This is a genomic window from Pedobacter panaciterrae (assembly GCF_013204795.1).
Taxonomy (GTDB): domain Bacteria; phylum Bacteroidota; class Bacteroidia; order Sphingobacteriales; family Sphingobacteriaceae; genus Pedobacter; species Pedobacter panaciterrae.
In genome coordinates, this window is the sequence record NZ_JABMKW010000020.1 from 57,672 (window position 1) to 980,417 (window position 922,746).

General features: G+C 38.3%; 801 protein-coding genes, 5 tRNA genes and 1 other RNA gene (2 of these 807 running past the window's edge). 430 read left to right on the top strand and 377 right to left on the bottom strand.

From position 1 onward, the window contains the following. The 5 genes from HQN86_RS19025 to HQN86_RS19045 all read left to right on the top strand — a co-directional run. On the top strand, positions 1-81 hold the end of the coding sequence (locus HQN86_RS19025) for an FG-GAP-like repeat-containing protein (RefSeq protein WP_172662479.1). It extends 1,110 nt beyond the left edge of the window; 81 of the gene's 1,191 nt are visible here — the last part of the coding sequence; its start codon lies off the left edge, out of view; it ends in the stop codon at positions 79-81. Between the two features lie 38 nt (positions 82-119). Beyond that, positions 120-896 carry a hypothetical protein gene (locus HQN86_RS19030; protein ID WP_172662480.1) on the top strand — a complete coding sequence of 259 codons (777 nt, stop codon included), beginning with the start codon at positions 120-122 and terminating at the stop codon, positions 894-896. Positions 897-975: 79 nt separating this feature from the next. Next, positions 976-1,452, top strand: a complete 477-nt coding sequence (locus HQN86_RS19035) for an RNA polymerase sigma factor (RefSeq protein WP_172662481.1) — start codon at positions 976-978, stop codon at positions 1,450-1,452. A gap of 2 nt (positions 1,453-1,454) precedes the next feature. Next, positions 1,455-2,015, top strand: a complete 561-nt coding sequence (locus tag HQN86_RS19040) for a hypothetical protein (protein ID WP_172662482.1) — start codon at positions 1,455-1,457, stop codon at positions 2,013-2,015. Positions 2,016-2,045: 30 nt separating this feature from the next. Continuing rightward, positions 2,046-2,411, top strand: a complete 366-nt coding sequence (locus tag HQN86_RS19045; RefSeq protein WP_172662483.1) for a DUF2784 domain-containing protein — start codon at positions 2,046-2,048, stop codon at positions 2,409-2,411. 104 nt (positions 2,412-2,515) lie between these two features. Here HQN86_RS19045 and HQN86_RS19050 read toward each other — a convergent pair whose 3' ends face one another. Continuing rightward, a complete protein-coding gene (locus tag HQN86_RS19050) occupies positions 2,516-2,707 on the bottom strand; it encodes a cold-shock protein (RefSeq protein WP_012780707.1) in 192 nt (63 codons plus the stop codon). 104 nt (positions 2,708-2,811) lie between these two features. Next, a complete protein-coding gene (locus tag HQN86_RS19055) occupies positions 2,812-3,027 on the bottom strand; it encodes a hypothetical protein (protein ID WP_172662484.1) in 216 nt (71 codons plus the stop codon). Positions 3,028-3,103: 76 nt separating this feature from the next. Between HQN86_RS19055 and HQN86_RS19060 the strand changes: the two genes are divergently transcribed. After that, a complete protein-coding gene (locus tag HQN86_RS19060; RefSeq protein WP_172662485.1) occupies positions 3,104-3,817 on the top strand; it encodes a YqjF family protein in 714 nt (237 codons plus the stop codon). A gap of 10 nt (positions 3,818-3,827) precedes the next feature. On the opposite strand, the gene HQN86_RS19065 is transcribed toward HQN86_RS19060, so the two are convergent. Continuing rightward, a complete protein-coding gene (locus HQN86_RS19065) occupies positions 3,828-4,889 on the bottom strand; it encodes a carboxypeptidase-like regulatory domain-containing protein (protein ID WP_172662486.1) in 1,062 nt (353 codons plus the stop codon). 29 nt (positions 4,890-4,918) lie between these two features. After that, the gene (locus HQN86_RS19070; RefSeq protein WP_172662487.1) at positions 4,919-5,587 is read right to left on the bottom strand and encodes a class I SAM-dependent methyltransferase; all 669 of its coding nucleotides are present in this window, start codon (positions 5,585-5,587) and stop codon (positions 4,919-4,921) included. Positions 5,588-5,768: 181 nt separating this feature from the next. On the opposite strand from HQN86_RS19070, the gene HQN86_RS19075 reads away from it, so the two are divergent. The 3 genes from HQN86_RS19075 to HQN86_RS19085 are packed head-to-tail and all read left to right on the top strand — an operon-like array spanning position 5,769 to position 8,656. Beyond that, entirely contained in the window at positions 5,769-6,755 is a 987-nt protein-coding gene (locus tag HQN86_RS19075) for a 2-hydroxyacid dehydrogenase (RefSeq protein ID WP_216854455.1), read from the top strand. A 22-nt stretch (positions 6,756-6,777) separates the two neighbouring features. Next, the gene (locus HQN86_RS19080; RefSeq protein ID WP_172662488.1) at positions 6,778-7,245 is read left to right on the top strand and encodes a rhodanese-like domain-containing protein; all 468 of its coding nucleotides are present in this window, start codon (positions 6,778-6,780) and stop codon (positions 7,243-7,245) included. A gap of 43 nt (positions 7,246-7,288) precedes the next feature. Further along, a complete protein-coding gene (locus HQN86_RS19085) occupies positions 7,289-8,656 on the top strand; it encodes a PhoPQ-activated pathogenicity-related family protein (protein ID WP_172662489.1) in 1,368 nt (455 codons plus the stop codon). A 16-nt stretch (positions 8,657-8,672) separates the two neighbouring features. On the opposite strand, the gene HQN86_RS19090 is transcribed toward HQN86_RS19085, so the two are convergent. The 4 genes from HQN86_RS19090 to HQN86_RS19105 all read right to left on the bottom strand — a co-directional run bounded on the left by HQN86_RS19090 (position 8,673) and on the right by HQN86_RS19105 (position 13,059). Then, on the bottom strand, positions 8,673-8,912 hold the full coding sequence (locus HQN86_RS19090) for a hypothetical protein (protein WP_172662490.1): 240 nt from the start codon (positions 8,910-8,912) through the stop codon (positions 8,673-8,675). A gap of 25 nt (positions 8,913-8,937) precedes the next feature. Next, complete coding sequence (locus HQN86_RS19095; RefSeq protein WP_172662491.1) at positions 8,938-9,663, bottom strand: DUF92 domain-containing protein; 726 nt, start codon at positions 9,661-9,663, stop codon at positions 8,938-8,940. Between the two features lie 19 nt (positions 9,664-9,682). Then, positions 9,683-11,593, bottom strand: a complete 1,911-nt coding sequence (locus tag HQN86_RS19100) for an ATP-dependent DNA helicase (RefSeq protein ID WP_172662492.1) — start codon at positions 11,591-11,593, stop codon at positions 9,683-9,685. A gap of 62 nt (positions 11,594-11,655) precedes the next feature. Continuing rightward, a complete protein-coding gene (locus tag HQN86_RS19105; protein WP_172662493.1) occupies positions 11,656-13,059 on the bottom strand; it encodes a hypothetical protein in 1,404 nt (467 codons plus the stop codon). Here HQN86_RS19105 and HQN86_RS19110 point away from each other — a divergent pair. Then, positions 13,026-13,751: a tetratricopeptide repeat protein gene (locus HQN86_RS19110; protein ID WP_172662494.1), complete on the top strand. Its 726-nt coding sequence runs from the start codon at positions 13,026-13,028 to the stop codon at positions 13,749-13,751. The two genes, HQN86_RS19105 and HQN86_RS19110, sit on opposite strands and share 34 nt — an antisense overlap. Before the next feature lie 46 nt (positions 13,752-13,797). Then, positions 13,798-14,826, top strand: coding sequence for a glycoside hydrolase family 18 protein (locus HQN86_RS19115; protein ID WP_172662495.1), 1,029 nt, complete (start codon positions 13,798-13,800; stop codon positions 14,824-14,826). 18 nt (positions 14,827-14,844) lie between these two features. Here HQN86_RS19115 and HQN86_RS19120 read toward each other — a convergent pair whose 3' ends face one another. Further along, a complete protein-coding gene (locus tag HQN86_RS19120; RefSeq protein WP_216854456.1) occupies positions 14,845-15,606 on the bottom strand; it encodes an alpha/beta hydrolase in 762 nt (253 codons plus the stop codon). Positions 15,607-15,778: 172 nt separating this feature from the next. On the opposite strand from HQN86_RS19120, the gene HQN86_RS19125 reads away from it, so the two are divergent. The 3 genes from HQN86_RS19125 (at position 15,779) to HQN86_RS19135 (ending at position 20,202) form a co-directional block, all read left to right on the top strand. Further along, complete coding sequence (locus HQN86_RS19125) at positions 15,779-18,199, top strand: DUF5916 domain-containing protein (RefSeq protein WP_172662496.1); 2,421 nt, start codon at positions 15,779-15,781, stop codon at positions 18,197-18,199. 116 nt (positions 18,200-18,315) lie between these two features. Further along, positions 18,316-19,071 (top strand): hypothetical protein, encoded by a 756-nt coding sequence (locus tag HQN86_RS19130; protein ID WP_172662497.1) that lies wholly within the window; start codon positions 18,316-18,318, stop codon positions 19,069-19,071. A 69-nt stretch (positions 19,072-19,140) separates the two neighbouring features. Continuing rightward, the gene (locus HQN86_RS19135; protein ID WP_172662498.1) at positions 19,141-20,202 is read left to right on the top strand and encodes a glycoside hydrolase family 5 protein; all 1,062 of its coding nucleotides are present in this window, start codon (positions 19,141-19,143) and stop codon (positions 20,200-20,202) included. Between the two features lie 21 nt (positions 20,203-20,223). On the opposite strand, the gene HQN86_RS19140 is transcribed toward HQN86_RS19135, so the two are convergent. The 4 genes from HQN86_RS19140 to HQN86_RS27090 all read right to left on the bottom strand — a co-directional run bounded on the left by HQN86_RS19140 (position 20,224) and on the right by HQN86_RS27090 (position 23,164). Then, a complete protein-coding gene (locus HQN86_RS19140) occupies positions 20,224-21,201 on the bottom strand; it encodes a GlxA family transcriptional regulator (RefSeq protein ID WP_172662499.1) in 978 nt (325 codons plus the stop codon). An 84-nt stretch (positions 21,202-21,285) separates the two neighbouring features. Then, positions 21,286-21,771, bottom strand: coding sequence for a DUF6644 family protein (locus HQN86_RS19145; protein ID WP_216854457.1), 486 nt, complete (start codon positions 21,769-21,771; stop codon positions 21,286-21,288). 2 nt (positions 21,772-21,773) lie between these two features. Beyond that, entirely contained in the window at positions 21,774-22,127 is a 354-nt protein-coding gene (locus HQN86_RS19150; protein WP_172662500.1) for a DUF6152 family protein, read from the bottom strand. A gap of 59 nt (positions 22,128-22,186) precedes the next feature. Next, the gene (locus HQN86_RS27090; protein WP_172662501.1) at positions 22,187-23,164 is read right to left on the bottom strand and encodes a GntR family transcriptional regulator; all 978 of its coding nucleotides are present in this window, start codon (positions 23,162-23,164) and stop codon (positions 22,187-22,189) included. A gap of 126 nt (positions 23,165-23,290) precedes the next feature. On the opposite strand from HQN86_RS27090, the gene HQN86_RS19160 reads away from it, so the two are divergent. Then, positions 23,291-27,778: a beta-L-arabinofuranosidase domain-containing protein gene (locus HQN86_RS19160; protein WP_172662502.1), complete on the top strand. Its 4,488-nt coding sequence runs from the start codon at positions 23,291-23,293 to the stop codon at positions 27,776-27,778. 7 nt (positions 27,779-27,785) lie between these two features. On the opposite strand, the gene HQN86_RS19165 is transcribed toward HQN86_RS19160, so the two are convergent. Together HQN86_RS19165 and HQN86_RS19170 are read right to left on the bottom strand one after the other, a co-directional pair. Then, on the bottom strand, positions 27,786-28,496 hold the full coding sequence (locus HQN86_RS19165; protein WP_216854458.1) for a LytR/AlgR family response regulator transcription factor: 711 nt from the start codon (positions 28,494-28,496) through the stop codon (positions 27,786-27,788). Continuing rightward, positions 28,483-29,511, bottom strand: a complete 1,029-nt coding sequence (locus tag HQN86_RS19170; protein WP_172662503.1) for a sensor histidine kinase — start codon at positions 29,509-29,511, stop codon at positions 28,483-28,485. The genes HQN86_RS19165 and HQN86_RS19170 overlap by 14 nt, the downstream gene beginning before the upstream one ends. Positions 29,512-29,645: 134 nt before the next feature. Between HQN86_RS19170 and HQN86_RS19175 the strand changes: the two genes are divergently transcribed. Further along, positions 29,646-31,817 carry an outer membrane beta-barrel protein gene (locus tag HQN86_RS19175; protein ID WP_172662504.1) on the top strand — a complete coding sequence of 724 codons (2,172 nt, stop codon included), beginning with the start codon at positions 29,646-29,648 and terminating at the stop codon, positions 31,815-31,817. A 76-nt stretch (positions 31,818-31,893) separates the two neighbouring features. On the opposite strand, the gene HQN86_RS19180 is transcribed toward HQN86_RS19175, so the two are convergent. Beyond that, entirely contained in the window at positions 31,894-33,501 is a 1,608-nt protein-coding gene (locus tag HQN86_RS19180; RefSeq protein ID WP_172662505.1) for a discoidin domain-containing protein, read from the bottom strand. Between the two features lie 305 nt (positions 33,502-33,806). Between HQN86_RS19180 and HQN86_RS19185 the strand changes: the two genes are divergently transcribed. From HQN86_RS19185 to HQN86_RS19215, 7 genes are all read left to right on the top strand, one after another. Then, positions 33,807-34,349 (top strand): RNA polymerase sigma factor, encoded by a 543-nt coding sequence (locus tag HQN86_RS19185; protein WP_172662506.1) that lies wholly within the window; start codon positions 33,807-33,809, stop codon positions 34,347-34,349. 43 nt (positions 34,350-34,392) lie between these two features. Next, positions 34,393-35,517 carry a FecR family protein gene (locus HQN86_RS19190; protein ID WP_172662507.1) on the top strand — a complete coding sequence of 375 codons (1,125 nt, stop codon included), beginning with the start codon at positions 34,393-34,395 and terminating at the stop codon, positions 35,515-35,517. A 75-nt stretch (positions 35,518-35,592) separates the two neighbouring features. Beyond that, on the top strand, positions 35,593-38,940 hold the full coding sequence (locus HQN86_RS19195; protein ID WP_172662508.1) for a TonB-dependent receptor: 3,348 nt from the start codon (positions 35,593-35,595) through the stop codon (positions 38,938-38,940). 11 nt (positions 38,941-38,951) lie between these two features. After that, on the top strand, positions 38,952-40,634 hold the full coding sequence (locus tag HQN86_RS19200) for a RagB/SusD family nutrient uptake outer membrane protein (protein WP_172662509.1): 1,683 nt from the start codon (positions 38,952-38,954) through the stop codon (positions 40,632-40,634). A gap of 2 nt (positions 40,635-40,636) precedes the next feature. Continuing rightward, positions 40,637-42,640: an FAD-dependent oxidoreductase gene (locus HQN86_RS19205; RefSeq protein ID WP_172662510.1), complete on the top strand. Its 2,004-nt coding sequence runs from the start codon at positions 40,637-40,639 to the stop codon at positions 42,638-42,640. A 114-nt stretch (positions 42,641-42,754) separates the two neighbouring features. Continuing rightward, positions 42,755-46,054, top strand: coding sequence for a glycosyl hydrolase (locus tag HQN86_RS19210; RefSeq protein ID WP_172662511.1), 3,300 nt, complete (start codon positions 42,755-42,757; stop codon positions 46,052-46,054). 91 nt (positions 46,055-46,145) lie between these two features. Continuing rightward, on the top strand, positions 46,146-46,748 hold the full coding sequence (locus HQN86_RS19215) for a dihydrofolate reductase family protein (RefSeq protein WP_172662512.1): 603 nt from the start codon (positions 46,146-46,148) through the stop codon (positions 46,746-46,748). A gap of 17 nt (positions 46,749-46,765) precedes the next feature. Here HQN86_RS19215 and HQN86_RS19220 read toward each other — a convergent pair whose 3' ends face one another. From HQN86_RS19220 to HQN86_RS19230, 3 genes are all read right to left on the bottom strand, one after another. Then, a complete protein-coding gene (locus HQN86_RS19220) occupies positions 46,766-47,398 on the bottom strand; it encodes a hypothetical protein (protein WP_172662513.1) in 633 nt (210 codons plus the stop codon). Between the two features lie 85 nt (positions 47,399-47,483). Continuing rightward, on the bottom strand, positions 47,484-47,843 hold the full coding sequence (locus tag HQN86_RS19225; protein WP_172662514.1) for a hypothetical protein: 360 nt from the start codon (positions 47,841-47,843) through the stop codon (positions 47,484-47,486). Positions 47,844-47,959: 116 nt separating this feature from the next. Then, positions 47,960-49,987 (bottom strand): ATP-binding protein, encoded by a 2,028-nt coding sequence (locus HQN86_RS19230; protein WP_172662515.1) that lies wholly within the window; start codon positions 49,985-49,987, stop codon positions 47,960-47,962. Positions 49,988-50,453: 466 nt separating this feature from the next. Here HQN86_RS19230 and HQN86_RS19235 point away from each other — a divergent pair, with 466 nt between their 5' ends. From HQN86_RS19235 to HQN86_RS19250, 4 genes are read left to right on the top strand one after another with little or no spacing between them, the layout of a single operon-like run. Continuing rightward, positions 50,454-50,906 carry a hypothetical protein gene (locus tag HQN86_RS19235; RefSeq protein ID WP_172662516.1) on the top strand — a complete coding sequence of 151 codons (453 nt, stop codon included), beginning with the start codon at positions 50,454-50,456 and terminating at the stop codon, positions 50,904-50,906. Between the two features lie 7 nt (positions 50,907-50,913). Next, positions 50,914-51,567 (top strand): hypothetical protein, encoded by a 654-nt coding sequence (locus tag HQN86_RS19240; protein WP_172662517.1) that lies wholly within the window; start codon positions 50,914-50,916, stop codon positions 51,565-51,567. Beyond that, a complete protein-coding gene (locus tag HQN86_RS19245) occupies positions 51,555-52,331 on the top strand; it encodes a sensor histidine kinase (protein ID WP_172662518.1) in 777 nt (258 codons plus the stop codon). The genes HQN86_RS19240 and HQN86_RS19245 overlap by 13 nt, the downstream gene beginning before the upstream one ends. After that, a complete protein-coding gene (locus HQN86_RS19250; protein ID WP_172662519.1) occupies positions 52,324-52,941 on the top strand; it encodes a response regulator transcription factor in 618 nt (205 codons plus the stop codon). The genes HQN86_RS19245 and HQN86_RS19250 overlap by 8 nt, the downstream gene beginning before the upstream one ends. Here HQN86_RS19250 and HQN86_RS19255 read toward each other — a convergent pair. Both HQN86_RS19255 and HQN86_RS19260 read right to left on the bottom strand, forming a co-directional pair. Then, the gene (locus tag HQN86_RS19255; protein ID WP_172662520.1) at positions 52,938-53,432 is read right to left on the bottom strand and encodes a GNAT family N-acetyltransferase; all 495 of its coding nucleotides are present in this window, start codon (positions 53,430-53,432) and stop codon (positions 52,938-52,940) included. The genes HQN86_RS19250 and HQN86_RS19255 overlap by 4 nt on opposite strands. Before the next feature lie 3 nt (positions 53,433-53,435). After that, entirely contained in the window at positions 53,436-53,870 is a 435-nt protein-coding gene (locus HQN86_RS19260; protein WP_172662521.1) for a MarR family winged helix-turn-helix transcriptional regulator, read from the bottom strand. 228 nt (positions 53,871-54,098) lie between these two features. On the opposite strand from HQN86_RS19260, the gene HQN86_RS19265 reads away from it, so the two are divergent. The 8 genes from HQN86_RS19265 to HQN86_RS19300 all read left to right on the top strand — a co-directional run bounded on the left by HQN86_RS19265 (position 54,099) and on the right by HQN86_RS19300 (position 61,257). Continuing rightward, the gene (locus HQN86_RS19265) at positions 54,099-54,704 is read left to right on the top strand and encodes a helix-turn-helix domain-containing protein (RefSeq protein ID WP_172662522.1); all 606 of its coding nucleotides are present in this window, start codon (positions 54,099-54,101) and stop codon (positions 54,702-54,704) included. Positions 54,705-54,774: 70 nt separating this feature from the next. Further along, entirely contained in the window at positions 54,775-55,275 is a 501-nt protein-coding gene (locus HQN86_RS19270; RefSeq protein WP_172662523.1) for a hypothetical protein, read from the top strand. Between the two features lie 14 nt (positions 55,276-55,289). Further along, entirely contained in the window at positions 55,290-55,721 is a 432-nt protein-coding gene (locus HQN86_RS19275) for a hypothetical protein (protein ID WP_172662524.1), read from the top strand. A gap of 3 nt (positions 55,722-55,724) precedes the next feature. Beyond that, entirely contained in the window at positions 55,725-56,195 is a 471-nt protein-coding gene (locus HQN86_RS19280; RefSeq protein WP_172662525.1) for an SRPBCC family protein, read from the top strand. Between the two features lie 177 nt (positions 56,196-56,372). Beyond that, entirely contained in the window at positions 56,373-57,107 is a 735-nt protein-coding gene (locus HQN86_RS19285; RefSeq protein ID WP_172662526.1) for a hypothetical protein, read from the top strand. A gap of 82 nt (positions 57,108-57,189) precedes the next feature. Further along, positions 57,190-57,720, top strand: a complete 531-nt coding sequence (locus HQN86_RS19290; protein WP_172662527.1) for a hypothetical protein — start codon at positions 57,190-57,192, stop codon at positions 57,718-57,720. A gap of 25 nt (positions 57,721-57,745) precedes the next feature. Further along, entirely contained in the window at positions 57,746-60,454 is a 2,709-nt protein-coding gene (locus tag HQN86_RS19295; RefSeq protein WP_172662528.1) for a carboxypeptidase-like regulatory domain-containing protein, read from the top strand. Positions 60,455-60,462: 8 nt separating this feature from the next. Continuing rightward, positions 60,463-61,257 carry a hypothetical protein gene (locus HQN86_RS19300; RefSeq protein ID WP_216854459.1) on the top strand — a complete coding sequence of 265 codons (795 nt, stop codon included), beginning with the start codon at positions 60,463-60,465 and terminating at the stop codon, positions 61,255-61,257. 16 nt (positions 61,258-61,273) lie between these two features. Here the strand turns inward: HQN86_RS19300 and HQN86_RS19305 are convergent, their stop codons facing one another. Beyond that, entirely contained in the window at positions 61,274-61,777 is a 504-nt protein-coding gene (locus HQN86_RS19305; protein WP_172662530.1) for an RICIN domain-containing protein, read from the bottom strand. A 102-nt stretch (positions 61,778-61,879) separates the two neighbouring features. Between HQN86_RS19305 and HQN86_RS19310 the strand changes: the two genes are divergently transcribed. Genes HQN86_RS19310 through HQN86_RS19320 form a run of 3 tightly spaced genes read left to right on the top strand, consistent with a single transcriptional unit; the run spans position 61,880 to position 63,945 of the window. Then, positions 61,880-62,377, top strand: coding sequence for a hypothetical protein (locus HQN86_RS19310; protein ID WP_172662531.1), 498 nt, complete (start codon positions 61,880-61,882; stop codon positions 62,375-62,377). Between the two features lie 56 nt (positions 62,378-62,433). Continuing rightward, positions 62,434-63,186, top strand: coding sequence for a suppressor of fused domain protein (locus HQN86_RS19315; protein ID WP_172662532.1), 753 nt, complete (start codon positions 62,434-62,436; stop codon positions 63,184-63,186). A gap of 60 nt (positions 63,187-63,246) precedes the next feature. Further along, on the top strand, positions 63,247-63,945 hold the full coding sequence (locus HQN86_RS19320; protein ID WP_172662533.1) for a hypothetical protein: 699 nt from the start codon (positions 63,247-63,249) through the stop codon (positions 63,943-63,945). A 15-nt stretch (positions 63,946-63,960) separates the two neighbouring features. Here the strand turns inward: HQN86_RS19320 and HQN86_RS19325 are convergent, their stop codons facing one another. Together HQN86_RS19325 and HQN86_RS19330 are read right to left on the bottom strand one after the other, a co-directional pair. Then, complete coding sequence (locus HQN86_RS19325) at positions 63,961-66,333, bottom strand: ABC transporter permease (RefSeq protein WP_172662534.1); 2,373 nt, start codon at positions 66,331-66,333, stop codon at positions 63,961-63,963. Between the two features lie 165 nt (positions 66,334-66,498). After that, positions 66,499-67,212, bottom strand: a complete 714-nt coding sequence (locus tag HQN86_RS19330) for an SDR family oxidoreductase (RefSeq protein ID WP_172662535.1) — start codon at positions 67,210-67,212, stop codon at positions 66,499-66,501. 123 nt (positions 67,213-67,335) lie between these two features. Between HQN86_RS19330 and HQN86_RS19335 the strand changes: the two genes are divergently transcribed. Both HQN86_RS19335 and HQN86_RS19340 read left to right on the top strand, forming a co-directional pair. Beyond that, positions 67,336-67,905 (top strand): Crp/Fnr family transcriptional regulator, encoded by a 570-nt coding sequence (locus HQN86_RS19335; RefSeq protein WP_172662536.1) that lies wholly within the window; start codon positions 67,336-67,338, stop codon positions 67,903-67,905. A 219-nt stretch (positions 67,906-68,124) separates the two neighbouring features. Next, complete coding sequence (locus tag HQN86_RS19340) at positions 68,125-69,474, top strand: sensor histidine kinase (RefSeq protein ID WP_172662537.1); 1,350 nt, start codon at positions 68,125-68,127, stop codon at positions 69,472-69,474. Here the strand turns inward: HQN86_RS19340 and HQN86_RS19345 are convergent, their stop codons facing one another. After that, positions 69,475-70,638 (bottom strand): aminotransferase class V-fold PLP-dependent enzyme, encoded by a 1,164-nt coding sequence (locus tag HQN86_RS19345; RefSeq protein ID WP_172662538.1) that lies wholly within the window; start codon positions 70,636-70,638, stop codon positions 69,475-69,477. It abuts the gene before it with no gap. 28 nt (positions 70,639-70,666) lie between these two features. Next, complete coding sequence (locus HQN86_RS19350; protein ID WP_172662539.1) at positions 70,667-71,188, bottom strand: DUF3592 domain-containing protein; 522 nt, start codon at positions 71,186-71,188, stop codon at positions 70,667-70,669. Between the two features lie 102 nt (positions 71,189-71,290). Here HQN86_RS19350 and HQN86_RS19355 point away from each other — a divergent pair, with 102 nt between their 5' ends. After that, on the top strand, positions 71,291-71,884 hold the full coding sequence (locus tag HQN86_RS19355; RefSeq protein WP_172662540.1) for a hypothetical protein: 594 nt from the start codon (positions 71,291-71,293) through the stop codon (positions 71,882-71,884). Between the two features lie 117 nt (positions 71,885-72,001). Here the strand turns inward: HQN86_RS19355 and HQN86_RS19360 are convergent, their stop codons facing one another. Both HQN86_RS19360 and HQN86_RS19365 read right to left on the bottom strand, forming a co-directional pair. Beyond that, positions 72,002-72,739, bottom strand: a complete 738-nt coding sequence (locus HQN86_RS19360; RefSeq protein ID WP_172662541.1) for an SDR family NAD(P)-dependent oxidoreductase — start codon at positions 72,737-72,739, stop codon at positions 72,002-72,004. A gap of 120 nt (positions 72,740-72,859) precedes the next feature. Beyond that, complete coding sequence (locus HQN86_RS19365) at positions 72,860-73,438, bottom strand: Crp/Fnr family transcriptional regulator (protein WP_172662542.1); 579 nt, start codon at positions 73,436-73,438, stop codon at positions 72,860-72,862. Between the two features lie 109 nt (positions 73,439-73,547). On the opposite strand from HQN86_RS19365, the gene HQN86_RS19370 reads away from it, so the two are divergent. Together HQN86_RS19370 and HQN86_RS19375 are read left to right on the top strand one after the other, a co-directional pair. Next, positions 73,548-73,985: a DUF4369 domain-containing protein gene (locus HQN86_RS19370; protein WP_172662543.1), complete on the top strand. Its 438-nt coding sequence runs from the start codon at positions 73,548-73,550 to the stop codon at positions 73,983-73,985. 57 nt (positions 73,986-74,042) lie between these two features. Beyond that, the gene (locus HQN86_RS19375) at positions 74,043-74,618 is read left to right on the top strand and encodes a TlpA family protein disulfide reductase (protein ID WP_172662544.1); all 576 of its coding nucleotides are present in this window, start codon (positions 74,043-74,045) and stop codon (positions 74,616-74,618) included. 20 nt (positions 74,619-74,638) lie between these two features. On the opposite strand, the gene HQN86_RS19380 is transcribed toward HQN86_RS19375, so the two are convergent. Continuing rightward, the gene (locus tag HQN86_RS19380; protein ID WP_172662545.1) at positions 74,639-75,442 is read right to left on the bottom strand and encodes a DinB family protein; all 804 of its coding nucleotides are present in this window, start codon (positions 75,440-75,442) and stop codon (positions 74,639-74,641) included. Between the two features lie 1,152 nt (positions 75,443-76,594). On the opposite strand from HQN86_RS19380, the gene HQN86_RS19385 reads away from it, so the two are divergent. Next, positions 76,595-76,831 carry a helix-turn-helix transcriptional regulator gene (locus HQN86_RS19385; protein WP_172662546.1) on the top strand — a complete coding sequence of 79 codons (237 nt, stop codon included), beginning with the start codon at positions 76,595-76,597 and terminating at the stop codon, positions 76,829-76,831. A gap of 456 nt (positions 76,832-77,287) precedes the next feature. Here HQN86_RS19385 and HQN86_RS19390 read toward each other — a convergent pair whose 3' ends face one another. Next, entirely contained in the window at positions 77,288-77,809 is a 522-nt protein-coding gene (locus tag HQN86_RS19390; protein WP_172662547.1) for a hypothetical protein, read from the bottom strand. 159 nt (positions 77,810-77,968) lie between these two features. Here HQN86_RS19390 and HQN86_RS19395 point away from each other — a divergent pair, with 159 nt between their 5' ends. Continuing rightward, positions 77,969-78,376 (top strand): VOC family protein, encoded by a 408-nt coding sequence (locus HQN86_RS19395; RefSeq protein WP_172662548.1) that lies wholly within the window; start codon positions 77,969-77,971, stop codon positions 78,374-78,376. A gap of 41 nt (positions 78,377-78,417) precedes the next feature. On the opposite strand, the gene HQN86_RS19400 is transcribed toward HQN86_RS19395, so the two are convergent. Genes HQN86_RS19400 through HQN86_RS19410 form a run of 3 tightly spaced genes read right to left on the bottom strand, consistent with a single transcriptional unit; the run spans position 78,418 to position 85,369 of the window. After that, a complete protein-coding gene (locus tag HQN86_RS19400; RefSeq protein ID WP_172662549.1) occupies positions 78,418-78,879 on the bottom strand; it encodes a hypothetical protein in 462 nt (153 codons plus the stop codon). A 50-nt stretch (positions 78,880-78,929) separates the two neighbouring features. Next, a complete protein-coding gene (locus tag HQN86_RS19405) occupies positions 78,930-79,265 on the bottom strand; it encodes a TfoX/Sxy family protein (RefSeq protein ID WP_172662550.1) in 336 nt (111 codons plus the stop codon). 8 nt (positions 79,266-79,273) lie between these two features. Continuing rightward, positions 79,274-85,369 (bottom strand): alpha-2-macroglobulin family protein, encoded by a 6,096-nt coding sequence (locus tag HQN86_RS19410; RefSeq protein ID WP_172662551.1) that lies wholly within the window; start codon positions 85,367-85,369, stop codon positions 79,274-79,276. A gap of 147 nt (positions 85,370-85,516) precedes the next feature. Between HQN86_RS19410 and HQN86_RS19415 the strand changes: the two genes are divergently transcribed. Both HQN86_RS19415 and HQN86_RS19420 read left to right on the top strand, forming a co-directional pair. Next, positions 85,517-86,662, top strand: coding sequence for a hypothetical protein (locus tag HQN86_RS19415; protein WP_172662552.1), 1,146 nt, complete (start codon positions 85,517-85,519; stop codon positions 86,660-86,662). A 140-nt stretch (positions 86,663-86,802) separates the two neighbouring features. Then, on the top strand, positions 86,803-89,187 hold the full coding sequence (locus HQN86_RS19420) for an ABC transporter permease (RefSeq protein WP_172662553.1): 2,385 nt from the start codon (positions 86,803-86,805) through the stop codon (positions 89,185-89,187). Here HQN86_RS19420 and HQN86_RS19425 read toward each other — a convergent pair. After that, positions 89,179-89,685 carry a GNAT family N-acetyltransferase gene (locus HQN86_RS19425; RefSeq protein ID WP_172662554.1) on the bottom strand — a complete coding sequence of 169 codons (507 nt, stop codon included), beginning with the start codon at positions 89,683-89,685 and terminating at the stop codon, positions 89,179-89,181. The genes HQN86_RS19420 and HQN86_RS19425 overlap by 9 nt on opposite strands. A gap of 125 nt (positions 89,686-89,810) precedes the next feature. Between HQN86_RS19425 and HQN86_RS19430 the strand changes: the two genes are divergently transcribed. Beyond that, positions 89,811-91,067 carry a M20 metallopeptidase family protein gene (locus HQN86_RS19430; protein WP_172662555.1) on the top strand — a complete coding sequence of 419 codons (1,257 nt, stop codon included), beginning with the start codon at positions 89,811-89,813 and terminating at the stop codon, positions 91,065-91,067. 41 nt (positions 91,068-91,108) lie between these two features. After that, positions 91,109-92,794 carry a serine hydrolase domain-containing protein gene (locus tag HQN86_RS19435; RefSeq protein WP_172662556.1) on the top strand — a complete coding sequence of 562 codons (1,686 nt, stop codon included), beginning with the start codon at positions 91,109-91,111 and terminating at the stop codon, positions 92,792-92,794. Position 92,795: 1 nt separating this feature from the next. Here HQN86_RS19435 and HQN86_RS19440 read toward each other — a convergent pair whose 3' ends face one another. Together HQN86_RS19440 and HQN86_RS19445 are read right to left on the bottom strand one after the other, a co-directional pair. Further along, positions 92,796-93,989: a C40 family peptidase gene (locus HQN86_RS19440; protein WP_172662557.1), complete on the bottom strand. Its 1,194-nt coding sequence runs from the start codon at positions 93,987-93,989 to the stop codon at positions 92,796-92,798. 202 nt (positions 93,990-94,191) lie between these two features. Continuing rightward, positions 94,192-95,130, bottom strand: coding sequence for an alpha/beta fold hydrolase (locus tag HQN86_RS19445; RefSeq protein ID WP_172662558.1), 939 nt, complete (start codon positions 95,128-95,130; stop codon positions 94,192-94,194). A gap of 143 nt (positions 95,131-95,273) precedes the next feature. Between HQN86_RS19445 and HQN86_RS19450 the strand changes: the two genes are divergently transcribed. The 5 genes from HQN86_RS19450 to HQN86_RS19470 all read left to right on the top strand — a co-directional run bounded on the left by HQN86_RS19450 (position 95,274) and on the right by HQN86_RS19470 (position 102,770). Beyond that, positions 95,274-96,923: a M1 family metallopeptidase gene (locus HQN86_RS19450; RefSeq protein WP_172662559.1), complete on the top strand. Its 1,650-nt coding sequence runs from the start codon at positions 95,274-95,276 to the stop codon at positions 96,921-96,923. Positions 96,924-97,100: 177 nt separating this feature from the next. Further along, on the top strand, positions 97,101-97,478 hold the full coding sequence (locus tag HQN86_RS19455) for a DUF4488 domain-containing protein (protein WP_172662560.1): 378 nt from the start codon (positions 97,101-97,103) through the stop codon (positions 97,476-97,478). 206 nt (positions 97,479-97,684) lie between these two features. Continuing rightward, positions 97,685-98,311 carry a class I SAM-dependent methyltransferase gene (locus HQN86_RS19460; RefSeq protein WP_172662561.1) on the top strand — a complete coding sequence of 209 codons (627 nt, stop codon included), beginning with the start codon at positions 97,685-97,687 and terminating at the stop codon, positions 98,309-98,311. A 78-nt stretch (positions 98,312-98,389) separates the two neighbouring features. Further along, the gene (locus HQN86_RS19465) at positions 98,390-99,808 is read left to right on the top strand and encodes a TlpA family protein disulfide reductase (protein ID WP_172662562.1); all 1,419 of its coding nucleotides are present in this window, start codon (positions 98,390-98,392) and stop codon (positions 99,806-99,808) included. A gap of 112 nt (positions 99,809-99,920) precedes the next feature. Further along, positions 99,921-102,770: a hypothetical protein gene (locus HQN86_RS19470; RefSeq protein ID WP_172662563.1), complete on the top strand. Its 2,850-nt coding sequence runs from the start codon at positions 99,921-99,923 to the stop codon at positions 102,768-102,770. Here the strand turns inward: HQN86_RS19470 and HQN86_RS19475 are convergent. The 4 genes from HQN86_RS19475 to HQN86_RS19490 all read right to left on the bottom strand — a co-directional run bounded on the left by HQN86_RS19475 (position 102,767) and on the right by HQN86_RS19490 (position 105,745). After that, a complete protein-coding gene (locus HQN86_RS19475) occupies positions 102,767-103,177 on the bottom strand; it encodes a transcriptional regulator (protein ID WP_172662564.1) in 411 nt (136 codons plus the stop codon). The genes HQN86_RS19470 and HQN86_RS19475 overlap by 4 nt on opposite strands. A gap of 63 nt (positions 103,178-103,240) precedes the next feature. Further along, entirely contained in the window at positions 103,241-104,359 is a 1,119-nt protein-coding gene (locus HQN86_RS19480) for an outer membrane beta-barrel protein (protein WP_172662565.1), read from the bottom strand. Further along, positions 104,343-104,930, bottom strand: a complete 588-nt coding sequence (locus HQN86_RS19485) for an RNA polymerase sigma factor (protein WP_172662566.1) — start codon at positions 104,928-104,930, stop codon at positions 104,343-104,345. The genes HQN86_RS19480 and HQN86_RS19485 overlap by 17 nt, the downstream gene beginning before the upstream one ends. Before the next feature lie 101 nt (positions 104,931-105,031). After that, a complete protein-coding gene (locus HQN86_RS19490) occupies positions 105,032-105,745 on the bottom strand; it encodes a DUF4397 domain-containing protein (RefSeq protein WP_172662567.1) in 714 nt (237 codons plus the stop codon). Positions 105,746-105,894: 149 nt separating this feature from the next. On the opposite strand from HQN86_RS19490, the gene HQN86_RS19495 reads away from it, so the two are divergent. Together HQN86_RS19495 and HQN86_RS19500 are read left to right on the top strand one after the other, a co-directional pair. Next, on the top strand, positions 105,895-106,386 hold the full coding sequence (locus HQN86_RS19495) for a hypothetical protein (RefSeq protein ID WP_172662568.1): 492 nt from the start codon (positions 105,895-105,897) through the stop codon (positions 106,384-106,386). Between the two features lie 96 nt (positions 106,387-106,482). Further along, positions 106,483-107,382, top strand: coding sequence for a peptidoglycan-binding domain-containing protein (locus HQN86_RS19500; protein ID WP_172662569.1), 900 nt, complete (start codon positions 106,483-106,485; stop codon positions 107,380-107,382). 9 nt (positions 107,383-107,391) lie between these two features. Here the strand turns inward: HQN86_RS19500 and HQN86_RS19505 are convergent, their stop codons facing one another. Further along, positions 107,392-108,765 (bottom strand): MFS transporter, encoded by a 1,374-nt coding sequence (locus HQN86_RS19505; RefSeq protein ID WP_172662570.1) that lies wholly within the window; start codon positions 108,763-108,765, stop codon positions 107,392-107,394. A gap of 114 nt (positions 108,766-108,879) precedes the next feature. On the opposite strand from HQN86_RS19505, the gene HQN86_RS19510 reads away from it, so the two are divergent. After that, positions 108,880-109,512, top strand: coding sequence for a LysE family translocator (locus HQN86_RS19510; RefSeq protein WP_172662571.1), 633 nt, complete (start codon positions 108,880-108,882; stop codon positions 109,510-109,512). Positions 109,513-109,547: 35 nt separating this feature from the next. Here the strand turns inward: HQN86_RS19510 and HQN86_RS19515 are convergent, their stop codons facing one another. Together HQN86_RS19515 and HQN86_RS19520 are read right to left on the bottom strand one after the other, a co-directional pair. Then, entirely contained in the window at positions 109,548-111,947 is a 2,400-nt protein-coding gene (locus HQN86_RS19515; protein WP_172662572.1) for an outer membrane beta-barrel family protein, read from the bottom strand. Positions 111,948-112,055: 108 nt separating this feature from the next. Next, complete coding sequence (locus HQN86_RS19520) at positions 112,056-112,400, bottom strand: hypothetical protein (protein WP_172662573.1); 345 nt, start codon at positions 112,398-112,400, stop codon at positions 112,056-112,058. Positions 112,401-112,542: 142 nt separating this feature from the next. On the opposite strand from HQN86_RS19520, the gene HQN86_RS19525 reads away from it, so the two are divergent. Beyond that, on the top strand, positions 112,543-113,103 hold the full coding sequence (locus HQN86_RS19525; RefSeq protein ID WP_172662574.1) for an RNA polymerase sigma factor: 561 nt from the start codon (positions 112,543-112,545) through the stop codon (positions 113,101-113,103). A 1-nt stretch (position 113,104) separates the two neighbouring features. Beyond that, positions 113,105-113,464, top strand: coding sequence for a hypothetical protein (locus HQN86_RS19530; protein WP_172662575.1), 360 nt, complete (start codon positions 113,105-113,107; stop codon positions 113,462-113,464). An 11-nt stretch (positions 113,465-113,475) separates the two neighbouring features. On the opposite strand, the gene HQN86_RS19535 is transcribed toward HQN86_RS19530, so the two are convergent. The 4 genes from HQN86_RS19535 to HQN86_RS19550 form a co-directional block, all read right to left on the bottom strand. After that, entirely contained in the window at positions 113,476-113,994 is a 519-nt protein-coding gene (locus tag HQN86_RS19535; protein WP_172662576.1) for a hypothetical protein, read from the bottom strand. Positions 113,995-114,135: 141 nt separating this feature from the next. Continuing rightward, positions 114,136-114,342 carry a hypothetical protein gene (locus HQN86_RS19540; RefSeq protein ID WP_048905896.1) on the bottom strand — a complete coding sequence of 69 codons (207 nt, stop codon included), beginning with the start codon at positions 114,340-114,342 and terminating at the stop codon, positions 114,136-114,138. 146 nt (positions 114,343-114,488) lie between these two features. Next, positions 114,489-114,938, bottom strand: a complete 450-nt coding sequence (locus tag HQN86_RS19545; RefSeq protein ID WP_172662577.1) for a DUF1572 family protein — start codon at positions 114,936-114,938, stop codon at positions 114,489-114,491. A 7-nt stretch (positions 114,939-114,945) separates the two neighbouring features. Next, on the bottom strand, positions 114,946-115,602 hold the full coding sequence (locus tag HQN86_RS19550) for an alpha/beta hydrolase (protein ID WP_172662578.1): 657 nt from the start codon (positions 115,600-115,602) through the stop codon (positions 114,946-114,948). Positions 115,603-115,712: 110 nt separating this feature from the next. On the opposite strand from HQN86_RS19550, the gene HQN86_RS19555 reads away from it, so the two are divergent. Both HQN86_RS19555 and HQN86_RS19560 read left to right on the top strand, forming a co-directional pair. Continuing rightward, entirely contained in the window at positions 115,713-116,057 is a 345-nt protein-coding gene (locus HQN86_RS19555; protein ID WP_172662579.1) for a hypothetical protein, read from the top strand. Positions 116,058-116,295: 238 nt separating this feature from the next. Continuing rightward, positions 116,296-116,994, top strand: a complete 699-nt coding sequence (locus HQN86_RS19560; protein ID WP_172662580.1) for a DUF2461 domain-containing protein — start codon at positions 116,296-116,298, stop codon at positions 116,992-116,994. 9 nt (positions 116,995-117,003) lie between these two features. Here the strand turns inward: HQN86_RS19560 and HQN86_RS19565 are convergent, their stop codons facing one another. Then, on the bottom strand, positions 117,004-121,026 hold the full coding sequence (locus HQN86_RS19565; protein ID WP_172662581.1) for a hybrid sensor histidine kinase/response regulator transcription factor: 4,023 nt from the start codon (positions 121,024-121,026) through the stop codon (positions 117,004-117,006). 210 nt (positions 121,027-121,236) lie between these two features. Here HQN86_RS19565 and HQN86_RS19570 point away from each other — a divergent pair, with 210 nt between their 5' ends. Genes HQN86_RS19570 through HQN86_RS19585 form a run of 4 tightly spaced genes read left to right on the top strand, consistent with a single transcriptional unit; the run spans position 121,237 to position 129,024 of the window. Continuing rightward, positions 121,237-124,458 (top strand): SusC/RagA family TonB-linked outer membrane protein, encoded by a 3,222-nt coding sequence (locus HQN86_RS19570; RefSeq protein WP_172662582.1) that lies wholly within the window; start codon positions 121,237-121,239, stop codon positions 124,456-124,458. Positions 124,459-124,489: 31 nt separating this feature from the next. Beyond that, positions 124,490-126,274 carry a RagB/SusD family nutrient uptake outer membrane protein gene (locus HQN86_RS19575; protein ID WP_172662583.1) on the top strand — a complete coding sequence of 595 codons (1,785 nt, stop codon included), beginning with the start codon at positions 124,490-124,492 and terminating at the stop codon, positions 126,272-126,274. Between the two features lie 48 nt (positions 126,275-126,322). Beyond that, positions 126,323-127,771, top strand: a complete 1,449-nt coding sequence (locus HQN86_RS19580; RefSeq protein WP_172662584.1) for an alpha-L-fucosidase — start codon at positions 126,323-126,325, stop codon at positions 127,769-127,771. After that, on the top strand, positions 127,768-129,024 hold the full coding sequence (locus tag HQN86_RS19585; protein ID WP_172662585.1) for a DUF2264 domain-containing protein: 1,257 nt from the start codon (positions 127,768-127,770) through the stop codon (positions 129,022-129,024). The genes HQN86_RS19580 and HQN86_RS19585 overlap by 4 nt, the downstream gene beginning before the upstream one ends. Here HQN86_RS19585 and HQN86_RS19590 read toward each other — a convergent pair. Continuing rightward, entirely contained in the window at positions 129,018-129,869 is an 852-nt protein-coding gene (locus tag HQN86_RS19590) for a universal stress protein (protein WP_172662586.1), read from the bottom strand. The two genes, HQN86_RS19585 and HQN86_RS19590, sit on opposite strands and share 7 nt — an antisense overlap. A 311-nt stretch (positions 129,870-130,180) precedes the next feature. Here HQN86_RS19590 and HQN86_RS19595 point away from each other — a divergent pair, with 311 nt between their 5' ends. The 29 genes from HQN86_RS19595 (at position 130,181) to HQN86_RS19740 (ending at position 163,847) form a co-directional block, all read left to right on the top strand. Further along, positions 130,181-130,906: a polysaccharide biosynthesis/export family protein gene (locus HQN86_RS19595; protein ID WP_246269693.1), complete on the top strand. Its 726-nt coding sequence runs from the start codon at positions 130,181-130,183 to the stop codon at positions 130,904-130,906. Between the two features lie 29 nt (positions 130,907-130,935). After that, the gene (locus HQN86_RS19600; protein WP_172662588.1) at positions 130,936-133,230 is read left to right on the top strand and encodes a GumC family protein; all 2,295 of its coding nucleotides are present in this window, start codon (positions 130,936-130,938) and stop codon (positions 133,228-133,230) included. Between the two features lie 194 nt (positions 133,231-133,424). Continuing rightward, positions 133,425-133,952, top strand: coding sequence for a UpxY family transcription antiterminator (locus HQN86_RS19605; protein ID WP_172662589.1), 528 nt, complete (start codon positions 133,425-133,427; stop codon positions 133,950-133,952). A 16-nt stretch (positions 133,953-133,968) separates the two neighbouring features. Further along, positions 133,969-134,970, top strand: a complete 1,002-nt coding sequence (locus HQN86_RS19610) for an acyltransferase family protein (protein ID WP_172662590.1) — start codon at positions 133,969-133,971, stop codon at positions 134,968-134,970. A 10-nt stretch (positions 134,971-134,980) separates the two neighbouring features. Further along, entirely contained in the window at positions 134,981-136,423 is a 1,443-nt protein-coding gene (locus HQN86_RS19615) for a lipopolysaccharide biosynthesis protein (RefSeq protein ID WP_172662591.1), read from the top strand. Then, on the top strand, positions 136,420-137,589 hold the full coding sequence (locus HQN86_RS19620; RefSeq protein ID WP_172662592.1) for a DegT/DnrJ/EryC1/StrS family aminotransferase: 1,170 nt from the start codon (positions 136,420-136,422) through the stop codon (positions 137,587-137,589). The genes HQN86_RS19615 and HQN86_RS19620 overlap by 4 nt, the downstream gene beginning before the upstream one ends. Positions 137,590-137,615: 26 nt before the next feature. Then, entirely contained in the window at positions 137,616-138,473 is an 858-nt protein-coding gene (locus tag HQN86_RS19625) for a glycosyltransferase family 2 protein (protein ID WP_172662593.1), read from the top strand. Beyond that, entirely contained in the window at positions 138,467-139,573 is a 1,107-nt protein-coding gene (locus HQN86_RS19630) for a glycosyltransferase family 4 protein (RefSeq protein ID WP_172662594.1), read from the top strand. The genes HQN86_RS19625 and HQN86_RS19630 overlap by 7 nt, the downstream gene beginning before the upstream one ends. A gap of 59 nt (positions 139,574-139,632) precedes the next feature. Further along, positions 139,633-140,874: a DegT/DnrJ/EryC1/StrS family aminotransferase gene (locus HQN86_RS19635; protein ID WP_172662595.1), complete on the top strand. Its 1,242-nt coding sequence runs from the start codon at positions 139,633-139,635 to the stop codon at positions 140,872-140,874. 11 nt (positions 140,875-140,885) lie between these two features. After that, entirely contained in the window at positions 140,886-141,482 is a 597-nt protein-coding gene (locus tag HQN86_RS19640; RefSeq protein WP_172662596.1) for a sugar transferase, read from the top strand. Next, complete coding sequence (locus tag HQN86_RS19645) at positions 141,479-142,558, top strand: glycosyltransferase family 1 protein (protein WP_172662597.1); 1,080 nt, start codon at positions 141,479-141,481, stop codon at positions 142,556-142,558. Before HQN86_RS19640 ends, HQN86_RS19645 begins: the two co-directional genes overlap by 4 nt. A gap of 132 nt (positions 142,559-142,690) precedes the next feature. Next, on the top strand, positions 142,691-143,791 hold the full coding sequence (locus HQN86_RS19650) for an O-antigen ligase family protein (RefSeq protein ID WP_246269694.1): 1,101 nt from the start codon (positions 142,691-142,693) through the stop codon (positions 143,789-143,791). An 11-nt stretch (positions 143,792-143,802) separates the two neighbouring features. Further along, entirely contained in the window at positions 143,803-144,480 is a 678-nt protein-coding gene (locus HQN86_RS19655) for a class I SAM-dependent methyltransferase (protein WP_172662599.1), read from the top strand. 33 nt (positions 144,481-144,513) lie between these two features. Then, a complete protein-coding gene (locus tag HQN86_RS19660; protein ID WP_172662600.1) occupies positions 144,514-145,674 on the top strand; it encodes a glycosyltransferase in 1,161 nt (386 codons plus the stop codon). A gap of 11 nt (positions 145,675-145,685) precedes the next feature. Then, positions 145,686-146,891 (top strand): pyridoxal phosphate-dependent aminotransferase, encoded by a 1,206-nt coding sequence (locus tag HQN86_RS19665; RefSeq protein WP_172662601.1) that lies wholly within the window; start codon positions 145,686-145,688, stop codon positions 146,889-146,891. Continuing rightward, entirely contained in the window at positions 146,875-147,480 is a 606-nt protein-coding gene (locus tag HQN86_RS19670; RefSeq protein ID WP_172662602.1) for a hypothetical protein, read from the top strand. Before HQN86_RS19665 ends, HQN86_RS19670 begins: the two co-directional genes overlap by 17 nt. Further along, positions 147,416-148,474, top strand: coding sequence for an ATP-grasp domain-containing protein (locus HQN86_RS19675; protein WP_172662603.1), 1,059 nt, complete (start codon positions 147,416-147,418; stop codon positions 148,472-148,474). The genes HQN86_RS19670 and HQN86_RS19675 overlap by 65 nt, the downstream gene beginning before the upstream one ends. A gap of 36 nt (positions 148,475-148,510) precedes the next feature. Further along, the gene (locus HQN86_RS19680) at positions 148,511-149,584 is read left to right on the top strand and encodes a glycosyltransferase (protein WP_216854461.1); all 1,074 of its coding nucleotides are present in this window, start codon (positions 148,511-148,513) and stop codon (positions 149,582-149,584) included. 22 nt (positions 149,585-149,606) lie between these two features. Continuing rightward, positions 149,607-151,442, top strand: coding sequence for an asparagine synthase (glutamine-hydrolyzing) (gene asnB, locus HQN86_RS19685; RefSeq protein WP_172662604.1), 1,836 nt, complete (start codon positions 149,607-149,609; stop codon positions 151,440-151,442). Positions 151,443-151,479: 37 nt separating this feature from the next. Next, a complete protein-coding gene (locus tag HQN86_RS19690) occupies positions 151,480-152,574 on the top strand; it encodes an NAD-dependent epimerase (RefSeq protein ID WP_172662605.1) in 1,095 nt (364 codons plus the stop codon). A 480-nt stretch (positions 152,575-153,054) separates the two neighbouring features. Next, the gene (locus HQN86_RS19695) at positions 153,055-154,404 is read left to right on the top strand and encodes a pectate lyase family protein (RefSeq protein ID WP_172662606.1); all 1,350 of its coding nucleotides are present in this window, start codon (positions 153,055-153,057) and stop codon (positions 154,402-154,404) included. Positions 154,405-154,518: 114 nt separating this feature from the next. Further along, positions 154,519-155,667, top strand: a complete 1,149-nt coding sequence (locus HQN86_RS19700; protein WP_172662607.1) for a glycosyltransferase family 4 protein — start codon at positions 154,519-154,521, stop codon at positions 155,665-155,667. Positions 155,668-155,720: 53 nt separating this feature from the next. Then, the gene (locus HQN86_RS19705; RefSeq protein WP_172662608.1) at positions 155,721-156,755 is read left to right on the top strand and encodes a GNAT family N-acetyltransferase; all 1,035 of its coding nucleotides are present in this window, start codon (positions 155,721-155,723) and stop codon (positions 156,753-156,755) included. An 18-nt stretch (positions 156,756-156,773) separates the two neighbouring features. Continuing rightward, the gene (locus tag HQN86_RS19710; protein ID WP_172662609.1) at positions 156,774-157,577 is read left to right on the top strand and encodes a phytanoyl-CoA dioxygenase family protein; all 804 of its coding nucleotides are present in this window, start codon (positions 156,774-156,776) and stop codon (positions 157,575-157,577) included. 58 nt (positions 157,578-157,635) lie between these two features. Beyond that, positions 157,636-158,610, top strand: a complete 975-nt coding sequence (locus tag HQN86_RS19715) for a hypothetical protein (protein ID WP_172662610.1) — start codon at positions 157,636-157,638, stop codon at positions 158,608-158,610. Then, positions 158,607-160,154, top strand: a complete 1,548-nt coding sequence (locus HQN86_RS19725; protein WP_246269695.1) for a GNAT family N-acetyltransferase — start codon at positions 158,607-158,609, stop codon at positions 160,152-160,154. Before HQN86_RS19715 ends, HQN86_RS19725 begins: the two co-directional genes overlap by 4 nt. 30 nt (positions 160,155-160,184) lie before the next feature. Next, entirely contained in the window at positions 160,185-162,137 is a 1,953-nt protein-coding gene (locus tag HQN86_RS19730) for a polysaccharide biosynthesis protein (RefSeq protein ID WP_172662611.1), read from the top strand. A gap of 64 nt (positions 162,138-162,201) precedes the next feature. Beyond that, on the top strand, positions 162,202-163,299 hold the full coding sequence (locus HQN86_RS19735) for a helix-turn-helix domain-containing protein (RefSeq protein WP_172662612.1): 1,098 nt from the start codon (positions 162,202-162,204) through the stop codon (positions 163,297-163,299). Between the two features lie 200 nt (positions 163,300-163,499). Beyond that, on the top strand, positions 163,500-163,847 hold the full coding sequence (locus HQN86_RS19740; protein WP_172662613.1) for a hypothetical protein: 348 nt from the start codon (positions 163,500-163,502) through the stop codon (positions 163,845-163,847). A 19-nt stretch (positions 163,848-163,866) separates the two neighbouring features. Here HQN86_RS19740 and bla read toward each other — a convergent pair whose 3' ends face one another. Beyond that, a complete protein-coding gene (gene bla / locus HQN86_RS19745; RefSeq protein ID WP_172662614.1) occupies positions 163,867-164,589 on the bottom strand; it encodes a BlaB/IND/MUS family subclass B1 metallo-beta-lactamase in 723 nt (240 codons plus the stop codon). Between the two features lie 80 nt (positions 164,590-164,669). Here bla and HQN86_RS19750 point away from each other — a divergent pair, with 80 nt between their 5' ends. The 3 genes from HQN86_RS19750 (at position 164,670) to HQN86_RS19760 (ending at position 167,613) form a co-directional block, all read left to right on the top strand. After that, positions 164,670-165,104: a hypothetical protein gene (locus HQN86_RS19750; protein ID WP_172662615.1), complete on the top strand. Its 435-nt coding sequence runs from the start codon at positions 164,670-164,672 to the stop codon at positions 165,102-165,104. An 83-nt stretch (positions 165,105-165,187) separates the two neighbouring features. Next, the gene (locus HQN86_RS19755) at positions 165,188-167,176 is read left to right on the top strand and encodes a sensor histidine kinase (protein ID WP_172662616.1); all 1,989 of its coding nucleotides are present in this window, start codon (positions 165,188-165,190) and stop codon (positions 167,174-167,176) included. Between the two features lie 179 nt (positions 167,177-167,355). After that, positions 167,356-167,613 (top strand): helix-turn-helix domain-containing protein, encoded by a 258-nt coding sequence (locus HQN86_RS19760; protein WP_172662617.1) that lies wholly within the window; start codon positions 167,356-167,358, stop codon positions 167,611-167,613. A 13-nt stretch (positions 167,614-167,626) separates the two neighbouring features. Here HQN86_RS19760 and HQN86_RS19765 read toward each other — a convergent pair whose 3' ends face one another. Next, entirely contained in the window at positions 167,627-169,453 is a 1,827-nt protein-coding gene (locus tag HQN86_RS19765; RefSeq protein WP_172662618.1) for a hypothetical protein, read from the bottom strand. Positions 169,454-169,582: 129 nt separating this feature from the next. Between HQN86_RS19765 and HQN86_RS19770 the strand changes: the two genes are divergently transcribed. From HQN86_RS19770 to hemN, 4 genes are all read left to right on the top strand, one after another. Continuing rightward, on the top strand, positions 169,583-170,767 hold the full coding sequence (locus HQN86_RS19770) for a PAS domain-containing sensor histidine kinase (RefSeq protein WP_172662619.1): 1,185 nt from the start codon (positions 169,583-169,585) through the stop codon (positions 170,765-170,767). Between the two features lie 2 nt (positions 170,768-170,769). Beyond that, entirely contained in the window at positions 170,770-171,834 is a 1,065-nt protein-coding gene (locus HQN86_RS19775) for a response regulator (RefSeq protein WP_172662620.1), read from the top strand. An 81-nt stretch (positions 171,835-171,915) separates the two neighbouring features. Continuing rightward, positions 171,916-172,386 carry a Rossmann-fold NAD(P)-binding domain-containing protein gene (locus HQN86_RS19780; RefSeq protein WP_172662621.1) on the top strand — a complete coding sequence of 157 codons (471 nt, stop codon included), beginning with the start codon at positions 171,916-171,918 and terminating at the stop codon, positions 172,384-172,386. After that, positions 172,376-173,737: an oxygen-independent coproporphyrinogen III oxidase gene (gene hemN / locus HQN86_RS19785; protein ID WP_172662622.1), complete on the top strand. Its 1,362-nt coding sequence runs from the start codon at positions 172,376-172,378 to the stop codon at positions 173,735-173,737. Before HQN86_RS19780 ends, hemN begins: the two co-directional genes overlap by 11 nt. A 7-nt stretch (positions 173,738-173,744) precedes the next feature. Here hemN and HQN86_RS19790 read toward each other — a convergent pair whose 3' ends face one another. From HQN86_RS19790 to HQN86_RS19835, 10 genes are all read right to left on the bottom strand, one after another. Further along, the gene (locus tag HQN86_RS19790; RefSeq protein ID WP_172662623.1) at positions 173,745-174,431 is read right to left on the bottom strand and encodes a sulfite exporter TauE/SafE family protein; all 687 of its coding nucleotides are present in this window, start codon (positions 174,429-174,431) and stop codon (positions 173,745-173,747) included. Next, positions 174,428-174,856: a FixH family protein gene (locus HQN86_RS19795; RefSeq protein ID WP_172662624.1), complete on the bottom strand. Its 429-nt coding sequence runs from the start codon at positions 174,854-174,856 to the stop codon at positions 174,428-174,430. The genes HQN86_RS19790 and HQN86_RS19795 overlap by 4 nt, the downstream gene beginning before the upstream one ends. A gap of 4 nt (positions 174,857-174,860) precedes the next feature. After that, positions 174,861-176,258 (bottom strand): cytochrome c oxidase accessory protein CcoG, encoded by a 1,398-nt coding sequence (gene ccoG / locus HQN86_RS19800; RefSeq protein WP_172662625.1) that lies wholly within the window; start codon positions 176,256-176,258, stop codon positions 174,861-174,863. A 1-nt stretch (position 176,259) separates the two neighbouring features. Beyond that, positions 176,260-177,057, bottom strand: a complete 798-nt coding sequence (locus HQN86_RS19805) for a cbb3-type cytochrome c oxidase N-terminal domain-containing protein (RefSeq protein ID WP_172662626.1) — start codon at positions 177,055-177,057, stop codon at positions 176,260-176,262. Further along, on the bottom strand, positions 177,054-177,221 hold the full coding sequence (locus HQN86_RS19810) for a hypothetical protein (protein ID WP_172662627.1): 168 nt from the start codon (positions 177,219-177,221) through the stop codon (positions 177,054-177,056). The genes HQN86_RS19805 and HQN86_RS19810 overlap by 4 nt, the downstream gene beginning before the upstream one ends. Before the next feature lie 17 nt (positions 177,222-177,238). Next, the gene (gene ccoN, locus HQN86_RS19815; RefSeq protein WP_172662628.1) at positions 177,239-179,350 is read right to left on the bottom strand and encodes a cytochrome-c oxidase, cbb3-type subunit I; all 2,112 of its coding nucleotides are present in this window, start codon (positions 179,348-179,350) and stop codon (positions 177,239-177,241) included. A 69-nt stretch (positions 179,351-179,419) separates the two neighbouring features. Then, positions 179,420-179,602, bottom strand: coding sequence for a cbb3-type cytochrome oxidase assembly protein CcoS (gene ccoS, locus HQN86_RS19820; RefSeq protein ID WP_172662629.1), 183 nt, complete (start codon positions 179,600-179,602; stop codon positions 179,420-179,422). Further along, on the bottom strand, positions 179,599-181,995 hold the full coding sequence (locus HQN86_RS19825; RefSeq protein WP_172662630.1) for a heavy metal translocating P-type ATPase: 2,397 nt from the start codon (positions 181,993-181,995) through the stop codon (positions 179,599-179,601). Before HQN86_RS19825 ends, ccoS begins: the two co-directional genes overlap by 4 nt. Positions 181,996-182,161: 166 nt before the next feature. Beyond that, positions 182,162-182,548, bottom strand: coding sequence for a sigma factor-like helix-turn-helix DNA-binding protein (locus HQN86_RS19830; protein ID WP_172662631.1), 387 nt, complete (start codon positions 182,546-182,548; stop codon positions 182,162-182,164). Between the two features lie 327 nt (positions 182,549-182,875). Beyond that, positions 182,876-184,054, bottom strand: a complete 1,179-nt coding sequence (locus HQN86_RS19835) for a formylglycine-generating enzyme family protein (protein WP_172662632.1) — start codon at positions 184,052-184,054, stop codon at positions 182,876-182,878. A 383-nt stretch (positions 184,055-184,437) separates the two neighbouring features. Here HQN86_RS19835 and HQN86_RS19840 point away from each other — a divergent pair, with 383 nt between their 5' ends. Continuing rightward, a complete protein-coding gene (locus HQN86_RS19840) occupies positions 184,438-186,138 on the top strand; it encodes an arylsulfatase (protein WP_172662633.1) in 1,701 nt (566 codons plus the stop codon). A 2-nt stretch (positions 186,139-186,140) separates the two neighbouring features. Here HQN86_RS19840 and HQN86_RS19845 read toward each other — a convergent pair whose 3' ends face one another. The 3 genes from HQN86_RS19845 to HQN86_RS19855 all read right to left on the bottom strand — a co-directional run bounded on the left by HQN86_RS19845 (position 186,141) and on the right by HQN86_RS19855 (position 189,786). Next, a complete protein-coding gene (locus tag HQN86_RS19845) occupies positions 186,141-186,992 on the bottom strand; it encodes a sugar phosphate isomerase/epimerase family protein (RefSeq protein ID WP_172662634.1) in 852 nt (283 codons plus the stop codon). 101 nt (positions 186,993-187,093) lie between these two features. Continuing rightward, positions 187,094-187,969, bottom strand: a complete 876-nt coding sequence (locus HQN86_RS19850) for a LamG domain-containing protein (RefSeq protein ID WP_172662635.1) — start codon at positions 187,967-187,969, stop codon at positions 187,094-187,096. 1,184 nt (positions 187,970-189,153) lie between these two features. Further along, positions 189,154-189,786, bottom strand: coding sequence for an ABC transporter ATP-binding protein (locus tag HQN86_RS19855; RefSeq protein ID WP_172662636.1), 633 nt, complete (start codon positions 189,784-189,786; stop codon positions 189,154-189,156). Between the two features lie 203 nt (positions 189,787-189,989). On the opposite strand from HQN86_RS19855, the gene HQN86_RS19860 reads away from it, so the two are divergent. The 3 genes from HQN86_RS19860 to HQN86_RS19870 all read left to right on the top strand — a co-directional run bounded on the left by HQN86_RS19860 (position 189,990) and on the right by HQN86_RS19870 (position 194,027). Beyond that, entirely contained in the window at positions 189,990-190,358 is a 369-nt protein-coding gene (locus tag HQN86_RS19860; protein WP_172662637.1) for a hypothetical protein, read from the top strand. 70 nt (positions 190,359-190,428) lie between these two features. Then, entirely contained in the window at positions 190,429-192,735 is a 2,307-nt protein-coding gene (locus tag HQN86_RS19865) for a TonB-dependent receptor domain-containing protein (RefSeq protein WP_172662638.1), read from the top strand. Positions 192,736-192,746: 11 nt separating this feature from the next. Next, on the top strand, positions 192,747-194,027 hold the full coding sequence (locus tag HQN86_RS19870; protein ID WP_172662639.1) for a sialidase family protein: 1,281 nt from the start codon (positions 192,747-192,749) through the stop codon (positions 194,025-194,027). 4 nt (positions 194,028-194,031) lie between these two features. On the opposite strand, the gene HQN86_RS19875 is transcribed toward HQN86_RS19870, so the two are convergent. Together HQN86_RS19875 and HQN86_RS19880 are read right to left on the bottom strand one after the other, a co-directional pair. Continuing rightward, on the bottom strand, positions 194,032-194,361 hold the full coding sequence (locus HQN86_RS19875; protein ID WP_172662640.1) for a hypothetical protein: 330 nt from the start codon (positions 194,359-194,361) through the stop codon (positions 194,032-194,034). Between the two features lie 77 nt (positions 194,362-194,438). Continuing rightward, on the bottom strand, positions 194,439-194,657 hold the full coding sequence (locus HQN86_RS19880; protein ID WP_172662641.1) for a hypothetical protein: 219 nt from the start codon (positions 194,655-194,657) through the stop codon (positions 194,439-194,441). A 192-nt stretch (positions 194,658-194,849) separates the two neighbouring features. Here HQN86_RS19880 and HQN86_RS19885 point away from each other — a divergent pair, with 192 nt between their 5' ends. Beyond that, complete coding sequence (locus HQN86_RS19885; RefSeq protein WP_172662642.1) at positions 194,850-195,065, top strand: hypothetical protein; 216 nt, start codon at positions 194,850-194,852, stop codon at positions 195,063-195,065. A 174-nt stretch (positions 195,066-195,239) separates the two neighbouring features. After that, on the top strand, positions 195,240-197,375 hold the full coding sequence (locus HQN86_RS19890) for a hybrid sensor histidine kinase/response regulator (protein ID WP_172662643.1): 2,136 nt from the start codon (positions 195,240-195,242) through the stop codon (positions 197,373-197,375). A 51-nt stretch (positions 197,376-197,426) separates the two neighbouring features. On the opposite strand, the gene HQN86_RS19895 is transcribed toward HQN86_RS19890, so the two are convergent. After that, a complete protein-coding gene (locus HQN86_RS19895) occupies positions 197,427-197,936 on the bottom strand; it encodes a hypothetical protein (RefSeq protein ID WP_172662644.1) in 510 nt (169 codons plus the stop codon). A 172-nt stretch (positions 197,937-198,108) separates the two neighbouring features. On the opposite strand from HQN86_RS19895, the gene HQN86_RS19900 reads away from it, so the two are divergent. The 3 genes from HQN86_RS19900 to HQN86_RS19910 are packed head-to-tail and all read left to right on the top strand — an operon-like array spanning position 198,109 to position 199,828. Further along, the gene (locus tag HQN86_RS19900; protein WP_172662645.1) at positions 198,109-198,777 is read left to right on the top strand and encodes a peptidylprolyl isomerase; all 669 of its coding nucleotides are present in this window, start codon (positions 198,109-198,111) and stop codon (positions 198,775-198,777) included. Then, positions 198,774-199,409: a M23 family metallopeptidase gene (locus HQN86_RS19905; protein ID WP_172662646.1), complete on the top strand. Its 636-nt coding sequence runs from the start codon at positions 198,774-198,776 to the stop codon at positions 199,407-199,409. The genes HQN86_RS19900 and HQN86_RS19905 overlap by 4 nt, the downstream gene beginning before the upstream one ends. 44 nt (positions 199,410-199,453) lie before the next feature. Further along, positions 199,454-199,828 carry a hypothetical protein gene (locus tag HQN86_RS19910; RefSeq protein ID WP_172662647.1) on the top strand — a complete coding sequence of 125 codons (375 nt, stop codon included), beginning with the start codon at positions 199,454-199,456 and terminating at the stop codon, positions 199,826-199,828. Between the two features lie 22 nt (positions 199,829-199,850). Here the strand turns inward: HQN86_RS19910 and HQN86_RS19915 are convergent, their stop codons facing one another. From HQN86_RS19915 to HQN86_RS19930, 4 genes are all read right to left on the bottom strand, one after another. Beyond that, positions 199,851-200,309: a DUF1569 domain-containing protein gene (locus HQN86_RS19915; RefSeq protein WP_172662648.1), complete on the bottom strand. Its 459-nt coding sequence runs from the start codon at positions 200,307-200,309 to the stop codon at positions 199,851-199,853. Between the two features lie 60 nt (positions 200,310-200,369). Further along, positions 200,370-201,383 carry a DUF3500 domain-containing protein gene (locus HQN86_RS19920; protein ID WP_216854462.1) on the bottom strand — a complete coding sequence of 338 codons (1,014 nt, stop codon included), beginning with the start codon at positions 201,381-201,383 and terminating at the stop codon, positions 200,370-200,372. A gap of 72 nt (positions 201,384-201,455) precedes the next feature. Continuing rightward, the gene (locus tag HQN86_RS19925) at positions 201,456-201,707 is read right to left on the bottom strand and encodes a methyltransferase type 11 (protein ID WP_172662649.1); all 252 of its coding nucleotides are present in this window, start codon (positions 201,705-201,707) and stop codon (positions 201,456-201,458) included. 19 nt (positions 201,708-201,726) lie between these two features. After that, complete coding sequence (locus HQN86_RS19930) at positions 201,727-202,749, bottom strand: hypothetical protein (RefSeq protein ID WP_172662650.1); 1,023 nt, start codon at positions 202,747-202,749, stop codon at positions 201,727-201,729. Between the two features lie 228 nt (positions 202,750-202,977). Here HQN86_RS19930 and HQN86_RS19935 point away from each other — a divergent pair, with 228 nt between their 5' ends. From HQN86_RS19935 to HQN86_RS19960, 6 genes are all read left to right on the top strand, one after another. Beyond that, entirely contained in the window at positions 202,978-204,054 is a 1,077-nt protein-coding gene (locus HQN86_RS19935) for a sensor histidine kinase (protein WP_172662651.1), read from the top strand. After that, positions 204,051-204,776: a LytR/AlgR family response regulator transcription factor gene (locus tag HQN86_RS19940; protein ID WP_172662652.1), complete on the top strand. Its 726-nt coding sequence runs from the start codon at positions 204,051-204,053 to the stop codon at positions 204,774-204,776. The genes HQN86_RS19935 and HQN86_RS19940 overlap by 4 nt, the downstream gene beginning before the upstream one ends. A gap of 131 nt (positions 204,777-204,907) precedes the next feature. Further along, positions 204,908-205,276 carry a BlaI/MecI/CopY family transcriptional regulator gene (locus HQN86_RS19945; protein WP_172662653.1) on the top strand — a complete coding sequence of 123 codons (369 nt, stop codon included), beginning with the start codon at positions 204,908-204,910 and terminating at the stop codon, positions 205,274-205,276. Positions 205,277-205,278: 2 nt separating this feature from the next. Further along, a complete protein-coding gene (locus HQN86_RS19950; protein ID WP_172662654.1) occupies positions 205,279-206,379 on the top strand; it encodes a M56 family metallopeptidase in 1,101 nt (366 codons plus the stop codon). Between the two features lie 186 nt (positions 206,380-206,565). Beyond that, positions 206,566-208,881: an outer membrane beta-barrel family protein gene (locus tag HQN86_RS19955; protein WP_172662655.1), complete on the top strand. Its 2,316-nt coding sequence runs from the start codon at positions 206,566-206,568 to the stop codon at positions 208,879-208,881. Between the two features lie 57 nt (positions 208,882-208,938). Further along, complete coding sequence (locus HQN86_RS19960) at positions 208,939-209,784, top strand: hypothetical protein (RefSeq protein ID WP_172662656.1); 846 nt, start codon at positions 208,939-208,941, stop codon at positions 209,782-209,784. 43 nt (positions 209,785-209,827) lie between these two features. On the opposite strand, the gene HQN86_RS19965 is transcribed toward HQN86_RS19960, so the two are convergent. Next, a complete protein-coding gene (locus HQN86_RS19965) occupies positions 209,828-210,571 on the bottom strand; it encodes a LytR/AlgR family response regulator transcription factor (protein WP_172662657.1) in 744 nt (247 codons plus the stop codon). Beyond that, the gene (locus HQN86_RS19970) at positions 210,568-211,650 is read right to left on the bottom strand and encodes a sensor histidine kinase (RefSeq protein WP_172662658.1); all 1,083 of its coding nucleotides are present in this window, start codon (positions 211,648-211,650) and stop codon (positions 210,568-210,570) included. Before HQN86_RS19970 ends, HQN86_RS19965 begins: the two co-directional genes overlap by 4 nt. Positions 211,651-211,913: 263 nt before the next feature. Between HQN86_RS19970 and HQN86_RS19975 the strand changes: the two genes are divergently transcribed. Continuing rightward, positions 211,914-212,804 carry a VanZ family protein gene (locus tag HQN86_RS19975; RefSeq protein ID WP_172662659.1) on the top strand — a complete coding sequence of 297 codons (891 nt, stop codon included), beginning with the start codon at positions 211,914-211,916 and terminating at the stop codon, positions 212,802-212,804. Then, the gene (locus HQN86_RS19980) at positions 212,801-215,590 is read left to right on the top strand and encodes a TonB-dependent receptor (protein ID WP_172662660.1); all 2,790 of its coding nucleotides are present in this window, start codon (positions 212,801-212,803) and stop codon (positions 215,588-215,590) included. The genes HQN86_RS19975 and HQN86_RS19980 overlap by 4 nt, the downstream gene beginning before the upstream one ends. 22 nt (positions 215,591-215,612) lie before the next feature. Here HQN86_RS19980 and HQN86_RS19985 read toward each other — a convergent pair whose 3' ends face one another. The 3 genes from HQN86_RS19985 to HQN86_RS19995 all read right to left on the bottom strand — a co-directional run bounded on the left by HQN86_RS19985 (position 215,613) and on the right by HQN86_RS19995 (position 217,377). Further along, positions 215,613-216,293, bottom strand: coding sequence for a hypothetical protein (locus HQN86_RS19985; protein ID WP_172662661.1), 681 nt, complete (start codon positions 216,291-216,293; stop codon positions 215,613-215,615). A 12-nt stretch (positions 216,294-216,305) separates the two neighbouring features. Beyond that, positions 216,306-216,767 (bottom strand): hypothetical protein, encoded by a 462-nt coding sequence (locus tag HQN86_RS19990; RefSeq protein WP_172662662.1) that lies wholly within the window; start codon positions 216,765-216,767, stop codon positions 216,306-216,308. 259 nt (positions 216,768-217,026) lie between these two features. Then, a complete protein-coding gene (locus HQN86_RS19995; RefSeq protein ID WP_172662663.1) occupies positions 217,027-217,377 on the bottom strand; it encodes a VOC family protein in 351 nt (116 codons plus the stop codon). A gap of 128 nt (positions 217,378-217,505) precedes the next feature. Between HQN86_RS19995 and HQN86_RS20000 the strand changes: the two genes are divergently transcribed. The 3 genes from HQN86_RS20000 (at position 217,506) to HQN86_RS20010 (ending at position 220,103) form a co-directional block, all read left to right on the top strand. Beyond that, entirely contained in the window at positions 217,506-218,801 is a 1,296-nt protein-coding gene (locus HQN86_RS20000) for an ankyrin repeat domain-containing protein (protein WP_172662664.1), read from the top strand. Positions 218,802-218,848: 47 nt separating this feature from the next. Beyond that, positions 218,849-219,367, top strand: coding sequence for a GNAT family N-acetyltransferase (locus HQN86_RS20005; RefSeq protein ID WP_172662665.1), 519 nt, complete (start codon positions 218,849-218,851; stop codon positions 219,365-219,367). Between the two features lie 145 nt (positions 219,368-219,512). Beyond that, positions 219,513-220,103 (top strand): dihydrofolate reductase family protein, encoded by a 591-nt coding sequence (locus HQN86_RS20010; protein WP_172662666.1) that lies wholly within the window; start codon positions 219,513-219,515, stop codon positions 220,101-220,103. Positions 220,104-220,149: 46 nt separating this feature from the next. Here the strand turns inward: HQN86_RS20010 and HQN86_RS20015 are convergent, their stop codons facing one another. Beyond that, positions 220,150-220,785 (bottom strand): HEAT repeat domain-containing protein, encoded by a 636-nt coding sequence (locus HQN86_RS20015; RefSeq protein WP_172662667.1) that lies wholly within the window; start codon positions 220,783-220,785, stop codon positions 220,150-220,152. Between the two features lie 99 nt (positions 220,786-220,884). Beyond that, positions 220,885-221,310, bottom strand: a complete 426-nt coding sequence (locus HQN86_RS20020; RefSeq protein WP_216854463.1) for a DUF6194 family protein — start codon at positions 221,308-221,310, stop codon at positions 220,885-220,887. A 126-nt stretch (positions 221,311-221,436) separates the two neighbouring features. On the opposite strand from HQN86_RS20020, the gene HQN86_RS20025 reads away from it, so the two are divergent. From HQN86_RS20025 to HQN86_RS20040, 4 genes are all read left to right on the top strand, one after another. Continuing rightward, positions 221,437-221,760: a winged helix-turn-helix transcriptional regulator gene (locus HQN86_RS20025; RefSeq protein ID WP_172662669.1), complete on the top strand. Its 324-nt coding sequence runs from the start codon at positions 221,437-221,439 to the stop codon at positions 221,758-221,760. A 7-nt stretch (positions 221,761-221,767) separates the two neighbouring features. Then, positions 221,768-222,244 (top strand): GNAT family N-acetyltransferase, encoded by a 477-nt coding sequence (locus HQN86_RS20030; protein ID WP_172662670.1) that lies wholly within the window; start codon positions 221,768-221,770, stop codon positions 222,242-222,244. 131 nt (positions 222,245-222,375) lie between these two features. Continuing rightward, on the top strand, positions 222,376-223,491 hold the full coding sequence (locus HQN86_RS20035; protein WP_172662671.1) for an acyltransferase family protein: 1,116 nt from the start codon (positions 222,376-222,378) through the stop codon (positions 223,489-223,491). A gap of 103 nt (positions 223,492-223,594) precedes the next feature. Further along, positions 223,595-224,416, top strand: coding sequence for an alpha/beta hydrolase (locus tag HQN86_RS20040; RefSeq protein ID WP_172662672.1), 822 nt, complete (start codon positions 223,595-223,597; stop codon positions 224,414-224,416). Positions 224,417-224,453: 37 nt separating this feature from the next. Here the strand turns inward: HQN86_RS20040 and HQN86_RS20045 are convergent, their stop codons facing one another. The 3 genes from HQN86_RS20045 to HQN86_RS20055 all read right to left on the bottom strand — a co-directional run bounded on the left by HQN86_RS20045 (position 224,454) and on the right by HQN86_RS20055 (position 226,469). Further along, the gene (locus tag HQN86_RS20045) at positions 224,454-225,158 is read right to left on the bottom strand and encodes an ATP-binding protein (protein WP_172662673.1); all 705 of its coding nucleotides are present in this window, start codon (positions 225,156-225,158) and stop codon (positions 224,454-224,456) included. Between the two features lie 430 nt (positions 225,159-225,588). After that, the gene (locus HQN86_RS20050) at positions 225,589-226,041 is read right to left on the bottom strand and encodes a VOC family protein (protein WP_172662674.1); all 453 of its coding nucleotides are present in this window, start codon (positions 226,039-226,041) and stop codon (positions 225,589-225,591) included. Between the two features lie 20 nt (positions 226,042-226,061). Beyond that, positions 226,062-226,469, bottom strand: coding sequence for a VOC family protein (locus tag HQN86_RS20055; RefSeq protein WP_172662675.1), 408 nt, complete (start codon positions 226,467-226,469; stop codon positions 226,062-226,064). Positions 226,470-226,714: 245 nt separating this feature from the next. On the opposite strand from HQN86_RS20055, the gene HQN86_RS20060 reads away from it, so the two are divergent. Then, positions 226,715-227,905, top strand: a complete 1,191-nt coding sequence (locus HQN86_RS20060; protein ID WP_172662676.1) for a threonine aldolase family protein — start codon at positions 226,715-226,717, stop codon at positions 227,903-227,905. A gap of 30 nt (positions 227,906-227,935) precedes the next feature. Here HQN86_RS20060 and HQN86_RS20065 read toward each other — a convergent pair whose 3' ends face one another. After that, on the bottom strand, positions 227,936-228,901 hold the full coding sequence (locus HQN86_RS20065) for an acyltransferase family protein (protein ID WP_172663880.1): 966 nt from the start codon (positions 228,899-228,901) through the stop codon (positions 227,936-227,938). A 49-nt stretch (positions 228,902-228,950) separates the two neighbouring features. On the opposite strand from HQN86_RS20065, the gene HQN86_RS20070 reads away from it, so the two are divergent. Beyond that, entirely contained in the window at positions 228,951-229,238 is a 288-nt protein-coding gene (locus HQN86_RS20070) for a hypothetical protein (protein ID WP_172662677.1), read from the top strand. Positions 229,239-229,244: 6 nt separating this feature from the next. Here the strand turns inward: HQN86_RS20070 and HQN86_RS20075 are convergent, their stop codons facing one another. Continuing rightward, positions 229,245-229,763 (bottom strand): hypothetical protein, encoded by a 519-nt coding sequence (locus HQN86_RS20075; RefSeq protein ID WP_172662678.1) that lies wholly within the window; start codon positions 229,761-229,763, stop codon positions 229,245-229,247. A gap of 112 nt (positions 229,764-229,875) precedes the next feature. Between HQN86_RS20075 and HQN86_RS20080 the strand changes: the two genes are divergently transcribed. Continuing rightward, positions 229,876-230,262: a winged helix-turn-helix transcriptional regulator gene (locus HQN86_RS20080; RefSeq protein WP_172662679.1), complete on the top strand. Its 387-nt coding sequence runs from the start codon at positions 229,876-229,878 to the stop codon at positions 230,260-230,262. Between the two features lie 67 nt (positions 230,263-230,329). On the opposite strand, the gene HQN86_RS20085 is transcribed toward HQN86_RS20080, so the two are convergent. Continuing rightward, positions 230,330-230,770 (bottom strand): nuclear transport factor 2 family protein, encoded by a 441-nt coding sequence (locus tag HQN86_RS20085; RefSeq protein ID WP_172662680.1) that lies wholly within the window; start codon positions 230,768-230,770, stop codon positions 230,330-230,332. A gap of 67 nt (positions 230,771-230,837) precedes the next feature. Next, positions 230,838-231,329, bottom strand: coding sequence for a hypothetical protein (locus tag HQN86_RS20090; RefSeq protein WP_172662681.1), 492 nt, complete (start codon positions 231,327-231,329; stop codon positions 230,838-230,840). Positions 231,330-231,511: 182 nt separating this feature from the next. Here HQN86_RS20090 and HQN86_RS20095 point away from each other — a divergent pair, with 182 nt between their 5' ends. From HQN86_RS20095 to HQN86_RS20105, 3 genes are all read left to right on the top strand, one after another. Next, entirely contained in the window at positions 231,512-232,390 is an 879-nt protein-coding gene (locus HQN86_RS20095; RefSeq protein WP_172662682.1) for a helix-turn-helix domain-containing protein, read from the top strand. Positions 232,391-232,453: 63 nt separating this feature from the next. Continuing rightward, positions 232,454-233,035, top strand: coding sequence for a sugar O-acetyltransferase (locus HQN86_RS20100; RefSeq protein ID WP_172662683.1), 582 nt, complete (start codon positions 232,454-232,456; stop codon positions 233,033-233,035). 2 nt (positions 233,036-233,037) lie between these two features. Beyond that, positions 233,038-234,108, top strand: a complete 1,071-nt coding sequence (locus HQN86_RS20105) for an alpha/beta hydrolase (RefSeq protein ID WP_172662684.1) — start codon at positions 233,038-233,040, stop codon at positions 234,106-234,108. A gap of 1 nt (position 234,109) precedes the next feature. Here HQN86_RS20105 and HQN86_RS20110 read toward each other — a convergent pair whose 3' ends face one another. Next, entirely contained in the window at positions 234,110-235,006 is an 897-nt protein-coding gene (locus HQN86_RS20110) for a helix-turn-helix domain-containing protein (RefSeq protein ID WP_172662685.1), read from the bottom strand. Between the two features lie 138 nt (positions 235,007-235,144). On the opposite strand from HQN86_RS20110, the gene HQN86_RS20115 reads away from it, so the two are divergent. After that, positions 235,145-236,209, top strand: coding sequence for a carboxymuconolactone decarboxylase family protein (locus HQN86_RS20115; protein ID WP_216854464.1), 1,065 nt, complete (start codon positions 235,145-235,147; stop codon positions 236,207-236,209). Positions 236,210-236,221: 12 nt separating this feature from the next. Here the strand turns inward: HQN86_RS20115 and HQN86_RS20120 are convergent, their stop codons facing one another. After that, positions 236,222-238,585: an outer membrane beta-barrel family protein gene (locus HQN86_RS20120; protein WP_172662686.1), complete on the bottom strand. Its 2,364-nt coding sequence runs from the start codon at positions 238,583-238,585 to the stop codon at positions 236,222-236,224. Between the two features lie 205 nt (positions 238,586-238,790). Here HQN86_RS20120 and HQN86_RS20125 point away from each other — a divergent pair, with 205 nt between their 5' ends. Next, positions 238,791-240,401: a two-component regulator propeller domain-containing protein gene (locus HQN86_RS20125; protein ID WP_172662687.1), complete on the top strand. Its 1,611-nt coding sequence runs from the start codon at positions 238,791-238,793 to the stop codon at positions 240,399-240,401. A gap of 76 nt (positions 240,402-240,477) precedes the next feature. Continuing rightward, on the top strand, positions 240,478-240,843 hold the full coding sequence (locus tag HQN86_RS20130; RefSeq protein WP_172662688.1) for a glyoxalase superfamily protein: 366 nt from the start codon (positions 240,478-240,480) through the stop codon (positions 240,841-240,843). Positions 240,844-241,035: 192 nt separating this feature from the next. On the opposite strand, the gene HQN86_RS20135 is transcribed toward HQN86_RS20130, so the two are convergent. The 3 genes from HQN86_RS20135 to HQN86_RS20145 form a co-directional block, all read right to left on the bottom strand. After that, complete coding sequence (locus HQN86_RS20135; protein ID WP_172662689.1) at positions 241,036-241,506, bottom strand: hypothetical protein; 471 nt, start codon at positions 241,504-241,506, stop codon at positions 241,036-241,038. Positions 241,507-241,665: 159 nt separating this feature from the next. Next, positions 241,666-241,866, bottom strand: coding sequence for a helix-turn-helix transcriptional regulator (locus HQN86_RS20140; RefSeq protein WP_172662690.1), 201 nt, complete (start codon positions 241,864-241,866; stop codon positions 241,666-241,668). 6 nt (positions 241,867-241,872) lie between these two features. Then, on the bottom strand, positions 241,873-242,322 hold the full coding sequence (locus HQN86_RS20145; protein WP_172662691.1) for a hypothetical protein: 450 nt from the start codon (positions 242,320-242,322) through the stop codon (positions 241,873-241,875). Between the two features lie 129 nt (positions 242,323-242,451). Here HQN86_RS20145 and HQN86_RS20150 point away from each other — a divergent pair, with 129 nt between their 5' ends. Next, positions 242,452-242,928, top strand: a complete 477-nt coding sequence (locus HQN86_RS20150) for a hypothetical protein (RefSeq protein ID WP_172662692.1) — start codon at positions 242,452-242,454, stop codon at positions 242,926-242,928. Between the two features lie 262 nt (positions 242,929-243,190). Then, entirely contained in the window at positions 243,191-243,598 is a 408-nt protein-coding gene (locus tag HQN86_RS20155) for a DUF3997 domain-containing protein (protein WP_172662693.1), read from the top strand. A 141-nt stretch (positions 243,599-243,739) separates the two neighbouring features. Here the strand turns inward: HQN86_RS20155 and HQN86_RS20160 are convergent, their stop codons facing one another. The 4 genes from HQN86_RS20160 to HQN86_RS20175 form a co-directional block, all read right to left on the bottom strand. Continuing rightward, on the bottom strand, positions 243,740-244,021 hold the full coding sequence (locus tag HQN86_RS20160; RefSeq protein ID WP_172662694.1) for a hypothetical protein: 282 nt from the start codon (positions 244,019-244,021) through the stop codon (positions 243,740-243,742). Positions 244,022-244,203: 182 nt separating this feature from the next. Next, a complete protein-coding gene (locus HQN86_RS20165) occupies positions 244,204-244,428 on the bottom strand; it encodes a hypothetical protein (RefSeq protein ID WP_172662695.1) in 225 nt (74 codons plus the stop codon). 119 nt (positions 244,429-244,547) lie between these two features. Then, complete coding sequence (locus HQN86_RS20170; protein ID WP_172662696.1) at positions 244,548-245,978, bottom strand: serine hydrolase domain-containing protein; 1,431 nt, start codon at positions 245,976-245,978, stop codon at positions 244,548-244,550. 527 nt (positions 245,979-246,505) lie between these two features. After that, a complete protein-coding gene (locus tag HQN86_RS20175; protein WP_172662697.1) occupies positions 246,506-247,831 on the bottom strand; it encodes a hypothetical protein in 1,326 nt (441 codons plus the stop codon). A gap of 481 nt (positions 247,832-248,312) precedes the next feature. Here HQN86_RS20175 and HQN86_RS20180 point away from each other — a divergent pair, with 481 nt between their 5' ends. The 7 genes from HQN86_RS20180 (at position 248,313) to HQN86_RS20210 (ending at position 253,249) form a co-directional block, all read left to right on the top strand. Then, complete coding sequence (locus HQN86_RS20180; protein ID WP_172662698.1) at positions 248,313-249,359, top strand: hypothetical protein; 1,047 nt, start codon at positions 248,313-248,315, stop codon at positions 249,357-249,359. Positions 249,360-249,416: 57 nt separating this feature from the next. Then, positions 249,417-249,668 (top strand): hypothetical protein, encoded by a 252-nt coding sequence (locus HQN86_RS20185; protein WP_172662699.1) that lies wholly within the window; start codon positions 249,417-249,419, stop codon positions 249,666-249,668. Positions 249,669-249,764: 96 nt separating this feature from the next. Beyond that, positions 249,765-251,318 (top strand): TlpA family protein disulfide reductase, encoded by a 1,554-nt coding sequence (locus HQN86_RS20190; RefSeq protein WP_172662700.1) that lies wholly within the window; start codon positions 249,765-249,767, stop codon positions 251,316-251,318. Between the two features lie 413 nt (positions 251,319-251,731). After that, positions 251,732-252,103, top strand: coding sequence for a hypothetical protein (locus HQN86_RS20195; protein WP_172662701.1), 372 nt, complete (start codon positions 251,732-251,734; stop codon positions 252,101-252,103). A 31-nt stretch (positions 252,104-252,134) separates the two neighbouring features. Next, positions 252,135-252,551: a hypothetical protein gene (locus tag HQN86_RS20200; protein ID WP_172662702.1), complete on the top strand. Its 417-nt coding sequence runs from the start codon at positions 252,135-252,137 to the stop codon at positions 252,549-252,551. Between the two features lie 62 nt (positions 252,552-252,613). Continuing rightward, on the top strand, positions 252,614-252,925 hold the full coding sequence (locus tag HQN86_RS20205; RefSeq protein WP_172662703.1) for a nucleotidyltransferase family protein: 312 nt from the start codon (positions 252,614-252,616) through the stop codon (positions 252,923-252,925). A 72-nt stretch (positions 252,926-252,997) separates the two neighbouring features. Beyond that, entirely contained in the window at positions 252,998-253,249 is a 252-nt protein-coding gene (locus HQN86_RS20210; RefSeq protein WP_216854465.1) for a HepT-like ribonuclease domain-containing protein, read from the top strand. 352 nt (positions 253,250-253,601) lie between these two features. Here HQN86_RS20210 and HQN86_RS20215 read toward each other — a convergent pair whose 3' ends face one another. After that, on the bottom strand, positions 253,602-254,972 hold the full coding sequence (locus HQN86_RS20215) for an MFS transporter (protein WP_172662704.1): 1,371 nt from the start codon (positions 254,970-254,972) through the stop codon (positions 253,602-253,604). A gap of 128 nt (positions 254,973-255,100) precedes the next feature. Here HQN86_RS20215 and HQN86_RS20220 point away from each other — a divergent pair, with 128 nt between their 5' ends. Further along, on the top strand, positions 255,101-255,589 hold the full coding sequence (locus tag HQN86_RS20220; RefSeq protein ID WP_172662705.1) for an Lrp/AsnC family transcriptional regulator: 489 nt from the start codon (positions 255,101-255,103) through the stop codon (positions 255,587-255,589). An 18-nt stretch (positions 255,590-255,607) separates the two neighbouring features. On the opposite strand, the gene HQN86_RS20225 is transcribed toward HQN86_RS20220, so the two are convergent. After that, a complete protein-coding gene (locus tag HQN86_RS20225; protein WP_172662706.1) occupies positions 255,608-257,947 on the bottom strand; it encodes an ATP-binding protein in 2,340 nt (779 codons plus the stop codon). Between the two features lie 138 nt (positions 257,948-258,085). Here HQN86_RS20225 and HQN86_RS20230 point away from each other — a divergent pair, with 138 nt between their 5' ends. From HQN86_RS20230 to HQN86_RS20255, 6 genes are read left to right on the top strand one after another with little or no spacing between them, the layout of a single operon-like run. Then, a complete protein-coding gene (locus HQN86_RS20230) occupies positions 258,086-258,976 on the top strand; it encodes an SMP-30/gluconolactonase/LRE family protein (protein ID WP_172662707.1) in 891 nt (296 codons plus the stop codon). Positions 258,977-258,986: 10 nt separating this feature from the next. After that, complete coding sequence (locus HQN86_RS20235) at positions 258,987-260,699, top strand: IlvD/Edd family dehydratase (RefSeq protein ID WP_172662708.1); 1,713 nt, start codon at positions 258,987-258,989, stop codon at positions 260,697-260,699. A 24-nt stretch (positions 260,700-260,723) separates the two neighbouring features. Further along, on the top strand, positions 260,724-261,497 hold the full coding sequence (locus HQN86_RS20240) for an SDR family NAD(P)-dependent oxidoreductase (RefSeq protein WP_216854466.1): 774 nt from the start codon (positions 260,724-260,726) through the stop codon (positions 261,495-261,497). Further along, positions 261,490-262,554, top strand: coding sequence for a glycoside hydrolase family 99 protein (locus HQN86_RS20245; protein ID WP_172662709.1), 1,065 nt, complete (start codon positions 261,490-261,492; stop codon positions 262,552-262,554). Before HQN86_RS20240 ends, HQN86_RS20245 begins: the two co-directional genes overlap by 8 nt. A gap of 9 nt (positions 262,555-262,563) precedes the next feature. Next, positions 262,564-264,411 carry a glycoside hydrolase family 127 protein gene (locus tag HQN86_RS20250; RefSeq protein ID WP_172662710.1) on the top strand — a complete coding sequence of 616 codons (1,848 nt, stop codon included), beginning with the start codon at positions 262,564-262,566 and terminating at the stop codon, positions 264,409-264,411. Positions 264,412-264,426: 15 nt separating this feature from the next. Further along, a complete protein-coding gene (locus HQN86_RS20255; protein ID WP_172662711.1) occupies positions 264,427-266,079 on the top strand; it encodes an alpha-L-rhamnosidase-related protein in 1,653 nt (550 codons plus the stop codon). Between the two features lie 6 nt (positions 266,080-266,085). Here the strand turns inward: HQN86_RS20255 and HQN86_RS20260 are convergent, their stop codons facing one another. Further along, on the bottom strand, positions 266,086-268,524 hold the full coding sequence (locus HQN86_RS20260) for an outer membrane beta-barrel protein (protein WP_172662712.1): 2,439 nt from the start codon (positions 268,522-268,524) through the stop codon (positions 266,086-266,088). Between the two features lie 222 nt (positions 268,525-268,746). Between HQN86_RS20260 and HQN86_RS20265 the strand changes: the two genes are divergently transcribed. Together HQN86_RS20265 and HQN86_RS20270 are read left to right on the top strand one after the other, a co-directional pair. Beyond that, entirely contained in the window at positions 268,747-269,817 is a 1,071-nt protein-coding gene (locus tag HQN86_RS20265) for a sensor histidine kinase (RefSeq protein WP_172662713.1), read from the top strand. Beyond that, positions 269,817-270,533, top strand: a complete 717-nt coding sequence (locus tag HQN86_RS20270; RefSeq protein ID WP_172662714.1) for a LytR/AlgR family response regulator transcription factor — start codon at positions 269,817-269,819, stop codon at positions 270,531-270,533. Before HQN86_RS20265 ends, HQN86_RS20270 begins: the two co-directional genes overlap by 1 nt. 7 nt (positions 270,534-270,540) lie before the next feature. Here HQN86_RS20270 and HQN86_RS20275 read toward each other — a convergent pair whose 3' ends face one another. From HQN86_RS20275 to HQN86_RS20285, 3 genes are all read right to left on the bottom strand, one after another. Continuing rightward, positions 270,541-271,755: an MFS transporter gene (locus HQN86_RS20275; RefSeq protein ID WP_172662715.1), complete on the bottom strand. Its 1,215-nt coding sequence runs from the start codon at positions 271,753-271,755 to the stop codon at positions 270,541-270,543. Between the two features lie 103 nt (positions 271,756-271,858). Next, positions 271,859-273,112 carry a gliding motility protein GldB-related protein gene (locus HQN86_RS20280; RefSeq protein WP_172662716.1) on the bottom strand — a complete coding sequence of 418 codons (1,254 nt, stop codon included), beginning with the start codon at positions 273,110-273,112 and terminating at the stop codon, positions 271,859-271,861. Between the two features lie 21 nt (positions 273,113-273,133). Beyond that, positions 273,134-273,799 carry an HAD family hydrolase gene (locus tag HQN86_RS20285; RefSeq protein ID WP_172662717.1) on the bottom strand — a complete coding sequence of 222 codons (666 nt, stop codon included), beginning with the start codon at positions 273,797-273,799 and terminating at the stop codon, positions 273,134-273,136. A gap of 71 nt (positions 273,800-273,870) precedes the next feature. Here HQN86_RS20285 and HQN86_RS20290 point away from each other — a divergent pair, with 71 nt between their 5' ends. From HQN86_RS20290 to cysQ, 4 genes are read left to right on the top strand one after another with little or no spacing between them, the layout of a single operon-like run. Then, positions 273,871-275,076 carry an MFS transporter gene (locus HQN86_RS20290; protein ID WP_172662718.1) on the top strand — a complete coding sequence of 402 codons (1,206 nt, stop codon included), beginning with the start codon at positions 273,871-273,873 and terminating at the stop codon, positions 275,074-275,076. Between the two features lie 35 nt (positions 275,077-275,111). Continuing rightward, positions 275,112-276,323, top strand: coding sequence for a chromate efflux transporter (gene chrA, locus HQN86_RS20295; protein WP_172662719.1), 1,212 nt, complete (start codon positions 275,112-275,114; stop codon positions 276,321-276,323). Positions 276,324-276,350: 27 nt separating this feature from the next. Next, on the top strand, positions 276,351-277,367 hold the full coding sequence (locus tag HQN86_RS20300; RefSeq protein ID WP_172662720.1) for a sulfotransferase family protein: 1,017 nt from the start codon (positions 276,351-276,353) through the stop codon (positions 277,365-277,367). A 3-nt stretch (positions 277,368-277,370) separates the two neighbouring features. After that, positions 277,371-278,135, top strand: a complete 765-nt coding sequence (cysQ, locus tag HQN86_RS20305; protein WP_172662721.1) for a 3'(2'),5'-bisphosphate nucleotidase CysQ — start codon at positions 277,371-277,373, stop codon at positions 278,133-278,135. Here the strand turns inward: cysQ and cysC are convergent. Then, positions 278,132-278,677 (bottom strand): adenylyl-sulfate kinase, encoded by a 546-nt coding sequence (gene cysC / locus HQN86_RS20310; RefSeq protein WP_172662722.1) that lies wholly within the window; start codon positions 278,675-278,677, stop codon positions 278,132-278,134. The two genes, cysQ and cysC, sit on opposite strands and share 4 nt — an antisense overlap. A 44-nt stretch (positions 278,678-278,721) precedes the next feature. On the opposite strand from cysC, the gene HQN86_RS20315 reads away from it, so the two are divergent. Next, entirely contained in the window at positions 278,722-279,918 is a 1,197-nt protein-coding gene (locus HQN86_RS20315; RefSeq protein WP_172662723.1) for an MFS transporter, read from the top strand. Here the strand turns inward: HQN86_RS20315 and HQN86_RS20320 are convergent. Beyond that, a complete protein-coding gene (locus HQN86_RS20320; protein ID WP_172662724.1) occupies positions 279,892-280,827 on the bottom strand; it encodes a diacylglycerol/lipid kinase family protein in 936 nt (311 codons plus the stop codon). The genes HQN86_RS20315 and HQN86_RS20320 overlap by 27 nt on opposite strands. Positions 280,828-280,890: 63 nt before the next feature. Between HQN86_RS20320 and surE the strand changes: the two genes are divergently transcribed. The 3 genes from surE to HQN86_RS20335 are packed head-to-tail and all read left to right on the top strand — an operon-like array spanning position 280,891 to position 284,648. Next, a complete protein-coding gene (surE, locus tag HQN86_RS20325; protein ID WP_048905710.1) occupies positions 280,891-281,637 on the top strand; it encodes a 5'/3'-nucleotidase SurE in 747 nt (248 codons plus the stop codon). Between the two features lie 38 nt (positions 281,638-281,675). After that, complete coding sequence (locus HQN86_RS20330) at positions 281,676-284,168, top strand: YfhO family protein (protein WP_172662725.1); 2,493 nt, start codon at positions 281,676-281,678, stop codon at positions 284,166-284,168. Between the two features lie 18 nt (positions 284,169-284,186). After that, on the top strand, positions 284,187-284,648 hold the full coding sequence (locus HQN86_RS20335; RefSeq protein WP_172662726.1) for a DUF4268 domain-containing protein: 462 nt from the start codon (positions 284,187-284,189) through the stop codon (positions 284,646-284,648). 7 nt (positions 284,649-284,655) lie between these two features. On the opposite strand, the gene HQN86_RS20340 is transcribed toward HQN86_RS20335, so the two are convergent. Together HQN86_RS20340 and HQN86_RS20345 are read right to left on the bottom strand one after the other, a co-directional pair. Then, a complete protein-coding gene (locus HQN86_RS20340) occupies positions 284,656-285,027 on the bottom strand; it encodes a hypothetical protein (protein WP_172662727.1) in 372 nt (123 codons plus the stop codon). A gap of 140 nt (positions 285,028-285,167) precedes the next feature. After that, positions 285,168-285,962, bottom strand: a complete 795-nt coding sequence (locus HQN86_RS20345; RefSeq protein WP_172662728.1) for an AraC family transcriptional regulator — start codon at positions 285,960-285,962, stop codon at positions 285,168-285,170. A gap of 83 nt (positions 285,963-286,045) precedes the next feature. On the opposite strand from HQN86_RS20345, the gene HQN86_RS20350 reads away from it, so the two are divergent. The 3 genes from HQN86_RS20350 to HQN86_RS20360 are packed head-to-tail and all read left to right on the top strand — an operon-like array spanning position 286,046 to position 290,029. Then, on the top strand, positions 286,046-287,371 hold the full coding sequence (locus HQN86_RS20350) for a TolC family protein (RefSeq protein ID WP_172662729.1): 1,326 nt from the start codon (positions 286,046-286,048) through the stop codon (positions 287,369-287,371). 1 nt (position 287,372) lies between these two features. After that, positions 287,373-288,437 (top strand): HlyD family secretion protein, encoded by a 1,065-nt coding sequence (locus HQN86_RS20355; RefSeq protein ID WP_172662730.1) that lies wholly within the window; start codon positions 287,373-287,375, stop codon positions 288,435-288,437. Then, positions 288,434-290,029 carry an MFS transporter gene (locus tag HQN86_RS20360; protein ID WP_172662731.1) on the top strand — a complete coding sequence of 532 codons (1,596 nt, stop codon included), beginning with the start codon at positions 288,434-288,436 and terminating at the stop codon, positions 290,027-290,029. The genes HQN86_RS20355 and HQN86_RS20360 overlap by 4 nt, the downstream gene beginning before the upstream one ends. Positions 290,030-290,140: 111 nt before the next feature. On the opposite strand, the gene HQN86_RS20365 is transcribed toward HQN86_RS20360, so the two are convergent. From HQN86_RS20365 to HQN86_RS20380, 4 genes are all read right to left on the bottom strand, one after another. Continuing rightward, positions 290,141-291,037 carry a DUF3078 domain-containing protein gene (locus tag HQN86_RS20365; RefSeq protein ID WP_172662732.1) on the bottom strand — a complete coding sequence of 299 codons (897 nt, stop codon included), beginning with the start codon at positions 291,035-291,037 and terminating at the stop codon, positions 290,141-290,143. A 207-nt stretch (positions 291,038-291,244) separates the two neighbouring features. Further along, positions 291,245-291,667: a DUF4945 domain-containing protein gene (locus HQN86_RS20370; protein ID WP_172662733.1), complete on the bottom strand. Its 423-nt coding sequence runs from the start codon at positions 291,665-291,667 to the stop codon at positions 291,245-291,247. Between the two features lie 13 nt (positions 291,668-291,680). Continuing rightward, entirely contained in the window at positions 291,681-293,429 is a 1,749-nt protein-coding gene (locus HQN86_RS20375) for a RagB/SusD family nutrient uptake outer membrane protein (RefSeq protein ID WP_172662734.1), read from the bottom strand. A gap of 11 nt (positions 293,430-293,440) precedes the next feature. Continuing rightward, positions 293,441-296,608: a SusC/RagA family TonB-linked outer membrane protein gene (locus HQN86_RS20380; RefSeq protein WP_172662735.1), complete on the bottom strand. Its 3,168-nt coding sequence runs from the start codon at positions 296,606-296,608 to the stop codon at positions 293,441-293,443. 501 nt (positions 296,609-297,109) lie between these two features. On the opposite strand from HQN86_RS20380, the gene HQN86_RS20385 reads away from it, so the two are divergent. From HQN86_RS20385 to HQN86_RS20475, 19 genes are all read left to right on the top strand, one after another. Then, positions 297,110-298,144, top strand: a complete 1,035-nt coding sequence (locus tag HQN86_RS20385) for a substrate-binding domain-containing protein (protein WP_172662736.1) — start codon at positions 297,110-297,112, stop codon at positions 298,142-298,144. A gap of 263 nt (positions 298,145-298,407) precedes the next feature. Next, a complete protein-coding gene (locus tag HQN86_RS20390) occupies positions 298,408-299,574 on the top strand; it encodes a glycoside hydrolase family 172 protein (protein ID WP_172662737.1) in 1,167 nt (388 codons plus the stop codon). Positions 299,575-299,598: 24 nt separating this feature from the next. After that, positions 299,599-300,828 (top strand): DUF6786 family protein, encoded by a 1,230-nt coding sequence (locus tag HQN86_RS20395; protein WP_172662738.1) that lies wholly within the window; start codon positions 299,599-299,601, stop codon positions 300,826-300,828. A gap of 81 nt (positions 300,829-300,909) precedes the next feature. Further along, positions 300,910-302,673: an L-fucose isomerase gene (locus HQN86_RS20400; protein WP_172662739.1), complete on the top strand. Its 1,764-nt coding sequence runs from the start codon at positions 300,910-300,912 to the stop codon at positions 302,671-302,673. Between the two features lie 11 nt (positions 302,674-302,684). Continuing rightward, positions 302,685-304,016, top strand: coding sequence for an L-fucose:H+ symporter permease (gene fucP, locus HQN86_RS20405; protein ID WP_172662740.1), 1,332 nt, complete (start codon positions 302,685-302,687; stop codon positions 304,014-304,016). 10 nt (positions 304,017-304,026) lie between these two features. Further along, entirely contained in the window at positions 304,027-305,697 is a 1,671-nt protein-coding gene (locus tag HQN86_RS20410) for a ribulokinase (RefSeq protein ID WP_172662741.1), read from the top strand. Between the two features lie 27 nt (positions 305,698-305,724). Next, positions 305,725-308,364, top strand: a complete 2,640-nt coding sequence (locus HQN86_RS20415; protein ID WP_172662742.1) for a GH116 family glycosyl hydrolase — start codon at positions 305,725-305,727, stop codon at positions 308,362-308,364. 30 nt (positions 308,365-308,394) lie between these two features. Then, the gene (locus HQN86_RS20420) at positions 308,395-309,465 is read left to right on the top strand and encodes a GTP-binding protein (RefSeq protein ID WP_172662743.1); all 1,071 of its coding nucleotides are present in this window, start codon (positions 308,395-308,397) and stop codon (positions 309,463-309,465) included. 18 nt (positions 309,466-309,483) lie between these two features. Further along, entirely contained in the window at positions 309,484-310,197 is a 714-nt protein-coding gene (locus tag HQN86_RS20425) for an MIP/aquaporin family protein (protein WP_172662744.1), read from the top strand. A 31-nt stretch (positions 310,198-310,228) separates the two neighbouring features. After that, positions 310,229-310,522, top strand: a complete 294-nt coding sequence (locus HQN86_RS20430; RefSeq protein ID WP_172662745.1) for a peptidylprolyl isomerase — start codon at positions 310,229-310,231, stop codon at positions 310,520-310,522. 15 nt (positions 310,523-310,537) lie between these two features. Then, positions 310,538-312,217 (top strand): DUF4091 domain-containing protein, encoded by a 1,680-nt coding sequence (locus tag HQN86_RS20435; RefSeq protein ID WP_172662746.1) that lies wholly within the window; start codon positions 310,538-310,540, stop codon positions 312,215-312,217. Positions 312,218-312,228: 11 nt separating this feature from the next. Next, the gene (locus HQN86_RS20440; RefSeq protein ID WP_172662747.1) at positions 312,229-313,887 is read left to right on the top strand and encodes a UxaA family hydrolase; all 1,659 of its coding nucleotides are present in this window, start codon (positions 312,229-312,231) and stop codon (positions 313,885-313,887) included. Positions 313,888-313,922: 35 nt separating this feature from the next. Continuing rightward, positions 313,923-314,774: a fumarylacetoacetate hydrolase family protein gene (locus HQN86_RS20445; protein WP_172662748.1), complete on the top strand. Its 852-nt coding sequence runs from the start codon at positions 313,923-313,925 to the stop codon at positions 314,772-314,774. Positions 314,775-314,799: 25 nt separating this feature from the next. After that, positions 314,800-316,395, top strand: a complete 1,596-nt coding sequence (locus tag HQN86_RS20450; protein WP_172662749.1) for an aldehyde dehydrogenase (NADP(+)) — start codon at positions 314,800-314,802, stop codon at positions 316,393-316,395. A 21-nt stretch (positions 316,396-316,416) separates the two neighbouring features. Continuing rightward, positions 316,417-317,760: a deoxyguanosinetriphosphate triphosphohydrolase gene (locus tag HQN86_RS20455; protein ID WP_172662750.1), complete on the top strand. Its 1,344-nt coding sequence runs from the start codon at positions 316,417-316,419 to the stop codon at positions 317,758-317,760. 7 nt (positions 317,761-317,767) lie between these two features. Then, on the top strand, positions 317,768-318,733 hold the full coding sequence (locus HQN86_RS20460) for a YpdA family putative bacillithiol disulfide reductase (protein ID WP_172662751.1): 966 nt from the start codon (positions 317,768-317,770) through the stop codon (positions 318,731-318,733). Between the two features lie 55 nt (positions 318,734-318,788). Next, positions 318,789-319,181, top strand: a complete 393-nt coding sequence (locus HQN86_RS20465) for a BlaI/MecI/CopY family transcriptional regulator (protein WP_172662752.1) — start codon at positions 318,789-318,791, stop codon at positions 319,179-319,181. A 31-nt stretch (positions 319,182-319,212) separates the two neighbouring features. After that, on the top strand, positions 319,213-320,943 hold the full coding sequence (locus HQN86_RS20470; RefSeq protein WP_172662753.1) for a M56 family metallopeptidase: 1,731 nt from the start codon (positions 319,213-319,215) through the stop codon (positions 320,941-320,943). Between the two features lie 97 nt (positions 320,944-321,040). Further along, a complete protein-coding gene (locus HQN86_RS20475) occupies positions 321,041-323,497 on the top strand; it encodes an outer membrane beta-barrel protein (protein WP_172662754.1) in 2,457 nt (818 codons plus the stop codon). Between the two features lie 2 nt (positions 323,498-323,499). Here the strand turns inward: HQN86_RS20475 and HQN86_RS20480 are convergent, their stop codons facing one another. Further along, a complete protein-coding gene (locus tag HQN86_RS20480) occupies positions 323,500-324,387 on the bottom strand; it encodes an AraC family transcriptional regulator (RefSeq protein ID WP_172662755.1) in 888 nt (295 codons plus the stop codon). 168 nt (positions 324,388-324,555) lie between these two features. Here HQN86_RS20480 and HQN86_RS20485 point away from each other — a divergent pair, with 168 nt between their 5' ends. From HQN86_RS20485 to HQN86_RS20530, 10 genes are all read left to right on the top strand, one after another. Continuing rightward, the gene (locus HQN86_RS20485) at positions 324,556-327,609 is read left to right on the top strand and encodes a SusC/RagA family TonB-linked outer membrane protein (RefSeq protein ID WP_216854467.1); all 3,054 of its coding nucleotides are present in this window, start codon (positions 324,556-324,558) and stop codon (positions 327,607-327,609) included. Positions 327,610-327,619: 10 nt separating this feature from the next. Then, positions 327,620-329,170 carry a RagB/SusD family nutrient uptake outer membrane protein gene (locus HQN86_RS20490; RefSeq protein WP_172662756.1) on the top strand — a complete coding sequence of 517 codons (1,551 nt, stop codon included), beginning with the start codon at positions 327,620-327,622 and terminating at the stop codon, positions 329,168-329,170. 5 nt (positions 329,171-329,175) lie between these two features. Beyond that, the gene (locus tag HQN86_RS20495; RefSeq protein ID WP_172662757.1) at positions 329,176-330,159 is read left to right on the top strand and encodes an aldose epimerase family protein; all 984 of its coding nucleotides are present in this window, start codon (positions 329,176-329,178) and stop codon (positions 330,157-330,159) included. A gap of 48 nt (positions 330,160-330,207) precedes the next feature. Continuing rightward, entirely contained in the window at positions 330,208-332,109 is a 1,902-nt protein-coding gene (locus HQN86_RS20500) for a glycoside hydrolase family 97 protein (protein WP_172662758.1), read from the top strand. 60 nt (positions 332,110-332,169) lie between these two features. Continuing rightward, complete coding sequence (locus HQN86_RS20505) at positions 332,170-333,516, top strand: sugar porter family MFS transporter (RefSeq protein ID WP_172662759.1); 1,347 nt, start codon at positions 332,170-332,172, stop codon at positions 333,514-333,516. 60 nt (positions 333,517-333,576) lie between these two features. After that, positions 333,577-336,909: a DUF5107 domain-containing protein gene (locus tag HQN86_RS20510; protein ID WP_246269697.1), complete on the top strand. Its 3,333-nt coding sequence runs from the start codon at positions 333,577-333,579 to the stop codon at positions 336,907-336,909. A gap of 20 nt (positions 336,910-336,929) precedes the next feature. Continuing rightward, the gene (locus tag HQN86_RS20515; RefSeq protein ID WP_246269698.1) at positions 336,930-339,140 is read left to right on the top strand and encodes an alpha-galactosidase; all 2,211 of its coding nucleotides are present in this window, start codon (positions 336,930-336,932) and stop codon (positions 339,138-339,140) included. Between the two features lie 22 nt (positions 339,141-339,162). Further along, positions 339,163-340,221: a UDP-glucose--hexose-1-phosphate uridylyltransferase gene (locus HQN86_RS20520; protein ID WP_172662761.1), complete on the top strand. Its 1,059-nt coding sequence runs from the start codon at positions 339,163-339,165 to the stop codon at positions 340,219-340,221. A gap of 68 nt (positions 340,222-340,289) precedes the next feature. After that, positions 340,290-340,478: a hypothetical protein gene (locus HQN86_RS20525; protein ID WP_048905677.1), complete on the top strand. Its 189-nt coding sequence runs from the start codon at positions 340,290-340,292 to the stop codon at positions 340,476-340,478. Between the two features lie 127 nt (positions 340,479-340,605). After that, complete coding sequence (locus HQN86_RS20530; protein WP_172662762.1) at positions 340,606-341,130, top strand: RNA polymerase sigma factor; 525 nt, start codon at positions 340,606-340,608, stop codon at positions 341,128-341,130. Positions 341,131-341,135: 5 nt separating this feature from the next. On the opposite strand, the gene HQN86_RS20535 is transcribed toward HQN86_RS20530, so the two are convergent. The 3 genes from HQN86_RS20535 to HQN86_RS20545 form a co-directional block, all read right to left on the bottom strand. After that, positions 341,136-341,375, bottom strand: coding sequence for a hypothetical protein (locus tag HQN86_RS20535; RefSeq protein WP_152542262.1), 240 nt, complete (start codon positions 341,373-341,375; stop codon positions 341,136-341,138). Positions 341,376-341,388: 13 nt separating this feature from the next. After that, positions 341,389-342,024 (bottom strand): hypothetical protein, encoded by a 636-nt coding sequence (locus tag HQN86_RS20540; RefSeq protein WP_172662763.1) that lies wholly within the window; start codon positions 342,022-342,024, stop codon positions 341,389-341,391. Positions 342,025-342,176: 152 nt separating this feature from the next. Next, positions 342,177-342,704, bottom strand: a complete 528-nt coding sequence (locus tag HQN86_RS20545) for a superoxide dismutase family protein (RefSeq protein ID WP_172662764.1) — start codon at positions 342,702-342,704, stop codon at positions 342,177-342,179. Positions 342,705-342,887: 183 nt separating this feature from the next. On the opposite strand from HQN86_RS20545, the gene HQN86_RS20550 reads away from it, so the two are divergent. Then, positions 342,888-344,477: a M1 family metallopeptidase gene (locus HQN86_RS20550; RefSeq protein ID WP_172662765.1), complete on the top strand. Its 1,590-nt coding sequence runs from the start codon at positions 342,888-342,890 to the stop codon at positions 344,475-344,477. A 107-nt stretch (positions 344,478-344,584) separates the two neighbouring features. Further along, the gene (locus HQN86_RS20555; protein ID WP_172662766.1) at positions 344,585-344,941 is read left to right on the top strand and encodes a LiaF transmembrane domain-containing protein; all 357 of its coding nucleotides are present in this window, start codon (positions 344,585-344,587) and stop codon (positions 344,939-344,941) included. A 70-nt stretch (positions 344,942-345,011) separates the two neighbouring features. On the opposite strand, the gene HQN86_RS20560 is transcribed toward HQN86_RS20555, so the two are convergent. Beyond that, positions 345,012-348,152, bottom strand: a complete 3,141-nt coding sequence (locus tag HQN86_RS20560) for a glycoside hydrolase family 31 protein (RefSeq protein ID WP_216854468.1) — start codon at positions 348,150-348,152, stop codon at positions 345,012-345,014. A gap of 186 nt (positions 348,153-348,338) precedes the next feature. Here HQN86_RS20560 and lspA point away from each other — a divergent pair, with 186 nt between their 5' ends. Continuing rightward, on the top strand, positions 348,339-348,842 hold the full coding sequence (gene lspA, locus HQN86_RS20565; RefSeq protein ID WP_216854469.1) for a signal peptidase II: 504 nt from the start codon (positions 348,339-348,341) through the stop codon (positions 348,840-348,842). A gap of 3 nt (positions 348,843-348,845) precedes the next feature. Here the strand turns inward: lspA and HQN86_RS20570 are convergent, their stop codons facing one another. The 4 genes from HQN86_RS20570 to HQN86_RS20585 form a co-directional block, all read right to left on the bottom strand. Next, a complete protein-coding gene (locus tag HQN86_RS20570) occupies positions 348,846-349,328 on the bottom strand; it encodes a MarR family winged helix-turn-helix transcriptional regulator (protein WP_172662768.1) in 483 nt (160 codons plus the stop codon). A 31-nt stretch (positions 349,329-349,359) separates the two neighbouring features. Next, positions 349,360-349,857 carry a GNAT family N-acetyltransferase gene (locus tag HQN86_RS20575; protein WP_172662769.1) on the bottom strand — a complete coding sequence of 166 codons (498 nt, stop codon included), beginning with the start codon at positions 349,855-349,857 and terminating at the stop codon, positions 349,360-349,362. Between the two features lie 94 nt (positions 349,858-349,951). Next, positions 349,952-350,446: an SRPBCC family protein gene (locus HQN86_RS20580; protein ID WP_172662770.1), complete on the bottom strand. Its 495-nt coding sequence runs from the start codon at positions 350,444-350,446 to the stop codon at positions 349,952-349,954. 97 nt (positions 350,447-350,543) lie between these two features. Next, entirely contained in the window at positions 350,544-351,917 is a 1,374-nt protein-coding gene (locus tag HQN86_RS20585) for an NAD-dependent succinate-semialdehyde dehydrogenase (protein WP_172662771.1), read from the bottom strand. Positions 351,918-352,170: 253 nt separating this feature from the next. Here HQN86_RS20585 and HQN86_RS20590 point away from each other — a divergent pair, with 253 nt between their 5' ends. From HQN86_RS20590 to HQN86_RS20615, 6 genes are all read left to right on the top strand, one after another. Further along, positions 352,171-353,670 (top strand): malate:quinone oxidoreductase, encoded by a 1,500-nt coding sequence (locus HQN86_RS20590; protein WP_172662772.1) that lies wholly within the window; start codon positions 352,171-352,173, stop codon positions 353,668-353,670. Positions 353,671-353,977: 307 nt separating this feature from the next. Next, complete coding sequence (locus HQN86_RS20595) at positions 353,978-356,407, top strand: AsmA family protein (RefSeq protein WP_172663885.1); 2,430 nt, start codon at positions 353,978-353,980, stop codon at positions 356,405-356,407. A 33-nt stretch (positions 356,408-356,440) separates the two neighbouring features. Next, on the top strand, positions 356,441-356,851 hold the full coding sequence (locus HQN86_RS20600; RefSeq protein ID WP_172662773.1) for an OsmC family protein: 411 nt from the start codon (positions 356,441-356,443) through the stop codon (positions 356,849-356,851). A gap of 139 nt (positions 356,852-356,990) precedes the next feature. Beyond that, positions 356,991-358,025 carry a glutamate 5-kinase gene (proB, locus tag HQN86_RS20605; RefSeq protein WP_172662774.1) on the top strand — a complete coding sequence of 345 codons (1,035 nt, stop codon included), beginning with the start codon at positions 356,991-356,993 and terminating at the stop codon, positions 358,023-358,025. Positions 358,026-358,032: 7 nt separating this feature from the next. After that, on the top strand, positions 358,033-359,280 hold the full coding sequence (locus HQN86_RS20610) for a glutamate-5-semialdehyde dehydrogenase (RefSeq protein WP_172662775.1): 1,248 nt from the start codon (positions 358,033-358,035) through the stop codon (positions 359,278-359,280). Continuing rightward, complete coding sequence (locus HQN86_RS20615) at positions 359,277-360,293, top strand: LacI family DNA-binding transcriptional regulator (RefSeq protein WP_172662776.1); 1,017 nt, start codon at positions 359,277-359,279, stop codon at positions 360,291-360,293. The genes HQN86_RS20610 and HQN86_RS20615 overlap by 4 nt, the downstream gene beginning before the upstream one ends. 11 nt (positions 360,294-360,304) lie before the next feature. On the opposite strand, the gene HQN86_RS20620 is transcribed toward HQN86_RS20615, so the two are convergent. Then, a complete protein-coding gene (locus tag HQN86_RS20620; protein WP_172662777.1) occupies positions 360,305-362,038 on the bottom strand; it encodes a phospho-sugar mutase in 1,734 nt (577 codons plus the stop codon). Positions 362,039-362,307: 269 nt separating this feature from the next. Here HQN86_RS20620 and HQN86_RS20625 point away from each other — a divergent pair, with 269 nt between their 5' ends. Together HQN86_RS20625 and lysA are read left to right on the top strand one after the other, a co-directional pair. Next, positions 362,308-363,621, top strand: coding sequence for an aspartate kinase (locus tag HQN86_RS20625; RefSeq protein ID WP_172662778.1), 1,314 nt, complete (start codon positions 362,308-362,310; stop codon positions 363,619-363,621). 178 nt (positions 363,622-363,799) lie between these two features. Continuing rightward, a complete protein-coding gene (lysA, locus tag HQN86_RS20630) occupies positions 363,800-364,960 on the top strand; it encodes a diaminopimelate decarboxylase (protein WP_172662779.1) in 1,161 nt (386 codons plus the stop codon). A gap of 54 nt (positions 364,961-365,014) precedes the next feature. Here lysA and HQN86_RS20635 read toward each other — a convergent pair whose 3' ends face one another. Continuing rightward, positions 365,015-365,395: an SRPBCC domain-containing protein gene (locus tag HQN86_RS20635; protein WP_172662780.1), complete on the bottom strand. Its 381-nt coding sequence runs from the start codon at positions 365,393-365,395 to the stop codon at positions 365,015-365,017. A 31-nt stretch (positions 365,396-365,426) separates the two neighbouring features. Further along, positions 365,427-366,617, bottom strand: coding sequence for an acyl-CoA dehydrogenase family protein (locus tag HQN86_RS20640; RefSeq protein ID WP_172662781.1), 1,191 nt, complete (start codon positions 366,615-366,617; stop codon positions 365,427-365,429). A gap of 100 nt (positions 366,618-366,717) precedes the next feature. Here HQN86_RS20640 and HQN86_RS20645 point away from each other — a divergent pair, with 100 nt between their 5' ends. Both HQN86_RS20645 and HQN86_RS20650 read left to right on the top strand, forming a co-directional pair. After that, positions 366,718-367,098 carry a dihydroneopterin aldolase gene (locus HQN86_RS20645; protein WP_172662782.1) on the top strand — a complete coding sequence of 127 codons (381 nt, stop codon included), beginning with the start codon at positions 366,718-366,720 and terminating at the stop codon, positions 367,096-367,098. A 48-nt stretch (positions 367,099-367,146) separates the two neighbouring features. Next, on the top strand, positions 367,147-368,544 hold the full coding sequence (locus HQN86_RS20650) for an FAD-binding oxidoreductase (RefSeq protein ID WP_172662783.1): 1,398 nt from the start codon (positions 367,147-367,149) through the stop codon (positions 368,542-368,544). 17 nt (positions 368,545-368,561) lie between these two features. On the opposite strand, the gene HQN86_RS20655 is transcribed toward HQN86_RS20650, so the two are convergent. Continuing rightward, positions 368,562-369,053 (bottom strand): acyl-CoA thioesterase, encoded by a 492-nt coding sequence (locus HQN86_RS20655; protein ID WP_172662784.1) that lies wholly within the window; start codon positions 369,051-369,053, stop codon positions 368,562-368,564. A gap of 76 nt (positions 369,054-369,129) precedes the next feature. Here HQN86_RS20655 and HQN86_RS20660 point away from each other — a divergent pair, with 76 nt between their 5' ends. Next, positions 369,130-369,561, top strand: a complete 432-nt coding sequence (locus tag HQN86_RS20660) for an Hsp20/alpha crystallin family protein (RefSeq protein WP_172662785.1) — start codon at positions 369,130-369,132, stop codon at positions 369,559-369,561. A gap of 21 nt (positions 369,562-369,582) precedes the next feature. On the opposite strand, the gene HQN86_RS20665 is transcribed toward HQN86_RS20660, so the two are convergent. The 3 genes from HQN86_RS20665 to HQN86_RS20675 form a co-directional block, all read right to left on the bottom strand. Continuing rightward, complete coding sequence (locus HQN86_RS20665) at positions 369,583-370,704, bottom strand: acyltransferase family protein (protein ID WP_172662786.1); 1,122 nt, start codon at positions 370,702-370,704, stop codon at positions 369,583-369,585. A gap of 210 nt (positions 370,705-370,914) precedes the next feature. Further along, positions 370,915-371,649, bottom strand: coding sequence for a hypothetical protein (locus HQN86_RS20670; RefSeq protein ID WP_172662787.1), 735 nt, complete (start codon positions 371,647-371,649; stop codon positions 370,915-370,917). Positions 371,650-371,781: 132 nt separating this feature from the next. Next, positions 371,782-372,093 (bottom strand): hypothetical protein, encoded by a 312-nt coding sequence (locus HQN86_RS20675; RefSeq protein ID WP_172662788.1) that lies wholly within the window; start codon positions 372,091-372,093, stop codon positions 371,782-371,784. A gap of 191 nt (positions 372,094-372,284) precedes the next feature. Between HQN86_RS20675 and HQN86_RS20680 the strand changes: the two genes are divergently transcribed. Then, complete coding sequence (locus HQN86_RS20680) at positions 372,285-372,848, top strand: Crp/Fnr family transcriptional regulator (protein WP_317171725.1); 564 nt, start codon at positions 372,285-372,287, stop codon at positions 372,846-372,848. Between the two features lie 36 nt (positions 372,849-372,884). On the opposite strand, the gene HQN86_RS20685 is transcribed toward HQN86_RS20680, so the two are convergent. Next, entirely contained in the window at positions 372,885-373,313 is a 429-nt protein-coding gene (locus HQN86_RS20685) for a RidA family protein (RefSeq protein ID WP_216854470.1), read from the bottom strand. A gap of 170 nt (positions 373,314-373,483) precedes the next feature. On the opposite strand from HQN86_RS20685, the gene HQN86_RS20690 reads away from it, so the two are divergent. Next, positions 373,484-373,915: a hypothetical protein gene (locus HQN86_RS20690; RefSeq protein ID WP_172662790.1), complete on the top strand. Its 432-nt coding sequence runs from the start codon at positions 373,484-373,486 to the stop codon at positions 373,913-373,915. 13 nt (positions 373,916-373,928) lie between these two features. Here the strand turns inward: HQN86_RS20690 and HQN86_RS20695 are convergent, their stop codons facing one another. Further along, positions 373,929-374,930 carry a glycoside hydrolase family 5 protein gene (locus HQN86_RS20695; protein ID WP_246269699.1) on the bottom strand — a complete coding sequence of 334 codons (1,002 nt, stop codon included), beginning with the start codon at positions 374,928-374,930 and terminating at the stop codon, positions 373,929-373,931. 132 nt (positions 374,931-375,062) lie between these two features. On the opposite strand from HQN86_RS20695, the gene HQN86_RS20700 reads away from it, so the two are divergent. From HQN86_RS20700 to HQN86_RS20715, 4 genes are all read left to right on the top strand, one after another. Beyond that, positions 375,063-375,758: a DUF421 domain-containing protein gene (locus HQN86_RS20700; RefSeq protein WP_172662791.1), complete on the top strand. Its 696-nt coding sequence runs from the start codon at positions 375,063-375,065 to the stop codon at positions 375,756-375,758. 5 nt (positions 375,759-375,763) lie between these two features. Further along, positions 375,764-376,588, top strand: coding sequence for an ion transporter (locus HQN86_RS20705; protein ID WP_172662792.1), 825 nt, complete (start codon positions 375,764-375,766; stop codon positions 376,586-376,588). A 277-nt stretch (positions 376,589-376,865) separates the two neighbouring features. After that, positions 376,866-377,483: a 3-keto-disaccharide hydrolase gene (locus tag HQN86_RS20710; RefSeq protein WP_172662793.1), complete on the top strand. Its 618-nt coding sequence runs from the start codon at positions 376,866-376,868 to the stop codon at positions 377,481-377,483. 114 nt (positions 377,484-377,597) lie between these two features. Next, positions 377,598-378,164, top strand: a complete 567-nt coding sequence (locus HQN86_RS20715) for an alpha/beta hydrolase (RefSeq protein WP_172662794.1) — start codon at positions 377,598-377,600, stop codon at positions 378,162-378,164. 64 nt (positions 378,165-378,228) lie between these two features. On the opposite strand, the gene HQN86_RS20720 is transcribed toward HQN86_RS20715, so the two are convergent. Next, positions 378,229-379,620, bottom strand: coding sequence for an arginine decarboxylase (locus tag HQN86_RS20720; RefSeq protein WP_048905642.1), 1,392 nt, complete (start codon positions 379,618-379,620; stop codon positions 378,229-378,231). A 103-nt stretch (positions 379,621-379,723) separates the two neighbouring features. On the opposite strand from HQN86_RS20720, the gene rocF reads away from it, so the two are divergent. Continuing rightward, positions 379,724-380,674, top strand: a complete 951-nt coding sequence (gene rocF, locus HQN86_RS20725) for an arginase (protein WP_172662795.1) — start codon at positions 379,724-379,726, stop codon at positions 380,672-380,674. 25 nt (positions 380,675-380,699) lie between these two features. Next, positions 380,700-382,478, top strand: coding sequence for an arginine--tRNA ligase (gene argS, locus HQN86_RS20730; protein WP_172662796.1), 1,779 nt, complete (start codon positions 380,700-380,702; stop codon positions 382,476-382,478). Between the two features lie 54 nt (positions 382,479-382,532). Here argS and HQN86_RS20735 read toward each other — a convergent pair whose 3' ends face one another. Beyond that, positions 382,533-384,302 (bottom strand): CotH kinase family protein, encoded by a 1,770-nt coding sequence (locus tag HQN86_RS20735; RefSeq protein ID WP_172662797.1) that lies wholly within the window; start codon positions 384,300-384,302, stop codon positions 382,533-382,535. Positions 384,303-384,343: 41 nt separating this feature from the next. Beyond that, the gene (locus HQN86_RS20740; RefSeq protein ID WP_172662798.1) at positions 384,344-385,462 is read right to left on the bottom strand and encodes an AI-2E family transporter; all 1,119 of its coding nucleotides are present in this window, start codon (positions 385,460-385,462) and stop codon (positions 384,344-384,346) included. A gap of 88 nt (positions 385,463-385,550) precedes the next feature. On the opposite strand from HQN86_RS20740, the gene mnmE reads away from it, so the two are divergent. Next, positions 385,551-386,921: a tRNA uridine-5-carboxymethylaminomethyl(34) synthesis GTPase MnmE gene (mnmE, locus tag HQN86_RS20745; RefSeq protein ID WP_172662799.1), complete on the top strand. Its 1,371-nt coding sequence runs from the start codon at positions 385,551-385,553 to the stop codon at positions 386,919-386,921. A 236-nt stretch (positions 386,922-387,157) separates the two neighbouring features. Here mnmE and HQN86_RS20750 read toward each other — a convergent pair whose 3' ends face one another. The 6 genes from HQN86_RS20750 to HQN86_RS20775 all read right to left on the bottom strand — a co-directional run bounded on the left by HQN86_RS20750 (position 387,158) and on the right by HQN86_RS20775 (position 390,694). Further along, on the bottom strand, positions 387,158-387,862 hold the full coding sequence (locus HQN86_RS20750; RefSeq protein ID WP_172662800.1) for a sensor histidine kinase: 705 nt from the start codon (positions 387,860-387,862) through the stop codon (positions 387,158-387,160). Between the two features lie 65 nt (positions 387,863-387,927). Beyond that, positions 387,928-388,215: a hypothetical protein gene (locus HQN86_RS20755; RefSeq protein ID WP_172662801.1), complete on the bottom strand. Its 288-nt coding sequence runs from the start codon at positions 388,213-388,215 to the stop codon at positions 387,928-387,930. Between the two features lie 346 nt (positions 388,216-388,561). Continuing rightward, positions 388,562-388,855 (bottom strand): hypothetical protein, encoded by a 294-nt coding sequence (locus tag HQN86_RS20760; protein ID WP_172662802.1) that lies wholly within the window; start codon positions 388,853-388,855, stop codon positions 388,562-388,564. An 87-nt stretch (positions 388,856-388,942) separates the two neighbouring features. Further along, positions 388,943-389,617, bottom strand: coding sequence for a hypothetical protein (locus tag HQN86_RS20765; RefSeq protein ID WP_172662803.1), 675 nt, complete (start codon positions 389,615-389,617; stop codon positions 388,943-388,945). Between the two features lie 231 nt (positions 389,618-389,848). Beyond that, positions 389,849-390,139 (bottom strand): hypothetical protein, encoded by a 291-nt coding sequence (locus HQN86_RS20770; protein WP_172662804.1) that lies wholly within the window; start codon positions 390,137-390,139, stop codon positions 389,849-389,851. Between the two features lie 201 nt (positions 390,140-390,340). Further along, complete coding sequence (locus HQN86_RS20775; RefSeq protein ID WP_172662805.1) at positions 390,341-390,694, bottom strand: hypothetical protein; 354 nt, start codon at positions 390,692-390,694, stop codon at positions 390,341-390,343. 167 nt (positions 390,695-390,861) lie between these two features. On the opposite strand from HQN86_RS20775, the gene HQN86_RS20780 reads away from it, so the two are divergent. Continuing rightward, positions 390,862-391,326, top strand: coding sequence for a hypothetical protein (locus HQN86_RS20780; protein WP_172662806.1), 465 nt, complete (start codon positions 390,862-390,864; stop codon positions 391,324-391,326). 34 nt (positions 391,327-391,360) lie between these two features. Here HQN86_RS20780 and HQN86_RS20785 read toward each other — a convergent pair whose 3' ends face one another. After that, positions 391,361-392,809, bottom strand: a complete 1,449-nt coding sequence (locus HQN86_RS20785) for a rhomboid family intramembrane serine protease (protein ID WP_172662807.1) — start codon at positions 392,807-392,809, stop codon at positions 391,361-391,363. Positions 392,810-393,062: 253 nt separating this feature from the next. On the opposite strand from HQN86_RS20785, the gene HQN86_RS20790 reads away from it, so the two are divergent. From HQN86_RS20790 to HQN86_RS20800, 3 genes are all read left to right on the top strand, one after another. Continuing rightward, positions 393,063-393,581: a hypothetical protein gene (locus HQN86_RS20790; RefSeq protein WP_172662808.1), complete on the top strand. Its 519-nt coding sequence runs from the start codon at positions 393,063-393,065 to the stop codon at positions 393,579-393,581. A gap of 184 nt (positions 393,582-393,765) precedes the next feature. Beyond that, positions 393,766-394,107, top strand: coding sequence for an immunity protein YezG family protein (locus HQN86_RS20795; protein ID WP_172662809.1), 342 nt, complete (start codon positions 393,766-393,768; stop codon positions 394,105-394,107). Continuing rightward, positions 394,107-394,454, top strand: coding sequence for a hypothetical protein (locus tag HQN86_RS20800; protein ID WP_172662810.1), 348 nt, complete (start codon positions 394,107-394,109; stop codon positions 394,452-394,454). Before HQN86_RS20795 ends, HQN86_RS20800 begins: the two co-directional genes overlap by 1 nt. A gap of 46 nt (positions 394,455-394,500) precedes the next feature. On the opposite strand, the gene HQN86_RS20805 is transcribed toward HQN86_RS20800, so the two are convergent. The 4 genes from HQN86_RS20805 to HQN86_RS20820 form a co-directional block, all read right to left on the bottom strand. Beyond that, positions 394,501-394,653 (bottom strand): hypothetical protein, encoded by a 153-nt coding sequence (locus HQN86_RS20805; protein ID WP_216854471.1) that lies wholly within the window; start codon positions 394,651-394,653, stop codon positions 394,501-394,503. A gap of 275 nt (positions 394,654-394,928) precedes the next feature. After that, complete coding sequence (locus tag HQN86_RS20810; protein ID WP_172662812.1) at positions 394,929-395,324, bottom strand: hypothetical protein; 396 nt, start codon at positions 395,322-395,324, stop codon at positions 394,929-394,931. A gap of 35 nt (positions 395,325-395,359) precedes the next feature. Then, positions 395,360-395,896, bottom strand: coding sequence for an antibiotic biosynthesis monooxygenase (locus tag HQN86_RS20815; protein WP_172662813.1), 537 nt, complete (start codon positions 395,894-395,896; stop codon positions 395,360-395,362). Positions 395,897-396,024: 128 nt separating this feature from the next. After that, the gene (locus HQN86_RS20820) at positions 396,025-396,933 is read right to left on the bottom strand and encodes a hypothetical protein (protein ID WP_172662814.1); all 909 of its coding nucleotides are present in this window, start codon (positions 396,931-396,933) and stop codon (positions 396,025-396,027) included. 346 nt (positions 396,934-397,279) lie between these two features. On the opposite strand from HQN86_RS20820, the gene HQN86_RS20825 reads away from it, so the two are divergent. After that, positions 397,280-398,428, top strand: coding sequence for a hypothetical protein (locus HQN86_RS20825; protein WP_172662815.1), 1,149 nt, complete (start codon positions 397,280-397,282; stop codon positions 398,426-398,428). Positions 398,429-398,524: 96 nt separating this feature from the next. Here HQN86_RS20825 and HQN86_RS26760 read toward each other — a convergent pair whose 3' ends face one another. Further along, on the bottom strand, positions 398,525-398,977 hold the full coding sequence (locus HQN86_RS26760; protein WP_216854472.1) for a hypothetical protein: 453 nt from the start codon (positions 398,975-398,977) through the stop codon (positions 398,525-398,527). Beyond that, a complete protein-coding gene (locus HQN86_RS26765) occupies positions 398,974-399,879 on the bottom strand; it encodes an alpha-L-fucosidase (RefSeq protein ID WP_216854473.1) in 906 nt (301 codons plus the stop codon). The genes HQN86_RS26760 and HQN86_RS26765 overlap by 4 nt, the downstream gene beginning before the upstream one ends. 339 nt (positions 399,880-400,218) lie before the next feature. Between HQN86_RS26765 and HQN86_RS20835 the strand changes: the two genes are divergently transcribed. From HQN86_RS20835 to HQN86_RS20845, 3 genes are all read left to right on the top strand, one after another. Then, entirely contained in the window at positions 400,219-401,121 is a 903-nt protein-coding gene (locus tag HQN86_RS20835; protein WP_172662816.1) for a helix-turn-helix domain-containing protein, read from the top strand. Positions 401,122-401,202: 81 nt separating this feature from the next. Next, entirely contained in the window at positions 401,203-402,042 is an 840-nt protein-coding gene (locus tag HQN86_RS20840) for an SDR family NAD(P)-dependent oxidoreductase (protein WP_172662817.1), read from the top strand. Positions 402,043-402,511: 469 nt separating this feature from the next. After that, entirely contained in the window at positions 402,512-402,742 is a 231-nt protein-coding gene (locus HQN86_RS20845; protein ID WP_172662818.1) for a hypothetical protein, read from the top strand. An 18-nt stretch (positions 402,743-402,760) separates the two neighbouring features. On the opposite strand, the gene HQN86_RS20850 is transcribed toward HQN86_RS20845, so the two are convergent. Next, positions 402,761-403,138, bottom strand: a complete 378-nt coding sequence (locus HQN86_RS20850) for a hypothetical protein (protein ID WP_172662819.1) — start codon at positions 403,136-403,138, stop codon at positions 402,761-402,763. 235 nt (positions 403,139-403,373) lie between these two features. Here HQN86_RS20850 and HQN86_RS20855 point away from each other — a divergent pair, with 235 nt between their 5' ends. Further along, a complete protein-coding gene (locus HQN86_RS20855) occupies positions 403,374-403,742 on the top strand; it encodes a hypothetical protein (protein WP_172662820.1) in 369 nt (122 codons plus the stop codon). Between the two features lie 45 nt (positions 403,743-403,787). Here the strand turns inward: HQN86_RS20855 and HQN86_RS20860 are convergent, their stop codons facing one another. Then, complete coding sequence (locus HQN86_RS20860) at positions 403,788-404,690, bottom strand: DMT family transporter (protein WP_172662821.1); 903 nt, start codon at positions 404,688-404,690, stop codon at positions 403,788-403,790. A 349-nt stretch (positions 404,691-405,039) separates the two neighbouring features. On the opposite strand from HQN86_RS20860, the gene HQN86_RS20865 reads away from it, so the two are divergent. Continuing rightward, positions 405,040-406,056, top strand: coding sequence for an LLM class flavin-dependent oxidoreductase (locus HQN86_RS20865; RefSeq protein WP_172662822.1), 1,017 nt, complete (start codon positions 405,040-405,042; stop codon positions 406,054-406,056). A 15-nt stretch (positions 406,057-406,071) separates the two neighbouring features. On the opposite strand, the gene HQN86_RS20870 is transcribed toward HQN86_RS20865, so the two are convergent. Further along, the gene (locus HQN86_RS20870) at positions 406,072-406,404 is read right to left on the bottom strand and encodes a DUF4870 domain-containing protein (protein WP_172662823.1); all 333 of its coding nucleotides are present in this window, start codon (positions 406,402-406,404) and stop codon (positions 406,072-406,074) included. 212 nt (positions 406,405-406,616) lie between these two features. On the opposite strand from HQN86_RS20870, the gene HQN86_RS20875 reads away from it, so the two are divergent. From HQN86_RS20875 to HQN86_RS20885, 3 genes are all read left to right on the top strand, one after another. After that, positions 406,617-408,479, top strand: coding sequence for a LuxR C-terminal-related transcriptional regulator (locus tag HQN86_RS20875; RefSeq protein WP_172662824.1), 1,863 nt, complete (start codon positions 406,617-406,619; stop codon positions 408,477-408,479). A gap of 151 nt (positions 408,480-408,630) precedes the next feature. Beyond that, positions 408,631-409,110 carry a hypothetical protein gene (locus tag HQN86_RS20880; RefSeq protein WP_172662825.1) on the top strand — a complete coding sequence of 160 codons (480 nt, stop codon included), beginning with the start codon at positions 408,631-408,633 and terminating at the stop codon, positions 409,108-409,110. 556 nt (positions 409,111-409,666) lie between these two features. Then, on the top strand, positions 409,667-410,044 hold the full coding sequence (locus tag HQN86_RS20885; RefSeq protein ID WP_172662826.1) for a hypothetical protein: 378 nt from the start codon (positions 409,667-409,669) through the stop codon (positions 410,042-410,044). A gap of 96 nt (positions 410,045-410,140) precedes the next feature. On the opposite strand, the gene HQN86_RS20890 is transcribed toward HQN86_RS20885, so the two are convergent. From HQN86_RS20890 to HQN86_RS20900, 3 genes are all read right to left on the bottom strand, one after another. Further along, the gene (locus tag HQN86_RS20890) at positions 410,141-410,926 is read right to left on the bottom strand and encodes a hypothetical protein (RefSeq protein ID WP_172662827.1); all 786 of its coding nucleotides are present in this window, start codon (positions 410,924-410,926) and stop codon (positions 410,141-410,143) included. A gap of 127 nt (positions 410,927-411,053) precedes the next feature. Beyond that, positions 411,054-411,872 (bottom strand): helix-turn-helix domain-containing protein, encoded by an 819-nt coding sequence (locus HQN86_RS20895; RefSeq protein WP_172662828.1) that lies wholly within the window; start codon positions 411,870-411,872, stop codon positions 411,054-411,056. Positions 411,873-411,916: 44 nt separating this feature from the next. After that, positions 411,917-412,888 (bottom strand): aldo/keto reductase, encoded by a 972-nt coding sequence (locus HQN86_RS20900; protein ID WP_172662829.1) that lies wholly within the window; start codon positions 412,886-412,888, stop codon positions 411,917-411,919. 171 nt (positions 412,889-413,059) lie between these two features. Between HQN86_RS20900 and HQN86_RS20905 the strand changes: the two genes are divergently transcribed. Then, on the top strand, positions 413,060-413,518 hold the full coding sequence (locus HQN86_RS20905) for a DinB family protein (protein ID WP_172662830.1): 459 nt from the start codon (positions 413,060-413,062) through the stop codon (positions 413,516-413,518). A 28-nt stretch (positions 413,519-413,546) separates the two neighbouring features. Here the strand turns inward: HQN86_RS20905 and HQN86_RS20910 are convergent, their stop codons facing one another. Continuing rightward, positions 413,547-414,245 (bottom strand): LytR/AlgR family response regulator transcription factor, encoded by a 699-nt coding sequence (locus tag HQN86_RS20910; RefSeq protein WP_172662831.1) that lies wholly within the window; start codon positions 414,243-414,245, stop codon positions 413,547-413,549. Then, the gene (locus tag HQN86_RS20915; RefSeq protein ID WP_216854474.1) at positions 414,245-415,879 is read right to left on the bottom strand and encodes a histidine kinase; all 1,635 of its coding nucleotides are present in this window, start codon (positions 415,877-415,879) and stop codon (positions 414,245-414,247) included. The genes HQN86_RS20910 and HQN86_RS20915 overlap by 1 nt, the downstream gene beginning before the upstream one ends. A gap of 147 nt (positions 415,880-416,026) precedes the next feature. Here HQN86_RS20915 and HQN86_RS20920 point away from each other — a divergent pair, with 147 nt between their 5' ends. The 3 genes from HQN86_RS20920 to HQN86_RS20930 are packed head-to-tail and all read left to right on the top strand — an operon-like array spanning position 416,027 to position 420,793. Continuing rightward, positions 416,027-418,417, top strand: a complete 2,391-nt coding sequence (locus HQN86_RS20920) for an outer membrane beta-barrel family protein (RefSeq protein WP_172662832.1) — start codon at positions 416,027-416,029, stop codon at positions 418,415-418,417. Positions 418,418-418,470: 53 nt separating this feature from the next. After that, the gene (locus tag HQN86_RS20925; RefSeq protein ID WP_262889307.1) at positions 418,471-419,127 is read left to right on the top strand and encodes a carbonic anhydrase family protein; all 657 of its coding nucleotides are present in this window, start codon (positions 418,471-418,473) and stop codon (positions 419,125-419,127) included. Positions 419,128-419,167: 40 nt separating this feature from the next. After that, positions 419,168-420,793, top strand: a complete 1,626-nt coding sequence (locus HQN86_RS20930) for a glycoside hydrolase family 43 protein (protein WP_172662834.1) — start codon at positions 419,168-419,170, stop codon at positions 420,791-420,793. A gap of 13 nt (positions 420,794-420,806) precedes the next feature. Here the strand turns inward: HQN86_RS20930 and HQN86_RS20935 are convergent, their stop codons facing one another. The 5 genes from HQN86_RS20935 to HQN86_RS20955 form a co-directional block, all read right to left on the bottom strand. Beyond that, on the bottom strand, positions 420,807-422,684 hold the full coding sequence (locus tag HQN86_RS20935) for a heparinase II/III domain-containing protein (protein WP_172662835.1): 1,878 nt from the start codon (positions 422,682-422,684) through the stop codon (positions 420,807-420,809). 93 nt (positions 422,685-422,777) lie between these two features. Further along, complete coding sequence (locus tag HQN86_RS20940; protein WP_216854475.1) at positions 422,778-423,662, bottom strand: PhzF family phenazine biosynthesis protein; 885 nt, start codon at positions 423,660-423,662, stop codon at positions 422,778-422,780. Between the two features lie 154 nt (positions 423,663-423,816). Then, entirely contained in the window at positions 423,817-424,044 is a 228-nt protein-coding gene (locus HQN86_RS20945) for a hypothetical protein (protein ID WP_172662837.1), read from the bottom strand. 119 nt (positions 424,045-424,163) lie between these two features. Next, positions 424,164-424,343, bottom strand: a complete 180-nt coding sequence (locus HQN86_RS20950) for a hypothetical protein (RefSeq protein ID WP_172662838.1) — start codon at positions 424,341-424,343, stop codon at positions 424,164-424,166. Positions 424,344-424,420: 77 nt separating this feature from the next. Continuing rightward, positions 424,421-426,136: a tetratricopeptide repeat protein gene (locus HQN86_RS20955; protein WP_172662839.1), complete on the bottom strand. Its 1,716-nt coding sequence runs from the start codon at positions 426,134-426,136 to the stop codon at positions 424,421-424,423. 143 nt (positions 426,137-426,279) lie between these two features. On the opposite strand from HQN86_RS20955, the gene HQN86_RS20960 reads away from it, so the two are divergent. Then, the gene (locus HQN86_RS20960) at positions 426,280-426,909 is read left to right on the top strand and encodes a class I SAM-dependent methyltransferase (RefSeq protein ID WP_172662840.1); all 630 of its coding nucleotides are present in this window, start codon (positions 426,280-426,282) and stop codon (positions 426,907-426,909) included. 17 nt (positions 426,910-426,926) lie between these two features. On the opposite strand, the gene HQN86_RS20965 is transcribed toward HQN86_RS20960, so the two are convergent. From HQN86_RS20965 to HQN86_RS20975, 3 genes are all read right to left on the bottom strand, one after another. Next, on the bottom strand, positions 426,927-427,796 hold the full coding sequence (locus HQN86_RS20965) for a DUF808 domain-containing protein (protein ID WP_172662841.1): 870 nt from the start codon (positions 427,794-427,796) through the stop codon (positions 426,927-426,929). Between the two features lie 107 nt (positions 427,797-427,903). Continuing rightward, a complete protein-coding gene (locus HQN86_RS20970) occupies positions 427,904-428,668 on the bottom strand; it encodes a DNA alkylation repair protein (protein ID WP_172662842.1) in 765 nt (254 codons plus the stop codon). A gap of 89 nt (positions 428,669-428,757) precedes the next feature. Then, positions 428,758-429,258 (bottom strand): GNAT family N-acetyltransferase, encoded by a 501-nt coding sequence (locus HQN86_RS20975; RefSeq protein WP_172662843.1) that lies wholly within the window; start codon positions 429,256-429,258, stop codon positions 428,758-428,760. A gap of 265 nt (positions 429,259-429,523) precedes the next feature. Here HQN86_RS20975 and HQN86_RS20980 point away from each other — a divergent pair, with 265 nt between their 5' ends. After that, a complete protein-coding gene (locus tag HQN86_RS20980; protein ID WP_246269700.1) occupies positions 429,524-429,877 on the top strand; it encodes an META domain-containing protein in 354 nt (117 codons plus the stop codon). A gap of 15 nt (positions 429,878-429,892) precedes the next feature. Here HQN86_RS20980 and HQN86_RS20985 read toward each other — a convergent pair whose 3' ends face one another. The 4 genes from HQN86_RS20985 to HQN86_RS21000 are packed head-to-tail and all read right to left on the bottom strand — an operon-like array spanning position 429,893 to position 432,613. Continuing rightward, positions 429,893-430,633 (bottom strand): GNAT family N-acetyltransferase, encoded by a 741-nt coding sequence (locus HQN86_RS20985; protein ID WP_172662845.1) that lies wholly within the window; start codon positions 430,631-430,633, stop codon positions 429,893-429,895. A gap of 5 nt (positions 430,634-430,638) precedes the next feature. After that, positions 430,639-431,088, bottom strand: coding sequence for a DMT family transporter (locus tag HQN86_RS20990; protein ID WP_172662846.1), 450 nt, complete (start codon positions 431,086-431,088; stop codon positions 430,639-430,641). A 53-nt stretch (positions 431,089-431,141) separates the two neighbouring features. After that, on the bottom strand, positions 431,142-431,741 hold the full coding sequence (locus tag HQN86_RS20995) for a Crp/Fnr family transcriptional regulator (RefSeq protein ID WP_216854476.1): 600 nt from the start codon (positions 431,739-431,741) through the stop codon (positions 431,142-431,144). A gap of 32 nt (positions 431,742-431,773) precedes the next feature. Further along, positions 431,774-432,613, bottom strand: coding sequence for a 3-keto-disaccharide hydrolase (locus HQN86_RS21000; protein WP_172662847.1), 840 nt, complete (start codon positions 432,611-432,613; stop codon positions 431,774-431,776). Between the two features lie 119 nt (positions 432,614-432,732). On the opposite strand from HQN86_RS21000, the gene HQN86_RS21005 reads away from it, so the two are divergent. From HQN86_RS21005 to HQN86_RS21015, 3 genes are all read left to right on the top strand, one after another. Further along, the gene (locus tag HQN86_RS21005; RefSeq protein ID WP_172662848.1) at positions 432,733-433,473 is read left to right on the top strand and encodes a PRC-barrel domain-containing protein; all 741 of its coding nucleotides are present in this window, start codon (positions 432,733-432,735) and stop codon (positions 433,471-433,473) included. A 115-nt stretch (positions 433,474-433,588) separates the two neighbouring features. Next, positions 433,589-434,716 carry a TlpA disulfide reductase family protein gene (locus tag HQN86_RS21010; protein ID WP_172662849.1) on the top strand — a complete coding sequence of 376 codons (1,128 nt, stop codon included), beginning with the start codon at positions 433,589-433,591 and terminating at the stop codon, positions 434,714-434,716. After that, on the top strand, positions 434,713-434,886 hold the full coding sequence (locus tag HQN86_RS21015; RefSeq protein WP_172662850.1) for a hypothetical protein: 174 nt from the start codon (positions 434,713-434,715) through the stop codon (positions 434,884-434,886). Before HQN86_RS21010 ends, HQN86_RS21015 begins: the two co-directional genes overlap by 4 nt. A gap of 185 nt (positions 434,887-435,071) precedes the next feature. Here the strand turns inward: HQN86_RS21015 and HQN86_RS21020 are convergent, their stop codons facing one another. Continuing rightward, the gene (locus HQN86_RS21020) at positions 435,072-435,470 is read right to left on the bottom strand and encodes a VOC family protein (RefSeq protein ID WP_216854477.1); all 399 of its coding nucleotides are present in this window, start codon (positions 435,468-435,470) and stop codon (positions 435,072-435,074) included. A gap of 174 nt (positions 435,471-435,644) precedes the next feature. Here HQN86_RS21020 and HQN86_RS21025 point away from each other — a divergent pair, with 174 nt between their 5' ends. The 3 genes from HQN86_RS21025 (at position 435,645) to HQN86_RS21035 (ending at position 441,954) form a co-directional block, all read left to right on the top strand. Further along, positions 435,645-438,431: a glycosyl hydrolase gene (locus HQN86_RS21025; RefSeq protein WP_172662851.1), complete on the top strand. Its 2,787-nt coding sequence runs from the start codon at positions 435,645-435,647 to the stop codon at positions 438,429-438,431. Positions 438,432-438,507: 76 nt separating this feature from the next. Beyond that, entirely contained in the window at positions 438,508-441,141 is a 2,634-nt protein-coding gene (gene ligD, locus HQN86_RS21030; protein WP_172662852.1) for a DNA ligase D, read from the top strand. A gap of 138 nt (positions 441,142-441,279) precedes the next feature. Further along, positions 441,280-441,954 (top strand): competence protein CoiA family protein, encoded by a 675-nt coding sequence (locus HQN86_RS21035; RefSeq protein ID WP_172662853.1) that lies wholly within the window; start codon positions 441,280-441,282, stop codon positions 441,952-441,954. Positions 441,955-441,994: 40 nt separating this feature from the next. On the opposite strand, the gene HQN86_RS21040 is transcribed toward HQN86_RS21035, so the two are convergent. The 3 genes from HQN86_RS21040 to HQN86_RS21050 form a co-directional block, all read right to left on the bottom strand. Then, complete coding sequence (locus HQN86_RS21040; RefSeq protein WP_172662854.1) at positions 441,995-442,198, bottom strand: KTSC domain-containing protein; 204 nt, start codon at positions 442,196-442,198, stop codon at positions 441,995-441,997. Positions 442,199-442,224: 26 nt separating this feature from the next. Further along, entirely contained in the window at positions 442,225-442,896 is a 672-nt protein-coding gene (locus tag HQN86_RS21045; protein WP_172662855.1) for a DUF6766 family protein, read from the bottom strand. A 149-nt stretch (positions 442,897-443,045) separates the two neighbouring features. Next, positions 443,046-443,237 carry a cold-shock protein gene (locus tag HQN86_RS21050; protein WP_048905563.1) on the bottom strand — a complete coding sequence of 64 codons (192 nt, stop codon included), beginning with the start codon at positions 443,235-443,237 and terminating at the stop codon, positions 443,046-443,048. A gap of 314 nt (positions 443,238-443,551) precedes the next feature. Here HQN86_RS21050 and HQN86_RS21055 point away from each other — a divergent pair, with 314 nt between their 5' ends. After that, complete coding sequence (locus tag HQN86_RS21055) at positions 443,552-444,709, top strand: sensor histidine kinase (protein WP_172662856.1); 1,158 nt, start codon at positions 443,552-443,554, stop codon at positions 444,707-444,709. Between the two features lie 24 nt (positions 444,710-444,733). Here the strand turns inward: HQN86_RS21055 and HQN86_RS21060 are convergent, their stop codons facing one another. Then, entirely contained in the window at positions 444,734-445,252 is a 519-nt protein-coding gene (locus HQN86_RS21060) for a protease (RefSeq protein ID WP_172662857.1), read from the bottom strand. A 199-nt stretch (positions 445,253-445,451) separates the two neighbouring features. Between HQN86_RS21060 and HQN86_RS21065 the strand changes: the two genes are divergently transcribed. After that, complete coding sequence (locus HQN86_RS21065) at positions 445,452-445,802, top strand: YciI family protein (RefSeq protein ID WP_172662858.1); 351 nt, start codon at positions 445,452-445,454, stop codon at positions 445,800-445,802. A gap of 13 nt (positions 445,803-445,815) precedes the next feature. Continuing rightward, entirely contained in the window at positions 445,816-447,048 is a 1,233-nt protein-coding gene (locus HQN86_RS21070; RefSeq protein ID WP_172662859.1) for an RNA polymerase sigma factor, read from the top strand. Here the strand turns inward: HQN86_RS21070 and HQN86_RS21075 are convergent. Both HQN86_RS21075 and HQN86_RS21080 read right to left on the bottom strand, forming a co-directional pair. Beyond that, positions 447,045-447,494: a DoxX family protein gene (locus HQN86_RS21075; RefSeq protein WP_172662860.1), complete on the bottom strand. Its 450-nt coding sequence runs from the start codon at positions 447,492-447,494 to the stop codon at positions 447,045-447,047. The genes HQN86_RS21070 and HQN86_RS21075 overlap by 4 nt on opposite strands. A 191-nt stretch (positions 447,495-447,685) precedes the next feature. Further along, complete coding sequence (locus tag HQN86_RS21080) at positions 447,686-448,441, bottom strand: SDR family oxidoreductase (protein ID WP_172662861.1); 756 nt, start codon at positions 448,439-448,441, stop codon at positions 447,686-447,688. Positions 448,442-448,668: 227 nt separating this feature from the next. Here HQN86_RS21080 and HQN86_RS21085 point away from each other — a divergent pair, with 227 nt between their 5' ends. The 3 genes from HQN86_RS21085 (at position 448,669) to HQN86_RS21095 (ending at position 452,884) form a co-directional block, all read left to right on the top strand. Further along, a complete protein-coding gene (locus HQN86_RS21085; protein ID WP_172662862.1) occupies positions 448,669-450,021 on the top strand; it encodes an alpha-L-fucosidase in 1,353 nt (450 codons plus the stop codon). 126 nt (positions 450,022-450,147) lie between these two features. Continuing rightward, positions 450,148-450,855 (top strand): hypothetical protein, encoded by a 708-nt coding sequence (locus HQN86_RS21090; RefSeq protein ID WP_172662863.1) that lies wholly within the window; start codon positions 450,148-450,150, stop codon positions 450,853-450,855. 7 nt (positions 450,856-450,862) lie between these two features. Then, positions 450,863-452,884, top strand: a complete 2,022-nt coding sequence (locus HQN86_RS21095) for a plastocyanin/azurin family copper-binding protein (protein ID WP_172662864.1) — start codon at positions 450,863-450,865, stop codon at positions 452,882-452,884. Between the two features lie 9 nt (positions 452,885-452,893). On the opposite strand, the gene HQN86_RS21100 is transcribed toward HQN86_RS21095, so the two are convergent. Together HQN86_RS21100 and HQN86_RS21105 are read right to left on the bottom strand one after the other, a co-directional pair. Continuing rightward, entirely contained in the window at positions 452,894-453,415 is a 522-nt protein-coding gene (locus HQN86_RS21100) for a hypothetical protein (RefSeq protein ID WP_172662865.1), read from the bottom strand. Continuing rightward, a complete protein-coding gene (locus HQN86_RS21105; protein WP_172662866.1) occupies positions 453,412-453,660 on the bottom strand; it encodes a hypothetical protein in 249 nt (82 codons plus the stop codon). Before HQN86_RS21105 ends, HQN86_RS21100 begins: the two co-directional genes overlap by 4 nt. Before the next feature lie 250 nt (positions 453,661-453,910). Here HQN86_RS21105 and HQN86_RS21110 point away from each other — a divergent pair, with 250 nt between their 5' ends. From HQN86_RS21110 to HQN86_RS21130, 5 genes are all read left to right on the top strand, one after another. After that, positions 453,911-454,846 (top strand): dihydrodipicolinate synthase family protein, encoded by a 936-nt coding sequence (locus HQN86_RS21110; protein ID WP_172662867.1) that lies wholly within the window; start codon positions 453,911-453,913, stop codon positions 454,844-454,846. Beyond that, positions 454,843-456,414 (top strand): aldehyde dehydrogenase (NADP(+)), encoded by a 1,572-nt coding sequence (locus HQN86_RS21115; RefSeq protein WP_172662868.1) that lies wholly within the window; start codon positions 454,843-454,845, stop codon positions 456,412-456,414. The genes HQN86_RS21110 and HQN86_RS21115 overlap by 4 nt, the downstream gene beginning before the upstream one ends. Before the next feature lie 2 nt (positions 456,415-456,416). Next, positions 456,417-457,418, top strand: a complete 1,002-nt coding sequence (locus HQN86_RS21120) for a 4-hydroxyproline epimerase (RefSeq protein WP_172662869.1) — start codon at positions 456,417-456,419, stop codon at positions 457,416-457,418. A 14-nt stretch (positions 457,419-457,432) separates the two neighbouring features. Beyond that, positions 457,433-458,674: an NAD(P)/FAD-dependent oxidoreductase gene (locus tag HQN86_RS21125; protein WP_172662870.1), complete on the top strand. Its 1,242-nt coding sequence runs from the start codon at positions 457,433-457,435 to the stop codon at positions 458,672-458,674. 102 nt (positions 458,675-458,776) lie between these two features. Then, positions 458,777-459,667 (top strand): AraC family transcriptional regulator, encoded by an 891-nt coding sequence (locus HQN86_RS21130; RefSeq protein ID WP_172662871.1) that lies wholly within the window; start codon positions 458,777-458,779, stop codon positions 459,665-459,667. A gap of 200 nt (positions 459,668-459,867) precedes the next feature. Here the strand turns inward: HQN86_RS21130 and HQN86_RS21135 are convergent, their stop codons facing one another. Both HQN86_RS21135 and HQN86_RS21140 read right to left on the bottom strand, forming a co-directional pair. Continuing rightward, complete coding sequence (locus tag HQN86_RS21135) at positions 459,868-460,944, bottom strand: zinc-binding dehydrogenase (RefSeq protein WP_216854478.1); 1,077 nt, start codon at positions 460,942-460,944, stop codon at positions 459,868-459,870. A gap of 103 nt (positions 460,945-461,047) precedes the next feature. Then, the gene (locus HQN86_RS21140) at positions 461,048-463,198 is read right to left on the bottom strand and encodes an alpha-galactosidase (protein ID WP_246269701.1); all 2,151 of its coding nucleotides are present in this window, start codon (positions 463,196-463,198) and stop codon (positions 461,048-461,050) included. A 267-nt stretch (positions 463,199-463,465) separates the two neighbouring features. Here HQN86_RS21140 and HQN86_RS21145 point away from each other — a divergent pair, with 267 nt between their 5' ends. The 3 genes from HQN86_RS21145 (at position 463,466) to HQN86_RS21155 (ending at position 466,500) form a co-directional block, all read left to right on the top strand. Next, complete coding sequence (locus HQN86_RS21145; protein ID WP_172662873.1) at positions 463,466-464,761, top strand: hypothetical protein; 1,296 nt, start codon at positions 463,466-463,468, stop codon at positions 464,759-464,761. A 162-nt stretch (positions 464,762-464,923) separates the two neighbouring features. Next, complete coding sequence (locus HQN86_RS21150) at positions 464,924-465,826, top strand: alkaline phosphatase family protein (protein ID WP_172662874.1); 903 nt, start codon at positions 464,924-464,926, stop codon at positions 465,824-465,826. A 341-nt stretch (positions 465,827-466,167) separates the two neighbouring features. Beyond that, positions 466,168-466,500 carry a DUF6686 family protein gene (locus tag HQN86_RS21155; RefSeq protein WP_246269702.1) on the top strand — a complete coding sequence of 111 codons (333 nt, stop codon included), beginning with the start codon at positions 466,168-466,170 and terminating at the stop codon, positions 466,498-466,500. Positions 466,501-466,505: 5 nt separating this feature from the next. Here HQN86_RS21155 and HQN86_RS21160 read toward each other — a convergent pair whose 3' ends face one another. From HQN86_RS21160 to HQN86_RS21175, 4 genes are all read right to left on the bottom strand, one after another. Then, positions 466,506-467,309: a helix-turn-helix domain-containing protein gene (locus HQN86_RS21160; RefSeq protein WP_172662875.1), complete on the bottom strand. Its 804-nt coding sequence runs from the start codon at positions 467,307-467,309 to the stop codon at positions 466,506-466,508. Positions 467,310-467,330: 21 nt separating this feature from the next. Next, positions 467,331-468,461, bottom strand: a complete 1,131-nt coding sequence (locus tag HQN86_RS21165; RefSeq protein ID WP_246269703.1) for an MBL fold metallo-hydrolase — start codon at positions 468,459-468,461, stop codon at positions 467,331-467,333. 44 nt (positions 468,462-468,505) lie between these two features. Continuing rightward, positions 468,506-469,537, bottom strand: coding sequence for an SDR family oxidoreductase (locus tag HQN86_RS21170; protein WP_172662876.1), 1,032 nt, complete (start codon positions 469,535-469,537; stop codon positions 468,506-468,508). Between the two features lie 90 nt (positions 469,538-469,627). Continuing rightward, positions 469,628-471,121 (bottom strand): aminotransferase-like domain-containing protein, encoded by a 1,494-nt coding sequence (locus HQN86_RS21175; RefSeq protein ID WP_262889308.1) that lies wholly within the window; start codon positions 471,119-471,121, stop codon positions 469,628-469,630. Between the two features lie 80 nt (positions 471,122-471,201). On the opposite strand from HQN86_RS21175, the gene HQN86_RS21180 reads away from it, so the two are divergent. Both HQN86_RS21180 and HQN86_RS21185 read left to right on the top strand, forming a co-directional pair. Continuing rightward, positions 471,202-471,600 carry a GNAT family N-acetyltransferase gene (locus tag HQN86_RS21180; protein WP_172662878.1) on the top strand — a complete coding sequence of 133 codons (399 nt, stop codon included), beginning with the start codon at positions 471,202-471,204 and terminating at the stop codon, positions 471,598-471,600. Positions 471,601-471,615: 15 nt separating this feature from the next. Continuing rightward, entirely contained in the window at positions 471,616-472,239 is a 624-nt protein-coding gene (locus HQN86_RS21185) for a GNAT family N-acetyltransferase (protein WP_172662879.1), read from the top strand. Between the two features lie 106 nt (positions 472,240-472,345). Here HQN86_RS21185 and HQN86_RS21190 read toward each other — a convergent pair whose 3' ends face one another. Continuing rightward, positions 472,346-472,570: a hypothetical protein gene (locus HQN86_RS21190; RefSeq protein WP_172662880.1), complete on the bottom strand. Its 225-nt coding sequence runs from the start codon at positions 472,568-472,570 to the stop codon at positions 472,346-472,348. A 462-nt stretch (positions 472,571-473,032) separates the two neighbouring features. Here HQN86_RS21190 and HQN86_RS21195 point away from each other — a divergent pair, with 462 nt between their 5' ends. The 3 genes from HQN86_RS21195 to HQN86_RS21205 are packed head-to-tail and all read left to right on the top strand — an operon-like array spanning position 473,033 to position 478,881. After that, a complete protein-coding gene (locus HQN86_RS21195) occupies positions 473,033-476,305 on the top strand; it encodes a SusC/RagA family TonB-linked outer membrane protein (protein ID WP_172662881.1) in 3,273 nt (1,090 codons plus the stop codon). Positions 476,306-476,309: 4 nt separating this feature from the next. Continuing rightward, the gene (locus tag HQN86_RS21200; protein WP_172662882.1) at positions 476,310-478,190 is read left to right on the top strand and encodes a RagB/SusD family nutrient uptake outer membrane protein; all 1,881 of its coding nucleotides are present in this window, start codon (positions 476,310-476,312) and stop codon (positions 478,188-478,190) included. 13 nt (positions 478,191-478,203) lie between these two features. Continuing rightward, on the top strand, positions 478,204-478,881 hold the full coding sequence (locus HQN86_RS21205; RefSeq protein ID WP_216854479.1) for a DUF3823 domain-containing protein: 678 nt from the start codon (positions 478,204-478,206) through the stop codon (positions 478,879-478,881). Between the two features lie 58 nt (positions 478,882-478,939). Here the strand turns inward: HQN86_RS21205 and HQN86_RS21210 are convergent, their stop codons facing one another. After that, positions 478,940-479,290, bottom strand: a complete 351-nt coding sequence (locus tag HQN86_RS21210) for a helix-turn-helix transcriptional regulator (RefSeq protein ID WP_172662884.1) — start codon at positions 479,288-479,290, stop codon at positions 478,940-478,942. Positions 479,291-479,585: 295 nt separating this feature from the next. On the opposite strand from HQN86_RS21210, the gene ku reads away from it, so the two are divergent. From ku to HQN86_RS21225, 3 genes are all read left to right on the top strand, one after another. Then, on the top strand, positions 479,586-480,356 hold the full coding sequence (ku, locus tag HQN86_RS21215) for a non-homologous end joining protein Ku (protein WP_172662885.1): 771 nt from the start codon (positions 479,586-479,588) through the stop codon (positions 480,354-480,356). 13 nt (positions 480,357-480,369) lie between these two features. Next, a complete protein-coding gene (locus tag HQN86_RS21220) occupies positions 480,370-481,416 on the top strand; it encodes a DNA topoisomerase IB (RefSeq protein ID WP_172662886.1) in 1,047 nt (348 codons plus the stop codon). Positions 481,417-481,572: 156 nt separating this feature from the next. Continuing rightward, complete coding sequence (locus HQN86_RS21225; protein WP_172662887.1) at positions 481,573-482,115, top strand: CHRD domain-containing protein; 543 nt, start codon at positions 481,573-481,575, stop codon at positions 482,113-482,115. 129 nt (positions 482,116-482,244) lie between these two features. Here HQN86_RS21225 and HQN86_RS21230 read toward each other — a convergent pair whose 3' ends face one another. After that, entirely contained in the window at positions 482,245-482,604 is a 360-nt protein-coding gene (locus tag HQN86_RS21230; protein ID WP_172662888.1) for a hypothetical protein, read from the bottom strand. Positions 482,605-482,929: 325 nt separating this feature from the next. Here HQN86_RS21230 and HQN86_RS21235 point away from each other — a divergent pair, with 325 nt between their 5' ends. The 23 genes from HQN86_RS21235 to HQN86_RS21345 all read left to right on the top strand — a co-directional run bounded on the left by HQN86_RS21235 (position 482,930) and on the right by HQN86_RS21345 (position 515,170). Then, positions 482,930-483,448 carry a UpxY family transcription antiterminator gene (locus HQN86_RS21235; RefSeq protein ID WP_172662889.1) on the top strand — a complete coding sequence of 173 codons (519 nt, stop codon included), beginning with the start codon at positions 482,930-482,932 and terminating at the stop codon, positions 483,446-483,448. A gap of 153 nt (positions 483,449-483,601) precedes the next feature. Further along, a complete protein-coding gene (locus tag HQN86_RS21240; RefSeq protein ID WP_172662890.1) occupies positions 483,602-485,785 on the top strand; it encodes a glycosyltransferase in 2,184 nt (727 codons plus the stop codon). Between the two features lie 15 nt (positions 485,786-485,800). Continuing rightward, on the top strand, positions 485,801-486,550 hold the full coding sequence (locus HQN86_RS21245; RefSeq protein ID WP_172662891.1) for a capsular polysaccharide synthesis protein: 750 nt from the start codon (positions 485,801-485,803) through the stop codon (positions 486,548-486,550). Between the two features lie 7 nt (positions 486,551-486,557). Then, complete coding sequence (locus HQN86_RS21250; protein WP_172662892.1) at positions 486,558-487,208, top strand: FkbM family methyltransferase; 651 nt, start codon at positions 486,558-486,560, stop codon at positions 487,206-487,208. Between the two features lie 21 nt (positions 487,209-487,229). Continuing rightward, complete coding sequence (locus HQN86_RS21255) at positions 487,230-487,841, top strand: DUF4255 domain-containing protein (protein WP_172662893.1); 612 nt, start codon at positions 487,230-487,232, stop codon at positions 487,839-487,841. Between the two features lie 22 nt (positions 487,842-487,863). Beyond that, positions 487,864-488,904: a hypothetical protein gene (locus tag HQN86_RS21260; RefSeq protein ID WP_172662894.1), complete on the top strand. Its 1,041-nt coding sequence runs from the start codon at positions 487,864-487,866 to the stop codon at positions 488,902-488,904. A gap of 16 nt (positions 488,905-488,920) precedes the next feature. Further along, complete coding sequence (locus HQN86_RS21265; RefSeq protein WP_172662895.1) at positions 488,921-490,495, top strand: phage tail sheath family protein; 1,575 nt, start codon at positions 488,921-488,923, stop codon at positions 490,493-490,495. A 37-nt stretch (positions 490,496-490,532) separates the two neighbouring features. After that, positions 490,533-490,967 (top strand): phage tail protein, encoded by a 435-nt coding sequence (locus tag HQN86_RS21270; protein WP_048905512.1) that lies wholly within the window; start codon positions 490,533-490,535, stop codon positions 490,965-490,967. Between the two features lie 11 nt (positions 490,968-490,978). Next, positions 490,979-491,524 carry a phage tail protein gene (locus HQN86_RS21275; protein ID WP_172662896.1) on the top strand — a complete coding sequence of 182 codons (546 nt, stop codon included), beginning with the start codon at positions 490,979-490,981 and terminating at the stop codon, positions 491,522-491,524. Between the two features lie 3 nt (positions 491,525-491,527). Further along, the gene (locus tag HQN86_RS21280; protein ID WP_172662897.1) at positions 491,528-491,689 is read left to right on the top strand and encodes a DUF5908 family protein; all 162 of its coding nucleotides are present in this window, start codon (positions 491,528-491,530) and stop codon (positions 491,687-491,689) included. 2 nt (positions 491,690-491,691) lie between these two features. Further along, positions 491,692-492,411: a CIS tube protein gene (locus HQN86_RS21285; protein ID WP_172662898.1), complete on the top strand. Its 720-nt coding sequence runs from the start codon at positions 491,692-491,694 to the stop codon at positions 492,409-492,411. A 4-nt stretch (positions 492,412-492,415) separates the two neighbouring features. After that, positions 492,416-494,293 (top strand): type VI secretion system tip protein VgrG, encoded by a 1,878-nt coding sequence (vgrG, locus tag HQN86_RS21290; RefSeq protein WP_172662899.1) that lies wholly within the window; start codon positions 492,416-492,418, stop codon positions 494,291-494,293. A 2-nt stretch (positions 494,294-494,295) separates the two neighbouring features. After that, the gene (locus HQN86_RS21295; RefSeq protein WP_172662900.1) at positions 494,296-494,547 is read left to right on the top strand and encodes a hypothetical protein; all 252 of its coding nucleotides are present in this window, start codon (positions 494,296-494,298) and stop codon (positions 494,545-494,547) included. A gap of 38 nt (positions 494,548-494,585) precedes the next feature. Further along, the gene (locus HQN86_RS21300; RefSeq protein WP_172662901.1) at positions 494,586-495,017 is read left to right on the top strand and encodes a GPW/gp25 family protein; all 432 of its coding nucleotides are present in this window, start codon (positions 494,586-494,588) and stop codon (positions 495,015-495,017) included. Further along, positions 495,014-498,232, top strand: a complete 3,219-nt coding sequence (locus HQN86_RS21305) for a baseplate J/gp47 family protein (RefSeq protein ID WP_172662902.1) — start codon at positions 495,014-495,016, stop codon at positions 498,230-498,232. Before HQN86_RS21300 ends, HQN86_RS21305 begins: the two co-directional genes overlap by 4 nt. A 23-nt stretch (positions 498,233-498,255) precedes the next feature. After that, positions 498,256-500,886: a hypothetical protein gene (locus HQN86_RS21310; protein ID WP_172662903.1), complete on the top strand. Its 2,631-nt coding sequence runs from the start codon at positions 498,256-498,258 to the stop codon at positions 500,884-500,886. A gap of 6 nt (positions 500,887-500,892) precedes the next feature. Beyond that, positions 500,893-503,742 carry a hypothetical protein gene (locus HQN86_RS21315; protein ID WP_172662904.1) on the top strand — a complete coding sequence of 950 codons (2,850 nt, stop codon included), beginning with the start codon at positions 500,893-500,895 and terminating at the stop codon, positions 503,740-503,742. Positions 503,743-503,744: 2 nt separating this feature from the next. Beyond that, positions 503,745-505,226, top strand: coding sequence for a contractile injection system tape measure protein (locus HQN86_RS21320; protein WP_172662905.1), 1,482 nt, complete (start codon positions 503,745-503,747; stop codon positions 505,224-505,226). Beyond that, positions 505,220-506,593 (top strand): ATP-binding protein, encoded by a 1,374-nt coding sequence (locus tag HQN86_RS21325; RefSeq protein ID WP_172662906.1) that lies wholly within the window; start codon positions 505,220-505,222, stop codon positions 506,591-506,593. The genes HQN86_RS21320 and HQN86_RS21325 overlap by 7 nt, the downstream gene beginning before the upstream one ends. Before the next feature lie 23 nt (positions 506,594-506,616). Beyond that, entirely contained in the window at positions 506,617-507,858 is a 1,242-nt protein-coding gene (locus HQN86_RS21330; RefSeq protein ID WP_172662907.1) for an eCIS core domain-containing protein, read from the top strand. Positions 507,859-507,867: 9 nt separating this feature from the next. Further along, positions 507,868-509,376, top strand: coding sequence for an eCIS core domain-containing protein (locus tag HQN86_RS21335; protein ID WP_172662908.1), 1,509 nt, complete (start codon positions 507,868-507,870; stop codon positions 509,374-509,376). Between the two features lie 27 nt (positions 509,377-509,403). Continuing rightward, positions 509,404-514,338 carry an eCIS core domain-containing protein gene (locus HQN86_RS21340; protein ID WP_172662909.1) on the top strand — a complete coding sequence of 1,645 codons (4,935 nt, stop codon included), beginning with the start codon at positions 509,404-509,406 and terminating at the stop codon, positions 514,336-514,338. A 10-nt stretch (positions 514,339-514,348) separates the two neighbouring features. Further along, positions 514,349-515,170: an immunity 49 family protein gene (locus tag HQN86_RS21345; RefSeq protein WP_172662910.1), complete on the top strand. Its 822-nt coding sequence runs from the start codon at positions 514,349-514,351 to the stop codon at positions 515,168-515,170. Positions 515,171-515,183: 13 nt separating this feature from the next. Here the strand turns inward: HQN86_RS21345 and HQN86_RS26920 are convergent, their stop codons facing one another. After that, a complete protein-coding gene (locus tag HQN86_RS26920) occupies positions 515,184-515,969 on the bottom strand; it encodes a response regulator transcription factor (RefSeq protein WP_246269704.1) in 786 nt (261 codons plus the stop codon). A 413-nt stretch (positions 515,970-516,382) separates the two neighbouring features. After that, positions 516,383-516,943 carry an elongation factor P gene (gene efp, locus HQN86_RS21355; protein WP_048905497.1) on the bottom strand — a complete coding sequence of 187 codons (561 nt, stop codon included), beginning with the start codon at positions 516,941-516,943 and terminating at the stop codon, positions 516,383-516,385. Positions 516,944-517,123: 180 nt separating this feature from the next. On the opposite strand from efp, the gene HQN86_RS21360 reads away from it, so the two are divergent. Continuing rightward, complete coding sequence (locus tag HQN86_RS21360; RefSeq protein WP_172662912.1) at positions 517,124-517,810, top strand: FAD-binding oxidoreductase; 687 nt, start codon at positions 517,124-517,126, stop codon at positions 517,808-517,810. A 10-nt stretch (positions 517,811-517,820) separates the two neighbouring features. Here the strand turns inward: HQN86_RS21360 and HQN86_RS21365 are convergent, their stop codons facing one another. Beyond that, positions 517,821-519,425, bottom strand: a complete 1,605-nt coding sequence (locus HQN86_RS21365) for a Na+/H+ antiporter (RefSeq protein ID WP_172662913.1) — start codon at positions 519,423-519,425, stop codon at positions 517,821-517,823. Between the two features lie 122 nt (positions 519,426-519,547). Between HQN86_RS21365 and HQN86_RS21370 the strand changes: the two genes are divergently transcribed. After that, the gene (locus HQN86_RS21370; RefSeq protein ID WP_216854480.1) at positions 519,548-520,927 is read left to right on the top strand and encodes a Gfo/Idh/MocA family protein; all 1,380 of its coding nucleotides are present in this window, start codon (positions 519,548-519,550) and stop codon (positions 520,925-520,927) included. A gap of 122 nt (positions 520,928-521,049) precedes the next feature. Next, positions 521,050-521,916, top strand: coding sequence for a DUF6515 family protein (locus HQN86_RS21375; RefSeq protein ID WP_216854481.1), 867 nt, complete (start codon positions 521,050-521,052; stop codon positions 521,914-521,916). A gap of 77 nt (positions 521,917-521,993) precedes the next feature. Here the strand turns inward: HQN86_RS21375 and HQN86_RS21380 are convergent, their stop codons facing one another. Further along, positions 521,994-523,253 (bottom strand): glycoside hydrolase family 27 protein, encoded by a 1,260-nt coding sequence (locus HQN86_RS21380; RefSeq protein ID WP_216854482.1) that lies wholly within the window; start codon positions 523,251-523,253, stop codon positions 521,994-521,996. A 98-nt stretch (positions 523,254-523,351) separates the two neighbouring features. Between HQN86_RS21380 and HQN86_RS21385 the strand changes: the two genes are divergently transcribed. Continuing rightward, positions 523,352-523,906 carry a GNAT family N-acetyltransferase gene (locus HQN86_RS21385; RefSeq protein ID WP_172662914.1) on the top strand — a complete coding sequence of 185 codons (555 nt, stop codon included), beginning with the start codon at positions 523,352-523,354 and terminating at the stop codon, positions 523,904-523,906. 64 nt (positions 523,907-523,970) lie between these two features. Here the strand turns inward: HQN86_RS21385 and HQN86_RS21390 are convergent, their stop codons facing one another. After that, on the bottom strand, positions 523,971-524,522 hold the full coding sequence (locus tag HQN86_RS21390; protein ID WP_172662915.1) for a fasciclin domain-containing protein: 552 nt from the start codon (positions 524,520-524,522) through the stop codon (positions 523,971-523,973). A 100-nt stretch (positions 524,523-524,622) separates the two neighbouring features. On the opposite strand from HQN86_RS21390, the gene HQN86_RS21395 reads away from it, so the two are divergent. Together HQN86_RS21395 and HQN86_RS21400 are read left to right on the top strand one after the other, a co-directional pair. Continuing rightward, a complete protein-coding gene (locus HQN86_RS21395; protein WP_172662916.1) occupies positions 524,623-525,462 on the top strand; it encodes an isocitrate lyase/PEP mutase family protein in 840 nt (279 codons plus the stop codon). A gap of 18 nt (positions 525,463-525,480) precedes the next feature. Next, positions 525,481-526,032: a DUF1572 family protein gene (locus HQN86_RS21400; protein WP_172662917.1), complete on the top strand. Its 552-nt coding sequence runs from the start codon at positions 525,481-525,483 to the stop codon at positions 526,030-526,032. Between the two features lie 2 nt (positions 526,033-526,034). Here the strand turns inward: HQN86_RS21400 and HQN86_RS21405 are convergent, their stop codons facing one another. Both HQN86_RS21405 and HQN86_RS21410 read right to left on the bottom strand, forming a co-directional pair. Next, positions 526,035-526,619 carry an O-methyltransferase gene (locus HQN86_RS21405; protein ID WP_288879329.1) on the bottom strand — a complete coding sequence of 195 codons (585 nt, stop codon included), beginning with the start codon at positions 526,617-526,619 and terminating at the stop codon, positions 526,035-526,037. 72 nt (positions 526,620-526,691) lie between these two features. After that, on the bottom strand, positions 526,692-527,405 hold the full coding sequence (locus HQN86_RS21410) for a 2OG-Fe(II) oxygenase (RefSeq protein WP_172662919.1): 714 nt from the start codon (positions 527,403-527,405) through the stop codon (positions 526,692-526,694). 168 nt (positions 527,406-527,573) lie between these two features. Between HQN86_RS21410 and HQN86_RS21415 the strand changes: the two genes are divergently transcribed. Continuing rightward, entirely contained in the window at positions 527,574-528,548 is a 975-nt protein-coding gene (locus HQN86_RS21415; protein ID WP_172662920.1) for a 3-keto-disaccharide hydrolase, read from the top strand. A gap of 102 nt (positions 528,549-528,650) precedes the next feature. Here HQN86_RS21415 and HQN86_RS21420 read toward each other — a convergent pair whose 3' ends face one another. The 10 genes from HQN86_RS21420 to HQN86_RS21465 form a co-directional block, all read right to left on the bottom strand. Next, positions 528,651-529,895 (bottom strand): BamA/TamA family outer membrane protein, encoded by a 1,245-nt coding sequence (locus HQN86_RS21420; RefSeq protein WP_246269705.1) that lies wholly within the window; start codon positions 529,893-529,895, stop codon positions 528,651-528,653. Between the two features lie 107 nt (positions 529,896-530,002). Next, positions 530,003-530,776, bottom strand: a complete 774-nt coding sequence (locus HQN86_RS21425; RefSeq protein ID WP_172662921.1) for a pseudouridylate synthase — start codon at positions 530,774-530,776, stop codon at positions 530,003-530,005. A gap of 233 nt (positions 530,777-531,009) precedes the next feature. Next, on the bottom strand, positions 531,010-531,411 hold the full coding sequence (locus HQN86_RS21430) for a hypothetical protein (RefSeq protein ID WP_172662922.1): 402 nt from the start codon (positions 531,409-531,411) through the stop codon (positions 531,010-531,012). Positions 531,412-531,494: 83 nt separating this feature from the next. Continuing rightward, entirely contained in the window at positions 531,495-532,613 is a 1,119-nt protein-coding gene (locus HQN86_RS21435) for an ABC transporter permease (protein ID WP_172662923.1), read from the bottom strand. Beyond that, the gene (locus HQN86_RS21440; protein ID WP_172662924.1) at positions 532,610-533,716 is read right to left on the bottom strand and encodes an ABC transporter permease; all 1,107 of its coding nucleotides are present in this window, start codon (positions 533,714-533,716) and stop codon (positions 532,610-532,612) included. Before HQN86_RS21440 ends, HQN86_RS21435 begins: the two co-directional genes overlap by 4 nt. 12 nt (positions 533,717-533,728) lie before the next feature. Then, entirely contained in the window at positions 533,729-534,466 is a 738-nt protein-coding gene (locus HQN86_RS21445; protein WP_172662925.1) for an ABC transporter ATP-binding protein, read from the bottom strand. A 2-nt stretch (positions 534,467-534,468) separates the two neighbouring features. Beyond that, positions 534,469-535,389, bottom strand: a complete 921-nt coding sequence (locus tag HQN86_RS21450) for an ABC transporter ATP-binding protein (protein WP_172662926.1) — start codon at positions 535,387-535,389, stop codon at positions 534,469-534,471. Continuing rightward, on the bottom strand, positions 535,386-536,288 hold the full coding sequence (locus HQN86_RS21455) for an HlyD family secretion protein (protein WP_172662927.1): 903 nt from the start codon (positions 536,286-536,288) through the stop codon (positions 535,386-535,388). Before HQN86_RS21455 ends, HQN86_RS21450 begins: the two co-directional genes overlap by 4 nt. A gap of 18 nt (positions 536,289-536,306) precedes the next feature. After that, the gene (locus HQN86_RS21460) at positions 536,307-537,569 is read right to left on the bottom strand and encodes a TolC family protein (protein WP_172662928.1); all 1,263 of its coding nucleotides are present in this window, start codon (positions 537,567-537,569) and stop codon (positions 536,307-536,309) included. Positions 537,570-537,624: 55 nt separating this feature from the next. Beyond that, positions 537,625-538,242, bottom strand: a complete 618-nt coding sequence (locus HQN86_RS21465; protein WP_172662929.1) for a TetR/AcrR family transcriptional regulator — start codon at positions 538,240-538,242, stop codon at positions 537,625-537,627. 164 nt (positions 538,243-538,406) lie between these two features. Between HQN86_RS21465 and HQN86_RS21470 the strand changes: the two genes are divergently transcribed. From HQN86_RS21470 to HQN86_RS21495, 6 genes are read left to right on the top strand one after another with little or no spacing between them, the layout of a single operon-like run. Next, positions 538,407-539,915: a SulP family inorganic anion transporter gene (locus tag HQN86_RS21470; protein WP_172662930.1), complete on the top strand. Its 1,509-nt coding sequence runs from the start codon at positions 538,407-538,409 to the stop codon at positions 539,913-539,915. A gap of 34 nt (positions 539,916-539,949) precedes the next feature. Further along, on the top strand, positions 539,950-540,183 hold the full coding sequence (locus HQN86_RS21475; RefSeq protein WP_172662931.1) for a hypothetical protein: 234 nt from the start codon (positions 539,950-539,952) through the stop codon (positions 540,181-540,183). 55 nt (positions 540,184-540,238) lie between these two features. Then, positions 540,239-541,024, top strand: a complete 786-nt coding sequence (locus tag HQN86_RS21480; RefSeq protein ID WP_216854483.1) for a GDSL-type esterase/lipase family protein — start codon at positions 540,239-540,241, stop codon at positions 541,022-541,024. A gap of 60 nt (positions 541,025-541,084) precedes the next feature. Continuing rightward, a complete protein-coding gene (locus HQN86_RS21485; RefSeq protein ID WP_172662932.1) occupies positions 541,085-543,553 on the top strand; it encodes a mechanosensitive ion channel domain-containing protein in 2,469 nt (822 codons plus the stop codon). A gap of 14 nt (positions 543,554-543,567) precedes the next feature. Beyond that, positions 543,568-544,386, top strand: coding sequence for an AraC family transcriptional regulator (locus HQN86_RS21490; RefSeq protein ID WP_172662933.1), 819 nt, complete (start codon positions 543,568-543,570; stop codon positions 544,384-544,386). Positions 544,387-544,425: 39 nt separating this feature from the next. After that, positions 544,426-545,973, top strand: coding sequence for an FAD-dependent monooxygenase (locus HQN86_RS21495; RefSeq protein WP_172662934.1), 1,548 nt, complete (start codon positions 544,426-544,428; stop codon positions 545,971-545,973). Here HQN86_RS21495 and HQN86_RS21500 read toward each other — a convergent pair. The 5 genes from HQN86_RS21500 to HQN86_RS21520 all read right to left on the bottom strand — a co-directional run bounded on the left by HQN86_RS21500 (position 545,945) and on the right by HQN86_RS21520 (position 549,034). After that, complete coding sequence (locus HQN86_RS21500; protein WP_172662935.1) at positions 545,945-546,496, bottom strand: dihydrofolate reductase family protein; 552 nt, start codon at positions 546,494-546,496, stop codon at positions 545,945-545,947. The genes HQN86_RS21495 and HQN86_RS21500 overlap by 29 nt on opposite strands. Positions 546,497-546,562: 66 nt before the next feature. Continuing rightward, positions 546,563-547,345 carry an AraC family transcriptional regulator gene (locus HQN86_RS21505; protein ID WP_172662936.1) on the bottom strand — a complete coding sequence of 261 codons (783 nt, stop codon included), beginning with the start codon at positions 547,343-547,345 and terminating at the stop codon, positions 546,563-546,565. A 3-nt stretch (positions 547,346-547,348) separates the two neighbouring features. Further along, positions 547,349-547,885 carry a GNAT family N-acetyltransferase gene (locus tag HQN86_RS21510; RefSeq protein WP_172662937.1) on the bottom strand — a complete coding sequence of 179 codons (537 nt, stop codon included), beginning with the start codon at positions 547,883-547,885 and terminating at the stop codon, positions 547,349-547,351. Between the two features lie 38 nt (positions 547,886-547,923). Then, positions 547,924-548,169, bottom strand: coding sequence for a hypothetical protein (locus tag HQN86_RS21515; protein WP_172662938.1), 246 nt, complete (start codon positions 548,167-548,169; stop codon positions 547,924-547,926). A gap of 103 nt (positions 548,170-548,272) precedes the next feature. Further along, on the bottom strand, positions 548,273-549,034 hold the full coding sequence (locus HQN86_RS21520) for a response regulator transcription factor (RefSeq protein ID WP_172662939.1): 762 nt from the start codon (positions 549,032-549,034) through the stop codon (positions 548,273-548,275). Between the two features lie 161 nt (positions 549,035-549,195). Here HQN86_RS21520 and HQN86_RS21525 point away from each other — a divergent pair, with 161 nt between their 5' ends. Both HQN86_RS21525 and HQN86_RS21530 read left to right on the top strand, forming a co-directional pair. Beyond that, positions 549,196-549,915, top strand: a complete 720-nt coding sequence (locus HQN86_RS21525) for a DUF3667 domain-containing protein (protein WP_172662940.1) — start codon at positions 549,196-549,198, stop codon at positions 549,913-549,915. 5 nt (positions 549,916-549,920) lie between these two features. Continuing rightward, a complete protein-coding gene (locus tag HQN86_RS21530; protein ID WP_172662941.1) occupies positions 549,921-550,106 on the top strand; it encodes a hypothetical protein in 186 nt (61 codons plus the stop codon). A gap of 57 nt (positions 550,107-550,163) precedes the next feature. Here HQN86_RS21530 and HQN86_RS21535 read toward each other — a convergent pair whose 3' ends face one another. The 9 genes from HQN86_RS21535 to HQN86_RS21575 form a co-directional block, all read right to left on the bottom strand. Then, positions 550,164-550,454 carry a hypothetical protein gene (locus tag HQN86_RS21535; RefSeq protein ID WP_216854484.1) on the bottom strand — a complete coding sequence of 97 codons (291 nt, stop codon included), beginning with the start codon at positions 550,452-550,454 and terminating at the stop codon, positions 550,164-550,166. A 621-nt stretch (positions 550,455-551,075) separates the two neighbouring features. After that, positions 551,076-551,990 carry an NAD(P)/FAD-dependent oxidoreductase gene (locus HQN86_RS21540; RefSeq protein ID WP_172662943.1) on the bottom strand — a complete coding sequence of 305 codons (915 nt, stop codon included), beginning with the start codon at positions 551,988-551,990 and terminating at the stop codon, positions 551,076-551,078. Positions 551,991-552,154: 164 nt separating this feature from the next. Beyond that, positions 552,155-552,958 carry an SDR family oxidoreductase gene (locus tag HQN86_RS21545; RefSeq protein ID WP_172662944.1) on the bottom strand — a complete coding sequence of 268 codons (804 nt, stop codon included), beginning with the start codon at positions 552,956-552,958 and terminating at the stop codon, positions 552,155-552,157. Between the two features lie 18 nt (positions 552,959-552,976). Then, positions 552,977-556,027: an efflux RND transporter permease subunit gene (locus HQN86_RS21550; RefSeq protein ID WP_172662945.1), complete on the bottom strand. Its 3,051-nt coding sequence runs from the start codon at positions 556,025-556,027 to the stop codon at positions 552,977-552,979. Positions 556,028-556,038: 11 nt separating this feature from the next. Continuing rightward, complete coding sequence (locus HQN86_RS21555) at positions 556,039-557,088, bottom strand: efflux RND transporter periplasmic adaptor subunit (protein WP_172662946.1); 1,050 nt, start codon at positions 557,086-557,088, stop codon at positions 556,039-556,041. Positions 557,089-557,107: 19 nt separating this feature from the next. Continuing rightward, a complete protein-coding gene (locus HQN86_RS21560; RefSeq protein WP_172662947.1) occupies positions 557,108-558,445 on the bottom strand; it encodes a TolC family protein in 1,338 nt (445 codons plus the stop codon). A gap of 63 nt (positions 558,446-558,508) precedes the next feature. Continuing rightward, positions 558,509-559,126 (bottom strand): TetR/AcrR family transcriptional regulator, encoded by a 618-nt coding sequence (locus tag HQN86_RS21565; RefSeq protein ID WP_172662948.1) that lies wholly within the window; start codon positions 559,124-559,126, stop codon positions 558,509-558,511. Between the two features lie 503 nt (positions 559,127-559,629). Next, positions 559,630-559,702: transfer RNA gene (locus HQN86_RS21570), tRNA-Lys, on the bottom strand. 224 nt (positions 559,703-559,926) lie between these two features. After that, positions 559,927-560,754, bottom strand: a complete 828-nt coding sequence (locus HQN86_RS21575) for an alpha/beta fold hydrolase (protein ID WP_172662949.1) — start codon at positions 560,752-560,754, stop codon at positions 559,927-559,929. A gap of 162 nt (positions 560,755-560,916) precedes the next feature. Between HQN86_RS21575 and HQN86_RS21580 the strand changes: the two genes are divergently transcribed. After that, positions 560,917-561,459 (top strand): D-glycero-alpha-D-manno-heptose-1,7-bisphosphate 7-phosphatase, encoded by a 543-nt coding sequence (locus tag HQN86_RS21580; RefSeq protein ID WP_172662950.1) that lies wholly within the window; start codon positions 560,917-560,919, stop codon positions 561,457-561,459. Between the two features lie 98 nt (positions 561,460-561,557). On the opposite strand, the gene fsa is transcribed toward HQN86_RS21580, so the two are convergent. Continuing rightward, positions 561,558-562,220 carry a fructose-6-phosphate aldolase gene (fsa, locus tag HQN86_RS21585; protein WP_048905467.1) on the bottom strand — a complete coding sequence of 221 codons (663 nt, stop codon included), beginning with the start codon at positions 562,218-562,220 and terminating at the stop codon, positions 561,558-561,560. A 138-nt stretch (positions 562,221-562,358) separates the two neighbouring features. Further along, an RNA gene (gene ffs, locus HQN86_RS21590) (signal recognition particle sRNA small type) lies at positions 562,359-562,458 on the bottom strand. A gap of 454 nt (positions 562,459-562,912) precedes the next feature. Here ffs and gltB point away from each other — a divergent pair. Beyond that, complete coding sequence (gene gltB / locus HQN86_RS21595; protein ID WP_172662951.1) at positions 562,913-567,424, top strand: glutamate synthase large subunit; 4,512 nt, start codon at positions 562,913-562,915, stop codon at positions 567,422-567,424. A gap of 3 nt (positions 567,425-567,427) precedes the next feature. Then, on the top strand, positions 567,428-568,894 hold the full coding sequence (locus HQN86_RS21600; RefSeq protein WP_172662952.1) for a glutamate synthase subunit beta: 1,467 nt from the start codon (positions 567,428-567,430) through the stop codon (positions 568,892-568,894). Between the two features lie 80 nt (positions 568,895-568,974). Here HQN86_RS21600 and HQN86_RS21605 read toward each other — a convergent pair whose 3' ends face one another. The 5 genes from HQN86_RS21605 to HQN86_RS21625 are packed head-to-tail and all read right to left on the bottom strand — an operon-like array spanning position 568,975 to position 572,754. Next, positions 568,975-569,580, bottom strand: a complete 606-nt coding sequence (locus HQN86_RS21605; RefSeq protein WP_246269707.1) for a hypothetical protein — start codon at positions 569,578-569,580, stop codon at positions 568,975-568,977. Further along, complete coding sequence (locus tag HQN86_RS21610) at positions 569,561-570,355, bottom strand: metallophosphoesterase family protein (RefSeq protein ID WP_172662953.1); 795 nt, start codon at positions 570,353-570,355, stop codon at positions 569,561-569,563. The genes HQN86_RS21605 and HQN86_RS21610 overlap by 20 nt, the downstream gene beginning before the upstream one ends. 40 nt (positions 570,356-570,395) lie before the next feature. Continuing rightward, positions 570,396-571,052 carry a YdeI/OmpD-associated family protein gene (locus HQN86_RS21615; protein WP_172662954.1) on the bottom strand — a complete coding sequence of 219 codons (657 nt, stop codon included), beginning with the start codon at positions 571,050-571,052 and terminating at the stop codon, positions 570,396-570,398. Positions 571,053-571,072: 20 nt separating this feature from the next. Further along, positions 571,073-571,603, bottom strand: coding sequence for an RNA methyltransferase (locus HQN86_RS21620; RefSeq protein ID WP_172662955.1), 531 nt, complete (start codon positions 571,601-571,603; stop codon positions 571,073-571,075). Further along, a complete protein-coding gene (locus HQN86_RS21625) occupies positions 571,603-572,754 on the bottom strand; it encodes a galactokinase (RefSeq protein WP_172662956.1) in 1,152 nt (383 codons plus the stop codon). Before HQN86_RS21625 ends, HQN86_RS21620 begins: the two co-directional genes overlap by 1 nt. Before the next feature lie 154 nt (positions 572,755-572,908). On the opposite strand from HQN86_RS21625, the gene HQN86_RS21630 reads away from it, so the two are divergent. After that, complete coding sequence (locus HQN86_RS21630) at positions 572,909-573,946, top strand: aldose epimerase family protein (protein WP_172662957.1); 1,038 nt, start codon at positions 572,909-572,911, stop codon at positions 573,944-573,946. A 327-nt stretch (positions 573,947-574,273) separates the two neighbouring features. On the opposite strand, the gene HQN86_RS21635 is transcribed toward HQN86_RS21630, so the two are convergent. The 4 genes from HQN86_RS21635 to HQN86_RS21650 form a co-directional block, all read right to left on the bottom strand. Further along, positions 574,274-575,212, bottom strand: coding sequence for a sulfite exporter TauE/SafE family protein (locus HQN86_RS21635; protein ID WP_172662958.1), 939 nt, complete (start codon positions 575,210-575,212; stop codon positions 574,274-574,276). 84 nt (positions 575,213-575,296) lie between these two features. Continuing rightward, positions 575,297-576,664 carry an MATE family efflux transporter gene (locus HQN86_RS21640; RefSeq protein ID WP_172662959.1) on the bottom strand — a complete coding sequence of 456 codons (1,368 nt, stop codon included), beginning with the start codon at positions 576,662-576,664 and terminating at the stop codon, positions 575,297-575,299. A 51-nt stretch (positions 576,665-576,715) separates the two neighbouring features. Beyond that, positions 576,716-577,339 carry an AlbA family DNA-binding domain-containing protein gene (locus tag HQN86_RS21645; protein ID WP_172662960.1) on the bottom strand — a complete coding sequence of 208 codons (624 nt, stop codon included), beginning with the start codon at positions 577,337-577,339 and terminating at the stop codon, positions 576,716-576,718. Positions 577,340-577,367: 28 nt separating this feature from the next. Then, complete coding sequence (locus HQN86_RS21650) at positions 577,368-577,853, bottom strand: DUF4442 domain-containing protein (RefSeq protein WP_172662961.1); 486 nt, start codon at positions 577,851-577,853, stop codon at positions 577,368-577,370. A 79-nt stretch (positions 577,854-577,932) separates the two neighbouring features. Between HQN86_RS21650 and HQN86_RS21655 the strand changes: the two genes are divergently transcribed. From HQN86_RS21655 to HQN86_RS21700, 10 genes are all read left to right on the top strand, one after another. After that, on the top strand, positions 577,933-578,238 hold the full coding sequence (locus HQN86_RS21655) for a hypothetical protein (RefSeq protein ID WP_048905364.1): 306 nt from the start codon (positions 577,933-577,935) through the stop codon (positions 578,236-578,238). A 72-nt stretch (positions 578,239-578,310) separates the two neighbouring features. Then, a complete protein-coding gene (locus HQN86_RS21660) occupies positions 578,311-578,904 on the top strand; it encodes a fasciclin domain-containing protein (RefSeq protein ID WP_172662962.1) in 594 nt (197 codons plus the stop codon). A 140-nt stretch (positions 578,905-579,044) separates the two neighbouring features. Continuing rightward, the gene (locus HQN86_RS21665) at positions 579,045-579,239 is read left to right on the top strand and encodes a coproporphyrinogen III oxidase (RefSeq protein ID WP_172662963.1); all 195 of its coding nucleotides are present in this window, start codon (positions 579,045-579,047) and stop codon (positions 579,237-579,239) included. Between the two features lie 138 nt (positions 579,240-579,377). Next, positions 579,378-580,601 (top strand): MFS transporter, encoded by a 1,224-nt coding sequence (locus HQN86_RS21670; RefSeq protein WP_172662964.1) that lies wholly within the window; start codon positions 579,378-579,380, stop codon positions 580,599-580,601. A gap of 82 nt (positions 580,602-580,683) precedes the next feature. Next, complete coding sequence (gene hemF, locus HQN86_RS21675; RefSeq protein ID WP_172662965.1) at positions 580,684-581,580, top strand: oxygen-dependent coproporphyrinogen oxidase; 897 nt, start codon at positions 580,684-580,686, stop codon at positions 581,578-581,580. Between the two features lie 121 nt (positions 581,581-581,701). Beyond that, entirely contained in the window at positions 581,702-584,296 is a 2,595-nt protein-coding gene (gene gyrA / locus HQN86_RS21680) for a DNA gyrase subunit A (protein ID WP_172662966.1), read from the top strand. A gap of 31 nt (positions 584,297-584,327) precedes the next feature. Beyond that, positions 584,328-585,401: a tetratricopeptide repeat protein gene (locus HQN86_RS21685; RefSeq protein WP_172662967.1), complete on the top strand. Its 1,074-nt coding sequence runs from the start codon at positions 584,328-584,330 to the stop codon at positions 585,399-585,401. A gap of 68 nt (positions 585,402-585,469) precedes the next feature. Then, positions 585,470-586,618: a tetratricopeptide repeat protein gene (locus HQN86_RS21690; protein ID WP_172662968.1), complete on the top strand. Its 1,149-nt coding sequence runs from the start codon at positions 585,470-585,472 to the stop codon at positions 586,616-586,618. A gap of 192 nt (positions 586,619-586,810) precedes the next feature. Beyond that, entirely contained in the window at positions 586,811-588,970 is a 2,160-nt protein-coding gene (locus HQN86_RS21695; RefSeq protein ID WP_172662969.1) for an FUSC family protein, read from the top strand. A gap of 49 nt (positions 588,971-589,019) precedes the next feature. Next, positions 589,020-589,430 (top strand): organic hydroperoxide resistance protein, encoded by a 411-nt coding sequence (locus tag HQN86_RS21700; RefSeq protein ID WP_172662970.1) that lies wholly within the window; start codon positions 589,020-589,022, stop codon positions 589,428-589,430. 71 nt (positions 589,431-589,501) lie between these two features. On the opposite strand, the gene bioB is transcribed toward HQN86_RS21700, so the two are convergent. From bioB to HQN86_RS21720, 4 genes are read right to left on the bottom strand one after another with little or no spacing between them, the layout of a single operon-like run. Beyond that, positions 589,502-590,512, bottom strand: coding sequence for a biotin synthase BioB (gene bioB / locus HQN86_RS21705; RefSeq protein ID WP_172662971.1), 1,011 nt, complete (start codon positions 590,510-590,512; stop codon positions 589,502-589,504). A gap of 19 nt (positions 590,513-590,531) precedes the next feature. After that, positions 590,532-591,881 carry a magnesium transporter gene (mgtE, locus tag HQN86_RS21710; RefSeq protein ID WP_172662972.1) on the bottom strand — a complete coding sequence of 450 codons (1,350 nt, stop codon included), beginning with the start codon at positions 591,879-591,881 and terminating at the stop codon, positions 590,532-590,534. Positions 591,882-591,908: 27 nt separating this feature from the next. Continuing rightward, positions 591,909-593,030 (bottom strand): magnesium/cobalt transporter CorA, encoded by a 1,122-nt coding sequence (corA, locus tag HQN86_RS21715; RefSeq protein ID WP_172662973.1) that lies wholly within the window; start codon positions 593,028-593,030, stop codon positions 591,909-591,911. A 1-nt stretch (position 593,031) separates the two neighbouring features. Then, positions 593,032-593,646 (bottom strand): WbqC family protein, encoded by a 615-nt coding sequence (locus HQN86_RS21720; protein ID WP_172662974.1) that lies wholly within the window; start codon positions 593,644-593,646, stop codon positions 593,032-593,034. Between the two features lie 38 nt (positions 593,647-593,684). Here HQN86_RS21720 and HQN86_RS21725 point away from each other — a divergent pair, with 38 nt between their 5' ends. Both HQN86_RS21725 and HQN86_RS21730 read left to right on the top strand, forming a co-directional pair. Next, on the top strand, positions 593,685-594,569 hold the full coding sequence (locus tag HQN86_RS21725) for a lysophospholipid acyltransferase family protein (RefSeq protein WP_172662975.1): 885 nt from the start codon (positions 593,685-593,687) through the stop codon (positions 594,567-594,569). Beyond that, entirely contained in the window at positions 594,570-595,586 is a 1,017-nt protein-coding gene (locus tag HQN86_RS21730) for a glycosyltransferase family 2 protein (RefSeq protein ID WP_172662976.1), read from the top strand. A gap of 188 nt (positions 595,587-595,774) precedes the next feature. On the opposite strand, the gene HQN86_RS21735 is transcribed toward HQN86_RS21730, so the two are convergent. Together HQN86_RS21735 and aroQ are read right to left on the bottom strand one after the other, a co-directional pair. Continuing rightward, the gene (locus HQN86_RS21735) at positions 595,775-596,743 is read right to left on the bottom strand and encodes a M20/M25/M40 family metallo-hydrolase (protein ID WP_172662977.1); all 969 of its coding nucleotides are present in this window, start codon (positions 596,741-596,743) and stop codon (positions 595,775-595,777) included. A gap of 5 nt (positions 596,744-596,748) precedes the next feature. Continuing rightward, the gene (gene aroQ, locus HQN86_RS21740; protein ID WP_172662978.1) at positions 596,749-597,168 is read right to left on the bottom strand and encodes a type II 3-dehydroquinate dehydratase; all 420 of its coding nucleotides are present in this window, start codon (positions 597,166-597,168) and stop codon (positions 596,749-596,751) included. Positions 597,169-597,212: 44 nt separating this feature from the next. Here aroQ and xerD point away from each other — a divergent pair, with 44 nt between their 5' ends. Beyond that, a complete protein-coding gene (gene xerD, locus HQN86_RS21745) occupies positions 597,213-598,112 on the top strand; it encodes a site-specific tyrosine recombinase XerD (protein ID WP_172662979.1) in 900 nt (299 codons plus the stop codon). On the opposite strand, the gene prmC is transcribed toward xerD, so the two are convergent. After that, the gene (gene prmC / locus HQN86_RS21750) at positions 598,074-598,955 is read right to left on the bottom strand and encodes a peptide chain release factor N(5)-glutamine methyltransferase (RefSeq protein WP_172662980.1); all 882 of its coding nucleotides are present in this window, start codon (positions 598,953-598,955) and stop codon (positions 598,074-598,076) included. The two genes, xerD and prmC, sit on opposite strands and share 39 nt — an antisense overlap. Positions 598,956-599,003: 48 nt before the next feature. Here prmC and ribD point away from each other — a divergent pair, with 48 nt between their 5' ends. From ribD to HQN86_RS21775, 5 genes are all read left to right on the top strand, one after another. Further along, the gene (ribD, locus tag HQN86_RS21755; RefSeq protein ID WP_172662981.1) at positions 599,004-600,059 is read left to right on the top strand and encodes a bifunctional diaminohydroxyphosphoribosylaminopyrimidine deaminase/5-amino-6-(5-phosphoribosylamino)uracil reductase RibD; all 1,056 of its coding nucleotides are present in this window, start codon (positions 599,004-599,006) and stop codon (positions 600,057-600,059) included. Continuing rightward, a complete protein-coding gene (locus HQN86_RS21760; protein ID WP_172662982.1) occupies positions 600,056-600,922 on the top strand; it encodes an EamA family transporter in 867 nt (288 codons plus the stop codon). The genes ribD and HQN86_RS21760 overlap by 4 nt, the downstream gene beginning before the upstream one ends. After that, a complete protein-coding gene (locus HQN86_RS21765) occupies positions 600,912-601,529 on the top strand; it encodes an IMPACT family protein (protein ID WP_172662983.1) in 618 nt (205 codons plus the stop codon). Before HQN86_RS21760 ends, HQN86_RS21765 begins: the two co-directional genes overlap by 11 nt. After that, on the top strand, positions 601,499-602,377 hold the full coding sequence (locus HQN86_RS21770) for a nucleoside phosphorylase (RefSeq protein ID WP_172662984.1): 879 nt from the start codon (positions 601,499-601,501) through the stop codon (positions 602,375-602,377). The genes HQN86_RS21765 and HQN86_RS21770 overlap by 31 nt, the downstream gene beginning before the upstream one ends. 78 nt (positions 602,378-602,455) lie before the next feature. After that, positions 602,456-602,776, top strand: a complete 321-nt coding sequence (locus tag HQN86_RS21775; RefSeq protein ID WP_048905347.1) for a hypothetical protein — start codon at positions 602,456-602,458, stop codon at positions 602,774-602,776. A 74-nt stretch (positions 602,777-602,850) separates the two neighbouring features. Here HQN86_RS21775 and HQN86_RS21780 read toward each other — a convergent pair whose 3' ends face one another. Then, positions 602,851-605,136 (bottom strand): GH92 family glycosyl hydrolase, encoded by a 2,286-nt coding sequence (locus HQN86_RS21780; RefSeq protein ID WP_172662985.1) that lies wholly within the window; start codon positions 605,134-605,136, stop codon positions 602,851-602,853. A gap of 388 nt (positions 605,137-605,524) precedes the next feature. On the opposite strand from HQN86_RS21780, the gene mnmA reads away from it, so the two are divergent. Beyond that, on the top strand, positions 605,525-606,616 hold the full coding sequence (mnmA, locus tag HQN86_RS21785) for a tRNA 2-thiouridine(34) synthase MnmA (protein ID WP_172662986.1): 1,092 nt from the start codon (positions 605,525-605,527) through the stop codon (positions 606,614-606,616). Between the two features lie 132 nt (positions 606,617-606,748). On the opposite strand, the gene HQN86_RS21790 is transcribed toward mnmA, so the two are convergent. From HQN86_RS21790 to HQN86_RS21805, 4 genes are all read right to left on the bottom strand, one after another. Then, positions 606,749-607,771: an MAC/perforin domain-containing protein gene (locus HQN86_RS21790; protein ID WP_172662987.1), complete on the bottom strand. Its 1,023-nt coding sequence runs from the start codon at positions 607,769-607,771 to the stop codon at positions 606,749-606,751. A 166-nt stretch (positions 607,772-607,937) separates the two neighbouring features. Then, complete coding sequence (locus tag HQN86_RS21795; RefSeq protein WP_172662988.1) at positions 607,938-608,885, bottom strand: bifunctional metallophosphatase/5'-nucleotidase; 948 nt, start codon at positions 608,883-608,885, stop codon at positions 607,938-607,940. After that, positions 608,863-609,627, bottom strand: a complete 765-nt coding sequence (locus HQN86_RS21800) for a 5'-nucleotidase C-terminal domain-containing protein (RefSeq protein ID WP_172662989.1) — start codon at positions 609,625-609,627, stop codon at positions 608,863-608,865. The genes HQN86_RS21795 and HQN86_RS21800 overlap by 23 nt, the downstream gene beginning before the upstream one ends. A gap of 241 nt (positions 609,628-609,868) precedes the next feature. Continuing rightward, a complete protein-coding gene (locus HQN86_RS21805) occupies positions 609,869-610,381 on the bottom strand; it encodes a glutathione peroxidase (RefSeq protein ID WP_172662990.1) in 513 nt (170 codons plus the stop codon). 244 nt (positions 610,382-610,625) lie between these two features. Here HQN86_RS21805 and topA point away from each other — a divergent pair, with 244 nt between their 5' ends. From topA to pbpC, 4 genes are all read left to right on the top strand, one after another. Next, the gene (gene topA / locus HQN86_RS21810) at positions 610,626-613,217 is read left to right on the top strand and encodes a type I DNA topoisomerase (RefSeq protein WP_172662991.1); all 2,592 of its coding nucleotides are present in this window, start codon (positions 610,626-610,628) and stop codon (positions 613,215-613,217) included. A gap of 118 nt (positions 613,218-613,335) precedes the next feature. Next, positions 613,336-613,740, top strand: coding sequence for a hypothetical protein (locus HQN86_RS21815; protein ID WP_172662992.1), 405 nt, complete (start codon positions 613,336-613,338; stop codon positions 613,738-613,740). A gap of 109 nt (positions 613,741-613,849) precedes the next feature. Next, entirely contained in the window at positions 613,850-619,429 is a 5,580-nt protein-coding gene (locus HQN86_RS21820; protein WP_172662993.1) for an alpha-2-macroglobulin family protein, read from the top strand. A gap of 23 nt (positions 619,430-619,452) precedes the next feature. Beyond that, positions 619,453-621,927, top strand: coding sequence for a penicillin-binding protein 1C (gene pbpC / locus HQN86_RS21825; RefSeq protein WP_317171727.1), 2,475 nt, complete (start codon positions 619,453-619,455; stop codon positions 621,925-621,927). Here the strand turns inward: pbpC and HQN86_RS21830 are convergent. The 4 genes from HQN86_RS21830 to HQN86_RS21845 all read right to left on the bottom strand — a co-directional run bounded on the left by HQN86_RS21830 (position 621,924) and on the right by HQN86_RS21845 (position 625,274). Next, entirely contained in the window at positions 621,924-622,616 is a 693-nt protein-coding gene (locus HQN86_RS21830) for a lysoplasmalogenase (protein ID WP_099438337.1), read from the bottom strand. The genes pbpC and HQN86_RS21830 overlap by 4 nt on opposite strands. Beyond that, positions 622,591-623,817: a sterol desaturase family protein gene (locus HQN86_RS21835; protein ID WP_172662994.1), complete on the bottom strand. Its 1,227-nt coding sequence runs from the start codon at positions 623,815-623,817 to the stop codon at positions 622,591-622,593. Before HQN86_RS21835 ends, HQN86_RS21830 begins: the two co-directional genes overlap by 26 nt. A 128-nt stretch (positions 623,818-623,945) precedes the next feature. Continuing rightward, on the bottom strand, positions 623,946-624,248 hold the full coding sequence (locus HQN86_RS21840; protein ID WP_172662995.1) for an RNA recognition motif domain-containing protein: 303 nt from the start codon (positions 624,246-624,248) through the stop codon (positions 623,946-623,948). A gap of 174 nt (positions 624,249-624,422) precedes the next feature. Then, positions 624,423-625,274, bottom strand: a complete 852-nt coding sequence (locus HQN86_RS21845; protein ID WP_172662996.1) for a dienelactone hydrolase family protein — start codon at positions 625,272-625,274, stop codon at positions 624,423-624,425. A gap of 875 nt (positions 625,275-626,149) precedes the next feature. Between HQN86_RS21845 and spt the strand changes: the two genes are divergently transcribed. Genes spt through HQN86_RS21860 form a run of 3 tightly spaced genes read left to right on the top strand, consistent with a single transcriptional unit; the run spans position 626,150 to position 629,456 of the window. Beyond that, entirely contained in the window at positions 626,150-627,355 is a 1,206-nt protein-coding gene (gene spt, locus HQN86_RS21850) for a serine palmitoyltransferase (protein ID WP_048905335.1), read from the top strand. Further along, positions 627,352-628,470, top strand: coding sequence for a hypothetical protein (locus HQN86_RS21855; protein WP_172662997.1), 1,119 nt, complete (start codon positions 627,352-627,354; stop codon positions 628,468-628,470). Before spt ends, HQN86_RS21855 begins: the two co-directional genes overlap by 4 nt. Continuing rightward, a complete protein-coding gene (locus HQN86_RS21860; protein WP_172662998.1) occupies positions 628,467-629,456 on the top strand; it encodes an NAD-dependent epimerase/dehydratase family protein in 990 nt (329 codons plus the stop codon). Before HQN86_RS21855 ends, HQN86_RS21860 begins: the two co-directional genes overlap by 4 nt. A gap of 1 nt (position 629,457) precedes the next feature. Here the strand turns inward: HQN86_RS21860 and xseB are convergent, their stop codons facing one another. From xseB to HQN86_RS21875, 3 genes are read right to left on the bottom strand one after another with little or no spacing between them, the layout of a single operon-like run. Further along, positions 629,458-629,658, bottom strand: coding sequence for an exodeoxyribonuclease VII small subunit (gene xseB, locus HQN86_RS21865; RefSeq protein WP_068892851.1), 201 nt, complete (start codon positions 629,656-629,658; stop codon positions 629,458-629,460). Continuing rightward, on the bottom strand, positions 629,636-631,027 hold the full coding sequence (gene xseA / locus HQN86_RS21870; protein ID WP_172662999.1) for an exodeoxyribonuclease VII large subunit: 1,392 nt from the start codon (positions 631,025-631,027) through the stop codon (positions 629,636-629,638). Before xseA ends, xseB begins: the two co-directional genes overlap by 23 nt. Continuing rightward, a complete protein-coding gene (locus HQN86_RS21875) occupies positions 631,002-632,042 on the bottom strand; it encodes a S66 peptidase family protein (protein ID WP_172663000.1) in 1,041 nt (346 codons plus the stop codon). The genes xseA and HQN86_RS21875 overlap by 26 nt, the downstream gene beginning before the upstream one ends. 171 nt (positions 632,043-632,213) lie before the next feature. On the opposite strand from HQN86_RS21875, the gene HQN86_RS21880 reads away from it, so the two are divergent. The 3 genes from HQN86_RS21880 to HQN86_RS21890 are packed head-to-tail and all read left to right on the top strand — an operon-like array spanning position 632,214 to position 636,005. Then, complete coding sequence (locus tag HQN86_RS21880; RefSeq protein ID WP_172663001.1) at positions 632,214-633,239, top strand: DUF6807 domain-containing protein; 1,026 nt, start codon at positions 632,214-632,216, stop codon at positions 633,237-633,239. A gap of 36 nt (positions 633,240-633,275) precedes the next feature. Then, the gene (locus HQN86_RS21885) at positions 633,276-634,637 is read left to right on the top strand and encodes a 3-keto-disaccharide hydrolase (protein WP_172663002.1); all 1,362 of its coding nucleotides are present in this window, start codon (positions 633,276-633,278) and stop codon (positions 634,635-634,637) included. 9 nt (positions 634,638-634,646) lie between these two features. After that, positions 634,647-636,005, top strand: coding sequence for a Gfo/Idh/MocA family protein (locus tag HQN86_RS21890; RefSeq protein ID WP_172663003.1), 1,359 nt, complete (start codon positions 634,647-634,649; stop codon positions 636,003-636,005). A 127-nt stretch (positions 636,006-636,132) separates the two neighbouring features. Here HQN86_RS21890 and HQN86_RS21895 read toward each other — a convergent pair whose 3' ends face one another. The 3 genes from HQN86_RS21895 to HQN86_RS21905 form a co-directional block, all read right to left on the bottom strand. Next, positions 636,133-637,818, bottom strand: coding sequence for a sodium/sugar symporter (locus tag HQN86_RS21895; protein ID WP_172663004.1), 1,686 nt, complete (start codon positions 637,816-637,818; stop codon positions 636,133-636,135). Between the two features lie 114 nt (positions 637,819-637,932). Further along, positions 637,933-639,897, bottom strand: a complete 1,965-nt coding sequence (locus HQN86_RS21900) for a c-type cytochrome (RefSeq protein WP_172663005.1) — start codon at positions 639,895-639,897, stop codon at positions 637,933-637,935. A gap of 14 nt (positions 639,898-639,911) precedes the next feature. Next, a complete protein-coding gene (locus HQN86_RS21905) occupies positions 639,912-641,348 on the bottom strand; it encodes a 3-keto-disaccharide hydrolase (RefSeq protein WP_172663006.1) in 1,437 nt (478 codons plus the stop codon). A 473-nt stretch (positions 641,349-641,821) separates the two neighbouring features. On the opposite strand from HQN86_RS21905, the gene HQN86_RS21910 reads away from it, so the two are divergent. Both HQN86_RS21910 and HQN86_RS21915 read left to right on the top strand, forming a co-directional pair. Then, on the top strand, positions 641,822-644,545 hold the full coding sequence (locus HQN86_RS21910) for a PQQ-dependent sugar dehydrogenase (protein WP_172663007.1): 2,724 nt from the start codon (positions 641,822-641,824) through the stop codon (positions 644,543-644,545). A gap of 345 nt (positions 644,546-644,890) precedes the next feature. Continuing rightward, positions 644,891-647,986 (top strand): PVC-type heme-binding CxxCH protein, encoded by a 3,096-nt coding sequence (locus HQN86_RS21915; protein ID WP_172663008.1) that lies wholly within the window; start codon positions 644,891-644,893, stop codon positions 647,984-647,986. Here the strand turns inward: HQN86_RS21915 and HQN86_RS21920 are convergent, their stop codons facing one another. From HQN86_RS21920 to HQN86_RS21965, 10 genes are all read right to left on the bottom strand, one after another. After that, positions 647,987-648,643: a hypothetical protein gene (locus HQN86_RS21920; RefSeq protein ID WP_246269708.1), complete on the bottom strand. Its 657-nt coding sequence runs from the start codon at positions 648,641-648,643 to the stop codon at positions 647,987-647,989. Positions 648,644-648,779: 136 nt separating this feature from the next. Next, positions 648,780-650,750 (bottom strand): beta-N-acetylhexosaminidase, encoded by a 1,971-nt coding sequence (locus HQN86_RS21925; protein ID WP_172663010.1) that lies wholly within the window; start codon positions 650,748-650,750, stop codon positions 648,780-648,782. 6 nt (positions 650,751-650,756) lie between these two features. Then, a complete protein-coding gene (locus HQN86_RS21930) occupies positions 650,757-651,941 on the bottom strand; it encodes an AGE family epimerase/isomerase (protein ID WP_172663011.1) in 1,185 nt (394 codons plus the stop codon). An 11-nt stretch (positions 651,942-651,952) separates the two neighbouring features. After that, positions 651,953-654,007, bottom strand: a complete 2,055-nt coding sequence (locus tag HQN86_RS21935; RefSeq protein ID WP_246269709.1) for a GDSL-type esterase/lipase family protein — start codon at positions 654,005-654,007, stop codon at positions 651,953-651,955. Positions 654,008-654,027: 20 nt separating this feature from the next. After that, positions 654,028-655,599 (bottom strand): sialidase family protein, encoded by a 1,572-nt coding sequence (locus HQN86_RS21940; protein WP_216854485.1) that lies wholly within the window; start codon positions 655,597-655,599, stop codon positions 654,028-654,030. Positions 655,600-655,632: 33 nt separating this feature from the next. Next, complete coding sequence (locus HQN86_RS21945) at positions 655,633-656,880, bottom strand: MFS transporter (RefSeq protein WP_172663013.1); 1,248 nt, start codon at positions 656,878-656,880, stop codon at positions 655,633-655,635. Between the two features lies 1 nt (position 656,881). Then, complete coding sequence (locus tag HQN86_RS21950; protein ID WP_172663014.1) at positions 656,882-658,060, bottom strand: galactose oxidase; 1,179 nt, start codon at positions 658,058-658,060, stop codon at positions 656,882-656,884. A gap of 17 nt (positions 658,061-658,077) precedes the next feature. Continuing rightward, positions 658,078-659,007, bottom strand: coding sequence for a dihydrodipicolinate synthase family protein (locus HQN86_RS21955; protein ID WP_172663015.1), 930 nt, complete (start codon positions 659,005-659,007; stop codon positions 658,078-658,080). A gap of 70 nt (positions 659,008-659,077) precedes the next feature. Continuing rightward, the gene (gene nanU / locus HQN86_RS21960; RefSeq protein ID WP_172663016.1) at positions 659,078-660,622 is read right to left on the bottom strand and encodes a SusD family outer membrane lipoprotein NanU; all 1,545 of its coding nucleotides are present in this window, start codon (positions 660,620-660,622) and stop codon (positions 659,078-659,080) included. 18 nt (positions 660,623-660,640) lie between these two features. Continuing rightward, positions 660,641-663,937 carry a SusC/RagA family TonB-linked outer membrane protein gene (locus tag HQN86_RS21965; RefSeq protein ID WP_172663017.1) on the bottom strand — a complete coding sequence of 1,099 codons (3,297 nt, stop codon included), beginning with the start codon at positions 663,935-663,937 and terminating at the stop codon, positions 660,641-660,643. A 173-nt stretch (positions 663,938-664,110) separates the two neighbouring features. On the opposite strand from HQN86_RS21965, the gene HQN86_RS21970 reads away from it, so the two are divergent. Both HQN86_RS21970 and HQN86_RS21975 read left to right on the top strand, forming a co-directional pair. Beyond that, positions 664,111-664,815 (top strand): FadR/GntR family transcriptional regulator, encoded by a 705-nt coding sequence (locus HQN86_RS21970; RefSeq protein ID WP_172663018.1) that lies wholly within the window; start codon positions 664,111-664,113, stop codon positions 664,813-664,815. Between the two features lie 44 nt (positions 664,816-664,859). Beyond that, a complete protein-coding gene (locus HQN86_RS21975; protein ID WP_172663019.1) occupies positions 664,860-667,040 on the top strand; it encodes a bifunctional alpha,alpha-trehalose-phosphate synthase (UDP-forming)/trehalose-phosphatase in 2,181 nt (726 codons plus the stop codon). A 4-nt stretch (positions 667,041-667,044) separates the two neighbouring features. On the opposite strand, the gene HQN86_RS21980 is transcribed toward HQN86_RS21975, so the two are convergent. Beyond that, on the bottom strand, positions 667,045-668,829 hold the full coding sequence (locus HQN86_RS21980) for a glycoside hydrolase family 15 protein (RefSeq protein ID WP_172663020.1): 1,785 nt from the start codon (positions 668,827-668,829) through the stop codon (positions 667,045-667,047). Positions 668,830-668,998: 169 nt separating this feature from the next. Between HQN86_RS21980 and HQN86_RS21985 the strand changes: the two genes are divergently transcribed. The 8 genes from HQN86_RS21985 (at position 668,999) to HQN86_RS27010 (ending at position 680,362) form a co-directional block, all read left to right on the top strand. Next, on the top strand, positions 668,999-669,772 hold the full coding sequence (locus tag HQN86_RS21985) for an HAD-IIA family hydrolase (RefSeq protein WP_172663021.1): 774 nt from the start codon (positions 668,999-669,001) through the stop codon (positions 669,770-669,772). Positions 669,773-669,929: 157 nt separating this feature from the next. Next, a complete protein-coding gene (locus HQN86_RS21990) occupies positions 669,930-672,305 on the top strand; it encodes an ABC transporter permease (protein ID WP_172663022.1) in 2,376 nt (791 codons plus the stop codon). Between the two features lie 10 nt (positions 672,306-672,315). Then, positions 672,316-674,694, top strand: coding sequence for an ABC transporter permease (locus tag HQN86_RS21995; protein WP_172663023.1), 2,379 nt, complete (start codon positions 672,316-672,318; stop codon positions 674,692-674,694). Positions 674,695-674,877: 183 nt separating this feature from the next. Then, complete coding sequence (locus HQN86_RS22000) at positions 674,878-675,378, top strand: T9SS type A sorting domain-containing protein (RefSeq protein WP_172663024.1); 501 nt, start codon at positions 674,878-674,880, stop codon at positions 675,376-675,378. Between the two features lie 4 nt (positions 675,379-675,382). Then, on the top strand, positions 675,383-676,549 hold the full coding sequence (gene porV, locus HQN86_RS22005) for a type IX secretion system outer membrane channel protein PorV (protein WP_172663025.1): 1,167 nt from the start codon (positions 675,383-675,385) through the stop codon (positions 676,547-676,549). 69 nt (positions 676,550-676,618) lie between these two features. Continuing rightward, a complete protein-coding gene (locus HQN86_RS22010) occupies positions 676,619-679,681 on the top strand; it encodes a collagen-like domain-containing protein (RefSeq protein ID WP_216854486.1) in 3,063 nt (1,020 codons plus the stop codon). Between the two features lie 19 nt (positions 679,682-679,700). Next, positions 679,701-680,114, top strand: a complete 414-nt coding sequence (locus HQN86_RS22015; RefSeq protein WP_172663026.1) for a hypothetical protein — start codon at positions 679,701-679,703, stop codon at positions 680,112-680,114. Between the two features lie 116 nt (positions 680,115-680,230). Next, a complete protein-coding gene (locus tag HQN86_RS27010; RefSeq protein WP_262889309.1) occupies positions 680,231-680,362 on the top strand; it encodes a hypothetical protein in 132 nt (43 codons plus the stop codon). 40 nt (positions 680,363-680,402) lie between these two features. On the opposite strand, the gene HQN86_RS22020 is transcribed toward HQN86_RS27010, so the two are convergent. The 3 genes from HQN86_RS22020 to HQN86_RS22030 all read right to left on the bottom strand — a co-directional run bounded on the left by HQN86_RS22020 (position 680,403) and on the right by HQN86_RS22030 (position 682,594). Further along, positions 680,403-681,254 carry an HD domain-containing protein gene (locus HQN86_RS22020; protein WP_172663027.1) on the bottom strand — a complete coding sequence of 284 codons (852 nt, stop codon included), beginning with the start codon at positions 681,252-681,254 and terminating at the stop codon, positions 680,403-680,405. A 62-nt stretch (positions 681,255-681,316) separates the two neighbouring features. Then, positions 681,317-682,303: a Gfo/Idh/MocA family protein gene (locus HQN86_RS22025; RefSeq protein ID WP_172663028.1), complete on the bottom strand. Its 987-nt coding sequence runs from the start codon at positions 682,301-682,303 to the stop codon at positions 681,317-681,319. A 48-nt stretch (positions 682,304-682,351) separates the two neighbouring features. Then, positions 682,352-682,594, bottom strand: coding sequence for a hypothetical protein (locus HQN86_RS22030; protein ID WP_172663029.1), 243 nt, complete (start codon positions 682,592-682,594; stop codon positions 682,352-682,354). Positions 682,595-682,713: 119 nt separating this feature from the next. Here HQN86_RS22030 and dinB point away from each other — a divergent pair, with 119 nt between their 5' ends. The 4 genes from dinB (at position 682,714) to HQN86_RS22050 (ending at position 685,860) form a co-directional block, all read left to right on the top strand. Further along, positions 682,714-683,769, top strand: a complete 1,056-nt coding sequence (dinB, locus tag HQN86_RS22035) for a DNA polymerase IV (protein ID WP_216854532.1) — start codon at positions 682,714-682,716, stop codon at positions 683,767-683,769. A gap of 101 nt (positions 683,770-683,870) precedes the next feature. Further along, complete coding sequence (locus HQN86_RS22040; protein ID WP_172663030.1) at positions 683,871-684,449, top strand: hypothetical protein; 579 nt, start codon at positions 683,871-683,873, stop codon at positions 684,447-684,449. 684 nt (positions 684,450-685,133) lie between these two features. Continuing rightward, complete coding sequence (locus HQN86_RS22045; protein ID WP_048905294.1) at positions 685,134-685,445, top strand: hypothetical protein; 312 nt, start codon at positions 685,134-685,136, stop codon at positions 685,443-685,445. Between the two features lie 196 nt (positions 685,446-685,641). Then, positions 685,642-685,860, top strand: coding sequence for a hypothetical protein (locus HQN86_RS22050; RefSeq protein ID WP_172663031.1), 219 nt, complete (start codon positions 685,642-685,644; stop codon positions 685,858-685,860). 306 nt (positions 685,861-686,166) lie between these two features. Here the strand turns inward: HQN86_RS22050 and HQN86_RS22055 are convergent, their stop codons facing one another. The 5 genes from HQN86_RS22055 to HQN86_RS22075 form a co-directional block, all read right to left on the bottom strand. After that, positions 686,167-687,222, bottom strand: coding sequence for a patatin-like phospholipase family protein (locus HQN86_RS22055; RefSeq protein WP_172663032.1), 1,056 nt, complete (start codon positions 687,220-687,222; stop codon positions 686,167-686,169). Positions 687,223-687,510: 288 nt separating this feature from the next. Continuing rightward, complete coding sequence (locus tag HQN86_RS22060; RefSeq protein ID WP_172663033.1) at positions 687,511-688,314, bottom strand: helix-turn-helix domain-containing protein; 804 nt, start codon at positions 688,312-688,314, stop codon at positions 687,511-687,513. Further along, positions 688,301-688,723, bottom strand: coding sequence for a VOC family protein (locus tag HQN86_RS22065; RefSeq protein ID WP_172663034.1), 423 nt, complete (start codon positions 688,721-688,723; stop codon positions 688,301-688,303). Before HQN86_RS22065 ends, HQN86_RS22060 begins: the two co-directional genes overlap by 14 nt. Before the next feature lie 24 nt (positions 688,724-688,747). After that, on the bottom strand, positions 688,748-689,131 hold the full coding sequence (locus HQN86_RS22070; RefSeq protein ID WP_172663035.1) for a DoxX family membrane protein: 384 nt from the start codon (positions 689,129-689,131) through the stop codon (positions 688,748-688,750). A 66-nt stretch (positions 689,132-689,197) separates the two neighbouring features. Then, entirely contained in the window at positions 689,198-689,692 is a 495-nt protein-coding gene (locus HQN86_RS22075; RefSeq protein ID WP_172663036.1) for a DinB family protein, read from the bottom strand. 193 nt (positions 689,693-689,885) lie between these two features. On the opposite strand from HQN86_RS22075, the gene HQN86_RS22080 reads away from it, so the two are divergent. Then, entirely contained in the window at positions 689,886-690,509 is a 624-nt protein-coding gene (locus HQN86_RS22080) for a phosphatase PAP2-related protein (protein ID WP_172663037.1), read from the top strand. Here the strand turns inward: HQN86_RS22080 and HQN86_RS22085 are convergent. Beyond that, positions 690,503-691,786: a M16 family metallopeptidase gene (locus HQN86_RS22085; protein WP_172663038.1), complete on the bottom strand. Its 1,284-nt coding sequence runs from the start codon at positions 691,784-691,786 to the stop codon at positions 690,503-690,505. The two genes, HQN86_RS22080 and HQN86_RS22085, sit on opposite strands and share 7 nt — an antisense overlap. Positions 691,787-691,799: 13 nt before the next feature. Continuing rightward, positions 691,800-693,161: a M16 family metallopeptidase gene (locus tag HQN86_RS22090; RefSeq protein ID WP_172663039.1), complete on the bottom strand. Its 1,362-nt coding sequence runs from the start codon at positions 693,159-693,161 to the stop codon at positions 691,800-691,802. A gap of 138 nt (positions 693,162-693,299) precedes the next feature. Between HQN86_RS22090 and HQN86_RS22095 the strand changes: the two genes are divergently transcribed. Beyond that, positions 693,300-694,268 (top strand): phosphatidylinositol-specific phospholipase C, encoded by a 969-nt coding sequence (locus HQN86_RS22095; RefSeq protein WP_172663040.1) that lies wholly within the window; start codon positions 693,300-693,302, stop codon positions 694,266-694,268. A gap of 49 nt (positions 694,269-694,317) precedes the next feature. On the opposite strand, the gene HQN86_RS22100 is transcribed toward HQN86_RS22095, so the two are convergent. The 3 genes from HQN86_RS22100 to HQN86_RS22110 all read right to left on the bottom strand — a co-directional run bounded on the left by HQN86_RS22100 (position 694,318) and on the right by HQN86_RS22110 (position 695,903). Next, entirely contained in the window at positions 694,318-694,887 is a 570-nt protein-coding gene (locus HQN86_RS22100) for a porin family protein (RefSeq protein ID WP_172663041.1), read from the bottom strand. A gap of 93 nt (positions 694,888-694,980) precedes the next feature. After that, a complete protein-coding gene (locus HQN86_RS22105; protein ID WP_172663042.1) occupies positions 694,981-695,316 on the bottom strand; it encodes a cupin domain-containing protein in 336 nt (111 codons plus the stop codon). After that, positions 695,313-695,903: a GNAT family N-acetyltransferase gene (locus tag HQN86_RS22110; RefSeq protein ID WP_172663043.1), complete on the bottom strand. Its 591-nt coding sequence runs from the start codon at positions 695,901-695,903 to the stop codon at positions 695,313-695,315. The genes HQN86_RS22105 and HQN86_RS22110 overlap by 4 nt, the downstream gene beginning before the upstream one ends. 213 nt (positions 695,904-696,116) lie before the next feature. Here HQN86_RS22110 and HQN86_RS22115 point away from each other — a divergent pair, with 213 nt between their 5' ends. Further along, positions 696,117-696,917, top strand: coding sequence for a murein L,D-transpeptidase catalytic domain family protein (locus HQN86_RS22115; RefSeq protein ID WP_172663044.1), 801 nt, complete (start codon positions 696,117-696,119; stop codon positions 696,915-696,917). A 127-nt stretch (positions 696,918-697,044) separates the two neighbouring features. Here HQN86_RS22115 and HQN86_RS22120 read toward each other — a convergent pair whose 3' ends face one another. The 4 genes from HQN86_RS22120 to HQN86_RS22135 form a co-directional block, all read right to left on the bottom strand. Continuing rightward, positions 697,045-698,454: a TolC family protein gene (locus HQN86_RS22120; protein WP_172663045.1), complete on the bottom strand. Its 1,410-nt coding sequence runs from the start codon at positions 698,452-698,454 to the stop codon at positions 697,045-697,047. A 32-nt stretch (positions 698,455-698,486) separates the two neighbouring features. Next, the gene (locus HQN86_RS22125; RefSeq protein ID WP_172663046.1) at positions 698,487-701,684 is read right to left on the bottom strand and encodes an efflux RND transporter permease subunit; all 3,198 of its coding nucleotides are present in this window, start codon (positions 701,682-701,684) and stop codon (positions 698,487-698,489) included. A gap of 24 nt (positions 701,685-701,708) precedes the next feature. After that, positions 701,709-702,833 carry an efflux RND transporter periplasmic adaptor subunit gene (locus HQN86_RS22130; protein ID WP_172663047.1) on the bottom strand — a complete coding sequence of 375 codons (1,125 nt, stop codon included), beginning with the start codon at positions 702,831-702,833 and terminating at the stop codon, positions 701,709-701,711. 169 nt (positions 702,834-703,002) lie between these two features. Beyond that, positions 703,003-703,602 (bottom strand): TetR/AcrR family transcriptional regulator, encoded by a 600-nt coding sequence (locus HQN86_RS22135; RefSeq protein ID WP_172663048.1) that lies wholly within the window; start codon positions 703,600-703,602, stop codon positions 703,003-703,005. Positions 703,603-703,787: 185 nt separating this feature from the next. Between HQN86_RS22135 and HQN86_RS22140 the strand changes: the two genes are divergently transcribed. From HQN86_RS22140 to HQN86_RS22150, 3 genes are all read left to right on the top strand, one after another. Continuing rightward, positions 703,788-704,825: a LacI family DNA-binding transcriptional regulator gene (locus tag HQN86_RS22140; protein WP_172663049.1), complete on the top strand. Its 1,038-nt coding sequence runs from the start codon at positions 703,788-703,790 to the stop codon at positions 704,823-704,825. 92 nt (positions 704,826-704,917) lie between these two features. Next, positions 704,918-705,913, top strand: a complete 996-nt coding sequence (locus HQN86_RS22145) for a sugar kinase (protein WP_172663050.1) — start codon at positions 704,918-704,920, stop codon at positions 705,911-705,913. Positions 705,914-705,925: 12 nt separating this feature from the next. Next, positions 705,926-706,579 (top strand): beta/alpha barrel domain-containing protein, encoded by a 654-nt coding sequence (locus tag HQN86_RS22150; RefSeq protein ID WP_172663051.1) that lies wholly within the window; start codon positions 705,926-705,928, stop codon positions 706,577-706,579. A 41-nt stretch (positions 706,580-706,620) separates the two neighbouring features. On the opposite strand, the gene HQN86_RS22155 is transcribed toward HQN86_RS22150, so the two are convergent. The 3 genes from HQN86_RS22155 to HQN86_RS22165 all read right to left on the bottom strand — a co-directional run bounded on the left by HQN86_RS22155 (position 706,621) and on the right by HQN86_RS22165 (position 708,894). Then, the gene (locus HQN86_RS22155; RefSeq protein ID WP_172663052.1) at positions 706,621-706,950 is read right to left on the bottom strand and encodes a helix-turn-helix domain-containing protein; all 330 of its coding nucleotides are present in this window, start codon (positions 706,948-706,950) and stop codon (positions 706,621-706,623) included. Between the two features lie 250 nt (positions 706,951-707,200). Next, a complete protein-coding gene (locus HQN86_RS22160) occupies positions 707,201-707,410 on the bottom strand; it encodes a hypothetical protein (protein WP_172663053.1) in 210 nt (69 codons plus the stop codon). A gap of 131 nt (positions 707,411-707,541) precedes the next feature. Beyond that, a complete protein-coding gene (locus HQN86_RS22165; RefSeq protein ID WP_172663054.1) occupies positions 707,542-708,894 on the bottom strand; it encodes a Gfo/Idh/MocA family protein in 1,353 nt (450 codons plus the stop codon). 444 nt (positions 708,895-709,338) lie between these two features. Here HQN86_RS22165 and HQN86_RS22170 point away from each other — a divergent pair, with 444 nt between their 5' ends. Continuing rightward, positions 709,339-710,358 carry a LacI family DNA-binding transcriptional regulator gene (locus tag HQN86_RS22170; RefSeq protein ID WP_172663055.1) on the top strand — a complete coding sequence of 340 codons (1,020 nt, stop codon included), beginning with the start codon at positions 709,339-709,341 and terminating at the stop codon, positions 710,356-710,358. Positions 710,359-710,439: 81 nt separating this feature from the next. Beyond that, positions 710,440-711,468 (top strand): phosphotransferase enzyme family protein, encoded by a 1,029-nt coding sequence (locus HQN86_RS22175; RefSeq protein ID WP_172663056.1) that lies wholly within the window; start codon positions 710,440-710,442, stop codon positions 711,466-711,468. 13 nt (positions 711,469-711,481) lie between these two features. On the opposite strand, the gene HQN86_RS22180 is transcribed toward HQN86_RS22175, so the two are convergent. The 16 genes from HQN86_RS22180 to idi form a co-directional block, all read right to left on the bottom strand. After that, positions 711,482-714,127, bottom strand: coding sequence for an outer membrane beta-barrel protein (locus tag HQN86_RS22180; protein WP_172663057.1), 2,646 nt, complete (start codon positions 714,125-714,127; stop codon positions 711,482-711,484). A 58-nt stretch (positions 714,128-714,185) separates the two neighbouring features. Continuing rightward, positions 714,186-716,234 carry an alpha-amylase family protein gene (locus HQN86_RS22185; protein WP_172663058.1) on the bottom strand — a complete coding sequence of 683 codons (2,049 nt, stop codon included), beginning with the start codon at positions 716,232-716,234 and terminating at the stop codon, positions 714,186-714,188. Positions 716,235-716,245: 11 nt separating this feature from the next. Further along, positions 716,246-717,430, bottom strand: a complete 1,185-nt coding sequence (locus HQN86_RS22190; protein WP_172663059.1) for an SGNH/GDSL hydrolase family protein — start codon at positions 717,428-717,430, stop codon at positions 716,246-716,248. Between the two features lie 8 nt (positions 717,431-717,438). After that, a complete protein-coding gene (locus tag HQN86_RS22195) occupies positions 717,439-718,773 on the bottom strand; it encodes an alpha-L-fucosidase (protein WP_172663060.1) in 1,335 nt (444 codons plus the stop codon). A 206-nt stretch (positions 718,774-718,979) separates the two neighbouring features. Continuing rightward, complete coding sequence (locus HQN86_RS22200) at positions 718,980-720,605, bottom strand: NADP-dependent glyceraldehyde-3-phosphate dehydrogenase (protein WP_172663061.1); 1,626 nt, start codon at positions 720,603-720,605, stop codon at positions 718,980-718,982. A 34-nt stretch (positions 720,606-720,639) separates the two neighbouring features. Beyond that, positions 720,640-722,013 (bottom strand): MFS transporter, encoded by a 1,374-nt coding sequence (locus HQN86_RS22205; RefSeq protein WP_172663062.1) that lies wholly within the window; start codon positions 722,011-722,013, stop codon positions 720,640-720,642. Between the two features lie 34 nt (positions 722,014-722,047). Beyond that, entirely contained in the window at positions 722,048-723,544 is a 1,497-nt protein-coding gene (locus HQN86_RS22210; protein WP_172663063.1) for a tagaturonate reductase, read from the bottom strand. A gap of 122 nt (positions 723,545-723,666) precedes the next feature. Next, positions 723,667-724,539, bottom strand: coding sequence for a cysteine synthase CysM (gene cysM / locus HQN86_RS22215; protein ID WP_172663064.1), 873 nt, complete (start codon positions 724,537-724,539; stop codon positions 723,667-723,669). 50 nt (positions 724,540-724,589) lie between these two features. Beyond that, positions 724,590-725,399, bottom strand: a complete 810-nt coding sequence (epsC, locus tag HQN86_RS22220) for a serine O-acetyltransferase EpsC (RefSeq protein WP_172663065.1) — start codon at positions 725,397-725,399, stop codon at positions 724,590-724,592. A gap of 75 nt (positions 725,400-725,474) precedes the next feature. Beyond that, entirely contained in the window at positions 725,475-727,382 is a 1,908-nt protein-coding gene (locus HQN86_RS22225; RefSeq protein WP_172663066.1) for an AAA domain-containing protein, read from the bottom strand. Continuing rightward, positions 727,382-727,768, bottom strand: a complete 387-nt coding sequence (locus HQN86_RS22230) for a DUF3037 domain-containing protein (RefSeq protein ID WP_172663067.1) — start codon at positions 727,766-727,768, stop codon at positions 727,382-727,384. Before HQN86_RS22230 ends, HQN86_RS22225 begins: the two co-directional genes overlap by 1 nt. Beyond that, positions 727,746-728,543, bottom strand: coding sequence for a HipA family kinase (locus HQN86_RS22235; RefSeq protein ID WP_172663068.1), 798 nt, complete (start codon positions 728,541-728,543; stop codon positions 727,746-727,748). Before HQN86_RS22235 ends, HQN86_RS22230 begins: the two co-directional genes overlap by 23 nt. Positions 728,544-728,552: 9 nt before the next feature. Further along, positions 728,553-730,787 (bottom strand): beta-N-acetylhexosaminidase, encoded by a 2,235-nt coding sequence (locus tag HQN86_RS22240; RefSeq protein ID WP_172663069.1) that lies wholly within the window; start codon positions 730,785-730,787, stop codon positions 728,553-728,555. Between the two features lie 223 nt (positions 730,788-731,010). Further along, positions 731,011-731,481, bottom strand: a complete 471-nt coding sequence (locus HQN86_RS22245; protein WP_172663070.1) for a hypothetical protein — start codon at positions 731,479-731,481, stop codon at positions 731,011-731,013. 67 nt (positions 731,482-731,548) lie between these two features. Then, a complete protein-coding gene (gene fabV, locus HQN86_RS22250; protein WP_172663071.1) occupies positions 731,549-732,742 on the bottom strand; it encodes an enoyl-ACP reductase FabV in 1,194 nt (397 codons plus the stop codon). A 28-nt stretch (positions 732,743-732,770) separates the two neighbouring features. Further along, positions 732,771-733,325 (bottom strand): isopentenyl-diphosphate Delta-isomerase, encoded by a 555-nt coding sequence (gene idi / locus HQN86_RS22255; protein ID WP_246269710.1) that lies wholly within the window; start codon positions 733,323-733,325, stop codon positions 732,771-732,773. A gap of 76 nt (positions 733,326-733,401) precedes the next feature. Between idi and HQN86_RS22260 the strand changes: the two genes are divergently transcribed. Then, complete coding sequence (locus tag HQN86_RS22260) at positions 733,402-736,179, top strand: family 78 glycoside hydrolase catalytic domain (protein WP_172663072.1); 2,778 nt, start codon at positions 733,402-733,404, stop codon at positions 736,177-736,179. An 8-nt stretch (positions 736,180-736,187) separates the two neighbouring features. Here HQN86_RS22260 and HQN86_RS22265 read toward each other — a convergent pair whose 3' ends face one another. From HQN86_RS22265 to HQN86_RS22310, 10 genes are all read right to left on the bottom strand, one after another. Continuing rightward, a complete protein-coding gene (locus tag HQN86_RS22265) occupies positions 736,188-737,432 on the bottom strand; it encodes a DUF2264 domain-containing protein (RefSeq protein ID WP_172663073.1) in 1,245 nt (414 codons plus the stop codon). Positions 737,433-737,471: 39 nt separating this feature from the next. After that, complete coding sequence (locus tag HQN86_RS22270; protein ID WP_172663074.1) at positions 737,472-738,743, bottom strand: glycoside hydrolase family 71/99-like protein; 1,272 nt, start codon at positions 738,741-738,743, stop codon at positions 737,472-737,474. Positions 738,744-738,748: 5 nt separating this feature from the next. Then, on the bottom strand, positions 738,749-739,540 hold the full coding sequence (locus HQN86_RS22275; RefSeq protein WP_246269711.1) for an NIPSNAP family protein: 792 nt from the start codon (positions 739,538-739,540) through the stop codon (positions 738,749-738,751). 89 nt (positions 739,541-739,629) lie between these two features. After that, a complete protein-coding gene (gene pncB, locus HQN86_RS22280) occupies positions 739,630-740,826 on the bottom strand; it encodes a nicotinate phosphoribosyltransferase (protein ID WP_246269712.1) in 1,197 nt (398 codons plus the stop codon). Between the two features lie 52 nt (positions 740,827-740,878). Beyond that, positions 740,879-743,023: a glycoside hydrolase family 97 protein gene (locus HQN86_RS22285; RefSeq protein ID WP_172663075.1), complete on the bottom strand. Its 2,145-nt coding sequence runs from the start codon at positions 743,021-743,023 to the stop codon at positions 740,879-740,881. 61 nt (positions 743,024-743,084) lie between these two features. Next, a complete protein-coding gene (locus HQN86_RS22290) occupies positions 743,085-744,905 on the bottom strand; it encodes a RagB/SusD family nutrient uptake outer membrane protein (RefSeq protein WP_172663076.1) in 1,821 nt (606 codons plus the stop codon). A 19-nt stretch (positions 744,906-744,924) separates the two neighbouring features. Then, positions 744,925-748,071 (bottom strand): SusC/RagA family TonB-linked outer membrane protein, encoded by a 3,147-nt coding sequence (locus HQN86_RS22295; protein WP_246269713.1) that lies wholly within the window; start codon positions 748,069-748,071, stop codon positions 744,925-744,927. Between the two features lie 223 nt (positions 748,072-748,294). Next, the gene (locus HQN86_RS22300; protein ID WP_246269714.1) at positions 748,295-749,890 is read right to left on the bottom strand and encodes a DUF6377 domain-containing protein; all 1,596 of its coding nucleotides are present in this window, start codon (positions 749,888-749,890) and stop codon (positions 748,295-748,297) included. 6 nt (positions 749,891-749,896) lie between these two features. Continuing rightward, positions 749,897-750,946: an adenylate/guanylate cyclase domain-containing protein gene (locus HQN86_RS22305; RefSeq protein WP_172663077.1), complete on the bottom strand. Its 1,050-nt coding sequence runs from the start codon at positions 750,944-750,946 to the stop codon at positions 749,897-749,899. Positions 750,947-750,954: 8 nt separating this feature from the next. Further along, entirely contained in the window at positions 750,955-754,959 is a 4,005-nt protein-coding gene (locus HQN86_RS22310; protein WP_172663078.1) for a hybrid sensor histidine kinase/response regulator transcription factor, read from the bottom strand. A 196-nt stretch (positions 754,960-755,155) separates the two neighbouring features. On the opposite strand from HQN86_RS22310, the gene HQN86_RS22315 reads away from it, so the two are divergent. The 6 genes from HQN86_RS22315 (at position 755,156) to HQN86_RS22340 (ending at position 761,756) form a co-directional block, all read left to right on the top strand. Further along, positions 755,156-757,003 (top strand): glycoside hydrolase family 2 protein, encoded by a 1,848-nt coding sequence (locus tag HQN86_RS22315; RefSeq protein ID WP_172663079.1) that lies wholly within the window; start codon positions 755,156-755,158, stop codon positions 757,001-757,003. A gap of 132 nt (positions 757,004-757,135) precedes the next feature. Continuing rightward, positions 757,136-759,073 carry a KUP/HAK/KT family potassium transporter gene (locus HQN86_RS22320; protein WP_172663080.1) on the top strand — a complete coding sequence of 646 codons (1,938 nt, stop codon included), beginning with the start codon at positions 757,136-757,138 and terminating at the stop codon, positions 759,071-759,073. A 148-nt stretch (positions 759,074-759,221) separates the two neighbouring features. After that, positions 759,222-759,297: transfer RNA gene (locus HQN86_RS22325), tRNA-Lys, on the top strand. Positions 759,298-759,337: 40 nt separating this feature from the next. Further along, positions 759,338-759,413, top strand: a tRNA-Lys gene (locus HQN86_RS22330). A 178-nt stretch (positions 759,414-759,591) separates the two neighbouring features. Then, a complete protein-coding gene (locus HQN86_RS22335) occupies positions 759,592-760,500 on the top strand; it encodes a LytR/AlgR family response regulator transcription factor (RefSeq protein WP_172663081.1) in 909 nt (302 codons plus the stop codon). Positions 760,501-760,601: 101 nt separating this feature from the next. Next, on the top strand, positions 760,602-761,756 hold the full coding sequence (locus HQN86_RS22340; RefSeq protein ID WP_172663082.1) for an acyltransferase family protein: 1,155 nt from the start codon (positions 760,602-760,604) through the stop codon (positions 761,754-761,756). Here the strand turns inward: HQN86_RS22340 and HQN86_RS22345 are convergent. The 3 genes from HQN86_RS22345 to HQN86_RS22355 are packed head-to-tail and all read right to left on the bottom strand — an operon-like array spanning position 761,753 to position 763,013. Next, positions 761,753-762,115, bottom strand: coding sequence for a putative immunity protein (locus HQN86_RS22345; protein ID WP_172663083.1), 363 nt, complete (start codon positions 762,113-762,115; stop codon positions 761,753-761,755). The genes HQN86_RS22340 and HQN86_RS22345 overlap by 4 nt on opposite strands. A gap of 13 nt (positions 762,116-762,128) precedes the next feature. Further along, a complete protein-coding gene (locus HQN86_RS22350) occupies positions 762,129-762,521 on the bottom strand; it encodes an acyl-CoA thioesterase (protein WP_172663084.1) in 393 nt (130 codons plus the stop codon). Between the two features lie 12 nt (positions 762,522-762,533). Next, complete coding sequence (locus tag HQN86_RS22355; RefSeq protein WP_172663085.1) at positions 762,534-763,013, bottom strand: YdeI/OmpD-associated family protein; 480 nt, start codon at positions 763,011-763,013, stop codon at positions 762,534-762,536. Positions 763,014-763,101: 88 nt separating this feature from the next. Here HQN86_RS22355 and HQN86_RS22360 point away from each other — a divergent pair, with 88 nt between their 5' ends. Next, the gene (locus HQN86_RS22360) at positions 763,102-763,521 is read left to right on the top strand and encodes an SRPBCC family protein (protein ID WP_172663086.1); all 420 of its coding nucleotides are present in this window, start codon (positions 763,102-763,104) and stop codon (positions 763,519-763,521) included. On the opposite strand, the gene HQN86_RS22365 is transcribed toward HQN86_RS22360, so the two are convergent. Beyond that, entirely contained in the window at positions 763,507-766,191 is a 2,685-nt protein-coding gene (locus HQN86_RS22365; RefSeq protein ID WP_172663087.1) for a peptidase associated/transthyretin-like domain-containing protein, read from the bottom strand. The two genes, HQN86_RS22360 and HQN86_RS22365, sit on opposite strands and share 15 nt — an antisense overlap. Further along, positions 766,191-767,099 carry a GLPGLI family protein gene (locus HQN86_RS22370; RefSeq protein ID WP_172663088.1) on the bottom strand — a complete coding sequence of 303 codons (909 nt, stop codon included), beginning with the start codon at positions 767,097-767,099 and terminating at the stop codon, positions 766,191-766,193. Before HQN86_RS22370 ends, HQN86_RS22365 begins: the two co-directional genes overlap by 1 nt. 189 nt (positions 767,100-767,288) lie before the next feature. On the opposite strand from HQN86_RS22370, the gene HQN86_RS22375 reads away from it, so the two are divergent. Both HQN86_RS22375 and HQN86_RS22380 read left to right on the top strand, forming a co-directional pair. Then, positions 767,289-768,740: a sensor histidine kinase gene (locus HQN86_RS22375; protein ID WP_172663089.1), complete on the top strand. Its 1,452-nt coding sequence runs from the start codon at positions 767,289-767,291 to the stop codon at positions 768,738-768,740. A gap of 15 nt (positions 768,741-768,755) precedes the next feature. Next, positions 768,756-769,448, top strand: coding sequence for a response regulator transcription factor (locus HQN86_RS22380; RefSeq protein ID WP_172663090.1), 693 nt, complete (start codon positions 768,756-768,758; stop codon positions 769,446-769,448). Here the strand turns inward: HQN86_RS22380 and HQN86_RS22385 are convergent. Next, complete coding sequence (locus HQN86_RS22385) at positions 769,445-770,869, bottom strand: MFS transporter (RefSeq protein ID WP_172663091.1); 1,425 nt, start codon at positions 770,867-770,869, stop codon at positions 769,445-769,447. The two genes, HQN86_RS22380 and HQN86_RS22385, sit on opposite strands and share 4 nt — an antisense overlap. 74 nt (positions 770,870-770,943) lie before the next feature. Here HQN86_RS22385 and HQN86_RS22390 point away from each other — a divergent pair, with 74 nt between their 5' ends. Further along, positions 770,944-771,321, top strand: coding sequence for a winged helix-turn-helix transcriptional regulator (locus tag HQN86_RS22390; RefSeq protein WP_172663092.1), 378 nt, complete (start codon positions 770,944-770,946; stop codon positions 771,319-771,321). A gap of 47 nt (positions 771,322-771,368) precedes the next feature. Here the strand turns inward: HQN86_RS22390 and HQN86_RS22395 are convergent, their stop codons facing one another. From HQN86_RS22395 to HQN86_RS22405, 3 genes are all read right to left on the bottom strand, one after another. Next, positions 771,369-774,146, bottom strand: coding sequence for an outer membrane beta-barrel family protein (locus tag HQN86_RS22395; RefSeq protein WP_172663093.1), 2,778 nt, complete (start codon positions 774,144-774,146; stop codon positions 771,369-771,371). Between the two features lie 174 nt (positions 774,147-774,320). Further along, positions 774,321-775,307 (bottom strand): FecR family protein, encoded by a 987-nt coding sequence (locus HQN86_RS22400; protein ID WP_172663094.1) that lies wholly within the window; start codon positions 775,305-775,307, stop codon positions 774,321-774,323. Between the two features lie 87 nt (positions 775,308-775,394). After that, entirely contained in the window at positions 775,395-775,979 is a 585-nt protein-coding gene (locus HQN86_RS22405) for an RNA polymerase sigma factor (RefSeq protein ID WP_172663095.1), read from the bottom strand. Between the two features lie 216 nt (positions 775,980-776,195). Between HQN86_RS22405 and HQN86_RS22410 the strand changes: the two genes are divergently transcribed. Then, entirely contained in the window at positions 776,196-778,661 is a 2,466-nt protein-coding gene (locus tag HQN86_RS22410; protein ID WP_172663096.1) for a glutaminase family protein, read from the top strand. A gap of 54 nt (positions 778,662-778,715) precedes the next feature. Here HQN86_RS22410 and HQN86_RS22415 read toward each other — a convergent pair whose 3' ends face one another. Continuing rightward, complete coding sequence (locus HQN86_RS22415) at positions 778,716-779,645, bottom strand: SRPBCC family protein (RefSeq protein WP_172663097.1); 930 nt, start codon at positions 779,643-779,645, stop codon at positions 778,716-778,718. Between the two features lie 245 nt (positions 779,646-779,890). Between HQN86_RS22415 and HQN86_RS22420 the strand changes: the two genes are divergently transcribed. Beyond that, positions 779,891-780,595: a peptidase associated/transthyretin-like domain-containing protein gene (locus HQN86_RS22420; RefSeq protein ID WP_172663098.1), complete on the top strand. Its 705-nt coding sequence runs from the start codon at positions 779,891-779,893 to the stop codon at positions 780,593-780,595. Between the two features lie 143 nt (positions 780,596-780,738). Here HQN86_RS22420 and HQN86_RS22425 read toward each other — a convergent pair. The 3 genes from HQN86_RS22425 to katG form a co-directional block, all read right to left on the bottom strand. Next, positions 780,739-780,811 (bottom strand) — tRNA-Ile (locus tag HQN86_RS22425). 8 nt (positions 780,812-780,819) lie between these two features. Beyond that, a tRNA-Pro gene (locus HQN86_RS22430) sits at positions 780,820-780,893 on the bottom strand. Between the two features lie 443 nt (positions 780,894-781,336). Further along, positions 781,337-783,613: a catalase/peroxidase HPI gene (gene katG, locus HQN86_RS22435; RefSeq protein WP_172663099.1), complete on the bottom strand. Its 2,277-nt coding sequence runs from the start codon at positions 783,611-783,613 to the stop codon at positions 781,337-781,339. A gap of 258 nt (positions 783,614-783,871) precedes the next feature. Between katG and HQN86_RS22440 the strand changes: the two genes are divergently transcribed. The 4 genes from HQN86_RS22440 to HQN86_RS22455 all read left to right on the top strand — a co-directional run bounded on the left by HQN86_RS22440 (position 783,872) and on the right by HQN86_RS22455 (position 788,663). Further along, entirely contained in the window at positions 783,872-786,310 is a 2,439-nt protein-coding gene (locus tag HQN86_RS22440; protein WP_172663100.1) for a TonB-dependent receptor, read from the top strand. Then, complete coding sequence (locus tag HQN86_RS22445) at positions 786,310-787,650, top strand: PepSY-associated TM helix domain-containing protein (RefSeq protein WP_172663101.1); 1,341 nt, start codon at positions 786,310-786,312, stop codon at positions 787,648-787,650. The genes HQN86_RS22440 and HQN86_RS22445 overlap by 1 nt, the downstream gene beginning before the upstream one ends. Continuing rightward, on the top strand, positions 787,647-787,898 hold the full coding sequence (locus HQN86_RS22450; protein ID WP_172663102.1) for a hypothetical protein: 252 nt from the start codon (positions 787,647-787,649) through the stop codon (positions 787,896-787,898). The genes HQN86_RS22445 and HQN86_RS22450 overlap by 4 nt, the downstream gene beginning before the upstream one ends. Before the next feature lie 120 nt (positions 787,899-788,018). Beyond that, positions 788,019-788,663 (top strand): class I SAM-dependent methyltransferase, encoded by a 645-nt coding sequence (locus HQN86_RS22455; protein ID WP_172663103.1) that lies wholly within the window; start codon positions 788,019-788,021, stop codon positions 788,661-788,663. 15 nt (positions 788,664-788,678) lie between these two features. Here the strand turns inward: HQN86_RS22455 and HQN86_RS22460 are convergent, their stop codons facing one another. Both HQN86_RS22460 and HQN86_RS22465 read right to left on the bottom strand, forming a co-directional pair. Continuing rightward, entirely contained in the window at positions 788,679-789,518 is an 840-nt protein-coding gene (locus HQN86_RS22460) for a maleylpyruvate isomerase N-terminal domain-containing protein (protein ID WP_172663104.1), read from the bottom strand. Positions 789,519-789,601: 83 nt separating this feature from the next. Continuing rightward, positions 789,602-790,324 carry a class I SAM-dependent methyltransferase gene (locus HQN86_RS22465; RefSeq protein ID WP_172663105.1) on the bottom strand — a complete coding sequence of 241 codons (723 nt, stop codon included), beginning with the start codon at positions 790,322-790,324 and terminating at the stop codon, positions 789,602-789,604. A gap of 95 nt (positions 790,325-790,419) precedes the next feature. Between HQN86_RS22465 and HQN86_RS22470 the strand changes: the two genes are divergently transcribed. The 4 genes from HQN86_RS22470 (at position 790,420) to HQN86_RS22485 (ending at position 797,616) form a co-directional block, all read left to right on the top strand. Next, the gene (locus HQN86_RS22470) at positions 790,420-791,304 is read left to right on the top strand and encodes a LysR family transcriptional regulator (protein ID WP_172663106.1); all 885 of its coding nucleotides are present in this window, start codon (positions 790,420-790,422) and stop codon (positions 791,302-791,304) included. 256 nt (positions 791,305-791,560) lie between these two features. Beyond that, positions 791,561-792,793: a FecR family protein gene (locus HQN86_RS22475; RefSeq protein ID WP_172663107.1), complete on the top strand. Its 1,233-nt coding sequence runs from the start codon at positions 791,561-791,563 to the stop codon at positions 792,791-792,793. Next, the gene (locus HQN86_RS22480; protein WP_172663108.1) at positions 792,793-796,230 is read left to right on the top strand and encodes a SusC/RagA family TonB-linked outer membrane protein; all 3,438 of its coding nucleotides are present in this window, start codon (positions 792,793-792,795) and stop codon (positions 796,228-796,230) included. Before HQN86_RS22475 ends, HQN86_RS22480 begins: the two co-directional genes overlap by 1 nt. Positions 796,231-796,245: 15 nt before the next feature. Next, positions 796,246-797,616, top strand: coding sequence for a RagB/SusD family nutrient uptake outer membrane protein (locus HQN86_RS22485; RefSeq protein ID WP_172663109.1), 1,371 nt, complete (start codon positions 796,246-796,248; stop codon positions 797,614-797,616). 44 nt (positions 797,617-797,660) lie between these two features. Here the strand turns inward: HQN86_RS22485 and HQN86_RS22490 are convergent, their stop codons facing one another. The 7 genes from HQN86_RS22490 to HQN86_RS22520 form a co-directional block, all read right to left on the bottom strand. Continuing rightward, positions 797,661-797,969, bottom strand: a complete 309-nt coding sequence (locus HQN86_RS22490) for a hypothetical protein (protein WP_172663110.1) — start codon at positions 797,967-797,969, stop codon at positions 797,661-797,663. A gap of 78 nt (positions 797,970-798,047) precedes the next feature. Then, positions 798,048-798,497 (bottom strand): MauE/DoxX family redox-associated membrane protein, encoded by a 450-nt coding sequence (locus HQN86_RS22495; RefSeq protein WP_172663111.1) that lies wholly within the window; start codon positions 798,495-798,497, stop codon positions 798,048-798,050. 102 nt (positions 798,498-798,599) lie between these two features. Next, positions 798,600-799,523: a helix-turn-helix transcriptional regulator gene (locus HQN86_RS22500; protein ID WP_246269715.1), complete on the bottom strand. Its 924-nt coding sequence runs from the start codon at positions 799,521-799,523 to the stop codon at positions 798,600-798,602. 160 nt (positions 799,524-799,683) lie between these two features. Continuing rightward, positions 799,684-800,397, bottom strand: a complete 714-nt coding sequence (locus HQN86_RS22505; protein ID WP_172663112.1) for a DUF4198 domain-containing protein — start codon at positions 800,395-800,397, stop codon at positions 799,684-799,686. Between the two features lie 36 nt (positions 800,398-800,433). Next, a complete protein-coding gene (locus HQN86_RS22510) occupies positions 800,434-801,783 on the bottom strand; it encodes a PepSY-associated TM helix domain-containing protein (protein WP_172663113.1) in 1,350 nt (449 codons plus the stop codon). 54 nt (positions 801,784-801,837) lie between these two features. Next, positions 801,838-803,067, bottom strand: coding sequence for a DUF4374 domain-containing protein (locus HQN86_RS22515; protein WP_172663114.1), 1,230 nt, complete (start codon positions 803,065-803,067; stop codon positions 801,838-801,840). 22 nt (positions 803,068-803,089) lie between these two features. Next, positions 803,090-805,468: a TonB-dependent receptor gene (locus HQN86_RS22520; protein ID WP_172663115.1), complete on the bottom strand. Its 2,379-nt coding sequence runs from the start codon at positions 805,466-805,468 to the stop codon at positions 803,090-803,092. Between the two features lie 618 nt (positions 805,469-806,086). Between HQN86_RS22520 and HQN86_RS22525 the strand changes: the two genes are divergently transcribed. Genes HQN86_RS22525 through HQN86_RS22535 form a run of 3 tightly spaced genes read left to right on the top strand, consistent with a single transcriptional unit; the run spans position 806,087 to position 808,829 of the window. Continuing rightward, the gene (locus HQN86_RS22525; protein WP_172663116.1) at positions 806,087-806,614 is read left to right on the top strand and encodes a hypothetical protein; all 528 of its coding nucleotides are present in this window, start codon (positions 806,087-806,089) and stop codon (positions 806,612-806,614) included. Then, positions 806,615-807,451: a fimbrial biogenesis chaperone gene (locus HQN86_RS22530; protein ID WP_172663117.1), complete on the top strand. Its 837-nt coding sequence runs from the start codon at positions 806,615-806,617 to the stop codon at positions 807,449-807,451. It abuts the gene before it with no gap. Continuing rightward, complete coding sequence (locus HQN86_RS22535) at positions 807,426-808,829, top strand: hypothetical protein (RefSeq protein ID WP_172663118.1); 1,404 nt, start codon at positions 807,426-807,428, stop codon at positions 808,827-808,829. Before HQN86_RS22530 ends, HQN86_RS22535 begins: the two co-directional genes overlap by 26 nt. Here HQN86_RS22535 and HQN86_RS22540 read toward each other — a convergent pair. From HQN86_RS22540 to HQN86_RS22560, 5 genes are all read right to left on the bottom strand, one after another. Continuing rightward, entirely contained in the window at positions 808,826-811,597 is a 2,772-nt protein-coding gene (locus tag HQN86_RS22540; RefSeq protein ID WP_172663119.1) for an SdrD B-like domain-containing protein, read from the bottom strand. The two genes, HQN86_RS22535 and HQN86_RS22540, sit on opposite strands and share 4 nt — an antisense overlap. Positions 811,598-811,943: 346 nt before the next feature. Continuing rightward, positions 811,944-813,452: a RagB/SusD family nutrient uptake outer membrane protein gene (locus HQN86_RS22545; RefSeq protein ID WP_172663120.1), complete on the bottom strand. Its 1,509-nt coding sequence runs from the start codon at positions 813,450-813,452 to the stop codon at positions 811,944-811,946. A gap of 11 nt (positions 813,453-813,463) precedes the next feature. Then, positions 813,464-816,532: a SusC/RagA family TonB-linked outer membrane protein gene (locus HQN86_RS22550; RefSeq protein ID WP_172663121.1), complete on the bottom strand. Its 3,069-nt coding sequence runs from the start codon at positions 816,530-816,532 to the stop codon at positions 813,464-813,466. 411 nt (positions 816,533-816,943) lie between these two features. Continuing rightward, positions 816,944-817,669, bottom strand: coding sequence for a LytR/AlgR family response regulator transcription factor (locus tag HQN86_RS22555; RefSeq protein ID WP_216854487.1), 726 nt, complete (start codon positions 817,667-817,669; stop codon positions 816,944-816,946). Between the two features lie 9 nt (positions 817,670-817,678). Beyond that, positions 817,679-818,740: a sensor histidine kinase gene (locus HQN86_RS22560; protein WP_172663122.1), complete on the bottom strand. Its 1,062-nt coding sequence runs from the start codon at positions 818,738-818,740 to the stop codon at positions 817,679-817,681. 173 nt (positions 818,741-818,913) lie between these two features. Here HQN86_RS22560 and HQN86_RS22565 point away from each other — a divergent pair, with 173 nt between their 5' ends. Together HQN86_RS22565 and HQN86_RS22570 are read left to right on the top strand one after the other, a co-directional pair. Next, positions 818,914-819,372 carry a hypothetical protein gene (locus HQN86_RS22565; RefSeq protein ID WP_172663123.1) on the top strand — a complete coding sequence of 153 codons (459 nt, stop codon included), beginning with the start codon at positions 818,914-818,916 and terminating at the stop codon, positions 819,370-819,372. A gap of 148 nt (positions 819,373-819,520) precedes the next feature. After that, positions 819,521-819,958, top strand: a complete 438-nt coding sequence (locus HQN86_RS22570; protein ID WP_172663124.1) for an immunity 22 family protein — start codon at positions 819,521-819,523, stop codon at positions 819,956-819,958. A gap of 9 nt (positions 819,959-819,967) precedes the next feature. Here HQN86_RS22570 and HQN86_RS22575 read toward each other — a convergent pair whose 3' ends face one another. After that, the gene (locus HQN86_RS22575; RefSeq protein ID WP_172663125.1) at positions 819,968-820,426 is read right to left on the bottom strand and encodes an NUDIX domain-containing protein; all 459 of its coding nucleotides are present in this window, start codon (positions 820,424-820,426) and stop codon (positions 819,968-819,970) included. Between the two features lie 157 nt (positions 820,427-820,583). Here HQN86_RS22575 and HQN86_RS22580 point away from each other — a divergent pair, with 157 nt between their 5' ends. After that, positions 820,584-820,814 carry a DUF4287 domain-containing protein gene (locus HQN86_RS22580; protein WP_048905187.1) on the top strand — a complete coding sequence of 77 codons (231 nt, stop codon included), beginning with the start codon at positions 820,584-820,586 and terminating at the stop codon, positions 820,812-820,814. Continuing rightward, complete coding sequence (locus HQN86_RS22585) at positions 820,798-821,298, top strand: hypothetical protein (protein ID WP_172663126.1); 501 nt, start codon at positions 820,798-820,800, stop codon at positions 821,296-821,298. Before HQN86_RS22580 ends, HQN86_RS22585 begins: the two co-directional genes overlap by 17 nt. Here the strand turns inward: HQN86_RS22585 and HQN86_RS22590 are convergent. Both HQN86_RS22590 and HQN86_RS22595 read right to left on the bottom strand, forming a co-directional pair. Further along, positions 821,267-822,439, bottom strand: coding sequence for an FAD-dependent oxidoreductase (locus tag HQN86_RS22590; RefSeq protein WP_172663127.1), 1,173 nt, complete (start codon positions 822,437-822,439; stop codon positions 821,267-821,269). The genes HQN86_RS22585 and HQN86_RS22590 overlap by 32 nt on opposite strands. A gap of 30 nt (positions 822,440-822,469) precedes the next feature. Next, positions 822,470-823,219, bottom strand: coding sequence for a helix-turn-helix domain-containing protein (locus HQN86_RS22595; RefSeq protein WP_172663128.1), 750 nt, complete (start codon positions 823,217-823,219; stop codon positions 822,470-822,472). 158 nt (positions 823,220-823,377) lie between these two features. On the opposite strand from HQN86_RS22595, the gene HQN86_RS22600 reads away from it, so the two are divergent. Continuing rightward, the gene (locus HQN86_RS22600) at positions 823,378-824,091 is read left to right on the top strand and encodes a DNA alkylation repair protein (RefSeq protein ID WP_172663129.1); all 714 of its coding nucleotides are present in this window, start codon (positions 823,378-823,380) and stop codon (positions 824,089-824,091) included. A gap of 12 nt (positions 824,092-824,103) precedes the next feature. On the opposite strand, the gene HQN86_RS22605 is transcribed toward HQN86_RS22600, so the two are convergent. Both HQN86_RS22605 and HQN86_RS22610 read right to left on the bottom strand, forming a co-directional pair. Next, positions 824,104-826,410: an outer membrane beta-barrel family protein gene (locus tag HQN86_RS22605; protein WP_172663130.1), complete on the bottom strand. Its 2,307-nt coding sequence runs from the start codon at positions 826,408-826,410 to the stop codon at positions 824,104-824,106. Between the two features lie 179 nt (positions 826,411-826,589). Further along, positions 826,590-827,729 (bottom strand): helix-turn-helix domain-containing protein, encoded by a 1,140-nt coding sequence (locus tag HQN86_RS22610; RefSeq protein WP_216854488.1) that lies wholly within the window; start codon positions 827,727-827,729, stop codon positions 826,590-826,592. 54 nt (positions 827,730-827,783) lie between these two features. Between HQN86_RS22610 and HQN86_RS22615 the strand changes: the two genes are divergently transcribed. Continuing rightward, complete coding sequence (locus tag HQN86_RS22615; RefSeq protein ID WP_172663131.1) at positions 827,784-828,905, top strand: DEAD/DEAH box helicase; 1,122 nt, start codon at positions 827,784-827,786, stop codon at positions 828,903-828,905. Here HQN86_RS22615 and HQN86_RS22620 read toward each other — a convergent pair. Beyond that, positions 828,889-830,085 carry a PQQ-dependent sugar dehydrogenase gene (locus HQN86_RS22620; protein ID WP_172663132.1) on the bottom strand — a complete coding sequence of 399 codons (1,197 nt, stop codon included), beginning with the start codon at positions 830,083-830,085 and terminating at the stop codon, positions 828,889-828,891. The two genes, HQN86_RS22615 and HQN86_RS22620, sit on opposite strands and share 17 nt — an antisense overlap. 330 nt (positions 830,086-830,415) lie before the next feature. Here HQN86_RS22620 and HQN86_RS22625 point away from each other — a divergent pair, with 330 nt between their 5' ends. Continuing rightward, entirely contained in the window at positions 830,416-831,543 is a 1,128-nt protein-coding gene (locus tag HQN86_RS22625) for a S1/P1 nuclease (protein WP_172663133.1), read from the top strand. A 43-nt stretch (positions 831,544-831,586) separates the two neighbouring features. On the opposite strand, the gene HQN86_RS22630 is transcribed toward HQN86_RS22625, so the two are convergent. Further along, on the bottom strand, positions 831,587-831,901 hold the full coding sequence (locus tag HQN86_RS22630; RefSeq protein WP_172663134.1) for a hypothetical protein: 315 nt from the start codon (positions 831,899-831,901) through the stop codon (positions 831,587-831,589). A gap of 377 nt (positions 831,902-832,278) precedes the next feature. On the opposite strand from HQN86_RS22630, the gene chrA (HQN86_RS22635) reads away from it, so the two are divergent. Continuing rightward, entirely contained in the window at positions 832,279-833,619 is a 1,341-nt protein-coding gene (gene chrA / locus HQN86_RS22635) for a chromate efflux transporter (RefSeq protein WP_246269716.1), read from the top strand. Between the two features lie 32 nt (positions 833,620-833,651). Further along, a complete protein-coding gene (locus HQN86_RS22640; protein WP_172663135.1) occupies positions 833,652-834,140 on the top strand; it encodes a DinB family protein in 489 nt (162 codons plus the stop codon). On the opposite strand, the gene HQN86_RS22645 is transcribed toward HQN86_RS22640, so the two are convergent. Next, positions 834,137-834,787, bottom strand: coding sequence for a family 16 glycoside hydrolase (locus HQN86_RS22645; RefSeq protein ID WP_172663136.1), 651 nt, complete (start codon positions 834,785-834,787; stop codon positions 834,137-834,139). The two genes, HQN86_RS22640 and HQN86_RS22645, sit on opposite strands and share 4 nt — an antisense overlap. Positions 834,788-834,987: 200 nt before the next feature. Between HQN86_RS22645 and HQN86_RS22650 the strand changes: the two genes are divergently transcribed. From HQN86_RS22650 to HQN86_RS22660, 3 genes are all read left to right on the top strand, one after another. Further along, positions 834,988-835,602, top strand: coding sequence for a Crp/Fnr family transcriptional regulator (locus tag HQN86_RS22650; protein WP_172663137.1), 615 nt, complete (start codon positions 834,988-834,990; stop codon positions 835,600-835,602). Positions 835,603-835,692: 90 nt separating this feature from the next. After that, positions 835,693-836,628: an NAD-dependent epimerase/dehydratase family protein gene (locus HQN86_RS22655; protein WP_172663138.1), complete on the top strand. Its 936-nt coding sequence runs from the start codon at positions 835,693-835,695 to the stop codon at positions 836,626-836,628. Between the two features lie 120 nt (positions 836,629-836,748). Further along, positions 836,749-838,359 (top strand): coiled-coil domain-containing protein, encoded by a 1,611-nt coding sequence (locus HQN86_RS22660; protein ID WP_172663139.1) that lies wholly within the window; start codon positions 836,749-836,751, stop codon positions 838,357-838,359. A gap of 76 nt (positions 838,360-838,435) precedes the next feature. On the opposite strand, the gene HQN86_RS22665 is transcribed toward HQN86_RS22660, so the two are convergent. The 3 genes from HQN86_RS22665 to HQN86_RS26775 all read right to left on the bottom strand — a co-directional run bounded on the left by HQN86_RS22665 (position 838,436) and on the right by HQN86_RS26775 (position 840,303). Further along, entirely contained in the window at positions 838,436-839,278 is an 843-nt protein-coding gene (locus HQN86_RS22665) for a VOC family protein (protein ID WP_172663140.1), read from the bottom strand. A gap of 88 nt (positions 839,279-839,366) precedes the next feature. Continuing rightward, positions 839,367-839,855 carry an NAD(P)-dependent oxidoreductase gene (locus HQN86_RS26770; protein WP_317171749.1) on the bottom strand — a complete coding sequence of 163 codons (489 nt, stop codon included), beginning with the start codon at positions 839,853-839,855 and terminating at the stop codon, positions 839,367-839,369. Further along, positions 839,794-840,303, bottom strand: a complete 510-nt coding sequence (locus tag HQN86_RS26775) for a Rossmann-fold NAD(P)-binding domain-containing protein (protein WP_216854489.1) — start codon at positions 840,301-840,303, stop codon at positions 839,794-839,796. Before HQN86_RS26775 ends, HQN86_RS26770 begins: the two co-directional genes overlap by 62 nt. A 277-nt stretch (positions 840,304-840,580) precedes the next feature. Between HQN86_RS26775 and HQN86_RS22675 the strand changes: the two genes are divergently transcribed. Next, on the top strand, positions 840,581-843,754 hold the full coding sequence (locus tag HQN86_RS22675; RefSeq protein WP_172663141.1) for a PVC-type heme-binding CxxCH protein: 3,174 nt from the start codon (positions 840,581-840,583) through the stop codon (positions 843,752-843,754). 219 nt (positions 843,755-843,973) lie between these two features. On the opposite strand, the gene HQN86_RS22680 is transcribed toward HQN86_RS22675, so the two are convergent. From HQN86_RS22680 to folE, 10 genes are all read right to left on the bottom strand, one after another. Next, positions 843,974-844,966: a transposase gene (locus HQN86_RS22680; protein WP_172663142.1), complete on the bottom strand. Its 993-nt coding sequence runs from the start codon at positions 844,964-844,966 to the stop codon at positions 843,974-843,976. A 327-nt stretch (positions 844,967-845,293) separates the two neighbouring features. Then, the gene (locus HQN86_RS22685; RefSeq protein WP_172663143.1) at positions 845,294-846,253 is read right to left on the bottom strand and encodes a 2-hydroxyacid dehydrogenase; all 960 of its coding nucleotides are present in this window, start codon (positions 846,251-846,253) and stop codon (positions 845,294-845,296) included. Positions 846,254-846,256: 3 nt separating this feature from the next. After that, positions 846,257-846,742 carry a VOC family protein gene (locus HQN86_RS22690; RefSeq protein WP_048905166.1) on the bottom strand — a complete coding sequence of 162 codons (486 nt, stop codon included), beginning with the start codon at positions 846,740-846,742 and terminating at the stop codon, positions 846,257-846,259. A 35-nt stretch (positions 846,743-846,777) separates the two neighbouring features. Then, a complete protein-coding gene (locus HQN86_RS22695) occupies positions 846,778-847,944 on the bottom strand; it encodes a mandelate racemase/muconate lactonizing enzyme family protein (protein ID WP_172663144.1) in 1,167 nt (388 codons plus the stop codon). Between the two features lie 6 nt (positions 847,945-847,950). Then, on the bottom strand, positions 847,951-848,847 hold the full coding sequence (locus HQN86_RS22700; protein WP_172663145.1) for a sugar phosphate isomerase/epimerase family protein: 897 nt from the start codon (positions 848,845-848,847) through the stop codon (positions 847,951-847,953). Positions 848,848-848,899: 52 nt separating this feature from the next. Next, the gene (locus HQN86_RS22705; protein ID WP_172663146.1) at positions 848,900-849,769 is read right to left on the bottom strand and encodes a ThuA domain-containing protein; all 870 of its coding nucleotides are present in this window, start codon (positions 849,767-849,769) and stop codon (positions 848,900-848,902) included. A gap of 174 nt (positions 849,770-849,943) precedes the next feature. Further along, positions 849,944-850,330, bottom strand: coding sequence for a group III truncated hemoglobin (locus HQN86_RS22710; protein WP_172663147.1), 387 nt, complete (start codon positions 850,328-850,330; stop codon positions 849,944-849,946). A 60-nt stretch (positions 850,331-850,390) separates the two neighbouring features. Beyond that, entirely contained in the window at positions 850,391-851,602 is a 1,212-nt protein-coding gene (gene hmpA / locus HQN86_RS22715) for an NO-inducible flavohemoprotein (protein ID WP_172663148.1), read from the bottom strand. Positions 851,603-851,647: 45 nt separating this feature from the next. Continuing rightward, positions 851,648-852,085, bottom strand: a complete 438-nt coding sequence (locus HQN86_RS22720) for an RrF2 family transcriptional regulator (protein ID WP_172663149.1) — start codon at positions 852,083-852,085, stop codon at positions 851,648-851,650. A gap of 118 nt (positions 852,086-852,203) precedes the next feature. Then, on the bottom strand, positions 852,204-852,905 hold the full coding sequence (gene folE, locus HQN86_RS22725; protein ID WP_172663150.1) for a GTP cyclohydrolase I FolE: 702 nt from the start codon (positions 852,903-852,905) through the stop codon (positions 852,204-852,206). Between the two features lie 188 nt (positions 852,906-853,093). Here folE and HQN86_RS22730 point away from each other — a divergent pair, with 188 nt between their 5' ends. From HQN86_RS22730 to HQN86_RS22740, 3 genes are read left to right on the top strand one after another with little or no spacing between them, the layout of a single operon-like run. After that, positions 853,094-853,699: a GrpB family protein gene (locus tag HQN86_RS22730; RefSeq protein ID WP_172663151.1), complete on the top strand. Its 606-nt coding sequence runs from the start codon at positions 853,094-853,096 to the stop codon at positions 853,697-853,699. Next, complete coding sequence (locus HQN86_RS22735; protein ID WP_172663152.1) at positions 853,699-854,559, top strand: helix-turn-helix domain-containing protein; 861 nt, start codon at positions 853,699-853,701, stop codon at positions 854,557-854,559. Before HQN86_RS22730 ends, HQN86_RS22735 begins: the two co-directional genes overlap by 1 nt. 60 nt (positions 854,560-854,619) lie before the next feature. After that, a complete protein-coding gene (locus tag HQN86_RS22740) occupies positions 854,620-855,204 on the top strand; it encodes a DUF417 family protein (protein WP_172663153.1) in 585 nt (194 codons plus the stop codon). Here the strand turns inward: HQN86_RS22740 and HQN86_RS22745 are convergent. Together HQN86_RS22745 and HQN86_RS22750 are read right to left on the bottom strand one after the other, a co-directional pair. Next, complete coding sequence (locus HQN86_RS22745) at positions 855,188-855,742, bottom strand: phosphatase PAP2 family protein (protein ID WP_172663154.1); 555 nt, start codon at positions 855,740-855,742, stop codon at positions 855,188-855,190. The two genes, HQN86_RS22740 and HQN86_RS22745, sit on opposite strands and share 17 nt — an antisense overlap. A 154-nt stretch (positions 855,743-855,896) precedes the next feature. After that, positions 855,897-856,829, bottom strand: a complete 933-nt coding sequence (locus tag HQN86_RS22750; protein ID WP_172663155.1) for a LysR family transcriptional regulator — start codon at positions 856,827-856,829, stop codon at positions 855,897-855,899. Positions 856,830-856,940: 111 nt separating this feature from the next. Between HQN86_RS22750 and HQN86_RS22755 the strand changes: the two genes are divergently transcribed. From HQN86_RS22755 to HQN86_RS22765, 3 genes are read left to right on the top strand one after another with little or no spacing between them, the layout of a single operon-like run. Further along, on the top strand, positions 856,941-857,594 hold the full coding sequence (locus HQN86_RS22755; RefSeq protein ID WP_172663156.1) for an NAD(P)H-dependent oxidoreductase: 654 nt from the start codon (positions 856,941-856,943) through the stop codon (positions 857,592-857,594). Continuing rightward, the gene (locus tag HQN86_RS22760) at positions 857,545-857,835 is read left to right on the top strand and encodes a putative quinol monooxygenase (protein ID WP_172663157.1); all 291 of its coding nucleotides are present in this window, start codon (positions 857,545-857,547) and stop codon (positions 857,833-857,835) included. The genes HQN86_RS22755 and HQN86_RS22760 overlap by 50 nt, the downstream gene beginning before the upstream one ends. 44 nt (positions 857,836-857,879) lie before the next feature. Beyond that, positions 857,880-858,863, top strand: a complete 984-nt coding sequence (locus HQN86_RS22765) for an aldo/keto reductase (protein WP_172663158.1) — start codon at positions 857,880-857,882, stop codon at positions 858,861-858,863. Between the two features lie 39 nt (positions 858,864-858,902). On the opposite strand, the gene HQN86_RS22770 is transcribed toward HQN86_RS22765, so the two are convergent. After that, positions 858,903-859,358, bottom strand: coding sequence for a low affinity iron permease family protein (locus tag HQN86_RS22770; protein ID WP_172663159.1), 456 nt, complete (start codon positions 859,356-859,358; stop codon positions 858,903-858,905). A 181-nt stretch (positions 859,359-859,539) separates the two neighbouring features. Here HQN86_RS22770 and HQN86_RS22775 point away from each other — a divergent pair, with 181 nt between their 5' ends. Further along, on the top strand, positions 859,540-861,903 hold the full coding sequence (locus HQN86_RS22775) for a GAF domain-containing protein (RefSeq protein ID WP_172663160.1): 2,364 nt from the start codon (positions 859,540-859,542) through the stop codon (positions 861,901-861,903). A gap of 87 nt (positions 861,904-861,990) precedes the next feature. Then, complete coding sequence (locus HQN86_RS22780; protein ID WP_172663161.1) at positions 861,991-862,170, top strand: hypothetical protein; 180 nt, start codon at positions 861,991-861,993, stop codon at positions 862,168-862,170. A 14-nt stretch (positions 862,171-862,184) separates the two neighbouring features. Here HQN86_RS22780 and HQN86_RS22785 read toward each other — a convergent pair whose 3' ends face one another. The 3 genes from HQN86_RS22785 to HQN86_RS22795 form a co-directional block, all read right to left on the bottom strand. Beyond that, positions 862,185-862,838 carry a YceH family protein gene (locus HQN86_RS22785; RefSeq protein ID WP_172663162.1) on the bottom strand — a complete coding sequence of 218 codons (654 nt, stop codon included), beginning with the start codon at positions 862,836-862,838 and terminating at the stop codon, positions 862,185-862,187. Between the two features lie 6 nt (positions 862,839-862,844). Next, on the bottom strand, positions 862,845-863,840 hold the full coding sequence (gene mgrA / locus HQN86_RS22790) for an L-glyceraldehyde 3-phosphate reductase (protein ID WP_172663163.1): 996 nt from the start codon (positions 863,838-863,840) through the stop codon (positions 862,845-862,847). A 61-nt stretch (positions 863,841-863,901) separates the two neighbouring features. After that, positions 863,902-864,078, bottom strand: coding sequence for a hypothetical protein (locus tag HQN86_RS22795; protein WP_048905246.1), 177 nt, complete (start codon positions 864,076-864,078; stop codon positions 863,902-863,904). A gap of 161 nt (positions 864,079-864,239) precedes the next feature. Here HQN86_RS22795 and HQN86_RS22800 point away from each other — a divergent pair, with 161 nt between their 5' ends. The 4 genes from HQN86_RS22800 to HQN86_RS22815 all read left to right on the top strand — a co-directional run bounded on the left by HQN86_RS22800 (position 864,240) and on the right by HQN86_RS22815 (position 866,540). After that, positions 864,240-864,647 (top strand): response regulator transcription factor, encoded by a 408-nt coding sequence (locus tag HQN86_RS22800; RefSeq protein WP_172663164.1) that lies wholly within the window; start codon positions 864,240-864,242, stop codon positions 864,645-864,647. 42 nt (positions 864,648-864,689) lie between these two features. Continuing rightward, the gene (gene parS / locus HQN86_RS22805; protein ID WP_172663165.1) at positions 864,690-865,154 is read left to right on the top strand and encodes a type II RES/Xre toxin-antitoxin system antitoxin; all 465 of its coding nucleotides are present in this window, start codon (positions 864,690-864,692) and stop codon (positions 865,152-865,154) included. A 2-nt stretch (positions 865,155-865,156) separates the two neighbouring features. Next, the gene (locus tag HQN86_RS22810; RefSeq protein WP_172663166.1) at positions 865,157-865,606 is read left to right on the top strand and encodes an RES family NAD+ phosphorylase; all 450 of its coding nucleotides are present in this window, start codon (positions 865,157-865,159) and stop codon (positions 865,604-865,606) included. Between the two features lie 556 nt (positions 865,607-866,162). Next, on the top strand, positions 866,163-866,540 hold the full coding sequence (locus HQN86_RS22815; protein ID WP_172663167.1) for a GreA/GreB family elongation factor: 378 nt from the start codon (positions 866,163-866,165) through the stop codon (positions 866,538-866,540). A 5-nt stretch (positions 866,541-866,545) separates the two neighbouring features. Here HQN86_RS22815 and HQN86_RS22820 read toward each other — a convergent pair whose 3' ends face one another. Continuing rightward, the gene (locus HQN86_RS22820) at positions 866,546-867,316 is read right to left on the bottom strand and encodes a queuosine precursor transporter (RefSeq protein ID WP_172663168.1); all 771 of its coding nucleotides are present in this window, start codon (positions 867,314-867,316) and stop codon (positions 866,546-866,548) included. A 67-nt stretch (positions 867,317-867,383) separates the two neighbouring features. On the opposite strand from HQN86_RS22820, the gene HQN86_RS22825 reads away from it, so the two are divergent. The 6 genes from HQN86_RS22825 to HQN86_RS22850 all read left to right on the top strand — a co-directional run bounded on the left by HQN86_RS22825 (position 867,384) and on the right by HQN86_RS22850 (position 873,979). Beyond that, positions 867,384-868,529 carry a methionine aminotransferase gene (locus HQN86_RS22825; protein WP_172663169.1) on the top strand — a complete coding sequence of 382 codons (1,146 nt, stop codon included), beginning with the start codon at positions 867,384-867,386 and terminating at the stop codon, positions 868,527-868,529. A 24-nt stretch (positions 868,530-868,553) separates the two neighbouring features. After that, positions 868,554-869,357 (top strand): nitrilase family protein, encoded by an 804-nt coding sequence (locus HQN86_RS22830; protein ID WP_172663170.1) that lies wholly within the window; start codon positions 868,554-868,556, stop codon positions 869,355-869,357. Between the two features lie 16 nt (positions 869,358-869,373). Beyond that, positions 869,374-870,408, top strand: coding sequence for a N(4)-(beta-N-acetylglucosaminyl)-L-asparaginase (locus tag HQN86_RS22835; RefSeq protein WP_172663171.1), 1,035 nt, complete (start codon positions 869,374-869,376; stop codon positions 870,406-870,408). Positions 870,409-870,419: 11 nt separating this feature from the next. After that, positions 870,420-871,160 (top strand): copper homeostasis protein CutC, encoded by a 741-nt coding sequence (locus HQN86_RS22840; protein ID WP_172663172.1) that lies wholly within the window; start codon positions 870,420-870,422, stop codon positions 871,158-871,160. Between the two features lie 33 nt (positions 871,161-871,193). Beyond that, positions 871,194-872,981, top strand: coding sequence for a translation elongation factor 4 (gene lepA / locus HQN86_RS22845; RefSeq protein ID WP_048905142.1), 1,788 nt, complete (start codon positions 871,194-871,196; stop codon positions 872,979-872,981). 116 nt (positions 872,982-873,097) lie between these two features. Next, entirely contained in the window at positions 873,098-873,979 is an 882-nt protein-coding gene (locus HQN86_RS22850) for a bifunctional 5,10-methylenetetrahydrofolate dehydrogenase/5,10-methenyltetrahydrofolate cyclohydrolase (protein ID WP_172663173.1), read from the top strand. Between the two features lie 113 nt (positions 873,980-874,092). Here HQN86_RS22850 and HQN86_RS22855 read toward each other — a convergent pair whose 3' ends face one another. Then, positions 874,093-874,425, bottom strand: a complete 333-nt coding sequence (locus tag HQN86_RS22855) for a Rieske (2Fe-2S) protein (RefSeq protein WP_216854490.1) — start codon at positions 874,423-874,425, stop codon at positions 874,093-874,095. Positions 874,426-874,541: 116 nt separating this feature from the next. Between HQN86_RS22855 and HQN86_RS22860 the strand changes: the two genes are divergently transcribed. Beyond that, positions 874,542-875,165: a 7-carboxy-7-deazaguanine synthase QueE gene (locus HQN86_RS22860; RefSeq protein ID WP_172663174.1), complete on the top strand. Its 624-nt coding sequence runs from the start codon at positions 874,542-874,544 to the stop codon at positions 875,163-875,165. Positions 875,166-875,215: 50 nt separating this feature from the next. Beyond that, positions 875,216-877,114 (top strand): OmpA family protein, encoded by a 1,899-nt coding sequence (locus HQN86_RS22865; protein WP_172663175.1) that lies wholly within the window; start codon positions 875,216-875,218, stop codon positions 877,112-877,114. A gap of 13 nt (positions 877,115-877,127) precedes the next feature. Here HQN86_RS22865 and kdsA read toward each other — a convergent pair whose 3' ends face one another. Further along, the gene (gene kdsA, locus HQN86_RS22870; RefSeq protein ID WP_172663176.1) at positions 877,128-877,943 is read right to left on the bottom strand and encodes a 3-deoxy-8-phosphooctulonate synthase; all 816 of its coding nucleotides are present in this window, start codon (positions 877,941-877,943) and stop codon (positions 877,128-877,130) included. A 15-nt stretch (positions 877,944-877,958) separates the two neighbouring features. Continuing rightward, on the bottom strand, positions 877,959-880,148 hold the full coding sequence (recQ, locus tag HQN86_RS22875; protein WP_172663177.1) for a DNA helicase RecQ: 2,190 nt from the start codon (positions 880,146-880,148) through the stop codon (positions 877,959-877,961). An 89-nt stretch (positions 880,149-880,237) separates the two neighbouring features. Here recQ and HQN86_RS22880 point away from each other — a divergent pair, with 89 nt between their 5' ends. From HQN86_RS22880 to HQN86_RS22890, 3 genes are all read left to right on the top strand, one after another. Continuing rightward, on the top strand, positions 880,238-881,203 hold the full coding sequence (locus HQN86_RS22880) for a KpsF/GutQ family sugar-phosphate isomerase (RefSeq protein ID WP_172663178.1): 966 nt from the start codon (positions 880,238-880,240) through the stop codon (positions 881,201-881,203). A gap of 19 nt (positions 881,204-881,222) precedes the next feature. Continuing rightward, positions 881,223-882,314, top strand: a complete 1,092-nt coding sequence (locus tag HQN86_RS22885) for a mannose-1-phosphate guanylyltransferase (protein ID WP_172663179.1) — start codon at positions 881,223-881,225, stop codon at positions 882,312-882,314. A gap of 89 nt (positions 882,315-882,403) precedes the next feature. After that, the gene (locus HQN86_RS22890) at positions 882,404-883,672 is read left to right on the top strand and encodes an Hsp70 family protein (protein WP_172663180.1); all 1,269 of its coding nucleotides are present in this window, start codon (positions 882,404-882,406) and stop codon (positions 883,670-883,672) included. A gap of 25 nt (positions 883,673-883,697) precedes the next feature. Here the strand turns inward: HQN86_RS22890 and rlmB are convergent, their stop codons facing one another. After that, positions 883,698-884,462, bottom strand: coding sequence for a 23S rRNA (guanosine(2251)-2'-O)-methyltransferase RlmB (gene rlmB, locus HQN86_RS22895; protein WP_172663181.1), 765 nt, complete (start codon positions 884,460-884,462; stop codon positions 883,698-883,700). Between the two features lie 206 nt (positions 884,463-884,668). Between rlmB and dnaB the strand changes: the two genes are divergently transcribed. Continuing rightward, on the top strand, positions 884,669-886,243 hold the full coding sequence (gene dnaB / locus HQN86_RS22900; protein WP_172663182.1) for a replicative DNA helicase: 1,575 nt from the start codon (positions 884,669-884,671) through the stop codon (positions 886,241-886,243). Positions 886,244-886,256: 13 nt separating this feature from the next. Here dnaB and chrA (HQN86_RS22905) read toward each other — a convergent pair whose 3' ends face one another. Then, complete coding sequence (chrA, locus tag HQN86_RS22905; RefSeq protein ID WP_172663913.1) at positions 886,257-887,420, bottom strand: chromate efflux transporter; 1,164 nt, start codon at positions 887,418-887,420, stop codon at positions 886,257-886,259. Between the two features lie 50 nt (positions 887,421-887,470). Continuing rightward, a complete protein-coding gene (locus HQN86_RS22910; RefSeq protein ID WP_172663183.1) occupies positions 887,471-887,806 on the bottom strand; it encodes a tetratricopeptide repeat protein in 336 nt (111 codons plus the stop codon). An 86-nt stretch (positions 887,807-887,892) separates the two neighbouring features. Between HQN86_RS22910 and HQN86_RS22915 the strand changes: the two genes are divergently transcribed. From HQN86_RS22915 to HQN86_RS22935, 5 genes are read left to right on the top strand one after another with little or no spacing between them, the layout of a single operon-like run. After that, a complete protein-coding gene (locus tag HQN86_RS22915) occupies positions 887,893-888,630 on the top strand; it encodes an electron transfer flavoprotein subunit beta/FixA family protein (protein WP_172663184.1) in 738 nt (245 codons plus the stop codon). A 45-nt stretch (positions 888,631-888,675) separates the two neighbouring features. After that, a complete protein-coding gene (locus HQN86_RS22920; protein WP_172663185.1) occupies positions 888,676-889,647 on the top strand; it encodes an electron transfer flavoprotein subunit alpha/FixB family protein in 972 nt (323 codons plus the stop codon). 47 nt (positions 889,648-889,694) lie between these two features. Further along, positions 889,695-890,309: a bifunctional nuclease family protein gene (locus HQN86_RS22925; RefSeq protein WP_172663186.1), complete on the top strand. Its 615-nt coding sequence runs from the start codon at positions 889,695-889,697 to the stop codon at positions 890,307-890,309. 60 nt (positions 890,310-890,369) lie between these two features. Then, positions 890,370-891,635, top strand: coding sequence for a nucleoside permease (locus HQN86_RS22930; RefSeq protein WP_172663187.1), 1,266 nt, complete (start codon positions 890,370-890,372; stop codon positions 891,633-891,635). A gap of 44 nt (positions 891,636-891,679) precedes the next feature. Further along, on the top strand, positions 891,680-892,813 hold the full coding sequence (locus HQN86_RS22935; protein WP_172663188.1) for a DUF3667 domain-containing protein: 1,134 nt from the start codon (positions 891,680-891,682) through the stop codon (positions 892,811-892,813). 56 nt (positions 892,814-892,869) lie between these two features. Here HQN86_RS22935 and HQN86_RS22940 read toward each other — a convergent pair whose 3' ends face one another. From HQN86_RS22940 to HQN86_RS23000, 13 genes are all read right to left on the bottom strand, one after another. Further along, a complete protein-coding gene (locus HQN86_RS22940; RefSeq protein ID WP_172663189.1) occupies positions 892,870-894,159 on the bottom strand; it encodes a citrate synthase in 1,290 nt (429 codons plus the stop codon). Between the two features lie 122 nt (positions 894,160-894,281). Then, positions 894,282-894,818: a DUF3347 domain-containing protein gene (locus tag HQN86_RS22945; RefSeq protein WP_172663190.1), complete on the bottom strand. Its 537-nt coding sequence runs from the start codon at positions 894,816-894,818 to the stop codon at positions 894,282-894,284. Positions 894,819-895,003: 185 nt separating this feature from the next. Next, the gene (locus HQN86_RS22950; protein ID WP_172663191.1) at positions 895,004-895,507 is read right to left on the bottom strand and encodes a hypothetical protein; all 504 of its coding nucleotides are present in this window, start codon (positions 895,505-895,507) and stop codon (positions 895,004-895,006) included. Positions 895,508-895,648: 141 nt separating this feature from the next. Beyond that, positions 895,649-896,587, bottom strand: a complete 939-nt coding sequence (miaA, locus tag HQN86_RS22955) for a tRNA (adenosine(37)-N6)-dimethylallyltransferase MiaA (RefSeq protein ID WP_172663192.1) — start codon at positions 896,585-896,587, stop codon at positions 895,649-895,651. Then, a complete protein-coding gene (locus HQN86_RS22960) occupies positions 896,587-897,384 on the bottom strand; it encodes a hypothetical protein (protein WP_172663193.1) in 798 nt (265 codons plus the stop codon). Before HQN86_RS22960 ends, miaA begins: the two co-directional genes overlap by 1 nt. Beyond that, the gene (locus HQN86_RS22965) at positions 897,375-897,752 is read right to left on the bottom strand and encodes a DUF1801 domain-containing protein (RefSeq protein WP_172663194.1); all 378 of its coding nucleotides are present in this window, start codon (positions 897,750-897,752) and stop codon (positions 897,375-897,377) included. The genes HQN86_RS22960 and HQN86_RS22965 overlap by 10 nt, the downstream gene beginning before the upstream one ends. Positions 897,753-897,812: 60 nt before the next feature. After that, complete coding sequence (locus HQN86_RS22970) at positions 897,813-898,904, bottom strand: MBL fold metallo-hydrolase (RefSeq protein WP_172663195.1); 1,092 nt, start codon at positions 898,902-898,904, stop codon at positions 897,813-897,815. 57 nt (positions 898,905-898,961) lie between these two features. Beyond that, positions 898,962-900,821: a DNA topoisomerase III gene (gene topB / locus HQN86_RS22975; protein ID WP_172663196.1), complete on the bottom strand. Its 1,860-nt coding sequence runs from the start codon at positions 900,819-900,821 to the stop codon at positions 898,962-898,964. A 2-nt stretch (positions 900,822-900,823) separates the two neighbouring features. Then, positions 900,824-901,723: a histone deacetylase family protein gene (locus HQN86_RS22980; protein ID WP_172663197.1), complete on the bottom strand. Its 900-nt coding sequence runs from the start codon at positions 901,721-901,723 to the stop codon at positions 900,824-900,826. A 1-nt stretch (position 901,724) separates the two neighbouring features. Next, the gene (locus HQN86_RS22985; RefSeq protein ID WP_172663198.1) at positions 901,725-902,585 is read right to left on the bottom strand and encodes a bestrophin family protein; all 861 of its coding nucleotides are present in this window, start codon (positions 902,583-902,585) and stop codon (positions 901,725-901,727) included. A 20-nt stretch (positions 902,586-902,605) separates the two neighbouring features. Next, on the bottom strand, positions 902,606-903,892 hold the full coding sequence (kynU, locus tag HQN86_RS22990; RefSeq protein WP_172663199.1) for a kynureninase: 1,287 nt from the start codon (positions 903,890-903,892) through the stop codon (positions 902,606-902,608). Between the two features lie 92 nt (positions 903,893-903,984). Continuing rightward, positions 903,985-904,590 (bottom strand): DNA-3-methyladenine glycosylase, encoded by a 606-nt coding sequence (locus tag HQN86_RS22995; RefSeq protein ID WP_172663200.1) that lies wholly within the window; start codon positions 904,588-904,590, stop codon positions 903,985-903,987. Then, entirely contained in the window at positions 904,583-905,059 is a 477-nt protein-coding gene (locus tag HQN86_RS23000) for a GAF domain-containing protein (protein WP_172663201.1), read from the bottom strand. Before HQN86_RS23000 ends, HQN86_RS22995 begins: the two co-directional genes overlap by 8 nt. Before the next feature lie 121 nt (positions 905,060-905,180). On the opposite strand from HQN86_RS23000, the gene HQN86_RS23005 reads away from it, so the two are divergent. The 7 genes from HQN86_RS23005 to HQN86_RS23035 all read left to right on the top strand — a co-directional run bounded on the left by HQN86_RS23005 (position 905,181) and on the right by HQN86_RS23035 (position 920,753). Beyond that, positions 905,181-907,349: a S46 family peptidase gene (locus tag HQN86_RS23005; RefSeq protein ID WP_172663202.1), complete on the top strand. Its 2,169-nt coding sequence runs from the start codon at positions 905,181-905,183 to the stop codon at positions 907,347-907,349. 108 nt (positions 907,350-907,457) lie between these two features. Continuing rightward, a complete protein-coding gene (locus tag HQN86_RS23010; protein WP_172663203.1) occupies positions 907,458-907,709 on the top strand; it encodes a hypothetical protein in 252 nt (83 codons plus the stop codon). Between the two features lie 319 nt (positions 907,710-908,028). Continuing rightward, on the top strand, positions 908,029-908,592 hold the full coding sequence (locus HQN86_RS23015) for a hypothetical protein (protein WP_172663204.1): 564 nt from the start codon (positions 908,029-908,031) through the stop codon (positions 908,590-908,592). Between the two features lie 316 nt (positions 908,593-908,908). After that, entirely contained in the window at positions 908,909-909,070 is a 162-nt protein-coding gene (locus tag HQN86_RS23020) for a hypothetical protein (protein ID WP_232325457.1), read from the top strand. A 394-nt stretch (positions 909,071-909,464) separates the two neighbouring features. Next, on the top strand, positions 909,465-916,061 hold the full coding sequence (locus tag HQN86_RS23025) for a polyketide synthase (protein ID WP_172663205.1): 6,597 nt from the start codon (positions 909,465-909,467) through the stop codon (positions 916,059-916,061). Between the two features lie 11 nt (positions 916,062-916,072). Beyond that, positions 916,073-920,050: a non-ribosomal peptide synthetase gene (locus HQN86_RS23030; protein WP_172663206.1), complete on the top strand. Its 3,978-nt coding sequence runs from the start codon at positions 916,073-916,075 to the stop codon at positions 920,048-920,050. A gap of 4 nt (positions 920,051-920,054) precedes the next feature. Further along, entirely contained in the window at positions 920,055-920,753 is a 699-nt protein-coding gene (locus HQN86_RS23035; protein ID WP_172663207.1) for a 4'-phosphopantetheinyl transferase family protein, read from the top strand. Between the two features lie 8 nt (positions 920,754-920,761). On the opposite strand, the gene HQN86_RS23040 is transcribed toward HQN86_RS23035, so the two are convergent. Both HQN86_RS23040 and HQN86_RS23045 read right to left on the bottom strand, forming a co-directional pair. Beyond that, positions 920,762-921,928 carry a glycosyltransferase family 2 protein gene (locus HQN86_RS23040; RefSeq protein ID WP_172663208.1) on the bottom strand — a complete coding sequence of 389 codons (1,167 nt, stop codon included), beginning with the start codon at positions 921,926-921,928 and terminating at the stop codon, positions 920,762-920,764. A 5-nt stretch (positions 921,929-921,933) separates the two neighbouring features. Then, positions 921,934-922,746, bottom strand: partial view of a glycosyltransferase family 2 protein gene (locus HQN86_RS23045; protein ID WP_172663209.1) — the 3' portion only. Its footprint extends 99 nt past the window's final position; the window shows 813 of its 912 coding nt (coding positions 100-912); its start codon lies beyond the right edge, outside the window; it ends in the stop codon at positions 921,934-921,936.

Here is a 922,746-nt window from a genome sequence, read left to right on the forward strand (position 1 = left end):
GATATGAATAAGGATAAACTCATAGATATTGTTATTGGAAACAAAAAAGGAGTGTTCTATTTTGAACAATTGAAAAAGTAGCTTTTTTTGTATATTTATGATAACCAAATATTTAAATAATGAAAAAGCAATTGACGCTCCTAATTGTTGCTGTATCTTTATTGCTGGTAACATGTAAAAAAAAATCAGGATCTGATGAGCCTGAGCAAACTCCTGTTAAATTATTGTCCAGAATAATAGAGGTAAGTGGATTTCCAACACCAACCACAAAATTTACGATCTATACTTATGATGAGAAAAAGAGGATAAGTACAATTAGCTGGGCCGGAAAAGAATTTACGACATATACCTATCATGGTGATGAGCTATTTAGCATAGATACAAAGTTCGGTAATAAGAGAAATCTTTCGGAATTTTCGTATGCTGATGGAAAACCAAAACAAATAGTCAGGAAATTTTATACCGATGGGGAATTAAAAGGAGGGGTCACGCTCGGGAATATTTATACCGGAGATAAGATTACCGAAGTTCACGTAAATGAATCTGGCACTGTGGCACAAAAGCGATTTTATCGGTATGCTGGAGATAATATTGTCGGGTATGATAGTCAAACGGATGTATTTATCATAAAGGAATCTACTTTTGGAACTAAAAAAAGCATGTATTTTAATTCACGATTAAAATACATAAATGGAATAGAGACCTTTGACAGGTTTTCACCTAATGATTTGCTTGCTTCAGTTATAAAGTATCCAAACGGCGCGGAACTTCGGCAAAAAAATACATTCACTTACGATGATGATGACTTTCCTGTAACTTTGTTAACGGAGGCTACATTTGAATCTGGCGAAAGTGCAGGAACCTTTAGATATACTTTTGAGTATAAGATGTATTGATTCTACGGATAATGTAAGTTTTCTTCGGTTTCTGCAACCTATTGAGAAATTGAAGAAATATGTATTTAATTATTAATCTATGGATGAGCAGCCCTTTTTAGTACTGATTCAGGAACATCAGGGTATCATCCATAAGATTTGCAGATTATATCGTGATAGTAAGGAAGATCGGGAAGATCTTTTTCAGGAAATCACCTATCAACTATGGAAGTCCTTTCCTTCATTTAAAAGGGAAGCAAAGGTAAGTACATGGATGTACCGTATTGCGCTCAATACCGCAATTGCTTCGTTTCGGAAAAAAAGACTTGATGTTGAATATCATCAAGTGTTGCCGGATTTGCCTGATGACGAGGTAGATGAAGAATATGCCATTCGGCAAGAAAGCTTGTTTGCAACGTTAAAACAACTTAACGAAAGTGAAAGGGCTATTGTTGCCCTTTACCTTGACGACCTTAGTTATAGGCAAATTGCTGAAATAATTGGCATAAATGAAAACAACGTAGGGGTTAAGCTCAATCGAGTAAAACTCAAAATCCAAAAACTTTTAATCAGATAATTATGGAAACTGATCCACTTAAATTAGCATGGAATGCTGTACAAACGCCAGTTAAAACGAATAAAGAACTGAGCTCAATGCTTATCGAAAGCAAACACCCGGTGCTTAAGGGCATCAGAAAGCAATTTACAATAGAGATAATCGGATGGTCGGTATTTTTGCTTTGCTATTATACCATGTTTGACGGCGATCAAAAGCCCATTGCAATCAATATATTACTCGTTGTATCTATGATTTTTGCACTTATTCATAATGTTTTGGGCTACAATTTTTCAAAAAACCTTATTAATGGAGGCACAATCAAGTCATCATTAGAAAGATACCTGTCAAAAATTAAGGTTTATGCAACGGTATCAATCTCTTCCAGGGCTTTCCTAATCACAGGTTTTCTAGTCTTTTTTACTTATAATATAAACTTTACAACAGGCAAATACGTTTTGTTGGCTGGAGTTATTGCTGTATCCCTGGTGCAATTGCGCTGGTTATTCCTTTTATGGACAAAGCGACTCAAAGTGCTCAACAATACAATTATGGAATTTAGTGTGGAAAAAGAGACTCAGTAGGACACATTTGTTTAGACTTAAATATATCGTATGTACTTGTTTCTGGATTGGTTTTTTACAGCATTACACTTAATCATTATTGGATTTAACCTGGTAGGATGGATTTGGAGAAAGACAAGAGCACTTCATTTTGTTTTTGTACTATTAACAGCCGGCTCATGGCTGATATTAGGTATCTGGTTTGGACTCGGTTATTGCCCAATAACTGATTGGCAGTGGCAACTAAAGGAAAAGCTGGGCGAAACCAATTTGCCAAACTCTTTCATAAAGTATTTTGTCGATAAAGTGACCGGGGGGGATGTATCTTCCACATTTGTTGATATTGCCACAGCTTCATGCTTTATCGCAGCAGTATTATTATCCGTTTATTTAAATTTTATTAAAAAGAAACGATAAAGGCTTATTTGAACAGGTTCATTAATGACTCAGAACAAAATCATTGGAAACAAAAAAAGCATCCTTTTAAGGGATGCTTTTCTTTAATTTATAAAATGAGTTGATTAACTGATCTTAACATTAATTGCGTTTAAGCCTTTTTTACCTTGCTCAACGTCATAGCTTACTGAATCATTCTCACGAATGCTATCGATTAAGCCTGAAGAGTGTACAAAGATTTCGCTATCGCCATTAGCTGGCACGATAAATCCAAAACCTTTTGTCTCATTGAAAAACTTTACTGTTCCTTGTTGCATTATATTGTAATTTAATTATTTTCAAATGTACATTTAATTTATTGAAAAACAGCAATTTATTAAAAATATATTCATATATTCTTTAATTGATACTTCAAGCCAACCTATTTTGATCTTTTTGAGGTTAGTAAAATAACCACCCCTGCAATCAAAACTACACCACCGATGTATGGAGGCCAGTTTACACTTTTTTCCCTGTCTGCCGAAATCTGAATAGGGCCGGCATCAATCAACTTTTCTTTTTTGGTGTAGGTAAATCCTGTCCAAATCAGCATAACAACGCCAAGGATTATCATTACTAATGCTATTGTTTTGTTCATGGCTATCTCTTTAATTTATTTTATACAACAGCCTTGTATATTAAATGTTTGATTATAATATTTTGTATTTTGCATAATGAGTTTTTTAACCGCTGAGTGGCGAAAGCTAGCTATAGCTAATTATGCTATTGATAAGAATTTACTTATTCCCTATTTGCCGGCTGGCACAGAGCTGGATTTATGGAATGATACCTGTTATGTAAGCTTAATCGGCTTTCTGTTTAAAAACACAAAGCTGTTGGGGTTCAGTATTCCCTTTCATGCAAACTTTGAAGAGATAAACCTTCGGTTCTATGTCAGGTATAACGATAATGGAGTCGTAAAAAGGGGTGTGGTATTTATTAAGGAGATAGTGCCAAAATTTGCATTATCAATAGTAGCCAATGCTATTTATAACGAAAACTATGAGGCAATGCCAATGAGTCACTGTATAAAGGAAAATGAAGAAGATCGTTATGTAGAATATAAGTGGCGGTATAACAATCAATGGCAAAGTTTTAGTGTAACGGCAAACAAAGCCCTTTCAGAAATCCAGACGGGAAGCGAAACCGAATTTATTACAGGCCACTACTGGGGATATGCAAGATATAGCTCAGAAAAAACTAACGAATATGAGGTAAAACATCCTAAGTGGGCCCAATACAAAGTAAAAAGCTTTAATATCGCTGTTGATTTTGGATTGGTATATGGACAGAATTTTAGTTTTCTTACACAGCAGCAACCTGTATCGGTAATGCTCGCCGAGGGCTCTGATATTTCTGTTGAACGAAAGAATACGATTCGTATTTAAATACTTATTATTATTGCGTATCCGGATCATATTCCAGCGGAAGCTGATCTGCTATACGTTTACGACCCCAAAATCCCTGGATCAATAGGTTTTTGTATCCTGCATAGCTACCTCTAACATCAACCTGCGCATCCAGTTGTAAAACAGATCCGGTTTCGTCCATCTCTATGATTTCCCAGCTTCCTTTTGATGGGGCAAGGGATGCCACTTTTTTCTTATCATAAACGGTATAGAGTCGCTTTTTATATTTAAAGGTGATAAAATTGCTGTCTGCGCGTTCAATAAGCTGTTCTGTGTACACTGGAGTTGGATCTATCATTAATGGAAAATCAACGTTTTTTATAACATGCGTAAGGAAGCCTTCCTCCTGAGTTTTGTTTTTATAAAGCGCTCTTAAATAGTGCATGAGCGATCCTTCATATGCCATTTTTCTATTTGCTTTCCAGGTCTGCTGCTCTTCATTTGAGCCCTTAATATCTTCAAAAATAGATTCTCCATCATAGATCGTTGCATCAGCTGTTTTATTGTATTGAAATTTCCTCAGTAAGTATTTAATACGATATCCAAGTTTTCGGTTTTCTATGATCAGAAAATCACGCGAATTGGCTTTTAAAATAGCCTTTTCTGTAGAGAAATCAATGATATCTGTATTCAATATCTTGCATTCTTTTGCATTTTTAGATTCTCCCATGAAATATTTTGTGAATGTTTTTAGAAAATTCTTGCGCTGATTGTTATCGCCAATAATCACTTCGTCTAAAATGATTTGTTTTTCCTCTAATGTGAAATTGAGAACAACCGATTTTTCTAAAACAACTGCATTTTGTTTTATTGAGCCGTAACCCAACATATTAACCACAACCTGATAAGTACCAGGCACAATACCGGAAAATTTAAATTCGCCTTTAGTATTGGTTGTTGTTGATTTTTGAGATCCGTCAATAAATATTGTGGCGGCCTCAATTTGTTCAGCTTTGGCATTTGTTACTGTTCCAGATATGGTAAAAGTTTCCTGAGCATTTACACCAGTACAAAACAGGGTGAATAGTATAAAAATGATTGTTTGTTTCATTAGAGAGTAGTTAATCTTGTGTTTTTTATTTAAAGTTTTTTTGCTGTTATGATTATAATGTCTCGTTCTATAAAATCTCCAAGGCTACCTTTAATGTTCTCTTTCTCCTGAGTAATTTTAGCAATGGAAAAACCAGCTTTAATGAGTGTTTCTGAAACGGTTTCCTTGTCATATAGCCGAAACTTCCATTTTGTAAAAGGAAGTTTTTTCATGAAGTCTTTGTCGGCAAAGCCGATGCTGAAACTGCCGCCTGGTTTTAATACCCTGTAAATTTCCTTAGCGTAAACATCGGGGGTTTCCCAAAAATAAATGGTATTTACCGTAAATATTTTATCAAATGAACCGCTTTGGAAATCAATGTCATGGCCATTAGATAATTCAAACGAAACAACATTCTTATCAACAAACGCTCGATTTATTCTTGTTGCCTCCTCAATCATAGTTTCAGAGATGTCAATACCAAAATAATGAACTCCTGTTGATTTGGTGATGATGGAATTTACATGGCTTCCATTGCCCTGACCGATTTCTAAAACATGATCATTCGCTTTTATGTCCAGTTGCTGTATGGTCCTGGCAATCATATTTTCATTTGAAATAGCCATTCTTTCGCCGGTTTTTATTCCATTATCACCCTTTGGTGAGCTTAGTTGGCTAGCCATTTCTTTTAAATCCTCATCATTCCAGGTTGTGCTCATAGTGTATTGTATTGGCTTAAGTGTTGTGACTATTCAAATAAGATTATCTATTTCTAAAAGTAGAGATATAAGGTCAGCTTACCAAGCAAGTATTTTGTTATGGAACAAATAAATTAAAACTATTAATCGTTTGTTATATTGGAGCGTGTTTATAATTCCAGTTTAAATTTTTGCGAAATACATGATTAAAGTTTTAATAACAAGAAAAATACCTCAACGGGGAATTCAATTACTCGAAGAAGCAGGTTATAAACTGACTATTTATACGGAAAAAAGGTCCTTGCCACAGAAAGAGCTAATTGAGCTTTGCAAAAATAATGATGCTCTGCTAAGTGCAGGATCTAACAAATTAAATGCTCACTTTTTTGAGGAGTGCAGTCACCTGAAAGCTGTAGCATTGATGAGTGTTGGGTATGATAACGTAGATATTGAAGCAGCAACCTCTTATAAAATACCTGTTAGCAATACTCCTGATGTACTTAGTAATGCCACCTCAGATGTGGCCTTTCTCTTGATGCTCGCGGTATCCCGTAATGCTTTTCAGATGCATAAAAGAATTGAACGCGGTGGTTGGTCGTTTTTTGAGCCCACCACAAATTTAGGAATAGAATTAAAAGGCAAAACACTTGGTGTTTTTGGTTTGGGGAGGATCGGGGTAGAGCTTGCTAAAAAGGCTAAGGCAGCATACGAGATGAATGTCATTTATCACAATAGAAATCGCAATACTGAAGCAGAGGAAATATTGGACGCAAAATATGTTTCTTTTGATCAGCTATTAGCCGAAAGTGATGTATTGTCTGTTCATGCCAATCTTTCAAACGAAACCAAGAATTTATTCAATGGATCTGCGTTCGAGAAAATGAAGCGCAGTGCTTTGTTTATCAATACAGCAAGGGGAGGCTTACACAATGAAGCCGATCTGATTAACGCAATTCAAAATAAAACCATATGGGGAGCGGGTCTGGATGTTACCAATCCCGAACCTATGGATAAAGATAATCCCTTGCTTAATTTACCGAATGTTTGTGTGCTGCCACATATTGGTTCTGCAACTGAAGAAACCAGGGACAAGATGGCCGTTATGGCTGCAGATAACCTGATTGCCGCATTAAGTAACAAAGTAATGCCGCAGATCATTAATCGCGAAGTTTACAACAGTAATCATTAAATTGCCACATAATTCAAATTTCATGAAAAACTTACTTTTAAAAACGATAGCTGTTTTGTTAATCTTTGTTGCCAATTCAAATATTTCTAAAGCACAACAAATCCCGTCTGCTCAGTTACAGAACAATCCCTGGACTAAGAGTCAACTTATGGAGCCTTCTGTTCTGGCAAATATGATCGAAAAAGGGCAGAAAATCCGTATTTATAACATTGGTGTTGTTGAAGATATAAAAGGTGCTACACACCTTGGCGCTGCCAGTGAGAAACAAAATGTAGAAAAGCTAACTAAAGTAATAAAAGGACTTCCAAAAAATGAAATGATAGTAGTGTATTGCGGCTGCTGTCCAATGGATAAATGCCCTAACATCAGGCCTGCTTTTAAAGCGTTAAATGAGCAAAAGTTCACGAAAGCATATTTGTTAAATTTAACAGTTAATTTAAAAACTGAATGGATCAATAAAGGCTATCCGCTAGCCCAAACCGTTAAATAGAAACCCGTTAAATATTTGCTATATTAGTTCCTAAAAAAAGAAAATGTCTCGAAAATTAGGTACGGCTTCTACGCTCTTCTTGTGCTTGATAACTTTGCTTGTTCAAGCCCAAACAACAACATCACCAGTTGAAATCACTCCCGTTAACGCTTTATCACATTACCTGAATAATGGTGATAACACCTACAAATGGGAAGTAAAAGACTCTTATGATCTTGATGAAGTGAAAGTATACAGTATTCTGCTTACTTCGCAAAAGTGGAGAGAATACACCTGGACCCACCAACTTAGCATAATCGTTCCAAAAGAAAATAAGTACGACGGAGCTTTGTTGTTTATTACCGGTGGAAGTATAAATAAAGAAGGCATGCCAAATTGGAGTGATAAAGGCGATGGCCTGGTTAAAAGTTTTAGTGCAATAGCAAAAGAAAACAAAGCTGTGGTTGCCATACTCAAGCAGGCACCGAATCAACCTCTTTATAATAATTTAACTGAAGATGCTTTAATATCATACACACTTCATAATTACAAAAAAGATGGCGATTACAGCTGGCCATTGTTATTCCCAATGGTTAAATCTGCAAAAAGAGCGATGGATGCTGTTCAGGAATTTTCTAAACAAAAACTACATCATAGTATTAACCGTTTTGTTGTATCGGGGGCATCCAAACGTGGCTGGACAACCTGGCTTACCGGAGCTTCTGATAAACGGGTAACCGCAATTGCACCAATGGTGATCGATATGCTGAACATGCCGGTAAGTATGAACTATCAAATCAAGGTTTGGAAAGATTATAGCATCCAGATAGAGGATTACGTTAAACTAGGTCTTGTACAGGATCTGGGTACCGGGAGCAGCAATGACCTGGCTACCATGATTGATCCATATTCGTACCGTAAATCACTAACTATGCCTAAAATGATCGTAATGGGCACCAATGATGAATATTGGCCAATAGACAATATCAAGAATTATTACGACAGTATTCCTGGTCAAAACTTAATTCATTATGTGCCAAATGTGGGGCATGGGCTTGGTGACGGTAAAGAGGCCATGACTACCCTAAGCTCGTTCTTTGGACTCACCATGTCAAAATCGCCTTATCCGGTTTGCATATGGAAATCCTCTCAAAGTGATCAAGGAGTAAAGGTTAGCATTAAAACTACAGCAGATAAATTAATTGATGTTACCGTATGGCATGCTGATTCGCCGGATCTGGATTTTCGAAATGATAAATGGGAAGCCAGAAAGCTGGATGTTAAACCTAAATCAGAGATAAATACTTTAGAGCAGTATCCTGATTCAGGTTATAGAGCTTTTTATATTAATTTAAAGTACAAGGATTCTAAAGGTGGTGAGTATGTTGAAAGTACCAGAGTGTTTATGACGGACGATAAAAAGCTTTTATAGACCGTCATCTTTTCCATTAGTTGTTTTCAAGAAATGTAGTCAGTAAATTCTTTAAATAAAGTTCTGGCTTAGGCATTTTAACTACAGTGCCAGGTTCCTTATCTTGATTTTGTTTGATATAATTGGCTTTAATTTTACCCCAATCTTTAGAGTAGAGCTTAATAAACATATCTACAAAATCTTTGTCTGTGTAATCTTTTGGAAGTTTACTCAATACTGCTTCAATTTTCTCTTCTTTTCTATGTAATACTGCCATAACGATTTTAATTGTGGCCGCTAAGTTATGGAAAATTAAATATGTAATAGACCATTATCGCCAATAAGGATGCTACAAGCGTATTCAGAAAATTTACCACATCATTGCTCATGTAGTTTTTGCGTTCAAAGGTAGCTCCGAGTATCGAATCTGTCAGATTGCCAAGTATTCCTGCACCGATCACAATGAGGCTCATTTTATTAAAACCAGCGTAAATTAAGCCTATTATAGACGCACCGCATGTACCTATAAGGGTTCCTTCTAAACTTACAACTCCATCCAAACCATTAGCTTCTCTTTTAAAGGTCAGGATGTTATAAAATCTGCGCCCGTACACCATACCCAGTTCAGAAGATAGGGTATCGGCAAGGGCAGAGGCTAGACTGGCAGCTGCCATTAAAACATATAGGTCTGAATGATGATGGTCAACAATTGCCAAAATGCCTGTTAACCCCGCAACTCCTCCATTTGCAAATACTTGTCCGGCATTTCTCCCATTGTTATCCAGAATTTCCGGATGGTATTTTGCCTTCAGTTGTTTTTTGTGAGCCGTAGCCGATACGCCAAGAATAAAAAAGGTAACAAGCATTAGTATCCCGGTTTCTCCTATACCTGCAAATACAAAGAAACCAATTAAACCCGCGGTAAGCGCTGCAGGGAACGTTAGTTTTTTTGCCCAAACACATATCCCCATCATTGCAATCAGCAATATAACAGTAACCAATAAAACGGGGAGTGATGATGTAGACATATTTAGGTTAAACCGAAGTTTAAAATAGTTGTAATGTAACTGTAGGCTCTACCGAGGAAGAGCCTGGTTTAGTATTGGGCTTGGTCTTATGTTTATCAATCCAGGCAATATAATCTTCGGGTTTAACTGGCTCTTTTAATAATCCAGAACCGAATTGCATTTGCGAAACTCTTGCTTCAATTATTTGCCTGTACTTTTGGAGTAAGTGTTGTATTTGCTGTTGGATTTTGTTTTTCGGTTTAATCCTGATGTTTTTGTTTACAGGATTTAGGAGCTGAATAGTGATTTCCTTACTGAAATAGGCCAACGCAGATTCAATTCTATCCTGCAACACTTGTTGATCTTTAAAACCTGCTTGCTTATGTAACTGCTTCACCTGGGTCTGAAACTTTTCAGACAAGATCATAAGGTCTTTAACCGATTTATTCAATTGAGCAAGCAAAGATTTAAATTCTGGCAGGTGCGATTTAACGATCTCAGAGTTTGAACTGATTGTTTCCAATCCGCTAAGCACACGGTTTAGCGAAAAATGGTTTAATACTACCTGAAGAATGAATCTTTCCTGTTCAGTAATTAAAATGTGCTCTAAGTCATCTTCATTAGCGGGTTTCATGTAATTGATCACCTCCGTATTTGACCTTAAACTTTCAGTACTGATCTTTGATTTTAAAATAAGTCCGTTTAGTGTTCTAACACGACTCAAAGCAACATAAACCTGACCGGCAACAAATGATTTTCCGGCATCAATTATTGCATTGTCGAATGTTAATCCCTGACTTTTATGAATTGTAACGGCCCAGGCCAATTTAATCGGATATTGGGAAAATTCCCCAACTTGCTGTTGTACAATGGCCTGTTCAGGATCAGCTTTATATTCAAAAGATTGCCATGAAGATTTTTCCAATAACAAATCATCCTCCTGCGGAAAAGAGATATAGATCTCACCATCTTTAACAGACTTAACCTTTCCGATCTTTCCGTTATAGAATTTCCGATTATCACCTGTGTCGTTTTTTATGAACATGATCTGGGCACCTTCTTTAAGTTTTAAGGTCTGCTCTGCCTGCAAGCCCAGATCTCTAAACTCTCCGCTTACCTCTCCCTCAAAAGTATACTCTTCACCGGTTAACTCATCTAACTTTTCTTTGTTAATTGTATTAGCCTCAGCATTATGTGAGGTGATGATAATCGGATTTAAGTCATCAGTAGAGCTGAATTGAGGGTCGTATCTTTTGTTTAACAGATCCAAACTGCTTTCACTAATCTGATTGTTTCTGATATCATTCAGAATATTAATGAATTCAGGTTCAGTTTGTCGGAATACTGTGGTAAGCTCTATTTGTAAAAGTGGGTTTCTGCGGATTACAAGCGCATCAAAGAAATAAGGCGATGGGTATGCTCTACTTAGAAACGCCCAATCTTCTCTTTTAGTAACCGGTGGTAGTTGATATAAATCTCCAATTAGCAGGAGTTGAACCCCACCAAAAGGCATGGTATTTTTTCTAACCGATCTTAGTATTGCATCAATTACATCCAGCAAGTCGCAACGTACCATCGAAACCTCATCAATAACAAGTAGTTCCAGTTCATTAAATAGATTTATCTTATCTCTGGTATAGCTTAAATCAGAAACCATAGATTGAATAGAAAGTATTCCAGATTGCAGGTTCTCTAAACTAATATCACCCGGGAAAAAGGAGCCTGGAGGCAATTGAAAAAAGGAATTGATTGTGGTTCCCTTGGCATTCATTGCTGCAACCCCAGTAGGAGCAACCACGGCCATTTTTTTTGAGCTACTCGCCTTAATCCGCTTAAGCAGGGTTGTTTTTCCGGTTCCAGCCTTTCCTGTCAGAAAAATATTCTGATTGGTATAGTCAATAAAAGATAAAACCTTGTCGAAAATTGAATTAGAAGAACCGCCATTACTCATACAGCAAATTTAACTGAAATTTTCTCCGGTTCCGAGAATTGTTGAAATGTTCTAATGAATATTTATCTATTGTACGGATGTTCACTAATCCATCGAAATGGTCGTTCAGCAAGCTGATACTTCTTTCTCTTCAAAGTAATTGTAGCAGGCGTACCAAATAAATTGCCTTTAAGAATCAATTTATTGCTGTCTGGAAATTGGTAATTTAGCTTGTAGGTAACTTTTGGATTATCAGTAAATGATATGTCCAGAGTCTTTGATGTTTGAAGTACTTTATAAGTACACCATGCCGTTTCAGTTCCGTTATATTTGATAACTGCATAGTCATTTCTGTCAAATGCCACTAGTTCCAATTTTCGACTCAAAAAAGAGGTGTCGGGAAGCGGCTCGTTCTTTTCTGATTTTATCTCCTCTATATCATAAGCGCCATAAACTACGGGCTTGTTATTCGTCTTTTTGCTAATTAGGGCTATGTTTAACGCGGTAAATAACGGAATTGCTGCATAGAGTAACACTGCAGCATACTTCAGTACTATTTTAGAAATTCTGGCCCATTTTGCTTTAAAAACAGGAGCCTTTAATAGATTTAGTCTTACCAGTTCTCCCTTAAAAAAGAACTTAAACAAAATCCTAATATTAGGAGAAAGGATAATTAAGCACATCAAAACAAGAGCTGTACTCAGCAACTTTACCGGGACATCATAGAAGTAGTTAATGGCCATAATATTCGCTGAAGTCATCAGACATAAAAAAGCACCAATGGTTGCTGTTTTTCTGAAAAACAATAAGACACCCATCATTTCTGCTGTAAACATAAACCATTTGTAACCATCAGAAAAACCTAAAAATCTCCATGCCAAACCCATCGGAGAAGAATCTCCATAAGTTGTTGTAAGTTGGCTTAAGTATAATGATGGAAATTGTCCATCATTAAGTTTTGCAATTCCATAATGGACAAGCATAAAACCAACATAAAACCTACACACTACTATAATCCAGTAGAATAGCTGATCATGGCTTTTTCTATCTCTGTCTAAGGCCGACCATATAATTGTTCCAAAGAAAGAAACAAGGAAGACACAAAGAAGTAACACGTAGTCGTAAGTGGTATCTCCACTACCATTGGTGAAAGTGGTGATTTGGTAAGAAAGGCTCAAATATTTTTGAGCAAACCAGGGGATAAAAGACTGCAGCGCAGGTATACTGAACTTCTGGATATAATATAGGAATGGAAAAGCCCCGTTATTAAAGCATAAAACAAAAAGGATGCAAAATAAAAAAAGGAATCTGGTTAAAATGAGAGAGACGTATTTGGCCATATTGTATGTTCGGTTCTGATTGCTATAAGCAATTGTTAAAGTAAGAAAATAGTTCCTATCTTGTTCTATAAGAATAGTTTTTTTTAACAAATAGCAATTCAACGCATCTCTTAATGAAACAACTTCTAATAATAGCTCTAATTTCATTATCAATTACTTCATGTAATTACGCACAGCAGCCTGCAAATGCCAACTCAGAATTACCTGGTAAAGCAATCAGTTATGAGGATTGGAAAAAAGAAGCGCAAACTAATATCAGGTTAAATCCCAAGTTTGGAGATGCTGTTAAAACGGACTCTCAAAAAGAAGCAGATCAACAGCTTATAGACGATTATGTGAAGCAACAAGGTAACCACCATAAAGGTGCAGAGATACTTATAAAACTGGGTTTTGATCATCTTTATAAAGGTGATGTTAGAACAGCAATGTACAGGTTTAATCAGGCCTGGTTACTGGAACCTAAAAATGAAAATGTATTCTGGGGATTTTCTGCTGTTTATTTTACACTGGGAGATCATGAAAAAGCGATGGAACAATTGAATGAGGGACTGAGTTTGAATCCTAATAGCTCAAACTTACTTACTGATAAAGCAACAATCTATTACGCCAGATTTCCTAACAGCAACAATCCCAAGGATTTGTCTGCCGCTGTTGATTTATTAATCCAGTCGTATAAGATAGATCCTAAAAATCAAAATACTTTATTTAAGTTATCGGCAGTGTACTTTATGAAGCAGGATTGTAAAAATGCCCTGAAATATTATAATGAATGCAAGAAACTGGGAGGAAGGCCTATCACCAAAGAATTTACTGAAGCAATTCAAAAGCAATGCCCATAATATCTGATCATTTTTTCTAAATTTAGGCACCTAAACCAATTTAACCATGAAATTTATTTACTCCATTATGGGTATTTTGCTTACTGCTATGTTAAGTACAGCTCAGGCACAGCAAAAAGAAACTCCCAGTAAGCACGTCAAGAATAAGGTAATTGTAGCTTATGTTACGTCGTGGGGTAAGGTTTTACCCGATCCTAAACTGGTTACACACATCAATTATGCTTTTGGCCATGTAAATAAAACATTTGATGGCGTTACTATCGAGAATGAAGGCCGTTTGAAAGATATTGTTGAATTAAAATCTAAATATCCAAAGCTTAAAGTTTTGCTGTCTATTGGTGGGTGGAAAAGTGGAAGATTTAGTGAAATGGCTGCGTCTGTGGAAAACAGAAGCAAATTTGTAGACGATTGCCAAAGAGTAGTAAGTTCATTTAACTTAGATGGAATAGATATAGACTGGGAATATCCCACAAGTTCCGAAGCTGGAATATCTTCTTCCCCAGATGATACCAAAAACTATACTTTACTGATGTCTCAGATTAGAAATAAGATTGGTCATAAAAAATTACTGACATTGGCGTCTGTTTCAAATGCAAAGTATATCGATTTTAAGGCGATTACACCAATAGTGGATTTTGTGAATGTGATGACGTATGACATGGGGACCCCTCCAAATCATCATGCAGGCCTTTATCATTCAGAGTATACCAAAGACATCAGTGTGGATGAAGGAGTGACTGCACATTTAAATGCAGGTGTACCCGCCAACAAACTAGTTCTTGGGATTCCATTTTATGGGCATGGTAAAGGTGATATTGCCTGGTATATCGATTATAAAGACATCGTAAAACTAAACGGTTATACAAAAAAATGGGATGATGTGGCTAAAGCTCCTTATTTAGTGAATGATGCAGGAGAGTTTGTATTGACCTATGAAACGCCGCAGTCTATTGCTATAAAATGCACTTATTTGCTTGAAAAGGGAATGCTCGGTGCGATGTACTGGGACTATACCGCAGATACTGAAGACGGGGAGTTGCGAAAAGCAGTACACTCCGGTGTTTACAGCAGATAAAAGAGCAATCTAAAATCATTACTTCTCTTTTTCCAGAAAATCAGCAAGCTCTGCAGATTTGTTAAACTGTGGGTTGTGATCTGCTTTAAATATCAGGTATTTATAACCCCTTTCTTTGGCCCTCTCACCATATGCATAAAAGCTGTCTTTTTCAGGTTCTGTACCTTCTTGCACAGTTAATATGTATGTCGCAGGCAATTTTAAGGCCCTAGGGTTTTTTCTTGAAACAGGCTGAGTGAAGGTTTTGACAGACTGGGGTACATCTTTTGGAAGTGGCTGGTTTGGTTTAACCCATTGGGGAATCATAAAACCATTTGTTGATGCCATTCCAATATCATTAGTGCCAGTTTTTTTGGAAGTAGCTAAACTTTCTCCATCGTTAGGCAAAATTGCATCAAGAAAAACCAGCTTTTTAATTCGATCCGGAATACTATCGGCAACTCCGGTAATTACCATGCCTCCATAACTATGACCAACTAAAATAACATTGTGTATGTTTTCATAAAGAATCAGATTAACCACATCTTTGATGTGGGTATTCAGATCAATGTCAGGAGAACTCAAGTGGACACGTTCACCTTGACCGGTTAAACTTGGTCTGTAAACAATGTTGCCGTGGTTGGACATTATTTCATCAACATTTTTAAAAGCCCAGCTACCTCCCCATGCTCCGTGAACGATTACATATACAGGTTTTTCCTGAGCCAATGCATAATTGGCGACTAATAAACTTAAAATGCAAGTGACTATTCGTAGTGACTTTTTTGTGAATAAGACCATAATATGGGGATTGGGTTAGTGTTAAAATAATAGAACGCGCACCGTACACTGTATCGGTTTAAATATAGCAATACTTATTAGTAAGGATGGCAAGATTTTGTCTGAATATTAATGTAAGCAAGCATGCAACATTTACAATACGGTAGTGTCTTATAGGCATTAACCGCTTTAAATGAAACACTACATATTTCTGTTTTTCTTGCTTTCATATACACTGGTATGTCAGGCTCAGGATCCTTCAGTGCAAAAGAAATTGCAGGCGGTGAGAACTACCGAAAGCCCAAAAATAGATGGTATTCTCGATGATCACTGTTGGATAGATGTTCCTATCGCTACTGATTTTTTTGAAATCAGACCTGTACCAGGCAGGGTAGAAGGAAAGGAGAAGCGTACGGAGATGAAGGTGCTATATGACGATGCTGCAGTATATGTTTATGCGCGGATGTATGATCATCCTGATAGTGTTTCTCATGAATTGGTTTCGCGGGATAATATTGGCAATGCCGATTTTATCTCCATAGTTTTCGACCCTTTTTACGACAAGATGAATGGCAATGGTTTTTTTGTTACCGCTGCGGGAGTTCAGTTTGATGCCAAATACTCGCAAATTGGCGATGAAGATGAGAACTGGAATGCTGTTTGGGAAAGTGCAGTTAAGATCGATGATAAAGGCTGGACTGCTGAGATGAAAATTCCTTATTCTGCTTTGCGTTTTTCTGCCAAAGAGATTCAAAACTGGGGACTAAACTTCAGTCGCCGAATCCAGCGCACAAATGTTCAAACATTTTGGAATTTTGTTAATCCCAATGTAAATGGTTTTATTAATCAGGAGGGGCTTTGGATGGGCGTTAAGGACATAAAACCACCATTACGTTTATCATTTTCCCCTTATCTGTCTGCTTATGTAAACCATTATCCGGCCAATATTCCAGGTATAAAAAACACAACCGCGCGTTTCAATGGCGGTATGGATGTTAAGTATGGTATTAACAACAGCTTTACCTTAGATATGACCTTGGTGCCGGATTTTGGTCAGGTGCAGTCCGATAACCGAATTCTGAACCTAACACCCTTTGAAGTTAAGTTTAATGAAAACCGACAGTTTTTTACAGAAGGAACTGAACTGTTTAATAAGGGAGATTTGTTTTATTCAAAGCGCATTGGCTCTATTCCAAAATACTATAATCGTTCTGATATAAGCAGCACTGAAACCATCATTAAAGATCAAAGTGAAGCCAAAGTGCTAAATGCCACAAAGGTTTCCGGTAGAACCGCAAAAGGACTTGGCATAGGTATTTTTAACGCGATAACTAAAGCCATGCAAACCGAGGTTGAAGACCAGCAAGGGAGTATAAGAGAAACTGAAACTCAACCGCTAACCAATTACAACATTCTGGTATTCGATCAGTCTTTAAAAAACAACAGCTCTGCAACTTTTATCAATACCAATGTTTTAAGGCAGGGCTCTGCCTACGATGCTAACGTAAGCGCTTTATTGTTCAACCTTAATGACAAAAAGAATGTTTACTTTTTTAATGGGGCAGGTAAAATGAGCTATCTAAAAGGAGCCACCAGCAGAACAGGTTTTAATTATGAATTTAAAGGTGGTAAGCAGAGCGGAAATTTCAGATGGAGCTATAATCAGGTATATGCTGATGACAAGTTCGATAAATCTGACATGGGCTTTTTTACCAACAATAATTTTTTAGACCAGCTTGTTAGGTTTGGATATAATAATTACAAGCCAACCTCATGGTATAACCAACTAGAAAGCTGGTTAAATTTTGAATATTCCCGGCGTGTTAATCCCGGCGATTATCAGCGTTTTGGTGTCGTTACCGGTGCCTGGGTGCAATTTAAAAGTATTTGGTCGGTTGAAGTGGATTTAGACTACGGGCCAGAGGGAAACGATTTTTATGAAGCCCGAAACGGTCAATTGTACAGAACGCCTGCCCGGTTTGGGGCATCTGTTTATGTAAATCCAAATAATGCAAAGGCATATAACTTTGGAGGAAATGTAAAGTACTTCAAAAAGGAACTTTTCAATGGAAGGGAATATAATTTCTATTTTTTCCAGAACTTAAGATTAAATGACAGGATCGCTTTTGGTCTTGATTTGAATTTTAATCCAAGCTACGATTATGTCAGCTGGATAAAAGCGCAAGGTGATCAGGCAATTTTTTCCCGATATAACCGGAACACAGTAGAAAACTCATTTGATGCAAAATATTCATTCAGCAATAAGATGGGAGTATCTGTTGTATTGCGGCACTATTGGAGTGATAGGAGAAATAAAGAATTTTATCTGTTAACCAATCAGGGTACGCTTGCTGCTTATCAGGGTGCTCCACTTACTGCAATGGATAGGAATTACAATGTTTTTAATGTCGATTTAATCTATGTTTGGCAGTTTGCCCCCGGAAGTGAACTTACCTTGTCATATAAGCAAGCTGCCGAAACCAATGATGATTTTTATACTAAACGCTATAACAGAAATCTCGAGGATATCCTCTCTGCGCCTCAAAACAAAAGTCTGTCTGTAAAGGTCTTGTATTACATTGACTATTTAAATCTTCGCAAGAAAGGTAAATAAATTGCCATCCAAATCACGAATAGAATTGATCTGGCGATCAAATGTATTTTGTTGTTTACAAAGGAAGTTTTGGGCTATTATTTGTGTATTATTAGGTACACACAAATGTAACCACTATGAAAAAGCTTCTCATGGTTGTACTGGCTAGCTATGCCATCACAGCCCGTGCCCAGGTGCACGAATCCCAAAACTTTCTTTACCTTAATTCCGACTCCGTAATCTATGCTAAAAGGATCATTTTCCGGCCTGATTTTTCTGGATTTTGGCAGCTACGGGCCGATTCCCGAAGAATTTCGCCCGAAAAAGTAAAATTCTTTAGTAACGAAAATGGTTTCTTCGCCAATACCAGGAGAGTCACTTTCGGACGCACTGCCGAATTCGCCGAGCGTATTGCAGAGGGAAAAATTAATATTTTTCAGGAAATTCCTTATGATGAATTTCTGGACGATAGGGCATACAGATATGGAGGCAGGCCAGAGCCTGTTGTTAACCTTCGGATGTATTACAACAAAGGATTCGATAATTTGAAAAAAGTAAATTATCAAAACCTTAAAAACGACATGGCCGATAATCCGGAAAGCATGGATATGCTGGCTGGCTACAGAAGAAGTATGAATACCAGCAAAATATTATATGCTGCTGCCGGAGCATCATTTGTGGCTGGTATTGTTTCTTTTCTGGTAAAAGGTAACGATATGCAAAAACTATCGCATACTGGATTCGGTCAGAGCAGTATGAACACAAAAGGTCCAAATGTTACGGGTACTTTATTGTTCTGGGGACTTGCTGCGGGTCTTGGCGTAGGAGGGTTTGTTGTACATACATCTGGATCAAGGCATCTCGAAAGCGCTGTGGATGTTTATAACAGATAGTCTTCTACTTATCCATGAATGTTGGTATATTTAAGGAAATAAACCGAACCTCAACTATCTCAAAGCTAAATGGAAAGAAGAAAATTCCTTCAACTAGGGGTGGGTTTAACAGCTGCCAGCCTATTTACACCTGCATTTGTTAAATCCAACCCTTTAATTATACCAAACAAGTTACCGCTCTGGCGTGGCTTTAATCTGTTAGAGAAATTTAATGGAGACCATAACCAACCTTTTAAAAAAGAAGATTTTCAAATGATGGCCAAATGGGGTTTTAACTTTGCCCGTTTACCAATGTCATACCACTGCTGGTCAAAACCTGATAATTGGCTTCAAATGGACGAAAATGTGTTGAAAGAAATAGATCAGGCAATTGACTACGGAATTAAATACAAGATTCATGTTAACCTTAACCTCCATCGCGTCCCGGGTTATTGTGTTAATCCACCGGCAGAGCCACTTAATTTATGGAAAGATGAGAAGGCTTTAGAAGCTGCTGCCTTCCATTGGCAAACCCTGGCCAAACGATACAAGAGGATCAATAGTAAGAAATTGAGCTTCGATCTGATTAATGAGCCTTCAAATGTTGAGGAGCTAGATTACGTGCGGGTAGTTACACGGATTGTTAATGCCATCCGGCAAGAAGATCCTGATCGATTAATTGTTATTGATGGACTCCATTATGGAACTAAACCCGTATTTGGGGCATCCGACTTAAATGTTGGACAAAGTACCCGGGGATACGGACCTATGCAGGTAAGTCACTATAAAGCATCCTGGGTTAAAGCAGATTGGCCTGTTCCAACCTGGCCTTTAAATCCAGAAAGCAACGACAAGTGGGATAAAGATCGGTTAAAACTGGAAATATTTGATCCCTGGAAAAAGCTAATGGACCAGGGCGTAGGAGTACATGTTGGCGAATGGGGAGCATACCAGCATACTCCTCATGATGTATCGCTTGCATGGATGAAAGATAATCTGGAAATATGGAAGGAAAATGGCTGGGGCTGGTCGCTATGGAATTTGCGTGGTAGTTTTGGTATTCTTGACAGCGAGCGGCAAGATGTAGAATATGAAGATTACAATGGCCATAAGCTAGATCGTAAAATGCTGAAGCTGCTACAGCAATATTAAGATAAGTATTAAGATAGGTTGCTATACTAACACAGATTCCTTAAAATACCTGGCTTTATAATCCAATGGGGATAAGCCAGTTATTTTTTTGAAAACGCCTCTAAATGCTTTGTCATCTGAATAGCCAACTTCATTCATAACTTCATAAACGGTCTTATTTCCTTTTTCAAGTGTGCTTTTAGCAACTTCTACTTTTACTCTTTGCAAATATTCCACGGGAGTATTGCCAACTGCTTTAATGAATCGTCTGTCAAAATTTCTTCGGCTAATGGCAAGCTTTGATGCAAGTTCCTCAAAGGAAATTTTCTCGCTTAAATTTTCTTCTATATAACTTTGTGCCTTACTAATAAGTTCATCGCCGTGGTTTTTTTGTGTTCTGAAAATGTGAAAAGGCGACTGTGATGATCTTTCAATGTCAATTTGAAAAATCTTTGAGCAGATAATAGCTACCTCTCTGTTAAAATACTCTCCAACCAGAAAAAGTATCAGGTTCAAAAATGAATATCCACCCCCGTTGGTATATATTCCCCGTTCAGCGGTAATGAGCTTATCAATTTGAAGATTAATATTTGGAAACAACCGTCTAAAATCAGGCGCCAAATTCCAATGCGTGCAGCAACTCTTGCCATCCAGTAACCCTGTGGCTGCGAGCAAAAATGCCCCGGAACACATTGATGCAACTTCAGTACCACCCATATACTGTTCCTTTATCCATGCAATTAGAGAAGCATTGTTTTCCAGCAGATCAATGTCATAAGAAACAGAGGGGATGATCAGCAGATCAGTTTTTTCTATATCATTAATATTTATAGGTTTAATAGAAAAGAAACCGTCATCAACCTTTAACTCTGGCACAAATCCGGCTATCCTTACTTCCATCATGGGTTTGTTACCCATTTTTTGCCAAATGTCATTCGCGCGTGTTAGTATTTCAAATGAACCGGTTATGCTACTCAGGTTAATTTCCCCTTCAGGAACAACTATAGTCACTAGCTTCATGGTAAAAGTTTTTATTAAAGATACCAGATTCAGATCTTAATTTAAAACTCAGGTTCTCAATAGTATTGTGTTTCTCCAAAAAGGTTAATACGCCAGCAAACGACCGCAGGCAATAATTGCTACCCATACGGTGATCGAAACAAGGGCCGATATTTTTGTGGAAAACGGAAGTTCTTGATTTTGGGCGTCAGATTTAGGTTTGAATAAGAGTTTATGAAACACCAATACATTAAGGGCTGCAATTATCAGCAAAGCCATTTTTAGCCAGAATGTTGGGTCTATACCAAGGGTTTTTGAATTGGTCATGAATAATAACATTCCAGAGGGTATAACCAACAGCAATGCTTTTCTTGACCAGGGAAGCAAATGGCGGGATAAGCCGAATATGGAAAGGCTTTTTGAAAAACCCAGCAACCGCAGGTCGAACATAAATGCAGCGCCCACTAAAATTACAATTCCTGTGATGTGTACAATTTCCAAAGCCGGGTACAACCACAAGGATTGACGAATAGCAGCCGCCAAGGCTGTATTTTCTAACCAGCTGAGGAGATCAGATATAAACAAAGGCACAGCTATCGCAATTCGTATTTTACACTGTCTACAAATATCCTTTCTGCCCTCATTTCTGTTTTTTTAGTTTTATGAGGATAAGCAACCAACCTTACTTCTGTCCCTTTTTTAATCATATCAGCAGTTAGCCCACGATCTGTCATGCGGCTGGTAGGGGCTAAATAAACTGTCCATAATTGTTTTTTGTATTTTACTTTAGCCAAGGCATGCGGATTTTCATATACCGACTCTTCAATTGTGGTTTTAAAATCCAATACTTTTTTTTGATCATAATCAGCCCAACCATGGTGGAAAGCTGTGAAGGAAACGCAGAGCAAACAAAAGATTGCTAGCGAAATGCTTTTAAAATAATTCATAACCTGCAGATTTAATGATAGTTGAATATACCAAAAAAAATCCTTTGATCAAATAGCTTCTACAGGGAGCTTCGAACTTCCAGCTTCCATGGATTCTCAACTGTGTTAATCCCTTTTGTTTTGATCAGCTTTGCCATGGTCTTTCCCATCAGCTTAAAGTCGGTAGAAAGTGTCGTGATCCCGCCGGCAAGAAGCTCTTTAAGGGGGGTGTCATTGTAAGATATGATCCCAAAATCAGTGCCTGCGGTAAGCTGTTGAGCAGTAGCCTGCTTCAGCAGATCCACCAGGTCCCTGTCATTCACCACAATAAATAAATCACCTTTTTCTATTGTTCTTGTGGTAGTCACAGAAAGATAGTCGTGGCCAAACCCATACTTGCTGCAAAACACTTTAAGACCATCATAACGCTCCAAAGGCTCCTTTTCTTCCTTTTGGATCATATAAATGTGCCTGTATTTGCGAATCAATTCTATGGCTGATTCCAAAGCCTCATAGGTATCTGTTTCAAAATTCTGCGCCACCGATGAATATTTTCCTTTCAAATCTGCATGGAAATGGTCCAGCAAAAACACCCTGCCCGATAAGGATTCCAACAGCGGTTCAATTCCCTGAAACTTTCCCGACATGATGATGTAATCTGTATACTTGTTGTTGGCATCATTTACCAGCGTCTCAAAAACCTTTCTGTTGTAATTATGAAAATACAGATCAACTGTGGCGCTATTCCCGGCCGATTCCATAAAAGAGTTGAACAGGTCTTCTTTAAATTCATTGAATTCATTGAAGAGCAGGAATATATGATGTCCTGTCTGAATTTTGGTGCTCTTCACAAAATAACCAACCCCGTGGTTTGATGCAATAATGCCTTTTGACATCAGTTCGCGTAAGCCCGCAAACACTGTGTCGCGCGATAAACCGTACTCAGTTCTGAAATCATTGATAGAAGGTATCCTGTCTCCATTCTTGTATTCCTCTGTGCCTATTCGGTCAATTACATGGCTTACTACAAGTTTATATTTTGATTTATTTTCTTTCACGTTTGATGTATTGCCGGCAAATATAGTTACTCATCAGTCAAACATCGTAAATAAAAAATAAAAAATCGTACCAGTTCGTACCAGTTGTAAAATATTTATATATTTGGAGACCTAACCACACACACAATGAAATACCATTTCTTATTAAGCATCGGCATTACCACTGCTCTTTTTACCGATAGCATGGCACAAACCACTGGTGTTAACCAGAATGTCCAGCTAACCCAAAGCCTTAAAGCAAACATAAATGACGCTTTCTGGAGTCCTAAATTCGAGCTTTGGAGAACCACAACTGCCAACGATGTGCTGAATAAGTTTGAAGGACAACACCTGTCTGCAAAAGAACAGGAAAGTAATAATGTGTTTAACAATTTCGATAAGATTGCCCAGGGAAAAAAAGGAACAGGCAGTCATGCAGGTTTGCCCTGGTTTGACGGCTTGATCTATGAAAGCATTCGCGGAATAGGTGATCTCACCATTCAGCATCCCGATCCAATATTACAGGCACGACTTGATGGGTATATAGATCGTATCTATGCTGCTCAGAAGGCCGATCCCAACGGATATATCAATACCTATACCGATCTAATGGAACCAATCCATCACTGGGGAGATAACGGTGGGCTTTTACGTTTTCAGCACGATGTTTACAATGCAGGTATGCTCATAGAGGCAGGCGTTCACTATTATAATGCCACAGGTAAAACCAAACTGCTCGAAGTTGCTACCCGTTTTGCAAATTACATGAGCAACCTGATGGGGCCTATTCCTAAAAGAAACATTGTACCCGCTCACTCCGGGCCAGAGGAAGCCGTTATGAAATTGTACTGGCTATATAAAAATAACCCTGGTCTTAAAAAGAAAATGGATGTTCCGGTAGATGAAAAGGCTTATTATGATTTGGTAAGGTTCTGGATCGAAAATCGTGGTAACCACATCAACTACCCGCTTTGGCAAACCTGGGGCAACGACAAATCAGAACAGTGGATCAAGGATCAAAAATATAAAGAAGGAGCGGTAACCAATGCCACTCGCCCTACCTGGGGCGATTATGCACAAGATTCCATATCTGTTTTCAAACAGAAAACCATAGAAGGTCATGCTGTGCGTGCCACTTTACTAGCTACAGGTATTACAGCCGTTGCTTTGGAGAGTCATGATCCTCAGTATATACAAACTGCAGATCAGCTGTGGAACAATATGGTTGGCCGTCGGATGTTTGTAACTGGCGGTGTCGGTGCCATTGCGCACGACGAGAAATTCGGGCCAGATTATTACCTTCCAACTGATGCCTATCTCGAAACATGTGCAGCTGTAGGTGCAGGATTTTTCAGTCAGCGTATGAATGAACTAACCGGCGATGGAAAATATATGGATGAGTTTGAACGCGTGCTGTATAACAACGTACTTACTGGTGTCTCTCTTTCAGGTGATCAGTATACCTATCAAAATCCACTCAATGCACATGATCATTCAAGATGGGCATGGCATTCTTGCCCATGCTGTCCACCTATGTTCTTAAAAATGGTTTCTGAACTTCCAAACTACATCTACGCATCTTCGGGCGATCGTTTGTTTGTAAACATGTTTATCGGTAGTGATGCCAATATCCGCCTGCCTGGCAAAACCCTAATCGCCATTTCACAGAAAACCAATTACCCATGGGAAGGAAAGATTAGCCTAACTGTAAATCCTGAAAAGGAATCGGCCTTTAGTTTAAGCCTCCGCATTCCAGGATGGGCAAGGGGGAAAGAAAATCCTTACGATCTCTACCGCTCCGATCTGCCTTCATCATATACGCTGCTTGTAAACGGCAGCCCTGCCAAAGCCACAATGGAAAATGGTTATGCTGTAATCAGCCGCAAATGGAAAAAAGGCGACCAGGTGGAACTCCAGCTGCCTATGAAACCGCGTTTTGTTACTGCAAATAATCAAGTAAAAGACTTAAGAAACAGCGTAGCAATAGCGTCAGGACCTATCGTTTATAGCCTCGAGGCAGCAGATAACACTAATGTTGAACAGTTGCAGATCGATACTACTGCAGCATTGCAATCGCAATACAAAAACAACCTGCTAAAGGGGGTGAATGTGGTTACGGGCAAAACAGCTGACGGTAAAACTTTTACCGCTATCCCTTACTATGCTGTTGGAAACAGAGTCGCAAAAGGCTATAAAGTTTGGCTGCCGCTTCCTCAAACTGCACGAATTAAGGTAGATGTCGGTCAAATCCAAAATAAATTAAGCCCGCTGATCTACGGTTCAAATATTGAAGATGTGAACCACGAAATCTACGGGGGCTTTTACGACCAGCGCATATTCGGCGAGAGCTTTGAAGAACCTTCTACTGGTGTAAATCATAACCAATGGAAAAGGTTTACGGGCTATTGGACAGCAAAAGACGGTGCGGTTGCCATTATCCCTGGCAGAAACACCAATAGTGAAGTATTCATGACCAGTTCGCATCTGATAGGTGTGGAGCCAGATCACAGTGCGAAATTGATTTATGAACCAAAAGAACTAACTAACGGGACCGTTCAAGCCGAGATCAGGTTTACCGGAAAAGGAGAAAGTGGTGCCCTGCTGGTTCGGGTAGCTAATGCCGGTGTAGGTGATGATGCTTTTGATGGATATGAGATCAGCCTGAGCAGAGACGGTAAAAAGATAGCCCTTGGAAAGCACCTGCAAAACTTTGAATCACTCAAAGAAGCAGCTGCTAGTTTTGATCCTGAAACATGGAATAAAGTAAAGGTGGTACTAAAAGGATCCGAGATTGAAGTTTTCCTTAATGGACAACAGATGCTTTCCTTTAAGGATGAGCGTAACCCCTTGCTTAAAGGAAAGATAGGTTTGCGTACCTGGAGATCAGCAATGGAGTTCAGGAATATCTCCATACAAGAAAACGGAAAAACAGAACCACTCAGCCTTGTCAATGCCGCCAATGAGCAGGTGAGCTATAATTGGGATATCATCAGTTCAGGACAAGTAAAAGCCAATTTTGAGCTCGACAGCAATGTAGCCTATAATGGAAAAAAATCGCAGGTTATCACCTTTGCAACGGGTACCGGAAAAGTAGGAGTAGCCAACAGGAGTTTAAACCGTTGGGGTATTGCATTGCGTAAAGGGCAAACTTTTCAGGGAAGGGTATACCTAAAGGCAGAAAAACTAAGCGGCCCTGTAAGTATCGCGCTTGAAAGTGCTGATGGCAGCAAAACATATGCAATCAAAAAATTAAACGGTATAGGTGCCAACTGGAAGAAGTATGCATTTACATTGACCTCTGGCACCGCAGATAAAAATGCCAGATTGGCTATCTATATTTCTTCAAAGGGTAAACTTTGGATAGATCAGGCAGTACTTATGGGCACTGGTAAAGATCAGTTTAAAGGCTTGCCAATCCGGGCCGATATTGGCAATATGCTGGTGTCGCAAGGGCTAACCTTTTTGCGTTATGCCGGAACTATGGTGAATTCCCCGGAATACAGGTTCAAAAAAATGATTGGCGATCCCGACAAACGACCCCCATATCGAGGCCACTGGAATTGGTATACCACCAACGGTTTTGGGATAGAAGAGTTTCTTAAGTTTTGTGAAGCAACAGCCATAACACCTTGTTTTGCCATAAACATCTATGAAACACCGGAGGATGCGGCTGATATGGTAGAATACCTTAATGGAAATGTGAATACAGAATGGGGGGCAAAGCGTGCCAAAAACGGACATCCAAAACCTTATGGAGTAAAATATATAGAGATCGGGAATGAGGAGGTTATTTTTAATGGCGATAACAAAAAAGCATATGAGGAATATGTAGCACGCTTTAATCTCTTGTATGCAGCCATGAAAAAGAAAGATAGTTCTTTAAAATTCGTGCATGCAGCTTGGTGGCGCCCTGAATCGCCTAATATGGAGTACGTATTCAGGGAACTTAACGGCAAGGCCGATTATTGGGATCTCCATGTAGGTGGTGATGATCCAAAGGCAGGTCTGGATACGGATAAGCAACTTGCAGATATGCAACGTATGTTTAAGCAATGGGATCCGGCAACCCAAATGAAAGTTGCCGTTTTTGAAGAGAATGGCAGTAAACATGGTATTCAGCGCGCCTTGGGGCATGCTACTAATCTGAATGCAATCCGCAGACATAATGAATTTGTACTAACTTCAAGTCCCGCCAACGCACTGCAACCTTATCAGCAGAATGACAATGATTGGGATCAGGGTCAGATTTTCTTTACCGCGGGCAAGGCCTGGGGGATGCCCCCATTTTATGCACAGAAGATGCAGGCAGAGAATTATTTACCCTTACGTGTTTTAAGTAAAGTAGAAGGTGCTCTGGATGTAACAGCAGCGCGTAGCGAAGATGAAAAGACCTTGGCATTACACATTGTAAATATCAGTGCTGAGGCCATTACTACTGCAATTGAGCTTAACGGATTTGAAGGTAGAAATCCAGAGACCGAAGTTTATGTGTTGTCGGGTGAACTTACTTCAAAGAATACACCTTCCGAACCTGAACGGTATAAAACAGTAAGCTCAAAGGTAAATCTAAGTGGAGACGCACCTAAATATAGCTTCCCGGCACATTCTTACACCATTTTAAAATTTAAGAGATAAGCAGACTTTAACTTTTAAGCCCCAACTTCTTATTTACCACATCCTTATAGGTTTCGCCAATTGGCAGGTAGTTCTTATCGATCACAATCCTGCCTCGCTCTACAAAATCAATATGGCTGGTGTTAATGATATACGACTTGTGTATCCTTAAGAAAAGATGTTGGGGAAGGATCAATTCAATGTGTTTCATGCGCTCCAATGAAAGCACTCTGCCTCCAGAGGTATGAAAACTGATGTAATCGCCCAGGCCTTCAATGTAGTGGATTGATGAAAACAAGATTTTCTGCAGCCTGTGCTCAACCTTAATAAAAATATGGTCAGGTTCCATCGCCTCCGGAGCGTTTAAATTCATTCGTTTCTTAGCCTTGTTTACTGCAATCAAAAATCTTTCAAAAGTGATGGGCTTCATTAAGTAATCAATTGCATCGTATTCGAAGCCAGTTAAGGCATATTCCGGATAGGCTGTTGTGAGGATGACCTTTGTTTGTCTCTGACGAATGATATTCATTACCTCGATACCCGTAAGGTTGGGCATTTGAATGTCCAGGAAGATCAGGTCGACGTTGCCGTTATGAATGAGATCGACAGCTGCTGTCGGGTCTGTGGTTTTCAATATCAGTTCAAGGCCGTTTGTACGCATTACATAATCTGCCAGTAACTTAACGGCATGGATCTCATCATCGAGGACTATGCAGTGCAGGATGTTACCATTCTTCATTGTTCAGTTCAAGTTTAACTGTAAATTGATGTTCATTGTCTCTGATATCCAATTTGTAACGCCCTTTAAAAAGCAGTTCAAGTCTCTTCGTTACGTTGCCTATTCCAATCCCTCCGGTAAAATCCTTGTTTTTACTCGCTTTGGTATTGATACATGAAAATATCAGCTCAGCACCAGCCATATTGATGTCTATCCATAGCCATTCTTTACTTTCCGAGACATCTCCATGTTTAAAGGCATTTTCTATAAAGGGGATTAGCAATAAGGGCGGCACCTTCATTTCTTTTACATTACCAGTTACCTTCATATTAACGGCAACAGGGTTTTCAAAACGTAATTGCTGAAGGGAGATGTATTTCTCAATGTAACTGATCTCCTGCTCCAGTTCTATTTTTTCACTGCTGTCGTAGAGCATATACCTCAGCAATTCCGAAAGTCCTGCTATTGCCGGTAAGGCTTGCTCGGATTTGTGGTAAACAAGGGAATAAATTGTATTGAGGTTGTTGAATAGAAAATGCGGGTTGACCTGTGAGCGAAGGAATGAAAGCTCTGATGTGCGGTTCTGTAGTTCTAATTCTTTTTGCTCTAATTCCTTCTGCCGGGTGTACCTTATAAAATAGAATACCATTGCAAAAATGGTGTTTAACACATAAATGAGTATGTTATTTCTAAAAAAGAGGCTTAATCTTACAGGGTCAAGAGATAGTGCTATAGTTACTACATAGCTGATAAATAGACAAACCATAAAACAAACACTTATAATAAGCGCCATGGTAATCGTTAGATGCATATACTTCCGTGTAGGGTAGTACTTATACATTACCAGATAGGTCGACAACACGAACAGGAATGAGATACTCATATCTGTTACCATACTTAGCAATTGCACTGTTAAACTACGTTCATCTACCAGCGTCCACTTCCCATGGAGTAAGCCTGGTAGGTGCCCACTCACATGAACTAGCATGTAAAAAATAATAAAGGCACCCAACAGAAGCCATAGATTTTTCTTCATACTCAAAAATACACTATTTAGCTCATCAGAATATGCCCCTTTTTAAGCGTTTGTCGAGGACATCGCCTTGTTCACCGATTAGTCTTTTCCTGAAAGCCCTGCGGAGCTAATTTGGTTGAAACTTAATGCTAATTATGATGAAAATTTTTCTATTACTCTGTCTAATCGCAACTTCTTCCTTGGCTCAAACAACGGACCTTAAAGAAGTAAAAATTACCACCCGTAAAAAGGCTATAGAGCGTAAAATTGACCGCACTGTAGTAAATGTTGATGGCCTTATTAACGTTGCTGGCACCAATGCATTTGAGCTCTTAGGCAGGCTGCCTGGCCTAAGGGTTACCGAAGAAGGTACAATTAACCTGATGGGTAAGGGAGCTACGGTTTATATTGATGGCAAATTAACGTATTTGTCGGGCGCCGATCTGATGTCTTATTTAAAAACAATGGGAACAGATCAGCTGGATAAGGTCGAGCTGATACCCAATCCTCCAGCCAGGTACGATGCAGCGGGTAGTGGTGGCGTTATCAATATCTTAACAAAAAAAAGCAAACAGGAGGGGTTCAATACCGGTATAACTTTAAACGGCGGAAAGGGTATTTACAGAAAAGTAAATGGCTCCTTCAATTTTAACTATCGCATAAACAAACTAAACCTTTTCACAAATGTAGGGGCAGGTAACCCTAAAGATTTCCAGAATTCCTCGGCAACCCGAAGCTTTAAAAATGAGACAGGGAGCTTAACTTCAATACTGGAACAGCAAGGCGAAATACTTTACAACAGGCACAACAGTAATGTAAAAGTAGGAGTCGATTATTACCTGAACAAAAGAACCACCATTGGTTTTATTTTCAATGGGCTAAGGAATCGGGTTAACGAACATGGAGGGATTGAAAATTTAATGATGAATGGCAATCGTGAATTGGACTCTATGGTAAACTCCAGTCATAGCGTAAACAACCTGTTCAGGAACGGTACGATGAATTTAAATATGCTGCACCAGTTCGATAGTACAGGAACCGAGCTCAGTATGGATGTCGATTACACACACTACAATTCCACCAACAACCAGCTTTTTGGCAACAATAGTTACAATGCCTCTGGTCAGGCATTGGGCTTAGAGCGCATCAGGGGGGATCTTCCAAGAACAATAGATATCTTTTCGGCCCGGGCGGATTATTCATTCTCATTAAAAAATAATTACAAACTCAGTGCGGGTCTAAAATCAAGCTTTATAAAAACAGATAATCATGCCAACTACTTTTCTGGCGCTGCTGAACTGGAACAACCAGATTACAATAGAACAAACGCATTCTTATATCGCGAAAACATCAATGCCTTATATGTCGAGGGGTACCGTGAATTTGGTAAGCTTGGTGTTAAGGTGGGGCTTAGGACGGAACATACCAGTTCCAAAGGGGATCAGCTGGGGAACATACAAAAATCCGATTCATCCTTTGTAAGGAATTACTTCAATGCTTTTCCGTCATTCTTCCTTTCCTATAAGCCCGATTCTACAAACCAGAATCAGTTCTTTTTAAGCTATGGAAAACGCATCAACAGACCTGCTTATGATCAGCTGAATCCTTTTCTTATGGTCGTGCAAAAGTATAATCAGGAGTCTGGTAATCCATTTCTTAGTCCCGAGTTTACCAATAATATTCAGCTCACTCATGTATTTAAAGATAAACTGACCACCAACGTTTATTATTCATTTATGTCCAATACCAGCAGCCCTGTTATCAAAGCCATTAATGATGTATATATCAAGAGACCAGAAAACGTCGGATCTGTTATCATAACAGGATTAATGCTTTCGTATAATCAGGATATTTTCAAATGGTGGAATGCCGATTTTATGGTCAATCCTGAGCGGGTACATTTACAATCCGAGTTCAATGGGATTACTGTAGATACAGCTGTGGTTATGCAGTCGTTTAACTGGTATAACCGCTTTTCTTTAGGCAAAACCTGGAGTGCGGAACTTGCTTTTGACTGGGGAGGCCGAAATTATTCCAATCAGGTAACAACTTTTGGGATAGGAGGTATTAGAGCAGGAGTTAAAAAGCAACTGTTTTCAGGTAATGGTTCCATAGGGGTTAATGGTAGCGATTTATTCTATTCAGCCATACGCAAAGGCAGTATCCATAATGTAGTTGGTTCCAGTGCTACATTTAGAAACAGGCAGGATACCAGAACAGTTATACTTTCTTTCAGTTATAGGATCAGCAAAAATGCCAAGAACAACAAGCGCTTAAGAGACCGTAATGGCGCCTGGGATGAACAGAACAGGATTAAAGGGTTGTAAAGTCTGCGGTTTAAAATAACAAGGGGGTGTTCAAAAGTATGAACGCCCCCTGTTACTATTAACTAACCTTCCCTAATTAGTACAATCCCAACTCGGCTAAAGCTGCAAACTGTAATCCGTCATGCGCAGAATTGGCGATGACCTTTATGTATTTGAAAGTCTTTGCACTTCCAAAATCAAAGTATTGAGGTCCGTCTGCGTTTGCGGCAACATAGTTGTTTACCGAAGTAAAATTAATGCCATCAGTGCTGGTCAGTACCTCGAAATTCTTAACCGCACGGCTCAAACCACTACGTTGAGTTAAACTAAGGCCGCTTGCAGTTTTAGAAGATCCCAGGTTGATCACCACATTATGAGGGTAGGAGGTTGCTGAACTTGACCAGCGCGAATGCCAGTAAGTACTTCCACTTCCATCAATCAGTGTACTGGCCCTGCCATTTACGGCGCCCTCACCGCTTGTTTCCTCAGAACTGAATGAAGCAATGCTCCAGCCTGTTTTACTAAGCTCGTTTCTGGTACTGAAATTTAAAACAGGAATCCCACCTGCAAATGTATAGCTATAGATCTGTTGGGTAACAGTACCATTGTCGTGTACCAGTTTAACCTTTAATTCATATGGAATCCCGTCTGCCTTTTCTACCAGATCGGCAATAGGCATTACCACTCTAAAGCTGTCTGTACCTATTTTTTTCGATTCCCAGCCGATGGCGTTGTAATCGTGGTTTACGCCTGTGCCCTCATTGTTCACGTTAGGATCATTAAAATAAAGAATGCTCGTTACATTGCCGGTCGACGTAAATTTACCCGATACCACAATTGAAGATTGGGCGCTGGAATAGCTTGCATGTATTTTATTGATGCTCGATGTTACCGGACCATAGTATGTATTGCTATTGTTGTTAAATACCTGATTGGTATTTAACACTGCCGCATCAACAGCAGTTAAAAAAGTAGGGCTTTTACCTAGTGTACCGTTGCCTGCCCACATTAAAGCCATACCTAGCGTTGCATCTTCCGAAACCTTTTGCCTGTTATGTGGCAGGTTCAGTCCGTGGCCTAATTCATGAACCATACCACCAAACCATACGCTGAATCGATTGCCGACAGCGTCCGTTTTGCCAAGGTTCTGGATATCCATTTCTTCATAGTCCAATGCATAACACCACCTGCCGGTACCATAAAAAGGACCACCGCTAGGCGTGCCATTGGCACCAATGGAGTATCTTGGTATTATGATTAGCGTATGGTCGCTTGTATTGTCGGCCGGGTGAGCAGCAAAATAAGCATTCACTTCACTAGCTACCGCTCCCGAGCCACCTGAATATGGATAGCCGCTTTTAGGTAAGCTACCTCTTATCGTAATGATCTTTACGCCATCTGAACCGTCATTGGCAAGGCCGAAAGTTTTGTAGCCATAACCATTACGGTTCATTTCCTGTTTGTACCATTCCTGGGTCCATAACAGGAGGTCGCTCAATCTCTTTTGGTAACCGGCCAATGTATCCAGGTCGCTGGGTACAAAGTAAACGATGTTTACATTTCGGGTTTGGGTAATAATTTCAGCGGTGGAGTCATGAACCGACAAATCTTTTTCTTCTGATTGGATGTGTTCCGCCTTCTTACATGAAAATGTGAAGAGAATACTGCAAAAAACGCACGCTAATAAAAGATTACTTTTTTTCATAAAATTTGGTTAAGGATGAATTGATATGAAAAAGTAATAAAGTATCCAGCAATGTTGTAAGTCAAGGTGTTACAACTGCTGCGCAAGCGTTTGATAAAGGCTTTAAAGCCAGATGTCTCAACAGGATGTCCCTGATTTGGTTGAAATTAAGTCCGGGAATTTCCAAATAACATTTCCCTGTTTGAAATTTCTTTGCAAAGAATTAACAAAAAACGCTTCTGCATACCGAAAATTTATGCAAACGTTTGTGTGAAATTTTGATATTATTCATTTGAACTTATATCTTTAGTTTACCTGAGTTCATAATGGAAGATGAAGACCAAATATTACTGGAACAACTTAAAGGCGGAGATTACACCGCTTATGAGCTGATTTTTAAGAAATATTATAAGGTTCTTTCCACTAAAGCATATTTTATGCTGGAGGATGATATGGAGGCCGAGGACCTGGTTCAGAACCTTTTCATCGCTATCTGGCAGAAAAAGCTTTTCCTGTCCATCAATACCTCAATAAAGGCTTATTTGCTACGCTCAGTTCACAATCGTTGCTTAACAGTTCTCAGAGATAAGAAGGTATCTGAGCGTAAGCTTAACGCGTATACAGAAGAACAAATCTGGCAGGGAGAAGAGGATCAGGAAACAAATCAGGAAAACGATTACCAGGGAAAGTTTGATCTCATATTTGAACAATTACCAAGTCAGCGCCAAAAGGCATTTAAGCTGGTATATCTGGAAGATAAAAAATATAAGGAAGCAGCGGAGGAAATGGGCCTCTCTGTAAACTCCATAAAAACCCATTTGAAACTGGCTGTAAAGGCCTTGCAGAAAAAACTCATTAATTTTAAATGAAATATTCACCTGATAATCGCTTAATTGCGTCTAATGTGTAGTAATGGAGTATAACGAGGAATATATACAAGGTCTTTTATTTGAAAAGATAGCAGGAACGATCAGTGAACAGGATAACCTTGTTGCGGAGCATGCCATTGCAAGCCACGCCGAAGTGCGAAAGTTCTGGGAGGTATTGAAAGCTAAAATGGGAAGCCCCAAAGCAGCAGCATTCCTGTCCGGACTCAATCCTGATCAGGCCTGGGAAAAGACAAGCGAAAGCCTACACCAGCAACCTGGTTCATTTTTCAGCAGAAACAGATGGGCCTTAAGTGGTATTGCTGCAATGCTGGCCATTGCCCTTCCACTTGCATGGTATTTTAATTCCACCAATCAAACCCAAACATCACTTCAGAACCAGGCATTTAAAGAAGTATACCTTAAAACGGATCAGGGAAAAGCGGTCGATCTTTCCAACAATAAGCAGATTAAATTAGGCCAAACCCAAATCAATACCAAACAAAAGGAGCTAAGCTATAAGGCCGGTAATGCCGATAGCCAGGAATGGGCGACACTATTTGTTCCGGTTACTAAAGACTATAAAGTTAAACTGTCAGATGGTACCACAGTGTGGATGAACGCTGCATCCAGTCTGCGTTTCCCTTTTCAGTTCGGAAAACAAACAAGGGAGGTTTATTTAACCGGAGAGGCCTATTTTGAAGTAGCAAAGAACCCCCAGCAAGAATTTATTGTACATACTTCTTATGCTGATGTGCATGTGCATGGAACTTCTTTTAATGTAAATGCGTATACCGCTCAGAATTTCACTGCAGCGCTAGTAGAGGGATCTGTGTCTGCCAAGAAAGATAATCAGGTTATTAAATTAAAACCTGGAGAGGAAGCCGTAATCGGAAAAGAGCATCTGGAGGTCAAAACATTTGATGCGCAAGAAGTACTTTCCTGGCGAAACGGTACTTATTCCTTCCATAACCAACCACTATCCCAGATCTCGCAGGTCTTAAATCGCTGGTTTGATGTAAAAATTGCCTGGCAAACCCCAGCAGTTTCCCAGCAAACCTTTACTGGCGAAATTGATAAAAACCTGCCCCTGGATGTAGTAATCAGTAATTTGAAACTTACTTCAGGTATGCAAGCCGAGCTTAAAAATGGAATATTGACCTTCAGGTAATATTTTTTAAAACACCATTCACCCATTCGGGTAAAAGCTGCGTCTTAGAGCAAACCTTATATAAACTTTAAATGTATGCTTAAAAAACTAACCCGATTAGGCCGGCTAGCTTTGCCGGTTATTTTGATCTTGTTTATTTTATTGCCAGTTCGTGCAAACACGCAAGGCATCAGCAAGATCAGCCTCAAAGGCAAGAACATTACCATTGCCACATTATTTAAAACCATTAAAAAACAAACTGGTTTAACCGTATTCTACAGTAATAAACTGCTGGACGATACCGGAAAAATCACGGTCGACTTTAATCAGACCGAACTGGCAGAAGTATTAAACTCCACGCTTAAAAGCAAAGGGCTTAGCTGGGTGATTAAGGAAAAGTACATTGTACTGCAAAAAGCGGCTGCACCAGCTGTTCCTGTCGACAATAAAGCAGACCAGGGCGCAGTGAACAATGCACGTCAAAAAATCGGAGGAACGGTAACCGATGCATCGGGAATGGCGATGCCAGGAGTAGGCGTAAAAGTTAAAGAAACCAATGCCGGAACTGTTACTGATCAGAATGGGCGTTATTCAATTGAAGCCAATAGCGGAAACACCTTACTGTTTTCCTACGTTGGTTATACTTCACAGGAAATTCTTGTGGGTAATCAGACCAGTATCAATGTAAAACTGCAGACCGACGATACTGATTTGACAGAGGTTGTGGTGGTTGGTTACGGAACACAGAAAAAAGTGAACTTAACAGGCGCTGTATCTGTGGTTACGGGAAAAGATCTGGCTACACGGCCAATGGGGCAAACCTCAGCCGCTTTACAAGGTATGGCTCCTGGAGTTACCGTAAAACAAAACTCAGGCAGACCAGGTAGTGATGGGGCAACAATAAGGGTTCGTGGCGTAGGTACATTGAGCAGCGCTGATGCGACTTTGGGTGCCAATCCATTAGTGATGATAGATGGTATCGAAGGCTCTATGAATAATATAGATCCTAATTTAATAGAATCTATATCCATTCTTAAGGATGCGGCATCTTCTTCAATTTATGGTTCCAGAGCCGCAAATGGCGTAATTCTGATTACTACAAAAAGGGCAAATAATGACCAGGTCAGTATTTCTTATAACAACTATATTGGCTGGCAGGATCCAACTAATATGCCGAAACTGGTAGATGCGCTGGATTACATGTTGCTAATCAATGAAGCATACGCTAATACCGGCCGGACACCCCTCTATTCTGACGCGCTGATCCAAAAGTATAGAGAACAAAATGGTGTCAGTTCTGATCTATATCCGAATACCGACTGGCAAAAGGAAACCCTAACTGGTTCTGGATTACAACAAAGTCATTTTTTGACCATTCAGGGTGGAACACAAAAAGTAAAACTATTAGGGTCATTCGGGCTTTTCGATCAGAAAGGTATCATTGAAAATTCAGGTTTCAAGCGTTACACCATACGTAATAATGCCGATATTACTTTTTCTGAAAAACTTACGGCTAAGGTCGATCTCCAGTACGTAAATGCCATCTCTACTGAGCCTTCAGCTTCTCCAGACGCCAATATTGGTTCAGGTGAGATATTTCAGTGGATGAACGGAATTCCCGCGAATCAGATCGGTATCACTGAAAGCGGGCAATGGGGAGTGGGTTGGAATGGTACCAATCCAATCTCTGTAAGTAGAGACGGAGGCACCAACAGAGTAAGAGGTCCATTTGGAAGTATTAATGCCACTTTAAATTATAAGCCAGTAGAATGGCTGGAGGCAGAGGCAGCTTATTCTCCAAAATATGCATTGTCATCTAATAAAAGGTTCAAGAAGGCAATCCAGTCTTATTTGCCAGATGGGAGTCCGAGTTTTCTTACCCCTGCATTAACATCACTTACTCAAAACCAATCGCAGTCTTTTTTTAATAACATGCGCGCTACCCTTACAGCCAGCAAAACCTTTAATGACCATAGCCTTAAATTTCTTGTAGGAGGTTCCAGAGAAGATTTTTATTCAGAATGGATACAGGGGTATAGAGACACCTATATCCTGCCAGAATATCCAATACTAAATGGCGGCTCTGCGTTAAATCAAACTGCCACTGGAAGTGCAGAAGAATGGGCATTGCAATCCCTTTTCAGCAGATTAAATTATAGCTACAAGGGAAAATACCTATTGGAACTCAATGCACGGTATGATGGGTCCTCCCGCTTTGCAGAAGGAAATAAGTATGGGTTTTTCCCTTCAGCATCGGCAGGATGGAGGATCTCGGAAGAAGGTTTTTTTAGTGGATTAAAAAATACCATAAATGAAGCAAAATTGAGGCTTTCATGGGGTAGACTGGGGAACCAACTCATTGGTACCTATCCATCAATAACTGCACTGGTTTTTGAATCTACAGCCTTGGGTAAACAGATTGCCAACACAGCAACATTAAAAGCCATGGCCAATAAGAACATTTCCTGGGAAACTACTGAAGAAAAAAATATTGGTATTGATTTAACGCTTTTGAATAATCTAAGCATTACTGCCGATTATTACCAAAGGCGTACCAGAGATATACTTTTGCGGCTTGATATTCCATTAACCCTTGGTTTGGGCGCTCCATTTCAGAATGCAGGAACTGTTGATAACAAGGGCTGGGAGTTGGGCATAAACTACAAGGGAAATGTCAAAGATTTCAATTATAGCGTTGGTGTCAACCTGTCTGACGTTAAAAATACCATAATAGACATGAAAGGCATCAACCAGACTGCTAGCTTAATTGTAAATCGTGAAGGTTATGCTATCAATTCTCTTTTTGGTTACCAGGCACAAGGTTTTTTCGCATCCGACGAGGAAGCGGCTGCACATGCAAAACAGTTTGGTACGGTTAAAGCCGGTGATATTAAATATAAAGATCAAAATGGCGATGGCCTGATCAATGAAAGCGATAAAATCATAATGGGCAGTACCATTCCACGATTCACTTTCGCATCAAACATAGGGGCCTCATATAAAGGTTTCGACCTTTCAGTATTATTACAAGGCGTTGGTAAAGCCAATGGTTATGTAAATGGTCCAGGTGTTTTGCCATTCAATGTAGGCGGGGCACTTGGAGGGACGATTCGAGAGGAAAATAAAGATCGCTGGACTCCGGAAAACCCCAATGCCAAATATCCGAGACTGGCTTTTGGTGAGTCGAACAATGAGCAGGCATCTACCTTCTGGCTTAAAGACGCATCTTATTTACGTGTAAAAAATATTCAGATAGGTTATACGTTGCCAGCTAACATGATAAAGAAATTGAGCATTAGCCGACTTAGAGTTTTTGCAAATGGTTCTAACGTCGCTTCATTCGATCGTTTTCTTAACGGATATGATGTAGAAGCACCGGTAGGCGCGGGAAATATCTATCCCCAGGTTAAGTTATACACTTTTGGTTTAGATGTTACATTTTAAGAATAAAACAGATGAAAACAAATATATACCTAATTATGTTAGCTGTTGTTTTAGCAACAGTTGCACCATCATGCCAAAAAGGATACCTCGATAAGAGCCCTTTGTCAGGTCCCTCAGATGAAACTTTTTTCGCTAACCAGGATGAACTCCTTCTTGCCGTTAATGGCTTGTATAAATCTGCAGCTTATGCTCCACTTGATGGCATGCCGCTCAACCTTAGTATCGATGATGGAACAGATATTGGTTGGGACCGTAACAATAGTGCCTTACAAAGTATCGGAAAAGGTAATCAGGACAGTAACAATACTTATGCCTTAGAAATATGGAAACAAGCGTATACTGTGATTGCAAAATGTAATTTTATTCTGGATAATCTTGACAAAGTAAAAGACAAAACTACTCCGGCAATATTTAACCGTTCAAAAGCTGAAGCCCGTTTTATCCGTGCGTATACCTATCAGTATCTTATCGATTATTTTGGTGGAGTGCCATTGGTTACTAAAATGTTAAAGCTCGAAGAAGCTCAGATTCCAAAAACGCCTAAAGCTGAACTGGCCGATTTTATCATGAAAGAGCTAACCGAAGCAGCTCTTGATTTACCAAATAGCTATACCGGAGGTGATATTGGCAGGGCCACAAAAGGAGCAGCACTAGCTATTAAAGCCCGAACTGCATTAAACAATGGCAAATGGCAAGATGCCGTTGACGCAGCCAAAGCGGTAATGGACCTAAAAACATATGCCCTGCACAACGATTTTGGAGCTTTGTTTAGTTATGCCGGGCAAAATTCCAACGAGATCATCTGGGCATTTCAATACCTTCGTGCATCAAAAACCCAAACCCATGCTACTCCAACTGCACTTCTGTCCAGGAATGGACAAGGTTTCTCAAATAAAGTTCCGTCTCAATCTCTTGTGGATGCTTATCCATGTACCGATGGATTGAATATTGATGAATCACCACTCTTTGATCCTAAAGATCCGTATAAGAACCGTGATCCCAGACTTGGTTTTACCATTGCATTGCCCGGATCAATATATTTCAATTACCAGTTCGAAACGCATAGAGACAGTTTAAAATGCTGGAATTACGATACCACACCGGCAAAACGTGTCGATAATCAGGAAGCCATCAATGCCTTCGCAACCTTTACCGGCTATTGCTGGCGAAAATATGTAGACCTGGCTGATAAACCAGATCGTTCAAATTCAGAACTCAACGTAATCCAGATACGCTATGCCGAAATCCTGTTGATTTACGCCGAAGCTAAAAACGAGCTCAATCAGTTAGATCAATCTGCTTATGACGCCATTAATCTGGTAAGACAACGCCCTAGTGTAAACATGCCAGCCATTGCATCGGGTAAATCACAAACCGAGTTTCGCAGTCTGGTGCACAAAGAACGACTTTATGAGTTAGCAATGGAAGGTTTCAGACAAACTGACCTGCGCAGATGGAATATCGCTGAGAAAGCCATGACCGGAAACTTCTACGGAAGGGTGCAAAGAGGTCTGGTTGCAGCGGCGCCACAAATAGATGAGAATGGTTTAGCAGATTACACAAATGTACCTAACCGTGCCGATTTGAGGGTAATAGAAATACGCACCTTCAATAAAAATAGAGATTACCTATGGCCAATCCCTAATATAGAGGTGGTTACCAATCCTAAATTAATTCAAAACCCTAATTACTAGTTATGAAAAATCTTTTTCTTTACCTGCTGATACCCGTCCTGATCATCACCTCGCTGCAACCTGCACTAGCGCAGCAACCTGCAAAAACAGATTATGACATCTGTATCTATGGAGGAACGTCCTCTGGCGTAATTGCTGCTTATACAGCCGCAAAGCTTGGCAAAACGGTACTTTTAATAGAGCCTGGAAAACACCTTGGCGGGATGAGCTCCGGTGGCCTTGGCCTTACTGATATCGGTAATAAATATGCCATCAGCGGCTTAGCGCTCGATTTCTATAGGAGAATAGGGCAGCACTATGGTAAATTTGAACAATGGGTATTTGAACCTCATGTTGCCGAAAACCTGTTTCAAGATTATATTAAAAGAGCCAAAGTTGAGGTGCTATACCAAAATCGCCTGACAACGGTTGCCAAAACCGGAAACATCATCAGCGAAATCACGCTCGAGAGTTCAACCAAAACAGCGCCAGACAATAAGGTTAAAGCCAAAATGTTTATCGATTGTTCTTATGAAGGTGATTTGATGGCAAAGGCAGGTGTGTCCTATACGGTAGGGAGAGAAGCAAATGATTTGTACAAAGAAACCTTTAATGGCGTTCAGTTCATGAAAGGACATCAGATGCTGGATGGGATAGATCCCTACAAAACTCCGGGTGATGCTTCAAGCGGATTGGTTTGGGGAATTAATCCGGGTGTGCTTGAAAAAGATGGAACAGGAGATAAAAAAGTTCAGGCTTATAACTTTAGAATCTGCTTAACTAAAAATAAGGATAACCAGATTCCAATTACCAAACCGGAAAACTATCAGCCAGAGAAATACGAATTGCTGATCAGGCAAATGGAAAAACGACCATGGAAATCCCTGCAAGATGGCTTTATCTGGAGTGGCATGCCCAATGAAAAAACCGATATCAACAACAGAAATGGTTTCTCTACTGATATGATAGGTATGAACTGGGAATATCCAGATGCGGACTATCAGAAAAGGGCCGAAATATGGAAGGCGCATGTTGATTACACCAAAGGCCTGCTCTATTTTGTAGGTAATGATCCCCGTGTTCCTGAACACATCAGGACTGAGCTTAACCTATGGGGATATCCTAAAGATGAGTACACTGACATGGGAAACTGGTCGCACCAGCTTTACATCAGAGAAGCCAGAAGGATGGTTGGAGAATTGGTCATGACCCAGCACCATTGTCAGGGAAAGGAAATTGTTAAAGATGGGGTAGGAATGGCTGCTTATGGCATGGACTCTCACAATTGCGACAGACAGGTAGTCAACGGCATGGTGAAAAATGAGGGTAATGTAGAAGAGCACGGCTTTGGACCCTATCCAATTTCTTACCGTGCAATTATCCCTAAAGAAAGCGAAGTGGGCAACCTTCTGGTTCCGGTTTGCCTTTCTGCCAGTCATATTGCCTACGGTTCCATCCGCATGGAGCCTGTGTTTATGGTACTTGGACAATCTGCTGCGGTAGCTGCGGCCAAAGCTATAGACAATAAGCAGACCGTACAGAAAGTAGATGTTTCACAGATCCAGGCTAAGCTAAAAAGAAATCCACTGGAAGATGGCAGTGCACCTGAAATTCTGGTAGACAACAGTGACGCAAGCAAAGTCGTGAAAAAAGGAGACTGGACTGTTAATACGCACGGTGGTTATGGACCTGATTATTTTCTTGCAGACTCTACTTCTTCAAGTCCAAAATCAATCAGATACAAGCCAGAGATTTCTAAAAAAGGAAAGTACGAACTGTATACTTATTATCCGAAATTAAAAAATGCTGCTGCGGTTACTGTCATCAACGTTCATGATGGCACTAGCACCAAAGAGGTTTTGATAAAAGATGCAGAGGTTAAAGTAGTTGGCCAAACCTCAGGTGAATGGGTTAGTTTAGGTACATACTCCTTAAGTTCTGGTAATAAGGCCTATGTAGAGATCTCAGCAAAAGGATCAGAAGGCGCTGTAGTAGCAGATGCGTTGCTGCTTGTGCCTGTAAAGTAAAGTATAAAGCAGGGTGAAGCCTATTTTAGGCTACACCCTGCTTTATTACGCTTACCGACAGTGCATGATGGTTATCAGGCAAATGTTCCCTAACTTGGTTTTGATTTAAACCAAATGTATAACAGACCAATCCTGACCACACAAAACGTGAAATATATTCTAGGAATCCTTCTTTCCATTACCTATTCAATTTCTGCAACCGCTCAATTGGCAAAGGTGCCCTTCGTGCCTTCACAACAAGAGATCAACCGTCCCTTTGGCAAGCAAGATGAGGCCTCTTTTCTTAAGCCCTCAAAAGTTTACCATCCCGAAACCTGGTTCCACTACATTGGCGGTAACGTATCAAAAGAAGGAATCACCAGGGATCTGGAGGCAATCGCAAAGTCCGGTATTTCCGGGATCCAGTTATTTCACGGGCAGTTTGGTGGACCATGGCCGGGAGTCAGCCCACAAATTACCAGCCTTAGTGCCCATTGGGACGATGCAGTAAAGCATACCGCTCAGGAATGCCGCCGTTTGGGACTCAGGTTTTCTATGAACAACTGTCCGGGATGGGCCACTTCCGGAGGTCCATGGATTACACCTGCCAATGCAATGCGGAACCTGATCTGGAACCGAACTGATGTAGTTGGCGGCAAAACCATCAATCAGGTATTGCCAATACCAGAGCCAAGTACCGAGGAGTGGAGAGATTATAAAGACATTACCGTACTTGCTTTCCCAACACCTGTTGGAGATACCGGAAAGCCACTTATACCTCAATCTGTTAACAGCAATACCAGCTTTAAATGGGAACCCTATTTTGTGGGAGAAGCCAAAGATCCTATCCGCCTGGCACCGGCAGCACCTGCCAAACCTTATTGGGTAGAGGTCGAATTTCCAGATGCCACTACGCTTCGCAGTGTAGAATTTTCATGTGTTCAGGCCTTTAATCATGGTCAATCTTACGAGCCGGGGGTAGCAATAGCGATACAGGGAATTTTGGCCGACGGTAAAATAAAAGACATCCTGCGTGCAGAAATGCCACAGGCAAACTGGCAGGACGACCGCCCAATTACCTTCGCTTGCTCAGAGCTTGCCGGCGTAAAAAAATACCGCATTTCTATTTCCAATAAATATGACATGGCGCTTAGTTCCCTTCGCCTGTTTTCTGCCGCGCGCAAAAACAGTTGGGAATCGGAAGCTGCCTGGACATTAAGGAGCCTCGAACGTGCTGGTCAGAATCCTAAACAATCACCAGAAGCATTTGTTAAGCCCGATCAGATCCTTGATATTTCGGATAAGATGGCTGCCGACGGAAACTTAAACTGGCAGGCACCTAAAGGCAATTGGACAATCCTGCGCCTGGGTCATGTCAACTCCGGAAAGAGAAATGGACCAGCACCTGCCGAAGGAACCGGATGGGAAGCAAACAAGTTTTCCAAATCAGGCGCTGATGCACATTTTGCAGGTTACATAGGCCGACTTTCGAGTGCAAATGGACCACTCGCCGGAGGGCTGCTAAATGGTATGCTCATCGATAGCTGGGAATGTCATACTCAGAGCTGGACCCAGGATATGGAACCCGAATTTAAACGTGTTTCCAGTTATCAGCTTCGCAAATGGCTGCCTGCTTTATTTGGCTATGTGATCAAAGATCATGAAACCACTGCACGCTTTTTGACCGACTGGCGCAAAACCCTTAATGACCTGTTAACCAATAATTATTATGGTCGCATGTCCTCGTTGGCAAAAGAAAATGGATTATCCGTAACCTACGAAACCGGCCCCGGAGATGTAGTACCTGCCGATATCATGGAGTATTTCAAATTTGCAGATGTACCTATGTGCGAGTTCTGGCAACCCATGAGCGATGGATTTGTCGGCTCTATCAACTTCAAGCCAATCAAGCCAACGGCTTCTGCGGCAAGGATGTATGGGAAACCACGTGTAGCGGCAGAGTCGTTTACAAACATATCACTCAGCTGGGACGAACATCTGGATATGCTCAAAGAGGTCGCCAACATAAACAGTGTGCAAGGGGTTAGCCATTATGTATTTCATACTTACACACATAACCCACAAACTCCTTTTCTGGCTCCTGGCAGTTCATTTGGAGCAGGAATTGGTACGCCATTCTTAAGGGGACAAACCTGGTGGCAATATATGCCTGATTTCACAGATTACTTATCGAGGTGCACATATATGCTCGAAAGAGGCAAGCCAGTGTCTGATGTGCTGTGGTATCTTGGAGATGAAACCAATCATAAACCGGATCAGAATGCGGCTTTCCCGGAAGGATACAAATACGATTATTGTAACCCCGATGTGTTGTTGAACCGACTGAAAGTAGAAAATGGGATGGTAGTAACTCCGGAAGGCATTCGCTACCGGGTATTGTGGTTGCCGGATGCGCCACGTATGTTGCCTCAAACACTGGAAAAAATACAGTCGCTTGTACGTAATGGCGCAACCATTGTGGGTAATGCACCTGAAGGACTTGCTACACTAACCGGTGGGGATGCAGCAAAACAACGTTTTAATGCTGCGGTAAAGGATCTGTGGGGTGGAGCTGGCAAAGGTTTAAGAAAGGTAGGTAAGGGACATGTTATTTCAGGCATGTCGATCGATCATGCATTGGCCGCATTAAAAATCGCACCCGATGTAACCGGAGGAGATGCCTTATGGGCACACCGGAGTATCGAGGGGGCAGACTGGTATTTCGTGACTGCGCCAAAAGGCAAGGGATTTAGTGGTGAATTGAGTTTTCGGGCAAAAGGAGAGGTAGAACTGTGGGATCCGGTTACCGGCACTTCCAAACCTGCCGAAAGCCAGCCTAATGCTGATCGCACAACTGTTAAACTTAATCTGGCACAGGGAGGTTCATGCTTTGTGGTTTTCAGGAAAAAAGAAAGCACAGGAGTCGCAGTTAAATTTAAAGCAACCGAAGCAGTGGCTACCCTGCCGATCTCAGGATTATGGAAGCTCGCCTTCCCTACAGGATGGGGTGCTCCTGAAGCGCTTGAAATAACTGAACTAAAGCCTTGGAAGGACCTTGATATTTCAGCAGAAGGAAAAGCATTTTCGGGAACAGCAACCTATACAACCACATTCAATATAGATAAAACAGCACCTGACCTGGAGTATGTCCTTGATTTAGGGAAAGTTGATATGGCTGCGGTTGTAAGCTTAAACGGTAAAGAAGCGGGCAAATTATGGGCCGCACCGTATCGTATCAATTTAAAGGATTTCATTAAACAGGGACAAAATACGCTGAGCGTGCAGGTAACGAGCACCTGGTTCAATCGTCTGGCTTTTGATGCAGGGGAACCTGAAGACAAGCGTAAAACGTGGACTATAGCAGGACCAGGAAAAGGTTCGACTTTGCGTGTATCGGGTTTACTGGGGCCTGTAAAACTTGATGTTCAAAAGTAAATTGTCACAAACACCCCTGTATTTTGTCCTTATCGTCCCTTATTGGCAATGACTATTCGCGTTAACTTTGTTTTAATCAAATGTGGATACCATGAGGAAAATAATTGCTTGTCTGTTTTTAACAATGGACGGGGTGATCCAATCACCAGGAAGTAGGGATGAAGATCCTAAGAATAACTTTAAATGGGGAGGATGGTCATTCCCTCACTGGGATGATATTATGAACCAGTCAATGGCTAAAATCACCGCTGAGCCTTATGATTTGCTATTGGGAAGACGTACATATGAAATTTTTGCTGCATTTTGGCCACATCAACAAAATGATCCTACTTCTGAAATGTTTAACAAGGTTGAGAAATATGTAGTAGCTACCAGTAAAGTGGACACCTCCTGGGTAAACACTTCTCTTATTACAGGTAATGTAGTACAGGAACTGGAAAAACTCAAAGCATCAGATGGCCCTGATTTGCTGATTTATGGAAGTGCCGGCCTGTGTCAGACTTTATTTGAACACCATCTGATTGATGTGCTGCATACCTGGACATTTCCTGTTACCTTAGGTAGCGGTCAGCGGCTTTTTGAAGAGGGTACGCAGCCAGAGCAGTGGAAGCTTGCAGATGCTATTGTGTCTTCTACGGGCGTCATCATGGCAAACTATTCTCCTGATGGGGATGTAAAAACAGGTTCTATGTAGCAGGCCGCTTTCCGATTTTATTTATCACTTATTTTAATGGTAGGTACTTCACTGGAAATCATGTGATTTAAGTAGGTGCCTCGTTCTTTGCCGAGTGATTCTAAAAAGGTGCTTATTTCGTTGCCATATGCTCTTTTGGAATAAGAATAAACTACTATCGCTTTTTTAGTACCCTCGATATCTATTTGTTTGTAGCGATATACATTGAATTCTACGGTAGTCATTTTATTATCCTTAGTTTCGCTTACTAAAAAGTCTACGATAAATTCTTTTCCATCGGGGCTTTCATTTACCTCGTAGTGGCAAACTGAATCTGTTTTCTTTCTTTTGGTTAACTCGTTGATTTTTTGATCTACTGCATTTTTTACTTCAATATCTGATACAAATAGATTGATGGTTAACATCTGACTGAAACTATTCAGGCTTTCACCATCGGGTAAATATTCTTGAACAAAGTAAGTTTCTTTAGGTTTAGCCGCCCAGGATAGTTTAAAAGATGTATTGCCAAACGATAATGGCCCTTTTACATTGAGCCTATCCTTAGGATCCTCATTAATTGTTGTGAAGGAGATGAATAGTATCGAAGTAAGCAGTAATAGTATCTTTTGCGAGGCCGAGAATTTCATATCGAGCGTTAATTGATTTTTCACGAATATAAAAATAAGCGACTTATAAATGGAATATTATGCTTAAAATTCAATAAACCTTATCCATGTATTAATGAAGATTCAAATGCTACAGCATACTGCCATTAACCAACAACTTGTATTTTAAAGTGCCTTCGGCATACAGATAGTATCCATCTTTAGCACGTACTGTTTCAAATTCCCCAAAGGGTAATTTCAGATGCTTATTGTTAACAGAATAACCTCCAATATTAACATTAGCGATCCATTTCTCTGAATTCTTAAATCCATAGATTTCCACTTTATCTGTACTAAACTGGCAAACTGTTTCCCTGTACCCGATGTGGGGTAATGAGAGCTTAATCAAACGGAACTGTTTCCCTGCTAGAGAAACAGGGCTGGGGTTAATGCATCCCGCGAGAAACATAGTACAGAATGCAAAATAGAGGAGCGTTTTTCTAAATGACATGATACTAATATACCAAATTATTAGGAATAGTAAACATCTCCAAATTAATACGGGACCCTTTTTGGAATTATTCGCCGCATATTTGCGGTGAATAACTAAACTAATCGCCGCAAATCCTATGTTTCATTAATTGGTATTGTAAACCAAAACGTACTACCAATGCCAACCTCACTTTCAACACCAATATCACCACCATGTCTTTTAATTATTTCCGAACAGATGTATAGTCCAAGCCCCAGCCCGGTGTAATTTTCACTCTCGTAACTTACACGATAATACCGATCGAAAAGATTTGGTAGAATATGGCTTTCAATACCCGGACCTGTGTCCTTTACTGAAACCTTGACATAATTTCCTACTCTTTCAATATTGAGATAAATATCTTTCGAGTCCGGGGCATATTTAACAGCGTTGTTAATGAAATTAACTACAACCTGGTCTATACGGTTTTCATCAGCATAAATCTGTAAATCCTGATCCCCTTCAATAATTAGCTGATACTTATTTTCAAATCGTACATGGTTACAGCACAGTTTCAGCATATCTGCAACCGTAAATGTAGTTTTGATCAGTTTTAGCTGTCCTTCTGCCATCCGGTTCACGTTCAGCAGGTCATCTACCAAAACGCTCATCTTTTCCATACTTCTGTTAGCTTGCTCTATCAGTTTCACATGGATTGGCGAGGTCGGTTTTTCTTTAATCCTGTCCAGTAATTGCAAAGACGCTTTTAAGCTGGTTACCGGAGTCTTAAGTTCATGACTTGCAATGCTTAAAAAATCATCCTTGCGCTGTTCAAAGAGCTTACTTTCTGTAACATCGGCCGTCATCCCCACCATTCGGTTAACCTTTCCATGCTCATCATATCTGGGTCGACCGTGCGCACTAATCCAGTGAATAGATCCATCGCGCCATTTTACAGGATATTCTGCTTTATATATCGAGTCTTTTGCAATAGCCTCCTGCACCAATCCCTTTACCCGGTCCCGGTATTCAGGCAACATTGCATTAAACAGATCCGGATAATTGAAGGTTTCGTCTTTTCCATATCCGTAATTGGCCTTAAACTGAGCAGTACTTTGCATAATTCCGGTAGCCAGATCCACTTCTGTAGATCCAAGTTTACTTGCATCCAAGGCTATTTCCAAACGCTGGTTGATCTCCTCAACCGCTTTCCTCGCATTCACCTGTTCTGTAACCTCATTGGCTACAATCATCAGTTCTCTGGTTTCACCTGCAGCACCAATAGACTGGTAAGTAAAGTTCACATATATATCTTTTTTTTCTTCACCATGCAGCATCGTAAGCTTGGCCTCATTGCCATAAACTGGTTTGCCACTAATATATACGTCTTTAAGGAAATCCATAATCGGCTGACCCTGAAGTGTTGGAAGCACCATAGACAAAGGCTGTCCGATAACTGATTGGTCTTTTGCCCAAATCTTAAGGATGGCATCATTTGCATTATCTATAATCAGTTCAGGGCCTTTCAGTATTGCTATTGCCGTTGGCGATTCTTTAATCAGATTTCTAAATCTCAAACCACTTTCAAACAGGTGTTCATTAGAAGTTACCAATTCTTCCTTCTGTTCGCTGAGCAGCAAATTCGTCGATTGGTGATTTTCTATTTCCTCAAGTGCAGAGATGCGCAGTTCGATCTGATCCATTACAGATGTGGCCATACCCGCAAGAATCTCTTTTTCCAAGGCTGTAAATTCTCTGGGCTTCTGATCGATAATGCAAAGCGTACCAATCAGGAAACCGTCGTGAGTAATCAATGGAGCCCCCGCATAAAATCGCAATCCAAAATTTCCCACTACGTTGGGGTTGGCTATCAAACAGGGTTCCTTCAGCGCGTCTTCAAAAACTGTAATTTCAGGATTCAGCACCGCAAGGGCACAAAGACTTTTGCCGCGGTTCGCTTCTACAGCTTTTCCCATGCCAACATTAGCCTTAAAGAAAACCCGATCAGCATCCACCAGAGATACTAAAGAAATGGGTGTGTTAAATATTTTAGTGCAGAGTTTAGCAATGTTATCAAAAGACGCTTCCGATGGAGTATCCATAATCCTGTAGCGTTTTAGCACTATTAGCCTTTCGGAATCATTCTCGGGAATAATGTTCATTCCGAAGGTATTTTCAATCATAGGGAGGAAATAAGGTATTATGGGATAAAGGTACAAAAAGATGAAAGATTTCCCCTGAGAGTTAAACAAAAGTAATATTATAACGGCAAAAGCTTTCAATGATATAATGGTTCTGTTCAGTGTGGTTAGGCCTTTTTCTGGTATGTGGGTGGCGGATAATCCTCAGGCACCTTTCATAGAGATACAGACCTATGGGGCACCTATAATACAGCTATGTAACCGCTGTGTAACTCCTTCTATTATTTAACCTGGACCGAATCGTTTATAGGGGCAGGTACAGGGTAGAATTTAATACATAAGATAATGGTTTTATTTTTTTATTCCAAGTGCTGCCCGTGCCGGATGTAACAGTAAATGTTTTAAATTAGTGCATGTATTTATAATAATACCACCAGGGGGGTATTGTTACTGCGGATATCAAATATCAAATTTGACTATATCAATTAATAATTATTATCTAATTAACATGGAAACTCAAACCCACTCACCACAAGTAGCTGCAAACTTAGATGTTTGCGAAACCTATCCACAAGATTTGATCAACGCAGGGAACCCCATTTCCGAAGAAAGAGCAAGGGAAAGCATCGGCTATTATCTTGCTGCCACAACCGGACCGAATGATCCTGAACATATTTTTGGTTTTGAATATGGATTGAACACACTCCGTACCTTTATGGAACAGATTGATACCTATAATAAAACCGCAGGAGAGAAAATCGTTGCTGTGCGAATTTATCATGCCGTATCGATTCGTCCTAATGATACTTCCAAAACCCCTAAAAGAGATGAAATTTTAATACCGGTTCTTGAAAGTGGTAATGATTTGTATAAAGTGGCACCTATAGTTGGCCCCCCAATTATCGTTGGCGACACAAGACCATGCCCAAATCAATGTAAATTAACGCTCTTAACAGAATAAATCACTAATGCCGGATCTTAGAGACGCTATTTTTTTTATCTCATCGGTATCAGATGTCTCTGAGATCCTGCCTTTAACCGCATGGTTGTTTGTTGCTCAAAAAAAAATGCCTTACACGTTGCTGGGTATATTATTTCTTATCTCCTCGATATTAAAAATATACTCATTGATCACTGCAGAACTGCATATTAATAATATGCCGGCATTTCACCTGCTGGCTTTAGTAGAAATTGCGCTTGTTTATTGCTTTTACAACCAATTGATTTTTAGAAAAATTCATTGGCTGGCGTTAATCGCAATATCACTTGCAAACGTCTTAAATACACTTTTTTTACAGGATATCCATAGCTTCAATTCGCTTGCCTGGGCATTTAACATGATCTTGCTTATTGTGCTGGGACTAATGTACTTTTATAAGATCTATAATGACGACTATGACTATACACCCTTAAACGAAAGGCCAGCCTTTATCATTACCTCAGGTTGGTTAATTTATGCGTCTGGTGCACTTTTTACGTATTTGCTGGGCACAGAAATATTATCTGGCACACCTGATGGATTTTATAAGAATGCCTGGGTTTTTCAGTGCATTTCAAATATTCTTAAAAATGTTATCATAGGGTATGGTTTCTGGTTAATTGGAAAAAAATGTCTAACCTGATCTATCTTCTGCTGGGCACATCATCAATGGTACTCATGATGGTGGCGATTATCTGGTTTGTTTTCGCATTCCAGCGAAAACTTGCGGCCAAAGCAAAAGCCTATAAAGAAATTGAAGAATTGATGCAAAAGCAGGAACTTAAGTCGGCATATGTGCTTATAGAGGCGCAGGAGCAGGAACGAAAGCGGATAGCTGCAGAATTACATGATAATGTAGGTAGTTTACTTGCTACCTTAAAGATTTACAGCGATTTATCGGTTACTCATGCTGATCCGGATTACATCAAAGAATTGAACGGAAAAATGAATGTAATAGCAGAGGATCTGGGTCTGGAAATCAGGAAACTTTCGCATAAACTAGACCTTAGGGCCTTGTCGGGCTTCGGATTAAAAGCTGCACTGCTACAACTCGCCGAAGCTATAAATGAATCAGGCAAGCTAAAGGTGCTGGCAGTTATCGATATAGCAAGTCCACTGCCCGAAGAAATATCTTTGCAACTGTACAGGATCATCCAGGAGCTATTTACGAATACCTTAAAACATGCCATGGCAAGTGAGGCGAGAATTGAAATTACGGTAATAGATCGTGATGTTACCTTGATTTATGAGGATAATGGAAAAGGCTTTGATATCAACGATCAGGCATCAATCGGAATGGGAATAAGCAATATCAAATCAAGAGTGAGCCACATTAACGGAAAACTCACTTTCGACTCTTTGTCTAATGGAATTACTTACATTATAGAAATCACAAACTATGAATGAGCTATTGATTTACATTGCAGATGATCATGCTATTTTTGTGGAGGGGCTGAGTGAAATACTAAAAGCGCAGCCTCATCTTAAAATCATAGGAACGGCAACTGATGGCCAGGAACTGGTTGAGTTAATGTTGCAAAGAAAGGCCGATTTGGTAATTCTGGATATAAATATGCCAAAGCTTAATGGAATTCAGTGTACAGAATGGATCAAAAAAAATAGCCCTAAAACAAAGGTGGTTATATTAACCATGTTTCCTGAAAAGTCATATATAGACCAATTGATTAAGGCAGGGGCCGATGGTTGTCTCTTAAAAAGCCGGGGAAGCAAGGATCTGTTAGAGGCCATAGAGCGGGTAATCGACAGTAAATCTTATTTTGATAGCATTACTGATTTTATTAATCCAATTGAGCATTTACCTTATCACATAAGTGAAAGGGAAATTGAAATTATACGCCTGGTTGTAAATGGGCTTACAAGTGCCGAAATAGCAGGTAAACTGTTCATTTCAGAACATACAGTAAAAACTCATCGAAAAAACATTTTCAGAAAAATGGGCATAAATAGCACAGGTCAGCTGGCTACATTTGCTATCAATAACGGGCTGATTGCTTAAAAAGCCAGGTCGTAACGTTGTTCAACAAGCGATTTGCCAAAATCATTTGAAGGCTTTTCTTCTGTTAATCTAAACCCAAATTTTTTGTAAAGGTGATGAGCTGCCGGTAAATGATCAGTTGTCCACAAATAGGCATGTTTATATTTACGTTCTTTTGCAAAATCCATAAAAAGCCGCATCAGTGTGTTGCCCAGGCCCAATCCCCGACATTCAGACTCAAAATAGAAATAGCGCAACTGGGCGGTACTGTTTTCGCGGTGCATCAATAGCATAAAACCCACTATCTTAGGCCCCTGTTCGCATATCCATGCCCGATCGAGCTCGGGATCATAATTTTTATAAAATTCGTGCAACCCTGCACCAACGTAAGTTTCAAAGTTTACACCATAATTGTACTCTTCACCATATATCTTGCCATGCCTGTATATTACATATCCCAGATCACCTGGTCTTATTTCTGTGCGGATGGTAATGTCCTGTGTCTTTTCCATTTCTTATTTACTAATTTTTGAAAGAATATTTTGGATAGCTTGCATGTGCGAGATCAGTTTATTAACCTCTTGATCATTGAGATTTTCCATGATGTCTGCAATTTGATTGTCACTGGCCTTATTGAGTTTTTCATACTCCTTTGCACCTGTAGCCGACAATGCAATCAGTTGCACTCTGGCATCTACATGATCTGATGTTTTTGCTATCAGTCCTTTTTTCTCAAAACTTAGCAATACCCTGCTTAAATAGCTTTTGTCCATGTCTAGTAGCTCAGTGATTGTTTTGGCACTGATTTTTTTAGCGTGATAGATCTCATACATTACCCTTACTTCTGGTAGTGTAAATTTGCTGTCAAGTAGGAATTTGTCAAGCAAGCCAATCACTTTGGTATAAAACCTATTAAAAGCTCTGATTTTATCTACATCATGTTTATCCATAAACAAAAATAATAATTATGGTTGACAAAGTCAACTAATTTAAGGTCATTTTCTTTATGATTAGATTATGGGGTGAAACCACTGAAACATTTCCTTTATTTGTATATGCCGAGCTTTTAAATGTAAATAAAGGCTATTAGACATGTATGACGTAAATATGTCGTAAACAAGTCGCAAAACAATTTCGGCCTTAATAATACCTTTGTCATGTACATAAAACGTTCTAAAATGAAAAATATAGACTTAGCAAAAAAGATTAAAGAACTACGCAGTCGCAAAGGCATGAGCCAGGAAGAGCTAGCTGAAAAATCTCAACTTAGCCTAAGAACAATTCAACGAATTGAGGGAGGAGAGACTGAAGCAAGAGGGGATACCTTACAACGTTTGGCAAAGGCTTTAAATGTAACTCCTGATGAATTGACAGATTGGACAGAAAGTGAAGATAGAGGTTTTCTGGCTGTGCTAAATTTGTCCGCACTCAGTTTTATAGCTTTTCCAATACTGGGGATAGTAGTGCCGTTGGCACTGTGGATGCTCAAAAAGGATAAAATTAAATACATAAATGAGACCGGTAAAAGACTATTGAACTTTCAAATATCCTGGTGCATTTTAGTTATGTTCTTCTCTATTTTTCCCATGGTTATCCAAATCTTTCATATTGGCGGCTCAATATTTAGGGGATTTAGAATTTTTAATTTAGGAGCTATAGAGTCATTTATACTGATGGTGCCCATACTGTATGCTGTTAATCTTGTTTTCATCATTGTAAATACAATAAGAAGTTACAATACCAGAAAAGTATTCTATCAGCCGGCTATTCCTTTTTTAAGATAAAAGTTCATTATCTTCAAAACGAAATCAACCTCGCATGCATTTAACCTCTCAACTAAAAGCAGGTTTTATTATGACTTGCTTTTTCATAATCAATACAGCTATGGCTCAAAGCAAGCAAACGGATACTTTAAACAAATTTACTGGAACATGGAGCGGAGTAGCCACAAAACGCCTTAATGAAAATGAAATCTATAGGCCTTATTCCATAACCTGGAGAATTCATCACATAGACAACTCAAAAAATCAAATTGAGCTTACAGAAATAGGTCAAAGATTTGAGAGTTATGAAGAGATAAAAAAGCCAAAAAAAGCGACTTACAAAGGGCACATTGATAAGGATACGCTCTCTATAGAAATCAGCAATCCTAAAACAAAGAATAAGTACCTGGTTAAATTAAGCCTTAACAAGAATGAGGAACATTCTATGCTAATTGGTAAAGTTGAACCTATTGGAACTAACGATAGTTTGATGTTTTTGTTGACTAAAAATGGCGATGATACTTCCAAATACGTGAAACCAAAAGACGAGGTTGAGGTAGTAGTTCTGCCTCCGCCACCATCAAAACACTAGGAATGAAGTAATAGATGAAAACATTAATCCTATTTCTTGGTCTGTTTTTCTTACTAGGTTGTGCACGTCCTTATACTCTTGTAACCGAAAATAACTCTTGCGTAAAGCAATATAATTCCAAATTAAAAAGAAATATTTACAGTTATGTAGATGAATTTCCCGAATTTCCTGGGGGTATTGAGGCATTGATGAAGTATATCAGTAAAAACAGGACAATTGACGAGAATTATATTCAAGGCACACTTAAATTTGAGATTATCATTGATGTTGATGGTGCAATTATTGATGAGAAGATTCCAGGTAAAGAGCCTGATGCATATACCGTTTCGGATAAGGATCTACTCAAAATACTCCGAATGATGCCTAAATGGAAGCCAGGTAAATGCAAAAACAGGAAAGTTCCGTTTCGATACCCTTTCCTGATACACATTAACATAAGTTATTAAAGCATGCCAATTATCAGAATTGAAACTTTCATAAATGCTGATCGGGCAACGGTCTTTGATCTTGCCAGAAGCATCGATCTCCATCAAATCTCAACGGTACATACCAATGAAAGGGCCGTTGCAGGAAAGATGTCGGGGCTCATTGAAATAAATGAATCGGTGACATGGGAAGCCAGACATTTTGGGATTGTACAGAGATTAAGTTCTAAAATAACCGAAATGAAATCTCCAGAATATTTTGTTGATGAAATGGTTTTCGGAGCTTTTAAGTCATTTAGGCACGAGCATATTTTTGAAGCAAAGGAAACTGGAACACTGATGACAGATGTTTTTAATTACATTTCTCCGCTTGGAGTTCTGGGGAAACTGGCAAATGTGCTTTTTCTTAACCGATATGTAACAGATTTGCTGGTTCAAAGGAATAAAGTATTAAAGGAATATGGCGAAAGAAAACAGGGGCTGTTTGAAGTCTGAATCGCATTCATTATATTTATTTTATGGATCCTAACGAACTCAGAAAACTCGACAGAATACCCACAAGCGATAGACACTGGGTATTTCGTACACCCTTTTACGGGATTATTATGTTTATCATCGTGTTAGTTTTGATGTTTATTAAAAATTGGCTAACGGAGTAGCACACTTAACGCAATGAAAAAAATATCCCTCCTTTTTATTTTAGTCATGCTTTCAATCTCATTTGCTCAAGCTTTAGAGATTGGACCAAATCATTGGGTTGACTTTACTGGAAAGTTAGGGAACAGCGATGTCCAATTGTCTATATACAGGTTTAGTAATGGAACACTAAAAGGCAACTACTGCTACAAGAAATTTGAAAAGAAGATTCCTTTGACTGGTAAAATTAATGGGGATGTAATAGAATTAACCGAAATGGTCAATGGAAGAGCCAATGGGATATTTACGGGTAAAGTATTTACAGACGATAAAGATAGATTTGAAGGCGTATGGACAAATTCTGATAAAACCAAATCTTATGATCTCAAACTCACTCTCTGTTCAATTGTGTCCGGATCAGAAAACCATAGATACGGTTCTTTTGCTACAGATTCTGAGGTAGAGAATTTTATGAAAAAAGCAAAAGACGCCATTCTTGAAAATGATCGCCAGTGGTTAATAAGCCGTATAAAATACCCGATAAATGTGACTTTAAATCATAAGAGAATTGCAATTAAAAGCCAGAAGCAGATGTCTGTCAATTTTAGTCAGATCTTTCATGCCGAATTTAAGAGAAAGATCAAAGACGCATGTACGTGTAATATGTTTACCAATTATCGGGGTACAATGCTTGGTGCCGGGGAGATTTGGATAGAGGGTTTTAAAGTGAAATCTAAAGACCAACTATTGATTAAGGCGCTGAATAATTAGATAGATAGTTTAAGGATGAGTTATCCATAAATTGTTATTAGAAAATATCTACTTATCTTTAAGAAAACCAAATTGACCTCTTATGTATTTGACCTCTCATCTAAAAGCAGTTTTTATTATAGCTTGTTTTTTTATAATCAATACGTCTAAGGCTCAAAGCAAGCAAACTGATACTTTAAATAAATTTACTGGAACATGGGGTGGATCAAGCATAGATGTTTCTAAGCGGAAATATGAGCATGTCTCATATGTTACCTGGAGGATCCATGATATTGACAATGTCAAGAACCAGATAGTAGTTACAGAAATAAATCAAAAAGTTTATACTGGTAATAAAATAAAAGATCCGAAAAAAATGATTTACAAAGGTAAGGTAGATGGAGATTCTCTCTTGGTAGAAGTTCGTAATCCAGATACAAAAAAAAAGTATTTAGTTAAGCTAAAATTTGATGGTAGTGGTGAAGTTAATGTACTTAAAGGTAGTGTTGAATCAGAGGAAAATAAACATAATTTCGTTTTTTCCATGATTAAATCTAACGATGACACCTCAACCTATGTAAAACCCACAGGAGATTTTCAAATAATAGTTACCCCGCCACCACCAAAAAACTAGGTGCAAATTACTAGAGAAACCTAACATGATAATAAAAAACGCTCGTCTATTATCTCTGCTCATTACGGTTACACTTTTCACCTCCATTTTACATGGAACTGTAGCCCAGGTTCTTCAGCAGGAAAAGGTATACATTCATACTAACAAGCCTAATTACAATCTTGGAGATACACTTTGGTTTAAAGCATACGTAACACAGGGATCAAGAAATGTTTTATCAACATTAAGCGGTTCAGTATATGTTGATCTAATTAATGAAAAAGATTCGGTCTATAGATCGATCAGGCTCCCAGTTGCGGCAGGCACAGCCAGTGGAGATTTGGTCTTCGGCGATGATTGTCAGGCAGGAATCTATCGAATTAGAGCCTATACACATTGGATGAGAAATAAGGACCCTGATTATTTTTTTGATAATAGCTTTACCGTAAGCAATACTTATGTAAACGAAGCTAAGGCAGTTGCCTCTACCAGATATGAAAAAATCAATGGTAAAATGCATATCAACACCAAAATTAACTATGTAGATACCGAAGGTAAACCTATCTCGGGCAAAGTAGTTCGATACAAAGTGATTTCAGAGGATAACACGATAAAGAATAGCTCCATTAAAACGGATGAGGCAGGTAATGTAGAAATCCTGCTGGTAAACGATGAAAGAATCTTAGCTAAAACGGCATATCTTGAAAGCAATTTAAGGCTTAATGCAAATAACGAAATCACTAAGGTTGTGCCGTTAAATGTAACGCATGCAGACACAGACGTCCAGTTTTTTCCTGAAGGAGGGAACCTAGTTAGCGGCATTACTTCAAGAATTGGATTTAAAGCCATAGGTATCAATGGAATTGGAGTTAAAATAAATGGGAAAATAATAGATGATGAAGGGAAAGAGCTGATTGCTTTTTCAAGCACCTATGCAGGAATGGGTAGTTTTGAGTTAAAACCTCAATCAGGTAAAGTTTATAAAGCCCAGGTTGTATTTCCTGATCAATCCGAGCGAACAATCAATTTTCCTGTTGCAGTTAATGATGGCTTTGTGCTTTCTGTTTCCCAACCTGACGAGGATTTTGTCGCAATTACGGTAAAAAATCCCGCTGACCTTACTGTCTTGCCTCAAGGGTTAAATTTAATGGTTCAATCAGGAGGGGAGCAGATTTTCTCCTCAGCTGTAACGACAGATCAGTTAAATTCAGTGATAAAAATCAAAAAAAGTCTTTTTCCCGCAGGAATTGCCACAGCTACATTGTATAAAAAAACGGAGTCGCCACTCAGTGAAAGGGTATTCTTTATTAAAAAAGCAGATTCCGTAAAGCTCCAGGTTACCTCCGATAAGCCAACTTATAAGAAAAGATCTCTGGTTCAAATGCAGCTTGCCCCGGTAAGTATTGCCGGTAAATTGCTTAAAGGCAATTTCTCTGTCTCGGTAGTAAATGAAGCCTTTGTACCCGATAAAGGAGATAAAGAAAGCGCCATCCTGTCTAACCTGTTACTTTCCTCCGATCTAAAAGGATACATCGAAAATCCGAACTACTATTTTAACAGGAACGGAACTGAAATTGACAGGCAATTGGATAATTTAATGCTAACTCAGGGCTACAGGAAGTTTACTTTAAATGACTTCTACCATCCATTACCTCCAAAATATGTTGCGGAAGGGCTTGGTGTTAATGTTACAGGGATCGTAAAAACACTTGGGAACAAGCCAGTATCAGGTTCCAGGGTTACCCTAATTGCGTTAAATTCGGGAATTATGGAAGATGCCCGGACCGACCAGAATGGAAGGTTTAAGATTGAAGGGATGATGATCAACGATGGAGTTAGGTTCAATGTTCAGGCCAGAAACCCTAAAGGCGGCAACAGGGTAGAAGTTTCTGTTGATCAACCGGTTTTTCCCGAAATTAGTATCAATAAGAACGGACCCGACTTTAATGATCATCAAAATCAAATCGCCCGGATCCAAAGTGATCCTTTACCGTTTAAAGTAGATCGGTCTAAGCGCTTGAGGGAAATCATTATCCGTGCAAAAAGACTGGAGAGTATAAAATATACACCGCAGGGTCCCGTTCAGATTCCCGAGGGACACGCAGATCAGACTTTTGTATTAACTAATCCTGAAAGATGTGCCACACTCTGGCTTTGTTTACAAGCACAGATTCATGGAGTAGTATTTACGAGACTAGAAGATAAAAATGTTTTTAATTTTCCGCATACCAGACAGTTAGGCCTTGATACTAATAAGCAAATGTTATTACCAATGGATGTTTATGTTGACGGTCGTAAAATTGTAGATACTGTACAAATGGCCGACATTTTTGATGGAAACGATATTGATCCTTCAAATATTGGTAAGATTGAAGTGGTCAAGACAAACCTTGCGTTAATTAATAGCTTTACCAGAGATCCCAAAAAAGGAAGCAAGCCATCGTTACTAATTATAACCAAGCGACACGATAAAAGAGATCAGGCATACACTCCTAATATCGCTAAATTCATCCCACAGGGATTTAGCAAGTCTCGTGAGTTTTATTCACCTAAGTATGATGTGAAAACTAGTGAACGTAATTCTGATTTCAGGTCCGCCATATATTGGAACCCAACGCTCGTTGCTAATAAAGATGAGCCATTGAATTTCAATTTTTATACTTCAGATGTGAAAGGCAATTACCGCGTGACTGTGGAAGGTGTAGATGAAGAAGGAAATCTGGGACGACAAGTACTAAGGTTTAAAGTTGAATGATTCAATATATGAAAGTAGGATTTCTTTTAAGCATGTTATTCCTAGTTCCGTCTGTATCGTACGGTCAGTATCCTGTTTTTGGAGATGAAAGAAGGCCAAAGGGAAACATTAGTTCGTTTATGGAAAGTTGTTATGATACTTCTCAAGGAGAGAAGGTATTAGTAAGTAAGAATAAATTCAATTATGATCAAAAGGGAATATTAATAGAAAGGATTGTTTACGACACCATTGACAGCGCTAAGGTCAATCAGAAAGTGTCTTATATTTACGAGGATGGGGAGCTTTTTGAGGAAGTGGGACAAACCTACAGAATAAGATACGCTTATGACGAGAGGGGGAAGAAGCTTGCTGAAAAATATACTTCAGCTGATGTAAATTATCTTAAACGGTATGAATATAATATTCTGGGACAGGTTATTAAGTTAATTAATTATAGTTCCGAAGGCAGATTGCTATACTCTGAATCATTTAAATATGATGAACAGAAAGTATTGTTAAAATTTACCCATACTGTACCTGATTCAACTAATAAGAGCTATCAGGCTATTTATTCTTCAGATGTTAAAGGAAAGCGTTTGAGCGAGCGGGTATATGCACCCAATGGTTACATACTTTATACGAGTAAATTCGCATATGATTCTGAAAATCAGTTAATGGAGGAGGTGCGCTATAATTATAGCGGTGCTTTTGACTTTAAAAAGAGCTTCAAATATGTTTATGATAAAACAGGCAACTGGACTTCATTAATTAACAAGAATAAAACCAGCTCTTACGTTACTATTAGAGAAATTCAGTATAATTAACCCTCTGGTTATTGTTTTACATCGTTGGATTTTGCAGATAAATGCTCCATTGCTGTATTGGTGAATCCTTTTTCTTTGCTAATACAATGGCTGAGTTGGTGCCCCCTTCAGGATCGACAGGGGTAAGGTATAAATCGGTAGCTTTCAATCTGATCAGGTAGATGTCTTTTTTCACTTTAATAAACTCATATTGCTGATTCTTGGCATCTGCAACAAGAGGCTGTTCCTCCATAACCACAGCATCCTTTGCTTCGCCGAGTGGCTGAAAAGTCTTTTTGGTAAACAAATTTTTGAGCTGATAAGTATTTTCCCCGGTATTTTGAAAATCCCAGGTCATGCATTTCCAGTTTTGAGGATCATAGGCAACCAGGGGAGTTCCGTTTTTGCCACTGGCATCCTTAACGCGAAGCAACATTCCTGTTTTAACATTCTTGATGGCGTAAGTGCCTTTTATTTCCTGTGCGTACGATGCACAGGTAAATAGAAATATCAGATAAAAGATAGATGTGATAAGCTTCATATCAAGTTATTTACATTATAAATGTACTTATTATTTTACCTTTAACCAGTAGCGTTTTACACCTTGCCATCGTTTTAGTGTAAAAACCAAATTAACAGCTTTATGAAAAAATTTCTATTCGTTTGCGCGATACTATTTATCGCTAATCTAGGGTGCAAAAAAAATAATATTGGTGGGGGTGGGCTATGCGCCTGTTCACCTATAACCGAACCTGAATTAAAATTGGTTATAAAAAGCAGCACGGGTGCTGACCTGCTAAATGACAAAATCGCGGGGGCATACTCAAAAGATGAAATTAAAGTATTCCAAAAATCGACAGATGGAACCGAAACTCCCGTTAACTTTAGCATCAGACCTCCATTTTCTTATGGCGAAGAAAAGTTCAATTTCAGCTCGCTATTCGTAGGACTTAATTTTTTAAGAAACTCAAAAGACACCAAGATTCTTCTAAAGCTTGGTGATAGCAAACCCTATGAACTTAGTTTTGCATTAAATGAAGGTATGTATGATATCAATAAGCTATTGATTGATGACAAAGAGGCTGAAAGTGACAACGGAACTGTTAGCAAGTACCTTAGAATATTTTATTTAACGGAGTAGTTGTAGCACTTACTTTTATCGAAAAAAACAATAAATTGCATTAAACTTTTTCTTGTATGAGCGATGAAATTACTTCGGGTGGTAGCAATGTCCACAGATATGAGAATCATATTCCTAAAGGATTTGAGCCGGCAATCGGAGATGGAGATAACATTGATGCCATTTCAAGTCATATTGAAAAGCATGTAGGTAAGATCGAGTCCGTATTTCACGAAATTGTATCCGATAAAGTGCATATAGACGTTCACTGGGTTAAACCGACTGAACAGCGCCCGTATCATACATTGGTTACAAGTGGAATGAGTGATAAGCCTATGAATGTTCCCGAAGAAGCTGATAATTTGCAATACGCTGAACTTTGCGTATTACTACCTTCCAGTTGGAAAATTAATGCTGAATCTTACGCGCTTATGGAAGAAGTATTTAATGATGAGAACAATTATTGGCCAGTTAGGTGGTTGAAGAGTATTGCCCGATTTCCACATGAATATGACACATGGATAGGGCCATATCATACCATTCCAAATGGGGAAAAAGCCGAACCATTTTCAGGGAATACTAAACTGGGTTGTATGTTTGTTTTCCCATCAAATAACCTTCCTTCTGAGTTTACTCAGCTGGAAATTAGCGAGAATAAGGTGATAAACTTTTACTCGCTGTACCCAATTTACAAAGAAGAGATGAATTACAAACTTAATAAAGGATCTGACGCACTGTTAGATAAATTCCGAGAGTTTAGAGTTAGTACCGTTATTGATGTTAATCGAATAAATACGTGTGCAAGGAAGAAATTTCTTGGGCTTTGGTAATGTGTGCTCCCTTGTTATGCCGAATTTATTTAATTAGAATAGGTCTCATATTCCACTAATATGAACAAACACCCGGATACAAATTACAATAGATTTGAAGAGATTGACAGGGAAGATCTTGAGGATATATTGATGCAAATCGAACATTCATTTAAAATTAAGTTTGATCATGATGACTTTCTCAAAGTAACCACATATGGCGAAATGTGTGATGTGATTTTCTCTAAAGTTGAGTTAGCCAATAATAACGGATGTACACGCCAACAGGCATTTTATAAGCTGAGAATGGCAATAGCCGATACATTTTCCATTGATAGTGGAATTATAAAGTCAGATACCTTAATCGAAAACATTGTACCGAGAAAAAACAGGATTAGGATGATAAAGGAACTGAAGCGTAATCTGGGTATTAATCTCAAGATTTTATCTCCGCCTCTCTGGTTTATAATAGCCGACATCGTTTTATTTTTATTAGGATTATGCGCTTTCTTTTTCAGCTGGAAAATCGCTGTTGTTATTATTGTAATATCGGTGCTGGGATTTATAATAGGTGATGTATTTGGTAAAGAAATTGATTTTGAAACCGTTCGTGATCTTGTAAAGGAGATGATCCATAAACACTATTTAAAATCCCGAAGGGATAAACTCACAGTCAATAAGGAAGAAATGCAGCAGATTTTAGACGACATTTTAATTGAAACTTTCTATCTTGAAAGGTCATCTCTTGTAAGAGATGTAAAGTTTGGTTGGATTAAATAAATTAATGGAATGCCATCACTCATACTTAAGCGCCTCAACAGGGTTCGCCTTTGCAGCCCTGTAGGCCTGGAAACTAACCGTCAAAAATGCAATGATTGCTGTTCCTGCTATTGATATTAACACAATTGATAAAGATATGGTGGTTCTGAACTCAAAATTAGTGAGCCACTTGTTCATCAGGTAATAAGCCAAAGGCACACCAATACAAGCTGCAACAAATACCATTTTAAGGAAGGATAGCGAAAGAAGGCTCATGATGCTTCCAACAGAGGCACCCAAAACTCTACGTACGCCAAACTCTTTTGTCCGCTGTTCGGCGCTGTAAGCCACTAGTCCGTAAAGGCCCATGCACGAGATTAATATGGCAATGCCACCAAACAAGTTGGCCAGGATGCCCAGAATCTTTTCCGACTGCAGCTTTGCATTATACAGATCATTCACAAACTTAATTTCAACAGGGTAGCTCGGATTTATACTTTTGGCAACCGCGGAGATCAGCTCTACGTTTTTACTCAAACTATTGGCCGGATTTAACCGCATGTTAATGGTACCTCCCTGATTTTTGCTGAAATTGATAACCATTGGTCGTCCTGAGTGATAGGGCGAATCCCATAAAAAATCTTTGAACACGCCAATTACCTTTAGTTTGTTGTCAAAAAGCGTTACCATCTTGCCAATCGGATCTTTTAACTTCATCATTTTTACCGCGGTGCTGCTTAGCATAATAGCAGCAGAGTCAGATGCAAACTCCTTAGAGAAATCGCGTCCGGCTAGTATTTGCACACCGCTTGTTTTTACGAGGTCATATTGCGTTTCCAGGCGGTTAAATACAATTTCCTCACCCTGTTTCTCCATTCCAGGCCATTTAAATCCGTAAAACCAATTGCTTACATGGGTCATACTACGCGATGCCTGGTTTACCGCAGTAACCGCACCTGTCTTTAAAATCTGCTCTTTGAACAATTCAAATTTTCCATGCAATTCTCCATTTTGAGGCATCTCTGCCAGTAAATTGATGTTGTAACCTACGGGCCTGCTCTTTATAAACTGTATTTGCTTATAGATAACCAGTGTGGCAATGATCAGCATAATGGCAAAGCAAAACTGTGTTACCACAAGTACCTGCCTCAGGTTTATCGGAATGAGTCTTGCCCTTGCCGTCTTCTTTTTTAAAGTCTGAATAGGATTGAAGGAAGAAAGGAATACCGCAGGATAAATGCCTGCTAAAACACCTGTTAGCATTGCTACCGACAATATGCCCATCCAATAGCCTGCATTCGTGTATTCGATTATGATTTCCAGGCCAAGCAGGTTATTGAACATTGGTAGGGTAGCCTCAACAATAGCTACCGCAATAAGCACCGCAACAGCAGTAAGCACCATCGCTTCAGTAAGGAATTGTGTAACCAATGAACCTCTGGTTGCACCGATCGTTTTCTTAATGCCCACTTCTTTGGCCCTGCGCTCAGATTTAGCCGTGGCCATGTTCATGAAATTGATACAGGCGATCAGCAAAATGCCAAAGGCAAGTGCAATAAATAGATAAATGCGTTCAATGTCGCCACCTACATTCTTGCCGTTTAAAAATTCACCATGCAAATGTAAATCTGAAAAAGGGAATAGGAAGTTTTCATTTCTTTGGTCTGTATAGGTTTCATTGAATAGTTTTTTGACCTTGGAATTAATCAGATCAAGCTTAGCTCCGTTATTAACCTTTGCAATAGCAAGGAAACTGAAATTTCCCCAGCCTGGGTTTCGGGCCTCGCCATCTATATTTTCATAAAAAGACCATGGCATCAAATAATCAAACCTGAGCGAAGTGTTGGCTGGCTGATCCTTAATCACGCCCGTTACCCTCAGGTCAGTATTATTTGCATACTTTACCGTTTTGTCTAATACATCAGTAGTGCCAAATAACAACTTTGCAGTACTTTCACCTAGTATTACAGCATTTGGTGTATTTAGTGCAGTACTCGGATTGCCGGCTATAAATTCATAGTTAAATATTTTCAATATCTCAGGGTCAGCAAAGAGATCAACTTTTCTAAAACCGGTTTCCTTATTGGCAATTAGCGTTTCATTGCCACCAGCAATACGGGTAATGATATCTACTTCAGGAATTTTGTTTCTTATGGCCATTGCAATCCCGTTGCCAGGTGACGTTCCTGTACTTGTGATCTTACCGGATGCATCCTGGAAGTTAGTCATCACCTGATAGATTTTAGCTGCATCTTTAAATTGACGATCGAACTTCATTTCGTAATTCACGTATAGCAGTAACAGGAGGCAGGCCGATAAACCCACCGCAAGTCCGATGATGTTAATCACCGAAGAAGTCTTGTTTCTCCATAGGTTACGCAAAGCGATTTTTAAGTTGAGCTTGAACATAGCGATATTAATCTAGCAATTAAATATAATTGAACTGCAATTTACCAAGTTTGTGCCAAGAGTTGATATATGTTTCAATTTGCTGTAAAACAGTGTTTTAATTATAGTTTGATAATAAAACCGTTCATTATCGAACTACAGGTGTACAGTGTCGGACAGTTCATTTTAAACCAACACCGCTCCGCCATCAATGACCAGCGATTGCCCTGTAGCAAAAGATTGCTTCATCAGATACACAAAACCTCTGGCAATATCCTCAGCTTCACCAACCCGCTTTAGCAATAATGTACTCTCCAGATACTTGTAAAATCCATCACGGTCGGCGTCACTCAGGTTATTCCATAAATTGGTTTTGATTACACCAGCGGCAATATTGTTTACTCTTATTGGCGCCAGTTCAACTGCCATCGCGCGGGTAAAAGCATCCATGGCACCGCAAATAGTTGCACCAAGGCTATATCCTTTACTTGGCCGCTGGCCGAAATTGCCACTCATCAAAGTAATCGAGCCACCTTCATTAATATAATCTTTCCCGTATTTGATTGCTGCAAAGGCACCCCAAAAACGTATGGTGAAAAAATCCTTTCCTTGGTCAATATCGGTGTCATCCACCATACTCATTGTAATGTTCTCGCCTGCCGTATATACCAGGTGATCAAAGTTGCCCGTTTGCTTAAAGAAATCCTGAATGTTTTGCTCATTCGAAAGATCTAATGCATAACCCTCGCTTCCTTGTGGTAATTGCGTTAACGCCTGATCTATCCTTGTCTGGTTGCTCGATACAATAACCACATTTGCACCTTCAGCAGTTGCAGCTTTCGCAGTTGCTAATCCTAAACCCGAACTGCCACCTAAAATGATCACTTTTTTATTCTCCATGTTGTTGTTTTTATGGATACAAAGATCCACAACGCTTAAAATCCTGCACTTACCAAATGGTAAAAAGCACCGCACAGAAAACATTCTAAAGAAAACATTAATTTAGCAGATATTCCTTAACCCATGGAAACTCTCATTGCCCTCTTTCGCTCATTCAAAACCATTACAGATGATGAAGCTGCTATAATTTGCTCGCATTTTCAGGACAAAGATTTCAAAGAAGGGGAGTACCTTTTCAGCGAAGGCAAAGTATGTAAAACACTTTTCTTTATTGATACTGGCATTTTAAGGATAGTTACCACCAACCAAAAGGGTACCGATGTTACTTATTACTTTATTGATGACAAGCAATTCTGTACCATATTGCAAAGTTTTAACGAGGAAATAATTGCCAGCGAAGGCATCCAGGCATGCTGCGATACCCATGTTTTAGCTATTAGCAAAAAGAAATTGCTGGAACTATATCAAAAGCTGCCATTGATGGCTGATCTCATTAATGAGATTCATCAGCAGCGAATGCTGGAAAAAATCCGCCTCAAAAATGCTTATTCAGGACAAGATGCGGTTGAAAGGTATCAGGTGTTTTTGTCAGAACAACCTCAAATCGCATACCGCGTTCCACTGAATTACATAGCATCTTATTTGAATGTTACACCACAATCTTTGAGCAGAATCAGAAGAAAGCTGGCCTAATCCATTTACCTCACTCATACTTCAGCGCGTCAACAGGGTTTGTCTTTAGAGCCTGTAGGCTTGAAAACCGATCATGAGAAAAGCTATGATTGCTGTTTCTGTCATAGATGTCTTTTTTATGTTAAAAAAGAGATATGCTTTACTGTTTTTAGGTCCAATATTTTGATTATAGCCAAATATTAGAATCTTTGTAGAGATGAGAAAATATAAAGACACATAATGAGTATAGCAAGAAAAATAACACTCCTTTTCGCTATTTTATCCGCAATTATCATTTCTTTATTGAGTGGTTTTGTCTGGTATTTTGCTAACGATTTTGCTTTTGAAGATTTTTATAAAAGACTAGAAGCCAGAGTTAACATCGCTGCGGAAATTAGAGTTGCCGAAGATAAAAACGACAACATGTATGCAAAAGTCCGTAATCAATATTTAGAGCGTTTACCGGATGAAAAAGAATTTGTTATTGAGAAAGGTGACTTCAATAATGTAAAATTAGACGTCGAATTGCCATCGAGTTTTTACGATAAAATTAAGAAACTCAAAGTGGCCCGTTATCGTAAAGAAAATCATTTTTATGTTGGAAAATATTTTACTGGTAATCAACAAGATCGTATTATTATTGTTTCGGCCAATGATCCCTTTGGATTTAGAGAACTAAAGGATTTGCAGAAAACGCTAATCGCTGGTTTTTTTCTATCTATAATAATGTCCTTTATAGTTGGTTGGAAATTTTCCAACTACATGCTTAATCCCTTAAGAAAGATTATTAAAAGCGTAAAGAAAATAAAAGCAGAAAACCTACACTTAAGGCTTGATGTATACGGTACTGATGAAATGGCTCAACTCTCACAAACCTTTAATAATATGTTGAACAGGTTAGAGACAGCTTTCGAAACACAGAACAATTTTATCAGCAATGCTTCACACGAGTTAAGAACACCGCTAACTATTATTAGTGGCGAAGTTGAACTTGCAATGAAATCAGAGGCTGATGGTCAGGATCGCTATTTGGCTCTTGCCAAAATAAAAGACGAATCGGATCGACTGGAGCATATCCTTACAAGTTTGTTAGGGTTGGCTCAAACCGGCTTCAATGGTAAAAACCATCCTTGGGAACTGGTAAGAATTGATGAATTGCTTTGGGATATCAAACGCACAGTTAACCAGGTACATCCCGAAAGTAAAATTGAAATCGATTTTAGTAACCTGCCAGCCGAGGAAGACCAGATAACGATAAAAGCAAATATCAATTTACTTAAGCTAGCTATAGCAAACATTGTAAGCAATGCCTGCAAATATTCTAACAATAAACCCGTATTGGTAACATTAGAAAGTAAGGCAAACGTATTGTCAATTGCTGTAAAAGATCACGGAATTGGTATACCCGCCGGTGATGTACAACATATTTTTGAACCTTTTTATAGAGCTTCAAATACGTCGGAATTTAAGGGATATGGGATTGGCCTGCCACTATCCTTAAATATAATCCGCTTGCACCGCGGGAGTATCGCAATCAGCTCAATAGAAAATATTGCAACAGAAATTAAAGTCCTGCTTCCCGTTAATTAGCTAGAATTCACTTAATAGCTTTGTCAGCTTATTTCGGTCCTGCTTGCTCATGGCAGGGTAGGCAGGCAAATAAACAAGGTTATCTAGCATTAGGTCGTCAGCATTAGCAACTGTGGAAGGGGCGATGTACTTTACTAAGCTCGATGCTTTTTGCGAAGCATCAAAACCATTACTACGCAGGTAGGAGATAAGTCGTAACGGATCGTTTGACTCAACAGGCAGTACCCAATAAGTATGTTTTGTATTTAGTGTCCCGATTTTGTAATTGTTAGGGATGTGCGGTAAAATATCATTGGCCAACTGTATTCTTGTGGCAATATCATGCTGTTTAAAGTTGTTCAGCTTTTTTTGTAATAGTTTTATGTTTGGCAAGCACGGGCGATAACGAATTTGTTTAAAAATATCATCACCAGGGAATCCCTTGGTAAAGCCAGCCAATACCTCTTCAAAATCTTTTCCACTTGTCTTTGCTAGGCTATAAAATCCGGTGTAAATGGCTTTAGTAGTAAGGAGTTTTACCAGTGCGGCTTTAAATAGCTTTTTTAGAAAACTTGAAGTATCCTGTTTATCGTATTGCTCATTTCTAGTTGAAACATTGGTATGTAAAGCTGGATCTTTGATATTGATTATTGCACCACGGACAGCAGTATTTGTTTTAATGAGGCCAAAACTAAACATTACCACATCCGACTCGGGGTTACCTTCATATAAATTACCGGCGTAGGCCTGGGCACAGTCTTCAAATACAATCAGATTGTATTTCCTGGCAATGGCAATTAACTCATCAGTGTCCATAATTGCACCAAAAAGGTGCGTGATCAGTATGGCTTTTGTGTTTGGCGTTATTGCAGATTCCAGCTCTGCAGGCGATATATTTAATGTTTGCTTATTTACGGGCAAAGGAATAGCGGTTAGATTATGGCCAGCTATAATCTTAAACATGTCCGGAATGTTGATATCCGTTACTAAAATTTCAGAACCCGCCGGAAAATCTAATGCATTTAGAACCAGATCAAAACCGGTACGTACAGAAAGGCAGATCAACTTTTTATCGTTCTTTCCAGCGATCTCTGTTTTTTGAGGTCTAAAATAATCAGCAAAACAATAGTAGATGCCAGTGAATAGATCTTTATTGCTGATGTATAGTTTGCCTCGGGGTATCATGCCTGCAATATACTTATAGTTATTCCTACTATTGCAAAACCTGAAATATCCCCGGATGCTTAGTTGATATCCGAAGTTTTAGATTGTCTCCTTCATTGAACCTTTGGTTCTCGTCACCTATTTTTTGTACAAAGTTTTCATTATTTAAAGCATAACGAACTACCATATAGTGGTCGTAAAGCAAAGAGGACTTTGACGACCGCACCAATAATACTTTTCCATCTACTATTTTACCATGATTTTCCAATTGTTGCGCATAATAGAGTTTCTGTAACTGCAGAACTCCTAATGCACTAAATCTAACGGCTACAAGCAAAAGAAAACCAAAAAGAGTTCTAATTAGCAGGTTGCTTGTTTCAAGCCACATCATTTGTAAAATGATAAAACAATTTCCAACAAGTGCCAGCAACATAAAAGCTACAGACTCTTTGTTGTAATAATGCAATTGAAAAATACCAATATAAATGCAAAAAAGAATTACCGAGCTAAGTACTAAAGTCCAAATGACTTTACTTTTTGACCGGGCGTGTAGTCGTATATACTTGTTCATGTGAGTTTTGAGATTGCGTACTGAAATATAAATATTTATTTCGGAAATATGATAACCTCCATATATCTTTATAATCATAAAAAATTTAGCAGATATGGCAACATGAGCAGTGAGGAATTTTTAACCTATCAAAAGTATAGTGAAGAAGCGCAAATAACCGAAATAGCATCGTTGTTAGAAGAGTACGGTATAGAACACTTAATTGAAGACAATTCCGTTGTCTTTGATTTGACTTTTATTAACAGTCAATTAAATAAAGAATTCAGGTTAAAATTACGACAAAAAGATTTTGAAAGTGCAGATGCATTACTTTTAGATGCTGCGAAGACTCAAATTGAAAATGCTGATGAGAATTATTATCTTTTCGATTTCACTGACGAGGAATTAATTGAAGTTGTAACTAAAAGCGATGAATGGAGTAAATTTGATTTTCAGTTAGCACAGTCCATATTACAATCTAGAGGGCACAATCTGAAGCCTGAAGATATCAAAGCATTAAAAGATCAACGACTAGAAGAGCTAGCAAAACCTGAGAAATACAATAGGGGATGGATTTATGCAGGTTATGTGTTTGCTATTTTGGGTGGACTCTTTGGTGTTTTCATTGGTTGGCACCTGATGAATCACAAAAAAACATTACCTAATGGTGAAAGTGTTTATGGTTATACAGAACCAGATAGAAAACACGGACAATGAATATTTGTAATCGGCCTTGTCTTCTTCTTGTCGTGGACAATTTTTAAAATAGTAAATTCATTATAGAATTTTAAGATAGATTGTTACGCCACAAAACTGGCGTAACAATTCAATGCCTTAAATCTGTGCCGTACCACCATCAACGAACAACTCTATACCTGTTATATAGGTAGAATCGCTAGAAGCCAGGAATAGGGCAGTGCTGGCAATTTCCTCAGAAGTACCAAAACGGCCCATCGGAATCTTTTCTGTAAATGAATCCCTGATCTCCTGATGTACACCATCAAAGGTGGCAGTATCAATAGAACCCGGACTAAGTACATTTACACGGATTTTGCGGGCTTGCAGGTCAAGCGTCCAGGTGCGGGCAAGTGAGCGGATAGCAGCTTTGCTAGCACTGTATATACCCATTCCAGGGAAACCTTTCACACTGGCTATGGAACCTGTCATGATAATAGATGCACCTTCAGACAAAAGTGGTAGTGCTTTCTGTACAGTAAAAATGGTTCCTTTAACATTGATGTCGAATACACGGTCATATTCTTCGGGAGTAATGGCATCAATGCCAATGCCGAAATGCCCAACGCCAGAGCTCGCATACAATACATCTATATGGCCTTTTTCTTTTTTAACGATCTCGTATAAATGATCCAGATCATCCAGATTGCCTGAATCAGCGCGCACACCCGTTACATTTTTACCGATATGTTTTACCGCGGCATCCAATTGTTCCTGTCTGCGGCCAGTGATATATACATAGGCACCTTCTTCTACAAATAATTTGGCAGTAGCCAGAGCCATTCCGCTGGTTGCACCGGTTATTACGGCTACTTTGTTCTCTAATTTACGTGACATGATTTTGCTTATTTTTTGGTCAGTGGTTCACCCGGCTGACGAAGCAAAATTGGCGAATATGCTGTCCTCGAAACGATGAGGTTTGTTAAGAAAAAAATTGACAAATGTCAATCGAAAGGCCTACTTCTTAGGCTTGGGGTTGCGCAAACGGCTAAGTGTTTCGGGTGTTATTCCTAAATAAGAGGCAATCATGGCCTGCGGTACACGCAGTGCGAAATCAGGATAACGCTTTACAAAGTTCTGGTATTTCTCTTCTGCCGTGCTGCTAATTACTTCATGAATCCGGTTCTGGTTTATCACAAAGCTCTTGTTCAAAATATCGGTAACCAGCTGACCAAAAACAGGCACTGTTTCCATGGCCACCTTCATCTCATCCTTGTCGAACAGGATCAGTTCCGATTCTTCAATGGCATCAATGTTAAATTTAGAAGGTACACCAAAGAGCAGACTTTCGCGATCGCTGATCCACCAGTCTTTAGTAGCAAAGCGGATGATGTGCTCGTTGCCCTTACCATCAACCGAATAGGTACGCATTAGGCCACTAGCTATAAAACAATGGTAGCGACATACATCACCTTCCTGCAGCAGGTATTGTTTTTTGCGCAGTTTTTTGAACTTGGCGTGGCTTTCCAGTATGCCAAGCTCCTCGTCGCTAATAGTTGTTTGTCGGCGTACATATGCCTTAAAAACTTCGAACACTAGATGATATTTTTTTGTGCTAAGTTAAGAATCATCTTTTTGAAATGTTATAGTTTTCGAATCAATGAACAGAAGTTTACACTGAAAATAGTAAATTGAATAAAAAAGCATGTTAAAGAAAACGTATCTCGTAATTGTTGCTTTGTTGAGCTTACATCTCATAGTTCCGGCACAAACTGTTACCATACAAGGAAACCTAATTGGGTTAACTGAAAACCAACTCCAATTTGTTTACAATACTTCCGAAGGGTACAAGGTAGACACAATACATGTTACTGGTGGAAAGTTTACCTGGTCCAAGAAGTTATCGGGGCCACGTAAAGCGATGCTTTTCCTGCCAGAGAATTCTTTTCCCTTTTTTATTGAACCAGGAAACATTCGCATTGAGGGTAAGCCAGATAGCGTTGTTGTAATTGGTTCTAAAACATATGATGAATCGATAGCCTATAGTCGCTCATTCAAAGATTTACAGCAGCAAAGAGATTCGATCCGTAAAGCTATTTCGAATGCACCAGCCAATGAACAACCGGCACTCCGAGAAAAGTAGGTTCAGGTAACGAAGATGTGGACTGAAAGGGAGAATGCATATATCAAGTCACATCCCATGCATATAATAAGCTCAGATATCGCGGCACGACGGGCAAGTATGGGTGATTATGATGAAGCGCTTCTGGCCTTTAATCTTTTAGATAGAACTGTACAGGAATCCCCTGAAGGTAAAGAAATCGCCAGCGCGCTCGCAATTGGTAAAAGGAGCAGAATGGGGGCAAAGGTTCCGGATTTTATTCAAAACGATCCTGAAGGGCGGCCTGTGAATTTCGCGGGCTTTAGAGGTAAGTATGTTTTTATCGATTTTTGGTCAAGTTCGTGCGCACCATGCCGGGCAGAAAATCCAAATATATTGAAGGCTTATAATAAATATAAAGACAAGAATTTTACTGTATTGGGCGTTTCTCTCGACGATAATATTGAACTCTGGAAAAATGCCATTAAAGAAGATAAGATGCCATGGACAATGGTTTCTGACCTAAAGGGATTGAAAAATGAAGTTTCTTCATATTTTGGAATATTTGGTATACCCAGATCGCTTCTTATTGATACAGAGGTCAAAATTATAGCTAAAGACCTAAGGGGTGATGAGCTTAAGCAAAAGCTTGATGAACTTTTCTCGAGTAATTAATTGTGCCCCTGCAAGCAATTTTAACTTGTTGCAATTATCAATTGTTTAATCGCACCCAGATGATAGGCGGCATGCGGAATTAATGCCAGCGTGCCCTGTCTGAATTGCTGATTTGTCCAGTCTTTCCTTTCTGCAATTGCTGTTCTAAGATCCTCATAGGCGCTAAGCAGGTCTTGTTGCAGTTTTTGCCATTCCTGATCATTTACCTCACGGATTCTCCAACTTTCAGCCCAATCGGGCGAAGGCATTTTTCCGTCGAAGAATTCTAGCGCTACACGGATACTCCATCTTAAATGTTCAGTGTGCGCTGCGATGGTTGATCCACCTTCAACAGTAGGGGTTGAGGCCTGTTCGGCATCTATCTGTGCAATTGCTTTGGTAAAACCATGTCCCGGGTACCTATCTATCACCCAAGTGTAGTTGCTTGCCGGACCAACGTATAGTTCATCGGGATCCAATTCCTGTTCAGGATCATAGCCTGCCATGAATTCCTGGTAGTTTTCGATCTCATCAAGCCGGAGCATATTCCGCTGGAAATTGTGACTTGAAGTTCTGTAATAGGATTTGCAGGCTTCGATGGTGGTGTCACTCAAGAAGGTTTCAATGTGGTTGGGGTCTGTGATGCTGTTTCGAATTAGCCAGAGGCGTAGAAATGCCTCGCTTACGATGCTGGCCGCATTGGTGTCATCTTTAATGTACCGCCTTCTCTTATAGAATAAAGAAGGGTAGAGGCGGTTGTAGAAGTATTCAAGACCCTTTTCATCACCCTGACTGAATTTGGTGAAATAAAAGGTCTTCTCGTTGTAGATAGTTTCTGCTCTCATAAGCGAGTCCTTATATTGGGATTTGAATGAAAATTGAGATGAACGAGACCTGTCATTGTAAACAGGTTATAATAGTATATTTGATTAGTTGATTTTATGTTAATGCTATATAACTCTGTTTAATTCTTCCTATATTGCGTTATTTTCTTCCACAGGTTTCTGAATTGGTTCGTCCTCATTAGTTTAAATGTTCAGTTTGATCCAAGTTTACTTTTCTGTGCTCGCGATTTTTTTTGTGCCATCGTTAATTTCATCGCTCTGATGTATGTTGCAATACTTTTTATAGCTAGGCCAAAATCGTTTGCAGATTTGATAAAGAAGGGCTTTCGCAGGTACCATCTCAAGCGTACGAAAAAACTAGGAACATCACCTGCCTTTATGTTCGTATAATTACTCTGCTCATATATCGGATAATAAGGTGAACTAAAGTAAATAACGAAGGGGTGAAAAATACAAAGACCAGCGCTTAAGGCATTTAATTAATGCCTTAAGGATCCGTATTGATAATTATAAAAAAGATACCTACCTTGGTAATTGCGATAACCTAAGTACATGCATCTTTGCTTAATCGGCAATAAAGGGCTGGCCCAAGTTAAATCCACCCGCGGGGACTTTGTGTTTTATCAACACACTAGCCTCTGGTCCTTTGGGCTATATTTTTACTTGGAATTTCTAGCCCGCTTTACGATGGTGAACAAATTACGTTCTTTATTAAGAGTTTAAGGGAATACCCACGCAGTGCCTCCTGGAGGTACTTATAAATGGCGAAGCTTAGTCTTTTCGTTCTCATAAACGGTTGGTTTTATGTAAAACGATGTGTACTCAACAAAAGCTGTAAGAAAACCTTATTGGAAAAACCAATAGGGCGAACTTCACTGCTTTTGAAACTGGTACCGTCAAGAACCACTCAAGCGTTAGCTTGAGCCTCGCAAAAGGCTGACATGAAATTCGCCCTATTGAATAGTATATCAAAGATATAAATATCCAATAGAAATGGCGAACTCACGATCGGCTCATGCGAAGATTGACGGTTTCGTTTCATGAGGGACATCGTTAAAGCCAGGTTACCCTAACTCTATTTGTCGCTATAAATAACTAAAAACAAATATACAAAAGTTGATATTAAATGTCAACTAATATTTTAAAATATTTATGATCAACAGGATTGGGGAAGTTTTAAAAGAAAAAGGTGCGGGTAATAAGGACTTAGTTGACTTTCTTAAAATGGAAAAAGAAACGGTCTCCAGATGGGTAAATAACAAACATCAACCAACTGTAGCAACCTTAAATAAAATAGCTGAGTTTTTAAGAGTTGATATCAGGGAACTGCTTCATCCAAGTGATTGGAGGAATAGCAAGGTAGAAGAATTCAAACCTAAAAATAAATAAGTTCAAATTATAATAAGAAGAGAGCGGTGAAGTCATCGCTGAAATGTTGGCGGATATGGGAAGAGTTGTTAAGAAGTTCTTAGATTGGGTTACATTTTTAACATTGACCCGAACCTCATTCTCAATGTTATACAACCTGAGGTAGAAAAGCAAATAATCTCCAAGATCGAGTTTCAAAAAAATAGATATAAATCTTAAACAAAGGTTAAGCCTCTTTAAACTGGAGTTGCTTATCTGTGTATACAAGTTACATACCAGTGAGACACCAGTAATAAGCCTTTTAGACACCCGATATTGCTAAGCCTGGACAGAGAGAGTCCCAAGGTCTGATGCTAGTTTTTGTGGCAAAATGTTGTATAATTTACATTAATGCAATTAACAAGACTATCTGTTTTTTATACTCTCCTTAGTCGAGATGATAGCTTTAAGACGATTGCATTAAGACGACTCCTGGGATTAGTATTTCCAATTTAGCTGAACCACATGTCGCAGATTATGTTCGGTAATCAGTGTTCTGATTGTCTGAGCAAGTTCTGTTTCTGTTTTTGGAACAACAGTTACATCACTATTGTTAAACTTGATGAAAAAATGTGTAGCGATTTCGTTTATGGATTCAACAGCAGATAGGTTATAGTAAAATATTCCCCCCTGATCTTGAATAACAATTTTATTGTCAGCTACGCTAAAAGTATTAGGCGCATTAATTAGACCACTACAATCTGTAAGGATAACTTTTCTAAAAGTTTTTGTATATGCCCATTTCACATACTTTGCACCTAGTAGTGGGTATAGCAATCCAAAGAGAATAAAAATTCCTCCAATGATATAATTTGTAACATATATAAAAAGGACACCAAGCAATACAAAGTAAACAGATGCAACGATCCTGAGTTTCTGAAAAACATTTTTCTTTTTTATAGATAGATTGTATTGATTGTAAGTAACTACATCTTCTAAAGAGAGCGTATAAGTGTGCATTATATAAGAGTTTTAATATTGCCCAAGATAGTGTTTATATCTTTATTTAGGGGTATTGACACAATTTACCCGCTTATTTGTCATAGTTGCCCCTCATCTTTGAAGCTATATTTTATGATCTTAGTGTTAATGGAACTAATCCATTTTAAACTTAGAATCATGACAGTTAAAAATCCATTTGTCTGGACCGAAATCAGTGTAAACGATCTGGCCAGAGCTAAGAAATTCTATGAGGAGGTATTGCAGATTCAACTATCTGAAATGGCGCCTCCTGATAATATGAAAGTAGACAAAGACGATCCTTGTTACTTTGAAATGCTTGCATTCCCCGCAGATATGATGGGCCCTGGAAGCAGTGGCACATTGTGTAAATCTGAAATGGGAAAACCGGGAGTAGGAGGTACGATGGTGTATTTTTATGCCGATGACTGTGCAGTTGAGCTTTCAAGAGTGGCAGCAGCAGGAGGTAAGGTGATTGCTGAAAAAATGTCTCTTGGAGAATATGGTTTCTGCGGTGTCGCTGAAGATACTGAAGGCAACCAGATTGGTTTTCATTCGCTGAAATAGCGTTTAGGCGCTGCCCAATTGCGGGCAGCGCTTGAAATATATTATATCTGGTTTAATACCTTTACTGCTCTGGAAGCAGTTAGTCTGAGTTCGAATAGCGTTAGTGCAATGTAAATAACAATCAGGACGGGAAAGAGTATCAGCGATTCTATATTAGGTCTGCCTTTTATGACCCCAAGAATTCCAGTGAAGAGTCCAAAAAATAATAATCCGGCAACAACAATTGATAACGCCCCAGGTCTGATTTTGTAAAAATTGACAGAAGGATTTTTTGAAAGATTAATGATTAGTTTAGGCAGAAAGAACTCAAAGGATGTTTTGATTCTGGTAAATTTTAAGTCCTTTTTGTCTTCAAGTCCCCAAAATATCTTGTCGGTACCGATGTCGACACTCTTAAATTTAAAATCAAGAGACATGGTTTCTTTCATTGATGCCTTTCTTAGAACAGCTTCTACTTGAGTGTTATTTAGGTTTGATGGAAAATGAACGGTTTTAAAGTACATGGTAGAGCGCTATGATTTGATGATTGTAAAATAGCAATATTATCAATTACTTAGTTCTTTTTACTCCTGGACTTTTTAGGCTTAGGTTCTGGAAGTGCTGCCGCTGTAATCCTTACCAACTCACTAATCCATTCCCGGTCTTCAATTTGTTCTTCGATCAGAAAGCTAGGTTTTGCTCCAGGATACGGAGAAGCCTCTACTACGCTTCTTATAAACTGCTTTCCAGCTTCTGTGGGTTTAATAAACAGCTTGTTGTCACAAACCAAAGCAAAGATCTTTTGGCCTGCATAAAGGCCGTACTCTCCAAACATTTTCTTGCTGCTGATCGTTCCCGCTCCTTGTATTTGATCAACAATAAAATCAACAAATTTCTGATCTGATGCCATAGTGTGTATTAGGGTTTGGAAATAATTGTCATTGCATTACTGTAGGCCGTTACACCCGGATTATAAAGACATTGAAGCATAGCTGCTCCGTTTTTAAAAGTTCCTTCTTGCGTAACAGTTACTTCATAGTTAAATTCAGTTCTGCCTGAGGGCAGTAAATCTATAAAAAGCTGCTGACCAGCATCTCTTACAGACCTGTAATAATATGTACCGTCCTGGTATTGCTGACCACTACTGCCATCCAAAGGTTCGAATACACCTGCACGCTTATCTTCAAGTTGTACAAAACGTAAGCTTACTGCTGTTTCTACCGTTAACACAATTTTTATCTTTTCGCCTATTTTTAAAATAGGTTTATCCGAAAGTGGAACCCACGCATTCTTCTGCTGATCATAATTAAATAAAGTTTTCTTCAGCTTTACTTTATTATTAGCATCATCGGCCTGCGCTTCAGCGCTGAAGTAATGCCATGTAATGCCACCACTAACCGTATTGTTTGCTGAGACCGTTACCGGAGATACCTTGTTAAGACTGATGAATTGGTTGCGCTGCCCAGCCAAAAGACCATTTGAACTGTTCATCTGCTGATTACCAACCTGAGCAGAAACAGAATCTGGCACAAAACTGGTCTTTATTGTTGCCGACTCCTTAAGCATGTCGATAGCTGCAGCAGTACCCGTGGTTGTGCGCCAACTGTAATCTTGCTTGGCCGACAGCATCCATTTGCTTAACCCATCTGCAATCTTTGTATTTTGCCCGGCTTGTGTAAAGGCCTCATAAAGCATTGCAATGGTTTCTTCTTTTGAATGGCTCAAATCATCGCCATCTGAAATTTCTTTCCAGCGCATTCCATTTAGGTCGTCGTTTATTGCCCGTTGTTGTATGTTACTCAGTTGGGCAAGGGCCTTTTTATAAATTTGGTGATCTGGAGTTGTATATTTTAATGAAACAATGATCCATAAAGCCTGATCATATAAGCGCTTATTGTTGATGTCTTTTTCGGCAAGTTCAAGAGTGGTATTTATTTTTTTGATGACACCAGGATTAAGGGGATACTCGTTTTTCCAAAATGACCGGGAGTAGGCACCAAAAAGATTACCATCTGTACCGTTTGTAGCGTATAAAGAATCGGTATATGTAATTAACCTCTTGATGAAAATTGAATGCCTTTGATAGTCGTTCGCTTGCCATCCTTGCTGATTTAACTTTCCAAATCCTCTTAGTACATAATTAGATATCCAACTATTGCTTTTTCCACCCTCAAACCAGGGGAGCGCGCCGTAGAAATCTTGCATGGAATACAACTTATTTAAATGGTCGGAAATTATGGACCTGTTGCTTATGGTATCTAGAACCTGATACAATTGTTTTTGCTGCTTAGCAGTTTGGTTTGCCAGGTTTAACCAAGGCATGGCCGCTTCTGCAAGTTCATCCGGAAGTTTGCGTTCCGTAGTATCTGAAATGGCATCCGGCGAACGCATTTTAAATGATTTTGCAAGCTCAGGCTGATTACGCATCAGCTGATTTGCGGTTACTCTGGCATAGAGTTTATTAAATACCTGTTCAGAACAATTAAAGGAATAATTGGCTAAAAATGGTAATGAGTTGATTAAGGCTGCTTGTGGCTTAGCATCTGCATAGAGACTAAGGCCATACAAATCTGCGTCGTCTGGTAGCTTAGGAGCCTGTACCAAACTGTCTTTCTTTGAAAATACAAGGGGCACTTGCTTACGCATAAACACTTTTTTGGGTAGTATCGGCAACGTGTGCTCTTCAGCATCTGCCAGGGCGCCTCCATTTACAGTGGTTACAATTGTTAGTGGATTCAGCTGTCCTTCGGGCACTTTAAAAGCAAAACCTGCTGTTTCAGTTAACTTTCCGGCTACTTTAACTATTTTAAAGGCAGGTTCTTTCAGTACTTTTGCAGTCAGGTCTTCACCAGTAACGGCATCTTCTATCTTACAGCTAAGTTTTACGTCCATAGCTGCACTATCCAGATTGCTAATCCTGCTTTTCAATACAATTTCATCACCCTGATAGAGCAGGCGTGGCATGTTAGGCTGAACCATCAGGTCAAGGCGTGTATTTAGTTTTCGCTCTGCATATGCAAATAGACTGCTTTTTGTATGTGCCATTAACTTCCAGTTCCATGCGGTTGCTGTTTGGGGCATGGTAAAACTAAAGGTATATAGTCCGTTTTTATCGGCGTATAGTTTTGGATAAAAGAATGCTGTTTCGCTAAAATCTTTACGCACCATTGGCTGTGGTTCAGGAGTTCCCGGTAATATGATCTTTCCTTTGGTGCTAATTATCAGCACGCCATTTGCGGCTTTTGAGCCATAGATAGCAGTGGCATCGGCACCTTTTAATACCATAGCTTCGGTTATGGAAGCGGCATTAAAATCATTTAATGAGCCGGAAAATGGAACACCATCTACTATAATTAGAGGCTGCGCATTCTGAACAAGAGAATTTGTACCCCTTATGTAAATCGCGCTGCCCGTAGTGGCGTACCTCACTACGTCGGCTATGCTATGACCCTTTAATACTACCTCACTCAGCTGACCATCTTCTAAGCTTAGAAAGCTCGCCGAAGGTACTGCCAATCCAGCTACTCGGCCTCTTAGTTGCTGCAACATAACATCGCCTTCATATTCATTTATGAATTCGCTTTGATTATTGTATTCGTTATTACCGGGCCAATAGTGATAATAGGGCCTACTGTTATTAATTGTTTGACTCCAGCCCCCATACAGGTAACCACTGAAGTAAGGGTTGTTGGGGATGTTCCACTGGTGTGAAGCAAGTTTGTCTAATGCGGCATCGTACATTCCCGTCATCAGTTGCGCCGCGATATTTTCTTTTGCTGTTTTTACCGATACGGTAAAAGTTTCTTTTGTACCAGGAGCCAGAACCTTCCTGTATTTTTCTATGATAATTTCTGGTTTTGCCGAGGTAGGTGGGGCTAGATAAACGTTTTGGTCGTTTATATACAGTTTATTGTTTAGTACATAAGCTTTTGTGAGTACAAGCGATTCTAATGCATCTTTTGGTACCGTGAAAGTATACATCTGCATTCCCTTACCCTGGTATTGTGCGTGGTAGGTGGTTTTTACGGCAATGCTCTGCTTTTGGCGCACATAATAAGTTAACCCATACACCACATAGGCACTGTCTATGGTAGCAGTGTGATAATCTATTTTATCGCCGGGTTTGGCAGTATTGATGGACAGGTAGTTAAAGTCTTCTAAATTCCCCGGAGTGGCTCTTTGCTCGGTATCAAATACATCAAAACTGATGCTGGTATGGCCCGATGTTTTTTCCGATTGGGTTGTAGTTACTGCAAGTTCGTACTTGCCGGCTTGAAGTAATGTTTTGTCTAATTGAAACTGAACGGTACTATCTATTGGTATTGTTTTTTCAAAGATTGATTTCTTTTCGAGGCTTGTCCTGTTAAGGATTTCCTCGTTTGGAAACCATGCTTTTAATTGATCCTTAGTGTATTGCCATTCATCTACAATTTCACTGCGAGTGGTATCGGGCACTATAATATTCTGAAAAATGCTGATATGAATTTCCTTAGGTTTAAACTTGCTGTTTTCTGTTTTTGCAGTGATGTTTAGCTTTGGAAGTTCTTTTCTGTCGTACTGATCTACTGCCGGAATGTTGATCTTGACCGGCCATGAAGATACGCTGAATGTGTTATCCTGGCTGGTGGTTTCGCCAGTGGCTTCTGTGGCCGTGGCTGATAACCTGTAAGTGATAGCCCATTCCTTATCGGGATCAGGATTTTTTTTCGGCAGGTTTACATCATTTACTTTTATCACTAACAAGCCCTTATCATCGGTATAACCGAGCGTATCTGTTACTATGGGATTGATATATGGGGCATTTCCAAAATAGTTAGATTCTCTTATTATCTGGTAAGCAATTTTTACACGGTTAAGATCTGCACCGCTGAGCGACTTCACTTTAAGCTTTAGCTCAAAAGGTTCGCCGGGTAATGGCCCTTCGGCAGGTTTTTCCATAGTTATTTCCATTGTTGGCCGTTTGTATTCCTCGACCTTAAAATAACCATTATCGCCATCAATTAAATCGCCATCAATAGACCATTGCCCGGTCATTGCATTTTTTGGAATAACAAAAGAACCCGAAAAGCTTCCATAATCATCAGGAACAAGCTTTATGGAATCAACGGTTCTATAGTTAGGGTCTTTTAATTCCAATAGGGGTTCATTGTCTGCCATCCAGCTTTTAAAATACTTATTTGCTTTACTGAAGACGATGTTTTGACCTGTTGAAGGATCTCTGGTAAGCATAATAACTTTATATTGTACGCGCTGCCCCGGGCGGTAAATTCCTCTGTCGGTATAAATTTGCAATTTTGTCTGGGCGTCATAAAACTCTTCCAGGTCATCATAAGCCTCAGTATTGTATATCTCCCGTGGTAAGTTCCTCTTGGGCCTGTTAAAATCGTGCATTAGGGTATCTTTGCCAGAAACGAACATGAATTCTTTTGAGGTGTAGGTTTTTTTTATGGATGTAAAACCCTTTAAATTGGTGCTGACCTGTTCCGTTGCTATTACTTTTACGCCACTTATGGGGAAGCCCGTTTTTCTGTTCAACACTATAAAATGATCTCCGGTATTCACAACAGCCAGATCAGACACCTGAAAATGAATGTATTCCATGTGGCTAAGGTTGGCTGCAGTTTTAATCTCGGAAGGCGAGAAAATTACATTATAGGTGCCCACTGGCAAACTTTCGAGCTTTAGGTACAGTGCATGTTTGTCGAAATCATCCGTTCCGGCAGGTAAGAGGAAGCTGGAATCGCGGATAGCGGGGCGGTTGAGCAGTACTTCTATTCGTTCTGTTTTTAAGTTCGGAAATTTCTCTTTGATGCCAATTTTAACGATTCGGTAATAGATTTTTTGTATACCCCTATATCTTGCTGTAAGCATGATTGGCGTTTCCGTCATCTGGCGGTCTGTAACTTGAACATTGATCTCTTGATTTTTAATCTTTTTAAGCAAGGTTTCCAGTGTTTTTTTGTACGCTGAAAACTCATTTACAACGCTCTGGTGCTGCTCATACAATTGGACAGCTTGTTTAAGGTATCCTTTGTATTGAGCTTCAAACTTTTGTCCGTATTTGATTCCCTTGTAATATTGATACTGAAACAAATAGAAAGTAGCTGTGGCTTGAATGGTGTTTAATGGAGAGGAGAGGTTTTTTTGGAGGTAAGTAGTCCATGCGTTCGACAAGATATTGGGCATCCGGGAATAGAAATAATATTTGATAAGCATCTGAATGTATTGCAGTTCTTCAGGTTTCGAATTGTGTTTGCGCATCCATAATGTATAGGTGTCCATCAAATGTGAGTGGATTTTGGCGGTGTCTAATGACGATTGTAAGGCTTGCTGAAAGCCTTTGGGTTCAGATACTATAAGTGTCTGAATATCTTGATCGGACAGGTTTAGATCGGTGGTTTTTCCTGTTTCGAAGCCAATGCGCTCGGCAAGCGCTATGTCTGCAAGGTCGGCTTTAAACAATAATTTATCGGCATTGGATGAGAGCCACGAGATATCTATACTTTTACCTGGTATGGCCGAGCCACTGAGCCGTAATGCCTCTTTGAAATGAAACCTAACAATGCTGTCGCGCTGTAATAAATCCATGGCACCATAGTTAGGTTGGAGGTTCTTTGTTTCGTAGGTGCTGGGCCTAAACTTTAAGTACTTGTGCGCAAAGAAAAGTACTCTGCGCGCCTGCATCAGGTGCATTGCAGTTTTTAGTAAGGTTGATGATTTTTTGTTGATGAGCAAACTATCAATAAAAGCGCTGTTCCTGAAATATAAACTGTCCTCAGTTTTTAAGTCTTTTATTAGCATAGCGTAATACAAGCATCGCGCTAAAGCAATATCATTGTTGATTCTGATAGATTCCTCTTTTTTTGAGTTGACGGTTTTAAGCGTTTCTTCGAGTTGAGTTCTTGTTCTTATGGAATTTTCAATGTTCGTCCACTCATCATTAAGGTCGGTTTGGGCAAATGCTGTTGATGCATTAAAAAAGGCGAATAGTATGCAAGCTAGGATAAGACGCATGAGAGAAACATTAATTTTGTGTAATGCAATTTAGTGATTTGAAATTCACTTTTATAGTAGAAAAACTTCAATGCCGTCATCTCGACTTGAGGAGAGATCTCTTGAAGAGATTGGAAAATTATAAATTCTATAATATCTTCGGTTCAAATGAAAAAAATATTCCTGCTATCCATCTTTTTTATAATCCTGGCATTGAGCGCTCGATCTCAAAATGTAACAAGCTTACCAGATTCAATTTATTCAGGAGAACAGGGCAAGATGCATGTGCAAGGCGTTGCTGTAGATAAAGCCAATGGATATGTTTATTTTTCTTTTACAGATAGGCTCATTAAGATGGATCTTTCGGGCAAACTGATAGGCAGTGTAACCGGTTTTGTAGGGCACCTTGGCGATTTGGATTTTAATGCAGCCGACGGGAAGATATACGGTTCGCTGGAATATAAGAATGATGCTATTGGTAAGGGGATCAGGAAATCATTGGGTGTACAAAACAACATTGAAAACGGTTTCTATATCGCGATATTTGATGGTTCCCGCATTGTGCGCCCTGATATGAGTGCAGAGAAAGAAGATTTGCTACGCACTGTTTACATAAAGGAAGCGGTAAAAGATTACCAGGACAGCGTACAGACTGCCAATGGTAAAAAGCCACATAGGTTTGCCTGTTCTGGAATAGATGGTGTTGCTTTTGCCCCGGCAATAGGAAGTGCTGATACCAATAAAAAATACTTGTACGTTGCGTACGGTGTTTATGGTGATACCGACAGAGATGATAATGACCATCAGGTTTTATTAAAGTACGATATCGCCAACTGGGATAAATATGGGCAGCAGTTATCGCAGGATAAATTGCACCATTCGGGACCTGAAAAGCCTTTGGATAAATACTTTGTAAAAACTGGCAGCACCCGTTATGGCATACAAAATCTGGCTTATGATGCTTATACCGGGAACTTTTTTGCTGCAGTATATCGTGGCGCTAAAACGCAGTTTCCAAATTACGACTTCTTTGTAATTGATGCGCATCAAAAGCCTGTTAAAGGTCAAATATCATCGGGTAATGAAACGATAAAAGTTCAAACCCTTTCTTTGTTGCAGGCAGGGCCAAAAGATGCAAATACGGGTATAAGCGGTTGGCGCTTTGAATGGGGAGCCACTGGTTTATGTCCTTTAGGCGATGGGTTGTTTTATATTTCTCATAATAAGAAAAACAAAGACGGACAGGAACAGAGCACCATTTATAAATACAAATGGGTAGGAGATGCTCAGAATTCGTTTATTCTGGTGAAATAAATGGGTTCATAACCGCACAGTTGATGTCCGATAATGGACAAGAGAAAAGTACGTTTATTCACTGTTACCGGCGGAAGGCCCATATTTTATTAATGGCATAACTTTTCCTGTTAATCTTCAGAATCTTTACTCGTCTTTACATGCTTAGAAACTATCTGAAAGTTGCTTTCCGCCAATTACGTAAAAATAAGTTTTATGCATTAATCAATACGCTTGGTTTGGCAATAGGCTTGGCTAGTTGTATGCTGATCTATACTTACGTAAAGGATGAAATGAGCTACGATCAATTTCATGCAAAAAAAGATAGGATTTATCGCATTGCAGAGCGCTTTAAAACGGGTGAAGGAACAGTAACAACCGGACTTACATTTTCCAACTTAGCCGCAGACCTTAAAGATAAATTTCCAGAAATTGAACAGTTTATGCGTATCGATTATGATCTGGGAAACCACTTTGTTGAATACGGAAAAATGAAATTTCTGCAAAAAGGGGTAACTTCGGTGGACCCGGGTTTTTTTGATTTTTTCTCTTTTAAACTACTAAAGGGAGACCGTAAAACAGTTTTAACAAGACCCTATACCGTAGCGATTTCTAATGAACAAGAAGCCGTTTACTTCCCTAATGAAGATCCTATTGGCAAATCTTTAAAATTTGTTGATCCAAACAACGGCAAGAGCTACATGGTTACCGTAACCGGAGTGTTCGAAGCTATGCCTAAAGCCTCTCATTTTCATAAAGACTTTTTATTGTCTGCAACTACTGCAGACCGGCTATTTCCTGATCGGAAAGCTCAAATAGGATGGACTTCTCATTTTTCATATCTGCTGTTATCTCCCAATGCTGATCCTGTAAAGTTGGAAAAGGACATCAATAGCTACATTTTTAAGAATTATCCAAAAGCAGCTTTAGATTGGTGGACACACTTCCCTTTACAGTCTTTAAATGATATTCATCTAAAATCGAATCTCAAAGAGGAGCTTGAACCCAACGGAGACATTACTTATTTGTATATTTTCTCTGCCATAGCTATTATTATTCTCGTCTTAGCGTGTGTTAATTATACAAACCTTGCTACTGCTCAGGCTATAAAACGCGCAAAAGAAATCGGAATTCGTAAAGTAATTGGTGCCAGAAAGGGCCAGTTGATATTGCAAATCCTTGGTGAATCACTACTTATTTCATTCTTCTCATTTGTTGTAGGTGGTTTTCTGACTGAACTCTTTATGCCGTTGTTTAATTCCCTTTCGGGAAAGGAACTGACAATTGATTTTTTAAATCTGGAGCAGTCGCTTTGGTTTTTTGCTGTATCAATGCTTACTGGTACCTTTGCCGGCATCTATCCCGCGTTTGTACTTTCATCTTATCATCCGGTAAAAGTGTTGAAAGGTTCAGTATCAGGTGTTGGCAATGGTAATCTATTTTTTCGCAAAGGATTGGTTATATTCCAGTTTGCAATTTCTATTGTTCTTATCGTAGGAACCATCATTATCTATACGCAATGGGATTATTTAAGGAGCCAAAAACTGGGGATCAAATCCTCGCAAGTGGTATTGTTATCACTCAACACCAAAAAACAGCGTGACAATTACCAGCTGCTCAAAAAGGAACTGCTGAGGAACAGCGATATACAGAATGTGACTGGAAGTGATAAAGATTTTGCATACAGGTTCAGCAACTATTCTCCAATTATTGCTGCAGGAAAACAGGTCATTTTACCAAGAGCATTGGTTGATGCTGATTTCTTTAACACGTTTGGTATAAATGTTATGCAGGGTAGAGGTTTCAAAGCCGAGCCTAATGATGCGAAAGTTTGGGATGTGATCTTTAATGAATCGGCTGTAAAACTCTCGGGATTTAAAGATCCGATTGGTCAGATCGTGATGGAGGATGAGCAACAAATGCGCATAGTTGGAGTGGTTAAAGATTTCCATTTTGAATCACTGCATACAGAGATCAGTCCTGTTATGTTCCTACCCTGGTATACAGGATTTCAAAAAATGGCCATTAAGATTAGTCCTGAGCATATGGACAAATCACTAAAATACATCAGGGAACAGCTTTATAAAATAGATCAACAGGCGGAATTTGAATATTCTTTTCTTGATGATGAGATCGAAAACTTGTATGAGTCGGAGGCTAAGTTTTTTAAGGTATTCATTACTTTTTCGGTTCTTGCTATCTTTATTGCTTGTCTGGGCATCTTTGGACTGGCATCTTTTACCGCTGTTCAAAGAACCAAGGAGATAGGCATCAGAAAAGTATTGGGCGCTTCCGTTCAGGAGATTTCCAGTTTGCTGATCAGAGATTTTGTGAAACTGGTGTTGGTTGCTTTTGTCTTGGCAGTACCGTTGGCATGGTGGATTATGAAGACATGGCTGCAACACTTTGCTTACCAAACGGAAATTGAGCTGTGGATGTTTACGCTGGCTGGCGGTCTGGCAATCATGACAGCAATACTTGCTGTAGGATTTCAATCTGTGCAAGCAGCAATGGAAGATCCGGTAAAAAGTTTGAAATCAGAGTAGTGTTTTTTCGAAAGCCAATCTGGAGCTCCCTCTAAAAAATACTTCGCCACAGTAAATGTAGCCGGCCTTTTCAAAAACATGCTTCATGGCTCCGTTATCAAAGTTGGTATCGGCTTTAACGCTGTGTATGTTGTTTCTTTGCGCAAAATCTTCAATGAAGTTCAACATCTTTCCCGATAAGCCTTTGCCAAGATAGTCTTCGGAAATTGCGACTCTGTGAAAGACAACAAAATCACCATCCGTTAACCATTTTCCTTTTATTTCTGTATAGGCAGGTTCGTCGTTAATTAGAATTGCACAATAGCCAGTAATGGTATCTCCATCGGCCATTACAAAACCAGCTCCCTTAGCTATGTCATTTTCAATTACTGTAGGGTTTGGATAACCATCCTGCCATTGGTTACTGCCATCTTCTTTTCTGCGCAGGATTGCTTTTTGCAGAATCACCCATATTTGGGGCAAATCATTTAATGTTGCTTTTCTAAAAATGTATTCCATAGTAATGCAAAGTTTGTTAAAAATATGCGTCTATACAACTCACAATGAAGAGGGAAATAAACTATGATATATCGGTAACTAATAGATCAATATTATATCTAATTTGTAAAACCAAACATTTAAACATGAAAATACAGCTTCTGTTGTTCTTATTGTTAATAACCCTTAGCGGGTACCCACAAAACAAAAAAGAGGCTTTAACTCGTGAATTGGTTAGCGCTGAGACTGATAGGATTTATGATAAGCTGGTGAAAATCAGAAGAGATATTTATGCAAACCCTGAATTGGCAGGGAATGAAAAACGTACTCAGGAGATCATAAAGAAATATTTACTGGATTTAGGCATCGAAGTTAAAACAGATACTTACGGGCATAGCATTATAGGTATTTTAAACGGAGAAAAAAAAGGAAAGAAGATAGCATGGAGAGCTGAAATGGATGCTTTACCAAATGGGCAGCATGGTTGTGGCCATGATGTACATATGGCAATTGGATTAGGAATAGCAGAAATACTTGCAAAAAATAAAGAGTCAATAAATGGAACGGTATATTTTATATTTCAACCAGAAGAAGAAACATTTGTTGGCGCAAAAAAAATGATTGAACAAGGCTTGTTTTCGATAATCAACCCTGATGAAATTTATAGTTTACATGTAACAGCATTGCCTGTAGGGCAAATTATGGTTAAACCAAATGAAATGTTTGCCTACCAAAAACGAATAAGAATTAAACTAAAAAATGAGCTATCCAAAGAGGAAGTTAAAGGGCTTACCAGGAAAATGTACAGTTCATTATCTCGCTCACAACTTAACAGTAAGCCCTGGGAAATACAACATATGAGTGACCCTAAAATAGGATTGATGAATCCGAATACAATCTTTAAGGACTACATGATTGTGGATGATAAATTTAATATCTACTCAGAGAAAGACGAGCTTTTTTTAGAAACATATTTATACGAGACAAATCAATCGAACCTCCAAAAAATCATACCTAAAATTGAACAGTTAATTGGAAAAGAAAGATATAAAGATAAACTGCTTTCTGTTTCATTTATACAGGAAAATCCAACTGTAGTTAATGATGAGAAATTGACCAAAAGCGCAATAAAGACACTAAACGGAATCTATGGATCCAATTTAGTTGTGCCTGATTACGGACAAGCTCCTTATTTTAATGATGACTTTGCTTACTTTCAGCAAAAAGTACCAGGTGTTTATTTTTTCTTAGGTGGTTCTAATATTGAAAAAGGAATTGTAGCAATGAATCATACACCTAATTTTAATGTTGATGAAGAAAGTATAAAAATTGGTGTCAGAAGTTTTTCATCCTTAATTATGGAAAGACTAAACGATAAAAAATTATACCAAAAAGGAAAGTAGAATACAATCTGTATATTAGGAGTTACTAATCACACACGCTCATGCAAATCCACAAAAAGAGACTTTTCATCCTGCTTTTATGTGCTCTTATACCCGTAGTAAGGTTATGTGCACAAACGTTGCCAGACGCTATTACAAAAAAGATAGACGGTTTATTTACGAAATGGAATACGCCGAATACACCCGGCTGTGTGATTGGAATTGTACGCAATGATTCGTTGATTTATGCTAAAGGTTATGGCCTGGCCAATATGGAATATGGTGTGCCCAATACTCCAGAAACCATTTACCATATGGCATCTGTTTCTAAGCAGTTTACGGCTTATGCAATTGTTTTGCTTGCCCAACAGGGGAAACTTAAGCTAGATGACGACATTCATAAATATCTTCCCTGGTTCCCGGATCTGAAAGAAAAAATTACGATCCGGAACTTACTGAATCATACCAGTGGCATAAGAGATCAATGGCAATTGCTGGCCATATCGGGCACCAGACTCGATGATGTAATTACACAGGAGCACATTGTTAAAGTGCTGAGCAAGCAACAGGCACTGAATTTTAAACCGGGTGAAGAGTATAGTTACTCTAACAGTGGTTTTACCATGCTAGCTGAAATTGTAAAATCTGTTACAGGCAAAACGCTTAGACAGTTTACAGATTCTGTTATTTTCAAGCCTCTGGGAATGAACAGTACGCACTTTCATGATGATTATACGGAGGTGGTGAAGAACCGGTCTTACTCGTATTACCCGCGCGAAGGCGGTGGTTTTAACAATAGTATTTTATCGTACTCAAACGCAGGAGCAACCAGTCTGTTTACCAATGTCGACGATATGGCTAAATGGGTAATGAACTTTTACAAACCTACGGTGGGTACGGCAGAGGACATCAAATTGCTAACGCAAAAGGGGAAATTTAATAACGGCAAAGAATCTGACTATGCATTGGGAATTGTTAACAATACCTACAAAGGGTGGAGGCAGTATTCGCATAACGGCGCCGACGCTGGTTACAGGACATCGGTTGTTACTTTTCCTGATCTAAAAATGGGTTTTATTGTTTTTAGCAACGTTGGGGATTTTAATCCTGGTGGTAAGGGTTACGAAATAGCTGATCTTTTTATAAAAGATACCACTGCAAAAGCAACTAAGCCAGAGGCCAAACCAGTTGATACCAATAAAGCCGTTTTAAAAGATATTACAGCTGCTAAAAAATTCGAGGGTAATTATATTGCTGATGATGGGGCGCAGTTTGGTTTTAAATTAAAGAACCAAAAATTGTATTGGGACAGGTATGGCCGGTCTGACGTTTTATTAGAAGCCGAAAAGGGTACTTTTATGGTTGCTTCTTCACCTGATGTTAAATTTCAGTTCAGCACAGCAAAGGGAGATACCGTTGTTAAGCAATGGTGGCCTGATGGGAAACGTTCTTTGATTAAGTACGCAGTTAGCAATCAAACAGATAAGCAGTTGCAGGCATATGCGGGAACGTATTATTGTCCGGAACTGGACTGTAAATACGGCATTGTTTTAAAAGGGCATGATTTGATATTAACGAATAGCAAATACGAGGATAGTAAATTAAAGCTTATAGGAAAGAATCATGCTGGTACTGACTATTGGTGGATGGGTCATCTAAAAATGCTACGTGACAATAAAAACCAGATCATAGGTTTTGAAGTTAATGATGGCAGGATTATGCATTTGCGGTTCAATAAAATAGAGTAATTTATTTATACCAATAATGTTGGTCTATTCTGGTGATCTCGGGTTTGCCTATATCGGTTAATATTCTTCTTGCGCCGACAAGTGTAGCGCTTTGCCTGCCATCATAATTGTCGGCAGAGGGTACAAGACTGTTTATTCTGACCATTCCAGCCGCCTGGATAAACTCGCCCTTGCCCATATAAATGGCAGTGTGAGTTACCCTTCCATCATTGAATCCTCTGCGTTTGGCTGCCGAAAAGAACAACAGATCTCCGGGTTGCAGATTTCTTAAACACTTATCTACGCTAATGCTGTCGTTTTCTAGAACATCAACTGGCTGACCAATTAAGGCTTGTTGAGAGGCATCACGCGGAATAATCACGCCATTTAGAAAAAAGGACATTTTGGTGAAGCCACTGCAGTCGACACCCTTGCCGGACGTGCCGCCCCAGAGGTAAGGAACGCCCAACAGGCTTTGTGCTGTGGTTAAAATTTTTTCGGCATTTGGATCGGGTCTGGTAACCCAGGCTTGGTACAGGCTGGCTTGTCTTTTAGGTAAATATGCTGTTCTGCCGTCAGGATAGCCTACTTTGTAGAACTTTTTCTCTTCACCAAGTAACTGGAGGATATTGCCGCCGACCAGGTCAGATACTCGCTGTGCATTTTCATCGGGTGTGTTGAAGCTATGGCCATAGTCTGCAGTAAATACGACCTTTTTTGCCTGTTGCCAGGTTTCAAAACCTGATTTGGTCATGGGGGTTATGGCTCCAACATCTGTCCACGATATATAACCATCGGGAGTTTGTACTAAATAGAACCCTCCGTGTTTTTTAAATACTTTAATTGGTGTGCCCAGCAACATTTGCGTCATCATCTCTGCCGCATTTTTCGGGTAGGCTCTGTTGTTGCAAACCGAGAGATTGGCTACCCCGTATTCCATCCCGTGTAAGGAGGGCTCTGGCAGCAATACGCTGCTGAATTTAATTGAAGGTGTGTTTGGCTTTAGTTTATCAAATTCTTTCAGCGCTTCCTGAGAGGTGCTTTCCAATTTGGCCGAATCACCAATAAGCTCCAGGTTAAAATAAACTGAACGCTTATCTGGTGCATATTTTTTTTGAATGGTAGCCGCAACACTGCGAAAAACGGCAGTATCTGACTGTGCTTTAAGTTTAAAAATACTTAAAGAGAAAAGCAGACCCAAACAAAGACTTTTCATAGTTGTCAAATTAAATGATTTCGATAAGGAGAAACCTTTAACGAATATAGCTAAATGAAGGTTACAATGAAAAGAAAGGCGTTGTTGTGGCAGCTGCCGTTATTACAGTCGCCGTCTCGACGATAGGAGAGATCTCTTGTAGTAGCATAACCAAGAGATCCCTCAGTTCTTCGGAATGACGGCGGTGATCGAAATGTCCGCCTTAAAACGTAGGAGGCGTTGGTTTTAGATCAGAATCTAGAAAATCATTGACCATTGGAATTATCCAATCCATATGCTGCATCATACCAATATGCGTTGTGCCGGGAATTATAGCTAACCGGGATTTAGGCAGCCCATGTATATCGCCCATTTTGCCTCCGCCTTTAGCACGAAACAGCTCAAGCGCGTGCTCATATTGTACTCCGTCGGCATCACCTATGGCTATAAATACTGGAGCTTTTATATTTTTTACTTCCTTAGACCAGTCATAAGGCTTTACGTCTATACTAAGAACCTTTTTTACATACGCAGGGAAATTTTTAGGATCGTTTCCAAGACTGTCGTATTGTTTTTCGATAGGAGAGCCTTTGAACATGTCTGCATTCATTGTAGCAAAACTGGCCTCTACATCCGGCCACCACCCGTCGTGCTTATAGGTACCAGAGAGTATCACGAGTCTTCGTAACTGCTCAGGGTGGCGCACTGCAAACTGAAAAGCTACTCCGCCGCCCATACTATATCCTAAAATGTCTGCACTATCTATTTTGAGGTGCTTAAGCAAGCCAGACACATCGTCGGCCATATTTTCATAGCTAAATTCACGAGGGATATCCTTTGTGCGGCCATGGCCCTGCATCTCTGCAACAATTACTTTCCGGTTTTTGGCAAAAACAGGTATGATGTGCGACCAGTTTAAAGGTATATTCATAAAGGAACCATGTAGCAGTACAATGGGTTTACCTTCGCCATAAACTTCATAGTACATTTTTAGCCCGTTTACATCAGCATAGCCACTGTCGGCTGGCTGTATGGGTTGGTTGTTTGCCGTTTCTTTTTGTTCGGTTGAAACGGCTTGTGTATCCTTATTGCGCGGTTGGCAGGAAGCCATTACTGCTACAACAATAGCAATTGAGAGATTGATTATAATATGCTTTTTCATATTGTAAGGTTTTGTTACAATACAAATCTAGGGACCAAATGCTGTACCGTTGCTGTGAGTATGCGACAATATTAGGGGGAAAATACGACATACAGAATATGTTTCGATATCCATATATTGGTTGTTTATTGTAAGCTAACTATATGCCTTTAAGATTTCTTTTGTTTCTGCTGATTTTAATTTGCCATCAAGCCGGGTTATTTGCTCAGTCTGTGAGTGTCCCTTCCCGACAAGATACACTTAAGGGTAGTATAACTAAAGATAGAGAATGGTGGGATATAAAATATTATGCATTGGTTATTGAACCTGATTTTGGAAGAAAAACAATTCAGGGTAAAAATAGTATCACCTTTGAGGTAATAAAAAGTAACCATAATAGGTTTATGCAGATTGATTTGCAAGAACCGCTAGAGATCGATAGCGTACTGTTTAAACAGCAAAAGATCGCCGTCGAAAAGGAAGGAAATGTATGGTTTCTTAAAGTTCCTGATTTAAAAGTTAAATCGCAGGCTACTATTGACATCTTTTATTCAGGAGCGCCTAAAGAATCTACCAATCCACCATGGGATGGTGGTATATCATGGAAACTTGACTCGTTAGGGAGGCCATGGATCACCCTGGGATCTCAGTTAATTGGTGCTAGTGTTTGGTTTCCATGCAAACTACATCAAGGCGACGAACCCGATAATGGTGCTTCATTGGCCATCAGCGTTCCTGATACCTTGGTTGCTGTTGGTAACGGCAGGTTAAAAAGCCGAATAGTAAATAGTAATGGAACCGTTACTTATAAATGGCATGTAGTAAATCCAATAAACAATTATGGTTTGGCTTTTTATGTGGGAAAGTATGTGCGGGTTCCAGAAATGTATAAAAGCGAGAAAGGCAATTTAAGTACTGACTATTGGGTAATTGATTACAACAGAGAAAAGGTTCATTCTTACCTCAAAAATGAGGTTGACAAAACGCTGAAAACTTTTGAATGCTGGTTTGGGCCATATCCTTTTTACGAAGATAGTTTTAAAATGGTGGAAGCACCATATCCGGGCATGGAACATCAAAGCGCTATAGCCTATGGTAATGGATTTAAGTTGGGCAGGATAAATGCAAAATACTTAAGTACGTGGGATTTAAAGACCGATAGGCTGGTGGTTCACGAAGTGGCGCATGAGTGGTTCGGAAACAGCATTACAACAAAAGATATTACTGACAGATGGCTGCAGGAAGGATTTGCAGGGTATGCCGAAGAGCTTTTTATTGAAAGTCAATATGGTAAAAAGGCAGCCAAAGAGTTCTTTGAAGCTAGAACTATTGGCCGGATTAAGAATACTGAACCAATCATAAGACGCTATGGAATTTATGAGGATGCTGGTGGACACATGTATTTAAAAGGCTGGACAATTGTGCATATGCTTCGGGCCATTGTTGATAATGATGAGCAGTTCCGTAAGATGTTAAGGGCTGTTAACCGCGAGTTTTATCATAAAACAGTGAACTCAATTGAGGCTGAAAGGTTTATCGGGAAAACTTTAGGTAAGAATCTGCAGCCATTCTTTAATCAGTACTTGCGGGAGAAAGATATTCCTACTTTTGAGTACAGCATACGTGACAACATATTGAGGTATCGCTTTAGCAATTGTTTGTCGGATTTTGTAATGCCTATTAAAACCAACCTTACAAGTGATAAATGGCTTAATCCGACTAAAGATTGGAAGGAACTGCGTATAACGCCAACCAGCAATTCATCCTTAAGTATTGATAGTGACTTTTATCTAAATGTGAAAAGGGTTGAATGAGAAGTGAAATGTATCCGCTATTTTGTAATCTGTGCGCGGACATTTTTAACAAAGTCAATAGTAACTTCCGCTAAATCTGCAATCAAATATTTCTACTGTGAGGTAATATGACGGCAGACTTATGAAAAATTCTAGATTTTAGTTTGATTTCTTATATTAGTGTTATAACCAAATAACATGAAAAAATTAACGCTCAAAGGTATTACAATCGTTTTATTACTATTTGTCTCTTTTACCAAACTTTCTGCACAAGAATCGAATTCTGCTTTATTTAATGGCGCATGGGAGCTAACGCGATTGGCAACTAATGGTTCTGAAAGCAGGGTTGCAATTCCAGGTTTGTTGAAATTCTTTGATGCAGATGGTAAGTTTTTTAACATGCGGATCACTCAAAACGGATCTATTATTACTCATCAGGATAATTATGTAATAAACGATAATGAGACCTATTCTGAAATTATTAAGAGCGAAACCCAGGGCGCTACCTATGCCTTAGCCGGAAAGACGTATAAACTAAGATATAAGTTTAGCGATGATAAAAACTGCTCGTTTTGAATGGAATGGTAGAAGGTAAAGACGGGGCTGAAAGCCTTGGATTCACAGAAGTATGGAAAAGAGTTGAAAATAAAATTGATTCTATTTAAATCAGGTTGAACATAGGCCATAGTCATTTGATTGTTTAATTACTATTGCATTGAGCCTCGTGTGGTGAGCTGTTGAGTATTCTTGGTAAATTGCATACTCAATAGCATATAAAGATTATGGTTAATGAATCCGGAAAACCAGAGTTCTGGGAATCAGCATTTGGCGAAAAACAGGAGATGTGGGGCTTTGAGCCGGCAAAATCTGCTGTACTGACAAAGGATTTTTTTGTTCAGAAATCTCTGAAGAATATTTTGATACCTGGAATTGGTTACGGAAGGAATGCACAAATTTTTAAAGAAAACGGGATCACGGTAACAGGGATCGAGATTTCAAAGACTGCCATTGAAATGGCGAGAAAACATTATGGAACAGATATGATTATTCATCATGGCTCTGTAACTGATATGCCATTTGATAAAAACCAATATAACGGGATATTCTGTTATGGTTTAATTCATTTATTAGATAGTAGTGAAAGGGAAAAGCTAGTTTTCGATTGCTATAATCAGCTATCAGAGAATGGTTATATGGTATTTACGGGTATTTCAAAAGAAGCGCATACCTACGGACAGGGCAAGTTTATTAGCAAGGATCGCTATGAAATATATGATGGTGTAAACATGTATTTTTATGATAGGGAATCGATCCATGCAGAGTTTGACCAAGCAGGTTTATTTGAAATTACAGAAATCAGCGAGAACCAGCCGTTCTTTTTAATTAAATGTAAAAAAGGAGATAACTAGATAATAAAAGGGGTCTGTTTTTAGTCAATTTAAATTGAGAATCTATTTTCGCTATATTTAGTAACCAATGTAAATCGCATGAAAATAACGCTCCTCTTAGCATTCCTGATTATATTCTCATCTGCAATGGCACAAAGCCAGGACAAAGTAACCCTCTCGGGTACGGCCACCCACGAAAAGATAGATCATATTTTTATCAATGAGCCTTTATTATTTTACACACAGGAGCCTAAAAATCTATTGACGTGTTATACACAAAACAATCAGCTTAAGGGCGCTTTTGGCATAAACAAACCCCAGTTTGTTTATTTGAGTATAATGTTGAGGAATTGGCAGGTATATGTAATGCCAGGAGACACCATAAGATTTACGATTGATGGCGCAGGTCTGGATGCAAAGATTAAGTTTTTTGGGAAACATGCAGCTAATTACCAGGTGTTTGCAAACATAACTGATTTTACGGGAGGTCCGCAAAAGCCACCAAGATATATTATCAGTAAAGAGCTGCGGCACAATAAAAACAATTTACTGAATTATAAAATAACCCTTGATAAATGGTATAAAGATAAAAACGAACAATTGGAATCGCTTTTAAAACTTTACCCTATTTCTAAATCACTTACTCATATTGCTAGAAGTAAGATTGGGTATTATTATGCGAATTCCTTGTATTCACCGGTTTCAGACATGGCTGCAGACAGCGTTCCAAAGGAATATCTTAACGAATTGAAAAAAATCGGATTTAACGATGACCACTTGTTAAGCGCTAATGAGTACAAGTATGCAGTGTATAATCGATATGTAAGGTTTAAAGAAATTGAAGGCACGGTGAATTTGAAGGAGATTGAAAAGAAAATAAAGAGTGAGTTAAAAGGTAAAAGTAAAGATTATGCAATTGCAAGTTTAATTGGTGCCTGTGCGCAGAGAAAAATTCCAATAGATGACAGCGCTTTATCATCCATGGTCCGGTCTGCTTATACTGAGGTAAAGGATCCCAGCTATTTAGCGTACATCAGGGAATCTGAATTAAATTATTTCTTGCTGAACAAGCCATTGACAGATAAGGTATTAGATGGCACTTTGTTGACCACTTATTCAAATGGAATGAAGAAGAGTTTAAGAGAAGTATTAGCCGTTTATCCTGGAAAGGCTGTATATATAGATTTGTGGGCGAGCTGGTGTGGCGCTTGCCGAGTAGATATTGCGGAATCTGCCGATGCAAAGAAATGGATGACGGAAAATGGTGTTGCAGTAGTTTACTTTTCACTTGACAAAGACAAAGCAGCCTGGATGAAAGCGACTGTAAGTGATAAAATAGAAAACGATCAGTACCTGGTAGAGAATGAGTTCTCATCAGAGCTCTCTAAATTTATGGGGATCACGAGTATTCCAAGATATTTACTGATAGATAAAAACCATTTTGTAAAAAGTATTTTTGCTCCAAGACCCCTGGAAAGTGATTTAACACAGCTAAAGTCGCTGGTGAAAATATTTTAGTTGTAGTTACCAATGCATATTTGGACATTTGCAATAGTTGTTTGACGATGAGCAGGTTGGTTACCAGCCTATTATGAAGTAGATTTATTTTAAATCATCTTAATCTCTCAGTATGAAACTATTCAAACTGCTATCCCTTGCAGCAATTGCCGGTTTGTTGGTTACGGGAAGTATGACCAGCAGAAATCATCATCTTCTTTTCTCGGACAGTGCGCCTTCGGGGATTCTTTCACTGGAACTTACCAGGTCTAATAGTATTCAATACCGGATTTTTTCGGAATGGAACCGCCCTGAAAATTATGTTTTTGAACGGGACTGGACAAACCCGGCTGACTCGGTGACAATGGATAGCACTGTGTCGCCGGGCAAAAAGATTAAGTATAGTGAGCCGGGGGAAAAGATTAGGGGTGTGGATGCGGTAGAACGCCAAACGCATGCCGACTATTGGTTTATACTTTTTTATGTGTTTGGATTGATTTTGTTGTTTTGGCATTATTACAAGAATGTTTATCCTTCAAAAGACAGAATTACAAGCAGACAGTTTTGGCTGTTTTCGGGAACGGTAATAGCGATCGGTATACTTGATCTTGTCGAAAACTACTATATCCTGGAATCTATTGATCTTTTTAAAAGGTTAAATCCGGAAGGTCCCTCACCAGATAGGCTGAGTGATTTTGTGAAATCCGGATTGGCAGCTTATGTTTTTTTTCCCGCCTTGTTTAAGTTTATTCTCCTGGTTTTAACACTATTTTCATTTGGTTGGTCTATCAGTATTTTTAAACGGCTTACCGGCTGGCTTTCGGGGCTATCGGATAACTTTTTATTCGGACTACGTTTGGGATGGATGTTTCGTATTGTGCTGATTGTACTTTTTGTGCTGTTTGGATTTTTGATCTTTTCTGATCAGGGACAGGATCTGCTGATTACGATTAATACCTCCTTTTGGGGAACCATAATCTTTCTCTTTTCGATCTCGGTTTTAGCGACGATAAACTGGTATTTGCCCAAGCTATATGCTGGTGGATTTACGGATTTAATGTTGACGGTGCCAAAGGGTTTTGTGATGGCGGGAAAGAGCTCGGTGGATTATGCAAGGCTGTTAGGGACGCTTACTTTTTTGATTCCGGCAGTGGGGATTCTAAAGACCATGCAGCAGTACCATATGCCTTACCTTTTGGATGATGTGCCTGTGATGGTCATATTGCTGGTTGTCTTGGTGGGCTACAAGCAAATGTTAAAATACAATACACTGGACTCTTTTTTTGCGCCACGTGGGGTGTTTTCCGCTTTGCGCTATATGATGGTGATGATACTGTTTTTTCTCTTGATGATCGCCTTCTATTTCATCAGGGATATGGAAGTGGAACAGTATGGCCGGCTTTCATACCTTTCTCTGGATCTGTTTTTATTATCTTTTGCTTTTCTGATTACTACCACTTACCGGACTAAGATTTTTTTTGTACAAAATATAGAGGTTGCACCTGTTGTACTGATTGTTGGGTTGCTGCTGGCTGTGGTGTTTATTCTGTTTAACATTCCCCCGATACTCTTTGCGCTTATTGCTAAGTTTAGGTTCTTTACACTTTCCATTGTTATTGCGGCATTGATCTGTTATGCGCTGATATTCTCTTATCTGCTTGTATTAGGTAAACGGACTAAAGTGCAATGGATTACGCTGCTTCTGTTAATAGGGTTTTTGGTCTCTTATGTAAAGATAAGTGATTTTCATAAGGTGAACACCGTTGTGGCCAAAGGAGAAGAGCCAGTGGCATTATCTACTCATATCCGTAGTTGGCTGGAGCATAGACGAGGAGAAATTGCGACATACCAGGCTGAGCACAATAAGCCTTACCCTGTATTTTTTTTAAATTCTTATGGCGGCGGGATCAGGGCTTCTGTGTGGGCCACTATGGTTGTGAGTGAAATGGATTCCCTGGTACTTGCCTCACGTGGCAGTAAGCGGATAAGTGATGATTTTCAGCATCATGTATTTTCTTTTTCGGGTGCATCTGGAGGGACTATAGGCTTTTCTCTTTTGACAGCAGACAGGCTTAAGGCCAGGGATAGTATTTCTTCCGGAAGGTTTTATCCCGATAACACCAAGGTATATGAGTACGATTACCTGACAGCGAATGTGGTGGGGGTTTTTGGAAGGGACCTGTTTATGACCATGATTGGAGGGAACTGGTATGACGATCGTTCCCGCCTGCAGGAACGAGGTTTTGAGGGGATACTGAAGGATAAGTTTGGAATGGACTATGATATCACATTGAGAGAGGCCTGGAAGAAGGATAATATGGACTTGCCCTTGCTTTTTTCCAATACCTATGATATTAATACGGGTAAGAAGGGAATTGTTGCTCCTGTGTTGTTAGAGAAGGATGATTTTCCAAGCTGTGTTTTTATACAGGATTTGATGAGGGCAAAAAAACTTGACCTGTCACTTTCTGCGGCCGCTTTCCTGAGTGCGCGTTTTCCGTATGTATGTCCGACAGGTAAGTTTGATGAGAAGCATCATTTTACTGATGGCGGAACACTGGAAAATTCTGGCGCAGAGACCTCGAGGCAGGTAATTGCTGTATTTGAGCGGGTGCTTGCAGAAGATGAGTTTGCGGGGCTTAATGTTACGATAAATGTGCTTTCGATTTCTAATAGCATTCTATCTGTTGAGTATCCAACTCAGGATAAGAATTTGTATGAGGTAGTAGCTCCGGCATTAGGGATTTTGGAGACCATTAGTAGTAATGCACTTAAGGCTGATACGATTAATAAGGTGATGGCAGCGCGACAGAAAATGAAAGGGTGGAGCTATAACAAAATTCAGCCCACACGGGAGATGATTGCGGGGAACTGGCCTGTGCTGCCATTAGGCTGGCAAATCTCGGATCATGCGTTGGAGGTGATGAAAAAAAGTATTAAGGATCAGCGGGCAAAAATAGATAATGTACTGTTGGTATTCTAATCTTGCATCCTTATCATGCACTTTACATCTGTTTGATTGGGGTAGAGTTCAACACAGTATCCTTCCATATCAATTCCCGGTAGATCGGTTAATTGGTCAAAGGCTTTGCCTATGGCTGGTATATCTTTCATGAAATCAGTAATAGTGATACAGCTGTATCTACCGGCCTTTATGGATATTGTTTCCAACCCAAGGGCTTTGGCTTCACCAGGTTGCAATTCTTCGGCTGCGGCTTTATAAATAATGCCTCCATCGTTCTCGGGACGTGAAAGACCGAAATATTGTCGGTTTTCGTTAAATGATACAAGTGAATGCAATTTTTGGTGAGCGGCCATTACTCCGTCTGGAAAAGAAGAGGCCGTTACATAAATTACTGGAATGTCGTGGTTGATTTCTATAGTTTCCATGGTAAATAAAATCTTATAGATACAATTTAACCATTGTTTTGAAGAATATTATGTTCTAGGGCTCTAAAAATCGATACCAAGCCTTAATCCGGCAGACGAAAACTTTACATTTTCTATTTTAGAACTTTGCATGGGTAATTTAAAGAAAGGTTCAAGCGTAATGGTTCTGTTTTTTAAGAAAGGATACTTGTACCCGAAAGAGATATTGATAAAGCTTTTGTATTTTTCTTTATTCTGAGGTTGATCTTCAATGTCTACCACGGATCTTTCTTCACTGGTAAAGGTTTTATCGTATACTTCTCCATTTGGATCTACAATACTTTGCGTGTGGGAAACTGTACTGACATAAGTTAGCTCACCCCTTTGTTTTATAGTTGCAAAGGCCGAAACGCCAACTTTGGCATATAGACGTTGGTTAACGTTATATCTTAGTCCTAATGGAATTTCGACCCCTGATAACCGAACGGTGGCCGATTCTAATTGTTTTTCGTCTGTGGCGCTTAAGGTTGATCCATCATTATCTTTAAAAGCAGAGGATTCCCGATAGCCTGCGCCTAACATTATCGTGATTTTTGGATTTAAGGCATAACCTACTACGGCTTCAAATGCTAATCCCAATTTCTTTGAATTGCTAAAGTCGGTAGCCATGCCCAATCCAACTATCCAATTAGGTTCTTTTTTGGTTTTTTTAACGCTTTCGGTTTCCTGGTATGTTGTATAAGGAATTATTTTTTTGCTGCGAGGTGCACGAGCTGCAACAATCTGCTCTTCATTTGGTTTTGCCTGCGCTACCATGGTATTTTCAGGTGCGGGTTTATCTTGTTCCGGAATCGTACTGTTTACAAGCCTAATTTCAGCTTGCTTTTTGTTAATTTGAACGGGGTGATGATTGGTTGTATTGAGCTTCTTAACCTGGACTTCTTGTATGACTTCTTTTTGCACCGGTTTAGTTTTGAACTTCGCTAATGGTACCGGTTTAGGACCGGGATTGTAGCTGAATATAAAAGTAAGGCAAATTAGCAGGAGTGACGCAGCAATTCCTGAAAACCAATACCACCCGCTTGTTTTAGTTTTTGCCGGCTGTTGTTTTGAAAATGATTCCCATGAGCCTTCTTTGTAGGCTTCTTCGTTGTTTTGTAGAAGTGATTTAATCACTTCAAGCCCTCTATCCGTATGTTCCATCTTCAACAATTAAAGATTCATTATAAAGTTTTCTTAATTTTTGCTTAGCCCTGCCTAAGTATACTCTGCAGATATTTTCGGGTATACCTAAAGTTTTTGAGATCTCATCATGAGAGAATCCCTCGATTTCGAACATATTAAAGATTATCCTTTGCGACTCAGGAAGTGTATTAAGTAATTTTAAGATGTCCTCAACATACAGCTGATCTAATGCACGACTATAGATCTGTGGATGTTTTTCTTCGCCTATATCGTCAAATTCCTCGTTGATGGTTCTCCTTTTACGGAGGTAATCTATGCAATTGCGTGAGGCTATCTTTGCCATCCAACCTCGAAATGTTTTTTCGGGGTCTATTGCAGATTCTAATAGCTGAAATTGTGTGATATGATTAAATATCTTGATAAACGTATCATTTACAAGTTCTTCCGAATCACTTCTGTTGTTGATGTAACGCATGGTAACTGCCATTAAATACCCGTAGTAGGTTTTATACATGACTTCCTTTGAAGCGTTTTTTTGATCAGCAACGCCTGCAATAATTTCCTTAAGCTTCGGGAGTTTTCTTAGCACTCTTCCAGGATTTATATATTCTACGCCAACTGGTATTCATAAATGGGGCTACACAAATCCTTTTATAAATAAGAAAGTGCAGCCCCAGAAATAATAGGCGGTTATTTGTTGGTAAGAACCGTTAAACCAAGTTTGGTGTCGTCTGTTGCGGCTTTAAGGCCTTTTGCATAGATCGTATATACTTTTCCTTTTTCAATTTTAACTTTTGGAAGTGTAGCAAGTACGGTTGTCTTGCCATTTTCTCTGATCTCAAAGTTGATCTCGGCGCCAACCTCTGTGGTATTGGTGAAATCGGTTGATTCTTTAAATGCTTTTTTAGCCAGAAGTACTTCTGTTTTTCCGGTAACAGCCAAATCAAGTGAGCCTGCATCAGGACTTAAGTTAATGAAACGGATTTTTGCTTTATCAGCAGCTGGAGCAGTTAGATCATCAGCAACAAATACAAGTGCATTGCCTGTTTTATCTGCAACAAATACCGAGTAAGATTTATCTGCGGCCAGGGTTACATCGGCTTTTACAAGAATATCGGATACATCTTTTTTAGTAACGCTTAATTCCCGTTTGCCTGAACTGATTGATTGGTATTCGATTACCGTGTTGTACGTTAATGCTTTCGTATTCTTTTTTACTTTATCTACAAAGAAAGAAAGCTCAGGCGTTCCTGGCGCGGCATGGATTATTGATAAATTTGCTGGCTTAGGTGTTTGTGGATTAGGATCTTTATCCTTTTTACATGAACTAAAGATACTTGTTAACGTTAAGGCAAACACTAAAGTTTTGGCAACTGGCGATAGGTAGTTTTTTGTTGTTTTCATTTTTAAGTTTTTGTGAAATAAAATAGTGTAATGTTAATGGCCATTAACGTTATTACCCATAGAACGAGCCTCATTATGAAAAAGCAACAGGGGTAGTAAATTATTTAAATTTTTAAAGTATTTTTATACTGAACTAAGGGCCAAGTGTTATGAGTTTCGAACTATCAACCAGCGTCATTTATATTACACCTGAACATGACGAAGTCTATACTTTTATAAAGGAAATAGACAATAAACAAGGTTTGTACACCTTGGATTTTAATAATGTAGTTGTTCCTGAGAATAAGATTAAGGTAAATACACACACTAACTTTAGTGTGCCTTCCTTAATGACTAAAAACCGTATCATTAATTATCATTATGATAAACTGGTTGATAGTATTGTGCGTTTTTTGATAGATCATAATCCGGCTGAGGATTTAATGAAAATATATCGGAAGAGAGAGGTGATCTACTTTGAGCCTATAATAGATGATTCTGAAAGCCCGGATGATAAAGAGCATTTTAGGGAGCTTACGGATAAATTAAATAAACTGATAGGAATGGCCAATAGTGCCATTAAAAGCCGTTTCAACAAACATATTGTAGTTATTTTAAACTACCCTCCAAAAACGCATCATCTGCATACGATACGGATTTAGTATGGTATATGGGATACTAAAAATGATTAGAAATGACTATTTATCAAGTTTCTGCTCATGTCTATATTAGTGATAGCTTTCACTAATTAGACTTCTATGAAAACGCTAGTAATTTCTAAAATTCCTGCCTATGGCAGTTTTTCAAAAGACGTAAAAATCTTACAAGAAAGATTAATTGAGCTTGGGTTTGATCCGAAAGGTGCAGATGGAATTTATGGAATGAATACCCAGCAAGCTGTGATCTCATTACAGCTAAAAAATAAGCTACAAGGATCGGGGGTTATAGGCCCTAAAACTTTAGGCTTGTTAAAACTGGTTGTATCTGATATTTCAGTAATAACGGATAGTCCGTTGATTACCAAGGATATTAAGAACAAGAAAGACAGGCATCTTCATCCAAACATGCGCCAGCGATTAGAGGCATATCTTTTTGCAAACGGGAATATTCCGGATTTCTGGACGAATAAAAAACTAAGCTCGGTTTGCATTGCAGTACAGGAAGCATTGGCAGAACTGGGTGTTAAGGAAAACGGGAGAAACAACTATGGAACTGACGTTGGCGAAGTGCAAGGTACTACCGGGGGTTTTACGCCGGGCGGAAATGGAGATGCATGGTGTTTGGATTTTGCCCAGATGAAGGTGGCAATAATTGAAGATTTCTATCAAAAGGAATCGCCGGTTCCTGCTACTGCTAATTGTGTGGATTGCTGGAAGGGATCTGAAAAGGTGGCCGGCTTAACCACATCGGTACCAACGATTGGCACTTTGGCTTTAGCACAATATATAAACAATCCAACAAGGGGTCATGCCATGGAGTGTTATGAGCTGCTTGGAGGGGGGCAAATGCGGACTGTTGAAGGAAATACTTCTGCAAATGACATGACTAATGGAAACAACTCCGGTTTTAATGTGAGGAACCAGAAACTCAATAACAGAGACACCTTAAGAACGCTTGGATTTGTATATGTATATCCAAATAATCAGGTTCCTACATAAAAGTGTATTCTACTTTAAATATTTTAAGTTTAAACCAATTATTGCTAGTGTGCTTATTATTGTAATTGTGGCGCTAACAGAGATAGAATGTAGGATTGCGGCACTTCCGCCTACGCCAATAGCTCCAAAAACTGCGACCCCAATAGCTCCGGCAGCTTGCCTTACGGTATTTAATGCAGCAGAAGCAGTACCTGACAATGATTTATCTACGCTGGATAAAATACCGTTAGTCATGGCGGGAACGGCAAGTCCCATACCCATCGGTATAATTAGAAATGGCAGGAATAACTGCCAGTAAGGTGTATTATCTTTAGCTATAAATAGCCCTGCAAAACCAACAGCAAACATTGCAAGACCTATTATAATTGGTTTCCGTATACCAAATTTATTGATTACACGACCGCTGATGAGATTGGAAATAACGAACCCTACAGTTAAAGGTAGAAAAGCCAGGCCAGCGTTGAGCGATGAATAATGGAGTACGTTTTGCAGATAAAGACTGAGTGTAAAAACAGTTCCATAGTAAGCGCCATTTAAAACGGCACCAAGTAAAAGCAGTACGTTAAACGTAGGGGCGTCAAAAAGATGAAGCGGCAGCATCGGGTGATTCACTCTTTTTTCGATAGTTAAAAATGCCACAAGCGTAGCGGCACTAAAAAGCAGGCCTCCAAATATTACCGGATCTTTAAATCCAAAGTTAGGCCATTCTATAATTACCGCAATCAGTGCTGTAATGGAGAGCATCCAGGTAATTTGTCCGGCGATATCAAATCCTTTGTTAACCGAGGTCTTATTTTGTGCCAGACGAAAACTGAACAGGAAACCAGCCAGACAAAGCGGTACATTCACAAAAAAGATATAACGCCAGTTGCTGATCTGGATGAGTAAGCCCCCAACGATAGGACCGGCAGCTATGGCGGCACTTCCTGCCGCGGTCCACAAACCTACTGCACGTACGCGCTTTGCAGGATCATGAGCAAAAGCCTGATTAAGTATGGCAAGAGAACTGGGGATCATGGTGGCCGCACCAACTCCCTGCAGTACTCTAAATGCAATGAGGGTAGCTGCGCTTCCGGCAAATCCACAACCTATAGAAGCGATCCCAAAAATACAGATGCCAAGTTGAAATATACGTTTTGCACCTAAAAGATCGCTTAAATTGCCGGCAGATAGCATAAGCACTGCAAAGGCAAGGGTATAGGCATCTATTACCCATTGTAAGGTAGAAATACTGGCCTGATAGGTTTTGGCAATAGGAGGCAACGCAATATTTACAATAGAAACATCTAGCTGTGCAACTACAAAGGCCAGACTTGTTATTCCGACTATCCAGCCAAAGGGAACGGTATGATTAGGGGAAGTTGTTGTGTTTGATAAACTCATCGCTCGTTTTTGCAAGTGCAAAGGTGCACAGAAAGGACGATTTTTTCTTAGCAGTTTCAGTTTGTTACTTTATTTTAGCAAAAATATTTTCAGAAATACTAAATCTCTTTGACTATGACCGGAATCGATAATTTCAGTGCTTTTATATTGTCAGCAATAATTGTAGTTATTACCCCGGGTATTGATACCATACTGGTTTTAACAAGAAGTATTTCAAGCGGGAAAAAAGCCGGTATGTACTCAGCATTAGGTGTAAGCACGGGCTTACTGGTACATACCTGCGCAGCTGCTTTTGGATTATCACTTATTCTCGCGAAATCTGCTTTAGCGTTTATGATTGTTAAATATTTAGGTGCAGCCTATTTAATTTATATGGGCTATAAGGCACTTTCCAGCAAGGGTGATCGTACAGCGTTAAAATCAATACCAGTTCAATATATAAGAATGGAAAAAATGTTTTGGACCGCTTTTTTAAGTGATGTTCTAAATCCGAAAATAGCCATGTTTTTCCTGGCTTTCCTTCCCCAGTTTGTTTTAACTTCGTCAATAAATAGCCCATTTCCATACCTTATTCTTGGGGTAGTTATCTTTTTGATCACGCTTGCATGGTGTGTTTTTCTGGCGCTGATGGGTGGGAATGTAGCTAAGTTATTTAACCGAAGTCCTAACACTGAAAATTGGCTGAACAAAATCTCGGGAGCTGTATTTATTATTCTGGGAATTAAGGTAGCATTGACAAAGTCATAAGGAATAAAGTAATACGGAATATCAAATGTTAATTCTCAATTAGAAACATCGTCATTTTTAATTCCTCTCCTGGTTTTCCTTACCTCATCTTTTAGCCTTCCAAAATTATAGTTCAGACTGATTCTGTATGAACGGAGATAAGATTGGTTGTGGCTTAGCTCTGTAAAATCGAACCCGGTGGTGGTTGTTTTAAGGGTTCTGAACTTATAAAAGGGATTATTTAATGCTGCTGTTAAGCTTAATTTTCCTTTGATGAGTTCATGGCTGCTGCTGAAACTGGTATTTACTTGTCCTTGTGTTATAGACTGAAATGTTTTGGAAGCAGGGTTTTTTCCAATTACACTGAGGTTTGCGCCCAATCTCCATTTTGGTGTTGGACGATATCCGCCTGTTAAGGTAAAATTGTAAAACAAATCTTTAGAATGTGGTATCACATTTCCTTCAGTTTTAATATCCAAATAATTAAAGCTCCCATTAAAATTAAAGTTCAGACTCTTGGTTACCGTATATCCCAAATTGAGATCTGCTGCCAGAACAGCGCCTTTTCCAATGTTAGCAAATGTATTTCTGGTAATTCCGGACGTCGGATCATAAGTGAAAATTCTGAAATCCAGATTATCAAATAATGAATAAGCTAATCCAACATTAATAGAAACTTTACCATTGTGGTTATATCCTGCAAGTATGTTGTTCACAGACGAGGGCATAAGGTTAGGGTTGCCGGTTGATTCTGTATTTGGGTTACTTCTGTCTACAAAAGGGTTAAGCCTGTTGATGCCAGGGCGTCTTAACCGTTGTGAAAACCCAAAACTAATGTTATCGCCGCCCTTTAACTGATAAGCGATTGATAAAGAGGGAATCAGGTTTAAATAATCCTGAGAAATATCACCATCTACAATGGTTTGCTCAGCACGCAATCCAGCCTTTATCCCAATGTTCTTTCCATAATTGTATGCTATTGAAGTGTAGGCAGAAAACACATCCTGAGAAATCTCAAAATCGTTAGCCTGAAACTGAGCTGCAGAGTAATCAAAATTGCTGCTGTTGTTTCTAAGGATAGCCTTAATGCCCGATTCCAGTCCCCAGTTTTTAAACTTATCGGAGTAGTCAGCTTGTGCAGTATGCTCATTGGAACCGGCGTGATTATTTTGCAGAAATCCGGAATAGGGATAGTTTGTAATTTGACTAAGAATGAGGCCGTTTTGGTCATCACTATTAAAATTTGTATAGCGATAGGATAGGGTTAACGCCCTTGTTTTCTTTGATTTAGAAGAGATCTGATAGTTAACTGAGGCATCTATATAGTCGCTATTGCCATCGTAGGTATTTTGTATGTGATAGCCTTGCAGTAATTCTCCGTTTTGAGTGAGCGATGAGACCTGGTTGCTGAGTTGGGCGTTTTTGTTGCCATTAAGATTGATCTGAGCTGAGATGAGCTGTAGTGGGGTGATTTCATAGCTCACATCGGTTCCAAGATATCCGGTTCTGCCGTCAGATTTATTATCGCCATCTTGAGTTAAGGTTTGAGGGTTATCGCCGATGGCATTTCTAATCAAATTATTTGTTGTGACAGGGGTTTTAGAAAGCGAGCCACCGGTGAATACCGAAGCGATAAGTTTACCAGATTTAAAATTAAAAGATCCACCAGCACCCGGGCCACCTGCAGGAAAACTTTCATTGAGATTTAAAGAGCCATTGTATCCATCGGCGGGTTTTTTGTTAGTTACGATATTGATGATTCCTGCGAATCCTTCTGCATCATATTTTGCTGGTGGATTGGTAATTACTTCGATCTTTTCAATAGTTGATGCAGGCATGCTGCGCAAAACTTCCTTAGGGTTATTCTCGATCATACCAGATGGCCTGCCATTGATAAAGATCTTAAAACTAGTGCTATTTTTAAGTCTGATGTTTTGCTCTGCATCTAGTGAAACAAAAGGAATTTTACGCATCATTTCCAGAACGCTGTTCCCTTTACTATCCGGATCGGCTTGTAGATCGTACACAAGCCTGTCTATCTCTTGAGTGACTATTGGTTTGCTGCCGGTAATGTTTACCCCTTTCAATTGTTTGGTGTCTGGAGATAATAGGACCAAACCCTGATCAACGTGCAGTTTTGTAGTATCCTGAAGAGATATTGCAAATGTTTTGGCCTTATAGCCGATACTCACTATTTCAAGTTTGTATGTTCCAGACGGTATTTGACTTAGTGTAAATATACCGGTGCTGTCGCTTATCCCTGTTTTAACAATTGCATTTGTTGAACTAATGATGTTGATTGTAGCCCAGCCGGCCGGTTTTTTGCTGACGGAATCCATAACCTTTCCGTTCACAGAAAAGTTGGGTATTCTGGTTTGTGCAGCCGATTGATTATAACTTGTTATGATGGCGAAAAAGCCTATGATAAGAAATAAACGTAGTTGGAGGTTTTTCATGAGTTTTGATTTTTGGAGCGCCTTAGGGTTTGGACAGCGCATAGCGCTACCATTGCCCTTGAAGACCTTTTTGTGTTCAGTAAATTAAAGAAGTAGGGTTGGGTTGTTTTAGCCCTGGTCTTTTTCAGATTTCTTAACGAGGAAATAATAAGAAAGGAAACCGGCGGCAATAAAGATCATTTCAATTCCATAAGGCAGGGGAGAATCAACCTGGGCATCGGGAATGTAATTGATAACCACTAAACCTATTCCGCCAAAGAAAAGAATAAGACCCCATTTAAGTACTGCAACCTTATGGTTAAATGATTGGCCCAGTGAGTTTAGTATTTCGGGATTTGTAAGCCCTGAGTTGATTAGACGATTCTTTAAAATGAAGTTGAGAATGGCAATTACAACGATTGCTGTAATAATGAATAATGATATTGAGATGGTTATACTTTCTATGTGGTCCATGATGTCTGTTTTTAAATGTGATTTATTGCCCAAGTAGACACGCCTGCCAATAAAAAGGTTGCAGAAAAATACATCTTTTTAAAATTATTATTTTTTTTGTGGAAACTGCAACATTACACAGCATCCGGGTGTCTACTATACGATGTTAAATGAAAAGGAACTAGTTGCCAAAATATTGCGAGGTGATGCAAGAGCATTTGAAGCTCTGGTTAAGCAGTATGAGAAACTTGTATTTCATGTAACAAGCAGACTAATAAAAAATGATGAGGATGCGACTGATATTTGTCAGGAGGTTTTTATAAAGGTATATCAGGGACTGAATAAATTTGGCTTTCAATCTAAACTAAGCACCTGGATTGCCCGAATTGCTTACCTGACGTCTATTAACCACCTGAGGAAATATAAACAGGAACTGCAAAATAAGAGTGAGGCAGATAATGATGAAATAGATAACTACCACTTTAGCGAGGAGACACCAGAGCGACTTATGATTAAAAAGGATGTTGCAGCTTATGTGCAGCATTTGTTGTTACAGCTGCCTTTGCAATACCGCTCAGTACTTACCTTGTTTCATTTGGAGGAGTTTAGTTACCTCGAAATACAAGAGATCACAGGAATGCCTGAAGGAACCATCAAAAATTATTTGTTCAGAGCAAAGAAATTATTGAAAGAAAAACTGGAAATTTATTTAATAAATGAATGATATGGAAGCGAATGAGAACAGAGAGGACAAAAGGGATCAGAAGCTGGATGAATTATTGGCAACTGCACTGAAAAGTGAACCTGTAAGCAGTTTGCCTTATGGTTTTGCAACAATGGTTACCAGGAAAGTTTTTGCCCAAAAAGTTAAGCCATTTGGTATTAAAACTTATGCGCTTGTTTTTATGGCTATTCTTGGTATTGTAGCACTTTCGCTTACTTTATTGTCGCTGTTTAATCCGCAACTAACCGTAAGCTTACTTGCTATGATTAAACTTGGCAGGTACATACTGGGTTTTATTGTGCTTAGCTTCTTTTTAATTGAATATATTGATCAAAAGTGGGTGAGGGCTTCGCAAACGTAACGGCAGTATAATCAGGCACCTCCGTTAACAAAGAAGCTGAAGCAATCATTTGTAGCAAGGTTAATATGTACGCTGAAATAATTGTTTCCACCATCTTTAAATGCGATGATTTCTTTCTTCCAGGTTTCATCTTTACTCACAGCACTTTTAATAAAACAGTTTAAAAGAATAACCTTTTCGCCGTTTTTATTTTTGTATCCAAGATATTGTCTGAAATACCCTGACGGTGCCTGGATTCTGGTAGAATCTACAATGACACCATCTTTATCGATTTTACTTGTTTTTAGGCACATTTTGAAGATGCGCTCTGCGTTTTCAATATCCTCAGCAGTTGGCATAAACTGGACACTGCCCTCATCGGCATTGGCCGAAGTATCTGGAGCAAAGATTACACCTGTATATTCCTTTGTGGTTATATATTGATTTTTGCTGCCTTCAATAGGGGCTATCGTGTGCGTATCAGCAGACTTATTTTTAAAGTCGCAGCCGGTAATGACCAACAGAAGGATCAGAAAAGATAAAGTCCTCATAAGTATTGCATTACTAATATAACTAAAATGAGTTACTTTAATTCTACAGTTCAGCAATAATATTTAGATATTTATGGGCAAAAAAAAGACCGGACAATTCAATGAGTACATTCAATCATCCGGCCTTCAAATCTAACTCCCCTATAGAGTACGGATAAAACTGAAAACAGTTGCTAGTTGCTTAGATAAAAATTGTGTTGTATCACCAAGAACAGCGTTTACAGTAGTAGTAACATTACCTAATAAAGCACCTAAAGAGCTCCATACTATGCCGCCACCATCAGTTTTTGTCATTTCAACAGAGTTCATTTCTTGAACACCTAAATTGTTTAGTTCTAACTTTTTCATACTTGTTTACAATAAGATAAATTTCCTTACTCGTTAAAGGCCTTTCAGGGTATGCCTGATGCTTAAAAAGCACTAGAACTAATTTAACCATTATTCAAATTGGTATGTTTATTCAATTTGTTCAGTATTAGAAAGCTTAAATTGAGCTAGACATCTAACAGGCGTCTGTGGTAGTTGATTTGACCAAGGTGATAAGCTAAATGTGAGCTGAGGTAAATCAACATGTACTTTACTGATCTGTCATTCTCTAAAACTTTTACCTCCGGATATTCATTTTCCAGGTCTTGTTCGGTTAACTGGTCGATGGAGTCTGCAACTACTTTAATGGTATCCTCAATTTGTTTAATCAATTCATTTCTTGGAACATCCTTTAGTGAAAACTCAAGTTCTCTATTTCTGATATATCCGGTTTTACCAAGTTCTGCACCAATGAAAGTATTCAGGTTTCCCACTAAGTGCAAGCATAAATTACCTGCAGAATTGCTTATCGCATTTTCAGTTCGCCAAATGTTTTTATCGTTCTGATATTGTTCAATTTCAAGCTTTACTTTATTCAGATCTCTTGTAAAGAGGATTTTTAGGGATTCTTTTAACATATTATATTTATAAATCTGCAATTTGTTTTAGTATTAATTTAGAGATGACATCTGCATTGGCATAAACCATAAAATGTCCACCGCCTTCAATCCGTATATCAGGTTTGTTATATCTGAATGGCAATATATTATCGGCCGTTCCATGAATATGGGTTAAATTTATTGGCCTTTCTTTATTCCGCCAGTTTAAGATACAAGTTAACGCCCATTTCATAAAAATAGGGTCACTATCTATCACAAGTTGTTTCAGTAGTTTAATTTCTTCATGTGTTTTAGCGCCAAGGAACTTCAAACCAATGTTGTTCCCTCGTTTTAAAAGGCTGACAGGGATTGCTTTTTGTAAGCTTAAACTACCTGCCATCCGATAGTACCATGGTAATTCCTTAAAAAGGGGTGTACTGGAAATGAGAAAAGTATGTGACGGCTTCAATTGCTTAGAAATTTCAGTAGCCAGCATGCCACCAAAGGATAGGCCAACTAAGTAAAATGGAGAAGAGGCATCTATTTTAGCTGCCAATCGGAGCGCGTATGCCTCGAGCGATTCATTTTTTAATGCAGGAATCCAATCCAGATAAACCAGTTCGAAATTAGGTGGGAAAACAAGCTTTTTAAATGCGCGCCTGTCGGCCCCCAAGCCACTGATGAAATATATCCTTTCTGTCATTGCTGACATAAAATTAATGTATTACCTAATTACGCTGGTTTAAACATTGAAAACTTACAATTTTTATACAATCAGTTGGTGTTTGTAATTGATCTCCTATCTTTATAGGTATGAAGGCTATAAATTTCAATCCAGTTGATTTTGAACCTGTAAGACAAATTGCGCTGCAATTTCCTGACGCTTCGGATAGCTTGTCGCATTATGATACCCCTTCAATAAAAATCAAAAAGAATTTGCTTTGCAGGCTGCACGAGAATGGGGAATGGCTTGCTGTAAGGACGGATTTTGAAAGCAGAGAAAGATTCCTGGAGGAATATCCGGAAAGCTGTTTCATGACACCGCACTATAAAGACTATCCTTATATCTGCCTATACGTAAATAGCTATAGTAGAGAATTGCTAAAGGAGGTACTTGAAACGGGCTTTAAGGCAATTACAGCCAAAAAACAAAAATAGAATTATTTAAATTCGGTCGATTTTTACTATGCACGTATTTAGCTGAAGATTTAATTTCGGGTAATAAAATAATATGAATTTAAATTACGTCTCATGAGTACCTATATCTTATTTAAAGCTGTTTTTATTATCCTGATTCTAAGTTGCCTTGCCGTTATTCTAAGTTTAAGTATGTAGTATTTGCGCAAAAGTGTTCAGCCGATATTCGTTTTGGCGATCGTTTTATTTAGTTTTGCATATGGCAAAGCTTCATTCAAAACCTCAGATACATTCTTCCAGCTTAAATTTTTTAGATCAATTAAAAGAAAACAACAATAGAGAGTGGTTTAACGAGCATAAAGAAGAATTTCTAAAAGAGCAAGCGCTTATAGAAGTCTTTGCTGACGGCTTGTTACAGGACCTAAATGTAGACGATGTAATAGAAACTCCTTCCGGACGAAAAAGCGTGTATCGTATTTATAGGGATACCCGGTTTTCTAAAGATAAAACCCCATTCAAAACCCACTGGAGTGGTAGTTTCAGGCGCGCCACAAAGTACCGCAGGGGAGGATACTATTTTCATATAGAGAAGGGGAATAGTTTTATTGCAGGCGGATTCTGGGGGCCATCGGCACAGGATTTAAAACAAATAAGGGAACATATTGGTTTTGATGCCACGCCATTAAGAGAGATCATACAGAGTGGCTCCTTTATTTCAACATTCGAAACATTGAAAGGAGAGCAATTGAAAACCGCGCCTAAGGGTTTCAAGGCCGATCATGAAAACATTGATTTATTACGATACAAGCAGTTTTTGCTCATTAGAAGGTTTTCTGATGAAGAGGTTTTAAATGAGCGCTTTTTAGCGCAGGCAACGCTAACCTTTAAAAATATGCGCCCATTTTTTGATTATATGAGTGAGATATTGACCACTGACATTAACGGAATTGAAATTTAAGTACTGGGATTAGAGGTTCTTTATATATTCTCGTGGCGTATGACCATATTGTTTTCTAAATTCTCTGCTAAAATATTTTGGATCGTTAAAACCTACCAGATAAGAAATTTCTGATATGGTATACCTATGCTCAGCTAACAGTTGAGCGGCTTTTTTCAATCGAATTGTTTTGATAAAATCATTTACAGAAAGGGTTGTCATTGTCCGGATCTTCTTGTAAAGTACGGGCTGACTCATTCCGATTTTTTGGGCCAATTCGGGTACGCCAAAATTTTCATCAGACAGATGACTTTCAATATAACCCAGGATTTTAGTCATAAATGCATGGTCTGTAGAGTTGATGGTTATGTCTTGAGGCTGTAGGTTTACCTGCTGAACAAATTTTTGGCGCATTGTTGCTCTTGATTGCAATAAGTTACGCACGTTTAGCAGCAACAGATCCATGCTGAAAGGCTTAGTGATATAAGCATCGGCTCCGGTTTCCAGTCCGCTTAACTGATGGATGTGCGATGACCTGGCAGTAAGGAGAATTACGGGAATATGGCTGGTACGTTCATCTGTTTTTAACTTACTGCATAAGGCTAATCCATCCATTATTGGCATCATTACATCGCAGATGATCAGATCAGGTAGCAATTCAATTGCTGTTTCCCATCCCTTAAGCCCATCAACAGATTCCGTTGTGTGATATTGTTTGCCAATAGCACCGGCTATGAGTTGCATAATCTCTGCATTATCTTCTACGATCAGAATGGTTTCCTGGGCTTTGGGGTGTTTATTTTGCTCAGCTGCTTCCTCTTCAACAAATTGTTGTACGTACAGTTTGGACGGGAAGTCTGCACTTTTAACTTCACTAAGTTCGCTTGGCTTAAAGTGCGAATTTCCTTTTTTAAGCTTAACAATAAAGCAAGTATAGCCAGGCTCTTGAGTGGTGGCTGGATTACTTAGGATTTCTATTTTGCCATGATGAGCTTCAATGATGCTTTTGGACAAGGCCAGACCTATCCCAGAACCAATATGGTTAGATTCTTGCTCGTCTACCTGGAAGTAATCACTAAAAAGTTTGTTTTGGCTTTCATACGGAATGCCCTTTCCATTGTCTACAACTTTAATTTCTACGAATTGGTCATATTCATTTATAGATAATGTAATCTTTCCGCCGTTGTTGCTAAACTTAAATGCATTAGAAAGCAGGTTGAAGAGTACTTTTTCCATCTGTGCTTTATCAAAATATACTATGGTTTGGTCATATTGATGGAGAAAATCGTATTGAATGTTACGAGTAATTGCATTGTGCCGAAATGCGAGGAACATCTCATTTGCATATGCGACAATGTTACCCTTAGTTACGTGTAATTTCAGATGACCGGTTTCAGCCTTTCTAAAATCCATTAATTCCGTTATAAGCCTCATTAGCCTGTCGGCATTGTTTTTTATTGGAATAACCTGTTGATGAATTTCCAGATTATCCTGTGATGTTTTAGCAAGGTTTTCTAATGGTGCAAGAATTAATGTTAACGGAGTTCGAATCTCATGGGCGATATAGGTGAAGAAGTTTAACTTCATCTTTTGCACATCCTCTGATCGTTTTAATAATGCACGTATAAAAAGATACCTCACGGTAAGGAAGAGTATGACTGAAAATAGGAGCAGGTAGCATAAATATGCCCACCAGGTAGCCCATAGAGGAGGTAATATGGTGATATTAATGCTTGCTGATGTCTGGCCTGGTGTGCCGTCGTTGTTAACTCCTTTAACTACAAATGTATATTCTCCGGATGGAAGATTAGCATAGCTGGCGTTTGGAATGTCTGAATTGATCCAGTCTTTGTCGTACCCTGCTAACTTATAAGTATATTTATTTTTGTCTGGTCTGATGTAATTTAGCAGGGCAAAACCCAGACTAAAATTATTGTGATTATGTTTGAACCTAAGGTTTTTGGTAGTATTAATATTTTCTTTTAGCAATTGATCCGGGCCATTTACAGCGACAGGTTGGTTGAAAAGCTTTAACTCTGTAAATACAATAGGATCGATATGAGTATTGATCTCTATCTGGTTGGGAAAGAACGAAGTAAGACCATTATAACCTCCAAAAAAGAATTCATTGTTATGGTCCTTAAAAAAGGACCTCATATTAAAGTCGTTTCCTGCAAGGCCATCGCTTTTAGTGTAATTTTTGAATTTTCCGGTTATCGGATTGAGTATTGACAGTCCATTATCCGTGCTGATCCATAAATTACCTCCTTTATCTTCAATAATACCAAGTACATTGTTGTTGCACAAACCATCTTTTTGTGTATAGGTTTTAAATTTCCCTGTTCGGGAATCAAATAAGGAAACCCCGCCAAAATAGGTCCCAAGACAAAATTTTCCATTTGAGGTTTGTATGATACAGTTGATGTAATCTGACTGCAAACTATCGGCATTTCCTTCTTTTTTTGTGAAATACGCTAGCTTTCCCGTTTTTGGATAGTAAAGATGCAACCCTTTGGTTGTGCCTATCCAAATGTTTTTGTCGGCGTCTTCAAAGAGTGTTTGGACATATCTGGAAAGTAGTTTTTTCTCAATGGGGCTTTTTAATGTGTGATCACTAGAACTACTTATATTATTGAGCCCGTCTCTGGAGCCGACCCAGATCATACCACTACTATCTTCAAGTATGGTCATAATATCTGCACTGCCCCGATTGTTACTGGTATCTTTTACATTGGTTATTTGCCGGGTAAAGGTTTTAGTTGCCGGATTAAAAATGCTAATGAGACCTTCGTGCATGCCAATAATCAGGTTGCCGTTCTTTTGCCGCAGGACCGTTTTAACCAGATTAGAGGGTAATGTATTGTTGTTACCGGGAATGGATTTATAATGAGTGTAGGTATTATTGCTACGATTAAAATGGTTGAGCCCACCGCCTTCTGTTCCGATCCAGAGATTGTGGCGGTCATCTTCAACAATTGTGCTGACGATGTTGCTGCTCAGGCTGGAAATCAGTCCACTTGCTCTATAAGTTTTAAAACCAGTAGAATAGGGGAAAAGGGCATCGACCCCACCGTAAAAGCTTCCAATCCAGACGGTGTTACTAACATCCTGAAAAATGCTGTGTAGTGAATTCTGGGTAAGACCTCCATTCTGATCAGGATTGTGTTTGTAATTGGTGAATATTTTTGTTTTGGGGTTTAATATGCTTAAGCCTTCTTGTGTTCCTATCCATAGTGTTCCGTCCTTATTGCAGATGATGTCGCGTATGTCGTTATGAACAAGGGTGTTGATGTTGTTTGAGTTATGGGTGTAGTGCGCGAATGTACCCCTTGTTTGGTATAAGTTTAAACCCTTGTCGGTACCAATCCAGATGTTGTTGGCTTTATCGCTGGTGATACTGGTGATATAGTTAGCACTGATGCTGGTAGAGGAGTGAGCTGAATTTTTGAAGAGGACTGCCCTGGACTGGCCGTTATTTATGGTCATTCGTATTAATCCATAGCCTGTTCCAACCCACAGGTTCTGCTCATGATCTTTAAACAGACTATATATGTTATTTATCCGTTGGTTTTTATCAAGTTTATTAAAACGGAATATTTTGAATTTGCCGCTTTTCCTGTCTAGTAAACCAAGCCCGTTGTAAGTACCTACCCACAGATTTTTCTGAGGATCCTCATAGATGCAATTTATGGTGTCGTTTAGAATTTTGACTTTGATAAAGTTGTCGTTCTTATTATCGTATCGGCTTAGCCCATTAATTGTACCGATCCACAACTGACCAAAGGAGTCGGCCAACAGGCAATCGATTACATTATGAGGTATGCTTTTACTGTCTTTTGGATTGTTGGTATAAATCCTAAACTGAAAACCGTCGTATCTGTTCAACCCTCGTCTGGTACCAAACCATAGAAAATGTTTTTGGTCCTGAGCGATACTTATAACGGAATTTTGAGACAAACCATTTTCCATGCTAAGATTGCTGAAGGCAGCTCCCTTTTGGGCATAGTTATGAAATGGTAAAAGTAGAAGGAAGAAGAGACAAAATGCCTTCATAATCAATTAAAGGTGTGAAAATACTCCTTTAGTTTTGAATTTTCTACCATATGATTTAGAATTTTCATCTTTTTTGAAAGAATTAACAGCCAGTTTTGATTCCATTAAATGCAAACATTATCTACTGAGGGAGGTGATATGAAAACGTTTGCAGAATGAACCACTATAACCAAAACATCAAACTAATCTTTAAACCTAAACAATGAATTCATGAAACCAAAAAATCTACGCTTCTATGCGACTGGACTTATCTGTTGGCTGACTTTCAGTAATAGCATAGTTTTAGACGCACACGCGGAAAGAAAGACTGACCCGCTTAAATTGTCATTACCAAAGACAATTCCTTTTAAAAAGAGCCAGCAGAAAGCTTTAATAAAAGGCCAGGTTGTTGACGCCAGTAACCTTCCGGTACCAGGTGTGAACATTAAGGTAGAAAAATCTAATACCACCACCGCAAGTGATGTAAACGGGAATTTCCAGATTACAGCTAATGTTAATGACGTATTGGTATTTACTGCCATTGGTTTTACCACTAAACGTATTGTTATTGAAAATGAGCATACAAGTTTAAAAGTTGCCCTGCAGGAGGAGAACAATAAACTTAATGAAGTAGTGGTAGTGGGATATGGCGTACAGAAGAAGGCAAATTTAACAGGTGCAGTTAGTCAGATCGATTCAAAGATGCTTGAAAACAGGCCAACGGCAAACCTTGGTCAGGCGCTGCAAGGAGTGATGCCTAATTTTAATGTTAGTATTTCTAATGGCAGTCCTAATGCTTCTGCATCTTACAATATCAGGGGAGCTACTTCCTTTTATAAGGATAAGAATGATGGCAATAAGATTAAGTTTTCATCTGGGCAGCCTTTTACACTGGTGGATGGGATTGAGATGGATCCTAACCAATTAAATCCGGAAGATATAGAGTCTGTTACCTTGTTAAAGGATGCAGCCTCTGCCGCTATTTATGGAGCCAGAGGAGCATTTGGTGTACTTTTGATAAAAACCAAATCTGGCAAAAGCGGACAAACAAAAGTGAATTATTCTAACTCCTTTCAATGGAGCTCACCTACAGCTGTTCCGGACATATTGGATGCTTATACCATTCAGGAGGCAAGTATTAAAGCTTCGGAGCTGGAAGGTATTTCGGCCGGTTCAAATGAAATATTGAAACTGCAGAAGATTAAGGAGTATATGGATGACCCTATAAATAATGAACCTTATTATTTTGCAGATGCCGACGTAAATAAAACCAATATTCTATGGAGAGGCAATGTAAATCCATACAAGGAAGCCTTGTTAAAGTCTTCGCCTATGCAAAAGCATAACTTGTCATTGTCGGGTGGAAACGATAGAACATCATTTTATGGCTCTATCGGTTATCAGGATCAGGACGGATTATACAAGATTAATACAGATAATTTTAAACGTTATAACGCCTTGTTAAATGTAAGTTCAAAAGTAAACCAGTGGTTTAAAATGGATTTCAGAACAGCCTATAACAGTTCAACTTATATAGAACCGGTTAGCCCATCGGGCAAAGGGGGCTGGTGGACAGCAATGTCGCAGGAGCCTAACCGAAATGTCAATATGCCGATACATGTTCCCTCATCTTTAAATCTGCCACAAAAATATACAGATAATATATTGTCTTTTATGGAGTATGGTTCGTCTGACAAGGAAACTAAATCGAATATTTTATTAGCAGCTGCACCAACTTTTACACTTACAAAGGAATGGTCTTTAAAAGGAGACTTTTCTTATCTAAGCAATAGCAACATTCAAAAAACAATTTTGCCACGTTTAGAGCGCCTGGAAAGTACAGTAGGTTCATTTACTGCAGTTCATACTGATCCTGATTATGTTTACCGGTATAATTTAAATTCTAATAAGTACACCATAAATATCTTTACCGATTATGCCAAGACAATAGCGGATAAGCATAATTTTCATGGAACAGTGGGTTTTAACCAGGAATGGTATACCGACCAAAGCGTATCGGCCCAAAGAAACATGATCAATTCAAATGTTCCGGTTCTTGGGCAGGCACAAGGAGAAAGAACAGTAGGCGATAGTGAACAGGAATGGGCAGTTCGTGGTCTGTTTTATCGTTTTACATATAACTATGATGGCAAATATTTATTTGAATCAAATGGTCGCTATGATGGTACTTCTAAGTTCCCTTCTGACATACGTTATAAGTTTTTTCCTTCATTTTCTGCAGGATGGCGCGTAAGCGAGGAATCTTTTGCGAAAGGCATAAAACCATATATCAATGATTTTAAGTTAAGAGCTTCATATGGTAGTTTGGGTAATCAGAACGTAGCCAATTACATATACATCTTAAACTATGGAACGAATAGTCAGCTTCAATACCTATTAAATGGTGTAAGACCTGTGGGGGTTACACCTCCGGGCCTGGTTGATCCGGATTTAACCTGGGAAACAGCAACTACAATTGATTTTGGATTTGATTTGACAGCATTTAAAAACTTTGAAGTCAATTTTGATTGGTACAGAAGAAGGACTTCTGACATTTTAATTGATGGCTTAAAATATCCTTCCGTTCTGGGTGCTTCATCGCCAACCAGAAATTCGGCAACCATTGACACAAAAGGCTGGGAGTTAACAATGAAATACAGAAATTCAACAGGTTTTGGATTAAATTATGATTTGGCCCTTACGCTTGGAGATAGCCAGTCGGAAGTAGTAAAGTTTGATAATAATCCGAACAAGCTGTTAAGCGATCAGTATTTATATGAAGACCAGAAAATGGGTGAGATTTGGGGTTATGAAACCTTCGGGATTTTTCAGACTAAAGAAGAAATTGCGAATTCGCCCACTCAAAAGCTAATTTCATCCGGCCTTTGGTTTCCAGGTGATGTGAGATATAAAGATATTGATGGTAATAACGAGATTAATTTTGGAAATAATACTGTTGGGAATTCCGGAGACAGGAAGATCATAGGGAATAGTACCCCAAGATATCAGTTTGGCTTTAACTCCAATTTTAGCTACAGGAATGTAGACCTGGATATATTTGTACAGGGTGTAGGAAAGAGAGACCTGTGGATTGGAAACAATCTTTACTGGGGAGCTGGTACAACAGGTACATGGGAAACTTACAATAACTCCTGGACTCCGGAGCGTACAGACGCATTTTACCCTGCCTATAAAAATGCGAGCAGGAACAGACAGGTACAAACAAGGTATCTCGAAAATGGTGCTTACCTGCGCATGAAAAATTTAGCATTAGGGTATACACTTCCTAAGGGCTTTACCAATAAAATTAAATTGCAAAGGGTAAGACTTTCTGCTTCTGCCTATAATTTATTTGAATTTAAGAGTGTTCCGAAAACTTTTGATCCTGAATTGGTTGGGATGAACTATCCAATTATCAGATCATATGCATTTGGCTTACAGGCAACATTTTAGGTTAAATAATTAGTACTCAAATTAAACAAACATGAAAAACAATATCAAAATATATACACTGGGTGTAATATCCTGCTTGCTGCTCTTTGGATGCAAAAAGAATCTGTTAGACCGCTATCCTTTGGATCAGATCACTGATGAAAATTACTGGAAAACCGAGAACGACTTAAAGCTGTATGCAAACAGCCTTTACCCAAAATACATTGTAGGATTTGGAACCGATTTTGCCGATGGTACGGTTCAGCCATATGGTGTAAATGTGAATACCTTGGTTTATGGGGATGTAATTACGGATAATGCCGCACCGCTTACCTATTCTAAAGTAGGTACCGATGAATACATTGCCTATCTTTCTGGTGGAAGCGGTTCCGGTGGATGGAATTTTGAAGGTGTGAGACAGCTGAACTTCTTTATAGATAATTATAAACGTGCCAGTCTTCCGGATAATATAGCGAACAAATATTTAGGAGAGATCTATTTTTTTAAAGCATGGGACTATTTCAATAAGGTGAAGCTATTCGGTGATGTTTCGTGGTTACAACATTCGTTAAATATAAATTCACCGGAGCTGTTTGGCGCAAGAACCCCAAGGGCTGAGGTAATGGATTCTGTAATGGTTATTCTTAACATGGCCATAGACTACCTGCCGGCCAAAGGTACTGAAGAAACAAATCGTTTAAATAAGGATATGGCACTGTTCTTAAAATCCAGAATTGGATTATTTGAAGGTACCTACAGAAAGTACCATACAGAGCTGGGCTTGGATGCGAATACGTTTCTGAGATATTCTGCTGAAGCTTCTGAAGCCTTGCTTAACAAATACAGTTTAGTACAGGGAGATTACAATACCGTATACAATAGCTTGTTTGCTACGGAATCTTACAAATCCAATCCTGAGGTGATTATGTGGAGGGAGTATTCTGCAGCAGTGACTTACGGCGCCGCATTTAGCCGTTATTTTGCACAAAATTTAAGGCATCAGTTTGGAGCTACCCGTAGCCTGGTAGACGAGTATTTATGCGCTGACGGTTTAACCATTTCGACAAGTCCGTTGTTCAAAGGAAAGGGATCGATCCAAACTGAAATGGAAAACCGTGATCCGCGCTTAACCCAAACTATTGCCAATTTTGGAACTTACAATCTGGCTAATACCACCATACAGGGTGCAAATAATGCACCATTGCCAAACTTGCCGGGAATGAATGGCAATAAATGTCCAACTGGTTATCGTTTGGCCAAATGGTTCTATAATAATCCTGTGGATTGGGAAAGAGTTACCAATGGACAGCAGGCTGCCCCCGTATTTCGCTTTGCAGAAGTATTGTTAAACTATGCTGAAGCAAAGTATGAATTAGGTGAAGTGAATCAGCTTGTTATTGATCAGACAATTAACAAATTGCGGGACCGTGTAGGAATGCCGCATTTAACAATAGGCAATGAGCCTGCAGATTCACGTTTGGATGGGATCTATCAAACTTATGTTGGCGCTTCAATTCCTCCTTTATTAAGAGAAATTCGTAGAGAAAGACGTGTAGAGATGGCTTTTGAAAATACCCGTTGGGACGATCTGATGAGATGGAAGGCAGGTAAATTGATAAATGTTCCTGTTGAGGGAATTAAATTTGTTCAGTCGCAATTCCCTACAGTAGTGGTTAACAAGGATATTTATTTAAGCGCCGAGGGATATATATTGCCTTATTTTAAAACAATTCCGGCCGGTCGCAAATTTGACGAAACGAAAGGCTATTTGTTTCCAATTCCTACCGAGGATCTGATCCTTAATAAAAATCTGGTACAGAATCCTAACTGGAAATAAAACTAACCCATTTAATTAAAAGAAAAGACACCTATTATTCCCTGAATCATGGTTAGAAAACCAATTAAAAGCTTCATCATTCTACATTTATTATTCCTTTTAATAGCAGGCACTACTGGCACTGTTTACGCTCAGAATGCTGAAAAGATAAAACTAAAACATGGCTCACACCGTGAGGGTAAACGTACCGATGCCATCATGCAAAAATGGAGAGGTAATGGACTTGGGCAGTTTATTCACTGGGGTTTGTATGCTATTCCGGGTGGAGAATGGAATGGTAAACAATATAATGGTGCCGCTGAGTGGATCCGGTCCTGGAATGAAATGCCCAAACCGGCTTATGATTCGCTAATTTATAAGTTTAATCCCGTTAATTTCAATGCTGATCAGTGGGCTGCGATTGCAAAGGATATGGGAGCCAGATATGTAACCATTACCACCAAACACCATGATGGTTTCTGTTTATGGCCTAGTAAATACACATCGTATACAGTAGCCAATTCTCCATGGAAAAAAGACATCATGAAACCGTTGGTTGATGCTTATGATAAGGCAGGGATAGATGTGATCTTATATTTCTCTATTATGGACTGGAATCATCCGGGATGGCGTTATGATATCAAAACCAGGGCGGATAGTATCGCCTTTGAGGGATTCAAAAAATTTACACGTAATCAGCTAATAGAATTATTGACTATGTATCCAAAAGCTAAAGGACTATGGTTTGATGGCACCTGGGATAAATCATGGATAAAGCAGGCGAAGTTTGCTGATGAACTGGAAGCCGAAATGCGAAAACTTCGCCCTGGTTTGATTATTGGCAGTCGTTTTAGAGCTGATGAATATGGAAAACGCCATTTTGATTCGAACAACGTACTTATGGGAGATTATGAACAAGGATGGGAGCGTAAACTACCAAATACGATTGCTGATGTACATGGAAACGACTGGGATTGCGTAATGACGATTCCAGAAAATCAATGGGGGTACAATAAAGCATGGAAGGGACATATTAAAACTTCAACTGAGTTAATAGAGATGACAGCAAAAGCTGTTTCACTGGGTGGGAATTTTGTGCTGAATTTTGGCCCCAAAGGAGACGGTTCTATCCGTGACCAGGAGAAAAGGCTTGCTTTGGAGATAGGCGACTGGATGAAAGTTAACAATGAGGCAATATATAATTGTGGATATAGTGGTTTAGAGAAGCAAGACTGGGGCTATTCAACAAAAAAAACAGGTATTGATAAGATATATATGGTGGTCTTTAACATTCCGGTATCAGGCGCTTATCGTGTTAAATTACCTGCTAAAACTGCGATTGCCAAATCTTATCTGCTTGCCGACCAGAACCAGGTTTTAAAAGTAGAAGAAGTGCACACCAATGAATACTTTGTTTATGCCAACCCCGCTAGCCAGAGTAAACCCTTTGTGATTGTTTTGGAAACAAAGAAAAAGGAGCGCAGTGGTGAAAATAATTATGATAAAGCCAAAATATGAGAAGAAGAAAATTTATAGAAGCGATGTCATTTGCAACGGCAGCCGGCGTAGTGAGTTCAACACAACTTTTGGCTGCTGAATACAAAGCTAATCGCTTAGGCCCATATAGGAATGACCGGGAATACTGGTGCGAGCTTTTATATAAAATTGCCAGCCCGGTGGTTTCCAATCTGGCCAGCGGAACATTGAAGAAAAATATGCCGCTTGAGAAGTCGCCGACTTTTGATTCCAGATCGTTAAGTGTTACCTACCTTGAAGCGGTAGGTCGAACTTATGCGGGGATTGCCCCGTGGATTGCGCTGCCAGATGACAATACCAGGGAAGCTGTATTGAGAAAAAAACTGAGAGCAGACGCTATTACTGGTTTAAACAAATGCTTTGATCCATCAAGCCCCGATCTTTTAAATTTCTCAAAGGACTATCAGCCTATTGTGGATTCTGCTTACCTGGCGCAGGCATTTTTAAGGGCACCAAAGGCTTTATGGGAGCCTCTTGATTCATTAACTAAGCAACGGATCGTATCCTCATTTAAATCACTGAGGAACAGAAAGCCATTTAACAGTAACTGGTTATTGTTTGGCGCTATTACGGAAGCATTTTTGCTTTCTATTGGAGAGGAATATAACCATGTCCGGATAACAAATGGAGTTGATAGCCTGAATGACTGGTACAAAGGCGATGGATGGTATGGCGATGGACCTAATCTGGCATTTGATTATTACAATTCCTTTGTAATACATCCAATGATGGTTGATACGCTTCGGCTTTTAGTTGATCATAAGCTAGCAGAAGAGAAAAGCTATGAGCTTGCATTAATCAGAATGCAACGTTATGCAGTAGGCCAGGAAAGAATGATTTCTCCGGAAGGTACTTACCCTCCAATTGGCCGTTCCATTACTTATAGGACCGGTGCTTTTCAGGCCTTAAGTCAGATTGCCCTAATGGAAAAGCTTCCTGAATCTATTTTGCCAGCACAAGTTCGGTGTGCATTAACAAAAGTTAAACAGAATATGTATAGTATACCAGGAACTTTTGATAAGAATAACTGGCTAACTCTGGGTTTTTGTGGACATCAACCAGATATTGCTGATTACTATACATCCACAGGTAGCCTTTATATGGCTACGCTTTCATTTTTGCCATTGGGCTTACCTGAAACTAATTTGTTCTGGACACAAGCACCTGCAGACTGGACTGCAAAGAGCGCCTGGAGCGGTAAGTCTTTTCAAAAAGATTATCATGTAGATTATTGATGGACTTTTTGGTGGACTTCCTTTAATATTAATAAGGGTAATTGCGTATTCAAAGCAAGTTTTCTTGTCATGCTTTTATGAAATAGCCCCTCAAAGAAGCCATACGTTTTTGCAACTATTATGACTATACCTGAGGCATGCTGTTTTGCAAACTCCATGATTCCTAATGCAACGTCCGGATTATCTGTATAGTGGTATTCCGGCGTTTCATTATCCCATAACTTGTGAAGGTTATATTGTTCTATAATGCGATCAGGATTAAAATGAGCTGATTCATTATGATCAACGTTTAGCAGGAGAAGCCTGGTGTTTAAAGCATGCATAAATGACTTTATGGTATTTACCGGGCTGGTTTCGTTTACTTCTTTCAAATCACAGCTTAACACCATGTTTTTTATAGTTGTGTAACTCGACTCATTAGGAATAACAAGAATGGGCATTGATACGCTTTTAACAATGCTTATTGTGTTACTACCTATTAAGGCGGTAAGTCCTCTGCTTTTCCCTGTAATGCCGATAACTACAAAAGGATCTGGGTATTGCTTTGAAAGCTGTTCTAAGCCCATTATTATGGGACTGTCGTCGGTAAAGATTTCGATAGCGGTATCTTGTGCACACAGATCCGAAATTGCCGTTTTTACATTATTAAGAGATGTGATGCTTTTCTCATGTAAAATGTGTGCATCTCTATTCTCAGGAAATGGAATCTCGGTAGCAACAGGTAATTCATAGGAGTGATATAACAAGATTTGTTTAGCATGAAGCTGTTTACTTAACGATGCTGCATACCGTGCTGCATTTAATGCAGATGCAGAGAAATCAGTGGCAATGATGATCGTTTTCATGGATTTGCTCCCTATTCGCCTCTTGATAACAATTATAGTGAGCAGAATGTTTTACTTTTCTAAAAAGTAGGACTGAGTAATCACACAGGTTGTGAGAAACTTATAACTACTTATTGTGAAAGATATTTCACAGGTATGTGCAATAAACTGTGAACTTTTTACAAAATGGTTTACAACTAGTTAAAGTATGGTTCACGGATTATAATAAGTGTGTAAATTCATATCATAGTATTTAATCAAACATTTATTGTGTTTAATTTAAATTATATTTTATGAATCTAAAACACCTCTTCTGTTACTTAATGTTAATTATGTTAAGTAGCTGTTCCAGACAAAGAAATTTAGTTTATTTCAGTGATCTTAAAGGAGCCAGCGAAAGTAGTTCACAGGTTTTAGATGCCGGAGAGCCCACCATACTTCAAAATGACGTGCTGGGTATTACAGTTAATAGTACCAGCCCCGAATCTAATATTTTATTTGCTTCTGTTCCAAGTAATCCAACAGTAGGTGGAATATACGAAAGAGAAGGTTACAGGGTGAATAAACAAGGATTTGTGAAGTTCCCTGTTTTGGGTCAAGTCAAATTACAAGGTTTAACTGTAGGGCAGGCACAGGCATTAATGGAATCTGAACTTAATAAGTATGTGAAGAATGCCATTGTAAATATCAAGTTTATGAATTTTAGAGTGACCGTAATCGGAGAGGTTAACCACCCCTCAACTTTTACAGTAACCAGTGAGAAAATAAATCTGCTCGAAGCACTTGGGTTAGCGGGCGATATGACACCTTACGGCAAAAGAGAAAATGTTTTACTGATAAGAGAATTGGATGGACAGAGAAGGATGGAGCGGGTAAACCTGAATAGCAAAGACGTGCTTAATTCTCCGTACTTCTATTTAAAGCAAAATGATGTAATCTATGTGGAGCCTGATAAAGCAAAATCAGTTGAAGTAAGTAGTAACAACCGATTAATGCCACTAATTGTTGCAGCAATCTCTGCTGTGGCGGTATTGGCGACAACTTTTTTGAATAAGTAAGGCAGTGTTAATCTTTTAAACTTATTGTGATGGCTTACAACAAACAAAATCCGACGAACAGCCCCGACGTAAAGGCTCAGATTATGAAATATGCTAAGTATTGGTATTTCTTTGGACTTGCACTACTGCTGGGCTTAGGTGGGGCGTGGTTTTATCTTCAAACTCAGGTACCTAAATATAAGGTCACCAGCTCACTGCTTGTTCAGGACGACTCGAAAGGGGATGGTCTGTTAAAAGGAACCGCTTTCAGTGATTTGAATATGTTTAAGACCTCTAAAACTGTTGATGATGAAATGGAGGTGATGCGATCAAGAGATTTGATTTATAAGGTGTTATCTGATCTTAAAATGAATGTGAGGTATCATTATAATCTTCCTTTAAAAACACAGGAATTGTATGGTAAAAACCTGCCAATGGAAGTTGTGGTAGATAAGCTTACCGATAAAGCACGTGCCTTAAAGCTTACTTTAAGAGCTATAAATAATGACCAGTTTGTTTTAGGGGAAAAAGACAAGGAAACCATTTACAGATTCGGTAATAAAATAACACGCCCACAATTCACTATTGTCGTTCAAAAGGGGGAAGGCTTTGAGGTTTCAGGTAAAACTATACATTTTGGCTTTGTAGATCTTTATCAGTTAGCGCAGGCGTACAGTTCCAGTGGCCTGGTTATTTTGCCAGTAATTAAAGATGCTAACACAATTGTTCTTAGTGTTTTGGATGCTATACCTCAACGCGGGGTTGATATGTTGAATACGCTGATCTATAGGTATAACCTGGAGAACGTAAGCAATAAAAATTTAATGGCTTTAAATACCATCAAGTTTATTGATGGTAAATTAAAAATGCTGACCAGTAATTTATCGGGAGTTGAACAAGACGTAGAAAACTACAAAAGAAACAATAGGATTACTGAATTGAGTGCAGATGCACAGATGAACTTACAGTCGTCGGGTAATTATAATGATCAGCTGTCGACAAGCGAAGTACAGTTGAGTCTTATTCAATCTATAATTTCTTATCTGAAAAATGCAGATAGTGAGTTTGAATTGGTACCCAGCACATTGGGTTTAAAGGATCCAACCTTGCTAAATCTGACAGAAAAATATAATAATCTGCAGATTGAAAGACAAAAGCTGTTACGCAATAGTAGCGTTAGCAATCCCTTGGTGATCAATCTTACTGAGCAACTAACCAGCTTAAAAGGCAGCTTGCTAGAGAACCTTAGTATGATAAGAAGAGGGTTAACTTTAGAGAAAAATAAATTAAACAGCAAATCATCGCAGTTTGCGGCTAAATTAAATAGTGTTCCGGTTATAGAACGGGGGCTGTTGGAAAGAAGCAGGGAACAGAGTGTTAAGACAACGCTTTATCAATATCTGCTTCAAAAGAGAGAAGAAACAGAACTTTCCCTGTCTGCCACTATTCCAACTTCTCAAATCATAGATACACCTGCATACAATCCTACTCCTGCAAAACCAAAAGTACAAATGATTTACATGCTGGGGATGATAGCCGGCTTATTTGTTCCATTTTCTGTAATCTATGTTAAAGATAAAATGAACAATAAGGTGAAAGATATTTATGATGTAGAATACATCGCTATAAATGGAAAGATTCTGGGAGAACTTAGTCATAAAGCAATAGGAGAGTCTATTGTAGTTCATAAAGATAAAAGCACCACTATATCTGAACTATTCAGGTACATCAGGTCGAATCTGCAATTCATGAATACGAATAAGAGCAACAAAGTTCTGTTGGTAACTTCTACCACAAAAGGCGAGGGTAAGACTTTTTTTAGCATCAACCTGGGCATTACCTTGTCGCTGGTTGAAAAAAAGGTTGCGATACTGGAGTTTGATTTGCGCAAGCCCGATTTGCTGAATAACATGAACATAAAAACGAAATTGGGCTTATCTGATTATTTAAAATCGGAAACCATGGTTATTGATGACATTTTGATAAAAGCCCCTCAATCGGATAACTTATATGTGATTGGTTGCGGGGAGATATCTGAGAGCCCGGCAGAAATTCTAATGAGCCATAAACTGAAAATTTTGTTTCATGAGCTTAAAAAACGGTTTGATTATGTTATCGTGGATACTTCTCCGATTGGGCACGTAGCTGATGCATTTACGCTTGCAGAGTATGCTGATTCGAGTATTTATCTGGTTCGGTACAATTATACAAACAAAGCAGATCTGGCAATATTTGAAGAGATCTGTGAGAACAGAAGATTAATAAATCCGATGATCGTATTTAATGATGCTAAAAAAGAGAATAAGAATGCCTACCGCTATGGTGGCTATGCTTATCCGGGATAGGCTAATATAGGGATTAGCTGATACATTAAGTTTAGGTGAGTTGGGGGTAGTGACAGATCGGTAAAAGGGACCGATATATTCAAGAAATGGACGGTGTGCAACAGGATTTTTCTCTAAAACTGCAATTAATCATGTAAGTGAGGTAGCGAAGCTGTATCCGGCCACAATCTAATTAATAATCTCAAATCAAAATTATGGAAAATCTGTCCACCATCAGAACCAATATGCCACGCAGGTGGTATGTAATCTACACTCGCCCTAGATGGGAAAAGAAGGTTGATGAGTTGCTTAAACTGCAAGGTATTACCAGTTACTGCCCGGTAAGAAAGGTAAAGAATAAATGGGCGGATAGGATAAAAGAAGTAGAGCTTCCGCTGTTTAATTCTTATGTTTTTGTATACATAGACCCAAGAGAGGAACTTAAAGTGAGGGTTACTTTAGGGGTAATGAACTTTGTGTATTACATGGGAAAGCCGGCACAGGTTAGAGAAAGTGTTATAGAGGATATAAAACGTTGTCTTGAAATATTCCCTGATACTGAAGTTATGGCTTTTCAATATTTGGAAATTGGTGACAGGGTAAAAATTAAAGAGGGATTGATGAACCTTAAAGAAGGCAGGGTTATAAAAATTCAGGAAAGAACAGTAGTAGTAGTAATAGATAGCCTGAGTTGTGTTTTAACCACTAAGGTTGCTATTAATAGTCTTGAATTAATTAATTAAGACAAACCCCAGAATTATGGTACGCTTAAAAGAACTGGATGTTTTAAGAGGAATTGCCGCTCTTAACGTAGTTATATTCCATTATACATCTAAGTTCAGAATGAATTTTGGCCATAATTATCCTTCAAAATTCGATTGGGAGATTGGTCGTTACGGAGTAGAACTGTTTTTTATGATCAGTGGCTTTGTAATCTTTATGTCTCTTCAAGGGAAAACCTCATTAGAAGATTTTGCTTATAAAAGATTTTCGAGGCTTTATCCAACTTACTGGATTTGTGTTTTTATAACATTTTTAATTGTAAACCTTTCTCAGGATCCTAAAATGGAAACAAACAGTATCCCGGTTCTTTTGATGAACATGAGTATGATACAGGGGGTTTTCGGGATAAAAAATGTTGACGGTGCTTACTGGTCGCTGGTACCGGAACTGTTTTTTTACGCTTTTATGGGTGCCTTGTTCCAACTCAGGCTGCTGAGAAAAATGAGGACAATTGCAGTGATATGGCTAACGCTGATGTTAAGCAATAGTCTGTTTACGCTACCTTTTGGCGCTTATTTGCTGAACTTACAGTATGGGATGTTTTTTCTTGCGGGGATTCTTTTTTACAAGATAAAATTTGATGGAGGGGACTGGCGCGAACACATTTTGATTGGCGTGTGTTTTTTAGCTGGTGTAATAGAAAACCCAACGCTGATTTGTTTCGGAGTGTTCTCTGCCATATTTTGCTTGTTCTACTTATTTGTTTATAACAAGCTTACGCTGCTAACATGGAAGCCTTTTGTGTTCCTGGGCTATATTTCCTATCCGTTATATCTGCTGCATCAAAACATAGGTTTTGTGCTGATGAGAAAAATAGGACGATATATTTCTAACGAGTTTCTGGTAATTTTTATAGGCATCATTTCTATGATAACCATAGCATGGCTGGTAACCCGGTTTTTGGAAAAACCAATACTTCATTTTTTAAGGAACTATAGGTTCCATAAACCCAGGTATTCAGGTTCCTTTCAGAAATAAACCCTTTATCATGTCTTTACAGAAAAAAACAATTTCAGGGTTAATCTGGAATTTTACACAGCAGTTTAGTGTGCAGCTAATTGGCTTCTGCATTACCATGATACTGGCAAGGATTTTATTGCCTGCAGAATTTGGCCTTATCGCAATGCTAACAGTATTTATTGCCATAGGTAATTCTTTGTTAGAAAGCGGTCTGGCATCGTCGTTAATACGATCGTCAGATCTGGGACAGGAAGACTACTCAACGGTTTTCTTTTTTAACCTGGGCGGAAGTATTGTACTGTATGCCATTATTTACCTGCTTGCACCGCTGATTACTTCATTTTATCATCAGGATGTGCTGACACTGATTCTTAGGGTGTATGCCCTAGACTTTATCATAAATGCCTTTTATGGAGTGCAGAATGCAAGGTTAACAAAGGAGATGAATTTTAAAATTCAAATGAAAATTCAGATACCTGCAGTATTGATTGGTGGACTATTAGGTGTTTTTTTGGCGCTTCAGGGTTACGGTGTATGGAGTTTAGTTTGGATGGGTTTATTTCAGTCTTTCTTATCCACAGTGATGCATTGGATTTATTCTGGCTGGACACCAAGTTTTGTGTTCAGTAAACGATGCTTTAAGAGGCACTTTTATTTTGGCTATAAAATGACCCTGACTGGATTACTGGATATCCTTTATAGAAATATATATGTATTAATCATTGGTAAGTATTATTCTGTTGTACAACTAGGCTTTTATTCGAGGGCAGATTCGGCTAGCCAGCTCCCTATTGCAAATATATCTGCAGTAATAAATAAGGTTACCTACCCAATGTTCGCATCAATTGCCGATGACGATTTGAGGTTAAAAATGGTTTATAAAAGATTAATGCAGCAGGTTATTTTCTGGAATACGCCTATTTTGATTTTGCTGGCCGTAATAGGAGAGCCTTTATTTAGGTTTCTGTTTACAGATAAATGGTTGCCGGCAGTACCATACTTTCAAATCTTATGCATTGCTGGTATTATGTATCCTTTGCATGCTTATAACCTTAACATATTAAAAGTAAAGGGAAGGAGCGATCTGATACTGAAACTGGAATTTATTAAAAAATCAATTTGTGTAGTTGGCATTTTGTGCGTGTTCCCCTTTGGAATATATGGCTTACTATATTTTCAGCTGATGTTCAATTTTATAGGTTATTACATCAACTCAATTTATAGCGGAAAACTGATCAATTACCCCATAGGAGAGCAGATCATTGACATTATTCCAATGATTGCAACCTCTGTTTTTGCAGGAATATTATGCTACCTGGCCGATACGCTATGCTTCAGCACACTCCAATTATTAGATGTTACCAGAATTATAATAGACGGCCTGTTTTTCTCTCTGATTTATCTGGCCAGCAGTTCAATTTTAAGACTTGCACCAATTCATGATTTTAAACAATTAATCCTAAAGAGATGATACCTGTAACCAAACCTTTTCTTCCAAAAGTTAACGAATTTGAAGAGTACATTCACAGCATTTGGGAACGTCAGTGGCTTACCAATAACGGGCCACTGGTAAATGAACTTGAATTGAAGCTCAAGAACTATTTGGAAATTAAACACTTGCTGTTTGTTTCGAATGGTACAATTGCATTGCAAATTGCAATTAAAGCACTTGGCCTGACAGGTGAAATTATTACAACACCTTTTTCTTTTGTTGCGACTACAAATAGTATTGTATGGGAAGGCTGCAAACCTGTATTTGTAGACATTGATGAGGAGACTTTTAATATAGATCCTAAAAAAATTGAAGCTGCAATAACGCCTCAAACATCAGCCATTCTTGCTACCCATGTATATGGGAATCCATGTGATATTGATGCCATACAGGAAATTGCAGACAGGTATTCATTGAAGGTGATTTATGACGCTGCACATTGCTTTGGTACAAAATATAAAAACAAATCGGTATTTGCTTATGGGGATGTGAGTACAACAAGCTTCCATGCAACCAAGGTGTTTCATACCATTGAGGGAGGAGCCGTATTTACTCAATGTCCTGACTTATTGAAAAAGATGGCCTTAATGAGAAACTTTGGGCACGATGGGCCTGATGAATTTTCTGAGTTGGGTATAAATGGAAAAAACTGTGAATTTCATGCTGCTATGGGTTTATGCAACCTGAAAGAGATTGATGAAATTTTAGACAAAAGAAGGCTGCTTTCATTTTATTATTGGAAAGCTTTAGCTAATCTGGAGGCCAGGTATCCAAAACTGAATGAAAACCTTGATTACAATTATGCGTATTTCCCTGTATTGTTTGACAGTGAAGATTTAATGCTGAGATGCTTAAAGGCGCTGGAGAATGAAAAGGTGTATTGCAGAAGATACTTTTACCCATCTCTTTCTACTTTGCCTTTTGTTACCTCACCTCATATGCCCGTATGCGATTCAGTGTCAAGAAGGATTCTTTGTTTACCACTGTATCATACTTTAACATCCAGTGACCTGGACCTGATTACAAGGATAATTTTAAGGGTACAAAATTATGATCGTCCGGCTGAGATCGAAAGATTGAATCATGTGATTCCTATAAATAACCTGAAGCCTGTATTCGCCGGCTTACAAAATGGAGCTGTCTAATCCTTATAATAAAAAATAATATAGCTATGCCTACACATGAATTAATGGTATCAGTATGTTGCATCACGTATAACCACGAAAAGTATATTGCTCAGGCTTTAGATGGTTTCTTGATGCAGGAAACCAATTTTAAATTTGAAATCCTGGTTGGTGAAGATAAATCTTCAGATAACACAAAAGCAATCATTGAAAGCTATTGTGCAAGGTATCCAGATTTGATCAAACTGATTAGCCATAACCCCAATATAGGAGCGATAAGAAACCAAACTGACGTGGTAAGACGCGCAAAAGGAAAGTACATAGCGATGTGCGATGGAGACGATTTTTGGACAGATGCCTCTAAACTACAGAAACAGGTAGATTTTCTGGAAGCTCATGATGATTATGTGATTTGCTGTCACCATAGTGAAGTGATTGATGATTTTGACAAGCTTGTTTATGTTAAAGATTTGCCGGTAAGTTTGGAATTTGACTACAAAGACGTTTTGCTGGGAAAAAGAGAAGAGACAAGAATCTGCTCTTTGATGATGAGAAATATTAAACAGGTAACGGGCGTAGCAGAACAAAGCTGGTATTTCGAAACTTATGGTACAGATACGCTTTTGAAACTATATGCGCTTGCAAATACAGGTAAAAAGATTTATGTGTTACCTGAAGTGATGGCATGCTACAGGCACCATACCGGCGGGATATGGAGTATGATAGATCCGAAGATCCGAAAATCAAGAATGATAAGCGATTTTAACCTCACAATCAAGAATTTCAAATACTCTTCGCTTCAAAAAAGAGAGCTGTTGAAAATTTATTTTAAACAATATTTCCTGTTTGATATACGGTATTTCAATTTCAATAATGCATTCCAAACAATTACCTCGCTATGGTAAGAAAATATAAACTGATTTTTGCCATTAACAGCCTTTTTGGAGGCGGAGCGGAGCGTGTAATTTCGAACCTTGGCAATTACTTTTATAAGAAAGGCTTTGATGTTACAATGATTTGCCTGAATGAGGCTAAACCTGCTTATCACTTAGAGAAGGGAATAAAAATCATTTCTCTTGTGACCAATATCCGAAACCAGTCATTTTTTTTTAGGCTTTGGTATGGTGGAGTTACTCTTTTTAAGCTGCTGTTTATCCTTATAAAAGAAAAACCAAGTTGCGTGGTATCTTTTATGACCTCTGCCAATATATGGATGGGACTTACCTGTAATATTTTAAGGACTCCTTATTTGGTTTCTGAACGCATTACCCCAGACTATACCGTAAATCAACTTAATCATTTCTTAAGATGGTTGTCGGCAAGGGTTTATAGTAAATCCAAAGCGATCGTTGTTCCTTCAAAAGGAATGGTTGATGGCTTTAGAAAGAACAAATCGTTTAGTGCACTAAGCAATTTTGAAGTAATAAATAATCCGGTCAGCCAGTTTAGCGCCGCCTGTACAGAAAGAGTTTACCCTCGTAAATTCATTCTTAGCGTAGGCAGGTTAGATCACCAAAAAGGATTTGATCTATTAATACAAGCCTTTAAAAGGTTGGAAATGAAAGATGTAGATCTTTTGATTTCTGGCGAGGGGGGGGAGCGTAAAAATCTGGAGAAACAAATCAAAGATTTAGATCTAAGTGATAGAGTGAAGCTGATTGGTTATCAGAAAAATCTTCAGGATTATTACAGGCAGGCAGAAATGTTTGTGCTTTCATCGCGAAACGAAGGATATCCCAATGTACTTGTGGAAGCAATGAGTTTAGGCTGTGCTTGTGTGGCTACCGATTGTGAGTTTGGACCTTCTGATATTATAGAAAATGAGGAAAACGGTTTGTTGGTTAAAGCAAACAATATAAAATACCTTTCTGAAGCAATTAAAAGAACCATGAGTGATCCTGCTCTTAAAATAAAAATGTCTGTAAATGCTCAATTAATTAATCAGACAAACTCCCCCGAAAACACTTTCGCAAAATGGGAAAAATTAATACTAACTCATGTTTAAATCCATAAGGGTTTAATAACCAATCTATTAGTCTTACCAAATGTTAAAATCTTAAAGATATGAATATACCTTTCTCTCCTCCATTTATTGATCAGGCAGTGATTGATGAAGTGCTTGACTCTCTTCGTACCAACTGGATCACTTCGGGACCAAAAGTTAAGGCCCTGGAATATGAGTTGTTGAATTTAACGGGATCTAAAGCCACAGTTTGCGTGAACTCCTGGACCTCTGGAGCAATTATGATGCTGAAATGGTTTGGGGTAGGCGACGGAGATGAAGTGATTGTGCCAGCGTACTCTTATTGTGCTACCGCTTTATGCGTTTTGCATTGTGGAGCCATACCTGTGATGGTGGATATTTTAGACGATTTTACTATTGATCCGGTGATGGTGAAAAGTAAGATTACATCAAAAACGAAAGCAATAATTGGGGTTGACATTGCAGGCTTACCATGTAATTATAACGAGTTGCGTGAAATTGTAAATGATCCGGCAATAAAAAGCATTTTTAAACCCGTTACAGCAAAACAATCTGAATTGGGAAGGATATTATTGATGTCTGACGCAGCACATTCTATTGGTGCAACCTACGAAGGACTGCCTGCCGCACAGAAATGTGATGTTACTATTTTTTCTTTTCATGCCGTTAAGAATATTACAACTGCTGAAGGAGGCTGCATCTGTTTGAATTTACCTCCTCCTTTTGACAACCAGGAAGAATATAGTTTTTTGAAGATTTTCTCGCTAAATGGACAGAATAAAGATGCATTTGCAAAATCAAAAGGAGCTAACTGGAGATATGATATTCTTTTTAAAGGATTCAAAATGAATATGCCCGATATTTGCGCTGCAATTGGATTGGCCCAGATAAGACAATACAGTAATACCTTGCTGCCACTCCGTAAAAATATTTTCTTAAAATATTGTGCCGCATTTAAATCTTATGATTGGTTTATTGAACCAACCGGTAAAGACGAAATAAGAGAAGGTTCGTATCATCTTTTCCCGTTGCGCATTAAAGGAATTACCGAGGCTGAGAGAGATCAGATTATTGAAAGCCTGGTAAACTGGGGAGTGATCGTAAATGTACATTTTATACCAATGCCGATGCTTACGTATTTCAAAAGCATTGGATATGCTATAGAAAATTATCCTAATAGCTATAAACAGTTCGCCTGCGAGATTTCATTGCCTATATATCCTCAACTCTCTGATCCGGAGGTCGATTTCATTATAGAATCTGTTATAGGGGCTGTTCATCAGGTTGTTGAAATCAATAAATTGGTTAAAGTGTTATCATAAAATCATATAACATGATTGCGAAAAGGGTGTTTGACATCGTGTTCTCATTGGGTGGTATGTTCTTTTTGTCGCCAATGTTTATTGTGGTTGTTATTCTTTTAAAGTTAGATTCAAAAGGGAGCATTTTTTACAAGCAACTTCGGGTAGGCTTAAATCAGAAGAATTTTAAACTGATAAAGTTTAGAACGATGTATACTGATTCAGATAGGGCCGGTTTGTTGACTATTGGAGATCATGATTCGCGTATTACCAAAGTTGGATGCTGGCTAAGGAAATATAAAATAGATGAACTTCCACAGCTTATTAATATTCTAAAGGGAGAAATGAGTTTTGTTGGCCCCAGACCGGAAGTACTTAAATATGTTGAATTGTACGATGCCTCTCAAATAAAAGTACTTAGTGTAAAACCGGGCATTACAGATTGGGCATCCATTCAATATATAGATGAAAACGAGTTGCTTGCAGCAGCCGAAGACCCAGAGAGTTTTTATATTAACACCATTATCCCTTCAAAGATTACTCAGAACTTAAAATACATTGATCACCACAACCTTTGGGTTGATCTGAAGATCATTTCATATACCCTGAAAAGTATAATTAGAAGATGAAAATATTGAAAGTTTTGGATTGGCCATCAAAAAGATTTTATGGCGAATCACATCATTTTTATCGCTGGAAAAAGAATCTTCTTGAGCATGATTTAAAAGTAGAATTTTACTATGATCACAATGATAAAAGATTAAGGGACGCCGATTATTTGCTATTGCACTCGCGGTATTTTGCGGATGGCTGGCAAAACATACATACCAGATCTTCTAAAAATGAGAATGAACTGATTATGTATTTAACAGAAATGAAACGAACAGCAGGTAGACTGATTTGGTTTGATGCTGCGGACTCTTCCGGATCCAGCGACTTTCCAATTATATCTTTTGTTGATGTTTTTATGAAAAAACAGCGACTAAAAAACCTTGATTACTATACCGTTTCAAATAAGGTAAATGACTTAAGGATATGGCTAAACACAATTTCGGATGATCAAAAAACAACTTTTGTACCCTGCCCCGAAGCGGAACTCCATAAAATTAAACTTGGTTGGAATATCGGGTTTAATGATTACAGATACTTTGGGTATAAAATGAGCAGATTAAGTAATTATTTGAGTTATAGGGTTTACCCAACTCATTTATCTACTTACGATAAAGACAGGAAATATGATTTGGCTTTTCGTGGAACAATCCATAAAGATAATGGGAATAGAAACATGATCTCTTATCAAAGAAACCATGTTTTAAGTCTTTTTGATCGCCTGAATTTGCAAATAGCAAGTGGTGGGAATGTAAGCAAAGCCAGATATTGGAAAGAACTAAGGGATTCGAAACTTAGTATCAGTCCATTTGGCTGGGGTGAAATTTGCTATAGGGATTTTGAAACGTTTATTTCTGGATCGGTACTGATTAAACCGCTTATGAATCATCTTGAAACTTACCCGAATCTGTTTATAGAAAACGAAACCTATGTTCCTGTTAATTGGAATTTAGAAGAACTTGAGGCTCGCCTTGAACACATGGCAGCTCATTATGATGATTATAAACACATCGCAAAAAATGGCCAGGAGAAATATTTTAATGCGATTAATGATTCCCAAGGTTTTATAGAAACTTTTAAACAAAACATAGAATAGCTTATAATGCATATGAAATTAATTGCAGTTGTATTTATAGTGTTGTATTTATACAGCCTGTCGTTCGGGGTTTTTATGACAAATTTATTTAGAATCCCTACGCCTCTTATTTTCTGTTTACCACTTATTTTTTTGTTTAGGGAAAAAGATGGGCTAGGATTTTTGTACAAAACGGAGCTTCTTCTTCTTGGGGGCGCTATTTTCTTGTACAATGCGATTGGTTTTTCAGATTACATGGTGTTTATGGCCAATACCTTATGCATTGGAATGTGCGCGCTTTACTTTAATTATTTTGTAGGTGCAGATAAAGAGCGATTTACGATTTCTGTTTATATTTTTTTTGCCTTGCTGACATTTTCATCAATTGTAATGGTTCTTAATCCATTTTATTTATCAGAAATAAATAATCTAAGGTCGATGCTGATGGGAGAACCGGTCGTGCAGAGTCCTTCGGGAATAGCAACATATCAATTTAACTTTGGTTATCAATTGGCCGCCCTGGTTCCATTTCTATTGATTTTTACTCTAGTGTTTGACAAAGCGCTTGTTATTAAAATAGTTAGTCTTTTGGCTTGTTTACTGTTTATATATCTGGGTATGCAACGCTCGGTATTTGTAGGTTTTGTTTTCTCGGTATTCTTGTTCCTGATATTGTATTACAATTACAAAGCGATTTTTATTGTGGTGTTTGCTGTTTGTGCAGCTTTTGTATTCTACACATACATTTTGAAAGATAATACAGACTCTTATAATAACATTCTTACCAAGAATGAACATAATATGGAGGAATACAATAGATCAACCCTGGCTGCTGAAAACTTAAGAATCTATTCGGATTATCCTTATGGGCTTATATTTTATGGGAAGGATTGGTCAGACGTTACTTATCGTAATGAGGTGTTCTCGTCGGGGATTACTTCGCACAATGCCTACCTGATGTTTCTTACCTATGTCGGACCTTTTTTGGGTTTGGGAATATTGGCCGGATTGTATTATAAGATTTCAAAGATCATTATCAATGCATTTCGAAATGTTAAGAAGAAGAAATATGCGTTGATGATTTGTCTTTGTTGTTCATTTATTGCCGTTTCCATCAATTCACTGTCGCACAACTCATGGCTTGTTAGCGCAAACGGCCCTACCTTTTTCCTGTATTTCGCGATTCTGCACTTAAACTTTTTGCTGAACAGAGAAGCTGATCTGGATGAGGATGTAGTTGTAACCCATATTTAAAGCCGAATGATATGGATAAGGAAACCATTAGAGATATCATAGACTGGGATATTACAAACTGGTGGAGGGCAATTGATTATCTGGATAAGAATGTGCCAGCAAACGAGAAGAGTACACAATGCTTGGAATTGGGCGCGGCACGTGGTGGGCTATCACTTTGGCTTGCACTTAGAGGCAACTCAGTACTATGTACGGATCTTAAAAATCCGGAGCCTATAGCAGGTGAAATTCATTGTAAGTATGAATGTGGCATTAATATAAGGTATGCGGCTTTGGATGCAACGGATATTCCTTTTAAGAACCAATTTGACATTATCGTATTTAAATCTATCCTGGGTGGGATTAGCCAGAATAATAGAAATGAATATAAAGCAAAAACGCTAAATGAGATTTATGGTGCCCTGAAGCCGGGAGGCATGCTGCTTTTCACAGAAAATTTGGCCGCTACTAATCTCCATCGGTTTCTGAGAAGGAAATATGGTACCCCTGGATGGAATTATCTGGATATAAATGAGGTAGAAGAGCTATTTAGTGCATTCAAAACAATCAAATATACAACAACAGGTTTTTTTGGCTGCTTTGGTAGGACTGAAAAGCAAAGAATCCTTTTAGGACACCTTGATGGATTATTGGAGTTCATCATCCCAAAGAGAAAAAGATACATACTAAGTGGTATTGCAACGAAATAATTTTTTGAATCGGATTTCCAGGTACATATAACAATGGAGAAAATCAAAATAATGCACCTTATAGGTGATTTAACTAAGGGAGGAGCAGAGCGCTTCGTAGTTGATTTGTGTAATGAGCTTGCTAAAGATGACCAATATGAAGTTTATTTGGTTTCTATCTGCTGGAATGATCCACAAGAGACATTTGTGAAAGATATTCATAAGAATGTTCGCTACGTTTCTTTCAATAAAGGCAGAGGATTTAGCTTAAAGGCTTTTTTGGGCTTAACCAAATGGTTGAATAGGGAGGAACCTGATGTGTTACACTCTCATTTAAATGGCTTCGAATATCTGGCCTTATATCTATTGGCTAACAAGCACACATTGTTCTTTCATACCATTCATAATATCGCTGTGGCGGAATGTCCAAATTTTATACTCAAAACCTTTAGAAAGTTCTGGTATAAAATAAATAAGGTGAAACCTGTTACGATCTCATTTGACGGCAAGAAAACTTATAGAGATTATTATCAGCTGGATAATGACATTTTAATTGAAAATGGAAGACAGGATCTGGTAACAACTGATGAATATCCTTTATTAAATGAAAAATACAAGGAGGGCGAAGACGCTTTTATTTTAATTCATGTAGGACGAATTGTATCGGAAAAGAATCAGGATTTATTAATCAGGGCTGTAAAGAAATTTAATGTTACTGAAGACAAGAAATGCAAACTGATCATTATTGGAGAGGTTAAAGAAAAGCATTTATATCAGCATTTACTGAAACTGGTTGGTAACGATCCATACATAGAATTTATAGGTGGAAAGCATAATGTGGTGGACTATTTAAGTATAGCCGATGCATTTTGTCTTTCAAGCATATTCGAAGGAATGCCAATTTCTTTAATCGAAGCCTTATCGGTTGGCTGTATTCCAGTTTGCACGCCTGTAGGGGGGATTGGTCAGATGATCAGACATGGAAAAACCGGTTTTCTAAGTAAAGATGTAAGTGTAGAAAGTTATTACGATGTATTAAGAGAAGCGCTTTATCATCCTGATAAAAAAATGATCAAACTAAACGGAAGGTTATTCTTCAAATTAAATTACCATATCCAGGCATCTGCAAGTGCCCATTTAAAAACCTATTCTACAATGTTGATCTCGGATAAAAGCAACATGGTGAAAGGGTACCAGATGATTACTAAGATTTAACTTAAATAGAGATGATAAAATTTACTAGTGACGAGCTCAAAGTAGTAAAGAAAATTGAGGTATTAAAGAATGAGGCAGGCTCCCATTCACCTAGTTTCTTTACATTCAAACAAAAACTCCCAGAGGTAGACATTAAAGTAGATGCTTGCTTTTTATCTAATCCTTATGCAACGGATTTGTTTATTGAGTATTTTAATAAGGAAATACTTCATACTGGGAATATCAGAGATTTATTGGAGAGTTATCCCTCTCAAAATGGTGTAATTGCTGAGATTTTAGCTGATTTCTTAAAAATTGATTCAGGGAATATCTTTATTGGCAATGGAGCTATTGAAATCATTCAAGCTGTTATCCATAATTTTACCAAAAGGAAGATTATCATTACAATACCTACCTTTTCATCTTATTATGAGTATGTTAAGGATGGTGTGGAGGTGGTGTATTATAATTTATCAAAGAATAATAATTACAACCTTGATGTAGAAGAATACATTGCATTTGTTAAACAAAATAAGCCAGACACCATAGTATTGATTAACCCGAATAATCCAAATGGTGGTTATACAAAAGCTGCTGATGTGCAGCGGATTATAGAAGAGCTTTCATTTGTTGACAATATTATTATAGATGAAAGCTTTATTCACTTCGCATATGAAAGTGAATCTTATCAGCTGGTATCATTATCTCATCTTGTTAAAGAACATCCTAATGTTATTGTTCTAAAAAGCATGTCGAAGGATTTTGGGATTGCAGGTGTAAGGGCCGGGTATGGTGTGATGAGAAAGGAATATGTTGATCTTTTATTAAAGAATGGTTATTTGTGGAATTCAAATGGTTTTGCCGAATATTTCTTTCGGTTGTATACAAGAGCGGATTTTGCACTTAGATATGATAAGGTAAGGGTAAAATATATTGTTGAGACGCTGGAATTTATACAGGAGCTGAGACAGTTGCCAAATATTAAAGTTTACCCAAGCATGGCCAATTTTGTACTTATTGAGTTACTGGAAGGCATAAAATCTACAGAGTTTGTAGCCAAACTACTTATAAGTTATGGCATTTACGTAAGAACATGTGATGATAAAATTGGCTTAAAGGGACAGTTTATAAGATTAGCATCCCGTTCAAAAGATGAAAACGACTATGTAATTCAAAGCATAAAAGCATGTATTCAGATGAATGACGTTTTGAAATTGGTAAATGAAACGGTTGTTTAAAGCAGTAGTTTTTGGGATTTGTAATTTGTATTTCAGGTATCGTTTTAGAAGGTCTATAAAAAATGCCGTCCAAAATCAGGAGATATACCTTGTTGATATAGATAATACCCTTGCCGATACCTGGCCATCACTACAAGATTATGTTTATAGAAATGAAAACCACCGATATGGATCGTTATCGATTTTTATTGGGATGCGGAATTTTATACTGGATAAAACCAGAACCAGGCAGAAAGTAATATTTATATCCGCAAGAAGCTACCTCGACTACTTTTCGACACGTAAATGGCTGGCCGCAAATGGCCTGAAGGCTGATTGTGTAATTCTGGTAAGGAATGCTGAAGACAAGCTTGATTATATAAATGAACTATTAAACAGAGGCGTGCCTGTAGTTTACATAGACGATTTGAGTTATGGTCATGAGTCTGGAGTAATGAAATTATATGAAAAGGTAATATTGAAATTGAAGGAAATGCCTATAAAATACTTAGGTATTAAAGAAATAGAACTAATTAATTCAGCTTATGAAACAAGTAACCAAGGTACTAAAGAGAATAGCGCGTATCATCAGAATTATAGTAGCAATTAAATGGCTAAAACTCTGGAGACTGCATGATGCTAGTAGTGATATTTTAGTTTGGATTCCCTTTAGATCTATTAAGTATTTTGGATCAGATGCATTTATATGGGATATGGCAACTATTGCTGGGCTGATAGCAGAAAATAAAAGAATAAAAATTGTGTTTAATCTGGCCATTGGGAAATACCATAACAAAAAGATTTTTTTTTCCATTAGCAATCGATACAATATATACAAGTTTGATAACTATACCCATATACTGTCGCATATTACCATGCAGCTTGAACAGCAGGGAAATTCAGTATTTCCCAAACACAGCGAGACCATGTTATGGGAAAATAAAACCTACATGCATCAAGTGTTTTATGTAGAGGGTGTTAATGAGCCTAAAACACGAATTTTTGAATCAATTGAAGACTTGGTAAAAGCGAATATCTGTTTCCCTTTTCTTATCAAAGCAGAGCATTCCTCATCTTCAGAAGGGTTATACAAAATATCATCTATAAAAGATCTTTCAGACCTTGTTTCGAACAAGAAATTTGTGGCAGAGAACAAGCATATTATAGCACAGGAGCTGATTAATATGAGAAAAGACCTAAGGGTTATTTTGGTTAAAGGAGAGATTTTGCTCCATTACTGGAGAATAAATTTAAATGAAGAATGGAAACCAACTTCGACAAGTTATGGAAGTAAGGTAGATTTTGATTTCTTTCCGGAACAGTGGAGAGCACACATTATAGAAACCTTTAAATCATTGAAGATCACTACCGGTGCTTTTGATGTTACCTGGGAAAACGATGACCTGAGTACTAAGCCTATTTATCTTGAAGTTAGTCCATTTTATCAGCCGAATCCTAAAATGGAATTAAAGGAAAAAGCGTATGCCTTTTATAAGCAGCATTTCAGCTTATTTAATTCATGGGATGTTAAGTACGTAAATGTTGTTTTTGATATTAAGCATAAACAGGTAAAGGCATACCTGGAAGATTCCATAGCAAATTAAGTTCTCAATTAATTTTCCTCTCAAATAAAATAGTTTATGAAAGTGAATAAACGGGTGATCTTAATGACCCCATCTATGAGCAAGGGTGGAGCTGAAACGCAGCTATTGAAAATTGCATCATTCCTGCAATCAAAGCATCATAAAGTATTGATCATTTCTTTAAAACCCATTGATGAGTTTAATGGTGATATCAGAAAAGCCGGAGTAGATGCTTTGTTTTTAAGGAATTGGTCTAGCGCTCCGTTTTCGAACATACAGATACTTTATAAAACCATTAAAAAATTCAGACCTGATGTAGTTATTGCTTTTATGTTCATTGCAATCATATTTGCACGCTTATTAAAGATGAGACTTAAATTTAAGTTGATCTCTACCATTAGGATATCTGTGATCCCTAAAAAATGGTATATGCCTTTTAAACTTACGGACGGACTTGACGATGCAGTAGTTTACAATTCTGTTGCCTCTATGATAAATTTTGAAAAGCAGAAGTTAGTGAGCAAAAGAGGTATAGTGATTCATAATGGAATTACTATACCACAACATACCAAGATTGATGGCGAATTGGTTAATGGTAGTTTTAAGTGGGTATGCATTGGTCACTTTAGGTGGAACAAAGACTATTTAACACTCTTTAAAGCAATAGCACTTTTAAAACACAAAAATTTCACGGTAGATATTGTTGGAGATTTAAATGGAGAGTTGTGGCCTAAGAAAACAATTGAGGAGCTAAATATTCAAGACTATGTTAACATCATAGGTTTTAAGAAAGAAGCACATAGTTTTTTAGGCCAATCAGACGCTTTTGTGCTTTCCTCTTTTTCAGAAGGGATGCCAAATGCAATTCTGGAAGCTATGGCATATGCGAGACCTACGGTTGTAACTGATATTGATGGAAATCATGAATTGATTGAAAAGGCACAATGTGGTTTATTATGCGAGAAGCAAAATGAGCATGATATGGCCAATAATATGTTAAAGATAATGGATATGTCTGCTGCCGATAGAACTGCTCTTGGTGCTAAGGGCCAGCAACACATTAAGGCACGATTTAGTGAAGAGCAAGTGATGGGGGAGTGGATGCAATTAATTGACGGCTTAGCCGGTTAGTGCTATTTAGAATTGACATAATATGTGCGGAATATTTGGAACGATAAACTATGAATATCCAATAGAGAATAGTATGATCTTTAATGGGTTATTGCACAGAGGCCCCGATGAACAGGGACATTACAGCTTGTATAATGTAAATCTTTACCATACCAGACTGGCAATTCAGGATTTAAGTGTAACCGGGCAGCAACCGATGGAGCACAATGGATTGGTGATTGTTTTTAATGGTGAGATTTACAATCATATGGAGCTTAGAGAAAAGTATGGCCTTAAGGCTTCTTCAAATTCTGATACATTGACTATACTGATGATGTTTGAATTGATGGGCATGGATATGCTTGAGGAATTTGATGGGATGTTTGCATTTGCATTATATGATACCCTCAATTTTAGAATGTACCTGGCACGCGATAGGGCGGGCAAAAAACCTTTGTATGTATATAATAAAGCAAAGACCTTTGTTTTTTCATCAGAACTAAATGTACTTTATAAAAAGTGCAGACCTGAGATCGACTATTCTTCACTGGCCGATTACCTGTATGTAGGGCACCATTACCGTAAAGCCACACCATATCTTTTTGTCAACGAATTGGAAAATGGGCACTATTTAAAGATTGATACACTTACAGGTCTTTGTGATGATGTTTGCTGGTTTAAAATCGAAGACTATTATAAAGCAGAAAGATACCCCGATTATACCGATGCTGTAACACAGCTCGATGGCATACTGAAAACTGCAGTTAAAAGACGAATAGATAGCTCCGATTTAGATGTAGGATCTTTTTTGAGTGGAGGGATTGATAGCGGATTAGTGACAGCAATGGCCGCTGAACAAACTTCAAAACTTAAAACCTTTACGGTTAAGGTTCCGGGATCTTTTGATGAATCGGCCCTTGCAGAGAAGGTAGCAAAGAAATATGGAACCGACCACACTGTTGTTGAAATAGACTTTTCTGATTTAACCAACGATATAGAAAAGATCATATCTAACCATGGTGAGCCTAATTCTGATAATTCCGCAATACCGAGTTATTATGTGGCCAGGGAAGCCAAAAAGCATATAACGGTTGTTTTAAATGGTGACGGTGCAGATGAGCTATTTGGTGGTTATAGAAGATATGTGCCATTTAAACACGTAGATTTTTTTAATCCGAGTCAATTTACAAGGATTAGTTCAAGAATCTTAACGAGTCTATTGCCTGTAGCTAATCAGAAACAAAGTAATTACACGTATATATATAGGTTATTGAAGTTTGGTGGCTATTCTGATTTGGTTAAAATCTATTGCTCAGCTTCTTCAGATCTTTTTGTGGGTTTTGAAGACGTGTTTCTTGAAAAACCAAAAATGAAGGTTATTTCAAGTGATCTTGCAAGAATTAACGACTATTCAATTTCGCCATTAAAGAAATTGCTGCTGATGGATTTTGATTCGATGTTGTTCAGCAGACTACTTACCAAAATGGATATTGCTACCATGGCACATTCTTTAGAAGGAAGAAGCCCTTTTTTAGCAAAAGAAGTTCTTGAATTTGCCCCTGGATTACCGGACAATTTTAAAATAAAAAAACTCCAGACCAAAGATATTTTGAGAACGCTTGGAAAAAAATATCTGCCGGCTGAGCTCATTGAACAACCTAAAAGAGGATTTGAAATACCCCTGAAGAAATGGGTAGATCATGAACTCAAAGAGATTATCAATACCTATTTGATGGCTCCGGATAATTTATATTCTAAAATCATAAAAAAAGACTTCATAATGGACCTTATTGCCAGAAAGATTAAAATTTCTGATGAAAGAAGGGCCAAAATACTCTTTTGCGTATTCAGTCTGGAAGTGTGGCATAAAAACCTTTAAGCCTAAATCTATAAATCTAAATTTTAAAGCGATCGTTATGAAAGTATTGGTTACCGGTACAGCCGGTTTTATTGGGTATCATCTGGCAAAATATTTGTTGGAAAGAGGCGATGAGGTAGTCGGAATTGATAATATTAATGATTACTATGATGTAAATCTAAAACATGGCAGGCTCTCAGAAACAGGAATTGATGGTTTATCCTTAGAATATGGAAAAGCTGTAAGAAGTTGTAAATATCCCAATTATCAGTTTGTTAAACTAGATCTCACAGATCATGGCAAGATGAAGAAACTTTTTAAAGGATGTCATTTTGATGCGGTATGTAATTTAGCCGCGCAAGCCGGAGTAAGGTATAGTTTAACGAACCCCAGAGCATATATTGATTCAAATATCACCGGTTTCCTAAATATTTTAGAGTGCTGTCGTACACACAATATCAAACATTTTGTCTATGCAAGTTCATCAAGCGTTTATGGTTTAAATAAAAGAATGCCGTTTTCTCCAAGTCATCAGGCAAATCATCCGGTATCAATATATGCTGCTACAAAAAAAAGTAATGAACTTATGGCCCATACTTACAGCCATTTATTTAAACTCCCAACAACGGGGCTACGCTTTTTTACCGTATATGGCCCTTGGGGAAGACCTGATATGGCTCCATTTCTTTTCACAAAAGCAATTCTGGAACACAAGCAGATAGATATCTTTAACAATGGGAAAATGAAACGGGACTTTACCTATATAGATGATATTGTGGATGGAATTGTTCGTGTTATTGATCATCCCGCAAAAAAAAGTGTTTTATGGGACGCTTCTGTTCCTGACCCTTCGAGTTCCAATGTTCCATACAGGGTATTTAACATTGGAAGAGGAGAATCAGTAGATCTGTTAGAGTTTATTACTGAAATTGAGAAAAATATAGGTGAAATTGCCGATAAAAATTATATGCCAATGCAAAATGGCGATGTTGCAGAAACCTGGGCAGATATATCGGTAATGAAGAAAATGCTGGCATATGATCCGAAGGTTTCAGTATCTGAAGGGGTAAGAAATTTTGTGAATTGGTATAAAGATTTTTACTTGGTAACAAAAAAGGGACAAACGCATCTAGCAAGTGTTGTTTATCATTGATAATTCTCCTACAAAACAATACTAAAAATTATTGATAATTCTAAGTTTTGGGCCAAGTATATTTAGAGTTTGAGGGCTGATGGTTCTTTTGTGACGGAAAAATTACATTTATTCATGTGTTTGAACATGCTTTTTGTAGTTAATATCTACGTCGATATTAATAATTTATCACTATTTTAAATTAATTTAAAATTTGTATCTAGAAAATATTTTAATCAATTGATGCCTGATATAATAATAAGTAATATTTGATTAAGCTAAAAGATATTCTAATTTCTGAATGATAATTTATTAATTATAATAATTAAATCGATGAGATTTGCTAAATTGGATTAGCGCCTGAAAAATGGTTTTCTTTATGTAAAATCATTGATTTTCCATAATTTTTGAAGTGTATAGTGACGCGCTTTTTCGCGTTACCATTGTATACTTTTAAAAAATCAAATGGAAAGAAAAAACAAAACATCAAATCGACTGCCCATGAGCCTTCTATTACTGTTAGTTGTATTAACTTTTAGTAAATGTAAAAAAGGCTCGGATGCGGCAACCCCTGAAAACCCACTTACGCAGACTGATACCGGTGTAGCAGCTACGAGCACCACAAGTGGTATTAAATCATTACAAACATTTAGAGTAGCAAGTGACGGTGGTTTCTCTTACAGAGTTTATGAGCTTCCAGTGTCAGGAGATTCACAAAGCCAGCCCAAAGCATCAACAATGAGGGTCTTTGAGGATGGAAAAGAGCTTGGTCCTGCGCATTCAAGCGCAGCAGACATCAGGAACATTGGTAAAGGACGCTTTTGTCATTGGCTTACCAGCGTATATATATCTGCTTCGGATAATAGCGATCCAAGGACCAATGGACGTAAGTATACTTATACCTTAGATGGCAGCAGTGGTTCTGTTGTACAACCTCCGGTAACGAGTCCTGTAGCGCCTCCGGCAACAAGCGGTGCTATTATTGGTTATGCTATGGTTGACGGTAAAACCACAGGTGGTACAGGTGGCCAAACCATAACTGTAACAACTTATTCTGCTTTAAAAAATGCTGTTTCATCAAATACAGCTACGATTATTAAGGTATCCGGAAGAATTACTGGTACAGGCTATTTAAACGTAGGTTCCAATAAAACAATCCTTGGTATGAAAGGTTCGAGTTTGGAAGGTGTTGGTTTATTAGTTTATGGAACCAGTAATGTAATCATCCGTAACATGACCATCAGAAATGTGGTAACCTATTCAAATATAGTTATTAAAGAAGGTGCTCATCACGTGTGGGTAGATCATTGCGATCTATCATCTGATAGAAATCACGGATGGGACTATTATGATGGTCTGTTAGACGTTGGCAACAGAGCAGATTATGTTACTTTATCGTACAATAGATTACATGACAATAATGTCGCGATGTTAATCGGTTTTGGAGATGCAAACACTAACGATATTGGTAAACTTCGTGTTACTGTCTACAAGAATTATTTCTATAATGTTTCTGAAAGACAACCTTGTACAAGATTTGGAACCATGCACGTATTTAATAACTATCTGCAAAATGGTAGCGGATACGGGATTGGTGTAACTATGGGTGCGACAGTTAGAACAGATAATAACTATTTTGAGAACCAGCATTATGCGATTTATACTGATTTTAATTCAAAACCAGGATTTGTTAGTGGCGCAAGCACTAATATTTACAAAGGTAGTGTAAACAAAATTTCAACAGCAGCATCATCATGGGTACCAACCTATGAATACAAGTCAGAACTTATTCCAGCAGCAGATGTTCCTGCGACTGTGATGGCAAATGCCGGAGCAATCCTGAACCTTTAAGCAATAATAGTTTTTGATTTAATAACATCATTTTCTGATGTTTCCAGTATTAAGGGCCTGTTTCAACTCAGTTGAAACAGGCCCTTAAATATTTACCTATAAATTTAAATCAACATGGTAAAAGAAAGAAAGATAATCTTGATCTCATGCGATTCTCCACGTTCATTGCTGGATTTCCGAGGCAAATTGATAGAAGCATTAATTGTAAAACACGAAGTGATTATTTTTACTCCTAAAATTGAACATCAGGAGATTAAAAATAAGCTAAGTGAAATGGGGGTAAGGGTATATGAAAATGGATTGAATCCGAGTAATGTATCAATAGTCTCTGATCTTAAATACCTCTTCGAATTGCGCAGGCTGATCAAAGCTACTAAACCCGATGTGTTTTTTCCCTACACTTTTAAACCAGTTATTTATGGCGCTTTTGTTGCCAGGTTTTGCAGAGTAAATCACATCACACCGATGCTGACGGGGCTTGGCTACAATTTTTTAAATGTAGGTTCAAGGAAAACGGTAGTTCAAAAGATAACAAGGATTTTGTTAAAATTGAGTCTGAGAGCAAGTAAAAGATTGCAGATCATTTTTCAAAATAAGGATGATTATAATACGCTGATTCGTGCAAATATTATTACAAACAAGAATATAGCTCATGTGGTGAATGGTTCGGGGGTAGATTTGTCTCACTATGAGTACTCTCCCCCCGATTTAAATAACATAAGTTTTTTGATGATTTCGCGATTAATTAACGCGAAAGGAATTAAGGAATACTACTATGCTGCAAAACAGATCAAAGAAAAATTCCCTGATGTTGTTTTTAAACTAATTGGGCCTTATGATGATAACATTGATGCCATTAGTGCGGATCTGTTTTCAAGAATAAAAACGGATGGAACCATCCAATATTTTGGGCTGGTTGATGATGTAAGACCATACATTAACCAATCTTCTGTTATTGTGCTACCATCTTATTATGGAGAGGGAGTTCCACGGTGTCTTTTAGAGGGAATGGCAATGGGAAGGGCAGTTATTACCTGTAATTCTGTTGGATGCAGGGAAACAATTAACCCGCTTCTAAGAAAGGCCAATGGTTTTTTGGTTCCAATAAAAGATATTCAACAATTGGCTTCTAAAATGGAGTACTATATAAGGCATACAGATGATGTTGCAAGATTCGGGCTAAATGGCAGAAAATACGCAAGCGAAAAGTTTGATGTAAACAAAGTGAACCAGACTATGGTTAATATTCTGGAAGGAGCATAATCCTACTACCTAGGAAAATCAGATCACTAGCGCACCTTAAAGAAAAAATATACATGTCTTATCAATGCTTAATTGTCCGCGCAAAAGCGGAGTGGGATGCTTATGTTAAACGGGCTCATAATTATGAAGTATATCACACCTGGTATTATCACTCCTTAAATATGGAAGGAGAGCCCATTCTTTTTATTTACGAGAAAGAAGATTTATTTATAGCATTTCCACTAATAAAGAGAAATATCGCAGGGTCATCTCAATATGATATGACTTCAGTATATGGATACGCAGGGCCAATATCTAATGTAGATTTTAAGGATATTCCGCAACTAACGATTGAAAGCTTTAAAGAAGAGTTCGGTCATTTTCTGAAGTCCGAACAGTGTATATGCGTTTTTTCACGATTGTATCCTTTTCTTAATCAACATTATTTGCTGGAAAATATTGGAGGCGTTATTCCTAACGGAAGCACCATCTATATGGATTTATCATTAAGTATTGAAGAGCAGAGATCACGATACGATAAGAGGCTGAAAAGGCAGATAAAGAAACTTCGGGAAACCGGATATACCATTAAAAATGCAGCGGGTCCTAGCGAAATAGCTGCATTTACAGAAATGTATCATAAGAATATGGATCGGTTGGGAGCCAGCAAGAGTTATTATTTCGATGAAAAATATTTTGCCGGATTGCTCAATACCCGTGAATTTGAAAATGAGCTTGTGCTGATTTATGATGGTACTGAAATGATTTGCGGAGCCCTGATATTGATATCCGAAAATGTAGTCAGAAACCACTTGTCTGCCACTTCTGAAAAATACCTGAAAGTATCGCCCAGTAAATTACTGACGGATGAAATTAGCCTGATTGGCAGAAGATTGGGGAAAAAGATATTCCACTTAGGTGGGGGTGTAGGAGGAAAGGAAGACTCATTATTTAAGTTTAAAAGTCATTTTTCTAATTTAAGAATTAACGACTGGATCTGGTGTTACGTTAGCGACCAGGAATCTTATAATGCGCTTTTACATCAAAAAGGTGTAGGGCTCACCCAGCAGTCTACATTTTTTCCTGCGTATAGGCAAACCAAAGCATAACAAATAAAACGTACTATTATGAACAATAAATTTGATTATTCGGAAGCTGATATTACAATATTTGATAAGGTGATCAGCGAATACGGCTGGATCGTATATGAAAATGCGTTAAGCAATGAATTACTTGATGAAATCAATGACTCCCTATTGCCGGCTTATGAAGTAAGGCATAAGATACAGCAGGCCAATGGCATTGCGCAAAATATGGATGGCACCTTACATCACTTGGTGGAGAAGGAGCTGTTTACATTAAAATTTTTAGAACAAAAGTATGCACATGAGCAAATTATACATTTCTTAAAAGGCAATTACATTTTGAATTCATTAGGAGCGGTAATTAATGTAAGAAACGCACAACCGTATGTTCAGAATGTTCATCGGGATGTTAGAACTTTTACAGGATCATTTAAGCTAATGATTCAAATGATGGTTATTCTTGATGATTTTACTGTAGAAAATGGCGCAACATACATGCTTACCGGATCGCATAAGCATGATAAAAAGCCTGACGACCAATATTTTTATGACTATGCGGACAGAGCAGTAGCAGGAAAAGGCAGCATTATTTTATTTGACGCTAACCTATGGCATGCTGCAGGTAAAAATTATACAGACAAGCCAAGAAGGACCCTTACAATGGCCTTTACAAAACCGTTTATGAAACAACAGCTGGATTATCCAAGATTATTAGGCTATGAGTTCGGTGAGGAACTTAATGACCACCTCAGGCAAGTTATAGGCTATAATGCAAGAACGCCTACGGATCTGTATGAGTATTATCAGCCAGTTCATAAAAGAATGTACCAAAGGGGACAGGAATAGTTAAGTCGTTTTGGAATCATTCCAAATACATCAATCCCATTGTTAACCTATTTTCAAAATGCAAAATCAACATTCAAATAAAATGAAGTCTATTGGAGGATATCTAGAATTACAATTGTCCAGAGGTGAGGAATTTTATCCCTCGCTAATAAAATTAAATACTGGTAGGAATGCATTTGAATATATTCTCAAAGTAAAGCGATACAAATTGGTTCACATACCTTATTATACCTGTGAGGTGATGTTGGAGCCACTTAAGAAGCTGGGTGTTCAATTTCAATATTATACTATTGACGAAAATATGGATCCGGTTCTCGATTTCGAGGTAGGTCCTGATGACGGTCTGCTGTACACAAATTATTTTGGACTAAAACAGGATACCGTTATAAGGCTAAGTAAGCTTTTCGAAAATCTGATAGTAGATAATTCCCAGGCTTTTTTTTCTGAGCCATTGGAGGGCGTGGATACTTTTTATTCCTGCCGAAAGTTCTTTGGTGTACCAGATGGGGCCTATCTTCAATGCACTAGTGATGTAAGACTAAAGCTAGAGAAAGATGTTTCGGTAGACAGATTTTCCCATCTGATAAAAAGTATTGACATGGGGATTGAAAGCGGGTACGAAGATTTTATTGTAAATAATGTTGTCCTTTCCAACAATCCAATACGTAAAATGTCTTCTTTATCTCAGTCGATTTTATCAGGTATAGATTATAAAGCGTGTAAATACAGAAGAAATTCGAACTTCATGTACCTTCATGATTTTCTGGAGAGTTATAACGACTATTCATTTGATGCGTCTTCTGTAAATGGACCGATGATCTATCCACTGCTAATCTCTTCTACCGAAATTAGAAACAAGCTATTTGAAAAAAGAATCTATGTGGCTACATACTGGCCAAATGTTCTGGAATGGACTACAAAAAAGATGTATGAATATTATTTAACAACGCATCTTATCGCGATACCAATAGATCATCGGTATACCCATTCTGAAATGAAACGCATACTGAATGTATTAAAAACAATATTATGAGCGAAAGTATATTTTTAAGGCCCCTCGCGCTTGAGGATGCGATGACATCCTATAAATGGCGAAATAATCCTGAGATATGGAAGTATACACCTTTCAGCCCATCGGGACAAATCACATTAAAAGTGGAGAGGGATTGGCTAAGGGGCGTTTTAAAGCGAACTGACCAAAAAAGATTTGCCATCTGCTTAACAGATAGCAAGAGATATATCGGGAATGTGCAATTGCTTGACATCTCAGCGCAACAGGCCGAATTTCATCTTTTTATAGGTGATTCAAGCTGCTGGGGCAAAGGGATCGGAGAAAAGGCAACAGCACTTATTCTTGATTATGCTTTCTCTACCCTAAACCTGAAAAAGGTAATACTTGAAGTAAATAAAGAACATAATGCAGCCATCAGAATATATAGCAAACAAGGTTTTGTTGGTATCCCAGGTAGTGATAAATATCTGAAAATGGAAGTAATAAAAGAGGATTATATAACTAAAAATAATTTACCGGGCATGAAGTACATCGTTAAACTTGAACAAGAAACCGAGTGGAAAGCGCTTGTAAAAAGGGCTTTGAAATATGATTTTTATCATTCATGGACCTATCATTCATTGGATAACACCTCTGGAATCCCAATGCTGTTTGTATATGAAGAAGGCAGTGATTTTATTGCTATCCCATTATTGAAAAGAGATATTCAGGATTCTGAATACTACGATATGAGTTCGGTATATGGTTATAGCGGTCCGATTTCAAATAAGGATTTTCACAAGCTTCCTTCAGATTTTGTATATAATTTCAGGAGTAGTTTTCTGGACTTTTTAAAGAATGAAAAGATCGTTACCGTATTTTCCCGACTGCATCCGTTCTTTGATCAGACAGAACTAATGAGGGATTTTGGAGGAGTAGTTGACAATGGAAAAGTAGTGGTGCTGGATCTAAGCCTTCCTATAGAGCAGCAGAGAAGCGCTTACCAGGAAAGGGTATTAAGAAAGATCAGGACCTTGAGAAAAAAGGGGTATTATGTTAAGGAAGCCAGTACTACAGAAGATGTAAAAACCTTTAGTACCATCTACACTTTAAACATGCTCAGGGTAGATGCCTCAAACGCCTATTATTTTGATGAAGAATATTTTAGGCGCTTGCTTGATTCAGAAGAATACGATGCAAAGTTATTCTTCGTGTATGATCAAAATGATTACCCGATATGTGGTGCAATAGTGGTCATCACAAACGGGATCATGCAGGCACATTTATTGGGGACCAGAAAAGAATACCTGATGGATTCTCCTGCCAAATTGTTAACAGAAGAAATTACGATTGTTGGGCGACGGCTTGGTGTGAAATATTACAATCTGGGCGGAGGCTTAGGCTTTAAAGAAGATTCTTTGTTCAGGTGGAAAGCTAATTTTTCCAATCTCACTTTCAATTACCATAGCTGGCGGTTCATCGCCAATCCGGAAGTATACACCTCTATGTTGTCTCAACATGAAATCGATCTCAACTCTGATGTTGATTTCTTCCCACTTTATAGATTGCAAGCTAGCAAAGCTTAATCTCTCTTCATCTATTTAACGTTTAATGACATGAAAAAAATTCTATTTTGCGAAAAAGTGTACTCCAGGTGGCTGATCCTTTTAATTGATCAGTTCATTGTAACAATCGCTCTTGCTGCATCATTAATGATTATACAAAAGGAGAGTTTTAATGAAATGTTTAACAGCAAATTTTTCCTTTATCTGATCGTTTACAATATAATCACAATGGTGGTTTTTGTAAGTATGAGAATACACACCGGGATAATCCGATACTCTAGTGTTGACGATATTTTCCGTGTCTTTAAAGCTGTGCTGTTAGCTAGTTTGCTATTTGAGATAGTGGCTTACCTGTTTTTATCCTCTTATTTTGGATTCAATAATCATTGGTTTGTTCCTATGCTTATCATTAATTTTTTTATCTCTGCCTCGATGCTTATTGCACTAAGGATAACTGTGAAACAATTGTTCCATTACCTTCAAGATCTGGAAGTTGTTTCTAAAGAGGTGTTGCTGATCTATGGAGCTGACAGATCTTCTTTACTGATTAAGCAAGGGTTAGACGCATCTTCAGAAAATAATTTTGAAATATTGGGCTTTGTTGATGATAATCCTGATCGTAGGAATAAACACATAGAACAAAAAAGAGTATACGGTTCTCATTCTATTCAGTACTTGAAAAATAAATATGGAGTGGAGAAGATGATTGTAATGGAGGATTGTATAAACATTGAAGGAAGGAAACTTGCAATAGAAAAGTGTATGGAATGTGGAATAAGAGTTATTTCAGTACCCGCTTCAAATTATTGGTTAAAGGGCAAACTGAGGTTAAGTCAACTCCCTGATTTAAGAATTGAAGACCTTTTACAGCGCGAACCTATTAACATGGAAGGAGAAAATATTAAAGCTGAACTTAAAGGCAAGAGGATTTTAATTACCGGTGCTGCAGGCTCCATAGGGTCAGAGATTGTTCGTCAAGTGTTGAGGTGTAATCCACAATTATTGATTCTTTGTGATCAGGCAGAAACACCACTTCACGAAATGCAGTTAGAAATAGAAGATAATTTTAAAGATAGTGTTTGTGAATTGTTTATCGTAAATATCCAAAATTATGGAAGGCTTAAAAGCTTGTTTGAGACGTACAGGCCGGAAATAATATTCCACGCAGCAGCTTTAAAACATGTGCCAATGATGGAGCATAACCCGTCGGAGGCCATTTTGACTAACGTGATGGGCACCAAAAATCTTGCTGATCTGGCAATTGATTATGATGTAGAAAAATTCATAATGATATCTACAGATAAAGCTGTTAATCCAACAAATGTGATGGGGGCATCGAAGAGGATCGCAGAAATCTATATTCAGTCGCTTCAAAATTATCAAACTGATGTGGTTCATAGAACAAGGTTTATCACTACCCGGTTTGGAAATGTGCTGGGGTCAAACGGGTCAGTTGTTCCACGATTTAGGGCGCAAATTGAAATGGGAGGGCCTGTTACGGTAACCGATCCAAACATAACAAGATATTTTATGACGATTCCTGAAGCAGTACAATTAGTGCTGGAGGCATCAGTAATGGGTAAAGGTGGTGAGATATTTATTTTTGATATGGGTGAGCCAATCAAAATTTTGAACTTGGCTGTAAATATGATCAAGTTAGCTGGGTTTATGCCTTACACCGATATAAAAATTTGCTTCACCGGACTAAGACCAGGTGAGAAATTGTATGAAGAGCTGTTGAATAAAACTGAAAAGGTTGTTCCAACTTATCATGAAAAAATTAAGATATCGAATGTAATTTATTATCCCTACGAATATGTACAACGAAATATAGACGAGTTATTGGCATTGAACTGCTCGAACAATGATAAAGAGGTTGTTCGAAAAATGAAGGAGATCGTTCCTGAATATGTTAGTGCAAATTCAACTTATCAGAGTATGGATGTAGTAAATGTGGAAACTGGAGATCTAATGGATGTTAGTGTTGAACCAGGCGTGAGCTGAGATTGCTGCTTTTAATATCTGTATATCTACCTAGAAATATGCGAAAAAATAAAGGCGAATTTATATGGGATCAAGTTTTAATGAAATCTCCATAATGCAAACCTGTGCAGGAATCAGTTTGTGGTCCTATTGGGACATGGACTTAGTCTGCCGTTTTGCAAATAAGGAGTTTTTTAAATGGTGCGGCAAGACTCCTGAAGAATTGTTAGGTATTATAAGCCTAAGAGTTTTGTTTAATGGTAGCTATCATGAACATCACCTGCCATACGTGAATAAGGTTCTGGATGGCCAGGTCCAAAAGTATAATTCAGAAATTAAGCTGATTAATGGACAGAAATGTTCGGTAACCATCATCTATTATCCTGATGTTGAAAATGGAAATGTAGTCGGTTTTTTTGCAAACATTTATAATAAAAATTTACCCGGATTGATGGATGAGAAACTTCTGGGCGATCAATTTAACATTAATCATGAAGCAATGCTGGGCCATGATACAGCAAGTAATAAGAGCCATCAGATTGCGGATTATCTTGGAACAGTCATTCTGTCTGGTTTTCCCAAGGTTGAGCACCTTTCGATTTTACACAATATTTCGGTTTCTAAATTGATGCGTGATTTTAAAACCACCTATCAAACAAGCCCCTATCTTTATTTCAGACGCTTGCAAATGGAATTTGCCGAACAGTACATAAGCAGGACAGGCTGCAGTAAAAAACAGATGGCCTTTATGCTTGGTTTTTCAAATCCTGCAAACTATACATTATGTTATAATCGGTACAAAAGCAGCAAACAAGAAAAAACAGGCAAACGAACTTTTGTTGCAGATATTGATGAAAAAAATAAAATTCTGATCACTCAATTTCCTTTACCAGTTGCAATGTTTGATCTAAGTATGAATTACTTATTGGCATCGGCGCAATGGATGAGAGAATTTGGTTTCCCTGAAGCGGATCCTGTGGGCCTGAATTTTTTTGATGCATTTTCGGAAACCAGCCCCGACCTGGAAACGCTAAAAAACAAAATAGATAGCGGGAAGATAGAGAATTGTGCAGGGAGCTACGACTTTTACAATAATGGACATTTGATTAAATGCATCGTAAATCTTTGGCATAATGAAAATAAGGAAGTGAGTGGCGTAATCATTTATGTTGCTTCATTGTAAATTATTGAACATTAAAAGTAAGTTTATGACAATCAGTAGGTTCACGTTTTTTTTTCTATTAAATATCTTTGTTTATAAGATGCCCTTAACTGTTTTATTGATGCTCAAATCCTAAGAACTTCTAATTTTTTAAAACCCTATACGCTACCATTAAGACGTCCCTAACGTTTAATATAAGGATTACTAAATTAACTAAAGTTATGGAACACAATGCCGGAGAGATTGTTGAACTAGCTGTTCGACGACAAAACGTAAATATTAGTGAGTTATCCAGGCGTTTACATGTAAACAGGCGAACCTTGTATAATTGGTTTCGACAAAAGAAACTTCATACAGATGTGATTTTCGAAATCGGAAAGGTCATAAATTATGATTTCTCACATGATTTTGAAGGTGAACTCAATGGCTTTGGTTTCCAGGAAGACCTTACGGTACTTAAGAATGACATTCAATCAGATCATCCGGGATCAGTTTATTATTGGATGGAAAAATATATTGCCTTACTGGAAGACTATAAAAAATTGGTAAGAAAAAGCTCTTTATCTTGATAAAGGGCTTTTTTTATTTCTATTGCATACTATTAGTTAGTAAATTTAAGGTGTGATCCAACGCATCCACATGATCCCAGTTCTGATGACCAGTGATTACAAAGCTTGGATTGGGAAACTTTTGCTTAATCTTATTTATTGTTTTCACCCATTGGGTAAGATTGGCCTCCTGGGTATTGCCTAAGTCTTTTGCATCTGTACTTTTCACCAGGCAGCCCCCATAAAGTACTTTTTCTTTTTCAAACCAAACGACAATGTTGTCTTTGGTATGACCTTCTCCTGCATAGTATGTTTGAAGCTCGTATTGACCAAGCGATATTGTTGTATCTCTTTTAAAAGTAAATTCTGCTCGTTTCTTATTGCTTTCTTTTAAAATTTTGTCAGTTTGATCAGTTGTAAAGGTTTTAGCACCACTATTCTTTAAAAAATCTAACCCTCCAGCTCTATCCTCATGTGAATGCGTGGCAATCTCAATTTTAACCGTCTTATTATGTTTAACTTTTATGCTATCGAGTAGGGGTTGGAATTGAGAGGTGTCCCAGGGAGCATCAATCATCATCACCCCGTCATTGGTCACTACATACATGCCATTGGCCGGGGTAATGGTCCCCTTATAGGAATTGTAGGATGTGAAAATATAAAAGTCGCCGGTTAAATGTGAAATTTTTAAACCAGGGCTTGATTGTCCGAAAATATTTGAAACAAAATAAAGCGAAAGAATGAAAGTAAACAGGTAGCGCATAATTAATATAATATATTAGGTATGAGTGCAAACGTTATTTTGATAAAAAAATTTTAAATTGCACCATTAGAAATCCAAAAATGAAAACATACATTTTAATAATATTGTTTTGCCTAGGTGTTAATACATTCGCAAACGCACAAAAAAAGATTCCAACTGCTCAAGAATTGACTGTTAAAAATATAGATGAGCTGAATGAAAGGTTAGAACTGAGTCCAACTCAGAAAAGTGTGATATATAATTACGTATTTGACATGTATCGCCAGCAACTGGAACTTGTGAAAAAGCAACAGGCGGGCTCATCTAAGGAAGAAGATGTAACCAGATTTTATAAGTTTCAAAATGAAACAAATGATAATATTAAAAATATTTTAAAAGGGGATCAGATAGCTGAATTTGATAAGTTACAAGAGGAGCGTTTAAACGGAGACAATAAGAAAAAGAAGGGAAAAAAGGGGAAAAATAAAGAAGAAGAGCCAGTAACCGGTATATCTGGACTTAAGTCGCAAAATTAACAGTTGTTAACTGTTTCTTTTTTCTTGAATTTCTCTTTACATCTGAATGTTGAAATAATTTAGCGGCTAATAACCAACCCTTCATGCGATTTTTTACTGTAATCCTGTTATTATCCCTTTCATTATCTTCGAATGCGACAGAATATGTAATTAAACTTGACCAACAGGATTATACTAATATTGGTAAGAAATTAGTCTATCTTGAAGATGCAACAGGCAAACTTAACTTTAAAGATGTTAAAGACCTGTATCGGGCAGGTAAATTTAAATCATCCAAAGAAAGTATACTTAATTTTGGTAACAGTAAATCCGCCTTCTGGATAAAGATAGTTTATCAAAACAATACTGGTTCAGGGAGCTTTCTTGTAGTTGATGTGCCAAATCTTGAGTTTGTCGATTGTTATATCATTGGCAGTAATGGTAACCTGCAGGTAATAAATTCTGGTAGCCTTAGTAAGGAAACTAAAGGTGTTATTGCGAATAATAATTATATATTTTCTTTACCCGAAACAGCCGGTGCTGAAGATTTAAACGAAGTCTATCTTCGGGTTAAAACAAATAATTTTATGCTGGTGCCTATTAAACTTGCAACACATGAGGCTTACATCGCAGGTTCTTCTTTTAAAGAACACATCGAATCAATTTACATTGGGGTACTGATAACATTATTTCTGTTTAATATTTTCTTATACATCAGTTTGCACGAAAAAATGTACCTCTTTTATGGGCTGTACCTTCTTGCTGGCTTTGTTTATTTAGTATTGTATTTAAGAGGCTATGGTTATTTGTTTGGTTACGATTTCAGAACAACAATATATAAATATCCCCATTTCTTTTTGGCATTGTCATCAATGTCGGGCATCTTGTTTTCATGGAAATTCCTGAATCTGCAAGTATTAATTCCTCGTATAAAACCAGTTTATTATATCATGATGGGTTTTGGATTTGCCTTGATGACTGTAAGCTTATTGGGGTATAAAAGCGTAGCGGCCTCTATGATACAATATACTGCGCTTTTCATTTCAGTAGGCTTAGCGATAGCAGGAATAATGTCATTGAGAAAAGGACACAGGCCTGCTAAGTTTTATATTATTGCATGGCTTTTTAGGGTAACAGGTGTGATTCTTGTGAACTTAAACCTATTCGGTGTACTGGAATTAAGGGATTATACTTTTCAGATTTTCCCAATTGCTACAACCATCGAAATGCTATTGCTGGCATTCGCGTTAGGAGACCGCTACAGCATATTGATTAACAACGAACGCGAGGCGAGAGAAAGTCTTATGCAGCTTGTACAAACCCAGAATCAAAGGCTTGAATATGTAGTTGAAGAACGGACCATAAAATTAAGTGAAACTATAGTTGAGCTTGAATCATCGAATAGGGTGAAGGATAAGTTGTTTTCAATTATTGCTCACGATTTAAGAACTCCATTTAATAGCTTGATAAGCATATTTTCACTGAAGGATATGGGAATGTTGAATTTTGAGGAACTGAAAATGTTGCTTAACGCAAACCGAAAAAATATAGACCAGATGAGGCTTACACTTGATAATCTATTATTTTGGGCAAAAGATCAAATGAAGCAGGTAAGTGTGCAATTTACAGAATTTGATCTCAAAAAGCTTTCTGAGGTTTTAATGTTGGTATATGAACCAATTGCACTGTCGAAGAATATTACTTTAGAGCTTAATGCAAATGATGAAAGTACCGTATATGCCGATGAGAATCAAGTGAGACTTGTTTTAAGAAATTTAATTGATAATGCTGTTAAATTTTCACCTGAGGACAATAAGATATCTATAAACCTTGTACGGCAAGCTAAGGGATTGAGAGTTGCCGTTCATAATGTGGTTTTAAATCCAATTGCTGCAAAAAATGCCATAGAGAGCGGGGAAGATGATAAACGCCAGATGCATACAATTGGCACCGCTAATGAATCTGGAACTGGTCTTGGGTTGCAACTATGCCGGGAGTACATGAAGGCAAATGGGAGTCAATTGCAACAACGTATTGTAGGCAATGAAGTTGAGTTGTATTTTATCTTAACTGGCAGCAGTCCAGCTGCATAACTGTCCGTTTGCATATGGTAATTTTTTTCGCAAATAGTTGTTCATTTGCCTCATAACTCTTCACAAAAGCAATTGGCAGAAACTAAGCTTCCGCCTTTTAAATAGAAAAAAAGGCTGTTTTATAGTTGTTTTTTTATTTGGTACCATAACTGAGATACGCTTAAGTATAAAATACAACTATGAGAAACCACCGCAGACATACAAAGTCTCGCTTCTTAAGAGTAAGCATAGACCTGGAAGAATACAAAGAACAGGTCCGTTCTATCAAGCTAGCCAAAGCCATTAAGAATGTGTTGAGCTTACGCCAGATGTCTGTGGAAGAATTTGCAATGATAATGGGGAAAGATAAATCAGTAATTAATAAGTGGTTAAGCGGAACCTATTGTTTTAGTTTAAGCACGCTTTATGAAATAAGCGAGGGGCTTGGTATATTGTAAGTAACTTTGTTACCTATATCTTTAGCAACACCAGTTTATTAATGATATCATCAAGTTTCTTAACTTGATCACCATCCCAAAGCTTGCATTTTAAATCGGACATACCTAACATTTTATGGTAGTAGCCGACTCCCTCCATTAATTGATTACAAAATTTAGCAAAGTATTTAGTCCGCTTAGCATTTGATGCCTGTAATTGCGCACTGTAATCATCGAGCTGCAAATTCAAATCGGAAAAGAAATTTTCCATCTCTTTTTTAAGGTACTCAACATAAAGCCCAAGTTCTTTGATAAAAACATTTGGTCTGTTGATATCGTTCAGTAAATTATTTCGCCCGTATATATGTCCAATCATCTCTGCCAGACTGTATTGTCTGGAGAAATATGCAATATTAGGGCCAGGGCAAATGCTTACCGCCTTATTTTCTTTTTGTCTAAGAACATCTGATTTTAAGTAATTGGATGAACAGAGGCCTTCGCATAAGCAGGTTTTTTCGGTAATTAGATCGAGTTTTTTCTTTAAGACCTCTGGTTGCAGGTTTAAAATTTTTAGCTGCGCTATTTTAAGTCTTTGATATTGTCTTGAAGCCGTACATATAGGCTCTGCGGTAAATTCAACATTGCTGCAAAGATATTTTTTTGTGCAGGGACTTCCTGGACGCCCTTTAGCGATTCTTTCAATTCTTTGGATTTCCGCCGTACTTTTCCGGAAATTGTTAAACGGAACACCCAGTGGCGAAGCATTGCTCAGATAGAAGTCGCTTTCTGAGGCATTTGCAATATCATCAAGGGTTTGCTTATCTACATTTGTAGCTTCTGGTACCAAAAGAAAAGGACTTCCCCAGCCAGCTGCATCCAGGTTATAGTAGTTAATTAGAAATTGATGCTCCTGGGCAGTTCCAATACCCCCTTGATAGGTAACACGTTGCTGAGGTTTCCAATTTTCATCATGGTCTATTCCTTTTATCTTAAGTACATCCTGATATATCTCAAATAACTCTGCGAACAATTCTGTTCGATTCTCTTTAAATTCATGAAGTATTGGCCCCATAAGTAATCCGTCTGTAGCAAAAGCATGTCCTCCGCAATTCAAACCAGACTCTATGCGAAACTCTGAGACCCAGAGTCCTTTTTTCGCAAGTACTTTAGCCTGAATGATTGCTGAACGGTAATCGCTTACCTTCAATATTATTTGTTTTGTAAACAGACCTTCAGCGTTAGGAAAGAAATCGCTAAAAGTTTCCATATAGGCGTATAATCTTTGATTCAGACCGGCCGATACAATCACAGAAGAGCTTAGTGTGCTTTTTGCGAAACCGCGGAGTGCAGCCAAAGCGTCAGTGTTTTCGTCGCCCAGATAAGCGCCATTCTGATAGTTTGCCTTATCTACTTTTGACATGATGTTTACGTCAATATTCCCTGCTATAATGCCCTCCTTTAGTTCATTTTGAAGTTTTTGCTTTTCATCACCCTGAGGCAACTCCTGCATCAGCCTGAATCTTGATTTTAATACAGAATTTTCCGGTAATAGCTCAAAATAGCTGTTCAGTTCACTGTGGCTTTCAAAGTCATGTTTCTTCAGCTCAGTAATTTGTTTATTTACGAGTCTATGCAGCAGATTTAAATACTCAGTTATCCTGAGTGAACGGCTATCAGGCCTATCTTTAGCTATAAAATCATACGGTTCACCGTTCAAGTCAGCATGATATTTCCGCATCCGCTCAGTAAGTTCGTCATCTACAATAGATACAACCGATGATATACCGTATCTGGCGACTTTTAGTGGAGTGTCAATAGAATAACCTAATCCAAGTACTGGAATGTGGAAAGTGTGCTGCATAAATAAAGTTTTATTTGGCAAAGAGAATTATATTAGCAATTGCAAAATATGACGATGGTCACTATTTACCATGATTTTGGTTATGTTAGGCCTGATCGTGCTTTTATTACATTTGTGTAAAGAAAAACTATGGACGGAGCTAAGCTGCTTAAGGCAATAATTGAGACTGCAATTGATGGAATTCTAACGATTGACCACAGAGGTATAGTAGAAAGTCTTAATCCTGCTGCGTTAAAGCTTTTTGGTTATACGGCTGAGGAAGTTATTGGAAATAACATCTCAATGCTAATGCCTGAGCCTGATAAAAGCGGCCATGACGGGTATCTTCACCGTTATCAAAGCACCGGTGAAAAGCGGATCATTGGCAAGGGCAGAGAAGTCAGGGGATTGCGCAAAGATGGCACAACCTTTCCTTTTCGCTTGGCAGTAAGTGAAGTGCGTTACGACCACCGAACGATATACACTGGTTTTATCCATGATCTGTCAAAGGAAAAAGAAGCAGAACAGCGGTTAAAGGAATATGCAGCTGAGCTTGAAAACCTTGTTGATGAGCGTACAAGATCATTAAAAGAGTTGGTTCAGGCATTAAGAGTTGCAAAAGAAGAGGTGAGTATTTCTCTGGTGAAAGAGAAAGAACTGAATCAAATGAAAAGCCGTTTTGTATCCATGGCCTCTCATGAATTCCGAACTCCTTTGAGCTCCATACAATTGTCTTCGGTTCTTATCGAAAAATATGCGGTACCATATGATAATGAAAATATTAGAAAACACGTAAATAAGATAAAAAATGCCGTAGGTAATCTTACGACCATTTTGAATGATTTTCTTTCTCTTGAACGGCTTGAAGCAGGTAATGTAGAACCTTCCTTCCAGTCATTTGACCTGGTTAAGTTAGCTGAAGAAATAACCGAAGAGATGCAAATGATAGCTAAAGAAGAGCAAAATATAATTTATCAGCATACCGGTGTGGATAGTGTAGTTTATCTTGATCAAAACTTGCTTAAGAACTGCATGATAAACCTGATATCCAATGCGATTAAGTACTCCGGTGAACATACTTTTATTGAGTTTAATACCGAAATTACCGATAATGCATGCATCGTGACAATTAATGATAACGGTATTGGAATTCCTGAGTCAGATCAAAGAGATCTTTTTCAGCCATTTTTCAGAGCGAATAATACAGGGAATATTCCGGGTACGGGTTTGGGCTTAAACATTGTATTGAGGTATGCAACGTTAATGAAGGGGACCGTAGGTTTCACCAGTACGCTTAATAAGGGAACTAAGTTCACATTATCATTCAATAAATAGAGATGAGGGAAAAAACAAGGATACTTATTATCGAAGACAACAACGATATAAGAGAAAGCACTTCTGAAATTTTAATGCTTGGGAATTATGAAGTGTTCCAGGCAGAAAATGGCAAGCAGGGGATAGAACTTGCCATAAAATATTTACCTGATGTGATATTATGTGATATTATGATGCCCGAACTTGACGGGTATGGCGTATTGTATCTGTTGAGTAAGGCACCTGAAACATCTGCTATACCTTTCATCTTTTTAACCGCCAAGACCGAGCGGATTGATATAAGAAAGGGGATGGAAATGGGGGCGGATGATTATTTGACCAAACCATTTGATGATGTAGAACTTTTAAATGCCATAGAGAGCCGGATTAAGAAGAGAGACTTGCAAAAGCAATTATACAGTCAATCGCTTGATAAATTAGATAATCTTTTGAGTGGTAATAGAGGACTCGAGGAACTTTCAAAGTTAATTGCTGAGCGAAAGGTGAGACAAATCAAAAAGAAACAGGTTGTTTACTATGACGGAGATCCAGTAAATGGTATTTATCTTGTAATTTCCGGAAGCATAAAAACTTTTAAAGTTGCTGATGACGGTAGGGAATTATTAACCGGAATACATGGCGCAGATGAGTATTTTGGCGTTGCCGCTTTGTTAGCGAATGAGAACTACCGGGAAACAAGTGAGGCTATAGAAGATACCTCCCTGTGTCTTCTTCCAAAGGGATTTCTGGAACCCTTGCTAAATAAATACCCTGCAGTTGCATCTCAGTTTATCAGACTCTTAGCCAATAATATATTAGATAAGGAACAGCAGCTGCTTCAGCTGGCCTATCATTCAGTAAGAAAACGGATGGCAGAAGTTCTGATCAGGTTAAGTTCTAATAAAGAAACGGTAGTTGATACTGTGACATTAAGTATGTCTAGGGATAATTTGGCTTCAATGGCAGGAATGGCGACGGAAACTGTGAGCAGAATTTTAAGCGATTTTAAAGATGAGGGCTTGATTGAGCGAAAGGGGAGTCAGATCTTGATTCTTGATCATTTGAAATTACAGACCATGAAAAACTGACGAAGATCACTAATTTGATGTGATTAACCTCATTCTTTGCCAGTAAGCTACGACTTAATTTTGATAGATAAAATCAATAGAATGAGAGTTGTAGCGTATAGTATTAAGTCAACTGAAAAAGAGCCATTGGCGATAGCCAACCGCAAGAAACACGAAATTACACTGATATCCAATTCATTGTGTGCAGAAACGGTGTTTTATGCAGAGGGTAAGGACGCCGTTGTTGTGTTTACTGATGATGATGTTTCAGCCAATGTAATCCATAAGCTAGCTGATCTAGGTATTAAATATATTGCAACCAGATCAATAGATAGTTCACATATAGATCACAAGGAGGCTTCTAGTCACAATATTAAAATTGCCAGCGTTCCGCCCTGGGCGCTAAGTGGTATTCCCGAAAATGAACTTCCAATGGCACTTGCATCACAAACCATCAACAATTTGGATAAGTGGGAAGGTCGTAAATGCTTGGGAGAGGCCTGCATATGTTCCAGATCTTGTGATCAGCATCATAAAGAAGTTAACATAAAATCTGACAGGGATGATAAATAGCAGCTTGACCATCGACAAATACCGTGTTGCTGCACCAAGATATACCAGCTATCCCACTGTGCCATTTTGGGATGCGCAGCGTTTTGATAAAAATAAATGGATTAACAACCTCATTACTACGGTTCGCAATAGTACCGAAGGTTTAAGTTTATACGTACACTTACCTTACTGCGAAAGCCTGTGTACCTATTGTGGATGTAATACCAGGATTACCAAAAATCACGGTGTAGAAATTCCTTACATTAATGCTGTATTAAAAGAATGGGAAATATATCGCAGCCATCTTGGCATAAAGCCGATAATTAAGGAGATACATCTGGGTGGGGGAACACCAACTTTTTTTAGTCCTGAGCATCTGGAATTGTTAATTGATGGCCTTGTAAATCCCTCAGATTTACATGAAGATGCTGTGTTTAGCATTGAAGGTCATCCAAACAATACCACCGATGAACATCTGATCCTTTTATATAGACTGGGGTTCAGACGGATAAGTCTGGGTATTCAGGATTTTGATAAAAAAGTACAGGTTGTAATCAACAGAATTCAGTCTTACCGATCAGTTGAAAGGGTAACAAGGAAAGCACGACAGATAGGCTATCAGTCCATTAATTATGACTTGATTTATGGACTTCCGCTTCAAACCTTAACGGGTCTGGGCAAAACAATACAATCTGTATTAAGGTTAAAACCAGATAGAATTGCATTTTACAGTTATGCTCATGTTCCATGGATAAAACCCGGGCAGCGCAAATATACAGAAGAAGAGTTACCATCGGCAGAAATGAAAAGGAGTTTATATGAGCTGGGAAGAGCTAAGCTGATTGCCGGCGGTTATTCGGAGATAGGTATGGATCATTTTGCACTCAAAACCGATAGTTTATACCATGCCCAGCTGAATGGCCAGTTACACAGGAATTTTATGGGCTATACGGAACAATTCAGTACAGTCTTAATTGGATTAGGGGTTTCATCTATAAGCGATTGCTGGACGGCCTTTGCCCAAAATATAAAGAATGTTGAAGAATATATGAGTGTTGTTAGTAAAGGAGAATTGCCAGTTACAAAAGGCCACATTTTAAATGATACCGATCTTGTAATCCGAAAGCATATTTTGAATTTGATGTGTAGAGGGTATACATCCTGGAAAAAACCAGAAGAAATGCATGAGAAAGTAGACGAAGGAATTAAAAGAATGAAATGGCTGGCCCAGGATGGCTTGGTAATGCTTTCAGATCATGACGTCCGGATTACCCCGTACGGAAAAAGATTTTTAAGGAATATATGTATGGCCTTTGATGCCAGACTTTGGGCAAGCCAGCCCAGCACTCAATTGTTTAGCCTAGCAGATTAATATCGTTTTATCTGCATTCTGCTGCACTGGAATTTGGTTTTTGTGGACTTAAATAGGGGATGTTTAATTCCAGTCCCCTTAATAAAAACCAGAAACCCAGAATTAGCATTGCATAAGGAACAACTTTATTGAGCGACCTTCTGAAAGTGAAACCAGAAAAACCGACAATAATTGCCGCACCCAGCATTAATGGTATTGTTCCTACTCCAAACCAAAACATATAAATGATACCTTGCTGAATGCTCTCCGTATTTAATGCTCCAGCTAATGCAAGATAAACGAATCCGCAAGGCAACAGGCCATTTATCATTCCAATGATCAGGTGATTTAATTTATGTTTAAAGGCATAATTGAATAGCTTGTTGAATGGGTTTAATATTTTTAAAGGGGTTTGTTTAAGAAAAGAAATTTTAAACAATCTGGAACATGCGGCTAATAGGATTAGTACTCCGGTGAGCACACTAATGCTTTGCTGGATACCTGCCTGCCATATTTGCTTTCCAACTAAACCGACCAATGCACCCAGAAAGCAATAGGAAATTAAACGGCCTAATTGATAAATTAATTTATTCCACACCAAATATGCCCATCCTGGATGCCTTAATGGCACTGCAAAAGCTAATGGCCCACACATTCCAATGCAATGGAGAGAGCCTAATAATCCGATAAAAAATGCAAGCCTTTCATTACTCATGGCATTAAGACCTCCTGCTCACTTAAATATGTTTTTCCGTTTTCCGCCTTCCATTGTATGATAAACTTCCAATGTCCTTTTGCCAGGTCTGTAGATCTCAGCATCACACTGGCGGCACTGTCAGTCTTAAAATTCATCATCTTGTCCATGCTTTTTTTTGCTGTACGCATTATTTTTAAGGTGCCAGCAGCTTGTGTCTTAAACGTTATTATTAAATTGTCACCTGAGAATTCTATATCAGGTGATGCATTATCTTTTATTACCTGCTCTTTTTGCCGGTATTGGTCATTGTACCTTAATCCTTTTTCATAATAATCGTTGTCCACCAAAGCGTCATTTTCACTACGCATCATTAGTACAGCCAGAATTACAATAAAGGCCATAAATGACAACATTCCAATAATTAATTTCGTTCCCCAATTCATATTCTTAATTGTTTGCAGGTGCTATAAAGGTAGTTTCAAACCGATCTACCACTTTCTTTTCAGATTGCAGTTTGAAACTGATCTTGGTTTTATATTTTCTGATTGTGCTTTGAGGCAGGATTACAAAAAAAGTTGCTTTGGTACTGCCTCCATATGCAATAGCATCGGGTTTTTGGATATACTGAATGCGTGCATGCTCATCATCGGGTATTATTTCAAATTCCACAATTTTATCCGTTTTGTTCACCATTTCTGCAGTGTACAGATTGCTTACAGTCTGGTCTTTGTCCCTGAGCTGGTATAATGTTCCGCTTGCGCGCAAAATGGTTGTCTGCACATCTGATCGTCTTATGATCATAAAGGACAGAACAATTATAAGGACTGTCAGTACAGCACTGTATGCGTATATTTTTTTGCTGATCTTAAAGGTGGTTTTTTGCTTGATCTCACTCTCAGATTTAAAGCCAATTAGTCTTAAAGGCCTGTTGATTTTCGTCATAACCATATCGCAGGCATCTATGCATGCGGTGCAGTTAACGCACTCCAACTGAGTACCGTTCCTGATATCTATGCCGGTAGGGCAAACCTGAACACATAATTTGCAATCAATGCAATCTCCAGATGGAGTATCCTGTCCCTTATTTATTTTTTTTCTGGGTTCACCACGCTCATAGTCATAGGCAACAATAATACTCTGGTTATCCAGCAAAACCCCTTGCAATCTGCCATAGGGGCATACTACTGTGCAAACCAGCTCCCTCATTCTGGAAAACACGAGATAAAATACGAATGAGAATAACCATATTGAAATAAATCCCGAGAGATGATCTTTTACGGGTTCAGTCACAATGCTGATCAGTTTGCCGGATCCGATCAGATAAGCAAGAAAAACATTTGAGATCAGAAATGAGATACAGAAAAAAAGAAAATGCTTTGACGTCTTTTTAAGGAACTTACTGAAGGTTAATGGTGCTGCATCGAGTTTTCTCTGCTGATTGTGATCTCCTTCTATCCAGTTTTCTATTTTTCTGAATACCATTTCCAGAAATATGGTCTGCGGGCAGGCCCATCCACAAAAGACCCTTCCGAATATTACTGTAAACAAAACAATGAATACTATAAAAATCAGAAGTGCAAAAGCAAACAGGTAAAAATCCTGAGGCCAGAATACAATTCCAAGAAAAACAAACTTCCTTTCTATTACGTTTAACAGCACAAGTTGTTCACCGTTCAATTTTATAAACGGAGCACAAATCAGCAATAAAAGGAAAAAATAGCTAACCACAGAACGGTATTTGTACAGTTTTCCTTTTATTATCTTCGGATAGATCCATTTTCGTTTCAGGCCATCATCAGTAAGCGTGGATACCTGATCTCTAAAATGTGCTGGTGTTTGTGACATCTTATTGTTGTTTTACACCCTGTGGTGCCTTGGCTCCGGCAGGGTTGCTCCCTTTGAGAGACATAATGTAGCTGGCCAGGTCGGCAATTTGTTTAGGCTTAAGTGTTTTTTCCCATGCAATCATACCTTTATCAGGTACTCCATATTTAATGGTTTTAAAGATATTCTTAACACCACCGCCATGAATCCAGAACTCATCGGTTAAGTTTGGTCCAACCAAGCCTTCTGCATGCTCACCATGGCATGGGGCACAGGCAGTTTTAAAAAGTCCGGCTCCTGCGGTAAGCACCCCGGCATCTTTGGATTGCTCTACATTGTTCTCATTTATTTTATTCCCGGCGCTTCCTGGTTTTTGAAGAAAAGCAATTTTAGCGTCTTCAGCCTGTCTTAACTCTATTGCATATTCCTCTTCCTGTAAGTTTCCCAAACCAAATACGTGGTAGCTTAGTAAATAAATAATGGCGAAAATGATTGTTCCATAGAATAGAACCATAAACCATGCAGGAGTAGGGTTGTCCAGCTCTGCAATTCCATCAAATTGATGTTCCATTACGATATCTTTCTCCTCAGCGATTGGCCTTAAGCCTATTAATTTTACCCAGATTGATGGTTTCTTAGGTCGCGCGATTTCGGTCTTTTCAGCAGCAATACGTCTTAACCTTTTCTCTTCAGGTGTTGCGAACTGAGTAGGGTTCAGGCTTTCATGCACATATACTTTAATTACCTTTAGAAGCAGCACTGATACTGCAAGGAGCAATACTGCGGTAATCAGTAAGGCCCAGATAAACATATCTGTCATTGTACATCATCTTTTAAGGGTAATTCACTCATATACTTAATCTTATCCTTTTTCATTATCAAAAGCAATGCAGCTACCATAATGAAGAATAATAGGAATATGCCAAGTGATGTTATTAAATACACCTGGCTACCATCTACCTGATTTAAAAATTGTTTAAACATCTTTAAGAATTTTAGTTCTACTTAGCTTTAATGTCTGTACCTAATCTTTGCAGATAGGCTATAATTGCAATAATTTCTTTGTCGCTTTGAACACGTACGTTGCTTTTGCGAAGGTCCGCAGCAATCTCTTTTGCCTGGTTGTTAAGATGACTATTCGCCTTATGTTCAAAACCAGGTTCATATGGAACACCAAGAGTCCGCATAGCATTAATCTTGGCAATGGTTGTAGTGGTATCCAGTTTTTGGTTAATCAACCACTCATACGGAGGCATAATACTTCCTGGTGACATGGTTTGAGGATCCAATAGGTGATTAAAGTGCCATGCATTGGAATATTTATCACCTTCCCTTGCCAAATCAGGGCCGATACGTTTTGAACCCCAAAGAAATGGGTGGTCATATACGAACTCACCGGCTTTACTATACTCACCATACCTTTCTGTTTCGGATCTGAAAGGCCTTATCATTTGGGAGTGGCAGCTCACACATCCTTCTCGTATATAAAGGTCCCTTCCCTGCAATTCAAGCGGTGAATACGGTTTTACACTACTAATAGTAGGGATGTTTGATTTTATGGTAAATGTCGGCATCATCTCAATCATCCCCCCAATTAAGATCACTATTAAAGACAATACCATAAATACCATTGGTTTTCGCTCGAGAATTCTATGAATTTTTTTGTCTGAACCTACCGCCTCATAAGTTTTTGAGAGCGGCTGTGCTTCTGCAGGTTCGTTGGCAAGTAGTTTTCCTGCTCTGGCGGTTTTAATGATGTTATAGGTCATTACTATGACACCAATCAAATACATGGCGCCACCTATGGCTCTTAACACATACATTGGAATGATCTGCAATAAGGTTTCAAGAAAACTGGGATATTTAAGCATCCCGTCTTCAGTAAACTGTTTCCACATTAAGCCTTGGGTAAAACCTGCAAAGTAAAGCGGCACTGCATAGAAAATAATTCCCAGTGTTCCTATCCAAAAGTGAAATGCAGCAAGCTTTTTTGAGTACAGGGGTGTTCTGTAAATTCTGGGTATTAACCAATACAGGATACCGAAAGTTAAAAAACCATTCCAGCCCAATGCACCTACGTGTACGTGGGCAACAATCCAGTCCGTGTAGTGGGCAATAGCATTAATTTGTTTTAGTGCAAGCATTGGGCCTTCAAAAGTGGCCATACCATATGCTGTTAAGCCGACAACCATAAATTTCAATGTGGCATCTTCTCTCACTTTGTCCCAAGCTCCACGAAGGGTTAACAAGCCATTGATCATGCCTCCCCAACTGGGCGCGATGAGCATAATAGAAAACACTACACCTAATGATTGTGCCCATGATGGGAGAGACGTATATAGAAGATGGTGAGGACCTGCCCAGATGTAGATGAATATCAGCGACCAAAAGTGCAGGATACTTAACTTATAAGAATATACCGGTCGGTTAGCCATTTTTGGAAGAAAGTAGTACATCATTCCCAAATAGGGGGTAGTTAGAAAGAAGGCTACGGCATTGTGACCGTACCACCATTGAACTAAAGCATCCTGAACACCGGCATACAAATAATAACTTTTAAACAATGATATGGGTAATTGAAATGAATTGACAATATGTAAGACAGCTACCGTAACAAAGGTTGCGATGTAAAACCATATCGCAACATACATGTGCTGTTCTCTTCTTTTGATAATTGTACCAAACATATTTATCCCGAAGACCACCCAAATCACGGTTATGGCAATGTCAATTGGCCATTCCAGTTCAGCATATTCATGAGATGAGGTAAAGCCCAGCGGAAGCGTAATTACCGCTGAAACAATAATAAGCTGCCAGCCCCAAAAATGAATTTTACTTAACATGTCGCTAAACATCCTTGCTTTCAGCAACCGCTGTAGGGAGTAGTAAACCCCCATAAAGATGGCATTGCCCACAAATGCAAAAATTACAGCATTGGTATGCAAAGGCCTGATGCGCCCAAAAGTTGTATACTGCGAACCCATGTTTAGCTCGGGCTTAAAAAGCTGCATAGCAGCCAGAAGCCCGACTGTCATGCCAATGATTCCCCAAACAATGGTGGCTACGGCAAAGTTCCTAACGATCTTGTTATCGTAATAGAATTTTTCAGTCATATTGAAATTATAGTTAACGGTTGTAAAATTACTGCTGCCAGGTACGGCTATATGTGATGTAAGTTTTAGCTAGGCATGATCTTCGTCACTTATTTGTATTTCCCTTTCGGCTACCTCGTCATCAAAAAGAATTCTTACAGCCGGGGTAAACGTATCATCATTCTGACCAGATTTAATCATCCAGAAAAAAGCCAAAAGAAACATCAGGGCTAGTAAAATACTACAGCCAATGAGTAAATAAATCATGTTCATAGTAATTTGTTTTTATGTGCAAATAGTCTTACTGCAAGCGAGGTGAACAGGATTATTGTAATGGTACTTAGTGGCATTAGTATCGCCGCCATCAATGGTGATAAAAGGCCTTGTACGGCAAAATATAATCCGGCTGTATTGTACATCAGAGAAATGACAAAGGACATTCTGATTACTTTTACCGCGTCTTTTGCCTGTTGGATAAATTGAGGAATTTTATGAAATGATAATCCATCCAGTATGGCGTCGCATCCAGGAGAAAAATTGTTTATGTTATCCGTAATGGCAACGCCCAAGTCACTTTGTTTAAGGGCACCTGAATCATTTAGTCCGTCGCCGAACATTAAAACTTTCTTTCCTTCTTTTTGAAGTTGTTGGATATAGTCAAGTTTGTCTTGAGGAGATTGTTCAAAATGTAGTTTGCTGCTGTCCTGGAAGAAGGGGATGAGCTGTTTTTTTTCGTGGTTATGATCTCCCGATAGCAGATGTAAATCGGCCTGAGTATTTAGCTTAAACATCAATTCTTTAAAGCCATTTCTCCATTGCTGCCTGATAGTGAAAAAACCCACATATACATTGTTAATCATTACATGGACGGCACTGCCCTCAGAAGAGCTTTTCAGTGGAAGGTTAAGGAAGGTAGAACTTCCCAATTTTACATCATTTCCATTAACCTTACCACTGATACCTCTTCCAATCTTCTCGGTATATTCCTGCACGGAATAGATTGCAGGTTTATTAATAAATTTTGTCAACTCCCGACTCAGCAGATGTCCGGAATTTCTTGCCAGATCACTGATTAATTGCATTTGAGCATCAATGATAGTTCCGTTAAACTGAAGTCCGGCCGCATTTGGATTAGTTATAGTGCCGGTTTTGTCAAATACATACGTGTTAATACGTGCCAGCTCTTCAACCACAGCGGTATTCTTCAGATAAAATCTGTTTTTATCAAAAACTGATAATACAGCTGCCAGTGTAAACGGTGAACTCAGGGCCAGAGCACATGGACAAGCAATAATTAAAACTGCGGTAAAGGATGCCAATGCTTTAGAGGGATCTGTGGAAATCCAGAAAATGCCTGCACCTAATGCAATAACTAATAGAACGATACTAAAATACCTGCTGGCAGTATCACTAAATGTTTTGATACGCTTCTTCGATTCAATAAAAGCACTATTATTCCAAAGTTGCGTAAGGTAGCTTTGCGACACCGGCTTTAATACCTCCATTTCAATAGAACCTGATAGTTGTCGGCCACCCGCATAAATAATTTCTCCCAGTGTTTTTTTTACCGGGATGGATTCCCCTGTTACAAAACTAAAGTCTATTTCAGCCTCGCCGTTGAGTAGAATAGCGTCTGCCGGCAAAATTTCCTGACTTCTGATTAGAATTCTGTCACCCGTTTTTAAATCACTGAGGGGTATTGGCCTTTCCACTCCTTCGTTTATGGTGGTTACTGCAACAGGAAAGTAGGACCGATAATCTCTCTCAAATGAAATATGATGAAAGGTTCTTTCCTGCATCCACTTTCCTACTAAGAGAAAGAAAACCAATCCGCAAAGTGTATCTACAAACCCAGCTCCGGTTTGCGAGATGATTTCATAAGCAGAACGCAGAAACATAACCAGGATACCAAGTGCTAATGGAAAATCAAGATTGAGTCTCTTTGCCTTTAGATTTGTCCACGCAGAAATAAAATACTCCCTTCCGCTGTACAAAACAACAGGTAATGAAAATGCAAGATTAAGCCATCCAAAGAAATTCTTAAATTCGCGTTCAAAATCGCCAAGACCAAAATAATCAGGAAAACTTAAAAGCATTACATTACCAAAACAGAATCCTGCCACAGCAATTTTGGTAATGAGGCTTCTTTCTGTTTTACTTGATTGTCCTTTTTTTACAATATCCTGCAAGCTTATTAAAGGCTCATAACCTATTGAAGAGAGCAATTGTGCCAGCTGTTTTAAATTAGTTTCATCATTTTTAAATGTTATAGAAACCTGTTTTTTAAGGAAATCAACTCTTGACTGCAATATTCCTGATTGCAAAAGATGAAGGTGTTCTAATAACCAAATACACGAACTGCAATGGATGGCAGGTATATATAACGTTACAATTGTTTTGATTTCATCTTCAAAATCAACAAGTTTACTGACAACCTGTGGAACCTCCAGGTAGTCAAAATTTGAGGTAGCCTTACTTTGTGTTTTTCCGGGAATCTTATTGTAAACATAATAGTTTGACAGGTTATGCGCTGTTAAGATCTCATAGATGGTTTTACATCCGGAACAACAAAACCGCTTATTATTCTGTATGTATTGCTGGGCTATAATGTCGTCTCCGCAATGAAAACAATGCTTCTCTGATGAAATTACGTTTTCTTTTAACATCTATATTTAAAGTATGCTTCAAAGTTGAGTATTTAAGCAAGACGAAAAAGTGACAGAAATCCTACCTATTTATGATATGTATCACTTTTGAGCTAAAACAGATGTTTAGATTTAGTGGTGCAACGTGTTAATCCTTCAAGGATAGTCAGGATGACATTTACGTCTTTTAATGAAAAACGTAAATGTCTAAGTGCGTAGGAATCTGATTTTCTACGGTACGTTTAGAAATCCATAATTCGTTTGCGATCTCCTCATTGGCCAGTAACTGTCCGCGGTTCATCAAAAAGATCTGTCTGAACCTTTGGGGCAGATGAGCCAGATAAGAATCCGCCGCCAATTCCATCTGCTTGTTGATTAGGTTGTTATATCCCTCGTTTTGGGAAGTGCAGTCGCTGTAAACCCCCTCCTCCATACTTTCTTTATAATCAATCGGGTATACTTTACCGGAGGCCATATACTTGTATACCCTGTATCGGTGCGCAGAGGTTAGGCAGGCGTTAAAGGATGGTATCTGAAGTGTGTCAACCAGACAAAATGGTGATAAATATATCATGAACAATTTGCTCACAAACAACTGAGTCCCTTATATAGGAATAATAAGCAGTGCTGTAAATTTTGGCTGAGTAGTGATGAAATAACACAGCAAATGCCCGCCAGTACAGATAATGTAACATTGAATTCCTTAGCTGCGTTTACTATGGAAAACTCAGGGACAAAGCAATACCTCGAGTTTTTTGAACCCCGTAACATTAGACACTTTAAGATGATATTTAAATCAGGTTATAAAAACGGGCTATTTATAGCTATAACTGAGATAGGAATGTATAAGAGATAGTACGTTATAAGATCAGCGGAGTTCTCTTTGAACTCCGCTGATCTTTTATTTTTTTGACGCAGGTTCAGACCTTACACATCTGAAACCAGTATTTTGCAAGCCTGTATCAGGCGATGATTTCATTCTGGCTGCTACTCTGTATCCCTTACAATAAGAACTGTTACACATAAATGAGCCTCCGCGAGTTACTTTTTTTGGAACGGTAGGCTCATCCGGGTCAAAACTTTTATCCGGACCTTTAGGATTGGTAACTGTTTTACCTTTCTGAGTATCATAATAATCATTGGTATACCAGTCCGACACCCATTCCCAAACATTTCCGGCCATATCGAATAAGCCGTATCCATTAGCAGGGAAGGATCCGGTAGGGGCTAAACCATGAAAGCCATCCCAATCCGTATTTGTGTCCGGAAAACTTCCTTGCCAGGTATTCGCTTTTGGTTTTCGACTCTCAATTTGTTCATTTCCCCAAGGATATATTGCGTTCTTCTGGCCACCACGTGCGGCATATTCCCATTCAGCCTCAGTCGGTAGTCGTTTACCAGCCCATTTAGCATAAGCATTTGCGTCTTCCCAGCAAACCTGGGTAACCGGATAATTGTCTTTTCCTTTCAAATTACTTTTAGGCCCCTCAGGATGCCTCCAGTCGGCTCCGGGTGTCCATGCCCACCATTGTGATGCATCGTGTAAAGAAACGGGTCTAGAGGGCGGATTAAACGTAAGAGAGGCCGCTACTAATAAATCGTCTGATGGTTTTGGAGTACCTTCAGGTAATTGCTTTTTGATTTCTTCCCAATCTGGCTTTCGCTCAGCAACGGTTTTGTAACCCGTCGCTTTAATAAAAGCAGCAAACTGCGCGTTGGTAACTTCTCTCTCGTCCATCCAGTAGCCATCAAGTTTAACCTGGTGTGAAGGATATTCATCGGCACGCCCTTCCTTGTCGACGGCACCCATTAAAAATGTACCCCCTGGAATCCACTTCATGCCCTTAACTGATCTGCTTGAATTTGATGATAACAATGAGTCTTGTTTGCCTTGTACCGATACGCCATACCTGTTAGGTAAATTGTCTGAACAAGATTCATCAGCGGTCTTAACATTTTCAGATTTATTTGCCTGACTGCAGGAAAGTCCAATAATGAGTGTCAATAAGAGGAGGGTTCCTTTGCCACTATAGGCAGGGGTAAATAAATGGAATACTTTTTTAAAATTAACTATGTTCATTTTTACAAACACCACCCGGAACTAAGTAGTCGTCGTTGGTTTTTTCAGATTAGCTTATTGTATGATTTTCTACAACGAAGATAACCAATTAATACCTATGATTTTTTTACTATTATTATTAGTAATTTCATTTATCCTTATAAACCTCGGTCAAAATTATATTTGGTTAAATAAACAACGCTAAAGTTTAGCTTTTTTATTCGATGACAAATAGATGTAAATCAATATATTTACAAGTTTTATATCAATAAAATTATAATATAAAAAGTGACCCGTATTTAATACTTTGTCTATCAGATTCTTTACATGATTTTAAATAAAAGAGATGACATTTTACTTATTCGTTGATATATTAGTACTGCAACCGACCTAATTTATCAACCATGTTTTTAAATAAATCATTCGTCATTTTTGGCCTTTTAACATCGGCAGTCATCACGGCATTTACCTACTCGGCTACTAAAAAAATAGGTGTTAAGCCTAAAAAAGATAACAGACCAAACATCGTATTAATCATGGCCGATGACCTCGGTTATTCGGATATAGGTGCATATGGAGGCGAAATAAAAACCCCAAATCTCGATTATCTGGCGTCCCAGGGAATCAGATATAAGCGATTCTATAACACATCCCGCTGCTGCCCTTCAAGAGCCGCATTACTTACTGGAGTGTATAATCATAATGCAGGCATAGGTGAAATGACTACAGATAGGCATGTGGATGGCTATCGCGGTGCACTGGGTACCGATGTGGTTACTCTTGCCGAAGTATTAAAAGATGCGGGTTACAGGACTGCAATGTCCGGAAAATGGCATGTATCCAATACCGTTGAGCAAGACACACCAGAAGCACAGCTCGACTGGCTTAATCATAAAACTGAACATCCGCTATTTTCACCTCTTGAACAGTACCCCACAAACAGGGGATTCGAAAAGTATTTCGGCACACTTTGGGGGGTCGTAGATTATTTTGATCCATTCAGTTTGGTTAGTGGAACAACGCCAATTAAAAGTGTACCTAAAAATTATTATCACACTGATGCTATTAATGATAGCGCCGCTACCTACATTAAAGATTTCAGTAAGGGAGACCAACCATTTTTCCTATATGTGGCACAAAACGCACCTCACTGGCCTTTACAGGCAAAGCCTGAGGATATTGAAAAATATAAAGATACTTATAAAGGTGGGTGGGACGCAATAAGAGAAGCCAGGTATAACAGAATGGTTAAAATGGGGATTATTGACCCTGAAACGACAAAGCTGTCTCCCCGTATCAACGATGAACTTACGTGGGGAAATAATCCAGATAAGGAGTGGGGAGCAAGAGCAATGGCGGTACATGCTGCAATGGTAGACGAAATGGATCAGGGCATCGGAAGCATAATAGACGCATTAAAAAAGTCGGGAGAATTGGATAATACCCTTATAATCTTTTTAAGTGATAACGGGGCAAGCCCTGAAGATTGTTCAAAATACGGTAAAGGGTTCGATAGACCGGGTCAAACAAGAGACGGAAAGGAGATCATCTACCCTGTAAATAAAAAGGTATTTCCCGGGCCACAGACAACCTTTGCGTCAATAGGGCAAAGATGGGCCAATGTAGCCAATACACCTTATCAGTATGCCAAAGAGCAATCATATGAAGGTGGTGTCCGTACCCCAATGATTGCTTTTTGGCCTAAAGGAATAACCGCAAAGAGAGGTGCTATGAGTAATCACGTAGGGCATGTAATGGATTTTATGGCAACCTTCATCGAGATTGCCAAGGCAAAATATCCGTCTGTGTATAAAGGAAAATCAATTAAACCGATTCAGGGTTTAAGCTTAACTTCTTCATTTAAAGGCCAAGAAAATGGTGGACATGAATTTCTATTCAATGAGCATTTTAAAGCACGATACGCACGTTCCAAGCAGTGGAAACTGGTTTCCTTATCCAATGACACTACATGGCACCTTTATAAGATACAGGATGATGAAACAGAGCTAAACGATCTGGCTGCTAAGTTCCCCGAAAAAGTAAAGGATTTAAGTGAAAGATGGCATAAATGGGCAATTGATAACCACGCTTTACCTAAAAAGTAATATTAGCGAGTGCCATCACAGACACCCCTGAAATACCCAACCGATTCCGCTATTCCGGCTAATGGGTCTTTCATATCTTTTTCGTACTCTAAACTGCAAGAACCAGTGTAGTTTATCTTTCTCAGCATTTTCACATATGCCGGAATGTCAATTACACCACGACCAAGCTCACAGGTGCTGCCATCTTTTGTGGCGGCAGTTACGTTTTTTAAATGCATATCAAAAATGCGTTTAGAAAACTTCTGGAAATCAGCCACCGAATCGCGCCCGTCTCTTTTGTTGTGCCCCATATCAAAGCATATTCCTACGCGCTCATCAAGGTTTTTGATGAGGTTGTATATACTTTCAGCGCTTGGGTATAATTTATCTTCTGGGCCATGGTTATGGATGGCGTATCGAATGTTATATTCTTTTGTTTTTTGGGCAACGTATCCCAGGTCGGCATGTAAGGGGATGCCTACGACCAAATCAACGCCGACTCTTTTGGCGTAATCAAATGCATCGTCAATTTCCTGCTTCGTTTTAGTGTATATAGGCCCTACTGCATAGCCTGTTACGCCGTTCTCTTTAAGCTTAGCGTGAAATGCAGCAATTTCTTCTGCAGTACTTTTATAAGGCAGATGAAAGTCTTTAATACACAGGTAATGCACATCAACCTTTTTCATCATTTTAAGTGATTCATCCAGATTGAAATTAATAAAGCTATAACCGGCAATACCCAGTTTAAATGGATCAGGCTTTCCTTTATCAGATTTCAGTTTAAATGGCTCGGCATAAACAGATGGTATACTGGCCAGGGTAGTTGCAGCTACCCCTAATATTCCTTTGTGCAAAAAGCTTCTTCTTGTAGTCATAATGATTTCACTAGTTTCCGAATTTAGTGTTTAAATTCATGTAGTTCAAACTTCGGCCAACGAAAATGCTTCGCTTTTCAGCGAAAACGTTTGCGTAATGTTTAATTTGGCGAATCAATAATACCGTACATTTTTTTGAGTCCTTTTGCCATTCTGTTTAACTCCTGATTACTTAAGGGACGATCATAAAGCAGGAATCTTGAGATTTCGCCAATAAAGGATTCTGTGCCGGGATGCTCAATAGCATCGCGTTCCTGGCCAATAGAAAGCTTTGAAGGGTTTGCTAGTTTGTTAACGGGGAAGGGGTGGCTAACAACAGGCAAAGCACCATTGTTTAAGTACAATGAAAGCGTAACAGTATCAGTTCCTTTACCCATTCGGCCCATTAAAAGATAATACTTGTCAAATTCAAGCACAGCGTTGGCTGTAACTTTAGGGTTGTTGTTATCCCAGCGGCCAAAGGTTATTCCATTTCTGCTGCCCATCCAAATGCTATTGTTGTCATTAAGTCCTGCCCAGATACCTTCATAATTTCCACCATTCTTTAAATTGCCAAAAAAGGAATTTACATCTTTTAGCTCTCCAGATTGTTTTCCAGCCTTTAAAATGCAAAACCAAGTGTATCCACTCCCTGTAAGTAAATGGTCAAACGCATCCTCGTTATGCGCAACAAGTTCCTGTTTATTAAAAATAATTGCATTGTGGCCGTTTAGCTCAGAAAGCTTATTTCTTAAAGATGGCATCCCGGAACCCGTAACTTTTCGACCTTCATCTCTTTTCACAAATTCCTTAACCGCGGGCGCTGAAGCCTGGTTAATCCATTTCTCAACTCTGTTGTCTTTATTTGCAACCACTCCCTTGTCAGCATCCAGATCAACAATTAATCCCTTTTTCAGAATGTTTGCTGGCGATTTGACCAATACGAATCCACATAAAACAGATGTCAATAATATTAGGATGATAGCTATTTTATTCATTGCTTGTATTTGTTAACAGATGTTAAATTAAAGAGTTAAATCTTGCCTCAAGATAAATATTTAATCAATTAGATTTTTATTAAGATAGTTTTTCTGAAAAACAAAGTATGCCATGGAAACAAAGACTGGAGGTAGCAACCAGGTTATTCTGTATAGGATTATAAGAAACACGATGTTAAACAGTACGAAAATCCAAATCAGATAATTTTTTATGTTTAAACCAATCCAACAAAGTAAGCTTCTAAATAAGATAAGGATGCTAAAAGCCTGTAGAAGAAGATTAATTGAATGTATTCCGAAATTACCTATAAACCAAAGTAGCTCGGGGAGCATTAATATTGCATGGTTTAAAAAAGATCCTAAAAACTGCTTTGATATGCTGTAAGGGAAATTCCGCGAGAAATAAAGATACTTCTCGTTAAAACGAAATTCACTGTAGATAAGTAAAGTATGCGCAGTTACGATCATTAATACAACTAAGTTGGGAACGGGAGATCTATCCTTAATATCTGAGAAAACAGCAAATACTCCAACAATAAGTGCCCAGGAGATCGATTTTGTAATTAGATAGGTGATTTTAAGTTTGTCAAAAACAAAGAATGTATACAAAAGAAAAAAGGGCTTATTCCAGTTCCTCAGTAACCTGATCAGGACAGTTTGCCTATCGATATCTATCAATCTATTTGAGCGTATCACATATATCCATGCACTAACAATTATTAGCGCCAAAATATAAAGTAAAATAGCAACAGGAATAAGGTAATGTCCAAAATTAAAGCCAATTATGATGGCAAATAAGACGTAGATTATCAGGGGAAAAAATATGTTAAACTGCACATAAAACCAACTCTTAAATTGTTGCCATTTGCCAAATGAGGAAATGCTGTGATATAGGAATTCGTTATTTTTTGCCATCAATTGTGTGGTAACATATTGCCAGCTTTTAATTGTGTAAATAAAAGCAGCCAAACAGAAAAAACCCATTATTACCGGACTGCTTACCAATGATAGCGTAATCATCAGATTCCAAACCGTAAATGCCCATATAGGAACACTCCCCAGTGTATTTATAAAAAAACAATAACAGAGTATTGTACCAAAAAGGAAAATCAACATTCCAGAATGCATCCGGTAAAAACCAGACGAGAAAATTTTCATCAATACATTAGTTAACGGCGATTGTCTCATTTCTCCATTGTAAGTGTTTGTTTATCTACCAGCAGTACCCGGGCTTTCGTTAATAACACTTCACTTAATGGCTGATGAGACGACAAAAGAAAAGTAGTGTTTTCTTCTTCATGCTTTTTCAGTATCCACCGGCATAATATGTCCAATGATTCCGTATCAATAGTAATCAAGGGCTCATCAAGCAGAATTACTTTAGGCCTACCTAAAAAAGCAAGCACTAAGGAGAGCTTTTTAAGCATTCCACTAGAATAAGAGCCCACTGCATTGCTCAGATAGCTTTCCATTTTCATGCTTTTTATGAAATACAATTCCTGACCAGGGGTTGCCTGTTTTGCTTTTGCAAATAAGGCAATCATTTCCCATCCGGTTAAAAATTCAGGATAAATAGGTTCTGCATCAGCAAAATTTACCATTTTTCGATAAGGAACGCTATCCTTTTTAACGCTCACATTGTTCAATAATATTTCACCCTCAAAGAAGAGAAATCCGCCAATCGACTTTAATAAAGTGCTTTTTCCGGAACCATTAACACCTTTTATCCAATAGATGCCAGGCTCAATCCTTAGGCTTTCTATTTGTAAAATCGGATGATAACCATATGATTTTCGGAAGTTGGTAAATTGTAGCATTCAGGATACTTAAATTGTGATTGATGATTTTTTACATTTTGTAGCGCCAGACTAACCTATTAGAAGAACTGAGAAAAGAAATGTTACATTTTAGATCCATTCAGATCAAACGACTTTAGAAATAAAATTTATAGCATTATCTTTTGGTACAAAGAAATAAATATGTTGTTTAATATCGTATAAGCATTACCTTTGCAGCAATTATGTTCAGAGGCCTAATCGCTTTTTCTTTAATCTTCATGATGTTGACTGCTAATTTCAGCAGATTCTTCATCTATGCCGGATTTGAGCTGAACAAGAATTACATTGCTTCGGAACTTTGTGAGAACAGAGACAAACCAATGATGCATTGCAATGGGAAGTGTTACCTGATGAAAAAGCTTAAGCAGGCCGAAGAGAAAGAAAAGAACCAAAGTCGGGCTGCACAAAAAGGTCATTTTCAGGAAGCACTTATCATACATAAAACAAATTTCAATTTTTTACCCCAACTGATTAAAGTAATTAACCCTTTTGAACTGCCTTTTGCACTTCCAAGGCATTCAGCTGCTATATTCCATCCACCTCAGGCATAGTCAATGCTTACCGCAGAATGTTACATTCTGCTATTTTCATGGAATAACAATTATACTTTAATTTTTTACAATGCACCTATTCAGATACTTATATATATCTATGGGGCTGGCTATGATATTTTGTCATACGCAAGCTCAAACACGGCTTATTAAAGGTCGTATCTACGACTCTCAAACACGTCAGCCATTAGCTGGTGTTATTTTAACAACAAATACTGCTCAACAAGTAGGTAAGTCTGATGTAAAAGGATACTTTGAAATCGATGGCTCTCAGCTAGATGGACAACTAAAAGCGACCTTACCTGGTTACAAATCACAGACCATTAAAATCAACGCCTATCAAAACGATCTGAATGTTCAGCTAGAAGCAGATGGAGTAAGCCTCAATGAGGTTAGGGTTGCAGGCTACAGTGAAAACAAGACCAACAAGGAAACGGCAGGAGGATTATCGTTGATCACATCAAGAGATATCAACCGTGGAAGTGCAGTTTCATTGCAACCTGCTTTAAATTCAATTCCTGGGGTCCGAATGGATCAAAGCACGCTCTCGGAAGCCCGAATTTCAATAAGAGGTAATGGCGTGCGTGCATCTTACGGCATTCGTAACGTAAAGGTTTATGTAAATGAAATCCCTGTTACAGAAGCCGATGGCACCACCAGAATTGAAGCACTTGATGTAAACAGCATTGGTAGAGCGGAGGTGATAAAAGGCCCTGCTTCAAGTATATATGGTGCGGGAACAGCTGGGGTTATTAACTTTCAATTACAGCGATCGCCATACCAGGAACAAAGCATAGAAGCTTCTGCACTTGTTGGTTCTTATGGCTTACACCGTTTAGCTACCACCTACAGAAGCGGAGGAGATAAAGTGAATAGCTATGCTTCATATGGCTGGCAGGAATACGATGGTTATCGTGAGCATAGCAAAGATATGCGTAGGTTTTTAACTGGTAATTTCCAGCTTTTTCCAAGTGATAAGCGCATTGTTACTTTAATGCTGAACAGAACTACACAGTATTCGCAAATTCCGGGGTCGTTAACTCAGGATCAGGTGGCTGCAAATCCAAAGCAAGCAAACGCTACAAATCTAGATAAAGCGGCAGGTAGATATCAGAACTGGACAAGGGTAGGCCTGGGACAGCAATATCGCTTTAACGATCAGTTCTCTAACACCACAAGTGTTTTTACATATTTCTACGATTTGAATCACCCACTTCCTTATGCGTATATCCGTAATACATACCAAAGTTACGGTGGCAGAACCCGCTTTGCCTACGATCCCGGCTTTAGTGTTTTACCTACTAAATTTACTGTTGGTGCTGAATTTAACAGTGGTCTAACCAAGGGAACGCAGTATGTTAACAACCAGGGTAAAGAAGGAACAATAAACGCTAATATTGATTATCGAAACACTCAGTATTCCTTATTTTATCAGTCTGAAACAGAGCTGACTGCAAAGACTACCTTAACTTTAGGTATTAGCTACAACAGTCTGAATTATGATGTTCGGGATTACTTGAAACCCAACCAGAGCGGAGTTAAAAAGTTTGATCCACAAGCAACACCACGCATAGCCCTTAGCCACACTTTCAGTGATGCGATTAGTTTACATGCAAGTGTAAGCTCAGGGTTTTCTCCGCCTTCGAGTTCCGAAATAAAGAACGTAGATGGCTCTATCAATCCGAATCTACAGGCAGAAAAGGGGCTGAATTATGAGTTTAATGCAAAGGGTAACCTCTTAAAATCTCGTCTGGAATACGATCTTGCCTTATTTAAAATGGACATGAAGGGTGAGCTTATTGCCCAATCTATTCAGCAAGGCATCACTATCTATAATAATTCAGGTAAAACCAGCCATAATGGTGTAGAACTGTCGTTATCCTATCAGTTATTTAAACCAGAAGACGATAGCCAGATTCTTAGCTTACGCCCTTTTGCAGCGATAACCTATTCAGATTTTAAATTTAAAGACTATAAGACTTTAAATGCCCAAAATGAGGTCACAGCCACTTATGATGGAAATGAATTAACCGGTATTGCGCCTTGGATGGTAAATGCAGGAATAGATCTTGAAACCAAAAGCGGATTGTATTTCTATGGAAGCTATTTTTATAGTGATAAACTACCTCTTAACGATGCGAATACAAGCTACAATCCATCTTACAATGTTGTAAATGCCAAATTAGGTTACAAGAAACAAGTAGTGAAGCATCTTGAACTAAACGTTTATGCAGGTCTGGATAATATTCTCGATAAAAACTACAGCTCAATTGTTTCATTAAATGCAGCTAGTTTTAACGGAGGACAGCCAGCATATTTTAATCCCTCGCCAAAACGAAATGGCTATGGTGGATTAAATGTAAAATACATATTCTAACAATTACTAAAATGAAAAGAATAATAACAGTATTGTTGACAGGACTCATTTTTCTTACTGCATGTAAGCAAAAGCACGACAAAGCTACAATTGGAACTTTAAGTACCCAGGGGGTAGCAGTAGGGGCTTACCTAACTCAAGATAACAAAGGTAATCCGGTTCTTTGCTGGTCAGAGCAAGATGGTGAAGATTCTCTTTATCGCTTAAAATATGCAAGTTATAACGAACAAACCAATACATTTGGCAACCCAGTTACTGTTCCCGCTTCCAGCGGGATCAGTACATCTGCCGAGAGTATGGGTAAAGTAGGTTTTAAGGCTGATGGCACCGTGATAGCAGTGTATTCAAAACGGTTTCCTAATGAAAAAAATCCTTACGCAGGTGCGATTTATTACAGTTCCTCAAGTAACAATGGTAAAACCTGGTCTGCATCGCAGTTTTTGCACTCAGATACAACGCACAATTATGGTCGCAGCTTTTTTGACATTACAACCTTAAAAAACGGAGAGCTTGCCGCTGTTTGGCTTGATGGACGTTTTGGCAAAAGTATTAAAGGTTCGGCTTTATTCTTTAACAGAACAACCAAAGGCAATGGCTTTGGTACAGATACTTGCCTCGAAAAAGGTACCTGTGAGTGCTGCAGGACAGATATTCTCACTGATAAAGCAGGGAATATTCATTTGGCTTACAGAAATATTACATTCCCAACAGGTCTTTCAGACAAACAGGTTCGGGATATGGGCTATAAACTATCTACCGACAATGGAAAAACTTTTAGTGCTGTAAAAGCCATTAGTAACGACAACTGGGAGATAGATGGTTGTCCGCATTCGGGCCCGTCACTTGCAGTTACAAAAGAGGGTGTAAATGCAGTTTGGTTTACCGCAGGGGGCGGATCGGGAATCTATAACGCATCATCAAATAAGGCACTTGATTTTGATAAACGTAGGCTAATCACAGCTCAGGGCAGGCACCCCCAGTTAATTTCACTTGCAAATGATCAACTGGTTATGGTTTGTGAAGAATTAAAAGACGAGCCGGAAGAAAAACCAATGAAAATGAACCATTCTCATGGAGGAATGACCATGAACCACGGACCTGCTGCAAATTCTAAAATAGTATTGAGAACTTTAATCCCAGGAAAAGAGGGTAGAATTACTTCAATTACTGACGGGCAGCAAGGAGATCATCACGCAGTAATTACCCGAATAAGTAACGGGGCATTGGTAGCCTGGGAAAGAGAAAAGAATGGACGGTCAGAAATCTGTTATACGCAGATACATATCGATTAATTAACTACTTGTCGACTTCTAAAATGGCTTGCTTCAGACCGCGCACAACATCATCTGAACATCCCATAGAAGCAAAATTAATGTTATGGTTCTGATCCGCCACTATCAGTAATGGCAGATTGTTAGTCTGATATGCTTTGGTAATAGAAGAGGCATCTATAAGTAGTTGAGTATAAAAGATAGGGGTCTGTTTTAACCCTTCAGCAACCTTATCTACCGTTTCATACGTGATCAGTAAAACTTCCAGATTTTCTGGATTTTTTACTGATCTAATAACCTCATTTACTTTGTTGTAATCTCCTGTTTCAAAGCAGTTTGGGTGCCAGAAAATCATTAGTATTGATTTTTTTTCAAGGCGTCAATATTCGTTTTCTTAGCCAGGGGGATCCAGATTCAATACAGACCCAACCTTCAACCTGGGGCTTGCTGGACGTAAGGATATTTTATAAGTTCATATGTTTCAGCTTCCTTTTTAAGGTCTCTTTTTTCAATGATTTTTCTAAACTGGCTGTCCGATTCCTTCTTCTTCAGCACAATTCTATATTCCTTTCCCACAAGCATGTTAACCACTTTCAGCGAGTCAACTCTGTTTCCCTGCTCATCATATACATCCTTACTTTGATCTATCATCTTATTTATTCAGAACCATTCATAGTTATGGTTCCTGAAGTAGTCGTCTGAGCAAAAGTAATTGAAGAAATACTGAGTAATAAAGAAATTGGGAGCGCTATTTTCATTATTTATCTATTTGGTACTTACATGGTAATAAAATTTCTTAAAACACTTTCATTATCAGAATGTTCTAAATAAAAACCTTATATTATGAAATTCAAAAAAGTTGAACACACAAAAGCCTCCTTTGGATTTATAACTGGGCTTGTAGTTGGCATAGTTGTAGGTATTTTATTTATCCAAAATAAAGCTGGTACGGTCAAACAAGAACAAATGAACAAACAAACTGACCTGGTTAAGGCCGAGGAAATAGCTAATCATCTTGCCTACCTGGGGCACCAGGCAGAGCAAAGTACATTAGATTAAAGCTGTTTTTATCTACAAGTTGAGCAAAAATTTTCTTGTAGCGGGTAATAAACAATAGGGCAGTGCGTCAAAGTAGTTATAAATGGTCAGAAAATGCATTGGTATGCTATTTGCCTATATGCACAGCGTGACAAACTTTTTGTTGCAATTTATCCTACTTGTTTAACATATTTAATGAAAGTAACCTACACACAGACTCAGTCCAGGAAAATTCTTCTTGCTTTTCTGGCTATTGTAATTGTTTTGGCGATCGCTGCACTTTTTGTACGTAACTCTATATCACATAAATTAGAAAACATAGTTAAGCAGGCCAACAATGTAGACGTTGATGGCTCCAAGCCCCAGCAAATACTGCTGCTGCTCCACCAGGCAGAAGACGATTTTCAAGAGTCCTTACTTAATGTTAAAAGCAAAAAAAGTGCGGACTATAAATCCAAGCTGTCTAAAGCCTTTAACCAGATTGATACCTTATTAAAAAGAACCACAGATACGCTTCAGATAACACCTGATCAAAGCATAAAAGTGAAAGACTGGTATCGTAAAAAGCTGCAGCTTTCAGACAAGTTGTATGCTGTTAAACATAATTTTGATTCCCTGCTCACTGTATATGCCACTTTTGAAGCTGAAGGAAGTAAGGGAGAAGAAAAGCTGGTTACCAGCATCAAATCAAGCAGCAAAGTAAAAAGCAAAACAGATACCGTTCGTAAAGAAGTAATTGTTCAAAAAAAGGGGCTCTTTTCGAGATTAAAGGATGCCATTTCTAACAAAAATGACGGTTCTCCCACAGCTGTGGTTGAAATTAACCATCGCGAGCAGACCGAGAACTCGGCTCTTGCCACCCGGAAAGGGCTTAGTAGCGATAGGGCCGTATACCTGGATAAATTGCAGAAACTGCAAGAAAGAAACGTAAAGATGCTTACCATGCAGCGCGAACTGATAAGCCTGAATGATCACATTAGTACTGAACTGGAAAACATCATTAATGAGGTGAAGACACTCAACTACAATATGGCCGATGAATTTAAAACAATGGCTTTTAAAAGTTATCAGGAATCAACAGATTTATTAAACAGGCTGTATTTGGCAGCCCTTTTTCTTGTGCTGGTTTTTGCCATGCTGTTAATTATATTTATAGTAAAGCTTAACGGTTCTGAAAAACAATTGCGTAAGGAAAATGAAAGGGCAGTAACCATTGCACAGCAAAAAATGGACCTTTTACTGCACATGAGTCATGAAATAAGGAATCCGTTAACTGCTATTAAGGGGTTCTTATATATTTTCAGTCAAACAGAGTTGTCAAAACGTCAATCCGATATGTTAGATTCTATCCGATTGTCATCGGATATGCTATTGGGTACTTTGAACGACACCCTGGATGCGGCTAAAATGGAGAACAGTGAATTTAAGTTCAACACCGATCCGTTCAATCCTGATTTTATACTCAGAGGCTTAATAGAAAACATGGAATTCAGTGCCACCAAGAAAATGCTGAAACTGAAATACGAATTTAAAGGTGATAAAGAGGCTGTTTTACTCGGAGATAGTTTTAGGCTAAAACAAATTATGATTAACCTGTTAAGCAATGCGATAAAATACACCAAAGAAGGTGAGGTCTCCGTAAATGCGGTATTAACAAAAGTAAACGATAAACCCAGACTAGAGGTAGGGATAACGGATACGGGAATGGGAATAAGTGCCGATCAGCAAACTAACCTGTTCTCTAAATATTACCAAACAAATTCCTCAAAAGGCAAAACCGGTACAGGCTTGGGGCTGTATATCTGTAAGCAGTTTGTAGAGCTGCAGGGTGGTAAAATAAGCGTAAAGAGCACCGAAGGCACCGGGAGTACCTTTAGTTTCTACATTCCATATCTTGAAAACAGTAGCAATGATCAGGCAGTAGTAAATCAAACTACAGAGGATCCGCTCGCACTGTTTAATGGAATAAGTATTCTTGCGGTTGATGACAACGAATTAAATCTGAAATTCCTGAAAATGATGACGCAAAAATGGAACGTTAAATTTTATAGTGCGGCTAATGGGAAACAAGCACTGGATGTTCTTGCAAAAGAAAACATAACAGTAGTTTTAACTGATATTCAGATGCCGGAAATGAATGGATATGAGCTTCTTCAGGCGATAAAGAAGTTACCTGATCCATTGAGCAAGCTACCTGTAATTGTTATCAGCGCAAACCCGGAAGAATTTGAAATGAATAAAATCCTGAACAAAGGGTTCTCCGGTGTAGTTAGCAAACCCTTTGTCGAAGCAGGTTTAATAGCACAGATCGCTAAAGCTTTAAAGGGGTAGGACAATAAAAAAGGCAGCACGTGGACTGCCTTTTTTATTGATTAATCTTATTTAGTGTTTCCCATTATTACCACTGCCGTTGCCATGTTTCCCATTGCCTTTACCTTCACGGGATTTGCTATTGCCCTTTGCCTCACGGTATTTGTTTTTGTTACCGGCAGGTTTGGACTGTCTAATGCTCCTGCTATCTCTGATTACTCTTTGTTTTCCTTTGTAACCTTTATACTTGCTATATTCTTTAACATGCACTTTATGTGATAAATAGGGTTTGGGTGAGTTAATTACAACCTTGTAACTATTGTATAAATCGTAGTTTCTATATCTTGAGGGCAAGCTGTTATTAAACACCCAATTCCCATTATTAAGGTAAATGTATTGTTTATTAGGAACGTTGTAATAAGTGTCTATATCAGGAAGATAATAATAATCAACATGATCATAACCGGCCGGGCCCCATTGTGGCTGAGAACCTATGTTTATATTTACGCTTACCTGCGCCTGAGTGTTTATGCTGCTTAACGAAGCTACTCCGAAAACTACAGCTAAAAGTATTTTTTTCATTTTATGTGTTTTATTTGATAGCCATAGTGCAATGCTTATGCCGCAGATTATCAAAACATACAGCCAATCTGCCGGATCTGTTAATTTATCGACTGAGAGCAAGAATATATCGACAGGATCAATCAAATATTCTTTTATATTCGTTAGATATTCTTAAAACTGGAAAAATCAGATGAGAACTTCTGTCCTAACTTTGCTACTTTTATTATTCGCGTTGATTACTAACGCCCAATCCGCCTATGTAAGGTTAATCACCAACAAAGGAAATATTACGCTGGTCTTGTATGACCAAACGCCTAAGCATAGAGATATGTTTCTACAAGCCATAAAAAAAGGCCTCTATAATAACGCGCAATTTAATCGCGTCATTAAATCCTTTGTAAGCCAGGGAGGGGAGCTCGACGAAACTATTCTTGAAAGAGAAAAACTACATCCGGAAGTACCGATACAACGCTTAGCGGCAGAGATAACACCAAAATTATTTCATAAAAAAGGTGCCCTTGGAGCAGGTAGAAATGACAATCCCGAAAAGAGCTCATACCTTACCCAAATATATCTGGTCGTAGGTAAACTGCAAACAGACGAACAACTCGATGTGCTGGAAAAAAAGAAAGGTATTAAGCTCTCACCATCACAGAGAACCACTTACAAAACAATAGGGGGAACTCCTCATTTAGATAATGATTATACCGTTTTTGGTGAAATAGTTGAAGGAATGGAGGTGGCTGATGCAATAAATGGTGTAAAAACAGATAAAAATGATCTTCCATTAGAAACAGTAACCTTTAAACCGGTAGTGTTATCTAAAAAAGAAGTCTTAAAGCTTAAAAAAGTAGAATGATAAAAACAGCGCTCTTAACTACAGTACTTTTATTGTTGAACTTCCAAAAACCAACAATCGATACTGATAAAGACAGATGGAAACCCTATTATGTAGATGCTGTTCCAGCAGTTGTAGCAAGTAATTGGGTATTGCCGTTCGATGTATCCAACAGAAAAGACATAAAACAAATCAAAGTAATCAGCATATTTGGAGATCATCGGGATAGCTTCTATAAAGGACACATACATACCGCAATAGACATTAATCCTTTAAAACCTAAAACGAGTTTGATAGGTGTTTATCCAATCGCAAAAGGTGTTGTATGCTCAGTACATTTAGCAGAAAACCAGCGCACGGTAGTAGTAAAACACAAACTTGCCGATGGTAAAGTGATGTTTACTTCTTACAAGCACTTAAAAGAGGTGTATGTGAGTCAGGGCCAACAGGTAACCGAACAAACAAAGCTCGCTCGTCTATTTACAAAGCAGGAGTCGAAAAAGTATGGAGGAGATTACCATCACCTTCACCTGGAGATTCGTAAAAATTTTGACGATTATGGCTGTGCCAGCTGGTTAACTATGAATCAAAAACAGCTCGATCAACGTTTTTACAACCCATTAATCTTTTTAAAAACAAAATTAAAAAGTTAGCCCACCAGTTGGTATATTTAGTAATAGCTATTTAAATAAATCGTATGGATGCACATGAATTAAGAATTGGAAACATTGTTGGCCTTAAAGATGGAAGCTGGTTTGTTGTAACTGAGGATCATTTTAAAACCCTAAAATTTTGGGAATCATTTCATGGTTCATATCAGGGGGTTCCAATAAACGAATATTGGGCATCATCACTGGGGTTACAGGTTAAACTAAGCTCATTCATCACTTATGTAGAAGATAGCCAGGGTCAAAGTAATGAGTTCAATTTGTTAAATTCAGTTGACGAGAATAATCATGAAATCTGGATTGTACAGTATAACGGGCACACTTTGAAAAGGGTAGAGTATGTTCATCAGATACAAAATCTGTTCTTTGCAATAAGTGATTACGAATTAACTTTGGCGCTATAAGTAGAGGTGGCTGTCGTGTTAACTAAACCCCAAACTGATTCAAATGGTGATTCAGGTGTTTGTAAAACATATTATTCCACTCTGTTTTTGTAAGCACACCAAAAGAATGTGACTCTTTATTATCGAAATGATCTTCGCCCAATTGCTGAGTTTTTTCAATATAGCTTATCAAGCGTGCTTTTTCAGTTTCAAACACCTTAGGATCAGTAATTAAAAATTGTGGTGCTGTAGCTCCGTTCTTGCCATAAGGTTTTTCATTCACCACCTTATTTTTGATCATCATCTTCAAAATAAACTTTAAGAAGCCATTTGGATTCTTATGGATATTATCAAACACCAATTCGTAGGTAACATTGCAATGTGCAAGCATCCGTGCAACATCCATTTTGCCCCATTCAGGTTGACTTTCAGGTGTTAGTTTGTTTATTCTTGCAATTATCTCGTCAGAAACTGATTTTGTGAAGATATTAGGTAAGGCCATTCTTAAGATTGCTAATAAAGATTAATGCCCATTGCTAGTTAGCAACAAAGCGCGATGAAGTTAATTAAAAAAACTAAAACTCCCCCCGTAATCTCGGATGTGATCTCTATAAACAGTATGGTAATGCACCTCAGCCGGAAATACTGCACCTGGCTGGCATATAAACTCTATCCATACAGATGGGCCATCAATGCGAATGTAATCACCTTTGTTAGCAAGTGAAGGACCACCAAAATATCCTATATACGTATTGTCTATTTCTGCAGCATAAGAAGCCAATAGTTTTTTGGCAGTAGCATCATCAGCAATTTGAACCCAAGCTTTCATGGCCTCAATTATCAAGGTCTTTTGGTGTTTGTTTAGCGAGCCTGCTTTTAGCCCGGCCTTTGTGGCAGGGAATTTACCATCAGCACCCGGACCTACAGATACATCGTCAAAACCGCTAGCTAATTTGGCACTTTCTAATTGCTCATCACTCAATGAAGCAAGCATACTTGTCAATAAATCGTGATTAGCTTTAAGGGGGGCATAAGTAACTCCGTTGGTAGTCCAGGTTTTGGGCTCTAAGCCAATAAAGAGAGGCGAAGCGCTAACAACCTTACCATTATCAAACGTTAAGTTAACCGCCAAATGGTGACCGCCTAACTGAAGTTGCCATTTGCCTGTAATCTCTGGCTTACCCAGAAATGCAATAATATAATTTCCCTGGGAGTATCCCTTACGGCCTGTACCCAGAAAACCATCGGCTGCTAAAATCTGCATAGCCTGGTCATATCCCTTAGAAGGTAGTGTTCCCATGGCTGCTTTAACAACTGCTTTAGCATTTTGAAGCTGTATATCTGTCAATGAGCCTAATAAAACCCCAACTCTACATTGCAATCCACATGGAAGATTGGTCCATTTTGTGGCATTTTCCTTAGTATAACCAATTACCACTGCCCTTTGCTGATCGGTATTTAATGATTTAATAAAAGTGTTTGCCGTGCTTATAACGGTCTTAACTGATTCTGCCTTGCTGTTTTGGCTGCAAACAAATACAAACAACATACAGAATAGTGCACCCAGGTTTTTCATTTGGTTTTTTTATCCAAATTAACAAAAAAGGATGGGATACTAAAGTCCATTTGCGATCCAAATATAGAAACATTAATGATTGTAATGCCCTAAAACAGGGCAACTATCCGGATCATAAGGAAGGTGGATACAGATAAAGCCATTACTTAGAAGAGAATGAACGACATCTTCGACATGAAAGAAAGTTCCTTCGATCCTAAGTATCTTGTCCTCATCTTCCAGATCAAATGAAATTTTGAATGCCGGGTATGCACACAACAACTGGCTAATAACATTCATCGCAGCTGCAGGGTGCTTAACATTTGTTTTGAAAATTGCTACCATAATAATTTGTTTTGATATGTTATTTCTTCTTTCCAAGAATAGAAAATGGATTAAATGATATACCTATATTAAAGTAAAATACGGGATCGGGAGTGATTTTATAAACGGGGTCAGCAAATGAGTCCTCTTTTTTAAATACTCTCCCCGAGGGCGTGTATTTCATCCCACTTTTTGCCGTCAGCATAAAATGTCTCCCAATCGCATGCTCGTAGGTCAGTCCTGAATTGACATCCAATTGGCCATACTCATATTTTTGGTCGGTGCCATCCAGGTTATAAAGGTAAAATGCAGTTCTGTCCAGTTCAGAGCCGAATGAAATTCTCCCGTTACGGTTAAAAACAAATTTTCTCAGATACAAACTTCGGGGAAGCACAATGTCTGCTATCATGCCGTTGTTGAATTTGTGTTCATAGGAGAAGGTGGGGACAAATGGAGTCGGTGCGCTAGGGTCAATGCTGGCCAAAATTCCGACGGTCATTTTTGTGCGTGGATTTGCTTTCAATACCATTGTTGCCGTAAGCATTCCCCTTACTCTTTCCAAATGCTTGTCGCTACCATCCAACATCACACTTGAGCTATAAACCATCCGTTTTCCGAATAAGGATGAAAAATAGGTTAAATTCAGGGATGAAAACAGATAGTGAAGATCATTAGAAGTGGTGATGTATGATGTACCTGTATTTCCAATTTCTGCCTCTGCGGAAGTTAATCTATATCCCAGGGTTGTACCTAAAATCCAGCTCTTGCGTTTAATGAGGCTAATATTAGCACTCACCTTAACTTGTTGAAAGCGGTTTATACTATTTACGGGTAAAAGACTCCCGTCTTTTTCTGACTTGAAATTGAAGGGAGCAGTTTGGGTAAACTCAATATTTAGCGGGCGGGTTATTGCAAATTTGTCGGCAGCAAAAGTAGCCACTCTTTTAGGGAAGTTCAAACTGTCCTGCTTGCCTTTAGGGATACTATCCGTAGTCTGAGAAAAGCTATTGATTGCTAAGGCGAGTATACTCAATGTTGCCACAGTTCTTTTTATTCTGTTCATATGTTGTGTTAAAATTTCGAAAGAGATTGGGTAAATCCGGACGCAAAGGAATATATAATGCGAAGACACATTTTTGTTATTATACCAGATCCACTAAATAATATACCAGATCGCCTCAATGCCATACCAAACCTTAAACCTGAATTTGGTATATTACAGAGGTCATTTGGTATAATTTCGCAAAGTGAACTAAGACATAACCTTATCTTTGCAGCAATAGAAAATTAAATGAAAGCAGATCTGGAGCTTAAGAACACAAATCTCTTGCAGGTTATCGTTGATGATCGGTATAGGATCCTGCGTCACGCTGTACTTTTAGTGGTTAGTTTGGTTGTTATTACCTATTCTAACTGGCAAGCAGAATACTCCGGACCTTTTAATTATTTTAGATTATTAAGTGTTTATGGAGTATTAATTGCTATGTGCTACATCAACATGTATATACTGGTGCCCGTTTACTTTTTTAAGGGCAGGTACGTGTTGTATCTAATTCTTTTTTCCCTCCTGGTATTTCTCAGCCTTACTTTCATATCTGGTTTATTTCAAGTGTATCTAGACTCAGCGGGAATGCAGTTAGGACATGGCTATAAAGAAGATGATCATGGTTTTTTTGAGGGCTTTTTTATAACAGTGTCGATTATCCTGATTACCACCATGATTAAATTATTTCAACGCTGGACAAAAGATAATGAGCGAATTGCCGAGTTGAATAATATAACCCTAAGGATGGAACTCAATGAGCTAAGAAATCAGATTAATCCACATTTCCTTTTTAATATGCTGAATGGCATAAAAGCATTGATACGCACAGATCCCGAGAAAGCTAATCTAGTGATTATGAGACTTTCTGAGTTTTTAAGGTACCAGATTTATGATAATAATGAAGAAAAGACGCCGTTACGATCAGAAATCACCTTTTTGTCGAACTTCCTGAACCTGGAGATGCTCAGGAGGGACAAGCTTTCTGTAGATATTAATATTCCCGATACTCCCGGAATATTGGATGGGATCTTTGTACCACCCAATTTGTTTACCACTTTTGTAGAAAATGCCGTTAAACATAGTGTGGATGTGAGTGGTGGAGAGCCCCACATCACAATTAAATTTGTAATTGTTGATGCTGAACTTCATTTCTTTTGTATGAACTCAAAAGATCCACTGTTTATGCCTAACGATCAAAAGAATAGTGGATTGGGGTTGGCAAACATTAAACGAAGACTGCAACTGCTCTACCAGAATAACTATTTTTTAACCATAGATTCCACAGAAAATCAATTTTCAATTCTATTAAAATTGCCCTTATGAACTGTATCATTGTAGACGATGAACCTTTGGCCAGAGCGGAGATGGAAGCGTTGATCAACGAAGTATCCTCAGCTAAAATATTGGGCAGTTTTTCAAATGCATGGACCGCTCTTGATTTTCTGAAATCAAATAAAGTCGATTTGATTTTTCTGGACATCGAAATGCCCATGGTTACCGGGCTAGATTTTGCCACTCAATTATCAGGCTCAACATTGGTTATCTTCACAACGGCCTACCCGCAGTATGCCTTAAAAAGTTATGAACTGGACGCAATCGATTACTTGCTCAAACCCATAGACAAAGGGAGGCTGGATAAAGCGATCAAAAAAGCCGAAACTTATCAAAGCCTGCTTTCAGGCAACCCTGAAAAGAACACACTTGAAGGTAATACGGCAGATTTCTTGTTAATAAAATCAGATAGAAGATTTCATAGGATCAAATTCGAGAATATGAGATTCATTGAAGGGCTAAAGGACTATGTGGTAATCCATCTGGCTGGCCAAAAGCTCATTACAGCCATGAACTTAAAAACCTTCCATCAAAAAATTCCTCAGGATATCTTTTTGCGCGTAAGCAAATCCTATGTGGTGAACAAGAATTATATTGAATCTTTTGACCACCATACTATTTACCTTGGTACAAATGAACTGCCAATAGGAGAGGTTTATAAAAAGGACTTCTTCACTATATATTCAGGAGGTTCAATCTCCCCTGAAATTTGAGGTAAGTGTCGCTTATCTCGCCTTCACTTACTTAAGTTTGGTAAAAAAATCAACAACAAAAGATTGAATAGAATAATTATTTAGTTGCGGTAACTAATTTTTTAGCTGATATTTGACCATAAAAAAAGTTGATGGATATAAAAGATTTGACAAAAGTTGAAAGCCAGCTGATGCAGGTGCTTTGGAAATTAGAAAAAGCATTTGTTAAGGAAATTATCAATGAGTTGCCTGAGCCTAAACCAGCCTATAGCACCGTTTCTACCATTATCAGAATTCTGGAAAATAAGGGCATAATTGGTTATGAAGCTTTTGGCAAAACCCATCGTTATTATCCACTTATTACAAAGGAAGAATACATGCGCCACGAAGCAGATAAGTTTCTAGGCAATTATTTTTCGAATTCTGTGCAGGACATGTTTTCTTTCTTTGTTCGTGAAAAGAAAATAGACCTAAAAGATGCAGAACAGTTGCTAAAAATGATTGATAAAATTAAAGATTAAACATGGAACCTCAGCTTTACTTTTTCTGGTCGAGCATTTTGCTGACAATATTTTATTTTTTTTATCTGGTACTGCTCAAACGCGAAACGTTTTTTCTGTTGAATAGAATTTACTTGTTATCTGCACTTTGTTTATCTCCGCTGCTTCCATTAATGGATCTTTCCACTTTAATTGCAGTGCCAAAAGTGGAATTGATGGTTTCTAAATTATCGATCATTGATAGCAGAAAGCTGGTAATTGTAGCCGGGCAAGAATTTAATTGGTTACCTTTTATTTACTGGATTGGTGTAGCATTTACTACAGGTTTATTATTGATTAAACTTTTTGGCGTAAAAAGGCAAATACAATTACAAGAAAGGGGCAGTGCCTTTTCGTTTTGGAGAACAAAAGTGATCGACCAGGAACTTGATAATTTTGCCGCGATTGACGCGCATGAAACTGTACATGTAAAACAGTTTCACACATTAGATATATTACTGATTGAACTGATTGGTGTGTTCTTTTGGTTCAATCCGATAATTTATTATTACCGTAACAGCTTAAAGCTTATACACGAGTACCTGGCAGATGAACATGCTGCGAACTTCGCAGTAAGCAAAAAGCAATATGCGGTAGTGCTGTTTTTACAGAACTTTAAGGCCGGATCAGCTTTGACGAATACTTTCAGCAATCATTCATTTTTAGAAGCACGGATCAATATGTTGCAACGTAAAAAATCTAAAGTTTATAGCTTGTGGAAATATGCCTTGTGTATGCCTTTGATTGTTTTGATGACGATGATGTGCTCATTCCATACTTCCGGTTTTGATAGTTATGGCACAAACAAAATTGATCAGCCAGCAAGTTTCCCTGGTGGCTTTGAGGCTTTCAGCAAATATTTGATTAAAACCGCGAGAAAAGTCTCCGATAAAGAGGGAAGGGTTATGGTTAGTTTCGTCGTAGAAACTAATGGAGAAATTACCAATGAAAAAGTTGAAAATAGTTTGAATGAAGCGAGCGATATAGAAGCGTTAAGGGCAATAAAATTAAGTCCGAAATGGGAGCCAGCTTTGCAAAGTGGAAAAAAAGTGCGTTCAGCTTATCAAATTGGTATTAATTTTTAGTCTGATAATCAGGTAAATAGATAGTATATTTAAATATTTAGCTGCTGCATCTAATTTATTAGTTGTATGACTAAATAATTAGTTATATGTTTGGATTATTCAAATTACCCAAACATTATGCTATATCTAATTCTTAAATCCACTCGATTTTATTACTGTTTAGTTTTCGTTTTGCTCCTCAGCACAATGCTTCTTAATGCCCAACTAAAACCTGGCAAAGTTACTGGCGATGTAGTGGATGAAAATAGCACCGTACTTCCATTTGTACAAGTGACTTTAAAAAATAGTCGAGATTCCAGTACTGTAAAAGCTGTACTTGCTGATGACAAAGGACACTTTGCCTTTGAGATTCCTGCAGGAAAATATTTGATCGAGCTCAAGATGATGGGTTATGGCACAGGTTACTCTAAAGTTTTCGATATTGCTAATGCACGAACTGAATCGCCCGGCACCATACAACTTAAACCGGTTGCAACACAACTGGCTGCTGTAAACATTTCCGCATCGCTTCCATTTGTGGAAAGAAGGGCTGACAAACTCATCGTTAACTTGAATGGATTAGGTTCTGGTGCGCCAATAATCGAAGTCATGAACCAACTGCCGGGCGTTACCGTTACACCAGATGACCGGATTAGTCTAAACGGAAAATCGGTTCAGATTTATATCGACGGCAAAGCCACCACGCTTTCTGGAGAAGCATTAGCGGGCTTGCTAAAAGGTATGTCTTCATCGGCTATTCAAAAAGTAGAACTCATTGCTCAACCATCAGCCAAATATGATGCTGCAGGAAATGGCGCTATCATTAATATTATCCGTAAACGCAATTACAAAACCGGATTGAACGGGAATATCTATGCTGGCGGTGGTAAAGGAACATTTGGAAAAGCGAATGGCGGAATCAACCTAAATTACAAGGGAGAAGTTTATAACCTACTATTAAACTTTGATTATAATTACAATGATTATTTTTACAACATTTACATTGCTTCCACCTTCTTTAATGCTAAGGGAACACCAATCGGTCGCTCTGTCTCCGATATCCAAAGTACAAGAACCAACGCCAATTATACACCCAACTTGGGCGTAGATTTTTACCTTTCTAAACGCACTACTTTGTCTGCTTCAGTTAAACCGGGATTTCAAAGCTTTGATCGGGATGGTTTTGCCAACATCAATAATACTGATCAGGCAGGAAATGACCTTACGCAATCCAAATTTGTCAATCTGGTTGATATTCGTGCAACCAATTTCTCTTCAGGATTCCACCTACAACATCAATTTGATACTGTGGGACGAGAACTAACCACAGATTTAGATTATTATCGTTATGGAAACTATAACGATCAGGATAATCGAACCATCACTTTCAATCCAGTTTCAGATTTGCCAAGTGTGATAGCACAGAACCGAGTTTTTGAAGTCTATGCATTCAAAATGGATTATGCTCACCCATTAGGCAATGGCCGTCAATTAGAGATGGGTATGAAAACAAGTTATGTCAATTCCGGAAATAATAATTTTTATCAGGATATGAATGGTCAGCAAACCGATTTATTCAATTATAAAGAAAGTATTTCTGCAATTTATTTAACTTATGGTCGTACTGGTCAAAAGTTTTCATATCAGTTAGGTGTTAGAGGAGAGTATACGCATGGGCAGAGTAGGAGCTACCTTCAATCATTTCCATCACTCCATTTCGATTATAAACTAACTAAAAACCATAACCTTACATTAGGGCTCAACAAAAGGGTAGAACGTCCAGGTTACGAAAGTCTAAACCCGCTGGTACGCATCATTAGCAGTAACAATTTACAACAGGGAAATCCTGCACTTCTACCTGTAATTGCCTACAATGCCGACTTGTGGTATGGCTATAAAAATGCATTTTTCTTCGGCCTTACTTACAGTTATAGTGTCAATGATTTTACCAATCTCTCTGTTCCGCTAAATGACGGCGTTATTACTACATTGCCAGGTAATGCTGATTATTCTGATTATTTCACACTGCAAGCCATATACGGTAAACAAGTGCTGTCATGGTGGTATACGAGTACCAATGCTATTTTATCGAAACGATCTTTTAAAGGTGAATTTAATAGTGTCTTACTACAGAACGACGGTATTTTCAGTCTCACTGGAACTTCGTACAATAGTTTCTCGCTCAGCAAGAACTTCTCTTTGATGTTTCTTCTCAATTACCAGGGTAAAAGCATAAGCCGCTCCATTACCAACCAAGCTTTCGCCTATTTAACTGCAGGTGTTCGGCAGCAGTTTTTAAATAAACGTGCCTCCGCCCAGCTTAGCATTGTTGACCTATTTAAATCATACCGAAATTACTACCAACAAAATAGTGGCGCTGTACAACAAATATGGCGAAACAAGTTTGAAACCAGAATGGTGAAATTAAACTTCAGTTACAACTTTGGAGGTACCATAAAAAATACTAAGAAAAGTAATGGCGCGGAAGAAGAAAGGAAACGAAGTACTTTAAACGAAAATTGAAAAAAGGAGTAAACAGATATGTTACATTCATTATATTTGTTTACTCATCTTAATCCTATGAAAAAGCTCTACTTATGGCTTATTGTAAGTCTGATTTCTGTTAATCTGTTTGCACAAACAAATACTGCAAAACAAGATATTATTCAAAAACTTAACGGCGAAGAAATGAAAGGCAAAGTTGTCAAGGTAACCGACAGCGATGTTACATTTATATATGATGGCGAAACTGCGGAATACGTCGTTAAAAAATTTGATATTGCTAAAATTGTGCATTCCAGTGGCAGAATTGAAATAATCAGCCAACAGAGTCAGCCTTCTCAGGACCGCCAAAAAGATCCTGTAAGCATGTCTGCCTCCCCAGCTGATCATCACAATAAAATAGCTGTCCTCCCATTCACTTATTTGATGGACAATCAACCTGGCGCAGATGCAATTGGCCTCAAGGCACAGGAAGACACTTATGGATTCCTTTCACAGCATTCGGCAGGTTATACCATTTTGGATTCAAGAACAACCAATGCTATGTTAGCCAAGGCAGGGGTAACCAGAGACAAAATGATAAGTTTTACCATGAAAGAAATTTGTGATATACTTGGTGTAGAGTATATTGTTGATGGCATAGTTACACAAAATAAAGGCTACCAGACCAGTTCTTCAAGCGAAAATTCAAATACCAAGGTGAAACGCGATGGCGACAAAGATGTAAAAGGAATTTCTTCTTACGGTTCCTCATCCAGCAATGCTGTTCAACGATACGATGTGGCCGTAAGTCTGCATATTTATATGGACAATAACGCCAGTATTTATAGCCAGACCCATAAAGCTTTTTTAAGTAATACCGATGGTTCTTATGCTGGCCCATTGGAATATCTGCTCAAAAGATGCCCACTTTACAGAAAATAAAACTACTCAATAGACCAAACGCCTTACAGTTTTGTTGCGGTTTTCAAGTCCATTTCCCAACAAACTGAGCAAAAGCATCTTTATGCTGATCACCCACGCTGATCATCATTTTGCCAATATGTACCGAGTTTTTGGTCATGGATGTGATCTTATCCAGTGAAACGATAAACGAACGATGCACACGCATGAAACGTTTCGGGGGTAATTTTTCTTCCAATGCTTTCAAGCTGGTACGCGATAGGGTTGCTTTCTCGGCATTCTTTAGTTCAACCTTTACATAATCCTTTAAGCCTTCGATATACAGAATATCATCCAGGGCGATGCGCACAAGTTGATATTCCACTTTCAGAAAAAGATAATCTTCGTCTGCACTTTCTGTTTCATTTGCCACGGGGGCTTTTGCAGCAGGCTTATTTAGTAATTCAGCATAGTTCAAAGCCTTTTGGGCAGTCCGGTGAAATTCTTTGTAATTAAAGGGCTTTAGCAGATAATCCAAAGCATCTACTGTGTATCCCTCCAGGGCAAACTGGTTGTAAGCTGTAGTAAATATAATGCGCGGTTTATCAAGCCCCGTGTCCAGTACGCGTGCCAGCTCAATGCCATTTAGGTCGGGCATTTGTATGTCCAGAAATATGAGGTCAATCTTCTCAGTGCGAATGGCTTTTAGTGCATGCACAGCATTTGCGTATTTTCCTGCCAGGTGCAAAAAAGGCGTTTGTTCAATGAATTTGCACACCTGACTAAGTGCCAGGGGCTCATCATCAACTGCAATGCAATTCAATATCATAACAGATCCAGAATTAAGTGAACAGTGTACTCATTATCGGCATTGAGCTCGCAGATCTCTAGTTTATGTTTACCTGAATAAAGCAGCTCGAGCCTCCTGCGGGTATTCACCAAACCAATGCCGCCGCTGGTATCTAAGCTAACACTATTATCTTTCATTATCGAATTTTTTACAGTAATATCAAGCAGACTTTCCCGTTGCAGGATCACAATATCGATATGACTTTGCGCTGTCGCACTCACCCCATGCTTAAAGGCATTTTCAAGGAAAGGCAATAAAATCATCGGTGCCATGGGCATATCCTTTAATTGCGGGGGAGTATCAATCTTCACCTTTACTGCGTCGGTTAACCGCAATTGCATCAGACTAATGTAATCCTCCACAAAGGCAATTTCCTGGCTCAGCTGGGTTTGTCCCTGCTGCGTTTCATAAAGCAAATACCGCATCATGCGAGAAAGCTGGTGAATGGCCTCGCCGGCCATATCCCCGTCAACCTGGGTAAGCACATAAATATTGTTCAATGTATTAAAGAAGAAATGCGGGTTGATCTGTGTCTTAAGGAACGACAACTCTGAAGTGATCTTGTCTTTTTCCATCTCCTCGCGTTTCTGCTTATCTTTTTGCCATTTCCCAATGGTGGCCAGGCTGGTACTGATACCAAGCACCATTACAGAAATAACTAAAGTAAACACTTGCAATATATTTTCTCCTCGGTGTGCCAATATCTTCATCATCAAACGTTTATGAAAAGATTCATCAAACAGCCATTGATGAAAGTTAAGCGCCGGTTCACTCCAACCATCTAAAAGCACGATAACTATAATCACCCCAATGATTATTGCAAAATAGTAACCAGGATGTTTTTTTAACAAAAACCTGGGCACCAGAACAAAAGCATTGATATAAAATGCAATCACCAGCAGGCCAAGCGTAATTACCTGTCTTATCCAGAATGCATAATGAATATTAATCCCTGAAAAAAAAGGCAGATAAAAAAATATAGCCAGCCCGAATACACTCCAAACCAGGATATGTATCAATATGGTTATCAGCTTGCTTTTTGATAGTAATAGTTTCATTTCATAAAACTGGTTTCATTATTTGTCCGGAACATAATAAAAACAGCTGCAATATCACTTATTAACTGGTTTCCTGCAAATTCCAGCGCTATTGAGCCATTTTGTGCCGACCAACAGGCATTTTTCGTCTTTTAACGGGGATTACCTTTTTTTATGATATATAAGATCTCGTTAATCGAACAAAAAGAAGCCTCCGTCTATGATCTGCTTGTCGCGGTATATTACATTTTAGGATGGATAAATAATGCTTTTGCTTTGTGTCTATGAAGAAGCAATTAATATCAACATTTATTCTCATCGCTTATAGTGCGATCCTGATCAAGGTAATGGTATTTAAGGATGTGCCCATGATCAGGATAGGCTCCTTGATGATTTATTTTGGTGGATCACAAACAGGTCCGGCCAATTTAGTTCCGTTCAAAACCATTTTGGTGTATCTGCTAGGGGAGAAGGGCTTGGTAATCGGAGGCATTAATCTTATCGGAAACATTATTTTGCTGGTACCGGTAGGATTGCTGGGCCCTTTGGTTTTTGCGGACATCACATGGAAAAAAATGTTTGTGCTTGCAATTGCCACCGGTTTTGCAATCGAGGGATTACAGGTACTATTGCGTGTGGGCATATTTGATATTGATGATGTTATATTAAACGGACTTGGTGTTATGATAGGCTATTGGGCCTTTACCGTTCTGGGAAGGAAGCTGCGTTTGATGGAATCCAAAAATATCAGGATTGCCGTAATTATAATGATGCTTGTAGCTGCTGGTGTAGCATGTTATGGTCTTGTTATTTATCAGAAAGGTCAGTTTCCGGTACGTTTGGAACCGGGCCCGGAGCGCGGCAGGTCTGACCGTGCTGAAGAGGGTCAAGGTAGTGGGCCTTCTCAAGGCAACGACCCCTGTGGGGGCACCGGTGGCCTGGGGCAGATTGTAAGTACAGGAAATCAGGCTATCATTGTTCAACAGCGCGACGGCGAGAAAGTAATGATTAAACTTACCCGCCAGACAACCATCAGAAACTCTTCAGGCGCCATCTTAGTGTCCGATTTAAAAATAGGTAGCAGGGTAACAATAGTTACCTACCAGTCAGATGCAGAGGGCAACAAAATTGCAACAGCTGTTTTGGTTTGCAACGCACCAAATCAGGGATCATGAGACGTCTACATTTTCTTTCAGTTGCTGCCTTGCTTTTCAGTATGCAGGTTTACGCACAAACCGGCCGTCAGGTAACCGGTGTGGTAAAAGATTCCACAGGAGCAACGCTACCATGGGCAACGATTAAATTGTTTACAGATAAAGACAGTTCAGTTGTTGCTACTAATTCCACTGGCAGGTTTACCTTCTCATCGGTATCAGTTAATCAATTCAGCCTGGTGGTTACTTCTTTAGGTTATCAGGGTGTTAAACGGCGGTATAATCTTGTTCCTAACAACATCACAGCCGAACTAGATCCAATCGTATTAAAAAGTGACCCTATTACGCTTCAAGGTGTTACAGTCACTAATGCTAATGCGGTTAAAATAAGGGAAGATACAATTGAATACAATGCATCAGCATACAAAGTGCGAGAAGGTGCAGTAATTGAAGACGCCATTAAGAAAATGCCTGGTTTAGAAGTAAGTAACGATGGTAACATCACAGCACAAGGTAAACAAGTAAACAAGGTGCGACTCAACGGGAAAGATTATATGGCAGGTGATGTGAAAAGCCTGACCCGAAACTTGCCTGCAAATCTGGTGCAGAATGTACAGGTCATAAACGATTACGGTGATCAGGCCAATATTACGGGCATCAAAATCGGTGACCCACAAAAGGTATTAAACATTAATATCAGGAAGGATAAAAATCATGGCTATTTTGGTCAGGGAACTGTGGGCAGTGGCCGTGATGCTGTTCGGGAAACAGCAGGGATAAAAAATGGGGGTCGTTATGTCGGAGCAACCAATGTATTCAGTTTCCAGGACAAGCGTCAGATAACCATATCAGGTGACGTCAACAATACCAATACAAGCCTGTTTACCTTTACTGGCGGAGACCGTCCGAATGTGTTTGGTCCGGATCCAAAAGGTATTACTACCACACGCTCATTAGGGTTTAACTATCGTGATGATTGGAGTAAAAAGGTAAAAGTTTACGGCAGCTATAGTCTTGCAGACAACTCGGTATACACCACTTTAAAAACGGTTCAAAATAACATATCAGGCCAGCTACCTTCAGTCCAGAACAGCAATAGCACAGAGAATACCCAGAATCTTAACCATCGTTTTAAATTCAATATAGAATACAAGCCAGATACAGTAAATTACTTTAAATTCATCCCTACGTTTTCGTACAGCGGGGGGCGCACCGATCAAAATTTTGCAAGTAGGCTACAAGCCCAAAATATCGGTAACACTTTAATCTCAGATTATACAAGAACTTTATTGTCTCACACCAAGGCGCCCAACTTTGGCCTTAGTGCATTGTACAACCATCGGTTTCGGAAGCGCGGGCGCAATCTCAATGTATTGTTAGCCAGTGGTACTACAAGAAATAAACAGTATCAGAATCCTGTCTACAATTATCTGGAAGGCAATGCCAATGCCCCGGTAAATCAGATGATCAATACCAGCAGGCGTACCGACAGCTTGGGTCTTTCCTTGTCATACCTGGAGCCGATAAGTAAAAAAACATATCTGGAATTCAATTACCAGTACCATAACGTACAAACAGGGGCGGACAGGCTTACCGACACGGTTACCGGCGCAGGTGATGTCAATCGCGATCCTAATTTAAGTAACGATTACAATTTCAATTTCATCACCAACAATTTTACCGTAAACTATCAGGTAATTGACCAGAAATATAACTTTACATTGGGTGTGACCGCGCAACCAACATTGCTGAAGGGCTCATCATCTGCCACTGCCCCGACACACAAAACCATATTTAATTTTTCACCGGTACTGCATTATGTTTATAACTTCTCCGACCTTCAGGCACTGGCTTTGGACTACCAGGGAGCAAGCAATTCACCAGTCTATTACCAATTGCAGCCGGTGATTGACTTTTCAGAGGCCAGCTATCCGATACAGGGTAACGCGGATCTGCTGCCCGAGTACAACAACAACTTTCAGATCAGGTATAACAAATTCGGAGACGGTACGGGCAAAACTTTTTTTGTGAATCTGAGTTTTACTCAAACTGACCATAAGATTGTAGCCAACACCGTTACCTATCCACGCAATTACAAAGCTGACCCAAGGCTAGCGGGGGCAATATTAACGAAATATCAGAATGCTTCTGGGTTTTATAATGCTTCGGCATATTATGCGTTTGCCAAGCCATGGGCAAAACGAAGATACAGCTTATTCTTTAATGGGAAGGTCACTTACAATAACAACATTTCTTACCTCACTGATGTTCTCGATTCACTCGGTATTGATCAAACTGTCCAAAAGAATATCGCTAAAAACTTTGTGCTTTCTCAGGGAGTACGTTTCAGGGTAGATATTCCCGAGGTTTTAGACGCAGAGGCGAGTGCCAGTTATAGTATTAATCAATCCAAAAATTCTGTCGCACATGCCAATATTGACAATAACTTTCAAACCATTACTCTTGGCACGAATGGCAACCTCTATTTCCTGAAAAATTGGACCTTAAATTATAACTACAGCAAGATGATTTATGAAGGCTTCAGTGGTTCCACCAACCCAAATATTCTGAATACCTACCTAGAGCGGCGTTTTCTAAAGAACAACATAGGTACGCTGCGCTTTTCTGTGTATGATGTATTTAGTGAGAATACAGGTTTTACCTCAACTCAAAACGCTTATGCCATTACGCAAAGCAGCGTAAACCGCTTAGGGCGTTATTACCTGCTCACCATTACACTCAGACTGCAAAAGTTTGTTGGTCGTCCTCCAAGGGGGATGCCAGGTGGCCCGGGTGGGGGTGGTTAGCCCCCGGGCTAAGTGCAAAAATCTAATCTCCTCCTAACGGTTTTACTAACTTTAAGGTTTTTTCATTACCAGAATTTGCTGTTTTTGCATCATACTCAATGCTTTCGGTGATTAAGTCAGAATCATAAGCAATTCTGGCTTTTCCCTCAGGCACAAAAATACCTGTACCACCTTTGCTGTTATCAATGTTTATTAAACCAATAGTGTAATTTTTAATGTTGTTGCCTTCTTTTACACCCGAAATTATCGTAGCAAATATGGCAGAGTAGGAGCCATAAGTAGATTTAACTTTCCCGTAGATGGTAAAATTATTTCCCGAACCTGATATTGCCGTTACAATGCTGGTATCTCTTAAAGTTAATACATGCTCGCCAATTAAGCTTATACCAAAATCATCATTGTGTTGGTCAAAAAATTTCACCTTTGAACTCAGAAATGCATTTCCCGGTTTATCTCCGGATATGTTTGATGCTTTTAGAATCAGTGGCGATACATAAAATGCGCCCTCCATATTAGGGGGTGTTGTACCTTCATTAACTGGAAAATTTAATCTTTTAAGGGTATCTAAATATTGCTGTGGAATTACATCCTCGATTTTATTTTTAAGAATTTCTTCATTTGATGGCCCATCTTTATCTTTTTTGCATGAAGCAAGGTAAGAGATGCATATTATTGCCAGTGTTACAATTGAAGTGTTTTTCATTGGTATTATCTTTTACTTTTTAATTTTAATTGATATTTGTCCGTCTTCCAGGGCTTCAATATTTTTCTCGGCAAAGATGGCCGGATTGGTCTGTTGTAAGGCAACCAGTAAATCTTCTGTTGTGCCGCTATGCTGCAAATTAATTGTAGAGCCCGATGAGCTAAATTTCATTTTCGAACTGGCCACACCCTTAGTACTTGCTGCCTTTTCATTAATGCTCTTTAGGGTAGCAAAATCGACACCGATAATATTTACAGTAGTCTGCGCTTCGGCTGCCACTTCTTCCTCCGCAACTTTCTTTTTGCCAAAGAAACTACCGATTTTACCACCGGTTTTTCCGGCTCTATCAGCTTGTTTTCCCGCTTTATCCGCCTTGTCAAGTGCACGGTCTATTTTATCTAAAATGCCTTGTGCATTTACAGATGCTACACCAAATAATATCATGGCGAAGCAAATAATTCCAAATTTTTTCATAACGGTAATTTTTAAGATGTACTCAAAGTGACTAATTATTGCTTTTTCAAACAATAGATGAAAATTTGTATTTTTTTCTAATGGTTTACCTGTATTTTTTGTGATAATTTTTTATCGCAAGGTTACCTCACCAAATCAAGCCTTTGAAGCAATTATACACTGATGGTGCAGTTAGAAGGAGGTAAGAAAAAAAAGCGGGTAGTTTTGCTATTCCTTATATAGCTAGCAATTCAGTTATCTCCGTAATTATTTGTGATAATTATATGTGGGCCAAAATATTAACCAATTTGTTGAAAGGATCACGCACAAAAAATCTACGAACACCCCACGGCTCATCAACGGGACCATATTCAATTGATATCCCACAATCTCTCATTCGCTTAAGCGCCTCATCAATGTCATTGACTTCGATAGATAAATCAGGTACCGGTGTACCCGAACCACCCTCCGTTGCAAAGCTTATCTGAATGTTTTGATTCTCATTAGACCCATAGGTCTTAATCCAACCATGATCCATCAATAAATCAAGCCCAAATATAACTTGGTAGAATTGTTTGGCCGCATCTATGTTTTGCGTGGATATGTCTACAACGATTCTTTTAACTTTCATAGATTAATATTGACTGCAAATAAAAGAAAATAATGAACACATATTGTAAAGTTTCTGAGTTTACAGGTTAAGATAGCAGTTCAGGTAAATCCGAATAATATTTATCTTTATTTCAAAAGCTACCTTTTATGAACACACTAGATGCCTTTATTAAAGCCAGTGTATGGTATGGCTCAACAGACGAAGCCGAAGCCTTACTTGCTTCTTCTCCCGACATTGCCGAAAGTAGCATTTACACGGCTGCATTGCTTGGAAATGACATCGCCATAAAACACTTTTTGGCTCAAGATCCTTCTCTTGCCACCGCTAAAGGAGGAACACTAGGATGGGATGCATTAACCTATCTCTGTTTTTCCCGGTTTTTGCATAGTCTCCCTCCGGCATCTTTTGTTTCCGCTGCTCAAACATTGATCAGGGCCGGAGCTGATGTAAATACAGGTTTCTTTGATGATCAGCATACACCTCATACAGAGTGGGAAAGTGTCCTTTATGGCGCTTCTGGGGTAGCATTCCATCCGGAATTGACCCGATTGCTTCTCAACAACGGTGCAAATCCTAACGACAACGAAATACCTTATCATTCACCAGAAAGTTACGACAACCGTGCCTTCCAGCTATTGCTCGATAGTGGTAAGATGACTGTAGATTCCCTGGCTACTATGCTGTTGCGTAAGTGTGATATTCATGATACCGAAGGCATCCGCTTGGCATTGCACAGTGGGGCAGATCCTAATCGTTTAACCATTTGGGGCGTTACAGCGCTACACCAGGCCATCCTGCGCGACAATCAGTTACAAAACATATTGATGATACTGGAGCATGATGCTAATCCTGGATTGCAAAGCCAGAAAGACGGCAGATCTGCCACAGTGATGGCAGCACAAAGGGGCAGGGCAGACGTATTGCAATTGTTCCGGGATTACGGATTTGACATATCCCTGCAGGGAATGGACGAACTGGCCAGAGCCTGTGCGCTGGATGAATCTGCAACAGGAATTTTATCGGCTGAGTATGGAGGTATGCTACTTGGTGGGTTTGCGGGAAATAACAACGCGGCAGGAATAGGAAGAATTCTTGCCTTGGATATTCAAGTAGATACGCCTTATGTAAATGGAGATGGTTATTTTGGAATTCCGAAAAATAGTACTGCATTGCAGATTGCAGCTTGGCGCGGAGCTCATGATGCAGTAAAAATGCTCATCAATAACGGAGCAAACGTAAATACAAAAGATACTAACGGAAATACACCATTGTTGCTCGCTATACGTGCTTGTACCGATTCCTACTGGATGGACTGCCGCAAAACGGATTCGATTGCAGCGTTGATTTCGTCGGGGGCAAATACGGAAGGTATTATTCTGCCTACTGGATATGATGATGCAGACCGCTTACTTGATGCCGAACTCAACAATGATATCAGATAGTTTTGTCTAGTTATTGAGTAAATTTGTAAACCAAAATAAGTTAAATAATGGAATACATACAGGTCAAAAAGGCTACTATTGATGATTTAAGTGCCACTCAGCGCATTGGTAGAGAAACTTTCTTTGAAACATTTGCCGATAGTAACACGAAAGAGGATATGGAAAAGTATCTTGAAGACAGTTTTAATAATAGTCGCGTGATTGCTGAATTGAGGAATCCAGATTCATCGTTCTATATCGCTTGGGAAAATGAAAATCCTGTTGGTTATCTAAAATTAAATACCGGAACTGCACAGACAGAACAACAAGACCAAAAAGCTTTAGAAATTGAGCGCATATACGTCAAAAGCAGTCATCATGGAAAAAAGGTAGGTCAACTTCTTTATGAGAAAGCGCTCGAGGTTGCTCGGGAAAAGCATAACTCTTATCTATGGTTAGGTGTTTGGGAAAAAAATCCACGAGCAATAAGATTCTACGAAAAAAACGGATTTATAGCTTTTGACAAACACATATTCAAAATGGGTAACGACGAGCAGATAGATATTATGATGAAGAAAGAATTATAAAAAACGTAGTTCTACCTATAAATTATATGTTCTGACGCAATTCACCTCTAAGTTGTCGTTTTTACACCACATCAAACTCTGAAATGCACTCCATCTTTGTCTTGTCAATCAAATACTTTTATCATCAAACTAAAAAGAAAACGAAATGAGAAAAATTACAGTATTGTCGATGATTTCACTAGATGGGGTGATGCAAGCACCAGGTGGACCCGGAGAAGACACATCAGGTGGCTTCAAATATGGCGGCTGGACCGCCTCATATGGAGATGAGCTTTTTGGCAAGATCATACAGGAAGAGTTGAAGCCTGCAGAATATCTTTTAGGTAGAAAAACCTATGAAATTTTTGCGTCCTACTGGCCCGATCACGCTGACTTTTGGCCTGGCATTAATGATGGTGCCAAATATGTCTTGTCACAGACCGTGGAAAAATCAGATTGGAAAAATACTATTTTCCTCCAAAATGTGGCAGATATAAAGAAACTTAAGAATTCCGAAGGTGCCGACATTCAAGTTTGGGGTAGTAGTAAGCTCATTCACTTGTTGCTTAAACATGAGCTTGTGGACGAGCTCCGTTTAAAAATTTACCCAATAATTCTTGGTGAAGGAAAAAGACTGTTCGATAACGCCGTGATCCCGGCAGCTTTTACATTAGCAGAACATCATATTACATCAAAAGGGGTTATCATTGCCTATTACAAGCGAGCCGGAGAAGTTACTACAGGCAATGTTGGGTAGTAAGTAACAGACATATGCTTATTAAAAAGAAAGAATAGGGGGCATCTTACATCTTATTCACTTTGCGGATTACCTTTTCAATTCTAGACCGCTTACTTTCTTTCTCAATACCTCTTATTCTGGAGGTCAATGTCTTTACGAAAGCCACTTTATTTTTGGTATTGACAACGTGGAATGCATTTTCTGCATACATGGGTAATTGGTTGTCGGGGCTTTTCAGTAGTCGCTCATTTAGTAAAGAGAACACACTCTCGTTATATTCTTTAACACCACAAAGTTTAATCATAATACCTACACAATGGTCATTGGTGATAACTGAACCTTGGTCGGCGGTGGCTATTATTTTAGGCAATGCATTATAGATTGCTTCAGGTTTAATTGCAGTGATCGCATTTAAAGCGGTCATTGCTCCCCACTGCAAACGGTTATTCTTACTGTCTAAAAGATTTATCAGTTCCGAACTGAAATCAGCTATCATTTCCGGTTTCAATGTTCCAATCTCATAAATTACCTTTATGCAATCGTTCTGGATATCCTTACTTTTATGATGGAGGTTTTTAACCAACTCCCGAACTGCCTCATTGTTGGTGCATTGTACAATAGCATTGGCTAGTTCCTGATTGGGTACTTCATCCCTTCTTCCTAATGAATGTGCTAACTTATCTATTGTGTTGGTATTCATTTTTTATTAATTTCTTGTACTCAAAGAGACTTGGTATGTTAATTTTATATGTCTGAATTTACGAAATAGAAACCAGTTTTAAAGTAAAATAACAGATTATCATTTTAACCTTTTAACAGCTAAGCTATAGGCTACATCAAGATGATTTTTTAAGACTGGTAAGCTTTTCTTACGTGGTTTTACGATACATAACCAATACATTGCTCCATAAAAGGGGTGAGGCATCACTATGTTCTCTGCAGTGAAATCTATTCCCGAGTCTACATATGCACCAATGCCTTTCTTTAGCGCTATGCCCTCAAAGGTGTTAATAAATGATGCTTTGTCGATACCAATATTTAGTCGAAAGAAACCCTCTCTATTCAACTGAGATACACTGTCGAAATCATTGTCACTGGTAACTATAGTTGCAAATGGCATCATCTTTTCCTGATCATACATAAAGAACAGGTCACCATTCGCTTCTGTTATATTCACATTTTTAAAATTTGATAAAATATACGCAGTAATTTCCTCTATGGTCATAATCAATTCTGGTTGCAGTTAAATTGTAAATGTCTGCCGCTAACTTTACATTTGCAAGTAGTTACCTCTTTGTATAATAGTAACAAAAAGTAAAGTTTTATTGATTTACAGTGCTTTAAATTTTCAATGCAACAAAATAAAATTGACACCTGTCCATTTCAGGAAGCAATGGATCTGATGTCGGGCAAATGGACCATGACAATCATCAATACACTGATGGCAGGTAAAATGAGGTTTAAGGTATTGGAAAGATCAATCCCTGGTATCAATACACGTATGTTGGTTAAGGAGCTCAAACAATTGGAAAAAACAGGGGTTCTGACCAGGACCGCTTATGCCACAGTTCCTCCAACTGTCGAGTATGCATTAAGTGAAAAAGGAATTTCATTGACATCTGTCCTTGCTGCTGTTCAAGACTGGGCTTTAAAAAACATGCAAACCAAAAATTAAACTTAAGATGGAAATAAATAAGATAGATATATCTACCAGATATGCTACACATGCCGACTTGCCTAAGCTTGGCAAATTTTTACAAATGTTGGTTGAGGCCGAACGTCCTTTTAATCCTACTTTAAAGGATGGCGAAATCTTCTATTACGACCTTAAGACACTTATAGAGGATGAGCAAACAGCAATCCTAGTGATCGAGTTTAATGCTGAAATCGTTGGATGTGGTTATGCCCAAATTAGATCAGCAAAAGCTTACGAACGTCATGAGCTCTTTGGTTATCTGGGCTTCATGTTTGTAAGTCCGGAATTTAGAGGAAAGGGGATTAATAAGCTATTGATAAACGATCTTAAGCAATGGGTTTTATCAAAAGGAATAACTGAGCTGCGTCTTGATGTATACCACGACAATGATGCGGCTGTGAAGGCATATGAAAAAGTAGGTTTCAAGAAATTACTTACAACAATGCGCTGTGATATCAGCTAATCGCTATTTTAATATTAGTTGGCACAACCCAAAAATAACACCAGCGTGCGCCTTATCAACCATAAAAATTCGTAATTAAAGCCAAAGAAATGTTGGCTTTTTTTTACAAATTGCGATTTCACACACAATGAATGAGAACTAACCTAAATAGTGAGTTGGCCACCAAGCCGCACTATCCCATATTAGACGGCCTTCGCGGTGTCGCAGCCATAATCGTTGTAACGTTTCACCTGGCTGAACCATTCTCAACAAGTAATTTAGATAAATTCGTTAATCACGGTTATCTGGCTGTCGACTTTTTCTTTTTATTATCAGGCTTCGTGATGGGCTATGCCTACGACGATCGCTGGCATAAAATGACAGTAGGAAGCTTTTTCAAACGCCGCATCGTACGCCTTCAGCCAATGGTGGTTTTGGGGATGACCCTCGGCGCAATCGGATTCTATTTTACAGATTCTACACTATGGCCGCTCATTCATACTATTCCTATCTGGAAGATGCTGCTGGTACTGCTGATCGGTTATACGATCCTGCCCGTGCCATTATCTCTTGATATACGTGGCTGGCAAGAGATGCACCCCTTGAATAGTGTGGGATGGTCATTGTTCTTTGAATATATTGCCAACATTCTTTACGCAATCTGGATCAGAAAATTCTCCAAAACGGCATTAAGTATTTTAGTTGGCATCGCTGCTATCGCACTCGTACACCTGGCGATCACAAACGGCGACGTTAGTGGAGGATGGACGCTGAACGTGGAGCAGGTACGCATTGGATTAACGCGCGTCATGTATCCGTTCTTTGCCGGTCTGTTACTTTCCCGTGTTGCCAAGCCCACCCGTATTAAAAATGCCTTTCTATGGTGTAGTCTTTTAGTAGCTATAGTACTCTATATGCCTCGCATTGGTGGTGCAGAGCATCTTTGGATGAACGGAGTTTATGACTCTGTTTGCATTATCATCGTATTTCCACTTATCGTATACCTTGGCGCAAGTGGCCGGATGCAAACCCAAAGAGAGAACCGCGTTTGCAAATTCTTAGGTGAGATATCATATCCACTTTACCTGGTACATTATCCGATTGTCTATTTTTACGTGGCCTGGATCAGCAACAATAAAGGTTTAACGATAGTGCAGGCATGGCCATATGCGTTAATCATCTTAATAAGTAGCATCATTTTGGCATATGCCGCATTGAAATGGTACGATGAGCCAGTTCGCAAATGGTTGCGGAAAAAGCTTACATGAGGATCAGAAAACGGTTAACCCAAAGATGAAATTTTAGAAAAAGCTATTGAAATGGCCAAATGATTATGATTTACAGATAAATACTAACGAAACATATTACCTAATGAAGCTATTTTTTTCTTTACTCGCGTTTCTAATATTTGTTCAATTTGCTTATGGGCAAAACGTTGACAGTCTAAAAAAAGAAGAAGTTCAAAAAGAGTTAGAACAACAATTATTTCCAGGTTCCCAACTACAAAACGATTTTCATTTCGAATTTTCAAACCCTTTTACTGAATTAAATTTCTTAACACAAGATGGTTATAAATTAAATGGATTACTCTTCAAGGCAAAGCAGACGGAAGGATTGATATTTTATCTGCATGGCAGCAATGACGGACTTGATACCTGGGGGAAAGTTGCCCCTTTTTATAATAATCTTAATTATGATATCTTTATTCTTGACTATCGAGGTTATGGGAAGAGCGAAGGTAAGGTGAGTAGCGAACCTCAATTGTCTAGTGACATTCAAATGGTATATGACAATTTAAAAAAGATCTATCCAGAATCGAAGATTATTGTGATTGGCCAATCAATAGGTACAGGGCCTGCCGCTATCCTTACAGCAAACAATAATCCGAAAGCGCTTATCTTACAAGCGCCATATTATAGCCTACCAGATTGGATATCCAACATTGCACCGGATATTGATACTTCCAGTATGAAATATCAATTTAAGACTTATGAATTTTTGCAGAAAATAAAAGCACCTGTAACAGTTTTTCATGGAGACGCAGACGACGCTATATATATTGGCTCTTCGAAGAAACTTAGTTCATTTTTTAAGAAAGATGATAGATTGTTTATTTTGAAAGGCGAGGGGCATAACAACTTTATAAATAATACAGAGTATTTAGAAAAAATGAAGACGATTCTTCAACAATAGCCCTTCTTACACTTTATTAAACTTGTGTTATGGCTACTTAACGCGATTCAATTTGATCAATCATAGCCTTTTTTACAGCGGCCAAAGCATGATCCCTTGCTTGAGCAAAGGATATACTGTACATACGTTCAATTGAACGTAAACTTGCGGGAAAACTTGACAATAGTTTATCATAATAATCATCCAGAAGATCTGGTGATGGTTTGCGGATCGTAACGCTAAGGTCAAAACAACGGAGCAACGACGGTTCAATAAACTCACTATAATCCGTAGCACAGATCAGTAATGCATTATCCGGATAATAATCAATCAGATGAATCATTGTATTAACTAGTCTGCCCATTTCATCCCCATCTTTAACATCAACACTTCTTACTTTGCTTATCTCATCAAACTCGTCAATAAATAATACGGCTTTTTCTTTAGCTGCTATATTAAAAACAGTTTTAATGCTGTGTGTTATATCATTAATAGATCCTGAGAGGATATTACTCAGATTTAATACAATTAAATTTTTTTCCAAACCAGAGGCAATAGCCTTAACTGTGTAAGTTTTGCCACATCCCTGGCTCACATTCAGTAACATCTTGTTGTCAATCGGCAAACCATATTCGTTTAATTGTTTAAAATAACGATGTTCACTGATTAACCGTGTAATTATTTGTTTATTCGCATCATCAACAAAAAGGTCGTCCAGCAATACCTTTTCGCTATCGTTTATAAAATAATTATATGTATACATTCTCCATCTAATTGAAAGCGTGCCGTATTAAGTCCATCAGAAAATAATACATCGTAAAAAAAAATATCCAAGGTGAAGACCCCATGCCCGTATATATACCCATACAAAAATGGAGCCATATACCTTAAATGATTAAGTAAAAAAACTCTGTATTGTTAATCGAAGGCACAGATTTACAAGAATATACGCCATATAGACCTATACTGGAAGGGTATAAGCCCTATATTTTTTTAAAAAAACTTGTAAAATGTTGAAATATTATCAAACTCCATATAAATAGTGACTTTGACAAGTGATGAAAAAGGGGTAATGGATTACCTAAAAATTGAATTATGGCCGCAGATGATGATTGCCCGGATAAAATTGAGTTGGTAACCCATAAAATGAGAAAATTAATTATTTTATTGACGATTATACAGCCGTAATAAACTTATTTATTACCAAGTTGTTCTGCTAGGCCAATCAGAATCCCTTCCACTCCGCGAATGTAGCACAACTTATAGGAGTTCTCATACTGAACCATTTCGCCAACCAGTTCAGCGCCATGTTTGCTAAGTCTTGATACCACCTCATCAATATCTTCAACAGTAAACATTACTCGTAAATACCCCACCGAGTTCACGGGGGCCGTACGGTGGTCTGAAATAACAGTTGGCCTTAGAAATTGCGACAGTTCCAAACGACTGTGGCCATCCGGGGTAACCATCATAGCAATCTCTACATGCTGATCGCCCAGTCCGGTAACACGACCAGCCCATTCACCCTCAATTGTAGCCCGTCCTTCAAGCTTTAATCCTAATTCTATAAAAAAGGGGATCACATTGTCCAGCGATTCTACAACGATGCCAACATTATCCATCCTTACTATCTTACTTTTTGTCATGTTTTTTCTCCTCAAATTTATTACTGTTCAGGTGCGCCTTTAGGATCCATCCATACAAACTCCCAATGGTGGCCATCTAGGTCCTCAAAGCTGTGTTGGTACATAAAGCCGTAGTCAGTGGCCGGATTAGGTATGGTGGCACCTGCCGCCTGTGCTTTATTTACCATTTCGTCAACGCCCTCTTTACTATCTGCAGACAGGCAAATAGAGCACTCTACCGCTTTGTGGGCATCCACAATTTCTTTTTTAGTGAACGTCTGAAAGAAAGGTTCTGTTAGCAGCATAATATAAATGGTATCGCTAATGATCATGCAGGTAGCTTTCTCATCGGTAAATTTGGGGTTAAAAGTATAACCAAGTTTGGTAAAAAACTCCACAGATCTGTTAAGGTCCTTAATAGGGAGGTTTACAAAAATTTGAGTTGCCATTATTTTTTTATTTAAGTTATACTCAAAGATACAGCAATGCCTTGCACGTTCAACTGTGCAATAATGACAAATTAAGGGGGGAAATACGACGTGCTAAACAACTAACAGATTTTCTAAAACCTCCCGTCATCCCGACGATACGAGAGATCCCCTGGTTCTCGGGATAACGCAGTTGTGATTTTACATTTAGTATCTTTGACAAAAAGCCACTTTTATTAAATCCTGAAACAACCAAAAAACTCAATATGTCTGCATATAAACGTCGCGATTTCTTAAAACTTTCTTCTTTATCGGCCCTGCCACTTATCGCATCGGCTGTTATGCCAGCAAATACATTTGCATCAGAAAAAGCAATACCATCAAAAGATAGCGAAGCAGTTTATTTTATTAACGATGGGATTTTTTATAAGCCAGAAGATTTTATAAATAAGCTACAAGAGATAAATACCGCTAATCCAATAGAAAGAGATAGTTATGCCGATGGTGGGACCATAGAAAAGCTTTTAAAGAAATTTGTAGAAATTACAGGAAAAGAAGCTGCTGTTTATTTGCCAACAGGCACCTTGGCTAACCAGCTGGCAATTAGTTTTTTATGTGGAAATAATACAAAAGCATTTGTGCAAGAAACCAGTCATGTTTATAGGGACGAAGGAGATGCCGCACAAACCTTGTTCAACAAAAGATTAATTCCGCTGGCCGAAGGAAAGGCACATTTCACCTTAGATGAACTCAAAAAAGCAATTAAATACCATAAAGATGGCGAAGCGTTTGTTGGCGAAGTTGGAGCTGTATCTATAGAAACACCTGTAAGAAGGTGCGATAACCAGGCTTTTCCATTAGAAGAGATAAAAAAGATTTCGGCTTATTGTAAAGAACAAGGCTATAAAATGCACCTTGATGGTGCCAGACTTCACATGGCAACAGCATTTACAAATGCAACGGTAAAAGAATATGCCAGGTATTTCGACACAGTTTACATGTGTTTGTATAAATATTTGGGTGCAACTGGTGGTGCTATTTTATGTGGCGATAAAGTTGTGATTGACCAAATGCATCATCTTATTAAAATCCATGGTGGTGGAATTTTTACCAATTGGCCCAGCGCATCTATCGCTTTGTATCACTTAAACACTATTGATGAGGTGATGGAAAAAATTAAAGTAAAATCGGCTAGTCTTTTTAGTCAGTTTAGCCAACTTAAAGGCTTCAAAATTAATCAGGTGCCTAATGGTACAAATCAATTTAACGTATCAATAGCCAATGGAATTGATCCGGTTAAACTAAATAAAAGGTTGAGGGAAGAGCATAATATTATTTTCGGCCAGCCAAGAGAAGATGGTTTTGTAAAAATTAAAGTAAATCCAACACTGTTGAGAAGAGATAACCAACAAATTATCGACTCCTTTAAAGAAGCAATCTCATTTGCCAAAGTGTAAAATTTTGAATGAAGATGCGAATTGCTTTTCCTAATCCCTTGAAGGTATTAAAGTAAAACGGCTCTTCAACTTTAAAAAAGGCTTTTCAAAACATTTGTAAGACAACATTGCTAATAATGTCGTCGAGATGAAAGCAGTAACAGATCCTATTCCGTTTTTCCATTCCAATAGACCTATACTCTCGCTAAAGGTTGCTAATTCATTTTTAAAAATATTAAAAACGATCCAGTAGATAGTGATATGGAAAACATACATGCCATATGAAATACGACCAAGATAAGCTAATTTAGAAGGCATATACTTTACGGGTGCCCCGTAAAGAGATAAAAACATTGCTATAACACCAATAAGTATCAGAAACCATCCAGTAATTGATTGTGGAATTGTAGCTAGGTGAGGAGCATCTACATTAATTTCGCAAACCATTGATGCAATCAACCAGCAAATCACACCTGTTATAAATAAACCAATACGGAGGACTGCATTCCATTTAGGTTCCCAGCCCTTTAAGTAGGCAGAGAGCAGTATTCCTGCAGCAAAAAACTGAAATTGTACAAAGCTATTTGTCCATTGGCCACTAAACCCAGTTGTTGGTCTTTGAGCGTAGTAAATTATCGTGGCGTAAGCAATAACTATTGAAAGAAATGAGAAAATCTTTAATCCTTTTTTCCCTGCAAAAAACAACACTAATGGAAGTAAAATATAAAGTTGTTCTTCTACAGATACACTCCATAAAGGATTTATGCAATAAGATTGCCACTCCTTAAATATTATATACCAATTCCCAGAAAATAGCGTGAATGCTAATTGTGCTTGTCCTGGAATAACAGATCCAAAAAAATCAGTAGCAGAGGTAAGTAACACCATGCCAAAAAAGAAAGTAAAATATAGTGGCCAAATCCGTAAAATACGTCTAATGTAAAATGACTTAACGTTTATTTTTCTATCTTTCCAAAATGGACATCTTCTCTTGTTAGTAATTCTGTGATTAAAAATGCGCTAAGGTGTAATTTCGTAATGCGCTTATAATAGACTCCGAGAAATTATGATCGATGAAATGCTATTAAAATATGGGCTAACTAATGCGCCTAGTATTCTACCAATGCTGGATGATTTCAGTGATGAGCGAGAGGTAAGAGAATATTGTTGGCAGGTATTACGGACTTATCCTGACCTAACAAAAGAAGATTGGATTATTGGAATTGAAGGAGGAGATTATATCTATAGTTTTGGCGGCAATTACATCTTTATTACCGACGATATTTGGAGCTTCAATTTGGTTGCCTCTCAGGCAGTATTGGATTTACTGGTAGAAAGAATAAGACAGGTATGATAGTGTTTACCTCTCCAAAGAGTAAAGCACTTTGATCCCATTGGGATAGATTTTATCTCCAATTTCCAACTTTACATAATCCTGATTTGTTGCCTTAAGCCCTTCTAATGGATAATAATACAGCTTACACGGACTATCACTCTTTACCTGTTTAACAGCATAAGAAAACTCAACATCGGCTAGCCCTTTCGCTTCAATCTTGTATCGGAATTCACCAGCCTTTTCATGAAAAACAGCCAATTCCAGCATCCCATTCATAGGTGAGCCAGGGGAATTAACAACGCGCCAGTTCGTAAGCGGTGTAGCTATTCCTGCCAAGGTTATTTTTAAATCGGCCGCAGTAAGACCATTTTTAAGAATCAGGTTGTCTCCTGTCTGCTTATCGGTAAGGGCAATCACAACCTTTGATGGTGGACTTTCATTCAGGATACCAGCACAAGGGTCTAAATTCACTCCATTTTTTTTGCAGCCTGGCAGTGCAGAAAAAAGAACTAATAGCAAAATTGAGTAGCGTAATATTTTCATAGATACGAAGATATATATTAAGGCCCGGATACTATCGCCAAAATTACTTTATATTTGCTAATAATTTATTACCTGTTACTTAAAGGTTATCAGATAATGTCAACATGGTTTTATGGAACAAACAGAAAAGCAACCAGTAAATAAAGAGTTTACCGATGAATGTACCAAGGTGCTCAATGCCGTATCAGATGCGCTATATGCCGTAGGTGGCAAATGGAAGCTGATGATAATAATCGCTATGGCAAGAGGAAATAATAGATTTTCTGAACTTCAGAGACAGGTCAAAGGTATTTCTGCCAGGGTGCTATCCAGTGAACTGAAGGAACTGGAAATGAACGGATTTATAATTAAAAAAGTTGCTGTGGGTTATCCGGTAACAATCGAATATCAATTGCTTCCCTATAGCCATACACTTGAAAAGGTTGTGGCCGCCATGACCGAATGGGGCATTCAGCACCGTGAAAAGATCAAAAGTGAAAGGTCATCTAAACCTTCATAAGGTTAAGCCGCAGTAAATATTTATTAAAGAACAGGACTACAAAATCCCATTCTTTAATAAGATAATCCTAGTTACTCAATGGTCTATCCTCTACAATTATAAAATAGCCGATACGCTCCTTTATTAACCATTTTCCATTTTGACGCACATACTTGTCATCGTATTTAACACTATAATCAGTTATTGTATTTTTGCCTTCAACCTCTCTTACCATCTTAAGTTGAGAAAAAGAAACACCTGTCGCAGTATCTCCATCAATTTTTACCGTATGCTGCCCGTTCATAGTAAAATAGGTCTTTACCAACGATGCATGTCCGTTAAATTCTTTTTCCATGGATTCTATTCCGGAAACATTTGCGGCTAAGAAGTCACCCATATAAACTTTGTATGTGGTATCTGGCGTAAATAATCCCATAACTTCCGAGATCTTTTTTTCATCACTTAAATAAGCATAAGCATCTATTAAGTCCCTTAATTCTTCTTTGTTTTTTAAAATTTCTAATGTCATGATTTTTAATTTTATGTATAAAATTTTTATTTTTTGAGAGTGCGCTAATGCTGAAATGCTGTCTCCGCTACACCAGAAATGACGGGTCGATCTGGTAGGCGTCGAATAATTGGTGTGACCTAAGTTTTTTTTGTACAAGTCCCATGCGCAAATCCAATGCAGAAAGGTCTGTTGCAATCGGAATAAACTGTATTCCCTTAAGCAGAGCGGTGTTAATCACTAGTCCAATTGCTAAACTAGTGGTCTTATCCGCCCATTCCTGTAATTCCTTTTCATTTCCTATCGTGATGCTATAATTTTCAAGGAAATTAGATCTGAAAGGGGGGAGGATGGTGTGATATTCCTTAGATTTTATTGCGTAATCAAGTAGGTCCTTATCATTAAAATCAGTCCTTTTAAGCACAAGTAACTGAAAAGGAGCAAACAGGGGCTTATCCATCTCAAGATCTGAAAGTTCATTGCGGTCAATGCGGATCATTGTAAATGGCCAGGCGCCTGTTGACGGCATAAGTGGAAAAATGTCCAGTATCGAAGAATCTATTATTTGTTCTAGTCCCATGTATATTGTCGTTTATAATTCGTTTAATTATTTATTCGTTTTTGTTGCCAGCAAAATTATGCTATATATAGTTACAATTTATTAGTAGTTACCTAAAGGTTATGAAGTAACATGAGTTAAACTACAACAAAGAAGAGAATATTGGATTAGATGAGTTGATTTGAATTTCTTAGCTTTGTGTAATGGGTGCGAAAATCGAACGTCCGGTATCAGAGTTCAATACTGAACTAAAGCTTAAAGGTTTTAATGTTTGGCAACTTGAGGCAGATAGCCATGCTACACGAATCTATAACTGCAAGGACTTCTATAAAATCTGCCTGACAACGGGAAAAAGCATTGTCCATTATGCAGACAGGAGCTTTGAGCACGAGGGTACAATTCTGTTCTTTGGCAACCCACACGTTCCATATTCCTGGGAGACGCTTTCTACAACCTATGCAGGTTATACCGTGCTTTTTTCGGAAGATTTTTTTAGCGCTTCGGAACGGAGCGAGAGCTTACAACATTCTCCTTTATTCAAAATAGGAGGTACGCCCATAATAAAGATAGATGAAGGTAAGAGAGATTTTTTGAATTCCATATTCCTTAAAATGATCGAGGAACAAAAGAGCGATTATGCCTATAAAGATGATCTGATCAGAAATTACATCAACCTGATTATCCATGAAGCACTAAAGATTCAACCATCTGCCGACTTCGATCAACACAAGAATGCGGCAGGCCGTTTAACCTCAGTATTCTTTGAACTGCTAGAAAGGCAATTTCCGGTCGAAACCACCGATAGGCCACTACAATTCAAAACGGCACAAGACTATGCCCTTGCTTTAAATGTACACGCTAATTATCTCAATAGGGCGGTTAAGGAATTTACAGGCAAACCAACTACTGCCCACATTACCGAGCGCATTATCTCAGAAGCAAAAGCCCTGCTACAGCACACAACTTGGAACATTTCTGAAATTGCCTACGCACTGGGTTTCGAATACCCAACTTATTTCAATAACTTCTTTAAAAAGATGACGGGAACCAATCCATCTGCCTTTCGGGAAACATTGGTTTGAAATTCTTAAGTATCGGTTTGATAATCTTTAACCGCATGGGCGGCAGTTACCGAACTTTGTGGTATGAAAGATATCTTCCACAGACTAAGGAGCGGTGAGCTTGTACATCTACATGATCCAGAATTTTACAGGGTTGATGAAGTAGTCAACCGTACGTTAGCGCTATCTCCTTCACTCAACAATTCGACAAGTACAGATAAGATCAGGGAGAAGCTTGGTGAGATTTTTGGCCATCCATTGGATAAGAGCACAACTGTGTTTGTTCCTTTTCATACCAACTTTGGTCAATCCATTAAGATAGGCAAACATGTTTTTATCAATCATGCCTGTTCTTTTTTAGATATGGGCGGTATTACAATTGAAGATCATGTGCTTATAGGCCCTAGAGTAAACCTTGTTACTGAAAACCATCCTTTACTGCCAAGCGAACGACGCGGAATGTTGTGTCAACCCATCCTAATTAAACAAAATGCATGGATAGGTGCCGGCGCAACTATACTTCCTGGGGTAACCATCGGCGAAAATTCAATTGTTGCTGCAGGTGCTGTAGTTTCAAAAGATGTTCCTGCTAACACCATAGTAGGTGGTGTTCCCGCAAAAATGCTCAAACAAATAGAATTTAATGACCTAAATAACAATAGATGACAATGAAAAATTTAAAACTAACAATGGTTGCAGTGCTGATAGCTGTTACTCAACTAACCGCACAAACTGCGCAAAAAATATCATCTAATAACAATTTAAAGAAAATGAACACTACAGAACAATCTGAACATTATACATTCAAATTAAGCGATAAGGTTACTCGCCAAAAAGTTAGCTTCAAAAACCGGTATGGAATTACATTATCTGGCGATCTATACCTACCTAAAAACCACGGGAACGAAAAATTAGCTGCGCTTGCCGTTAGCGGACCATTTGGTGCAGTTAAACAGCAATCTTCAGGTCTATATGCCAACATCATGGCAGAACGTGGATTTGCTGTAATCGCATTCGACCCATCTTACACTGGCGAGAGTGGTGGCGAACCAAGAAACGTAGCCTCACCGGACATTAATACCGAAGATTTCAGCGCAGCAGTTGACTATCTTGGATTACAGCCATTTATTGACAGGAATAAAATAGGAATTATTGGAATCTGTGGTTTTGGCGGGATGGCACTAAATGCGGTGGCTGTTGATAAACGAGTAAAGGCTGTTGCCACAACTAGTATGTATGATATGACCAGAGTGATGTCGAAAGGCTACAATGACTCGATGACCATTGAACAACGTACCCAAATGCTTGAAAAAATTGGCCAACAGCGTTGGGAAGATGCCGAAAAAGGAGCGCCAGCTGATGGACCTCGTAATTTGCCAGAGAAATTGAAGGGAGATGAGCCTCAGTTCGTTGTAGATTATTTTAACTACTACCGTACTCCTCGTGGCTTTCATCCTAATTCGGTCAATTCAAATGGGGCATGGCTTGTCACCAATCCATTATCATTTATGAACATGCCATTGTTATCTTACATTAAAGAGATCTCTCCGCGACCAATTCTGCTGATAGCAGGAGCAAATGCACATTCACGCTATTTCAGTGAGGACATCTATAAAATGGCTGCAGAGCCTAAGGAACTAATGATCATTCCAGATGCAGTTCATGTTGATTTATATGATAAAATTGATGTCATTCCTTTTGATAAACTGGAATTGTTTTTTAAGCAGAGTCTTAAATAGTTTAACATCTTTTCCTATACTCATTGGGCGTCATTCCGGTCCGCTGTTTAAACAGACGTGTAAAATGCTGTTGGTATTTAAATCCTAATTCATCTGCAATATTACTTATAGATTTAAAAGGATCAAATATTTTAATCTTAGCTTCGTCTATTAATTTCGATTGAATATAGTCCAATGCAGTATTTCCGGTTTCTTTCTTTATTAAATCCCCAAAATAATTTGGCGACAAATGCAATTGTTCTGCGCACCAGGCTACACTTGGCAAGCCTAAATTCTGTGTCAAATCTGATTTGAAGTAATCATTCAATAGATTTTCAAACCGTACCAAAATATCATGATTGATATTGGTGCGGGTGATAAATTGGCGGTCATAAAAACGCATGCAGTAGTTAAGGAAAAGCTCAATATTAGATACAATCAAGGTCTTACTATGTTTATCAATATTCATATCAATTTCAGACGCAATCTTCTCAAAACAATCATTAATATTTGCTCTTTCCTTTTTTGATAAATGAAGTGCTTCGTTCACATCATAGGAAAAAAAAGAGTAATCTTTGATGTGTTTTCCCAGATGCGTACCAACAATTAGATCTGGATGAAATACAAGAGCCTTTCCTGAAGGCTTAATAATTTCTCCTTTGCTGTCAATACCGTATACCTGACCTGGCGATATAAATACAAGTGTCCCATCTTCGTAATCATACGGTTGACAACCATAACGCATATTTCCGCACTTTATATACTTTAAAAAAATAGCATAAACTCCCATATACCTCCTGAAATATTGATAAGTAGGGATCTCATCAAAATTAACCACGCTTACCAGTGGATGCAACGTATCTACGCCCATAGATTCGTTATACTGTCTTACCGTATCAATTCTTTCGATATCTTTCATACTACAAACTTAATAAACCACCAGCTGTAAGACAATGTACTAAATCTAATATCAGTAAAACTGGTAAATGAATCCGTATCCTGTATAAACCTTATGTCGCCTGCAACCCCGAGATTTGTCATATAAAGTATAAAGCTCATGGGCAACAGAAAATTTCTAAAATGGGCACTATTTCTTGTGCTCACTATAAATATTACTAAAATGGATGCACAAGAAAAAAAAGCAGTTAATACCTCTCTTTCCGCTCAGGAGCAGAGTTTGGTCATTATTTCGGCACTTACCGCAACGGGAAATTTAGCGCTATTGAAAGCGGAACTGAATAAAGGACTGGATTCAGGACTTTCAGAGAATGAGATCAAAGAAGCATTGGTTCAGCTTTATGCCTATTGTGGCTTTCCAAGAAGCCTTAATGCCATTAATACTTTTATGACAGTAGCCAAGGAGAGAAAAGAAAACAGCATCACCGACAAAACGGGAAAAGAAATTGTTGTAGAAAATGGTGCAAAAGACAAATATGAATTGGGTAGAAAGGTTTTGGAAGAATTAACTAGAACAGCACAATCAAAACCTGCACCCGGTTTCGGAGAATTTGCACCACGGATTGATACTTTTTTAAAGGAACATTTGTTTGCCGATATTTTTGTAAGTGATGTATTAAACTATCAGCAAAGGGAACTGATAACCATTGCTGCTCTGGCATCAATGCCGGGTGTTGAAGGCCAACTGCAATCTCATATTAATATCGGGAAAAATACAGGAATCACAGACAAACAACTCGAACAGCTTGCCGAACTGATCCATACAAACATCAGTATCATGCAGGCAAATACGGTAAGAAAAATAATTGGGGAACCATTAATACCTGCAACAAAACCTGACTTAATGGTCCGGATTTCGGAGATCGAAATCTTGCCCGAATATCTCAAAGATTACAATACTATCCTAAAGGAAGAGGCCTCGGCATCGGTAAAACTGGAACCAGGTGTGATCGCCATTTTTCCAATGTACCAAAAGGAAAGCCCTACCCAAATCCGCATCATCGAAATGTACGCAGATAAAGCTACCTACCAATCGCACTTGAAAACTCCCCATTTCCAGCACTATAAAACCACTACTCTTAAAATGGTCAAATCGCTCAAATTGATAGATATGGAAAGCCTTGATAAGGAGACCATGCTAGAAATATTCAAAAAATTTAATTAGGCCGAAGCGTTGCTATTGAGCTCTTCTTTTCTCATCAAAAGATATATCCTTGTTGTTTCCGGAAACCTTCGACCTTCCAAATAAATAAGTAATACCAAGACCGAAGTTCTTATAATAATAGTCCGTTCTTTCCGTCCGCACAAATTCGTTAAAACGTACATCATATTTGTTTACAGTACCCAGAAAGCCGGAGGGGTTGATGATCAAATTATCGTTAAGCAACTTTAATCTGGCACCCACCCTGAAATCACGTACACTGTACGTGTATGTATTCCCGCTGGTTGAAGGAAGGCTCTGGCTGTAGTTCAGATAGAAATTTAACTGTTTAGTTGCCTTGAAATTATTATTAAAACTAAACGATGCAGAGGTTCCGTTTTGGATGGAAATAGCTTTTATTTTGGATTTTGAGGATGAATAAAAAAAAGACGCAGAGCTGCTATTTTCCCACCACTTAAAAAATGCCCGGTTAATGGAAACATAGGCTCCCACGTTATCCCGGCTTATAAAGTTTCCTCCACTTGAAACCACTAATGGCCCGTCAATCGTTGTAAGTAATGAATTTACATCACTTGCATGTTGTGTAAATACAGTAAAAGAAACCATGCTTTTATATAGGTAGTTAAGTTCGAAATTGTTACTGTATGAAGGTAAGAGGAGAGGATTTCCAATAAAATAAGTATAAATGTTTGTATAATAGGCAAAGGGATTTAAGGAACTGAGGCCCGGTCGGTTAATCCGCCTCGAATAATTTAAAGACAAAACATTGTTTGCGTCAGCTTTGTAAACGATATAGGCAGTAGGGAATAGGGCACCATAATTACGCTTATTGCGCTGGTCTAAAGTAGGCGAATAACCATCCGTCATCGTGTACTCATAACGCAATCCTGCCTTGGCCGTCCATCTTTTTGAAAGTTCAGATGACATACTGAAATAGGATGCCAGGTTTTTTTCGGTATAGTTGAATTCATTGCTACGTGTTTTGTCCAGCAAGAAATTTTCGTGGACATAATTATAGTACTCCACATCAGCATTGTTATCAAAATTGGCGAACTTAATACCTGTTTCTATTTTAGCCCATTTATAAGGTAATGTTAAATCTGATTGAACAGACCAGATATTGTATTTTGACGAGTTATTATTGCGAACTGCAGCATAGGTGCTTTCAGATTCTGAAACAAAATTATTTCTTATTTCAGGTCTGTTCGAGAAAAAATTAACAGAACTACTTAATTTCTTTCCGGCCGAATCAATCTTTAAATCGTGGTATACATTTAAGGTTTGTGCAAATAATGGTCTGTACATTTCGCCGTTAGTGTTCAATACCGAGTCTACAGTATTACTCTTACCATAGCTATAACTATTAACAAAGGCATTATTCTCTTTACTCTGTGAAATATTATAAATAAACCCGATGTTATTGTGCCTATCTAACTCATAGTCTATACTTAAACCAGCCTGCAAACCGGGAGTAATTGATATACGCTGCTCGTTACTGAGAATTTGACTAGAGTTTCCAATCATATTGAGCCAATTGTTCTGCATATTGTGATAACGTGATTGGCCAAATGTAAAAGAACTGTTGATTTTTTTTGAACGGAAAAAAAGAGCCAGATTGTTGTTGTAGGAGGCGTAGAAGCCCTGCCGATATGTTGAACTTAATGAACCGCGCCAGCCCAAAGATTCGTTTTTCTTTAAAACAATGTTAATCAGGCCGGCATCCCCCTGGGCATCATATTTTGCTGGCGGATTGGTAATGATCTCGATTTTTTCCACACCTTCAGATCTGAGTGTTTTCAGATAATTAGTTAAGTCTGTTCCGCTTAAATAGACTATTTTCTCATTTACCATAACACCCATACTACCTTTGCCCGCCATAGAAACGCCATTGTCAGATACCTTTAAAAAAGGCGCCACCTGCAAAGCCTCAAAGAGGGAAGAACCATTTGCCGCTATAGTGTTGTTCAAGTTAAATATCCATCGATCCACCTTTCGTTCAAGAACGGGGTGCTTACTTTCAATGGCGACTTCCTTGAGCTCTTTCGATTGCTTGTTGAGAACAACATCAGTTAATTTAACAGAAGAGCCGTTAAATCTGATATTGTTTAATAACTGGCCGTTGTAACCTATGCACGAAACCTTAACGGTAAATACGCCGTTTTTTAAATTAGTGATCTCGAAACAGCCTTCTTTGTTACTTGCCTCATATTTTACCAGGGTTGAGTCTGCAGCATTTAAAACTGTTATGGTTGCACTTTCAACTCCCTTACCTCCGGTTTCTATTACCCTGCCTGAAACAGTCTGTGCAGAACTTTCGTAAATTAAACTTAAAAGCAAAAGAAAACTTAATATGCAGACTTTGTAAAAAAATAATTTCATATAAATTTGGTTGGTTTACATAGAAGACACAACCAATAAAGAAAAGTTGCTTGTCCGTAGCAGCGATAATGGATCTAGCAAATTAAACTGTCAAGATTTTATTTACAAAGTTTACATTTTTATTTACAATCCAAATTCGTCGCGCCGAAAAACATCAAAGTAGATTCGCTGAATCAATTCTAATTGGATCAATAAATAAAAAGGTATGAAATACATATACGTATATGCTTTGTTTGTAATGTCTGTTTTTCTCACTTCCTGTGGACAAAACCAAACAAACGTACCAAAAGATAACATCAAAACCGAAGTTAAAGACATAGGGCCTAACCTAATGGTTCGTAATATAAAAAAAGGCAAAAATGGCACCATTTTGATTGCTGGCCCGAACAACTCATCATTTGGTGATGTTTTTCGATATGATGGAAAATATTTTACTAATCTTACAAGTAAAATAGGTTCGCATCGATTCTGGGATGTCCTTGAAGATCGTCTAGGAAATATTTGGTTCACTTCTACTGATTCAGGCGTTTATTATTACAACGGGAAATCCATTCAACATTTCACTACCACAGAGGGACTTGCCAATAATCGGGTGATGTCTGTTTATGAAGATAAGGCCGGCATTATTTGGTTCGGCACCGGAGGTGGAATAAGCCGTTACGATGGGAAATCTTTTCGAAATTTTAAAAATCCGAACCCCTCGCGTGTTTATAAAGAAGGAAATTGGAACAATGATATTACTACAATCATTGAAGATAAAAGCGGGAAATTATGGGTTGGCACAAGAGGCGATGCTTTCGTTTTTGACGGAAAAACATTTACCCCCTTAATCCATAAGGGAAAAACTTTTACAAACGTTTGGAGTATAATCGAAGATAGAAAAGGCAATATTTGGCTTGGTGACGTCACCAATGGCCTTTGGCGCTATAACGGCAGCACCTTTACTTGGGTATCGCAGAAGGGTGTTTATGCTATAATCGAGGATAAAAAAGGAAACATCTGGGCTACTGGTCCGGTAAATACTGCTCATGTGGCGGTCTGGGCACTGTCCCGTTATGATGCAAACTCCTTGTATAGTAACAAGCCCACGGTAGCCGAAATTATGTTAGGAGATGCTTTTTTTGGGCTTTTGGAAGCAAACGATGGAAGTATTTGGTTTGGATCTGCGACCGGAGTGTATCGTTATGATGGAAAGACCATCACGGACTTTTATAATAAAAAGGGTCAGAAAAAATATATCATAGATACGAAGCAAAGTGTTGTAATATGGAAAGGTTCTATGCTACTTGGTGCATGGGAAGGTTCTACGTTTCTTGGTGATGGTTCTGGTACAGGCGACGTCGATATATTAAAAGGTGAATTGGTGATCGAAAACCGTCATCTGGAGGGCGGTGCAGTTGAAGTCGACATGAATACAATTGAACAAAAATTTGATCATCCAGGTCCACACAATAAATTGCCTGCATTTTTTGACGTCAAAAAATTCCCCGTTTCTACATTCACAATTACGAAGGTTGAAACAGTAAATGATGGAAAAACTGAAGGCAGGAACGGGAACATGACCATTGAAGGTGTTGCAACTATAAAAGTTACCGGGAACCTGACCATTGAGGGGATCACGAAGGCAGTTACTTTTCCGGCCACAATGTATTTTAAGGACGGAATGGACGGCACTGTTGTGGTGAATGGCACGCTGATCATTGATCGAACAGATTGGGGTATCGATTATGCCTCAGAAAAGTACTTTGATAAGTCTGGTGATGGAATTATTTCGGACGACGTTAAACTCTTTATGAGAATCGTAGCAAAAAAATAACATCTTTTCGCCAATCGACATAAAATATTTTATGTCCTGTTATAAACTTTATTTTCAAATAAACGTTGTAGCTATTATGAGTAAAGTTAAACCAATTTTAAGAATATTTGATTATGATAAAGCCATCGAGTTCTATGTAAACTGGCTTGGTTTTAAAATCGATTGGGAGCACCCGAATCACCATGATGCCCCCATATACCTGGAGGTAACATTAAGGGACATTACTTTAAACCTGTCAGAACATCATGGTGATGCAAGTCCTGGTTCACACGTATCTATTGAGGACTTTAAAGGTCTTCGTGCTTATCATAAAGAGTTAAACGACAAGAGATATAAATATAACCACCCAGGTTTGGAAGTACCCGAATGGAATCCCAAAGCCATTACGGTAACCGTTTATGATCCTTTTGGTAATAGGATCACGTTCTCTGAAGAAGAATAAGGTTTTTATTCTAGATATTTACATTTCTAATCCTTTTTTATATTTTTCAATGCTCCAATTGATTCCCCATTGACTAACATAGTCCTTCATTGGCCCCGAGGCTAGCTTACTTTTGACTAAGCATACTTTAAAAGATATTGTAATGTTGGAGCAATAGGTTAAAGATAAAAATAGACCTGCATATCTAATATGCTATTTGATAAAAGGATCGTAATGTTCACCATTCAATTTATATCTCAAAACTTCTCTTTCCTCTGGCAGTGCAAGTCGTATTCGAAATGATATTTTCTTTGGCTCATCTTTGCTCATCTTAAGCAGATATTGAACAAAATCATTCGTCACAGAATCTTTAAAGGAAGCTACAATTATAGACTTCCAACCAAGTTTACTTTCCTGATCTAGCACATTCTTCTTGAAAAATGCGCGTTCCATTCCTGCTGGGATTTTGAAAATATGATTTGGCATTAAACCAATGGTATCTGACTCTCGATCATCCGAAACCCCTTTGCCTATTGAAGGTTCTTGAAAAGAATAATAATATACTGATGAATTTGAATCTATCAAAAAGGTATTTCTTCCATATTTTCCGCGTGGTGGAATAACTAATGCCCCATCATGCTTTTTAAAGGAAGCTTTATAAAGACTATCTTCCTTACTTATCACATATGGTTTATTGTTATTTATGCATCCAAGAGTACTAAATAATACGAGAGAAAATATTAACATTATCCTAAACCTAACCATTGTTGTTTTCTAATTAAGAGGTTTTGCACAACCTACAAAAATTTCATATTAAACGCTATTTTGAAAGTGAGGACTATCTCAATCTCCTTCTTCCAATTCAAATACCTGTTCCACAGAAACTCCGAAGATGGCGGCAATCTTCAAAGCCAGCACAGTTGAAGGGATGTATTTGCCTGATTCCATGGTGTTAATGGTTTGCCTTGATACATTTACTAGCTGTGCTAACTCAGCTTGAGTTATATTTTTTATTGCCCGTTGGACTCGTATTGAATTTTTCATGGGCAATTAATAGTCTTCACTATTTTTTAAATTTTTATTCAACAAATACAAGCTGTAGTTGAACTTTATAATGTAAACAAGCAAAAGCGTAACTACATTATAAGTAACTATAAACACAAACCCAAGACCATAGGATGTGAAATTCAAAATTAATAAGATCGCATAGCTTATCAGGACTGCCCATTTCCACGATTCTAATCTAATTTTGCTTATTAGTTCATCTTCATTAATGTGCCTGGCGAACGAAACCATAATTAAACCAATTATGACACCCGAAAATGCAAGTTCATTAGTTAAATTGTAGTTTGCAGATCCACCGTCATTAGGATAATAGATCTGAAAACCTGGTATGTTGTACCCATAAGATTCCGTGAGGATACCTAACGCCAAGAAAAGCAAAAATGTAACCCAACCGATAAGGCGAAACTTTGCAGGAAGAAGAAATTGATTTTTCATATTTATATCTAGTTTACTTGATCAAATGTAAAACATATATATCATTATGTCAAGTATATTTTACTAAATATGTTTATTAGATATTTCAAAAGATACAGTATATTTAAACATACCTCTCAATCAACCAATATGAAAATCGCACTATTACTTCCATGTTTTATACTATTTTCTATTGGACTAAAAGGCCAGGCTAGTAAGAATGAAAAATATAAGCCGGTTAATATTGATTCGTTGCTAAAAACTCCCGTGATCTTACCAAAGGAAGGGTATTCTATTACTAATATTCAGTTTACGGCGAACTATGATAAGAACCTGGGCGCAATTTCAGGCGTACATAGACACCGATTTCTAATGTTTCAGCGTCAACACCCGGAAGTAATGTGGCAATTTGCGGATGACAGTGGTCAATTTAAAGTTGGAGATAGTTCATTATATATCCCGATAGGTGGTGAAGATAGAAGATTATTCAACCTGATATGGGACTCATGGGGAGATCAATTCGGGCCAAAAGTAATATTACATGTCCAAATGCTAATTGGTAAATTTGAAAGATATGGCATTACCAGAGACTTTATCATAAGAGATATAATAATGCCAACCGAATAACTTACGCGTATGAAATATTTTTTAATTGGGGTTCTGTGTTTCGCATTAATGTCTGCACTACCATTACTATGGAATCATTTCTCATTTGTCGAATTAGGCTTTCCATTCCCTTACTTGCAAAAAAAGACTTTCGAGGGGATAGATGGAAGTGCTTTCATGATCTCTTTTATATCAGTAAATTTACTATACGATTTAGCCATCGTAGCTATTTTCGTTTGGATACTGACTTATCTCAAAACAACTATTAAGAATTATAGTTGAAATGAAAATAAGTAAGCTTTTTATAGTTTTATACGCGCTACTAATATCGTCATGTGTCGGTAGTGAATTTCAACGACAAAAAATACTAGGAAATTATTTTATTACAACTACAGATAATTATAATAGAGATATTTACATAGGTTATAAATTAGAAACAGGTGATTTTGTAGGGGTTTTATCTTCTAAGATTATTGAAATTGGAAATAATGAAGAGTTTATAATTGCTAAGCAATCAAAAGATTTCAATAATAAATCTGACCTTAATTATTATATTATTAAAAAAATGGAAAAGACAATCACTCCTGAAAATGGCGTACTAGGTCCATTTGCTAAAGAGGAATTTCAAATTAAAATAGAAGAATTAGGGCTGAAGAAGGTTGAATTTAAAAGGGTGTCCAAAGCAAATTAGATTTAGACATTACAATTGTATAAAAAGTGAAGTACAACCATTATGAATAAACCATGATTTTGAATCAGGCTATCGAAAGCAAGTTATTGGAATCAAGAAATTCCGAATATGTAGGATGATGGCGACATTGAATACATGTAATCAGGTACATTTATAAAACAGCCGTTCAATAAGATATCCGTATATCAAGACATTTACTCCCAGCAAAACAAAAAAAACGTATTCATTGTCTCCCATAACATTCCAAAGTAAAGTATGTGTCGGAAATCTAAGTACATAAAATAATTTTGAAAGCGTTAATACTGCCAAACTGCCTCCGCTTGTTCCTTCTTCTTCGGCACCTACAGCAACAAAGCTAACAGCGGTTAAAATCCCAAGAAAAATGATTGAAATCAGCAGTATTTTTAAGTTTATTTTTTTCATGAAAGCAATTTCTCGGGAAATATATAAAAATAGGTATTTTACACTATTTAGTCGGGTCAAACTCCACAATCCATTCAATATAATATTTATCTCTAAATATTCCGGCGTATATACCCCAAGAACTGTCGCCAACGGACCCTTCAAGTCCCATATATTCTAAAACAAGCCGAGCATATTGTCATCTAATTTTTAATATAGATTTCGGCTAAACCTGTCTTTTTAATCTTGCAGGTTATTAAATAATATATAATAATAAATGCAATCAATGGGGTAAGGAAAAGCCCAAGCAAAATAACACCACCAAAACCTATGCGCGTATCTCTACCATAACGTCCTAATGCCCATAGCATAGCAATAGCAACTAGAATTAATACAATTTTACCAGTACCGATAGAAGCGAATAACATACGTTTAAAATTTAGATTTATAATTACTAATAATCCTGATTCACTTTTAAATCATTAGACCATTACTAATCATTAGACTGTTAAATGCGCATGTTATACTCAGCATATTATCAACTTTACTAATGAATCGCAGTGATTAAATTATTACCCAAGTTATGACCTGTATTTGTATTGTTCGTTAGAATAACCACAGCTATTTGCCTACTCAGATCTATGCAAATACTGCTGAGATAACCACCTGTTCCGCCAGTATGAGTCATAACGTTTTTGTTATCTGGCAAATAATACCAACCTAGTCCAACTATATCCGGTTTTTTATCAAAAGTGACCTGATGTATTAATTTTATAGCTGTATCAAGAGTGGGACTAGAAGAGAATAGTTGTGCTTTTGCATAAGTTATAAGGTCAAATGTTGAGCTTTTAATGGCACCTGCCGCTTCAACAGCCTGCAGATGATAAAAAGGAACTGGCTGAGAGAAACTATTATAACCTTGAGCAAGGTTACTAAATTTGGTGCTGTCAATGGAGCACATAGTTTCATTCATTTTCAATGGCAGGGTAATATACTGCCGTAGAAGTTCCTGATAAGACTTGTCATAAATCCTTTCCAACAATACACCTATTAGCCCGACGCCTAAATTGCTATATCCATACTTTACGCCTGGCACTGTTGTTTGTTTAAAATGCTTTAGAAGCGAAAACAAGTCCTTAACCTTATAGTTACCATAAGGCTGATTGGCATCAATAACCGTAGCTCCCAGATTGTCGGCATCCCTTGGTAAACCAGAGGTATGATTGGCAAGTTCTTTAAATGTTATCTTTTGTAACGCAGGGTTTTCAGCCACAGAATCTGGTAGAAACTTGGTAATTGATGTTTCAAGAGTTAGTTTTTGCTGATGAACTGCCAGAGCAAGCAGGGTAGAGGTAAATGTCTTAGTTATAGAACCAATATCATATAGTGTATGATTATCGGGCAGACTTTTCGTGTCCATTTTGCGCTCACCGTAATTATAAAAGTAACTCTTCCCTTTATAAAGAACACCTGCACTTACCCCAACATTACCTTTAGTTTGGATGTAGGTGGAAACCACCTTATCAACAGTACTATCCAGGTGGTTGATTAATTTGTTGTCGGTAGCTACTTTGTGTGTTTTCTTTGCCGTTTCTGTGGATGACAGAGCGGCAAATGTATTCATCTTGCCGTCTTTATCCAGATTACCAAACATAATCTGCAGGGGTATTTTTCCAGTCACTTTGTATATCCCAATTGAATCTTTCCAGCTTACTAAGCTTAGATTTTTTAAGGGTAACAATCCCGAGATCTGTTTTTTGTAAATACTAGCCCATCTGACTACTGGAATTTGTTTTCGGAGGGTTTCTCCAAATAGTAAATAAACGCTGTCTGGCTTATTCTCATTCATATAACGAATCGTCAACTTAGCAATAGCAGTTGTTTTTTGTTCCGAACCTGTGGGCTTGCAGCTGGCTAAGCCTAGCGTTAAAAGGAAAGAGATGTGAATGATGAGATGACGACGATTTATAGTTGGCATTGAATGATCGCGTTAAAAAGGTAAACATTAGAGCTACTTACTAAAGTAAACAAAGTAAGTGATAAAAGGGCTTACTAAAACCAGGCAAAACTCTATGTGGTATTATATTTTTAAATATAGTATATTTAAAAATGCCTCTCAATCAACCACTCATGAAAATCGCACTATTACTTCAATGTTTTATACTGTTGTCTATTGGACTAAAAGGCCAAACCAGCAAGAATGAAAAATACAAGCCAGTTAATATAGATTCCCTGCTAAAAACTTCTGTGATCCTACCAAAGGAAGGGTGTAAATGTTTGTTTAAATAAGATTGAATACTATTTCAAATGTTCTTCAACCTTATTCTTGAACTCCAATGTATCAGACGCATCATTAAAACAGTAGTAATCGATCGGTAAGTTCATAGGCATAGCAAGATATGATATTTTAATCCGTAACGCTTTTCGAATTGTTCATAATTATTTTCATATCCAAAAACATGCGAAAATCGATCATGCCATTCTTAAAATGTCAGTAACATTATCCTAGTTCTTGCTGAAAAGCCCAGCAATATTTGCTTTAATTCCTAAGTAGGCATTAATACTGGGTGCATAATCCTTTAAAAAACCTCTGATTTCTCCACCAATGGTCACGCCCAAGCCGGAATACTGTTCGCTTATACGCGCCCTTACTAGATAGAATGCTTTCTTTTCAGAGAGCACATTTTTTATCATACCCCTCTGACCCTCCCTAGGCCTATAGTATGCTAAATTGTAGTTAGCAACTCCCAGGTTAGGATCAAGATAAATTTTGACTTTGTTTTTCGCATTTAAAAACATTGGGAGTCCAAAACTGAAGTATCCACTTGTTTGGGTATCAGTAGTATTCTGCAATAAGAAACCTTTTCCAGACTGAAATACAGGGTCTGTTAACGCAAGAGCGGAGGTGTCGCTAGGTAGGGTGTCGGTATCAAAACTTCTTGTGGTTGATACTACCAAAGCTTCCATTCTAAATGATAAATATATATTAAAGAAATCGCTCCTGTTATTGTTAAGTCTGAAAGTTGGGTTGAAGTAGTAACTCCATTGACTGGTATGTACTTTCAAATGATCTATGAAAATGTTTCTCCGGTATTTAGTTTTGCCTGGTATGTATTTACCAGTATCTATTTGTATGTACTGAGGCCTGACATTCACGTTTGAGGAATCGCGTGTAAAATTCTGGAAGTTTGCGATTCCCAGGAAGCCGCCTAGTCGGTCATCCGGACCAGTAATATCATTTGCGTATATGAAAAGCTCACCGCTGATTTTTTGAAATTTCAGATTGTTATAGAAATCCAGGCTGCCTCCGGTGTAAAATTCTATTCCAACATGTCTAGTTTTTTCTTCCTCACTCGCAGTGTATTGGGGTTCATCCGCACTTCCGTCATTGGCGTCAAAAATATTTACTACGAATTCCGTAGACTGGTCTTTACCCTTGTCATCTTTATAGGTGAAATTGATGTAAAGCTCACGCAGGGCTTCAGTAAATTTCTGTGCTTTGATGGTGACTTCGACCTCATCCTTGTATTTGTCTGCAGATTTGACGGTTACTTCACCATCTGCCAAAGTATAGTCCCTGTCAATGGCCGAACTTTTATCCTTCAGGACTTTATAGGAAATTTTGGTGTCTTTTGTTGCTTTTTCCAAGGTAAACTGGATAGTGATTTTTTTATCTGCCTTCTCTTTTTTTGTGCTAAGCGGAGACGGGGTTTGAAATTTCAATTCCTGTCCTACAACATTTGATGAAATACAGTTAAATGTTATAAACATTGAGGTGATGACGATGCATCTAGTTAAAAACAAGTTTGTTTTTAGAGTTGAGAGTTTCATGACGGAGCTTATTTAGAGTAAAAAATACTTTGATTGGCGGATATTAAAAAACGTGAATTTGGTTCAACATAAAATACTATTTACCGATAAAGAATATTAATAGGACAGAGCACAGAATTTGTTTAAAACAGCTATCGATTTTATTGTATGAAACGTATTATTTTTTTTATTAAAAATACTTTCTAAGCAACTACAAAACAATACCCATTAGTTGGTATAATGTATTGCAATATTAATCTGTAACTAAAAATTTATTTCCAAGTTTAATTTTTTGAGAATGTAATTTCACAGATTGAGAATACAATTTTTTCTGCTGCAGAAGATTTAATCCCAAATCATAAGACATCAGCCATATTAGATGGTGATTCTTTATTAATATGGGTAGAAAATATATATATATAATAAAACAACGAGAAAAGAGAAGTTGGTGAGTGAATTAAGTTTAACAATATTCTTACCTTAGAAAAATCAATTGCAGGGCATGAAAATTAACCGCTTAAAAATTTATCTACTCCTTTTAGTTTTCTTCTTTGCTTTATCATCAAAGAGCCAAAACACAACCATAAGTACAAAGACCAAGCCTGTTGTCAGCATTTTAGGCTTTTCACTTTGTGGCACCACGATTACTGAATTAAGAAAAAATTACAATGATCTTCATGAAATAGAGGTGGAAGAAATGAACTACTCTTCCGGATGTGAGCAGCTAGATTCAAGATACATCGCTAAAAAAGGTTTTGCTACTACTAAACAACCAGGACTTATCTTTCAACAAGAACGAGACGGAGATTTGATCGGTAAAATTAGGCTCACTACCGATTATAAAGGCAAGTTCATTGATAATACAGACATTGATATTAGTAAGTTAAAGGCAAAAGATGTCTTAAAGCGCTTTCCAACGCTTGAAGGAAAATGGGGTTCGCGAGGCTGTTCAGACTATTGGAATCTGTCAAATGATACTATTTCCTTTTTCGTTAAGATTGACAGATCCAAAAAGCCGATGTATCCGATTGACGAAGCATATTATTTAAACCAACCAATTGAAGGTGTTGATTTAGTGATGTCTTGTTATGTGCCATCTGAAGAATCTTTTACTTTGGTAGAGACAACAAATGATCCGGTATTCATATTGGATAGTGTTCAGGTGTTTAGAGGTGAGATGAATAGCGTAGATCCGAATACCATAGCTGTGGTTACTGTTTATAAAGGTAAGAACGCTACAGATCGGTTTGGAGCCGAGGCTGAGAATGGTTTAGTGTACATGGAAACAATCTCTTTTGTCAAGAAAAGATATTGGACATCTTTGAAATCGAAATCTGATGATTATCTGAAGCACGTGCCAAGTCCAGACGAAGAAAGCAGTATATTCTATATTTTGAATGGTAAACCACTGTTGAAAGATCATGAAGCAGGCCTTTCGGGCATTACTAATGAAAATTTACAGAGTGTACTTATTATAGATAAAAATACCTTAAAAAAAGATTATTTGATAGAGGGTTATTCTTGGGGTGTTCTCATCACCACGAAGTGAAATGACTAAATTATAAAACGCTTGTAGTCCCATAAATTGACATTTTAACTTAAACGTATGAAATATTTTTTAATTGGGGTTTTGTGTTTCGCATTAATGTCTGCACTACCATTACTATGGAATCATTTCTCATTTGTCGAATTAGGCTTTCTGTTCCCTTATTTGCAAAAAAAGACTTTCGAGGGGGTAGAGGGAAGTTCTTTCATGATCTCTTTTATATCTTTAAATTTACTATACGATTTAGCCATCGTAGCGATTTTTGTTTGGATGCTCACTTATCTCAAAACAGCCACTAAAAATTATAGCTAAAATATAGATTTAGGCAATTTGTAGCCTATCAATACTGTTCGGCCTGTGGAAATGCAATGATTATTCGGTATATTCATTTGAAAATTAACCGAACTCATGAAATATTTTAACTTGCTCGCGCTCATCTTTCTCGTGCTCATCACCAAGGCACAAACCACAGATCAACCCAAAGCTGATGCTTCGGTACCGATGTATGTTCAGAAATGGCTGACCGAAAAAACGGCGTTTAAAAAACGTAAAGCAATCCAAAAAGGCTTCTTCTTGCGCGATTCTATTAAAATCGTTGGCTATATCAAAGGGTATGATAAAAACGCGAAATATTCCAGTGGCATCATCTACCATGGAAATAACATTACCAGGGAAGATTTACCAACTATAGTAAGGATCTACAAAGATGGAAGATTTGAGTGTGGCTTGCCGGCTATACATCCCATGTCTTCCAGTATACATTTTAATGATCAAAGCATAAAATTTTATGCCGAGCCAGGGACTACCACCGGGATCATTCTAGGTGATAAGACCACTGAATACCTGGGCGTCAATAAGGCGATCAACGATCAGTTAGCTGCCATTGAGCCACCCCGCCCTGACTACAATAATTTAGATGAGTATCGGAAAACACAGACGCCCAATGACTTTAAGCAAGCTCAGCTTCGCAATTGGGAAAGTACCAGGGAAAAGGTAGACAGTACCATGGAGGTAAAGCAGACGTCGGAGAGGGTAAGGAAGTTGGTAGCCAACCAGGTTGATCTGACTTATGCCGTTTATTTGTTCGATTACGAAATGTCGCGCACCTACTACCAGAAACAGGCGCCGGACAATGAAATATTAAAGTTGCCCATGCCTGAAAACTACTTCGATTTTTTAAGTAAGATTGATTTGGATGATCAATTGCTGTTAGTTTCCAATGATTTTTCGACGTTTGTAAACCGCTTTGAGTTTTCCCCCGTGTTCGAACGGAAGATTCTTTTTCAAAACCAGAAAACCAATGGCTTTTTGAAACTAGACTCGGCCTATCTCAGTAAAAATAAAAAGGTCAATTTGGTTTACGACATCGCCAAACTCCGCTCATTAACTTCTGATTTTAAGTTCTACGAGTACAAAAAGAGAAGTTTTGCCCAGGAAACAACTGATTTATTAAAAACCGTGCAAGAACCCTTTCTGCTGAGAGAGATGGATCGAATGTATGACAAATATAAAATAGGAAATGTAGCTTACGACTTACCTAATACCACAGCAGCAGCCGTATTCAAAAAAATCATTAACCCAATAAAAGGAAAGGTGTTGATCGTTGATTTTTGGGCGGAGAATTGTGGACCATGCCGTGCCGGAATAGAGAGCAGCCTGGAGTTCCGGAAGAAATATAAGGACAATCCTGATTTTGATTTTGTATATGTAACAGATAGCGAAAATACAGGAGCTGCATTTTATGACGATTATATCAAAAAGAATCTGATGTTAAATACGCATAGAATCACGGCTGACGAGTATCTGGCGCTGAGAGAGTTATTCAGGTTCAATGGAATCCCCCGGTATGTATTGGTAACAGAAGAGGGTAAAATACAGGATGATAATTTTGCTTCTTACAACATGAAAAGCGAATTCCAAAAGTACTTTCCCGGGAAATTTCCCATTGATTATTGGAAGTGACCCAAGGATGCCAATGGTTTATAAATGCTCGTTTTAAATAATCGCTATCTTTAGCAAACCAACCTAAATTATTATGGAAAATTTAAAAGCTAAAGAAATGATATCCGCTGGACTAATCGGATTAAGCGGCTTTGTAGCTCCGTTGTCTTTAATATGTATAATTTGCTATTTCACTGATCTTGCTAAAAGTCCTTACCCGTTAAAATATCTTGTGCCAACTTTCATAATATCGTTAGCAGTTTTGCTTTATTGCTTTTATGTACTAGGGTCAATAAGTAAATATAGGAAACAAAATAATCTCGAAAGTATTTAATTATAGATTGTCCGAAGTCATATTTTAAGTCATGATAACTGATGCAGATGTTTAGGATTTGTATTAGATTTATGTAATCATTATAAAATGAAGATGTTATATGAAAAAAATCTCCAGCTTAATTTGTTTATTATTAATAATAACTGCCGTTTCTTGTAAAAAAAAGGCAACGCTTGATGGAAAAGAAGTATTAACGGTATGTGGAACAAAAGATCCATTAAAGAATATAGCCTGGCTTAAGGACGAATATTCACAAATGTCGGGTCAGCCCACGATTAACGGTATAGTACTTTATCGATATAATGATAGTGAAGTTATAGAAATACAAAACGCCCAGTTTAGCTCAACTAATCAACATCAATACTATTGTGATGGAACTAAACTCAACTTAGGCGTACCGGCAGATTTTAATAAGTATAGACAAGACCGTAAATTGATTGGCATTTTGTTCGGAACAAATATTTGGAATTAATTCATAAGTAATTTCAAAAGGAAACTATACTATGAAAGTAAAAGCTTGTGCTATTGTGATTTTTATTTCTTTTTTCATAAGCCAAGCTTATTCACAAAAGATACCTTCACCAAAAGAAATGAGAGAGGTTTATCGTCAGTATTTCCTGGCGGCGTGCATTTATTTTGCATTTGGTGAGGAAGTTGTTGGTTCTAAGGACATCAGTCTCGCTGTATACTACGCAGTAGGTGATGAGTTTGGCTCTACTAACCACGCCCATAAACTGGATTCATTGGCAAAGAAACTGATGAACTCAATTACTCCAACTCAAGTTGATGACTATGAAGGGCGTAAGCCTATTTTAATGGATTGTATTGAATATTACGAGAGTAAGGAACTGAAAAGAGAGATCATAAAAATCCTAACCCCCCCCCGAAAAAATGAGTTACTTAGGCCTGGAAATAAATAGCGACTACTTGATATTAATGGCTTACATTTATGACGATTGTCATTATTTAGTATCTTTGTGTTATGCAAACTGCAGTTCAGAATAAACGGACATTAATATCATTACTTAAGGCTAATAGCCAGAAGCTGAAATCTTATGGAGTTTCGAGCTTGAGCATATTTGGTTCGTTTATTTCTGGGAAACTTGATGTGGATAGTGATGTTGATCTTTTAGTCGATTTCGACCCCAGCCAAAAAAGCTATGATAATTTTATGGATTTGTCATTCTTCTTAGAAGACTTGCTAGGTAGAAAAGTAGAGCTGGTGACACCACAATCACTAAGTAAATATATTGGCTCACATATTTTAAAACAAGCTGAGCATGTTGCCATCTAATGTTAAGTTATTTAAGCATATTCTTGAAGAAGTTTCTTTTATACTAAACGCTGTCAAAGGGAAAATAGAGACTTGGTAGTTGACGATCCTGTTCTATCAAGGGCTATAATTAGAAGCTTGGAAATTATTGGTGAGGCTAGTACCAAAATTGATGATGAGTTTAAAGCTATATACCCCAATATAGAATGGAGAAAAATGTCTAATACACGTAACCGGTTAATTCACGATTATTTTGGAGTAGATTATGACATCGTTTGGGATATAATAGTATCTAAATTACCTGATCTTGAAGCAGAGATTCAGGCAATCATCTCAGAGAATTAGAAAAATTATTTGCTTTGGTTAGACCTTACAAATGGTTCGGTCAAGGTTCTTTAAGCATAATACTAATATCCGGATAACATTTCCGTTTCATTCAGGTTTCATAGGTGTGTACACCTACAATACACCTATGAAACACCTATATAACTCCTTTCGTTAGTATGCCATGACCGAACCATTTGTAAGGTCTGATGCTACAAGGGATAGTCGAAACTATATATATTTAATACTTCATTCTCCAGCCCCAATAATCTTAAGAGAGTTAACTATTAGAAAGACCCTATCAATGCCCTGTCAACCGATCTGTGTGAATAGTTTATACCCTCCGCTAAAAGAAGGGAAAGTTAATTGGTTTTTAAAGAATTGCAAGGGACGCGGAGGTCTTGTGCCTAATCATCAAAGTCAATCCTATAAGCGCATAAATACTCAAAACAACTAACGATACGATATTAACTGAAACGGCTATGTCCTTAGATTTCATGAACAGTGTTAATATAGAAAGCCCTATACCTGCACCTAAAAAATACGATGTTGTACCAATGCTAGATCCAAGACCATAATGCGCTTTAGGAATGCCTTGTACAGAGAGTACCGATAGGGCGGTGTAGCTCAATGTCATCCCTAGTCCGGTAACAAAGGTGGCCGATAGCAGTACCAGAACCAGCGAATGATTAAACAGCACGCTACTGGTTAAAAACAATCCGCCAATAAGCATACACAGCATTCCGGCTATGCCCAGTTGCGAAACCGTAAGCCTTTTGGTTAATACAGGTATCCCTAATTTTGCCACAACGGCCGAGAGTAAACTAAACGGAACCAACAACAATCCAGACTTTGCAGCACTTAAATTCATATCCTTTTGCAGAATCAGTGAAACCATAAACAGGAAACCTGTAAAAAATGCCCCTAAAAGAATAAACACCAAATTGGCCGTAACAACAGAACTGGAATTAAATATAGACAAGTCTATTAGCGGTTCCGAGAGCCTTGTAAGTCTGTTGTATAATACCTTAACACAGATTAGAATGGCAACAGCTAGGAAAAGCAGCAATGCCGAATGGCTTTGAAACTCGCCAATGGTATGCACCGCGTAACTGATCATTAACAGCGTTGCGGCTAGCAATAAACCCGAAATAACATCGGGTGCTCTTTTGTTCTTTTCTGCTACATCGGCCTCCAGGTAAAAATAAGCAATAATAACTACCAGGAATAGGATAGGTACGTTGATCAGGAAAACCCAGTGCCATCCCCATAGGGTGCTAATGATGCCTCCAAAAGAAAGTCCGCTTCCAGATCCTATGGCGGCAAAAGAACTGAAAATACCAATTGCCTTGCTTCGCTCTTTTTCTTCTGTGAAATTATGGATGACTATGGATAGGGACGAGGGCATGATCAACGCGGCTGCTAAACCTTGTATGGCCCTAAAAACAGCTAGCATTTCGAATGACGTGGATAAACCGGCACCCAACGAGGTGATTAGAAACAGCACAGAGCCGATCATAAATACCTTCTTTTTACCTACTACATCTGATAGTTTACCGCCAATAATCAGAAACCCTCCGTAAAGCAATACGTACAAGGTTTGCAGCCATTGCACCTGATCGTTGCCAACTTTAAACTGGGCTTGTATAGATGGTATGGTGAGGTTGATGATGGCAATATCCAGGGCTTCTACAAAAATGGCCATAGAAGCAATCATCAGAATGATATTCTTTTTTGAAAACATAAGTTAGCTCGTTGTCCTGTCAAAAGTAGAAATAATGATTTTCTGATTGAAGAGATAAAAAATAATAAGAACAATTGTGTTGATATTTGTATTTTTATAGAACAAGTGCGTTTTAAGTGCTTCAAAAGATGTCGAAAACAGAACAACAGAAATTACCCGAAATTAGTTTAGATGGCAAAGACCATGAAATACTAAAACTAATAGAATCGAATAGCAAACTTACTGTGAGGGAAATTGCTTCGCAAATTCATTTAAGTCCCACGCCAACACATGATAGAATTAAGCGCTTAGAGAAAAGTGGTGTAATTAAGCAGTATTCTGCGGTGTTAGATAAGCGTTTGGTTGGCAAAAGAATGATTGTGCTGTGTATGGTTACTTTAAGAGAGCACAACAAAAAAGCCGGGGCTATTTTTGTGAATGCCATACAGGGGTTTAAAGAGGTTATTGAATGTTATAATATTTCTGGTGATTTTGACTTTATGCTCAAAATTGTAGCCGAGGATATGGAAAGTTATCATACGTTTTTTGTAGATAAGTTAACGGAAGTGCCGGGAATTGGACAGACTAAGAGCGTGTTTGTAATGGATGTGATTAAGGAAACGCATAATTTGATGTAGGAAGGATGACGAGTGCGTTTAATCCTCGACCTCTAACGTGTAATACGATACCTTGTTAAACAATTCCTCTGGTAAAAATGGTTTTATAATGTAATCATCAATACCTGCTTCTTTTATCTGATCTTGTATTTCGGCAGCCAGGTTTGCGGTAAGGGCTATTATCGGTATTTTAACTCCAGATTTGCGCATCTTTTTTGCAGCCTCATATCCATCCAGAATAGGCATTTGTAAATCCATAAGCACCAGCTGATGTTTGGCGCCATCAAATTTGTGAAGCGCCTCAAATCCGTTTAAAGCCACATCAATTGATGCTCCCCAACCCTCAAGGTATCGCTGTGCAACAAGAACATTCATCGGGTTATCTTCTACTAAAAGTATATGTATCCCCTCAAAAGGTTTAGATTTTTCTTTAATGGCTTCAGAGTTATAATTGATTCCGTTTCTTTTTCCGGCCTTTTCAAAAGTTTGCTCAAAATAGAAGGTAGAACCCTTGCCTTCAACACTTTTTACATTAAGCGTAGAATCTTGCAGTTCAAGAATCTTTTTTGATATTGCCAATCCAAGTCCGGTGCCGCTTGGACCTTTAAATCCAGACGCATTAACTTGCATAAACCGTTCGAAGATAATAGCCAGTTTCTCTTTGGATATGCCGATTCCTGTATCTTTAACCTCCACAGCAATGGTAATTGAAGTTTTATTTTGAGATTCTACAGTTATGGTAACATTTACAGAACCCTTGTCTGTAAACTTAATGGCATTATGCACCAGGTTGGTAATTACCTGAGTAGTTCTGGTTGGGTCGCCCATTACCTTGCTTTGCATTTCTTTATCTATCGATAAATTAAGGGCTATACTTTTGTCTTGCGCTGCCATTTCAAGACCCTTAACAATATAACCTACAATAGAGGCAATATCCATTTCAACGCGCTCAATAGAGATTTTACCCGATTCAATTTTATTGTAGTCCAGAATATCGTTTACAATGGCCAACAGATTATTTGCCGAAAAGCGCAATACATCCAATTGCTCTACCTGATCTTCGCGCGGGTTACTTTTTAACAGTAAATGGCTCATCCCAATCACCGCATTTAATGGCGTCCTAATCTCGTGGCTCATATTGCTCAGGAATTCGCTTTTAGCACTTAGCCCTTCTTCGGCCTGCGCTTTGGCTTGTTTTAAAGCAAAAGAAACCCTGTGCGATAATGCCAGCGACTGAAGGAAAAAGAAGGTGATATAGCACAGGAAGCTGGCCAGTTGGTAAGGAGGGATAAGTAACCAGTAATGAAGCAGAGATATGGCAAATGCCGGGATCAGGGCAAAAGAACTCAATAAAGTGTATAGTGCGCCGGTTCTGTTTCTTCTGTATGCTTTTATATATATGTATGGAACATACAGCAGGCAGAATAACATTACAGCTAAAAACGGATTTATTAATTGAGTAAAATAAACTGCCGGCAAACATATTACCGCTAAACTAAATAAACCGCATATGCCACATATTATTTTAGGTATGGGCATGTTAATGTCTTTAGGAAATAGATAAAGCGTATAAAGCGCGAACAGTCCTATACCTATAAATAAGGAAAGATACTCTAACCTGATGGTTAGATGCCAGCTTAGGTTCGGGATGATATTATGCAGTACATAAGTGTCTGTACCAATAGTTCTGTAGCAATAGACTATAGAAAAGATGGCAAAAAACAGGATGGCCTTGTCGTTTTTTCCTTGCAGATACAATCCCATAAAGAAAAGGCCGCCCATGATTAAACATCCGGTAAGTATAAGATTTATGGAGGCCGATTGCCGTTCCTTCAGTATCAATTGGTCTCTGTTTCCAATTTGCAGGGGTTTTTTAATGCCTCCTTTGATATGGTCGAAATTGGAGATTTGCAGTAAAAGATTTAGTGTATCTATGTTGGCAGGTATGGCTACTGTACGGTTTTCCCAATAAGGCATAGAACTTTCTTTATTGGTGCCAACTTTTCCATTGGCTGCTTCTAGCTTACCATTTATATATAGCCTGTAAGCCGAGTAGGTTTCTGGAATGGCCAGTAATAATGTACTTTTATTGTGTGGTAGTAGTAGGGTTGCTTTGTAGGTAGCGTAGCCAAATCCTTTCCATACATATGGGAAATTTACGAGTTTACCACCTTTGGCAGACACGTTTTGAGGCTCTAAAAGCTGATTCCAGTAAAACTCCCACTGCTTGCCTAGTTCTACAATTTTATCAAAAGATTGGGTACGCAGGTCGATTACAGCTTTTGAGTTGACAAACTGAGGAACGCCAGTGCCAGCAGCTTTTTGACAGCTAATTAAAAGTATTACCAGGAATAGGAGATAAGGCTTTCTAACCCACATTTGAACGTTACTGCAAAATAATCAGCTAAATATACAAGTTTGTATGTTATCTTTCTATTTGATTTGTTACCTTATTTACAGGATTGTATTATATATATTTATCCTTTAACTTAAAACTAACCAGATAAGAATCTATAAATGGTAAACAAAACAGGGGCGGCAGTGCTGTATCCTTCGGGTTGTATGTTGGGCGAAAGCCCCATGTGGCACAATGAGCGACAGAGTTGCTTTTGGGTTGATATTGAGGGTTGTACGATTTATGAATACAGTTTTCCCGATAAAAGCTGTCGCCAATATGAATTATCTAAACGCGTTTCTTTAGTAGTTAAAGGCAGTATTGCCGATGAACTTATTGTGGGTTTACAAGGCGGTGTAGCCAGGTTTAACCTGCTTAATGAAACTTTAACCATGCTTACAACGGAACTTAATGCCGATTGGAAAAGCTACCGCTGCAATGATGGTGGTTGTGATAATATGGGCCGTTTATGGATAAGCACAACTGACTTAAAACATAAAAAAGATGCGGGTGCACTTTATTGCGTTGATAAGAACTTGCAGGTTAGCGAAAAGCTGGGTAAGCTTTCTATTTCGAACGGTATGGCTTGGACTGCCGACAATAAGCGGCTCTATCATACCGATAGTGTTACAGGTGCAATTAAGTCGTACCTCTACGATGAGCGTACCGGTAATCTGGAATTTGAGCGTATTGCGGTGCATATTCCTGTGGAAAAGGGTGTGCCCGATGGGATTGCTTTGGATGCCGAAGGTAAACTTTGGATAGCGTTATGGGGTGGATATGGTGTTGGCAGGTTTGATGTAGATTCTGGTGAAATGTTGGGTTTTATTGATGTTCCTGCTCCTAATGTAAGCAGCTGTGCTTTTGTTGGAGATGCGCTGGACCAGATGATCATTACTACTGCAAAAAAAGGAATGACAGAAAATGACCTTAAGGGATTTCCCGAAAGTGGTCATATATTTATAGTAGAGCCGGGCGTAACAGGTGCTACGGTTTTTAATTGTGTGTTATAATAAAATAGATATGGAAAAGAAGCTTCGTAGTCAGCAATGGTTTGGTAAAAAAGGTAAGGATGGGTTTATTTACAGGGCCTGGATGAAAAACCAGGGCATTCCGGCTGATGAGTTTCAGGGTAAACCTGTTATTGGAATTTGCAATACCTGGTCGGAATTAACACCATGTAATGCCCACTTTAGGGAGCTTGCCGAATCTGTAAAAAGAGGGGTAATTGAAGCAGGCGGTTTCCCGGTTGAATTTCCGGTAATGTCTTTAGGCGAAACCTTGATTAAACCTACGGCCATGCTTTACCGGAACCTGGTAAGTATGGATGTGGAAGAGTCCATCAGGGCAAACCCAATTGATGGTGTGGTGTTGATGTGCGGATGCGATAAAACTACTCCGGCACTGGTTATGGGTGCTTGCAGTGTAGATATTCCATCTATTGTGGTTTCTGGTGGTGCAATGCTTACGGGTAAATTTCAGGGTAAAAATATAGGTACCAGTGATATTTGGAGGTTCTCTGAAAGTGTAAGATCCGGAATCATGTCGGAAGAGGAATTGAACCTGGCAGAAGCCGGAATGTGCAGGAGCAGAGGGCATTGTGCAGTTATGGGCACTGCATCTTCTATGGCTTGTATGGTTGAATCGCTTGGGCTTTCGTTGCCTGGCAATGCGGCTATTCCGGCTGCTGATTCTTCAAGAAAGGTACTTGCCCAGTTCTCGGGCCGCAGGATTGTAGATATGGTTAGGGAAGATTTGAAACCATCTGATGTTCTGGTGCGTAAAGCTTTTGAAAACGCGATAAAGGTAAATGCTGCCATTGGTGGCTCTACCAATTTTGTGATACACCTGTTGGCCATTGCAGGCAGGGTGGGGATAGATTTAACCATTGATGATTTTGATAAATACTCTGCAGGGATACCGCTAATCGCTAATCTGCAGCCTTCGGGCGAGCATTTTATGGAAGATCTGTATTATGCCGGTGGTTTACCTGCCGTAATGAAAGAAATGCAAAGCTTTTTGAATGCCGAATGTATTACGGTAAACGGCAGAAATATTGGTCAGAATCTGGAAAGGGCGCAAACTTTGAATCAGGAGGTGATTGCATCTGTAGAAAGTCCTTTTAAACTGGATTCTGGTGTAGCGGTGTTAAAGGGCAATCTTTGTCCGGAGGGCGCTATCATTAAGCCCTCGGCAGCTAATGCGCGTTTAATGCAGCATACAGGTAAGGCTGTGGTATTTGAAAACATTGAAGATTATAAGCTTAGAATTGATGATCCGGAGCTGGTTGTTGATGCGGATAGTGTATTGGTATTGAAAAATACAGGCCCTAAAGGTTATCCAGGCATGCCAGAGGTGGGTAATATGGGTTTACCTAAAAAGATGCTTGATTTAGGGGTTACAGATATGGTACGCGTATCTGATGGCCGTATGAGTGGAACCGGATTCGGTACTGTGGTACTGCATGTTTCGCCAGAAACTGCCGAAAACGGAACCATCGCATTGGTTAAGGATGGGGATATGATTGAACTGGATGTAGCAGGGAGAAGGTTAAGCTTATTAGTGCCTGATGAGGAATTGGATCAGAGAAGGGCTTTACTTGCTGATCCTGTTAATCAGTTTAAAAGGGGCTATGCAAGGTTGTATGTAGAACATGTTGAACAGGCACATTTAGGTGCCGATTTTGATTTTTTAAAGGGTAACTCAGGTAGTGAAGTATTACGCGATTCACATTAATATATAAACAGACGAAAGACTAATATGATGACTTCAACAGCATTTGAAAACAAGACGGTAATTGTAACTGGTGCCGGACAGGGCATTGGTTTTGAAATATGTAAACAACTGGCAGCTAGAGGCGCTACAGTTTTATTGAATGATATAGATGAGGTGCTGGCCAATGGCGCAGTACAAGCAATTAAAGATGCGGGTGGAAATTGTATTGCCTGTGCAGGTGATTCTGGTGATAAGGATTTTATACAAAGTATGGTTGATCTGGCTGTAAAAACATCCGGCAGTCTGGATGTTGTGATTGCCAACGCAGGGATTACTTTATTTGGCGATTTCTTTACTTACCCTCAGGATTCTTTGTATAAAGTTTTACATACAAACCTTGGTGGTACGTTCTTTTTGGCCCAGGCCGCGGCCAATCAAATGAGAACTCAGGCTAAAGGTGGTTCTTTGTTGTTTACCTCATCGGTTACGGCACATCAGGCACATAAAGATCTGGCAGCCTACGGAATGACTAAAGCTGCTCTTGAAATGCTGGCCAAGAACCTGGTGCTGGAGCTTTCTCCTTTTAAGATCAATGTAAATACGATAGCGCCGGGTGCTACACTTACAGAGCGTACCATGGATGATCCGAATTATGAGGCTGTATGGTCTAGAATTACGCCAATGGGTAGTCCTGCTAAAACGATAGATATTGCCAATGCGGCTTTGTTCCTGGTGTCGGATGGGGCAAAACACATCACAGGACAAAGTTTGGTGATTGATGGTGGTTGGAGTGCAATTAGTCCTTCGCCAAATGAATAGGTTGCTGAAATTTATATTTGTTTTGCCTTTGGTGCTGCTGTTTTGCGGATCAGCTTTGGCCATAAAACCTAAGGTTTTTTGCTTTTACTACAATTGGTACCAGACCAAGGCTTTTGATGGAGCAGATCAGCATTGGTCGCATTGGAGTAATGGCAATCCTACTGGGTACCCGGGTGGTGATAACATAGGCGCTAATTTTTTTCCATCATTAGGTAATTACAGCACAAATGATCCTGTTTTGGTGGCTAAGCACATGAAAATGATTGCTAAAGCAGGTATTAATGCTGTTTTTTTAACCTGGTGGGGTAAGGATCATTTTACCGCAAAGAGCATTCCGGTGATATTAGATGAGGCTAAAAAGGCTGGTGTTAAGGTTGGTTTTCAAATTGAGCCGTATGGAAATAGATCTCCCTTAACGGTTAAGGCTGATGTGAAGTATCTAATTGATACTTATGGCAAGCACCCGGCTTTTTACTATTCTGAACAGAAGAAACCGCTTTTCTTTGTTTATGATTCGTATTTGAGTAAGGCCGCTGAATGGTCGGATGTATTATCGCCAGCTGGAAGTTCAACCATTAGAAAAACGTTATATGATGCTGATTTTATGGGTCTTTGGGTGAATGATAATGAGCATCAGTTCTTTAAAGATTCGGGATTTGACGGTTTCTATACCTACTTTGTTTCGAAGGTGTTCCGTTATGGCTCTAACCCAAATAACTGGGCTAAGATGCAGGAATGGGCGGTTCAAAACAACAAGATATTCATCCCCTGTGTAGGGCCTGGTTATATAGATGAGCGCATCCGCCCGGAGAATAGTGCCAATACGCAAAGCAGGGACAATGGGACGTATTATGATGATTACTGGAAAAAAGCAATTTCCGTGAAAAGCCCGTATGTGGCCATTACTTCTTTTAACGAATGGCATGAGGGTACACAGATTGAACCGGCAAAACCACTGAGTATTACTGGTTTTACTTACTTGGATTATAGCCCGCTGGCAAATGATTACTACATCACCAGAACCAGATATTGGACCGACCGTTTCTTAAAAAAATAATCTTTTAGGATGAAAAAATATACTTCATTATTGTTAGCAGGATTTGTTTTAGTAACCGGTGTTAGTGTAGGGCAGGATAAGCTCAGCAGGGCAAAATCTGAAACGATTGGTGGGTTTATTGGCGAAAGGCTGTCTAATTCTTACAAGAACAGGGTTTTACTTCAGGATGCAGATGCCTTAATTGAACCGTTTAAGCATAGAAACGAGACCAGTTTATGGCAAAGTGAGTTTTGGGGAAAATGGTTTACTTCGGCAGTTCTTGCCTATAAATATAAACCAACACCTGAACTAAAGCAAAAGCTGGATGCCGCTGTTGGTGGTTTAATTGCTACGCAAAGTGCTGATGGCTATATTGGTAATTATGCTGAAGAAAGCAGATTAAAGCAGTGGGACATTTGGGGACGAAAGTATTGTATGCTGGGGCTGCTTGACTATTATAGTCTAACCGGTGATAAAAAGAGTCTTAAAGCAGCCAAGGCTGTTGCTGATAATTTGATAGACGATATTAAGAAAGCCGACGGTATAATTGTGACTAAGGGGAATTACCGGGGTATGGCTGCATCCTCTGTATTGGAGCCTATTTGCTTGTTATATACGCAAACAAAGGATAAGAAATATCTTGATTTTGCAGAAGAGATTGTTCGCCAATGGGAAACACCTGAGGGGCCACAGTTAATTTCCAAGGCCGATGTTGATGTGTCTAAACGCTTTCCTAAACCTGAAAACTGGTATTCTTTTGAACAGGGGCAAAAGGCATACGAAATGATGTCGTGCTACGAAGGTTTATTGGAATTGTACAGGCTAACGGGCAAACAGACATATAAAACTGCGGTTGAGAAGACCTGGCAAAACGTTCGCGATAAAGAGATCAATATGGCAGGATCAGGTGCATCGGCCGAAATGTGGTTTGGTGGCAAGGCTTTACAGGCTGATCCCATCTTTCATTATCAGGAAACGTGCGTTACAGTAACCTGGATAAAGCTTTGTCATCAGCTTTTTAGGCTTACCGGCGAAGCAAAATATGCCGATGCAGTGGAACAGAGTTATTATAACGCTTTGTTGGGCTCTACCAGTCACGATGGTTTTCATTGGGCAAAATATACGCCTTTAAATGGATTGCGATTACCCGGAAACGGGCAGTGTGGTATGGATCTTAATTGTTGTGTGGCAAGCGGCCCAAGGGGTTTGTTTAACCTTCCGGCTCATGTGGTGATGAAAGCTGCAGATGGCTTATTTGTAAATTATTTTATTGAAGGGAGTTATGCTTTGGTTACTCCAACTGGTAAAAATGTAAGTGTAGTTCAGCATACAGATTATCCGGCTACGGGTAAGATTGGAATTAGTGTAAAACTTTCAAAGCCTGAGGACTTTAGCATTAATATTCGCATACCTGAATGGAGCAAGAAGAATGTGTTAATGGTAAACGGTGTTGCAGTTGAGGCAGCTGGTGGGCAGTTTGCTACCTTAAAACGAACCTGGAAAGATGGCGACGAAATAGCTTTAGAACTGGATATGAGAGGCAGGGTTGAATTTATTGAAGACAAGTCTCAATATGCTGCTGTGATGCGTGGCCCTATATTGCTTGCCCGCGATGAGGCATTAAAAGGGGCTAATATGGGATCGATTGTTAACCTTGCAGGTAAGACCGGATATGTTGATTTGGTTTCCGTACCTCATACTTCTGAAAATGTGTGGTTACAATTCAGTCTTAAGTTTTCTCCGGAATCATATAAAGAGCAGGGAGATGAGCCTGTAACTGTTGATTTATGCGATTATGCCTCGGCCGGGAATGGCAAAGAAGCAACTTATTTTAAAGCCTGGTTTCCTCAGTTGATTGATCCTAAAAAGGATCACTAAATTTTTATACTTCACATGAACAGATTAAGAACGATACTACTATTTTTTGGCATTGGCATTCCATCGCTGTTATCAGCTCAGGATTTTTATACTCAGGAGCAGCGTGATAAATGGATGGCTAAAGCAGAAACGAATAAGCCTAAACTGACTGAGCAGGAAAAAAAGCCTGTGCAATTGGTTAAACTAGAGGCTGATGATAAGGCTTTTCAAGGTTGGAAGGCTACTCCTGCAGGTTCGGTTGACCAGCTTTATCAGCAAGCTTTTAAAAAACAGTCTGGTGTAGTTATTGATTTTGGCGAGCATTTAACCGGGTATTATACATTTACCATGAAGGAAAGTGCCAATGTATTGGATGGTCCATTACGTTTTAAAATGACATTTGCAGAGGTGCCGGGTGAACTTGCCACACCTTTTGATCCGTACACAGGAGGTTTGACCAGGGCATGGCTGCAGGACGAAATCATTACCGTGATGGAATTGCCTGCTACAATCACTATTCCACGACGTATGGCCTTTAGATACCTTAAAATTGACCTTTTAGCTGGCTCCGGTAACTTTGATTTTAAGATAACGGATATGAGTTTTAAAGCTGTTACGGCCGTTACAAATGTACCTGTTCAATTGGCGGCAAATACAGATCCAATGATTAAAAAGATTGATGCTGTTGGCCAGGCTACGCTAAAAGAATGTATGCAAACGGTTTATGAAGATGGCCCGAAACGCGACAGGAGATTATGGATAGGGGATTTGTATCTGGAATCGTTAGCTAACAATTATTCTTTTAAAGATCATGAGCTTACCAAACGATGTTTGTATTTAATTGCAGGATTGAGTCGTACAGATGGGTACTTAAATGCTAATGCATTTGAAAACCCTAAGCCCCATGCGCAGGCAGGTGCGCCATTTTTGTTTGAATATTCGCTATTGTTTAATGCCGCATTGAAGGAATATTTTATTGCCACTAAAGACAGTGAGTTTGTGCTTGATTTATGGCCTGTAGCCAAAAGGCAAATGGACAACATTAGCAAGCATCTGGATGATAACGGGCTGTTTAACGTTAATGCGGCTCAAAAGGACGGTTGGTGGATCTTTGTGGATTGGAGAGATGGGCTGGATAAACAGGCTTCTTTGCAGGGGATAATGATTTTTACCATGAAAGAAACATTGACGCTGGCTAAATTATTGGGTAAGGATAAGGAGGTTTCACAATTGAATGGGCTAATTGACAAAATGATTAAGGCGGCTAAAACAAGACTTTATGATAAGAAAACAGGGCTTTTTGTAAGTGGAGCATCTAAGCAGGTTTCTTACGCCTCGCAGGCATGGATGATAATGAGTGGAGTAGCTAGTAAGGCTGAAGGTCAGAAGGCTATGAAAGCTATTGCGGGTTATGATAATGTGGTAAAGCCGGGCACGCCTTATCTGTATCATTATTATATTGAGGCTTTGATTAAATGTGGGTTAACACAAGAAGCCAAAGCCTCTGTAATAGATTATTGGGGTGGAATGGTAAATAAGGGCGCTGATACTTTTTGGGAGGCTTATGATCCTGATAATGACAAGCTTTCTCCTTATAACTTTTTTCCGATAAATAGCTATTGTCATGCCTGGAGCTGTACGCCTGTTTACTTTATCAGAAAGCATCCGGAGATTTTTCAGGGCCCTTAATTCCTATTACATCCGGTTTTTTTCCTCATCAAGCGCATTGTTTTTGTGCTTGCTTTTACGGGTAAACGTGTCTTTACCAAAGTTATACGTTAGTGCAATGCCAAATCGCTGCGTATCAGATTCATTGGTTTGAAATGAATAGGCCTGCGTCAGCCCTACTGAACGTTCCCTGGCTACCCAGCTATGGAACATGTCATCAACATTGAACCTGATGCTGCCTTTGTTTTTCCAAATCTTTTTTTGAATACCTGAGTTTACCCTGTACCTGCCTGCTGTATAAGTTTGCCCGTTTAAATCCCGGCTGACATAATAGCTGCCCAGTTCCGCACTCCATCCTTTTTTGAATTGAAATTGGTTGTATATTCCTATTCTGGCTGCATAAATACTTGGATTAAGCTTTTCGCCATATGCCATACCATCTAATCCCAATCTGGCGAATTGCGGTTCAAAATAAAGTGTCCACCATTCAGCAGCAGTAATTGTGATATTGGTATTTAGAATTATCATATATCCGAAGGCTACGTTTTCCGGTTTCCTGATAAAAATATCATTTTCTACACGTGTAGTCTGGAAAATTACATCTGTAAATCTGTTATAACTTAAAGCTAGTCTAAGCCATTGTTTGTGTTGATATTTAAGTTCATAACGCATCTGATATTGAGGGGTTAATTCCGGATTACCTGAAGAGTAAGAGTACTTGTCTTTAAAAAACACAAAAGGATTCAGGTATTGATAATTTGGCCTGTTTATTCTTTTGCTGATACTAAAGTTTAGGGTGTTTGTGCCAACTGTATCAAGCTTGTAGTTTAAAAAGATACTTGGGAACACTTGCGTATAGTTCTTAGTAAAACTGCTTGGTGGCACCAGCTCGTTGCCTAATTGCTCCCCCTTAGATTGTGTGTTTTCCAAACGCAATCCTAATTGGATAGATAGGTGTTTCCATCCTTTTTGAGCATTAACATATGCAGAGTTTATGTTTTCTCTGAACTTGAAGTGGTTTGATTGTCCGTTATCGATAACCGGTCCATGATCGGTAATGTTGTAATAATCAGATTTGTTATCGTTATAAACGAAGCTCGATTTAAAGCCCGCTTCAAATTTTGCGTTGTTTTTCATGGTTTGCACATAATCTGCTTTGGCAGTGTATATATTTATGGTAGAAGGTAAATCGTAAAAGAATTTGCTATCGCTGATAGCAGTACCATCTGGCTGATAAAGTGAGTTTACGAGTGATTGGTTGCCGGTACTGCGGTAATTTAAGTAGTTGATATCGGCAGAGAGTTCCTTCCCGGTTGATCCGAATTTATGCAGAAAGTTGACGTTGGATCCTAAGTTGGTTCTTTTATTATCGAAAATGGTGTTTCCTTTGCCAATGTTGTTCAGTTGTCCGGCGTTGTAATTATCGCTATTATAATTCAGCAGATCGTTGTTTTTATTGTCGTTTATATTGACCTGGAAACCGTATGTTGTATTTGGAGTGGCTGCATAATCTAATCCTGCGTTTGCATTTAAGCCATTGCTTTTAAACTCCTGATTATTTATTAGCTCTACGGTTGATGTTGGTACATTGTTAGTATCAAAGAAGCTCCTTGTCATGTTGTCGATGTTATAATTTTTCTCGTGACTATAACCAATACTCCCAAACAAATTGATCTTTTTATAGTTGTAGTTCAGGTTCAAAGAGTTGTTGTTTCTTCCATATTCTCCTTTAGAATAACCTGTAGAAATACTTCCTATAAAACCACCTATCCTGTTTTTTTTCAGTTTAATATTGATAATTGCATTTCCTGATGCATCATAACGGGCAGGAGGGTTGTCCATCAGCTCTATTTTGTCTAAAAGTGATCCGGGAAGAGATTTTAGGTAAAGAGAAAGGTCTTGTCCCGACATGTAAGTAGGGCGGCCATCAATTAAAACCATAACTCCAGATCGGCCGTTTAATGTGATATCCCCATTGGAATTTACAACTATGCCGGGCGTTTTTTCGAGCACTTCTAATGTATTGCTGCTGGCGCTGCTAATCATGGCATCCACGTTTACTACTGTTTTGTCTATTTCCATTTGAATTAGCGGACGCTTTGCTTTTATCACTACCTCTGCAAGTTCTGTACTTTTAGCCGGCAGTAATATAATTACGGGAAACACCACGCCTGCGTTATCCAGTACATGTAAGGGCGATGAATTGAATTCTTTGTAGCCTACAGCTGTTATCCTTAATAGATAAGAACCTTTGGTGACATCATTGAATTGAAATTTACCATCGATATCAGTAGTTCGGGTGGTAATAATCGCGGTGTCTGCGGCTTTAAGCAGACGAACAGTAGCACCGCCAATTGCCTGGTTTTTTGAATCTTTTACAGTTGAGGAAATGACTCCTTGTTTTACCTGCGCCAGGGCAGTAAGAGAGATCAGAGAAGCGAAAAATAATATAATATATGTTTTCATTACAAGTGGTTTTTAATTTGATCAGGTTGTTGATTGATCAAATATTGATTGTTCGTGTTAGCTCCGAAAAAAAATATGTTGTAACTTGCCTGTTAGTTGATGGAAAGCTATTTTGAGGTGTTGAACTGTTTTGTAACCTGTTTTTTGGGTTCTGTCAATGATTCTGGGCTGTTCGTCAGTAATTATTTATTGACTCGATGAACTTGTTCAAATTTGTAGCCTATGATTGACACAAGGAACATCAGAAACACTATGGACGAGATAAAATTTAAACCACTGATCGGTTTCTTTGGCCAACCGCTTTATATAGTCTTATCCCTTATCATTTCAATCCCTGTTTTTTTGGTAATAGAAACATATGCGAAGTCTATTGAGATACATGAAGATGAAGCCGTGGCCTTTGCCGGAACTGTATTCTTTTTCATTGGGCTTTTTACAGGTAGATATGTTGCACAGATATGGACTGCAAGGTTAACAGTTCTTCCCAAGCAAATTTCTTTTGGGTTATTTATCCTGATCATAGTTTGCATTGGCTGGTTGTTTTTTCATGCTGATTTCCCCTTACGAGGGCGAATTGCCATTAATTTATTACTGTCGTGGGTTCCATTTATGCTGATCAGTCTGGCGCTCGGTGCCTTGATCAAGATCGTTCACGCGATTTCTGAAAATCAATTGAGAGATGCCAAAACAATGGCTGCTCATAGTAAAAGTGAGCTGCATTTGTTACAATCTCAACTGAGTCCTCATTTTCTGTTTAACACGTTAAACAATATGTATGGGCTTTCTATTACTGATCATGAGAAAATACCTGCATTGCTGCTTAAACTATCGGAACTATTGCGTTATTCAGTTTATGATGCGACAGAAATATATGTACCGTTAAAGGATGAAGTAGCCTACGTTAACAATTATATAGACTTTGAGAAGATAAGGATAGGCGATAGGTTGGTATTGACTACAGAAATTGAAGAGGCAATTGTACCTGAAATAAAAATAGCACCCATGCTTTTAATTGTATTTATTGAGAATGCTTTTAAGCATTCTAAAAACACAATTGATGAGAAGATTTATATAGATATAAAACTAAAGACCTGGGGTAATTCTATCCTTTTTTCGGTAAAGAATTCATACGGTAAGGAAGAAAATGTTCAGCCTACGCTTAACAAAAACAGCGGTTTTGGTTTGGATAATGTAAGCAAGCGGTTAAACTTGCTTTATACGGGGGAACATGAATTGAACATTAAAAAGGATAATTCATTTTACAATGTTATCTTACATTTAAAAATGAAGTAATGGACCGAGTAAACTGCCTTATTGTTGATGACGAGCCGATTGCCAGAGATATTATAAAGACATATTGTAGTCACTTGGATTACCTTAATGTTGTAGCATCGTGCGGGAATGCGCTTGAAGCAAAGGCTGTGTTGCAGAAACAAAAGATCGATATCCTTTTCCTGGATATTAACATGCCGATAATGGATGGAATTTCATTTGTAAAAACAATGAAAGACCAGCCTCAGATTATATTTACAACAGCCTATAAGGAGTTTGCTGTTGATGCATTTGATTTGGCAGCTTGCGATTACCTGTTAAAACCCTTCTCCTTTGATCGTTTTATTATTGCTGTAGATAAGGCACTAGAAAAATTAGAACCTAAAGCAACTATGCAGGCAATCGAGGTTTCTGGCTCTGCTAATGAAGATTTTATCTTTATTAAAACCGATGGAAAGATCTATAAAATTGGATATGATGAGTTGCTTTATGCCGAAGCACAAGGCAATTATACTAAAATCATAACTACCAGTAATTTTCTGTTGCCTAAAATGCCTTTCTCGAACTTTGAAGAGCTCTTACCCAAACAACTTTTTCTAAGAACCCATCGTTCATTTATTATTAATAAATCTAAAATTGGCCACATAGAGGGCAATCGTATATTTATTAATAACAATGAAATCCCGATAGGAAGTAACTACAAAGATCAATTGCTAAAAGATCTTGGCTTTTCTTAAAGCCTGACTACGCTGCCGCTAGCTCTTCTTTTTTGGTGAGCTTAAAGATCACAAACATCACTATTCCTGAAATAACGGCTAGTAGTAAGTAGCTGGAATTTAAGTTGTGCTCGTCTTTTGCCGGTAAGAATGAGATAACGCTGTAGCTTAGAAACGACACGATCACATACGTAACACCGCCGGTTAATCCGCTGGCAATGCCTGCATTTTTAGGGAATCTGCCCAGACAAAAAGTAAAATAATTATTGAAGATATAGCCTGCCGTAACGTGAATTAAAAAGGCGAAGAATATAAGTGTATAGATGCTGGATATGAATTGAATGCTGATAAACATGAGCAGCACAAAGAGTATTTGCAGCCCCAGGTTCACAATCATTTTCTTTAAAAATGGCTTGTTTATGGTTGCTTTACCTATAAAACCGCCAACCATCCAGGCAAAACCAAGAATCAGGGAGCTATAACCGGCGACAACCGGTGAAAAATGAAGGTGGTGTTCTATGATAAATGGGCCTGTCATGTTGTAAATCATTACCATTGAATAGGCAAGGCCCAACATCACTATACCCAGACTAAAGCTCGGGGTTTTAATCATTTTAAGATAGATGTTGCCGATATTGCTTAATGAGAATTTAGAGAAGCGGGTCAGGCTCTCGCCACTGTAAATGAATTCGAGTATGGCAAGTATGATTGCTAAACCGGCAAGGAAGTAGAAGTTAGACTCCCAGCCAAATACAGTTTGCAAATAGCCACCTAAAAATGGCGCTACTATGGGGCCGGTAGACCAAATGATAGAGAACAGGCTTAAATAGTGTTTAAGTTTATCGCCTTCAAAAATATCGACAAAAAATGCGCGTTTGCCTACAATGATAGTTCCTACTGTAAATCCGTGAATGATTCGCATGAGGTAAATGAGGTAGACATTATGGGTATTTGCAATTACGATGCTTGCTGCTGCAAATACGAGTAAGCAGATAAGGCTAAGTTTATACCTGCCAAAACTATCTAGCACGCTGCCTATAAAGAGCTGTGAAATTCCATAACTGATTAGGAATAAGCTAAGTGTTAATTGTACTTGTAAACTGCTTACATTCATGGTGGTAGCCATGGTAGGTAAGGAAGGGATGTAGATGTCTGTTGCGAAGCCGGATAATGGTAACAGGGCAAAAGCAAGGACAGTAGAAATGCCCTTATTGTGTTCTTTTAATGGTTTTGATGCTGTCAATTGATAAATGTTTTGAGCAGCCAAAGTTACCCTTATAAAGGTTTTTAACCCGTATTTTTAGAACATGGTAATGTAATAAATAAACTATTTTAAAGTAAAATAATTACTTAAACAGCTGCCCGGCGCCGCTTTTAACATAAAATTCTTTATAGTTTTTTATGTTAAGCATATCGTTTACAGCTTTGTTTTTATCGGTGCTTTTGTTGTAGTAGGCTTTGCAGATCTGGTAACCAACCCAATAGCCCAGATCAGCAGGTTTATCTGCAGTTTCCTGATCGGAATTTGCGATCCAATTGTGAGACTTGGCGAGATACATCTCTTTCTCAAAATCTGTCCAGATCTGTTTTTCTTTACCTTTAGCCCAGACATGCAGACGTTCATTAGCAGTTTTACCCGATATCAGTTCGCCAATAAAATCGGCCATGCCCTCGGTAAGTGAACCGGCAAGGAGCGTGGTGTCGCCAGCAAGGCCATTCTGGTTAAAATGGATGAGCTCGTGGGCAATTAGATTTGGTAAGGATTTTAGGTTTGTGAAGTTGTTTTGCTGCCATAAGTTTAGCTCTTTAACAGGAACTTCTTCTGTGCGGGCAGATTGATCCAAGCCTATCAATAAGCCGGCATCAGTGCTGGTTCCACCTGAATTAAAAGCGCCAATAACAAAGTAAATGTCAGGAAACTGAGCCTTGTTGTAGATTTGCTTGAACTTAACAAAGCTTTGGATCATTTGAGGCTTTTGCTGATCTACGGCGTAAGTATTTTTACGTACAGCGGCATAAAATAGAGGCTTGGTGTTTACAGATTTTACAAAATTCTTCAGGTTTCTGATTTTATAACCCAGATAATCCTGAAGTCCATTTGAGGCAGGTTCTACATAGTATTTCTTATAAAGGTTGATGGCGTTGGCGGTATCCTTTTTAGCCAGGTCATATGCCTTCCAAAAGTTCTTTACATCGCTGGTAATCAGTTTAGCCTTATATGGATCTGTGGTGCTGTTTTTAACTGTCTTAATGCTATTTAGGAGTTTAGGCCAGCCTGGTAAGGAACGTAAGGATTCAAGATCAGTATCTTTTTTAATTTGATCGATATTTTTATAGCCACTATTTACAGCGTTTGTAAGTAAAACCAGGGCGCTGTCTTTTTGACCACTTAAGGCATAACAGCATGCCGCATTATAATAATTATCTGATCTAAGAACCTCGAAGTCGACTTGCCTGGTCGCTTTTAGGTAATACCTGCCAGCTTCTTTAAAGTTTTTTGCTTTGTAAAGACTGTCGGCTATTTTCTCTGGTCTCACTTGCGCAACTGTTGCCGTGGCAGCTAGTAGCAATAGAATTAAGAGTTGTTTGAATTTAAGCATGCGTTGAGTATATGTCTGTTTTTATAATGTGAAGTGCGTTGCAGCGTTTTCACTGGCAAGTTTTAGGTCTGTAAATATTTTATCGGCAATAGCTAACTTAGGATGTTGCGAAGTATCACTTTGTATAGCATAACAAACCAGATTGGCTGCTTTAGCAGCTTTTAGGCCATTAATTGTATCCTCAAAAGCTAAGCACTCATCCTTGTTTAGTCCAAGCTGCTGACAGCAGAAATTATAACATTCAGGATCTGGCTTTGTTAAAGTAACATCGGTTCTGGTAACCATAAGATCAAAGTAGTTGCTCAAACCATTTCTTGCAAAGATCAGATCAACATCTGGTCTTGGGCTAGCGGTAACAACGGCTAATTTAAGTCCTTTTTGCTTAAAAAACTGTATTGTTTCCAAGGCAAAGGGCATTAAATTGATATCTCTAGTTGAAAAGCCGGTTTTGCTTAAGCGTTCCCGCCAGAGGATTAGTTCAGATAGACCAATATTGAGATTGTATTTTTCTTTAATTTTTTTGCTGTTGATTGGGAGTGGGTAGCCCGCGTAAGTATTAACCCATTCCTCATAAGTCATAGATAACGAGTAGGTTTCAAGGATTTCTATCCAGCATTGGTAATGGAAGTATTCTGAGTCGATAAGTGTGCCATCTAAATCGAATAATATGGCTTTAAGTTTCTGCATGTACGTAAAAGTATTTTGCTAAAATAGAAAAAACTAATTGCTTTATTATCTTTGACACAGCTCCGCTACTTATGTTATTATTCAAAGAAATTGCTCGCACTTATAAACTTTCATTTACTGGCTTAAGCCGCGAAACCTGGATCTTGAGCATTGTTATGCTCATCAACCGCAGTGGATATATGGCGGTGCCTTTTATGGGTTTGTTTATAACGCAATCGCTCCACAGACCAGCTTCTGATGCAGGATTAATCATCACTCTTTTTGGCGTCGGCTCTATAATGGGATCAGCAGCAGGTGGTAAGCTTACAGATGTAATTGGGTTTAGACCGGTTCAGATAGTGGCCTCTATTGTTAGTGGTACATTCTTTCTTTTTTTTGCAAATATTACTCATTTCCATACGTTATGCGCGCTTGCTGTTGTGATCAGTTTCTTTTCGGAAGCCTTTCGTCCTGCGAACTTTGTAGCCATAGCAGCCTATGCCAAACCTGAATTACAGACCCGTTCTTATTCTTTAAACCGTCTTGCGGTGAATATGGGATGGGCAGTTGGTGTAAGTATGGGTGGTTTAATTGCATCTTACGATTACAGATTGTTGTTTTATGTTGATGGCACGGTAAGTATTATTGCAGGACTAGGCATCTTATGGTTTCTGCCAAAAATTAAAGACTATAGAAAGGCTTTAAAGGAAAAAGTTAAGGGAATTGTAGTGCGTAAGCCCTGGGAAGATGCAGTATTTATCAGGTTCCTGCTGTTAACCGCTGTTTTTATCATCTGCTCTTTTCTGATGTTTAGGGTTGTTCCGGTATTTTATAAAGAAATTTGGAAGATAGGTGAGTTTGAGATAGGCTTGATATTAGGCCTCAACGGGATCATTATTGCACTGTTTGAAATGGTGATGATCCATAAGATTGAGAATAAAAGGTCTCCTATTTTTTTTATAGTATTAGGTGCTATATTAGTTGCATGTTCATTCGCTGTACTTTTGCTTCCTTTTGGAAGTCCTATAGTATTGGGCACCCTGTGCATAGTTTTCTTCACCTTTGGTGAAATGTTTGCTTTGCCTTTTATCAATACCTTTGTAATGAGCAGGGCAAATGAGTTTAACAGGGGCCAGTACGCAGCGGGATATATGCTTTGCTGGTCGATAGCGCAGGTTGTTGGTCCTATAGCCGGGTTTTTTATTGCAGAAAGGTATGGTTACAACACGCTTTGGATAGTGATTACCATTTTGTTGATGATCTCGGCGTATATGTATAGACTAATGAAACAGGATTAATCAATAATTGATAACCGTAAAAACAAAGAAATAGCGTGGATGATATCAGCATAGTGCAAAAGGAAGCGGGTTTAAAGTACCTTTTCCTTACTTTTCTAAAAATAGGATGTGTTTCTTTTGGTGGGCATATGGCTTTAATAGCGGTTGTTCAAAAGGAAATGATTGAAAAGGACAAAACCCTGAGTCAGGAAAACTTATTAAATGCCGTTAGTATTGCCAGTTTATTGCCCGGACCATTGGCAGTAAACGTGGTATCGTATATTGGTTATCATCTGCACAAAAAAAATGGCTTACTGGTGAGCATGCTGGGGATTCTGCTTCCGGCCTGCATATTGATGTTTGTGCTGTCGTGGTGTTATTTTAATTACATTCATGTTAAGGATCTTTCGGGTATAATGGCCTATACAGTAGCAGCTGTAAGTGCGATCATATTAACTACTGGTTTAAATATATTTTTAAAGGAAGTAAAAGGACATAACGGTAAAATAGCACTGTGTTTAATCTCCATAATATTACTTTATTTCATTAAAGGCTATCTGATCATTCTGTTGCTTATACTGATTGGCGGGTTAATTGGTGTTTATTTTAAACTAGCCAATTTAGCTGATACTGGTGGGGCTAAATTTACATGGGAGCGCTTGAGCAGCGGTGCTAAAATAGGCTTGTCATCGCTGTTGTTATTATATGCGGCTTTTATTTCCGGATTGTACCGAAACACAGACCTGATTCTTCTTAAAATTGCCTCCGTGTTTTCAGGGATCAGTCTTTCGCTTTTTGGCGGAGGTTATGTGATGATCCCGATTATGCAGTCCCTCTTTGTAACAGAATTGAAGTGGTTAAGCAATCAGGAATTCATAGATAGCATTGCTTTTAGCCAGCTAACACCAGGGCCAATTCTGGTAAGTGCGTTTTTTACAGGTTATAAATTGGCCGGTGTGGCCGGTGCGTCATTGGCAACAATCGCTATTTTTGTACCTTCTTCTATTTTAATGATCATTGTTTCAAAGATATTTAAGAATAATGCAGACTCAACGGTGATGAAAAATGCATTGGCAGGAATAAAACCTGTAGTAGTGGGCATGATCATCGCTTCGGGCATAAAGCTCTTTTTCTCAGTGCCTTCCACGCCAATTAATGTTGCATTATTTGTGGTCGCATTTATTTTAAGTTTCAGATTTAAATTTAATCCTGTATACTTAATCATTATTTCTTTACTAATAGGGACTGCAGTACACTTTATGGGATAGGTACTGAATTAATTTTAACTAACAAGAATGACCAATACCGGCATACAAATTATAGGAACGCAACGCTCCGGATCTAATCTTTTAAGAGTAATTCTGGATCAGTCGGCTGAAATAGCATCGCCGCATCCGCCTCATATTTTAGTGGTTTTTATGCCGCTTTTACATCTGTACGGCAAGCTTAACAGTACTTCATATAAAATACTTGTTAATGATGTAGTAGCTTATGTAAATGCCAATCCGGTACCATGGGAAGGGGTTTTACTGAACGCAGACGAGATTTACGAACAATCAACACGTTATGATCTTTTAGAGATAAACAGGTTGGTATATGAGCAGGCTGCCATTAGTAAAGGTGCTAAGTATTGGTGCTGTAAAAGTATGGCAAACGTTCATTATGCTACAGAAATGGAAGATTTTGGACTAAACCTGAAATACATTTATCTGTACAGAGATGGGAGAGATGTAGCCTGTTCATTTAAGAAAGCTATTGTTGGCGAAAAACACATTTACCACCTTGCCAAGCAATGGAGCGAAGATCAGGCAGCTTGTTTGAAGTTAAGGGCAAGTTTGCCGGCAGAGCGCTTTTTCGCGCTTAATTATGAAACATTGATTACGGAACCGGAAAGGGTGATTAAGAAACTATGCCTTTATCTGGATATCGCTTATCATCCTGATATGCTTAAGTTTTATGATTCCAAAACCTCTAAACTTACTGCAGCAGCAGGCGAAATGTGGAGCAATCTGGAAAAGCCCATCATTAGTAACAATACCGGTAAATTTTTAGACGAATTTAAGGGCGATGATCTGGAGATCTTTGAACTGGTTGCCGGGGATGTATTGAGGGAATTGGATTACGAACTGGTTATTCAAAATGCTGATGTAAGTTTAATTGATGCCGATCATATTGCAGTTTACGACAAGGAAAATGCAATTTTAAAGAAAGAAGCCCTGCGGACTGCCAGACAAAGTGATTTAGATAACAGAGAAGGACAGGCCAAAATCCTTAAAGAAATTAAAGAAAGAGCGACAATAATTTTACCCTAAGCAATGAACATTACAGACATACAGCCACTAATTGACATCGCCATTAAAGCCGGAGAAGCTATTTTGGAGGTTTATAATGGAACACAGGAAGATTTTGGAATTACCAGAAAAGAAGACAATTCGCCGTTGACTGCTGCTGATCGTGTTTCGCATGACATCATTGTAGACGGCTTAACTAAGCTTTATCCGGAAATTCCAATACTATCTGAAGAAGGTGCTGATATTGAATATGCTGTTAGAAAAGAATGGAAGCAATATTGGTGTGTAGACCCACTGGATGGCACCAAAGAGTTCATCAGCAGGAATGGTCAGTTTACCGTTAACATTGCTTTTATGGAGCACAATAAGCCTGTAATTGGTGTAATTTATAGCCCTGTATTGAATGTGGTTTACTATGGAATTGTAGGAAAAGGAAGTTGGAAAATGACACCAGGTGAAGCCCCTGAAGCCATCAGTGTAGATCGGAAAACGAGTGAATGGATTGCTATAGGTAGTCGTTCTCATGCCGATGAGGATGAGGAGAATATCTTAAAAAAATACCCTGTAGTTAGTAAGCTTTCCATTGGTAGTTCATTAAAGTTCTGTTTAGTTGCGGAGGGTAAAGCGCAAATCTATTTCAGAAAAGGACCAACAATGGAATGGGATACTGCAGCCGGACAGGCAATAGCAGTAAGTAGTGGTGCAATTATGGTTAATGCAGATTTTGAAGAATTTGTTTACAATAAACCCTCGTTATTAAATCCCGGGTTTTATTGTAAAGTAAGTTAAGCGTTATCTGCTATCTTGTTTTTTACTGCGTTGTATAGCTGGTCACAGCATTGTTCAGCAGTAAAATTATCAGTATGAAGGATCAAGTCTGGTGTGGTTGGTCTTTCAAAGGCAGAGCTTATCCCTGTAAAGTTTTTTAAGGTGTTGTTGTGCGCTTGTTCGTATAGACCTTTAACATCTCTTTGTTCGCAAATATCCAGCGGACAATCGATAAACACTTCGAAATACATACCGCCCAGAATGTTTTTGGCTATTGTTCTATGCCCATTTAAAGGCGTAATAAATGAACAGATAACAATTACGCCGTTGGATGCAATTATTTTTGCGGTTTCAGCTGCCCGCCTGATATTTTCGGCTCTATCATCCATACTAAAGCCCAGATTATAGTTTAAGCCTTTTCTCATTTCATCCCCATCAAGTTTCATAGAAAAGAAGCCGGACTCATTTAATTGCTCCTCAAACAGATTCGATATTGTACTTTTCCCTGCTCCGGATAGGCCCATAAGCCATATCACCATGCCCTTTTGATGTGGTAATTTCATTAAACGAATGTATAAAAAAATAGTTTACTACCTTTGCAAGCTCAATGAATAATTCCACTACATCAGATCCTATATATAACCTTCCTTTTGCATTACTCTGCCTGAGTTCACTTTTATTTTCTGCCAGTTTTAATATGCTCATACCTGATTTGCCAGCTTACCTTAGTGGTTTGGGTGGTGCCGAGTATAAGGGTTTAATTATAGCATTGTTTACGCTTACGGCAGGTATATCTAGGCCATTTAGCGGAAAGTTAACCGACACCATTGGCAGGGTTCCGGTTATGGCGGTAGGATCTATTGTATGTTTTGTTTGCGGATTCTTATACCCTATACTGGGCACTGTTTCCGGATTTTTGTTTCTGCGTCTTATTCATGGTTTTTCGACCGGATTTAAGCCAACTGCTACTGCGGCTTACGTTGCAGATATTATTCCGAGGGAGCGTTGGGGAGAGGCTTTAGGAATACATGGTTTGTGTTTTAGTACCGGAATGGCCATTGGCCCCGCTATTGGTAGTTTTATTAGTGGCCTGTATTCAATAAATGTGCTGTTTTACAGCTCATCTGCTTTGGCGTTGCTTTCGATCATCATATTGATGAACATGAAGGAAACCTTGAAGGATAAAAAGAAATTCAGTTTATCTATTCTGAAAATATCACGCAAGGACATTATTGATGTTAGGGTATTACCTGCAGCTATTGTAACCTTGTTATCGTATGTAGGTTATGGTGTAATACTTACCTTAATACCTGACTGGAGTGGTTATATTGGACTGGCCAATAAGGGGATATTCTTTATGGTGTTTACCATATCCTCGTTGCTGATCAGGTTTATTGCCGGAAAAGTATCTGATAATTATGGCCGTTTGAATGTGGCAATCTGCGGATTGACCATTCTGTGTGCCTCGTTGGTCATCACAGGGTACGGCACTTCCGAAGCCGGTTTAATTACCGGAGCAGTAGTTTATGGCATAGGTGCAGGTGTTTTGTCTCCTGCATTAAATGCATGGACTATAGACCTTAGCCACCCACAACATAGAGGTAAAGCTATGGCAACCATGTATATCGCTCTTGAAGCAGGTATAGGTTTGGGCGCATTATTTGCAGGCTGGGCATATCAGGACGTGATCTTTATGATCCCATCCATTCTATATTGTACTGCCGGTGTTGCATTTGTGGCACTTGTGTATATGGTGATCTGGAAAAAGCGATCTATGTCATTTAGAGGGGACGATCGCGACTGATTTCTTGTTGTTAACTACAATTTCAAGCAAGCTATCCATGTTCTTTATTTTTACTTTTTCTGGTGTTTCTTTTATAATTTGATCATCAACGTGCGCATCCTTACATACTGTAAAAATAGCTGCCGTTTTGGATCTGATCGATTTAATGGTAAATACTCTTTCCTTACCTTCATGAATTACGGAGATATAATCAGATAATACTTTTCGTTTACTTTCGGCAACCATCAGTACATCAAAATATCCATCACCAGGGTCGGCATCTGGACTTAACTTTAAATTAGGCCCCAGGCTAGGGATGTTCATGACTTCAATCAAGAGGTATTTATCCTCAAAAACCTTGTGGTCTAATTCAATTGTGGCTTTAAAGGGTTTATATGTACTGCAGATTTTATGCAAGGTTTTGAGCGCCAGCTCAAATTCATCCTCAGGTGTTTTGATATGGTCGGTATTCATCTTCGTTAATTGCTTCATTAGTTTTGGAAAAACACCATATCCAAATGCCTCTATGAAAAAGAAAGTATCCTCTGGGGCAACTACCTGGCCTACATCAAACTTCTTTAAATGATAATTGTTCCAGGAGCTGACATTTGTATTGTTGTTGTTGCTAATATGGAGTGAGGTGGCAATGTTATTTGCAGTACCAAAGGGAAGCAGGGCAATTGGCCTTTTGTATTTTAACTTCTTGTTTAGCAATGTCATAATCATTTTTCTTATCGTTCCGTCTCCACCGGCAATTGCAATAAATTCCGTTTCTGGTTTAATATTTCCAATTGATTTCTTTTTAGAAGAAGTATAATCGCACTTGTAGCCGTTAGATTCTATCAATTTAACGATTTCCTTTTTCGAGTATTCACCATCGCCCGCAGTAGGATTATGGATTAATCGGATGAGTTTGCTGGTTTTTTTCATATAGTTTGAACAATGTTGACATAACTATGGTTTTCATTGTAGTAATTATTTTAAAAAACTATCATGAAAATCCTGATCACAAATGACGACGGTATTTATAGTCCCGGTATCAGAGCGCTGGCAAACATCGCACTGCGCTTTGGTACAGTTAGAATTGTAGCCCCTGATGTGGAGCAATCATCAATGGGACATGCCATTACACACTCGCGTCCGCTTTCTTATAAAAAATCGCCAATCACATTCGAAAACATTGATGCTTTTAGGGTAAATGGAACACCGGCAGACTGTGTTGCACTTGGTTTGCATATGTATCCTGATACGGAAGTTGTGCTTTCAGGTATCAATATGGGGCCAAACCTAGGGAACTCTATGTGGCATTCGGGAACTTTGGCCGCTGCTAAACAATCGGTTTTACTAGGGGTTAAGGGAATAGCATTAAGTACACCTGTCGGTAAATCGGAGCCCGATTTTGAAAGCCTGGATCCTTTTGTTGAGCAGGCATTAACTGTATTGTTAGAAAATACGAATCTTGGGTTATATAATGTGAATTTTCCGCGTAAGCCAAAAGGGCTTCAGTGGACAAGGCAGTCGGTAAGGTTATACGATGGAAGCGTGGTTCCGGGGCATGACCCAATGGGCAGAAAGCATTATTGGATTACGGTAAAGCCACTTGAACTGGCAGAAGAGGGGACTGACCGATGGGCGGTTAAAAATGATTTGGTGTCTATAACTCCTTTAAGGCTTGATTTAACAAATGAAACTGAATTGAAAAGTCATGAGCCGACAGTAATTTTATCAAAAACTAATTAATTCTAGCTCTTGTTTGATATTATTGCTTTCTTTACTGTATGAAGAAATGGTTTCAAGCTAACAGCACACATTTTATTATCATAGGGATATTCTTTATTCTCTGTTTTGCTTATTTCAGTCCTGCTATGCAGGGTAAGGACCTTTACCAGAGCGATGTGCTTGAAGCCAAAGCAATGGCAAAGGAGATCATGGATGTTCGCGCGGAAACAGGAAAAGGGCCATTGTGGACCAATTCTATGTTTGGTGGGATGCCTAGTTTCCAGATCTGGGTATCGAACAGTGGCAGTATAGCCAACTATGTGATCAATACCTTAAAAATTGTATTTCCGAACCCAATAGATATTGTGCTTTGCTATCTGCTGGGGGCTTATTTTTTATTGAGTACATTAAAAATGAAGCCCTGGCTTGCTGCTGCAGGAGCCATAGCCTTTGCTTTTACGTCTTATAATTTCATCTATATTGAAGCCGGCCACAGCAATCAGGCAATGGCAATTTCGTTCTTTGCACCTGTATTGGGTTCTATTTTACTCACTTTTAGAGGACGATATTTATTAGGTGGTTTGTTAACTGCTCTTTTTCTTGCCATTGAAATCAGATGCAACCACATACAAATGACTTATTATCTGTTCATGTGCCTGCTCATATTGGCAGGTTTTGAACTGTATTATGCAATAGCATCCAAACAGTTAAAGGCTTTTTTTACGGCTGTAGGATATCTTTTTGCAGGTGTGATTTTAGCCGTTGGTGTAAACGCGGGACAATTATGGACTACCTACGAATATGGAAACGAATCTATCCGCGGTAAGGCAAATTTAACCAGAACAACCTCAAAATCAGATAGTGGACTTGGGCGCGATTATGCCTATCTCTGGAGCCAGGGTGTTGGCGAAATCTCAACATTCCTTGTTCCAAATATGTATGGGGGTGCTACTCAGATCAAACAATTAGATGAGCATTCTAATGTAGCTAAAGCACTGATAGCAAAGGGCGTTCCTGAAGATCAGGTTAAAGAGCTCATCCCTCAGCTTGAGCAAGGTTTATTAAGAACTTATTGGGGTGAAAAATCGAGCACTCATGGTCCATGGTATTTTGGCTGTATTGTGGTCTTTTTATATGTTCTGGGGCTATTTATAGTTAAGGGTAAAATGAAATGGTGGATTTTAACCTCCACATTTCTATTTGTGTTTTTATCGTTTGGCAAACATTTCCCATTAATCTCTGATCTGTTTTTTGATTACTTCCCGATGTATAACAAGATGCGGGCAGTAGAATCTATATTGGTTATACCGGCATTAATTATACCATTGCTGGCATTTGTGGCACTTAAGCAATTCGTAGATGAGAAAGATACGGCAAAAGATTTACCCAAAAAGTTACTTTATTCTCTATATATAACAGGCGGTGGCTTAGTGTTATTTATGCTCGCGCCAACCTTGTTTTTTGATTTTAGAGATTCATCGCATCAGGAAATGGTAAATCACCTTGCTGAGGCTTTTAAGGCTGATCTTAGCTTTGCCAATTCCATAGGGAGTGCCTTGATAGAAGACAGGATATCACTTGCCCGTACGGATGCTTTCAGGTCCTTGATTTTCATTTTGCTTGGCTTTGGTGTGTTATGGGCAATATTAAAAGGGAAAGTTAAAGCAAACACCGCATTTATTGTTTTAGGTGTGCTGATACTCGTTGATATGTGGGGTGTAGACAAAAGATACCTGAACAACAGCAACTTCTATGATAAATCTGTGCTGGATCAAAATTACCAGGCTACTGCAGCTGATCTTCAGATCTTAAATGATAAAACACTTGATTATAGGGTTATAGATTTTACAAAAGGTAATCCTTTCTTTGATGCGTCGGCTTCGTATTTCCACAAATCGGTAGGAGGAAGGCACTCTGCAAGGCTGCAGCGTTACGACGAATTGATAACGGCGCAATTTAGCGAGAAGATAAATGAGCCCGTATTGGATATGCTAAATACCAAATACGTGATTATGGCCGATAAGGCTAGTCCGACGCCTCAGGCCATAGAAAGAAAGACAGCTTTGGGAAATGCTTGGTTCATCAGCAATGTGAGCTACGTTAAAAATGCGGATGAAGAGATGAAAGCCATTACCAGCTTTGACCCGAAAACAACGGCAATAGTTGATGAGACTTTTAAATCTCAAATTGGCGATGCAAAATCTTTAACTGATACTACTGCAAAGATTCAACTGACCGAATATCATCCCGATCACCTGGTTTATAAATATAAAAGTGCACAGGATGCTATAGCTGTATTTGCTGAGGTTTGGTACGACAAAGGCTGGAATGCTTACTTAGATGGTAATAAAATCCCTTATTTTAGAGCTAATTACATACTTAGAGCAGCCAAATTACCTGCAGGCAGTCACAATTTAGAATTTAAGTTTGAACCGACATCTTATCTTGTTGGAGATAAGATATCAATGATTTCTTCTTTAATTCTGGTAATCATTTCAGGTATTGCTGTATTTTTGCATTTCAGAGCTAAGAAAAAGACTGCTTTGGTATAAACCATTAAACGATAAAGATTGTATTCAAAAGATCAGGCTTCGCAGATTAAGCAGGCTTTCTGGACTGCATATGGGCAGTATATGGCATTGCAACCTTCTGCTGAGGGGTTGCGAATTAACTGGATTAACTATAAGACTGGCATCAAGCATTTGGCCTTCAAAATGCAGGTTGATAAGAAGTCGGCATGGATAGGGATAGAGTTATCCAATCCTGATTTAACCATACAGCAGCTTTTGTTTGAGCAGTTTGAAGAATATAAGAAACTGTTAACCGGAATTTTAGGAGAAGAATGGCAGTGGGAATTACATTCGACAGATGAGTACGGCAAAACAGTTTGCAAGATATATACCGTTTTACCTGGCGTGAGCATATTTAACAAAGAAGACTGGCCTAAGCTGATTTCCTTTTTTAAGCCTCGTATTATAGCGCTGGATGAGTTCTGGAACGATGCGCGTTATGGTTTTGAGCTATTTAAGTAGGCTTTATTTAAAGCTCATCTGATCTTTCGTATCGGGTTTCGCCAGTTAATATCAGTTCGTTGGTGTCTTTATCAATGGTAAAATCGATATCCATAGCGTGATCATCCGTATAATCTATTGCGGCACACATGGAAAATTCGCTGATCTGATATCCTGCTTTAAATTTGCCTTTTAAGTTGTGATCACTAACAAGGGTATCTTTCAGAATCCCGATGTTTTCTATTTTACCTTTACCGTATTCGTAATCCAGAATCAATTTTTCCAGTTCACCTGTTTTGCATATATGATGATGAAGGAGGTGAATAAGCTGTTTGGGATTTTCTTCGGTATCATAGAAAGCCGAAGCGTCTATTTTAGTCTTCCTTGTTATTGCTGGCATGGGATGAATATTTTTTTTTAACCTAATACAATATTACTGTTAAATATACGTCTTTATACTGAGAGCGTTAATTTAGATAAGCGGGAATGGTCGGTATGATTATTCCCGCTTTCTTTTTTTAAAGCCTTTAGACTTATGTTTTAGCGCTTCCCAAAATCGGACGGGCGGATATTTGTAAGTTGAAAAAATGCTTTGCTAAATGCCGCCAGGCTATTATAGCCAGTAGCATATGCAATCTCGCTGGTTGATTTACTGGTTTGCAGAATCATTTCAATAGCCCTAACCATCCTTAGCAGTTTTAAATATTGTAAGAAAGAGATACTCATTACAGATTGAAATAATCTGGAGAGTGTTCTCTCGGCCATACCAAATCTTTTTGCCATATCTTCCAGCGTAAGCTGTTCATTGTAATGCCTTGCCAGAAAAGCAATAATTGGAAGTAAACGTTCATTGTTTGTGGTTGGTAAAGCTATTGGGAATGCTTTTATACCAAGCTGAGGAAGTAAGTTCTTTAAAGAAGACAGGAATTGGAAAGGCACCACATTATCCGCAGAAATATTCCCGTTCCATTTCTCAGTAAAGATGATCATTTCCAGTAAAAGATTATTGACGGGATAGATGCCCAATTGCTGAAAGAAGGGCTCACTGGTATCACCCTGGTCATAAAAATAGATGTTTCTAATCACTGTAGCCTGATGCCTTACTTCAAGATAGTGCGTTAAGCCCAATGGCACCCATACATAATGCCGGGCAGGAATAATATAGCTCACGTTTTTAATGTGTATGAAAGCTACGCCACCCTGAACGTACGTTAATTGTCCTTTTGTGTGCGAATGGGCCGTTAGCTTGCGCTCTATTTTTTCATGTAAAACGAATATACTATCTGGATTTAAGTCAATTGCGCTAAGATATTCTGATGTTTTTAAAATATTCATTGGCTGTAATGGACAAATAATTGGCAATATAGATAAAATTACAGCTTTGTCATATGGCTAACTTTGTGCATTCTATAAATTATATGTATTTCTATAAAAACCATTATGCTCTTATCTTGCTCTCCGTCCTCATTTCCACTACTACCTTAGCACAGCAAGACCTCTCAGCAAATCATTTGTCGTTAACAGAAGTCTGGAGTAAAGCAGAAACCAATAGTAAAGCCGTCAGGATGCAGGGTTTAAAACTTAACGAATCTGAAGAGGCGATAAAAGATGCCAAAGCAGAACGACTACCTGATATTGAGGCCGAAGGGGAGTATGCAAGGGTGAGCAATATGCCTATTTACGACAATGGTCTGTTTCATACCCCTTCACAATTTGAAGTGGTTCATACTTCGTATAGTTTTGGTGGCAACGCATACTTTAACCTTTACAACGGGAATAAAACCAACCTGAAGATCAGAGAAGAAAAAGAAAAGAAGAACCTTTCTGTGGAACAACTAAATTTAACTACTTCTGAAATTAAGTTAAAATCAGCTGCATATTACCTTGATCTGCAGAGGAGTAAAGTATTTAAAGACTTACTGTTAAAGGATATAAGCGATCAGGAAAAGCAATTAGCAGAGATCAGACAACTCTTTAAAAATGGAGTGATCTTAAAAAGCGACGTGCTAAGAGCAGAGCTTAAGTTGTCGCGCCAAAAGATGTCGCTATTACAAATTGATAACGACATCAATATAGCCAACCAAAAGCTGGCAATACTGATTGGTGAGCAGGATGATTTTAAGATATTGCCCGACTCGCTAACCAGCACTAGTTTAGTTATTAAAAGTTATCCCGAATATTTGGATGAAGCCATAACACACTCTTATGAACTAAAGATCTCTGAAAAGGAAACTGAATTGAATAAGCTGGAACTGAAAAAAGTAAAGGCCAATGTATCTTTTAAAGTGGGCTTGTTTGCAAATTATACCTATTCCTATCCTCAAATTCAATTTTATCCTTACTCTATAGCTATGTATGGGATTGGCTTAAGTGGTATAAAAGCAAGTTTCCCTATCTCAGCATTTTACCATAACAAACATAAAACCAAGGCGGCTGAGCTGGCATTTCAGCGACGAGAGGTTGAACACGAAGCAACAACAGATAAAGTTAGACAGGAAGTTAACGAAGCCTATTTAAGATATAAAGAAGCCATTACAAGGATTGATGTAGCAAAGCAGAATATAAAGCAAGCGACAGAGAACCTGAGGATCGTTAACAATACTTATTTCAACCAGTTATCACTGCTAACTGATCTTTTAGATGCTGATACACAATTGCTGCAAACCAGATTTGATCTTGCAGCAGCGCAGATAGCGGCACAATTACAATATTTCCAATTACAAAAAGCAATAGGCAACCTTTAAAATGCGAACAAAAAAGAAAAACTATACAAGTACCGATCAGCTCATCACCAAAGTCACGGCCTGGATTGCAGGCGTTATTGTTCTTGGTTTAATGATCTGGGGAGTAATTTCCTTATTTGACCTTTATAAGTATGAAGAAACCAATGACGCACAAGTAGAGGAATATATAAACCCTATAACTTCAAGAGTGACAGGTTATATAAGAACAATTAAATACGAAGAAAATCAGGATGTAAAGAAAGGTGATACCTTGCTTGTTATCGACAACAGTGAGTATAAACTTGGTCAGCAAGAGGCCGAAGCGGCTTTGTTAAATGCACAGGCTCAGATTAAAGTAATGGAAAGCAATGAGCTAACCACAACAAAAGCAGCAAGCGTTATGAAATCTCAGATCGCTTCTGCAAAAGCTAAACTTTTAAAGCAACAGCAGGATTATGATCGCTATTCAAAGCTTTTCAAAGTAGAATCTGCAACACTACAACAATTGGAAAATAGCAAGGCTGCCCTGGATGTAGCAGATGCAGAATACAGATCGGCCCTGAACGGCTATGAAACTTCGGCATCGAAAGTTAACGACATCAGGTCTCAAAGGGACGTATATCTGGCTGAAATAAAGCGTAGAGAAGCATTATTGGACAGAAACAAGCTTGATGTAGGCTACACGGTAATTACAGCGCCGTACAATGGAAAGATGGGAAGACGAACCATACAGGAAGGGCAGTTGATCCAGGCCGGACAAACACTGGCATTTATTGTAGATCAGGAAGCGGGCAAATGGGTTATTGCCAATTTTAAAGAAACCCAAATTTCGACCATGAAGCTAAATGGCCATGCGGTTATTGAAACTGATGCTTATCCGGGCGAGGAGTTTCAGGGAACGATTGTTTCCTTATCTCCGGCGACAGGGGCAAGGTTCTCATTACTGCCTCCTGATAATTCTACCGGTAATTTTGTTAAGGTGGTGCAGCGTATCCCGGTTAAAATTAAGTTAGATGACGATAGGAAAATAACCGATAAGCTAAAGGCAGGTATGAATGCTATTGTTGTAATTGCTAAAAACCAATGATTGCTGTAAAACCGGTATTTAAAAGATGGGCTCCTGAATGGCTGATCAGAGGCACCATATTCATTGTTATTTTACCCTGTCTGCTGCTTTTTGGGTTATCTACGGCCAATCCAAATGCTGCAGCTGGTTATTATGGTATTGAACCTGCTGATGTTCAATATTCAATGATCATATTCTATGCTGCAGTTGCCAGTTTCTTTGCCTTGGAAAGGCGTTTTTTTGTGTACCTGGCTACTAAGGAGTATTTCCTTGTAGGGATTATACTGCAAATTGTTACTTCATACATTTGCTATAACACGCATAATTTACATACGCTTTTTATATTCAGGTTTATACAGGGAATGGCCAATTGTGGTACAACAAGCATTTGCATTACATTAATATTTAGCAGAATTCAGAGCGAAAGGGCCAGAGAAATCGGCTATTCTATTTTCTACGGCATGCTGTTGTGTATAAGTCCGATATCTATGCTGCTTACCGCACCAATTGTAGATGCCTACGATTACAATTTCTTGTATAAAGCCATCATATTTTGCTATTTACCTGGTGCTATTTTGCTATTGTCTATCATGAATACGGTTCGTTTAAACCGTAAGATTCCACTTTATCAGGTAGATTGGGCCAGTTTTGTGATCTATGCACTAGTTTTATGCCTGATTGGTTATGTGCTGGCATATGGTCAACAATACTATTGGTTGCAGGATAAACGCATAGTTAGAAGTTGCGGTGCAATATTGGTACTATTGCTCATCCATATTTTAAGACAGCTCAATTTAAAGAGACCTAGCCAGAACATGGAAGTGTTCAAATACAGAAACTATATTGTTGGTGTGTTTTTAATCTTTGTGCTTTATATTGTTCGCGGTGCACTAAACATTACAAATCTATACTTTGCTACTGTTTTGGGAATGGATCCAATTCATATCGCGTACATCATGGCTGCCAATATTGTGGGAATAGTGATCAGTATTTTAATTTCTTCAAGACTTTTAATCTTAAAAAGGCCAATGAGATTGATCTGGATCTATGGTTTCGGCTTGCTGTTGATATTTCACACCTGGATGATCTTCCTTTTTAATACTCAGGCAGATGCTTCAACTTTTATCATTCCATTAATTGTTCAGGGAATGGGAGCAGGTATGTTAATGACGCCTGTAATCGTTTTTGCTGTTTCTTCGGTTCCTGAACGTTTGGGTGGTACGGCTTCAGCCGTTGGTGTGTTCTTTCGCTTTTTAGGTTTCTGCAGCAGTATCGCTTTAATTAATTTTTATCAGCTTTATAATAGAACCAATCACATAAACCGTTTTCAGGAGCATATCACTTCTTTAAATCCGGTAGCGGTGGAAAAACTTGAGATGTATAAACGAGGATTAGTTGGAAAGGGAGTTTCTACAGGTCAGGCTGCTAAAATTGCTCAGGGATTGCTCGGCAGATCCATAGAAACTCAAGCTCAATTGAGATCAGCAATAGATTACTATACGGTTATAAGTGGTTTATTGATTGTTGTAATCCTTATAATTGCATTGATTCCCTACATTAACAGGACTATTATTAATCTTAAATCAAAGCAACCTGCTCCAATATCTTACTAGTTGCTTATGCCTGGTCTTCACATAGTTCACATTACACACACATTCTTCACAAAAAGGTACCCTTTTGTGGGTTTGGTGTGAAGGATGTGTGTAGAATGAGTGAAGAAGTATCTAGAACTTGTAGGTAAAACCAGCTCCGAAAATCTGTTTAACCTGTAAAGCTTTTTTGAATTCACCTTCAATCCTGACTCCATTAGCATCTAAGATTGGGATTTCAGTCTTGTCGTCATAAAGCAATTGTACACCAGCGTTTACGGTTACAAATTTGTTTACCTTCATGAAAAGGTTGGCTGTATAATCTGTATAAACGTTTTGTGGTTTATCGAGATAGTTAGAGTATAATTTCAGGATGTTCTCTAAACTAATATTTTCTACAAGATTTACTTTGTAATACGCATCTAATGAAGCACCAAACTCATAACGAAGCCTTTTCATTGGGTCGTTCCCAAATGATTCAGCTAAATTTCTGTTCCTTACAAAAACAAAACGGGAAGCAAAGGGAGAAATGTTGACCCTGAAATTATCATCGCGTTTATAGGCAATACCAGGACCAAGAGTTAGGTAAGCTGGTGCAAACAGATCTGAAATCAGCGTTTTTCCATCTCCCTCGTACCTATATCCTTTAGCGAATTGCGTTTGGAAATTCGCATAAAAGGTATACATCCAATATTTGGAGGCTTTATAACCGAGCAAACTATTTAATATAAGCCTGTCGTCATTTTTACGAACGCCAATATCGTCTTGCTTGCTCAGACCAAATCCAACGATTGCTTTATTGTCCCAGGTCCATTTGTTTTTTTTATAGTTAAAGTCGTAGTTAAAAACGAGATTTCCAGCAATTGAATTTACACCTCCTGCTGCCCAATTTGAAAATGAGCTTTGATTGATTAAGAAAGTATTCTCCCCGTGAATTGTCCAGGTTTTAGTCGTATCTGCAGCGGGTGTGTCTTGTGCATAGCCAATAAAGCTGGCACACGACAATGAAAGTAATAGGGCGATTTTTTTCATAATAGGTACTGTTTTTGATAAATTTTAAACAATTGTGTTCTAATTTTTTCGATAAATGATTAATCTAATATCGTAAAATGTTATTATTTTATCAAAATATACGCCCGTATTGAAAGAGGAGTATGCTTTTGGTTTAGCTATATTAGAGATACTGGTCTGGTGCCATTGTTGGTGCCAAACCAGTATCGAGTGTTAAGCTTCTTTAGTTTATTTTGTATAAACTACCGTCTGTCCAAGTGAATAAATCTGACTTGAATAGTTCTTGTCAACAACTTTTGTATTTCCCATAAGTTTTACCGTAATGTGGTAGGTTTTTGCTGCATCAGGCAATTGGTATACAAATTCTGTGGGTGCATTAGCAAGTGTAGTAGAAAATACCGAAACTGTTTTTGTAACACTTATCACCTCGTTTACCTCAACAAATATGTTTAAAGGCTGAACAATTTGATCTGAAACGGAGGACGGAATGCCCCAGGTTAACTTTACTTCCTTTTCAGCTGTTTTCTGTAATTGAAGGTTGGTTACCATTGGCAAACTCACTCCAGCTTTGCTTTCAATAACCGGCTCTTTCTTACAGCCGGTAAACAGAAAAATCAAAGGGAGACAACACATATAAATAATTTTTTTCATCACTATATAGATTTTAATATCCTGGATTCTGTACATAAGTTCCTTGAGAGTAATTCATTTGAGGCTGAGGAATGGGTAGGAATTCATCCCTGCCAGCAGTAAAATGTGCAAGGTTAAACCAATCAAAACGTTTTTTCTCCTTTTCAATGTAGGCGTTCATTACCGTACTTAACTGTCCCCAACGCATGAGATCGTAAAAGCGTCGTCCTTCGCCTGCAAGCTCCAACCTGTCTTCCCACATTAATGCTTTCCATGCAAAATCTTTGGTCCAGGTACAGTTTACACCGGGTTTATATTGTTCTACTTTATAATTCATCCACAAACTTCCATCGTCTTTCTTTAAACGGCCAAGGCTATTTGCTGCCCGTGCCCTTATTCTGTTTATGATGGGGAGGGCTTCATCAATTCTATCTAATTGGATTAAGATTTCGGCCTTCCAAAGCAATACTTCTGCATAGCGAATTTCTTTCTTGTTCATTGAATTTTGAACATAAAAAGGCTTGAACATGCAGTTACAATCAGGACGGACCTGTTCTTTCATAGAGTTGAAGTATCCATATTGAAATGGCGCACGTGATCCAGATTCATCAAACATAAGTTTGTTGTCATATTTCCAGGGATAGCCAGGTATCGCCACAGTATGTCCCATTCGTGGGTCAAAAGCATGATCCTTGAAATACTGTTTGTAAAGCTGTCCGCCTAATTCAGTATTGTTGTAATTGTCGAAATCAGGTAACCCGGTTCCATCAGTTTTAAAAGCATTTATCATGTTGTGGGAGATCTTATGAAAATCGCAGCAGCCAAAATACGGAGACCACCAGGGTGCATTAAGCTGATCGCCCCAGTTTACCCTTCCATTGGTTGTTCCATCGTCTAAAGAGTACTGGATTTCCCAAAGAGACTCTTTGGTATTGTTATCATATTCAATCATAAAGTTCTCTGCAAAATCCGGAGTCAGGTCATACTGCGATCCATCTCTTGCGGTAATTTCATTAATATGTGCCAAGGATTTGTTTAAAGTTTCTTTGTTGATATTAGTCACCTCATGCCTGTCATTTTTTTCATACGCTCTAAATAGTAGGGCTTTGGCGGCAAGGGCATGAGCGGCAAACTTAGTAGGGCGGCCCTTTTCGGCCTGGGTTTCTGGCAATACATTGGATGCGTCTTCTAAATCTTTGATGATCTTATCCCACAATTCAAGGTCGTTTACAGAACCTTTAGGCCGGTTGGAAATTCCTGCAACTACCACGGCATCTGTTGCGACGGTTTCGTCTATCCATGGTACATAATTCCATCTTAATTTCATCCCCAGATAAATCCATCCTCTTAGAAATTTCATTTCTGCAATACGTTGTTCTTTGGCTGCAAACTGCGTTTCGTCAAATTTACCTAACAGGCGCAGCGCACCATTGGCACGGCTGATGGCACAGTAACCCTGATACCATGGCCCATCATTATTTCCAACGTTTGGCGTTACAGCTGAAAAGATCTCCATTTCGTACCATGGAGTTTGATCACTTAAACCACCTCCACCTTTATAGGCATCGTCAGAGCGGAGACTGGCTATCCAGGGTGCATGGGTATCAGGATATCCCAGATTCGGCATGTAGGCGTACGCTGCCGTTACAAAGTTTTCCAGTTGTTCCGGATTGGACACCTGCTCTTCAGTTAAAGCGCCCTTGGTTGATACATCGAGGTACTTTTTGCACCCAAAGAATAGGATAATTCCAAGGAGTGCTATAATTATTTTATATTTTTTCATTTTCGTACGTTTTAAAATGTTACGTTAATACCTAAGTAAGTAGTAAGTGGCATTGGATAGCCCGTGCCTGGATTTTCGGGATCTCCTGCGGTGAACTTGCCACTTTTAACGGTAAAAAGATTTTGAGCAGATATGTACAACCTTAACCTTTCTACGCTGATCTTCTGAGTAATTTTTGAGGGGAATGTATAGCCTAAATCAGCACTTCTGAGTTTCACGTAAGATCCCGGCTCGATAAAGTAGGTAGACAATCTTTTTTCACCATTTGAGTCGCGTCGTGACAATGCTGGGATGTCTGAATTAGGATTTAAAGGGGTCCAGGCATCCAACACGCGGAGTGGGTGATTTCTGTCGTTCTGAACACCTATGTTCCAGAAATCGCTCAGTTCTTTCCATGAGTTATATACGTCGTTGCCAAAAACACCCTGAAAAAAGGCGGTAAAATCGAAATTTTTATAAGAAGCCTGAAGATTTAGACCAGCCATTAAATTGGGATCTCGAACGCCTATCCAGGTACGGTCGTAGGCTTCATTAATTACCCCGTCTCCATCCAGATCTTTGTATCTGATCCTTCCAATACCTTTTCCTGGTTGTTGGGCAGAATTATCAACTTCTTCCTGCGTTTTAAAAATACCATCGGCAACCAGGCCATAAAATGAATTAAGTGGCCGACCAAGAACATCGTCTAACAATCCATTGCCACCATAAGCGTACCTAACGCTTGAAGGCAGGCCTGTAATTTTATTTTTGTAGGCAGAAAAATTAGTGGTGATATGATAAGAAAAATCACCCTTGGTGTCATTCCAGCCCAGGATCAATTCAAACCCTTTGTTCGTCATATCTGCACCATTGATCCATTTGTATCCACCTTCACCCAAAGCTCCAATATAGGGTGGTAGAAAAAGCATGTCTGTTGTTTTCTTATTAAACCAATCCAAAGATCCCGTAAGGCGATTGTTTAAGAAAGCAAAATCAACACCTATGTTAGTTTGGGTAGTGGTTTCCCACTTTAAATCCTGGTTACCCAAACTTCTTCTGAGGTATCCTGATGGGATACCACCGGTTTGATTACCGGCTATCGGATAAGAAGTCCCATCAACATTTACACCGTAAATGTTTACCAGTAAAGCTGAGGCGAGTGGTGCAGAATTACCATTTTGGCCCCAGCTTGCCCTTAGTTTCAAATCTGAAATAGCGCTGACATCCTTTAAGAAGGATTCGTTCTTAATTCTCCAGCCGGCGGAGAAGGCAGGAAAGAAACCGTATTTATTGTTTTCTCCAAATACAGAAGAACCGTCACGGCGAATAGTTGCGGAAAGCAAATATTTGGATGCATATGCGTAATTGATTTTTCCAAAGTAAGAGAAGAGCTTTCTTTCATTACCTCCGCCTAACAGGCCTTTGCTATCACCCGTTGCTGTTCCAAGGTAAGCGTAATCTCTATTTTCTAATAGCAGTCCGTCGCGGTTACCCTGAAAATTTTCCTGTAAAAGTTTGTAGGCTTCTAAACCGCCAAGCATATCCACCGTATGTTCTCCAAGCTTAAGGTTATAGGTTAATGTATTTGTCCAGGTAGTTCCAAGGTCATGTGTGTTATTTTGAAACACCCTGTTTATGGTATTACTTTTTCCTCCGGCCTCAACCCACTTCGGATCAATTGTTCTGTCGTATTCCATCGTATAATCTACACCAAATTGGGTTTTAAGTGCCAGATTAGGCAGGATCTTCAGATTTGCATAGACAGTTCCCAATGCCTTTAAATAGTTATTCCTGTTGTCTTTTCTTATCAATAGGTCTCTAACGGGGTTGTTAAAGTCGTCCATACCAAGAGGCATGGCTACACCACCCCAGCCTCCATTAAGATCATAAACCGGAATGTTTGGCGGCATCACCAAAAATCCATAAGTACTGTTCACATCATGAATTGCAAGTTTCGATAATGCAAAATTTTCGCCTATAGTTAGTTTGCCTTTTAACAGGTCATAATCATTATTAAAACGCGCTGAATAGCGTTTAAAATTTGAGGTAACCTGTGTACCATTATTATCATAATAATTTAAAGAGAAAAGACTGGTTGACCTTTCGCTTGAGCTGGATATAGTTAGCTGATGATTTTGCTGATAACCAGTTCTGGTTCCTTCTTTAAACCAATCTGTATCTGACGAAGGCATGGTATGACCTGCATTTAACCATTCTATGGGAGTGACCTTGTTTAGTACAGGAACTCCGTTGGCATCCCGATTCCAGTCGTAGTTATAAATACGTATGTTACCAGGACCCGGATCGTCGCCATCATTAACGGTTGCCTGCCATAAACCCTGGCCATACTGCACTGCATTAAGCATATCCGGAACTCCGGTTATTTTGGAAGCACCAACATAACTATCAACTGTTATTTTTGTATTATCACCCTTTCTGCCTTTTTTTGTATTGATGAGAATAACACCACCTGCAGCGCGGGAACCGTAGATTGAAGCCGATGCTGCATCTTTTAATACCTGCATAGATTCGATGTCATTTGGATTAATGTCTCTCAGATTAATAGTAACAGGCTGACCATCCAACACAATCAGGGCAGGAGAGGAGTTCATAGAGGTAATGCCACGTACTTGAATCCCCACATTTTCAGCAGGGTTACCATCTGTTGTAATAAAAACGCCTGGAACTTTTCCCTGCAAAGATCTCATGACATTTGCACTGGGATTTTTTGCAAAATCGTCTCTCGAGATTACACTTATGGCCCCGGTTAGATCAGCCTTTTTTTGCGTCATGTAACCCGTAGATATGGATACCTCTTCCAATGTTTTACTGTCATCAAGCAGGGTAACGTTGTAAACATTGCCAGAGCCAATAGGAATTTCTCTGGTTTCCATCCCAATGTAGGTGAAGATGAGATGGGAACCAGTGCTTTGTAAGCTGATGCTGTATTTTCCGTTTGCATCAGTTTGTGTCTTTGCAGTTTCTCCCTTGATAGTGACGCTTACACCCTGTAGGGGGATGCCTGCATCATCCTTGACTGTTCCTGTAATAATTCGAGATTGTTGTGTTGCATTTACCTGAAAAGCGTTTGCTTTCAGTGGGTGGTAATTTGCAAGTAAGAAAAAGAAAAAAATCTTTAATACTACTCTGGCATTACCACCATAACGATTACTCGTTTTAGTGTTCTGGTGACCTTTCATAAAAATTTAATTTGGTTTATGGTTAAAAAATGAGCGCAGTAAGTGTTCTCCATAGTTAGAAAAATAGGAGTGCCTCGTCTCAATGATATTAGCTAAAACATAAGCAAAAATTCCAGGGACCGCGTATCCCTAATAGTTGCTTACACGTTTAAGCAAAAAGATCAAAAAAATTCCGAAGCGATCTCGGTTCAAAAAATGATTTATAATTGGTGTATATCAAACTTAAGCTTAAACGTTTAAACAAACAAGCAGTTTTTTGTATTTCCTACAACAATTCCATTAAAAAGCTTTGGATAGATTTTCAGAAATGGCATTTAAGCAGGTGAGAATGCACTTTTTGATCAATTCAAATTTTGCTTCGTGATAAATTCTTTACAATAGCTACCTGAAAAGCACTAATCAATTTGGTTTTCAAGATAGTGATACTAAAAGTCTGAAATTAATTAAACAAATGTTTCAATTAATATTTTTATGTTAATCGATTAAGCATACCTTTACGCAATGAAGAAGAAGGTATCCATCAAAGATATTGCACAAACTGTGGGTGTTTCTACCGCGCTGGTTTCTTACGTGCTAAATAATAAAGAAAAAGAAGCACGTGTTGGAAAAGAAATAGCCCAGGTAATAAGAGATACAGCTGTGGAGATGGGGTATCAGCCTAACCAGATCGCCAAAAGCCTGAAAACAGGAAAATCGCATACTTTTGGATTAATTGTCGCAGACATATCCAATCCGTTCTTTGCTAATCTTGCAAGGAATGTTGAAGACGAGGCGAAGAAATTTAATTATACCGTGATTTTTGCAAGTGCGGATGAAAATGCAGAGAAATCTCAAAACCTGATTAATATTTTAACAGAAAGGCAGGTTGATGGTTTTATCATTGCACCGGCTGAAAATTCACAAGACCAGATTGAGGCACTTCTAAAGAACAATATTCCACTGGTACTTATCGACAGGTATTTTAAAGGCCTGGACACCAATTATGTGGTGACTAACAATTATGAGGCTTCTTATCATGCTGTTAGCCATTTAATTGCAGCGGGAAAAACAAATATCGGCATGGTCGCTTATAAAACAGATTTAGTTCATATGCTGGATAGAAAGCGGGGTTACCTTGATGCAATTAAGGATAATAAGCTGTTAAAAGCTAAAACTCCGTTGATCAAAACAGTTGATTTTAATGCTAACCAGGAAGAGATAGCAGTGGGTATTCGTGAACTGTTTGCTCAGAATCCTGCAATGGATGCGCTATTTTTTGCAACAAATACCCTTACTTTAAAAGGATTGAAATCGTTAAATAAAATGCAGTATAGGGTTCCTGACGATGTAGCTATTGTATGTTTTGATGAGAGTGAAGCTTTTGATTTCTTTTATTCTCCCTTAACCTATATAGAGCAGCCATTACTTGAAATGGGTAAAAAGGCTGTTCAGATCTTAATTAAAAACATAGCTGATAAGAAAAGTCTCAATACTCAGATAAGCATCCCATCTAAATTAATTGTTAGACAATCAAGCGCTACGGTTAAAAAGGATTAATTTAATTCCCTGTGTGCATGCTAGAACGAGAATGTTACATCAAACCCTAAAAAAAAATAAAAAAATATTTGTTCGTTTAAACGTTTAAGCTTAAGTTTGATTACACAATCAAATTATAAACCATTTAAAACCGAAGTGCTCAGCATTTTTTTTTATCCTTTTTAGCTTAAACGTGTAAGCAAATTCAAATTTCAGTTATTTGGAGTACACAATTTCAAGAGAAAAGCGTATTAAGTAGCCGAGGCACATCGCAATTTAAAATTATGAGAAAGCTTTTATTACTAATCATCGCAACCATTTTTATTCTACCGGCAGTTGCGCAAAAAACCCAGAAATTTGATGGCCTTGATATGAATCTTGGTAATCTGTCTCGATTATCTGATGCAAAAACCAGGTCTATTAGTCCGGAGAATTTCACTGGCGAAAAAGGCAAAGGCGGAATGGCTGACCCCGTAAAAAGTAAAGGGCAACGTAATGTAGCCAATGCAGCAAACGAAGCCCGTGATTTGGGAATTGGCTGGAAAGTGAATCCTTTTATAATTGTTAAAAGCGGAGAAACCGTAACTATCGCAGAAATGGAAGGTCCGGGTGCTATACAGCAGATCTGGATGACACCCACAGGAAACTGGCAGTTCTCTATTTTGCGCTTTTACTGGGACGATGAAAAAGAACCTTCTATTGAAGCTCCTGTAGGTGCATTCTTTGGAATGGGATGGGGAGAATATGCTCCATTAAACTCCCTGCCTGTAAGTGTTAACCCGGGAAGTGCTTTTAACTGCTACTGGAAAATGCCTTTCAGAAAGAAATGCAAAATCACTCTTGAAAACATTAATCCAAAAGATGATATGAGGTTATATTATCAGGTAAATTACACACTTACTCCAGTTGCGGATGATGAAGCTTATTTTCATGCACAATATAGAAGATCGAACCCTAACACCACATCTGTTCATACTATAATTGATGGCGTAAAAGGCAAAGGGCAGTTTGTTGGCCTGTATATGGGACTTGGTGTAAACAATAATGGATGGTGGGGAGAAGGTGAAATTAAGTTCTTTTTAGATGGTGATAAAGAATATCCTACTATAGCCGGAACAGGAACGGAGGATTATTTCTGCGGATCTTATAATTTCGACAGAGGCGGTAAATATACAGAATACAGTACTCCATATGCCGGTTTACATCAGGTAATCAGGCCAGACGGAACCTATAAGGCGCAGCAGAGATTTGGAATGTACAGATGGCATATCATGGATCCAATACGATTTGATAAAGATCTTAAGGTGACCATTCAGGATCTGGGATGGAGAGATGGTGGCAGGTATCTGGCACAGAAATCAGATATCATGACTGTTGCTTATTGGTACCAGACGGAACCTCATGGTAATTTCCCTAAATTCCCTTCAAGAGATGAACTCGAAGTAAATTAATCCTGACACTTTAAAACTCAGAACATGAAATTGCTGAAAATTCCATCACTATTGCTGGCAGGAATGATGATCATATCTTGTCAGTCGACCACAAAAAAACAAAATGATATGAAGGTTTTTGAAAAGGGCACGTTTGGCTACGATTTAAACTTTTTGAATGAAAATGACAGTATAGTTGTTTTAAAGAATGATGACGGAAGCGCTCAGCTTGCTTTATCGCCAAAATATCAGGCAAAGGTATTTACTTCAACTGCCGAAGGGCTTGATGGCAAAAGTTTTGGCTGGGTTAACTATAAAGCCTTTGGCAAACCTTTGGACCCGCATATGAACGCTTATGGTGGTGAAGACCGTTTGTGGCTTGGCCCGGAGGGTGGGAAATTTTCCCTTTATTTTAAAAAGGGTGATTCGATGGTGTTCGACAATTGGCACACGCCTGCAGGAATTGACAGTGAAAGCTGGACATTGGTAAAATCTGACGGAAAGCGCGCGTCGTTAAATAAAGAAATGGAGTTGCAGAATTATGCGGGTACTAACCTTAAGATAAAGCTGGAAAGAGATGTAGAGATTCTGGAAAAGAATAACATCGAGAAAGTATTAAATATTAGTTTGGCTGGTAAAGTGAGCTCTGTCGCCTTTAAAACACAAAATACCATCACTAATAGCGGCACCAATGAATGGACAGAGAAAACAGGGGCTCCTTGTATCTGGAGTTTAGACATGTTTAGTCCATCACCTAAAACTGTAATTGTTATTCCATATATTGAAAGTGCCGCCGGTAAAGTAGCTACTACAGATTATTTTGGAGAGATTGCTAAAAACCGTATCACTTACAAGAATGGAATTCTGTTGTTCAAAGCCGATGGTAAATCACGTGGCAAACTCGGCATTCCTCCTGGTAGGGTTAAAAATGTTGCCGGTAGTTATGCAGCGGACCAGAATGTGCTTACCATCACGATGTTTGACATAAACAACAAGGCAAAATACTTAAACCAGGAATGGACACCAGACAAAGATCCATTTACTGGCGATGCCATGAATGCCTATAATGATGGACCTTTAGCTGATGGCTCGCAAATGGGACCTTTTTACGAATTAGAAAGTGTATCGCCGCCTACATTCTTGAAACCAGGAGAAAAACACACGCACATGCATAGTGTGTTTCACTTTACAGGGGACAGAACCGCTTTAAATGAAATTGCAGTAAAGGTTCTTGGTGTATCTCTGGACGAGATAGCGGGAGCGTTTAAAGATTAAAATCATGTATTCGGATAGCTGGTGGGCGCTTCAATATCTCACCAGCCTTTATCCGAAATTTAACCAAATAAAGATCAGAATATGAACAAATACCCTAAGGTAGGCATTCGACCTATAATAGATGGCCGTTTGGGAGGCATTCGTGAATCCCTGGAGGATACCACAATGAATATGGCCAAAGTAGTAGCAGCATTATTTAAGCAAGAATTGAAGTATCCTGATGGCAGCCCTGTGGAATGTGTCATCGCAGATTCCTGCATTGGCGGAGTTAAAGAAGCAGCTGCATGTGCAGAAAAATTCAGAGATAATAATGTAGGAGTATCATTATCGGTTACGCCATGCTGGTGCTATGGTTCAGAAACTATGGACATGGATCCGCTATTGCCTAAGGCAATCTGGGGATTTAACGGCACAGAAAGGCCAGGCGCAGTATATTTGGCAGCAACATTGGCAGGCCATAATCAGAAGGGCTTGCCAGCATTTGGGATTTATGGAACTGACGTGCAGGACCTGGGAGACGCTGTGATTCCTGCCGATGTTAAAGAAAAACTACTTCGCTTTGCGAAAAGTGGTTTAGCTGTTGCAATTATGAAAGGCAAGTCATATCTGGCTATAGGTACAGTTTCTATGGGAATTGCAGGTTCAATTGTGGATGCTGATTTCTTTCAGGACTATTTGGGCATGCGCAATGAATATGTAGATTCCTCTGAAGTTTTAAGACGCATACAACAGAATATATTTGATCAGAAAGAATACGAGAAGGCTTTGCAATGGACCAAAAAATACTGCCTGGAAGGAGAAGATTTCAATCGGTCTGAGAAAGTGAAATCAAGAGAAGAGAAAGACAAAGATTGGGAATTCGTAATTAAGATGACGCTTATTATTCGCGATCTGATGATTGGGAATGATGCGCTTGTTAAAATTGGTTATGCTGAAGAAGCCCAGGGACATAATGCAATTGTTTCTGGCTTCCAGGGGCAACGCCAATGGACAGATTTCTTACCTAACGGGGATTTTCCTGAAGCCATACTGAATTCTTCATTCGATTGGAACGGAATAAGGGCACCTTATATGGTTGCAACGGAAAATGATGCACTAAATGGCGTTTCTATGCTATTTAATTATCTTCTGACCAATACCGCGCAAATATTTGCTGATGTACGTACTTATTGGAGTCCGGAGGCTGTAGAACGGGTATCTGGCTGGAAGCCTAATAACCTTGCAGAGGCTGGATTTATTCATTTGATAAACTCAGGCTCAGCAACTTTGGATGGCACAGGAAGACAAACAGTGAATGGCAAACCTGTGATGAAGCCGTTCTGGAGCATTGATGAACAAGAGGCTGAGGAATGTCTGAAAGCAACCACTTGGTATCCTGCAAATCTCGACTATTTTCGTGGGGGAGGCTATTCATCCAATTTTCTTACCAAGGGAGAGATGCCCGTAACCATGTGCCGACTAAATCTGGTTAAGGGCCTTGGCCCTGTACTTCAGATTGCCGAAGGCTGGACAGTGGATTTACCTGAAAACGTACATAAGGTATTGGATGAACGTACTGACCGTACCTGGCCAACAACCTGGTTTGTTCCGCGTTTAAACGGAAGCGGTGCTTTTAAAGACGTTTATTCAGTTATGTCGAACTGGGGCGCCAATCATGGAGCGATAAGTTATGGGCATATTGGAGCTGATCTGATCACCCTGGCCTCAATGCTCAGAATTCCGGTAAACATGCATAATGTTGCTTCAAGCGATATCTTTCGCCCTTCAGTATGGTCTTCATTTGGAATGGATACCGAAGGCTCGGATTACAGGGCATGTCAAGTTTACGGATCATTATACAGTTAAGCACCTATCTGATGAATAAAAAATCAACTTCACTGTTCAGAACAGAAACCGGCAAGAGTTATCTCATGCCCTTTATTTTCATATGCAGCTTATTCCTTTTGTGGGGTTTTGCACATGGTTTGTTGGATGTGCTGGACAAGCATTTTCAGAATATATTGCATGTATCAAAAGCACAATCTGGCTTTATACAATTTTCATTGTACATCGGTTATCTGGCTATGGCTGTGCCAGCCGGGTTGTTTATGAAGCGATTCGGTTATCAAAAAGGAATCATTTTAGGGCTGGTTTTATTTGCCATTGGTGCCTTTCTTTTTTACCCGGCAGCTAAACTACAAGCATTTATACCATTTCTGCTTGCATTATTTGTACTGGCATGCGGACTGGCTTGTCTGGAAACTGCAGCCAATCCTTACTCAACTATTCTTGGGCCAAAGGAGTATGCCGCAAGACGGATCAATATTTCTCAATCTTTTAACGGTTTAGGTTGGATATTGGGCCCTTTAATGGGCGGCTTGTTCATCTTTGGAACCGAGCATACGCCTGGCGTAGATAAATTCGATTCCATGGTTAAGCCATACATGATGGTTGGTGGAATCGTTGTGGTTGTTGCATTGATTTTTATGCTCATCAAGCTTCCTGAAGTGAAAGAAGCCAGTGACACCGAAACAGCCGAAGATCCGCCGATGCGCAATTTATTGAAGCACCCGGCTTTTGTATTGGCTGTAATTGCGCAGTTTCTTTATGTGGCTGCCCAAACCGGTGTTAATTCGTTCTTTATTAACTATGTAACAGAGACCATACCTAATGTAACAGGACCAGTTCAGGATATAATGCAACACTTAGGTTGGTTTGGTGAAGTGTTTACACCAAAAAATCCTGAGCAGGCAGCATCTCTTATTCTTGCAATTGGCGGCATGGGCCTTTTTTGGATAGGCCGCTTATCTGGCTCATATATGATGAAATATTTATCGCCGCAGAAACTCCTTGGAATATATGCCTTGGTTAATACAGTATTGGTATTTATAGTATTATTAGAGATAGGATGGTTTTCTGTAGTAGCCCTATTTTTTACTTATTTCTTTATGTCGATCATGTTTCCGACAATCTTTGCTTTGGGTATATATGATTTAGGGCCGTTAACCAAAAAAGGAGCGTCATTTTTGGTAATGGCAGTTGCAGGCGGCGCGTTTTGTCCGCCGATAATGGGCCTTATAGGTGATCACTTTGGGATGTCTATTGCCTTTATCATACCAATGGTATGTTTCGCATTTATTGCCTGGTATGCTATAAAAGGAATAGGGAAAAAGATTGACGCTAAAAACATTTCATTGCAGCACCATTAAACAGAGTCAAATGACAAATCAAGATTATTGTATAGGAGTTGATTTTGGAACAGATTCTGTCAGATCCATTATTGTTAATGCACATAATGGTGACGAAGTTGCTTCGTCTTCGTTTATCTACCCAAGATGGAATGACGGACTTTATTGCAACGCCAGTCAGAATCAATTCAGGCAACACCCACTAGATTATATTGAGGGGATAGTACATACTATAAAAGAGTGTTTAAGGCAGGGTGGAACATTTGTAGCTACAAATATCAGAGCAATATCTATCGCTACCACAGGCTCGACTCCGATAGCCGTAAATGACAAAGGAATTCCACTGGCATTGCTACCTGAATTTGAATCTGATGCTGATGCGATGTTTATTCTTTGGAAAGACCACACCGCAGTTAAAGAAGCTTCCGAAATTAATGCACACGCAAATAAACATAACCCTGATTACACTTTATATTCCGGAGGTATTTACTCCTCAGAATGGTTCTGGTCGAAGCTATTACATATCCTGCGAAAAAACGAGCTTGTCAGAAATGCTGCTTATACCTGGGTTGAACATTGTGACTGGATGCCATTTCTGCTAACCGGAGGTAAAAAAGCCACGGAAATAAAGCGAAGTGTATGCGCCGCCGGACATAAAGGTTTGTGGGCCGAAGAGCATGGTGGTTTTCCTCCTGATCACTTCTTCTCTACACTTGATCCACTATTAACCGGATATTCGGCTACTTTAGGTAAGGAGGTTTATACCTCAGATAAAGCAGCCGGTAGGTTAAATGGAGAATGGGCTGAACGATTGGGATTGAGTACAGATGTTTTAGTGGGTATTGGTGCAATCGATGCACATATGGGTGCCGTAGGTGGACAAATAGAACCTTATTACCTGAGCAAAGTAATTGGTACATCTACCTGTGATATGCTGGTTGCACCAAAAAAAGATATAAACGAAACCGTAGTTAAAGGAATATGTGGACAGGTTGATGGCTCTATTATTCCCGGAATGATAGGCATGGAGGCTGGACAGTCGGCCTTTGGCGATGCATATGCTTGGTTTAGGAATCTTTTATCATGGCCTTTACAGCATTTAGTTTCCGGTTCAGCTGGAATTGATGCAGCAAATTCGAAAATAATTCCGGAGAATGTTTCTCAGCAGCTATTGGCTGAGTTGGAGAAATATGCGGCGGCATTAGAATTTAATGATCAGAGTGAACTGTCTGTTGATTGGTTTAACGGCCGCAGAACACCTGATGCCAATCAATTACTGAAAGGTGCGATAACAGGTATAAACCTGGGGAGCAATGCGCCTTCCATATACCGATCAATTGTAGAAGCTACCTGTTTTGGCTCAAAAAGTATCTCCAACAGGTTTAAAGCTGAGGGCATTGCCATAAAAGGTTTGATAGGTGTGGGCGGTATCGCAAAGAAATCACCATTTGTAATGCAGACGCTCGCAAATGTCATGAATATGCCTATCCGTGTCCACCAGTCTGAACAGACTTGTGCACTGGGAGCCGTAATGTTTGCCGCAACCGTTGCGGGTATCTATTCTAATGTGAATGAAGCAATGAACGCAATAGGGAAAGGATTTGATAAAACCTACCATCCTGATGACAGACTGGCTCATTTGTATGACTTGAGGTACGAAAAATATGAAAGATTAGGAAAATATCTGGAAACAACTATTTAATTATAACCATCACTAATTATAGTACTGATGAAAAATAATGATAACAGACGTTCATTTATAAAGAAAATAACCATCGGCGGTATCGGACTCACTGCGATGCCATCGGTGATGATGGCCGAAGCCGGAAGCGATACGCCTGATAAGGTAAATGAAACTTTACAGGCGTCTTTAAAACAGGATGAAAAGAATATAAAAAGAGCTTATAATACCAGCTATAAAAACGAAAATCTCAGAAGAGTAGCATTTCCGATTGGTGGTTTGGGTTCTGGGATGTTCTGTTTAGAAGGTAGCGGAACCATATCTCATATGTCTATTCGCAACAGACCTGAAATATTTCATGAGCCCAATATGTTTGCCGCAATTGCTGTAAAAGGCAAACAAACGGTAGCACGGGTATTGGAAGGGCCAATTGAAGAGTGGAAGATGTTTGGTCAGCGCGGTACGGGTAATGGGGCTAGCGGGAGTAACTACGGTTTGCCAAGATTCAACAGTGCTGTATTTACAGATCGCTTTCCATTTGCAACTATTGATCTTGAAGAAAAGGACATACCGTTAACAACACAGATTTTGGGATGGAGTCCATTTATTCCAACTGACGAAGACAACTCAAGCTTACCAGCAGGTGCATTAGAATATAAATTCACAAACAATACTTCAGAAACTATTGAAGCAGTCTTTTCTTATAATGCAAGAAATTTTGTGTTACAGGGCGGCCAAAAAGGAGCCATTAAAAAGTTATCAAATGGATTCATTCTGTCGCAGGAAGGAACAACTGAAAAACCACATTTAAAAACAGACTTTGCTATTTTCACCCATGAACCTGCAACTGTGGATTATTGTTGGTTCAGAGGTGGATGGTTTGACCCTTTAACCATGGTTTGGAATACAATTAAAGAGGGAAAAGTTAAGGCTCAGGAGCCTGATTCAGATGCACCTGGTGCTTCGTTATTTGTTCCGTTTAAATTAAACGCAGGAGAACAAAAAACCATCAGGCTTATGATGGCCTGGTATGTTCCGGATTCAGATCTTCATATTGGAGATGTGGTCGTTGATCCAAAAAAGGCTGAATCGGCGGATTGTTGTGTAACCCCCTCTGCCATTGGTTTGGAAGAGAAGTCAACTTACAATGATCGAAATTACAAACCCTGGTATAGCAGTAAATTTAAAGGCATAGAAGAGGCTGCAGCTTATTGGAAAGATAATTATGAGGAACTGCAAAAGAAGTCAGCAATATTCCGTGATGCTTTTTACTCGAGTACTTTACCTCCGGCAGTTGTTGAAGCCGTTGCGGCAAACCTGACTATCCTTAAATCGCCAACAGTATTGAGACAATATGATGGTCGTTTGTGGAGCTGGGAAGGGTGCGGAGATGATGGTGGGTGCTGTCATGGTAGTTGTACACACGTATGGAATTACGCACAGGCAATTCCTCATCTTTTTCCATCCCTGGAAAGGAGTTTGAGAACTACAGAGTTCTGTGAAAATCAAAATTTTGAAGGGCATCAGCAATTTAGGGCAAATATGCCTATTAGTCCGGCTAAACATGATTTTCATGCTGCTGCAGATGGCCAGCTTGGGGGCATCATGAAAGTATACAGAGAATGGAGAATTAGTGGTGATGCCATATGGTTAAAAAAAATATATCCAATGGTAAAAACGAGCATGGATTATGCAATTAACACCTGGGATCCAAGAAGCAAGGGAATTGTCGAAGAGCCGCATCATAATACCTATGATATTGAGTTCTGGGGACCTGACGGGATGTGTACGAGTTTTTACCTGGGAGCCCTTAATGCAATTATTAAGATGGGACAGTTTCTTAAAAAAGATATATCAAAATATAAGACACTCTACACTGCCGGCAAAAAGTTCATGGAAAGTGAGTTATATAATGGAGAATATTTTAATCAGAAAATTCAGTGGACAGGGTTAAACGCGCCAAATCCAGTAAATGAAAAATCTTTTGCTACTCAATATACTGCTGAAGCATTAGAAATATTAAAGAAAGAGGGACCAAAATATCAGTATGGAACGGGTTGCTTATCTGATGGTATTCTTGGCGGATGGATTTCCAGAATGTGCGGACTTGAAGAACCGTTGGATGTTGAAAAGACCAAAAGTCATTTATTATCTGTTCACAAATACAATCTGAAGGCAGATTTAAGTGACCACGTAAACCCTCAGCGTCCATCATATGCTGCAGGGCATGAAGGCGGCCTTTTGTTATGTTCATGGCCGAAAGGAGGGATGTTGTCTCTGCCCTTTGTTTACAGCAATGAAGTGTGGACAGGAATTGAGTATCAGGTAGCATCCCATCTGATGCTTATGGGGCAAGTGAATGAAGGTCTGGATATTGTAAAGGCTTGTCGCGACCGATATGATGGCCGAGTGCGTAATCCTTTTAATGAATATGAATGTGGGCACTGGTATGCCAGGGCAATGTCTAGCTACGGAATGATACAAGGGCTTACCGGAGTACGCTATGATGCCGTAGACAAGACCTTACATGTAGATTCCAAAGTAGGAGATTTTACCAGCTTCCTATCGACAAATTCAGGTTTCGGTACAGTAAGTTTTAAAGATAATAAAGCATCACTTAACATTGCTTACGGTAAAATACCAGTTAAAAAAGTACTGATAGCAGGTAAAGAAACACGATTGTCGTAGTTGTAAAGTATATAAATTAAAATAGAAACGATGAAATTATATCTGATCGGCGGTTTCCTGGGTAGCGGTAAAACAACGGCTATTCGAAATGCATGCGCTCAATTAATGAAAGAGAATGTGAACGTTGGTGTAATTACTAACGACCAAGGGGTTCAGTTGGTAGATACCAGATTCATCCGTAATGCAAATATTCCAGTAATGGAAGTGACCGATGGTTGTTTTTGTTGTAATTATGATAAAGTAGACAGTTTGATTGAAATACTAAAAGAAACCCATCACGCTGAAATTGTATTTGCGGAATCAGTAGGATCCTGTACAGATATGATTGCCACAGTGGTAAAACCACTGCAAAAATTTCGCAAGGATATAGGAACCGTAATCTCTGTTTTTGTTGATGCAAATGTGTTACCGACGATGCTCCAGGCTGCACCGTTATTTGTGGATAGTGTGACTTATATTTATAAGAAACAAATTGAAGAGGCAGATATCCTTATTGTCAATAAGATTGATTCTCTGACTAACGATGAGTTAAACAAGATGGAACGTTTGGTAAATAGTAAGTTTCCTGAAAAAACAATTTTGTTTCAAAATTCGCTTGATATAGAAAGCATAGACCAGTGGTTAATTACACTGGAAAATTTTAAAGCAGCCACCAGAAACTCTTTGGAAATTGACTATGATATTTATGGTGCAGGAGAAGCAGAACTTGCCTGGCTTGATATTGAATTGGAATTGTTTGCTGATGAAAGTAATGTGTTTGAGGCAGGAGTTGCACTTGCAAAGGAAATTCATTGGGAAATAACCGAACAGAAATTGCCAATAGGCCATTTAAAATTCTTCGTTGACGATGGAGTGCAACAAAAGAAGATAAGCTTTACAGCGGGAAGTCAAAACGCAATAACTGAGGTTACAAAATCGTCTTCTTCAAAGGTAGATATACTGATCAATGCAAGAGTGCAAACTGAACCGGAACATCTTGAAGCTTTGGTGTTCGATATGATCGGCAAAATTGAAGCAAGCTCAGGGCATAAATTTATTACGAAAGGTATTTCCTCATTTAAACCGGGCTACCCAAAACCAACACATAGGATTATTGATTAGATCTATCAAAAGAATAAAATGCAGAATCAAGTAAGAAAATATACTGCTGAATTTATAAGCACATTTATAATGGTTTTCTGTGGTACAGGGGCGATTATCATTAACCAGGAATCGGGTGGAGTGGTAACGCATATGGGTATAGCAATCACCTTTGGTTTGGTTGTGATGAGTATGATTTACGCTTTTGGAAATATTTCGGGTGCGCACATGAATCCGGCGGTGAGCATTGCCCTTACCATATCAGGAAAGCATCCGCTAAAAGATTTGGTACCTTTTGTTTTGAGTCAGCTGGCAGGAGCGATCGCAGCAAGTTGCACGTTGCAGGCCCTGTTTCCAGCTAATGATACACTAGGATCAACATTACCTGCAGGTTCCGCTTTTCAATCTTTCATACTTGAGTTTTTCCTAACATTTTTTTTAATGCTTGTAATCATTAGCGTAGGAAGAAAAAGTAAAAAAGAGGGGAGCCTTGCCGGGATAGTAATTGGAGGTGTAGTTGGTTTGGAAGCGATGTTTGCGGGGCCAATTTGCGGAGCATCAATGAACCCGGCGAGATCATTAGCCCCGGCAGTTATTTCTGGTCATACGGAACATTTATGGGTGTATTTGAGTGCAACGATTTTTGGTGCTATCATGGCTGTTTTAGTCGGCAAATTTTTATTAGCTGAAACCTTTGTTCCACAGACGCATACTGAAGTTGAAAAATCAAGAATTAGCGCTTATGAAAATTGAGGATAAAACTGTGGTATCTATTAGATATAAGATGGAAAATAGTAGAGGGGAGGTGCTTGAAGATATTCTGGATGGGTTGCCAATCAACTATTTACATGGTCATGGAACCATTTTCCCTTCCCTGGAAGCAGAACTCAAAGGTTTAAATGAAGGAGAAGAAAAACAGATTTTTTTGTCAAAGGAAACAGGATATCAGGATTTAGATGATGAGTTTCATATCTGGGTTGTTGTTGACAAGGTTCGGTATGCCAGCGATGAAGAGCTGGAAAAAGGGTTAAATCCAGTGTTGTCAGACGGTTATTGTGGCCCAGAGGGTTGCTGTTAGAAAGGATTAAAAAAAATGAAAAGACTTGAAAAAATAGCATTTGTATTTATTATACTAAGCATGCTTTTCTATAAGGATGCAATAAGTAAAGATAAAAACATGGACGTTTGGCTGGAAAGCTCGTTGAAACGGATTTTTCCTCAATCACCAGGTAAGGCCACTGATCATCTCACCTTAATTGTAGCTAGAAACAGTAGGGTATCCTTTCAGGTTGGATTTCATAGCAATATGAAAGACAGGGTAGAGATTGCCTGTGATGTTGAAACCGGAGCAGTTAAGCATGAAGTTCGTTATGTAGGCCTGGTTCCTTTTCAAAACTTTAATACCGATGTACGTGAGGAAGAGCTTGATGGCATTGGTTTCTTACCGGGAATGTTACCAGATCCACTTTACCCGCTTACCCGTGTAGATGCTAATCCATATGCAAGCCGCTCTTTTTGGGTTACATTAAGGATTCCAGAAAATATAGAACCGGGTATTCACCAATGCAAAGTAAAAGTAAGCTGGAATGAGGGAAAAGTTAACATGGAGAAAACGCTTTTGGTTGATTTAAATATTAGCAAGCTTATTGTTCAGCCTCGTAAAAATTTTCATGTAACCCATTGGTGGAGAGGCGAAGCTACCTGGGCTCAGTATAAGACTGAAATGTATGATGAAAAATGGTGGCAGCTCACTAAGGCACAGATGAAGAATTTAATTGATCATGGAAATGATGTAGCCTTTATTCAAAATTTGTTTGAGCTTAAAACTGTATTTAAAAAGCCTTGTCAGATGCTGATCATCAATGAAACCAGTCCTGGTAAATATAGTTTTGATTGGTCTCGTATAAAGCGGTTCGTTGATATGACTAAGGAATTGGGCTACAAAAAATTTGAATGGGGTCATCTTTTTCTTTACTGGGGTGTTGAAAATGCAATGCATGTTTATACGCAAAAAGGTGATAAATATGAACTGCTTTGGGATGAGAATCTTTCTGCAACTTCTCCGGTTTACCTAAATTTTCTAAAACAATATCTGCCAGAGTTTCATCGCTTCCTTAAGAAGGAAAACGTATTAGACGATTCCTATTTTCATTTATCGGATGAGCCTGGATCTGAGCATATACAAAACTACAAGAGGGCTAGAAAAATACTACAGGAACTGGCTCCCTGGATGAAGGTAATGGATGCATTAAGTGATGTGAGGTACGGAAGAGAGAAATTAACTGATATACCGATTCCAATCATTAGCTCGGCCGGCGATTACCTTAAAGAGAATATTCCTCATTGGGTGTATTACTGCACAGGACCCAGAGATCAGTGGCTTAATCGGTTCTACGACACCCCACTTGCTAAAATCAGAATGTCGGGTTTTTTATTTTATCATTTGAAAGCTCAGGGCTTTTTACACTGGGGATACAACTATTGGAATGTAGTGGAAAAGGAAGAACCTATTGATCCCTTTACCAATGCATCAGGAAGTGCTTATCCTGGAATTGCAGCTGGAGATCCCTTTGTAGTTTATCCGGGACCAGATGGGCCATACGATTCAATAAGATGGGAAATATTTGCAGAATCTCTTCAGGACTATGCCATTTTGCAGTCGGCTGGTATTAAGCAGGACGATCCCATGCTATCTGAAATAAAAACTTATGCTGATTTCCCTAAGAAAGAAGAATGGATAGATCAGACTATGAAACGAATACTAGAAAAATAAATACTTGATTAATGAAGTCAAAAACACTTAAAATAAATCGCACAGATAATATAGAGGTAGCATTATCGGATTTAAAAGCAGGTGATGCCATAAATAGTGATGAGGGAACTTATGATTTGGTTACAGATGTTAAGGCAAAGCATAAATTTGCGACTATTGACCTACTGCCAGGAGATGATATTGTGATGTACGGGGTGCTTGTAGGCAAGGCAACTACAGCAATTAAAAAAGGCGAAGTAATTACTACAGGCAATGTTAGTCATGCGGCTAATAACTATAAACTTAAGGAAAGAAAAACCAGCTGGGAATTGCCAGAAATATCCTCATGGAGCGATAAGACTTTTATGGGATATCATAGAGATAATGGCACAGTTGGCGTGGCCAATTACTGGCTGATCATCCCTTTGGTATTTTGTGAAAACAAGAATGTACAGGTTATTCAGGATGCCTTTATGAAAGGATTGGGATATCATGACAATGATTCATCCTATTACAATCAGGTACAGCAATTGGTTAAGATGCACAGAGCCGGTATAGCTGTTGAGGATATATTGAGCATAGACATAGGTACTTTAGATAGTGATGTAGTGGCAGAAAACAGGGTGTTTCCGAATGTTGATGGGGTTAAGTTCTTAACACACTCATTAGGATGTGGTGGTACAAAAGACGATGCCATAAATCTTTGTGGCTTACTTGCAGGATATATAACGCACCCCAATGTTGCAGGAGCTACTGTGCTAAGTCTTGGTTGTCAGAATGCACAAATACCGCTTTTAAAAGAGCAAATTGCAAAACGAGATCCTCAGTTCTCGAAACCTTTATATTGCTTTGAGCAGCAACAGGTAGGAACTGAATCTGAATTAATGAAATTGGCTATAAAACAAACCTTTGCAGGCTTGATGCAAGCCAATGAACTTAAGCGCCAACCCGCCCCTTTAAGCAAACTTTGTATTGGACTGGAGTGCGGGGGGTCAGATGGTTTTTCTGGAATTTCAGCTAACCCGGCTTTGGGGTATACTTCAGATCTATTGGTTGCTTTGGGATCATCGGTAATACTTTCGGAATTTCCAGAGCTTTGTGGTGTAGAGCAGGAACTTAGCGATCGTTGCTTAGATGAGACTGTCGCCCAGAAGTTCATGACCTTAATGACAGCTTACCATGAAAGAGCTAAAGCTGTAGGTTCAGGTTTTGATTCTAATCCGTCGGCAGGCAATATACGTGATGGTTTAATTACTGACGCCATTAAATCTGCCGGTGCAGCAAAGAAAGCAGGTACGTCGCCGGTTATTGATGTTCTAGATTATCCAGAACAAGTTTCCAAACCAGGATTGACATTGCTATGTACACCTGGTAGCGATATAGAATCAACAACGGCAGAGGTTGGAGCAGGAGCTACACTTGTATTTTTCACAACCGGATTGGGTACCCCAACGGGCAATCCTATTGCACCTGTAGTAAAAATCTCAACGAATACAACGCTATATAAAAAGATGAATGACATCATTGATATTGATGCAGGTACAATAATAACTGGCGAAGAAACAATTAAACAGGTAGGAGAACGTATTCTCGATTACATCATAGAAATAGCCAGCGGGTCGATTAAAGCCAAGGCTGAAGCATTGGGACATAACGACTTTATTCCCTGGAAAAGAGGGATATCCTTATAAACAGACAATTTCAAATTAAAACGAATAAATACATTATGAAATTATATAAAACTAAACAAGGTGCTATTTTGCATAGTGATGCGGGATATTATTTACTTAATACTGATTGGGATACATTGATTAATAATGACAACCTCTACAAATATTTAGTTCATGTACTTAGTGAGAGTCCTGAATCTTTGCAGGAAAATAAAGCATTAGCAATATTAGAAAACGATGTTGAGGCACCAATTGGACAGCAGGAAGTTTGGGCAGCAGGAGTAACCTATCTGCGCAGTCGCGATGCCAGAAAAGAGGAATCTAAAGATTCCGGTGGGGCAAGCATGTATGATAAAGTTTATGATGCAGATCGTCCTGAATTATTCTTTAAATCATTACCTCATCGTGTAGCTGGACATAAACAACACGTAAACATTAGAAAAGATTCGACCTGGAACGTGCCGGAACCTGAATTGACTTTGTTTATCAACGCTTCCGGAAACATACAGGCTTATACTATAGGAAACGACATGAGTTCCAGAAGCATTGAAGGAGAAAACACGTTGTATCTGCCGCAGGCAAAGATTTATGAAAGAAGTGCTGCTCTTGGACCGTGTTTATATATACCTGAAAAGCCGATATCCGATAAAACAATGATAGAGATGGTTATCAACCGAAACAGTAAGGAGGTTTTTCGCGATTCGGTTTCTATTAGCAGAATGAAACGCTCTCTGAATGAGTTAGTAATCTATTTGTATGCTGAGTGCGACTTTAAAAACGGATGTTTTTTAATGACCGGAACTTGTATTGTACCTCCTAATGACTTTACTTTGAATGAAAAGGACGAGGTTAGCATAAGTATTGATAATATTGGAACATTAACAAATCACATAGCTATTCGTGTATAAAAAATAGCTTTAAATTTTACTAAATATGGTGTCTATAACAGGTGAGAATTTTATTGGAAATATTCGTAGTGGCAATGGAACCGATAGCTTTCAGGCTTTCAATCCCACTGGGAATGTTTTAATATCAGAAAAGTTTACTTACGCAACAGAGAAAGAACTTGAACGGGCATTATCATTAGCACAGGATGCTTTTGTTAGCTATAAAAATATTTCAACAATTAAGCGTGCTGAGTTTTTAGAAGCAATTGCAGAAGAAATAATGGCGCTGGAAGAAACATTGATAGAAAGAGCTGTTACAGAATCAGGTTTGCCCATTGGACGAATAACAGGCGAAAGAGGCCGTACCTTTGGTCAGTTAAAAATGTTTGCCCAGTTACTACGTGACGGCTGGTATGTGGATGCAAGAATAGATACTGCACAACCTGAAAGAGTACCATTACCAAAATCTGACATCAGAAGAATGCTTATTCCAATTGGCCCTGTTGCAGTTTATGGTGCCAGTAATTTCCCATTGGCTTTCTCTACAGCAGGAGGCGATACTGCTTCGGCACTTGCTGCAGGCTGTCCTGTAATTGTTAAAACACATCCATCTCATCCTGGCACCAGCGAATTGATATCTTCTGCAATTATTCAGGCAGCTAAAAGAACAGGCATGCCTGAGGGTGTATTTTCAGCCTTAAACCTTACAAACGATCAGTCGGTAAGACTCGTACAGCACCCTGCTATAAAGGCAGTGGGTTTTACAGGATCAAGAAAAGTAGGCATGACTCTTTTTAATGCGGCTGCGAAAAGACCAGAACCCATTCCTGTATATGCAGAAATGAGTGCTATAAATCCGGTTATTTTGATGGAAGAAGCATTAAAAGTAAAAGGAGAAGCAATTGCTAAAGGATTGGCCGGCTCAGTAACTATGGGGGCAGGCCAATTTTGTACTAATCCTGGATTGGTATTACTAATAGAAAGCGAAGCGAGTAAATATTTTCTAAATCACTTTGTGAAACATCTGGGAGCAACTGAACCTGCAACAATGTTGAACAAGAATATCTGCCAATCATACAGTAAAGGTATCGAAACGACTAAAACGGTTAACGGAGTTAATGTTTTGGCTGAGGGAACAAAATTAGCAAATGACGAGAGAAATGAGGCCAGATCAATTGCTTTTACGGTTTCAGCAGATGATTTCCTTTCGAATAAACAGTTAAACGAGGAGGTTTTTGGTCCGGTAACACTTTTTGTATTGATAAAAGATACAGCCCAGCTTCATCTGGTTTTAAATCAATTGGAAGGGCAGCTTACGGCTACTGTTCATGCCGAACCTGAAGATAAAGGTAATTTGATTCCTGTAATTGATATAATCACCCAAAAAGCGGGTCGTGTGATCTATAACGGTTTTCCTACAGGTGTAGAAGTTTGTCATTCAATGCAACATGGTGGACCATTCCCGTCAACCACCGATGGAAGATCAACATCTGTGGGTACTGCAGCAATTTATCGTTTTTTAAGACCGGTGTCTTATCAGGATATTCCAGATGAATTACTTCCTGCAGCATTACAAAACAGTAACCCACTGAGTATTTTGAGGTTGATAGATGGCTCATGGAAAACTGATTTAATACCTTAACTTCGTGCTTATTTTTAAGCTATGAATTGGGAAAAGTTATTGTCATCAAAACGATGGGGAAATGAAGATAGGTTTACTGGAAATCAAAAAGAAGCTCGTTCCGAGTTTCAAAGAGATTATGACAGGATCATATTTTCATCACCTTTTAGAAGATTACAAAACAAAACCCAGGTATTTCCTTTACCAGGCAGTGTGTTTGTTCATAACCGACTTACACACAGCCTGGAAGTTGCGAGTGTTGGGCGATCATTGGGTACGATCTTTTACAACAGGATAAAAGACTCAGATGCCAATATAGATGAAACCTGTCCGCTGCTATGTGAAATAGGAAACATTATTGCATCTGCTTGCTTGGCTCATGATCTGGGTAATCCGGCCTTTGGTCATTCTGGTGAATCAGCCATATCGCACTATTTTAACAGTGGTGATGGGAAGATATATCAGGAACAGGTAAATGAGGCACAGTGGGAAGATTTGATCCATTTTGAGGGAAATGCCAATGCATTAAGAATATTAACCCACCCATTTGCAGGAAAAGGAACAGGAGGATTTGCATTAACTTACTCTACACTTGCTGCGATAGCTAAATATCCATGTGCATCTGTAGCAGGCCATAATAAAAAGAATATTTATACTAAAAAATACGGTTTCTTCCAGTCAGAGCAAAGCGGATTTGAAAAGATTGCTGCAGAGATGGATCTTATTAAGGTTCAGGAATCGCCTTTAATTTATAAGCGACACCCACTTGTGTATTTAGTAGAAGCAGCAGATGACATTTGTTATAATATTATTGATCTGGAGGATGCACATCGTTTAAAAATCCTTTCGTACAAGGAAGTTGAAACTTTACTTTTGCCTTTGTGCAATGATGTTAAAATGCCGTCAAGGCTAGCTGAAATGGAAGATGATGATGCCAAAATCACGCTCATGAGGGCAAAATCGATAAGCACATTGATATGGCAATGTTCAAATGTATTTTATCAGGAACAGGAATCGATATTAAACGGTGACTTCAATATAAGTTTGATGGATGCTATTGAAGCGCCATTCTTATCCGTAATGAAAGAAATAGAAAAGATTTCAGTTAAAAAAATTTATAACTATTCTTCTGTTGTACAGATCGAAGTAGCAGGTTATCAGGTAATGGGCGGGCTTTTAGAAGAGTTTATTCCAGCCTACCTGCAAAACGAATCAAAATACCATAAGAAACTGGTTGAATTGATACCGAAGCAATTTTTAACAGAGAAGAATGATGTTTATTCTAAAATCCAAAGCGTATTGGATTTTGTTTCAGGAATGACAGATATCTATGCTGTTGAGTTATTTAGGAAAATTAAGGGAATATCTTTTCCTTCAATGAGTTAATAATAAAATGGAAGTTACAGATATACTTATTATAGGAGCAGGGCCAATTGGTATTGCCTGCGGTATTGAAGCAAAAAAAGCAGGCTTATCGTATGTGATCATCGAAAAAGGATGTCTGGTGAATTCATTATATAATTATCCTCAGAATATGACTTTCTTCTCCACATCAGAGAAACTGGAAATAGGGGGAGTTCCTTTTGTTTCAAATAATCCTAAACCTACCAGGTCCGAAGCATTAGAGTATTACCGCAGGGTAGCACTTAAATTTGAATTAAATACAAAGCTTTTTGAATCTGTTGACGATGTTGCGAAGCAAGATGTTGGCTTTATAGTAACCACTTCAAAATCAAGCTATCTTACCAGAAATATTATCATCTCTACCGGATTTTATGATCTCCCGAACAAAATAGATATACCCGGCGAAGATCTTCCCAAAGTAGCGCACTATTATAAAGACCCGCATTATTATGCAATGCAAAATGTTATTGTAATTGGGGCCAGTAATTCATCGGTAGATGCTGCCTTGGAAACCTATAGAAAGGGCGCCAATGTAACCATGGTAGTCCGAGACGAATCGATAAGTAAGCGGGTTAAATACTGGGTTAGACCGGATGTTATGAATCGCATTGAGGAAGGAAACATTAAAGCTTATTTCCATTCTGAATTGGTTAGCATAGCAAATGAGACCGCTGATATTCGAACACCAGAGGGAATAATTACCATACCAAATGATTTTGTGCTGGCCTTAACCGGTTATCAACCCAATTTTGAGCTGCTAAGAAAATTTGGTGTTAAGCTTAGTGAAGACGATAAGTGCCTGCCGGAACACAATTCACAAACAATGGAGACCAATGAAAAGGGTATTTATTTGGCAGGTGTTGTTTGTGGAGGTATGGATACCCATTTATGGTTTATAGAAAACTCAAGAGACCATGCTGTTAAGATCATAAGCGATATTAAAAAGAAAGCTTAAAAAAAATATTTCACATATTGTTTGTTTCGTACGAAAGTTATCCTACCTTTATATTATGAAACAGAATAAACCTATTGATGCTATTCCTGAGCCTACAAGAGCGGAGCTTGAAATTTTACAGGTTTTATGGGAATTTGGCCCTTCTACAGTGCGCTTTGTTAATGACACACTGAATGAGCAAAGAGATGTAAATTACACCTCTACACTTAAGCAAATGCAAATCATGGCAGATAAAGGGATTCTTAAACGCGATGAGCGCCAGATGAAGCATATATACATTCCCGTAGAAGCCGAAAATAAAACTAAGGATCAACTCTTGAATCGTTTCGTAAATACCTTATATAAAGGATCTGCTTCAAAACTAGTCATGCAATTATTAGGAAATGAAAAGACTTCCAAAGAAGATCTTGATGCTATTAAACAGATGTTAAAGAAACTAGATAAATAATAAAAATTCGAATAATTTAAGAACCACAATTATGGAATTTCAATATGCTTTATGTATCACTTTTTTCCATTCATTATGGATAGGGATGATCCTTGCTTTATTAACAAGTCTGATTATAGTTACTACAAAAAAAAGCAGTGCTGCAATAAGGTATAATTTACTTACTGCTGTTTTGTTTTTGTTTGTGATCATCATGAGCCTGGTGTTTTATGATACCTTAAACTCAGGGAGTATCCATCAAAGTTTGAGTAAGTCAGGGGGAGCGACACTTTTCTCGCCCCAAATAAGCAAAGAAGCCGCCACTGCAGTCAATTCTCAGTCTTTAACTCAGGGCAGTTCTGGATTTATTGATGGAATGGGGTATTTGATGAATATATGGACATCTTATTCCGTTCAAATCGTAATGATTTGGTTTTTGATCATTTGCATTAAATGCATACAGCTCATGATGGGAATGCATGCAATTTACTATCTAAAGAATACCCAAATCTATTCAGCGGGTGATTTCTGGGAAAATAAGGTAACCGAACTTTCAATTAAATTGAAGATCCCCAAAAATATTCAGATTCTACAATCTGGGCTTACGAAAGTACCCGTTGTTGCAGGACACCTGAAGCCTGTGATATTGATTCCACTTGGTTTGTTAAATGGATTGTCTGCTGCCGAAGTTGAAGCGATAATCAGTCATGAACTTGCACATATTAAGCGTAGTGATTACCTGGTAAACATACTTCAAAGCTTGATTGAGATCATATTCTTTTTTAATCCTGCTGTATTGTGGTTGTCTAAATTGATCAAAGAAGAAAGAGAAAACTGCTGCGATGATCTTGCGTTAACTTGTACTTTGAATAAGCAAGACTATATTCAAGCGCTTGTTTCTTGTCAGGAATTTCAATCAAACCAATATGTTATGGCGCTTACCGGCAGAAAGAATCAACTTTTGGAGCGCGTGAGCAGGATGGTATTCAACAAAAGTTCTTCGCTAAACAAAATGGAGAAAATTATTCTGACCGCTACCTTGATATCAACGTTGATTTTTACAGCAGCTTTTACCACAAGTAAAAACGCTGTTGTGTCCGATAAACATCCGGTTAGTGAAGTGGTTAATATAAAGCCATATCAGGATACAACTATAAAGCATAATACAACGAAGCGTCTCGCTAAAAAGACTCCGGCAGTTAAACACAGAAAGGCTAATTATGCCAAAACTGCCGAACAGACAAGAGAAAAGACGAGGGTTATTGCCGAACAAAAAAGAGAGGAAGCCGAAAAGGCAAAAGCAGCACATGAAATAGCAAGCCAGAAGGACCTAAGTAACAAAATTTATGATACTGCCAGGTATGAAAAAGAGGCTGCAAAATACGCTGCTGCAAGTCAGCAGTATAAAAAGGATGCTGCAAAATATGCTGATGAGGCGGCAAAATACGTCGCCGATCCGGAACATTATCCGGTTCCCCCAGTGCCGGTAGCCCCGATAGCTCCTGTATATAGAAAACCATATATTCCTGCCAAGCCGGTAGCTCCGAAAGTTAGAATCGGTGACGGAGTAGTGATTCAGGATCGGGCAGAACCAAAAGATATGACTAAGGAACTGCAAAACGATGGCTTATTACAACAAACAAATAACTTTAAATACAAGCTGGACGCCGATGAACTGATCATTAACGGCAGGAAACAATCGGATGCGGTTCACCAGAAGTATATGAAAAAGTATCTCAAAAATCGTAAAGGAACAATTACTACAACAGTAAACACTGATTAAAAATAGTTTAATCTTACTTTACACTATTGCAACAACCAGCGTCATTTTAAACACTGAAAGGGACATACTATGCCCGGATTTTAAAAATTAATCTTCGATGATGACAAAAAAAATATTGGCTATTTTGGCCATAGGGATTTGTATTGTCCCAATTGTTACCTTTGCCCAACAGACTGAGGCAAGTATTTCCGGACAGATAAGGGATACGGAAAATAAGACCTTTGATCTGGCTACAGTTGCCTTGCTTAATGCTAAAGATTCAGTTGTACTGAAATCTACCTTTACTGAAAGCGATGGTAAATTCAGTTTCAATCAGTTGAAGGCAGGGGACTATCAAATAAAAGTTTCTGCAATGGGTTATACCAGCTATAAGAGTGAGGTGATCACTTTAAATACAGCACAGCCTAGCTTTTTTATCCCTAATATTAAACTTATTCCTTCCAGTAATAGCCTTAATCAGGTAAATATTACAGGTAAAAAATCTTTTATTGAACGTAAGATTGATCGTGTGATTGTAAACGTAGATGCCCTGATATCCAATACCGGTTCTACTGCATTAGAAGTTCTGGAGAAATCTCCGGGTGTGCAGGTTGACCAGAACGGCACAATAACTTTAAAAGGCAAGCAGGGGGTATTGCTGCTCATCGACGATAAACCAACATATCTTTCCGGCGCGGATCTGGAAAACTACTTGAAATCGCTACCATCCTCGTCATTAGAACAGATAGAGATCATGACAAATCCTCCTGCTAAGTATGATGCAGCAGGTAACGCGGGGGTAATTAATATAAAAACCAAAAAGGGAAATCTTAAAGGCTTTAATGGTGGCTTTAACCTAAGCCTTAATCAAGGCCAAAAAACAAAAACCCTAAATAGTCTGAACTTCAACCTAAGGAACAATAAGTTTAATTACTTTGTAAATTTCAGTTACAACTACAATACCGGCTTTTCGGATCTTGATATCAACCGCACCTATAAAAATGCTGACAACAGTCCAAAATCGTATTTTAACCAGAACAGCTATTTTGACAGACATGGAAATTCTTTAAATACGAAAGCGGGGGCTGATTATTATCAGTCTGATAATACGACCTGGGGCATCCTTGTTAGCGGAATGTCGAGAGCATCTACACAGATAAACAATAATTCTAGTAATCTACTGAATTCAGTACAACAACTCGACTCCGTTATTAAGGCTAAAAATATTGATATAATTGATTTTAGTAATGGCGGTATTAATTTAAACTATCGACATCAATTTGATAAAAAGGGACATGGTATTACTGCCGATGCCGATTATCTGGCTTACAGGAACAAAACCAAACAAACTTATTATAATTCAAGTTTTTTTGCAAACGGATCACTAAAATCAGAAGATGTCCTGACGGGATACCTTCCTGGAAACATTGATATCTATTCTATGAAAACTGATTATTCGTTGCCATTAAAGTTTGAATGGAAACTGACAACTGGATTAAAGACCAGTTATACCAAAACCGATAATACTGCAGATTATGCCTATACCATAAATGAAATTACTAAACCGGATTTCGACAAGAGCAATCATTTCATATACAAAGAGCATATCAGCGCCGCCTACCTGAATTTAAACAGAGAAATGAAAAAAATCTCTGTACAACTTGGGTTAAGGCTCGAGAATACTTTCTCCGATGGTCATCAACTAGGTAACGCAATGAAGCCTGATTCGGCATTTAAAAGAAATTATACTGGGCTTTTTCCTACTGTATATGTATTGTATAAGTTGGATACAGCTGCTAACAATCAAATAGGCCTTAATTATGGAAGGAGAATTGATCGTCCATATTACCAGGATTTAAATCCTTTTATCTCACCATTAGACAAATTCACCTTTTATGTTGGAAATCCATTTCTGAGACCGTCATACACCCAATCAATAGAATTGTCCCATACCTATAAAAACAAGTATACCACTACCATAAGCTATTCAAAATCCAGGGATGAAGTTAATGAAACTATTGAGATATTAAACGGTACTTACTACAGCAGACCTGGTAATATTGGGAAAAAAAAGGTTAAAAGCATCTCTTTTAACGGAACATTTGATGCTGCAAGGTGGCTTAGTCTTGATTTTTATGCGGAGGTGACTAACATCAAAACAGTAAGCGATTTTTATACAGGAAAACTTAATACCAGTGGTACTTTCTGTTTTACCAGTGCAAATGCAAAATTTGCTTTAGGGAAAGATTGGGACGCAGAACTAAGTGGTAATTATAGGAACCGGATTATAGATGTTCAATTCGAACTGAAAAGTATATGGCAGGCCAGTACAGCCATTCAAAAGAAATTGTCGCCTAGCACAACTTTGAAGTTAGCCATCAATGATTTGTTTTATAGTAGAATTAATAGGGGAGTTATTAATAACCTTACACAAACCGATGCTAACTGGACCAACAAAGGTGATTCAAGAACTGCAGTGCTTTCCTTTAACTACCGCTTTGGAAAAGCCTTCAGTACACCAGCCAAACATGGTGAATCAGGAGCAGAAAGTGAAAAGAACAGGGTGAAGAACTAAAGTTATTTTTTATGTTTCTTCCTGTATTCTGAGGGAGAAGTACCGATGAGTTTGCTAAATAATCGTGAAAAATAATATTGATCATCAATACCCAACACAGCGCAAATCTCTTTAATGCTTTTGTCAGTAAAGTAAAGATATTGACAGGAATGCTGTATTTTGAGCTGATTGTAATAAGCTATGGGTGAAATACCAGTTTTTTGTTTAAATATCCTTAAGTAGTGTGATAGAGAGATCTTTTGTTGATCAGCAAGCTGATTTACTGTAAGTTTCTTATCAAGATTGTCTTTCATAAATGAAATTGAACTGCTTACCGCGTCTTTACTATAAACAGAAGGGTTTATTTCTTTATAATAAATTAGCGAGGTTACGAAATAGAGTAGTCTGAAGTTCATGATCTCCATTTCTTTTGTACCAAAACTCTCTTCAAGCATGGTATATATTTGATTAAAAATATCTATTCTGTCCTGCTCAAAGGGAATTGAATGAACCTCATGTTGCCCCTCAACAAGAGAACGTTCATAAATCATCCTTGAATTGACCCCACTAAAATGCATCCAATATATACTCCAAGGGTTTTTTAACGAGCTAAAATACCTGTGGGGTATATTTTTAGGGATGATAAAAAATGTGTTTGCTTTTAAAACATAAACCTTATTGTCCAATTCCACAGAGCCTTCTCCATCTATACAGTAAAGTAAAATGAACTCGGCTGAACCTGTTTTTCGCTCACGATCATGTCCCAAGGCATGTGGATAGTAGCCGATTGCCGTAAGGTAAAAAGAATTGATTAGGGGATTGTTCTTAATGCTTTTCCTAATATTGGGCGTAAGGACAATCATTTTTTGACCCAAAAATCCTTCTTTAATTTTCTTTTTCTCCTCTGTCATATTTTAAATGCTAAGGTATAATAAATGTTACTTATTTTACATTTTGTAACACTTCAGTTATGATAATATTGTCCATTATTTGTCTTAGTTAGTCCATTTCTGGCTTCTAATTTCCCCGTAAGTTTATCCTAACAAATATTAAACGGGATTAACCAAATATTATTCACTATGTCTTTCTTTACGATTAAAGGAACTGTAAGATGGTATGCTTTGCTCATATTTCTCATTTTACAGTGTAGTTTTACAGTTTTCGCTCAGAATTCAATTAATGTCGCAGGCCGGGTAACCGGAAAGGACGACAAATTACCCATTCCAGGTGTTTCAGTGAAGGTCAAGGGCACAGGCACCGGTATATCAACCGATAAAGATGGTAAGTTTGCGCTAAATACCACTTCAAATTCAACAATAGTTTTTACCTCTGTGGGCTATGTAACTCAGGAACTTCCTGCTTCGACCACAATGAACGTATCTCTTGTCCCAGAGGATAATAATTTGGAGGAAGTAACCGTAGTTGGTGTAACCATTAAGAAAAAGGACCTTACCGGATCTGTTGCAGGAATAACAGATAAAACCATTAGTGAGTTACCGGTAACTAATGTTAACCAGGCCATGCAAGGGCGTATTGCCGGTGTGCTGGTACAAAGTAATGACCCGAGACCAGGTGGTGGTGTGTCTATAAAAGTAAGGGGAAATAACTCCATTAAATTTGGTGCCGATCCTATTTACGTAGTTGATGGTTTGGTAATAGAACAAGCTTTCAATACCATAAACCCTGATGACATCGCTAGTATTGATGTATTAAAAGATGCATCGGCGACTGCTTTATATGGATCAAGGGGTGCAAATGGGGTGATATTGATTACCACCAAAAAAGGTAAGAGTGGAGAAGGAAAGATTGAATATAGTGCGTGGGTGGGCGTACAATCGTTCACAAGAAACTTATCTTATCTGAATGCGCAACAAATAGTCGACCTGAGACTGGATGCCTACGCTAACAAATATATGGATGGTAATCCTACTGCAGACAGGCAGGCATATATCAATACGCTGCTCGGCCCTAACTCTATTGCATTTGGGGCAGATGAGCTGGCTGTATATAATCGTGGTGAATCATACAACTGGCTTGATCAGATCACCAAAAAAGGAATACAGCAAAACCATACCGCCACGTTTTCGAAGGGAGGCGAAGATGGCTCCATGTATGTGAGTTTTAACTACACAGACCAGGGTGGTTTATTGAAAACTTCAAATTATAAACGATATGGTGGCCAGATCAATCTTGATCAGAAAATTAAGCCGTGGTTTAAAATTGGAACCAATACCGGTTTTTCTAGAACAGAAGAATCATACATAGATGGCGGCGTATTTGGAATAGCTGCTAACGCGAATCCACTATTGCCTATCGATGATAAAATAACCTATTTAAGCTGGAAAGGAATTCAGAGTACAGATCTTTATAACCCAATCAGAAGTTTAACTATCGATGGTAAAGGAAAACAAAACCGTTTGCTCACTTCAAATTATGCAGTAGCAACACCAATACCTGGCTTAAATATTCGTACAGGCATATCATTCGATGTGAGGTCACAAGATTACTTTAACTATATCCCAAAAGATTTAGGACAGTCGCTGCGAAACTCTTATAACGGAAGGGCAACACAAAAGAAAGAAAGCTGGATGAACTGGCAATGGGATAATTCTGTATCTTACGATAAGTCATACGGAAAACATAATTTCTCTGGTTTAGTAAGTTTTGGTTTAACTCAGAACAACTACAATTACAATCAGATTGATGCTTCAGGCTTCGCGACAGATGATTTCTCTTATAAATACCTTGGCGGTGCCTACCTAAAAGAGCAATTTCAGCTGGGCTCTGATTTTGTAACCAACTCACTGATCAGCTATGTGGCAAGATTTAACTACAATTATGACAATAAGTATTTCGCAACCTTAACTGGAAGGTACGATGGCTCGTCTAGATTTGGTAACGGAAATAAATGGGGCCTGTTTCCCTCACTTGCCCTGGCATGGGATATATCTAAAGAAAGTTTCTTTGAAGGCATAAATGTCGATGCACTAAAACTACGCGCAGGATACGGTATTGCAGGTAATCAAAACATCCCTAATTTCGCTTATCGTTCGTTGTACAGGCCTGTTTTCTCAGATAATTCCGTAACCTATGTTTCAGATGGTCGTTTAGGAAATCCAAACCTGGTATGGGAAAAGCAAAAGCAGCTGAATTTAGGGGTAGATGTAGCCTTATTGAACAGTAGATTGTCATTTAGTGCCGATTATTTTGTAATTCATAATGATGATCTGTTAATGGAAAGAACTTTATCTACCACTTCAGGTTTTAAAAACACAATCGATAACGTAGGCTCATTATTAAACAAAGGAGTAGAGTTTAACGTTAACGCCGAGATTATTGACCAGGAGGATTTCAAATGGGATTTTGGTGTAAATCTTTCTTCTTATAAAAATAAGATCACAAAGTTATATGGAAGTGTTGACGCGATATATAATTATGGAGGATTTACCGGAGTAGATATACAGAGGGAAGGAAACTTGTTTTTAAATCAGTCACTAAATTCTATCTATACCTATAAATTTGAAAAAATAGCCCAACAATCAGACCTTGAGCGCATTAAGGATATTGATTATGGGGGGCGCGTAATTCATCCAGGTGATATTATTCCGGTTGACGTTAATGGAGATAATAAGATAGATGATGCTGATAGAATTGTTGTTGGGAAAAAGGATCCTAAATTCTACGGCGGTTTCTCTACAAATTTTGCCTACAAAAACCTTTCATTAAACGCAGTATTTAACTACAACTACGGAGGCAAAGCGATTAGCGGTTTGTACGAAGGTTTGTTGAATGGTTCAGGGGAATATGCTGGCATTACTGATGTACTTGATCGCTGGACGCCTGAAAATACGAATTCTAACATTCCAAGAGCCTACACAGGCAGCGGACGTTATGGTGTCGGAGAAACTGATTACGCGATCCAAAATACCTCTTTCTTAAGAATGGCGGCACTTTCGTTATCGTATAACTTCACCGAAGGATTTGTTAAGAAAGCAAAAATGAGTAATCTGAGAGTGTATGTAACCGGAAGGAACCTCTTTACAATTACAAAGTACAAAGGATACGATCCTGAGGGTGGTGATGGATACCCAACATCTAAAATGTTTGTTGCGGGTATAAATGTTGGATTTTAATATTACTAAGATGAAAAAGAAATATAGTTTAATAGTATTGGCATTTATTGTATTGCTAACTAGTGGTTCCTGCAAAAAATTCATCACAGAGGACCCGCAAACCGCCTTAACTGAAGAAGAGGTTTTTAAAAGTCTGGACAATATCGAACCGCTGGTTTTAGGTTTATATACCAGTTGGCGCAACACCAAAAAAGACAGAGGTGGCTTTATCTTTACCATGGGTACTGATGAGGCACAACAAGGAGCTTATCAGGTTCGGACTGACGATCGTCAGGCTGGTATCGACAGATATAATGGTTTCCTTAGCGCTAGTAACACTGCACTTGCAGAGCAATGGAACAGCAGGTGGCCAGTTATATCTGCAGCGGCAAAAGTAGTCTACGCTTTGGGTTTAAATTCAGAGGAATCTGAACGCAAAAATATTATCCTTGGTGAGGCCAGCTTCATTAGGGCCGCGCTTACATTTGAAATGACTCAATACTGGGGTGAAATTCCCATTATCGATCAAGCTAAATTCAAGGAGTATGGCACCAAGCGTCAACCGTTAAATATGGTTTACAATTTCATCATTGCCGATTTGGAGAATGCAGTTAAATATTTGCCTGTAAGCCAAACCGACAAGAGGAGGGCCACTAAGGGGGCTGCCCAGGCTTTACTTGGAAAAGTTTATTTGTATGCTCCTGAAGCCTCTGGAGCAAAAGATTATGCAAAGGCGAGAGATATGTTTAAACAGGTTGTAGAAAATGGAGGTTATAGTCTTGTACCTAAATATGCTGATCTATGGGATCCAACCAAACAGAACACTACTGAATCCATTTATGAATTTAAGTTCAACAATGTTTATCCAGACAACAACCAAACACAATGGCAAATGGGTTCGCGCTCATTAGCTGAAGTAGACCAGTATTGCTATTTTGGTGGTTATGACTTAATGGTTCCTACCAAATACTGTTATCAGACTACAGCAGATGGCGGTGTATGGGAAGACGGGGACGTTAGAAAAAACGAAAGTATCCGCTATGATTTCACCTACAAAGGTAAGGTCCCAACGTTAAATCCAGCATTTGGAGGTGATGAGCTTGATCCTCACGTTAAGAAATTTGAAGATCCGAGAACAGAGGGCACACTTAGCTTCTGGCTATCAGGGAAAAACATATTTTATCTGCGTTATGCAGACATTCTGTTATGCTATGCTGAAACATTAAATGAAACAGGCGCCACTTCGCAAGCTGTGGATCTAATTAATAGCACCATTAGAACAAGGGCCTGGAACGGTAATTTGCCAGCAGATAAAAGATGGAATGCAGGTATGTCTCAACAAGACTTCAGAACGAATATCATGGACGAAAGGATGCGCGAGCTGTGTTTCGAAGGATGGAGACGGATGGATCTAATCAGAACAGGTAAACTGGTTGAGCTTGCAAAACAAAGAAATAAATGGACCAAAGAATCTGGAAGTATCCAGGAATATCATAACCGCTATCCAATTCCATTGCAGGAGATCAAACAGAACGACGACATAAGTGAATCAGATCAAAACCCTGGCTACTCAAACAATTAAGGATAATGAGCAGCAGCATATCGCGGAAGTCTTGGGGTAACTTTAAAAATAAAGACATCTATCTCTTTAAAATAGAGAATAAAACCGGTGCCTTTGTGGAACTAACAAATTATGGTGCTACAGTTGTTTCAATTGTAGTGCCAGATAAAAACAATGGGTTAGGCAATGTTATCCTGGGGTTTCCTGAGTTGCAGGGTTATCTGGAAGATATTTGTTATGTAGGTTCAACGGTAGGGCGGTTTGCCAATAGAATTGCACGAGCAAGCTTTAATCTGGATGGCATTGATTATCAGCTCGAGGCAAATAGCAACGGCAATTCTAATCACAGCGCGTCAGCTGGTGTTAATAGTAAAGTTTTTGATTATATTGTAGATGATGACAGATTAATTTTCAAGATATTAAGTAAAGATGGAGAAGGAGGTTTCCCTGGTAATCTTACTTTGGAAGTCTGTTATCAATGGACAAGTGACAATGCGCTTTTAATAACATATACTGCAATAACCGACAGGAAAACCATAGTCAATGTTACAAACCATTGTTATTTTAACTTGTCGGCCATTGCAGATCGCAATTTCCTAAATCACCGCCTTAAGATCAATGCGAAAAGTATGCTGGAATCAGCGGCCGATTATATCCCAACAGGTAGGCTTGTAAGAACAAACGGTAGCGAGCTAAACGATCTAAAGGGAATAAATACCTGTTATGTATTAGATAAAAACGGTGCCGCTGCCACTTTGGTTGATCCGGAATCCGGACGCGTATTAGATGTATACACCAGTTACCCCGGACTCATGCTTTATACCGGAGACTACCTTGAAAGCAGATGTAATGGACATTTAGGTGAGCCATACAAACCCTTAGATGGTATCTGCTTAGAATGTCAATTTTATCCCGATAGTCCAAATCACCCAAGCTTTCCCTCAACAATACTTAAGCCTGATCATTTATATCAGGAAAGTATAACCTATAAATTCAGCACACAAACTTAGCATATGAAACTAAACCCGGTTCTGGCAACCCTTCTCTTAATTTTTTGCTTGTCAGCAGAACTAATTGCCAAAGACAAAAGGTTCCAATTAAACTCTCCAAATAATACACTAAAAGTAAAAGTGAGTATGGGTGATAGCATCACTTATTCCATATCATTTAAAAACAAAACAGTAATTCTTCCCTCAGCAATTGCAATGGTGCTTCAAAACAAAGTGCTTGGCAAAACTACACAAGTGAATAACATAAGGGTTATAAAGAATAAAGAATTCAATGAGTTATCCGTTTTATTTTCTGATCAGAACTACTCCTTAATTTTCAGAGCTTATAATGAAGGGGTTGCCTATCGTTTTGTTACCAGTTTTAAGGACTCTATACAGGTAGTAGCAGAAAAGGCCGATTTTAATATCAATGGAAAACCAGCAGCGATACTTCAGGAAACTGACAATTATACCAGCTGGGAAGGACCGTACATTAAATATCCCTCAATTGCGGAAATATCAAATGGTAAACGTGCCACAACTCCAGCACTTTTTGATGATAAAAGTAATGGAATAAAAGTAGTTATTGCAGAGTCTGATTTATTTGGTTATCCGGGCATGTATATTAAGAAACAAGGAGATCAGTATATCGGCGATTGGGCAAAATTCCCAACGAAGACCGTAATGGGTAGTTGGGGTGATTTTGTTTCTGTAGTAAAAGAAAGGGGTGATTATCTTGCTAAAACCGATGGAAGCAGATCTTTTCCATGGCGGGTGATTATCGCAACCGACAATGACAAAGACTTACTGAATAATCATTTGGTAACCAAGCTTGCGCGTCCTTCAGAAATTAAAGATACCAGCTGGATCAAATCAGGAAAAGCTGCATGGGAATGGTGGCACGATGCTATGCTCCCTGGTGCAAGCATTCCATCAGGAATGGCGAACAGAAATACCGATCTATATAATTATTATGTTGACTTTGCTGCTGCAAATAAACTCGAATACATGATGATAGATGCAGGGTGGTCTAACAACTATGACCTTACAAAGGTTAATCCTAAATTAGATGTTCAAGGTGTAATAAAAAGAGCCCGGGAAAAGAAAGTCGGAGTATTTTTATGGTGCGTTGCCTCTACTTTGTTAAAAGATCTCAATAAAAATCTGGATTTCCTGAATTCTATAGGCGCTGCCGGCATCAAAGTCGATTTCTTTGATCGTGATGATCAGGAGGCTATCCAATGGATCGAACTCATTGCTAAAGAAGCGGCAAAACGAAAGCTGATGATAGATTTTCACGGATGCAGCAAGCCAACGGGCTTGGAAAAAACATACCCAAATATTGTTAACTATGAGGCTGTGAGAGGAGCAGAGTCTGACAAGTGGGACAATACCATAGATCCAGATCATCACTTGATCATTCCATTTGTAAGGATGCTTGCCGGTCCATTTGATTACACTCCAGGTGCAATGCGGAATAAAACTAAGGCAGAGTTTAAACCTATTGATCCAGGATTACCATCAGGACAGGGAACCCGCTGCCATGAACTTGCAATGTATGTTATCTATGATCAGCCACTGGGGATGCTCGCTGATTCTCCAACTGAATATGAAAAAGCTCCTGATATTATGAAATATCTTTCAGCCGTGCCAACAGTTGCTGATGAAACAAAGGTAATAGATGCTAAACTAGCAGAATATGCGGTAATGGCTAAAAGAAAAGGAGACAACTGGTATGTAGGTGCAATGACCAACTGGACCCCAAGAAATCTTAAACTAAACTTCAGCTTTTTAAAACCAGGTGTAAGTTATACCGCTCAAATTTATACAGACACTAAAGATTCAAATGTTAATGCTACACAGTATGAACTTAAAACAATTAGTGTAAACAGCAACACCACGATAGACCTTAAACTTTCTTCGGGCGGAGGTGCTGCAATAATGATAGAAAAGTCCATCTTTAAGAAATAATAATCTATTTGACCAAGAGAATAAAACCAGCAATTTTAACCTACCAAATAATTAACCTAAATGAGCATAGAGAAAATAAGTTTTAATCATAAGTACATCATCGGAATCTCCTTTATTTCTGCCTTGGGTGGTTACCTCTTTGGGTTCGACTTTGCTGTAATATCAGGCGCATTGCCTTTTTTAAGAACTCAATTCATGTTGGATGCATGGTGGGAAGGCTTTTTAACCGGATCGCTGGCACTAGGATGCATTGCCGGATGCCTGGTTGCGGGAAACATTGCCGATCGTTACGGGCGTAAACCGGGACTTATGATAGCAGCACTTATCTTTGCGCTCTCATCAATAGGCATCGCTTTTTCATCAACTTTAACACTGTTTGTAGTGATGCGTTTTATGGCCGGAATAGGAGTGGGTATGGCGTCTATGTTGTGCCCTATGTATATCGCAGAAATTTCACCAGCTAAGGTAAGGGGCCGAAATGTAGCCATTAACCAGTTAACGGTAGTAATAGGAATCCTGATCACTAATCTTGTAAATTATTTCCTGGCCGATGCAGGGTCTGACGCATGGCGCTGGATGTTTGGTTTAGGAGTAGTTCCTTCACTTATATTTTTAATAGGAGTCTTATGGCTGCCAGAAAGCCCAAGATGGCTTGTAAAAGCAGGTCAGCAGGCAAAAGCAAAAGAGGTATTACTCAAACTTGGTTCCGAATCATTTGTAAATTCAACATTTGCCGATATAGAGAAATCACTTGTCGGGATTAAGAAACAATCTTACAAGGCGGTGTTTGAAAAGAGTGTACGCCCGGCTGTAATAGTAGGTATTATACTGGCTGTTTTTCAACAACTATGTGGCATAAATGTAGTGTTCAATTATACCTCTACGATATTTGAATCTGTTGGTGCAAACCTGGACAGGCAGCTGTTTGAAACAGTAGCAATAGGAGCAGTAAACCTAATTTTTACGCTACTGGCCATGTGGCAGGTAGATAAGCTGGGTAGAAAACCACTTATGCTTATCGGCTCACTGGGATTGTCGATAGTGTACATTGTGCTGGCGTTTCTGCTGCAGAACCAATTCCCTGCAGGTCTGATTTCCATTTTTGTACTACTTGCCATCAGTATGTATGCTATTTCATTAGCCCCGGTAACATGGGTGCTGATCTCTGAAATTTTCCCTAATAAAATACGTGGAGCTGCATCTTCTGTGGCAATTATTTCCTTATGGGGTGCTTATTTTATCCTCGTTTTCACTTTTCCAATCCTAGCCAAAAAGCTAGGCACCTTCGGGCCTTTTTATTTATATGCAGGGGTATGCTTTTTAGGCTTTCTGTTTATTAAAAGCAGGGTTAAAGAAACAAAAGGACAAACACTGGAAGAACTTGAAGATAATTTTGTAAGACACTAACGAGCGCCTAAACAACCCAAATAAAACTAAAGCATTTAAAATATTATTATAATGAAAAGCATGAGCGTAAACGTCTGGGAAGAGCAGATTACCATACCTACCTATGGCATCGGTAAGCCCAATAAAAACCCTATGTTCTTTGAAAAGAGGATTTATCAGGGAAGCAGCGGCGTTGTTTATCCTAATCCTGTTGTAGAGAAAATACTGGACGAAAAGATCGACAAACAATATACAGGGTTATTTCTGGAAAATGACTATATCAAAATGATGATTCTGCCTGAATTAGGCGGACGCATTCAGATGGCATATGACAAGATAAAGAAAAGACATTTTATTTACTATAATCAGGTAATTAAACCTGCATTAGTGGGTTTAACAGGCCCTTGGATTTCAGGAGGTATAGAATTTAACTGGCCTCAGCATCACAGACCAACCACCTTTAATGCTATCGATTATAAGCTCGAAGAAAATAGTGATGGCAGTAAAACTGTTTGGGTTAATGAGGTTGAGCAGATGTTTCATACCAAGGGAATGGCTGGTTTTACCCTTCACCCAGATAAAGCATATATTGAAATTAAAGCTAAGCTGTTAAACAGATCAGAGCTACCACAAACCTTTTTATGGTGGGCAAATCCGGCTGTAAAGGTAAATGATCATTACCAATCTGTTTTTCCTCCTGATGTAAATGCCGTTTTTGATCATGGAAAACGAGATGTCTCTACCTTCCCAATTGCTACTGGTACCTATTACAAAGTTGATTACTCACCAGGAACTGATATATCAATGTATAAAAATATTCCAGTTCCGACCTCTTATATGGCCATCAATTCTGATTATGATTTTGTAGGAGGATATGAACATGATACCGAGGCGGGTTTACTTCATGTTGCGAATCATCATGTTTCACCGGGCAAAAAACAATGGACCTGGGGGCATAGCGACTTTGGTGTGGCTTGGGATAGAAATCTGACGGATGAAGACGGTCCTTATATTGAGTTAATGACGGGTATGTTTACTGATAATCAGCCTGATTTCACCTGGTTGATGCCAAATGAGGAAAAGTCTTTCACACAATATTTTATGCCTTACCGATCATTGGGCGTAGTTAAGAATGCAAGCAAAGATATTCTACTGGCTATTAGTAAAATAGATAAAAAAGTTGAACTTAAAATTTATGTAACATCTGTACAAAACAACTTATCGATTAAGCTGACCAATGGCAATAAAACTTATTTTGAAGAGCTAGCAAGTATTACACCTAAGGAGGTTTATGTTAAAGAGATAGCCGTAGGAACAGATTTTAATGAGAATGAGCTATTGCTTGTTATTAATAGTACTAAAGGGCGCGAACTATTGAGATATGAGCCTTCAAAGAATAGAATTAATGATATCCCTGAACCAGCAAAACCTGCGTTATCTCCTGAAGAGATCAAAAGTAATGAACAATTATTTTTAACAGGGCAGCATCTGGAACAGTATAGACACGCAACTTATAGTCCTGTGCCGTACTATGAAAAGGCCCTGGAAAGAGAGCCAGGAGATATAAGAAATAACAATGCATTAGGCCTTTGGTATTTGAGACGAGGACAATTTGAAAAGAGTGAGCCTTATTTTCGCAAATCTATAGAAACCAGTATCCAAAGGAATCCGAATCCTTATGATTGTGAAGCATATTATAACCTTGGCTTATCTCTTAAATTCCAAGATAAACAGGAAGAAGCATATAAAGTATTCTACAAATCTACATGGAATAAGGCTTACAAAGATAGCGGTTATTTCTCAGTAGCACAGATTGATATGATTAATGGAGATTACGAACTTTCTTTGGACCACATTAATCACTCGATAGATAACAACGCCAATAATAGTAAAGCTTATGTTGTAAAATCTGCGGCTTACAGAAAGCTGCGTCAGGCAGATCAATCAATTCGCACTACGGATCTGGCTCTGGAAAAAGACGCATTTAATTTAGGCGCATTGTTTGAGAAAGTATGTGTTTACAGATCATTGAACGATGCGTTAAATGAAGAAAAATATTTGAAGGAGCTAGTTGCACTAGCCCGGGGATATGAACAGAACTTTATTGAATATGCTATAGATTATGCAGAATCTGGTCTATTTTCCGAAGCAATTGATTTACTTACATATGCCATCAAAGGAAAAGAGACAAATCCATTAGTTTATTATTACCTGGGATATTTCCACCATAAACTGGCTCAGACTGAGCTTGCAAGTAATTATTTTCAAACGGCCGCTGAAGCAGATTCTTACTTATGTTTTCCTAATAGGCTACAGGAAATAAAAGTTCTAAGAGCTGCCATGCAGTTAAATCCTGATGACTCAAAAGCGCCTTACTATCTTGGTAATTTATTCTACGACAAACGACAGTATGATGAGGCAATTGCCTACTGGGAGACTTCAGCTAAATTAAATGGAGATTTTCCGACTGTGTTAAGAAATCTTGGTATTGCTTATTTCAATAAACAAAATGATCAGGATAAGGCTTTAGCCTGTTTCGAAAAGGCGTTTGAATTGGATCCTCTGGATGATCGTTTATGTATGGAGCTGCATCAACTCTACAAGAGATTAAATAGAAGTCCTAATGAACGCTTAGGCTTTCTGGAAAAGAATTTGGACACCGCATTAAAAAGAGATGATGTATATCTGGATTTGATATCAATATATAATTTCCTTGGCGAGAACGAGAAAGCTCTTCAATTGCTGATGCAACACAAGTTCCATCCCTGGGAGGGCGGAGAGGGTAAAGCTTCAGGTCAATACGTATGCAGCCTTATTGAGCTTGCCAAAGAAAAAATACAGAACGAATCGTATCAAGAGGCCATCTCATTACTAAATGACGCACAAACTTATCCGCATAATCTGGGTGAAGGAAAGTTATATGGAGCTCAGGAGAATGACATATTCTACTGGCTGGGTTGTGCATACAAAGGATTAAATGACGAAGAGAACTCAAAGAAATATTTTAACATCGCAACAAAGGGACTTGACGAACCATCAGCAGCCATGTTTTACAACGATCAGCAACCTGACAAAATATTTTATCAGGGACTGGCCTGGAAGAAACTTGGAAATGTAGAGAAGGCTGAACAGATATTTAATAAACTAATAGGCTATGGTAACCAGCACATTAATGATCAGGTTAAGATTGATTACTTTGCTGTGTCATTGCCAAACTTATTAATATTTGAAGATGATCTTGACATTAGAAATAAAGTTCATTGCTATTTTTTGCAAGGTTTAGGCTATCTTGGCCTTGCAAAATTTGAAAATGCCACTGATGCACTATTTAAAGCCCTTGAACTTGATGCAGAACATCTGGGAGCAAGGCTTCATTTAGATATGGTTAAACAAGATTTTAATTATACAACGTAATACCAAATATATTTTTTAACATGAGATTTAAGACACACTCAATTCCAGCCTATGCATCATTTGCTATGCTTTCTGCAAGTATAATGCTAAACACCGGTAAGCTAGTTGCACAAACCATTATACCAATAGAAACGCAAAATAATGCTTTGATATTACAGGCAGATACGAATAAAGATCTGGGAACAGTTTATTTTGGAAAGAAATTATCTAACACCAGTGAATATGGTGAGGTGTCTGGTGTGTTTAAGCAAACTCCTGATTATACTGGAATGCTTAATTCAGCCTATACTGCTTCAGGTTCACGAAACTTATTAGAGCCTGCTATAACCGTAACACATGCAGATGGCAACAACTCATTGGATTTAAAGTATGTTAGTCATGATTTAAAGAAGGTAAATGATGATGTTTCACTATTAAGCATAGTTTTGAAAGATCCAGCCTATAATTTTACAGTTACGCTTTATTATAAAACATACTATAAAGAAGATGTTGTAGAGCAATGGTCGTCCATTAAACACAATGAAAAAGGCAATGTAACACTTCATAAGTATGCCTCAGCTAATCTTCACATAAAAAGTGCAGGTTATTATTTGAATCAATACCATGGCGACTGGGCCAAAGAGATGCAGTCGGAAGAATCAAAACTTACCCATGGCATAAAGACACTTGACACTAAATTAGGTACGAGAGCTAATCTTTTTCAGCCATCTGTATTTATGGTATCTCTAAATAAGCCGGCAACAGAAGATGAAGGTACAGTGCTATTTGGTGCTTTAGAATATAGCGGCAACTTCCGTACTGATCTGGAAGTTGATTATCAGGATAACCTACGCATTATATCAGGTATAAACAATTACGCTTCTCCGTATACACTTAAACCAAATGAAGAATTTGTTACTCCTGTATTTCTGTATACCTTGTCTACGCAAGGTAAGGGTGTAGCGAGCAGAAATCTTCAAAGCTGGGCAAGAAACTACAAACTTCTGGATGGTAAGGGTACCAGATTAACCCTGCTTAACAACTGGGAGGCAACTTATTTTGATTTCAATGAAAGCAAACTTGCAGGACTTTTAAAGGATACTAAGAAACTAGGTGTAGACTTATTTTTATTAGATGATGGATGGTTTGCAAATAAATACCCTCGTAATGGTGATGTTGCAGGTCTTGGTGACTGGGAAGAAAACAAAGAGAAATTACCTAACGGAATCTCATCGTTAGTTAAGGAAGCTCAGAATAACAGCGTGAAATTTGGTATCTGGATAGAACCTGAAATGGTGAATCCTAAAAGTCAATTGTATGAAAAACATCCTGATTGGGTAATCAAGCAACCTAAGAGAGATGAGTATTATTTTAGAAACCAATTGGTGCTTGATTTAACTAATCCTAAAGTTCAAGACTTTGTATATGGTGTGGTTGATGATCTATTCACTAAAAATCCGGATCTAGCCTACATTAAATGGGATTGTAATGCGGTTATTTACAATGCACACTCTGCTACTCTTAAAAATCAATCGCACTTTTACATTGAATATGTACGTGGATTATATAAAGTATTAGAAAGAATAAGAGCTAAGTATCCTAAAGTTCCAATGATGCTTTGCTCTGGCGGTGGCGGCAGGGTAGATTATGCTGCATTGCAATATTTTACAGAGTTTTGGCCTAGTGACAATACAGATCCACTTGAACGTATTTTTATGCAGTGGGAATATTCTTATTTCTACCCTGCAATAGCAAGTTCTAATCATGTGACCGACTGGGGTAAACAACCAATTAAGTTCCGTACTGATGTGGCCATGATGGGTAAATTAGGATTTGACATCGTGGTTAGTCATTTAAAAGAGAATGACCTTAAATACTGTCAGGATGCAATTAAAACTTATAATGAAATAAAGCATATCATCTGGCAGGGTAATCAATACCGCTTATCTAACCCAAAAGAATCTAGCGTAGCTTCAATGCTGTATATGGACGAAAACAAATCTTCCGGGGTGATCTTTAACTATCTTGTAAACTACAGGTATGGAGTAAACAGTAGCCTGCCGATTCTATTAAAGGGATTAGATGCTGCCAAGAAATACAAAATTGAAGAGATAAATCTTTATCCAGGTACTACTTCAACTATAAAAGGCGGCAAATCTTACACAGGAGATTTCCTGATGAAAGTTGGATTTAACCCGGATGTGAACTCATCAAGAGCGAGTGTAATATTAAAAATTGAAGAAGTAAAATAGAATAAAACAGATAAGACACAAGATGGATACCAATTTTGATATGAATGAACACCCGCACACGCGGCAAAATATATTAACCGGAGAGTGGGTTTTAGTGTCTCCACACAGAACTAAACGTCCATGGCAGGGAAAGGTAGAATCCCTGCCTGCCGACAACCGACCTCAACACGACCCTGCTTGTTATCTGTGTGCCGGTAACGAAAGGGCAGACGGAAGTAGAAATCCGGATTACACTACCAATTTTGCTTTTACAAACGATTATTCGGCGCTATTGCCGGATACTCCTATAGGAGAAATTGCTATTGACGGTTTACTTAAAGCTGAAAGCCAGTCGGGAATTTGTAGAGTTATTGCTTTTTCTCCACGTCACGATCTTACACTTGCAGAACTTGATCTGAATGCAATTAAAGGGATTATCCAGTTATGGGCAGAAGAGTTTAAAACTTTAAGTGAAAACCCTTCAATTAAGCACATTCAGATATTCGAGAATAAAGGTGAGTTAATGGGATGCAGTAATCCACATCCCCATGGTCAGATCTGGGCACAGAACAGCATCCCCCTTGAGATCCATAAAGAAACAATAAATCAAAAAAAATATTTCCAGGTAAACGGCAGAAGTTTACTGACAGACTATCTTAAAGTAGAGCTTAAAGAGCAAAAGAGAATAGTATTTGAAAACGATAGTTTTGTAGTACTGGTGCCTTTCTGGGCAGTATGGCCTTACGAAACCATGATTATCAGTAAAAGACATGTAAGAAGTATATTGGAGTTCACCGATAAAGAGCAAAAAGATCTTGCCTCGGCCCTCAAAAATATAACAGTAAGATACGATAATCTTTTCCAGGTTTCTTTCCCTTACTCGGCTGGTATGCACCAAATGCCTGTAAACAACGGTGATCACGCAGAGTGGCATTGGCATATGCACTTTTATCCACCACTCTTACGCTCTGCAACAATTAAAAAGTTTATGGTAGGATACGAAATGCTTGGCAATCCTCAGCGTGATATTACACCGGAAGCAGCTGCAGAAACCTTAAGAAACCTGTCTGACATTCATTATAAAAGCAATAATCTTTCATAGTTAAAAAACAAATGGTTTTTATTAACTTTAAGTAGACGTTTAAAGAAATCTATTAAAGTATTAATGCCATGGAAAAAGAGGAAATCAAATCATTATTAGAGATTATTGACCAACAAGTAAGTTCTTCAATACTGGGTGGAATGGAAGAACAGTATGAAGAACTTGAAGAGTTGGGGTTTATAACAATCAATAGACATAGCGTACAGCATTCAGCCTCAATAACGCCTCTGGGAATGGAATACCTGGATCAGGAGTAGGAGAGAACTTGAATGTTGGCTATCAGAACGTTATCTATGTTTTGGTACGTATTTTGACAGATATCATTACCATTGAAATATTGATCAAAATGAATTAAAAAGTAGTCACTCCCTAAACCTCCTAGCCATGAACACTACTGATTTCAACCACCAGCTTAGTCTAAATCAAAGCGCTCTAGAAACTTTTGCCTTTAAGTTTACCCAGGACTATGAGGATGCCAATGATCTGGTTCAGGATACTTTGTTGAAGGCAATGCGCTATTCCAGAAAATTCAGGGATGGCACAAATTTTCGTGGATGGTTATATACCATCATGAAAAACACTTTTATCAATAGCTATAGAAGGGGAGTTAAGACCAGATCATTCATTACTACGCACGAAGAAATCCCTGTGTCGCAATTACAGAATAGTGCTACCGGGAATTCAGGGGAAAATAAATTTATGCTTGAAGACATTCATAATGCAATGAAGAAACTTCAACCTGAATATTTAACCCCGTTCATTAAGTATTTTGAAGGCTTTAAATATCATGAAATCTCTGAAATGCTGCACGTACCAATAGGAACAGTAAAAACAAGGATACATATGGCAAGGGGAATCTTAAAAAAGAACCTTAAAATGTACACAGATGAGTTTGCAGCTAAAGCTTAATATTTTTACGGATTCTTCTCTAAGTAGTTATCAATAGCCTTTTCCAGATCTTCATATCCTTCAGGAGGGAAACATCTTGATCCCGGATGCTCTATGGTCCATTTTCCATTAGCCCGACTGAGCACAATAGGGTCTGGTTCGCCTGTAACCAATTCTACTTTAAATCTCAGGCAGTTATCGGATGAAGTTACAAGGACATCCAGTTCCATGCTCGCTTTCCTGAATCTAACTGGAAATGTTCTCATACATTGTATCCTCCTATTGTTTAATTACACCTTTACTAATCATATCATCGAATAATCTTTTATTGAAGTCTGTAGCAAGGGCCTGGGGACTGGAAGGATCCGATGATTTAGTCTGCACGGAATAAATAAGTTTATCGGTATTCAAGCTATAGAAATTCGCTTCAAGTATGAACTTGTTGGTTACCGTATAATATCCGGGTTCATAAACCCTGGCATACATCGTATGATAGTAGCCCCAGAAACGATAGGTTCTTGGCCAGATGCTTACCGAACCAGGGTTGTAATTCTTTTCTTTCGTTTTATCTAATAAGGCAATTGTAAAAGTGCCATCATACCCTTTGTTTTTTATTTTCTTAAGCGCCTGAGATTCACTTAGACCCTCAAAAGCCTTTGGGCCATACTCGGCCAGTGCCGAGCCTGCATTAATGCCATGGGCCTTAAGATTCTGTACGGTTACGTTCTCTACATTTTCTTTAAGGCTTCTGTCTTTCGCGCCCATTAATCCAATCACCAGCACTTTATTAGATTTTTCTATTGTCCCCTGAGGATCAGCCCAGGATGAAATGATCTTCGTACTATTGCAAGCATTTAACAAAATGGCAAATAGAAGAACCATCCCTATTGCACTGGGCAACAATAATTTTTTCATGTTTTATAAGTTTTTATACACTTATAACAATCCATAACCCATTTGGTTGTAACATTTTAGCGTAAAATTTTGGTGATTTAATTTGTATCAATCAGTAGGATGAATGAGTAGGCCCTTTTACTGCTTCCTGCTCAATTCATCCCTTAATAAAATTAAAGTTTAACAATTACACCACATCCAACTCTAGGTCCGGAATTGCCTGTAGGTTGGGTAGTATAGTCATCGGTACCTCCATGAACTATTATCCCTCTGTCAATGATGTTTTTGATATCGTTTTCTTCAATGCTCCACCTGTCAGTAGTAACTGAAATTGAACCGTGACCCTTGCTGTCTAGTTGAATATTCCCGATGTCACCAGAGTGATATGCAGCAGATCCCCATTTACCATGTGCCTCGTTTGTAGGGTTCCAGTGTCCATGCGTATTATTTCCCATGTCGCCACAATCTCCATGCTCATGAAAATGAACAGCTACAGTACTGTCGGCCCTTGCCGGAAAATTAAGTTCCAAATCCATTCTCATCTTCCCGTCTTTTAATTGATAGAATTTTGCCAATCCAATGTCTTTGGCATCAGCTGTTGTTGCAAGTTTTGCCTGTGCTACTTCAACTTCTGCGGTAGGAGAGCAAGAAGTAAATAATGCCACTATTGCTATAATGGCGATGGTTAAATAATTTTTCATATCCTTATATATATTGGTAATTACTATTTAGAACAAAAGCCATCACTTTAAGTTTTATAGAATTTGTGTTTGGTTGGCAGAATAGAATAAATTGGAGCAACTTTTGATATGAGTGTGCGTACTTGCTAAATTAAAATAGAGTATTATATTTAAAAACTTAAGTAAAAAGGAGATTACATACAGATGAGAAAATACCTGATAATTTTATTGTTATGCTTTACATCCACAGCATTTGCACAGGAAAAATATTGGCAACAGCATGTGAATTATAATATAGATGTTGCTCTTAATGATCAAGATAAGTCTTTAAAAGGCTTTGAAACTATAGTATATAAAAACAATTCCCCATCTGAGCTTGACTTTATCTGGTTTCATATTTGGCCAAATGCCTATAAACAGGAATCTACGGCGTTGTTTCAGCAGATAAAGAATGACACTTCCCGTGTTAAAAAGTTAGATAAATACACGTATGGCAGTATCGAAGGCCTGAATTTTAAAGTAAACGGTAAAACGGCGGAAACCGAGGCCCATCCTAATCCTCAATATATCGATGTAATTAAGTTAAAACTAAAATCGCCCTTAAAGCCTGGTGATTCAGTTACAATTACAACTGATTTTAAAGTAAAATTACCTTCTTATTTTTCCAGATCCGGTTTTGCTGATGGCGAGTTTATGGTTTGCCAATGGTACCCTAAGCCTGCCGTGTTTGATAAAAATGGCTGGCACGAGTTTCCTTACCTTGATATGGGTGAATTCTACAGCGACTATGCCACGTTTAAAGTGAATATAACTGTACCATCTGACTATGTTGTAGGCGCAACAGGAGTATTACAGAATTCAGATGAACTCGCATTGTATAAAAGTATTGGGGCCAAAAACGTTGCCAATAGAACTGCCCCCCCAGTAGTTTACAAACCTATTAACAAAAACGCTACCAAGAAGCTGACCTATAAAATCGACAGTGTTCCAGACTTCGCCTGGTTTGCTGATAAGGATTTCGTAATACAATACGATACTGTTAAACTTGCATCAGGTAAAGTAATTGATGCTTTTAACTACTACCACAATAAAAAGGAAACACTATGGAGTAACAGTATTGATTATACAAAAGATGCCGTAAGGAAATATAGTAATTGGGTTGGCGAATATGAGTATCCGGTTGTACAGGTAGTGGAGGGGCCGGTAAACAACTCAAGCGGGGGTATGGAATATCCTACCATTACTTTAATTACGAGTCCCGATGCTAAAAAGGAGTCGTTAGACGGTGTTATTGCACATGAGATTGGCCACAATTGGTTTATGAGTATGCTTGGTAGTAATGAAAGACAACATACATGGTTGGACGAGGGCCTAAACACTTATTTCCAATTCAGATACGAGGCTGAAAAATACAGAGCCAACTCCATATTTGGTGATGCTATTCCCGCAGATGTTAAGGCTTTACCTGAAAAGGAATTTCTAGATCGTACTTATGGTGCAATGGCCAGTATCCCAATGAAATCGGCTATTGAAACACCTTCAGATAAATTTACTTCATCTGATGATTACAGCATGACATCTTACATCAAAACTGCTTTATGGTTGTATATCCTCGAAAACTCTGTTGGAAGAGATAAAATGGATATAGCCTTTAAGCATTATTTTGATAAATGGAAGAATAAACATCCACAACCAGAAGATTTAAAGGCTTCGTTCGAGGAGTCTTTAGGCACGAATCTGGATAAGTATTTCGAACTGCTTAATAAACCGGGATCATTTAGTGAACAACCATAGATGTTTTACCGGACATTTAAGATTATTTACCGACAGTTTTCTATAATACAGCCCCCTTATCATTGATGAACGTTGTTTTTGCAAGTAGTTTTGAAGAAAAAAAAGCTATGGAAACTTTAGATAACAAAACCAGATCAAATCGCCATTTCGGAATGGGTATTTTTTTACTTGTGATTGGCGCTATCTTCTTATTGAGAAACATTGGCCTTAGTATTCCATTCTGGGTGTTGAGCTGGCATACATTCTTTTTGGCTTTTGGATTATTAATAGGCTACAGGAAGAACTTTAAAGCAGGTGGGTGGGTATTTTTTGTGATACTTGGAGGTGTATTTACTTTAAAGGACCTGATATTCTTTGATATTTCACAATATACTACTGCATTGGTTTTAATAGGTGTAGGGCTTTATATGATTTTCAGACCTAAGAAAGATGTTCAGTTTTGTGACTTCGGAAACAGAAAATAATTAAATCTATCATATATTTAAAAGAGGCAGCCAGGACGTGGTTGCCTCTTTTTTGTGCTTCTACAATCTATTAATTCAACGCAATCGTTTGATTAGCAGATGTACTTAAGTAATTTGTTTTGATATGAACAGTACCAGATCTGTCATTAGCATTGAAAAAATACCCCGTACTGGCCTTCTCAAATTGTTGCAAATTATTGTAAGCTTTTAACTTTTTGCCATTAACACTAACTTTCTTAGGTGCTTTTGGATTATGTACATCAAGCAAATAAACTCTTTGCTTGTTCTTACCTTCAAAATCTCCTTTGGCAGCATTTATTGTAATTTGTATACCAGTAGTGGCATCAACTTCAATCAATGTTTTTGCGAATGCACCTTTTCTATGATCTCTGGTTAGTCCGTCATCCTCATACATATCAAATTTAGATTTTTGGAACGGATAAATGTCTAACGTTAAGCTGTCAGTTTTTTTCTCTCCATCGTAATCCATTTGAGGATACATTGGTATAATTCCGCCTTGTTTAACAAATAGCGGCAGTTTTTCTAAAGGCGCGGAATAATTGTTCACCCAGGTGTTGCCGGTGTAAGCCTTACCATCCCAATAGTCATACCATGTCCCTTTGGGCAGATAAATACTGTCTCTTTTGGACTCACTTTTATAAACTGGTGCCACTAATAGTGATTCACCGTTCATGAACTGATATTGAGTTTGTTTACCTTTAGTAACCTCATCCTCGGGAAACTCAAGAACCATAGCTCTTGATGCCGGGATACCGGTTTCATAGGCCTCTTCACAAAGCGTGTACATATACGGAGTCATGCGCATCTTTAATTGAAGGTATTTCCTATTGGTAGCAGAATTAACTTCCCCCTGCAGATAAGGCTGCTTGTTCTTTTTGGCCCAACCACTCATAACCATTAAAACAGGAGTGAAGCATTTCCATTGTAAATCTCTTACATAAGTAGAATCACTGCCTCCAAAAATACCATCCACATCGCCCGTTGCCGCATTTTGAGCAGACAATCCGGAACCAATAATAGTCGGAATGTGAAAACGGATATACTCCCAGTTACCACTTTGATCTCCGGACCATACTGTTGAATAGCGCTGTGTACCAGCCCAGCCCATTACACTCCAAATAAAGCCACGGGCATTACTATTGTTCTCTATACCTTCATAAGCAGCCTTACAGCCGTCTAATGCATATTTATAACCCGGACCAACCCACGCAACATCTAATTTTGCTAATCTGGATCCGTATTCTCCAACCTCCTTCGCAATTTTTTCTATCCCGTTTTCTGTCCAAAGTCCAGTGTAAAAGCCTCTTTTCTTTAACTCTGCAATGGTTGAATCCAGCTTGGTATAACCACATCCGTAACCATCATTAGGCAAGATCCATCCGCGAGGCATTTTGTTTTCTATATATTTATCGGCAACCAATTTTATTACATCAGGTGTGGTGCCTGTTGTTCCTGTTCCCTTGTAGTTTTTGCTGTCGTCACCTTTAACACCACGATTATAGCAGTTTGCATCGCCCATGCTTAAAGCCCAACGCGGCATTAAAAATGGGCGTCCGGTGATTTGCGTATAACCGTTAAGTATTTGTTTTAATGAGGGGCCGAAGAAATAAAAACAATCAAAACGGTTTTCATTATGTGTAAAGCTTAGTGTTTCCTTAAATGAGTATTTACCAGCATCAAATGTATTTCTGAACGCTCCATAACCCGCGGTAGACATATAGAATGGGGCAGGATTAGCTCTTCCACCATCATCCCAGCCTCCACCTTTTTCAATCAGAATATCTTTATCTCTGTGAGAAAAATAGCCGTTTTGCATACCTCCGCCATAAAAATATTCGTCATTATGGCGTTTCATCGTTTGTTTTGTTCTTGCACCAAACGACATTGACTCAGATTCCTCCCAGATAGGTTTAGTATCCGTTACATCGTACATCGCAAAGCGTAATGGCTGTTTGTAAACACGAACAACACAATCTTTACTTCTTATTTGGTAATAACTACCCTTGTCGGTTGAATTAACAGCAGGATTTTTAACATCGTAGCTAACTACAATATCATTACCTGCAGGATTGGTAAATTCTCCATCAGCAGCCATCCAGATTCTGAAAATATCATCAGTATAGAATATTACTTTAAAAGCCGAAAACCCAGCCGTAACATTAAACTCATTTCCATTGGCTTTAAAATCAGTGAGGTTTCCAACTTTAGTCTCTTTGGCATTTATCTTTGCTTTTAATGTATTGTTAGAAAGCTTCTCATCTGCGTCAAACTTTAAACTAAAGTTTAAATTGTGTGTTGCTTTGTCTGTTAAATCAATAGCAGGAAATTTGACAGTGATCTCCTGACCACTTGAAATCGGCTTTTTACTAGCTATAACATCTGCAGAAACTTCTTTTTTTCCGTCAATAGTGCCCACAACTTTAAAGTTTGATCTAATGCTTTCGATACCGCTATTTTTAACTGTAACAGCTAAAACATCGTTTTTAGTGAAGGTATTTTCTTCCTCGTTATGCGAGGTTAAGCGCGTTATAGCAAGGTCTTTATTGTAAGCTTCTGCTAACTCAATATCATCCACCATCCAATACCAGCTATAATAACCCTTCCAATAAAATCGGAGATATACCTTTTGCTGCCTGGCAGCCACCTTGGTGATATTTACCTCCTGATTAATAGGAGTAAACATATCCGTTGCTGAAGGCACATTATTAGTTACATCATAGTCGGTCCATTTCTCGCCATCAGTACTTACACCAACATAAAGACCAGCTCCAGTTGCTGCAAATTCGCTATTATACCTGAAGGTATGCTGAAAACGAAGTATTACTGAGGATTTGCCAGAGCAGTTTATAGCTGCTGTCTGCATCCAGGTATCGGGATGCTGTTTTTTTTTAACCCATGATGGTTGATCTTCATCAACAAAATAGCCTGCCTGAAACTGTAAATGATAGCCACGGCTTTTTGAAGCAATAGGAGGTGCTTGCTGCTGATATTGATAGGAGCCAGGGTATGGCTGATTGGTAATTAGCCATGCCAGGTCTTTTTTACTGCTATCAACATTTAACCAGCCATCTGGTAATTTGCCGCTTTTAAAACTTTCTGACCAAAATATTTTTGGATCTGGTGCAGCTTTTTGTGCAAATGACTGTGAGGTAAAGACAGCCATCATGGAAAATAGAATTAACTTTCTCATTTAAAGAATAAGTGATTTTGTTTTGCTAATCTGTTAAATAATATTTTTATATCCCTGCGCAAACGTTTGTTCTAAATATTTACGTTACTAAAGGAGTTTATATGTCAACATTCTGGTAAAAAAAATCAATTACCTTTAATCATACACAACATATAACTATATTAAGCGGGTATTTAACACATGAAAATGATAACAGGAAAGATTCTTAGAAGGGTGTTAGTTCTATCACTTGTATTGTTTAACATTGGTTGCGATCAAGTTACTAAAAGTATTGTACGAAAGCATGTAGATTATAATGAGAGCATAAAGATCATTAGTAACAATTTTACCTTAACTAAGGTTGAGAATTCAGGTGCTTTTTTAAGTTCAGGAGAGGCACTACCTGTACCTGTTAAGTTTGTACTGCTTTCTTTATTACCATTGTTTGTATTGGGTTTTGGCATCTATTATATTTTGAGCAAAACCGAATTGGATAGATTATTAATTGTTGGGGTTAGCTTTGTAATCGGCGGTGGTATTGGGAATTTATACGATAGACTATTATACGGATCAGTTACTGACTTTTTGCATATAGATTTTGGAATCTTTCAAACAGGTGTGTTTAATATTGCAGATGTCTCTATCATGATAGGTATGCTAATGATACTAACCCATTTGTATTTTAAAAGAGCCACGCCGGAATTAGCTTAAAAGCTATTTGACAGGTGGCGATATTTTTTTTGCCCTTTCCAAAAAGCTTTGCTCTTCTAGTTTTTGTTCAACCTCAGCAATAGCTTTCATGATATTGTTGGTAGTATTTGTTACATCAGTTAAGGCTAAAACCATTATATCCCATACAGGCTGCATTTGTTCAAGCAGCTTTTTACCTTTTTCAGTTAGTAAAATGAGTCTTTTCCGTTCATCCTGTTTATCTTTTTTGGATCGTATGATCTTTTCTTTTTCCAACTCTTTTAGTAAGCTAATGGTTGAGGGATGGGTGTAACCAATTTCAGCTGCAAGTTCAACAACACTTAACACCGGCTTAAAATGCAGTGTATAAATAACAGGAAACCATTTGGGCTCAAAATCTATATGGTGCGCTTTATAAAGAAGAAACCCATCCTTACGAAACTGCTCACTTAAGCGCTGCAGTCTTGTTGATATGGCCAGGATACCTGATTCATTGATTACATTCATGTGCTGATATTTCAAATTGCTTATTAAAGCATTAATTTCTCAAATTTAAGTGATAAAACGTATTGTCGGCCTTCATTCTTGGGAAATAGGATGGAAGCTCCTCCATTTTTATCCTTACAAAACCATTTCGTTCATAAAACCTGCATGCAGCCTTAAGAATGTCTACTGTTCCAAGATATATATCCGCAATGTTGTGCTGCCTGCAATAATCAATAAGTGATTCAAGCAAGTGCTGAGCAATGCTCAATTCCTTACCCCTATAATCTTTTTTCACAAACATTTTTCTGATAACACCGGTATTATGGCCAACATTCATTAAAGCTATGGTACCTACCAGTTCTTCGTTATTTAAAGCACCCCAGAATCCGCCGCCATCTTTATGATAATTTGTTTCTATATCTAAAAGATCTGGTTGACCTTCCAGTGTAATTGACACTCCAAATTCGATCTGTTGGATTGGGAGAATAATATCAATTATTCGTGCACAGTAGTTGTTGTAAATGGGTTCTATTAATATCGAGTTACTCATACATTTTAAATTTATGTTCAAAAGTACGTAGTTAACTACATATATTAATTTGAAAATCTGTAATGTGAGATTTTCATGATAATTTGAGTTAAGATTAGGTATTCAGCATTGGCTTAAAGTCCGGGTCTTTACCTCTCAGGTCAATACCTCCTTCATAAATGGATTTTAAATTAACAAGGTAAAATGACCATCCATTATGGCATCCCAATCTAATATTCCGCATGCTATTTTCGTCAGTGGGTATGTTCTTTTGAGTAAGCTCTACTAAAACATAGTTTTTTTGAACAGATAGCTTCACATCAACAAGACATTCTCCTTCAAAAGTAAACTGGATAAAATCTGAACCATTTGCTTCTGTTATCTTACCTGTTGCCCTATCATCATATAGATACCAGAGCCATTCGTAGTTATAACCTTCCCGAATAGATTCCTCTTTACCTATCTTAGTCCCGTCTGTGTTCGTAAAGATGGCTTCTTTCAAAAACCATTTTTCTATTTCAGAGCTTCTAGTCCAGGCGTTGTAAATATCGCTTAGACTTGCTCTCACTAAAATTCTTATTGTAAATGAGGTCCAATCAAAGTTTTTCATAGTAATTGCTTAAGGTAATTCAAATTTAACCTTAGTAACATCAAATATGGCTTGCCATAAAAGCCAAAAACAGGTGGTATTTAGGACAAAGTGCAGCTTATTTAATGTAAACTGTTTTAATATTTACAAACTCTCTAATGCCAAATAACCCCAGTTCACGACCATAACCAGATTGGTTAATCCCTCCAAAAGGTAATCGTGGATCAGATTTAACTAATGAATTCACAAAACAAGAGCCGGCATTTAAATGAGTCTTTGCTACCTGTTCTCCAAGTGATCCATCTTTTGTAAATACTGCTGCACCTAAGCCAAAAGGTGTGTCATTTGCAATTTTTACGGCATCATCAGTGTCTTTTGCCGAAATAACTAAAGCCACGGGTCCAAAAATTTCTTCTTCATAAGCAGGCATACCTTTTTTTATCCCTGTTAAAATTGTAGGAGTGTAATAAGCATGTCGCCCTTTAAAATCAGGGATTTGTCCTCCAAGAATACACTTAGCGCCTGCTTTTATGTTTTCTTTCACTCGCTCATGCAAATCATCTCTAAGATCTAATCTAGACATTGGCCCTAGGTTGGTATCAGCATCAAAAGGATCCCCTGTTATTCTGGCTGCCATTTTATTTTTAAACAGCCTAACAAATTCCTTTTCAACTTTCTTTACTACAATAAATCTTTTTGCAGCAATACAGCTTTGGCCATTATTTATGAGTCTGCTTTGAGCACAAACATCTGCTGCCAGTTCAAGATCTGCATCGGCTAGGATAAGGTACGGGTCGCTTCCCCCAAGCTCCAGCACGCTTTTCTTTAGTTGCTGTGCAGCCTGTTGAGCTACCTGCATACCTGCTTCTGTACTTCCTGTTAAAGTAACAGCCTTGATATGGCGATGGGCTATTACTTGCTTAACAACCCTGCTATTAATTAGCAGTACCTGAAAAACATTTGCGGGAAATCCGGCATCTTTAATTATCTGTTCAATACTTAACGCACAACCACTAACATTAGATGCATGTTTTAACACACCACAATTACCAGCCATTAAGGCAGGAGCCAGGAACCTGAATAATTGCCAATACGGAAAGTTCCATGGCATTATTGCCAATACGATTCCCAAAGGCCTGAAACTTACATAACTTTTAACAGCCTCAGTTTTAATTAGTTCATCTTTCAAAAAAGTTTCACCATTATCTGCATAATAGTCGCAAACAGATGCACATTTCTCAATTTCGGCTATACCATCTTTAATCGGTTTTCCCATTTCGATGGCCATTAAAGCTGCCAGTTTTTCCTTACGCTGTGTAAGCAGTGCAGATGTTTTCTTTAACAAAGAGGCCCTTTCAGCAAAACTTGAGTTTTGCCATTTCAACCAGGCAGTCTGCGTTGTAGCTATTTTTTTGTCGATTTGTTCCCAGGAATGTTCTTTATAGCTTTTGATTACTTTTCCAGTAACCGGATTAACTGATTGAATAGTCATGTTGTCTATTTAATTTATTAGCTCGCTAATTGATTAACAGATGTAAGCAAAAGTTGTTTGCGTTTATTAATACATCATTTTGCCATTCAATAAGCTGTTTTTAATTTAGATACTACCGATTTTCCTATGATTTAGGCTGTTTTATTAAAGAAAATAGGGTTTATGTAAATTAACCGCAATATAATTAAAATCAGGAGTGAGGTTTAGGTGAAAAATTTGATTAAGAATCGTATTTTTGCAAAAAATTTCAAAAATGACTGGTAAAACTAAATCAGATAGTACTGTTGATGTTGTATTAATTGGCGCTGGTATTATGAGCGCAACTTTGGGTGTATTACTTAAGGAATTGCAGCCAGATCTTAGTATTGAAATTTTTGAACGATTAGACGTAGCCGCCGCAGAAAGTTCTGATGCATGGAATAATGCGGGAACCGGGCACTCGGCTTTTTGTGAATTAAACTACACTCCACAACTAGCTGATGGTACAGTAGAAACTAAAAAAGCGGTTTCAATTGCTGAATCTTTTGAAGTATCCAAACAGTTTTGGTCTTTCCTGGTAAGGAATAAAATTGTTGATTCTCCTGAAACATTTATCAAAAGCATACCACATATCAGTTTTGTATGGGGGCAGGAGAACGTTGAATTTTTACGCGAGAGGTATAATAACCTTCAGAAAAGTGATCTTTTTAGAGGGATGACCTTTTCTGAAGATCCGAAAGAACTTGCTGAATGGATGCCTTTAGTAATGAACGACAGGGATTCGGCAGAGAAAGTTGCTGGAACAAAAATGGAGCTTGGTACCGATGTAAACTTTGGTGCCTTAACCAGAATGATGTTTAATTATCTTCAAAAGAAGGAAAGCGTAAGTATGCATTTTGACCATGAAGTTCGCAAACTAAAGCAAAAAGATGGTTTATGGGAAGTAAAGGTTAAAAATGAAACAACCGGTAAAAAAAGAGTTGTAAAAGCAAAATTCGTATTTATTGGCGCAGGCGGTGGTTCTTTGCCACTTCTTGAAAAAGCGGGAATTCCAGAAGGAAATGGATTTGGCGGTTTCCCTGTAAGTGGACAATGGCTTAAATGTGTTAATCCGGAAGTTATTGAACGTCATAATGCAAAAGTATATGGAAAGGCGTCTGTTGGTGCTCCACCAATGTCTGTCCCACATCTTGACACAAGAATGATTGATGGTAAGAAAGCTTTGTTATTTGGCCCTTATGCTGGTTTCTCTACGCGTTTCTTGAAACATGGTTCTTTACTTGATTTACCTCTTTCAATAAAAATTAATAACATCAGACCGATGATATCGGCAGGTTTAGATAACCTGCAGCTTACCAAATACCTGATTGATCAGGTACGTCAGTCACCAGAAGATCGTATGGCTGCGCTTAGAGAATATCTGCCAACCGCAAAAATGGAGGATTGGGAGCTCGAAACTGCTGGTCAGCGTGTTCAGGTAATTAAGAAGGATGAAAAACATGGTGGTGTACTTGAGTTTGGTACTGAAGTTGTTACTGCTGCCGATGGATCAATTGCAGCACTACTTGGTGCATCTCCGGGGGCATCTACTGCTGTTTCCATCATGATTACCTTAATGGAGCGTTGTTTTGCTGATCAGATTAAATCTGAAGAATGGCAGAAAAAACTAAAAAGTATGATTCCTTCTTATGGTGAGGCGCTGAACGGAAATGCTCAGTTAACTGAAGAGATCAGGATTCAAACCACACATGCACTTAATCTAAAAACGGCATAAGCAAAACTAGGGTTCTAGTAATCATACATTATATTCATAGTCACCCTTCCTCGTTCAAAGTTACCTTTCTCCGTCATCTCGACTGAAGGAGCGTATGCTCTAATCTCGAACAAAAAAAACTTGAATAATCCATAAGAAAGACTTAAGGGTTTCTTAAGCCTTTCCTATAGATTTTTTCAAGTGCTAATCTTTTTCTGAATGTTTAAGTCTGGCAGCCCAAATGGAATAGGCTGTAGTTAATAAAAAGCCAGAATCATTATCTCGAAAACAATTATTATATTGTAAACGTTTGACTATAAAACAGAAAATGCCAAGCTGGTCTAAAATAACACTCAAAGTACTGGGTATCCTTATAGGGTTGATACTTCTAATTTTCTCAGCTCTTGCTTTATATGTGAACTCAAATAAAAAGAGTTTACTGGAAACCATAACGCAAAAGCTAAATAAAAACCTCCATGGCACGCTTACCATAGCAAGCATGGAACCCACCTTTTTACGCGGATTTCCTGGCGTCTCTATTAAACTAAACAATGTAGTGATGAAAGATAGCCTTTGGAAAAACCATCAGCATACGCTTTTAGATGCTAAAGAATTGGAAGTATCTGTAAATACCTTAGCCTTACTTAAGGGAACTATTGAAATAAAAAAAATAGGAATTAATGATGCAGCAATCTATCTGTTTACCGACAGTAATGGATATAGCAATACCGCTATTTTCCCCAAAAAAGACAAATCAAAAAAGCCAAAAGATGATAACAGCTCAAGCCCGGAACTGGGAAAGTTTACTTTAAGCAATGTCAGTTTTGTGGTAGACAATCAAAAAGGACATAAACTCTTTCAGTTTGACATTTACGATTTAAAGGGCAATATGGATTATCTTTTACTTGGCGGTTGGGAGGCTGACATTAAACTTAAAGCACTAGCCAAAAGCCTGGCATTTAACACCAGAAGAGGCAGCTTTATTAAAGACAAACTTTTAGAAGGTCCTTTTAAAATTACCTATAACGACGATTCCGGAATTTTGCTGGTAGCTCCTAATAAATTAAATATTGGAAAAGATCCATTTATAATTGGGGCTAAGTTTGATACTTCTAAAGAAAACACAGACTTTACCATCAATATAGAAACCAAAAATATTTTATGGCGCAATGCTTCCGCGTTGTTGGCTCCAAATATTACTGCTAAGCTCAACATGTTTGACCTTAAGCAACCTATACATGTTTATTGCACGCTGGCTGGCAATATGGGCCCTGGTGGAGACCCTGCTATCAATGTTAAGGCACTCATAAAGGATAATGTGCTAACCACGCGGGGTGGGGTAGTTGAAGATTGTAATTTTACCGGTTTTTTTACCAATAACTATATTAAAGGCAAAGGAATAAATGATGAAAACTCAGCCATTAAGCTCTTTAGTTTTAAAGGAAGCTATGCGCAGATACCATTTTCCATTGACACCGCCTTTATCAATAACCTGAATAAACCAATTGCCACGGGGCTGTTCACTTCACAGTTTGAAATTGCAAAGCTTAACAACGTCATCGGAGAGGAGATGCTCAAATTCGGTAACGGCACAGCAAATGTCAAACTGGCTTACCGTGCAGATATTGTAGATTTTATGCTGGCCAAACCTTTTGTTAAAGGCGTGGTGGATATTCAGAATGCAGATGTAAGTTATGTTCCCCGCAAGGTGAATTTCAAAAACACAGCCATTTCACTCAATTTTACTGATCAGGACCTCTATATTAAGAACATCCGTTTACAAAGCGGTAAAAGCATTGTATCTATGGAAGGTTCTGTAAGTAATTTCTTAAACCTTTATTATACTAATCCGGAGAAAGTACTGCTCAACTGGAAGATCAGGAGCCCAGAGCTTCATTTAGAGGAGTTTATCGGCTTCCTTGGAACCAGAAAACCAAAAGCAAAAAAGAGAAGTAAGAAATCTAATTTTTCAGAAAACCTGAATGAACTTTTTGAAAAGAGTCAAGTAAATATGAATGTTAAAGTAGATAAGATATACTACAATAAGTTTCTTGCTACTAATGCTAATGCAGATCTATTGCTCTCAGAAAATGGTATAGCTATTAAAAATGTTAATGTAAAGCATGCTGGTGGTGCACTTTCTTTAAATGGTAGCATTGCTCAAAAGGGCAGTACCAATAATTTTAAACTTAATGCTACAATTACTAATGTGGACATTAAAAACTTCTTTTATTCCTTTGATAACTTCGGCATGAAAACACTGACGTCAAAAAACTTAAGAGGCTATCTGTTTTCTAAGACTAATATATCGGGGGTTATAAGCGATAAAGGAAATCTCCTTCCCAATTCATTATATGGCAGCATCGTATTTGATTTAAAAAAAGGGGCGCTGATAAGCTTCGATCCGGTTAAAAATGTAGGGAAATTTGCTTTCCCACTTAGGGATTTGGACAACATTTCATTTACGAACTTGAATGGAAAGTTTGATGTACGTGGTCAAAAAATTACCATCAACCCTATGCAAATTAATTCGAGCTTGCTGAATATGGATATTGCCGGCGTATACTCAATGTCAACCGGGACTAACATTACTTTGGATGTACCCTTAAGAAATCCTAAAAAGGATGCTGAGATTACAGATAAAAATGAAAAAAGAGCAAGAAGGATGAAAGGAATTGTATTACATTTACTAGCAACTGATGGCGAAGACGGGAAGATCAAAATCAAATTGAATAGAAATCGCGATAAAACAAAATAAACAACCTTTTAATAATCACCTTAATTTATTGAAATGAAACGTAATGCAACAGCCGTTTGGAATGGCACTATTAAAGAAGGTTCAGGAAACCTTACAACCGATAGCAAAGTACTTGATAAAACACAATATTCATTTAATAGTCGCTTTGCTGATGGAATTGGAACCAATCCTGAAGAATTGATGGCTGCAGCTCATGCTGGCTGTTTCACCATGAAACTAAGCTTAGACTTAACGGAAGCTGGATTTAATCCAACTTCATTAGAAACCAAAGCAACTGTCACTTTGGATAATGGAGTGATTACTACTTCACATCTTGTCCTAAAAGCTGACATACCCGGAATTGATGATGCCAAGTTCCAGGAGATTGCGGCTGGTTCCAAGGCCACATGCCCTGTAAGTAAGGCTTATAACGTAGAGATTAGCTTAGAAGCTTCATTGGTTTAATGAACTTTTAGATAAACTTATTCCCTAAATCCTCCTCTTTAGTTAATAAAAAGGAGGATTTTTTTATTTTATAGTTACGAGATACGCAGTAATTTATCTATTTTCGAATTTTCGCGCCAAATAAACTATAACAGCCACAATGACCAAGTCTATACTTGTATTGAAATTAGGTTCCGCTTCCATCACTACCTCTAAAGGAGAAATTGATGAAGCAATAATTGCAGATATAACCCGGCAAGTAGCAGAACTTGCTCTTAATCACCACTTAATACTGGTATCTTCAGGTGCAGTTGCAGCTGGAAAAAAATACATAAAAAATTATAAAGGTAAAATTAGTGAGCGAAAAGCTGCTGCTTCAATTGGTAATCCGCTATTGTTAAGCACTTATTCAAAACATTTTAAACCCTATAATATTTCTATTGCACAAAGTTTATGCGAGAGACAGCATTTTTCTCATAGAACTCAATTCCTTCAGCTAAAAGAAACTTACGAGGAATTATGGAAAAATGGTGTAATTCCAATTGCCAATGAAAATGATGTAGTTAGTAATTTAGAGCTAAAGTTCTCAGATAATGACGAACTTGCTACTTTATTAGGTGTTGGTTTTGGTGCCTCTCTTATCCTTTTAGGTACATCAGTTCCGGGTGTACTGGATAAAGATGGAAACGTAATTGACACAATTGAATCCATAAATAACGATGTATTCTCTTTAGCTAACAAAAATACATCTGAGGTAGGGTTGGGTGGTATGATTTCTAAACTAACCTTCGCAAACCTTGCTTCTACAATGGGAATCAAGGTCGTTATTTTTGGCGTTAGAACACCAGACGGAATACTAAAAGCAGCAAAAGGAGAGTCAGGCACTATCTGCACACCCAAAAACTGCTCAATATCTGCAAGAAATAAGTGGCTTGCAAGTGGTAGCCTGGTAACTGGTCGACTCATGGTTGATGCTGGTGCCAGTGAAGCAATTAAAAAAAGAAAAAGCTTGCTTGCTGTTGGTGTAAAATCTATTGAAGTAGATTTCGCTAATGGCGAAATATTTGAAATTATTGACGAGCAGAAAAATATTGTAGCCGTAGCACAGGCTAAAGTATCATCGAACACGATTAGTAAAAATGCTAAACAACATAACCTGGAGATAGCCAATGCCAGTGATATTGTAATATTATAATATGATAATGGAATCGATAGAAGACCAGTTAATCAGTGCACAGAATGCCAAAAAATCCATATCAACACTCAGTGATAAGGATAAGCAAAGCATAATCACCCGAATTGCACAAATTATTTCTGAGAGAAAAGAAGATATCATTGCTGAGAATTTAAAGGATCTGGAGAAGATGTCTGACACTGACCCCAAGAAGGATCGTCTTCTTTTAAATGCTGAACGAATTATTGAGCTTAGCAAAAGCCTGGTTGATGTTTCAAACCTGGAAGATCCAACCAACAAGATCCTTTCTGAAAAGACAATCGATAACGGACTTTTTATTCAAAAAAGAACGGTTCCTCTTGGTGTGGTTGGCGTAATTTATGAATCAAGACCAAATGTTACACTTGATGTAGCCGCTTTATGCATTAGATCAGGAAATGTTTGTTTACTTAGAGGGGGGCAGGATGCTTATCATACTAATTTGTTTGTAGTTTCATTGATTCAGAAGGTCCTTGCTGAAAATAACCTTGATATAAATATTGTACAACAACTTCCTGCTGAAAGAAAGTATATTTTAGATATTTTAACTGCAGAAAAATATATAGATGTAATTATCCCTAGAGGCTCCAATCAGTTGATTGAATTCGTTCGCAAAAACGCTTTAGTACCGGTAATAGAGACTGGTGCTGGTGTTTGCCATACTTATGTAGAAGAGTCGGCTAAACTTGATGATGCTGCTAAAATAGTGGTAAATGCCAAGGTTTCAAGGCCCTCCGTTTGTAATGCATTAGACACTGTTTTGGTAGATAAGGCAATTGCACAAACTTTTCTGGAAAAGCTTGCACCAATGCTGGCTGGATATAATGTTGAGATATTTGCCGATGAAGACTCTTATAGGATTTTAAAAGATCAGAATTATCCTTTAATTAATAAAGCTGAACCCGAAGATTTTGGAAGAGAGTTCCTTGATTTCAAGTGTTCTGTGAAAATTGTAAATAGTATCGATGAAGCACTTGATCATATTGCAAAGTTCTCTTCAAAACATTCTGAGGCAATTATTACGCAAAACCCTGTTAAAACTGAATTGTTTCTAAACCAGGTTGATGCGGCTGTGGTATACTTAAATGCTTCAACAAGATTTACTGATGGACAGGTTTTTGGCTTAGGAGCGGAAATTGGCATATCTACTCAGAAATTGCATGCCAGAGGGCCTTTTGCCCTTGAAAAACTAGTTACAGAAAAATGGATTGTTAAAGGTGAGGGACAAGTAAGATGAAACCAGCATCAATAAAAGACATTGCCAGCAAGGCCAATGTATCTATTACAACTGTATCCTTTATTTTAAACGGCAAAGCTGAGCAAATGCGTATTAGCAAAGCTGTTATTGAAAAGGTTAATACAATTATTAAAGAATTTGACTTTAAACCCAATCAAGTAGCCAGGAGCTTACGAACAGGAAATACGCAAACTATTGGACTGATAGTAGAAGATATATCTAACCCATTCTTTGCCAGCATTGCCCGAAAGATAGAAGATAAGGCATATAAAAAAGGTTACAAAATCAGTTACTCAAGTACTGAGAATGATCCCGTTAAGGCCAAGGAACTTATAGAGATGTTTAAGGCAAGACAAGTGGATGCCTATATTATTGCTCCTGTACCTGGCCTTGAAAGTGAAATTAAACAATTGCTGACGGAACGTATTCCAGTAGTTATATTTGATAGGAATCTTCCGGATATGGAAGTTAATTATGTTGTAGTAGACAATTTTAATGGTACTTACATCGCTACAAAACACCTTATAGATAGCGGTAAAAAGAACATTGCTTTTGTAACTGTGGATTTGCATGTAGACCAGATCAATAACCGTTTTCTGGGTTACGAAAAGGCACTTCAAGACCGTGGCATCCAGTTTAATAAAGATATTTATACTGAAATTCCTTTTGATAGCCCTGACGACAATACAACAGCACAGTTAATGCTCTTGTTTGAGAAGAATCCAGAGATTGATGCTGTCTTATTTTCAACTAACTACCTTGCAATTAAAGGTCTGTTGGTTTTAAAACTGATAAAGAAAGAAATCAATGATGATTTCAGTATTGTGGCTTACGATGATCATGATGTATTTAAATTACATACACCTCCAATTAGTGTTGTAGATCAGCCTATAGAAGAAATGGCCGAGAAGATCATCGATGTACTTTTAAATGAGCTTGCTTCGGCCAGTAATACTTTGATAAAGAAAGAGGCAAGCAAAATAATTCTGCAGCCTAAGTTTATAAAAAGGTGATTTAGAGGTGATTAAACCTCTAAATCGCTCATAATAGCCTTTACTTTCGCACTAAGTTCAGCATCAGCAGCTTTAAAGCCAGCTTTATCCTTAAGTGGTGCATTTACACTGCAATAGAATTTAATTTTAGGCTCTGTTCCTGATGGCCTGGCAGAGATAATGCTTCCATCTTCGGTTATGAACTGAAGAACATCAGATTTAGGGAATCCCAGATCTTTCTTTTCATTTGCAATTAAATCAGTTTCTATACCCAATTCGTAATCCTTTAAAGTTGCAACTTTAGAACCACCTAATGTAACAGGAGGGTTGTTTCTGAATTTCTCCATCATCGCTTTGATTTCCTCAGCGCCAGTTTTTCCTTTTTTGGTTATAGATACCAATTCTTCTTTATACAGACCATATTCTACATACATATCAAGCATAGCGTTATATAAACTGCTTCCTTTATCTTTGTAAAAAGCGGTCATTTCTGCAATAAAAGCACAAGATACAACAGCATCCTTATCTCTAACAAGCTCTCCAATAAGGTAACCATAGCTCTCTTCACCACCACCTATAAATGTTTTCTTACCTTCAAGGCTTGTCATTAAATGGCCAATCCATTTAAAGCCTGTTAAGGTATTGTAATAAGTAACATTTTTAGCCTTAGCTATTGTTTCAATTAGATTAGATGTTACTATTGTTTTAACAATATACTGATCTCCTGTAAGCTTACCTTTTTCTTCCCATGCACTTAACAGGTAATTAATTAGCAAACTACCCGTCTGGTTTCCGTTTAGGAGTACAAATTCACCATCATTATTTTTAACAGCAATACCAACTCTATCGGCATCCGGGTCTGTGGCCAGAACAAGATCCGCATCTATTTCCTGAGCTTTTTTCAAAGCAAGTGTAAGTGCTTCTTTTTCTTCAGGGTTTGGATATACTACAGTTGGAAAATTACCATCAGGGGTACTTTGTTCTTCAACCAAGGTTAAATTGGTAAAACCAAACTGCTCAAGGGCCTTAGGAACCAATGTAATTCCGGTTCCATGGATAGGGGAATATACAATTTTAAGGTCTTTTTGACGGGCAATGGCCTCTGGAGACACTGACAGTTCCGTAATTTTATCCAGATAAAGTTTATCAATTTCCTCTCCAATCAATTCAATATTGTTATCGATACGGTCGAATTTAACCTCATCAATACTTTTAATAGCAGCTACCTCATCCATAACAAGTGTATCATCTGGAGCGGTAAATTGTCCACCATCTGCACCATATGCCTTATAACCGTTATATTCTTTCGGATTATGTGAGGCAGTAAGCATCACACCGCTGCGACAGCCTAATTCACGGATCGCAAAAGACAATTCCGGGGTGGGTCTTAGTGCTTTAAAAAAATAAACGTGTATGCCGTTTGCAGAAAACACATCAGCCGTAATCTTTGCAAAATAGTCAGAGTTGTTGCGGCTATCATGCGCTACGGCAACTTTAACTTTTTCGCCCGGATATTTTTTAAGGAGATAGTTACATAAACCCTGTGTAGCAGTCCCAATTGTATACTTGTTGATCCTGTTAGATCCTGCACCCATTATCCCACGTAAACCTCCGGTACCAAATTCCAGACTTCTATAGAAAGAATCTGTAAGCTCAGTAAAGGCTTCTTTATCTAGCAATTGCTGTATTTCTTGCTTAGTTTTTTCGTCGTAATTACCATTAAGCCATTCGTTTATGGTATTTAATGTAGCTGCTTCTAATTGCATAGTTTATGATGTGTTTTTTAAGATATCTTAATGAAAAACAGTAATGTAATTGTGAAGTTTCATTAGAAAAGCCCAATTCTTATAATATTCCAAATTTTATTTCGTCAATATCATGATTATTAGCGCCGTTTTCTTTAATTTCACGCCCTAATATAAGTATATAACCAATTTGATTGAAATAATATTAACCTTTAAAATTTAAATAACTAATAATGAAACCATCAGAATTTTGATGATGGGGTTATTACCAAAAAACAATTTATAAAACTATGAGAATATTAAAGTTTGGAGGAACTTCTGTAGGAAGCCCTGAGCGGATGAAAAAATTGCTGGATATTATTAATCCGGCAGAAGAACAAATTGTAGTGCTTTCAGCAGTGTCTGGCACAACGAACAGTTTAGTAGAAATTTCAGCCAAACTTTTAAAGGAAGATAAACAGGCTGCGTTAAGTCTTATTAACGCATTGCATCAGAAATATAATGAATTTGTAGTTGAGCTTTTACCGGAAGGCGATTTTCGTGAGCAAGGACAAGAAGTAGTAAACTATCACTTTAACTTCCTTGAAACCCTTGTAAACGATCTTTTTACCCCAATTGAGGAAAAAGTAGTACTTGCACAAGGTGAATTGTTATCAACTACATTATATCATATCTATCTCAAATCTATAGGTGTTCCATCTGTATTGTTGCCTGCTTTAGATTTCATGAAAACTGATGAGGACAATGAACCTGATGTTCCTTATACCACTAAACACTTACAACCAATACTAGATCAGAACAAAGGAAATAAACTATTCATTACACAAGGATTTATCTGCAGAAACAGTTTTGGCGAAGTGGATAACCTAAGACGTGGTGGAAGTGATTATACTGCGTCTTTAATAGGAGCGGCCATACTAGCCGAGGAAGTTCAGATATGGACAGATATTGATGGTATGCATAACAACGATCCAAGGGTAGTTAAAGGCACCAAACCAATCTCCCAGCTTTCGTTTGATGAAGCGGCTGAATTAGCTTATTTTGGCGCAAAGATATTGCACCCGCAATCTGTTTTTCCGGCTCAAAAATACAAGATCCCTGTAAGGTTATTGAACACTATGGAGCCTTCAGCTTCTGGTACTTTGATTACAAACGACAGTGAAAAAGGCAAAATAAAATCAATTGCGGCTAAAGATGGTATCACCGCTATAAAAATCCAATCGAGCAGAATGTTATTGGCTTATGGTTTCTTAAGGCGTGTTTTTGAGATATTTGAGCGCTACAAAACGCCAATTGATATGATCACTACTTCTGAAGTAGCTGTTTCTGTAACTATTGATTTTACGGATAACCTTGATAAAATTATTGAAGAACTACATGATTTTGGAAGTGTAGAAGTTGATAATGATCAGTCGATTGTTTGTGTTGTAGGCGATTTCAGTGCCGAGAAGCATGGTTATGCTGCCCGTGTATTAGATTCAATTAAACATATTCCGGTGCGTATGATCTCATACGGTGGTAGTAGCTATAACATTTCATTACTAATAAATACAGCTGATAAAACTGAGGCATTAAAAAGCTTACACAACCGCTTATTTGAATAATTATCTTCTTCTAAGCCAAAAGATAATACCAGTTATAATGAAAACGAGTGCGATGAAGAGACGATTTCTTCTTTCGTACTCTTTTCCACTGATCTTTTGCTTTTTATAGTCGAGATGATTACCAAAGTAGATCAGACCCAAAACAACAATAACAATTATAAAAAGATATTTAAACATTATGTTTTCTGATAAAGATATATCGCACTTCGCAAGTTTAGAAACACCTTTCTACTTCTACGATCTTACTTTGCTGCAAAAAACGCTTAGTACCTGTGCTGATGCAGCTAAGTTATATAATTTTCATGTGCACTACGCCATGAAAGCAAACTTCAATCAGCGGGTTTTAGAAAAAATAAAGGCTACAGGCTTTGGAGCCGATTGCGTTAGTGGTGGTGAGGTAAGTAAAGCAATAGAAATCGGCTTCTCGAAAGATCAAATAGTTTTTGCTGGCGTGGGTAAATCTGACAAGGAAATTAATGGTGCTTTAGATAATGATATTTTCTGCTTTAATGTAGAATCTATTCAGGAACTTGAAGTTATTAATGAGTTAGCGGGCAAGAAAAACAAAAAAGCAAGGGTAGCCATACGTATTAATCCAAATGTAGATGCACATACTCATCACAACATCACCACTGGATTGGATGAAAATAAGTTTGGTATAAACTCATGGGATTTGCCATTATGTGCTGAAACTTTAAAAAAATCCCGTAATCTGGAGTTTATTGGGATTCACTTTCATATCGGTTCACAGATCACCAATCTTGATGTATATAAAAATCTTTGTGTACGTGTAAATGAATTTGCCGAGTGGTTCGAAGAAAGAGGCTTTACAGTAAAGGTATTAAATGTTGGCGGTGGATTAGGGATTGATTACCATAATCCGGAGCAGCAGATTCCAGACTTTGCCGCTTACTTTAAAATATTTTCAGATTTTCTTAATGTCAGATCAAATCAGGAAGTTCATTTTGAATTAGGTCGTGCATTGGTAGGACAATCTTCATCATTAATAAGCAAGGTGCTATACGTAAAGAATGGGAAGAAAAAAAACTTTATTATTCTTGATGCAGGTATGACTGAGTTAATGAGACCGGCACTTTATCAAGCTTATCATAAAATATCCAATATTTCACGGGTATCAGAACCAAATTCGGTAAAGTATGATGTAGTTGGACCCATTTGTGAAAGCACGGATTGTTTTGGCAAAGAGGTAGAATTGCCGGGAACACTTCGTGGAGATCTTATTGCTTTAAATAGTACTGGAGCTTATGGAGAAGTAATGGCTTCACATTACAATTTAAGAGAAAACATTGTGTCTGTTTACAATACAGATATTGACTAATAGTCGATTGTTTTTAAAGCAGTCGTCATTCTGAACTTATTTCAGAATGACGACTTATTCGTCAAAGAAGTCAACCAGACCTCCTAAATAGTACTCTTCAATTCCTTCTGTAAAATCTTTATAATCTTCTTCTGGAATATTGGTTTGGACAAACTCCAAAGAAGTACCTTTTTTATCTTCGTGCAGTTTAATGGTTACTATTGAAGGCTCATTATCCTCACCAAAATACCACTGTTGTACTATCCTTTTTCCGTATTCAAATTCAATGTTCTTACCAGTGATATCGCCATCCCAAAAGGAGAACTCAGTATTCGCTTCTTCTGTAAATTCAACCTCGGCACCAGTCCATAATTGTATGCTTTGTGCTTTTGTTAATGCCCAGTAAACCTCTTCAGGCGGGGCTTGTAAGTAAGTATATTTCTTAAATGTCTTCATTAATAGATTATTGATTTCCGCTGTTTATAAATTATTTAAAGGCATTTATGCCTGTTACATCCATTCCTGTAATTAATAGGTGAATATCATGTGTTCCCTCATATGTAACTACAGATTCCAGATTCATCATATGCCTCATAATTGAATATTCTCCGGTAATCCCCATACCACCAAGCATTTGTCTGGCGTTACGTGCAATGTCCAGCGCAACCTCTACACTATTTCTTTTTGCCATAGAAATTTGCTCAGCAGTCGCTCTGTTTTCGCTTTTCAATACCCCTAAGCGCCATACCAGTAACTGGCCTTTCGTAATCTCAGTAATCATTTCAGCTAACTTCTTTTGCTGCAATTGAAAGCCAGCAATAGGTTTACCAAACTGAACACGTTCTTTAGCATAGCGTAAAGCGGTATCATAGCAATCCATAGCAGCACCCAGTGCTCCCCATGCAATACCATAACGCGCCTGATTTAAACAACCCAAAGGCCCTTTAAGTCCACTTATTTCCGGGAAAATATTTTCTTTAGGTACCTTAACATTATCAAATACCAATTCACCTGTAGCTGAAGCCCGTAAACTCCATTTTCCATGTGTTTCCGGAGTTGTAAAACCTTCCATACCGCGCTCCACAACCAATCCTCTGATTTTCCCTGATTCATCCTTAGCCCAAACAACTGCAATATCTGCAAAGGGAGCATTAGAGATCCACATTTTTGCACCATTAAGTAAATAGTGGCTTCCATTATCTTTAATATTGGTTACCATTCCACCAGGATTAGATCCGTGATCCGGCTCTGTTAATCCGAAGCAGCCCATCAATTCACCAGTAGCAAGCTTAGGCAAGTACTTCTTGCGTTGTTCTTCAGTTCCGTAAGCAAAAATAGGATACATTACCAAAGAACCCTGCACAGAAGCGGTAGACCTGATGCCCGAATCTCCACGTTCTAATTCCTGCATGATGATACCGTAAGCCGTATAATCAAGTCCGGAACCGCCATATTCAACGGGAATAGTAGGACCAAAGGCACCTATTTCTCCCAACCCCTTGATGATTTGTTTAGGGAATTCCGCTTTTTGGGCATAATCTTCAATAATGGGGCTCACTTCTTTCTTAACCCAATCTCTTGCAGTGGCCCGGATCAGTTTATGTTCTTCAGAAAGCAATTCATCAAGTAAATAATAGTCGGGAGCTTCGTAAAGGTCTTTCTTGGCAGATTTATTCATTGTTTCCACTATATTTGGTTATGCAATCAGCTATTGTGCTCAAAGGTAATAATTTCGGACAAGGGCTGGTTATAACGGATAAAAAATTTAATTTCGTCAAATGATTGATACTCAAAACTATATACAGACAGTTGCTTTAAGGGATGTTAAATGTTATGCATTTCATGGTTATTACCCTGAAGAACAGCTTACTGGCATCTATTTTTCGGTTGATGTTGTGGTTACATTTACGCCCAATACAGATACAGAGAATTTGGAGCGTACGGTGAACTACGAAATATTGAACAATATCATATTGGGTGAAATGAAAAACACCCGAAAAATGCTCGAAACGGTAGTGAAAAGTATTTTGGATAGAGTGGTTGATAATTATCCATTTATACATACCGCCGAGGTTGGTATTAAAAAACTAAATCCGCCAATGCCTGGCGAAATTGGACATTCATTTGTACAATTGAGCTATCGCTCTGCAAACTCCTAAACTACGATCCTAATTTTAATAGCTAATAAAAAACACCCGAAACGACAGATGGCATTTAATAAGATTACAACCGACCTATTAGATCAGATAAAAACAATTATTGGCGCTTCAAATGTATTTACCGATGAGGAATCATTAAATACATATAGTCATGATGAGACAGAAGACCTTAGATATTATCCAGAGATTGTAGTTAAGCCAACCGATGCAAATTCAATTTCTGCTTTATTAAAGCTATGTAATAAGTATCACGTTCCTGTTACCCCACGTGGGGGTGGTACCGGACTTAGTGGGGCAGCATTACCCATATATGGAGGGGTGCTATTGTCTATGGAAAAGTTTAAAGCCATAATTGAAATAGATACGGAAAACCTTCAGGCAACTGTTGAGCCGGGCGTTATTACCGAAGACTTTATAAATGCAGTAGGCGAACACGGTCTGCTGTATCCTGTAGATCCATCAAGCAAAGGTTCTTGCTTTATAGGTGGCAATGTTGCCCACGGTTCTGGTGGCCCCAGAGTTGTTAAATATGGAACTATAAGAGAATATATTTTAAATCTTGAGGTTGTTCTGCCTACTGGCGAAATAATATGGACGGGCGCTAATACACTAAAGTATGCATCTGGTTACAATCTTACCCAAATGATGATTGGCTCTGAAGGCACGTTGGCGGTTGTTACTAAAATAGTAACAAAACTTGTTCCCAAGCCTCAGCAAAGTGTTTTAATGCTTGCTTCTTTCGGAGAGAACGAAAAGGCTTGCGCAGCAGTTTCTGCAATATTTAGAGCAGGGATTGTTCCATCAGCATTAGAGTTTATGGAAAGAAAAGGAGTGGAGTGGGTTATTAAATTTGATGACATTAAATTCAATCTAAAAGACGATGTAAACGCCTTCCTTTTAATTGAATTCGATGGCGATGATATGGATGCTATTTTTAAAGATTGCGAAAAGGTAAATCTTGTTCTTGAACAATTTGAGTGCAGCGATGTACTCTTTGCAGATACAGCCCAACAAAAGGAAGATCTATGGCGTATGCGTCGCACTATGGCAGAATCTGTTAAATCTAATTCCGTTTATAAGGAAGAAGATACGGTTGTTCCTAGAGCTGCCTTACCAAAATTGATTAATGGTATAAAAGAAATAGGATCCAGGTATGGATTTGAAAGTGTTTGTTATGGTCATGCAGGCGACGGCAACCTACATATTAACATCATTAAAGCAGGTATGAGTGATGAGGATTGGAAAAACAAACTCAAAGACGGCATCGTCGAGATATTCGAATTAACAAGTGCCCTGGGAGGAACTATATCCGGAGAACACGGTATTGGACTAGTTCAAAAAGAATTTATGCCTATAAAATACAGCGAGATTAATCTTAATCTGATGCGAGGAATAAAAAGTGTATTTGATCCTAATGGCATCCTTAATCCAGGTAAGATATTTTAAGTATAAGAGCAACTCGGTTAATTACTATCAAGTTGCTCAAAGATCATCATCTTGTTTTTTTCCTCGTCAGGGATCACTACCGAGGTTTTGGCGCGATAGTCAAAGGCTACGCACACCGTTTTTCCTTTACTGCAAACAACTTCCTCACCATTCTGCGTCTTAACCAGTAAGTATTCCAGGTCAAAACTACTCTTACCAATTCTGGAGGTACGAACGTACATGCTGATTTTATCATCGGGAAAAACCGGAATGATGTATTCCAGTGAGGCGTGGGCAATGACCACACCTGTTTTTTTCCAGTCCCATTGTACAGCCTGTTTCCAGTATTTGGCCCGGGCAATTTCCATGAAGGTAAAGTAGGTTGCGTTGTTTACATGCCCCATCATATCAAAATCAGCAAAGCGTGTTTCTATAGTCGTTTTATACTTAAAACTGTCTATTTGGTTTACTATATCTGCCGTTTTGTCTTGCTTAGTTGTTTTGTTGCGCCAAAATGTCTTTAAAATCATAAAAAATGGGGTTGGTATGGGACTTGATTATACGGTTTATATAAAATTTAAATTAAAAAATAGGAGAACATAAACGATGACACTAGTAAAATTTAACAACAGAACCAGAAACACCGCACCTTACTTTAACAATGTATTTGACTCTTTGTTTAGTGAAGCCATAAATAAAAACTTAACGATTAACAAAGTGCCGGGCGTAAACATTTTAGAAACCGAAACCGAGTATAAAATTGAAATCGCTGCGCCGGGTTTAACTAAAGAAGATTTTCAAATCAACTTAAAAAAAGACACACTTTCTGTTTGGGCCGAGAAAAAAACAAGCGAAACAGAAGAGAAAAAAGATTACACACGCAGAGAGTTTGATTACTTCTCATTTGCCAGATCCTTTGTATTACCTGAAAGCGTAAATGCAGATAACATTACTGCTGAATATGTGAACGGGATTTTAAATATCACGATTGGAAAAGACGAAGTGAAATCTCAAAACAAAGAAATTAAAGTTTCATAATTAGGTTAGAGTTTGGTTTTTTTAGGTAGATAAGGGTGCGCCGGAGGGTGCACCCTTTCTTTTTGCGGTGCGCTTATTACTTAAATATTTTCTTACGGGAATATCATAAACTACCATTATCAGGTATGCTGCCCCGGTAAGTAGAATTAGTCCGGCAACAATTATCCACGTAAGTTGCATGGAGCTTACCTTATGACTGGTGTAGTAATTCCCGAACATCCACAACACGGCATAATGTGTCATGTATAATGGATAAGAAATCTTACCTGAAAAGACACAAAACTTTTTAAGGCCAGGAGCCAATATAGCACCTGCACCCAACGCGATCAGCAATGGGAAATAAAATAGTACGATGAAAGGTTCGGATAACCAATTCCATTTTGAGGATGGCATTAAAAAGGCCAGAAATAATAATATGGCCAGGCTAATAAATCCCAGCTTGTTCTTGATGATCCAGTTGGAACGGTAAATAAGCAATCCTGCTAAAAAAGAATATGATATCCGGGCAGCCCCATCCCAAAAGGTTGGACCGCTCCAACCACCCAATAAATTTCCTGAGCGATAACTGACCAGGCAAATCGCTGCCGCTGCAAGTACGGTTAACAATAGCAGATAGCTGCGTTTAATGTTATAAAGTACAAATGCGTAAACGATATTAGCTATATATTCCCAAAATAAAGACCATGATGGTGCATTGAAGCTGAACAGGTTAAATCCACGATCTTCTATTATAGGCAAGGGGATAAGCAATAACGAACACAAAAACGTAAGGATGATCTTACCAGTATTATACAATTCTGGATGACCTCCAAATGGATCGAACAAAAACGCCAGCAAGCCTAATATCGATCCGGCTATAACTAGCGGGTGCAACCTGATAATCCTTGATTTAAAAAACTCGAGAACTCCCATTTTTCCTATACGATCGTCGTAGGCATACCCTATTACAAATCCAGAAAGGCAGAAGAAGAAATCGACAGCTAAAAAACCGTGCCCAATAAAGTTCTGGCCAGGATCGGTGTAAGCCCACTCCATAAAATGAAATATTACAACAGCCCATGCAGCAATGCCCCTCAATCCATCGAGAATTTCAAAGTGCTGTTTTGTTTGAAGAATTGTGGTGGTGGTTTTGTTCGTATCCATTTATTATATATCCTGCCAGGCTAAATTTATGCGGCAATAGCCCCTGATTTGTTAGTGCCCCAAGATATTTAAAATTAATAGCCCAGCCAAATTTACAACGAGCCGAACAGAATAATTATGCAACACCTATCTAATGCCCGTGAATTTAGGAGCAGATTCTCTTTTGATAAAGAGCAACAAAATTGCCTGTCCCCTAAACAGGAAAGGCTGCTAAAGAATAACCAAGCTCTCAGGAAGGCCGCTAATGAATAAATAAGTAAGCAGCTTTGCATTTTTACCCGTTTCAATTAGTCTGCACACTAGCTTATGTATCGCCATTAGTTGTTTTTGTGCTCTGATGAGCAGCGTTGAGTTTGCGTCATCTGGCCGGACTGACCGCAAGATCAATTCCAGATATTGGGAAACACTTGCCAACGTAGTTTTAAACTCCTGGCTGGCCAGGTCGGTGAATTCTTGCTCATTTATACTAAGTTCTTTTACTTGCTCAAGTAGCTTCAGCAATTGAAGCTCCGCGTTTTTTTGTTCAGCTATGCCTATAAGCGTGTTAACGGCTCCGCACAGCTGGCCCTGATCGTTAAATAAAAGAACCGGATGCTCAAATACACTTTTTCTGGAACCATCAGGACGTTCAAGGGTGGTTTCGGTCCCGTTAGCCTGTGAACCTTCGCTCAATGCTACTGCCATTGGGCAGCTGTCAAGTGCCATGGGTTCGCCATTAGTATAAAAAACCTTCCGCGATCCACACCAAAGATCCTTGTTTAGCTCAGGTTCCCTTCCCCAAAGCATCGCTGCAGCCTGATTGTAGGAGGTAATGTATCCTGAAGAGTCGCAGGTATATACTGCAACAGGCAGCCGCTCAAAAAGTTCAACTGCAAGCGGGCCTGGCCCGAATATGGTCTTGGATTGTGTGCTCGAAAGCTCCGAGTGCATGGCATTTGTTCTCATAATTAAATTTAACTTTTACAAAACTAATTACCAACTATTCCGGCAATTCGTCACTCGATAATTACAAAAATTACAAAGCGACTCACAAAATTTCTCACAAATATTAAACAATTGCCAGGGTCCCTTTCGGAATTAAGGGGCAACTGTTTCTATTGGCGGAACATCCCCTTCATTTTTATCCTGACCGGGTTCAGTATTTTCGGAATCAGCATCTTCAGTGCCGCTGGCATCAGATTTATCTTTCTCCTGAATATCTTCCGGACTGTCTTTTTGATCAGCTTGAGAGGCGTCCTCAGTACTCGGAGGAATGACTTTTCGGTCATTAGGAGTCCCTTCCTTTTCTGTGTCCGGAGTTACTGTTTCAATTTGTGCCCCTGCGTCTTCAGTTGGTTTGGGATGTATATTATCATGATCTTTGTCTGTACTGCTGCTAAAATTTTCCATTTTTCTTTTTTTTAGTATAAGATTAACAATTGCAGCACTCACATGTTTGGCTTCTTTCAATAAAAGCTTTTGATCAGATGATTAAATGTTTACTATAGGCCTAGGTATTTCGCAGGTAATCCCTGCTTAGTTTAAATTCGTAAATTGCAAGCAGTATGCAAGAGCACACCAAAGAACATTACAATAGACTTGTGCGGCACATCGAACGCCGGATCGGTCTCGACAGCCAGGAGAAGGATTATATTTGCTCGTTCTTTAAGATACGTAAGTTACTTCCCAAACAATACTTGCTTGCACAAGGAGAGCTATGCCGTTATGAGAGCTATGTATCTGAAGGCTTTCTCCGGTCCTTTTATGTAGATAGCAGGGGTGATGAGCACACCTTGCATTTCGCCCTGGAAGACTGGTGGATATCGGATTTGACCAGCTTTTTAAAGCAACAGCCAGCAAGCCGGAATATCATTAGCCTTGAGGGGTCTGTGCTGCTGCAGATAGACCTGGAGGGCCGGGAGAGATTGATGGAGAACGTACCGAAAATGGAACGTTTCTGGCGGATATTAAATGAAAGTTCCAGTATGGCCCAAGATCAGCGTTTGCTGAATTCCATCAGCATGTCGGGCAAAGAAAGGTATCTTGCGTTGTTGGATCTTTATCCACATATCGAACAAAGGCTACCTCAAAAGCATATTGCTTCATTTCTGGGCATCACACCTGTATTTTTGAGCCAGATACGGAAAGAGATTGCTAAAAAATAAAAGAAACGGAGACAACGTCTCCGTTGACTTACATGCTTACTTCCAGATCGCAGCATTATCGGCAACTGCAATTGCTTCTATTTCAATAAGGGCATCTTTGGAAAATAGAGAAGAGACTTCCATAATTGTATCAGCAGGGTATGGCTCGCAGAAGTATCTGCCGCGGAGCTCTACTATCTTTTCAAAATTGGCCATATCACGCAGCAATATGGTTACCTTGACAAGGTTCTTAAAACTTGAGCCACCTGCTTTGAGTACCTTTTCAAGGTTCTCAAAGGTTTTTTTTGCCTGCGCATCAAAGTCGCCCAGACCGATCAGCTTGCCGTCATCATCAATAGCGGTCTGGCCCGAAATAAATAGCAAATCTCCCACGCGATGTCCCTGAGCCAAGCGGAAAGGAGCATAGGTGTCAGGCGTAATTTTAATTTGTGAAATTTCCATTTTCTTGTGTTTGTTACTCATCATTCCATTATGTTAATTACCAATAAAGGTAGTTTTGCTTAAACTGTCTTCCATTAAACTATTTTAATAAATGGCATTAAACTATTTTAACATGTAGTGTCAGGTCGCTTTGTTTAAAAGACCTGTTAACTTTCTTTGGTTGAGAAGGTGTGATATGCTTAACTTTATCGAGTATGACACGACAAAAAAACAGACTGATTCTTTTTCTTCCGGCTATAATTTTAATCCTAAATGAATTGGTCCGGACTTTTTTAAGGCCAATGTATGGACGAAAAGAATATGGATTAGTTAGCGAAACATTAGGATGGTTACCTAATTTTCTTGCACCGTTAGCTTTTATGTCAATTGCAATAGTAATAATTATTCTAGTGGAAGGCTCATCTGATAAACTCGTTTCAAAGAAATCCAAACTATTATTGTTATTTGCATTTGCCATCACCGGCTTAACAGGATTTCTTGTACACGAAATAACACAAAAGGGAACCGGCCTTACATTTGATGTCAATGATATTTATGCAACCATAGCAGGAGTGTTTTTTGGGGCCTATTTATTCTATATTATTCTTTTAAATAAGAAACGTAAATCAGCTCCGCGATTACAATAGCTATTATACCTGTTTAATTTTTATTTAGATTGATGAGCAGCGATCTGATATAAATCCCCGCCGGAGTAAGCATTTCCTGTGACCAACCTCCCGATATCGGGGCACCGGGTAAAAGCAGCGCAGTGGTCTCTTTTTTATCGGTCAGGTTCCAATTTGCGGAACTTAGTTTATGCTGTTCCATCCAATTCACCCACTTGTCACTTTTTTGTACATCAAACACTCCATTTCCATTTGCTTCTCCAACACCCCATTCCGTTACCATAATTGGTAGCTCAAGACCAAGTGCTAAATTTGCTTTGTTCATAAGTTTATCCTGATGATCAGGATCGGATGCATAGAAATGAAATGAATAAGCAATATTCTTGAAGCCTTTTATGGGATCTTTGGCTGCGATATCAATGTCCTGATCCCAGTTAGGGCTACCTATCACAATAATGTTTTCTTTGTCATTTTTACGTATTTCAGCTATAACTTCTAATGCATAGTCCTTCACCACTTTCCACTCTACACGCTCAGGCTCATTCCATATTTCGTATATAATATTAGGAACCCCTGAATATTTTGCCGACATCTTTTTAAAAAAGGATTTTGCTTCGTTTATGTTCACGTTGGCATGATGATCGTGCCAATCTATTAAAACATATATACCTTCTTTGATCGCCGCATCAACAACTGCTGTAATGAGTCTTTCTTGTCCATCAGGATCTTTCAAATACCCACTATCTGGTTCAACAGCCATAGCAACACGCAATAAGCTGATCTTGAAATCTTTCTTTAGCCAGGTTACAACTTCCGGGTTATAATATTTTCTTCCTCCCCATGCGCTCCACGATAAACTTATTCCTCTCAATTGAGGTGGTTTGTTGTAGCTATTCAAAATTTTACCATCTCGAACTTTTAAAGCGCCATGTAAATTCACTGCATTAGCGGACTGTGCCTTGCAAAATGTTACTGACCAAAATAAAAGCATCACTATTCCTGAAATTTTGATCGTACAATGTTTATTTGCTGCCATATAGGTATTTTATGAAGTCACAAGTTAGCCATTTACCGGGATCCTTTTGATAAAAAATGGTTATGGAATGTTAACAGCAGTAAACTATTTGGTAGAGTTATTGCACTATGTAATTAAATCTAAATTTTCATTATGCTATTATCCATAGATTGGTCCGGATTCCTCATTGGCAAAGAGAACTGGGAGTTCATGATTGAAATATCCATCCGAACACTTGTGATGTATTTTATCATCCTTTTTGGTTTGAGATTATTGGGGAAACGTGGTGTACGACAGCTTTCAGTTTTTGAACTGGTAGTAATTATAAGTTTGGGCTCTGCTGCCGGTGATCCGATGTTTTACAAGGAGATTGGCTTATTAGTTCCGGTAATCATTTTTGCTGTAATTGTTGGTGCCTACAGACTGACCACCTATTTAATGGCAAAAAGTAAAAAACTCGATGACCTTATAGAAGGAAAGTGTGTTCACTTAATTAAAAATGGGGAGTTCTCAATTGAAGAATTCGGTAAGGAAGGACTTGCTTACGACGAGTTTTTTTCAGAATTAAGGCAGCAAAGCATTTCTCACTTGGGCCAAGTTGAGACAGCGATATTGGAAACCTCGGGCAATATTAGCATCTATTATTATCCGGACGAAGAGGTAAAGTATGGTCTACCAATACTACCTGCGTTATTTGAACTAAGTATGGTTAAGATCCAAAAGGCAGGAAAGTATGCCTGCTCATACTGCGGTAACGTAGAAGAACTTCCCGTGACTTCAACGCATAAATGTAAAAAATGCCAACGCAAACAATGGGTGAAAGCCATTAACAGCCGAAGGATAAAATAGGAGATATGGAACCGAAAGATAAAAAAGACTGGCGTTTCAGCCTCCATGAGATCATTTATGAATCCAATACGCGGGCAGGTAAAGCTTTTGACGTCGGATTGTTAATAGCAATTTTTACCAGTATCATAGTGGTTATGCTCGATAGCGTTGAACACATTCACCGACAGTATGGAACACTATTTAATCGCATAGAATGGGTATTTTGTGCCTTGTTTACCATTGAATACATTTTACGTCTTGTCAGTATCAGACGACCTGTTAAATACGTATTCAGCCTGTTGGGTATCATAGATTTGATCGCGCTTTTACCCTCGTATTTAAGTATTTTCTTTATTGGCGCCCAATCCTTATTGGTGTTCAGGGCCTTACGACTCCTGAGAGTATTCAGAATATTTAAGCTCGGGCATTTTTTAACAGAAATCAATTTTCTTACTCAAGCGCTCAAGGATAGCATTCGGAAAATCAGCATCTTTTTATTGACTGTACTTACCCTCACTATAATCCTGGGATCAATCATGTATCTTGTTGAAAAACGAGAAAACGGGTTTTCAAATATTCCTGAAAGCATCTATTGGGCGATAGTTACAATTACTACAGTAGGATATGGCGATATTTCACCTGTTACCCCAATGGGGAAATTCGTTGCTTCTATAGTCATGCTTACTGGTTACGCGATAATTGCAGTGCCTACAGGTATCATCACCCATGATCTGGCTCTGGCAGCACGAAAGAAAAAGCATAAATATGAATCATGCCCAAACTGCAGTAAAGAGGGGCATGATAGTGATGCACTATTCTGTAAGTATTGCGGCTCCTCTTTATATAAATAGCTTTGCTTATACCTGCGAATATGCGGTGGGAACCAGAAAGGTATAATGATTGTGGTTTTAGGTTAAACTAGTTTCAAACCTAAAGAGAACGCAGCAGCACTGATAATCAAATAGCAGTTTTATGGTATTTTGATGTAATTTCAATGGCCGCAGGCCTTCTTAAATAAACCTTTATAACTATATTAGGGCAAGACAGTTTATAAATTTTCATTTTATATATCATTTCCAATCTATGCGTTCTGCGATCTCTTCTTCAATAATTTGTTTAACGCTCTTAATGAATTTGTTATACGGATGTCGATTATCCAACAAAAACATTTCAGGAAAACATTTTATGACTCTTTTTGATGGCAGAACTTTTAATGGCTGGGAAGGCGACACCATTAGAACCTGGCAGATTAAGGACGGTGTAATAACTGGCGGATCTTTATCTCAGGAAGTTCCCGAAAACGATTTCCTGGTAACTTCAAACATTTATAACGATTTTAAATTACGTCTGAAATTTAAGTTAACGGGTAACCAGGGATTTGTAAATGCAGGCGTGCAATTCAGGAGTCAAAGATTAACTAATCCACCTAATGAAATGAAAGGTTACCAGGGTGATATCGGTCCTGGTTATTGGGCAAGCCTGTATGATGAATCCCGTAGAAATATAACCTTAGCTATGCCAGATTCTACACTGATTGCAAAAACCCTTAAACCAGACGACTGGAATGATTTTGAGATTCTTGCCGAAGGCAACCGGATCCGTATTTTTTTGAATGGCCATCAGACGATAGATTACAAAGAAACAGACCCTAATATTCCACAATCCGGTTATATAGGGCTTCAAATCCATGGTGGTGGTAAAGCGATTGTCTGTTATAAAGATATCATGATTGAAAAGTTACGCTAAAGTAGTCCTGATGTATTGGAAGAAGGGACTTTATGCTTATCTTATTAATATGAAAAATCCAGACAAGATCAGGGAACGTATATTTAACCTAATCATTTACCTAAAAGAGAATCTATGAGCTATGAAATATTATTTATTCAGGGTGCCGGGAATGTATCAACATCGCAGGAGCAAGTAATTATAGATGCGCTGAGGAATAATCTTGGCGATAAATTTACAATTACATATCCACCAATGCCGGATACTGAACATCCTGCCTTCCTGGATTGGGAAGCAGTTTTAGAAACCAGTCTCAATAGTTTGTCAGGTAAGGTTATTCTCCTTGGTCATTCCTTAGGAGGCTCCATTATATTGAAATATTTTACCAGACAGCCTGTGCCAGACAAAGTAATAGGAATGATCCTATTTGGCGTTCCTTATTGGAAGGATCAGAATTGGGATGTCTCTGAATATGCAATAGAAGATGATCTGCTAAGTAAGCTCAGCACACTGGATAATATTTATTTTTATCACTCAGTAGACGATGAAGTGATCCCTAATCACCAATTTAAATCCTACCGAAAGTTAATTCCCAGAGGGCATTGGAGAGTATTGTCTGGTGTGGATCATTCCTATCATGGTGCAATCCCAGATATGATTAACGATATACAGGATTTGGCCGACGATACCAAAGAGAAATGATTAAGAAGCCTGCACAAATGAATGCGCAGGCCGAATACCAGTATTAAAACAATTAATTAATGACCTAGGTATAGCCCAGTATTTTAAGTACCTGTTTACTATTTTGCTCTTCTCCGAAAACTTCGAAGTTGAATGTTTCATCTCTGTTTCTACGTATAATAACATGTTTAGGACTAGGCAATAAACAGTGATGGATACCACCATAACCACTTAGCACTTCCTGGTAAGCTCCGGTATTAAAGAAACCCAGATATTGTACTTTACGTGTTTTAGGCATAAATACGCTATTCATGTGCGCTTCCTGGTTGTAGTAATCCTGTCCGTCGCAGGTAATCCCGCCTAAATTTACCCTTTCATATTCTGCATCCCAGTTGTTTACCGGAAGTAAAATATATTTCTGGTTCAATGCCCAAACATCAGGAAGATTTGTAATAAATGAACCATCAAGCATTAGCCACTTTTCTCTATCGTTTTGTTGTTTACGACCTAATACTTTGTACAAAATACCCGAAGCCTCTGCAACAGTGTACTTTCCAAATTCGGTAATAATGTCTGGTTCAACAACATCATGCTCAGCACAAATCTCTTTAATCCTTTTTACGATCTCATTTACCATGTATTCGTAATCGAAATCGAATACCAATGAATCTTTAAATGGCATACCACCACCAATATCTAAAGTATCCAGTTCCGGATTAATCTTTTTGAACTTACAGTAAAGGGTAACGTATTTTTCTAATTCATTCCAATAATAAGGAGAGTCGGTAATACCCGAATTGATAAAGAAGTGTAACAGTTTTACCCTGAAATTTGGATTAGCAGAGATTTTGTTGTTGTAAAACTCGATTACATCTTCTAGCCGAACGCCTAATCTTGAAGTATAGAATTGCGAATCGGGTTGTTCCTCAGCTGCAATCCGGATACCAAGATTACATGGCGTATCCAATTCAACCTCATCATCAAAAAGATTAAATTCTTCTTTATTATCTAAAACCGGGATGATGTTTTTATATCCATCATGCAACATATCGATAATATATTGCTTGTATTGATACGTTTTAAAACCGTTACATATTACGGTTATGTCTTTTGTTAAAGCGCCTTTTTTCTCTAATGCCTCAATCATTGGCATATCAAAAGCAGATGAAGTTTCTAAGTGAATGCCATTTTTAAGTGCCTCTTCTACAATGTGACGGAAGTGAGAACTTTTGGTGCAATAACAATACTTATAATCTCCGCGATAGTTGTTCTTGATGATAGCCGTCTGGAACAACAACTTGGCTTGCTGGATCTTTTTACTAATCAAAGGGAGGTAAGTAAAACGTAATGGCGTACCATAGGTTTCAATCATTTCCATTAGATTTAGATCTTGAAAATATAATTCGTCGTCTATAACGCTGAAACCTTCCTGAGGAAAACCAACACTTAGATCAAGAAATTCGGAGTAACTCTGCATTTTTTATATTTTTGAACTATTATTTATAGGGTTTGGCAAATTAAAATGAGTTAATTTTGTTGCCAAAGATAAACACTTTATAAAATACACCCGTATTTTTTTTATGACTAAGACTTTAAAAATTATTGAAGTAAAATCAGAGATCGGCGCCGGTACACGTGGAGCGAGTTTGGGAGTAGATGCAATCAAGATTGCCGCGCTGGACTTTGGCAGTCGTTTCTTTAAAAAACATAAAACTGTGGAGGTTCCAAATGAGAACCATTTACTGCTTGAAACCACCGGCAGTCCGTTTGCCAAGCGTATCTCTGGTATTTTGACTATGGTAGAGCGGGTAAGCGATGAGGTAAATGCCACACTAAATAAAAATGAGTTTCCAATAGTACTTGCCGGTGATCATAGCACAGCAGCAGGTACTATTGCGGGTATTAAAGCTGCTTTTCCAAAGTCTAAGTTAGGGGTAATTTGGATTGATGCACATGCTGATATCCATTCGCCATACACTACGCCGTCTGGAAACATGCACGGAATGCCACTTGCCATGGCCCTTGATGAAGACAATACGGAGTCGAAAGTTAACAAGCTCGATCAGGAAACCATTAATTACTGGTATCAGCTTAAGAATGTAGGCAATATTGCTCCAAAAATTAATTATCGTGACTTGGTATTGATTTCTGCAAGGGATATGGAGAAACCTGAGGAATACCTGCTTAAAAAAAATAAAGTCAAAATATTTACTACAGCCGAGTTAAGAAAAAGAGGAGTAGAGCGAACTGTTATTGAAACACTTAAGTATCTGGATCATTGCAACATGATCTATGTTTCCTTTGATGTAGATTCACTTGATCCTACGGCATCAAGAGGAACAGGAACTCCTGTTGCCCAGGGTTTAACAGAGCGTGAAGCTGGTAATTTAATGTCGAGGCTAATTACTAATCAAAAGGTTTGTTGCTTCGAGATTGTAGAGGTAAATCCGACATTGGATAAGGAAAATCAAATGGCAGAACATGCTTTTGAGATTTTAATTAAAGCCACCAATGCTTTTAGAAACGAATAAAAACGCTCCAAAATAAAATAAGAACATGAATATTGAACAACATATAGTAACTGCCACTATAGCAGCAGTAAAGCAATTATACGATCAGGACATTCCTGAAAACCAGATTAACCTGCAAGACACTAGAAGCGAGTTTGAAGGACAAATAACAATAGTAGTGTTCCCTGTAGTTAGATTTTCTAAAAAATCACCTGAGGCAACGGCGAATGAACTAGGTGAATATCTAGTAGCTAACGTACAGGATGTTACGGCTTTTAATGTAATTAAAGGCTTCTTGAATTTAACCATTGCCGATTCCTACTGGTTAAACTTATTCAATAAGGAACTGCTAAGCCCTCAGTTCGGATCTATAAAACCTAATGGTCAAAAGGTAATGGTAGAATATTCTTCACCAAATACCAATAAACCATTACACCTAGGTCACGTAAGAAATAACCTGTTAGGTTACTCTGTAGCTGAGCTACTTAAAGCTGATGGTTATGAGGTAATTAAAGTAAACCTGGTGAACGATAGAGGTATCCACATCTGTAAATCTATGCTCGCCTGGCAAAGATGGGGGAACGGCGAAACTCCTGAAAGCTCTTTCCTAAAAGGAGATCACCTTGTGGGTAAATATTATGTGATTTTTGACAAGGAGTATAAGAAAGAAATTGATAGGTTAAAGACTGAAGGACAAACTGAAGAGGAAGCAAAAAAGAATTCCCCACTAATTATTGAGGCTCAAAAAATGCTTCAGGACTGGGAAGCTGGCGATTCAGAGGTTATTGATCTTTGGAAAAAGATGAATGGCTGGGTTTATGAAGGCTTTGACGTAACCTACAAGAATCTGGGAGTAGATTTTGATAAATACTATTACGAAAGCAATACTTATTTATTAGGCAAAGACACTGTTGATGAGGGACTTGAAAATGGTGTTTTCTTTAAAAAACCTGATGGTTCTGTATGGATTGATTTAACTGCTGATGGTTTAGACCAGAAGTTGGTTTTACGTGCTGATGGAACTTCCGTTTATATAACCCAGGATTTGGGCACAGCTCAAATGAAGTATGATGATTTTAAAATGGATCAGTCAATTTATGTAGTTGGTAACGAACAGGACTATCATTTCAAGGTGTTGTTTTTAATACTTGAAAAATTAGGAAAATCATGGGCTAAAGGCTTACATCACTTATCGTATGGGATGGTTGATTTACCTAGTGGTAAAATGAAATCCAGAGAAGGAACTGTGGTCGATGCTGACGATCTGATTGCTGAAATGGTGGCTACAGCCAAGCAAAAGACTGAAGTATTGGGTAAAGTGAATAATTTTTCTGAGGAAGAAAAAGAAGCTTTATATAACCAAATAGGATTAGGCGCATTGAAGTATTTTCTTTTAAAGGTGGAGCCTAAAAAACGCTTGTTGTTTGATCCATCTGAATCTATTGATTTTCAAGGGAACACGGGGCCGTTTATTCAATACACTCATGCACGTATAAAATCGTTACTGAACAAGGGAGGTTATTCTACAGAAGTTAATGCTCCTGAAGTTGCGATTACTGCTACAGAATTGGAGATGATTATGTTATTATCTAAATACCCATCGGAAATCTCAGCAGCCGCAAAGGCTTATAGTCCGGCTACTTTAGCGAACTATCTTTATGAAGTTGCCAAGATGTTCAATAAGTTCTACCATGAAGTTCCGCCAATTGTAAAAGAGGAAGATAGCGCTGTTAAACAACACCGCCTGAATTTAAGTTCTGTTACTGCCAGCATTCTTAAAACAGGAATGAATATACTGGGCATAACCGTACCAGAAAGAATGTAAAGATTTGTTTTAACATAACACGCTCATTACTAAATCAGTATTGAGCGTGTTATGTTAAAAATTGGCTACAAAGCTGTCTATATAGCCCGCACGTTTGATCATCCAGGCTCTCATCTTCTGGTAGTCTGTGGTAAAGTCTCCACTGCCAGTTCCCCATTTGGCAAAATCTCGCTTCTTAGAAGCCTCAATGGTAGTTGCATATTTATTTAGATAGGTCATCAGTTCTGGCATTTTTACTGACTTAAAGGCAATCCATTTTTGCTTAAACAGTATTTTTACCTTCGGATCGCTTAGCAGTCGCTTAAAAAACACGGTGCCAACCGAAGAAGAGTTCCATAAAAGTGCATTATCGTATTTCTCAAAGTGTGTACCTGTGCCTTCAAATCCAAAGGCCCAGTCAAAGTCCCATAAAGGTCCGAAGCTGTACTTTCCACCTTTCGGTTTGTATATATAAAGGCTTTTTGGATGGTTGAGTTCTTCATTATCTGTCAAGTTACAGACGATAAACAAATTGACAAGTGAATTGATATCTAAGTAGTCGGTATAATTATTACCTGGAAATGTTGAAGAAGCGATTGCATTCTCCATGACTTGAAATTCATTTTTTAGCACTGAAACTCCGCTCTCTGAACTGAGCTCAGGATATTTGACCATTACCGGCAGGTTATAATTGGTTGATTTGAATTTCCATGGCTCATCATAATAGGTATCTAGCTCTAATAGGGTGCCACCATCTTCAATATTTACCCGGTTTTTTCCAACGGCTACCTGCTCTGTAAATGCATAACTTCCCATATACGTATTGTTTATGGTCAGCTCTACGGGAATAATATTATTGGTGTAAGGCATCTCTAGTAGCTGTCCCGTTTTCATTGCCACTGCATTGAACATCAAGGTCGGATCCAAGTAGTTTGCCAGAAGTACCCAATCTTTTTCTTCAGCCAAACCTAGCAATGCGGCTTTCTTATCCAGCTTTAAACGATATGGTTTTTTCGGAAATCCCCATGTAGAATTCCCCCGACCTTTTATTTTGGTGGTTCCTGAATAGTCCTCAAATCCACCAAGACCTTCAATTTTTATTGTTGCTTGCAAATAGTCCTCTTTGGATACAATCGGAGCATTACCAAAAGTTTCAATGTAAATATGGGGAACGGAGGCTTCCCAGTCTACTGTGATCAGGTATTCCGCGTTTGTACCGTACTTAGAGGTCAAGGTATATTTTACCGGCTGACTGAAGTCGACAATTGTTTTACCACTTTCCTGCTTTACGCCATCTATACTTACTAGAATAGCCTCAGTCGAAAATGTGGCGATTAGTTTCCTTTTTTGATACTTTAAACTGGCACTAACCTTACTACTGACTATATTAAAGTTAACGTCACTGGAAAGATCTGGATTGTTTGCCTTTAAAAACGAAAAAGTCTTGAGTATAAGACCGATATCATCGACTTCCTTAATAGTCACCGAATAGGTCTTCTCAGAGCCATCTTCTGCGGTAACCAAGTATTTTACAGGTTTTGAGAAGTCCTGTACTGAAATATTTGACTGCTGTGCCTTCCCGTTTACGCTTACACTTTTTCCCGTGGTCGTAAATGTTGCCTTAAGGCTGCTTATATTCAAGCCCTTTGTAACACTAAGTACAATGCTGTTCTCGCTTATTTCACTGCCAATATCTATTTTAATGGCACCAGGGTTATAGATTACTTCAATTTTAAATGTCGTTATTTCCTTAGCGGCGCTAAGCGGAATATCCTTTTTTTTACAACCTGCTGCAATACCCAGCACAAGAAAAAGCAACACTACTTTTTTGGTTAAGTGGTTCATTTGTTTATCCCTATCAATAAAAATATTACACAATAATACTTTTATTTTTCTGTTCCTGCCTTAACCGTTATCGTTTTCTTTTTCCTGAAGCTGGCGAAACTCATCGGACTCTTGGCCGGACGTTCATCTCCCAATAATACACCCCATTGTTTAAACATCACAGTCCGGTCGAAAATGACCTTCAATACTGCAATAACCGGAAGAGAAAGAAACATCCCCGATACACCGGCAATGCTTCCACCAATGATTACACCTAAGATAGCAAACAAAGCATTTATCTTCACTTTTGACCCTACAATTCTAGGCATCAGTATATTGTTGTCCAAAAACTGAACTATTGCAATCACAATCAGTACAGTAAGCACCGGCCACAGTTCGGTAGACGATGTAAGCGTTAACAGAACACCAATAATATTACCTACCAACGCGCCAACATAAGGGATTAAATTCAGGATGGCAAAGATCACCCCGATAAGCAATGCATGCTTAATTCCCACGAAAAACAGAATGCCACCCAATAAGATCGTCATATAGCTGACCTGGATTAACAGGCCCACCAGGTAACTTTTGATGATTACTTCTGTCTCAAAAATAGCCTCTTTTACCTTTGGATGGTGTTCTGGCTTAAACCACATAAATATAAAACGAAGTAAAATATCTTTGTAGAACAGCATCAAGTAAATATAAATAGGTAACAGGCCAACAAAAACGAATACAGAGCTTAAAGTAACTGCAGCCCCGCTTGCCGCCTTACCGGCCATCCCCAAAAGATCGTCACTTTTTTCGGTAATAAACTTAAGCTGCTCTGTTGTAGAGATATGACTAATGTTACTTATCCAATTACTTAAAGACTTCAGGTGTATGTTTACATTGTTCTTGATCTGCGGAAAATCATCTACTAGAATACCTATCTGGGAAGAGAAAAACCATACAATAAGACCGATCAGGATCACCAGCAATAAAATAGGGAGAATAATGGCAACCGCTTCAGGAAGTTTTCTTCTAATAAGAAAACGATAAATTGGCAGCACGACAATGCTGATGAAAAAAGCCATAATTACCGGCATAATAATGTTGTTGCCGACTACTAAGATCGCTACTAATAAAACCAGACCCAATAATTCGATTGATCGTTTTACGGTAAGAGGCATGTCTGTCATAGGTAAAGTATTTAGATTTTTCAATGAGTAACACTGAAAGGTATGAAATGTTTGGCTAGTTTTGCAAATCTATACATACACAGAACAAATGATCACAAACGAAACCATAGTTGCTTTATCTACACCGCCAGGAGTGGGCGCAATAGGTGTTATACGTCTTTCAGGCAAAGATTCAATAGCTATTACAAACTCGGTTTTTAGTGGTAAAAATTTGCTGGATCAGGAATCTCACACCATACACTTTGGTTTAATTAAAGATGGAAATGCAGTTATAGATGAGGTTCTAGTGAGTTTATTTGTTGCTCCAAAATCATATACAAAGGAAAACGTTGTCGAAATATCTTGTCATGGTTCTAATTATATCATTCAGCAGATTATCACGCTTTTGATAAAGAAAGGTGCCAGTGCGGCAAAACCTGGTGAATTTACTTTAAGGGCATTTTTAAATGGAGGACTGGATTTATCTCAGGCTGAAGCTGTCGCTGATTTAATTTCTTCAGATTCAGCTGCTGCTCATCAGGTAGCTATGAATCAACTAAGAGGTGGTTTTAGTACTGAACTTAATGTATTGCGCGAACAATTGATTCACTTTGCTTCTATGATTGAACTTGAGCTTGATTTTGCTGAGGAAGACGTTGAGTTTGCTAATAGAGATCAATTGCAGGAACTGATTGCCAAAATTACTATTGTATTAAATAAACTAATCCGCTCTTTTGAGCTTGGGAATGTTATAAAGCAGGGAATTAACACAGTAATAGCGGGCAGGCCAAATGCAGGTAAATCGACCCTACTAAATGCACTTTTAAATGAAGACAGAGCAATTGTTAGTGAGATAGCCGGAACAACTCGTGACACTATTGAGGAGCTTTTAAATATCAACGGCATCAACTTTAGATTGATCGATACTGCTGGTATCCGTGAAGCCACTGATACTATTGAGGCTATCGGGGTTGAAAAAACCATGCAAAAGATTAGTCAGTCGGCATTGTTAGTATATTTGTTTGATGTGGTTAATACCTCGGCCACCGAAATTCATGATGATATTGCCCGCTTACATAAACCTGGCATACCTTTTTTAGCTGTTGCTAATAAAATGGATCTTTCTTATAGCGACCGCTTAAAGGAGCTTAATCTTCCTTCAGATATCCAGTTTATTGCCATCTCGGCTAAAGAGAATCAACAGATTGAGGAACTGAAACAATTACTTTATGATACTGCAGTAGGAGATAAGCTCTCAGATAACCATACCATGGTCACCAATATCAGGCACGTAGAGGCATTACAGAAAACTCACGCAGCGTTAAATAGTGTAGCCAATGGTTTGGATAATCCAGTTACTTCTGACTTTTTAGCAATGGATATTAAACAAGCATTACATTATTTAGGAGAGATAACCGGTCAGGTTACTACCGATGATTTGCTTGAGAACATATTCAGTAAGTTTTGTATCGGCAAATAATCGATGATAATTACTGCATAATTACGCTAAGTAATGACAAGTATATGGCTTATTGTTTATAAGTTATGTGACTAAACATTGCAAAAAACATTACCGGCATAATTAAAGAGGATTGTCAAAGTCCAAAGCATTTCAAAAGCGATTGGGAGTAACAGTTGGACACAAGTCAGATTAAATATTGAAGTTATTGAAAATGGGGTTATTTGAATCTGAAATCACGGCCTATTATCGAGCTTTCAGATCTCTCTGAAAACTTTAGGAAGTGTCAGTTTTGCAATAGTTCCCATCCCTTCATTACTTTGTTTATTGCGAAGTTCGAACTGGGCTGGGTGTTCATGGTTCATGACATTAAAGATTTCAATCCGTTCTTTTATGGAGGCGATACCGATGGATTGGCCTTTGATAGCTGAGAAAGTTTTGATTTTTTTGGCTTCAACCATGCCGATCCCATTGTCTGAAACAGTAAAAAGCAGGGTATTTTCGGTTTGTTCCAGGCTTACTGTGATGGCATTATTTTCGGCTGTTGAATTCCGCATACCATGATGTATGGCATTTTCAATTAGTGGCTGTACCAGCATGGGAGGTAGGAGTAACCTGGAAAGATCAATAGAAGGCTCTGTATAAAATGAACAGCTAAATTGCTTGTTGAAACGCATCACTTCCAGTTCGGCATACAACCGGAGTGCTTTCCATTCCCTGTCGGCCGAAACCATGCTCTGGGTAGAGTTCTCTAAGATCAGCCTGCTCAGTGCGGCAAACTTTTGTACCAGGCTGCCGGCAGTTTTTGAATCGTTTTCAACGATATAGGATTCAATTGAATTCAGTACATTAAATATGAAATGTGGGTTCATCTGCGCCCTGATTGCTTTTAATTCACTTTCTGATAGTTTATTCTGATTGATCAGTTCTTTGTTCTGCTGTTCTGCCTTTTTTCGCTGCATTTCATTTTTTAAGCGCAGGTGCCTGATCCGGGAACGGTTCAGCAAATAGAGTAAAACTGAACTGATCAGTAGGATGGCCAATGCGCCAGAGAGGTAAGCTGTCTCATTTGCAGTTTTGAGAGTTGCTGCTGTTGTTTGTAGGTTTCTTCTTTTTTCCGAAAAGCATATTGTGCCTCCAGTGATGCAATTTTGTTTTTGCTTTCCTGTGAGTACAGCGAATCGGTAATCTGTCTGGATCTTTTGTAGTTCTGAAGTGCGTCCTGATATTGACCATTATTTTCCTGCAGTAGTGCTAGCTCTGCAGAAAAATAGCCTAAATTATCCCGATCCCCAACCTGCTTGCTGGCAGTCAATGCTTTTTTTTAAACAGAACTCCGCTTTTTGAGCGACCTTGGGGTTTTTGGTTTTAAAGAAGAGCCGGGTATAGTACTTCTATCCTGATGATGTGGTAATCATGGTATGTGAAGCAAAACAAGAGTATCATGATATGGAGATAAATTGCCAGCTTGACGGATCCTACATTTTAGGCAGGGTTTTTTGGCTTGCGCTGAAGCTTCATTGCGGGTTTGATCAGACCGCTGGGAACACAGCTTGTTTTATCTGCGCGCTCTGGTAAAGCTCTGTCTACCTCAAGTGGATGCTTTTCCTGCTCTAATCGATTTGGTCAGGTAGATCAGTCTTTGATCTTTTGCTATGATTTCACTCTAGGCTGCTTGATGTTCTCTGTCTTCGGGCATGATGAGTTTTCCCATTTTTGAGGAATGCCTTATAGCTATCACCGCTTTCCAGCTTTTGGAACTTGCTTGTCCAGTCTATAATTGTTGCATAACCGTCTTTAAACGATATCTCCAAATGCCTGGTCGTTTTTTTATCCACCCATAAGCCTTCATAATGCCTTTCCGTCTGTTTGGGTTTAGACGACTGTGCCGGGCAGGTTCCATTTAACGCTAACAGGACCATGAAAAGGATAAAGGAATTGATATAGGTTGCCATCTGATTGTTCTTTAGTAGATTATTGCTGTTTGCCTGAACTCACCCATTAGGGTGTAGAGCTCTTCAGTTGACACCAGGCAACAGTTTTTAATCGCAATACAGTAGGTCGCCACTACTCATTTGGCCAATTACCTGGTCTGCATATTCCTTCTTGATAATATATATAAATGCTTTAAGATAAGTTTCCTTCTTTCCCTGTTTTACGGTGTGCTGGTTCTTATCAGTACCAACTTTCAAAGCATTGCTATCATCTTCACTTACCACACAATATTTAATGATCCTGTCTTTTAATTGCCAGGTATAAATATCAAATGGTTTAATGAACTCACCCTTAGTTTTAGCTGCCTTCCCATATTTGTCATTAAATAGCTGCACAAAGCTTTGAGTTTCTTTCAAAGAGATCTTCCCAGCAACCGCGTTGAAAACCATCAGTTTCCCGGTTACCGTTGTGGCAAAATTGATGGCATTAAATTCAAAATCACCGAATCTTGCAATGACATCTTCGTAGGAAAACATTTGCTGTTTATAGTCAATTCTTATGGGTTGCTCGCTTCCTATTAATTCGCCATCTGAAACAGTGTCCGCGCCAATTATTTCAGATTTTATTTGATAATAATTAGTATAAGTTTTGTACTTGTTTTTGTCCGATACAAACGTTGATACCTTGCTGTTCAGGTTAAAGTCTTCCAGTTCTATAGCGGGTTCCTTTTTACAACCTATCAGCAAAAGCGCTAAAAGTAACAATCGGTATTGTTTTATCATTTCAATAGGGTTATGTCTGTTATTTTTATTTCGTTCCTGTAAAGATTTTAAATACATTAATTGTTAATGCCCGTTTGGTTCATCATGAAACAGAAGACATCGTCGACAATTTAGCCATTATTTATCTATTCTATAATATAGTCACAAGACCATTGCAAATTCATGTCACCGCTGAGTGGCCCGAATATTTACCACCCTTTGATAAGTTTTAAATGGGCAGAAGACTGCTTGTTACCTGAACATTCCATCCCGAAAGGTTAGCATATTTCTTTTTCCACTGAAAACAGATTCGTTTTTAGTTTCGTTAACCTCCGGATAACTGATGGTTTTATCCTGAGGATTGTAAATCATAGCCATTTGCGCCCTAAGTTTCTCTTTATCCCGATCCTCTTTAACTATGGCGGAGGCAAACAATTGGGTTTTGAGTGCTCTCGCCAATTTAAACAGCGGTTTGTCGATGCTAAATTTGGAGTGATTGATCACTAAAGCGTGGCTTACGCTATAAGACTCTGTACCGCTCATTTGCCCATGCCCTGTAAGCAAATAAGTCTTTTGAGGTGAGATATTTAAGCTATATACATGTTCAAAAAACGGTGTGGGGCTTCCTTCATCACCTTTATCCTCTTAGAGATCATTAAATAAAACCGTAGTTACGATGTTATTTTTACCCTGGTACTGAACAATATTCTGCACATGCCACATCGTTCCGGAATAAGGAGAAAGTCAGTAAAACAGCCTAAGTTTATGGTCATCGGCAGTTATTACGTTAATTTCGTACTGCTTAAGGCTGGCAAAATCGTTCTGAAAGCTACCTGGCTGCTTTAATGCCTCTCCAAGGGCTTTAATGAATCTTTCTTCAGCCCCTGTACTTCCATCATTTAAATAGCTTTCTCTGGAAGCGGACATACCAGCGGCCAATTCTTCAAGCTCAGTTATTTTAGCGGGAATCGAATCTATCTTGTTTTGTTTAACTGAATGAAGGGTTTCCGTTGCACTAAGCTGCTTCTCATCATGCTTTGCTCCACAGGAAAACAGGAGGAATGCCAGAGAAAAAAATAAGGTGCGCGTTATTTTCATGCTATTGTACAACTATATGAATTAATCTATGGTTTTGTATTTCAAAAACTCTTCCTCGCTAATTAATTCTCCATTTTTGTAGAAATTGTCTGTATACACGCCGGATTGCGAAAATACTTTATAATTAACCAAATTCGGTAATAATTACTCAGCAATATTTTATAATCATGGAAAGAAAACAACCTTTTTGCATTGCCATAGGAGAAAATCTTATCATCGCAATTTTGAATGATGAACTTGCAGAATTGCAAGATTATGCCATGGATGCAGGCGATGCATTGTGGTATATTATGGGGACGGATGCTTGGCTTGAATTGCAAACAAATGGAGGCAGATCCGCACTTGTGGCCAGAAGCTACGACAAAACTTATTTTACTTGTTTTGTAGGTGATGAAATCGTTGAAAAAATAAAACACCTTGAGGAGAGTGGCATTATTGTCCTTTCGTCAAATGTAGAATTGAGACCGGAAGAACTATTGAAAGACTTTAAAGAAGATTCAAGTCTTGATGATATTGATTACTGGATTGAAGACAAGAGCAAAAAGAATGGTGTGGATATCGGAGGCCTTATATTTTGTTATTACTCATTAGAGGCAAGAAAAAGGCTTCATGGAAACGATTATATCGATTGATAATTGGCTGCTTGGTCTATTTATACCCTTAGTCTTATTTCAGATCGTCAAGGACTTTCCCTATTCGCGTATTAATCTGTTGCATTTGTGGTGAATAGCTATTTATTCCTTGCTCCGGGTTCTGAGCGATTAGTTCACAAGTTTTTATTCTTAGTCTGCAATATTTGATGAGCGTTTGGTTACGCAGGTGTAACCGGTTAGAGAGGTTCATTTTATCCAATTCGGTGATCAATTCAATACCATTGCTCCATGCTGATTTTCCGTGTTGCAGTGCCCGAACTAGTTCTTCCCCCGTATTGTTTTCCTGTCCCCTTAGTACTTTTAATGCATCGGTATCGATTTTATAAAATTCCTGGATCTGCTTCTGATAGGTGACCTTGTCACTATTGGCTAGGTTAACGTAAATTACCGCTGAAACAAGCATGACAACAGTTACCGACAATATCGGTGTAAGCCATTTTAACAAGACTTCACCTGGTTTCTGCAAAGCCGGGTAATAAGCGTATCCGATCATCAGGCCGGCAAGTAGTCCCCCCAGGTGTGCTGCGTTATCTATTCCGCCTTTGAAACTGCCGAATACTAAATTGTAAACTACAAATAGGCCGATGTTTGTTAGCAAACCTTTACGCATGGAACTCTCGATGTGATTTGTGCTTAACAGCGCAAGGAATACCCCATATAATCCGAAGATAGCGCCTGAGGCGCCAGCACTCACAGTATTGTCATGCCACCAAAGGCTGATCACACTTGCAAAAATGCCGGCCAGGAGGTATGCTGTGATGAATTTTACCCTTCCCAGAAACGGTTCTAAAAATAACCCTACAAAAGCAAGCGCGTACGTATTTAGTAGCAAGTGGATGAAACCGAAGTGAATAAAGCAGCTCGTAATTAATCTCCACCACTGACCCCCGAGCGTATAAATGGTTGCGTTCGCTCCCCATGTGGTCATGCTGGCAGCATCAGGTTCGAATACAGCTACACCCGAACATACCATGATGAGGTAGATTAAAATATTGAGTACAATTAGAATAGGGGTAAAGAAATAGCCTTTTGCCGGTTTAAAAAAGGATAGCAACCCGCCGAAAAAATGAAATTTCGGTCTGATATCAGGCTTTAAAGTATCTTCGTAAGCGGGAACAAAATCTTTTTTATAGATTTTATATTTTTCACGCACTTCATCTTCGCTGATCTCTGATTTCAACTTTTCAAATGAGAAAATAAATGCATGTACCGCGGCTTCGCTGCGTCCGTAGTCATTCAGCAGATTGGATATGGTGACACATTGCACCATGGCACCAGACTCGTTTAATTTAACAGTGATTTCTCCGTTCCAGGAATGCTCGCCATTATCGGTGTAAGCAATGACACCGGCATCTGAGATAAATCTGATGCGCCAACCGAGATATTTAACCGTTTCAAATGCAATCACCAAAAATTGCTTGTCAGTCAGCTCATTCTTAGATAAGTGTTGCTCAATTTTCATATTTCGGTGGTAGTTTTTCTGCCGGCCAGTTCAAAATAACTCCCCGGTTGTTTGATCAAAGGTATCATGACAGGTATTAAAGTCCTGCATATTATACGTTGGGCGAAATATAATAATTTTTTGGGGCATAGCCACCAAGGCTGACCAGCTGCTAGTCCGGGCAGAACAGTGGGAGCGCTCTCATATTTATTTCTATTGAAGGTGATATGTTTCACATAAAAACGGAGAAAAGAAGTCTATCTTAGACAAGAGTTTGAAAGAAAATATACGAAGAAATAGCATGAACGAGGGAATTAAAGCCAGAAAGCCAATCTTAATTGCTGGCGTGGTTATTTTAACCATCTGCTTATGCTTCATTTTCCCATTCGAGTACAATCGAACAAACTACATAACAGATCTGAAATTTACTTTTTTATCCCTGACTGTAGCCATGTTTACATTAATGTTTGGCTTAATGGGAAAGCATTTTTATAAAGGATTACTTTTTCTAATCTGCAGTGCCTTATTCAGTTTTATCGTTTGGTTTTTCTTATATCCAGCGGGATGGCTCTCACCTGTAGTGGCGGTTTGGGGAGGCATTCCATCCGGGGTTATAGCCGGACTATTATTTCTGCTATTAAATTTTGAGTTCATAAAAGATGAAAACCGATATAGATTATTCTTTAAAAGGTTGATTTCCTACTTGGTGATTTTAGGTATCGTTTCTTTTTTATTTGACAAAGGTGGAGATTGGATTTTTGATATTTCGGAGTATCTTAAGTCTAGAAAGTAGCCTGTTTTTAGCATCTCTAGGACATTACAGTTAGATAAATAATCACTAAATTGCCTCATAGTGCTCTTGCTGGAGTCATTTAACATCTTGGATAGGCATAGACACCAAGATGACAAATTTGATATGGAATCTATCAGGATCAGGAATTTAGGATAAACTTTAATGCTAAGTAAAGCAACAAATTATGACAGTAGATGAAATTTACCAAAGCATTGCAAAAAACATAAGCGGCGTTATTAAAGAGGATTGGCAAAATGCGGTCCTACGACTGGAGGTGCTGGACGGCATGGTCAGCAACACCGGTGTTTATTATGATGCAAAAGGCCATGAAAAGCAATTGGATGTCGAGGAGTTTGATTTCCAATTGACATTCGACATCCTGGAGCTCCACCAAATCACGACAGAAGGTAACGGTAGCAAGTGGAACGGGGCAGTTTATGAATTATCTTCTGAGGGCAAATTCGATATGGAGTTTATATGGGATCAGGATTTTCAGGACGAAGTCGAACGTTTAGCAAAAGATTGATGATGACCATAGACGAAATTTATTTAAACATAGCACAAAGCATTTCAAATGCTATCGAGGATGCTAATTGGGCAGAGGCAAAATTAGATATTGAAGTTGTCGCAAATGGAGTTGTCGCTTATACAGGCGACTATCAGGTTAATAACACAACAATTGATCTTTCTGTCAGAAAAATTCCACGGGATGTCAGAAATTGGCTCAGGGAATTACACAGCGTAACAACGAGTGGTGGCAATAATAAATGGAACAGGGCTATCTTTTCATTAACACCAGATGGTAAATTCAATATTGAATTTATTTGGGATCAGGATCTGCACGATGAAATCGAACGTTTAGCAAAGTCATGATTTCACGTGGTTGCATGTTTTGTTTGGTTGCCAATAGCGTTAGCAACTACTGAAATGGTATAAAAAACACCGGCAATTCTTTTCCATTTTTTGCAAATAACAACAGCGCATACCAACTTTTCCTGTCCGTAGAGTCATATCTGTTTTCAGTCTTAGTACCGGGATTACCCGAATTATCAATAAAAATTCCAGCTCTCATATCAATGGGTTGATGCATAAAGCTAGGTTATATTTCCGAACAATTGATTAATTCGACATGGGTAAATAGAAATATATTATATTAGTTGTCAACATTACAGTCTAAATTACTACCGATGATTTTCGACAAATCTGAAATGTTACTTATTTTTAATAAGTTGTTGTTTTATAGTGTCTTATAATTTGTGTATTGGTAAGTAATCACTGAAAACTACTGCATTCCTCTTACCGATGATTTAGTGGAACAAAGAAATCGCAAGGAGCAGGTGAATGGTTTTATCTGCGGGCTTTGGTAAAGATCTGTCTATCCCAGGCGGATGCTTTTCCTGCTCCAATCGATTTAGTTAGGTATATCAGCGTTTGATCGTTTGATATGATTTCACCGTAGGCTGCATGATGTCCTATGTCTTCCGGCATGATGAGTTTTCCATTTTTTAGGAATGCCTTATAGCTATCACCGCTTTCCCGCTTTTGGAACTTGCCCGTCCAGTCAATAATTGTTGCATAACCGTCTTTAAAAGATATCTCCAAATGCCTGCTCGTTTTTTTATCCAGCCATAACCCTTCAAAATGCTTTCCCGCCTGCTTCGATTTGGAGGACTGTGCCGGGCTGTTCCCGTTTGCTAGTAACAGGACCACGAAAAGGACAAAGGAATTGATATATATTGCCATCTGATTTTTCTTTAGTAGACTACACTGTTTCTAACTTAGTTTGTGAAATTAATGTTACCGGTTAGCCAGCTTTTCATAATTTTAATAACCACTGGCATCACCACCCATGTCAATATGCCGACCATGAGCGTTGCGGTTAGCAGCAACCGGAATGGAGTGGGCAGACCTATAAGTAACCAACCAGTAGCGTAATACAGAAAAAGGCTCGTTGGAAATACACCGCACAGAGTAGCAATGGCCATCTTCCATCTTGGTGGTGGATTTGGTGAACGAAACCAAGCCTCCAGACCCGTCAATTGTCTGTAGACAGCTGGTTCGGTAAGGGTGGAAGCATAAGCTTCCCACTTGTTGAACTGCTCTGAATTATAGAATGCGTCACGTTCTTTTTCGTCTTTAAATGTTCTTAATATACCAATTTCATTACTATACGCTCCTGGAAAGGAGGAGATGACTGCGGCTCCTTGCACGCCATCGTGAATAAACGATTGCCCAAGAAAATTCCGCAGAGATTCTTTAAATTCCTGTTCTTTTCCAGGAAGGATTTTTCGGGTAATTGCAACATGTATGGCCATAGTTTCTGATAGGTTACTAATTTAAAGATTTACTTTTATTCAACAAGTCTAATTTTGTTAGACTGTGTTAATAAGCTGGTTTGGAAGGAAGACCATGGTTAAGCTAATAGATATGTTTCTCTGTGGATTCATCGTTTTTTAGCCGCTTTAATTAGCTCAAGAACTTCTATCTTTGATGGTTCCATTTTTCTCAGCATACCTAGGTCATTCTTAATTAGGGTGATCGAGGAAAGTGTTTCTTGGTTCTTACCTGTTTCAAATACTTGTTCTTGCCATTGGAGCGTGGAACCATTGGTCATATCATAGGTAATAGATCTTTTGGTTGTCTGCCGGCTCTCAATATTGAGGTAGGTAATGATCGAGCTAACATTGGACCGGCTGTAATGGATCTTTTTGCTAAACCGGATCTCTTCCGGCGAGAATGCCCTGACTGAATCCAGCCAATTATGCTTATTGTAATAATATTTGCAGGTCCAGGTATCTTTTATATCTGCCTGGCTGCGCTGCGTAACGATCCTGGCCTGGGAAATTTTTTTAGTTAATTTAGGCGTATAATTCAACAAAGGGAGCGCATCAGCAATCGGATAATCGCCTATGGCATCCGAAAGCAAATTTAACATAGCCATGATCGAGTGTCTGGCTTTGACTTCTTGTTTAAAGGTAAGGTAGTAAGCGGGAAAAAGCGTATACCGGTCGGTCTTGTTTATCACTACCGTAGATAATTTGTCTTCAAATTCTATGCGCAGACTTTCTTTCATTTGCCCGCTAGAGATCAGCGATCTACGCTCGCAGAACAACCCACTGCTGGTTTCGGTAAAACGGTAAGATGCAGCTTCGGAGATTACACCGTCTCTAACTGCGTAAACGGAAAGACGGTTACCAACTGTATTTCTGCAATACAACAGACGGCTGGTATCGGAACCTTCATCGGTATTGTCAATTTTGGTAATTACTTCTCCGTAATAAGCGTCCTTTGCCTGTGCAAAGTAAATACTAGCAGAACAAATCAAGGAAAGCAGACAGCAGGTTCTTATCATGAGGTATCTCAATATTCAACTGGAAGATAAAGAAAGTTATTTAAATTACTTAACAATGATTTTTTTGACAGGCTGCCTCCATTTGACACAAATAGCTTAATTAAAGATATTATTTCAATTGGCACGCTGTCAAAGGCTTGCTGAGGGCATTATTCATTAAGATCATTTCGTTTAACTTCCTCTTGGTTTCTATCAGTCTCAATCCCGTCTTAAAAGTCTTTAGATTTTTTTATAATTTTTGAAATCTTCTTATCTATCATCAGGGTCAGTGCAATGCCTGACTTCAAAGATCTCATCATTATTTCTTCTTATATTGGTGATCTAGTAATTTTAATTAGCGAACACCATGAAGTATTTATGTTTTATCTTTTTTTCATTTTTAACGATTGCCTGCAATAGACAGGAAAAAATAGATCTATCAAGACTAAACCTGGATGAACCCATTGAAAATGTGATTGACTTTAAGGATAGAAATGCACTTGAAGTAAACACCGTGGAGTACCCATTTTGCTTTCTGATTGAAGGGAAAAATTTAGGAAAATTCATATTTGATGGAATTGATTTAAAAGGGCACAAAGTATTTTTTCAGGTTAATGCTGAACGATTGAAAACAGATAGTATTACCAAGTTTGGAGGTGGTCATTTTGCAATGCAGGGATTTAAAGACAAAACAGAGCTTTCTAAAATTTTAACAGAATATAAAGCTGACGATGTTATATATGGATTCAGATTGGAAATGAAGACTCCAGATCTAAAAAAAGAGATCCTGAAAAAACTTGAGATCCGATATGGAAAGGGAACTAAGAATCCTAATACAGATCATGGATTATATTGGAATGTAAAGAAGGAAAATAAATATGTTTTTTATGCTCCAGACTATGACAGGCTTATTGTTTTAAACAGTTCTGATTTATCAAAAAAGTGTTACTGGGACAGTATGAATGGCCTTATAGATTTTGGAGGGTGTGATAATGAAGCGTACACGAAAGACTTAACGAAGAACAGAACAGATCCAAAGGACATTAAAAACAAGCCGGTCTTAAAAATTGACAAAAACTGGAATATCAATGACCTTAACTTAGGGACTTCAACTGAAGCTGATTTCCTTAAGTCTGCCACCAGCAAAAATTTTGAAAGAGTGATCACATCGGATCCCAATGGAGTTTTACAGGAAGTTATGCATGAAAATAAATACAATAATTTCTATTTCTACTTTATAGCAGGGAAAAACGGGGAAAATGATCTGAAGAGCAATTTATTAAAAGGCTATTCTATTAATGACTTTGATGGCGTAGAAGTCTCATTTGAAAATCAATTAAAAAAAGGGATGAAAGGAGAAGATGTCTTAAAGGTCATCGATAAAAAGGATCTAATTGGAGATATAGAGTTAAAATATTCCAATACTATCGAGATTAAAAACCCAGCTTATAAGATCAATTTAATATTTGATGATAATAAATTATTTTCGAGTATGTATGTTCTAAAGAAAGAATAATCTGTTGCATTTATGGTGAATAGCTATTTATACCTTGCTTCGGGTCCTCCTTTAAAACTGCCGTATAGCCCTTAGACTGTTTTTGTGGTCTAATAACTATTCCCCAATTGCCCCAAGTTCTTTAATGACCGGTGTACCTTCCGAGTTCAGCAAAATGAGTTTAATCTTAGAAAACCTGGAAGGCTTAGTCAACATTTCAATTCTTTTATGCCCAACCGAACTACCGCCGCCAATTGTTTTCCAGTTTTGCCCGTTAAACCCTTCTAAGCGGTATTTCCGGATTCTTTCCCCTTTTGCGATGTCTTCTTTAATCACCACTCCTTTCAACAACTGTTTCTTGCCAAGATTCAGTAAAATCTCCTTCCCGCGTCCTGAGGTTGTTGCAATTGGGCGATATTTCACTTTTACTGCATCACCAAAATCTTTTAGCAATGCTATATCTTTCAAAGGAACCAGTCCGCTGCTATCCACTACAATCCCAATTAGCATGTTGGAATTACGACCTACACTCGTTATATAATTATCCAGGAATTTTTCTTTACTAATCATGTCCTGAGTGTCATCAACCCAGAACCACCAGTTCTCAATGGAAAATCAGTTTCACCCGGGCACCAGATTTTACCTCCCGGAACACCGGAGAAATCATTCTCCTTAAATCCTTTAGTGGCATCAATACCGTTGGTGGTACTCCAATTGGGATATGGCGCTAATCCATCTTCGTTTCCAATCCACCTTATCAGGTTTTTAGCGGAGGCTGGACCCTGAAAGACAACCGCATCAGGCTGGAGTTTTTTAAGCAAAGCAGCTACATCAGGACCACCTTCACTAACTGGTATCACTCCTCCATCGAACCAAATTTCGAACAGCTTCCCATAATTAGTCCATAATTCCGTTAGCTGCTGTATTACAATCTTATTATATGTTTTTTGGTCAACTGGTCCGCCCTTCTGAACAACACCGGGATTATCGACCCATAGATAACCATTGGTCGATGCACTAGCATAAATGCCCGGACGCACGCCATATTTCTTACAGGACTCGACGAAATCCTTCACCAAATCCCCCTTACCACTTTTCCAGGGACTATTTTTTACACTGTAGGCATGAGCAGCTGTGGGCCATAAGCTAAAACCTGACCCATGCTTTGCTACAAGCACCGCGTATTTTGCGCCCCCAGCCTTAGCCGCGGCAATCCACTGATCTGTATTTACTTTCGAAGGGTTAAAAACCGATGCTGGAGGATGCGAACCGTAAACCCGCCAATTGTAGTTGGGCTTAAAAGTGGGCATATCGAAGTGGAAGATTGCACCAATCTCTGCATCCGACCACTCCTGATGCGCGAGAGTTGGTAAAGCTAACTTGTCCTGAGCCGCAACAATAATACTACTGAAGGTAGCAAAGCCAAGCATTGTTGCTTTCAGCAAATGCTTTATCATGGTTTCATTTTTCATTTAGTTGGGCTTGTGACGTCATTAGTTTAACCAATAAATTTATTACAGTTCCAGACTGGAAAGATGATTTAACCAGCCTACGTGTATTTTTTATAAAATCCTTAAAATGCTCATTAACGCACCTAAAACTACCACCACCAATATAATGAGATAAAAAATAGATGGATTAAATAGACGGTTATGGAGCATTTTCTAAAATACTATTTTTTTTTGTTAAATGACACGTTAGCATCTTGAATAGGAGTAGCCCCCTTTGACATGGATTTTTAAAACTAATCAGATGTGCTTACCTATAGAAATAGGATAATAGATTTGGTTTGAATTATGTAACTTTGTATTATGGCACATACGGAGACACTTGAGGATTTCTACAAGAAAAAGTTTAATTGGTTACCTGATAACCTCAGTCAGGATATTGGACACTTTAATGTATTCAGATCAGAGGACTGTTACCTCCCCGGCGCCAAGCCTGTTCAATATAGTCGCCGGGACTTCTACAAGATCAGCCTTTTCAAGGGTAAGGGGGTTATTCACTATGCCGATAAAAGCATAGAAATGGATGGAAGTGCATTGGTCTTCTTCAACCCAGTTGTTCCTTATACTTTTGAAAATCTAAATGACAAGCATTCGGGCAGATTTTGTATTTATAAGGAGTCTTTTTTTACTGAGATGTTGCGCAGCAATGTTCATCAATTGCCGATGTTTTCTCCTGGAGCGAATCCTGTTTATGTACTTAACGCTGAACAGGAAACAGTTGTATTAGCTTTATTTGATAAGATGTTGGCAGAATTTAATTCCGACTATATTTTTAAATATGACTTACTACGTAATTACGTCACTGAGTTGATTCACTACGCTTTGAAGATACAGCCTTCTAACCGCCTCTATCAACACCCGGATGCCAATTCACGTATCACCGCTATATTTACAGAGCTTCTTGAACGACAGTTTCCCATCGAATCGCCATCACAAAGATTTGGTCTGCGCTCTGCTAAAGATTTTGCTGATCAACTATCCGTACATGTTAATCATCTTAATCGGGCTGTCCGTCAGACGACTGGAAAAACAACTACGGATCATATTATGGAGCGACTGACCAGCGAGGCCAGGGCACTTTTGCGCCACACGAACTGGAATGTTTCCGAGATAAGCTACTGTCTTGGATTCGAAGCACCCACACATTTCAATAACTTTTTCAAAAAGCAGACCAGTACTACCCCTTCGGCATTCCGACATGTTTGAATTTCGTAATGATCGGTTTGATCGACGTATACGCTCAGGTGATGTTTCGCTATATATTTGTATCGTAAAAACAAACGAAATATGGAGAAAATCAGAACTTGGTTTATTACAGGAGCTTCCAAAGGATTTGGGTTAAGCCTGGTAAAACAATTACTTCAAGCGGGTCAGAATGTTGCAGCTACCTCCCGCGATTTAAAGGCATTGGTAGATGCCGTCGGTGTTACCGCACCAAACTTTCTACCGCTGCAAGTAGAACTGAGTAATGAAGACAGTGTTGGTTGCGCCATCCATCAGACAAATGTAGCCTTTAGTAGTATTGATGTTGTAATAAATAATGCAGGCTATGGTATTGGAGGAAGTATCGAAGAATTAAGTGATCGTGAAACCCGAAATAGCTTTGAAATAAATGTCTTTGGAACGTTGAACGTTATCCGAATGGTAATGCCTTACATGCGCATTCAAAAGTCGGGACATATTATTAATATATCTTCGATAGCAGGTATAACGGGCACAAGCGGCTGGTCAGTTTACGCAGCTACAAAATTTTCGGTGGTTGGATTGTCCGAGGTTCTTGCACAGGACGTTGCTGAATTCGGAGTTAAAGTAACAGTGGTGGCGCCTGGTGCATTTCGTACTAATTTCCTAAATGCAGATTCAATCAATATCGCGCAACATACTATTCCGGAATACACTGAAGTACATAACGCGCAGAAGATGATGCTGCAAAAAGCTGGAAAGCAAATTGGGGACCCTGAAAAGGCAGCAGAAGCCATCATTGAGATAGCTCATTTAGAAAACCCTCCGCTTTACCTGTTGCTTGGCGAAGATGCCTACAATCGTGCCATGACTAAATTGGAAAAGCTGAAAAAGGATTATTTACTCAACGAAGAGCTATCGAAAGCTATGGCTTACCATGGATGATCAGCTAATTATAAAGGGGGGGGTGGATGCAGAGTTTCCATTTATAATTTTATTTTAATAACTTCCAAAAGTGATCAAAATGACACGGAATCAAATGTATCCCACTTTGCATTAGTTTTTATGAAAATACAGCTCCTAAATAAAATGACAGTTTTTTTTGCTTTAGGTCTGCTATCATTGCTGGGAATAATTGTTTCTTCAATAATCTTGACAACTCGAAACGGAATGAACGAAAGATTACAGGGCTGGGTAAACTTGCTTTGGCTGCCAGTCCCTATTTTGATCATAATTATTGACAGAATTTGCTTGAAAAAATATGGCGTAAAAAAATCAAACAAAATTCAGCTCTATATTTTAGGCGCCTTAATCTTACTCTTTATACTGAATTTACTTAGATTACAAATACAAATATAGACCATCATAAAAAGTAAGCACAATAAAAGAACATTTTCCACGCTATATTTGCATTATGAATTTACAAATGCGCATCACTTTTGATGAAAAGGACTATACCTATATTGTTTTAACGAAAGGAATAACAAGAGAAACTAATACAATCAGGATTAACTTAAAAGATATGGAGTATCAACTTGCTTACAATTCAAAGGGAGATTGGGATGTTGTTGATGCGACCGTAAACGATCATCCTGAACTCCTCAAAGCTATAGGAAGAAATATCAAACTTCGGTATAGGCTATAAACCGTATCAAATAAAAACTTACTGATCTACAGCGGTAAAGGTGTCGGATTTTTTGAAACTTTCTTTTCTTAACAATCCCTTATACTCCTCCAGTAAATTAATATACTTACCCATCCAGTAAAATGCCAGATCTGCAGGCATTTGCTGTGCGTTTCGAACCTGAGCATTTAATTCTTGTTCAGGTTCAAAACCGAAGAATCCACTTTCGAAATGGGGATGAAAGTCATAATTTATAATCCTGCCTATTTGTAGGATCAAATCTGGGTGAAGGTCATTCTTGGTGAACCAGTTGTACAAGGTGCGTCTGTTCACATGTAAGCGTCTGGATAGCTCAGTGATGTTAATCTCTTGTCGTCGAATTGCCAATTCAACGATCTCTCCGGCATTGTATTCCATATTTTTCTACCATTATATCAGATAATCTTTGTTTGAATAGATTTTTTCCCTATTCTACGAAGTTAAATGTTCAACAAATAGCAGCCAATACGGAAAATACGGAGATTTCAAGACTAAACACGCGTATTTCCCGCAAGTAAATAGCCAAACCACGCACTATAACGAGTTTATCAAAAAATATGTGAAACCGCCAAAAAAAACTATCTTGAGTTTGTTTTAAAACAATTAACCAGATATGAAACTCCTAAGATTCTATTATTTTACATTCCTTTACCACTACCGGAATAAGCCTGAAAGCTGGGTTGGTGACTTCAGAAGTGTGCTATTGGTAGAACTCAGTATATGCTGGCTGATATTGAGCCTCTGGCTATTAGCCGATCCTGGATTCTGGTCAATGGGATCCTGGACCAAGCCACTTGTACTGGGCGTAAATATCATCATCCTGATTATCCTTCAGCGGTATTTAATGAATAAGGGCAGGAGCGAGCTGATATTTCAGGAATTTAAAAGTCATCAGCTAAATAACCAAACAAACAGGGCAATCTGCTGGGCAATCTGGGCAGGATCTTTTATCCTTTTTATAGTATCAGCCGCACTGCAATAAATGTATAACTATTACCTGGATAATCCAATTCATAAGGCTTAACAGTTATACGGGACAACCTTTTATGTCATCAGGTGTTCCCGACGACCGTTTAAGCGAAAATATGGTCTGCAAAACAACTGAAGCCATCACGAACAGTAAGCCAATATAAAAGGAAACGCTTAGCTCTTTGCTTTCGTTAAAGAACAGAAAGGCAAGTATGATTGCGTATACGGGCTCAAGGTTAAAACTTAAATTTACTGTAAATGCCGAGATGCGTTTTAAAGATTCTGCAAAAAGCACATAAAGTCCTACCGTACAAAAAGAAGCAAGTAACAACAAGTACCCGGTATCTTTTAAGCTCGGAAGGAGGGATGGCGCTGGAAAATAGTGTAGGTAAAAGGGAAGTGCTATACCTAAAGCAATGGTACCCCCAATCATCTGGTAATAATTGATGATCCTGCTGTCATATTTTCTAACTAGTCGCTCGTTATAAATGGTGTAAATGGCAGCGAAAGCAGAAGAGAGAACACCCAGTCCTATTCCTAGCTGATAAGAGGAATCGAAATGGAAGATCAGGGCAATGCCAGCCAATGTGAGCAGACTTAATAAAAGCTCAGTTAGATTGAACTTCTGCCGGTTAATTATCGGACTGAAAACAGCGGTGAAAAAGCTGGTTAGACAGTAACAGACTACACCTATGGACACATTGGCGTACTTGACACTGGCGTAAAAGAATACCCAGTGTATGGTAATAAAAAGCCCGATTTTTGCAATATCAAACTTCTGTTTGGAAGTCACGCTGGTCTTTGTTTTAAACAATTTTAAAACCAGTAACAGGATAATAGAGGAGAAAAATACCCTGTACCAAACCAGGAGTCCTTCGTTAAGGGAAATGAGTTTACCGAATATGCCGGTGAAACCCGCGAGTAGTACAGCAAAGTGTAATACCAAATATGATTTTTTCATAAAAGAATTGTCTGTCTGTTCTTAAAAACAGGAACTAAAGATTAATAAATAAACGAAATGCGTAACCCAGGATTCAACGTGCTGATCAACTGATCCGCAGAACCGTAAGTTCACAGTGCATGTTAATTATTAAGGTGTAGGAGGAGGAAGACAACTCTTTCTGTTCATATCGATAATTTTAAACGAAACTAATCAAAATATTTTGAAGTCATAACAGATTTGGAAAGATAGGTTGTGCGCGAGAAAGGCGAATCTGCTACTGTAAAGGAAATGACTTTTCTTATCATAGGTTAATATACCTTAGTTTTCGGAGACGTAAATTTGAGTGAATTAAAACTAGGCGGATAAAATGGAAATAGGAATAGACAGCTTTGCGTCGGCAATGTACGGTAGCAAAACACTAAGTAGTGTAGCGGCAATGGAACAGTTGTTGGACAGGATATCTATGGCTGATGATGCCGGATTAGATGTTTTTGGTATTGGCGAACATCACAAAAAGGAGTTTTTGGATTCTGCCCCGGCAGTGATTCTATCTGCAGCTGCAGCAAGGACCAAACGGATTCGGCTTACCAGTGCGGTTACGGTGTTAAGCACCTCCGACCCTGTGCGTGTCTATCAAAATTTCGCTACACTGGATCTGATCTCCAAAGGCAGGGCGGAGCTTGTTGTTGGTCGTGGCTCGGCAATAGAAGCCTATCCGCTGTTTGGATTTGATCTCAACGATTATGACGCACTTTTTGCAGAGAAACTGGATCTCCTTTTGCGTATTAGGGATCAGGAATTTGTGAGCTGGTCGGGCAGATTCAGGCCTGCATTGCAGAACCAGCCTGTATATCCACGTGCTTTTCAGGATAAATTGCCAGTTTGGTTAGGCGTAGGTGGTACGCCCGAATCCTTTGCGCGAGCTGGATCATTAGGTTTACCACTTATGGTAGCGATAATTGGCGGTGAAACCGAGCGCTTTCGCCCTTTGATCGATTTGTACCGTGAGGCAGGTCACCGCGCAGGTTTTGCCCCTGAGAATTTAAAAGTCGGTTTGCACTCACCAGGCTATGTTGCCGCAAGTAATGAGCAGGCCATTGCAGAATATTATCCGGGATATGCAGAACTGTGGACCAAACTTGGCAGGGAGCGTGGATGGCCTCCAGTTACCAAAACACAGTTTGATCATTTGGCTGGCCCAAAAGGAGTGTTGGTACTAGGTGGTCCCGAGCAGGTTGCAGAGAAACTGCTGAAACATAGTGAATCCTTAGGGGGCGTTGACAGGTTTACTTTTCAGATGGATAATGCAGGGTTGAGCCATGAGCAGTTATTGAGATCCATAGCGTTAATTGGCGAAAAAGTTATTCCACTATTGACTAAATAATTCAAATCGGTTCTTCTAGGAACCGAAATTGAATTTTCCCTCAAATACTTTTCCAATCAAGGGTACAGGTTTTTCAACCTCGTTAGAGGCCGCGATAGCACCAAATAACAGAAGGATTAATGGAACCAGCATAATTAAATAAAAAATGATTCCCAATGTCGGAATCACTGCCAGAATGATGCTGCAAATGATACTCAATAGAATGGAAGTGATTATTACTCCCAGGGCCTGTCCTAAATGATAATTAACCAGACTGCTCTTTTCGGAGGTTTTTTTAAATTCCAGGTAAGAAACGATCCATCCAATGATGGTGAAATAGGCTACAATCGCCATTGTTTTAGTTTTCATCGAAATATAATTTAGTTTCATTAATAGATACTTATTGGCTCCAAAATTACCCTCCAGCCCACCCTAAACCAAGAAATGGTGGACTACACACCGACTACTACTTTCGATAGCGCGTCTACAATGCAACTACATAAAACAGTTAAAAGATTTTAATTCAGCTATTTAGAGTTATTTCCGGTTTTCAGAAGGATTTCTTTTTTATATTTTTGAATATGCAGCTACCACTGAAACCATTACTGATTACCACAGTTTTCTGTCTTGTTTTTTTGAAAGATACAACGGCACAAAAAATATATACCGATTCGCTGAATCACTTACTGGCACAAACTAGTCTTTCTGAAGCGGAGCGGGTAAATATTCACTGTAAACTGGCAAAGGCTAATTTTGAGAAAGACCTGCCATTGTCATTTAAACTTGCTAATGAAGCCCTCCAAATAGGTGCCCGAATGAAAGATGGCAGGGGCAAAGCCATGGCTTTTGCTACGTTGATCCATCTTTACGTCTGGAAAAAGGATCTGAAACGTGCTTATGAAAGCCGCGATAGTGCCCTGTATTATGCAGGAAAGACCAAAGATCAGGAAACCCAAGGTTTTGTATGGCTTAGAAATGGCTGGCTAGACCTTGTAAATGATGAGAATGATAAAGCAATAACAAAATTTCTGAAAGCACTTGATTTTTTTAAAGGCCAGGCGGCCTATGAATATGAAAGTACTGTGTATCATTACCTGGCGAGCTTTTATGGTTATGGAAATGACCCGGGCAAACAACGAAAGTATGCGGATCTGAGTTATGAAACCGCATTGAAAAGTAAACAAATAGATGCATTAAACACAGCATATTTTACCATTGGACAAACTTACTTTGATCGTTTTAAGCTGGACACCAGCAAACGAAATTTATTAGATTCGGCGTTAAACATTTATAAGAAATCACTCTTACTTGCTGAAAAACAAAGTGGCAGATTACTTATCCGTAGCAATACTGCAGCGATTGCACTAAATACTGCCAATATTTATTTCCAGTATTTTCCTAATACCCATAGAGACAGTGCTGAGAAATATACTGATATCGCAATGCGAATTGCAACAAACACCAACTTGCAGGAAGTTCTGGTAAACTGCTATGGCTTAAAGAGCGAATATGCCTTACGAGATGGAAATTACAATGAAGCCGAAAAGATGTTGCTAACAGGATTGAGCGCAGTAGCAGGTGGTGTTATAAAAATGCCATTAACCAAGGCCAGAATGTTCCTTGGTCTTTCCCATATTGCTGAAAAGAGAGGAGATCAGCAAGGGGCATTAAATTATTTAAAAGAGTATATTAAGTTTAACAAGGAGGCTTTTGATGAAGAGAAGATCAATAGCATCCAAAGGGTTGAAGCACAATATCAATCCGAAAAAAAGGAACAGAAAATTGCGTATTTACAGCAAGAAGCTGCCTTTAACAAAAAGCGGAATATTTTTTATATCCTGTTGGCATTAACAGGAATTACAGCATTACTCTTTTTGCTTAGGTCATATAATTATAAACTCAAAGCATCAATCAGAAAACAAGAACTAGTCGACAAAGAAAAAGGAGCTGCAGAATTACGGGCGCAATTGAACGAAGCAGAAGCAATGCAACTCCAGACAGAACAGGTTTTACTTAAGGAACGCCAGGAACGTTTGCAGAAAGAGGTATTGGCAGGCAACCTTCAGATGGAACAAAAAAATGAATTGCTGGAATTACTATCGGGAAAGGTAAGCACTGATAGCCACCTTACACTGGATGAACAAATCAAGCGAATTATACATCAGCAGAAAAGGATAGACAAAGATTTTGAGGAGCTAAAAACTGATTTTTTTGAAAGTAATCCGGTTTTCTTTGAAAGACTTCAAAAGAAAGCGAATCAAGTTCTTACCCGTCTGGATTTGAAGTATTGTGCTTATATCCTGATGGGGTTATCAAATAAAGAAATAGCAATAAGATTGGGTATCGAGCCCAAAAGTATCCGTATGGCGCGTTACAGAATCAAACAAAAGTTTGGCCTTGATAAAGAAGCTAATCTCGATAATTTTATCAGGTCCCAGGAATAATATAGATGGAACTCGTGTATTACTGGAGGGTCATTAGCTCCTGTAGATGTATTGTAGACGCAGTATTAGATGTAGTAGTCTGTATGTAGTCTCCAAATTCTAGGTTCAGGGTGGATAGAAAAATACTTTTGTATTAAGTAAATATCTACCTATGAAAAAAATAAATGTATTTGGATTATTAATGTTGACTTGCCTGGCATTTAATCTTCATGTCTTTGGTCAGCAGCAAGCAGAAAGAGTAATAAAATTAAAGCTGACTGATCCTGAAACCAAAACATCTCAGACCTATCTGCTAAATAATGTAGTGTATTCCTACACAAAATCCCAGGAGATAGGTGGTTTAGCCCAAGATCCAGGCACTTGTGCTGTTAGTATCGATTTTAAGCAGGATATGGATCCATTTCTTTTAAAATGGATTGCCGGGGAAATTAAAGAGGCCGATGGATCGATAAGTATGGAAGCAACAGAGATTGGAAAGCCCGCCAGAACAATAGCTTTTAAGGGGGGTACAAGCGGTAATGTTGCTGAGAGCTTTATGGCCAGCGACAGGACTTCGTACATCCAGATGTCTCTGTATGTTAGATCGCTCATTATTGATGGAGTTGCAATTTATACCGAACAGAAAAAATAAATAAGATATTGTGTAGCGCTCGGTACCTGGGGTAAGCGGCGGGATACCACTCTGTGTGTCCCGCACGTCCAGGTAATTCAATACAAGCTATAAAATTTAGCGGGATACTTGCTCTCCTAGCATCAGGGTATACAAATGGTTCGGTCACGGTATAATATCAACAGGTACCTTACAGGTGTGTAACAGGTCTGTGCTCCAGTTAAACCTGAGTTTAGCTGCCGTGATATCTGAGTGTTGGGCCTGCTCATAAAAAGCCATAACCGAAGAATCCTTTGATTGTAAATGGAGGATTTTGATGATACAATATAGTCATAATCAGACAACATGTTACAGGGATTTTACATCAATAAAAATTAACTTGTAATACCGAAACGAACTATAACCGATCATCAAGAACAAAGATATGAATTCCGGAAACTCAGCATCGAGCTAAAAAGCATTAAACAATAAGCCTGACCGCGCGCTGGTAATGCGTGCTGATGAACTTTCCACAATGGCGTTAATTTTTATATCAAACCTTTTATAACAATCATTAATCCTTAAATTTTAAACCATTATGAAAAAAGCAATTCAATTATCCCTGATTTTTTGCACAATTATTTTATGTGGCTCATGGACCAACAAGACAGCCAAAGTGCCATTCTCTGACGTTACCGTGTCCTTTGGAAATGGCACTTATTACAATGCAACGGTGACAGTAAGTAATTCTTCGGGCTATTATAGCTCTGTAACCGCCAACCCGCATAGTTATGCGAGTTTATATGTACCTCAGGGAACTTATAATGTTAGGGTAGAGGTTGCCGCTCCGTATGATACACCTTATCATACCTACAATTATAACTTCTATTGCGGCTCGGCCTCTAAATATGGCAGCACTTTGGCTTATTTTGAAAATGTTGTAGTTGATTATAGCCTGAGCGTTATTGTTAACTAGCAATATAGCCAATCTCGAATTATCATTGAGGGACAGTCTTGTATTTCAACACTGTCCCTTTAAAGATGCATCTTCAATATTTATAGGCTTTAACGATCATCTAGGGTCCCCTGAAAGATATTCGCCTGTTATATTTTTGTAAGCATCACTCGTGAAAGGGCCAGCTTTGCCATCAATTTTTATAATGGCACCTAATTTTACCAGCCAGCGCTGTAGCTGTTCTGCTTTAGTAGCATATTTTGATGGTGAAAAGATCACTTCCTGTCCTAATTGCCTGGTTAGACTAATCCTATCAATAATACCAGTGATCAGCTGCCTTTCAATAAAGCGTCTTAAGATAACTGCTGCACCGCATTGGGCGGATACCGCATTAGGATCATAGTGTCCATCTGACACATATTTTCCTTTATCATAGTGATTGCTGAAGCTCCAGAGGTATGGACTAGGAATAGGGTGCTCTAAATTTCTGTAGCCAAACCCGTTGTATTGTTCCAGCTTATAAAGGATGCCAGCAATATCCCAATCAGGCCATTGTTCCAGCTTTTTAAGCTTAAGCGCATCCTGCGCACTAAATTCCCATGTGTAAGGCGCTGAGCCACCAACGGGCCGGCCTGCGGGAACATGGATAGTTTTAGCTGTTAACGGATCACCGTTATGAAGGTGGGTTTTGAAATTACAGCTGCCTTCCATATAATGTATAATGCCAATGAAATACCACGGCATATTTAATGGAAATCCCACTGTCTCATAACGGTTTTTACCAGTCAGAATCTTACTTATCACTGCATCTACAGTGACATATTTCTCTGACTTAATAATGCAGGTATCAAAAAGATATTGATACTGCGCCCTGAGCGCCGGATTGTAATTTATTTTTGACATGATAGATTCTTGTCATCATTACCTAATTTAAGGATAATTTAGCGTAATTAAAACAATTGTTACGCTGACTTAATGAGACTATCTATCTATTGATAGCTCAGACTTTAAGTTTATCAATTATAATATTTTATAAAGTACTAATTACCTCAGTAGGTGCCTTTCCGAATTTCTTTTTAAAGGAATGAGAGAAATGAGAAAGGCTTTCAAATCCAAGTTCAAGGTAGATAGAAGATGGCTTCCTTTGCTTATTCTCTATAAGATGCCGGGCCTCTGTCAACCGTTTTTCCTGTAGCCAGTGTCGGGGTGACATATTGAATACTTTTTGAAAATCACGCTTGAAGCCAGCAAGACTTCTTCCGGTTAGTTGTGCGAATTTTTCAACGGGAACATTGAAATGAAAGTTGCCTAGCATGAATTTTTCCAGATCCATCTTGTACGGCTCTGAGAAATCGAATAGAAAATCCTTGAGTTCGGGAAGCGTATACAGTAGCAGCTGAACTGCTTCTCTCACCTTAAGCATCCCCATATCCCTGGTGATTTTTTCTTCTGAATGGCGCACATAGGGTATTATGGATTGGAAAAAGCCATGTAGAAAATCATTTTCCGGAATAAGAACATTGGACGAACCAGTATATTTGCGCCTGGTATCTATTTGCTGCTCCAGGGCAACCTGCCGGAGCAAGTCTTCCTTTAGGCAAATGATAATTGTTTGATAATCCTGACCTTCCAGCGGTGTTTTGGTAATTTCTCCCAACTGATTTTTCCGTATCAGCAGCATCTGGCCACCTTTCATCGAAACCTTTTGGCTGGTGGTCTCCAGAGTAAACTGTCCCGAAACCTGTAACACTAATGTACTGTGCTCAAAAAAACCCACTTTCTCTTTTCTTTGAGCAGAGAAATATGAATAAAAGATCACTCCAGGAATTATTTCAGTTGGATTGGTCATGATGTAAAGATATTAAAATAGCCGGGGCTTTTTAGCCCCGGCTATTATCGTTGCAGGTAGGTGCCACCAAGGATCGCTCCTGGCGAAAATTGTGCGTTAAGGGCGTTAGCCTCTTCCGGACTGAAAATTATCTCCATTGCTTGCATATTCTCCGGTAGTCTTGATCTGCGGCTCATGCTTACCAATGGCATAATATGTTCGCCCTGAGTGTTGACCCAAGCAATAGCCAGTTGTGTCGGGGTATATCCTTTTTCTTTTGCGATTTGCCTTAATACTTCAACTTTTTCCAGATTTTTAATGAGATTCTCTCCTTGAAAACGTGTGAAATGATTATGATGATCATTAGCTGGGAGTGGTGCGGTCATCTCCCCCGTAAGCAAGCCTTCGGCGGTGTTGGCAAACGCAACTACACCGATACCCAATTCTTTGGCTGTTGGAAGCAGGTCGCTTTCTATCTGGCGATCGGCCAGTGAATACCCGATTTCCAATGCAGTTACAGGGTATATGCTATTCGCCTCACGCAGTTGCGTTGGGGTAATTTCAGAAACGCCAAGGTGGCGCACCTTTCCTTCCTTGATTAAGTCAGCGACAGTCCCTATGATGTCTTCAATTGGTACACTATCGTCAATTCTGCATGGTTGATAAAGATCAATGGTATCGATACCCAAGCGTACCAAAGAATAATTGATAAAATTCTTGATGGCCATTGGACGCAGGTCCAAGCCAAGCCACTGGCCATTGTAAAAGATCGCACCAAACTTTACACTGATGAAAGCATCATGCCTTCTGTTTTTGATGGCTTTGCCGATCAGCAGCTCGTTGTGTCCGCTGCCATAAAAGTCTCCTGTATTTAAAAAATTGATGCCTTTATCTAATGCTTCCTGAATGGTAGCGATACTTTCGTTTTCGTCATTTACCGGGCCGCCCCAAACCGACGACATCCGCATGCAGCCTAATCCAAGTTTAGATACCAGCGGACCATTTTTGCCGAGGTTTATTTTTGTTATTTGTTCCATAACTGATAATTTACGTATTAACGAATCAAAGATCATCACTTTTGTTCACCTGCTATTTCCCATATGGCTCATTTTACTTGTCTGTGAGGCTCAACTTATCATTAGTGTAATTACATTTAAAATAAAAATTCCCATAAAAATCTTAAATTGATAAATAAAACAATCGCTGCTATGTTAAAGCAATTCTGCAAATACAACAATTGGGCAAATTCACTTTTGCTGGATGCCTTACAGACAAATTCTCAATTGCTTCCCGAATCATGTATTACACTGTTCAGTCACATCGTAAATGCGCAAAAGATATGGGTTTCCAGAATTAACGGCGTTGCATCCAATATTGGTGTGTGGCAAGTAAACGATCTTGAAATATGCAGCGTGCTGCTCGAAGAAAGCGCAAATGCTTTGTCAAAGATAGAATACCTGGAAACGGCAGACTCACCGATTATAAAGTATACAACCTCAACTGCTGGCTATTTTGAAACATCCGTTAATGATATTTTGCTGCACGTTTTTAATCATGGCACCTATCACCGTGCGCAAATAGCTAAAGAAATGACGATGCATAACATTAAACCGGTTAATACGGATTACATACAATTTATGAGGTTACAAAAATGTAATGAGATTTAATCAAGATGTAAAGTGGTGTCTAATGGTATTATATAATCTTCCGTTTTAGTTCTTTATACCTTGACCTCCCAATAGGTAGTATTTCCCCATTTTTAAGTTCAAGAAGATATTTACTGCCGGTATGAACAATGATTTCTTTTGCTTGATTAATCGGTACAATATAAGATTTATGAATGCGCTCAAAAGAGGCAGGAAGCAACTGTTCTAGTTTTTCGAGTGATTTATCATGAAGTGCTTTCTTTCCATTAAGTAAATGCAATTCGGTGTAAATACCGGCGCCTTTGATGTACCGGACTTCTTTAATATCAATCAATACGATGGAACCGGCCTTTTTAACAGCCAGGTATTCAAGTTTACCTTCAGATTTTGGCCCCGATGTAAATAAACGTCTGAATGCAAGGTTGAGGCGCTCCTGATCAAAGGGTTTAGGAACAAAATCCAACACGCCGTAAGCAAAAGCCGTAATCGCTTTTTCTGTATAAGCCGATATAATGATCGTATGAAAAGCGCTGGCGGTAACACTTTTAAGCAAATCGAATCCATCCTCACCATTTAAATTCAGATCCAGCAATAACAGATCGGGTGTATGTTCACTCAAATATTTAATGCCACCATTAACGGATTCGCAAACCACAAGATTTTGAATCGTTGATCCAAAGAATTCCCGACTCATCCGCGCTACCCTTTTGGCAATCCTTGCCTCATCTTCAACAAGTAGTATATTCATTATCCAGCATGTATTTTTATGCATGTAAGCCAACCTTCGGGTACGGCCTGCGATTCAAAAGTCCATTGATCACCATAGCTTTCGGTTAACCGTGCAGCAATGTATTGAAAACCTGTCCCTGTTTTTTTTTCAATTCTGTTTTCTCTGTTCCTGGCGATGGTTAGCAGCTTATATTGCTTGTTCCCGCGTTGCTTTTCAAAGCTCAGCTTAAAAGTAATGATCTTATCAATGCTGGGCATACTATGGGTAATGCCATTCTCCAAAATGGTATGGATAATTGCCGGGGGAATCAAATCCAGTTCATCAATACCTGACTGTTCCCATACATAATTAATTTCCTTTCTAAACTGCATAACCTTTAAATGTGCTTTACAAAGCGCTATTTCTTTGGCGACCGGGATTAAAGTTTCTTCTCCTATTTGATTTAAAATATCAAACTCTTTTGCCAGTGCTTGAATAAAAACAATACCATCTTTTGGCGATTCCTCTATCCAGTCGATCATAGAAGTCAGCGTATTTTTTATAAAATGGGGTTGAATATTTTTCTTTAGCAATTCCAATTTTAACCTCGAAGAAAGTATTAAAGAAGACTGGTGTTCTTTCTCGAGTAGTTTGGCTCTTATAGTGTGTAAATAAAGCATAGATAGTACAATTAGGGTATAACATATGAAAAGAAAAAAATCATAAACGATAAATGCACTCGCTACTGCACTCATCAGTAAACCAACAAATACTACCCAGGCACCTTTTACATTTCTAAATAACGCATTTACTACAATAATGAGCGAGAAAAACCACATGGTGTAACTAAACAACATGGCTGTCCAGTCGTAATGCCTGAAATTATCGATGTAAATCCAGATCAGAATCAGTAATTGCAGACCTAAAAGCCAGAACTTCTTTTTAAAGTAAAACTGAATGGTAAAATAGAAAGGGACAAGAAGGGAAATGGCAAAGGTAAGCCAGCCAACAATTTCCAACCGTGTGTAAAAGTGGCTGTAAGGAATGGTAATGTAAAACTTCACATGCTCAACCCCCAGCAGAGCAAAGAAAAGCAGACAAATGATTCCAAAAATTAGAACATCCAACTCTTTACGACTGCTGTTAATGTACAGGAGGAAATAATAGAAAGCTGCAACAAGAAAAGCACCTGCCATTAAATTCATATATGAAGTGGCAACTAGAGGTCTTTGAATCAATGCCTTATAATATTGTAGTTTAACATCAACACCTCTTAATTCTCCTGTATTAAAATGTTGTGCAGTTCTTAACGCTAATGTGTGTAAACCGGATCTGGCCAGTGAATCAGGCAACAAAAAATCGCTCATTTCGGTACCTGGTACCTCATGGATTTTATCTTTTGCAAACTCACCGTTTTTACCAACGAATACACCATCCCAGTAGACATCGAAGGAACCAAAACTGTGAATCCCTAAACCCACAGAAATACTGTCTTTAGGATCTCTGTTTGTGATGCGTACGTTAACTCTGGACCAAAAAACGGCAGTTTTTGGATCCCGTTCCTTCTCCCAGCCGCTGGTATCATAGTTCTTTTTTGCCCAGTTCAAATCGTCGCCGTTTTTATAGACGGCGTCTGTATATTCATAATGGAGATCCTGTTTACAGGATGACAAAAAGAGGGTTAGAAAGAATAAGAAGCGAAATTTAACCATAATGTAAAGCTAAACTGAATATAAGACAGAAAAATGTATTTCAAAAGGATATAGAGCCGTTGGCATGTTTTATTGTGTTTTGAACGGCCGCAGTCTTAATCTTGCCTCATGAAAAAACTACTCATCACTATCATGGTCTGTGTTATAGGCTCTACGATTAATGCACAGCAAAACAATCAAATACCATCAAAGGGATTGGTAAATGGCAAATTAACTGACCAAGCACAACTCGCACTGCCTTACGTAACTATTCAAGTTAAAAATATCCTTGGGAAACTTATTTTAAGCACCATTAGTGATGAGAAAGGAGAATTTCTTTTAGAAGGATTGCCTGAAGAAAATGTCATATTGGAATTTAGCCTAATAGGTTATAAGACCTTAAGTCGAAACGTTGAGCTAAGTCCTTCAGCCTATAAACTGGATATTGGAAATATTAGCCTTATGCAAGATACAACCGTTCTAAAAGAAGTTTCGATCACTGCAGAAAAAAGTATGATTAGTTTAAAACTGGATAAAAAGGTCTTTGAGGTTGGAAAAGACATCTTATCTCAAAGCGGTTCAGTTAACGATATATTAAACAGCGTACCATCTGTAGCGATAAATCCTGAAGGCGCAGTAAGGCTAAGAGGCAATAGCAATGTGATGGTTTTAATTAATGGTCGGCGTTCGGGATTAACGCAAAGCAATTCACTCGATCAGATCCCTGCCGGTCTAATTGATAAGATTGAGGTTATTTCCAATCCCTCTTCCCGTTACGATGCCGGAGGATCTGCCGGAATCATTAACATCATCCTTAAAAAGAATAAAATTGGTGGGCTAAATGGCCAGCTAAAGGTGGTAGGAGGGCTTCCTAATGATAACCGTATAAATCCCAGTTTGAATTATAAGTCAGATAAAATTAACCTGTTCTCTACGCTGGGCATCCGTTTATCGGATTATAAAGGTTTTTACAGCAGTAATCAAAGCGTGTTGGATAATGAACAGCAGCGTTTCTTAACTCAAACACAGGATGAAGACCGACATGATGACGGTAAATTGATATATCTCGGTGCTGACTATCTCATTAATGCACACAATACAATGACTGCAGCCTACTTTAAAAATGCGACTAAAGATCATGACAAAACCTGGTTCGATTATCAATATAGTAGCAGTACTCTGGATAGCAACTTAATCAGAAATGGTGAATCCCGAGAGAAAAGAGATTACAATCAATTAGAATTTAACTATACGCGCACATTCGAAAATGCACAAAAAAAATATACACTTGATATGCAATATGATTTTTGGAATAGCGACAAAACATGGGCGTTGACCACTGAGAAACACTTTCCACATCCCGAAACTTTGCCGGGTATCAGGACCAGTTCTATTGGCAGTAGTAAGGATTTCTTACTTCAAAGCGATTTAGAACAACCACTAACCGAAAAATCGATGCTTGAACTGGGGCTAAAACTCGAGAACAGAAAAGTAACAAGTGATTTTTATGCAGAACAACAACAAGGAGATCAATGGGTTATTTATTACAACATCAACAATAAACTTCAGTACAATGAACTGATTAGCAGTGCCTATGCTCAATTCAGCAATAAAGGTAAGAGGTTTTCTTATATGTTGGGTTTGCGTTCAGAACTTACCAAAATTAGTATTGAAGATCGACTAGGTGACTACCAAAATAAAAAAAATTACATCCGCATATTTCCTACGCTTAACCTGAGCTATCAGCTCAATGAAGAAACGACGACACAGTTTAGCTATAGCAAAAGAATTAATCGCCCATCATTATGGATGTTGTACCCATTTAATGAACTTACAGATCTTAACTCTCAATTTATTGGCAATCCTGCTCTAAACCCTTCGTATGCGGATGTGCTGGAACTTGGCTTATTGAAGCATTGGGGAGATTTAACCTTTAATCCTTCTGTCTACTACCAAAATAACTCTGATATTATCCAAATGTACACCTATCGGAATAACGATATATTTTATACTATTCCGGTTAATATTGACGGTGAGATCAGACAGGGGCTTGAGCTTTCTTTACTTTATAATCCATGGAAATGGTTACAGTTGAATGCCGAATTAAATGGTTATGAGTTCCAGCAAAAGGGGGTTTATCTGGGTCAGGATTTTAATTTTAATGGAAATGCCACAACAGGAAGGTTTAGCACTCAGGCAAAAATATCAACGATGATGAATTTACAGTTGCGTTACAATTATACAGGTGCAACAACCAATGCACAAAGCCATACCTGGTCCGTTCACTATCTGGATTTCGGACTAAGCAGGAATGCGCTGAAGGAAAAAATGACAATTACACTAGATGGAAGTAATGTACTCAATACGCGCAAAACTAAAACTTTAACCACTGGCGATAATTATATTTATAATCAGCTAAGTAACCCTAATGCTTCACGTTATCGTTTAACTATGGTTTATCGCTTTAATCTTAAAGATAGCCAATCGATTAGACAGGCAAAAAGCGGAAATAGAAACTAAAAATACCGTAAGGACTCATTTTTTTTGACTTTTTCTTAGATTGCATCACAAAATTGTCGTGCATGAAAACTTTAACAAAAGAAGATCAGGAAGCTATAACACCAATAATGGCGCTAAATTTATTGGAAGAGGGAAATAAACGATTTGTTAATAACCTGAAAATCAACCGAAATCTTTTACAGCAAGCAAATGAAACCTCAGATGGTCAACATCCGTTCGCTATAATTTTAAGTTGCATAGACAGTCGCACATCTGCGGAATTAATTTTTGACCAGGGTTTGGGTGATATTTTCAGTATCCGGATTGCAGGTAACATTATTAATGAGGACGTTTTAGGAAGCATGGAATTTGGCTGCAGGCTTGCAGGTGCAAAAATTATCGTTGTTCTGGGCCATACCAGGTGCGGAGCAATTAAAGGTGCCTGCGATCATGTGGAGATGGGCAACCTTACTTCTTTGCTCTCGAAAATCAGGCCTGCTGTGGATGATGAGCTGACCATAAAAGAGAACCGCAATTCTAACAACAGCGAATTTGTTGAAAAGGTAGCCGCTATAAATGTTAATAGGTCTGTTAAATCGATACTGGAGCGAAGTCCCATTCTCAAAGAAATGGTAGAAGGAGGCCAAATCGGAATCATCGGGGGCCTTCACGATATTACCACAGGAGTAGTTACATTTTATCCGGGAACGATAGATTTGGGTAAAAAGTGAAAAATAAAAATAGATTTGTGAAATGATAAATGGCCGTTTTATGGATATAAGGTATATTAATACTGCAGTAATATGTGCTGTTTTCATGTGTGTATTGCTATCATGTGGCGTTAAAAGAAGAGATGCAGATAAAAATGTTGCTCCTGCCGATGTTCAATTGGTAAACCCTGCATTACCTGGCGACAATCCGGATCCTTCAATTATAAGGATAGGCAAAGTTTATTATGCTACGTCAACTACTAATGAATGGGCACCTTATTTTACCATCTATAAATCGGTAGATTTAAAGAACTGGGTATTGGTTAACCATGTTTTCCCGGAGGGGTTCAAGGATATGAAGGATCAATGGGGAGAAAATAATTTCTGGGCTTCCGAACTGGCCTATGATGCAAAGCAGCATAGAATTTATGCCTATTATACTGCGCATAACAGGAAAGTCAAAGGAAACCCGGGCTTGCAGTGTGGCGTAGCCTGGATAGATGCCAATAAAATCGAAACGGGCAAATTCACAGACAATGGTCCTGTAATCATAGAAGATGATTGTGGAGCAATTGACGCTTTCGAATTTCAGGACAAGGGAAAAATTTATGCCTTCTGGAAAAATGACGGAAATGGTTGTGGGAAGGAAAGCTGGATTTGGGTGCAGGAAATCAATGAAAGCCGTACCAAATTGCTGGGTGAGAAAAGAAAAGTATACACAAACAGCCAACCTTGGGAGACCTCTCTGGTAGAGGGTGCTTGTTTTTTCAGAATGGGTGAGTACATCTATAGTTTATATGCGGTAGGAGGGTGTTGTGATGCTAAGTGTAATTATAAGACGGGAATTGCCCGGACAAAAGATCTAGCAGGAGGAAAATGGGAGAAGTATGATAAAAACCCTGTAATGGTTAGCAATGAACGATGGAACTGCCCTGGTCACGGCACTGTGGTTGAATCTGCAGACCACCGATTTTTTATGCTTTATCATGCGTTCAATAAAAACTATGATGTATTTGTAGGCAGAGAAGGTATACTTGAAGAATTAAAAACGGGGCCGGATGGCTGGCCGGTTCTTCATAATGCGACCATTCCAAATCGACCAAAAGCAGAACTGGATTTTTATGACGATTTTAAAAAGGACAATAAACTGAACCTAGCCTGGCAATGGCCATCGAAATTGCCAAAGCCGGATGTGAACTTCAATAATGGGCTTCATCTGGTATCTACGAACCAGAATCATGAGTTGGGAACATTTTTAGGGCAATATATTAAAACCGTGAATTTCAGCATTAGCACGAAAGTGACGCTTACGGAGGCACAAAGTGGGCTCTGTTTCGCAGGAGCCATTTTCAAAAGTAAGTGGCCAGGTGAGTTAGGAGGAATTGGAATAACAGCTGCTGAAGATGGTATAACAGTATATAATAATCTTGAGGGAAAATACCTTGTACTCAAACAAGTCAAAGAACAATCTCATGGATTAATTGAATTGAAAATGCAGATCAGCGGAGGTGGAAAACTAATAGATTTCTTTTATAAAAAGCCTCAGTTGGAATGGGTGAAATTCCATACTGCAACATTTGATGCGCCAAAATATGCACCATGGGGAATGGGGTATAGGGCTGGTATTGTAGCTAAAGGTTCAGGTCAGAAAGCGTTTTTCAATTCTTTCGAATTGAAAAATAATTAAAGAGTAATGCCATTTATGAGCCCTTTAACTCTACAACGATCTTTTGTCCTTTGTTTTTAAGGAGTTCAACAGGAAACTTAAATTCCACTCTTTTCAGATTCTCTACTTTCATATCATAGTCTAATGGGGGAGGATTTTCGGAAACCACCATGATCAAGACGCCCTCAGGTTGCTTGATCATGACTTTTAGGGTTTTTCCTTTTTGCTTTAGTAGAACTCCACCTTCTATGATTTCGGCATCTGCCTGGGTCATCATCGCCCAGGTTACGCTTTTTGTCTGTTCAGAAAGCTCCAGTATATCAGTGATTTCAAGGCTTTGGTCTCCCGTCCGTTTAAAATCTCTTTTAGCGCTCTTTAGCTGTCCCTTAAATACCGCAGAAAGGTCAAAACCTGCCTGAGGACGGTTACCTTTTCCTTTATAGTAGCTTAATGGTGCAAAACCCTTGGCCAAGTGCAGTTCATCATTGACCGTCAGCGTACTGTGCCCGAAATTGTTCTTGCTCAGCAGGGTCCAGCGCTTGCTTTGCTGGTTGCTGTCCCATAATCCATTAACACCTATAGCTTGCTCCAGCTCAAAGTAATTCTGCATCCCCAGATCTACAGACCACCTGACGCCATATAGGTCAAATACAAAAGAACCAGCATCCATGTTGCCATGGTTTAAATTTGCTGCACCGCCTTTGGCCCCAAGAAAATACCCATTGGGATCAGTTTTTCCACCACCAAATACAACAATTGGGTTGATTCCATCACCTTTGTAATTTGCAGGTAATTGATTTCCCATAGATTTTTTATGTTTTGCCAGCCAGGCCAGAACCATCCCATTAAATTTGGAACTGTTATAACCGCTGGTAGCTGACCTTGCTAGGGCTCCTAGAAATTTTTCCTTATCAAAATAGACATCATTGTTTGTCCTATTTGCAAACCACAACAGCAATTCCTGGTTTTCCAGACCATCATCTCCACTGCTGCCAGAATCAAAATAATTGAAATAAAGCCCACTTGAACCCACCAGTTTTTTCACAAAAAGCGCACTATTGACAAATCCGGGTGTGTTGGAAATACCAAAATCCGTTCCAAAAGCGCTTTCAAGTACATTGATAGTGATTAATGTATAACTGGTTCCATAGGACCAGTAAGATGCCCCTTCAGGATAGGCCCCGTCTGGCCCGTATGCCCTCAGTGCTCTTGGAATGTTCTGGATCATTCGGGAAATCAATTGTGCGGCTAAAGCAGGATCCTGATCGGCAATCATTACAGCCGCCGAAGTAATACCGCCATGACATACCTGGTTCCAATTGTTGTCCACTTTTACCCATCCGTTGAATTTTTCATTCAAACTGGGCTCTATGGCTTTGCTGATCAGGGCATCCTTTACCAGTCGTATAGTAGATTCCGGTAGGTCGCCCAGAGTCCAATCCAGCCCAATAGAAACCCCATAGGCCATTTCTCCAACATCCAGAAAATGGCTGGGGTTCCAATCTGAAAAATTGCAAACATTTAGCAATTCGGTATTTACCCGATCCAAGAACCGCTTTTCTTTTGATATGGCATAAACTGCAGCGAGTGTGCCGATTCGTGCAATTGCTTGCCTGGATACTCCAAGCAATCTCCTCCCTTCCAGCTTTCTTTCCAGAACTGCGACATCCAGCAGAGCAACTGCATTTTTATAAAGATATCCATAATAAGCTTTTGCAGTTTCATCCTTTTTTACGGCCTTTTTGATCTGCGCTAAACTTTCAGCAGTCAGGATCAGTTTCGGACCGTTATTTCGGAGGTTTTGTTTTACCCATGTTACTGTTACGTCCCTGGTTTCGCTAACAGGTTTTTGAGCAACACTTGCCAATGAAATGCTCAGGGTTAGAAGAAGAAGTGCGAGGATCGATTTCATGTTCCAAATTACATTTTTCTGTTGACAATCGCACTCAATTACCGGAAGTTGGTATTCTCAAGGTCAATATAATCTAAATCCCCAATGACCCTTTTATAAATAAAGCTGACCTTCCATCACAATCGCAGAGGAGCCGCTAACCCATATGCCATCGTTAGCTACATTTACGCAGATTGTAGATGGATGTTCTATATATTTTCCTTGCAGGATCTTATAGTCCCTGTTTTTTTTTATGTATCCAAGCGTTTCAAGATAGCCGGCCAGTGGTCCTGCGGCTGTTCCTGTGGCGGGATCTTCGTCGATTCCAATGCCTGGATTAAAAAACCTTGTCTCTGCGAGATAATTGTTTTCAATACCATTTACAGTAAATAAATAACAACCTTCAAAATCAAATTTTTCAGATAAGCCTTTCAATATGGGTTTATTGGAAACAGCATTTTTAAGTGTTCCCAGATCTTTTACAGGAACCATTAAATGAGGAACTTCTGTTTGTACAATATTGATGTCCCAACCATTCAAATCAAAGTCGGTAGTCTTTAATCCCAGGGCCTCGGTTAAGAGGTTGACTGGTACTTTGTTGATTATTTTAGAAGGGCGCTGTTTCATTGCAACATAAGGTAGTCCTGATTCCTCAGTGACTTTTAAAGGAATAGGGGTATCCTTTATCAATACCCAGGGTCTCCCTTGTTGATTTTTAAAGATATCCCATTTTTTTAATAATGCCAAACAGACGGCGCCCAAAAGGTTGTGCCCGGCGCCTGCTACCTCAAATTTTGCCGGGGTGAAAGACCGTACTTTGAAAACGCCTTCTTTCTCTGAATAGCTAACAAAAGAAGTTTCAGAATAGCCGAATTCCCTGGATATATCGTGGTACTGACTAAGGTTAAGCTCATCTTCTATATAAACAACTGACAGTTGGTTTCCCTTAAACCGCTGATCTGTAAAAACGTCCAGTACATAATAATCCAGTTTTTTCATATTTTTCATTGTTGATGATTAATAGCTCAAAACTAGAAATTACAGATCTTTTTTTGCTATCGGTTAACAATGGGTAACCGGTAACCTTGAGGTAACTAACAGGATTTCAGGATACGTCCATATGCCATTTGCTATCTATGAATACTGAACTTCTTCAGGTGTATCGGGCAATCGGTTTCAACTCTTTAGCTATCGCCTCAATAAGTTTAGGATTTATATCCGTTTCATCCATTACATTCCATTGTCCGTTTTTTTCGACCATAACTAAAGAATCGTTTTCCGGAAAAATGATACGGAGTCCTTGCTCCCCGTTATAATCTTCAGGTGCTGTCCTGAGTCTAACGGGCGTGTGATCTGTGGGGTTGACTATAGTAAATTTCATGAGCCTCCTTTTAAATTAACTGTTTTAATGGTTTTCAGGATTTAAGTAATCCTAAATAGCAACAAATTAAAAAACAAGAAGTTTGCCGATAGCAAGTTTTTTTTTGTTATCCTGAATTCTTATTTGAATACAGGAATAGCAGTCTGTACTTTTTTCGATTGCGAGTTTGCCTGTGTTTTCTGATTGCATTTACCCAGGAGCGAATAAATTACAATAAATATGATTATGGTAGACAAGCAGCCCCCACCTAACTTTTTAGCTCCCCAACCAGCTATAATTGCTCTGAAAAATTTATTCATGTTTATATTTTAAGAGGTAAACAGTTTAAAAATTCAAATGGTTTTGATTTAATGGCCTAATTTTGAAATATAAATTGCTATTTACCGTAAGCCGAAGCCGGGGGAATATGCTCTGCATCAGAGAATGCCCTCAGGTAAGCGGTTTTATACTCGGCCATCCCCACAACTTTATTCAGGGCACTTAAACTATGATATAGCCCAATTAATGACCAGCCATTTCCAGGGTTTAGTTCCAGATCCATTTTGTAAACCTGTGCTGCATTGGCGGGCTTCCCTTGCTTTAAAAGATAGGCTCCTAAAAATTGTCTTACAGGAATCGGCCAGTCCATTGGCTCAGCGTAGATCATTTCGTCTTCTATTTTTATGGCCTCTTGGAGGGTGTTAATGCCAGCTGTATTCTTTCTCTGATCTAATAGAATCACAGCATTTAAAATATTCTCTGCAATCTGTGCGCCTTGCAGTGCTGTATTAAAGGGGATACGCCTCTTTTTTAAAACAGGATCAGTTATTTTACTGCGCAACTGAATAAGTTGCACTTTTGCCAAATCCGGTTTACCTGTATACACATATGCCAACCCTTTGGCAAAATTATCCAATATTCTGGCATATGTCCAACGGACATCCGGCTGAACTGTATCCTTTAATATCTCATCCCACTTACCAAGTCTTACCAAGATAAACTTTGGCATCATGTACAAATATTGGGCATAGGTATCCTCATAAGTTGGCATAACACTTTTTCTGCACCTTATGGCATCCTGCATTCCTTTGGTGTACATTCCACCTGTTAACCCGCAAAAAGCCTGTACCGCAAAATAATGCGAGGAATGCTTGCTAAGGGAAAGATGCCTGGCCAGCGAATCATAACGCACAAGGCTTACATCTGCACTGTCATTGGCTTCTACACCTAATGCATACAAACCGTTTCTTTGATACACGTGGCTAGACATGTGAACCATGTGAGCCACGCCAGGAAAAAGATCTTTAAGCAGCCTTGCATTGTCCAAGGCACGATCAGGCTTACGAGAAGCTTCCGTTAAATGTATATAATAGTGTAAAGCAGCAGGATGTTGGGGATTTTCCTGTAATACGCTCTCGCATAAGCCCACTAATTCAGGCGTCCATTCTTTCGCAGATCCGTCGTTATTCCAGAAATCCCAGGGATGGCTCAACATAACCGCATCTATAAATAGCGTCTTGATGTCTGCATCCTGAGGATATATGGAAATAAGCGATTTCATACCTTGTGCATAGGCCATGTTCAGCTTCGTTTTTAGAGTATCGGCATCCGACAATGGATACCTGAGATTCATTACTTTCAGCAGATCGCGCTCTTTTGCTGATGCCTTATCTGCAGATTGGTTCATCAGCTTTAAAACTTCTGATATGTTTTTAGGAATGGTATAATTGTGGGCAGAATTATAGTAAGGACCCATTGCTAATGCTTGTCCCCAATAGGCCATAGCACTGTTAGGATCAAATCTGGCAGCTTCTTTAAAGGAAGCGAGGGCCTCCTTCATATGGTAACTATAATACATGGTTAATCCCTGATCAAAATAAACCTGAGCGCTGTCGCTAACCGTCGATATTTTATAAGAATAGTGCCCCCAGCCCGGCAGGTACATCATAAATTTGCCATTATCGACAGTATCAATATTTTCTGTGAAAGACAAAGAACCACATGTTGCTACAATTGCCTTACTATAATCCAATAGGTACAATGGCTTTTGGATATCTTTATCACCACTAGAAAAAAAGAGACAGCATATAAAAAGCAGCAATATTGTTTTCATAAGGATTCTTACAATTAATTAAAGCTCAATTAAATATACCATTTTTAGGGGGTCTTTTATATATATATTTTATAGCTTTAAGCATTTAAAATCATGAAAAGAATTTCCGGTAATGAGCGAAGACCAATTTAGACGATAAGGATATGAAAATATTAAAGGCGGCTGATGCATTTAACAAATCGGCAAAAATATATCAGGATAAGTTTATGGATGTTAGTTCCTATGGTGACTTACTCAATATCTTTTGTGATAATATAACAGCCGATAATGCCAGCATTTTAGACATTGCCTGTGGCCCTGGAAATATCACCAAATACTTGCTAAACAGGAGACCTGACTATAAAGTCTTAGGAATTGACTTGTCCTCGAAAATGCTCGAACTAGCCCAGGCTAATAACCCGACAGCTAAATTTGAGCTCATGGATTGCCGGGAGATTGATACGATCGAAGAGAAATTTGATGGAATCACGTGTGGCTTTTGCCTACCTTATTTGACGCGTAAGGAAGCTGTTGCGCTAATCGCTAGTGTTCCTGGATTATTAAATCCAGGTGGTGTGTTTTATTTGAGCACGATGGAGGAGGATGATGTTAATAAATCGCGATATCAAATATCAAGTACAGGTGATAAGGTATGGGTAAATTATCATCATGAGCGTTATTTAACTCAAGCCTTCCAGGAAAATAACTTTGAAATAATCAATTTAAAACATTTTACTTCTCCTGATAAGGATGGTCTGATGATTACTGATTTGATATTGATGGGGAAATTGTAGGTGTATGCGCTGACTTATTAAAGCGATTTTAGGCTACTTAAAATTACTTTGCAAAGTTTTACAACTGCGAAGACGATCAATCCGGCGAGAACCCCAATCCCGAACTCCTTAATGATCAAGGGAATACTTGGCAGCAAATGGTGTAGAAATTCAATGTTATGAACGAAAATACCGCCCGAAACTAAGATCAATGCAATTGTTCCTACCACGCCCAGAATTCTGATGATAACAGGCAGTGATTTAACAAGTAAATGACCAATTAGTGCAACAAAGCCCTTGTCACTGGAACGCTTGATCAATTTGTGCCCAGCATCATCCATTCTAACTATGATGGCAACGATACCATAAACACCTACGGTAGCCAGTAATGCAACTACCGAAACCGTTAAAATCTGAATAGGGAGGCTTTTTTCCAAGACACTTCCCAGTGCAATAATTACAATTTCTATGGACAGGATGAAATCAGTCATCACAGCAGACTTGACCTTTGCTTTTTCTGCTTCGATACCATCTTGTTTTACCGCTGTAATTACTTCATGATCCGCCTTCTTGCGATGAAAAAAGTATTCGATTATTTTTTCAACGCCCTCATAAGCGAGGAAAAAACCACCTAAAATTAAAATAATCTTTATCGCTATAGGAAAAAATGCATTGAGCAATAATGCAATCGGAACAATAATAATTTTGTTAACGAAGGACCCCTTGGTAATTGCCCAAAGCACTGGTATCTCTCTTGAAGCCAGAAACCCCGTTGCCTTTTCCGCATTCACGGCTAAATCATCCCCAAGGATCCCTGCAGTTTTTCTCGTTGCTATTTTAGCTGCCACAGAGACATCATCCATTAAAGCAGCAATATCATCTAAAATCGCAAAAAAACCTGAAGCCATATCGATCTCATTAATAATTAGGTTGCAAAATATCTTTAAAAACGTGATTTTAAAAGTAAAAAGATGATAATATTTTTCACATACCCCAATGCATAGTAAAGTCCGGATTACATTTTACGTTTATGTCTTTGTTCTTTTCGTCGGGCTTTCAGCATTTCTTTAATCTGAGCGTCTATTTTCTCTACAGCGGTAGTAAAAGCTACTGAATGAAGAATTGTACAATGTTTGTTCAAAAAAGCCATTGTCTCTTCAGGATAAATATTGCCAATCTCCCGAAGCGCCCATCCTAATCCTTTCTGAACAAAGTAATCTTTATCAGCAATTAATGGCCCCACCATATCTAGCAATTTTGCCGCAGGGAGGAGGGTTTTACGCTTCTTACTGTATAGCAGCATCCCAACCAATGACTGCCTACGCTCCCAAGGGTTTTCGGATTTGTTCCATAGCTTATACTGGCCGTATATCTCCTCCGGCATCTTTTCCATTAAATGTGCATAGATATCGGATAGTCCGTCAGAATGCGCCCAGTTGTCAATCTTTTTTACCCATAAGCGTACGACCTCCCAGAGTTCATTCGCATCGAGTTTTAACAAGTTCCTTTCAACAAAGTAGATGCATTGGCTTAGCACTTCGTAAACATCTGCATTTTTCCATATTGCATCCCAAACGGGAAGCTGATCCTGAAGAGTTAGTGTACTGAAAGTGTAGCCCGTTTTTAGTATTGACCGCTGCATAGGTACTGAAAGGCCAATGACTTCATACTGGGTTCCAATATAACTTTTGAGATCTGTATGTCCGGAGACTTTATCATAAGGTTGTTTTTCGATTAACCTGTTTATGATTTCGGATAAGTATTTTGATGTAGATATCATTTGATGTTTATCAATTTCAGGTATTTTTTATTGATTAGCTTTGTCATCCTGGAAAGATACTTCCCGGTAATCACAGAGAATCATATTTGCTATGTGCGTTCGATCATAAAATAAGCCAACTCTTGTTCATCTCTCTTGAGGTTATTTAACCGTCTAAGGCCTGCTTTTTCAAGAACCTTTTGTGAACCTATATTGTCCAGATCGGTTACAGCAACTACCTGATTGGTATCTGTATGTGTAAAGCAGTAGTCAATTAAAGCGCTGCTCGCTTCGCTGGCTATACCTTTCCCCCAATATTTTTTAGCCAAAACATATCCAATCTCAACCTGATCCGGCACATATTCAAAATGTCTTGTAAGATACATGCCCATAAAATCCAGGGTATGGATATCAAATATTCCCCATCGGCCTAGCGGGCCTTTGCTGTAATCTGCTATCGTGCTGTCAAACAATTCCAGGTATTGTGCCGTCGAGCGTTGAGGAATGTACCGGGTAACTTCTTCATCTTCAAAAAGCAGAACGAACAATTGCTTGTCTTCAGGTACAAATTCACGAATAATGATATTTTGGCTTTGATAAAGAATAGTCATACATAAATTTTATACAAAGATATAGAACCTATCATTTGCTTTGATGAAGATTATTCACCAGATTTTGGAACGGGCTCGACGTTGTAAAGGCATTTTAAAATAATTCTCTTTTAAATAAACATTTGCTAAGGTATATTTGTTGCAATTCAAAAATCCAAGTCGTATGAAACCAACTCAATATTCGTTCCTCTTTTTATGCCTTTTGTGTCTAGCTGCATGTAATATTTTTAAAAAGACTTCTGTACCACAAACAAGCAAAGACACTATGGAAACCAGTCAAATTACAGATCGTAAGTGGAAGTTAGTTGAACTTGCAGGTAAACCGGTGGCAGATAAGATAAATGGTAAAGAACCATTTCTTTTGCTTCAAAAAAGTGACAGCCGTTATTCTGCTTCTGGAGGCTGTAATGGGATAGGTGGTGAGTTTAAATTACAAGAGAATGGAAGGATAAAATTTTCACAGGGAATGTCCACTATGATGGCTTGTGAAAACATGGAGATTGAAAATGGTTTAACTAAAGCCTTGATTGCCGCTGATAATTACAGTATTAACGGAGATGATTTATCTTTAAATAAAGCCAGAATGGCACCCCTGGCTCGCTTTAAGGCCGTTAAGTAATTTAAAGATCTATATTCAGATTGCGGAAAATTGCTTAATGTAATTTCTCATTGTGAAATCTACCGTAAACCCCATGTTCAGATAGATATTTTTACCTAATTCTGAAGCTTGCAAGTAGGCATATGTTAACTGATTATCTATGGCTTTATTTAAGATGTATGCCATCGTTTCTTCAGCAAATCCTCTTTTCCTCATCTGTGGAATAATTCCCAGTCCGTGTATGCCAATTGCATTTTCGGTCTGCATGGTAAGGACTGTTCCTATTGGTGTTTTATCCAAATAAATGGTATAATAGGTTATTTGATTGCATGTTTTGATTAGTATTTCAGGATTAATATTATACTTAAAAGATTCCGGATATAAATCTGTCCAGGTTTTTGCCTGTTCGGGCTGATATACCTGCTCAAAAGTTAACCGCTGTTCTTGGTTAAATTTTTGGTCAAGGTGCATGGACATGCCAATTTGTGCTGATTTTTGCTCAAATCCGCTATATTCAATTAGTTTATACCTGGTGCTTTCTGTATCATCCCAATACGAAAACGATAAACTAATGGGAGAGGAGTTGATAATTTCCAGAATTTCCTTTAAGGCTGATTCATCTAATTGTTGCTTCAGCCAGAGACGATTTGGCCAGTCCGAATTTGGAATGCGGACATAACTAAGTTGTTCATCGGTAAAAAATCCATTGAACGGACTACTGGCTTTTTCCCAGAGCGTAATTAAGTTTTTGATGTTTAGCAAGGCATGTTCATTCATAGTGCTTATTTTGAATTTATGAGTAGTATTCCAGCCATCATGGCCATAATTCCTATTATCTTTTTTACGGTTATTGGTTCTAATGGTAAATTTAACCAACCAAAGTGTGTGGCGATAGCCGAAAAAATAAGTTGGCCGCATAATCCTAATGAGATCATTTTAGAAAGCCCTAGCTTAGGAATGCTATAAAAATAAAGGCTAATTCCGACAACACTGAAAAGCCCCCCTGTAAACCATAAATACCAGGGAACTTTTTTAATCAGGCTAGTGTTTGGTATTTCACTTGAAATCAACAAAACAAAAACCGAGGCAAAAAGCAGACTACTGAAGGATGTGGCTATAGTAGCAAGTAGTGGTTTTTTAAGCAAAACACCCAGATGTGCATTAAACCCTGCCTGAATAGCTAAAAAGATACCGCCCAAAAATGCGGCTATGGATACTAATTGTTGATTCATATAGCGAAGTTAGATTGATGTTTTTCAATTTCACTTTACATATGTTGATTGGTCTATTTATTTTTTATTTCCCTTCTGATTCTGCTTAGCTGCGTTGCCGTAATTCCTAAATGGGAAGCGATATGCTGTAATGGAATCCTTTTGTCGATACCTGGATGTTTTGTCAGCATTTTTAAGTAGCGGATACTGGCGGTTTCCATTACGATAGATATTTCTCGCTGTTCTTTATCTATAACCCAATTTTTTTCGAGATAAGCAATATAGAAATTTTTCAAATCGTCCCGCTGGTCGATAAGTTCTTTGTATTTTTCATGATTGATCGTAATAACTGTACTGTCTTCTATTGCCTGTAACGTAAATTGGGATGGAATTTTCAGCAATGCGGAAACGGTAGAACCTGCAAATTGCCGCTCCAGGAAAATATTTTTATTATAGGTATTTCCCTGCACATCACTAAAATACGCGATAAGCGCTCCTTTACAGACAAAGTATAATGACTTGGATATCTGTCCTTCTTTTAATAAGAATTCATTTTTTTTAATGGTCTGTATACGGATCAGAGATACGAGTAATGAAAATGATTCTTCAGAAATTGTATGGTAATTCCCTATGATAGTCTTAAATGTTGATAGGTATAGTTCTTCGTTAATCACTTTTATGTTTTAAAATTTAGCCACAGTGCGTGTTATTTCAAGAGAGTTGCAGGTAAACTGGTTATTTGCTGAATCTTTATTCCTTTATAATAGACTTCTGCACCTTCCGATTGTATTTGAATTTTCCCTTTTCTTAGTGGTGATTCATTTCCGTCATCGATTTGCTTGTTGCAGTAAAGGACCATCATTACTTTGCCATTCATCACATGGACACTAGTATCTCCATAACAGTATAAATCAACTGTATTCCATTCACCAGATGGTCTTTCTGCATCACTCATTTTTTTACAGAATCTACCGATCTGGCTGTCTTCTCGGAAGCTAATAAGCTTTCCTTCCGGACGATAAGTATAGTTTTTCCCTTCTTTAATTGCAGGAATATCTGCTGCACCACCAGCAACTCCCCAATAATCGCCACAGTTACCTTCATCAATCTGAAATTCTTGTGAACGCATCCATGACCCATAATCAGCCCCATATTTACCTACCGAATGATATAGCAACCCACTGTCTTTGTTCGAATTCTTCTTTTGTCCCCATTTCAGATTTCCCCATTTAAACTGTAGTTGTAAATGGTAATTCTCATATTCTTTTTTGGTAGAGATTGCACCCCAGCTTTCACCCGAGATGCGGATGATATTTTCTTCGCCTTGTTTTATCACTGTAAATACCTTCTTAGGGTCATTATTTAAACCAATGGGTATACCTGTAAGGGGTTTACCTGAGTCATCATAATCGGGAGCCAGGTAGGTATCCCATTCTTTCAGATCTTTTCCATTAAAAAGCGTTTGCCAGGATGGGGTCTTTTGCGTGGTAAAGCCCAGGGCTGATATCCCTAACAAAAGTATCGGCAGGAGTTTTAAAAGTTTCATATCAGGTTATTTTAAATCTATTCAAGATACAGATTTTTATGATTCAAAGTGGATGAACAAATCCAAACCTGGATTGTTTTATGAAATGAGATAGTTATTGAATCCTAATTACTAAAATTATGCTACATAATATAAAAAGTCTGATCGGTTTCACTATGGGTGCTACCGACGGAGAAATTGGGAAAGTTGATGAGTTTTATTTTGATGATGAAACTTGGACCATACGTTACCTCATTGTAAAAACAGGTGGTTGGCTAATGGACCGTAAAGTACTTATTTCTCCGGGAGCCTTGAAGGATCCTGATTGGAAAAACAAGTCCTTCCCGATTAAACTCACCAAGCAACAAATTAAAGAGAGTCCCGACATAGATACAGAAAAGCCTGTATCCCGCCAGCAAGAGCTCGCCTTATACAGCCATTACGAATGGCCATACGGCGATCCTACAGGCGGAGGATTTTATGGGCAACTGGGTATGGCAGGAATGATTGAATCGAGAGTGCCTTTAGAGGCGTCCATCGCAGCGCGTAATAAAAAAGAGCCTGGAGATCCTCATTTGCGCAGCATCAGCGAAGTTAAAAGGTATCACATCCACGCCACGAATGGAGAGATAGGCAAAGTAGCTGATATTATTGTCGATGAGTATTGGAGAATCCGTTTTCTGATTGTCGATACCGGTAGCTGGTTTCCGGGGAAAAAAGTTCTGCTTTCGCCCGAATGGATAAAAGAGGTTAGTTGGGCAGACTCGTCTGTGGAAGTAGATGTTTCGGTGGAAGCGGTAAAAAATAGCCCGAAGTATGACCCTGACCAACCCATGGCTGAAAATTATGAAACAGACCTTTTCCGGCATTACGATAAATAGGTTAAGATTACTTTACGCCAAAATTTTCAATTTAAAGAGAAGTTTCAATAAAGTCTATTAATTTAGTAGTATTTATTTATATTTGTTTTGTATCAAATTTAGTTGAACAATTAATATGAAAAAAATACTATCATTTATTGGCGGCATGTTACCTCTGATAGCTGTTGCTCAGCAACCATTTACATTTAGTGGAGAGATCAAAGGACTCCGAACAGGAGAAAAACTTTTTCTTACTTACAGTGTAGAAGGGAAAAACAAAGCAGACTCAGCAATAGTTACTGATGGAAAATTTAACTTTAATGGGAGCATTAAAGATCCATCAAAAAGTACTCTTTACAGAAAAGATGCGATTAAGGGAAATAGGGTAGACGTACTATCATTTTATATCGAACCTGGAAACATAAAACTTACCGGCACTGACTCATTAAAACATTCCCTGATCAATGGATCAAAAGTTAATGCAGATAATTATTTGCTTAAAGCGGCGTCAAAAAAGGTACAGGATAAACTTACTTCGCTTGGAGAAGAATATGCAAAATTCACTGTTGAACAGAAAAAAGATGAACCCTTCCTTGAAGGATTCTATAAGCGTTATGACAACACTTCCGCTGAGTTATTTCCTATATATCTGGACTTTGCAAGTAGGCATCCAAATTCATTCGTTAGTCTAACAGTGCTTTCACAGTTGGCTTCTGATGAAACATTACAAAGTGATGCGGAAAAAGTGTATCAAAATCTCTCGTCTGGAATTCGTCAAACTTACTACGGCCAGCAAGTTGGAGTTCTATTTGCTGCTGCAAAAAGGACTAAAATTGGTTCACAAGCGCCTGACTTCACCCAGAATAATATCTATGATAACCCGGTGAAGCTCTCGGACTTTAAAGGGAAATATGTTTTGTTAGACTTCTGGGCTTCATGGTGTGGGCCCTGCCGCCGCGAAAATCCTAATGTGGTTGCAGCTTACGAAAAATTTAAAGACAAAGGATTTACTGTGTTGGGTATTTCATTAGATCAGCCAGGTAAAAAGGATGCGTGGTTAAAAGCAATTGAAGATGATAAATTGACATGGACACATGTTTCAGATCTTAAGTATTGGGATAATGAAGTCGCTAAATTATATGGTGTGAGGTCTATACCCGGTAATTTTTTATTAGATCCCTCAGGAAAGATAGTTGCCAAAGGTTTGCGAGGTGCTGATTTGCAGAATAAGTTGCTGGAGTTGCTGGATTCAAAAACCAAATGATACTGAATATTTTAATTAAGTTCTTCTTAATGGGAACTCCAGATGGCATTGATGAGGCCTCTACACCTCATAAAGACAAATGGTATCAGGAGTTTCATATCAATATGCTAGATGCTACTGTTAGTCTCACATACTCAATAACGATAATTTTTATCTCTATATCTGACTAACCACAAAGAAGTAAGGTTTTCCAATTCACCTCTACAATCACTTCTATTAAATATATTTAATTATTTTTATATCAACTATTTAATACATTTTCATGAAAGAATTAGATTAACTTTGATTTTAGCCATTTTTTAAGGAAACCCATAAAATATTGAGTATATCATTAAAGTTAATAATGACGCCACTATTAAATGAATGGGTTAAAGCAAATCTCCCAGTAATTGTGCTCCGGGTCGGCTATTATTCCAGCATACCCACCCCAAAATACTTTTGCTGGTTTTTTAATAATATTAACTTGTTTACTTTCCAGCTCCATAAACAGCTCATCTGTTTCTTTTAAAGATCCGGTATAGATAGTTAGGTAAACTTTAGGTAGGATTTCCGTTGTAACTGGTTCACTACCTAAATAACGAGCATGGTCTTCCGCTTGGTAAATGCTTAGCAACAAACCATGCTTGAGCCTAAACATAACAATATCCGTGCTTTCCGACTGGATTTCCCAGCCAAAAGTATCTATGTAAAATGTTTTAAGTTTAAGCAAGTCTTGAGCTGCAATAGTAACTGCATTGATCTGTGTTCTCATCATTAAGGTATATTCTTTGGTTAACCAAACTTATGGATATGTGACAAAAGAAACCAGTTATTTTGATGATTTTGTGTAAAATTTTTACTTTAACGAAGTGTAATTACTGGAGGCATAGATAAAGAGTTTTGGAATAAATGTTTTTTTTAACAAGTTTTTTAATCAAATTACCATCAAATGCAAACCAAAATATTTATTCTTTTTACTTTTTTATATACGCTGAATTTCAATCTTGCAGACGCCCAAACTTCTGGAATTGAAAAACCTGCCGGTTGGCCCATTATAGAAAATCAAATGAAACCATGGACAAGATGGTGGTGGATGGGGAATGCAGTAAACGATAAAGATCTTGAATTGGTTTTGCAACAGTATAGTCAGGCAGGACTTGGAGGTGTAGAAATTACGCCTATTTACGGAGCAGTGGGATATGAGAACAAGTATATCAATTTTCTTTCCCCTGAATGGCTATCAGCACTTCATTTCACAGTTACCAGAGCAAATTCACTGGGAATGGAAGTAGATATGAATACCGGTACTGGCTGGCCTTTCGGAGGACCCCAGATAAAGCCTGAAAATGCAGCTACAAAACTCATTACCCGTAAGTTCACCTTAAATGCAGGAGAAAAGCTAAATGAGCCGATTACGGTTAAAGAAGATGGACAGGACCTTGCAGAACTGCAAGCCTTAACGGCTTATGGCGAAAGCGGAGAGGTATTGAATCTCTTTCCTCTTGTACAAGTCAGCAAACTACTAAACTGGTCTCCAACATCTGGACGTTGGGAAATTTACGCTGCTTTTGCAGGTAAAACACATCAAAAAGTTAAGCGTGCAGCACCAGGAGGCGAGGGATTCACCTTAGATCATCTCGACAGCAATTCAGTTAATGTTTACCTCAAAAGATTTGCGGATGCTTTTGGGAAAAGACCACAGGGAGTGAGGGCTTTTTTTAATGATAGCTATGAAGTATATGGTGCTAGCTGGACGCCAACATTCTTAGCTCATTTCAAGAAAGCCCGGGGATATGATCTGGAAAATTACATTCGCGAACTTGCAGACAGTGGAAATAATGACAGCACAAGAGAAATCGTAGCACGTCTGAAGTCGGATTACCGTGAGACGATGGATGAACTTTTACTTGAAAATTTCACTCAAAACTGGACAAAATGGGCCCATAACCTCAAATCCTTAACAAAAAATCAATCTCATGGTTCCCCTGGAAATCTTCTTGATCTTTATGGTGCGGTTGATATTCCAGAAACAGAAATCTTCGGCTCCAGCTATTTTCCCATCGTGGGCCTCCGCAGAGATTCTGGCGATATTAGAAATGTTGACCCAGATCCAATAATGAGCAAGTTTGCTTCCTCAGCAGCGAATACAGGTGGCAAAACATTAATTTCCTCAGAAACGTTCACATGGCTTACCGAGCATTTCAAAACTTCTTTTTCGCAGTGCAAACCCGAGGTTGAGCAACTATTTCTTTCGGGTATCAACCATATATTTTATCATGGAACAACAAACTCACCATCGAATATTCCTTGGCCTGGATGGTTATTCTATGCCTCGGTAGAAATGAATCCAAATAATAGCCTGTGGCCGCAAGCCAAAGGTTTGAACGATTATATAGCCAGATGTCAGTCCATATTACAAAGTGGAAAACCAGACAATGAGTTACTTATCTATTGGCCCATTTATGATGTCTGGAATAATTCAAAAGGTATGGATATGGCCTTAAAAGTTCATGATGTAGATAAATGGTTACATCCAACCTCATTTTACAAGCTGTGTAAGCAGCTTTCAAAAATCGGCTATTCATTTGACTTTGCCTCAGACAGGCTATTAAGGAAAACAACGGTCAACAATAAGCTACTCAGCACATCAGAAAATGGAACAGCCTATAAAACATTAATCGTTCCTGAATGTGAAATGATAAATCCTGAGACGCTAGACAAAATTATCAGGTTAGCTTACAATGGAGCTATTGTGATTTTTCAGCAGTTGCCCAAGGATGTTCCCGGTTTATCTGATTTGGAAGAGCGAAGAAAAATGTTGAAAGCAAGCCTTTCAAAACTAACATTCAAGAATTCAGCCCCCGGTTTTAAACAATATGTTACTGGAAAAGGCATTATCTTTCTTGGAAATAATATTGAAGAAATTTTAAACTTCAATAGAATCAAAAGAGAAACGCTTGTCGATTCAGGTCTGGAGTTTACCAGAAGACAAATTGCATCCGGAAAATATTATTATTTGGTAAATCACAGTTCCAAATTGATTGATACAACCCTTTCACTCAATGAAAAAGGGTATGTCACTATCCTTGATCCACAGACAGAAGTTATCGGGACCGCAACTAAAAAAGAAAACAAAGTACGGATTCAGATAAGCTCAGGCCAAACTCTTTTTTTAAGAGTTGATAAGAGCCCCAAAACAACGGCTAGCTATTGGGTATATTTGGACAAGCCAGAAAAAGCAATAGCCCTTAATAAGCAATGGTTTCTCCATTTTACTAAGGGAGGCCCTGAATTGCCTCCAGATCAAACATTAAACACTTTACGCTCCTGGACTGATTCAGGCGACCCAAAGTCAATTGCATTTGCGGGAACGGGGGTATATTCATCTACCTTTAACATAGAATCAAAGTCTGCAAAGGAATATGTCTTGGATTTAGGTAAGGTAAACGAAAGTGCCAGGGTATGGATAAACGGAAAGGAAGTTGGCATTATATGGAGTATTCCCTTTCAGGCCCGGATAGGAAAATTTCTGATCCCTGGCAAAAATACGATTAAAATAGAAGTTGTGAATTTGATGGCTAACCGCATTAGAGATATGGATATTAAGAAAATCAAATGGAAGAATTATCATGAGATTAACTTTGTGAATATTAATTATAAGGATTTTGACGCTTCATCCTGGAAGGTTATGCCTTCTGGACTTACTGGTCCTGTTTCAATAACACCTTATTATTAGTTATAAAAACAGTTGTATTCATATGATTAAAAACTTTGGTTCGCTATAAGTGTTAAATATTGGCAAACCTTAGATCATGAGCTTAAAACAGTATCATAAAAAACGTGATTTTAATAAAACATCCGAGCCTAACTCGGGTAAAGCAAAAACATCGGGAAAACTTCAGTTTGTAATTCAAAAACATGATGCTACACGCCTGCACTATGACTTCCGGTTGGAAATGAATGGCGTGCTGAAAAGCTGGGCTATTCCCAAAGGTCCCTCAACAGACCCAAAAACCAAGCGTCTGGCAATGATGGTAGAAGATCATCCTTTTGACTACAAAAATTTCGAAGGCATTATCCCGAAAGGGGAGTATGGAGGGGGTACCGTAATTGTCTGGGATCAGGGAACTTATGAACCCATTGAAAAGATCAGGGGTAAAAAGGCGCAGGAGAAATATTTACTGGAACAGTTGCATTCCGGCTCGCTCAAAATAATACTTCATGGCAGCAAATTAAAAGGAGAATATGCTCTGGTGAAGACAAACGGGATGGGAGAGAATGGCTGGCTGCTAATTAAGCATAAAGACGATTATGCTTCTACAACTGATATTACTAAAAAAGACAAATCCGTACTTTCGGAAAAGACGATTAAACAAGTCGAAAAAACGAGCGATAAGGTCTGGCAAAATGGCCGTGAACAAGCAAAGTCCGTTGAAATCTCTACTGACGTCAAAGCTTTATTGAAAAAAGCCAAGAAATCTAAAATCCCGATTGGTATGAAGCCAATGCTTGCTACACTAGTAGATGAGCCTTTTGATGATCCCAATTGGATTTATGAGGTCAAATGGGATGGTTATCGATCATTGGGGTATTGCCTGAAGAATGGGGATGTACAACTGCTTTCAAGGAACAATAAGCAATTCAATGAGAAGTTTTATCCTATTTTCCAAATATTACAAAGCTGGAAACAGAACATGGTAGTTGATGGGGAAATTCTGGTGATTAACGATAAAGGAATTTCTAATTTTGGAGCGCTTCAGAACTGGCGTAGTGAAGCCGATGGTGAATTGGTTTATTATGTGTTTGATCTGATATGGTATGACGGCAGGGATTTAACTGATCTTCCACTTAGTAAACGCCAGGAGATATTAGCAGAGGTTTTGCCTCAAAATGACGATCGGGTAAGGCTAAGTCAGATCTTTAAGGCAAGCGGTACTGAGTTCTTTAAGGCGGCCATAAAAATGGGTTTGGAAGGCATTATTGCTAAAAAAGCAGACAGTCTGTATACTAAGAATAACCGTTCTAAAGATTGGCTAAAGATCAAAGCCAATAAACGCCAGGAGGTGGTGGTTGTCGGGTTCACAAAAAATGATGATACACCCAGGGAATTTAGTTCTCTGTTGTTAGGAGTGTATGAAAACGGTCATTTGCACTACGTTGGCAAGGTGGGTACAGGCTTCAATGATCTGGCGCAAAAAGAAATGATGGCCCAATTCCGGCCATTAATTACCAATAAAAGTCCATTTTCGGAAATCCCTGATGTCAATAAACCTTCTCGCTTCAGGCCCAATCCACCAAAAACCAAAGTAACCTGGCTTGAGCCGGAACTGGTTTGTGAGGTCGCCTTTGCAGAGGTGACAGATGACGGTGTATTTCGCCATCCATCTTTCCAAGGCATGCGCGTTGATAAAAAAGCTAAAGATGTGATCAGAGAAACCGAGATAGAGACGAAAGCTATAGTAGAGAATGATATGAAAGATAACACTATCAAGCCTCCAAAGGCTACAGGGCGTAAAACGTTGCTTAATCCCAAAGATGAAACGCAGGTACGAAAAATTAAAGGTCATGAATTGAAGTTTACACATTTAAGCAAGCTTTACTGGCCTGAAGATGGGGTATCCAAAAGAGAGATGTTTAATTACTATTATCAGGTGGCCGATTATATTCTTCCCTATTTGAAAGATAGGCCTATGTCATTAAATCGTTTTCCGGGTGGAATTCATAGCAAGGGTTTTTACCAGAAAGATGTTAGAGAGATTGCACCTGATTGGGCCGATACATTTCCTTATACCACAGGTGATGGCGAACATAAGGAATACCTATTGGGCAACGATGAAGCCGCCTTACTTTGGATGGCATCGTTAGGGTGTATAGAAATGAATCCGTGGTTTTCCAGGAGTCAATCTCCAGACAATCCAGACTATTGTGTGATTGATCTGGATCCTGATAAGAATACATTCGATCAGGTGATTCAGGTGGCACAAATGGTGAAAGAAGTTCTGGACCAGATTAAAATACCATGTTACGCGAAGACATCTGGTTCTACTGGTATGCATATTTATATTCCTCTTGCGGCAAAGTATGACTATGATCAGTCGCAAATGTTTGCCAAGATTATTGTCAATTTGGTGCATCAGCAGGTCCCTGAGTTTACTACATTAGAAAGAATGGTCGCTAACCGTAAAGGAAAAATGTATTTGGATTTTCTGCAGAACAGACCAGGGGCCACCATTGCCTGTCCGTATTCGCTTAGGCCGAAGCCAGGGGCAACTGTTTCCATGCCTCTGGCATGGGATGAAGTTAAACCTGGAATGACCATGGATGATTTTACGATCTTCAATGCTGTGGATAGGATAAAAGAAACTGGTGATCTCTTTAAAGGTGCTTTGGGAAAAGGTATTGATTTAACGGCTGCGATTAACAAAGCGAAAAACGTGTTTGGATAACTTATTAGGCCATCCTTATACTTAAAGTCAGGATTACTTGATCTTTTTAAAATTTCTGATTCTTTATTTAATTTTTTGAATACTAATATTATTAGCTTAAGTTTGAGTGCCTGCTAAAATTCAAGGCATTCGTTTTTTATGGATTTTAATGCTTTAGTATTTCCTGAGAAAGTTACATCCCAACCTGTTATTATCCATCAGGAAACACAGCAATTGAGGTTGTACGGGGAAACGCCTTGGCATAGGGGCTGGAAAATGGCTTTTCCTCCCTCATTCAGAGAAGTCTGCTTTTGGGACGAGGTTACAGAACAACAACATCGGGCTGATGTATACACTCCATGTGGAACCACCCTTGAGTTCCAAAATTCACCTATTTGTATTGAAGAGCTGGAAAGCAGGGAAGCTTTTTATCCGAAACTGATATGGATATTGAACGGAAAAAAATTTAAAGGCTTCCGTATTTTGAAGCATTTACCAGATGTGGATCACCCCAAACTTGCCGACTTTGAGTTTTGCCATAGCGATCATCTTTCTATGATCAGAAAGTCTGACTTGCTAGGAAGAAAAGGGCATCCTAAAATATTAAATTTCTATCATCCTGAACTGAAGAATATACAGCTAACCAGCCACTATTATTCCTTTTGCTGGAAACATCCCCATCGGGTATGGTATCAAGCAAAATGTCCCATTATTGTTGATCTGGGAGGACACTTTCTTTATCAGCTCAAACAACGAAAGCAGCTATCGGGAAACTATCCTTACCTACATATGATCCCGCGAAAGGAATTCATTGCCAGGTTCATAGTTAAATAGTCCATCTATAAGGACCGTAGGGCTGCTAACGTATCTAATACTAAAAATACTTTATTTTTTTGTATTTGAATTTATTTCTGATGTGTTGATTAAAATATCGGCCTTTTGACCCGGCCGCTTTTAGCATATGATAAATTTCAGGAGGAACATTTTTATATTTATAGCACATTCCGGATACAAAAGTGATGCATAATGTAGTGGCTTCCATGTCATAGGTAAAATATCGAATCACACTTGATGGCATAATTTATTTCTTTAAGTAGCAGAGTGCTATTTTCCTGTTTGCCTATCAGGGGCATCCACAGGCTTAGATTCAGAAGATCCTTTCTGGCGCAAATAAATCGTTAAAAATACTATTGAAGCTACTGAAAGAAACTCACTCTGCCAGTTCTGAAAAGTTTCAAACCAAAATTCCGGTTCAGCCAGATAGGACCAGACGGTATCTTCAGGGAGATGCTTAAAAACCTGTTCTACATTATGGTTCTTCCAACTACCATACAGGTGGAAACCCCAACTCAAAAAGAACAGCATTGAAAAACAAATAGATAGGGAATTACTGTAAAGTTTGAGTATCCATCCTCCCTTTCTTACTGCCCATGGCGCATCCGGATGAGGAAAGGGTTCCCGGTCCACCTCTTCTTTTTCATCAAGTTTTTTGGATTCTGCTGAGCCAATCTGACGCAGAAATATGGTAAGCACTACATACATTCCCATCTGCAGAAATTCACTTTCAAAATTCTCAAAGGTTGCTGATATGAAGTGCCCACTTTTGAGATAAGTGCCTATATTGAGCTGTGGGGCGTGCTCTTCCTTCAAGTCCCGGTTGTGCTGCCTCCAGCCGGTTAATGCCTGCGCACAAAGGGTAATTACAAACAAGAAGAGGAAAACAATAGTTAGCCCGTTGCGATATAAATACGAAGGTTTTTTAAATACTTTGTTCATCTTGTGGTTGATAATAAGTAAAATAGTATAACCATCGGCAGGACATTTTGTTTATATAATACCATAAATCTATAAACAAAACGGAGCTTAACAGAAAGCGTAACAAAAAAGCATCTTGATTTGAAGATGCTTTTTTGTTTTTTCAGGTTTCAGATTTTCTTTACTTTGACTGCGTTGATTCCTTTCTTTCCGTTTTCAACCTCAAAGCTGACCCTGTCTTTTTCTCTTACCGGGCTAATCAGACCAGTGACATGGACAAAGATTTCCGGATCCCCGTTGTCCGGTACGATAAAGCCAAATCCTTTCGACTCATTGAAAAATTTTACTGTTCCTTCTGACATGTTGTTTTGTAATTAGGTTGATAATTTATTAATAATCTGATTGCTTTGTAATTTCTGTAAACATGCTGGAGCTCAAATTGTTTAACAAATTTTAAACAAAAATAAACTAAACGCTTAAAACTGCTGTCTGAATGACTGCTTTTTGATTCATTTTTATTTTGCTAAGACAATTGAAAAAATTCATACCTTATGGGGAGTTTCATTTTGTCAAAAAAGCGCTTTAGAACTTATGGATACCTGATCCATTCAATCAGGCAAACCTCTACTGAAGTTTCTTTATAAGCTGGCAAGGTGTTTGAACATGAAGGATCACTATGCGTAACTTTAAGGCAGCGGACAGTAGTACCAATGAGCTTGGACCAACTGAATTGAGCACCAATATTCAGGAACAGAAATCATTGTTGGCTGCTTTGCAACTTGCAGAGGAACGAAGTGCGATGCTTGCCGCCATCGTTGACTCCTCTGATGATGCAATTATTAGTAAAAATCTTAATGGAGTTGTAACCAGTTGGAACCTCTCCGCCCAACGTATCTTTGGCTATAGTGCCGAAGAAATGATTGGTGAATCGATAATGAAATTAATTCCAAAAGATAGGGCAGAAGAAGAGCCAAAAATCTTAAGTGTGCTCAAAAGCGGTCAGCGTGTAGATCATTTCGAAACCCAAAGAGTTACGAAACAGGGGCGGCTGATAGATGTTTCCTTAACCATATCACCTGTTAAAAATACTACTGGAAAAATAATTGGCTTATCTAAAATTGCCCGTGACATTACCGATAAAAAGCTAGAAGAACAGCGTAAGAATGATTTTATTGCCATTGCCAGCCATGAACTTAAAACCCCATTAACTTCGGTGCGATCTTATATACAACTGGCTTTGGCCAAAGCCAGGAATTCGTCTGATGCATTTACGGAAAACATACTTTCCAGGGCAGAAGTGCAAACAACAAGAATGGTCGCAATGATCCATGATTTTTTAGATCTTTCCAGGCTGGAGGACGGTAAAATGTCACTCAACCTTTCCAGATTTACGCTGGTCCAGTTGATGGATGATTTAATGGCAGAAGCTAAGATTCTCGCCCCCAGTCACATCATAACATACCAGGGATGTACTAACCTGGAGATGTATGCAGACCGGGAGAAAATCAGCCAGGTTTTAAGTAATTTGCTAAGCAATGCTGTTAAATACTCTCTGGCAGGAACTTTTGTACGCATTGATTGCACACGTGAACAAAACAACGTTTCAATCAATTTTACCGATCAGGGGGTGGGTATTGATCTACTTGACCAGCCTCGATTGTTTGAGCGCTTCTATCGTGTAAAAAATGAGCAGCTGAAGAATGTTTCGGGTTTCGGAATCGGGCTTCATCTGGTATCAGAAATACTGAAACTGCACGGCAGTGAAATCAGAGTGAAGAGTCAGCCCGGTAAAGGATCCACATTTTATTTTATACTACCTGTTTATATTGATTAAACCTCACCGCCGAACTTCAGGTTTTTATTTTTTATAAATGAAAGTAAGCGAATCTTTAACAGCAAGTCCACTGATTTCCTGCGCGTTGTAGCTAACAATATAGGTACCCGGTTTATCCAGCAAATAAGCTTTACTGATATTTACCTTTACACTAAGACTATCACCGGGTTTAACTTCAATGTAACTATCGGCAGGAGGCGGCATGATGCGTTTGGCCATTGCTCCCTGATACCTGGCTTCAGCGCCCTTATCGTCTTTAATATCTAGATATTTGCTCATTGGTGGTTCAAAAGGAGTATGCCATTTACAGAACGATTGTGGCTTAACAGAGGGGTTATAAACCGTGAACCGAAGCTCAAGAGAGTCGCCAGCCTTAATAACTGGCTTCATGCTCATGCGGGCAGTCATTTGTGTATTGGCAACTGTGTCTATTTTACTAATAGTATCTGCTGTTGAAGCTGTTCCATTGCTTTGTTCTTTATTCGTGCCACATGAAGCCAGTAGCAGTAGACTTGTAGACAGCAGTAGGTGTATTTGTTTCATATATCTGATATTGCTTTACCTAACCACAAACGTTTAATGATTGCTTAACGCTACAAACTTTATAAATAAAAAAAATCTTCCACAATGTCTAATTATCAATTTTCGTTTGTCATGTCATAAGCATTCCGAAATTACTGAAAATTGTCCAACTTTACATATTCGGTTGTCATTGGCTTGTATTACATTATAATTAAAGAATATGAATGATTTTTTATTGATTTTCAGAAGAGATTTTACCAATAAGGATGCTCAACCTTCTCCAGAGGAATTGCAAAATTCCATTAAAGCGTGGCAAAACTGGTTTGGCGGCATTGCTGCACAGAACAAACTTTCAAGGCCATTACAACGCTGGGATATCGCTGGTAAAGTTGTGAAGTCAAACAAGCATGTGATAAACGGTCCTTTTGTGGAAATTAAAGAGTCTATTGGCGGACTAATTATTGTCAGGGCAGAAAATTATGAAGAGGCGGTTGAAATTGCACAGAGTTGCCCAATCCTCGAACTCGGCGGAAATGTAGAAATAAGGATGGCTAGTGATCCTGAGGGATAATCATAGTTATGTAATGAAACAACAAGAACTGATACCACATCTATTCAGGAGCGAATATCAAAAGATGGTTTCTGTACTTTGCCGCTTGTTTGGTATCGCGCATATGGAAATAGCGGAGGATATTGTGAGTGAGACTTTCCTTGCTGCTACCGAAATATGGAGCACCAAAGGTATACCAGAAAACCCAACGGCATGGTTGTACACTGTTGCTAAAAATAAAACTAAAAATTATTTAAAGCGAGATAACCTCTTCCAGCAGAAACTATCTCCAGAGATTCAGTACCATGCCGCTAAAATGGAAGAATTTGAGCTTGATCTGTCTGTGAAAAATATCGGGGATAGCCAGCTTGCCATGATCTTTACCGTATGTAACCCTGAGATATCCACCGAATCTCAGGTGGCACTGGCATTGAATTTACTTTGTGGATTTGGTATCCAGGAGATTGCTGATGCTTATCTGACCAATAAAGAAGTGGTCTATAAAAGACTTCAAAGAGCGAAGGAGAAGTTAAAGGAAGTAAATGTCAGGATTGAACAGCCGGATTTAACTGAAATCAGCAAACGTGTAGATACTGTGCTAATCACCCTGTATCTTTTGTTCTCTGAAGGTTATTATTCGACAACGCAGAACACAACTCTCCGAAGAGATTTTTGCGCGGAAGCGATGCGTCTGACCTATTTATTAACCGCTCAGGAGAGAACCAATCTTCCCGAAGTAAATGCATTGCTTTCATTGATGTGTTTTCATGTTTCTCGCTTTGATGCCCGCGCAAATCAGGACGGAGAAACTATATTGTACCACGATCAGGATGAAAGCCTTTGGAATAAGGAATTGATTGATCAGGGCAAGTACTATTTAGGTTTATCTGCCAATGGCAATCAGTTAACCAAATATCATTTGGAAGCTGGTATCGCATATTGGCATACCCACAAAGAGGACACGCCAGAAAAATGGTTACAAATTCTTGAGCTATATAATAACCTTCTGATTATAGAATATTCGCCAATTGTTGCTTTGAACAGGACTTTTGCCCTTGCCAAGGCTTATGGGAAGGCGATAGCTATTGTGGAAGCAGAAAAGTTGAAACTTACAGATAATCTTTTTTATTATTCACTGCTGGGTAATCTGTACACAGATATTGATGATACAGTTGCTTTGCAGCATTATAGACAGGCACTTTTACTCGCCAGTTCAAACGCCGACAAGACAATTATCACCAAATACATTCGGCACTTGACCGTTTAATTCTTAGGTACTTTGCCCAGATAATTATCAAGGCTCCAACGATAAGACGATAGGGTAGCCAATATAAATGCACCAGCACTTGCGCTAAAAACGGAATAATTTAAAGGTGCTTTTAACCCTAGCGTAATGGTCATCACGAATGCAAATGACAACAGCAGCAGGAAACTTCCAATAGCGGATTGCCTGGTTCTATAACCGATAATGAGCAATAGCCCAAATAGCGCTTCACCTGCAGTTGCAATAAAACCCATGATATCTGAAATCGATTTGGATAAAAATGGGAGTAGAGTGTGGGTGTATTCCTGAAAAGACTCCCAGTTGCCCCAGGCAATATTAGTTTGTCCTGCGGCACCCAGCCAGCCAATTCTGTCCAGGACTGCAGAGAAAAAACCAAGTCCTAATGCAATACGCAGAAATAGTTGGGCTGTATCCGTATATTTTTTCATCAATATATTCTTTATTTATAATGCTTTGTTATTAACCTAGGCTAAATGTACTAAAAAGCCTTCTTAGAAAAGATAAATGAGGGTGTCCGAAAAAGTGAGGTCGTCATCTCTTCTATTGTCGAGATGACGATGTGGGCATGATGCCATTAGCATAACGACCACCCTCATTTTGTGAAGTATTCCTGCTAACCTTATCTTAAATTACCTGGTTTGCGAATCCAGTTACTATAAGTTTGCTTACCAATACGGGCGTTATCCCCGGGCACAAGAGACTGATCGTTAATTTCTGCACCAAAATATGGAGCATGGACATCTGAGATCACTTCTCTGTTGTCATTTTTAAGGCTAAGGTATTGCCTTACGATTTCATCAAGCCCAATTTTTTCTGGCCCCGCAACTTCTGCTGCGCCATTTAAGGGAGTTCCCACAGCAATATCAGCCAGAGCTTCAACAACATCATCTGATGCGATGGGTTGGAACTTAGCTGACGAAACATGGATCTGATCTCCTTGAGTCCCAGCCTGTGCAATACCTCCTACAAATTCAAAGAATTGTGTGGCATGAAGGATAGAATAAGGAATTCCGGATTCTTTAATTAGTTTCTCTTGGGCAAGTTTGGCCAAAAAATAAGTGTTGGCGTTCGGACGATCGGTGCCAACAACCGATAGCGCAACATGGTGTTTTACGCCGGCAATTTTTTCTGCAGCAATCAGGTTGCGTCCAGAAGTTTCGAAGAAATCCAATACTGCCTTTTGTTCAAATGATGGAGAGTTAGCTACATCAACTACTACTTCTGCGTCTGTTAAAGCTTCTGCCAGTCCTTCTCCGGTAACAGCGTTTACTCCAGTTCCCGGCGAAGCCGCCAATACTTCATGACCCGCTTCGCTTAAAGTGTTTACCAGTTTTGTTCCAATGAGGCCAGAGCCTCCGATTACGACAATTTTCATATGTTAGTTTTAAAATTTTGACTGTTTATGATGATAACAATCGTCATTTTAAAATTGGACAAATCAGCAAGTCTTAATTCTTGTTGGTTAAATCAAGATCAGCCTTAATGCACTGATAGAAATTATTTTTTATACAAAAAAGCTTAATCAATTGCCAATATTATTTATTTCTGCTACTGTTTATCTTCTAAATTTGTTATACACATAACCGAAAAACCAGATATCACATGAACAGAAGACTATTGTTGGGCTTGATGTTAATCCTGCTCACAACCTCTGCCTTACAGGCGCAAAAGAAGATTGGTAATGAAACCCCAGAGCAAAAAGACAAAAGAATGGAATGGTGGAAAGATGCCAGATTTGGGATGTTTATCCATTGGGGCTTATACGCTTTACCTGCCCGCCACGAATGGGTAAAAAGTAATGAACACATTACTAACGAAAATTACCAGAAATATTTCGATCAATTTAATCCTGATCAGTTCCAGCCTAAACTATGGGCAAAAAAAGCGAAAGCAGCAGGAATGAAATATGTTGTATTAACCACTAAACACCATGAAGGTTTTACATTGTTTGATAGCAAGTTCACCGATTACAAAGCAACCAATACTTTGGCTAAAAGAGATTTAGTAAAAGAGTTTGTTGATGCTTTTAGAGCAGAAGGCTTAAAAATTGGTTTCTATTACTCACTGATAGATTGGCATCACCCAGATTTCACAGTTGATGAATATCATCCTTTAAAACCGGCAAACAATGATGAAAATCAATATTTAGCATTGAATAAAGGTAGGAATATGGCTAATTACCGTAAATATTTAAGCAATCAGGTTAATGAGATTTTAACTAAGTATGGAAAAATTGATATACTCTGGCTTGATTTCTCATATCCAGGTAAGCATGGCAAGGGCAAAGAAGACTGGGCATCTGTTGACCTGTTAAAGCAGATCAGAAAATTACAGCCGGGTATAATTGTAGATAACAGACTGGATCTAGATGACTACACAGACGGTGCAGATTTTGAAACACCAGAACAGGTTAGTACCGAAGCTTTGGCAAAATTTAAAGGTAAGACATGGGAAACATGCCAGACTTTTTCAGGTTCCTGGGGCTATTACAGAGATGAAAATACCTGGAAAACTAATAAACAATTGCTGAGCTTATTAGTTACCTCAGTTGCCAATGGTGGCAATTTATTGTTAAACGTTGGTCCAACAGCCAGGGGCGAATTTGATAACCGGGCAAATACCGCACTGGATAGTCTTGGACTTTGGATGCATGCTAATTCTAAGTCAATTTACGGATGCACTTTTGCACCAGATAAATTTAAACCTGCTCCGGGAACCCAGCTTACCTACAACAAAGCTGGCAAAAAACTGTATGTTCATCTTTTTGAATATCCTAAAGATGGCAAAATAGTGCTGGATGGATATGGTGAAGACGTCGTTTATGCCCAGTTTTTACATGATAATTCAGAACTCTTAACTGATAAAGACAAATCGACTTCCGGTAGTCTTGTCTTGAAATTACCAACCCAAAAACCAAACTTTCAAATTCCGGTTATTGAATTGAGTTTGAAATAATTCATTTTATTGTCTCGCAGCTATTTCTGTGAGACAATAATTTTCTATATTTGTTAGGCAATCGATTGTTTCGTTGTTTAATAACCAAATAAAAGTATGACGATCTGTAAACGAGTTATGTGTTGCGTGGCATTTTTCACCTGCTGTGCAACTTATACCTGGGCCCAAAGCGCCAACCCTTATGTCCTAAACGCAGGAACTAAACCTTATTTATTGCGTAGTTATCTCATGTTCGATGGAAAGAAACGTACACACGTAATTTCTGTAGGCACTTCTGAGAAGCTGAACTATTCTTATGATTTGAAACAGGGAGCATTATTGCAGGTATGGCGTGGGCAATTTCTTGATGTGACTGAAATGTGGAAGGATAGAGGAGAGCCTCAACTAGCCAAACCTTTAGGTACTGTGTTACCCCTTTCTGCAGCTCCTGCAATTACAGCACTGACTGATCAAAATGCAGTATGGCCTGATTCTATAAGCTTTGATGATCTCCAAAATAAGGGATATGTATTAGATAAGAGCAAGATGCCAACGTTTTTATATTCCTCAAATGGTGCTGATGTAAGTGATAAAATAGTAGTGCAAAGCGGAGGTAGTGGTATAGACCGTACAATAAGCATTAGCAATAGCAAGGGACCTCTTTATTGCAGGATTGCTGCCGCACAAACTATCACTGCATTGAAAGACAACATTTATAGCATTGGAAATAAAACATATACTATAAAAGTATCCGCTGAAACAAAGACTTTTATAAGGAAAACAAAAAATGGTCAGGAACTGCTTGCTCAATTGACCAATGGAACTGATTCATTAACCTATTCTCTAATCTGGTAATCAAAGAATGAAAAATTCAAAATACTTATTGTCTCTTTTATTACTGGGTGCTGGTATTGTAAACTCAAATGCACAAACAGAAAGTCAAATATTTCCAATTGTTACTGTTCCAATTCCCAAAGAAATAGCACTTGAAGTTGGTGGAATGACCTTTTTACCCAACGATGAATTGGCTGTGGCTACACGCCGTGGCGAGGTATGGATTATCACAAATCCATATATGAAAGATGGGGAGCAACCTAAATATCGTCTATTTGCGCATGGTATGCATGAAATATTAGGCTTAAACTATATTAAGGGGGATATTTATCTGACTCAGCGCGCTGAGCTTACACGCCTCCGGGATCTGGATGGTGATGGTGAAGCCGATGAATACCGAACAATGTATTCCTGGCCATTATCCGGCAATTATCATGAGTATGCCTATGGCCCTATGCTAGACAAGGATGGCAACATGGTAGTTACCCTAAATTTAGGGTGGATAGGATTTGGAGAAAGCATGTCCAAATGGCATGGCTGGATGCTCAAATTCACTCCCGACTTTACCATGAAGCCCTTTGCTACTGGTTTCCGTTCACCTGCGGCTTTCGCTCTGAATAACAATGGTGATGTATTTTATGCAGAGAATCAGGGCGATTGGGTAGGCTCAGGTAGCATAACTCATGTTGAAGAGGGCGACTTTTTAGGCAACCCTGCAGGCTTGATCTGGGCTGATCAGCCTGGCTCTCCAGTAAAGCTTCGGAAAAAAGATATTCCGGATACAGGTGAACCCAAGTACGATGTAGCCAAAAGGGTACCCGGATTAAAAACTCCTTCTGTATGGATCCCACATTCTATCATGGGTAATTCAACTTCCGGAATCCTTAATTATTCAGATAATGGAAATATGGGCCCTTTTAAAGGACAGCTGTTTGTAGGCGACCAGGCCCAGAGTAAAATCAGTAGGGTATTCCTTGAAAAGGTTAAAGGGGTTTACCAGGGGATGGTATTTCCTTTTCGTGAAGGATTTTCTTCGGGTATATTAAGAATGAACTGGGGTTCTGATGGCAGTATGCTTGTAGGTATGACTTCAAGAGGATGGTCTTCAACCGGAAAAGAAGAATATGGACTGCAGCGTTTGACTTGGTCTGGCATCATGCCTTTTGAGGTGCAAACCGTAAAGGCTCAGCCCGACGGTTTCGAGCTGGAATTTACCATGCCAGTAGATGAAAAAACTGCCCGTAATGCTGGCTCTTATAAATTATCGACTTTTACTTATAAGTACCATCATATTTACGGAAGTCCGGTGATAAACCAATCTCCCCGCAACATTAAAGCAATCGTAATCTCTCCAGATCATAAACGCGTACGATTAGTACTGGATAGTTTAAAAGAAGGGTATATTCATGAGATCAGAACTGAAGGACTACGCTCAAAAGGCGACAATACCCCTCTGCTCCACAATTATGGATATTATACTTTAAATAAGATTCCGGATGGAGAAAAAGTAGTGGCAACGGCCGAGAACAAACCAACCGGTAGCATGCAGACTTCAAACGCAGCACAAGGTATGGATCATCATCACATGGGGAATATGACAGCCACCAACAGCAAAATTACTGGTAGTACTGCAGCAGGGAAACACATTACCAAACAGCCAATAAGCTGGAAGAACGGGCCGGATAAAACCATTTTATTAGGAACCAAACCGGGATTGAAATTTGACATTACAAATTTGACTTTAAAAGCAGGAACGAAAGTGAAGCTAACCTTTGCCAATACAGATGATATGCTGCACAATTTTGTGCTCACAACTCCAGGAGCGGGTAATGTTGTCGGAGAAATGGTGATGAAGATGGGGCTTGATGGTGAAAAGTATGATTTTGTTCCTAATAGTGCTAAGGTACTTGCACATACCACATTATTGCAACCGGGAAAATCAGATACTATTTATTTTACTGTACCAAAAACACCTGGGATATATCCTTTTATCTGTTCTTATCCTGGCCACTACACGGTAATGAAGGGACAGATCAAAGTGATTAAATAGATCATGAACCTAGCGATTGTAATATGTTCTTCTTCCTTTAACAGTGTTACAATAATCATCTAAGTTCATTCGCAATAGATGAGCGCCGAGTGCCAGGCTCGCAAGAGTATCGATGCCATATTTTTTATCCAGCAAGCTTAAAATATAATCTGTCATATAGGGATGAGTAAAATCATCCCTTTGTACTTTTACTTCAAGGTTATTAATGGTATAATAATAGATCCAACTCGTAATGATCTTTTGTATCAGGAATTCTTGCTCTGAAACAAGTAACTCATAATTTCTTTCTTGTACGGCAATAGGACTAAAATCTATGTTCAGGAACTGTATAAAATGATTATAATGGACGTCAAATAATTCCCTGGTCAGATTGTTAAATAAACAATTGACATTTTTATTTTCCACCCTCAGGTGTTTACCTTCGGGTTGGATAAAGAAAAGTTCAGCGGTTTTAACCCAGGGTTTTCCAGGTCGATAATGATAGATATCATCCGGATGTCCGCTGTCTTTCGAGTAGAATAACGGTTTCAATGCAATACGGCTTCTAGAAAATCTAGATCCTCCTCTTCATCAAACCCGAGTTCATCTTCTTCATCAAAATCGAGATTATCAAGATCTTCCTCAATTGGGAATTCATCATCCTCAAGATCATCATCTTCAAATTGGATATCGTCGTCTTCTGGTGGGCCATTCAATAATGAATTCCAATTATCAGTTTCTGCTGTTAAAGCTGGATCCATGATCGCTGTCTGCTTTTCTTTTATTTTGGTTTCCATAAAGCTGTTTTGATTAGTTTTCAAATTTTACCAATACGCTCGTCCAAAGTATTAAGGTATACCCTAAAAAATATAAAACCTTAATTACTTTAAATTTACGGTTTTAATTGAGAACTAGGAAGATAAAAAAACATCTGGTCGTGCGGCAGCACTGTCTTTTCTCAATATTGTCAATTTATTAGAAAAGCTAGCTAAATTCTGCATCTCTTCATGTCTTTCTATGGGCTATTTTTGTTAAAAAAAATAAACTATGAAAATAAAATGGTCGGGCGTATTTCCAGCCGTAACAACCAAGTTTACGGATAATGATGAGTTAGATTTCAATGCATTTGACGAAAATATCTATGCCCAGCTCGAGGCGGGTGTTGATGGACTAATCCTTGGGGGATCTCTGGGCGAAGCAAGCTCACTTACAAACGAAGAAAAATTTGGGTTACTGTCTCATACCATAAAATTGGTAAATGGAAGGGTACCGGTTTTACTCAATATTGCAGAATCAACTACCAAAGCAGCAGTACAAGTCGCAAAAACAGCTAAGGAATTAGGGGCTAGCGGCTTAATGCTTTTACCACCAATGCGTTATTATGCCGATGATGAAGAAACACTTGCTTTTTTTAAATCAGTTGCTGAAAGTACAGACTTACCAATCATGATTTACAACAATCCGGTAGATTATAAAATTGAGGTAACATTGGATATGTTCGCAGAACTTGCTAACTATGAAAACATTCAGGCTGTCAAAGAATCGACAAGGAACATTTCGAACATTACAAGAATGATCAACAGATTTGGAGACCGGTTTAAAATCTTTACGGGAGTAGATCCTATCGCTATGGAAAGTCTGGTAATGGGAGCACATGGATGGGTAGCAGGACTTGTAGATGCCTTTCCTAAAGAAACAGTAGCAATTTACCGCTTGGTAAAATCTAACAGGATACAGGAAGCTTTAACAATTTACAGGTGGTTCCTTCCGGTTCTTGAATTGGATATTCATCCTAAACTTGTACAATATATAAAACTCGCTGAGGTGGGTACCGGTATAGGAACAGAAAACGTAAGAGCACCGCGATTAAAAATTAAAGGTAAAGAACGCGAGCGTGTCCTTAAGATTATTAACGATGCATTGGTGGCAAGACCTGTATTACCAGAAAACAGCTGGGGAGTGTTAGAATTACCAGCTGTATGAACGGAAGGAGCATAATTGCATCCCAATATTCCAAAAGGACAGCCAAAGTCTTCTATGCGAGTAATCCTGCATCAGGTGAGCTACTTAAAGAGGAATTTTTCAATGCTGTTGTCGAAGATTTAAATGAGGCAATGACTGCAGCGACAGAAGCGCACTACAAACAACTCCCTAAAAGTATCAGGGTTGCCTTCCTTAGAAGTATAGCAGAGGAACTTGAGTTTATCGGTGAAGAGTTGGTAGCGCGTGCGCAGTTGGAAAGTGGTTTAACTAAAGTACGCTTAACAGGCGAATTGGCAAGAACTACCGGACAACTCAGGCTCTTTGCAGACCAGGTTGAAGAAGGTTCATGGCTGAATGCCATCATTGATACCGCTATTCCAGATCGACAACCAGTTCCTAAACCCGACATCAGGCGAATGCTGGTGCCCTTGGGGCCAGTGGTTGTATTCGGTGCGAGTAATTTCCCGCTTGCATTTTCCGTTGCCGGAGGAGATACGGCTTCTGCATTTGCTGCCGGTTGCCCAGTTATTGTGAAAGCCCATGCTGCCCACCCTGGCACCAGTGCGCTTGCTGGTCAGGCGATCATGCGCGCCCTACACAAATCTGGAGTACATCATGGTTTTTTTTCAATGTTATTTGATGAGGGCTATGAAATAGGAGAAATGCTTGTTAAGCATTCAGAAACCAGAGCGGTCACTTTCACAGGTTCATATCAAGGAGGAATGGCTTTACTCAAAATGGTGCAGCAGAGGAAAAATCCGATTCCATTTTTTGCAGAAATGGGAAGCATAAATCCCGTATTTCTGTTGCCACAGGCATTAAAAAGCAGGGCAGGGCAAATTGCTTCCACTTATGCAGGATCAATTACCATGGGCGCAGGACAATTTTGTACAAACCCAGGTTTGCTGATTGCTGTTAAATCAAAGGAGCTTGATATTTTTATAGAACACTTAAAAATAGAAATAGAGCGTGTAGCTTCTGCTACCATGCTTACAGTTGGCATCTACAACAATTATAAAAAACGAACCACAGAGGTGCTTAAACAACCAAATACAGAAGTTTTAGCGGCTTCCCTGGTTTTAAATGCTGATGCCAGCTGTCAGGCACTATCTATTGTATCAACAATTTCGGGGAACGAATTTCTCCAAAACCCAGTGCTTCAGGAAGAAATTTTTGGGCCATACTCTATGCTTGTTATAGCCGACGACACCCGGCAGCTTGCTGATATAGCCGATATCCTGCAGGGGCAATTGACCATTACAATGATGGCTGAACCATCGGAACTGGCTGAATATCATTTGCTGATCGAGAAGTTAAAAGATAAAACGGGCCGTTTAATCCTGAACAATCCACCAACAGGGGTAGAGGTTTGCGCAGCCATGCAACATGGCGGACCTTTCCCGGCTACAAATGATTCACGTTTTACTTCTGTTGGATCAACCGCTGTGCTTCGTTTTTGTCGACCATTAGCCTGGCAAAACTGGCCTGATGAAATGCTTCCTGATGAATTAAAAGAAAAGAATCCACTCAATATTTTCAGATTGATAAATAACAAATGGACTAAATAGCCATGAATAGCAAAACTTTTTTTTGTGTAGATGCACATACCTGCGGTAACCCGGTAAGGCTTGTCGCCGGAGGAGGACCTGTCCTAAACGGGAAAAATATGAGTGAGAAACGGCAACATTTTTTGAAAGAATTTGATTGGATCCGCAAAGGGTTAATGTTTGAACCCCGGGGCCATGATATGATGTCGGGCAGTATACTTTATCCTCCTCATGATCCTGCAAATGATGTTGCAGTATTATTTATAGAAACGAGTGGCTGCCTTCCAATGTGCGGACATGGTACAATTGGCACCATCACTATAGCCATTGAAGAAGGATTAATAAAACCAAAAATCCCAGGACTTGTACGCATGGAGGCGCCTGCCGGTCTGGTTTTAATTGAATATAAAGAAACAGCTGGAAAGGTGATTTCTGTTAAACTTCGAAATGTGCCTGCGTACCTCGCCGCTGAAAATCTTTCGATTGAATGTCCGGAATTGGGAGAGTTCTTTATTGATGTTGCCTATGGCGGTAATTTCTACGCCATTATTGATCCTCAGAAGAATTTTAAAGGCATACAGGAGCATACCGCCGGTCAGCTTATTAGCTGGAGTCGAGATATCCGAAAGCAAATCAATGAAAGGTATAGTTTTGTGCACCCGCAAGATCCTACAATTAATGGCTGCAGCCATATTCTTTGGGCGGGAGATACGATTGATCCTACCGCTACCGCTCGAAATGCGGTATTTTATGGCGACAAAGCTATAGATCGTTCACCTTGCGGCACGGGTACATCAGCTAGAATGGCGCAGTGGCATGCAAAGGGAAAATTGAAAAAAGGAGATGTTTTTATTCATGAAAGCATCATAGGAAGCAAATTCACAGGTAGGATTGAGGATGTTGTTACGATGGATAAATACGATGCTATTATTCCAAGCATCGAAGGCTGGGCCGAAGTATATGGATACAACACCATTAAAATAGATGACAGAGACCCGTATGCTCATGGATTTCAGGTGATATAAGATATAAGAAACAAATGCAGAAAATTATAATAATAGGTGCTGGAATTGTCGGACTAAGTTCTGCTTATTACCTAAGCAAAAAGGGACATCAGGTAACCGTAATCGACAAAGGCAGTATTAAAGACAGTTGCTCATTTGGCAATGCGGGTATGATCGTTCCCAGTCATTTTATCCCGCTTGCAGCACCCGGACTGATTAGTCAGGGGTTTAGATGGATGTTCAATAGCAGCAGCCCATTTTATGTAAAGCCATCCCTAAGTTCCGGACTGCCTGCCTGGGGCATCAAATTTCTTCGAAAGGCAAATAAAAAGCATGTTACAGAATCCGCAGAGCCACTACGGAATATCTCACTGCTCAGCAAAAAATTATACGAAGGACTTTATAGCAATCCTGCACTGGATTTTGACCTCACCAAAAATGGAATTTTAGCTTACTATAAAACCGAAGCTGCTGCAGAAGAAGAATTGCACCTGGCACTTAAAGCAAAGGAACTTGGGTTGGATATAGCTATATTAAATTCCGATGAATGTAAAGCACTCCAGCCAAAACTGGATCTGGATGTACTTGGAGCGGCTCACTATCGATGCGATGCGCACCTTGATCCAGCTAAATTAATGGAATTGTTAACCCTGCATTTGGAAAGACAGGGAGTAGAGATTTTGCGAAATCTAGAGGTTACTAATATCGAACGCTCCGGCAAGAATATTAGCGCTATCTATACCGGCGCAACAAAGTGGAACGCCGACCAATATGTATTGGCAGCAGGAGCCTGGTCACCTTCACTAGCAAAAATGTTAAATCTGAATTTATCCCTGATGCCGGGAAAAGGATATTCATTTATGGAGGATGAACCGGAACAAAGAATGACCATTCCGGCATTACTGTGTGAAGCAAGAGTTGCCATTACCCCAATGAATGGACAACTCAGGTTTGGTGGAACAATGGAAATTGCAAAAATTAACAACAAAATAAACATGAACAGGGTCCAGGGAATTTTAGAATCCGTGCCTAAATACTTTCCTGGGTTAGCACCTAAATTGCCCCGTATTGATCATATCTGGTATGGCTTCAGACCCTCATCTCCTGATGGATTACCATATATCGGTTACGGCTCCGGCACAGCTAATTTGGTTATTGCTACCGGTCATGGAATGATGGGCTTAAGTCTTGGTCCGGCAACAGGTTTACTAGTAAGTCAACTAATCGATCAGGAAAAAACAGAAATAGAAATTTCAGCTTTCCATCCCAACAGATAATACGATTTTAGCTACCTATAGCCGAATATTAGCATACTTAAGCTATAGGTAGCACTCTTTTGGTTAAGATTGTGTAAATTGGGTATCAATAAACGGGAGCGTATGAAAGTTTTACCTTTTACCATTTTAGTACCTGCTGATAGAAGTGTTGTCAGTGAAGAGATCGAATTACCATACTTCTACCCATATCTTCACCGACATGAAGAGTGGCAGCTTACCTGGGTGGAGCAAGGAGAAGGAACCCTAATTGCAGGGAACAACATGCATGTCTTTTCTTCAGGGGATATTTTTCTTGTAGGAGCCAATCTGCCACATTTATTTAAAAGTAATCCTGATTATTTCAGCACTGAGAGCGGCAAATCGGTTAAGGCCCATTCTATCTATTTCAACACTAAAAATACACTTTCCGGCTTATTTGACCTTCCCGAATTGAAAGCCGCTAATTCCTTTCTAGACAACTATAAGCACGGATTTAAGATTCCAGCCCATCAATGCACAAAGATTGCTGCACAAATTAAACAAATACATCATTCTGCTGGTATGGTATTGTTGTCTAATTTCCTGAGCTTAATGAATATGATCCAATCTATAGACAACGATGTTGAAGTTTTATGTCCGGAGGTTTATTCTGCAAGTCTTACCGAAAATGAAGGTATGCGATTGAGCCGGATTATCAACTTCATCATGAAAAATTATCATAACAAGATCGATCTGGAAGACATCTCCAATACTGCATATATGAATCCGCATGCATTTTGCCGATACTTCAAGAAACATACCGGTCACACGTTTGTTTCGTTTCTAAATGAAGTAAGAGTAAATGACGCTTGTAAAAAGCTGCTTTCTGAAGGAAATCCAGAGTCTATTGCAAACGTAGCCTATAAGGTAGGGTTCAATAGTGTAAATAATTTTAACCGGGTTTTCAAGAGTGTGAAAGGCAAAACCCCTAGCGAATACATGGATGCGTATAATAAGGTCAGCAACATAAATTAAACCCCTTTCCACTAAGATCAACCTATCTGATTGATCTGATTCGAACGATTTGTAATTCTATGTAAGTTATGGTCTTACAATTATATATGCTAAATATCCCCTCTATTAGCCATAAAAATGATAAAAAAGTTTAAGTCGTTACCAGCAACATTTTCCATTGCTTAGTTCTAAAAGACATTATGATTTTGAGTAAGGTGAGGTTACAGATCCATTTTTACACCTACCCGTAATGGTCTGTGTGCAATTGCATACTCAAAGGCTTCCTGAGCCTCAGTTAGTGAAAATTCTTTAGATACTATATCTGAAAATGGAAAATTCAGATGCTGTTCTTTGATAAAGTTGAGGGCGTATTGAAGGTCCTCGAAATTATAGTTATGCAAACCTTTAATGGTAAGCAGTTTTCTTATGATTTGCTCAGCATCAATGCCAATCTTCCTGGTTTTAAAAACTGCTCCGGCCCAAATCGCAGTTCCACCAGTTCTTAATGATGCAATTCCCAATTCTATCGCGTCTGGCGAACCACTCATATCAAATACAACATCAATTTTGTGTTCAGCTAAGATCTCCGGCAAATTTGTTTCATCATTAGAATTATAAGAGAAATCAGCGCCAAATGCCTTTGATCCTTGTAAACGTTCACTATTCACATCCACTGCAATAATCCGTGTAGCCCCTGCAACCTTACTCATTGCGGCAGTAACATTTCCCAGAAGGCCCAGACCTGTAATAAGCACATTTTTTTTCTCCAAAGGCCCGGCCAGTCTAATCGCTCCGGCCACAGTTGCCAGTGCACAATTAATGGTTGCTGCAATAGGCACGGGTAATTCATTAGGTAATTTAAGGACACATGTATGAGCCCGCAAAATACAATATTCGCTCAAGCCGCCGTGAAAGGCATCTTCTTCAACAATTTGTGCATGACCATATTTGAAAAGATTATCAGACTTTTGCGGCATACCTTTCTCCAGCCATTCTTGTTGAGGATGTGAACAGAATATTGCCCAGGTTACCAGATCACCCTCCAGTAATTTGTTACCCGCCTGATCAAGCCGTGGATGATCTGCATCTAGTCTAACAATTCTGCCTACAATTTCATGGCCCAGTACAGTTGGCGTTTTTTCAGTTCGAATACCAATGAAAGTATGGAGATCACTTCCACAAATGGTGGTATAAAGATTCTTGATTAATATTTCACCCGATTTAAGTGTGGGTATTTCTCTCTCTTGCAACTGCAGTTTTTTGCCGGCACCCTCAAAAACCACGATATTTCCTTTCATAATAACGATCTATTTGAGTGCATAATTACTAAACTTATGTTTAGCATAATTAAACACTATATTATGAAATTGTTAATATACTGGCAAGTATCTATTAATAATATTATAGCGTCATAACTTTTAAAACAACACTGGTTCGGCCTGCATCTGCTTCCGGATTAATACCTACAGTCATAAGGAAGTCTCCGGAGTAAGACCTTTGGCTATCAATTGGGGAGGTTGTACCCGGGTAAAGGTTGACTTCCTCAATCTTATACATTTTGTCAGGATCAAGGCCTTTAAGCTTTATAGGAATGGCGTTTTTAGCATTGTAAAGCGTAGAGACATAATAATTGAAGATTATAGCTGTATCTCTGGTCTCACTAACATATGATATGGCAGCTACTTTGTTTTCATAGGGATCCTGAAGCCGGTACTGCTGCCCGTGCCACACAATGTCTTTAATGCTATTGTATATTTTAACGGCATTTTGACTAAACAGAAGCTCTTTCTCGTCCAGCTCATTTACCTTCACATCATAGCCCAGTTTACCCATCATGGCTACATCAGTTTTAAATTTGATTGGCTGCTTACCCATATCTGTAACATGATTATCAACAGCTACCGAAGGGAAATAATAAGAATATTCCCACTGAATAAAAATGCGGTCAAAAGGGTTGGTATTATCGCTTGGCCAGAATTCAGTAAAATATTTTAGTGCTGCATAGTCTACTCTTGTACCGCCACCAGCGCAAAGCATCATGGGTATTTTTGGATATTTTTTTCTTATTCGCTCAAGTACACTGTTCAAGCCCTTTACATATTCCAGATAAAAATGATCCTGGTTTTTTAAAGTAGGGGAGTTGGCATTATAGATCAGTGAATTGCAGTCCCATTTGATAAAAGCCAAATCGGGTACTTCCTTAAAAACCTCATCTACAGTATTGAATACAAAATCCTGAACTTTTGGATTACTAAGGTCCAGAACCAATTGATTGCGCATGTAGTATTCCTTTCTTTCTGGTTGTCTGATAATCCAATCGGGATGGTTCTCATAAAGTTCACTTTTTGGATTAACCATTTCCGGCTCCAGCCAAATACCGAATTTTACACCATTTGCTGTCGCCTCCCTGCCCAAAGCACTAATGCCATTGGCTAGTTTCTGTTTATTAAATTGCCAATCACCCAAACCTGCTGTGGCATTATTTCGAGGGAACTTGTTACCGAACCAACCATCATCCAGTAAAAATACATCTACACCCAGTTTTTTGGTATCTTGAATAAGGTGATTCAATTTCTCATCGTTAAAATCGAAATATGTAGTTTCCCAGTTATTCAACAACGTTGATCGCTCGCCCATACCTTCCAGTAACTGGTAATTTCTTGCCCAGTTTTGCAGGTTTCTGCTCGCAATGCCTTTTCCATTTGCCGAATAGGTATATACAAAACGGGGGGTTATAAATTCTTCTCCTGGTTTTAGCGTGTAATTCCCAGAAAAGTTATTGATTCCAGCAGTTAGCCTTAAGTAATATTCATCAAAAGTCTCAAAATCCAGCCTGAAGTTTCCTGTCCATTCCAATGAGCCAGCAACAACTTCTCCTAAATCTTCTGTGGCCGGCTGATCAATAGAAATCATGAAAGAAGAGGAGTTTAGCAGGTTATTTCTGGTTCCAAGTTTCGAATCAATTGTTTTTATTCCATGCAAAAGCTGTTGTTCCTCAGAGCGCATTTCACGGCCCCAACCGCTATAGTGGTTTTTTAGAAAGAATTTCTTACCACTAAGGGTAAGATTTGCTGAGGCATATTTATTTAAAACAACATCCCCTTTTTCCTTGTGTACAATTTGTACCCATTGTTCTATTACATCTTCATTAAAGTAAGATAAATAGTGTAAGCTAACCTCAAAATTGTATTTTGCATCTTTGAGTACAATACTGGTCAGTTTTCTATTTTGATCGATCTGCTTTTCTTCGACTCTGGAAAATGTAAGTTCGGTAGATTTGTTTCCATCGGCATGGGTTACTGTTAAGGCAGGTTCCAATAAATTCAAAGAACCCGAGGCAATGTATGCTTCGCGTTTGTTAAAGAGGTCGTCAGAACCAGGTTTGTATTTATCCAGAGATTGAATGCTGGAATACTCTGCAACGTTCTTGAGCTTTTTGCCGATGTAACTCAAAAGTAATGAATTGTCCTTATCCGTTTCCAAAACAAGTACATTGTTTTTTGTAGTGATCTCAAATGTTTTCTGAGCAAAGTTACTTTGTCCTATGGTCATAAATATTAAGAAAAGTTTTAAAGATTTTTTGAATATCATTTTTTGTCTAAGTAAAACAATTTAGTCTGCATGTTTTTCATTTCTGGTAAAAGTTTAACAGAAAATACATACCTGATTGGTCGGTTATTTTATATGTTTGTACAAGGATGTGTTAATTGTGATCGTAAATCTATTTCTAAAAGGTGTAAAAAAGATGCAAATGGCCATACAAAGAGAAAGCAGTGTTTTGTAGTTATAATTGCTTAATTATTAAGGAGATACTCTTAAATGGATTCTAATTCTGTACGGCCGGTAAATCAATCTTTTTTTAAAGCATTAGATCTTTGCTGCCAGAAAATAACAGAAAAGATGGGAGACAAAGCCATTACTGAATGGCGGGTTGAAGATTACAATAGATTAAGTAGTCAATTGGGCAAACAAACGGGTGTGTATTTAAGTGTAAATACACTTAAAAGGATATTTGGCCGATTGAAAACTCCCCAACGCTATTTTCCCCAAAAAGCTACCAGAGATGCATTATCGCAATTCATTGGTTATCGCGATTGGCAGGAATTTGAACTGGTTTTCGCAACTTTAAAGATCGAGAATGTTACATCCATCTCTACTGATCAGGAAAATGATATTGAAGTACCTAAAGACACTAAAGTACCGCGACTTGTTGTTGCTATTTTTGCAGCATTGGTTTTGGTTATATTAGCCATTGTCTTCTTTTGGAAAAATACAGCCGAGTCTATGCAGGTAAAACTGGTGTGCGAAAATCCTTTCGGCAGTGTACCACATACCGCTGTATTTAAACTAAACTCAAAGGTTTCTTTTGATGAAAATGAAGAATATCAGGTAGATTTTATGGATGAAGCATTGGTGTCTTCCATTAAGGGTAAAAACAAGATCACAAAATTCTTTAGAAACCCAGGAGTGGTGTATGCAACATTGTTATATCACAATAAGCCAATAGATACAGCCTCGGCCTATATGCAAACCAAGGGCTGGGTAGCCAATTCTGGTAACGATACCTCCAGGGCATTCCCCATTGCAGGGTTAAAATCACTGGATCCAAAAAACATTTATGTATCGCCAAAACAACTCGACTCAGCAGGACTTGACACGCATAAGCCCTTTGTGGTTGGCTTTAGCAACATCAAGCCATCACATATTAACGGAGATAATTTTTCTTTCTCCTGTAAAATATTTGCCGAACAAAGCAGACCAGGCACTCAATGTGTTGAAACTACAATTATCATTTTAGGTGAAAAGCACAGACACCTGTTAAAGTTAAACAGACGGAGCTGTGTGGCTTTCTCTGAATACAAATTTTCGGAAGTCAGGGTATTAGGCTCTGAACAATTTTTGGGCGCCCTCGCTTTTAATCCTGAAAATGGCGGCGAGGTAATGATTAAAGTAGAAAATAAGCAGGCATCAGTCGTTTTAAACGGTAAAAAAGTACTTTTTACTAAATATCAGCGATCAATAGGCAAGGTAATGGGAATTAAGATATTATTTAATGGCATCGGTAAAGCAGTTTCACCTGAGCTACATGATCTGAGTACACATGAAACTTTCTAAAAAAAACCTCGAATCATACATCCATTTGAATTCAAATTATCTTTTAATCAATTAACCTTAAATACTTTACGTATACATTTTTTTGTTTTTGATTTGTACAAACAAATACGCATACTTAAATTAAACAGATTTAACTTTGTTATATATCAAACAAGTATACACATGAGATCTTTTTTTTTCAAAGCACTTATTTTATCCGTAATCTCCTTTTCTGCAAATGCACAAAAGACGCCTGCTCGTGTTCTTATTATTGGATTGGATGGTTTTAGTTCCGAGGGATTTAAAACAGCAAAACATCCTAATCTGGACAAGATGGTCGCTGATGGCGTACTTTCGCTAACTACCAGGCCGGTAATGCCATCCATTACACTTCCAAATTGGACCAGCCACATGACTGGCTCAGGCCCGGAAGAGCATGGAATAACCAGTAATGACTGGACAATGGAAAAACATCCACTTACTCCAATTGCGACAGATAAAGAGGGATATTACCCTTCAATATTTAAGGTTTTGAAGGATGAAGTACCCTCGTCAAAAATTGCCTACTACTATAACTGGAAAGAACTGATCAATCCTATTAATAAAAAATACCTTGATGAGGTTAATTTTGAAGAGAATGATCGTTATCAGGAAAACTATAGCAAAGCATACGATTTTCTATTAAAAAATAAACAAAGCCCTACACTTGTATTTTTATACAGCGTACATACTGATCATGCTGGTCACAGCTTCAAGTGGATGTCTCCTGAATATATTAAGGCTATTGAGGATGCAGATGTTGAAATTGGCATATTGCTGAACAAACTAAAAACAGCTAGAATTTATAAAGATACGCACTTTCTGCTAATTACAGACCATGGTGGCATTAACCAGGGACATGGTGGTGTGTCAATGTCGGAAATGCAGGTGCCATGGGCCATTACCGGACCTCAAATCAGGAAACGTGGTCTGATTACCGAATTCAACAGCAATAAAAATACAGCTTTGGTATTGGCAAAGATTTTTGGAGTAAGCAAGCTACCTGCTGCCTGGACAGGGGTTGTACCAAATGCGATATTTAAGTAGGAATATCTTCTCTGTTTCCTATCCTTCAGCCATGGTTTAGCTGTACTTGAGGAATGCTTCAGTATCAAACTCGATGAAGCAAGTCTGAAGCATTCCTCAAGTACAGCTGAGGCAGAGCAAGGGCATTACTATCGTGTGCTATTGACATAGGGTCCCCAATAAGGCTATACTCTTTTAAAATAATTCTTTATTTAGAATAATTATAAATAATGAAAAATTGTTATACCTTTGGTGCAGATCAGCGCCCCGCTGATCTTAGTTTAGTTAGTTAATTTGATAATGTATCAAGTCCTGGTTACCCATGTTAATGGGCATGGGTAATTCAGGCACAAACAAGTAACATGTGCCAGACAAGAGTATTAACAACCAGAGGAAAAACAGTCATCAGCTGCTGCGCTGGATGCAAGATGTATTACATATGGCACCACAACCTTGTGCTCAATTTCCCGGCAATAGGATTTACTTCCTTTAAAGAAGTTGTTGACACGATCTGTTTTGAAAGCAATTCATTGCCTTTCCCTGATGGAGAAGACCGAATAATTTTACATACTCCAAATGATGATATCAGTTTTACTTTTGATCCAGAAGAGCTGGAAGACTTTAGGGCAGCACTTTCAGAAGCAACATATATGAATGAAGTTTATATGTTGATGGAAAGAGATACAGGACATTAACCATGTTATTCTCTGCTTAACACCTGATTTTTCAGAAGAGAAGGAACCAATCCGTATTTCTTTTTAAAAGCAAAGGAGAAATGCGACAAGTCCTCGAATCCAAGATCAATATAAATATCAGTAGGTTTCCTTCCCTTTCTTTCTATCAGAAAGTAAGCTTCTTCCAGGCGTTTCTTAACCAGCCATCGGCTAGGCGTGTCATGGAAAATATCTTTAAAATCCCTTTTAAATGCAGAGATACTTCTTCCTGTAAGGTAAGCAAAACGTTCAATGCTTACATTGAACTTATAATTGCGATTCATAAATTCTTCGAGGTTTATTTTTTCCGGATGTCCAAAATCAAAGAAAATAGGATACAACTCAGGTTGCTTTTGCAAAAGGATCAATAGAAGTTCTTCTCTTTTGATATTGGAAAATTTCTCGTCTATTTTACCCTCATCATTGTAATAAGCAGAAAGTGAACTGATGAAATTGGTGATCATAGAATCCTTTTTTAAAAGGATAAAGGCATCTTCTTCCTCAGAAGTACTTATTTTGATTTGGTGCTTATCCTGAAAGGTTTTCAGGAAAGCTTTGTCAAAAATCACCACTACTTTCTCAAAGTCTCCATTGTATTTTTGCTTGTGATACCTGGCCAGATGATTTTTTTTGACAATGCAAGATTCTCCTGATTTCAGTTCATATTTTTTACTGCCGTCGTACCCTGTTATCAAACCTTTGGCCAAAAACAAAAAGAAATGCTCAGGGACGAACTGTTCGGGAGATATCTCCGGGCCGAGGTAGCAGGATTTGATTTCAGTATAGCGCATGGCCTTATCTTTTATGGTTTACTAATTTACACCTTTCCACCATTCTGGAAAAACTTGTGTGGTATCGTTTAGGTCTACCATTTCACCAATAACCGGTGTAACCAAGGGTAAGTGCTGTATTTTGGCTAGTTCTGTAACTTTGATAAGAGGCTCGTCCCATGAGTGCATTGCCAGGGTAAATTTAGAAGAGTGCACCGGAAACAGTCTTTTAGCTTTTAAATCTTCTGCGGCCTGCAGCACCTGTTCTGGCAGCATATGGATTGCCTTCCAGGCTACGTTGTATTGCCCATTCTCTAATATCGCAAGATCAATTGGCCCAAACTGTTTACCAATTTCTGCAAAGTGTGTGTCATAACCGCTGTCTCCGCCAATATAGATTTTTGTGCCTGGTGTTTGCAGCACATAAGACATCCACAATGTATTATTTCTTGTAAAACCTCTGCCCGAAAAATGTCTTGCAGGGGTGGTGTGTACTTTAAATCCAACATCCAATGATATGCTGTTGTTCCAGTCACTTTCAATGATTTTATCAGCAGCATATCCCCAATGTTCGAAATGAGCACCTACACCAAGTCCGCAGATAACTGTTTTTACTTTATCTTTTAGCTTGGTAATTGTTTCGTAGTCCAGGTGATCATAGTGGTCATGACTGATCAGCAGGTAGTCAATAGGAGGCAGATCATCAACCGTATATCGGTCTGTACCTTTATAGGCTTTTACTGTCCATGGCACTGGAGATGCGCTGCCACTTAAAACAGGATCTACCAGAAAGCGCTTCCCGTCTATCTGCATGAAATAAGAGGAGTGACCAAACCACACCAGGACGTTTGAATCGGGAGGAAGGCTGTGCAAATCGGTTTTTTTAGAAGGTATGATTGCAGTGGGACTTCTTCTGGGATGGTCGCCGAACAACTGGTCGTAAAGGATACCGCTAATGCTGTAGCCTTCGGTAAGGTCGGGTGTATGATGAGTATTCTGAAATTTGCCGTCCTTATAACGAGGCGATTTTTTTATCAGTTCCAATCGCTGGGCGGTAGGAGCCTGCCCAAATTTTGCCTGACGGATATAAAAAAAAGTAGCGATGGATAAAAGCATCGCTGTGCTAAGCAGGATAATCATAGTTCGTTTAATTATTTTTAAAAACCGTTTCATACGGGTTAGTGATTTAGGTTTAAGTAATGATGAGGCTTTAATGTTTATGATGCAAATTCCACCAAACTTTTGGCCGTTGCTAATATGGCTTCCTGGTTACTGCGGGGTGTCCATCCTAATAGGGTTCTGGCCTTTTCATTACTTGCATTGCGGTAAATGCCCACCAGAGGAGCAATGGCTTTTGCTTGTGCATTAAATAACGCGGCAATGCGGATCGACCAGTTTGGGATTGTTTTGGTGGATGCGTTTGCAGCTGCCTCAGGCATTTCATTTTTAAGGAAATCTGCTATTTCTAAAAGTGACATTGTACCGCCGCTTAAGGCCAAAAATCGTTGTCCTTTTGCCTGGGGATTGGTCATTGCCCGGATGTGCAGATCAACAACATCACGCACGTCTACAATACCGAGGCTGATGTTAGGCAGCGCTTTCATGCTACCATCCATTACTTTTTGTAGCAACTCAAAACCACTGGACAGGTCTTTAGTGAAGGAAGGACCAAAAATACCCATCGGATTGATCACTGACAATTCAAGATTACCACCTTCCTGTTCCATAAAATCCCAGGCTGCTCTTTCGGCCAATACTTTTGATTTGTTATAAGCAGAGAGCCCTTTCTCATTTGGGTCTGTCCAGCTTTCTTCTGTAATCACAGTAGTTTTATCCTTATGACTATAGCCAACTGCCCCAAAATTCGACGTCATAACAACGCGCTTAGCACCTGCATCTCTTGCTGCTTTAAGTACGCGTATAGTTCCGTCAACTGCGGGACGTATCATTTCGTCTTCATGCCTTGGCAGTTTTAAGAAAATGGGAGAAGCTACATGCAAAACGTAGTCACAATCTTTTACAGCCGTGCTCCAATTGTCATCACTGGTGAGATCTGCTTTTACAAAAGAAAGATTACTGAAGTCAGTGATTCCGCCTTTTTTAAGCATGGCTATCACTTTATCCTGTTTATTTAAATCGCGCAGGGTGGTTCTTACCAGGTAGTCTTTATCCAATAATTGCTGGATGCAATGAACAGCGACAAAGCCTGATCCGCCTGTTACCAATACTGTATGAATTGAATTTGTCATTTGCTTTCAAATTGATAGCACAAAATTGCAGATTAAAGAGCAATCTTGTTTTGTTGAAAAGTCCAATTTCACTTTGTTGAAAGGTTCAGTTTATTTTGGTTGCAAGGTTAGTACCAAACTGGATGAAATGATTTGAACAGCTTTGGTTATTTCCGGCAAAGTTAATGAAGCAAACCCAAATCGAATGGCATTATAGCTGACTCCATTGTTATCAAATAACTTCCCATTATTCATATAAAGACCCTGCCTGGCTGCTTTAATTGAGATCTGTTCAATAGGATAGTTAGGATCAAATTTAACCCAAATGGCCATACCTCCATCGGGTTTTTCGTAACTAACTATACCTTTCATGTAAGTGTCCAACATCTTGATTAAATGATCCCTTCTTTCCTTGTAAATCTTATTGTTCTTTTTGAGGTATCTGTTAATATCACCGTTTTCGATAAGTGCAGCCAGACTATCTTCCATAATATGGTCTCCTTTCAAATCGATAAGTCTTCTGATATGAACCGCGTGGGCAATAAAATCTGCTGAGGCGATCATGAAACCAATTCGTATAGATGTGGAAAGAGATTTGGAAAAGGAGCCAATATAAACCACCCGATTTTGATGATTTCCGGAGGCAAGGGGCAGGTACGGAGAGGAGCTGTAGTGAAAATCATAATCGTAATCATCCTCTACAATTGTAAAGTTATGTTCTTCAGCTAATTCCAGTATACGCATACGCCGTTGCGGGCTTAAAGTTACTGTGGTAGGATGATGATGGTGGGGAACGACGTACAGCATCCGTATGTTTAACTTCTGGCAGGCTGTAGCTATCAAATCTGTATTTATTCCATCCTGATCTACAGGCATACGAATTACATTGGCTCCTAAAGATTCGAAAACCTGGTTAGCAACAAAATAGCCCGGTTCTCCTACAATTACATTATCGCCGGGTTTTAACAATAAGCTTGCTGCTATATAAATACTCATTTGAGCGCCATGAGTCATCATGATGTTTGATGCCTGGGCTTGCAACCCCCTGGTTTGCGCCATATGGCTTATCATTGTTTCTCTTAGGTTAAACGAGCCTGCGGCCAGCGTTGCCGAAACCCGTTTAAATGTTTGGACCTTTTTAAGACGGCTCCTGTATTCCCTGTTTAGCAGGTCCATTGGCGCTAGCCGCATATCTGGGTGGCCATCGTCTATTATTAATTCATGCACCATGGTATCACTAGCCAAAGGAATCACTCCATATTGGTTTGTTTTATAAAAGGGGCTGGGCATTGAACTTTCATATGCAAAACCTGCTTTCTGCTGGTCCCATTGCTGTGGCTGTACTTCTGGAAGATTAGGAACCACAATAAACCCTTTCCGTGGTATCACAGTGATCCATCCCTGAGCGCTTAATTCGTTATATGCAGCAATAATTGTTTTACGGTGAACAACAACCATTCTAGCCAGTTCGCGCGTACCAGGCAGATAAGACCCTGACTTTACAATTCCATTTTTTATCAGCATAAGTATTTGGTTTGCAATCTGCTGATAAACGGACACGCTTAGTGTTTTATCGATTGTTATAAGGGTATCAAATGGCAACATCTGGACTACTTAACTTCTTGTTTCTGGATGATAAAGATAGTCCTTTAATAATATACTTTTGAATATCAATTTTATTAAATATGAACATTACCTACAAAACAAATGTGTTACCATTATTAGAAGAAATCATCAGTGTATACGACAGTTCTGGTCTCAACCGTCCTACAGCTGATAAAAACAGGATAGCAGAGATGTATAAACATTCTAACCTTGTGGTTACGGCCTGGCATGATGATCAGCTAGTCGGCATTGCCCGATCATTAACTGATTTTTGTCACTGTTGCTATCTTGCTGACCTGGCCGTAAGTGCAACTTATCAAAAATCGGGTATTGGCAAAGAATTGGTAAAACTTACAAAAGCTACAATTGGCGATAAGAGTATGCTTTTACTACTTGCAGCACCAACGGCTATTGAGTATTATCCAAAAATCGGTATGGATGTGGTGAACAATGGCTTTATCATTAACCGCGTAAAATAGACGAGAAAAAGGCAAATGGAAAACAACATACTAGTTGGAAACTACGTGAGGTTAGAGCCTCTGGAACTTTTTCATTTAGAAGGATTAACTAAGGCCGCAGCAGGAAATGAGCAGCTATTTAAGTGGACTGTTGTGCCTCAGGGAAAAAATGCAATGACCAGGTATATTAAAACGGCACTTGAGCAGCGCGATAGGGGAACAGCGATGCCTTTTGTCATCGTCGGCAATGAAGACGGTATTATAAAAGGATCCACACGTTTTTGGAATATTGCCTACTGGCAGTGGCCTGAACATACGTGTGGATATGGAAGAATTGCTCCCGATGTTTGCGAAATAGGGCATACATGGCTCACCGGGCCTGCTACCAGAACAGGTATAAATACGGAAGCTAAATTCTTGATGCTCAAATACGCTTTTGAGCACTGGAAAGTATGGCGGGTTAATTTCACGACTGATGTACGTAATGAACGATCAAGAGCGGCTATTGAACGTCTGGGTGCTAAATTTGAAGGGATAATTCGTGCTGAACGAATGGGAGCAGATTTTACCATAAGGGATTCTGCTCGTTTTTCTATAATCTCGGACGAATGGCCTGATGTAAAGGAGCTGCTCCAAGGATATATGTTAATGAATAATTAACACGCAATTAATCAAAGAATAATTTCCGGACTCTAGAACATCCAATAAAAAGGTCAGCTATTTTTGATAGCTGACCTTTTTATTTTATTCTCATGCAGGATTTTCATTAAGCATATACTACTTCAAATCCTCCATACATCGCCATTTCGGCGGAATGATTAACTGTGAGCTTCAATTTCATTCTTTCAATTAGCTCCTTGGCAAAAGTAATGCTTCGGTGCAGGTCACTATTTCCTCTGATTTCAATCCCTCTGGTCAACATTTTAAATTTATTAGGTTCAAATTTTTCTATGAACTTTTGAAGGTCTGTTTTGGTCTCTGTTTTTCGCATAAATCTTACGTTTAAATGTATTCTAAAAGCCAAAATGATCGAAATTGTTTGGTGCATTTTTTAAACATTCTTTATGTTTTACACATTCTGGACCGCGGTATCTCAGTAATCAACTGATAACCAAGAATAAGTATCAAAAATATTTTTATTCTGACGTGAAAATACAAAAAGAGCTTTAATGACAAAATAAGCTCAGAAACTGACAACATTAAGATAGAATAATGATATAAAAAGTGGCTTATTTGTCTTACCAAATATAAGAACGGCTAAAATGAGAATGATTATTTACCTAATCGTACTAAGTAGTACCCTGTTTCAAAATTATTCAAATAAAGCGAGGGTAATAGGCAGAAATGCATTCAAAATAACTCCTCAAAAGGCTAAGATTCTATTTCTGGGTAATGAATTACGCATTGCAATTTAATTAACCTTTAAATCTATAAATCTCTAACCAAAAAAATCATGCACAGAAAACTACTTAAGGTATTCCATGGAATTGGAATCCAGGCTAAGGGTATACGTTGGTACCCTGAACCAAAATTAAAATTTCTATTGGCAATGATGGCCCTTTTTACATCGGCAAATGCCTTCTCTCAAATCATGATATCTGGTAAGGTCACCGATGATGAAAATAAACCTTTAGTTTCCGTAACGGTCACTTTAAAAGGGGGCAATTCGGGTACCCAGACCGACGCTAATGGAAATTATACTATAAATGCGCCGACACCAAGTTCAATACTTATTTTTCGATACATTGGATTTAAAAATCAGGAATTCACGGTAAACGATCGCAAAGTTATTAATGTCCGTATGGTTGCTGCTGGTGGAGAAGACCTGGATGAAGTTGTTGTTGTTGCTTATGGTACACAAAAGAAAGCAACTGTGTCTGGAGCGATCAGCACGTTACAGGCTTCAGATATTGTCCGATCGCCTTCTGTAGCCGCTACAAGTGCTTTGGCGGGTAAAATTCCTGGTGTAACCGCACGTACCACAGATGCCCGACCGGGAAATGGGGCCAATTTACAGATCAGAAACCTCGGAAACCCCTTGTATGTTATAGATGGAGTAGCATATAGCACCAGTAATGGTAGCGATGGGTTTGGCTTTAATACAGGTATTTCTGGGGTTAATGCATTTAACCAGCTAGGAATAGATGATATTGAGAGCATAACGGTGCTTAAAGATGCCTCTGCTTCTATATATGGTTTGGCGGCGGGAAATGGTGTGGTATTGGTAACGACTAAAAAGGGAAGAAGAGGTGATAAGCCTTCCTTCGGACTTTCCAGCTATTATGGTTTTCAAAATTTCTCCCGTTATCCATATCCTGGAAATGCAGGACAATACGTAAGAGGCCGTTTAGAATCTGAACAAAATCTTGGCCGTAATCCGGCAGACCTCTATTCTCCACAAGAATTGGCCAAATGGGAAGCAGGAACAGAACCCGGCTATCAAAATAACGATTATTATGCTTTTATTGTAAGGGACAACGTTCCGCAACAATTTATAACAGCAAATGCTTCAGGCGGCTCTGATAAATCCACCTATTATTTATCCCTGGGTCATATTAATCAGGAAGCTGCACTTAAAGATTTCAATTTTAACCGCACAAACCTTCAGGCTAATATTTCCAGTACTGTCTTAAAAGGTTTTACCGTTGGTGCCCAAATTAGTGGCAGGATAGAAAACAGGCATAATGTAGGGGTTCCGGGATTGGACGATTACTTTAACCCTTTACTTAGTATTGGCAGTATGTGGCCTACAGAAACCGCCTATGCTAACAACAACCCTTTGTATATTAACCAAACGCACAATGTAAACGTTAACCCGGCAACTTATTCAAAGGATATAACCGGTTATATTGACAACATTACCCGAGGAGCCGGTGCGAAATTAAATGCACAGTACGAATTTGGTTTTGGCTTAACTGCAAAGGCATTGTATTCATATGATTATAGTAATGAAGACTTTGATGGGTTTGAATATACCTATCCTGCATATATTTATGATGCGGCTACTGATACCTACAATGACAGAGCACCAAATGGTGCATTATATGGCAACCAAAACCCATGGAGAGAAAGGCATAAAAGAAATATTGTAGCCACGTTTGCACAGTTTCAATTAAACTATACCAAGCAAATAAAAGATCATTCCATAGCGGCTTTAGTTGCTTTTGAACGCAAAGATGCTACTAATGATTACCTGGCATTACACTCTGTTCCGCCAAACAATATTATTCCTACACAGGTATTTGCTGATTTGGATTACATAGGTGATTCACATTATGAAGAGGCTTTTGAAGGATATGCCATGAGGTTAAATTACGATTATAAGAAAAAATACCTTATTGAAGCCGTTGGCAGATATGATGGTTCATTTCTTTATCGTTCTGGCAGTCGTTTCGGATTTTTTCCTGGCGTGTCTGTAGGCTGGCGTATTTCGGAAGAAGGTTTTTTTAAGAAGATCTTTTCTAAAAGCATTAATGACTTAAAATTCAGAGCCTCTTATGGCGAAACCGGAACATCTTTACAAGATGGTGGTGGTAATTATTATTCGCCAAATCCTTTTGCGTATTTGGGCGGGTATAATGTTAATGCCGGAAATGCTGTATTTGATGGTACGTTTTATAATGGTGTAGCACCAAGAGGATTGCCTACTACCGTTATTTCATGGTTAACCAATAAAACATCGAACGTAGGTGTGGACTTTACCATATTCAAACATTTCACAGGACAGTTTGATCTATTCAGGCGTAAACGTTCTGGCTTTCCTGCGCCACGCTATGATGTAGTATTGCCAAACGAGGTAGGGTATAGTTTGCCACCAGAAAATTTAAATTCAGATGTTACCCAGGGATTTGATGGTTTAATTACCTATAGTAGCTCAATTGGTAAGGTGGATTTTTCAATCGGCGGTAATGCAACATTCGGCAGAACTAAAGATGATTATATATACAAACCACGTTTTGGAAATTCTTACGATCAGTACAGAAATGATAGAACTGGCCGTTGGCAAAATGTGAACTGGGGCCATCATATTTTAGGAAGGTTCCAATCTGAACAACAAATTAATGACTACCCGGTTAACATAGACGGACAAGGTAACAGAACGCTTTTACCCGGTGATTTAATTTATGAGGATTTAAATGGTGATGGAATTATCAACGCCATGGACATAAAACCAATTGGGTATGCAGAAGGGGCTTTGCCTTATTTTAATTACGGCATAAACGGCCGGGTTACCTGGAAAGGTATTTCACTTGCATTTGATCTGATGGGCGCGGGGATGCAGACCTACTTTAGAGATTGGGAATTGAAATTTCCATTTCAAAATAATGGAAACTCACCTGCTTATATGCTAACAGATCGCTGGCACAGAGCAGACCCATATAACCCTAATAGTCAATGGATTCCAGGAACATATCCTGCATTAAGGAAGGACAACACTGGACTATCTGTGTTTACCAGTCCGCTTAGTGGCAATAACCGAAATGATTTCTGGACGACCAATATTCGTTATCTGAGGCTGAAAAACCTGGAATTGGGTTATTCTTTCTCAAAAACCCTATTGCAAAAGGTAAATATCTCCGCCTTAAGAATCTATGTTAATGGCTCAAATCTGTTTTCTTTCGACAATGTAAAGGAATATGAAATTGATCCTGAGATTTCAGCGGGTAATGGATTGGTTTATCCTCAACAAAAGATCTATACACTAGGGCTTAATTTAACACTATAGCATCATGAAAAACATATCAAAATATATAATATTCAGCTTAGTTCTCCTGCTAAGTTTTAGCTCCTGTAAAAAGAATTTCTTGGAAAGGGAGCCAACTACGATTGTCACTGACGATCAATTATGGAAAGATCCAAAACTAATAATAGGACTACTTGCAAATTATTATAACCGGATTCCTACTGACATGGGTTTAACCGATCAGGCAGGTTCACAATGGAGAAATATGGCTGATTATGATGATGCTATGTGGTCGGGATTTTCCAATGAAGAGGGACGGAACAATATTGTGAGCTACGACAGAGGCCGTTGGAGGCTATACGATTATGGCTTTGTTCGAGATCTAAATCTAGCTATAGAGAATGTAGATAAATTTGGTGCTGCAACGCTTAGTGAGGTTCAAAGAACCCAATTGAAAGCAGAATTCAGATTTATCAGAGCTTATCTTTATTTCGAAATGGTAAAAAGGATGGGGGGGGTACCATTAATTACCACTCAATTAATCTACAATTTTGAAGGAGATCCTACCTACCTGCAACAACCCCGTGCAAAAGAGGCAGAAGTATATGATTTCATTGCTTCTGAGCTTGATGCAGTTAAAAATGATATCGCTAATGATGGCAGTAAAGGGAGGGCAAATAAATACACATGCATGGCACTGAAAAGCAGAGCCATGTTATATGCTGGCTCAATTGCCAAATATAATGCCTTGCTAACCCCAACTATAACTACAACCGGAGGAGAGGTGGGTATACCAGCATCCAGAGCTGATGAATACTTTCAAAAATCATTAGAAGCTTCTAAGGAAGTCATAGCGGGTCCATATGCCTTATACACAAGCAACCCGAATCTGGGCGAGAACTTTTATGAAGCTGTTGTAAAGAAAACAAATAATCCAGAGGTGATCTTTGTACGTGATTTCCTGACAACTAAAGCTAAAAAACACGGATTTACGTACGATAACATTGCCCGGGGCATACGAGAAGACAACTTAAGTTCGTCCAACATTACGCCTTCATTAAATCTGGTGGAAAATTATGAATATCTCGATGGGTCCGAGGGGAAACTTAAAACCAGAAATGCCGGCAACACTGATTATATCTATTATGATCATACCACCGATATATTTGCCGGTAAAGATGCAAGGCTATATGGAACAATAATTTTCCCCGGCGCACCATTTAAAGGTTTAACAGTTGATATGCAGGCTGGCGTTATGGTATGGAATGCTGCAACAAATTCATATCAAACAGTTGAAGGCCCTGATCTTGGAACAAACTATACAGATAACAAACCACTAATAGCTGCTTCTGGCCCTCATAGGTCTATACAAGAGGTATCAAACACAGGCTTCTATCTTCGCAAGTATATAGATGCAAATGGCGGAGCCTCTACAAGGGGGATTCAAAGTGACGTTTGGTGGGTATGGTTCCGTTTAGGAGAGATATATCTGAATGCGTCTGAAGCCGCATTTGAACTCGGACAAACAAACGATGCCTTAACCTATGCAAATTTAATTCGGCAGCGTGCTGGTTTCGGTGCAAATAGCCTGACAAGCGCAACCTTAACCATTAGTAAAATCAGAAATGAGCGTAGAAACGAATTGGCGTTTGAGGATCATCGTTTATGGGATTTAAAGCGCTGGAGACAGGCAGATAAAGTTTGGACCGGTAATTCAGATAGTCCTGATGCAGTAGTATCAGCCTTATATCCATACCGCGTAATTCGTCCTGGAGATGCAGCCCGCGATGGGAAATATATATTTGTTAAAATGACAGCTCCCAGATTTAGATCGCCAAGGTTTTTTCAAATTTTTAATTACTACTCATCTTTTGATCAGAATGTAATAAACAACAATCCTAAAATTGTTCAAAATCCATTTAATTAATCAGGTTATGAAAATGAAAGCATATATATATTCATTGTTGTTTATCCTTGCAGCAGGGATTGCAGGATGTAAGAAAGATAATTACACCGCACCAAAATCATTACTTACAGGTAGGGTGGTGTATGAAGGTCAGGCCATTGGCGTCAGATCAAATGGCGTACAGCTGGAATTATGGCAACACGGCTATGATTTCTTTACAAAAATTCCAGTTTATGTTGCACAAGATGGTACTTTTTCTGCCTTACTTTTTGATGGCAATTATAAACTAACCAGATTAAGAGGAGTAGGGCCATGGATTAACAATACGGATTCAATTGACGTTAAAGTAAGCGGCAATACAATTGTTGATGTTCCTGTAACGCCTTATACATTTGTTAAAACCGTTTCATATCAGAGAGCTGGTACAACGGTAACAGCTACAGTAAATTTACAAACTGTAAACACTACGAATTTGCTCGAATCGGTCAAATTATATGTCTTCAAAACAGCCCTTATTGATGATGCTAATCAAAGTGCTGTTACTACAATTGCTGCTTCGGCTATTCCAAATATTAATCAGCCACTTACAATGAATATTGTGATTCCGGCTTCATTATCAATTGCTGATGCGGTATATGTTCGGGTAGGTGTAAAAACAGCAGGAGTTGGGGAACTTGCCTATTCAATGGCAGAAAAAATCCAGCTTAAATAATTATAATTAGTAAAAAGTAGCGTCCTAATACGTCGCTACTTTTTACTTCAACTTTATGTTATGACAATGTCTTGTGATGACTTCCCTTTTGTACTAATTTCTTATAATCTTCCAGAAGTGAAATGTATTTTTCCATCCAGTAATAAACAGAATCTGAGTGATTTAACGAAGATTCATCTTTGTAAACAGAGAACCCACCCAAATCCATATAGTCACTTTGAAAATCGGCTGAAAAATCATGATTAATGGCTTTTCCTATCTCGATGATTACATCGGTATGCAACTTTCGTTGTTTAAACCAGTTATATAGCGTCCTTCTATTAACGTGCATACGTCTGGAAAGGTCACTAATGTTTACATTTTGTCTCCGTACTGCGAGTTCAATAATTTCTCCTGCATTATGTTCCATAACATCGTTTTTAGATAAGTCAGACTAAACGCTAGGGACGTTTTAATGGAAGGAGCCTAAATGTTTTGGGAAACGGGTTGAGATAGTTAGAGCGGCAATATAAAAGAATTAGGCATCTTTGAATCAAAAGTATCGAATGAACAGACACGCAGGCAACCTGTTGATTGTCAAAAACTCCCTTTTGATGTTCAAATTTCCACAACAGTAATTAGGATTATTTGTTTTATGTGGACAATCTAAACATTCCTATCTCAAAGTTGTTAACCAGAAAGTTAAAGATTAAAATACATGCATTATGAAATCTATTTGGAAAGGCGCTATTGGGTTTGGCTTGGTTAATATCCCTGTTAAGCTATACTCGGCCGTACAGAACAGCAATCTTGATTTCGATATGCTGGATGAAAGAGATCATGCCAGGATAAAATATAAACGAGTTAATGAAAATACCGGTAAAGAAGTTCCTTATGAAAAAATAGTAAAGGGGTATCAGCTTGATGAAAAATATATTGTACTTAATGACAAAGATTTTGAGGAGGCTAGTCCGGAAAAGACCAAGGTCGTTGAGCTGGAGCGTTTTGTTGATATCAGTGAAATCAATCCCATTTATTACGAAACCTCATACTATACACAGCCTGAAAACCAGGGAAAAAAAGCATATGCCTTACTTCTACGTGCACTTGTTAAATCAAAAAAGGTAGGAGTAGCCCGTTTCGTATTCAGAAATACGGAGAACCTATGCGTTATCCATCCCATGGATGAGGTACTGGTTATTACTAAAATCCGGTTCGAGGAAGAAATTAGAAGCACAACAGAAGTTAAGCTTAAGGGAGAAAAAACGATAAGCAGCAAAGAGTTGGAGATTGGTATGGCTTTAATAGCTCAATATAGTGGTGACTTTGACATCAGTTCATTTAAGGATGAACATCGGGTTGAACTTTTAGCTATTATAAAAGCAAAAGCTAAGGGAAAACAACCTATTATTAAGAAAATGCAGCCTAAAACAGCTAGTAGCGATGATCTTTACAGCCAATTAATGGAAAGCCTTACTAAGAAAAAAAGAGCCTAGTTAATAATAAGTTATGGAGGAAACTAAAAAAGTAATTAAGCAAAACGGACTGGTATACATTACTGATACCATGCCCGGAATTTATAGAAAAGGGAAGTCGGGTAAATTTTATTATGAAGATAAGGATGGCAACAGAATTACAGATGAAAATCAATTACAACGAATAAAATCACTTGTTTTACCTCCAGCCTGGACATCAGTTTGGATAAGTCCTAAATCTAATGGTTATTTGCAGGCTACGGGTATTGATGCAGCTAATAGGAAACAATATAGGTATCATAGTAAATGGACCAAAAGACGATCTGAACATAAGTATTTTAGGCTGCTGGAATTTGGCAAGGCATTGCCTGAAGCCAGGAAAAAGATTAAAAGAGATTTAAAACGTAAGCACCTCGATGAACAAAAAGTGCTTGCTATTTGTGTTGATCTATTACAAAAGACATTATTGAGAGTGGGTGGAAAAAGTTATATGCAGAAATATGGCAGTTTCGGTTTAAGTACCCTGAAAGATAAGCACGTTAAAATTAAAGGGAACTCATTACATTTAAGTTTTGTAGGCAAGAAAGGGGTAAGGCATACAATGGCTTTAACAGACCGACATTTATCAAGGCTTGTAAAAAAGTGCAGAGATATCCCCGGACAGGAACTTTTTCAATTTTATACTGACGATGGGATGCGTAGAAGTATTGAGTCGGGCCAAATCAATCAATACATTAAAGAAATTACTGGCAATGATTTTACTGCCAAGGATTTTAGGACCTGGGGCGGAACTTTGGAAGCGTTGAGGCAGTTTGCAACTTGTCTGAAAACTCAGGAGGGTTGTTCTAAAGCGAAAACTGAAATACAAGTTTTAGATTCTGTTGCTAAAAAATTGGGAAACACCAGAGCTGTTTGCAAAAGTTCATATGTATATCCTTTACTTCTGGAAGCACATAAAAATGATGCACTTCATAAGTGGTTAAAGCGGGTAAGCATATTAGCTAATCCAACAAATAAGCTATTGGAAAAGGATGAGAAAGTTTTATTGTCTTTCCTTAAATATTCAAAAGAACAGAATTAGCTGAAATAAGCAAAACATCAGGCAACCATTTACAAATAGTTGCGTATTAGATAGTGAAGCGATGATGACAGGACAAATTCCAAACGCTCATCAAACTTATCGCCCTCTGCTGTACTGTCAATCGGAGTAATTAATTAATCATTTAAATTACTTACTATGAAAACTTATTCTGTAAAATTCTTTTCTGCCATACTTGCTATGGCAGCCATCCTGCTGGTTCTTTATTCAGGGTGTAAAAAGAAAAGCAACGGACCTGATGTTACCTACAGAACTTATACAGCTATGGTCCAGTTAAATGGCTCTAATGAAGTTCCGGTAGTTACAACAACTGGAACAGGCACGGCAAACATCACTTATAATGAACAGTCCAAAACGATTGCTTATACCATTACATGGCAGCTTGGATCTGCTGCTGCAACAACGACAGGAATGCACTTTCACGGTGCAGAAAATGGATCAAACTTAACCAGTTCACCAATTGTAATTGAAATACCTGGCTTTACCACTGCCAGCTCAGGTACTCTTACAGGAACTACCAGAGTATTGAACGCTGCAGAGATCAGTCAGCTTTTATCAGGAAAATGGTATGTTAATATCCATAGTTCAGATTTTACAAGTGGCGAGATAAGAGGCAACATTGTTCTGGTTGCCGCAAGTACGGGCAATGGAGGAAACAATGGCGGTGGAGGTGGATACTAAAAAAAGAAACTGCCCGGAGCATAATCAGGGCAGTTTCTTTTTTAAAATTGAAGAACTTTCCCTAATTCATATCAGGCATCTATCCCATCAGACAGCTGCCCTGAATATGTTCCTTAAGATATTGCACTGTTACGATAGCATGTTATGGGTTGAATCCTTTCTAACCAACCGTTTATAATCCTCAAGTAAGGCTATGTATTTTTCCATCCAATAATAGACGGAATCAGGATGTTCAGAATTAGAGTCCTTTTTAAAAGACCTTAGATCCTCATTATGATTTAATTGTTTTAATTCTCCTTCAAAATCACTTGAAAAGTCATAATTGATAGCCTTACCTATTTCTAAAATTACATCTGTATGCAATTTCTTTTGTCTAAACCAATTATACAAGGTCCTTCTGTTTACATTTAAGCGCTTGGATAATTCGCTAATATTCACATTTTGTCGTCGAACAGCTAGTTCAACGATTTCTCCTGCGTTATGTTCCATAACTTTAGTCGTTTTAGATAATATTTGGTTGAACGTTAGGGACGTTTCAATATAATAGCATATGGTATTTTAAGGGTTAATAAAATCGAAGAATTAGAATTAATCGGAGCAGCGTCATGAAATTTTAGGCATCTTCTAATCAAAGATATTTAACAAAAAGAAATATATAGACCTGCTAGTAGTCAAAAAAACACTTTTAGTGTTCATGTAATCCTTATAAATGATTATAAATAACTATTTCATCACCAATTAAATATGATCAATTTTATTATATGAGTTAATTATTATCTCTACCATCAAAAATATATCCCTAATATACTATGCTATGGAAAATGTACTAAAAAGCAACTGGTATATCGTTTATACCTTTCCAAATCTCGAAAAGAAAATCTATAACGAACTTACCAAAAAGAAGATAAAAGCTTATTTGCCTTTACAAAATGTAATAAGGCAATGGAGCGATCGTAAAAAAGAAATAAAAGTGCCTATGTTTCCAAATTATGTTTTTATTAATTCAACAGAAAGGGAGCGCTTCAAACTATTAAAAATAGGAGGGGTATTAAAATTTATAACTTTTGAAGGTAAACCGGCAATGGTATCTGAGGATGAAATATCCAACATAATGAAGTTCGAAACAATGGTTTTTGAAATAGAGTCCAATCTTGTTAGTGGTGATGAAGTGATTATTGTTGACGGGCCTTTCACCGGCTTACAGGGGAAATTATTTTTTAAAAGGGGTAAGGAGCGTCTTGGCGTTCACTTAAGTTCCATAAACCAATCACTTTCAATTGAAGTTTGTTCAACTAGTTTAAGGAAGGTGATCAATAAAAATAGTTATAACTAACTATTGATGTTGGTTCACAAAGGGACTAGCTTTATGAGTATATAAATTAAATGATTTTCAGAATTTACTTAATTTATTATCAGGGTGTTATTGTGACAAACCTCTAGCGAAGCTTTACAATTTACACTGGTTAGCCTGCAAAACTTCTTTAATATGCTTCCTCTGGTTTCTTGTGTAATGCCAACCTTTAACAGGAGATATTTTATTCCGCACGCTATTAAATATTTCCACAGGCAAGAGTACCAAAATAAAGAGCTAATTATAATTGATGACGGTTCTGATTGTATCCGGGACTTGGTTCCAGAGGTTGATAATATAAAATACATAAGACTTGATCATCAAATATCTTTGGGTGCAAAACTTAATATAGCTTGTAAGCATGCCTCGGGGAGCATAATAGTTAATTGGGACGATGATGATTGGTATGCTAACTATCGGATAAAATATCAGGTAGAGGAGTTGAAAGAGCGTAATGCTGATATTTGTGGGATAAATAATTTACTTTATTACGACCTGCTAAAAAAAGAAGCCTTTCAATATAGATATCCTCCAGATCAGCGTAAATGGTTGCTGGGAAGTTCGCTTTGTTATCAGCGATCTTACTGGGAAAAAAATCAGTATAAAGATATAAATGTAGGTGTTGATGGCTTATTTGTTTGGGCTGCCTCACCCGAAAAAGTAACCGCACTTACAGATTCAAAGATGTCTGTCCACATGATACATGATCAGAACATTAGCCTGAAAAAAACTTCAGGCGATTGGTGGCACCCATACCCGGTAATGGATATAGAGCGGATAATGAACTTTGATTTAAAATATTATCCTAAACATGCTCAAACTGCTTCAGATAAATGGAATTCAAAGAATGTTAGAAAACAGTTAAAGAATGTTTATGCTTGCCTGGTGCATGAAAGCTTAGATTGTGTAATTGATATGGTTCGCAATCTACATTTTCAAGACCCTTCCTCAAGTATCGTTATTTTTAACAGTAACGCCGATCTTAAATTAAACTCCTGCTCATTTCCTTTTGAAGAATTTGGAGCTGTAGTAAACCCCACTGTTATACCGGTAGCACATGGCTACCTGCACAATTTTGCGCTTGAATGTATGCAATTTGCACTCGATAATTTTTCTTTTGACATTTTAACTATTGTAGATTCCGATCAATTAAGTCTACAGCCAGCATATTCTACTTTCATGTGGGATTTCTTTTCGCAAAAAAGCAATATCGGACTTTTATCTAACCGACCTGAGCATATAACTGTAAACAATACTGACGTTTTTACCTCCATTCAGGCATTTAAAGAATATGATTTATGGAAACCACTGCTTAAAACTTTTAAAGATGGTGAAAGCAAATTTGTTCACTGGTCTTTTTGGCCCTCAACTGTATTCACTTACGATGCCGTAAAGGATCTGGTTAAGCTCTTCAAAACGAACAATATTCTTCAAAATATAATGAAGCATACAAAAATATGGGCGACAGAAGAGATCATATTGCCAACTATGGTGAGTTTGCTTGGCTATGATATTGAATTGAATCCCTGCTGCCATGACTTTGTTAAATACAAAAAAGCATATACAACACAAGAATTAGACTGTGCTTTTAATGATCCCAATGCGTTTTGGGTACATCCAATAAATCGTAATTACGACGATACGCTTAGGAAATATACCCGTAGGCATTTAAATAACTACATACAAAAACCCGAAGAAACACATAAAGAAGACGATAAACAGTCATTGTTTTTACCTGTCCAAGTTTTAAATGAAATTAAACAAATTGATGGGTGGTTAAGTGAAGGAGAAGCCGAATTGTTAATTGCTTTTGGACTAAAAGCATGCACTCAATTCCCAAATGGACATTTAGTTGAAGTTGGCAGCTATCACGGCAAAGCAACAATTCTGCTTGGAAAGCTGGCTAAGTCGGTATCAGATGGGATAAAAGTTTATTCAATTGATCCGCACAATGGAATATTAGGTTCTACAGATCAGGGATTGCAACAGTTTGAACCATCTTTAGCTCATTTCAAAAAAAATATTGAAAGAGCCAATTTATCTGAAACAGTGATGTCAATAGTTGATGAATCCAAAAATGTAAAATGGAACCACCCAATATCATTATTGTTATTAGATGGCTTACATGATTATTTAAATATTTCTAATGACTTCAGACAGTTTGCATCCTGGATAGAAATTGGAGGTTACCTCGCGTTCCATGACTTTGCTGATTACTTCCCCGACGTAATTGCATTTGCAAATGAACTTATTTCAAAAAAGAATTATCAGAAAATCCAGCTAACAGATTCCCTACTGGTTTTAAAGAAATTGAATTAAAGCATTACAGCAAAGATGGCTAATCTTAAAAAGAAAAACTTACCAGTATGGCTATATTGGGAAGGCGACCTTCCCGACTGGATTCGGGCATGCCAGAAAACAGTATTTGCACATGTAGAAAATGTACAACTGCTAACCCCTGAACGCTTTAATGAATTGCGGGATTCTGACCTCGACATCAAACTTAATGATTTATATGTAGCTCATCGGGCAGATTTTATACGGGCATTTTTGCTTAAAAAATTTGGTGGGCTATGGATTGATTCTGATTGTGTTGTTATCAAATCAATCCAGCCCTTGATGGATATTTTGAATATGTATGAGTTTATGGGGTACCGGGAACGTTCTGGAGAGGTTACAAATAATTTTATGGGAGCATCATTGAACAGTAATATCGCCTCTGGTTATTATAATCGTGTTTGCCAAATTTTACGGTCCGGACAACCAATAGAGTGGCTAACAATTGGCTCACAAGCCTTAACAGCAACCTTAAATGAGGGCAAAACCTCATGGTATGAATTAAAGGTTGAACAGATCCAGCCTATTTGCTGGAGCAATCCGGCGGCATTTTTTCAAAAGGCTAGTGATGACGTGCATCAACAAATGCTCAATCCAAATTCCTATTGTTATATGGTTTCTGCTAACATGGTTAGGGGTTATTTAGAGGAAAATCAATACCCGAATATTCTTGATGAGGATACTTTTTTTAGCTACTTATTAAGAACGTCAGACACCAATAAAAAGACCAAATCAACCTTTGCTTAATAGATAAATGATGAATGATCTTTTAAATATTGTTTACAGGAAAGATACTGATGATGATCGTTGGGTTATTCCTGAAGTTATTAACCAGGACATGTACTGTATTAAAAGCCGATTTGCGCACATTGAACCTTTAACTCAAAGTTATGTGATTGATTGTGGTGCTCATATTGGTGCATTTTCGATAATGTGTGCCAGGCATCTAAAAAACGTTGATGTGATTTCCTTTGAACCAAACCCCGATAGCTTCTGGTATTTAAATGAAAACGCTAAAAGGTTTGGAAAAATAAAGGCATTGAACAAGGCAGTTTCAGTAACCAACGGGACATTAAATCTTTATTCACCAGATCAAAGTGATTGGAGTGGGCGATGGACGTCGATACCAAATTCCAATGACTTTTTATCTGTTGAATCTGTTGGGTTATTTTCTTTCATCAACGAACTTGACAGGGACGTTTTCATACTGAAGTTAGATATTGAAGGTTACGAAGAATTTCTAATTGAGGCATCAAAAGAAGAGGATCTAAGAAAGATACATACGATTATTATTGAAACACATACAGATAATTTTAATCATCAGAAGTTAAAAGACTACGGGTATAATTTACTATTTAATCCGGATATCTCTGCCGCAAGGCAGTTTGTTTATTCAAAGAATTAAGATTACACTTTATTTAAACACATGTTACGCACAGCACTTGAATTTTTATCAGATGAGCTCAACGCTTATCTTAAACGCAAGGACGCCACAAACTTCGGAAATGAAGATATTGTAATGATCTCTTCACTGATGACTCCTGATGGAACATTTGCTGTTGTATCAGACGGCGGTGAGGTATCTAAAATAATTTTAACGCTGGTAAACCTGGAGGAAGATCGCGTTTCTGATGCTCAATACAACTATCGGAAAACAGATGACAAGATTCAAATAATTAATCCCCCGGTTAACCTGAATGTATTTGTTATTTTTTCTGTCTTTGCTAATAACTACTCTACCGCATTAAGACTACTATCTTACGTAATTTCATTCTTTCAAGGCAATCAGGTCTTTGATAGCGATAAGTATCCTGGGATCAATGCAAAAGTCGATAACAACAAACCATGGCAAAAGGTGGGTCGTTTGCTGGTCAATTTACATCCCATCACTTTTGAACAACAAAATAACCTTTGGGCAGCACTTGGTGCAAAGTACATGCCTAACGTAATTTATAAAATCCGAACCATGAGTTTCATTGATCTTGAACCTAAAATGGAAGCACCTCCAATTACAGAAGTTACCATTAGCGACAATTAAGTTAACCTCCAATCTTTTTGTAATGATAAAAATAAAATATAAAGCACTTTTTTCAGTGGAGTTTCCCCATACATTTTACAGTTCGGGTAAATGTCCTGATATAGCTTTGCAGCCATCTGAAGACTGTACCGTTCTTATGAAATCACTGGGATTACGTTTTCTGCCAAGTGATTTCGGCGGAAAATTATATGCAAAAGTGAATAGTCTGGATGTAATTAGAAATCCTTTAACAGAGGGAACAAAATTTACTTTTCTACTCAAGCTGAAAAACAGTTTCTTTGAAAACATCACCGATCTAAATACCAGTAAGCCAGCTAGCAGCCGTTATTATTTCAATAACCTGAGTTCAAATCTATTAGCGGGCGAGCCACTGCTTGTTGCAAACAAAACCAAGAAAACCGTGTCTGAGGCAGATTTAATTCCCTTTGTAAGTAATGCCTTTTCTTTTGCACATAACAGTAACCTTGCAACTCAAACCGGAAAACTAGAATTTATAGACAGCGGAGAGAGTTTACAGCAGCTATTGGATAACTCCAATAACGTATATAATTTTTCTTTTGATCTTAATAAATCAACAGGAGGCCGGACGCGCTTTTTAATTGAAGGAACCGAGAAGGCATCCTTTTATTCAATCAATCCCCATGAAATTTCTGATGTATTTGGAGTAATCGAAATTTTTTACAAAAGCAATTTGAGTTCAGCCTATCAATTTCAAAATAATGATCATTCGATCAGCACAAAAAATTATAAAATTCCGTTTACAAATCGCTCAACAAAATGGAGATATATCATTACCAAACAATTTAACTCGTCGATAACAACAATAAATGTAGCTAAAACGAATGGTTCATCTATAGATTTTACATTGCTGGGAAGCTCACCACCAGGGAAATTTATTTTTACGTCCAACAATGTATTACCACTTAAACAAGATCCAATTGCGGGGATTAAATTGACAGACAGTACAAATAAAGTGATTATAGCCAATTTACCAAATCCTCCTTTAAATCTCATAAGAACAGAAGGTTCTGATACTTTCTCAGATATTTTAATCACAATCTAATTAAAAACCTACCAACATGGCAGATGTATTTAAAACCCCCGGGGTCTATATACGTGAGATCCCAACGTTTCCACCTTCCGTAGCTGAAGTGGAAACTGCTATTCCTGCATTCATCGGTTATACTGAGAAAGCAACTTTTAACGGTAAAGATCTTACGCTGTTACCCCAGCGAATCAGTTCATTGCTAGAATATGAACAATTGTTTGGTCTGGCCCAGAAGGAAACAGCATTTACTGTAACCATTACAGACACTACCAATAGTGATTCTTCAGTTGCAAGAACAATCTCAATTGATAAGGCAGCCGCAACGAGTTCAAGGTTCAAACTATACTATGGGCTGCAGATGTATTTCGCCAATGGAGGAGGTCCGTGTTACATAGTGTCAGTCGGCCAATATCCTTCTTCAGCTCCTTCTGATACTGACATTGCATCACAAAAACTGCAAGATGGTTTAGCTGCAATAGCGAAAGTTGATGAGCCTACTTTACTGCTTTTCCCGGATGGGCCTTCTTTAGATTCATCAAGCTATTATTCACTGATTAATCAGGCACTAAATCAATGTTTTCTGCTTCAGGACAGATTTACCATTATTGATGTAATACAACAAAAGGGCACGCCTAACGACATTAACAGCTCAGCGGATGATTTTAGAAATGCTGCAACCCTGGGTAGCAACCTGGATTTGATAAAATATGGAGCTGCTTATTTCCCTTATCTGGAAACTATATTAAACTATCGATTTGAAGACAATGACGTAAACGTAATTTACAAAACGGTTGTTGGAGGAGTAACAACCACCCAAACTGTCGAAACTCCTGCTAGTGATCCGGGAAATATTAGTCTGGCAAGTATCCTAAATCCGCTGTCTACTTTAAAAGAATCAATAAAAACAGGTCTGAATCTTCAGAAACCTCCTGCAACCGTACCAACATCACCTGTTACCCCACCAGCAGTTACTGGCAATACGGAGCTATATAATGTTATCAAGCTCCAGCTTCAAAAAATAACGATTGTTATGCCACCTTCATCAGCAGTTGCAGGTATTTATGCTGCTGTTGATAGTTCAAGAGGTGTTTGGAAAGCACCTGCCAATGTCTCACTATCTTATGTAAATGCGGCATCGTTAAAAATTTCTCATCAGGATCAAATGTCATTAAATGTAGATCCAACTTCAGGTAAATCAATAAATGCGATAAGGTATTTTACGGGTAAGGGAGTGATGGTATGGGGAGCCAGGACACTGGCCGGAAATGACAATGAATGGCGTTATGTCCCAGTGCGTAGGTTCTTCATTTTTGCAGAAGAATCTATCAAAAAAGGAACCGAATGGGTTGTTTTTGAGCCAAACGACGCCAATACCTGGGTGAGGGTAAGGGCCATGATCGAAAACTTCCTGATTAAACAATGGAGGGCAGGAGCGCTTGCAGGTGCTAAACCGGAACACGCATTCTTTGTTAGGGTTGGTTTAGGTGTAACCATGACCGCGCTTGACATATTGGAGGGCAGAATGAATATTGAAATTGGCATGGCAGTAGTACGTCCGGCAGAGTTTATCATTCTCAAATTCTCTCATAAACTTCAGGAATCTTAATTAATCAGCTTTAAAAGCTCATCTAAAACAAAATAAAATGGCAACTTATCCACTACCAAAGTTTCATTTCCAGGTTGACTGGGGCGGAACCAAAATTGGCTTTACGGAAGTAAGCGGATTAAATATCGAAAACAAACTGATTGAATATCGTGACGGAGCATCGCCAGAATTCAGTAAAATTAAAATGCCCGGTATGAGGGAATTTAGCAACATCACACTAAAACGAGGGGTTTTTGCGGCAGATAATGAGTTCTATCAATGGTTAAATACCATAAGCCTTAATACTGTTGAAAGGCGGGATGTAGTTATAAAACTACTTAATGAAAATCATGAACCTGTAGTAACCTGGAAAATTAAGAACGCCTTTCCAATTAAAATACAAAGTACAGATCTAAAGGCTGACGGAAGTGAAGTTGCTATTGAACAACTTGACCTGGCCCATGAAGGACTTACTATACAAAATGGTGATTAACCTATAATATTATGAGTTTAATCAGTGGTATCATTGATGGATTAATCTATCCACCTGTTGGCTTTCATTTTCTTGTTGTATTTGAAATGTTCCCGCAAACGCCTCAGGATGTGCGTTTCCAAAGTGTAAGCGGATTAAGTGCAAGTATTACAACAGAAACTGTGGCCGAAGGCGGGGAGAACAGGTTTAAACACCAGTTTCCCGGCGTTCCTCAGTACAACAAACTGGTACTGAAACGCGGATTGTTTCTAGGGTCTTTTGTAAGTCACTGGTGTCGGGACAGTATCGAAAATTTTAATTTTCAGCCCAAAAACATCCTTGTGAGTTTATTGAACGACAGTCACATTCCGCTAAACGTATGGCATGTTTTTAATGCCTACCCAACTAAAATTGACGTCTCCGAATTCAATGCAGAGCAAAATACAATGGTAGTAGAAACATTAGAGTTAACCTACCAGTATTTTAAACCTATGGGGCTCGATGATTTGTTAATGGGGGCTGTAGGCGCCGTTGGGGGCGCAATAAGCGGAGGTGTCTCTGGATCTGTAAGTTTTTAGATTATGCCGATTATAATAAACGAAATCGAAATCGCTGTATCTGTGTCTGATGATGCTTCTTCTTCAGGGGCTCATCAGGGCAGCAATACTCCTTCAAAAGAAGACATCATTAAAGAATGCGTAGAGCAGGTTATGGAAATCCTTAAACAAAAAAATGAACGGTGACCATGGGAATTCTTGATGCCTTAAATCCCTTTAAGCCTGCTGATAAGCTTAAAATTGAGTCATGGGAGAAAATTGATCGGGCAGGAGACTCGGAGAAAACATTTTCTACTTTTATTAATCCTGATGAAATTACGCTTAATTACACTGTTTTATCAGAGCAGAATCCTGCAAGTGGAGCAACAGGTAATGCAGGGCCATTTCTTGGCACTACACCATTTGAAGTTACATTAAAGTTTTTTTTAGATGGTACAAATGCCACAGGAGTTCCATTGGATGTTAAGGATAAGATTATTGAATTTTATCAAACTACAGGGTATGATGGTAAAGGGCATAGGACTAGATTTCTTCGTATAAATTGGCCAGGTTTAATTTGGTACAGGGCCAACCAGTTTGCATTTGATTGTATCTTAAAAACAGCAAATATCCAATACAAACTATTTAATAACGGAGGCAAACCACTTCGGGCAATTATTACAGCAACTTTCATTGAAAAAAGAGCCAAGGAGCAAATTGAAGCCGAAGAAGATAAAAAATCCGCAGACCTTACCCATATCCGAATTGTAAAAGAGGGGGATACATTACCAGCAATGGTTCATAAAATTTACGGCAATTTTAAATATTATCTGGAAATAGCAAAGGTTAATAATTTGAAAAATTTCAGGGATTTGATACCCGGACAGAAATTGGTTTTTCCACCTTTTGATAAGAATGTAAAATCGTAAGGCAATGGCTGAAGAAAGAATGATTCCTGAAGTTGAGTCGGTTGCTGAATTCAAACTCAAAATAAACGGCGAAGATGTACCTCAATCGGTAGCTAAGCAATCTGTTTTTGTTACCAAGGTGGTCAATAAGATATCTTCTGCCATTTTAGTTTTTCAGGATGGAGATGCTTCTGACGGGATATTTCCATTAACTGATGGAGATTTATTCAGCCCAGGCAACGAAATAGAAATTGAAGCAGGGGATTCAGACACTACTGTAAATATATTCAAAGGAATTATAATTAAACAATCACTCAAGATAAGAACGGGTATGGCACCGTTGCTTACAGTAGAATGTAGGCACAAAGCAATAAAAACAACGATCGGTCGTAAGAATGCCTATTTTCATGATCTCCCTGATTCGGATATTATCACCCAGATTTTAGAAGATGCGGGTTTTACGGATATCAACGTTGAATCTACCGATGTAACTTACAAAGAAATGGTTCAATACAATTCTACTGATTGGGACTTCATTTTAAGCAGGGCAGAAGCAAATGGTAATATCATATTGACAAACGACGAAAACATCGTTATTAAAAAACCCACGGTTACCGGCGAGGCCATTCTCTCACTTTTACATGGAGCAACAATTATAGAACTCGATGCAGAGATGGATAGCAGAAATCAATATACTTCAGTAATTGGTAAAGCATGGGATATGGCCAACCAGGAAATAGCTGAATCCACAGCCAACGACCCTTCTGATTTAGAAGAGCAGGGGAGCTTTACAACAACAGAGTTAGCTTCAGTTGCCAGCCCCGCTGAAATATCGCTAAACCATTCGGGTTCAATAGATCCACAGGAAACTCAAGCCTGGGCCGATGCAGAGTTGTTGAAATCCAGATTATCGAAAATAAGAGGCAAAGTAAAATTTCAAGGTATTGCTAACATTAACCCGGGCGATGTGGTGGAATTGAATGGGCTAGGCCAACGATTTAATGGAAAGGCTTTTGTAAGCGGTGTAAGACACGATTACACCCTGTCAAACGGATGGAAAACACATGTTCAGTTTGGTCATAGTCCTGATTCGTTTATGGAAGAAAACCATATTGTTGCACCAAAAGCCGGCGGATTATTACCAGGCGTAATTGGGTTACATACCGGCATTGTTACCGATAATGAGGACCCTGATGGAGAACAACGTGTTAGGGTAAAAATGCCTTATATTAATGCGAATGATGATGGAGTATGGGCAAGGATAGCCCTAACAGATGCGGGAAATGAAAGAGGAATGTTCTTCAGACCAGAGCTTGACGATGAAGTGCTTCTTGGTTTTTTGTACGATGACCCTCGTCAGCCTGTTATTTTGGGCATGCTTCACAGTTCCAATAAAGTTCCACCGATACAACCTTCAAATGACAACCATAAAAAGGGTTACACATCCCGCGAAAAATTGAAATTGACTTTTGATGATGACATCAAAGAAATTAAAATTGAAACCCCTGGAGAAAACAAAGTATTCATTAGCGATGATAAACAAGGCTTTAGTGTTGAAGATCAGAGTGGAAATAAAATCATTACTGAGCCTTCGGCTATTACAGTAAAAGATGCCAACGGTAATGAAATAAATATAGATATCAATGGAGGACTGATAAAAGTACATGGAAATACAAAAGTAGTGGTGGATGCCCCTCAGATAGAACTTGTTGACGGTGCTTCTCATCCACTCGTATTTGGAGATGAATTACTTACTTACCTAAACCAAATTGTAAACATATACGCTACACATATGCACCCTGGTGAGACCGCGCTGGGATTACCTGTGAGTCCTGCACCACCCGTTCCTCCAATGCCACCAGCTACACCAAGTCTATTATCAGTAAAAGTTAAAACAGGATAATTATGGCCTTAATTCCAGGAACCCCCTCAGATCTTGCCGGAAGCATGGCAGAAGCAATTCAGGCTGCATTCAATGAGCATTATCCAGAAGTAATGGGGAAAAATCCTCCCGAAACAAATAAACAGATGACGCTTTTATGTGTGGCAGTAGCCATAGGGGTAATTAATCATTTAAAAGCTCATCCTGAAGCTTTTGTAATAAAAACAAAGTTCAATGATGATACGCTATATAACGCGGTAGTTGAAATTATTTGACCCATAAACATAAAGCAAGTACCAAATATTAAAAAATTATGGATAAGCTTAAAGATGTATCCGAACTTTCATTTCTTGGAAGAGGATGGAGTTTTCCTCCAACTTTCTCTAAGCAAACTAACCGGGTTTTAATGACCTCCGACGAGGAAGATATAAATAAGAGTTTGGAAATTTTATTGTCGACAACCATTGGAGAAAGATTTCTACAACCTTTATACGGTTGTAATCTTGAAAACTATGTGTTCGAAGCAATGAGTACTTCAACAGAAACTTCAATAAAAATAACTGTAAAAAACGCCATTCTAATGTTTGAACCAAGAATTAAGTTACTACTTGTAAATCTTCTTGATGATTTCATTACTGAGGGCAGAATCGATATTTCTGTTGATTATGAGGTAATCAACACCAATACCCGTTTCAATCTTGTTTATCCGTTTTATCTTAACGAGGCTAATAATAAATTGGCATGAGCGCTAAAGCAATAGATTATAAAGTTATTCTTAAACGCGACGGGCAAACGCAACAAGAACGAATGTCAGCGTTATTAGATCCTGCAATTGCGCCCGTCGATCAACGTACAAAAGCAGATTACTATAAGTTTGTACAGGAGGTTTCAAAACATGTCAAGTTTTTTGATATTGATGCTGTTAACAAAAACCTAACAGAAAGTGGCCAATGGGATAGCTTTTTCGATTTAAGTATCGAAGAGATAAATGCAATGGCAAACAACAAATCATTGCCTCCACACCTCGCTTTATGGAACACTTTTATCGAGCTGATGGAAAAACCAAAGGCTTTGATGAATACCCTTACACAGCGCCACCTGGACTTTTACTACCACGATGTTTTAAAACTAAACCAAGCGCCACCAATAGCAGATAAAGCACACGTAATTTTTGAACTTAAAAAAAATACTGAAAATACTTTATTAACCGCTGGCACATTACTTTTAGCGGGTAAAGACAATACAAAGAGAGACATTGGATATAAACTTGAGCAAGATATGGTGGTAAACCCATCAAAGGTGGCTCAGCTTAAATCCCTTTATGTTAACCCTGTTAACCGAAATGTTGTATTTCACGCTCCAATAGCAAATTCCAAGGATGGGCTAGGCGCTATTCTAGACCCCGGAAATCCAAAATGGAGTGGTTTCGGTAATTCCTCAATGCCACTGGCGCAGATTGGCTTTTGCCTGTCGAGTAGCATCTTGAAAATGAAAGAAGGCACCAGGAGCATTAAAATATACCTAACGCTAAGAGGGCTTGATGCATCTGCAAAAAATAGTGTACTCACCTCCAATCTTTTTAAAGTAAGTATTACCGGAGAAAAGGGATGGATAGGACCAAAACTTACTTCAGCAGTAATAACATCATCAGACAATCTCAATTATAGAATAGAATTTACTTTAAATATAAGCAAAGATGAGCCTGCAGTAATTGTTTACGATAAGGCTGCACACGGTGGAGAATTTGATACGACCAATCCAATATTACAGATTATTGTAAACAATGAAAAAACAGATTTCGGTTATCAGAATCTCATGAATGCCGAACTTGTAGATGCAACTATAGAGGTTGATGTTCAGGGTATTTCTTCAATAGAACTCGAAAACGATTTTGGAACATTAAATCCTAAAAAACCTTTTAAACCATTCGGGCCTTTATCAGAAGAAAATTCTAATTTTTATATTCTTCATGAAGAAACCTTCTCAAAGCGCCTAAAAAGCTTTTCCCTTGATGTAGATTGGAAAAATATTCCAGATTCCAACCTTAAAACTTATTTTGCAAATTACGGCAATTCAAACATAAATAATAGTTATTTCAGTGCGTCTGCTGCATTTAAAGATGGTTATTCCTGGAAAAAAAGTTACGAACCGGTAAAGCTCTTCAATGTATCAAACGCTCAGTTACAAACCAGTTGGAAATTTACTAATCCCGATTACGCCATTTTATTTCCATTTTTTATACTTCCACAGTTTTATACCCCATATTACATTAATCCGGGGCAATCGGTATTGCAAACAGTAAGCAGTAAAATGTCTTATCTGTTACCGGGATTCTCCAACATTCAGCAAAAGGTCAATTTCGTAAATGCTAAATCAGCCCAAACGCTTCAATTATATAAGCCCGCACTACAGCTAATTCTTAATCTCTACAAAGACATCCGCAAAGGCCAGTTACATCTTAAACTTGACAATAGTTTTTTGTTTAAAGATTACAGAGAAAAATATACCGCTGAAATTTTAAGATATAGTCTTAGCGGAGGAGAACTTAAGCTCCCTGCAGAACCATTCTCGCCTGAAATTCAATCAATTTCTTTAAATTATACGGCAACAACAGCCAAAATTAATTTTAGTGGAACCTCATTAAATGATTATGTTGATGAAGAGATTGAATTATTTCATTATGGTGCCTTCGGGCAGGCAAGGGAACATGCTTATACCCGAAGCAAACACTCGTTTCTAAACAATACTTTAGTAAAACTGGTACCACAGTATAACACAGAAGGCGAGTTACTAATTGGTTTGAGTGATTTATATGCAGAAGATTCCGCAAGTATTTTATTCCAGATAGCTGAGGGAAGCGCAAATCCAGAAAAACAGAAAATAACTTTAGAATGGAGTGTGCTCTGCGATAACTATTGGAAAACACTTACAAACGATGATTTTATTTTTGATACCACTAACGGCTTACTTGCCAGTGGAGTTATAAAAATAGTCATACCAAAAGAAGCTACAACATCTAACACAATTCTACCTGGCAATTTACTTTGGATAAAAGCAGCGATAAAAAAAGATACTGATGGCGTTTGCAACCTGATTGATGTGCAGGCAAATGCCGGAATTGTCATTTTTGATGATCAGAATAATGATCCATTGCGTTTGGCCAAAGCGCTGCCAGCCAATACAATTACCAAACTAAAGATTGAAACTGCGGCAATTAAAAAAATTACCCAGCCTTATTCTTCCTTTGGCGGTGCGGTAAAAGAAAATGATGCTGCGTATTATACTCGTGCAAGTGAACGTTTGCGCCATAAAGAAAGAACCGTTGCCATTTGGGATTACGAGCGTCTTATTCTGCAGCATTTTCCAACGATTCACAAAGTTAAATGCATTAACCATGCAACTGCCGCTTCATTTTATTCACCTGGAAATACATTAATTGTGGTTGTTCCTGATTTAACCAACCACAATGCTATTGACCCTTTTAAACCAAAGGTTGATAAAAATACGCTTGATGAAATCAATACTTTTTTAAGTAAGCATTCATCTGCCTGGGCATCCTACCAGGTTGTGAATCCAAGTTATGAGCCAGTAAAAGTATCGGTTAGTTTAAAATTAAAAAAGGGCTATGAGTTTAACTATTATCAAAAGGTAATCAATCTGAAATTACAGGAATTTTTATCCCCCTGGATGAACAATACAGGAAATGACATTCATTTTGGGGGTAAAATTACAAAGTCGATGGTCATTAAATTTTTAGAAGACCTCGAGTACATTGACTATCTGACTGATTTTTCTCTTTATAAATTTTCTCCAAATAAAAGAGCCTTCGGAAGAAATGTAGAAGTTGCAGAAGCCTCTAATCCCGCATCTATTTTGGTGTCACATACTCAGCATAACATTGTAAGCGATTCATCAAGTTCTTCTATAGCACTTCCCAGAACAATGAAATTATTAATCTGAACTAAAATAAACCTCTAATTCACATGAGTGAAGCACTAAGTATTTCGTCGAAAAAACCGCAAAGCGATGCTTTTGATTATGAAGAACTACGAAAAACGGGTATTGGATCTATTGAAAAAACAGGCTCTGATATCTGGACAGATTACAATGTTCATGATCCGGGCATTACCATACTCGAGTTGCTTTGCTATGCAATTACTGATTTAAGTTATAGAACAAACAACACCATTCCTGATCTGCTTGCCACATCTAAAGATGCAAGGGAAAATATTCTAAAGCACTTTTTTTCAGCTTCAAAAATATTTCCGAACAAGGCAGTAACCATTAACGATTACCGCAAGCTGATTATCGATATTGAAGGCGTAAAAAATGCCTGGTTGCAGAAAAGGAGCCTTGGTATGTTTGCCGACATTACCCTTAAAAAACTTCAATTTACACAGCCAGAAAGCCTTAAATGGGAACCTGTTGATGTGTTGGGCTATTATGATGTACTAATAGAGTTTGATACCAATGTTGCTAATGATAGTAAAGAACTGATAAAAACAGAAGTATTGGAACTGGTAATGGAAAACCGGAACCTTTGTGAAGATTTTTTAACCATTAATGAAATAACTACGCAAGAGTTCAGGCTTTGCAGTGAGATTGAAATAAAATCTGATGCTGATCCGTTTGAGACCCTTGCAGAACTATTTTTTAATATTCAGCTCTACCTGACACCGCTTATAAAATTTTATTGGTTAAATGATCTCATTGATAGCGGCTACACTTCGGATGTGATATTTGAAGGACCGTTACTGATTCATGGTTTTATAAAAGAGGAAGAACTTTTAGCTTCCGATCTGAAAAAGGAAATCCATCTTTCAGACATTATGCAGCAAATGCTTAATGCATCCGGAGTAAGCAATATCCTTGATATTATATTTAACCCAACTGATCAAACTAAAGAACTCAGCAACAAATGGATAATTCCAGTTAAACGAGGTAAACAACCAATCATAAACATTTTGGATTCAAATGTCCTGATTTATAAAAATGGCATTCCATTAAGGCCTGATATGAATATCATAAAGAGCAGGTTCGACAAATTGATGAACGATTATATTACTGGTAATGATCTGGTAAGAACTGAAGATATACAATTTGACACAGGTACTTTTGAAGACATAGGGAACTATTATTCTATTCAAAATCACTTTCCAAAAAACTATGGAATAAGCCACTGGGGCCTACCAGAAAATGCAACCGCAGAACGTGTTGCCCAGGCAAAACAACTGCAAGGATATCTGTACTTTTTTGATCAGCATTTGGCCAATTCTTTCTCACAACTTTCAAATCTGGGCAATCTATTCTCCACTGACATCCAGAAAAACACCTATTTCGCAAATACGGTAAGGAGTTTTAAAGACGCTGACGAGATTTTTGTAGATAATGCTACTATAGATACAAAAGTACAGACTGCTGCAGAGGATAAAATTACATACTACAAGCGTCGCAACTTGTTTCTTGATCATTTGCTCTCCAGGTTTTCTGAATCATTCTCTGAGTATGTAAACGTACTTTATTCGGGCTTTACCTCAAACCCTAAAGATGTAATTATTCCATCTGTCATAAATCCCGAAGATATTGTTCAGGATAAGGCCAATTTCTTAAAAAATTATCCTGAATATAGCTCAAAACGATTCTCCAGCTATAATTATGCTAAACAGGATCAATTATGGGATAGTAATAATATAAGCGGTCTTGAAAAAAGATTGCAGCGCTTGCTTGGATTCGACAACCTGAATAGGCGTAATCTTGTTAACCTGAATACAGAGATTCAGCATGGGCTTAACGGATCAGGTAATGACGAATATTGGTACAGGATAACAGATTTCAAAAATGGAACTATTCTGTTGGAAGGTTCCGAGAAATTTCCTGGAGAAGAAGGGGCTCGTTTTGCACTTGAAGATTCGATCAGTCTGATTTACCACGCTCAGAATTTGAAAACAATAGATAATGGCGATGGTACATTTTATTATCAGGTTTTAAACGCAGATAAAGTAATAGGCACCAGTACCAAGCTTTATTCCTCCATGAATGATGCAAGTTTGGATCTGCAACAACTGGTTTTACTGGTTACTAAAAACAGAGCTGATGAAGGTATGTTCTTAATAGAACACATGCTTTTGTTGCCTCCTCAGGTCAAAATAATAAACGACCCTTCAACCGAAGCACCAGAATTAATCCCTGACGATGAAGCCGGCTTTATGCCAATTTGTGTTGATGATGGCTGTAAAGACTGTGAAGATAAAGACCCTTATTCATTTCGGATCAGCATTATCTTACCTGCATATACGCCGCGTTTTCTCAACATCGCTTTTAGGCAATATGCCGAAAGAACAATCAGAATGGAAGCCCCGGCACACACTTTTGTAAAGATTTGCTGGGTAAGCAATGAGCAATTAATCACATTCGAAAATGCGTACAAAGAATGGCTGGATGTAAAATCAGGGAAAACAGAAGACACAACAAATACAAAATTAAACGAGTTTGTAACCATTTTAACCGCATTAAGGTCTATTTATCCGGTGGCCAGACTCGAAGATTGTAGTAGTAGTGAAGAGCGGACGCTCTTTATGCTAAATCAAAACGCATTGGGAACTCTTAAAACATAAAATATTATGGGTAATGTGCTCGACCAAATTAGTAAAGACAATACCCGCTTTACTATTTTCGAAAATGATCAGGTATTAACGGCAGATCAGTTGAATGATTTATTCAACTATCTGGACGTACAGAACAAATTAACACGAACCAAAGCAATTGGTGTCGGGATTATTTATGGACTGGAAATAGGGGTAATAGATAACAAACATCTTGTAGTTTCAAAAGGCGCCGCAATTACTACCGATGGCGATCTATTGTATTTCGATTACGATCAGGAGTTTGATCAATATGATGTTTTTGAAGATCTAAACGCCAAATATCCTTATTTTCTTAATGATAGTGATCAGCCCTTACCGATGTTCGAATTAAGAGATAGCCGGTTGGTAGGAGCTATACCAGGAAAAGATTTAGCAACGCTGGAGGCAACAACCGGTACTGCACTAAAAGATTATGCAGGTATTTTATACCTGGAAGATTACAGCAATGATCCCGATTTATGTACTGGAACAGATTGTGACAATAAAGGCGTTATCGCCGTAAAAGAGCTAAAGATTTTGCTTATCCATAAAAATAATATTGGCGCTTTGCTTCAAAGCATGCCTTCAATGAATAAAGATTATTTTTCACTTGACGACCTCAACATCCCCAGGGTTATGGTTAATACCGACCTGGACACGTATAAAGAGCTTAACGCATCATTTAATAATGCTTTAGTTGTAAAGGACGATATTATAGCCAAGCTTACTAAAGCTTACCAGGTTTGCAAGCTGGTGGTTGAAGATGATTTTGAAGGTGGCGATCCAACAGAGAAGTGGAAAAGTTTACTGGAGGAACAATTTAAGCTTAGTGAGTCCTTTTACGGTCAATATGTATATGATTATGCCCGCGACATTAGTTATGCATATAACGAGCTTAGAGAAAGCTTATTTTCAGATGATATGCTGGCCTCACCAGATGTTGATTTATTTCCTAAACATGTGTTGATTGGTTTGGTTAGGGATGCAACCTTAAAAAATCCAATACCAGTAATTTTTCCAGATTTAAGAATTCCGCCTATAGGAGAACGACCAGTACTCGAAGCCAGACCAATATCTAGTTTGCTTCGCGCAAATATTTTAAAACCAAGTAATATCCGGTTCAATTTTGGCATATTGATCAAGCGGTTCAATAAAATACATATAGATTTGGAATATCGCCATCATTTTTACGAATCGCCGATATTGAACAGCTCTAATGATTCAGATGAAGTAACACGATTCAATTTCATGCGTATTCATAGTATGATAAACAGTTTTAAAGTTCCAAAAGCTGAGGATTTCCGTTCTGTAGATACTGGCCTTAAAATAATACCAAGTCTTTTTGAAGATGCACCACTTGGCGAACGAAGTATACCTTTCTATTATAGTTATAATGCAAGCTTTCCTATAAATCTATACTGGAATTTTAATGCGAACAACCGCAAAAAAGAGAGCCAGATTCTATCTTATAATTCAAATCAATACTCCAATGCTGGCGCTACAATTACCCCCTTAAAATATAACATCCTTAAATACACTTTTTTCAGGGTAGAAGGGCACATAGGGTTTAAACTTGCTGATGTTGAAGCCTCGCTTAACAAAATTATTCTGGAAAATAATTTGCCGATAAATATTATATCTGTTCAGGTTGAGAAGAAATTAGAAACAATTCCTCCAAGGCCATGGTTTTTTCCCCATTTATATATGTATGAAAAATCGATAAAGAGCACATTTTTTGATAGAATGGATGATGCTGACTCAGTTAACGATGATCTTGTAAAAGTAACAGATGCAGCTACCACATTAATTCCTGCAACTGAATTTAAAACTGCCAGGCAAAATGTGTATGATAATGCTGTAGACATTGGTGACGCAAGGTTTGATTATGTAAAGTACCGTTCTGCAGTATCAAACATCATTACTGCAGCCAGCAATGTTAAAGCACAAACCAAACAGTTTACCTTTTCAAATACGGCCATTCCACACGATTTCATACTAAATTCCGACATCCTCAGAAAAACGGATGTTATTTCAAGTATCTATCAAAACACAATAATCAAAAAGAAAACCGGGTTAATGCTCGGCAACTTTATGAAAGAAAATCCTGGCTTGGAACATGCCGGTGGTGTATTACGGGGGGGAACATTTGTAATTGTTTACACTGCAGATGATAAGACAGTAGTGGCTGATTTTATGCTTCCTTACGCCAGTATTGATAAGGATGTGATAAACAACCCACCAATATATACTCCACTTCCTTTACCATTGCCTCCGGGAACGCCAATAATTCCGAAATTCCCAATAGATCATGTTTTCGAAATTATACCTAATTACACTAAAGACCTTAATCTGAAGCTTGTTCCTTATATCAAGGATATAGATTTAGATGATAGGATCAATGTAAGGGTTAATAAAGGAGTAGAGGAAAGCATTAAGGGGTTGAATATTAAACTCGACGGATTTGATAAACGTTTAAACGAGAATTCGTCTTTATTTACCACAGTACTTACACCAACAAAATTTACAGTTCCTGGTAAAGATTTAGGAATAACAGCAGACTTAGATGCTTTAAGAGCTGCTCAAGATAAGATGGAACGCCTTGCCGCCGGAACTCCGGAAAGAATTGCTGCTGAAAAAGATTACATTAAAAATGCCAATGTAATTACCGAAAAACTGGGAAATACGGCAATAACCGGCGATGTAACAAACGCCAGAGATGTAAATGCTGCCTTAGCAGAAGTACAGGGAGGCATCAGCTTAATTAAAGATGAAGCCATAAGAAAAGAAGGAGCCGTTACTGTAGGTAAAGCAAATGTTATTACCAGAGGTTTTAAACTTAATCGCTAATTGTGAATGGTGATGTAATTATCCGCAGGCAAAAAATCAGGCTCCAGGCCAGTGATGAAAAACTTGCGTTTGATTGCAAACAATATTTAAATGAAATAATAACCAGCAAACTACCTGAAATTTATGAACGGATTTTTCACCAAAACATACATCAGGATAGTTATGTAAGCATTAACTCAATTCAGGTTGATCTAGGTAATCTACAGGTAAGCGACTTCAAAACCAGATTTGTACAAATTGTAGAAGAGAAGATTGTTAGCGAGCTTAAAAAACAGTTCGAAGAAAACCCATACAATAGAGATTTCTCTGTAGATGATAATTTTAATCCTGCACCCAATACATCATCATCCTCGATAGAATATAATAGCGAGAAGAACCAGAAAAAAATTGCCTTATTGTATTTTCTTGAAAATGGAACCTATCCCTGGTGGTACGAAAAACAGCTTAGAAAATCACCGTCCGAAGTTCTTAAAGCTTTTGATGAGCAAGAACAAAAAGAATTCTTTCTTAAGTTATTAACTAAAATCAAAGCACTATCCATCCTCGAAGCAGAACGAACATTCAGCAGGTTTACAGATTATATGACAAGTACTGATCTTGAGATCTACATCAACCATCTTATAAATCTGTATCCGGATAATTCTATTAAAATAAACATCAACACACTTCTATGGGAGAAAAATCAAATAGCGAAGCTTTTTAATATTCCGAAAAAGATATTCTTAAAGCAACTGTTAGCTTTTACTATACTAAACGTTGATGAAACAGATCTCATCAAAAACTTCCTGATCTATTTAAAAAAATCCTTTCCTGCCTCAACTGAAGAACTTAAAAATAGACTAAAAGATGCTACGCTTAGCCAAGCCAGCTCCAACTTAAGAAAACATGTTTACGATGATTTGATTGAGGCTAATACAATAAACTTAGCAGACGATCCTAAAAAAGAACAGATAAAAGAATCTGTCAACAACCATCAACTTAAAGAGGGTGTATATATAGAAAATGCAGGATTAATCCTGCTGCATCCATTTCTGCCAGCTTACTTTAAAGATTTAGAGATCATTAATAATGAAAATCGATTTATATCTCCCGATTCTCATGTGCGTGCAGCGGTTCTGCTCTATTATTTGCAATGCGGAAACGAAAAATATAATGAATGGGAAATGCCATTGAACAAAATTCTGTGTGGCATGCAGCATATTGACTTAATTCCAAATGGCATTAAACTCAAAAAAAAAGAAAAGGAAGAATCAAAACTACTGCTTCAAACAGTTGTAAGCTACTGGGATGCCTTAAAAGGATCAAGTATTGAAGCACTTCAGAATACATTTTTCCAGCGTCAGGGCAAAATAACGCCCAAAGATAATTCCTGGCTAATCCAGATTGAACGTACCGGAGTTGATATTCTTCTTGATCGTTTGCCCTGGAGCATTGGTACCATTAAACTTCCCTGGTTAAAAGAAATTATACATACAGAATGGTAACAGATGAACAAGTTTTAAAAAAAGATGCATTTCATTTAAATGCATTAGATCTGCTTGATGAAATTAACTGGTTTGAAAAAGTACTTCAAACAAGATTAAAGTTACATTTTGGAGAAGAATGTGAGTATGAATCTATTTATGACGTAGAACCCCCTCAATCTGATCATAAAGATTCTGTATTCTCTGAATTTATCCAATTCTATCAACTGTCTTTTTCTGAACGGTTAATTTTAGTTTTAGCATTGCTTCCACATATTGCTCCCCAATTACTTGATGTTTTTTTCATCAAAACAACATTAAAAGATCGCGGTGTAACAGAGTATGGAGGCTTAAGGGGGGCGTTTCACAGCGGTTTTCTGCCAACAGGCGAAACCGCTTCTTTTTTACTCGCAGGTAGTGATTTAAGTAAACGCTTTTGGGTACAACAGTTCTTTGATGCCGATCACTTATTTAAAATTCATAATATTCTCTGGCTTGGGTCATCTCCTGCAAACGAACCCATTTTAAGCGGACAACTGTTAATTAACGATGAGTATATAGACCTTTTTACTGGTGGCAAGTTGCGCAAGCCTTCCTTTAGTATGGAATTTCCTGCCAAAAGAATAAACACCCAGCTGGAATGGGATAATTTGGTGCTAGACAGGCACACAATGCAACAGTTAGGTGAAATTAAAATATGGTTAGAACATGGCCCTGTGTTAATGAACGAATGGGGAATGAAAAAAACACTGAAACCTGGTTATAAAGCATTATTTCACGGGCCTCCAGGGACAGGAAAAACGCTAACTGCCGGACTTTTTGGAAAACTGGCAGGTGTAGATGTATACCGAGTTGATTTATCAATGGTTATTTCAAAATACATAGGAGAAACCGAGAAAAATCTGGAAAAAGTATTCGCAAAAGCTGAACACAAAAACTGGATCTTGTTTTTTGATGAGGCCGATTCGCTATTTGGCAAAAGAACATCAATTTCTGATGCGCACGATAAATATGCAAATCAAGAGATTGCATACCTGTTACAGCGACTTGAAGATTACAACGGTTTGGTAATTTTAAGCTCCAACATGCGCAACAACGTGGATGAAGCATTCGGTAGGCGGTTACAGTCTATTATCTATTTTCCTGTGCCCAAAAGTAACGAACGATCTATATTATGGCGCCAAACATTTAGTAATAAAGTACAGCTTGAAGAGGACTTGGATATTGATAGCATTGCAGAAAAATATGAACTCGCTGGTGGTTCGATAATAAATGTTGTTCAATACGCTTCTTTAATGGCACTTCACCGCAAAGAAAATATCATTAGGGAAAAAGACCTTTTAGAAGGTATAAAAAAAGAATTCAGAAAAGAGGGAAAAACTATTTAGATCGAGGTCCAAAATATTAGACTATGAAAGATGTTGCCGTATCAGAGTCTGTTGTAACACCAATGGCAGCAGCTCATCAAGACGAGATGCTACAGCAAAGTGAAGTTGCTGCTGATAAAACCGGTGCCGACATTTTTTTTCAAGCAAAACTGACGGTAGGATCGCCTAATGATCCTTTGGAAGATGAAGCCGACGCAATGGCAGATCAGGTAATGCGTATGCCCAAAAGTTCATTCATTCAGCGAAAATGCAGCCATTGCGAAGAAGAAGAGAAAGCACAGCGAAAACCTTTAGTTGCTGGAATAACTACAGGTATCCAGGCAAAAGCTGAAAATAATTCAACAGTAAGCAATCAGGTTTCAGATGCCATAGAATCTTCGCGCGGTGCCGGAAGTAAAATGGATACGGAAACAAATAGCTTTATGAGCAGCCGTTTCGGAAGTGATTTTAGCGATGTTAACATTCATACAGACAATCAGTCGGTACAATTAAGCAACAACCTTAGCGCTAAAGCCTTTACCGTTGGAAACGATATTTATTTTAATCAGGGAGAATATCAGCCACAGTCCGACAAGGGAAAACATTTGCTTGCTCATGAGTTGACTCATACCCTACAACAAGGGAAAGATTCATCTATAAAAAGTAAAAGATTGGTACAAAGAACTACCGTTGGAGCAATATTAGATGAATTCTTTTCCCCATTCTCTAGTGCTACGCAATGGGATATGCCCGAAGGTGATAACTACACTACAATAGTTAGAGGCTGGCAACCTGTAATTGATGGACTTAATTCAATAAAAGCAAATATTTCATCGGATTGTGCAGCGTGGGCGGCCAGCCATCGAACAGACTCTTCATGGCACGCAGGAATGACCAAGCCTCCTGTAACAGATCCTAATGCTTATCCACTTTGGGTTTCAAGCCCTCCAGGTACAGATCCCGAGACGTGTAGAAATGCCTTTATACTTTATCAAAGCTCAAGACTGGTAGGACCTAGTGTACAATCCATGGATTTATATACATGTTCAATTGGTTCTTTCGGCCTGTATGTAACTGTAGATTCCATTAACTGCACATCTCACACTGCTACAATAAGAGTTTGGATGTACAATACAATGGATCAATCATCATTTGGAAGATTTGCAAGCTATTTTCCGCTAAGTGGCATGGAGCCCCAATATATGTGGTGGAACTGGGACGAAGAAATTAGCTGGACTGGGGCTGGAGTAACTACAGCTCCAGAAAGCGGTAGCAGTGACTGGTAATAATAAACTATGAAGGGTACAGGCAAATCGCACAACGCTGCAAATCAACACGCAAAAGATGCTGATACTCCCAAACCTGCATCATTTCAAAATGACGACAGTAAAAGTAATTCAACTGATCAGCTGATTTACCACAACCAGCCAAAACTAAAAGCAGAAGTTAACGAGCAAATTGAGGCATCAAGGGGTACCGGAATGCAAATGGATAAAGAGACACAAAGCTTTATGGAAAGCCGGTTTGGAACCGGCTTTTCTGACGTTAATATCCATAGTGGAACTGATGCCAGTCAACTTTCTGCCTCATTGCATGCCCGGGCATTCACCGTTGGTAAGGATATCTATTTTAATGAAAATATGTATCGACCAAATTCTGCAGAGGGTAAGCATCTACTTGCTCATGAGTTAACACATACCATACAACAAAACGGAAATACAATACAACGTTCACCAATGCCAGGAGAGGACACCGTGCAAAATCTCGAATCATATGATGCAGCAACGAGACAGAACATCCGTTACGATATCGGTTTCAATCTTCAAACAAACATTTCTTTGTTTTTCCAGAAAGGTATTGTTAGAGATGTGCGCTCAGGATACAATGTTACATATGTAGTAAAAGGTTTTGATCCGACAGAGGCGTGGGTTGAAAGTGCAATGAGAGCATTGATACTTTATAATTTTAACTTAAACAAAGATGCAACAGAGGCCGCCATCACCAATATTTCTACGGTACAACACGTAGATCTGAGTGGAGAAACAAATCCGGCAGATGCAAAAATAAAAGGTCCTGATGCTATAGTTCGATTCACATCAACTGAGTTCGATGTTAGTGGAAAGGGGGCCAATAAAATGAAAAACGTTCAATTAGCTGTAGAAAAACTGAGCAATTTTACTGCTCGTACGAATACTGAAACTCCAGCTCAAAGGCGCCAGAGGTATGAAACGACCTACCAGATAACTAATGCAGTTCCTGTAACAAGCGATCCGTTAGCCGATTTATCAAAGACCATGAGCGACTCAAAATTTGATCAGGTATTAGAAGCTTTAGATATAGTGCCAACAGCCATTTTAAGCAAGGCCACGGGTATACCTGTCCATTTGGGACAAAGCCCAAAAGGGCCCAAAAACGAGTCTGCAGAATATAGTCAGATCAAGCCTAAAGACAGTACGGATTGGAAGAGAAGAATTACAGTTTATGGTGATTTTTTCAGCGCTACATTGCCTCAAAAAGCATTTATAATGGCCCACGAATTTGGTCATGCACTAGATAATAGGCCAAATGAAGGTTCTGGCGGAAAAGGAGGTGAGGCCTTAAGCGCTGATAAGGCAAAAGGCAGTTTTACAGAAGCATTAGGAAAAGATGGTGGCTTGCGTAAGGGGATGAGTGAATATGCTGCAACAAAAACTTCAGAAAGTGAATATTTTGCCGAAGCATTTTCTATGTACATTAATCAGCCAGCTACTTTAAAAGCGCTTCGCCCTAATATCTACGCTTATTTCCTGGCTCAGTATCCATAACTCCATATTACATCAATTTAAATTAAAGTGAAACAAGATTCTGTTTCCGAACCTATTATTGCACCTGCTGCGTCTGCCAGACAGGAGAGTCTGCAACAAAATGAACTCTTGCAGGCCGATGGCGAAGCCTCGTTCTTTTTGCAAACAAAATTGAATGTTGGTGGTCCTGATGATCCGTTTGAAAAAGAGGCAGATGCTGTTGCTGATAAAGTTATGCGTTCCAGCAGTGCAAACTTTGTCCAACTTAAATGTGCCGCATGTGAGGAAGAGGAAACCATCCATAAAAAACCTCTTTCTACAAATATTACTCCCTTTGTTCAAACAAAAAGTAATGGTGAGTTTAAAGTTAGTGATCATCTAACTTCCTCAATAGAAAATAGCAGGGGTAATGGGTCCGCTATGGATAACCAAACTAAATCCTTTATGGAAAACAGGATTGGTGCAGATTTTGGTTCAGTAAAAATACATTCGGGGCAAGAATCGGTACAAATGAACAGGGAACTTAATGCCCAGGCTTTTACCACCGGAAACGACATCTATTTCAACGAGGGAAAATACCGCCCGGAAACCGATGATGGTAAACGATTACTTGCACACGAACTTACACATGTTCTACAGCAAACTGCCCCTGTTACAGATAAGGCTGTGCAAAGGAAACAAGACACAACCTTTGATCCTGCCGCCAAAGCCACACAAACCGGAGAGATTGAGCCGCAGAAAAATGAAACTTATAAAAAGGATATTTCAGGAACGGCTAATAATCAGGGTTCTCAAACTCTTCCGCCGGATGAGTCATCCAAAGGTGGATCCAGTATTAGTAAGGCTGCCACTTCAACATCTAAAACAGCAGAAAAACCGGCAACTTCACCAATAGGAAATGATACTCCTAAAACAGCTGGCGCAAAAGGTGTTGCAGCAGAAAGCTTAGCAAAAGAAAAACCAACTATAACAGCAACGGATAATCCTGGCGATGTGTTGGTTATCCTACAATCAACTCCGGCTACCCAGTTACCAGAAACATTAAATCAGGCAAAAGGCATCTCATCTCAAAGTATGCAGATGCAAAAAGACAAAGCTTTAGAACTTGTGCCTACCGTTGCAGAAAGTACAGGCAGTGCTTATGGCGAAAATAATAAAGCAAAGGCAAAACACATTGCCTCAAAGGCCAGCGCAACAGTTAAAAATAAATTTGAAGGCAAAGGCGATTGGCAGCCACCGGTTGTAGAGGAAGTTGCTATTCCTCCACAAGCAAGATTTGTTCCTTCAGGACTTTTATCACGATTTGGAAATAGCGAGGGATCTGAAAACATAACAGGAGCAGCTCAAAATGAACTGGGTAACATTAATTTAGATACCAGCAATTTGCCGGATGAATTAGGCGCTGCCCCTGAACTTACTTTAACAGGTGAAGCCAGCATAAATAATCTATCTGAAGAACAGGAAGAACAAACAGCAGATCTATTAATAGCAAAGAACAATGCTCAGAAAGAAATTCAAAATGATTTTGGCGAAAATGATGTAATACAAAAACCTGGAAAAGAAAAAATAAAAAGTAAGCATCGATTCAAAAAAACACAAGGTGTGAATTCTACAACATTAGGCACCGGATCAAACCTATCACCAGAGATCGCAGCAAGGCTTGATGCATCACTTGCAGGCCAGGCCTCACTAAAAATAGGAGAGCAATCGCAAAAATATCAACAGGATGAAGCCGCTTATCAACAAAAATTGATTGTTGAGAAACAAAAAACGGATGAACAAATTAGTGATGAAACGATTAAATCGAAAACATCGCAAAACAAAGCCCAACAAAACGCACAGAAACAGGTTGCAGAATCCAGAATTGATTGGCAAAAACAACTGGATGCCACAGAAACCGATTTCAAAACAAAAGCTACAAATAGCGCGATAGAGCATATTGGTAAAATTGGCAAGGAAACTGAAAAAGGGAATACCGAAGCCAAAAAACATTATGATGACGCCAATAAAGAAGCTGCAGAAAAAACCGCGGCAGCTAAGCAAGAGGCAGAAGATAAAAAGAAAAAATCGGAAGAAGAGAGTGGAGGTTTCTTTGGTTGGTTGGCTGATGCTGCTTCTGCACTTATAGACGGTTTAAAAAGAGCTGTAAACTTTATTTTCGATAAGCTTAGGGCTGCACTTAAATGGGTTTTTGAACAGGCCAAAAAACTTGCCATGGCTGCTTTAGAGTTGGCTCGCAAAGCAGTCGTTGGTTTGATAAAAGGCTTTGGTGTTATATTAAAGGGTTTTGTTGATATCGCTTTTGCAGCTTTTCCTACCATACGCGATGCAATTAACACTAAAATTGATGCTGCTGTGGATACTGCAGTCACCGCAACAAATAAAGCTTTTGAGCGGTTTAAACAGATAGTATCAGATATAATAGATGCATTTGCTGAATTCGTTGATACTGCCCTGGCCTTTGTACAAAAAGCCCTTACTGTAGCACTTTCTGTTATCGAAGTTATTGTTGTCGGTTTCCTTAAGGTAATGGCCTTTCTGAATGATATTGAAAGGCAATACAAATTATTTAAAGTCATGATTGATGGATTTCTTCTAATCTGGGATCATCCCGAAATATTAGAAGAAAAAGCAAAAGAGTTTCTAGAGCCTTACATTAAAGACATACCCGGTAGTACCGAAAGTGAAGTCAAAAAAGCTTTGGCATTATTTGGTTTGGCAACCGCCAAACACATTACCGGGATAATGAAATATCTTACCCCAAACATCAACCACTTAATAGGCAACTGGTGGGAAGAGGCCAAAAAGATGATTTGGTTCTTAATTAACCCATTTGCAGACAAAAGTCCATTATATGATGACGCCCCTAAACTCTGGAGATTAATTCCTCAGATGTGGAACGACCTTTGGGATGGTGAGTTTAGTAAAGTGATTGATGGTGGCCTCGAGTGGATGCAGGCATTGAACATGACCATCGGTGCTTTTGCCGGCTGGATAGTTATTGGAGGTACAGTGGTCGGTGCAATTCTGGGCGGTATTTTTGGAGTAGGTGCCGGTGCAATTCCTGGCGCAGGGGCTGGTTTTGAAGTTGGAATAGCTATAGGGGAAGGAATCATGGCATCAATGATTGTTACCGAAACAGCCGTAATTGCCAAATCTGTTTATGATCTTTCTGTAACCGAGGACGATGGAGTAGAATCTACACCGCCACCACCTGCACCTGCAAAAGAAAAAACAGCAGGAGAGGTACATGCCGATGCCGCAAAAGCAGAAGATGGACCAAGGCAATATGCAAGTGGACAAGTTAAAACTGGTCGGGATAGAATATTATATGCCTATCAGCGCATTGCCAATAGTGGTTTAACCCTTGGTGTAATGGTAGCTCTTCTATTACTGGGTGCAATAGGCGGCAAAATTGCACAGGGCTTGCTGGCTGGAATCAAAAAACTAGGTACTGTTATAGGCAAATTGTTGCCTGAGGTAGCGGAAGGATTTAAAGGGGCAGCCGGAGCTTTAAAAGACAGCAAATTTGGACAGGGACTTGCCAAAGCCAGCGAAGGATTTAATGAAGGCAGGGCCGGAATGAAAGAAAAAATCGGTGGTCTTAAAGAGAAAGTTGGATTAGGAGGGGAAGAAAAACCCGGTGCTCCTAAAGAAAAAGCCACCGAAAATGCAAAAACAAATACAGAGCCAACCGCATCTGAGGTTGATACCCCAATAAAACCAGAAGCGGAAACCAAAGTTCCAGAAACTAAGGTTGAACCAGAACCAAAGGTAAAAACTGAGCCTGAGCCAATTGCTGAGCCAGAACCAAAAGTAAAATCGGAAGCTGAACCAATTGCTGAGCCAGAAGCTAAAACGCCTGATCAACAGAAAGGAGAAGACTTTGCCAAAAAAGCTCAAAATGATGAAGGTGTTGTATCTAAAGGGGAAACAGAAGACGGTCACGCTTTAAAAGCCGATAAAGAAGGTCATATAGTAGAATGTTCTAATTGCAAAGTTTATGAGATCAGTCACAGTGAGATGCTGAAGGAAAATCCACAACTGGCAGAAGAATTAAAGGCGATAAGAAAAAGAATGGCTAAAACACCAGAGGATCCGGCGGTGATGCGAGATCTGGAGGCATTCGATAAGAAAATCAAGAAGCTAGAATATGACAGCTTCAGCGCAGGCGGAAAAAAAGCACGGGACATGGGGTTACCAGATGCGGAACCTGGTTACCACTGGCGTCTTAACGGTGAGGGCGAGCCTACCTACGTGAAAAATGGAGCAACAGAAGGCAATCAGCGCGTATATGATCCAGAGTCGAAAACGTTTAAAGATTTTGATGGGAAGACTCCAAGAAAAATAGATGTTGAAGCCAAGTATGAGCAGGATCCCACATCTACAAAACCAAAAGATAAGGTAGAAAAAATAGATACAAGTGGGATGACCACTGATGAAGCCAAAAAACTAAAACAAACACAGAAAGAAAGAGCAGATGAAATAATTGAAAGAGACAAACATCCTAAAGGATCAGAAGAATATAATAAGGCAAATAAAAAAGTAATAGACAAGAGTGAGAAATTAGGAGAAGAGGCCGCTGATTTAGCAATGAAGGAAAAATTCGGTCTTGATCCTGATTATACTGGTAAAGGAAGTCGTACCTTAGATAAAGTTTATAGTGAGTCTGTCTATATAGATGAAGCTACCGGCAAGGTTGAGGTTGTTGATAGGGTATCCGTGGTCGAGGCAAAGGGGGGAAGCTCTGATGTAGGAAGCAAAAAGGTGAGCAGCGGCGAAATTGCTGAACAGGGCACAAGACCTTATTTAGAAGAGACAATAAAAGAAATGAAGGCAAGGGGAGGCAAGGATGCTGAAATTGCAGCAAAAATTGAAACTGCACTTGATCAGGGTAAACTGGATTATTATAAGGTATCACAAAAAATCGATGCTAACGGCAATCTTGCTCCGATTGAAATTAAAAAATTTGATATTAAATAGTTATTAAATCATGCACATAACAAGACATTCGTTTAATAAGGAAATTGTTGAAAACAATGTAATACTCAACGACAAGAACATCAATTTATACCTTAAGGAACTAAGTAATAACCACTTGGTTATAAGGGGACTTGAAAGGTTATCTCTCGAAAACCTTTGCTATTCTGCTTCCTTACAATACCCAGTTGATAAGCAGCTATTTTACTTGGATCTATTTATAGATGCATCATTAGCGAAATATCAAATCGCCACAAACATAGGTAAGTCAATTGAAATTAATTTAACAGGGACTAAGCACCAGATTTTACCTGAGGATGTAGATTATTCCGTTTCTGAGCAAAACTGGATAACAGGCTATATGGCCGCCCTGGCCCGACGAAAAATGCAAATTGTACATGCATTTTGTGCTATTGATTTAGATTTTGTTAATCAAAAGAAAAGAACCAAAGGAGGGGCCTATAGTCTATTATTTGCCAAATTTCTACAACGCTTATTCGTTAAAGGAGAACCTCACGGACAAAATCTTTTGGCCGCAGCAAATGAAATAAAAAAAGATAAAATGCCAGAGCCAACATATGAATACGCTTTGTTTATTGATGGCCCTGTGATAGATATGTTTACTCCAATTTTCATGAACGATGAGAAAGATTTCAATGAGACACTATTAAGCGCATTGGAATTGTACAAAAAATATTGGAGCAAGGAACAGATGAATATCCCCAATGGATTAATTTCCTTACCCATTACGGCCTTAACAGTTATGGCAAAGGATTATGATCTAAATATAAAACACACATCAGATTACTTGCTGCAATATTTAATAGATAACTAGAGCTTATTTTAACTTAAAGCACGCCGTTTTTAACCGCGATATCTACAAGCTGCAGGAAGTTTTTACATTTTGACCTCATGAGCATATTTCTCCTGTGATTATTAATGGTATTGATACTGATATGAAGCTGGTCTGCAATCTCTTTACTTCCCATTCCCTGACTTGCTAATTTCAAAACATCAATTTCCCGTTTACTAAGTATATCTTCTGTTTTCTGCAGGAAATAAGACTTGTTCTCAATCACTGATTTCTCACCACCAGCCTCGTGCCTTTCTATTAAATGATTAATTTTCGAATCATTTTTAAAATAGGTTAGGTCAGTAAGTGAATTAACAGAAGCTATCGGCATTCTATAATACTCATTAAAAAGATAGTGCGTACACTGTACTACTGATGACCATGAGTCATCGCCATTTTTTATTCGAAAGTTTGTAGTGAAAGTATATTTCACATCTTTTTCCTGCTTACGATTGGCTAGAAAAGCCATTTGATCTGGGAATATTTGCTCATCAAAAATTTTCATATCCTCCCGGTTTCTGATTCTATTTAGGAATAGAAAGTCCGCCTTTAATAAAAATTCATAAGAATATCCTAAAAAATGGCTTGTACGAGATGGTCTGAAACAGTTGGAGTTTTCGATATAATCACTTACATAATAAATTGAAGGAAAAAAATTATTATTCAATGATTCACTATCAAAGTGCAGAAGTATCCTTTCTGCTTCTGAAAATTGCACACCAAGCCTATTTCGCGAGTGTTTTAAAAAATCAAAGTATGATGATGTTTTAGGATCTTTCATATCAGCTTCGTTTAGTAGAGAAATCAATTAATTATCTATTAAATACTACCTGCAAAGGCATACGGAGTAATCCGTGTTGGCAGATAAAATTTAGGGTAACAAAGATGACAATGTCAATTTAAGGCGTACTTAAATAAGATCAGGGTCAGACGGTTTCCTGTTGTTCTTGGATTTTAGATTTTTCATAGCAAATAGGCGATTAGATTATGCTCTAAAATTAGAATATAGATCGCTATTATTTCCAGAAAAACATGTGAATGGAGCACCTTAGTTATCAAATACAGGTTATGAGTATTTGAATGGTTTTTTGAGCGGAAATTAGTAAAATCGATATTCGATCAGCACATCTCTGCGTTAAATCGAATATCGAATGAGGCCATTGTAAGCCGCTTGTAATGAAAAACTTTTGAATCTTATTTTACGCGTTCAACGTATTCTCCGGTGCGTGTATCCACCTTTATCTTATCACCTTGGTTCACAAACAGAGGCACCTTCAGCTCTACTCCATTTTCAGTAGTAGCATACTTCAAGGCTCCAGAAGAGGTATCGCCTTTAACGGCTGGCTCAGCATATGTAATTTCCAGTTCTACAAAGTTTGGAGCCTGAGCCATTATTGGCTCTTCACTTTCAAAAGAAACAATTACATCCATTCCTTCCTTAATAAACTTTGCCGATGGTCCGAATAGTGACTTAGGTACATTAAACTGTTCAAAACTAACATTATCCATTACCACAAAATAATCTCCCTCTTCATATAAATATTGGAAATCATTAGTCTCAACACGACAAATTTCAACCTGCTCATCAGTTCCTAAACGTGCTTCAACAATTCTTCCAGTTTTAATATTACGAAATTTACCTAAGTAAAAAGCGCCACCTTTGCCAGGTGTACGGTGTAAGAACTCTATAACTGTTACCAGTTCGTTATTGAAACGTAAAATATTTCCCACTTTAATTTCGGATGCCTTTGCCATAAAAATGTATTTCTAAAATTTGAGCCCAAATATATATGCTTTTTGCGTATTTATATGCCTTAATAATTAAAGGATTTAATGCAAAATGATCTCAAATTCTTTTTATCTTGATCATAAAACAGCATAATTTTAGATGCTTTAAAGTTGACGCATCTCCAACACAAGTAAACAACCGTAGCTATGGAAGAGCCTGTTAACACAAATCAACACATTGTTAAAATATTGAGCGTTGAAAACGTCACGCATAATGTAAAGCGGTTTACCGTCGAAAAACCAGCCAATTATACTTTTATGCCCGGTCAGGCTACCGATGTAGCTATTAACAAACCAGCACTAAAATCTATGGTTGGTCCATTTACTTTTACCTCTCTTAACCAGGCAGAATACCTTGAGTTCACCATCAAGATTTATAAAGACCATGATGGTTTAACAAACAAACTCTCTTCTCTAAATCCAACAGATGAATTAATCATCCATGATGTATTTGGAACCATAAATTACAAAGGTTCAGGTGTATTTATTGCAGGTGGCGCAGGTATCACTCCATTTTTAGCAATACTCAGACAACTTAAACTTGATGGCTCACTGCAGGGAAACAAACTATTATTTGCCAACCATAATGAGAGCGATATCATACACAAAACCGAGTTAAAATATTTGCTTGGGGACAATTATATTGATGTATTAAAAGATCCGTTAGACCCGAAAACACAAAGTGGGATAATTGACCAGAATCTTCTAAAAAAATACATTGGTAATCGAGAAAAGTGGTATTACATATGTGGGCCAGGTGCATTTACCGCAGCAATGGTCGATAATCTTAAAAATCTTGGAGTGGATAAATCTCACATAGTTATAGAAGAATAATACAACTCAACTAGTGTTTGTTTAACCTTGCCTCTTCAAGATCAAGGTTATCCTCCATATCGCGCAGCACTTCATGATCATATTGCTTAGTAGCTTTGAGTCTTTTAAGGCCAGCTCTCCTTAGTGTAACCAACTCAAGCATGATCTTTCTATAGAGTTTCCTCACTGAGCCAACTTCTTCCTTTTGCGTTTGCTCAAGCAATGTACGCTCAGTTGCCCTGATGCTCCGTTCCAACTGCTCTTTAATTCTGGCAATTGTTTCAAACTGGCTCATCTCATTACTATATTTTTCATCAAGATGCTCAACGCACTCCCTGGCAAGTTGCAAACGTATTGATTCAATCTGATCTTCTTCTGGTACCCCCTCATCTATCTCTTCAATCTTTAGCCACTTCAGGAACAAAGGCAATGTTAATCCCTGAAAAATTAACGTAACAAGTATTACAATAAATGTGATAAACAGAATCATATTGCGATGAGGGAAAGCTTCGCCCGTATCTAAAGTTAAGGGAATTGCGAGTGCTGATGCAAGAGAGACAACGCCACGCATTCCAGCCCATCCAATGATAAAAGGCAGCTTTAAACCCGGACTCTTTTCTTTCTTTCTGATTTTTGCACTTATAAATCTCGGGATAAATCCAGCCACATATACCAGAATGATTCTAACAACAATTACTATGGCGCTAATGAGAAGTCCATATTTAATGGCCTCTTCCATAGAATAATCTTCCAAACCTTCAACAATAACAGGTAATTCCAGCCCAATCAAAATAAAGACAAAACCATTTAATAAAAAGCCTGCTGTAGCCCATACTTCTTTGGCCTGTAAACGTGTATGATAATTAAGGAAATCGTTGGAGCGGAATGAAAGAAACAAACCGCCGCTTACTACTGCTAAAACACCAGACCAATGAAACTCTTCTGCAACAATATACATCAGATACGGAGCAATTAATGTGATAGGGGTAGTAATGCTCGACGATTTAGCCCAATACCTCAATACAAAATACAAAATATGAGCAATAAAAAGCCCCACAACTACCCCCATAAGTGCTAACACAAAAAAGTCAGTCACTGCCTCCTGCAAAACAAATTGCCCTGTAAGAATAGCAGCAATTGCAAACCGGAATACAGTTAAAGAAGCGGCATCGTTAACCAAACTTTCGCCCTCTAAAATGGTTAAGCCTCTCTTGGGCATATTTAAACCTTTCAATACAGAAGTTGCAGCAACGGCATCAGGAGGAGAAATAATTCCTCCAAGCAGGAAACCAAATGCAAGTGTAAATCCCGGTATAATATTTACAGAAAAGTAAGCAATGGCCAACGAGGTAATTAACACCAATCCAAAACCCAACAAAAAGATTGATCTTTTCCATTTCCAGAAATCATTCCAGGAAGTATACCACGCGGCCTCAAATAAAAGTGGTGGAAGAAAAATAAGAAATACAATATCTGGATGTACACTTATTGATGGTACCCCGGGAATAAAACTAATTGCTAAACCTCCTATTACCAGGAAAATAGGATAAGAAATTTTCCAGCGTTGACTTAACAGGTAAAGTAACGCCATGGCAAAAAATAACGCAAGAATTAAAAGGAGATTTTGATGTATCATAGAGGAAATAAAGATAGCAAAAAATTCTTTTTCAACTTGTGTATACAAGTGTGAGTTTTTCTTTTATATTTGTTATTAAGCTACTAGTAACCAGACAGTAGCTTAAACCAAATATACCTCTTATGGACACAAATGAACAAAAACCACAGGTTTCCCGTAGAAATTTCTTGATGTCTGCTGCTGCCGTAGCCATAGTGCCATCATTTTTACTGAATGCTTTTACCGCTTCGGCAAAAGCTCCGGCTGGCAAGCTCAGGCATGCCTGTATCGGCGTAGGTGGGATGGGTGGCTATGATCTGTCAAATTTTAAGTCGCACCCAGATGTAGAGATCGTAGCCATTTGTGATGTTGATGCTGATATCCTAAAAAAGGCAGCTGAAGGTATTCCGGGAGTCAGGACCTATGCAGACTGGCGGGAATTGTTAAAGAAGGAAGGAAAAAACATTGACTCCGTAAATGTCTCGGTGCCAGATCACATGCACTTCTCTATTGCCTACAAAGCGATCAAGGCAGGCAAACATGTTTATTGCCAAAAACCACTTTGCCATGATGTGGCTGAAGTAAGATCTCTTACTAAAGCTGCTATCAAAGCAGGAGTAACCACTCAACTGGGTACCCAGATCGCTTCATCAGCATGTGACCGTACTGCAGTGCAGCTGATCAAAGATGGAGCAATTGGCAAGATCAAACATGCTTATTTATGCTCAAACAGATCTGGTGCAGTAGAATTCAGGATGGTAGAACCTCAGCCTGCACAAAACCCGCCCGCAAACTTAAGCTGGGACCTCTGGCTGGGTACGGGACCGGTAAGACCTTACGCCCCGGGCATTTATCACCAGGCCAAATGGAGGTCATGGCAAGATTTCGGAACAGGATGGTCAGGAGATATTGGGTGCCATATCTTTGATGCAGTCTGGAAGGGGCTAGGACTAAAAGCCCCGGTATCTGTACAGGCGGAAGTTCATCAGGGCTGGAAAAATTCGCCTGACAAAAGAAAAGAGAACTGGCCATGGGCCGATCACATCACCTGGGTTTTTCCCGGAAATTCCTTTACTGAATCTGAAAAGCTGACCCTTGAATGGTTTGACGGTGAGATGTTTCCGCCAGAGGACGTCCGTAAATTATATACTGCCGGCAAATATCCCGAAGAATGTGCCCTGCTGGTCGGTACCGATGGCGCTTTGCTGATCCCGCATGGCGGAGAAAAGCCGATATTGCTGCCGGAAGATAAATTTAAGGACAAAGAGGTGCGTAAAATCGAAGGCCGGAACCACTATCACCATTTTGTAAATGCCTCCCTGGGTGGAGAAAAAACGGAATCGCATTTTGCACAGTCGGGTCCCATGACCGAGGCTATATTACTGGGTACCGTTGCTATTCGTGTACCCGATCAGTTGCTGCAATGGGATGCTGAGAACATGAAGTTTCCAAACTATCCTGAAGCTAATAAATACATCAGAAGGAAATACCGAAAAGGATGGGAGATCGAAGGCGAATTTTAATTAGAGGGGGGAGAAAACGAATTGGATTATCATTAATTTGTCAGTTTAAAGCAATTGATTAATAAGAAATAATCCTTTTCGTTTATATTATGTCTTATGGTTATATATAGATATAATATATTATGAAAACCTTGAATTTCAAATCATTAATTATAGCTGGGTCTATAATCCTGATCAGTGGATTAACAACTAACAACGTTTTAGCACAAAGATCTTCTCGTGGCAGTGGTGGTGGTGGTAGTCATGTATCAGCGGGTGGGGGAAGCAGACCATCAAGACCGTCTCAAGGAAATATATCTGGCGGCACAAGACCGTCAAGGCCATCAATAGGCAGTGGATCGCGTCCTGATTACAGACCAAGTCGTCCGGCCAATAGACCTGGTTATGGCTACAGGCCTGGCTATGGCAACAGGCCAGGCTATGGTTACAGACCAGGTTACCACTACAGACCAGGTTATTCTTATCGCAGACCTTACTACGGATACTATTATAATTACTATAGACCATTTTTAGGCATCAGTTTAAGCGTATTGCCTTATGGTTATTACCCATTCTATTTTGGTGCAGATCAATTCTACTATTCAGGAGGATTCTTTTACAGACAGTACGACGAGGGATATAAAGTAGTTGTGCCTCCGGTAGGTGCTCAGGTACCAAGCATTCCTTCTGAAGCAAAACAGATCACTATTAATGGCCAAACCTATTACGAATATAAAGGGGTTTATTACAGCACAACTGTGGATGCTGATGGTAAAACTGTTTATGTGGTGGCAGGTAAAGATGGTGTATTAGATACCGACAATGGTGCTGTTACAGACGACACCAGCAACTTACCTCAGGTAGGAGATGTTGTAAATCAGTTGCCAGAAGGTACAAGAGATGTGATGATCAAAGGAGCACAATATTACGTTTCTGAAGAAGGTGTTTATTACGAGAAAATAGTGGACGGCGATAACATCACTTATAAAGTTATAGGAATTGGTAACTAAAGCAGTCGTCATCTTGAATTTATTTCAGGATGACCGGAGTACAAACAAGGCCGATAATGATATCGGCCTTGTTTGTTTTATTTATCAGTACTACTCAGCCTAAACAACTTAGTTTCATGACTCAATACCCTGCCACTCCATTTTTTGCCATTACCCACAGCCTTATGCAACCATAGATCATTGATTTTATAAGAACCATCCAACCCTAAATCCTTCCAATTCAAACTAAGGGACTCAGCAGATGCTCCGCGATTCAAAATAGCAATAGCATAATCACCATTTTTAAGCGGCTTCACAAAAACATTCCAATTGCCTTTATTAATCTTACGTTCTGCTTGTTTACCAAGCGCATCCTGATTTATAGCAATAACGTCTTCATTCAGCAAAATTCTTTTAGTTGCCTCACTCATAATACGTAAATCATTAGTAGCTACCAAAGGAGCGGTCATTATACTCCACAAACTCATTTGACTTTGATATTCAGTCTCTGAGCAACCTTTACCACCTAAGTCGCCCGAGGGTCCTTTTTTACCATTTAAGCCTATTACAAGCATATCAAAATCATTCCATCCACCCGGACCAGCATATTGAGCCAGATCAGCATTTACATCAACAATATCCATTATCCCGGCACCTATACTATGTAAATCATTAGGATCTTTCCATGGTTTTAATGCAGCCCATTTATCACGCACATCGGCAGTAGTACGCCATAATTGCCCTCCGGCATTTTTTGCCCAAAGCCATGGTTTTCTATTACCCCATTCGCAAATACCTAGCGCAATTTCCCTACCGCTATTCCTTAATGCATCAGCCATTTTTTTATACCTTACAACAGCAGTTGCAGAATCTGCAGGCGCATCACAATAATCATATTTAAGGTAATCAATACCCCACGAAGCAAATGTTTTAGCATCCTGCTCCTCAAAATTCAAACTCGCTGTATAACCCGCGCAGGTTAACTGCGCCGCATCAGAATAAATACCCAATTTAATTCCTTTTTCATGCACATAATCAGCCAGTGACTTTACACCAGATGGGAATTTCAAGGGGTCGGCAATAATTTGATTACGGTTATCTCTGCCGCCTTGCCATCCATCGTCTATCATCAGGTAATTGTAGCCTGCTTTCACCATTCCTGAACTTACCATTGCATTGGCCATTTCCTTAATATCTTTTTCATTTATCTTATCTGCGAAGTAGTTCCATGTCATCCATCCCATAGGAGGAGTAGCCGCCAGTTCAGGTTTATCATTGAAATTTACCTGAGCAATTCCTGAAAATGTACTTAGCCAAAATGCAATAACCAAGGAACCTGCAATTATTTTATTATTCATTTCTGTGTTTGGTTTATTCTGTTTAGCTTAAAAACAATGCTACCAAATATAGATGCTCTTACTAGAATTTAGCACAAAAAAATATTTAATTTTATGAAATGATAAGACAAGCTTTAGCCACAGATGCACCTCAAATAGCAAGATTAATTATTCATGCAATGGAAGATCCGGCATCAAAGTTTGTTGGCCAATCGGATCCTTTAAAGGCTATACCTCTATTTGAGCATTTTGCGGGCTTGCGTGGCAATCAGTACAGCTACGAAAATATGCTTGTATATGAAGATGAATCGGGTATCTGTGGAGCTATTAGTGGCTACGATGGGGCAGACCTCAACCTGCTCAGGTCACCTTTCCTGAATTATATTGCATCATCATATAACTTTAAGGATATCCCTGAAGATGAAACACAACCGGGTGAGTTCTATATCGACTGTATTAGTGTTGCCGCAAACAAACAGGGGCAAGGTATTGGCAAAAAGTTAATCAACGCTATGGTAGGGCAGCTGACTAACTCAAAACACACTAAAGCAGGGCTATTGGTGAGTAAGGATAATCCTAATGCCGAAAGACTCTATACAAATTTAGGCTTTAAGATCGCGGACGAAAGGCAATTTATGGGAGGTACTTATTATCATATGCAATGCGCAGTCTGACAATAAAAAAACGCCTCACATGCTAGTATGGGCGTTTTTCTCGTCGAAGTTAAACTGATATATCTTAATTCGGCATTAATACCGTATCAACAACATGGATAACTCCATTTTTCTGATAAACATCTGCAATAGTAACAGTACTCATTCCACCTTTTTCGTCTTTAAGAACTAATTTCTTGCCATCCATCCAGGCCCACAACTTGCCTCCCTGAACGGTAGTCAGTTCAGCTTTACCATTACCATCCTTAATGGCTTTTGCTATTGCTTTAGAATCCATTTTACCAGCAACCACATGATAAGTTAATATCCTGGTTAACACATCTTTGCTTTCAGGTTTTACCAGCGTTTCAACTGTTCCTGCTGGTAATTTATCAAAAGCTGCATTTGTTGGCGCAAATACGGTAAAGGGCCCTGCACTTTTTAATGTTTCTACCAATCCTGCTGCTTTAACCGCAGCTACCAGTGTGGTGTGGTCTTTTGAATTAACCGCATTGTCAACAATATCTTTAGTCGAATACATATCCGCACCGCCAACCATTGGATTTTTTTGCGCATAAACTTGTGTCGAAAATGCCATAACTATTATGGCAAATACAGATTGAATTACTCTTTTCATTTTAGATTTTGATTTGATAACACTTACGCAAATCAAGACAGGTTTGGTTTTCGTGATATAAAATAATTAAATTTATGCACGAGCATTTTACAGTACCAGTATGAGAACAGAAAATTCATTTCAATGCAGAGCTGAAGAGTTTAGAGCCTTACATCAACGAGCCGGTATATTTGTAATTCCCAATCCATGGGATGCAGGATCGGCAAGAATATTAGAAACGTTAGGATTTAAAGCACTTGCAACAACAAGTGCTGGTCTTGCTTATTCGCTTGCAAAGCCAGATGGCCATGCCGCTATTACTCGCGAGCAAACTTTACAGAACGTACAAAGTATTATTAATGTAACAGATTTGCCTGTATCCGCCGACTTAGAGAATGGATTTGGCGACGATCCTTTAAAGTGTGCACAAACCATCAGACTTGCTGCAAATACCGGATTGTCTGGAGGTTCTATTGAAGATGCCACCGGGGATCCTAACGACCCCATTTATCCTTTTGAACTTTCTGTTGATCGTATAAAAGCCGCAGTTGAAGCTGCACGCAGCCAACCTTATCCTTTCACACTAACAGCCAGGGCAGAGAACCTGATACACGGGCGCCCTGATCTTAAAGATACCATTAAAAGGCTTGTTGCCTATGCAGATGCAGGTGCCGATGTTTTGTTTGCACCAGGTTTAAAAACTAAAGAAGAAATAGAAACAGTTGTAAAAGCAGTTTCTCCTAAGCCTGTAAATGTAATTATGGGATTGGCCGGAGACAATTTTTCGCTTAATATGCTGGAAGATATGGGTGTAAAACGTGTAAGTATGGGCTCTTCTTTAGTTAGAGCTGCCTACGGTGGTTTTTTTAAAGCAGTTGAAGAAATACTTCAAAAAGGAACATTCAGCTTTGCTGATGATGCAAAACCATATGCTGATCTTAATAAGCTGTTTAGCAACTAAGAAGAGAACTTAAAAAGAATGGACAATTATCTGGAAAGTGTAAAGAAACAATTTCTTTACTATAAGCAACTCGGAGAGAAAGCAATGGAGCAACTGCAAGAGCAAGACCTGTTCTGGCAATGCAATGAAGAAAGCAATAGCATTTCAACCATAGTTAATCACCTGTCAGGAAATATGTTATCCCGATTCACAGACTTTTTAACTTCAGATGGAGAAAAGCCATGGCGAAACAGGGATAATGAATTTGAGTCTAAAATAACAAGCAAGGAAGAATTAATAAAGCTTTGGAATAAAGGGTGGGATTGCCTGCTAAATGCCATTAATCAGCTTGACGATGATGACCTAAATGCGATAATCTATATCAGAAATGATGGGCACACTGTTACCGAAGCAATTAACAGACAACTTGCTCATTATCCTTATCATATTGGCCAGATTGTTTTTATAGCCAAAATGAGAAAAAATGAAGAGTGGAAAACCTTATCTATTGCCAGAAACAAATCGGCAGATTACAATGCACGAAAGTTCTCAAATGAAAAAGAGAAACGCCATTTTACTGATGATCTTTAAAATTAATTATCTTTTTTAGTTGCAATAACAATTCCTGTTGCCCAGCATTGCTTGGTTATAAGCAGGTCATTCCTTTTTTCTAAATCTTCTATTAGCTTAATTGCTTTTTCCTGATGGCCCTCAGGCCAGTTTGGCTGCGGCAACATATCATCAATAATGTAAAATGCACCCGGATTTAACATGTTAATCACCTCATCAAGCATTAAGTATTTCCCGTGCCATGTATCAGCGAAGATATAATCAAACTTCAGGTCTTTATTCTGCTCAACCCATTCACCACCATCAATACATTCCAAGCCAAGCCTGTTATCCTCGGCAAGAAAACGCGATGCTACAGATAAATAATTAGGATCATTATCAATGGAGATTAAGGTAGCTTCCTTGTCCATCCCGTCAAGAATCCATGAGGTTGACAAGCCTGTTCCGGTTCCCAGTTCTAAAAATCTGCCGCCAGGCTTTGTACCAGCTAATGTTCTTAATAAAGAGCAAGTTAATACATCAGATGCCATTGAAAATTCGGTATTCTTTGTTGCTTCGTCTATAGCTAAATAAGCATCTGGATAAGTCTGTTTAATTTGTTCTATCACAAATATTTGGTTTATGGGTATACTCATTAATTAACTTTGTGAAGATAGTACTTGTTTAGTTTTAAAACACACCTAACTTAACGCATCGTGAAAAATGATACCAAGACTATGTCTGTTTCCACTATGCAGCGGACTTACCCCATGTTTCATGTTTACCCTGTAATACCCTTTGTTTCCCTTTACAGGTCTAAAATTAGTTGTAAAAATAACCATATCTCCAAGATCGGGTTTTAATACATTTGCCTTTGATTGCGCCCGCGGAATTTGTTCCGTAATCACAAATTCACCGCCTTTATAATCCTCGTCTGCTTGATCGAGCATAAGCACCATTTGCATTGGAAAATAAATCTCTCCATATAAATCCTGATGAAGCGTATTAAATCCACCCTCCCCATATTTTAATATCAGCACCGTTGGTTTGGTTTGCCCATGATCATGGCATATTTGTTTAAGCTCATAATGGGCAAGAGGGAAACGGGTATTTAACTTCAATTCTTCCATCCAGCTATTCGCCACAGGAGCAATTTGCGGATATATGTTCTCCCGTAATTCAGTTATAATTGCGGGCATAGGGTAACTGAAATATTTATACTCTCCTAAACCGAATCGGTACCGTTCCATATTTACCGTTTTCCGATAAGTATCATCAGCATTATAATCTTCAATCAAATTCTCACATTCAGCCTTTGTTAGTATATTTTTTATCACAACAAACCCTTTATCATGTAGTTCAACTTTTATTTTAGGCCAGTTAATTTCGGCTATTCGGTCAGTTATCGATCTCATATTTTAGTATTTAAAGGCAAATTAATTGGTAAAATCAAACATAATCAACCCGATTCTTGCTTTCTGGCTAAGCCTTGAGTTTATACAGGAATAATCACGATGTTTTAAAAGCTTAAGTTTTTCAGCTAACTTTAAAATAAATAGTATTAATGTTATTAAAAGAAAATTATGCGTAAAAATCTCTTTGTATTTGGTATGAGTTGTTTGTTGATGCTGGGTTCTGCTGAATCTCTTTTGGCATCAGGAAAAAATATGCCTGTTAGCGCTCAAACAAAAGTAAGTTCTAAAGATTTAATTGGCCGTTGGGATATCACTATTGATGAAAACGGGAAATCAGCACCATCATGGCTAGAAGTAAAACTATCAGGTTTAAAAACATTGGTAGGCTATTATGTTGGTCCTAGTGGAAGCGCTCGTCCGATAGCAAAGGTAAATTTCGACAATGGTAAGTTCAGTTTCACTATTCCTCCTCAATGGGAAGATGGAGGTCAGGATTTTGTTATTGAAGGTGAAGTAACCGGAGGCACAATTCAAGGAACAATTACCACAAACGAAGGCAAAAAATACAATTGGAAAGGAGTAAAGGCTCCATATTTAAAAAGAACCGCTGCTCCGGTTTGGGGTAAAACCATTAACCTGTTTAACGGGAAGGATTTGGCCGGTTGGAAAGCAATGGGAGAAAACCAATGGATAGTAAAAGATGGTGTTTTAACCAGTCCAAAATCAGGTGCTAACCTAATTTCTGATCAAAAATTTACCGACTTTAAATTGCATGTTGAGTTTAGATACCAAAAAGGAAGCAATAGCGGTGTGTACTTAAGGGGCAGACATGAGGTTCAAATAGAAGATAGCCCTAAAGACCAACATCCATCAAGTGTGCTGTTTAGTGGCATTTACGGATTCCTAACACCTAGCGAGATCAATGCATTAGGACCTAATACATGGCAAACTTTTGATATTACTTTAATAGGCAGAATGGTTACAGTAGTTGTTAATGGAAAAACTGTGATTACTAATCAGGAAATCCCGGGAATTACTGGCGGCGCATTAGATAGCAATGAAGGTGAACCGGGACCAATCTATATCCAAGGAGATCATGGCCCAATTGAATTTAAAAAGATAGTGATTACTCCTTCAAAATAGAATCAGTTTTTATATAGTAGCTTAATTCTGCTTCAAGTCTAGATCCAGAAGATGACCGGAGGAACACTGGAAGATGAGCCGGAGAAGAACTAAGCTACTATATTAAAACACCTCGTTTAAACCGAGAAAAAATCCCTTTGCACCAAAATTACCAAAGGCGTAGTCTAAACAGAGATTGGTTCGTGTTGCCTTATTAAACAATACACGCAAACCAGCCCCGCCAGCAGGTTGCCATTGCTGAAACAGCTTAGTGCCAGATAGGTCATTGGCAGTTTGAATATTAAAGAAAGTAACACCACTTATAAAATCATTCCTTGTGATAGGGAAGCGGTATTCTATCTCTGAATAACAATACTGAGTGCCTTTAAAATAACCGATAGTATACCCTCTGCCACTTCTAAAATTTGCATCTTTTCCAGTCCCTGGAAGTTCCAGATAGGGCAGTGTACCACTTACTAGATAAGATCCCCAATTCCAGAGTGCGATTACATGTTCCGGATTTCTGGCCGAAAGGCTCCAGTATTTTCTAAAATCAGTAGTTACCTGTACCGCATTCTTTGTACTTCCTATCCAGCTTTGATTTGCACGAATCCCAACGTCTGCATATATTCCTTTATAGGCCCGGTTCTGATTATCCCGCGTGGTGTACTGTAAGTTTAATAAAAATCCATTAGCCATGTAATGATCTTTATCAAAACCATGTATCTGATTATAAATATGATACGGCGTTGAGCCATTTGGATTATTTGGATCTTCCAGTTTTCTGCGGATTTCGAATGATGCACCAGCTCCTATAAAAAGGCGATCCATAATTTGCTTATATACTTTTTCACGGAAATTATAATATTCCCCATGAATTGCATAGCCTTTACGCTCAGGATTAGACAATATCAGTTCCTCTTCAGTTCCAGTTGATACCTTGCCAATCCCCAATCCAAAATCAGGAGTAACTGTTTTGGCAGCAACCAAACTTCCTTGTAAGTTCCACCTGTTACCCGGCGTGTAAACATTGTGACTCAGGTAAAAATAAATGATGCCCTTGGTTGTAATGGAAGCTGATGTTGCCGCTACTGACATTAATGTATTAGGTTCTTGCCCCAATACCTTACCTACAACTGCTTTAAGTCCAATTTGAGCCCCAATACTTGGATTATAGGCAATACTTGGCATAGGTGTAAGGCCCGATTTATTTTGAGTTGGCTTGGGTGGTTTACCCGGACTAAAAATACTACGACCTAAATCGCCAATATCGTATTGCTTTACTGTCGTGTCGATTTTAAGTGAATCAGACAAAGGTTTAGTTTGTCCATAACTATATGCCTGAACGCCCATAAATGAGCTCAGCAATACTATCTTTATTTTTAATGAACTTTTAATTTTCTTTCTGTTTAAATGTGATAAGAACTTACAATCTATTATGTTTAATGCTAAACGAAAAATAAACAACGTATCTATTAATTAAGCATATGGGCCAGTATTGGTCCACATTTTTCGATACATGGGGCATAAAAGTGCCCGTGTTTCCAATTTGCCGATTTAGGAGACAACCCCCACCAAAATTCTGCCAAAGCGAGTGGTTCCATTCCATTAGCAAAAGCATATTGTAATAATTTAGGTGCAGCACATTCTCCGGCACCTGCTGGCGGTTTGCCCGAAGCGGTATGTTCAAAAGCTTTAATTAAGCTTTTGGATTCTCCAGCTTTGTTTAAAAAATGGTATTGCTCAAAGATTCGACTTTGTAATTCATTAGAATGATCTTTTCTTAGCGCTTTTAAAAGCAGGATTTCTTTGGTATGAGCCTCGTCTTTAAATGATTCCAGGTAACTGATTTTCTCGTTAATCTGAGTAAGTTTTTCCATCCCTGCATTTACAAAGCCACCCGGTTCCAAACCATCAAATATTGGCGGCACAAATTTAGCATGATAATTTCTGCCGGCCAGTTTACCCGAAAACGCAGCCAAATATCCTAGTTTGCCTTCCTCGGTTCTAACTATTAATACACCAAACATCTTTCCAATTACCATTCCTTCGGCACCGGTAAGCAAACCAAAATTATGTGCCCATTCTTGTTGATGCGCTAGATGAAACTGCAGTTTACTTGCCGCCAAAAGACAAAGCGGATGTAATTCACTTTCTAAAGAAAAGCTAAGTCCATCGGCAAGTGCATTGATTTCTGCAGATTCCTCGAAAGGGCAGAATACTGAATTTTCATCAATTAGATTTGGCATTATTGGATGTTTTGCATTACTGGGCGTTTTTGCATTGTTTGGTGTTTTTGTTTTAGGCGGTCGTCATCCTGAATTTGTTTTGCTTCGCAGCTACTTCGTGGTCAGGATCCCGGACTAGAAAGATGGAATAGATCGCTTAATAATACACTCTATTTTTAAAAAATTTGACGCAAATATCAAACAATTTTATTTAAAACCTTATAAAATAATTTCCCATAATATTTTGTGCCAGATCAAGTTTGATCCCGTACCTCATATGATTCTTTAACGCTGTCTGCTTCTTTTTGGGCTATTATTTTTTCTTTTTTGAGGTCAACACGGATCAGGTTATACAAGCTCATATAGATATTAGCAACCCAAACAATAGAGAATCCAGATATAAGATAACCTGTAAACCCTGGATACAGCAGCGTATACTTAGTAAGAACAAGTAAAAAGAGCGTAACATAATGACTAAAGCAATACTCGCAGGTAAGCATGTAAAACAGCTTTCTTTTCAGAATATGGCTAGCCGTTTTTGATTTTTCAACAAAGTACTCTCTTATCTCTCTAAAAACTTCTTCCTTTGTTACCGTCCATGAGATGCAGGCCACAGGAATTGCAAGTATAAACAACCAATATTCGTGAGTATTCATAAAAATATTTAAAGAATGACGATTTCATGTTAGCTGAACAAAACAGCCATGTATTTGTTTAAACAATTTTTTTAATCATTCATTTAGTTTCTTTTCTTATAGTTCCATACCGCCCAGGCATTCAGTACAATGGCAAAAACACCAACAGTACCTAGTTGAGGCAATATGTCTCTTAACCCACTACCTTTAAGGATAACCATTCGCATTACTTCTATCAGGTAACTAACCGGATTGAACCTCGAAACTATTTTTGCCCAATCGGGCATACTGTCTATAGAGGTGAATAAGCCACCCATCAGAATAAAGATCATCATGAAAAAAAACATGATAAACATAGCTTGCTGCTGGGTATCACAAAAGGTTGAAATCAAAAGTCCGAAACCCAAAATGGCCAGCAAGAAAACAGATGCAAAGAGATACAGCACTAGCAAATTTCCGAGAGGTTCAATACCATAAATTAACCACGATACTAGGAGCCCTAGCGTAAACACCACATTTCCAAGTACCCAAAAGGGGATGAGTTTTCCCAATATAAAATGATGTTTTCTTATTGGACTTACATTGATCTGTTCAATAGTACCAAACTCTTTTTCTTTCACAATGTTTAGTGCCGATAGAAAACCTCCAATCATGGTAACCAGTATAGCCAAAATACCGGGAACCATAAAAAATTTGTACTTCATTAAAGGATTAAACAGATTGGATGAGCTGATCTCGATAACTGCAGCGCCGCTAAACTTTGAAACCGGCAGCAATTGCAGTCTTATATCGTTATTAAAGTCTCTTATGATAGACCCAAGATATGCTCCTCCAAGATTTGCCTTCACTCCGTTTATGGCATTTACGACAATAAATAGCTGTTGGTGGTTTTCGCGGACAAGGTTGCGCTCAAATCCATGCGGAATTTCCAGAATCAGATCGGCCTTGTCCGCTTCGATCAGTTTCATTCCTTCTTTAAAAGAGGCATTATATCCGGTAAGTTTAAAGTATCCAGAGGCGGTAATTTTAGAGATCAGTTTTTGGGAATAGCTGGAATGATCATGATCTACTACAGCAAGATTGATGTTCTTTACTTCATAATTTGCAGCAAGCGGCAGAATTATCAGTTGCATAACCGGCATTATGATGATCAGTAACAGTATAGCCTTGTTGCGAAATATCTGTCTGAATTCTTTTTCGAGTAAAAAACGGATCGTTCTCATGCCAGTCTGATTTTAAAACTTTTTAAACTCACTACTAATAAACCAAGGGTAATACCACCCAGAATTAACGTTTCTTTCCAAATGGCCGAAAATCCTAATCCTTTGATCATAATGGACTTCACAATTAAATAGAACCATTTTGCAGGAACCAGATTAGAGATCAATTGCAATGGGTAAGGCATGTTTTCTATAGGAAACATAAAACCACTGAAAAGCACTGTTGGTAAAAACATTCCCATCAGAGAGATTAACATGGCCATTTGCTGGGAATCTGTTTTTACAGAGATGAATATGCCCAGGCTTAGGCAGGTGATGATAAACAAGGTGCTTTCTACAAAAAGCAGGGCCACACTTCCGTTAACTGGCAAATCGAGCACATAAACACTCAACAGTAGGATGGAAGCTACATTTATGAGCGATAGAAAAAGGTATGGTACTGCTTTAGAAAGGATAACCAAAAGCGGACTAAACGGTGAAACCAGTAAAATTTCCATGGTTCCTGTTTCTTTTTCTTTTACAATTGAAATAGCCGTCATCATTACACACACCAGCATTAGTACCAGGGCCATCACACCCGGAACAAAATTATGTGCACCCTTTAGTTGCGGATTGTACAACATCCTTACTTCGGGAACTATCAAGTAGGGTATAGCTGCTGCTTTATCAATTGAATTTTGATAGTCCTGAATAATTGAAGAAACATAATTTGTAAGCATACTGGCAGTATTAGGATCAGAAGCATCGGCAAGAATCTGGATCTGTGCCTTGCGCTGATGGAGTAGGGCTTCATTAAATCCTGCCGGAAAAACGATGGCCATCTTAATTTTTCCTTTTTTAAATGCCGCTTCCATTTGCTTATTGTTCATCACGCTGTTTTGAATATCGAAGTACCTGCTGGCAGCTATCCTGCTGCTGATTTGTTGTGAGGCCTGGTCTTTGGCCTGATCCATAACAATGATCTCAGAGTTTTTAACCTCGTTGGTTAGTGCGAATCCAAAAATAAGAATCTGGATAACCGGCATTCCAAATAGAATTAGCAAGGTCTTTTTGTCCCTCCAAACATGGGCAAATTCCTTTTTTACAAAGTTGATAAACTGTTCCATTGCCTTATTATTCTAATCGCTACGTTTTGCACCTCTGGCCAGATGATAAAAAACCTGGTCCATTGAGCTTGCTTTAAATTGACTTTTTAAATTAGCCGGGGTATCAAGCGCTTCTATTTTTCCGTCTACCATAATAGATATGCGGTTACAATACTCAGCTTCATCCATATAATGAGTGGTCACAAAAATGGTAATTCCTTTTGCAGATGCCTCGTAGATCAGGTCCCAGAATTGTCTTCTTGTTACCGGATCAACTCCTCCGGTTGGTTCGTCCAGAAATACAATTTTTGGTTGGTGTAAAACCGCAACTGAAAAGGAAAGCTTCTGTTTCCAGCCCAAGGGCAGGGAGGCTACTAATTTTTTAGCTTCGTTTTTAAGTTCTAGCTGTTCCAGTAAGTCTTCACTTTTTGTTTTAATTTCCCGATTGCTTAACCCATAGATTCCTCCAAAAAACCTGATGTTTTCCTGCACGGTGAGATCTTCATACAAAGAGAACCTCTGACTCATGTAGCCTATATTCCTTTTAATTTCTTCTGTTTGCTTATATACATCAAAACCTGCTACTGTGGCTGTACCAGAACTGGGTATAGATAAGCCGCATAGCATGCGCATGGCAGTTGTTTTACCGGCACCGTTAGCACCCAGAAAACCAAATATTTCGCCCTTTTCTACTTCAAAAGTAATTTCATTTGTTGCTGTGAAATCTCCAAAGCGCTTGGTCAGCCTATCCGTTTTTATTACATATTCCATAGCTAGTTCTTCAATAATTTGATGAAATAATCTTCGATGGTTGGTGGTACAGGCTTAATTTCAATCTGAGTTAAACCTTCAGCTTTCAGGTAGGTCTTCAGCTTATTATCCTCAAAAGAACCATTAAAGGAAACATGGGCATACTCGCCAAAGGCATAACAATCCATTACCTCAGGGTATTTTCTAAGTGCTTTAATCAGTTCATACATCTGATCTGCTTTGATTGCATATAGTTGCTCCGGATATTGCTGAATCATATTTTGAGGGGTGTTGATAGATAATATTTTCCCGTTCTGGATCAGGGCGATGCGGTCGCACAAAGTAGCCTCGTCCATATACGGGGTTGATACCAGAATGGTAATATCTTGCGCTTTAAGCCTTTTCAGCATCTCCCAAAATTCTTTTCTTGACACCGGATCTACTCCAGTTGTTGGCTCATCCAGAAACAATACGGTTGGTTTGTGGATAAGAGCACAACATAATGCTAGTTTTTGTTTCATTCCACCTGAGAGTTTCCCCGCCCTTCTGTTTTTGAAGGGTTGGATCTGGACGTAGATATCTTCGATCAGATGATAATTCTGAGCGATGGTAGTGCCAAATACAGTAGCAAAAAAGCGAAGGTTTTCTTCGATGGTCAGGTCCGGGTAGAGTGAAAATCTGCCAGGCATATAACCAATTGTTTTTCTAATCTGTTTATAGTCGGCAACTACATCATAACCGTCTATCTTTGCCGTTCCTTTTTCAGGAAGTAGCAGGGTAGTCAGCATCCTGAAAATACTGGTTTTACCTGCGCCATCAGGACCAATAAGGCCAAACAGTTCTCCCTTATTTACATGGAAAGAAACATCATCGACAGCAACTAGCTGCTCTTTACCGTAGGTTTTACGGAGCTCGTTTACCTCGATGGCAAAGGCGCTGCTCATATTTTTTTAGATAAAATAATCTCTCCGTACATGCCTATTTTTAAATAGCCATCATTTTTTAGCTTTACCTTAATTGCATATACCAGATTGGCCCGCTCGTCTTTGGTTTGTATGGTTTTAGGAGTGAATTCTGCTTTATCGCTAATCCATTCTATAATACCCTCGTAAGTTTTATATTTTCCGTCTGCTAAATCAACCAATACCTCAACTTTTTGCCCAAGTTTAATAGCTGGCAACTGATTGCCAGTAATGTAAGCTCTTAAAATGATGGACGACAAATCGCTGATTTTGTACAAAGGTTTGCCTATTGAAGCCATTTCATTTACTTCAACATATTTGACCAGTACAGTGCCTGCTGTTTCGTTTATAATTTTACTCTTTAAAAGTTGATCGTTTAACTGATCAATCTGTACATTCAATGGAAGTGTTTCTTGATTTAAACTTGTCGAGGTAATATTCAGAGAAGATCTCTGAGCAGCTATCTGTTTTTTAATAATTGCAATCTGAGCATTGGCGTCGTCCAATTGTTTTGGTGTTGCAGCATCGGCCTTTAAAAGATTGGTAATTCTTTGCTGTTCTCTGTTTGCTTGCTTTAGTTGTTCCTGGTATGCGGCTATCTGAGCTGGTACATCAGGCTTTTTACCTAGTACAACATTAATCTGGGCTCGCAGTTGTTTCTTTTTTAAGTATAGTTGAGTAGTATCAATATAGCCTATCGTTTCGCCTGCCTTAAGTACCTGCCCCTCTGCAAGATTCAGGGTCTTAATGGTTCCGGTTGCCTCAGCAGATACGATGGTTTCTACAGCTTCGAAAGTGCCCGAAGCATCATAGACTTGTTCCTTTTGCCCACAAGACATCAAAAACAAAGCGGTAGTTATTGCAAATGCTATTTTCTTCATGATTAGTTTGTTTAAAAATTAATTGCCAGTGGTAGTTTGTTTATTATACTGTGCCATAAGCAGTTGTATCTGGTGCATGATTTTGCTTTGTCTGGCCTGATCTTCGGCGTTTACCTCACGTAAATAATCGCTGGTATTGATTACTCCGTTTTGCAATTGTGCGGCCGATGTTTCCTTTATACTTGCTCGCAACGCAATAATCTCATCATCTGAGCTCAATAGGTTTGTTTGCTTATCAATTTCAGATTCCTGCTGTTTTACCACAAAATTAGTGTTCAATAAAAAGCTTTCCTTTTGCAGATCAATCTCTTTTCTGTTGATGTCTATAATTGCCTTTTCTTTTTTGCTGGTATAAAAACCAGATAGGGGCCAGCTCATTCTAAGTCCACCCATGGCAAAAGGTTCGGCTGCATTGTTCAACATATTTAATGCTGGCCTGCCTACACCACCCTGCAAAAACAAATTAAATTTAGGCAGGTTCCGGGCTGCTATAGCTTGTTCTTTTACCTCCAGACTTTTGCGTTGCTGTTCATAAAGGCTAAGCTCTGGCCGGCGGATTTCAGCTTGCATTATAGGTTGTACAGGTTTTTGCAACTCAATATCTTCTGTAAGTGTTTTATTAATAAATAAGCTCAGCACATCTATATATCCTTTGCGTGTAAATTTCTGCTCTATACTTTTTTGGGTTACTTTGAGTAATTCGGCCTTAAGGATATTCAAACTGCTTTTAAAGGCCGTTCCATTAGCTATAGTAGCTTTTGCGCGATCGACGCCAAGCTGAATATCTTTTTGAAGTAATTCATTTTGTTTTAGTTGGGCATCTATTAACAATACGCCAAAGAACAACTGATTTACTCGTTCTTTCAATTTGTATAGCTCAATCTCAAGTTTCTGAGTTTCAACCGAGGCATTAATGCCAATCGCTTCTTTTTGTTGTCTGATAACCCCACCATCAAATAGGACTTGAGTTCCTTCGGCACTTAAACGATATTGGTCTTTACTGAGTTGAGGAATATTCGTTCCTGGAATTTGAATTGGAATCTTTGTTACATCAGACTGGTAACTGGCCAGTCCGCTAATATTAAATTGTGGAAGATATCCTTTTGCAGCGTTTTCAATAGAGTAGGCTGCAGTTTTTGAAATCAATTCCGACTGCCTTACCAATGGATAATTCTGGCGGGTCAGGTTGTAGCATTCTTCAATTGAAAGCTTTTCCTGGCTTTGCACATTCGTTTGGTAAAACACAAAAAAAATGATGGTGGTGAAAAATATAGATTTCATTTCTACTGTTTATTTATTTGTTTTAATCATTTGATTAATCTCTGAACAAAAAATTTTAATGGGTTTTTAGCATCGCATCAATCCAAACAGGAATCATTTTTTTTCTTTCTTCAACCATTTTATCAAAATCTTCTTGTTTTAATTCTCCTATAATTTTAAGTAGGGGACTGGCTACAAAAGGGAAAACCGTTAAACTGATAATGTTTATAATAAAATGCAGGGGATTAGCTTTACTATTTAGGGCTTCGTTTAACTGCTGATAAAAATGAGATTTAAGCAGAATCTCTTTAACATTCATATTTGTAGCCAGTTTTTCGGGGTTAGCTTTTATTTCACTTAAAATGAATAATGGCATGTCTGGTTGCTCTCTTAATAAATTGATATAGTTTTCGGCAACCAGTGAAATCTTTTCTGTTAGGCTAAATGCCTCATTATTCAATAGTCCTCTTATCCCCATTAAAAACTGCTGTATGTTCTCCATCATTACAATATCAAACAACTTCTCTTTACTTCTGAAATAGTAATTCAGCAACGCAAGGTTTATACCGGCTTCTTCAGCAATATCCCTTGTACGAGTACCAGAGTAACCTTTTTTTGTAAAAACAATATTTGCTGCTGCTTTAATCTTTTCTTCAGTGCTGCTGTCGGCTTCTATCTTTGTTTTCTTACTCATCTTTATCTTGTAATACCTTAGGTACTACAAATATAAGCGTAATTATTTTATTTAATCAAATAATTTAATCATTTGATTAAAATCATACACATACATCTTATTAACGCAGAGATCAAGTATTTTTTCTACTTTTGCTTCATACTTTCGAAGCATCAACTTTACATATGTTTTCTCGTAATCGCTTTTTTGACTTTTCGCAAAAGGTCAATTATAAAAATGAAATCCTGGCAGGCCTAACGGTTGCCATGACAATGATGCCCGAATCTTTATCATTTGCTATCCTTGCCGGATTCCCTCCCTTATCAGGCTTATATGCCGCCTTTATTATGGGACTGATTACCTCAATTTTAGGTGGCAGGCCGGGTCTTATTTCGGGTGGTGCAGGCGCTACCGCAATTGTTCTTATTGCTTTAATGAAGTCAAATGGAATTGAATATGTTTTTGCTGCCATTGCATTGGCTGGCATTATCCAGATAGGGGTTGGCCTGTTTAAACTGGGAAAATTTATTAGCCTGGTGCCTCAACCGGTAATGTATGGTTTTGTGAATGGCTTGGCGGTTATCATTTTTATGGCGCAATTGCAACAATTTAAAACTGTTGTGAATGGAGAATCGGCCTGGCTCAGTGGTACTCCATTATTTATTATGGGTGGTTTAGTACTGCTTACCATAGCAATAGTGGTGCTTTTGCCAAAAATAACTAAAGCTGTCCCTCCATCTCTAATAGCTATAATAGTAGTTTTTTTACTGGTCCTTGGATTCAATATTGACACAAAAATGGTAAGAGATATTGCTTCTGTTAGTGGTGGGTTCCCTCCATTTCACATACCTGCTATACCCCTTGAGTTTAAGACTTTACAGGTTATTTTTCCATATGCCTTAATTATGGCAGGCGTTGGTTTAACAGAAGGATTATTGACCCTCAATTTGGTTGATGAGATTACCACCACAAAAGGCAACGGTAATAGAGAATGTATTGCGCAAGGAACTGCAAATATTGCTAATGGCTTTTTCTTTGGAATGGGGGGGTGCCCAATGATTGCTCAAACACTGGTTAATTTATCGGCTGGTGCCAGAGCAAGATTATCTGGAATAATTGCTTCATTAACCATACTTATTATTATACTTTTCGGTGCACCTATTATTGACCGCGTTCCAATGGCTGCATTAACAGGGGTAATGATTATGGTTGCCATAGGTACATTTGAATGGGTTAGTTTCCGCATCATTAACAAAATGCCCAGGCAGGATATCTTTATAGGTATTCTTGTGGCCGGAATTACCATTTGGCTTCATAATCTGGCACTTGCAGTACTTATAGGTGTTATCATTTCAGCCTTGGTATTTGCATGGGAAAGCGCAAAACGAATCCGTGCAAAAAAATATATAGATGAACTTGGGGTTAAACATTACGAAATATTTGGCCCCTTATTTTTCGGATCTGTAGCCGCTTTTAATGAGAAATTTGACGTGACCGGAGACCCTCAGGAAGTTATCATAGATTTTAATGAAAGTAGAGTAGCGGACATGAGTGGTATAGAAGCACTAAATAAATTAACTGAACGTTATAAACTGGCAGGAAAGAAATTACACCTGCAGCATCTTAGTGAAGATTGCAGGACGTTACTCAAAAATGCTGAAACAGTGATAGAAGTTAACATCAAACAATTTTGATCTATTGCTGTTGCTTTGATATTAAATAATAAGAATGAAATTAGTTTACACGGATCCCTTTGCCATCGAACTCCATGGAGTTAAGCTTACAGTCTATCCACAAGAGGATGGCATCTATAAAGTTTTTAAAGGTTCAAATAAATTTGCTATTCTACATGCTGTAGTCCATGAACTGGGTATTACCTGGGAAACAAAGGGATGGATAGATCAGTCGTACGTAAATGAAATTGGAAAACTGATCGAGGAAGAGCATGTTGATTTGCTTTAACTGATTAGGGTTTGTAAACTGGATCAATTGTTTATCTTCATGAAAAAAAAGAATCATGAAGAGTTTCCCTGTGGCTAAGCTGATACCAAGATTGTTGATGCTGGTTTCCGTATTATTGCTAACTTCCTTTTCCTCTGGAAAAAGAGCAAAACTGAATATTGTTTTTATAGGAGACAGTATAACGGAGGGAGGTGCACTAAAACAGCCATCCTTAGAGGCAACGCCTCTTATAGTTCAGCAAATCCTAACTTCAAAAGGACGCTTTAGCTCTGTTAATATTGCAAACATGGGCTATAGCGGACATACCAGCCTTGATTTTTTGCCGGCCACTAATACTGACTTCCCGAAGGTTATCGAAGCCGCAAACGCTTTAAACAAGGATACCTCGGCCACGCTTTTGTTTTCTATTATGTTGGGAACTAACGATAGCGCAATATTCGGGCCCAACGGATCGCCTATCTCTGCTGAGCAATACGATCAAAATATTTCCAAAGTGATTGATATTTTATTAAATCAGTTTCCAAAGGCAAAATTTGTACTTCAGTATCCACTTTGGTATAGCGCTAATACTCAAAACAATGCAGCTTATTTAGAAGAAGGTTTAAACAGATTAGAAAGTTACTTCCCAAAAATTGATAACCTGGTTAAAAGGTATACCAAATTAGCTCCTAAACGGATATTTGCAGGTGATAAATCTGGCTTTGATTTTTTCAAAAAGAATCATACTACTTTGTTTAAACCTGAACAAGGAAAAAAGGGCACGTTCTATTTGCATCCAAATGCCGAAGGATCAAAAGAGCTGGCAAGAATATGGGTTAAAGGGATCTTAAAGGCCATCTAAAGTTCCAAGGGAGGATAATTATGGTTTTTTGCGTAATATTGAACATTAATCCTTAGTCAGATGATGCTCCCTAAAAAACTAAGCTGCTTTCTACTGGTTTGTATCTGCTTATTTAGCTGCATTGCCTTACGTGCTCAAAAGAAAGATTCAATTAATAAATTCCTTGTAAAGGACAGCTCAAAATTAGATTTTGTAGCTAAAATGCAGGCTTTTGCAAAACGTTCTTCGAAAAAAAGTGCTGATGAGTTTGATGCCGATAAAGCAACGATTGCTCAAATCAAAACGTTTGACGAGATACAGCGGACCATGCAAAAAGCAAAGATCTATGTAAATGGCAAATTAGACACGACGGATACAAAAAACGAGCTTAAAAAGATCGAAGAAGATTTTGCTGTGGCTGGTGATGGTATTTTTACTGACAGAGGATCATCACAAACATTCCGAAATCTAACTGCTACCTCAAAGATATTATCGCAACTGCTAAATAAAGTAAATGCCAGAAAACTAAAGCTAGATGCCCGTCAACAGGAATTGAACAATTTCCGGTATCAGCTTGATTCGCTATTAAGTGTACCCGCATTATTTAAATTTCCGGCAGACTCAGTAACACTGATGAAGTATTTGCAAAAGATAAAAGTTATTGCATATGAAACTAGCCCCATCGATACCTCACTTAAGATGGCAAGCAATAACATTCAGAACTTACTTAATCAGGTAAACATGACGGCTTTTAAATTGGAAAGCAGTTTAGAAGAAATTGAATCTTATCAGAAAGACATGGCGGGGCAGACCTACAAAAGGGAGTTTGGAAACCTCTGGAAGTCACCTGGTAATTACCGGCCATTTGAAGAAATACTTTATTTTTCAAAAACAAAAGGATTATTGACCCTTACATTTTATGCGGGGAACAATACAGGTAAATTAATATTGCTTGTTTTACTTATTGCTACTTCTTTTATTTATCTGCGCTCACTTAAAAATATTTATTTAGAAAATAATCTGCTAAAAACTGATTTTGATGGCCAATTGGTACTCAGGTATCCATTGCTCTCTGCTATGTTAATTATTATAAGTTTATTTCAGTTCTTTTTTGTATCGCCTCCTTTTATCTTAAACGTTATTTTTTGGTCAATATCCTGCATTTGTCTGAGCATTATTTTTAGAAAATATATAAGCAAATACTGGATGCGTGTGTGGTTGATTATGGTTGTAGTTTTTCTGATTGCTGCTTTGGGTAATTTGATACTACAGGCCTCCAGAATAGAGCGATGGGGTATGCTTGTTACTTCTATACTTGGGGTAATAGTTGGCCTGGTTACAATATTAAAAGGGCATCGCGAAGAGCTTAGAGAGAAATGGATTGTATGGTCTATCGCTTTTATGGCCTTACTTGAACTAATATCCACGCTGGCAAATTTGTTTGGAAGGTATAATTTGGCAAAAACACTGTTCATTGGCGGATTTTTAAACGTGGTTATTGCCATTCTTTTTCTTTGGACAGTGCGGCTTATTAATGAAGGGCTCTTTCTTGCATTTAATGTATATTCAGGACAGGATAAAAAGCTTTTTTACCTCAACTTTGAAAGGGTAGGCAAAAGGGCTCCTTTGTTATTCTATATACTACTGGCTGTAGGTTGGGCGATATTACTTGGCCGTAATTTCCCGGCATTTGATTACCTACTTAAGCCTTTTCAAAACTTTTTTACCCAGGAGCGCACTCTTGGTGATTATACCTTCAGCATCAATAATCTGGTATTATTTATTGCAATTATGTCGATTGCAGTTATTGTGTCCAAGATCGTTTCTTTTTTTGCATCTGATGGACATCTTCCAGATAATAAGGAAAATAAGAATGAGAGACAGGGGATAGGGAGCTGGTTGCTACTGGTGCGTATTTCGATCCTGTGCATCGGGTTATTTTTGGCTGTAGCAGCAGCAGGGATTCCTGTTGATAGGATAACCATCGTTTTGGGTGCTTTAGGTGTGGGTATAGGTTTTGGTCTGCAAACTTTAGTTAACAACCTGGTAAGTGGACTCATTATTGCATTTGAAAAGCCCGTTAATGTTGGAGATATTGTTGATGTTGACGGCCAGGGTGGTAAAATGAAATCTATTGGGTTCAGGAGCAGTGTAATTTCTACCTGGGATGGCGCCGATGTAGTTATGCCCAATGGCGATTTGCTTAATGCTCATCTGATCAATTGGTCGCTCGGCGGAAACCGTAAACGCATATCGATCCTGATCGGCATTGCCTACGATGCTGATCTGGAGAAGTGCAGGCAGTTACTGACGGAGATTTTAAACAATGATCAGCGGATCAGCAAGAATCCGGGTCCTGTTGTACAATTCGAGCAGTTCAGCAATAGTTCAATCGATCTGCGGATATATTTCTGGACAAAACATATTGGAGATACGTCTGCTACAAGGAGCGATCTGATTATAGCTATCGTTGCAGCTTTTAAAGCCAATGGCATAGCAATACCATTTCCTCAACAGGACATCCATCTTCATCATCCAGATCAGCAATAAAACAACTACTTGCCATGCACCATCAAGAATTTGAACCTCCTGAAGAGCTACAAGATATCATAAAGTGCTTTTGGTACAACAGAAAAGAATCTGGAGAACTGGAATCGAGTTTCGAGGTAGTGCCTGATGGCTACGCTGAAATTATTTTTTATTTTGGAAACCTTTATGGCATTTCTTATAATGATGGTTTACAGCCATTGCCCTCACCGTTTATGATGGGACTGCTAAATCAACCTGTTCTTTTTCATACACAAAACCGCTTGGAAATCATTGGTATCAGGTGCTTTCCATGGACTGTTTTCGATTTGCTTGGATTGCCATCCGGTAAAGATGGGCTGCGCATATTTGAACATCCGATAGCCCGGCTTCAGTTGACTTTGAATAAATTGATTCATGCCAATGGGATAGATGATGCGATAGCCCATGTAAAACAGTATTTCTTAAATGAACGCTCTCAGATTGGCCCCGACAATACCTTATTCAAAGCGGGAGTTGCTATGAGAGAGGCAAAGGGTGCTATTTTGGTAAGCGAGGTAGCGGCGGCGGCTCATGCAACGGTTCGTACATTGGAAAGGAGATTTAAGCAATCTTCTGGCCATACAGTTAAAGACGTGTCTGGCCTGATGCGTTTTGAGGAGGTACGAAACCGGTTATGGCATTACCCGGAATCCAACCTTGCCAGCTTGGCCCAGGAACTCGGCTACGCGGATCAAGCGCATCTTAGCAAGGAATTTAAGCGCTACAGTGGCACTACACCAGGGGTATTTGCACGAAAGGCAAAGAAAGGAAAACAGACTGTCGGCAGTGATTTTGTCGCGTTTGTACAAGCCTAACGCAGGAACATTCCAGAATTTTGTGTTTAAATAAATCATATGAAAACACAAAATAAATCCATTTACGATGTCATCATTTCGGGTGCAGGACCTGTAGGTCTGTTCCTTGCCTGTGAACTAGCACTTGCCAAATGTTCAGTCCTGATACTGGAAAAGGCGGAGAATCCGCAGTCTCCATTGAAACAACTTCCTTTCGGGATACGAGGACTCTCAGCACCTACTATTGAAGCGCTTTACCGCCGTGGTTTACTTGAAGAGCTAGAGCTGCATAAACAGCTTAAAAATCCACATCAAAATGCAAAGGAAGGGGCACAAAGGCAGGGAGGACACTTTGCTGGTATTCCATTTCTTGCCGTCAATGTTGACACTTCACAATGGGCGTATCGTTTACCTTGCTCTACCCAGACTAATTTAATTTCTGAGATGCAGGAGATTGAAACAGTTTTAACCCGCCGTGCAGAATCTTTAAATGTACAAATCAGGCGCGGGCATGCCATTACTGACTTTAATCAAACTGCGGATGAGGTAGCGGTTCAGTCTGGTGATCAATCTTTTAAAGCTAAATGGCTGGTAGGTTGTGATGGGAGTCGAAGCGTTGTCCGGAAGATTGCTGGTTTTGAATTTGCAGGCACAGAACCGGAATTCACCGGTTATTCTGTAAAAGCGGATATAGCTGACCCGGAAAAGCTCAGCCCTGGCAGAAATGTGACTGCAAGGGGCATGTATATGCAATCTCAGCCTGGCTATGTACTAATACAGGATTTTGATGGTGGAGCATTTCATCACTCGGGAAATCCAATCACGCTCGAACATATTCAAGAAGTGTTGCGCCGTGTGTCGAATACCGATGTAACGATCAGCACCCTCCATATTGCCACCACCTGGACCGATCGGGCGCGGCAGACCACAACCTACCGCAACAGGCGGGTGCTTTTAGCTGGCGATGCTGCACACATCCATTCGCCGTTAGGAGGACAAGGGCTTAACCTTGGGCTAGGCGATGCCATGAACCTGGGTTGGAAGCTTGCAGCAACCATCCATGATAAAGCCACAGATGGTTTGCTAGACACTTATTATACCGAACGGCATCCAATTGGCGCACAAGTTTTGGATTGGTCACGCGCACAGGTTGCAATTATGAAACCAGACCCGCATGCTCGCGCGCTGAATGCAATTTTTCGCGATTTGATCAACACGCGTGAGGGCGCCACCTATTTTGCAGGAAGGGTATGGGGTATCAACATACATTACCATTTAGGAGGAATCCACCCGCTGGTAGGGCACAGCGTTCCCAACTTTGAGTTCGAAGATGGTACTACGATTGGTGAGCTTATGCGGGATGGCCATTGGACACTTCTTGATTTTGACAAGAATGTTTTAATAAAAACTTTGGCAACTGAATATGGCAGTCAAATCAACTTTATATCTGGACAAGTGAAAGAACAATTCGGCCTAAGTGTTGTGTTGATACGCCCTGATGGAATTATCGCCTGGGCTTCTGATAATGAAGCTCATGAAAACTCATTTAGACAAGCAATTGCATTTTGGATTACAGGCGTCACATCGGAGGCCATTGATCGTTGTTGATACTGTAATTGAGCGATACCAAACCACTTTCATAAGTCTTGCTTTTTAGAAGAGTGAGTTTGGTTCGGTTATCCTTTTTGTGGAACAGGGTTTTACCATCACCAAGCAGTATAGGATGTACTGACAACCATAATTCATCGACAAGGCCTTCTTTCATCAGGGCATCGGTAAGTTCAGCACCACCATATAACCATATATCTTTACCTGGTTCTTCTTTTATCCTTCGCGCTTCAGTAATGCTATTGTCAGATATAAGTATGGCACCTTCTTTTACTGTTTTCAATGTTTTAGAAAATACATATTCTTTCATTGCAGGCATTCCGGGAACTATTTCTCCGTTATTGCTATCGGCATACTGTTGCGCTATCTCGTAACTTTTACGGCCAATAAAAATGGCATCTATGCGGTCAAAGAATTCGTTTAAGCCATAGTCCTGGTCCGTAAAGCACCAATCATATTCACCGTTAGGTCCTTCAATATATCCATCCAGTGTTATTGCTAATCCTAATATTAATTTTCTCATATCGCTAATGTTTTTGTATTGCAAAACTGCAAAGATTAAATTAACTCAAATTGTACAAAACGGACATCAATGAATAATATGTTGCGCATGAGCGAATTTACCAGGAGCATATCCAGTATATGTTTTATAATCACGATTAAAATGAGCCTGGTCATAGTAACCGCTTTTATAAGCAATTTCCGTAAGTGAGAGGGCTGGGTATTTTTTTATATAGTGAAGTGATTGTATGAACCGGTACACACGCAAATATTCTTTGGGTGATAGGCCAATACATTGCAGAAATTTTCGTGAAAGATGGCGCTGACTGACACCAGCGTCGTTTGCAAGCTTACTTACAGACAACAAGCCACCGGAAAATTGCGCCTGCTGCAGGCAATAGGCTACCTGCAAATCGTTTTTAGCTGTGGTTAATTGTTGCAGCAAATAGTTTTGCAGTATGCCTACACGTGTTTCATTGTTACAGACACAGGCTAGATTATCTTCTATTTCTTCCGCCAGATTATTCCATATATCGGATAAGGCAGCTGTAGTGTCGGCTAATGTATGCATGGGTATCTGAAAGAACTTATATGCCATGCCAGGATGGAAACAAACAGCAAGGCAACCTGCCCCTTTGCGCATCTGGACATCCATGGGCCGGCTCATACGAAAGCTAACGATACTACGCTTGTGCAGTTCATCGCCAATGATTGCCACTGGCGTGCTGGTGTAATTCACAAATAACTCAACACAAGTATCAGGTAATACTCGTATATGACTTATATCTGTGCCTTCATCACAATCCATAGTACATATCACTTTGACATAGGGCCGGAGGCTCGTCATGATATCGTATAATTGAATACGCATAATTTAAAACAGCTCCATAGTCAATTTGTGATGTTCATACCAGTAATGGGGGACAAGGTCATAATTAAATATCTCTTTTTCTATAAAGCCGCATTTTTTTAGAACTCTTTGGGATTGCAAATTATCTATATCAGCTATAGCATAAATTGAAGGAAGTTTAAGTTCGTTAAAACCATATTCTACTGCTGCTTTTGAAGATTCAGTCGCATAACCTTTTCCCCAATGCTTCTTTAGAAATCTATAGCCTAGATCATGATAGTCTTTATGGCCATTGGTTAAATCAGTGATTAATTTAAATCCGCCCCAACCTACAAAATCACTCGATTCTTTTTCAATTATTGCTAGCCGTCCCACTCCGTTGTCAACATATTGTTGTCTAATGAATTTTATAACATCTTTAGCCTGTTGAATATTTTTAATTGGATTTTTTCCGAGGTGCTGATGCACTTCGGGATCAGAATCTAAACTAAAGATGCCTTCGACATCAGTTTCTAATAATTCTCTAAAATAAAGTCGCTCGGTTTCAATAAACATCTTCATTCTCAAACTTATTAATATTAAATGGAATTAGTTTTAGTTCACAAAGGTGTACCAGAGATTTCCTTTATTATTTTTATACTGAAAGAATGCCTGCCCATCAGCCACCTTTGGATTTCGTCCGGATTGATGTCAAGAGAGACAGCAAGGTCATTTGCCGAAAGGCCTTTATCTGCTAATTTTTTTGCTGTTTTATTGGCAATGTCCAGATTCAGCTGCGTTAATTCTTCTATAGCAGGGTTGCCGCTTTCTTCCAACCAGATGGATACAAAATCGTTCTTTTCCATTTATGTTTGTTGTAATTGTTTAAGGTATTCAGGGCATTCCGCACCGTTTGTTCATTTGGCTGCAAAACTAGTAAACAGAGATGAGTTCTATAGCCTATACAAGCTAAATAATCTTGTTGTTAACAGTGTAAGAAAGGGCTTCAACAATATTACTCACACCTAAACGCTCAAAAATCCGTCTCCTATAATACTTCACTGTGTCAGCAGAAACAAATATTTTTTCTGCAATTTGATTAATTGTTAATCCTTGCGCATGCAAACGCAATATCTCGATCTCCCTTTTTGTGAGTTTAGGTTTCTCTGATTTACGCCAAACATTATTTTCTATATTTAGTTCCCAGGTTTCATCTGTGCCTTGTTTATGAATACAAACATTGCCTGCATTTTTATGATGTGAAATAGAAACGATGCACATTGCTTTCCATAACTGATCATCGCTTGTCAAAAACAACGGGGTAAGCTTATGATTGATGAGAATATGCTTACCATCCTTATTAACTAAATGGAAATCGTAAGTTATGCTATATGATTTTTTCGCGTGACCAGGCAGTTTTTTATAGAAATCAAATCCTGCATCATTAATGAGGTTTAGCAGTTCCAAATCTCTTTCAGGAACATTTTTAAAATAGAAATCATAACCCATCTCCAACACTTCCTCAGAAGAATACCCGCATAAAAACAATGGGTTTTCTGAAACGTATTCAAACGCCATCTTTTCATAATCAATAACATATATACTCTCATATGTTAACCTTGCAAAAGACTTTACGACTTCCAAATAATGTTGCTGTTGAAGATGGTCGTAATCTGATATTCTTTCAACCTTATTCTTGGTAAGCAGGCTTGAATTAATGTTGCTTTTCATTAGCTACTAGGGCTTATTAGCAAATCTACACTAAAGTGTAGTTTTTGAGAATTTTTTTGTGCGGATTTTTACAAGAAACATTTTTCGCATAGCTAAGAGAGAGCTATCCCAAAATGGTATGAAACCACACTAACGGCCAAAATACAGACATACAAAAACAAATGACAAATTGTAAAACCTGCAACCTCGAATTAACTTCAAAATACTGTCCAAACTGCGGACAACCTAGTCAGCTTAAAAGAATTGATGGACACTACATTATTCATGAAATTGAACATGTTTTGCATTTTGAACGTGGGATCCTATACACTATAAAAGAACTTATAGCAAATCCAGGACAGAACGTAAGAAACTATCTTTCAGATAACAGAAGTCGACTTGTTAAGCCAATAATTTTCATTATTGTTACATCTCTTATTTATTCAACATTCAGCAACTTTTTCCATATTGAAGATGGTTATGTAAATTATTTAGACGATCATAAATCTACAACGAGTGCAATTTTTAAATGGATACAGGGACATTATGGTTATGCGAATATAATCATGGGTATTTTTATTGCATTATGGACAAAGCTATTTTTCAGAAAATATAAATTAAACATTTTTGAAATTTTAATCCTTCTGTGTTTTGTGATTGGAATGGGAATGTTGATTTATTCAGTTTTCATAATTATTCAAGGTTTAACACATTTTAACCTAATGCAAACTGCAGGTATTGTTGGGTTTGTTTATACTACTTGGGCAATTGGACAATTTTATGAAAAAGGAAAAGCCATTAATTATGTGAAAGCATTTTTTGCTTACATTTTAGGCATGATCACTTTTGCATTGACGGCAATAATGATTGGAGCAATAATAGACACAATAATTAGACATTAAAACTTATGAGCATTAAAAAAGGGCAATCATTCTTATTCCTAATTATAGCAATTATTTTAGGATGGACTATTTTTAAACAGTTTGATTTTGAAAATTTGAAATTTGAAAAACCAGCATTAGCTATTGTATATATAGTGACTTTTGTAATGTCTGTTTACTTTCTTGTTAAAAACGTTAAAAGAGAGGAATAGCAGCCAACCTAGGTTGGCTGTGATGATACTCCAACTGCGCCTTGCTTATATTCTGCTTTACCAAATAAACTTATAGTCGTCTATACGATCTGATTTCACAAAACGCGTCAGCTTACCGTCGTGGAAATAAAAGAATAAATAAGGTTCAGCATTGGCGATAATTACTCCTCTGGAGATAATACGATAAATATTTGTGCCATTATTATCGAGTGACATCAATTCCGCAGAGCGGTTAGCTTGTTTGAATTCATTTTCTGACATGCCGATCTTAATTGAGGATTCTTGATATGACATACTCTTGCAGCCTAAAGCTATTACCGCCAGGCAGATTAAAATTATTTTTTTCATATGTGTTTATTTGTGTGTAATGAAGTGGGTTCAATAATTATGCCTTTTAGTATCCCTAAAATATATAAGGACCCATAGTTTTGAGAAAGACAAATAAAACGCTGATTGTCAATATTTTTATTTCGCGTAACTTTTTGGCTATCAACACCAAAGGTTGTGGAGTGTTGCGGCAGATTCTTCACAAGATTATGTTTTCTTCACACCTTATTCACACCCCCTTCACATCAAATCCACAAACAGGTATCTTTTTGTGAAAAAAGTGTGCCTAATGTGAGTTTGATGTGAGAACAATGATACTACTTTTGGCATTTATCTATTTTGGTTATACAAACCAAAACCAGGCAGCTATAGGATTCCGTTTCTTTTTTTTTTTGGGGGGGGGAGGGTACTAAAACACAAAAACCTGCAATAATCTAACTTGCAGGTTTTTGTGTTGTTCTTTGTGAACCCATTGGTACAAAACTCGAACCATTTTATCAGCGATCTGAAGCTTTTAGGTGAATTTTACCCGAAATAGGGATAATTTTAAAATGTGTTATGTATGCAAATGTTTTATCTGTTAGCATATTCTTCAAAACGTAGCCACAATACCAAACCGGATGTTATATTCAGCTTAAACTGTCAGTTCAAAAAATCTTCTTCCGTCATTGCATTATTTAATAATACCCCGGTAATATTCCCTGTCGATATAGCATATGGTACAGCACGTAAAGGATTGGTATTGTCTCCACAAGCGAATATATTATCTACTGTGGTTTTCTGAAATGCATCTACTTTGATAAGTCCTTGTTCTGTCAATTCACAGCCCAATGATTCGGGGATTTTACAATGTTGTTCAAAAGGAGGTCTAGAGTAGATAACTTCTAATTTAAAAGTTGAATTGTCCGAGAAAATTATTTCTTCAACTACTCCGTCTTTCTGTTTCAATGAGGCAATATCCTTTTCAACAATTGAAATATTGTGCCTTTTGATTTCATCGGTTTGCTCTTGTGTCAATTCTGATTTCCCATTTGTAAATATGGTCAAATCCTTTGTCCAGTTACGAATGAGTCGAGCCAAATGAAATGCACCGTATCCATTTGCAAAAATCCCTGTTTTTTGATTTTTTACTTCATATCCGTGGCAATAGGGACAATGAAGTACTGTAATCCCCCAACATTCAGAAAACCCCTTAATGTTTAGCATTTTATCTTTTAATCCTGTTGCAAAAATGAGTTTTTTAGCCGAAAATATTTTCCCTGATTGAGTTGTAATTTCGAAACCTTTATCAGTTTTCGTTCCATTAGTGGCAAGGTCAGTTAAGAATTTTACTGTCTCGTATTTCAACACTTGTTTTTTTGCTTTTTCCGCAATAACGCTTGGTTTTTCTCCGTCTTGCGTAATGAAGTTATGGGAATGAGGTGTTTGTCGGTTACAAGGTAAACCGCTGTCAATGATTAAAACACTTCTTAATGCTCGTCCCAAAGACATTGCTGCCGAAAGTCCTGCATAGCTGCCGCCAACTATGATTACGTCAAAATTTTTGTTATCTGTCATGTCATTAAAATTTGAAAATGTTGTTAATGGAAAAGGTAAAGCTAAAACTGATAAAGCAAGCCCCCTTGTTTAATCAGCTCTCGTCTTGATATTTTTTTCATTTCAGTTACTTGTTTTTTAGAGGAGCGCAAATAAATTTGATGAGCAGATTAAATTTAGTTATTTCATTTTGCTGATTTTACACTTTTATGTACTGCACCTTCAAACTGTGGATAGGCGTAATTATTAAGGAATAACACCATTCCTGCCATTTTTCCTACAATGTTTCTGAATTTTGGATTCTTGGCATTTATTACCTTAATAATTTGGTTCGCTATTACAGAAGGCTCATCTCCCTCTGCCAAACCATTTTTGATATACTTATTCACTTGCTCTTTATAGTTCTTGTATTCTGCTATATTTCCATCAGCAGAAATCATGTTTGTGCCAATATTTGTTTTTGCCCACATAGGCTGTACCATACTAACCTTGATATTAAATTGACTTACTTCAAAACGTAATGATTTAAAGAAGCCTTCTAAGGCATGTTTGGATGCAGCATACATTGGGTGCATAGGTAAAGATATAAGCCCCATCATTGAGCTAACTGTAATAATTTGTCCAAACTTTTGTTTTCTGAAATAAGGCAATATTGCTTTTGTTACATTTACTGTTCCCCAAAAATTAGTTTCAAATTGAAGTTTTCCTTCTTCTGTTGATGTTTCCTCGGCTAATCCAGTGAGCATATAACCCGCATTATTAACCAAAACATCCAATTGATTTACGGTTTCAAAAAGCTGCTTTGTAAATTCTGTTATCGAATTCTCACTGGTAATATCCAAAGCCAATACTTTAAAGGGAACAGTTGCTTGCAGTTTTTCCGGATTACGACTTGTACCAATTACATGATAACCTTGTTGATGTAAATTCTTCGCTAGCATCAAGCCAAAGCCTGAAGATGCGCCTGTTATTAAAATTGTTTTTTTCATTTTACTTAATTTTAAAGATTAATCGTTTTTTATACTAGGAGGAATCAACTTATACATTACCGGCGTTACAATTCTTGAAAGAATAGTTGAACTGATTAATCCGCCAATCAATACAATTGCTAATGGAGCGATAAGTGGATTGGGATTCAAAGCAAGTGGAATTAATCCGCAAATAGCTGTTAGGGAAGTTAGCACAACCGGTAAAAAACGGGTTTCTCCTGCTTTATTAATGGCATCGTCTATGCTGTATCCTTCAGCCCGCAATTGATTGGTAAAATCAACGAGTAACAGCGAATTCTTGACTTGTATGCCGGACAAACCAATGAAACCAATAATAGAAACTATTGACATGGGATGGCCGGTGATTAATAGCATTATCACGCCGCCCAAAATCCCCAATGGAATAATAGATAGTACAATGATGATACCTTTAAACGTTTTGAATTGTAGCAACAGAACGCCAATGAAAAGGAATGTACTTAACAGGATAACCGAGAGAAAATTTCCACCGAGTGTATCGCCTTCCGATTCCGCTTCCCCGGATAACTTGTAATAGTAACCAGGCGGCATTTTAAGTTGGTCCAGTTGCGGAACAATGTCCTTTAGTAAATCATTAGCATATACACCTTCCTTGGTTAAGGAGGTAACTTTTGCGAAACGGGATTTATTAAAATGATTGATGGCCGTAGGTGAAGTTTCGAATGCAATGGACGCAATTTGGCTAACCAACACAGGAACACCTTGTATATTGTTTACATAGAGATTCTTGAATGCATCTAAATTTGAAAATTTATCTTTGGGAAGTGTCAGGACAACGTTGCGTGCATCGCCTCTGTCATCAATATAGTCACCAACAATTAATCCTGCTACCGCCATTCGAATTACCTTATCAACATCGCTTGTAAGCACACCTAATGTGCGGGCTTTTTCTTTGTTTATTTCTATTTTAATGTCGGACTTGTAGGTGTTTAATTCGTTATTGATGTAAACTGTACCTGGGTTGTTGCGTAAAATATCCTCCACTTTAAAGGAAAGCTTACGTAGCGTGTCTGGGTCTTCACCAAAAACCCTTACAACTATGTTGGCTTCTATCGGCGGTCCTTGTTCAAAATCTTTCACTTCAATTTTGGCATAAGGAAAAGCTTTAAATTTTTCTCTTAGCTGATTAATCAACTTTACTTTAGCGTTAGGATTAGCCTCATCATCCATCTGTACAAAAATCTGTGCAAAGTCGGGCTTAATATCCTGTTGATGTATGTTATAATATATCTGTGGATTTCCTTTACCTACATTGCTTGTATAATACACAATCTCTTTATGTTGCTTCAATTCATTTTCCACAAGTTTAGTAACACGATCACTTTCAGGTATATCAGCCTGGAGGGGCATTTTGATATTGATCAGGAACATTGGCTTTTCGGAAGTCGGGAAAAGTTTAAATCCTGCTTTTGTAAATAAGAAAAAGGCCAGCACGCTAAGTATTAATGACATTCCAATGGTTGTTTTAGGATATTTTAAAGCTCGTGGCATAATACCTCTATAACTATAAGTCAGGAATTTTTGAAGTTGCTTAAGGAAAAAATTGCCTTCTCCATGGGTATGCGTTTTCAATATCCGGCTTCCCAGGAAAGGAACCAACGTTAAAGCTACAATCATTGATGCCAGCACACTGGTGATAACAGCCATAGGCAGGCTGCGCATAAATTCACCGGCGGCATCAGGCAGAAAGGCAAGAGGCAAAAACGCAATTACTAGAGTGGCTGTACATCCTACAACTGCTACACCTATTTGTTTAGTGCCTTTCAGAACAGCATCCATTCGTGAGTGACCTTCCCGAAGCCATCGCTCTATATTTTCTACAACTACGATGCTGTCATCCACCAACAACCCCAAAGCCACTACGAGCCCAACAATACTGAGCTGGTTTAATGAAAAGCCCAATAAATTCAATGCAATAAGCCCTAACGCTAAAGAAAGCGGAATAGAAACCATTACGATTAGTGATGCTCTAAATCCCAAAGGCAATAAAGTAATGACTACTAAGACAATGGCTAAGGCAAAATCAAATCCAAGATGTCCCAAACGTTGTGAAACCATAGTGCCCTGATCAAAAGTTTTGACAAGCTGAATATTAGAAGGTAAGCTTTTAGGAAATTCCTCCAGTATCGGAAGAAACTCTTCCTGCACTTTCGCTATGTTAACATTGTCTTTCATTGCTGCCGTAACCAGTACACTACGATGTCCATTCACCCGTGTAATATGGTTGACCATTTCGCTTTTATAACTTACATCAGCCACATCCCTCAAATAAACAATCTTTCCATTGGCATTGTAAATAACAGTATTGGCAACATCTTCAACATTCTTAAGCTTGCCGCTGGTCTTTACATTAAAAACCTTGCTGTCAAGATTGAGGCTTCCTCCGGGAATATCTGCTGCTTCACTTTGCAAACTACCTGCAACTATGTTAAGCGGAATTTTCAGTTGCGCAAGTTTATCCAGCTGTACATCAACGCGGATTTCCTGTTCTGGCATACCGGAATACTTCACCTCTTTGAGGTTTGTTATTTTCTCCAGACGGGTTTTTAGTTTATCAGCTTCATCTCTCAATAATTTATCAGAGGCGTTATCTGAAACCAATGCCACCTGTAAAATTTTCACATCGGAAGAAGAAATCTTTTCTGTTTTGATTTGATAGATATCCTTAGGAAGTGCACTGTTTTTTAAAGCATTTATTTCTGTTGATATCTCCTGGTATTTATTGTCTATATCAACTCCATATTTGAATTTCACCTGGATTGCCGCTACACCATCCTCAATTGTAGTAAGGATTTTGTCAATGTTTTCCAGACCATAAATTTTATTCTCAATTGGTTTTGCCACCTGCTCCTCCATGTCTTTAGGACTTGTGCCCGGATATATCACAGTTATAAGATATTCGGGTGGATGTATCGTTGGGTCTTCCGAACGGGGCATTGTAAATAAGGCGAGTACACCAACTACTGCAAACAGCAGGAATATGATAAGTGTGAACTGGTAGTTCTTAACGGCGAAGTTTGTAATTTTCATATCTGTTATTATTACCTGATGATTTTTATTGTAGATTTTTCGTTGAGATAGGCGCTATTCGATATCACGATTTCTTTCACTCCATCAAGCCCATTTTTTAGATAAACCTGTTGATTGTCGAACCTTGAAATCGTTACCGGAATTTTTCTAACCTTATTGGCTCCCTCAGGTGTAAATACGAATGCCTTGTCACCGTCCGCTTCCACCAAAGAAGCATACGGAATGACCTTTACATTTTCATCCTGGCTTGTAGATATCTCCGCCTTGCCAAACATTCCGACAGCTGGTTTGATGTCGTTTAACTTCAACTTTAATTCTACCTGAAAAGAACCAAGCGTAGGATCTGCTGCCTGCGACTTACGAAACACGAAAGCATCGAATTTTTTATCCGCATATCCGTCCAGTGTTACTGTTGCTGTTTGTCCCGGGTTAATCACTGCCCATTCCCGGTCAGTTACACCAACTTTAAGTAAGTAGTTATTGTTTTGCTTTGTTTCGTTAATGAGAAGGACAGGCATACCGGGCCCAACTACTTCTCCTTCACTGGCAATTTTCTTTGCTACAAAGCCATCAGAGGCGGCATATATTTTTGAATAATGTGCGTTAAACGCAACAGCCTCTTTTGCCTTGTGAGCAATATCAAGGGCGGTCTTTGTGTTTTGCAGCTGCTCTAAGGTATACACACTGTCTTTGTAAAGATTGACGGCCCGTTGATAATCACGTTGTGCCTTTTCAACACCTAAGTTGGATTGCATTAAGCCTGCTGAAATTTCCGTTGAATTGAGTGTTGCGAGCAACTGGCCTTTTCGAAAGAACTGACCTTCCTCTACAAAGACACGGCTAATGACGCCACCTATTTTAAAAGAATACTTAGCTTCGTTTTCTGTACTTACAAGGCCCGTAGCACTTATTTTTTGGGGTAGTCCCAATGCAGATACAGAAGAAATCTTTACGGGTATAACATCTGCTTGTCGTAAGGGACTTTTTTTCGTGTCTTCTGCCGTACAAGAATACAAAACGGATACTACCGCAATAACGCTGAACAATTGTATTTTTTTCATAATAATTCTTTTTGTTTATTTATTGGATGATGAAACTTGCATTGGCCCTTTCTATTTCGGCCTGCTTTATCAATGTGTCGTAAAGTGAAATATTCTCCTGTAGTTGTGCAGACACCAGTTGGTTTTGTGCATCCAACAGTTCTATGTAAAGCGCTATGCCTTCTTTGTACATCCGCAATTCGTCCTTATAATTTTTTTCAGATGAAGCCACTTGCGAAACAGCTGCATTGTAATTGACAAGAGCGGCGTTGAATGAATTGGCTGCAATGCTAACCTGTAATTTCAATTGCTGCTCAATATTGCTTATTTGCGATTCAATCGCTTTACCGTCTGTCTTAGCCTGCTTTACTTTGTATTTATTTTTGCCTCCTGAAAAAATATCGAAACCAAGGGAGACCCCGAAAAAATAATAAGGGGATTTATCATTTACTTTAAAGTCAAAATCCTGTGACCCTACATCAAGAAAGGAATTAAGTTTTGGTATTTTGTAGGAATTGGCAAGGCCAATAAGGTTCTTATTAATGGCGGATGCCGTATGTAACTTTATTAGTTCTTCTCTTTTATTTACAGCAGTATCATTTATAATATTTGGGTCGGGAACACTCGCTATTGAATCAATAAGCAGGGGGGTGGTTAGTGGTTGGTTGATCAAAAAATTAAAATGAGACCGGGCATTGTCCTGGTTTAATATGGCAGTGTTCAGTTGTGCAGTGATCTTTGTTACTTCATTATTACTCCTTACTACTGCTGTGCGGTTAACTTTTTGATTATTAAAGAGAGAAGTGTTTATCCTTTCATTTTCCTTTACAAGTGCGAGGACATTTTCATAAATCCTGATGGCTGCTGTAGCCTGCAAATAATTATAATAAGCAATTTTGATTTCTTTGACAAGCTCCCGTTTGTAGATATCTATTTCTACCTTTTGCATGTCATACTGCTGGCTTCTTATTTTCTTGTTGTAAACCAGTTCCGCATTAATGATAGGGTAAGTAGCATGCAGTTTTACATCATAAAAATTATTGGGGTTCAGCAGCACACTTTGGTTTTGTATTTGTGGAAAATTATTAGCGCCTGTCAGTTGGTTAAGCGTTTTGTAAATGGGATTCATTAAATCTCCCACTGGAATATCCACGGTGCGTCCGCCACCTGCAAGGGTATAGGTCCCATTAAATGCAACATTAGGCAGGAATAATGACTTAGCCTCTTTCAGGGCCCAAAGGCTCTTATCAAGGAAAAATTGTTGCTGGCGAATAGTTTCATTACTGTTTAAAGCCGTGTTTATATACTGCTCTAAGTGTGTTTGAGCATAGGTACTTCCGGTACATAACAATAAGAGAAATGAGAATATCTTTTTCATCTGATTTATTTTAATGAACGTAATAATTTTAATGAACAATGTTCAATTAAGAGGTAAAAAAATTTATAAAATATTTAGAATTTTCAAAAATTCATCATACGCATCTGCTACAATGTTTTCCGCGTTTTTAATATTCGCGTTTTGCGTACGGGAACCTATTTGCAGGCTACACATGCCATGCATACAGCTCCATATCAGGAAACACAGCGGTTCCAGTTTATGGCCTTTAAAATGCCCGGCATCCATGCACTGTTTTGCCGTAGTCCTTAAAACATCAAAGCTTGCTTTCCCTTCGTCCCACTCATCTTTTTGGATGGCTTCCAGGAACTCTATAGGTGCCTTAAGCGTAAACATCAGATCGTACATCTCCGGGTAGTCCAGGCCATAATTGATATACACTTTGCCCATCGCCTTTAGCCGCTCCATTGGGTCTGTTACATTAAACAGTACTTTCAACTGGCCGCCAAGGTCAACAAAACCTTGTGTGTGCAATGCATGGAGTATTTCATTCTTATCCCTAAAATATACATATACGGTACCAATGCTGTAGTCTATGGAATCAGCAATATTTCTGATGGTAGTTTGCCCGATGCCTTTTTCCACAAACAACTTACGGGCAGCTTTTAAAATAAGTGCCTTCAGTTCTTCCTTCTCTCTTGTTTTTCTTTCTTTGCTTCCCATATAATTAGTTTCTGGTACAAAGAAAATGAACATTGTTCATTTTTCCAAATAAATTTTATTTTTTTGCTATTATTCGGAAATAACTTAATTGTACTGGTGAAGTTACCATTGATTGTCAACGGTAAGTAATTTCAGGGCGAAACACACCGAAACGGGGAAGCAATTTAATGAAATGTGCATCCAGATAAACGGGCAATTGCGATGTTATCAAAAAATGGGATTCAGGTGGATGAAGAGGAGGCCGCCGTTATATTGGAATTTTCTATACCTTGTATCAAAAAATCACCCAAAGATCAAAAATGGCGGAACCTTAAAGAGAAATCGAACTTCAGGAAAAACTCTTTAAATAGGCCACTAAAGAGATTTTTTAGAAAAAATTTCATTCGACACACCAAAATGGGTTTTAAAAAATCGAACTATCGATGACCAGGCAATAATAGTTTGGGCACAGGTTTTTATTGGCATAAAAAAAGGAGACGACTATTATCTAGTGTCTCCTTAAGTGATCCCGCTGGGATTCGAACCCAGGACCACTACATTAAAAGTGTAATGCTCTACCAGCTGAGCTACGGAATCAAAGTTCTTATTTGGAACTTTCCTCTAAAGCGTTTCCGTTTAAAGTGGTGCAAATATAGGATTACGATATATATTCTGCAAATAATATATCCAGAAATCGCATAGTAAGCTGATTCCTAGCCTTATTATTTGCATTTAATCTTTTCTTCACCTTCAATTAATATTCCCATCTCTATAAAAAAGGCAAATTGCGATTAAACAGTAGGACAGAGCGCCACATATTTTTACAGAAAATTAAGCAGCAATTTATTGACCTCATCTTTATGGGTAAGGAATACGCCATGTGATGCACCTTCAATAACATGATATTCTGAGTTGGGCAATAGTGAAGAAGTTACATCACTGGTAATGTTAATAGGTACAATTTTATCATCATTACCGTGAATAATCAATACAGGAATGGTGATTACACTTAAATCTGTTCTAAAATTAGTTTCAGAGAAGGAACGAACACATTCAGTGGTAGCTCTAGGACTGGCAACAATTGCAAGTTGATGCATCCAGTTTTGAATTTCCTGGCTAACTGGTTTGTTCTGCCCGTCTACACTAAAAAATTGTCGCCCAAATTCTGTTAAAAAAGCAGGTCGGTCATTTTGCAGGCCTGCAATCATACCATCGAATACTTCACGGGGAACACCCTCTTCATGGTCTTCTGTTTTCAAAAGCAAGGGAACTACAGAACTAATCAATACAGCTTTAGTAACTCTAGATGATCCATATTTACCTAAATACCTAACCACTTCGCCACCACCCATCGAAAACCCTACAAGGGTAACATCGTTTAGGTTTAGTGCTGTAATTACCTCGTGTAAATCGGCTGCAAGTGTATCATAATCATAACTATGCCATGGTCTGTCTGATTGACCAAAACCACGTCTGTCGTATGCTATACATCTATATCCTGCGTTTACCAGGGTATTTACCTGATATTCCCACATCTCATGAGATACCGGCCATCCATGGATCAAAACTACAGGTTTACCTGTACCTAAATCTTCAAAAAATATATTAACTGATGAACTGTTCTCGGCGTTCTTTTTAATGTATGGCATAATCGTATATATTTAAAATTTAACTCTTTAATAACATAGCCAGAGGTCATTTGTTTAATAAAAACACACAATATCTGGCCACAATAAACTTTATATTCTCATATTTGGAATATTAAACTAACCCATAAGGTATAAAAATACCGAGAGGAATAACTATAAATAATGAATAAAGCTATTTTTTTGGATCGCGATGGCGTTCTTAATCACGAAATTCACGATTACATTACCAAACTAGAAGATTTTGAAGTATTGGAATATCAGATTCCTCCCTTGAAAAAACTATATGACGAGGGCTACTTGCTAATCGTAATTACAAATCAAGGTGGAATTGCTCAAAAGCGTTATACTGAAGAGGCACTGGCCGAAATGCATAAAGTTCTTGCTCAAAAATTTGAAGATCAGGGTGCTTTAATAACGCATGCATACTACTGTCCTCATCATCCAACTATTTCTGGCGATTGCGAATGCAGAAAGCCTAAATCAGGGATGCTACTAGAAGCTATCGCTAAATACAACATTGATCCGGCCCTTTCTGTAATGATTGGCGACAAACCAAGGGATGTTGAAGCTGCAAACGGAGCAGGGGTAAGGGGTATAGAGATATTACCTGATGAACAAATAGATTACAATCTTGTTAAAGAAGTACTTGCAGGGAATGAATTTCAAGCACTTAGTGCAGGAATATTAGCCAGAGATAAAGACTAAGTCTTCACCCGACCGAACTTAAGCAATTATATATAAATCACATAAAAAAGGCTGGGTCATAAATTATGATCCAGCCTTTTTTATGCGTTAAAGAAACACTATTTTGCTTCTGAAGCTTTTTTGTGATCAGCAAGGAACTGAGCTAAACCGCTATCAGTTAATGGGTGTTTTAACAAAGCCGTAATTGCAGATAAAGGACCTGTAATTACATCTGCACCTAATTTAGCACAATTTACAATATGCAACGGACCGCGGATAGAAGCAGCTAAAATTTGGGTAGGGTAACCGTAGTTGTCAAATATTAATCTGATATCTTCAATTAATTGTAAACCATCAGTAGAGATGTCGTCTAAACGACCTAAAAATGGAGATACATATGTTGCACCCGCTTTAGCAGCTAATAATGCCTGTCCGGCAGAAAAAATTAAAGTACAATTGGTTCTGATACCTTTAGATGAAAGATATTTAATTGCTTTAACGCCATCTTTAATCATAGGTACCTTAACAACAATCTTTGGATCTAATTTAGCTAAAGCTTCACCTTCTTTGATGATTTCATCATAGGTGGTAGATATCACTTCTGCACTTACATTATCATCTACGATAGCGCAGATGGCCTTGTAATGCGCAATTACGTTAGCATCGCCCGTAATACCTTCTTTAGCCATAAGACTAGGGTTAGTGGTTACACCATCTAAAACACCAAGATCTTGGGCTTCTTTTATTTGATCAAGATTAGCTGTGTCAATAAAAAATTTCATGTTATTTAATTTAGCAAATTGGTTAATGTTATAAGTTGTCAATTAATAAACGCCTAAATTAGGTATTTACATTGAAGTCTTTTAAGAAAAGATGGAAAAAATAGGAGAGGAGAGCCTTTTTTTACATTGAAAGTAAAAAAAGGGCAAGCACCTCTTATCGCATCGCTACAACTTTCTACCCTTGCTTCGTTCCCGACCTGGGGGAGTTCAAAAGGAGCTGATCGTAAAAGACTTGCCCGCCACAAAAGTAGCAAAAGACCTGAATCTACGAAAGGAAAATCACCAAATATTTCAACTTTTTAAAGGAAATAAAGATAATCAATTGACGTTAAAGAGATTGAGTTTGTAAATAATTTAATATTTCCCTTATATTTAGATAACCTTACAAGGGAACACACTAGATTAAATAGAAGAAAATCAAAAAACCGACAGCAAAAAACAAGAAAAATTGCGTTTAAAGCACGTAAAGCCATTTGTAATTATTTTGTTATGCAAAATAATTCTAAATAACACCATTACCAACATCATAAATTAAAACGATGTAATTTACTAATATGATAATTAAGTACGCACTTCATTGCCAAGTACTGCTTTTTTTCTAAAAAATATGTGAATATTATAATTCCTTGAATTTTATTCGTATCTTAGTGTCCTAAATACACTATACCAAAACTAATATTTAAACGAGACTTATGGAACCAAAACAAGATAACCAAGGGTTATATGACCAGCGTTTTGAGCACGATGCCTGCGGTATCGGATTTGTTGCCCATATAAAAGGCAGGAAATCACAGCAAATTATTTCTGACGCTATAACCATTCTTGAAAATCTTGATCACCGCGGGGCTTGCGGAGCTGAAATCAATACAGGTGATGGGGCTGGTATTATGATACAAATACCCCATGAATTCCTGTATGACGAGTGTCTCAAAATCGGATTCAGTTTAAATGAATCTGGAGATTACGGCGTCGGAATGCTATTCCTACCCAAAGATGTGAAGGCAAGAGAAGAATGTAGGGAAATTATTTACCGCGCTGCCGAAAAACTAAACCTGGAAGTTCTGGGCTTTAGAAAGGTAATAACCAATACAGAAGGTATTGGCGATATGGCCTTGTCAGTAGAACCGGAAATGGAACAGGTATTTATTGCCCGTCCTTATGCAATTGCAGCAGGTGCAGATTTTGAACGTAAACTGTACGTATTTAAAAACTACCTGTCTAAAACAATTAATAATACTGTAAAAGGTATTAATGGCGACTTTTACATTGCTTCTTTTTCGTCAAGAACAATTGTATATAAAGGTCAGCTAACTTCACTGCAAGTTAGAAGCTATTTTACTGAGCTTAGCGATAAACGTGTGGTTTCAGCTTTTGGTTTAGTTCACTCGCGTTTTGCTACAAACACTTTCCCTTCCTGGAGGCTGGCACAACCTTTCAGGTATATCGCTCATAATGGAGAGATCAATACTTTGCAGGGTAACCTTAACTGGTTCAGAGCAAGTGTTAAATCTTTTGCTTCTTCTTACTTTACTCCTGAAGAATTAAATATTTTACTTCCTGTAATTGATGAATCTAACTCAGATTCGGGATGTTTAGACAATATAGTAGAATTACTACTTCACTCTGGTCGTTCTTTACCACACGTTCTTATGATGTTAATTCCTGAAGCGTGGGATGGTAATGACGATATGGATGAACTGAAACAAGCTTTTTATAAATTCCATGCTACTTTAATGGAGCCTTGGGATGGACCAGCGGCAGTTTCATTTACCGATGGAAACCTTATAGGTGCTACATTAGATAGAAACGGACTTCGTCCGCAAAGATATGCCATCACTGAGGATGACCGTGTAATTATGGCATCTGAGGCTGGCGCACTAGCTCTTGACCAAAGCAAAATCATTGAGAAAGGAAGATTAACTCCTGGAAAAATGTTTGTGGTAGATATGGAGCAAGGCAGAATCATTAGTGACGCTGAAATTAAACAACAGGTATGTGGTAGCAAGCCTTATGGCGACTGGATCAATAAATACCAAATCAGACTGGAAGAACTTCCTGATCCAAGATTAGTATTTAGCAATCTGTCTCAGGAGTCTATTTTTAGATACCAACAGGTTTTTGGCTATAGCAGAGAAGATATTGATCTAATCTTAAAACCAATGGCTCAGGACGGCAAAGAACCAATTGGTTCAATGGGTACTGATATTCCTTTGGCTATCCTTTCTCAAAAACCACAACACTTAGCCTCATACTTTAAGCAGTTATTTGCCCAGGTTACTAACCCACCAATTGACCCTATCAGGGAAAAAGTGGTAATGAGTTTAGCCGGTTTTATGGGTAATAACGGTAATATATTGGAAGAAAATGCAATGCAATGTCATTGTGTAGGCATTAAACATCCTATATTAACCAACCTTGAACTTGAGAAATTAAGAAGTATAGATACCGGAGTATTCCAATCCAAAACACTACAAACTTATTTCAGAGCAGATGGCAACCCGGGTGCATTAGCTAAAGGTATCGAAAGGCTTTGCCGCTATGCTGTTGATGCTGTTGAAGATGGTTTCCAGGTAATTATCCTTTCTGACAGGGCTCTTGATTCTGAGCATGCTGCCATTCCTTCGTTATTAGCTGTTTCAGCCGTTCACCATCACTTAATCCGTAAAGGATATAGAGGTGCTGTGGGTATTGTGGTTGAGGCTGGTGATGTTTGGGAAGTTCATCATTTTGCAACTTTAATTGGTTTTGGTGCAACTGCAGTAAATCCTTACCTGGCTTTAGAAACTATTGCTGGTTTTGAAACTGAACTTCAAGAGAAAAAAGAAAAATTATTCCAAAATTATATCTACGCGGTTAACAATGGTTTGTTAAAGATATTCTCTAAAATGGGTATATCTACATTACAATCGTACCATGGTGCTCAGATATTCGAAATTCTTGGATTACATAAAAGTGTAGTAGACAACTACTTTACCGGAGCTGTTTCAAGAATCGGTGGATTAGGCTTAGACGAAATAGCTAAAGAAACGTTGATTAAACACAACAGGATCTTTAAACTAGCTAACCGTCCGGATGCTATTTTACCTACTGGTGGTAACTATAAATGGAAACGTAAAGGTGAACAGCATTTGTTCAACCCTCAAACCATCCACTTGTTGCAAAACGCTACAAGGAAAAATGATTACAGCACTTATAAGCAATACTCTAAACTGGTAAACGAGCAAACAAACCAGGCTTATACAATAAGAGGTTTATTTGAATTCAGTTACAATCGCCCGGCTATTTCTTTAGAAGAGGTTGAACCAGTTGAAAATATCTTTAAAAGATTTGCTACCGGAGCAATGTCGTTCGGTTCCATCTCTCACGAAGCACACTCTACATTAGCTATTGCAATGAACCGTATTGGTGGAAAAAGCAATACCGGCGAGGGTGGTGAAGATGAGTTGAGATATGAAGTGCTTGAAAATGGTGACTCAATGCGCTCTGCAATTAAGCAAATCGCTTCTGCACGTTTTGGTGTAACTAGTTACTACCTTACCAATGCAGATGAGTTACAAATTAAAATGGCACAGGGTGCAAAACCTGGTGAAGGTGGTCAGTTACCTGGACACAAAGTAGATGATTGGATTGCAAAAGTTCGTCACGCTACTCCGGGAGTAGGGTTGATCTCTCCTCCGCCACACCACGATATTTATTCTATCGAGGATTTGGCACAGTTAATATTCGATTTAAAAAATGCTAACAGAGAAGCACGAATCAACGTAAAACTGGTTTCTAAAGCTGGTGTTGGTACTATTGCTGCAGGAGTAGCTAAAGCACATGCTGATGTAATTCTGGTATCAGGATTTGATGGTGGTACAGGTGCATCTCCGTTAACTTCAATACAACATGCTGGTTTACCTTGGGAACTTGGATTAGCTGAAGCGCACCAAACGCTTGTTAAAAACCGCTTGCGTAGCAGGGTTGTGTTACAAACAGACGGACAGCTAAAAACAGGTAGAGATATTGCAATTGCAACTTTACTTGGAGCCGAAGAATGGGGTGTTGCAACTGCAGCTCTTGTAACCGCAGGATGTATTATGATGCGTAAATGCCATTTAAATACTTGCCCTGTTGGTGTTGCTACTCAAGATCCTAACTTAAGAAAACTATTTACAGGTGAAGCGGATCACGTAGTTAACCTATTCTATTTCTTGGCTCAGGAGTTAAGAGAAACAATGGCTGAACTTGGTTTCAGAAGCGTTGAAGAAATGGTTGGTCAATCTGACGCATTAAAAGTACGTGCAATAGCTCAGGAAGACTGGAAACAAAAAGACCTTGACCTTTCTGCAATTTTATATAAAGCACCAGATAATGGATTAAGCTTATTTAAAACAGAAGATCAGGATCACGGATTATCAGAAATTCTGGATCACGAATTAATCAAAGCTGCACAGCCTGCATTATTTAACAAAGAGCCTATATATAAGGAGTTCGAAGTTAAAAATACCAACCGTGCAATTGGCACCATGCTTTCAAACGAAGTTTCGAAAATATACAAATCACAAGGTTTACCTGCTGATACCATCAATTTCAAATTCAAAGGTTCTGCTGGTCAGAGTTTCGGAGCATTTGCTACTAGAGGTATCTCATTACATCTTGAAGGCGAGGCCAATGATTATGTAGGTAAAGGACTTTCGGGAGCAAGATTATCGATTTTCCCTTTCAGTACTACTAAATATGTACCTGAGCAAAACATCATTATCGGCAACGTGGCTCTTTATGGTGCAACTTCTGGTGAGCTGTTTGTAAGAGGGCAGGCGGGTGAAAGATTCGCGGTACGTAACTCTGGTGCAACTGCTGTTGTCGAAGGACTTGGAGATCACGGTTGTGAATACATGACTGGCGGCGAGGTATTGGTTATTGGCGATACAGGTAGCAACTTTGCGGCTGGTATGAGCGGTGGTATTGCATGGATCTATAATGTTAAAGGTGATTTTGCAAACAAATGCAATAAAGAGATGGTAGATCTGGATCCTCTTGATGAACAGGATGAACTACGTATCACTCATTTATTAAAGAAACATCTTCAGCTTACAGAAAGTAGTGTAGCTAAATTCTTGCTAGACGACTGGGCAACACAATCTGCACATTTTATCAAAGTATTCCCTAAAGAATACAAAGCAGTATTAATGAACAAAAGTAACAAACTGAAAATATCTTAAATAATGGGAAAAGTAACTGGATTTTTAGAATACGAAAGAACTGCTCCTTTAAAAGAAGATGCAAAAGAGCGTTTAAAACATTATAATGAATTCGTAAAGAATTTTGAACTGGAGGAAGTTAACAAAGAAGCAGCCAGATGCATGGATTGCGGTGTTCCTTTCTGTCAGTCGGGTTGTCCTTTAGGCAACGTGATTCCTGAATTCAATGAAGCTGTATATAAAGGCGACTGGCATCTGGCCAGCACTATCTTGCTGAGCACAAACAACTTCCCTGAATTTACAGGAAGGATTTGCCCGGCACCATGCGAATCAGCATGTGTACTTGGAATTAACAAATCACCCGTATCAATTGAGGAAATAGAGAAACACATTATTGAAATTGCCTTTGATAAAGGTTATATTAAAGCAGAGCAACCGCTAATCCGCACTGGTAAAAAAGTAGCTGTTATCGGTTCAGGACCTGCAGGTTTAGCTGCTGCTGCTCAATTAAACAAAGCCGGACATGAGGTAGTTGTTTACGAACGTGACGACACACCAGGTGGTTTGCTTAACTATGGTATCCCAGATTTTAAATTACAAAAAGATGTTGTAACAAGACGCATCGCTTTAATGGAAAAAGAAGGTATCGTATTTAAATGTAACTCAAACGTAGGTGTAAATGTTGAATTGAATACCTTACTTAGAGATTTTCAATCAATTATTCTTGCTGGTGGATCAACCATTCCAAGAGATCTTCCTGCAAAAGGAAGAGAGGCGAAAGGTGTCCACTTTGCAATGGATTTCTTAAAACAACAAAACAAACGCGTTAAAAACTTCGCAGTTGATGGTGAAGCTATATTAGCAACCGGTAAAGATGTAATTGTAATTGGTGGTGGTGATACAGGATCTGATTGTATTGGTACTTCTAACCGTCAGGGTGCAAAATCGGTAACTCAATTTGAAATTATGCCGATGCCTTCGCAACAACGTACCAGCAACATGCCTTGGCCAACTTACCCAATGTTGTTAAAAGTAACTTCTTCTCATGAAGAGGGATGCGAAAGAGGATGGGGAGTAAATACCAAAGAGTTCATCAAAGACGAAAACGGAAATCTGAAAGCTGTAAAAGTTGTTGATGTAGAATGGGAAATTGACGCTAATGGTCGCCCGGTAAACTTCAAAGAAAAAGCAGGAACAGAACGTGATCTTCCTTGTCAGCTTGTTCTTTTAGCTATGGGTTTTTTACATCCTCAAAAGGAAGGATTAATTGAAAATCTTGGTGTTGAGCTTGACAACAGAGGAAACGTAAAAGCTGAAGAAGGTAAATACCAAACCAATATTGCTAAGATCTTTGCTGCCGGTGATATGCGCCGTGGACAATCATTAGTAGTTTGGGCAATATCTGAAGGAAGAGAAGCGGCCAGAAAAGTAGATCAATACTTAATGGGACACAGTAGTTTGCCATCAAAAGATGGTATTCCATACGCTTAAGTAGAGGTATAAATATTATAACAAACAAAAGGCTCCGGTAAATATACCGGAGCCTTTTGTTTGTTGCTGCGTTTCTAATTTTAAAACTTAACACGCATTCCTATTCCCAGCTGAAAAATATCCGTTACAGTTAGTGCAGATGTATTTTGAAGATAATTGATCAGATAAAAATCATTCGTATTTGCCTCTATATAAAGACCAATTGCTCTGATACCCGTATTTTTCAAAAGTTTTTTTGCATCCAGCTCAATTTCGCTACTGAAAGCAAGATGCGGACGCAAAGCTTCTGACCAGTAATAATAATCATGAGCATATTGTCCGCTTGGAAATTTAAATGACAGCTCCTTATGAAAAGTATAAGTAGCAAATATTGCAGGATTAAAAGGATAAATTTTCCCCCATTCTTTCAATTTAATAGCCCATGGTTTATAGCCAAATTTAGCAGTTGCTATATTCAAAACCCCACCTTTACTACCCGGTACAAATCCATAAAGTAAATCTAAATTACCTTTTTTGTTACCAAACAGTTCATAACCAACACCTCCACTAAAATAACCTATACTTCCGGCATACTGTACAATTGCCTGATCAGGAATTAAGAATTTAAAACTTTGTGCAGATACTTTAGCACTACTTGCAACCAACAGCAAAAAAACGAAACGGAACTTAAAAATATACTCTCTCAAAACTTATCTTATTATTTACAATTTGTACAACTAAAAATTCCTTATTTGCCATCGCGCTTGTGATCACGTAGGGAATACCCGAATCATCCGGATAAAAGAGATTATAATTATGAGTATGCGCGTTAAGTGATGCCAGGAAGCCTGGAGTTTGAGCAAGTGTGGTTGTATAATCCTTGATTAATTTGCTGTCAAAATCTTCTGAATTAACCGGCACATGAGAAATACCTACAAAACCTTTAATCCCGGGCGATGGTTTCAATTCATTTTTTAACCAGGGAATATTGGGCACCTGACCATTGAAATTATACTCCCGGCTATTGCTATCGTGGCAAACGAATTTTACACCTCCGTATATAAAAGAATAATTAAGTTCGCCAAACATATGCTGGAATGTTTCCTTACCACGGGCTGTTTCGTCGTGATTTCCTATAACAGCTACATAGGGAGCATGAAGATCTTCAAGAGTTCTTGAAATCCAAAGCATTTCCTTTAAAACACCAAATTCAGTAATATCACCAGCCAGAACTACAAAGTCAATCCCCTTAATAGCATTCACGGCTTTACAAAACTTTACCGTTTCGTCTCGTGATTTCTGGCTATCGCCAGTTAAAACGAAAGTTACGGTATCATCATCCGCACCATTACCCAATCTTTTCAGATTGGTGGCATTTACATCCTTTAAAGAAATTTTATCAAAAGTTTGATTCGGACTAAACTCAAAATGGTTACAACTTGCTAAAGCAGCACAGAGTAGAAATAGTAAAAATATTCGCATACCACAAATTAAAGGGATATACAAATTTTGAATGTCAGGACTATTTCATAGTTGGATTCTTTTTACCAACCAGTAACATTTCAATAGTTTTTTGCAATCTGCCTATCCTTGTTTGTTCTTGTTTGGCCGTAAGAATCCACAATACATATTCTTTTTTATGAGAATAGGCGAGGGTCTCGAAAAAAGACTGTGCTTGCGGATGCTGCAAAAATAACTTTGCCAAATCTGATGGCACCGTTACTTTTTTATTTTCAACATCTATAAACTCAGAAAATTCATTTTTTTTAATTTCATTATTTCCAACACCAGATGCTTTTACCTGATCAATTGGTTTAATTCTAATACCTGTCCAGGTGTCGTCAATTGCTGCAGAAGCACACGGAGTAAGTTTATAAAGTTCCAGCTCATTCCATTTCTCCATCTTCAGATCGGTAACTATTCCGGAGGTCTTTTTTGGATAAACAATCCAAACTGTTTTTTTGTCATCTATTTTTGGTGCCCAGATTTTGAGTTCCCTGTTTAATTCTGAGCTATCCTTTACAAAAAGGAGTAGACCATTAAAATCGTCAGCAGAATTGTTCACTAATGATATACTGCTAACATCACCTAAAATAGCAGTACCATTTTTGGGCGCATTTGCCAATAACACCTTAAAACCAGGTTTGAAGTACATTTTCTTTAATAACCCGTTCTCCATAATATTGAAGTAGAAATATTTTACAGTCTTAATTTAGCAAAGAAATCCCAAAGCACAATACCTGCAGATATTACGATATTAAAAGAATGCTTTGTGCCAAACTGTGGAATTTCGATGCATTCATCAATCTGGGCCATCACTTCATCACTAACCCCATTAACTTCGTTACCAAAAATCAAAGCATATTTTTCAGAAGACTTCGGTTTATATGTATTTAGCATGATGCTGCCTGCAGCTTGTTCTATGCCAATAACCCGATACCCATCGGCTTTTAGAGATGCTACAGCATCAAGAGTTGTTTCAAAATGAACCCATTCTACAGATTGGGTGGCACCAAGAGCTGTTTTTTCAATTTCTCTGTGCGGAGGCTGAGCCGTAATTCCACACAGATATAATTTTTCGATAGCAAAACCATCTGCCGTTCTAAAAACAGAGCCAATATTGTGCATACTTCGCACATTATCAAGTACTACAATAACAGGTAGCTTCTCTTGTTCTTTAAATTCATCAACACCAACGCGGTTTAGCTCATCTAACTTTAGCTTTTTCATTAAATAGCAGATGCACCGTTACCAATTTCACTAATATAAATTGCAGCAGGGTATCCAACGCGATCTACATAATAGTCTGTAAGCTGTTTGGCAAAATCTTCTTCCTGTCCTTTTTTAAGCAAGGCAATAGCGCATCCCCCAAAACCTGCACCTGTCATACGGGCACCAATAACGTGCTCATAATCAGAGCAGAAATCTACTACAGTATCAAGCTCCACTCCAGTTACTTCATACAGATCTTTTAATGATTGATGAGAAGCATACATCAAACGTCCAAACTCCACTAAGTTACCTTCATTCAATGCTTTAGCTGCTAAATTAACCCTATCATTTTCTTTAATAACATGAGTCGCTCTCTTCAAAACAGTTTCGTCAGTAATTAGATGACTATGTAAAGCGAATTTTTCCGCTGTTAGTTCACATAAATTATTAAGCTTAATTTCTTGATTTAATTGAGCTAATGCTGTCTGGCATTCAGATACTCTTTCGTTATATTTAGACTCAGCCAGCTTACGAGGTTTGTTTGTATTGATGATAGCAAGTGAATAATCTCCAAGATTACAATCTACTATCTTATATTTCAAGGTATCGCAGTTTAATACTATGGCTTTATCAGTTTCACCAAAGGCAACGGCAAATTGATCCATAATACCACAGTTCACACCTATAAATTCATTCTCAACTTTCTGAGCTAATAAGGGTAGTTCAATCTTCTCATAACCTAACTTAAAATAGTCATTTAAAGCATAAGCCATTACTACTTCAATAGAAGCGGAAGAAGATAGACCTGAACCAATTGGAATATTACCAAAAAACAATAGATCCAAGCCTGTCGGAATTTTATGTTTCTTTGAAATTTCATTAAAAACACCCAGGGGATAGTTGAACCACTCAGAACCAGTTTTAGTATAAGATGGTTTCAGTTCAATTTGTGCAGTTTCCTCAAAATTTAAGCTTTTAAATCTGATTACGTTGTCGTTGTTTGGAGCAATAATTAACCAGGTTCCTAACGTAACTGCACAAGGCATTACCAAGCCTCCATTGTAATCTATATGTTCGCCAATTAAGTTTACGCGACCTGGAGTAAAATAATGTGCTGTTGGTTGTTGTTCATACTTTTCAAAGAATTTATTGGTTAATTCCGCTTTCATTGTAATATTTTAAATTAATGTTTTAGTTTTAATAAAGTATTTATAGTATTGTTTGACAAACGAGTGGATCCAAAAATACCTGGCCCTAAATATACAACTATGAACCGAATCGAGTAAGTTCAATTCAACATAAAATGCATTTTATTATATATAAATGAAGACTAAACTAGTAAAGACAGGTAAAATTATAGATGGCAAAGAAGTACTTGGTGTAGAATTAACAAATACTAAGGGAACATATGTCAAAATATACAATTATGGGGCTATAATAAGTAAATTTATAGTAACCAATAAAAATGGAGAAAAGCAGGATATCGTATTGGGATTTGATGATTTTGATCAATACTTAAGCGAAGAATATTTAGCAAATTATCCCTATTTAGGTGCTGTTATTGGCAGATATGCCAATCGAATTAAAAATGGCAGATTTACTATTGATGGAGAGGTTTATCAGCTATCTCAAGCAAAAGGAGGAGACTGCCTGCATGGTGGCGATACGGGTTATGACAAGAGGGTATGGGAGGTCTTGTCTACCATTGACCCAAGCGTAACACTTCAATACACAAGTCCGGATGGCGAAGAGAACTTCCCAGGAAACCTTACCATTCAGTTAACTTTTAAATTAACTGATGAGGACGAGCTGATTCTTGATTTTAAAGCAACAACAGACAAAGCAACAGCTATTAACTTAACCCATCATGGTTATTTTAATCTTTCCCCAACTGGTGGTTCAGTAGGGAAACATCACCACAGAATGCCTGCAAGCAACTATCTTGAACAAGACGACAACTATGTAGTAACAGGAAAACTTATTCCTGTAGAAGGTACTCATCATGATTTTTTGGGTGGTAAGGAATTTGACGCAGACTGGGATCCTGCCGAAGGATACGATCAAACCTACGTACTCGATAAAGAATATGGTGAGCTCACATTAGCTTCTGAAACAACTGAACAAACCGGAGGCTTAAAACTATCTGTTTATACTACTGAACCAATTGCCCATTTATATACAGCTAAATACCTTAATGTGAAGCACGGCAAAGAAGGAAGAAATTACGAACCTTTTGGAGGATTTTGTGTAGAAACGCAACATCATCCAAATGCGATTAATATTCCTGCATTTCCAAGCACTGTATTGAGGCCTGGTGAAACATACACTCAAACCACTATTTACAAGGTAGAGCACAGCTAAGGAATTGCCTAAGAAAATATAAAGGGTAATGAAATATCTTCAATACCCTTTTATTTTTTAGCGATTATATATTGCTTTTTTTCACATGAAGTGCACTTATACCTTTTAAGTGGTACCCAAAACAGTATTGTTTTTACGATTTGTTGTCGTGGAATTCGATAATCTAGTGGTTTGGCGCATCTACGGCAATGATATTTTTCAATTCCAGCTGAACTTTGTTCCATTATTAATTTAATTTAACATTCATTTGGAGCGTGCTTTTAAGATTCCTTATACACTATAAATTTATGGAATATTTTTCCAGGTTATATTAAGCAACTAAGATTCTTAGGTTAATTTATCTATAAACATCCAAATGATGCGCAAACTCGATATAATTACTATAATACCAACTCCTATAAACATCTTTTTAATAGGAAGTTTACCTACTAAACGAGCAGCTAATGGGGCAGCTATTATTCCACCAACAATTAATCCAAGTATAGATTGCCAATGACTAACGCCAAGAATAAAGAAGAATGTAACTGCACTTGCCATGGTTACAAAAAACTCGGTTAAACTAACAGAGCCGATTACATATTTAGGTGTACGGCCTTTAGAAATTAGGGTAGAGGTAACTAATGGTCCCCAGCCACCGCCACCGAACGAATCTAAGAAACCTCCGGCTCCAGCCAGCCAGCCTGCACGTTTTACCTTTTGAGGCTTCTGTTTTTCTTTAAATGCATTAGTTAATATCCTGATCCCAAGTAATAATGTATATATAGAAATTACCGGCCTTATCCATACCGAAAAGGCATCTCCGGCATATCCTAGTAATAATGCACCTGCAATTGCGCCCAGCACACCTGGAATTAACAGGGTTTTAAAAAGTTTTTTATTTACGTTACCAAAACGATAATGACTAAAACCAGATGCTCCACTAGAAAACATTTCGGCAGTATGAATACTCCCAGAAATAACTGCCGGATTTAAGCCACCAGACAACAGCAGGGTAGTAGAAATTACGCCATAGCCCATTCCCAAAGCACCATCAACCATTTGCGCCATAAAACCGACAACAAGCATCCATAAAAACTTATCGTCTAGCTGTGCGTATAGTTCTTCGCCAAATGCCAAGGCATCCTGATAAGTAACATTATTATAAATGGCAATGCCGATAAACAAGGCTGCCAGTATAAATAGACATATATAAGCTATCCGTTTCCACTTCTTTTCTTGTAATTTATTGCTTACGGCAATTCTAATCTGGTTTTCGCGTATGCTCATTATTGTCTGCTCATATTAAATCTATCGAATTAGTCGACAATATTAACGCAACTTAATGAATAAACAAAATTTTTATTTTTTTATTTACGCAGATACCCTAGCGAGCAAAATTCTGGTCTTATTTTGAAACCTGATAAACAATAGGATGGAGGCTGTGAGCAATCCGAACGTTAACCCGTACCAAATACCATTAACACCCATGTTGAGCTTTATACCAAGGAAGTAACCCAACGGAATACCAATTACCCAGTAAGCAATAAAGGTAATGATGGTTGGAACATTCACATCTCCAATACCTCTTAAAACCCCTAAACCTACTACCTGGGTACCATCAAATAATTGAAAAAATCCTGCAATAATAAGTAACTGAGCGACAATACTGATTACGGCGTTATCTTCTGTATAAAGAAAGGGCAGTAGGTTATTTGCCAGTACAAAAAACAATGCGGTAACAGTCATAAACAAAAGTATTACGTGGTAACTTGCAATGGCTGATTGCCTAAGGTCTTTAAAATTGCTTTTCCCAAAGTTATTGCCTGTTTTAATAGTAGCTGCAGAGGCAATTCCACTCGCCATCATATAGGTAATAGAGGCAAGGTTTATAGCTACCTGATGGGCAGCTTGTTCTACAGCCCCTATGGTTCCGATTAGTATAGCTGCTCCGCTAAAAGCACTAATTTCAAAGGAATACTGCAGTGCAACCGGCGCACCAATTTTAACAATTTTAAATGCTCTTACCTTATCAAAAAAGGTGGCCTTAAATTGCTTAATATAAACCTTAAAAACAGCTGACCGTAAAACATATATAGTCATTACAATAGCCATAACCGTACGATCTATCAAAGTACTTAGGCCTACACCTTTTACGCCCATAGGAGCTATGCCAAACATCCCCTTAACAAAAATGACTCCCAAAATAATATTAATCACGTTACCCCAGATAGACACGAACATTGCTTGTTTTGTAAAGCCCAATCCTTCGGCAAACTGTTTGAAAGTTTGAAATATCATTAACGGGATAATAGAGAAACCAAGCAAACCCAGATACGGTTTTGCATAAGCAACAACTTCGGGCGACTGCCCGATATGATCTATTACCATCAAAGTCCCTAAATGAACAAAGGCATATAGCAATAAAGAGATAGAGAAATTTATAATTAAGCTATTAGAAAGCAGCTTACCACATTCATCGTAATTTTTACGGCCATTCTCTTGAGCTATCAGAGGTGTTAATCCATAAGCTATCCCCATACCTAAAACCAGGATCAGCATAAACAGACTATTCACTAATGATACAGCAGCAAGCTGAATTGTACCAGCAAAATGACCAACGATAACACTGTCTGCCAGGTGTGCAAGGGTATGGCCCAGCTGAGAAACAACAATAGGCATTGCCAATCGTAAATTATCAGAATAATAAGGTTTGTACTTAGTGTATAAGGTATTCAACATTTTAGCAAAAGTCGGTTATTTTGTTGTGATTTATGAAAACATAGCCACCTTTTATACAGTAGTAAAGAATTCTTCCTTATCTGACGTGTGAGGTTTTATAACGCCACTTAGAATTAAGCTTACCAATATCTTTTGAGCTTGCCGATAGGAGCTGCGTGTAAGCTTACTAAACTGCTTAAGCGTTATCCTCCCTTCAAGATTAAGGTGCTCAAATAATTTCTTTTCCTGCTCTGTATAAGTAATCAACTGGCCGTTGACTTTACTACTTTTTTTAATCACATCAACGATGATCTTGCTGGCCAAAATGCTTTTATCATTTACCCGATAATAAACCCACCATTTTTTATTTTCATCAAGCGCATAATGAGGTTTAGTATCACTTTCGGCAATTTTCACAACCAATACTAATTTGTCATCAATATATATTTCCTCAAATTCAGGTTCTATTGCAGGTTTACAGAACTGATGGGCAGACTTGGTGATCATATAGCGCTCTTCATCTTCAGATTTTACGCCTTTAATACTACCATCATCAGCTACACCAATAAGCAATTGGCCTCCTTTATTATTAGCAAATGCAACCAGACTCTTAGCAATCTTTTCGTTGTTTGTAATCGTCTTTTTGAAATCCAGTGTAGTTCCTTCGCCCTGCAAAATTAGTTTCCTGATATTCATTTGTATATTTTCTTAAGCGAATGGTAATTTAATAAGCTATTCTTGGCTGTTCGCCCTGATGAAGGTTCCTAACGTAAACTTCGTTTAATACTGTGGCGCATATTTCACCTTCAGCATTGGTTATTTCCATTGGATAGGCTTTTATAAATTTCCCAGAAGTGTTTAAAGTCTCAATAGCCTCATTCAACATATCATCTGTAACTTTTATCGTAAAGTATAAATTGCCCCGACCAGGTTTTAAATACTGTATTGAAGCACTTTTCAACCAAACCCTTACCTTAAATCCTTCTCTTTGGAGCAGCTGATCAAACAGCAATGCATAAAATGGATCAGTTGCAGCATATATAGTACCTCCAAATATAGAGCCGTTATAATTCTTATTAAAAATGCTCTTGTTAATTTTTACATCAACTCCTCTAAATCCTTTATGAAATCTTTTAACCCATATGCGTTGGAACAGCATAGGAGGGTACAAGCACAATCCCCATTTAAGGGTTTTCTCTGATACAACCATGATGCTTAAATATCAGAAAGTTTATTGAACTATGAAATTTTATGTGGCAGGATAAAGTAAATTTTTAGTAAATTAGAGTATGTATATATACGATACCCTTACAGCAGCTGTATCTGACCTTGAGAAGCGAGGTTATGAATACGATTTTACGCTTAACTCTGACTTCCTGGAGTGTAAAGCAATTGACATGAAATTGATGCCTGAGGAGTTTGAGATTGATGAATTTTACAGGTTTGAAGGCATGAACGACCCAGACGATAGTGCCGTGATCTACGCCATATCATCTCCGGTAGGTAATTTAAAAGGGGTGTTAATTGATGCTTACGGTGCCTACGCCGAAAATGTTTCTCCTGAATTGCTCGATAAATTAAAAATGCATCAATAAAAATCTGCTTTGTTGTTATTCTCGTTTATATGTTAAATAAAACGAAAATCTAAAACAACAAAACTAAATTTTATGAAAAAGCAATTTTTAAGTTTAAGCGCAGGGGTGGCATTACTGGCTCTTGTTTCTGCTTGTAATTCTTCTAAAACTGCCGATACAATGAACGATAGTTCAATGATGGACACGTCTGTTGTTGACACAACTATAGCTACCGAAAATGGGGTTAAAGTTGGTGGCGCCGTGATGGTTCCGTCTAAAAATATTGTAGAAAATGCTTTAGGATCAAGCGATCATACTACATTGGTTGCAGCTGTTAAAGCAGCCGGACTGGTTGAAACGCTAAGCGGAACAGGCCCATTTACGGTGTTTGCACCTACAAACGAAGCATTTGCTAAATTGCCTGCAGGTGCGGTTGATAATTTATTGAAACCGGAAATGAAAAAAGATCTTACCAATGTACTAACTTATCATGTGGTTTCGGGTAGCTATAAATCTTCTGATTTAAAAAATGGAATGGAGCTTACAACTGTTCAGGGTCAGAAAATCAAGCTAACTGAGAAAAACGGTGAATGGTGGGTTAACGATGCCAAAATCACTATTCCAGATGTAATTTCCAGTAACGGTGTAACTTATGTAATAGACGGTGTTTTGATGCCAAAAAAATAAATAATTGTTAATTTTTTAAAGGCTTTTCTGGTAAAACAGGAAGGCCTTTTTTTGTGTTTTTAACTAACCAGTTTTAAATTATTTAAAACTTTTATGGGTTGACCTTGTTGATTGTCCAGTACTTATATAAAAATAATCCTATGAAAAAGTTAATTTTAAGTCTTGCTTTTGCGGGCTCGGTTATAATAGCCACTTCAGCATGCAACTCAACGAAGAATGTATCAGGTACTTCAGATAGTACCTCAACAGACACAACAATGAAACCCGTGGATACTGCTAAAACAGTTCCGGCTGACACTACTAAATTACCTCCAGATACAACTGTAAAACCTTAGTAATAGAAATCTTAGGTAAATAACGAGCAATAATTCAAACATGTATCGGGGCTAAATTCTTCGATACATGTTTTTTTATCAAAATGTTTTATCATAAATAAAATTTGTTTGTATTTTCAGCAACCAAACAAACTTTGTATGATTAACAGCAAACAGAATAAAAGTGTATTTTTTTTAATCCTGGTGGCCGCCCTAGGCTATTTTGTAGACATATACGACCTTCTTTTATTCCTTATTATCAAAAACAAAAGCTTATCGTCATTAGGAGTTCCGACAGACAAAATTACCGAAACAGGCCTTTATCTGATGAACTGGCAAATGGCGGGGCTACTTATTGGAGGTATATTCTGGGGTATTCTCGGAGATAAAAAAGGAAGGTTGTCTGTACTTTTTGGCTCCATAATCATGTATTCCCTTGCTAATATTGCGAACGGATTTGCGACAAGCATTCCGGTATATGCGGCGTTAAGATTTATTGCAGGAATAGGCTTAGCAGGAGAACTCGGTGCTGGTATTACGCTTGTAAGCGAAAGCATGAGTAAGGAAAAGAGGGGATATGGAACCATGTTGGTGGCGGGAATTGGCCTTATGGGTGCAGTAGCAGCATATATAGTTGGGGATCTTTTTGAATGGAGAACTGCATTTTTTGTGGGCGGAGGCCTGGGTATTGTGTTATTGCTTTTAAGATTTGGTGTTTTTGAATCTGGATTATTCGAAAAAATGTCTAAAAAAGAAGTTACCAAAGGAAACTTCTTCATGCTATTTTATCCCTGGAAGCGCTTCTCTAAATATTTAAGCTGTATCATTATCGCTGTGCCGCTATGGTTTGTAGTAGGGATTCTGGTTGGCATAGCCCCTGAATTTGGAAAAGCATTAAAGGCCGTGGATGTTCTAGACAACGGAAAGGGTGTAATGTTTACCTATATAGGAATTTCACTAGGTGATTTCTTAAGCGGTGCTTTAAGTCAGCTTTTCAAAACACGTAAAAAGATCGTTTTTATCTTTATTACCCTAACATTTTGCACCATGCTGGTATATCTGTTAAACACAGGATGGACAGCAACTGGTTTTTATATATTGTGCGTATTTTTCGGTTTGTTCACAGGATATTGGGTTGTATTCGTAACCATTGCAGCAGAACAATTTGGAACCAACCTGCGTGCCACAGTAACTACAAGTGTTCCAAATATGGTAAGAGGATCGCTAATCCTGGTTACGCTTTTATTTCAGTTTTTAGTGGTAAGAATGGGAATTATCAACGCAGCACTTTGTCTGGCAGTATTAACAGTAGGACTTGCATACATCGGTTTGTATAATTTGGATGAGACTTATGGTCGCGATTTGAACTTTGAAGAGGAGTAGTGTCAAAAAAATGTACTATCTGAAAATTAAAGGAATGATGCCTTTTTATTAAGGTTAACTTTGCGTGTATAGTTTTAAAGAAATGGTGTTTAAAGATAGAGTAGTAGCGGCTTATCAGCAAATTCAGGATCAGATTTGCAAAAGCCTGGAGTTGGCAGATGGCAAAGCTAAATTTGAAGAAGAGATTTGGAATAGAGATGGTGGCGGCGGTGGTCGCACACGCATAATGCAACATGGCGATGTTATTGAAAAGGGTGGCGTTAACTTTTCTGCAGTACATGGTAAACTACCAGAATCCGTTAGAAAAGCCTTTAAGGTTGATAGCGAAGACTTCTTTGCTACCGGTGTATCAATCGTTATGCACCCAAATAACCCGTTTGTACCTATAATTCATATGAATATCAGGTATTTCGAAATGGATAACGAAACAAGATGGTTCGGTGGAGGGATAGATTTAACTCCACATTATATTATTGATACCGACGCACGGTATTTTCACCATCTTTTAAAACAAACCTGCGACGAATTTGATACGTCTTTTTACCCTAAGTTTAAGGCTCATGCCGATGATTATTTCTTCATCAAACACCGTGAAGAAACAAGGGGAGTTGGAGGTATTTTTTACGACCGATTAAGACCTGAAAACACAGGTTTATCCTTTGATCAGATTCTTGATTTTTCTATAGCAGTTGGCAATACATTTATTCCCGCATATACGGAACTAATTGACAGAAACAGAGATAAAGAATTTGACGAGAAACAACAAGAGTGGCAATACCTGCGCAGAAGCCGATATGCTGAATTTAATTTGGTGTACGATGCAGGAACAAAATTTGGTCTCGAAACCAACGGTAGAATTGAATCTATTTTAATGAGTTTACCACCTATGGCCAAATGGATCTACAATCATCAAACACTTCCAGACAGTGAAGAATCCTATACATTAAGCAAGCTTAAAAAGGGGATAGAATGGGCTTAAGAATAGCCTAATTTTTACGTTAAAATTTTTCCACAATGCGCCTTAATGGCGCTTTTTTTATTAGCTTCGCAAGGTTATAAGAATACCACATTTAAATCGTTCTTAAGGAACATTAATATTTATGGCAGAAGATTTAGAAAATCAAGAAAACGACAAAATAATAAGGATCGATATTGACGAGCAAATGAAATCAGCTTACATCGATTATTCGATGTCGGTTATCGTATCAAGGGCTCTACCTGATGTACGTGATGGATTAAAACCTGTACACCGCCGAGTGTTATATGGTATGCTCGATCTGGGATTAACAAACAACAAACCATATAAAAAATCTGCACGTATTGTAGGTGAGGTACTGGGTAAGTATCACCCACATGGTGATGCTTCTGTTTACAACACTATGGTAAGGATGGCTCAGGAATGGAGCTTACGTTATTTAATGGTTGAAGGACAGGGTAACTTTGGATCAATCGATGGTGACTTTCCAGCAGCAATGCGTTATACAGAGGCCCGCTTCCAGAAGATTGCAGAGGAAATGCTTGCTGATATCAATAAGGATACTGTAGATTTCCAGTTAAACTTTGATGATTCATTGCAAGAACCAACAGTTCTTCCGTCAAAAGTTCCAAACTTACTGATCAACGGATCATCAGGTATTGCAGTGGGTATGGCTACAAATATGCCTCCTCACAACATTACAGAAGCTATTAATGCAACAATAGCTTACATCGAAAATAACGATATTACTATTCCTGAATTAATGAAGCACATAAAAGCACCTGATTTTCCTACAGGAGCTATTATTTATGGCTACGCAGGTGTTCAGGAAGCTTTTGAAACTGGTAGAGGCCGTATTGTAATGCGCTCTAAAGCAGAAATTGAAACCACAAAGGACCGCGAAACCATTATTGTTACCGAAATACCTTACCAGGTTAATAAGGCAATGATGATCGAGCGTACTGCTGAACTTGTTGGAGAGAAAAAAATTGAAGGTATTTCAAACATTAAGGATGAGTCCAATAAAGACGGTATCCGTATTGTTTACGAAATTAAACGCGATGCCAATGCTTCAATCGTACTAAACAATCTATTCAAGCAAACTGCGCTACAAACTTCATTTAGTGTAAATAACATTGCCCTGGTTAAAGGCAGGCCGCAATTATTAAATCTAAAAGATCTGATTCAATATTTCGTTGAACACCGTCACGAAGTAGTAATCCGCAGAACTAAGTTTGAATTAGCCGAAGCAAAAAAACGTGCTCACATCTTAGAAGGCTTGTTAATTGCACTTGATCATTTAGATGAAGTAATTAACCTGATTCGTAGTTCAGATACCCCTGAAGAAGCGAGAGTAGGCTTAATGGAGAAATTTGGATTAAGTGATATTCAAGCCAGAGCCATCCTTGATATGACACTCCGCAGGTTAACTGGTCTGGAGCGTGATAAAATTAAAGATGAGTACAACGAATTAATGAAAACGATAGAATACCTACAGTCTATTTTAGATGATGAAGGTAAACGTATGCAGATCATCACTGAGGAATTAACCGAAATGAGAGAAAAATACGGTGATGAGCGTAGAACTCAGATCGTACACTCTGCAGAAGACATGAGCATGGAAGACTTCATCGAAGATGAAGATGTAGTAATTACCATTTCTCACGAAGGTTATATCAAACGTACTCCGGCAACAGAATACCGTACACAAGGTAGAGGTGGAAAAGGTTCAAAAGGCAGTGACTCAAGAAATGAAGATTTCATTGAACATATGCTAATTGCATCCAACCACAACTATATGTTATTCTTTACAGAAACAGGTCGTTGTTTCTGGTTAAGAGTATACGAAATTCCTGAAGGATCTAGATTAAGTAAAGGAAGAGCAATCCAGAACATCATTAATATCCCTAAAGAAGAAAAGATTAAGGCCTTTATTAAGGTTAAAAACCTTAAAGATCAGGAGTACCTTGAAAATAATTATATTATCATGTGTACCAAAAAAGGAACAATCAAGAAAACTTCTTTGGAGGCATATTCAAGACCTAGGGTTAATGGTATTAATGCAATCAATATCAATGAAGGTGATCAGTTACTTGAAGCAAGTTTAACCACCGGAACCAGTGAAATTGTTATGGCATTGCGCTCTGGAAGGGCAATTCGCTTTAACGAAGAAAAGGTGAGACCGATGGGTAGAACCGCAACTGGTGTTCGTGGTGTAACCCTTGCTCATGAAAATGATGAAGTAGTTGGCATGATTGCTGTTAATGATCCGGGAGCTACTGTTCTTGTTGTATCAGAAAAAGGTTATGGCAAACGTACCGACATCGAAGATTATCGCGTTACAAATAGGGGTGGTAAGGGAGTTAAAACCATTAACGTTACTGAAAAAACCGGAGCACTTGTTGCGATTAAAAACGTAACTGATGCAGATGATTTAATGATCATCAATAAATCAGGTATCGTTATCAGAATTGTGGTTAGCGAATTAAGAGTAATGGGCAGAGCAACACAGGGTGTTCGTTTAATTAACTTAAAAGGTAACGACGAGATTGCTTCAGTAGCTAGAATTGATCACGATGACGAAGAAGTAGAAGAAACAACTGAAAGCCATATTGTGGTAGACGGTGAAGCTCTTGAAGCTGCTCCTGATGAGGATATTACAGAAGAAACTGGCGAAGAGGAAGCTGGCGACGATGCGGAGGAAGAAACCGAAGATTAAAAATCAAATTGTTGAACATATATTAAATAAAATGAAAAAGATACTTTTTAGTTTATTATTTGTAGGTGTTGCCACACTTGCTAATGCACAAAAGAGTGAAATTGAAGCTGCTAAAAAACAATGGGCACTTTTGTCTTTAAACAAAGACAAAACTTTGGCTGACAATTTAAAAACTCTTAATGAAGGATTGGCACATACAGATAAAGCAATTGCTCATGAGAAATCTAAAGACCTGGTTGAATCTTGGTCGTACAGAGCATTATTTGCTTCAAGAATTGCATTGGTAGATTCATTAGATGCTGCCAATTCATCTGCAAATCAAAAAATTGCTGAAGAAGCGGTAGAAAAAGCAAAAGCATTAGATACTAAAGGCAATGAAAAAGAAAACATTGAAAATGCCAGACTGACTATTCAGGATGCAATGAGAAACAGAGGAATCTACGCTTACCAAAAGAAAGATTTCGCTGGAGCTTTAGCAGCATTTAATGAAGTAACTGCCAAAAACCCTAATGACACAGCCATGTTTATCAACGCTGGTGTTGTGGCTAAAGAAGCAAAAAACTACCCTGAAGTAGTTAGAAACTTTAAAAGAGCTATTGAGCTGAACTACAAAGATTCTAAAATGCTTTATAATGATATCATCAAAACTACTTTTGATGATATAAAGGATAGTGTTGCAGGTTTAACTATATTAAAAGAAGCATCTGCTAAGTATCCTGAGGATCCTTATTTTATAGGTGTTGAAACTGACATTTACTTAAAAAGAGGAGATATTGCTAAATCACAGGAAATGCTTGGTAAATTGGTAGCAAAAGAGCCTAAAAATGCAAACTATCAGTCGTTACTAGGTGATACTTACTATAAACAAGCACTTGCTATACAAACTCAAAGAAATGCTTTAGATCCTAAGAAAACTAAAGAATTTAGTGAGTTGGGTACTAAAATGACTAAATTCATAGATCAGGCAATTCCTTACTATAAAGCAGCACTTGATATAGATCCAAAACATGTAAATACTTTGGAAAACTTAGCTATTATATATGCTTTTAAAAATGACAATGTTAACTACGAAGCAATTAAGAAAAGACTTGCCGAATTAAAATAGGTATATTCAAAAATTTTGAAAGTGAAAAGAGGGATAGATTTATCCCTCTTTTTTTTTAAGTTTGTATTATGAGTAAGATATCTTTTATTGGTACTATATTTTTAGTTGTAACGACTTGGACCCTGGCTTTTTCACAAAAAAGTCAACTTCTAATAGCAAGAAATAGCGTAGGTAAATTGCAAATGGCCATAAACAATAAGCAAGATGCTAATGCACAATTGGGAATAATAGGGGAAGGGATAAAAGCGAGCGAAGCTGCGCAGAATGATAAGAAAACAAAGAAATGGCCTGAAACATGGGCAATTAAAGCATACTTAAGCTCATATGTAGCTATCACAGATCCTAATGAGGGTAATTCCGATAAATATTATGGTTTAGCCATAGAGGCTATAGATTCAGCTAAAAGACTAGATAAATTTCAAACAAATACCCATTTAATAGAGGCATCTATATACAATATTAATATCAAAAAGCAGGAAAAAGCAAATGCAGCTTTCGCAAAGAATGATTTCACAACAGCCTTCAGCTTATTAAAAGAAGTAAGTGATTTTTTTCCAAAAGATACCACTTTAGCTGTTAATACAGCTTTAGCTGCTCAAAATATCAGAGGTTTCGACAATGCGCTCGAATATTTCAAAAGAGCAAAAGAAAACGGAGCAAGAAATCCCGCAATATTTCAGAATCTTGCCAATATATACACTTCAAAATTTGAAACCGACCAAGCAATCAAAACACTTGAAGATGGAATTCGAGTAAATGCCGGAGATGTAAATTTGACTAACAACTACATCAACTTATTACTTGATAACGAAAAATATGTTGAAGCGATAAAAGTTATTGAGAATACACTTAAGACTGACACAGCCAACAAATTACTTTATTTCCTATATGGATACCTATACCAAAATAATTCCGGCTTAGGAACGGCAGAATTGGCTTATAATAAAGCATTAGTTATAGATGAGAATTATTTCGATGCTTTGTACCAATTAGGTGTCGCGTATATACAATCTGCCAATGAAGCCTTAAAATCAACCAGCGCAGATAAAAATCAGAAATTTACATCATTCATTAACAGAGCTGAAGTTGCATTACTACAAGCTCATGAGATCAATCAGAATGATAAACCAACTGTCCAGCTGTTAATAGAAATCTATACGCGTAAGAACAAGCTGGATAAAGTTCAAGAACTTAAATCCAAACTAGAAGAGTTTTAATTCGGATAACATCCCTCACAGGAGAGATGTGTAATTTATTACTTAACATAATATTAATTATGTGACTTATATATAATATTATTTGTAAGTGCGTTCTATCAGTTTTTTTATTATTTTGCAATAAGTGATTTTGCTGATACATAGTTTTAAAAATTGTCAAATTATTGGTATTTGATCTGCTAAATTTGCAATATGTTTGATCGTCCCATTAGAAGTATTCATGATTTCCTGCTTAGCACTTACTTTGCTGACGGCCTGAGAATTACATTCGGTGTTCTTTGTCCTTCTTTAATTTTAGCCCAGTTTGGAATGCTTCAATATGGTATGACTTTATCATTGGGAGCTTTATGTGCTAGCGTTGTCGATTCTCCTGGCCCAATTATACATCGCAGAAATGCCATGTTAATTACCACAGTTTTAATCACATTAATATTTATAATTGTCGGGCTTACCAACAGCAATATTTATTTTACAGGAATTGTTATCGCTGCCTTCAGCTTTGTGTTCTCCATGTTTTTTCTATATGGTTTAAGAGCTGCTTCAATTGGAACCGCTGCATTATTGATCATGGTGTTAAGTATTGATGACATTAGACCCTGGACGGAAGTTCTGTTCTCTGCTTTACTTATTTTCGCTGGTAGCATTTGGTATACGTTGCTCAGCTACTTTTTCTATAGATTAAGGCCATATCGAATTGTTCAGCAAACCCTTAGTGACTCAATCCACTCGGTTAGCGAGTTTTTAAGAGCAAAAGCGAAATTTTATCGTCAAAATACAGATTACGACGATAATTATGCTGATTTACTTCAATTGCAAGTCACCGTACATGAAAAACAAGATGCTGTTAGAGAAGTTCTATTTAAAACTAGAGAAATAGTTAGAGAAACAACTCCCGAAGGCAGGTTCCTCCTATTGGTTTTTGTAGATATGGTCGATCTCTTCGAACAAGTAATGTCTACCTATTACAATTACAAGCAACTTCATGAACAATTTGATGCTTCAGGAATTTTGATACATTACGAATCCGTAATTATAAAAATAGCCGATGAGCTCGATGATATTGCCTTCTCCTTAAAAACAGGAAGCACCCCTAGCCTACCCACTTCGCTAATTGAAGATGTAGGTAAACTAAAAAATGAAATTACTGCACTTGAAGTTAATAATACGGAAAATCAATATAATACGCTTGGTATCATCGCTTTAAAGAATATTGAGGTAAACATAGAAAATATCCTATCTAGAATTAAAACCATCAATGGATATTTCAATAAAAGTGAGAAAAAGAACCTTAAACCACGTAACATTGAGGTTGAAAGATTCATTACAAGACAAAATATCGATTTTAAACTATTACTTGAAAACATAACCTTTAACTCTTCAACTTTCAGGCATTCATTAAGGGTTGCTATAGTAATGCTTATTGGTTTTATTGTCGCAAAATCTTTAAGTTTCTCTCATAGCTACTGGATACTCTTAACCATACTGGTAATCTCTAAACCAGGTTTTAGTTTAGCTAAAAAAAGAAATATAGAGCGTCTGATAGGCACTGTAATTGGTGCTTTCGTTGGTATGGGAATATTGGTCTACATTGACGATAAAAACACCCTCTTTGTGATTTTACTGATATGTATGATTGGCTGTTACAGCTTTCAGCGCAAAAATTACGTAGTAAGTGTACTTTTCATGACACCCTATATATTAGTATTATTTGATTTCCTTGGCCTTGGAGGTCTCTCCCTGGCCCGCGAAAGAATCTACGACACATTAATAGGATCAGGTATCGCAATGCTGGCCAGCTATTCATTGTTTCCAAATTGGGAGTATGAAAAGCTCAAGGAGGCCATGATGGACACGCTAACCGCAAACATAAGATACTTTGAACAGGTTAAGCTGTTTTATTCAGAGCAGGTTACAGATCTAACTAACTATAAGGTAGCCAGAAAAGAAGTTTATGTAACAACAGCAAATCTGGCCTCGCTATTTCAGCGTATGTTTTCTGAGCCAAAAAGCAAGCAAATCATGATGAAGGAGTTACATCAGTTTACTGCCCTAAATCACCTCTTATCCTCTTATATAGCTACATTATCTTTGTATAACAAAGACCACTCCTTTGTTTTTTCAAATTTTGAAGAGCTAAATCCAATCACACAAAACACCATCTATTTGCTAAACTTAGCTTCTGAGAATCTGTTCAAAAATACCGGAGTGGTTAATAACGTTCCATTAATCAGAAGAAATATGAATGTTAACGATGATGAGCAAAGTGATGAGATAATCATTGCAGAGCAGTTTGACATGATCCAAAAGGTAGCGTACGATATCTATAAACTATCAGAAAAAATTAAATTGTAAAACTTTAGTTCTGCCGCTGTTGTTATAATTTCATTGTAAAATGAAAAATATGGAAAAACTGTATACTGCATCTGTAACCGCTAAAGGCGGTCGCGATGGACATATCAAATCTAGTGACGGAATAATAGAATTCGATTTAAGAAAACCAAAAGAGTTAGGCGGACAAGGCGGTGCAACAAATCCGGAGCAACTATTTGCCGCTGCCTGGGGAGCCTGCTATTTAGGCGCACTCGGCTCAATTGCACAACACGATGGCGTTGATACCTCCGAGGCAACTGTAGATGTTCAGGTGTCTTTTAATAAAGATGGAAACGCCTTTGTTTTATCAGCAGATCTGGATGTACATATTCCAGGGATAACTACCGAAGAAGCTCAGCACCTGGCAGAAAAAGCACACAGGGCATGTCCTTATTCTAAAGCTACTAAAGGCAATATTGAAACGAGGGTTACAGCTTTGTAAGGCCTTTTATTACATAAAAAGAGACCCGGGCATTACGTCTGGGTCTCTTTTTATGTAAAATTCTCTAATGATTAAACTGCTGCCTCAGTCTGTTTATCTGCAAGTGTATTCGCAGGTCTTCCATTTTTAAAAGCATCTCTGGTCTTTAAGCCCAACAGTTCAAACATAGCCATATCGTCAACAAACGCCGGGTTTGGTGTAGTCAGTAATTTATCACCGGCAAAAATAGAGCTTGCTCCTGCCATAAAGCAAAATGCTTGCTCCAGTGTGCTCATTTCATTTCTACCTGCCGACAATCGCACTACCGAATTCGGCATTACAATACGTGCTGTAGCAATCATTCTAACCATATCCCAAATTGGAACACGTGGTTGCGATTCTAATGGTGTTCCTTTCACCGGAACCAATGCATTTACCGGAACCGACTCCGGGTGGACAGCCATATTTGCTAAGGTCTGCAGCATAGAAACCCTGTCTTCAACAGTTTCCCCTAGTCCGATAATACCACCACTGCATACTGTTAATTTTGCTTTACGCACGTTCTTTATAGTATTCAGGCGATCATCATAAGTACGGGTCGAGATAATGCGCTTGTAATCATCTTCTGAAGTGTCAATATTATGATTATAGGCATATAAACCTGCGTTAGCAAGTCGTTGGGCCTGATTTTCAGTAAGCATACCTAATGTACAGCAAACCTCCATATCCATATCATTTACGGCCTTCACCATTTCAATTACACGATCAAAGTCACGGTTATCACGTACTTCGCGCCATGCCGCCCCCATGCACAAACGTGATGCACCGCCTTCTTTAGCCTTTACAGCTGCACTTACCACCTGGCTAACCTGCATTAAAGGCTGAACTTCCAAATCAGTATGATAACGTGCTGCCTGCGGGCAATAAGAGCAATCTTCGGCGCAACCACCTGTTTTTATCGAGATCAAAGAACTCACCTGCACTTCTGCATAGTCTTTATTCTCGCGGTGTATTGTTGCTGCTTCGTAAACGAGATCCAAAAATGGCTTATGATATATGGCTGATATTTCTTCTTTTGTCCAGTTGTGTTTTGTTGGTTGCATATAATAATGAATAATAGAATTAAAGTAAAAGCTTGCTTGCTAAACCCAGCAGCAGCAAAAATCCGAAAACATCTGTAAATGTTGTAATAATTATTGAAGAAGCAATGGCCGGATCAATTCCAACCCGCTTTAAAATTAATGGAATACCTGCTCCTGTTATGCCGGCTATTAACAAATTACCTGTCATAGCCAGAAAAATCACCAATCCAAGCATTGGATTAGAATCAAAAAACACGGCAAATAAAAATACAATTAAGCCTGTTACGGCACCGTTAATAAGACCTACGGTAACCTCTTTCAATACTGTTCTGTATGCCTGGTTATCCGTAAGGTCGTATAGTGAAATCCTTCTCACGGTTACAGCAAGTGCCTGAGTAGCTGCATTACCGCCCATTCCGGCAATAATTGTCATGTAAGCAGGCAATACTTCAATTAGCTTAATAGTGGGCTCAAAATGACGGATAACCCCAGAAGCGAGAAACGCCGTTCCTAGATTCAATATCAACCATGGTAAACGCGATTTCACAGCCTCAACCCAGTTACCACTTAGTTCCTCATCTTCCGATACCCCTGATATTTTTAAGATATCCTCAGTATTTTCATCCTCTAAAACATCAATAACATCATCAAACGTTACACGTCCTAGCAATTTCATGTCATTGTCTAAAACCGGAATACTGGTAATGTTGTATTGAGAAATAAGCCGGGCAACCTCTTCCTGATCTGTATCCGGATGTACCCATGCAACCTCAGCTTTAACAAGCTCTGTTATTTTTACATTTCCTTTGGCTTTAATGATGTCCTTTAAAGAAACAATCCCCTGAAAAGTATTTTCATCGTCTATTACATAAACAGTATAAAACTCTTCAATCTCTTCGCTTTGGCGGATAATTTCATCAATAGCGTCCTTTTTGGTCAGGTTTAAATTTATACGGATAAACTCCGTGTTCATCAAACCACCGGCAGTTTCTTCGTGGTAACTTAACAAGTTACGGATGCTCGAGGCATCATCTTCACTCAGATCTCCAAGAATTTCTTTCTGTTCGTGTTCCTCCAGTTGAGATATGATGTCTGTAGCATCATCATAATCCAATTCCTCAACAATCTCTGTCCGCTTATCGGGATGCAACTGAAGCAAAAGTTCTTCAGGATGCGACTCCTCGTGCATCTCTGAGATGACTTCTGAAGCGATTTCTACCGATAAAAGGTTGATAATGCGCTGCTTGTCCTCTTTAGCTAAACTTTCAAATAAGATCGCAATTTCAGACGCGTGATATTCTTCGAGAATAACCTTTAGTTCCTCATCACTACCGCCTAAAGCAGCCTTAATCTTAGATACGTCTGTTTTGTCTAGATCGAAAGATTGCATAAGCCGCTAAGGTAAGAATAATCAGTCCTATTTAAACCATCCTTTACGCCAGAAATATATGATTTGTGCTACTGCAATAAGGCCCATACCAATCATAGTATATAAATATCCATGGGCAGCATACAATTCAGGCATATTTTTAGGCAGTAATTTACCCGTAAGTGGATCCTGTATGGCAAAATTCATTCCGTATATCCCTGCAATAAATGTTAAAGGAATAAAGATGGATGAGATAATAGTAAGTACTTTCATGATCTCATTCATTCTATTACTGATCATTGATAAGTACATATCCAGGTTACTGATAGATATCTCTTTTAAGGACTCTACAACATCAATAATCTGTATGCAATGATCATAAGCATCTTTAATATAGAGCTTCGTTTGATCGCTAACTAAAGGACTATCACTTCTCAGGATATCATTTAACTTATCCCTTTCGGGCCATACCACTCTACGAATTCCAATCAGGTTTCTTTTAATCATCTGAGTATCGAACATCACCGTTTTATCAGGTTTATCAAACAAACGGTCTTCAATAGCATCCAAATCCTCTCCCCATGAACCTAAAATCACGAAATAAGTATCAACTATAATATCCATCAGGGCATACATCAAATAGCTGCTACCAGCTATCCTTATGTTACCTTTTCCGCCTTTTAACCTCGATCTAATAGGTTCGAGGCAATCCTCGTAATTTTCCTGAAGCGTAAATAATGCATTATCTGTAAGTAAAAATGACACCTGAACATTATCCAGATCTTTATTTTCATCAAAATGGAGCATTCTGCTTACCGCATAATCATAACTACCATACTCCTCAAACTTTGGTCGCTGATAAGTACGCGTAATATCTTCTAAGACAAGTTTATTTACATTAAAATCAGTGGATAAGGTTTCAAACATCGCTAACGAATCAAACCCCTTAATTTCAATCCAAAACGTAAAATTCTTATCAGAAACAATTTGAGCTACATTATTTAAGGAACTAAGCTCCTTAACCTCATAATGTTCAGCATTGTATTTATACAACCTAATTACAGGTTTTAAGGCATTTTCATCAATGTATATAACACCAGGACTAGATCCAGCAGCTGGCAGCGAATATTTTTTGTGCTTATGATGTTTACGTTTTGCTTGTTTACTCATACTACATATATGATTTGGATTGTGGTCCCTGGTTAAACAACAAGTCTACAATACTTAAATTTGGCTTAAACCCTTCCCTATCGTCAAAAACTTGAAAATAAGGCTTATATACCGTATTATCATCTACGTTTTTAAAATGTATTTTATTAGTCCTGTAGTCTAATTCAGGAGCAATATCATCAATATATTCAGAAGTAAAATTAAGTTTTACATCCTTTTTTAACTGTTTCAATAACCATTCCAATAGCTCAAGGTTATAATCAAAAAGAAATTCAAATTTATTATGATAAAAACGGGCAAACTCATCCTCGTAAAATTCGAAATAAGCTGAATTGCGATAGCAGCTTTCAAGGCTCTTCCAATGAAGCCTTTGCCAGTTAAAATCATTACTTATTTTAACATCTTTAACCTTTGTATGGACTTTATTACCTCTAATAACAGGCACAATAAGATCCAAACTTCCATTCGGCGAGTATATTCTAGCTCTGTTTCTATAGGTCTGTTTAGGGAAATGCTCTTCCTTTTCAATCAAAAAGTTACCATCAAAGTCTTTTAAACCAGAAAAATAACTGATAGGTGGAAGATAAAAAAGTGGGAATATAGCTGAACTTTGCATCTGATAATTTATGTTTGCATTCTCAATTCGCCAAATTAATGATAAAAAAAAGCTTTTCTTATACAGGAATATTTTTTTTGAACTTTTTGTCTCTGCTCCCAACCTCTTTGTTGTATTTCTTTGCGGCACTACTATACTATCCGCTATATTATATTCTAGGCTACCGTAAAAAAGTTGTTCGCCAGAACCTGGTCAATTCCTTTCCTCAAAAGAGCATTGAAGAGATTATTAAAATTGAGAAAGCGTACTACAGACACTTTACGCGGCTCGTTCTCGAAACAATAAAAATGGCTTCCATTTCTGAATCAGAACTTAAAAAACGTGTTAAGTTTAACAACCTTCAAATAGTAGAACAACACGTTAAAAATGGCCAAAGCATATTAGCGTGTACAGGGCATTACTGCAATTGGGAATGGGGTATGCTGGCGCTCAGTTTAACGCTTTGCCCCCAGAGCTACGTGATTTTTAAGCCAATCAACAATGAACTTTTTGACAGCTGGTTCTATAAAATGAGAACCAGATTTGGCAATCGGTTTATTGCTATGAAACAAACACTTAGAGTATTAGCATCTACCAGGAATGAGCTCACTATGTTTTGTTTTGCCAACGATCAAACACCTGTTGGACACGAAATACAATACTGGCTCCCTTTCCTCAATCAGCGTACACCTGTGTTACTTGGATTAGAAAAAATAGCCTTACAAACCAACAGGCCAGTAATCTATTTCAAAATGAAACATATAAAAAATGGTTATTATGAGGTAGATTGCGAGACAATTTGCAACGACCCAAGTAAAACTACCGAACATCAAATTACCGACATGAGTTTCAATATCCTTGAAAATATGATCAATGAAAACCCCGCCTACTGGTTATGGAGCCATAGGCGATGGAAACACAATAAACACGAAAACGCAGGATAAATGGAACCAAGTGTAGCAGTAGTGATCTTGAATTGGAATGGGCAGGCTTTGCTTCAGCAATTTTTACCCGGTGTAATTCAATCTAAGTACGGTAATTTACAATTAATAGTTGGCGACAATGCTTCTACTGATAATTCAGTTGAGTTTGTTCGTACCAACTACCCTAATATCAGGATCATACAAAACGACGCCAATTACGGATTTGCAGAAGGATACCGTAAAATACTAGAGCAGGTAGATGCCGAATATTACGTGCTTTTAAATTCAGATGTAGAAGTTCCAGAAAACTGGATACAGCCAGTTATAGATATGATGCAAACGGACAGTAGTATTGCCGTTGCCCAGCCTAAAATAAAATGGCAAAAAAACAGAAAAGAGTTTGAATATGCCGGTGCAGCCGGAGGTTACCTTGATCTTCACGGATTTCCATTCTGCAGAGGCAGACTCTTTGAGACAGTTGAATCAGACTTTGGTCAGTACAACGATTCAAGTGAGATATTCTGGGCCAGTGGAGCTGCCCTCTTTATAAAAAGCAAGCAATGGAAAGAAGTTGGCGGTCTGGACCCTGATTTCTTTGCCCACATGGAAGAAATTGACCTCTGCTGGCGCTTAAAAAACCTCGGTTACAAGGTGGTTTACTGTGCCGATGCAGAAGTATACCATGTTGGTGGTGGGACTTTAAGCGCAAATAATCCTTATAAAACCTATTTAAACTTCAGAAATAACCTGATTATACTTCAAAAGAACCTGCCAATAGGCGATGCGTATTCAAGGATATTTATTAGAATGTGTATAGATTTTGTAGCCTGGATCCATTTTTTGCTACAAGGAAAAACAGATTTTGCTTTTGCCATTAACAAAGCCCATTTTCATTTCCTTAAAAGCCTATCAGCCAACGCAAAGAAAAGAACAGCTAAACAGATCAGCTTTCAAAAACACGTTGGTCAGTATCCATCAAGTATTGTGTATGCCTATTTTATACAGAAAATCAGGTTTTTTAGTCAGCTAAAAATTTAAACGATAATCACAGATTGCTTAAAACTGCCGTCATCCCGAGGAATCGAGGGATCTCTTGGCCATGCTAATTTGCTCGCAACTACTTACTGATCAAGAGATTTCTCCTATCGTCGAAATGACGGTGTGTGTAACAGCATGGCGGAATGTTGTGCAATAACATCAACATCAACCCTTTTTCTACACCAATATCAATCCTTTTTCTCAGGAACAAACGATATTGCCCCTTCCCTGCTTGCTACACTCACAATTGCTTTGTAAATATAATCGCAAACCAGTTTTTCACCGGCTATATTGATATGAGCAATATCATCCTCCGGCGTATGGTACTGAGGATGCCCTCCAGTATGAAAACCTAATACTGAAATGTTCTTTTTATAAAATGATACATGATCCGAGCCACCAACATCATAAGCAATTACAATCGGGTTAATTCCCACCTGTGGGCCCAGACTTTTCATTAAATCCATACCACCATCAAAAGAAGCTGCACCACCCATATATAATTGCTTTTCAGCATTCATTCTGCCCACCATATCCATATTCAGCATCAGCTTAATCGCGGATAAAGGAATCAATGGATGCTCAACAAAATATTTGGATCCCAATAAACCTTGCTCCTCGGCACCAAAAGCAATTATAAGCACACTGCGTTTTAAATCTTTTCTGTTGGCCGACAATTTCTCTGCAATTTCCAGTAATGCAGCCGTACCACTCGCATTATCGTCGGCACCAAGGTGTATACCAACAGTATCCGGCTTTTTAGACGAAGGTCCACCCATTCCCAAATGATCATAATGTGCGCCAAGCACAATAAATTCATGCTTTAAAACCGGATCACTACCTTCAATAAAACCCACAACATTCTGGGTTTTAACTCTTGGGGTATCTGTCACCCCTTTTTTCACCCGTATTTTAGCAATAAATTCCTGAACATAACTACCATTAACAGGCTTAATACCAGCCTTTTTAAAGTCTTTAATCAGATAACTTACAACCTTTTTGTTTTCTTTAGTTCCAGGGAAACGGCCAGCCATTTTTGGCGAAGCAAGAAATGAGATATGACCCAGGATCTCTTTTTCAGTAACATCAGTTTGTGCAACAGCGCCAAAACCTATAGCCGAACAAACGGCCATCAATAAACAAATTTTAATCTGCATGCTTTCTAGCCCTTTAACAGACTTTCAATTGCCAGTCTGTAACCATCCATCCCAAATCCCGTTAATACGCCTCTACAGTTCTTACCTGTAAGTGAAACATGTCTGTACTCCTCTCTTGCATAAATATTAGAGATATGAACTTCAATTACAGGCGTTTTAATAGCTGCAATTGCATCAGCAATAGCTACAGAAGTATGCGTATAAGCGCCACCATTAAGTACAATACCATCATAATCAAACCCAACCTCATGCAGTTTATTTACAAGCTCACCCTCAACATTACTCTGATAATAATCAATCTCAATGATGCTATACATTTCACGCAATTGCGGAATATATTGATCAAAGCTTAAATTTCCATAAATACCAGGCTCCCTAACCCCTAAAAGGTTTAAATTTGGGCCGTTAATAATTTGTATCTTCATCAGTTCAAACTTAAAGCTAAAAACTTACATCAGAAAATTTTTGTGTGATTAATAACCCCTATTTAAAATCGTTTAAAGACTATCTAAAACTGGAGCGCTCGCTGTCCGGCAACTCTATTGATGCCTATCTTACCGATATCGATAAGTTGTTCCAGTACTTCGACTCTATAAATAAACACACTAATTTAAAGGATGTTACAAGTAACGACTTAAAGTTATTTATCACATGGATAAATGAACTCGGAATGCTCCCAAGCACACAAGCCAGAGTAATATCAGGCCTAAAGTCGTTCTTTAGTTTCCTGTTATTGGAGCAGATCATTACTATAGATCCTACAGCCCTGTTAGAATCACCCAGGTTATCACGTAAGCTACCTGATACGCTCAACATTATCGAAATCAACCAATTAATTGAGGCCATAGATGCATCCAAACCAGATGGGATGCGAAACAAAGCAATCCTTGAAGTACTCTACGGATGCGGACTAAGGGTTACAGAACTTATCAGTTTAAGAATATCCAATATACATTACGAAAGCGAGTACATAAAGGTAATTGGAAAAGGAAATAAAGAGCGTATAGTGCCAATTGGGGCCAGTGCCTTAAAATTCATTAAAATCTATATAGAAGAATCCAGGGTACATATTAGCATTAAGAAAGGATTTGAAGACTACATCTTTCTAAATCGTGGCGGAACCGGTTTATCAAGAATCTCCGTTTTTACCATGATCAAAGCTTTAGCTTTAAAGGCGGGAATAAAAAAGAGCATCAGTCCGCATACCTTCAGGCATTCATTTGCTACCCATTTAATAGAAGGCGGTGCCGATTTAAGAGCGGTGCAGGAAATGCTGGGTCATTCAAGCATTACTACCACCGAAATCTATACACATCTGGATAGAGATTATCTAAAAGGAATCATTACGGAGTTTCATCCCCGAAGCTAAAACCATCCTGTCTTTGCCCTGCATATCTTTTCTTAACTCTATGTTTATAAATGATTTATCATACAACATTTGTACTGTCTCTTTACCTAAATATTCATTAATCTCGAAACACAAAAGACCATTCTCATTCAAATTACGAAGTGCAAATTCTGCAATTGCCTCATAAAATATCAAAGGCTCTTCATTAGATACAAACAGGGCTAAATGAGGCTCGTTTTCCAATACATTTTTATGCATAGCCTTTTGCTCTTCCATTGTAATGTAAGGTGGGTTACTCACTATCACATCGTACATTTCAGTACTTTTATAGCTCAGAATATCCGCATGAATAAAGTTAATTTCAGCATTATTTAGCTGCGCATTCTCGCTGGCAATTGCCAAAGCACTTTCTGAAACATCAATAGCACTTACTTTAAAGTTATCCAGGTTCTTTTTCAGTGAAATGGCGATACAACCGCTCCCGGTACCAATATCCAAAATACTACCATTCTTAAGCGTTTTAGACTGATCTGAACCACATCTTTCTATAACCCAATCAACCAGCTCTTCTGTTTCCGGTCGCGGAATCAATACAGCGCCACTAACTTTAAAAGTTAAACCATAAAAAACAGTATCCCCAATAACATATTGCAAAGGCTCACCGGTTTTCAATCTGCTCAATGCCAGTAAATACTCATTATACTTAACATCCTCTATTTCAGCATCTGCATTTAGCATCAATTGGCTCCTATTGAAACCAGAAATATGCTCCACAGTAATATTGAAAATAGAAATTATTTCCTGTTCATCGTAAATGGCTATTAACTCATTCGTAAAATGATGCAATAATTGCTTTAAATTCATGCTATGCAAAAGTAAGTAAATCGAACAATATACCTTACTTTTGCTGTAATGACAGACCAACTATATATGCAACGCTGCCTTGAATTGGCAAAAATGGGAATCGGAAGTGTTAGCCCAAACCCACTTGTAGGATGTGTAATAGTAAATAATGGTCAAATAATTGGCGAAGGATACCACAAAAAATTCGGCGAAGCCCATGCAGAAGTAAATGCCATAAACGATGTTCTGAAAAACCATCGCGATAAAGCAGCCGAATTGCTATCAAATGCAACAGCTTACGTAAGTTTAGAGCCCTGCGCTCACTTTGGCAAAACCCCTCCCTGTGCAGATCTGCTCATTAAACACCGAATAAAAAAGGTTGTTATCGGTAATACAGACCCATTTGCAGATGTAAACGGAAAAGGAATAGAAAAGCTGCAAAATGCGGGTATTAAAGTAGAAACAGGCATTCTGGAAAACGAATGCAGGTACCTTAACCGTCGCTTTTTTACCAGGATAAAGCAACAACGTCCATTCATAATTCTTAAATGGGCTACAACAGCAAACGGATACTTTGCACCAAAAAACACTGTACAACAATGGATAAGCGGTCCACTTTCAAAAAAACTGGTACATAAATGGCGAACCGAAGAAGACGCCATACTTATTGGAAAGCAAACCGCAATTGCCGATAATCCTCAATTAAGCGCCAGAGAATGGCCCGGTAAAAACCCGGTAAGGATACTTATTGACCGCAATCTGCATGTTCCTGCCAATAACCACATATATAATAACAGCGCAAAAACCATCGTTATAAATGAAGTAAAAACAGAAGTACAAAACAATGTTCAATTCATTCAGATGGAAGATATGCAGTACTACCTGCCACAAAAAATAGCTTTCCAGCTGTATCTTATGGATATCCAATCTGTCATTATTGAAGGCGGAGCAAATATCCTTAACCAATTTATTCAGGGCAATTTATGGGATGAGGCAAGAGTTTTCACCTCTGCCACCTCTTGGTCAGACGGCATCGCATCTCCTGTAATCAATGGAATAATAACAGAAGAACACTACGTAGAAAAAGACAAATTAACTATCTATCAAAATAACCAAAACAAATGATTTACCTGCTAATAAGCATTTTTTGCAGCGTTACTGTTGGCGTACTACTAAAGTTTGCCAAAAGATATAAAATCAATATCCTTCAGGCAGTTACGTGGAATTACCTCTTTGCTATTGGCTTAAGTATTTTCTTTTTTAAACCCAGCTTCAAAGACCTTGCCTCCACTTCACATTACGATATTTATTTAGGTCTTGGAATCTTGCTGCCACTTATTTTTTGGTTCCTTGCAGGTTCAATCAGAAACATTGGCATCGCCAGAACAGACATTGCACAGCGATTATCATTATTTATTCCAATCCTGGCCTCCTATTTCCTATTCAAAGAACACTTTACCATCACTAAAATCTGCGGACTTGCTATTGGCTTTGTAGCCATATTTTTCACTTTACATAAGAAAACAACGCAAAGAAGTACCATTGGCAGCTGGTTTTACCCGCTTGTAGTTTTTGTAGGTTTTGGGATAATAGACATACTTTTTAAGCAGGTTGCACAGATCAAATCAATACCTTATACTACTTCATTAACCATCGTCTTCATCTTAGCTTTTACCATTTCAATTGTTGCCATCCTATATTTCAGGGCATTCAAAAACCAAAAGCTGGAACTGGTTAACTTCCTTTGTGGCTGTGTGTTAGGCTTCTTTAACTTCTTCAATATCCTGTTCTACCTTAAAGCGCATGGTGCAATGGCACAAAACCCATCAACCGTATTTGCCAGTATGAATATGGGTGTAATTATCCTGGGCAGCCTTATCGGAATATTTGTTTTCAAAGAAAAACTAAACAAATTGAACTACTGGGGTCTGTTTTTAGCGCTGGCCGCCATTATTTTAATAACACTATCTAAGATTTATGCTATTTGATGACACCTATAAAACCATATCCGCTGCTTCCGAAGGGGTTTTTAAGGATAAAGGAAGCAAATTTATTGCTTATGCATACCCCATACGTTCTGATGAAGAAGTAAAAAATATACTTCAAAATCTTCGGTCAGAACATCCAAAAGCACGTCATTTTTGCTGGGCATTGCGTTTAAGTCCTGATAGAAGCGTATTCCGAATTCAAGATGATGGCGAGCCATCTGGCACAGCCGGCAGACCTATTTTAAACACACTGCTCTCGGCTGATATAACAAATATCCTTATTGTAGTGGTAAGGTATTTCGGCGGCACTTTACTCGGTGTACCCGGTTTAATTAACGCCTATAAAACTGCTGCTGCAGAAGCAATTAAAGAAGCCAATGTTGTAGAAAAAACACTAAACGATATTTACGAAATCACCTTCGATTATCTGGCTATGAATGATGTAATGCGCCTAATGAAAGACGAGCAGTTGAACATCCTTAATCAAAATTTTGACAACGCTTGTGTGATACAGTTTGAGGTAAGAAAGGCAAATTTAAATACAGTATTAGGTAAATTAGATAAGATTGAGAACATATGGGAAATAAAATATCTGAAGCAGACCTGATTATTAATCAGGATGGTACCATCTACCACCTGAGCCTGCTGCCCGAAGACTTGGCTCAAACAGTAATTACAGTTGGTGATCCAGACAGGGTTTCTGAAGTTTCTAAACACTTCGATAGCATAGAGCTTAAAAAAGGAAAACGTGAATTTATAACCCATACAGGTTATTTAGATAAAAAGCGCATTACCGTAATTTCTACAGGCATTGGAACAGATAACATCGACATCGTTTTTAATGAACTTGATGCCCTTGTAAACATTGATTTTGAAAAGCGGGAAGTTAAAAAAGAATTAACCTCATTAGATATTATTCGCATTGGTACCTCAGGTGCTATACAGCCCGACATACCCATGGGAACCATACTTGCTTCTTCATTTGGCCTCGGATTGGATGCCTTAATGCAATACTACATTAATGAACTATCTGGTGATGATCATAGCATTCTAGATGCCTTTAAATCACGGTTTTCGCATATTAAAGGCATTACCCCTTACCTTACAGCCGCCGACAATGTATTGCTGAATACCATAGGAAGTGATATGGAAAAAGGAATCACAGTAACTGCTCCAGGTTTCTATGCACCACAAGGCAGACAGGTAAGAGCTAAGAATGCCATACCTGATTTTATCAATTTATTAAATAATTTTCAGCATAGTAACTATAGAATTACTAACTTAGAAATGGAAACCGCAGGAATTTATGCGTTGGCAAAAGCTTTAGGACATAAAGCCCTGTCAGTAAATGCAATACTTGCAAGCCGGGTTAATTTCGAATTCAGTAAAAATCCGGCGGCAGTTGTAGACAAGGCGATAAAAATGGTTTTAGAGAAAATAATCAAACAAAAATAATGCGTCCAATGTTCATTCGGTATGATTAATGTACATTCAATAGAAATGTTTGGTCAATAGAATTAAATTAAGAATAATATGTTTGGGAAAATAAAAGAGAGATTCGTGCTATCTGTGGTAAATACTTCGCTTGCTGGTTACGAAGCGAAAGATTTAAATACCGGAAAAAGACTGATCTCTGTAATTGCGGGTGTATATATCTTACAAAAGGGAATCAGAAATATTCGTCAACATCCGTTTACTGGTATAGAAGAAGTAGCGCTGGGAAGTATCCTGCTGTATAATGCAGCAAGTGGTTTAAACAAAAAAATAATTAAAAAACCAACCGAAATATCGGATATAAGAAGAAATCAAATTCAGGGCAATGATCCGAGATCAGATGTGCCTGCGTTTGTTTAGAAATGAATTCAGCGATTAAACAGAAAAGGCCGATAGTTATATCGGCCTTTTCTGTTTAGCATTATTTAAAACCTTTATTTCTTAACCGGTTTAGATGTCATATAAAACGTCAGTTTCCCCCCACCCGTAATATCAGAATGCTTTATGGTAGTTCCAGCAAGTTGTTTTCCATTTAACAAAACCCTCTGAACATATACATTCTTATCACTTTGGTTTAAAGCTTCAACAGTAAATGTTTTTCCATTTTCAAGTGCTAGCACTGCATTTTTAACCGCCGGACTTCCTAAAGAATAATCTTCCGATCCCGGAGATACAGGATAAAAACCTAAAGAAGAAAACATATACCACGCACTCATTTGTCCACAATCATCATTACCACCAAGTCCATCAGGTGTTGGCTTATATTGCATTTTCAAAATCATGCGTATCTTTTCCTGTGTTTTCCACGGCTGCCCAATCCAATTGTATAAATAAGCCACATGGTGAGCAGGCTCATTCCCATGCACATATCCACCAATAATACCCTCTCTGGTAATATCCTCAGTTTCGGCAAAAAACTCATCCGGAAGATGCATAGAAAACAAAGAATCTAATCTTAATCCAACCTTTTTATTGCCACCCATCTGCTCAATTAAAGCTTTAGGATCCTGAGGTACAAAGAAACTGTAGTTCCATGTGTTACCTTCAATAAATCCCTGGCCATGAGTACTTAACGCATCAAATTCCTTTTTAAACGAACCGTCAGCCATTTTTGGTCTCATAAAACCAATCGACTTATCAAACACATTTTTCCAGTTTCCTGAACGTTTGGTAAACTCATCATAAACATCCGTTCTGTTTAACTTTTTAGCCAGCTGGGCAATACACCAATCATCATATGCATATTCTAATGTATTTGAAACCGACGTTCCGCTGCGCTCTGCAGGAATGTAACCCAAATCAATGTAATCACCTATCCCCTCGTAGTCGCGATGATTAGCAGTCGTTATACAAGCATCCAGTGCCTTGTTAGCATCACCATTATATACACCTTTAATAATTGCATCCGTTAAAACAGAAACACTGTGGTAACCACTCATACACCAGTTGTCATTTGCATAGTGAGACCATATCGGAAGCATTTTAAGCGCACTCTGATCATAATGAGCCATCATAGATTTTACAATATCGTTGTTTCTGGCAGGCTGCATAATGTTCAGGAAAGGATGCAGAGCACGATAAGTATCCCACAAAGAGAACGTGGTGTAGTTGTTAAAGCCATCGGCTTTATGTACGTTCTGATCCAACCCTTTATATTCTCCGTTTACGTCGCTATAGTTTGTTGGATTAATAAATGCATGATACATTGCAGTATAAAAATTAATCTTATCATCTTCAGAAGCATCAATTTTAATCTTGTTAAGCTCCTTATTCCACTCTGCCTGTGCCTGCTGTTTTACCTTATCAAAATCCCATCCCTGAGTCTCTGCCTGCATGTTTTCTAATGCATTGGCCTGACTAACCGGTGATAAAGCGAACTTTACCTTGATCTTTTCCTGCTCTTCAGTTTTAAAATCAAAATACATTCTGATACGTCTTCCCGCTATATCAGGGAAGTTTTTAGTCTGGTCAAACTTTCTCCAGAAACCTTTATATACCTGAGGCTTATCGAAATTCTTTTGTCCATAAGAAACAAACGGTTTAGAAAATGACATAGCAAAATACACCGTGCGCGTACGTGCCCAACCATTAGTTTGTCTGTAACCCGTAATTAAAGTATCATTTACCACACGCACAAAAGTCCATACCGTTTTGTCGTCATAGTTATAAATGCCCGACATCAAATCCAGTATAATATGCGATTGATCTGACTTAGGAAATGTATACTGATGCATACCTACCCTATTAGTTGCGGTAAGTTCAGCTAAAATATTGTCATCGTCTAGTTTAACCTTATAATATCCGGCCTCTGCAACCTCATTATCATGAGAAAATGCCGATCTAAACCCTGATTTAGGATCATCCGCTGTACCTGGATTTAATTGAAGTTTTCCTTGAGTTGGCATAATCAGGAAGTCACCCAGATCAGAGTGTCCCGTTCCGCTAAAATGTGTGTGGCTAAATCCTACAATCGTTTTATCCTCATACTTGTACCCTGCACAATACTTATAAACGTCGCCATTATACTTGCCGTTCAATTCGTACGACAAAGTATCAGTATCAGGGCTTAGCTGAACAGATCCAAAAGGAACCGTAGCTCCTGGATAAGTATGTCCCATTTTTTGTGTTCCAATAATTGGTTTCACATATTTTACCAGGCTTTGCTGCGCATTTACTAGCACCGGAGCCGATAAAAAGCAGTACAGGAGGATTTTTTTCATATTTAACTTTAGTTCTATTTTTTTATGATTGTCTAAGGTATAAAAAAATCATACAAAAAACAGCTTTTTCAGTCTTGCTATAACGTTTGATCAAAATATTTCTCACTATGCTTTAACCATCTATCCTCCATACCTATCACCCCTTAACTCTCTTCCTAACTAAACCTCCCTTCCTCTCCTCCCAATTCGGCTAAAATTCAGTGTCGGGAAGAGGGCATCGGAACCATTTGCGCCCTTCAGCGCAATTTGTTCCAGCCCGAAAACCGATCACTTAATTTTACTTTGACAACCTATTGACGTCTCAATTAAAAAATTTCCATTAAAATCACTTACTTTTGCATCTTATTTCTAATCACCGGGCTTTGAACCCGAGGCAGTATTAAATAAAATGAGTAAAAAAGGAAGAATATTAGTCGCCATGAGTGGCGGTGTCGACAGTTCAGTAGCCGCAGTAATGCTACACGAACAAGGTTATGAAGTTATTGGGCTTACCATGAAAACATGGGACTATGCCACATCAGGCAGCAGCAGTAAGGAAACAGGTTGCTGCAGTTTGGATAGCATAAACGATGCCCGAACGCTTGCCGTAAACTATGGCTTCCCACATTACATCCTTGATATTCGCGACGAGTTTGGAGATTTTGTAATCGACAACTTTGTTGATGAATACCTTGCAGGCCGCACTCCAAACCCATGTGTATTGTGCAACACCCATATCAAATGGGAAGCACTATTAAAACGTGCCAACAAACTGGATTGCGAATTTATTGCAACCGGACATTACGCGAACATCCGACAACAAGATAGCGGTCGTTATGTAATCTCTAAAGGAAAAGACGAAAACAAAGACCAATCATATGTACTGTGGGGAGTTTCTCAGGAAAACCTTGCACGTACACAATTCCCTTTAGGTTCATTTGCCAAATCTGATATCAGACAAATGGCTTTAGATATGGGACAGGAAGAACTTGCTAAGAAAAGTGAAAGCTACGAAATCTGTTTTGTACCTGACAATGATTACCGTGCTTTCTTAAAACATAAAGTTGAAGATTTAGAAGACAGAGTTGCTGGTGGTAACTTCATCACTAAAGACGGTATGGTAGTTGGTCAGCATAAAGGCTACCCTTTTTACACCATTGGCCAACGTAAAGGACTTGGAATTGCGTTCGGCGAACCAATGTTTGTAACCCAAATCATGCCTGAAAGTAATACAGTAGTACTTGGAAGAGCCGAAGATCTGGAAAGAAACGAGGCCCTTGTACGCAACGTTAACCTGGTAAAATACGGAAGTATTTTAGAGCCAATGGATAACGTGGTTACTAAAATCCGATATAAAGATGCAGGTATGTTAAGCACTATTGTTCAGGAAAAAGACAAAATGCGCGTAGTATTTGATCATAATGTATCAGCAATTGCACCCGGCCAATCAGCAGTTTTCTATGAAGGAAACGATCTGTTAGGCGGCGGTTTCCTTTGTTAAAAGACATAAAGGTCGTCATCTCGAGGCAACGAGAGACCTCTTGACTACAAAGCAGCTACAAATTGCATAACCAAGAGATCTCTCCTATCGTCGAGATGACGATGCAGACCGTCACGATTCAGTACCTTAAATTTAATTTGTCAATTTAGCCGCTTTAGAGGCAAAATATTGTTCGAGATAAGATTTTACCTCAGCTTTTTTTACGCTATCATCAATAAAGCTATCAAGCGGTACCAAACCATTGTCATAAGCAAAAACAAACTGTGCATTATCTTCTGTATTAGCCGAAAGCCAGTTTGTAATATTCACTATTTGCCTATTATTTATAGTTTCGATTTTCAATTTGCTCATATCGCCGCCAGTAGAGCTAAAGTAGATCTGGGCCGAAGAATTTGCATTTAAGTTCCGTAAATTCACATCATCCAAACCGCCAGTTGGTAAACCAAATGTCCGTTTCACAGCATAACGTAATCCCTCCTTAATGATAGATTGTCTATTTTCCCCCTTAGCTTCTGCCTGATAAAAGACGTCTAATTTAGCACCCATTCTCACCCCTTTCAGAACATGAGTTCCATATTTATGAACAAGCTCCTGAGCACTTAGTAAAGTAATATCTCTCTTAAAACCAGATGTTAAAAAATTATTTAAGGACTGCCAATCATGAAACTTGCATCTTTTAAAAATCCAGTAAAGGCAATAATGTCCATAAACATACTTTTTATCAGTAACAAAGGTTCCAGGGAATGTATTTTCTATGGTGTTTCCAAAGAGTCTCAAACCTTGAGTGTCTTGAAACGAATTGGAAAATCTTTCTGATAAATCTACTGCATTATCCGCTTCGATAGTTTTCCATGAACCCTCTCCGGCTCTATCTATGTTAATTTTAGAAAATTCAGCAGCAGTATAAGCTTCAACATCAACTACGCTTGCTCTTATAGAAGCCTGGTTATTGAACTTATCTGTAGCATCATATCCAAATCCTAAAAAATTATAGGTTTCAGATGGCTGATATAAGGGTTGAGTCTCTTCAGTTGCTCCGTTAACTACCAGTTCAATATCTGGTGATAATTTCTCTTCAATTATGATTTCTTCAGATTTTTTCTTGCACGAGGCAAACGTGACAACGACTACCATAAATAGAATTGCTTTTTTCATTTGGTTCAAATTTGTGTGTGTATTCTCGTCCTCAATTTTAACGCCATTTTTACAGAAAAAATTAAAAATAACGTAAATATCAGTAAAAAAATAGATACACATTAAACTACCAGAGGAATATGATTTCTCTTTAGAAAAAAAAAGATCGTAAATATACAAATAGATGCTAAGCTTCCAATTTATTTGAAATCAGATAAGGTGAAGCCATTTTTAACTTTTTACCTTTATATCTTTCAAAATAATAATCAACCCTACCCAGGTTAATACCAGCAAAACCAACCTGATTTATAGTAGTTATTGCCCCGCTTAAATTCTGCACATCTTCTGGCTGATCCATAAAAGTATGCGTATGCCCACCAATTATCAGGTCGATACTCTTATTGTTTTTCGCTAAAATCTGATCGGATACTTTATCAGTATTATACTTGTAACCCAAATGAGACAAGCAAATTACCAGATCACACTTAAAGTCATTCTTTAATACATCAGCTATTTCATTAGCCTTTGCAACTGGATCTAAGTAAACTGTATCACCATAGTTTTTACCTTCAACCAGACCATGCAATTCTATCCCAACTCCAAAAACACCGATCTTTAGTCCATCCTTCTTAAATACCTTATACGGAAGGATCGATTTATTTAGTATTGTATTAGAGAAGTCGTAATTACTGCACAGAATAGGAAAGTTGGCATGAGGAAGTTGCTTATAAAACCCCTCCATACCATTGTCAAAATCATGGTTACCCATGGTTACCGCATCATAACCCATTGCGGTCATCAGCTTAATTTCAAGCTCACCGCCAAATTTGTTGAAGTATGGCGTACCTTGAAAAATATCACCGGCATCAAACAACAACACGTTTTTCTCTTCACTTCTTATCCTTTTGATCAGGGCCGATCGCCGGGCAGTACCACCCAAACCTTCATATTTAGATCCATCAATAGGAAAAGGTTCTACCCTGCTATGAACATCGTTAGTATGCAAAATGGTAAGCTTTGTTACCCCTCCTGCAGCCTCAGCTTCAAACGCATTTAAGTTTAAGGCCAGAGCCGCTGCAGCAATACCACCGGTTCTTAGAAAATCTCTGCGGTTAGTTTTTAGTAATTCTTCCATCTAATTTTGGATTAATTGTTTTGCCAGCGGCCTCAGCTTCTTTAACGTAATTCATCAGTGCATCGCGTACTTTAAGACCTATAACCTTTGTATCTGTCGCATTTTTAAAAGCAGGAACATTGTCGCCACCCCCACCAATATAATCAGATGTAAGTACTCGGTAGGTTTTGTTTACCTCAAAAGGTTTACCGTTTACAAGTACATCTACAGGTTTCTTATCTACTATTTTCATTTGTAAACGGGCCACAGGCTGTCCGTTGGTAGAAGCAATAAAGTCCAGGATCTGTTTAACATCAGTACCTTTTAGTGTAAAAATCATGAGTTGATTTTCAAAAGGCATCAGCTCAAACACATTAGAAACAGTAACGTTGCCTTTAGGAAAATCTACCCTTAAACCTCCTTTTGTGGATGGCAATGCAAAATCAATATTCTGATCATATTTAAGGGCCTGTTCCAAAACAGCATCAGAAAAGAAATTGCTAAGCAAGCTTTCAGGTAAGGTGTCGCTGCTTTTTTTAGACATCTGAGCTGCAGAATGACCAATTACTTTATTCATTTCAGCCTCAAGCTGAACTTTATAGGGCAAATAGGTTTTTATAATAGAGCTGTCTACCGCAAGCTCCTTATTAACATTGTATTCTGCACGATTGGTCTTTACCAGTTTGTATCCTGATGAGCAGGAAGCCACTAAAAGGGCAACTGATAGCGCTAAATAATTCCGGAATGATTTGATATGATCCATACTTATTTTGGTACAAAAGTACGGCAAACATTAGAATATGGTGTAAAAATATAGTGATAATAGTGTTAAATAATACAGCCCGTATCATGGTTTGATACAGGCTGTGTTTATCTGATTCGTTTTACGCGTCTCTCGTCATCCTGAATTTATTTCAGGATCCCGGACATGACATTAAAAACCTGCTTAAACGAGATCCTGAAATAAATTCAGGATGACGAGGGGCAGATGATGGGTTCCTACCCTACAAATTCTTTGTAATCGCTTCATCTAAAGGTTTAACTTTAGAGCGGAAGCGGTGTACCAACTGACCTTTTTCATTAATCAGGAATTTTTCAAAGTTCCATTGAATATCACCTGTAAAATCAGGATTTTCCTGACTGGTTAAATATTTAAATAAAGGACTGATGTCATCTCCTTTAACACTGCTTTTTTCCGACAACAAGAAAGTAACATTATATTTTCCTGTACAAAATTCTTTGATTTCGTTATTTGTAGCCAATTCCTGACCGCCAAAATTGCCAGCTGGGAAACCTATTAAAACTACATTTTTACCATATTGTTTTTGTAGTTTTTCAAGATCTTCATACTGAGGCGTAAATCCGCACTTCGAAGCTGTATTTACAATAAGGATTTTTTTGCCCTTAAATTTCGAAAGCTTAATTTCCTTGCCATCAATGGTTTTAAAAGAAAAATCATAAACGCTTTTAGTTGGAGGCGTAAATAAAATGCTTAACAGGATGAGTATTGTATTCATGGTTTTAAGTTTTTTTATACTCACGAAGTTAAGCACAAAAAAAATAGATAATTATATTATTTAAGTAAAATGTTTCAAACAGCTTTTATCTCGGTCGAATTAATTTAATGCCCTAAAAGCAGCATTCCGGCCATTGCTCATTATCAGGTAAAACAGGTCATTTTTAAATAAATTTGTTAGAAAAATTAGATCGGATTTTGAAATTAGGCTTATTTATAGCTTTATTTGCAGAAAAACGTTCTGAATGGCGAAGAATTTACTAATAGTTGAGTCACCTGCGAAAGCGAAAACCATTGAAGGGTATTTGGGCAAAGATTTCCTTGTTAAATCTAGTTACGGTCATATTCGTGACTTAATTAAAGGGGATATGGGGATTGATATCTCCAATAATTTTGCTCAGACCTATGAAGTTCCTTCTGATAAAAAGCAAGTTGTTGCCGAATTAAGAAAACTAGCTAAGGAAGCCGAAATGGTATGGCTAGCATCCGATGAGGACCGCGAGGGAGAAGCAATTTCATGGCACTTATTCGAAACTTTAGGACTTAAAGAAGCCAAAACAAAACGTATAGTTTTTCACGAAATCACTAAGCCTGCTATATTAAAGGCTATAGAAACTCCACGTACAATTGATTATAACCTTGTTCATGCACAACAAGCTCGTCGTGTGCTCGACAGATTGGTGGGTTTTGAACTTTCTCCGGTATTATGGAAAAAAATCAAGCCATCACTTTCTGCAGGTCGTGTACAATCGGTAGCGGTTCGTTTAATTGTAGACAGAGAACGAGAAGTAAATAAATTTAATGCTTCAGCAGCATTTAAAATAACAGCACAGTTTTCAACCGGAAAAGGTAAGGAAATTGTAAAAGCAGAACTACCTCAGCGTTTTGAGAAAGAATCAGATGCAGAACAGTTTTTAACAGACTGTATCAATGCTGGTTTTTCGGTTGATAGTTTGGAGACAAAACCTGCAAAGCGTAATCCTGCAGCTCCGTTTACCACTTCTACCTTGCAGCAGGAGGCTTCCCGCAAACTGGGTTACTCCGTTTCAAGAACAATGCAGATCGCTCAGAGGCTGTATGAAAGTGGACGCATTACTTATATGCGTACCGATTCAGTGAACTTATCGGAAACCGCATTACAAGCTGCTGCAAGTGAAATAAAATCTGCCTATGGCGATAAATATCATCACTTACGAGTATATAAAACTAAATCTGCAGGTGCACAAGAGGCTCACGAGGCCATCCGCCCTACTTATTTTAATCACCATACTGTACCAGGCGACAGCTCTGAACAACGTTTATATGAGTTGATTTGGAAACGCGCCATTGCTTCACAAATGAGTGAGGCTTTGTTTGAAAAAACAACAGCTCAGATCGGCATCAGCACTCGTAAAGAGAATTTGATTGCAGAGGGTGAGGTTTTGAAATTTGATGGTTTCTTAAAGGTTTACCTTGAATCAAGCGATGATGAGGATGTTGAAGATTCAGAAGGTAACAGCATGTTGCCACCATTGGTAAGAGGTCAGGAACTGACTTTAAAAGAGATGAATGCAACTGAGCGTTTCTCCAGACCACCGGCAAGATATACTGAGGCTAGTTTGGTTAAAAAACTGGAAGAGCTTGGTATCGGCAGACCATCTACTTATGCGCCAACTATTTCAACCATCCAAAACCGCGGTTATGTGGTTAAGGAAGATCGTGATGGCCGTCAGCGTTCATTTAGTTCTATTGTTTTAAACAATGGTTCTGTTAAAAAGCTAATTAAAACGGAAATAACAGGTGCCGAAAAAGGTAAATTATTCCCTACAGATATAGGCGAAGTTGTGAATGACTTCCTGGTTGAACATTTTAAAGGAATCGTAGATTTTAACTTTACTGCGAATGTAGAAAAGGAATTTGATGAGATTGCACAGGGTTTACAGGAATGGACAAAAATGCTTCACTCCTTCTATACTCCTTTTCATATTGAGGTTGAAACTACTTTAGAAACAGCCGACAGAGCTAATGGTGAACGTTTATTGGGTATTGATCCGGTAAGTGGTAAAAATGTATATGCTAAAGTTGGTAAATTTGGCCCGCTGGTTCAAATTGGTCAGAATGACGACGAAGAAAAACCTCGTTATGCGAGCTTATCTAAATCGCAATCTGTAGCAACTGTTACTTTAGAAAGTGCTCTGGAGCAATTTAAATTGCCTTTTCAGCTTGAAGATTATGAAGGTAAAGAGGTTTCTGTTGGTGTAGGTCGTTTTGGTCCGTATGTTAAATGGGGCGATGCTTACATCTCTGTTCCTAAAAATGAGGACCCTTTATCGATAGATAGAGATCGCGCAATAGAGATTATTGGCGAAAAAATTACTGCCGATGCTCCTGTTGCTCATTACCAGAGCTTACCAGTTACTAAAGGAAAAGGCAGATTCGGTCCGTTTATTAAATGGAATGATTTGTTTATCAATGTTCCTAAGGCTTATAATTTTGATAACCTTAAACAGTCGGACATTGAAGAACTGATTGGTAAAAAGTTAGAAAAAGAAGCAAATAGATTTATTCAGCAATGGGCTGAAGAAAAAATTGCGATAGAAAATGGCAGATGGGGCCCTTTTATCCGTTTCGGCAAAGAAATGCTTAAACTGCGTAAAAACCCGGCTACTAATGATAAATATACTCAGGAGGAATTAGAAGTAGTTTCTTTAGATGAGGTTAAAAAATTGATAGTTGAGCAAGTGCCTAATGCTTTTGAACCTAAAACCAAGAAAGCTGCAGCAAAGAAAACTGGTACCACTGCAAAGAAAACAGCAACTAAAGCACCTGCAAAAAAGAAAGCAGTAGCGAAGAAGTAGGTGTACGCCTGTCATAATTAATACACCCGTCATCTCGAACATCGTGAGAGATCTCTTGTTCAGATATAGTTCAAGAGATCTCTCACGATGTTCGAGATGACGATTTGCATAATTTAACATGAAAAAAGACCTTCCTGAAAATATAGTTGAAGATGTTGCAATGGCCGTAGTGCTAAAAAACGAAAGCCCGGAAGTAAAAAACTGGACCGTTTATCTGATCAATCTTAAAGATATCCCGCTTGACAACGTATTAATCAGCTCTAAGGGTTATGGAGAAAAAGACGGTAAAATGGTAAAAACATCGGTATTAAGACACTTCCTGGGCGATATTAAAGCGAAGTCTTTCGCCGGCGTAGAAGCTATTGATACCGAAGTATTTGGCTTAACAAATGAGTACTGGTTAAGCTATTACATCAACGGGGTCATCTACGATAAAAAGTTTATTTTCCTTCCAGAAAGTATTGTAGATGAAAACCTAATCCGTGTTCCCCTAGTTAATATGCCGGGCGTAATGATTAAATAGCCACCTGCAAGTATTCCCACAACATTTTTCTCTTGTGGATAACAATTATTTTCGTTTCCGATGATTTTTGTTGATTTTCGTACACATCTTATTATGAAATATCTGTGTTATGGAATCATCTCGCTCTTCCTTTTTCCAAAGGAATAAAAAACCCCTGGTTATTGGCATTACTGCTTTTCTGCTAGCTGGAATTGCATCTTTTTTTCTCTTTAAAAAAGAAAAGCCTAAGGACTACAACCAAAAATATTCTAAATATATAGAAGCTTACACTTCCGGAACCATCTCTAAAAAGAGTTTTATAAGGGTGCATCTGGCCAGTGAAGTAAAAACAATGAGTGATGTTGGCGTTGCCGACACCCGTGATTTGTTTAGCTTCTCTCCTTCTGTAAAAGGAAAAGCTTACTGGATCGATGCGCAAACAGTCGAATTCAGACCTGATGAGCCTTTAAAATCAGGCGAAACCTATGAGGCCAATTTCGATTTGAGCAAGGTTACTGAAACAGAAAAGGACCTTGAAGAATTTGAGTTCGGATTTAGAGTGATCAAACCCGGCATGAATTTAACTCAGGATGGGTTGGTGTCGCAAAACAACACTTCTCTTGATTATATGAAGCTTAAGGGAGAGATTACGACCTCCGATCAGGAAGACCCAAAGGCGATTGAAAAAGCATTAACACTAAATTTTCCGCAAACTTTAAAAGTTAAATGGCAGCATAATCCAGAGAAAAACACTTCTGCCTTTACCATAGATAGTATTAAAAAAGCTGGTCAGGATACAAAACTAACTTTAAAATGGTCTGGTGAGGCTATTAATGCCGACAGCAAAGGCGAACAAACCGTTGCTGTTCCTGCCAAAGGCGTATTTAAAGTACTGGACATGAAAGCAGTACAAGACCTCGAAGATTATGCCTTAGTACAGCTTTCTGAACCTGTAGGCGTAGCTCAGGATCTGGCCGGTTTAATCTCTTTAAGCGGTTTATCTGATTTAAGGTTTACCATCGATGGCAGTCAGGTAAAAGTTTACTCAGCCCTGGCTTTAGAAGGCAATTATTCTCTTACAGTAAATTCTGGCATCGAAAATATCAACGGAAAGAAACTTGGAGCAGGAAAAACTGCCAATATCGTTTTTGAGAACAAACTGCCTTCGGTGGTTATTGCAGGCAGTGGTACCATACTTCCAAATTCCGGTAAATTGGTGTTGCCTTTCGAAGCAACCAATTTAAAGGCGGTTGATGTTACGGTTATCAAGATCTATGAAAATAATATCCCTCAGTTCTTCCAAACCAACAGCTATAAAGATGGAGGTGAGATTCGTCGTGTTGGTAAACCTGTGGTACAAAAAACAATTCGTTTAGATGAAGATAAAGCGCTTAATCTGCATAAAAAGAACCGTTTTACCTTAGATCTTGATAAGCTGATTAAAACTGAACCTGGTGCCATGTACCGCATAACCATCGGTTTCAGAAATGAGTACAATGTATTTAAATGTGCTGAAGTAACTAACGATGAAGAAACTTCTGATGAAGACGGCTATCGTGGTTATGGTGAAAAGATTGATGAGGACGATGAGTTCTGGGAGCGTTACAACAGTTATTATCCAAATAATTACAGATGGGAAGATCGTGACAATCCTTGTACCCCATCCTATTATACCAATGACAAATGGGCCAGCAGAAATGTAATGGCTTCGAATATTGGTCTTATTGCCAAACGTGGTAACGACAACAGTATGCTTGTTGTAACTACAGATCTGCTTACCGCTAAACCAATGAGCGGTGTTACTTTGGAGCTGTTAGATTACCAGCGTCAGATCATCCACACGGTTAAAACCGATGGCGATGGTATGGCTACCTTTGATCTGAAAAGAAAACCCTTCTTACTGATCGCTAAAAATGGCGATGAACGTGGCTATCTGAAAATGGATGATGGTAGTTCGCTTCCATTAAGTCGCTTTGATGTTGGCGGCGATGTGGTGCAGAACGGATTGAAAGGTTACATTTATGGAGAACGCGGCGTTTGGAGACCAGGCGATTCTATATTCGTATCCTTTATTCTTGAAGATAAATTAAAGAAACTTCCAGGCGGATATCCGGTCACTTTTGAATTATATAACCCTCAGGGACAATTAATTAAAAGAATCATCAATGGTAAACCATTAAATGGATTCTATGCTTTTAAAACGGCTACAGAAAATACTGCTCCTACCGGAAACTGGCTGGCCAAGGTAAAAGCAGGTGGTGCAGTTTTCAGCAAAACCATTAAGGTTGAAACCGTTATGCCTAACAGGCTAAAGATAAATTTCAATATCGGTAATGCTACCTATTTAGGTGTTGGCGGTGCATCATCAGCCACGCTTTCGGCAAACTGGTTATTTGGTTCTGTAGGCAAAAACCTTAAAGCCAAGGTTGATGTGAATCTGAATACCATGAAAACTACTTTTAAGGGTTTTGATGAGTATACTTTTGATAACCCTACAGTAGTGTTCCAATCGCAGGTAAAAACCATATTCGAAGGCACACTAAATGAGAATGGAACTGCCGTTGTAAATACCAGTTTAAATGAAAACAATACTGCTCCGGGCATGCTTAAGGCAAACTTTACCACTAAGGTATTTGAAGCAGGCGGTAATTTCAGTATCGATAACTTTAGTATCCCTTACCATGTTTACAACAACTATTACGGTATTAAAACCCCTGATGGTGAGAAATTAAGCGGAATGCTGGTAACCGACAAGGATCATAAAGTTAATATTGTGAATGTAGACAGGAACGGTAAACTGGTACAAGGTGGCAAAACTGTTGAGGTTGAGCTATACAAAGTACAGTGGCGTTGGTGGTGGGATCAGGACGACCAGAACTCCTATGCTAACTTTACCCAAAACTCTTATAATAAACTCGTTAAAAAAGAAAGCATCACTTTATCAAACGGTAAAGGAAGCTGGAATTTAAGAATAGATGAACCGGAATGGGGTCGTTATCTGATTCTGGTACGCGATGTAAATGGTGGCCATGTAACCGGCAAATCTGTATATGTTGACTGGCCGGGTTGGGCACAACGTGAACAGGCCAACAACCCTACCGAAGCCTCTATGCTATCATTTACTGCCAATAAAACCAAGTTCAATGTTGGCGAAGATGTGGTATTAACCATTCCATCAGGTAAAGGCGGCAGAGCATTAATCTCTATAGAAAATGGCAGCAGGGTATTAAAAACCTTCTGGACAGAAACTAAAGCCGGCCAAACACAATTTACCTTTAAGGCCGAAAAGAACATGGCGCCTAATGTGTTTGCCGTGGTTACTTTGCTTCAGCCACATGCCCAAACGGTAAATGATTTGCCAATAAGGATGTATGGAGCTATTCCATTGCTTATTGAAGATCCTGAAACGATCTTAAAACCGGTTATTAAAATGGCCGATAAGATTAAACCTGAAACAGAGAATAGCATTACTGTTGCGGAACAAAATGGCAAGGCCATGACCTATACAATAGCCATTGTAGATGAAGGTTTGCTTGACCTGACCAGATTTAAAACTCCTGATCCTCATAGTGCTTTTTATGCCCGAGAAGGCTTGGGTGTTAAAACATGGGATTTGTTCGATTATGTACTTGGTGCATGGGGCGGCAATCTGGAACGTATTTTAAGCATTGGTGGTGATGGCAGTGTAAACAGGAATTTGAATCCGGCAAAAGCCAACAGGTTTGTACCTGTGGTAAAATATCTTGGTCCTTTTGCATTGGGCAAAGGCGAAAGCAAAACCCATAAGTTTACGCTTCCGCAATATATTGGCGCGGTAAGAGCAATGGTGGTTGCCGGACAAGATGGTGCTTATGGCTTTGCAGAGAAATCTGTACAGGTTAAAAAACCTTTAATGCTGCTGGCTACTTTACCACGTGTTATTGGTCCGGGCGAAAGCTTTACTTTACCTGCAACCGTATTTGCTACAGAAAATAACCTTAAAAACGTAACTGTTCAACTACAGGCACAGAATTTACAGGTAATTGGCAGTAAAACACAACAGCTTGGATTTAAACAACCAGGCGAACAGATGGCATATTTCGAAATCAAGGCTCCTGAGGTTACAGGTATTGCCAAGGTTAAGATCATTGCACAAAGCGGTACTGAGAAGGCTGTTTATGATGTAGAGATGGACATTCGTAATCCTAATCCGTTTGTTACCAATGTGGTATCGGCAGTAGTTGAACCGGGTGCCAATTGGTCGTTAAACTATGCGCCTATTGGTATGGCTGGTACAAATTCAGGGTCTATAGAGCTTTCGTCTATACCTCCTATCAATCTTAAAAAGCGCTTAAGTTACCTGATGCAATATCCGCATGGATGTGTAGAGCAAACTACTTCCGGTGTATTCCCTCAGTTATTCCTTAACCAATTAACTGCTTTAAATGAACAGCAAAAGGCAAATACAGAGCGAAACATAAAAGCGGGTATTAACAGGCTGAAAGGCTTCCAGACTACTGATGGTGGTTTAAGTTACTGGCCGGGCGAAGGTACGTCTGATGAGTGGGGAACCAATTATGCAGGGCATTTCCTTGTGGAATCGCAAAATGCAGGATATACCCTTCCAGTAGGAATGATTGATGAACTTGTTCGTTATTTAAAAACAAAAGCCAATAACTGGGCGCCAAATAGCAGTAATTTTTATGGTGGTGATCTTTCTCAATCGTACAGGTTATATGTGCTTGCATTGGCCAAGAGACCGGAGATAGCAGCAATGAACAGATTAAGGGCATTTGAATACCTTTCTGTATCTGCAAAATGGCGTTTGGCTGCCGCATATAAACTTGCCGGACAAGCAGATGCAGCCAATAAACTGATAAAAGATTTACCTACTGAAATAAAACCTTACAATCAGCTAGGCGGCACTTATGGTTCTGATTTAAGAGATGAGGCCATGATATTGGAAACACTGACTCTATTGGGCCGTAAAGGTACAGCAGCGCAGTTATTGCAGTCGGTAGCTGCCAGATTAGGTAAAGATGATTGGTACAGTACACAAACTACGGCTTACAGTTTACTAGGCATCGCAAAGTTTTGTGGTGTAAATTCTTCATCAAATAACCTTAAATACAGCTATACTATTGATGGTAAAAAAGGCAATGTAAATTCAAACCAGTACATTGTTAGCACGCCACTGGCATTTAAAGGCAATGTGGCTGTTACCAATACCAGCGACAGGGTGTTGTTTGCCCGTTTGATTTTACAGGGGCAACCTTCGGCCGGACAAAATAATTTCCAACCGAACAACCCTGATCTGTTAGACATGAGTATCAGCTATAAATTACTTAATGGCAAGGTGTTGGATCCTACTACTTTGAAACAAGGCACAGACTTTTATGCTGAAGTTGTGGTTAAAAATCCTGGTAAGAGTGGATATTATGAGCAAATGGCACTTACACAGATCTTCCCATCGGGATGGGAAATCATTAATACCCGCGTAAATGACAATGAAAGCATCATTGCTTCATCGCCATATACTTACAGGGATATTAGAGATGATCGTGTGTTTACTTATTTTAACCTGCGTGAGAACGAAACGGTTATTTATAAAGTGCTTTTAAATGCATCTTATATTGGTAGGTACTATTTATCGGCTGTTCAGTGCGAAGCAATGTATAACAACAGCATAAGTGCAACAGAAGCAGGAAAATGGGTGCAGGTTATTAAATAAGCAAGTGGGTAGGTATAAAGTAAGTGAGTAGTTGTAAATTAACCAAAACAGGACTTCCTGAAACCGGACTTCCGTCATCTCGACAAAGGAGAGATCTCTTGAATAGCAACAACAAGAGATCCTTCGCTGCGCTCTGGATGACGGATGTTGTTTTCCTCATTTTACTACTTATATTCCTATTTTCTTTGCCTTCAAAGCTTTTTGTAAGCCCTACCTCATATGTTGTAGAAGCTTCAAATGGCGATTTATTAAGCGCTTCTATTGCTAAAGATGGGCAATGGCGTTTCCCTGTAGCCGACACCATACCAGAGAAATTTGCGCAATGTCTGGTCGCTTTTGAAGATAAACGTTTCTATTACCACCCCGGTGTAGATCCTATTGCTATGGCAAGAGCTATGCGCCAAAACTTTAAAGCCAAAAGTGTGGTAAGTGGCGGAAGCACAATAAGCATGCAGGTGATCAGGCTATCCAGACGCGAAAGCAGAACAGTTTGGCAAAAGCTAATAGAGGTTATCCTGGCTATCAGACTAGAAGCCAGCTATTCAAAAAAAGAAATTTTAAAGCTCTATGCCGGCAACGCCCCCTTTGGGAGTAACGTGGTTGGATTGGATGCTGCAGCATGGAGGTACTTCGGCCGCAGTGCCGAAAGTTTATCCTGGGGAGAGATGGCTACACTGGCTGTGCTACCAAACAGCCCGTCACTGGTACACCCTGGCAAAAACTCTCCCCGACTGATTAAAAAACGGAACGATCTGCTGGATAAATTAGCGGTATTAAAAATCATAGACCAATCAACCGCCAATTTATCTAAGCTGGAGCCTATTCCGGGCAAGCCACAACAACTGCCTCAAAACGCACCGCATTTACTTAACAGATTTAAGGCAGAGCGGTCGGCCTTAAAAACAGGATCTACAAGGATCACTTCTACACTTGATTATGATTTGCAACTACGGGTAAGCAGTTTGCTGAAGCGCTACAACAACCGATATCGGGCAAACGACATTAACAACATTGCAGCATTGGTTTTAGATGTAAAAAAAGGTACTGTACTTAGTTATGTTGGCAACATCTACCAACCGGAAAACACCGAACTGGAAAGTCATGTGGATATGATTAAGGCACCAAGGAGTCCGGGAAGTACATTAAAACCCATTCTGTACGCCAGTATGTTAAATGATGGCTTTATACTTCCTAAAACTTTAATAGCCGATATACCCACCCAAATAGGCGGCTACTCGCCCCAAAATTATGATATGGGCTACGATGGTGCCATACAAGCCGATAGAGCGCTGAGCCGCTCTCTAAACATCCCTGCGGTTAAAATGCTGCAGAACTATAAGTACCAAAGGTTTTATGATAAGCTTAAACAATTGGGCTTTACTACGCTAAACAAACCAGCCGATCATTATGGGCTTTCACTTATTCTTGGTGGCAGCGAGGTAACGATGTGGGACCTGGCAAGAACTTATATGGGAATGGCCAGAACGCTTAACCATTTTAATGATTATAAAGGCAGGTACAATCCGCATGATTACGATGAGCCTTTGTATGTGAACGAACAGCGGGATAAACGTTTTGATGAGTTTGAGACTGAAGTAAACTCAGCCATTGATCATGGTTCTATCTGGAATGCATTTAATGCTATGGAGGAGTTAATGAGGCCGGGCGAGGAAGGTTTATGGGAACAGTTTTCCTCTTCGCAGCGATTGGCATGGAAAACAGGTACCAGTTTCGGTTTCAGGGATGCCTGGGCAGTTGGACTTAATCCGAACTATGTAGTTTGCGTTTGGGTTGGCAATGCCGATGGCGAAGGCCGACCGGGCTTAACCGGTATAGATGCTGCTGCTCCTGTTATGTTTGATATTTTTAAGCAATTACCTGTTGTTAAATGGTTTAAAACCCCTACAAGTAAACTTAAGAAAATTGTGGTTTGTAAAGAAAGTGGCTATAAAGCTGGCGAATATTGCACTGATAAAGTGATACAGCTGGTTTCTCCGGCAGGTGAAAAAACAGGTCTTTGCCCCTACCATAAAATGGTCCATCTGGACCGTACAGGAACTTACAGGGTAACCGATGAATGCGAAGCGCCATCTGCCATGGTGCATAAATCGTGGTTTATTTTACCTCCGTCTATGGAATATTATTATAAGATCAAAAATAGTGATTATAAGGAGCTGCCTCCATTTAAACCTGGTTGCGGCGATGCCGGGAATAACTTTGTAATGGAAATGATCTATCCAAGAAACTACGCCACGGTTTATATTCCTGTTGAGTTTGATGGCACCAGAGGGAAAATTGTGTTAAATGCTACCCACAGAAACGCTAGCGCTAAGATTTACTGGCATATTGATAATGAGTATGTTGCCACAACCAAGAATTATCATCAGCTGGCTGTTAGTCCGGCGCCTGGCAAACATATTTTAACACTCGTTGATGAGAATGGCGAAAGGCTGGTACAGCATTTCACTGTGTTGGAAAAAGAAAAGGAAAAGAACTAATCTTCTCTTTTTACAAGCTGACGCTCGATGCCTCCTATGGTAATCAAATATTGCGCGATCATGTAAGTTGCCATAATCAACAATCCTGCAAGATCAAAGCCCTTAACAAACTTATTATAAGCAAGTGTTGAGTCAGAGATCAGGAAAAATATTGCGCCAAAAAGAATCAGGTTAAAGCTGATTTTATTTACCCTCATGTTTCTGAACGCTGCCATCATCATCATTAAACTGATCACAAAAGTATAAACCATAACCGGTAGTTTCATTGCGCCAAGCCCATGCCTGATGTAAACATAAAAACTGATACTGAACACAGCACAAAGCGCAATGGCGATCCTTGCTCCTTTTTTATCTAATTGGGGTGCAGACGAGAAATCAAGATAAAATGCGCGGATATAAAAGATATGGCAAAGTAAAAAAGCAATTAGTCCGTAGGTAAAAAAAGCTTCGTTTTTCCATACCAGCATAAGCAATACATCGCCTATAAGGCCAAAAACCAAGCCTGTAAACAAACGTTTATGAAAGCGACCTTTTAGTTTGGTACTTATTGCAAACATGATAAGTAAAGAGATAACGATGAGTGGTTTTGTAATGTATTTTAAAGCCGAAAGCTCGTAATACTCTGCCACAAGCTGCAGTATAAAAATCAGGGCAAATATGAGGTTAAACTTCAGGTACTTCTTGAGCATGGGTATTCAGTTTGTTAAGATTATAGAACCAGACTAATGAAACGATTTGTAAGCCCGCAAATATCACCTGGTACCCAATAGGGAAATTAAGCAGCAAAATTATTAAAATACCTGATAGGAGTCGGCAGTATTCAAAATAAATGAGCCATTTCTTTTCTTCGAGCAATGCACCGCAGGTTAATAGTGTAAGTATTGAAAACACAGAACCACTTATTAAGGGTGTTGCAGGCAAGGTTGCATTTAAAAATAAAATGGCTGATCCTGTGGCTAAGCCTATCAAAAATTGCAAAAGCACATATCCGGAGAATTTCTGATGAAACTCAGGATTGTATTTTGCATAACTGGCAGGATCAATATCCTTTGCCGGTTTAAAGCCACCCAAATGCGCTGGGAACCATCCGGGTGGCTTAAGAAATACATTTATTTTATCGCTCCATTTAGGGCTTTGTTTTGCGGTATTCCAAAGTTCACTCCAGTAATGTACGTTTGCCCAGATAGGATTCCAGCTGGCCAATGGAGTGGTTATGCCATAGTACACCTCTTCTTCTTCTTTTTGAAAGGTACCAAAAATTTTATCCCAGATAATTAAAGTACCTGCATGGTTCTTATCAATGTATTTTGGGTTGGAACCATGATGCACTCGGTGATGAGAAGGTGTATTTAAAATCCATTCTAATGGTCCCATACTTTTTATAGCTCTGGTATGAATCCAAAACTGGTATAAAGTATTAAAAGCACTTAAGGTGAGGAACATGATCGGATCAAACCCAATAAAAGCCAGAGGTAAATAAAACACCCATGAAAACCATCCCTGAAACCAGGATTGCCTTAAAGCTACGGTAAGGTTATATTCTTCAGATTGGTGGTGTACAATGTGAGCTGCCCAGAGTGCGTTTACCTGATGGCTCATTCTGTGAAACCAATAGTAGAAAAAATCAACCCCAATGAAAAGTATGATCCAGACCCATATGGTTTGCGGAAGATCAAATAACCGCCAATGTTCAAAAATATACATGTAGCCAAAGAAGAGCGCTGTTTTCATGAAAACGCCTGTTACCTGCTGACCAATGCCTTGGCTTAAATTGGAAATGGAATCGTTTAAGCGGTAATAGTTTAACTTCTTATAGAAAGAATAAGCTAGCTCTACTCCTATCAGAATAAAGAATATAGGAACCGATAAAGCAATATAGTCCACGTTCATTCTACTAATCTAATGAATTAGCAGGTAATTTTTTTAAAATAAAAAAGCAGCAATAAATGACGCATGTCACCACTGCTGCTCTAGTATATTAAAATAGAATCAGTAACTAATTTTAATAAAAAAGCTAATTAATAGCTTTTTTCTGTACGGTTATTGCGTTTAAAGCCACCACCAGCACCACCAGTATTTGGTTTTTCTTGTGCTTCAGCAACTTTGATACGGTTACCATTGTAATCGCCGCCATTCATGCGTTTGATTGCTTCTTTTGCCTCTTCTTCTACCGGCATTTCCACAAAACCAAACCCACGACTCTGACCAGTTTCGCGATCTTTGATAATCCTTAGTGATTTTACTTGACCGAAATCACCAAATACGGCTGTTAATTCATCTTCCCCCACTTCTAAAGGAAGGCCTGTAATAAATATCTTCATTAATTTCTAAAAATTTGCACAAAGTTAAGCATTTTTCGCTTAAATTCCAATGCTAGTGTCAGTTATAAGTATAATTATATAATATTTTTCATAACACCCAAGAGAAAATTTTGTTTTATTAATTGTAAAAAAACATTACTTTTTTCTTAAATAATTATAACCGACAAATCGAACCTAGCTTAATTTAGCTTTAAACAGAGATATTGTTCTTTGCCAGGCCAGTTTAGCAGCCGCTTCATTGTATCTGGTCGGCGAAGTATCGTTATTAAAAGCGTGATTTACGCCTTCATAAATATAGACTTTATAATCTATATGATTTTCTTTCAAAGCTGCTTCATAAGCCGGAATTCCCGCATTTATACGCTCATCCAGTCCACCATAATGAAGCATTACACTGGCTTTTATCTTAGGAACATCTTCTGCGGCTGCCTGTGCTCCATAGTATGCAACTGCTGCAAGCAACTTAGGATCGCTTACTGCAAGTTTGTTTGCCATGCCCCCGCCCCAGCAAAAACCAACACATCCGGTTTTTCCGTTTCCATCTTTCCTGCTTCTCAAATATTCAAGTCCTTTCAGATAGTTCTGCAAGTTTTTTGCCGGATCCAGCTTTCCGATCAGCTCCCGGCCTTTATCCTCATCCGAGGGTGTTCCGCCGAATGGCGATAAGGCATCCACTCCTAAAGCAATAAAACCTTCGGCAGCTACTCTTTTGGTTACATCTATAATATGAGGGTTTAGCCCTCTGTTTTCGTGAATAACAAGTACACAACCCAGGTTCTTTTTGTCCTTTGGCTTTGCCAGCACAGCCTTTACATCACCATCTGCACCAGGATAGGTAATGTTTTCGGTACTAATGCTGTCATCATTAAAACTGGAGGCTGATGCATAATTGTTTTCAAGTAAAGGTAATACTGTTAAGGCTATAGCTGTGCTTCCGGTAATGATAGCCAGCTTTTTCATGAATTCTTTCCTACTCAGTTTGCTGTGGGTGTATTCATCGTATAAATTGATGATTTTCTGATCCATAGGTAAATAATTAAAATATGAACAATAAGTACTAATATAACGTTTCTACAGCATCGTTTTAGGTTTTTATCAATTACGTTACATGATAAAACGTTATACAATAAGGGGGATTTGTCATGAAATTGTTTTTATTTTTTTCGTTGAAAACAAATTAACAATATCGCTCGTTATATGATCAGTTTGTTTGGTTTAGGTTGGTCTGTGGTGGACCAACCATCTATTAATAACAGGGATAATCGCCAGATTCATCCCTGTTTCCTTTTAATCATCCTCGCCCTTCATCCGTTTCCTATATCACTTTAAAAAGATACTTAATTGACAAAAGGCCTTCAGAGTCGTTGCAAAGCCGTTCAATACTCGTCTGGAAGTCGTTAGTAACATAAAATAGATTTAGCATAAAATTTCGTCGAGATGACGACAGCTCAGAATGACGAGGTGTTATGAACAAACTCAATCCAGACGGCCTAAAATGCGGTATTACGGAGTCTGCTGTTTACCTGCAAACAGCGGTAGGCAAAAAAAAAGAGTTTCATTTGACTAAAATACTATTGAAGTCAGAGTGTAGGATTATAAAAATCATTATCTTTGGCCTGCAAAAAGCAATTTTTTTCTTAATAATTCGGAGCTATTCGAATTAAAATTATAAGAAAATTGTAATTTTTGTTTTAAAAATTAATATATTCAAACTTGGTTGAGTTCAAGTTTTGTTTTCTGTATTTATGATCTTAGATTTGAGAAGTTTTTTTTAATTGGCATAGATGTTGATTTTTCAAACTAATTACAAAAGGGGATTATATAGATTTAGGAATCATTTCTTGGAACATAAACCGACATCAACAATAACCAACCCTGTAATCTAAACATATAGTACTAGCATGCGCAAAAAATTACAAGATAGGATAGCAGCTTTTAAAGATGCTTCAGCAATTAAGGAAAAAGGCTTATATCCTTACTTCCGAGCAATAGAATCAGCACAGGATACGGAAGTGATGATAGATGGGAAGAGAGTTCTGATGTTTGGTTCTAACTCCTATCTAGGGTTAACAAATCACCCAAAAATTAAAGAAGCAGCAAAAGCTGCAGTTGATAAATATGGCACTGGTTGTGCCGGATCAAGATTTCTAAATGGTACACTTGACATACATATTGAACTGGAAAAAAGACTGGCTGCATATGTAGGTAAAGAAGCTGCCGTTCTTTTTAGCACAGGATTTCAGGTTAATTTAGGTGTAATATCATGTTTACTTGATAGAAATGACTACCTAATTCTTGACGAATACGACCATGCTTCTATCATTGATGGCAGCAGATTATCGTTTTCACGTTCTATAAAATATGCACATAATGACATGGATGATTTGCGCAAGAAATTGAGCAGATTGCCTGAAGATGCTGCAAAACTAATTGTTGCCGATGGTATCTTCAGCATGGAGGGTGACCTGGTTAATTTACCGGAGATCGTAAAAATTGCTGATGAGTTTGGCGCAAACATTATGATGGATGATGCACACAGCTTAGGTGTAATCGGCTTTAATGGTTCCGGAACTGCTTCTCACTTTGGATTAACTGATAAGGTTGATTTGATTATGGGTACTTTCAGTAAGTCATTAGCTTCGCTAGGCGGCTTTATTGCAGGATCTGAAGAAACTATAGAATTTGTGAAACACAGAGCACGCTCATTGATGTTCAGTGCAAGTATGCCACCTTCGGCTGTTGCAAGTGTTATTGCTGCCCTTGATATTATTGAGTCTGAGCCTGAGCGTATAGATCAGCTTTGGGCCAATACAAATTATGCTAAGAAATTACTTTTAGACGCCGGCTTCGATATAGGTCATACTGATAGCCCGATTATTCCGGTTTACATCAGAGATAACGACAAAACTTTCTTGATCACCAATATTTTAAGCAAGAACGGAATATTTGTAAACCCTGTGGTTTCGCCTGCTGTACCATCAGACTCTTCTCTTTTAAGATTCTCGTTAATGGCTACACATACTTTTGCTCAGATAGAGGAAGCTGTTGAAAAAATTGCAGCGGCTGCTAAACAAGTTAAAGTTAATTTATCACAGGTAACTATATGAGAAACATAGTTGCAGTTAGCAATAAAAAGCAATTAGGTCAGTTTATTGATTTCCCTCACGACCTTTATAAAGGGGATTCGAATTATGTTCCAGAGCTCTTTATAGCTCAAAGAGACTTACTTACAACACATCCTTTTCATAAACACTCTTCATTGCAGTGTTTTTTGCTTTTCGAAGGAGACAAAATCATAGGCAGAATTGCCGCTATACTGAACAATAACTATAATATTTTTAACAGCGCAAATGATGGTTTCTTCGGTTTTTTTGACTGCATAAACGATCAGGAGGCTGCTAATTTATTATTTGATACTGCAACCAAATGGTTAAAAGATAAAGGTGTAACAGGCGCTATTATTGGCCCAGTTAACTTCTCTACCAATGAATCTTGTGGTTTATTGATCGAAGGATTCGATTCTCCTCCGGTTGTTATGATGCCTTACAACGCAACCTACTACCCTGCTTTAATGGAGGGCTGGGATTTGAAAAAGAAGGTAGATCTTATTGCCTGGAAATTTAATGGTGATAATTACGACGACCGCTCTGTAAAACTTATGGACAGGTTAGAGGAGCGTTTGAATAGGAATAACATCACCATCCGTAAGATCAACATGAAGAACTTTAAACAGGAAGCGGCCAACCTGCGTGAGGTTTACAATAAAGCATGGGATAAAAATGCTGGCTTTGTACCATTAAATGATGAGGAGTTTGACTATCAGGCTAAAGATCTTAAACTGGTACTTGATCCTGATTTTTGTTTTGTTGCAGAACAAGATGGTAAACTTGTTGGTTTTGGCGCTGCCATTCCGGACATGAACCAGATCCAGATTAAAATTAAAAAAGGAAGGCTCCTTCCTACAGGTATATTTAAATTATTATTTGGTAAGAAAAACGTTAAAGGAATAAGAATTTTACTTCTGGGCGTTGTTGATGGTTATCGTAAAATGGGCATCGAAGCTTGTATTTATGGTAGTATCATTAAATCTTACAAAGCTAAAAAGTTCGAATACGCTGAGGCGGGATGGACATTAGAGCATAACGATCTTGTTAATAATGCAATTATTGCCATCAAAGGTGATCCTTATAAAAAATACAGGATCTACGAGAAAGCCATATGAGTAAAAGGGTATTAATTACCGGTGCTACAGGTTTTGTGGGTTATCATCTTATTGAGAAAGCAATACAGTCTGGCTTAGAGGTTTATGCTGCTGTTCGCAAAAGCAGTAATAAAAGTCACCTGAGTGTATTTGACATTAAGTATATTGACCTGGACTATAGCTCTGTAGATAATTTAAGATCTCAGCTCGAAGAACATCAGTTCAACTATATTATTCATGCTGCCGGTATTACCAAAGCTAAAACAAAAGCGGAATACAATAAGATAAATGCTGAGTTTACCGAGTACCTTGCTGTTGCCGCAATTACTGCCAGTATCAGACTAGAAAAGTTTGTTTTTGTGAGTAGTCTGGCTGCTTTGGGTCCGTTGGTTGATCTTAGTAAGGAAATTAAAGAGGATACTCCTGCCCATCCGGTAACTAATTATGGAACAAGTAAATTACTTGCCGAAAAATACTTATCTGAAATTCCGGGTCTGCCGCTGATCACCATTCGCCCCACAGCGGTGTATGGCCCTCGTGAAAAGGATATTTTTATTCTATTTAAAAGTATAAGCAGAGGTCTGGAACCTCACATAGGCAGTTTTAAACAGCAGCTGAGCTTCATTTATGTAAAAGACCTTGCTGATGTTATTGTAAATTCTCTTTTTGTTAAGATTAATGGAAAGCAATACAATATTTCGGACGGCAATGTTTACGATCGTTATGCGCTTGCTGAACTGGTTAAAAAGACACTAAAGCAAAGAACTTTTAAGTTCCATTTACCCGTACCTGTTGTTGGAGCTATGGCTTCATTTATGGATTTCATTTATTTAAACAGTAAGAATACGCCTACCTTAAATAAAGAAAAGATGGCAGAGCTTACTGCTATTAACTGGGCTTGCAATATTGACAGCGCAAAGCAGGATCTTGGCTATGCACCTAAGTTTAATCTTGAAAAGGGATTAATTGATACGGTTAAGTGGTACAAAGCCAATAACTGGTTATAGTTTATTGGTTCTCCATTTGTTTAATGATCTTGTTTACTTCTGTTTCTGTTGCCCTTAGTTTGGTTTGGCAAAACTCAATCAGTTCCGATGCACGCTTAACCTTATCAGCAAGTACATCTACTGAAACAGATTCATTCTCTATTTCCTGTGCAATCTCAGTTAGCTCCTTATAGGCAGCCTCATATGTTAAATTCGTTCCCATGGTATCTGGATTTAGATTTTACTGTTGTCTTTATTTCTGTTGTAGCCAATCTGACTGTTAACTCCTGACCGGCTTCTACCCCATCTGCATTGCTTACAATCTTCCCGTCTATTTTTATAATCGCAAAGCCTTTATTGAGGATACTTTGCGGACTCATCAATTTTACCAGCGACTGAAAGTGGCCTATATAACCTCTTTTATTAGCAAAATACATTCTGCTGTATGATTGCAGGTTGCTGTTTAGGTTACTGAGGTCCTTACGCCTGTTTGAGATGATTATTTTAGGGTTGGTGAGTATCAGGCCTGATAAATTTAAAATACTTCTGTGATGCTCATGCAACAGGTTTCTTGTGGTGTTTATGGTAATCTGATTCAGATGATTAAGCCTGTCTTTATGATGATTGATCATTTGATATGTTTTAATCAGCATCATTTTCTGAATGCTCAATACCGATTCCTCAAATGCCCTGTTATGCGCAATTATTAACTCAGCTGCTTTGGTTGGTGTTTTGGTTGAAGTATGTGCCATAAGATCGGCAATAGTTTCATTCTTCTGGTGCCCTATTCCTGTAATTACCGGAATGGGAAATTTAGCGATTGCCCTGCTCAGGTCGTAATTATCAAATATGAGAAAATCGGTTTGCGAACCACCGCCTCTAATGATAACCACTGCGTCATATGCTTTGGCAGATTGATATACTTCTATGATCTTGTTAAGAATCTGTTTGGCATTTACATCGCCCTGCACCAGGGTAAAATAGTTATCAATTATAAAATTGTACCCAAATGAGTTATTTTCAAGCGTATGCTTAAAATCCATATAACCCGCAGATGTATCTGAGGAAATAACGGCAATATGTTGTAATACTTTATTTAATTGCAGGCCACTGTTTTTAGTAAAGTACTGCTCTCCCCTTTTTTGAATGAATTCGGGATTTTCCCTGACCAGCCTTTCTAGCGTATCTTTTCGTTGCTGTTCAAATAGGCCGAGGGTAAAGTTGGTATCTATATCTATCAGATTTAGCTGCAGGCCAAAAGCGGGGTTATATTGAACGGTAACCTGTACCAAAACATTAATATCGTTTTTAAACTTCTGTCCGGTTGCCTGTTCAAAGTTGGCAATGTTTACAGAGGCGTTTCCCCAGGCCCTTCCGGCAATTTTAGCGAGAATCCTGTTAGATGATTTTTCTTTCTCTACCAGTTCAAAATAATGGTAATTGCTTTGTGGCTTGTAGGTATAATTGGTAACATCGGCAATTACCCAAAAGGTTCTTTGTCCGAATACCCCATCTATTGCCTGCTGGATTTGACCGGTAAGCTCAGAGAGTTTTATGGAAGCAGGATTAGATGGATACAAGGGAACTGCCATTTTCATCTACATTAAGGATATGCTTTGCACCGCATTTGAGTGCAAAGTTATTGATTTGATGACCCACAGGGAAATCAAAACATACAGGGTAATCATATTCCTTTATTTTTTCTGTTACGATCTCGTAAACTGTCCTGCCAAATTCTTCGCCCGGAGTTTCTTCTTTTAAGCTAAAGCCTCCTATAATTAATCCTTTAAGCTTATCTAGTTTTCCGCTGCGTTTTAGGTTCCAGAACATTCTGTCGATACTGTACAGTTCTTCATGGGTGTCCTCCACAAATAAGATGGCATCATCAGTTTTAAGATCGGAATTGCTTCCCGCAAGGGTTTCAATGAGGCTAAGGTTGCCCCCTACTAAAACACCTTCTATTTTACCCGGCCGGTTATAACTTACCGGTGGCGCAGTGTATTTAACATCCTCGCCGGTTAGTACCTGTCTTATCGAGAGAATTGTTTCTATTTGAATGGGTTTTGCCAGCAGCCAATCGTTTGGAAAGCTGTTGCACATTTTAGAATGTATGGTTGCAATACCATAATTGCTATGAATATGTGTATGAAGAACCGTGATATCGCTAAAGCCTATTATCCATTTTGGATTGGCTTTGAACTTTGTAAAATCCAGCTTATCAATTATCCGTACCAGTCCGTAGCCCCCTCTGGCACACATAATTGCTTTGATATTAGGATCATCTAACATCCGCTGCAAATCTGCTGCTCTTTCCTGATCGGTACCTCCAAGTGAAAAGTCTTTTGCTCCTATCGTTTTCCCGGTTTCGACCTTAAAGCCCCAGCCTTGCATCAATTGCACGGATGGCTGGATGTCTAATAAAGAGATGTAGCTGGCCGGACTTGTTATTGCTATGGTATCGCCCGGCTTAAGGTACGGTGGTATTTTTGATTTAGCCAACTCTGAGGTTATCACTTTATTTACCGCCTTAGTATTACTCCATACCTTTGACGTTGAAGCAGATACTCCGGCTGTGACAACAAAGGAAAGAAAATGTTTACGGTTCATTTTGGGTGGCTTTTTCTATATACAATTATAAGGCTAATTGCTGAAATCTGGAGGCATTCTTCGCAATCGTTTTCGTAATATTTCAATATCAAAATGCATTTTTCTGGGGAATTTCAATTCCAAGAGCGGTATATTAGTTAACCAAATATGTTTAAAATCTGGACAATCTGAATGAAAAAATACTTGATTATTGCCTGTTGTTACTTTAGCTTAAATGCTAATGCGCAAAATAAAAATGTTTCTCTTGTAAGAAATGATCAGGAGCGCAAAGTCGATGTGCTGATAGATGGTAAACCTTTTACCAGTTTTATCTATCCTGAGAATATGGAAAAGCCCATACTCTATCCGATACTCGCTGCCGATGGTGCTATTGTAACCAGGGGCTTTCCTTTAAATAAACGCGAGGGCGAACGCGTAGATCATCCGCACCACGTTGGCTTGTGGCTTAACTATGAAAGTGTAAATGGGCTAGACTTCTGGAACAACTCTTTTGCTATTCCTGCAGAAAAGAAAGTAAAATATGGATGGATCAGGAATGTGAAGGTAGACAAGGTTGAAAACGGCAAAGCCAGTGGTAAGTTAAGCTATACCGCGAACTGGGAAAATCAGGCCAAAGATATACTGTTAAAAGAGCAAACTACATTTGTTTTCTCGGGAACTGACAATGCCAGAATTATTGACAGAATAACCACACTTACTGCTCAAAAAGACACTGTGAAATTTAAAGATATTAAAGATGGTATGCTAGGTATCCGTGTTACCAAAGAGCTGGAATTCCCTTCAAATAAGGTAGAAGAATTTACTGATAGTCAAGGAAATATAACAAAAGTTTCAGCATCAGGTAACGGCGCAAATGGCACCTATTTAACCAGTGCCGGTAAAAAAGGTAATGATGCCTGGGGCACCAGAGGTAACTGGTGTGTTTTATACGGAGTTAAAGAAGGCAAACCGCTTTCTGTAGCAATCATAGATCATCCTAAAAACCCCGGCTATCCTACTTACTGGCATGCACGTGATTACGGTTTGTTTGCTGCTAATCCACTTGGACAGGCCATATTCAGCGAAGGAAAAGAATCTTTAAATCTAACCCTAAAACCTGGCGCATCTGTTACTTTTCGTTACAGAATCCTTGTAGGTTCAGGTACAGAAGTTTCTGCTGATACATTGAACAAGCAGGCTGCCAATTTTGGAAAATAACTCTTAAACATAGATTAAAACAAATAATACACACTAATGAAAAAAACAAAGTTACTGATTGTTGCTGCCCTGATGTTTGGAACCATTCCGTTTACATTACAGGCGCAAACAGGGAAATGGCAAAATCTTTTTAATGGAAAAGATTTACAGGGATGGAAACAATTAAACGGCCAGGCAAAATACGAAGTCGTAAATGGGGAGATTGTTGGAACTACGGTTTCAAACACTCCTAACTCTTTTTTAACGACAGAAAAAAATTATGGTGATTTTATACTTGAAGTAGAGTTATTGGTTGATAATTCTATGAATTCGGGTATACAGATCAGAAGTGAAAGTAAAGCTGATTATAATAATGGCAGGGTGCATGGCTATCAGGTGGAAGTAGATCCGTCTGACAGAAAATGGAGCGGTGGATTATACGATGAAGCGCGTCGCGGATGGTTATATCCTTTAGATATTAATCCTAAAGGTCAGGCTGCTTTTAAAAAGGATCAATGGAATAAATACCATATCGAGTGTATCGGTAACTCTATAAGAACCTGGGTTAATGGTGTTCCCACTGCAAATGTTGTAGATGCAATGACCCCATCTGGCTTCATCGCTTTGCAGGTACACGCAATTGGAAAAAATGACACTCCCGGCAAACAGATCCGCTGGCGTAACGTACGCATACAGACGGAAAACCTTAAGCCATCTAAAATAGACGACATTTATGTAGTAAACATGGTTCCTAATGATTTATCTAAGCAGGAAAAAGCAGAAGGTTTTTCTTTATTATGGGACGGAAAAACTACTAACGGCTGGGTTGGTGCATACAAAACCAAATTTCCTGAAAAAGGATGGGAAATTAAAGATGGTGTGCTTAGCGTTGTAAAATCTAATGGTGCAGAATCTACTAATGGTGGTGATATTGTTACTGTTAAAGAATATGGTGCATTTCAGTTGAAGTTCGATTTTAAACTTACTGAAGGTGCAAATAGTGGTGTTAAATATTTTGTAACGCTGTCTGAGAAAAACACGGGCTCAGCAATTGGCATGGAGTATCAAATCCTTGATGATGAAAGACATCCGGATGCTAAGCTAGGTAAAAACGGCAACCGTACGCTCGGTTCATTATATGACCTTATTACAAGTAAAAAAATCCCTAATGCGCAAAGAAAAATTGGAGAGTGGAACAGAGGTTTGATCAGAGTATTCCCTGATAACAGAATTGAATACTGGTTAAATGGCTTTAAGGTTGTAGAATTTACCAGAGGAACTCCTGAATTTCTTGCTTTAGTTGCTGGTAGTAAGTATAAAGACTGGAAAAACTTTGGCATGGCTCCTAAAGGGCATATTTTGCTTCAGGACCACGGCGATAACGTTTCGTATAGAAGTATAAAAATTAAACAACTTTAATCATAGATCATGTTAGATTCAAGAAGAAAATTTATTAAGCAATCTGCCATCGCAGCTGCTGGAACCTATTTAGGTACTATGGGTTTAAGTGCAAAAAGTTATGGAAATATTATTGGTGCAAATGACCGAGTAAGAGTTGGTGTGGTTGGCTTTTCTGACCGCTTCAAAAGTTCCCTGTTGCCTAGTTTCCTAAATCACCACAAAGAATTGAATTTTGATATGGTTGCTGTATCTGATTTGTGGAATTACCGTCGCGGTTTAGGTGTTGATCATTTAAAGGAAAAATTTGGGCACAATATAACTGCATGCCGCAATAACGATGAGTTGTATAGTTTAAAAGATATTGACGCAGTTATTATCAGTTCACCAGATTTTGCTCATGCGTCTCATGCAATTGAAGCCGTAAACGCCAAGTGTGATGTGTATTGCGAAAAGCCTTTTGCTGAAACTATGGAAGATGCAAGAGCAACGTTAAAAGCTGTAAAAGCATCGAAACAGATATTGCAGATTGGCTCGCAACGCAGAAGTGGCGCGAACTACAAAGCAGCTTCTCAGTTTATAAAAGATGGTAAGTTTGGTGATATTACAATGGTAGAGCTAAGCTGGAATGTAAACCAGCCCGGACGCTGGCGCAGACCTGACCTTGTAGCTAAACTAAAACAGGAAGATACAGATTGGAAACGTTTCTTATTAAACCGTCCGTTTGAGGAATGGGATCCACGTAAATATTTAGAGTATCGTTTGTTCTGGCCTTTCTCGTCTGGAATGCCTGGTCAATGGATGTCGCACCAGATTGATACGGTGCACTGGTTTACTGATTTGAAACACCCAAGAAGCGTTGTGGCTAATGGTGGTATTTATCAGTGGAAAGATGGTCGCAGAAACTGGGACACTACTACTGCTGTATTTGATTATGGTAAGCCAAATGATCCTGATAATGGATTCCAGGTGGTATTTACTTCAAGAATGCACAACGGCGATGAAAACCCTGCTGAGATCTATTATTCGAATGGAGGAGAAATGAACCTGAATACCAATACTGTATCTCCTAGAGGTGGACTTACTGCAAAAGCAGCTGCTGAAATGAATATGAAAGCTAATTTGCTGCCTGAACTTAAGCTTACTGAGATTGCCGAAAAGGTAGCAGCTTCTGCTAATACTGGTGGTGATAAACTGACTTCAGCTCACATGCGCAATTGGATGGAATGTGTACGCAGCAGAAAAGAAACAAATGCTCCTGTTGAAGCTGGTTACTATCACTCTATTGCAAACATTATGACAAATGCATCAGCAAGAACTGGCCAAAAGGCTACGTTTGATGAAGCAACACAGGAAGTAATGGTTGGTGGTAAAGTGTTTAAATACTAGCACACGCCTCGTCATCTCGACGACAGGAGAGATCTCTCCTATCGTCGAGATGACGGAAATGACAAAAGCAATAAAAAAGGCGCCTTGATAATTCAAGGCGCCTTTTTTATGTAAGTGTTCTTAACTACTACCAGAAAGCAGTATACAATGCAACTAACATTGCTACAATAATTAATGCGCCAACTGCAAAAGATGTAGACACCTTAAACATTTTCGCATCAACTTCTAATCCATTTGTAACAACACCTTTTTTGTTTTCATAGATACTGATGAAATACATTCCGATTACACAGACTGCAAATACAATCAGCATTCTATCCATAAACGGCATTTCAAATACGCCAGCTGAGTTAGCTACAGACCATCCGTAATCATGTAAAGGAGCTAAATCTACCCATCCTGGTAAGAATTTTAAGATTACTGAGGTAATAAAACCACCCACAGTAGCAAATAATGCTGCATTTGAAGTTGTTTTTTTCCAGAAGAAACCTAAGATAAACATGGCAAAAATACCCGGTGATACAAAACCTGTGTATTCCTGAATGTACTGGAATCCTTGTTTTCCTTCGCCCATTAATGCATCTCCTACTATTAGCGACAATACTACAGCAAGTAACATAGAAACGATTACAGTAATTTTACCAACGTTTACCAATCTTCCTTCACCTGCACCAGGATTAAAGGCTTTCTTGTAAATATCTAATGTAAAAATGGTAGCAATACTATTTGCTTTACCAGCTAAAGAAGCAACAATAGCAGCGGTTAATGCAGCAAATGAAAGTCCTTTTAAACCAACAGGCAACAAACCTAACAACGCAGGATATGCCTTATTCGGATCCTGAACACCCGATGAAGTCAATAAACTATCAGGACTAATTGCCGGGATCTTTTCTTTAATAATATAATAAACAGCGATACCAGGTATAACTACAATTACAGGCATCAGCATTTTTAAGAATGCCGCGAATAAAAGACCTGCCCTTGCAACCGGTAAAGAAGCGCCCAGTGCCCTTTGAGTGATGTATTGGTTACATCCCCAATAACTTAAGTTAGCAATCCACATACCTCCTATTAAAACACTTAAACCAGGAAGATCCATATAGTTAGGATTGTCCTTCTTAAAAATCAGGTGGAAATGCTCTGATGCACCGTCAGTTAAAATGGCGAAACCTTTTACAATACCCTGCTGACCAGAAATGATGTTCAATGCAATATAAGAAGCAACTAAACCACCAAGCACTAAGAAAAACACTTGGATAACATCTGTATAACCAATAACTTTCATACCACCTAAAGTGATGATAATAGCAAATACGGCTAACCCAAGGATACAGAAAGTAATTGGAAGATCGGATATACCGCTAATGGCCAGAGCCCCCAGATAAAGGATAGACATTAAGTTTACCACAATGTAAAGCATTAACCAGAATACTGCCATGATCATTGCTACCTTTTCATTGTAGCGCTGACTTAAAAACTGTGGCATGGTAAATATCTTGTTCTTAAGATAAACCGGCATAAAGAATACAGCTACAATAATTAGCGTTGCTGCTGCCATCCACTCATAAGCAGAAATTGCAAGGCCGAGCTTAAATCCTGATCCGCTCATACCTATCATCTGTTCAGCAGATATATTTGAGGCTATAAGAGAAGCACCAATTGCCCACCAAGTTAAAGAGCCTTCTGCAAGAAAATAATCTTTTGAATCGGCGGTTTTGGTTTTCTTCTTATAGTAGATCCAAAATCCATAAGCTGATACGATTATAAAGTATATAAAGAATACAATATAATCGCGGTAGTCTAGTTTATTCATTGTTTATATTGGTTTTTTGAAATGAGGGACTAAAATATAAAATTAATCGGCATTCCCCACAGATATTCAAGGGAAATGCCGATTAAATTAATTGGACAATAGAACTCCAGACATTTATTTGTTCAAAGAGTTGATCCAGTTTGCTATCTTAATACCGTCCTCTTTAGTAACCTGAGGCATTGGTGGCATTTCTGTTGCATAACCCGGCCAGTTTTGAGGTTGAGGATTATGGATCAATGAAAGAATCTTTTCTGCAGTGTACTTACGTTTTGCAACGTCAGCAAATGCAGGTCCGATTTGTTTTTTTGTAGGATTATGGCAAGCAGTACAAGTATAGCTTGTTAATAAACCTTTAACCTGAGCATAAGTTGGAGCCGAAGTAGTTTTTGCACCACCTTCTACTGCTTTCTGTGCAGCAGTTGTTTTAGCACCAGCCACTGGTTTTTTACCAGTTGCTTTTCCAGGAACAGCATTAGCCACAGGGTCGTTTGCAGAGTTTCTGGTACTTACACCATTCATAGATAATTTCTCTCCGTTTGGAATGCTATTTAAAGTATAGTAAGCAATCGGGTGAATTAAATGATAAGAGTTCTCTTGTGAACGAACACCTTCGACAGTAATGGTATGGATATAATACTGACGAAGATTATCAACAATAAGTCTTGCTTTTAAACCGTCAGCAGATACTTTAACACCTTTAATTTTTAACTTTTCGTTATTAATTGGAGGTGAGCCATAAACCGGATGGTATTTATATAAATAGCTTTGTACATCGTAAGAAGCGATATCTTCTGCAGATTTTAAATCAACTGGTTTAGTAAATTCGATTTCAAAACCATCAGGCATTGCTCTAACAGCTTTCATTTCGAAAGGCATTTTTTCGTTGTAAACTAAACGCTCAAGACCTTCGTTTGCATCACCTGCAGATCCCCAACCACGGTTAGTTTCTCCAACAAATAATGAATTATCAGTACCCCATGCCATTCTTAATACTCCTGAACGGAAACCACTTCTGAACATAAATGAAGCACCTTGCTCTACACCGTTTACCGTTTCGAAGAATACTCTTGAAATGATACTCATACCCTGATCACCTACTAAAATCTGACCTTCGAAAGGACCAAAAGCTCCCTGAGGAATTTTAACAGGCTCTGAAGTAGAGATACCAAGGATACCATAAGGCAACCATACAGATGGTAATCTTAATTCAGGGAAGTCTTTTTTCATTTCCCATAACATTTTGAAGTTTTCGTTCACTCTGTTTTCAGGTTTGATAGCTCTTCCTTGTGCATCTTTATCTCTTCTTTCGTCGATTTTAGATCTGAAGTATTCTTCAGTAAGCTTAACTGGAGAATCAGCTCTTCCAGTCCATCTTAATCCGGCCGGGTGACCTAAGAAATCACCTTTTTCTACTTTCCAGATTGCACCAGAACCGAACCAGTCACCTTGGTTATCTGTATAGTAAAGTTGTCCGTCTATTACGTTTGGACCTGCAGGAGAACGCTGACCAGTTGCCCATGGTTGCATTTTTCCATCTTCAGTAATGTTCATTGTCCAACCGCGCATAGGTACACGGCTTTCGCCACGGTACCACATTTCATCACCAAAAGCTACGTTACCGGTAACAAAGAAAGTACCGTCTTTAGCAATTTTTGGTCCGAAGCTGTACTCATGGTAGTGACCGCTTAATGGCCATGCATAAACAGTTTCATAAACATCAGCCTTACCATCCTGATCTTTATCGATCAATTTGGTTAACTCACCTCTTTGCGCGCAATAAAGTGCACCATCTTTATAAGCAAGACCTAATATTTCGTGTAAACCAGATGCAAACCTGCGGAAGTAAGGGTTTTTGCTTGTAGGATTTTCTACGATGTAAACCTCTCCTCTTCTGGTTGAGATACCAAGATCTCCGTTTGGCAAAGTAACCAATCCACCAACCTCTAAAATTGGTCCTTCGGGTACTTTTACCTTATTTATTTTGAAGAAATCTTCTTCTTTTGGTGTTTCCTGGGCAAACACCGTTGCAAAACTAAAGCTTAAAGCCAGCATTGCCAGCGTCTTAAAAGTGTATTTCATTATATAACCCCTTTTTAGAATAAAATAGAATAATTTAACTTACCACGAACCAGAACAACAAGTTGTTTTCTGCCGTCTACATCCCTGATAACAGGTTTGTCTTTGGTATCGTCAAATTTTAAATAAAAAGACTGTCCGTCTACAAGGTAAAGTCCTTTAGAAACTTCCTCAACACTTGATGCATCAGCTATTAATGCATAAATGTTATCAACCGGTGTTTCAAGAACAATCTCTCTGCTTAATCCCTGGCCTTTTTCAATTGCTTTGATGGCGTCTGTAACTTTAGTGCCATAGATGTTATAGTTAAATGTAGGACGTTCCTGAGCATCTAATGTATAACCTTTGGTTTTAAATCCTGTACCAGTAGTATCAGCCAACCATGCTCCCTGAGCATCGGTAAGTTTAGCTAAAGTAGGAACCGGTTTTTTAGTGAAGGCAGTTACACTTCCACGAGGTCTTGATGTACCGTTACCTCTGTCATGCCACATAGGTGTTGCATCAACAAACTCACCGTGCCAAGCCTGAAACAACGCACCGTTGTCTAAGTCGTAGCTAAAGTGAACCTGAGTTGGGCTACCTACAGAAATAGCATGAACTACTTTAGGACCACCATTAGGAACATCAACAAAACTGCGAATATTTGGTGTAGTAGCCACATCTATATAGATAGGGTCTGTATCGTCACCTCTTTGTCTGCCGTTTTGCGTTTCTGCAGGCAATTTTGAAGTTTTGATGTTTTTAAAAGCTACAGCACCATGATCTCCTTGCAAACGCAAAGCGCCTAAAGCTTTTTCTTTATCATTTGCGCCTCTTGTTGCACCAAATAATTCTATATTATCGTGTATAAGTACTCCATTCAACTCAATTCTTAAAATTCTTGCATTAGCTGTTTTGTTTCCAGATGCATCAAAGCGAGGAGCCTGGAATGCAATTTTAATATGTTGCCACAAGCCAGGTGCTTTACTTACATTTTGGCGTGGTGCATAACCCTGATATCCTTGCTGACCTTCTGGTTTCGAATCGTCCCAACGTTGGTAAATTCCACCGTTGTTAGACGATGTTGGTTTTAGGATACCCCATGAATCTTCTAATTGAATTTCATAAACTCCCTGAAGATAAATCCCTGAATTTGCTCCTTTTGCAAGCAAATAATCCAGTTCAAGAACAATGTCGCCATGTTCACCAATAGTTAAAAGGTCTGATCCGTGGTCTTTCTTGGTAGGTATGTTTACCAGAATCCCAGTACCTTTTGCAACGTTTAATAGGTTTACTTCATTTAAATTGGCGGTAACACCACCAGCAAGCGTCCAGGTCTTTCCCGGAGTCTTAAATGAAGAAAGATCTTTCAGATCAATTTCTGACTGATCCGCTAGTTGCTGACCAGACACAAGTGCAGTTCCTAACAACCAGAGAAAAGCGGTTGTTCCAAACCTTAAATAATTAAGCTTCATGTTGTGTTTTTTGGTTAAAAAAAATTAAATGTATATAATTTCGTGTTTGTTTAAAAGGATTGCAAAATAATGATTTTGTTACAATAAACAATAACCCCTTAAAATCAATAAATAAGCCCTTAAAGTTTTGCTAAAACTATTTATCAACATTTATTAGAAGTTGTAAAAAAAGTACAGTTTTTAGAAAAACGTCATTTTTTATGGGAGATCAGCAAAACAATTTTCTTCCGTGTTTTGTCAGAAAAATAATGGAGTTCTTTAATAGGTGTATTAGTAACACAAACAATCATGTGTAATTCTAACACTAACGTGTGAACAAGGAGTTGTCACATTCTGAATAGATTTGGGCTGAACAAGCCTGTAAAATGTGTTTTCAAAAAAGTTTGGAAATCGATTGCGTAAAATATATTTGTTTTATGAAATATTCATTTATATTTAGTCCTCGAAACAACACACGATAATTATAACTTTTAATGAAAACTTCTTTTGCATTGTTAATTTCTGGTATTGCGATCAGTTTACTGCCGCCATTAACCAGAACAAAAAAACCAGATACTTTGCTGCTAAATGACCTTAAGCAGAGTAAGTTCAAATCAAAACTTAGAATTGATACCCCCGACCAGAACAGGTTTGTTAAAGTAAGCCTGCTTAAGGGGCAACTTACTGAGCCTACTGAATTGGCAGTATTGCCTAACTATGACATTTTAGTGTCGCAGCGCCGTGGTGAGATCATGCTATTTAAGAACAGCACAAAAACACTTAAAGAAGCCGGTAAACTTGAGGTATATTCTAAAACATTAAATACACCTGATGTTAATGCTGAAGAAGGATTATTAGGTATAGCACTTGACCCTAACTTTGCAAAGAACCAATACGTGTATGCTTTTTATAGTCCGGTAAAGCCTTCGGTGAACAGGTTATCGCGCTTTAAATTGGTTAACGATAAAATAAGCACCGCTTCTGAAAAGATTATCCTTGAGTTTTACTCGCAACGCGAAATCTGCTGCCACACTGGTGGATCCATTGCTTTTGGACCTGGTGGCTTACTATATGTATCAACAGGTGATAACTCCACTCCTTTTGATGCGCCAAAATCTAAATACGTAAACAACGGTTATGCACCGTTAGACAACCGTCAGGGTTTTCAGCAGTATGATGCCAGAAGATCTGCAGGTAACACCAATGATTTAAGAGGTAAAGTACTTAGAATTAAAATTAAAGAGGATGGTACTTACGATATCCCTGATGGTAACTTGTTCCCTAAAGGTCAGGAAAAAACCAAACCTGAGATCTTCGTAATGGGAAACAGAAATCCTTATAGAATATCGGTAGATCAGAAAACAGGCTTTTTATATTGGGGCGAGGTTGGACCTGATGCCTCTAATGATGACGCTTTAAGAGGGCCTAGAGGCTATGATGAGGTAAACCAGGCTCGTAAAGCAGGGTTCTTTGGATGGCCTTTATTTATAGGTAATAACTATCCTTATAAAGCTTATGATTATACAGACGGTAAAAACGGAGAAGCATTTGACCCTAAAGCTGGTTTAAATAATTCACCAAACAATACTGGTTTATCTACCCTTCCTCCTGCTCAACCGGCTTTTATATGGTATCCTTACGGAGAATCTAAAGAGTTCCCTCAGGTTGGTGCCGGTGGCCGTACAGCAATGGCTGGTCCGGTTTATTATTCAAGACCAGGTGCCTCGCCATATCCTTCTTATTATGATGGTAAATTGATTATCTATGAATGGATCCGTGGATGGGTAAAAGCTGTTACTATGTCGCCAGAAGGAGATTATTTAAGCATGGAGCCAATGTTAGGTGAAATTTCTTTAGCTGCTCCTATTGATATGGAACTTGGCCCTGATAATAAATTATATATTCTTGAATATGGTAAAGGATGGTTTACAAAAAATCCTGACGCTGGTATTGTAAGAATTGATTATATGGCAGGTAACAGACCTCCTATTGTAAAGAATCTTGAAATTGAGAAAACGAGCGGTTTATTACCATATAAGCTTGTAGCAAAGGTAGATGCAACGGATCCTGATGGTGATGCGCTAACTTATGTTTGGAACTTAGGAAAGGGTATTAAAAAAACTACTACCTCTCCAGAACTACAATATACATTTGCAAAAGCAGGTGAATATGCAATTAGCGTTCAGGTAATTGATAAAGATAAAGCGTCTTCAAAAAGTAACACTGTAATAGTATATGCAGGGAACGAAGAACCTAAAGTTGATATCACTTTAACCGGAAACAAGAGCTTTTATTTCCCGGGTAAACCAATCAATTATCAGGTATCGGTTTCGGACAAAGGCGCGGCTGTAAATAAAAGCAGAATCTATGTATCAAATACTTATACTGAAGGATTGGATATGGCTGGAGCTAAATTAGGCCATCAGCAGGCTGCACAGTCGCTTCTTGGTAAGGCAATAATGCTAAAAGCAGATTGCAGTACCTGCCATAAAATCTCTACAAAATCAATTGGCCCGGCATTTACTGCGGTGTCTTCTAAATATCAGACAAAAACCAAAGCGGCAGATTACCTTACTTCTAAAGTAATTAATGGTAGTAAAGGTGTTTGGGGCGAAGTTCCAATGCCTGCCCACCCTACCATGAAGGCTTCTGATGTTAAGGAAATTGCAGAATGGATTTTGACTTTAAGCGCTAAGTCGACAACTGGTCCTTCTTTACCTGCAACAGGTAAGATCGTTCCTCCGACAGAAACCAATAAAGATAAATCTGTTTTAAATCTTAAAGCGACTTACTCTGATTTAGGTGCTGCCGGTTTGAAACCTTTAGCGAATACTAAAGTGATTAATTTAAGAAGCAATGTTATATATGCTAATGATATTAAGGATATATCAGATTTCGGACGCAAAGATGCTGATGGAGTTCAATCGTTGATATTCCCTGAAAAAACTGGCTGGGTTAAGTTAAAAGGTATCGACTTGACTAATGTTGCCGCGTTTAATTTTGGATTGGCTAACGCAGATGCTGATTACAGTGTTGAGATCAGATTGGGCGGTAAAGATGGTGAAGTAATTGGAAAACAAGGCTCTGCTTCGACAGGTGTATCTATAAGCCCTGTAACAGATGGTAAATTCCATGATGTTTATATAGTGGTTAAGGCTGCTCGTGAAGATGTAAAAGACAGACCTCTTTTAAAATCGATAACCGTGAAGCCTATTTAAAGCGATAATTTTTAAAGCGATCTTCATCTCGAACGAAGAGAGAGATCTCTTGATCAAATAGCTGCAAAGCAAATTGGAATAACCAAGAGATCTCTCCTGGCATCGAGATGACGTTGCAAAGAAAAAAAGGCTGTATCATAATATGATACAGCCTTTTTTTCTTTAGTATTCATTTCTTACCTACCTCTATTATTAAAATCTTCACTATTCTGCTATCTAAATAAAATTAAAGCAATCGATTGCTTTATTAGATCTTTTTTATAAATTCGCTTACCAAATATGCTGCGATCTATCTAAATAAGTTAATTCATATTTGAAAAATAAATCGCTTTAAACCGTAAAAGAATGGCCATTAATTTTACCAGAACCTCACTGTTCGCTACCAAGATTATTTTTGTTCTATTTCAACCTGTATTGCTTTTAAAAACATGTACTCCTGCTGTTAGTGAGCAGAGATCAGGATTAAAGGTGCAAATTGATTCTCCTTTAACAGAATCAGCAAAACACCTGCCCGGCAATAGTCTGGCCGGACTGCGTACATTTCCAGGCTTGCATGTTCAAACCATGGCAACTGAGCCTACATTAATAAACCCAACTAATATTGATGTAGATGAAAAAGGTCGGGTTTGGGTTACTGAAGCCTATAATTACAGGTTTGAGATCAACAATAATAAGCCCAAACCAGAAGGCGACAGGATCTTAATATTAGAGGATAAGGATGGCGACGGGCATCTGGAAACAAGCAAAACTTTTTATCAGGGTGCTGAAATTAATGCACCATTAGGTATATGTGTACTGGGGAACAGGGTTATTGTTTCGCAAAGCCCTTATGTGTGGGTTTTTTATGATGATGATGGTGATGATAAGGCAGATCGCAAAGAAATCCTGTTTCAGGGAATTGGCGGCGAGCAGCATGATCATGGCATCCATACTTTTACTTTTGGTCCGGATGGAAAGCTATATTTCAATTTTGGAAATATGGGGCAAACGCTAAAGGATAAAAACAACAAGACAGTGCTTGACCAGGATGGTGACGAAATTGGTCCTAAAAAATATAAAGAAGGCATGGTATTTAGATGCGACCCGGATGGATCTAACGTGGAGGTTATTGGACACAATTTTAGAAATCCTTTTGAGGTTGCAGTTGATAGTTACGGCACGGTGTGGCAAAGTGATAATGACGATGATGGCAATAAAGGTGTTCGGATAAACTATGTAATGGAGCATGGTAATTTTGGTTTTAAGGATGAAATGACGGGCGCATATTGGCCTTCAGAACGTATTAATATGGAAGACTCTATTCCGCTACGTCACTGGCACTTAAATGACCCAGGTGTGGTTCCAAACCTTTTGCAAACAGGCTCAGGATCTCCTACTGGAATACTAATTTACGAAGGTTCATTATTACCAACTCAGTTTCATAACCAAATGATTCATTCGGAACCCGGACATAATGTTGTAAGATCATATCCCGTAAAGAAAAACGGAGCTGGTTATTCAGCAGAGATCATTAATATATTAAGTAATGACAAAGATCAGTGGTTTAGGCCCGCAGATGTTTGTATCGCTCCTGATGGCTCATTAATAGTTGCCGACTGGTATGATCCTGGAGTTGGCGGCCACAGAGTTGGTGACCTTGAACGCGGACGCATTTATAGGGTTGCTCCTTCGGCCCTGGCATCAAAGTATGTTGTTCCTAAATTTAATTTCGACACGCCTAAAGGCGCCATTGAGGCGTTACAGAATCCGAATTTAGCAGTCCGCAGACATGCTTATCTGGCCTTGGTTGCAATGGATAGAAAAGCCATCCCGGCACTAAATAAATTATGGCACTCAACAGCCAATCAGCGGATGAGGGCCAGGGCATTATGGATTTTATCTAAATCATCTGATTCAAAGAAATATTTAGACGAGGCCATTAATGATAAAAACCCAGACATCCGTATTACTGCTTTAAGAGCCGTTAGACAAACGAAATTAAATCCAATTGATTATGTAAGGCAATTGGTCAATGAAACCAATGCGGAGGTTTTAAGGGAGTGTGCGATAACCCTTAGACATAACAAGGCAGCCGAAGCAGCTGAACTATGGGCTAAGCTGGCAACGAAACACAACGGAACGGATAGGTGGTATCTGGAAGCCTTAGGTATTGGTGCAGATAAGCAATGGGATACTTATTTAGCAGCATATTTAAAAGAAACAAAAGATCCATTATCGAGCGCAGGAGGAAAAGATATCATCTGGCGATCGAGAACGGCATTAGCCCTACCCTTTCTTGAAAAATTAGCTTCCGATCAAAGTACCCCTTTAGATAAAAGACTCAGGTATTTCCGTGCGTTTGACTTTATTGCTGCACCTGAAAAAACTAAGACTTTACTGTCGATGCTTGATAAAAACACCAATCTGCCAACGTCTTCCATTATACTTAGCTTAATGGATGCTAAAGAGGTAGCAAATTCCCCTTCATCATTAAATGCCTTAAAGAAAGTACTCGATTCAAAATCGGGAACCTCAGAATATGTTAATTTGATAGCGAGATATCAAATTAAAACGGAAGGTGCTAAATTATTAGAGATGGTAATTGCCAATGGAAATAATTCTGTTGGTGTTGATGCGGCAAGACTTTTAATTGAATTTAAAGATACTGAGCGTATTAAAGATGTAATTAGAAATAAAGACGTTAATAAAATCACACCTATTTTTGAAGCACTTGGTGCTGTTGGGAATAAAGAATCTATAGCTATACTTTCTGGTGCGTTAGCAAGCACATCTAATGATAAATCGATGCGCCAAAAAGCTGTTGAAATGTTGGGCAAAAGCCGGATTGGAGAAACTAAAGTCTTGGAAATGCTAAAAACAAAGGCATTGCCTACAGATTTAATTCCGTTTGCGGTAAAAGGTGTAAGTGGATCTGGTGTTAAAGGATTGTATGACGAAGCAAAAACCTATTTACCGGGTTCTAATGCTGATGAAGCAAAAAAAGGAACAATGGTTAGTTTTAATGAGATCATTGCTTTTAAAGGAAATGCATTAAAGGGAAAAGCTGTTTTTAACAAAGCGTGTTTCATATGTCACAAAGCGAATGGACAAGGATTAGATTTTGGGCCAAACTTGTCTGAAATTGGCGCTAAGCTACCAAAAGAGGGTCTTTTTGATGCTATTGTAAGGCCATCTGCAGGTGTGAGTTTTGGTTATGAAACTTCTCAACTGGACATGAAAGATGGTTCTAGTCTTGTTGGTATTGTATCTAGCAGAACCGAATCTGATATTCAATTGAAGTACCCTGGTGGAGCTAGTCAGAAATTAAAATCAGCTAATGTGAGTTCCATAAAAGAGGTTCCAGGTTCAATGATGCCCGATGGACTGCATGAAAGCATGACAAAACAAGAATTCTCTGATTTGCTTGAATATCTTTCGACGTTAAAGAAAAAAGAGCAATAGCTATTCTTTGGACTTTTTACCGCCAACATTTATAACAGCGCCAATGGTAAATATCGAATTACCGGCGCTCATAAACTTACGGCTGTTGAGTCCAAAGTTACCGCTTGATGTATACTGCAATTGTACGGCATCACTCAAACGCATTCTGGTAAAGAAAATTGGCTCTAAAAAAGTATTGCCTTCTCTGACCTGGCCTATTGAATTGCGCATAAATGTTTTCATTTGTACACTGCTGATACGTAATGCTGTTCCGTAATTTATAGGAAAATCGGTACCGAATAAGCGCAGATTATTGCTTTTCTTAGAACTGTAATTTACCTGTATAAATGTTTTGTTGTAGGTGATTTCTTCGAGATCAGTATTTGTTAATATGTCATTATCATCAAATGTTCTGAAAGCTCTGTTTGTTTTTCCACCACCATAACCGGCATATATTTCTAGAATCCTGTTATTTTCGGGGCCAAAGGTGTTAAAATATCCACCACCAACTTCTACTAATTTGTGTTTAAAATCTTTGCTGTGCTTTTCACTGTTCATATATGCCCCGCTAAATAGTACACCAAAATGATCTGAAACTGCATACGCACCATTTAAACTTGCATTGCCTCGAAAAGAGATGTGACCGCCACCGCTAAACTCTCCTTTTTGGCTTAACATTGGTGTATTGGGCACATTTGGCATATAAACAGAAGAACAAGAACTAAAAAAAATCAGGGATAGATATAATAGAAGTTTGTAGTTTTTAATCATACAGAGAATCACCTTTTATGTAATACTGCTGAGACTATCAAATTTAAAGCCAAGGTACAACTGTAAACATCCATTTTTCCGGATTTTGCCAATCTTTCCCTTTAAAAGAGCCTACAGGTAATTTAACTAGGATGGTATTCCAGCCTTTTTTTAAATGAACTTTTGTTGGTTCGCGGTATTCATATCCTTCATCGATAAGAGGCAATTCCAGATTGCCTTTTGCTCCTGCCTGCTTCCATTGTGGTGGTGGAATGAGTTTACCATTTACCAATACCTGGCTTTTTCTGTTGTCCCAGGTTCCCTCATTGGGTGAGTCTGACGCGTAAGACCTGGAGATGTTGTTAAAACCAATCCAGAAGTTCTGTAATTGATCTTTATCACTCCAAATTTTAGTGGTAGCATACCAGGTAGTGTTTTCTTCGGGCTTCTCTAGAAGGCCTTTCACTAGAGGACCCCACCAGTGCCTTAGAATAAAAGTACCACCAAAAGCAGTTAATGCTGCTTTGCTGGTATCAATATCATTTGTCTCTTCAGGATAGAATTGTTTGGTAAGATCACCCTGATTACTGAAAGGCCCGTAGAATTTCCATTTCAAATGTGCCTGTGGTTGATATGGAAACGGCATTTTTGAGAAGTAGCGATTTTTATGCTTTATTAAACGATGCTCAAATTCTTTGAATACATTAACTTCTTTGGAACCATCTAAACCTACATAGGTTAACCAATCTGGCTGTCCGCCCCCACGCCAACTCCTTTCGGCAAAAGCCAGCACCGCAGGATATACGGATGTTTGCATAAATACATCTTCGGGTTTGTTTACCCGTCGGTCTGGCCATACGCAAAGGGTGCCACCCAAAGCTGCATCATTCCCTTTGTCCAGATTGGCAATTTTCCCCTTAAATATAGACACCACACTTTCCAGAGGATCCATGTGATTAATGTATAAATGGCGCGAGTCTATATATTTTACCTTAGGATTGGCGCTAACCTTTGTAGCGTCTTCCATCCATAACTGCCTGATGGTGCTTTCTGTAAACTCACCCCCCGGCTCCCATCCTATTACCTTTTTTCCCTGTTTTTCAACTAAGGAAATCACTTCTGGCAGAAAATTTTTATTGGTGATCTTTACTTCATCTGCTCCGATGTGCAGGTAGGGAACATCAAAAGTATCGCAAAATTCCTTTAAGATGTTCTTTACAATAACCAGCCCGCTATCGCTTTGCATATCTGTTTTCATGGCTCTTTTAAATGCCGCGCTATGCCCCGGCATATCTATTTCGGGAACTACTGTAATATGACGCGCTTTGCAGTAACTAATCAATTCCTTAAGGTCTTTTTGAGTATAGAACTTGCCTTTATTGCGAAGCATGGTTTCGGGAGCAGTTAGCTGTGGATATAGCTTGCTTTCTAACCTCCATGCAATATCTTCTGTAAAATGAAAATGAAATATATTGAACTTATATGCTGCAATAACATCAATTTGCTGCTTAAGCAAATCCATAGGTTGATAATTCCTGCCTGCATCAATCATATAGCCCCGCCACGAAAAAGAAGGCCAGTCTGTAATGTTGCATGCCTTTACATTTTTGCCACTATCAATTAGCTGCTTTAATGTTTGCAGGCCATAAAATAAACCTGCCTTACCTGCGCCGGTGATTGTTATTGCACTGGCAGTGATGTTGAGTTTATATGCTTCTTCTGAGCTAGAATCTAGTGTGCTAACCTTTCCCAATTCCAAAACAATACTGGGTTTATTTGGGGCAGCACTTTTTTTAATTGGAATTATCAGGCCAAGTTCCTTCAGTTGCCGCTGTAATAGCTCTGCTTCTTTTTGTAAAGAAGCACTTTCAACAACTATTCCTTTATAATTTTTAAGTGCAATCCACTCCTTTTTCCATTCAATTTGCTGAGGCATTGGAATTAATGCTGGCTTCTCATTTAAAGGTTTTTCAGCTGTTTGTGCAACTGCATTGATGTTTAAAGCCAGCAAAAATATTAGCAATGTTTTAATCATATTGGTTTATGATTTTAAGTGTTCGTTTAATAAAGATAGACAATACCATTCCTGTCTGGGTAAATGAAATGGGCCTTTAAATAAGTTTCCTTTAGCTGTTTGGGCTAAGCTACCATCGCGGTGTAAATACCCAAACCATTCGCCATTTTTAGGATCATGGAAATGCTGATAGGCATAATCGTTAACCATTTTATGCCATTTTGCATATTTCTCATCGCCGGTTATGGTATATGCCAGCAATGTAGCAATGATCACTTCATTATGAGGCCACCAAAATTTCATGTCCTGCCAGTATTCCTGAACAGGTTTGTTGTATACATCCCTGAAATATAAAATGCCCCCGTGCTCCTTATCCCATCCACGTTCCCACATATAATCGAGCATTTTACAACCTAGCTTTATTAAATGCGGATCGTTATTTCTGTATTTAGCCTCGTGTAGTATGAACCATGCGCCTTCAATTGCGTGACCTGGATTTAAGGTTCTTCCATCAATATGATCAACTATGCTACCGTCAGGCGCTACCTGTTCCATAACGCACTGAATATCATCTTTAACAAAAAAGGTTTCAATTTCTTTGATCCATATATCGATCCACTCATTACAGCGCGGATCTCCAATAGTTTCGCGTAATTGCTGCGCAGTGTTCATCATAATCATTGGAACACCAATTCCTTTTGTTGGTCTTGTGCCGGCAAACTTTGCAGGCAATAAACCTGGTGTAGTTGAATACTCAATGCATTTACCAAATAAATACCTGGCTTTGGCCGCAGCAGCTTCATCGCCGCTAGCTTTAGCATAGGCTGCATTGGCAATTACCGCAAAGGTTTCGGAAAAATAATAACGGCGTTTACGAATAGGCTGCCCATCGCGCGTTACATGAAAAAACATTTGCCCATCGGTATCAAAACAATGATTATTTAAAAAATCTATCCCTGATTTAGCCCCATCTAACCATTCCTGTTTTTGTTCTACTGTATTGTATAAGGTTGAAAGTAACCAGGCTGCCCTACCCTGTATCCAAACGGCTTTATCATCATCAATCAAGCTACCATCCTGATCGCGCATTAACAGATAACCACCGTATTCGGTATCTATAGATCTGGGAAACCAGAAGGGAACCGTATCGTTTAATAACTGATTATGATAGAACGTTTTAAGGTTCTGTAAATCTTGTACAGTATAACTCATTTTGAAATATTTTAATTTAATGGAATTGAAAAAGTTGAAGCCGGCAAACCTGCCTCATTAACCAGGTTGGCCCGGGTGAAGGGCTCCCATGCATATAGCACTTCTTTTATGGTTTCACCGTGTGGAATCTTTAAAATCACCTTATTATTAATTATAGTGGCTTTTGCAGTAATGCGATATCCTTTTAGGTTTGTGAATTGAAAACCGATTAAGGGTTCTCCGTTTCGCGTAGAGAGTTTTTTAGCTTCTGTAAATGAAAGTATGATATTGTTCTTTTCTTGTTTATGGTTTGATATGCCAGGGCCATTAGCAGTTATAGGCTTGTGATAAGTGTTTTTAAGGGCTAAAAGTGCTAGTCGTTGCCCAACTTCCATTTTCATATTTGGATGAACATCTAAAGAATCGCCAACATCGGAACTTACAGCCATACCACTATTAGGTATGTCCTTTAATAACTTACGCTGAGCATCTCTGAAATAAGGCCATGACGGGCGATCTATACTTGAAAGTTGCACGTAATAAAAGGGAAAATCGTAGCCCCACTTTTTGCGCCAGCTATGCACTAATACAGGAAATGTATGTTTATATAAATCTACATTTTGGGCATTGCTTTCTCCCTGATACCATATTACACCCTTTATAGGGAATTGAGTTAACTTGGCTATACCTGCTTCGTAGTTATATACAGGTTCGTATGGATGACGCTGTTTAGGATTTGATGCTTCTTTAAGATTAACATCGGCACGACCTCTGGCCCACTCCTGTATAAAATCAGATTTTCGCCAGTCTGTAAGCACATCAACAAGTTGCTCATCGTGTTCCATAGTGTACCTGTCGATCCAGGATTCTATAGTTGAACCACCAACGGCAAGTTGTATTAAACCAATGGGCACGCCTGATTCTTTTGCTACTTTTTTACCGAAATAGTATCCTACTGCAGAAAAGTCTGCAGCTGTTTCTGAAGTGGTTGGCGTCCAGCTTCCTGAAAAGTATTTAAGTGCATTAACTTGCTTCAGCGTTTTGGCATTCCATGGGGCATCATTTGTTTCCACGTACTGATTGAACTTAAATAACCTTACCTTATTTGCTTTAATTTGAGCTAGTTCTACTTTCCCTGTTTTAGCCGCGCTTAAGGTAAATGACATATTCGACTGCCCTGAACATAGCCAAACATCGCCAATAAGAATGTCTGTTAAATAAATGGTTTTATTGCCTGATTGCACACTTAACTCATATGGTCCGCCATGTGACATTTCGGGAAACTGAACCCTCCATTTGCCATAATTATCAGCAACTGCGGTAAGCTGTTTATGATTAAACAAAACTTTTATCTGTTCACTGCTATTTGCTGTACCATATATACTTATTGGTTTATTGCGCTGAAGCACCATATGATTCGTAAAGATCTCCGGAAGTTCAAGTCCGCCATAATTGCCGGTAAGGTTTCCGTAAACAGTTTTTGCGATGATGGCTGCTCCTTCCTTATCGGGATGCAGGTTATCGGCAAACAAATCGGGTCTGTTATATAAAGCCGATGTTAGGTCAATTAAGCCAGTATTGTTAGCCTTAGCTATTTCAATAATTTGTTCCTGAATTTGCCAATACCAATCGCGTGTACCAGATTTAAACCTTGGATGGCCGTTAAATATGGGTGTAAGTTTGCATATAAATAGCTTTACATTGGGATTTTGTTTTTTAAGTGTATCCAATAGCCATGAATAGTCTGATTTGAAATCGCCTTTAAATTCAGGCCAATCTCTGGGATCAGTATCGTTTAAACCAAGGTGTACAATTGCAATATCAGGCTTAAACAAGACAGCATCCTGAAACTGTTTTGTTTTATAATAAGGCCTGTGTCCCTTTTTTAAAAGTGTAGCTCCGCTTAGGCCAAAGTTTTTAACCCCATATTTTTGCCCAAGTAAATCCTGTAATACCGAAGGGTAAGATTCTTTTGCAGGATTTTTGAGACCGGCGCCAAAAGTTACTGAATTACCAATACAGGCTACCCGTACCTCCTGACTGTACGAGGTTAATCCAAGTGACCATAGCAGTACAAATAGCGACATTGACCTTTTCCTGAACATAATTACTTAATGATATCACTTACCGGAACCCTTACAAATAGTAAACTGCTGATGCCTTCGTACAAAATACCAATGGTATTGTCGTCGATTTTAGTAAGCGCAGAATAGCCAAAAGAATCGCGTTCATCTATTAATAATTGATTGGCAGGCATCCATGTTTCGCCCATGTCCAAGCTAGCTTTAATGGTGATATTCCTTCTTGGTGCTTTGGAAACATTTGGATTACTAAAGAACAACACGTCTTTCAATACCCCTTTAACCTTAACTTTTGCTTTAATAAAACTTCCCATGCAAACAGGGTCTGCAAGTGTATTATAAGAGGTTGAGTGTGCTGTCCAGCTTTTACCCATATCGGTAGTAGTAGCGACGCTTCTAAAGCTTCCTCTGTTATCTCTCATATTTAGCATAATGGTTCCTGGAGTAGTTTCTACCAATTGGCTTTCGGTGGTATTGGATTTTGCACCGATACCGCTGTTCCATGATTTACCATGATCATCACTATATATTAATGTAGAATGCGGCATTTTTTGAGCATCCCAATATTGTGCAGGAAAAACAATCTTGCCATCTGACATAGCAATACCATTTCCTGGTCCAGGGAAAAATAATCTCCATTCCGGATTCTTTACCTGTGAAGTTATGCTATAAGGTTTGCTCCAGGTAAGTCCATCATCAGTACTGCTGGTTACCACAAATTGTCCTGTTTCTTCGGGTGTAAGGCCTGGACCAGAACCTGCAATAGAACGATTTCCTTTACTCCATAAAGCCGAAACCCATATGGTTTTGGTAACCGGATCAAACAAAACAGAAGGATCGCCTACACCGCTGTTTTCATCTGCACGACCCATGTTCATAATGGTTTTCATAGCATCCCATGTTTTACCGCCGTCAGTACTTCGGCTCATACCTACATCTATGTTTGCCGGAAGATCACCACTGTGATCATAGCGGATATCGTAAACCGAAATCAGGGTACCTTTGTTGGTAGTTACAATTCCCGGGATACGATAGGTATGCACATTTTCATCTTTAGGCTTACGCAATGCAATACCAAAAGGGTTAGGTGTATGTTTATTTTGATTAATCTTATAAGCTAAGCCAGATAAATCTGTAAAGAAGCCTGCATTCAGGTCTAATTTGTGATCTATATTGGCGTCGTTCTTTAAGCCAACACTAAGCCAGAAATAATGAATACCTGGTTTTAATTTCACATCAAAAGGAATTGTAAATTTATTGCCTGAAGGAACAGTGCTTCCAATTGATTTAGCGCTGTTAAAGTCAGGTTTTTCATTACTCTGATATATTTCTAGCTTAGCTATATCTTTTATTACTTCTTTATTGACAGATCCGGAAATGGCGTTATAGGCAATTTCATGATTTCCTGCCGGTATGTTTACCTCAATACGCAGGTAAGCATTTGCCTCTATTCTTTTAAATATTGGGTTCTCTGTAGAAACAGTGCTAATTTTTATAGCGTTTGCACCTGTTTCTGTATATATTTTTTTGCTACATGAGGTAATGCCTAATACAATAATCATTACCAGAATAGCTTTCATTATATTTCTCTGTATCATTATCTTATATCAATCTATTTAACTATCAAACTACTACGCATCAACAAAATCATTATGTTGTGGACGCAAAAAATAAAGCTGAACAACCAATGCAATGACCACAATCCCTGCAAGCATTGCGAAATCTTTACCAAGGCTGCCGGCATCAGAAGATTTGCCTAACAAATCGGTAATAAAAGCGCCGAAGAATACGCCCGTCATATTCATCAATCCGTATGCTGTTGCCCTATATCGGGCCGAAACAAATTGACAAAGAATGGGCATATTGTTGGCATCAAACATTCCAAAGCCTAAACCAAAGCAAATAGCCGCTCCCACAACATGAAAGAGTGAGTGGCCAAAGCCCAGTAATAATAAGGATGGAATGGTTAATGCCAAACCAATTGCACTGGTATAAATACGCCCTTTAATGTTTTTCTGCACCCATTTATCAGACAAAATACCCCCAAATATTACCCCTAGAAAGGAAGAAGCCGCTATTGTAATGGTTGACAGTGGCCCGGCAGTGGCCATTGGAATATTTAAATTCTGCGCAAATAATGTAGGCAACCAATTCTTTGCCGCCCAACCGGGTAAACTTGGAACTGCAAAATAAAACAGAATAATCCAAAAGGAAATATTTGTAAACAGCAACCACAATCCTTTAAAAAGCGAGGGTTTAGTGCTAATTATAATTTTATCGGATACCATTTCATCATCATTTACCTTTTTCTCTCTTAAAAAGAGGATTAAGATAAACGAGTAAACAATACCCGCTATTCCGAACCAATGAAAGGCAGATTGCCATGAGAACTTGTCGGCAATGGTTGCTCCAAAACCACCTAAGGCCTGGCCCATGTACAGTCCTGTCATGTGAATACCTATAGCCAAAGATCGTGTTTTAGGTGAATGGAAATCGGCGATTAAAGATAGCCCTGCAGGAATGTAAAGTGCCTCACTAATGCCCATTATCGCCCTTAACCAGTAGATCTGATTAAAAGTTTCGGCATAGCCCATTAAAAATGTAACTCCCGACCAAACAAATAGACTACCTACAATTAGCCATTTTCTATTGAATTTATCAGCTATAATTCCTGAAACAGGGCTCATAAAACCGTATATCCACAGAAAGATTGCCATCAGATAACCAAAGTTGGTAGCCGATTGGAGCTCTTCAATATCAATTTGCATTGCTGGCTTCATGGTCGATAGCATTTGTCTGTCCATATAATTTAATAATGCCACTACCCACAGTAATCCAACAAGCACCCAGGCATAATTATTTGTGTTTTTCTTTAGCATATTATTGTTTTTTTGAACCCTGATCTGTTTCTATTTTACCTATCATTACTGATGGTGTTCTGACACCGGGTTTTATTTCTCCGTTAGATAAAACAATATCATCGCCCCATTTGGTGGCAGTTGTGGTAACATGTGCCGGAAAAGGCAGCTGACCCAACTTAACCCAGGTATTTTTAGTGGTATTATATACCAGCTGTGTTTTATAAAAACCCTTATGATGAATGCTTAACTTATTCTTTTCTAAAGTGAGTTTATCTTTCTCTTTCTGGGACTGGGATGTAGCAATTTGAGATATGTAGTTTTCTATTTTATGAAAAACCTCTCCATTATCTCCGCATGTAACTAAAATGAGATCATTCGCTACGGCAATCCCTGCTCCGGCAGAAAAATTAATTGTTTGTTTGCCATCAGAAATATCAGCCAACTTTTGCCATATACCCACAGCAGAATCATAAGCGTAAGTTGTATGATGTAAATCACTAATTCCTGAAGGTGTTTTAGTACGGCCGCCTATTACAAAGATCTTGTCTGCCTGCGCTACAATCAAGGCATTTGCCAGTTGCACCGGTAGGCTTGGTAATTTTTGCCATATTGGATCTTTAACATTTAGATCAAGCTTATAAAAGGCATCAGATGAACTTTTTTCTTTATCGCCGCCCACCAGATAAACCACATTACCAATATGGGTAAGCCCGGTATTAGTAACTGCAATTGGCAAATCGGGTAATTTTTTTACAATGATATTTAATTCCGGAGTGTCCCAGGTAATGATAAATGCTTTGTCAGATAAACCGTTTTGACCTTCGCCCCCGGCGTAAACCACTCCCAAATCAGTTGAAGTATTCCCGCAATAAGCTACAGGTTCCGGTAGCTTTGATGTTTTTGTACTCCATACAAAGTGTCCGTTTTGCTTAAGCAGCATCTGAATCTTATCTGAATAATATTTTTTCCCTCCTTCCCAAGGCATTTTATCGGGAAAATTAGCGCCTCCAGCAATCAGAAGGACATCATTAAAAACAGCATTCACAGCACCCGCAAAGCCCAATGAAGTACTGCCATCTGCATTTTGCAGTTTTGCAGCTGTACACCATTGTACTCGCTCTATTACAGTTTCCTGGGCAGAAACATCAGTAATCATTAGCATAAAAGGGATTGATAAAGAAAATAAATATTTGTTCATAAGCCTATTAATAAAAACTAATGAGGCGCGTTTGATTTAAAAGTATTAAAATCAAGTGCTGCTACATCAGATTTAAAATGTTCAAACTGATTGCTATCCATGTTTTTAACGGGCAACCTAAACTCACCACAATCTATTCCAACCACTTTCATATAAGCTTTTCCTGTAGCTATACCACCGTATTTACCTAACAATCTGATCATATCTATGGATTGCTGCTGCAGTGAATTAGCTTTTTTCAAGTTGTTGTTCTCAAAAGCATCGATCATATCATAGTATAAAGGAGCTGCATAGTTAAATGTACTGCCTACTGCACCTTTTGTGCCCAGCACTAATGCCGAAAGCATATTCTCATCGCGACCCCAGAGCATGTCGTACTTTCCATCTTTAAAGTTCATACAAGATAAGAAATCCATAAAGTCTTCGTGTGTATATTTTACTCCGGCAAAGTTTTCAATTTTACCATCAACGGCCTGCAATAAATCATACATGGCAAGGCCTACTCCTGTTAGCACGGGTATGTGGTAGTAATAGAAAGGCATATCTGGTACTACAGCAGCAATTTCTGCACAAGCTTTAGCCAGCATATCAACATTAGCAGGTTTAAAATAGAAAGGAGCAGTAAATGAAATAGCGTAAAGCCCAATCTGTTTAGCATACAAAGCAAGTTCTTTACAATCTGTAATGCTTGTACCACCTAAAAATAACATCACTTTAAAGTCAGGATCGTCATTGGTGCAATCGGCCCAGACTTTTGCTATTTGTTTTTTCTCATCCGTAGACATAGAAACACCCTCTCCGGTTGATCCACAGATGAAAGCGCCTGTAATTTTATTGTGTTTTAAAAATCTATAGTAATCAGGAATAATAGTTAAGTTGATGGCTCCATTATTGTCCATTGGAGTAAAAGGAGCGGCAATTAAGCCTTGTAATTTCTCGAAAATCATATAAGTGTTGAGTGTGTTTTTAAATCATTCGCGGGCAGCAGTAATTTACTCTACCCGCGAATGTTGTGAATTAAAATAAAGGATATCCGTCTGTTTGTGTTAACGCCCTATTGTTTGTCAAAGAGGTTCTGTCTATTGGCCACAACAACTTGTAGGTTTCTGAAGAGGCCAAACCAGTTTTAGCAAATACATAGTTATTGCCCATACGTCTGAGATCATACCATCTTTTTCCTTCTCCAATAAACTCTAACAAACGTTCCTGAAGTATCGCTTCCTTAGGGTCAGCATCTATAGCTTGATGAGGATAACCCAGAGTAGCCTCATTGTAGTTGCTGCCAAAGGCTCTTGCTCTAACAAGATTTATCTCTGTAGCAGGGCTTTCACCTAATGCAACCTTAGCCTCCGCTAAAAGTAATAACAGATCAGCATAACGATAAATTGGGAAGTCATTGGTAAAAGCCCTGCTTCCCGCATTTTGTTCTCCTTGGTACTTTTTCAGGAATGCTCCGGCTATTTTAAATGTACCCGCTGCTGGTTGAGAATAAGCTGCCTGTATTGTTAAGTTTTTGCGTAAGTCATTCTCATTAAATTTTCTGTAGGTAGCTATTTTAGTAGGGATTCTTAATAACCCACCATAGTTATCTGTAACCACATCAAATTTTCTTACAGCTAAAGAATCATAGAAATTAATGATTAAGCTAGTTTGCGGAACAAAGTTTCCAATAAAAGGTAGGGTAGCTTCATTCAGTTTATTTCTTGAAACAAAAATCACCTCGTTATTGTCTTTCCCGGTTGATGAAAACACATCTGCAAAATTATTTAATAATGATAATGCAGGAGCGCCAGACTGAATACTGGTCAACGCAGTTTTTGCTATTGTAGCATCAGCAGTGCCTCCCCCTCTGTAACTTGTCCACAAATGCACTTCTGCATTTAACATTTGAGTGGCAGATTTTGACCAGAATCCTTTTTTATTCTTAGCAGAGAAAGAATAATCGGTACCAAAATTTTCATTGGAAAGATCAATGTCCGATTTAATTAAGCTCATTACCTCTGCTTCAGTCGACGCAGGTTTCGCTAAATTTGAAATATCAATATCAACGGTAGGATCTGTTACAATTACAGCTTTACCCCAACTCCTGTATAGCTGAAAATAGTAAAATGCGCGCATACCATAGGCAATACCTAAATAATTCTTTTTTGATGTTTCTGACACTATATTGGTAGTATTCAATTTATTAATCAAAAGATTAATCTGATTAATGTTATTGTAAAATCCTCCGAAATTACTAACTCCTGAATTATCGGCATCTAAAGTATGCAGCCACATGCGCTCCATGCCTTGAGTTGCTTCACCCGTAAATGTGGCAGTAGTACCTGGATCTGTTCCATATATGTCCGCGCGTACCTCTCCCAGAAATTCAAAACTGGTATTATGATCGCGAAAACGGGTGTGAATTCCACTCACAAAAGCATCCACCTGATCCGGAGTTTTCCAATAGCTCGCATCACTTAAGTTGCTCACCGGACTTAAATTTAAATCTTTTTTACAAGAGCTAAGGGCTATTGCACTAATCCCTAAACAGATTAGAATATTTTTTATGTTCTTTTTCATATCGCTAATTCTTAAATATTAGAAACCAACTTGTACACCCATAATGAATGACCTTGCCGTTGGATAAGTACCTGTGTAAATACCAGTAACCACACCATCAGTATTAACCGGAGGTTCGGGAGAGGGACCAGAAAACTTGGTAATATAAAACAAGTTACTACCGGTTATATAAACTTTCATATTTGAAAGAACCTTAGATTTCTTTACCAAATTATTAGGTAGTGTATAAGCAAGTGTCACCTCTCTTAAAGCCAGATAATCACCCTTCTCATAAAATCGTGAGTTGTTACTATTCAATAATCCATTGCCATTATTTGCTCTTGTATAATTCTGTTTTGATCCTCCAACCTGGTCAGCATAATAAACTTTTGGCACATCTGTAACTGTATTTGTTGGCGACCATGCTTGTTTTTGCAATTCAATGTAGTTAAAGGTTCCTTGGTAGTTACCCAATGTTCTGGCGACCAAATCATTGTAAATGGTATGACCAACTGCAAAATCCCATCTGTTATACATGGATAAGCCTTTATAAGAAATGCTTGTATTAAAACCGCCAGTCCATTTAGGGAAAATATTACCTAAATAAACCTGATCTCTGGAATCTATAATGTTATCTCCATTTACATCTTGCCAATTAACATCACCTGCAGTAATGCGTCCGTTTTTACCTGCGGCAAGATTTGGCCCTGTAATACCCGCAATTGCATCAGTACGATTACCGGCAATTGCAGCAACTTCAGCATCATCCTTAAAAACAGATACCTGTTTATAGCCATAAATATCTCCCAATGCCTGTCCTTCCTGTAACCCACCTACCCAAACAACCTGTCCGGATTTTGGATCAAAAATCTGTAGTCCACCCTGTCTATTTTTGTCATTACCGTTAAATGGTAATTGTAAAATCTTATTCTTAACAAATGAAGCATTTACACCGGCATTAATTTTCCAATCGCCTTTATCAAAGATGTTTGCATTGATAGCAAATTCATATCCTTTATTCTGATAGGTACCAAGATTTGTTCTTAACGAACCAAAACCGACATAGCTTGGTAAATCAAGATTTGTTAATAAATCACTTGTTCTTCTATCGTAGTAATCAAAAGTTAAACTAACTCTGTCCTTAAATAAACCTAAATCTAAACCGACATCTGTTGTTTTACTTTTTTCCCATCGCAAGTTGCCATTAATTACACCTGTATTTAAGAAACCTGCAGACCCATTATAATTAGTTTGCAATGCATAAACACCCTGAACCTCATAACGTCCCAATCCGGCAACGTTACCATTTTCTCCATAACTGATGCGTGGTTTTAAAGAAGAAATATAATTGCTTATCCCTGAATTAATAAAAAAATCCTCTTTATGCACATTCCATCCAGCAGACATACCAGGAAAAAAACCATTTCTGTTATCTTCAGCTAAACTAGAAACACCATCCAATCTGAATACAGCTGTAAACAAATATTTATTATCAAAATCATAAGCAAATCTTCCTAAAGCTGAAAGTATTTTATATTGAGATTTAGTAGAATAGTTGTTTGCACTTCCAGCAGCAAAGGTTGTAGAAGCATTAGCAGTAGGAATATCATCTGTAGGTGCATTCTGTCCGAAAACCTGCATTGCATATGAATTCACATTATAATACTCACCACCTGCCATTACATTAAAATTATGCTTGCCTCCTAAGGTTTTGGTGTAATTCAAAATACCATTGTATTGAGTCTGAAAATCTCTGGCAAAAGTATATATAGAGTTTCTTGTACTATTCCCTATAGTTCCTGAAAAAACATTGGCATAGGTTTGTGTAGATTTTTGAAAAGATTGGTCTAGTTTTTCATATAGGTAAGCATTTCCGGTAGCCTTAAAGTATAAGCCAGGAATAATATCCCATTTAACAGCTCCATTAACCACTACCCTGTTTACCTCATTTGAGCGATCTAGACGATTTAACCAATATAGTGGGTTACCATCCGTAACTCCATTTCCTGGATTTGGATTGGTTTTAGCTTCATCCAGCCATGGATTAAATGTAGGCCAAATTGCCATATTACGATATAGTGTATTAACATCACCTCCAATAGCACCAATTTGAGAAGAAGTAGATAAACTTACACCACTACTTACCTCGATATTAGGTTTAACTTTATAAGAACCGTTCACATCGCCGGTGTATCTCTTATAATTTGAACCAACAATTACTCCATTTTCATTGTAAGCATCAAAAGCAGCAAAGTATTTCCCTTTATCATTTCCACCTGTAACATTTAGGTAGTGATCTTTAGTATAAGTATTTCTAAATAACACGTCCTCAACCTCGCCAGCATGATCTTTATACATAATCTGACCTCCATAAGGGTCGTCGAGAACACCCCATCCAGCAGGTAAAGTTGTTGTGCCTGCTACATATTTCTTAATATCAAACGTTGCAAGATCAGCAGGATTTGTAGAGAGTCCCAGACCTCTGGAGGCATTTACCTGGTCGAGACTTCTTCCCGCATTTAAATAACCTAAGCGGGTATAATAGATGTAATCCTTAGCATCCATATATTTATAACCCTCTCTGTTTTGGTTATACCCACCAGTAAATTTATAAGAGATCTGAGCAGATCCTGTTTTTCCAGTTTTAGTGGTAATTAGAATCACCCCATTGTTAGCACGCGCACCATAAATTGCAGTGGCAGATGCATCCTTAAGTAATTCAACAGATTCAATATTTTCTGATGCAATATCATTATATGCTCTTATAACTCCATCAACAATAACCAATGGCGCGCCCGGACTATTAATTGAAGCACCGCCACGGAGAAGAATTAAAGGAGACGCACCTGGCTGACCTGTACTATTAACTACCTGCAAACCAGAAACAGTACCTTGCAGTGCACTACCAATATTAGAACGTGGGGTACTTGCAAGTACTTCTTTATCAAGCTTCGCTATAGAATTAGTTACATTCCTTCGGTTCTGGGTACCATATCCAACAACCACTACTTCATCCAGTCCCTGTGTATCTTCTGCAAGCGTAATGTTTATTGTACTTTGATTTCCAACGGTAATTTGTTGGGTAATGAATCCGGTATAGCTAATTACCAGCACATCTCTGCTTTTTGCAGCAATGGCATAATTACCAGTTTCATTTGTGGCGGTTCCAATTTTGGTTCCTTTAATCAAAACACTAGCCATAGGTATGCCCTGCCCTTTGGCATCTACTACCCGTCCAGATATTTTAGAGTTTTGGCCTGATACAGTAAGCATGGCTATGCTTAAAATTAACGTTAGCAGGACTTGACTAACGTACTTTTGGTAAAGTCTTTTCATTGTTCTTTTGGTTAGGTTTTAGCATTATGTATAACATAATAAGACTAAGGTGTGACTTATATTTCTATATTGCAAGAAATATTTATATTATTTTTATTAACATTGTATAGGAATAGGAGCTAAATCTTTATTTTAAGCCCTTTCTACCAACAAAAACATATGTATAACATAATATGACACCTAACCCTACTGAATCCCTCATTCAATTAGATACCAGTTCGCTGGTTGATAAAGTTGAAGCCAATCTTGTTAAGCTCCTTGTAGAAAGGAAATTAAGAGTTGGTGATATTATACCTACAGAATTAGACCTATCCAGAAGTCTGGGAGTAAGTCGTACCGTTGTCCGCGAAGCGCTTTTAAGATTACGGATGATGGGACTTATAGATACGAAGAAAAAAAAGGGCTCTGTGATTACCAGTCCCGACATTTTCGGTATCATGAGCAAGAGCATGAATCCTCATATCCTTGATCAGGATACCCTTAGAGAGATATTTGAATTAAGACTTGTGCTGGAAATAGGAATGGCAGATCTGCTTTTTCAACGCATTACCCCAAAAGATATAGAAGAGTTAAAAGAGATTGTAAAAACTGAGCCTGATACTGCAAAAGACCACATATTCCATATTGATCATGAGATTATATTTCATGGAAAGCTCTATGAAATAGCAGGTAATGAAACACTAAAACGGTTTCAAAAAATGCTGCTGCCAATTTTTGATTATGTACACAATAGTGGTTTATTGAAAAAACCTGCTCAAATTCAAAAATTCGTATCTCATAAAGGACTGATCGACATCCTCGAAAATGGCTCACCTGAACTATTTAGAAACGGGATGAGAAATCACCTTGAAAACCATTTCTTAAGGATCTTTAGTTAATTTATTAAAACAAACAGGCTTTATCTTGGTTGTTTTAGTATAATATGCTAACTAATAACAAAACAATCATCCTATCAAACCGTTTACCAGTTAAGATTACAGAACAAAACGGTGAATACATACTTCGATCTAGTGAAGGCGGACTGGCAACAGGCCTGGGTTCCGTTTATAAACAAGGAAATAATGTCTGGATCGGCTGGCCCGGCATAGATGTTCCAAAAGAGCGGCAAGGAGAGGTTAAAAAACTACTTGCCACGCTTAATCTTATTCCTGTCTTTTTAACCACAGACGAGATTAATTTATACTATGAAGGGTTTTCGAACGAGATACTCTGGCCTGTTTTTCACTACCTTACCACATATGCAAACTTTGAGCAAGACTATTGGGATTCATACAAATCTGTAAATGAAAAGTTTAAAGATGCAGCAATAGAAGCAGTTAATGATGGCGATACCATTTGGATACACGATTATCAGCTACTTCTTTTACCTTGCCTAATCAGAAGAGAAAAACCTTTGGTTACCATCGGTTTCTTTCAGCACATACCTTTTCCATCTTACGAAATTTTCAGATTGATCCCGTGGAGAGAAGAACTTATTTCAGGTATGCTTGGAGCGGATCTTCTGGGCTTCCATACCTTTGACGATGTAAGGCATTTTCTAAGTGCTGCATCAAGGCTATCAACTAGCAAGTTATCAGATAATGTGATCATTCACAAAGACCGGCAAGTTGTGGTAGAAGCCTTTCCAATGGGAATTGACGCTGATAAATTTGAAGAACTAACTATGCATGCAAAAGTAGCTAAGCACTCAGCTTCATTTAAAGCAAGTCAGGAGGGTCTTAAAATAATTCTAACTATCGACAGGTTAGATTACAGCAAAGGTATCATTCAACGTTTACAAGCTTTAGAACTATTACTTCAGCTCCATCCGGAATACAAAGAAAAGATAGCACTGTATATGATTGTAGTGCCATCAAGAGATACCGTTCCTAAATATAAAGAGCTTAGGGATCATATTGATCAACTGGTCGGTAACATTAATGCAAGGTTCAGGACAATAGACTGGGTACCCATTCATTATTTCTACAGATCATTTTCTGTTGAATTTCTTTCAGCTCTATATAGCACGGCCGACATCTGCCTGGTAACGCCCATGCGCGATGGAATGAATCTGGTGAGTAAAGAATATGTGGCCTCCCGTACAAATAACGATGGTGTTTTAGTTTTAAGCGAAATGGCTGGAGCATCTAAAGAATTAAATGATGCTTTAATAGTTAACCCTAATAACATTGGCGACATTATGCGGGCAATTGTACGGGCAATAGATATGCCTATTGAAGAGCAAAATGCGCGTATGTCTAGTATGAGACATATCGTTAAAAAATTCAACATCCACCTGTGGGTTAAAAATTTTATGGATAAACTAAAAGAAGTAAAACAATTGCAAGAATCTCTATTAACAAAACACGCAGTACAATCAGTAAAAGATCAAATAGCATTAGATTATAAAAAATCAAAAGATCGATACATATTTTTAGATTACGATGGCACTCTGGTTGGTTTTCATGGCGATATAGACAAAGCTTCCCCAGATCAGGAACTATATGATATATTAAATAAACTGAGTTCTGATCCGGCAAATCGGGTAGTACTCATCAGTGGTCGCAGGTATCAAACCCTACAACAATGGTTCGGACATTTAAATCTGGATATGATTGCGGAACATGGTGCCTGGCAAAAGCAGCTTAACGAAGAGTGGAAAGCACTTCCATTATTAACAGATAAGTGGAAACAAGAGGTTAAGGCAGTTTTAGATACCTACACAGACAGAACTCCGGGTTCATTTATAGAAGAGAAGAGTTATTCTTTAGTATGGCATTACAGAAAAGTAGAAAAAGGATTGGGCGAACTGCGTGCCAACGAGATCATAAATCATTTACGTCTGTTCATTGCCGATAAAGGCTTGCAAATGATGCCGGGCAATAAGGTTATAGAGTTCAAAAACATAGAGGTAAACAAAGGTAAAGCTGCGCAAAACTGGTTGTACAATCAAAATCCCGATTTTATAATTGCCCTGGGCGATGATCATACAGATGAAGATATATTTAAGGCATTACCGCCAGAAGCCTATACTATAAAAGTGGGCAGCAATATATCTGCTGCCCGCTATTATCTTAGAGATTATAAAGAAGTAAGAGAAATGCTTCGTTCTCTTACTAAATAAAACATTATAAGAATATCGGCCTGTCTAGCTTTATTGCAATACGATGGGCCGCATTCATCAACCCAACATGACTGTAAGCCTGGGGAAAATTACCCCACTGACTTCCATCATTTTCATCAACATCTTCACTAAAAAGCAGTAAATGGTTGGCATAATTGATAATTGATTCAAATTCTTTTATTGCATCATCTACCCTGCCCACACACGCCAGTGCCTCTATGTACCAAAAGGCACAAATCAGAAAAGTACTTTTGGGTTTCCCAAAATCGTCGGTATGCAAGTATCTGTAGAACAAACCACGCTCAGCTTTCAGTTCCTTTTCTAATGCGATCAGGTGATCTTTAGCTCTTTCAGATTGAGGATCAAGGTAGTTCATCAAAATAAGCTGCAGCGTACTTGCGTCTAAATGCGGGCTATTAACCGCATGCGTATACACTTTACGAACGGGGTCGTAACAATCCTCTATATGCTGTGCTGCTTTCTCGATCAGTACTGTTGCTCTATCTTCATATTCCTTATTACCTATGGTTTTGGCCATTTTTAAAGCCGCGTTAGCGCCCGCCCATTGAAAAAGATTGGTGTAACAATGCATATTCGCTATATTCCTGAACTCCCATAAACCCGCATCCTTTTCATCAATAGTGCGTTCGATTTTAGCTAACAGATAATCCAGCCATTGGGTAGAATCCTGTCGTTCTCTAAAAATAAACCTATGATCTGTATACAGCGGAAGCATAGAGACCAATACCTGCCCGTAAATATCATTCTGTATGTGCTCATAAGCCTGATTACCTACTCTTACCGGCTTATTGCCTTTGTATCCCTTAATGTTTCTCAAAATCCGCTCAGTAAGTATCCTTTCGCCGGCGATACCAAACAATGGCTGATACCTCACATCATCTCTAAAAGATATATCTGTTATATAATTAAAGTACTTCTCCATTTCCTCGAAATGGCCAATATGGTTTAATGAGGTAATTACGTAATAAGTATCCCTCATCCAGCAATATCGATAATCCCAGTTCCTTTTGCTACCAGGCGATTCCGGTAAACTTGTTGTACTGGCTGCAATTATTGCCCCAGTATCCTCATACTGGTGAATCTTCAAAACAAGTGCAGAGCGGATTACCATGTGCTGATAAAATCCTGCAATTGTTGAGTGCTTAATCCATGTTCTCCAGTATTTAATGGTTTCTCTTAAAAATCGTTCTGCGGTGCTTACTATAGGGGCATCCAGTTCGTGTCCATAGGTTAAGATTAAGTATTTAGGTTCATTTAATGCAAAAAATTTCTCGTCTTCAATGTAACTCAAAGAGATATTGGTACTTAGCTGCATATCTTCGTCAGCTCCGTTAAACTCTATATGATTACTTCCACGATGCCCTTTTTGTTTTATCGAACCATAATTATAAACCGGTTTGCATTTTACCCTAACCCTGGGGTTTCCTTCAATAGGTTCTATCTTCCTAATCAGCATTAAAGGCTTGTAGTAACGCTCATGCTGATAAAATCTGGGTGCAAAATCAGTTATTCTATACCTGCCTTCGGCATTGGTTATTTCTGTACAAAGCACATTTGTGTTTTCCAGATAAAACTGACTCGAAGTAAATTCGCCATTTGGCCGAATGGAGAACTCTCCTCCTTTATTTTCATCCAATAATCCGCCAAAAACGAAAGAGCTGTCAAATCTTGGCCAGCAAAGCCAATCAACATTAGTGTTTTTATTTATATGCGCCAGGTAAGCGCAATTGCCAATAATTCCCGTTTGATATGTGTGTCTTTCTGTCATCTATTATTCAATTGGTGTATATTATAACAACACGACAACCTATATATTGTTCTTTTTAGTTCCTAAAAATTAATATTGAACAGCATTATGACTGATAATTATTATTAATTTTGAGTAAGAGAATTGAAGCAGTAACGATTTCAATTTTTCTTATAAATAAAAAACACCTATGAAACAAGGACTTTTAATTGACATGGATGGCGTCATCTACAGTGGAGAAGAAATGATTTTTGGAGCCGATAAATTCATAAAGCATCTTCTTGACAATGATATACCCTTTGCTTTTATGACCAACAACAGCCAGCGAACAAGCCTTGATGCTGTGAGAAAGCTAAAGCGGCTAGGGATCACTGTAGATGCAAAACACGTATACACCAGTGCCATGGCCACAGGTAAATTCCTTGGCGATCAAAGTCCTAATGGGACTGCTTACGTTCTGGGAGAAGGTGGCTTATTAACCAGTTTACATGAAAATGGAATTACCCTGGTTGATACAGATCCGGAATTTGTTGTATTAGGTGAAGGAAGAAACTTTACCCTGGAAATGGTTCAGAAGGCAGTTGACATGATTCTGGCCGGAGCAAAATTCATTACTACAAACAGAGATCCTTCCCCTAAAAAACCAGGTTGGAATAATTTGGGCATTGCCGCCACAACAGCCATGATTGAAGAAGCAACCGGAATAAAGGCATTTGTAATAGGCAAACCTAGTCCGGTTATGATGCGTTCGGCGCGAAAATTCCTTGGCCTGGAAACTGCAGAAACAACGGTTATAGGAGATACTATGGAAACTGATATACAGGGAGGTATACAAATGGGTTATAAAACCATCCTGGTTTTATCAGGAATTTCTGATCAGAACCAGCTTGGCCGTTATGCTTTTAAACCAGATATGATTGTTGGCTCGGTTGATAAAATTGTTTTCCCTCTTAAGTGGTGGTAACTCAGGTGTATTTTACTACGCAAATTATTTTGTTCAAATATGAACATAAACTGTTCATAACCGAACAGTAAAAGGTAATTAAGCAGTCCTGGCCCACTTAAAATCGGTTTCCTCGTATTGGCATATCAATTGAATTAACCCACGAAATAACAAGGCCATGTTTAAACACCACCTGCTGCTGATCTACAGAAACTTTAAGAGATACAAAAGCTCTTTCTTCATCAATCTGATTGGTCTGAGTGCAGGGCTTTCCTGTACTTTACTAATTTACCTATGGGTAAACGACGAAATACAGATCGATCGCTTTCATAATGAAAGACTCTATCAGGTGATCCAGAATGAGCACCTCACAGATGGAGTCCAAACGGTAGAGGGCACACCTGGAATTCTGGCCGAAACAATGGCAAAAGAAATACCCGAAGTTGAAACTGCAGTTGCGACCTCGCCGGGTTTTTGGCTAGGTCAGAGTAAAGTATCGGCAAATCATCAACCTGCTATAAAAGCAGCAGGCAAATTTGCAGGACCGGATTTCTTTAAAGTATTTTCTTACCCACTGATTACTGGCAACAAAAACGAAATACTCTCTGGTAAAAAAACTGTTGCTATTTCAGAAAGCATGGCTATGAAACTGTTTAATAGCACAGATGTAGTTGGTAAAGAAATGGTTTGGAGCAATACTGAAATGCAAGCCGAAAACCATGCATTGATCTCAGGGGTCTTTAAGGATATCGGCACAAACTCCTCAGAGCAATTTGATTTTTTAGTCTCCTACGATGTGTTGTTAGGCCCTGAAGGAAATTCCGGTTACCGCAAGTGGACAAACTATGGCCCAAGCACATTTGTAGTTCTTAAAAAAGATGCAGATCCCAAGCTATTCAATACCAAAATCAAGAATTATTTAAAAACAAAAGGTGTAAAAAACTATACCCTATTCATCAGGCCATTTGCCCAAAGCTATTTGCATAATCAATTTGAAAATGGCAAAGTTGCCGGCGGAAGAATAGCCTATGTAAGGCTATTTTCGCTTATTGCGGTCTTTATTCTAATCATTGCCTGTATCAATTTCATGAACCTTTCTACTGCAAAAGCATCCAGAAGATCAAAAGAAGTTGGGGTTAAAAAGGTAATGGGGGCACCAAGAGGATCATTAATCGTGCAATACCTTTCAGAATCGATGCTGCTAACCATTATGGCCGTATTTGTTTCGCTATTGGCAGTAGAGCTTATGTTGCCGCAGTTTAACCAGATCACTGGCAAACACTTAACTTTACAATTCAACACCACACTCCTATTATCCATACTTGGTGTAACCATCTTTACAGGTTTACTTTCCGGTAGTTATCCGGCTTTGTATCTTTCAGGCCTTAAGCCTTCTGCAGCTCTAAAAGGAAAGCTTCAGCTTTCAGCAGCAGCATTGCTAACAAGGCAAGGACTTGTAGTTTTTCAATTTGCTTTTTCAGTGATCCTGATTGTAGCCGTTCTTATCATCTATAAACAAATTGAATATGTACAGAAATCTAATCCTGGCTTTAAAAAAGATAACGTATTGTATTTTGAAACAAACGGCAAGCTTAAAAACAATATAAATTTTGTGATAAATGAAGTAAAGAAAATAGATGGTGTTGTAAATGCATCAAGTATAGATCGGGAACTACTTGGTGATTTAAGCTATACCCTTGGCGACTTTGGATGGGAAGGAAGAGATCCTAAAGAAGTCGTTAAATTTCAACGTGCAGATGTCAACGCAGGCTTGATAGAAACCCTTGGAATAAAAATGGCCGCAGGGAGAAGTTTTTCTGAACGATTTGGTTCTGATACTTCTAAAGTCATCATTAATGAAGCTGGTATTAAGGTAATGCGCTTAAAAGATCCTGTGGGTAAAATTTTTAAGCTGTGGGGTAACGATATGCAGATCATTGGTGTTGCAAAGGATTTCCATTTTGAATCTCTGCATCGAAAAGTTGGCCCCATGTTTATCAGATATAAACCTACACACACCAACAGGGTAATGGTAAAGATAAAAGCAGGAAGTATAAAGCCGGTAATAGAAGAACTTCAAAAATTCAATACCCAATACAACCCTGAATATACATTTGATTATAAATTTCTGGATCAGGATTTTCAAGCTCAGTATGTAGCAGAAACCCGGGTAGCAGTATTATCAAGATACTTTGCAATGTTGGCAATAGTAATTTCCTGCTTAGGCCTGTTTGGACTAGCCACCTTCACTGCCGAAAAACGATTTAAAGAAATTGGCATCAGAAAAATTTTAGGGGCTTCAGAATTCAATGTAGTCTATATTCTGTCTAAAGATTTCACTAAACCTGTACTCATTTCTATTCTAATTGCCTTGCCTATCGGATATTTTCTAGGCAAAAATTGGTTAGACTCATTTGCATATCGAATTGATTTAAAACTTTGGTTTTTTATAGTCTCCGGTTTTTTAGCCTTTCTCATCTCTCTTGCAACTGTCTTTTTTCAGGCATTTAGAGCTGCTAAGATGAGCCCGATTGAGGCAATTAAAGCTGAATAATATTAATGGCATGTACCTTTTAGCATTAAAAATCGCGCTTCGAAACCTTTGGAAAAACAAGGGGTTTTCTCTGATTAATATCGGAGGATTAGCTATTGGCCTAACCTGTTGCTTAGTATTACTGCTCTACGTAAATTACGAATGGAGTTACGACAAGCAATTCAAAAATATCGGTCGTATCTACTCTGTTTATGATAATGATATCATGAGCGACCGCATTATCACTAATCGTGCTTATTGTACCCCAAATCAGCTTGCTGCAACCATTATGCAAACCGTCCCTGGTGTAGAACAGGTAAGCAGAATGGCTGAAAGAGATGAAAGCCCATTTAGATATAAACACAACGCATTCAACAAAAACCTGATTTTCGCAGATCCATCCTTCTTAAAAATATTTGACTACAATTTTATTAAGGGAGACTCTTCAAACGCCTTATCAACTCCTAATTCAGCTATTATAACTGAACAAACTGCTAAAATCTTATTTGGAGAGGAAGATCCTATTGGCAAAGTGATAAGATACGATAACCGAAGTGACTTAATGGTTACGGCCGTAATTGCCAATCATGCTCAAAACCAAACCTATCGCTTTGATGTATTAATACCCTGGGCATTTTTAGAAAATGAAAGCCCGTGGTATAAAAAAATGGGCTGGACTGATGGCGCTTTGAACACTATAGTAATGCTTAAAGATGCACAACAATTTGCCTCGGCAGACCAACAGGTTAGAAAAATCTTTAAGCAAAACACAAATGACAGCTATATAGAATTCTTTCTTTTTCCATTAAAAAAAAACCATCTATACGATCAGTTTGAAAATGGTGAACTTTCAGGCGGCCGCATAGATCAAATAAAATTATTTCTTTTGCTTGCAGTTTGTGTGCTATTTATTGCCTGCATTAACTACATGAATCTGTCTACCGCACGATCAGAAAAACGTGCAAAGGAAATCGGGATCAGAAAAACCCTTGGATCCAGCAGGCAATCTATTGCATGGCAGTTCATATTAGAGTCGCTCCTCTTGTCTTTCATGGCGCTGCTTATCGCTTTTATTTTATTAGAAACTGTGCTTCCCTACTTTAACAATCTATTAGCAATTGATTTGACAATAGATTATGGTTCATATGAAGTATGGGCTATACTTATTGGCTTAACATTAATTACAGGGCTGCTCGCAGGCAGCTACCCCGCTCTATATTTATCGTCGCTTATACCCCTTAAGATATTAAAAGGCATAAAAGGAGCAGGCAAAACTTCGTTGCCTATTCGTAAAATACTGGTAGTAATCCAATTCGGTTTTTCAATATGCATGATCATTTGTGCTATAGTGGTACGAAATCAAATCAGCTATATGAACAACCGACCTCTTGGTTTCAACAAGGACAACCTGGTTCAGATTGGACGTCTGGGTGTTTTGAGAGACTCTGGGAAACTTCAGCTTTTCAAATCAGAATTAATTAAATCGGGAGCTATAGTTTCTGCAACAGAGACTACAAACGGGCTCACCAACAACTATGTAAGCACAGAAAAGATAAAATGGCCAGGCCAGCTAAAAAACGAACAAGTAGCCATGCAACTTAGATTTTCAGGTTACGATTTCACCAAAACAATTGACGCAAAGATATTACAGGGAAGAGACTTCAGCAGAGAATTTGGCAATGATACGACCAAAGTAATTTTAAATGAAACTGCTGTAAAAACAATGAATCTTAAGGATCCGATTGGTGCAAAAATAAAAAATGACGATTGGAACGAAACATTCACAGTTATTGGCGTAATGAAAGATTACAACTATTCATCGCTTGGAACCAAAGTAAGTCCGTTGCTTTTCTTTTATAGCGAGACCAGTCCAGGCACTATCATTATGCGTTTAAATCCATCACAAAGCATAACCACATCTACACAAAAAATTAAAGAACTAAGCCTAAAACTAAACCCAGATTATCCATTTCAAATAGACTTTGTGAGTGAAAGGATTGCTGATAAATTAAAAAGTGAAAAATTACTGAGTATATTTTCAAATGTATTTGGTGGCTTTGCGATATTTATATCTTGTCTCGGCCTGTTAGGTCTGGCACTGTATATTGCCGAGCAGAGGAGCAAAGAAATCAGTATCCGGAAAGTAATTGGGGCCAACCTAAAGGATATACTTATTTTACTAAACAAGGATTTTATCAAACTCGTTATTCTATCAAACATGATAGCAATTCCTGCTGCATATATTATAACAACAAGCTGGCTTCAAAAATATGATTATAAAATCGGTCTGAATATGTGGCCATTTATAACTGCTTTTGTTTTATCCATATTTATTGCTGTATTAACTGTGAGCCTTCAAACTTTTAAGGTTGCCAGAGCAAATCCTGTTGATGCGTTAAAATACGATTAATAACCCCTTCTTGTATTGCATCAGAAGGATGCACATTCGACACATATTCTTATTCTAAAGCGCGCAGTTTACTAATTAAAAACTGCATTTCACATAACAGTTTTTACACCCTGCATACTCCTATCATCACCCAATATTACTTATCTGTAATTTTGGCTATATCTATAATTAATCCCTCTCTCGATGAAAAAAAGATATTTGCCAATATTTGGCATATTCAGTTTTACTGCTGTCGCAAATGCGCAACAAGCAGAACTCCAACGATCCGTTATAGCCAGCGCAGGAGGCTCGGCAGAGATCAACAATACCATTTTCCAATACACCATAGGTGAGGTTCTGGTAACAGCCATAGAAAACTCTCCCCTATTAGTAACACAAGGTTTCCAGCAACCAGAAGTTAATGGCAGCACACCCGAACCACAAGCTCCTCTTATAACAGGTTTTATTGTTTACCCGAACCCGGCAAACAGCCAAACCAAACTTGAATTTGATTTGGTAATGGACGATATGGTGAACATACAACTGGTAAATAATGCAGGCCAAACCGTAAGAAACATCTCATTAAAAATGCTGGCGGGCAAAGCAAACTATATTTTACCCTTAGGTGGTTATCCTTCGGGCTTATATTATGTAGTTCTCAAAGCTAGCAGAAGAACCTATTCCGAGAAACTGGTTATACAATAAACTTATGAAAACAAACATTTACCTTGCTACAGGCCTTTTGGCTTGTCTGGTATGTTGGTGCCAGAACAGTTTTGCGCAGCAAGACAACAGAGTAGTCCAAAGCGGAGCTGCTTTCTTATTACTAAGTGCAGATGCCAGAAACTCAGGAGTAGCTGAGGCAGGCACCGGACTAGATGTGGATGCCAATTCTTTATACATTAATCCGGCAAAGATCACCTTCGGCGAAAAAATGAGCTTTAGCGCATCGTATACCCCATGGATGAAACAGCTCAGCAAAGATTCTCATCTGGGATACTTTACCGCATTCAGGCAATTAAACGATAGAGAAGCGTTGGGGTTATCTGTTAAATATCTGGATTTAGGCTCAATTGCTTTTAGAGACGAAACAGGAGGCCTCATAGAACAATATAAGGCTAGCGAATTCAGTATAGATGCCAGCTATGCACGCAAATTCGGTGAGACCTTTGGGATGGCGTTAACCGCCCGATATTTTAGAAGTGATATTGGTAAAGGAACGTACAATAATTTAGAGCTCACTCCAACAGATGCTTTTGCTGCCGATGTATCTATTTACTCGAATCGGGAACTACAAAATGGCCGTTATTCAAGAAGTTTTAGCTGGGGTGTAAATTTAAGTAATATTGGTACTAAGCTTAAATATTCTGATAGCCAGACCAGCTTTTTACCTATGAACCTAAGGGTGGGCGCTGGTTATAATTTTTATGCAGCTCCCGAAAGTAGACTTACCATTTTGCTTGATATAAATAAATTAATGGTGCCTACCCCACCAAGATACAAAAAAGATAATGATGGTAATTTTACTACTGAAATAGAAAAAGGTAAAGACCCAAACAGAAGTGTCACAAGTGCTTTGTTTACTTCATTATTTGATGCACCCGGAGGATTTAAAGAAGAACTATCAGAGTTCACCATTGCAGGTGGATTAGAGTTTTCTTACTACAATCGTTTTTTTATAAGAACGGGCTATTTCTATGAAGATCCTGAAAAGGGCAACAGACAGCATCTGGCAGCCGGAATAGGTCTTAATGTCAATCCCTTAAGAATAGATATCAGCTATATATTCCCTACCGAGGATCGCTATGTGCTGAGAAATTCTATGCGATTTACATTATGCTTTACCCCCGGGGCCTCCAAACTATCAGCAAATTAATCAATGTCTTGAAACCTTAAATAGTGATCAACAAACAAATAAAATAGAACGCATTTAAAATCATAAACTATGAGAAGTACATTTTTTACTCTAGTATTTATTCTTTTTGCAGGACTACAATGGGCCAGCGCTCAGGATGGTTTTAAAGGGATAAACTACCAGGCAGTTGCCAGGAATACCAATGGTACCGTCCTGTCAAATCAGGCAGTAAAGGTCAAAATTTCCATCCTTGGAGGTTCTGCGAATGGCCCGGTTCAGTATATGGAAGAACATTCTGCGAATACGAATCAATTAGGGTTATTTACTTTACAAATAGGTAAAGGAACACCTGGTACAGGTGCCTTTACTGCTATACCATGGCAAAATGCCAACCAGTTCGCTAAGGTTGAACTCGCCGTTGGTGGTGGCTCATACAATGCATTAGGCAGTACTCAGTTAATGAGTGTTCCCTATGCTCTATACGCAGCTTCAGGGAACCCTGGCCCCGCCGGGCCGGCCGGTCCTCAGGGCACTCAGGGTGTTCAGGGCATAGCCGGTTCAAAAGGTGACAAAGGAGATACGGGCCCCTCAGGTCCAATTGGGCCAGCAGGAGCTGCAGGTATTGCGGGCCCACAGGGCATTAAAGGAGATCAGGGAGATCCCGGCCCAGCAGGTGCTGTTGGCCCTGCTGGGCCAATTGGACCTCAAGGCATGAAGGGAGACAAAGGAGACGCCGGTGCAGTAGGCCCAGCTGGGGCCCAAGGCCTAAAAGGCGACAAGGGAGATCAAGGGGATCCGGGACCGGCAGGCGCTATGGGTAATCCCGGTGCAGTAGGCCCAATTGGCCCTGTTGGGCCACAAGGTCCTCAGGGAGTGGCAGGCGACATAAATGGTGTAGCTGCTAGTGGCGATTTATCGGGAACCTATCCAGGTCCGGTTGTAGCAAAATTGCAAACCAAACCTATTGATCCGATTGCACCGGTGTTAAATGATGTATTAAGATTCAACGGTGTATCTTGGGCTCCAAGTGCTATAGGTGGCGGAGGCTTTGTATTGCCATTTAATGCAAATGAAAATAATCCGGGCACCCTATTTTCTATTAATAATAACGGAGATGGAACTTCAATAGAAGGTTCAAATGCTACTACAACTTCTAGTATAGCCTCAATAAGAGGCATTGTCTCCAATACTTCTCCCGGAGGTTTTTCAAGTGCTATACGGGGTATTAATAATGGCACTGGCGGTTTGGGTATCGGCGTATGGGGATCGCAAGCTGGTAGCGGTTGGGGTGTATACGGGGTAACACCTAGCGGCCTTGGTGTATATGGGAATGCATCCGGTAATGGAACAGGTGTATATGCTAATAGCAATACAGGAACAGGCCTCACTGCCACCAGTAATAATGGTATTCCCGCAAATATTGCAATATTTAACAACGCAAATATTAACAACGCATTAAATGTCTCAACATTAGGTAATGGAACTGCAATTAATGTATCCAGTTCAGGATCTGGAAAAGGCGTTTTTAGTAGCACAGGATCAGGCTTTGCTGTACACGGCGTTACATCGGAACAAATATCCGCAGGTATATTTGGGGATAATAACGGTGCTGGCGAAGCTGTGGTAGGCCGCACAACCAGCGATATAGCTGGCGCAGTGGTAGGGCGGAATGATGGAGGTGGCTATGGTGTTAGAGGTTTCATAGCAACAAATACATCAGGTAATGGCATTGGTGTTTTTGGACAAGTTGGACTAAACAACAGTACTGGTCGGGGTGGAAGATTTGAAAATGTTAATCAAACAAATACTGCAGGGAATACCCTAGAAGTTGAAACCAACAGTAACGGAAATATCCCTGACAATACACAAGGTAATGCATCATCTTTTCTGGTAAATAATACAAATAGTGTATCGGCAGCTGTAAGAGGTGAAGTGAAAACAATTTTCGGAAACTTCGGAGCTGCAGGGTTATTTGGAATTTCCTCGGGAACAGGCGGCTTTGCAGGCTTATTTCATGCCTCAAACCCCGCTGGAAATGGTCCGGCTTTAGTTTCATTAGCCGATGGAAATGGCAATGCTATAACTGCCAATGCAGAAAAACTAGGCAACGGCGTAGAAACAAGTGTTAACGGTACTGGTAATGCGCTTTATGCCTGGGTTCCTACGTTTGCAACTGGTAGAGCAGGCAGGTTCAACATCTTTAATGAAGACAATACAAGTGATGTTATTACAGTTACTACTGCCGGAAACGGTATTGCGGGTAACTTTAAAGTAGATCGTACAACCGGCACCTCACCTGCAGTTAAAGGCGAAGTAAATTCTATATTTTCTAACTTTGGCACTGCCGGGATATATGGCATTTCTTCTGGAACAGGCGGTTTTGCAGGTTTATTCCACGCATCTAATCCTGCAGGTAATGGACCAGCACTTATTGCTATTGCCGATGGAAATGGCAATGGTGTTACAGCTAATGCATCCAATTCTGGTGATGGAGTTGAAACCACTGCCGATGGTAGCGGAAATGCGCTGTTTGCATGGACTCCTAATTTCAGCAACGGAAGAGCTGCACGACTTGTTAATTTTAATGATGGAAATATTAATCCCGTGCTAACAGTTGAACAGCATAGTAATGGAAGTATAGCCGTATTTAAAAGTGGTAATCCAGGAACAGTAAATGTGGCACGTATTAATGCTGCAGGAAGAGGTTTTTTTAATGGTGGTACACAAACAGGCGGGGCTGATATTGCAGAATCATTTGAAACTATAGGTCTGACCTCCAGTTATGAACCAGGCGACATCCTGATCATTTCTACCACTAAAGACAGGGCAGTGGAAAAATCCGCTACACCTTACTCAAGTCTGGTAGCAGGTGTGTATGCCACAAAGCCAGGAGTACTATTAACAGAAGAACATATAGACAGCGATTTAAAAGGTCAGATTCCAATGGGTGTAATAGGTGTATTACCCACAAAAGTATGTTTAGAGGGAGGTGCGATTTCAAGAGGTGACCTTTTGGTTACCTCTTCTATCCCTGGTGTTGCAATGAAAGCTGATCCGGATAAAGTTAAAATTGGCCAGGTATTAGGAAAAGCACTTGAAGGTTACGATAATCAAGGAATAAATAAAATCAAAGTTCTGGTAAGCATAAAATAATCATATTAAAGACGAAAACATGAAAACGTTATATAAAATAAGCTGCATAACAGTTATTGCCTTAGTAGCGTCTGGTTACTTAACTGTAAACGCGCAGGAATTTAAATCGGGCGAAAGTATAAAAGAGCAGCTAAAGAAAGGTAATGTTGCAGGTCTCAAATATGGGACTGCAAATCCACAAAACAATAAGGTGAACGACGATAAACCGAAACAGTATACAAAAGAGAATTTTAGGTCGTTGATATTCCAAAATTATAGTCAGAGTAGCCGATCTATCTCTACCCCTACTAATGTAACTGCTAAAACAGCTAAATCAATTTCTGGTTCCGCTAAGTTACCCAGTGATGCTGAAGTTCAAAAACCGAATGACAAAGATAAAAAGGTTGAAACATTTAAACTTCCTACTCAGGGCGAAGAAAAAAAGAAAGAATAATTCATATTATAAATTAATGGTTAGTTATACCCGGTTAGCAGATTTTGCGGCCGGGTTTTTATATTTTTTTCGCTGAACTATTATTTTATTTTTAACTTCATCCAAAATTTAATATCATGGAACAACATCAGTCACCAGAGGGTCTTCAAATAACAATTGTATTGGTTACTTTAGCAGTAATTATTGTGGTTACAGCATTCTATTTAACTTTTCGCAAAAAGAAAGACACACATCATTCAGGGCACTAATGCTCATTAAAACATATAGGGGATTAAGGTTGGCAAGGAATTAAATTAAAGCATTTAGCTGACGGTTCTTCATCTTTAAACCCATCCCCTTTTTAACAAACACGTCAAAGCCTCTTTGTTGTTTAATTGCTTTAACTCCTTCATATCCTGAGGCAGTACTTCTGATCTTATTAAGCAGATAAGTATCATCTTTTAAAAGATCACTACGCACAAGTTCGTTGCGTTGTAATCCAACTTTAATTAGCTCAGTAAGTTTCCTGTTTGCGTAAATATGTAATGGTAAATTAAATACATCATCAATTAGCTTCTTGTATAAATTATTAATCCACTCCGCTTTTTCAGCATTCTCAATAACAATTATTCCATCTTCAACACCAAGATGTTTAATAAAATCTTTAACTTCCTTTCGTGATACCAGTCCGGCGTGATAAGAATCTCTTAAAGTATAATCCAACCGATCTGCGCAAAGTCTTGGTGCTGCTTGTTCCAGAATATTAAAAGTACCCTTAATAATATCGTCTATATGGTATCCATGCCATGATAAAATTTCAGGGATATCTGATGAATGTAGCACCTCTTCAAAAACCTGTTCATGATAGTTTTCTTCAGTGTTATCAAACACGTAATCGCCAACATGTGAAAATGCTGTATGAGAAATATCATGTAGCAACCCGGCAACTTGTTCAAGCTCAGAACCACCCAGATGCCTTATCAACAGCATTACTCCTATAGAATGTTCAAGCCTTGTATGACAAATATTTGGATTAACTAAAAAGATTGCTCCGCTTTGATGAATCCGGCCAAGTCTTTTAACCCAGGAGGAATTAATTAAATCGTCAAATATTCCTGGAACCTCAACTTTGTCAAAAAAGATATCATTTATTAGTACCATAATATATTTTATTAATGCACAATAATACTAATAATTTTAGTTTTAATAAAATTAAATGATAATTATTTTAGTCTTCCCGTTTTTGTAAAGCTATCCATTAGCTCCATAGATAATATTGCCTGTTCTGCTGAACATGGATTATCCCCTTTGCCCAAAAAATAGGCTGTTACACGCTCAATCATTGGTTGTTGAACATGCTGCAATGCTTCAAAAATAAATTCTTCTTCGTAACCATCCTTTTTAAGAGTAATCTTATTTCCAAATACGGGAAAACTTATTTTCCCAGTTGAGCCTGTTATTTCGCAAATATCTTTCTTGTCAGCTTCTGATACTGTAAAACACCAGGTCCCATTAAAGACCACGCCATTTTCAAATAAAATTTGTCCGGTAACAAGATCGTCTGCGGAATATTCTTTTGATTGGTTTACTGAAATGCCCGATGAGCTACTTACTTTCCCAAAGTAATAAATCATCAAATCTAACTGATGAGGTGCAAGATCATGGAAAAGACCACCTCCAGAAATAGATGGGTCAAGCCGCCAGTTAGTATCAGTACTGGCAATTAAATTATGTGCCGGAGATTGAAGCATTTGCAATTGAACAAACCTGATATCGCCAATCACTTTATCCGACAATAATTGCTTTACTTTTAAAAATATAGGTTGTTCTCTACGGTAATGTGCTACACATAATTTAACATTAAAATTAATTGCAGCATTTTTCATTCTCAAAGCCGATTCTGTATTTAACGTCATCGGTTTTTCTACATAAACGGGCTTTCCTGCAGCCAAAGAGAGCAACGTGTACTCCTCATGCTGTAAAGGTGGGGTTGCTATATAAACAGCATTTACCTCGGGGTCATTAATTAATTTTTCTGCATTATCGTACCATGCAGGCACATTGTGCCTGGATGCATAATCCCGGGCTTTGGCTACATCTCTTCGCATTACTGCAACAAGAGATGAATTAGGAACTTTATTAAAAGCAGGACCACTTTTTACTTCAGTCACGTCTCCGCAACCTATAATACCCCATTTAATTTCTTTCATAGCTTACTTGCCTCAGTATAACAGTTGGTTTCTGCGGCAATATAAGAATTATCCTATTTTGCTTTCCAAAATTTCAATGTGCTTCCCTATTTCATCCACAAGCTCCTGACTAATGTGATCTGTTGTTTTCCACTGTACCGAATTACTTCCCTTAATGCAATAGATGTGCCCGGTCCTTTCTCCATTAACATATACAATATAATCCCCTTCTTTTGGTATTTCCACTCTTATAGCACTTGGATCGCCCTTAATTTCGAGAGTAAATTCATATGGATTTAAGTCTTTTTGCATAATTAATGTCTTTGTTTTGCTTAAAAACATATAAACAACGTTATTGTTTCCTTATTAAAATACTTTTGTAAAGGAATGCCTAAATTTAAACTGTGATCAGAAAAATAATCCATATTGATATGGATGCATTTTATGCATCAGTTGAACAGCGGGATTTTCCCGAATTCAAAGGGAAACCCATTGCTGTTGGCGGCTCACCTGATGGACGCGGAGTTGTGGCTACAGCAAGTTACGAGGCACGCAAATTTGGCGTTAAATCAGCTATGCCTTCACGACAAGCACTTCAGCTTTGTCCTGAGATCATATTTGTACGACCAAGATTTGATGCTTATAAAGCTGTATCTACACATATCCGAGAGATTTTTAGTCGATATACTGATCTTATCGAACCATTATCTTTAGACGAGGCCTATCTTGATGTAACCCAGGATAAGTTAAATATAGGTTCAGCATTAGAGATAGCTAAACAAATTAAACAGGCCATCAAAGACGAGCTTAACTTAACTGCTTCTGCGGGAGTATCATCTGGTAAATTTGTTGCAAAAATTGCGTCTGATATGAATAAACCAGATGGATTAACGTTCATTGGCCCTTCAAAAATCGAAAGCTTTATGGAAAGGCTTCCTGTTGAGCGTTTTTTTGGCGTTGGTAAAGTCACCGCAAAAAAAATGAAAAGTATGCAGTTGCATACAGGGGCAGATCTTAAACGGCTCACTGAACAGGACCTGATTAAATACTTTGGTAAGGTGGGTAAATTCTATTATGCAATTGTAAGGGGTATTGACCACCGCGCCGTTCAGCCAGAAAGGCAAACAAAATCGCTGGCTGTAGAAGATACCTTTGAGCACGATTTAATCACGATTGAAGAAATGCACACTGAATTAAGTAAACTAGCAGATAAACTTGCATTTCGTTTAAACAAGAATCAGCTTAAGGGAAGAACCATTACACTTAAACTAAAATATAGTGATTTTAAACAGATCACCAGGAATCAGTCCTTTCCTAATCCTGTTTCCGATTATCAAATCATAATAGATACAGCCAAGCTTCTTCTTGAAAATATTGATTTAGTAGATAAAAAGGTAAGATTACTTGGTATATCACTTTCTAATTTCAATGAAATCCAGATTCCCCCCCGCTCCGGTGATCCATATCAACTTCAGCTATTCGACTAGCTAACTTAACTACCTATCAACCTCTTAAGCCCTAATTATACATTTCGTAAACAAAAAACTTCAAGATTTGTTAACTTATTATATAATTAAAAAATCGAGCTATGAAAAAATTAACTTTAACTCTTGTTTTATGTGTCACTGTGTTATTTGGAGCAACTGCTCAGATACAGAAGGGCAACGTAATGATTGGTGCCAATCTATCAAACATTTCTTTCGGATTGGACAAACCAAATGTATTTAGTTTAAAAATAAATCCAAAAGCCGCGTGGTTTGTTCAGGATGGTTTAGCACTTGGTGGCGACGTTTCTTTCGGTCTTGCAACAGCTAAAAATGCAGGTACTGATATTAGCTATGGCATTGGCGCTCTTGGACGCTATTACGGTGCTACCGGAGCTAATGAAGTGGTTAACAACTCCAGGTTCTTTGGTGAAGCTACTGTTGGTGTTTCAGGCGTAAATCCTTCAGTTGGTGGTTCAACAAATGGTTTAGGATTTAGCTTTGGTCCCGGTTGGACTTATTTTGTAACACCTAGTATTGGCTTAGAAGCATTACTTAAATACAATGGTGTTGTTGGCTTCGGAAGCAGTGCTTATGCACACAATCTGGGTCTTGCAGTAGGGTTCCAGATTTATCTGCCAGGAAAAGGCACTGCACGTAAAGTACAAAGAGATATGCAGTAATCATTACTTTTAATCTTTAAAAAAGGAAGGTGTATCACAATGATCGCCCTCCTTTTTTTTACGTTATCCTCTTATTGTTATTTACGGCAACTAATCTTTGCGGTAATAATTCACTAAAAACCCGCTTTTTCCTTGGTCTCGGCTTAGGTACAGTTCGATTCAGGTATATTAACAACAGGTGTTTCACAGGTGTCTCACTCCTCTGCTACAGGTCTGTGTCCCTGTTAAACAGGAGTTTAACTGAGGTGAGGTCTGAGTGTTAGTGAAGTGGATAAAAAACCTGAATTATAGAATAGCCATACCGTTTAAAAATAAACTAAGCTGCATTTGCTATGATCATGTAGTTTACATTGCCTCTGCGCTCCAATGTTATTACATAATCAGGGAATTCCACTTATCAGGTTATATGGAACCTGATAAGTGGCATTAGAGATATAAAATTTCTTAACGCAAAAAAGCGCAGACTGTTCGGCAACAGACCACCTACCATGTTCCAGCGAGAACCCTTTTTTGTTTCTGAACTCACCAAACTGTGGAGTTTCTCTACAACTTCAAAACCCAATAAAACACACAATCAACTGTAAATCAATTACATGCCAAAAACAAATGATTTAGGCACCATTATGTAGCCTAGTCTAAACATAACTAACAAGAATTTTTAACTGAAATTTTAAAATAAGTATTATGAAAAAGATCATCTTATCAGCAGCATTTTTAGCATTAGCAGGATTAACTACAGTAAAAGCAAGCGACATTAAAAACCCAGTTAGAGTTGCTGTTCAACAAGATAGCGTTACAAAAGCTCCGGTTGAATTAAAAGACCTTCCTGAGCCAGTTCAAAAAACATTACAGTCTGAACCGGTTAAAGCATGGACGCCAACGGCTGCATTTCTTGTAACTAATCCAGACAAATCTACATATTACCAAGTTGATGTTAAAAAAGAAACAGAAACTGGTTCTTTGAAAATTGACAAAGACGGAAAAATTATCCAATAATATAAAGAACCAAAAATCCCTAAAGTTTAATTAACATCCACAAAGCCAGAGCAATCTGGCTTTGTGGTAAAGTTTGGTTCTACATTACCTCCCCTACATCTACCCTTTTATATTTATCATTTTGAAAAAGTGATGCTCTTTTCTAAAACAACATCACTTTTTCAAATGTTTCTATTGTACATCAAATCCAACGGCTATGAATAATCAAAATGGAAATGAGGAACAGGTCCCTAAGGAAATTGGTTCTAATTTGACCGGTACAGCTATTCATGCAAAACCGGGACACTTAAGAGATATTCCTATAGATAGGTATATTGAAGAACTCGAGAACAAAGACTTAACTGCCCCCCAAAAAAAAGAAAATTCATTGGAACAGTACAAGATTAAAAAAAGAAAACAAGAGCATTCAAAATAAGGGATCAGAAAATTGACTTTGAATAACAAAAACGCACTTGATTAACAAACAAGTGCGTTTTTATATTTTGAAATTGAACAACTGCGTATTTTCACAGTTGATATCAGGTCATTTCTCAGTTAATTTTGAGTTGAATTAAAAAGTGATAAATAAAATTTAACACCATGTATCTCAAAAAAACAAAAAAATCATCTTTAACACGTTATACCATTAGTGTATTAAAATTTTTGGCATTTATTTTATTTGTATTCTGTTTTTATCAGGCCTGTAAAATAACCACTCCCTAAATAGCCTTTCATTTAAGGGCTAGCGTGCAACTTTTATAAAATCCCAGGGCATTTTAGAAGTAGATTTTTTTTGTTCCTCTACAAGGAATTTAGCAATCTGGTTTAAAAAATTCTCATTTTCGCTTACAGTTTTATCTCCAAGAGCCACTAATTTTTCAATATTTGCCGGACTCGCAGCATCTAACCCTTCTTTAATACTTTCCAAACTACCCGGTTCTATCCTTACATAGTTCTTTTCTTTCCCTACTGAATGAAAAAGCTGTTGCAAAAAAAAGTCGCTTGTTTCGGCTACCCCACTCATCATAATATCTATTAAAGCGGGTACAATAGCCATTGCGCTACTCTTTTTAAAATGATCATAGTCATATGATCTTTTAGAGCGCCCTGTTCCTAAAGAGAGTAAATAAATGTCATTGATTCTGGTTTGATTAAATGCCTTTGTAACTTCTATTAAGCCACTTAACGCCGGATTTGTAGCAAACACCCCTCCATCAAGTAAAGGATATCTTACATTAGCTAAAGAGTGTATTTCAGCCACACTAAAATACGTTGGTGCTGCCGAAGTTGCCCTACAAACATCCTTTAAATAAAAATCCCTTACATCGCCACGCACTATGGCGTTCTGCTGTCTAAAAAAATGTGTTTTGCGCAGTTCTATATTATAAGCACTTATTATACAAGGCTTAATAAGCTGGCTAAGTTTTATTTTATCAAAATACTTCTTCAAAACCCCCTCAAAGATTTGGCTGTTATAGCGTTCTCCCGCTAAACCAAATTTTGCTCTTAAGCGCTTAAAGAAGCTCATTTTAAATATCTCATTACCATGCTCCAGATATAGATCCAATGCTTCTTTAGCAGAAAATCTTGGTCGGGTTGGATGCTCATCCGATGGGCAAAGCAACAGACAGGTTAAAATACCTCCGGTACTCGTTCCTGCAAAAAAGTCAAAATAATCAACAATAGCGGCATCTGGATTTTTACTTTCTTTTTTTAATTTTTCCTCGAGTGCTACTAAAAGCATCCCTGGAATAATTCCTCTTATCCCGCCACCATCTATAGAAAGGATTTTCTTCATAATACATGTGGGTTACCGTAAATATACTTACTTATATTTTATTGCAAAATTCACCTGTGTATTTACACAGTTGTAAAAAAAATATCACATGCCTATGTTTGTAATAGCTATTTGGTTAAACAAATCTGCTAATCGTGCCGGCCTCTTTAGTACTTTGTTACCGGCACATAAGATTTAAAATGTAATTAATATAAAAATATCAATCACGTCTCTCAACGTCAATTACAAAATCACCTCCTATGAAAAAAATCAAAAGCCGGATACTTTTCCGGCTTTTGCTCTTTAAAATTAAAGATCCTGCGAAAGACCAGCGTGCCACTGAGACGGTGTGCAACCATAAAAACGCTTAAATTCTTTAATGAAATGATTTTGATCAAAAAAATCGAATTTATAGACCAATTCCTGCCAGTTAACAGCATTATTCTCTGTAATAAAACTGTTGATGTTATTGAACCGTACAATCCTGCTAAAAGCTTTTGCACTAAATCCTACTTTTTCTCTAAACTGCACACCCAAATTAGTTTCAGACATTCCTACTTGCCGGCTAAGTTCTGCAATGCGAATAAGCCCTCTACTTTTCTGTATTTGGTCGCAAGCATACGCCACACTATTTACATTAATTTTTTCGGTATTAATTAACCGCTTAAGCAACCAACTTTCTAATCTGGCAACAACTGCGGTTGGCATCTTTGCAACTTCCCTCAATTGTTCAGTTAAACTTTTAATTTCAGGAAAAAGAAGCTGTACATCCGTAGCTTCATTTGAGAAATAACGCTGCGGAATACCAAATAGTTTAAAAGCTCCATAAGGTTTAAAAATCACCATTATGAGTTCTTTTGGGTAAACATCGAAGCTTCGGCTATGGTCAAGTAAGCCCAAAAAACAAAGCGGATACTGATAAATCCTATCAACCCCCACCTCATGAAATATATGTTGTTCATCAATCACGAAAGACATTTGTGTACTGGTAACCGGATAAATATTTAACGGAGCACCTGTATCACAAGAAAAGTTCATATCTAAATACAAGTAACCATCAATATACGGCTGGAGTGCCGGATGAGCCATAAAAAACTGATTATTTAAACTCATAATTTATCATCCATTGAATACCATATTTATCATTAAACATTCCAAAGAAAGAGCCCCAAAAAGACTTTTCAAGTGGCATAGTAATTACCCCACCAACGGATAAGCCGTTAAACAACCTAATCGCCTCTTCTTCAGTTTCAGCACTAATAGAAATATACGAATTATTACCAAGAGTTAATGATTGTCCTAAAGAGCTTAAAATATCTGTAGCCATGAGGATACTTGCTTTGCCAATTGGCAACGAAATGTGCATAATCTTTTCCTGATCCTCTATCGACATGATCTCACATTCCGGGATTTCTTTAAATCTTGTTAATACCAGGAATTCACCTCCAAATACCGATTTATAGAAGTTAAATGCTTCTTCTGCATCTCCATCAAAGTTTAAATATGAATTTAGAATTGCCATATCCAAGCATTTAGGCAATGTCGGTTAAAATGATTTTGCGACAAATAAGCTTTCGTAATTTTTACGGTGATACCATGCAAGAAATAAAACGCCAATTAGTAAAAATAAACCAGCTCCAATCCCCGAAGGATCAAGGGAACCATGAAACAAGACAATATTTATAACAATCGGAAATATAACAACATTAGCCAGTGTTACAAAACGCCCCGTGATAAAAGCAATTCCACAAATAAGTTCGGTTATCTTAATCAGATTCATTAAGTAACCAGTTGCATTTACGCCCAGCATAAATGTTTTAACATCCCCTTTAAGCTCGGGTTGTGGTACAAGATTAAAAAAATAGGATACTGAGGCAAATAAAAGTAATAACCCTATTAAAGTACGGACAATAATAACTGCAATTTTCATAGTTTTTAGTTTTTAGTTTATAGTTTGATTTTGGAATATGAATTTACTCAATTTATAATATTTTATTTAGTCGTATTTAATTGCCTCATAGCCTAATAGCCTACGCCATAATGCGATCTGACCAATACAATTTGCTTCACGATAAATAATGAATGCGATCAGCTCATAAGCAGTCATCTTTTCAAATCCCATATCAATCTCCTCGTTAAGTTTTTCATCAGTAACTTTTATTAATGCATCTCTTAATAGTGGACTTATCTTATCCCAATCTTCATTAAACTCACTTAATGGTGGGTAGGTAGCATTTTCAATTATTCCCTGATGATTTTCAAATAATTTATGGGCAGTCTGATTACCTGAAATACCCAACATATTTGCCAAATAATAGCGCTGCTCAACAAGGCTTCCAGCAAGCCACGAAACGTGATTAGCTTTAGTATTCAATCTGTTATGTGCGTCCCTTGTGGTGATTCCCAAAATGGCTTTCGAATAAAAACTGGTATGCATATCAAATAATACAAGAAGAGCATACATTCTTTCACTAGTTGTTTTGATTTCCATGATATTTACATTTTAATTTTTTAATGTTAATTTAGTGTAATCAGAATATAAATTCTGACTTTTACTGAGTATGTTTAACACTACGAACTTACTGCTATAATCTAACTATTAGAGAGGCAGTGTACGACAATATTAGGGGGTAATTGAGACATACTTTTTTACGATTAGAAATAAACAAAACTTAGATTAAATAATGCATTCTAGACAATTCTCCTGGCAAATTGCATGGGAATATCCACCATTTAGGCTCAAACTTATACTAGGAACAATTATACTTATCGGAATATTATTGTTTATTCCACAGTTTTTTCACCATATAGAATCAAGAGAAGGTACGGTATTAAATGATTGGTTATTGAAAAAAATACCAGCCATTGATGTTTCACTGTATATATTTATTATACTTTATGCAATAATTATCCTGTTTCTGGTACGGATGTCCAGAAACACTTCTATTTGCCTAACAGCATTATGGACATTCATATTCTTATGCATTGCCCGCATTTTATCTATTACATTAGTACCGCTTAACGCTCCTACCGGCATCATTGAATTGGCAGACCCATGTTCTATTCTTTTTTACAGATCAAATGTAATCACCAAAGACCTTTTCTTTTCAGGCCATACTGCTACTTTAATTATAGGTGGTTTGTGCATGCAAAGCAAAAGAGATAAGCTCATATCTTTTATTGCTACGGTAATTGTTGGGGGACTTCTGCTTGTTCAGCATGTACATTATACAGCTGACGTTATAGCTGCACCATTCTTTAGCTGGATCTGTTGGTATCTTGGGAAAACCGTAGCTAAAACCTATTGAAAGGCCTGCTTACCCAATTGTTCGTCGCCCAGATATAGCCATATTGCACCTTTTGCATATTTCGCAAATGCTTTACCTATATCTTCAAGGGTTACTTTATTGATGTTATCCAGCATGTCTTCTTCCATCTTATATCCTCCCAGCACCTCAGCTTCTCCAAGATCGTCAACAATAGAGCTTGAGCTTTCCTGATGCCTGTAATACCGTAAACGATGGTCTTTTTTAATTCCATCAAGAAACGATTGACTGTAGCGACCACTTCTAATACTATTATAAACTGCTACCATTGCCTGAAAAGATTTTTTTGGTTGTGTTGTACTCACATACATAGATGTGTACGGCATCTGTTGCATTTTAATAGTAGCACCCGGTGCGTAAGACAGGCCTTGTTTTACACGCAGCTCATAATGTAAATTTCCGCTTAAAGCATTTATAGCAAGCATAAAAGGAGCATAATCGGGGCTGCTCATCACCGGAGCATTCATTACACAGCTTATATAATTTGTAGCCAACTCTCTCTGTTCTATAACCAAATGTTCTCCTTCAATTATTGTTTGGATAGGAACGTCTGGTATAAAAGGTTTAGCAGCAATCCCTTTAAAGGACTCCCTGATCTTTTTTTCAAGTGCTTCTTTCGTTATTTTACCTGCAACAACTAAAAACATTTTGCTTCTATTTAAAAGCTGATTATGGTAATAATTAGAAACACTATCGGCTGTAAATCCATTAACAGTTAAATCTTTACCCTTTGGCTCAGTGCTGTATTGACTACCATTAAATATGGCCTGCATAGACATCTGTTCAATCCGTGATTCAGGAGATGCATGAAGCTGATAAATACCAGAAATTATTTTTTCTTTGGTAGACTGGAATTCCGTTTTATCAAAAATCGGATTCGCTACAGCATCTGAGAACAACCTCCAACCTTGTTCAAAATACTTTGAAATACAGTCCATACTAATCGTTCCATAATCAGTTTCAGAAGAACCTCCTATATTTATTCCATATTCATCTGCCAATTCCTTGTAATCATCAACACTATAATTTTTTGTACCACAAGATGCAGCAGCAGCCAAAGCAAGGTTCTCTATTCCTGCCTGCTCAGGTTTGTAATTCATCACCCCTCCTCTAAAATACATGCTCATGCTTATGGTTTCTTTTTGAGTGGGCCTTAAAATTACTTTTAAGCCATTCACATCAAACGACACAGCCTTGGTCTGGGATTTAGCCGAAAAAAGGAATAAAATAAAAATGAAGGCTAATATATATGGTTTCATCAGTTTAAATATTTTATTTGAAGAATTCTTGAGGTTTTACAGCGTCAACACTGCTTTTATTGATAATCATTCCGGCACAAAAGGGTTTACCTTTAATGTATTTCCTAACGTAATTAAGTAAATCTGCCCTAGTTATCTTATTCAGGTTTTCTTCATAATGAGTATAATAATCAACCGAAGCCGATGCCCACCAGAAAGAAAGCAAATGAGCATAATCTGAAGTTACTTCCCTACGTTCAACCTGAGATATAGAAAGTAATCGTTTTGCACGTTCTATTTGAACCTCCGAAAGATAATCCTCTTCATCCCACAAAGCAATCTGTTTTAGCACCTCCTCGTAGCATTCTTTAATTTTCGCAGGATTTGGACTTACCATAAAGCTAATAGGACCTGTATATTTCTGAGTATAATAATTTACACTTGCTTCTTGCGCTAGCCCCGAATTGATTAAAGCTTTCTTCAACTTTGATCCATTTTGGTTTACAATAAATGAAAATACATCTGCAGCATAAGTACCTGGTATATCATTGCGTGTGTCTGGTCCATGCCAACTAAAAAGCATATATGGAACAGGCATCTTGGTTGATTCTATGATATAATAATCATTTTTAGCAAGTGGTTTGAATTCCGGAATGGGCCACTTTTTAAAAGGATCAAAAGGCGATGCTTTCCAGCTTCCAAATATGTCTTCAGCACTGTTAAAAGCCTCGTCTACCTTTACATCGCCTGCAATTACCAATACAGAATTGTTTGGCCAGTAATACTTATTCTTTATAGAATCCATTTTTGATGGCGTGGCCGATAAAATCACATCATGATTTCCAATCACGTTCTTTCTCGAATAATTCTCTCCCCACATATGTTTCTTGTCGGCATCAATCAATGGATAAAGCGGACTCGACTCTTGCCTGGTAAACTCAGCATTTACAATTTCATTTTCCATTGCCATATCTTCCTTAATAAATATAGGATAGCGAATGGCAGAATTCATGAATTTTAAACCAGGTTTTAAATTTGCCGAAGGAAGGGTAAAATAATAATTTACAACCTCTTCTCTTGTGTTGGCATTTGAAGTAATTTCCAATTCATTACTTCTCTTATTGAAGCTCTCAAAATTTGGATAATCTTTATTCGCTTTAAAGAAGAGGTGTTCATAAAGGTGGCTTAATCCATTGTAATCATCAGACTCTGTAAATGACCCATTTCTGCATGCCATTTCAATCGTAGCAAGGGGAACAGTATTGTCTACAACTACTAATATTTCAAGCCCGTTCGGCAGCTTTCTGAAATACATATTTTCCGCTAGCTTCTGTTGCGAAAAAACAGAAATACAGCTCATTACGAGCACTACCGCAAGCAAAAGTTTAGAGCGCATATAGTTAAAATTGATATACCTAATTGTTTATACAAATACGTGTAAATCTTTTAATTTAACAAATAATTTTATGCCTTTTTCTCAATCTGATTTTTTCTTATATTGTGATTAATCAATTAACCAAATTAATCCCTAAGTATGAACAATTTTAAACTTCAATTTCCCCTAATTGTTGCGGGAATCCTTGCGTTCACTTCGTGCAAAAAGCAGGAACAAGAAAGATTACAATCTAAAGCCACACAGGAAACATCGGTAGCCCCTTCACTCTTATTAACTTACACCATGAGCAATTGGATGGGTTCCCTGCCAGATGCAACCAATGTAGCCCAGCTCTCTATCCCCGGAACACATGATTCCGGAGCAAGAACTGAACCAGTTGGCGGCACGGCTAAATGTCAGAATCTAAGCATTGCAGATCAGTTAACGGCCGGAGTCAGGTATCTAGATATCAGATGCAGACACATTGGCGATGCGTTTGCTATCCATCACGGTTCGATCTATCAAAACTTAAACTTTAATGATGTGCTGAATGCGTGTATCGGTTTCCTGAATAGTAATCCAACTGAAACCATTATTATGAGTGTAAAAGAAGAATATGATCCTAGTAATAATACCAGAAGTTTTGAACAGACCTTTGATTCTTATGTAAACCAAAATCCTTCGAAATGGGATTTGGGCGATGGTGTTCCTACTTTAGGAGCTGTTCGTGGTAAAATAAAGCTACTAAGAAGATTTGGAGCTGGTACCACAAAGGGTATCGATGCTACCAACTGGGCAGACAACACCACTTTTAGTATTAACAATTCAGCAGCGAACCTTAAAATACAAGATTATTATAATGTAAGCGATGTAAATACCAAATGGTCGAACATTGAAACGCTTTTAAATGAGGCACATAATGATACTTCGAATAGGTTGTATCTGAATTATAGCAGCGGTTATAAAGCACTTATATTTGGTATCCCGAGCATAACTACCGTATCTAACTCGGTAAATCCTAAAATCAATACCTTCTTTACAAATAATACGCATGGAAAGTATGGCATTATTCCAATGGATTTTGTTGATGCAACCCGAAGTCAGTTAATAGTTAATACTAATTTTTAATGGAAGAGTCGTCATCCTGAATTTATTTCAGAATGACGACCCTACCTTTTTAAAATATCTTAAATCCTACTGAAAGGTTAAATATCCCGGTTTTTTCATCAAGACCTTTATTAATCTTTGTCAACCCTCTGCTATATCTGGCATCAATAGTCAAGCTACCTATATCAACACCGGCATTTACTACACCGCCGGCAGTAAACTTCTTATAATCAAACTCGGTTGGCCCTGCAGCTTTGTTTAAAGAATAGCTTAAATCCGGTCCAGCAGAAATTCTAAAATTCAATGCTTCCGTATTGATAAGCTTATAACCAACCATCAAAGGAATATTAACCTGTTTAAATTTAGGACTGTAAACTTTAGAATTGTAAGTATACTCACTTTTAAATGCAGTGTAATTTACCTCAGGTTGAAAATACAAAGCATCTCCAACCCTAGCAAAAACACCAATATTATAACCGGCTTTACCTTCCTTTTCTTTTACTTCTTTGAAACTCGTTGGAAGCGTTGCATAATTGATACCTGCTTTCAACCCAAAATTAACTCCTGATTGCTGCGCTTTTACCGAACCAATGCTTACCATGATTATTGCAATCATTAAATAGAACTTGTTTGTTTTCATACTTTCTGTGTTAGAATAATTTTTTAATTATTTGTGATTTGAAAGTATGACAACAGAAGTAACGTTTACCCCCACGCGCCTCAAAAAATATTTTTAAAGAAAATCTTCCCGATGAGGTGTAAACGCATCAATTAGCATTCCTGCCTCCAAACAAACACAACCATGAATTACATGTGGTGGCACGTAATAACCATCTCCTTTTCTTATGATACGCACTTCCTCACCAATGGTCATCTCAAAAGCGCCGCTATCTACATAAGTTACCTGAGTATGATGATGCTCATGCAGATCGCCTACAGCACCCACTTCAAATTTCGCTTTTACAAGCATAATCCGGTCATCATATCCAAAAACCTGTCTTTTAATTCCATTACCCAAATCCTCCCATGGGGTTTCGTTTTCTATCTGAAATAGGTTGCTTTGTATCATAATTTATCTTCAAGTTTTTGTCTTAATGTGTGTTCCCATTCTTTTTTTAACATGCTTAAAACAATCGTGTCTCTTCTGCTTCCGTCTAAACGGATAACACTACTTCTTAAAATACCTTCCTCAGTACACCCAACACTCTTCATAGCAGCCACGCTTCTTACGTTAGTTGTATCTGCAGCAAATTCTACCCGTTCAAAGCCATTATTAAAAGCAAAATCAAACAGCAAATACTTACAGTGTTTGTTTAACCCTGTCCCATGAAATTGTTGCCCGTACCAGGTATAGCCCAGATTCAGATTATGCTGATTAAGCTTTATATCATAAAATCTCGATGATCCGGCGTAAGCATTTGTTCTTTTGTCAATAATAACAAATGGGTATTCCTTTTTAGCTTTTCTTCCCTCAATAGCCAATAGCAGATATTTTTTTAGATCTTCTTCAGTATCCCCTTTTTGTGTAGCAAAGCTCCATATATCAGGCTGATGAGCAAATTGGAGTAAACATTCTATATCACCTTCCTTTAAAGGTCTAAGGAGCGCGATTTCATCTTCTAAAACATGGTTTGCAGTAAAATCAAAGTCGATCATTTTATGCTTTTTATACGGGCTAAATATTGGCAAATGTATGAATTTGAGGATTGATTTTGGTTGAATTATTAAGTCACACAAGGGTAATAGAATCATTTTCAATACGTTAAACCAAATATATTTTTAGTATGTTTGAAATATCTAAAGGACTGTATTTGAAAAAACACTAACAAATTAGCGCATTATTTAATAATAACACGAGAGTTAAAGTTTATGACGAAATGCATTTTGGGGGGAGTATCGATGTTAACGCTCAGCCTTTCTTTATCAATTTTTAATGGGACACATAGGGAACCATCAACGCCGGTAATTGTTGAAAAAATAACTGAAGACAGTTTATACGACAATCACGTAAACACTATTTATAATGAAATAAACCTCGAATACACAGGTTTAAGTCGTTCTGTGTTTGAAAAAGCACTTACTGGTTTCTATAATCTAAAAAAATCCGGACAAGTTTCGGAGGATAAGTCTATCCTTTCAATAGCTGATTTTGATAAAAACAGTACTGAAAAAAGACTTTGGATCATTGACCTTAATAAAAAGAAACTAATTTTGAATACCTGGGTAGCTCACGGGCAACGTAGTGGAGCTGATAAAGCCACCCGCTTTTCAAACTCTAATGATTCTTTTCAAAGTAGTATAGGCTTTTACCTTACTGCAGAGATCTATCGTGGACAACATGGTCGTTCACTACGCCTGGATGGTATGGATGAAGGTTTCAACTCCAATGCCCGCAGAAGATCTATTGTAGTACATGGAGCAGATTATGTTAGTCAGGGAACTATCAATGCTTTAGGAAGGCTTGGACGCAGTCAGGGTTGCCCTGCAGTACCTAGCGAGCTGTCGGATTTGGTGATCAATACTATTGAAGGAAAAACCGTATTATTTATAAATGTTACCGATCAGAGATATACGTCAATATATCTGGATGAGCATATGGCTGCTGCCTTTGCCAATAATTTTAATCAGAAAGATTCAACCAGCTATCAGGATTCTACGTTGACTATTTAAGGGAATAACATCATAGCTTTAAATTAAAACACCCGTCATCCCGAGTACCGAGAGACCTCTTGTTCCTGCTAGTTCAAGAGACCTCTCCTGTCGTCGAGATGACGGGTGTTATATAATTACGATAGTCTTATATTCCTCCACCAAGCGAACGATACAGCTCAACCGAAGCATTCAATTGCGCAGTTTTTATCGCTGCCAATTCAAGTTCACTTTGCAACGAGTTACTTTGAGCAGTAATTACCTCTAAATAGGTAGCCATTCCATTTCTAAACAATAGATTCGCATTTTTTACTGCCTCTTGTAAAGTAGTTACTCTTTTAGAAGAAATATCATACTGAAGTTTTAGTTTTTCTAGTTTAACCAATTCATCAGACACTTCACCTACAGCATTAAGTACAGATTGTCTAAACTCAAGCACTACTTTTTCGCGATCTATTTTAGCAAGTTCGTACTGGCTTTTCAATTGTCTGCGTTGAAATATAGGTTGAGTAAGTCCACCTCCAACTACACCAAATAATGATGCAGGAATATTAAACCAGTTACTAGCTTTAAACGAGTTCAAACCTCCACTTGCAGTGATGCTTAAAGATGGATACATGCTTGCTTTAGCAATCCCAACCTTTGCATTAGCAATGTTTAAAGACAATTCGGCACTTTTTACGTCAGGTCTTCTGCTAACCATTGAAGAAGGTACACCTGATGAGAGTTGCGAAGGAATATTTGTCTTTTCTAAACTTGCCAAACGCTCAACAGCACCAGGCAACTGACCAGTCAAAATGCGCAATGCATTTTCCTGAATGGTGATATTTTGTTCCAGTTCCGGAATCAATTGTGCAGCTACCAGTTGCTGAGCTTCTGCTTGTTGTATAGCCAAAGAAGTTACCTGTCCGGCATCAAACTGCATATGTATAATGCGCAATGTACTATCGTTTAACAAAAGATTCTTTTTAGCCACAGCCATCTGAGCATCCATCATTAGTAACCTGTAATAACCTTGAGCAACGTTAGCCACTACCCTAGTTTGGATAGCTTTCCTTGCTTCTGATGTTTGAAGATATGTTGCAAGGGCAGCTTGTTTCTGGCCTTTTATTTTACCCCAGATATCGGCTTCCCATGCCAAACCCACGTTTGCATTATAATCTTGAATAACCTTGGTTTTCAAAAACTGACCGGCGCTTAATCCATTCAAACTATTATTAGATGGACGATTAGCATTAGCAGTAACCTGTAACGTTAATTCCGGGATATTGCCAAGCTTTGATTGTTTAAACAGCACCTCTGCCGATTCAATATTTTTCAAAGCGATCTGCATATCGTAATTCCTTAATAATGCAGTGTCTATCAATCGTTGTACTCCCTCTTCTGTAAAGAAATTCTTTACAGACACATTGCCAATACTAGTGGTATCGCTACTACTGGCATTCCTAAAATTCTCAGGAATTGCAGCTTTCGGTATGGCTACATCTTTAGAAACTTTACATCCGGCCAGCACTACTAAAACTAAGAGTGGGGCCAGTGTATTTATATACTTTTTCATTAGTATCTATTTTTTAAAATTTGTTATTTACCTTACGAATAGATGATTTCTGATTCTGGTTTTACCTTAACACCATTTGCATCCTGAGCGTCAGTAAGCACAGCTGGTTTACTTGATACCTTTTCCTGCAGATGCTGGAAAATCACAAATAGAACCGGAATAAGGAACAATCCAAGAATAACTCCTGAAAGCATCCCTCCTGCAGCACCAATACTTATAGAGTGGTTACCTTGTGCCGATGGCCCTGTTGCAATACTCATTGGGAACAAACCTACAACGAAAGCTAACGAAGTCATTAGAATAGGACGTAACCTTAGTTTTGCTGCCTCTATTGCCGCACTTACCAAAGTAAGACCTGCCTTTCTTCGCTGTACCGCAAACTCCACAATCAAAATGGCATTCTTGGCGAGCAAACCAATGAGCATGATCAGCGCTACCTGTACATAGATGTTATTTTCTATACCGGTTAAACCTATTACAACAAACACACCCAATACTCCGGTAGGAATAGACAGTATTACTGCTAATGGTAAAATATAGCTTTCATACTGCGCTGCCAACAAGAAATATACGAACACTAAACAAAGTATAAATACAACTGTCGATTGCCCGTTTGATGAAATCTCTTCTCTGGTTTGTCCAGAGAACTCAAATCCATATCCGGCAGGTAATTGTTCTTTAGCTACCTCTTGTATTGCATTGATCGCATCACCAGAACTAAATCCTGGTTTAGGGATGGCGTTCACCTGAATAGAGTTAAACAAGTTATAACGTGATGCAGTTTCTGAGCCATAAACACGGGTTAATTTAACCAACGTTTTTATTGGCACCATCTCTCCTGTTTTATTTTTAACAAAAACTCTGTCTATAGCAGTCGGGTCTGCCCTATCAGCAATGTCAGCCTGAACCAACACACGGTAATACTTACCAAAGCGGTTAAAATCTGACGCCTGGGCACTACCAAAATAAGCTTGCATAGTTTGCAAAATATCACGAACATTCACACCCAGCTGATTTGCTTTCTCGTCGTTTACTTCGAGTTGTAATTGAGGATAATCTGCTTTAAAAGTGGTAAATGCAACGGCAATTTCTTTACGTTTCATTAATTCACCAATAAAACCGTTGGCTATACCACTGAATTTATCAAGCTTACCACCTGTTTTATCTTGTAGTACAAGATCCAATGCCTCCACGTTACTAAAACCAGGAACTGTAGGGAAACTAAATACGAAGAAACTACCGCCACTTATGGCACCTAATTTACCTCTTATCACGTTCATAATTTCATTAATATCTTGCACCTTGCCTCTCTCTTTAGTTGGTTTTAACAACACAAACACAACTGCCGAAGATGGACTTGTTGATGAAGTAAGCAAGTTAAAACCTGTAATAGAGGTAACAAATCTTGATGCATCTAAAGCACCCAATTCAGCCTCAGCCTGTTTCATTACTTTAGAAGTACCATCTAACGAAGTCCCAGAAGGCGTATTTACGGCAATAGCCACAAACCCCTGATCCTCTGTTGGAATGAACCCGGTAGGTGTTCTTTGTACCATCCATACGGTAGCCAAAATAATAATGGCCAAACCAATAATACTAACTGCTTTATTTTTGATCAGGAATTTCAAACCGCCTACATACCTGTCTGTCATAGCATTAAAGCTTCTGTTAAACCCGGCAAAGAATTTTTCTTTAAATCCTTTTTTGGGCTCATCAGGATGATCTGCATGATTATCTTTCAAGAACAATGCAGCCAATGCCGGACTCAATGTTAAGGCGTTGATAGCTGATATAATAATCGCGGTAGCCATTGTAAAGGCAAATTGTCTGTAAAATACCCCTGTTGAACCTTCAAGGAAACCTACAGGTAAAAACACAGCCGACATCACCAATGTAATTGATATAATGGCACCACTAATTTCGTGCATCGCTTCGGCTGTGGCCTGTTTAGCACCGATGCGCTTATGCTCCATCTTGGCATGGACAGCCTCGACGACCACAATGGCATCATCCACCACAATACCAATAGCCAGTACAAGAGCGAACAGCGTTAATAAGTTAATGGAGAACCCAAACAGCTGCATAAAGAAGAAGGTTCCCAAAATAGCTACTGGAACCGCAATAGCAGGAATCAACGTTGATCTAAAGTCCTGAAGGAAGATAAACACAACGATAAACACCAAAATGAACGCTTCAATAAGTGTATGCTGTACCTGTTCAATTGATTGATCCAGTGCAACTTTTGTACTGTAAAAAATATTGTGTTTAACACCTTTTGGAAAATCTTTAGCAGCTTTTTCCATTAATTTGTTTATCTGAATCTGGATCTCATTAGCATTTGAACCTGCTAATTGGATAATACCCAGAACAACTCCTTTTTTACCGTTTAAGCGGGTTAAACTGTTGTATGAATATGCACCAAACTCTACTCTTCCTACATCTTTTAAGCGAAGTGTAGAACCATCTTCATTTGCGCGGATAGCAATGTTTTCATATTCCTCAGGTTTTGTAAGCTTGCCTTTATATTTAATAACATACTCAAAAACCTCATTACTTCTTTCACCAAAACGACCTGGTGCTGCTTCCAAACTTTTATCTTGTATTGCAGCCATTACCTCATTAGGAGTAATATGGTAAGTAGCCATTTGAGTAGGATTAAGCCAGATACGCATAGAGTAATCCTTTACTCCGCCAAATATACTTGCCGAACCAACACCCGGAATCCTTTTGATCTCAGGAATAATATTGATTTGTGCATAGTTGGCTACAAATGTCTGATCGTATTTAGATTCATCTTCGGTATACATACCAATAGCCATGATAAAGCTATTTTGTTGTTTGGCAGTAATGATACCTTGCTGTACAACCTCAGTTGGCAGCTGACTTGTTGCCTGTGCCACACGATTTTGTACGTTTACAGCAGCCTGATCCGGATCCGTTCCAAGCTTAAAGTAAACAGTGATAGCCAATGTACCATCATTACTAGCTGTTGAGCTCATGTAGCTCATATTTTCAACACCGTTGATAGACTCTTCTAGCGATGGTGCAACCGAACGCAATACGGTTTCGGCATTGGCGCCGGGGTAGTTAGCAGTTACCAGTACTGATGGTGGCGCAATGTCTGGAAACTGCTGTAACGGCAATTTGGTAAGGCTTAGCACACCCAGTATCACCAATAATATGGAGATTACTGTAGCTAATACGGGCCTTTGTATAAAAATTTTGAACATGACAGTTAATGTTTAATTGGGTAATTAGTTTTTAGCAACTTTATCGGTTGCTTTTTGTGGTGCAATCACTGCACCTTCTTGTAAGCGGTCAAGTCCGCTTAACACAATCTGATCGCCGGCTTTAACACCGTCTTTTACCAGATAATTAGTACCTGTTTTACCGATTACGCTGATGGCTTGTTTTTTAACCTTATTGCTATCAGCAAGTGCAAATACAAAGATTTTATCCTGCACCTCTATAGTTGCCGATTGAGGAACTACAAGGGTATTAGTATGTTGCAGGCTCAGGCGAATTCTACCTGTATTTCCCGACCTCAATAAGCCCTGAGGGTTAGCAAACTTTGCTCTAACAGTAATTGCTCCGGTGTTTTTATCAAACTGACCGTCAATCACGTCAACTCGTCCTTTTGTGCCGTATTCGCTATCATCAGCTAAAATTAATGCTACTGCAGGAAGTTGCTTAAGCTTATCATTTAAGGTTTGACCAGGGTATTGATCTTTGAAGTTTACAAAGTCTTTTTCGCCAAGGGCGAAATAAACATGAACATCATGCACATCCGACAATTGAGTTAAGGCATCTACATCTGTAGGACCAACAAGACTTCCTTGTTTTTTAACTAATCTGCCAATATAACCGCTAACAGGTGCCTTAATTAAGGTATATCCCAAGTTTATAGAAGCGGTAGAAACATTTGCTTTTGCTTGCTCAATGTTCGCTTTAGCAACAAGTGCAGTAGCTTTAGCAGATTTCAATTGAAAATCAGAGATTACTTTGTTTTGTACTAACGGCGTTAAACGCTCAACTTCTAACTGGGCATTTATTAAACTTGCTTCAGCTGAATGCTGAGCTGCAAGGGCATTGTTTAGCGAGGCTCTGTACGGCTGTTCATTTATTTTAAAGATAGGCTGACCAGCTTTTACAAAAGCACCTTCGTCAACATATACTTTTTCTAAGGTGCCACTAACTTGTGGTCTAACTTCAACATTAACAGATCCTTCGATAGATGCAGGGTACTCTTGGTAAGTTGTTTCTGTGCCAGAAACAACACTGGCAACAGGTAAAGCAGGCGGTGCAGGTGCTACTGCCTGCGGGGCTTTATTGGAACAGGCCAATAAAAACATAGCGGAAAATATAAGTATTGATTTCATAACGTAAGATTGTTTAACAGTGTTAAATAATTGTGAATTAGGGAGGTAGTATTTCATAACATGATAGATTAAAAGGTTTGGCGTATAACGGTTGTAAGCCGTTTAACAGCGTTAAGTAATTGTTAAAAAATTGAGGCTATTTAGCCTTTGAGTTTATTGGTATTGGGTATTATTCGTTTATATATTTTATGATTCCTCTGATGGCATCCTTTAGAATACGCTGATTCATCTCTGCATCACGGCCCTTGTTTACAAGGTTAATAGAAATTAAACCGTGAATAATAGACCAGAAAGTATAGAACTTTCTGCAAACAAAATCCTCAGACGGATTCTTTAATGTGATCACCTTTTCTATTACATCATAGATCAGATCATCAGAAAGCTCTGCCTCCGGCATCTTTTTCTTCAGCTCACAACAGTTCATATCTACACCATACATCAGTTGGTAAAGCTCTTTATACTTGAATGCAAAATTCCAGTACGCAACCCACATTGCCTCTAACTGACTCTCAGGCGTATCGTGTTTATCTCTTGCTGTTCTAACCTCCCCTGCCAGGATAATGTATCCTTTACGGGTCAGTTCAAGTAATATTCCTTCTTTATTAGCAAAGTATTCATAAATAATTGGGGCAGTGTACTCAATCTTATCTGCAATCTTTCTCATACTTAAAGCCTGCCATCCCTCATCCTTCACTATGTCTAAGGCAGCATCAAGGATATTGAGTCGTGTCTCCTCTTTTAGTCTTGCTATGCGCTCTTTACTTCCCATCGTATTATTTATATTGGTGTGTAAATAATTTAACACCGTTAAGCAAATGTATAAACAGTTATTATTATAAGTGTAATCCATTTGTCAAATACGAATTAAGGGCTTAAAAAAAATAAAAAAAAGTATCTTTACCTTATTGAACTATAATAATTGCAAATTCGCCCTTGCACCAAATAGAGATCAGCATGAACAATAGCGTTACCTTAAAAGACATTGCAAAAGCGCTCAATTTATCTATTTCTACAATATCTAAGTCTTTAAACGACAGTTATGAGATTAGTATAGATACCAAACAAAAGGTATTGGAATATGCTCAAAAGCATCACTATTCGCCAAATCGTTTAGCCAAAGGACTTAAGGAAGGAAAAAGCAGATCTATTGGCGTAGTAGTATGTTCATTAGATAACAATGTAATTGCACAGATGTTGGATGGTATCGATACTGTTAGCTCAGATAATTCTTACCAGATCATTATCATGCAGAGCAAAGAATCTGAAAAGCAAGAAGCTGCATGTATTGAATTACTCTACTCCGGAGGGGTCGATGGTATATTGATCTCCCCTGCTTGCGAAACCGTTGATTTCAGTTACTTACGCTCTTTACAGGAAGCTGGCTTACCTATTGTTCTTTTTGATAGGCTTAGCGATCAGATAAATACGCATAAAGTTGGGGCCGATAATTTTCAAGGCGCCTACGATGCCACAATGCACCTCATAAAGAGCGGCTATAAAAATATAGCCCACCTAAATACCAATACCACCCTAAGTATAGCTACCGAACGCCTAAATGGCTATAAACAAGCATTAAAAGACAGCAACATTGCCTACCGACCAGAATTGCTAAGGTCTTGCGATTATTCCGATACTCAGAAGCTAAATTCAGATCTTGAAGAAGCAATTCTATATTTCATGAATCTATCTGATAAGCCAGATGCCATTTTTACCGCTACCGATCAGATCAGCACCAGATGCCTTACCCTGCTCAACAAACTTGGTTATCACATTCCTGATGATATCGCTTTAATTGGATTTACCAACACAGATCTCGCCGAAGCATTAAGCCCGGCTTTAAGCACAGTACACCAGCCTGCTTTTGAAATGGGACAATTAGCTGCAAAAAAACTAATTTCCTTAATAGAAAGAAAAGATCAGGATCCTGAGTACGAAACCGTAATGCTCGAAACCTATATTAAAGCAAGAGCATCTACTCAAAGCAAACATTAAAATTCACGAAATCGTTTGCGTTTTTATATATTAACCACCCTGATATTTTTAACTGGTTAACCTGTATAATTGTATATTGAATAACTAAAACTATGCAGAATAAAGAAAACATATTGGTATTTGGCGAACTGCTTTTAAGGTTCAGTTCCACAGAAGATCAATTTATTTCTAAAAATCATACCGTTGCTTTATTTCCAGGAGGCTCCGAAGCAAATGTTTCGGCCTCCTTAGGTCAATGGAAATTACCGGTCTCTTATTTAACTTGTGCGCCCGACAATGCACTAACAACAAATGCTTTGCAATACCTTTCGGAATTAGGAGTCAATACTTCTAAAACCATCCTGGAAGGTAACAGACTTGGCCTATACTTTTTACTATCAGCTAATGGATTAACCAGCGGCCAGGTAGTGTACGACAGAAAGTTTTCTTCATTCAGCTCAATTAAACCCGGGGTGATAGATTGGGAAAAGGTATTAGATGGATACACCTGGTTTCACTGGACCGCCCTTACCCCTGCTTTAAACGAAAATACGGCAGCTGTTTGTAAAGAAGTCCTGGCTGCAGCAAGAAAAAAAGGCATAACCATCTCGGTCGATTTGAATTATAGAAATAGACTTTGGGATTATGGCAAACAACCCATAGAGGTAATGCCAGAACTAATTCAGTATTGCGATGTAATAATGGGTAACATCTGGGCAGCCAATAAAATGCTGGGAACAAGTGTTAGCGACCATCTAAACCGCCAAACCACAGCTCAGGAATACTTTACCCACTCAGAAGCATCAGCTAAAGAAATTTTTAAACTATTCCCTCAGTGCAAACACATCGCCAATACCTTCCGTTTTATGGATAATCCAAAACATAACCTGTTTTACGGAACCTATCATACACCAGAAAGCAATTACATTTCCCCAATCCGCGAAACTAATGAAGTTGTAGATAGAATTGGAAGTGGAGATGCTTTTATGGCCGGGCTCATATACGGTCTAACCAACAATGAAGATGGACAGGAAATCATCAACAAGGCAACAAATGCTGGTTATCAAAAGCTCTTTGTTAAAGGAGATTTTGGTGATGGAACTCTTTAAAAAACATTAAAAATGAATGCAATAACCAATACATTAGAAATTATAGGCAAATACCCTGTTATCCCGGTTTATTATCATGAAGATAAAGACACCTGTATAAATGTTCTTAAAGCCAGCTACGCCGGAGGCATCAGGGTTTTTGAGTTTACCAACAGGGGCGAATATGCTCCTGAAAATTTCAAAGCCATGCTGGAATATAGAAATGCTCATTTTCCGGATCTTAAATTAGGTATAGGTACCATAAAAACTGTAGCACAGGCCGATCAGTACATTAGTATTGGTGCCGATTTTATAGTTAGTCCAATTGTGAAAGAGGATATAGCTAAACTAGCATTTTCAAATGGGCTGCTTTGGGTGCCCGGCTGTATGACACCTACAGAAATCAACTTTGCCGAAGAGCTTGGCGCTTCATTAGTTAAGCTTTTTCCTGGCGACACGCTTGGCCCAGGCTTTTTAAAGGCTATAAAACCATTGTTTCCTGGCTTAAAATTTATGCCAACCGGCGGTGTTGATGTAAATAAAGAAAATATTGATAGCTGGTTAAATGCGGGGGTTACTGCTTTAGGATTTGGTTCCAAGCTATTTCAAGCCCCTCAGGATGCAACAGATTTTAACTGGTTAACCGAACGGTGCGTTGCATTACTTAAACTTGTAAACAAAGGATAGCAACATCCTTGTTTACAAGTTTAAAGATATTCTTAGTTGATTTATTTCTTTTGTTCATCCTTGTCATACAAGTCAATTAGTTTACTTTGTAACCTAATTACTGCATTTTCAAGCTCGCTCACCTTTTCTTTTAACTGCTTTATCAACTGCGTTTGCTCATTAACCCCTTCCTCTCCAACATCCAGTAACTCCCTTAAAGTTAAATTGTGTACTTCAGCTATCTGATTAATTCTGCTGAAGTTCGGATCTGTGATACTTGTTTCAAGCTTTGAATACGCCGGAATAGATATCTCTAACAAGTCGGCCATCGCTTTTTGGTTGACTCCCTTTTTCTGACGTAAAATTCTAAATTTCTCCCCTAATGTTTTCATAATCAATAATTTTAAAAACGCCCCCTAGTTTTAATTGAAATAAATTTAAGAATTATTAAATAAAATATTATGATATTAATATAATATTTTTATAATATTTATTCGACCAGATTTTTCGTTATTAAATTTTATAAAATAATGGAGTTACATTTCCTCTGCTGAAATCATCGGGTACAGTATTATACGCAAAAAACACTTGCTAAAACGCTTAAAGCAAATAAAACAAACTGATAACTAAACAGATAGCTAATTATCTTTTGTTTTGTCTGAAAATAAAAGCTGCCAACATTACAGCAACTGCTAAACCAGAAAATCCGGGAAATAAAATAAATAAATACAAAAGACCACAAACTGCAGCAATTGCCACCATAAACAATACACCTTGTACTGGGGTATCCATTTTAAATGCTGCAATTAAAGCTAAGATTAGAAAGGCTAAAGCCAGAATATTTAAAAACATATACAAAGATGAGTTTTCAATGTTAAGTTAATGTTAACAAAATTCGATTTTGAAATATTCAAAATAAAAAAAGCCCCTATAATTGCTTATAGAGACTTCCAACACTAACTATTTACTAATTCTAACTAAAATTAATATTCATCATTTAAAGCAAAAACACGCTTTCTATGCATCCATTTGCCACTTGTAAAATCAGGGAAATCTACAGTTTGGTTTCCAAGCTCAATAGATTGTTCGCTTAAAGGCGTAATTGCGCTCCATGCTGCTGCATCATAAACATCTAATGGAGTAGCTGTATTGCGTTTAATAGACTCAATAAAGGCGTGGATCACAAAGAAATCCATACCACCATGGCCTGCACCTTGCGCATCGTTTCCGTATTTTTTCCAAAGTGGATGATCATATTTATCTAACCATTGATCTGCCGGATCCCATTGGTGAGGTTTACTTACACCTTCAACATAAACACCTTTGTTTACATCCATCCATAAACCTTTTGTACCCTGAACCCTAAAGCCCAATGAATATGGCCTAGGCAGGTTGGTATCGTGCTGCAGAATTAAAGTTTCACCGTTGGCACAATCAATGGTTGTGGTAACAATATCACCTAAACGGAAATTTACTTTCGCATTTGGATGCTCAGCCCCACCCTTTTCTACAATATAATTATGCAAACCTCTGGACTTGGTAGCAAAAGAGTTAAGCTTCAAAAATCTGTTTCCACGGTTTATATCAATGTAATTGGCAATTGGGCCAATACCATGCGTTGGATATAAATCTCCATTTCTATGTACAGAGTGATTTGTTCTCCATTTTGCTTCAGAGAAACCTTTCTCATTAAACTCAACACCACCGCCGTAAGGTTTTACCCCATCATTGAATTTAACCTCGCGTAAATCATGCTGATAACCTCCTTGAAGATGAAGAATCTCGCCAAATAAGCCTTGTCTAACCATATTTAATGCTGCCAGAACATCCCTTCTGTAACATACGTTTTCGAGCATCATTACATGAGCATTGTTTTTTTCAGCAGCATGAACTACATCCCAATGGTCTTGTAATGTTATTCCCAAAATAACCTCGGTAGCTACATATTTAATACCCGCTTCAATAGAAGTGATAATCATTTCCTTATGTAATTCCCATGGAGTAGCAATTAATACCGACTGCAATCCTTTGGTTTCTAACATTTTCTTCCAGGCATTATCATCACCTGTAAAAATCTTAGGCATTGGTTTTCCACTCTTTGCAATCATTGCCTTAGCCGTGTTAAGCATTCTTGGCTCCACATCGCAAATGGCTACTAAATCTACATCATCTCTCTTTAATAGTAAATCAAGGTGATTTTGACCACGTAAGCCTACACCAATTATTGCTATTTTAACCTTATCTGCCTTTGAGCTGGCAAACAATGGGTTCTCTGGCAAAATAGTAACAGCTGCTGCAGTTAGCCCTGAGTTTCTAACAAATTCTCTTCTGTTCATAATTTATTTAGTTCTTTTCTACGTTTTGGTTAGCTAATTTATTTTATCTCCCTTAACTAACTTGGAGAATCATGACACAAGGTATAGACTATATCATCAATCACTAAATCAAAAACAGGAAAAAAACACGCAAACGTTTGATATTTTGTCATTATCGGCTTTTTTAAAAGGAACCAATAAAAATTATCCGGCCACGACTATATAATTGGGCCATATTTCTCAAAAACTCTTAATTTTAAATCTTTTTTAAAAAATTAAGGACCTTTTACGTGTTTAGCTACTGTTTTAGCCACATATACCCATCACTTACCGGTGGTTATATTAAATATTTAACAGGCAAACGTTTGCGTGAATTTATGCGTATATTGGTCTAAATCAATTAATAAAACAGTTTTTTATTAAAATTGTAAGGTTATTCAAAGTTTATTATAATATTTGGCCCTAATGTCTGATAAACCAACAACTATAAAAGAAATTGCTAAAATCCTCAAGATTTCGGTATCAACCGTATCAAGAGCATTAAACGATCATTCAAGCATTGGATTAACCACCAAAATGCGTGTTAAAAAACTTGCTTCAGAGCTCAACTATGAGCCCAACCAAAAAGCAATCCAATTTTTACACGGAAAATCCTTTATCATTGGAGTTATTTTACCGGAACTATCAGAATCATTCTTTTCAACCGCTATAAGTGGCATAGAAGATATCGCTTACAAAAGAAATTATACTGTGTTATTGGCTCAGTCGCATGACGATGCCGAAAGAGAAAAGCTTCTTGTTGAAAAAATGAAAACCCAAAGAGTTGATGGGTTGCTTGTTTCTGTTTCAAAAACGACAAGTACCTATGAGCATTTTGAGATCTTTAAAAGATTAAACATCCCAGTAGTATTTTTTGACCGTATCCCTCCTATTAAAGATATACATTACGTTGCCTCTAATTTAGAAACCGGAACATACGAAGCTGTCAATTTCCTATTAAAAAAAGGCCACCGTACCATTGGCATGATAAATGGCCCTAACACACTGGTCGCCAGTCACGAAAGAAAAGAAGGATATATCAAGGCAATGCTATCAAATCGTTTAAAATTTGATCCAACGCTAATCATCAACTCAGATCTAACAGAAGCAGGAACAATTGAAGTGATGGACAACATGCTCAATCACCGAAGAAAACCTACTGCCATAGTAACATTTAACGACTATGTGGCACTCTTTGCCATCAGATATACCCGTTCGCTTAACTTAAACGGAATTGATTTTGTTAGTTATGCAAACCTGCCTATTATCAACTACATGGACTATACCCCTATAGCCTCAGTTGAGCAATTCCCGTACAAACAAGGGAAAAAAGCGGCCGATATTCTTATCGACCTTATAAACAAGCCTAAAAACGAGTCAGGAGCAGATCAAGCCTACTTTAATGTCGTTGTAGAGTCAGTTCTTGTTGTAAATGACCCTAAGTAATTTTGCGCAACCGTTTGCACACCAGTTTAATAAACTGAATTAGTTAGGTTTGGGTAAACAATCAAAAATTCTATTAAACGCATGTTCGAAAATATTTTACCATTGTATGGGCTCAACTCTGATAAAGCTACAGTAAAACTATTTGGCGATGGGTTAATTAACCATACTTGGAAAGTAACTACAGATACCCAAAACTATATATTACAAAAAGTAAATAACGAGGTATTTAAGATTCCTAAAGATATCGACAGGAATATCTCATTGATTAAACAATATTTAGATGTCGAATATCCTAACTATTTGTTTGTTTCGCCTGTAAGCGATTTAAATGGGCATTCGCTTCTAGATACCGCTAATGGTTATTTTAGATTGTTTCCTTTTATTGAGGGTTCAACCTCGCTTAATTCGTTAACCAATAAGGAAGAGGCTTACGAGGCTGCAAAACAATTTGGTAAGTTCTCCAGAATCCTTGCCGGATTTGATGCTACACAATTAGGAATTACCATCCCGGATTTCCATAACTTAAAATTAAGATACAGTCAGTTCCAGATCGCCTGCAAAAACGCATCTGAAGAAAGATTGGAAAAAGCTAAAGACAGCATCACCTTTATTACAGAGCACAAGGGAATTGTTGATACTTATATCAATATCGTTGCTAACAACGAAATACCATTAAGGGTAATACACCACGATACCAAAATAAACAACGTATTATTCGATAAAAAGAACAATGGCTTATGTGTTATAGATCTTGACACCGTAATGCCCGGTTACTTTATCAGTGATGTTGGTGATATGATGAGAACCTATCTAGCTGAAGCCAGCGAGGAAGAAACAGATCTATCAAAAATCAGCATCAGAAAAGAATTCTATACCGCTATCTACGATGGCTACATGGAAGAAATGAAAGATGTATTAACGGAAACCGAAAAACAGTATTTTACTTATTCAGGTAAGTTCATTATTTACATGCAGGCAATCCGGTTCTTAGCCGATTACCTACAAAACGACATCTATTACGGTGCAAAATATGAGGGACACAACTTTAATAGGGCGCTTAATCAGATTCAGCTTTTAAAAGAATACATAAAATTAGAAGGAGAGCTATAACTCTCCTTTTTAGTTACTTAGGAAAGTTCTCTAAGTTCATTGAAAATGTAGCCATAAAATATCTGGTTATTTGCTTGCTCCTGTTCTCAATTATCATATTACCAGACACGGCCCTGAACAAATTATTTCCCTGATTCAACAGATCATAAGCTCTAAGATTTACTGACGCCCTATTGTTCTTAAAAAACGACTTAAAAACACTTGCATTAATCAAGAAAGGATTATTAGCACCAGACGTGTAACCACTGGTAAAATTCTTGGAAGCATCAATTGAGGTATTAAATGATTTGCGGATTTTAAATACCAGATTCATATTAAAGTTCCAGCTTTCCAGATTTTGAGGTTTAAAATTGGCAATGGTATAATTGTTTTCACTATAAGAATAAGAAGCTCCAGCGCTGCCAGATAACGATTTCAATTCCATATTCACCCCTATATTCTGAAAGAAATTAAGTCCCTTATTGTTATTTTTCACATTATCAGTAAAAATTACTGAATTATTGAGCCCTATATTTCCACCTATTGAAACCATATACTTACGGTTGCCGAAAGGTAAACCGATCGTATAATTGCTATTAATATTATAATTACCATTCACATTCACATACCGAGTTTCCTGCTTTAAGCTATTTAAAGTATCCTTAATCAGGATAGTATTGCTTACCACCTCATTGTGTGTGGTACTGGCATTTACACCAATCTGCAATGCCTTTCCGCTGGTAATTCCAAACAAGCTATAACTAACATTTGCATTATGGTTGAATGACGTTTTCAATTCTGGATTACCAATAATCACATTCTGCAAGTTCCTGGTATCGGGCACAGGCTGCAGCTGATCAAACCTTGGCACATTACTACTCCCGCTATAATTCATATTTACCGATTGCGTTTTAGAAATAACATAGCTAAAGTTTCCAGATGGAGATGTATTGAATGTCTTTTGATTAATCTTATCGGTTCTGCCCTCATAACTACCCGTCAAAATGCTTGGTTGCAATGTAAAACCAATTCCATAGTTAATCTTAGATGAATTATACCTATAACCTCCCCTAATGTTCTGATTGATAAACGTTGAGGTATAAACATTACTTAAGGAATCAATAAAGCTTATTTTACCATTTATATCTTTAACCCGTGTTTCTAATTCATTATTGTTAGAACTCACACTAAATGAATAAGAAAACTCTATACTTTTCTGTATGGTATCCTTCGGATTACCCAATGTCCTGGAATAGTTAAAACCTGCATTTATTGCCCTGTCTCCATTTCTGGTTTTAACCAACCGGTTTAATAAGGAGTCCTTAACCTTTTCATTTGTATCCTTATCATAATAATCGATATCAGTAAGAATATCCTGATTCCCTTTACTACCACCTGCCCGGCCAGAAAAATTAAGTGATGCTCTCCCCTTTTTATCTTTACCTCCCAAACCCAGACTCACATTTATATTTACATTTGGGCTATTCTGTTTCGAAGTGCTGCTGGTAAATAAATCCTGACGGATTACTCCAGTCTGCAAAGATGATGAAGTATTCTCTGAATTATTGTTTGACAACCCTGCATCTAAATTACCAGCAAAAAACTTACCTGTTTCCTCGCTGTTAAGCCCTAAATTTAAATTATGATTACCATTCCCCGAATTAAACTTATCCTCATTAACACTATTTATAGTTCCCAAACTATTAGCGCTTTGAATATTGTTAAAATTTGTACCACCATAAGTGCCATTACCCATGTTATAGCCAGATCTTAAATAAAGTTTTTTGCCGATATTATCAGAAAAACTCGCTGCGCCATTAGCACTGTTATTGACCTGGGCATCATTACTTGTATTATTAAAAGAACCACCACCACTCATCTGCTTACGCCCCTTCCAGACATTAGCATTCCCGTTTAAACCGTAACTATTACTTGTTGCAGCGCTGGTACTTACATTTGCAAATGTTCCTTTATCTCTTCCCGGTTTGGTAACCAGATTTAATACCTTTCTAGGCTGCCCTACTTTTATCCCTGTAAAATTAGCTTCATCACCATAGTCATCAATTACCTGAACGTGAGAAAATATGCTCGATGGCAACTTTTTAATAAACTCAGCAACATTACTGGTAAAAAAATCCTTGCCATTTACCCTAAGCCTGGTAAGCTCCTTACCCATTGAGGTAACCTTTCCATCGTCCTTTACCACCATGCCCGGAAATTGCTTTAGCAGATCTTCTACATAATCGCCTTCTCTTATCACAAATGCTTCTGTATTGTACTCAATGGTATCTTTCATTACCTTTATAGGGGTGATTTTGCCTTTAATCACCACTTCATCAAGCATATTAGACTCTGTTTTGAGTATAATATTGCCAAGGTCAACCTGTTTTTGTTTGTCAAGAAAGGTAACGATTGAAGCATATGGCTTGTAACCAATACTGCGGACCAACAGGTCTGAACTCTGAGTTGAAATATTGGAAATAGAAAAATCCCCCTCCTTATCGGCAATTACAGTCAACGTATCTTTGCCTGTAATTACCCTAATGTAGGATCCGGGTATTCCCTGGTTGGTACTGTCTTTTACACTACCTTTAATTGTACGTTTTATTTGCGCTGTTAATTCTTGGCTGGAGAGCGTACAAATAAATACAAGTAAAAGGATAATTCTCTGAGCGTTCAAATTACTTACTTATTATACGTATTCAGGCTAAATATAGTGCTTTACATCAATTATTAAACTATTGTAATTCTATTTTGATAATTGTAGCATCAGCCCCGTTTAGCTCGTACTTAAGCGTTTTATTAATTGCAAAACCTTTACCAGAGAAAAGTTCTTTTGCCTTGTAAGATGACTTTTTAATACCTAATCTATCCAATGGAACCGTAAAAACCTTCTTTTTACGATCAAAGTTTAAAATTGCCAGATATAAGCTATTGCCTATCTTTCTAACAAACAACTCGTTAGATTGCTCACCCGTATTTCCATTTACAGGCATAAAAGCAACTCCTGATCTTGGTATGGCCAATAAATCCTCATTCTGCAACAATTTCTTAGCCGTTTCATTCCATACCCCTGTAGAAGAAAAATCATCGCCCAGTATCAATGTTCCACTAATTAAGCCCGATGTTAACCTTGCTCTGTTCACACCCTCTTTCTCATCGGCAAATACAATATGATCAGCATCTACAAAATTGTAAACATAAGTTTGCCACCATCCGTAATTAACACTATTTAAGGTATACTCAGTATCCTTAATCGTCTTCCAGGCATCACAAGCAATCCTTTTAATGTGGGCATATCTTCCTGTAGCCAAGTTGGGAGATATAGCAGCATAAACAAGCATTTGCCCATCCATCCTATCGATAAGATACTCCATACCCGCTTTATAAGCCTGCATCCCTGTGGTAACAGACTTATCATAAAAAACATCCGACTCAGCAGCAGCATGGCCTAAAAAGTCAATCTTGATCATTTTAAAACCACAAGCCTTAAGCTTATCAATAATATAATCGATTCTTTTCTTGGTTCCCGGATGTGTAGGATCAAGTGCTCTGGCACCATCAAAATCATGATAATTGCCACCAACTTTAGTCCACATCTCACTGAATTTATACTTACTGCCCTCAGCTTCCCTATCGCCGCCAGATTTAAAACCCCAGTCGGTAAACGGAGCCCAATACACACCCGGCTGTAAACCTTTTTGCTTGCAGTAATCAGCAAATTCTTTCAGTTTGCTATAATCGCCACGCATACCGCCGGTAAAATTGTCCCAAAATGAATCAAGATCTATATAAGCAGTTTCATCATTTCTAAACTTTGGAAGCTCATTTGCAAAAAAATCAACGTTCTTTACTGCCTTTTCATAGGTCAATTTTTCCTGAATAACGCCCCAGCTGTTCCATCCAAAAGGAACCGGCTTTGTCCAGTTAAAAACAAAAGGAGGCTCTGCAATTCTGTTTGCCTTGCCGTAAGCTTCCAATCCGATTCTCCAATCAGCAAAATAACCAACAAATACCTTTGGCGACTTCACCACTGAGCCAGAAATAGAACCATGGATTGTTTTATCCCTGGTCACTTTCTCGTCTGTATATCCACCCCAAATGCGCAGCTCAGATAGGTCATCGCCAACGCCTTTGGTAAGCACCCCTGTTTTCCAAATCAAGTGCTCTACAGAGCCTACTATTAAGCCTTTCCTGCTATGGTTTTCATACACCGCGCCCACTTCTGCACTCGTGTTTTCTACTACAGCAGCACCCATAGATTTTGCGTTATAACGGATAAAAGTATCGTTATCAAAAGGAACAAAAAGCGTTCGGTTATCGCCTTTGGCCTGAATACTTGCGCTGTTAGAGATCAACGGAGCCATATAATTACTCTTAACATTACTGCCTTTTAAAGAAACTTCAGTAAAAAAGTAATCGTGACCCGGATAAACATAAAACACCTGTTCCATCTGTGGCAAACCGCTTTTAGTCAAAATTATGGTGTATTTTTTGCCAACTCCGAACTTGTCTTTAACAGCCGTTTCCGAGTACTTAATCAGCTCATAATCCTTACTGCTTATAGATTGCTCTTTATTTTTAACAATGGCGTACGCATCAGCTATTATTTTTTTCTTGTTTGCAAATACTTCATAAGTACCTGAACTTAGGTTATATACAACTTCAGATTCCGCTCCGTAAGGAATATTAACAACCTGAGGATCATTACCTTTTCTATCAAAAGAGAAACCTTTAACAGATGACACAAGCAATACAAGAGAGAAAATAAAGATGCGTTTGAGCATGATGGGGGATGTTAATTGATTAAAAAGTTTACTATTCTACAGGCAGTTCCTTTACTATTTTGGTTCTTTTCTGTGCTGATAGTAACTTTTAATACGTGATCAGTATCGGCTAAATTGCTCCCAAATAAAACATACCAGGGCAAATGTAAAGATTTGCTCCATTGTGTAAACAAATCAAGTTGTTTTTCGGCACCATTATCAATTGAATAGCTAACAATACCGGCATCGGAGCCTGATACTATGGCCATTCCAACTGCATTACCTTTAAATTTTAATGTAAAAGATGACCCTGCAACGGTACTAACCAGCATAGGCACCTTTACAAAACCCGGGCGGGTACCCAAGCCATCTTCTGGTGTCCAGCTCTTTACCAGTTCCCAGCCGTTTTTATTTTCGGCAGTTTCTATGCTAAGATACCTTCCGCGGGTAAAACTTCCTTTATTTAATAAAGCAGGCAATTTTGTAGCCTTTTGCTGCTTAGCTTTACTTAGGCTGGATGACAACAGATCTTTTATGGCCTCAAAATACAATTCCTGACCAAATGGCGATGGATGCAAATCTTTAAAATCCTTTTCCCAGCTAAACTCATTGTTTGCCAGCTTATCTCGTATAGCCTTAGCCAGGTTAATAGAAGGCAATTGATAATGATCTGCAACCAGCTCATGGTTGGCTACCGAGGTAGGCACAATACCCGAATCGTACAGTTTTGTCTTATCAGGATCGGCAAACGACATCATCACAATATTCATTAACGGATTACTGGTTTTGGCATGCCTAACAATACCTTCAAGTGACTGAACCTGAGTAACACCATCCGTTCCGTTAACCTGATCGTTCACTGCCGCCTCCAGAAATAGAAGATCTACTTTACCCGAATCCAGCACATCCCTGCTTAATCTGAAGGTATGCGGCAAGCTTCCCAACGAAGGGATGCCAGCCGCAATAAAATGAAATTTTGTAGCCGGAAAACGCTCTTTTAAATAAGCGCATACCTTATCTCGCCAGCCACTATTATAAGTTATTGAACCGCCCAGAAAAGCTACAGTGGCATTTTTCTGTATAGAAATAGCATTGTAAGCATTCTGGAGGCCCTTTCTTTCTGTAATATACTTGCTAAATGGTAAGGTTTTAACCTGTGCAATAACTGAAGCACTACAAACTAAACCCACTAAAAAACACAGTACAAACTTTCTCATTTAAAAATCTATTTAGAATTAGATGAACTTTGAATTTTTAAAGTCCACGCATATTTACCAGGTAACTCAATTGGTAGTTTTACAACTGCCGATCCGTTACTTTTAGTCCATTCCAGCGGCTTACTTACCCCAAGCATATAAACTTTTGAACCATCTTTTGGCTGCATAGCAGTTAAAACCAGTTCATTATTTTCGGCCTTGTTAAAGATCACATAAGTGCTTTTTCCATCCTTACTTTGAGTAAATCTGATGTTATCGCCTTGTTTATAATTTTCTATACCTTTAGTGGCGTATATGGCTTGCTTGTTAATATCCAACCACTTGCCCATTTCTCCCAAACGCTCTACACTTGGTGCAGGAATTTCACCTTCGGCACTTGGGCCAACATTTAATAAGTAATTTCCGCCCTTAGCAGCTACATCAACAAGATTATCAATTAACACCTGTGCCGATTTCCAATTTTGATCGTACTTGGCAAAGCCCCAGTTGTTGTTAATTGTCATGCAGCTTTCCCAGTAGTCCTGAGAATTGGTTTTTAAAATCTCTTGTTCTGGAGTTCCAAAATCACCGGCAGCGTCCTGGTACTTATTCATACCTTCCATACCTCCGCGCGCTTTACCGATGCGGTTGTTTATCACCAAAGAAGGTTTAAGGTTACGCAGATAGTTATAAAGGTCTTTTCCCTGCTCTTCTGTCCATTCCGGAATCCACTCTCCATCAAACCATAAAATGGTTGGATCGTATTTCTTGATCAATTCAGCCAGTTGAGGCTTTAAATACTCTTCTCTGTATTTGTTGAAATCTGGTTTTACATCAGGCTTTTGCTTAGGATTAGCATCTGGCTGATGCCAGTCCATAATAGAATGATACAACCCGAACTTAATTCCGGCAGCTTTACATGCATCAGAAAGTTCTTTTAAAATATCTCTTTTAAAGGGAGTAGCATCCATGATATCATATTTGGTCACTTTACTGTCCCAAAGACTAAAACCGTCGTGGTGTTTAGAAGTGATAACGATGTATTTAGCACCTGCCGATTTAGCAATCTCTACCCATTTTTTAGCATCAAACTTCTGTGGATCAAATTGAGCAGCATATTTTTCATATTCGGCAGTTGGAATGTTATGTGTTTCCATAATCCACTCTGCTCCTCCGCTTTTACCATTATATTCTCCGGCCGGAACTGCATATAAGCCCCAATGGATAAACATACCGAAAGTAGCATCCTGCCACCATTGCATACGTTGGGTTTTAGCTGCTTCAGACTCTTTTAAATAATCTTTTTGTGCAAATACCGAAAATGACATAACCAATCCGATAATAAGCAAATTTAACTTTTTCATACATTAGTAATTTGGTTATAGCAAAGAAAAGGATATTGGATATTAATAATTCTATTATTATGTCAATTCATTAAGCAATTTTAGCACACTTCGTTATTGGACCATTCCGTTATCTCGACGATAAAAGAATTCTTGAATGAGCATAACCAAGGGATCTCTTCTATCGTCGAGATGACGATGTGCATACAGTACACCCACACCCTTCTCTAAAATAAGTACTTTGTACTCAAAAAGTTAGAGCTGTTGCTATCAACAATTGCATTTATCAAATGCTTGTTGTTTTCATTTAGTTTGGTGGCAACTAACGACCTTATAGAAAACGATCTTAAAGCATCTACTACTGAAAGCGTACCCTCGGCACTATCTTTTCTGCCAGTAAACGGAAATACATCCGGACCACGCTGACACTGGCAATTCACATTTACTCTGCTCACCTGATTCACCAAAGGATCAATAAGTTCAGCTATTTCTTCATCATCGTTACTAAAAATACTTACCTGCTGGCCGTGTGTAGATTCGATAAGGTACTCAATAGTTTCTTCCAGATCATCAAAAGGTACAACCGGAATAACCGGACCAAACTGCTCTTCGGTATATAACTTCATGCCCTTTTTAACAGGATAAACAATTGCAGGGAATACAAACGATTCATTTGTAGCACCACCATTTTCATTTATCACATGGGCACCATTGGCTATGGCATCTGCAATACACTCCTGTATATATGCAGGTTTATGAGGTTCAGGTAAAGGAGTTAATGATACACCATGCTCCCAGGGCATCCCAAATTTAAGCTGCGCCACAGCTTCAGAAAGCTCCTTTAAAAACACATCAGCAAGGCTGCGATGTATAAATACGATTTTTAACGCCGTACATCTTTGTCCGTTAAACGATAAAGACCCCAACACTGTTTCCTGTACTGCTAGCTTAACATCAGCATTTGCAGTTATAATGGCTGCATTTTTAGCATCCAACCCAAGTATTGCACGTAAACGGTTTACTTTAGGATGCAGCTTTTTAAGCTCATTGGCTACCTTACTTGAACCAATAAGGGTTAACACATTTATATCGCCCGATTTCATCAGGTTAGGAATGATCTTATTACCACGACCATATATGGTGTTTACTACGCCTTTCGGGAAACAGTCTCTAAATGCCTCCAACAATGGGTAATGTAATAAAGTACCATGTTTTGGTGGTTTAAACAATAAAGTATTACCCATTATCAGGGCCGGAATTAAAGTAGTAAAAGTCTCATTCAACGGATAATTGAACGGCCCCATACATAAAACCACACCCAAAGGAGAGCGTCTGATCTGTGCAACAATACCCTGTTCAATGCTAAATTTAGACGACTGACGATCAAGGTCCTTTAATGCATCAATTGTTGCATAAATATACTCTACCGTACGGTCAAACTCTTTAACCGAGTCTGCATGAGATTTACCAATCTCCCACATCAATAGTTTAACTACTTCGTTTTTCTTTTCAATAATTTTGTGCGTAAACTTCTCTACGCAGGTAATTCTATCAGCAACGCTCATGGTTGGCCATTCACCCCTCCCATTGTTATAAGCACTAACTGCAGCCTTTAGTGCTTCCGAAGCCTCAGCTTCATTACATAAAGGATAAGTGCCAATTACTTTACGCTTTAGTCCTGTTGGAGTTTTGATACAAATTGGCGACAGTACTTCGTGTACTTCTCCGCTCCAGGAATGCATTTTTCCATTACTTAAGTATTCTCGCTGATGAACCTCTTCGGTTAACCTGAATTCTTCAGGTATGTCGCGCTCGTCAACAAAAATCGAGTCAAGATGATCTTTAAAAGTCATTAATATATAGTTAGAGATTAAAATAGATTATATGTTAAAGATCACTAATTACTTTGTATTTTGGAACTAATGTTTTCATTATTACCCAAGCCACCAGGTAGGCAACAGCACATATTGTAAACATAATTGTGTAGCCGGTTTCAATATGCCCTAGAGCCTTATAATGGTCAAATAACCCACCACCCAGTTTTGTCATAACAACACCGCCAAGGCCGCCAAGCATACCACCAATACCTACAACAGAACCAATTGCTTTTTTAGGAAACATATCTGAAACTGTGGTAAACAGGTTTGCCGACCATGCCTGGTGCGCAGATGCACCAACACCAATTAACAATACAGGCATCCAGAAAGATATATGGCCCAAAGGCTGTGCAGCAAGCACAACAAGCGGAATTACCGCAATCATTAACATTGCTTTCATACGGCCGTCATATGGTTCATATCCCTTTTTAATAAAATACATTGGGAACCAGCCACCGCCAATACTTCCAACCATTGTCATGCTGTACAATACCGCTAATGGGAGCATGATCTGAGTATCCATCATGCCATACTGATCTTTCAAATAAGCAGGCAACCAGAACAGGAAGAACCACCAAACACCATCCGTCATGAATTTACCTACAGCAAAAGCCCAGGTTTGTCTGTATGTAAGGAGTTTAAACCACGATACTTTTGTTTCTTCAGCTACACCTTCACTATTGATCACTCTGGTATCAACATCATCTGCTTTTATGTAAGCAAGTTCTTCGGCCGAAAGTCTTTTTTGTTCTTCAGGTTTTTCATAGTATTTATACCAAAATATAAGCCACAAGAAACCTATTGCACCTATAAATAAAAAGGCGGCTTCCCAGCCCCATTTTGCTGCAATAAACGGGACACTTAAAGGTGCTAATACCGCACCAATATTGGTACCTCCGTTAAAAAATCCGGTAGCAAAAGATCTTTCCTTTTTAGGAAAATACTCTGCAGTAGCTTTAATTGCAGCCGGAAAATTCCCAGCCTCGCCAAATCCCAATACTGCTCTGGCAACCATAAAACCTACAATAGAAACAGAGGCAACGCCAATACCCATAAAGCCAAGTACTGTGGAAATGCTTTGACCTATTGGAATAGCAAAGGCGTGTATAACTGCACCTACCGACCAAATAATGATGGCCCAGGCATATCCTTTTTTAGTTCCAAGTTTGTCGATTATCCGCCCTGCAAAAAGCATCGATATAGCGTAAACAAATTGAAAAACAGAAGCAATGTTTGCATAGTCGCTGTTGCTCCAGCCAAAAATCTCTTCTAAATGTGGTTTAAGTAAGCTTAACACCTGTCGATCAAGATAATTCACAGTAGTTGCGAAAAATAATAATGCACAGATAGTCCACCTGTAATTACCTACTTTTTTTTCGTTCATTATATTTGGTTTAGTATTTGGTTGGGTTGTTTTTTTATTTTGTTTTGGCTAGTGCTTCTGTAATGCCAAAGGTTTTTATGTTGTTATAATTTTCTTCTACTGTTTTAATAAAATCTTTAAGGCCTGGCAGGTCGGTTTCCCATAACTGCTGATCTGACAATACTGAGTTTACATACTCAGCTTCGTCAAGCTTGCTTTTTTCATAGAAATAAGCAGCCTGATCGTCAGTAATCAGGTATTCCTTACCATCGTATTGCCCAAAGTACTGATTTTCTTCCTTTTTTTGAGTTCTCATGAAACATAAGAATGCAGCAAAACCGAAAGCGATACTTGATGGAACCTTATTAAATAGCTTATAATATTGAGTTAAAACAGGTAATATCCTTATTTTCATTTTCATGGTATACTGAAAAGTGATATTGATCCATAAATGTTTAATGTATGGATTTGCAAACCTGTCCAGAACCGCGGCCGAAAAAACCATGGCCTCATCGCCCGGAACTTCGTAAGGTATTGCAGGCACAATTTCCGATTGCATTACCTTTACGATATAGCTTTTTATGGCTTGATCGGCCATTGCATTTGCTACGGTATCTATACCAGCTAAATAGGCAATCCCAGATGATAAGGTATGAGAACCGTTTAACAGCCTTACCTTTAGCTCTCTGTAAATTTCGATATCAGGTTTTACAATTACCCCCTTATCTGCCTCCTTAAAGCTTAATAGCTTGGCAACTTTTTCGTCACCCTCAATAGCCCATAAACGATAAGGTTCAGCCATGATCAACAAGTTATCACTGTAACCTAACTGTTCCTCTAGCTTTTCTAAAGTTGCGACATCAGGCTTACCGGGAACAATCCTATCAACCAGAGAATTGCAGAAATGAGCATGCGCTTTTAGCCAGCTTACAAATTCAGGTTCAAGCTTATTAAATTCGGTAAGTTCAAATACAATTGACTCTAATTTTTTTCCGTTTTCAGGAATTAGTTCTGTAGCAATAATCACAATATCAGCAGCATTGGTATCGCCAAGCGCTTTATATCGTGCATACAACACTGCTAATAGCTTTGCCGGAAAAGAAACTGGAGGAGCTAAATCAATGCTTTCTTTTAATAAGCTAATACCAACCTCCGTTGTATTGGAGACAACAACCTGTAACGCGGGACTTTGTCCGATTTTAAGTATATCGCTCCACTCCTTGTCGGCCGATAAAACTCTGCTGATGGACGAGGATATAATATTCTCTTTAACAGTTTGTCCGTTCTCCAGACCCCTTACGCTGATTGTATACAATCCATTTTGCTCATTAAAATCTTTAAGGTCGCCTTTACTGGTCGATTTAACAACAGCTACCCTGCCATTAAACAAACCCTTACGGTTTGCTTTATCAATAAAATAATCTGGAAGCCCGCGTAGTAAAACACCGGTTCCAAACTGCAATACCTTTTCAGGAAGATTTAATAATGTGTTATCAGGAATGATAACGTTTTCATTTTTTAGGTTCTTTAAAATATCTTTAGAAATAGTCATGTTGAAATTTCGCTCTGTCTAAAACAATTCTACATAAATATTATAAAGAATGAATGTTTTAAGAGGAAATTATTTACGCAATCGTTATCGTTACAATTGCCCGCTAAATCTGTAAAAATGTACTATCCAAAAAGATCACTGCTCAAATAGCGGTCGCCCCTATCGCATGCAATAAACACAATTAGTCCTGATTCCAGTTCTTCGGCCAATCTTAATGAACAGGCAAGTGCCCCACCGGTACTCATACCTGCAAATATGCCTTCCACTTTAGCAAGTTTACGTGCAAAATCTGTGGCTTCCTGCTGTGAAACATCCATTACCCTATCTACCCTGCTCGGATCAAAGATCTTTGGCAGATAAGCCTCTGGCCATCTTCTGATTCCTGGTATTGATGATTCTTCAGTTGGCTGACAACCTATAATCTGTATATCCGGGTTCTTTTCTTTTAAAAACATAGAATTACCCATAATACTGCCGGTTGTGCCCATGGAGCTTACAAAGTGGGTAATCTGCTGATTGGTGTCTTTCCAAATCTCAGGACCGGTGGTTTTATAATGGGCCAGGTAGTTATCTGGATTTGAAAACTGGTTTAACAAGAAATAACCTGGTTGGACGCCTTTCTCCTCTGCATAATCCCTGCATACTTCAATAGATTCAAGCAAAGTAACCTTTGCCCCGTATGCTTCCATGGTTAGGGTACGTTCACGTGTTGAATTAGAAGGCATTACCAGCTCAATCTCCAGATCATATATAGACGCAATCATCGCTAAGGCAATACCTGTATTACCGCTTGTAGCTTCAATCAGTTTTGTTCCTTTTTTAATATCTCCGCGATCTATTGCACTGCGGATCATATTTAATGCTGCCCTATCTTTTACACTGCCTCCGGGATTGTTCCCTTCCAGCTTGGCAAAAATCTTAACGTTCGGATTAGTATGTAACCTCTGAATTTCTACAAGTGGTGTGTTTCCAACAAACTCAACAATATTTCCCATTATTAAACTACGCTTTTCTCTGATTTACAATTTTATTAACGACTCTAATTTTAAGGTTGCTTGGTTTCGATAACCTTAACTGCCGACTGATGATATACGGTTGAATGTGGGGGCACGCTTTTAGTTAACCAAACGTTTCCACCTATAATACAATCGTGCCCGATAACGGTATCGCCACCTAAAATGGTTGCGCCCGAATAAATAATTACGTGATCTTCTATAGTTGGATGCCTTTTTATGCCCACCATGTATTTCTCTACGCTTAATGCGCCAAGAGTTACGCCCTGATACAGCTTTACATAATTTCCGATAACGGTAGTTTCTCCAATAACGAGGCCCGTACCGTGGTCAATATAAAGGTACTCGCCTATTACCGCACCGGGGTGAATATCTATACCGGTAATGGAATGCGCATATTCAGTAAGGATTCTGGGTACAATAGGAATTTCGGCTTGCAACAAAGCATGTGCAATCCTGTACAAGGCAATTGCAAGGAAACCGGGGTAACTTCTGATAATTTCAAACTCACTTTTAGCAGCCGGATCGCCTTCCAGAATTGCAGAAATATCTGTATTCATCCTTCTGTACAACTCTGGTACACTCTCAAAAATCTTTCTGGCTATTCCTTCATTATCGCTATGCTCACAAGCTTTGGTGGCATTTAATATCCTTACCAGCTCTTTTTCTTGCTTTAAAAAGAAACGCTTAATCTCATTAATTGAATAATCTGGCGAGGTTAAACGCTCTGGATACAACAAATTCATTAAATTCATTGCCCATTCAGCAACTTCCTGATTGGATGGTACAGCCTCAATTTGAAGCTGTTTATTATATATATGAAGATAAAATTCCTCGTTCATTTTAAGAGTGATGTTTGATTTTAGTGTAAAGAAATGAAATTAATCACAATCCTGCTAATTTCATTGTTTAAGTGATTAAAAACCGACAAACTCCCATGCGCTTATATAGGCGTTACATTGTTCAGCATAGCTGATAAAATCAGAATAAAATACTGATCTGGTGAGTGTAGCACTATCACCAATAACAACCAGTTTCTTTCTGGCCCTTGTCATGGCCACGTTCATTCTTCTGGTATCGGCCAAAAATCCTATTGCACCATCTGTATTGCTTCTGGTTAAGCCAATGTAAACGATGTCTCGCTCCTGCCCCTGGAAACTATCAATGGTATTAATGCTGATTTTACTCCTGTACACCATTAATTCTTCAGATCCTGTGATCAGGTCATTAAGTATAGCGATCTGTTGTTTATATGGCGAGATAATGGCTATTGTAGGAAAGTCGGCAACCGTATAATGGTCGTTCAATTTAGCAACCAGTTGGGTTAAATGTTTTAATAAAAACACAGCCTCTTCGGGGTTGGTGGTACTGGTTCCTTCCAGTTTCTCGTCAAAACCACAACCTGCAGTATCTATAAATTCTAGTGGAGGTTCTTCGGCAAACAGCAGCCTGTTGGCCACGTTGGGATGCGCGGTTAATTTATTTTTATAGAATACTGAAGATGGATAGCCCATGATTTGTGTATTCATTCTGTACTGCTCCTCTAACAAAACAACAGCTTCGGGATGCATTACAGTGCATTTTTCCATTAGGGTATTGCTTAGGCCGTCTTTTGCCGCCTGTGTAGATTTAATGGTTGGTGGCAGCTGACAATGATCGCCGGCCAATACTACCTTTTCTGCCTTTAATATTGGCACCCAGCAAGCAGGTTCCAAAGCTTGTCCGGCTTCATCAATCACAACGGTTTTATACTTAACGTCTCTAACGGTATAATGGTTGGCGCCAATTAAGGTAGCAGTAATGACCTGGGCTTTTGCCACAACATCATCAATAATATATTGCTCTGCATTGTTCACCTCTTTCATTATTTTGTGCGCCTCATTAAACAGTGCTTTGCGTTGTTGCTGCTCTGCACGACCAAAATTGCGCTTATACTTATGGGCCATATTCTTGTACTCATTGGCCTGTTTTTTAAGCGAACGCAGATCTTTGGTTGCACTATGTTCAGCAACTTTACTATCCATAGTTAAGGATGCCAAACGTTCAGAAACCCTTGCCGGATTACCCACACGCAATACATTTAGTCCTTCTTCGGCAAGCTTTTCACTTAACAAGTCTACAGCTGTGTTACTTGGTGCAACAACTAGTACTTTCTCACCATCTTTAGCAATTAAAGCTTTAATGGCCTGTACAAGTGTGGTTGTTTTACCTGTTCCCGGCGGCCCATGAACTATAGCAAGTTCTTGTGCCTGCAAGATCTTGTTAACTGCTTTTTGCTGAACAGGGTTTAGCTGAGGGATAACGATATTTGTTAAACTGGTATCAAACGTAGGTGCCTTTTGCCCTGTTAATACATCGGTTAATACTGAATCTGCAGCTTTCTCTTTTGGTTTCTGCGCTTGTTTAAGCGCATTCTGCATTTCATTATAGCTATTGTCGTCAAACAGCAGGTCTATACCCAATTTACCATCGCTGGCCCAATCGGGCAGTTCTTCTGTCAGTAGTGTTATTTTTAGCTTGTTTCCACTCTGGTGGCTAATTGTTCCTTCAACCCTGTCATTTTTAGGGTCGTGATTAGAGAACAAAACTGCCGATGCACCAAACCTAAGCTGGTGCGAAATATCATGATGGGTAGTACGTTCCACCTCTACCGTAAGGTAATCGCCCCTACCCGTTTCAGAACCACGAATAGCAATGGGATACCATGTTAATCCATTTTCACGACGATCAGTTACTGAGGCTGATGCGGTCAATCGCAGGTAAGAATCAAGATCTTCCTGCCGCTCAATTTTAAGTAAATCGAGGAGCTTTTTAAAATACTCCATTATAAAAGCACAAGCTGTTCGTGAAGCTTATTAAGCGTTTCCATTGCATCTTTACAAAATCCGGGATGTACTTTTGATGCCTGCACAACAGTACTCCGTGTAGCAGTAAGCCATCTAAAGCGCGAGGCGGCATCCAATTTACCAATGGGACCACTATCCTTTTCTCCTGCACAAATGCGCTCAAAAGCTATAAGGTTGGCTTTTAGCACATCACAATCCAGGTCAGCCTTAAATACTTCGAGCCTGCTTTCATCTAAAGAGATCAACGCTTTTAAAAACTTTTGTTTTGCACAATACAATACCACACCCACATTAATGAATTCTTCGCGTTCAACCCTTGGAACCACACGAATAACGGCGTACTCAAATAAGTGACTCTCTTGCATTTTGTGCTTCTTTTACAAAAACCTCTGAATTAGCAACCCTTGAAATCAAGAATTGACTATAAACCTGCCTGCGTTCTTCTGTAGTTTCCTGACCAGATTCATCTATCAACCACTGATCCGGAATTAATGATACAATTGATGTGATCAGTTCGTTCGTCAGGATTGCCTTAAATGCTGTATCAACTTCCTCTAGCTCACTTGCCTGTGGCAATAATACATGATCCTTAACCAGTGCAAACGGCCTTACAGCTTGTTCCTCCCAGTTTAGCATTGAATGATGGAAGTATAAAGATGCGCCATGGTCTATCAGCCACAACTCTTTATGCCAGATCAGCATATTGGTGTTGCGCGCAGTACGATCCATATTGGTTAATAAACAATCTAACCATACAATTTGTGACGCTAACTTAGCATCAACAGTAGTAACCGTTGGATCGAATGTTATTGCTCCGGAAAGATAATGCAAAGCTAAATTTAAGCCGATACTGGCTTTAAGCAGGTCTTGAATTTCTTCATCAGGCTCGGTACGGCCAAAGGCCTCGTCTAAATTTGCAAAAACTATTTCGGGCACTTTAAATCCAAGTGCCCTGGCAATTTCGCCTCCAATAATTTCTGCAATAAGGGCTTTTACACCCTGTCCGGCGCCCCGAAACTTCAATACATATAGAAACTCGTCGTCGGCCTCTGCAATGGCAGGCATGGAGCCTCCTTCGCGCAAAGGCGTTACATATCGAATTACATTAACAGTCCTCAATTGAGGATGGATTTTATTCATGCCACGAAATTACTGTTTTTTAATAAAAACAGCACCATTCGAATCATTGTCAACATCGCCCCTTACCACAGCTTTTATGGTAAAGGCTGCTCCTGTTTCGTAAGCATCAACTTTAAATTTATATTGATTATTTTCCTGGCTAGATCCAGTGTAGCCATCATGAACATCCTCTGCTATCTTAACGCTGTTCTTATAAAGCTCAACAGATTTGATCTCTAAACGAGAATGACCTTCTGTATACCAGAATGAAAGTACATACTCCCCGTTTTCATTGATCTTTCCGGTCGCATTGATTTCAAACGTTCCAAAGTCTTTTCCTTTTACTGATGATGGTTTCCATTCTGCAACCAATTGACCATACTTTTTAAACTTGTCGTATTTCTCAGGGAAATAAAGCGGAAGCGAGTATTGATTGCGGTTTACCACAGTAATTGCACTAAAATCAGATAATTTAGGCACAGTAACTGCCTGTGTATAAACCGGAGAATATACGTTTGCACGGGTACCGTCAGTAGTATATCTGATCTCTGCACCTTGAACATCACTTTCCAGTTTTATGGTAAAGCCGTTGGCACCTTTTTCATTACTGATCAATTTAGGCAGAGGCACACGATAGCCATAACCTGCGTTGTCGTAACGTTTATAATGAGTTCTTATTCTTTTTTCGAAATCAGGCCATGCTTGTTTTTCATGTGGTGTCCAGCAAACTTCGGCTAAGGCCGACATCCTTGGGAAGGTTAAGTATTCAAAATATTTTTCTGAACGATCTTCGTTTATCGCAGCAATTTCCTGAAGTACAGTACCGTGAATAAACTGGTCTGACCATAATGTAGCCTCTGCGCCTAATATCTGCGGACGGTATTTTGGATCTAAACCTTCAAGCATTGGGTTTAACTGGTAAGCTTTTTCTAAGGAGATTGGCTGCAACCATGTTGCCGCTTTTACCTCGCCCGGGATATTGCTTTCTGCAACGTCAAAATAACAATATCCGGTTAATGCCATTACTGAATAATGACCAGCTTCTGAGGCTTTAAAGGCTTTTTTCTGATCGTGCCAGATCATACCAACCGCTTTATCTTTTAAACCATCTTCAATGATCTCGTCCCAGCCAACAATGGTTTTGCCATATCCTTTTACCATTTTCTGAATGCGCTGATTAAAATAAACCTGCATTTCTTTTTCTGTTTGAACACCAAGCTCTTTCTTTCTTTTTTGGCAATGCGGGCAGGTTTTCCAACGGTCATATTGAGCTTCATCGCCACCTATGTGAATGTATTTAGAAGGAAACAACGCAAAGGTTTCTTTAAACACATCGGCCAGAAAATCAAAAGTTGATTCTTTACCAACGCAGTAAATCTCTTTGCTTATAGAATGTTGGGTTTGAACGGTGTATTGTTCACCAGTACAGCACAAATCCGGATAAGCTGCTATCGATGCTAAGGCATGGGCCGGTACTTCGATCTCCGGAATAACATCTACGTTTCTGGCCGTAGCATAGGCTACTATTTCTTTAATATCTTCCTGGGTATAGTAGCCGCCGGTACGTTCTGCACCCTCGCCTCGCCACGCACCTACAGAAGTAAGTTTTGGATATTTTTTAATTTCAAGGCGCCATCCGGCATCGTCGGTAAGGTGGAAATGCAACACGTTCATTTTGTACATTGCCATCATGTCGATAAGCTTAAGCACATAATGTTTTCCGAAGAAATAACGGGCAACATCAAGCATCATCCCCCTCCACTCGTAAGATGGGGCATCGGCAATCTCTGCTCCTTTAATTTTCCAAACTGTTTTTCTTTGAAGCTGTTTGTTATAAATCTCTGCAGGCAGCATTTGTAACAGCGTTTGGGTACCATAAAAAACACCAGCCGGACTATTACCTTCAATTGTTATTACATCATTTTTAACGCTTAGCTTATAGCTTTCTTTATTTAGCGCGTCGGTTTTGGCTAGTGGAGCACCTCCTTTGCCAATCTTTAGCACAATTATGTTTTTTGCAGCTTTTTGCTGATCTGAAATCTGGAAATCAAACCCTGTTGCAGGAGACAGTGCTGCATAAAGCAGTTCTGCCTGTTGTTTTAAGCCTTTCTCGTAATATATTTTTGTTTGACCGTTAAGTGTAAATGAGGCTCCGTTTTCTTTGATACTTGATGGAAGAGGGATAATATTGAACTGAGCATACATTGATAATGAACTGATTAGCAGTACGCCGAGCATCACCCATCTGGTTAGTCTGGTCTTCATAGTATATTTAGTTTAAGGTGTGTGTTTAGGTTCAGGAACTGGCTTGATATTGAAAGCGATTACTCCGTTAACACAATGTTAATCAATTATTTTAAGAGAAAATAATGAGGATTTTGGCGAAAAGGCAAACAAACGTTTGCATGAGTTAATGCAACCGTTTGCGTAAAAAACAAATAAAAAAAGAGGATGTTTTTACATCCTCTTTTTTGAACTTTTCCGATCGCTATTTACAATCTTTAAAGCTGGCAAACTGTGCCCTCAAAGTAGAAATATATGGTCTAACTTCATTTGGTTCCTTTCCATACTCAAAAGTAACCTTATGCTTCTTATCTCCATATTCTATCTGAATCCATTCAGCACCGCCATCGGCACAGTCCGGACAACCATAAGACTCTTTTAACTGATTAAAAACATTCAAGTCAATACTATCGGCAAGTTTAGACCAATCCGTTTCTGCCATTTCTGCTGTACATACTTTTGGAGCTGCATTCGGTTTGTTCTCGTATTTCTTTAATTCAATTTTTGCCTTGGAAATAAAGAGCTGGCTATTACAATAACCCACACACATACCAAAAGATGTTCCGTAACTAATTTTCAATTTATCCTCATCTGTTTTCTTTTCACAACTGCTAAACATAGCAGCAACTATAAGAAAGCAAAAAAGGATCAATAGTTTTAATGGTTTGGTTCTCATAATTATCTCATTAGTTTTAATAACCTATACCAATATTTACAAGCAAACGCTACACCACTAAAAAAATTTAAACCAATCCGGGAACAGCAACCATCTCGTCAGTATCTTTTGTATAATCGATACCATCAACATCAAAGCCGAACAGGTTTAAGAAATCTCTCTTATAACCGGCAAGATCACCAATTTTAGGAAGCGATTCTTCAGTTGCTTCGGCCCAAAGTGCAGCAACTTTGGCTTGTACATCGCTGTCCATTTCTAAATCGTCTACACGGATTCTGCCCTGCTCATCAGTAGCGATACCATCTTTATTGTATAAACGCTCAGCAAATAAACGTTGCATCTGCTCAATACATCCTTCATGTGTACCGTTCTCTTTCATGATTTTATAAAGCAACGAAATGTATAAAGGAATAACCGGTATAGCAGAACTTGCCTGAGTAACCAATGCTTTGTTTACAGAAACAAATGCTTTTCCATTAATGTCTTTCAGTTTGTCAGATATTGCAAAAGCAGTAGCTTCTAAATGATCTTTGGCTCTGCCGATAGTTCCTTTACGGTAAACCGCTTCAGTAACCGCAGGGCCGATATATGAATAAGCTACAGTAATTGCCTCTGGAGCCAATAAATTTGCCGCTTTTAATTCATCAATCCACATACCCCAATCTTCGCCACCCATAACGGCAACTGTATTTTCTATTTCCTCTTCATTAGCCGGGGCAATAGAAACCTCAGAAACTACTCCGGTATGAAAATCGACAGTTTTGTTGGTAAACGTGGTCTCGCCAATTGGTTTTAAAACCGAATTATGAACTACACCAGTTATTGGATGTACTCTTTTAGGAGATGCCAGACTATAAACTACAAGATCAATTTGTCCCAGATCAGCTTTGATCAGGTCAATTACTTTTTGTTTTATTTCAGTAGAAAACGCATCACCATTTATACTCTTAGCGTATAAGCCGGCTTTTTGAGCCTGTTCTTCAAATGCAGCGGTGTTATACCATCCCGGCGAAGCCGTTTTACCCGGTGCAGGTGGTTTTTCAAAATAAACACCAACGGTGGCAGCGCCAGATCCAAACGCGCTTGTTATTCTTGATGCTAATCCAAATCCTGTAGAGGCGCCAATTACAAGAACCTTTTTAGGACCTTCAATTTCACCTTTTGACTTTACATAGTTGATTTGGTTTATTACATTTTGCTCGCATCCTTTTGGATGTGCCGTAAGGCAAATAAACCCGCGCATTCTAGGTTCTATAATCATAAATCTATTTTTCTTTTGATTGGCAATATTAAGGTTTTTTAAAAAGATATCTGTTATAATATTCTATAATCCTGTCAAAGCATATCTTCAGCCATTCGGTATAAATTTCGGGGCTGGCTTCTATATCCTCTTTTAGAGCGGTCATATTAACATATCGGAATTCAGATACTTCTTCGGGATTTGGATGAGGTAACTGATTGCTTATTCCGAAAAAAACATGGTCGTACTCGTTCTCCGAAATGCCATCTGCAAGTTCTGCATGATAGGTGAAATTAAAACCGTATTCAAGTTTGCATTCCATCCCCATCTCTTCATTTAATCTGCGGTTTGCCGCATCAAGTGTCTCTTCTCCTAATCTGGGATGACTGCAGCATGTATTGGTCCATTTGCCTCCTGAGTGATATTTATCATCCGCCCTTCTTTGCAAAAGCAACTGGCCATTGGTATTAAAAACAAACACAGAAAACGCACGGTGAAGCTTTCCTGCCAAATGTGCTTCCATTTTTGGCATTGTTCCAATTACGCTATCATGCTCATCAACAAGTATTACGCTTTCTTCATACTCTTGTTTATCCATCATCATTATAAAAAATCAAATCCTCATGCAAAAATGATATAAATGTTTTGATATGAGTAAAAGAACCTGCATTTTTATTTATATGAAACAGAAACTGTTATCGCTTATTTTGCTTGTATCCATTTGCTATTCCCCATTTACAACGCATGCCAAAGAGATTCTAACAACGGGCACATTAACTTGTGAATATGCCAATAACCCGCTTGGTGTAGCATCTAAAAGCCCTAGACTAGGCTGGATTATAGATACCAAACAAAGAAACACACAGCAAATTGCATGGCAGATACTGGTTGCCGACAATCAGGCTAGCCTTGACAAGAACATTGGCAATATCTGGGACTCAAAAAAAGTCAACTCCAACCAATCCATCCAAATCTCCTATAAAGGCGAGGCCTTAAAACCTGCAAAAACCTATTATTGGAAGGTAAAAATATGGGATAACCACGGCAATGTCTCCTTATGGAGCAAGACAGCGATGTGGCGAATGGGCTTATTGAACAGCGGCGACTGGCTTGGGGCAAAATGGATTGCTTATGAAGAATTACCCGCCGCTGAACGTATTGTACCGGCAATACACTTACGGGGTGATTTTGCTCCACAAAATGACATCCTCCCACTCTTTAGAAGAGATTTTTCAATAAAAAGAAAACTTAAAAACGCAACAGCATTTATCTCAGGATTGGGTCATTTCGATCTTAGCATTAATGGTTCAAAAGTAGGTGACCATATTTTGGATGCCGGGTGGACTCAATATGATAAACATGCTTTATATGTAACGTTTGACATAACAGATCAGCTCAAAAAAGGCGATAATACTATAGGTGTTATACTTGGTAATGGTTTTTATTTTATACCAAGAGATGATCGATACAGAAAACTCACGGGCGCTTATGGATTCCCAAAGTTAATTTGCAGAGTTTTATTGGAGTATAGTGATGGCAGTACCGAAAATATTATTAGTGATGAGCAATGGAAAACTTCTCCATCACCAATAACCACTACCAGTATTTATGGTGGCGAGGATTACAATGCAACGCTTGAACAGAATAACTGGGATAAGCCAGGATTTGATGATGCGAAATGGAGAAAGGCTGTTATTGTAACTGGCTCTCCTGTTTTAAACTCGCAAACGGCAGAGCCTGTAAAGCTATTTGAAACCTTTACTCCTGTTAAAATATCGAGCCCTAAGCCGGGCATATGGGTTTACGACATGGGTCAGAATGCTTCTGCAATCCCTGCAATAGAGACAAATGGCAAAAAGGGTGCGGTAGTACGGATTACTCCTGCAGAACTGTTAAATCCGGATGGAACTGTTAACCAATCTGCATCCGGTGTGCCGCATTATTACGATTATACTTTGAAAGGAGAAGGCAACGAGAAATGGCAGCCACGCTTTACTTACTATGGCTTTAGATATTTGCAGGTTGAAGGGGCCGTTCCTGAAAAAGAAGAAAACCCAAACAATTTACCTGTATTAACCTCTTTAAAAAGCCTACACCTTAGAAATGCTGCAGAAAATATTGGCAGTTTCAATTCATCAAATGAATTGTTTAACAAGACTTTTAAGTTAATAGACTGGGCAATTAAAAGTAATATGGTGAGCGTTTTTACCGATTGTCCGCACCGGGAAAAACTCGGCTGGTTGGAAGAGGCTCACCTTATGGGTGGATCGGTACAGTACAACTATAACGTAGCATCGCTGTGCAGAAAGATAATCAGAGATATGATGGCGGCACAAACAGCTGACGGATTGATTCCGGATATTGCACCAGAGTACACACATTTTGATGGTGGCTTCCGTGACTCTCCTGAATGGGGAAGCAGCGGGGTGATCTTACCCTGGTATGTTTACAAATGGTATGGCGATAAGGATGCACTTGAAGAAAGCTATCCGATGATGCAGAAATACATTGCTTATCTGGGTACCAAAGCGACTAATCATATGCTTGATCATGGTTTGGGCGACTGGTTTGATATTGGGCCTAATTCGCCGGGTGAGGCACAGCTTACTCCAAAGAAATTTACGGCTACCGCTATTTATTATTATGATATTGAAATTATTAGTAAAGTTGCCACGCTGCTTGGTAAAACAGAAGACTCCAGGAAGTATAGCGATTTGGCTTTAGCAGTTAAAAATGCCTTTAACACTACTTTCTTTAATAAAGAAACCAAACAATATTCAACAGGCAGTCAGACAGCCTATGCGATGGCAGCTTATATGAATTTGGCTGAACCTGAATATAAGGAAGCAATTATAGCTAATCTGGTGAAGGAGATTAAAGGAAGAAAAAACAGTCTTACTGCCGGCGATATTGGCTACCGCTATGTACTTAAGGTGTTGGACGATGCCGGTCGTTCGGATGTAATTTACGATATGAACAGCAAATCTGACGTACCAGGCTATGGCTGGCAGCTGGAACATGGTGCAACTGCGCTAACCGAATCTTGGCAGGCTTATGGTTTTGTATCTAACAATCATTTTATGCTGGGTCATTTGATGGAATGGTTGTACAGTGGCTTGGGTGGCATAAAGGCTTCTGCTGATGCAATAGCTTATGATAAACTGGAAATAAAGCCTGAACAGGTTGGTAATATTACCCATGCAAGAGCCAGCTATAAAACCCCTTACGGAAACGTTGTTTCTGATTGGAATAAAACTGAGAGCAACTTTGAACTGAAGGTAGAGGTGCCTGTAAACTCCAAAGCCACAATCTATATACCTGCCTCGGAAAATACAAAGATCTACGAAGGAGAAAACCTTATAAAAAACAATAAGGAAGTTATATTTAAGGGGATTAAAAAGGGTTTCGCTTTAATAGAAATCGGTTCTGGTAATTATGTTTTTAAGGCTGCAGATTAGCTTTGGCATTACCTTAGATCTACACCATGATCGTTTGGAAAATCTTCGCCACTCCAAATCTTTTGAGCACTCCATTTTTCTGGTGGGTTTGCCCAGAAGGGATCTGTTGAAGGTAAGCCAAGTGGCAGGAATATACTGGTGCTTAAATAAGGACTTCCCTGATTGTTGTAAGTGTCTGCTATAGCCGGTTGCTGGCCATAAACCCCTAGAGAAAGCCACCCATTTTTATAAGTGGATGGGCTTTCTAGTGTTTTTCTGATTACAGCTGTAAGTGCACAACGTACCTGAGCAGGTGTTAATTGTTTTGGCAGTGCTTTACGCCATGCCATATCGGCCAGGTGGTGAAATGCTGCTCCACGATAAATGAGAGAGCGGCCGGTTGCGGGATATGTTCCATCGGTATTAATCATCCTTTCTTGAATTACCGCAAAGCGTTCATTACGTTTCTTTATTTTTTCGGATAATGCGTTATACCCATTGGTTTTTTTATTGACAATTTCAGTTATTGCTGCCAGATAAGGGTGAATTACAAAGCTATTATAGTAGTCGAATGCAAAGACGGGTCCATCAGAATAAAGTCCATCTCCAACATACCATTGTTCTAGCTGTTGCATGGCATAATCGACCCTCATTGGATCCCATTCGAACCCATACTTACACAAAAAAGCCTCGTTCATTGCCGAAAAAAGTAACCAGTTTGAAAAACCGGGTTTAAATTTCCTGGTGGTTTTTATGGAGCTCACCAGTCGGTCTTTTTCCTGTTTACCAAGATTTTCCCAAAGCCAGGGAGCCCTTATAAAAGCAAAAGACAAAAATGAAGCATCTACCAATTGCTGACCTGCCAAATCAAAGCGCATAAAGTCCTTTTTATTCGAATCTAGCGCATTAGCAAGTCCTTTCAACACCATATTACGGTACTGCTGGCGCAAATCCTTTTCCGCAGCATCACCATCCTCTAATTGCAACCAAGGCGCGATGCCACTCAAAACCCTGCCTAAAACTTCAAGATATTGCACTTGTATTCGTTGTGCCTTATTATCGGTGGTATTAGAGGTTACCTGTGGCATTTTTATCCTCAGACTATCGTTAGAGAGGTCGTATAGCACGGGTCTTACCATCTTATCCATTTGTTGCAGCCAAAAGGCCCTATCGCTGACCATCTGCTTTTTAACCTTTTTCTGAGCAAAACATACGCTAGTAGCCAGCAACAAAAAAAACAATGTAAAACCTTTTCTATTTAACGCAACATTCATTTAATGATCTGATTAATTATCCATGGAAAATTAGGAAAATTATTTTTGCTTTGGTGGTAAAGGAACATCTTCCCTGAAAGGAACTTGTTTTCTAAGCATCTTACCAGCATATCCTGAAAGGTATAAGTAGTAATCAGATGGAATATCTTCCTCGAAGGTTACAAATGTACTTGCGCCAACCGGGGGATTTTTAGATATTTTAAAAATAGCTGTCCCCTCATCTACTTCATCAAACATTGCTACATAAAGCATCTCCGCACCATTTTTTATAGCAGTAGAGAGTTGTTTCCAAAAGAATTTGCCCCTGTTTCTTGGAATTTGGTTAGACGGCGATTTTGGATTCATATTGTGCCAGCTAAAGCCCGGAAAAACAACTCCAACATAATCGAGCTTATTTTGCTTACACCAGATTATATCCCCTTTTTGAACCTCTGCGTATTTATTATATGCAGTTTCATTGGCATATCTGCCAATGGTCCATGGATGAATGATATCTGCTTTTTTCATGATCTCATGAAGCAATGGGTTCTTCTCTGTATCGTTTCCAAATTCACGCCAGTAAGTGGGTACGCCTAACATTACTGAACAGCCGCCATAAACCGGATCATTCTTTAAGAAGTCGACCATTTTTGCAACATCCTTTAGGGTGTACTTCCGGTTATCTCCAAATCCAACTCCCCACAAAACCACAAGAGGTTTTCCGTTGTGGTATAAATAGGTTTGATTGTTTCCCTGGCTGGTTATTTTCATACTGTCGACCAGATTTTTCCAATCGTTGATGAGCACCGGAACATCAACACTATCTCTGGTACCCGACAGATCGTACATAACAGAGATTGCCCTTCCATATTTTTGTGAGGACTTTAGTGCATTTCCAAGCACTGTATTGAAATGATTGCGACCAGACTTTCCCTTGATCTCTGCTACAAAACGTTGCATAAAAACGCCGTCTAACCCATAATCTTTCATCCATTTAAAATGAGTTTCAACGGTTGAAGCATCGTGAGCGCTTGGCAGATAAGCTGCACTGCCATCAGCATGCACAAAAGATGTTTGATATACCTTTTTTAGCTCACTTGTTTCGGGCCATAAATCGACATTTGTACTTCCAGGTTCGAATTTTCCTTTAGATTGGTAGTGATACCAGCCTCGGCCAGCACCATCTTCGGCTGCGTTATGCCAGCCCTGATAGCCAGCCATAATTAAACCCTTATAGCTTTTAAACCGCGATGTTTTACTGTGTTTACTTTGTGCAAATACACTGTTTGCACAAAGTAACACAATCAGTAAAACTGTATGTTTTATATTCATAAAATTTAAAAATCAGAGTATTCAGTTGGAACGATGAATTGAGTATCGTTTCTTGAAACATTATTCTGATATTCAGGTAAAGCTGATACGCGTTTCCATTTCGGATCGGCACCAAAAACTTTCCAATGTTCGTCTCTTGATTTTTTATCGCTGTAAGTGGTTAAATACATTAGGTTTGGCATACGGCTACCAGCTAATACTTCACCGTAGAATACGGCCTGGCTACCTATACGATCAAATATTTCAACTTCTTCATTGTTAAACATTTGAACTTTATTAACATGCTGCTTTTCAGAAGCACTTTCGTAGCTACGTAATTCATATATACGCTCGCTTTTGGCATTACTGAATACGGGTTTCTTTAATGTTGGCATTCCTGTAAATGCCTCTAAAATGATGTTTTCTTTTCTTACAAAAGCGGCATCATTGTATGCTGCATTTACATAATCAGCTCCCTTAATTGCCAGTTCTTTATCCTTTAAAAGCAATTGGGATACCTCGCTAAACTGTTTTAGTGATTGAAAAGCAAGAAATACATAGATCTTTTTATCGCTAGCCGTGTCTATATCCGCAGCTTTAAATACACCTACTGTTTTAACACCTAGTCGGTGTGCAGCTGGCACATAAGCTTCTGAAAGGTATTTATCAACCCTTTCTTCCTGAGCTTTACTTTTAAGATGATAAACTGTTATTTGATAAAATTGTTTTGGAGGGGCAGCAGCAATCGATTGCATGGAACTACCAATAATAAAGATAATAACGGCCATACAGCCGTTAAACAAAGTTTTTGATTTCATGTGTTTAGTTTATTTTAAGTACTAAAACTAGATAATTTCCTGCAACTTAAAGAAATAACAACAAATTCGTTGCGTAAAACTGTTCTTTTCTAATCTATCTCCAGGATGGTTTTAGCTAGATTAATCATGCGTTCGGTTCCTGTGTACTTTCCGTGTTCGTCAGAAAGCTTTACAACCTCAGTCCACTCCCCATCCTTTGGCTGTGCTTCGGTCATTTTTATCACAATATTCATTGCTGCGGGCCCGGCATCGTTGGTAAGGTTTGTACCTATTCCAAATGACATTCCAATTTTATCACGACAATGATCAGCAATGCGCGCTACCTTTTCATAGTTCAGACCATCAGAAAAAATTATGGTTTTGGTTCTGGGATCGATGCCCATGCTGTTGTAATGCGAAATTACTTTATCGGCAAAAAGCAGTGCATCACCGCTATCGTGCCTAACGCCATCGAACAGCTTCGAAAACATTTTATCGAACTGTTTAAAGAACACCTCGGTAGTATAAGTATCAGATAATGCAATGCCCAAATCACCACGATAAACGGCTACCCAATGCTCCAACCCTGTTGCATTGGCCATTTTAAAGCCATAACGTGCGGCATGAAACATAAACCATTCATGGGCATGGGTTCCAATAGGTTTTGTTTTGTGGATCATGGCCATATGTACATTGCTGGTGCCTATAAATGAACCATCGCCATATTGGCTAAGTGCCTGGAGTACCAATCTATGGACCTGATAAGAGTACCGGCGACGGGTACCAAATTCTGCTACTGTAACGCCTAAACGACGGTAGTTTTCGATCTTTTCTTTAGTATGGTTAATTACCTCGTCGTTAGAGATCCTTTGGGAATCATTAAGGACATAGAAGAGCTCACAAATGAGCGACATTAATGGTACTTCCCATAAGATGGTTCGGTACCATAGGCCTTCTACATGCACCTCAAGCTGATCTCCTTTTTGTGTAATGTGTACTTCTTCCGGGTTGTAACGGTATCCCTCCAGAAAATCAAGGTATACAGGATCAAGGTATGGGCAGTTTATCTGTAAAAAATATTTTTCTTCTCTGCTTAGTTTTAATGTGGCCATTTCATTTACGGCCTCTCTTAAGGCTTTTGCAAAACCATCTGGAAATGAATGCTTACCCCGATTTATAAATGCATACCGTGCTTTTGCAGAAGGAAATAATCGAATTACCCCCTGCTGCATGGTAATTTTATAAAAGTCGTTATCTAATATTGATGATAGTATTGGCAACGTATGTGATGGCATAATTCCGAACATTTTTTCCAATTTAAAGAAAAGACGGGATTATTCAGAACGATCTTATCATTTTCTATTTATACTGTTTAAAGTTTACTTTTTCATTTGCTTGTAATGGTCTTATGCTCACCGCAGCTCCCCCACCTTGTGCAAGTTTTAATTTAAGCAGGGATTTAGGGCTCACTATATATTGTGTTATTTTGTAAGCCTGCGGGTTGTTTTGCCAATCGGCATTATCTGCATCAAGGTATAAGGTTGCTACATATTTTTTATCCTTATCCAGAAAATTTAATGGAATAACAGCTGTTCTTGAATTCTCATCAGTAATTGCTCCTATATACCAGTTTGAGGTTCCTTTAGCTTTACGGGCTATGGTTACATAGTCGCCCGGCTCTGCTTCTATAATCTTAGAATCGTCCCAATCAACAGCCACATCCTTTATGAATTGGAAAGCATCCATGTAAGCCTGGTAATTCTCAGGTAAATCGGCGGCCATTTGTAATGGACTGTAAATAGTAACATAAAGCGCCAGCTGCTTTGCCAAAGTGGTATGTACTTGTCGGGTTGGCATACCAGCTGCATAACCTTTTAATTTGAAAATGCCGGGTGTATAGTCCATAGGCCCCCCCATTAGTCTGGTAAAGGGTAGTATGGTTTCATGTTCTGGCGGGTTGCCATCACTAAACGCATTGTATTCATTACCCCTGCCTGCTTCTGAAGCTACAAAATTGGGATAAGTGCGGTGCAGACCAGTTGGCCTTACTGCTTCATGAGCATCTACTGTTACGTTGTGTTTTGCAGCTTTTTGAAGTACTCTTTCGTAATGATTGATCATCCATTGCCCATCGTGATGCTCACCTCTGGGAATGATCTTTCCAACATAGCCTGTTTTCACTGCCGGATAGCCAAATTTATTCATGAATTTATAGGCTGTATCCAACTGACGTTCATAGTCTGTAGCCGAGCCGGACGTTTCATTGTGCATAATCATTTTTACCCCTTTGGTGGCTGCATAATCCGTTATTTCTTTTACATCGAAATCAGGATATGGTTTAGTGAAGTTAAAAACATTCTCCTTCCAGTTTCCAAACCAATCTTCCCAACCGTAGTTCCATCCTTCAACCAACACGCCCTGGAGCCCATTTACAGATGCGAAATCAATATACTTTTTGACGTTAGCAGTATTTGCACCATGTTTTCCATTGGGTAATAAATTACCACTAGCATCTAAAGTATCGGCCCGATCTGCATAGCTCCAGGTGCTTTTCCCGGTTTGATATTCCCACCAAACACCTGCAAACTTCATCGGTTTTATCCAGTCCGTTTTTTCTATAACAGAAGGTTCATTCAGGTTTAGGATGGTTTTGGATGCTAAAATATCAACAGCTTTATTGCTCACCAATATGGTTCTCCAAGGGGTTTTAAAGGGCGCATAAAGGTAGGCTTTATTGCCTGTTGCATCTGGAACGAGTTGTGCGGTAAGGTTGAAATCAGCTTTATTTACATGTAGCTGCATAGCGGGATAATTGATTAATGCCGCTTCGTGAATATTGATGTATAGTCCATTGGCCGACTTTAACATTAATGGGGTTTGTACACCATTCTGATCAGGGACAACCCTGACAGCAATGTCTGTAGCTATTTTTGACACCGCAAAAGCATCTATCTTACTTAAACTACTGGTGGTATATTTATATTCATTGGTATCATAATCTGCAGGAATCCAAAATGCCTTATGGTCTGCCGTAAGATGGAATTCAGTAAGTTCTTCGGCTACCGTAAAATATTTTAATCCTGGCTGCTTTGGAAATTCATATCTAAATCCTACACCATCGTTAAAAACCCTGAATACTATGTTTATCAATTTATTTGGGCTATTCTTTTGTTTTAATTTTACGGTTAGCTGCTCATGGTTATCGTTAATGGTATTTACCTCGCCCCATACTGGATTCCATTGCTTATCAACACTTGTTTTTTCTATTGCTACTATTGCAAGCTGGTTGCTGAATTCACTATCGCCAACCAGATTAAGACCAAGTAGTGAGTGTTGAATCACTGTTTTACCATCAAAATAGAGGGAATATCCTGGTCTGCCCTTTTCATCCAGTTCAAACTTTAGTTTCACTTTACCTTTGTTTATTTCAGCATTGTTGTTGCTCTGGGCCATTACATTTATTGCGATTGCAACAGAGATTAAACAGATCAGTAGTTTCTTCATTATGATAATTTTATGTATTTAACCGGGTTTTATAGTATACCCCGGTTATTTATTGGAAGGATTAGTAATTTGGATTTTGTTGACCAGTGATTTTTGAATTCGAATTAAATTCTGATAGTGGAATTGGCCATGAATAGCTTTTAGCTTCGTTAAAAGTTAAGGGGGTAGACAAGTTTCTTGCCCTGCCATAAAACGCGGCTTCCTGAGGTCCTAAGCGCCATCTGCAAACATCAAACCACCACTGACCTTCGTGAAAAAGTTCTGCCCATCTTTCGTAACGCAGCGGGTTTGTTCCTAAAACAGGGTCATTGATTGCAGGTGTTGCCGCCGACAAAGAGGTATAATCTCTTGGTGAAGCCGAGTTTATTGGCAGATCATATGCTCTGCGTTTTACTTTATTGATGTACTCGAGTCCTGTTGCCACATCTCCGGAACCTATACTTGCCTCTGCATAAAGTAAATAAACATCGGCCATGCGTAGAAAATACCAGTTCCACTTGTCATAATTAACGATGTTTAGATGGTAATCAATTGCTGCATATTTTCTGAAACCCCAGCCATAAGTATTAGGCTCACTTGCCAGATAATCTGGTTTAGAAACAGGCACATTTTGTCTGGGTCCGCCTTCCCAATCGATGTTTAGCACATCAAGCCATGGCTGCACCAGGTTTACGTATAACCGAGGATCTGCAGTTTTATTGGTTCTTACTGCTTCGGCCTTTGCTCTATAGACAGGATCCATGATCTTTGCGGGATTGCTAAAGCTGGCAGGTTTGCTATTGTCGAAGTTAGGATTGTTAACCAGGGTATAATATCCAAGCGGGTAACCAAAGCGTGTTACATTTTTGTCGTGCACACCAAGGTTACCTCCATATCCTAAAGGTCTGGAACCTGTTTCGGTACCCGTTAGACTTAAGATATACGGAGACCAGATCACACCATTTAGTGTAGATGCGTTTGGAATGTTTCCCCATGGGCCGTAATTACCTTTATTGTCGGCATCTACGTTCATTTCAAACAATGATTCTTCATTGAATTCATTTGCGGTGTTTCCGTTAAAGGCATCTTTATATTTTGCAAACGGCATCAGTGTTTTTCCACTATTATTGATCACATCAAGCAAGGTGGTTTTTGCGTTAGCCCAGTCTTCTGTAAAAACGTAGACCTTCCCGAGAAGTGCTTTTGCGGACCATTTATTTGCTCTTCCTATTTCTGAACTTGGCCATACTTTATTGTCGAGTAAGGCTACTGCATCTTTAAGATCAGATTTTATAAAATCCCAAACCTCTTTGGTTGTAGCACGGGGTTGTTGTGTTTCAGTTACACTTTTAGGCACTGCCATATAAATGGGTACACCCATTTTATTTTCATTAATTCCACCGGTTTTAATGTAGGCTTCACCAAACAGCGCTTCAAGTTGGAAATAATAAAAAGCGCGCATAAACTTAGCTTGTCCACGCACTGCATCTATTTCGGCTTTTTGTGAGCCATTGGCATAGGTTTTTTCAAAAAAATCTGCAGCTTCAAGTGCCGTATTGCAAGCTCCTGCACCAGCATACAAAGCTACCCATGCGTTTGTTGATTTGCCGTTATTTGGGCTTAAATTATTGGCGGTCATTTCATTCCACGCCCCATCTCCATTATAATTTGCATCACCCGCATGAACGGAATTTTCAAGTGCTTTTGGCATCAGCTCGAAACCATATAAGCCGGTGCTTTTTAAATTTCCATACGCCGGGTTTAAAATTGTATTGAGATCGGCAATTGTTTTAGGATAGGAATTTGTAGAAACCTGATCTGAAGGGCCAACCATATCGGGGTCCTTTTTACATCCGGCGATTAGTGCTGTGGCCAGAAGTAAGGTATATATAGACTTGTTCATCTTGTTTAATTTTATCTGGTTAGAAATTAACATCAATTCCAAATGAATAAATACGGGTTTGAGGATACTGACTCACTACATCTATGCCCCTGGCAGTTACACCCGAATATCCTGAAGGAGAAAAAGATGCACCAAGTTCAGGGTCTAATCCGCTATAGTTAGTTATGGTAAATACATTATTAGCCATTACAAATATCCTTGCACTGCGCACCTTTATTTTTTGCAGCAGATTATTGGAGAAGGTGTACCCTACCTGTAAGTTTTTTAATTTGAGGTAATCGCCTTTCTCGACAAAGTAGCTGTTTACAGAGCTGTAATTTCCATTTGGATCTAAGGAGAAACTACCATCGGCATTAACCACACCTAATCTTGGTTGTTTGGTTATTCCATTTCCATTAAGAAATGATGCACCCCATACTTTTGGCGAGGTATTTCCATCGGCAAAAGGACGCATTTCGTAGGCTTTAACTCCATTGAAAAGATCTACTCCTGCCACTCCATTAAATAGGAATGCAACATCAAAGCCTTTGTAATTTAAACGGATATTTGCTCCATAAACCAGTTTAGGATTGGGATTACCTATGATCTGTCGATCTTTATCGGTAATTTCACCATCACCGGTAAGGTCCTGAAATTGAAGATCTCCTGCGTGTGCAGGGATTCCGCCAACTTTCTGTTTTGCAGCTTCAGCATCGTTTTGAAATATGCCCAGTACTTTATATCCGTAAAATGACCCAAAAGGCTCGCCTTTGCGGGTAGTGGTAATGGTTTGATTGGGCATAATCTGGAAAGCCATATCGCCATTATTATAAAAATTATACCCGTCTAGCAGTTCTGAAGTAGTTTCTGTTGATAGCTTGGTTACCTGGTTTTTATTCCATGCACCTGTTAGGTTAATGTCGAAACCAAAATCATTGATCTTAGTTCTATAGCCTATCATTGCCTCTATACCCTTATTACTTACAGATCCGATATTGGTTAAGTAACTACCTGATATACCTGCACTTGGAGCAAGCGGAAGTTCATAAAGCATGTCGACCGTTTCCTTGTTATAGTACTCCAATGTGAAATACAATTTGCTATCCAGCAATTCACCATCAAGACCTACGTTCGACTCTTTTACAGTTTCCCAATGCAGATTTGGGTTTGGTATGCGGTTATATGCAACGCCCGGTATTATTGTTCCGCCAGGAGCAAAATTAGCCCCCCCAGCGCTTCCGTTGCCTAAACTGGTAAATGGCTGATAATTTGAAAGAAACCTATATGTTCCAATATTACTGTTTCCAAGCTCTCCGTAACTTGCTCTCAGTTTCAGACTATTAACAGCAGGCAGAGCTGCTTTAAAAAATGATTCCTCAGAGACATTCCATGCTGCGGATGCTGAAGGGAATAGACCACGTTGTTTATTGGAACCAAAAACTGTAAAATTAGCATCCTCTCTTAAGGAAGCAGACAAATAATATTTGCTGTTGTAATTGTAATTTATGCGCCCGAAGAAGGATTTAACAAGAGCATTGTTATCTTTTTTGCCATTGAACTGATAGGTGGTATTAGCAGTTGGAATAAATGAATATTTTTTTCCGGCATCTGCTGATACATCTATTGCAGTTGTATTGGCGTCATTATACCTGCCTGTAATCTGCTCGAAGCCTGCAATTGCATTGATGTTATGGTTACTGATTGTTTTATTATAGGTTAGAATATAGTTTGTTAAAAGCGACTGGCTCTGTATTGATAATTTATTCAATGAGTTTTTACCAGCGCCTACACCACCAATTGAAAATGCATTCTGAAAATAATTTTGGCTTTCGTCATAAAATGTATAGCCTACATTGCTTCTGAGTGTAAGGTCCAGAGGCAATTTAATTTCGGCATATACATTGGCCTGAAAATTATTTTTAAAATTCTCGACATCAGCATTGTCGATAGCCCCTACAGGATGTGTTCCGGCAAATGCAAGTCCAGGATAACCCGTAGGCAATGTGCCATAAGTTCCATTGCTGTTAAACACAGGGATAATGGGCAATGTTCGAAAAGGTGAGTTGTGTAGTTGAGCTTCGACTCCTATATTTTGAGGATTAGAGGTTGTACGACGCGACACGGAGAGTTGTTCTCCAAACTTAAGCCAGTTGCCGATTTTAAAGTTTGTATTTAACCTGCCTCCGCCTATGTTCGAAAAATTCTTGCGAGCTACCCCCTCTTGTTTATTATAAAAACCAGATAAAAGGTAGTCTACTATAGGAGCTGCACCTGTAAACGAAAAGTTATGATTTTGTTCGCTGGCGTTGTTGAAAGTCTCATCTATCCAATCTGTATTTGCAAGGGTATCCAATTTAGTCGCATTATTAAAACGCCCTGGATTGATGATGTTTTGGAGCCTGATATAACCATCTTTGTCCAATAGATCGCCAACTTTAGGTGTAGTTACGCCGTAGCGATAGTTGTAATTGAACTGAGGTTTAGAAGTTGTACCTCTTTTTGTAGTTACCAATATTACCCCACCAGCCGCAGATGCACCATAGATGGATGCGGCAGAAGCATCTTTAAGCACATCCATAGATTCAATATCCTGAACGTTTATACTACCGATGTCTGTGACTCTGACACCATCGACAATATACAACGGGTTTGGCTGACTTAATGTAGATAATCCCCTGATGATTATGGAGGGCTGAGCATCAGGTGCTCCAGAACTTTTAACAATATTTACACCTGCAATTCTTCCTTGTAAGGCTTCTGTGGGATTTGTAATGGGCTGATTTTTGAAGGCCTCGCCCTTTATGGATGATACTGATCCCGTTAAATCTTTTCTTCTTTGTGTTCCATACCCGACAACTACTACTTCTCCAAGTTGTGTGTTATCTTCCTGTAGCTTTACATCGATTACACTTCCTTCTGAAGCGCTGCGCTCAGCAGTTGCAAAGCCGACCATCGAAAATATCAGCTTATCACTCTGTGGATTGTTTACGGTAATGGAATAGTTACCAAGTCCATCTGCAACCTGACCTGCAGATGTACCTTTCAATTGAACGGTTACTCCAGGAAGTGGAGTTCCGTTTTGGTCTGTTATTTTTCCGCTAATTGTTTTTTTTTGCGCAATAGCTGCAAAAGAGACGAGAAGGAACAAACAACAAAAACCCATCGATTTTAGTACCTGTCTTTTCATTAGTTTAATATTTGGTTTATCTTTTGGTTGTTGGTATTTGCTCCGGCCTGGCAGCTGGGTAACAAATACAAATCAAAGAGAATCTAAAAATTGAGAAGAATCAATTTTCAAAAATCGAATATAAACGATTTCAAGATGAAAAATAGTTAATAAACTAAAATTCAGACAGTTATAAAAAATTCTGCATCAAAAAATATAAACGAAATATAGGCTATGAAATGAACTAAGTTGTTCTTATTGCTAAGATTACACCTTCAAAATCATCATTTGGGATTAATGATTTACTTTTAATTCTTGCCTTATAATTATAAATGGTATTCATAGAATATTCCAATATAGAAGCTATCTTTTCAGTATCATTAATTCCTAACCTAATCAGTGCAAATATTCTTAGGTCGGTATTTAAAAGCTGACCGGCATTAAGCACAACCTGATGCTCTGGTGCGAACAGAGAATTAAAGGTTTCTACAAAATTTGGAAAGAGTGTTAGGAAGGCCCTGTCAAAGTTCACAAACAGTTCTTCGCGCTCTTTTTTTAGGTTTATATTATTCACCAAGCCCTGTATGTCATCAAATTTCTTAGTAACAAGTTTATTGTTTACTGATCTTTTAAATCTATCCAGCTTAGTGATGTATTCGGTAATCAGATTGAAATAATACCCAATGTATTCCTCCTTGATTTTATCTGCCTCATTCAATTTATCTATGGTTTCGTGCAAGGAAACATTAGCTTCGATGATCAATTTATCTGCTTTTCTTAGTTTCTTTAGTTGCCTGGAAATAATAAAGGCAAATAAGATCACAACAGTGATTAAAAGTGTAAGTAAGGCGGCATAAATGAACAATATCCTTCGTTGTTCCTCTACCGAGTTGATCTTCTCCCCTGCTATAACCATTAAAATGGCACTTACCTGCATTTTACGCTGCCGGGCACCATAGTATGATGCGTCATTCATAGCCTGGTTTATAAATATATAGGCATTTTTGACGTCTCCTTTTTTGTGCAGTAGCTGCGCAAGGTTTAGCATTGCGGCGGCCTCCTTTGTAGAAGATTTAATATCAGCAATTGCAGCTATCAGCAACAATTTTATAGCTTCGTTATCGTCTTGGTTTTGGATATAGATGTCGCTTAGTGTGGATGCAACAATAGCCATCTGGTGATTACTGAGCTTAAAATTTTTCATCAGTTTTATTAAAAGAACTGCTGATTTATCCTTTTGACCCAATTTTAGGTATTTAAGTCCGAGGTTATAAGTGTAATCATATGATTTGGGATCTGACAATGCAATTGCCGAATCGATGTAGATATTTGCCTGTTTGTTATAGATAGGTGTGTAATACTTGTCTTTATCATAATCGGCAAGATCATAATAGGTACGTGCTGTAAGAAAGTAGTATTCTCTTCTGAGGCTATCAGGAAGTATTTTAACATTTACCGTGTTTAGAGAGTCGAACGTTTCTTTAAACATACCGGAGGATATTAGAATAAATCCCAACTTTATTTTACCATCGGCTATTTTAACCGGGTCTTTTAATAAGCGGCCTGCAGTTTGCATTTTTTGAGAATAGAAAAATGCCTTATCATAGTTAAATGATTTATGCTCGTGGTATAGACTAGAATATATATTGTATTTTTCTGTTAAAGATAGTTTCTCATTTAGTGACCCCTCCAGATCTGAAATGCGTTTTAATTTTATCTTGTCAAATTCATCTTTCGCGGTAATGCTTTGGTTCAGTTCGTCTAGTGTGTTTTTTGGCGTCTGAGCGAATAAAGAAATAGAAGCTATACAAAAACCAATAAGTAGTAAAGTTATTTTCATAAGCGCCTAGGTATAAATAGTGATCGGTACGGAAGGCTTAACCGAGCTCAATAACATTTCGTGCTCTTTGCCTTTTAATTTTATTGACCCCAAGGCCTGCACTACATAACTGCTGGTTAACTGAAGCTTATTTATGAGTTCTGAAGATGCAATTACCTCCTCGTCATACTGTTTACACATTCCCTGTATCCTGGAAGTTGTATTTAATACATCACCAGAATAGGTTATATCCCGCTTAATTATTCCTACTTCGCCTGCAACAACTTTACCGCAGTGGATTCCGGCTTTAAAGGTAGGCACCACACCGTAACGCTTCAGGTATTTATTTTTTATACTGTTAATGTAGGTCTTAATATCGAAAAAACACCGTACACACATGCTGTTTTCAATCCCGTCCTCATACTTCCAGGCCACAATAACTTCGTCGCCTGCATACTGGTATATCTCTCCCTTGTTGTCCAGTATGGGGTTGGTAATATCTGTAAAGAAGTCCTTAAGAAATTCATGGTACTTTTGATCACCCAATTGTTCGGCTATTGTTGTGGATGAATTGATATCGAGAAACATAAAAATGCGCTGTTCCTCTCTAGGAGTATTGTATTTTCCGCGTACAATGTTCCAGAACGTGCCATGGCCAAATTTGCTATTGATTTGCAGAAGCAATTGGGTAACAGCCACTACGACTCCCCAAGCCAGACCATTTTTAAAAAGCCGATGTGTATCCTGAACAGAAAAAATACGGAATAATACGTTGATGAACAAAATAATAAGCACAAAAGATATCAATACAGCCAGCACTGTATAGCCGTAAGACTTGTCCTGATACTTTACGTTCACAAAAAAAACGAGCAAACTTCCGCCTAAAAGGGCGCCAACCAGTGCGGCAAACATGTTTCTAATGACCGATGAAAGGAAAGTATAATTGGCAGACGGCCCCAATGAATTATTGGTGTATAATATCATATGATCATAAACGGCCATTATAAAGCCAATAATGAGCCATGCAATTATAATTATTCCAAGCTGCCTTAACTTATATTGTGTTCTGCGGTTCATGCTCTAATTTATTCATTTTTCCTGATGAAATTATTAGCATACTCTGACGGTGTTACCCCAAACTGCTTTGTAAATGCCCTACCTAATTGAGATTGAGAGGTAAAACCCGTTAAATCAGCTATTTGCTGGATTTTATAATTTGTTTCTACAAGTAGTTCTGCCGCTTTTTTAAGTCGTGTGATATTGATGAGCTCGTTTGGCGACAGGTTAGAGATGGACTTTATTTTGCGATAAAACGTGGCCCGACTCATGTTTAATGTTTCGGCAAGCTTATCTACATCCAGATCACGGTTTGCAATGTTTTTAAGGATAAAATCGTTCAGTTTCTCTAAAAGAATCTCATCAGGCTTAGTATGGGCAATGCTTTTTATATGAATTAAAGGCGACCTTACGAAGTAGTCTTTTAACTGATTTCTGTTGAATAACAGGTTTTGAATTTGCACTTGTAAATGTTGCGGCGAGAAGGGTTTCTCTATATATGCGTCGGCGCCTATTTCCAAGCCTTCTATCTTTGATTGAAATGCACTTTTTGCTGTAAGCAAAATAAGGGGAATATGGCTATAATCAAGATTGGTTTTTATCTGCCTGCAGAGTTCATAGCCATCCATAACCGGCATCATTACATCGCTAACGATCAGTTGCACAGAGTGCTCTTTTATCATGTCAAGCGCTATCTGACCATTAGCCGCAGTAATGCAATTATACGTAGAGCTGAGTTCTTTAGCAATGAACTGGAGAATATCAGCATTATCATCAACCAGCAAAATCAGTGGTTTAGCTTCTTGAATTGTATTTTCAATTTCCGGGCTTACTTCCTGATAAACCGGGACGGTAATAATTTCCTGTTGAACTGACTTTTCTTCAATGGGTTCGTTAGTTGGGTAATAGGGCAATTTTACTTCAAACACATTCATTTCATTTTCATCGGCATGAAATGTTAAAGTGCCACCATGTAACCTGGATAAAGAGCGTGCAAGTGCCAAGCCTATACCTGTACCGATTTGATTGGATGTTTCCTTTAACCTGACAAAAGAATCAAAGATTCTTTCCCTCATTTCTTCCGGGATTAAAAAACCATCATTTTTAACCACTATAGCGTACTGGTTAGAGTCAGGATCAGTACTAAGCAGCAATATATCTACTCTTTTATCGGAATACTTAATGGCATTGCTTAGTAAATTGCTTAAAATTTTATTAAGTGCTTCGGCATCTGCTTTGCTATAAAACTCTGTGTGTGGTAAATTGAGTTGAAAGTGGATCTGCTTTTCTTCAGCTGCATTTTTGAACCTTAGGTAATGCTCTCTTAAGATTTCGCTGATGTTGCTTTTCATGAGGTTAAGGCTATATTCCTTAGACTCTATCTTTCTGAAATCGAGCAGTTGGTTAGTTAGATGTAATAGCCTGTCTGCATTTTTTTCCATCGTAAGCAGATAGTTAAGCACCTCTGGAACCGGGGCATATTTTTTTATGACTGTTTCTAATGGTCCTTTTATTAAGGTAAGTGGTGTTCTTATCTCATGTGTGATTTGCGTAAAGAATTCAATTTTAGCCTCATAAATTTCCCTTTCTTTTTGGTTCTCCAGCTGCTCTATCCGCCTCTTGTTTCTAAATTTAATTTTATTGGTGGTGTACACCACCAAAGCATAAACTGCAGCAATAAATAACAATAGATAAAACAAATAAGCCCAACCACTTAACCAGAATGGAGGAGATATTTCTATGATCAGTTCCCTTGGGGTTTCATTCCATACGCCACTGCTGTTAGCACCCTTAACAAGAAAGGTATATTTACCCGGGCTAAGCTTAGTATAGAACACCCTTCTGTTCTTTTTTAGATAGGTAAAATCTTTATCAACCCCTTCTAGCTTATATGCATATTCTGCAGTTTCATGATCGGTATACGCAAGTGCTGCAAAATCAATACTAAAGGTAGACTGATCGTAATTAAGGTTGATTTGATCTGTATAGGATATTGATTTTTTAAGCGGAGAGCCTTCTGCATTGATCAACAATTCCTGATTAAATACCTGGAAGCCTGTAATGTAAACCTGAGGTACAATAGTGTTCTGTTTGAATTGTGAAGGGTTAAAGCTTACCAAACCATTTACACTACCAAAATAGATCTGGCCGCTGGCATCCTGAAATGACGAGTTATAATTGAACTGATCGCTCAACAATCCGTTGGCTGTGGTGTATACCCTTATTTTCTTTGTTTTGGGATTATAGCAGATTAGTCCTTTAGAGGAACTGATCCATAAATTACCTACCTTATCCTCTTCTGTTTTATAGAAAACATCGCTTGGGAAGCCGTCCTTAGTGCCGTATCGTTTAAATGTTTTATCTACAGGATTGAATTGGTTTAAACCATTTTCCGTGGTCACCCACAGTGTTTTATCAGCAGAGATGAATACCCCGTTTACAAAGTTATCACTTAAGCTGTTTTCGTTTTGCGCAACATTTCTATAAAAACCATGTTTATTCGTTTTAGGGTTAAAATACAAAAGGCCACCGCTTATTGTTGCTGTCCAGATCGTGCCATCAGCATCTTCTGTAATCGCTGTATAATGGAAATTTTGCGGAACCTCTTTAATTAGGGTAAAATCCCGTGTGGTTTTATTATAACGATGCAACCCATCGGCAGTACCAACCAGAATATTTCCGGAACGGGTTTGATAAAAGCAATCAACAAAGTTACTTTTAAGCGCATTTGGGGCATCTCCTTTGTCGTAATGCCTGATTACTTTGCCCGATTTTATATCTAATATGTCCAAGCCCTGTTCGTAGGTGCCTATCCATAATTCGTCGCCGATGGCTTTTAAACCATGGATATTCGTATGAGCAATACTGGTTTTAGATCCATCAGGAATAAAGGCTGTGAAATCTCCATTAGGCGAAATCTTGTTTACTCCGGCATCTTCTGTACCCACCCATAAGTTCCCGAATTTATCGTTACAGATCTCGCGTATGGCACTTCCACTAAGTGACCGCTTATTGTTTTGTGGGAAAAACTTATCAAAGAAGGTAAATGGTTTTGGATAATAATTAACCCCGCCAAAATAAGTACCTATCCAAATACCACCTTCTTTATCCTTAGCAAAGGTATAAACCGCATTATCTGATATGGCATACCGGTCGTTTGGATTTTTACGCAGGTTGGTATATTTCCCTGTTTTTAAATTGTAAACAAATACACCTGACTCTGTTGCTACCCAATATTCATCTCCACTATTGTGAATAAAGTTCTTGGCATAAATACTTGTCTTATCCTTATTAAAGGTTAAAATATCTTTATAGCTCAAAGTAGCAAGATCAAACAATTTTACGCCCTGATGTGAAGTTCCTATTAAAATAGAATTAGAGGCAGTAGCATATATTTTATCTATCCAATGGGAGATAACGGGTGGTGAATCTTTAAAAAGGTTAAATGATGTAAAGCTATCGTTTGCTTTATCATACTTTCTGATTAACCCATCGGGTGATGATACCCATAGTGTTCCATCACTTGAAAATGTAGTTGCCGTAGCTTCAAAATCCTGATGTTTACTAAACTCTTCGAAGGTGCGTATACTCCTGTTATACTTGTAGAGTTTACGATCGGCAATAAAGCATATATCGCCATTACCGTGGCTTTTCATATCCCAAACGCCTTTGTTAAGTGTTATTGGTACTAGCTTAAATTGTTGTGTGGTATCGTTATAACAATACAAGCCGTTTGAGGTGCCTACCCAAAGTTGCTTTCTTGCATCTTCAAAAATTGCCCTGATCACATTATTTCTGAGGCTGGTAGTATCGCCTGGTTTGCTACGGAATACTTTAAAACTATATCCATCAAACCTGTTTAAGCCATCTTTTGTTCCAAACCACAAAAAACCTTTTGAATCTTGTACAATGCTAAATACGGAGTTGTAAGACAAACCTTGTTCTACCTGATAATGCCTGAAATAATACGGCTGTGCCTTTAAAAGGTTTAAAAAAACAAATAGGAAAAGAGCAGTTGTGGTTAGCTTTTTCAAGTTTAGTTTGTAAATGGTTAACGTTACAATTACCAGGGGGTTCTTGAATGGGCCAAATTAATTAATTTCAAATCAAATTGCGACGATTTGAATAAATTTTGAGCCGATTTGTCAAAACATAATTGCTTTATTTGAATATTCGTTCGGCCTGTTAAGCAGGGAGGAACACACAAATCATTAAACCAAGTATTCATTTATGAAATTATTTTCTTACTTAATCGGGCTATGCCTTTCCCAGTCGCTGATCGCATCAGCACAAGCACAAAACTGGAAACCGGTGCCCGGAAAGATCTCTACGCCATGGGCGGAAAAATTAAATCCTGCAAACCCCCTTCCTGAGTACCCGCGACCACAATTGGTACGCAGTAATAACTGGAAAAATTTAAATGGTTTATGGAACTACGCTATCAACCACAAAAACGAAAGCGAGCCTAAAGCCTATCAAGGTAAAATATTAGTTCCTTTTGCAGTTGAATCATCTTTATCTGGTGTAGGTAAAACTGTTGGTAAAGATAGCTTGCTATGGTACCAAACCAGCTTTTCGGTGCCTTCTAACATGAAAAATACCATTTTATTGCATTTTGGTGCGGTGGACTGGAAATCGGAAATCTACTTAAACGGGAAAAAAGTTGGTACACATGAAGGTGGATTTGATCCATTTTCTTTTGACATCACGCCTTTCTTAAAAAAAGGCGGCAAACAAGAACTAACTGTTAGTGTTTGGGATCCAACGGATAATGGGCCACAACCTAGAGGAAAACAACAAATAAAACCAGAAGGTATTTGGTATACACCAGTTACCGGAATATGGCAAACAGTATGGTTAGAAAGTGTTGCTAACAGCTATATCGCTTCGACCAAACAAACGCCGGATATTGATGCTAAATCTTTAACTGTTTCTGCAGATGTGCAAGCTGCACAAGCTGGTGATAAATTAAGGATTACTGCCTTTGATGGTGCATCGAAGGTTTCTGAGCAAGAGGTAGATGCCACGGAGGCAGCTACATTAGTTATTGCGAATCCGAAACTATGGTCGCCAGCAAGCCCATTCTTATACGACTTAAAAGTTGCTTTGATACGTAATGGAAAACCAGTTGATGAGGTTAAGAGTTACTTCGCTATGCGTAAATCATCAATGGGTCCGGATGCTAACGGCATCCAAAGAATGTTGCTGAATGACAAGTTTGTATTTCAATATGGACCATTAGATCAGGGATGGTGGCCAGATGGTTTATATACTGCCCCTACCGACGAGGCTTTGAAATTCGATATTATTAAAACCAAAGAAATGGGCTTTAATATGATCCGTAAGCACATTAAAGTGGAGCCTGCACGCTGGTATTATGAATGTGATAAACAAGGTATTTTAGTATGGCAGGATATGCCAAGTGGAGATTTGGGTAACCAATGGGAACCTAATTTAGGTACAATGGGTGGTACAGATAAAGACCGCTCTGCAGAATCTGAAGCAATATACCGCAAGGAATGGAACAAGATCATGGATGATTTACATAACTTCCCTAGTATTGTTGTGTGGACTCCATTTAATGAGGCCTGGGGACAATTTAAAACCAAGGAAATTGCAGAATGGACTAAACAAAAAGATCCTTCGCGCCTGGTAAACAGTGCCAGTGGCGGTAACCACGTTGTAACCGGTGATATTGTTGATTTACACCACTATCCTAATCCTAGAATGCCTAGACCTGACCTTTTTGGCCCAACTCATGCCATTGTTTTAGGTGAATATGGTGGGTTAGGTTTACCTGTACCGGGACATACCTGGAAAGAAAAAGATAACTGGGGATATCAGACATTTAAGACCGCAGATGAATTATTTGATAAATACGCTTCATTTATGACTGAAATGGAAGGATTAATTAAAAAAGGACTTTCGGCAGCTGTATATACCCAAACTACTGATGTTGAGCAAGAAACCAATGGGTTAATGACTTACGACAGAAAAGTGATTAAAGTGCCTGCAGCCAAATTAAAAGGGGTTACAGACAAACTTTACAATGCTGATCTTGTTAAGATGAATCCATAAAAAACGATTTGTACGGAGAGGTGATTATTTCACCTAACCCCGGTAAGAATCTTGGCTTTACGGCTAATTTTCTTCCGGGGTTTTTTCGTTATAGATTATTCATACATTTGCCGCAATATTTTTTAAAAAGCCATGGGCCATCATAAACACATTCAAAAGCTAAGTGCTGCAGGATTACTAATCAGTTTAGGTATTATCTATGGAGATATTGGTACTTCTCCCCTATATGTATTTAAAGCAATTATCGGAGATCGACTGATTACACAAGATCTTATTTTAGGAGGTTTATCCTGTATAGTTTGGACACTTACCTTACAAACCACCATCAAATACGTTATTATTACTTTACAGGCTGATAATAAAGGTGAAGGTGGGATTTTCTCTCTTTTTTCTTTAGTTAAGCGAAAAGCCAAATGGCTGATCATACCGGCTATGGTTGGTGGGGCAGCCTTGCTTGCCGATGGCATAATGACCCCTGCGGTTACCGTTTCGGCCGCCATTGAAGGGTTGGGACTTATCTATCATGACTTGCCTACTGTTCCCATTGTGCTGGCCATCATTATTTTTCTGTTTGGTTTGCAGCAATTCGGAACCTCGCTTGTTGGTAAGGCTTTTGGTCCTATTATGTGGCTTTGGTTTACCATGATCGCTGTTTTAGGTTTTGTACATATTATGGAGTTGCCTGTGATATTAAAGGCAATTAATCCTTATTATGCGTATCATATTCTTACTACCAATCCTGAGGCCTTTTTAATCATTGGAGCGGTATTTCTATGTACTACGGGAGCTGAGGCCCTGTATTCAGATTTAGGTCACTGTGGGCGCTCAAACATCAGGATCAGCTGGATCTATGTGAAAATATGTTTGATATTAAATTATATGGGACAAGGCGTTTGGTTATGGAATTTACAAGGCAAACATCTGGGTGACGTAAATCCGTTCTATCATTTAATGCCGGATTGGTTCCTGATATACGGTATTGCGATTGCAACTGTTGCGGCGGCTATTGCCAGTCAGGCCCTTATTTCAGGCTCATTTACACTGATTGCTGAGGCTGTTAGGCTTAACCTTTGGCCAAAGGTTAAAATTAATTATCCGAGTGAGCAGAAAGGCCAGTTGTATGTTCCTTCTATGAACTGGATATTAATGGTTGGTTGTATAATTGTTGTACTGATTTTCCAGAAATCTGTTAATATGGAAGCAGCTTATGGTTTATCTATTACAGTTGCCATGCTAATGACTACTATTTTGGTTTCTGTATTCCTTTTAAGGAAAAAGGTTCCAAGGTATTTAATAGGAATATTTTTGTTGATCTATGGTGTTATTGAATTGACATTTTTGGCAGGTAATGCAGCAAAAATTCTGCATGGCGGATGGTTTACATTAATTCTGGGTATAACATTGTTCTCGGTTATGTGGACTTGGCACAACGGGCGTAGAATTAGAAACAGATACATGAAGTTTGTTGACATTCAGGATTTCTATCAGCTGATTAAAAACATAAGTGCTGATGCTTCTATTGCCAAATACTCGTCTAACCTGGTATATCTTACCAGCGCTAATTTTAACAGCGAGATTGAATCGTCAGTTATTTACTCTATTATCCAGAAACATCCTAAAAGAGCAGATGTCTACTGGTTGCTGCATGTAGACGTTACTGACGAACCATACACCTTGGAGTATGAAGTAGACCAAATGATACCGGGAAAATTGATTAGAATCGATTTTAGGCTAGGTTTTAGGGTTGAGCAAAGGGTTAATGCATTGTTCAGAAAAGTGGTGGAAGAATTAGTGCAGAGCGGAGAAATTGACATTACCAGTAAATACGAATCGTTAAAAGCCCAAAAGATTCCAGGCGACTTTAGATTTGTTGTGTTAGAGAAGATCATTTCAAACTCAAACAGCTTGAAGTTTATTGAGCGTGTTACAATGTCGTACCATAGAATATTGAAACTCTTGAGCATCTCTGAGAAGCGAGGCTTTGGATTAGACTCTAGCTTTGTTACCGTAGAAAAGGTGCCTTTGATAGTAGATATCCCCGATCCTATTGTAATGAAAAGGATTAAATAAAGTTATTTCCAGAAAGCAGGAAAACGCACTGTAATGAGAATTAAAGAGTTAGCTAAATACTTCAAAATAATTAAAAATATTTCTCAATTTATTTAGCAGAATAATTTTATAATCCTATCTTTGCACCCTCATCAAACAAAAGGAGCATGATTCCGTAGCTCAGCTGGTAGAGCATTACACTTTTAATGTAGTGGTCCTGGGTTCGAATCCCAGCGGGATCACCAAAAAACTTCAGGATTTGAGGTTTTAGTTTGATGAGAAAATGATTCCGTAGCTCAGCTGGTAGAGCATTACACTTTTAATGTAGTGGTCCTGGGTTCGAATCCCAGCGGGATCACCAGATTTAAAAACCTATTTCATCACGAAATAGGTTTTTTTTTGCCTTTTTCATTCTATTTAGTCAGTCTTTTTTTATACATACCAGACTTATTAAATCTGTATTTCAGGTTACATGAGCAAAAAAACCTAAAACACTAGATTTTACGTAATTTTAGTGCCAGGCTAAAGCACTTTCAGGAATGAGATTTTACATCAATAAAGCCCATTTGATTAATAATATTGATTATCCAACCAGATATCAATCTGAAAATTTGCTTAAAAGTGCAGGTATTGTTTTTGCTATTATTCTGATATTCCTTTTATTATTTAAACCTTTTGGAGTCTATGATCCGGAATTGAGAATGCATTATTTTTTTATTTGTTTTCTCCACGCATTATCACCTGCATTAATCCTATTGGTTTATTTTGGAGGGCTCAATTATATTAGAAAAAGAAAATATCAATCCGAAAACTGGACTTTGTTTGAGGAATATTTACAGATTGGAGTCATCCTTCTTTTAGCAGGGTTATCAAGTTTCTTTATGCGTGACCTGATATACAACAATACAAACAACTGGTCGTGGCATTATCTATGGGAAGAAATCAGAAACTGTTTTGTTGCGGGTATTTTTTTCTATTTCTTCCTAAGATTATCCAGCTTCTATTTTGAATCGAAAAAAGGCTCACCGTTTGTGTTGCAATTTATTCAGCTAAATATTAAATCAAAAACAACAGATGCTGCGTCAAAACTGTATGTGAACACTCAGGTTAAACAAGATAATTTTAGCCTGGATATAGACCAATTGCTATTTGTGAAAGCAGATGGCAATTATATTGAATTGACGAAAACAAACGGCAATCAAATTACTACAGAAGTAAAGCGGATTTCTTTAACTCAATTTGAAGCTCAAATAACAGATTATCCGAACTTTTTCAGGTGTCACAGAACCTATTTAGTAAACATGTTTAAGGTTGAAAAAGTATCCGGAAACTCACAGGGTTACCTATTGTCTTTTCATGAAACTACTATAAAGGTTCCTGTTTCCAGAAAACAGATCGAAAGTTTCAATAACTATTATCAGCAGCTTCGCAACAAATATATCGCTTAAGCTTGTTGTTCATCACAAAAGCTAGTTACTTGTAACATAACCACATGTAACTGTTTCTTCTTGTTGTACGTTTGTCATCAATAACATTAAGCCAATTTATTATGTCAACTGTACCTGTCACCTTGAATCAGGATTCTGGTTCATCAAACAAATTATTATACATAGAGAATATTAAAGTTCTATTAACAATATTAGTTGTGCTTCATCACACTTTTATTGCTTATAGTTCTTCTGATGGCTGGTATTATAATGAACAAACTACTGTTATAGGAGCACGTATTCCTATGATAATGTTCGTAAGCTTAAATCAGTCCTTTTTTATGGGTTATTTCTTCATGTTGGCAGCCTATTTTACCTACTCTTCTTATTCTAAAAAAGGGACAGCAAAATTTATTAAAGACCGTCTGGTCAGGTTAGGAATCCCTATATTATTCTATTCCTTTATTCTTTCACCATTCGTCAGCTATCTTGTCTACTATTTTGCAAACGAGCATCATATTAACTATTTTGAATATCTGAGCGGATATGATCACTGGATCGAATTAGGCGTTACATGGTTTGTGGCAGCATTACTCCTTTTTACCCTAATTTATGTGGCGACAAAAAAAGCATTTATAATTAGTTTCAAAAAAAACCTGGCAGCGCCAAACTCACGTAGCATATTATTGTTTGCTGCAACATTAGGAATAATTAGTTTTTTGGTCAGAATCATATTTCCTGTTGGATGGGTTCTTGAACCAATCGGATTTCAATTAGGGCACTTTTCGCAATATATTGCATTATTTATTATTGGATTGTTAGCGGCCAAAAACAACTGGCTTGATGGACTTTCTGATAAAACAGGCAAACAACTCAAAACATCTGCCTGGCTATGTTTATTGTTTTATCCAGTGTTTTTTATTATTAAATTTAAACTAGATACACCTTCTCCCTGGTTTTCCGGGGGTCTTCATTGGCAGGCATTATTATACGCTGTGTGGGAACAATGGATTGGTGTTTCTATCCTAACTGCATTATTAATTAAAGGGAAAAGGAGTTGGAACACTTCTTCTGCAATGCTCGCTAAACTATCACGGAGTAGTTTTGCTGTGTATATTTTTCATCCGCTAGTAGTAGTTGGTTTTACGCTGGCGGCAAGAAATTGGGCCATTGAACCTGCAATAAAACTGCTGGTTGTAGCACCATTAGTAGTTTTAGGCAGCTTTGTACTTGGATCATTTATTTTACTGATTCCAGGGGTTAAGAAAATCATTTAATGGTTATCAGGAAAATATTTCTGTTGCCATTCCTTTTCATCCTCAATATCTTTTACTGCCTTAAGTGCATATGATGCAGCATATTTAGCATGAGCAGGCACATGAGCGGTAGCGGCTGCATGCCCAGCAGATCTGGCAGCAGCGATAGCCTGGATATCAATCACCTCTCGCGCTGCCGCATGTGCAGCAAAAGCGAATTTTCTTGCTTCAGTCATTTTGAGTTCTCCGCGAATCCATGAACGGGCAGCAGCGACTGCCTCACGTGGTCTTTTGTCAAAAGGACTGGCCTCTTCAAAAACAAATAGCACACGTTCAGCACAAGCAGCGGCCCAAGCGGTCAAAGCCTGATGTTTATTCATTATTCCCTGTTTTTTATAGATTTAAAGTTTCAAAGACCTCACCTCGTGTTAGCTTACCATCTATTTTTGCTATTGCCTCTACTCTAGCCTTAAGACAAAGCGCATTGTCTGACAGCCGGTAGATATCTTCAAAAAACACCATTTTTACCCCTTGTCTTTCAATCCACAGCTTCACAGAAAAAACATCTCCTGAAGTCAATGAATTCTTAAAATCCATTTCTATTCTGGACACCATTAGCAAAATGCCTTGTTCTGTAAGCTCCTTAAACGAAATTGCCTTCGAATGAAGATACTCATGCCTTGCATGCTCCAAATAATTCTGGTAAACTGCGTTATTTACTACGCGTTGTATATCACATTCATAGTCCCTTACTTTCAGTTGAATTTCAAAAATATAGTCTTTCATATCTCTATTAAATTACCTTTTTTGTTTGCTTAGCAGCAAATCGATGGTTTGAGCAATGCGCCGTACCCGTACTTCGTCCTGGTTTGCCTCCCCAATCCAATCCAGAAAAGCTTTGCGTTCAGTTTCAGTGTAGCTCTGGTAAGTTTGATAAGCTTCAGGTTCATCCTGTAAGCATACTAAAAGATCTTCAGGCATTGCCATAGGTATATCTTCAGCATCTGCGTATAATAGCACGGATACTTTATCACCTTCTTTTTTTCCTGTCTTTTTCCTGATCTCTGCTTTTATTGGAAGGAACAGTCCGCCATCTCTGATGGGCATCAATCCATAATTGATCAATTCATAATCATCAATAGTGCCACTCACCTTCACAGTTCCGAATTTACCTCTATAATCTGAGCTAACTCCAGGCAGCCTCAAATAAGTCCAGCCACCTTTGCCCGGTATTTTCTCCAGTAGAAATGTTCCTTCAATGAGCGGTGCTTTTGACATTTTATAAAAAAAATCTAATGATCATGGTTTTGATTTGTTGTAAAAATAACTAAACTTGATTTAGAATTTTACCTTTATTTTAAAACTGATGCGCATAGAAAAATCTGTCCTGATCAACACTACTCCTGATAAAGTATGGAAGGTATTTACCAATCCATTAATTACCCGAAAGCTGGGCGGGATATATAAAACTGACTGGAATCCGGGCTCTTTTTTTGGATGGCAAAATCTTTCCGGAACCCAGATCACTTACGGCAGGCTGCTAGACTACAGGCCAGGTGAATATCTTAAACATGAATTATTTACGGGCAAGGATATGCAGGAACTGTCTTCTGTGATCAGCTATACCACTATGTTTAAACATGACCATACTATACTCCATGCTACCGAGGAATTATTAGAGGAATTGACAGATGCGGAGTTTGGTGATGCAGTTAGTGGCTGGGAGGCTGCTCTGCAGGAACTTAAAAAAGTGGCAGAGTCTCCCAGCGATCTAAAGATTAAATAGAAACTTCAGTACTGCCATCATTCCTCTTAGATTATAATGGTTATACCCAAACTGATTAGCTGATAAACTATAGGTATCATATGCCTTAATATTTGCAAGATTTGTGATATCCAGTTCAATATCTATCCGCCATTTTTGAATCCTATGCCGAATGTTAGCATCGGCAAAGAAGTAGCGAATATCCTCCGTTTGCTGCTGACTGGTATACTGATGTCTACCGCTGAAGCGCAAAAATGTATTTTTAACAGGAGAATAACCCAAGCTAAATGTTTGATCAGATTGACGTATCCGCTGGCTATATTGATTACCCACAGAAGTGCTGTTTAAGGGGTTGCTTGTAATCCACGACCCTGAACCTTCATATTTCAAGCTGATCTGATCCCATAAGCGAGCCTCTATACTTGGCTGAATGGTAAAGGAAATATTCTTGTAAGGTAACAAGGTTTCATTGAGAAACTGATTAAAACGTGTGGTACCCCATGATGCTTTAACACCTGTTGTTGCCCCTAGTGCAAAGACGTATTTACTAAACCCCGCACTTGCACTAAATGCACTCACATCGTTTGTATAAGGTAGCAATACTGTACTTGATATATTATTGGTTATCTCTCTTGAGGCGATGGTGTTTGAGGTAGCTTTGGTATAAGAGATACCTGCATTAATATAAAGCATACTAATAGTTCGCTGAAAATTGTAGTTCATACCAAAATTATGCGCGTGTTGCTCTTGTAAAATAGGATTGTTGGCTTCCAGACTGCGATAGTTTGTTAAAATGGTTCCATGATAAATTCCATTTACATTACCTGTCTCGTTAGTGTAAGCATAATTTGCTGACAAATAATCTTCAGCCTGAATATAATATTTTGTTCTGAAGCTGGGATTAAACAAAAAGCGGTTCTTTTTTTCACTAAGGCCGAAGGCCGAATCCCGATAGGCAATGTACTGCAGAGAAAGTGGCAATGATAATATGGTTTCCCATTTCCCCTTTTTCAATTCATAATTGCTATTCAGATATGTTTGATGACGAGTCCATTCTACATGATTGTCCGGATTTCCAATATATGGTGTTTTCTGCCCATCTATTTGATTAAATCTGAGTTCAGAGTTAAGTTCCTGCCATTCATTTTGGACAGCAAACTGATAATTTTGCTTAATTAATCCTTTTGAAAACCGAACACCTATCGATGCATTACTGAACCATGTAGGTGTCTCTACATATTGATTGATTCCTTTGTAAGCCAATCCGCCATTGAAAACATCGGCATTAATTCCAGGGTTTATATTTAATGTTTGTGGATTGTTAAAGTAATTCAAATACCAGTTCAAACTAATTACATTGTTTTTACTAATGGCTGGTATATACTGCAAGCGGTTAGAAAAATCGGCAACCCGGCTTTTAAAATATTGTCCCATGTTCAAATTATTATTTAACAGGGCTCCCCTTCCCATCTGTTTATTGTATCCAAGCTTTAGTGAATTATTGAAATAATACTTATCCTTATTCGCTTCAAGTCGCACGGAAAGATCAGCAATAAAGGGGCTTTTTTCAATATACTGTTGTTCTGTATAGTTAATCGTATCTTGACCTATATAGGTTTCATTGACACTTAAATGGTCCATTTTATTTTTGTCGACTAGTAAGCTCGCATTTGTTTTCAATTGCCAGCCATTCCAGATATTAAATAGATTATTAGCATTTAAAGACCCTGAATTGTTGAAATAATAGCGATTTGTAGGAAGTTCCGGCACCCCGACTGTTCCGGTGGACAGCAGAGGTGATGGACGGGAGTTCCCCAGATTTGATCGCATACCCGGCTGATTAAATGCGGTAAGTTCAGGAGCCAGATCAGTTCCGGTGTTATTTCCCTTAAGCACATTTAGCATCTTGTATTTCTTGTTAAATAAAATCGAGTTGATTTCCTCGTCGTATTGCCCAGGTAATCCGGCTCCTACCTTTATTTGTCCGGCCAGCTTTAGTCTGGCAGTATCTTTAATTTTAAGATTAAGGGCAACATCCTCGCTCAGCGCCTTACCCTTAAGCACTTTGTTAGGTTGGTGGTTTTGCATTACCTCTACATCCTGAACCATGCCATTCGGAATGGTTTTGGTACCCACTCCATAACGATCATCCAGAAGGTCATCTCCATCAACATATAAGTTAGATATGTCCTTACCATTATACTTTATCTGGCCGCTTTCGTTTACCTCCATACCGGGCATTCGCTTTATCACGTCGCCAATAGTACGGTCTTCTTCTTTGGCAAAAGATCCAACATCATAACTCAATGTATCTCCACTGGAACGGATTCTGGGCCTGCTTTTTATTTCAATCTCTGATAGGTCTATTACTTGTTCCTCCATCAATATTTCATAGCTTACTTTTCCCTGTGCTATTGGTGTGACAGACTTTTTATAACCAAGGTAATTGACTTCAATAAACAACTCCGTTATTTTAACTGTATCAGGTAGCAGCAGTGAAAAATTCCCGTCAATATCACTGGCCTTAAAAGCTAAAATACTTTGATTCTGCGACTTAACTGTCACCGTTGCATAAGCCACAGGTTTGCCTGTATTTGTTTTTAATATACCTTTTATTTGGCGCTGCTGTGAATATGCGGAAAAGGTCAGGCAACACAACAAAACACTAATTAGCAATCTGATACTATTCATTATTTATTGGATAATTCTAATGGATTATTAAATACTGGCTTTCCATTCATTTTATTTGACATGCTCATTTTAGCATCCATCTCTTCTTTGGTCATCTCCTTGCCTGTTTCATCTTTAAAAACCATTTTTGTTTGCACATTTGCACCAGCCGGAATTGGCATATTCCTTAACATATTACCACCTGGATTCTTCTCAAAAACTTTTTTTGCTCTCGCAAGATCAGCTGAAGTTGTTTCAGTTATCCCTTTCTGAAGTTCAATATTTACCAATCCTTCTTCTTTTTTATCAAATCCGGCGTAATTAAATACCACTTCTTTCTTATCATCTTCTGCTTGCAGAATTAACCCGGGCAAACCATTCAATTTCCAGGGACCATATGGAAATGGAAGTTCTGCCGTAAACCATGCAGTATAATTTCGTCCCCGAAATGCGGCTATCGCTTTTTGACATTTATAACCTCCAATTTCTTTTGTTTCATTGCTGATCTGCCAATCAATTGAGGGATATTGCTGAGGTATACTATATGCAGTAAGTCCAACCTTATCTATCAGCAGCATTTTCTTGTCCTGATGAAAATTATAAATCTCTTCGTTTGTAAGATTTGGTGAACTAAAAGCAAGCATCTGATGCCCTCCTTCATTTCCACTGCTAAACTCCTTCATTTGTTTTAAAGCTTCTTCGGTTTTAGTAGCCAGACTCTGGCTTTTATATAAGCTTGAGTTTTTGGCGATATAAAGAACCATTTCTTCTTTTTTGGGTTTATCCCGATGATTAGTGTCTGTTACATGAGTAAAGTCATATCTGATTTCGGCCAGAACAGGATCTTTGACTTGGGCAAAGGCACTCGAATTTGTAAAGATTATTGGCGTAATCAGCGCAAATGCAATTAACATTTCTTTTGTTTTCATTGTCTTCTTTTTTAAGGTCTGTATATCAAAACTATGGCGAGACAACAGCTTTAGCAGGAAAATGAGTGTTAAATAACGTTAACTAAAGACGGTAGTGTTAAATAGTGTTAACCAGTGTTAATGAGTGTTATCAGATCGCTTGTAAAAGCATGATTATCATATCTTTGCTACTACCTTATAGATTTCGAAATGTTATCAAAAAGAATTCGGTTTATTGTACTCATTGTTGCCTGCTCGCTTGCCGGAATCTTTCTATTCCAATGTTACTGGTTATACAACTCCTACCTTCTTTCGACAAAGCAATTTGAAAATGATGTTCAGGAGGTATTACAAAAACTGCAGACCGCACATGTAGTATCAGAATTAAAAGCAGAGGGAAACATTACAGGATCAAATACCGAATCAAGCAAAGCAAAAATTTCTATGCTTACCAGGGTCCTTCAAAACATGCCCGATCAATTTCCAACTGATAGCGCTACTTCCAGGTCTCGTTCAATCTTTTATTCTTTTGTAGATACACTACCAGAAAAACCAGATGGTGGCCTAAGAAATAAAATTCAATTTAAAGGAAAGAAGCTAACCATAAGTACCGGCTACAATTATAAGAAAAATGAATTTGCAGCTCTGGAGCAGCATTTAAGAACTGAATTAGATGCCCTTTTAAAGAATCAGGGAATCTACTCGACCTTTGCCTTTAAATTATCAAACGCCAGTGCTAAAGGCGATAATTTTATTAGCGACAGCACTTTATTTGCAAACAGCACTAAAAAGAAATTTCAAGTATTTATAGGCTTATCAAAACCGTATTTGTTGCAAATTACCGTGAGCAACCATTTTCAGTATGTGTTTAAACAAATGCAATGGGTTTTGTTGGCTTCTGTATTGATGATTGGCATAACTATATTGGCGTTTGTATATATGCTACGCACCATTTTTCAGCAGAAGAAACTATCGGAAATAAAAACTGATTTCATCAACAACATGACTCATGAATTTAAAACTCCGATATCAACGGTATCGCTTGCGGTAGAAGCAATGAAAAGTTTTGATGTGATGAAAAAGCCCGAACAAGCGAAAGAGTATCTGGACATATGCGAACACGAACTTAAGCGAATTTCGGTTATGATAGAAAAAGTGTTGAGGATGGCAGCATTTGAACGAAGTGAGATTAAACTTTCCCTGCAAAAAAAGAACATAGGTAAACTCATAAATGATGTTGCAACCAATATGCGGCCCCAGCTTGAGCAAAGAAATGCAAGCTTATCGATTAAACCCACTACAGGAAAAACTGAGGCCATGATAGACGCTGATCATTTTTCAAACGTAATCTATAACCTGATCGACAATAGTCTAAAATATACGGATGAACCTCCTGAGATCGAGATCACAAATGGAATAAATGCTGGCGAAAACCTACTGGAGATAGTTATCGGCGATAATGGTATCGGCATACCTGAGGCTTATCATGATAAGGTATTTGATAGCTTTTTCCGCGTTCCTACGGGCAATCTCCATAAAGTAAAGGGATTTGGTCTTGGATTAAATTACGTTGCTGGTATTGTAAAAAAACATAATGGCACCATTGAATTAAAAAGTAGTATAGGCAAAGGAACTTTTTTCATCATTACAGTACCTGTATAACAATGAAACATCAAAATGGTTAAATTGAAGATATTATTAGCAGAAGATGAACCCTTTTTAGGAAAGATCATAAAAGAAAGTTTCGAAACAAGAGATTTTGAGGTATCATGGGTTCAAAACGGAATTAAGGCCTATTCAGTATTTAGAAGTTTTCAGCCTGACATCTGCATTCTGGATGTGATGATGCCCGAAAAAGATGGTTTTTCAGTAACGGAAGATATCCGAAAGGTTGATACCGCTGTGCCAATTCTTTTTCTTACGGCGAGGTCATTAACCGAGGATGTAATCAAAGGATTTGAAATGGGGTGCAATGATTATTTGAAAAAGCCTTTTAGCATGGAAGAACTTATAGTAAGGGTTAAGTCGCTATTAGGTCGTTCAGAGAGACACAAAACAAACCTGTCAATTGAAAACTTTAGTATTGGCAATTATGAATTTAACAACACCATACAGGAATTAACATTAGGTAACGAAAGTGTAAAGCTGTCTTTTCGCGAAGCATCCTTATTAAAGATGCTGATTGAGAATAAGAATCAGGTGCTAGCCAGAAAATTAGCTTTAGACTATCTTTGGGGAGAGGACAATTTTTTTGCTGCCAGAAGTATGGATGTATTTATTACCAAATTACGTAAACATTTAAAGCACGATACAAATATTGAAATTGTAAATATTCGTGGAGTGGGTTATAAATTAATCATCAACGATTAATGGGAGAAGTTTGCACTTGCAGCCACGGCTTTCTTTTCGGGGAGTAATATTAAAAACAAACCTACTAAAACAAGCAAGAACATATTAACGGACATGGCGGTCTGGTAAGCTTTTAAATAAGTAATAGTTGAAGGATTTTCGCCAGCCAGAGAAAAGAACAGGCCGCCAATAATTCCAATACCAAGAGCAATGGCAGTTTGCTGAAACGTAGCGTAAGTGCCAGAAGCCGCGCCGGCAAACTTTGTTGGTATGCTTTTTAATGCCATTGTCATCAATGATGGAAGCACCGAACCACAACCAAATCCATATATAAACAGAACAGGATAAGCAATAAACCTGTTAATGTCGACTGAATTGAATACAACGATATGCAATGCACTGGCAATAATCATGATCAGTATTCCACCCTGTAACACTTTTTTTCCATATTTAGGTACTAAACGAATTGAAATCAGGGATGCAACCACAAAACCAAGTCCCTGCAATACAAAGAACAAACCTGCCTCTGTAGAACTAATTCCAAATCCTATTTGTAACAGGATCACATTGAGCAGAAAATAAGAATCCTGTACCATAAAATAAAACAATACAGCCCAAAGTGCTATGTTAAAATCTTTGAAGGCGAACAGTTTCATGTCGATGAGGGGGTATCCTCCTCGGTTGAGTTTTTGTTTCTGATCATAGACAAACCAAAGTAGCAACGGCACAGATCCTCCGACACAAATCAGGCTCCAAAGTGGCCACCCTAACTCCCTGCCGCGGATCAAGGGATAAATTAAAGCCATTAAAGTTAATGTAAGAAGTAGCACACCTGAGTAATCGAATTTCTCTTTGGCCTGACTGCTCTGGCTGGGCAGGAATTTTACTGCAAGGAAAACTGAAGCTAGCCCCAAGGGAACATTGATTAGGAAAATAAGACGCCAGCCTGCCACAATGAAATGCAGATCGGGCAATAGACCACCTAAAAATTGTCCGATAACAGACGCTGAGCCGGCAATACTTCCATAAATACTAATAGCTTTTATACGTTCCACAGGATTTGGAAAAAGCACCTGGATATAGGAAATACCTTGGGGAATCATAAAACCTGCACTGATGCCCTGTAGCAAACGGGCTAGATTTAACTGAAAAGCAGTTTGAGAAATACCACAAAAGGCAGAGGCAACGGTAAAAGCAATCATTCCAATCAGAAAAACCCTTTTCTTCCCGAACTGGTCACCAGCCCTCCCTCCGGTAATCAGAAAGGCTGCATAACCAAGCAGGTATAAAGCAATAACGAGTTGGATATCACCATCAGAACCATTAATGCCTTTACGTATTGAGGGTAAGGCTACGTTAACAATAAAAATATCAATAACTGCTAAAAAAATAGAAGATGAGATAATTGTCAATAGAAACCATTTTGAAATTTGTCTGCTCATTTTTGGTTAAATTAGCCAGCAAAATTGAAGTCTTTGAGACAGGTGCACAAGTAGTTTTAAAAAAGATACCAGGTATGAAAAAAGATACGAATATTGATTTACAGCCATTTGTAAAAGAGGAAACCGGAGAATATAACTGCCCGATGACAAAAGTGCTTCGTATTATTGGTGGCAAATGGAAGCTGCTGATCCTGAATGCTATTTTATTGGAATGTCCGAAGCGTTTTGGGGCACTTAAAAAGAAGATGCCTGATATTACCCAGGCTACGCTTACTACACAATTGCGCGAGCTGGAACGTGATGGTATTATTTTACGAACGGTTTATGCAGAATCGCCACCAAGAGTAGAATATAAGTTAACTGAATTGGGCTTAACCCTGGTTCCGATTATTGAATTGTTAAACCAATGGGGCAATACCCATTGCATCCACAATAAAGAGGGTGTCCTCTAAAAGGTAAGGTCATCCTCTCGAGGTAAAGAGAGGATGACCAGGTGAGGCTACAAACGTCCCCTAGCTTCATTTCCTGCAGCGTCCACGTTTTCCTTACTGTCTTGCTTTTTCCCACTCGAGAAATTATAGGTGAAGAAAACGCCAATATACCTCACAAAATCAAGTCTGTTTCTTAAAACGTTTCTGGTAAATTCCGCAGTATTGATTTCATATCGAGGTTTATATAAATGAAAAGGGTCCTGCAATTCAAAACTCGAAGTTAGTCGATCATTAAGAAAGCTCTTTTTTATGTTTATGTCCAGTTTGCCAACTCTTTGTTGGTCATAAATACCATAGAAATCACTGGTTTTATAAAATCCTGAAACCTCAACAAAGTACTTTCTCGGCAAATTAAATTTACTGGCAGTCCTAACGTATTGTATAAATTTAGACCTGTTTAAGGTCTCAGTGCCATGAATATCTATCGTCCGGTACCTCAGCGTGGCACTCGTATTAATTTCCCACCAATTGGTTAACTTTATTGGAATGTACAAAGAGGTGAAAACATTATTATTGTCAGTGATATTTTCGTCCCTTGAAATGATGACATCCCCAATATTAGTGAGATTCTCAGTAATGGCATTATTGGTATTTTGATACCCAACAGTTAAACTGTATTTCCTGTTTAACAAATATTCCAATTGCAAATTATTGCTGAAGTAAGATCGCAAGTTAGGATTTCCTTCCTGGATGCTATTGAGACTTACATAGGTAACAAAAGGATTCAATTGTCTGAATCCAGGGCGATCTATCGTTCTGTTATATGAGAGTGTAAGTGAATGATTTTCTCCAAATTTCCTATTTAAAAAAGCGGATGGAAAAAAGTTCCACTGGTTACGTCCGATAGTTTGTTCTGTAGTAACTGATTTACCATGGTAATTAGTTTGTTCAGTCCTTATTCCGACTTTGAAATCCCATTGTTTAAAAGACTTGGCAACCGTGCCGTAGAAGGCCAGAATATATTCACTATACAAAAACCTGTTGGACTTTAAGGGATCTAATGGAGACTGCTCATTCAGGCCATTTCGAAAATCCATTGAATAATCCGTATTGGATGCAGTAAATTTACTTCCGGTATTAAATACAAGTAATTTAAAGAGATGTTTTTCTAAATCTATATTGGCTACATGCACCATCGATTTGCCGATCGTCTTGGTGAATAAGCTATCACGAGGATGGGATTCTGCCCCATTTCCGTTTAAAAATTCAGTTTCTAAAGCGGAAGGGTCTCTCAAGCCATAGGATATATAGCTATACCCAATATCCAGTTTACTACCAATTGTATCAAGTTTATTCCGGTAAAATGCGTTAGCCATTTGGTTAACATAACGAAATGTAGTGCTTTTTTTTGTGTGCAAAGAAGAGTCGACAGTACTTGCCTTTATATTGGCCAGATAATCAATATCTGTTTTATATATGCTACTGACACTGCCAGGATTGGTAAACATATTGTAACTGACGCCAAGGGTTTGTTGAGAATTCAGTTTATAATCCACACTGGCATTATAGCCTATGCTGTGATAACGTTCGTCGTACTTTTCGGTTTGCTTGCTAATAATGCCTGTTGATTTGAACTGCTGACTAATGTTATCTTCATAAAAAGCCGGAGTCCAGAAATAATTAAAACTTCCCTGAAAATTAAATTTACCTGCACGGTAATTCAAAAATGTTGTGGCTTTTGTGTTGTCGTATTTATTATACCAGTACCCGCTGCTTACATTACCGCTAAGCCCGTATTTGTACTCAGATTTTAAAACAATATTTATAATTACTCCGCCATTTTGCGCATCATTTTCGGCCCCAGGAACTGCTTTCAACTCATAAGATTTGATGGATTCAGAAGGAATAGACCGAAGATAAGATAACAACTGATCTCCCGACAGCAAGACTTTCCTGTTGTCAATATATACAGTCACACCTTGAGAGCCCCTGAACACAATTTCTTTTCCACTCACATAAACACCAGGTATTACGTTAAATAGTTTTAGGGCATCTTCACCTTTTTCATAGATACTACCCTCTATATTTAGGATCAATTTATCGAGAGAGCGACTGATTAGCTGCCTTGTAGTGGTAATAGTAACATCTTTTAATTGTATAGCTGATTTATTAAGAACAATATCAGGCACTTCAAGTACCTCTGCATTCCCTACGGTAATTTTCTGCATTAAGCTGTCTGTTTCCACTGACGATACCTTAAGCAAGTAGTCTCCCTGCTCATAAACCTTTAGGCTAAATCGGCCACCGGTGTCTGCTAGTGACGTAGAAACAATATTTTGATTGGTAACCTTCATAATTTGGATAGTAGCCAATTCAACTGGTTTGTGGTCAGAACCTACTATCCTCCCCCTTACAGTATACCCGGTTTCTTGTCTGCGCCTTTCCAGTAGAATATTATTGTTGACCTGTCGGAAAGAAAAATCCGTGTTTTTTAACAGTTCATATAATGTGTTTTCTACCGTTCTTGTACTAAATGCGATATTGAGGTCTGTAATTTCCTTTATTTCCGATTTCCTATAATAGAATCGGAAATTCGTTTGTGCCTCAATTTTTTTTAAACCAGCTAGTAAACTTTCATCTTCCAGTTTAATCGTCACTTTGCAATCGCTCATTTTCTGACCGTTTACCGGTACAGCCATGAGGAACTGCAATGAAATTAAGAAGAAAAGAGATATGACAATACTTACACGCATCAACCAGATTATAAATTGTTTATTTAATGTTATTATACCAATGAGATAAGCACATGCCACCCCCATATTCCACATTGTTGCAGAATTTTTCATAATTTTAAAATGTTTTAAGTGATTCCAATTATTTAAAGCCCCGGACACTCCGGGATTCCTGTAGACCGATGGCCGTCGGTTTACAGGTTATTTTGCTGACACTGCTTCCTTGAGGCATATTCAGCGTATATAAAGCTTAGTCGTTATTCATCTAAATAAATTTTGCAGGTAATACTAATTACAACCTTCGCCATAGATGACGATGTGTCCACTTGATTTGGTTTCCCAGGTTGCGTTATTAAAGTCAGTGATCACGTCTAAAATTTTGTTCAGTTGATCTCCTTTCAGTGTTGCGCCGCTAAATCGACATCTTTTTAATTTGTCATTATTAAAAGTAATCTTCACATGAAAATGCTTTTCAAGCTGTATTGCTGCATCTGCAAGGGTAATATCATCAAAAAGTATATTCTCATCCCTCCAGGCTATAACCGTTTGAGCATCTATTGTTTTTTCGATAGGTTTTCTGCTTATCATATCAAGACTTACCTGCTGATTGCTGGTAAGAATGCTTAAAACCTTACCGTCGTCTGCTACACTCACTTTACCCCTGGTTACCGTAACTTCCAGCGTATGCTTGCTTTGATCTTCTTTAATATTAAAGGCAGTTCCCAGTACTGTGGTAAGTACTTTTCCTGTGTGAATGAGAAAAGGTTTCGCGGCATCATGTTTAACATCAAAATAGGCTTCCCCCGAAAGATAAATCTCTCTTGTTTTTCCATTAAATACTTTAGGATATTTTAATTCAGAACCGGCATTTAACCAAACCTGGGTACCATCAGCAAGGGTAATCTGTTTTTTTTCCTGATCAGGAATGGACAGTGAGGTTAAATCTTGCGACAGCATGCGCTTTTCTAATAGTGGCCAGCTTAAGTAGAGGCCAAAAACCATAATTAACACGGCTGCCACACCTGCAATTTTGTACCATAAGTATGTTCTTGATTCTATTAGCACTACTTTAGGCTCATTTGCCTTAATAGTATCCTTAATCTCCATAAACACATCAGAAAGCCATTGCTCTTTACCGGAACGATCTAACTGTTGCCACTCGGGATCAGCATTTCCATTTTCTGCCAACCATTTTTCAATCAGGTGATCTTCTTCAATAGAAGTCTCTCTTTTTTGGTAACGGCCTAATAAAGCTTCGATATTATCGCGGTTCATTTTATCGGATTTTGACAATAGTCGTATGAACCCCCGTTTGGTACTATGAGAAAATAAAATATTTTTTTTTAGCGTATCATAGAACCGCTAATATAGATACCAAAATACTAGTGCAGAAACAGAACTAATTGTTAATGACCGGCGCAAATGCTTCAAAGCAGACGTTAGCTGATTTTTTACGGTTTGCTCAGAAAGCTGTAATTTATTTGCTATTTCAGGAATGCTTAAGTTTTCCTCTCGGCTTAAATGGTAGATCTCTTGAACTCTTGGAGATAATTTTTCCAAAGATTTACCAATAGTCTGTTTTAATTCTTTTAACGCTATTTGCTGTTCAATTTCTGATCCTAAACTTGTCTGTAAAGACAGCACCATTCCCATGTAATCTTCATGAGTAATGTTCTTTCTGATCTTATCAATGATACGATAACGAACCATTGTAAATAAGTAAGCCTCTAAATTCCGATCTATTTTTAGGGATTTCCTTTCCTCCCAAAATTTCACGAATAGGTCGTGAATGATGTCGCGTGAATCTTCAAGGCTATATAATTTAGAACTGGCAAACCCGGCTAACTTGTCCGCATAACGGTAATAAATTTCGGTAAAAGCGGCTTCATCATCCTTTTTTAAAAGATCGACCAGCTGAAGATCGCTCGATGAATTGTATACCGACATTTATTTTAGCGTAAATTATAATTGGCGAAGCTACAGGAAATAGTGATTCCTTGCAACCACATTTATCTATGTACCAGCTAGGAGTCAATTATGTTCTATTTTACCAATATTGAGACGCATACGCGAAAACTTGATACAGATGCACGGTCTTAACAAACTTCAATCACTTAATTTTACAATCCAAACTAATAATACAAATCAACTATATACACAAAAATGAACAAATCCAACAAATTAAAGGTCCTGGGCTTGCTGGCTTGCTTTTTCGCAATAGGCCAAACCCAAGCTCAGGATAGGAAGGCACCTTCCTACCCGTTAATCACGCACAATCCCAATTTCAGTATCTGGTCAAATACCGATCAACTCAATGCATCTACTACAACTCACTGGACAGGCGCAGATCACTCACTACTGGGTCTGATCAATGTAGACGGTAACATCTACCGCTTTCTTGGTAAGGAAGAGACAAACTATAAAACAATACTCGGTACTTCTGACGAAACTCCTTATACAGTAAAGTATACGGAAACGGCACCGCAAGGCGACTGGAAGTCGGCTGCATACGCTGCTGCTGATTGGAAAACCGGTTCGGCTCCTATTGGAGATGACGCCAAACAAGTAAAAACACTTTGGAAATCTAATGACATCTGGGTAAGGAGGTCGTTTAATATTGCCAATCCTGCCAGCATCAATGAGCTGTTGTTAAAAATGAACCATGATGACAACATTGAAGTATATCTGAACGGTAAAAAGGTTTATCAAAAAGAAGGATGGACCAATACGTTCCAATATTTCCCACTAGATAAAAGCGACCTAAAGGCCGGCCAGAATGTGATCGCCATCCACCTGGCCAACTCGGCCGGAGGCAGATATCTGGACTTTGGTTTGGCTGATAAACTGAAGGACAATGCGGCCAAGATTCAACTGGCGAAACAGAAAAACGTAGAGGTTACTGCTACGCAAACGATCTATGATTTTACTTGTGGCAAAGTTGATCTTAAAGTTACCTTTACTTCGCCCCTGCTTATGAATGATTTGAGATTACTGGCACGCCCGGTTTCTTACATCACATACAATGTACAGGCCAACGACAAAAAAACTCACGCGGTAAAGGTTTTGCTAAGTGCTTCTTCAAACATAGCAGTATATAGACCTTCACAGGAAGTAACTGCTAAAAAATACTCAACAGCTAAATTATCAATCCTAAAAGCGGGTACGGTAGAACAACCAGTTCTGCAAAAGGGTGCTGATGACATGCGCATCGATTGGGGTTATTTCTACGTGGCTGCTCCTAAGTCCAGCAATGCGGTACAGTTTATCACCAACAGTAGTTCTGCAGCTGATGCATTCAGAAACGGGTCCTCAGCTTCTACTGCCTCCGGTGGCAAATCTCTTGCCCTAAACACTGTCGTTCCTTTTGGAACTGTTGGCCAAACAGAGGTAGAGCGCTTTGTTGAGCTGGGTTACGACGAGGTTTATGCAATTCAGTATTTCAAGAGAAACCTGAGACCTTGGTGGAACACTTCTGGAAAGGAAACTATGGAAGGTCAACTGACCGATGCAGCTAATCAGTACAAAGAGGTAATGCAAAAATGTAAGACTTTTAACAAAGAAGTATATGCTGATGCACTTAAATCTGGTGGTAAGGAATATGCACACTTGTGCATTCTTGGCTATCGCCAGAGTATTGCAGCACATACCTTGGTAAAAAGTCCTGAGGGAGAAATCTTATGGTTATCTAAAGAAAATAATAGTGGTGGATTCATCAATACTGTTGATGTAACGTACCCTTCTGCCCCGCTCTACCTGATTTACAATCCTGCTTTGCTGCAAGGTATGTTAAACGGTATATTTTATTTCAGCGAAAGTGGAAAATATCCCCACCCATGGGCCGCACACGATTTGGGTACATACCCATTGGCTAACGGCCAGACTTATGGAGAACCGATGCCAGTTGAAGAATCGGGCAATATGATTATCCTTACAGCAGCGATTGCGAAGGCACAGGGCAATGCAAATTATGCAAAAAAGCATTGGAAAACCCTGACCACTTGGGCAGATTACCTGACCAAAGAAGGATTGGATCCCAAAACACAGTTGTGCACTGATGATTTTGCAGGCCACCTGGCAAGAAATGCAAACTTATCAGTAAAAGCAATTGTAGGTATTGCCAGCTATGCACAAATGGCTGAAACACTAGGCTATACAGAAACGGCTACCAAATACAGAGCCATTGCCGAAAGCATGGTTCCTAAATGGATAGAAATGGCTGATGCAGGCGATCATTATGCGCTGACTTTTGACAACAAAAATACCTGGAGCCAGAAGTATAACCTGGTTTGGGATAAAGTTTTGGATCTGAACTTATTTCCTCAGAAGGTTTATGATACCGAAATCAAGTATTACCTGACAAAGCAAAACAAATTCGGTTTACCTTTGGACAGCAGAAAGGCATATACTAAAAATGACTGGATCTTATGGACGGCGACTTTTGCTCCAACCGAAAAGGAATTTGAAGCGCTGGTAAAACCTGTTTACAGACATGCCATCGAAACGGAATCACGCGTTCCTTTGAACGATTTTTATGATTCCAATACCGGTATCCGCGACAACTTTAAAGCAAGAAGTGTAGTTGGTGGATTCTATATGAAACTTTTTTCAGACAAACTGAAAGGAAAATAAATCGGCTTTTGTTGAAATCCTGTGTCATTACTGGCACAGGATTTTCTATGATTTTTACTTATTAAAATCCGGATACGGAATCCCTTTGCCTGTTTCACAAAGCAATTTCAAGCTCCTTAAAAAGAGCGCCCAGTCAAAACTGCAGCCTGCAAATTCTGATGTATATGCTGCCCATCCATCATGATGAAAAGATAGCGTAGATCCTTTGCGATGTGGCTCCAATTCAAAAGTAATCGTAGTGCCTACCCACTCTTCATATGCTTTAAGGCAAAGCCATTTTACGCTACTGTATGGTTTAAGTTCAGTAATCTCCATTTCTTTAGTGTAGCTCGGTCCAAAAGCAAACCTGGCAACACTCCCTATTTCAGGTTTTGCAACGGTATCGGGAGTCCACCAGCCCGCTAAGCCTTTTTGGGTGGTTAGGGCACCATAAACCTTTTCTACCGGTGCTTCAATAAGCAGTTTGTGATAAATACTTTTTGTTTGTTCTCTTGAAAGCTCATTCTCTGGCAACTGCGTTTTAAGAGTCCCTTGTTCTACATCCTTAGGTGTTGCATCACCTTTACCTGTTAAAATAAGATTTTTCAAACTATCTTGTATATAATGTGTCCATGCATCGTGGCAGACATTAAAACACTCATAATCTGGCACCAACCCCTGGTGTGTAAATTTCAATTGCGTTTTACCATCTTTTTCAGAGATCTCAAAGACTACATTAGTATCTTTCCACTCAGACTCATCTTTAGTAAATTTGAAATAGTTATCAAGCACATGCCAAGCCACTTTTTTGTTTGGCACAAGCTCAGTAATCCGCATTTTGGCGCGATGGACATCCTGGTAATGATATAAAAACTCACTATTATGTTTGTCTGTGTCTCCGTCAATATTTTCAGACCACCAGCCACGTACATTATTAATAGCACTAAAAACATCCGATGCTGTGGCATCAACTAAAATCGTTGTTGTGAAATCTTCATTTTTCATAGTCGTAAGAATTATTATTTAAAAAATATATTCCTGCATCCATTTGCCAGATGCTTTCTAATTCAAAATTACAGACAAACACAGATCGATAAGAGGTGTATAATAGACTTTCTTAGGGGTTGATTTAGACAATGTTGTTAATAGTTTTTGAAGTTACCGATTATATCAATCGACTTTAACACTATTTAACACCTGGCGCTCAATGGATTCGAAAAGTAAACCATCATAATTACATAACTTTAGATATGCGTTTAACAGCTCTTCTTTTAGTTTTACAATTCTTTCTGGTCCTACAGGTTTCATCTCAAGTTGTTACTGGTACAGTGGTTGACAGAGATTCACGCCTCAAGTTAGAAAACGTAGAAGTAACGAATGGTACTTCCAAAGAAAAGGCAATCACTAATGCCAAAGGCGAGTTTAATATTAGGGCTATTCCTAATCAAATATTAATTTTTAATCAGCCTGGTTACTTTTCCGACACCCTGTTTTTGATAAATGCAAAGCCTATACACAAGTATATGACACTAAACAATAGATTTCTTAATACTGTAGAAATCAAAGCTGAGGCATTTAATCCTGAAATACAATATGCAGATGTATATCGAAAAGCACAGGCAATTAAACTGGCAAAGAACCAACCATTCATTTTCTCTCCTTCCAGGTATTTTAGTCGGGAGGGAAAGTTTGCCAGACGGTTTAAAAGGAAACTGGAACGTGAGAAAACCGAGCGCAAGATCGATCAGCGATTTAATGAAAAGGTAGTTAAAACATACACTCCGCTCACTGGAGCTGAACTGGATTATTTTATGGTATTGTACAGGCCAACAATAAAAAAACTAGACAGGATGAATGAGGAGGATATGAAGTTTTACCTAATGGCCGCATATAAAGAATTTAAGGCTTTACCACCAGAAAAAAAGGTTTCGCCTTCCTTGAAAAGTAACAAATAAGAAAATCGTATTATTATTTAAATGTAGACCTTTTATCCAAAGGCTGCCAATAAATATTTCCTTTAAGTTTTCCTGTATGGACTCGAACCACAATCTTCTGAACCAAAATCAGACGTGCTACCATTGCACCACAGGAAAATAAGTGGAAATAAAAGGACTCGAACCTTTAACCGGTACCGTATAAGAGTACTGCTCTAACCATTGAGCTATATTTCCATTTTATGTAGAGTAACCCGGATTCGAACCGGGAACCTCCTGCTCCCAAAGCAGGTAATCTGACCAATTGATATATTACTCTAAAAATTCTTGTTAAAACAAAAGAGTCCCCTTAGGTTATCTAAGAGGACTCTTTTGTTTTAAATATTTCATTCAATACATAGCTATCCCCTTCGATAAATCGGTTGTGGTATAAAGTTTTGTATTGATGTAGTTTTCATATTAAATGGTATAAAATTTCTTGCTAAAACAAAGAGTCCTCTCAGGCTTACCTAAGAGGACTCTTTGTTTTAAATATTTTTATTCAATACATAGCTATCCCCTCCGATAAATCGGCTGCGGTATAAAGCTTTGTATTGATGTTGTTTTCATGCTGCAATAATACACAAATTTTCAGCTATCCAAAAAATATTTTTTTTATTGATTACCATTTTTCCTCAACAACTATAAGAAAAGCACCACTTATAACAGTAATCTTGTTATAGGTGGTGCCCATCAAAATCTTATCTAGAAAGAGTGATCTAGTTACAATAAATCAAACCTATCTAAATTCATTACTTTACTCCAGGCCGCTACAAAGTCTTTCACAAACTTACTTTGGGCATCGGCGCTTCCATATACTTCCGCAATAGCTCTCAATTCTGAGTTAGAGCCAAACACAAGATCTGCACGAGTTGCGGTCCACTTTATCTCACCAGTAGTACGATCACTGCCTTCATATAGTTCTCTATCTTGAGATACGGCTTTCCATGAGGTTCTCATATCCAGCAGATTTACAAAGAAATCGTTAGTAAGCTGTCCCGAACGAGAAGTGAAAATACCATGTTTTGAACCATCAAAATTTGTATTCAATGCACGCAGCCCTCCTACTAAGACTGTTAACTCAGGCGCAGAAAGAGTCAGCAAATGCGCTTTATCTATCAATAACTCTTCAGTAGATACAGGAATTTTTGATTTACGATAATTGCGGAAACCATCAGCAATTGGCTCCAGATAACCCACAGATTCCACATCGGTTTGTTCCTGCGAAGCATCTGCACGGCCAGATGCAAAAGGCACCGTAACGGTATGTCCTGCATCCTTCGCTGCTTTTTCAATACCTGCACCACCTGCCAGTACGATCAAATCTGCTAAAGAAACTTTTTTACCGTCAGACTGTACACTATTAAAATCTTTCTGAATACTTTCTAACTTATCGAGCACCTTTTGTAACTGCGATGGATTATTCACCTGCCAGTATTTTTGAGGGGCCAGGCGAATACGAGCACCATTAGCCCCACCCCTTTTGTCTGAACCACGGAAAGTGGAAGCTGATGCCCATGCTGTAGAAACCAGTTCTGATACACTCAATCCCGATTCCAATACTTTTGCCTTCAATGCGGTAATATCATTCTCGTCTATTAGCTTATGGTCAACTGCAGGAATCGGATCTTGCCAAATCAATTCTTCTGTAGGCACATCCGGCCCAAGGTACCGCGCACGTGGTCCCATATCACGGTGTGTTAATTTGAACCAAGCACGGGCAAAAGCATCTGCAAATTCATCCGGGTTTTCCAGAAAACGTCTCGATATTTTTTCGTAGGCAGGATCAAACCTCAAGGCAAGATCAGTTGTAAGCATACTAGGTGCATGTTTTTTTGAACTATCAAATGCATCCGGAATAATATCTCCTGCATCTTTAGCTACCCACTGGTGTGCACCAGCCGGACTTTTAGTAAGTTGCCATTCAAAACCAAGCAGGTTTTCAAAGAAATTATTGCTCCATTGGGTTGGTGTTGTTGTCCAGATTACTTCAAGCCCACTTGTAATCGCATCAGCACCTTTACCTGAGCCATAACTGTTGCTCCAGCCAAGACCCTGCATATCCAGGTCAACGGCTTCAGGCTCTTTGCCTACATTAGTAGCTGGTGCAGCTCCATGAGTCTTACCAAAACTATGACCTCCTGCAATTAAAGCAACCGTTTCTTCATCGTTCATTGCCATACGACCAAAAGTATCGCGGATGTCTTTAGCTGCGGCAATAGGATCTGGATTACCATCAGGTCCTTCAGGATTTACATAAATAAGTCCCATCTGTACGGCAGCCAATGGTTTCTCCAGATTGCGCGAGTGGATTTTACCGTCTGCATTGTCGTCAGACACCACTACTCCGTGGTTCTCTTCAACACCTTCTGATCCGTGCGTATAACGCAGGTCACCACCAAGCCATGTGGTCTCAGAACCCCAATACACATCCTCATCCGGTTCCCAAACGTCTGGACGCCCACCGGCAAAACCAAAAGTTTTAAAGCCCATTGATTCGAGTGCGATATTTCCGGTAAGAATCATCAAATCGGCCCATGAAATCTTATTACCGTATTTTTGTTTAATAGGCCAAAGTAGCCTGCGGGCTTTATCAAGGCTCACATTATCTGGCCAACTATTAAGCGGGGCAAAACGTTGCTGCCCTGCGCCTGCTCCACCTCGGCCATCACCCACACGATACGTACCGGCACTATGCCATGCCATGCGGATAAACAAACCACCATAATGTCCAAAGTCTGCCGGCCACCAGTCCTGGGAGTCAGTCATAAGTGCATGAAGATCTTTTTTTACGGCTTCCAGATCAAGGCTTTTAAAAGCCTCTGTATAGTTAAAATCTTCGCCCAGTGGGTTCGACAACGAGGAATGCTGACGCAGGATGCTTAACTTTAATTGGTTGGGCCACCAGTCACGGTTTCTGGTGCCGCCACCGCCAACATTGTGTTTCATGCTGCCATTATGAAATGGGCATTTACTGATATCGTTTGATTCTTTTTCCATTTTTATCAATTTATGGTATTGAACTGTTTGCAAGTCGTGTTCTGACTATTTATAAATTTATGATATTAGGACTAATAATCACAATCATTTAATTCTATAATTCAATAGGTAAAATCTATTACGGCAAGTATAAATCTATAATTCCTTAAGGACTAAGCCACTCTAAAACTGTTTAAAATGTAAGACATTCAATGTTGCTAATATTAAAACTCTTCTTATATTTGGCCATTATTTTTAATTAATCTAAATAAGCCTTACATGAAGATACTTTACGCTGCGCTCTCTTTTATTTGTTTGTCTCTAGTTGCTCAGGTAGCATCAGCCCAGCTAAGCATAAATGGCAAAATAACAGACAAATCCAACAAACCCATTCCTGGAGCCACCGTCAAATTGGTAGAAAAGAATTTGATTCAGATCACTGATCAGGATGGTCTTTTCGAGTTTTCCGATCTTACTCCCAGCTCTTATAGCTTTATTGCTTCTTATATTGGTTATGAAACACAGAGCACAAAGTTTAACGTTCAAAATGGGAAAACACAATTAACCATCCAATTGGAGAATAAAGACAACGAATTGCAAGGTGTAGAGATAACCGGAAGGAAAGAACAGGCATATAAGAATACCAAATCCTTTTCCGGAACAAAAACGGAAACTCCCCTGCGGTATGTACCACAGGCAATCAGTTATGTAACCAAAGAGGTTATAGACGATCAGCAGGCTTTTAAAGCAAGTGATGTAATTAAAAACATCAGCGGTGCTACTCATTTTTCTTACTACAATAATGACATCTCTCTGAGAGGATTCAGATCCAGCAATGCATTAATTAACGGTCTGAGAACCCCTACTAGCAGCTGGAGCCAACCCTTGCTTCCAAACGTAGAGCGTATAGAGGTAATAAAAGGCCCGGCATCTGCCTTATTCGCAAACACAGACCCGGGAGGTACAGTGAACACCGTGACGAAGAAACCGCTAGACGAGGCCAGGAAATCAATCAATTTCTCTACAGGAAGTTACAATACCAACAGGCTGATGGCAGATTTCACGGGCCCTATGAACGATACCAAGACTTTACTTTACCGCCTGAACCTTGCTTACCAAAATGCAGAGTCATTCCGGGTACTACAAGGTGGTGAGGATATTGTTATTGCACCGTCCATTTCATTCATCCCTGATGACAAAACACAAGTGAACTTTGACTTTGTATATTCTAAAACCAAAAGTCGCTTAGACCGCGGTCAGCCAATATTTGGCGCTACTGCCGGAACTGACCTTAACTCCACCCCTATTTCTTTTGCTCTTGGAAAAAGAAATGATTTCGAGAATGAAACAAATTTGTACGTTACCACATCACTACAAAGAAAAATCACCAAAAATGTGACTTTCAATGCCTCTTATATGAAGTTTATGTATGATGAGGACTTACTTGAGCACCGTACTTCAAACAGGTACGCAGTAGATGCTGCCGGAGTTTCAATTCCTACAAAGATGGAAATGCAGACCATCCGCAGACAAGGAAAAAATTATAGCGATAACATTACCGCATATTTTGTTACAGACTTCGAAACAGGGCCTTTAAAACATAAAGTAGTTACAGGATACGATTATATCCAAAATGAATCACCTATAGGTAATTCCAATTATAATGCAACAGGATATCGTAAACTGGATGGTACAGTGGGTAATTATAACAAAAACACACCTGGACTTTTTGTGATGAAAGACGGCAATCCGGTGCCAAATGTTCCTCATTTTGACCTCGTAAATCCTGATTATTCCATTTCTGAAATTTCCGGCTACATCAATACCTCTTCACAAACTGATCCTGCCAAATATTATGTTCATGGGATTTACATCCAGGATCAGATCAGCTTTGGCAAATTTCAGGCTTTACTGGCCCTAAGACAAGAATACTATACAGATATCAACAGATATAAAAAACCGGATGAGAAAAAGGTAGAACAAAAAGCACTCATACCTAGACTTGGTTTGGTTTATACGCCTTTAGATCAGGTAAGCTTCTATGGTACTTATGCTGAAGGTTATCAGCCACAAAGTGTTGCTCAGATTGGAGATCCAGTCCGATTCGGCGGTCCATTTGATCCCCTAATCAGTAACATGTATGAAGTGGGTGCAAAAACTGAATTCTTTGAAAAACGACTTTCTGCCAACCTTTCGTTTTATCGAATAGAGCAGAAAAATGTATTAATCAACGCTGGCAACCCTGGAAATACCGAAGAACTCAGACAAGAAGGCCAGCAACGCGCTAAGGGTATTGAGATCGACATCAATGGTGCCATTATGCCAAATTTCAGTGTTACAGCAAACTTTGCAATCAGCAGAGCTGAAACCACAAAAAGCGACAAACCTGAAAATGTAGGCCTGTTGAATGCCAATGCTCCAAAAGCGCAAGGCGGTTTATGGGCAAAATACACATTCCTGAACCCTGACCTAAAAGGTCTTGGTATAGGTGCTGGTGTAAATTACACCGGCAAAAGAAACACCCTGAATACGATATTGGAACTTCCTGAATATACACTATTCAGTGCAGCGCTATATTATAGTATTGATAAGTTCAAAATTTCGGGTAACCTGAACAACGTATTCAACAAAACCCATTGGGTTGGTGGATATGATTTTAATAGATTGTATCCGGGTGCACCAAGAAATTTCATGATTGGAATTGGTTATACATTCTAATGAAACCGAATAATAACGATAAAAAGGGGCATAATTTGCTCTGGAAAATTCATCATTGGGCGGGCTTGTACACAGGCATTGTGATTGGTATTCTTTGCCTAACCGGCGCAATCGCTGTTTTCATCCCTGAGATCGACGGCTGGATCCAACGGCGTTATTATTCGGTTTATACTACCCCTCTTTCGGCGCCTGCACTACCCAAAATTGATAATGCGTTTACCGAAGCTAAAAAGCAGTATCCCAAGATGGCTGGTTTACTGATCGATATGCCCGACAGGCCGGAAGGCATAGCCACCTTCAGTTTTGTTGTAAAAGGCAAAGACAAAGCCTCAAATCAGTCCTATTCTCTGTTTGTTGATCCGGTGCATGATAAAATCCTGGGCAATCGCGACCGACAAAACTCGCTGGCTAATTACCTAAGGCAAATGCACGTACGTTTGTACGAAGGTTTTTGGGGTCGACAGCTTGTAGGTTTAGCTGGAGTGGCCTTTGTAGTAGTAACCATTACCGGTTTTCTGATCTATGGGAACTTTATGAAAAAACAGCCTTATCCAAAAATCCGCAAGAAGAATGTGCGCATTTTAATGGCTGATTGGCATAAAATATTGGGTATAAGCGCGCTGGCTTTCAATTTTGTAATCGCGTGTTCCGGTGCCTGGTTAGGCTTGCAACCTAAACTGATGCAATGGTTTGACATTAAAGCCCCTAATGATTTTAAGGCTGAGGTAATCATAGATAAGAAAGAGGATGCAAACATTGCGGTACATTGGAATAAAGTATTTAAAGTAGCAAAACAAGAATTTCCCGGTCTTAAGCCAGGTTATATGCGTGCCTCTGAGGACGGAACAGCTACTATCGAAATTCATGGCAGCATAGACGGCCAGATATACGAAAGAAACATAAACTCGCTTGTTATTTCCAAGACTACTTACAAACCCTTATTCAAATGCGACATCAGCAAAGCATCATTCAGAGATAAATTTTATTCGGTACAAGAGGCTCTTCATTTTGGTGATTTTGGCGGTTTAGGTTTAAAAATATTATATGCCGTTCTTGGCCTTACAAGTGCCTTTTTGTCTATCAGTGGTTTTGTAGTGTATTTACACCGCACGGATAAGATGAAAAAAAGAGCCATTAGTCCTTTAAAAACTACTTTCATTTATTCTATCCTGATTTTGTTGATTCTTATTATCATTGCTATGATCAGCATGTTTATCGGCTACCGTCAGGCTTCCTTTATTGCTGCAATCATTGTAAATGGTATACTGGCCATATTCATCATTTATGCCATTACAAATTATATCCTTAAAAAAATGAAACCAAAAGCCAGCATCATATGAACATGAAAGCTTTTTCTTTAATCCAGCACAAACTGATCCCCACAGCGTTAATAGCTGGAAATATAGCCCTTGTCCACCTCATTTATTTACTGGCAAAAGGAGATTACAGCCAAACCTTATCGGCAACAGCTCTTTGCATTATCAGCTTAATAATTGGAATTTTACGCGCCAACAAGTACTTCTTGCTGGCAGGAATAATTTCATACACTATACTTATATTAAGTGCCTTAATCTTTCTGCCTGCTTAATTTTAAACATCCTCACCTGAACCTCGCTATACATATCATTTAGCAATAAAGGATAATTGAAGTCGTTACAATTTATGTATATTACATATATACAATTTAATATACTACGATTATCCCCTTATGAAAAATAAAATATCTCCGTTAACCCTATTCCAGCCCAACAAACTAAAGGTATTATTGTCCCTGGGTTTCAAAGGCTATCTTGCTGATAGAGGATGGTTTGATGCATATAAAACAAAATCTGCTATCGACGAGACCGGAAAACCTATTGCCTGGGTAACCTATTCTTTCATCGATTTTATTAAAGAACGCCTGAATAAACAGCAACGCGTATTTGAATTTGGTTCAGGTAATTCAACATTCTTTTACGCCAATTTAGCCGGAGAGGTTTATTCTGTTGAACATGATAAAATATGGTTTAAAACAAATAAAGCCTCCAACCTAAATAATGTCCATCTGATTTTTTGTGAGCTTGTTCCCAACGGAGATTACTGCAGGAGTGCAGCTAATACAGGAAAGAAATTTGACCTAATCATTGTGGATGGAAGAGATAGGGTAAACTGCTGTAAACAGGCTCTCGAATCTTTAACAGAAGAAGGCGTGGTGGTATTAGATGATTCAGAAAGAGATCAATATGCAGAGGGGGTTTCCTTTTTAATTGAAAATGGATTTAAGCATATTCCGTTTTCGGGAATTGCACCCGGAGTAATTATATCTAAGTGTACTTCTGTTTTTTACAGACAAAATAATTGCCTTAATATCTGATACTTAAATAAATCCTTAAGCCATAACAGAAAGCATTGTCAGCGCAATCAGCCCAAGCTCCTGATTACCACTAATTTTCACTTTGTCTTTTACTTGTTCTGGTCGCAAGCTTTTTGAAAATAGCTTCCATGAGGTTTCAGGATCAATAATAATTTCAGTCGTTGGTGTTTCTGTTTGGTTTTTTGTCAATATCCATTTATTCTCAGTACGAAGCAAATACCACGAACCACCAACGTCCGTTGCAACAGTAACCTTTACAATTGACCCATCATCTGCGGTTATTGATCTGTATGTGTGTGGAAGAGCAAGCATAAAAATATCAATAAAGGGATAATAAAGCTCAGGCGTCATTAGATCTGGTTTATTTACAGCAGCTCTTATTTGCTGTTGATGTAGCCACTTTTCTGTATACTGACGCGATATTTCTGTCCAGTTTTTACTTTCTGATTCACCAGTCCAGCCAACTGCTAAGACAGATTTATCCAAAGGATTCAAAGATTTAAGGTAGTCACAAAATTGCTGACCGGTTATTTCAAGAAGAAAAATAAGCATTTCCGGACTTACTCTTTTCATAGCCTTTACCCAGTCAGCATTAAGTCTGTTCAGGAAATCAACCAAGTCCTGATAAGAATTTCCTTCTGGATGTTCACCGAAGTGATGATCACGAAGAATGGAAAGCACTCGAAGATTACCGTCTAGCAAATGTGCAGCTACATCCTTAACTGTCCAAAGTTTTGCAATAGTCTGTTTTTGCCAATCTACGGGTTTAAGTGATTTCAGTAAATCAAGCAGTTTCTTATCAAGAACAGTTAGCAAATGAACTACATCAATAGGGATTTTCGTCTGGGTTGTCATAAAATAACAAACGTTTTAATTATTATTTTCTTTCGGAAGTGATATAAAAATAATGAATTCCAGAAATTTATTGTTCATTGAACTTACTTTATTGCTCCAAATGCTGCGAAATAAGAATTCTTATGCAGTATTTCAATCTCTTTGAACCCAACTTTACTTAACAAAGCGAGCTGATAGCCTAAGGAACGCGGTGTATCCTCGTAAGCAATATAATCAAATACTTTTTGTGCATATTCAGGTCCGCCCAAAGTTTCAAGGTATGCCCTGTACTTATCCTGAAAAAGCTTATTTATCAATTCCGAGTCATGGGTAATTAAGTCAGAAATCCAAATACTACCACCTGGTTTCAATGCAATGTATAATTTAGTAAAAACAAGTTCCCAGTCGGCATCAGTACGTAAATGATGAAATGTGGCGGCAGCAAACACCACATCAAAGTGATTATCCGGTAAATCAAGATTACGCATATCATCTTGTATCACATTTACCTTACCATTAGTTTTTGCAGATACCCTTTTTTTTGCCCGCTCTAACATTGGCATACTCAAATCATTCAGTGTACAATTCAATTCAGGAATTTTGCTTAGCATTTTTAAGGTATAATTACCCGCACCGCAACCTATATCCAGTAATTCTTTTGCATGTGGATTAATGTATTTTGCTGCCTCTGTACATAACTCCATGGTAAGCGGGGCGTCAATGGTTGTTTGCTGACCCACTTCAAGATTTGAAAAGCGTTCAACATCATTATCGAACCTTGCCTTAATTTCGTCGTTAGTGGCCTTTTTTAAATATTCTGTTTTCATATCTTAAATTTTTCATTTGTCAAACCTAACTCCTTTTACCATATTTGAAAAATATCAATTTTATCAATTCACGATACCTAATAGGTATTATAAATATGGAACTCAGACATCTTTTATATTTTAAAACTGTTGCAGAAGAATTGCATTTTACAAAAGCAGCGACAAAACTTTTTATTTCTCAGCCCCCATTAAGTCGTCAGATTAAAGAATTGGAAGAGGAATTAGAAGTGCAGTTATTCACGCGCGATAACAAACGCGTTGCTTTAACAGATGCTGGAAAGTATTTCAAAACTGAAGTGGATGCGATTTTTGCAAGACTGGAAGAAAGTAAAAATATAGTTCGGCAAATCCATTTAAGCCTTAGCGGCGAATTAAAGATCGGGTATATAAGTTCGGTCTATCAATCTTATCTGGCAGAAATTTTAAAGGCAATGCGCGAAGAATTCCAGTATATAAAAACGGGTTTATTTGAACTGCCAACAATAACCCAAATTGAAGCATTGGAGCAAGGGAAATTAGATGTAGGTATTTTAAGAGCACCTATTCTTTCCGAAAAATTAATTATTAAAACTTTATTTTTTGATCCTTTTGTAGTTGTTATTCCCTTTTCAGCAAAAACGTTCAGCACAAACAAGGAACTGGCCGACTTTTTAAAAAAGAGCCCCTTTATTTTTTTTAATAAAGAATTTGCACCTCATTATAACAATAAACTAATTGAAATTTGCAAACGGATGCAATTTACGCCCGATATTACTCATGAAGCTAATAATGTCCACTCTATATTACAATTAGTCGAAGCAGGGCTTGGTGTATCTATATTACCCCTATCGCTCAAAAAACAATATGAATATTTAAAAGTTTCATTTATTGAGTTGGAAAATATTCCTGTAAATACCGAAGTTGTTGTAGCTTACAAACAAACCAATAGAAATCCTGCATTAAAATGGTTTATTGATAATTACAGTAATACAAATAACTAACCTTCAATCAGATTTTTTCTAGCTATAGATATTTCGCATATCTTTAATATTTAGTCGTCAAATAACATTTTTTGTTATTCTTTAGATACTGTAGTTTATGTTCACGTTTTAATTGAATTATTATTTGTTTCTTTAATCCCTAAAGAGAGCGATTACCGTTGGCAATCAGCTTTATGGGATAAGACAAATAGAGATAACTAAACTGTATATTATTAAACTAGATTCAAAACAATTGGTTTTTGAGGCGCTATCTATAATGCGTGAAAATGATGTAGATATTTTGCCCGTTTATGAAGGTAATCGCTTTATTGCCGACATTTCTAAAGACGAAATCACAGATTTTTTAAATCATCTGGATAACGGAAAGAATATATACTTCCATAAATTAAATTTTGATTTGGGAACTACGCTGATGAAGATTAGAGAACAGAGCAGTAGACCCAAAAGGTTATCAGATTTACTTATTCGCGTAGCTGTACTGGCTTTTGCAATTTTAGGGTTAATGTGGATGTTTTTTAACAATCCTCAGGGCAAACATCATGGCTCTTTGCAGAACAACGTCAACCTTCCACTCGCTAAAAAAGATATTCTTCCAGGCTCAAACAAGGCAACATTAATTTTTGCCAATGGCAAAACGATACACTTAAGCCAAGCAAAGACCGGTGTAGTAGTTGATGGCTCAAGTTTAAAGTATAATGATAACACTGCAGTCATCTCTAACAATTCGCCATCTTCTCAAACCGGCCCCCGTCATCTCGACGACAGAAGAGATCGCTTGAATAGCACAGAAAAAATAACAGTTGCCACCCCACGCGGCGGTCAATACCAAATTACATTACCAGATGGCACCAGGGTTTGGCTAAATGCAGCTTCCACTTTAAAGTTTCCGTCAGATTTTGCCGGCACACCTCTGCGTAAGATTGAATTAAGTGGTGAGGCTTATTTTGAGGTGACTAAAAATAAAAAACAACCATTCATAGTAATATCAAATGAACAGCTGGTAGAGGTGTTAGGTACGCATTTTAACATTAGCAATTATACTGATGAAGGTAGTATAAAGACTACCCTTTTAGAAGGAAGTTTAATTGTTACGTCATCCCGAGGGAAGCGCAGCGGAGAGGGATCTCTTGGTCATGCTACCTCAAGAGATTTCTCCTATCGTCGAGATGACGTAATCCTCAAACCTGGCCAACAATCCACGTTTACCGCTAACAAGCCTATAGAGGTTAAGCAAGTTGATGCCAGTGATGCTATTGCCTGGAAAAATGGTAAATTCGCATTCCGAAATGAGTCTTTGGAAAGTATCATGCATCAAGTTGCCAGATGGTACGATGTTGAAATCGTGTATCAAAACAATCAGATAGGCAAAGAAATTTTGGGAGGCTCATTTACCAGATCCGAACAGATTTCAAGTATACTAACAACGCTTGAACTTGCCAGCGATGTACACTTTAAAATACAAGGCAAAAAAGTTATTATAACTAAATAATGAAGTTAAATTCAGTATTCATACTATCAATACTGTGCTTGCTCAGCACATCGGTAATGGCTCAAAAGCTCAATCTCGTAAAGAAAAAAGTCACTCTTGTTCAAGTCTTTAAAGAAATAACCAGGCAAACTGACTATCAGGTAATCTGGAATGAGCAAAAACTAAACGTAGACCAACGGATCGATGCAGATTTTCAAAATGTAAGTTTGCCTCAGGTCATGAACCGTATTTTATCGGGCCTTCCGCTTACCTACATCATTTCAAAAAAAATGATAATTATAAATGCCCTCTCAGTTATTGATGTGCATGGTTCGGTAATAAATGAACAGAATCAATTACTGGAAGGCGCAAGTGTCAGTGTTAAAGGAAAAAATAAAACAGCTCTTACAGATGCAAAAGGCCAATACTTACTAAAACAGATAGATACCGGAGCTGTGCTGACCATTTCTTATGTGGGTTATCAAAGCAAGGAAGTAAAGGCTTTACCCAAAATGGAAAAGGTTAGCTTATCTTTAAATAACGATCTGCTAAAGGAAGTAGAAGTAGTAAGTACAGGTTATCAAAAAATACCAAAAGAGCGTGCCACAGGAAGTTTTGCATTGGTAGATAGCGTAAAATTTGCACGCAGGGTAAGCCCAGATGTATTCTCCAGATTAGAGGGTATTACCAGTGGTCTATTATTTAATAAAAACACGATTAGAGCCAATGCTAGTTCCCTTGATTTGTCAGTTCGTGGCCGAAGTACTATTTTTGCAAACGATCAACCCCTGATCATTTTGGATAACTTTCCTTTTGATGGAGACTTCAATTCAATTAACCCAAATGATATCGACACAATTACAGTTTTAAAAGATGCCGCAGCCGCATCTATATGGGGTGTTAGGGCAGGAAACGGTATAATTGTAATTACTACCAAAAGAGGTAGAAACAAACAACCCTTAAGTGTATCTATAAATTCAAATGTTACCATTTCTGGCAAGTCTGATCTTTCTTATAATCAAAATTTTTTAACCTCATCTGATTATATTGATATAGAAACTTTTTTATTCGACCATGGAAAATATGATAAAATCTTAACTGACCCTCAAAACTATACCGTAGTTTCTCCTGTAGTACAAATCCTAAACAAACAGCGAATGGGCCAATCTGCGGATGAAACCACAAGGCAGTTAAATGTTTTAAGGACTAAAGATGTGAGAAATGATGAATTAAAATATTTTTACAGAAAGCCGGTTTCGCAACAATATGCCGTGTCATTACGTGGAGGAACGACACGATCAAACCATTATTTCTCTGCCGGATACGACAAAACTGATGCGACCCTGGTAGCCAACAACAACAGCAGGCGCACTATAAATAGCCAAAACACCCTTCGTCCTGTTAAAAATCTAGAATTGGAACTAGGCGTGTATTATGTAAAATCAACATCAAACATAGATAGCGCATTAAACGAGATATCATTTCATACTACCCCTTATTATCAATTTAAAGATGTAAATGGCCATAATGCTGTGCTTGACTGGGACTATAATTCCCGTTTTAAAAATGAAGCACTCGATAAAGGATTTTTAGATTGGTCATATATACCCCTAAATGAATTGGGTAAATCGCCACGTACCATAAAGGATAATAACTTACGATTAAACGGGGGATTAACCTACACTATCATTCCAGGCTTAAGCGCAACTTTAAAATACCAATATCAGGAGCTTGATAGTAAGACTTCACGTTACATGGGTATCGAAAGCTACGAAACCAGACAGCTTATCAATCAATATTCTATTTTAACTTCAGGTACTGTTAGTGGTTACAATATTCCTTTAGGAGGAATTCTTTATACGCTCAATCGAAAAGCCTCTTCTAATAATTTACGCACCCAGTTAAACTATGAGAAGAGATGGCAAAAAAGTTCCATTTCAGCCATCATGGGTTATGAAATTTCGGAATCCGTATCCGACATGAACAGTCAGACTAAATACGGGTACGATATAAATTCAGGGAAATCTATAGCAGTAGACACTGCAAGTTATTTTAACCTAAACCCTGTAGGCTCAGGCCAAATCAGAACTAGCTATCGCTTTTTTAAAAGAACAGATAGAATGCGTTCCTCATATATTAATGCAGCTTATACTTATGATGGCAGATATACCCTATCAGGAAGTGCACGGATTGATGGTTCCAATTATTTTGGCATAAAAACCAATCAAAAATACGTTCCATTATGGTCTGCCGGAGCATTATGGAATATTGACAGAGAAGATTTTTATAACTTAAACTGGTTACCTGTTTTAAAATTCAGGGCATCGTATGGGTATAGTGGTAATCTGGATAAATCAAAAACAGGAATTACTACATTTACATACAATCCATTAGGCGCGGCATACACCGGCCTGCCTTTCGCGAGCATTGTCAATATTGGTAATCCTGAACTTAGATGGGAAAAAGTAGCTATTGCCAATGTTGGAGTTGAGTTTGGACTAAGGAATTCCGCAATTAGTGGAAAAGTAGAATATTATATCAAAAATGGCTCTGATATATTGGGCGACAAGGCTTTCCCTTCAAATACTGGTATTAAAGTCTTAAGAGGTAACTACTCAAAACTGGAAACAAAAGGATTAGATATTTCCCTAAACTCACAAAATTTAAAAGGAAAACTAGGCTGGACGACAAGCTTTATACTCTCTGCCGCAAATGACTGTGTTACAGATTATCATGCAGTTCTGCCTGCCAGTATGTACTATGTTGGAACCTACAGCAGTGTCCCGATATTAAACAGACCTGTGTATGGAATTTTCAGTTACAAATGGGCAGGATTAGACCCGATAAACGGCGACCCCAGAGGCTATGTAAATGGCCAGGTTAGTAAAGATTACAAAACCATCCTTAACAGCACAATAGAAAACCTGGAGTATAATGGCCCGGCAAGGCCTACTGTCTTTGGAGGCTTAAACAATGTTTTTTCTTTTCAAAAGTTAACATTCGCATTCAACATCAGCTATAAGTTTGGCTATTATTTCAGAAAACCAACAGTAAATTATTACAATCTGTATAACTCAAACATTAGTTCAAACATGAATGCTGATTTTGGAAAGCGCTGGCAGAAAAGTGGAGATGAAGCCACCACTAATGTCCCATCAATGGCAGGTTTCGGGGATAATGATTTTCGAGACAAATTTTATAAAAGCTCATCCGCTACAATAGCACGAGGCGACCACATTCGTTTACAGGATGTAAGTATTGGTTTTGACTTTGATCAATCCAACTGGAAAAACATACCCGTAAAACAAGTACAACTTTACTTTTATGCTAATAATCTGGGAATCATCTGGAAAGCCAATAAGTTCGGATTAGATCCAGATTATATTACCGATTATGGAAATATTTTTAATACCCCTTTATCCATAAGTCTGTCCTTTGGACTCAAAATCTTTTTTTAAAGTACATGTAGTGATATGAAAACAAATAAAACAACTCTATTTATCACAGTTATTCTAATTGGACTTTTTTCAGGTTGTAAAAAAGGCTGGCTGGAGGCAAACCCCGATCAATCACAGATTGTACCAAAAACCCTGGAAGATTTTCAGGCCTTATTAGACAATTCTACTCTGACTTTTAATATCTTTCAAGCCTGTGGTTTAGCTGAAATTGCCTCTGGCGATTTTTACATCCTTTACTCGTCATGGCAATCACTTTTCACCAGTCAGGAAAAATCAGCTTATATCTGGGCTCCCACAGCTAACTTTTATAGTGGAGAATCTAGTAGCGATTGGGAAAATTCTTACAGACGAATCTTAAATTCCAATGTTATCCTGGATGGTATAAAAAAAATAAAAGTACCCACTCCCCGACAAGATGAATGGAATAACATACATAGCAGCGCCTTGTTCTTTCGCGCTTTCGACTTTTTTAACCTTGCCCAGGAATATTGCCCGGCCTATGAACAGGCTAAAGCAAAATCAGACCTAGGGCTACCACTGAGGTTGGAATACAATGTAAATATACAATTACAACGCTCAACTCTTCAACAGACTTACGATCAGATTATTAAAGATCTAAAATCAGCCATCCCTTTAATGGGCACTACACCATTGTTTAAAACAAGGCCATCCAGGCAGGCAGCTTTTGCATTATTGGCCAGAACTTACTTGGCTATGGAGGATTATAAGTCGGCAGGTTTATATGCCGACTCGGCGTTACAAATCCAGTCAGATCTTATTGACTATGCAACGCTGAGTCCTGATGCAGCCAACCCTATCAAGAGACTCAATCCTGAGGTGATATTTCAAAGTACTTTTACCTATGGGATTTTCAATGTTACAAGGTTGATTGTTGAACCCACATTAGTTGATATGTATACAGAAGACGATTATAGACGCAAAATTTTCTTTAAAGATAATCCTAATGGTACCATTACCTATAAAGGCAGTTACAATGGCGACAAAAACTTGTTTGGAGGTTTAGCCACTGATGAGCTTTTCCTGATCCGCGCAGAATCCAACGCTAGAGATGGCAAATTTGCTTCTGCACTAGCAGACTTAAACCACCTTTTGAAGAACAGATACAATCGTACATACAAGGTTATTAATATTAACGAGGAGCAGGTATTAAACTATATTGTAAAAGAGCGTAGAAAAGAATTAGTGTTTAGAGGTCTTAGATGGCAGGATCTAAGACGCTTAAACAAAGACAATAGATTTTCGACCATCCTAACAAGGGTATTAAATAATCAAACTTATAACCTACTTCCCAATGACAAAAGATATGTCTTTCCTATTGATGAAATAGAATTAAGTCTAACTGGAATACAGCAAAATGACAGATAACAAATTAGTTAAGCATGGGGAGGTAGCACCCCATAACTTATTTATTATTCAAAATGGCCTGTTGAAACAGAAGTAGATATGAGCGTCCTGCCTGAACCTGGCAAAGATGTTCCATCTGCGACAGGGACCATATTAGTTCCAATGTCCCACAGTGCAGAACAGACTGGGCCATTAGCCTCACATCTATCACCTGAATAATAATAATAACCTCTTGGATCATCAGGCAGCGGATACGCTATATCCACTTTATAATAAAGCACTGCGTTAGCCCTTTTAAATGTTGTGAAAGCACTGAAGCCAAATGCAAAACCTGCTATCAACACACCCAGTGCCGCTTTTTTAATGTTGTTCATTTTTAAAGTTTTAATTTAATGAGACTGTGTTTATTTTGACAGGCTACAGTAATTACCTGTTTCACGCGCGTAAAGTCTTTATTTTCTGTAAAGAAAAATCCCTGTAAATGCCAGTAACACAAACCCCAGATTAAACCAGATGTGATGCCGCCATGTCATTGTACTGATCACCCCACCACAATGGCAGGGCAACTTGCTGCCAGAAAAAACCATATATAACAGATACAGGGTAAACAAAATCATAAGTACAAATGAAGCATACAATCCCAATTTTCTAATTGGAGCAAAAATTAACAACACACCAATAACCAGTTCAGTTATTGGAATACCCCATGCCACCAATTTACTATACTCACCAATCAAAGGTGATTTAGCCAGTGTAGAAGAAAATGAACGAATAGCAAATAATTTGCTTGCAGCGGTATACATAAACAAGGCAAGAATCAAATAGGCAATAGCATCTACAATAATAACTCTGGCTTTAGCAGATAAATAGAATTTTGTTTGGTTAAAGAATGTTGTTTGCATGGTTTACAACTATGTGTTTTAATGGCCCAAAAATGCAGCTCATTTATTTTTAAAAAAATACGGATTACTGCCAAAATAATTAAGACATACTTTGGCAGGATCTCACCCCTGAATCAGAAATTTAGGTGATACTCCAAAACACTTTTTAAATGCGCTACTAAAATAATGCGGATCTTTGTACCCAACTAATCCCGCTATTTCGTGAATAGGTTTGTTTGTTGTAAGCAGATACTTTACCCCATAATACATCCTGATTTTAATGACCTGCGCATGCAAAGGAATACCGAATGCCATTTTTGATAAACGCATCAGATTCCGTTGCGACATCATAAACCTCGCTGCAAGATCAGGCAAATCATCTACCAGTTCAGTGGCAAAATTTTTTTTAACAAACTCAGCGATTGCGCTAGCTTTTTTCTGGTAGTAAACACTAGTAATATCGCCACCAACAAGGCGCTTATAATATTTATTGATACAGCTATTGATAAAATTATAGAAATCTGCATCCATAGCTAAATCATTGGTTTTAACATCCATTTTAATGAGTAAATTGAAAATGCTGGTAGAAATACCGAAAGCCGGCAAATTAACATGCCTGTTGTCTGACTCATTAAAACAGGCTATAAGTGGTTTTAAAGCAGTTAATTTTTTACTTTTATAGATCAGCCAATCAGGACTAAATGTAATCACTAAAATCTTATGTCTTCCTGCAGGTAGAATTTTATGGTATTCCCCCGCAGGCCGATAACATAAAAAACAAGCGCTTTTATGTTGTACAACGTACATAAGAAAAGAGGGTTCACTTATTAAAAAATCTATGCTCGCATCCTGTCTAAGCGAATATTCAAACAATTCAATATGCGCCAGATAATGACTTATAGATTGAAGTAGTACCTCCCCTTCCATTAAACTAAATTTTCGAGCCTGCCCCATGTGCAGTGCAGTAGTACAGAAATGAGGGAGTGTATTAAAGGTAAAGATTTCCGATTCTGCAAAAGCAGATTGGAACTTGAAGTTTGAATGCATTGTCTACAGCTTTGTTAAGCTGTAAAGTTGTAGCAATTATTTATCTAGAACAGTCTATTTATGTCTAAAGTCCAGTCAAAACCTTGAGACCCAAAGAAAATATGGCAAAGTAAATGGGACAAACAAGAGAATACCTGATCTGCCCCATTTTTAAAAAAGCTTAATTGATCTCGAAGCTATAAGTAGCACCCTTCCATGTTGCTTTATAATCTTTACCATTGTGCTGACCTGGTGTTTTATCCATATCACTCACTTCAACTACATATCTGCCTTTCCATAAAGGCGTAAACTCTGCTGCACCACTATCATCGGTAGTCAATTCTCTTGACCAGCCATTAGGAGAAAATACAGATACCGTTTTTCCTTTTGCAGCAGCATCATTAAGGAAGGCCTTCAATTGAAGCGATTTATTGATCTTTGCAGCCGAAGCACCCTCTACATGGAGTTTCAATACGTTTGGATTTTGAACTGCAGCTGGCAATGCTTTTCCTACAATAACATCAGCACTCGATAAGAAATGATATTTTGTGGTTCCACCAAGTTCCCTGGCTTCGTGACTTACTACAACAGTATAAGCCCCATTCTGATCCGGTGTAAAAGTACCCTCAAAATGGTTTGCACCAGAAGTTAGGGTCAACTGAGTTTTCTTTTGATCTGGCCCTACCAGCCAAAGTGAAAATTCCTTTACATCCGAATACCATTTAGCTACACTGTCACGCTCATTGGCCACATACTCACCGTAGAATACTTTAACAGTTTGCTTTTGTCCTACTTTACCAGACGCAGCTGTTTCAATCCACAGGGCATGAGCAAAAATACTGGTGGTTACAAAGCTGAGCAACAAGGTCAGCAATAAAAAAGTTATTTTCTTCATCGTTTTGTTATTAAGGTTTTAAGGAAATGAATTGTATTACTGAGTTGATACAGAGTTGGCAGCCAATACCGGCTCCTGCTCCTTAGTTATCACTTTTAATTTAGGTTTTACTGGAGGTTTATCAGAAAGATTTGCAGCGCTTGCCCTACCTGAATCAGACTTTCCCTTCTTCTTTTTGAACTTACGGCCATACCAGATCAGAAAACCGGTGATCGGTAAACTTGCACCAATCAGAGAAGCCAGAAATGCCAATACTTTACCTGGAAAACCAAGAATACTGCCCACATGAATGTCAAAGTTCATCTTGCGGAGTTTCTGTCCCACCGAAGCCTCATTATAAGGAACAGAATAAGGATCCTTGCGCTTAAGCTCCTTTAAGGTATGTTGATCAAAAGAATAGCCCTGACTATTGTAATACTGTCCGGCAGTAGGATAAACCGTAATGTCGATGGTTGCTTTAGCCAGTTTGGTATCCGGGAAACTGTAATAGAAACCAGTAGACTTAGGGTGCTTGGCAATGACTTTTGTCCATGCCGCATCCATTGCCTGCACCGGAGTATAAAACTTACCGGCCTGCAGAGAATCCGACTCCATTCTTCTAAATTCCGGCAGTTTTTCGCCAGCAGTAGTTACCCAATAAAGGCCTTCGCTGTACCATTTTATTCCATAAATCATTCCTGATAATGCGATGGCCAGCAAGAATAGCAAGGAATAAAATCCCAGTACATTATGCAAATCCAGATTTACACGTTTAAACGAAGCACCCCACTTAATTTTAAAGCTTTTATCGCGGGTAGATTTGTTCCACTTCTTAGGATACCACCAGATCAGCCCCGTAATAAGCAGCACCACAAAAACCATTGTTCCGTAATTCACAATTGGTCTTCCTATTTCATAGGGCATCCACAAAAAACGGTGACCGTTCAGAATAAATCTAAAAAAATCTGTCTCGCCCGGTTTACGTACTTCTTTGCTGATTACCTCTCCTGTATAAGGATTAACTTTTAACAATACTCCCCCGCCCCTACGTCCGCCTCCTCCACGACGTCCACGTTTTTCAACCTTATCTCTCAGACTAAGGTTTATTACCTCACCCTGGTGATAGTTGGCATAAGCAGGAACTTTATCTGCGTATAATTTCGCGGCAATGTCAGTTAATTGCGAAGGTTTAAGCACCGGTTTGTTCTGCCATTCCACTTTAGTTTCGGGCTCCAACAATCCGGTTATTTCTTCATTAAATACCCATACACATCCTGTAATACAAACAATTAGAACAATAATACCCGAAACCAGGCCAAGCCATAAATGCAGCCATTTGTTAATCCTGTTAAAAAGAGAATCCTTGCTCTTCTTTTTCGGTGGTGAGGTTTTATTTCCGGGTATCATTATTCTAATTTGTTAGGTGTATATTTTAATGTAATTGGTGTGTTGTAGGGTCAATTATTGCAGATGTTGGATTGCAGTGATCAAACCGCCTTCTACTTTAAGCCCTCTGGTGGCTTTACTGGTTGAAGCATCGATCTTGTAAACCCACGTAGTGCCATCTTTCAGGTTCACACCGATGTAACCGGTTTTGCCATCTTTAGGGCTATAGTTATTATCAGTTACGTCCACAATGGTAGCAGGCTCAGGAAAACCTGTTACAGCCGATACAGTTTGGTTAACAACATCAACAACTGCCAAAGTTTTACCGGTAACATAGGCACCTTTAGTTGCCTTAGGTTCCATGTTGGCAATAAACTTATTTTGTCCAATGTATAACCAGTTGGTGATCACGTAACCGTTAGATGCAGTTTCAAAATTCATCAGGTAGCTTTGGTCAAATTCTGTAGTACCAGCTTTGATGCGGGTAATTGAAGAAGGCTTAGTTGAAGTAAGTACACCGCCATTAACTGCTACCGAACTAGAAAATGCGTACACATCTCCATTCTCAACCTGCCCCAAACCATCTGTAAAATACCTTCCGATAAAGCTAGTTCTCGTATCCTTAATTGTCTTTTCATATTGCATTCCCGGATAAGAATATACCGCGATACCTGCATAATCAGGAAAATCTGTTTCAAAGGTTCTGCCCTTAATGCTAAAGAATGGCGCAAATACTTTGTTCCCTACCTGTTTAATCCAGCTGAAGTGGGCAATCTCACCGTTTCCGGCAGGTTGAAGTGCATCTATAGTACCCTCTGAGGTCTGCTTATTGGTATTAGAATTTACAATGTACCAGGTATGCAGTGTACTGCTTCCAGCTGCTGCAAAAGATCTGGATACCTTTACCATTAAGATGTCGTCATTAACTGGAGCAAATGCTTGAACTGTTGCAGCTGTAAAATCATTTAGTTTATTTAGCTTACCGTTTTTAACATCATAAACAGTAACAGCGCCAGGACTACCCTGACCGTAAAGCATACTAAAGAATTTGTTGCCAAGTGTTACATAGTAACGATAAGTACCATCCTGTTCAACACCATTACCAATAATAGATGCAGAACCTTCATCAAGGCTAGAGGCCGTCAGCAGATAATCGGCTACGCCTGCAATTGCAGTCGGCGTAACTGCTAACACATAATTTCCGGGATTTTCAGGGATAACCTCCCTATCGCTTTTTTTATCGCAAGAACTTAAAGCGGCAATAAGTGCCAAAGCCGAAAGCGTTTTGGTAATTGTTGTTTTCATGTTGATTTTTATAAAATGATTATTATGATTTATTGATGAAGTATCTGAAGTTTAAATAGAATCCGCGACCGGGCTTCTGCAGACTAAAATTGTCAAATACCGGTTTATCAGTAATGTTTTTTACTTCCAGGGAAACATTATAACGGCCATTTTTCATGCTATAAACAAAATTCATATCATGGGCAACCTGTGTAGGTATACCATTTTTGTCATCTCCGTTTGTACTCCCTAAGCTTGGCCAATAGAGCCAAAAAGAATTAACGTACAACAGATTGTAGCCCACTGTAAGGTTATTACCTTTTCTTAAAACATTTTTAAATGATGCAGACACATCTGCGTTGCCAAAAAAGTAAGGGATGTTAGGCATCTGATCCAGGTAAACAACGCTTTCGTTCTCATAAAATCCACCATCTGGTTTAGGATCATATTTTTGAAGGTTTCTTAACTTCTGATAAGTAACGGTAGCACCGGCACTTAACCAATTTTTATAGGAATACCTGATTTCTCCATCAATACCTGTGGTGCGTACACCCGAACGATTGTCTGCGATGAGCAAATTCTGAGATCCGCTTGTGCCACCAACAAATTTATTGTAAATAAAATCGCCCGAGTATCTGTAAATGGCATTAGCAGTTACGGAAAAGCGATTGACCTCATTGATCTTAAATCCAAATAGAATACCTAAATTGAGGTTATCACTCTTTTCTGGTTTTAAGTTCGGACTAGCAGCCTGATTTTCCAGATCACCAAATATTTCGTTTGCTTCAGGCATCCGGTTGGTCAGTTCGTAAGAAGTTCTGAGTTGTAAGTCAGGAATTATATAGTAAGCCAGGGCCATGCCATAGCCAAGTTTCTCTGTAGATTTGTTGACGTTTCTGCTGCCAATTACATTGTTCAGATAAATGTATTTTCCAAACAGATTTAGACTCAATTTATTTTCTACATCATATCCGTACCCAAAACCAAGTACATTCTTATCCATTTTTTTTGCCGGATCTAACGCATTTTTTTCGGGAAATAATAAGTCATCGGTCTTTCTATTGAAGGTAGAAAACACATTGTTCACCGCCACAGAGTGATGGTCAGAAATTTTATAGCTCAACATAGCTGTGCCAAGCCCATTATTGTTTTTGTATTTAGCTAGCTGTCCGCCATCTCGTTCACCCAAAGTCGGCTTAGGATCCCGTATCCCGTCCCAATCGTAATCTGCTCTGGCTGTATCTATTGTTTTTTCATATCCGAGGTTATAGTTTGCGTTCACAGTAAGGTCCAATCCCTTAATTAAATTTGTCTTTTTGTATTTAAGCGATGGCATAACGATTCTTCCACGCCTGTGTAACTGACCATAAACACTTTCAGGTCTAGCAGCCGTTTGTATTTCCTTATAGTTCTGACCTAATGTTATTCCGAACAAAAGGTTATCTGCAAATGATTTATTAACCACACCAACGTTTGCTATCAAAGTTTCGTTATGATAAGTGTCGTTAAATCTCCTTACCGAAGACGCCCTTTTTTCAGGCACCATATCATTCTGCAACCGAAGTTTGAGGTCTGTTTTATAATTGTTATCTGAGTAATTCTGGAAAGCGCTTAGCTGTACCGTTAATCCACTCTCTGAAGTAGCTGCAGCATTAATAACACTACGGTGTGTATTGAACGAACCATATGAATAAGAGGCATCCACATAATTCCGATGCCTGTTTCCTGTCACAATGTTCACTGCTCCACCCAACGCATCAGAACCTAACCACATAGGTACAACACCTTTATATACCTCTACACGCTCGGCAACATTTATAGGAATGTTGTTGATTTGGAAAGAGGATCCGAAATTGTCCATCGGGATACCATCTATAAAATAGCGGATATGATTACCTGAAAATCCATTTAATGATACATTAAAGTTGGAACCCACGCCACCCGATTCTCTTACCCGAACGCCAGCAACACGATCCAAAGCGCCCGAAATATCTAAAGTCGTATTGTAAAGTTTAGTCGCGTCAATTGCCGTTACGTTAAATGCCTGTCTGTTTACCTCTTGGGCCTTTGTCCGACCAATTACATTGACCGTTTCCATTTCTTTGACATCTTCGTCGAGCCCCAGATTTAGTTTTACATCTTCACCATTTCCTATTTTGATTGACTTCTTTTGAGATTTAAAGCCAATTGCCCAGATTTCGACAATATAGTCTCCTGGTTTAACGTTAGTGACTTTATAAAATCCATTTTGATCTGATATTGCTCCGTACGAGGAATTTCGAAGCTTTATGGTGGCAGCAGATACAGGTTCTCCTGCACTGCTTTTGAGTTGCCCACTCACACTGGAAGATGTTGTTTGGGCTTTTGAAAAAATAACATAGGTACACAGTATACCCAATAGCAAAAATTTCTTAATTTGCATGACTTTTAACTACGATTAAAGGTGAGCCGGCTTAGCCGGTAGCCACACGGGTCCGAACCGTGTGGCATTTTTATGCTGCAAATATAGAGTTATTTAGATTAAGTCCAAATAGCAATACTAATAATTATAATATAATTTTCAATTCGTAGTTAAAAGTTTTTCTATCATATTGATATTCTTGAAATTACCAACCTCAATCCGACCTACATATACACTTTTGGAAATGCTTAACCTGTGGTCAGAAATGATTTATGGTATCATCATATAATCCCCGGCATAATTCAAGTATTGGTTGCATTCTAATTTAGCTTCTTTAGACTTAGGGTACTGCTCAGGTAACCAACCATTTGTCACATCATCCATCAGGTTACTTTCAAAATCATCGTTTGAAAGCAACCCTGTGGATAAATGTCTTAAATGAAAGCGGATTTCCGCTCTTGTTTATATCTATCAATAATTAAAATTCAATAGTATCCTAAGTTGGTTGACTTGAACTTGCTGTTTTTTATAATGAAGTGCATCCCTTATAAATATAAAGAAAAGATTCTTTTTATCATTTTAAAAAACTTTTTGTCTGCTTTTGTGTTCTAATTATAGTTTGAACATAATCTCCCTAAGATGAAAACCAAATCCCTATTAGCAGCCTTAGTGCTTTCTGCTGGACTTTTCAGCATTACAGCCAACGCGCAGACCGATCAGACTGCGCCCGTAACCGTAAATATTGATTTAACCGCTCCAGTAATCTCTATAGATCTTGGTGCGGATCCTACCGTAAACTTTTTGTATGCTACAGCTGCAGATTATACCGTAGCGCAAACTCAACCTAAGGTTGGGCATTTTACGGTTATCAGTAATCAGAATTACGATATAACTGTTGCAGCTCAGGCTGAATTCACCGTATATCCGGCGCAAACCGCTGTTCCGTTAAGTGTGGTTCAAGTAAGTGTTGATCCTGCAACGGCAAATGGAGGAACGCTGACTATGCAACCATTGTCAATGACACCAGGCGAACTGGTATCGGATGCAACAGCAACTACCGGAGCAACCTATAATGTAAACTATTCAATTCCGGACGCTGCTCCTTTGTTGGGTAAAGCTAACGAAGTGTATACTACAACAGTTATCTATACAGCTACACAGTTATAGATGTCTTACTTTAATTCATTAACGAGGCATTACATTGTTTTGCTGAGTTGGATATTGCTGCCAATCCTTACCATAAGTTTTGCACATGGGCAGGGCTTGTCCGTTAGCCCTTCGAGAATTCTTTTTAAGGGAGAGCCTGGTGAAACCGTTACGCAAGCAATTACCTTTGTTAACAATTCGAAAAATGAATTTAACTTCACCTCTGGTATAAAGGATTGGGATCGTGATTCAACAGGAACAAAGCGCTATTTCCCTGTAGGCCAAATCAAAGATTCCAATGGAAAATGGATTCAGCTTTCAGCAGGTAGTTTTGGATTGAAACCCGGAGAAACGAAGGAAGTAAACCTCTCACTGATAATCCCTAAGAACGACACCTCCAAAAGGTTAACACATAGTATGGTTTTTTTTACACAGGTTAAAGAACAGATGAAGAGAAAACCGAACCAGGCCGAAGTAGGTGTTAATGTGCTTATAGAGGTCGGTGTTCAGGTTTATCATGTGCCAGTGGGTTTACCTGCCGGAGATCTGGAATTTCTGGCCTTTGTGGACAAAGGCATTTCCGGTAATAGCAAGACTGGTATCCGAAAAATGGCCGTAAAGGTGAAAAATTCCGGACAGATCAATAAAGACGCCTATGTTAGATTTGAGCTCACCAATAAAGATACAGGTGAAGAAATCCCTATAAAATCTATTGCTATTGCAATGCTTCCGGGTGCAGAGCAATGGGTAAACCTGGACTTACCTGCCAACCTGAAGGGAAACTATTTAGCCGTCGCGATTTTAGATGCGGGAAGTCAATACGATTTAAAAGTTGCTGAAAAAGAAGTTACATATTAGTTTTATTTTGCTGCTTTATATGGGCGTGTGTATTCCACTTAATGCTCAGATAATTGTAACATTGCCTGAGGCCAATATAACGGCACGCAGCAATTATACTGTAACTTTGAATTCAGGAACTTATAATGGTCTTGTAGGTCTTATACCAGTTATTGAGGTCAAAGCAAATACAGCTAATTTTGCCAATACTGTAGGCGGAACAGCAACAGTGCCGTTAAATGCGGCATTTTTAAAGATACGAAGTATTGGCTCACTTTCGGTTCTTGGTTCGGCTACCGAAGTTACACTCACCACGGCCTATCAGGTTATGTATACTGCGCTTGCAAATCTCTCATCTGGAGCTTTTGTGGTAGATTACCGTATCAACTCAGCTGCAAATACCTGGGTTGCCGGAATATACCGTACGCCAATACAATTTTATACAGGCGTGCTTAGTCCTAACCGGATTACACCAACCACTCCTAATTTCGACATCACTATTCCTGCATTTATAACCCCTCAGGTCACATTGGGAACCGTTAATTTACCAGTGAATAGTTTTAGTATTTACCGAGCTGCAAATGGTCTATCGGTTACAAAAGCCATATCCGTATCCAATACGGTACCGTATATATTAAGCCTGCAAACCGGCAGCAGCCTTTTTACTTTTAATACAAGTTTGCCCTATAATCAGCTCCCTTCATCGGCTGTTAGCCAGGTATCTGCAACCTTAACCGGAATTGGCACAGCAACAGCCATTAATTTGTCTACCACCAGCCAGGCATTAACTACCACTACAGGAATAGGCGTCCCCACAAATAACAATCAGGTGCTCAACGCTGCATTTAACATCACCGGAGCCAACCTTAGGCAAAGTTTTGTGCAGGCTGGAACTTATCTTGTGCCCATCACATTTACCTGGAACAAACTTAGTACTGCTTACCCTTCCGGAACTTTGCAAACATCACGTTCTGGTAATCTACAAGTTACAGTTAGCGACCTTTCTGAAGTTGTAACCAATCAAACCAATGTTTCTTTGGTCTTTTCTTCAGCAAGTGATTATCAGCAAGGAGTTTCCAAACAAATGCCTGCGCATATCAAAATCAGTAAAACCACACCCTATAATTTGTATGTTAGGGCTTTAACCTCGAGTTTTAGCTCGGGTGCCAATCAGATTCCCTTAAATGTGCTCAGAATAGGTCCCATGGTGGGCCAGACGGGGATGAATACAGTTACACTCTCTACAACCTCGCAACAGCTTATAAACACAGCAAATCCGGTAATCGACAGAAATTTAAATGTACTATATAGCATTCCGGCAAGCGAAACAAATAAGCTGCTTGGAAAACCTGCTGGATCTTACAGTACAACGGTAGTTTTTAGTTTTGTAGCGCTTTAGAAACGGGTTACTCCTACCTTGCGCCGCTCGTCTTTAATCTCAAAATTCAATTGATTATCTGGCTTATCCGGACTTAGCTCTACTTTATTTTCGGAGTTGCCGATGCTAAATGACATACCTTCTGTTTCGACAAAAACGGTATATGTACCTGCAGGAAGATAAAAAGAGTAATTTCCCGAAGCATCGGTTAGTGTTTTATATATTTTTCCATTAGCATCCTTTGCGTTAACAAGTATTCCAGAAAGGATCGGACTGGTGTTTTGATAGCTTTTTTCTATTACCTGCATTTTCCCTTTTAAAACAATAGTTTTTACCAACGGAATCTCCATCAATTTGTTTCTAGTAATGACAATTGATATCGGTTCCTGCATTCCCCAATTCTTACTATTAACCACATAAACGGTATAATTACCAGGTTTCACCTCATAAAATTTAACAGTGCCCTTTGAATTGGTCCGCGCTGTTTCCTCATTTAATTTAACGGTTATGCCTTCGGCACCTTTTTCATTTGGATCTCTGATGCCGTTGTTGTTATAATCTTCGAAGTATGCTAACTCCAGCTTCTTTCCTTTGCTTTTATTTAATCCTGAAAACTGCTTTTCTATACCTACCCTAATCTGACGGGTATTAAAGGTATTGGAATTGAATGAATTAATTGCATAATAGTCAAATGGTACTTTTGTCTTCATAATGCTGTAAAACAAGTCGGCAGTTATTGCCCAGTTTCCCTTTATCATCCATTTGCCACTGCCGTTCAAAGCATAATTTTTGGTTTGGGTAAAATCGTAATAATTATACAATGTTGCCAGTTGCACATTTAACCTGTTTCTAAACAAAGTAAAGCTGGTATTTGGTCCAAATGAATACAACTTGTAGTCGGCATTCTCTGTTGCAGAAAAAGAATCGCTTAAATAATAAGGATTGAGCTGAATGTAGCTGGTAAAGCCAAACAGACGATTACTGTAATTGCTATTTAAGCGAAGCGAATGAAATGGCGGTTTTGGTTCATTAGAAGTATTTTTATAGGTATATCCATAATCAGCATTAATAGATAAACTATGATTGTTGTTAAAAAAATTGAGGTTAGCCTGCATTCTCACTGAAGATGATCTCCATTTAAAATCCTGGTTAAGCTGTGTAAGCAATTGCATGCCCTGAAGTGATTGATCCATAAAGTAAGGTCTGAAATCGAGGTTGATCTTTCCCATAAGAATACTGTAACCTACCTCATAAACATTGATGATGTTTTTGTTTGCACTAAAGTTATAGCGGTTTCCAATATCCTGATACTCCGGCGAATTGTTCAAAATACTTATCCTTGCCGAAAGTGTACCCTTTTCCATCGTTTTAACCACTCTGTTATCACTCTGGAAAAGGCCTCTGTGCAGTCCGGTATAATAGGAAGTACTGTAATAATTGTTAGTGATAAATTGATAGCTACCTGCATTCAGTGTGTAATTTATACCTAAAGCTGCTGCATGTTTGCCCGTGCGGTTATTTGCTTTTTCTAAACTGTAGCCACCCTCGAGATCTAATTGCTGGGTGGCGTTTAACCTGACGGCTGTTTTCCCGCTTACCTGGTGGCTGCTCACACCGAAGAAACCATTTTGAATGTGAAGATATGTTAGCCTGCCCTGCTGATCACCAATGGTTTTAAAGGCGTAGTTTGCTGCAATAATAGTTGGGCCTTCCAATGAGTTTGTTACCTGGCTCATCAGCATATAATTGTTCTGCATGCCATATATGCTTAGACTCTTATCTTCATTGAAATTAAGGGTAGCTTTAGCACCTCTGCCACTTAGGGCATAGTCAAGATTTTCATAAATGCTGCCGATCTTTATTCCCCAGTCTTTATGCTGGTAGTCAAGGTAACTATCGTACAGGTTAATGCCTTGCAAATCCTGGTAGTAATCCAAATTGAAACGATAATGGAGGTCGGAATTGTTGGATAAATTAAGTTTTCCGTTAGCCTGCATCTGATAAAATGAACTGTTCTGGCTCATGCTCAGATATCTTAAAGCGGCTGTATTGTTCAGATTTTCGTCATATGGATTGTCACCTGCCCCATATCTTCTTACGCTGCTGACACTCATGATTCTGATTCTTTTTAGCGCCAGCTGATTACCACCCTGATCCACTGCCTGGATGGTTACATTAAAATCGGCAGCAATTTTATTGTTCAGTTTGTTCCGCGCATTAAAAGGCAACAATTGCTGAGCACCCGGCTGCAAAACCAACGACATTTCCTCGCCTGTGAACTCCAGACCTTCTGGCACTTCAGTAAGTGCCAGGCGGAAGGAAATTGGGACTATGCCCCTGTTGGTGCATAACAACATGATCTGAGATTGACCGGTAACCTGATTGAGGTAAAATTCTGATTGCTCGGTGCTGATATCCAGTCCAGTCACATCACTTAATAGCGTATAAAAAGAAACAGCAGGCTGGATTTTCAACTGCGCATCGTCGGATTTAATAAATACAGTAAAAGCTTGTATATTTTTGTTTATTGTTTTTCTGTCGGCAATGTATTTTAATGGGAATGCCTTTTTCTCTTTGGCATTTAAGTTAATGCTTTTAGGAAGCGTAATCATACCTGCAAGTGTCGGTGTTTTAATTGCTTCGGAACTTAGTAAAACGACTTTATCTGACAGGTTCTCTATGATCAGTTTATTCGAAAAGGTTTGACCTCCGCTTACTTTAATAGTATCTTTTTCAAAACTATAGCGAACATTGTATATCTGCTGGGCGACAGCCTGGTTACAAATCAAAAAAGCACAACAAAAACAAATGAATATTAACAGACTAAAACACTTATCTATGCTTTTCTTTTTGCAGATCATGTTGCAAATCAGGTTAGACGATATATTTGGCCGGCAAGTGCTATTTGGCACTTACCATAATAGAACAACAAACAATTATCTTAATTGTTTATTTATATAATATTGATGCAAAAGTATTACGTTTTAAGCTGATCCAGAAGAGGTTTGAATATACCCATCGTCATCATCTCGACTACAGAATAAGCGACACTATAAACGGCGGTATAAATAAAGAGGGTGATCATGATTTAAATATGATCACCCTCTTTATTATTTGGTTTTAACAAAAATTAAATTAAAAACCTGGATTATTTGGTAACAGATTTGGATTAACATTAATTTCCTGCTGTGGTACCGGAAACAGCAATTGTTTTTCTGCGAACGTAGCTCCAAAAGTAGTTCTGTGGCCAACAAAATTATCCCAGTTTCCTGTTACATCGTTGTGTACTTTTCTTGTTCTGATCATGTCAAACCACATTTTGTTTTCAAAACAAAGTTCAAAATTTCGCTGTAACCATACCTCTTGTTCAAATGTTGTTTGAGACAACGCTCCGATAGGTGCAAGTTTTGCCCTGTTTCTAATGGCATTTACATACCCAATAGCTTTAGAATTAGGCCCTCCCTCGGCTCTGTTAGAAGCTTCGGCATACATCAACTGTACATCGGGCAGGCGGTATAGGGTAAAATTAAGATCTGATTTTACGGTGTTTAAAACAGCATCTGTATCGAACCATTTATAAATATAAGCCTGTCTGAAAGTAACTGTTTGTCCGGTTTTTATATTTGGATAGCTCCTGTAGAAAAACTGTCTTTCGGCAACTCTTTTATCACCTGCAGCAAACGATTGAATAAACTGCGGAGTTGGATAAACCGATCCATATTCATCAGAATATTTAGAGATACCCGAAAAATTAGGAATGGTTAATGGTGTAAGCGGATTATTTGAAGGAACAGCTGCAGCATATTGTACCTGAAATATGAACTCGCCTGTATTTTTATTTGAAGGTTTAATCATATCTGTATATTCAGGAAACAAGGTATAACCGCCTTTCTCAATCACATCTAAAGACCGCTTAGCCGATTCCGCATAAAACTGATTTCCACCATTAATTGCTGCACCAGCATAGGTTAAGTATACGTCGGCCAGTATTGATTTTACTGCTCCCATAGATACCTGCCCTGTAGCATCTTTCCACGGAAGGGTGGATTTTTCTGCTTCCAACAAGTCAGGTATAATAATGGTGTCGTATATTTCCTTTGCTGCTGTACGCGGAAAATTCAGGTTAAGGTCCTTAGGTGTTTCGGTTACCTTTGGAACAGCACCGTACATGCGTACCAGGTAAAAATAATACAATGCCCTTAACGTACGTACTTCGGCCAGCATGTTGGCTTTCTCCTCATCTGTTAGGCCTGTAGCATTAATGGCTGGTATTTTTTGAATAGCCAGGTTACATGCACCAATACCAAGGTAAAGCTGTCTCCACCATGTGTCGAAATAAAATGAGGTTGCATTGTAAGATAGATTAGAAAAATTAACGAAGCCCGTTTGGCCAAGATCGCTATTTGCTTTACCGGTCACAAACTCCATTAGGTTCCAGGTATTACCTCCATAAGATGAAGGTTGGCCTGCTAATAACCCCTGCAGGTTTTGATAACCTGCATTTGCAAACCCTCTGGCAACTTTTTCGCTTGACAAGTCAGATTCTGGTGTCAGAAAATAAGTGGGTTTTTCTTCCAGAAACTTTTTGCATGAGCACGTAAGTAATATACATGCTACCAATATTATATTTTTTATCGTTTTCATATGAGTAAATTTTAGAATGATGCCTGTAAACCAAGATTCCATACACGCGGACGAGGATTAGAAAAGAAATCCAAATTTTGAGAAAATGCTGAATTAGAACCGTAGCCAGAATTAAACGTATCTACCTCAGGGTCATATCCGGTATATTTTGTTATGAGAAATAAGTTCTGAACACTGGCATAAACGCGCAAGCGACTAAGATGTAATTTACTTACTGTAGCCGAAGGCAAACTAAAGCCTAACATAAAGTTTTGGCCACGTATAAATGAACCATCCTCTACCCACCAGGTATCAAAATGAGAATCCTGTGCAAATCTGTAATTACGAACCTGAGAAACAGAGGTGTTCTGATTTGTTGGAGTCCATGCATTTAACACAGTTGCCAAACTATTTGAAAGTGTTTGTCTGTCTTCAACCGAGTGTTTAAAGTTAGCAGCAGTATTTACACCTTGAACAAAGCGGATATCAAATGCAAAATCCCAGTTTTTATATTTAAAATTACTACTGAAATTTCCGGTCCATTTTGGATAAGCCTGGCCAATGATGCTGTAATAATTACTGCCATCTGGGTTGTAAATGTATTTTCTATCCCCAGGTTTTAAATTATGTGCCGCGGCTTCAGCGCTTTCAGAATCGCTATACGTTCCAAGACGGGTCATTCCATAAAAAGATCCGATGGGCTCACCTACTCTGATCACGAAATTTTCGCCCAGGAAGTTTGGTCCAGGGAAGATATCGGCGTTGCCATCATTCAGTTTCAGTACTTTGTTTTTATTGCTTGAAAACAGGAAGGTTGTTGACCACTCAAAATCTTCATTTTTAACATTGACTGTATTTAAGCTTAACTCAATTCCTGAATTCCTTACTGAACCTACGTTTTTGTAAACGTTGGCATTTACCTCGCCGGCCGACCATGGGATTGGTGTTTGAAGTAAAAGGTCCTTGGTTACTCTGTTGTAATAATCAGCAGTAAGATTAACACGATCCTCAAATAGCCCTAACTCCAATCCTCCATCTGCTTGTATTGATCTTTCCCATTTTAAATCTGGGTTACCAATATAACTAGGGAGCAATGTAGACTGAGCTGCACCATTCAAAACAGTTGTATTTGGTTGAATTTGTGCAAGAGAACGCGCCTGCCCTATTTCCTGGTTACCAGATGTACCATAACTTGCCCGTATTTTCAAATTAGAAATTGACTTGTTATCCTTTAAAAAATCTTCCTGCGAAATACGCCACGCAGCACCTACAGACGGGAAGAATGCATATTTATTGTTCTTTCCAAACCTGGAAGACCCATCATAACGACCTGTTGCAGTAAACAAATATTTCTCGTCTATATTATAGGTAAGACGAGCGTAGAAAGAAGCAAGGGACGACTGATCATCTTGAGATTCGTTGGCACTTTTAACCGAGCCGGCTTGTTGATAATGCCATTGGAAAATATCATCAATAAATGATTGCGTTTCTGAACGGACTCTTTCATAACCGGTTCTTTGAAAAGATACCCCAAGTAATGCGGTTAATTTTTGTTTGTCGTTTATCTGCTTGTTCCAGGTTAAGTAGTTTTCTGTTTGCCAGTAATAGTTTAGGTATGAATTAATATTGGCTACCCCTCCCTGATCCTGCGATAAGTGAGGTAAATTTAAAGAAGAATAAAAGTTATTCTTCTGTCCACTTAGGTTATATCCAAAGTCAGTTTTAAAATCAAGATCTTTGGTAAGATGTAATACCGCATATATATCGCCAAGCATCTGCATATTGTTATTGATGGTATATCTTTCGTTAGCAATGTGAACAGGATTTGGAGCACCTTCTAGTCCGGCAATATCAAAATTTCCTGCCCATGATCCATCCGGATATTTTACCGGAACAATAGGCACTTCTTCTGTTACTGCCCTGGGAACGTTTAAGCTCCCATTTCCGTCGGTTACTAAACGCTGGGAACTTCTGATCAGGTTTATGTTTCCACCTATTTTGAGCCAGTCTTTAACATCATTATCCATTGTCATTTTTACAGAATAGCGTTTAAACGCTGAGGTTGGCGCCAAACCATTCTGATCCAGGTAACCTAAAGACAAACTGTAAACTGATTTTTCGTTACCACCCTGGATATTCAACTGGTGACTTTGCGAAAAAGCAGGTTTATAAGTTTCTTTTTCCCAGTTTGTATCATAAATTGGTTTATCGTTCGTATCAAAAAGTAATGGAAAATTAGCATGATTTAGTTCTACCGGAGGTGCCCAAACTGCGCCAGCGGGATCAAACTTTTGACCATTTGCAAAAGACTCGTTGTATATTTTCACAAACTGTTCAGAATTTAATGTAGGTAAATGCCTGTATAGCTCACTTATGTTCATATTGTTTTCATAAGAAACAGTGGCATCACCCTTTTTCCCACGTTTTGTGGTAATCATAATTACACCATTTGCACCTCTTGATCCATAAATAGCTGTTGATGAAGCGTCTTTTAGTACCTCAACCGAAGCTACATCCAAAGGGTTAACAGAGTTTGGATCTACGCCAACTACCCCATCAATTACATACAATGGATCTATGTTGGAGTTAATTGAGCCAATACCCCTTACCCTTACCTTTGCGGCCGCACCCGGAGCAGCACTGTTAATACTAACCTCTACACCGGTAACTTTACCCTGCAAAGCCTGAGATATATTAGCCACAGGTTTATCCATCAGTTGCTCGCTTTTAACTGTAACTACAGCACCCGTAAGGTCAGATTTTTTTACAGTACCGTATCCAATTACCACAACCTCATTTAAACCGCTTGAGGATTCAGCTAATTGGATATTGATGGTTTTTCTGGCGCCTACTTTAACTTCCTGAGTAGTATAACCAGTGTACGAGAAAACCAAAATATCGTTTTCTCCTTTTACTTCAATGCCGTAATTCCCGCTGGCATCGGCGGAAGTAGCGAGTGTGGTACCTTTTATCAGGATACTTACACCTGGTAAAGGACTGTTGTCTTTTGCATCGCTAACCTTGCCAATAATCTTAAGCTGAGCCATCGCATGAAAGGACAGCATAGAAAATATGACCGAATAAAATATTCTTTTCATCATAATATAGTTTTAGGATTTAGTTTTAGTTTTTTGAATGACCAGGGAATTCCTGGAATAGTAGATCAGCTAAAACAATTTAGTCATGGTGGCAAATAATTGATATCCACAAAGATTAATTTAAGCTTTAGATGATTTAAATAATAGTACAGAACACGCATAGTATAGGGATTTAGGTAGACACGGTATTTAGCACTTGGAGAGCTCCAGAATTTTTAAGGGAATGGTGTTGGTAGCATTATGTAAATACATACCATACAAATGGATATTGCTCGTTTCATACTAGGGACTTAATATTTAACAGTAAATTTGGTTACAGCACCATTGCGATTGATTAATTCGCGATGAATGTATCTACAATATAAATAACAAAAAATTAAGTTCCAAACATTTTAAGGATAAAGAAGGAGATACCTAGATATTGAGTGCTTTTTCAAGGTTATTTTTAAAATTTCGTCCGATAGGAATTTGATAACCATCCAGTACAATTCTGTTCCTTTCCAGACGCGTTATTTTCTGAATGGATACGATGAAGGATTTATGTACCCGAATGAAACGGTCGTGCGGAAAAATATCAAGCATTGCTTTAATTGACCCTTTGAGCAGGATTTTTCCGGTATAAGCATAAATTATTGCATAGTCTTTAAGCCCTTGAATGTGGGTAACATCATTAAAATGCAGTTTTATGCGTTGCACACCGCTTTTAACAAAAATAAAATCAGTTTCCCGAAAGGTAGGATTATCATCAATATTTATATTCTGCGCTTTTAAGGTTAAGAATTCTGTGATTTTTTCAATAGCCTGCTTAAAACGATTAAAAGAAATCGGTTTTAATAAAAAATCAACTACTCCCATTTCATAACCTTCAAAAGCATAATCGCGGTAAGCAGTTGTAAAAATTGTAAGTGGTGGATCTGTTAATTCGTTCAGAAATTCAATACCTGTCATTTCCGGCATCTCAATATCGATAAATAGTACGTCGACAGGTTGATTTTGCAAAAAACGCAAGGCTTCTCGTGTGTTGGCAAACAACGACACAGAATGTACATTGTCGATACGTTTTAAGTAACCGTCCAATATTTCAAGCGCTAGCGGTTCATCATCTACAACAACAATTCTCAGCATTATTTCTAATTTCAATCCATTTAGTTATAATTCAATTACCAGCCTGGCATGGAAAACATTTTTCTTATCATCAAATTCAAGTTGGTGTTTAGCCGGATAAAGCAGCTCCAAACGTTTTCTTAAATTATCAAGCCCTATTCCACCCTTGCCTTTATTAGAAACTGTTGATGGTTTTGAGTTTTCTATATTAACTGTTAATGTTGCATTATTCAATGCTATATCAACAGTAAGCCAACTATTTTCAGTTTGCTTACTAAGCCCATGTTTAAAAGCGTTTTCTACCAAAGGCAGCAACAATAAAGGGGCAATTTCATGACCTTTTAGTTCAGCATTAATATTTAATAAAATAGCAGAATCAGCACTAAATCTGAGTCGCTCTAATTCAATGTAATTACTTAAGTAAGCAATTTCTTTTTCCAGCAGTACCTTTGCATCAGTACTATCATATAGCATATATTCCATCATTTCTGATAGCTTAAGCACTACATCTGGTGCTAGTTCTGATTTTTTAAGTGTTAATGCATACAAGTTATTTAATATATTGAACAGGAAATGTGGATTTACCTGGGCACGAAGAAAATTAACTTCTGCATTTAATTTTTCTACGGTAATTTTCTGAATGAGAAGCTGTTGCCCATACCAATCCATACTTAATTTAAGCGCCAGCATTAAACCTAAATACCATAACGTGCTAAAGAAATTGTAAGATAGACTTTCCATTAAATCGCTGTTGCGCATAGGGCCTATAACATAACCATACAAATAAAAATCAAAAAGACTCTGGGCTGTTAGGTACCCTATTACTGAAGCAATAACTGCCAGGGAATATATAAAGTAGCGTTTCTTTAGCAGGTATTTTGGCAAGAAAAAGTGAAGGTTAAGGTAGGCTATGACAATTAGCAGAGCAATTCTTACAGTTACGCAAGCAACAAAATAAGGCATACTGGCTTTGTGTATGAGGTATCTTTTCTCATATATAAAGAATCCTGTGATCAACAACCAATAGGTACTATGAGCCAGGACATACTTTAGGGAAACAGTCCCTTTTGAAAATGGCAGCTTAACCTGCTTGTCAAGAAAGTCCATATTTAAATATCATATATAAAGGAACTTAAAAGTGCTAAACCTCCAAAATTATTTCGACGAACGGCATAAAAAGTAGAGGTTCGTCTACTTTTTCGTTTACTGGTCTACTATTTTTTTGCATGGTTTCCTTTTCAGCTAATATTGTTCAGGTATTTAAATTTAAAAATTGCATTATGAAAACTACAACATTCAATCAGGCGTTTATTAAGATATTTACGCTGATTACATTATGTTTCACCACGTTCGGTTTCACCACGAAATTTGGATTGGACAGTTATGAGATTTACTTAAACAACAAGCTTATTCTTAAACAGTCGGTAAACGAGCAATTGAGCTTAAGGGTACTGCAACTTGATAAGGCAAATGTTAATGATCAGTTGCGCATCAATTACATACACTGCACTTTAAAGGGAGCAGGCACGAATAGAAATATAGTTCTAAAAGATGAAAAGGGAAAGAAACTGAAAGATTGGTCATTTGCCAATGCGACCGGTTCTGATTTAACTATGGTGATCTCCGTAAAAGAGCTGTTATCGCTGATAAAAAACAATCCAAATCATGAGCTGAGTCTGCATTATACATCAAAGGAACTTACTAAAGCTCAGATGCTTGCATCTCTTACAGTTAATTAGACTAAAGTTACCTAGAAGGTCTGCCTCCAGTAGACAGTCCTTCTTTTTGTCTGTTGAAAATGAATAGCTTATTCGTGTAAGCTAAAAAATCCGTACCTTGAGGCCTTTACGACTAACGCAGCTAGCTGAAAGCACAAGAAAACACAACATGGCAGAGCAACTCATCCATATCTGGGCAGGAATGTCACAAAATAAAACAGAAGAGCAATTCTATAAATACTTTGACCAGAGTAAATTCCTGAAAGACAATAACAGTTTTAATACAGATGAAGCTTATCCCAGAAATGCGCCTGATTTCCAACTTCGCTCTCAGTTCAGCAAAGACATTGGCAAGGAATATGACTACGATGCAGACTGGCTGACCATTTATCATGGTCGCAAAAGAATCAGCATTCAGGCTGCCATTGAAGAGCTACCGATCTGGGATGACCAAACAGAAGTAGACATCTATCAGGCCTGTATCAGTAAAGGAATTTCTACGGTAAACTCTATTCTGTGTTATGCAGATGACGAGCTTAGCATAGACAATCCCCTTGAAAACTATAACGATATGATCTATATAGGCAGTTTTAATAACCCGAGATAATTTACACCACTATAGAAACATATTTTTAAGCTCTTTAAGAAATTCGCATTGCTGCTGACTGATAAATTCCTCGGCCTGCGTTAGAGAAAACCACCGGGCCTGATCTATTTCTGGAAAATCGACAATTTTACCTGATTTAGGCGGCCATTCTAAAGGGAAGGTATTGCATGTGATCTTGTCGGCATCTAAATCGCCGCTAACAGCCCAGCAATTAACTATTTTACCACCCTTCTGAACCACTGGCTTCAACGCTTTAAAATCTCCATGAGGCAGATAACCTGTTTCTTCATTAAATTCCCGCAAAGCCGCCTGTAAAGTATCTTCATCAGGCAATAGTTCGCCCTTAGGAACAGTCCACCAACCTTTTTCCTTATTACGAAAAAAGGGGCCGCCAGGATGAACGAGTAAAACTTCTGGTTCTTTATTTTTTATCCTATACAGCAATATACCGGCACTATGTTTACTCATTGGTTGTAATTTCTGTTAATTTATAGATTATTGACTAAATAAAGATGATGATGTCGCAATCACCCCTATTAATTGTCTTTTATCACCATGTAAGTTTAACTTACTTACCTCTATATTTGTTTTATACCAAAGAATAAACATTTATAAACTCAACAATATGTCATTTCAAGGATACTTAAAGACCATCAAAGAAAAAACCGGGTTAGATCCACAGGATTTTAAGAATAAAGCGGAGGAGAAAAAATTCACCTCAAACGGGCAGCTTCTTCCTAGTGTAAAAGCAGGTGAAATTGTGAATTGGTTAAAAGAGGAATATGACCTGGGCCATGGGCATTCAATGGCTATCTATGCCATATTAAAGGGTATAAAAAATGAAAACAGCCAGTAATCCTTTAACGGTGGCTTCCAACTTGATCGATACTAATAACCGAAAATATTTGGAAGCCTTATTTCTGAAGCTTAATCCAAATACCCCAGCCGTTTGGGGTAAAATGAAACCGCAACAAATGGTAGAACACCTGATAGATCAGGTGCAATACACCAACGGTAAAAAGGAACCTTTTTGCGAAGTTTCTGAACAGCAGGCACAGGTAGCAAAACAGATCAACATCTATACTGCGGTAGGAATCCCAAGAAATGTGATTTTTGGGGAAATCTCGGATCAACTAATTTATCCGGATCTACCTGGTGCTATTCAACAATTAATGACTGAACTTGCTGATTTTGATCAGCATTTTATGAAACCCGAAACATTAGTCATACACGGTGGATTTGGGCCAATGAATTATAAAGAATGGTGTATATGGCACAGTAAGCATTTCTCGCATCACTTAAAGCAATTTAAGATCCCAGCACCTCCTCTTCTCCACTGAAACCACTGAACAGTAGAATTAATTTGGTAATGGCATCATCAGAATGAAGCATTTCAGTTTGTTCTAAAGTCATTTTGGTAACGGCAGAAGCTCTTGCACACATTTGTTTTTCAAACGCAGCTATGGCAGTTTGGAGGTCTGGGAATTTATCATCAGAAAGATGGTCAGCCAATTCAAATGCATCCTGCATGGTCATATTTACACCTTCTCCGGCGTATGGTGGCATACGATGGGCGGCATCTCCAATCATGGTAAGATTAGCTAATGTAGTCCATTGCTGGTCTAGTGGAAAGTGATATTGTGGCCGTGGAACAATAGATACCTCATTGCTGGCAAATAATTCCTGCCATGTAATGTGCCATGATCCAAATTCTTTTTTGAACCATTCAAATACCTGTTTCTTATCTGCAAAATCGATACCGCTATCGCGTACCCAAAATTCTGGCACTTTGCAACCGGTGTAAAAAGAAAGCGTCCCATCCCCTTTCGAGCTTAAAATCAATGACTTTTGATCTCCCATGGCAAATATTTTGCCATCGTTAAGTATATTATACAGCTCCGGTGCGTTTTCTTTAGCATGATAAATATTCCCCTCTACAATTGAAATACCTGAATAAATAGGCTTTATACCTGTTAAGTATGAACGGACTTTAGAATTGGCTCCATCGGCAGCAATTAAGATATCTGCTTCAGCATAAGTACCATTTTTAAACAATAGTTTCCAACCGTCATTATGCGGTGTCGTGGAAACAAACTGACTGTCCCATATTACTGTATCCGGCTTTAGCGATTCAAGAAGTATGTTTCGTAATGGCCCCCTGTCTATTTCGGGACGACCCTCATCATGATCTTCCTCAGAATGTCCATCCAATTTAATATTCAGATCTTTGTCTAACACAAGCAATTTGCCCGCCTCCGGGCGGTAATTAGCATAAAAGGCATCAATCAATCCTGCTCTGCGAAGTGCCTCTAAGCCCGATTCTTCATGAAGATCTAATGTGGCGCCTTGTACCCTTACAGATGAATTAAAATCTCTCTCGTATACTTTTACATCTGCACCTTTAAGTTGTAGTAGTCGTGCTAAAGTAAGGCCCCCGGGTCCGCCACCTACAACAGCTATTCTTTTATTTTGAATCAACATAATTGAAAATTTAGTTTTTACAATACAAAACTACTTCTTCGGCAATGTTGAAAATTGTATAAATCGGTCGTTTTCGTTCTTACTTAGTTCTTTAGGGGTAACACCGGCAAATTTTTTGACATTTTTTATAAAGTGCGATTGGTCTGTGAAGTTCTGCTCTGGAAATAGTTTACCCTCTTTTATCTGAGTAAAAGAAGCCCTAAACCTTAAAATAGTGCAATAAGCTTTTAATGAAATACCAAACCATTCATTAAAATACCTGTTAATTTGCCTGCTTGTCCAATGTAGTGTTTCAGCAATTTCCTGGATAGTGATTGATCCGGCGGAAGTATATACCAGCTCAAATAATCTTTGTTTACGCAAGTCGACCTCTATATTATTTAACTTATTTAATAGTTTATCGGTAAGTACATTACAAAACTGTTCGAAATCACTAAAGCTTTCTGTGGTAATTCCAAAATAATCTGATGGCAAAACATAAACTGCATCAACGAGGGTTGGAAATTTCCTATCAAACAAGTATTCAATAGCAAGCAATTTGAAGCTAACTGCAAGCATAACTGTTTCTGGCATCAGGGTGCCCTGAGAAGGTGCATCTTCCAGTCCTAATAGCGTAAGCTCGTACGGTTCCTTTAAGGAAAAGAAAAGGTCTATCCTGCCATCAGGCATAATGACGACTCTTTTTTCATGATCGGTTTTATTGGACAGCATCCAAAAGCTGTCTACAAATGTAGAAAGAGATGGATTAGGTTTTATCTCTTTATAGGTTATTCCTTCCATTAGTAATAATCGCGACGGGTATGAAGATCTTATAACTACCAATGCAAAATAGTTTATTTTTCATTAAGTTTGGTTAACGCATGTAAGGAAGCCAAAATCCCACAGAGACCTGTACCTCAACCGTATCATACTATTTAATAGTTAATAGATGTGTAAAAATGATTGAATTGACGGCTAAAATATTCGAAACACAGCTTTCACTTCTAAAATCAATTACTGAGCTCGAGAATGTTCAGCGATTTTTTAGAGATAAAGATCCTAAACATAAATTTTTGGGTGTTAGAATGGCGGCTATTTTTGATTTAGCAAAACAGTTCATTGAAATGCCTATTGATGAAATTGAAAAATTAATAGGAAGTGAGTATTATGAAGCACGAATGGGTGCGGTAAGCATAATGGATTTTCAGGCAAGGAATAAGAAAACAACCCCATTAAGGAAAAAAGAGTTATTTGATCTTTATATTAAATGTCATGACAAAATAGATAATTGGGATTTGGTTGATAGAAGTGCCCCGTATGTTGTTGGTGGTTATTTGTTTGATAAGCCAAGAGACATTTTATACAAACTTGCTAAATCTGATCATGTTTGGGAACGAAGAACGGCAATTGTAAGCACTTATTTTTTTATCAGGCAAAATGACTTATCAGACACTTTCAGGATTGCGGAGATATTGATAAACGATGAGCACGATCTTATTCAAAAGGCAGCTGGAAGCTGGATAAGGGAGGCCGGCAAAAGAGACAAATTAGTTCTAATTGAATTCTTAGACAATTTTGCACGCTCAATGCCTATAGCAATGCTTCGTTGCGCGATAGAAAAACTTGATCCCAAAGAGAAACGCTATTATTTGGAGATCAACAAGAAGAAATGACGAAAATCGTGATTACTGAGCCCTGCTGTTCTCTGTGCGCCCTGTAGATTTATTAATGTAAGTAACCTTTTTAAGTCTGCCGAAACTATAAGCAAGGGTAATCCGGTAATATTTGTTATTGTTCTTTCTTGCAAATTCAATATAAGTCTCACCAATTTCATAATAACCCGCAGGTTTATCCTTCCGAAAGATATCGTTGGCTAGTAAATTGAGTTTTAAAGCTTTATTAAAAAAATCCATTTCAACACCCAAAGCGGCTAAAACTTGGTTATGTCTATAAAAAATCCCGTCATACTTGTCTCCTGTGTACCTGCCTAATATTTGAATTTTAAACAAGTTATTGATGTTAAAATTATTGCTGGAATAAAAATGGAACTGTGGGCGGCTTGTCATCAAACCATAAGGGAAGTCGCCAGTCATATACTTATTATAAGTTAGATCAACTGTGTTCATAGATGTAAACCAGTTTAGGTTAAAGGGAATGGACAAGGAAACAAACCAGGAACTAAGTTTACTAAGGTTTAATGGTTTTAATACATAGGTATTTTCGGCTTCGCCTTGTATTGCTGCCCCGGTAATAGCATCCCTTGTATCTGAATATCCTGCTGTAAAATTGTACTTTTTAAACGATGCTCCTAACTCAAAAGAATTTGTTTTTTCGGGCTTTAAGTAAGGATTCCCCTGTATACTGGTATAAGCATCCTGATAAATACCCGAAGGATTTAAAGCCTGATACCTTGGCCTGGTTATCCGCGAAGTATAAGACATTCTAAACTGAAGCTGATCAGAGATTTTAACAGCGATAAAGGCACTCGGAAAAAAATTAAGGTAATTGTCTTTTATCTCTTCTAGTCCCTGAACATCAGTTTCCAATTTATAACTGGTCCATTCGGTTCTTACTCCTATCCCATAGTTTACCTTTAGGCTCATTTGACCATTGAAATTCAGATATGCAGCAGGAATATTTTCCTGATACTTAAAGTCTGCCGAACGTGTCTCATCCAGCACAAAATCATTTCCATTTTTAACTGTAAAAAAATCTGAATAGAATTTATTACTAGCAAAGCTGTATTTAGCTCCGAATTCAAGTCTGTTATTTAAATTAAATGCCTTAGTATAATCTGTCTGGGCGTTTGCCAATCTAATTCTATAACCTGCTTTATTATTTAAAACGTTATAGGACCCCTGCCCGTTAACTAACTTATTTTCATTTATATCATCGTCTGTTTTCGAAATATACCCCGCGTATTGGCCGCCAATAAATAAAGAAGAACCAAGGCTGTCTATATCTCTGTTGTAATTAAGATTAATGGAGTTGTTATTGATTACATTATCATTAGCTATGTCACTCCTAAAAAATTCCTTCATTAAGGTAGAAGTGATGGTATTTTCACTTTTAGTACTTCCACCTAAGTCATTATAAGATCCACTATATTCGGCCGAGAGGTAACTCTTTTCGTCGAGATCGTATTGTCCTCCAAGACTATAATTAGAGAAATTATCATATTTCCTATTCCAGTCAGTCATGAGCACAGAGCTAAAATGATCCACAAGCTTTAATCTTGACCTTGTGGTATTTAATATTTCTCTGGTATTACCCAGCAATAGCCCATAGCTTCCTGTTAAGGATAGTTTGTCCTTTTTATAGTTGACATCTATATTGGTATTTGCACTTGGAGAACTAAAATCTGAAGTGGTAAATATCTGTTTAAAACTCCCTTTATATCCTTCTTCGGCATTTGTAACCGTTATCACATTAATAACTGATTTACCTTCCGCATCATATTTTGAAGAGGGATTTGCAATAATTTCAATCTTCCTGATCTGTGAAGAGGAAATAGAAGACAGCTGTTCGGTAGTTATTCGCCTTCCATTTAGGTAAATAACGGATTCTCCCTTCCCCCTAACAGACACTCCTTCTTCAGTAACGCTAACATTTGGGGATTTGGAAAGAATTTCAATTGCTGTAGTACTTGTTGCTAAAATTGTATTGGCCACATTGACTTCAATTGTCCCGTTTGGTATATTTCTAAATAAAGGAACTTGCCCAACCACCTCTACCCCTTTCAAAATCCTTTGGTTGATAAGCATAGGCACCTCCTTAAGATCTATAACCCGTTGAGCAGAACTGATCTGCAGAGGACCCTGATATTGCTTGTGATATTCCATGGAGGAAACCAACAGTATATAGATGCCATCTTGTATGTTTGTTAGCTGAAAAAATCCTGATGTATCTGCAAAAACACTTTTAATCATAGATGAATCTTTAGCCGAAAGTAAGGTCGCTACTGCAAACTCAACTCCTTTACGAGTATTCATGTCGACGGCGGTTCCCTTAATATTACCCAGCTGGGCATGAGTATTAATTCTGGCAAAAAAGATCAAGATAAATAGTATTATAAAAACTTTGGACATAGTGGTGTATTGGATACTTTTTTTCAAAAGTCCAAAACAATTCCCCGTTGGAAGTGCAGCAATCGGGAATCAGGAGTACGAATTTATAAATCCGTACTGTAGGCAATATTGTCTATCTGTATTTTTTGCTGATGATTAGCTGGGGTTGTGCCGGTAAGCTTTTTAAAAGTAGCAAAGAATGTGGATTTGGAATTAAACCCAACTTCGTAACCAACAGATTCTAACGTTAAGCGATTACTTGAAGCCATTATTTTGCAAGCCTCATTGATCCTAAATTCGTTAACATATGTAGTGAAATTTTTGCCCAGATTATCATTAAGGAGTTGAGATAATTGATGACTGGAAATATTAGTTTCTTTTGATAGCTCATTTAACTTAAGGTCCGGATTTTTATACAACTCTTTTTCAGTCATTATTTTTTCAAGCCGTGCAAATAAGGTATTTACCTCCTGGTCGCTCACTTTCTTGTTTGGATACTTGCTCTGTCCCAAAATGAATAAGTCGCTTGTTTTTTTTCGGTACAGAAGCGTAAAAACGACCATGTATAAGCAAAAAGAAAATGCGAGAGAACCGTTGAGATATAGTGAAAACGAGGCTCTCCACAAAGCCAACTGGAAAAAGGCAAAGATAAGGGCTGTGCTACCAAAAACAGTAAGGAGCCATATTTCTGAGGCTTTCATTTTATAGTCTTTTGCAAACAGTTTTTTCAATATATCTTTTAATACCAAGCCTGAAGCTACCAAATAAGCAAACCACTCTGCGTAGATAATCTGTACAAAATAATTGTTCCAAAGCTTTGGATAGGTTTGATAAGGATATATAATTCCCGGGATAAGGATAATGGCAAACAACACAGCAATACCCCATTTAGAAGATCTTGTTAAAGGCGCACCAGGGTTTATAGTTGATTTTAGAAAATAATAAAGAAAAGGTCCGATAAAAAAACATGCTGTAAGGCCTATCTGCAGATAAATTTTAGCAAGTGAGGGATAAAAACTTACAAAAATAGATTTACCTATCCTTAGGCTTATAGCCAGGAGCAATGCTCCAAAAAATAGATTTGACAGATGTTTTTTTTTGGAAAAAAAGAAAAAATAAACGCTCAAAATGAGCCCGTTAAATACGCCTAAAGCACCAAAAAAGAATAAGAGTCCTTTACCAACATCCATATAATCAGTATAGCTTTTACCGATGTAAAATAAGCAGAAAAAATCAATTTTCATTGGCAAGTTTTGGCACACGATTTTTGTGTATTTTTACGGCAAATATTAAGTAATATGTCCTTTACCTCCTTAGGTTTATCGACTGCTTTATTAGAAGCATTGGTAAATCAGAATTTCACAGTACCTACTCCTATTCAACAAACTGCTATACCAGCCATATTAAACAAAAAAGATGTGCTGGGTATAGCTAAAACAGGTTCTGGAAAAACTGCGGGATATGTTTTGCCAATTCTAATGAATTTGCAAGAAACAGCAGGGGTAAAAAATCGCCATGCGAATGTATTGGTTTTAGTACCAACACGTGAACTAGCCGAACAGGTAAAAGATGTTTTTAAGACTTTTAGTAAGGCCCTCACTGTGCCCATTAAAACATTGGCAGTATATGGCGGTGTTTCTATTAACCCGCAAATGATGGCTTTACAAGGTGTAAATGTGCTTGTCGCTACACCCGGCAGGTTATTGGAATTGGTAGAATCAAATGCCGTGCACCTATCTACCATTGAAACATTGGTGCTAGACGAAGCAGATAAGATGCTTAATCTAGGGTTTAAAGAGGAAGTAAACAGAATCATTTCTCTTTTACCTAAAAAGCGCCAAAATATATTGTTTTCTGCTACATTGAGTGATGATTTGCAACACATTCACCAAATCTTACTACATGATCCAGTAGTTATTAAAATTGAGGTTGAAGAAGATTCACTTGACCTTATCAACCAGATAGCGTATATAGTTACAGATGAGAAAAAGGGCCCGTTTTTACGTCATCTGATCAATCATCATGAAATGAAACAAGTGTTGGTATTTGCTTCTTCGGTTCATCAGGTTGATGCCATTGTAAACAAGCTACGTAAAAATAATATTGACGCAAAAGCTGTTCACAGTAAAAAAAGCCAGGGAGCAAGAACAGAGGCTTTATCTCATTTTAAATCTGGTAAACTTAGGGTTTTAGTAGCAACAGATTTAATGGCGAGAGGAATTGACATTAATTTCCTTCCTTTTGTGATTAATTATGAACTTCCAAGGTCACCTAAAGATTATATTCACCGTATTGGAAGAACTGGCCGTGCTGACACACCCGGAGAAGCAATTTCGATGGTTAGTCCTAATGAGCTTCCTCATTTTGAAGTAATTCAAAAAAAGATGGGTAAGAAAGTAAAAACTACATACCCGGTATGATCTTATAAATCGCACCTTTTTCTTCTTCAATCAGGTTAACAAGCAGATAGATTTCACCGTTACGATCCTCACCAAAGCTATAGATCTGCCAATTTCCAGGTTCCCGGGAAATAGAGAGTTTTTCCATTTTCCAGAGTTCTTTGTTAATGTCGGTTAATGACCAAATGGTTCCCATTAAATCGCCAAAAACGTATTTACCGAAAAGCTGCGGGAGTTGTTTACCGCGATAAAGAAAGCCACCGGTAACACTGATACCTTCATTACGGCCATAATCGGCTATTGGGTTGATCCAGTTTTTTGGATCAGGATCATTTGGAGATTTAACATGTGTACCTTCCCTAACCCGCCAGCCATAATTTCCACCCTTGGTAACAATATCAATTTCTTCCCAATTCTTTTGACCCACATCTCCGGCAAACAATCTTCCGTTAAGTTTGTCGAAGCTAATCCGCCACGGGTTTCTAAAACCATATGCATAAATTTCAGGTTTTGTATTCTCCATTCCTATAAATGGATTGTCTTTTGGAATGGCATAAGGAAGCGTATTTACATCAATTCTAAGTATTTTACCAAGTAAAGTATTTAAATTTTGTCCATTGCCATAAGTACCGTGCATATCATTATATGCACCGCCATCTCCTAGGCCTATATATAAGAACCCATCAGGGCCAAACTTTAGGTCTCCTCCGTTGTGGTTAGATTCAGGTTCATCAATAACCAAAACTTCCCTTGATTTGGTTTTATCAGCCAGATCAGGATTTTCTGTAGAGACTTTGTATTCACGAATAATACTTTGATGGTCTATGCCCGGAGTTTTAGGAACACGCTTGCTAAAGTAAACATAGAACTTGCCATTCTCTGCGTATTGAGGATGAAAGGCCAGCCCCAACAATCCCATTTCATCACTACTTCCCATCATCAGTACCTCATCTGTGAAATCTAAAAAGGGTTTGGATAGAAGTTTACCATTTTTGATAATTCTGATCCGCCCCTTTTGTTCGCAAATAAATAAACTACCAGATTTATCATTTGGCGCCGCAAATGCTGTGGGATATGATAATTGATCGGATATGAGTTGAAGATTGACTTTTACTGGAGATAAGCCGGTTTGTGCTTTAACTCTCGTAATTACAAATAACAGCGCAAATACAATTATTAAGGAGAGGCTTTTTGATTTCATAGTGTTAATATAATGCATTTAGTAATTAAAGTATAATTAAATTGGATAGGTTGGATTTTGTAGCATATCTAATTTAAAAGAGAAAGCAACATTACAGTATGTTGTGAATATGATCGTTATAATACAATCGTCATCTCGACGATAGGAGGGATCTCTTGTTTATGCTAATTTGCTGTGTAGCTACTTCATGGTCAAGAGATCTCTCCTATCGTTGAGATGACGAGAAAGAAATATGTTGTGACGAATACCTAACACAAAAGATACAAGTAAGAAAACAAAATGTTGGCAACTAAAATTCCGAATTCTTTTGCGCCTGATTAACTTTGGGCCATGAGACAATATACCCTAAGCGCATCCCTAATTATATTGACCATAGCCCTGGTATCCTGGGGCCAGAAAGGTCATAAAGCCATTGCCACTATTGCAGAAAAACACTTAGCTCCAAACACAAAAACCATAGTAAGCACCTATCTGAAAGGTGAAACCATGAGCGAGGCAAGTACTTGGGCTGATGAGATTAGTGATGATCCTCAATATAAAAAAACTGCATCCTGGCATTACATCAACCTTCCAATGGGATTAACCAAAGAGCAGTTTACAGATTACGTTATTAAACAAGACAAAGACAATGTTTATACTGCAATTTTAAAAGCAGAGGCAAACCTTAAAGATAAAACACTTAGTTTGGCACAAAAAAATCAGGCGTTAAAATTCCTGATTCATCTTGTTGGTGATGCACACCAACCCATGCATGTTAGCCGTGCCGAAGATAAGGGCGGCAATGATGTACAGGTAAGATTTAATGGAAATGGAACTAATTTGCATGCCTTATGGGATGGAAAACTTATAGACCATGAAGGATTCAATTATGCTGAAATGGCAAAAAAATACGATTGGGCCAACCCGGAACAAGTGAAGAAATGGCAGGCCGATAGCCCTATGCAATGGCTATGGGAAAGTTACCAGGTAAGCACTCAGATCTACGACGACACTCAGCCAGGTGGTAACATTGATGAAGCTAGCTACAAAAGATCAATCGCAATTGTCCACCTGCGCATTGCTCAAGCTGGTATACGATTGGCTGGAGAATTAAACAAACTATTTAACGAACAACAACAGACTCGCCCTATAGAAAAACCGATAGTACCTATCGCTGTAGTTCCGTCCAAACCTTTGGCTAAAGCAATCACGGTAAAATTAACTGACCTAAAGAGCTCTGTTGGCAAGAATGTAATAGTAACAGGCAAGGTATTTAGCCTGAAAGACATTAAAAGTATGGTATTAGTTAATGTTGGAGCAGCGCATCCCAATCAACTCCTTACCCTAGCGCTAAAAGGGAAAGCGAAAGTATTGGCAGATAAGATTAACGGAAAAACCATCACTATTCAAGGCACAGTGAGCTTATTTAAAAATAAACCAGAGATGGTAGTGACTGACCCTAGCCTGATCAAGTTTTAAGTACCAATAATGAGATGAATGACTACAGCATTTCTAGCTGTAGTTATTCTCTTGATTTGAAATTATAGATCTCGCTACCCTTCCATATAATAAACCCAAGTTTAGCACATTGCCTGGCAACTTCAGATTCAACGGCAGAAGGAACGTCATTTACAATCTTCCACCGAACAGCATACTTGCTATTATAGTTGATGTAAATAACCAGATCTTCGCAGTTCCGGTTTTCGATAAGTTCTTTTGTTAATGAATCCTGCAGCTCAGCTGCAAAGCGGGAGAGTCTTTCATGCATCACCTTTGACAATGGAGGTGCGGGTTTAAGGTCTGGTTCAATTATAGCAAGTACAGTAACGGTAGTCATAAGTAATCCTCAAGTGCCGCTAATATTACCAAAAAGATGCAGAGCCACAAATTATGCAACTGAATTTAACATAATTTAAAGTTTAGTACCTGATTAACAAGAGAAAAAAAATCTTTCATCTGCGTTTAAACAGTCCTTTAAGAAAAGCAACATAATTCAAAATCGATTTCTCATTTTAAAGCTCTCTTACACCTTAATACCCCACAGACAACAAAGGGATTATACAAGCACAATAAAATCAATCCTGAAGCCTAAAAATAACCTTAATTAATCACAAAAAACACCCAACCATATCTTTGCTTAAGGACGTTAATTTGCTTATTTTTGCATAGTTCCTGATTTTTCCTTTTACCATTATAGAAACCTAATTGACTACGTTGAAAAATAGAGATAGAAATGTTATGCCCCAAGGTAAGCCCTCATTTAAAGAAGCTTTAAAATTTTGGTTTAAATTGGGTTGGATAAGTTTTGGAGGCACGGCAGGCCATATCAATATTATGCATGAGGAATTGGTAGGTCAAAAAAAATGGATTAGCAACAGCAGATTTTTCCACGCATTAAGCCTTTGCATGCTTTTGCCCGGTCCAGAAGCCCAGCAATTAGCCATTTATATTGGCTGGCAGCTACATGGTAAAAAGGGCGGACTAATAGCCGGCATTTTATTTGTACTTCCCTCCATGTTTATTTTGCTATTACTAAGCATACTGTACGTTTCTTATGGAAATCAGCCATGGATGTTTGCTATGTTCAATGGATTTAAGCCTGCTGTTATCTCCATCATAATAGTAGCGCTGTTAGGTATAGGCAAAAAAGCACTCCATACCAGGCTTCATATTTTAATGTGCGCTTTAGCCTTTATCTGTATTTTCTTCTTTAACATCTCGATGTTCCTGATCATAATAGGAACGATTTTACTCGCTGTTCTAATCCAACGATTGTGGCCTGCGCTATCTGCTAATAGAATTTCGGAGAATAACCTAACCTCTTCTAATGAAGAAACTTTCTATTTTAATAAAAACTCTGTGGCACGTGGCACAAACACACCCAATAGCAAGTCTTTACGGCAAACGGCTATTTTTGCGCTGATCTGGCTAATTCCTTTACTTTTGTTGTACTTTCTTTCTGTTGATTTTCAATTTTGGAAAGACCTAAGCCTCTTCTTTACCCAAACTGCATTATTTACAATAGGAGGATCTTATACTGTTTTACCATATGTTGCACAGTTTAGTGTTTCGAAGCTGAACTGGCTAAGTAAGATGCAAATGATTGATGGTTTTGCCCTTGCTGAAACAACTCCCGGCCCATTAATTATTGTGGTGTGTTACGTAGGATTTATGGCAGCCTTTAATCATTTTTCAGGTTCTATCCTTATGGGCACAATTGGGCTTTTAATTACAACCTTCAATACCTTTTTACCTTCATTCTTATTCATATTTGTTGGCGGACCGATTATTGAAAAAACACATGGAAATAAAACAATTGGCAATGTTCTGGGATTTGTAACAGCTGCAGTTGTGGGAGTGATTTTAAACCTCACCTTATTTCTGGGAAAGGATATTATTTTCCCCGGTGGAGTATCTTTTAAATATATTGATTTTTACTCATTGGCCTGGATTATTATCACCCTGGTGTTAATGAAAAAATTTAAAGTTAACGTCCTCTATATTATTGGACTGAGCTTATTTTTCGGCCTCGCCCATTTTTATATTTTCAGATAATATTATAATTTAACTGTTTAATATTAAATAGCATGAATTTACCAGCGCAATTAGCAAAGCACTTAAAAGATGTTCATTTTGGCGGGAACTGGACATCATCAAACCTTAAAGACAATTTGACGGATGTAAACTGGCAACAAGCAACAATGCAGGTTCATTCTTTTAATACCATCGCTACCTTAGTTTATCATGTGAATTACTACATAAGTGCAGTGCTAAAGGTATTACAAGGAGAACCACTTGAGGCTAGCGACAAATATAGTTTTGACCTTCCTCCAATCGAGTCACAAAGAGACTGGGATAATTTGCTGGACAAAACCTTTGCCGATGCAGAAACCTTCACTTTACTGATTGAGCAGTTGCCAGAGCATAAACTTTGGGAAAACTTTACAGATGAGAAATACGGAACCTACTACAGAAATATCCAAGGGATTATTGAACACACTCATTACCATTTAGGACAGATTGCGCTGATAAAAAAAATACTCTTACAAGCAGCTGAAAACCAAAGCAAAGGTTAGTTTTCTGTGATTTTTAAGTTTCTGAAATCTCCTGCAGATTCGCTGCCGGTCCAGAAAGCTATCTTCCCGGAATTTAGATTGCTTAAAGGAACCACTTCCAAGCATGGCTTAGGGTTTTCATTTACATAGACACTGATCATTTTTGCTTCCACTTTAATCCGAACCTTAAACCATTCTGCCGGATTAACATCCTCTCCGATCGGTTGCTCATACTTTAATGGAGAAGCATCTCTAAGCTTTGGCCAGTCATTACCGGGAAGAGAAATATATTGGACAGCATGTTTTTTACGCAGCTCGTTATCAGATCTAAAATTAAATGGCCTAAAATAGATTGCCTCATAAGTAGAATCGTTTTGTATGTGGAAAGCAAATCCAACAAAGCTTTTCTGGAAAATATCTTCACCCTTCACCTCAAACGTTATCTCACCGTTTTTAAAATCGCGGTGTTTTATTACAGCAAAGCCTGCATCATACTTTGAATTTATATGTAAAGTGGGCTTTTGAGATGAACCACTCATATTTATGGTTCGATTTACGGTATGTGTAACCTTTGTAATGTCTACAGTTACTGTTTTCTGAGCCGATACTTTTACACTAACCGAAAAAATGAGTATCAAAAGTATAAGTAAGGATTTTGGACTTTTCATATTGTTAATTTTCCTTTACAGTTCAAGAGCTATGCCAATGAATTTACCTACCTTAATAAGGCTTTTGACTACCCATGCTGTTCAAAATTGAACATCTACCGTTCGGATAAGAACAGTATCCATCCTTGAAATGATTAGTAAAAAGAAATAAAACCTTATTTTTACTTTTAGAATCGTCTATATCATATAATTCATTCCTTATGATCAGTTCCAACATTTCAAATGAAGCTTTAGATATATTTCGTAAAGGATTAGCGCATTTCATCACTTTTGATGACACTGAATGGACTGAATTCATATCGCACCTTAACTATAAGGTTATTAAAAAGAGGGATCATTTTTCAGTTAAGGATAAAGTTTGTAATGATATTGGATTTATTGTAAATGGTTCAGTTCGCTATTACCATGTTAAGGATGGCATAGAAATAACTGGGTATTTCAGTTTTGAAAATGAATTTGTAAGCTCTTACAAAAGCTTTCTTACGCAGCACCCCTGCACTGGATACATACAAGCGCTTGAACAAACGGGACTGATACTTATTTCCCGTAAAAACATGGACCTGATGCTTAATCATCCATTATTGGGCTACAAGATGGAACGTTTCGGCCGATTGGTTGCAGAACATTACATCTGCTGTTACGAAGACAGGATCACATCTTTTATTACTGAAACTCCTGAAGAACGTTATCTTAAAATGCTCGAAACAACGCCTGAAATTATGCAACGTGTACCACAACATTATGTTGCCAATTTTTTGGGCATTACACCTGTGTCACTTTCGCGGATAAGAAAAAGGACTTTAATATACGCCTAACTCCAGGCACCCATAATTAATTTCTTATCTTTTGTTAACGTTTTGGCTTACAGACCTCAGCTATATTTGTATCATACAAATCGAAAAGACATGCATACTATATTAGGTGCCGGCGGGCCAACAGCAAACGCGCTTACAAAAGAATTATTAAACCATAATCCTAATGAAACTATTCGCCTGGTAAGTCGCAGGCCACTTAAAGTTACAGGTACCAACGTTACCTGGCAAAAAGCTGATCTGTTAAACTATGCAGAGGTATTGGCTGCTGTAAAAGGTTCTGCTGTAGTTTACATGTGCGCAGGTCTGATTTATGATAAAACCATATGGCAGCAACAATGGCCAGTAATTATGCAGAACCTGATTAACGCATCAAAAGAAACGCAGACGAGGTTAATATTTTTCGACAATGTGTATATGTACGGGCTGGTTAAAGGTCCCATGCTTGAGACAACACCATACAACCCAATTAGTGTGAAAGGTGAACTTAGGGCGCGTATAGCTACACAACTGATGGAGGAGGTTAAAGCAGGAAACATACAAGCTACAATTGCCCGGGCTGCAGATTTTTATGGTACAGATTCTATGAATAGTTTTCTGGATATGATGGTATTAGATAAGTATGCAAAAAAAACATCTGCACAATGGATTGGCGACCCGAAAGTGTTACACAATTTCACTTACATACCTGATACTGGCAAGGCAATGTATCTTTTAGGGCAAACACCAGATTCTGATAATCAGATATGGCATTTGCCTACTGCTGCACCAATAACAGGAAAGGAATTTATAACATTGGCTGCCGAAATTTATGGGGTAAAGCCTGCTCACACTACTATTAATAAATTTATGCTTCAGCTGGTTGGTTTATTTAAAAAAGTTGTAGCCGGAACTGTAGAGATGTATTATCAATATGATCATGACTACAATTTCAATTCTTCAAAATTTGAAAATACATTTAAGATAAAACCCACCAGTTATAAAGAAGGAATAAAGCACATGTCAGAGACTTTATACCGGGCAAAATAAAAATCCACATTGTTAATATTCTCACAAATACATTAAGGAACGATAGTTTAAGTCGATTAAAATATTTTCATTATTAAGCTATTTTATTGAATAAATATATATTTTTACGGAAAAAAACATATGCTCTCAAAATCTTATAAAATTATTGCCTTTTTATTTCTTGCAACAAGCTTATCGCTATTAATTTCGTGCAAAAAAAATGATGAAGATCTTAAAAGGCAGATCGCTGAATTAGAGTCTAGAGTTTCTGGTATCGAAAATCAAATTGGCAATATCAATTCTAATCTTACCATTTTGCAACAACAAGGTAAGCTAAACTCCGATGAGATTAATTCCTTAAAAGCTCTAACATCTGACCTATCGACCCTTACTAATGAAATAAAAAATGGCGGAGTTACCAATTCTGTTGACATCGCTAACTTAAAAACATCGCTTCAACAAGCAGCTACTATTATACAACTAGAGTCTTTAAAAACTACAATCACTCAATTAGGTGAAACGATAAATAAAATTGATACCGAACAAAAAGCCACTGCGACAGCTACAAGTGAATTACAATCGGCAATAACAAAGATGGCCGCCGATTTAGAAGAATTGAAAAATGGAGAGAGCACACAAGAAATAAATGGAAAAATTGAAAAGGGCGGATTCTTAAAAGGTTCAATTTTATATCTATTCGAGATGGACTCAACATTAACTCAAACAGGCAGAAGTTTTAATAGTACAATTACCGATAATTATGGATCATTTAGTCTGAGGGTTAAAAATCTTAAGGGCAAAAATGTTAGAGTTGTTTCTTCTGGCTTCTATTTCAACGAAGTATCAGGTAAGAACTCCTCCTCTCAAATATCATTATCCGGTCTTGTAAAGATCAATACGTCTGAAGCAGTCAATGTCAACATTCTTACTGCTCTGGAAGAACCAAGGGTAAAATACTTAATTGATCAGGGAAAGTCCTTTAATGATGCAAAAATTCAATCAGTAAATGAAGTTTTGAGTGTTTTTGGTATTCAAAACCCTGGGATTAAAAGAGCAGAAAAGATAAATCTAATTGGATCCTCAAGTAGAAGTAATATTTTGCTCTCGTTATCCACAATGCTAGTTGGGTTTAGATCAGACGGTGAGCTGACTGAAATTCTAAACGATATTGCAGAAGATTTAAAAACTGATGGTCTGCTGAACGATGTTTCTTTGGGTAATAGTATCATGACTCACCTATATTATTTAGATACGACCAAGGTAATCAATCAGGTAAAAGCTAAATACACTGCACTATATCCGGATTCTATACTTAATAAAATAAATCTTAGCTATTTGGATCAATTTAAAAAATCAACTTCTTACATCAAATCCTTTGATTTAATCGAATATCCAGCACTGGGTTCAACGATATACAAAGGTAAAAACATCCTGAATTCGACTACTACTACGCTTAACAATAATATATTTGAAATATCCGCTAATTTAGTTGAGAGCGCTCTAAAATTCAGAGTGGAAGTAACAGCTGATGCTGGTGAGTTATCAGAGCTATTAGGTACAAATAAAAATTGGGCTATATCTTATCCGACAAAAAACAAGGCAATTTTAGAGACCTCTACGGTTGGATTAAATACAATTACTTTTACTACTGGAACTCTTCCTTCAAAGACGGCAACTTTAACTGTCAAATTTTATGAAAACGGTCTATCAGTTCCCACTATAACTAAAACAATACCTGTAAACTTAAATTAATAAATTGAACTGAATCTGGTTAAAAAAATAATCGTAGAAGAAAACCTCTGATTTTCTTCTACGATTATATATATTGTTACGCATTTTCTAAATCTGCAATTATCAGTTTTTTCATTTTCATTAATGCCCCCATTACCCTCTGGCCACGAACAGGATCGCTAACCAATTTACTTAATGCTTTAGGTATAATTTGCCAGCTTATCCCAAACGGGTCAGTTAACCAGCCACAGGCCACTTCTTTACCTCCATTGGCCGTTAACTGACCCCAGTATTTATCAATTTCTTCCTGATTTTCACATTCTACAACCAAAGATATTGCATCTGTAAAACCAAAACCATGATTGGCTGAGCTATCCATTGCCATAGCTACAAAATCCTTGATCTTAAATTGGGCATGCTTTACAAATTCTTCGTTATCATCATCTTCCTTCCTGTATTTTAGCACGCCCTGGATATTGGACTGAGGAAACAGATCTGTGTAAAAATGAACTGCTTTTTCTGCTTTACCAGCGTTATCACCTGTAAACATTAATGTAGGACAAAACTTTTGAGGAGTCTGACTTTTATCTCCGGTGTACACCTGCCAAGATACACCATATTTATCTTGTACCCAGCCATATTTAGGGCTCCAATCGTAACTATCAAGCGCCATTAAGGCACTGCCACCTTCCATCAATTTATTCCAGTATCTTTCTGTTTCTTCTTCGCTTTCGCAGATGACCATGAATGAAATGGATGGGTTAGGTGATGAAGTTGGCCCATCATTAAGCAACATAAACTTTTGTCCGCTTAATTCAATTTGTATCACGAATGGAGAGGTTTGACTGATTTTTCCTTCTCCAAAAGTCTGGATATAAAAATCTGATGCTTCTGCAATCTTACCTCTGATGGTTAAACAAGGATAAATTAAATTTTTCATAGTCTTAAGGTTTAAATATTTACTTATACTAAGGTACTATACTTAAACAGATTCTATGATGGGCATAACCGACAATAAAAGGGGTAAATTATGACAACCATTCTTCTAGTCTACTAATGGTATCCTCATAAAAGATCTTGTAAGTATCCTTTGTTACATAGCCAATATGAGGTGTAGCCAACACATTATCTAGCCTACGAAAAGGATGCTCAGCTGGCAGTGGTTCAGTATCGTAAACATCTAAAGCCGCTCCTGCAATTTTATTGGTTACCAATACATTAATCAAGTCGGCCTCATTTACAAGGGGGCCTCTCGATGTATTGATAAGGTAAGCCGTTGATTTCATCAAATTAAGTTCTGATGAAGTTACAATGTTTCTGGAGCGTGAGCTTAATACTAAATGTAGGGTCACAAAGTCAGCCGTTTTAAAGAGGTCTTCTTTACTAACCAGTCTTACGCCGTGTTCATTTGCCTTCTCTAAAGTAAGGTTTTCACTCCAGGCAATCACCTCCATCTCAAAAGCCTTTGCATAACGAGCTATTGTACTTCCAATATTGCCTAAACCAATAATCCCAATGGTTTTCCCTTTTTAAATCCACCCCCACTTCTCTTTGCCAGTTACCCTCTCTTAAAGCTGTCGATTCTGCAACAACATTTCTTGCCATTGCCAGCAATAGTGCCCAGGTTATTTCCGGCGCGCCACTAGCATGATATCCGGTAATTGAAATGGCAATCCCCAATTCTTCTGCAGCTTTTGCATCTATGGAGGCATTACGTCTGCCTGTTGAAACAATAAGCTTCAAATTAGGTAAACTAGATAAGATTTCTCTTGACAAAGGTGTCCTTTCGCGCATTACACAGATGGCCTGAAATTGCTGCAAGGTCCGTATAACTTCTGCTTGCGAAGCCATATGGTAATTGAATACGGTAATGTGGGCCTTTTTATGAACGTTGGTCCAATCGCCAAATGAAAAAGCTACATTTTGATAATCATCCAATATGGCGATTTGGGGAAGTGTTTTCATTGTTGTTATTTTTTATGAAGTGTAAGTCTGTGATTAAAATTAGGAATAAATAGTTCTACTGTCAGAGAGACATCACGAAGAAGTTACAAATGATTCAAATAAAACCGATAAGCAAGCAGATATGATCTTTTTAGATCAAAGAACTAATTAGAATTTCAATTCAGACTGATAGTATTGATAGTTATAACAACTCAATTCTTGAATTTATTAAGACACTATTAAATTGTATAGCATAAAAAGTTATATTTAGTACTTGTTAGGTACTATATAATATCAGATGATCAGATTCGCAAAAAAGAGAACCAAGGTTACTCTTACAATTTTGGCGGGTGTTGTAATTGCGCTCTTTACCCTGCAATTCACACCAACAAGCACTACTCCGCTCCAATTAAAGAAAGGGACTCACATAGTCCTTATAGGAAACAATTTGGGATCAAGAATGATGAACTATGGACATTTCGAAACAGAAATGCATTTGCGATATCCAGAGCTCAACTTGTATATAAGAAATATGTGCGATGGAGGGAACACTCCTGGTTTCCGGCCACATGCCAGCAGAGTGTCGCCATGGGCCTTTCCTGGAGCAGAAAAATTCCAAACAGAGCTTGCCAACAATTCAGATAGCGAGGGTCATTTTGAAACCGAAGATCAATGGCTTACCATACTAAAAGCCGATATAGTTATTGCGTTCTTTGGATACAATGAATCTTTTGAAGGGCCAAAGGGCCTTGAAAATTACAAGGCCGAACTTGATGCCTTTATTAAACATACTTTAAAACAGCAGTACAACGGTGTTTCTACTCCTCAATTGGCCATCGTTTCGCCAATTGCATTCGAAGATCTTTCTAAACAGTTTGATTTGCCCAATGGAAAACAGGAAAACATTAATCTTTCCTTGTATGCAGAGGCTATGAAAGAGATTGCGGCGAACAATAATGTACGCTTTGTTGATGTTTATTCGCCTACAAAAAAATGGTTTGAAACTACCGAAAAATACCTGACTATAGATGGATCACAGCTTAGTGACACCGCCTATGCACGTTTCGCTCCTTTATTAGCTAATCAGATTTTTGGTGAAGTGGCAGCAAAAGCTGAAGAAAACAGGGCCCTTGTTCATGCAGCCGTATTAGAGAAAAACTGGACATGGCACAATGATTTTAAAATTCCAAATGGCGTACATGCGTATGGGCGCAGATACGATCCTTTTGGGCCTGATAATTATCCTGCAGAGATTAAAAGACTCCGCGAAATGACAGCAATAAGGGATACAGCAATTTGGAAAGCCGTAAAGGGTGAAAAAATGGATCTGGTTGCTGCGGATAAGAATACAACCCCTCCTCCTGTAGTAAAAACAAATTATAATGCTGAAAGAAATGGGAGCTTGAAGTACTTATCTGGTGAGGAAGCGTTAGCAAAACTAAAAGTGGCTCCAGGTTTTAAAATAGAACTGTTTGCCTCAGAAAAAGAATTTCCGGATTTGGCTAAACCTTGCCAGATCACTTTTGATAATAAAGGCAGATTATGGGTGGCAACCATGCCTAGTTACCCGCATTACAAACCTGGGGATGCTAAGCCTAATGATAAGTTGATTATTTTAGAAGATACAAATAATGATGGAAAAGCCGATAAACAGACCGTTTTTGCGGATGGACTACATCTTCCGTTAGGTTTTGAAATCACTGCCGAAGGGGTTTACCTTTCACAAGGAACAAACTTTGTGCTTTTAAAAGATACTGATGGCGACGGCAAAGCAGACAAAAAAGAAATTCTGTTGAGCGGTTTTGATGATCATGATACCCATCACAATATACACGCCTTTACTACCGATCCTTCAGGAGCTATATATATGGGCGAGGGTGTGTTTTTGCACACAAACGTAGAAACATCTTATGGGCCTGTTAGAGCTACCAATGGTGGCTTCTATCGCTACAGTCCGCAATTACATAAGTTAGAACGTACAGCACAACCATACGTACCTAATCCCTGGGGTATTGCCTTTGATCAGTGGGGACAGAATTTTTATGCAGAAACATCGAGCCCAGACGTATGCTGGATGTTGCCAGTTTCGGTAAAACCAAGATATGGAGTGTTTACCGAGAAATCCAGAGATTTATTACAACCTGAACATCGTGTTCGTCCTACCTCTGGTTTGGAGTTTGTTTCAAGTCGGCACTTCCCTGATGAACTGCAAGGAGATTTTTTAATAAATAATACGATCGGTTTCTTAGGTACTAAAGAACATACTCTTGTTGACGATGGAACGGGATATAAAAGCAGACACAGACAGGATTTACTAATAGCAGAAGACAAAAATTTTAGGCCGGTAGATATGGAGTTTGCGCCTGATGGTTCTTTATACGTTGCCGATTGGCACAACATCTTAATCGGACACATGCAACACAATGCCCGGGATCCGTTAAGAGACCATGTACATGGTCGAATTTACAAAATCACCTACCCTTCTCGTCCGCTAGTAAAACCAGTAAAAATTGCAGATGCAAGCATTCCGGAGCTTTTGGAGAACCTGAAGTTACCAGAAGACAGAACACGATCACGTACACGATCTGAGTTGCGCGGACGTAAAGTTTCTGACGTGCTTATTGAGGTGAAAACATGGGTGGCTAAATTGGATAAAAATGATCCTAGATATGAGCACAACCTTTTGGAGGCACTTTGGGTAACCTGGGGGTTAAATAAAGTAGACGATCAGTTACTTAGACAGTTGCTAAAAGCAAAGGATTTCCATGCAAGGGCAGCTGCGGTAAGAGTGTTAAGATACACAGGACATCAGATAGCCGATCAGCCGGAATTGTTAATGCAGTCTGCGGCCGATGAAAACGGCAGGGTTCGACTTGAAGTGATTGCTGCCGCATCTTGGTTACCTAAAGATAAAGCATTACCTATAGAGCTGGAAGTTAGCAAAAAACCTCTTGATGATTGGATGAGAGCACCTTATGAAACTGCTATAGCTCACTTAAACGGAAGATCTGTAGCAGAGAAAAAAGGAGAAAAGCTGACCACAGCTTTGAGTGGCGAAGAGCGCAAGCTCTTTGTAAAAGGACGAGCAATATTTGCTAAAGAAGGTTTTTGCATTACCTGCCATCAGGGAGATGGTAAAGGTTTGCCATCATCTGGATTTCCTCCAATTACAGGATCAAAATGGGTTACGGGAAGTCAGGACCGCTTAATTAAGCTGGTACTAAAAGGCTTACAGGGATCAATTGAAATTAAAGGTAAAAAATATAGTGGACAAGTACCAATGACTCCTTTTGGAGGTATGCTAAAAGATGAAGAGGTAGCTGCGGTACTTACTTATGTGAGAAACTCATTCGGTAATCAGGCATCAGCTATTTCTCCTGCAAAAGTTAAGCAGGTGCGCAATGCAACGAAAGCTAAAACAGGTTTTTATTCTCCGGCTGAGCTGTTAAAACAACATCCATTGGAGAAATAGCCCCAGTAAATTAAAACACTCGTTAATGCTCTCGTCATCTCGACGATAGGAGAGATCTCTTGACTACAAAGCAAATTGGCATAACCAAGAGATCTCTCCTATCGTCGTATTCTAGGTTAATCATACTTCCAAATTTTATTTAAAAAAGTTCTTTAGGTAGTCCAATTAATTTTAAAGATTGACTATGTTGGTTCTTTAGCATAACGGAAATGTTGGCTTTTAAGCTGCCCTTTGATAGTTCTCTATGTATATTTCACCTCGTTTAACAAGAGAGAACATCCTTAAAATGAGTTTGAACTTTACGTTGTTTAAGACCAGGTTATAGCATTTAGTTTGTTGTTTACGTTCTGCATAGGCCGCAAGCTCAGGATCATGTCTCATTGCTGTTTTTGCAGCCTGATTAAGTTCCTGCTTCAGCTCCTTATGAGCAAGGTGACTAACTTTAGGCTTGCCTTTTATACTTGTCCCGGAAGTATTGCTAAATGGTATCACACCGACATAGACAGCGTATTTCCTTGCGTCTGGAAAGGACGTGAAGTTCTCTGTATATGCAATGGTCATCCAGGCGTTTACTTTACCAATACCTTTAATGCTGGTAATTATACGGTAGTTCTGAAGCATTTCCTTATCCATGCTGATCAGGACCTGGATCTCCTTTTCTATCTCAAGCTGGTGCTTTTGGTTAGCTTTTATTTTAGTTTTGATGATTTTGGTAATGGCATCTGTTTTCTCTACTGAATATATATGCCTTCTTTCCTTAAGGGTACTGTCCAGTCCGGCTTTTTCTCTTACTATCCGCTTGCGGAAGGAAAGCAGTTGCCTCAGAGACAGCATGTTGACACTCAGAGGTCTTGAGGGTTTGAGCCGCTTGATTTTATCTTCACCATACTGGCCGATACGAAAGGAATCATCCTTATCGTTTTTACCTCTGACCATGCCCATTGAGTTCTTGATCTCCAGCCCCGGCACTCTGGTATAAGCGATGAAATGAGATTCGCAGAATTGAATAAAACGGTACTCATAACCGCCTGTGAATTCCATCACTACTAAGGTCTGTTTAAGGGCAATGGTATTGGTTTTACACCACTTTTTAAACAGACTGAACCCTTTACTTTGGTTCTCGATTTTAAGGTGGAGCCCCCGTGAGGCACAACTGATGTCAAGTGTAAGTTTAGATACATCAACACCCAAAATAACATTCCAGTCTTTCATACGTTTATATTTTAAGTATTTTTAAATAATTGCCCTTTGCCGATCACCTTTGATAGATCAAAGAAAGTATTCTAGCTAGGCCTTGAGCAATTAATAAAAGGCAGGGACTTATACGACGCTAGGTTCTGGCAAACTAGAGATGACGAAAGTTCACCCTGCCTTTTTTTAAACGCTATTCATTTCATTTCTAGTCTCTTTCTTAGCCAAATTACAAGGGTGATTAACTTAGCCAGTAAATAAAAAATCTCCTTTGATTAACCAAAGGAGATGACGGTGTGCGATTTAAGTTTCAGAATGACGTAAACAGTAACAGAATGAAGATTACTTTCAAACGCGATCATTAAGCACGCTAAAATTGAATATGCTTTTGGCATCTGCTTTTTCGCCTGTAAGTACTGCTACCACATTTTTCACGGTAAGCACACACATTTGCCTATATGTTGAAGCCGTAAGGCTTCCAGAATGTGGCGTAACAAGTGCACGGGAATGATGCAATATCGGGAAACCCGGAACAGGAGGTTCTTCAGGTAACACGTCAGCTGCAAACCCTGAAATCCTTTGCTTATTAAGTGCATTTAAAAGAGCTTCATGATCAATTAACGCACCCCTGGCAGTGTTAATCAATAAAGAATCAGGTTTCATTAAAGCCAATTGTTCTGCTCCTATTATTGTACCTGTTTCCTTAGTAAATGGTAAATGAAGACTAAGTACATCCGATTGTGCTAACACCTCATCCATTGACAAATAGGTATATGGAAGATCCTGCTTTGATCTGCTCCAATACAGAACTTTCATTCCAAATGCCTCGCCAAGTTTAGCTACACGTTTGCCTATATTCCCCATTCCCAAAACACCAAGTGTTTTTCCATTTAACTCATCACCAGCGTATTGATTGCGCCAATTCCAGTTATCTTGTTTAACCTGAGCAACAGATTCGTACATGTTGCGCATCAGCATCAACATTAATGATAAAGTATGCTCGGCAATAGTTGCTGCATTTGAACCAGGTGCATTTATCACCATGATATTTCTGGCAGTAGCCTCCTGCACATCAACATTATCTAAACCAACCCCACACCTTGCAGCAACCTGCAAGGCTGGAATGGCTTCCATTAATGATTTATTTATTTGACCCTTACCACGGGTAATTACGGCATGAATCTCTTGATTTTTTAAAACAGCTGCTAAAGAAGCATCATCATATCCGGTAAATACGTTTACATGATCCTGAAGGATTTTTAATGCATCATCATCAATAGTTTCAAGCAATAAAACGCTCTTTTTCATTAGCTATTTATGATATAAGGTGGCATCATCAGATCTGAATCCTCTAAAATCATTTCTGTTTGAAACATACAAACCCTCTTCATAAAACTCATCCTTAAATATCAATGGATCTACTTCACCTCCCGGTGTCGAGGAAATTTCTACCAGGTTGCCTGCAGGATCGCGTACAAACATTTGCATGGCGCCATCAGGCAGTTGCCTAACCTTACCCCAAGGCTTAACGTCAATAACATTAAGTTCTTTCATGCGGAAGAAAATGCTGTTAAAGTCATCAACCTGTACGCAGATATGTCCACGGAAGGAAGTGGTATCTTCCCATTCGGAAAGATGTAATTGCTGTTCATCATTAAATTTAAAAAACATTACAGGGTAGTCGAACCTAAATGCTGCAAGTGGTTCTAAACCTAGTTCATTTTGATAGAATTCTCCTGCTTTCTCCAGGTTGTCTACAATTAGTGTAACGTGATTAATTTTTAGTGCACGTGCCATATGTAAAAATTTATAAATACAATTTAATTACCTCTTTAAACTTTCTGTTTGAATTCCTTTACGAAATCCCAATTAGGTGTTAATCCTAAGCCAGGAGCTGTTGGAGCGCCAATTACGCCATCTTTAACTTCAATCTGTTCTTTTACCAATTCATACATCATTGGGTTTCCTCCTAAAGAAAACTCAATTATTGTTGCCGCCTGAGATGCGAATGCTACATTTAAGCCTGCCATAAAAGAAAAAGCCGATCCCCAGCAATGCGGAGCCAGTTCTAGCTGATTAACGCTTGCCAGATGCCCAACACGCATAGTTTCTGAAATACCGCCTATGATAGCAGCATCAGGCTGAATCACATCGAGCGCTCTTACTTCAAGCAGATCACGAATATCAAAGCTGGTGTATTCGCTTTCTCCAGCTGCTATCGGAATAGCTGTCGAAGCTCTTACCTCTGCAGTTCCATGTCTGTTATCAGGACTAATAGGTTCTTCGAACCAGTACAGATTACAATCTTCTACTCCTCTGCAAAACTGTTTAGCCTCTGGCACACTAAAGGTTCCATGTGCATCAGCCATAAGTTTAATGTTTGGTCCTAAGGCTTTTCTGGCAGCTTTTACCCTATCGATACTATTCTGAACAGTTTGGTCCATAATACCAACACGCATTTTTACTGCATTAAATCCTTTAGCTACATAACCGTTTAATTGTGCGCCAATGTTTTCGGCATCTGCCCAGCCACCGCTTGCGTAAGCAGGCATCTGATCGCGACAAGCACCACCTAGTAAATCCATTACCGAAACACCGAGTGCCTTACCTTTCAAATCCCACAAAGCAGTATCTATACCACTCATTGCCGACACGGTAAGTCCTCTTCGTCCAAGAATTGGAAATCTGCGGCCTCTTGTAAGTGCATAATGATCACGTGTACCATTATACATTTCTTCCCAGATACGGTTTATATTTTTTGCGTCTTTCCCTATCAAAATAGGTTTAAGCTCATTTTCTATGCAACTTACAATTGAGGCGCATACGCCCGAGGATCCTACTGCTGCTTTAGCTTCTCCAAAACCCTGAAGGCCATCTTCTGTTGTTATCACAACAAGGGTCATATCAAAATTGGTTAGCAAGCCATAATCAGAAAAGTGTTGCTTTTCTTTCGGAATGGGACAGCGTAACCAAAACGCTTCTACATTTGTTATTTTCATTTAGGTTTATTTTGTGTGGTTAATAAGGTTAGATAAGGTATCAAAAGATTTGCGTGTAAGCATGGTATAAAATTCTTCAGAAACTGAAGTACTGCCATGGTCTTCCAAAAATTTCTTTTGCTCTGGAGATAGATCTATTGGATTTTCATCAATAGAATTCGGATAAGGGTTGGCTGGAGTACGATCTAACGGAGCGCAAAATTCTACCGAAAGTACTTCATTATATCCTACCTCATGAAGTGTGTCAATTATTTTGTTCCAGTTCAAATTACCCATTCCGGGTGCCATTCTGTTGTTATCAGCAACGTGAAAGCCGATCAGTTTGCCTTTTGCTCTTCTGATGGTTTCGAACATATCAGTCTCTTCAATATTCATATGAAAGGTATCCAGACAAACCCCACAGTTAGGCCCAACAGCTTGAGCCAATGCCAAGGCTTGATCTCCCCTGTTAATGAAATATGTTTCGAATCTGTTAATGGGTTCTATTCCAATTAATATACCCGATTGTTCTGTATACTCATAGACTTCTTTTAGAGAATCAACGGCCCATTGCCACTCTTCCTCTGGCCTGCCATCGGGAACTATTTTTCCGACAGTGCCTGGTACTACAGAAACCATATGTCCATCAAGTTCTTTTACCATTCGGACAACATCTTTTACATATTGCACCGACTTTGCCCTTTGGGCTTCATCTTTAGCAAGCAGATTACGATCCTCAAGCATTAAGGTAACAGACCCCCAGCAGGTTAAACCGTATTCTTTTAATAATTTACGTACCTGATTGGTATCATAATGCTCAGGACTCCCTGCAATTTCAAGTTTGTTGTAGCCTAGACTAGATGCTCTGCGAATGGTTGTTTCTATTGTTTCGGATCGCATCCAGTTATGTATCGAAAGTTCCATAAAGTATTAGGTAATGTAATGTTTGGTTAAAAAGTAGATTAAAATCGTGTTACTATTCTCTGTATGGCACGTTCATGTCGATTTTTCCCGCCCATTTTTTTGGAACAGGTTTATCTAATGTCCAGTGAACAGCATTTATGACAAGTCTTTGGAAACCTTCTTCATTAAAATCTGCAGGATGGCCAAGTGTAGTCATAAAAGTGTTACCTCCTGCAGCTGTTTTCCAGGTCCAGGCAACAGGATTGTCTACTGCCGCTTTGTCCGGATTTACAGATTTACCCATTAATAACCATGTTGATCCTTTTACCGGATAATGTGGCAAAACATGGTATAGCCACGAGGCAACATGGAAATTATTTGGCACACCCGTTAAAATAGGGTGTTTTGCCTGTGCAGGAATAACCGAAACATCCGTGGTAGATTTGTGTCCGTAATGTGTATGTCCGCCTTTACCCCATCCCGGAGGCGCACCCAGTGCAAATTCGCCAAAAGCATTCCACTTCTCAAGAGGGTGCCCTGCCGGATAATTGAATGCATGTGTGGTTGTTCTGAAGCCCATTACTGGCTTGCCCGATTTTAAATAATCGTCAATGTATTTTACCTGATCTTCAGGCAACCGTCTCCATCGTAGATAGAACACGGCCAGATCAGCGTCTTTTAATGCTTCCAGGCCGGGAATGTTTTCTTCTGATTTATAATCAGGTGAGGATTTAAGAACGATCGTACGCATTCCGTAATTCTTTTCCAGTTCTGCCGCTATAAGTGGCATAGTGGCTTCACTACTGTATTCATGATCACCGGTTACAAATACAACCAGAGGCTTTTTTGATTTCTGTTTTTTGGTTTGACCAAAAGAATGGAGTGAATTGAATAGCAATATGCTTGTCGCAATTAAACATATAATGCCCCTAAGATTTTTCATTGTGGTTCTACTTTTATTTGGTCAGCTAGATGAATTAAAAAAATAAAGCTCCGAAGAGCAATTTATTTAAGAGTTAATCAAAAATATGATTATTAAAATAAAAACCAAGTTAAAAGGCACGAATAGTCTGTCACAACTTCGTGCCTTAATAAATTATAAAAAAGTTAAACGCTACTATACAATTACCCTATCCGAACCACCTTTCATATGGGAGAGTTTGCTTAAAAACATCTCGGCCATCATTCCCGCTTTTTTCTTGGTTTCATCAGCCAATTCACCCGAAAAATGTTCATCTATGGTTTGTTCGAATAGCAGTAACCATCGTTCAAAATGATTTTTTTGAAGTGGCAGAGGCGCATGCCTGGCAAAAGGGTTTCCTTTAAATCCAGCAACTCCAAAAAGTACTGCATTCCAGAAGTCATACATTTTTGCCAAATGCGAATTCCAGTCTGTAATCACCGCGTCGAAAATAGGCCCAATCAATTCATCTTGATTAACTTTGCTGTAGAAACCATCTACAAATAGTACGATATCTTCGAAATTACTAATGTCTGCTTTCATATAAAAAGTTTTACTTGTGATAAGACAACCGAACAATAAGCCATAATTTGCTAAATGAAGCTAATTTAACTGAAGTAAAGCAGGACCAAATTCTTCGAACAAGATCGACTCTTTTTCAATTCCGCGGGAAATCAAATCCTGATATTGCTTACGAATAAATGGAGCTGGCCCACAAACATAATACATAGTACCAGGATATTGGGGTAACGATGCTATTTTATTGATATCAAGAAATCCTTCCATCACTCCCTCCTGTTTATCCCGTGCTGTTGGCGCATCATAAAAAACATGTTGCTCAATAGAATCATTTGCATTAACAATTTGATCAAGCTGATCTTTGAAGGCGTGTACTGAACGGTTCCTACAGCCATGTAACCAGGTAATAGGATAAGTGAATTTCTGTTCCACAAGATTCTGCAACATACTGATCATTGGCGTTAGCCCAACACCGCCGCTAATTAACACTACAGGGGCAGCTAAATCCTTTGCAAGTTTAAAGTCGCCGGCAGGTGTAGTAACATCTACAATATTTCCTTCTTTGATAACGTCATGAAAATAGTTACTGATAAGACCATTTGTATCCAAGCCCGCTCCTTTTTCGGCCTTTACCGAAATTCGGTAATAATCTTGTGCTGGAGTGCTTGAAATACTGTACTGGCGAGCCTGATATAATTTCATTTCCGGCAAAAATACTTTAACACTGATATACTGACCAGGTACATGGGCGGCTACTTTTCCACCGTCGGACGGAAAAAGGTAAAATGAAGTAATTTCTGTTGATTCTATGTTTATTTTACCCACCTTAAACGGACGCCATCCTGTCCATCCATATTGCTGCGCAGTTTTTTGCTCATATAATTTTGCTTCATGACCAGACATTAAGTTTGCCAATTGTTGGTAAGCCACTGTCCATGCATCTACTATTTCGGGTGTTGCTGCATTTCCTAAAACCTCCTGAATTGATGCAATTAAATGACGACCTACAATTTGATATTGCTCTGGTCTGATGTCTAAACTAACATGTTTGTGCCCTATCCTGTCTACCACTGGCATTAATACTCCAGGGTTGGCTATGTTTTCTGCATAAGCCAATACCGTCATTGCCAACGCGGTTTGCTGTTTACCACTTTGCTGATTCCCCATATTAAACAGGTTCTTGAGTTCAGGATTATAGGTAAACATCCTGTTATAGAAATGTTTTGTTAATAATACACCGTTCTCTTTTAGTACAGGAACTGTTGCGCTAATCCATTGTTTTTGTTCATTAGTCATATAAAATATATTAATACCTTTTTATCTTTTATTTAGTTAAATTTTTTATTTTTTTAATTTAGTAATCCCAAGATTCAAATCATCGTTAAAATCAGCTATTGATGTTTCTTGCAGCATTTGTTGTATTTTATTCCGAATGGCCTTAAACTCATGATGTAAAGGACAAGGATTGCTTTCAGAACAATATTCTAATCCTAAACCACATCCGGTGAACAGGCTATTTCCATCAATAGCCTCAACAACGTCAGATAGAGGCCTTTTAAGTGTAGATGCATCCATATAAAAACCTCCATTTGGCCCCTTAACAGATTGCACAATTCCTTTTCTGCTAAGATCTTGTAAAATCTTAGCCAGAAAATGCTCAGGAGATTCAATACCTGATGCTATTTCCTTTATCCCTACCCTGCTGCCTGAAGCTGTCCGGTGCGCAATAAAGAAAACTGAACGCATTGCATATTCACATGTTTTTGAAAAAATTCCCATCTGCGCTACAAATGTAAAACATAAGGTTCAATAATAAAAGATATATTTATCTTTTATTATTGAAGTCAAAACTTAAGGTTGGGTAATTCTTCACCTCTAATCATATAGAATTAACACATTACATAGGACGGATGTATTGCAAAAATTCTTCTTTTGTTACCTTATCTAGAAATGCACCTGAATATTCAGCGGTTACGGTGCTGCTGTTTACATCCTTTATGCCTCTTGACGATACACATAAATGAGCTGCATCAATAACTACCGCAACATCATCAGTTTCCAGAATTGTTTTTAATTCATTAGCTATTTGGATAGTTAAACGTTCCTGTACCTGCGGCCTTTGGGAATAATATTGAACAATCCTGTTTAACTTCGATAATCCAATAACCTTCCCTGAAGAGATATAAGCGATATGTGCTTTACCAATAATGGGCACAAAATGATGCTCACAATTAGAATAAAGGGTTATATTTTTCTCAACCAGCATTTGGTTATACTGATACTTATTATCAAATAATGTAATCTGCGGTTTATTTGCCGGATTAAGCCCGCTAAATATTTCTTTTACAAACATTTTTGCTACGCGTCCTGGTGTTCCGTTAAGACTGTCGTCTGTAAGATCAAGTCCAAGCGTTTCCATAATTTCCCGAAAATGCCCTGTAATAATCTTAATTTTTTCATGGTCCGCCAGCTCAAAAGCGTCTGCTCTTAACGGAGTATCATAAGAAGTACCAATATGTTGTTCGCCTAATAAATCTTCCAGCTCGGTTAAAGAAAGGTTATTATCCGTTGTATTTAAGGCAGTTCCATTCTGTTTCATAAATTATTGCGACTAATTTTATCTTTATCGATTTTTAGTAATAGCAGGGCGTAAATATAAAAAAGATAATTTTTAAGTTTTATCTTATTAATATCATACTTCTTAGAGATTGCCTGACGATGTTCCTTTTGCAAGAGCGTTATCAGTTGTTCGATACAGAAAATATTAATAATTTTAGAGACGATATTATGACAAGTAAAGAAGTTATAGTTGTACCCTACTCCAACAACTGGGCATCAGTTTTTCAGGAACTGAGCACTATATTTAATAAGTACCTAAAGGATTACATTATTGGAATTGAACATGTTGGCAGTACCTCTGTACCCGGACTTGCAGCGAAACCAATTATTGATTTAGATCTCGTCATTAAAGATAAAAGCAATTTTAAAGAGATTATCCGGGTATTAAAAGAACTTGGATATAACTACCTGGGAGAAATGGGTATTGTTGGAAGAGATGCTTTTGAAAGAATGTCGGATTTAAGCCCTGCTGACGGTTCAGGAAAACAGTGGCTTAGACACCACTTATACGTTTGCACGCAGGATAGCATGGGTTTAAAAAACCATATCCGCTTTAGGGACTATCTTCGTTCACATCCAGAAATAGTAATAGAATACGGGACATTAAAAACGGAGCTGGCCAAAAAGTATCCGTTTGATATTGATAGCTATATTGATGGAAAAACTGATTTTATCATTTCCATACTAGCAAAAAATGGTTTCGACGATGAAATACTTCAAAATATAAAACAGCAAAATATTGCCTCAAAAAACGCTTTAATAAACCCTCATTAATGCAAGAGCTAATTTCACCATTAGGAGAACAGCTGTTAAGGTTAAAAGAAGCCACTTACAAAGACCTCCGCACACCTGCTCAGTCAACCATGTATACTGTGCTGTTTATTAAAGAAGGAAAGGGCCTGTATCATGCCGATTTTGGTGTTTTCCCTTTTGCTGCTCCTGCTTTACTGTTTTCTACACCATTACAGGTTATCTACCTGGAAAATTCCGAATCTGTAAAATGCACAGAACTGCAGTTTCATGGCGACTTCTATTGCATTGAATTTCATCGTACTGAAGTGCGTTGCAATGGCTTATTGTTCAACAACATCTACATCGATCCAATTGTAATACTAACAGAAAAAGAAGCAAAGGTATTTGATAAATTATTGGATGATTTAAAAGAAGAATTAAACAACGAAACCCTGTCGGATATAGTACCACGCGCGTATCTGCAACTCTTTTTAGCCAAATCGAGCAGCATTAAGATGAATGCGGTTTCTAATAAAAATAACGATAGCGAAAGAGATGAACTTATGGAGCAGTTTAGCCAGTTGTTGGATGAGCATTTTCTTAATCTCCGTAAACCGGCTGACTATGCCGAATTATTATCCATGTCTAGAGACAATTTTACCAGGCGCTGTACCCGTTATTTCAGAAAGTCACCCTCGCAATTAATTCAGGAAAAATTAATGCTTGAGGCAAAAAAACAACTTCATTTAACCAGGCAAAGCATTAAAGAAATTGCCTATAATTTACAGTTTCAGGACGAGTTTTATTTTAGTCGCGTGTTTAAAAAATTCACAAAAGTTTCGCCACAAGTATTCAGAGATAAAACCGGTATCTCCATTGTGGCGGATATGTCCAAGGATTAACCCCTTTTGTCCATGTACTACTTACCCGGGTTGCTATAGATTTGTATAAAAATCAATAGCATGAAAAATTCAATCATAAATACAATAGCCAATCTTGATCAATTAGGTAAAAATGCAATCCGTTTTGGAATCGTTATCGTCTTTCTTTGGATAGGTGGTTTAAAGTTTTTTACATATGAGGCTGATGGCGTTGTTCCTTTTGTGGCCAACAGCCCATTTATGTCTTTCTTTTACAACCATCCTGATGAGTATAAAAGCCACATGAATAAAGAAGGCGACTTGATTCCAGCGAACCATCAATGGCATATAGCAAATAACACGTATGGCTTTTCGGCGGGCTTAGGGGTATTCTTAATTACGCTTGCTATTTTGGTTTCCCTACATAAAGTAGCTCCTTTAGCTAGTATGATCGGCAGTGCACTTATATTCCTAATGTCGGTTGGCACATTGTCTTTCCTCGTTACTACTCCAGAAAGTTGGGTACCGCATTTAACAGATGAGCAATGGGGATTCCCCTATTTATCTGGTCGTGGACGATTGGTTATTAAAGACATTGTGATACTTGGCGGCGCCATTATTACAATGAGTGAATCTGCAAGGCTTTATCTTAAAGAGAAAAGCAGTAAGACTAATTTGGTCTCATAAATCTAAACGAAAGTGCAGTTCCAGTACCTAATACAGCACCCGCTGCCACATCTGTTGGGTAATGAACGCCTAAGTATAAACGCGAAAAGCTAACAGACCCAGCCCATAAATATGCAGGCGCAATTACGTACCATTTAGGGTACGCCTGAGATAAAGCAGTAGCAGTTGTAAACGATGTAGAGGTATGCCCGGATGGAAACGAATAATGCGAAGGCTGATAAACAGCATTAATTTTAACATTGGCAAGAAATGGTCTTGGACGTTTAACGGCTTTTTTAATTAACATAGTAACCAGCGCATTAACAGCCGAACTACTCACAACATATAAAGCATTTTGCCGCATTTCTTTGTCCTTGCCAATTACACCAGCGGCAAACAAGCCTACTGGAACACCTACGTTAACTAAATCATTGTTTTTAGACAAGAACATAAAGAAGCCTGTTTTCTCAGGTGTTCTGGTTTTTGAAAGATCAATAAGTATCTGATCGTCCAAACGTTGCAATCCGTTTTGAGCAAAACCATGCAACGGTAAAGACATTAAACCAATTTGGATTACCAGTAAATATTTAAAGTATTGTATTTTCAATGTTTAGTCCTCCTTTGCTTAATAAATTTGTACGTACCGTATTACGATTCTAAAAACAGATCAAAATAACAGTTAGTTTCTGAATATACCATCATAAGTATATCACTTAATTAAAAATTACTGTTTGTTTATCATGGTGCTCATTAACCATTTCTTTCAAAAAGATTTCCTGAATTTGCATGACCTCTTCCAGATACATTGTTTTCTTTCTTGTGCCAAAATACAATGTATTCTCTATTACATTATAGCCATCCCATATTTGTTTAACGTTACCCGAATCAAGTTCTTTTTTAGAAAGAAAATCGGGAATAACAGCAATTCCCTCACCCCCACTTAAACAACGGATAATTGAGCTCATGTTAGGTACAATGTAATTAGGTTTAAAATCAGGTCGTTTACCAAAATTTATATGCCAAAACCTGCGTAAATGCTCCATATCTCCGGCTGTTCCGTACCATGTTTGGCGTTTTAACCAATCCTGTATACCGTTCAGATCTCTGCTTTTTAGCAAAGGATCAAGCTCTTCTGTTGATGTTTTTGCCCCGCCAATTACCACTATTCTTTCTTTAAAAAATGGTGTATAAATCAATCCCTTGTAATCTCCTTTTTGCGGCGTAATAATCAGATCCAGAATACCGTTATCCAGGTCACTAAGCATTTGAGGATAGTCTCCAAACTTAATAATTACATTAAAATCCAAACTCGGTAAATAAGACTCAAGTGTGAACTGGAAGGTTTCAAAGCACATACCAATACTTATAGTAGGCTTTTCCTTTTCCGTACTTTTATGGAAGTGGCGCTCTGCTTCTTCGAGTTTACACAATGATTCCTGTATATAATTGTAAAGTATCTTTCCGCGTTCGGTAGACACCATTTTTCTCGACGTCCGATCAAAAAGCTTGTACCCAACATACGATTCCAATGAGCTTAAATGTAAACTCACACCAGGTTGCGAAACATACAACGACTCGGCCGCACCTGTGAGTGTACCTGTTTCATAAATAGCCTTAAAGGTTCTGAACCATTCTAAATTAACCATAACAACATATCATAATTATGATACAAAGATATGATTTATATTATTTTAATAGTAACATATCTAGCCGTAATTTTGTCATCACAATTAAGAAGTAAAATCAATTCTATTAAAATGGAAACAAAAAAAATATTTGTAATTAACGGAGGACAGGTCTTTGGGCATTCTGGAGGCCGTTTTAATAAAACAATTTTTGATACCACACGTCAGTTTTTTAATGACAAAGAAGGATTTGAAATCAGATCTACCGATATCAATGATGATTATGATCCAAAACAGGAAGTAGAGAATTATGTATGGGCTGATATTGTTATTTACCATACTCCTATCTGGTGGTTTCAGGTACCTAACGGATTAAAAAAATATATTGACGTGGTTTTTACAGAAGGTCACCAAACCGGAATTTATCATAGCGATGGACGTTCATCTCAAAACCCAACTATTAATTATGGTACAGGCGGTATGCTGCATGGCAAAAAATATATGGTCACCTCATCATGGAATGCTCCGAAAGAAGCTTTTACCCTACCGGGAGAATTCTTTAATGAAACCAGTGTTGATGATGGTGCATTATTCGGTTTTCACCGTATGAATGCCTTTACAGGGATGAAACCATTGCCTGGCCTGCACTTTCACGATGTAGAAAAGAATGCTAATATTGTAGACGATCTTGAAAGATACACAACACATTTAAACAACATTTTTATAAATAAAGAACATGAGCATTTATCTAACAGCAATTTCCAGAGCGAAGCCACAACACATTGAGCAGTTTAAAGCACTTTTATTAGCACTGGTTGTAGAATCGAGAAAAGAAGAAGCCTGTATTCAATACGATCTTCATCAATCAAGTGACGATCCTGCTTTGTTTATTTTTCATGAAGAATGGGCAAGCAAAGAAGCCCTGGAATTGCATAACCAAACAGCTCATATCAATAAATTTATTAAGGATTCTGTTGACATTATTGATGGCACTGTCGTTATACATGAAACTGATAAACTTGCCTGATATTAAATAGCTATCTCTGATAGCACAATAAAAAGAATAAAAAAATGGAATATAGAAAATTAGGAAAAACAGATTTAAACTTATCTGCTATTACTTACGGCGCCTTTGCAATAGGTGGCAATATGTGGGGAGGAAATGAGAAACAAGATTCTATTGATGCTGTTCATGCATCTTTAGATCATGGTGTTACAAGTTTAGACACTGCTCCTTTTTATGGCTTTGGCTTAAGCGAAGAACTTATTGGCCAGGCAATTAAAGGTAAAGACAGAAGTAAAATTCAGCTATTAAGCAAATTCGGTTTAGTTTGGGATGGTAGCAATAACGGAAAAGGTGAGTTCTTTTTTGATGCTAACGACAATGGAAAAACCATACCCGTTTATAAATATGCAGCAAAAGAAAACATCATTAAAGAAGTTGAGGAAAGCTTAAAACGTTTGGGTACAGACTACCTAGATTTACTACAGTTACACTGGCCAGATGCTACAACACCTATAAGTGAAACTATGGAAGCATTGGAAAGCCTTATCCAACAAGGAAAAATCAGAGCTGCCGGGGTAAGTAATTATAGCCTGGAGCAGTTAAAAGAAGCAGAAGAGTCAATCCAACTGGCTTCTAATCAGCTTTCTTACAGTATGCTTAACAGGACAATTGAAAAAGATGTAATTCCATACACCATAGCAAACAACGTTGGAATTATTGCCTATAGCCCTTTAGAAAGAGGTTTGCTTACCGGTAAATACTTCAAAAACGCTACCTTAAAATCGGATGATCATAGAAATGGTTACTTTGGCCAATTCGATCCTGAAAAGGTAAAGTCATTTCTAAATGCCATAGAGCCTTTAGCGATCAGCAAAAATGCCTCTTTATCACAATTGGTTTTAAGGTGGACAACGTTACAACCTGGTATAACCATAGTACTGGCAGGTGCCAGAAATACAAATCAGGCAGTAGATAATGCGAAAGCAATTAACATCTCTCTTAGTGAAGATGAATTGGCTTTTATTAATAAAGAGCTAGAAAAACTTTAATTCAGATTTTATAGCTAAGCTACAAAAAGAGCATTGCACTTATTCAAGTGCTCTTTTTTCTTTTTTAACCCTATGCAAAGTTACCGCTGCATCAATAGAGTGAGAGGTATGAATATCATTATCGGCCTCAGATATATCAGAAAGTTTTTGATAGTATTTATGAAGAACATCCAGCTCTGATTCCGTTAAATCCTCAATATCAACCATCCTGTTGCTGGCATGTCTGCTTGCAGCTATCAATTCGTTTAACTTAAGCTGAATGGCTTTGGAATCTTTATTTTGAGATTTTTGGATAAGGAAAACCATTAAAAAAGTAATTATTGTGGTCCCTGTATTGATAACAAGTTGCCAGGTATCTGAATAATTAAAAATGGGCCCTGAAAGTATCCATACAATCACAATTAGAAATGCTACACCGAAAGCTACCGGACTCCCTGTCCAGTTTGTAATTTTTGTAGATGCCTTTTCAAAGAAATTTCCTGAAGTGTTTTTCATAATGAGTAATGATTTTTAATAGTTAAAACCTTAATTAAATCTAATCAAATAAAGCCTGTTTACTTAAATATCTTCTGCTGAAAATGAATATTTTTAAATAAATTTGAATCAGAATGTTACATATTGACTTTTAAGACATCTAAAGTCAGTACCTTCATCCTAATGAAGTAAAATATCCGAAATGAAAAAAGTTATCCTAGACGTTTCTGGAAATAAAGCACATTCACTTGAAGTTGATTCGGCAATCTCTTTCAGTCCCTTTATTAAGTACCTGAGAGGAAGAGTAAAAGGCGAGAAAACTGTTAAAGGTGCATTATATAGATCAGCTCTTAAAGAGTTTAAAAAATATAATATTGAAGAAGCGGAAATCCCACTTGAAAGCATACATGATTATGAAAGCTTGCTCGAAAACATGTACGCGTGCCTTACCCCAGCACTTGCAACTGAGGATAAATTGGCCTGGGGACTTTGCTTCCCATTACAGCCTATAACATTTTATGGTACAGACCTTATGTACGAGTTGCTGGAAAATAAGAAAAATGACCAGGATTCGTATGTGGTTTCTAAAACCCCTGCCGACTACCATAAAGAGCGCCTGCAGTTGGTTTATTCGTTTATTTTAAAGGAACTTTACAATTTTCATGTACCTGTAAAAACACATCAGTACCATGCAGGTATCAAAACTGACACAGGGCTTTTAGGTTATTTTCATGTAAATCTTAATACAGATTTTATAGAAGTTACGCCGAAAGGTGAATTACCACCACTCAATTTCAGAGAACTTCAACAATATATAGGAGAAGGTTCAAGTTATGAAATATTGGAAAAAATATTGCCACTTGATCTTTTCCGTTTTAGAGGTATCTCTGTAATCACTGTATCTGATGTAACCGCTATCCAAGCTGTAGAAAACATAAAAAACATTCGGCTTAACCGTACCCCTGGCGATCAGGCGGCCACATATAGTGGTGTTATCCAATCTTTAAAAACAATAGTACAAAATAACAAAATCGAGTTCGACCTATTTCCTTTTGTAAGGGTTAACAACAAACCGGTTTATGGCAATGTAAAGGGGGGCACGGGAATATTATTTTCTGTATGGGGTGAAGATAATTTAGACCCCGAAACATTTCAGCAATATGCCGAGGGTTATACTGCCAACCCGAACTCATTCTTTTCTCCTGATATTTTGGCCGAAGATCCCGTTGTGTTTCATTGGCTTCATCATTTTGTGAAACTGGGAGTTAAGTCTCTTGCCCTCACTCCCGTTTTTTACGACCATGTAATTGTTGGTGTTTTAGCGGTACATACCTGGGAAGGTGAAACTTTTGACGAGAAAATACTTGCACTGCTGGAGCCTGCAATTGCCCCCATATCTCAGTTATTACAGATCTATATCGATGAATTTAACCTGGAGCTGGAAAATGTTATAAAAGAGAAATTTACCTCTATACAACCTTCAGTTCAATGGAAATTTAACGAGGTAGCATGGCATCATATGCATGATAAAAATAAGCATTTGCCAATTAGAAATGAAGACATCAGTTTTAAAGATGTATATCCGTTTTACGGAGCTATTGACATCAGAAACTCTACAATTGAAAGAAATACGGCCAGTAAAGCTGATTTGAGTCACCATTTAAGCCTACTTTATAAAGTGCTTGATCAGCTAAAAGATCATCACTACTCCTCTTTAATGGAAGAGATGATTTTCAATTCAAGAAAATGGCAGCAGTTGCTTTTACAAGAAACCCTAAACACTCAGGACGAGAACAATCTAAACAGTTTTTTGAAAGAAGAATCTAGTGACTATTTATTCCATTTATCTCAGCAGGAACCTAAACTCAAAAAAATAATTGATGATTATTTACTCGTTACCGGAGCTGCAGATGGTGATGTTCACAAAAACAGATATGCCCTGGAAGTTTCCATGCAAATGATAAATACTGCAATTAACAATTTTTTTGAAGCCGAAAAAGAGAAATTACAGCAATCGTATCCTTGCTACTTCGAGAAATTCAGAACTGATGGTGTTGAATACGATATTTACATTGGTCAGTCCATCTCTCCGGATAAAATCTTTAATCATTTTCACCTCAAAAATCTTAGGCTATGGCAACTTTCATCTATGGCTAATGTAGTTAGAATGACTCATGCTTTATTGCCAGCTATGCCAACCAAGCTTTATACTACTCAGTTGTTATTTGTCCATAACCATACAATCGACATTAGTTTTAGAGCTGATGAGCGAAAATTTGATGTAGAAGGCGCATACAATATCAGGTATCAGATGATAAAAAAACGAATCGACAAAGTTCACATCAGAGGTAGCAGTGAGCGTTTAACACAGCCTGATAAGATAGCGTTGATCTATTTTAATAAGAGAGATATTGATGATTATCTTCCTTTTATTACTTATTTACAGGAAACTGGAGTGCTGAATCAAGACCTGGAAGAACTTGATTTAGAGGACCTACAAGGGTTAAGCGGACTAAAAGCTTTAAGGATTGGCGTTATACATCCGAAAAAGACAAACGACATTTAGCCATAGATATGTCAAATACTTTCAAAAGTAATTACTTTTGAAAATTAGTATATACTTTTGACTAAATTAACTATTTAGTCAAAACTTATGAAAAGTATTCTACCTCTCTTTGGTCTTTTATTGCTGCTAAGTGCCTGCGGTGATACACAAAAAATGCAACTAAGGGCACCAGAGCCTCAGGTTGCTGAAGCAAAAACAGATAGCACTGCAGTTATAGCTACAGACACTACTAGAACGGATTCTGCCAAAACTCTTGCAAAGAAGTAGTATTGAGGTAAAATTTACCCCATCAATTCTTTCATAAGTTTATCAAAGTCAGCTTTCATTATTGCAAGCTCCTCTTCTACTTTTGCCAGCCGCTGTTCCAAATCACTTGCAGGTCTGCTGTAATTATCGTCTATCGAATCATCTTGTGTTAGATCGGGGGTTCCGCTCAACAAATGCACATAACGCATTTCCTTTTGCCCGGCACGCTTAGGTAACTGCAAAACATAAGGCATTTCCGGATCTGAGAGTCTTTCAAGTACAGCCTGCACATCGTCCAGCGATTCAAACTCATATAATCTGCCCGAATTCGTATTTAATTCACCAGGTGTTTGTGCACCTCTTAGCATTAACAAACAAATAATAGCTACTTCCTGAGGCGTTACAGGGAAAACAATAGCAAAATTATGTTTGTACTTAACGCTCCTGCTGGAACCACCTGTTGCAGTTGAAATTAAACTCTTTCTTTTTAAAGTATCAAGAGCCAATATTACCGTCTGCTCATCGTATTGTACAACCGGCTTACGCGAAGTTTTTTGATTACAAGCAGCCGTAATTGCATTGATGGTCATTGGATAATACTCAGGCGTAGTCTTGGATTTCTCCATTAATACACCTAAAACACGAAGTTCTTCGGCATTTAAAACCGGCAGGGTCTGTGGTGAATCCATTAATTCTTAAGAATTAGATAAAATAAGATCGATCCTGTTTAATTCATCTTTAGTAAAATTGGTATTCTCAAGGCACTTTAATGAATCAGCAAGCTGCTCAGGTTTACTTGCGCCTACCAATACAGAAGTAATTCTTTCGTCGCGTAAAATCCACGACAGCGCCATATGAGCCAATTTTTGTCCTCTTTCCTGAGCTATTGCATTCAGTTTATTAAGCTGAGCTAATTTTTCGTCAGTAATTTGATCGCGTTGTAAAAATCCGTGAGACTTTGCTGCTCTCGAATCCTCAGGAATACCCTTTAGATACTTATCGGTAAGCATCCCTTGGGCCAATGGAGAAAATGGGATACAGCCAACACCCTCATTACCTAAAAGGTCTAATAAACCGTCCTCTATCCAACGCTCATACATAGAGTATTTTGGCTGATGGATAATGCATGGGGTACCCAGTTCTTTTAAAATTTGGATGGCACGCGCGGCCTCTTCCGGCTTATAATTAGATATACCTACGTATAATGCCTTACCCTGACGAACGATCAGATCTAATGCTGTCATAGTTTCTTCAAGCGGAGTCTCGGGATCCGGACGATGGTGATAAAAAATATCAACATAATCTAGCTCCATTCTTTTTAAACTCTGATCTAAACTTGACACCAGGTACTTTTTAGAGCCCCAATCGCCATAAGGTCCATCCCACATAGTATAACCAGCTTTACTTGAAATGATCATTTCATCTCTGTAACCGGCAAAATCTCTCTTTAATAGCTTACCAAAATTCTCTTCGGCTGAACCTGGAGGCGGACCGTAGTTATTAGCAAGATCGAAGTGAGTAATACCACTATCAAAAGCGAGTTTTAATATGTTACTGCAATTTTCCAATTGATCTACATGACCAAAATTATGCCATAGGCCTAATGAAATTGCTGGAAGTTTTAACCCACTGTTACCGCAGCGGCGGTATTGCATTTGAGTATATCGGCTGGAACTGGGTGTATATGGCATATAATAGATAAAATATTCAGTAGCGGCAAAAACCGCTACTGATATTTAAATAAATTAATACTTATTTAGCGTTTTTTTTCTCTGTAACTTCAGCACGAATTTCTTGAGCAAGAACTTTTAAATCTTGCATAGCTTTACGTACTCTTGTTCCAGCTGCATTGTTGCCAGAATTGTAAAATTTCTCAGCATCAGCCTCAACAGAAGCTAACAATTCTTTAACTTTTGAAAATTTTTCCATGTTTTGATTTTTTAATTTATAAGCCAAATATATATTATTTTGGAAATAAACGCGCATAACTTCACTTCTATTGCACTTTTTGTACCCGAACTCTTTTTTTTTAAAACCTTTTATAAGTTCACAGGTTATTTTCTAAAGCGAACTAAACAAATGATTATGCCATGGCTGAACTTATACATGTTGTTGAGGATGACGAAGATATCCGTTTTATAGTTGAATACGTATTGGTAGAAGCCGGTTATGAGGTTGTGACTTCTGGGACTGCAAAAGATTTTTATGAAAAAGTAGCTGTCCAACATCCTGAATTGATACTTTTAGACGTAAAATTGCCCGATGGTAATGGTATAAATATTTGCAGAAACTTAAAAACCGATAAAAAAACGAGCCATATTGCAATTATAATTATGTCGGCACATGCTGCCGAAAGAGCGGTTTTAGAAGAAGCCTGCGCCAATGGATTTATCAGCAAACCCTTTGATTTGGATGACATGCTCAACTCCGTAAAGAGGGTATTAAATGGTCATGATGATTATCAACAAAAACAAACGAGAAAAAATTCCAATAATTAAGGAAAAAATTCCTATATTTGTTTTGCACTAGATAAAAGCATTATGGCAAACACTCCAAAACCATACAAAACAAAGTCAAAAGTATCTGTTGTTTCAGAAAGCGCAGTTATTGCGTCTTACCAATCGTTATATGGCAACCCAATAAGTGTTCTTACCAATTCTAAAAATGGGTTATCAGCAAAAGCCGCCATTGATTTTCTTAATCTTTCGGGTTTCACCAAAGAAGAATTTCAGGATACTTTTAAAACAAATGTAAAAACTATACAAAATTACGTTTCGAATTCATCAAAGCTAGATGCCGCTTTAAGTGAAAAGCTTTTAAAATCTTTTTCTCTTTTTGATAAAGGCATCGAAATTTTTGGATCTGCAAAACTTTTTCATCAGTGGCTAAACACTCCTTCATATGGTCTTGGCAACCAAACCCCTTTCGATCTTATGGATACCATTACCGGTATTACCCTAATTGAAGAAGAACTGATAAGGATTGAATATGGTGATTTAGCTTAATTATGCATGTATTTCGTATAGCATTAGCTAAATATGCCACCAAGTTGTTTGCTTCGGGCAGAGCCGCACGCTGGAATCCTAACGATGTAGAAGTAATATACAGCGCAGGCTCGCGCTCACTGGCTTGCCTGGAAAATGTTGTCCACAGAAATCAAATAGGATTAAACCAATCTTTTCAGGTAATGACTATAGAAATCCCCGACGACATAAGAATCGTCCCTGTAGATATTAAAAAATTACCAGGTAATTGGATTGAATACCACAACATACCATTAACTCAAAAAATTGGGGAAGACTGGATCAACGAGGGCAAATCTGCCATTTTAAAAGTCCCCTCTTCTATCATTATAGCAGAATACAATTACCTGATAAATCCCAACCATCCGGATTTTAAATCGATAAAATTATTAAAATCGGAACCTTTTGTTTTTGACAGAAGAATAAAAAGCTAATTACGTATCCATTGCTAGGGCATCACCAGAGCATTACTAGGGCCTTAAGTCCAGTCAACGCCCTAGTAATGCCCTAGTAAGGCCCTACCAAGGCCCTAGCAACCTATTCCTCGACGTAGCGCACTTTCATCATTACGCCAGGGCTTTCGGTAAGTAAACTCCAGATCATTTTTTATTGTAAAAACCGATTTTCTTTTGAAATGAGGAAAAAGGTGGCGACATTAGCAAGCAATGAATTACCAAAAGAACATACAAAAAGCTATTATTGGCGCCTACAACAGGCATCAGCTACATGCGTATGCGCTTTTCAAAAGGTTTTTTAGAGAAAACTATCCTTTCGGTTTTAGTTTTCAAACCACCAGCAAGGACTTTATTAATTAAGCCCCGTATCATTTCGATTTTCTTTTTTCGATGCGGGGGTTAAAAGCACCTGATAAAAATCTGCTTTTTCTCATTCTTCATTTCAATTTTAATGCCTTTTCAGCAAAAGCCTGAATCGCGTATTCAATTTTTTTAAAAAATATAATAAATATTAATTCACAACATATTCACGATCATGGAAACTAAATCATTGTCATTATCAAAAAGCGACTTTAAATTATTAAAGGAACATCTGGAAAAATCAAATATGAGCGCTTATAACAAAGAAAAATTAAGCAACGAATTAAAAGAAGCCACCATATATTCGGAAGAGGAACTTCCTTCTGATGTGGTGTGTTTAAAATCTGAAGCCCGTATAGCGAATACCAAAACCGGTAAAGAATTTACCTTTAAACTTGTAATGCCCGAAGAAGCAAACATTAAGGTTCAAAAGGTATCTGTTTTCGCTCCCATCGGAATTGCACTATTTGGCTATAGAACAAACGACATTATTACCTGGGAAATGCCAGATGGTTTACAGGAATTCAAAATACTATCGGTAAACAGGATGTAACCCACTTACCTCCTGCCTGCCATTGTTATCATCCGATGAGATAGGTCTTTTCCAAGGTATCTGTCTATAATCCCATGAACAACGTACAATATGGGAGTCATTAAAATGGCTACCACGAACTTATAGGTGTAATTTACCAGGCCTATTGCGGCAACCATTTGCCAGCTCCAGTGGTATTGGGGGTTAAGATAAAAAGCAATAAAGATAACCACAAAACTATCAATGCATTGCGAAACTAATGTTGAACCGGTGGCACGTAACCATAAGGCCTTGTCGCCGGTAACTTTCTTAATTTTATGAAAAATAAGCACATCAGCAATCTGGCCTACAAGGAAAGCAACAATAGAGCCCACAATGATCCACATACCCTGCCCAAATATACCGGCAAACGCATTGTTCATATTTAGTGATTCGCCATTAATGGTTTGTGTAACCCAAAAATCGGAAGGCTTTAACTGCATAGCTCCACCTACAACAATAAAGGCATATGCTATTAAAATGGCCGTTAGAATAGATAAATAACGAACTTGTCGCACTCCAAAATACTCATTTATAATATCAGTCATGATAAATATAATGGGCCAGGTTAACACACCGGCCGACATATTATAGGAAAGATTGGGTACTCCCAGTAAATTAATATTGAACTTTTCGATACCAAGCGTACCTTCAACTGTAAATATCTTTACACCAATAAACTCCGAGAGTATGGCGTTCGCGACAAAGAAGCTCCCTAAAATAAGCAGTAACCTGCTCTCTTTTGTTTTAAAAGTCATAGCAGGTTGAAATTATTAAATAATTCTGATATAACAGGATAAATATTATTTCTATTTTCGCTTAAACATGATATCAATACACTCCAAATTACCCACAGTTGGCACCACTATTTTTACGGTGATGTCTAAACTTGCTGAAGAACATAATGCGATAAACCTATCACAAGGATTTCCAGATTATGACTGTGATCCTAAACTGGTAGATTTTGTAGCTGATGCAATGAAGAAGGGCTTTAATCAGTATGCTCCTATGCCCGGATTACAATCGCTTAGGGAACTTATTGCAGAAAAGGAAAATACGCTTTATGATGCTGATTATAACCCGGATACTGAAGTTACGGTTACCGCAGGTGGAACACAGGCTATTTTTACGGCACTATCTTCGTGCATTACTGCTGGTGACGAAGTAATTATTTTTGAGCCGGCTTACGACTCCTATGCCCCTGCAATTAAATTATTGGGCGGACTGGTAAAGCCTTACGAAATGGTGCCACCGGATTATGAGATCGACTGGGAAATGGTAAAGAAACTATTTACTGTGAATACCAAAATGATCATTTTAAATAGTCCCCATAACCCTACTGGCAGTATTTTAACGGAAAAGGACATCAAAGCGCTTATTAAACTCACTAAGAATACAGATATACTTATTCTTAGTGATGAGGTGTATGAGCATATCATATTTGATGGTATAAAACATCATAGCCTGGCTTTATATCCCGAATTAAGAGACAGAAGTTTTATTGCAGCATCATTTGGCAAATTACTACACACAACAGGATGGAAACTCGGCTACTGCCTTGCTCCTGCCAACTTAATGAAGGAATTTCGTAAAGTACACCAGTTCAACGTTTTTAGTGTAAACACGCCAATGCAGGTAGGTGTAGCTAATTACCTTAAAGACCCTGAAACATATAACGGATTACCCGAATTTTTCCAGGAAAAGCGGGATTTCTTCCGTTCATTACTTGGCGAAACTAAATTTAAATTATTACCTTGTCATGGTTCTTATTTTCAATGTGTTAGCTATGCTCACTTGAATGACGAGAAAGATATGGATATGGCCCAAAAGCTTGTCAGGGAAAATGGAGTAGCGAGCATACCTGTTTCGGCCTTCTACATTAGAAAAACAGATCATAAAGTATTACGCTTTTGTTTTGCTAAAAAGCACGAAACATTAGAAAAAGCCGTTGAAGGACTAATGAAGTTATAATTTACATCCCTTTAAATTAGAATAATGGATCAACCAAATAACCTGAATATTAGCAATCTCAAAATTACAATTTATCAGGCCTATCTGTTTTGGGAAAACATAGATAAAAACTTACAGAACCTTGCCCTTAGATTATCAATGGGGATAAAAGAGAAAACAGATCTGATCATACTTCCAGAGATGTTCAACACAGGTTTTAGCATGAATGCTGCTTCACTTGCCGAAGAAATGAACGGAAAAACAATGCAGTGGATGGCCCAGACAGCCGATAAATACGATTGCGTTGTTACCGGAAGTTTAATTATAAAAGAAAACGATAAATATTTTAACCGCTTAATATGGATGTTGCCGGATGGTAGTTTCAGCCATTATGATAAACGTCACCTCTTCGGTTTAGGTGATGAAGATAAAACTTACACGCCTGGCCACGACAAAGTGATTGTAGACTTAAAAGGCTGGAAAATACGTTTAGCCATCTGCTACGACCTTCGTTTCCCTGTATGGCTGCGCAATCAGAACGCAGAATATGATATACTATTATTAATTGCAAGCTGGCCTGATAAAAGATCGAGCCATTGGAATGCACTTATACCTGCCCGTGCCATCGAAAATCAAAGTTATGTGATTGCTGCAAACAGGGTTGGTCATGATGGAAAAGAAGTTTATCACAGTGGTCATTCTCAATGTATTGACCCAATGGGAAAAACTGTTTATTACAAACCTGAAGATGAAGATCTATACACCTTTAGCATAGGTTACGATGACTTGGTTAAAACCCGCCATAGTTTTCCTTTTCTAAGAGATGCTGATAATTTTAAAATTATTTAGTTACTTTAAACCTAAAATGTTTAATCGTAGAAAATTCATAAAAACAACTGCAATATCGGCTTCGCTTCTTGCTGTTAATAAAAGTAGTATAGCCGAAATAATTCCGGCTAAATCAACCTCAATTGATGTTAAACCTATCGTAATCTCTACCTGGGATTTTGGAATTGCTGCTAATCAGGCAGCATGGAAAGTACTGTCTTCGGGCGGCAGAGCGCTAGATGCAGTTGAACAAGGTGTTCACGTGCCAGAAGCTGACCCAAAGAACCAATCTGTAGGCTATGGTGGCTTGCCAGACAGAGACGGGCACGTTACACTTGATGCCTGTATTATGGACGAACAGGGTAATTGTGGTTCTGTAGCAGGCCTGGAACATATTATGCACCCAATTTCTGTTGCCAGATTGGTAATGGAAAAAACACCACATGTAATGCTTGTTGGCGATGGTGCACTTCAGTTTGCTTTAGAAAACGGTTTTAAAAAGGAAAATTTACTTACCAAAGAAAGTGAAAAGGCCTGGAAAGAATGGCTTAAAACCGCAAAATATGCCCCGGTAATGAATATTGAGAACAAGCTCTATCAAAAAGCTGCTCCTACTAAATTGCCAGGCAATCAATACAATCACGACACTATTGGCATGCTGGCCATTGATGCAAAAGGAAATATTTCCGGTGCATGTACAACCAGCGGAATGGCTTATAAACTACATGGCCGTGTAGGCGACAGCCCAATAATTGGCGCTGGCTTATATGTGGATAATGAAGTTGGTGGTGCTACCTCTACCGGTGTTGGCGAAGAAGTGATCCGTAACGTTGGAAGCTTTCTGGTAGTAGAACTAATGCGCCAGGGCTATTCGCCCGAAGACGCCTGCAAAGAGGCTGTAATGAGAATCATTAAAAAGAAACCTGAAATTGCAAAGGTGATACAGGTGGGCTTTCTTGCCATCAATAAAAAAGGAGAATATGGCGCTTATGCTATTCAGAAAGGCTTTAGTTACGCCGTTTGCACTGAACAGAAAGATGACCTTTTAATTCCCGGAAAAAGTTATTATTAATATTAAGTATCATGGTAAATATGGAGGTTTGCGCCAATTCTGTAAGATCTGCTCTTGCAGCTCAGGAAGGTGGTGCAATAAGAGTTGAGCTATGCGATAATTTACCTGAAGGCGGCACAACACCAAGTTATGCAACGATCGCTTTGGCGAAAAAAATGCTTTCTATAAAGGTATACCCTATTATACGGCCACGCGGAGGTGATTTTCTATACTCTGATTTGGAGTTTGATCTAATGAAAGAGGATATAAAAATCTGCAAATCGTTAAATTGTGATGGAGTAGTTATAGGTATCTTAAAAGCTGATGGCAGTGTAGACAAAGAAAGATGCGCAGCGCTTATTGCTGCAGCTAAACCTATGCCCGTAACGTTTCACAGAGCCTTTGACATGACTAATGACCTGGAAAAGGCTTTAGAGGATATTATTGAACTTGGCTGTGAGCGAATTCTTACTTCGGGAGGAGAATCTTCTGCGCTTAAAGGAGCAGGTGTAATTGCAAAGCTAATTAAACAGGCTCAGGGAAGGATCATCATTATGCCGGGTGCCGGTGTTTCTATAAGTAATATTACTGATATCATTAAATTAACAGGCGCCAAAGAGTTTCATGCCTCTGCAAGGCATGCCGTAAAGAGCAAAATGCAGTTCAGAAACCCAAGATTGAGTATGGGAAGCATAGCTGATGAATTTAGTTACGATCTTACTGATAGTGAGACTGTAAAAAATTTAATCGGGCTTGCCAACAAACCTGCATAATAATCCGCTCAAAATCTTATCTTTGCGCCACTGATGAAGCATATACGTAATTTTTGCATAATTGCACATATTGACCACGGGAAAAGCACCTTGGCTGACCGTTTATTAGAATACACTGAGACGATTACTCAACGCGAATCGCAGGCCCAGTTATTGGATAACATGGACCTTGAACGTGAGCGAGGCATAACTATTAAAAGTCATGCCATACAAATGAATTATAAGGTTGGTGAAATTGAATACAATTTTAACCTGATTGATACTCCCGGACACGTAGATTTTTCTTACGAAGTTTCACGTTCTATCGCAGCTTGCGAAGGCGCCTTACTTATTGTTGATGCATCTCAGGGGATTCAGGCACAAACCATTTCGAACTTATATTTGGCTTTAGAGCACGATCTTGAAATTATCCCGATCTTAAATAAAATGGATTTACCTGGGGCAATGCCTGAGGAAGTAAAAGATCAGATTATTGACCTGATTGGCTGTAAACGTGAAGAGATTATCCCTGCATCAGGCAAAACGGGCTTGGGAATTCCTGATATTATTCAGGCCATTGTAGACCGTGTTCCTGCTCCGGTTGGTGATCCTGACGCGCCTTTACAGGCATTGATTTTCGACTCTGTATTTAATCCTTTCAGGGGAATTATCGCTTACTATAAAGTAGTAAACGGCCAGATTAAAAAAGGTGATAAGGTAAAATTCATAAACACAGGCAAACAATACTTAGCAGACGAAGTTGGTATCCTGAAACTGGATATGTCGCCACGCAGTGTTGTTAAGACCGGTGATGTAGGTTATATTATTTCGGGGATCAAAGAAGCCCGTGAAGTAAAAGTTGGTGATACGATAACCACTGTTGACAGACCATCGTTAGAATCAATTCAAGGTTTTGAAGAGGTTAAGCCAATGGTTTTCGCCGGAATTTATCCGGTTGATACCGATGAGTTTGAAGAATTGCGTGAGGCAATGCACAAGTTGCAGCTTAACGATGCTTCTATTGTGTTTGAACCTGAAAGTTCTGCGGCTTTAGGCTTCGGTTTCCGTTGCGGTTTCTTAGGAATGCTGCACATGGAAATTATCCAGGAACGTTTAGAGCGTGAATTTGACATGACGGTTATAACAACCGTACCCAACGTATCATATATCGCGCACACTACTAAGGGCGAAGAAGTTACCGTAAACAATCCTTCTGATTTACCAGATCCAAGTAAATTGGATTCTGTAGAAGAACCTTATATCAAAGCAAATATTATTACCAAGGCCGAATTTGTGGGTCCGGTAATGTCACTTTGTATTCAGAAAAGAGGGATTATTGTAAATCAATCTTACCTGACATCAGATCGTGTGGAGCTTGTTTTTGAAATGCCTATGGGAGAGATCGTTTTTGACTTTTATGATAAACTGAAAACAATTTCTAAAGGTTATGCTTCGTTTGACTACCATCAAGTTGGTTACCGCAAGTCGGACCTGGTAAGACTAGACATGCTGCTAAATGATGAGCCTGTTGATGCTTTGTCTTCGTTGATTCACCGTAGCAATGCTTACGATTTTGGAAAGAAAATTTGTGAGAAACTGAGAGAATTAATCCCTCGTCAACAATTCGAGATTAAGATACAGGCGTCTATTGGTGCAAAAGTGATTGCCCGTGAAACGCTTAGCGCTTTACGTAAAGACGTTACCGCTAAATGTTATGGCGGTGATATTTCCCGTAAACGTAAGTTATTGGAAAAACAGAAACAAGGTAAGAAACGTATGCGTCAGGTAGGAAATGTGGAAATTCCACAAACTGCATTTATGGCGGTATTGAAATTAGATTAACTTTTAAATTAGTATTTAGTAGGTAGTATTTAGTACTTAGACTGGATTCAGCTTGAATAAACAACTAGTCTAAGTACTAAATACTACCTACTAAATACTAGAAACTAAACACCAGGATGAAATTACTTGACGGAAAATTTGTATCAGAGAAAATAAAACAGGAAATAGCAGTTGAAGCTGCAGATTTTTTATCAGAGAGTGGCAGAAAGCCTCACCTGGTAGCCATACTTGTTGGTAATGATGGCGGAAGTGAGACTTATGTTGCCAGCAAAATGAAAAACTGCGAAAAAGTTGGCTTCCAGTCTTCACTGATCAGATATGATGCTACCGTTACCGAGGAAGAACTGTTGCAAAAAGTTAAAGAAATTAACGAGGACGCCGGTGTTGACGGTTTAATTGTTCAACTTCCACTTCCTAAACATATTGATCCTGAAAAGGTAACTGAGGCTATCGATCATCGTAAGGATGTAGATGGTTTTCATCCAATCAATTTAGGACGCATGATGCGTAATTTACCTTGCTTTATTCCTGCTACTCCTTACGGTATTATGCTGATGTTGCAATCTTATCAAATAGATACGGTTGGTAAACATTGCGTAGTTGTTGGTAGAAGTAACATTGTTGGTAGCCCAATGAGTATTCTTATGGCCCGCAATGCAAATCCTGGTAACTGTACAGTGAGCCTTACCCATAGCAGAACTGCTAACTTAAAAGAAATGTGTTTGCAGGGTGATATCATTATTGCTGCTATTGGCAAAAAGAACTTCATTACCGCTGACATGGTTAAGCCTGGTGCTATCGTTATTGATGTGGGTATGAACAGAGAAACTTCTACTACTACCAAATCGGGATACAAACTTTATGGAGATGTAGATTTTGAAAATGTTGCACCGAAAGCTTCATGGATAACGCCTGTTCCGGGTGGTGTTGGATTAATGACCATTGTTGGTTTATTAAAGAACACACTTGCATCAGCTAAAAAAGAAATTTACCGCTAAGTAAATTTCTATGCTCTAGTCTTCTGTAATCGTCATCTCGAACATAGTGAGAGATCTCTTGGTTAGGCCAATTCAAGAGATCTCTCACTATGTTCGAGATGACGATCCTACTCCTATTTTCCAAAAAGTTTTTTAATCCAGCTTTCTTTAAAGCCTACATAAACCCCGTCAGATCTTGTTTCTAGCGGGTAAATATCTATATAATCGCCCTGTCCCTCTGCTCCTCTTCCGTTTTCAAGGTTGTACTCCCAACGATGAATAGGACAAATGAGATGCCCGTTTTTACACCATCCGCCACTTAAAATACCGCCGGCATGTGGGCAGGTGTTTTGTACTACAAAAAGTTTTTGTTGATGCTTTACCAGACAGAGCTTTTTACCATCAACATTGATCTGCTTTACAAATTCCTCCTCCGGTATTTCTGTCTCTATTTTATGCCACTTCAAAATTGAACTCTAATTAAATTTCAAACAACTTCTTCACAGATAGGTCATTTATATTCGCTCAATATACATATAATCTAATTTCCCCCGGATATTTATTTAACTTTGCAACCTTATATATGGCACATCAAATACCAGCAGACGGCACGCTACTTCCATTGATGGAAGAGTTTTACACTATACAGGGAGAAGGATTTAATACAGGTAAAGCAGCTTATTTTATTCGTTTAGGCGGTTGTGATGTTGGTTGTCACTGGTGTGATGTAAAGGAAAGCTGGGATGCTGAACTACATCCGCTTACGTTATCTGATGATATTGTTGCTAAAGCCGATACTTTTCCGGGTAAAGCTGTTGTAATTACCGGTGGTGAGCCTTTGATATATAACCTCGATTACCTTACTCAAAAGCTTCGTGAGCGAAAAATATTAACCTTTATTGAAACCTCCGGTGCTTACCCGCTTTCTGGAGAATGGGATTGGATTTGCTTGTCGCCAAAGAAGTTTAAAGCCCCAAGGCCCGATATTACACCTTTTGCAAACGAATTAAAGGTTATTGTGTTCAATAAAAGTGATTTTGAATGGGCAGAGAAATATGCTGAAACAGTTTCCGAAAACTGTAAACTTTACCTACAGCCTGAGTGGTCAAGATCAAAGGAGATTACCCCATTGATTATTGATTATGTAATGGCTAATCCGAAATGGGAAATTTCTTTACAGACACATAAATTTTTAAATATTCCATAGGTTTTCTATCTATTTCGCTATATTTAATATTATCGTTAATATAAGCGTCAATGAAGAAAACGTTACTCCTGTTCTTCTTACTCTTTGTTGTTGTACATGCTGGTGCCCAAACTACCAATATAAAGAAGGCGCAGACCAATTTTGATAAAGCTCAGAATTATTTAAAGCAAGATAATTATGACCTTGCAGTTTCTGCTTTATTAGAAACTGTAAAAGAAGATCCGTCTTTTCAGTTTGCCTTTATACAACTTGGCGATATCAATCGCAGAACAAAGAACTTTGATGCAGCTAAAACAGCATATCTGAATGCTTTAAATCTTGGAGCCGATAAAGCTGATCCCCGTTTGTATTATGGTTTAGCTGAATCGGAGTTAAATACAGGCAACTATTTGAATGCTTTAAAACACATTGAACTCTTTATTAAAAACTACAAAGGCAACGATAAAGATTTCATTAATAAAGCCAATAAATACCTTAAAGATTGTGAGTTTGCCGTTTTAGCAATAAAATCCCCACAGAAATACGAGCCGGTTAACCTTGGAAAAGAGATAAATTCAAGCTATAGAGACTACTTTCCTTCCATTACTGCAGATGGAGAAAAACTAATTTTTAGCAGAAACATAGATGGAAACGAAGACTTCTTTATTTCTTCCAAAATTAATAAAGAATGGACAACCCCTACTCCACTGAGTGATAAAATTAACACTTCAAAATTTAATGAGGGCGCTCAATCCATCTCGCCTGACGGGCTTTATTTGTTTTTTACTGGATGCAACAGACCTGATGGCTTAGGCAGATGCGACATTTATGTTAGTCATAAAGAAGGGAATAACTGGGGCGAACCTTTTAATCTCGGTGCCCCTTTAAACTCGCCTTTTTGGGATTCGCAACCTGCAATTAGTCCTGATGGCACCACTTTGTATTTTGTAAGCAACCGACCAGGTGGTTTAGGTGGCTATGATATATGGAAAAGCACACTAAAAAGCGATGGGTATTGGGGCGTCCCTCAGAATCTTGGACCCGAAATAAACACGCCATATGATGAGCATACTCCATTTATACATCCAGACGGAAAAACGCTTTATTTTTCGTCTGACGGCTGGCCCGGATTAGGAAATAAGGACGTTTTTTTAAGCAGATTAGACGATGCCGGGCATTGCGGCAAACCAGAAAACCTAGGTTATCCTATTAATACATTTAATGAAGAAACCGGCTTAATAGTAACTCCTGATGGCACAGAAGGTTTGTTTTCTTCAAATTTAAAAAGAGGATTTGGCGACATGGATATTTACCAGTTCAAAATGCCAGAAAATAAAAAACCACTCCCCATTACTTATGTAAAAGGCATTGTAAAGGATAAAGAAACAGGTGCATTTGTAGAAGCAAAGGTTCAGGTAGTGAACCTAAAAAATGGAAAAACTGAATATAACGATTATACTTCTAAAGAAACCGGAGATTTCCTTGCCGTAATGCCAATTGGAGGAAACTATGCCTTTAACGCTAGCTCCGATGGTTATTTGTTTTATTCTGAAAACTATGAATTGAATAGTTCCTATACTAACAAACCCTTTCTGCTGAAGATTTTGCTGGAAAAACTAAAGGTAGGTACCAATGTAATATTGAAAAACATATTCTTTAACACCAACCAGTATAGTTTGCTACCCGCATCAGTTACCGAATTAACTACACTTGTAGATCTTTTAAATAACAATGCCAATATTAGCATTGAAATACAGGGACATACTGATGATGTTGGAAATGTAAAGGACAACGAAAAACTCTCTATGCAGCGTGCCAAAGCGGTTTATGATTACCTTTTAGAACATAAAATAGCGGCTGAGCGCTTAACTTACAAAGGGTACGGTGAATCGAAACCTATTACATCCAATAGCACTGAAGAAAATAGAAAGCTGAACAGGAGGACTTCTTTTGTTATCAGTAAGCTTTAACAGAAAAAAGCGATTAAATAATCGCTTTTCTTACTCTAATTAGTTTAACCAAAAGGTCTTCGAGCAAATCGAGATGCAGCATATTAGCACCATCTGATTTTGCATTTGCCGGATCAGGATGTGTTTCAATAAACAAACCATCAGCTCCCACCGCAATTGCAGCTTTAGCAATTGTTTCTATTAATGCCGGTTTACCTCCGGTTACACCACTGCTTTGATTTGGCTGCTGTAATGAATGCGTACAGTCCATAACAACAGGTACTCCAAAAGATTGCATTTCGGGCAAACCACGGTAATCTACAATAAGGTCCTGGTAGCCAAAAGTATTGCCTCTATCTGTAAGGATCACTTTATTATTTCCCGCCTCTACTATTTTTTCTACAGCAAATTTCATTGATCCGGCGGATAGAAACTGTCCTTTTTTAACGTTTACAACCTTATTTGTTTTGGCAGCTGCGATTAACAAGTCGGTTTGTCTGCATAAAAAAGCTGGAATCTGCAACACATCAACGTAAGCAGCAGCCATAGCTGCCTCATCACTTTCATGAATATCCGTTACCGTTGGTACACCAAAGGTTTTACTTACTTTCTCTAATATTTTAAGTGCTTTTTCATCACCAATTCCAGTAAAAGAATCACCTTTAGAGCGGTTAGCTTTGCGGTATGAACCCTTAAAAATATATGGTATTTGTAGTTTATCCGTTATTGCAACTATCTTTTCGGCTATACGCATGGCTATTTCTTCGCCTTCTATGGCACAAGGCCCTGCCATTAAAAAGAAATTACCTGATTCCTGATTTTTGAAATTATCTAAAGGGAAATTGATCATTGTTGTTTTTTATTGTTAGTTACCTAGTTCTGACATGAATTTAATACGCATCAGCTGTATTTCTTCACGAGAATAATCTGATTCTCCAAGTTCTCTTAATGCTTCATCAATTGAATCATTTTCTGCTGATTGGAAATAATCAAATACTTCATCCTGGCGGTCTTCATCTATCACTTCATCTACAAAGTAGCTAAGATTTAGCTTGGTGCCAGAGTTTACAATTGCTTCTACTTCTTTTAGAATATCATCGTATGTGATACCCTTCGATTTTGCAATATCTTCAAGGCCAATTTTTCTGTCTATATTCTGAATAATCGATACTTTAAGCTGTGATTTATTGGCCTGTGTTTTAATAATCAGATCAATAGGACGCTCGATATCATTATCCTCTACATATTTTTTGATAAGCTCAAGAAAAGATCCTCCAAATTTAAGCGCTTTTCCATGACCAACTCCCGAGATTTGCTTTAGCTCGTCCATCGAAATTGGGTAATGTGTGCACATCTCTTCAAGAGACGGATCTTGAAACACTACAAAAGGAGGTACATTCTTTTGTTTAGCTATTTTCTTTCTCAGATCTTTCAGCAACTGCAGTAACTGAGCATCTACCGCTCCGCTGCCATGCTTAACATCATCTTCGTCATCATCAGCTGCACTTTCAATTGGCTCATTTAGGACAAACTTAAGTGCATATGGATTTTCAATAAAGCTTAATCCGCCGTTGGTTAACCCAAGTAAACCGTAATTGTCTATGTCTTTAGATAAGAAATTATTTAATACCGCTTGCCTGATAAGTGATTTCCAATGATTCTCTCCCTCAACAACTCCTAAACCAAATTCAGGAAGCTTACTGTGTTCATAAGCAATTGTCTGAGCAGTTTCATTACCTAAAATAACGCTTAGGATGTGGGCATCATCAAACTTCTCTCCTATTTTTTTAATCAGCTTTAACAGAACCATCAAAGATTCTTCTGCTTCGAATAGTTTTTTCGGTTTCTTACAGTTATCACACATGCAATTACAACCGGTCTCATTAAAGTTCTCTCCAAAGTAATGAAGGATCTGCTTTCTTCGGCATACGCCGGATTCAGCATAATCAATAACCTCCTTTAATATCTGAGTACCTATTTCGCGTTCAGATACCGGTTTATCTTTCATAAACTTGGCCAGCTTGTCTACATCCTTTTGAGCGTAGAAAGCAATACAAATTCCCTCTCCTCCATCGCGTCCGGCCCTCCCAGTCTCCTGGTAATAACCTTCCATACTTTTAGGGATATCATGGTGAATTACAAAACGCACATCCGGTTTATCGATTCCCATACCAAAGGCGATAGTGGCTACAATAACCTCTACATCCTCCATAAGGAATCTATCCTGAGTATCGGCTCTAACCTTTGGTTCTAAGCCTGCATGATATGGTAGGGCTTTAATGCCGTTCAGATTTAGGGTTTCTGCAACCTCTTCAACCTTTTTACGGCTAAGGCAATAAATAATCCCCGATTTACCGGTATTGTATTTTATGTACCTGATGATTTCTTTAATGACATCCCTCTTGGGCCTGATCTCATAAAATAAGTTGGGCCTGTTAAATGATGATTTAAACAAGGTCGCATCAGACATTTGAAGATTCTTGATGATATCCTGCTGAACCTTAGGTGTTGCAGTTGCAGTTAAGGCTATAATTGGAATATCTTCGCCCAGACCTTGTATCACTTGCCTGATTTTCCTGTATTCAGGTCTAAAATCATGGCCCCACTCGGAAATACAGTGGGCTTCATCAACCGCCACAAAAGAAATCTTAATCAATTTTAAGAAATCTATATTGTCTTGCTTAGAAAGTGATTCGGGAGCAACATATAACAATTTTGTTTGTCCGCTTAATAAATCACTTTTAACTTGAGTAATTTCGGTTTTATTTAAAGAAGAATTTAAAAAGTGCGCTATACTATCACTTCCTCCAAATGCCCTTAGTTGATCTACCTGATTTTTCATCAGTGCAATTAATGGCGATATCACTATAGCAGTTCCTTCTTCCATCAAAGCTGGCAACTGGTAGCAAATGGACTTCCCCCCACCTGTAGGCATTATAACAAACGTATTTCTTTTTTCAAGAATATTGGTGATGATAGACTCCTGATCACCTTTAAAATTATCAAAACCAAAAAAGGTTTGTAAGTTGTCAAACAACGACTTTTTCACATCCATTTCGTGTATAAAATATTCAGTGCTATTTTTACTTCAAAATAACATAATTTTGCACAAATTCAAAGCATCAATATACTAAATAATTCTGTTTGAAAAGTAAAAAATCTATTATCGACGACGCTGTTAGCACTTTACAGTTAGAAGCTCAGGCTATTTTAGGCTTAATTGAAAACATAAATGACGATTTTGTTAAGATTATTGACCTAATTATTGAAAGTGAGGGTCGTGTAATTGTAACCGGAATTGGAAAAAGCGCCATTATTGCGCAAAAGATTGTAGCAACTTTTAATTCAACTGGTACTCCGGCCATATTTATGCATGCAGCAGATGCTGTGCATGGAGACCTCGGAATGATCCAAAAAAACGACATTGTAATCTGTATTTCCAAGAGTGGAAATACTCCTGAAATAAAGGTGTTGACACCATTACTTAAACAAGCCGGCAACATTATGATTGGTATGGTTGGTCAGTTAAATTCTGATTTGGCTTTGCAGGCCGATTTTATATTGAACACCTTTGTTGAAAAAGAAGCATGCCCGCATAACCTGGCCCCTACTACCAGTACCACTGCCCAGCTAGCTATGGGCGATGCTTTGGCTATTGCTTTGTTAAACGCACGCAATTTTAATGAAGGCGATTTTGCCCGCTTCCATCCAGGTGGAGCACTAGGTAAAAAACTTTATTTAAAAGCCGGAGATATTGCCCTGAAGAACGAGAAACCCACTATTCATCCTTCGGCATCAGTTAAAGATGTCATAATCGAAATTAGTCAAAACCGTTTGGGTGCTGTTGTTGTTATTGAAAGCAATGTTATTTTGGGGATAATTACTGATGGAGATATTCGTAGAATGCTGGAAAAACATTCTAATTTAGCCGATATTAAAGCGAGCGACTTAATGAACCCCAATCCAAAAAAAGTAGACAAAGAGGTTTTAGCAATGACTGCTTTGGATATGATAAAAGAAAACAACATTACGCAACTACTGGTTACCGACAATGGAACCTATTTTGGCATGATACATTTTCACGACCTTTTACAGGAAGGTATAATTTAAAGAGACTGTAATATCAGATATGAATAATAATAATTACGCCTTAATAATGGCTGGCGGCGTTGGAAGCCGTTTTTGGCCAGTGAGCAGAACAGAATATCCTAAACAGTTTATTGATTTTTTTGGTGTTGGAAAAACACTTATACAGAGTACTTACGATCGTTTTTTAAAGATTTGTCCTCCAGAAAATATATTTGTAGTAACTAACGAGATATATACTCATATCATAAAAGAGCAGCTACCTGATTTGAATGAGAATCAAATTCTGGCAGAACCTATAATGAGAAATACAGCTCCTTGTGTTTCTTATGGATCGATGAAAATTGCTCAGATTAACCCAGATGCAACTATCGTAGTAGCACCTTCTGACCATACCATTACCAATCAGGATGCTTTTATCGCGGCAATTGAGCAATCCTTAAAAGCGGCATCTGAAAATGATTGTCTGATCACTTTAGGCATAAAACCCAGCAGACCTGATACAGGCTATGGTTATATACAATACACCGAGAGTTCATTAAAAACTGATGAGCAAATCCACAAAGTAAAAATCTTTACTGAAAAGCCTAATTTAGATTTGGCCAAATCTTTTGTACAAAGCGGCGACTTCTTATGGAATGCCGGGATTTTTATATGGTCTGCAAAATCAATTAACAATGCTTTCTCTAAGCATTTACCTGATATGTACGAGATATTTCATCAGGGAAATGATTTATATAATACAGCTAGCGAAGTCGAATTTATTGGAAATGCATATTTACAGTGTACTAATATTTCTATTGACTTCGGGATTATGGAAAAGGCAGATAATGTTTATGTATTACCTGCTGATTTTGGCTGGTCGGATCTTGGAACCTGGGCCTCTATCTATGATATTGCTGAGCATGATTATGTTGGCAATGCGGTAATTCCTTCAGAAAAGGTAATGATGTTTAACTCATCGAACTGCATGGTAAATGTACCAAAGAACAAATTGGTGATTTTGCAGGATTTACATGATTACATCGTTGTAGAATCAAACAATACACTATTAATTTGCCCTAGATCATCTGAACAAAGCATAAAACAAATTGTTGCTGATGTAAAATCGAAATTCGGCACAAAATATATTTAACCCCATTTAATTATCTTTTAACACATCCGGATCGGGCCAGACCTTAATCCGGATGTGTCGTTTTATTTACGTCCAATTTTACTGTTGCAATGTCTAAATTTTTATATGGAATTGATTTCGGCACAACCAATTCAGCCCTATCAATTTTTGATGAAGAGAAAAAGGAAATCATAAAAACAATTATTGTTCCTTCAATACTCTATTTCCAAAGCGAGCAAAGTACTACAGAGCCCTTAAAATATGTGGTGGGCGACCAGGCTATAGCTCAATACATAAAGGATGGAATGAAAGGGAGATTCATGAAATCTATAAAACGTATTCTTCCAAGAAGCAGTTTTATAGAAACCAGAATTCATAACAAAAAATTTAACGCCTCAGACCTTGTTACCCTGATATTAAAGGAATTAAAGGACAAAGCCGATGAGGTTATTGGTTATGATTGTAAAAAGGCCATTATCGGTCGCCCTGTCTTTTTTGACGATGACAATACCACAAAAGATGCACTTGCACAAAAAAGACTTAACAAAGCAGCAGAAAACGCCGGTTTTGAAGAAGTAAGATTCCAGTTTGAACCCATAGGTGCTGCTTTTGCATATGAAAAGACAATATCTAAAAAGGAAAAAGTACTTGTAGCGGATTTAGGTGGTGGAACAACTGATTTTACCTATCTGGAGCTTGACCCGGCGAAGGTTGGTAGTAAAGATAGAAGAAAGGATATAATTGCAACTGGGGGTATTTATATTGGGGGCGACAGCTTTGATTCTGCATTTATGTGGGACAAAGGAACACCTCATTTTGGAAAACACACGCTATACGAAGCTGCACCAGGAAAAATGCTTACAGTCCCGGTTTCTTTATTTGCGAATATATGCTCCTGGGAACAAATGAACTTTTTTAATGGAATTAAGATTAAAAATGATCTTCAAAACTATTATCATTACTCTAAGCAGGATAGAAAATTCAAAAATCTGATTACACTTACCGACAATAATCTAGGATATTCTCTTTTTCAATCAGTTGAAAAAACAAAAGTGGAATTATCGTCACTTCCTGTTTCGCAGTTTCAGTATTCAAAAATGGATATTGAAATTAACGATGAAGTATCCATTGATCAGTATAATGGCATTATTCAAAAAGATGTTAAAAAGATAAGTGCTTACTTAGATGATTTTCTATTAAATCATCAGATCGCTGTAAATGATATCGATAGCCTTTTCCTTACTGGAGGTACATCTATGGTTGCTGCAATCAAGGACCTCTTTAAAACAAAATTCCCAAATACACCAGTGCATTCGGGAGATAATTTTATTAGTGTAGCTAAAGGACTTGCCTATAGCGGATATTTATTTGAGGAATGATAAGTTAAACTTATCATTCCAACTATTACGAACGTTGTCTTATCGCTTCGTACAGGATAATACCTGCAGAAACAGATACGTTTAATGAACTGATTTCGCCAAGCATTGGGATTTTAGCCAGGTGGTTGGCCATTCTCATAATTTCGTTCGAAATACCTTCATCCTCTGCTCCCATAACGATGGCTGTTGGGGCTGTATAATCCGGAGCGTATATTAAATCATTGGTCTTTTCAGTACAAGCAACAATCTGTAAACCGCATTCCTGTAAAAACAATGCCGTTTTTTGAAGATTTGGATGTCTGCATACCGGTATACTAAACAAAGCTCCTGCCGAAGTCTTAATGGCATCAGCGTTGATCTGTGCAGAATTTTTAGTAGGCACAATTATAGCATGTACTCCTGCACAGGCAGCAGTTCTGGCTATTGCACCCATATTTCTTACATCCGTAATTCCATCAAGAATCAAAACTAAAGGTGTTTCTCCCTTTTCGTAAACTAATGGGATGATATCTTCAATTTTTTGAAAGGTAATGGATGAAATTACAGCAATTACTCCCTGATGATTCTTTTGGGTCATCCGGTTCAATTTCTCTACCGGAACATTATGCACCGGCGCATCAACCTCCTTTAACAGCTGTTTTAACTCCAAGATAATTTCGCCAGTTAAACTACGTTGTATGTAAATACTCTCTATATCTTTACCAGCCTTAATAGCCTCTATTACTGCACGTATACCAAATACGAACTCATTATTTTCTTTAGGTCTGGCAGACCTTCTTGAGTTTTCCATTTCCTTTAAATTGAAGCGCAAAAATAGCTCAAAAATTGCGATTAATTTAACCTAATTTTTAAGTGCGAGTGTTTTGCTTATCAACATCTTGCTGTTAGGAAATTGTTCGAATTCACGAAAGTCATGTTAAGACGAATGAATTTAAGTTGTGGGAATGTTCATAAAGATTTTAAGAAGAGACCTAATTTTTGTCTATTTTTGTATTCATGAGCAGCGATAACGGAACACAAGGACAAGACAAGGCAAACTTTACAGCGCGGAAAAATAGATTAAGTAATTCTATGACCACGATGGGAAAGATCCCGCCTCAGGCAATTGACCTTGAAGAAGCTGTCCTTGGTGCATTAATGCTCGAAAAAGATGCCCTATCTACCGTAATTGACATTCTAAAACCCGAAGTATTTTATCATGAAGGGCATAAAAAAATCTTTGAAGCAATTCAGGGGCTTTTTCAGAAATCCAAACCAGTAGATATTTTAACCGTTACCTCTGAATTGAGAACGCTCGGACAATTAGAAATGATTGGGGGCGCTTATTATATCACTAACCTGACAAATAGAGTAGCTTCAGCAGCGAACATAGAATTCCATGCCCGTATCATTTCCCAAAAATATATTCAGCGGGAATTGATCAGGATCTCTTCAGAGATTATTCAGAATGCGTACGAGGACACCACAGATATATTCGATTTGCTGGATCATGCAGAAAAGAACTTATTTGATATTGCTCAGAACAATTTAAGAAGAGATACACAAAAGATGGATGAGATTGTAAAACAATCTTTAGCCACCTTAGAAGCGCTTCGTGGTAAAAGCGATGGGTTAACAGGTGTTCCATCCGGCTTTACTGATCTTGATCGTATTACAGGTGGATGGCAACCTTCAGATTTAGTAATCATTGCAGCTCGTCCGGCGATGGGTAAAACAGCATTCGTTCTAACCTGTGCACGTAATGCAGCTGTAGAATTTAAAAGACCCGTTGTAGTGTTCTCATTAGAGATGTCGTCTGTTCAATTGGTAAATCGTTTGATTTCAGGAGAAACCGAGATTGAGCAGGAAAAAATCAGAAAAGGAAATCTGGCAGAATGGGAATGGCAACAGCTACATAGTAAAATAGGAACCTTAACAGAGGCTCCACTATTAATAGACGATACCCCTGCCCTTAACATCTTTGAATTCAGAGCAAAATGCAGAAGGCTTAAATCTCAATATGACCTGCAATTAATCATCATCGATTATTTGCAGTTGATGCATGGTAAGGGAGAAGGACAAAGCGGCGGTGGTAACAGGGAGCAGGAAATTGGTAGTATATCAAGAGCGCTTAAATCTGTTGCCAAAGAACTAAATGTACCTGTACTTGCACTATCGCAGTTAAGTCGTGCCGTAGAGAGCAGACCTGGTGTTAACGGAAAACGACCAATGCTATCGGATTTACGTGAATCTGGATCTATCGAGCAGGATGCGGATATGGTACTATTCTTATACAGACCAGAATATTATGGTATTACCGAAGATGAGCAGGGACGCTCCCAAGCTGGTATTGGTGAGGTAATTATTGCAAAACACCGTAACGGTGAAACCGGAATTGTACCGCTACGCTTTATTGGTAAGTATGTGAAATTTGCGGATTTGGAAGAAAGCTTCTCTGCACCTACTTCATTCTCTATGGACAGTCCTGGTGCAGGTATGCATCCTTCGCAAGATTTTGACAGACCCACCGGAAATGTAATCATTAAACCATCGCGCATGGATGACATGCATGATGAAGATGCTCCGTTCTAATCAGCCAATGGAGCTATAAAAAGTAGCCTAACAATATACCACCCAAAACAATAAAAGGCGGGCTTATTTTAGTGAAATTCAGAATAAGAAATGTTACTATTAAAACCGTTATTGCTGTAAAGTCCATACCAATTGGCTTTACAAGGAGAATAAATGCAGCAATAATAAAACCCACGCTTACAGCATTTATCCCGGATAACGAATATTTAATACGTGCTATCTTTTTAAGATCTTCCCAAAAGGGAACAATAAATAACACCAAAATCAATCCAGGCAAATTGATACCTAAAACGGCTACTATCCCTCCCGTTATCTGGCCAGTTACTCCATAACCAAAGTTTCTCATACTTAGTGCGCCAACATAGCTTGTAAATGAGAATGTAGGACCCGGTAAGGCTTGTTGCAATGCAAAGCCAGATAGAAACCCTGAAGAATGAAGGTAATGCTTCATTTGCACAAATTCAGTAAACATAAGTGGGACCAGCACTTGTCCACCACCAAAAATAAAGATACCATTGCGGTAAAAGTTCTCGAACAACCTGATAGGCAAGCTAAAAGGCGAAGTACGGTTAATAATGGCCCCTAATAAGGCCAGAAATAATAATACCCCTACAAAATAGATCAGTTTTTTGGGATTTATATTTGAGAATAGCTTTACTCGAATCTCACTTTCCTCTTTTGGAGCATCTAAAGCAGATGAAATCATACCTCCTATTAAAATTGCAATAGGAAATACATAGGCATTCCTCAATACAAGGGTAGAAATTATAGCTGAAATAGCCAGAAATACAGACAACTGCGAAACCAGCACCCTTCTTGAAAGATTATATGCCCCAAAAGCAACAATACCCAAAGCTATCGGTTGTATATATTCCAATATCTCTACAAACTTTTCTTTGTGATCAACCTTTGCATAGCTAATGGCTGCAAAAGTCATAACAGCAGCAGAGGGAAAAATCCAGATTAAAAATGTTATTAAAGAAAGTTTTAACCCTCCTACTTTATATGCAATGCCAACAAGCGTTTGAGTTGATGCGGGTCCTGGCAATACCTGCGCCAAGGCATTCAGCTCCAGCAATTCTTCTTCTGTGATGTATTTGGCATCCTTTACAAAATACTTAAGCAATAAAGCCAGATGCGCTTGCGCACCCCCAAAAGCAGTAAACGTGAACAGCATCACATTTCTGATAAACAAAAGTTGCTTCTTACTGCTCAATCTGTTAGTAATTAATCATCTTCATAATCTAAACCTGCTGCAGAATTATACGCGCCTTGTAACTCAGAAAAAGCATGCATATCCCTTTTATTTTTGGCTGCAAGCATACCTTTTTGATATATTTTTATTCCCTCTTCAGTTTTCCCCGTTTTTTCATACAACTTTCCAAGATGATAATAAGTCCCAACATAATCAGGATGCTCAGCAACTAGTTTCAGATAGTATTCAAATGCTTTTTCAAAGTCATTTGCTGAATTATATTCTGTTGCAAGGGCATACAAAACGAAAGGATCATTAGGTTCGCTCTCTAAAAAGTTTAATAGTTTGGTTAATCGGGTACTTTGCATTTTTAATCCCTGCTTTTTTAATTAGATTTGCAAAAAGACAATTTAAGCTAAAACAGCTTCATTACCTTTAAAACAAATTTATACATATGAAAATATTAGTTTGTATCAGTAATGTGCCCGACACAACAACAAAAATAACTTTTACTAACGATAATACACAATTCAATACCGCAGGTGTACAATTTATTGTTAACCCTTATGATGAGATTGCCTTATCAAGAGCTATTGAACTTTGTGAGAGTGGTAAAGGAACGGTAACCGTAATAAATGTTGGAGAAAGCCAGACAGAACCGACCATAAGAAAAGCACTTGCTATTGGCGCTGATGACGCAGTCAGAATTAACGCTACTCCGAGAGACGCTTATTTTACAGCTTATCAGATAGCAGAATACGCTAAAACTACTGAATTTGATATGATCCTTTGCGGTCGCGAATCTATAGACTATAATGGGTCTCAGGTTGCTGCAATGATTGGCGAATTCCTTGACATCCCGTCTATCTCTATCATTAAAAAATTAGATTACGATGGAACAACAGCAACAATTGACCGCGAAATTGAAGGTGGTAAAGAAGTTGTTTCTGTAACTGGCAGGTTTATTGCAAGTTGTGCAGAAGGAACTGCAGAACCTAAAATACCTAACATGAGAGGAATTATGTCTGCTAGAACTAAACCTCTTGTAGTTGTTGAAGCTAAAGAAATTGAGCAGGTTGCTAAAGTGCAGCAATTTGAAACCCCTCCTCCACGTGGTGCAGTTAAGCTGGTTCCTGCTGAAGAGACCGCTAAATTAATCGACTTATTACATCAGGAGGCTAAAGTTATCTAACTGAAGTTCTATTTCAGAGTTTAAAAATTATTTAATAAAGATCGTATGTCAGTTTTAGTATATGTAGAACAAGTAGATGGCAAATTTAAGAAATCTGTTTTCGAGGCAGTATCTTATGCAAAAGCCATTGCAGATAAACAAGGTGGCGGTTTAACCGCTATATCTATTGGTAATGTTGATGAAAGTGAACTTAAAGCATTAGGTAAATACGGAGCTTCTAAAGTTTTAAATGTTTCTAATGATCAGCTCAAGAATTTCGTAAATCAGGCATATGCCTCAATTATTGCTGAAGCAGCAAAAAAAGAAAATGCAGACGTAGTTGTGTTGTCAAACTCTTTCTCAGGAAAAGGCCTGGCTCCTCGTGTGGCTGTTAAACTTAAAGCCGGATTAGTAGATGGGGCTGTAGAACTACCTCAATTAGACGGTGGTAAGTTTCTTGTAAAAAAGACTGCTTTCTCAGGTAAAGCTTTTGCAATTACAGAATTAACTTCAGCGGTTAAAATTATAGCTTTAAATCCAAATGCGTTTGGCGTTAAAGAATCAGCAGTTGATGCAGCCGTTGAGGCATTTAATCCGGAAGTTAAAGCAACTGATCTTACTGCTATCGTTAAAGAAATAGTAAGAGCAACCAATAAGGTTTCCTTACCTGATGCAGAACTTGTTGTATCGGCGGGAAGAGGGTTAAAAGGTCCTGAAAACTGGGGTATGATTGAAGAACTAGCTGATCTTCTTGGTGCAGCAACTGCTTGTTCTAAACCGGTTTCTGATGCTGACTGGAGACCTCACTCTGAACACGTTGGTCAGACAGGTATCGCCATCAGTCCGAACTTATATATTGCAATAGGTATTTCAGGTGCAATACAGCATTTGGCCGGTGTTAGTTCATCTAAAGTTATTGTTGTAATTAACAAAGACCCTGAGGCACCTTTCTTTAAAGTAGCCGACTACGGAATTGTTGGCGACGCATTTGAAGTTGTCCCAAAATTAATAGAAGCATTAAAAGCACATAAAGGTTAATTAAATATCCGGCAAGGGCAATCTGCATTTGCCGGATATTATTTAATATGAAAAAAGTAAAACTCGATATTGTTGGTTTATCCTATAGCCAAACCCAATCAGGAGCATATGCCCTGGTTCTTGGCGAAGTAAACGGAAGAAGACGTTTGCCTATAATTATTGGCGCCTTTGAGGCACAGGCTATTGCCATAGAAATTGAAAAAATGACGCCAAGCAGGCCATTAACTCATGACCTGTTCAAAACATTTGCCCAAACTTATAACATTGAAATACAGGAAGTTTTGATTTATAACTTGGTAGAAGGTGTCTTTTTTGCAAAATTGATCTGTACCGATGGTGAAACCACTCATGAAATAGATGCCCGGACTTCAGACGCGATAGCTTTGGCTGTTCGTTTTAATGCCGCTATCTATACCTATGAATTCATTTTATCTTCAGCAGGAATTGTAATTGAGGGAAATGATTTCCTATTTCTTGAAAATATAGATAGCATTCCAAAAGAACAGGGCTCAGAAGATATCAGCACTTCAATTCCAGGCACTAACTACAAAGCTTTGAGTATGGAAGAACTCCAGCAAAAACTTCAGGATGCGATTACTGAAGAAGCTTATGAGAAGGCTGCCAGAATTCGTGATGAAATAAATAAAAGAAATTCAGCTTAACAATTTTAAAATAGTTCTATATTCAGCCATTACTTTAAAAAACCAACTAAACTATTATTTATGAATGTTAAGTTTCGCTTAACTCTAATGAATTTTTTACAATTCTTTATATGGGGTTCCTGGCTCATTACTATCGGAGTTTATTGGTTTCAAAATAAAAGATGGTCTGGCTCAGAGTTTGGAGCAATCTTCTCTACCATGGGTATTTCGGCTATTTTTATGCCCGCTCTTATGGGTATCATTTCCGATCGTTTTATTAATGCAGAGAAACTATACGGAATTTTACACATCCTTGGAGCAGTTAGCCTTTTCTCTTTGCCTCTTGTAGACAATCCCACTACCTTTTTCTGGGTTATATTAGTAAACATGTTCTTTTACATGCCAACGCTATCTTTGTCTATTACAGTAGCTTATTCAGCATTAAAAAGTGCTCAGAAAGATGTTGTAAAAGATTATCCACCTATCAGGATTTGGGGAACTATTGGATTTATTGCCGCTTTATGGGTTGTAAGTCTTTCAGGAAACGAGGCATCCTCTAATCAATTTTATATTGCTTCGGCTGTTTCACTGGCTTTAGGTATTTATGCCTTTACATTACCTAAATGCCCTCCCCTTGCGAACAGAATTGATTCGAAGTCATTTGTTGATGCGCTGGGTTTAAGGGCATTTACATTATTTAAGCAAAAGAAATTTGCGGTATTTTTCTTTTTCTCTATGTTTTTAGGGGCAGCTCTACAGCTTACAAATGCCTACGGCGATACCTATTTGCACGACTTTAAAAATATCCCGGAGTACGAAAACCTACTTGCTGTTAAATACCCTGCAATTATAATGTCCATTTCCCAGATATCTGAAACACTATTTATTCTTGCAATACCTTTCTTCTTAAGGAAATTTGGAATTAAGTATGTGATGTTGCTAAGTATGCTTGCATGGGTGCTAAGATTTGGTCTTTTCGCTTTTGCTGATCCGGCAGGAGGTTTATGGATGATCATCCTATCTTGTATTGTTTACGGTATGGCTTTCGACTTTTTCAATATCTCGGGTTCCTTATTTATGGAAACTCAAATTGATGCCTCAATAAGAGGCAGCGCACAGGGTTTATTCATGATGATGGTAAACGGTTTTGGAGCACTTTTTGGAAGTTTCACAAGCGGGTTAATTATTGATAAGTTTTTTACTTATGCCGACCATAGTAAGGATTGGCAGGGAATCTGGATTACTTTTGCATCATATGCCTTAGTACTTGCTGTTATTTTTCCTTTTATTTTCAAGTATAAACATAACCGTGCAGAGGAATCAGCTATAAAAGCAATGAGCCACTAAGTCAATTGTTTTAGGATTTTTTAGTAACCGTTTTTAATAGATTTATGTCGACTGGTAAATATAGAAAAGAACATAATTGCCTGAATTGCGGGCAGAATGTAGAAAAACATTATTGCAGTAATTGTGGACAGGCTAACCTGGAGCTTAAAGAAAATTTCTGGCAGTTCATAAGTCACAGTATAGCTCATTATTTCCACTTCGACAATAAGTTTTTTCAAACTTTATCACCCTTACTTACAAAACCGGGAGAAGTTACACTGGATTATTTAGCTGGTAAAAGGGCCAGATATATCAATCCGGTTAGTATGTATATCTTTGTTTCTATTGTTTATTTCATTGTAGTTCCAAATAAATTGGAACACAAAGCCGAAGCAGTAGAGTTTCATTCTTCTGCAAGTAAGGATTCAGCAAAATCAAAAACAGAAGCACTAAAAAAAACCCTGGAGGATGGAGATTTTGAGGATGATTCTTTTATTGGAAAATCGGCAACATATGTGCAAAGAAAGCTCGACTTAGCCGAATTTAAATCACTTAGTTTCTCAGATCAGGAAAAGAAAATTACTGAACTTAAACATATAGTAGATAGTTTAAAGACCAATGAATACGACGATGTGTTAGAGTCTTATGAGAAATCACACATTATTAAACAAGACAGTACTTATAGTTCATACTTGCTAAGACAGCAAAAGCTAAATGAAGCAGATCGTGATTCATGGATCGATAGAATTTTTAAGAAACGTGAAATTGCTATAAACCAAAAATCGGCATCAGGTAATTGGTCCGTAAAAGAAGAACTTGAACATTACAGGCCAAAACAATACTTCCTATTGATGCCTTTACTAGCTTTATTTATTATGTGGAATTTCAGAAGAAACCACATCTATTATCTAGATCACCTTATATTTACTATACACGGAACAACTGCTTTTTTTATTACCCAAATAGTTACAGTTCCTTTGAGGAGGGATTTATTCGGTACGGGATCCTCAATAAGTGATCTCATCAAGTGGGCAGTAATTATTGGGATTATCTGGTATCTCTATAAAGCTTTAACTGTATTCTACCAGCGTTCCAGAAAGGTGACCATTAAGAAAATGATAACACTCTGCTTCTTGTATATGATGGCAGCTTTCATTTCTGAATGGGTAATTGAGCGATTCATATATTACTTTGTATAAATAAAAAAGCCTTAGCTGAACAGCTAAGGCTTTTTTATTTAAGATATATGTTTAATCTATTTTCTTTTTTCTATAGCAACAAATTCTCTATTTGTATGACCTACATATATTTGACGTGGACGGCCAATAGGCTCTTTATTTTCGTGCATTTCTTTCCACTGAGCAATCCATCCTGGTAAACGGCCCAAAGCAAAAAGAACTGTAAACATATCCGTTGGGAAACCAAGTGCTCTGTAAATTATACCTGAATAGAAATCAACATTAGGATAAAGCTTACGCTCAACGAAGTACGGATCACTTAATGCTGCTTCTTCTAGTTTCTTAGCAATTTCTAAAACAGGATCATCAATACCTAATTTCTCTAAAATATCGTCACATGCCTTTTTAATGATTTTAGCTCTTGGATCAAAGTTTTTGTAAACCCTATGTCCAAAACCCATCATACGGAAAGGATCATTCTTATCTTTTGCTTTGTTGATCCATTTTTCGGTATCTCCACCATCTTCTTTAATACGCTCCAGCATCTCAATTACAGCTTGGTTAGCTCCACCATGTAATGGCCCCCATAGGGCATCAATACCTGCAGATACCGAAGCATATAAATTACAATCAGAAGAACCTACCATTCTTACAGTTGATGCAGAACAATTTTGCTCATGATCAGCATGAAGAATAAGCAATGTGTTCATTGCACTGACTACTACAGGGTCTATTTCTATTTCTTCGGTGCGTTGCCCAAAGATCATGTTTAAGAAATTACTAACGTAATCGAACTTATTTTTAGGATAAATAAGTGGGTGACCTAATGATTTTTTATAAATGAAAGATACAATTGTAGGAAATTTAGCCAACAACTTAATCATTGTTAAATCCATCGTTTCTGCTGATGAATTTGCATTTAACGATTCAGGATAAAATGTTGATAATGAACAAACCAATGAAGATAATTGCGCCATTGGATGAGATTTTGAAGGGTATCCATCAAGGAACTTCTTCATATCTTCATGAATTAGCGTATGTCTGCTAATTTGAGCCTGAAAATCGTTCAGTTCGTTTTGTTTAGGTAAATCTCCATATATAAGTAAATATGCTACCTCAAGAAATGTTGACTTTTCCGCTAATTCTTCAATTGGATAACCACGATATTTTAGAACTCCCTTTTCACCATCAAGAAAAGTGATGGCACTTTTTGTTGACCCAGTGTTTTTATAGCCAAAATCTAAAGTAATATGACCTGTTAAGTCTCTAAGTTTGGAAATATCTATGGCCTTCTCTCCTTCGGAACCTGTTATAACTGGGAATTCGTATATCTTCCCATCAATCTTAATTTCTGCAATATCTGACATATATATATCTTAAATTTATAATAAACAAAACTAACTAATCCTTTTCTATTAGCATTAAATCAACTATAACAAAGCTGTTAAATAATTATTAAATGTGGGTCAAAATCAAGTAAGATTAACAACTACTTACTGGGTTTGATCTCTTCCAAAACTGCGCCGCAATCCATCATTTCATCTCCATAATAAGGGTTCTGAATCTGTTTTTCGGAAGCCAGCCAATCCCCGCCCTCTCCTTTATTGGCCATAGGGCAATGTTGAACATAAATAGAGCCTTTTTTCAAATCTGCGTGTTTAAACATCGCAATTACATCTGAGCTCAAATAAGTAAATTCTTTTCTTTGCGAGGCTATGTCTTTGGCCGAAGCTATTTTTTCTGCAATTATAGCCGTATTCTCACAACCTGGAAAATTAGTAAGGCTGGTCTTTAATTGTGTTGCAGCTTTTTGGGCATCTTCAAACTTTGATTCTACTAAAGCATCTTTTAAATAGATATAACCATCATAAATATTTTGAACTTTACTATCGGTTAATTCAACAACAGCAGTAGTAGCTACCTTACTTTCAGATATACTATCTGTTGAGGCTTGCGTATTTTTTTTATCTGTATTTGTACAAGACAGAGCCATTAAAAGCACTCCGGCCGCAAGATATTTTTTCATACTTTATCTATATTTTTATGAATCTATGAATCTATTGTAGCTCTAAAATAGCAAAATCATGCTTGTACAGGCCTAAAATAGCTCCATTGCATTGTTTTTTGGTTAAAATACCTATTTTATATTTAAATAACTAAAAAAGCCCCTGAAAAATTCAGAGGCTTTAAATAAAATATTCAATTTCAGCATTATAACTTGAACCCGTAAGCTACACGTAAAGCTACTTGTCCTAAATTTCCTCCTCCTTTTGAAAGTCCTTCATATTTCACTCCCAAATCCAAACCGTTGCTCCATGAATAACCTAATGCAGGTGAATAAAGAAACGAAGTTCCTGAACCATTGGTAACTCCGAAAGCAGCTCCCAGTTCACCTAAACCGTAAAGACCTGAACCTGTTTCATCAAAGAATATTTTCACACCAGCTTTTAGTGGAATATAACCAAAATCAGGCACATCAACTCCTGCCACTTCTTTTCCAAGAAAATGAGTATAACCTGTAGTTACAGGAATAGATATTTGTTTCGATACGTCAAACTGAAGTCTGGCATCAGCCCCTAAAGCAAAACTATAACCATCGTTCGTTGGAACACCCAGGTTCACTCCAATACCTAGTTTTTGAGCACTGGCATTAGTGGTAAAAAATAACGCCACTGCAGCTACTGCAGTCGCAAAGAATTTTGTAGAATTTTTCATTTGATCGTTTATTTAAATTTAATGCATAGTTTTTTTGCTATACACCTGATCATTTACAAATTGCATGCCATACATTGAAAAGAAATATATTATTATACGAATAACAACTTTTAAATAACACTAACAATTATATCACATAGCTTAACTACGATCCTTATATTTCAATTTATAAATACTTAGAACACCATCAAGTAACTCATCCGGATTTAACTCTGTATTAAACCAGTTTATTTTAACACCATCCTTCTCCATCTTCCTAAAAAAGGTCATTTGGCGTTTTGCAAATTGGCAAATCGCTATAGCAAGTCTTTCTTTTAATTCCGAATAGCTAAGCTCATCGAAAAGATAAGCTGCAATAAATTTATACTCCAGGCCATAAAAAACAAGATCTTCTTTAGTAACTCCTTCAGCAATTAACCCTTTCACTTCATCTATCATACCTTCATTAAACCTAAGCTCAAGACGATTGATCACTTTCTGTCTCCGCAACTCAACATCCGATGTCAAACCAATCACCAGTGGATCAATTCCAGGTCTTTCAATTGATTGCAAATCGTTATGTATCAGGTATTCTGCAATCTCAATTGCCCTGATCATTCTTTTATGGGATGATTGATCTGCCTGTTTTGTAAATTCGGATGGATAAGCAGACAACTTGTTCCTTAATAACTCATTGTTCAGTTCTTTTAAGGTGTCCCTCAGTTCACTATTTACTGGTATAGCGGTGTATTCATGATTTTGAAGAATACTGTGAACATACATCCCTGTACCACCACAAAGTATAGGAAGTACATTTTGGTCAGTTAATTTCTGAAAAATAGCAAAGAAGTCCTCTTTAAATTCGTTTACGTTATATCTTTCTCCTGCTTGTTTAATATCGATCAAATGATATGGAATAATTTTTCCATTCACAGCATACTCACTAAGATCTTTGCCAGTACCAATATCCATACCCCTAAAGATTTGCCTGCTATCTGCACTGATTATCTCGCCATTTAGCGCTTCGGCCAATTTCACAGCGAGCTTGGTTTTACCAGATGCAGTTGGCCCCAAAATGATCAACAAAGGATTTTGATGCATTATAAGTATAAAATATATTTTAAATTACCAGTATTATAAATCTCTAAATACTCCTCTTGGATAAACTCAGCCGGTAACCTATGAGGAAAGTACCTAACCAAAGTATCTTTCTTCAGCCAAATCTCCAAAGGCGGTGTAACATCAGCGAGTTTAAAACCCGATTGCTCGTAAGCTTTCCCTAACGACCAATCCTTATCCGCATAACTCATTATGTCATCTGGCTTATAGGTCTTAATAAAATGTTGTAATAACTTGGTAAAACCTCCGATAACCGTATAACCAGATAAACTGGCAAACCTGATTAGCTCAGCAGATCTGTAGCCTGGACTAAGTCCTTTCATATACCTGAGGTTACTAAAACAAGCAACTGCAATAATCTGATCATCTAAACTTAGCCCGAATTTGTAATTAGATTTGGCCGATGCCTGCAGATGATTATTATTTAAGAAATCATCGGCCTGTTTTTGTGTAATTTGAATAATCTTAGTTTTGCGCGCATGAATACGTTTATTCAGACCAAGAATAGAAGAGATTCGTCCTATTACCTGTGCTTTTCTAGTTTCCCATATATCTTCCCATAAATGCACTACAGAAATATTTTTCAATTGATATTGCTCTTGCAACAATATCAGATCTTCAGGGCGATAAGCATTTATAAGTGGAATAAGGTTAATTACAACCTCCCCTGCTCCAATGGTTAGCAGTTTGTATTCTAACGATTCAATATCATGTGTGGTAATACCAATATTCCCAAAACTGGTAATTACATCTTGTTGCCAAACTGGTTTTATACCCAACCCTTTTCTTTATAAAGTTTAAACCCAGCCGCCAGAGCTTCCTCTATTTGCAACATCAATGCGTCATCCAGTTTGTTGATATGGAAACATGATTTACCATTTAACAACTTAAGCAGATCAGGACCAAAAATCTTTTTCATATCAGGCTCTGTGTATACCGGCATATAATAAAAACCCACATGTCCCTTTTGTATAATTACGCTTGCAAAGAAAACTTCATTTCTTTGCTTTCCTTCAATCACTACATTCTTGTCACTCCAAAGGTCAAAGGAAGTTTCACTGTTTACTCTATTACTAAAACCCACAGTAGCATAAGGCTGCAGCGATGCCCTAATGGTTTGAAAAATTTCTACAAAATCAGTTTTCATTGTTTTAAGTTATAGATGACTATCAGATAAACAACATCTATTTATCAATATTGTTTAAGATTATAAGTTATCGGCCAACCACCATTTGCTAGAAGGATAATTCTTATTTAAAATTACAGATTCACCCATTAATGGAGTAGCAATTTTCAAACTTTCTTCGTTTGCCTTATTAACAACCCTAATAATCGGATCATTCCAGTCGTGCATAGCTAATTTAAATTTCCCCCAGTGAACAGGCAGCAGAATCTTTGCACCCAAATCTATTGCAGCCTTAACAGTTTGCTCAGGGAACATATGTATTAAAGGCCAGTAGGTATTGTACTGCCCGCATTCCAATATTGCAATATCAAAGGGTCCATATTGCTCGCCGGCATCTTTAAAATGTGTATCATATCCCGAATCGCCCCCTAAATACAATTTATCTTTTGATGTTTGTAAAACAAATGCAGACCATACCGTCTGATTTCTTTTAAACTTCCTTCCAGTAAAATGACGGGCAGGAAGCGCAGTAAATTTCAGCGTATTAAAAACAATTTCCTCTCCCCATGACATTTCAGTAATCCTTGAAGCAGGCACTCCCCACTTCTCCAAATGTGATCCTACACCTAATGAAACTATGAAGCGATTTGTTTTATCCTTTAATTTTAAAATGGCTTCATAATCCAGATGATCATAATGATCATGAGTAATTAACACAATATCCAGTTCAGGAAACTCTTCGGCCTTTAAAAAATCTGTCCGTAAAAACCTTTTGGTCCCGATAAATGAAAATGGAGATGGCCTTTCGCTTAACACGGGGTCAACCAATATATTTTGGCCATCTGTTTGTACCAGATAAGAAGAATGCCCAAACCAGGTTATTTTAGTCTCGGAAGCATCTTGTGTAAAGTCGGGTTTAATGGTAGGTACCGGACTTTTAGGAGCCCCATTTACATTGCCCCGTAACATTCCTTTTATCATATCCCAATAACTTACGTTATCAGGTTTCATAGGGGTTGGCGACAAGTTTTCAAGTGCACCATCCCTATAATTAGGTAATTTTTTTATACGCGCTAAGCGAGCACCTTCAGGTACTCGCCCGAAAATAGGAAAGTTAAGCACCCAAACTGTAAACAGCACAAACACAGCAATAAAAATCAGTATGGAATACATAATCTTCTTTTCATATGGTTAATATAAGCGAATATACTTACAAAAAATTCTGATCTCTTAACTTACTTTCTCTTCCTGCTTCTCGTCTTTTGCGAACTTTTCTGCCAGTCCCATTCCCGATTGTAACAACTCGTTCGTAATAGTCCTGGTATAATCAGTAATTTCAGCTTTAAAATCAGCTACCGACGCGCCTGAGCGGATTTCCTCCAATCTCTTTTCCCACTGTCCGGTTAATTCTGCTTGTGCAATTTTCTGATCTTTTACCACATCATAAACCGCTAAGCCTTTAGTTGTAGGAACAAGGTTTCTTTTTTCCCTGACAATATATTCACGGTTAATCAAGGTTTCAATAATAGCAGCCCTGGTAGCGGGAGTTCCCAATCCGCTGTCTTTCATTGCATACCTCAATTCTTCATCCTCTATATCTTTTCCTGAGGTTTCAAGGGCTTTTAATAAGGACGCTTCATTATACAGCGGTTTAGGCTTTGTTTGCTTCTCAAGTAAAGCCTTATTTACAATGGGAAGCTCTTCGCCTGCCTTTACTTTCGGTAATGATGGATTTTCTTCATCCTTCTTTTCGTCATCCGATTCATTAAATACCGATCTCCAGCCAGCAGAACGAATTACTGTTCCATTTGCCATAAAAACTGATCCGGCTTCAATTGTTATCTTTGTAATTTCTTTTACGCATTCCTGGTGGAACGCTTCAAGCATCCGGCCAACTACCATATCATAAATGGCCTGTTTATCGCCACTCAATTGATAAGGAGATTCTCCTGTAGGCAAAATAGCATGGTGATCCGTTACCTTCTTTGCATTTACACTTCTCTTATTCAAAGGTACCGTTTGTAGAAAATCGGCCTGTTTCCCAAAATCCTTATGCACCTTCAGCTTATCTATCAGGTTAGGAACACCAGCAAAAACATCATCACCGATATACCTGCTCCCTGTACGGGGATAAGTAACCAATTTACTTTCATATAAGCCCTGCAACAAGTTCAGCGTCTGATCTGCTGTAAACCCTTTGCGTTTGTTGGCTTCTTGCTGTAAGCTACTTAAATCATGTAATAAGGGAGGTGGTTCTTTTCTTGGTTTTGCTTCTACAGTTAAGATCTTACCCCCATTTGGAAAACCAGATGCAACGTCCTCAATTTTTGCGAACAATTCTTCTGCTTCCTCCTTCTTATCAAAGTTATTTACGGAAATTGCTTTAAACAGCTGACCATCCTTGTCTAACTGTATGGCAAGCTGATAATATAGTTGCGGCACAAAATGCTTAATTTCCAGAAAGCGGGAGCAGATCATTGCTAAAGTAGGTGTTTGAACCCTTCCCAATGAGAGCACCGACCGCGCTCCTGCCGATATACTAAGTGCCTGGGTTGCATTCATTCCTACCAGCCAATCTGATTCAGATCTGCAATGTGCCGAATTAAAAAGTGTATCATAATCTGTTCCCGGCTTTAGATTTCTAAAACCTTCCTTAATCGCTTCGTCAGTTTGCGACGAGATCCACAGCCTTTTGAAGGGTTTTTTACATTTCAAAAAATAGTAGATATAACGGAAAATAAGCTCACCTTCCCGCCCGGCATCCGTTGCCACAATAATCTCGGTAGCTTCATCAAACAATTTCTTAATGATGTCCAGCTGTTTCCTAACGCCCGGATCTTCCACCAACCCATCCTTGGTTTTTATTTTTCTAATACCAAGCTTAAATTTTTTAGGCAGCATTGGTAAATGTTGCCTCCTCCATCCAATAAAACCATACTCTTGAGGAGGAGCCAATTGAAGCAAATGCCCAAATGCCCAGGTAAAAGAATATCCCTTACCCTCTATATAGCCGTCTTTTTTTGTAGTAGCGCCGAAGACTTTAGCCAACTCACGAGCCACTGAAGGCTTTTCTGCAATAACAATCTTCATAATTATTCAAAAATATCTATACCAACTTTAAATGTGTTGCAATGTGCATCCACTATATCTTTTATATCTGGCGAATACCCTCCGCCCATACTCACCTGAACGGGTAAATTATTGTCTTTACAAAACTGCAATACCATCCTGTCTCTTTCCATACAAGCCGCTTTTGATAAAGCCAGCTTACCTAACTTATCGCTTCTAAGTACATCTACTCCTGATAAGTAAAATACAAAATCAGGTTTATGTTTTAGCAGCGCGGGCAAATGTGATTTTAATTTACTTAAATACAATTCGTCTTCAATTCCATCCTCCAATGCTATATCTAAATCAGATTGCTCTTTTCTAAATGGGAAATTTTTGTCGCCATGCATAGAAAATGTAAATACACGCGGCTCACCATAAAAGATCTCTGCTGTACCATTTCCCTGGTGAACATCTAAATCTACAATTAAGATCCGATTAGCTAAGCCATTATTCAGCAAATAATTGGCCGCGATAGCCTGGTCGTTCAACAAACAAAACCCCTCGCCCCAATTGCTCCCGGCATGATGTGTACCACCTGCAACATTAAAAGCTGTACCAAACTGCTTTGCATAAATGGCACCATCTATCGTTCCCTGGGCAATTCTCACCTCGCGCTCTACCAACTGTGCTGTTAAAGGAAACCCAATCCTTCGCTGTTCCTTTGCAGGAAGCGTCAAATCCCTTAGCTTCTCCCAATACTCTTCCTTATGCGTCAGCAAAATCACCTCTTCACTTACTTTATCAGGAGCAAAAAGGTTCTTACTAGTTATAAATCCCTGGTGTAATAACTGCTCGGGGATCAACTCATACTTAAGCATTGGGAAACGATGCCCCTCTGGTAAAGGATGTGCAAATAAAGGATGCCAGGCAATTTTAACCATCTTATCGCAATATTTGCTCTACATGCTTTTCAATGTTATTACAAATCTCGTCAACAGGCAAATCATTTGCATCAGATCCAAAAGGGTTCTCAATCTCTTCTGCAATGAGCTCCAAACTGGCCAGTACATACAGTATAAATGGCACAATAGGAACCACAAAGTAACCTAAGCTAAACACCCATCCAAATGGCAAAGTAATTACATATATGAAAATGAATTTCTTAATGAAAGCACTATAAGAATACGGAATAGGTGTATTCTTAATTCGCTCACAGCCACCACATATATCAGTAAACTGCTGAACATCTGCATTAAGTATAATTAACTGCTCCTGACTGATAGTTCCTGCTGCCTGCAACTCAAAAACTTTAGATGAAATACTGGCCGCTACCTGATTAGGAATGTGCTTCCCACCATCAACCTCAATAAGGAAACTGTTTTTTCCGAAATACTGTTTTTCCCTCAAATGCTCTTTTAAAGCAAAGGCATACTTCGGAATTCCATATTCAAAAAACTCTACATGTTCTTCTTTTAGTTTTAACGACTTAATCTTTATTGCAAAATTACGACTCACATTGGTTAGTGCGCCCAGAAGCCTCCTACCTTCCCACCACCTGTCGTAAGAAGTATTGGTTCTAAATACCAATAACATAGAGATTACAAAACCCAGCAGGTTGTGCATCATTCCTATATTTTTAACATAGGTAGTTTCTGCTAGTTTCAGATAGTTAAGTTCTAAAAAGGCGATTATAGCCGAAAAAATGGCTACGCTAATCATTAGTGGCCACAATTTCCGAATTGTATCCGCCTTATGGACATGAAAGATAAAAGTGAACCAGTCTTTTGGATTATAGTTTATCATATTAAATCTCTTAAATAGTACTAAATAATACCTTTAGCAATCTGAAGTAAAAGTTCGCCCGTACGAAATACATCTTCAAATGAATTATATAAAGGAACCGGACTCAGTCTGATTACATTAGGTTCCCTCCAATCGCCCAGAACATTATTTGCTGTTAATTTCTCAAAAATCTCTTTTCCATTCTGTTTTGCAATAATAGATACCTGAGCGCCACGATCGTTTTCACTTAGAGGGGTTATAATTTCAAATTGCTCAAACCCCAATACCATATTAACCTGATCTATAATATAAAACAAATAAGAAGTTAAAGTTTTACTTTTAACTCTTAATGGCTCAATAAACCCTGCTTTTTCGAAAATTTGCAATGAGGCAAAATACAATGCCATAGGCATTACCTGAGTGCAGCTCACCTGCCACCCATCTGCACTTGCTTCTGGCAAAAAGCCCTTTTCCATTTTAAATCGCTGCGCTTCCTGATATCCCCACCATCCTGCAAAGCGATTCAGTGTGGTATCTGTAAAATGCTTTTCATGAACAAAAATGCCACTTATTCCACCTGGTCCTGAGTTCTGATATTTATAAGAACACCAACAGGCAAAGTCGATATCCCAATCGTGTAATTTTAATGGAACATTACCTGCAGCATGTGCCAGATCAAAGCCTACAATAGCCCCTTTAGCATGCCCTGCCTTGGTTATGGCTTCCATATCGAACCATTGCCCGGTAAAGTAATTTACCCCTCCAAATAAAACTAATGCTACTTCATCGCCATGTTCGTTAATCTGTGTTAAAATATCTTCTGTTCTTAATGTATATTCACCTACTCTTGGGGCTACCTCAATAATCGCTTCTTTAGGATCATACCCGTGAAATCGAACCTGGCTTTCAACTGCATATTGGTCTGACGTAAAGGCACCTGCCTCCATGATGATCTTGAATCTACCTTTAACGGGTTTATAAAAACTTACCATCAATAAGTGCAAATTAACCGTTAAGGTATTCATCGGACAAACCTCTTTAGCGCTTGCTCCAACCAATGGTGCCATCAGTTTTTTTAGCTCTTTATGATAGAACATCCACGGATTATCACCTTCAAACCAACCCTCTACAGCCAGATTATGCCAGTTGTTTAACTGCTCATCAACTACCTTACGTACAGCTTTAGGTTGCAATCCTAAAGAATTACCACACAGATAAATAAATGGTTTTCCATTTTGTTGCGGAAATAAGAAATCATGCCTAAAACTACTAAGCGGATCTGCCTGATCTAGGCTTTGAGCAAAGGCCAAATTGTTCTCAAAATTCATCGATTCAAATATCAATAAAAAAGGCAGATAAATAAATCACCTGCATCATTTGTTATCAACAATAATGGTTTTACCTACTATAAAAATCAGTTTTATTTGTTGGGTTTGCTCACAAATTTATTCCCTCTGATGTAATATCTCCAGGGAAGCAAAGCATGATCTTCGGCATAATCAACACCAACTCTTGCTGATGAAACGATCTGATCACCAGGAAAAACAATTCCTTTATCTTCAATCCATATCTCATCTCCCAATAGATCTTTTGCATTTAAGCCTTTATCTATCCCCATCGCTTTTGAAAGTGCTCCCGGACCTGCAGTAATATTAGGCTTTAATATTACCATATTCCTCCTCCTAAGCATTATATCTATTCCCTTTACAGGTTCAATCCCTCTAATTAAAACAGCATGTGGCGTCCCTTTTGGTGCGGTAACAACATTAAAAAGATGATGAATGCCATAACAGAGATAAACATAGGACAAGCCACCCTCTTCATAAATAACCTGAGTGCGGTTTGTAAAGCGTCCTCCATACGCATGAGACGCTTTATCATCTATTCCTTTATAAGCTTCTGTTTCAACTATAACTCCAGCAGTCAATTCGCCATCAATTCGGGTAAACAACATCTTACCAAGCAACTGTACAGCAAGATCATTTACGTCGGTATTTTGATAAAAAGAATAGGCTAATTTAGGCATCTATTAAATTAACTATTTCCTTTAGATACTTAGCATCAATATCATCAAAATGAGAAAGATATTCACTATCTACATCTAACACTCCTATAATTTCATTATTGCTAAAAACGGGCAAAACAATTTCTGATCTTGACGCAGAAGCACAAGCAATATGACCAGGAAACGCATCCACATCCGGCACTACCAAAGTCTCTGCCTGTTCCCATGAAGCACCACAAACACCTTTACCTTTTTTTATTCTGGTACAAGCTACAGGGCCCTGAAAAGGCCCAAGCACCAACTCGTCACCTTTTACCAGATAAAAACCAACCCAAAACCACTTAAACTGTTCTTTTAAAGCTGCCGAAATATTAGCCAGGTTAGCAATCTGATCGTCTTCTCCACTTATCAAAGCCTTGATTTGCGGAATCAAAGAGCGGTATTGCTCCTCCTTACTTATATCGGTTATTATGTGTAAATCCTCTGCCATTTTATTCTATGTAAATGAATTGCAAAAATACAAAACCACGCAGTCAATACTGCCATCTATGGGTAAAAGCATAATTAAAATCCCTAAATTTGCGATTTTAACTATCATATTAATCATAAAGATGAATAAGAAAACCTTAATTATCACTTCACTCCTTACGCTCGGAATAATCCAATCGGGTTATAAGCCATGGGAAGAAGGAATGTTCCCATTAAGTGAAATCCATAAACTTGACTTAAAAAAGGCTGGTTTAAAAATTGACCAAAACAACATATATAACCCAAAAGGCACCAGCCTGGTTGATGCACTTGTAAATGTTGGTGGCTGCACTGGATCTTTCGTTTCAAATGAAGGCTTAATCATCACCAACCACCACTGCGCCTTCAGTGCGGTACAACTCGCCAGCACCGCAGAACATGATTACCTGACAAACGGATTTGTTGCCAAAACACATGAACAGGAAATTGAAGCAAAAGGACTAACATGCCGCATAACTGACAGTTATGAAGATGTATCTGATCGCGTTTTAGGAGCTGTAGCACAGATAGAAGATCCTGCCTCCCGATTAAAAATAATCGATGATGTAATGAAAAACATCGTTATCGAAGCAGAAAAGAAAGACCCAAGTATTAAAGCAGAGGTATCCGAAATGTTTATCGGAAAAACCTATGTACTATTCCGCTACAAAACCATTCAGGATGTCAGACTTGTATATGTACCTAACAGACAAATCGGCGAATTTGGAGGCGAAACGGACAATTGGGTATGGCCTCGTCATACCGGAGATTTCTCTTTTATGCGTGCTTACGTAGCACCTGATGGCTCTCCCGCCAAATTCTCTAAAGACAATGTACCTTACACACCTAAAAAATTCTTAAAAGTAAACCCCAAAGGCACTAACGAGGAGGATTTTGTTTTCATCTTAGGATATCCTGGAAAAACATTCCGCCATCGTCCGGCTGCATTTATAGAGTATCAGGAAAAATTTCTACTCCCTTATGTATCCAACCTATATGATTTCCAAAATTCAACAATGGAAACTATTGGCAAAAAGGACAAGACTACTGAAATTAAACTGGCAACACGCATAAAAAGAAACGCTAATGTTTTAAAGAACTATAGAGGCAAACTACAGGGACTAAAAGGGATAGATCTAATTTCAAAAAAGAAAAAGGAAGAAGAAGCCCTTATCCAGTTCATCAACAACAATGTTAATGCTAAAGCAAAATACGGAAACCTGATGTCCGACATAGACAATCTGTATAAACTTATCAATACTGATGCCCAGCGTGATCTTTGGCTTACACAGATTTATACTTCAACAAACCTTTTAACGGTTGCTAAAAACATAAACGCGTTCAAAAACGCTCTTAAAGCTCAGCCCGCAGCTCAAAAGCAAGAGTTTTTTGATCAAAACATCCAAAAACTTAAGCAAACATTATCAAGCACCTACGAATCATATGACATAGACGCAGATAGAAAGATATTCAAAAGAATGCTTGAAGACGCTTCTCGGTTCAGCCCAATCCAAAAGGTAACTGCCGTTAACAAAATCACTAGTAAAGGTGCAAATAGCAATGATGTTATTGATCAATATGTAGAAAGTCTTTTTGAAGTAAGCAAGCTAAAAGAAGTCAATTATGTTTTAAACGTATTACTTCAATCTCCAAAATCTATTTCTACATATAATGATGGACTACTTCTCTTTGAAGATGATATCGCAAAACAAATCAATGAGTTAAAACCTGAAAAAGACCGCAGAGATGGACTATTAAATAAGCTTATGGGCGACTATGTAAACATCAAAGAGAAGTTCTTAAACAAAGACTTCATTCCTGATGCGAACAGCACTCTCAGGTTAACCTACGGCTATGTTAAAGGCTATTGGCCGGCCGATGCCTCATACATGAGGCCATATACCACAATAAAAGGAATACTTGAAAAAGGTGCTACAGGGAATCCTGAATTTGCTTACCCAGAGCAAATCAAAACACTTTGGAACGCCAAAGATTTTGGTCCATATGCAAAGAAAGACCTTAACGACGTCCCAGTTTCCTTTCTTTACAACATGGACACTACTGGCGGAAACTCAGGCTCTCCTATCATGAATGCCTATGGCGAGCTGGTAGGCGTAAATTTTGACCGTGCATTCGGAGCAACAATAAACGATTATGCATGGAACGATAGCTACAGCAGATCAATTGGCGTAGACATCCGTTATGTACTATGGGTTGCTTCAAAAATTGACAAAGCCGATTTTCTTATAAAAGAAATGGGCGTTAAACTTTAATCTACAGACTCGTAAAATAACCATCATAAAAAGTCGCCCGATAAAATGAAAGGCGACTTTTTCTTCCAATACAAAATCAAATTTCTTACTTAATAAATTACAGAAAGCATGAGAGTAATAGCAGAACTTCCACATCCAGAATGCAAGATCACCTTATTTAACATGAACCAAAAATACATCATCAAATTCGAGCAGGGAACCCTCGAACAAAGTTATAAATTGTCAGAACTCGACCTCAGTGGAGGAGGGGCAAACGAGATCTTTCAAATCTTGGATGAAGCCTTTATTGCCACTATAGTTGAACGATTTAAGAGTATGAGAAGTGATTTTTCGGCTGCGTACAATAGACAGCAGTACTAGTACACCAAAGCCAACATAACTAACTGTATTACAGATAAATTGATAAACAAACAGAATATTATTCTGCATTTTACCACCCTCAAACCACCTCAAACATCTGCTTAAATAACCAAAAACTTAAACAAAATACACGTAATAACTCTGTTTTACAGATACTTAAATAACCACACAATATAATATTCTGTGGTTAAAAATCGCCAAATATATGAGAAGTTTAGCAAAAAAATAGCTTTTGAGACTCGCCGCTCTCCAAACAATTAATTGGTGGTATGGAGAATAATGTGAACCTTTGTGAAGATGAAAAATCAAATTAAAGTATATGAGAACTAAAATTAATACTTTGCTGGCATCCGCTCTAATAATTGCAACGGTACTTCTATCTTGCAATAACATTAAAGAATCCATCGAACGTGATCTTTTCATTACCCCTGCCGAGGGCATATCTTTTACGATACCAAAGATCACAAGTACCGAATCCGGAACAATCCTTGGAAACCTCAATGTGAAAAACTTTAATCTCGATTCTTTGATCAATAAAGAATCATCAAAATTCGGATTAGGTAATGTAAAAAACATACGCATCAAAGAATTCAACTTAGAACTTTTGGATGCAGATAGTTTAAATAACATTCAAAACATAGAAAACATAATTGTCAAACTGCAGGCATCCGGACAAGCAGACCAATCAATTGCTACAGTAAACCCTCCAAATACTCGAGCCACTAAACTTAGCATTCCAATAACATCCGGAAGTTCAGATGTCAGAACCTTCCTTACCTCCTCTTCATTCACCTATAATCTTTCAGCTAAATTAAGAACGGCTACTACTAAGGAATTAAAGGCACGCGTTAAAGTAACCTATGCCATTAGGGTTGGTTTATAAAAAATATAGTTATGGTTTAACTTCCCGTTAAGCATCTAGTTGTTTCAAATATTGATTCTTAACCAGAAATTTAGTATATTTGCACAAACGGGATATCATTATACTATTCTCTTAATATTTACTTGCCAATCAAACCTTTTGATTGGGTTTCAATTCCTCCTGGCTACTGGTCCGTTGTCGCCCGAGAATTAATTATATTAAGCCATATTAACAGTAAACAACAATAAGTTTACATGTTTGGCAAACAGGTAAAACCAGAGGAGAGTTATTTTTTAACTAATACATTGAATTTATGGCTAAATCTCAGGCTACCTTCATGAAGAAGCAACTAGAAAAAAACAGACAAAAGAAAAAAGAAGATAAAGAGCAGCGTAAACTTGAACGTCAACAGAATTCCTCTGGTGGTGATCTTGAAAGCATGATGGCCTATGTTAACGAGTGGGGAGAAATTGTATCCACTCCGCCAGAGAAAAAATAATTTAGCCTTTAAAGCTAAAATCTCCAAAAGGATTCTTATTGTTTCAATAAGGGTCTTTTTTTTGCGACATTATTTCATTGTCATCTCACCTTGTGTCCGGGTTGGAAATGGTTCGGTTCAGGTTAGGCAACACCAGGTGTTACACAGGGGTTACATAGGTGTATTACAGGTATGATGCAGGTCTGTACCCCAACGAAAGGGGTCTCATGGGCATCTGATATCCGCGTATCAGAGAAAGAGCTAAGCAAGCTGAACCGAATAATTTAGTTCTGATTCTTCTTCAATAATCTCCCCATTAAAACATACAATGAACCCAAATGAAATGAAAGTTAATAAAAAGGAATAACTTTTGCAAGTAAGCATATGTCAGGTTAATTTATTCAATCCCTCTCAAATGTTTACAGACCAAATATTAATTACCCAAAACAAGTTAACGGTTCATCAGTTATTTAATATTGCAGCTCTGGATTTTCCAGAGATTATTGCCGTGGTTTTTGGCGAAAAGTCCATTACCTACCGTGAATTAAATAACAGAGCTGAGAATTTAGCAAACGTTATTTTAAATCAAGCTTTTGATCAGGAAATTATAGGATTAAGTGCAACCCGCTCTATAGAAATGATTGTTGGATTATTAGCAATCCTAAAAGCAGGAAAAACCTATTTGCCATTAGATTCTAGCTACCCAGAAAACAGGTTATTACAGATTAAAGAAGATTCTGGAGTAAGTACATGTATCTCGTTGTTAAACGAATTCAATGTCTTTACTGACCTTGGGCTTTATCCTATAGCTTCAGATAAATCATACCTTGATACGGTTAACAATGACAATTTCCAACAATCTGAAAATGGATGCATTCTTTATACATCAGGCTCTACCGGAAAACCAAAGGGAGTATGTATCAGTCATAAAAGCTTGATTAATTTTTTACAATGGCAAAATGATCATGCGCTTAATGGCAAAGGCATCAATGCGTTACAGTTTTGCCATCTCAGTTTTGACGCTTCATTTCAAGAAATCTTTGTGCCGTTAACAACAGGCGCTACTCTTTACCTTATTAATGACGATTATAGACTTGATGGCACAAAACTTTTAGATTTTATTATCGCAAACAAGATAAATAAAGCCTTTTTACCTTATGTTACGCTTCAATATTTAACAGAAGCTGCTGTCAAAGAACAGCGATTTCCAGCTAATTTAAAGGAGTTAATAACTGGTGGCGAACTACTTAAAATCACCCCTAATATAAAAGAATTCTTTTCTTCTATTTCCAATTCATGTTTGGTAAATGTGTACGGCCCAACCGAAACAACCATATGGGTAACCGAATTAAAACTTAAAGGTAACCCCAATAATTGGGCATCAATACCCACAATTGGGGAAACAATAGCACAGTCATCTATTTATTTTATTGATGAAAAATTAACCTTTCTTGAAAATGGAGAAATTGGTGAAATATGCATTTCAGGTCCCTGCCTGTCAAATGGATATTTTCATCAGCAAGACCTAACAAGTGAGAAATTCATTGAACTTAACCACTCAACACTTGGACAAATTAAAGTCTATAGAACGGGAGATCTCGGTAGGCTTTTAGACAATGGAGAAATAGAGTTTAAGGGCCGGAAAGATGGGCAAATTAAGATCAGAGGCAACAGGGTTGAACTAGGTGAAATTGAAGTTGCCCTGATGAAAGAAGAAAGCGTTAACCAGGCCGTGGTGATATTGAGAGAAGACTACCCCGGCAGAAAAGCGCTGATAGCCTATTTGACAGGAAATAAGGCCACAGGAGACAGCAATAAGGTTAGATACCATATAAGTAACCTCCTGCCGGATTATATGATCCCATCCGGCTTTGTTTGGCTCGAAGAGCTTCCTAAAACTACCAGTGGAAAAGTAGACAGGAAAGCATTACCAAAACCAGATCTTAAAAGGCCTGAACTAAACACCCTTTATAAAAGCCCAAAAACAAAGCTTGAGAAAGACATTATTGGTCTATTCATCGATATATTCCAATATGATAAAATCGGAATTGACGATAATTTTTTTGAGCTCGGGGGCAATTCGCTTCTTGCTCAAAAAACAGTAGCAGAGTTAAAGTACCAATTCAATTGTCATTTACCTATCACCAGATTATACCAATATCCTACTGCCGCAGGGATGGCCGATTTTCTTGAAAACAAGGCCCCTGAACTGACTACCTTCGTTAAAGAAAGTAAGCATAAAGATACCTCTCATGATATAGCTATAATAGGAATGGCAGGTAGATTTCCAGGGGCCGAAACTATTGACGACTTATGGGATCTACTTATCGAAGGTAAAGAAACCACCAAATTTTTCAGTAATGAAGAACTAGACATCAGCATTCCCGATCGCCTAAAAAATGATAAGGCATATGTTAAAGCGAGAGGGATAATTAAAGATGCGGAAAAATTTGATCCTGCCTTTTTTGGAATTAATCGGAAACTGGCAGATTTGATGGATCCGCAGCAAAGAATATTCTTAGAGATAGCTTGGGAAGTATTGGAAAAAACGGGGCATTTATTTCCTGTTTATTCTAAAAAAGTCGCCATTTATGCAGGTAGTGGAAGTAATACTTATTATGTAAACAATTTATTACAATATCCCGATTTAATAGAAAACGTTGGAAGCCTGCAAGTACTTACAGTAAACGAAAAAGATTATATTGCTTCGAGAACGGCTTATCATTTAAACCTAAAGGGACAGGCTGTTAGTGTAAACTCTGCCTGTTCAACCTCGTTACTTGCGGTGGCAGAAGCGGTAAAAAGCCTGCGTTCCGGTTATTGTGATGCAGCTATCGCTGGGGCCTCCAGCATCACCTCTCCTATTAACAGCGGACACATTTATCAGGAAGGTAGTATGTTGAGTGCTGATGGCCATTGCCGTCCTTTTGACAATGATGCCACAGGAACTGTATTTAGTGACGGTGCCGGTGTTGTTCTCCTCAAAAGATTAACAGACGCCAAACGTGATGGTGATGTTATTTATGGAGTTATTAAGGGTATTGGATTAAACAACGATGGTGCAGAAAAAGGAAGTTTTACAGCTCCCAACACTGAAGGCCAGGCAAATGCAATTAAAGAGGCAATAACAGATGCAGATATTGATGCTTCAGAAATCAGCTATATTGAAACACATGGCACCGGAACCCCAATTGGCGACCCAATTGAATTTGATGGATTGGTTAAAGCTTTTGGTCATCAGAGTAAAACTCAGTTTTGTGCTATAGGATCAATTAAGAGCAATTTCGGTCACCTTACGCAGGCCGCCGGAGTTACGGGCTTAATTAAAGCTTGCCTATCTCTACATCGCAAGAAAATACCCGCTTCTTTGGGATACAAACAGGGAAATAAGAACATCGACTTTCTAAACAGCCCTTTTTATGTTAACAATAGCCTGAGTGATTGGACATCTGAAACTAAAAGAATTGCAGGCGTAAGTTCATTTGGTGTTGGAGGTACAAATGTACATGTGATTGTTGAAGAATATGAAAATCTGGAATCAGAGTCATCAACCGGCAGGCCGTACGACTTAATTACCTGGTCGGCCAAATCAGAGAACAGCAGGGAACAATACGCATCCTCAATATCTAATTATGTAAAAAAGAATAAGAATACTAATCTTGCGGACATTGCTTATACTCTTCAAAAAACAAGGAACGACTTCTCTTATAGAAGATTTGCAGTTGTAAACAACATTGAATCTATTGTCAGCCAACTCAATTTGGAACTACCTAAAACAGGTACCACAAATAATCTTCGCGAAGTGCCTGAAGAAATTGTATTTACATTTCCAGGCCAAGGTGCGCAATACCTAAATATGGCTGCTGATCTATATAAGGACGAGCCAGTAGTTAGAGAAGCTATAGATTGCTGTGCCGAAATTCTTAAGCAATATATAGATCGTGACATTAGAGAGATCATATTTACCAATTCATCTAATGAAGAAGCAGAGCAACTATTAAAACAAACCAGATACACACAACCAGCACTTTTTGTAATTGAATACGCACTTGCCAGGCTGTGGATGAATTGGGGTATCACGCCTACGCTACTTTGCGGGCACAGCATTGGCGAGTATGTTGCAGCACACCTTTCGGGAGTCTTTTCATTAGAGGATGGGTTAAAACTAATTGCAGTTAGGGGGGCAATGGTTAATGCACTTCCTCCAGGATCTATGTTATCCGTAAGAAGCGAGTCAGATCAAATAGCCAGCTTCTTAAGCGAAGGACTATCTATCGCAGCAGTAAACAGCCCGAAACTTTGCGTAATAGCAGGTCCGGAAAATCAAATATTGGAATTCAGCAAACTACTTGATACTAAAGAGATCCCTAACAAACTACTCTTTACCAGCCATGCCTTCCATTCATCTATGATGGATCCAATAGTTGATGATTTTCAAAAAGTAGTTTCTGGAATCGCTCTATCTGCCCCTAAAACTCCAATTATATCAACAGTTACCGGCTCACTGCTAACCGATGAAGAGGCAATAAATCCACAATATTGGGCAAGCCACTTAAGAAACACGGTACAATTTTCTACAGCTATTGATACAATACTTACTTACAATTCTCCAATTTTTCTGGAGGTGGGTCCAGGATCGGTAACTACAACCCTTGTAAGGCAAATTGCTGCACTAAAATCAACTTCTGTAAGGGCTATGCAGAGCCTGGCAAATAATGAGAACGATTATTGCATTCTATTAAACACATTAGGTCAGCTTTGGAATTGTGGCCTGCAACCAAATTGGGATAATTTTTATAACGGTCAGCAAAGATTGTTATTAGATCTTCCAACCTATCAGTTTGATAGAAAGAAGCACTGGGTAGATGCAATTGCAATTAACAAAGTAATACCCGAGGACAACAACTATAAACCAAACAACAACAACACTCTTGTAATGAAAAAAAATAACCTGGCAATAAAAATCAGACAAGTATTAGAAGATGCATCTGGAATTGAAATGCAAAATGTTGCCGCCAATCAAAACTTCGTTGAAATAGGATTAGATTCTTTATTACTTACTCAAATCGCAATCTCTTTGAAAAGAGAGTTTAATTTGCCTGTTACATTTAGGAAATTAAATGAAGAATATCCAACTATTGAATCGTTGACTGATTACATAGATAAAAACACCGTTCAGGAAACCCCTGCTCCAATACAAAACAATACGCCAGTTCTTAATGGAAGTAATCATCAGGTTGTTGCACCTGTTTCATTTGGAAACGCTAACGACTACAACAATTCCGCACTGGGACTTATCGCTCAGCAGTTAGAAATCTTATCTAAACAGGTTTTGCTAATGAATGGGAATAATTCTATAGCGCCCCCTACTGCAATAGAATCACCAAAGCCTAAACAACAAGAAGAATCTGAACTGACCCTTCAAGAAAAATCTGAAATTCAAAAACCGTTTGGAGCTACGCCCAAAATAGATCGGCAATCAACAGAACTCAATATAAATCAGTTGAGCTTTCTCAAAAACTTAATCGAAAGTTATAATCAGAGAACATTTAAAAGCAAAAAATATGCAGAGGAAAGCCGGAATTACATGGCCGACCCAAGGGTTGTTTCTGGCTTTAAACCCTTAACAAAAGAGCTCATATACCCTATTGTAATAAATAAATCGAGTGGTAGTAAAATGTGGGATCTGGACGGTAATGAATACATTGATGTATTGAATGGGTTTGGTTCCAACTTACTTGGTTACCAACCAGATGTTATCAAAAAAGCAATGCACGATCAAATTGAAAGCGGATATGAGGTGGGCCCACAGCACGAGCTTGCAGCCGAAGTGAGTAAATTAGTATGTGAATTTACCGGATTTGATAGATCAGCGCTTTGCAGCACTGGATCTGAAGCAGTACTCGGCTGTATTAGAATTGCCAGAACCGTTACAGGCAGATCGTTGATTGTCGCCTTTACAGGATCATATCATGGTATTATTGACGAGGTATTGGTTAGGGGAACCAAGAAATTAAAATCATTTCCGGCAGCGGCCGGCATAATGCCCGATGCAGTTAAAAATATACTTGTGCTCGATTACGGAACAGAAGAAGCTTTGGCTATAATTAAAGAGAGAGCAGATGAGATCGCTGCAGTCCTTATTGAGCCGATACAAAGCAGACGTCCCGAGTTTGTACCAATAGATTTTGTTAAAGAAGTAAGAAAAATCACCTCTGCCAGCGGATCAGCTTTAATATTTGATGAGGTAATCACGGGTTTCAGGATGCATCCTGGCGGTGCACAGGCCTTGTTTAATGTCCGTGCAGACCTTGCGTCTTACGGCAAGGTTGTTGGCGCAGGTATTCCTATTGGGGTGATTGCCGGAAAAAAAGAATTTATGGATGCGCTTGATGGAGGCACCTGGAATTATGGAGATGGTTCATATCCAGAAGTAGGTGTAACTTACTTTGCAGGAACATTTGTTCGTCACCCTTTAGCTTTGGCTTCCGCAAAAGCATCTTTAATATACATGAAAGAAAAGGGACCAAAATTACAACAAGAGCTAAATGAAAAAGGAAACTATATTGCTAAAACACTTAATAAGGAAATAGAAAAAAGACAGCTGCCTTTCTTTATTGCCAATTACGGATCCTTATGGAAGGTTAAATTCCACGAGGAAATTCCTTATAGCGAATTGATGTTTACCTTAATGAGGCAAAAGGGCATTCATATACTTGATGGTTTCCCATGTTTCGTAACAGAAGCAACCTCGCATGCTGATATTGAACAATTGATTAATTGCTTTATAGAGAGTATGGATGAAATGATTAATGCCGGTTTCTTTTTGAACAGAGCTGTTACTGAGACCAATTCAAAAAAATATTCAAAATTCAGCACAGATAAAATCGTGATCAATTCCGATAATCCTCCTGTAAGAGGTGCCAGACTGGGAAAGGATGTTGAAGGAAATCCGGCATGGTTCATTAAAGATGAACAGAATAAAGATCAGTATTTACAGATACGTTTCTAACGCCGTTACTAATGAATAAAGATTTTGAATATGTTGCTGTAGATTTTAATCCTTTCGGTGAAAATGAGATTGAAAAAGTAACAATTACTAATGAACCGCAAAGAGAACTATGGCTATCCTGTATTTTAGGTGGTGATGAAGCTAGTCTGGCCTATAATGAGTCTGTTTCTCTTGAGTTAAGAGGTGTTTTTTATCAGGAGGCATTTAAAAAAGCCATCGATAGCTTAATTGCCAGACACGAAGCATTAAGATCTACTGTCAGTAAAAATGGAGAAAACTTAATAATATATAAAGAACTCTCGTTTTCAATAATTACGGATGATTTAACCGGTATTGACTTAGATAGAAGATTGAACAATTTTCATGAGTTTGTCCAAAAGGAAATGGCTACTCCTTTTGATCTTTATGAAGGTCCATTATTTAGAATATACCTACACAAGATTGAAGAAAATGTTCATTACTTTACGCTTATAATACACCACATTATTGGCGATGGCTGGTCAATTGGAATTATTCTGGAAGACTTAAGTAAAATGTATAATTCCTATGTACATGACACTTTTCCTCAATTAGAACCTGCAGAACAAATCAGTGATTATACCTTACAACAGATTAACTTTACAAATAGCAGTGAATATATTGAAACCCAGAATTTCTGGATCAATAAGTATAAGAATAGTGTTCCTACACTTAATTTACCAATAGATTACACACGGCCTTCAGTTCGGACTTATACTGGTCAACGAAATGATTACATTCTGAAAAATGATCTATTGAATCCAATAAAGTCGTTATCAGCAAAAGCAGGTAGCAGTGTAGTTATTACTCTTCTAAGTGTATTTGAAATCTTGTTACATCACCGAACAGGGCAACAAGATATTGTTATTGGTCTTCCATCATCCGGACAGGCTGCAACAGGGAATTTTGGACTGGTTGGCCATTGTGTAAATTTACTGCCACTTGACAGCAAAGTTGATCCGAAATCGTCTTTCTTAGATTATTTAAAAAGAAGAAAGGGCGAAGTGTATGACGCTTACGATTTCCAAAGACTAACTTTTAGTGAATTGCTCAAAAAGTTACCCATTAAGAGGGATAAAGCTCACATACCACTGGTTCCTATTGTTTTTAACATAGACATGGGTATGGATGAAAAAGTATCATTTGATGGTTTAACTCATAGACTTTTTTCCAACGCAAGAGTAGCCCAAACCTTCGAAATTTCGTTAAATGTTACCGGCTCTAAAAACGCAATGACATTTGAATGGGCGTACAATACAAATCTATTCAGATCCGATACCATCGACAGTATGATGTCGGAATTTGAGTCTTTATTAAAAACCGTAACAGATAATCCTGAAGTACTAATCAAAGACTCATTAATAAACAAGAATCCGTTTCCCACCACAATAAATCAGACTCTAATTGCCGACAGAACAATTCTAGACCTATTTAATCAAAGAGTTCTTGACAGCCCAGATAGTAATGCTGTAGTCTATGAGGGTAAAAAATTAACTTACAATCAGTTAAACGAAAAGTCTAATCAACTGGCAAACCATTTAATCAGCAAAGGAGTCAAAACAGAAACACTCGTGGCAATTTGCATAAAACCATCTCTAGAGACAATAATTGGAATAATCGGAATTCTAAAGGCTGGGGCAGCTTATATTCCAATTGATCCTGAATTCCCGGAGCAAAGAATTAGCTATATGATTTCTGAATCGACAGCAAGCATGTTGATATGCGACACTGAAACGATAAAACGAATTAAGGAAGCAGGCAATCGAGAACTTATTTGCCTGGACGATAGTGAAAGCCAGATCTGGCATACTAGCAAATCCAACCCTACCATCAAAATATTTCCTGAAAATCTGATCTATGTTATTTACACCTCTGGCTCAACCGGAAACCCGAAAGGAGTTATGATTGAGCATGGATCAATAATGGATTATTTTGAAGGATTAAATTCAAAATTAAATACACTAAAAGACTGTAAAAGTTTTGCACTTGGGTCTACAATAGCAACAGATCTAGGCAATACGATTCTCTTCAATTCCTTAATATCAGGTGGAGAATTACACTTATTTGCTAAAGACAGGTTCAACAATCCTGAGTACATACATCAATATTTTAATAATTATAACATCGATTGTTTAAAGATCGTTCCTTCGCACTGGAGGTTTTTGAGGCATCAGGGAAACTTACTTTTGCCTTCTAAACTACTAATGTTCGGAGGAGAATCATTGCCTGGCGAGTATATTAAAGAAATTCGAAGGACCAATAGTGAATGCGTGGTTGTAAATCATTACGGACCTACTGAAACTACAATAGGTAAGCTAATACATGTAGTAGATAAAAATGCAGATTATCCTGCATCAGCTCCCATTGGTAAACCTTTTGGAAATACCATCCTTCATGTCCTCAATAAAGATTCAAATTATTGCGCAATTGGCGTTCCGGGAGAACTGTATATTGGAGGCTTCGGAGTAGCAAGGGGTTATTTAAACAACCCTGAATTGACTAGTAAAATGTTCACAGATCGCTATGCTGAAGGAATAGAAACCCGGTTTTATAAAACTGGCGATTTAGTACGATGGTTAGCTAATGGAGATATCGAATTCTTAGGCCGTATAGATGATCAGGTTAAAATCAGAGGCAACAGAATAGAACTTGGTGAGATACAAAATGCATTGCTTAAATGTAAAGACATACAGCAATGTGCCATAATTGTAGATGAAGACACTAATCAAGAAAAAAGACTGGTAGCCTATGTTGTAGTTGATTCTATTTTTAATAAGGATGCGATAATAAATCATTTAAAATTGACGCTTCCGGAGTTTATGGTTCCAAGGATTTTAATTCAGATAGATAAAATCCCCTTAACTGCGAATGGAAAATTAGATAGAAAATCACTTCCAAAAGCGGCAATGAACCCGATCACAGAAAATGGTTATGTTGCCCCTGGAACCGCTGAGCAAAATCTACTTACAGAAATATGGATTTCCAATCTGGGGATTAACAAAATAGGAATTACTGACGATTTCTTTGAGTTAGGAGGCCACTCTTTAATTGCGGTTAAAGTAATGGGCGCAATAGAAAAGAAAACAGGTCTCCGTCTACCCTTATCCAGCTTATTTGAAAACCCAACAATTGAAACACTTGCTAAGCTCTTAACCCCCGAAGATAAATTAAATTGGGACTCTCTGGTTCCATTAAAAACAAGCGGAAATAAACCTCCAATATATCTTGTTCATGGTGGAGGCTTAAATGTTTTCGTATTCAAATCTATCTCTGGATTTATGGATGAAGATCAGCCGGTTTACGCACTTCAAGGTCTGGGCTTAAACGGTGATAGAGAAATTCCTGACACAATTGAAGAAATTGCCGCTAAATATAATGCTGAGATTCTAGAATCAAATCCGGAAGGGCCATATTTAATTGCCGGGTATTCTATGGGAGGAAAAATAGCCTACGAGATGGCCAAACAATTACTTGAAAAGGGTAAAGAGATAAAAATGCTTGGAATATTTGACACTTATGCCGGGTCATCTGCAACCGGTATAGAAAAGGTCAAAGAGAAAATAGTTCGTCAGTTAAAAAAGGGTCCTTTTATAGCTAAATTATTCTTGGATAATCCTATGCAGACTCTATCCTACCAATTGCGAATATCTAAAAGAAAACTAAAACCTATTTTCTTAAAAAACAAGGAGATAGATAAAGAAGTTTTCACATATAAAAGAGAGGTTTATGAAAGCTACGAAATGGCTTACAAAAAATATCAACTACAGCCTGTAGATCTTAAAATAGATCTGTTTAGAGTAGAAAAAAGAATTTATTTTCTAGACGACCGTGTATACTTAGGCTGGCGGAAGTATGGCAAAAAAGGTATAGATATCCACTCTGTTCCAGGCGATCACAAAACATTTTTAGCTTCACCCAACGATCAAAAGCTAGCAAAAGTTCTGCAAAGAGTAATTAACACTAAGGTTTAAAATTATGGAGCTATTAAATATTAATAACGATGTAAAGTGGACCGCTGCAAAAAAGGACGTTGCATTCGATAAGAGCGCAATTAATATATTTCGAATAAATGTAAACGAATATTTCAATCAAATCAGCAATGTGTATGAGTCTAATCTCTCATACACAGAACTTGAAAAGGCCTTTCGTTTCTTCAAAGAAAGTGACCGAAAAAGATACATCGTTTCTAAATATGCCTTGAGAAATATTTTATCATATTTTCTTTTAGTATCACCAGCAAAAATATCTATCTATAAATCCGAGAACAAGAAACCAGCAGTTAGTGGTATTGAATTTAATGTAACCCATAGTAAAAGCTACATTCTCATTGGTGTAAGCCCATTTAAAATAGGAATTGATATTGAACATATAGACCATCATTTCAATTATCACGATATTACCACTTCTAGTTTTAGCCCAGAGGAACTACAACTAATAAGCAATCAAAATACAAGCGCCAACTTCTATTCCATATGGACAAGAAAAGAGGCTGTACTCAAAGCTTCCGGAGAGGGTTTAATAGACAATATGAATGAGCTTAACAGTTTGAACAGTTCAATTACCAGAAAACAAGTTAAATACTACCTCCAAAGTTTTATGCCAGATAAAGAATATGCAGGCTGTATTGCGTTTGAAGAACCTGAGGCCACACTAAATTACTGGGATTACCAATAAGATCAGATCTATTTTCTTTTTGATTTCTCCCAGGCGGCACTTTGGCTCTTTTTAAAATACCTGATTATTCCAGCTATTACGGCATAATTCATCAAACAAAAATAATAAGGTACAAAAAGCGCCTTTATGCGTATATTTTTACTCTCAAAAATGTATCCGAGTATACTTAAAGTATAAAATAAAATCTGTAAAATAAATATCGTTTTATAGAACAAAGAATCATAATGATACACGATAAGACCATTTACAACAAACAGAGCAATTAGTAAAAATGGAGTTATAGTCCACCTCAACACACGATGACTGATGTATTGAAATGTAAATACCGGATTATTAAAGGGATTTGCAGCTTTTTTTAAACGGAAGATAGACTGTATGCCACCTGCCGCAATCCTTATTTTTCGTTTTAACTCCTCCGCGGTATTAGCAGAGGCCGTTTCCATAGCATAAGCTTTTGGCTCATAGGCTATGATATACCTTTTTTCAGCTATCCTCATCGCAATCATATGGTCGTCAATGATAGTATCTGATTCAACATTTTCGTAAAGCCTGGTTCTTATGCTGAATAATTCTCCTGCAGCTCCTACATTTGAATACAATTCATAATCCCATTTTTTCAACAACGATTCATACTTCCAATAAAAGCCTTCACCCGCAGAGCTTGCATCAGCAGTCTGATCCACAAAAATTCGTTTTTCTCCTGCTACTGCACCAACTTTATGATTCCTATAATGCTTAACCAATTCCTTAATCGCTTCATCATTTAGAAATGTATTTGCATCCGTAAAAATCAATATTTCGCCCTCAACAAATGGCATTGCTCTTTTAATAGCAGCCATCTTTCCCGCTCTCGAATCTTCATGTAATACCAATACATCATTAAATCTGTTAAGTTTTTCCGTAGTACTATCCGTGGAGCCATCGGTTACAAAAATAATCTGCTTTTTTTCCTGTGGGTAATCCAATCTTAAAGTATTTTCCACTTTAGCATCAACAATATCTTCTTCGTTATAAGCAGCTACAAGTATGGTTACGCTGGGAAACTCCAGATTAGCATCAAATGAAGCTGGGGTATAGAATAGTCTCTTTATTTTTATAAGTAAAAATAAAACAAACCCATACCCAATAAAGGTGTAAAGAATAACAAAAAGAGAAACCCAAAAAGCTATTATCATTTCCCTTAAATTTTAAATCCTAATTTACTACTGCTTTTTGAATTCGTAAGATTCCAAAACACACCCTTAAAAACCCACTTAACTAGATTCAATCTTTTTTTGAAGATATAAGATATAATCTGCTTTGGACATGCAAAACAAATGTAATAGATGCTAAAGATAATTGTATTTAATAAAGATGTATTTCTTCTAATATATAGCATCCTATTTCTAGTCATAAAGTATGTCTTAATTTTACTTTCCTTACCTACACTCATCGATTCCTTATGGTAAATTGTCGATTTGCCGGTGAACCATATTTTTTTACCTATTTTCTTAAACTTATCACACCAATCTAGTTCTTCATAGTAAAGAAAAAAATCTTCAGACATTAAACCTGCAAGCTCAAGATCCTTTTTCCTGCACATCATTGCTGCCCCATGGCAATAACCGGTTTCTCTGCTATCCAAATTGTATTGCCCGCAATCAACCTCCTTATTCCCTATCCCCCTGTTTCTGCCTGTTAAATAATTCATTTCCGTAAAACCCGCGTATTGAATAATTTTCGGGTCCTCATAATACAAGATTAATGGCGAAATCAACCCAATATCCGGACGCAGCTCCATTTCATTTAAAAGAACCGGAATCATATTTTCAGTTATTTCCGTATCATTATTTAGCAGTAAAATATACTCGCCTTTAGCAGCTCGTATTCCTAAATTGTTGCCACCGGCAAATCCCAGGTTTTTATCCGACCTTATATATACTACGTCAGGATATATGTTTTTAAAATAAGCTTCATTGTCATTACTACTCCCATTATCAACCAATATAAGCTC

Excerpts from the sequence above, each read along its gene's own strand:
- HQN86_RS22785 (WP_172663162.1), bottom strand. The coding sequence starts at position 862,838 with ATGGATTCACCACAGACCCTGCCGGTTTTAAATGCCGAAGAACTTCGT.
- HQN86_RS19530 (WP_172662575.1), top strand. The coding sequence starts at position 113,105 with ATGGAAGCGAATGAGAACAGAGAGGACAAAAGGGATCAGAAGCTGGAT.
- HQN86_RS21955 (WP_172663015.1), bottom strand. The coding sequence starts at position 659,007 with ATGATTTTCGAGAAATTACAAGGCTTAATTGCCGCTCCTTTTACTCCA.
- HQN86_RS19280 (WP_172662525.1), top strand. The coding sequence starts at position 55,725 with ATGCCAATTATCAGAATTGAAACTTTCATAAATGCTGATCGGGCAACG.
- HQN86_RS20290 (WP_172662718.1), top strand. The coding sequence starts at position 273,871 with ATGTTATTATTCAAAGAAATTGCTCGCACTTATAAACTTTCATTTACT.
- HQN86_RS19250 (WP_172662519.1), top strand. The coding sequence starts at position 52,324 with ATGAATGAGCTATTGATTTACATTGCAGATGATCATGCTATTTTTGTG.
- HQN86_RS22210 (WP_172663063.1), bottom strand. The coding sequence starts at position 723,544 with ATGACTATTTCTAAAGATATTTTAAAGAACCTAAAAAATGAAAACGTT.
- HQN86_RS22925 (WP_172663186.1), top strand. The coding sequence starts at position 889,695 with ATGAAAAAAGTAAAACTCGATATTGTTGGTTTATCCTATAGCCAAACC.
- HQN86_RS22780 (WP_172663161.1), top strand. The coding sequence starts at position 861,991 with ATGAAAAGTATTCTACCTCTCTTTGGTCTTTTATTGCTGCTAAGTGCC.
- HQN86_RS22270 (WP_172663074.1), bottom strand. The coding sequence starts at position 738,743 with ATGAATATAAAACATACAGTTTTACTGATTGTGTTACTTTGTGCAAAC.
- HQN86_RS21180 (WP_172662878.1), top strand. The coding sequence starts at position 471,202 with ATGAACATTACCTACAAAACAAATGTGTTACCATTATTAGAAGAAATC.
- HQN86_RS19500 (WP_172662569.1), top strand. The coding sequence starts at position 106,483 with ATGAAAACGCTAGTAATTTCTAAAATTCCTGCCTATGGCAGTTTTTCA.
- HQN86_RS20480 (WP_172662755.1), bottom strand. The coding sequence starts at position 324,387 with ATGACAGAGGAGAAAAAGAAAATTAAAGAAGGATTTTTGGGTCAAAAA.
- HQN86_RS20870 (WP_172662823.1), bottom strand. The coding sequence starts at position 406,404 with ATGAAAACTAAAACAATGGCGATTGTAGCCTATTTCACCATCATTGGA.
- HQN86_RS22165 (WP_172663054.1), bottom strand. The coding sequence starts at position 708,894 with ATGAACAGAAGAGAATTTGTTAGAAACTCAGGGCTAACTGCAGCAGCT.
- HQN86_RS22415 (WP_172663097.1), bottom strand. The coding sequence starts at position 779,645 with ATGAAAAATGAAGATTTCACAACAACGATTTTAGTTGATGCCACAGCA.
- HQN86_RS21275 (WP_172662896.1), top strand. The coding sequence starts at position 490,979 with ATGAGTTTAATCAGTGGTATCATTGATGGATTAATCTATCCACCTGTT.
- HQN86_RS19605 (WP_172662589.1), top strand. The coding sequence starts at position 133,425 with ATGGAAAATCTGTCCACCATCAGAACCAATATGCCACGCAGGTGGTAT.
- HQN86_RS21900 (WP_172663005.1), bottom strand. The coding sequence starts at position 639,897 with ATGAAATACACTTTTAAGACGCTGGCAATGCTGGCTTTAAGCTTTAGT.
- HQN86_RS21465 (WP_172662929.1), bottom strand. The coding sequence starts at position 538,242 with ATGAGTAAGAAAACAAAGATAGAAGCCGACAGCAGCACTGAAGAAAAG.
- HQN86_RS21475 (WP_172662931.1), top strand. The coding sequence starts at position 539,950 with ATGAAATTAGTTTACACGGATCCCTTTGCCATCGAACTCCATGGAGTT.
- HQN86_RS20520 (WP_172662761.1), top strand. The coding sequence starts at position 339,163 with ATGGATACCAATTTTGATATGAATGAACACCCGCACACGCGGCAAAAT.
- HQN86_RS19035 (WP_172662481.1), top strand. The coding sequence starts at position 976 with ATGGATGAGCAGCCCTTTTTAGTACTGATTCAGGAACATCAGGGTATC.
- HQN86_RS20380 (WP_172662735.1), bottom strand. The coding sequence starts at position 296,608 with ATGAAAGGTCACCAGAACACTAAAACGAGTAATCGTTATGGTGGTAAT.
- HQN86_RS21110 (WP_172662867.1), top strand. The coding sequence starts at position 453,911 with ATGAAAATAAAATGGTCGGGCGTATTTCCAGCCGTAACAACCAAGTTT.
- HQN86_RS19210 (WP_172662511.1), top strand. The coding sequence starts at position 42,755 with ATGTATAACAGACCAATCCTGACCACACAAAACGTGAAATATATTCTA.
- HQN86_RS20110 (WP_172662685.1), bottom strand. The coding sequence starts at position 235,006 with ATGAAAGATATCGAAAGAATTGATACGGTAAGACAGTATAACGAATCT.
- HQN86_RS22155 (WP_172663052.1), bottom strand. The coding sequence starts at position 706,950 with ATGAAAACATTAGGGGAGAAATTTAGAATTTTACGTCAGAAAAAGGGA.
- HQN86_RS19425 (WP_172662554.1), bottom strand. The coding sequence starts at position 89,685 with ATGGAATACATTTTTAGAAAAGCAACATTAAATGATTTGCCCCAAATA.
- HQN86_RS21175 (WP_262889308.1), bottom strand. The coding sequence starts at position 471,121 with ATGTTGCCATTTGATACCCTTATAACAATCGATAAAACACTAAGCGTG.
- HQN86_RS21185 (WP_172662879.1), top strand. The coding sequence starts at position 471,616 with ATGGAAAACAACATACTAGTTGGAAACTACGTGAGGTTAGAGCCTCTG.
- HQN86_RS20735 (WP_172662797.1), bottom strand. The coding sequence starts at position 384,302 with ATGAACCACTTAACCAAAAAAGTAGTGTTGCTTTTTCTTGTGCTGGGT.
- HQN86_RS19295 (WP_172662528.1), top strand. The coding sequence starts at position 57,746 with ATGATAATAAAAAACGCTCGTCTATTATCTCTGCTCATTACGGTTACA.
- HQN86_RS19460 (WP_172662561.1), top strand. The coding sequence starts at position 97,685 with ATGGTTAATGAATCCGGAAAACCAGAGTTCTGGGAATCAGCATTTGGC.
- HQN86_RS19455 (WP_172662560.1), top strand. The coding sequence starts at position 97,101 with ATGAAAAAATTAACGCTCAAAGGTATTACAATCGTTTTATTACTATTT.
- HQN86_RS21550 (WP_172662945.1), bottom strand. The coding sequence starts at position 556,027 with ATGAAAATTACAAACTTCGCCGTTAAGAACTACCAGTTCACACTTATC.
- HQN86_RS20620 (WP_172662777.1), bottom strand. The coding sequence starts at position 362,038 with ATGCAATTAGAAGCAGCTACATTAAATACCATAAACGAATGGCTTAAT.
- HQN86_RS21330 (WP_172662907.1), top strand. The coding sequence starts at position 506,617 with ATGAAAGATGTTGCCGTATCAGAGTCTGTTGTAACACCAATGGCAGCA.
- HQN86_RS20800 (WP_172662810.1), top strand. The coding sequence starts at position 394,107 with ATGATGACCATAGACGAAATTTATTTAAACATAGCACAAAGCATTTCA.
- HQN86_RS19660 (WP_172662600.1), top strand. The coding sequence starts at position 144,514 with ATGGAGAAAATCAAAATAATGCACCTTATAGGTGATTTAACTAAGGGA.
- HQN86_RS21690 (WP_172662968.1), top strand. The coding sequence starts at position 585,470 with ATGAGTAAGATATCTTTTATTGGTACTATATTTTTAGTTGTAACGACT.
- HQN86_RS22795 (WP_048905246.1), bottom strand. The coding sequence starts at position 864,078 with ATGGAAAAATTTTCAAAAGTTAAAGAATTGTTAGCTTCTGTTGAGGCT.
- HQN86_RS21790 (WP_172662987.1), bottom strand. The coding sequence starts at position 607,771 with ATGAAAAAAGCAATTCTATTTATGGTAGTCGTTGTCACGTTTGCCTCG.
- HQN86_RS22490 (WP_172663110.1), bottom strand. The coding sequence starts at position 797,969 with ATGAACAACATTAAAAAAGCGGCACTGGGTGTGTTGATAGCAGGTTTT.
- HQN86_RS22620 (WP_172663132.1), bottom strand. The coding sequence starts at position 830,085 with ATGAAATCAAAAAGCCTCTCCTTAATAATTGTATTTGCGCTGTTATTT.
- HQN86_RS20705 (WP_172662792.1), top strand. The coding sequence starts at position 375,764 with ATGGAACCGAAAGATAAAAAAGACTGGCGTTTCAGCCTCCATGAGATC.
- HQN86_RS20985 (WP_172662845.1), bottom strand. The coding sequence starts at position 430,633 with ATGAATGAACATGCCTTGCTAAACATCAAAAACTTAATTACGCTCTGG.
- HQN86_RS22700 (WP_172663145.1), bottom strand. The coding sequence starts at position 848,847 with ATGGAACTTTCGATACATAACTGGATGCGATCCGAAACAATAGAAACA.
- HQN86_RS21000 (WP_172662847.1), bottom strand. The coding sequence starts at position 432,613 with ATGAAACTTTTAAAACTCCTGCCGATACTTTTGTTAGGGATATCAGCC.
- HQN86_RS19880 (WP_172662641.1), bottom strand. The coding sequence starts at position 194,657 with ATGATAGATCAAAGTAAGGATGTATATGATGAGCAGGGAAACAGAGTT.
- HQN86_RS19840 (WP_172662633.1), top strand. The coding sequence starts at position 184,438 with ATGTTTTTAAATAAATCATTCGTCATTTTTGGCCTTTTAACATCGGCA.
- epsC (WP_172663065.1), bottom strand. The coding sequence starts at position 725,399 with ATGAACGAGGAATTTTATCTTCATATATATAATAAACAGCTTCAAATT.
- HQN86_RS21685 (WP_172662967.1), top strand. The coding sequence starts at position 584,328 with ATGAAAAAGATACTTTTTAGTTTATTATTTGTAGGTGTTGCCACACTT.
- HQN86_RS20845 (WP_172662818.1), top strand. The coding sequence starts at position 402,512 with ATGAATTTACAAATGCGCATCACTTTTGATGAAAAGGACTATACCTAT.
- HQN86_RS19395 (WP_172662548.1), top strand. The coding sequence starts at position 77,969 with ATGACAGTTAAAAATCCATTTGTCTGGACCGAAATCAGTGTAAACGAT.
- HQN86_RS21255 (WP_172662893.1), top strand. The coding sequence starts at position 487,230 with ATGTTACGCACAGCACTTGAATTTTTATCAGATGAGCTCAACGCTTAT.
- HQN86_RS20425 (WP_172662744.1), top strand. The coding sequence starts at position 309,484 with ATGCAGAATCAAGTAAGAAAATATACTGCTGAATTTATAAGCACATTT.
- HQN86_RS20795 (WP_172662809.1), top strand. The coding sequence starts at position 393,766 with ATGACAGTAGATGAAATTTACCAAAGCATTGCAAAAAACATAAGCGGC.
- HQN86_RS22380 (WP_172663090.1), top strand. The coding sequence starts at position 768,756 with ATGGTTAAATTGAAGATATTATTAGCAGAAGATGAACCCTTTTTAGGA.
- HQN86_RS20640 (WP_172662781.1), bottom strand. The coding sequence starts at position 366,617 with ATGAATAAATCTGCCAAGAAAGACCTTTACGAAGCTCCCGACTATTAT.
- HQN86_RS20230 (WP_172662707.1), top strand. The coding sequence starts at position 258,086 with ATGGTAAACAAAACAGGGGCGGCAGTGCTGTATCCTTCGGGTTGTATG.
- HQN86_RS21990 (WP_172663022.1), top strand. The coding sequence starts at position 669,930 with ATGTTTAAACACCACCTGCTGCTGATCTACAGAAACTTTAAGAGATAC.
- HQN86_RS19970 (WP_172662658.1), bottom strand. The coding sequence starts at position 211,650 with ATGAAACTATTACTATCAAAAAGCAAGCTGATAACCATATTGATACAT.
- HQN86_RS21880 (WP_172663001.1), top strand. The coding sequence starts at position 632,214 with ATGAAAAAATACTTGATTATTGCCTGTTGTTACTTTAGCTTAAATGCT.
- prmC (WP_172662980.1), bottom strand. The coding sequence starts at position 598,955 with ATGAATTTAAAGCAATTATTGCATCATTTTACGAATGAGTTAATAGCC.
- HQN86_RS20975 (WP_172662843.1), bottom strand. The coding sequence starts at position 429,258 with ATGACTATTCTTTATCAAAGCCAAAATATCATTATTCGTGAATTTGTA.
- HQN86_RS22135 (WP_172663048.1), bottom strand. The coding sequence starts at position 703,602 with ATGGGAAGTAAAGAGCGCATAGCAAGACTAAAAGAGGAGACACGACTC.
- HQN86_RS19490 (WP_172662567.1), bottom strand. The coding sequence starts at position 105,745 with ATGAAAACAACAAAAAACTACCTATCGCCAGTTGCCAAAACTTTAGTG.
- HQN86_RS20920 (WP_172662832.1), top strand. The coding sequence starts at position 416,027 with ATGAAAAAACTACTCATCACTATCATGGTCTGTGTTATAGGCTCTACG.
- HQN86_RS20585 (WP_172662771.1), bottom strand. The coding sequence starts at position 351,917 with ATGACTATTCAATCAGTTAATCCGGTTACTGGAAAAGTAATCAAAAGC.
- HQN86_RS19810 (WP_172662627.1), bottom strand. The coding sequence starts at position 177,221 with ATGTTTAAACAATTTTTAAATCAGGTAGATGGTAGCCAGGTGTATTTA.
- HQN86_RS22120 (WP_172663045.1), bottom strand. The coding sequence starts at position 698,454 with ATGAAAAAGTATATAAATACACTGGCCCCACTCTTAGTTTTAGTAGTG.
- HQN86_RS22545 (WP_172663120.1), bottom strand. The coding sequence starts at position 813,452 with ATGAAAACGATAAAAAATATAATATTGGTAGCATGTATATTACTTACG.
- HQN86_RS19245 (WP_172662518.1), top strand. The coding sequence starts at position 51,555 with ATGTCTAACCTGATCTATCTTCTGCTGGGCACATCATCAATGGTACTC.
- HQN86_RS19300 (WP_216854459.1), top strand. The coding sequence starts at position 60,463 with ATGAAAGTAGGATTTCTTTTAAGCATGTTATTCCTAGTTCCGTCTGTA.
- HQN86_RS20030 (WP_172662670.1), top strand. The coding sequence starts at position 221,768 with ATGGAAATAAATAAGATAGATATATCTACCAGATATGCTACACATGCC.
- HQN86_RS21250 (WP_172662892.1), top strand. The coding sequence starts at position 486,558 with ATGATGAATGATCTTTTAAATATTGTTTACAGGAAAGATACTGATGAT.
- HQN86_RS19595 (WP_246269693.1), top strand. The coding sequence starts at position 130,181 with ATGTTAAGTAGCTGTTCCAGACAAAGAAATTTAGTTTATTTCAGTGAT.
- HQN86_RS22100 (WP_172663041.1), bottom strand. The coding sequence starts at position 694,887 with ATGAAAACAAACAAGTTCTATTTAATGATTGCAATAATCATGGTAAGC.
- HQN86_RS20540 (WP_172662763.1), bottom strand. The coding sequence starts at position 342,024 with ATGAAAAAATTATTGTTGCCCAGTGCAATAGGGATGGTTCTTCTATTT.
- HQN86_RS19580 (WP_172662584.1), top strand. The coding sequence starts at position 126,323 with ATGGTTAGAAAACCAATTAAAAGCTTCATCATTCTACATTTATTATTC.
- HQN86_RS20665 (WP_172662786.1), bottom strand. The coding sequence starts at position 370,704 with ATGGATACGAACAAAACCACCACCACAATTCTTCAAACAAAACAGCAC.
- HQN86_RS21425 (WP_172662921.1), bottom strand. The coding sequence starts at position 530,776 with ATGCCAAATCTAATTGATGAAAATTCAGTATTCTGCCCTTTCGAGGAA.
- HQN86_RS21975 (WP_172663019.1), top strand. The coding sequence starts at position 664,860 with ATGCTAACTAATAACAAAACAATCATCCTATCAAACCGTTTACCAGTT.
- HQN86_RS22050 (WP_172663031.1), top strand. The coding sequence starts at position 685,642 with ATGAATAATCAAAATGGAAATGAGGAACAGGTCCCTAAGGAAATTGGT.
- HQN86_RS21515 (WP_172662938.1), bottom strand. The coding sequence starts at position 548,169 with ATGGAAAAGAACGATTTTGTATCCATCTGGTTGGAAGAAAGCGGCAAC.
- HQN86_RS20005 (WP_172662665.1), top strand. The coding sequence starts at position 218,849 with ATGGAATACATACAGGTCAAAAAGGCTACTATTGATGATTTAAGTGCC.
- HQN86_RS21800 (WP_172662989.1), bottom strand. The coding sequence starts at position 609,627 with ATGGATCATATCAAATCATTCCGGAATTATTTAGCGCTATCAGTTGCC.
- HQN86_RS21610 (WP_172662953.1), bottom strand. The coding sequence starts at position 570,355 with ATGCGAATATTTTTACTATTTCTACTCTGTGCTGCTTTAGCAAGTTGT.
- HQN86_RS22745 (WP_172663154.1), bottom strand. The coding sequence starts at position 855,742 with ATGTCTTTACCGTTGCATGGTTTTGCTCAAAACGGATTGCAACGTTTG.
- HQN86_RS21415 (WP_172662920.1), top strand. The coding sequence starts at position 527,574 with ATGCGTAAAAATCTCTTTGTATTTGGTATGAGTTGTTTGTTGATGCTG.
- HQN86_RS19400 (WP_172662549.1), bottom strand. The coding sequence starts at position 78,879 with ATGTACTTTAAAACCGTTCATTTTCCATCAAACCTAAATAACACTCAA.
- HQN86_RS20085 (WP_172662680.1), bottom strand. The coding sequence starts at position 230,770 with ATGACATTAGAAATTTTAAAAAACAAAGAAGAATTAAGGGACTTAATA.
- HQN86_RS21930 (WP_172663011.1), bottom strand. The coding sequence starts at position 651,941 with ATGAGTTATACTGTACAAGATTTACAGAACCTTAAAACGTTCTATCAT.
- HQN86_RS21450 (WP_172662926.1), bottom strand. The coding sequence starts at position 535,389 with ATGAGCAGCGCCTTTGCCATCGAGGTAAACGAGCTCCGTAAAACCTAC.
- HQN86_RS20510 (WP_246269697.1), top strand. The coding sequence starts at position 333,577 with ATGAGCGTAAACGTCTGGGAAGAGCAGATTACCATACCTACCTATGGC.
- HQN86_RS21830 (WP_099438337.1), bottom strand. The coding sequence starts at position 622,616 with ATGCTCAAGAAGTACCTGAAGTTTAACCTCATATTTGCCCTGATTTTT.
- HQN86_RS19835 (WP_172662632.1), bottom strand. The coding sequence starts at position 184,054 with ATGAACATAGTTAATTTTAAAAAAGTATTCCATTTATTTACCCCTGCC.
- HQN86_RS19190 (WP_172662507.1), top strand. The coding sequence starts at position 34,393 with ATGGAGTATAACGAGGAATATATACAAGGTCTTTTATTTGAAAAGATA.
- HQN86_RS22065 (WP_172663034.1), bottom strand. The coding sequence starts at position 688,723 with ATGGCAATTCTAAATTCATATTTAAACTTTGATGGAGATGCAGAAGAA.
- HQN86_RS19075 (WP_216854455.1), top strand. The coding sequence starts at position 5,769 with ATGATTAAAGTTTTAATAACAAGAAAAATACCTCAACGGGGAATTCAA.
- HQN86_RS22480 (WP_172663108.1), top strand. The coding sequence starts at position 792,793 with ATGAAGTTAAATTCAGTATTCATACTATCAATACTGTGCTTGCTCAGC.
- HQN86_RS22615 (WP_172663131.1), top strand. The coding sequence starts at position 827,784 with ATGTCCTTTACCTCCTTAGGTTTATCGACTGCTTTATTAGAAGCATTG.
- HQN86_RS20885 (WP_172662826.1), top strand. The coding sequence starts at position 409,667 with ATGAAAAAAGCAATTCAATTATCCCTGATTTTTTGCACAATTATTTTA.
- lysA (WP_172662779.1), top strand. The coding sequence starts at position 363,800 with ATGTTTTCTGATAAAGATATATCGCACTTCGCAAGTTTAGAAACACCT.
- HQN86_RS20200 (WP_172662702.1), top strand. The coding sequence starts at position 252,135 with ATGAAAGTAAAAGCTTGTGCTATTGTGATTTTTATTTCTTTTTTCATA.
- HQN86_RS21005 (WP_172662848.1), top strand. The coding sequence starts at position 432,733 with ATGCTACATAATATAAAAAGTCTGATCGGTTTCACTATGGGTGCTACC.
- HQN86_RS20430 (WP_172662745.1), top strand. The coding sequence starts at position 310,229 with ATGGAAAATAGTAGAGGGGAGGTGCTTGAAGATATTCTGGATGGGTTG.
- HQN86_RS19890 (WP_172662643.1), top strand. The coding sequence starts at position 195,240 with ATGAAAGTAACCTACACACAGACTCAGTCCAGGAAAATTCTTCTTGCT.
- HQN86_RS22775 (WP_172663160.1), top strand. The coding sequence starts at position 859,540 with ATGAAAAAAGTTATCCTAGACGTTTCTGGAAATAAAGCACATTCACTT.
- HQN86_RS19635 (WP_172662595.1), top strand. The coding sequence starts at position 139,633 with ATGAATATACCTTTCTCTCCTCCATTTATTGATCAGGCAGTGATTGAT.
- HQN86_RS19380 (WP_172662545.1), bottom strand. The coding sequence starts at position 75,442 with ATGAGAGCAGAAACTATCTACAACGAGAAGACCTTTTATTTCACCAAA.
- HQN86_RS21490 (WP_172662933.1), top strand. The coding sequence starts at position 543,568 with ATGCACCATCAAGAATTTGAACCTCCTGAAGAGCTACAAGATATCATA.
- HQN86_RS22450 (WP_172663102.1), top strand. The coding sequence starts at position 787,647 with ATGAACATGAAAGCTTTTTCTTTAATCCAGCACAAACTGATCCCCACA.
- HQN86_RS22150 (WP_172663051.1), top strand. The coding sequence starts at position 705,926 with ATGAATGCAATAACCAATACATTAGAAATTATAGGCAAATACCCTGTT.
- HQN86_RS19420 (WP_172662553.1), top strand. The coding sequence starts at position 86,803 with ATGCTTAGAAACTATCTGAAAGTTGCTTTCCGCCAATTACGTAAAAAT.
- HQN86_RS22475 (WP_172663107.1), top strand. The coding sequence starts at position 791,561 with ATGCGTGAAAATGATGTAGATATTTTGCCCGTTTATGAAGGTAATCGC.
- HQN86_RS22595 (WP_172663128.1), bottom strand. The coding sequence starts at position 823,219 with ATGGAAGGAATAACCTATAAAGAGATAAAACCTAATCCATCTCTTTCT.
- HQN86_RS22335 (WP_172663081.1), top strand. The coding sequence starts at position 759,592 with ATGAGATTTTACATCAATAAAGCCCATTTGATTAATAATATTGATTAT.
- HQN86_RS20495 (WP_172662757.1), top strand. The coding sequence starts at position 329,176 with ATGAGCAGCAGCATATCGCGGAAGTCTTGGGGTAACTTTAAAAATAAA.
- HQN86_RS22605 (WP_172663130.1), bottom strand. The coding sequence starts at position 826,410 with ATGAATACTCGTAAAGGAGTTGAGTTTGCAGTAGCGACCTTACTTTCG.
- HQN86_RS21485 (WP_172662932.1), top strand. The coding sequence starts at position 541,085 with ATGATGCTCCCTAAAAAACTAAGCTGCTTTCTACTGGTTTGTATCTGC.
- HQN86_RS21860 (WP_172662998.1), top strand. The coding sequence starts at position 628,467 with ATGAGTAAAAGGGTATTAATTACCGGTGCTACAGGTTTTGTGGGTTAT.
- HQN86_RS19895 (WP_172662644.1), bottom strand. The coding sequence starts at position 197,936 with ATGAAAAAAATACTTTTAGCTGTAGTTTTCGGAGTAGCTTCGTTAAGC.
- HQN86_RS19440 (WP_172662557.1), bottom strand. The coding sequence starts at position 93,989 with ATGAAAAGTCTTTGTTTGGGTCTGCTTTTCTCTTTAAGTATTTTTAAA.
- HQN86_RS20935 (WP_172662835.1), bottom strand. The coding sequence starts at position 422,684 with ATGAAATCGATCCTCGCACTTCTTCTTCTAACCCTGAGCATTTCATTG.
- HQN86_RS20685 (WP_216854470.1), bottom strand. The coding sequence starts at position 373,313 with ATGATGAGTAACAAACACAAGAAAATGGAAATTTCACAAATTAAAATT.
- HQN86_RS19760 (WP_172662617.1), top strand. The coding sequence starts at position 167,356 with ATGAGAAACCACCGCAGACATACAAAGTCTCGCTTCTTAAGAGTAAGC.
- HQN86_RS20225 (WP_172662706.1), bottom strand. The coding sequence starts at position 257,947 with ATGTGGGTTAGAAAGCCTTATCTCCTATTCCTGGTAATACTTTTAATT.
- HQN86_RS22345 (WP_172663083.1), bottom strand. The coding sequence starts at position 762,115 with ATGAATAAACATCAGGCTTTGACCGCTTGGGCCGCTGCTTGTGCTGAA.
- hemF (WP_172662965.1), top strand. The coding sequence starts at position 580,684 with ATGGTGTTTAAAGATAGAGTAGTAGCGGCTTATCAGCAAATTCAGGAT.
- HQN86_RS20180 (WP_172662698.1), top strand. The coding sequence starts at position 248,313 with ATGAAAATTAACCGCTTAAAAATTTATCTACTCCTTTTAGTTTTCTTC.
- HQN86_RS20740 (WP_172662798.1), bottom strand. The coding sequence starts at position 385,462 with ATGACAGACATGCCTCTTACCGTAAAACGATCAATCGAATTATTGGGT.
- HQN86_RS20840 (WP_172662817.1), top strand. The coding sequence starts at position 401,203 with ATGGAGAAAATCAGAACTTGGTTTATTACAGGAGCTTCCAAAGGATTT.
- HQN86_RS22405 (WP_172663095.1), bottom strand. The coding sequence starts at position 775,979 with ATGTCGGTATACAATTCATCGAGCGATCTTCAGCTGGTCGATCTTTTA.
- HQN86_RS22460 (WP_172663104.1), bottom strand. The coding sequence starts at position 789,518 with ATGACAACCCAGACGAAAATCCCTATTGATGTAGTTCATTTGCTAACT.
- HQN86_RS22025 (WP_172663028.1), bottom strand. The coding sequence starts at position 682,303 with ATGAAAGAAATTAAATGGGGTATTATAGGTTGCGGAGACGTGACTGAA.
- HQN86_RS21400 (WP_172662917.1), top strand. The coding sequence starts at position 525,481 with ATGGACAATTATCTGGAAAGTGTAAAGAAACAATTTCTTTACTATAAG.
- HQN86_RS23025 (WP_172663205.1), top strand. The coding sequence starts at position 909,465 with ATGTTTACAGACCAAATATTAATTACCCAAAACAAGTTAACGGTTCAT.
- HQN86_RS19600 (WP_172662588.1), top strand. The coding sequence starts at position 130,936 with ATGGCTTACAACAAACAAAATCCGACGAACAGCCCCGACGTAAAGGCT.
- recQ (WP_172663177.1), bottom strand. The coding sequence starts at position 880,148 with ATGGATGTGAAAAAGTCGTTGTTTGACAACTTACAAACCTTTTTTGGT.
- HQN86_RS21545 (WP_172662944.1), bottom strand. The coding sequence starts at position 552,958 with ATGAAAAAAACAATTTTAATAACAGGCGCATCTTCAGGCTTTGGCTTG.
- HQN86_RS22275 (WP_246269711.1), bottom strand. The coding sequence starts at position 739,540 with ATGAAATCAAAAACTTTGTTTAACGGCTGTATGGCCGTTATTATCTTT.
- ku (WP_172662885.1), top strand. The coding sequence starts at position 479,586 with ATGAAATCTATTTGGAAAGGCGCTATTGGGTTTGGCTTGGTTAATATC.
- HQN86_RS19090 (WP_172662490.1), bottom strand. The coding sequence starts at position 8,912 with ATGGCAGTATTACATAGAAAAGAAGAGAAAATTGAAGCAGTATTGAGT.
- HQN86_RS20990 (WP_172662846.1), bottom strand. The coding sequence starts at position 431,088 with ATGAATCAACAATTAGTATCCATAGCCGCATTTTTGGGCGGTATCTTT.
- HQN86_RS21095 (WP_172662864.1), top strand. The coding sequence starts at position 450,863 with ATGAAAAATTCAAAATACTTATTGTCTCTTTTATTACTGGGTGCTGGT.
- HQN86_RS19570 (WP_172662582.1), top strand. The coding sequence starts at position 121,237 with ATGAAACCAAAAAATCTACGCTTCTATGCGACTGGACTTATCTGTTGG.
- HQN86_RS21635 (WP_172662958.1), bottom strand. The coding sequence starts at position 575,212 with ATGAGCATACGCGAAAACCAGATTAGAATTGCCGTAAGCAATAAATTA.
- topB (WP_172663196.1), bottom strand. The coding sequence starts at position 900,821 with ATGAAGATTGTTATTGCAGAAAAGCCTTCAGTGGCTCGTGAGTTGGCT.
- HQN86_RS21410 (WP_172662919.1), bottom strand. The coding sequence starts at position 527,405 with ATGAGATCGATAACTGACCGAATAGCCGAAATTAACTGGCCTAAAATA.
- HQN86_RS22105 (WP_172663042.1), bottom strand. The coding sequence starts at position 695,316 with ATGATACAAAGCAACCTATTTCAGATAGAAAACGAAACCCCATGGGAG.
- HQN86_RS20930 (WP_172662834.1), top strand. The coding sequence starts at position 419,168 with ATGGATATAAGGTATATTAATACTGCAGTAATATGTGCTGTTTTCATG.
- HQN86_RS20660 (WP_172662785.1), top strand. The coding sequence starts at position 369,130 with ATGACACTAGTAAAATTTAACAACAGAACCAGAAACACCGCACCTTAC.
- HQN86_RS22810 (WP_172663166.1), top strand. The coding sequence starts at position 865,157 with ATGCATGTATTTCGTATAGCATTAGCTAAATATGCCACCAAGTTGTTT.
- HQN86_RS19730 (WP_172662611.1), top strand. The coding sequence starts at position 160,185 with ATGAAAAAAATTCTATTTTGCGAAAAAGTGTACTCCAGGTGGCTGATC.
- HQN86_RS22305 (WP_172663077.1), bottom strand. The coding sequence starts at position 750,946 with ATGAACCGCAGAACACAATATAAGTTAAGGCAGCTTGGAATAATTATA.
- HQN86_RS20695 (WP_246269699.1), bottom strand. The coding sequence starts at position 374,930 with ATGGCAGCAAATAAACATTGTACGATCAAAATTTCAGGAATAGTGATG.
- aroQ (WP_172662978.1), bottom strand. The coding sequence starts at position 597,168 with ATGAAGATACAAATTATTAACGGCCCAAATTTAAACCTTTTAGGGGTT.
- HQN86_RS22095 (WP_172663040.1), top strand. The coding sequence starts at position 693,300 with ATGAACAATTTTAAACTTCAATTTCCCCTAATTGTTGCGGGAATCCTT.
- HQN86_RS22705 (WP_172663146.1), bottom strand. The coding sequence starts at position 849,769 with ATGAAAAATCTTAGGGGCATTATATGTTTAATTGCGACAAGCATATTG.
- nanU (WP_172663016.1), bottom strand. The coding sequence starts at position 660,622 with ATGAAAAAGAACATAAAAAATATTCTAATCTGTTTAGGGATTAGTGCA.
- HQN86_RS21510 (WP_172662937.1), bottom strand. The coding sequence starts at position 547,885 with ATGAAGATGTTTATTGAAACCGAGCGACTTTATTTTAGAGAATTATTA.
- HQN86_RS22840 (WP_172663172.1), top strand. The coding sequence starts at position 870,420 with ATGGTAAATATGGAGGTTTGCGCCAATTCTGTAAGATCTGCTCTTGCA.
- HQN86_RS20940 (WP_216854475.1), bottom strand. The coding sequence starts at position 423,662 with ATGAAAAAACTGGATTATTATGTACTGGACGTTTTTACAGATCAGCGG.
- HQN86_RS22655 (WP_172663138.1), top strand. The coding sequence starts at position 835,693 with ATGCATACTATATTAGGTGCCGGCGGGCCAACAGCAAACGCGCTTACA.
- HQN86_RS21950 (WP_172663014.1), bottom strand. The coding sequence starts at position 658,060 with ATGAACAAATATTTATTTTCTTTATCAATCCCTTTTATGCTAATGATT.
- HQN86_RS20610 (WP_172662775.1), top strand. The coding sequence starts at position 358,033 with ATGGAATCGATAGAAGACCAGTTAATCAGTGCACAGAATGCCAAAAAA.
- HQN86_RS22020 (WP_172663027.1), bottom strand. The coding sequence starts at position 681,254 with ATGGTACTAATAAATGATATCTTTTTTGACAAAGTTGAGGTTCCAGGA.
- HQN86_RS19655 (WP_172662599.1), top strand. The coding sequence starts at position 143,803 with ATGGATAAGGAAACCATTAGAGATATCATAGACTGGGATATTACAAAC.
- HQN86_RS19780 (WP_172662621.1), top strand. The coding sequence starts at position 171,916 with ATGAGAGTTGTAGCGTATAGTATTAAGTCAACTGAAAAAGAGCCATTG.
- HQN86_RS22395 (WP_172663093.1), bottom strand. The coding sequence starts at position 774,146 with ATGAAAAATTCTGCAACAATGTGGAATATGGGGGTGGCATGTGCTTAT.
- HQN86_RS22530 (WP_172663117.1), top strand. The coding sequence starts at position 806,615 with ATGTCTTACTTTAATTCATTAACGAGGCATTACATTGTTTTGCTGAGT.
- HQN86_RS22820 (WP_172663168.1), bottom strand. The coding sequence starts at position 867,316 with ATGACTTTTAAAACAAAAGAGAGCAGGTTACTGCTTATTTTAGGGAGC.
- HQN86_RS21070 (WP_172662859.1), top strand. The coding sequence starts at position 445,816 with ATGAAACAACAAGAACTGATACCACATCTATTCAGGAGCGAATATCAA.
- HQN86_RS26765 (WP_216854473.1), bottom strand. The coding sequence starts at position 399,879 with ATGAAAAATGAAACCATGATAAAGCATTTGCTGAAAGCAACAATGCTT.
- HQN86_RS19865 (WP_172662638.1), top strand. The coding sequence starts at position 190,429 with ATGCACCTATTCAGATACTTATATATATCTATGGGGCTGGCTATGATA.
- HQN86_RS21305 (WP_172662902.1), top strand. The coding sequence starts at position 495,014 with ATGAGCGCTAAAGCAATAGATTATAAAGTTATTCTTAAACGCGACGGG.
- HQN86_RS21260 (WP_172662894.1), top strand. The coding sequence starts at position 487,864 with ATGATAAAAATAAAATATAAAGCACTTTTTTCAGTGGAGTTTCCCCAT.
- HQN86_RS19410 (WP_172662551.1), bottom strand. The coding sequence starts at position 85,369 with ATGCGTCTTATCCTAGCTTGCATACTATTCGCCTTTTTTAATGCATCA.
- HQN86_RS20750 (WP_172662800.1), bottom strand. The coding sequence starts at position 387,862 with ATGCAGCGAAAAAAGGCAGAACAGCAGAACAAAGAACTGATCAATCAG.
- HQN86_RS19510 (WP_172662571.1), top strand. The coding sequence starts at position 108,880 with ATGACCGGAATCGATAATTTCAGTGCTTTTATATTGTCAGCAATAATT.
- HQN86_RS20255 (WP_172662711.1), top strand. The coding sequence starts at position 264,427 with ATGAACAGATTAAGAACGATACTACTATTTTTTGGCATTGGCATTCCA.
- HQN86_RS19520 (WP_172662573.1), bottom strand. The coding sequence starts at position 112,400 with ATGGACCACATAGAAAGTATAACCATCTCAATATCATTATTCATTATT.
- HQN86_RS19995 (WP_172662663.1), bottom strand. The coding sequence starts at position 217,377 with ATGAAAGTTAAAAGAATCGTTGTAGACATATCCACGCAAAACATAGAT.
- HQN86_RS22185 (WP_172663058.1), bottom strand. The coding sequence starts at position 716,234 with ATGCTCAAACGCATCTTTATTTTCTCTCTTGTATTGCTTGTGTCATCT.
- HQN86_RS19125 (WP_172662496.1), top strand. The coding sequence starts at position 15,779 with ATGAAACACTACATATTTCTGTTTTTCTTGCTTTCATATACACTGGTA.
- HQN86_RS23030 (WP_172663206.1), top strand. The coding sequence starts at position 916,073 with ATGAATAAAGATTTTGAATATGTTGCTGTAGATTTTAATCCTTTCGGT.
- HQN86_RS20805 (WP_216854471.1), bottom strand. The coding sequence starts at position 394,653 with ATGAGAGCTGGAATTTTTATTGATAATTCGGGTAATCCCGGTACTAAG.
- HQN86_RS20115 (WP_216854464.1), top strand. The coding sequence starts at position 235,145 with ATGGGCAACAGAAAATTTCTAAAATGGGCACTATTTCTTGTGCTCACT.
- HQN86_RS21120 (WP_172662869.1), top strand. The coding sequence starts at position 456,417 with ATGAATAGCAAAACTTTTTTTTGTGTAGATGCACATACCTGCGGTAAC.
- HQN86_RS21375 (WP_216854481.1), top strand. The coding sequence starts at position 521,050 with ATGAAAACCTTGAATTTCAAATCATTAATTATAGCTGGGTCTATAATC.
- HQN86_RS20415 (WP_172662742.1), top strand. The coding sequence starts at position 305,725 with ATGAAAAATAATGATAACAGACGTTCATTTATAAAGAAAATAACCATC.
- HQN86_RS22000 (WP_172663024.1), top strand. The coding sequence starts at position 674,878 with ATGAAAAAAAGATATTTGCCAATATTTGGCATATTCAGTTTTACTGCT.
- HQN86_RS21105 (WP_172662866.1), bottom strand. The coding sequence starts at position 453,660 with ATGGAAACCAAAATAAAAGAAAAGCAGACAGCGATCATGGATCCAGCT.
- HQN86_RS19750 (WP_172662615.1), top strand. The coding sequence starts at position 164,670 with ATGAAAACATACATTTTAATAATATTGTTTTGCCTAGGTGTTAATACA.
- HQN86_RS21115 (WP_172662868.1), top strand. The coding sequence starts at position 454,843 with ATGAACGGAAGGAGCATAATTGCATCCCAATATTCCAAAAGGACAGCC.
- HQN86_RS21965 (WP_172663017.1), bottom strand. The coding sequence starts at position 663,937 with ATGAAAAGACTTTACCAAAAGTACGTTAGTCAAGTCCTGCTAACGTTA.
- ccoG (WP_172662625.1), bottom strand. The coding sequence starts at position 176,258 with ATGTCACAAACACCAGCACATTTTAGAGATCAGGTATCCACGCTTACT.
- HQN86_RS20025 (WP_172662669.1), top strand. The coding sequence starts at position 221,437 with ATGCAACAAAATAAAATTGACACCTGTCCATTTCAGGAAGCAATGGAT.
- HQN86_RS23040 (WP_172663208.1), bottom strand. The coding sequence starts at position 921,928 with ATGATAATAGCTTTTTGGGTTTCTCTTTTTGTTATTCTTTACACCTTT.
- HQN86_RS22320 (WP_172663080.1), top strand. The coding sequence starts at position 757,136 with ATGGGCCATCATAAACACATTCAAAAGCTAAGTGCTGCAGGATTACTA.
- HQN86_RS19700 (WP_172662607.1), top strand. The coding sequence starts at position 154,519 with ATGGTAAAAGAAAGAAAGATAATCTTGATCTCATGCGATTCTCCACGT.
- HQN86_RS19170 (WP_172662503.1), bottom strand. The coding sequence starts at position 29,511 with ATGAAGAAAAATCTATGGCTTCTGTTGGGTGCCTTTATTATTTTTTAC.
- HQN86_RS19430 (WP_172662555.1), top strand. The coding sequence starts at position 89,811 with ATGAAAATACAGCTTCTGTTGTTCTTATTGTTAATAACCCTTAGCGGG.
- HQN86_RS20235 (WP_172662708.1), top strand. The coding sequence starts at position 258,987 with ATGGAAAAGAAGCTTCGTAGTCAGCAATGGTTTGGTAAAAAAGGTAAG.
- kynU (WP_172663199.1), bottom strand. The coding sequence starts at position 903,892 with ATGAATTTTGAGAACAATTTGGCCTTTGCTCAAAGCCTAGATCAGGCA.
- HQN86_RS22290 (WP_172663076.1), bottom strand. The coding sequence starts at position 744,905 with ATGAACAAGTCTATATATACCTTACTTCTGGCCACAGCACTAATCGCC.
- HQN86_RS20320 (WP_172662724.1), bottom strand. The coding sequence starts at position 280,827 with ATGAAAAAAACCAGCAAACTCATCCGATTAATCCATAATCCTACTGCG.
- HQN86_RS19680 (WP_216854461.1), top strand. The coding sequence starts at position 148,511 with ATGAAAGTGAATAAACGGGTGATCTTAATGACCCCATCTATGAGCAAG.
- HQN86_RS21080 (WP_172662861.1), bottom strand. The coding sequence starts at position 448,441 with ATGAAAATTGTCGTAATCGGAGGCTCTGGCCTCATTGGAACAAAACTG.
- HQN86_RS21040 (WP_172662854.1), bottom strand. The coding sequence starts at position 442,198 with ATGCCATCAAGTGTGATTCGATATTTTACCTATGACATGGAAGCCACT.
- HQN86_RS20145 (WP_172662691.1), bottom strand. The coding sequence starts at position 242,322 with ATGAAAAATCAATTTCTTCTTCCTGCAAAGTTTCGCCTTATCGGTTGG.
- HQN86_RS21125 (WP_172662870.1), top strand. The coding sequence starts at position 457,433 with ATGCAGAAAATTATAATAATAGGTGCTGGAATTGTCGGACTAAGTTCT.
- HQN86_RS21495 (WP_172662934.1), top strand. The coding sequence starts at position 544,426 with ATGAAAACACAAAATAAATCCATTTACGATGTCATCATTTCGGGTGCA.
- spt (WP_048905335.1), top strand. The coding sequence starts at position 626,150 with ATGCGCAAAAAATTACAAGATAGGATAGCAGCTTTTAAAGATGCTTCA.
- HQN86_RS19565 (WP_172662581.1), bottom strand. The coding sequence starts at position 121,026 with ATGAAGGCATTTTGTCTCTTCTTCCTTCTACTTTTACCATTTCATAAC.
- bla (WP_172662614.1), bottom strand. The coding sequence starts at position 164,589 with ATGCGCTACCTGTTTACTTTCATTCTTTCGCTTTATTTTGTTTCAAAT.
- HQN86_RS19235 (WP_172662516.1), top strand. The coding sequence starts at position 50,454 with ATGGAAACTCAAACCCACTCACCACAAGTAGCTGCAAACTTAGATGTT.
- HQN86_RS19960 (WP_172662656.1), top strand. The coding sequence starts at position 208,939 with ATGAAAAAGCTCTACTTATGGCTTATTGTAAGTCTGATTTCTGTTAAT.
- HQN86_RS21155 (WP_246269702.1), top strand. The coding sequence starts at position 466,168 with ATGTGCCAGACAAGAGTATTAACAACCAGAGGAAAAACAGTCATCAGC.
- HQN86_RS21855 (WP_172662997.1), top strand. The coding sequence starts at position 627,352 with ATGAGAAACATAGTTGCAGTTAGCAATAAAAAGCAATTAGGTCAGTTT.
- HQN86_RS21370 (WP_216854480.1), top strand. The coding sequence starts at position 519,548 with ATGGACACAAATGAACAAAAACCACAGGTTTCCCGTAGAAATTTCTTG.
- HQN86_RS21815 (WP_172662992.1), top strand. The coding sequence starts at position 613,336 with ATGAAAAAAGACCTTCCTGAAAATATAGTTGAAGATGTTGCAATGGCC.
- HQN86_RS22570 (WP_172663124.1), top strand. The coding sequence starts at position 819,521 with ATGGCAGAGCAACTCATCCATATCTGGGCAGGAATGTCACAAAATAAA.
- HQN86_RS20130 (WP_172662688.1), top strand. The coding sequence starts at position 240,478 with ATGAGTAAAGTTAAACCAATTTTAAGAATATTTGATTATGATAAAGCC.
- HQN86_RS22680 (WP_172663142.1), bottom strand. The coding sequence starts at position 844,966 with ATGAAAGACTGGAATGTTATTTTGGGTGTTGATGTATCTAAACTTACA.
- HQN86_RS21145 (WP_172662873.1), top strand. The coding sequence starts at position 463,466 with ATGGATTCTAATTCTGTACGGCCGGTAAATCAATCTTTTTTTAAAGCA.
- HQN86_RS22980 (WP_172663197.1), bottom strand. The coding sequence starts at position 901,723 with ATGGTTAAAATTGCCTGGCATCCTTTATTTGCACATCCTTTACCAGAG.
- HQN86_RS20825 (WP_172662815.1), top strand. The coding sequence starts at position 397,280 with ATGAAGTATTTATGTTTTATCTTTTTTTCATTTTTAACGATTGCCTGC.
- HQN86_RS20105 (WP_172662684.1), top strand. The coding sequence starts at position 233,038 with ATGAAAAATTTAAAACTAACAATGGTTGCAGTGCTGATAGCTGTTACT.
- HQN86_RS21935 (WP_246269709.1), bottom strand. The coding sequence starts at position 654,007 with ATGTCGCTATTTGTACTGCTATGGTCACTTGGATTAACCTCGTACAGT.
- HQN86_RS21615 (WP_172662954.1), bottom strand. The coding sequence starts at position 571,052 with ATGGAGAACGGGTTATTAAAGAAAATGTACTTCAAACCTGGTTTTAAG.
- HQN86_RS22200 (WP_172663061.1), bottom strand. The coding sequence starts at position 720,605 with ATGACTTTTAAAGATCATCTTGACTCGATTTTTGTTGACGAGCGCGAC.
- HQN86_RS20070 (WP_172662677.1), top strand. The coding sequence starts at position 228,951 with ATGATCGATGAAATGCTATTAAAATATGGGCTAACTAATGCGCCTAGT.
- HQN86_RS19350 (WP_172662539.1), bottom strand. The coding sequence starts at position 71,188 with ATGAACAAGTATATACGACTACACGCCCGGTCAAAAAGTAAAGTCATT.
- HQN86_RS19285 (WP_172662526.1), top strand. The coding sequence starts at position 56,373 with ATGAAAAAAATATCCCTCCTTTTTATTTTAGTCATGCTTTCAATCTCA.
- HQN86_RS21655 (WP_048905364.1), top strand. The coding sequence starts at position 577,933 with ATGTATATATACGATACCCTTACAGCAGCTGTATCTGACCTTGAGAAG.
- HQN86_RS19150 (WP_172662500.1), bottom strand. The coding sequence starts at position 22,127 with ATGAATTATTTTAAAAGCATTTCGCTAGCAATCTTTTGTTTGCTCTGC.
- HQN86_RS19950 (WP_172662654.1), top strand. The coding sequence starts at position 205,279 with ATGGAACCTCAGCTTTACTTTTTCTGGTCGAGCATTTTGCTGACAATA.
- HQN86_RS21310 (WP_172662903.1), top strand. The coding sequence starts at position 498,256 with ATGAGTGAAGCACTAAGTATTTCGTCGAAAAAACCGCAAAGCGATGCT.
- HQN86_RS21315 (WP_172662904.1), top strand. The coding sequence starts at position 500,893 with ATGGGTAATGTGCTCGACCAAATTAGTAAAGACAATACCCGCTTTACT.
- HQN86_RS21360 (WP_172662912.1), top strand. The coding sequence starts at position 517,124 with ATGGAAGAGCCTGTTAACACAAATCAACACATTGTTAAAATATTGAGC.
- HQN86_RS21050 (WP_048905563.1), bottom strand. The coding sequence starts at position 443,237 with ATGTCAGAAGGAACAGTAAAATTTTTCAATGAGTCGAAAGGATTTGGC.
- HQN86_RS22935 (WP_172663188.1), top strand. The coding sequence starts at position 891,680 with ATGTCGACTGGTAAATATAGAAAAGAACATAATTGCCTGAATTGCGGG.
- HQN86_RS21165 (WP_246269703.1), bottom strand. The coding sequence starts at position 468,461 with ATGAAACGGTTTTTAAAAATAATTAAACGAACTATGATTATCCTGCTT.
- HQN86_RS21565 (WP_172662948.1), bottom strand. The coding sequence starts at position 559,126 with ATGGGAAGCAAAGAAAGAAAAACAAGAGAGAAGGAAGAACTGAAGGCA.
- HQN86_RS21025 (WP_172662851.1), top strand. The coding sequence starts at position 435,645 with ATGCAAACCAAAATATTTATTCTTTTTACTTTTTTATATACGCTGAAT.
- HQN86_RS21920 (WP_246269708.1), bottom strand. The coding sequence starts at position 648,643 with ATGTTAAGCCAAAAAGGAGAGTTTAGCGGTGGCGGTCACATCTCTTTT.
- cysC (WP_172662722.1), bottom strand. The coding sequence starts at position 278,677 with ATGAAATTACCACATCAAAAGGGCATGGTGATATGGCTTATGGGCCTA.
- HQN86_RS20760 (WP_172662802.1), bottom strand. The coding sequence starts at position 388,855 with ATGGCAACCTATATCAATTCCTTTATCCTTTTCATGGTCCTGTTAGCG.
- HQN86_RS21555 (WP_172662946.1), bottom strand. The coding sequence starts at position 557,088 with ATGAAAAAAATACAATTGTTCAGCGTTATTGCGGTAGTATCCGTTTTG.
- HQN86_RS20045 (WP_172662673.1), bottom strand. The coding sequence starts at position 225,158 with ATGTATACATATAATTATTTTATAAACGATAGCGAAAAGGTATTGCTG.
- HQN86_RS22590 (WP_172663127.1), bottom strand. The coding sequence starts at position 822,439 with ATGTTGATTCAAAATAAAAGAATAGCTGTTGTAGGTGGCGGACCCGGG.
- HQN86_RS20970 (WP_172662842.1), bottom strand. The coding sequence starts at position 428,668 with ATGATATCTACATCAAAATACTTATCCGAAATCATAAACAGGTTAATC.
- HQN86_RS19535 (WP_172662576.1), bottom strand. The coding sequence starts at position 113,994 with ATGAGGACTTTATCTTTTCTGATCCTTCTGTTGGTCATTACCGGCTGC.
- HQN86_RS22760 (WP_172663157.1), top strand. The coding sequence starts at position 857,545 with ATGAGCATTTATCTAACAGCAATTTCCAGAGCGAAGCCACAACACATT.
- HQN86_RS21060 (WP_172662857.1), bottom strand. The coding sequence starts at position 445,252 with ATGAAACAAATACACCTACTGCTGTCTACAAGTCTACTGCTACTGGCT.
- HQN86_RS22720 (WP_172663149.1), bottom strand. The coding sequence starts at position 852,085 with ATGGGAATTTTTTCAAAAACATGTGAATATGCAATGCGTTCAGTTTTC.
- HQN86_RS22830 (WP_172663170.1), top strand. The coding sequence starts at position 868,554 with ATGGATCAACCAAATAACCTGAATATTAGCAATCTCAAAATTACAATT.
- HQN86_RS19435 (WP_172662556.1), top strand. The coding sequence starts at position 91,109 with ATGCAAATCCACAAAAAGAGACTTTTCATCCTGCTTTTATGTGCTCTT.
- HQN86_RS21665 (WP_172662963.1), top strand. The coding sequence starts at position 579,045 with ATGAAAAAGTTAATTTTAAGTCTTGCTTTTGCGGGCTCGGTTATAATA.
- HQN86_RS21150 (WP_172662874.1), top strand. The coding sequence starts at position 464,924 with ATGAGATCTTTTTTTTTCAAAGCACTTATTTTATCCGTAATCTCCTTT.
- HQN86_RS20075 (WP_172662678.1), bottom strand. The coding sequence starts at position 229,763 with ATGAAAATATTACGCTACTCAATTTTGCTATTAGTTCTTTTTTCTGCA.
- HQN86_RS19115 (WP_172662495.1), top strand. The coding sequence starts at position 13,798 with ATGAAATTTATTTACTCCATTATGGGTATTTTGCTTACTGCTATGTTA.
- HQN86_RS22505 (WP_172663112.1), bottom strand. The coding sequence starts at position 800,397 with ATGAAGAAAATAACTTTTTTATTGCTGACCTTGTTGCTCAGCTTTGTA.
- HQN86_RS20850 (WP_172662819.1), bottom strand. The coding sequence starts at position 403,138 with ATGGAATACAATGCCGGAGAGATCGTTGAATTGGCAATTCGACGACAA.
- HQN86_RS19965 (WP_172662657.1), bottom strand. The coding sequence starts at position 210,571 with ATGATATTGAATTGCATTGCAGTTGATGATGAGCCCCTGGCACTTAGT.
- HQN86_RS22370 (WP_172663088.1), bottom strand. The coding sequence starts at position 767,099 with ATGAAAACAAAAGAAATGTTAATTGCATTTGCGCTGATTACGCCAATA.
- HQN86_RS20330 (WP_172662725.1), top strand. The coding sequence starts at position 281,676 with ATGAAGAAATGGTTTCAAGCTAACAGCACACATTTTATTATCATAGGG.
- HQN86_RS19120 (WP_216854456.1), bottom strand. The coding sequence starts at position 15,606 with ATGGTCTTATTCACAAAAAAGTCACTACGAATAGTCACTTGCATTTTA.
- HQN86_RS21875 (WP_172663000.1), bottom strand. The coding sequence starts at position 632,042 with ATGAACCGTAAACATTTTCTTTCCTTTGTTGTCACAGCCGGAGTATCT.
- HQN86_RS20580 (WP_172662770.1), bottom strand. The coding sequence starts at position 350,446 with ATGAAAAACTTTGATTGGACCTCATTTACAATAAGAATTTTAGTGAGA.
- ribD (WP_172662981.1), top strand. The coding sequence starts at position 599,004 with ATGACAGACCAACTATATATGCAACGCTGCCTTGAATTGGCAAAAATG.
- HQN86_RS19415 (WP_172662552.1), top strand. The coding sequence starts at position 85,517 with ATGAAAAAAATATTCCTGCTATCCATCTTTTTTATAATCCTGGCATTG.
- HQN86_RS19830 (WP_172662631.1), bottom strand. The coding sequence starts at position 182,548 with ATGATATATTTATCACCATTTTGTCTGGTTGACACACTTCAGATACCA.
- kdsA (WP_172663176.1), bottom strand. The coding sequence starts at position 877,943 with ATGATCAATTTCCCTTTAGATAATTTCAAAAATCAGGAATCAGGTAAT.
- HQN86_RS19340 (WP_172662537.1), top strand. The coding sequence starts at position 68,125 with ATGAGTATAGCAAGAAAAATAACACTCCTTTTCGCTATTTTATCCGCA.
- HQN86_RS19060 (WP_172662485.1), top strand. The coding sequence starts at position 3,104 with ATGAGTTTTTTAACCGCTGAGTGGCGAAAGCTAGCTATAGCTAATTAT.
- HQN86_RS22205 (WP_172663062.1), bottom strand. The coding sequence starts at position 722,013 with ATGAACGAAAAAAAAGTAGGTAATTACAGGTGGACTATCTGTGCATTA.
- HQN86_RS21980 (WP_172663020.1), bottom strand. The coding sequence starts at position 668,829 with ATGACAGAAAGACACACATATCAAACGGGAATTATTGGCAATTGCGCT.
- HQN86_RS21730 (WP_172662976.1), top strand. The coding sequence starts at position 594,570 with ATGGAACCAAGTGTAGCAGTAGTGATCTTGAATTGGAATGGGCAGGCT.
- HQN86_RS19405 (WP_172662550.1), bottom strand. The coding sequence starts at position 79,265 with ATGGCATCAGATCAGAAATTTGTTGATTTTATTGTTGATCAAATACAA.
- HQN86_RS19505 (WP_172662570.1), bottom strand. The coding sequence starts at position 108,765 with ATGAGTTTATCAAACACAACAACTTCCCCTAATCATACCGTTCCCTTT.
- HQN86_RS22495 (WP_172663111.1), bottom strand. The coding sequence starts at position 798,497 with ATGCAAACAACATTCTTTAACCAAACAAAATTCTATTTATCTGCTAAA.
- HQN86_RS20770 (WP_172662804.1), bottom strand. The coding sequence starts at position 390,139 with ATGAGCGGTACAGAGTCTTATAGCGTAAGCCACGCTTTAGTGATCAAT.
- HQN86_RS19690 (WP_172662605.1), top strand. The coding sequence starts at position 151,480 with ATGAAAGTATTGGTTACCGGTACAGCCGGTTTTATTGGGTATCATCTG.
- HQN86_RS19290 (WP_172662527.1), top strand. The coding sequence starts at position 57,190 with ATGTATTTGACCTCTCATCTAAAAGCAGTTTTTATTATAGCTTGTTTT.
- HQN86_RS20645 (WP_172662782.1), top strand. The coding sequence starts at position 366,718 with ATGATTGATACTCAAAACTATATACAGACAGTTGCTTTAAGGGATGTT.
- HQN86_RS19040 (WP_172662482.1), top strand. The coding sequence starts at position 1,455 with ATGGAAACTGATCCACTTAAATTAGCATGGAATGCTGTACAAACGCCA.
- HQN86_RS21380 (WP_216854482.1), bottom strand. The coding sequence starts at position 523,253 with ATGAATAATAAAATAATTGCAGGTTCCTTGGTTATTGCATTTTGGCTA.
- HQN86_RS21725 (WP_172662975.1), top strand. The coding sequence starts at position 593,685 with ATGATAAAAAAAAGCTTTTCTTATACAGGAATATTTTTTTTGAACTTT.
- hmpA (WP_172663148.1), bottom strand. The coding sequence starts at position 851,602 with ATGACTAATGAACAAAAACAATGGATTAGCGCAACAGTTCCTGTACTA.
- HQN86_RS22235 (WP_172663068.1), bottom strand. The coding sequence starts at position 728,543 with ATGAATAAAATCCATCCTCAATTGAGGACTGTTAATGTAATTCGATAT.
- HQN86_RS19610 (WP_172662590.1), top strand. The coding sequence starts at position 133,969 with ATGGTACGCTTAAAAGAACTGGATGTTTTAAGAGGAATTGCCGCTCTT.
- HQN86_RS19465 (WP_172662562.1), top strand. The coding sequence starts at position 98,390 with ATGAAAATAACGCTCCTCTTAGCATTCCTGATTATATTCTCATCTGCA.
- HQN86_RS21015 (WP_172662850.1), top strand. The coding sequence starts at position 434,713 with ATGATACTGAATATTTTAATTAAGTTCTTCTTAATGGGAACTCCAGAT.
- HQN86_RS20185 (WP_172662699.1), top strand. The coding sequence starts at position 249,417 with ATGAAATATTTTTTAATTGGGGTTTTGTGTTTCGCATTAATGTCTGCA.
- HQN86_RS22770 (WP_172663159.1), bottom strand. The coding sequence starts at position 859,358 with ATGAAAAACACTTCAGGAAATTTCTTTGAAAAGGCATCTACAAAAATT.
- HQN86_RS20700 (WP_172662791.1), top strand. The coding sequence starts at position 375,063 with ATGCTATTATCCATAGATTGGTCCGGATTCCTCATTGGCAAAGAGAAC.
- HQN86_RS19955 (WP_172662655.1), top strand. The coding sequence starts at position 206,566 with ATGCTTCTTAATGCCCAACTAAAACCTGGCAAAGTTACTGGCGATGTA.
- HQN86_RS22850 (WP_172663173.1), top strand. The coding sequence starts at position 873,098 with ATGAAATTACTTGACGGAAAATTTGTATCAGAGAAAATAAAACAGGAA.
- HQN86_RS22240 (WP_172663069.1), bottom strand. The coding sequence starts at position 730,787 with ATGAAGACCAGACTAACCAGATGGGTGATGCTCGGCGTACTGCTAATC.
- HQN86_RS19925 (WP_172662649.1), bottom strand. The coding sequence starts at position 201,707 with ATGGTAGCAATTTTCAAAACAAATGTTAAGCACCCTGCAGCTGCGATG.
- HQN86_RS20690 (WP_172662790.1), top strand. The coding sequence starts at position 373,484 with ATGACACGACAAAAAAACAGACTGATTCTTTTTCTTCCGGCTATAATT.
- HQN86_RS20265 (WP_172662713.1), top strand. The coding sequence starts at position 268,747 with ATGATTGACACAAGGAACATCAGAAACACTATGGACGAGATAAAATTT.
- HQN86_RS19160 (WP_172662502.1), top strand. The coding sequence starts at position 23,291 with ATGAAATACCATTTCTTATTAAGCATCGGCATTACCACTGCTCTTTTT.
- HQN86_RS22350 (WP_172663084.1), bottom strand. The coding sequence starts at position 762,521 with ATGAAAGACTATATTTTTGAAATTCAACTGAAAGTAAGGGACTATGAA.
- HQN86_RS19515 (WP_172662572.1), bottom strand. The coding sequence starts at position 111,947 with ATGAAAAACCTCCAACTACGTTTATTTCTTATCATAGGCTTTTTCGCC.
- HQN86_RS22315 (WP_172663079.1), top strand. The coding sequence starts at position 755,156 with ATGAAATTATTTTCTTACTTAATCGGGCTATGCCTTTCCCAGTCGCTG.
- lspA (WP_216854469.1), top strand. The coding sequence starts at position 348,339 with ATGATAACAGGAAAGATTCTTAGAAGGGTGTTAGTTCTATCACTTGTA.
- HQN86_RS20815 (WP_172662813.1), bottom strand. The coding sequence starts at position 395,896 with ATGGCCATACATGTTGCAATTACCCGAAAAATCCTTCCTGGAAAAGAA.
- HQN86_RS21220 (WP_172662886.1), top strand. The coding sequence starts at position 480,370 with ATGGAGGAAACTAAAAAAGTAATTAAGCAAAACGGACTGGTATACATT.
- HQN86_RS22420 (WP_172663098.1), top strand. The coding sequence starts at position 779,891 with ATGCGTTTAACAGCTCTTCTTTTAGTTTTACAATTCTTTCTGGTCCTA.
- HQN86_RS21460 (WP_172662928.1), bottom strand. The coding sequence starts at position 537,569 with ATGAAATCTATATTTTTCACCACCATCATTTTTTTTGTGTTTTACCAA.
- HQN86_RS20000 (WP_172662664.1), top strand. The coding sequence starts at position 217,506 with ATGAACACACTAGATGCCTTTATTAAAGCCAGTGTATGGTATGGCTCA.
- HQN86_RS19045 (WP_172662483.1), top strand. The coding sequence starts at position 2,046 with ATGTACTTGTTTCTGGATTGGTTTTTTACAGCATTACACTTAATCATT.
- HQN86_RS22625 (WP_172663133.1), top strand. The coding sequence starts at position 830,416 with ATGAGACAATATACCCTAAGCGCATCCCTAATTATATTGACCATAGCC.
- HQN86_RS21160 (WP_172662875.1), bottom strand. The coding sequence starts at position 467,309 with ATGCGCTATACTGAAATCAAATCCTGCTACCTCGGCCCGGAGATATCT.
- HQN86_RS21045 (WP_172662855.1), bottom strand. The coding sequence starts at position 442,896 with ATGAACAAAGTATTTAAAAAACCTTCGTATTTATATCGCAACGGGCTA.
- HQN86_RS20160 (WP_172662694.1), bottom strand. The coding sequence starts at position 244,021 with ATGAAAAAAATAAACTTAAAAATACTGCTGATTTCAATCATTTTTCTT.
- miaA (WP_172663192.1), bottom strand. The coding sequence starts at position 896,587 with ATGCATCAAAATCCTTTGTTGATCATTTTGGGGCCAACTGCATCTGGT.
- HQN86_RS22995 (WP_172663200.1), bottom strand. The coding sequence starts at position 904,590 with ATGCCTAAATTAGCCTATTCTTTTTATCAAAATACCGACGTAAATGAT.
- HQN86_RS22665 (WP_172663140.1), bottom strand. The coding sequence starts at position 839,278 with ATGAAAAATTTAATTTATCCTTGTTTAACCATCAGAGGTAAGATTGCA.
- HQN86_RS19990 (WP_172662662.1), bottom strand. The coding sequence starts at position 216,767 with ATGAAAAAATTTGGAATTATTTGCTTCGCCATGATATTATTTGGTGTA.
- HQN86_RS20250 (WP_172662710.1), top strand. The coding sequence starts at position 262,564 with ATGAAAAAATATACTTCATTATTGTTAGCAGGATTTGTTTTAGTAACC.
- HQN86_RS21765 (WP_172662983.1), top strand. The coding sequence starts at position 600,912 with ATGCTATTTGATGACACCTATAAAACCATATCCGCTGCTTCCGAAGGG.
- HQN86_RS19770 (WP_172662619.1), top strand. The coding sequence starts at position 169,583 with ATGGACGGAGCTAAGCTGCTTAAGGCAATAATTGAGACTGCAATTGAT.
- HQN86_RS20945 (WP_172662837.1), bottom strand. The coding sequence starts at position 424,044 with ATGAAATTTACTATAGTCAACCCCACAGATCACACGCCCGTTAGACTC.
- HQN86_RS20965 (WP_172662841.1), bottom strand. The coding sequence starts at position 427,796 with ATGGCTTCAGGTTTTTTTGCGATTTTAGATGATATTGCTGCTTTAATG.
- HQN86_RS19845 (WP_172662634.1), bottom strand. The coding sequence starts at position 186,992 with ATGACTACAAGAAGAAGCTTTTTGCACAAAGGAATATTAGGGGTAGCT.
- HQN86_RS20550 (WP_172662765.1), top strand. The coding sequence starts at position 342,888 with ATGAGAAAATACCTGATAATTTTATTGTTATGCTTTACATCCACAGCA.
- HQN86_RS20775 (WP_172662805.1), bottom strand. The coding sequence starts at position 390,694 with ATGAAAATAACGCGCACCTTATTTTTTTCTCTGGCATTCCTCCTGTTT.
- xseB (WP_068892851.1), bottom strand. The coding sequence starts at position 629,658 with ATGGGAACGAATTTAACATATGAGGCTGCCTATAAGGAGCTAACTGAG.
- HQN86_RS23005 (WP_172663202.1), top strand. The coding sequence starts at position 905,181 with ATGAATAAGAAAACCTTAATTATCACTTCACTCCTTACGCTCGGAATA.
- HQN86_RS19795 (WP_172662624.1), bottom strand. The coding sequence starts at position 174,856 with ATGAATTGGGGAACGAAATTAATTATTGGAATGTTGTCATTTATGGCC.
- HQN86_RS19695 (WP_172662606.1), top strand. The coding sequence starts at position 153,055 with ATGAGCCTTCTATTACTGTTAGTTGTATTAACTTTTAGTAAATGTAAA.
- HQN86_RS19240 (WP_172662517.1), top strand. The coding sequence starts at position 50,914 with ATGCCGGATCTTAGAGACGCTATTTTTTTTATCTCATCGGTATCAGAT.
- HQN86_RS21295 (WP_172662900.1), top strand. The coding sequence starts at position 494,296 with ATGGCCTTAATTCCAGGAACCCCCTCAGATCTTGCCGGAAGCATGGCA.
- dinB (WP_216854532.1), top strand. The coding sequence starts at position 682,714 with ATGGATGCATTTTATGCATCAGTTGAACAGCGGGATTTTCCCGAATTC.
- HQN86_RS21625 (WP_172662956.1), bottom strand. The coding sequence starts at position 572,754 with ATGAAAGCGGAATTAACCAATAAATTCTTTGAAAAGTATGAACAACAA.
- HQN86_RS20260 (WP_172662712.1), bottom strand. The coding sequence starts at position 268,524 with ATGAAAACATATATTATATTATTTTTCGCTTCTCTGATCTCTCTTACT.
- HQN86_RS20470 (WP_172662753.1), top strand. The coding sequence starts at position 319,213 with ATGGAATTTCAATATGCTTTATGTATCACTTTTTTCCATTCATTATGG.
- HQN86_RS19985 (WP_172662661.1), bottom strand. The coding sequence starts at position 216,293 with ATGAAAAACACTTCAATTGTAACACTGGCAATAATATGCATCTCTTAC.
- HQN86_RS19135 (WP_172662498.1), top strand. The coding sequence starts at position 19,141 with ATGGAAAGAAGAAAATTCCTTCAACTAGGGGTGGGTTTAACAGCTGCC.
- HQN86_RS19070 (WP_172662487.1), bottom strand. The coding sequence starts at position 5,587 with ATGAGCACAACCTGGAATGATGAGGATTTAAAAGAAATGGCTAGCCAA.
- HQN86_RS21065 (WP_172662858.1), top strand. The coding sequence starts at position 445,452 with ATGAATGATTTTTTATTGATTTTCAGAAGAGATTTTACCAATAAGGAT.
- folE (WP_172663150.1), bottom strand. The coding sequence starts at position 852,905 with ATGAAACAGAATGGAACTGCCTTAAATACAACGGATAATAACCTTTCT.
- HQN86_RS20590 (WP_172662772.1), top strand. The coding sequence starts at position 352,171 with ATGACTGGTAAAACTAAATCAGATAGTACTGTTGATGTTGTATTAATT.
- HQN86_RS19345 (WP_172662538.1), bottom strand. The coding sequence starts at position 70,638 with ATGATACCCCGAGGCAAACTATACATCAGCAATAAAGATCTATTCACT.
- HQN86_RS22115 (WP_172663044.1), top strand. The coding sequence starts at position 696,117 with ATGACGAAATGCATTTTGGGGGGAGTATCGATGTTAACGCTCAGCCTT.
- HQN86_RS20410 (WP_172662741.1), top strand. The coding sequence starts at position 304,027 with ATGACAAATCAAGATTATTGTATAGGAGTTGATTTTGGAACAGATTCT.
- HQN86_RS19915 (WP_172662648.1), bottom strand. The coding sequence starts at position 200,309 with ATGGCCTTACCTAATATCTTCACAAAATCAGTTTCTGACGAGATAATT.
- HQN86_RS20010 (WP_172662666.1), top strand. The coding sequence starts at position 219,513 with ATGAGAAAAATTACAGTATTGTCGATGATTTCACTAGATGGGGTGATG.
- HQN86_RS20445 (WP_172662748.1), top strand. The coding sequence starts at position 313,923 with ATGAAATTATATAAAACTAAACAAGGTGCTATTTTGCATAGTGATGCG.
- HQN86_RS19885 (WP_172662642.1), top strand. The coding sequence starts at position 194,850 with ATGAAATTCAAAAAAGTTGAACACACAAAAGCCTCCTTTGGATTTATA.
- gltB (WP_172662951.1), top strand. The coding sequence starts at position 562,913 with ATGGAACCAAAACAAGATAACCAAGGGTTATATGACCAGCGTTTTGAG.
- HQN86_RS21085 (WP_172662862.1), top strand. The coding sequence starts at position 448,669 with ATGAACAGAAGACTATTGTTGGGCTTGATGTTAATCCTGCTCACAACC.
- HQN86_RS19620 (WP_172662592.1), top strand. The coding sequence starts at position 136,420 with ATGATACCTGTAACCAAACCTTTTCTTCCAAAAGTTAACGAATTTGAA.
- HQN86_RS19900 (WP_172662645.1), top strand. The coding sequence starts at position 198,109 with ATGAGAACTTCTGTCCTAACTTTGCTACTTTTATTATTCGCGTTGATT.
- HQN86_RS20400 (WP_172662739.1), top strand. The coding sequence starts at position 300,910 with ATGAACAAATACCCTAAGGTAGGCATTCGACCTATAATAGATGGCCGT.
- HQN86_RS20465 (WP_172662752.1), top strand. The coding sequence starts at position 318,789 with ATGAAACAGAATAAACCTATTGATGCTATTCCTGAGCCTACAAGAGCG.
- HQN86_RS21470 (WP_172662930.1), top strand. The coding sequence starts at position 538,407 with ATGTTTTCTCGTAATCGCTTTTTTGACTTTTCGCAAAAGGTCAATTAT.
- HQN86_RS19710 (WP_172662609.1), top strand. The coding sequence starts at position 156,774 with ATGAACAATAAATTTGATTATTCGGAAGCTGATATTACAATATTTGAT.
- HQN86_RS22030 (WP_172663029.1), bottom strand. The coding sequence starts at position 682,594 with ATGCAAAAAGACTTAAATCCATATGAATTTACTCTCGAAATTAAGGGC.
- HQN86_RS21170 (WP_172662876.1), bottom strand. The coding sequence starts at position 469,537 with ATGACAAATTCAATTCATACAGTATTGGTAACAGGCGGATCAGGCTTT.
- HQN86_RS22375 (WP_172663089.1), top strand. The coding sequence starts at position 767,289 with ATGTTATCAAAAAGAATTCGGTTTATTGTACTCATTGTTGCCTGCTCG.
- HQN86_RS21335 (WP_172662908.1), top strand. The coding sequence starts at position 507,868 with ATGAAGGGTACAGGCAAATCGCACAACGCTGCAAATCAACACGCAAAA.
- HQN86_RS22090 (WP_172663039.1), bottom strand. The coding sequence starts at position 693,161 with ATGCGCTCTAAACTTTTGCTTGCGGTAGTGCTCGTAATGAGCTGTATT.
- HQN86_RS21760 (WP_172662982.1), top strand. The coding sequence starts at position 600,056 with ATGATTTACCTGCTAATAAGCATTTTTTGCAGCGTTACTGTTGGCGTA.
- HQN86_RS22360 (WP_172663086.1), top strand. The coding sequence starts at position 763,102 with ATGCGCATAGAAAAATCTGTCCTGATCAACACTACTCCTGATAAAGTA.
- HQN86_RS21345 (WP_172662910.1), top strand. The coding sequence starts at position 514,349 with ATGCACATAACAAGACATTCGTTTAATAAGGAAATTGTTGAAAACAAT.
- HQN86_RS21020 (WP_216854477.1), bottom strand. The coding sequence starts at position 435,470 with ATGATGAGAACACAGATCAATGCAGTTACTATTGCAGCTCAAGACTTG.
- HQN86_RS21285 (WP_172662898.1), top strand. The coding sequence starts at position 491,692 with ATGGGAATTCTTGATGCCTTAAATCCCTTTAAGCCTGCTGATAAGCTT.
- HQN86_RS19805 (WP_172662626.1), bottom strand. The coding sequence starts at position 177,057 with ATGACAGATATGTTTATCTGGGCCTTACTGATTACCGCAGTATTGCTC.
- HQN86_RS19705 (WP_172662608.1), top strand. The coding sequence starts at position 155,721 with ATGTCTTATCAATGCTTAATTGTCCGCGCAAAAGCGGAGTGGGATGCT.
- HQN86_RS22915 (WP_172663184.1), top strand. The coding sequence starts at position 887,893 with ATGAAAATATTAGTTTGTATCAGTAATGTGCCCGACACAACAACAAAA.
- HQN86_RS21535 (WP_216854484.1), bottom strand. The coding sequence starts at position 550,454 with ATGAAAAAAATAATTTTAATCTGCCTGGCGGTAATAGCTTTAGGCTGC.
- HQN86_RS21505 (WP_172662936.1), bottom strand. The coding sequence starts at position 547,345 with ATGCGTATTCAATTATACGATATCATGACGAGCCTCCGGCCCTATGTC.
- HQN86_RS22865 (WP_172663175.1), top strand. The coding sequence starts at position 875,216 with ATGAAGAAAACGTTACTCCTGTTCTTCTTACTCTTTGTTGTTGTACAT.
- HQN86_RS20450 (WP_172662749.1), top strand. The coding sequence starts at position 314,800 with ATGGTGTCTATAACAGGTGAGAATTTTATTGGAAATATTCGTAGTGGC.
- HQN86_RS19095 (WP_172662491.1), bottom strand. The coding sequence starts at position 9,663 with ATGTCTACATCATCACTCCCCGTTTTATTGGTTACTGTTATATTGCTG.
- HQN86_RS19375 (WP_172662544.1), top strand. The coding sequence starts at position 74,043 with ATGCATATAATAAGCTCAGATATCGCGGCACGACGGGCAAGTATGGGT.
- HQN86_RS23015 (WP_172663204.1), top strand. The coding sequence starts at position 908,029 with ATGAGAACTAAAATTAATACTTTGCTGGCATCCGCTCTAATAATTGCA.
- HQN86_RS22660 (WP_172663139.1), top strand. The coding sequence starts at position 836,749 with ATGCTCTCAAAATCTTATAAAATTATTGCCTTTTTATTTCTTGCAACA.
- HQN86_RS19105 (WP_172662493.1), bottom strand. The coding sequence starts at position 13,059 with ATGAAATTAGAGCTATTATTAGAAGTTGTTTCATTAAGAGATGCGTTG.
- HQN86_RS21055 (WP_172662856.1), top strand. The coding sequence starts at position 443,552 with ATGCGTAACTTTAAGGCAGCGGACAGTAGTACCAATGAGCTTGGACCA.
- HQN86_RS22885 (WP_172663179.1), top strand. The coding sequence starts at position 881,223 with ATGAATAATAATAATTACGCCTTAATAATGGCTGGCGGCGTTGGAAGC.
- HQN86_RS20150 (WP_172662692.1), top strand. The coding sequence starts at position 242,452 with ATGAAAATCGCACTATTACTTCCATGTTTTATACTATTTTCTATTGGA.
- HQN86_RS22970 (WP_172663195.1), bottom strand. The coding sequence starts at position 898,904 with ATGTATTCCATACTGATTTTTATTGCTGTGTTTGTGCTGTTTACAGTT.
- HQN86_RS19475 (WP_172662564.1), bottom strand. The coding sequence starts at position 103,177 with ATGGAAACTATAGAAATCAACCACGACATTCCAGTAATTTATGTAACG.
- cysM (WP_172663064.1), bottom strand. The coding sequence starts at position 724,539 with ATGGGAAATATTGTTGAGTTTGTTGGAAACACACCACTTGTAGAAATT.
- HQN86_RS20240 (WP_216854466.1), top strand. The coding sequence starts at position 260,724 with ATGATGACTTCAACAGCATTTGAAAACAAGACGGTAATTGTAACTGGT.
- HQN86_RS22580 (WP_048905187.1), top strand. The coding sequence starts at position 820,584 with ATGTCATTTCAAGGATACTTAAAGACCATCAAAGAAAAAACCGGGTTA.
- HQN86_RS20895 (WP_172662828.1), bottom strand. The coding sequence starts at position 411,872 with ATGACCAATCCAACTGAAATAATTCCTGGAGTGATCTTTTATTCATAT.
- HQN86_RS20650 (WP_172662783.1), top strand. The coding sequence starts at position 367,147 with ATGGCATTTAATAAGATTACAACCGACCTATTAGATCAGATAAAAACA.
- HQN86_RS19665 (WP_172662601.1), top strand. The coding sequence starts at position 145,686 with ATGATAAAATTTACTAGTGACGAGCTCAAAGTAGTAAAGAAAATTGAG.
- HQN86_RS23000 (WP_172663201.1), bottom strand. The coding sequence starts at position 905,059 with ATGGCAGAGGATTTACACATAATAACCGATATAAGTAAGGAGGAGCAA.
- HQN86_RS20370 (WP_172662733.1), bottom strand. The coding sequence starts at position 291,667 with ATGAAAAAAATTATTTATATGTGTTGTCTCCCTTTGATTTTTCTGTTT.
- HQN86_RS19390 (WP_172662547.1), bottom strand. The coding sequence starts at position 77,809 with ATGCACACTTATACGCTCTCTTTAGAAGATGTAGTTACTTACAATCAA.
- HQN86_RS20360 (WP_172662731.1), top strand. The coding sequence starts at position 288,434 with ATGATTGCTGTAAAACCGGTATTTAAAAGATGGGCTCCTGAATGGCTG.
- HQN86_RS20855 (WP_172662820.1), top strand. The coding sequence starts at position 403,374 with ATGAAACTCCTAAGATTCTATTATTTTACATTCCTTTACCACTACCGG.
- HQN86_RS19870 (WP_172662639.1), top strand. The coding sequence starts at position 192,747 with ATGAAAAGAATAATAACAGTATTGTTGACAGGACTCATTTTTCTTACT.
- HQN86_RS19855 (WP_172662636.1), bottom strand. The coding sequence starts at position 189,786 with ATGCTACAATTTACCAACTTCCGAAAATCATATGGTTATCATCCGATT.
- HQN86_RS21995 (WP_172663023.1), top strand. The coding sequence starts at position 672,316 with ATGTACCTTTTAGCATTAAAAATCGCGCTTCGAAACCTTTGGAAAAAC.
- HQN86_RS22600 (WP_172663129.1), top strand. The coding sequence starts at position 823,378 with ATGATTGAATTGACGGCTAAAATATTCGAAACACAGCTTTCACTTCTA.
- HQN86_RS21795 (WP_172662988.1), bottom strand. The coding sequence starts at position 608,885 with ATGGAAGAATTACTAAAAACTAACCGCAGAGATTTTCTAAGAACCGGT.
- HQN86_RS20490 (WP_172662756.1), top strand. The coding sequence starts at position 327,620 with ATGAAAAAGAAATATAGTTTAATAGTATTGGCATTTATTGTATTGCTA.
- HQN86_RS19050 (WP_012780707.1), bottom strand. The coding sequence starts at position 2,707 with ATGCAACAAGGAACAGTAAAGTTTTTCAATGAGACAAAAGGTTTTGGA.
- HQN86_RS21265 (WP_172662895.1), top strand. The coding sequence starts at position 488,921 with ATGGCAGATGTATTTAAAACCCCCGGGGTCTATATACGTGAGATCCCA.
- HQN86_RS22520 (WP_172663115.1), bottom strand. The coding sequence starts at position 805,468 with ATGCAAATTAAGAAATTTTTGCTATTGGGTATACTGTGTACCTATGTT.
- HQN86_RS20560 (WP_216854468.1), bottom strand. The coding sequence starts at position 348,152 with ATGAGAAAGTTAATTCTATTTTCCATGATGGCTGTCTTTACCTCACAG.
- HQN86_RS20715 (WP_172662794.1), top strand. The coding sequence starts at position 377,598 with ATGAGCTATGAAATATTATTTATTCAGGGTGCCGGGAATGTATCAACA.
- HQN86_RS20040 (WP_172662672.1), top strand. The coding sequence starts at position 223,595 with ATGAAGCTATTTTTTTCTTTACTCGCGTTTCTAATATTTGTTCAATTT.
- HQN86_RS22390 (WP_172663092.1), top strand. The coding sequence starts at position 770,944 with ATGAAAAAAGATACGAATATTGATTTACAGCCATTTGTAAAAGAGGAA.
- HQN86_RS21190 (WP_172662880.1), bottom strand. The coding sequence starts at position 472,570 with ATGCGAAAAACAGAGACCAAAACAGACCTTCAAAAGTTCATAGAAAAA.
- HQN86_RS19790 (WP_172662623.1), bottom strand. The coding sequence starts at position 174,431 with ATGAGTAATGAAAGGCTTGCATTTTTTATCGGATTATTAGGCTCTCTC.
- HQN86_RS20615 (WP_172662776.1), top strand. The coding sequence starts at position 359,277 with ATGAAACCAGCATCAATAAAAGACATTGCCAGCAAGGCCAATGTATCT.
- HQN86_RS19195 (WP_172662508.1), top strand. The coding sequence starts at position 35,593 with ATGCTTAAAAAACTAACCCGATTAGGCCGGCTAGCTTTGCCGGTTATT.
- HQN86_RS20555 (WP_172662766.1), top strand. The coding sequence starts at position 344,585 with ATGGAAACTTTAGATAACAAAACCAGATCAAATCGCCATTTCGGAATG.
- HQN86_RS22650 (WP_172663137.1), top strand. The coding sequence starts at position 834,988 with ATGATCAGTTCCAACATTTCAAATGAAGCTTTAGATATATTTCGTAAA.
- HQN86_RS20090 (WP_172662681.1), bottom strand. The coding sequence starts at position 231,329 with ATGGGACTAGAACAAATAATAGATTCTTCGATACTGGACATTTTTCCA.
- HQN86_RS19755 (WP_172662616.1), top strand. The coding sequence starts at position 165,188 with ATGCGATTTTTTACTGTAATCCTGTTATTATCCCTTTCATTATCTTCG.
- HQN86_RS22285 (WP_172663075.1), bottom strand. The coding sequence starts at position 743,023 with ATGAAGAAACTACTGATCTGTTTAATCTCTGTTGCAATCGCAATAAAT.
- HQN86_RS19545 (WP_172662577.1), bottom strand. The coding sequence starts at position 114,938 with ATGTTAAAAGAATCCCTAAAAATCCTCTTTACAAGAGATCTGAATAAA.
- pncB (WP_246269712.1), bottom strand. The coding sequence starts at position 740,826 with ATGTTCGGAATTATGCCATCACATACGTTGCCAATACTATCATCAATA.
- HQN86_RS20385 (WP_172662736.1), top strand. The coding sequence starts at position 297,110 with ATGAAGAAGAAGGTATCCATCAAAGATATTGCACAAACTGTGGGTGTT.
- HQN86_RS22765 (WP_172663158.1), top strand. The coding sequence starts at position 857,880 with ATGGAATATAGAAAATTAGGAAAAACAGATTTAAACTTATCTGCTATT.
- HQN86_RS21805 (WP_172662990.1), bottom strand. The coding sequence starts at position 610,381 with ATGAATACAATACTCATCCTGTTAAGCATTTTATTTACGCCTCCAACT.
- HQN86_RS20080 (WP_172662679.1), top strand. The coding sequence starts at position 229,876 with ATGGAACAAACAGAAAAGCAACCAGTAAATAAAGAGTTTACCGATGAA.
- HQN86_RS22410 (WP_172663096.1), top strand. The coding sequence starts at position 776,196 with ATGAACAAATCCAACAAATTAAAGGTCCTGGGCTTGCTGGCTTGCTTT.
- ccoS (WP_172662629.1), bottom strand. The coding sequence starts at position 179,602 with ATGAACATGATTTATTTACTCATTGGCTGTAGTATTTTACTAGCCCTG.
- HQN86_RS22500 (WP_246269715.1), bottom strand. The coding sequence starts at position 799,523 with ATGCATTCAAACTTCAAGTTCCAATCTGCTTTTGCAGAATCGGAAATC.
- HQN86_RS19560 (WP_172662580.1), top strand. The coding sequence starts at position 116,296 with ATGGCAAAGCTTCATTCAAAACCTCAGATACATTCTTCCAGCTTAAAT.
- HQN86_RS19080 (WP_172662488.1), top strand. The coding sequence starts at position 6,778 with ATGAAAAACTTACTTTTAAAAACGATAGCTGTTTTGTTAATCTTTGTT.
- HQN86_RS21445 (WP_172662925.1), bottom strand. The coding sequence starts at position 534,466 with ATGGAATATGTAATAAAAACGGATAGGCTGACCAAGCGCTTTGGAGAT.
- HQN86_RS19260 (WP_172662521.1), bottom strand. The coding sequence starts at position 53,870 with ATGGATAAACATGATGTAGATAAAATCAGAGCTTTTAATAGGTTTTAT.
- HQN86_RS20375 (WP_172662734.1), bottom strand. The coding sequence starts at position 293,429 with ATGAAAAAATATAAAATAATTATAGCACTCCTTGGAATTATCCTATTC.
- HQN86_RS22675 (WP_172663141.1), top strand. The coding sequence starts at position 840,581 with ATGATCAGATTCGCAAAAAAGAGAACCAAGGTTACTCTTACAATTTTG.
- HQN86_RS22640 (WP_172663135.1), top strand. The coding sequence starts at position 833,652 with ATGAATTTACCAGCGCAATTAGCAAAGCACTTAAAAGATGTTCATTTT.
- HQN86_RS21440 (WP_172662924.1), bottom strand. The coding sequence starts at position 533,716 with ATGGAACAGTTTATCAACTTTGTAAAAAAGGAATTTGCCCATGTTTGG.
- HQN86_RS22195 (WP_172663060.1), bottom strand. The coding sequence starts at position 718,773 with ATGAAAAAGTTAAATTTGCTTATTATCGGATTGGTTATGTCATTTTCG.
- HQN86_RS21890 (WP_172663003.1), top strand. The coding sequence starts at position 634,647 with ATGTTAGATTCAAGAAGAAAATTTATTAAGCAATCTGCCATCGCAGCT.
- HQN86_RS21455 (WP_172662927.1), bottom strand. The coding sequence starts at position 536,288 with ATGAAGAAAATAGCATTTGCAATAACTACCGCTTTGTTTTTGATGTCT.
- HQN86_RS20050 (WP_172662674.1), bottom strand. The coding sequence starts at position 226,041 with ATGACAAAAAGTAAGATAGTAAGGATGGATAATGTTGGCATCGTTGTA.
- HQN86_RS21575 (WP_172662949.1), bottom strand. The coding sequence starts at position 560,754 with ATGCCATACATTAAAAAGAACGCCGAGAACAGTTCATCAGTTAATATA.
- HQN86_RS21130 (WP_172662871.1), top strand. The coding sequence starts at position 458,777 with ATGAAAGTTTTACCTTTTACCATTTTAGTACCTGCTGATAGAAGTGTT.
- HQN86_RS22465 (WP_172663105.1), bottom strand. The coding sequence starts at position 790,324 with ATGAAAACAGAATATTTAAAAAAGGCCACTAACGACGAAATTAAGGCA.
- HQN86_RS20810 (WP_172662812.1), bottom strand. The coding sequence starts at position 395,324 with ATGGCAATATATATCAATTCCTTTGTCCTTTTCGTGGTCCTGTTACTA.
- HQN86_RS20820 (WP_172662814.1), bottom strand. The coding sequence starts at position 396,933 with ATGATAAGAACCTGCTGTCTGCTTTCCTTGATTTGTTCTGCTAGTATT.
- HQN86_RS21225 (WP_172662887.1), top strand. The coding sequence starts at position 481,573 with ATGAAAACTTATTCTGTAAAATTCTTTTCTGCCATACTTGCTATGGCA.
- mnmA (WP_172662986.1), top strand. The coding sequence starts at position 605,525 with ATGAGTAAAAAAGGAAGAATATTAGTCGCCATGAGTGGCGGTGTCGAC.
- HQN86_RS20670 (WP_172662787.1), bottom strand. The coding sequence starts at position 371,649 with ATGAGAACAAATGCCATGCACTCGGAGCTTTCGAGCACACAATCCAAG.
- HQN86_RS22510 (WP_172663113.1), bottom strand. The coding sequence starts at position 801,783 with ATGATACCCGGAAATAAAACCTCACCACCGAAAAAGAAGAGCAAGGAT.
- HQN86_RS22920 (WP_172663185.1), top strand. The coding sequence starts at position 888,676 with ATGTCAGTTTTAGTATATGTAGAACAAGTAGATGGCAAATTTAAGAAA.
- HQN86_RS21385 (WP_172662914.1), top strand. The coding sequence starts at position 523,352 with ATGATAAGACAAGCTTTAGCCACAGATGCACCTCAAATAGCAAGATTA.
- HQN86_RS20535 (WP_152542262.1), bottom strand. The coding sequence starts at position 341,375 with ATGAGAACATTTCCAGTTAGATTCAGGAAAGCGAGCATGGAACTGGAT.
- HQN86_RS19980 (WP_172662660.1), top strand. The coding sequence starts at position 212,801 with ATGAGACGTCTACATTTTCTTTCAGTTGCTGCCTTGCTTTTCAGTATG.
- HQN86_RS21395 (WP_172662916.1), top strand. The coding sequence starts at position 524,623 with ATGAGAACAGAAAATTCATTTCAATGCAGAGCTGAAGAGTTTAGAGCC.
- HQN86_RS22575 (WP_172663125.1), bottom strand. The coding sequence starts at position 820,426 with ATGAGTAAACATAGTGCCGGTATATTGCTGTATAGGATAAAAAATAAA.
- HQN86_RS22070 (WP_172663035.1), bottom strand. The coding sequence starts at position 689,131 with ATGAAAATTGCAGTTATTATTGTCCGTACTTTAATAGGGTTATTACTT.
- HQN86_RS21530 (WP_172662941.1), top strand. The coding sequence starts at position 549,921 with ATGAGCATTAAAAAAGGGCAATCATTCTTATTCCTAATTATAGCAATT.
- HQN86_RS21230 (WP_172662888.1), bottom strand. The coding sequence starts at position 482,604 with ATGGAACATAACGCAGGAGAAATCGTTGAACTAGCTGTTCGACGACAA.
- HQN86_RS21735 (WP_172662977.1), bottom strand. The coding sequence starts at position 596,743 with ATGCAGATTAAAATTTGTTTATTGATGGCCGTTTGTTCGGCTATAGGT.
- HQN86_RS22610 (WP_216854488.1), bottom strand. The coding sequence starts at position 827,729 with ATGAAAATTGATTTTTTCTGCTTATTTTACATCGGTAAAAGCTATACT.
- HQN86_RS22945 (WP_172663190.1), bottom strand. The coding sequence starts at position 894,818 with ATGAAAAAATATCTTGCGGCCGGAGTGCTTTTAATGGCTCTGTCTTGT.
- HQN86_RS20285 (WP_172662717.1), bottom strand. The coding sequence starts at position 273,799 with ATGCAGAAACTTAAAGCCATATTATTCGATTTAGATGGCACACTTATC.
- HQN86_RS20300 (WP_172662720.1), top strand. The coding sequence starts at position 276,351 with ATGACCAATACCGGCATACAAATTATAGGAACGCAACGCTCCGGATCT.
- HQN86_RS19585 (WP_172662585.1), top strand. The coding sequence starts at position 127,768 with ATGAGAAGAAGAAAATTTATAGAAGCGATGTCATTTGCAACGGCAGCC.
- HQN86_RS19055 (WP_172662484.1), bottom strand. The coding sequence starts at position 3,027 with ATGAACAAAACAATAGCATTAGTAATGATAATCCTTGGCGTTGTTATG.
- corA (WP_172662973.1), bottom strand. The coding sequence starts at position 593,030 with ATGAGTAAACAAGCAAAACGTAAACATCATAAGCACAAAAAATATTCG.
- HQN86_RS21780 (WP_172662985.1), bottom strand. The coding sequence starts at position 605,136 with ATGAAAAAAATCCTCCTGTACTGCTTTTTATCGGCTCCGGTGCTAGTA.
- asnB (WP_172662604.1), top strand. The coding sequence starts at position 149,607 with ATGTGCGGAATATTTGGAACGATAAACTATGAATATCCAATAGAGAAT.
- mgtE (WP_172662972.1), bottom strand. The coding sequence starts at position 591,881 with ATGCAATCTTTCGATCTAGACAAAACAGACGTATCTAAGATTAAGGCT.
- HQN86_RS21925 (WP_172663010.1), bottom strand. The coding sequence starts at position 650,750 with ATGATTAAAACATTGCTAATATTTTTGCTGGCTTTAAACATCAATGCA.
- HQN86_RS22045 (WP_048905294.1), top strand. The coding sequence starts at position 685,134 with ATGAAAAAGATCATCTTATCAGCAGCATTTTTAGCATTAGCAGGATTA.
- HQN86_RS19325 (WP_172662534.1), bottom strand. The coding sequence starts at position 66,333 with ATGTTCAAGCTCAACTTAAAAATCGCTTTGCGTAACCTATGGAGAAAC.
- HQN86_RS19645 (WP_172662597.1), top strand. The coding sequence starts at position 141,479 with ATGAAAATATTGAAAGTTTTGGATTGGCCATCAAAAAGATTTTATGGC.
- HQN86_RS22400 (WP_172663094.1), bottom strand. The coding sequence starts at position 775,307 with ATGAACCGCGATAATATCGAAGCTTTATTAGGCCGTTACCAAAAAAGA.
- HQN86_RS20525 (WP_048905677.1), top strand. The coding sequence starts at position 340,290 with ATGGAAAAAGAGGAAATCAAATCATTATTAGAGATTATTGACCAACAA.
- HQN86_RS20625 (WP_172662778.1), top strand. The coding sequence starts at position 362,308 with ATGAGAATATTAAAGTTTGGAGGAACTTCTGTAGGAAGCCCTGAGCGG.
- HQN86_RS22825 (WP_172663169.1), top strand. The coding sequence starts at position 867,384 with ATGATATCAATACACTCCAAATTACCCACAGTTGGCACCACTATTTTT.
- HQN86_RS22730 (WP_172663151.1), top strand. The coding sequence starts at position 853,094 with ATGACAAGTAAAGAAGTTATAGTTGTACCCTACTCCAACAACTGGGCA.
- topA (WP_172662991.1), top strand. The coding sequence starts at position 610,626 with ATGGCGAAGAATTTACTAATAGTTGAGTCACCTGCGAAAGCGAAAACC.
- HQN86_RS20890 (WP_172662827.1), bottom strand. The coding sequence starts at position 410,926 with ATGTCAAAAATAAATTACAATCCGGCGCTCAGGGCGCAGTATCAATAT.
- dnaB (WP_172663182.1), top strand. The coding sequence starts at position 884,669 with ATGAGCAGCGATAACGGAACACAAGGACAAGACAAGGCAAACTTTACA.
- HQN86_RS21630 (WP_172662957.1), top strand. The coding sequence starts at position 572,909 with ATGAAGACTAAACTAGTAAAGACAGGTAAAATTATAGATGGCAAAGAA.
- HQN86_RS22755 (WP_172663156.1), top strand. The coding sequence starts at position 856,941 with ATGGAAACAAAAAAAATATTTGTAATTAACGGAGGACAGGTCTTTGGG.
- HQN86_RS21640 (WP_172662959.1), bottom strand. The coding sequence starts at position 576,664 with ATGTTGAATACCTTATACACTAAGTACAAACCTTATTATTCTGATAAT.
- HQN86_RS22170 (WP_172663055.1), top strand. The coding sequence starts at position 709,339 with ATGTCTGATAAACCAACAACTATAAAAGAAATTGCTAAAATCCTCAAG.
- HQN86_RS22710 (WP_172663147.1), bottom strand. The coding sequence starts at position 850,330 with ATGAAAGCAGACATTAGTAATTTCGAAGATATCGTACTATTTGTAGAT.
- HQN86_RS22940 (WP_172663189.1), bottom strand. The coding sequence starts at position 894,159 with ATGTCAGATATTGCAGAAATTAAGATTGATGGGAAGATATACGAATTC.
- HQN86_RS20635 (WP_172662780.1), bottom strand. The coding sequence starts at position 365,395 with ATGAAGACATTTAAGAAATATACTTACTTACAAGCCCCGCCTGAAGAG.
- HQN86_RS23010 (WP_172663203.1), top strand. The coding sequence starts at position 907,458 with ATGAGAGTAATAGCAGAACTTCCACATCCAGAATGCAAGATCACCTTA.
- HQN86_RS22525 (WP_172663116.1), top strand. The coding sequence starts at position 806,087 with ATGAAAACCAAATCCCTATTAGCAGCCTTAGTGCTTTCTGCTGGACTT.
- HQN86_RS22125 (WP_172663046.1), bottom strand. The coding sequence starts at position 701,684 with ATGTTCAAAATTTTTATACAAAGGCCCGTATTAGCTACAGTAATCTCC.
- HQN86_RS22445 (WP_172663101.1), top strand. The coding sequence starts at position 786,310 with ATGAAACCGAATAATAACGATAAAAAGGGGCATAATTTGCTCTGGAAA.
- HQN86_RS21205 (WP_216854479.1), top strand. The coding sequence starts at position 478,204 with ATGAAAGCATATATATATTCATTGTTGTTTATCCTTGCAGCAGGGATT.
- HQN86_RS22950 (WP_172663191.1), bottom strand. The coding sequence starts at position 895,507 with ATGAAAAATTCTACAAAATTCTTTGCGACTGCAGTAGCTGCAGTGGCG.
- HQN86_RS20460 (WP_172662751.1), top strand. The coding sequence starts at position 317,768 with ATGGAAGTTACAGATATACTTATTATAGGAGCAGGGCCAATTGGTATT.
- HQN86_RS21300 (WP_172662901.1), top strand. The coding sequence starts at position 494,586 with ATGGATAAGCTTAAAGATGTATCCGAACTTTCATTTCTTGGAAGAGGA.
- proB (WP_172662774.1), top strand. The coding sequence starts at position 356,991 with ATGACCAAGTCTATACTTGTATTGAAATTAGGTTCCGCTTCCATCACT.
- HQN86_RS20515 (WP_246269698.1), top strand. The coding sequence starts at position 336,930 with ATGAGATTTAAGACACACTCAATTCCAGCCTATGCATCATTTGCTATG.
- HQN86_RS27010 (WP_262889309.1), top strand. The coding sequence starts at position 680,231 with ATGGAACAACATCAGTCACCAGAGGGTCTTCAAATAACAATTGTATTG.
- HQN86_RS22015 (WP_172663026.1), top strand. The coding sequence starts at position 679,701 with ATGAAAACGTTATATAAAATAAGCTGCATAACAGTTATTGCCTTAGTA.
- parS (WP_172663165.1), top strand. The coding sequence starts at position 864,690 with ATGGCAAACACTCCAAAACCATACAAAACAAAGTCAAAAGTATCTGTT.
- HQN86_RS22515 (WP_172663114.1), bottom strand. The coding sequence starts at position 803,067 with ATGAAAACAACAATTACCAAAACGCTTTCGGCTTTGGCACTTATTGCC.
- HQN86_RS20545 (WP_172662764.1), bottom strand. The coding sequence starts at position 342,704 with ATGAAAAATTATTTAACCATCGCCATTATAGCAATAGTGGCATTATTT.
- HQN86_RS19445 (WP_172662558.1), bottom strand. The coding sequence starts at position 95,130 with ATGAAAAAGCATATTATAATCAATCTCTCAATTGCTATTGTTGTAGCA.
- xseA (WP_172662999.1), bottom strand. The coding sequence starts at position 631,027 with ATGGCAGTTCCCTTGTATCCATCTAATCCTGCTTCCATAAAACTCTCT.
- HQN86_RS21075 (WP_172662860.1), bottom strand. The coding sequence starts at position 447,494 with ATGAAAAAATATACGGATACAGCCCAACTATTTCTGCGTATTGCATTA.
- HQN86_RS19735 (WP_172662612.1), top strand. The coding sequence starts at position 162,202 with ATGGGATCAAGTTTTAATGAAATCTCCATAATGCAAACCTGTGCAGGA.
- HQN86_RS20950 (WP_172662838.1), bottom strand. The coding sequence starts at position 424,343 with ATGAATAAATTTTTCAGAGCAATTATAGCTGGTTGGGGAGCTAAAAAG.
- cysQ (WP_172662721.1), top strand. The coding sequence starts at position 277,371 with ATGAACATTACAGACATACAGCCACTAATTGACATCGCCATTAAAGCC.
- HQN86_RS19205 (WP_172662510.1), top strand. The coding sequence starts at position 40,637 with ATGAAAAATCTTTTTCTTTACCTGCTGATACCCGTCCTGATCATCACC.
- HQN86_RS22695 (WP_172663144.1), bottom strand. The coding sequence starts at position 847,944 with ATGAAAATAACAAATGTAGAAGCGTTTTGGTTACGCTGTCCCATTCCG.
- HQN86_RS20060 (WP_172662676.1), top strand. The coding sequence starts at position 226,715 with ATGTCTGCATATAAACGTCGCGATTTCTTAAAACTTTCTTCTTTATCG.
- HQN86_RS22740 (WP_172663153.1), top strand. The coding sequence starts at position 854,620 with ATGAAAAATTCAATCATAAATACAATAGCCAATCTTGATCAATTAGGT.
- HQN86_RS21970 (WP_172663018.1), top strand. The coding sequence starts at position 664,111 with ATGACACCTAACCCTACTGAATCCCTCATTCAATTAGATACCAGTTCG.
- HQN86_RS21885 (WP_172663002.1), top strand. The coding sequence starts at position 633,276 with ATGAAAAAAACAAAGTTACTGATTGTTGCTGCCCTGATGTTTGGAACC.
- HQN86_RS22085 (WP_172663038.1), bottom strand. The coding sequence starts at position 691,786 with ATGAAACCATATATATTAGCCTTCATTTTTATTTTATTCCTTTTTTCG.
- HQN86_RS21235 (WP_172662889.1), top strand. The coding sequence starts at position 482,930 with ATGGAAAATGTACTAAAAAGCAACTGGTATATCGTTTATACCTTTCCA.
- HQN86_RS19590 (WP_172662586.1), bottom strand. The coding sequence starts at position 129,869 with ATGAAAACGATCATCATTGCCACTGATTTCTCTGCATCTGCATTAAAT.
- HQN86_RS19675 (WP_172662603.1), top strand. The coding sequence starts at position 147,416 with ATGAAACAAGTAACCAAGGTACTAAAGAGAATAGCGCGTATCATCAGA.
- HQN86_RS21390 (WP_172662915.1), bottom strand. The coding sequence starts at position 524,522 with ATGAAAAGAGTAATTCAATCTGTATTTGCCATAATAGTTATGGCATTT.
- HQN86_RS22040 (WP_172663030.1), top strand. The coding sequence starts at position 683,871 with ATGAAAAAATTAACTTTAACTCTTGTTTTATGTGTCACTGTGTTATTT.
- HQN86_RS22485 (WP_172663109.1), top strand. The coding sequence starts at position 796,246 with ATGAAAACAAATAAAACAACTCTATTTATCACAGTTATTCTAATTGGA.
- HQN86_RS22685 (WP_172663143.1), bottom strand. The coding sequence starts at position 846,253 with ATGAAAAAGAGCGTTTTATTGCTTGAAACTATTGATGATGATGCATTA.
- HQN86_RS20020 (WP_216854463.1), bottom strand. The coding sequence starts at position 221,310 with ATGACCATAGAGGAAATTACTGCGTATATTTTATCAAATTTTAAAAAT.
- HQN86_RS26760 (WP_216854472.1), bottom strand. The coding sequence starts at position 398,977 with ATGATTAGTAAAGAAAAATTCCTGGATAATTATATAACGAGTGTAGGT.
- HQN86_RS21695 (WP_172662969.1), top strand. The coding sequence starts at position 586,811 with ATGTTTGATCGTCCCATTAGAAGTATTCATGATTTCCTGCTTAGCACT.
- chrA (WP_172663913.1), bottom strand. The coding sequence starts at position 887,420 with ATGCTGTTCACGTTTACTGCTTTTGGGGGTGCGCAAGCGCATCTGGCT.
- HQN86_RS19255 (WP_172662520.1), bottom strand. The coding sequence starts at position 53,432 with ATGGAAAAGACACAGGACATTACCATCCGCACAGAAATAAGACCAGGT.
- HQN86_RS20165 (WP_172662695.1), bottom strand. The coding sequence starts at position 244,428 with ATGTTATTCGCTTCTATCGGTACTGGTAAAATTGTATTAATTCTAGTT.
- HQN86_RS21280 (WP_172662897.1), top strand. The coding sequence starts at position 491,528 with ATGCCGATTATAATAAACGAAATCGAAATCGCTGTATCTGTGTCTGAT.
- HQN86_RS21940 (WP_216854485.1), bottom strand. The coding sequence starts at position 655,599 with ATGATACAGAGAAATATAATGAAAGCTATTCTGGTAATGATTATTGTA.
- HQN86_RS20245 (WP_172662709.1), top strand. The coding sequence starts at position 261,490 with ATGAATAGGTTGCTGAAATTTATATTTGTTTTGCCTTTGGTGCTGCTG.
- HQN86_RS20860 (WP_172662821.1), bottom strand. The coding sequence starts at position 404,690 with ATGAAAAAATCATATTTGGTATTACACTTTGCTGTACTACTCGCGGGT.
- HQN86_RS21520 (WP_172662939.1), bottom strand. The coding sequence starts at position 549,034 with ATGAAAAGCAACATTAATTCAAGCCTGCTTACCAAGAATAAGGTTGAA.
- HQN86_RS21985 (WP_172663021.1), top strand. The coding sequence starts at position 668,999 with ATGAAACAAGGACTTTTAATTGACATGGATGGCGTCATCTACAGTGGA.
- HQN86_RS19030 (WP_172662480.1), top strand. The coding sequence starts at position 120 with ATGAAAAAGCAATTGACGCTCCTAATTGTTGCTGTATCTTTATTGCTG.
- HQN86_RS22075 (WP_172663036.1), bottom strand. The coding sequence starts at position 689,692 with ATGGAAATCAAAACAACTAGTGAAAGAATGTATGCTCTTCTTGTATTA.
- HQN86_RS19910 (WP_172662647.1), top strand. The coding sequence starts at position 199,454 with ATGGATGCACATGAATTAAGAATTGGAAACATTGTTGGCCTTAAAGAT.
- HQN86_RS19550 (WP_172662578.1), bottom strand. The coding sequence starts at position 115,602 with ATGACAGAAAGGATATATTTCATCAGTGGCTTGGGGGCCGACAGGCGC.
- HQN86_RS19670 (WP_172662602.1), top strand. The coding sequence starts at position 146,875 with ATGAAACGGTTGTTTAAAGCAGTAGTTTTTGGGATTTGTAATTTGTAT.
- HQN86_RS20570 (WP_172662768.1), bottom strand. The coding sequence starts at position 349,328 with ATGAATGTAATCAATGAATCAGGTATCCTGGCCATATCAACAAGACTG.
- HQN86_RS22260 (WP_172663072.1), top strand. The coding sequence starts at position 733,402 with ATGAAACAGAAACTGTTATCGCTTATTTTGCTTGTATCCATTTGCTAT.
- HQN86_RS22110 (WP_172663043.1), bottom strand. The coding sequence starts at position 695,903 with ATGATCGACTTTGATTTTACTGCAAACCATGTTTTAGAAGATGAAATC.
- HQN86_RS20055 (WP_172662675.1), bottom strand. The coding sequence starts at position 226,469 with ATGGCAACTCAAATTTTTGTAAACCTCCCTATTAAGGACCTTAACAGA.
- mnmE (WP_172662799.1), top strand. The coding sequence starts at position 385,551 with ATGATCACAAACGAAACCATAGTTGCTTTATCTACACCGCCAGGAGTG.
- HQN86_RS19265 (WP_172662522.1), top strand. The coding sequence starts at position 54,099 with ATGAAAAATATAGACTTAGCAAAAAAGATTAAAGAACTACGCAGTCGC.
- gyrA (WP_172662966.1), top strand. The coding sequence starts at position 581,702 with ATGGCAGAAGATTTAGAAAATCAAGAAAACGACAAAATAATAAGGATC.
- HQN86_RS21895 (WP_172663004.1), bottom strand. The coding sequence starts at position 637,818 with ATGAATAAACTAGACTACCGCGATTATATTGTATTCTTTATATACTTT.
- HQN86_RS20655 (WP_172662784.1), bottom strand. The coding sequence starts at position 369,053 with ATGATTTTAAAGACATTTTGGCGCAACAAAACAACTAAGCAAGACAAA.
- mgrA (WP_172663163.1), bottom strand. The coding sequence starts at position 863,840 with ATGCCATATACACCCAGTTCCAGCCGATATACTCAAATGCAATACCGC.
- rocF (WP_172662795.1), top strand. The coding sequence starts at position 379,724 with ATGACTAAGACTTTAAAAATTATTGAAGTAAAATCAGAGATCGGCGCC.
- HQN86_RS22835 (WP_172663171.1), top strand. The coding sequence starts at position 869,374 with ATGTTTAATCGTAGAAAATTCATAAAAACAACTGCAATATCGGCTTCG.
- porV (WP_172663025.1), top strand. The coding sequence starts at position 675,383 with ATGAAAACAAACATTTACCTTGCTACAGGCCTTTTGGCTTGTCTGGTA.
- HQN86_RS21650 (WP_172662961.1), bottom strand. The coding sequence starts at position 577,853 with ATGGTTGTATCAGAGAAAACCCTTAAATGGGGATTGTGCTTGTACCCT.
- HQN86_RS19100 (WP_172662492.1), bottom strand. The coding sequence starts at position 11,593 with ATGAGTAATGGCGGTTCTTCTAATTCAATTTTCGACAAGGTTTTATCT.
- HQN86_RS21435 (WP_172662923.1), bottom strand. The coding sequence starts at position 532,613 with ATGAGAACGATCCGTTTTTTACTCGAAAAAGAATTCAGACAGATATTT.
- HQN86_RS20505 (WP_172662759.1), top strand. The coding sequence starts at position 332,170 with ATGAGCATAGAGAAAATAAGTTTTAATCATAAGTACATCATCGGAATC.
- HQN86_RS20190 (WP_172662700.1), top strand. The coding sequence starts at position 249,765 with ATGAAATATTTTAACTTGCTCGCGCTCATCTTTCTCGTGCTCATCACC.
- HQN86_RS19310 (WP_172662531.1), top strand. The coding sequence starts at position 61,880 with ATGAAAAAATTTCTATTCGTTTGCGCGATACTATTTATCGCTAATCTA.
- HQN86_RS20315 (WP_172662723.1), top strand. The coding sequence starts at position 278,722 with ATGAATAATTCCACTACATCAGATCCTATATATAACCTTCCTTTTGCA.
- HQN86_RS19625 (WP_172662593.1), top strand. The coding sequence starts at position 137,616 with ATGCCTACACATGAATTAATGGTATCAGTATGTTGCATCACGTATAAC.
- HQN86_RS22295 (WP_246269713.1), bottom strand. The coding sequence starts at position 748,071 with ATGAAAAGACAGGTACTAAAATCGATGGGTTTTTGTTGTTTGTTCCTT.
- HQN86_RS22190 (WP_172663059.1), bottom strand. The coding sequence starts at position 717,430 with ATGAGAAAGTTTGTACTGTGTTTTTTAGTGGGTTTAGTTTGTAGTGCT.
- HQN86_RS19065 (WP_172662486.1), bottom strand. The coding sequence starts at position 4,889 with ATGAAACAAACAATCATTTTTATACTATTCACCCTGTTTTGTACTGGT.
- HQN86_RS19335 (WP_172662536.1), top strand. The coding sequence starts at position 67,336 with ATGGAAACTCTCATTGCCCTCTTTCGCTCATTCAAAACCATTACAGAT.
- HQN86_RS20435 (WP_172662746.1), top strand. The coding sequence starts at position 310,538 with ATGAAAAGACTTGAAAAAATAGCATTTGTATTTATTATACTAAGCATG.
- rlmB (WP_172663181.1), bottom strand. The coding sequence starts at position 884,462 with ATGGAAAACTCAAGAAGGTCTGCCAGACCTAAAGAAAATAATGAGTTC.
- HQN86_RS22890 (WP_172663180.1), top strand. The coding sequence starts at position 882,404 with ATGTCTAAATTTTTATATGGAATTGATTTCGGCACAACCAATTCAGCC.
- HQN86_RS20390 (WP_172662737.1), top strand. The coding sequence starts at position 298,408 with ATGAGAAAGCTTTTATTACTAATCATCGCAACCATTTTTATTCTACCG.
- HQN86_RS20195 (WP_172662701.1), top strand. The coding sequence starts at position 251,732 with ATGAAAAAAATCTCCAGCTTAATTTGTTTATTATTAATAATAACTGCC.
- HQN86_RS21210 (WP_172662884.1), bottom strand. The coding sequence starts at position 479,290 with ATGGAACATAATGCAGGAGAAATTATTGAACTCGCAGTACGGAGACAA.
- HQN86_RS19165 (WP_216854458.1), bottom strand. The coding sequence starts at position 28,496 with ATGAAGAATGGTAACATCCTGCACTGCATAGTCCTCGATGATGAGATC.
- HQN86_RS19945 (WP_172662653.1), top strand. The coding sequence starts at position 204,908 with ATGGATATAAAAGATTTGACAAAAGTTGAAAGCCAGCTGATGCAGGTG.
- HQN86_RS22985 (WP_172663198.1), bottom strand. The coding sequence starts at position 902,585 with ATGATAAACTATAATCCAAAAGACTGGTTCACTTTTATCTTTCATGTC.
- HQN86_RS22910 (WP_172663183.1), bottom strand. The coding sequence starts at position 887,806 with ATGCAAAGTACCCGATTAACCAAACTATTAAACTTTTTAGAGAGCGAA.
- HQN86_RS19330 (WP_172662535.1), bottom strand. The coding sequence starts at position 67,212 with ATGGAGAATAAAAAAGTGATCATTTTAGGTGGCAGTTCGGGTTTAGGA.
- HQN86_RS21915 (WP_172663008.1), top strand. The coding sequence starts at position 644,891 with ATGGCCATTAATTTTACCAGAACCTCACTGTTCGCTACCAAGATTATT.
- HQN86_RS20955 (WP_172662839.1), bottom strand. The coding sequence starts at position 426,136 with ATGAAAACAATATTGCTGCTTTTTATATGCTGTCTCTTTTTTTCTAGT.
- HQN86_RS20455 (WP_172662750.1), top strand. The coding sequence starts at position 316,417 with ATGAATTGGGAAAAGTTATTGTCATCAAAACGATGGGGAAATGAAGAT.
- HQN86_RS22690 (WP_048905166.1), bottom strand. The coding sequence starts at position 846,742 with ATGGCACGTGCACTAAAAATTAATCACGTTACACTAATTGTAGACAAC.
- HQN86_RS19715 (WP_172662610.1), top strand. The coding sequence starts at position 157,636 with ATGCAAAATCAACATTCAAATAAAATGAAGTCTATTGGAGGATATCTA.
- HQN86_RS22145 (WP_172663050.1), top strand. The coding sequence starts at position 704,918 with ATGCAGAATAAAGAAAACATATTGGTATTTGGCGAACTGCTTTTAAGG.
- HQN86_RS21140 (WP_246269701.1), bottom strand. The coding sequence starts at position 463,198 with ATGACCATAGGACAAAGTAACTTTGCTCAGAAAACATTTGAGATCACT.
- HQN86_RS19975 (WP_172662659.1), top strand. The coding sequence starts at position 211,914 with ATGAAGAAGCAATTAATATCAACATTTATTCTCATCGCTTATAGTGCG.
- HQN86_RS21135 (WP_216854478.1), bottom strand. The coding sequence starts at position 460,944 with ATGAAAGGAAATATCGTGGTTTTTGAGGGTGCCGGCAAAAAACTGCAG.
- HQN86_RS22245 (WP_172663070.1), bottom strand. The coding sequence starts at position 731,481 with ATGAGAACCAAACCATTAAAACTATTGATCCTTTTTTGCTTTCTTATA.
- argS (WP_172662796.1), top strand. The coding sequence starts at position 380,700 with ATGAATATTGAACAACATATAGTAACTGCCACTATAGCAGCAGTAAAG.
- HQN86_RS22355 (WP_172663085.1), bottom strand. The coding sequence starts at position 763,013 with ATGTCAAAAGCACCGCTCATTGAAGGAACATTTCTACTGGAGAAAATA.
- HQN86_RS21200 (WP_172662882.1), top strand. The coding sequence starts at position 476,310 with ATGAAAAACATATCAAAATATATAATATTCAGCTTAGTTCTCCTGCTA.
- HQN86_RS22060 (WP_172663033.1), bottom strand. The coding sequence starts at position 688,314 with ATGAGTTTAAATAATCAGTTTTTTATGGCTCATCCGGCACTCCAGCCG.
- HQN86_RS21835 (WP_172662994.1), bottom strand. The coding sequence starts at position 623,817 with ATGAACGTGGACTATATTGCTTTATCGGTTCCTATATTCTTTATTCTG.
- HQN86_RS20440 (WP_172662747.1), top strand. The coding sequence starts at position 312,229 with ATGAAGTCAAAAACACTTAAAATAAATCGCACAGATAATATAGAGGTA.
- fabV (WP_172663071.1), bottom strand. The coding sequence starts at position 732,742 with ATGATTATAGAACCTAGAATGCGCGGGTTTATTTGCCTTACGGCACAT.
- HQN86_RS23035 (WP_172663207.1), top strand. The coding sequence starts at position 920,055 with ATGGAGCTATTAAATATTAATAACGATGTAAAGTGGACCGCTGCAAAA.
- HQN86_RS20530 (WP_172662762.1), top strand. The coding sequence starts at position 340,606 with ATGAACACTACTGATTTCAACCACCAGCTTAGTCTAAATCAAAGCGCT.
- katG (WP_172663099.1), bottom strand. The coding sequence starts at position 783,613 with ATGGAAAAAGAATCAAACGATATCAGTAAATGCCCATTTCATAATGGC.
- HQN86_RS21775 (WP_048905347.1), top strand. The coding sequence starts at position 602,456 with ATGTTTGGGAAAATAAAAGAGAGATTCGTGCTATCTGTGGTAAATACT.
- HQN86_RS20270 (WP_172662714.1), top strand. The coding sequence starts at position 269,817 with ATGGACCGAGTAAACTGCCTTATTGTTGATGACGAGCCGATTGCCAGA.
- HQN86_RS19385 (WP_172662546.1), top strand. The coding sequence starts at position 76,595 with ATGATCAACAGGATTGGGGAAGTTTTAAAAGAAAAAGGTGCGGGTAAT.
- HQN86_RS21480 (WP_216854483.1), top strand. The coding sequence starts at position 540,239 with ATGAAGAGTTTCCCTGTGGCTAAGCTGATACCAAGATTGTTGATGCTG.
- HQN86_RS20120 (WP_172662686.1), bottom strand. The coding sequence starts at position 238,585 with ATGAAATTATTTTTTTACAAAGTCTGCATATTAAGTTTTCTTTTGCTT.
- HQN86_RS21325 (WP_172662906.1), top strand. The coding sequence starts at position 505,220 with ATGGTAACAGATGAACAAGTTTTAAAAAAAGATGCATTTCATTTAAAT.
- vgrG (WP_172662899.1), top strand. The coding sequence starts at position 492,416 with ATGGCTGAAGAAAGAATGATTCCTGAAGTTGAGTCGGTTGCTGAATTC.
- HQN86_RS21840 (WP_172662995.1), bottom strand. The coding sequence starts at position 624,248 with ATGAAGATATTTATTACAGGCCTTCCTTTAGAAGTGGGGGAAGATGAA.
- HQN86_RS19920 (WP_216854462.1), bottom strand. The coding sequence starts at position 201,383 with ATGAAAAACCTGGGTGCACTATTCTGTATGTTGTTTGTATTTGTTTGC.
- bioB (WP_172662971.1), bottom strand. The coding sequence starts at position 590,512 with ATGCAACCAACAAAACACAACTGGACAAAAGAAGAAATATCAGCCATA.
- HQN86_RS21010 (WP_172662849.1), top strand. The coding sequence starts at position 433,589 with ATGAAAAAAATACTATCATTTATTGGCGGCATGTTACCTCTGATAGCT.
- ccoN (WP_172662628.1), bottom strand. The coding sequence starts at position 179,350 with ATGACTGAAAAATTCTATTACGATAACAAGATCGTTAGGAACTTTGCC.
- HQN86_RS21195 (WP_172662881.1), top strand. The coding sequence starts at position 473,033 with ATGCACAGAAAACTACTTAAGGTATTCCATGGAATTGGAATCCAGGCT.
- HQN86_RS21720 (WP_172662974.1), bottom strand. The coding sequence starts at position 593,646 with ATGCAAAGTTCAGCTATATTCCCACTTTTTTATCTTCCACCTATCAGT.
- efp (WP_048905497.1), bottom strand. The coding sequence starts at position 516,943 with ATGGCAAAGGCATCCGAAATTAAAGTGGGAAATATTTTACGTTTCAAT.
- HQN86_RS21770 (WP_172662984.1), top strand. The coding sequence starts at position 601,499 with ATGGGAAATAAAATATCTGAAGCAGACCTGATTATTAATCAGGATGGT.
- HQN86_RS26775 (WP_216854489.1), bottom strand. The coding sequence starts at position 840,303 with ATGAAAACACTTCCCCAAATCGCCATATTGGATGATTATCAAAATGTA.
- HQN86_RS21365 (WP_172662913.1), bottom strand. The coding sequence starts at position 519,425 with ATGATACATCAAAATCTCCTTTTAATTCTTGCGTTATTTTTTGCCATG.
- HQN86_RS22800 (WP_172663164.1), top strand. The coding sequence starts at position 864,240 with ATGGCTGAACTTATACATGTTGTTGAGGATGACGAAGATATCCGTTTT.
- HQN86_RS22560 (WP_172663122.1), bottom strand. The coding sequence starts at position 818,740 with ATGGACTTTCTTGACAAGCAGGTTAAGCTGCCATTTTCAAAAGGGACT.
- HQN86_RS19940 (WP_172662652.1), top strand. The coding sequence starts at position 204,051 with ATGAACTGTATCATTGTAGACGATGAACCTTTGGCCAGAGCGGAGATG.
- HQN86_RS21525 (WP_172662940.1), top strand. The coding sequence starts at position 549,196 with ATGACAAATTGTAAAACCTGCAACCTCGAATTAACTTCAAAATACTGT.
- HQN86_RS21820 (WP_172662993.1), top strand. The coding sequence starts at position 613,850 with ATGGAATCATCTCGCTCTTCCTTTTTCCAAAGGAATAAAAAACCCCTG.
- HQN86_RS19215 (WP_172662512.1), top strand. The coding sequence starts at position 46,146 with ATGAGGAAAATAATTGCTTGTCTGTTTTTAACAATGGACGGGGTGATC.
- HQN86_RS19860 (WP_172662637.1), top strand. The coding sequence starts at position 189,990 with ATGTTCAGAGGCCTAATCGCTTTTTCTTTAATCTTCATGATGTTGACT.
- HQN86_RS19315 (WP_172662532.1), top strand. The coding sequence starts at position 62,434 with ATGAGCGATGAAATTACTTCGGGTGGTAGCAATGTCCACAGATATGAG.
- HQN86_RS19085 (WP_172662489.1), top strand. The coding sequence starts at position 7,289 with ATGTCTCGAAAATTAGGTACGGCTTCTACGCTCTTCTTGTGCTTGATA.
- HQN86_RS20280 (WP_172662716.1), bottom strand. The coding sequence starts at position 273,112 with ATGCTTAAATTCAAACAACTCTTAATTCTATTGCTACTAGCTGCCACG.
- HQN86_RS19540 (WP_048905896.1), bottom strand. The coding sequence starts at position 114,342 with ATGAAAAAGTTAGAACTAAACAATTTAGGTGTTCAAGAAATGAACTCT.
- HQN86_RS20125 (WP_172662687.1), top strand. The coding sequence starts at position 238,791 with ATGAAATACATATACGTATATGCTTTGTTTGTAATGTCTGTTTTTCTC.
- HQN86_RS19140 (WP_172662499.1), bottom strand. The coding sequence starts at position 21,201 with ATGAAGCTAGTGACTATAGTTGTTCCTGAAGGGGAAATTAACCTGAGT.
- HQN86_RS22230 (WP_172663067.1), bottom strand. The coding sequence starts at position 727,768 with ATGCAAGAGAGTCACTTATTTGAGTACGCCGTTATTCGTGTGGTTCCA.
- HQN86_RS20600 (WP_172662773.1), top strand. The coding sequence starts at position 356,441 with ATGAAACGTAATGCAACAGCCGTTTGGAATGGCACTATTAAAGAAGGT.
- HQN86_RS19270 (WP_172662523.1), top strand. The coding sequence starts at position 54,775 with ATGACTTGCTTTTTCATAATCAATACAGCTATGGCTCAAAGCAAGCAA.
- HQN86_RS22860 (WP_172663174.1), top strand. The coding sequence starts at position 874,542 with ATGGCACATCAAATACCAGCAGACGGCACGCTACTTCCATTGATGGAA.
- HQN86_RS19175 (WP_172662504.1), top strand. The coding sequence starts at position 29,646 with ATGATGAAAATTTTTCTATTACTCTGTCTAATCGCAACTTCTTCCTTG.
- HQN86_RS21270 (WP_048905512.1), top strand. The coding sequence starts at position 490,533 with ATGGCAACTTATCCACTACCAAAGTTTCATTTCCAGGTTGACTGGGGC.
- HQN86_RS21905 (WP_172663006.1), bottom strand. The coding sequence starts at position 641,348 with ATGAAGCTTAATTATTTAAGGTTTGGAACAACCGCTTTTCTCTGGTTG.
- HQN86_RS22965 (WP_172663194.1), bottom strand. The coding sequence starts at position 897,752 with ATGAAAACTGATTTTGTAGAAATTTTTCAAACCATTAGGGCATCGCTG.
- HQN86_RS19640 (WP_172662596.1), top strand. The coding sequence starts at position 140,886 with ATGATTGCGAAAAGGGTGTTTGACATCGTGTTCTCATTGGGTGGTATG.
- HQN86_RS22385 (WP_172663091.1), bottom strand. The coding sequence starts at position 770,869 with ATGAGCAGACAAATTTCAAAATGGTTTCTATTGACAATTATCTCATCT.
- HQN86_RS22565 (WP_172663123.1), top strand. The coding sequence starts at position 818,914 with ATGAAAACTACAACATTCAATCAGGCGTTTATTAAGATATTTACGCTG.
- HQN86_RS22265 (WP_172663073.1), bottom strand. The coding sequence starts at position 737,432 with ATGAATGTTGCGTTAAATAGAAAAGGTTTTACATTGTTTTTTTTGTTG.
- HQN86_RS22010 (WP_216854486.1), top strand. The coding sequence starts at position 676,619 with ATGAGAAGTACATTTTTTACTCTAGTATTTATTCTTTTTGCAGGACTA.
- lepA (WP_048905142.1), top strand. The coding sequence starts at position 871,194 with ATGAAGCATATACGTAATTTTTGCATAATTGCACATATTGACCACGGG.
- HQN86_RS19725 (WP_246269695.1), top strand. The coding sequence starts at position 158,607 with ATGAGCGAAAGTATATTTTTAAGGCCCCTCGCGCTTGAGGATGCGATG.
- HQN86_RS19875 (WP_172662640.1), bottom strand. The coding sequence starts at position 194,361 with ATGATTTTCTGGCACCCAAACTGCTTTGAAACAGGAGATTACAACAAA.
- HQN86_RS20475 (WP_172662754.1), top strand. The coding sequence starts at position 321,041 with ATGATGACAAAAAAAATATTGGCTATTTTGGCCATAGGGATTTGTATT.
- ligD (WP_172662852.1), top strand. The coding sequence starts at position 438,508 with ATGAGCTTAAAACAGTATCATAAAAAACGTGATTTTAATAAAACATCC.
- HQN86_RS20865 (WP_172662822.1), top strand. The coding sequence starts at position 405,040 with ATGGAAATAGGAATAGACAGCTTTGCGTCGGCAATGTACGGTAGCAAA.
- HQN86_RS20175 (WP_172662697.1), bottom strand. The coding sequence starts at position 247,831 with ATGAAACTCTCAACTCTAAAAACAAACTTGTTTTTAACTAGATGCATC.
- HQN86_RS19130 (WP_172662497.1), top strand. The coding sequence starts at position 18,316 with ATGAAAAAGCTTCTCATGGTTGTACTGGCTAGCTATGCCATCACAGCC.
- HQN86_RS19305 (WP_172662530.1), bottom strand. The coding sequence starts at position 61,777 with ATGAAGCTTATCACATCTATCTTTTATCTGATATTTCTATTTACCTGT.
- HQN86_RS19180 (WP_172662505.1), bottom strand. The coding sequence starts at position 33,501 with ATGAAAAAAAGTAATCTTTTATTAGCGTGCGTTTTTTGCAGTATTCTC.
- HQN86_RS21580 (WP_172662950.1), top strand. The coding sequence starts at position 560,917 with ATGAATAAAGCTATTTTTTTGGATCGCGATGGCGTTCTTAATCACGAA.
- HQN86_RS22630 (WP_172663134.1), bottom strand. The coding sequence starts at position 831,901 with ATGACTACCGTTACTGTACTTGCTATAATTGAACCAGACCTTAAACCC.
- HQN86_RS20215 (WP_172662704.1), bottom strand. The coding sequence starts at position 254,972 with ATGTTTTCAAAAAAGAATATCATTCTGATGATTGCTTCTATGGCCATT.
- HQN86_RS20155 (WP_172662693.1), top strand. The coding sequence starts at position 243,191 with ATGAAAATAAGTAAGCTTTTTATAGTTTTATACGCGCTACTAATATCG.
- HQN86_RS20395 (WP_172662738.1), top strand. The coding sequence starts at position 299,599 with ATGAAATTGCTGAAAATTCCATCACTATTGCTGGCAGGAATGATGATC.
- HQN86_RS21910 (WP_172663007.1), top strand. The coding sequence starts at position 641,822 with ATGAAAACTTCTTTTGCATTGTTAATTTCTGGTATTGCGATCAGTTTA.
- HQN86_RS22340 (WP_172663082.1), top strand. The coding sequence starts at position 760,602 with ATGTCAACTGTACCTGTCACCTTGAATCAGGATTCTGGTTCATCAAAC.
- HQN86_RS21240 (WP_172662890.1), top strand. The coding sequence starts at position 483,602 with ATGCTTCCTCTGGTTTCTTGTGTAATGCCAACCTTTAACAGGAGATAT.
- HQN86_RS22300 (WP_246269714.1), bottom strand. The coding sequence starts at position 749,890 with ATGAAAATAACTTTACTACTTATTGGTTTTTGTATAGCTTCTATTTCT.
- HQN86_RS20100 (WP_172662683.1), top strand. The coding sequence starts at position 232,454 with ATGAAAGATATCTTCCACAGACTAAGGAGCGGTGAGCTTGTACATCTA.
- surE (WP_048905710.1), top strand. The coding sequence starts at position 280,891 with ATGAAAATCCTGATCACAAATGACGACGGTATTTATAGTCCCGGTATC.
- HQN86_RS20765 (WP_172662803.1), bottom strand. The coding sequence starts at position 389,617 with ATGATAAAACAATACCGATTGTTACTTTTAGCGCTTTTGCTGATAGGT.
- HQN86_RS22735 (WP_172663152.1), top strand. The coding sequence starts at position 853,699 with ATGCAAGAGCTAATTTCACCATTAGGAGAACAGCTGTTAAGGTTAAAA.
- HQN86_RS19495 (WP_172662568.1), top strand. The coding sequence starts at position 105,895 with ATGAGTTTCGAACTATCAACCAGCGTCATTTATATTACACCTGAACAT.
- HQN86_RS19320 (WP_172662533.1), top strand. The coding sequence starts at position 63,247 with ATGAACAAACACCCGGATACAAATTACAATAGATTTGAAGAGATTGAC.
- HQN86_RS19905 (WP_172662646.1), top strand. The coding sequence starts at position 198,774 with ATGATAAAAACAGCGCTCTTAACTACAGTACTTTTATTGTTGAACTTC.
- HQN86_RS20015 (WP_172662667.1), bottom strand. The coding sequence starts at position 220,785 with ATGAATACCAACACAATAGATAAGTTAGCACATTCATTAGGAAGAAGG.
- HQN86_RS20960 (WP_172662840.1), top strand. The coding sequence starts at position 426,280 with ATGAAAATATTAAAGGCGGCTGATGCATTTAACAAATCGGCAAAAATA.
- HQN86_RS22470 (WP_172663106.1), top strand. The coding sequence starts at position 790,420 with ATGGAACTCAGACATCTTTTATATTTTAAAACTGTTGCAGAAGAATTG.
- HQN86_RS20485 (WP_216854467.1), top strand. The coding sequence starts at position 324,556 with ATGTCTTTCTTTACGATTAAAGGAACTGTAAGATGGTATGCTTTGCTC.
- HQN86_RS22550 (WP_172663121.1), bottom strand. The coding sequence starts at position 816,532 with ATGATGAAAAGAATATTTTATTCGGTCATATTTTCTATGCTGTCCTTT.
- HQN86_RS22080 (WP_172663037.1), top strand. The coding sequence starts at position 689,886 with ATGCATTCTAGACAATTCTCCTGGCAAATTGCATGGGAATATCCACCA.
- HQN86_RS21500 (WP_172662935.1), bottom strand. The coding sequence starts at position 546,496 with ATGAGAAAATTAATATTAGGATTAGCAATAACACTGGATGGATATATT.
- HQN86_RS22225 (WP_172663066.1), bottom strand. The coding sequence starts at position 727,382 with ATGGAGTATTTTAAAAAGCTCCTCGATTTACTTAAAATTGAGCGGCAG.
- HQN86_RS22130 (WP_172663047.1), bottom strand. The coding sequence starts at position 702,833 with ATGAAATCAATACTTATATTTTCCGCTATGTTTTTATTGGCCTGTTCC.
- HQN86_RS19630 (WP_172662594.1), top strand. The coding sequence starts at position 138,467 with ATGGTAAGAAAATATAAACTGATTTTTGCCATTAACAGCCTTTTTGGA.
- HQN86_RS19355 (WP_172662540.1), top strand. The coding sequence starts at position 71,291 with ATGAGCAGTGAGGAATTTTTAACCTATCAAAAGTATAGTGAAGAAGCG.
- HQN86_RS20785 (WP_172662807.1), bottom strand. The coding sequence starts at position 392,809 with ATGAAAATTGAGCAACACTTATCTAAGAATGAGCTGACTGACAAGCAA.
- HQN86_RS26920 (WP_246269704.1), bottom strand. The coding sequence starts at position 515,969 with ATGAAAGATCCTAAAACATCATCATACTTTGATTTTTTAAAACACTCG.
- HQN86_RS20035 (WP_172662671.1), top strand. The coding sequence starts at position 222,376 with ATGAGAACTAACCTAAATAGTGAGTTGGCCACCAAGCCGCACTATCCC.
- HQN86_RS19615 (WP_172662591.1), top strand. The coding sequence starts at position 134,981 with ATGTCTTTACAGAAAAAAACAATTTCAGGGTTAATCTGGAATTTTACA.
- HQN86_RS20720 (WP_048905642.1), bottom strand. The coding sequence starts at position 379,620 with ATGCAGAGTTACTCCGAATTTCTTGATCTAAGTGTTGGTTTTCCTCAG.
- HQN86_RS20880 (WP_172662825.1), top strand. The coding sequence starts at position 408,631 with ATGAAAAAAATAAATGTATTTGGATTATTAATGTTGACTTGCCTGGCA.
- HQN86_RS21600 (WP_172662952.1), top strand. The coding sequence starts at position 567,428 with ATGGGAAAAGTAACTGGATTTTTAGAATACGAAAGAACTGCTCCTTTA.
- HQN86_RS22175 (WP_172663056.1), top strand. The coding sequence starts at position 710,440 with ATGTTCGAAAATATTTTACCATTGTATGGGCTCAACTCTGATAAAGCT.
- HQN86_RS21700 (WP_172662970.1), top strand. The coding sequence starts at position 589,020 with ATGGAAAAACTGTATACTGCATCTGTAACCGCTAAAGGCGGTCGCGAT.
- HQN86_RS19930 (WP_172662650.1), bottom strand. The coding sequence starts at position 202,749 with ATGAACAGAATAAAAAGAACTGTGGCAACATTGAGTATACTCGCCTTA.
- HQN86_RS20675 (WP_172662788.1), bottom strand. The coding sequence starts at position 372,093 with ATGGAAAATTTTAGCAGCAGTACAGACAAAGATCATGATAATATACAT.
- HQN86_RS19225 (WP_172662514.1), bottom strand. The coding sequence starts at position 47,843 with ATGTCATTTAGAAAAACGCTCCTCTATTTTGCATTCTGTACTATGTTT.
- HQN86_RS19480 (WP_172662565.1), bottom strand. The coding sequence starts at position 104,359 with ATGGAACATACGGATAGAGGGCTTGAAGTGATTAAATCACTTCTACAA.
- HQN86_RS21660 (WP_172662962.1), top strand. The coding sequence starts at position 578,311 with ATGAAAAAGCAATTTTTAAGTTTAAGCGCAGGGGTGGCATTACTGGCT.
- fsa (WP_048905467.1), bottom strand. The coding sequence starts at position 562,220 with ATGAAATTTTTTATTGACACAGCTAATCTTGATCAAATAAAAGAAGCC.
- HQN86_RS20595 (WP_172663885.1), top strand. The coding sequence starts at position 353,978 with ATGCCAAGCTGGTCTAAAATAACACTCAAAGTACTGGGTATCCTTATA.
- HQN86_RS20205 (WP_172662703.1), top strand. The coding sequence starts at position 252,614 with ATGCAAACTGCAGTTCAGAATAAACGGACATTAATATCATTACTTAAG.
- HQN86_RS23020 (WP_232325457.1), top strand. The coding sequence starts at position 908,909 with ATGAAGAAGCAACTAGAAAAAAACAGACAAAAGAAAAAAGAAGATAAA.
- HQN86_RS19470 (WP_172662563.1), top strand. The coding sequence starts at position 99,921 with ATGAAACTATTCAAACTGCTATCCCTTGCAGCAATTGCCGGTTTGTTG.
- HQN86_RS20575 (WP_172662769.1), bottom strand. The coding sequence starts at position 349,857 with ATGAGTAACTCGATATTAATAGAACCCATTTACAACAACTACTGTGCA.
- HQN86_RS22815 (WP_172663167.1), top strand. The coding sequence starts at position 866,163 with ATGGAAACTAAATCATTGTCATTATCAAAAAGCGACTTTAAATTATTA.
- HQN86_RS19110 (WP_172662494.1), top strand. The coding sequence starts at position 13,026 with ATGAAACAACTTCTAATAATAGCTCTAATTTCATTATCAATTACTTCA.
- HQN86_RS22440 (WP_172663100.1), top strand. The coding sequence starts at position 783,872 with ATGAAGATACTTTACGCTGCGCTCTCTTTTATTTGTTTGTCTCTAGTT.
- HQN86_RS20220 (WP_172662705.1), top strand. The coding sequence starts at position 255,101 with ATGTCGAAAACAGAACAACAGAAATTACCCGAAATTAGTTTAGATGGC.
- HQN86_RS22585 (WP_172663126.1), top strand. The coding sequence starts at position 820,798 with ATGAAAACAGCCAGTAATCCTTTAACGGTGGCTTCCAACTTGATCGAT.
- HQN86_RS22645 (WP_172663136.1), bottom strand. The coding sequence starts at position 834,787 with ATGAAAAGTCCAAAATCCTTACTTATACTTTTGATACTCATTTTTTCG.
- hemN (WP_172662622.1), top strand. The coding sequence starts at position 172,376 with ATGATAAATAGCAGCTTGACCATCGACAAATACCGTGTTGCTGCACCA.
- HQN86_RS19740 (WP_172662613.1), top strand. The coding sequence starts at position 163,500 with ATGGAACACAATGCCGGAGAGATTGTTGAACTAGCTGTTCGACGACAA.
- HQN86_RS22140 (WP_172663049.1), top strand. The coding sequence starts at position 703,788 with ATGAACAATAGCGTTACCTTAAAAGACATTGCAAAAGCGCTCAATTTA.
- HQN86_RS19850 (WP_172662635.1), bottom strand. The coding sequence starts at position 187,969 with ATGAATAAAATAGCTATCATCCTAATATTATTGACATCTGTTTTATGT.
- HQN86_RS19275 (WP_172662524.1), top strand. The coding sequence starts at position 55,290 with ATGAAAACATTAATCCTATTTCTTGGTCTGTTTTTCTTACTAGGTTGT.
- HQN86_RS19775 (WP_172662620.1), top strand. The coding sequence starts at position 170,770 with ATGAGGGAAAAAACAAGGATACTTATTATCGAAGACAACAACGATATA.
- HQN86_RS19450 (WP_172662559.1), top strand. The coding sequence starts at position 95,274 with ATGCCTTTAAGATTTCTTTTGTTTCTGCTGATTTTAATTTGCCATCAA.
- HQN86_RS19370 (WP_172662543.1), top strand. The coding sequence starts at position 73,548 with ATGTTAAAGAAAACGTATCTCGTAATTGTTGCTTTGTTGAGCTTACAT.
- HQN86_RS22365 (WP_172663087.1), bottom strand. The coding sequence starts at position 766,191 with ATGAATAGTATCAGATTGCTAATTAGTGTTTTGTTGTGTTGCCTGACC.
- HQN86_RS19765 (WP_172662618.1), bottom strand. The coding sequence starts at position 169,453 with ATGCAGCACACTTTCCACATTCCAGTACTTGGATTAGGTTATTCTATT.
- HQN86_RS20355 (WP_172662730.1), top strand. The coding sequence starts at position 287,373 with ATGCGAACAAAAAAGAAAAACTATACAAGTACCGATCAGCTCATCACC.
- HQN86_RS21845 (WP_172662996.1), bottom strand. The coding sequence starts at position 625,274 with ATGGATCAGAAAATCATCAATTTATACGATGAATACACCCACAGCAAA.
- HQN86_RS20905 (WP_172662830.1), top strand. The coding sequence starts at position 413,060 with ATGTTAAAGCAATTCTGCAAATACAACAATTGGGCAAATTCACTTTTG.
- HQN86_RS20980 (WP_246269700.1), top strand. The coding sequence starts at position 429,524 with ATGGAAACCAGTCAAATTACAGATCGTAAGTGGAAGTTAGTTGAACTT.
- HQN86_RS22455 (WP_172663103.1), top strand. The coding sequence starts at position 788,019 with ATGAAAAATAAAATATCTCCGTTAACCCTATTCCAGCCCAACAAACTA.
- HQN86_RS21540 (WP_172662943.1), bottom strand. The coding sequence starts at position 551,990 with ATGACAGATAACAAAAATTTTGACGTAATCATAGTTGGCGGCAGCTAT.
- HQN86_RS20170 (WP_172662696.1), bottom strand. The coding sequence starts at position 245,978 with ATGCCAACTATAAATCGTCGTCATCTCATCATTCACATCTCTTTCCTT.
- HQN86_RS22055 (WP_172663032.1), bottom strand. The coding sequence starts at position 687,222 with ATGAAGAAAATCCTTTCTATAGATGGTGGCGGGATAAGAGGAATTATT.
- HQN86_RS19360 (WP_172662541.1), bottom strand. The coding sequence starts at position 72,739 with ATGTCACGTAAATTAGAGAACAAAGTAGCCGTAATAACCGGTGCAACC.
- HQN86_RS22930 (WP_172663187.1), top strand. The coding sequence starts at position 890,370 with ATGAATGTTAAGTTTCGCTTAACTCTAATGAATTTTTTACAATTCTTT.
- HQN86_RS19555 (WP_172662579.1), top strand. The coding sequence starts at position 115,713 with ATGAAGGCTATAAATTTCAATCCAGTTGATTTTGAACCTGTAAGACAA.
- HQN86_RS22750 (WP_172663155.1), bottom strand. The coding sequence starts at position 856,829 with ATGGTTAATTTAGAATGGTTCAGAACCTTTAAGGCTATTTATGAAACA.
- HQN86_RS21620 (WP_172662955.1), bottom strand. The coding sequence starts at position 571,603 with ATGAAAAAGCTAAAGTTAGATGAGCTAAACCGCGTTGGTGTTGATGAA.
- HQN86_RS20420 (WP_172662743.1), top strand. The coding sequence starts at position 308,395 with ATGAAATTATATCTGATCGGCGGTTTCCTGGGTAGCGGTAAAACAACG.
- HQN86_RS20910 (WP_172662831.1), bottom strand. The coding sequence starts at position 414,245 with ATGAATATACTACTTGTTGAAGATGAGGCAAGGATTGCCAAAAGGGTA.
- HQN86_RS22160 (WP_172663053.1), bottom strand. The coding sequence starts at position 707,410 with ATGTTTTTAAATATTCTGGCTTTAGCCTTTCTAATCTTAGCTTTAATT.
- HQN86_RS19200 (WP_172662509.1), top strand. The coding sequence starts at position 38,952 with ATGAAAACAAATATATACCTAATTATGTTAGCTGTTGTTTTAGCAACA.
- HQN86_RS21945 (WP_172663013.1), bottom strand. The coding sequence starts at position 656,880 with ATGCTAAAGAAAAACACAAATAATTATGCCTGGGTGCTTGTTGGATTA.
- HQN86_RS19575 (WP_172662583.1), top strand. The coding sequence starts at position 124,490 with ATGAAAAACAATATCAAAATATATACACTGGGTGTAATATCCTGCTTG.
- HQN86_RS21560 (WP_172662947.1), bottom strand. The coding sequence starts at position 558,445 with ATGAAAAAGATATTCTCATTTCTCTTATTGTTATGTACCGGAAGTACC.
- HQN86_RS19525 (WP_172662574.1), top strand. The coding sequence starts at position 112,543 with ATGTTAAATGAAAAGGAACTAGTTGCCAAAATATTGCGAGGTGATGCA.
- HQN86_RS21245 (WP_172662891.1), top strand. The coding sequence starts at position 485,801 with ATGGCTAATCTTAAAAAGAAAAACTTACCAGTATGGCTATATTGGGAA.
- HQN86_RS19935 (WP_172662651.1), top strand. The coding sequence starts at position 202,978 with ATGAAAGCAGATCTGGAGCTTAAGAACACAAATCTCTTGCAGGTTATC.
- fucP (WP_172662740.1), top strand. The coding sequence starts at position 302,685 with ATGAATAAAAAATCAACTTCACTGTTCAGAACAGAAACCGGCAAGAGT.
- HQN86_RS20345 (WP_172662728.1), bottom strand. The coding sequence starts at position 285,962 with ATGAATATTTTAAAAACATCAGAATATCTTAGCGCAATTGACTTAAAT.
- HQN86_RS20875 (WP_172662824.1), top strand. The coding sequence starts at position 406,617 with ATGCAGCTACCACTGAAACCATTACTGATTACCACAGTTTTCTGTCTT.
- HQN86_RS20340 (WP_172662727.1), bottom strand. The coding sequence starts at position 285,027 with ATGCCAGCAATAACAAGGAAGACTAAAATAGACGCTTCGGCTTTCTAT.
- HQN86_RS20350 (WP_172662729.1), top strand. The coding sequence starts at position 286,046 with ATGTATTTCTATAAAAACCATTATGCTCTTATCTTGCTCTCCGTCCTC.
- HQN86_RS19230 (WP_172662515.1), bottom strand. The coding sequence starts at position 49,987 with ATGATTGAAAATACCTTCGGAATGAACATTATTCCCGAGAATGATTCC.
- HQN86_RS20900 (WP_172662829.1), bottom strand. The coding sequence starts at position 412,888 with ATGGAACAAATAACAAAAATAAACCTCGGCAAAAATGGTCCGCTGGTA.
- HQN86_RS19825 (WP_172662630.1), bottom strand. The coding sequence starts at position 181,995 with ATGTTAAAAGAAAACGTAATTTCATCAGAGAAGCATTGTTTTCATTGC.
- HQN86_RS21035 (WP_172662853.1), top strand. The coding sequence starts at position 441,280 with ATGGATTTTAATGCTTTAGTATTTCCTGAGAAAGTTACATCCCAACCT.
- HQN86_RS21670 (WP_172662964.1), top strand. The coding sequence starts at position 579,378 with ATGATTAACAGCAAACAGAATAAAAGTGTATTTTTTTTAATCCTGGTG.
- idi (WP_246269710.1), bottom strand. The coding sequence starts at position 733,325 with ATGATGATGGATAAACAAGAGTATGAAGAAAGCGTAATACTTGTTGAT.
- HQN86_RS21645 (WP_172662960.1), bottom strand. The coding sequence starts at position 577,339 with ATGAATATCAGGAAACTAATTTTGCAGGGCGAAGGAACTACACTGGAT.
- HQN86_RS21430 (WP_172662922.1), bottom strand. The coding sequence starts at position 531,411 with ATGAATACTCACGAATATTGGTTGTTTATACTTGCAATTCCTGTGGCC.
- HQN86_RS20365 (WP_172662732.1), bottom strand. The coding sequence starts at position 291,037 with ATGAAAAAAATCGCCCTATTACTTTCATTGTCGTGTGCCAGCTTTATT.
- HQN86_RS20140 (WP_172662690.1), bottom strand. The coding sequence starts at position 241,866 with ATGAAAAATTCAATACGAGTCCAACGGGCAATAAAAAATATAACTCAA.
- HQN86_RS20780 (WP_172662806.1), top strand. The coding sequence starts at position 390,862 with ATGGAAAGAAAACAACCTTTTTGCATTGCCATAGGAGAAAATCTTATC.
- HQN86_RS20095 (WP_172662682.1), top strand. The coding sequence starts at position 231,512 with ATGGGTGCGAAAATCGAACGTCCGGTATCAGAGTTCAATACTGAACTA.
- HQN86_RS19185 (WP_172662506.1), top strand. The coding sequence starts at position 33,807 with ATGGAAGATGAAGACCAAATATTACTGGAACAACTTAAAGGCGGAGAT.
- HQN86_RS20710 (WP_172662793.1), top strand. The coding sequence starts at position 376,866 with ATGAATTTGTTATACGGATGTCGATTATCCAACAAAAACATTTCAGGA.
- HQN86_RS20835 (WP_172662816.1), top strand. The coding sequence starts at position 400,219 with ATGGCACATACGGAGACACTTGAGGATTTCTACAAGAAAAAGTTTAAT.